This is a genomic window from Novosphingobium sp. RL4 (assembly GCF_035658495.1).
GTDB lineage: Bacteria > Pseudomonadota > Alphaproteobacteria > Sphingomonadales > Sphingomonadaceae > Novosphingobium.
The window spans coordinates 1,194,680-2,104,145 of the sequence record NZ_CP141944.1 but is presented as its reverse complement, the minus strand read 5'-3'; the positions used below and the strand labels follow the sequence as shown (position 1 = coordinate 2,104,145).

At 64.2% G+C, this 909,466-nt stretch carries 872 protein-coding genes, 15 tRNA genes, 3 pseudogenes and 6 riboswitches (2 of these 896 cut by a window edge); of the genes and pseudogenes, 420 read left to right on the top strand and 470 right to left on the bottom strand.

Going from position 1 to position 909,466, the window contains the following annotated elements; genetic code table 11:
* On the bottom strand, positions 1-532 hold the 5' portion of the coding sequence (locus tag U9J33_RS10225) for a kinase (RefSeq protein WP_324694974.1). 248 nt of this gene lie to the left of the window's left edge; the window shows 532 of its 780 coding nt (coding positions 1-532); the start codon lies at positions 530-532; the stop codon falls past the left edge of the window.
* Positions 533-848: 316 nt separating this feature from the next.
* Here U9J33_RS10225 and U9J33_RS10220 point away from each other — a divergent pair, with 316 nt between their 5' ends.
* The 6 genes from U9J33_RS10220 to U9J33_RS10195 all read left to right on the top strand — a co-directional run bounded on the left by U9J33_RS10220 (position 849) and on the right by U9J33_RS10195 (position 5,810).
* Positions 849-1,676 (top strand): coniferyl-alcohol dehydrogenase, encoded by an 828-nt coding sequence (locus tag U9J33_RS10220; RefSeq protein ID WP_324694972.1) that lies wholly within the window; start codon positions 849-851, stop codon positions 1,674-1,676.
* Positions 1,677-1,800: 124 nt separating this feature from the next.
* The gene (locus U9J33_RS10215; RefSeq protein ID WP_185997471.1) at positions 1,801-2,604 is read left to right on the top strand and encodes a crotonase/enoyl-CoA hydratase family protein; all 804 of its coding nucleotides are present in this window, start codon (positions 1,801-1,803) and stop codon (positions 2,602-2,604) included.
* Positions 2,605-2,662: 58 nt separating this feature from the next.
* Positions 2,663-3,970: a 3,4-dihydroxy-2-butanone-4-phosphate synthase gene (gene ribB, locus U9J33_RS10210; RefSeq protein ID WP_132468773.1), complete on the top strand. Its 1,308-nt coding sequence runs from the start codon at positions 2,663-2,665 to the stop codon at positions 3,968-3,970.
* 1 nt (position 3,971) lies between these two features.
* Positions 3,972-4,394: a 6,7-dimethyl-8-ribityllumazine synthase gene (gene ribH / locus U9J33_RS10205; protein ID WP_185997472.1), complete on the top strand. Its 423-nt coding sequence runs from the start codon at positions 3,972-3,974 to the stop codon at positions 4,392-4,394.
* A gap of 465 nt (positions 4,395-4,859) precedes the next feature.
* Positions 4,860-5,024, top strand: coding sequence for a hypothetical protein (locus tag U9J33_RS10200; RefSeq protein ID WP_324694968.1), 165 nt, complete (start codon positions 4,860-4,862; stop codon positions 5,022-5,024).
* A gap of 219 nt (positions 5,025-5,243) precedes the next feature.
* Positions 5,244-5,810 (top strand): MarR family transcriptional regulator, encoded by a 567-nt coding sequence (locus U9J33_RS10195; protein WP_324694966.1) that lies wholly within the window; start codon positions 5,244-5,246, stop codon positions 5,808-5,810.
* Positions 5,811-6,003: 193 nt separating this feature from the next.
* On the opposite strand, the gene eno is transcribed toward U9J33_RS10195, so the two are convergent.
* Positions 6,004-7,290, bottom strand: a complete 1,287-nt coding sequence (eno, locus tag U9J33_RS10190; RefSeq protein WP_324694964.1) for a phosphopyruvate hydratase — start codon at positions 7,288-7,290, stop codon at positions 6,004-6,006.
* A gap of 172 nt (positions 7,291-7,462) precedes the next feature.
* Between eno and U9J33_RS10185 the strand changes: the two genes are divergently transcribed.
* From U9J33_RS10185 to U9J33_RS10165, 5 genes are all read left to right on the top strand, one after another.
* Complete coding sequence (locus U9J33_RS10185; protein WP_185997474.1) at positions 7,463-7,999, top strand: hypothetical protein; 537 nt, start codon at positions 7,463-7,465, stop codon at positions 7,997-7,999.
* Positions 8,000-8,020: 21 nt separating this feature from the next.
* Positions 8,021-8,407 (top strand): phage holin family protein, encoded by a 387-nt coding sequence (locus U9J33_RS10180; protein WP_324694960.1) that lies wholly within the window; start codon positions 8,021-8,023, stop codon positions 8,405-8,407.
* Positions 8,404-8,727: a hypothetical protein gene (locus tag U9J33_RS10175; protein WP_324694958.1), complete on the top strand. Its 324-nt coding sequence runs from the start codon at positions 8,404-8,406 to the stop codon at positions 8,725-8,727. Before U9J33_RS10180 ends, U9J33_RS10175 begins: the two co-directional genes overlap by 4 nt.
* Positions 8,714-9,292 carry a hypothetical protein gene (locus U9J33_RS10170; RefSeq protein ID WP_197282925.1) on the top strand — a complete coding sequence of 193 codons (579 nt, stop codon included), beginning with the start codon at positions 8,714-8,716 and terminating at the stop codon, positions 9,290-9,292. Before U9J33_RS10175 ends, U9J33_RS10170 begins: the two co-directional genes overlap by 14 nt.
* Before the next feature lie 126 nt (positions 9,293-9,418).
* A complete protein-coding gene (locus U9J33_RS10165; protein ID WP_054435705.1) occupies positions 9,419-9,640 on the top strand; it encodes a DUF4170 domain-containing protein in 222 nt (73 codons plus the stop codon).
* Positions 9,641-9,731: 91 nt separating this feature from the next.
* Here the strand turns inward: U9J33_RS10165 and greA are convergent, their stop codons facing one another.
* From greA to carA, 4 genes are all read right to left on the bottom strand, one after another.
* A complete protein-coding gene (gene greA / locus U9J33_RS10160; RefSeq protein WP_054435707.1) occupies positions 9,732-10,208 on the bottom strand; it encodes a transcription elongation factor GreA in 477 nt (158 codons plus the stop codon).
* A 130-nt stretch (positions 10,209-10,338) separates the two neighbouring features.
* Positions 10,339-13,662: a carbamoyl-phosphate synthase large subunit gene (gene carB / locus U9J33_RS10155; RefSeq protein WP_324694953.1), complete on the bottom strand. Its 3,324-nt coding sequence runs from the start codon at positions 13,660-13,662 to the stop codon at positions 10,339-10,341.
* A 47-nt stretch (positions 13,663-13,709) separates the two neighbouring features.
* Positions 13,710-14,087 carry a hypothetical protein gene (locus U9J33_RS10150; protein WP_054435711.1) on the bottom strand — a complete coding sequence of 126 codons (378 nt, stop codon included), beginning with the start codon at positions 14,085-14,087 and terminating at the stop codon, positions 13,710-13,712.
* A gap of 166 nt (positions 14,088-14,253) precedes the next feature.
* Positions 14,254-15,420: a glutamine-hydrolyzing carbamoyl-phosphate synthase small subunit gene (gene carA, locus U9J33_RS10145; protein ID WP_324694951.1), complete on the bottom strand. Its 1,167-nt coding sequence runs from the start codon at positions 15,418-15,420 to the stop codon at positions 14,254-14,256.
* A 163-nt stretch (positions 15,421-15,583) separates the two neighbouring features.
* Between carA and U9J33_RS10140 the strand changes: the two genes are divergently transcribed.
* The 4 genes from U9J33_RS10140 to U9J33_RS10125 all read left to right on the top strand — a co-directional run bounded on the left by U9J33_RS10140 (position 15,584) and on the right by U9J33_RS10125 (position 20,519).
* The gene (locus U9J33_RS10140) at positions 15,584-16,036 is read left to right on the top strand and encodes a GatB/YqeY domain-containing protein (RefSeq protein ID WP_185997479.1); all 453 of its coding nucleotides are present in this window, start codon (positions 15,584-15,586) and stop codon (positions 16,034-16,036) included.
* A gap of 27 nt (positions 16,037-16,063) precedes the next feature.
* Positions 16,064-17,932 (top strand): DNA primase, encoded by a 1,869-nt coding sequence (dnaG, locus tag U9J33_RS10135; protein ID WP_324694947.1) that lies wholly within the window; start codon positions 16,064-16,066, stop codon positions 17,930-17,932.
* A 40-nt stretch (positions 17,933-17,972) separates the two neighbouring features.
* The gene (rpoD, locus tag U9J33_RS10130) at positions 17,973-19,988 is read left to right on the top strand and encodes an RNA polymerase sigma factor RpoD (protein WP_324694945.1); all 2,016 of its coding nucleotides are present in this window, start codon (positions 17,973-17,975) and stop codon (positions 19,986-19,988) included.
* A 96-nt stretch (positions 19,989-20,084) separates the two neighbouring features.
* Entirely contained in the window at positions 20,085-20,519 is a 435-nt protein-coding gene (locus U9J33_RS10125) for a hypothetical protein (RefSeq protein ID WP_324694943.1), read from the top strand.
* Positions 20,520-20,522: 3 nt separating this feature from the next.
* Here the strand turns inward: U9J33_RS10125 and U9J33_RS10120 are convergent, their stop codons facing one another.
* Positions 20,523-22,235 (bottom strand): M28 family peptidase, encoded by a 1,713-nt coding sequence (locus U9J33_RS10120; RefSeq protein ID WP_324694941.1) that lies wholly within the window; start codon positions 22,233-22,235, stop codon positions 20,523-20,525.
* Between the two features lie 166 nt (positions 22,236-22,401).
* On the opposite strand from U9J33_RS10120, the gene rpiB reads away from it, so the two are divergent.
* The 7 genes from rpiB (at position 22,402) to U9J33_RS10085 (ending at position 26,947) form a co-directional block, all read left to right on the top strand.
* Positions 22,402-22,839, top strand: a complete 438-nt coding sequence (gene rpiB, locus U9J33_RS10115) for a ribose 5-phosphate isomerase B (RefSeq protein WP_185997482.1) — start codon at positions 22,402-22,404, stop codon at positions 22,837-22,839.
* Between the two features lie 15 nt (positions 22,840-22,854).
* The gene (glyA, locus tag U9J33_RS10110; protein WP_132468771.1) at positions 22,855-24,153 is read left to right on the top strand and encodes a serine hydroxymethyltransferase; all 1,299 of its coding nucleotides are present in this window, start codon (positions 22,855-22,857) and stop codon (positions 24,151-24,153) included.
* 4 nt (positions 24,154-24,157) lie between these two features.
* On the top strand, positions 24,158-24,382 hold the full coding sequence (locus U9J33_RS10105; protein WP_054441713.1) for a hypothetical protein: 225 nt from the start codon (positions 24,158-24,160) through the stop codon (positions 24,380-24,382).
* Positions 24,383-24,413: 31 nt separating this feature from the next.
* Positions 24,414-24,902, top strand: coding sequence for a transcriptional regulator NrdR (gene nrdR / locus U9J33_RS10100; RefSeq protein ID WP_324694937.1), 489 nt, complete (start codon positions 24,414-24,416; stop codon positions 24,900-24,902).
* Positions 24,895-25,635, top strand: a complete 741-nt coding sequence (locus tag U9J33_RS10095; protein ID WP_185997484.1) for an RNA methyltransferase — start codon at positions 24,895-24,897, stop codon at positions 25,633-25,635. The genes nrdR and U9J33_RS10095 overlap by 8 nt, the downstream gene beginning before the upstream one ends.
* Before the next feature lie 356 nt (positions 25,636-25,991).
* Positions 25,992-26,606, top strand: coding sequence for a 30S ribosomal protein S4 (rpsD, locus tag U9J33_RS10090; RefSeq protein WP_054441709.1), 615 nt, complete (start codon positions 25,992-25,994; stop codon positions 26,604-26,606).
* 116 nt (positions 26,607-26,722) lie between these two features.
* Positions 26,723-26,947 (top strand): hypothetical protein, encoded by a 225-nt coding sequence (locus tag U9J33_RS10085; protein ID WP_324694934.1) that lies wholly within the window; start codon positions 26,723-26,725, stop codon positions 26,945-26,947.
* Between the two features lie 23 nt (positions 26,948-26,970).
* On the opposite strand, the gene U9J33_RS10080 is transcribed toward U9J33_RS10085, so the two are convergent.
* From U9J33_RS10080 to U9J33_RS10035, 10 genes are all read right to left on the bottom strand, one after another.
* Positions 26,971-28,992 (bottom strand): S9 family peptidase, encoded by a 2,022-nt coding sequence (locus U9J33_RS10080; RefSeq protein WP_324694932.1) that lies wholly within the window; start codon positions 28,990-28,992, stop codon positions 26,971-26,973.
* Between the two features lie 47 nt (positions 28,993-29,039).
* Entirely contained in the window at positions 29,040-30,164 is a 1,125-nt protein-coding gene (gene tgt, locus U9J33_RS10075) for a tRNA guanosine(34) transglycosylase Tgt (protein WP_324694930.1), read from the bottom strand.
* Positions 30,165-30,183: 19 nt separating this feature from the next.
* Positions 30,184-31,242, bottom strand: coding sequence for a DUF481 domain-containing protein (locus tag U9J33_RS10070; RefSeq protein ID WP_324694928.1), 1,059 nt, complete (start codon positions 31,240-31,242; stop codon positions 30,184-30,186).
* A 17-nt stretch (positions 31,243-31,259) separates the two neighbouring features.
* Positions 31,260-32,033 carry an ABC transporter permease gene (locus U9J33_RS10065; RefSeq protein WP_054441704.1) on the bottom strand — a complete coding sequence of 258 codons (774 nt, stop codon included), beginning with the start codon at positions 32,031-32,033 and terminating at the stop codon, positions 31,260-31,262.
* Positions 32,030-32,965 carry an ABC transporter ATP-binding protein gene (locus U9J33_RS10060; RefSeq protein ID WP_324699033.1) on the bottom strand — a complete coding sequence of 312 codons (936 nt, stop codon included), beginning with the start codon at positions 32,963-32,965 and terminating at the stop codon, positions 32,030-32,032. The genes U9J33_RS10065 and U9J33_RS10060 overlap by 4 nt, the downstream gene beginning before the upstream one ends.
* Before the next feature lie 42 nt (positions 32,966-33,007).
* Positions 33,008-34,042, bottom strand: coding sequence for a tRNA preQ1(34) S-adenosylmethionine ribosyltransferase-isomerase QueA (queA, locus tag U9J33_RS10055; RefSeq protein WP_324694925.1), 1,035 nt, complete (start codon positions 34,040-34,042; stop codon positions 33,008-33,010).
* A 66-nt stretch (positions 34,043-34,108) separates the two neighbouring features.
* Positions 34,109-34,795 (bottom strand): peptidylprolyl isomerase, encoded by a 687-nt coding sequence (locus U9J33_RS10050; RefSeq protein WP_185997486.1) that lies wholly within the window; start codon positions 34,793-34,795, stop codon positions 34,109-34,111.
* 100 nt (positions 34,796-34,895) lie between these two features.
* On the bottom strand, positions 34,896-35,414 hold the full coding sequence (gene coaD, locus U9J33_RS10045) for a pantetheine-phosphate adenylyltransferase (RefSeq protein WP_054441700.1): 519 nt from the start codon (positions 35,412-35,414) through the stop codon (positions 34,896-34,898).
* Positions 35,414-36,322, bottom strand: coding sequence for a polyprenyl synthetase family protein (locus tag U9J33_RS10040; RefSeq protein WP_054441699.1), 909 nt, complete (start codon positions 36,320-36,322; stop codon positions 35,414-35,416). The genes coaD and U9J33_RS10040 overlap by 1 nt, the downstream gene beginning before the upstream one ends.
* A gap of 3 nt (positions 36,323-36,325) precedes the next feature.
* On the bottom strand, positions 36,326-36,580 hold the full coding sequence (locus U9J33_RS10035) for an exodeoxyribonuclease VII small subunit (protein ID WP_054441751.1): 255 nt from the start codon (positions 36,578-36,580) through the stop codon (positions 36,326-36,328).
* A gap of 139 nt (positions 36,581-36,719) precedes the next feature.
* Here U9J33_RS10035 and purL point away from each other — a divergent pair, with 139 nt between their 5' ends.
* Positions 36,720-38,891 carry a phosphoribosylformylglycinamidine synthase subunit PurL gene (purL, locus tag U9J33_RS10030; protein WP_324694920.1) on the top strand — a complete coding sequence of 724 codons (2,172 nt, stop codon included), beginning with the start codon at positions 36,720-36,722 and terminating at the stop codon, positions 38,889-38,891.
* Positions 38,892-38,978: 87 nt separating this feature from the next.
* Here the strand turns inward: purL and U9J33_RS10025 are convergent, their stop codons facing one another.
* Both U9J33_RS10025 and serB read right to left on the bottom strand, forming a co-directional pair.
* A complete protein-coding gene (locus U9J33_RS10025; protein WP_082370568.1) occupies positions 38,979-39,638 on the bottom strand; it encodes a DUF1345 domain-containing protein in 660 nt (219 codons plus the stop codon).
* Positions 39,639-39,652: 14 nt separating this feature from the next.
* Entirely contained in the window at positions 39,653-40,537 is an 885-nt protein-coding gene (serB, locus tag U9J33_RS10020; RefSeq protein ID WP_324694918.1) for a phosphoserine phosphatase SerB, read from the bottom strand.
* Between serB and miaA the strand changes: the two genes are divergently transcribed.
* The 8 genes from miaA to leuA all read left to right on the top strand — a co-directional run bounded on the left by miaA (position 40,530) and on the right by leuA (position 48,916).
* Positions 40,530-41,531 (top strand): tRNA (adenosine(37)-N6)-dimethylallyltransferase MiaA, encoded by a 1,002-nt coding sequence (gene miaA / locus U9J33_RS10015; RefSeq protein ID WP_324694916.1) that lies wholly within the window; start codon positions 40,530-40,532, stop codon positions 41,529-41,531. The two genes, serB and miaA, sit on opposite strands and share 8 nt — an antisense overlap.
* 218 nt (positions 41,532-41,749) lie before the next feature.
* Positions 41,750-43,492, top strand: a complete 1,743-nt coding sequence (gene ilvB, locus U9J33_RS10010; RefSeq protein WP_324694914.1) for a biosynthetic-type acetolactate synthase large subunit — start codon at positions 41,750-41,752, stop codon at positions 43,490-43,492.
* A gap of 31 nt (positions 43,493-43,523) precedes the next feature.
* A complete protein-coding gene (gene ilvN, locus U9J33_RS10005; RefSeq protein ID WP_054441698.1) occupies positions 43,524-44,042 on the top strand; it encodes an acetolactate synthase small subunit in 519 nt (172 codons plus the stop codon).
* Between the two features lie 115 nt (positions 44,043-44,157).
* Positions 44,158-45,177, top strand: a complete 1,020-nt coding sequence (gene ilvC, locus U9J33_RS10000) for a ketol-acid reductoisomerase (RefSeq protein ID WP_054441697.1) — start codon at positions 44,158-44,160, stop codon at positions 45,175-45,177.
* An 84-nt stretch (positions 45,178-45,261) separates the two neighbouring features.
* Complete coding sequence (locus U9J33_RS09995) at positions 45,262-45,909, top strand: YceI family protein (RefSeq protein ID WP_324694910.1); 648 nt, start codon at positions 45,262-45,264, stop codon at positions 45,907-45,909.
* A 67-nt stretch (positions 45,910-45,976) separates the two neighbouring features.
* On the top strand, positions 45,977-46,294 hold the full coding sequence (locus tag U9J33_RS09990; protein WP_185997491.1) for an I78 family peptidase inhibitor: 318 nt from the start codon (positions 45,977-45,979) through the stop codon (positions 46,292-46,294).
* A 76-nt stretch (positions 46,295-46,370) separates the two neighbouring features.
* Positions 46,371-46,994, top strand: a complete 624-nt coding sequence (locus tag U9J33_RS09985) for a TMEM175 family protein (RefSeq protein WP_324694907.1) — start codon at positions 46,371-46,373, stop codon at positions 46,992-46,994.
* Positions 46,995-47,242: 248 nt separating this feature from the next.
* Complete coding sequence (gene leuA / locus U9J33_RS09980; RefSeq protein ID WP_054441689.1) at positions 47,243-48,916, top strand: 2-isopropylmalate synthase; 1,674 nt, start codon at positions 47,243-47,245, stop codon at positions 48,914-48,916.
* Between the two features lie 168 nt (positions 48,917-49,084).
* Here the strand turns inward: leuA and U9J33_RS09975 are convergent, their stop codons facing one another.
* The 8 genes from U9J33_RS09975 to U9J33_RS09940 all read right to left on the bottom strand — a co-directional run bounded on the left by U9J33_RS09975 (position 49,085) and on the right by U9J33_RS09940 (position 57,364).
* A complete protein-coding gene (locus tag U9J33_RS09975) occupies positions 49,085-50,491 on the bottom strand; it encodes an NAD(P)H-dependent flavin oxidoreductase (protein ID WP_054441687.1) in 1,407 nt (468 codons plus the stop codon).
* A 77-nt stretch (positions 50,492-50,568) separates the two neighbouring features.
* Positions 50,569-51,333 carry a class I SAM-dependent methyltransferase gene (locus U9J33_RS09970; RefSeq protein WP_132468766.1) on the bottom strand — a complete coding sequence of 255 codons (765 nt, stop codon included), beginning with the start codon at positions 51,331-51,333 and terminating at the stop codon, positions 50,569-50,571.
* Positions 51,334-51,405: 72 nt separating this feature from the next.
* Positions 51,406-52,533, bottom strand: a complete 1,128-nt coding sequence (gene prfB / locus U9J33_RS09965; RefSeq protein ID WP_132468765.1) for a peptide chain release factor 2 — start codon at positions 52,531-52,533, stop codon at positions 51,406-51,408.
* Between the two features lie 148 nt (positions 52,534-52,681).
* Positions 52,682-53,224 (bottom strand): peroxiredoxin, encoded by a 543-nt coding sequence (locus U9J33_RS09960; RefSeq protein WP_324694902.1) that lies wholly within the window; start codon positions 53,222-53,224, stop codon positions 52,682-52,684.
* 77 nt (positions 53,225-53,301) lie between these two features.
* Positions 53,302-53,532 (bottom strand): biotin/lipoyl-containing protein, encoded by a 231-nt coding sequence (locus U9J33_RS09955; RefSeq protein ID WP_185997494.1) that lies wholly within the window; start codon positions 53,530-53,532, stop codon positions 53,302-53,304.
* A 105-nt stretch (positions 53,533-53,637) separates the two neighbouring features.
* Positions 53,638-54,492, bottom strand: coding sequence for a phosphatase PAP2 family protein (locus tag U9J33_RS09950; RefSeq protein WP_324694899.1), 855 nt, complete (start codon positions 54,490-54,492; stop codon positions 53,638-53,640).
* 104 nt (positions 54,493-54,596) lie between these two features.
* Positions 54,597-56,018, bottom strand: a complete 1,422-nt coding sequence (locus U9J33_RS09945; RefSeq protein ID WP_324694897.1) for an acyl-CoA reductase — start codon at positions 56,016-56,018, stop codon at positions 54,597-54,599.
* A complete protein-coding gene (locus U9J33_RS09940; RefSeq protein WP_324694895.1) occupies positions 56,015-57,364 on the bottom strand; it encodes a hypothetical protein in 1,350 nt (449 codons plus the stop codon). The genes U9J33_RS09945 and U9J33_RS09940 overlap by 4 nt, the downstream gene beginning before the upstream one ends.
* A gap of 75 nt (positions 57,365-57,439) precedes the next feature.
* Between U9J33_RS09940 and U9J33_RS09935 the strand changes: the two genes are divergently transcribed.
* The 3 genes from U9J33_RS09935 to U9J33_RS09925 all read left to right on the top strand — a co-directional run bounded on the left by U9J33_RS09935 (position 57,440) and on the right by U9J33_RS09925 (position 60,328).
* Entirely contained in the window at positions 57,440-58,171 is a 732-nt protein-coding gene (locus U9J33_RS09935) for a TetR/AcrR family transcriptional regulator (RefSeq protein ID WP_324694893.1), read from the top strand.
* Positions 58,172-58,199: 28 nt separating this feature from the next.
* Positions 58,200-59,129, top strand: a complete 930-nt coding sequence (locus tag U9J33_RS09930) for an SDR family NAD(P)-dependent oxidoreductase (RefSeq protein ID WP_324694891.1) — start codon at positions 58,200-58,202, stop codon at positions 59,127-59,129.
* Positions 59,130-59,440: 311 nt separating this feature from the next.
* Positions 59,441-60,328 carry a CoA ester lyase gene (locus U9J33_RS09925; protein ID WP_324694889.1) on the top strand — a complete coding sequence of 296 codons (888 nt, stop codon included), beginning with the start codon at positions 59,441-59,443 and terminating at the stop codon, positions 60,326-60,328.
* Positions 60,329-60,417: 89 nt separating this feature from the next.
* Here U9J33_RS09925 and U9J33_RS09920 read toward each other — a convergent pair whose 3' ends face one another.
* The 3 genes from U9J33_RS09920 to U9J33_RS09910 form a co-directional block, all read right to left on the bottom strand.
* On the bottom strand, positions 60,418-61,803 hold the full coding sequence (locus U9J33_RS09920; protein WP_324694887.1) for a M28 family peptidase: 1,386 nt from the start codon (positions 61,801-61,803) through the stop codon (positions 60,418-60,420).
* Positions 61,804-61,882: 79 nt separating this feature from the next.
* Positions 61,883-62,350: a GNAT family N-acetyltransferase gene (locus U9J33_RS09915; protein WP_324694885.1), complete on the bottom strand. Its 468-nt coding sequence runs from the start codon at positions 62,348-62,350 to the stop codon at positions 61,883-61,885.
* Positions 62,351-62,365: 15 nt separating this feature from the next.
* Entirely contained in the window at positions 62,366-62,605 is a 240-nt protein-coding gene (locus U9J33_RS09910) for a hypothetical protein (protein ID WP_054441663.1), read from the bottom strand.
* A 400-nt stretch (positions 62,606-63,005) separates the two neighbouring features.
* Here U9J33_RS09910 and ettA point away from each other — a divergent pair, with 400 nt between their 5' ends.
* The 3 genes from ettA (at position 63,006) to U9J33_RS09895 (ending at position 66,696) form a co-directional block, all read left to right on the top strand.
* Positions 63,006-64,685 carry an energy-dependent translational throttle protein EttA gene (ettA, locus tag U9J33_RS09905; RefSeq protein WP_132468762.1) on the top strand — a complete coding sequence of 560 codons (1,680 nt, stop codon included), beginning with the start codon at positions 63,006-63,008 and terminating at the stop codon, positions 64,683-64,685.
* A gap of 310 nt (positions 64,686-64,995) precedes the next feature.
* On the top strand, positions 64,996-65,907 hold the full coding sequence (locus tag U9J33_RS09900; RefSeq protein WP_082370574.1) for an RcnB family protein: 912 nt from the start codon (positions 64,996-64,998) through the stop codon (positions 65,905-65,907).
* A gap of 123 nt (positions 65,908-66,030) precedes the next feature.
* Positions 66,031-66,696: a 2OG-Fe(II) oxygenase gene (locus U9J33_RS09895; protein ID WP_324694881.1), complete on the top strand. Its 666-nt coding sequence runs from the start codon at positions 66,031-66,033 to the stop codon at positions 66,694-66,696.
* A gap of 31 nt (positions 66,697-66,727) precedes the next feature.
* Here the strand turns inward: U9J33_RS09895 and U9J33_RS09890 are convergent, their stop codons facing one another.
* The 4 genes from U9J33_RS09890 to U9J33_RS09875 all read right to left on the bottom strand — a co-directional run bounded on the left by U9J33_RS09890 (position 66,728) and on the right by U9J33_RS09875 (position 69,974).
* Positions 66,728-67,258: a DUF1003 domain-containing protein gene (locus U9J33_RS09890; protein ID WP_324694879.1), complete on the bottom strand. Its 531-nt coding sequence runs from the start codon at positions 67,256-67,258 to the stop codon at positions 66,728-66,730.
* A gap of 20 nt (positions 67,259-67,278) precedes the next feature.
* Complete coding sequence (locus U9J33_RS09885) at positions 67,279-68,883, bottom strand: lysine--tRNA ligase (protein ID WP_324694877.1); 1,605 nt, start codon at positions 68,881-68,883, stop codon at positions 67,279-67,281.
* Positions 68,884-69,060: 177 nt separating this feature from the next.
* Entirely contained in the window at positions 69,061-69,354 is a 294-nt protein-coding gene (locus tag U9J33_RS09880; protein WP_054441652.1) for a DUF2218 domain-containing protein, read from the bottom strand.
* Positions 69,351-69,974, bottom strand: a complete 624-nt coding sequence (locus U9J33_RS09875) for a PadR family transcriptional regulator (RefSeq protein WP_082370566.1) — start codon at positions 69,972-69,974, stop codon at positions 69,351-69,353. The genes U9J33_RS09880 and U9J33_RS09875 overlap by 4 nt, the downstream gene beginning before the upstream one ends.
* Before the next feature lie 326 nt (positions 69,975-70,300).
* Here U9J33_RS09875 and U9J33_RS09870 point away from each other — a divergent pair, with 326 nt between their 5' ends.
* Both U9J33_RS09870 and U9J33_RS09865 read left to right on the top strand, forming a co-directional pair.
* Positions 70,301-73,021 (top strand): ATP-dependent DNA helicase, encoded by a 2,721-nt coding sequence (locus U9J33_RS09870; protein WP_324694873.1) that lies wholly within the window; start codon positions 70,301-70,303, stop codon positions 73,019-73,021.
* 29 nt (positions 73,022-73,050) lie between these two features.
* The gene (locus U9J33_RS09865) at positions 73,051-73,596 is read left to right on the top strand and encodes a histidine phosphatase family protein (protein WP_324694871.1); all 546 of its coding nucleotides are present in this window, start codon (positions 73,051-73,053) and stop codon (positions 73,594-73,596) included.
* An 18-nt stretch (positions 73,597-73,614) separates the two neighbouring features.
* Here the strand turns inward: U9J33_RS09865 and U9J33_RS09860 are convergent, their stop codons facing one another.
* The 5 genes from U9J33_RS09860 to rpmF form a co-directional block, all read right to left on the bottom strand.
* Positions 73,615-74,055, bottom strand: coding sequence for a MerR family transcriptional regulator (locus tag U9J33_RS09860; RefSeq protein WP_324694869.1), 441 nt, complete (start codon positions 74,053-74,055; stop codon positions 73,615-73,617).
* A 29-nt stretch (positions 74,056-74,084) separates the two neighbouring features.
* Positions 74,085-74,378: an integration host factor subunit alpha gene (locus U9J33_RS09855; RefSeq protein ID WP_054441643.1), complete on the bottom strand. Its 294-nt coding sequence runs from the start codon at positions 74,376-74,378 to the stop codon at positions 74,085-74,087.
* Between the two features lie 112 nt (positions 74,379-74,490).
* Positions 74,491-75,459, bottom strand: a complete 969-nt coding sequence (locus U9J33_RS09850) for a beta-ketoacyl-ACP synthase III (RefSeq protein WP_324694866.1) — start codon at positions 75,457-75,459, stop codon at positions 74,491-74,493.
* Positions 75,459-76,520, bottom strand: coding sequence for a phosphate acyltransferase PlsX (gene plsX, locus U9J33_RS09845; RefSeq protein WP_054441641.1), 1,062 nt, complete (start codon positions 76,518-76,520; stop codon positions 75,459-75,461). The genes U9J33_RS09850 and plsX overlap by 1 nt, the downstream gene beginning before the upstream one ends.
* Before the next feature lie 27 nt (positions 76,521-76,547).
* Entirely contained in the window at positions 76,548-76,727 is a 180-nt protein-coding gene (gene rpmF, locus U9J33_RS09840) for a 50S ribosomal protein L32 (RefSeq protein WP_082370565.1), read from the bottom strand.
* A gap of 161 nt (positions 76,728-76,888) precedes the next feature.
* On the opposite strand from rpmF, the gene U9J33_RS09835 reads away from it, so the two are divergent.
* The gene (locus U9J33_RS09835) at positions 76,889-77,281 is read left to right on the top strand and encodes an MAPEG family protein (protein ID WP_185997507.1); all 393 of its coding nucleotides are present in this window, start codon (positions 76,889-76,891) and stop codon (positions 77,279-77,281) included.
* Positions 77,282-77,342: 61 nt separating this feature from the next.
* Here the strand turns inward: U9J33_RS09835 and U9J33_RS09830 are convergent, their stop codons facing one another.
* Positions 77,343-78,023, bottom strand: a complete 681-nt coding sequence (locus U9J33_RS09830; protein WP_324694862.1) for an MBL fold metallo-hydrolase — start codon at positions 78,021-78,023, stop codon at positions 77,343-77,345.
* Between the two features lie 52 nt (positions 78,024-78,075).
* The gene (locus U9J33_RS09825) at positions 78,076-78,738 is read right to left on the bottom strand and encodes a LexA family transcriptional regulator (RefSeq protein ID WP_324694860.1); all 663 of its coding nucleotides are present in this window, start codon (positions 78,736-78,738) and stop codon (positions 78,076-78,078) included.
* A gap of 84 nt (positions 78,739-78,822) precedes the next feature.
* Between U9J33_RS09825 and U9J33_RS09820 the strand changes: the two genes are divergently transcribed.
* Together U9J33_RS09820 and U9J33_RS09815 are read left to right on the top strand one after the other, a co-directional pair.
* Positions 78,823-79,011, top strand: coding sequence for a hypothetical protein (locus U9J33_RS09820; RefSeq protein ID WP_054441636.1), 189 nt, complete (start codon positions 78,823-78,825; stop codon positions 79,009-79,011).
* On the top strand, positions 79,001-79,393 hold the full coding sequence (locus U9J33_RS09815; RefSeq protein ID WP_292636672.1) for a hypothetical protein: 393 nt from the start codon (positions 79,001-79,003) through the stop codon (positions 79,391-79,393). Before U9J33_RS09820 ends, U9J33_RS09815 begins: the two co-directional genes overlap by 11 nt.
* Positions 79,394-79,451: 58 nt before the next feature.
* Here the strand turns inward: U9J33_RS09815 and U9J33_RS09810 are convergent, their stop codons facing one another.
* The 6 genes from U9J33_RS09810 to U9J33_RS09785 all read right to left on the bottom strand — a co-directional run bounded on the left by U9J33_RS09810 (position 79,452) and on the right by U9J33_RS09785 (position 87,227).
* On the bottom strand, positions 79,452-81,125 hold the full coding sequence (locus tag U9J33_RS09810; RefSeq protein WP_324694858.1) for an acetolactate synthase large subunit: 1,674 nt from the start codon (positions 81,123-81,125) through the stop codon (positions 79,452-79,454).
* 76 nt (positions 81,126-81,201) lie between these two features.
* A complete protein-coding gene (locus U9J33_RS09805) occupies positions 81,202-82,140 on the bottom strand; it encodes a D-2-hydroxyacid dehydrogenase (RefSeq protein WP_324694856.1) in 939 nt (312 codons plus the stop codon).
* 120 nt (positions 82,141-82,260) lie between these two features.
* Complete coding sequence (gene cysS, locus U9J33_RS09800; RefSeq protein ID WP_324694854.1) at positions 82,261-83,724, bottom strand: cysteine--tRNA ligase; 1,464 nt, start codon at positions 83,722-83,724, stop codon at positions 82,261-82,263.
* Between the two features lie 82 nt (positions 83,725-83,806).
* Positions 83,807-85,621, bottom strand: coding sequence for a cobaltochelatase subunit CobT (gene cobT, locus U9J33_RS09795; RefSeq protein ID WP_324694852.1), 1,815 nt, complete (start codon positions 85,619-85,621; stop codon positions 83,807-83,809).
* A 104-nt stretch (positions 85,622-85,725) separates the two neighbouring features.
* Positions 85,726-86,376: a fructose-6-phosphate aldolase gene (fsa, locus tag U9J33_RS09790; protein ID WP_324694850.1), complete on the bottom strand. Its 651-nt coding sequence runs from the start codon at positions 86,374-86,376 to the stop codon at positions 85,726-85,728.
* Positions 86,377-86,495: 119 nt separating this feature from the next.
* On the bottom strand, positions 86,496-87,227 hold the full coding sequence (locus U9J33_RS09785; protein WP_324694848.1) for a DUF4197 family protein: 732 nt from the start codon (positions 87,225-87,227) through the stop codon (positions 86,496-86,498).
* Between the two features lie 45 nt (positions 87,228-87,272).
* Here U9J33_RS09785 and U9J33_RS09780 point away from each other — a divergent pair, with 45 nt between their 5' ends.
* On the top strand, positions 87,273-89,438 hold the full coding sequence (locus tag U9J33_RS09780) for a primosomal protein N' (protein ID WP_054441623.1): 2,166 nt from the start codon (positions 87,273-87,275) through the stop codon (positions 89,436-89,438).
* A 10-nt stretch (positions 89,439-89,448) separates the two neighbouring features.
* Here the strand turns inward: U9J33_RS09780 and ada are convergent, their stop codons facing one another.
* Complete coding sequence (gene ada, locus U9J33_RS09775; RefSeq protein ID WP_197283124.1) at positions 89,449-90,501, bottom strand: bifunctional DNA-binding transcriptional regulator/O6-methylguanine-DNA methyltransferase Ada; 1,053 nt, start codon at positions 90,499-90,501, stop codon at positions 89,449-89,451.
* A gap of 563 nt (positions 90,502-91,064) precedes the next feature.
* Here ada and U9J33_RS09770 point away from each other — a divergent pair.
* The 5 genes from U9J33_RS09770 (at position 91,065) to U9J33_RS09750 (ending at position 95,893) form a co-directional block, all read left to right on the top strand.
* Positions 91,065-91,619 carry a F0F1 ATP synthase subunit delta gene (locus tag U9J33_RS09770; protein WP_054441615.1) on the top strand — a complete coding sequence of 185 codons (555 nt, stop codon included), beginning with the start codon at positions 91,065-91,067 and terminating at the stop codon, positions 91,617-91,619.
* Between the two features lie 13 nt (positions 91,620-91,632).
* The gene (atpA, locus tag U9J33_RS09765) at positions 91,633-93,162 is read left to right on the top strand and encodes a F0F1 ATP synthase subunit alpha (protein WP_132468757.1); all 1,530 of its coding nucleotides are present in this window, start codon (positions 91,633-91,635) and stop codon (positions 93,160-93,162) included.
* A 103-nt stretch (positions 93,163-93,265) separates the two neighbouring features.
* Complete coding sequence (locus U9J33_RS09760; RefSeq protein ID WP_185997515.1) at positions 93,266-94,147, top strand: F0F1 ATP synthase subunit gamma; 882 nt, start codon at positions 93,266-93,268, stop codon at positions 94,145-94,147.
* A 24-nt stretch (positions 94,148-94,171) separates the two neighbouring features.
* Positions 94,172-95,629 (top strand): F0F1 ATP synthase subunit beta, encoded by a 1,458-nt coding sequence (atpD, locus tag U9J33_RS09755; protein ID WP_054441611.1) that lies wholly within the window; start codon positions 94,172-94,174, stop codon positions 95,627-95,629.
* Positions 95,630-95,635: 6 nt separating this feature from the next.
* Positions 95,636-95,893, top strand: coding sequence for an ATP synthase F1 subunit epsilon (locus U9J33_RS09750; protein WP_054441608.1), 258 nt, complete (start codon positions 95,636-95,638; stop codon positions 95,891-95,893).
* A 95-nt stretch (positions 95,894-95,988) separates the two neighbouring features.
* On the opposite strand, the gene U9J33_RS09745 is transcribed toward U9J33_RS09750, so the two are convergent.
* Positions 95,989-97,299: a sulfatase-like hydrolase/transferase gene (locus U9J33_RS09745; protein WP_324694839.1), complete on the bottom strand. Its 1,311-nt coding sequence runs from the start codon at positions 97,297-97,299 to the stop codon at positions 95,989-95,991.
* A 73-nt stretch (positions 97,300-97,372) separates the two neighbouring features.
* Entirely contained in the window at positions 97,373-97,666 is a 294-nt protein-coding gene (locus U9J33_RS09740) for an HNH endonuclease (protein WP_292636670.1), read from the bottom strand.
* Between the two features lie 141 nt (positions 97,667-97,807).
* Between U9J33_RS09740 and U9J33_RS09735 the strand changes: the two genes are divergently transcribed.
* Positions 97,808-99,328, top strand: coding sequence for a CpaF family protein (locus U9J33_RS09735; RefSeq protein WP_185997517.1), 1,521 nt, complete (start codon positions 97,808-97,810; stop codon positions 99,326-99,328).
* Positions 99,329-99,725: 397 nt separating this feature from the next.
* Here U9J33_RS09735 and U9J33_RS09730 read toward each other — a convergent pair whose 3' ends face one another.
* Positions 99,726-99,932, bottom strand: a complete 207-nt coding sequence (locus U9J33_RS09730; protein ID WP_054441604.1) for a hypothetical protein — start codon at positions 99,930-99,932, stop codon at positions 99,726-99,728.
* Positions 99,933-99,976: 44 nt separating this feature from the next.
* Here U9J33_RS09730 and U9J33_RS09725 point away from each other — a divergent pair, with 44 nt between their 5' ends.
* The 3 genes from U9J33_RS09725 to U9J33_RS09715 all read left to right on the top strand — a co-directional run bounded on the left by U9J33_RS09725 (position 99,977) and on the right by U9J33_RS09715 (position 101,379).
* Positions 99,977-100,930, top strand: a complete 954-nt coding sequence (locus tag U9J33_RS09725; protein WP_324694835.1) for a DMT family transporter — start codon at positions 99,977-99,979, stop codon at positions 100,928-100,930.
* Positions 100,931-101,016: 86 nt separating this feature from the next.
* Positions 101,017-101,151: an entericidin A/B family lipoprotein gene (locus U9J33_RS09720; RefSeq protein ID WP_054441740.1), complete on the top strand. Its 135-nt coding sequence runs from the start codon at positions 101,017-101,019 to the stop codon at positions 101,149-101,151.
* A 99-nt stretch (positions 101,152-101,250) separates the two neighbouring features.
* Positions 101,251-101,379, top strand: a complete 129-nt coding sequence (locus U9J33_RS09715) for a hypothetical protein (RefSeq protein ID WP_292636669.1) — start codon at positions 101,251-101,253, stop codon at positions 101,377-101,379.
* A gap of 98 nt (positions 101,380-101,477) precedes the next feature.
* Here the strand turns inward: U9J33_RS09715 and U9J33_RS09710 are convergent, their stop codons facing one another.
* The 12 genes from U9J33_RS09710 to U9J33_RS09655 form a co-directional block, all read right to left on the bottom strand.
* Positions 101,478-101,939 carry a DUF1453 domain-containing protein gene (locus U9J33_RS09710; protein WP_231636203.1) on the bottom strand — a complete coding sequence of 154 codons (462 nt, stop codon included), beginning with the start codon at positions 101,937-101,939 and terminating at the stop codon, positions 101,478-101,480.
* Positions 101,940-101,997: 58 nt separating this feature from the next.
* Positions 101,998-103,602 (bottom strand): aminomethyl-transferring glycine dehydrogenase subunit GcvPB, encoded by a 1,605-nt coding sequence (gcvPB, locus tag U9J33_RS09705; RefSeq protein ID WP_324694828.1) that lies wholly within the window; start codon positions 103,600-103,602, stop codon positions 101,998-102,000.
* Entirely contained in the window at positions 103,599-104,957 is a 1,359-nt protein-coding gene (gene gcvPA, locus U9J33_RS09700) for an aminomethyl-transferring glycine dehydrogenase subunit GcvPA (protein ID WP_324694826.1), read from the bottom strand. The genes gcvPB and gcvPA overlap by 4 nt, the downstream gene beginning before the upstream one ends.
* Positions 104,958-104,987: 30 nt before the next feature.
* A complete protein-coding gene (gene gcvH, locus U9J33_RS09695; protein ID WP_054441594.1) occupies positions 104,988-105,359 on the bottom strand; it encodes a glycine cleavage system protein GcvH in 372 nt (123 codons plus the stop codon).
* An 11-nt stretch (positions 105,360-105,370) separates the two neighbouring features.
* The gene (gene gcvT / locus U9J33_RS09690) at positions 105,371-106,504 is read right to left on the bottom strand and encodes a glycine cleavage system aminomethyltransferase GcvT (RefSeq protein ID WP_292636667.1); all 1,134 of its coding nucleotides are present in this window, start codon (positions 106,502-106,504) and stop codon (positions 105,371-105,373) included.
* Between the two features lie 34 nt (positions 106,505-106,538).
* A riboswitch (glycine riboswitch) is annotated at positions 106,539-106,661 on the bottom strand.
* Position 106,662: 1 nt separating this feature from the next.
* A riboswitch (glycine riboswitch) is annotated at positions 106,663-106,766 on the bottom strand.
* A gap of 92 nt (positions 106,767-106,858) precedes the next feature.
* Positions 106,859-107,551, bottom strand: a complete 693-nt coding sequence (locus U9J33_RS09685) for an NAD(P)H-binding protein (RefSeq protein ID WP_324694822.1) — start codon at positions 107,549-107,551, stop codon at positions 106,859-106,861.
* Complete coding sequence (locus tag U9J33_RS09680) at positions 107,544-108,704, bottom strand: deoxyguanosinetriphosphate triphosphohydrolase (protein ID WP_324694820.1); 1,161 nt, start codon at positions 108,702-108,704, stop codon at positions 107,544-107,546. Before U9J33_RS09680 ends, U9J33_RS09685 begins: the two co-directional genes overlap by 8 nt.
* Before the next feature lie 41 nt (positions 108,705-108,745).
* Complete coding sequence (locus tag U9J33_RS09675) at positions 108,746-109,063, bottom strand: hypothetical protein (protein WP_324694818.1); 318 nt, start codon at positions 109,061-109,063, stop codon at positions 108,746-108,748.
* Between the two features lie 24 nt (positions 109,064-109,087).
* Positions 109,088-110,560 (bottom strand): NAD(P)(+) transhydrogenase (Re/Si-specific) subunit beta, encoded by a 1,473-nt coding sequence (locus U9J33_RS09670; RefSeq protein WP_324694815.1) that lies wholly within the window; start codon positions 110,558-110,560, stop codon positions 109,088-109,090.
* Entirely contained in the window at positions 110,560-110,877 is a 318-nt protein-coding gene (locus tag U9J33_RS09665; RefSeq protein ID WP_054441587.1) for an NAD(P) transhydrogenase subunit alpha, read from the bottom strand. Before U9J33_RS09665 ends, U9J33_RS09670 begins: the two co-directional genes overlap by 1 nt.
* A 51-nt stretch (positions 110,878-110,928) precedes the next feature.
* On the bottom strand, positions 110,929-112,062 hold the full coding sequence (locus tag U9J33_RS09660; RefSeq protein WP_132468754.1) for an NAD(P) transhydrogenase subunit alpha: 1,134 nt from the start codon (positions 112,060-112,062) through the stop codon (positions 110,929-110,931).
* A gap of 2 nt (positions 112,063-112,064) precedes the next feature.
* Positions 112,065-112,190 (bottom strand): aa3-type cytochrome c oxidase subunit IV, encoded by a 126-nt coding sequence (locus U9J33_RS09655; protein WP_082370561.1) that lies wholly within the window; start codon positions 112,188-112,190, stop codon positions 112,065-112,067.
* Positions 112,191-112,437: 247 nt separating this feature from the next.
* Between U9J33_RS09655 and U9J33_RS09650 the strand changes: the two genes are divergently transcribed.
* Complete coding sequence (locus U9J33_RS09650) at positions 112,438-113,862, top strand: sigma-54-dependent transcriptional regulator (RefSeq protein WP_132468753.1); 1,425 nt, start codon at positions 112,438-112,440, stop codon at positions 113,860-113,862.
* A gap of 96 nt (positions 113,863-113,958) precedes the next feature.
* Here U9J33_RS09650 and U9J33_RS09645 read toward each other — a convergent pair whose 3' ends face one another.
* The gene (locus tag U9J33_RS09645) at positions 113,959-114,330 is read right to left on the bottom strand and encodes a hypothetical protein (RefSeq protein ID WP_185997527.1); all 372 of its coding nucleotides are present in this window, start codon (positions 114,328-114,330) and stop codon (positions 113,959-113,961) included.
* A 333-nt stretch (positions 114,331-114,663) separates the two neighbouring features.
* Between U9J33_RS09645 and U9J33_RS09640 the strand changes: the two genes are divergently transcribed.
* Positions 114,664-115,407 (top strand): SDR family oxidoreductase, encoded by a 744-nt coding sequence (locus U9J33_RS09640; RefSeq protein WP_324694807.1) that lies wholly within the window; start codon positions 114,664-114,666, stop codon positions 115,405-115,407.
* An 8-nt stretch (positions 115,408-115,415) separates the two neighbouring features.
* Here U9J33_RS09640 and folP read toward each other — a convergent pair whose 3' ends face one another.
* The 4 genes from folP to U9J33_RS09620 form a co-directional block, all read right to left on the bottom strand.
* Positions 115,416-116,540 carry a dihydropteroate synthase gene (gene folP, locus U9J33_RS09635; RefSeq protein WP_324694805.1) on the bottom strand — a complete coding sequence of 375 codons (1,125 nt, stop codon included), beginning with the start codon at positions 116,538-116,540 and terminating at the stop codon, positions 115,416-115,418.
* A gap of 175 nt (positions 116,541-116,715) precedes the next feature.
* A complete protein-coding gene (locus U9J33_RS09630; RefSeq protein ID WP_132468752.1) occupies positions 116,716-117,849 on the bottom strand; it encodes a site-specific DNA-methyltransferase in 1,134 nt (377 codons plus the stop codon).
* A 351-nt stretch (positions 117,850-118,200) separates the two neighbouring features.
* A complete protein-coding gene (locus tag U9J33_RS09625) occupies positions 118,201-119,115 on the bottom strand; it encodes an oxidoreductase (RefSeq protein WP_324694802.1) in 915 nt (304 codons plus the stop codon).
* A gap of 13 nt (positions 119,116-119,128) precedes the next feature.
* A complete protein-coding gene (locus U9J33_RS09620; RefSeq protein WP_054441577.1) occupies positions 119,129-119,761 on the bottom strand; it encodes a ribonuclease HII in 633 nt (210 codons plus the stop codon).
* On the opposite strand from U9J33_RS09620, the gene U9J33_RS09615 reads away from it, so the two are divergent.
* From U9J33_RS09615 to U9J33_RS09585, 7 genes are all read left to right on the top strand, one after another.
* A complete protein-coding gene (locus U9J33_RS09615; protein WP_324694800.1) occupies positions 119,760-120,941 on the top strand; it encodes a PQQ-dependent sugar dehydrogenase in 1,182 nt (393 codons plus the stop codon). The genes U9J33_RS09620 and U9J33_RS09615 overlap by 2 nt on opposite strands.
* 65 nt (positions 120,942-121,006) lie before the next feature.
* Entirely contained in the window at positions 121,007-121,525 is a 519-nt protein-coding gene (locus U9J33_RS09610) for a GNAT family N-acetyltransferase (RefSeq protein ID WP_054441574.1), read from the top strand.
* A gap of 75 nt (positions 121,526-121,600) precedes the next feature.
* The gene (locus U9J33_RS09605; protein ID WP_185997532.1) at positions 121,601-122,146 is read left to right on the top strand and encodes a DUF1285 domain-containing protein; all 546 of its coding nucleotides are present in this window, start codon (positions 121,601-121,603) and stop codon (positions 122,144-122,146) included.
* Positions 122,143-122,736 carry a CoA pyrophosphatase gene (locus tag U9J33_RS09600; RefSeq protein ID WP_324694796.1) on the top strand — a complete coding sequence of 198 codons (594 nt, stop codon included), beginning with the start codon at positions 122,143-122,145 and terminating at the stop codon, positions 122,734-122,736. Before U9J33_RS09605 ends, U9J33_RS09600 begins: the two co-directional genes overlap by 4 nt.
* A complete protein-coding gene (locus tag U9J33_RS09595; protein ID WP_185997534.1) occupies positions 122,729-123,901 on the top strand; it encodes a CCA tRNA nucleotidyltransferase in 1,173 nt (390 codons plus the stop codon). The genes U9J33_RS09600 and U9J33_RS09595 overlap by 8 nt, the downstream gene beginning before the upstream one ends.
* 2 nt (positions 123,902-123,903) lie before the next feature.
* Complete coding sequence (locus tag U9J33_RS09590) at positions 123,904-124,539, top strand: retropepsin-like aspartic protease family protein (protein ID WP_324699032.1); 636 nt, start codon at positions 123,904-123,906, stop codon at positions 124,537-124,539.
* A 43-nt stretch (positions 124,540-124,582) separates the two neighbouring features.
* Positions 124,583-125,239, top strand: coding sequence for a retropepsin-like aspartic protease (locus tag U9J33_RS09585; protein ID WP_324694794.1), 657 nt, complete (start codon positions 124,583-124,585; stop codon positions 125,237-125,239).
* A 54-nt stretch (positions 125,240-125,293) separates the two neighbouring features.
* On the opposite strand, the gene parC is transcribed toward U9J33_RS09585, so the two are convergent.
* Positions 125,294-127,588, bottom strand: coding sequence for a DNA topoisomerase IV subunit A (parC, locus tag U9J33_RS09580; RefSeq protein ID WP_324694792.1), 2,295 nt, complete (start codon positions 127,586-127,588; stop codon positions 125,294-125,296).
* 118 nt (positions 127,589-127,706) lie between these two features.
* Between parC and U9J33_RS09575 the strand changes: the two genes are divergently transcribed.
* Positions 127,707-128,555, top strand: a complete 849-nt coding sequence (locus U9J33_RS09575; protein ID WP_324694790.1) for a DUF4349 domain-containing protein — start codon at positions 127,707-127,709, stop codon at positions 128,553-128,555.
* A 41-nt stretch (positions 128,556-128,596) separates the two neighbouring features.
* Here U9J33_RS09575 and U9J33_RS09570 read toward each other — a convergent pair whose 3' ends face one another.
* Genes U9J33_RS09570 through U9J33_RS09560 form a run of 3 tightly spaced genes read right to left on the bottom strand, consistent with a single transcriptional unit; the run spans position 128,597 to position 131,050 of the window.
* Positions 128,597-128,926 carry a 2Fe-2S iron-sulfur cluster-binding protein gene (locus U9J33_RS09570; RefSeq protein WP_369818345.1) on the bottom strand — a complete coding sequence of 110 codons (330 nt, stop codon included), beginning with the start codon at positions 128,924-128,926 and terminating at the stop codon, positions 128,597-128,599.
* Between the two features lie 4 nt (positions 128,927-128,930).
* A complete protein-coding gene (locus U9J33_RS09565; protein WP_324694786.1) occupies positions 128,931-130,010 on the bottom strand; it encodes a cysteine desulfurase family protein in 1,080 nt (359 codons plus the stop codon).
* The gene (locus U9J33_RS09560; RefSeq protein WP_324694784.1) at positions 130,007-131,050 is read right to left on the bottom strand and encodes a cysteine desulfurase family protein; all 1,044 of its coding nucleotides are present in this window, start codon (positions 131,048-131,050) and stop codon (positions 130,007-130,009) included. Before U9J33_RS09560 ends, U9J33_RS09565 begins: the two co-directional genes overlap by 4 nt.
* Positions 131,051-131,178: 128 nt before the next feature.
* On the opposite strand from U9J33_RS09560, the gene U9J33_RS09555 reads away from it, so the two are divergent.
* Positions 131,179-131,835 (top strand): alpha/beta hydrolase, encoded by a 657-nt coding sequence (locus tag U9J33_RS09555; RefSeq protein WP_054441549.1) that lies wholly within the window; start codon positions 131,179-131,181, stop codon positions 131,833-131,835.
* A gap of 51 nt (positions 131,836-131,886) precedes the next feature.
* Here the strand turns inward: U9J33_RS09555 and U9J33_RS09550 are convergent, their stop codons facing one another.
* Positions 131,887-132,099, bottom strand: coding sequence for a hypothetical protein (locus U9J33_RS09550; RefSeq protein WP_324694781.1), 213 nt, complete (start codon positions 132,097-132,099; stop codon positions 131,887-131,889).
* Positions 132,100-132,176: 77 nt separating this feature from the next.
* Here U9J33_RS09550 and U9J33_RS09545 point away from each other — a divergent pair, with 77 nt between their 5' ends.
* Entirely contained in the window at positions 132,177-134,042 is a 1,866-nt protein-coding gene (locus tag U9J33_RS09545) for a DUF885 domain-containing protein (RefSeq protein ID WP_324694779.1), read from the top strand.
* Between the two features lie 51 nt (positions 134,043-134,093).
* On the opposite strand, the gene U9J33_RS09540 is transcribed toward U9J33_RS09545, so the two are convergent.
* Entirely contained in the window at positions 134,094-134,447 is a 354-nt protein-coding gene (locus tag U9J33_RS09540; protein ID WP_185997543.1) for a hypothetical protein, read from the bottom strand.
* A gap of 132 nt (positions 134,448-134,579) precedes the next feature.
* Positions 134,580-136,187, bottom strand: coding sequence for a phosphoenolpyruvate carboxykinase (locus U9J33_RS09535; protein WP_165913194.1), 1,608 nt, complete (start codon positions 136,185-136,187; stop codon positions 134,580-134,582).
* Positions 136,188-136,438: 251 nt separating this feature from the next.
* On the opposite strand from U9J33_RS09535, the gene U9J33_RS09530 reads away from it, so the two are divergent.
* The 8 genes from U9J33_RS09530 to U9J33_RS09495 are packed head-to-tail and all read left to right on the top strand — an operon-like array spanning position 136,439 to position 142,290.
* Positions 136,439-137,233 (top strand): response regulator transcription factor, encoded by a 795-nt coding sequence (locus tag U9J33_RS09530; protein WP_324694775.1) that lies wholly within the window; start codon positions 136,439-136,441, stop codon positions 137,231-137,233.
* Positions 137,226-138,803, top strand: a complete 1,578-nt coding sequence (locus tag U9J33_RS09525; protein WP_324694773.1) for a sensor histidine kinase — start codon at positions 137,226-137,228, stop codon at positions 138,801-138,803. Before U9J33_RS09530 ends, U9J33_RS09525 begins: the two co-directional genes overlap by 8 nt.
* A gap of 2 nt (positions 138,804-138,805) precedes the next feature.
* On the top strand, positions 138,806-139,240 hold the full coding sequence (locus U9J33_RS09520) for an HPr kinase/phosphatase C-terminal domain-containing protein (protein ID WP_324694771.1): 435 nt from the start codon (positions 138,806-138,808) through the stop codon (positions 139,238-139,240).
* A gap of 56 nt (positions 139,241-139,296) precedes the next feature.
* Entirely contained in the window at positions 139,297-140,244 is a 948-nt protein-coding gene (gene rapZ / locus U9J33_RS09515) for an RNase adapter RapZ (RefSeq protein ID WP_054441540.1), read from the top strand.
* Positions 140,245-140,299: 55 nt separating this feature from the next.
* A complete protein-coding gene (locus U9J33_RS09510) occupies positions 140,300-140,707 on the top strand; it encodes a PTS sugar transporter subunit IIA (RefSeq protein ID WP_132263101.1) in 408 nt (135 codons plus the stop codon).
* The gene (locus U9J33_RS09505) at positions 140,704-140,982 is read left to right on the top strand and encodes an HPr family phosphocarrier protein (protein WP_324694768.1); all 279 of its coding nucleotides are present in this window, start codon (positions 140,704-140,706) and stop codon (positions 140,980-140,982) included. Before U9J33_RS09510 ends, U9J33_RS09505 begins: the two co-directional genes overlap by 4 nt.
* A complete protein-coding gene (locus U9J33_RS09500) occupies positions 140,979-141,809 on the top strand; it encodes an RNA methyltransferase (RefSeq protein WP_324694766.1) in 831 nt (276 codons plus the stop codon). Before U9J33_RS09505 ends, U9J33_RS09500 begins: the two co-directional genes overlap by 4 nt.
* A 49-nt stretch (positions 141,810-141,858) precedes the next feature.
* Positions 141,859-142,290 carry an META domain-containing protein gene (locus U9J33_RS09495; RefSeq protein ID WP_324694763.1) on the top strand — a complete coding sequence of 144 codons (432 nt, stop codon included), beginning with the start codon at positions 141,859-141,861 and terminating at the stop codon, positions 142,288-142,290.
* Positions 142,291-142,293: 3 nt separating this feature from the next.
* On the opposite strand, the gene rmuC is transcribed toward U9J33_RS09495, so the two are convergent.
* The 3 genes from rmuC to recR all read right to left on the bottom strand — a co-directional run bounded on the left by rmuC (position 142,294) and on the right by recR (position 145,183).
* A complete protein-coding gene (gene rmuC / locus U9J33_RS09490; protein WP_324694761.1) occupies positions 142,294-143,886 on the bottom strand; it encodes a DNA recombination protein RmuC in 1,593 nt (530 codons plus the stop codon).
* Positions 143,887-143,954: 68 nt separating this feature from the next.
* A complete protein-coding gene (def, locus tag U9J33_RS09485; protein ID WP_185997548.1) occupies positions 143,955-144,524 on the bottom strand; it encodes a peptide deformylase in 570 nt (189 codons plus the stop codon).
* A 62-nt stretch (positions 144,525-144,586) separates the two neighbouring features.
* Positions 144,587-145,183, bottom strand: a complete 597-nt coding sequence (gene recR, locus U9J33_RS09480; protein WP_185997549.1) for a recombination mediator RecR — start codon at positions 145,181-145,183, stop codon at positions 144,587-144,589.
* Positions 145,184-145,285: 102 nt separating this feature from the next.
* Between recR and fmt the strand changes: the two genes are divergently transcribed.
* Positions 145,286-146,194 carry a methionyl-tRNA formyltransferase gene (fmt, locus tag U9J33_RS09475; RefSeq protein WP_324694757.1) on the top strand — a complete coding sequence of 303 codons (909 nt, stop codon included), beginning with the start codon at positions 145,286-145,288 and terminating at the stop codon, positions 146,192-146,194.
* 27 nt (positions 146,195-146,221) lie between these two features.
* On the opposite strand, the gene U9J33_RS09470 is transcribed toward fmt, so the two are convergent.
* Complete coding sequence (locus tag U9J33_RS09470) at positions 146,222-146,734, bottom strand: hypothetical protein (RefSeq protein WP_324694755.1); 513 nt, start codon at positions 146,732-146,734, stop codon at positions 146,222-146,224.
* Positions 146,735-146,830: 96 nt separating this feature from the next.
* Between U9J33_RS09470 and truA the strand changes: the two genes are divergently transcribed.
* Complete coding sequence (truA, locus tag U9J33_RS09465; protein WP_324694753.1) at positions 146,831-147,577, top strand: tRNA pseudouridine(38-40) synthase TruA; 747 nt, start codon at positions 146,831-146,833, stop codon at positions 147,575-147,577.
* A gap of 108 nt (positions 147,578-147,685) precedes the next feature.
* Here the strand turns inward: truA and cobS are convergent, their stop codons facing one another.
* Positions 147,686-148,690, bottom strand: coding sequence for a cobaltochelatase subunit CobS (gene cobS, locus U9J33_RS09460; RefSeq protein ID WP_054441731.1), 1,005 nt, complete (start codon positions 148,688-148,690; stop codon positions 147,686-147,688).
* Positions 148,691-148,800: 110 nt separating this feature from the next.
* Positions 148,801-149,529 carry a helix-turn-helix domain-containing protein gene (locus U9J33_RS09455; RefSeq protein WP_324694750.1) on the bottom strand — a complete coding sequence of 243 codons (729 nt, stop codon included), beginning with the start codon at positions 149,527-149,529 and terminating at the stop codon, positions 148,801-148,803.
* Positions 149,530-149,662: 133 nt separating this feature from the next.
* On the opposite strand from U9J33_RS09455, the gene U9J33_RS09450 reads away from it, so the two are divergent.
* The 7 genes from U9J33_RS09450 to U9J33_RS09420 all read left to right on the top strand — a co-directional run bounded on the left by U9J33_RS09450 (position 149,663) and on the right by U9J33_RS09420 (position 153,869).
* Positions 149,663-150,337, top strand: a complete 675-nt coding sequence (locus tag U9J33_RS09450) for a glutathione S-transferase family protein (RefSeq protein WP_324694748.1) — start codon at positions 149,663-149,665, stop codon at positions 150,335-150,337.
* Positions 150,338-150,339: 2 nt separating this feature from the next.
* Entirely contained in the window at positions 150,340-150,726 is a 387-nt protein-coding gene (locus U9J33_RS09445; RefSeq protein ID WP_324694746.1) for a DUF1428 domain-containing protein, read from the top strand.
* Positions 150,727-150,728: 2 nt separating this feature from the next.
* Positions 150,729-151,529 carry a VOC family protein gene (locus U9J33_RS09440; protein WP_324694743.1) on the top strand — a complete coding sequence of 267 codons (801 nt, stop codon included), beginning with the start codon at positions 150,729-150,731 and terminating at the stop codon, positions 151,527-151,529.
* An 85-nt stretch (positions 151,530-151,614) separates the two neighbouring features.
* Positions 151,615-152,241, top strand: a complete 627-nt coding sequence (locus U9J33_RS09435; protein ID WP_324694740.1) for a glutathione S-transferase family protein — start codon at positions 151,615-151,617, stop codon at positions 152,239-152,241.
* Positions 152,238-152,738, top strand: a complete 501-nt coding sequence (locus U9J33_RS09430; protein WP_324694738.1) for a VOC family protein — start codon at positions 152,238-152,240, stop codon at positions 152,736-152,738. Before U9J33_RS09435 ends, U9J33_RS09430 begins: the two co-directional genes overlap by 4 nt.
* Entirely contained in the window at positions 152,735-153,400 is a 666-nt protein-coding gene (locus U9J33_RS09425; RefSeq protein WP_324694737.1) for a glutathione S-transferase family protein, read from the top strand. The genes U9J33_RS09430 and U9J33_RS09425 overlap by 4 nt, the downstream gene beginning before the upstream one ends.
* A 10-nt stretch (positions 153,401-153,410) precedes the next feature.
* Entirely contained in the window at positions 153,411-153,869 is a 459-nt protein-coding gene (locus tag U9J33_RS09420) for an SRPBCC family protein (RefSeq protein ID WP_324694735.1), read from the top strand.
* A 44-nt stretch (positions 153,870-153,913) separates the two neighbouring features.
* Here the strand turns inward: U9J33_RS09420 and U9J33_RS09415 are convergent, their stop codons facing one another.
* Positions 153,914-154,507 carry a DnaJ domain-containing protein gene (locus U9J33_RS09415; protein WP_324694733.1) on the bottom strand — a complete coding sequence of 198 codons (594 nt, stop codon included), beginning with the start codon at positions 154,505-154,507 and terminating at the stop codon, positions 153,914-153,916.
* 39 nt (positions 154,508-154,546) lie between these two features.
* On the opposite strand from U9J33_RS09415, the gene U9J33_RS09410 reads away from it, so the two are divergent.
* The 8 genes from U9J33_RS09410 to U9J33_RS09375 all read left to right on the top strand — a co-directional run bounded on the left by U9J33_RS09410 (position 154,547) and on the right by U9J33_RS09375 (position 162,797).
* Positions 154,547-154,819 (top strand): BolA family protein, encoded by a 273-nt coding sequence (locus tag U9J33_RS09410; RefSeq protein WP_185998801.1) that lies wholly within the window; start codon positions 154,547-154,549, stop codon positions 154,817-154,819.
* Between the two features lie 103 nt (positions 154,820-154,922).
* Positions 154,923-155,579, top strand: a complete 657-nt coding sequence (gene hisG / locus U9J33_RS09405) for an ATP phosphoribosyltransferase (protein ID WP_054441505.1) — start codon at positions 154,923-154,925, stop codon at positions 155,577-155,579.
* Complete coding sequence (gene hisD, locus U9J33_RS09400; protein WP_324694729.1) at positions 155,579-156,868, top strand: histidinol dehydrogenase; 1,290 nt, start codon at positions 155,579-155,581, stop codon at positions 156,866-156,868. Before hisG ends, hisD begins: the two co-directional genes overlap by 1 nt.
* Entirely contained in the window at positions 156,865-157,323 is a 459-nt protein-coding gene (nusB, locus tag U9J33_RS09395) for a transcription antitermination factor NusB (protein ID WP_054441504.1), read from the top strand. The genes hisD and nusB overlap by 4 nt, the downstream gene beginning before the upstream one ends.
* An 82-nt stretch (positions 157,324-157,405) precedes the next feature.
* On the top strand, positions 157,406-158,365 hold the full coding sequence (gene thiL / locus U9J33_RS09390) for a thiamine-phosphate kinase (protein ID WP_324694726.1): 960 nt from the start codon (positions 157,406-157,408) through the stop codon (positions 158,363-158,365).
* Positions 158,366-158,526: 161 nt separating this feature from the next.
* Entirely contained in the window at positions 158,527-160,620 is a 2,094-nt protein-coding gene (locus U9J33_RS09385; RefSeq protein ID WP_324694724.1) for a sodium-translocating pyrophosphatase, read from the top strand.
* Positions 160,621-160,830: 210 nt separating this feature from the next.
* Positions 160,831-161,940, top strand: coding sequence for a GNAT family N-acetyltransferase (locus U9J33_RS09380; protein WP_420719880.1), 1,110 nt, complete (start codon positions 160,831-160,833; stop codon positions 161,938-161,940).
* Positions 161,937-162,797 (top strand): JmjC domain-containing protein, encoded by an 861-nt coding sequence (locus tag U9J33_RS09375; protein ID WP_324694720.1) that lies wholly within the window; start codon positions 161,937-161,939, stop codon positions 162,795-162,797. The genes U9J33_RS09380 and U9J33_RS09375 overlap by 4 nt, the downstream gene beginning before the upstream one ends.
* Before the next feature lie 37 nt (positions 162,798-162,834).
* On the opposite strand, the gene U9J33_RS09370 is transcribed toward U9J33_RS09375, so the two are convergent.
* The 3 genes from U9J33_RS09370 to U9J33_RS09360 form a co-directional block, all read right to left on the bottom strand.
* On the bottom strand, positions 162,835-165,636 hold the full coding sequence (locus tag U9J33_RS09370; RefSeq protein ID WP_324694718.1) for a M1 family metallopeptidase: 2,802 nt from the start codon (positions 165,634-165,636) through the stop codon (positions 162,835-162,837).
* A gap of 40 nt (positions 165,637-165,676) precedes the next feature.
* A complete protein-coding gene (uvrC, locus tag U9J33_RS09365) occupies positions 165,677-167,620 on the bottom strand; it encodes an excinuclease ABC subunit UvrC (protein ID WP_054441501.1) in 1,944 nt (647 codons plus the stop codon).
* Positions 167,621-167,702: 82 nt separating this feature from the next.
* Positions 167,703-170,174, bottom strand: coding sequence for a TonB-dependent receptor (locus U9J33_RS09360; protein WP_324694714.1), 2,472 nt, complete (start codon positions 170,172-170,174; stop codon positions 167,703-167,705).
* Positions 170,175-170,482: 308 nt separating this feature from the next.
* Between U9J33_RS09360 and infA (U9J33_RS09355) the strand changes: the two genes are divergently transcribed.
* The 14 genes from infA (U9J33_RS09355) (at position 170,483) to U9J33_RS09290 (ending at position 189,452) form a co-directional block, all read left to right on the top strand.
* On the top strand, positions 170,483-170,728 hold the full coding sequence (gene infA, locus U9J33_RS09355; protein ID WP_054441495.1) for a translation initiation factor IF-1: 246 nt from the start codon (positions 170,483-170,485) through the stop codon (positions 170,726-170,728).
* A gap of 106 nt (positions 170,729-170,834) precedes the next feature.
* A complete protein-coding gene (locus U9J33_RS09350) occupies positions 170,835-171,356 on the top strand; it encodes a Maf family protein (RefSeq protein ID WP_324699031.1) in 522 nt (173 codons plus the stop codon).
* A gap of 20 nt (positions 171,357-171,376) precedes the next feature.
* Complete coding sequence (locus U9J33_RS09345) at positions 171,377-172,351, top strand: ribonuclease E/G (protein ID WP_324694712.1); 975 nt, start codon at positions 171,377-171,379, stop codon at positions 172,349-172,351.
* Entirely contained in the window at positions 172,348-172,515 is a 168-nt protein-coding gene (locus U9J33_RS09340; RefSeq protein WP_082370555.1) for a DNA gyrase inhibitor YacG, read from the top strand. The genes U9J33_RS09345 and U9J33_RS09340 overlap by 4 nt, the downstream gene beginning before the upstream one ends.
* A 100-nt stretch (positions 172,516-172,615) precedes the next feature.
* Positions 172,616-172,691 (top strand) — tRNA-Phe (locus U9J33_RS09335).
* 257 nt (positions 172,692-172,948) lie between these two features.
* Positions 172,949-173,293 carry a hypothetical protein gene (locus U9J33_RS09330; protein WP_054441491.1) on the top strand — a complete coding sequence of 115 codons (345 nt, stop codon included), beginning with the start codon at positions 172,949-172,951 and terminating at the stop codon, positions 173,291-173,293.
* A complete protein-coding gene (locus U9J33_RS09325) occupies positions 173,293-174,027 on the top strand; it encodes a cellulose synthase operon protein YhjQ/BcsQ (protein ID WP_054441489.1) in 735 nt (244 codons plus the stop codon). Before U9J33_RS09330 ends, U9J33_RS09325 begins: the two co-directional genes overlap by 1 nt.
* Positions 174,024-178,481 carry a UDP-forming cellulose synthase catalytic subunit gene (gene bcsA / locus U9J33_RS09320; protein ID WP_324694707.1) on the top strand — a complete coding sequence of 1,486 codons (4,458 nt, stop codon included), beginning with the start codon at positions 174,024-174,026 and terminating at the stop codon, positions 178,479-178,481. Before U9J33_RS09325 ends, bcsA begins: the two co-directional genes overlap by 4 nt.
* Positions 178,478-181,948, top strand: coding sequence for a cellulose biosynthesis protein BcsC (locus tag U9J33_RS09315; RefSeq protein ID WP_324694705.1), 3,471 nt, complete (start codon positions 178,478-178,480; stop codon positions 181,946-181,948). The genes bcsA and U9J33_RS09315 overlap by 4 nt, the downstream gene beginning before the upstream one ends.
* Complete coding sequence (gene bcsD / locus U9J33_RS09310; RefSeq protein ID WP_185997567.1) at positions 181,945-182,406, top strand: cellulose biosynthesis protein BcsD; 462 nt, start codon at positions 181,945-181,947, stop codon at positions 182,404-182,406. The genes U9J33_RS09315 and bcsD overlap by 4 nt, the downstream gene beginning before the upstream one ends.
* A gap of 20 nt (positions 182,407-182,426) precedes the next feature.
* Positions 182,427-183,449 carry a glycosyl hydrolase family 8 gene (locus U9J33_RS09305; protein ID WP_054441487.1) on the top strand — a complete coding sequence of 341 codons (1,023 nt, stop codon included), beginning with the start codon at positions 182,427-182,429 and terminating at the stop codon, positions 183,447-183,449.
* A 144-nt stretch (positions 183,450-183,593) separates the two neighbouring features.
* Positions 183,594-184,832 (top strand): efflux RND transporter periplasmic adaptor subunit, encoded by a 1,239-nt coding sequence (locus U9J33_RS09300; protein ID WP_082370554.1) that lies wholly within the window; start codon positions 183,594-183,596, stop codon positions 184,830-184,832.
* 7 nt (positions 184,833-184,839) lie between these two features.
* Positions 184,840-188,037, top strand: a complete 3,198-nt coding sequence (locus tag U9J33_RS09295) for an efflux RND transporter permease subunit (RefSeq protein ID WP_324694698.1) — start codon at positions 184,840-184,842, stop codon at positions 188,035-188,037.
* Entirely contained in the window at positions 188,034-189,452 is a 1,419-nt protein-coding gene (locus U9J33_RS09290) for an efflux transporter outer membrane subunit (protein WP_324694695.1), read from the top strand. Before U9J33_RS09295 ends, U9J33_RS09290 begins: the two co-directional genes overlap by 4 nt.
* Positions 189,453-189,491: 39 nt before the next feature.
* Here the strand turns inward: U9J33_RS09290 and U9J33_RS09285 are convergent, their stop codons facing one another.
* Both U9J33_RS09285 and U9J33_RS09280 read right to left on the bottom strand, forming a co-directional pair.
* Positions 189,492-190,562 (bottom strand): dihydrodipicolinate reductase, encoded by a 1,071-nt coding sequence (locus U9J33_RS09285; protein WP_185997571.1) that lies wholly within the window; start codon positions 190,560-190,562, stop codon positions 189,492-189,494.
* An 88-nt stretch (positions 190,563-190,650) separates the two neighbouring features.
* Complete coding sequence (locus U9J33_RS09280; protein ID WP_324694692.1) at positions 190,651-192,306, bottom strand: MFS transporter; 1,656 nt, start codon at positions 192,304-192,306, stop codon at positions 190,651-190,653.
* A 242-nt stretch (positions 192,307-192,548) separates the two neighbouring features.
* Between U9J33_RS09280 and U9J33_RS09275 the strand changes: the two genes are divergently transcribed.
* On the top strand, positions 192,549-193,802 hold the full coding sequence (locus tag U9J33_RS09275; RefSeq protein ID WP_324694689.1) for an acetyl-CoA C-acetyltransferase: 1,254 nt from the start codon (positions 192,549-192,551) through the stop codon (positions 193,800-193,802).
* 23 nt (positions 193,803-193,825) lie between these two features.
* Positions 193,826-194,314, top strand: a complete 489-nt coding sequence (locus U9J33_RS09270) for a MarR family winged helix-turn-helix transcriptional regulator (RefSeq protein ID WP_054441481.1) — start codon at positions 193,826-193,828, stop codon at positions 194,312-194,314.
* 112 nt (positions 194,315-194,426) lie between these two features.
* On the opposite strand, the gene U9J33_RS09265 is transcribed toward U9J33_RS09270, so the two are convergent.
* On the bottom strand, positions 194,427-194,744 hold the full coding sequence (locus U9J33_RS09265; protein WP_054441479.1) for a hypothetical protein: 318 nt from the start codon (positions 194,742-194,744) through the stop codon (positions 194,427-194,429).
* Between the two features lie 356 nt (positions 194,745-195,100).
* Here U9J33_RS09265 and U9J33_RS09260 point away from each other — a divergent pair, with 356 nt between their 5' ends.
* Genes U9J33_RS09260 through U9J33_RS09240 form a run of 5 tightly spaced genes read left to right on the top strand, consistent with a single transcriptional unit; the run spans position 195,101 to position 200,840 of the window.
* Positions 195,101-196,330 (top strand): CoA transferase, encoded by a 1,230-nt coding sequence (locus U9J33_RS09260; protein WP_324694686.1) that lies wholly within the window; start codon positions 195,101-195,103, stop codon positions 196,328-196,330.
* Positions 196,331-196,377: 47 nt separating this feature from the next.
* Positions 196,378-196,668 carry a hypothetical protein gene (locus tag U9J33_RS09255; RefSeq protein ID WP_054441477.1) on the top strand — a complete coding sequence of 97 codons (291 nt, stop codon included), beginning with the start codon at positions 196,378-196,380 and terminating at the stop codon, positions 196,666-196,668.
* A gap of 44 nt (positions 196,669-196,712) precedes the next feature.
* A complete protein-coding gene (locus U9J33_RS09250) occupies positions 196,713-198,227 on the top strand; it encodes a class I adenylate-forming enzyme family protein (protein WP_324694683.1) in 1,515 nt (504 codons plus the stop codon).
* Positions 198,217-199,416 (top strand): CoA transferase, encoded by a 1,200-nt coding sequence (locus U9J33_RS09245; protein ID WP_324694681.1) that lies wholly within the window; start codon positions 198,217-198,219, stop codon positions 199,414-199,416. Before U9J33_RS09250 ends, U9J33_RS09245 begins: the two co-directional genes overlap by 11 nt.
* The gene (locus U9J33_RS09240; protein WP_324694679.1) at positions 199,410-200,840 is read left to right on the top strand and encodes an amidohydrolase family protein; all 1,431 of its coding nucleotides are present in this window, start codon (positions 199,410-199,412) and stop codon (positions 200,838-200,840) included. The genes U9J33_RS09245 and U9J33_RS09240 overlap by 7 nt, the downstream gene beginning before the upstream one ends.
* Here the strand turns inward: U9J33_RS09240 and U9J33_RS09235 are convergent.
* A complete protein-coding gene (locus tag U9J33_RS09235; protein WP_324694677.1) occupies positions 200,763-201,533 on the bottom strand; it encodes an enoyl-CoA hydratase/isomerase family protein in 771 nt (256 codons plus the stop codon). The genes U9J33_RS09240 and U9J33_RS09235 overlap by 78 nt on opposite strands.
* Positions 201,534-202,028: 495 nt before the next feature.
* On the opposite strand from U9J33_RS09235, the gene U9J33_RS09230 reads away from it, so the two are divergent.
* Positions 202,029-202,832, top strand: a complete 804-nt coding sequence (locus tag U9J33_RS09230; RefSeq protein WP_054441468.1) for a helix-turn-helix domain-containing protein — start codon at positions 202,029-202,031, stop codon at positions 202,830-202,832.
* A 99-nt stretch (positions 202,833-202,931) separates the two neighbouring features.
* Here the strand turns inward: U9J33_RS09230 and U9J33_RS09225 are convergent, their stop codons facing one another.
* Positions 202,932-204,266, bottom strand: a complete 1,335-nt coding sequence (locus U9J33_RS09225; protein ID WP_324694674.1) for an amidohydrolase family protein — start codon at positions 204,264-204,266, stop codon at positions 202,932-202,934.
* Between the two features lie 239 nt (positions 204,267-204,505).
* On the opposite strand from U9J33_RS09225, the gene U9J33_RS09220 reads away from it, so the two are divergent.
* Positions 204,506-206,716 (top strand): acyl-CoA dehydrogenase, encoded by a 2,211-nt coding sequence (locus U9J33_RS09220; RefSeq protein ID WP_324694672.1) that lies wholly within the window; start codon positions 204,506-204,508, stop codon positions 206,714-206,716.
* Between the two features lie 23 nt (positions 206,717-206,739).
* Entirely contained in the window at positions 206,740-207,576 is an 837-nt protein-coding gene (locus U9J33_RS09215) for an enoyl-CoA hydratase/isomerase family protein (RefSeq protein ID WP_324694670.1), read from the top strand.
* Between the two features lie 96 nt (positions 207,577-207,672).
* Here the strand turns inward: U9J33_RS09215 and U9J33_RS09210 are convergent, their stop codons facing one another.
* The 11 genes from U9J33_RS09210 to cysD form a co-directional block, all read right to left on the bottom strand.
* On the bottom strand, positions 207,673-208,413 hold the full coding sequence (locus tag U9J33_RS09210) for a TetR/AcrR family transcriptional regulator (protein WP_231636192.1): 741 nt from the start codon (positions 208,411-208,413) through the stop codon (positions 207,673-207,675).
* 73 nt (positions 208,414-208,486) lie between these two features.
* On the bottom strand, positions 208,487-209,971 hold the full coding sequence (locus U9J33_RS09205) for an aldehyde dehydrogenase family protein (protein WP_185997582.1): 1,485 nt from the start codon (positions 209,969-209,971) through the stop codon (positions 208,487-208,489).
* A 47-nt stretch (positions 209,972-210,018) separates the two neighbouring features.
* Positions 210,019-210,756, bottom strand: coding sequence for an SDR family oxidoreductase (locus U9J33_RS09200; RefSeq protein ID WP_324694666.1), 738 nt, complete (start codon positions 210,754-210,756; stop codon positions 210,019-210,021).
* Between the two features lie 141 nt (positions 210,757-210,897).
* Positions 210,898-211,344 (bottom strand): MarR family winged helix-turn-helix transcriptional regulator, encoded by a 447-nt coding sequence (locus U9J33_RS09195; protein ID WP_054441723.1) that lies wholly within the window; start codon positions 211,342-211,344, stop codon positions 210,898-210,900.
* Between the two features lie 86 nt (positions 211,345-211,430).
* Positions 211,431-211,853, bottom strand: coding sequence for a nuclear transport factor 2 family protein (locus U9J33_RS09190; protein WP_185998806.1), 423 nt, complete (start codon positions 211,851-211,853; stop codon positions 211,431-211,433).
* 22 nt (positions 211,854-211,875) lie between these two features.
* Positions 211,876-213,609 carry a class I adenylate-forming enzyme family protein gene (locus tag U9J33_RS09185; protein ID WP_324694664.1) on the bottom strand — a complete coding sequence of 578 codons (1,734 nt, stop codon included), beginning with the start codon at positions 213,607-213,609 and terminating at the stop codon, positions 211,876-211,878.
* 75 nt (positions 213,610-213,684) lie between these two features.
* Entirely contained in the window at positions 213,685-214,668 is a 984-nt protein-coding gene (locus U9J33_RS09180) for an MDR family oxidoreductase (RefSeq protein WP_054441459.1), read from the bottom strand.
* Positions 214,669-214,819: 151 nt separating this feature from the next.
* Complete coding sequence (locus U9J33_RS09175; RefSeq protein ID WP_054441457.1) at positions 214,820-215,485, bottom strand: TetR/AcrR family transcriptional regulator; 666 nt, start codon at positions 215,483-215,485, stop codon at positions 214,820-214,822.
* Between the two features lie 74 nt (positions 215,486-215,559).
* Positions 215,560-216,300 carry a 3'(2'),5'-bisphosphate nucleotidase CysQ gene (locus tag U9J33_RS09170; RefSeq protein WP_132468733.1) on the bottom strand — a complete coding sequence of 247 codons (741 nt, stop codon included), beginning with the start codon at positions 216,298-216,300 and terminating at the stop codon, positions 215,560-215,562.
* A complete protein-coding gene (gene cysN / locus U9J33_RS09165) occupies positions 216,300-218,258 on the bottom strand; it encodes a sulfate adenylyltransferase subunit CysN (protein ID WP_054441454.1) in 1,959 nt (652 codons plus the stop codon). The genes U9J33_RS09170 and cysN overlap by 1 nt, the downstream gene beginning before the upstream one ends.
* The gene (gene cysD, locus U9J33_RS09160) at positions 218,258-219,160 is read right to left on the bottom strand and encodes a sulfate adenylyltransferase subunit CysD (RefSeq protein WP_054441720.1); all 903 of its coding nucleotides are present in this window, start codon (positions 219,158-219,160) and stop codon (positions 218,258-218,260) included. The genes cysN and cysD overlap by 1 nt, the downstream gene beginning before the upstream one ends.
* Positions 219,161-219,266: 106 nt before the next feature.
* Between cysD and U9J33_RS09155 the strand changes: the two genes are divergently transcribed.
* Positions 219,267-220,364, top strand: a complete 1,098-nt coding sequence (locus U9J33_RS09155) for a helix-turn-helix transcriptional regulator (protein WP_324694660.1) — start codon at positions 219,267-219,269, stop codon at positions 220,362-220,364.
* Positions 220,365-220,495: 131 nt separating this feature from the next.
* Here the strand turns inward: U9J33_RS09155 and U9J33_RS09150 are convergent, their stop codons facing one another.
* From U9J33_RS09150 to U9J33_RS09140, 3 genes are read right to left on the bottom strand one after another with little or no spacing between them, the layout of a single operon-like run.
* Positions 220,496-221,755 (bottom strand): MBL fold metallo-hydrolase, encoded by a 1,260-nt coding sequence (locus U9J33_RS09150; protein WP_324694658.1) that lies wholly within the window; start codon positions 221,753-221,755, stop codon positions 220,496-220,498.
* 1 nt (position 221,756) lies between these two features.
* Positions 221,757-222,764, bottom strand: coding sequence for a zinc-dependent alcohol dehydrogenase (locus tag U9J33_RS09145; RefSeq protein ID WP_185997589.1), 1,008 nt, complete (start codon positions 222,762-222,764; stop codon positions 221,757-221,759).
* A gap of 23 nt (positions 222,765-222,787) precedes the next feature.
* Positions 222,788-223,582: an SDR family NAD(P)-dependent oxidoreductase gene (locus U9J33_RS09140; protein ID WP_324694656.1), complete on the bottom strand. Its 795-nt coding sequence runs from the start codon at positions 223,580-223,582 to the stop codon at positions 222,788-222,790.
* 188 nt (positions 223,583-223,770) lie between these two features.
* Here U9J33_RS09140 and U9J33_RS09135 point away from each other — a divergent pair, with 188 nt between their 5' ends.
* From U9J33_RS09135 to U9J33_RS09125, 3 genes are all read left to right on the top strand, one after another.
* Positions 223,771-224,667 carry a helix-turn-helix transcriptional regulator gene (locus U9J33_RS09135; protein WP_185997590.1) on the top strand — a complete coding sequence of 299 codons (897 nt, stop codon included), beginning with the start codon at positions 223,771-223,773 and terminating at the stop codon, positions 224,665-224,667.
* A gap of 158 nt (positions 224,668-224,825) precedes the next feature.
* A complete protein-coding gene (locus U9J33_RS09130) occupies positions 224,826-226,007 on the top strand; it encodes a sulfotransferase (protein ID WP_324694653.1) in 1,182 nt (393 codons plus the stop codon).
* Positions 226,008-226,120: 113 nt separating this feature from the next.
* Positions 226,121-226,594, top strand: coding sequence for a hypothetical protein (locus U9J33_RS09125; protein WP_324694651.1), 474 nt, complete (start codon positions 226,121-226,123; stop codon positions 226,592-226,594).
* Positions 226,595-226,644: 50 nt separating this feature from the next.
* On the opposite strand, the gene cofH is transcribed toward U9J33_RS09125, so the two are convergent.
* The 3 genes from cofH to cofE are packed head-to-tail and all read right to left on the bottom strand — an operon-like array spanning position 226,645 to position 230,713.
* Positions 226,645-228,978, bottom strand: a complete 2,334-nt coding sequence (gene cofH / locus U9J33_RS09120; RefSeq protein ID WP_324694649.1) for a 5-amino-6-(D-ribitylamino)uracil--L-tyrosine 4-hydroxyphenyl transferase CofH — start codon at positions 228,976-228,978, stop codon at positions 226,645-226,647.
* 11 nt (positions 228,979-228,989) lie between these two features.
* Positions 228,990-229,934 (bottom strand): 2-phospho-L-lactate transferase, encoded by a 945-nt coding sequence (gene cofD / locus U9J33_RS09115; RefSeq protein ID WP_324694648.1) that lies wholly within the window; start codon positions 229,932-229,934, stop codon positions 228,990-228,992.
* Positions 229,931-230,713 carry a coenzyme F420-0:L-glutamate ligase gene (cofE, locus tag U9J33_RS09110; protein ID WP_054441441.1) on the bottom strand — a complete coding sequence of 261 codons (783 nt, stop codon included), beginning with the start codon at positions 230,711-230,713 and terminating at the stop codon, positions 229,931-229,933. Before cofE ends, cofD begins: the two co-directional genes overlap by 4 nt.
* An 82-nt stretch (positions 230,714-230,795) precedes the next feature.
* Here cofE and npdG point away from each other — a divergent pair, with 82 nt between their 5' ends.
* The 4 genes from npdG to U9J33_RS09090 are packed head-to-tail and all read left to right on the top strand — an operon-like array spanning position 230,796 to position 233,926.
* On the top strand, positions 230,796-231,446 hold the full coding sequence (gene npdG, locus U9J33_RS09105; protein ID WP_054441438.1) for an NADPH-dependent F420 reductase: 651 nt from the start codon (positions 230,796-230,798) through the stop codon (positions 231,444-231,446).
* Positions 231,443-232,078 carry a 2-phospho-L-lactate guanylyltransferase gene (cofC, locus tag U9J33_RS09100; RefSeq protein WP_324694646.1) on the top strand — a complete coding sequence of 212 codons (636 nt, stop codon included), beginning with the start codon at positions 231,443-231,445 and terminating at the stop codon, positions 232,076-232,078. The genes npdG and cofC overlap by 4 nt, the downstream gene beginning before the upstream one ends.
* 14 nt (positions 232,079-232,092) lie before the next feature.
* Positions 232,093-232,950: an SDR family oxidoreductase gene (locus U9J33_RS09095; RefSeq protein WP_324694644.1), complete on the top strand. Its 858-nt coding sequence runs from the start codon at positions 232,093-232,095 to the stop codon at positions 232,948-232,950.
* Between the two features lie 55 nt (positions 232,951-233,005).
* Positions 233,006-233,926, top strand: a complete 921-nt coding sequence (locus tag U9J33_RS09090) for a TIGR03619 family F420-dependent LLM class oxidoreductase (RefSeq protein ID WP_324694642.1) — start codon at positions 233,006-233,008, stop codon at positions 233,924-233,926.
* A gap of 68 nt (positions 233,927-233,994) precedes the next feature.
* Here the strand turns inward: U9J33_RS09090 and thiE are convergent, their stop codons facing one another.
* Together thiE and U9J33_RS09080 are read right to left on the bottom strand one after the other, a co-directional pair.
* Positions 233,995-234,642: a thiamine phosphate synthase gene (gene thiE, locus U9J33_RS09085; RefSeq protein ID WP_324694640.1), complete on the bottom strand. Its 648-nt coding sequence runs from the start codon at positions 234,640-234,642 to the stop codon at positions 233,995-233,997.
* An 18-nt stretch (positions 234,643-234,660) separates the two neighbouring features.
* Positions 234,661-235,209 carry a hypothetical protein gene (locus U9J33_RS09080; RefSeq protein WP_324694638.1) on the bottom strand — a complete coding sequence of 183 codons (549 nt, stop codon included), beginning with the start codon at positions 235,207-235,209 and terminating at the stop codon, positions 234,661-234,663.
* Between the two features lie 144 nt (positions 235,210-235,353).
* On the opposite strand from U9J33_RS09080, the gene U9J33_RS09075 reads away from it, so the two are divergent.
* The gene (locus U9J33_RS09075; protein WP_324694636.1) at positions 235,354-235,935 is read left to right on the top strand and encodes a hypothetical protein; all 582 of its coding nucleotides are present in this window, start codon (positions 235,354-235,356) and stop codon (positions 235,933-235,935) included.
* Between the two features lie 75 nt (positions 235,936-236,010).
* On the opposite strand, the gene U9J33_RS09070 is transcribed toward U9J33_RS09075, so the two are convergent.
* The 5 genes from U9J33_RS09070 to tkt form a co-directional block, all read right to left on the bottom strand.
* Entirely contained in the window at positions 236,011-236,922 is a 912-nt protein-coding gene (locus U9J33_RS09070) for a fructose bisphosphate aldolase (protein WP_054441424.1), read from the bottom strand.
* A 79-nt stretch (positions 236,923-237,001) separates the two neighbouring features.
* Entirely contained in the window at positions 237,002-238,108 is a 1,107-nt protein-coding gene (locus tag U9J33_RS09065) for an acyltransferase family protein (RefSeq protein WP_054441422.1), read from the bottom strand.
* Positions 238,109-238,140: 32 nt separating this feature from the next.
* The gene (locus U9J33_RS09060; protein WP_324694633.1) at positions 238,141-239,340 is read right to left on the bottom strand and encodes a phosphoglycerate kinase; all 1,200 of its coding nucleotides are present in this window, start codon (positions 239,338-239,340) and stop codon (positions 238,141-238,143) included.
* 289 nt (positions 239,341-239,629) lie between these two features.
* The gene (gene gap, locus U9J33_RS09055) at positions 239,630-240,637 is read right to left on the bottom strand and encodes a type I glyceraldehyde-3-phosphate dehydrogenase (protein ID WP_324694631.1); all 1,008 of its coding nucleotides are present in this window, start codon (positions 240,635-240,637) and stop codon (positions 239,630-239,632) included.
* 15 nt (positions 240,638-240,652) lie between these two features.
* Entirely contained in the window at positions 240,653-242,641 is a 1,989-nt protein-coding gene (tkt, locus tag U9J33_RS09050) for a transketolase (protein WP_054441415.1), read from the bottom strand.
* 232 nt (positions 242,642-242,873) lie between these two features.
* On the opposite strand from tkt, the gene U9J33_RS09045 reads away from it, so the two are divergent.
* Both U9J33_RS09045 and U9J33_RS09040 read left to right on the top strand, forming a co-directional pair.
* Positions 242,874-243,071, top strand: a complete 198-nt coding sequence (locus U9J33_RS09045) for a hypothetical protein (protein ID WP_324694628.1) — start codon at positions 242,874-242,876, stop codon at positions 243,069-243,071.
* An 8-nt stretch (positions 243,072-243,079) separates the two neighbouring features.
* Positions 243,080-243,418, top strand: a complete 339-nt coding sequence (locus tag U9J33_RS09040) for a cell division protein ZapA (protein ID WP_324694626.1) — start codon at positions 243,080-243,082, stop codon at positions 243,416-243,418.
* A 658-nt stretch (positions 243,419-244,076) separates the two neighbouring features.
* Here the strand turns inward: U9J33_RS09040 and U9J33_RS09035 are convergent.
* Positions 244,077-244,268, bottom strand: a complete 192-nt coding sequence (locus U9J33_RS09035; protein WP_324694624.1) for a hypothetical protein — start codon at positions 244,266-244,268, stop codon at positions 244,077-244,079.
* Between the two features lie 125 nt (positions 244,269-244,393).
* On the opposite strand from U9J33_RS09035, the gene U9J33_RS09030 reads away from it, so the two are divergent.
* Together U9J33_RS09030 and U9J33_RS09025 are read left to right on the top strand one after the other, a co-directional pair.
* Positions 244,394-244,645 carry a hypothetical protein gene (locus U9J33_RS09030; protein ID WP_324694622.1) on the top strand — a complete coding sequence of 84 codons (252 nt, stop codon included), beginning with the start codon at positions 244,394-244,396 and terminating at the stop codon, positions 244,643-244,645.
* Between the two features lie 15 nt (positions 244,646-244,660).
* Positions 244,661-245,167: a hypothetical protein gene (locus U9J33_RS09025; RefSeq protein WP_324694620.1), complete on the top strand. Its 507-nt coding sequence runs from the start codon at positions 244,661-244,663 to the stop codon at positions 245,165-245,167.
* Between the two features lie 121 nt (positions 245,168-245,288).
* Here U9J33_RS09025 and U9J33_RS09020 read toward each other — a convergent pair whose 3' ends face one another.
* From U9J33_RS09020 to U9J33_RS24865, 27 genes are all read right to left on the bottom strand, one after another.
* Positions 245,289-245,627: a hypothetical protein gene (locus U9J33_RS09020; protein WP_324694618.1), complete on the bottom strand. Its 339-nt coding sequence runs from the start codon at positions 245,625-245,627 to the stop codon at positions 245,289-245,291.
* A complete protein-coding gene (locus U9J33_RS09015; protein ID WP_132468727.1) occupies positions 245,624-245,917 on the bottom strand; it encodes a hypothetical protein in 294 nt (97 codons plus the stop codon). The genes U9J33_RS09020 and U9J33_RS09015 overlap by 4 nt, the downstream gene beginning before the upstream one ends.
* Complete coding sequence (locus U9J33_RS09010) at positions 245,914-246,516, bottom strand: lysozyme (RefSeq protein ID WP_324694616.1); 603 nt, start codon at positions 246,514-246,516, stop codon at positions 245,914-245,916. The genes U9J33_RS09015 and U9J33_RS09010 overlap by 4 nt, the downstream gene beginning before the upstream one ends.
* 1 nt (position 246,517) lies before the next feature.
* A complete protein-coding gene (locus tag U9J33_RS09005; protein ID WP_324694614.1) occupies positions 246,518-246,877 on the bottom strand; it encodes a hypothetical protein in 360 nt (119 codons plus the stop codon).
* Positions 246,878-247,144: 267 nt separating this feature from the next.
* Complete coding sequence (locus U9J33_RS09000) at positions 247,145-250,444, bottom strand: hypothetical protein (RefSeq protein ID WP_324694612.1); 3,300 nt, start codon at positions 250,442-250,444, stop codon at positions 247,145-247,147.
* Position 250,445: 1 nt separating this feature from the next.
* Positions 250,446-252,881: a hypothetical protein gene (locus tag U9J33_RS08995; RefSeq protein ID WP_324694610.1), complete on the bottom strand. Its 2,436-nt coding sequence runs from the start codon at positions 252,879-252,881 to the stop codon at positions 250,446-250,448.
* Positions 252,878-255,460, bottom strand: a complete 2,583-nt coding sequence (locus tag U9J33_RS08990; RefSeq protein WP_324694608.1) for a transglycosylase SLT domain-containing protein — start codon at positions 255,458-255,460, stop codon at positions 252,878-252,880. The genes U9J33_RS08995 and U9J33_RS08990 overlap by 4 nt, the downstream gene beginning before the upstream one ends.
* Positions 255,457-257,433, bottom strand: a complete 1,977-nt coding sequence (locus tag U9J33_RS08985; RefSeq protein WP_324694606.1) for a hypothetical protein — start codon at positions 257,431-257,433, stop codon at positions 255,457-255,459. The genes U9J33_RS08990 and U9J33_RS08985 overlap by 4 nt, the downstream gene beginning before the upstream one ends.
* Entirely contained in the window at positions 257,433-257,909 is a 477-nt protein-coding gene (locus tag U9J33_RS08980) for a hypothetical protein (protein ID WP_324694604.1), read from the bottom strand. Before U9J33_RS08980 ends, U9J33_RS08985 begins: the two co-directional genes overlap by 1 nt.
* Complete coding sequence (locus U9J33_RS08975; RefSeq protein ID WP_324694602.1) at positions 257,902-258,444, bottom strand: hypothetical protein; 543 nt, start codon at positions 258,442-258,444, stop codon at positions 257,902-257,904. Before U9J33_RS08975 ends, U9J33_RS08980 begins: the two co-directional genes overlap by 8 nt.
* On the bottom strand, positions 258,428-260,692 hold the full coding sequence (locus U9J33_RS08970; RefSeq protein WP_324694600.1) for a hypothetical protein: 2,265 nt from the start codon (positions 260,690-260,692) through the stop codon (positions 258,428-258,430). The genes U9J33_RS08975 and U9J33_RS08970 overlap by 17 nt, the downstream gene beginning before the upstream one ends.
* Positions 260,692-261,315, bottom strand: a complete 624-nt coding sequence (locus tag U9J33_RS08965; RefSeq protein WP_132468721.1) for a hypothetical protein — start codon at positions 261,313-261,315, stop codon at positions 260,692-260,694. The genes U9J33_RS08970 and U9J33_RS08965 overlap by 1 nt, the downstream gene beginning before the upstream one ends.
* Positions 261,316-261,336: 21 nt before the next feature.
* A complete protein-coding gene (locus U9J33_RS08960) occupies positions 261,337-261,537 on the bottom strand; it encodes a hypothetical protein (RefSeq protein WP_324694597.1) in 201 nt (66 codons plus the stop codon).
* Positions 261,538-261,646: 109 nt separating this feature from the next.
* Complete coding sequence (locus U9J33_RS08955) at positions 261,647-262,087, bottom strand: hypothetical protein (protein ID WP_324694595.1); 441 nt, start codon at positions 262,085-262,087, stop codon at positions 261,647-261,649.
* Between the two features lie 61 nt (positions 262,088-262,148).
* Complete coding sequence (locus U9J33_RS08950) at positions 262,149-263,066, bottom strand: phage capsid protein (RefSeq protein WP_324694593.1); 918 nt, start codon at positions 263,064-263,066, stop codon at positions 262,149-262,151.
* A gap of 244 nt (positions 263,067-263,310) precedes the next feature.
* Positions 263,311-264,318: a hypothetical protein gene (locus U9J33_RS08945; protein WP_324694591.1), complete on the bottom strand. Its 1,008-nt coding sequence runs from the start codon at positions 264,316-264,318 to the stop codon at positions 263,311-263,313.
* Positions 264,308-264,637 (bottom strand): hypothetical protein, encoded by a 330-nt coding sequence (locus tag U9J33_RS08940; protein ID WP_132468719.1) that lies wholly within the window; start codon positions 264,635-264,637, stop codon positions 264,308-264,310. Before U9J33_RS08940 ends, U9J33_RS08945 begins: the two co-directional genes overlap by 11 nt.
* A complete protein-coding gene (locus tag U9J33_RS08935; RefSeq protein ID WP_324694588.1) occupies positions 264,634-266,280 on the bottom strand; it encodes a portal protein in 1,647 nt (548 codons plus the stop codon). The genes U9J33_RS08940 and U9J33_RS08935 overlap by 4 nt, the downstream gene beginning before the upstream one ends.
* Positions 266,281-266,377: 97 nt before the next feature.
* Positions 266,378-267,106, bottom strand: a complete 729-nt coding sequence (locus tag U9J33_RS08930) for a hypothetical protein (protein WP_054435892.1) — start codon at positions 267,104-267,106, stop codon at positions 266,378-266,380.
* A 15-nt stretch (positions 267,107-267,121) separates the two neighbouring features.
* Positions 267,122-267,370: a hypothetical protein gene (locus U9J33_RS08925; RefSeq protein WP_054435893.1), complete on the bottom strand. Its 249-nt coding sequence runs from the start codon at positions 267,368-267,370 to the stop codon at positions 267,122-267,124.
* A 1-nt stretch (position 267,371) separates the two neighbouring features.
* A complete protein-coding gene (locus U9J33_RS08920) occupies positions 267,372-268,916 on the bottom strand; it encodes a hypothetical protein (protein ID WP_324694585.1) in 1,545 nt (514 codons plus the stop codon).
* The gene (locus U9J33_RS08915) at positions 268,913-269,527 is read right to left on the bottom strand and encodes a hypothetical protein (protein ID WP_324694583.1); all 615 of its coding nucleotides are present in this window, start codon (positions 269,525-269,527) and stop codon (positions 268,913-268,915) included. Before U9J33_RS08915 ends, U9J33_RS08920 begins: the two co-directional genes overlap by 4 nt.
* Positions 269,528-270,862: 1,335 nt before the next feature.
* Positions 270,863-272,854 carry a hypothetical protein gene (locus tag U9J33_RS08910; protein WP_324694581.1) on the bottom strand — a complete coding sequence of 664 codons (1,992 nt, stop codon included), beginning with the start codon at positions 272,852-272,854 and terminating at the stop codon, positions 270,863-270,865.
* Between the two features lie 97 nt (positions 272,855-272,951).
* A tRNA-Met gene (locus U9J33_RS08905) sits at positions 272,952-273,023 on the bottom strand.
* An 18-nt stretch (positions 273,024-273,041) separates the two neighbouring features.
* Positions 273,042-274,178 (bottom strand): DUF7146 domain-containing protein, encoded by a 1,137-nt coding sequence (locus U9J33_RS08900; RefSeq protein WP_324694579.1) that lies wholly within the window; start codon positions 274,176-274,178, stop codon positions 273,042-273,044.
* Positions 274,179-274,623: 445 nt separating this feature from the next.
* Positions 274,624-274,848, bottom strand: coding sequence for a hypothetical protein (locus tag U9J33_RS08895; RefSeq protein WP_324694577.1), 225 nt, complete (start codon positions 274,846-274,848; stop codon positions 274,624-274,626).
* A 125-nt stretch (positions 274,849-274,973) separates the two neighbouring features.
* A complete protein-coding gene (locus U9J33_RS24865) occupies positions 274,974-275,198 on the bottom strand; it encodes a helix-turn-helix domain-containing protein (protein WP_420719837.1) in 225 nt (74 codons plus the stop codon).
* Positions 275,199-275,265: 67 nt separating this feature from the next.
* Here U9J33_RS24865 and U9J33_RS08890 point away from each other — a divergent pair, with 67 nt between their 5' ends.
* From U9J33_RS08890 to U9J33_RS08805, 18 genes are all read left to right on the top strand, one after another.
* A complete protein-coding gene (locus tag U9J33_RS08890) occupies positions 275,266-275,655 on the top strand; it encodes a helix-turn-helix transcriptional regulator (protein ID WP_324694575.1) in 390 nt (129 codons plus the stop codon).
* Entirely contained in the window at positions 275,656-275,940 is a 285-nt protein-coding gene (locus tag U9J33_RS08885; RefSeq protein ID WP_324694573.1) for a hypothetical protein, read from the top strand.
* A 78-nt stretch (positions 275,941-276,018) separates the two neighbouring features.
* Positions 276,019-276,384 carry a hypothetical protein gene (locus tag U9J33_RS08880; protein ID WP_324694571.1) on the top strand — a complete coding sequence of 122 codons (366 nt, stop codon included), beginning with the start codon at positions 276,019-276,021 and terminating at the stop codon, positions 276,382-276,384.
* On the top strand, positions 276,381-276,683 hold the full coding sequence (locus U9J33_RS08875) for a hypothetical protein (protein WP_054435903.1): 303 nt from the start codon (positions 276,381-276,383) through the stop codon (positions 276,681-276,683). The genes U9J33_RS08880 and U9J33_RS08875 overlap by 4 nt, the downstream gene beginning before the upstream one ends.
* Positions 276,680-276,943: a hypothetical protein gene (locus tag U9J33_RS08870; RefSeq protein ID WP_324694567.1), complete on the top strand. Its 264-nt coding sequence runs from the start codon at positions 276,680-276,682 to the stop codon at positions 276,941-276,943. The genes U9J33_RS08875 and U9J33_RS08870 overlap by 4 nt, the downstream gene beginning before the upstream one ends.
* Complete coding sequence (locus tag U9J33_RS08865) at positions 276,940-277,131, top strand: hypothetical protein (RefSeq protein ID WP_324694564.1); 192 nt, start codon at positions 276,940-276,942, stop codon at positions 277,129-277,131. Before U9J33_RS08870 ends, U9J33_RS08865 begins: the two co-directional genes overlap by 4 nt.
* A 427-nt stretch (positions 277,132-277,558) precedes the next feature.
* Positions 277,559-277,846: a hypothetical protein gene (locus tag U9J33_RS08860; RefSeq protein WP_324694561.1), complete on the top strand. Its 288-nt coding sequence runs from the start codon at positions 277,559-277,561 to the stop codon at positions 277,844-277,846.
* A 389-nt stretch (positions 277,847-278,235) separates the two neighbouring features.
* Complete coding sequence (locus tag U9J33_RS08855; protein WP_054435924.1) at positions 278,236-278,439, top strand: GapR family DNA-binding domain-containing protein; 204 nt, start codon at positions 278,236-278,238, stop codon at positions 278,437-278,439.
* Positions 278,439-278,783, top strand: a complete 345-nt coding sequence (locus U9J33_RS08850; RefSeq protein WP_324694559.1) for a hypothetical protein — start codon at positions 278,439-278,441, stop codon at positions 278,781-278,783. Before U9J33_RS08855 ends, U9J33_RS08850 begins: the two co-directional genes overlap by 1 nt.
* On the top strand, positions 278,783-279,853 hold the full coding sequence (locus U9J33_RS08845; RefSeq protein ID WP_324694557.1) for a DUF6551 family protein: 1,071 nt from the start codon (positions 278,783-278,785) through the stop codon (positions 279,851-279,853). The genes U9J33_RS08850 and U9J33_RS08845 overlap by 1 nt, the downstream gene beginning before the upstream one ends.
* A 184-nt stretch (positions 279,854-280,037) precedes the next feature.
* Positions 280,038-280,388, top strand: coding sequence for a hypothetical protein (locus U9J33_RS08840; RefSeq protein WP_324694555.1), 351 nt, complete (start codon positions 280,038-280,040; stop codon positions 280,386-280,388).
* Positions 280,385-280,834: a hypothetical protein gene (locus U9J33_RS08835; RefSeq protein ID WP_324694553.1), complete on the top strand. Its 450-nt coding sequence runs from the start codon at positions 280,385-280,387 to the stop codon at positions 280,832-280,834. The genes U9J33_RS08840 and U9J33_RS08835 overlap by 4 nt, the downstream gene beginning before the upstream one ends.
* Complete coding sequence (locus tag U9J33_RS08830) at positions 280,831-281,409, top strand: hypothetical protein (protein ID WP_324694551.1); 579 nt, start codon at positions 280,831-280,833, stop codon at positions 281,407-281,409. Before U9J33_RS08835 ends, U9J33_RS08830 begins: the two co-directional genes overlap by 4 nt.
* Entirely contained in the window at positions 281,406-281,699 is a 294-nt protein-coding gene (locus U9J33_RS08825; protein ID WP_324694550.1) for a hypothetical protein, read from the top strand. Before U9J33_RS08830 ends, U9J33_RS08825 begins: the two co-directional genes overlap by 4 nt.
* A 45-nt stretch (positions 281,700-281,744) precedes the next feature.
* Positions 281,745-281,984, top strand: a complete 240-nt coding sequence (locus U9J33_RS08820) for a hypothetical protein (protein WP_324694548.1) — start codon at positions 281,745-281,747, stop codon at positions 281,982-281,984.
* Positions 281,981-282,184, top strand: coding sequence for a crAss001_48 related protein (locus U9J33_RS08815; protein ID WP_324694546.1), 204 nt, complete (start codon positions 281,981-281,983; stop codon positions 282,182-282,184). The genes U9J33_RS08820 and U9J33_RS08815 overlap by 4 nt, the downstream gene beginning before the upstream one ends.
* 132 nt (positions 282,185-282,316) lie before the next feature.
* On the top strand, positions 282,317-282,577 hold the full coding sequence (locus U9J33_RS08810) for a hypothetical protein (protein WP_324694544.1): 261 nt from the start codon (positions 282,317-282,319) through the stop codon (positions 282,575-282,577).
* A 2-nt stretch (positions 282,578-282,579) separates the two neighbouring features.
* Complete coding sequence (locus U9J33_RS08805; protein WP_324694542.1) at positions 282,580-283,869, top strand: hypothetical protein; 1,290 nt, start codon at positions 282,580-282,582, stop codon at positions 283,867-283,869.
* A gap of 38 nt (positions 283,870-283,907) precedes the next feature.
* On the opposite strand, the gene U9J33_RS08800 is transcribed toward U9J33_RS08805, so the two are convergent.
* A complete protein-coding gene (locus U9J33_RS08800; RefSeq protein WP_324694540.1) occupies positions 283,908-284,552 on the bottom strand; it encodes a hypothetical protein in 645 nt (214 codons plus the stop codon).
* Between the two features lie 327 nt (positions 284,553-284,879).
* On the opposite strand from U9J33_RS08800, the gene U9J33_RS08795 reads away from it, so the two are divergent.
* On the top strand, positions 284,880-285,494 hold the full coding sequence (locus U9J33_RS08795; RefSeq protein ID WP_054435919.1) for a 5-formyltetrahydrofolate cyclo-ligase: 615 nt from the start codon (positions 284,880-284,882) through the stop codon (positions 285,492-285,494).
* A 2-nt stretch (positions 285,495-285,496) separates the two neighbouring features.
* Entirely contained in the window at positions 285,497-285,712 is a 216-nt protein-coding gene (locus U9J33_RS08790) for a DUF2842 domain-containing protein (protein WP_054435920.1), read from the top strand.
* A gap of 104 nt (positions 285,713-285,816) precedes the next feature.
* Here the strand turns inward: U9J33_RS08790 and U9J33_RS08785 are convergent.
* From U9J33_RS08785 to thyA, 7 genes are all read right to left on the bottom strand, one after another.
* A tRNA-Asp gene (locus U9J33_RS08785) sits at positions 285,817-285,893 on the bottom strand.
* An 89-nt stretch (positions 285,894-285,982) separates the two neighbouring features.
* Positions 285,983-286,059: transfer RNA gene (locus U9J33_RS08780), tRNA-Asp, on the bottom strand.
* Positions 286,060-286,324: 265 nt separating this feature from the next.
* Entirely contained in the window at positions 286,325-286,921 is a 597-nt protein-coding gene (locus tag U9J33_RS08775; RefSeq protein ID WP_324694535.1) for a YdeI/OmpD-associated family protein, read from the bottom strand.
* A gap of 13 nt (positions 286,922-286,934) precedes the next feature.
* Positions 286,935-288,281 (bottom strand): dihydrolipoamide acetyltransferase family protein, encoded by a 1,347-nt coding sequence (locus U9J33_RS08770; protein WP_324694532.1) that lies wholly within the window; start codon positions 288,279-288,281, stop codon positions 286,935-286,937.
* A 4-nt stretch (positions 288,282-288,285) separates the two neighbouring features.
* Positions 288,286-289,338, bottom strand: coding sequence for an alpha-ketoacid dehydrogenase subunit beta (locus U9J33_RS08765; protein WP_185997610.1), 1,053 nt, complete (start codon positions 289,336-289,338; stop codon positions 288,286-288,288).
* Positions 289,339-289,343: 5 nt separating this feature from the next.
* Positions 289,344-290,642 (bottom strand): thiamine pyrophosphate-dependent enzyme, encoded by a 1,299-nt coding sequence (locus U9J33_RS08760; protein ID WP_054435922.1) that lies wholly within the window; start codon positions 290,640-290,642, stop codon positions 289,344-289,346.
* A gap of 153 nt (positions 290,643-290,795) precedes the next feature.
* Positions 290,796-291,761 carry a thymidylate synthase gene (gene thyA, locus U9J33_RS08755; protein WP_324698992.1) on the bottom strand — a complete coding sequence of 322 codons (966 nt, stop codon included), beginning with the start codon at positions 291,759-291,761 and terminating at the stop codon, positions 290,796-290,798.
* A 144-nt stretch (positions 291,762-291,905) separates the two neighbouring features.
* On the opposite strand from thyA, the gene U9J33_RS08750 reads away from it, so the two are divergent.
* Positions 291,906-292,028 carry a hypothetical protein gene (locus U9J33_RS08750; RefSeq protein ID WP_255351613.1) on the top strand — a complete coding sequence of 41 codons (123 nt, stop codon included), beginning with the start codon at positions 291,906-291,908 and terminating at the stop codon, positions 292,026-292,028.
* A gap of 112 nt (positions 292,029-292,140) precedes the next feature.
* Here U9J33_RS08750 and U9J33_RS08745 read toward each other — a convergent pair.
* A tRNA-Pro gene (locus U9J33_RS08745) sits at positions 292,141-292,217 on the bottom strand.
* Positions 292,218-292,580: 363 nt separating this feature from the next.
* Between U9J33_RS08745 and U9J33_RS08740 the strand changes: the two genes are divergently transcribed.
* The gene (locus U9J33_RS08740) at positions 292,581-293,198 is read left to right on the top strand and encodes a hypothetical protein (RefSeq protein ID WP_324698991.1); all 618 of its coding nucleotides are present in this window, start codon (positions 292,581-292,583) and stop codon (positions 293,196-293,198) included.
* Between the two features lie 185 nt (positions 293,199-293,383).
* Here U9J33_RS08740 and U9J33_RS08735 read toward each other — a convergent pair whose 3' ends face one another.
* A complete protein-coding gene (locus tag U9J33_RS08735) occupies positions 293,384-294,124 on the bottom strand; it encodes a DUF2059 domain-containing protein (protein WP_324698990.1) in 741 nt (246 codons plus the stop codon).
* 263 nt (positions 294,125-294,387) lie between these two features.
* Positions 294,388-296,445, bottom strand: coding sequence for an ATP-dependent DNA helicase RecG (recG, locus tag U9J33_RS08730; RefSeq protein ID WP_324698989.1), 2,058 nt, complete (start codon positions 296,443-296,445; stop codon positions 294,388-294,390).
* A gap of 108 nt (positions 296,446-296,553) precedes the next feature.
* Here recG and U9J33_RS08725 point away from each other — a divergent pair, with 108 nt between their 5' ends.
* From U9J33_RS08725 to U9J33_RS08700, 6 genes are all read left to right on the top strand, one after another.
* Positions 296,554-296,976 (top strand): host attachment protein, encoded by a 423-nt coding sequence (locus U9J33_RS08725; RefSeq protein ID WP_185997616.1) that lies wholly within the window; start codon positions 296,554-296,556, stop codon positions 296,974-296,976.
* 47 nt (positions 296,977-297,023) lie between these two features.
* Positions 297,024-297,305: a succinate dehydrogenase assembly factor 2 gene (locus U9J33_RS08720; protein ID WP_054435866.1), complete on the top strand. Its 282-nt coding sequence runs from the start codon at positions 297,024-297,026 to the stop codon at positions 297,303-297,305.
* A 103-nt stretch (positions 297,306-297,408) separates the two neighbouring features.
* The gene (gene mfd, locus U9J33_RS08715; RefSeq protein ID WP_324698988.1) at positions 297,409-300,909 is read left to right on the top strand and encodes a transcription-repair coupling factor; all 3,501 of its coding nucleotides are present in this window, start codon (positions 297,409-297,411) and stop codon (positions 300,907-300,909) included.
* Positions 300,910-301,032: 123 nt separating this feature from the next.
* Complete coding sequence (locus U9J33_RS08710) at positions 301,033-302,598, top strand: S10 family peptidase (RefSeq protein ID WP_054435845.1); 1,566 nt, start codon at positions 301,033-301,035, stop codon at positions 302,596-302,598.
* Positions 302,599-302,749: 151 nt separating this feature from the next.
* Positions 302,750-302,997, top strand: a riboswitch (cobalamin riboswitch).
* Between the two features lie 182 nt (positions 302,998-303,179).
* Positions 303,180-305,198, top strand: coding sequence for a TonB-dependent receptor (locus U9J33_RS08705; RefSeq protein ID WP_324698987.1), 2,019 nt, complete (start codon positions 303,180-303,182; stop codon positions 305,196-305,198).
* A 3-nt stretch (positions 305,199-305,201) separates the two neighbouring features.
* Positions 305,202-306,698 carry a peptidase gene (locus U9J33_RS08700; protein WP_324698986.1) on the top strand — a complete coding sequence of 499 codons (1,497 nt, stop codon included), beginning with the start codon at positions 305,202-305,204 and terminating at the stop codon, positions 306,696-306,698.
* Here the strand turns inward: U9J33_RS08700 and U9J33_RS08695 are convergent.
* Positions 306,695-308,023: a bifunctional diguanylate cyclase/phosphodiesterase gene (locus U9J33_RS08695; protein ID WP_054435847.1), complete on the bottom strand. Its 1,329-nt coding sequence runs from the start codon at positions 308,021-308,023 to the stop codon at positions 306,695-306,697. The genes U9J33_RS08700 and U9J33_RS08695 overlap by 4 nt on opposite strands.
* Before the next feature lie 143 nt (positions 308,024-308,166).
* Here U9J33_RS08695 and U9J33_RS08690 point away from each other — a divergent pair, with 143 nt between their 5' ends.
* The 3 genes from U9J33_RS08690 to U9J33_RS08680 all read left to right on the top strand — a co-directional run bounded on the left by U9J33_RS08690 (position 308,167) and on the right by U9J33_RS08680 (position 310,621).
* Positions 308,167-308,946 (top strand): NAD kinase, encoded by a 780-nt coding sequence (locus U9J33_RS08690; protein WP_054435868.1) that lies wholly within the window; start codon positions 308,167-308,169, stop codon positions 308,944-308,946.
* A gap of 132 nt (positions 308,947-309,078) precedes the next feature.
* Positions 309,079-309,153 (top strand) — tRNA-Asn (locus tag U9J33_RS08685).
* A gap of 217 nt (positions 309,154-309,370) precedes the next feature.
* Complete coding sequence (locus U9J33_RS08680; protein WP_292636639.1) at positions 309,371-310,621, top strand: sensor histidine kinase; 1,251 nt, start codon at positions 309,371-309,373, stop codon at positions 310,619-310,621.
* Between the two features lie 136 nt (positions 310,622-310,757).
* Here the strand turns inward: U9J33_RS08680 and secA are convergent, their stop codons facing one another.
* Together secA and U9J33_RS08670 are read right to left on the bottom strand one after the other, a co-directional pair.
* On the bottom strand, positions 310,758-313,502 hold the full coding sequence (gene secA, locus U9J33_RS08675; RefSeq protein ID WP_054435848.1) for a preprotein translocase subunit SecA: 2,745 nt from the start codon (positions 313,500-313,502) through the stop codon (positions 310,758-310,760).
* 104 nt (positions 313,503-313,606) lie between these two features.
* Complete coding sequence (locus U9J33_RS08670; protein WP_054435849.1) at positions 313,607-313,885, bottom strand: hypothetical protein; 279 nt, start codon at positions 313,883-313,885, stop codon at positions 313,607-313,609.
* A gap of 151 nt (positions 313,886-314,036) precedes the next feature.
* Here U9J33_RS08670 and U9J33_RS08665 point away from each other — a divergent pair, with 151 nt between their 5' ends.
* The 5 genes from U9J33_RS08665 to U9J33_RS08645 all read left to right on the top strand — a co-directional run bounded on the left by U9J33_RS08665 (position 314,037) and on the right by U9J33_RS08645 (position 319,425).
* Positions 314,037-315,062, top strand: coding sequence for an acyltransferase family protein (locus U9J33_RS08665; RefSeq protein ID WP_324698985.1), 1,026 nt, complete (start codon positions 314,037-314,039; stop codon positions 315,060-315,062).
* A gap of 159 nt (positions 315,063-315,221) precedes the next feature.
* On the top strand, positions 315,222-316,448 hold the full coding sequence (gene argJ / locus U9J33_RS08660) for a bifunctional glutamate N-acetyltransferase/amino-acid acetyltransferase ArgJ (RefSeq protein WP_324698983.1): 1,227 nt from the start codon (positions 315,222-315,224) through the stop codon (positions 316,446-316,448).
* Positions 316,449-316,450: 2 nt separating this feature from the next.
* A complete protein-coding gene (locus U9J33_RS08655; protein ID WP_054435852.1) occupies positions 316,451-317,074 on the top strand; it encodes a glutathione S-transferase family protein in 624 nt (207 codons plus the stop codon).
* A 23-nt stretch (positions 317,075-317,097) separates the two neighbouring features.
* On the top strand, positions 317,098-317,910 hold the full coding sequence (locus U9J33_RS08650; RefSeq protein WP_324698982.1) for an inositol monophosphatase family protein: 813 nt from the start codon (positions 317,098-317,100) through the stop codon (positions 317,908-317,910).
* 636 nt (positions 317,911-318,546) lie between these two features.
* A complete protein-coding gene (locus U9J33_RS08645) occupies positions 318,547-319,425 on the top strand; it encodes an OmpA family protein (protein WP_054435854.1) in 879 nt (292 codons plus the stop codon).
* 151 nt (positions 319,426-319,576) lie between these two features.
* On the opposite strand, the gene trxA is transcribed toward U9J33_RS08645, so the two are convergent.
* The 14 genes from trxA to U9J33_RS08575 all read right to left on the bottom strand — a co-directional run bounded on the left by trxA (position 319,577) and on the right by U9J33_RS08575 (position 341,075).
* Entirely contained in the window at positions 319,577-319,897 is a 321-nt protein-coding gene (trxA, locus tag U9J33_RS08640) for a thioredoxin (protein ID WP_054435855.1), read from the bottom strand.
* A gap of 81 nt (positions 319,898-319,978) precedes the next feature.
* Positions 319,979-323,491 carry a double-strand break repair helicase AddA gene (gene addA, locus U9J33_RS08635; RefSeq protein WP_324698981.1) on the bottom strand — a complete coding sequence of 1,171 codons (3,513 nt, stop codon included), beginning with the start codon at positions 323,489-323,491 and terminating at the stop codon, positions 319,979-319,981.
* Positions 323,488-326,499, bottom strand: a complete 3,012-nt coding sequence (gene addB, locus U9J33_RS08630; protein ID WP_324698980.1) for a double-strand break repair protein AddB — start codon at positions 326,497-326,499, stop codon at positions 323,488-323,490. The genes addA and addB overlap by 4 nt, the downstream gene beginning before the upstream one ends.
* Positions 326,492-327,217: a nucleotidyltransferase family protein gene (locus U9J33_RS08625; RefSeq protein WP_324698979.1), complete on the bottom strand. Its 726-nt coding sequence runs from the start codon at positions 327,215-327,217 to the stop codon at positions 326,492-326,494. The genes addB and U9J33_RS08625 overlap by 8 nt, the downstream gene beginning before the upstream one ends.
* A complete protein-coding gene (locus U9J33_RS08620) occupies positions 327,214-328,212 on the bottom strand; it encodes an aminoglycoside phosphotransferase family protein (protein ID WP_054435858.1) in 999 nt (332 codons plus the stop codon). The genes U9J33_RS08625 and U9J33_RS08620 overlap by 4 nt, the downstream gene beginning before the upstream one ends.
* The gene (gene tsaE / locus U9J33_RS08615) at positions 328,209-328,670 is read right to left on the bottom strand and encodes a tRNA (adenosine(37)-N6)-threonylcarbamoyltransferase complex ATPase subunit type 1 TsaE (RefSeq protein ID WP_324698978.1); all 462 of its coding nucleotides are present in this window, start codon (positions 328,668-328,670) and stop codon (positions 328,209-328,211) included. The genes U9J33_RS08620 and tsaE overlap by 4 nt, the downstream gene beginning before the upstream one ends.
* The gene (locus U9J33_RS08610) at positions 328,667-331,021 is read right to left on the bottom strand and encodes a sensor histidine kinase (protein ID WP_324698977.1); all 2,355 of its coding nucleotides are present in this window, start codon (positions 331,019-331,021) and stop codon (positions 328,667-328,669) included. Before U9J33_RS08610 ends, tsaE begins: the two co-directional genes overlap by 4 nt.
* A gap of 207 nt (positions 331,022-331,228) precedes the next feature.
* Complete coding sequence (ahcY, locus tag U9J33_RS08605) at positions 331,229-332,650, bottom strand: adenosylhomocysteinase (protein WP_132469889.1); 1,422 nt, start codon at positions 332,648-332,650, stop codon at positions 331,229-331,231.
* Positions 332,651-332,828: 178 nt separating this feature from the next.
* Positions 332,829-335,033, bottom strand: coding sequence for a catalase/peroxidase HPI (gene katG, locus U9J33_RS08600; protein WP_324698976.1), 2,205 nt, complete (start codon positions 335,031-335,033; stop codon positions 332,829-332,831).
* Between the two features lie 679 nt (positions 335,034-335,712).
* Positions 335,713-337,206, bottom strand: coding sequence for an L-lactate permease (locus U9J33_RS08595; RefSeq protein ID WP_324698975.1), 1,494 nt, complete (start codon positions 337,204-337,206; stop codon positions 335,713-335,715).
* Positions 337,207-337,211: 5 nt separating this feature from the next.
* A complete protein-coding gene (locus tag U9J33_RS08590) occupies positions 337,212-338,222 on the bottom strand; it encodes a 2-hydroxyacid dehydrogenase (protein WP_324698974.1) in 1,011 nt (336 codons plus the stop codon).
* 94 nt (positions 338,223-338,316) lie between these two features.
* Complete coding sequence (locus tag U9J33_RS08585; RefSeq protein WP_324698973.1) at positions 338,317-339,321, bottom strand: L,D-transpeptidase family protein; 1,005 nt, start codon at positions 339,319-339,321, stop codon at positions 338,317-338,319.
* An 81-nt stretch (positions 339,322-339,402) separates the two neighbouring features.
* The gene (locus U9J33_RS08580) at positions 339,403-339,666 is read right to left on the bottom strand and encodes a GlsB/YeaQ/YmgE family stress response membrane protein (RefSeq protein ID WP_324698972.1); all 264 of its coding nucleotides are present in this window, start codon (positions 339,664-339,666) and stop codon (positions 339,403-339,405) included.
* Between the two features lie 584 nt (positions 339,667-340,250).
* Positions 340,251-341,075, bottom strand: a complete 825-nt coding sequence (locus U9J33_RS08575) for a universal stress protein (RefSeq protein ID WP_324698971.1) — start codon at positions 341,073-341,075, stop codon at positions 340,251-340,253.
* Between the two features lie 162 nt (positions 341,076-341,237).
* On the opposite strand from U9J33_RS08575, the gene U9J33_RS08570 reads away from it, so the two are divergent.
* Positions 341,238-341,939, top strand: coding sequence for a hypothetical protein (locus tag U9J33_RS08570; RefSeq protein WP_054435865.1), 702 nt, complete (start codon positions 341,238-341,240; stop codon positions 341,937-341,939).
* Positions 341,940-342,026: 87 nt separating this feature from the next.
* Positions 342,027-343,283: an IS701 family transposase gene (locus U9J33_RS08565; protein ID WP_185997635.1), complete on the top strand. Its 1,257-nt coding sequence runs from the start codon at positions 342,027-342,029 to the stop codon at positions 343,281-343,283.
* Between the two features lie 146 nt (positions 343,284-343,429).
* On the opposite strand, the gene U9J33_RS08560 is transcribed toward U9J33_RS08565, so the two are convergent.
* From U9J33_RS08560 to U9J33_RS08540, 5 genes are all read right to left on the bottom strand, one after another.
* Entirely contained in the window at positions 343,430-344,638 is a 1,209-nt protein-coding gene (locus tag U9J33_RS08560; protein WP_324698970.1) for an ABC transporter permease, read from the bottom strand.
* Positions 344,638-345,390 carry an ABC transporter ATP-binding protein gene (locus U9J33_RS08555; protein ID WP_324698969.1) on the bottom strand — a complete coding sequence of 251 codons (753 nt, stop codon included), beginning with the start codon at positions 345,388-345,390 and terminating at the stop codon, positions 344,638-344,640. The genes U9J33_RS08560 and U9J33_RS08555 overlap by 1 nt, the downstream gene beginning before the upstream one ends.
* 10 nt (positions 345,391-345,400) lie before the next feature.
* Entirely contained in the window at positions 345,401-346,723 is a 1,323-nt protein-coding gene (locus U9J33_RS08550; RefSeq protein WP_054441360.1) for an efflux RND transporter periplasmic adaptor subunit, read from the bottom strand.
* Position 346,724: 1 nt separating this feature from the next.
* Positions 346,725-348,206, bottom strand: a complete 1,482-nt coding sequence (locus tag U9J33_RS08545) for an efflux transporter outer membrane subunit (RefSeq protein WP_324698968.1) — start codon at positions 348,204-348,206, stop codon at positions 346,725-346,727.
* 217 nt (positions 348,207-348,423) lie between these two features.
* On the bottom strand, positions 348,424-349,476 hold the full coding sequence (locus tag U9J33_RS08540) for an NAD(P)-dependent alcohol dehydrogenase (RefSeq protein WP_324698967.1): 1,053 nt from the start codon (positions 349,474-349,476) through the stop codon (positions 348,424-348,426).
* A gap of 134 nt (positions 349,477-349,610) precedes the next feature.
* Between U9J33_RS08540 and U9J33_RS08535 the strand changes: the two genes are divergently transcribed.
* From U9J33_RS08535 to U9J33_RS08525, 3 genes are all read left to right on the top strand, one after another.
* Positions 349,611-350,507: a LysR family transcriptional regulator gene (locus U9J33_RS08535; protein WP_324698966.1), complete on the top strand. Its 897-nt coding sequence runs from the start codon at positions 349,611-349,613 to the stop codon at positions 350,505-350,507.
* 153 nt (positions 350,508-350,660) lie between these two features.
* The gene (locus U9J33_RS08530) at positions 350,661-351,809 is read left to right on the top strand and encodes a ThuA domain-containing protein (protein ID WP_324698965.1); all 1,149 of its coding nucleotides are present in this window, start codon (positions 350,661-350,663) and stop codon (positions 351,807-351,809) included.
* 117 nt (positions 351,810-351,926) lie between these two features.
* Entirely contained in the window at positions 351,927-352,778 is an 852-nt protein-coding gene (locus tag U9J33_RS08525) for an aldose 1-epimerase (protein ID WP_324698964.1), read from the top strand.
* A gap of 237 nt (positions 352,779-353,015) precedes the next feature.
* On the opposite strand, the gene U9J33_RS08520 is transcribed toward U9J33_RS08525, so the two are convergent.
* Entirely contained in the window at positions 353,016-354,476 is a 1,461-nt protein-coding gene (locus tag U9J33_RS08520) for an arylsulfatase (protein WP_324698963.1), read from the bottom strand.
* Between the two features lie 348 nt (positions 354,477-354,824).
* Positions 354,825-355,763, bottom strand: a complete 939-nt coding sequence (locus U9J33_RS08515; protein ID WP_324698962.1) for a LysR family transcriptional regulator — start codon at positions 355,761-355,763, stop codon at positions 354,825-354,827.
* Positions 355,764-355,879: 116 nt separating this feature from the next.
* Here U9J33_RS08515 and U9J33_RS08510 point away from each other — a divergent pair, with 116 nt between their 5' ends.
* Entirely contained in the window at positions 355,880-356,998 is a 1,119-nt protein-coding gene (locus U9J33_RS08510; protein ID WP_324698961.1) for an alkene reductase, read from the top strand.
* A gap of 21 nt (positions 356,999-357,019) precedes the next feature.
* Here U9J33_RS08510 and U9J33_RS08505 read toward each other — a convergent pair whose 3' ends face one another.
* Positions 357,020-357,205, bottom strand: a complete 186-nt coding sequence (locus tag U9J33_RS08505; protein ID WP_132469474.1) for a hypothetical protein — start codon at positions 357,203-357,205, stop codon at positions 357,020-357,022.
* 54 nt (positions 357,206-357,259) lie between these two features.
* Between U9J33_RS08505 and U9J33_RS08500 the strand changes: the two genes are divergently transcribed.
* The 3 genes from U9J33_RS08500 (at position 357,260) to U9J33_RS08490 (ending at position 358,300) form a co-directional block, all read left to right on the top strand.
* Positions 357,260-357,397, top strand: a complete 138-nt coding sequence (locus tag U9J33_RS08500) for a hypothetical protein (RefSeq protein ID WP_324698960.1) — start codon at positions 357,260-357,262, stop codon at positions 357,395-357,397.
* 25 nt (positions 357,398-357,422) lie between these two features.
* Positions 357,423-357,890, top strand: coding sequence for a nuclear transport factor 2 family protein (locus tag U9J33_RS08495; protein ID WP_324698959.1), 468 nt, complete (start codon positions 357,423-357,425; stop codon positions 357,888-357,890).
* A 257-nt stretch (positions 357,891-358,147) separates the two neighbouring features.
* Entirely contained in the window at positions 358,148-358,300 is a 153-nt protein-coding gene (locus U9J33_RS08490) for a hypothetical protein (protein WP_185997648.1), read from the top strand.
* Positions 358,301-358,413: 113 nt separating this feature from the next.
* Here U9J33_RS08490 and U9J33_RS08485 read toward each other — a convergent pair whose 3' ends face one another.
* The gene (locus U9J33_RS08485) at positions 358,414-359,136 is read right to left on the bottom strand and encodes a UTRA domain-containing protein (RefSeq protein ID WP_185997649.1); all 723 of its coding nucleotides are present in this window, start codon (positions 359,134-359,136) and stop codon (positions 358,414-358,416) included.
* Complete coding sequence (locus U9J33_RS08480; RefSeq protein ID WP_324698958.1) at positions 359,133-360,521, bottom strand: formimidoylglutamate deiminase; 1,389 nt, start codon at positions 360,519-360,521, stop codon at positions 359,133-359,135. Before U9J33_RS08480 ends, U9J33_RS08485 begins: the two co-directional genes overlap by 4 nt.
* A gap of 86 nt (positions 360,522-360,607) precedes the next feature.
* On the opposite strand from U9J33_RS08480, the gene hutI reads away from it, so the two are divergent.
* The 4 genes from hutI (at position 360,608) to hutU (ending at position 365,973) form a co-directional block, all read left to right on the top strand.
* Positions 360,608-361,807 (top strand): imidazolonepropionase, encoded by a 1,200-nt coding sequence (gene hutI / locus U9J33_RS08475; protein ID WP_324698957.1) that lies wholly within the window; start codon positions 360,608-360,610, stop codon positions 361,805-361,807.
* On the top strand, positions 361,804-363,333 hold the full coding sequence (hutH, locus tag U9J33_RS08470; protein ID WP_324698956.1) for a histidine ammonia-lyase: 1,530 nt from the start codon (positions 361,804-361,806) through the stop codon (positions 363,331-363,333). Before hutI ends, hutH begins: the two co-directional genes overlap by 4 nt.
* Before the next feature lie 154 nt (positions 363,334-363,487).
* Entirely contained in the window at positions 363,488-364,294 is an 807-nt protein-coding gene (hutG, locus tag U9J33_RS08465; RefSeq protein ID WP_324698955.1) for an N-formylglutamate deformylase, read from the top strand.
* Positions 364,295-364,308: 14 nt separating this feature from the next.
* Entirely contained in the window at positions 364,309-365,973 is a 1,665-nt protein-coding gene (gene hutU / locus U9J33_RS08460; protein WP_324698954.1) for a urocanate hydratase, read from the top strand.
* Positions 365,974-366,019: 46 nt separating this feature from the next.
* On the opposite strand, the gene U9J33_RS08455 is transcribed toward hutU, so the two are convergent.
* Positions 366,020-367,843 (bottom strand): DUF885 domain-containing protein, encoded by a 1,824-nt coding sequence (locus U9J33_RS08455; protein WP_324698953.1) that lies wholly within the window; start codon positions 367,841-367,843, stop codon positions 366,020-366,022.
* 204 nt (positions 367,844-368,047) lie between these two features.
* On the opposite strand from U9J33_RS08455, the gene U9J33_RS08450 reads away from it, so the two are divergent.
* Positions 368,048-368,620 carry a helix-turn-helix transcriptional regulator gene (locus tag U9J33_RS08450; RefSeq protein ID WP_054441402.1) on the top strand — a complete coding sequence of 191 codons (573 nt, stop codon included), beginning with the start codon at positions 368,048-368,050 and terminating at the stop codon, positions 368,618-368,620.
* 24 nt (positions 368,621-368,644) lie between these two features.
* Positions 368,645-369,853: a glycosyltransferase gene (locus tag U9J33_RS08445; protein WP_324698952.1), complete on the top strand. Its 1,209-nt coding sequence runs from the start codon at positions 368,645-368,647 to the stop codon at positions 369,851-369,853.
* Between the two features lie 60 nt (positions 369,854-369,913).
* Here U9J33_RS08445 and secF read toward each other — a convergent pair whose 3' ends face one another.
* The 3 genes from secF to yajC form a co-directional block, all read right to left on the bottom strand.
* Positions 369,914-370,900 (bottom strand): protein translocase subunit SecF, encoded by a 987-nt coding sequence (gene secF / locus U9J33_RS08440; RefSeq protein WP_324698951.1) that lies wholly within the window; start codon positions 370,898-370,900, stop codon positions 369,914-369,916.
* 12 nt (positions 370,901-370,912) lie between these two features.
* Positions 370,913-372,526, bottom strand: coding sequence for a protein translocase subunit SecD (gene secD / locus U9J33_RS08435; RefSeq protein WP_132469471.1), 1,614 nt, complete (start codon positions 372,524-372,526; stop codon positions 370,913-370,915).
* A gap of 121 nt (positions 372,527-372,647) precedes the next feature.
* The gene (gene yajC / locus U9J33_RS08430) at positions 372,648-372,983 is read right to left on the bottom strand and encodes a preprotein translocase subunit YajC (RefSeq protein WP_324698950.1); all 336 of its coding nucleotides are present in this window, start codon (positions 372,981-372,983) and stop codon (positions 372,648-372,650) included.
* Positions 372,984-373,268: 285 nt separating this feature from the next.
* On the opposite strand from yajC, the gene U9J33_RS08425 reads away from it, so the two are divergent.
* The 4 genes from U9J33_RS08425 to aroQ all read left to right on the top strand — a co-directional run bounded on the left by U9J33_RS08425 (position 373,269) and on the right by aroQ (position 374,862).
* Positions 373,269-373,345 (top strand) — tRNA-Pro (locus U9J33_RS08425).
* A gap of 136 nt (positions 373,346-373,481) precedes the next feature.
* Positions 373,482-373,895 (top strand): holin family protein, encoded by a 414-nt coding sequence (locus U9J33_RS08420; protein WP_054441342.1) that lies wholly within the window; start codon positions 373,482-373,484, stop codon positions 373,893-373,895.
* 74 nt (positions 373,896-373,969) lie between these two features.
* Positions 373,970-374,302, top strand: a complete 333-nt coding sequence (locus U9J33_RS08415; protein WP_054441340.1) for a hypothetical protein — start codon at positions 373,970-373,972, stop codon at positions 374,300-374,302.
* A gap of 122 nt (positions 374,303-374,424) precedes the next feature.
* Entirely contained in the window at positions 374,425-374,862 is a 438-nt protein-coding gene (gene aroQ, locus U9J33_RS08410; protein ID WP_324698949.1) for a type II 3-dehydroquinate dehydratase, read from the top strand.
* Here the strand turns inward: aroQ and U9J33_RS08405 are convergent.
* Positions 374,826-375,350: a hypothetical protein gene (locus tag U9J33_RS08405; RefSeq protein WP_324698948.1), complete on the bottom strand. Its 525-nt coding sequence runs from the start codon at positions 375,348-375,350 to the stop codon at positions 374,826-374,828. The genes aroQ and U9J33_RS08405 overlap by 37 nt on opposite strands.
* Positions 375,351-375,369: 19 nt before the next feature.
* Positions 375,370-375,837 carry an Lrp/AsnC family transcriptional regulator gene (locus tag U9J33_RS08400; RefSeq protein WP_054441400.1) on the bottom strand — a complete coding sequence of 156 codons (468 nt, stop codon included), beginning with the start codon at positions 375,835-375,837 and terminating at the stop codon, positions 375,370-375,372.
* Positions 375,838-376,091: 254 nt separating this feature from the next.
* Here U9J33_RS08400 and U9J33_RS08395 point away from each other — a divergent pair, with 254 nt between their 5' ends.
* The 5 genes from U9J33_RS08395 (at position 376,092) to U9J33_RS08375 (ending at position 380,807) form a co-directional block, all read left to right on the top strand.
* Positions 376,092-377,933 (top strand): sensor histidine kinase, encoded by a 1,842-nt coding sequence (locus tag U9J33_RS08395; protein ID WP_324698947.1) that lies wholly within the window; start codon positions 376,092-376,094, stop codon positions 377,931-377,933.
* A gap of 164 nt (positions 377,934-378,097) precedes the next feature.
* The gene (locus U9J33_RS08390) at positions 378,098-379,102 is read left to right on the top strand and encodes a polysaccharide deacetylase family protein (protein ID WP_324698946.1); all 1,005 of its coding nucleotides are present in this window, start codon (positions 378,098-378,100) and stop codon (positions 379,100-379,102) included.
* Positions 379,103-379,167: 65 nt separating this feature from the next.
* Positions 379,168-379,243, top strand: a tRNA-Ile gene (locus tag U9J33_RS08385).
* Positions 379,244-379,292: 49 nt separating this feature from the next.
* A tRNA-Pro gene (locus U9J33_RS08380) sits at positions 379,293-379,369 on the top strand.
* Positions 379,370-379,571: 202 nt separating this feature from the next.
* Positions 379,572-380,807, top strand: coding sequence for a tyrosine-type recombinase/integrase (locus tag U9J33_RS08375; protein WP_324698945.1), 1,236 nt, complete (start codon positions 379,572-379,574; stop codon positions 380,805-380,807).
* 139 nt (positions 380,808-380,946) lie between these two features.
* Here U9J33_RS08375 and U9J33_RS08370 read toward each other — a convergent pair whose 3' ends face one another.
* The 15 genes from U9J33_RS08370 to U9J33_RS08300 form a co-directional block, all read right to left on the bottom strand.
* Positions 380,947-383,529, bottom strand: coding sequence for a DEAD/DEAH box helicase (locus tag U9J33_RS08370; protein WP_324698944.1), 2,583 nt, complete (start codon positions 383,527-383,529; stop codon positions 380,947-380,949).
* 177 nt (positions 383,530-383,706) lie between these two features.
* The gene (locus U9J33_RS08365; RefSeq protein ID WP_420719879.1) at positions 383,707-383,874 is read right to left on the bottom strand and encodes a helix-turn-helix transcriptional regulator; all 168 of its coding nucleotides are present in this window, start codon (positions 383,872-383,874) and stop codon (positions 383,707-383,709) included.
* A gap of 92 nt (positions 383,875-383,966) precedes the next feature.
* Entirely contained in the window at positions 383,967-384,182 is a 216-nt protein-coding gene (locus U9J33_RS08360; RefSeq protein ID WP_324698943.1) for a DUF2274 domain-containing protein, read from the bottom strand.
* The gene (locus U9J33_RS08355; protein WP_324698942.1) at positions 384,179-385,456 is read right to left on the bottom strand and encodes a TrbI/VirB10 family protein; all 1,278 of its coding nucleotides are present in this window, start codon (positions 385,454-385,456) and stop codon (positions 384,179-384,181) included. The genes U9J33_RS08360 and U9J33_RS08355 overlap by 4 nt, the downstream gene beginning before the upstream one ends.
* The gene (gene trbG / locus U9J33_RS08350) at positions 385,453-386,271 is read right to left on the bottom strand and encodes a P-type conjugative transfer protein TrbG (RefSeq protein WP_324698941.1); all 819 of its coding nucleotides are present in this window, start codon (positions 386,269-386,271) and stop codon (positions 385,453-385,455) included. Before trbG ends, U9J33_RS08355 begins: the two co-directional genes overlap by 4 nt.
* Positions 386,268-387,083 (bottom strand): conjugal transfer protein TrbF, encoded by an 816-nt coding sequence (gene trbF / locus U9J33_RS08345; RefSeq protein ID WP_324698939.1) that lies wholly within the window; start codon positions 387,081-387,083, stop codon positions 386,268-386,270. Before trbF ends, trbG begins: the two co-directional genes overlap by 4 nt.
* Before the next feature lie 3 nt (positions 387,084-387,086).
* Positions 387,087-388,388 carry a P-type conjugative transfer protein TrbL gene (gene trbL, locus U9J33_RS08340; protein WP_324698938.1) on the bottom strand — a complete coding sequence of 434 codons (1,302 nt, stop codon included), beginning with the start codon at positions 388,386-388,388 and terminating at the stop codon, positions 387,087-387,089.
* Positions 388,389-388,560: 172 nt separating this feature from the next.
* The gene (trbJ, locus tag U9J33_RS08335; protein WP_324698937.1) at positions 388,561-389,337 is read right to left on the bottom strand and encodes a P-type conjugative transfer protein TrbJ; all 777 of its coding nucleotides are present in this window, start codon (positions 389,335-389,337) and stop codon (positions 388,561-388,563) included.
* A 17-nt stretch (positions 389,338-389,354) separates the two neighbouring features.
* Positions 389,355-391,793, bottom strand: a complete 2,439-nt coding sequence (gene trbE / locus U9J33_RS08330) for a conjugal transfer protein TrbE (protein WP_324698936.1) — start codon at positions 391,791-391,793, stop codon at positions 389,355-389,357.
* A complete protein-coding gene (locus U9J33_RS08325) occupies positions 391,787-392,059 on the bottom strand; it encodes a VirB3 family type IV secretion system protein (protein WP_324698935.1) in 273 nt (90 codons plus the stop codon). The genes trbE and U9J33_RS08325 overlap by 7 nt, the downstream gene beginning before the upstream one ends.
* A complete protein-coding gene (locus U9J33_RS08320; RefSeq protein WP_324699027.1) occupies positions 392,056-392,337 on the bottom strand; it encodes a TrbC/VirB2 family protein in 282 nt (93 codons plus the stop codon). The genes U9J33_RS08325 and U9J33_RS08320 overlap by 4 nt, the downstream gene beginning before the upstream one ends.
* A gap of 76 nt (positions 392,338-392,413) precedes the next feature.
* The gene (gene trbB / locus U9J33_RS08315; RefSeq protein WP_324698934.1) at positions 392,414-393,415 is read right to left on the bottom strand and encodes a P-type conjugative transfer ATPase TrbB; all 1,002 of its coding nucleotides are present in this window, start codon (positions 393,413-393,415) and stop codon (positions 392,414-392,416) included.
* Complete coding sequence (locus U9J33_RS08310; RefSeq protein WP_324698933.1) at positions 393,412-393,810, bottom strand: CopG family transcriptional regulator; 399 nt, start codon at positions 393,808-393,810, stop codon at positions 393,412-393,414. The genes trbB and U9J33_RS08310 overlap by 4 nt, the downstream gene beginning before the upstream one ends.
* On the bottom strand, positions 393,807-395,855 hold the full coding sequence (locus tag U9J33_RS08305; protein ID WP_324698932.1) for a conjugal transfer protein TraG: 2,049 nt from the start codon (positions 395,853-395,855) through the stop codon (positions 393,807-393,809). Before U9J33_RS08305 ends, U9J33_RS08310 begins: the two co-directional genes overlap by 4 nt.
* Before the next feature lie 1,425 nt (positions 395,856-397,280).
* Positions 397,281-398,042, bottom strand: a complete 762-nt coding sequence (locus U9J33_RS08300; RefSeq protein WP_324698931.1) for a damage-inducible protein — start codon at positions 398,040-398,042, stop codon at positions 397,281-397,283.
* Positions 398,043-398,340: 298 nt separating this feature from the next.
* On the opposite strand from U9J33_RS08300, the gene U9J33_RS08295 reads away from it, so the two are divergent.
* The gene (locus U9J33_RS08295; protein WP_324698930.1) at positions 398,341-398,955 is read left to right on the top strand and encodes an SOS response-associated peptidase; all 615 of its coding nucleotides are present in this window, start codon (positions 398,341-398,343) and stop codon (positions 398,953-398,955) included.
* Positions 398,956-399,020: 65 nt separating this feature from the next.
* Here U9J33_RS08295 and rlxS read toward each other — a convergent pair whose 3' ends face one another.
* From rlxS to U9J33_RS08255, 8 genes are all read right to left on the bottom strand, one after another.
* Entirely contained in the window at positions 399,021-400,991 is a 1,971-nt protein-coding gene (rlxS, locus tag U9J33_RS08290; RefSeq protein ID WP_324698929.1) for a relaxase/mobilization nuclease RlxS, read from the bottom strand.
* Positions 400,992-401,201: 210 nt separating this feature from the next.
* Positions 401,202-401,564, bottom strand: coding sequence for a hypothetical protein (locus tag U9J33_RS08285; RefSeq protein ID WP_324698928.1), 363 nt, complete (start codon positions 401,562-401,564; stop codon positions 401,202-401,204).
* Between the two features lie 231 nt (positions 401,565-401,795).
* Positions 401,796-402,395: a lytic transglycosylase domain-containing protein gene (locus U9J33_RS08280; RefSeq protein ID WP_324698927.1), complete on the bottom strand. Its 600-nt coding sequence runs from the start codon at positions 402,393-402,395 to the stop codon at positions 401,796-401,798.
* Positions 402,383-402,967, bottom strand: coding sequence for a S26 family signal peptidase (locus U9J33_RS08275; protein WP_324698926.1), 585 nt, complete (start codon positions 402,965-402,967; stop codon positions 402,383-402,385). The genes U9J33_RS08280 and U9J33_RS08275 overlap by 13 nt, the downstream gene beginning before the upstream one ends.
* Positions 402,964-403,194, bottom strand: a complete 231-nt coding sequence (locus U9J33_RS08270; RefSeq protein WP_324698925.1) for a helix-turn-helix domain-containing protein — start codon at positions 403,192-403,194, stop codon at positions 402,964-402,966. Before U9J33_RS08270 ends, U9J33_RS08275 begins: the two co-directional genes overlap by 4 nt.
* 209 nt (positions 403,195-403,403) lie before the next feature.
* Entirely contained in the window at positions 403,404-404,303 is a 900-nt protein-coding gene (locus tag U9J33_RS08265) for a HEPN domain-containing protein (protein WP_324698924.1), read from the bottom strand.
* A 98-nt stretch (positions 404,304-404,401) separates the two neighbouring features.
* Positions 404,402-404,722, bottom strand: coding sequence for a DUF736 domain-containing protein (locus U9J33_RS08260; RefSeq protein ID WP_324698923.1), 321 nt, complete (start codon positions 404,720-404,722; stop codon positions 404,402-404,404).
* 462 nt (positions 404,723-405,184) lie between these two features.
* Positions 405,185-405,451 carry a hypothetical protein gene (locus tag U9J33_RS08255; RefSeq protein WP_324698922.1) on the bottom strand — a complete coding sequence of 89 codons (267 nt, stop codon included), beginning with the start codon at positions 405,449-405,451 and terminating at the stop codon, positions 405,185-405,187.
* Between the two features lie 227 nt (positions 405,452-405,678).
* Here U9J33_RS08255 and U9J33_RS08250 point away from each other — a divergent pair, with 227 nt between their 5' ends.
* A complete protein-coding gene (locus U9J33_RS08250; RefSeq protein ID WP_324698921.1) occupies positions 405,679-405,909 on the top strand; it encodes a hypothetical protein in 231 nt (76 codons plus the stop codon).
* A gap of 417 nt (positions 405,910-406,326) precedes the next feature.
* On the opposite strand, the gene U9J33_RS08245 is transcribed toward U9J33_RS08250, so the two are convergent.
* The 5 genes and pseudogenes from U9J33_RS08245 to U9J33_RS08225 form a co-directional block, all read right to left on the bottom strand.
* Positions 406,327-406,536: a hypothetical protein gene (locus tag U9J33_RS08245; RefSeq protein WP_324698920.1), complete on the bottom strand. Its 210-nt coding sequence runs from the start codon at positions 406,534-406,536 to the stop codon at positions 406,327-406,329.
* A gap of 180 nt (positions 406,537-406,716) precedes the next feature.
* Complete coding sequence (locus tag U9J33_RS08240; RefSeq protein WP_324698919.1) at positions 406,717-408,651, bottom strand: ParB/RepB/Spo0J family partition protein; 1,935 nt, start codon at positions 408,649-408,651, stop codon at positions 406,717-406,719.
* Positions 408,652-408,991: 340 nt separating this feature from the next.
* Positions 408,992-409,396 carry a DUF2958 domain-containing protein gene (locus U9J33_RS08235; RefSeq protein ID WP_324698918.1) on the bottom strand — a complete coding sequence of 135 codons (405 nt, stop codon included), beginning with the start codon at positions 409,394-409,396 and terminating at the stop codon, positions 408,992-408,994.
* A 161-nt stretch (positions 409,397-409,557) separates the two neighbouring features.
* A pseudogene (locus tag U9J33_RS08230) lies at positions 409,558-410,430 on the bottom strand (ArdC family protein); the annotation flags it as partial.
* A 781-nt stretch (positions 410,431-411,211) separates the two neighbouring features.
* Positions 411,212-411,613 (bottom strand): DUF7079 family protein, encoded by a 402-nt coding sequence (locus U9J33_RS08225; protein WP_324698917.1) that lies wholly within the window; start codon positions 411,611-411,613, stop codon positions 411,212-411,214.
* A 272-nt stretch (positions 411,614-411,885) separates the two neighbouring features.
* On the opposite strand from U9J33_RS08225, the gene U9J33_RS08220 reads away from it, so the two are divergent.
* On the top strand, positions 411,886-412,164 hold the full coding sequence (locus U9J33_RS08220) for a DUF1971 domain-containing protein (RefSeq protein WP_324698916.1): 279 nt from the start codon (positions 411,886-411,888) through the stop codon (positions 412,162-412,164).
* 80 nt (positions 412,165-412,244) lie between these two features.
* On the opposite strand, the gene U9J33_RS08215 is transcribed toward U9J33_RS08220, so the two are convergent.
* Complete coding sequence (locus U9J33_RS08215) at positions 412,245-412,490, bottom strand: hypothetical protein (protein ID WP_324698915.1); 246 nt, start codon at positions 412,488-412,490, stop codon at positions 412,245-412,247.
* 319 nt (positions 412,491-412,809) lie between these two features.
* On the opposite strand from U9J33_RS08215, the gene U9J33_RS08210 reads away from it, so the two are divergent.
* Positions 412,810-413,127: a hypothetical protein gene (locus tag U9J33_RS08210; protein WP_324698914.1), complete on the top strand. Its 318-nt coding sequence runs from the start codon at positions 412,810-412,812 to the stop codon at positions 413,125-413,127.
* A gap of 187 nt (positions 413,128-413,314) precedes the next feature.
* Positions 413,315-413,908: a MucR family transcriptional regulator gene (locus U9J33_RS08205; protein ID WP_324698913.1), complete on the top strand. Its 594-nt coding sequence runs from the start codon at positions 413,315-413,317 to the stop codon at positions 413,906-413,908.
* A gap of 33 nt (positions 413,909-413,941) precedes the next feature.
* Here U9J33_RS08205 and U9J33_RS08200 read toward each other — a convergent pair whose 3' ends face one another.
* Together U9J33_RS08200 and U9J33_RS08195 are read right to left on the bottom strand one after the other, a co-directional pair.
* Positions 413,942-414,385, bottom strand: a complete 444-nt coding sequence (locus tag U9J33_RS08200) for a DNA -binding domain-containing protein (RefSeq protein WP_324698912.1) — start codon at positions 414,383-414,385, stop codon at positions 413,942-413,944.
* Positions 414,386-414,479: 94 nt separating this feature from the next.
* Positions 414,480-414,707 (bottom strand): transcriptional regulator domain-containing protein, encoded by a 228-nt coding sequence (locus U9J33_RS08195; protein ID WP_324698911.1) that lies wholly within the window; start codon positions 414,705-414,707, stop codon positions 414,480-414,482.
* A gap of 230 nt (positions 414,708-414,937) precedes the next feature.
* On the opposite strand from U9J33_RS08195, the gene U9J33_RS08190 reads away from it, so the two are divergent.
* The 5 genes from U9J33_RS08190 to U9J33_RS08170 all read left to right on the top strand — a co-directional run bounded on the left by U9J33_RS08190 (position 414,938) and on the right by U9J33_RS08170 (position 418,086).
* Positions 414,938-415,687 carry a LuxR family transcriptional regulator gene (locus U9J33_RS08190; RefSeq protein ID WP_324698910.1) on the top strand — a complete coding sequence of 250 codons (750 nt, stop codon included), beginning with the start codon at positions 414,938-414,940 and terminating at the stop codon, positions 415,685-415,687.
* Positions 415,688-415,763: 76 nt separating this feature from the next.
* Positions 415,764-416,378 (top strand): acyl-homoserine-lactone synthase, encoded by a 615-nt coding sequence (locus U9J33_RS08185; RefSeq protein WP_324698909.1) that lies wholly within the window; start codon positions 415,764-415,766, stop codon positions 416,376-416,378.
* Positions 416,368-417,258 carry a phytanoyl-CoA dioxygenase family protein gene (locus U9J33_RS08180; RefSeq protein WP_324698908.1) on the top strand — a complete coding sequence of 297 codons (891 nt, stop codon included), beginning with the start codon at positions 416,368-416,370 and terminating at the stop codon, positions 417,256-417,258. The genes U9J33_RS08185 and U9J33_RS08180 overlap by 11 nt, the downstream gene beginning before the upstream one ends.
* On the top strand, positions 417,255-417,884 hold the full coding sequence (locus U9J33_RS08175; protein ID WP_324698907.1) for a GntR family transcriptional regulator: 630 nt from the start codon (positions 417,255-417,257) through the stop codon (positions 417,882-417,884). Before U9J33_RS08180 ends, U9J33_RS08175 begins: the two co-directional genes overlap by 4 nt.
* Before the next feature lie 82 nt (positions 417,885-417,966).
* Positions 417,967-418,086: a benenodin family lasso peptide gene (locus tag U9J33_RS08170; protein WP_324698906.1), complete on the top strand. Its 120-nt coding sequence runs from the start codon at positions 417,967-417,969 to the stop codon at positions 418,084-418,086.
* Between the two features lie 451 nt (positions 418,087-418,537).
* Here U9J33_RS08170 and U9J33_RS08165 read toward each other — a convergent pair whose 3' ends face one another.
* The 3 genes from U9J33_RS08165 to U9J33_RS08155 form a co-directional block, all read right to left on the bottom strand.
* A complete protein-coding gene (locus U9J33_RS08165) occupies positions 418,538-419,665 on the bottom strand; it encodes an IS5 family transposase (protein ID WP_267225191.1) in 1,128 nt (375 codons plus the stop codon).
* Positions 419,666-419,870: 205 nt separating this feature from the next.
* Positions 419,871-420,365 (bottom strand): MarR family winged helix-turn-helix transcriptional regulator, encoded by a 495-nt coding sequence (locus U9J33_RS08160; RefSeq protein ID WP_324698905.1) that lies wholly within the window; start codon positions 420,363-420,365, stop codon positions 419,871-419,873.
* Complete coding sequence (locus tag U9J33_RS08155; protein WP_324698904.1) at positions 420,362-421,513, bottom strand: serine hydrolase domain-containing protein; 1,152 nt, start codon at positions 421,511-421,513, stop codon at positions 420,362-420,364. Before U9J33_RS08155 ends, U9J33_RS08160 begins: the two co-directional genes overlap by 4 nt.
* A gap of 292 nt (positions 421,514-421,805) precedes the next feature.
* Between U9J33_RS08155 and U9J33_RS08150 the strand changes: the two genes are divergently transcribed.
* The 4 genes from U9J33_RS08150 (at position 421,806) to U9J33_RS08135 (ending at position 424,944) form a co-directional block, all read left to right on the top strand.
* Positions 421,806-422,072, top strand: a complete 267-nt coding sequence (locus U9J33_RS08150; RefSeq protein ID WP_324698903.1) for a hypothetical protein — start codon at positions 421,806-421,808, stop codon at positions 422,070-422,072.
* A gap of 202 nt (positions 422,073-422,274) precedes the next feature.
* Complete coding sequence (locus tag U9J33_RS08145) at positions 422,275-422,394, top strand: benenodin family lasso peptide (RefSeq protein ID WP_324698902.1); 120 nt, start codon at positions 422,275-422,277, stop codon at positions 422,392-422,394.
* Between the two features lie 70 nt (positions 422,395-422,464).
* Positions 422,465-423,112 (top strand): lasso peptide biosynthesis B2 protein, encoded by a 648-nt coding sequence (locus U9J33_RS08140; RefSeq protein ID WP_324698901.1) that lies wholly within the window; start codon positions 422,465-422,467, stop codon positions 423,110-423,112.
* Positions 423,112-424,944, top strand: coding sequence for an asparagine synthase-related protein (locus tag U9J33_RS08135; protein ID WP_324698900.1), 1,833 nt, complete (start codon positions 423,112-423,114; stop codon positions 424,942-424,944). Before U9J33_RS08140 ends, U9J33_RS08135 begins: the two co-directional genes overlap by 1 nt.
* Here the strand turns inward: U9J33_RS08135 and U9J33_RS08130 are convergent.
* From U9J33_RS08130 to U9J33_RS08110, 5 genes are all read right to left on the bottom strand, one after another.
* Positions 424,841-426,961: an Atxe2 family lasso peptide isopeptidase gene (locus U9J33_RS08130; RefSeq protein ID WP_324698898.1), complete on the bottom strand. Its 2,121-nt coding sequence runs from the start codon at positions 426,959-426,961 to the stop codon at positions 424,841-424,843. The genes U9J33_RS08135 and U9J33_RS08130 overlap by 104 nt on opposite strands.
* The gene (locus tag U9J33_RS08125) at positions 426,955-429,489 is read right to left on the bottom strand and encodes a TonB-dependent receptor (protein ID WP_324698897.1); all 2,535 of its coding nucleotides are present in this window, start codon (positions 429,487-429,489) and stop codon (positions 426,955-426,957) included. Before U9J33_RS08125 ends, U9J33_RS08130 begins: the two co-directional genes overlap by 7 nt.
* 87 nt (positions 429,490-429,576) lie before the next feature.
* On the bottom strand, positions 429,577-430,551 hold the full coding sequence (locus tag U9J33_RS08120; protein ID WP_324698896.1) for a FecR family protein: 975 nt from the start codon (positions 430,549-430,551) through the stop codon (positions 429,577-429,579).
* A 28-nt stretch (positions 430,552-430,579) separates the two neighbouring features.
* On the bottom strand, positions 430,580-431,161 hold the full coding sequence (locus U9J33_RS08115; RefSeq protein WP_324698895.1) for an RNA polymerase sigma factor: 582 nt from the start codon (positions 431,159-431,161) through the stop codon (positions 430,580-430,582).
* A gap of 626 nt (positions 431,162-431,787) precedes the next feature.
* The gene (locus tag U9J33_RS08110; RefSeq protein WP_324698894.1) at positions 431,788-432,273 is read right to left on the bottom strand and encodes a MarR family winged helix-turn-helix transcriptional regulator; all 486 of its coding nucleotides are present in this window, start codon (positions 432,271-432,273) and stop codon (positions 431,788-431,790) included.
* 139 nt (positions 432,274-432,412) lie between these two features.
* Between U9J33_RS08110 and U9J33_RS08105 the strand changes: the two genes are divergently transcribed.
* Positions 432,413-432,859, top strand: coding sequence for a DUF1772 domain-containing protein (locus U9J33_RS08105; RefSeq protein ID WP_324698893.1), 447 nt, complete (start codon positions 432,413-432,415; stop codon positions 432,857-432,859).
* A gap of 66 nt (positions 432,860-432,925) precedes the next feature.
* Here U9J33_RS08105 and U9J33_RS08100 read toward each other — a convergent pair whose 3' ends face one another.
* Complete coding sequence (locus U9J33_RS08100) at positions 432,926-433,846, bottom strand: LysR family transcriptional regulator (protein ID WP_324698892.1); 921 nt, start codon at positions 433,844-433,846, stop codon at positions 432,926-432,928.
* 96 nt (positions 433,847-433,942) lie between these two features.
* Between U9J33_RS08100 and U9J33_RS08095 the strand changes: the two genes are divergently transcribed.
* From U9J33_RS08095 to U9J33_RS08065, 7 genes are all read left to right on the top strand, one after another.
* A complete protein-coding gene (locus U9J33_RS08095) occupies positions 433,943-434,500 on the top strand; it encodes a hypothetical protein (RefSeq protein WP_324698891.1) in 558 nt (185 codons plus the stop codon).
* The gene (locus U9J33_RS08090) at positions 434,500-435,489 is read left to right on the top strand and encodes an ornithine cyclodeaminase family protein (protein ID WP_324698890.1); all 990 of its coding nucleotides are present in this window, start codon (positions 434,500-434,502) and stop codon (positions 435,487-435,489) included. The genes U9J33_RS08095 and U9J33_RS08090 overlap by 1 nt, the downstream gene beginning before the upstream one ends.
* A 22-nt stretch (positions 435,490-435,511) precedes the next feature.
* Positions 435,512-436,606, top strand: a complete 1,095-nt coding sequence (locus U9J33_RS08085) for a cupin domain-containing protein (protein WP_324698889.1) — start codon at positions 435,512-435,514, stop codon at positions 436,604-436,606.
* 65 nt (positions 436,607-436,671) lie between these two features.
* Complete coding sequence (hpaH, locus tag U9J33_RS08080; protein ID WP_324698888.1) at positions 436,672-437,460, top strand: 2-oxo-hept-4-ene-1,7-dioate hydratase; 789 nt, start codon at positions 436,672-436,674, stop codon at positions 437,458-437,460.
* Between the two features lie 37 nt (positions 437,461-437,497).
* A complete protein-coding gene (gene hpaI / locus U9J33_RS08075; RefSeq protein ID WP_324698887.1) occupies positions 437,498-438,292 on the top strand; it encodes a 4-hydroxy-2-oxoheptanedioate aldolase in 795 nt (264 codons plus the stop codon).
* Between the two features lie 96 nt (positions 438,293-438,388).
* Positions 438,389-439,534: an NAD(P)-dependent alcohol dehydrogenase gene (locus U9J33_RS08070; RefSeq protein WP_324698886.1), complete on the top strand. Its 1,146-nt coding sequence runs from the start codon at positions 438,389-438,391 to the stop codon at positions 439,532-439,534.
* Positions 439,534-441,009, top strand: coding sequence for an aldehyde dehydrogenase family protein (locus U9J33_RS08065; protein WP_324698885.1), 1,476 nt, complete (start codon positions 439,534-439,536; stop codon positions 441,007-441,009). The genes U9J33_RS08070 and U9J33_RS08065 overlap by 1 nt, the downstream gene beginning before the upstream one ends.
* A gap of 197 nt (positions 441,010-441,206) precedes the next feature.
* Here U9J33_RS08065 and U9J33_RS08060 read toward each other — a convergent pair whose 3' ends face one another.
* Positions 441,207-442,481 carry an MFS transporter gene (locus U9J33_RS08060; RefSeq protein WP_324699025.1) on the bottom strand — a complete coding sequence of 425 codons (1,275 nt, stop codon included), beginning with the start codon at positions 442,479-442,481 and terminating at the stop codon, positions 441,207-441,209.
* 524 nt (positions 442,482-443,005) lie between these two features.
* On the opposite strand from U9J33_RS08060, the gene U9J33_RS08055 reads away from it, so the two are divergent.
* Both U9J33_RS08055 and U9J33_RS08050 read left to right on the top strand, forming a co-directional pair.
* Positions 443,006-443,923: a sugar phosphate isomerase/epimerase family protein gene (locus tag U9J33_RS08055; RefSeq protein WP_324698884.1), complete on the top strand. Its 918-nt coding sequence runs from the start codon at positions 443,006-443,008 to the stop codon at positions 443,921-443,923.
* Complete coding sequence (locus U9J33_RS08050) at positions 443,920-445,338, top strand: GMC oxidoreductase (RefSeq protein WP_324698883.1); 1,419 nt, start codon at positions 443,920-443,922, stop codon at positions 445,336-445,338. The genes U9J33_RS08055 and U9J33_RS08050 overlap by 4 nt, the downstream gene beginning before the upstream one ends.
* Positions 445,339-445,359: 21 nt before the next feature.
* Here U9J33_RS08050 and U9J33_RS08045 read toward each other — a convergent pair whose 3' ends face one another.
* Entirely contained in the window at positions 445,360-446,439 is a 1,080-nt protein-coding gene (locus U9J33_RS08045; RefSeq protein ID WP_324698881.1) for a LacI family DNA-binding transcriptional regulator, read from the bottom strand.
* Between the two features lie 361 nt (positions 446,440-446,800).
* Here U9J33_RS08045 and U9J33_RS08040 point away from each other — a divergent pair, with 361 nt between their 5' ends.
* Entirely contained in the window at positions 446,801-449,068 is a 2,268-nt protein-coding gene (locus U9J33_RS08040) for a TonB-dependent receptor (RefSeq protein WP_324698880.1), read from the top strand.
* Between the two features lie 379 nt (positions 449,069-449,447).
* Here U9J33_RS08040 and U9J33_RS08035 read toward each other — a convergent pair whose 3' ends face one another.
* The 17 genes and pseudogenes from U9J33_RS08035 to U9J33_RS07960 form a co-directional block, all read right to left on the bottom strand.
* A complete protein-coding gene (locus U9J33_RS08035) occupies positions 449,448-450,374 on the bottom strand; it encodes a 3-keto-5-aminohexanoate cleavage protein (protein WP_324698879.1) in 927 nt (308 codons plus the stop codon).
* 78 nt (positions 450,375-450,452) lie between these two features.
* Positions 450,453-451,373 (bottom strand): VOC family protein, encoded by a 921-nt coding sequence (locus U9J33_RS08030; protein WP_324698877.1) that lies wholly within the window; start codon positions 451,371-451,373, stop codon positions 450,453-450,455.
* A 59-nt stretch (positions 451,374-451,432) separates the two neighbouring features.
* Complete coding sequence (locus U9J33_RS08025; protein WP_324698876.1) at positions 451,433-452,287, bottom strand: fumarylacetoacetate hydrolase family protein; 855 nt, start codon at positions 452,285-452,287, stop codon at positions 451,433-451,435.
* Between the two features lie 19 nt (positions 452,288-452,306).
* Positions 452,307-453,260: an alpha/beta hydrolase fold domain-containing protein gene (locus U9J33_RS08020; protein WP_324698875.1), complete on the bottom strand. Its 954-nt coding sequence runs from the start codon at positions 453,258-453,260 to the stop codon at positions 452,307-452,309.
* Complete coding sequence (locus tag U9J33_RS08015) at positions 453,257-454,600, bottom strand: amidohydrolase family protein (protein WP_324698874.1); 1,344 nt, start codon at positions 454,598-454,600, stop codon at positions 453,257-453,259. The genes U9J33_RS08020 and U9J33_RS08015 overlap by 4 nt, the downstream gene beginning before the upstream one ends.
* Entirely contained in the window at positions 454,600-456,066 is a 1,467-nt protein-coding gene (locus tag U9J33_RS08010; protein ID WP_324698873.1) for an FAD-dependent monooxygenase, read from the bottom strand. Before U9J33_RS08010 ends, U9J33_RS08015 begins: the two co-directional genes overlap by 1 nt.
* A gap of 85 nt (positions 456,067-456,151) precedes the next feature.
* The gene (locus U9J33_RS08005; RefSeq protein WP_324698871.1) at positions 456,152-458,518 is read right to left on the bottom strand and encodes a TonB-dependent receptor; all 2,367 of its coding nucleotides are present in this window, start codon (positions 458,516-458,518) and stop codon (positions 456,152-456,154) included.
* Positions 458,519-458,805: 287 nt separating this feature from the next.
* A complete protein-coding gene (locus U9J33_RS08000; protein ID WP_324698869.1) occupies positions 458,806-459,756 on the bottom strand; it encodes a LysR family transcriptional regulator in 951 nt (316 codons plus the stop codon).
* 224 nt (positions 459,757-459,980) lie between these two features.
* Positions 459,981-461,705 (bottom strand): TonB-dependent receptor domain-containing protein, encoded by a 1,725-nt coding sequence (locus tag U9J33_RS24860; protein ID WP_420719878.1) that lies wholly within the window; start codon positions 461,703-461,705, stop codon positions 459,981-459,983.
* 486 nt (positions 461,706-462,191) lie between these two features.
* Positions 462,192-462,503, bottom strand: a pseudogene (locus U9J33_RS24855) (TonB-dependent receptor plug domain-containing protein); the annotation flags it as partial.
* A gap of 480 nt (positions 462,504-462,983) precedes the next feature.
* Positions 462,984-464,618 (bottom strand): bifunctional 3-(3-hydroxy-phenyl)propionate/3-hydroxycinnamic acid hydroxylase, encoded by a 1,635-nt coding sequence (locus tag U9J33_RS07990; protein ID WP_324698866.1) that lies wholly within the window; start codon positions 464,616-464,618, stop codon positions 462,984-462,986.
* Positions 464,608-465,456, bottom strand: a complete 849-nt coding sequence (locus U9J33_RS07985; RefSeq protein ID WP_324698865.1) for a fumarylacetoacetate hydrolase family protein — start codon at positions 465,454-465,456, stop codon at positions 464,608-464,610. Before U9J33_RS07985 ends, U9J33_RS07990 begins: the two co-directional genes overlap by 11 nt.
* Before the next feature lie 84 nt (positions 465,457-465,540).
* Positions 465,541-466,392, bottom strand: a complete 852-nt coding sequence (locus U9J33_RS07980) for a VOC family protein (protein ID WP_324698863.1) — start codon at positions 466,390-466,392, stop codon at positions 465,541-465,543.
* The gene (locus U9J33_RS07975) at positions 466,382-467,113 is read right to left on the bottom strand and encodes a class II aldolase/adducin family protein (RefSeq protein ID WP_324698861.1); all 732 of its coding nucleotides are present in this window, start codon (positions 467,111-467,113) and stop codon (positions 466,382-466,384) included. The genes U9J33_RS07980 and U9J33_RS07975 overlap by 11 nt, the downstream gene beginning before the upstream one ends.
* Positions 467,114-467,824 carry a dienelactone hydrolase family protein gene (locus U9J33_RS07970; protein WP_324698859.1) on the bottom strand — a complete coding sequence of 237 codons (711 nt, stop codon included), beginning with the start codon at positions 467,822-467,824 and terminating at the stop codon, positions 467,114-467,116. It lies immediately after the preceding gene.
* Positions 467,825-467,866: 42 nt separating this feature from the next.
* Positions 467,867-468,274 carry a flavodoxin domain-containing protein gene (locus U9J33_RS07965; RefSeq protein WP_324698858.1) on the bottom strand — a complete coding sequence of 136 codons (408 nt, stop codon included), beginning with the start codon at positions 468,272-468,274 and terminating at the stop codon, positions 467,867-467,869.
* Positions 468,275-468,321: 47 nt separating this feature from the next.
* Positions 468,322-469,539, bottom strand: a complete 1,218-nt coding sequence (locus tag U9J33_RS07960; RefSeq protein ID WP_324698857.1) for an NAD(P)/FAD-dependent oxidoreductase — start codon at positions 469,537-469,539, stop codon at positions 468,322-468,324.
* Between the two features lie 67 nt (positions 469,540-469,606).
* Here U9J33_RS07960 and U9J33_RS07955 point away from each other — a divergent pair, with 67 nt between their 5' ends.
* From U9J33_RS07955 to U9J33_RS07940, 4 genes are all read left to right on the top strand, one after another.
* Positions 469,607-471,118, top strand: a complete 1,512-nt coding sequence (locus U9J33_RS07955) for an aldehyde dehydrogenase family protein (RefSeq protein WP_420719872.1) — start codon at positions 469,607-469,609, stop codon at positions 471,116-471,118.
* 7 nt (positions 471,119-471,125) lie between these two features.
* A complete protein-coding gene (locus tag U9J33_RS07950) occupies positions 471,126-471,671 on the top strand; it encodes a cytochrome b (protein ID WP_324698856.1) in 546 nt (181 codons plus the stop codon).
* Positions 471,672-471,835: 164 nt separating this feature from the next.
* Positions 471,836-473,074 carry an MFS transporter gene (locus tag U9J33_RS07945; RefSeq protein WP_324698855.1) on the top strand — a complete coding sequence of 413 codons (1,239 nt, stop codon included), beginning with the start codon at positions 471,836-471,838 and terminating at the stop codon, positions 473,072-473,074.
* A gap of 112 nt (positions 473,075-473,186) precedes the next feature.
* The gene (locus tag U9J33_RS07940) at positions 473,187-473,672 is read left to right on the top strand and encodes a MarR family winged helix-turn-helix transcriptional regulator (RefSeq protein WP_324698854.1); all 486 of its coding nucleotides are present in this window, start codon (positions 473,187-473,189) and stop codon (positions 473,670-473,672) included.
* 72 nt (positions 473,673-473,744) lie between these two features.
* Here the strand turns inward: U9J33_RS07940 and U9J33_RS07935 are convergent, their stop codons facing one another.
* The 3 genes from U9J33_RS07935 to U9J33_RS07925 all read right to left on the bottom strand — a co-directional run bounded on the left by U9J33_RS07935 (position 473,745) and on the right by U9J33_RS07925 (position 475,831).
* On the bottom strand, positions 473,745-474,320 hold the full coding sequence (locus U9J33_RS07935) for a hypothetical protein (RefSeq protein WP_324698853.1): 576 nt from the start codon (positions 474,318-474,320) through the stop codon (positions 473,745-473,747).
* On the bottom strand, positions 474,320-474,964 hold the full coding sequence (locus tag U9J33_RS07930; protein WP_324698852.1) for a hypothetical protein: 645 nt from the start codon (positions 474,962-474,964) through the stop codon (positions 474,320-474,322). The genes U9J33_RS07935 and U9J33_RS07930 overlap by 1 nt, the downstream gene beginning before the upstream one ends.
* A 351-nt stretch (positions 474,965-475,315) precedes the next feature.
* Complete coding sequence (locus tag U9J33_RS07925; RefSeq protein WP_324698851.1) at positions 475,316-475,831, bottom strand: MarR family winged helix-turn-helix transcriptional regulator; 516 nt, start codon at positions 475,829-475,831, stop codon at positions 475,316-475,318.
* A gap of 169 nt (positions 475,832-476,000) precedes the next feature.
* Between U9J33_RS07925 and U9J33_RS07920 the strand changes: the two genes are divergently transcribed.
* From U9J33_RS07920 to U9J33_RS07895, 6 genes are all read left to right on the top strand, one after another.
* Positions 476,001-478,187, top strand: a complete 2,187-nt coding sequence (locus U9J33_RS07920) for a TonB-dependent receptor (protein ID WP_324698850.1) — start codon at positions 476,001-476,003, stop codon at positions 478,185-478,187.
* A 53-nt stretch (positions 478,188-478,240) separates the two neighbouring features.
* Complete coding sequence (locus tag U9J33_RS07915; protein ID WP_324698848.1) at positions 478,241-478,843, top strand: pyridoxamine 5'-phosphate oxidase family protein; 603 nt, start codon at positions 478,241-478,243, stop codon at positions 478,841-478,843.
* 28 nt (positions 478,844-478,871) lie between these two features.
* Complete coding sequence (locus tag U9J33_RS07910; RefSeq protein ID WP_324698845.1) at positions 478,872-479,447, top strand: pyridoxamine 5'-phosphate oxidase family protein; 576 nt, start codon at positions 478,872-478,874, stop codon at positions 479,445-479,447.
* 1 nt (position 479,448) lies between these two features.
* A complete protein-coding gene (locus U9J33_RS07905) occupies positions 479,449-480,393 on the top strand; it encodes a PDR/VanB family oxidoreductase (RefSeq protein ID WP_324698844.1) in 945 nt (314 codons plus the stop codon).
* Positions 480,394-480,414: 21 nt separating this feature from the next.
* On the top strand, positions 480,415-481,734 hold the full coding sequence (locus U9J33_RS07900; RefSeq protein WP_324698841.1) for an MFS transporter: 1,320 nt from the start codon (positions 480,415-480,417) through the stop codon (positions 481,732-481,734).
* Positions 481,735-481,870: 136 nt separating this feature from the next.
* A complete protein-coding gene (locus tag U9J33_RS07895) occupies positions 481,871-482,947 on the top strand; it encodes a TAXI family TRAP transporter solute-binding subunit (protein ID WP_324698840.1) in 1,077 nt (358 codons plus the stop codon).
* Between the two features lie 246 nt (positions 482,948-483,193).
* Here the strand turns inward: U9J33_RS07895 and U9J33_RS07890 are convergent, their stop codons facing one another.
* A complete protein-coding gene (locus U9J33_RS07890; protein WP_324698839.1) occupies positions 483,194-483,565 on the bottom strand; it encodes an antibiotic biosynthesis monooxygenase family protein in 372 nt (123 codons plus the stop codon).
* 311 nt (positions 483,566-483,876) lie between these two features.
* Between U9J33_RS07890 and U9J33_RS07885 the strand changes: the two genes are divergently transcribed.
* The 6 genes from U9J33_RS07885 to U9J33_RS07860 all read left to right on the top strand — a co-directional run bounded on the left by U9J33_RS07885 (position 483,877) and on the right by U9J33_RS07860 (position 490,572).
* A complete protein-coding gene (locus U9J33_RS07885; protein WP_324698837.1) occupies positions 483,877-484,326 on the top strand; it encodes a hypothetical protein in 450 nt (149 codons plus the stop codon).
* 78 nt (positions 484,327-484,404) lie between these two features.
* Positions 484,405-485,124 carry a TetR/AcrR family transcriptional regulator gene (locus U9J33_RS07880; RefSeq protein ID WP_324698836.1) on the top strand — a complete coding sequence of 240 codons (720 nt, stop codon included), beginning with the start codon at positions 484,405-484,407 and terminating at the stop codon, positions 485,122-485,124.
* Between the two features lie 276 nt (positions 485,125-485,400).
* The gene (locus U9J33_RS07875; protein ID WP_324698834.1) at positions 485,401-487,032 is read left to right on the top strand and encodes a bifunctional 3-(3-hydroxy-phenyl)propionate/3-hydroxycinnamic acid hydroxylase; all 1,632 of its coding nucleotides are present in this window, start codon (positions 485,401-485,403) and stop codon (positions 487,030-487,032) included.
* The gene (locus tag U9J33_RS07870; protein WP_324698832.1) at positions 487,029-487,877 is read left to right on the top strand and encodes a fumarylacetoacetate hydrolase family protein; all 849 of its coding nucleotides are present in this window, start codon (positions 487,029-487,031) and stop codon (positions 487,875-487,877) included. Before U9J33_RS07875 ends, U9J33_RS07870 begins: the two co-directional genes overlap by 4 nt.
* 54 nt (positions 487,878-487,931) lie before the next feature.
* The gene (locus U9J33_RS07865) at positions 487,932-488,867 is read left to right on the top strand and encodes a VOC family protein (protein WP_324698831.1); all 936 of its coding nucleotides are present in this window, start codon (positions 487,932-487,934) and stop codon (positions 488,865-488,867) included.
* Between the two features lie 541 nt (positions 488,868-489,408).
* Positions 489,409-490,572 (top strand): hypothetical protein, encoded by a 1,164-nt coding sequence (locus U9J33_RS07860; RefSeq protein ID WP_324698830.1) that lies wholly within the window; start codon positions 489,409-489,411, stop codon positions 490,570-490,572.
* Positions 490,573-491,339: 767 nt separating this feature from the next.
* Here U9J33_RS07860 and U9J33_RS07855 read toward each other — a convergent pair.
* Positions 491,340-492,233, bottom strand: a complete 894-nt coding sequence (locus U9J33_RS07855) for a LysR family transcriptional regulator (RefSeq protein WP_324698829.1) — start codon at positions 492,231-492,233, stop codon at positions 491,340-491,342.
* Between the two features lie 193 nt (positions 492,234-492,426).
* Here U9J33_RS07855 and U9J33_RS07850 point away from each other — a divergent pair, with 193 nt between their 5' ends.
* Entirely contained in the window at positions 492,427-493,284 is an 858-nt protein-coding gene (locus tag U9J33_RS07850; protein ID WP_324698828.1) for an aldo/keto reductase, read from the top strand.
* A gap of 22 nt (positions 493,285-493,306) precedes the next feature.
* Here U9J33_RS07850 and U9J33_RS07845 read toward each other — a convergent pair whose 3' ends face one another.
* From U9J33_RS07845 to U9J33_RS07815, 7 genes are all read right to left on the bottom strand, one after another.
* Positions 493,307-494,512 (bottom strand): HlyD family type I secretion periplasmic adaptor subunit, encoded by a 1,206-nt coding sequence (locus U9J33_RS07845; RefSeq protein ID WP_243692688.1) that lies wholly within the window; start codon positions 494,510-494,512, stop codon positions 493,307-493,309.
* Positions 494,509-496,653, bottom strand: a complete 2,145-nt coding sequence (locus U9J33_RS07840; protein WP_324698827.1) for a type I secretion system permease/ATPase — start codon at positions 496,651-496,653, stop codon at positions 494,509-494,511. The genes U9J33_RS07845 and U9J33_RS07840 overlap by 4 nt, the downstream gene beginning before the upstream one ends.
* Complete coding sequence (locus U9J33_RS07835; RefSeq protein ID WP_324698826.1) at positions 496,646-498,022, bottom strand: TolC family protein; 1,377 nt, start codon at positions 498,020-498,022, stop codon at positions 496,646-496,648. The genes U9J33_RS07840 and U9J33_RS07835 overlap by 8 nt, the downstream gene beginning before the upstream one ends.
* 68 nt (positions 498,023-498,090) lie before the next feature.
* Positions 498,091-508,698, bottom strand: a complete 10,608-nt coding sequence (locus U9J33_RS07830) for an Ig-like domain-containing protein (protein WP_324698825.1) — start codon at positions 508,696-508,698, stop codon at positions 498,091-498,093.
* 664 nt (positions 508,699-509,362) lie between these two features.
* The gene (locus tag U9J33_RS07825) at positions 509,363-510,046 is read right to left on the bottom strand and encodes a TadE/TadG family type IV pilus assembly protein (RefSeq protein WP_185997667.1); all 684 of its coding nucleotides are present in this window, start codon (positions 510,044-510,046) and stop codon (positions 509,363-509,365) included.
* Entirely contained in the window at positions 510,043-510,666 is a 624-nt protein-coding gene (locus U9J33_RS07820) for a TadE/TadG family type IV pilus assembly protein (protein WP_231636177.1), read from the bottom strand. The genes U9J33_RS07825 and U9J33_RS07820 overlap by 4 nt, the downstream gene beginning before the upstream one ends.
* A complete protein-coding gene (locus U9J33_RS07815) occupies positions 510,663-512,570 on the bottom strand; it encodes a pilus assembly protein TadG-related protein (RefSeq protein ID WP_132469467.1) in 1,908 nt (635 codons plus the stop codon). The genes U9J33_RS07820 and U9J33_RS07815 overlap by 4 nt, the downstream gene beginning before the upstream one ends.
* A gap of 260 nt (positions 512,571-512,830) precedes the next feature.
* On the opposite strand from U9J33_RS07815, the gene U9J33_RS07810 reads away from it, so the two are divergent.
* From U9J33_RS07810 to U9J33_RS07785, 6 genes are all read left to right on the top strand, one after another.
* Positions 512,831-515,944 carry a response regulator gene (locus U9J33_RS07810; protein ID WP_324698824.1) on the top strand — a complete coding sequence of 1,038 codons (3,114 nt, stop codon included), beginning with the start codon at positions 512,831-512,833 and terminating at the stop codon, positions 515,942-515,944.
* The gene (locus tag U9J33_RS07805) at positions 515,941-516,813 is read left to right on the top strand and encodes a CheR family methyltransferase (RefSeq protein WP_324698823.1); all 873 of its coding nucleotides are present in this window, start codon (positions 515,941-515,943) and stop codon (positions 516,811-516,813) included. Before U9J33_RS07810 ends, U9J33_RS07805 begins: the two co-directional genes overlap by 4 nt.
* Positions 516,803-518,632 carry a response regulator gene (locus U9J33_RS07800; protein ID WP_324698822.1) on the top strand — a complete coding sequence of 610 codons (1,830 nt, stop codon included), beginning with the start codon at positions 516,803-516,805 and terminating at the stop codon, positions 518,630-518,632. The genes U9J33_RS07805 and U9J33_RS07800 overlap by 11 nt, the downstream gene beginning before the upstream one ends.
* Positions 518,633-518,904: 272 nt before the next feature.
* Entirely contained in the window at positions 518,905-519,399 is a 495-nt protein-coding gene (locus U9J33_RS07795) for a low molecular weight protein-tyrosine-phosphatase (RefSeq protein WP_324698821.1), read from the top strand.
* A gap of 236 nt (positions 519,400-519,635) precedes the next feature.
* Positions 519,636-520,418, top strand: coding sequence for a phosphoribosylaminoimidazolesuccinocarboxamide synthase (gene purC / locus U9J33_RS07790; RefSeq protein WP_054441309.1), 783 nt, complete (start codon positions 519,636-519,638; stop codon positions 520,416-520,418).
* 137 nt (positions 520,419-520,555) lie between these two features.
* On the top strand, positions 520,556-523,396 hold the full coding sequence (locus U9J33_RS07785; protein ID WP_324698820.1) for an insulinase family protein: 2,841 nt from the start codon (positions 520,556-520,558) through the stop codon (positions 523,394-523,396).
* Positions 523,397-523,471: 75 nt separating this feature from the next.
* Here U9J33_RS07785 and U9J33_RS07780 read toward each other — a convergent pair whose 3' ends face one another.
* Both U9J33_RS07780 and U9J33_RS07775 read right to left on the bottom strand, forming a co-directional pair.
* A complete protein-coding gene (locus U9J33_RS07780; RefSeq protein WP_132469464.1) occupies positions 523,472-524,350 on the bottom strand; it encodes an isocitrate lyase/PEP mutase family protein in 879 nt (292 codons plus the stop codon).
* A 220-nt stretch (positions 524,351-524,570) separates the two neighbouring features.
* Positions 524,571-526,961 carry a TonB-dependent receptor gene (locus U9J33_RS07775; protein ID WP_132469463.1) on the bottom strand — a complete coding sequence of 797 codons (2,391 nt, stop codon included), beginning with the start codon at positions 526,959-526,961 and terminating at the stop codon, positions 524,571-524,573.
* A gap of 227 nt (positions 526,962-527,188) precedes the next feature.
* On the opposite strand from U9J33_RS07775, the gene U9J33_RS07770 reads away from it, so the two are divergent.
* On the top strand, positions 527,189-527,875 hold the full coding sequence (locus U9J33_RS07770) for a response regulator transcription factor (protein ID WP_324698819.1): 687 nt from the start codon (positions 527,189-527,191) through the stop codon (positions 527,873-527,875).
* A gap of 19 nt (positions 527,876-527,894) precedes the next feature.
* Here U9J33_RS07770 and U9J33_RS07765 read toward each other — a convergent pair whose 3' ends face one another.
* Positions 527,895-528,581 carry an HAD hydrolase-like protein gene (locus U9J33_RS07765; protein ID WP_324698818.1) on the bottom strand — a complete coding sequence of 229 codons (687 nt, stop codon included), beginning with the start codon at positions 528,579-528,581 and terminating at the stop codon, positions 527,895-527,897.
* Positions 528,582-528,640: 59 nt separating this feature from the next.
* Between U9J33_RS07765 and glmU the strand changes: the two genes are divergently transcribed.
* The gene (gene glmU, locus U9J33_RS07760; RefSeq protein ID WP_324698817.1) at positions 528,641-530,011 is read left to right on the top strand and encodes a bifunctional UDP-N-acetylglucosamine diphosphorylase/glucosamine-1-phosphate N-acetyltransferase GlmU; all 1,371 of its coding nucleotides are present in this window, start codon (positions 528,641-528,643) and stop codon (positions 530,009-530,011) included.
* A 57-nt stretch (positions 530,012-530,068) separates the two neighbouring features.
* Here the strand turns inward: glmU and U9J33_RS07755 are convergent, their stop codons facing one another.
* Complete coding sequence (locus U9J33_RS07755; RefSeq protein WP_324698816.1) at positions 530,069-530,782, bottom strand: diguanylate cyclase; 714 nt, start codon at positions 530,780-530,782, stop codon at positions 530,069-530,071.
* A gap of 170 nt (positions 530,783-530,952) precedes the next feature.
* Here U9J33_RS07755 and U9J33_RS07750 point away from each other — a divergent pair, with 170 nt between their 5' ends.
* From U9J33_RS07750 to U9J33_RS07740, 3 genes are all read left to right on the top strand, one after another.
* Entirely contained in the window at positions 530,953-531,801 is an 849-nt protein-coding gene (locus U9J33_RS07750) for a TIGR00266 family protein (RefSeq protein WP_185997678.1), read from the top strand.
* A gap of 134 nt (positions 531,802-531,935) precedes the next feature.
* Positions 531,936-533,759 carry a glutamine--fructose-6-phosphate transaminase (isomerizing) gene (glmS, locus tag U9J33_RS07745; protein WP_324698815.1) on the top strand — a complete coding sequence of 608 codons (1,824 nt, stop codon included), beginning with the start codon at positions 531,936-531,938 and terminating at the stop codon, positions 533,757-533,759.
* A 234-nt stretch (positions 533,760-533,993) separates the two neighbouring features.
* Positions 533,994-536,177 (top strand): putative bifunctional diguanylate cyclase/phosphodiesterase, encoded by a 2,184-nt coding sequence (locus tag U9J33_RS07740; protein WP_324698814.1) that lies wholly within the window; start codon positions 533,994-533,996, stop codon positions 536,175-536,177.
* Between the two features lie 134 nt (positions 536,178-536,311).
* Here the strand turns inward: U9J33_RS07740 and purQ are convergent, their stop codons facing one another.
* Entirely contained in the window at positions 536,312-536,989 is a 678-nt protein-coding gene (gene purQ / locus U9J33_RS07735) for a phosphoribosylformylglycinamidine synthase subunit PurQ (RefSeq protein WP_054441294.1), read from the bottom strand.
* The gene (purS, locus tag U9J33_RS07730; protein WP_054441292.1) at positions 536,989-537,222 is read right to left on the bottom strand and encodes a phosphoribosylformylglycinamidine synthase subunit PurS; all 234 of its coding nucleotides are present in this window, start codon (positions 537,220-537,222) and stop codon (positions 536,989-536,991) included. The genes purQ and purS overlap by 1 nt, the downstream gene beginning before the upstream one ends.
* A 140-nt stretch (positions 537,223-537,362) precedes the next feature.
* Here purS and U9J33_RS07725 point away from each other — a divergent pair, with 140 nt between their 5' ends.
* The 3 genes from U9J33_RS07725 (at position 537,363) to U9J33_RS07715 (ending at position 539,693) form a co-directional block, all read left to right on the top strand.
* Positions 537,363-538,274, top strand: a complete 912-nt coding sequence (locus U9J33_RS07725) for an SDR family NAD(P)-dependent oxidoreductase (protein ID WP_324698813.1) — start codon at positions 537,363-537,365, stop codon at positions 538,272-538,274.
* A gap of 87 nt (positions 538,275-538,361) precedes the next feature.
* Positions 538,362-539,039 (top strand): DUF4328 domain-containing protein, encoded by a 678-nt coding sequence (locus U9J33_RS07720; RefSeq protein WP_324698812.1) that lies wholly within the window; start codon positions 538,362-538,364, stop codon positions 539,037-539,039.
* Between the two features lie 30 nt (positions 539,040-539,069).
* Positions 539,070-539,693, top strand: coding sequence for a DUF4328 domain-containing protein (locus U9J33_RS07715; RefSeq protein WP_324698811.1), 624 nt, complete (start codon positions 539,070-539,072; stop codon positions 539,691-539,693).
* 21 nt (positions 539,694-539,714) lie between these two features.
* On the opposite strand, the gene U9J33_RS07710 is transcribed toward U9J33_RS07715, so the two are convergent.
* From U9J33_RS07710 to U9J33_RS07695, 4 genes are read right to left on the bottom strand one after another with little or no spacing between them, the layout of a single operon-like run.
* On the bottom strand, positions 539,715-540,086 hold the full coding sequence (locus U9J33_RS07710; protein WP_185997684.1) for a DUF2794 domain-containing protein: 372 nt from the start codon (positions 540,084-540,086) through the stop codon (positions 539,715-539,717).
* A 5-nt stretch (positions 540,087-540,091) separates the two neighbouring features.
* On the bottom strand, positions 540,092-540,793 hold the full coding sequence (gene epsC, locus U9J33_RS07705) for a serine O-acetyltransferase EpsC (RefSeq protein ID WP_054441282.1): 702 nt from the start codon (positions 540,791-540,793) through the stop codon (positions 540,092-540,094).
* Positions 540,794-540,837: 44 nt separating this feature from the next.
* The gene (locus U9J33_RS07700; RefSeq protein WP_054441279.1) at positions 540,838-541,461 is read right to left on the bottom strand and encodes an ATPase; all 624 of its coding nucleotides are present in this window, start codon (positions 541,459-541,461) and stop codon (positions 540,838-540,840) included.
* 11 nt (positions 541,462-541,472) lie between these two features.
* Entirely contained in the window at positions 541,473-542,771 is a 1,299-nt protein-coding gene (locus tag U9J33_RS07695) for a heavy-metal-associated domain-containing protein (protein WP_324698810.1), read from the bottom strand.
* Between the two features lie 218 nt (positions 542,772-542,989).
* Between U9J33_RS07695 and purM the strand changes: the two genes are divergently transcribed.
* Entirely contained in the window at positions 542,990-544,093 is a 1,104-nt protein-coding gene (gene purM / locus U9J33_RS07690) for a phosphoribosylformylglycinamidine cyclo-ligase (protein WP_054441276.1), read from the top strand.
* Positions 544,094-544,136: 43 nt separating this feature from the next.
* Positions 544,137-545,039: a phosphoribosylglycinamide formyltransferase gene (gene purN, locus U9J33_RS07685; protein ID WP_324699023.1), complete on the top strand. Its 903-nt coding sequence runs from the start codon at positions 544,137-544,139 to the stop codon at positions 545,037-545,039.
* 50 nt (positions 545,040-545,089) lie between these two features.
* On the opposite strand, the gene U9J33_RS07680 is transcribed toward purN, so the two are convergent.
* From U9J33_RS07680 to U9J33_RS07670, 3 genes are all read right to left on the bottom strand, one after another.
* Positions 545,090-545,473: an OsmC family protein gene (locus tag U9J33_RS07680; RefSeq protein ID WP_324698809.1), complete on the bottom strand. Its 384-nt coding sequence runs from the start codon at positions 545,471-545,473 to the stop codon at positions 545,090-545,092.
* Between the two features lie 13 nt (positions 545,474-545,486).
* Positions 545,487-546,383, bottom strand: coding sequence for a pirin family protein (locus tag U9J33_RS07675; protein ID WP_185997689.1), 897 nt, complete (start codon positions 546,381-546,383; stop codon positions 545,487-545,489).
* Positions 546,384-546,520: 137 nt separating this feature from the next.
* Complete coding sequence (locus U9J33_RS07670) at positions 546,521-547,219, bottom strand: pirin family protein (protein ID WP_054441269.1); 699 nt, start codon at positions 547,217-547,219, stop codon at positions 546,521-546,523.
* Positions 547,220-547,340: 121 nt separating this feature from the next.
* Here U9J33_RS07670 and U9J33_RS07665 point away from each other — a divergent pair, with 121 nt between their 5' ends.
* Together U9J33_RS07665 and U9J33_RS07660 are read left to right on the top strand one after the other, a co-directional pair.
* A complete protein-coding gene (locus tag U9J33_RS07665; protein WP_054441268.1) occupies positions 547,341-548,270 on the top strand; it encodes a LysR family transcriptional regulator in 930 nt (309 codons plus the stop codon).
* Positions 548,271-548,580: 310 nt separating this feature from the next.
* Positions 548,581-548,970, top strand: coding sequence for a helix-turn-helix domain-containing protein (locus U9J33_RS07660; protein WP_292636696.1), 390 nt, complete (start codon positions 548,581-548,583; stop codon positions 548,968-548,970).
* A 43-nt stretch (positions 548,971-549,013) separates the two neighbouring features.
* Here the strand turns inward: U9J33_RS07660 and U9J33_RS07655 are convergent, their stop codons facing one another.
* Positions 549,014-549,277 (bottom strand): hypothetical protein, encoded by a 264-nt coding sequence (locus U9J33_RS07655; protein WP_324698808.1) that lies wholly within the window; start codon positions 549,275-549,277, stop codon positions 549,014-549,016.
* Between the two features lie 122 nt (positions 549,278-549,399).
* Here U9J33_RS07655 and U9J33_RS07650 point away from each other — a divergent pair, with 122 nt between their 5' ends.
* Complete coding sequence (locus U9J33_RS07650) at positions 549,400-549,807, top strand: DoxX family protein (protein ID WP_324698806.1); 408 nt, start codon at positions 549,400-549,402, stop codon at positions 549,805-549,807.
* 143 nt (positions 549,808-549,950) lie between these two features.
* Here U9J33_RS07650 and U9J33_RS07645 read toward each other — a convergent pair whose 3' ends face one another.
* Complete coding sequence (locus U9J33_RS07645) at positions 549,951-551,129, bottom strand: TetR family transcriptional regulator (RefSeq protein WP_324698805.1); 1,179 nt, start codon at positions 551,127-551,129, stop codon at positions 549,951-549,953.
* Positions 551,130-551,414: 285 nt separating this feature from the next.
* Here U9J33_RS07645 and U9J33_RS07640 point away from each other — a divergent pair, with 285 nt between their 5' ends.
* Positions 551,415-552,470: a tyrosine-protein phosphatase gene (locus U9J33_RS07640; RefSeq protein ID WP_324698804.1), complete on the top strand. Its 1,056-nt coding sequence runs from the start codon at positions 551,415-551,417 to the stop codon at positions 552,468-552,470.
* 101 nt (positions 552,471-552,571) lie between these two features.
* Here U9J33_RS07640 and U9J33_RS07635 read toward each other — a convergent pair whose 3' ends face one another.
* The 4 genes from U9J33_RS07635 to U9J33_RS07620 form a co-directional block, all read right to left on the bottom strand.
* Positions 552,572-553,870: a metallophosphoesterase family protein gene (locus U9J33_RS07635; protein ID WP_324698803.1), complete on the bottom strand. Its 1,299-nt coding sequence runs from the start codon at positions 553,868-553,870 to the stop codon at positions 552,572-552,574.
* An 11-nt stretch (positions 553,871-553,881) separates the two neighbouring features.
* Positions 553,882-557,097 (bottom strand): TonB-dependent receptor, encoded by a 3,216-nt coding sequence (locus U9J33_RS07630; RefSeq protein ID WP_324698802.1) that lies wholly within the window; start codon positions 557,095-557,097, stop codon positions 553,882-553,884.
* A 122-nt stretch (positions 557,098-557,219) separates the two neighbouring features.
* Positions 557,220-558,251, bottom strand: coding sequence for a FecR family protein (locus U9J33_RS07625; RefSeq protein ID WP_324698801.1), 1,032 nt, complete (start codon positions 558,249-558,251; stop codon positions 557,220-557,222).
* The gene (locus tag U9J33_RS07620; protein ID WP_324698800.1) at positions 558,252-558,788 is read right to left on the bottom strand and encodes an RNA polymerase sigma factor; all 537 of its coding nucleotides are present in this window, start codon (positions 558,786-558,788) and stop codon (positions 558,252-558,254) included.
* Positions 558,789-559,043: 255 nt separating this feature from the next.
* Between U9J33_RS07620 and U9J33_RS07615 the strand changes: the two genes are divergently transcribed.
* The 7 genes from U9J33_RS07615 to U9J33_RS07585 all read left to right on the top strand — a co-directional run bounded on the left by U9J33_RS07615 (position 559,044) and on the right by U9J33_RS07585 (position 564,934).
* The gene (locus U9J33_RS07615; RefSeq protein ID WP_324698799.1) at positions 559,044-559,376 is read left to right on the top strand and encodes a hypothetical protein; all 333 of its coding nucleotides are present in this window, start codon (positions 559,044-559,046) and stop codon (positions 559,374-559,376) included.
* Positions 559,373-560,935 (top strand): PepSY-associated TM helix domain-containing protein, encoded by a 1,563-nt coding sequence (locus U9J33_RS07610; protein WP_324698798.1) that lies wholly within the window; start codon positions 559,373-559,375, stop codon positions 560,933-560,935. The genes U9J33_RS07615 and U9J33_RS07610 overlap by 4 nt, the downstream gene beginning before the upstream one ends.
* The gene (locus U9J33_RS07605; RefSeq protein ID WP_054441249.1) at positions 560,932-561,216 is read left to right on the top strand and encodes a DUF3325 domain-containing protein; all 285 of its coding nucleotides are present in this window, start codon (positions 560,932-560,934) and stop codon (positions 561,214-561,216) included. The genes U9J33_RS07610 and U9J33_RS07605 overlap by 4 nt, the downstream gene beginning before the upstream one ends.
* 95 nt (positions 561,217-561,311) lie before the next feature.
* The gene (locus U9J33_RS07600; RefSeq protein WP_324698797.1) at positions 561,312-562,265 is read left to right on the top strand and encodes a glutathione S-transferase family protein; all 954 of its coding nucleotides are present in this window, start codon (positions 561,312-561,314) and stop codon (positions 562,263-562,265) included.
* 101 nt (positions 562,266-562,366) lie between these two features.
* Entirely contained in the window at positions 562,367-562,678 is a 312-nt protein-coding gene (locus tag U9J33_RS07595; RefSeq protein WP_231636170.1) for a hypothetical protein, read from the top strand.
* A gap of 231 nt (positions 562,679-562,909) precedes the next feature.
* Positions 562,910-563,752 (top strand): hypothetical protein, encoded by an 843-nt coding sequence (locus tag U9J33_RS07590; RefSeq protein ID WP_324698796.1) that lies wholly within the window; start codon positions 562,910-562,912, stop codon positions 563,750-563,752.
* Positions 563,753-563,845: 93 nt separating this feature from the next.
* The gene (locus U9J33_RS07585) at positions 563,846-564,934 is read left to right on the top strand and encodes an endonuclease/exonuclease/phosphatase family protein (RefSeq protein ID WP_324698795.1); all 1,089 of its coding nucleotides are present in this window, start codon (positions 563,846-563,848) and stop codon (positions 564,932-564,934) included.
* Between the two features lie 12 nt (positions 564,935-564,946).
* On the opposite strand, the gene U9J33_RS07580 is transcribed toward U9J33_RS07585, so the two are convergent.
* On the bottom strand, positions 564,947-567,043 hold the full coding sequence (locus U9J33_RS07580) for a transglycosylase domain-containing protein (RefSeq protein ID WP_324698794.1): 2,097 nt from the start codon (positions 567,041-567,043) through the stop codon (positions 564,947-564,949).
* A 314-nt stretch (positions 567,044-567,357) separates the two neighbouring features.
* On the opposite strand from U9J33_RS07580, the gene U9J33_RS07575 reads away from it, so the two are divergent.
* The 7 genes from U9J33_RS07575 (at position 567,358) to U9J33_RS07545 (ending at position 575,272) form a co-directional block, all read left to right on the top strand.
* Positions 567,358-568,842, top strand: coding sequence for an aspartate aminotransferase family protein (locus tag U9J33_RS07575; protein WP_324698793.1), 1,485 nt, complete (start codon positions 567,358-567,360; stop codon positions 568,840-568,842).
* A gap of 4 nt (positions 568,843-568,846) precedes the next feature.
* Positions 568,847-570,442 (top strand): glycosyltransferase family 39 protein, encoded by a 1,596-nt coding sequence (locus tag U9J33_RS07570; protein ID WP_054441240.1) that lies wholly within the window; start codon positions 568,847-568,849, stop codon positions 570,440-570,442.
* 167 nt (positions 570,443-570,609) lie between these two features.
* Positions 570,610-571,605, top strand: coding sequence for a UbiA family prenyltransferase (locus U9J33_RS07565; RefSeq protein ID WP_054441238.1), 996 nt, complete (start codon positions 570,610-570,612; stop codon positions 571,603-571,605).
* 11 nt (positions 571,606-571,616) lie between these two features.
* Entirely contained in the window at positions 571,617-572,333 is a 717-nt protein-coding gene (locus U9J33_RS07560) for an HAD-IA family hydrolase (protein ID WP_324698792.1), read from the top strand.
* Positions 572,326-572,742, top strand: coding sequence for a hypothetical protein (locus U9J33_RS07555; RefSeq protein WP_324698791.1), 417 nt, complete (start codon positions 572,326-572,328; stop codon positions 572,740-572,742). The genes U9J33_RS07560 and U9J33_RS07555 overlap by 8 nt, the downstream gene beginning before the upstream one ends.
* Positions 572,739-574,181, top strand: coding sequence for a GMC family oxidoreductase (locus tag U9J33_RS07550; RefSeq protein ID WP_324698790.1), 1,443 nt, complete (start codon positions 572,739-572,741; stop codon positions 574,179-574,181). Before U9J33_RS07555 ends, U9J33_RS07550 begins: the two co-directional genes overlap by 4 nt.
* 224 nt (positions 574,182-574,405) lie before the next feature.
* Positions 574,406-575,272, top strand: a complete 867-nt coding sequence (locus U9J33_RS07545) for a hypothetical protein (protein ID WP_324698789.1) — start codon at positions 574,406-574,408, stop codon at positions 575,270-575,272.
* Positions 575,273-575,379: 107 nt separating this feature from the next.
* Here U9J33_RS07545 and U9J33_RS07540 read toward each other — a convergent pair whose 3' ends face one another.
* From U9J33_RS07540 to U9J33_RS07530, 3 genes are read right to left on the bottom strand one after another with little or no spacing between them, the layout of a single operon-like run.
* Positions 575,380-576,387: a lysylphosphatidylglycerol synthase transmembrane domain-containing protein gene (locus U9J33_RS07540; RefSeq protein WP_185997714.1), complete on the bottom strand. Its 1,008-nt coding sequence runs from the start codon at positions 576,385-576,387 to the stop codon at positions 575,380-575,382.
* A gap of 2 nt (positions 576,388-576,389) precedes the next feature.
* Positions 576,390-577,049 (bottom strand): response regulator transcription factor, encoded by a 660-nt coding sequence (locus U9J33_RS07535; protein WP_324698788.1) that lies wholly within the window; start codon positions 577,047-577,049, stop codon positions 576,390-576,392.
* Positions 577,046-578,713 carry a sensor histidine kinase gene (locus U9J33_RS07530; protein ID WP_054441221.1) on the bottom strand — a complete coding sequence of 556 codons (1,668 nt, stop codon included), beginning with the start codon at positions 578,711-578,713 and terminating at the stop codon, positions 577,046-577,048. Before U9J33_RS07530 ends, U9J33_RS07535 begins: the two co-directional genes overlap by 4 nt.
* A gap of 190 nt (positions 578,714-578,903) precedes the next feature.
* Positions 578,904-579,015, top strand: a riboswitch (SAM-I-IV-variant riboswitch).
* A gap of 55 nt (positions 579,016-579,070) precedes the next feature.
* On the opposite strand from U9J33_RS07530, the gene U9J33_RS07525 reads away from it, so the two are divergent.
* Complete coding sequence (locus U9J33_RS07525; RefSeq protein ID WP_324698787.1) at positions 579,071-580,141, top strand: low specificity L-threonine aldolase; 1,071 nt, start codon at positions 579,071-579,073, stop codon at positions 580,139-580,141.
* 198 nt (positions 580,142-580,339) lie between these two features.
* On the top strand, positions 580,340-582,877 hold the full coding sequence (locus tag U9J33_RS07520; protein ID WP_324698786.1) for a sulfite reductase flavoprotein subunit alpha: 2,538 nt from the start codon (positions 580,340-580,342) through the stop codon (positions 582,875-582,877).
* Between the two features lie 58 nt (positions 582,878-582,935).
* Here U9J33_RS07520 and U9J33_RS07515 read toward each other — a convergent pair whose 3' ends face one another.
* Positions 582,936-584,903, bottom strand: a complete 1,968-nt coding sequence (locus U9J33_RS07515; RefSeq protein WP_185997717.1) for an OPT family oligopeptide transporter — start codon at positions 584,901-584,903, stop codon at positions 582,936-582,938.
* Positions 584,904-585,070: 167 nt separating this feature from the next.
* Between U9J33_RS07515 and U9J33_RS07510 the strand changes: the two genes are divergently transcribed.
* The 3 genes from U9J33_RS07510 (at position 585,071) to U9J33_RS07500 (ending at position 588,397) form a co-directional block, all read left to right on the top strand.
* Positions 585,071-585,988, top strand: a complete 918-nt coding sequence (locus U9J33_RS07510) for a LysR family transcriptional regulator (RefSeq protein ID WP_054441217.1) — start codon at positions 585,071-585,073, stop codon at positions 585,986-585,988.
* A gap of 142 nt (positions 585,989-586,130) precedes the next feature.
* The gene (locus U9J33_RS07505; RefSeq protein WP_324698785.1) at positions 586,131-587,480 is read left to right on the top strand and encodes an MFS transporter; all 1,350 of its coding nucleotides are present in this window, start codon (positions 586,131-586,133) and stop codon (positions 587,478-587,480) included.
* 29 nt (positions 587,481-587,509) lie between these two features.
* Positions 587,510-588,397, top strand: a complete 888-nt coding sequence (locus U9J33_RS07500) for a shikimate dehydrogenase (RefSeq protein WP_054441213.1) — start codon at positions 587,510-587,512, stop codon at positions 588,395-588,397.
* Positions 588,398-588,544: 147 nt separating this feature from the next.
* On the opposite strand, the gene U9J33_RS07495 is transcribed toward U9J33_RS07500, so the two are convergent.
* The 4 genes from U9J33_RS07495 to U9J33_RS07480 form a co-directional block, all read right to left on the bottom strand.
* Positions 588,545-590,434, bottom strand: a complete 1,890-nt coding sequence (locus U9J33_RS07495) for a bifunctional sugar phosphate isomerase/epimerase/4-hydroxyphenylpyruvate dioxygenase family protein (protein WP_054441211.1) — start codon at positions 590,432-590,434, stop codon at positions 588,545-588,547.
* 127 nt (positions 590,435-590,561) lie between these two features.
* The gene (gene egtD, locus U9J33_RS07490; protein WP_324698784.1) at positions 590,562-591,554 is read right to left on the bottom strand and encodes an L-histidine N(alpha)-methyltransferase; all 993 of its coding nucleotides are present in this window, start codon (positions 591,552-591,554) and stop codon (positions 590,562-590,564) included.
* Position 591,555: 1 nt separating this feature from the next.
* A complete protein-coding gene (gene egtB, locus U9J33_RS07485) occupies positions 591,556-592,824 on the bottom strand; it encodes an ergothioneine biosynthesis protein EgtB (protein ID WP_324699022.1) in 1,269 nt (422 codons plus the stop codon).
* Between the two features lie 257 nt (positions 592,825-593,081).
* The gene (locus tag U9J33_RS07480; RefSeq protein ID WP_324698783.1) at positions 593,082-593,747 is read right to left on the bottom strand and encodes a response regulator transcription factor; all 666 of its coding nucleotides are present in this window, start codon (positions 593,745-593,747) and stop codon (positions 593,082-593,084) included.
* Positions 593,748-593,873: 126 nt separating this feature from the next.
* Here U9J33_RS07480 and U9J33_RS07475 point away from each other — a divergent pair, with 126 nt between their 5' ends.
* Positions 593,874-594,557 carry a response regulator transcription factor gene (locus U9J33_RS07475; RefSeq protein ID WP_324698782.1) on the top strand — a complete coding sequence of 228 codons (684 nt, stop codon included), beginning with the start codon at positions 593,874-593,876 and terminating at the stop codon, positions 594,555-594,557.
* A gap of 21 nt (positions 594,558-594,578) precedes the next feature.
* On the opposite strand, the gene U9J33_RS07470 is transcribed toward U9J33_RS07475, so the two are convergent.
* The 8 genes from U9J33_RS07470 to U9J33_RS07435 all read right to left on the bottom strand — a co-directional run bounded on the left by U9J33_RS07470 (position 594,579) and on the right by U9J33_RS07435 (position 602,100).
* A complete protein-coding gene (locus U9J33_RS07470; RefSeq protein WP_324698781.1) occupies positions 594,579-595,283 on the bottom strand; it encodes a YoaK family protein in 705 nt (234 codons plus the stop codon).
* Positions 595,284-595,387: 104 nt separating this feature from the next.
* Complete coding sequence (locus U9J33_RS07465; protein WP_324698779.1) at positions 595,388-596,749, bottom strand: alginate export family protein; 1,362 nt, start codon at positions 596,747-596,749, stop codon at positions 595,388-595,390.
* Positions 596,742-597,170, bottom strand: a complete 429-nt coding sequence (locus U9J33_RS07460) for a DoxX family protein (RefSeq protein WP_324698777.1) — start codon at positions 597,168-597,170, stop codon at positions 596,742-596,744. Before U9J33_RS07460 ends, U9J33_RS07465 begins: the two co-directional genes overlap by 8 nt.
* A 3-nt stretch (positions 597,171-597,173) precedes the next feature.
* Positions 597,174-598,067: a glyoxalase gene (locus U9J33_RS07455; protein ID WP_324698776.1), complete on the bottom strand. Its 894-nt coding sequence runs from the start codon at positions 598,065-598,067 to the stop codon at positions 597,174-597,176.
* A gap of 166 nt (positions 598,068-598,233) precedes the next feature.
* Positions 598,234-600,078 carry an amidohydrolase gene (locus tag U9J33_RS07450; protein WP_324698775.1) on the bottom strand — a complete coding sequence of 615 codons (1,845 nt, stop codon included), beginning with the start codon at positions 600,076-600,078 and terminating at the stop codon, positions 598,234-598,236.
* Between the two features lie 89 nt (positions 600,079-600,167).
* Positions 600,168-600,440 (bottom strand): DUF1427 family protein, encoded by a 273-nt coding sequence (locus U9J33_RS07445; RefSeq protein WP_054441197.1) that lies wholly within the window; start codon positions 600,438-600,440, stop codon positions 600,168-600,170.
* A gap of 25 nt (positions 600,441-600,465) precedes the next feature.
* Positions 600,466-601,302: an alpha/beta hydrolase gene (locus U9J33_RS07440; protein WP_324698774.1), complete on the bottom strand. Its 837-nt coding sequence runs from the start codon at positions 601,300-601,302 to the stop codon at positions 600,466-600,468.
* Positions 601,303-601,428: 126 nt separating this feature from the next.
* Positions 601,429-602,100, bottom strand: coding sequence for a hydrolase (locus U9J33_RS07435; protein WP_054441193.1), 672 nt, complete (start codon positions 602,098-602,100; stop codon positions 601,429-601,431).
* Positions 602,101-602,536: 436 nt separating this feature from the next.
* Here U9J33_RS07435 and U9J33_RS07430 point away from each other — a divergent pair, with 436 nt between their 5' ends.
* Entirely contained in the window at positions 602,537-604,546 is a 2,010-nt protein-coding gene (locus tag U9J33_RS07430) for an acyltransferase family protein (RefSeq protein ID WP_324698773.1), read from the top strand.
* A gap of 284 nt (positions 604,547-604,830) precedes the next feature.
* Here U9J33_RS07430 and pnuC read toward each other — a convergent pair whose 3' ends face one another.
* The 3 genes from pnuC to U9J33_RS07415 form a co-directional block, all read right to left on the bottom strand.
* Positions 604,831-605,391 carry a nicotinamide riboside transporter PnuC gene (gene pnuC, locus U9J33_RS07425; RefSeq protein ID WP_324698772.1) on the bottom strand — a complete coding sequence of 187 codons (561 nt, stop codon included), beginning with the start codon at positions 605,389-605,391 and terminating at the stop codon, positions 604,831-604,833.
* Positions 605,391-606,503, bottom strand: coding sequence for a phosphotransferase enzyme family protein (locus tag U9J33_RS07420; RefSeq protein WP_324699021.1), 1,113 nt, complete (start codon positions 606,501-606,503; stop codon positions 605,391-605,393). The genes pnuC and U9J33_RS07420 overlap by 1 nt, the downstream gene beginning before the upstream one ends.
* A 65-nt stretch (positions 606,504-606,568) precedes the next feature.
* Entirely contained in the window at positions 606,569-608,899 is a 2,331-nt protein-coding gene (locus U9J33_RS07415; protein ID WP_185998818.1) for a TonB-dependent receptor, read from the bottom strand.
* A gap of 47 nt (positions 608,900-608,946) precedes the next feature.
* Positions 608,947-609,056, bottom strand: a riboswitch (TPP riboswitch).
* Between the two features lie 175 nt (positions 609,057-609,231).
* Between U9J33_RS07415 and U9J33_RS07410 the strand changes: the two genes are divergently transcribed.
* The 3 genes from U9J33_RS07410 to U9J33_RS07400 all read left to right on the top strand — a co-directional run bounded on the left by U9J33_RS07410 (position 609,232) and on the right by U9J33_RS07400 (position 611,963).
* Positions 609,232-609,561: a hypothetical protein gene (locus tag U9J33_RS07410; protein WP_324698771.1), complete on the top strand. Its 330-nt coding sequence runs from the start codon at positions 609,232-609,234 to the stop codon at positions 609,559-609,561.
* A gap of 268 nt (positions 609,562-609,829) precedes the next feature.
* A complete protein-coding gene (locus tag U9J33_RS07405; RefSeq protein WP_324698770.1) occupies positions 609,830-611,446 on the top strand; it encodes a DUF6438 domain-containing protein in 1,617 nt (538 codons plus the stop codon).
* 1 nt (position 611,447) lies between these two features.
* The gene (locus U9J33_RS07400) at positions 611,448-611,963 is read left to right on the top strand and encodes an SH3 domain-containing protein (protein WP_324698769.1); all 516 of its coding nucleotides are present in this window, start codon (positions 611,448-611,450) and stop codon (positions 611,961-611,963) included.
* Between the two features lie 250 nt (positions 611,964-612,213).
* Here the strand turns inward: U9J33_RS07400 and U9J33_RS07395 are convergent, their stop codons facing one another.
* Positions 612,214-612,501, bottom strand: coding sequence for a BrnA antitoxin family protein (locus tag U9J33_RS07395; protein ID WP_324698768.1), 288 nt, complete (start codon positions 612,499-612,501; stop codon positions 612,214-612,216).
* Positions 612,502-613,127: 626 nt separating this feature from the next.
* Complete coding sequence (locus U9J33_RS07390; RefSeq protein ID WP_324698767.1) at positions 613,128-613,631, bottom strand: tyrosine-type recombinase/integrase; 504 nt, start codon at positions 613,629-613,631, stop codon at positions 613,128-613,130.
* A gap of 499 nt (positions 613,632-614,130) precedes the next feature.
* Here U9J33_RS07390 and U9J33_RS07385 point away from each other — a divergent pair, with 499 nt between their 5' ends.
* The 3 genes from U9J33_RS07385 (at position 614,131) to U9J33_RS07375 (ending at position 616,055) form a co-directional block, all read left to right on the top strand.
* The gene (locus U9J33_RS07385; protein ID WP_324698766.1) at positions 614,131-614,817 is read left to right on the top strand and encodes a helix-turn-helix domain-containing protein; all 687 of its coding nucleotides are present in this window, start codon (positions 614,131-614,133) and stop codon (positions 614,815-614,817) included.
* A gap of 615 nt (positions 614,818-615,432) precedes the next feature.
* The gene (locus U9J33_RS07380; protein ID WP_324698765.1) at positions 615,433-615,723 is read left to right on the top strand and encodes a type II toxin-antitoxin system RelE/ParE family toxin; all 291 of its coding nucleotides are present in this window, start codon (positions 615,433-615,435) and stop codon (positions 615,721-615,723) included.
* Positions 615,724-615,767: 44 nt separating this feature from the next.
* Entirely contained in the window at positions 615,768-616,055 is a 288-nt protein-coding gene (locus tag U9J33_RS07375; protein WP_324698764.1) for an addiction module antidote protein, read from the top strand.
* On the opposite strand, the gene U9J33_RS07370 is transcribed toward U9J33_RS07375, so the two are convergent.
* A complete protein-coding gene (locus U9J33_RS07370) occupies positions 616,052-617,104 on the bottom strand; it encodes a phage portal protein (protein WP_324698763.1) in 1,053 nt (350 codons plus the stop codon). The two genes, U9J33_RS07375 and U9J33_RS07370, sit on opposite strands and share 4 nt — an antisense overlap.
* Positions 617,101-618,954: a terminase large subunit domain-containing protein gene (locus U9J33_RS07365; RefSeq protein ID WP_324698762.1), complete on the bottom strand. Its 1,854-nt coding sequence runs from the start codon at positions 618,952-618,954 to the stop codon at positions 617,101-617,103. The genes U9J33_RS07370 and U9J33_RS07365 overlap by 4 nt, the downstream gene beginning before the upstream one ends.
* A 161-nt stretch (positions 618,955-619,115) precedes the next feature.
* Between U9J33_RS07365 and U9J33_RS07360 the strand changes: the two genes are divergently transcribed.
* The 17 genes from U9J33_RS07360 (at position 619,116) to U9J33_RS07280 (ending at position 631,632) form a co-directional block, all read left to right on the top strand.
* Positions 619,116-619,931: a GPO family capsid scaffolding protein gene (locus tag U9J33_RS07360; protein ID WP_324698761.1), complete on the top strand. Its 816-nt coding sequence runs from the start codon at positions 619,116-619,118 to the stop codon at positions 619,929-619,931.
* A gap of 49 nt (positions 619,932-619,980) precedes the next feature.
* The gene (locus U9J33_RS07355; protein ID WP_324698760.1) at positions 619,981-621,099 is read left to right on the top strand and encodes a phage major capsid protein, P2 family; all 1,119 of its coding nucleotides are present in this window, start codon (positions 619,981-619,983) and stop codon (positions 621,097-621,099) included.
* Positions 621,100-621,149: 50 nt separating this feature from the next.
* Positions 621,150-621,947, top strand: coding sequence for a phage terminase small subunit (gene gpM / locus U9J33_RS07350; RefSeq protein ID WP_324698759.1), 798 nt, complete (start codon positions 621,150-621,152; stop codon positions 621,945-621,947).
* Between the two features lie 119 nt (positions 621,948-622,066).
* Positions 622,067-622,549 carry a head completion/stabilization protein gene (locus tag U9J33_RS07345; RefSeq protein ID WP_324698758.1) on the top strand — a complete coding sequence of 161 codons (483 nt, stop codon included), beginning with the start codon at positions 622,067-622,069 and terminating at the stop codon, positions 622,547-622,549.
* Positions 622,549-622,773 (top strand): tail protein X, encoded by a 225-nt coding sequence (locus U9J33_RS07340; RefSeq protein ID WP_324698757.1) that lies wholly within the window; start codon positions 622,549-622,551, stop codon positions 622,771-622,773. The genes U9J33_RS07345 and U9J33_RS07340 overlap by 1 nt, the downstream gene beginning before the upstream one ends.
* A 3-nt stretch (positions 622,774-622,776) precedes the next feature.
* Entirely contained in the window at positions 622,777-623,121 is a 345-nt protein-coding gene (locus U9J33_RS07335; RefSeq protein ID WP_324698756.1) for a hypothetical protein, read from the top strand.
* Positions 623,122-623,125: 4 nt separating this feature from the next.
* Positions 623,126-623,707 (top strand): hypothetical protein, encoded by a 582-nt coding sequence (locus tag U9J33_RS07330; RefSeq protein WP_324698755.1) that lies wholly within the window; start codon positions 623,126-623,128, stop codon positions 623,705-623,707.
* On the top strand, positions 623,704-624,105 hold the full coding sequence (locus U9J33_RS07325; protein ID WP_324698754.1) for a hypothetical protein: 402 nt from the start codon (positions 623,704-623,706) through the stop codon (positions 624,103-624,105). Before U9J33_RS07330 ends, U9J33_RS07325 begins: the two co-directional genes overlap by 4 nt.
* A 7-nt stretch (positions 624,106-624,112) precedes the next feature.
* On the top strand, positions 624,113-624,244 hold the full coding sequence (locus U9J33_RS07320; protein WP_324698753.1) for a hypothetical protein: 132 nt from the start codon (positions 624,113-624,115) through the stop codon (positions 624,242-624,244).
* Positions 624,228-624,710: a phage tail protein gene (locus U9J33_RS07315; RefSeq protein ID WP_324698752.1), complete on the top strand. Its 483-nt coding sequence runs from the start codon at positions 624,228-624,230 to the stop codon at positions 624,708-624,710. The genes U9J33_RS07320 and U9J33_RS07315 overlap by 17 nt, the downstream gene beginning before the upstream one ends.
* A complete protein-coding gene (locus tag U9J33_RS07310) occupies positions 624,707-625,378 on the top strand; it encodes a phage virion morphogenesis protein (protein WP_324698750.1) in 672 nt (223 codons plus the stop codon). Before U9J33_RS07315 ends, U9J33_RS07310 begins: the two co-directional genes overlap by 4 nt.
* Positions 625,379-625,457: 79 nt before the next feature.
* A complete protein-coding gene (locus U9J33_RS07305; RefSeq protein ID WP_324698748.1) occupies positions 625,458-626,363 on the top strand; it encodes a baseplate assembly protein in 906 nt (301 codons plus the stop codon).
* Entirely contained in the window at positions 626,360-627,001 is a 642-nt protein-coding gene (locus U9J33_RS07300) for a phage tail protein I (protein WP_324698747.1), read from the top strand. Before U9J33_RS07305 ends, U9J33_RS07300 begins: the two co-directional genes overlap by 4 nt.
* The gene (locus U9J33_RS07295; protein ID WP_324698746.1) at positions 627,001-627,960 is read left to right on the top strand and encodes a hypothetical protein; all 960 of its coding nucleotides are present in this window, start codon (positions 627,001-627,003) and stop codon (positions 627,958-627,960) included. Before U9J33_RS07300 ends, U9J33_RS07295 begins: the two co-directional genes overlap by 1 nt.
* A gap of 12 nt (positions 627,961-627,972) precedes the next feature.
* Positions 627,973-629,694: a sialidase family protein gene (locus tag U9J33_RS07290; protein WP_324698745.1), complete on the top strand. Its 1,722-nt coding sequence runs from the start codon at positions 627,973-627,975 to the stop codon at positions 629,692-629,694.
* On the top strand, positions 629,691-630,635 hold the full coding sequence (locus U9J33_RS07285; protein WP_324698744.1) for a hypothetical protein: 945 nt from the start codon (positions 629,691-629,693) through the stop codon (positions 630,633-630,635). The genes U9J33_RS07290 and U9J33_RS07285 overlap by 4 nt, the downstream gene beginning before the upstream one ends.
* A gap of 178 nt (positions 630,636-630,813) precedes the next feature.
* Positions 630,814-631,632: a DNA adenine methylase gene (locus U9J33_RS07280; protein WP_324698743.1), complete on the top strand. Its 819-nt coding sequence runs from the start codon at positions 630,814-630,816 to the stop codon at positions 631,630-631,632.
* A gap of 241 nt (positions 631,633-631,873) precedes the next feature.
* Here U9J33_RS07280 and U9J33_RS07275 read toward each other — a convergent pair whose 3' ends face one another.
* The gene (locus tag U9J33_RS07275) at positions 631,874-632,209 is read right to left on the bottom strand and encodes a hypothetical protein (RefSeq protein WP_324698742.1); all 336 of its coding nucleotides are present in this window, start codon (positions 632,207-632,209) and stop codon (positions 631,874-631,876) included.
* Between the two features lie 378 nt (positions 632,210-632,587).
* On the opposite strand from U9J33_RS07275, the gene U9J33_RS07270 reads away from it, so the two are divergent.
* The 10 genes from U9J33_RS07270 to U9J33_RS07225 all read left to right on the top strand — a co-directional run bounded on the left by U9J33_RS07270 (position 632,588) and on the right by U9J33_RS07225 (position 641,967).
* The gene (locus tag U9J33_RS07270) at positions 632,588-634,783 is read left to right on the top strand and encodes a KAP family P-loop NTPase fold protein (protein ID WP_324698741.1); all 2,196 of its coding nucleotides are present in this window, start codon (positions 632,588-632,590) and stop codon (positions 634,781-634,783) included.
* Positions 634,784-634,907: 124 nt separating this feature from the next.
* Positions 634,908-635,462, top strand: coding sequence for a phage baseplate assembly protein V (locus tag U9J33_RS07265; protein WP_324698740.1), 555 nt, complete (start codon positions 634,908-634,910; stop codon positions 635,460-635,462).
* Positions 635,462-635,803 (top strand): GPW/gp25 family protein, encoded by a 342-nt coding sequence (locus U9J33_RS07260; protein WP_324698739.1) that lies wholly within the window; start codon positions 635,462-635,464, stop codon positions 635,801-635,803. Before U9J33_RS07265 ends, U9J33_RS07260 begins: the two co-directional genes overlap by 1 nt.
* Before the next feature lie 13 nt (positions 635,804-635,816).
* Positions 635,817-636,992 (top strand): phage tail sheath subtilisin-like domain-containing protein, encoded by a 1,176-nt coding sequence (locus tag U9J33_RS07255; RefSeq protein WP_324698738.1) that lies wholly within the window; start codon positions 635,817-635,819, stop codon positions 636,990-636,992.
* A 64-nt stretch (positions 636,993-637,056) separates the two neighbouring features.
* A complete protein-coding gene (locus U9J33_RS07250) occupies positions 637,057-637,569 on the top strand; it encodes a phage major tail tube protein (RefSeq protein ID WP_324698737.1) in 513 nt (170 codons plus the stop codon).
* 60 nt (positions 637,570-637,629) lie between these two features.
* Entirely contained in the window at positions 637,630-637,944 is a 315-nt protein-coding gene (locus U9J33_RS07245; RefSeq protein WP_324698736.1) for a phage tail assembly protein, read from the top strand.
* An 8-nt stretch (positions 637,945-637,952) separates the two neighbouring features.
* Positions 637,953-638,084, top strand: coding sequence for a GpE family phage tail protein (locus tag U9J33_RS07240; protein ID WP_324698735.1), 132 nt, complete (start codon positions 637,953-637,955; stop codon positions 638,082-638,084).
* Positions 638,084-640,543: a phage tail tape measure protein gene (locus U9J33_RS07235; RefSeq protein ID WP_324698734.1), complete on the top strand. Its 2,460-nt coding sequence runs from the start codon at positions 638,084-638,086 to the stop codon at positions 640,541-640,543. The genes U9J33_RS07240 and U9J33_RS07235 overlap by 1 nt, the downstream gene beginning before the upstream one ends.
* 3 nt (positions 640,544-640,546) lie before the next feature.
* The gene (locus U9J33_RS07230; protein ID WP_324698733.1) at positions 640,547-640,960 is read left to right on the top strand and encodes a phage tail protein; all 414 of its coding nucleotides are present in this window, start codon (positions 640,547-640,549) and stop codon (positions 640,958-640,960) included.
* A complete protein-coding gene (locus tag U9J33_RS07225) occupies positions 640,957-641,967 on the top strand; it encodes a contractile injection system protein, VgrG/Pvc8 family (protein WP_324698732.1) in 1,011 nt (336 codons plus the stop codon). Before U9J33_RS07230 ends, U9J33_RS07225 begins: the two co-directional genes overlap by 4 nt.
* Before the next feature lie 142 nt (positions 641,968-642,109).
* On the opposite strand, the gene U9J33_RS07220 is transcribed toward U9J33_RS07225, so the two are convergent.
* A complete protein-coding gene (locus tag U9J33_RS07220) occupies positions 642,110-643,147 on the bottom strand; it encodes a LacI family DNA-binding transcriptional regulator (RefSeq protein WP_324698731.1) in 1,038 nt (345 codons plus the stop codon).
* Positions 643,148-643,309: 162 nt separating this feature from the next.
* Between U9J33_RS07220 and U9J33_RS07215 the strand changes: the two genes are divergently transcribed.
* Positions 643,310-644,491, top strand: a complete 1,182-nt coding sequence (locus U9J33_RS07215; protein WP_324698730.1) for a family 43 glycosylhydrolase — start codon at positions 643,310-643,312, stop codon at positions 644,489-644,491.
* 194 nt (positions 644,492-644,685) lie between these two features.
* On the opposite strand, the gene U9J33_RS07210 is transcribed toward U9J33_RS07215, so the two are convergent.
* The 5 genes from U9J33_RS07210 to U9J33_RS07190 all read right to left on the bottom strand — a co-directional run bounded on the left by U9J33_RS07210 (position 644,686) and on the right by U9J33_RS07190 (position 648,160).
* Positions 644,686-645,237 carry a hypothetical protein gene (locus U9J33_RS07210; protein WP_324698729.1) on the bottom strand — a complete coding sequence of 184 codons (552 nt, stop codon included), beginning with the start codon at positions 645,235-645,237 and terminating at the stop codon, positions 644,686-644,688.
* Between the two features lie 139 nt (positions 645,238-645,376).
* Complete coding sequence (locus tag U9J33_RS07205) at positions 645,377-646,114, bottom strand: hypothetical protein (RefSeq protein ID WP_324698728.1); 738 nt, start codon at positions 646,112-646,114, stop codon at positions 645,377-645,379.
* Between the two features lie 114 nt (positions 646,115-646,228).
* Complete coding sequence (locus U9J33_RS07200) at positions 646,229-646,894, bottom strand: hypothetical protein (RefSeq protein WP_324698727.1); 666 nt, start codon at positions 646,892-646,894, stop codon at positions 646,229-646,231.
* A gap of 5 nt (positions 646,895-646,899) precedes the next feature.
* A complete protein-coding gene (locus tag U9J33_RS07195) occupies positions 646,900-647,358 on the bottom strand; it encodes a DUF4429 domain-containing protein (protein ID WP_324698726.1) in 459 nt (152 codons plus the stop codon).
* Between the two features lie 256 nt (positions 647,359-647,614).
* On the bottom strand, positions 647,615-648,160 hold the full coding sequence (locus tag U9J33_RS07190) for a helix-turn-helix transcriptional regulator (protein ID WP_324698725.1): 546 nt from the start codon (positions 648,158-648,160) through the stop codon (positions 647,615-647,617).
* Positions 648,161-648,243: 83 nt separating this feature from the next.
* On the opposite strand from U9J33_RS07190, the gene U9J33_RS24850 reads away from it, so the two are divergent.
* The 9 genes from U9J33_RS24850 to U9J33_RS07145 all read left to right on the top strand — a co-directional run bounded on the left by U9J33_RS24850 (position 648,244) and on the right by U9J33_RS07145 (position 651,816).
* Positions 648,244-648,528 (top strand): carph-isopro domain-containing protein, encoded by a 285-nt coding sequence (locus U9J33_RS24850; protein WP_420719871.1) that lies wholly within the window; start codon positions 648,244-648,246, stop codon positions 648,526-648,528.
* Positions 648,525-649,016, top strand: a complete 492-nt coding sequence (locus U9J33_RS07180) for a hypothetical protein (RefSeq protein WP_142633658.1) — start codon at positions 648,525-648,527, stop codon at positions 649,014-649,016. The genes U9J33_RS24850 and U9J33_RS07180 overlap by 4 nt, the downstream gene beginning before the upstream one ends.
* Positions 649,016-649,321, top strand: coding sequence for an ogr/Delta-like zinc finger family protein (locus U9J33_RS07175; RefSeq protein ID WP_324698723.1), 306 nt, complete (start codon positions 649,016-649,018; stop codon positions 649,319-649,321). Before U9J33_RS07180 ends, U9J33_RS07175 begins: the two co-directional genes overlap by 1 nt.
* A 98-nt stretch (positions 649,322-649,419) precedes the next feature.
* Positions 649,420-649,617, top strand: coding sequence for a hypothetical protein (locus U9J33_RS07170; protein WP_324698722.1), 198 nt, complete (start codon positions 649,420-649,422; stop codon positions 649,615-649,617).
* The gene (locus tag U9J33_RS07165) at positions 649,614-649,814 is read left to right on the top strand and encodes a hypothetical protein (RefSeq protein ID WP_324698721.1); all 201 of its coding nucleotides are present in this window, start codon (positions 649,614-649,616) and stop codon (positions 649,812-649,814) included. The genes U9J33_RS07170 and U9J33_RS07165 overlap by 4 nt, the downstream gene beginning before the upstream one ends.
* A 5-nt stretch (positions 649,815-649,819) precedes the next feature.
* Positions 649,820-650,041, top strand: a complete 222-nt coding sequence (locus U9J33_RS07160) for a hypothetical protein (RefSeq protein ID WP_324698720.1) — start codon at positions 649,820-649,822, stop codon at positions 650,039-650,041.
* An 11-nt stretch (positions 650,042-650,052) separates the two neighbouring features.
* Positions 650,053-650,289, top strand: coding sequence for a DUF2312 domain-containing protein (locus tag U9J33_RS07155; RefSeq protein WP_324698719.1), 237 nt, complete (start codon positions 650,053-650,055; stop codon positions 650,287-650,289).
* Positions 650,289-650,483 (top strand): hypothetical protein, encoded by a 195-nt coding sequence (locus U9J33_RS07150; RefSeq protein ID WP_324698718.1) that lies wholly within the window; start codon positions 650,289-650,291, stop codon positions 650,481-650,483. The genes U9J33_RS07155 and U9J33_RS07150 overlap by 1 nt, the downstream gene beginning before the upstream one ends.
* Positions 650,484-650,760: 277 nt before the next feature.
* A complete protein-coding gene (locus tag U9J33_RS07145) occupies positions 650,761-651,816 on the top strand; it encodes a tyrosine-type recombinase/integrase (protein ID WP_324698717.1) in 1,056 nt (351 codons plus the stop codon).
* Between the two features lie 59 nt (positions 651,817-651,875).
* Here the strand turns inward: U9J33_RS07145 and U9J33_RS07140 are convergent.
* Positions 651,876-651,952, bottom strand: a tRNA-Met gene (locus U9J33_RS07140).
* 110 nt (positions 651,953-652,062) lie between these two features.
* Positions 652,063-652,605 (bottom strand): 2'-5' RNA ligase family protein, encoded by a 543-nt coding sequence (locus tag U9J33_RS07135; RefSeq protein WP_324698716.1) that lies wholly within the window; start codon positions 652,603-652,605, stop codon positions 652,063-652,065.
* 107 nt (positions 652,606-652,712) lie between these two features.
* Here U9J33_RS07135 and U9J33_RS07130 point away from each other — a divergent pair, with 107 nt between their 5' ends.
* Positions 652,713-653,123, top strand: a complete 411-nt coding sequence (locus U9J33_RS07130; RefSeq protein ID WP_324698715.1) for a sugar transporter — start codon at positions 652,713-652,715, stop codon at positions 653,121-653,123.
* Positions 653,124-653,142: 19 nt separating this feature from the next.
* Here the strand turns inward: U9J33_RS07130 and mltG are convergent, their stop codons facing one another.
* The 4 genes from mltG to aspS all read right to left on the bottom strand — a co-directional run bounded on the left by mltG (position 653,143) and on the right by aspS (position 657,829).
* Entirely contained in the window at positions 653,143-654,117 is a 975-nt protein-coding gene (gene mltG, locus U9J33_RS07125) for an endolytic transglycosylase MltG (RefSeq protein WP_132469082.1), read from the bottom strand.
* A gap of 21 nt (positions 654,118-654,138) precedes the next feature.
* Positions 654,139-655,398, bottom strand: a complete 1,260-nt coding sequence (fabF, locus tag U9J33_RS07120; protein WP_054439687.1) for a beta-ketoacyl-ACP synthase II — start codon at positions 655,396-655,398, stop codon at positions 654,139-654,141.
* Positions 655,399-655,584: 186 nt separating this feature from the next.
* Positions 655,585-655,821, bottom strand: coding sequence for an acyl carrier protein (locus U9J33_RS07115; protein ID WP_007013838.1), 237 nt, complete (start codon positions 655,819-655,821; stop codon positions 655,585-655,587).
* Between the two features lie 223 nt (positions 655,822-656,044).
* The gene (gene aspS, locus U9J33_RS07110) at positions 656,045-657,829 is read right to left on the bottom strand and encodes an aspartate--tRNA ligase (RefSeq protein WP_185998821.1); all 1,785 of its coding nucleotides are present in this window, start codon (positions 657,827-657,829) and stop codon (positions 656,045-656,047) included.
* Between the two features lie 328 nt (positions 657,830-658,157).
* On the opposite strand from aspS, the gene U9J33_RS07105 reads away from it, so the two are divergent.
* The 4 genes from U9J33_RS07105 (at position 658,158) to U9J33_RS07090 (ending at position 662,183) form a co-directional block, all read left to right on the top strand.
* The gene (locus U9J33_RS07105) at positions 658,158-658,730 is read left to right on the top strand and encodes an AbiV family abortive infection protein (RefSeq protein ID WP_324698714.1); all 573 of its coding nucleotides are present in this window, start codon (positions 658,158-658,160) and stop codon (positions 658,728-658,730) included.
* 157 nt (positions 658,731-658,887) lie between these two features.
* On the top strand, positions 658,888-659,979 hold the full coding sequence (locus U9J33_RS07100) for a hypothetical protein (protein ID WP_324698713.1): 1,092 nt from the start codon (positions 658,888-658,890) through the stop codon (positions 659,977-659,979).
* A gap of 81 nt (positions 659,980-660,060) precedes the next feature.
* On the top strand, positions 660,061-661,290 hold the full coding sequence (gene rnd / locus U9J33_RS07095) for a ribonuclease D (protein ID WP_132469118.1): 1,230 nt from the start codon (positions 660,061-660,063) through the stop codon (positions 661,288-661,290).
* A complete protein-coding gene (locus U9J33_RS07090) occupies positions 661,287-662,183 on the top strand; it encodes a hydrogen peroxide-inducible genes activator (protein ID WP_054439690.1) in 897 nt (298 codons plus the stop codon). The genes rnd and U9J33_RS07090 overlap by 4 nt, the downstream gene beginning before the upstream one ends.
* A 27-nt stretch (positions 662,184-662,210) precedes the next feature.
* On the opposite strand, the gene U9J33_RS07085 is transcribed toward U9J33_RS07090, so the two are convergent.
* From U9J33_RS07085 to chrA, 3 genes are all read right to left on the bottom strand, one after another.
* Complete coding sequence (locus tag U9J33_RS07085) at positions 662,211-663,341, bottom strand: MFS transporter (protein WP_054439866.1); 1,131 nt, start codon at positions 663,339-663,341, stop codon at positions 662,211-662,213.
* Between the two features lie 244 nt (positions 663,342-663,585).
* Entirely contained in the window at positions 663,586-664,179 is a 594-nt protein-coding gene (gene pgsA / locus U9J33_RS07080; RefSeq protein ID WP_054439868.1) for a CDP-diacylglycerol--glycerol-3-phosphate 3-phosphatidyltransferase, read from the bottom strand.
* A gap of 77 nt (positions 664,180-664,256) precedes the next feature.
* On the bottom strand, positions 664,257-665,585 hold the full coding sequence (gene chrA / locus U9J33_RS07075; RefSeq protein ID WP_054439871.1) for a chromate efflux transporter: 1,329 nt from the start codon (positions 665,583-665,585) through the stop codon (positions 664,257-664,259).
* A gap of 323 nt (positions 665,586-665,908) precedes the next feature.
* Between chrA and U9J33_RS07070 the strand changes: the two genes are divergently transcribed.
* A complete protein-coding gene (locus U9J33_RS07070; protein ID WP_324698712.1) occupies positions 665,909-667,222 on the top strand; it encodes an MFS transporter in 1,314 nt (437 codons plus the stop codon).
* A 48-nt stretch (positions 667,223-667,270) separates the two neighbouring features.
* Here the strand turns inward: U9J33_RS07070 and U9J33_RS07065 are convergent, their stop codons facing one another.
* From U9J33_RS07065 to U9J33_RS07055, 3 genes are all read right to left on the bottom strand, one after another.
* Positions 667,271-667,495 carry a hypothetical protein gene (locus U9J33_RS07065; protein WP_324698711.1) on the bottom strand — a complete coding sequence of 75 codons (225 nt, stop codon included), beginning with the start codon at positions 667,493-667,495 and terminating at the stop codon, positions 667,271-667,273.
* Between the two features lie 198 nt (positions 667,496-667,693).
* The gene (locus tag U9J33_RS07060; RefSeq protein WP_054439696.1) at positions 667,694-667,876 is read right to left on the bottom strand and encodes a CsbD family protein; all 183 of its coding nucleotides are present in this window, start codon (positions 667,874-667,876) and stop codon (positions 667,694-667,696) included.
* Positions 667,877-667,997: 121 nt separating this feature from the next.
* Entirely contained in the window at positions 667,998-668,411 is a 414-nt protein-coding gene (locus tag U9J33_RS07055; RefSeq protein WP_054439698.1) for an EVE domain-containing protein, read from the bottom strand.
* A gap of 145 nt (positions 668,412-668,556) precedes the next feature.
* Here U9J33_RS07055 and U9J33_RS07050 point away from each other — a divergent pair, with 145 nt between their 5' ends.
* From U9J33_RS07050 to U9J33_RS07025, 6 genes are all read left to right on the top strand, one after another.
* Entirely contained in the window at positions 668,557-669,492 is a 936-nt protein-coding gene (locus U9J33_RS07050; protein ID WP_324699020.1) for an isopenicillin N synthase family dioxygenase, read from the top strand.
* 90 nt (positions 669,493-669,582) lie between these two features.
* Positions 669,583-671,292 (top strand): putative bifunctional diguanylate cyclase/phosphodiesterase, encoded by a 1,710-nt coding sequence (locus U9J33_RS07045; RefSeq protein ID WP_231636062.1) that lies wholly within the window; start codon positions 669,583-669,585, stop codon positions 671,290-671,292.
* 69 nt (positions 671,293-671,361) lie between these two features.
* Positions 671,362-672,180: a diaminopimelate epimerase gene (gene dapF, locus U9J33_RS07040; protein WP_324698710.1), complete on the top strand. Its 819-nt coding sequence runs from the start codon at positions 671,362-671,364 to the stop codon at positions 672,178-672,180.
* A complete protein-coding gene (locus U9J33_RS07035; protein ID WP_324698709.1) occupies positions 672,177-673,391 on the top strand; it encodes a MiaB/RimO family radical SAM methylthiotransferase in 1,215 nt (404 codons plus the stop codon). Before dapF ends, U9J33_RS07035 begins: the two co-directional genes overlap by 4 nt.
* Positions 673,388-674,329 (top strand): signal recognition particle-docking protein FtsY, encoded by a 942-nt coding sequence (gene ftsY, locus U9J33_RS07030; protein ID WP_054439702.1) that lies wholly within the window; start codon positions 673,388-673,390, stop codon positions 674,327-674,329. Before U9J33_RS07035 ends, ftsY begins: the two co-directional genes overlap by 4 nt.
* Positions 674,329-674,982 carry an inner membrane-spanning protein YciB gene (locus U9J33_RS07025; RefSeq protein ID WP_324698708.1) on the top strand — a complete coding sequence of 218 codons (654 nt, stop codon included), beginning with the start codon at positions 674,329-674,331 and terminating at the stop codon, positions 674,980-674,982. The genes ftsY and U9J33_RS07025 overlap by 1 nt, the downstream gene beginning before the upstream one ends.
* A 12-nt stretch (positions 674,983-674,994) precedes the next feature.
* Here the strand turns inward: U9J33_RS07025 and U9J33_RS07020 are convergent, their stop codons facing one another.
* From U9J33_RS07020 to U9J33_RS06975, 10 genes are all read right to left on the bottom strand, one after another.
* Entirely contained in the window at positions 674,995-676,104 is a 1,110-nt protein-coding gene (locus U9J33_RS07020) for a TonB family protein (protein ID WP_324698707.1), read from the bottom strand.
* A gap of 69 nt (positions 676,105-676,173) precedes the next feature.
* Complete coding sequence (locus U9J33_RS07015; protein WP_185997771.1) at positions 676,174-678,132, bottom strand: potassium transporter Kup; 1,959 nt, start codon at positions 678,130-678,132, stop codon at positions 676,174-676,176.
* A gap of 105 nt (positions 678,133-678,237) precedes the next feature.
* Positions 678,238-678,906 (bottom strand): cytochrome C biosynthesis protein, encoded by a 669-nt coding sequence (locus U9J33_RS07010; RefSeq protein ID WP_324698705.1) that lies wholly within the window; start codon positions 678,904-678,906, stop codon positions 678,238-678,240.
* A complete protein-coding gene (locus U9J33_RS07005) occupies positions 678,903-679,301 on the bottom strand; it encodes a cytochrome c-type biogenesis protein (RefSeq protein ID WP_082370474.1) in 399 nt (132 codons plus the stop codon). Before U9J33_RS07005 ends, U9J33_RS07010 begins: the two co-directional genes overlap by 4 nt.
* 35 nt (positions 679,302-679,336) lie before the next feature.
* Entirely contained in the window at positions 679,337-679,888 is a 552-nt protein-coding gene (locus tag U9J33_RS07000; RefSeq protein ID WP_324698704.1) for a DsbE family thiol:disulfide interchange protein, read from the bottom strand.
* Positions 679,885-681,849, bottom strand: a complete 1,965-nt coding sequence (locus U9J33_RS06995; RefSeq protein WP_324698703.1) for a heme lyase CcmF/NrfE family subunit — start codon at positions 681,847-681,849, stop codon at positions 679,885-679,887. The genes U9J33_RS07000 and U9J33_RS06995 overlap by 4 nt, the downstream gene beginning before the upstream one ends.
* Positions 681,850-681,859: 10 nt before the next feature.
* The gene (gene ccmE, locus U9J33_RS06990; protein WP_420719869.1) at positions 681,860-682,342 is read right to left on the bottom strand and encodes a cytochrome c maturation protein CcmE; all 483 of its coding nucleotides are present in this window, start codon (positions 682,340-682,342) and stop codon (positions 681,860-681,862) included.
* A 2-nt stretch (positions 682,343-682,344) separates the two neighbouring features.
* Positions 682,345-682,485, bottom strand: coding sequence for a hypothetical protein (locus tag U9J33_RS06985; RefSeq protein ID WP_324698702.1), 141 nt, complete (start codon positions 682,483-682,485; stop codon positions 682,345-682,347).
* Between the two features lie 24 nt (positions 682,486-682,509).
* Complete coding sequence (gene ccmC / locus U9J33_RS06980) at positions 682,510-683,238, bottom strand: heme ABC transporter permease CcmC (protein WP_324698701.1); 729 nt, start codon at positions 683,236-683,238, stop codon at positions 682,510-682,512.
* A gap of 107 nt (positions 683,239-683,345) precedes the next feature.
* Positions 683,346-683,422, bottom strand: a tRNA-His gene (locus U9J33_RS06975).
* A 201-nt stretch (positions 683,423-683,623) separates the two neighbouring features.
* Here U9J33_RS06975 and U9J33_RS06970 point away from each other — a divergent pair.
* Positions 683,624-684,256 (top strand): prolyl hydroxylase family protein, encoded by a 633-nt coding sequence (locus tag U9J33_RS06970; protein WP_185997775.1) that lies wholly within the window; start codon positions 683,624-683,626, stop codon positions 684,254-684,256.
* A 59-nt stretch (positions 684,257-684,315) separates the two neighbouring features.
* On the opposite strand, the gene U9J33_RS06965 is transcribed toward U9J33_RS06970, so the two are convergent.
* A complete protein-coding gene (locus U9J33_RS06965) occupies positions 684,316-684,867 on the bottom strand; it encodes a superoxide dismutase family protein (RefSeq protein WP_054439723.1) in 552 nt (183 codons plus the stop codon).
* 192 nt (positions 684,868-685,059) lie between these two features.
* Here U9J33_RS06965 and U9J33_RS06960 point away from each other — a divergent pair, with 192 nt between their 5' ends.
* Positions 685,060-685,407: a PilZ domain-containing protein gene (locus U9J33_RS06960; protein ID WP_324698700.1), complete on the top strand. Its 348-nt coding sequence runs from the start codon at positions 685,060-685,062 to the stop codon at positions 685,405-685,407.
* A gap of 87 nt (positions 685,408-685,494) precedes the next feature.
* Here the strand turns inward: U9J33_RS06960 and rpmE are convergent, their stop codons facing one another.
* From rpmE to pyrH, 10 genes are all read right to left on the bottom strand, one after another.
* Entirely contained in the window at positions 685,495-685,722 is a 228-nt protein-coding gene (gene rpmE, locus U9J33_RS06955; protein WP_054439727.1) for a 50S ribosomal protein L31, read from the bottom strand.
* Positions 685,723-685,841: 119 nt separating this feature from the next.
* On the bottom strand, positions 685,842-686,294 hold the full coding sequence (gene fabZ, locus U9J33_RS06950; RefSeq protein WP_054439729.1) for a 3-hydroxyacyl-ACP dehydratase FabZ: 453 nt from the start codon (positions 686,292-686,294) through the stop codon (positions 685,842-685,844).
* 20 nt (positions 686,295-686,314) lie between these two features.
* On the bottom strand, positions 686,315-686,914 hold the full coding sequence (locus U9J33_RS06945) for an OmpH family outer membrane protein (RefSeq protein ID WP_054439732.1): 600 nt from the start codon (positions 686,912-686,914) through the stop codon (positions 686,315-686,317).
* Positions 686,914-689,553, bottom strand: coding sequence for an outer membrane protein assembly factor BamA (gene bamA, locus U9J33_RS06940; RefSeq protein WP_231636063.1), 2,640 nt, complete (start codon positions 689,551-689,553; stop codon positions 686,914-686,916). The genes U9J33_RS06945 and bamA overlap by 1 nt, the downstream gene beginning before the upstream one ends.
* 173 nt (positions 689,554-689,726) lie before the next feature.
* Positions 689,727-691,112 carry an RIP metalloprotease RseP gene (gene rseP / locus U9J33_RS06935; protein WP_324698699.1) on the bottom strand — a complete coding sequence of 462 codons (1,386 nt, stop codon included), beginning with the start codon at positions 691,110-691,112 and terminating at the stop codon, positions 689,727-689,729.
* A 30-nt stretch (positions 691,113-691,142) separates the two neighbouring features.
* Positions 691,143-692,294 (bottom strand): 1-deoxy-D-xylulose-5-phosphate reductoisomerase, encoded by a 1,152-nt coding sequence (locus U9J33_RS06930; protein ID WP_324699019.1) that lies wholly within the window; start codon positions 692,292-692,294, stop codon positions 691,143-691,145.
* 5 nt (positions 692,295-692,299) lie between these two features.
* A complete protein-coding gene (locus U9J33_RS06925; RefSeq protein WP_054439739.1) occupies positions 692,300-693,073 on the bottom strand; it encodes a phosphatidate cytidylyltransferase in 774 nt (257 codons plus the stop codon).
* Positions 693,060-693,749, bottom strand: a complete 690-nt coding sequence (gene uppS, locus U9J33_RS06920; RefSeq protein WP_132469080.1) for a polyprenyl diphosphate synthase — start codon at positions 693,747-693,749, stop codon at positions 693,060-693,062. Before uppS ends, U9J33_RS06925 begins: the two co-directional genes overlap by 14 nt.
* 30 nt (positions 693,750-693,779) lie before the next feature.
* Positions 693,780-694,337 (bottom strand): ribosome recycling factor, encoded by a 558-nt coding sequence (frr, locus tag U9J33_RS06915; protein WP_132469079.1) that lies wholly within the window; start codon positions 694,335-694,337, stop codon positions 693,780-693,782.
* Positions 694,338-694,340: 3 nt separating this feature from the next.
* Positions 694,341-695,063, bottom strand: a complete 723-nt coding sequence (gene pyrH / locus U9J33_RS06910) for a UMP kinase (protein WP_054439743.1) — start codon at positions 695,061-695,063, stop codon at positions 694,341-694,343.
* Positions 695,064-695,140: 77 nt separating this feature from the next.
* On the opposite strand from pyrH, the gene U9J33_RS06905 reads away from it, so the two are divergent.
* On the top strand, positions 695,141-695,947 hold the full coding sequence (locus U9J33_RS06905) for a hypothetical protein (protein WP_324698698.1): 807 nt from the start codon (positions 695,141-695,143) through the stop codon (positions 695,945-695,947).
* A gap of 4 nt (positions 695,948-695,951) precedes the next feature.
* Here U9J33_RS06905 and U9J33_RS06900 read toward each other — a convergent pair whose 3' ends face one another.
* Positions 695,952-696,380, bottom strand: coding sequence for a helix-turn-helix domain-containing protein (locus U9J33_RS06900; protein ID WP_324698697.1), 429 nt, complete (start codon positions 696,378-696,380; stop codon positions 695,952-695,954).
* 54 nt (positions 696,381-696,434) lie between these two features.
* On the opposite strand from U9J33_RS06900, the gene U9J33_RS06895 reads away from it, so the two are divergent.
* A complete protein-coding gene (locus U9J33_RS06895) occupies positions 696,435-697,043 on the top strand; it encodes an NAD(P)-dependent oxidoreductase (RefSeq protein ID WP_197283093.1) in 609 nt (202 codons plus the stop codon).
* Between the two features lie 82 nt (positions 697,044-697,125).
* Here U9J33_RS06895 and tsf read toward each other — a convergent pair whose 3' ends face one another.
* Both tsf and rpsB read right to left on the bottom strand, forming a co-directional pair.
* Positions 697,126-698,049 carry a translation elongation factor Ts gene (gene tsf, locus U9J33_RS06890; protein WP_054439749.1) on the bottom strand — a complete coding sequence of 308 codons (924 nt, stop codon included), beginning with the start codon at positions 698,047-698,049 and terminating at the stop codon, positions 697,126-697,128.
* 145 nt (positions 698,050-698,194) lie between these two features.
* Positions 698,195-698,950, bottom strand: a complete 756-nt coding sequence (gene rpsB, locus U9J33_RS06885) for a 30S ribosomal protein S2 (protein WP_054439750.1) — start codon at positions 698,948-698,950, stop codon at positions 698,195-698,197.
* 406 nt (positions 698,951-699,356) lie between these two features.
* Here rpsB and U9J33_RS06880 point away from each other — a divergent pair, with 406 nt between their 5' ends.
* Complete coding sequence (locus U9J33_RS06880) at positions 699,357-699,635, top strand: hypothetical protein (protein WP_324698696.1); 279 nt, start codon at positions 699,357-699,359, stop codon at positions 699,633-699,635.
* A 38-nt stretch (positions 699,636-699,673) separates the two neighbouring features.
* On the opposite strand, the gene U9J33_RS06875 is transcribed toward U9J33_RS06880, so the two are convergent.
* The gene (locus U9J33_RS06875) at positions 699,674-700,144 is read right to left on the bottom strand and encodes a hypothetical protein (RefSeq protein ID WP_132469077.1); all 471 of its coding nucleotides are present in this window, start codon (positions 700,142-700,144) and stop codon (positions 699,674-699,676) included.
* A gap of 192 nt (positions 700,145-700,336) precedes the next feature.
* Here U9J33_RS06875 and U9J33_RS06870 point away from each other — a divergent pair, with 192 nt between their 5' ends.
* Positions 700,337-700,636 (top strand): hypothetical protein, encoded by a 300-nt coding sequence (locus U9J33_RS06870; RefSeq protein WP_132469076.1) that lies wholly within the window; start codon positions 700,337-700,339, stop codon positions 700,634-700,636.
* Here the strand turns inward: U9J33_RS06870 and U9J33_RS06865 are convergent.
* The 3 genes from U9J33_RS06865 to U9J33_RS06855 form a co-directional block, all read right to left on the bottom strand.
* The gene (locus U9J33_RS06865; RefSeq protein ID WP_054439879.1) at positions 700,614-701,354 is read right to left on the bottom strand and encodes a CDP-alcohol phosphatidyltransferase family protein; all 741 of its coding nucleotides are present in this window, start codon (positions 701,352-701,354) and stop codon (positions 700,614-700,616) included. The two genes, U9J33_RS06870 and U9J33_RS06865, sit on opposite strands and share 23 nt — an antisense overlap.
* An 80-nt stretch (positions 701,355-701,434) precedes the next feature.
* On the bottom strand, positions 701,435-702,184 hold the full coding sequence (locus U9J33_RS06860; RefSeq protein WP_054439880.1) for a phosphatidylserine decarboxylase: 750 nt from the start codon (positions 702,182-702,184) through the stop codon (positions 701,435-701,437).
* A 197-nt stretch (positions 702,185-702,381) separates the two neighbouring features.
* Positions 702,382-702,467 (bottom strand) — tRNA-Tyr (locus tag U9J33_RS06855).
* 163 nt (positions 702,468-702,630) lie between these two features.
* Between U9J33_RS06855 and rlmB the strand changes: the two genes are divergently transcribed.
* Both rlmB and U9J33_RS06845 read left to right on the top strand, forming a co-directional pair.
* Positions 702,631-703,458, top strand: coding sequence for a 23S rRNA (guanosine(2251)-2'-O)-methyltransferase RlmB (gene rlmB / locus U9J33_RS06850; RefSeq protein WP_054439760.1), 828 nt, complete (start codon positions 702,631-702,633; stop codon positions 703,456-703,458).
* Positions 703,459-703,482: 24 nt separating this feature from the next.
* Positions 703,483-704,316 carry a hypothetical protein gene (locus U9J33_RS06845; RefSeq protein ID WP_324698695.1) on the top strand — a complete coding sequence of 278 codons (834 nt, stop codon included), beginning with the start codon at positions 703,483-703,485 and terminating at the stop codon, positions 704,314-704,316.
* Positions 704,317-704,497: 181 nt separating this feature from the next.
* Here the strand turns inward: U9J33_RS06845 and U9J33_RS06840 are convergent, their stop codons facing one another.
* The 4 genes from U9J33_RS06840 to U9J33_RS06825 all read right to left on the bottom strand — a co-directional run bounded on the left by U9J33_RS06840 (position 704,498) and on the right by U9J33_RS06825 (position 707,271).
* The gene (locus U9J33_RS06840) at positions 704,498-704,770 is read right to left on the bottom strand and encodes an HU family DNA-binding protein (RefSeq protein WP_054439764.1); all 273 of its coding nucleotides are present in this window, start codon (positions 704,768-704,770) and stop codon (positions 704,498-704,500) included.
* A 417-nt stretch (positions 704,771-705,187) separates the two neighbouring features.
* Positions 705,188-705,556: a 50S ribosomal protein L19 gene (gene rplS / locus U9J33_RS06835; RefSeq protein WP_054439766.1), complete on the bottom strand. Its 369-nt coding sequence runs from the start codon at positions 705,554-705,556 to the stop codon at positions 705,188-705,190.
* Positions 705,553-706,299: a tRNA (guanosine(37)-N1)-methyltransferase TrmD gene (trmD, locus tag U9J33_RS06830; protein ID WP_324698694.1), complete on the bottom strand. Its 747-nt coding sequence runs from the start codon at positions 706,297-706,299 to the stop codon at positions 705,553-705,555. The genes rplS and trmD overlap by 4 nt, the downstream gene beginning before the upstream one ends.
* Positions 706,300-706,356: 57 nt before the next feature.
* Complete coding sequence (locus U9J33_RS06825; RefSeq protein ID WP_185997783.1) at positions 706,357-707,271, bottom strand: LysR substrate-binding domain-containing protein; 915 nt, start codon at positions 707,269-707,271, stop codon at positions 706,357-706,359.
* 101 nt (positions 707,272-707,372) lie between these two features.
* Between U9J33_RS06825 and U9J33_RS06820 the strand changes: the two genes are divergently transcribed.
* Positions 707,373-707,609, top strand: a complete 237-nt coding sequence (locus tag U9J33_RS06820; protein WP_324698693.1) for a hypothetical protein — start codon at positions 707,373-707,375, stop codon at positions 707,607-707,609.
* Between the two features lie 3 nt (positions 707,610-707,612).
* On the opposite strand, the gene U9J33_RS06815 is transcribed toward U9J33_RS06820, so the two are convergent.
* The 6 genes from U9J33_RS06815 to U9J33_RS06790 all read right to left on the bottom strand — a co-directional run bounded on the left by U9J33_RS06815 (position 707,613) and on the right by U9J33_RS06790 (position 711,164).
* Entirely contained in the window at positions 707,613-707,942 is a 330-nt protein-coding gene (locus U9J33_RS06815) for a hypothetical protein (protein ID WP_324698692.1), read from the bottom strand.
* Positions 707,935-708,462 carry a ribosome maturation factor RimM gene (gene rimM, locus U9J33_RS06810; protein ID WP_185997786.1) on the bottom strand — a complete coding sequence of 176 codons (528 nt, stop codon included), beginning with the start codon at positions 708,460-708,462 and terminating at the stop codon, positions 707,935-707,937. Before rimM ends, U9J33_RS06815 begins: the two co-directional genes overlap by 8 nt.
* A gap of 20 nt (positions 708,463-708,482) precedes the next feature.
* Positions 708,483-708,908 carry a 30S ribosomal protein S16 gene (rpsP, locus tag U9J33_RS06805; RefSeq protein ID WP_054439775.1) on the bottom strand — a complete coding sequence of 142 codons (426 nt, stop codon included), beginning with the start codon at positions 708,906-708,908 and terminating at the stop codon, positions 708,483-708,485.
* A 30-nt stretch (positions 708,909-708,938) separates the two neighbouring features.
* Positions 708,939-710,393 carry a signal recognition particle protein gene (gene ffh, locus U9J33_RS06800; RefSeq protein ID WP_185997788.1) on the bottom strand — a complete coding sequence of 485 codons (1,455 nt, stop codon included), beginning with the start codon at positions 710,391-710,393 and terminating at the stop codon, positions 708,939-708,941.
* Between the two features lie 163 nt (positions 710,394-710,556).
* Positions 710,557-710,632 (bottom strand) — tRNA-Ala (locus U9J33_RS06795).
* Positions 710,633-710,843: 211 nt separating this feature from the next.
* Positions 710,844-711,164, bottom strand: coding sequence for a TIGR02300 family protein (locus tag U9J33_RS06790; protein ID WP_054439779.1), 321 nt, complete (start codon positions 711,162-711,164; stop codon positions 710,844-710,846).
* 221 nt (positions 711,165-711,385) lie between these two features.
* On the opposite strand from U9J33_RS06790, the gene aroA reads away from it, so the two are divergent.
* From aroA to gloB, 5 genes are all read left to right on the top strand, one after another.
* Complete coding sequence (aroA, locus tag U9J33_RS06785) at positions 711,386-712,708, top strand: 3-phosphoshikimate 1-carboxyvinyltransferase (RefSeq protein ID WP_324699018.1); 1,323 nt, start codon at positions 711,386-711,388, stop codon at positions 712,706-712,708.
* Between the two features lie 27 nt (positions 712,709-712,735).
* On the top strand, positions 712,736-713,062 hold the full coding sequence (locus U9J33_RS06780) for a CBU_0592 family membrane protein (RefSeq protein WP_324698691.1): 327 nt from the start codon (positions 712,736-712,738) through the stop codon (positions 713,060-713,062).
* A gap of 27 nt (positions 713,063-713,089) precedes the next feature.
* Positions 713,090-713,719, top strand: coding sequence for a d(CMP) kinase (locus U9J33_RS06775; RefSeq protein WP_324698690.1), 630 nt, complete (start codon positions 713,090-713,092; stop codon positions 713,717-713,719).
* A gap of 213 nt (positions 713,720-713,932) precedes the next feature.
* Positions 713,933-715,648 carry a 30S ribosomal protein S1 gene (gene rpsA, locus U9J33_RS06770; protein ID WP_132469073.1) on the top strand — a complete coding sequence of 572 codons (1,716 nt, stop codon included), beginning with the start codon at positions 713,933-713,935 and terminating at the stop codon, positions 715,646-715,648.
* A 288-nt stretch (positions 715,649-715,936) separates the two neighbouring features.
* A complete protein-coding gene (gloB, locus tag U9J33_RS06765; RefSeq protein ID WP_324698689.1) occupies positions 715,937-716,707 on the top strand; it encodes a hydroxyacylglutathione hydrolase in 771 nt (256 codons plus the stop codon).
* Between the two features lie 32 nt (positions 716,708-716,739).
* Here gloB and purT read toward each other — a convergent pair whose 3' ends face one another.
* The 10 genes from purT to U9J33_RS06715 form a co-directional block, all read right to left on the bottom strand.
* On the bottom strand, positions 716,740-717,906 hold the full coding sequence (gene purT / locus U9J33_RS06760) for a formate-dependent phosphoribosylglycinamide formyltransferase (protein ID WP_324698688.1): 1,167 nt from the start codon (positions 717,904-717,906) through the stop codon (positions 716,740-716,742).
* Between the two features lie 63 nt (positions 717,907-717,969).
* Entirely contained in the window at positions 717,970-719,349 is a 1,380-nt protein-coding gene (gene mgtE / locus U9J33_RS06755) for a magnesium transporter (protein WP_243692632.1), read from the bottom strand.
* A gap of 256 nt (positions 719,350-719,605) precedes the next feature.
* Positions 719,606-720,199, bottom strand: a complete 594-nt coding sequence (locus U9J33_RS06750) for a hypothetical protein (RefSeq protein WP_082370470.1) — start codon at positions 720,197-720,199, stop codon at positions 719,606-719,608.
* Entirely contained in the window at positions 720,192-720,686 is a 495-nt protein-coding gene (locus U9J33_RS06745) for an ATPase (RefSeq protein WP_054439784.1), read from the bottom strand. Before U9J33_RS06745 ends, U9J33_RS06750 begins: the two co-directional genes overlap by 8 nt.
* Before the next feature lie 102 nt (positions 720,687-720,788).
* Positions 720,789-721,013, bottom strand: coding sequence for a F0F1 ATP synthase subunit C (locus U9J33_RS06740; RefSeq protein ID WP_054439786.1), 225 nt, complete (start codon positions 721,011-721,013; stop codon positions 720,789-720,791).
* A gap of 41 nt (positions 721,014-721,054) precedes the next feature.
* Positions 721,055-721,813 (bottom strand): F0F1 ATP synthase subunit A, encoded by a 759-nt coding sequence (locus U9J33_RS06735; RefSeq protein ID WP_221937158.1) that lies wholly within the window; start codon positions 721,811-721,813, stop codon positions 721,055-721,057.
* A gap of 80 nt (positions 721,814-721,893) precedes the next feature.
* Complete coding sequence (locus U9J33_RS06730) at positions 721,894-722,214, bottom strand: AtpZ/AtpI family protein (RefSeq protein WP_054439790.1); 321 nt, start codon at positions 722,212-722,214, stop codon at positions 721,894-721,896.
* Positions 722,215-722,599: 385 nt separating this feature from the next.
* Positions 722,600-722,995, bottom strand: a complete 396-nt coding sequence (locus tag U9J33_RS06725) for a YdbL family protein (protein ID WP_054439792.1) — start codon at positions 722,993-722,995, stop codon at positions 722,600-722,602.
* Positions 722,995-723,231: a YnbE family lipoprotein gene (locus U9J33_RS06720; RefSeq protein WP_292634489.1), complete on the bottom strand. Its 237-nt coding sequence runs from the start codon at positions 723,229-723,231 to the stop codon at positions 722,995-722,997. Before U9J33_RS06720 ends, U9J33_RS06725 begins: the two co-directional genes overlap by 1 nt.
* A 47-nt stretch (positions 723,232-723,278) precedes the next feature.
* Positions 723,279-726,485, bottom strand: a complete 3,207-nt coding sequence (locus U9J33_RS06715) for a YdbH domain-containing protein (protein ID WP_324698687.1) — start codon at positions 726,483-726,485, stop codon at positions 723,279-723,281.
* A 53-nt stretch (positions 726,486-726,538) separates the two neighbouring features.
* Here U9J33_RS06715 and radC point away from each other — a divergent pair, with 53 nt between their 5' ends.
* The 3 genes from radC (at position 726,539) to U9J33_RS06700 (ending at position 729,235) form a co-directional block, all read left to right on the top strand.
* On the top strand, positions 726,539-727,309 hold the full coding sequence (gene radC / locus U9J33_RS06710; RefSeq protein ID WP_324699016.1) for a RadC family protein: 771 nt from the start codon (positions 726,539-726,541) through the stop codon (positions 727,307-727,309).
* A 2-nt stretch (positions 727,310-727,311) separates the two neighbouring features.
* Complete coding sequence (locus tag U9J33_RS06705; RefSeq protein WP_324698686.1) at positions 727,312-728,061, top strand: NRDE family protein; 750 nt, start codon at positions 727,312-727,314, stop codon at positions 728,059-728,061.
* A 112-nt stretch (positions 728,062-728,173) separates the two neighbouring features.
* Complete coding sequence (locus tag U9J33_RS06700) at positions 728,174-729,235, top strand: endonuclease/exonuclease/phosphatase family protein (protein ID WP_324698685.1); 1,062 nt, start codon at positions 728,174-728,176, stop codon at positions 729,233-729,235.
* 39 nt (positions 729,236-729,274) lie between these two features.
* Here U9J33_RS06700 and U9J33_RS06695 read toward each other — a convergent pair whose 3' ends face one another.
* On the bottom strand, positions 729,275-730,294 hold the full coding sequence (locus U9J33_RS06695) for an alpha/beta hydrolase (RefSeq protein WP_324698684.1): 1,020 nt from the start codon (positions 730,292-730,294) through the stop codon (positions 729,275-729,277).
* Positions 730,295-730,619: 325 nt separating this feature from the next.
* On the opposite strand from U9J33_RS06695, the gene purB reads away from it, so the two are divergent.
* The 4 genes from purB to U9J33_RS06675 all read left to right on the top strand — a co-directional run bounded on the left by purB (position 730,620) and on the right by U9J33_RS06675 (position 733,977).
* Positions 730,620-731,933, top strand: coding sequence for an adenylosuccinate lyase (purB, locus tag U9J33_RS06690; RefSeq protein WP_324698683.1), 1,314 nt, complete (start codon positions 730,620-730,622; stop codon positions 731,931-731,933).
* A 90-nt stretch (positions 731,934-732,023) separates the two neighbouring features.
* Positions 732,024-732,359 (top strand): LapA family protein, encoded by a 336-nt coding sequence (locus U9J33_RS06685; protein ID WP_054439803.1) that lies wholly within the window; start codon positions 732,024-732,026, stop codon positions 732,357-732,359.
* 4 nt (positions 732,360-732,363) lie between these two features.
* Positions 732,364-733,041, top strand: a complete 678-nt coding sequence (gene pyrF / locus U9J33_RS06680) for an orotidine-5'-phosphate decarboxylase (protein ID WP_054439805.1) — start codon at positions 732,364-732,366, stop codon at positions 733,039-733,041.
* Between the two features lie 177 nt (positions 733,042-733,218).
* The gene (locus U9J33_RS06675; RefSeq protein ID WP_324698680.1) at positions 733,219-733,977 is read left to right on the top strand and encodes an SIMPL domain-containing protein; all 759 of its coding nucleotides are present in this window, start codon (positions 733,219-733,221) and stop codon (positions 733,975-733,977) included.
* A 22-nt stretch (positions 733,978-733,999) separates the two neighbouring features.
* On the opposite strand, the gene U9J33_RS06670 is transcribed toward U9J33_RS06675, so the two are convergent.
* The gene (locus U9J33_RS06670; RefSeq protein ID WP_324698679.1) at positions 734,000-734,359 is read right to left on the bottom strand and encodes a DUF4019 domain-containing protein; all 360 of its coding nucleotides are present in this window, start codon (positions 734,357-734,359) and stop codon (positions 734,000-734,002) included.
* A gap of 112 nt (positions 734,360-734,471) precedes the next feature.
* Between U9J33_RS06670 and U9J33_RS06665 the strand changes: the two genes are divergently transcribed.
* The gene (locus U9J33_RS06665) at positions 734,472-735,113 is read left to right on the top strand and encodes a phosphoribosylanthranilate isomerase (protein WP_324698678.1); all 642 of its coding nucleotides are present in this window, start codon (positions 734,472-734,474) and stop codon (positions 735,111-735,113) included.
* 140 nt (positions 735,114-735,253) lie between these two features.
* Here U9J33_RS06665 and U9J33_RS06660 read toward each other — a convergent pair whose 3' ends face one another.
* Positions 735,254-735,721, bottom strand: coding sequence for an outer membrane protein (locus U9J33_RS06660; protein ID WP_054439809.1), 468 nt, complete (start codon positions 735,719-735,721; stop codon positions 735,254-735,256).
* A gap of 256 nt (positions 735,722-735,977) precedes the next feature.
* Between U9J33_RS06660 and trpB the strand changes: the two genes are divergently transcribed.
* Genes trpB through U9J33_RS06645 form a run of 3 tightly spaced genes read left to right on the top strand, consistent with a single transcriptional unit; the run spans position 735,978 to position 739,329 of the window.
* Positions 735,978-737,219 (top strand): tryptophan synthase subunit beta, encoded by a 1,242-nt coding sequence (gene trpB, locus U9J33_RS06655; RefSeq protein WP_054439811.1) that lies wholly within the window; start codon positions 735,978-735,980, stop codon positions 737,217-737,219.
* Positions 737,220-737,222: 3 nt separating this feature from the next.
* The gene (trpA, locus tag U9J33_RS06650; RefSeq protein WP_324698675.1) at positions 737,223-738,017 is read left to right on the top strand and encodes a tryptophan synthase subunit alpha; all 795 of its coding nucleotides are present in this window, start codon (positions 737,223-737,225) and stop codon (positions 738,015-738,017) included.
* A 16-nt stretch (positions 738,018-738,033) separates the two neighbouring features.
* Positions 738,034-739,329: a folylpolyglutamate synthase/dihydrofolate synthase family protein gene (locus U9J33_RS06645; protein WP_324698673.1), complete on the top strand. Its 1,296-nt coding sequence runs from the start codon at positions 738,034-738,036 to the stop codon at positions 739,327-739,329.
* Here the strand turns inward: U9J33_RS06645 and U9J33_RS06640 are convergent.
* Together U9J33_RS06640 and U9J33_RS24845 are read right to left on the bottom strand one after the other, a co-directional pair.
* Complete coding sequence (locus U9J33_RS06640; RefSeq protein WP_324698671.1) at positions 739,326-740,648, bottom strand: AmpG family muropeptide MFS transporter; 1,323 nt, start codon at positions 740,646-740,648, stop codon at positions 739,326-739,328. The two genes, U9J33_RS06645 and U9J33_RS06640, sit on opposite strands and share 4 nt — an antisense overlap.
* Before the next feature lie 200 nt (positions 740,649-740,848).
* Positions 740,849-741,178: a hypothetical protein gene (locus tag U9J33_RS24845; RefSeq protein ID WP_420719868.1), complete on the bottom strand. Its 330-nt coding sequence runs from the start codon at positions 741,176-741,178 to the stop codon at positions 740,849-740,851.
* A gap of 258 nt (positions 741,179-741,436) precedes the next feature.
* On the opposite strand from U9J33_RS24845, the gene U9J33_RS24840 reads away from it, so the two are divergent.
* Complete coding sequence (locus U9J33_RS24840) at positions 741,437-742,183, top strand: pseudouridine synthase (protein ID WP_243692630.1); 747 nt, start codon at positions 741,437-741,439, stop codon at positions 742,181-742,183.
* A gap of 20 nt (positions 742,184-742,203) precedes the next feature.
* On the top strand, positions 742,204-742,779 hold the full coding sequence (rsmD, locus tag U9J33_RS06630; RefSeq protein WP_420719877.1) for a 16S rRNA (guanine(966)-N(2))-methyltransferase RsmD: 576 nt from the start codon (positions 742,204-742,206) through the stop codon (positions 742,777-742,779).
* Positions 742,780-742,842: 63 nt separating this feature from the next.
* On the opposite strand, the gene U9J33_RS06625 is transcribed toward rsmD, so the two are convergent.
* Complete coding sequence (locus U9J33_RS06625) at positions 742,843-743,481, bottom strand: hypothetical protein (protein WP_324698666.1); 639 nt, start codon at positions 743,479-743,481, stop codon at positions 742,843-742,845.
* Between the two features lie 135 nt (positions 743,482-743,616).
* Between U9J33_RS06625 and U9J33_RS06620 the strand changes: the two genes are divergently transcribed.
* Positions 743,617-745,902, top strand: coding sequence for an ATP-dependent helicase (locus U9J33_RS06620; protein WP_324699014.1), 2,286 nt, complete (start codon positions 743,617-743,619; stop codon positions 745,900-745,902).
* Positions 745,903-745,939: 37 nt separating this feature from the next.
* On the opposite strand, the gene U9J33_RS06615 is transcribed toward U9J33_RS06620, so the two are convergent.
* The 3 genes from U9J33_RS06615 to U9J33_RS06605 all read right to left on the bottom strand — a co-directional run bounded on the left by U9J33_RS06615 (position 745,940) and on the right by U9J33_RS06605 (position 749,799).
* Positions 745,940-747,373: a carboxylesterase/lipase family protein gene (locus U9J33_RS06615; RefSeq protein ID WP_324698665.1), complete on the bottom strand. Its 1,434-nt coding sequence runs from the start codon at positions 747,371-747,373 to the stop codon at positions 745,940-745,942.
* A 116-nt stretch (positions 747,374-747,489) separates the two neighbouring features.
* Positions 747,490-748,917 carry a DEAD/DEAH box helicase gene (locus U9J33_RS06610; RefSeq protein WP_324698664.1) on the bottom strand — a complete coding sequence of 476 codons (1,428 nt, stop codon included), beginning with the start codon at positions 748,915-748,917 and terminating at the stop codon, positions 747,490-747,492.
* Between the two features lie 270 nt (positions 748,918-749,187).
* Complete coding sequence (locus U9J33_RS06605; protein WP_054439825.1) at positions 749,188-749,799, bottom strand: hypothetical protein; 612 nt, start codon at positions 749,797-749,799, stop codon at positions 749,188-749,190.
* Between the two features lie 145 nt (positions 749,800-749,944).
* Here U9J33_RS06605 and U9J33_RS06600 point away from each other — a divergent pair, with 145 nt between their 5' ends.
* A complete protein-coding gene (locus tag U9J33_RS06600) occupies positions 749,945-751,366 on the top strand; it encodes an FAD-binding oxidoreductase (RefSeq protein WP_324698663.1) in 1,422 nt (473 codons plus the stop codon).
* Positions 751,367-751,540: 174 nt separating this feature from the next.
* Positions 751,541-752,311, top strand: coding sequence for a SapC family protein (locus U9J33_RS06595; RefSeq protein WP_054439830.1), 771 nt, complete (start codon positions 751,541-751,543; stop codon positions 752,309-752,311).
* 332 nt (positions 752,312-752,643) lie between these two features.
* On the opposite strand, the gene U9J33_RS06590 is transcribed toward U9J33_RS06595, so the two are convergent.
* The gene (locus U9J33_RS06590) at positions 752,644-753,597 is read right to left on the bottom strand and encodes an N-formylglutamate amidohydrolase (RefSeq protein ID WP_420719867.1); all 954 of its coding nucleotides are present in this window, start codon (positions 753,595-753,597) and stop codon (positions 752,644-752,646) included.
* Between the two features lie 152 nt (positions 753,598-753,749).
* Between U9J33_RS06590 and cpdR the strand changes: the two genes are divergently transcribed.
* The 3 genes from cpdR to U9J33_RS06575 all read left to right on the top strand — a co-directional run bounded on the left by cpdR (position 753,750) and on the right by U9J33_RS06575 (position 755,808).
* Positions 753,750-754,124: a cell cycle two-component system response regulator CpdR gene (gene cpdR, locus U9J33_RS06585; protein ID WP_324698661.1), complete on the top strand. Its 375-nt coding sequence runs from the start codon at positions 753,750-753,752 to the stop codon at positions 754,122-754,124.
* Positions 754,125-754,260: 136 nt separating this feature from the next.
* Positions 754,261-754,335: transfer RNA gene (locus U9J33_RS06580), tRNA-Val, on the top strand.
* Positions 754,336-754,584: 249 nt separating this feature from the next.
* The gene (locus tag U9J33_RS06575; RefSeq protein WP_132469067.1) at positions 754,585-755,808 is read left to right on the top strand and encodes an NADP-dependent isocitrate dehydrogenase; all 1,224 of its coding nucleotides are present in this window, start codon (positions 754,585-754,587) and stop codon (positions 755,806-755,808) included.
* Between the two features lie 181 nt (positions 755,809-755,989).
* Here U9J33_RS06575 and U9J33_RS06570 read toward each other — a convergent pair whose 3' ends face one another.
* Both U9J33_RS06570 and U9J33_RS06565 read right to left on the bottom strand, forming a co-directional pair.
* Positions 755,990-756,835 carry a TauD/TfdA dioxygenase family protein gene (locus U9J33_RS06570; protein WP_054439836.1) on the bottom strand — a complete coding sequence of 282 codons (846 nt, stop codon included), beginning with the start codon at positions 756,833-756,835 and terminating at the stop codon, positions 755,990-755,992.
* A gap of 154 nt (positions 756,836-756,989) precedes the next feature.
* Positions 756,990-757,583, bottom strand: coding sequence for a TetR/AcrR family transcriptional regulator (locus tag U9J33_RS06565; protein ID WP_324698660.1), 594 nt, complete (start codon positions 757,581-757,583; stop codon positions 756,990-756,992).
* A gap of 99 nt (positions 757,584-757,682) precedes the next feature.
* Between U9J33_RS06565 and U9J33_RS06560 the strand changes: the two are divergent.
* The 4 genes and pseudogenes from U9J33_RS06560 to U9J33_RS06545 all read left to right on the top strand — a co-directional run.
* Positions 757,683-757,931: pseudogene (locus tag U9J33_RS06560) on the top strand (radical SAM protein); the annotation flags it as partial.
* Between the two features lie 417 nt (positions 757,932-758,348).
* A complete protein-coding gene (locus U9J33_RS06555; protein WP_324698659.1) occupies positions 758,349-759,419 on the top strand; it encodes a PA0069 family radical SAM protein in 1,071 nt (356 codons plus the stop codon).
* 128 nt (positions 759,420-759,547) lie between these two features.
* Positions 759,548-760,345 carry an enoyl-CoA hydratase/isomerase family protein gene (locus U9J33_RS06550; protein WP_165913225.1) on the top strand — a complete coding sequence of 266 codons (798 nt, stop codon included), beginning with the start codon at positions 759,548-759,550 and terminating at the stop codon, positions 760,343-760,345.
* A gap of 72 nt (positions 760,346-760,417) precedes the next feature.
* Positions 760,418-760,705, top strand: coding sequence for a hypothetical protein (locus U9J33_RS06545; RefSeq protein ID WP_324698658.1), 288 nt, complete (start codon positions 760,418-760,420; stop codon positions 760,703-760,705).
* A 21-nt stretch (positions 760,706-760,726) separates the two neighbouring features.
* On the opposite strand, the gene dnaE is transcribed toward U9J33_RS06545, so the two are convergent.
* Positions 760,727-764,326, bottom strand: coding sequence for a DNA polymerase III subunit alpha (gene dnaE, locus U9J33_RS06540; RefSeq protein WP_324698657.1), 3,600 nt, complete (start codon positions 764,324-764,326; stop codon positions 760,727-760,729).
* 744 nt (positions 764,327-765,070) lie between these two features.
* Here dnaE and U9J33_RS06535 point away from each other — a divergent pair.
* Positions 765,071-765,304, top strand: coding sequence for an RcnB family protein (locus tag U9J33_RS06535; RefSeq protein ID WP_292634536.1), 234 nt, complete (start codon positions 765,071-765,073; stop codon positions 765,302-765,304).
* 24 nt (positions 765,305-765,328) lie between these two features.
* Here U9J33_RS06535 and U9J33_RS06530 read toward each other — a convergent pair whose 3' ends face one another.
* From U9J33_RS06530 to U9J33_RS06515, 4 genes are all read right to left on the bottom strand, one after another.
* Positions 765,329-765,826 carry a glutathione peroxidase gene (locus U9J33_RS06530; RefSeq protein ID WP_324699013.1) on the bottom strand — a complete coding sequence of 166 codons (498 nt, stop codon included), beginning with the start codon at positions 765,824-765,826 and terminating at the stop codon, positions 765,329-765,331.
* Positions 765,810-766,094: a hypothetical protein gene (locus tag U9J33_RS06525; protein WP_054439843.1), complete on the bottom strand. Its 285-nt coding sequence runs from the start codon at positions 766,092-766,094 to the stop codon at positions 765,810-765,812. The genes U9J33_RS06530 and U9J33_RS06525 overlap by 17 nt, the downstream gene beginning before the upstream one ends.
* A 76-nt stretch (positions 766,095-766,170) precedes the next feature.
* Complete coding sequence (locus U9J33_RS06520; RefSeq protein WP_132469064.1) at positions 766,171-766,845, bottom strand: ABC transporter ATP-binding protein; 675 nt, start codon at positions 766,843-766,845, stop codon at positions 766,171-766,173.
* Positions 766,838-768,079 carry a lipoprotein-releasing ABC transporter permease subunit gene (locus tag U9J33_RS06515; RefSeq protein ID WP_054439846.1) on the bottom strand — a complete coding sequence of 414 codons (1,242 nt, stop codon included), beginning with the start codon at positions 768,077-768,079 and terminating at the stop codon, positions 766,838-766,840. The genes U9J33_RS06520 and U9J33_RS06515 overlap by 8 nt, the downstream gene beginning before the upstream one ends.
* 283 nt (positions 768,080-768,362) lie before the next feature.
* On the opposite strand from U9J33_RS06515, the gene purF reads away from it, so the two are divergent.
* The 4 genes from purF (at position 768,363) to U9J33_RS06495 (ending at position 771,421) form a co-directional block, all read left to right on the top strand.
* Complete coding sequence (gene purF / locus U9J33_RS06510; RefSeq protein ID WP_054439850.1) at positions 768,363-769,811, top strand: amidophosphoribosyltransferase; 1,449 nt, start codon at positions 768,363-768,365, stop codon at positions 769,809-769,811.
* Positions 769,808-770,539 (top strand): SDR family NAD(P)-dependent oxidoreductase, encoded by a 732-nt coding sequence (locus U9J33_RS06505; RefSeq protein WP_132469063.1) that lies wholly within the window; start codon positions 769,808-769,810, stop codon positions 770,537-770,539. The genes purF and U9J33_RS06505 overlap by 4 nt, the downstream gene beginning before the upstream one ends.
* An 80-nt stretch (positions 770,540-770,619) precedes the next feature.
* Positions 770,620-770,958, top strand: a complete 339-nt coding sequence (locus tag U9J33_RS06500; RefSeq protein ID WP_324698654.1) for a PilZ domain-containing protein — start codon at positions 770,620-770,622, stop codon at positions 770,956-770,958.
* A gap of 181 nt (positions 770,959-771,139) precedes the next feature.
* On the top strand, positions 771,140-771,421 hold the full coding sequence (locus tag U9J33_RS06495) for a hypothetical protein (RefSeq protein WP_324698653.1): 282 nt from the start codon (positions 771,140-771,142) through the stop codon (positions 771,419-771,421).
* A gap of 91 nt (positions 771,422-771,512) precedes the next feature.
* On the opposite strand, the gene U9J33_RS06490 is transcribed toward U9J33_RS06495, so the two are convergent.
* Together U9J33_RS06490 and U9J33_RS06485 are read right to left on the bottom strand one after the other, a co-directional pair.
* Complete coding sequence (locus U9J33_RS06490) at positions 771,513-772,820, bottom strand: cyclopropane-fatty-acyl-phospholipid synthase family protein (protein ID WP_324698651.1); 1,308 nt, start codon at positions 772,818-772,820, stop codon at positions 771,513-771,515.
* Positions 772,821-772,872: 52 nt separating this feature from the next.
* Entirely contained in the window at positions 772,873-774,249 is a 1,377-nt protein-coding gene (locus U9J33_RS06485) for a deoxyribodipyrimidine photo-lyase (protein ID WP_324699012.1), read from the bottom strand.
* A gap of 41 nt (positions 774,250-774,290) precedes the next feature.
* Here U9J33_RS06485 and U9J33_RS06480 point away from each other — a divergent pair, with 41 nt between their 5' ends.
* Entirely contained in the window at positions 774,291-775,019 is a 729-nt protein-coding gene (locus U9J33_RS06480) for a phosphatase PAP2 family protein (protein ID WP_324698650.1), read from the top strand.
* On the opposite strand, the gene U9J33_RS06475 is transcribed toward U9J33_RS06480, so the two are convergent.
* The 3 genes from U9J33_RS06475 to U9J33_RS06465 all read right to left on the bottom strand — a co-directional run bounded on the left by U9J33_RS06475 (position 774,988) and on the right by U9J33_RS06465 (position 778,988).
* A complete protein-coding gene (locus U9J33_RS06475) occupies positions 774,988-775,878 on the bottom strand; it encodes a metal-dependent hydrolase (protein WP_324698649.1) in 891 nt (296 codons plus the stop codon). The genes U9J33_RS06480 and U9J33_RS06475 overlap by 32 nt on opposite strands.
* A 78-nt stretch (positions 775,879-775,956) precedes the next feature.
* A complete protein-coding gene (locus U9J33_RS06470) occupies positions 775,957-776,970 on the bottom strand; it encodes a 2-oxoacid:ferredoxin oxidoreductase subunit beta (RefSeq protein ID WP_324698648.1) in 1,014 nt (337 codons plus the stop codon).
* A gap of 23 nt (positions 776,971-776,993) precedes the next feature.
* Positions 776,994-778,988 carry a 2-oxoacid:acceptor oxidoreductase subunit alpha gene (locus U9J33_RS06465; RefSeq protein WP_324698647.1) on the bottom strand — a complete coding sequence of 665 codons (1,995 nt, stop codon included), beginning with the start codon at positions 778,986-778,988 and terminating at the stop codon, positions 776,994-776,996.
* A gap of 269 nt (positions 778,989-779,257) precedes the next feature.
* On the opposite strand from U9J33_RS06465, the gene U9J33_RS06460 reads away from it, so the two are divergent.
* A complete protein-coding gene (locus U9J33_RS06460; protein WP_292635707.1) occupies positions 779,258-779,740 on the top strand; it encodes an RNA pyrophosphohydrolase in 483 nt (160 codons plus the stop codon).
* A 43-nt stretch (positions 779,741-779,783) separates the two neighbouring features.
* Here the strand turns inward: U9J33_RS06460 and U9J33_RS06455 are convergent, their stop codons facing one another.
* From U9J33_RS06455 to U9J33_RS06440, 4 genes are all read right to left on the bottom strand, one after another.
* Positions 779,784-780,326, bottom strand: a complete 543-nt coding sequence (locus tag U9J33_RS06455) for a tetratricopeptide repeat protein (RefSeq protein ID WP_185997817.1) — start codon at positions 780,324-780,326, stop codon at positions 779,784-779,786.
* A gap of 13 nt (positions 780,327-780,339) precedes the next feature.
* The gene (locus U9J33_RS06450; protein WP_324698646.1) at positions 780,340-781,512 is read right to left on the bottom strand and encodes an RsmB/NOP family class I SAM-dependent RNA methyltransferase; all 1,173 of its coding nucleotides are present in this window, start codon (positions 781,510-781,512) and stop codon (positions 780,340-780,342) included.
* Positions 781,513-781,549: 37 nt separating this feature from the next.
* Positions 781,550-783,007, bottom strand: coding sequence for an IMP dehydrogenase (gene guaB / locus U9J33_RS06445; RefSeq protein WP_185997818.1), 1,458 nt, complete (start codon positions 783,005-783,007; stop codon positions 781,550-781,552).
* A gap of 76 nt (positions 783,008-783,083) precedes the next feature.
* Positions 783,084-784,631 carry a M28 family peptidase gene (locus U9J33_RS06440; RefSeq protein WP_324698645.1) on the bottom strand — a complete coding sequence of 516 codons (1,548 nt, stop codon included), beginning with the start codon at positions 784,629-784,631 and terminating at the stop codon, positions 783,084-783,086.
* A gap of 186 nt (positions 784,632-784,817) precedes the next feature.
* Here U9J33_RS06440 and U9J33_RS06435 point away from each other — a divergent pair, with 186 nt between their 5' ends.
* Together U9J33_RS06435 and U9J33_RS06430 are read left to right on the top strand one after the other, a co-directional pair.
* Complete coding sequence (locus tag U9J33_RS06435; protein WP_324698644.1) at positions 784,818-785,681, top strand: neutral zinc metallopeptidase; 864 nt, start codon at positions 784,818-784,820, stop codon at positions 785,679-785,681.
* A gap of 80 nt (positions 785,682-785,761) precedes the next feature.
* Positions 785,762-786,412, top strand: a complete 651-nt coding sequence (locus tag U9J33_RS06430; protein ID WP_324698643.1) for a hypothetical protein — start codon at positions 785,762-785,764, stop codon at positions 786,410-786,412.
* A 6-nt stretch (positions 786,413-786,418) separates the two neighbouring features.
* On the opposite strand, the gene U9J33_RS06425 is transcribed toward U9J33_RS06430, so the two are convergent.
* The 6 genes from U9J33_RS06425 to sdhC all read right to left on the bottom strand — a co-directional run bounded on the left by U9J33_RS06425 (position 786,419) and on the right by sdhC (position 791,952).
* Positions 786,419-788,128: a M56 family metallopeptidase gene (locus tag U9J33_RS06425; RefSeq protein WP_324698642.1), complete on the bottom strand. Its 1,710-nt coding sequence runs from the start codon at positions 788,126-788,128 to the stop codon at positions 786,419-786,421.
* Entirely contained in the window at positions 788,125-788,535 is a 411-nt protein-coding gene (locus U9J33_RS06420; RefSeq protein ID WP_054440364.1) for a BlaI/MecI/CopY family transcriptional regulator, read from the bottom strand. The genes U9J33_RS06425 and U9J33_RS06420 overlap by 4 nt, the downstream gene beginning before the upstream one ends.
* 58 nt (positions 788,536-788,593) lie before the next feature.
* Positions 788,594-789,190, bottom strand: coding sequence for an HdeD family acid-resistance protein (locus tag U9J33_RS06415; RefSeq protein WP_054440361.1), 597 nt, complete (start codon positions 789,188-789,190; stop codon positions 788,594-788,596).
* Between the two features lie 150 nt (positions 789,191-789,340).
* A complete protein-coding gene (gene sdhA, locus U9J33_RS06410) occupies positions 789,341-791,161 on the bottom strand; it encodes a succinate dehydrogenase flavoprotein subunit (RefSeq protein ID WP_054440358.1) in 1,821 nt (606 codons plus the stop codon).
* A complete protein-coding gene (gene sdhD, locus U9J33_RS06405) occupies positions 791,161-791,544 on the bottom strand; it encodes a succinate dehydrogenase, hydrophobic membrane anchor protein (protein ID WP_054440356.1) in 384 nt (127 codons plus the stop codon). The genes sdhA and sdhD overlap by 1 nt, the downstream gene beginning before the upstream one ends.
* Before the next feature lie 12 nt (positions 791,545-791,556).
* Entirely contained in the window at positions 791,557-791,952 is a 396-nt protein-coding gene (gene sdhC / locus U9J33_RS06400) for a succinate dehydrogenase, cytochrome b556 subunit (RefSeq protein WP_132469057.1), read from the bottom strand.
* Positions 791,953-792,187: 235 nt separating this feature from the next.
* Here sdhC and bla point away from each other — a divergent pair, with 235 nt between their 5' ends.
* From bla to U9J33_RS06385, 3 genes are all read left to right on the top strand, one after another.
* Positions 792,188-793,117, top strand: coding sequence for a subclass B3 metallo-beta-lactamase (gene bla / locus U9J33_RS06395; RefSeq protein WP_324698639.1), 930 nt, complete (start codon positions 792,188-792,190; stop codon positions 793,115-793,117).
* Positions 793,114-794,016: a 50S ribosomal protein L11 methyltransferase gene (locus U9J33_RS06390; protein ID WP_185997823.1), complete on the top strand. Its 903-nt coding sequence runs from the start codon at positions 793,114-793,116 to the stop codon at positions 794,014-794,016. Before bla ends, U9J33_RS06390 begins: the two co-directional genes overlap by 4 nt.
* Before the next feature lie 272 nt (positions 794,017-794,288).
* Positions 794,289-794,591 (top strand): DUF1153 domain-containing protein, encoded by a 303-nt coding sequence (locus U9J33_RS06385; RefSeq protein ID WP_082370497.1) that lies wholly within the window; start codon positions 794,289-794,291, stop codon positions 794,589-794,591.
* A gap of 66 nt (positions 794,592-794,657) precedes the next feature.
* On the opposite strand, the gene ligA is transcribed toward U9J33_RS06385, so the two are convergent.
* Together ligA and U9J33_RS06375 are read right to left on the bottom strand one after the other, a co-directional pair.
* Entirely contained in the window at positions 794,658-796,829 is a 2,172-nt protein-coding gene (ligA, locus tag U9J33_RS06380) for an NAD-dependent DNA ligase LigA (protein ID WP_324698635.1), read from the bottom strand.
* 48 nt (positions 796,830-796,877) lie between these two features.
* Positions 796,878-798,200, bottom strand: coding sequence for a cytochrome P450 (locus tag U9J33_RS06375; RefSeq protein WP_054440348.1), 1,323 nt, complete (start codon positions 798,198-798,200; stop codon positions 796,878-796,880).
* 138 nt (positions 798,201-798,338) lie between these two features.
* Between U9J33_RS06375 and U9J33_RS06370 the strand changes: the two genes are divergently transcribed.
* Complete coding sequence (locus tag U9J33_RS06370) at positions 798,339-798,968, top strand: trimeric intracellular cation channel family protein (protein ID WP_054440401.1); 630 nt, start codon at positions 798,339-798,341, stop codon at positions 798,966-798,968.
* A 6-nt stretch (positions 798,969-798,974) separates the two neighbouring features.
* On the opposite strand, the gene U9J33_RS06365 is transcribed toward U9J33_RS06370, so the two are convergent.
* From U9J33_RS06365 to rpsJ, 30 genes are all read right to left on the bottom strand, one after another.
* On the bottom strand, positions 798,975-801,134 hold the full coding sequence (locus tag U9J33_RS06365; RefSeq protein ID WP_132469055.1) for a prolyl oligopeptidase family serine peptidase: 2,160 nt from the start codon (positions 801,132-801,134) through the stop codon (positions 798,975-798,977).
* A 103-nt stretch (positions 801,135-801,237) separates the two neighbouring features.
* The gene (gene rplQ, locus U9J33_RS06360) at positions 801,238-801,660 is read right to left on the bottom strand and encodes a 50S ribosomal protein L17 (protein ID WP_054440398.1); all 423 of its coding nucleotides are present in this window, start codon (positions 801,658-801,660) and stop codon (positions 801,238-801,240) included.
* A 145-nt stretch (positions 801,661-801,805) separates the two neighbouring features.
* The gene (locus U9J33_RS06355) at positions 801,806-802,213 is read right to left on the bottom strand and encodes a diacylglycerol kinase family protein (protein ID WP_324698630.1); all 408 of its coding nucleotides are present in this window, start codon (positions 802,211-802,213) and stop codon (positions 801,806-801,808) included.
* A 131-nt stretch (positions 802,214-802,344) separates the two neighbouring features.
* Complete coding sequence (locus tag U9J33_RS06350) at positions 802,345-803,412, bottom strand: DNA-directed RNA polymerase subunit alpha (RefSeq protein ID WP_054440344.1); 1,068 nt, start codon at positions 803,410-803,412, stop codon at positions 802,345-802,347.
* A gap of 106 nt (positions 803,413-803,518) precedes the next feature.
* The gene (gene rpsK / locus U9J33_RS06345) at positions 803,519-803,908 is read right to left on the bottom strand and encodes a 30S ribosomal protein S11 (protein WP_007011846.1); all 390 of its coding nucleotides are present in this window, start codon (positions 803,906-803,908) and stop codon (positions 803,519-803,521) included.
* Between the two features lie 66 nt (positions 803,909-803,974).
* Positions 803,975-804,343, bottom strand: coding sequence for a 30S ribosomal protein S13 (gene rpsM, locus U9J33_RS06340; protein ID WP_021233423.1), 369 nt, complete (start codon positions 804,341-804,343; stop codon positions 803,975-803,977).
* 382 nt (positions 804,344-804,725) lie between these two features.
* The gene (locus U9J33_RS06335; RefSeq protein WP_054440342.1) at positions 804,726-805,373 is read right to left on the bottom strand and encodes an adenylate kinase; all 648 of its coding nucleotides are present in this window, start codon (positions 805,371-805,373) and stop codon (positions 804,726-804,728) included.
* 34 nt (positions 805,374-805,407) lie between these two features.
* A complete protein-coding gene (secY, locus tag U9J33_RS06330) occupies positions 805,408-806,775 on the bottom strand; it encodes a preprotein translocase subunit SecY (RefSeq protein WP_054440340.1) in 1,368 nt (455 codons plus the stop codon).
* A gap of 202 nt (positions 806,776-806,977) precedes the next feature.
* Positions 806,978-807,457 carry a 50S ribosomal protein L15 gene (gene rplO, locus U9J33_RS06325; RefSeq protein ID WP_185997827.1) on the bottom strand — a complete coding sequence of 160 codons (480 nt, stop codon included), beginning with the start codon at positions 807,455-807,457 and terminating at the stop codon, positions 806,978-806,980.
* 99 nt (positions 807,458-807,556) lie between these two features.
* Positions 807,557-808,825, bottom strand: a complete 1,269-nt coding sequence (locus U9J33_RS06320) for a hypothetical protein (protein WP_324698623.1) — start codon at positions 808,823-808,825, stop codon at positions 807,557-807,559.
* A 197-nt stretch (positions 808,826-809,022) separates the two neighbouring features.
* Entirely contained in the window at positions 809,023-809,199 is a 177-nt protein-coding gene (gene rpmD, locus U9J33_RS06315) for a 50S ribosomal protein L30 (protein ID WP_054440396.1), read from the bottom strand.
* A 5-nt stretch (positions 809,200-809,204) separates the two neighbouring features.
* On the bottom strand, positions 809,205-809,918 hold the full coding sequence (gene rpsE, locus U9J33_RS06310) for a 30S ribosomal protein S5 (RefSeq protein WP_132469054.1): 714 nt from the start codon (positions 809,916-809,918) through the stop codon (positions 809,205-809,207).
* A gap of 2 nt (positions 809,919-809,920) precedes the next feature.
* Positions 809,921-810,259, bottom strand: coding sequence for a 50S ribosomal protein L18 (rplR, locus tag U9J33_RS06305; RefSeq protein ID WP_054440334.1), 339 nt, complete (start codon positions 810,257-810,259; stop codon positions 809,921-809,923).
* Positions 810,259-810,792 (bottom strand): 50S ribosomal protein L6, encoded by a 534-nt coding sequence (rplF, locus tag U9J33_RS06300; RefSeq protein ID WP_054440332.1) that lies wholly within the window; start codon positions 810,790-810,792, stop codon positions 810,259-810,261. The genes rplR and rplF overlap by 1 nt, the downstream gene beginning before the upstream one ends.
* Positions 810,792-811,187 (bottom strand): 30S ribosomal protein S8, encoded by a 396-nt coding sequence (rpsH, locus tag U9J33_RS06295; protein WP_054440330.1) that lies wholly within the window; start codon positions 811,185-811,187, stop codon positions 810,792-810,794. The genes rplF and rpsH overlap by 1 nt, the downstream gene beginning before the upstream one ends.
* 12 nt (positions 811,188-811,199) lie before the next feature.
* Positions 811,200-811,505 carry a 30S ribosomal protein S14 gene (gene rpsN, locus U9J33_RS06290; protein ID WP_054440327.1) on the bottom strand — a complete coding sequence of 102 codons (306 nt, stop codon included), beginning with the start codon at positions 811,503-811,505 and terminating at the stop codon, positions 811,200-811,202.
* Between the two features lie 29 nt (positions 811,506-811,534).
* Complete coding sequence (gene rplE, locus U9J33_RS06285) at positions 811,535-812,113, bottom strand: 50S ribosomal protein L5 (protein ID WP_054440325.1); 579 nt, start codon at positions 812,111-812,113, stop codon at positions 811,535-811,537.
* Positions 812,106-812,423: a 50S ribosomal protein L24 gene (gene rplX, locus U9J33_RS06280; RefSeq protein WP_054440323.1), complete on the bottom strand. Its 318-nt coding sequence runs from the start codon at positions 812,421-812,423 to the stop codon at positions 812,106-812,108. The genes rplE and rplX overlap by 8 nt, the downstream gene beginning before the upstream one ends.
* Positions 812,423-812,791: a 50S ribosomal protein L14 gene (rplN, locus tag U9J33_RS06275; protein ID WP_054440322.1), complete on the bottom strand. Its 369-nt coding sequence runs from the start codon at positions 812,789-812,791 to the stop codon at positions 812,423-812,425. The genes rplX and rplN overlap by 1 nt, the downstream gene beginning before the upstream one ends.
* A gap of 162 nt (positions 812,792-812,953) precedes the next feature.
* Positions 812,954-813,223 carry a 30S ribosomal protein S17 gene (rpsQ, locus tag U9J33_RS06270; RefSeq protein ID WP_054440320.1) on the bottom strand — a complete coding sequence of 90 codons (270 nt, stop codon included), beginning with the start codon at positions 813,221-813,223 and terminating at the stop codon, positions 812,954-812,956.
* Positions 813,224-813,234: 11 nt separating this feature from the next.
* Complete coding sequence (rpmC, locus tag U9J33_RS06265; protein WP_054440318.1) at positions 813,235-813,435, bottom strand: 50S ribosomal protein L29; 201 nt, start codon at positions 813,433-813,435, stop codon at positions 813,235-813,237.
* Positions 813,436-813,447: 12 nt separating this feature from the next.
* The gene (gene rplP, locus U9J33_RS06260; RefSeq protein WP_021233439.1) at positions 813,448-813,882 is read right to left on the bottom strand and encodes a 50S ribosomal protein L16; all 435 of its coding nucleotides are present in this window, start codon (positions 813,880-813,882) and stop codon (positions 813,448-813,450) included.
* Between the two features lie 22 nt (positions 813,883-813,904).
* Entirely contained in the window at positions 813,905-814,600 is a 696-nt protein-coding gene (gene rpsC / locus U9J33_RS06255) for a 30S ribosomal protein S3 (RefSeq protein ID WP_054440316.1), read from the bottom strand.
* A 3-nt stretch (positions 814,601-814,603) separates the two neighbouring features.
* Positions 814,604-814,981, bottom strand: coding sequence for a 50S ribosomal protein L22 (gene rplV, locus U9J33_RS06250; protein WP_054440314.1), 378 nt, complete (start codon positions 814,979-814,981; stop codon positions 814,604-814,606).
* Positions 814,981-815,259, bottom strand: coding sequence for a 30S ribosomal protein S19 (rpsS, locus tag U9J33_RS06245; RefSeq protein WP_054440312.1), 279 nt, complete (start codon positions 815,257-815,259; stop codon positions 814,981-814,983). The genes rplV and rpsS overlap by 1 nt, the downstream gene beginning before the upstream one ends.
* A gap of 6 nt (positions 815,260-815,265) precedes the next feature.
* Positions 815,266-816,102 carry a 50S ribosomal protein L2 gene (rplB, locus tag U9J33_RS06240; protein ID WP_054440310.1) on the bottom strand — a complete coding sequence of 279 codons (837 nt, stop codon included), beginning with the start codon at positions 816,100-816,102 and terminating at the stop codon, positions 815,266-815,268.
* Positions 816,103-816,106: 4 nt separating this feature from the next.
* Positions 816,107-816,418: a 50S ribosomal protein L23 gene (locus tag U9J33_RS06235; RefSeq protein WP_054440308.1), complete on the bottom strand. Its 312-nt coding sequence runs from the start codon at positions 816,416-816,418 to the stop codon at positions 816,107-816,109.
* The gene (gene rplD, locus U9J33_RS06230) at positions 816,411-817,037 is read right to left on the bottom strand and encodes a 50S ribosomal protein L4 (protein WP_054440306.1); all 627 of its coding nucleotides are present in this window, start codon (positions 817,035-817,037) and stop codon (positions 816,411-816,413) included. The genes U9J33_RS06235 and rplD overlap by 8 nt, the downstream gene beginning before the upstream one ends.
* A gap of 2 nt (positions 817,038-817,039) precedes the next feature.
* The gene (gene rplC, locus U9J33_RS06225; RefSeq protein ID WP_054440304.1) at positions 817,040-817,795 is read right to left on the bottom strand and encodes a 50S ribosomal protein L3; all 756 of its coding nucleotides are present in this window, start codon (positions 817,793-817,795) and stop codon (positions 817,040-817,042) included.
* Positions 817,796-818,148: 353 nt separating this feature from the next.
* Positions 818,149-818,460 carry a 30S ribosomal protein S10 gene (rpsJ, locus tag U9J33_RS06220; protein WP_007011873.1) on the bottom strand — a complete coding sequence of 104 codons (312 nt, stop codon included), beginning with the start codon at positions 818,458-818,460 and terminating at the stop codon, positions 818,149-818,151.
* 212 nt (positions 818,461-818,672) lie between these two features.
* Here rpsJ and U9J33_RS06215 point away from each other — a divergent pair, with 212 nt between their 5' ends.
* Positions 818,673-819,173: a hypothetical protein gene (locus tag U9J33_RS06215; RefSeq protein ID WP_324698608.1), complete on the top strand. Its 501-nt coding sequence runs from the start codon at positions 818,673-818,675 to the stop codon at positions 819,171-819,173.
* Positions 819,174-819,289: 116 nt separating this feature from the next.
* Here the strand turns inward: U9J33_RS06215 and tuf are convergent, their stop codons facing one another.
* The 4 genes from tuf to rpsL all read right to left on the bottom strand — a co-directional run bounded on the left by tuf (position 819,290) and on the right by rpsL (position 823,729).
* Positions 819,290-820,480 (bottom strand): elongation factor Tu, encoded by a 1,191-nt coding sequence (gene tuf / locus U9J33_RS06210; RefSeq protein ID WP_054440300.1) that lies wholly within the window; start codon positions 820,478-820,480, stop codon positions 819,290-819,292.
* A 90-nt stretch (positions 820,481-820,570) separates the two neighbouring features.
* On the bottom strand, positions 820,571-822,655 hold the full coding sequence (fusA, locus tag U9J33_RS06205) for an elongation factor G (RefSeq protein ID WP_054440298.1): 2,085 nt from the start codon (positions 822,653-822,655) through the stop codon (positions 820,571-820,573).
* 129 nt (positions 822,656-822,784) lie between these two features.
* Complete coding sequence (gene rpsG, locus U9J33_RS06200; RefSeq protein ID WP_054440295.1) at positions 822,785-823,255, bottom strand: 30S ribosomal protein S7; 471 nt, start codon at positions 823,253-823,255, stop codon at positions 822,785-822,787.
* 102 nt (positions 823,256-823,357) lie between these two features.
* Entirely contained in the window at positions 823,358-823,729 is a 372-nt protein-coding gene (rpsL, locus tag U9J33_RS06195) for a 30S ribosomal protein S12 (protein ID WP_007682177.1), read from the bottom strand.
* Positions 823,730-824,345: 616 nt separating this feature from the next.
* On the opposite strand from rpsL, the gene U9J33_RS06190 reads away from it, so the two are divergent.
* The 6 genes from U9J33_RS06190 (at position 824,346) to U9J33_RS06165 (ending at position 827,653) form a co-directional block, all read left to right on the top strand.
* On the top strand, positions 824,346-824,762 hold the full coding sequence (locus U9J33_RS06190) for a hypothetical protein (protein WP_324698603.1): 417 nt from the start codon (positions 824,346-824,348) through the stop codon (positions 824,760-824,762).
* Between the two features lie 1,042 nt (positions 824,763-825,804).
* Positions 825,805-826,029 (top strand): hypothetical protein, encoded by a 225-nt coding sequence (locus U9J33_RS06185; protein ID WP_054440292.1) that lies wholly within the window; start codon positions 825,805-825,807, stop codon positions 826,027-826,029.
* Between the two features lie 31 nt (positions 826,030-826,060).
* On the top strand, positions 826,061-826,369 hold the full coding sequence (locus tag U9J33_RS06180) for a hypothetical protein (protein WP_324698601.1): 309 nt from the start codon (positions 826,061-826,063) through the stop codon (positions 826,367-826,369).
* A gap of 157 nt (positions 826,370-826,526) precedes the next feature.
* Positions 826,527-826,664 carry a hypothetical protein gene (locus tag U9J33_RS06175; RefSeq protein WP_165913223.1) on the top strand — a complete coding sequence of 46 codons (138 nt, stop codon included), beginning with the start codon at positions 826,527-826,529 and terminating at the stop codon, positions 826,662-826,664.
* A 505-nt stretch (positions 826,665-827,169) separates the two neighbouring features.
* Positions 827,170-827,439 carry a translation initiation factor IF-1 gene (gene infA / locus U9J33_RS06170; protein WP_054440289.1) on the top strand — a complete coding sequence of 90 codons (270 nt, stop codon included), beginning with the start codon at positions 827,170-827,172 and terminating at the stop codon, positions 827,437-827,439.
* 61 nt (positions 827,440-827,500) lie between these two features.
* The gene (locus tag U9J33_RS06165) at positions 827,501-827,653 is read left to right on the top strand and encodes a hypothetical protein (protein WP_165913222.1); all 153 of its coding nucleotides are present in this window, start codon (positions 827,501-827,503) and stop codon (positions 827,651-827,653) included.
* 132 nt (positions 827,654-827,785) lie between these two features.
* Here the strand turns inward: U9J33_RS06165 and U9J33_RS06160 are convergent, their stop codons facing one another.
* The gene (locus U9J33_RS06160) at positions 827,786-827,992 is read right to left on the bottom strand and encodes a cold-shock protein (protein WP_054440287.1); all 207 of its coding nucleotides are present in this window, start codon (positions 827,990-827,992) and stop codon (positions 827,786-827,788) included.
* A 419-nt stretch (positions 827,993-828,411) separates the two neighbouring features.
* On the opposite strand from U9J33_RS06160, the gene U9J33_RS06155 reads away from it, so the two are divergent.
* Positions 828,412-829,017 (top strand): polysaccharide biosynthesis/export family protein, encoded by a 606-nt coding sequence (locus tag U9J33_RS06155; protein WP_054440285.1) that lies wholly within the window; start codon positions 828,412-828,414, stop codon positions 829,015-829,017.
* 4 nt (positions 829,018-829,021) lie between these two features.
* Complete coding sequence (locus tag U9J33_RS06150; RefSeq protein WP_324698597.1) at positions 829,022-830,254, top strand: outer membrane beta-barrel protein; 1,233 nt, start codon at positions 829,022-829,024, stop codon at positions 830,252-830,254.
* Positions 830,255-830,346: 92 nt separating this feature from the next.
* On the opposite strand, the gene U9J33_RS06145 is transcribed toward U9J33_RS06150, so the two are convergent.
* Both U9J33_RS06145 and U9J33_RS06140 read right to left on the bottom strand, forming a co-directional pair.
* Entirely contained in the window at positions 830,347-831,543 is a 1,197-nt protein-coding gene (locus U9J33_RS06145) for a glycosyltransferase family 4 protein (protein ID WP_324698596.1), read from the bottom strand.
* Entirely contained in the window at positions 831,540-832,946 is a 1,407-nt protein-coding gene (locus tag U9J33_RS06140) for a pectate lyase family protein (protein ID WP_292634683.1), read from the bottom strand. Before U9J33_RS06140 ends, U9J33_RS06145 begins: the two co-directional genes overlap by 4 nt.
* Positions 832,947-833,160: 214 nt before the next feature.
* Here U9J33_RS06140 and U9J33_RS06135 point away from each other — a divergent pair, with 214 nt between their 5' ends.
* From U9J33_RS06135 to U9J33_RS06115, 5 genes are all read left to right on the top strand, one after another.
* Positions 833,161-834,603 (top strand): O-antigen ligase family protein, encoded by a 1,443-nt coding sequence (locus U9J33_RS06135; RefSeq protein WP_132469051.1) that lies wholly within the window; start codon positions 833,161-833,163, stop codon positions 834,601-834,603.
* On the top strand, positions 834,600-836,066 hold the full coding sequence (locus U9J33_RS06130) for a lipopolysaccharide biosynthesis protein (RefSeq protein ID WP_054440279.1): 1,467 nt from the start codon (positions 834,600-834,602) through the stop codon (positions 836,064-836,066). Before U9J33_RS06135 ends, U9J33_RS06130 begins: the two co-directional genes overlap by 4 nt.
* The gene (locus U9J33_RS06125) at positions 836,063-837,232 is read left to right on the top strand and encodes a glycosyltransferase (protein WP_054440277.1); all 1,170 of its coding nucleotides are present in this window, start codon (positions 836,063-836,065) and stop codon (positions 837,230-837,232) included. The genes U9J33_RS06130 and U9J33_RS06125 overlap by 4 nt, the downstream gene beginning before the upstream one ends.
* Positions 837,233-837,352: 120 nt before the next feature.
* Positions 837,353-839,722: a GumC family protein gene (locus tag U9J33_RS06120; RefSeq protein WP_185997835.1), complete on the top strand. Its 2,370-nt coding sequence runs from the start codon at positions 837,353-837,355 to the stop codon at positions 839,720-839,722.
* Positions 839,723-839,736: 14 nt separating this feature from the next.
* Positions 839,737-840,315 (top strand): sugar transferase, encoded by a 579-nt coding sequence (locus U9J33_RS06115; RefSeq protein WP_324698590.1) that lies wholly within the window; start codon positions 839,737-839,739, stop codon positions 840,313-840,315.
* On the opposite strand, the gene U9J33_RS06110 is transcribed toward U9J33_RS06115, so the two are convergent.
* The 3 genes from U9J33_RS06110 to U9J33_RS06100 are packed head-to-tail and all read right to left on the bottom strand — an operon-like array spanning position 840,301 to position 843,177.
* The gene (locus U9J33_RS06110; RefSeq protein WP_324698588.1) at positions 840,301-840,981 is read right to left on the bottom strand and encodes an HAD family hydrolase; all 681 of its coding nucleotides are present in this window, start codon (positions 840,979-840,981) and stop codon (positions 840,301-840,303) included. The two genes, U9J33_RS06115 and U9J33_RS06110, sit on opposite strands and share 15 nt — an antisense overlap.
* Complete coding sequence (locus U9J33_RS06105; protein WP_185997838.1) at positions 840,974-841,948, bottom strand: ATP-grasp domain-containing protein; 975 nt, start codon at positions 841,946-841,948, stop codon at positions 840,974-840,976. The genes U9J33_RS06110 and U9J33_RS06105 overlap by 8 nt, the downstream gene beginning before the upstream one ends.
* Positions 841,945-843,177, bottom strand: coding sequence for a glycosyltransferase family 4 protein (locus U9J33_RS06100; protein WP_324698585.1), 1,233 nt, complete (start codon positions 843,175-843,177; stop codon positions 841,945-841,947). The genes U9J33_RS06105 and U9J33_RS06100 overlap by 4 nt, the downstream gene beginning before the upstream one ends.
* Before the next feature lie 256 nt (positions 843,178-843,433).
* On the opposite strand from U9J33_RS06100, the gene U9J33_RS06095 reads away from it, so the two are divergent.
* The 7 genes from U9J33_RS06095 to U9J33_RS06065 all read left to right on the top strand — a co-directional run bounded on the left by U9J33_RS06095 (position 843,434) and on the right by U9J33_RS06065 (position 851,625).
* Entirely contained in the window at positions 843,434-845,059 is a 1,626-nt protein-coding gene (locus U9J33_RS06095; protein ID WP_324698583.1) for a hypothetical protein, read from the top strand.
* Between the two features lie 131 nt (positions 845,060-845,190).
* Positions 845,191-846,027, top strand: a complete 837-nt coding sequence (gene rfbF / locus U9J33_RS06090; protein WP_054440260.1) for a glucose-1-phosphate cytidylyltransferase — start codon at positions 845,191-845,193, stop codon at positions 846,025-846,027.
* Positions 846,020-847,168: a CDP-glucose 4,6-dehydratase gene (gene rfbG, locus U9J33_RS06085; RefSeq protein WP_324698580.1), complete on the top strand. Its 1,149-nt coding sequence runs from the start codon at positions 846,020-846,022 to the stop codon at positions 847,166-847,168. Before rfbF ends, rfbG begins: the two co-directional genes overlap by 8 nt.
* Positions 847,159-848,379, top strand: coding sequence for a DegT/DnrJ/EryC1/StrS family aminotransferase (locus tag U9J33_RS06080; RefSeq protein ID WP_324698578.1), 1,221 nt, complete (start codon positions 847,159-847,161; stop codon positions 848,377-848,379). The genes rfbG and U9J33_RS06080 overlap by 10 nt, the downstream gene beginning before the upstream one ends.
* The gene (locus tag U9J33_RS06075) at positions 848,372-849,631 is read left to right on the top strand and encodes a class I SAM-dependent methyltransferase (RefSeq protein WP_324698576.1); all 1,260 of its coding nucleotides are present in this window, start codon (positions 848,372-848,374) and stop codon (positions 849,629-849,631) included. The genes U9J33_RS06080 and U9J33_RS06075 overlap by 8 nt, the downstream gene beginning before the upstream one ends.
* Before the next feature lie 23 nt (positions 849,632-849,654).
* On the top strand, positions 849,655-850,641 hold the full coding sequence (locus tag U9J33_RS06070; protein ID WP_165913221.1) for an NAD-dependent epimerase/dehydratase family protein: 987 nt from the start codon (positions 849,655-849,657) through the stop codon (positions 850,639-850,641).
* A 3-nt stretch (positions 850,642-850,644) separates the two neighbouring features.
* The gene (locus U9J33_RS06065) at positions 850,645-851,625 is read left to right on the top strand and encodes a glycosyltransferase family 2 protein (protein ID WP_324698573.1); all 981 of its coding nucleotides are present in this window, start codon (positions 850,645-850,647) and stop codon (positions 851,623-851,625) included.
* On the opposite strand, the gene U9J33_RS06060 is transcribed toward U9J33_RS06065, so the two are convergent.
* Positions 851,579-852,001 carry a GtrA family protein gene (locus U9J33_RS06060; protein ID WP_324698571.1) on the bottom strand — a complete coding sequence of 141 codons (423 nt, stop codon included), beginning with the start codon at positions 851,999-852,001 and terminating at the stop codon, positions 851,579-851,581. The genes U9J33_RS06065 and U9J33_RS06060 overlap by 47 nt on opposite strands.
* The gene (locus U9J33_RS06055; RefSeq protein ID WP_279388376.1) at positions 851,998-853,011 is read right to left on the bottom strand and encodes an SDR family NAD(P)-dependent oxidoreductase; all 1,014 of its coding nucleotides are present in this window, start codon (positions 853,009-853,011) and stop codon (positions 851,998-852,000) included. The genes U9J33_RS06060 and U9J33_RS06055 overlap by 4 nt, the downstream gene beginning before the upstream one ends.
* Before the next feature lie 346 nt (positions 853,012-853,357).
* Here U9J33_RS06055 and U9J33_RS06050 point away from each other — a divergent pair, with 346 nt between their 5' ends.
* Together U9J33_RS06050 and U9J33_RS06045 are read left to right on the top strand one after the other, a co-directional pair.
* On the top strand, positions 853,358-854,398 hold the full coding sequence (locus tag U9J33_RS06050) for a hypothetical protein (protein WP_324698568.1): 1,041 nt from the start codon (positions 853,358-853,360) through the stop codon (positions 854,396-854,398).
* A 7-nt stretch (positions 854,399-854,405) separates the two neighbouring features.
* Positions 854,406-855,533, top strand: a complete 1,128-nt coding sequence (locus tag U9J33_RS06045; protein ID WP_324698566.1) for an acyltransferase — start codon at positions 854,406-854,408, stop codon at positions 855,531-855,533.
* 27 nt (positions 855,534-855,560) lie between these two features.
* Here U9J33_RS06045 and U9J33_RS06040 read toward each other — a convergent pair whose 3' ends face one another.
* A complete protein-coding gene (locus tag U9J33_RS06040; RefSeq protein WP_324698564.1) occupies positions 855,561-857,375 on the bottom strand; it encodes a diguanylate cyclase in 1,815 nt (604 codons plus the stop codon).
* Between the two features lie 182 nt (positions 857,376-857,557).
* Between U9J33_RS06040 and U9J33_RS06035 the strand changes: the two genes are divergently transcribed.
* Entirely contained in the window at positions 857,558-857,965 is a 408-nt protein-coding gene (locus tag U9J33_RS06035; protein WP_324698562.1) for a low affinity iron permease family protein, read from the top strand.
* 20 nt (positions 857,966-857,985) lie between these two features.
* On the opposite strand, the gene U9J33_RS06030 is transcribed toward U9J33_RS06035, so the two are convergent.
* Positions 857,986-858,444, bottom strand: a complete 459-nt coding sequence (locus U9J33_RS06030) for an Lrp/AsnC family transcriptional regulator (protein WP_054440238.1) — start codon at positions 858,442-858,444, stop codon at positions 857,986-857,988.
* Positions 858,445-858,547: 103 nt separating this feature from the next.
* Between U9J33_RS06030 and U9J33_RS06025 the strand changes: the two genes are divergently transcribed.
* The 5 genes from U9J33_RS06025 (at position 858,548) to U9J33_RS06005 (ending at position 863,600) form a co-directional block, all read left to right on the top strand.
* Positions 858,548-859,456, top strand: coding sequence for a DMT family transporter (locus U9J33_RS06025; RefSeq protein ID WP_324698560.1), 909 nt, complete (start codon positions 858,548-858,550; stop codon positions 859,454-859,456).
* 54 nt (positions 859,457-859,510) lie between these two features.
* Positions 859,511-859,786 (top strand): hypothetical protein, encoded by a 276-nt coding sequence (locus U9J33_RS06020; protein WP_054440236.1) that lies wholly within the window; start codon positions 859,511-859,513, stop codon positions 859,784-859,786.
* A 168-nt stretch (positions 859,787-859,954) separates the two neighbouring features.
* The gene (locus U9J33_RS06015; protein ID WP_324698558.1) at positions 859,955-860,512 is read left to right on the top strand and encodes a hypothetical protein; all 558 of its coding nucleotides are present in this window, start codon (positions 859,955-859,957) and stop codon (positions 860,510-860,512) included.
* Between the two features lie 208 nt (positions 860,513-860,720).
* On the top strand, positions 860,721-862,310 hold the full coding sequence (locus U9J33_RS06010; RefSeq protein WP_324698556.1) for an arylsulfatase: 1,590 nt from the start codon (positions 860,721-860,723) through the stop codon (positions 862,308-862,310).
* Positions 862,311-862,358: 48 nt separating this feature from the next.
* Positions 862,359-863,600, top strand: coding sequence for an anaerobic sulfatase maturase (locus U9J33_RS06005; RefSeq protein WP_324698554.1), 1,242 nt, complete (start codon positions 862,359-862,361; stop codon positions 863,598-863,600).
* A 418-nt stretch (positions 863,601-864,018) separates the two neighbouring features.
* Here U9J33_RS06005 and U9J33_RS06000 read toward each other — a convergent pair whose 3' ends face one another.
* The 3 genes from U9J33_RS06000 to U9J33_RS05990 all read right to left on the bottom strand — a co-directional run bounded on the left by U9J33_RS06000 (position 864,019) and on the right by U9J33_RS05990 (position 866,375).
* Positions 864,019-864,591 carry a hypothetical protein gene (locus tag U9J33_RS06000; RefSeq protein WP_324698552.1) on the bottom strand — a complete coding sequence of 191 codons (573 nt, stop codon included), beginning with the start codon at positions 864,589-864,591 and terminating at the stop codon, positions 864,019-864,021.
* Positions 864,588-865,304, bottom strand: a complete 717-nt coding sequence (locus tag U9J33_RS05995; RefSeq protein WP_324698550.1) for a hypothetical protein — start codon at positions 865,302-865,304, stop codon at positions 864,588-864,590. Before U9J33_RS05995 ends, U9J33_RS06000 begins: the two co-directional genes overlap by 4 nt.
* 168 nt (positions 865,305-865,472) lie before the next feature.
* A complete protein-coding gene (locus U9J33_RS05990; protein WP_324698548.1) occupies positions 865,473-866,375 on the bottom strand; it encodes a hypothetical protein in 903 nt (300 codons plus the stop codon).
* 248 nt (positions 866,376-866,623) lie between these two features.
* On the opposite strand from U9J33_RS05990, the gene hsdR reads away from it, so the two are divergent.
* Genes hsdR through U9J33_RS05970 form a run of 4 tightly spaced genes read left to right on the top strand, consistent with a single transcriptional unit; the run spans position 866,624 to position 872,636 of the window.
* Positions 866,624-869,077 (top strand): EcoAI/FtnUII family type I restriction enzme subunit R, encoded by a 2,454-nt coding sequence (gene hsdR, locus U9J33_RS05985; RefSeq protein WP_420719866.1) that lies wholly within the window; start codon positions 866,624-866,626, stop codon positions 869,075-869,077.
* Between the two features lie 3 nt (positions 869,078-869,080).
* The gene (locus tag U9J33_RS05980; RefSeq protein ID WP_324698544.1) at positions 869,081-870,538 is read left to right on the top strand and encodes a class I SAM-dependent DNA methyltransferase; all 1,458 of its coding nucleotides are present in this window, start codon (positions 869,081-869,083) and stop codon (positions 870,536-870,538) included.
* The gene (locus U9J33_RS05975) at positions 870,535-872,208 is read left to right on the top strand and encodes a restriction endonuclease subunit S (protein WP_324698542.1); all 1,674 of its coding nucleotides are present in this window, start codon (positions 870,535-870,537) and stop codon (positions 872,206-872,208) included. The genes U9J33_RS05980 and U9J33_RS05975 overlap by 4 nt, the downstream gene beginning before the upstream one ends.
* 2 nt (positions 872,209-872,210) lie before the next feature.
* Complete coding sequence (locus U9J33_RS05970) at positions 872,211-872,636, top strand: DUF6998 domain-containing protein (RefSeq protein ID WP_324698540.1); 426 nt, start codon at positions 872,211-872,213, stop codon at positions 872,634-872,636.
* On the opposite strand, the gene U9J33_RS05965 is transcribed toward U9J33_RS05970, so the two are convergent.
* Complete coding sequence (locus U9J33_RS05965) at positions 872,575-873,864, bottom strand: hypothetical protein (protein WP_324698538.1); 1,290 nt, start codon at positions 873,862-873,864, stop codon at positions 872,575-872,577. The two genes, U9J33_RS05970 and U9J33_RS05965, sit on opposite strands and share 62 nt — an antisense overlap.
* Positions 873,861-874,448, bottom strand: a complete 588-nt coding sequence (locus U9J33_RS05960) for a hypothetical protein (RefSeq protein ID WP_324698536.1) — start codon at positions 874,446-874,448, stop codon at positions 873,861-873,863. The genes U9J33_RS05965 and U9J33_RS05960 overlap by 4 nt, the downstream gene beginning before the upstream one ends.
* Before the next feature lie 305 nt (positions 874,449-874,753).
* Between U9J33_RS05960 and U9J33_RS05955 the strand changes: the two genes are divergently transcribed.
* From U9J33_RS05955 to U9J33_RS05940, 4 genes are all read left to right on the top strand, one after another.
* Positions 874,754-875,221 carry a hypothetical protein gene (locus U9J33_RS05955; protein WP_324698534.1) on the top strand — a complete coding sequence of 156 codons (468 nt, stop codon included), beginning with the start codon at positions 874,754-874,756 and terminating at the stop codon, positions 875,219-875,221.
* Positions 875,218-875,385, top strand: a complete 168-nt coding sequence (locus U9J33_RS05950) for a hypothetical protein (RefSeq protein ID WP_324698532.1) — start codon at positions 875,218-875,220, stop codon at positions 875,383-875,385. The genes U9J33_RS05955 and U9J33_RS05950 overlap by 4 nt, the downstream gene beginning before the upstream one ends.
* Positions 875,386-875,510: 125 nt before the next feature.
* A complete protein-coding gene (locus tag U9J33_RS05945; RefSeq protein ID WP_324698530.1) occupies positions 875,511-876,656 on the top strand; it encodes a site-specific integrase in 1,146 nt (381 codons plus the stop codon).
* Between the two features lie 112 nt (positions 876,657-876,768).
* Positions 876,769-877,122 carry a helix-turn-helix domain-containing protein gene (locus U9J33_RS05940; protein ID WP_324698528.1) on the top strand — a complete coding sequence of 118 codons (354 nt, stop codon included), beginning with the start codon at positions 876,769-876,771 and terminating at the stop codon, positions 877,120-877,122.
* A 105-nt stretch (positions 877,123-877,227) separates the two neighbouring features.
* Here U9J33_RS05940 and U9J33_RS05935 read toward each other — a convergent pair whose 3' ends face one another.
* Together U9J33_RS05935 and U9J33_RS05930 are read right to left on the bottom strand one after the other, a co-directional pair.
* A complete protein-coding gene (locus U9J33_RS05935) occupies positions 877,228-877,452 on the bottom strand; it encodes a hypothetical protein (RefSeq protein ID WP_324698527.1) in 225 nt (74 codons plus the stop codon).
* The gene (locus U9J33_RS05930) at positions 877,449-878,090 is read right to left on the bottom strand and encodes a ParA family protein (RefSeq protein ID WP_324698525.1); all 642 of its coding nucleotides are present in this window, start codon (positions 878,088-878,090) and stop codon (positions 877,449-877,451) included. Before U9J33_RS05930 ends, U9J33_RS05935 begins: the two co-directional genes overlap by 4 nt.
* Positions 878,091-878,794: 704 nt before the next feature.
* Here U9J33_RS05930 and U9J33_RS05925 point away from each other — a divergent pair.
* Entirely contained in the window at positions 878,795-880,084 is a 1,290-nt protein-coding gene (locus U9J33_RS05925) for a reverse transcriptase domain-containing protein (RefSeq protein WP_324698523.1), read from the top strand.
* A 42-nt stretch (positions 880,085-880,126) separates the two neighbouring features.
* On the opposite strand, the gene U9J33_RS05920 is transcribed toward U9J33_RS05925, so the two are convergent.
* From U9J33_RS05920 to U9J33_RS05900, 5 genes are all read right to left on the bottom strand, one after another.
* Complete coding sequence (locus U9J33_RS05920; RefSeq protein WP_324698521.1) at positions 880,127-881,245, bottom strand: DUF3800 domain-containing protein; 1,119 nt, start codon at positions 881,243-881,245, stop codon at positions 880,127-880,129.
* A gap of 280 nt (positions 881,246-881,525) precedes the next feature.
* Positions 881,526-881,601 (bottom strand) — tRNA-Lys (locus U9J33_RS05915).
* A 40-nt stretch (positions 881,602-881,641) separates the two neighbouring features.
* Positions 881,642-882,151, bottom strand: a complete 510-nt coding sequence (gene folK, locus U9J33_RS05910) for a 2-amino-4-hydroxy-6-hydroxymethyldihydropteridine diphosphokinase (protein ID WP_054440232.1) — start codon at positions 882,149-882,151, stop codon at positions 881,642-881,644.
* A gap of 45 nt (positions 882,152-882,196) precedes the next feature.
* Complete coding sequence (aguB, locus tag U9J33_RS05905; RefSeq protein ID WP_324698519.1) at positions 882,197-883,060, bottom strand: N-carbamoylputrescine amidase; 864 nt, start codon at positions 883,058-883,060, stop codon at positions 882,197-882,199.
* Between the two features lie 14 nt (positions 883,061-883,074).
* On the bottom strand, positions 883,075-883,935 hold the full coding sequence (locus U9J33_RS05900) for a methyltransferase (protein WP_324698517.1): 861 nt from the start codon (positions 883,933-883,935) through the stop codon (positions 883,075-883,077).
* Positions 883,936-884,054: 119 nt separating this feature from the next.
* Here U9J33_RS05900 and msrA point away from each other — a divergent pair, with 119 nt between their 5' ends.
* Positions 884,055-884,600 (top strand): peptide-methionine (S)-S-oxide reductase MsrA, encoded by a 546-nt coding sequence (gene msrA, locus U9J33_RS05895; RefSeq protein ID WP_324698515.1) that lies wholly within the window; start codon positions 884,055-884,057, stop codon positions 884,598-884,600.
* A 190-nt stretch (positions 884,601-884,790) separates the two neighbouring features.
* Positions 884,791-885,867 carry a choice-of-anchor A family protein gene (locus tag U9J33_RS05890; protein ID WP_054440229.1) on the top strand — a complete coding sequence of 359 codons (1,077 nt, stop codon included), beginning with the start codon at positions 884,791-884,793 and terminating at the stop codon, positions 885,865-885,867.
* Between the two features lie 88 nt (positions 885,868-885,955).
* On the opposite strand, the gene U9J33_RS05885 is transcribed toward U9J33_RS05890, so the two are convergent.
* Positions 885,956-887,185: an RsmB/NOP family class I SAM-dependent RNA methyltransferase gene (locus U9J33_RS05885; protein ID WP_324698513.1), complete on the bottom strand. Its 1,230-nt coding sequence runs from the start codon at positions 887,183-887,185 to the stop codon at positions 885,956-885,958.
* Positions 887,186-887,239: 54 nt separating this feature from the next.
* Here U9J33_RS05885 and U9J33_RS05880 point away from each other — a divergent pair, with 54 nt between their 5' ends.
* Positions 887,240-887,407 (top strand): DUF1674 domain-containing protein, encoded by a 168-nt coding sequence (locus tag U9J33_RS05880; protein WP_082370498.1) that lies wholly within the window; start codon positions 887,240-887,242, stop codon positions 887,405-887,407.
* A 34-nt stretch (positions 887,408-887,441) separates the two neighbouring features.
* Here the strand turns inward: U9J33_RS05880 and virB11 are convergent, their stop codons facing one another.
* The 8 genes from virB11 to U9J33_RS05840 form a co-directional block, all read right to left on the bottom strand.
* The gene (gene virB11 / locus U9J33_RS05875; RefSeq protein WP_054440227.1) at positions 887,442-888,482 is read right to left on the bottom strand and encodes a P-type DNA transfer ATPase VirB11; all 1,041 of its coding nucleotides are present in this window, start codon (positions 888,480-888,482) and stop codon (positions 887,442-887,444) included.
* Positions 888,483-888,488: 6 nt separating this feature from the next.
* Positions 888,489-889,586, bottom strand: coding sequence for a TrbI/VirB10 family protein (locus U9J33_RS05870; RefSeq protein ID WP_324698510.1), 1,098 nt, complete (start codon positions 889,584-889,586; stop codon positions 888,489-888,491).
* Positions 889,587-889,589: 3 nt separating this feature from the next.
* Positions 889,590-890,453, bottom strand: coding sequence for a TrbG/VirB9 family P-type conjugative transfer protein (locus tag U9J33_RS05865; protein WP_324698508.1), 864 nt, complete (start codon positions 890,451-890,453; stop codon positions 889,590-889,592).
* A complete protein-coding gene (locus tag U9J33_RS05860; RefSeq protein WP_324698506.1) occupies positions 890,450-891,727 on the bottom strand; it encodes a type IV secretion system protein in 1,278 nt (425 codons plus the stop codon). Before U9J33_RS05860 ends, U9J33_RS05865 begins: the two co-directional genes overlap by 4 nt.
* A gap of 7 nt (positions 891,728-891,734) precedes the next feature.
* Positions 891,735-894,176, bottom strand: a complete 2,442-nt coding sequence (locus U9J33_RS05855) for a VirB4 family type IV secretion/conjugal transfer ATPase (RefSeq protein ID WP_324698504.1) — start codon at positions 894,174-894,176, stop codon at positions 891,735-891,737.
* A gap of 48 nt (positions 894,177-894,224) precedes the next feature.
* Positions 894,225-894,506, bottom strand: a complete 282-nt coding sequence (locus U9J33_RS05850) for a type IV secretion system protein VirB3 (RefSeq protein WP_054440221.1) — start codon at positions 894,504-894,506, stop codon at positions 894,225-894,227.
* A gap of 9 nt (positions 894,507-894,515) precedes the next feature.
* The gene (locus tag U9J33_RS05845; RefSeq protein ID WP_324698502.1) at positions 894,516-894,821 is read right to left on the bottom strand and encodes a TrbC/VirB2 family protein; all 306 of its coding nucleotides are present in this window, start codon (positions 894,819-894,821) and stop codon (positions 894,516-894,518) included.
* A gap of 277 nt (positions 894,822-895,098) precedes the next feature.
* The gene (locus U9J33_RS05840; RefSeq protein WP_185997860.1) at positions 895,099-895,473 is read right to left on the bottom strand and encodes a tetratricopeptide repeat protein; all 375 of its coding nucleotides are present in this window, start codon (positions 895,471-895,473) and stop codon (positions 895,099-895,101) included.
* Between the two features lie 296 nt (positions 895,474-895,769).
* On the opposite strand from U9J33_RS05840, the gene U9J33_RS05835 reads away from it, so the two are divergent.
* From U9J33_RS05835 to U9J33_RS05825, 3 genes are all read left to right on the top strand, one after another.
* Positions 895,770-897,386: a hypothetical protein gene (locus tag U9J33_RS05835; protein ID WP_054440217.1), complete on the top strand. Its 1,617-nt coding sequence runs from the start codon at positions 895,770-895,772 to the stop codon at positions 897,384-897,386.
* Between the two features lie 102 nt (positions 897,387-897,488).
* A complete protein-coding gene (locus U9J33_RS05830) occupies positions 897,489-900,191 on the top strand; it encodes a TonB-dependent receptor domain-containing protein (protein ID WP_324698499.1) in 2,703 nt (900 codons plus the stop codon).
* Positions 900,192-900,300: 109 nt separating this feature from the next.
* Positions 900,301-900,431: riboswitch (yybP-ykoY riboswitch) on the top strand.
* Positions 900,432-900,520: 89 nt separating this feature from the next.
* Positions 900,521-901,096: a TMEM165/GDT1 family protein gene (locus U9J33_RS05825; protein ID WP_054440213.1), complete on the top strand. Its 576-nt coding sequence runs from the start codon at positions 900,521-900,523 to the stop codon at positions 901,094-901,096.
* A 117-nt stretch (positions 901,097-901,213) separates the two neighbouring features.
* Here the strand turns inward: U9J33_RS05825 and U9J33_RS05820 are convergent, their stop codons facing one another.
* Positions 901,214-901,888, bottom strand: coding sequence for a response regulator transcription factor (locus tag U9J33_RS05820; RefSeq protein WP_054440211.1), 675 nt, complete (start codon positions 901,886-901,888; stop codon positions 901,214-901,216).
* A gap of 184 nt (positions 901,889-902,072) precedes the next feature.
* Between U9J33_RS05820 and U9J33_RS05815 the strand changes: the two genes are divergently transcribed.
* Positions 902,073-902,978 carry a UDP-2,3-diacylglucosamine diphosphatase gene (locus U9J33_RS05815; protein ID WP_324698496.1) on the top strand — a complete coding sequence of 302 codons (906 nt, stop codon included), beginning with the start codon at positions 902,073-902,075 and terminating at the stop codon, positions 902,976-902,978.
* Positions 902,975-904,045: a glycosyltransferase family 4 protein gene (locus U9J33_RS05810; protein WP_185997863.1), complete on the top strand. Its 1,071-nt coding sequence runs from the start codon at positions 902,975-902,977 to the stop codon at positions 904,043-904,045. Before U9J33_RS05815 ends, U9J33_RS05810 begins: the two co-directional genes overlap by 4 nt.
* Positions 904,046-904,063: 18 nt before the next feature.
* On the opposite strand, the gene U9J33_RS05805 is transcribed toward U9J33_RS05810, so the two are convergent.
* The 3 genes from U9J33_RS05805 to U9J33_RS05795 form a co-directional block, all read right to left on the bottom strand.
* Positions 904,064-904,870: an IclR family transcriptional regulator gene (locus tag U9J33_RS05805; protein ID WP_324699011.1), complete on the bottom strand. Its 807-nt coding sequence runs from the start codon at positions 904,868-904,870 to the stop codon at positions 904,064-904,066.
* Between the two features lie 16 nt (positions 904,871-904,886).
* A complete protein-coding gene (locus tag U9J33_RS05800; RefSeq protein WP_324698493.1) occupies positions 904,887-905,894 on the bottom strand; it encodes an LLM class flavin-dependent oxidoreductase in 1,008 nt (335 codons plus the stop codon).
* Between the two features lie 157 nt (positions 905,895-906,051).
* On the bottom strand, positions 906,052-909,466 hold the 3' portion of the coding sequence (locus tag U9J33_RS05795; protein WP_324698491.1) for a glycosyl hydrolase. The gene runs 5 nt beyond the window's last position; only the last 3,415 of its 3,420 coding nucleotides appear in the window; its start codon lies beyond the right edge, outside the window; it ends in the stop codon at positions 906,052-906,054.

Below are 909,466 nucleotides of genomic sequence, written 5' to 3'. Positions count from 1 at the left end.
CGAACAGTCGCTGATAGACGTCGCCCAGCGCATCGTTGACGTAGCGGCGCCATCTGCCATCGCCATCCTCCTTCGCCTCCAGCGCGTTGACCGGGTCGACCAGCGCGCTCGAAGCTTGCGGAAAGGCACCGACGCACCAGCCCTCGAACACCAGCACGTGGCAGCCCGGCTGCACGATAGGCCAGTCCCGCTCGGCCAGCCGGTCGTCACTGGCCTTGTCGAAACGCGGCAGCGCCACCGGAAATCCAATCTCCAGCGCATCAAGAATATCCAGCCCGAGCATGACATCATGCGTGCCCGGAACCCCTCTGGTCGCGAGGAGGGGGTGGACGGCGCGCGACAGTTCCTGCCGCTCCTCGTGCCCAAGATAGAGGTCGTCGAGCGAGAGCGCGGCAGCGGAAAGCCCGGCCTCGCCGCATGCTTCGATCAAAGCGCGCGCGGCAGTCGATTTCCCAGACCCCTGCGCGCCGCAAATACCGATGACCACAGGCCACATCCGCCGACCAGCCAGAGCCGAATGCACCTGCTCCATGATCGCCTCGACAATGGCGGGATCAGGAGAAGGCGCAGGACGATCGGCGCTGCAGTGAAACTTTCGGTCCATCATCTCTTTCCTGCTGCAGCGTGGGGACCTTAGCCGTAGAGAAGCGGGTGCACGATGGCGAGACTTCGCCTCGAACCCGCCGCTCTGCGGCCCGAAATGCCATCGTCCATGCCATCGTCGCGGCGATCAGCCGGAAGGGCTGTTGATGCCTCCCCCTCACTGCGACTAGCTACACCCACAAGAATGCACGCGCGGCCCGATGCGATCCCGCACGCCCGCGATGGGAGAGGGAAAGGACACCGAGATGACCGACGTTCTGGGATATCAAGGCAAGCGGGTAATCGTCAGCGGCTGCTTCTCGGGCATGGGCGAGGCGACGGCAAAGATGCTGGTCGAACTAGGCGCCGAAGTACACGGGTTCGATTTTCGCGAAAGCGCCGTGCCGATGGCCTCGTTCACGCAGATCGACTTGCGCGATCCCGCCACGATCGAAGCCGCGGTTGCCGGCGTGGGCGGCAAGGTAGACGCCCTGTTCAACTGCGCTGGCCTGCCCGGCGGCGGCGGCTTCCCGCCGCTTGACGTCATGAAGGTCAACTTCCTCGGCACTCGCCACCTGACCGATCAGGTCGTTCCGCTGATGGGCGAAGGCGCTGCCATCGTCTCCATCGCATCGACCGGCGGCCTGGGGTGGAGCCGCCGCATTCCCGTGCATATGCAGCTTCTCGCCACGCAGGGATTCGATGCCGGTCTTGCATGGTGTGAAGCCAACCTCGACCAGGTGGCAGAGGGCTATGCCTTCTCGAAGGAAGCCGTCATCGTGTGGACGCAGTTCATGGGCGCGCAGCTCATCAAGAAGGGCATCCGCATCAACTGCTCGCTGCCCTCCCCCACCCAGACTCCGATGATGGCGACCTTCCACGCCACTTCGGGCAAGGACGTCGTGGATGCCGCCGCAGAACCGCTCGGCCGCTACACCACGCCCGAAGAACAGGCCGGCCCGCTGGTGCTGATCAATTCGAATCTCGCAGGCGTCGTCAACGGCATCGTCATGCCGGTGGACGGGGGCTTCATGGGCGGCCTTGCCACCGGGCAGGTCGACATCACCCGGATGATGAGCAAGCAGCCCGCCTGACGCGGCCTGGCATCGCGATTTTGAGAAGGGCCGGGCGACATGTCGTCCGGCCCCTTTTTTCCTCCCTCTTTTCCCTATGCGTCAACCTGCTAAGGCGTCGGCAAACGGAGAAGGATCAACGCGCATGAACGAAGCGGTACTTTACGAGATCGACGACGAAGGCATCGTCACGCTGACGCTCAACCGCCCCGAACTGCGCAATCCGATTTCCGATCCCGAAGTGATCGAGGGGCTGCTCGGCGCGCTCGAACGGCTCGAAAACGACCCTGCGGCCCGCGTGGCGATCCTTACCGGTGCGGGCAAGGGCTTCTCCTCCGGCGGCAATATCAATGAGATGAAGCCCGGCGGCAACGTCAACGGCGGCGTGCCCACACGCACCCGCCTTAATTACAAACGCGGAATCCAGCGCCTTCCTCTCGCGTTCGCCGCCCTGGAAGTGCCGGTGATCGCCGCCGTCAACGGGGCCGCGGCCGGCGCCGGATGTGATCTTACCTGCATGTGCGACCTTCGCATCGCCGGGGAAAGCGCGCGCTTCGCCGAAAGCTTCGTAAAGATCGGCCTGATCGCCGGTGACGGCGGCTCGTGGCTGCTGCCGCGCGTTATCGGCTGGTCCAAAGCGGCGGAAATGGCGCTTACCGGCGACATGATCGACGCTGCCGAGGCGCTGGCCTGCGGGCTGGTCTCCAAAGTGGTGCCGGATCACCGGTTGATGGACGAAGCCCGTGCACTCGCCCGCCGTATCGCCGCCAATCCGCCCCACGCAGTGCGCATGACCAAGCGCCTGCTCTGGGAAGGACGCCGCAGCGACCTCGCAACGCTTCTGGAAATGGCCGCCGCCATGCAATCCGCCGCTCACGCGACCGACGATCACGCGGAAGCGGTCGACGCCTTCCTTGAAAAGCGCAAGCCGGCTTTCAAGGGGTCTTGAATTTCGATGTGATCAGCTCATATGGCGATCACATCGAAATGTGAGAATGGATTTCCCCATGGCTGGTAATGTGATCGAACAGGTTCGCAGGCTCGTGAACGAGGGCGGCATGAGCAAGGCCGGCCTCGCCCGAGCCGCCGGACTGCACGCCAACACCCTGCGTGACTGCACCGAGCCCGATTGGAACCCAACCGCCGAGACGCTCACCAAGCTCGAACGCTTCCTGCTTTCGAACGACGACCGTCCGGTCCTCGTTCCGATCGAGGAAATCATCGACGAGGCCCGCAACGGTCGCATGTTCATCCTGGTCGACGACGAGGACCGCGAAAACGAGGGCGACCTCGTGATCCCGGCGCAGATGGCGACGCCGGCGGCCGTGAACTTCATGGCCACTCACGGCCGGGGACTGATCTGCCTCACACTCACCAGCCAGCGGGTGGAGGAACTCGGCCTTAACCTAATGAGCCAGCACAACGGCACGCGCCACGAAACCGCCTTCACCGTTTCCATCGAGGCCCGCGAAGGCGTGACCACCGGCATTTCGGCGGGCGACCGCGCGCGCACCATCTCGGTCGCGATCGACGGCACCAAGACCAAGGCCGACATCGTCACCCCCGGGCATGTCTTCCCGCTGCGCGCCCGTGACGGCGGCGTGCTCGTGCGCACCGGCCACACCGAGGCGGCTGTCGACATTTCGCGCCTCGCCGGGCTCAATCCTTCGGGCGTGATCTGCGAGATCATGAAGGACGACGGCACCATGGCACGCATGGACGACCTGATCGCCTTTGCCCGCATTCACGACCTCAAGATTGGCACGATCCGCGACCTCATCGCCTATCGCCGCAAGCATGACCGCATGGTCGAGAAGAAGAACGAGATCACATTCCAGAGCCGCCACGGCGGCCAGTGGCTTGCCCGCAGCTACTACAACAAGGCGACCGGCGAAGAGACCATGGCCCTGATCAAGGGCCGCATCGATCCGAACCAGCCGACCCTGGTGCGAATGCACACCCTTTCGATGTTCGTCGACGTTCTGGGCGAAGAATCGACCGATCGCGGCGATCTCCTGCATCGTTCGATGGAAATGATCGCAGAGGAAGGCGCGGGCGTGATCGTTGTCATCAACCGTCAGATGAACAATCCGATCTCGCGCGTCATGGATATCAAGCACCAGTTCCGCGCCGGAGAGAACCCGGACCTTGAGGAACTGCGCGACTATGGCGTAGGAGCCCAGATCCTTGCCGAACTCGGCATCCACGACATGATCCTGCTGACCAACACCCATCACTCGCTCGTCGCACTGGAAGGCTATGGCCTGAACATTGCCGGCGAACGCGCTATCCCCGCCCTTGAAGGAGCGAACTGACATGGCCCGTTTCCTTATCGTCGAAGCCCGCTTCTACGACCATCTGAACGACAAGCTGATTGCCGGCGCCAAGGCGGCGCTCAAGGCGGCAGGCCATACGGCCGATGTCGTGACCGTACCCGGCGCGCTTGAAATCCCCGCCGCGATCTCGCTGGCAGACGCCACGGGCGATTACGAGGGCTACGTCGCCATCGGCGTCGTCATTCGCGGCGAGACCTATCATTTCGAGATCGTCGCCGGTGAATCCGCACGCGGCATCATGGCTCTGACCATGGACGGCATCGCGATCGGCAACGGCATCCTGACCGTCGAGAACGAGGAACAGGCCCTGGTCCGTGCCGAACCGACCCAGAAGGACAAGGGCGGCGAAGCAGCCAAGGCCGCGATCGCCCTCCTCGGCCTGAAGGAAAAGTTCGGGGCCTGACCCCCCGCTCACGCCGAGCATCAAAGGAAGCCCTGCATCCGGCATTTGTCCGGATGCAGGGCTTTTTCGTTTCAACGAGGAAAGGTCGCGCGACAAGAGGCGGCAACACCATTTATCGGATCGCAGAAAACCACGCAAAATCGCCTGAAAGCAATGCGGATATCACGCATTAATTCTGCAAATTACGTGTTTACACCTATAACTATGAAGTCTTATCGACGAATTCCCCCTTCGTCGCCGTTTATTTACGGAATACAACTTGTCCACATTTCGGACAGAGCCAACACCTCTGTTCCAAAGCGATGAAAATTCTGTAATTGAGGGCGTAATTCGTCCGATATTGATCGTATTTGGATGGATTAGATAATCTCATCTCGCACCTCTAACGGGGCGGGTCGCAATCACGGATCCAGGACAACAGGATCCAGGCGGGACCAAGGTCTTTGCCTGCCGGAGAACCATACGATGAACAGGGAAGCAAAAGTGCAGCGACTGATCGGAGAACTTGTCGCCAGGTTAGACGAGCTTGACCAGATCGGGGAACTCGTCGCCGCCGCTCATCTCCAATCGGCCATCGACTGCCTGCGCATGACCCCGAAAGAGGAAGAAGATCGCTCCAAAGCGGATTAAGCTGAACAAGACGCCTCCATCGTACTGTGGTTATCCCTATTCCAGTTCGTGAAGAGATTCATCGTCCTGACCCGTACCTGGAATTCTCATCCGAAGATCCGGTACAATAAGATGGACCATTTCACGATCTTGGGGAGTAATCGCTGTGAATAGCTTCGTGCGCGCACAATTTCGGGCGCTCGATGCTTTTGGCAGCCTTGGCACTGGCGAAACTAGGTTATGGAGAAGACCGATCAGTTGATGCGCAGCCGGGCGAAGGCCATTCGCCTAATCGGCATTGCGAACGAACTTCTCGCCATGGCACGCGAACTCGAAATCGGACAAAGCCCGGCCGCCGATCTGGCCGGATTCGACGCCTTGGTGGAGGATCGGGAAGGCTCGAAGACCTCCGCCAGCCAGGACCACCCGATCTGGGTGGAACTGGCACGCCAGACTTATGACGACCGCCGGCGGCGAACCAAGATCTTCCAGTCGGAAGAACTGTTTGGCGAACCGGCCTGGGATATCCTGCTGGACCTCTTCATCGCCGCCAAGGAACGGCGCCGGGTTTCCGTGACAAGCGCCTGCATCGGCTCTGCGGTTCCCTCAACAACGGCCCTGCGCTGGATCACGATCCTCGAAAAACAGGGCCTGCTCGTCCGCGAAGCCGATCCGGGCGATGCGCGGCGTGTCTACGTAAAGCTGAGTGCGCGCGGCTATGCCGCCATGCTCGAATACTTCGCCTCCTCGTCCCGCTCCGTCGTCCTGCTCGACAATCCCCGCCCAGGGATCTCGGCCGCGCGATAGGCGCCTGCAGCCAACCCGTTCCGCCCCAAAGGGGGGTATCAGGCACAGGGATACCGGAGGTGACCGGGTGGCCGGTTCATCCTGACCGGGCCGGCCACCCGGCTTCATGCCATGAAAAAGCCCGGCTCCCTCACGGAAGCCGGGCTTTTTCCATTGGCGGATACCCGAGCGGATAACCGCTCGGCATCAACGATCAGCGCGCAAGACGGCCGAATGCCGATGCGCCGGCGTAACGGGCAGCCTTGCCCAGCTCTTCCTCGATGCGGATGAGCTGGTTGTACTTCGCAAGCCGGTCCGAACGCGCAAGCGAGCCGGTCTTGATCTGGCCGCAATTCGTGGCGACCGCGAGATCGGCAATGGTCGCATCCTCGGTTTCACCCGAACGGTGCGACATCACGGCCGTGTAACCGTTGCTCTGCGCGATCGAAACAGCTTCCAGCGTCTCGGTAAGCGAACCGATCTGGTTGACCTTCACCAGCAGCGAGTTGGCAAGGCCCTTCTCGATACCCATGGTCAGGCGCTTGGGGTTGGTCACAAAGAGATCGTCACCGACCAGCTGCACCTTGTCGCCGATCTTTGCGGTGAGCGCTGCCCAGCCTTCGAAATCGTCTTCACCCATGCCGTCCTCGATCGAGCGGATCGGATAATTGGCGGCAAGATCGGCAAGGTAGTCGGCCATTTCGGTCGGCGAAAGCGACAGATTTTCGCCGCTGATCTCGTACTTGCCGTTCTTGAAGAACTCGGTTGCCGCGCAATCGAGCGCAAGGGCAACTTCTTCACCGGGCTTGAAACCGGCCTTCTCGATCGAGGCCATCACGAAATCAAGCGCATCACGGGTGCTGGCGAGGTTCGGTGCGAAACCGCCCTCGTCGCCCACTGCGGTCGCAAGGCCCTTCTCATGCAGGCCCTTCTTGAGGGTGTGGAAGATTTCCGAACCCCAACGCACCGCTTCGGCGAGCGAATCGGCGCCGACCGGCACGATCATGAATTCCTGGAAATCGATCGGGTTGTCAGCATGTTCGCCGCCATTGATGATGTTCATCATCGGCACCGGCAGCACATGCGCGGAAACGCCGCCCACATAGGAATACAGCGGAAGGCCGCGCGCATTGGCGGCAGCCTTGGCCACCGCGAGGCTGACGCCGAGGATCGAATTCGCGCCCAGGCGGCCCTTGTTCTCGGTTCCGTCGAGTTCGATCATGGTGAGGTCGAGGTCGCGCTGGTCCTCGGCATCCATGCCGACAAGCGCTTCGGCGATTTCGCCGTTCACGGAATCAACGGCCTTGAGCACGCCCTTTCCGAGGTAGCGGCTCTTGTCGCCGTCACGCAGTTCGACTGCTTCGTGCGCACCGGTCGAAGCGCCCGAAGGAACCGCTGCGCGGCCGAAACTGCCATCTTCGAGGAGAACGTCGACTTCGACGGTAGGATTGCCGCGGCTGTCGAGAATTTCACGGCCGTGGATATCGATGATCGCGGTCATACTGGAAATTTCCTCCTGAAAAGGCGCTGACGCGCTCATGCCGGGCGTCTTAGCAGGGGAACCACGCCTGACAAGTTGCGTTGCAATATCGACAGCAAGTTGTGTTACTCTGAATGCACATCGCCTGCACGCGGGTAAAACGGCGTAACGGTCAGCAAGGAAGGAATTCGCCATGTCCGAACCGAACACCAGCACCGGAAACGGCACCGAAAACGCCAAGAGCCACTTCACCAAGGCCGTCGAGGAAGCCAAGGCTGGTGCTCAGGCACTTGGCAAGGAAGCCCAGGTCGCGGCCGAGGGATGCCTTGAAAAGCTGAACAAGGCGAAGAGCGAATGGTCGAGCGAAGCAAAGGTCCGCTCCGATGAGGCCTCCGCAAAAGCCAGTGCATTTGCGGGTGACGCAAAGATCAAGGCCGCGGACCTCGCCAACCAGGGCAAGGCAAAGACCAGCCAGGCCATTGTCGGCCTTTCCAAGGTGATCGACGATAACGCCGGCCTGATCGACGAGAAGGTTGGCCCCAAGTACGGCGATTATGCCCGCACGGCATCCAAGTCGATGGCCGATGCCGCCGCACGGCTCGACGAGAAGTCTCTCGACGAACTCGGGGAAGAAGCCAAGGAATTCGTGCGAAAGAGCCCCGGCGTCGCCATCGGGGTGGCAGTGGCTGCGGGCTTCCTGTTCGGCCGACTTTTCAAGAGCGGCAAGTAAGCGCCTATCGTTCGCACGACGATGCTCGACACCCCGGTGAACCTCGCTTCCTCCCTTCGGGAGGACGAGGACCTTTCCCTCGCTCAGGACTTGCGCCTGCTCGCCTCCGAAGCGCGCACTTTCGCGCAGGCGGAACTGGCCTATCAGAAGAGCCGCGCCGCTTATGCCGGAGCAGAGGCGCGCGCGATCGCGATGCTCGGCCTGCTGGCGGCGGGCCTCGTGTTCTTCGCACTCATGGGGCTCGTACTCGGCGCCGTGATCGCGGTGGGCACGCTTGTAGGTCCGTGGCTGGCAATGCTCCTCGTTCCCCTCGTCGTCATTGTCATAGCTGCGATGTGCGGCCTTTCGGCGCGAAACCGCATGAGGCGCATGAAAGCACTCCTTTCCGAGAAGGGAGCGGCCGAATGAGCAGGCTCATTCAGCAACTGATCGAAGACCGCGGTGCGCGCGACGCGGCCAAGGCCACCTTTGACACGAGATACGGCGCCCTCAAGGCCGATTTCGAATCGCGCGGCCTTGCCGGCCGTGTCCTCGACGAAGCCGCCGGGCATGTCGCCGACATTCTCGACGAGGCAGTCGCCGTCGTGGAGGAGCATCCCGTCGCGGCGGGCGGAACCTTCACAGCGCTGGTGCTTTGGTTTTTGCGTAACCCGATCATGGCCGGGATCGAACGACTGTTCGGTTCGGGCAGACACCGGAACAAGGAGTCCGACGGTGAGCAAGACTGAAAAGACCACTCCCTCCATTCCGGCGACCTCGGCCACCGATGGAAACATAGGTCAGGTCGTGGCGCTGGCGCCCCGGCGGGACGAACGTCCGTCGGAGAAACTGGTCAGTTTCGTGAAGCGGCACCCCGTCCTCGTGGTTGCAGGCGGCGTTGCCGCAGGCGTACTGGTAAGTGCCCTACTGCCCCGGCGAATGACTCGCGGCGTACTCTCGCGAACGGCGCACCTTGCCGAAGCTGCGGGTGCTGCGACCGCGCTTCTTGGCAAGGAAGCCGCAACTAGGGCCAATGATCTCCGCTCCGGCGCGCGCAAGCAGGCTGGAACTCTTGCCGATCGCGCCGAAAAGAGCGGTGAAATTGCTGCCGAGCGACTTGAGAAATACGGCATGGCAGCACTAGCGGCGGCGAGCGCGCTCGGACGGGCTTCCGCCAAGCGCGTCAGCGAAGCGGGCGAAGCTGCAGCGCGTCAGGCGCAGAAATTGGGGCATTCGGCCAGCGAGACCGCAAGTACCCGTTCGCACAAGCTCGCGGATATCGTGAGCGGAGTCGCCCAGCGCCTCTCCCACTGAACGCAGGTTCTTGCTATTGGTTTTCAATATCATGAATAAGAGCGGATCGCCCTCACGATCCGCTCTTGCCCTGTCCCCCGGCAAAAAGTATGGGACCGCATCTCTCCCACTCACGAAAGCGGTCCCATGCAGAAGCTTCACCTCGTGATGGGCGGCCGGGTCACAGACCCGCGCAGCCTTGAATTCTCCGACCTCAGCGCCCTCGACCTGGTCGGCGTCTATCCCGACTACGCCTCGGCCGAGGATGCATGGCGCTCGGCCGCTCATCGCACGGTCGATGATGCGGAAATGAAGTACGTGATCGTCCACCTGCACCGCCTGCTTCAGCCAGACCAATCGGAAGCCTGAACGGCTTCCCGGTTTGACTTCCGGGCCAGAGCAGAAACGAAAAAGGCCGGCTTCCGCCGGCCTTTTCTTTGCTCTTGTCAGATAGATCGGTTCAAATGAACTCGATCTTCTGCACGAGGTAGAACTTGTCGCCCGATGGCACTGTCACTTCGACTTCTTCTTCGATCTTGCGACCGATAAGCGCCTTGCCGAGCGGCGAATTGTAGCTGATGCGGCCTACCCGGGCATCCGCTTCATAAGGACCGACGATCTGGTACTTCACCGGCTTGTCGTCCTCGTCGAGTAGCGTGACTGTGGCGCCGAAGATGATCTTGTCGCTGGAAAGCGTGGCCGGATCGACGATCTGGGCACGGGTGATCTTGTCTTCGAGATCGGCGATCGTTGCTTCGACCTGGCCCTGGCGTTCCTTTGCGGCGTGATACTCGGCATTTTCCGAGAGATCGCCGTGGGCACGCGCTTCCTCGATCGCATCGACGATCCGGGGGCGCTCTTCACGCAGCGCCTTGATCTCGGCGGTCAGCTTCTCATACCCCTCGGCGAGCATGGGGAGCTTTTCGATACTGGCCATCAATTACTTCCTTCCTGCTGCCTCCCCGCTCCGCGAAACCAGTCGAGGGAGACTAGTTTCCTGTCCCGTCCCACAGGATATTCCCGGGGACTGGGCCGATCTGCAGCGATGTGGGGAGGCTAGATCGATTTCAGCTATAATAATCCTGCAACGAACGCACTTCAAGCTGGCTCCCGCTTTGCGCAGAAATTGCCTGTGCAGCAGCGACGCTGGCGGCCGCTGTCGTGAAGTACGGCACCTTGCCGGTAAGCGCGGATCCGCGGATCGATTGCGAGTCCTTCAGGCTCTGCCAACCTTCGGTCGTGTTGAAGATCAGCGCAATGTCGCCATCCACGATCTTGTCGACGATGTGCCGACGTCCTTCGGCAACCTTGTTGACCAGTTCCACCGGCAGGCCGGCTTCGGTCAGGTACTTGTGCGTGCCTGACGTGGCGATGATGCGGAAGCCCTCCTTCACCAGGATCTGGACCGCCGGAAGGATGACCGGCTTGTCGCTGTCCTTCACCGAAACGAAGACGAGACCGCTGTCGGGCAGGCGCATGCTGGCCCCAAGCTGGGCCTTGAGGAAAGCGCGCGGGAAGTCGGCATCGATGCCCATGACTTCGCCGGTCGACTTCATTTCGGGGCTCAGCACCGGATCGACGCCCGGGAAGCGCGCGAAGGGGAAGACCGCTTCCTTGACCGCCACATAAGGCAGGTCACGCTTGAACGGCGGGAAGTCTGCCAGCTTTTCGCCGGCCATGATGCGCGAGGCGATCTTGGCGACCGGCTGCCCCAGCGCCTTGGCGACGAAGGGCACGGTGCGCGAGGCACGCGGGTTCACTTCAATGAGGTAGACCTCGCCGTCCTTCACCGCGAACTGGATGTTCATCAGGCCGCGTACGCTGAGCCCGAAGGCCAGTGCTTCAGCCTGGCGCTCCATCTCGGCGATGATTTCGGCAGGCAGGCTGTAGGGCGGCAGCGAGCAGGCGCTGTCGCCCGAGTGGATGCCCGCTTCCTCGATATGCTGCATGACGCCAGCGACGACGACCTGGTCACCATCGCAAAGCGCATCGACGTCGCACTCGATGGCGTCGCGCAGGTACTGGTCGATCAGCACCGGGCTGTCGCCCGAGACCTGAACGGCGGTGGCGATGTAGTCGTCGAGCTGCTGTTCGCTGTCGACGATCTCCATGGCGCGGCCGCCGAGCACGTAGCTGGGACGCATGAGAACCGGGTAGCCGATGCGATTGGCAACGGCGACGGCTTCGTCACGGCTGCGGGCGATGCCGTTGGCCGGCTGCTTGAGGCCCAGCTTCTCGACCAGCGCCGAGAACCGCTCGCGGTCTTCGGCAAGGTCGATCGCGTCGGGCGAGGTTCCGAGGATCGGAATGCCGGCGTCTTCCAGCGCTTGCGCCAGCTTGAGCGGGGTCTGGCCGCCGAACTGCACGATAACGCCGACGAGCTCGCCCTTCGACTGTTCGACGCGCAGGATTTCCAGCACGTCCTCGCCGGTGAGTGGCTCGAAATAGAGGCGGTCCGAGGTGTCGTAGTCGGTCGAGACGGTCTCGGGGTTGCAGTTCACCATGATCGTCTCGTAGCCGACTTCGGCAAGCGCGAAGCAGGCGTGGACGCAGCAGTAGTCGAACTCGATCCCCTGGCCGATGCGGTTGGGACCGCCGCCGAGAATCACGACCTTGCGGCGATCCGACGGATTGGCCTCGTTCTCGGGCTCACCGAAGATCGGGGCTTCATAAGTCGAGTACATGTAGGGCGTCACCGCCTCGAACTCGGCCGCGCAGGAATCGATGCGCTTGAATACCGGGTGGACGCCCAGCTTGGTGCGCAGTGCGCGCACCTCGTCCTCGCTGGTGGCGCCGGCCATGGCGCGCAGCGCGTCGTGCAGCAGGCCCGAGCGCTTGGCCTGGGTCTCGCCCATGCCGCCCGCGACGCCAACCGAACGCACAGCCAGCGTGGCAAGGCGCTTGTCCGAGAAGCCCATCGCCTTGACGCGGCGCAGACCCTGCGCATCGACCGGCAGGCCGTTCTTCATGATATTCGCCTCTTCGGCGATGATCTCTTCGATGTGACGCAGGAACCACTTGTCGTAGTGCGCGATCGCGTGGATCTCATCGACGGTGAAGCCTTCGCGGAAGGCCTGCGCGACATGCAGCAGACGCTCCGGCGTCGCACGGGACAGGGCAGCGGTGATCACGTCGCGGCCCGCGCCTTCCAGCTCGACCACGCGGTTGAAACCGTCAAGGCCGGTTTCGAGACCGCGCAGGGCCTTCTGCATCGATTCCTTGATGTTGCGGCCGATCGCCATGACTTCGCCGACCGACTTCATCGCGGTGGTGAGGTCATTCTTGGCGCCCTTGAACTTCTCGAAGGCGAAGCGCGGGATCTTGGTGACGACGTAGTCGATGGTCGGCTCGAACGCGGCCGGCGTGGCGCCGGTGATCTCGTTCATGATCTCGTCGAGCGTGTAGCCCACGGCCAGCTTCGCCGCGACGCGCGCGATCGGGAAGCCGGTGGCCTTCGAAGCCAGCGCCGACGAGCGCGAAACGCGCGGGTTCATCTCGATGACGATCAGGCGGCCGTCCTTCGGATTGACCGCGAACTGCACGTTCGAACCGCCGGTTTCCACGCCGATCTCGCGCAGCACCTCGATCGAGGCGTTGCGCATGATCTGGTATTCCTTGTCGGTCAGCGTCAGCGCCGGCGCGACAGTGATGGAGTCGCCCGTGTGGACACCCATGGGATCGACGTTTTCGATCGAGCAGATGATGATGCAGTTGTCGTGCTTGTCGCGCACGACCTCCATCTCATACTCCTTCCAGCCGAGCAGCGATTCCTCGATAAGGACCTCGGTGGTCGGGGAAGCGTCGAGGCCGGAGCGGACGATCGTCTCGAACTCGGCCTTGTTGTAGGCGATGCCGCCGCCGGTGCCGCCCATCGTGAAGCTGGGACGGATGATCGAAGGCAGCCCGGTGCGTTCGAGCACCGCGAAGGCTTCGTCCATGGTGTGAGCCACGCCCGAGCGGGCCGAATTGAGGCCGATCTTATCCATCGCGTCGCGGAAACGCTGACGATCCTCGGCCTTGTCGATGGCGTCGGCGTCGGCGCCGATCATCTGGACGCCGAACTTCTCCAGCGTTCCGTCGTTGAACAGCGCCAGCGCGCAGTTCAGTGCGGTCTGACCGCCCATCGTCGGGAGCACCGCATCCGGGCGCTCCTTCTCGATGATCTTGGCGACCACTTCCGGGGTGATCGGCTCGACATAAGTGGCGTCGGCCATGTCCGGGTCGGTCATGATCGTCGCCGGGTTGGAGTTCACCAGGACGACCCGGTAGCCCTCTTCCTTGAGCGCCTTGATCGCCTGCGTTCCCGAATAGTCGAATTCGCAGGCCTGGCCGATGATGATCGGGCCGGCGCCGATGACGAGGATCGAGGAGATGTCTGTGCGCTTGGGCATGGGCTGTCCTGGGGTGTCCTGTGTGTCTTGTATGTCGGACTGGCGGCCTAGGCCACCAGTTCGCCAAACGCCTTGTCCCAGTAATCTGGGCCTTCGGCCTTGGCTTTGAGAATGATCGGGTTGCTGTCCTGCTCCTCGCGGATCACCGCGCGGTATCGGTCAGCCTGAAACTGGTGCATCGAACCGCCATACTCGCCCTCTGTGGTCGACCAGGCACCCGTTTCGAGCATCCGGTCGATGAAGACCTTGCCGGCTTCCTTGGCGTGCTTGCGCACCTTGGGGCCGAACTTGCGAACGGCGACCGAGACCTTGTCCTCGAAGATGAGCTGCAATTCACCGTAAGGGTAGAAACGCGGCGCAACCGTGAGTTCGGCAGCCTGTCCGGCAATATAGTAAGCGAGCATGTGGTCGATAAGGTCGGTCATTGGGCATCACCTTGCTTTGCATGGGCTCCGGCCGCTAAGGCCGGACACTCGACTGCATAGGCAAACTGTGCTGGCGGGTCGAAAACTCGCTGGTCCGCACCGGCAATGATCGCCGATGCGGGGCGCGGCGCGAACGCCGCGAAGAGAGACCGACCCGTTATACCCATCAGGCCAGCATACCCACGAACTTCTCGAAGAGGTAGAAGCTGTCCTGCGGACCGGGGCTGGCTTCGGGGTGATACTGCACGCCGAAGGCCTTCTTCCCCTTGATGGAGATGCCGCAGTTCGAACCGTCGAACAGCGAAACGTGGGTTTCCTCGACATTGTCGGGCAGCGTCTGGTTGTCGACCGCGAAGCCGTGGTTCATCGAGGTAATCTCGACGACGGCGTCGTCCAAGCGCTTCACAGGATGGTTGGCGCCACGGTGGCCCTGGTGCATCTTCGAGGTCCTGGCGCCGGCCGCGAGGCCGAGCATCTGGTGACCGAGGCAGATGCCGAAGATCGGCACGTCGCGCTCCAGCAGCGCGCGGATCACCGGAACGGCATATTCGCCGGTCGCCGCCGGATCGCCCGGGCCGTTCGAGAGGAACACGCCCTTGGGCTCAAGCGCGAGGATCGCGTCGAGCGAAGTCTCGGCGGGAACGACGGTCACGCGGGCGCCGGCCTTCACGAGGTTGCGGAAGATATTGTCCTTGGCGCCGTAGTCGATGGCGACGACGTGCGGGCGGGTTTCGCCTTCCCCGGCGCCGAAGCCCTGGCCGAGTTCCCAGGTCGAGCCTTCCCAGCCCTCCTGGATTTCGCGGCTGACGATCTTGGCAAGGTCCATGCCTTCGAGGCCCGGCCATTCCTGCGCGCGCTTGATCAGCGCGGGAATGTCGAACTCGCCTTCGGGGTTGTGGGCGATCACCGCGTTCGGCGCGCCCTGAAGGCGGATGCGGCGGGTCAGCGCGCGGGTGTCGACCCCGGCGAGCCCGACCTTGCCCTTGGCGGCAAGCCAGTCACCGAACTCGCCCGCCGAGCGGAAGTTAGAAGACGGCGTCACGTCCTCGCGAACGACGCAGCCGACCGCGCCGTCGACCTTGGATTCAAGGTCTTCGTCGTTGACGCCGACATTGCCGATGTGGGGAAACGTGAAAGTAACGATCTGGCCCGCGTAGGACGGATCGGTCATCACTTCCTGATAACCGGTCATCGCGGTGTTGAAGCAGACTTCTCCGACTGCTTCGCCCACGGCTCCGAAGCCGCGGCCCCAGACCACGTGTCCATCGCTCAGGACGAGAACGCCTGTCGCCCCTTCAGGTTTGGGCGCAAGCGTATATGCGGCGTCGGCCATGGTGGGTCGCTCCGTTGACGGCGTTTCTGACTATGTGTGCTAAGGCCTGCCCGCTAGAGAGGGTTGTGCACCGCGTCAAGGCGGCAAGGGTGCAATTTGGCGCACGACTTGCTAGTTTTGCGCCACGACACTCCCCAAAACCTATCAGAACAGCAGGAAACCAATGCTTCGTGATTCGATCAAGGCCGCCCAGATCACTGCGATGAAAGCGGGCGACAAGCCGCGCCTTGCAGCGGTTCGCCTCATCCTTGCCAAGATCAAGGACCGCGACATCGAACTGCGCACCGCCGATTCCCTCCCGGACGACGATGCCATGATCATCGACGTGCTCCAGAAAATGGTGAAGCAGCGCCGCGAATCGATCCAGCTCTTCGAAGAAGGCGGCCGCCCCGAGAAGGCCGCCGAAGAGAAGGCCGAACTGGACGTGATCGAGACCTTCCTGCCCGCCCAGCTCTCCGAGGAAGAGACCAAGGCCCTGATCGACGCCATCAAGGCCGAAGTCGGCGCCGAGAGCATGAAGGACATGGGCAAGGTCGTCGCCGCGCTCAAGGCCCGCCACGGCTCGCAGCTCGACATGGGCAAGGCTTCGGGCTGGGTGAAGGCGGCGCTGGCCTGAGCTGACACGAAACCGGGCGGCAGGACCGTGCTTACCCCTCAATGGCTTGACCAGCTCCGCGCCCGGACGACGCTTTCGGCGCTGATCGGTCGCTCCACGCGCCTTCAGAAGGCGGGGCGTGAGTTCAAGGCCTGCTGCCCCTTCCACAACGAGAAGTCTCCAAGCTTTACCGTCAACGACGAAAAAGGCTTCTATCACTGCTTCGGCTGCGGCGCACATGGAGATGCGATCCGCTGGATGACAGACCATCAGGGCCTGTCGTTCATGGACGCGGTCAAGGAACTCGCGGCCGAAGCGGGGATGGATGTGCCAGCGCCCGATCCGCGCGCAGCCAAGGCGGCCGAAAAGCGCGACACGCTTTACGACGTGATGGCGGCGGCACAGGCGTGGTTCGTGCAGAACCTGACCGCGCCCGGCGGCGCGGCGGCAAAAGCCTATCTCGCAACGCGCGGCTTCGACGCTCATACCCTCCAGCGCTTCGGCTTCGGCTTCGCGCCCGAGGGACGGCAGGCGATGAAGGAAGCCCTGGGCCGCTTCCCCGAGGACATGCTCGTCGAGGCAGGCCTGCGCATCGAGGTCGAGAACCGCGACCCTTACGACCGTTTCCGCGGCCGGCTCATGCTGCCGATCGAGGATGCGCGCGGCCGTGTCATCGCCTTTGGCGGGCGCATCCTCGCCAAGGACAAGACGGATGCGCCCAAGTACCTGAACTCCCCGGATACGCCGCTTTTCGACAAGGGCCGCACCCTCTACAATCTGCACCGCGCCGCGCCGGCCGCCCGCCAGTCGGGGCGGATGGTGGTGGTCGAGGGCTACATGGATGTGATCGCGCTGGCCGCAGCAGGCTTCGGCGAATGCGTCGCCCCGCTTGGCACCGCACTCACCGAGCAACAGATCGAGATGCTCTGGCGCCATGTCGAAACGCCGATCCTGTGCTTCGACGGCGACGCCGCCGGCCAGCGCGCAGCCATGCGCGCCGTCACCCGCGCCCTGCCCCTGCTCCGCCCTGCCCATAGCCTGCGAATCGTTCGCCTGCCCGAGGGGCTCGACCCAGACGACCTCATCAGGCAGCGCGGCGCCCGAGCCATGGGAGACCTGCTCGGCGAAGCCCGCAGTCTTGTCGAAGTGCTGTGGGAAGCGGAACGCGATGCCCAGCCGCTTATCACACCGGAAGACAAGGCCGGCCTCAAGGCCCGGCTCATGGCCCATGTCGATGCGATCCAGAACCCCGATATCGCCAGCCTTTACAGGCGCGAACTGCAGGACCGCTATTCCGAATTCGCCTTCCCGAAGCGGGAGAACCGCTGGCAGCAACAGGATCGCCCCGCATTCCGCCCCGGCCAACGCGGAAACCAGAAAGGGCGATGGACGCCGCAGCCCGAATCGAGCCCCGAATCCCTCGAACGCCTCCGCAAGGCCATCGGCGGCGGCGCGCGCGATGCATTGTCGGCGGCAGTCGTGGCCGGGCTGATCCAGTGGCCGGCACAGATCAGGCGTCACGCCGAAGCCCTCGCGCGGACCCCCGGCCTCGATCCGCGCTTCGGTTTGCTGCTCGATTGCTGCGACACGAACGAAGCGCTTGAAAGCACCCGTTTGGCCACCATATTGGTCGAGAATGGCCTGGAGATCCCCGGCACCGCAGAATACTCAGGATTGCGCTTCGGTTTCCTCAATTCCGGAACAGGCGCGGATCAGGCGGCAGAGGATTTGGCCCAGGCAATTGATCTCCTGGTGGAGCGTCCGGTTCTGGATGCCGCTCTGGCGCAAGCGACGGCACGGTTCGAAAGCGAGTTGTCTGACGAGGCTTTTGCCGATCAACAGCGGCTACTCAAGAGAAAGCTGGAATTTGACAGTCGCCTCAGGCAAATGGCGACAAGACAGGCGGCTTCTTCCTGATATTATAATTGGGATGAATGCACGGGGATAACGGCGAAGAATGAGCAAAAACGACAACACCGGCGACACCAACGACGGCACTGACGCACCGCTGATCGACCTCAACGAAGGCGCGATCAAGAAGCTTATCGCCCGTGCCAAACGCCGGGGTGTGATCACCTACGACGAACTGAACGAGGCTCTTCCGCAGGACCAGATGTCTTCCGAGCAGATCGAGGACATCATGGCCGCGATCTCGGAAATGGGCGTCAACATTGTCGAGAGCGACGAGGATTCCGAAGGCCAGCAGGACGACGATCGCGACAACGAGGAATCGGATTCCGACGATGTCTCGCCCCGCATGGTGGTCGACGCCAAGAAGAAGGAAACCGTCGAGCGCACCGACGACCCGGTGCGGATGTATCTGCGCGAAATGGGCGCGGTCGAACTGCTCAGCCGCGAAGGCGAAATCGCCATCGCCAAGCGCATCGAATCCGGCCGCGACATGATGATCCTGGGCCTGTGCGAGAGCCCGATCACCTTCCACGCCATCATCCAGTGGTCGGAAGCGCTCAACAACGGCGAGATGCAACTGCGCGAGATCCTCGATCTCGACGCGATGCTTTCGAAGGAGCCCGCGCCCGAAAGCCTGTCGGAAGACAGTGAAGGCGACGACGACGGCGAGATCAGCGAAAAGACCGCCGGTCCCTCCTTCAAGGACGAGGACGACGTCGAGGAGGAAACCTCCGAGGTCGACGAGGACGGCAATCCCATTCCGAAGCGCGAAGCCGAGGAAGAGGAAGAAGACAACACCCTCAGCCTCGCGCAGATGGAAGCGGCCCTCAAGCCCGAAGCGCTTGAGAAGTTCATGCTCATCACCGAGCTGTTCCAAGCCTTCGAGCGCCTCCAGTCCGAGCGCCTCGACGCGCTGGCGCTGGGCATCGATTTCCCGGCCGCCAAGGAAGACCAGTACCAGCAGCTTCGCGAAGACCTCACCGCGCAGGTCGAATCGGTGAAGTTCCATGCGACGAAGATCGAGTATCTCGTCGACAACCTCTATGCCTTCAACCGCCGCCTCACCACGCTGGGCGGCCAGATGCTGCGCCTTGCCGAGCGTCACAAGGTCAAGCGTACCGACTTCCTCGAAACCTATGTTGGGCGCGAGCTGGACGATACCTGGCTCACCGACATGGCGAAGAAGGACAAGAAGTGGGCCGCCTTCGCCGAGGCCGAGGCCGAACCGGTCGAACGCATCCGTTCGGAAGTCTCCGACATCGCCGCCGCTACCGGCATGGCGCTTCCCGAGTTCCGCCGCATCGTCAACATGGTCCAGAAGGGCGAGCGCGAGGCGCGCATCGCCAAGAAGGAAATGGTCGAGGCGAACCTGCGTCTGGTGATCTCGATCGCCAAGAAGTACACCAACCGCGGCCTGCAGTTCCTGGACCTCATCCAGGAAGGCAACATCGGCCTGATGAAGGCGGTCGACAAGTTCGAGTACCGCCGCGGCTACAAGTTCTCGACATATGCCACCTGGTGGATCAGGCAGGCGATCACGCGCTCGATCGCGGATCAGGCCCGCACGATCCGCATCCCGGTGCACATGATCGAGACGATCAACAAGCTGGTCCGCACCAGCCGCCAGTTCCTTCACGAGCAGGGCCGCGAACCCACGCCGGAAGAAATGGCCGAGCGCCTGTCCATGCCGCTCGAAAAGGTGCGCAAGGTGATGAAGATCGCCAAGGAGCCGATCTCGCTCGAAACGCCGATCGGCGACGAGGAAGATTCGCATCTGGGTGACTTCATCGAGGACAAGAACGCGATCATCCCGGTGGACGCGGCGATCCAGGCGAACCTCAAGGAGACGGTGACCCGCGTCCTTGCCTCGCTCACCCCGCGTGAGGAACGCGTGCTGCGCATGCGCTTCGGCATCGGCATGAACACCGACCATACGCTTGAGGAAGTCGGCCAGCAGTTCTCGGTTACCCGCGAACGTATCCGCCAGATCGAAGCCAAGGCCCTGCGCAAGCTCAAGCACCCGAGCCGCAGCCGCAAGATGCGCTCGTTCCTCGATCAGTAACAACTGCACGAAGATACAAGAGCCTCGCTTCGGCGGGGCTCTTTTTTATGGACATCATCCCCTGATGCTCCCTCCCGGTTGGAAGAACGATAAGCCATGGCCTTCGGGGATACCGATATTGTCAGCGAAGCGGGCGCTCGCGAAGCAACGCTCTGCGCCGCAGGTGCCTGCATAACTTTCCCATCGTTGATCCTGATGGGCCTGCTGGCAGTGCTGCGGATCGCCGGCCCCGCCTTCCTGCTCACACTGCCGCCTCCGTTACTCATGCTCCTTGCTGCAATCCTTGCGACATCCTTCGCCTGCGCTTTTCGCTTCTCCCAGCAGAAGGGTGAGCGTGCAGGCTACCTGATGCTCCTGGCCCTTCTGGCCAGCGTTCTCGCGACATCTTTCGTGGCTTTGAGCATCGATGCAGCGGGTATCTTTGCTGTCATCCCGATTGCCACGCTGGCTGCCGTGGTCAGCAAGTTGGTCCTGCATGGTATGCGCGGCGCGCGGAACCTGCGCGAGCCGCCGCCCGAGTTCTTCGAATAGCGCTCAGGTCTTGCCGTGGCTCTTCCTGGCGTCCGAATAGGCCGCGATGCTGACCGCTGGAGCATCCAGCCGCACCCACAGGGAAACACCGATGGCCATCAGCAGCAGCAGTGCCGCCAGCACCCGCGAACCGCGTAAAGGTAGCGCAGGCCGTAGCGGCACCAATGCGCAAACGGCGATCGCCAGCGGAAGAACCGCCACCATCGGCATCGTCGGCCCCACTGCCTGCAACAGCGAATAGCCGAGCATGAGCGCGTAGCCTGTTACCACACCTGCAACGGTCGCTCCCGCCGCCCGCGCCAGACCGCCAAGCCCGAACGCTCGCAGCAGCGCCACTACGCCTCCCAGCATCAGCGGCACCGCAAGCACATAGGCGGCTGACGGAGCGTAAGCCTGAAACGCGGTGCCGCCCAGAAGCAAGGGCAGCACCAATCCGGCCTCCCCCGCCTCGCCGTCCGGCTTGCGGCCCAGCAGGAGTACAAAGACGGCCACACTGGCGCAAAACGCCACGATCTGGAGCCTCGGGATAGCAGCAAGGCGGTCGTAATAGTTCACCGGGCCATCCGCACCGGACAACAGGTTGAGCAGATAGAGCGCGCCCGCCGTCACCAGAACAAGCCCAAGCATTCGCACAGCACCGTCCAGGAAGGCCCTGCCCTCGAACCGGCGTAGCGACAGCAGCCCATGGCCGACGAAGCCCACGGCCAGCATCACCCAGCCCCACCAGACCGCATAATGCACCACGAACAGGCCGAAAACGTCGAAGAACACCACGTCCGGCGCCCGGCCCGGCAGTTCCGCGCTGCGGGCAAGGGCCCGTGCAAGTCCCAGGGTCTGCTCCCCCATCTGTTGAAGAGAGCCTCGGTCGAGCCTGTCGGCCGTCGCCATCGGCGAATGATAAAGCCCGGGCCTTCCGATGAAGGCGAAGTTCCACGCCGGATAACCATGCGGCAGCGCCACCGAGAGATCGGTATCGTTAGGCAAGACGCTGTAAATGAAAGTCGCCAGCGACGTACCCGCCGGATGCGGTGCCGTATCCGCCCAGAGCCGCGCGACATCGCCGTTCAGCGCGGATGTCTGGAACAGATTCGCCTTGCCGCCACCGCCGCGCGTTTCCAGGTTCACGATCGCGCCGATCCGCCGCGCTTCAGGGGCCTGCGCAAAGAACATCCTCGCCCCCAGCAGCCCGGATTCCTCCCCATCCGTGAGAATCACCACGACATCCCGCCGACGCTCCCGGTCCAGCGAGAGCGCACGCACGGTCTCCAGGATCGACGCAACTCCCGCCCCATCGTCGGCCGCAGCCGGAGACCCCCAGACACTGTCATAATGCGCCATCAGCGCCACGGCGGGCAGGTTCGGCTCGGATCCCCTCAGAAGGCCGAGTACATTCGTCAACGGGATGCGCGCGGCATTACCGCCACTGCGGGCATTCAGGCCCCGGCGTGCGTCCTCCGGAAAAGTCCCTTCCTGCGTGCGCACCGTCAGGCCCAGTTCGCCAAGCCGCTGCATCAGGTAGCCACGCAAAGCCGCATGTTCGGCCGATCCGCTGGGATGCGGCGCGCGGGCGATGCGCTCCACATCGCCCATCGCCCGCAAGGCGGAGAAATCCCGGGCGGCTGCCGTGACCTGAGCGGGTCTCGGCGGCGTCGTTCCCAGGATCGCCAGCCCCACGGCGAGAAGCAATGCCACAAGGAACCATTTGCCGCTCTTCACGCGATCCTCCTGATTTTCGGGAACAAGTCGGGCCGACAATGCCACGTCCTTCACCGCTCGCCAGTCCCTTTCGACTCCAGATGCGCGCAAGACTGGCAAAGCGACGAACTCGCGACTAAGGGGAGCGCGAAAGAATCCTCGCATCCAGGACAGGCGAACCGATTCCATGCGCATCGCGATTGCATCAGACCACGCCGCCGTCGACCTCAAGGCCGAACTGCGCGAATACCTCATCGAACAAGGTCACGAAGTGGCCGACCTCGGCCCGGAAACCGCTGACCGCGTCGATTACCCCGACTACGGCTACAAGCTCGCATCGGTCGTCGCTGACGGCACGGTGCAGTTCGGCGTCGCTCTGTGCGGCTCCGGCATCGGCATCTCGATTGCCGTGAACCGCGACCCGGCCTGCCGCTGCGCGCTTGTTTCCGAGCCGCTCTCCGCAGCGCTGGCGCGCGAGCACAACGATGCCAACTGCATCGCCATGGGCGCACGACTGACCGGGATCGACATGGCCAAGGCCTGCCTCGACGCCTTCCTTTCGACCGAATTCGGCGGCGGCCGCCATGCCGGACGCGTCGAAAAACTTTCCAATCCGTCCTTCTGAAGGGGCTTTCAGAACATGACCGTTGAAACCGCCATCCGTTCACCCGGCTTCTTCACCGACAGCATCGCGCAAAGCGATCCCGCCGTGGCCAAGGCCATCGGCCACGAACTCAAGCGCGAGCGCAAGCAGATCGAGCTGATCGCCTCGGAGAACATCGTCTCCAAGGCCGTGCTCGAAGCGCAGGGATCGGTGCTGACCAACAAGTACGCCGAAGGCTACCCCGGCAAGCGTTACTACCAGGGTTGCGAGCCCTCGGACGAAGTCGAAACGCTCGCCATCGAACGCGCGAAGCAGCTGTTCGACTGCGGCTTCGCCAATGTGCAGCCCCACTCGGGTGCGCAGGCCAACGGCGCCGTTCTGCTCGCCACCGTGAAGCCCGGTGACACCATCATGGGCATGAGCCTCGATGCCGGCGGCCACCTGACGCACGGCGCCCGCGCCGCGCTTTCTGGCAAGTGGTTCAAGGCCGTGCAGTACGGCGTGACCAAGGACACCCACCTGATCGACTACGATGAGGTTGAGGCCCTGGCCAAGGAACACCAGCCCAAGCTGATCATCGCCGGTGGCTCGGCCTATCCGCGCGTGATCGACTTCAAGCGCATGCGTGAAATCGCAGACGCCGTGGGCGCCCTGTTCCAGGTCGACATGGCGCACTTCGCCGGCCTCGTGGCCGCTGGCCTGCACCCCTCGCCCTTCCCGCACGCACATATCGCCACCACCACCACGCACAAGACGCTGCGCGGTCCGCGCGGCGGCATGATCCTCACCAATGACGAGGCGCTGGCCAAGAAGATCAACTCGGCGGTGTTCCCCGGCCTTCAGGGCGGCCCACTGATGCACGTCGTCGCTGCCAAGGCCGTGGCCTTCGGTGAGGCGCTGCGTCCCGAGTTCAAGGACTATGCCGCGCGCGTGATCGAGAACGCCAAGGTCCTCGCCGAAACCCTGAAGGAGCGCGGCGCCGCGATCGTTTCGGGCGGCACCGACACGCACCTCGCCCTGATCGACCTCTCGCCGCTGGGCGTGACCGGCAAGGACGCGGACGAGGCGCTGGAACGTGCGGGCATCACCTGCAACAAGAACGGCATCCCCTTCGATCCGCTGCCGCCGATGAAGACCAGCGGCATCCGCGTGGGCTCGCCCGCCGGCACCACCCGCGGCTTCGGTCCGGAAGAATTCCGCGAAATCGGCAACATGGTTGCCGACGTTCTGGACGGCCTTGCCAAGTGCGGCGAGGCGGGCGACGCTCAGGTGGAGCAGAACGTGCGCACGCGCGTTGAAGCCCTGTGTGACCGTTTCCCGATCTACGAGGACTGATGCCATGACCGACCCCAACCGCCCCCACGACAATGGCGACTTCATCACCGATGCACGCCATGAAATCGCCGGAATGCTCCAGGATGGTCTCGACCATCCTTCGACCAAGCCGGTGCTCGTCTGGGGCGCGTTGGGGGCGGTGGCCGGCGCGGTATTGCCGTTCGTATCGATCCCGCTCGGCCTTGCCGCCGGTGCAGGATATCAGTTCTACAAGCGCGTGCGCCCCTGAAGTCTCTCAAGTCTTGAAAGTATCTTACTGAATGCGCTGTCCTTTTTGCGCCCACGACGATTCCCAGGTCAAGGACAGCCGCCCGACCGAGGACAACACGGCGATCCGTCGCCGCCGCCAGTGTTCAAGCTGCGGCGCGCGGTTCACGACTTTCGAACGCGTCCAGCTTCGCGAGATCACCGTCGTCAAGAACGACGATTCCCGCGAGCCTTTCGACCGGGCCAAGATCGAGCAGTCCGCCACTCTCGCCTGCCGCAAGCGCGGGATCGAGCGTGAGAAGATCGACCAGCTCGTGTCCGGCGTGCAGCGCCAGGTGGAAACGCTCGGCGAATCCGAAGTCTCGTCGCGCGAAGTCGGCGAGATGGTGATGGAAGGTCTGCGCCAGCTCGATTCGGTCGCCTATATTCGCTTCGCCTCGGTCTACCGCGCCTTCAACGAGGCGCGCGACTTCGAGGAATTCGCCGGGACGGTTCGCGATGTCGCGGGTCCGGGCCACATGGAAGGTCGCAACGATGACTGACGTTAAGAAGCCGGTCATCGTGCTGGTCCGCCCGCAGCTCGGGGAAAACATCGGCAAGGCCGCACGCGCCATGCTGAACTTCGGCCTTACCGAAATGCGCCTCGTTTCACCGCGCGACGGCTGGCCCAACCCCTCCGCCGGTCCCGCCGCGGCAGGTGCCGACCTGGTCCTGGAACGCGCCGAAGTCTTCGAGACCCTGGCAGAGGCCGTTGCCGATTGCGGCAATGTCTTCGCCACGACCGTTCGCAAGCGCGGCGTCACCAAGCCTGTCGTCACCCCCGAGGAAGCGGCACGCGAAGTCCATACCGCGCAGGGCCGCTCCGCCTATGTCTTCGGCCCCGAGCGCTCCGGGCTGGAGACAGAAGACGTTGCGCTTGCCCGTGCGATCCTGACGGTGCCGATCAATCCCGAATTTGCCTCGCTGAACCTTGCACAGGCAGTGATCCTCTGCGCCTACGAATGGTCGAAGGGCGCGGTCTCGTCAGGTGAACTGGCCCAGCCGACCGTCGAGGACCTGCTCCCCCCCGCCCCGCAGGACGAACTGGAAGGCCTGATCGGTCATTTCGAGCGGATGCTCGAACCCAAGAACTACTTCTGGCCCGAAACACGTGCCGCCGCCAACCGGCTGACCTTGCGCAACCTGCTGACCAAGCCGGCATGGAACCACCTCGAAGTACGGACCCTGCGCGGTGTCCTCTCCGCACTGGAGAAAGAGCGCCGCAACCGCGATTGATCTGCGGATTGCGGCGCCAGCCCGCTCCCCCATCAGCCGTCCTGCAGGGCCGCCATTTCAGGTGGGCTCACACAAGGCGGATGGGGTAGCGGGCCGGCGCCGCCGTAAGATGTGCCGAAGGCATGTCGTTACGACGCATTCGAGACCGCAAATCCACCGATGCGGCTTGACTTTCCGGCCCCAGTCCGTAAGGGGCACGCCTTCACATGGCGCCTGCCTGTTTCGGCAGCCCGTCCATTCGGCCCCGCACCCCGGTGAAGCGGCGGCCGCATCCCGCAAAGTAGGCTGGATGGTGCGCCCCGGGACAACACGGATCGCCTTCAGGTCGGAGGCGGCAGCAGAACAGGAGACGACTTATGTCGAAGCGTAAAAGCGCCAAGTACAAACTCGACCGCCGCATGGGCGAGAACATCTGGGGTCGCCCCAAGAGCTCGGTCAACCGCCGCAGCTACGGCCCGGGCCAGCACGGCCAGCGCCGCAAGGGCAAGCTTTCGGACTACGGCATCCAGCTGCGCGCCAAGCAGAAGCTCAAGGGCTACTACGGCGACGTGACCGAGAAGCAGTTCAAGCGCACCTACCAGGAAGCTTCGAAGATGAAGGGCGACACCGGTCAGAACCTGATCGGTCTGCTCGAACAGCGTCTCGACATGGTCGTGTACCGTTCGAAGTTCGCACCCACCATCTTCGCGGCTCGCCAGATCGTTTCGCACGGCCACATCCGCGTCAACGGCGTGAAGTGCAACATCGCTTCGCGTCGCGTGAAGGTTGGCGACGTCATCAGCCTCGGCAACAAGGCCAAGGAAATGGCTCTCATCATCGAAGCGCAGAACCTGCCCGAGCGTGAGATTCCTGACTACGTTTCGACCGACGGCACCGACAAGGTGACCTTCGTGCGCGTTCCGACGCTCGACGAAGTGCCTTACCCGGTGAAGATGGAACCGAACCTGGTCGTCGAGTTCTACTCGCGCTAAGGTCCCGGTCCACCGGACAAGACATGCGAAGGGCGGCCCTCACGGGCCGCCCTTTTCTTTTGTGCGACGAACCGCCGGAAAGCGCGGTAAATCGAGGAATTTGTCAGGGAACGGACATGGTTCTCGTGCATTGGACAGTCACCATGTCACGCTATCGATTCATTACCCCCAACCGCACCGGCAAATGGTATCCCGACCTCGAGACCGCGAAGCAGTTCGCGGCGGAAATCGGCGCCGGATTTCTCGATTCCCGCACCGGGCGTTTCGTCGCCTATGTCGGCACGAAGCTCGAGATCGGCGCACTTCACGAAGAAGCCGGAGAGGCGCTGCAACCGGCCTGAGCTTACACTCAGGCCCGGAGAGCTCACTCTTTCGGCATCCCCAGGTTCTCGCGCAGAAAAGCGTCGCTCTGAGCCAGCATCCTGGCCCTCGCCTCGCCTTCAACCAGCGAGTGCGTGAGACCTTTGAAGGTGACCAGTTCGGCCCGCTTCCCGGCATCGAGCAGGCGCCGCTGCATCAGCTCTGACTGGTCGATATCGACGTTGGTATCCCAGTCGCCATGAAACATCAGGACAGGCGCCTGAATTTTCGCGGCGTTCTGCGCGGGTGATCCTTGCGAAACATGCGGCCCGTTGCCGATCATGGCGTCGACCAGCTTGTAGTCCGAATAGTTGAGATGATCGTTGCGCAGCTGCTGAAGGTCGGTGACCGGTGCTACAGCGATGATCGCCTTGAACAGATCCGGCTTCAGCACCCCCGATTGCAGCGCTGCATATCCACCATATGACCACCCGAAGATCGCCAGCTTGCCTTTCGCAGCGATCCCGTTCGATACCAGCCAATCTCCTGCATCGGTGACATCACCCACAGCCGTGCGCCAGGACTGGAATCCGTTCTTTTCGAACCAGGCTTCGCCGTAGCCCGACGATCCGCGAAAATTCGGCTGAAGAACGGCAAAACCACGTGCCGCAAAAAACTGCACTAGCCAGTCGAAACCCCATTCGTCGCGTGCCGAGGGTCCGCCGTGCGGCATGATGATGGCGGGAAGATTTTTCCCATCGCTGCCGGGCGGCAGGGTCAGGTAAGCCGGGACCATCGTACCATCAAAAGCCCGAAACTGAATGGATTTCATGGGCGAGAGCGTGCGTCCGGACATGGCTGTCCGTAGCGGGAGGACTTCCTCCAGCTTGCGTGTGGCCTTGTCGAAAATATAATATTTCCCCGGATCGATATCGCTCCCCACGAACATGAGCAGCTTGCTCTCATCAGCGCTGGAATCGACGATCGTCACCGAAGGATCACCGGGCAGCGCCTTCGAGAGCGCCGAGCGCAAGGCTGCCAGCTTGGGGTCGAAATACTCGATCTGGCGATAATCCGTGGCGAATGAGACGCCCACCACCCGCCTTGATCGACCGATGCGGATCAATTCGTCAACATCGACACCGGGCTTCGAGATGACTTCCTCCCGGCGGTTGGAGCCATCGAGGCTCTGCCGGTAAAGTGCGGAAAAGCCGTTCTTGTTGTCGAAACCAAATACCGAATTGCTCTCCGGGTCGACTGCCACGGGCCGGAAACCCGAATAGGTGCCGGAAGGATTGACGGTGACCCTTCCCAACGGGTTCCAGCCGTGCTGCCCCACCAGGCGATAGAAATAATCGGTATAATTGCGATCATAGCCTATGCCCATTGCAGGCGTGCTCGCCATGATGCGGATATTGCCCATCCCGTCGGTTATGTAGCCGGCGGCTGTCCGGTTCGGCTTTTCCACGGTAGCACGGCGCAGGGTGCGAACATTCAGGCTTTCGACACCGAGCCCTTCCCCTGATTGGGCCAGCCGCGTCCCTATCGTATTTTCGGGAATGTACTGACGCAGCATCAGCACTTCTTCCGGCTTCCCGCCCTGCCAATCGATGATGTCGCCCCCGTATCGCGCCACCCCCAACGAACGGCTGTTAGCGCTCTGCGTGAGCATCTTGGCAGGCGAACCGTCCAGACTGAGCGAAAGAAGGCGACTGAACGACAAGACGTTCCCAGTGCTCTTGTCCTGGACGAGGATACTGCAAACCAGTTGCGCGTCGCTGGGCCAAGAACAATAGCTGACATGTTCTCCCTGTCCGGACGCGTTCAGGATCGTCCGGGGAGCACCGCCCTTTACCAGGTCGGCGATCATGACCTTGTCACCACGCCCGCCCGAAGGCGCGACAATAGCGGCAAGTGCGCCGCCCGGAGCAAGGCTTATATCCGTGATATCCTGCCGAGCGCCGAAAGCAGCCGCCAGTTTTTCGACGCTTTCGGCTTGGGCCGTTCCCCATCCTGCCATGCCCAGCACAAAAGCCGGGCCGGCGAGCCAAATCTTCTTCATGTAATCCCCCCAGTGGATAGCCATCGACTATCCTTGAGAGAGAACCTCTTCCAGTTAAATCTGCTGGTAGATCAATGGAGATACTCGCGACGGAAGTCTGCCGCGAACTGGGCGAAAGTGCCGGCGGCGATGGCGTCGCGCATGCCCTGCATGAGTTGCTGGTAGAACGAGATGTTGTGCTCGGTCATCAGCATGGAACCCAGAATTTCTCCCGCCTTCACGAGATGATGCAGATAAGCGCGGCTGTAGGTCGCGCAGGTAGGGCACTTGCAGCGATCGTCCAGCGGGTTGCTGTCCTCCGCATGGCGGGCGTTGCGCAAGTTGAGCGGGCCGTTCCAGGTGAAGGCCTGGCCGTTGCGGCCCGAGCGGCTGGGCAGCACGCAGTCGAACATGTCGACGCCGCGCTCCACCGCACCGACCAGATCGTCGGGCTTGCCGACCCCCATGAGATAACGCGGACGATCGACCGGAAGCTGGCCGGGCGCGAATTCCAGCGTGGCGAACATCGCCTCCTGCCCTTCGCCCACCGCAAGTCCGCCGATGGCGTAACCATCGAAACCGATCTCGGTAAGCGCATCGGCCGAAGCCTTGCGCAGGCCTTCGTCGAGCGCGCCCTGCTGGATGCCGAACAGGGAGGAATTGGCCGCATGCTCGCCGCCGCTGTCGAAACCGTCGCGGCTGCGCCGGGCCCAGCGCATCGACATTTCCATGGACCGTGCGATCACGTCGCGGGGCTGATCGATCTTGGGACATTCATCGAAGCACATCACGATGTCGGACCCCAGCAGGCGCTGGATTTCCATCGAACGCTCTGGCGTCAGCAGATGGCGCGAACCGTCGAGATGACTGGCGAAAGTGACGCCGTTCTCGGTGATCTTGCGCAAGTCCGACAGGCTCATGACCTGATAGCCGCCGCTGTCCGTCAGGATCGGGCGGTCCCAGTTCATGAACTTGTGCAATCCCCCGAGCCGGGCGACACGCTCGGCACCGGGGCGCAGCATGAGGTGATAGGTGTTGCCCAGGATGATGTCGGCGCCGGTGGCGCGCACATCCTGCGGCTTCATCGCCTTCACGGTTGCCGCCGTGCCCACCGGCATGAAGGCTGGCGTACGGATTTCGCCGCGGCGCATCTTGATCGTGCCGGTACGGGCCTTGCCGTCGGTGGCGTGGATGGAGAATTCGAAACGGGGGTTCATGACCCGCCCGTTACAGACTTCAGAAGCCGTAGACCAGTGAGAAGCGAGAGATCGTGTCGGTCTGGAGCGAACCGTCCGGCGGAGAGGTTTCGTGCTCGATCGAATAGGACAGGCGCGCCTTCAGCCCCTTGCTCATTCCCGCTTCAAGGCCGGTAGCCGAGGTGAAGGTACTATTGCCGGTTTCCACATAGGACGAGGCATCCTGCGTGAGCTTGATCGTCGGGCTGACCTGCCAGTCGAAATCGAGCGAGGTCAGCGTCGACCACGTCGTTTCCTTGGGCACGGTGACATAGCGCGTGCGGCGAAGCGCCGGGCCGATTTCCATCGACAGCGTCACATTGTCACGCTTGAGCACACGGTAGCCGAGCCCGCCCGACAGCGAGTAGCGATCCAGATAGCCCTGAATGCGGTCCTTTTCGTACTGCATTCGGCCATAAGTGAAGAAGCCGTCGTTCAGGGTATATCGCGGCTGGTAGCTGGCCCCGTACTGCTCACGCGTGACCGAGCCGCGATCCTTCTGGAAATCCGCGTTGAGCTGGATCGTATGCTGCCAGTCGATGCCTTTACGGTCCAGCTTGACCGCCCCGGTATAGCCGAAATTGCTGGTGTTTCCCGTCGCGCGGAAAGCGCCGAGTTCGACTTTGCCGGTCCAGAGTTCGAGCAGCGCGGCGCGGCGGATCCGCTCCGTTTCCGCATTCGCCTTCTCCGCGATTTCGCGGGCGTTCGCATCGAGGAACGCCTGCTGCATCGTGCGGATTTCTTCCTTGTCATAAGGCTGTGTCGCAAGCGCCGCCTTGACCACCGCTGCAACGGTGGCCGAATCCTTCGTCTTCACCGCCGCCTCGATCATGGCCTTCACATTGCGGGGAAGACGCGGCGGCGGCGCCGGGATGAACGGCGGCGGAGAGACATAGTCCGGCAGCACGAGACGAAGCGGCAGCTCCACGACAGGAACCACCGACACGATCTCGATATCCGGGAAGGGTTCGAACTGAAAGGATTGGGGCGGCTCCGCCTGAGCCGGGACGGCAATCAGCAAGGCAGGCACACCAATCGAAACAGCCAAACGCATTGTCATGACACGATATTACCGACTCAGGCGCGCAGGCGCCACCCTGTGCGGAAGATCCAGGCGATGAACGCCACACAGAGCGCGAGGAAGCCCAGCGTCATGCCGAGCGACAGGCCGATGGGGAAGTCCGAACTGCCGTAGAAGCACCAGCGCAGCCCGTTCACCAGATAGACCACCGGATTGGCCATGGCGACCGAACGCCAAGGTTCGGGCAGCAGGTCTATCGAGTAGAACGTACCGCCAAGGAATGTCAGCGGCACGATGAACAGCACCGGAACGATGCCCAGCTTTTCAAAGCTGTCCGCCCAGATCCCCAGAATGAACCCGAACAAGGAGAAGCTTGCCGAAACCAGCAGGATGAAGCCCAGCGCATAGAATGGATGGGCAATCGTGTAGTCGACGAAGAACGTGGCCGTCACGAGGATGATCGCCGCCAGGATCAGGGATTTGGTGGCCGCTGCTCCCACGAAGCCGATCAGCGTTTCGGCAACGCCCACCGGCGCCGAAAGCAATTCGTAGATCGCGCCGGTGAAGCGCGGCATGTAGATGCCGAAGCTGCCGTTCGACGTGCTCTCGCTCAGCAGGGTCAGCAGCAGCAGGCCCGGCACGATGAAGGCCCCGTAGTTGACGCCGGCCATGCCCGAATCCATCTTGCTGCCGATCGCCGCGCCGAACACGACAAAGTAGAGCACCGTAGTCAGAACAGGTCCGAGGATGGACTGCATGGCGGTGCGCATGGCCCGCATGACCTCGCGCTTGTAGATGGTCCAGGTGCTGCGCGCGTTGAAGGCGATCATGCCGCCGCTCCTTCCAGAAGATCGACGAAGATTTCCTCAAGGCTCGATTCGCGAATTTCGATCGAGGTGTAATCGATGCCGTTTGCCACGAGATCCTTGGTGAGCTGAGCCACTTGCGCCTTGCCTCCGCCCGAACCGTCGCCGCCGCGATAGACGAGTTCGAGCCCTCCATTGCCCAGCGAGAGATTGTACGGGGCCAGCGCTTCGGGGACGAGCGCCAGAGGCGTGGCCAGGCCGATATGTGCTTCGGTGCGGCCGAGCCGCTTCATCAGCGAGCGCGTTTCTTCCACCATGCGGATGCTGCCCGCCTGGATGATGCCCACGCGGTCGGCCATTTCCTCGGCCTCCTCGATATAGTGCGTGGTGAGGATGATCGTGGTTCCGCGGTCGCGAAGCTCGGCGATCTGCGCCCACATGTCGCGGCGAAGCTCGACATCGACACCGGCGGTCGGCTCGTCGAGGAACAGCAGGTCGGGTTCATGCGCCAGCGCCTTGGCAATCAGCACGCGGCGCTTCATGCCGCCCGAAAGTGCGCGGATCTGCGCCTTGCGCTTGTCCCAGAGGCTGAGCGCACGCAGGATTTCCTCGACCCGCGCGGGGTCCGGCGCCAGGCCGAACAGGCCGCGCGAATAGTTCACCGAGTGGATGACCGTCTCGAACATGTCGGTCGCCAGTTCCTGCGGAACCAGTCCGATGCGGGCACGCAGGGAGCGCCAGTTGTGAGTCATGTCCTCGCCGAAGGCGCGCATGGTGCCGCTGGTCGGCCGCACGAGGCCGCAGACCGCGCCGATCAGCGTTGTCTTGCCCGCACCGTTAGGCCCGAGCAGCGCGAATATCTCGCCCTTGTTGATCGTGAGGTCCACGCCCTGGAGCGCGGTGAAGCCCCCGGCGTAAGTCTTGGTCAGACCGCTGATTTCGAGAATGGGTTCCATGGCCCGCGTGATGCGCGAAACCGGTGACAGTTCCAAGTCCCCTCAGGGCAAAAGAAGGCTGGAATCCCCGTAGGAGTAGAAACGGTAACCCTGCGCGATCGCATGGGCGTAAACCGCCTGCATCCGCTCCAGCCCCATCAGCGCCGAAACCAGCATGAACAGCGTGGACTTGGGCAGGTGGAAGTTGGTCATCAGCCCGTCGATCGCCTTGAAGCGATAGCCGGGCGTGATGAAGATCGAGGTGTCCCCTTCGAAGGGACGAATCACGCCGTCCTCGCCCGTCGCGCTTTCCAGCAGGCGCAGGCTGGTGGTGCCCACCGCGATGACCCTTCCGCCGCCCGCGCGCGCGGCATTCAGGCGATCGGCGGTCTCGGCATCGATGCGGCCCCATTCGGCATGCATCTTGTGGTCCTGCGTCTCATCCGCCTTGACCGGCAGGAAAGTGCCGGCACCCACGTGAAGCGTCAGCGTCTCGCGCTTCACGCCCGCCGCATCCAGCCGCTCGATCAGTTCGGGCGTGAAGTGCAGCGCGGCGGTGGGAGCGGCAACGGCACCCTTCTCGCGCGCGAACATCGTCTGGTAATCGCTGGCGTCCTGCTCGTCGGTCTCGCGCTTGCCGGCGATGTAAGGCGGCAGCGGCATGCGCCCTGCCCGCTCCAGCAAGACCTCGACGGGCTCGTCGCCCTCGAACAGCAAGGTCCAGCTGCCGTCATCGTGGCGCACTTCGGCCACGGCAGTGACGTCTGCGGGAAATTCGATGCGATCGCCCGCCTTCAGGCGCTTGGCATTGCGGACGAAAGCCTGCCAGCGACGAAGGTCGATCCGCTTGTGAAGCGTGGCTCCGATGCGGGCCTCGCCGCGGCGCCCTTCGAGCTGGGCAGGAATGACGCGGGTGTCGTTGAACACGAGGATGTCGCCGGGGCGCAGTTCTCCGGGAAGATCGCGCACGACGCGCTCGACCAGAGCCCCTTCGTCGCGGCCCTGCGCGACCAGCATCCGCGCCGAATCGCGCGGACGCGCGGGGCGGAGGGCGATATTCTCGGGAGGAAGGTCGAAGTCGAAAAGGTCAACGCGCATGAGCCGCCCTCTAGGGGCGCACTCACGCGGCGTCATCCATTTTTCGCTTCAGGTCACCGGGTCAGGTTACCTGGACTTCGATTTGCTGAGCTGGTCGGCCGTGATTTTCGCAGGCGGCGGCGCGACCGGGGCGGGCGGCGGCGGCGCCTTGTTCTCGGATGCCAGCGAGGCCTGCACGATCCTGGTCGGGTTCTGGGGCGGTTCGCCGCGCTGGATCGCGTCGACATACTGCATGCCCGAGATCACGCGGCCGAAGTTGGTATACTTCCGATCGAGCGAGAAACGCGGGTAGAACACGATGAAGAACTGGCTGTTCGCGCTGTTCGGCTCGTTGGTGCGCGCCATCGACACGGTGCCGCGAACGTGCGGCATCGCGTTGAATTCGGCTGCCAGATCGGGAAGCTGCGAACCGCCCTGCCCGGTGCCCGTCGGGTCGCCCGTCTGCGCCATGAAACCGTCGATCACGCGGTGGAATATCTGGCCGTTGTAGAAGCCCTGCCCGGCGAGCGTCTTGATCCGCTCCACGTGATGGGGCGCCCATTCCGGCATGAGACGAATGGCGACACGGCCACCGTCCGAGAGATCGAGCAGGAGCACGTTCTCGGGCTGATGGGTTACATCGGGATCGACGAAAGTCGGCAGCACCGCCACCGGCGGCGTCGGGGTCGGGTCTTCCTTCTTCTTGGCCATGGCGGGCGTAGCCGCCAGCGCCAGGCCGATCATCGTCGCGGTAAGGGTCAGGCGAAACGTCATCGAATACTCACAGGAAGGAAGCCGCTCAGGCCAGGGGCGATAGTGCCCCGCTGCTGACGTGACAATGAATGAATTTGTCGCAATCGTTTCTTGGGCGTTCTCAATAGTCGCCGAGAAGCCCGGTCTCGGCGATCCGCGCGACGACATCGGCGCGCACCGTGGGGCTGACGAACTTGGCGATCTCTCCGCCGAACGTGGCGATTTCCTTGACCAGCTTGGAGGCGATCGGCTGAAGGCTGACGTCCGCCATCAGGAACACGGTCTCGATGGTGGGGTTGAGCTGCTGGTTCATCCCCGCCATCTGGTATTCGTACTCGAAGTCCGCGACGGCCCGCAGCCCCCTGATGATGACGCTGGCGCCCTGCTTCTGCGCAAACTTCATCAACAGCGCGTTGAAGCCGACCACGGTGACGTTCTCGATCCCGAGCGCCGCCACTTCGCGTTCGACCATGGCCATGCGCTCCTCGGGCGTGAAGAGCGGGTTCTTCGAAGGGTTCGTCGTCACCCCGATGATAAGGCGATCGACCAGCTTGGCGCCGCGCCGGATGATATCGGCGTGACCCAGCGTGATCGGATCGAACGTGCCCGGATAGACACCGATGCGTTCACCAAGGCTCATCAATGATCCCTCTCGATGATGTAGCGCGCCACTGCGCGCAGCAGGTCGGCTTCCTTGCCGTGCTGGGCAAGGTGGCCGATGGCCTGCTCCACCAGCATGCGGGCCTGTTCGCGGGCGCGTTCGGGGCCGAGCAGCGAGACGAACGTCTCCTTGCCCGCCTCGGCATCCTTGCCAACGGCCTTGCCGGCCACCGATGCATCGCCTTCATGGTCGATAAGGTCGTCGGCGATCTGGAAGGCCAGGCCGATATCGCGGGCATAGCCACGCAGATGTGCGCGACCTTCCGGCGGCAGGCGGCCCAGGATCGCGCCCATTTCCACCGCCGCGCCAAGCAGCGCGCCGGTCTTGAGCTGCTGGAGCCGGGTTACGGTCTGAAGATCGAACTCGCTCGTCTCTGCCACCAGATCCATCATCTGCCCGCCGGCCATGCCCTGCGCGCCGCTGGCATGGCCAAGCGCCTGCACCAGTTCGATGCGGGTGAAGGGATCCGCGCTCGTCGCGGGATCGGCCAGCACCTCGAACGCGAATGCATGGAGCGAATCGCCCGCGAGCACGGCGGTCGCCTCGTCGAAGGCGATATGCAGGGTCGGCTTGCCGTGGCGCAGCGCGTCATCGTCCATGCACGGCAGGTCGTCGTGGATCAGCGAATAGACGTGGATCGATTCGATGGCGATGGCGGCCCGGATCGCGGCTTCGCGAACCACGCCGTACATATCCGCAACGGCTGTGAGCAGGAGCGGCCGCAACCGCTTGCCGCCGCCGATCGCGGCGTAGCGCATCGCCTCCAGCAGGCGCGCGCGGGCATCGTCCGGCACCGGCAGCATCGCATCGAACGCTCCGTCGATCTCCCGCGCGATCCGCGAGAGGCCTTCGGCGAGGATCGGGTCGGTCACGGCGACCTCACCCACGAATCAGCGATCCGCCGCGTCGAACGGCTGGGTGCCGGCGGGCACCCCGTCGGGACCGGCGACGATACGCTCGATCCGGGCCTGCGCCGCGTCGAGACGCTTCTGGCAGTGCTGGCGCAGCGCTTCCCCGCGTTCGTAGAGCGTGATCGAATCGTCGAGCGGCACGTCGCCGCTTTCCAGACGGCGGACCACGTCTTCAAGCGCCCTCAGCGCATCCTCGAAACTCATCTCGGCGATTTCGGCACTGTTCTCAGTCATGATCACCGCAATGGAGCGGGCGCGTTCACCGGTCAAGGCGGGACTATGCGCCACTGCCCCGGCGCGCGGTATCGGCCGCCGCGAAAACACCCCTTTTTACGTCTAGCGAAGAGCCACGCTCGGCGCTAAGGCGCGTCGCATGTCCGAAATCACCCCCGATGTCGTCGAGGCGCATGGCCTCAATTCCGAGGAATACGAGCGGGTCCTGAACGCGCTCGGCCGAGAGCCCAACCTGGTTGAGCTTGGCATCTTCTCGGTCATGTGGTCCGAGCACTGCTCGTACAAGTCGAGCCGCTTCCACCTGAAGAAGCTCCCCACAAAGGCCCCCTGGGTCATCTGCGGCCCCGGCGAGAATGCCGGCGTGATCGACATCGGAGACGGCCAGGCCGCCATCTTCAAGATGGAAAGCCACAACCACCCGAGCTACATCGAGCCTTATCAGGGCGCGGCCACCGGCGTTGGCGGGATACTTCGCGACGTCTTCACCATGGGCGCCCGCCCGGTCGCCAACATGAATGCGCTGCGCTTCGGCCGCCCTGATCATCCCAAGATGAAGCACCTCGTGCAGGGCGTCGTCTCCGGCATCGGCGGCTATGGCAACTGCGTCGGCGTGCCGACCGTGGGCGGCGAAACCAACTTCCACAAGGCTTACGACGGCAACATCCTCGTCAACGCCATGACCGTGGGCGTCGCCGATACGGACAAGATCTTCTACTCGGCCGCCACCGGCCTCGGTAATCCCATCGTTTACGTCGGCTCGAAGACCGGCCGCGACGGCATCCACGGCGCTACCATGGCCTCCGCCGATTTCGACGAGCATTCGGACGAGAAGCGCCCGACCGTGCAGGTGGGCGATCCCTTCACCGAAAAGCTGCTGATCGAGGCCTGTCTCGAACTCATGGCCACCGATGCCATCGTCGCGATCCAGGACATGGGCGCGGCCGGCCTCACCTCCTCGTCGGTCGAAATGGCCAGCAAGGGCGGCGCCGGCATTCGCCTGAACATGAACAACGTGCCCTGCCGAGAAGAGGCGATGACGCCTTACGAGATGATGCTCTCGGAAAGCCAGGAGCGCATGCTCATGGTGCTTCAGCCCGGCAAGGAAGCCATGGCCGAAGCGATCTTCAAGAAGTGGGAGCTCGACTTCGCCGTGATCGGCGAAGTGACCGACACCGGCCACATGGTTCTCGAATTCAACGGCGAAGTGGTCTGCGACATTCCGCTCGGCCCGCTTGCGGACGACGCGCCGGAATACGAGCGCCCCTACGTCTCGCCTGAGGAATACAAGGCCTGGGCCAAGGTTCCGGCCCTCGGCGAAGTGGGCGAAAGCGCCGACATCGGCGCCGACCTGCTCAAGCTCATGGGCACGGTCGACCTCGCCTCGCGCAAGTGGATCTGGGAACAGTATGACAGCCAGGTCGGCGGCGACACGATGCAGAAGTCCGGCGGCGACGCCGCGGTCGTCCGCATCCACAACACGCAAAAGGCGCTGGCGATCAGCACCGACTGCTCGCCCCGCTATTGCTACGCAGACCCTTACGAGGGCGGCAAGCAGGCCGTGGCCGAGACCTATCGCAACATCAGCGCCGTCGGCGGCCTTCCGCTCGCCATTACCAACTGCCTGAACTTCGCGAACCCGCAGCGCCCCGAAATCATGGCGCAGATCGTCGGCTGCCTGAACGGCATGGGCGATGCTTGCCGTGCGCTCGATTATCCGATCGTCTCGGGCAACGTCTCGCTCTACAACGAATCGAAGGCCACCGGCGGCGGCTCGGCGATCCTGCCGACCCCGGCCATCGGCGGCGTGGGCATCCTTGTCGATCACGACAAGATGGCCACCGTGGCGTTCAAGAACGCCGGCGACGATATCTTCGTTCTGGGCGCTGGCGAGGGCAAGCTCGGCTCGCACCTCGGCCAGTCGCTTTGGTTGCGCGAAATCGCGGGTCAGGAAGCGGGCGAAGCGCCCAAGGTTGATCTCAAGGCAGAGGCCGGCAACGGCGCCACGATCCGCGAGTGGATCGGCGCCGGCAAGGTCACGGCCGTCCATGACGTAAGCGACGGCGGCCTCGTCGTCGCGCTGGCGGAAATGGCGCTGGCCAGCGGCCTGGGCTGCAATCTCGAAGTGGAACTGACCACCGCCGAGGCCTTCGGCGAAGACCAGAGCCGCTATGTCGTCACCGCAACTGCCGGCACGGAGCTTCCGGGCGCCGTCCGCATCGGCACGGTCGCCGGCACCAAGGTCCTTGGCAACGAAGTGACCGAACTTCGCGAAGCCAACGAGGCCTTCTTCAAGGACTGGATGGAGGGCTGATCGCCTTCCCGCCTGACACAGTACCGGAAGGGCGCCCCTTGTGGGCGCCCTTTTTGGTTGGTGCCGACAGTTTGAGGATACGACGCCTCAGTGCCCGCCCGAGGACGAGGCGAGCACATTCACCGTCAACGCCAGAATGCCGAGGTTGAAGGCGAAGGCGAACAGCCCGTGAAAGGTGGAAACCCGCCGCACATCCGAATCGGTAATCTCGATATCAGCGGTCTGGCAGGTCATGCCAATCACGAGGGCGAAGTTCACGAAATCGGCAAAGTCCGGCACACAGTCGCCTGGAAAATCGAGACCCTCGTGATCCGCGCCGCCGCGCGACGAGTAATAAAGCCGGGCGTAGTGGAAGGCGTAGATCAGGTTGGCGAATGTCCAGCAGGCCAGCAGCGTCACCACCAGCAGCGCGATCTCGCCGGGAACGAGGCTCTTGTTGTCGAGCACCAGCGTGCCGAGCGCGGCAAGGATCACCGTGGAGATCACCCCTGTCAGCAGGAGCAGCATCACCTGCCCGGCGTCGTCACGCTTGGCCTGACGCCGCATGACATCGGGATTGCCATCCCGCCACAAGGGGATGCAGGAAAACACGAAGGCGATCACGGCGAGGTCGAAGGCGGTAACGATCGCCTCGACCAGCCCTATCGCCGGGATCAGCGGCCAGACCGAGATCGCCAGCACGCCAAGGAACAGCAGGTAGCGCGGATGCGACAGCCGGCTCAGGATCGAAGTTCCGCTACCGGCCATCGCGTGTCGCTCCCTTAGCTGCGGACCCATTCCTGTTCGTCGATGCCGAGAAGGCGCAGGACGCTGGTGAGGTCGCCCCGATCGATCCAGCCGTTCGACGCGGCACGCGCCTTGGGCTTGGCATGATAGGCGATACCGTAAGTCGCCGCTTCAAGCATGGGAATGTCGTTCGCGCCGTCACCGGTGGCAAGGCTGGTGACGCCCTCTCCTGCTGCCGCGATCTCGGCAAGCAGCGTGGCCTTCTTGACCGAGCTGTCGACGATCGGTCCGACCAGGCCGCCGGTCAGCATGTCGTCGGCCACCTCGAGCCGGTTGCCGACGACATGCTCGAAACCGAGCCGCCCGGCGACGGGATCGGCGAAGTGGTGGAAACCGCCGGTGACGAGCACCGTGCGGCAGCCGAACTTCCGAAGTGTCGCCACCAAGGTTTCCGCACCCGGCATCGGCTTGATGCGGGTGGCAAGGCACTCGTCGATGGCACTGACGGAAAGCCCCTTGAGCAGGCCGACCCGTTCGCGCAGCGCCTGTTCGAAATCGAGTTCGCCCTGCATGGCGCGCTCGGTGATTTCGGCAATGCGGTCCTTGAGGCCGGCGAAATCACCCAGTTCGTCGATGCATTCCTGTCCGATCATGGTCGAATCCATGTCGGAGATGAAAACGCCCGGCAGGATCGGCTCATGATCGGAGACGAGACCGTCGGTCGGCGCAAAATGATCGTCGAGCGCCTTGCGCAGCGCCGCCGCATCCTCGTCCGGCGAGGCAAGCTGCATGGTCTGCCCGCAGAAATCGAGCATCGCCGCCGAAGCGAGACGTACGCCTCTTTCCTGCATTTCGGTGCGGGCCGCATCGATTCTTGCCGTGAGGTGGTCCGGTTCTGCTATCAGCCGCGCAATGAGCACTGCGAATTCCCTTGAAGCTGCGTATGAAAATTCCACAAGCGATGTGCCGAACGGGCAAAAACCGCCGCTCGCGCTCATTGCAGGGCCGACCGCCAGCGGCAAGAGCGATTGTGCCGTTGCCCTGGCGCAGGAACTGGAAAGGCGCGGAAAGCGCGCGGTCGTCATCAATGCCGACAGTTCGCAGGTCTATGCAGACCTGACGGTTCTCAGCGCCCGCCCCGCGCCCGAGGAGATGGGCGGCATCGATCACCGCCTGTTCGGCACATGGGACGGCGCCGAAACCTGTTCCGCCGCCGACTGGGCACGGGCCGCACGCGAAACCATCGCGGGGGTCCATGCCGAAGGCGCCATACCGGTCCTCGTTGGCGGCACCGGGCTTTATATACGCACGCTGCTGGAGGGCATCGCCCCCGTACCGGCCATCGATCCCGATGTACGCGAGACGGTGCGCGCCCTGCCCGTTGCAGATGCCTATGCCGCCCTGCAGACCGAAGACCCGGAACGCGCCGCCAGGCTTGCCCCGGCAGACGCCGCCCGCATCGCGCGCGCGCTTGAGGTCGTGCGGTCTACAGGGCTGACCATCGCCCATTGGCAGGCCCGGACCAGCGGCGGCATCGGCGGCGATGTCTCGCTTCACGCCGCGATCCTCCTGCCCGAGCGAAAAGCGCTCTACGCACGCTGCAACTTGCGGTTCGAACGCATGATCGAGCGCGGAGCCCTGCGCGAAGTGGAAGCCCTGCTCGCAAGAAGGCTCGATCCCGACCTGCCGGTAATGCGTGCGATCGGCGTTCCCGAGCTTGCCGCCGTGGTGCGCGGAGAAAGCACGCTGGAAGAAGCGATTGCCCGCGGATCACAGGTCACGCGGAACTATGCCAAGCGTCAGTTCACCTGGCTGCGGCACCAACCTCCGCAAGATTGGACAAGGATTGAGTTCGAATATTTCGACGAAAAATCCATACAAGATAGATTATTTCACGTTATGGGGTTGACGTAATATTTTCGTCCCCTTAGAGCCCCCTCACCTGCTGATGAAAGTATGCAGGGAGGAGAGGGAGGACCCGGCACGGCGCCCGTCGTGTCGGGTCGGTTTCATTATAGTTCGCCAACAAGCGAACTGTGGTTTTTTGGTAATGTGCACCGTGATTGGCGCGCAACATTCGAAGGGCAGCCCATCCCTCGGGAAACGCCCACGAGTCGGAAAAGGAATATGTTGTGACTGAAGAGCGCAGCGGCGCGAACATCCTGGTCGAAAGCCTGGTCAAGCAGGGAGTCGAATTCGTATTCGGTTATCCCGGCGGCGCCGTGCTACCGATCTACGATGCTCTATTCGGCGACGAGCGACTTCGGCACATCCTGGTCCGTCACGAAGCCGGCGCGGCCCACGCGGCCGAAGGTTACGCGCGCTCGACCGGCAAGCCCGGCGTCGTTCTCGTCACCTCGGGCCCTGGCGCCACCAATGCCATCACCGGCATTGCCGACGCCTTCATGGATTCGATTCCGCTGGTCATCATCACCGGCCAGGTTCCCACCGCGCTGATCGGCTCGGACGCGTTCCAGGAAGCGGACACCGTCGGCATCTCGCGTCACTGCACCAAGCATAACTACCTGGTGAAGGATCCGGCAGACCTTGCCGCGACCATCGACGAGGCGTTCCAGATCGCCACTTCGGGGCGGCCCGGCCCGGTTCTGATCGACATTCCCAAGGACGTCCAGATCGCCAGCGCCATCTGGAACGACACGCCGACGCAGCGCCGCCAGCGCTATTCGCCGCGCACCGAAGGCACGGCGGACGAGATCGCGCAGGCCGTCGAACTGATCGCCAAGGCCAAGGCCCCGGTGCTCTATACCGGCGGCGGCGTCATCAATTCCGGCCCGCGTGCTACCGAGCTGCTGCGCGAGCTTCAGGCGAAGACCGGCGCGCCCGTCACCTCGACGCTGATGGGCCTCGGCGCCTTCCCGGCCGACCATGCCGACTGGCTGGGCATGCTGGGCATGCACGGCACCTACGAGGCCAACCTGGCGATGAACCAGGCGGACCTGATCGTCTGCATCGGCGCCCGCTTCGATGACCGCGTGACCGGCCGCCTCGACGCATTCGCGCCGAATTCGACCAAGATCCACATCGATATCGACCGCGCATCGATCAACAAGACGGTCCGCGTCGACCTGCCGATCATCGGCGATTGCGCCACCGTGCTCGACCAGATCCTGACGCTCTGGGGTGATCGCAAAGGCCAGGACCTGGCGCCTTGGAAAGCCCGCGTCGAGGAATGGCGCGGCAAGAACAGCCTCTACTTCCCGCTCTCGAAGAAGGCGATCATGCCGCAGCTCGCGGTCCAGCGCCTGTTCGAGCTGACGAAGGACAAGGACCCGGTGATCTCCACCGAAGTCGGCCAACACCAGATGTGGGCGGCGCAGTACTTCCACTTCTTCGGTCCGAACAAGTGGCTGACTTCGGGCGGCCTCGGCACCATGGGCTACGGCCTGCCCGCCGCGATCGGCGCGCAACTCGGCAACCCGGACAGCCTCGTCATCGACATCGCGGGCGACGCCTCGATCCAGATGAACATCCAGGAACTGGGCACCGCCACTCAGTACCGCCTGCCGGTGAAGATCTTCATCCTCAACAACGAGTGGATGGGCATGGTCCGCCAGTGGCAGGAGCTGACGTACGAAAGCCGCTACTCGCAGTCCTATTCGGACAGCCTGCCGGACTTCGTGAAGCTGGCCGAGGCCTATGGCTGGAAGGGCATCCGCATCGAGAACGAAAGCCAGCTCGATGCCGGTATCCAGGAGATGATCGACTACGACGGCCCCGTCATCGTCGATTGCCTCGTCGCCAAGGAATCGAACTGCTTCCCGATGATCCCCTCGGGCGCGGCCCATACGGACATGATCCTCTACGGCGATACCGTCGCCGGCACGATGGACGACGAAGCCAAGGCTTTGGTCTGACAACGCGCGCGCAGGATCCGAAAGACATATCATGATGCACATCAAGCAAGAGGCCGAGGAACGCCACGTCCTCACCATCACCGTCGATAACGAGGCGGGCATTCTCGCCAAGATCGCCGGCCTGTTCACCGCACGCGGCTATAACATCGACAGCCTGACCGTGGCCGACATCACCGAGAACCACGCGGTGAGCCGGATCACCATCGTCACCCACGGCCCGCCGAGCCAGATCGACCAGATCCACGCCCAGCTCGAACGCCTGGTACCGGTGCACAAGGTGGTGGACCTGACCGAAGTCGGTCCGCACGTCGCCCGCGAACTGGCGCTTATCAAGGTGGCCGGTCTCGGCGAAAAGCGCGTCGAGGCACTGCGTCTGGCCGATATCTTCCGCGCCAAGGCAGTCGATACCACCACCGGGAGCTTCATCTTCGAACTCACCGGGGCGCCGGACAAGATCGATACCTTCGTGCAGCTGATGCGCGACCTCGGGCTTGTCGAAGTCGGCCGCACCGGCATCGTCGCCATGATCCGCGGGCCGCACGAGGCCTAGAACCGAGCTTAATCCATCCTCCGGCACACGGTGCCGGAAACAACGAACCACGCGCCCACGGCGCATATCAATCAGGCCCCGCCTTACGGGAACGGGCCGTCGAAAGGGTACTACGATGAAGGTCTATTACGACGCCGATTGCGACATCAACCTGATCACCGAGAAGAAGGTCGCGATCCTCGGCTACGGCAGCCAGGGCCACGCCCACGCGCAGAACCTGCGCGACTCGGGCGTCAAGGAAGTGGCCATCGCGCTTCGTCCGGGTTCGCCCTCGGCCAAGAAGGCCGAAGGCGCCGGCTTCAAGGTGCTCGCCAACGCCGAAGCGGCCGCATGGGCCGACGTTCTCATGATCCTCGCCCCCGACGAGCATCAGGCCGCGATCTACGCCGCCGACATCCATGAGAACCTGAAGCCCGGCGCGGCACTCGCCTTCGCCCACGGCCTCAACGTCCACTTCGGCCTGATCGAGCCCCGCGCCGACATCGACGTGATCATGATCGCGCCGAAGGGCCCGGGCCACACCGTTCGCGGCGAATACGTCAAGGGCGGCGGCGTGCCCTGCCTCGTCGCGATCCATCAGGACGTGACCGGCAATGCGCAGGACGTCGCTCTGGCCTACGCTTCGGGCGTCGGCGGCGGCCGTTCGGGCATCATCGAGACCAACTTCCGCGAGGAATGCGAAACCGACCTGTTCGGTGAGCAGGCCGTGCTTTGCGGCGGCACCACCGCGCTGGTCCAGGCCGGCTTCGAAACGCTGGTCGAAGCCGGTTACGCACCGGAAATGGCCTATTTCGAATGCCTCCACGAGCTGAAGCTGATCGTCGACCTGATGTATGAAGGCGGCATCGCCAACATGCGTTACTCGATCTCGAACACCGCCGAATACGGCGACATCAAGACCGGTCCGCGCATCATCACCGAAGAGACCAAGAAGGAAATGAAGCGCGTTCTGGAAGACATCCAGTCGGGCCGTTTCGTGAAGGACTTCGTGCTGGACAACCGCGCCGGCCAGCCGGAACTGAAGGCTTCGCGCATCGCCGCCAAGCGTCACCCGATCGAGGAAACCGGCTCGAAGCTGCGCGCCATGATGCCCTGGATCGGCGCCAACGCGCTGGTGGACAAGGCGAAGAACTAAGTTCCGTCCAGACGCTTTGGCGTTTGACGAAACATCGGAGGCGGCGCAGAAATGCGCCGCCTCTTTTGTTCAGGAGCAGACCCGATGCGCCGTCCGCATATCGCTTTCGCTTTGGTTGCCGCTGCCGCGCTTGCGGCCCCCGTCATCGCCCAGCCTGGCCCCGGCGGTGGACGCGACCGCATGGAAATGCTGCACGGATCGGGCACCCCCGCCGACGTCAAGGCCGGGACTTACGCCGTTGAGCCGGCCCATACGCAAGTCACCTTCAGCGTCTCGCACATGGGCATTTCGCCCTTCGCCGGCACGTTCTCGGGCGCGAGCGGTTCGCTGACGCTCGATCCCAACAAGCTGTCGGCCACCAAGCTCAGCGTCACCATCCCCACAACCTCCGTGCAGACGACCAGCAGCAAGCTTTCCGAAGAACTCGTCAGCGCCGACTGGCTTGATGCCGGCAAGTTCCCGACTGCCACTTTCGTCGCCACGTCGGTCACGCCGCGCGGGCCCGATAGCGCCTCGATCGACGGCACGCTGACCCTCCACGGTGTCAGCAAGCCGATCACCATTATCGCGCGCTTCTTCGGCGCCGCACAGAACCCGATGAGCAAGAAGGATTCGATCGGCTTCCTCGGCCGCGCCCTGATCAAACGCTCCGACTTCGGCGTTTCCAAGTACGTGCCGGTGGTCTCCGACGAAACCGTACTGGTCATCAACGCCGCCTTCGAGAAGCAATAAGCGTCATCGACCGTTCACGGCCCATGCGCCATGGGCTCATGGCATGAACGCTCGAAAGGAGATCGGCATGAAGACCAGACTGACCGCGACTATCACCCTGGCCACGGCCCTCTTCGCCCTTTCTGCCTGCGCCAGTACCGGGAACGACAAAGTGGCCGATGCAACCCCGCCGTCGATGGAGCCGAGCTGCGGCGCCGAACAGTTCGCTTCCTACGTAGGCCAGCCTGCCAGCGACGAGGTTATCGCCGCAATCACCGCATCGCGCGGCGACAAGCCGATGCGCGTCATCAGGCCCGGCTCTGCCGTGACCATGGACTACCGGCCCGACCGCCTGAACGTCCAGGTCGGCGATGACGGCAAGATCAAGGGCTTCACCTGCACCTGATCCCATACCATCTGACATCTTGATCCGGGCGCTCCGCTCCTCCAAGCACCATTGCTGGAATGTAACGGAGCCCCGGATGAACGAAGCTGACGATATCGAGCGCGAGGACGGCCTCGCCCGCGTCGAGGCGTTCTCGGACGGCGTGCTCGCCATCATCATCACCATCATGGTGCTGGAGTTGAAAACCCCGGTCACCGAGGGACTGAAGGCGCTCTGGCAACTCTGGCCGATCTTCATCGCCTATGTGCTGAGCTATGCCTACGTCGCGATCTACTGGGTCAATCACCACCGCCTGCTCGGCCATGCGCGGGTCGTGACCAGCGGGCTGCTGTGGTCGAACATGCTGCTGCTGTTCACCCTCTCGCTGATCCCCTTCTCCACCGCCTATCTCGGCGAGCATCACTTCAGTCGCGAGGCGACCCTGCTCTATCTGGCAACGATGCTGACGCCTGCCCTCGCCTATGTCCTGCTGCAAGGACGGATCGCGGCCACCGGCACACGCACCGCTGCCAGCCGCCGCTATCACAAGGCCTCGCACCGCAAGGGGATCGCCGCTTCGGCAGTATATGCCCTCGGCATTCCGCTGACTTTCGTATCCCCGTGGCTCGGCATCGTCTGCGCGGCACTTGTCGCCGTATTCTGGATGCTGCCCTGGAGCGTGCTCGACCGTCTGTTCCTCGACAGGGTTCCGCCTGCCTAGATCATGAAGTGCGTCGTCCTCTGCGGGAAGGAAAAGGCCCTTTTCGCTTTACATCGACCAAGCGAATGCCCATAGGCTCCGGCAATGAACCTTCTTCTAGGCCTTACCCTGCGACTTACCCGCCCTTGGGCGTGAGTTGACGCGTCGGTCCTGCGGCGCGCTCGGCGCTCAAGGGGACCCGGAAAGACCGGCCTGAACTGGACCGGCAAGCCTTTTAACCGAAGAAGTTTTTCCGAGCGAGATTACCCATGACCATGCTGCAAGACCCCTCGGTCAAGTACCGTCCCTTCCCGCAGATCGACCTGCCGAACCGCCAGTGGCCCTCGCAGGTCATCACCAAGGCGCCGCGCTGGCTCTCGACCGACCTGCGGGACGGCAACCAGGCACTGATCGACCCGATGGGCGCCGAAAAGAAGAACCGCTTCTTCGACCTGCTGGTCAAGGTCGGCCTCAAGGAAATCGAAGTCGGCTTTCCCAGCGCGGGTGCGACCGAGTTCGACTTCATCAACGGCCTCGTCAAGAACGACCGCATTCCCGAAGACGTGCTGGTGCAGGTGCTGACCCAGTCGCGGGAAGACCTGATCACCCGCTCGTTCGAGAGCCTGGAAGGCGTCCACGCCGCGATTGTCCACCTCTACAACGCCGTCTCGCCGCTGTGGCGCAACGTGGTGTTCGGTATGGACAAGCAAGAGATCAAGGGCATCGCGCAAGGCGGCGCCAGGATCCTGCGCGATCAGGCGGCGAAGTATCCCGCCACCAAGTGGCAGTTCGAATACTCGCCCGAGACCTTCTCGACCGCCGAACTCGATTTCTCGATCGAGGTCTGCGAGGCGGTGATGGAAATTCTCCAGCCGACGCCGGAAAATCCGATCATCCTCAACCTGCCGGCAACGGTCGAGGCGGCAACGCCCAACGTCTATGCCGACCAGATCGAGTATTTCTGCCGGAACCTGCCGAACCGCGAATCGGCAGTGATCTCGCTGCACACCCATAACGACCGCGGCACCGGCGTCGCTGCCGCCGAACTGGGCCTGATGGCTGGCGCGGACCGGGTCGAAGGCTGCCTGTTCGGCAATGGCGAGCGTACCGGCAATTGCTGCCTCGTCACCGTGGCAATGAACATGTACACGCAGGGCGTGAACCCCGAGCTGGACTTCTCGGACATCGACGAAGTGATCCAGACGGTGGAATACTGTAACCAGCTGAAGGTCGGCGAACGCCATCCCTATGGCGGCGAACTGGTCTTCACCGCCTTCTCGGGCAGCCACCAGGACGCCATCAAGAAGGGCTTCGCCGCGCAGGAAAAGCGCAACGACCAAATCTGGTCCGTGCCCTACCTGCCTATCGATCCCGCCGATCTCGGCCGCGATTACGAAGCCGTGATCCGCGTCAACTCGCAGTCCGGCAAGGGCGGTTTCGCCTGGGTGATCGAACAGGACCAGGGCCTGAAACTGCCCAAGCGCATGCAGGCGCACTTCTCGAAGCATGTGCAGGAACTGGCTGACGAACTGGGCCGCGAACTCCAGGCCTCGGACATTTGGGAGGTCTTCCGCAAGGCCTACCGCATCGACGACCCGCAGCACTTCCAGCTCATCGACTGGGAAGAAGCCAAGGCCGCCGACGGCACCCGCGTCTTCGCCGGTAAGATCGGCGTGGACGGCAAGGAGCAGTCGGTATCCGGACGCGGCAACGGCCTGATCTCTTCGGTTACGGCCACGCTGGCCGAGAGCTTCGGTGTCACGCTCGACGTGCGCGACTATGCAGAGCACTCGATGGGCAAGAGCTCCGACGCGCGTGCAGCGGCCTACGTGGAATGCGTGGCCCCCGATGGCCGCGTGATCTGGGGCGTCGGCATCGACGAGGACGTGGCCACCGCCAGCGTCCGCGCAGTACTCAGCGCTGCGAACACCGCACGCATCTGACCGCAAGACATACGCGTTTGAACATAAGCGGCGGGAGCACGATGTGCTTTCCGCCGCTTTTGCGTTCCGCCTTTAGATTTGCGAAGCAAGGGACGCGCGCCCCTAGGGCGGGAAACGAAAAAGGGCGGCCCAAAGCCGCCCTTTTCCTTTTTCCGTCACCGGCTTCGATCAGTCGCCGGTCAGAATGCGGTCGACCAGTTCCTTCACCGTCGGCGTGTAGCCGTTCGAATAGAACGGGTCCTGCTTGAACTTGTAGGCCGCATGGCCCGCAAACATCAGGTTTTCGTCGACCGGGCCGCCATGGGCAATGTCCTGAAGCGTCTTCTGGATGCAGAAGCTGCGCGGATCGGCAAGGCGACCCGTGGTATAGTCGTCGTGATCCTTCCACGAAGAGAACCCGCAGTGCGACAGGCAGCCCATGCAGTCCGCCTGATCCTTGCGGATCTCGTCACGCTCGGCCGGATTGACGAAGATGATCGTATCGTCAGGCGTCCGCAGGCCGTCCGTGAACCCCTGGGCCGACCAGCTGCGCGCACGGTCGAGATCCTTGGGCGCGACCCAGAAGTTCTTGCCCTTCACGCCGACGTCGAGACGCACGGTGTGCTCTCCGGCCTCGACCTTCGAATAGGGAATCTGGCGCTCCGAACGCGCTTCGAGGTTCCGCAGGAACGGGTTGCGCACGGCCGAGGAATAGAACCCGGTCGGCGAGAAGCGGTGCAGCAGCACGTCGCCCGGTTCCAGCGTGCGCAGATGGTCCTTCCACGCCTGCGGGATCGGGCTTTCCTGCGTCAACAGCGGGCGCGTGCCGTACTGGAACGCGATCGAGCCGAGTTCAGGATTGTCGATCCAGTTTTCCCAGTCACGCAGGAACCAGACACCGCCGGCCATGACGATCGGCACGCTGTCCGGAATGCCTTCTGCACGCATGGTATCGCGCAGCGCCTTCACGCGGGGATAGGGATCTTCCGGCTTGAGAGGATCCTCCGCGTTGGACAGGCCGTTGTGACCGCCGGCCAGCCAGGGGTCCTCGTAGACCACCGCGCCCATCAGGTCAGAGACCTTGTGATAGGCACGCTTCCACAGCGCGCGGAAAGCACGGGCGGAGCTGACAATCGGCAGGTAGTTCACGTTGAAACGCGCGGCGATCTCGGACAGCTTGTAAGGCATGCCCGCGCCGCAGGTGACGCCGGTGACCATTCCCTTGGTCTTTTCCAGCACGCCTTCCAGCACGGCCTGGGCGCCGCCCATTTCCCACAGGACATTGATGTTGATTGCACCCTTGCCACCGGAAATCTCGTAGGCACGGCGAACCTGCTCGACTGCGCCGTCGATGGCGTAGTCGATCAGCTCCTGATGGCGTTCCTTGCGCGTCAGGGCATTGTAGACCTGCGGGACGATCTTGCCTTCGGCGTCATAGCTGTCGGCATTGACGGCGCTGACCGTGCCGATGCCGCCAGCCGCCGCCCAGGCGCCCGAGCTCATGTGATTGGTCGCGGCAACGCCCTTGCCGCCCTCGACGAGCGGCCAGACTTCGCGTCCACCATAGACAATCGGCTTGAGACCCTTGAAACCCATCTTCTCTTTCGTCTTTCCCCCGGCGTCGGGCACGCTGGTTCAGCGGCCTTATATACGCCCTGTGCTACTGACGCTCACTACTTTTGCGCCGTGGTGTTGCCGGACATCCGGCAAGGTACGATGTTTGCGGGTTCCGGCCGCGCTCCTGCGACCTCGAACTGCGCGTAGTAGCCTTGTAACTCCGGCTTACGGACAAATTCCGTCAAACGAAAGCCCAAGGACGCGAATTCGCAGAAAAGCAGCTGCGGTGGAATTCCGTGGCTGTCGCTCGCGCGGTCGACATCGACCACGACCACGCGGCCTCCCTTGCGCAGCGCGGGGCGCAGGCGCCAGAGGAAGGCGTAAGGCTCCGTGACCTCGTGGTACATATGTACCAGGAAGACACGGTCGAAACTGTTTTCGGGCAGCTTGGGATCATCCTGCGTGCCGAGCTTGATGGAGACGTTCTCCAGCTCTTCACGCATGACGCGGTTGCCCAGCCGCTCGTTCGCTTCACGATCGATATCCTCAGCCAGCACGCGCCCCTTGGAGCCGACGCGCTGGGCCAGACGAACCGTGTAATATCCCTCGCCTGCGCCGAGATCGGCCACGCTCATGCCCGGCTCGATCCGGGCGAGGTCCATGACGACCTGCGCCTCGTTCATGCTGTCACGCTGGACTTCGGTGCCGACGGCGCCGTCTGGCGTCTTGGAAATCGGGCGATCCGCCACCGGAAAGGCCCGCGCGGTTTCAGGGCGCGATTCGTCCACCGGCTCGCGATGGCACGCCCCCAGGGCAAGCCCCAGAGCAAGCGTCGAGACCGCGATGGCGGCGCGACAGACAAGGCGGGATGACAAGCGCATGCGGCCCTTTAGCGGTTCGGCCCGCGCTTGGCAAAATCGGCTGCCAAGCTGCGGTCCGAACGCGCTTCGAACTCAGTCTACGTCTTCGACCTCGACCTTCTCGCCCGTGACGCGCTGCGACAGGGCAGCGGCCATGAACGGATCGAGCGCGCCGTCCAGCACGTCGCCGGGCGCGGTCGAGACGACACCGGTGCGCAGGTCCTTCACCTGCTGATAGGGTTGGAGCACATAGGAACGGATCTGGTGGCCCCAGCCGATATCGCTCTTGCTCGCGTGTTCGGCGCTGGCGGCTTCCTCACGCTTGCGCATTTCTTCCTCGAACAGGCGTGCCTTGAGCATGCCCATCGCGATTTCACGGTTCTTGTGCTGCGAACGGTCGATCTGGCTCGCCACGACGATGCCCGATGGCTGGTGCGTGATGCGCACGGCCGAATCGGTGGTGTTGACGTGCTGCCCGCCGGCACCCGAAGCGCGATAGGTATCGATCTTCAGGTCGGACGGGTTGATGTCGATCTCGAAAGTATCGTCGATCACCGGATAGACCCATACCGACGAGAAGCTCGTATGGCGGCGCGCCGAGCTGTCGTAAGGGCTGATGCGGACCAGGCGGTGGACGCCGCTCTCGGTCTTGGCATAGCCATAGGCGTTCTCGCCCTTGATGAGCAGCGTGCAGCTTTTGATGCCCGCGGCTTCACCGGCGTGATAATCGACCAGTTCGACCTTGTAGCCATGACGCTCCGCCCAGCGCGTGTACATGCGCTGGAGCATCTCGGCCCAATCCTGGCTTTCGGTTCCGCCGGCCCCGGCGTGAACTTCGAGATAAGTGTCGTTACTGTCCGCCTCACCCGAGAGGAGCGCGGTGACCTTGTCCTGGTCGGCACGGTCAGCCAGCGCAGCCAGCGTCGCGATACCCTCGTTGATGGTATCCTCGTCGCCTTCCATCTCGCCCAGTTCCACGAACTCGACAGCGTCCTGCATCTCGCGGCTGATGTCGTTCACGGCGCCGATCGAGGCTTCGAGACGGCGACGTTCCTTCATCACCGCTTCGGCTTCCTTGGGCTTGTCCCAGAGCGTGGGGTCTTCGACGCGCGCGTTCAGCTCGTCGAACCGGCGCAGGGCGCGGTCCCAGTCGAGGAACTTGCGGACCAGCGCGAGGGCCTTCTCGATACGCGCAATGTGGGCCTGCCCTTCGGCACGCATGACTTCAAACTCCCAGAAACGAGCGCCGCGCATAGCGCAGTGGCGACGTAAGTAAAGCGCGCGCGATGCCCATCGTCAGGCAAGCCGTGCGAAAGCGGCGCTATTACCCGCTGATGGGGGTGCTGTTCAAGAGCCGTGAAAGGCTCTCTCAGCCCTTAAGCTTTCTGACCGCTTCCAGCGTGAGCTTCACGTGGTCGCGATAGTCGAGGTCGGAATGGACCATGACGATCCTTCCGTCCCGCGCGATCACATAGCTGGTACGATCGGTCATGCCGGCCGGCGCGCCTTCGCGCTTCAACGCAACGTCGTAGGCCTTGATCACCGCCGGCGTGGCAACGGCAACCGCGAACTTGTCGCGGCAGGCTTCGGTCGAGAATTTCTGGAGCGTGGGCAGATCGTCGTTCGACATGCCCACCACGGTGGCACCGAGCTTGGCGAAATCATCCGTTGCATCGGCAAAGGCATGCGCCTCCAGCGTGCAACCCTGTGTGAAGGCCTTGGGGTAGAAATAGAGGACGACCGGCCCCTTTTTCAGCGCCGCCTTGAGATCGAACGACATGGCCTTGCCGCCCTTCGCGCCCTGCGTCGAAAAGGCGGGCGCCTTGGCGCCGACCGGCAGCGCCGCATCGGCGGCACCGGCAGAAAAAGCGAGAGCCAGAGCGGCGGCGACGGCGGAAAAAGTCTTGCGCATGAGGCGCAATCTGGACCTGGAAAGAGGGCCTGTCCAGCCCCCTTCCCCGTTGCCATTATCGGTTGGAATTACCCCTCTTACTCGATGTAGCCGAGTACGGTTCCCACCTCGTAGGTTTCACCGATGGCGGCCACGATCTTGAGCGTGCCCGAAGCCGGCGCTTCCACCTCGTTGGTCGACTTGTCCGCTTCGAGCGAGAAAAGCGGCTGACCTTCGGAAACCGCGTCCCCGTCCTTGGCGAGCCATTCTGCGATCTGCCCTTCCTGCATGGAGAAGCCGATCTTGGGGAGCAGGATTTCAACGGCCATGGTCTTTCTCGATCCTTTGCGAATGTCTTTGACCATTGCCTATCGCGCGCCCGTGCACTGGCATAGGGCCGAGAGCCTGGGCGCGTGCAGGTTTCGCCGGTACGATTACATCGCCAGCGCCGCGTTTTCTCGCGCGCAGTCCGGTACGGGCAACGAGGCGCGCTTTTCAGCCAGTTCTGCCCGCGCAGCAGCGATATCGGCGGTGAAAGCCGGTTCGGCATTCAAACGGGCGAAGACAGTGGTCGCAACGATCCTTCCTTCCTCGACATCGCTCAGCCAGTGAACATTGCAAATCCGGCGGCTCTCCCCGAAGGCACGCCCCCGCGCGACCAGTTCTCCGGCGCGATCAGGCACCAGATCGGCAAGGATCAGCCCCATGCCGAACCCGATGGCGCTGTGCCCCGAGGGGTAGGAGCCATCCTTGCGCAGGATCCCCTCCTGATCGGGCGTGCAGATCGCCTTGCCGTTTTCCATGAACGGACGCGCCCGCTTATAATGATTCTTGGTGGGATAGCTGGCGAGGCCGAAGTCCATCATGGCCTTGAACAGCAGGGCCTGAACCCGCGGGGTGGTGTCCGCGCCGATGCGGAAACCGGCAGCGCAGGAAAACGTATCGGTGAGTTTCGGCGTAAAGAGATCGGCATCGATCTTGGCCTGTTCCCAGCGCGGCGTGCCATGCAGGGCGAGGGCCGCCTTCGCCGCCTCTTCGTCCCGCGCCATGGCTGCGGAGCCGGGTGCCGGGGGCGCCGGGTTATAGAGCAGGCTGTTCGGCGCGCCGCCTCGCGGAAGGTAGCTGCCGTGGCGCATTATCTCCGCCATCGCCGCCTTGTTGGCATCGGACGGGGAAACCGAACTCTGGGCAGGCGCCGCGACTTGCGCCTGACCCATGGCTACCCCGGCAGCCCCAGCCGCGATTGCGATCACCCCGCAGATACGCGTTGCCAGCCTTGCACCCTTCATCGCCGAACTCCCTTTTTCTGTTATTCACGCTTTTCCAGCTTGAGTAACAGGATCGTACCGGCAGGCCATCAGGCATCGTGCCGGTATCGCCCGGGCAATTCCCCTTAGCCCGGCGCCTTTCCATCCTCGTGCGCCATCCAGTGCACGAAGCGGTGGAGAGGATACATCGCATCGTGCGGGTTGCCGATCGTCGAAGGCCCCGCCTCGCCCAGATGGACGACGCGCTGCGCGCCGCCCGCCGCCAGCCGGTCGCGGTAGTCCGCCATCCGGTCGAAGGGGTAGAACCCCACGGTCTGCGTGGCGACGTTGATCCACTTCACCGCCTCGTCGAGACTGTCCACCCGCACGACATTGGCGGTCTTGTTGATCGGATGGAAATCCACCGGCTCATCCGAGCGGATCACCAGCCCCTTGCCGTCGGTCCTGCCCCAGACGCCGTATTCGTCGTCCATCAGGATCATCATCTCCACCGCCTCACGCATGTCGCGGTCCAGCGGGCGGACATCGCCGCTTTCGGCGGCGCGCCGGGCGACGTGATGGTGCAGACGCTCGCAGAAACGGTCAACGTCCGCCTCGCTGCCTTCCACGAATTGGAAGCGACTGGCGACGCAAGCCTCCTGATTGAGGGTCATGACGTCCGCCGAGCAGAGATCGGCAACCCGATCTACCGTTTCATCATCCACCAGGGCTTCGCGCCCCACGAACGAGATCGACGTCTTGGGATCGAACGAAACGAGCTGAAATCCTGGACCCAAATATTTGATAACATTGTTTATAGCATCGCCGCCGCCCCAGGCGACGATCTTGTCGAAGTACTGCGGGCGATAGAGCACGCGCTCGGTCGCGTCGTCACCCCCGCGCCAGTAGACCGCCGACATCGAGCGGACGATCGGATGGTTCGGGTCGATATCCGCCATGGTCCGCAGGATCGCGACCATGGTGAAGGGGTCGGCGCTGCTCATCTTAAACAGGTTGATCGCCTTGACCATCGAGCCTTGCGCCACCGACTTTACCGCCACGCCGGGCGAATTGCCCGGCAGGACATGGATCAGGCGCGGCGCGAAGGCGCGCACGAAGCTTCTGCGGCCGGTGAAATCCTCCTTGGGCACCCATTCATCAAGTGCGCGCGGATCGAGGAAGTTCTGCTCTACCTCGGCCCGAAGTACCTTCTTGTCGAGATAGGCCGCGGCATGGCGGGCGGTATTCTCCACCACCGCCCGCGGCAGGATATGCGTGCGGCACATCCTCTCGATGCATTCCTGCATGTGATCGTTGTCGGCAGCAGTAAGCCGCTGGCCGGTCTCGACGAGGAAGTCGATGATCTCGTCCAGCGGAACATTGAGCAGGGGCGGCACCTCGGTACGCGGCGGCACAGCCCGGTCGAAGGGTATGCGCGGGGTGGCGAAGGTAACGCCAAGGTCGCGCGATGTCTGGATCACATCGGTGCCGTGAAGCACTTCGCCGCGCAGGAAGAACGGCGCAGAAACTAGTTCTTTATTTTCAATAGGTTGGATAACGGAGTTCATGCCACACCTCGCACGTATGCATCGACCGTACCGGCGCAACCGATCTTGTCGTCACCTTCCAGGTCCGCGTAACGAACGATGTTGTCCCGGACCGAAGGGCCGTGGTTGCCGCACTTGCAGGGGCTGTAGTCCAGCGAAATCCGGTCCCCGGTGATGATGCCGCCCCAACGCCCGTCTAGCGAAAGATCGAAGAACGCCGCGCGGCCCTCCATCTCGCCCTGTCCGTGATCGAGTGCATTGTCGCCGGTCTTGTCCAGAAGGATCGGAACCACCCAGGGTGGCACATGATAGCGTCCGCCCTCCCGGCACTTGGGCATCCCGGAATTCAGTTCCTGCATGGAATAGTTCTGAAAGTGACGATCCTCGGGAATGTTGAAGGTATCGAACACATATTCCTGATAATCATCGGGAAGTTGCGCACGCTTCAACCCGCCACCGACGTAGATCGAGTTGTCCGGATCGAAATCGTCCCGGCCGTAGCCCGCATCGCGCACCTCCTTCGCCACTTGCCATAGCCCGCTCCAGAGACCCGAGAGCTGGAGCTTGCGATGGCGGTTCTCGATTATGAACTGCGCCGTGGCCGGAATGGCGTCGGCCACTGCCCTCCCCCGCGCGGCAGAAGTCTCCTCGAAGGCGGCAATCTCCTCGGGGCGCGCCGTGCCCTCTGCGATCTTCTTGCGCATGACCACCATCGAGGTCAGCGACCCCACGGTGATCGGCGGCACCGGATAGCTCCAGCGCGGATACTCGGGATTGGCGAAAGCCTCGTACTGGGCTTGCGCTATCGTCGCGTTCTTGGGCACCGTGGCGACCGGCGCGCAGCCAACGATGAGGCGGTCCTGCGCGGGCGCCACGCCGGAACCCCATGCAAAGACGTTGACCGTATCGATTTTCGACCAGTCCATGTCCTTCTGCGACGCGATCAACATGGCGGACTTGCCGGTGGTACCGCTGGAGCACGAGATGAAATGGCCCAGCGCCGCCAGCCGCGCGATCCAGTCATCGATCCCTGTGATGCCATCAAGCTCCAGCCCCTCGATCGGATAGGGCGAAATCGTGCCGAGCCACTTGGTCAGCCGGTCCCAGCGCTCCTCGATCAGATAACCCTCCGGGTAGGACTTGTAGGCGGTGTGCGGGAACAGCAGCGGCACCACCTCCGCAACCGAGCCAATCCTCTCCACCCCGGCGTCACGCGCACGCAGGCCAAGCAGCCTGATACGGTCCTTGCGCTCCTGGAAACGCTCATCGAGCGCGGCGACCTGCGTGGCCCGCAGTTCTTCGGCGCTGAAGGTAAAACGCTGCGGATCGGCGACAAGGGCCATGAGTTTGTCGGCGGCTTCGGCCATGTGGTGCTCTCCCGTTCTTTTCTTCGCAGCCCGGTCCAGATGGACATCGGCCCGCGACTCGATTAATGGCAACTCATGCGTTTCATTATTCACGATCCCCTTGGCAGCGCAAGCCCGATCGGTTCCAATGCCGAAATGACCGAAAAGACCGACGTGATCGAAGCCGCCACTTCCGCTCCAGTCGCCGTTCGTGCGGGACGCCCGACGCGGGAACAGGCGCAGGCCCGCCACGCGCAACTGCTTGACTGCGCCTTCGAAAATTTCCTTGAAAAGGGGTTCGAGCCCACCACTATCGAGGCCATCGCCGCCGAAGTGAGCATGACCAAGCGGACCGTCTACGCTCGCTACCCGGACAAGGCCGCGCTGTTCCGCGCCGCAATCCGCCGCGGAACGGAACGCCGCGCGGCGAGCCCCGAGGCGATTAAGGCAACGCGCGCCGATACGCTTGAAGAAACGCTCGTGCGTATCGCGCTGCTGCGCATTCAGCTGGCCGGAACGCCGGAAGGCGTGAAGCTGCAGCGCCTCATCAATACCGAAGCCTATCGCTTCCCGGACATCTTCCAGACCTATTACGAGATCGCCGCCCTGCCCACCGTGCGCTTCCTCGCTGAGCTTCTGGAAGAAGAGACCCTCGCCGGGCGACTCGCCATCGAGGATGCGATGCTTTCGGCCAATGTCTTCATGAGCATGGTCGTCAGCGCCCCCGTACGTTTCCTGATTTCGGGGAACGAGCTTCCGGCGCAGGATGTGGATCGCAGGGTACGCTTCGCAGTGCGGCTGTTCCTCCGGGGCGCGGAGCCGCGCTGAGAGAGAATTCAAAGGGAGAGTAACGATAATGTCGCAATCAGACGGCCAGCCGGACCTCAGCAAGCCGCCCGCCGAAAAGTCCGATGCCCGCCAGCGATGCGCGGTCGTCACGGGCGCCAGTTCCGGCATCGGCAAGGCCACCGCGCAGGCCTTCGCACGCATGGGCTGGCACGTTATCGGCACGGGACGCGCCCCCCGCCGCTGCGAACAGGCCGAGGCCGAAATCCGCGCTGCCGGAACGGGAGCCGCCCGCATCGACATGCTCCGGGGCGACTTCGCCGAAATGCACGAGGTCCGCCGCGTCGCAGGGGAAATTCGCGCGTTAACCGACAAGGTCGATGTTCTCGTCAACAATGCGGGCGGCGTGCGGGATGGATGGCATGAGACCTCCGAAGGCCTCGAATCCACGTTCGCGGCCAATCACCTCGCCCCGTTCCTGCTCACGCGCGAACTCCAGCCGCTGCTCGAACGCGCGGCCGGGGATGCACCTCCGGGACTGGTGCGGGTGATCGCCGTCTCGTCGAGCGGGCACCGCGCCTGTGCGGGGATGCGCTGGTACGATCTGATGATGAAAACCGCCTTCGACGCCAGTGCCGCCTACTGCCAGGCCAAGCTAGCCAACCTGCTGTTCACGCGCGAACTGGATCGCCGGCTGATCGACAAGGGTATTGTCGCGCTTTCCATGCATCCCGGCCGGGTCGGTTCGAACTTCGCCAGCCACGGCGACGAGGCGATGCAGAGCTACATGGCCGCCAACGAATGCGCAGCGCCCGAGCAACCCGCGCGAACGATCGTCTGGCTGGCCACTGCCGAGGAACTAGGCGGCAAAGGCGGACGCTATTTCCACGAGTTGGCGGAGGAGCAACCGGCAGCTCAGGCGCAAGATGATGTTGCGGCCGCAAAGCTATGGCAGGAAAGCAAAATAATCTTGGAGAAAATCCTGGAACCAGCCGGCTGAGGGCAAATTACCGTCCCGCGCCGCGCCTGTATCCGGAGCGGTCGCGGGACGATATGCGACCCGTAAAGGGCTATCGCAGCAGCAGCCGAAAAGTTCCGGCAACGCTTAATTCGATCACTCATGCGAACGATCGTTAACGACGAATCAGTCGTTAGCGCATGTTTCAAACGATTGCATCACCGAATAACCTCTCGCTTGTCCGTGGCGCGAATTCCGCCCCGCGCCAATCGCCCCCGTGGTCAGCGCCCGGGCAGCCTTGACCTGCCGGCCCCTCTCCGCAATGCGTCCGCAACTGCGAGGAAACCCTGCCGATGACCGCCTCAGCTTCCGATACTGCCCATCGCCCACGCCGCAGCGCGCTCTATTTGCCCGCCTCCAACGCCAAGGCCCTGGCCAAGGCGCGCACGCTGCCTTGCGACGTGGTGGTGCTGGACCTTGAAGACGCCGTGGCGCCCGAAGCGAAGGAGGAGGCCCGCGCCGCCGCCATCGCCGCCGTTGCCGAAGGGGGCTTCGGCCACCGCGAAGTCGCGATCCGCGCAAACGGCATCGATACCGAATGGGGCGCGGCCGACCTTGCCGCCATCGCCGGATCGCAGGCCGCGGCCGTGCTCGTCCCCAAGGTCAATTCGCCCGAGGATATCGCCCGGTACGATGCGGCGCTCCTTGGCGCGGCCCCGCAGATGCAGCTCTGGGCGATGATCGAGACCTGCGAAAGCGTGGGCAACCTGCCCCGGATCGCCGCCATGGCCCGCACCACGCGGCTGTCGCTCTGGATCATGGGCACCAACGACCTTGCCAAGGAGATGCGGGCGCAGCTCACGCCGTGCCGCACGCCGTTCCTGCCCTTCCTGTCGATGGCGGTTGCCGCTGCACGCGCCGAGGGGATCGCGATCCTCGACGGCGTATGCAATGAATTTCGCGACATCGGCCTGTTCGAGGCCGAAGCGCGCCAGGGGCTGATGTTCGGTTTCGACGGCAAGAGCCTGATCCACCCCGCGCAGATCGAGCCCTGCAACACCGTCTTCTCCCCAAGCGAGACCGATCTCGCATGGGCGCAGGCCGTGATCGCGGCGTTCGCCCTCCCGGAGAACCAGGGCAAGGGCGCGATCCGGGTGGACGGCAAGATGACAGAGCTGCTCCACCTGGAACAGGCGCGGCGGCTGGTGGAGGTTGCCGGCCTCATTCAAGCGATGAAGTAGCACGACCTCGGCAAGACGAAGCCATCCGTCTTCCGGCGCGATCGTGGCGCCACCGTCAGAAAGGGGGCAATAGCCCCCTTCCCTCCCCGTCAGCCTTCGCCCTTCGATCCGGGCACGCGGGCGATCTCGCCCGGCTCATTGGCGATCACCTTGAGCACCGCCGTCCAGGCATCGACGTTCTGCTGAAGTGCTGCCGGATCGACCTTGTCGAGCGTGTCGTCGGGCGTGTGATGCAGGTCGAAATAGTGCATCCCGTCCTGCCCAAGATCGACCACCGCCAGTTCCTGCCTGGCGATGATGGCCGAGACGTCCGCTCCGCCGGTGGCCGCGCCGTCGTGTTGGACGATGCCCATCGGCCAGAGCGCGGCCTTGATCTTCTCGGCCACGGCCTTGTTGCTTTCGGCCAGGGTCAGGCGGAACTGCCACACCTTGTCGGCACCGAAGTCGCTCTCCATCGCCACGGCATGGGGTTCATTGCCATGCATCTCGGCATAGGCCTTGCTGCCACCGCCGGTGACGCCCATTTCCTCGTTACCCGCCCAGAGCACGCGGATCGTGCGCAGGGTCTTGCCGTCCTTCTGCGCGGCAAGCGCGGCTGCGGTGACGATGCCGCAACCCGATGCATCGTCGATCGCGCCCGTCGCCAGGTCCCACGAATCGAGATGGCAGGCGAGCACGATCTTCGGCAGCGAAGGGTCGCGCCCCGGCAGGTCGGCGATCACATTGCCCGAAGGCGCATCGGGGAACGGCTTGCCGAGCATGGTCAGGTCGATCTTCATCGGCTTGCCGCGCTTGGCGATGCGGGCGATCAGGTCGGCATCGGGGTTGGAGACCGCGCCGGCCGGAATCGCGGCCACGTCCTTGGCAAATACGGTAACGCCGGTGTGCGGATTGCGATGGCTGTCGGTACCGGCCGAGCGGATGACAATGGCCGAAGCCCCCTTCTGGGAAGCGATCGACGGACCCCGGCGGCGCACATCGCCGTAAGGGCCATAGCCCGAGCCGTCCTGCGCCGCGCGCATTGCGTGGTCCACGAAGGCGATCTTGCCCTTGAGCGATCCGTCCGGCGCCGCGCGCAGGGCATCGAGCGTGGGGAAGTAGACGAGTTCGGCCTGAAGGCCCTTGGCCGGCGTGGGGGCCGAAAGGCCAAGGGCCGTGATCGCCAGCGAATGCGCATAAGGTGCGGTCAGCTTCGCGCGTTCCTCTCCGCGCGTCCAGACGAGGGTCTTGAACGGCTCGATCTTGACGTTCTGGAAACCCAGCGCGTTGAGCTTGGCCTCTGCCCAGAGGCGGGCCTGACCCTCTTCGGGCGAACCGGCGAGCCGCGCACCAATCTCGGTGGTCAGCCCCTCGACGATTTCCCAGGCCACGCCCGAGCCTTCGGCAGGCGTGGCCAGAGCGGGAACCGGGAGCGAAGCGGCGGCAAGGAGCGAGGAGGCGGCGAGAAGCGCCGCTGGGGAGAATCTGCGTTGCATGACAGATGCCTAACGCGCCCCGTCGCTCCTGCCAACCGGTCCATCTCGATCCCGGACCGGGGGGCCAGCCGGGTTTCGATCAGGACACCAGATCAAGCCGCATGAACTGGTTGTGCGGGCTCGGCTCATAGTCGGCAAATGCCTCGCACGAGATAAAGCCGGCGCTCCGGTAAAGCGAAATCGCCGGGACATGGAGCTGTGCCGTGCCGGTTTCGAGGTACAGGCAATCGTACCCCCTTGCCCGCGCCTGCTCGACGATATGGGCGAGCAGGGCCCGCCCCACGCCGGTGCCGCGCGCGGAGGGCGCTGCACGCATCGACTTCACCTCGCCCCGGCGCGCATCCAGTTCCTTTAGCGCGCCGAAACCGGCCAGCATCTCTCCGTTCCACGCCGTCCAGAAGGTCACGCTCGGCACCGAAAGGCCGCTCGCATCGAGTGCGAAGGCATGTTCGGCCATGACCTCCTGCAATTCGCGAAGATGATGCTCCAGCAAAGGAGCGACATGGGCCGCCGTGGGATCGTCCTGCCGGATGTGCATTGTGCTCATGTCCCGTGGTTCCTGCTACAGCCAGTTGCGGCCATCGGGGGTGCCGCAGCCATAGGGCGGCAACTGGCCCGGGAAGCGGGCCTGCATCTTGTGGCATCCCCAACTGCGTAGCGGCGAGGGGGCATAGCCGTTCAGCGCGATGCCGACTTCATCATAAGGCGTATCACCCTGAGCGACATACATGTACCAGCGGCCACCGAACATCACCGCTCCGGCAACCACAAACACGGTGACAACCTTTAGTAATTTCTGCATTTTTTCTCCGTCGGGGATCGGATAGGGGGGGCAAGGCCCTGCCCGCTGCCGGCTTTGCGATCAAGCCCCTTTGTCGCCCTCGGCCCGGCCGCTTTCCTACCCGGCGCAATTCTGAGAGGATTGAGACCATTCTCTCTCCGCGAAACCCGCTTCCAATGGCCCTTCACATTCCCGTTTGCCCGAAGTTCACACCCTCCTGTCGTGGCCGACCGGCATTTCCTGCGGTTTTCAGCAGATGACGGCCACTTGAAAATCCGGCGGCACGACACATTTCGGACGTTCCGTGTAAACCGCCGCGCCACACGCTCCGGGCGTCCGGCCCTGCCCTTGGCAACGGGGCCTCGCACCTGTAGAGCGAGCGCAACTTTTCAGATCCAGATCCTATTTCCAGAGGAAACCGATGGCTGCCCAATACGCCTTCGTCATGAAGGGCATGACCAAGACCTTCACCGGCGCCCCCAAGCCGGTGCTGTCCGACATCAACCTGCAGTTCTACCAGGGTGCCAAGATCGGCATCGTCGGCCCGAACGGCGCAGGCAAGTCGACCCTGATCAAGATCATGGCCGGCATCGACACCGACTATACGGGCGAAGCCTGGGCGGGCGAGAACATCACCGTCGGCTACCTCGAGCAGGAACCGGAGCTCGATACGAGCAAGAGCGTGCTTGAGAACGTCAAGGACGGCGCACGCGAAACCGCCGACCTCGTCGACCGCTTCAACGAGATCTCGAACCTCATGGCCGATCCGCCGGAAGACGCGGACTTCGACGCCTTGATGGAAGAGATGGGCGACCTTCAGGGCAAGATCGATGCGGTTGACGGCTGGACGCTCGACAACCAGCTTGAAATCGCCATGGAAGCACTGCGTTGCCCGCCGGGCGACTGGCCGGTGGACAAGCTCTCGGGCGGTGAAAAGCGCCGCGTCGCGCTGACCCGCCTGCTGATCCAGAAGCCCTCGATCCTGCTGCTCGACGAACCGACCAACCACCTCGACGCAGAATCCGTCGAATGGCTGGAAAACCACCTCAAGGAATACGCCGGCGCGGTGCTGATGATCACCCACGACCGCTACTTCCTTGACCACGTCGTTGACTGGATCCTCGAACTCGACCGCGGAAAATACTTCCCTTACGAGGGCAACTACTCGACCTACCTCGAGAAGAAGTCCAAGCGCATGGAGCAGGAGGACCGCGAAGAATCCGGCCGCCAGAAGGCGCTCAAGGACGAACTGGAGTGGATGCGGCAGACGCCTGCGGCCCGCCAGACCAAGTCCAAGGCGCGTATCCGCAAGTTCGAGCAGCTCCAGGAAGCCCAGTCCGGCCGCAAGCCCGGCAAGGCGCAGATCGTCATCCAGGTGCCCGAGCGACTTGGCGGCAAGGTCATCGAGGTCAAGGATATCTCGAAGGCTTACGGCGACAAGCTGCTGTTCGAGAACCTTTCGTTCATCCTGCCGCCGGGCGGCATCGTCGGCGTGATCGGCCCGAACGGCGCCGGCAAGTCGACCCTGTTCAAGCTGCTCACCGGCAAGGAAACCCCGGACGAGGGTTCGATCGACATCGGTTCGACCGTGCACCTCGGCTTCGTCGACCAGAGCCGCGACCACCTCGACCCCAAGAAGAACGTCTGGGAGGAAATCTCCGACGGGCTCGACTACATGAAGGTCAACGGTCACGACATGTCGACCCGCGCCTATGTGGGCGCGTTCAACTTCAAGGGCGCCGACCAGCAGAAGAACGTCGGCAAGCTCTCGGGCGGTGAACGCAACCGCGTCCACATGGCCAAGATGCTGAAGCTGGGCGGCAACGTCCTCCTGCTCGACGAACCGACCAACGACCTCGACGTCGAAACGCTCGGTGCGCTCGAGGAAGCAATCGAGAACTTCGCCGGTTGCGCCGTGGTCATCAGCCACGACCGCTTCTTCCTTGACCGTCTCGCCACGCACATCCTCGCGTTCGAGGGCGACAGCCACGTCGAATGGTTCGAAGGCAACTTCGAGGCCTATGAAGAAGACAAGCGCCGCCGCCTTGGCGACGCCGCGGATCGCCCGACCCGCCTCGCCTACAAGAAGCTGACGCGCTGATTTCGGCACTTCGCTGAACAGCTTCGGCGGAAGAACACGAGCCGTCGCTCCGGAAACTCCGGGGCGGCGGCTTGTTCATTTCGGTAGCACTGAAGATGAACAGAAGGCATTACCACGGTTCACCTCTGCGACAGCGCATCTCATATAGGAATACACTCAGGATGAACCGCCATCGCCGGGCGGCAAATCCGGTTTGGAGACCGGAAAAATGAAAAAGGAACATACTCTGAAGGCGAGCAGGCTTCTCTCTGCGGGCGCGATCGGCGCAATGGCGATTGCTGTAGCAGGTCTGGCCCTTCCCGCAGCCGCAATGGCGGAGCCCCGCCAGGATCGTGCGCCCCGGCAGGAGCGCAGCGGTGGAGAACGCCCCAGCGGAAACGGCGGCGCGTCTCGCCCCGCACCGCGCCCCGAAGCCCCGCGCCCGCAGATGCAGCAGGCCCGGCCCGACATGGCACGCCCGCAGGCGCCCGAGCGCCCTCAGGCCCAGTCCGCATGGCGCGGAAACGATCAGCGCCAGCAGCAGGCCCGGCCCGTCCCCCAGCAGCAAGGGGATCGCTCCTGGTCGAACGCCCGCCCTCCGCAGCAGGGTCAGCAGCGCCCCGATCAGCAGCCGAATTGGAAATCCGGCAACCGCTGGCAAGGAAACGGCACCCCTAGCGCCTGGCAAAGAGCCAAGGGCAATATTGACCGCGGCGATGCCGACCGCCGCGACGACGATCGGCGCTGGAACGCTGGCAATGGCCGTGATCGCCCCGATGGGCGCCCGGATGGCCGTCCGGGCACCCGTCCGGGGAACGACCGGCCGGACGATCGGCCCGCCTGGAATGGCAAGGACAATCGTCCCGACCGCAACGCATGGGGCAAGGATCGCCGGGACAACGATCGTCGTTGGTCCAATGGCGACAACCACCGCTGGGATCGCGATAACTGGCGCCGCGACAACCGTTACGACTGGCAGCGCTACCGCGACCGCAATCGCTCGGCCTATCATATCGGCGGTTACTATGCGCCCTATCGAGGCTATTCGTACCGCCGCCTGAGCATCGGCTTTACCCTGGGCTCGATGTTCTATGGCAGCAACTACTGGCTGGACGATCCGTGGTCCTACCGTTTGCCGCCGGTCTACGGCCCTTATCGCTGGGTCCGGTATTACGACGACGTACTGCTGGTAGATACCTATTCCGGCGAAGTGGTCGACGTGATCTACGACTTCTTCTGGTAGAATCCCTGATGCCCCCGGATCGCATGATCCGGGGGCGTTTTTCTTGAGCCCAGCAATTCAGCCACAACTTTGTGAATAGCAGCAATTGATTGGCCCCGCCGCGCGCGTAGTCTGCCTGCCTTCATGCAGAAAACCATCCATCCGGACAGCGAAACCCTGACGAGGATAGGCAGCAGCGTGCGCGGGCGATTGTCCGAGAGCCCGGCGATAAGGCGCGTTCCGGTGGAAGGGGCGGAAATCTACACGGCCGAGCAATTCCTCTCGCCGGTGCACTGCTCCCATCTCATCGGCCTGATAGACGCTGTCGCCTGCCCATCCCGCCTGGCCGAAGAAAAGGATTGGGAAGGCTACCGCACGAGTTTTTCGGGCGACATCGATCCGAACGACCTTATCGTCCGCGCACTCGACACAAAACTGAGCGAACTCACCGGGATCGATAGCGCCTGCGGCGAATCCGCGCAGGGTCAGCGCTACAATCGAGGCGAGTTCTACCACGAGCATTGGGACTGGTTCGACACGAGCGCGCCCTACTGGCCGCGCGAAAAGCGTAATGGCGGACAGCGAAGCTGGACGGCGATGATCTATCTCAACACCGTGGACGAAGGCGGGATGACGGACTTCGTCCACCTCGGCCTCAAGGTTCAACCGATCGCGGGAACGCTCCTGATCTGGAACAATGCCCTGCCTGACGGTACTCCCAACCCCCTGACCATGCATGCCGCGCGGCCCGTGGTGCGCGGCGTAAAGTATGTCGTCACGAAGTGGTTCCGCGCGCGTTACTGGTCCTGAACGCGATGGCACCGGGTCATGAGTTAAAGACCTAACACTCCTCGCCGTCTTCGGCCGAGCGGCGAGCCTCCAGATACTCCATGAGATGATCGAAACGCCGGTGCAGCCGGATGATCTCAAGCTGCGTGCGCAGATTGACCTCATAGTCGTGCCGCGCGGTGATCCGATCCTTGTCGGCCTGCCGGTTCTGACTCATCATGATGACAGGCGCCTGGATGGCGGCCAGCATCGAAAGCATCAGGTTCAGGAAAATGTAGGGGTAGGCGTCGAAGGGCTTGATTCCGATCGCCTGAAGGATCGTGCTGTTCAGCAGCATCCAGCCGAACAGCACCACGCCGAAAGCGATGATGAAGCCCCAGCTTCCGCCGACCGCCGCCACCCGGTCGGCCAGCCGGTCCGCGCGGGTTGCATGAAGCGCGGCCAGCTCATCGGCATTGGGGCCAACGATACTGCCGGTCGCAATGCGGTTGAGGACCTCCCGGTCCTCCCTGTCGAGATCATCGAACCGACGCCCGAGCAGCTCTTCGGCGAGTTCCTCGGGCGTCTTGGGGTTCTTGTGCATTCAGGCCCCGATCTTTCCGTTCAGCCAGCGGCCGAAAGGGCCTCCGCGATCAGTTTGCGCGTTTCAGGCACGCCGTAAAGGGCAATGAAGCTGCCCATGCGCGGCCCCTGCGAAGAACCGAGCAGCGTTTCGTAAAGCGCCTTGAACCAGTCACGCAGCGTCTCGAACTGATAGGTCTCGTTCTTGCCGATCTCGTAGACCACGTTCTGAAGCGCTTCTGCGGTCGCTTCCGAGCCGGCCTTCTCCAGTTCGGCGTCCAGCACCTTCAGCGCTTCGGCCTCGTTCGCAGTCGGCGCACGGCGCTTCAGGGTAGGTGCAATGAAGTCACGATTGGTGGCGAGCGCGGCGCGGACCATCTCCCCCAGTTCCGGGTGCGCCTCGGGCGTGGCATCGGCGACATAGTTACCGAGATAGGACCAGACCTGCTCTGCAGTCGCCTCCGCGCCGAGAACCCCGACGAGGTTGAGCAGCAACGAGAACGTCACCGGCACAGTGTCGCCAGCACCTTCATCTTCGCCGTTCGCGCGCAGCAGGTGCCACACGGGATTGCCGAGTTGCTTGTCGAGCGCCTGACCGGCGAGATTGCCGCGGAACTGCCAATACTCGTCGACAGCCTTGGGGATCACCCCGACATGAAGTTGCTTGGCGCTCTTGGGCTCACGGAACAGGTAGAAGCCCAGCGACTCCTCCGTGCCATAAGTCAGCCACTGCTCGATGGTGAGACCGTTGCCCTTCGACTTCGAAATCTTCTCGCCATTCTCGTCGAGGAACAGCTCGTAGATCAGCCCTTCCGGCTTACGACCGCCCAGAATCTGCACAATCTTGCCGGACTGGGTCACCGAGTCGGTCAAGTCCTTGCCGCACATCTCGTAATCGACGCCGAGCGCATACCAACGCATGGCCCAGTCGACCTTCCACTGGAGCTTGGCCTTTCCTCCGAATACGGACTGCTCGACGACGGTGCCATCCTCGTCCGTAAAACGGATCAGGCCGGTGGCGGAATCGAGCACTTCGACCGGGACCTGGAGCACAACACCACTGGTGGGCGAAACCGGCAGCACCGGCGAATAAGTCTTGCGGCGCTCCTCGCGCAGCGTCGGCAGCATGACATCGAGGATCGCCTGGTTGCACTCGAGCACGCGCGTCAGCGCTGCGTCGAACTCGCCGGAATTGTAGCGATCGCTGGCCGAGACGAACTCGTAATCGAAGCCGAAGCGATCGAGGAAGTCGCGCAGCATCGCGTTGTTGTAATGCGCGAAGCTTTCGTGCGTGCCGAATGGATCGGGTATGCGGCTGAGCGGCTTGCCGAGGTTGGCGGCAAGCACTTCCCCGTTCGGGATATTGTCGGGGACCTTGCGAAGGCCGTCCATGTCGTCCGAAAAGGCGACAAGACGGGTCGGCGCTCCGCCCGTCAGCGCTTCGTAGGCACGGCGGACGAGCGTAGTACGCAGGACTTCCTGGAAAGTGCCGATATGCGGAAGGCCCGACGGACCGTAGCCGGTCTCGAACAGCATCGGCGCATCGCCGGGTTTGCCGTTCGGATAACGCTTGAGGAGCTTCTGGGCCTCCTGGAAGGGCCAGGCCTTGGACACGCGTGCGGCTTCAATCAGGGCGTTTTCAGTCATGGCAGCGCTCTTTGGCGAAAAGCGCGCATTTCGCAAGCAAGAAGGCATGCGCCTCGCCTTCGAAAGTGCCCTCATCCCGAACCTGATCGAAGGCCGCTCTCAAAGAGACTCATCGCTCGCAGCGAAGCATCTCCAATCGTCGGCAATGGAAGATCAGGTCCGGGATAACGGGATAACTCAGGCTTCCTGCCACTGCCAGTCGTAAGCGAGCGGGGCCTCACGGAAAGCAAAGCGATCGATGTGGCGCGCGACCACGTCGGTCAGGCCCTCTACATCCTCGCGCTTCTCACCGGTAATGGTGATCGCGATACCGCCCTCGTCCGCAGCCATGACGGCCACGGCGGAAGGAAAGGTCACGGTTCCGGTATCACCATCCACTTCGGTCTGGAGCTTGTGGCTCCAGTGCTTGCAAAGCTGACGGACGTATTTGCCACCGCTTTCGGTCGCGACACGGGTAGCGATGCTGTTCATCCCTCGATCCTTTCGATCTTGCGAGTGGCCTCGTCGAGTGCATCTGCGATCTGCAGGATGACATCCCGATTGGCGCCATCTTTCGAGAGCCGGTCGAACATCGCGATTTTCAGCGCATGCATCGCCCGGCGCACCGGAGCGGGATCAACCTTCTCGCGCGCTTCGGCAAGAGCCGAAAGCCGTGCCTTCAATGCAACCGCCTTATCGGCATCCGCTTCTGCCTGGGCCTTGCCCTGCTCGGTTGCTTCATAGGACTTGCGGGAGGTTTCACCGCTAGCCGGCGCGATCAGCCCGGATTCCTCCATGTAAGTGAGCGCAGGGTAAACGACGCCCGGACTGGGCGCATAATCTCCACCCGACAGCCCTTCGATCTCGCGGATCAGGTCATAGCCATGGCGCGGCGTCTCGGCGATCAAGGCTAGCAGCAGGATCTGGAGTTCGGCCTGATCGAACAACCGTTTGCGGCGTCCGCCACCCGGACCCCCTCCAAATCCGCCGCCGAAACCACCGCCAAATCCGCCAAAGCCTTCGCCACGGCCGCCACGCCCGCGTCCCCGTCCGCCGGGAAATCCGCCGCCGAAACCTTCGCCAAAGCTGTCGCCATCGGGCCCTCGGCCCATTCCGAACCCGCCGCGGCCACGCATGCCGCGCGGTGCAAACTCGTCCGAAGAATAGTGCTCGCGGTGATGCCCGCGACGGCCGCAACGGCCCTCACCACGCTCGATGCCATGGCCATGATCGCGGCCCCTGCCGCGCTTGTGAGAATGCATATCTCTCATTTCGATTTCTTTCCAATTCATGATGGCCTCAAAATATATCTTAAAGGGAAATTCGCAAGAGCCTAAAATGTATCTTGATGTATTTTTTGTTCCGACACTGCGGTTTTCGACGATAGCCGGCTTCGCAAGGTTTCCCTTTTGTCCGCAGCTTGCCTAAGACGAGCGGCATGGCCGCCCTGCCCCTTCCCGCACTCCATGCCAGCCACGGCGGCTCGTGGCTTCGCGACGGATCCGGCAACACCCGGCCTGTCTCGAAGGGCGAATCGGTGATGGCGGCGGCAGACACGCCGCTGCTGATCCTCAACGCTCCCCTGGTCGCCACGCGACTGGGCTATCCCGACCTGTCCGGCCTCGACCTGCTCGAACTCTACGCCTTCGTGCATCCTGCGCGTTTCGTCGTGCCGACGCCCAAGGGTCTCGGCCAGGCGCTCGATCTCGAAATCCCGAAAGACGATGCCGACGTCCCGCGCCTGCTTCAGGAAGCCGCCGGCGCCCTGCTCGCCATTTGCGAAAGCCCGACCTGGCCCGAACGGGAAGGGGCATGGACGTCGCTACAATCGCTCGTCCGCATGCGCTGGCCATGGTCGAATCTGCTGGAATCGCGCATCGCTCGTCCCGAACGCGCCGAACGCTGGCTGTTCACGCGCCTGCCCGAATGGGAAGAAAGCCCCGAACTTCCACAACCCCGGCAGATTACGCTGGAAAAAGATGAAGTACTTCAACGCCTTGCGCGGCTGACGGGCAGCGGCGCGGAGCAGCGCCCCACCCAGCAGGCCTATGCCGCAGAAGCCGCGGCTGCATTTGCCCCGCGCCAATCCTCCGGACGCCCGCACGTCCTGCTCGCGCAGGCAGGTACCGGAATCGGCAAGACGCTCGGCTATCTGGCCCCCTCTTCGCTATGGAGCGAATTGTCCGGCGGCACCACTTGGGTTTCCACGTACACCAAGGCACTGCAACGCCAGCTCCGCAAGGAGAGCCGCCGCGCATGGCCGGAACGGCGCGCGGACGGCAGCCAGCCCGTCGTCGTTCGCAAGGGCCGTGAGAACTATCTCTGCCTGCTCAATCTCGAGGATGCCCTGCAGGGCGGCTTCGCCGGGCGCGCGGCAATCATGGCGCAACTCGTCGCGCGCTGGGCCGCCTATACACAGGACGGCGACATGATCGGCGGAGACCTGCCGGGCTGGCTCGGTACCCTGTTCCGTCAACGCGGCATCACAGCCCTCACCGACCGGCGCGGCGAATGCGTCTATGCCGGCTGCCCGCACTACCGGAAGTGCTTCATCGAGCGTGCCGCACGGGCCAGCGCCGGGGCCGACCTCGTGATCGGCAATCATGCACTCGTCATGATCAACGCCGCGCGCGGCCGCGACCACGCTGCCCGGCCGACCCGGATCGTCTTCGACGAAGGCCATCATGTCTTCGACGCCGCCGATTCCACTTTCGCCGCCGCGCTCACCGGCGCCGAGGCGATCGAACTTCGCCGCTGGGTAATCGGGCCGGAAAAAGCCTCGCGGGGACGACGGCGCGGCCTCTCCGCCCGGCTCGCCGATGTCGCCAGCTATGACGAAGCTGGCGCAAAGGCGATCAACGCCGCCCGCGCCGCGGCCGAAGCGCTTCCCGGCGATGGCTGGATGCAGCGCCTCACCGAAGGCGCGCCCTCCGGCCCGATCGAAGAACTGCTCGCTGCCGTGCGCGCAACCGTCTACGCCCGCGACGAGAGCGGCGGACAGGAAGCCGGCTACGGACTCGAAACCGAGGCGGCCGGACTGGACGGCGCCTTCGTCGAGATCGCGGAAGCCGCGCGCGAGGCCCTGGGCGAACTGCGTCAACCTCTCGTCCGTCTCGGCCTCAGGCTGGAAGCGCTGATGGAAGATGGGCCCGACTGGCTTGATGGTCCCGGCCGAGCGCGCATCGAAGGAGCCCGGCAATCGCTCGGCTGGCGTGTGGATATCCTTCTGGCCTGGGAAGCGATGCTCGGCAGACTCGCCGGCCCCGCCGATCCCGAATTCGTGGACTGGCTGGCACTCGATCGTTCGGAAGCGCGCGAATACGATGTCGGCATCCACCGTCATTGGCTCGATCCGATGAAGCCTTTCGCCAGCGTCGTTCTCGAACCGGCACACGGCGTCGTGATGACCTCGGCAACCCTGCGTGACGGCGAGAACTGGGATAAGGCCATCGCGCGCTCGGGCGTCCGTCATATCGAAGTTGCCCCGAAGCTTTCGGAACATCTCAGCCCCTTCGACTATGCTGCACAGGCCGAAGTCCTCATCGTCAACGATGTGCCTCGCGGCGATATTCCCGCGCTCGCCGGCGCATACGCGCGGCTGATCGAAGCGGCAGGTGGAGGCGCGCTCGGCCTGTTCACGGCCATTCGCCGTTTACGCGCCGTCCATGGCCGCATTGCCGACCGGCTCGCCCGCGCGGGCCTGCCTCTCTATGCGCAGCACGTCGACCCCATCGACACCGGCACGCTGGTGGATATCTTCCGCGACGATCCGGCCGCATCCCTGCTTGGCACCGATGCCTTGCGCGACGGCGTGGACGTGCCGGGCGAATCGCTGCGACTGGTGGTGATGGAGCAAGTGCCCTGGCCGCGCCCCACCATCCTGCACCGTGCCCGGCGCGTTGCCGGCGGCGGCTCCGCCTATGATGACAGTCTGATCCGCGCAAAACTGGCGCAGGCTTTTGGACGCCTGATCCGCAGTCGCGGCGATCGCGGGCATTTTGTCGTCCTCTCCTCTGCCTTCCCCTCGCGATTGCTGAGCGCTTTCCCTGAAGGAACGCCGGTGCTTCGAATTTCGCTGGAGGAAGCCTTGCATCGCGTCGCCTGGAATGTTTCAGGAGAAAGCGAAAAGCAGAGCGATGCGGCCCGACCTTCCGTTTGACCCCGAACTAGTGTGAACCGAACTACTCGATGAAAACTCTCGGAATCTTCAGACATGCCAAGTCCGACTGGCACGACGCCCGCCTGCGGGATTTCGATCGCCCGCTCAACAAGCGCGGACGAAAAGGCGCTGCCTTGATGGGATTGCACATCCGGGATCATGCGATAGGCTGGAAGCGCGTCCTCGCATCGCCTGCCGTCCGCGTCACGCAGACGATCGAACTCGCAGGCGAAGCTGCAGGTGAAATGCCGCCCATCACCTGGGACCGCCGCATCTACCTTGCAAGTTCGGCAACGCTGATAGACTTGCTGCGCGAACAGACGGGTGACCCGCGTTCGATCATGCTCGTTGGCCACAACCCCGGACTGGAAGATCTGATCTTCGACCTCGTGCCGGATGACGGCAGCAGTCCGATGCGCGATGTGGTCGAAGAAAAGTTTCCCACCGCTGCATATGCGGTGTTGGAACTGGACATCGATTCCTGGGACCAGATCCGCGAAGGCATCGGGCGCCTCGCCCACCTGACCCGTCCCCGGGATCTAGACCCCGAACTGGGACCGGACATTCAATTCTGAATAGCGGGCAAGCCCGCCTCACACCTCGACGAGGGCCTGGGCCAATCGCTCGCGAATTTGCTGCAGCGCTTTTTCGAAAGCGTCGATAGCTTCTACAGGCTTCGGATTCGTAGAAGGGTCGACGCCGACCGAAATGGACGCCGTGGCCAAGACCGTGGCCGGCTGCTCTTCAAGCGCCATCCGGGCGCCGCGCAAGGTATAACCCTCACGATTGACCAGCCGGTCGATCGCCGCGATCAGCACGACGTCCTCGCGCCGATAATAGCGACGATTGCCACTGCGCTTGATGGGTTGAAGCGACGGAAACTGCTCTTCCCAGTAGCGCAGGACATGTTGCCGGATGCCCAACGCCTTGGTCACCTCGCCGATCGTGCGCAGCGCATCAGGCGCCTTGCCATCGTCAAAGCCAAAAGGGTCGAAACCGGAACCGGTTTCGCCGCCCGCTTCACTTGCTGCCATGGCTAAAATCTCCGCATTCCTGGCCGCAATCAGCCAGTAATGCGGTCCTTCAGCATCTGGCTTGCCCGGAAAGTCATGACCCGGCGCGGCGTGATAGGCACTTCGACCCCGGTTTTCGGATTACGTCCGATCCGCTCGCCCTTATCGCGCAAGAGGAACGTTCCGAACCCGGAAATCTTAACGTTTTCGCCCTCGGCGAGGGCCTCCGACATGTGTTGCAATATCGCTTCGACCATCGCAAGCGACTCGGACCTGGACAGTCCGAGCTTCCTGTGGATGGCTTCAGCGATCTCCGCCCTCGTCAGTGTGTCCGTGGAACGCATCAGTCCCGCATCCCCTCCGTGCGACAAACCCCCACGAAGATAATATGAAAAAATGCGGGAAAAGCAATGCCGCACGCAGCAATTGCGGGCACTCCCCCATACCGGAGCAAATTCACATCCGGATCAGGCTGGCGCCCCAGGTGAAACCGCCGCCCATCGCCTCCAGAACGACCAGGTCGCCCTGCACAATTCGTCCGTCGCGAACCGCCTGATCCAGCGCCAACGGGACCGAAGCTGCCGAGGTATTGGCATGCTGCCCCACCGTCATGACGACCTTCTCACGTGGAAGATCAAGCTTCCTGGCGGTGGCTTCCAGAATGCGCGCATTGGCCTGATGGGGCACGAGCCAATCGATATCGTTTGAAGAAAGACCAACTTCTTCAAGGACTTCTTTAAGGACCTCAGCCAGATTGACCACCGCATGACGAAAGACCTCGCGGCCTTTCATGCGCAGCTTGCCGACCGTCCCCGTGGTTGACGGACCGCCGTCGACATAAAGGAGTTGGTTGTGCGCACCGTCAGCATGAAGACGCGTGGCAAGAACGCCGCGCGGCGCATCACCGTCCTGCTCCTGCGCTTCGAGGATGATTGCTCCCGCACCATCTCCGAACAGGACACAAGTGGTGCGATCTTCCCAATCGAGGATGCGGCTGAACGTTTCCGAACCGATTACCAGCGCACGCTTGGCCATGCCGGAGCGCAACATCGAATCGGCAACGCCCACGGCGTAAAGGAATCCAGAGCACACCGCTGCCACGTCAAAAGCGATTCCGCCCCGGCAACCGAGGTTGCTTTGAACGATGGTAGCCGTTGCCGGAAAAGTCTGGTCGGGTGTTGCCGTGGCGAGCACGATCAGGTCGATCGAGGAGGCGTCGATCCCGGCAGCCTCAATCGCCTTGCGTGCGGCATCCGTTGCCAGGCTCGACGTGGTCTCGTCGGGCGCGGCGATGTGCCGGTTGGAAATGCCGGTACGCTCGACGATCCACTCGTCGCTCGTATCAACCTGTTCGGCAAGTTCCGCGTTGCTGACCGAGCGGCGCGGCAGGGCGGAACCCGTACCGACCAGAACCGAACGAATCATCAGGCACTCTCTTCCTGGACACGCGACTTGCGCAGGGACGCCCCGCCCACGCGGGCAAGGTCGGCGGATATCCGCTCGGTCACGTTTTCCTCCAGGAGCCGCGCGGTCACCGCCACGGCATTTGCGACGCCCGCGGCATTCGCGCCGCCATGGCTCTTCACGACAATACCGTTGAGGCCCAGGAAGACCGCGCCATTATGGTTATTGGGATCGAGGTGGTGCTTGAGCAGCTCGGTAGCAGGCTTCGAGATCAGGAAACCGATCTTGGAGCGGAGCGAACTGGTAAATCCGCGCCGCAGCAGGTCCGCCACGAATCGCGCCGTACCCTCGACCGCCTTCAGGGCAATGTTGCCCGAGAACCCATCGGTTACGACGACATCCATCGAACCGCTGCCGAGCTTGTCCGCTTCGGTGAACCCGTCGAAAGACATCGACAGGTCGCCAGCCGCTTTCTTGAGGGTCGCCGCCGCTTCGCGCAGCATGTCAGTGCCCTTGGTTTCTTCCGAACCGATGTTCAGAAGACGCACGCGCGGCTGCTCGCGCCCCGTGGCGACGCGGGCATAGGCAGCGCCCATGATCGCGAACTGCACGAGGTTGCGGGCATCGCACTCGGCATTGGCGCCGAGATCGAGCATGACGAGATCGTTGTCCCCAAGCGTCGGCAGCAGGGCTGCAAGCGCCGGGCGATCGATTCCGGGCATGGTCCGCAAGGTCAGCTTGGAAATCGCCATCAGCGCGCCGGTGTTGCCGGCGCTGACGGCGGCTCCGGCGTCACCCGCCTTCACCGCCTCGATCGCGCGTCCCATCGAGGTGCCCTTGGCCCGGCGCAAGGCCTGACTGGGCTTATCCTCACCGCTGATAACGCCTTCGGTATGCAGAATCTCGGAAGAAGCCCTGAGATTCGGATGATTTTCGAGCGCGGCCTTGATCCGCGGCTCATCACCGACCAGCAGGAACTTGAAACGATCATGACGACGGCGCGCGAGCGCAGCGCCCTCAATCATGACGCGCACGCCCTCGTCGCCGCCCATCGCATCGATCGCGATACGCGGCAGACTCATGGGCACTCTCCGGGAATCGTCGTAATCTTAGACTTCAACCGCGACGATTTCACGACCATTGTAGTGGCCGCAAGCGTTGCAGAGGTTGTGCGGGCGCTTCAGCTCACCGCAGTTGGGGCATTCGTGGAACGCTTCAACCTGCAGAGCATCGTGGCTGCGGCGCATGCCCCGGCGAGACGGGGACGTTTTTCTTTTAGGGACAGCCATTTCGGCACCTGTTCCTGGAATTGAATGTCAAAAAGGCCGCCGGAAACCGTGTTCGCGGACCGGCGGCTTGCGAAGGCGCGCCTATAACCGATTTCACACGAGTTGCAACCCGTTCCGCCCCGCCGCATGAACGCGAAATCGACAAAGAGGAAATTGCACCAATGATTCTGCAGACCACACTGTGCCTTGCGGCCGCCGCCGGTGTCATCACCTTCTGGCATATAGTGCGGATCGGACAATTGCGCATGCGCGAAAAGGTGCTCTTCGGCGACGGCGGTCACGAACGCCTGGGCCGCCGCATGCGCGCGCAGCTGAATTTCGTGGAAAGCACTCCCTTCCTGCTGATCCTCGTCGCCGCGATCGAGATGACGGGCAAGGCCGGCCCCTGGCTGGCGATCGCCGGCTCGATCTTCATGCTGGGCCGTGTGGCACACGCTCTTGGAATGGACATCGGCAAGCCCAACCTGCTGCGGGCAGGCGGCGTTATCATTACAGTGCTGACGCTGCTCGGGCTGTCGGTCATGGCGCTGCTGATCGCGCTGGGACGGTTCTGAGAATCAAAAAGGGGCGGCGCATGGACGCCGCCCCTCTCAAAAGCACCAAAGCCCGGCCGCTTCAGCCCGGAAGCCCCCGCTCCAGCGCAGCATCCCCGACATAGGGATTCGTCCGCCGCTCATCCCCGAACGTGCTGATCGGGCCGTGACCGGGAACGAACGTGACATCGTCACCCAGCGGCCAGAGCTTCCGGGTTATCGAATCGACGAGATCCGCCAGATTGCCCCGCGGGAAGTCCCAGCGGCCAATTCCGCCCTGGAACAGCACGTCCCCCACCATGGCGAACTTGCTGGGCTCATGATGGAAGACGACATGGCCCGGCGTATGCCCCGGGCAATGGACGACATCGAGCTCAAGGTCTCCCACCGTTACCTTATCGCCATCCTCGAGCCATCGATTCGGCTCGAAAGTCTGCGCCTCCATGTTCCAGCGAGGGCCATCGTCATTGAGCTGGGCAATCCAGAATCGGTCTTCTTCGTGCGGCCCCTCGATCGGCACGCCCATCTCCCTGGCGAAGATGCCGGCCATGCCGCAATGGTCCAGATGACCATGAGTCACGAGGATCTTTTCCAGAGTAACGCCCGTTTTCTCCAACGCCTGCCGCAGCTTGGGCAGGTCACCGCCGGGATCCACGAATGCGCCGCGCATGGTCTTCGTGCACCAGATCAGCGAACAATTCTGCTGAAGCGGGGTAACGGGAATGATGCCGACGCGCATCGGCTGCTCCTGAATATCGGTCATGCCTGCGGAAATGGCCGCAAGCCCCGGCCAATGCAACCGTCACCGACAGCCGCTAGATGCGCCCGCCCTTCCACACGACGCGGCCGATCACTTGGATATCCTCAAGCCCACATTCGAGCGGGCGATAGGCGGAATTGTCGCTCAACAAGGTGATACGTCCGCCTCGCCCCGCAGCCAGGCGCTTCACCAATACGGAATCATCCAGACGAACGACGTGGATACCGTCACGCAGCGGCCGCCAGTCACGGTCCACGAGAATCTCGTCTCCGTCACGCAAGGTCGGCTCCATCGAATCGCCGCTGACCGCGATTGCGGAAAGCATGTCCGGGCGCAGCCCCATCGATCGCAACCATCGGGACGAAAACCGAATCGCCCCGAATACATCCTCGCCATCCGGCAAAGCGCCGGGCCCGGCGGAGGCGCCCACTGAAAGGCGCGGAACTTCCACCCAATCCCCACCGGAGACATTTCCCGCGACTTCGGCGTATTTTTCTTTCGCTTTACCCAGCTCAGCCTCGTCCACCCCGAAGTACCGCGCCAGCAGGCCACGGTCCTCCTCCTCCAGTTTGCGAGGGCTGCCCTTCTTGATAAATTGCTGAAGATAGCTCTGATTTTTGCCGATCATGCGTGAAAGACTGGACAAGCTAGCACCGCGAGCCTCGGCCAGTTCAAGCAGACGGGAGCGGACTTCAGGGCTTTCCATAATGTAATCCATAACAAGAGGAAATTTCCTAGACAAGTAGGAAATAGATGGAACATAAAGAGAACGCAAGCCCATCGAACGGAGCCTCTCATCCCGATGCTTATTCGCCAGATCGAACGCTTCCTGCGCCTGACAGACATGGCCTGGACCAGATTCGGACGGCTCGCCGCCCATGATCCGCGATTTGTCGGCGATCTCCGCAATGGCCGTACGCCCCGCGCCGGAACGGCGGCGCGGATCGAACTATTCATGACGAACTACCTGGAGAGCACCCATGCACGTTAATCTCGCCCATGACCGCTCGATGCTGGCCTCGGCGCACGCATCCGCTCGGGAAGCCATGGGCGGCGCCGCACGCGGTCCCTGGCTTCCGCTGCTATCGGCAGTGCTGAAGCTGGCAGGGCCGGAAGTGGAATTCCTGCGCCATGCCGAGCGCCCCTGGAGCAGTGCCACATTCTCAGGCTCGCGCCACACCATCGCTCTGGCCTTTACCGGCGATGCCGCCATCACCGCTGGCGAGAACCTTATCGAAGCCCTGCCCGAACACGAATTCACCATTCCTCGACAACTCGTCGCCGATGCAGCGCTCGGTGAAGTCGCGCACGAAGCCGGGCCGCCTGCACGCATGACGGTGGAACTGGAACTGCTGCTGCTTGAGGATTTCTGAGATCGCCGAAAGGCTGAAATGAAAAAGGCAGGGGTAAAACCCTGCCTTTTTCATATTATCAAAGCGCTGCCGAAAGGTCCTTGATCTCGATATTGAGGATCCGGTCGTTTTCCGAATAATCGACCGGGCAATCTATCAGGTGGACACCGGGCGTATCCCGGCAATGAGCCAGCAATTCCTTGAGATGCGCGGCGCTTTCAACTCGGTAGCCGTTCGCGCCATAGCTTTCGGCATACTTCACGAAGTCCGGGTTGCCATAGGTCAGACCAAAGTCGGCAAAGCCCATGTTGGCCTGCTTCCAGCGGATCATTCCGAAAGCGTTGTCGTTCAGGATCAGAACGGTGAGATTGAGACCAAGCCGCACCGCCGTCTCCATCTCCTGGCTATTCATCATGAAGCCGCCATCGCCGCAGACGGCGAAAATCTTCCGATTCGGATAGACCATCGCGCTTGCCATGGCCGAAGGCAGCCCTGCCCCCATCGATGCAAGCGCGTTGTCCAGCAACACGGTGTTCGGCTTGCAGGCGCAATAACCACGAGCGAACCAGAGCTTGTAGACCCCATTGTCGAGACAGACGATCGCATCATCAGGCAGTGCTTCACGCACCTGCTGAACGAGATGAGGCGGGAAGATCGGAAAGCGTTCGTCAGCCGCCAGTCGGTCGGTATGCTCGACCTCGGCCTTGCGATAGCCGAGCATGGCTTCGAAATTCCATCTGGCAGAGGGCGTGATCGCTTCCTTGATCTGCCACATGGCGTTGGCAATATCGCCGATCACCTCGACATGCGGGAAGTAGACGGGGTCAACCTCGGCGGTCTTGGTCGAGATGTGAATAACCACGCGGTCATCCCGCGTACCGTCGTTATGCATGAAGAACGGCGGCTTCTCGATCACGTCATGGCCGATGTTGACGATGCAGTCGGCATCCTCGATCGCACGGTGAACGAAGTCCCCCGACGACAGCGCCGCGCAACCGAGGAAACGGGGATGGCGCTCGTCGATCACGCCCTTGCCGAGTTGGGTCGTGAGGAAGGGAATGCCGGTCTTCTCGACGAACTCACCCAGCATCTTGCTGGTCATCTTGCGGTTGGCGCCCGCTCCGATCACCAGCACCGGCCGCTTGGCCTTCTCCAGCGCTGCCACCGCCTGTGCGATCGATTTCACATCGGCGGTTGGCCGGCGCACCGTCGAGCGCAGGATGGGGCGCGAATCGGTGTACTCGTCGGCAATGTCTTCCGGCAGTTCGACATGGGTCGCGCCGGGCTTTTCCTCCTCGGCGATGCGGAATGCCTCACGCACGCGGCTCGGGATATTGTCCGAACTTGCCATCTGGTGCGCGTACTTGGTGATCGGCTGCATCATCGAGACGACATCGAGGATCTGGAACCGACCCTGCTTGGACTTCTTGATCGGCTTCTGGCCCGTAATCATCAGCATCGGCATTCCGCCCAGCGTCGCATAGGCGGCAGCGGTGACAAAATTCGTTGCCCCCGGGCCGAGGGTCGAAAGGCATACCCCCGCCTTGCCGGTATGGCGGCCGTAAGTCGCCGCCATGAAGCCCGCGCCCTGCTCGTGACGCGTGAGGATCAGTTTGATCTTCCGCGACCGTGAGAGCGAATCGAGGAAATCGAGGTTCTCCTCGCCCGGAACGCCGAAGATATATTCGACGCCTTCCGCCTCAAGACATTCGATGAATAGATCGGACGCCTTGCGCTTGTCGCTCTCTGCCATGTGCACCTTCCCTCAAACCGTTTGCACATGTCTCGGGAAATGTGGCGCACAATTCAATGGCGCTCATGCCGGCGCTTCAATAGCCGTTCGACAGATCGACCAGGTGTTCGAGCGGCTCACCGCGAACGAAGTGTTGAAGATTGCCGAGAAAACGCGCCGATCCGCGCTCGAACAATGCATCCTGCGCGCGGCCGGAAAGATGCATCGATATATGGATATTTGCACGCGACCACAGCGCATGGTCTGCGGGAAGCGGCTCGGGCTCGGTAACGTCGAGGAACGCTCCGCCCAGATGGCCCGAGTCGATGGAAGCAAGCAAGGCATCCTGCTCGATCACCGTTCCGCGCGCGAAATTGAGGAAGACGGCCCCCGGCTTCATCGCCGCAAACTCGGCCTCGCCGAACATGCGCAAGGTTTCCGGTGTGGAAGGGACCACGGCAATCACCCAGTCGAACCGGCCAAGCTCGGCCCGCCACTCGTCGGAGCCCAGCTCGCCCGCCCCCGGCCGGCGCCGGACCCCGGTGACTTCCGCCCCGAAGACACGCAGCATCTCGCCGATACGGCCGCCGATCTCTCCCGATCCGACCACCAGCACCTTCGAGCCAAGCAGTTCGCGCTTGCCGGGCGGTTCCATCAGCCATTCATGCCGGTCCTGCGCCCTCACCACTTCGCGCCAGCCCTTCGCCACCGTGAGCATGCCCATAAGGGCATATTCGGCGACGGACTGGGCATGAATTCCCGAACCATTGGTAAGCCGGATGCCGCGCTCGCTCAGAACCCGGAGCGGGAGCCAGTCCACGCCCGAAGAAAGAGCCGTGTACCAGGCCAACCTTTCGGCAGCCTCGATGAATTCCGCCACGACAGCAGGCGCGACCGGATCGAGCCACGCCACTTGCGCCTGCGGCGCAAGCTCCAGAAGCTGGCTGTCGCTGTCGAACCAGAGCGGCTGCACGCCATCAGGCAGGCGGCCGTCCAGAAGCGGGCGCGACTGGGCGTTGATCACGGCGACGGTCATGGCGAACTCCGATAAATGGCCGATTAAAAGCCCTTATCGTTTGATCGGGACAGCCGGATGGAATGGCAAGCCCCCCAATGCCCCGGTTAACGCAAGTGCAGTCCCGCCCCGCTCACGCGCTCAGCCGAGCTTCCATTCCCAGCCGAGCGGATCGCCGTCCATCACCTCGACACCCTTCGCCGAGAGTTCGTCGCGAAGGGCATCGGAACTCGCAAAGTCCTTCTCCGCGCGCGCCTGTTTACGGCGAGCGAGCACATCCTCGATTTCGGCCTCGGTGATTGCCGCAGCCTTTGGACGAATACGCAAGTCGGCACGGCCCGTCCCGAACAGATCGAGCCCCAGCACCGAATCCATCGCCTCTATCGCCGCCCGCTTGGCGGAGGGGTCCACCTTCTTGGCGGCGAGCACATCTTCCAGCGCCGTCAACGCGACGGCGGTGTTGAGATCCTCGCCGATCGCCTTCTCGAACGTTTCGAGCATGGGCGCGAGCTTCGGGTGATTGGCGTCCCCTGCCTCCACCTCGCCCAGGCGTTCGGCCACGATGATCATGCGCTTGAGGCGCACCAACGCGGCGGCAAGGCCTTCCCACGAGAATTCGAGCTCCGACCGGTAATGCGCCTGAAGGCACATCATGCGGTAGCCCAGCGGGTGGTAGCCCTTGTCGATCAGCAGTTGCAGCCGCAGGAACTCGCCCGAGGACTTGCTCATCTTGCCTGAACGCTCAACGAGGAAATTGTTGTGCATCCACACCCGGGCGCCCGAATTTGCGGGAACGTCGAGGCCGCAAGTATCATCGGGCTTGCAGCAGAACGCCTGGTTCTGCGCGATCTCGTTGGGGTGATGGATTTCGCGGTGATCGATCCCGCCGGTATGGATATCGAACGGGAATCCCAGCAAGTCGCCGGACATCACCGAGCATTCGAGGTGCCAGCCCGGCGCGCCCTTGCCCCACGGCGAATCCCATTCCATCTGCCGCTTCTCGCCCTCGGGCGTCTTGCGCCAGATCGCGAAGTCGGCGGCGTTTCGCTTGCCCTCGACGGCCTCGATACGGCCCTCCCCCTCGTCGGTCACGGCTCGCGCGAGGTGGCCGTAATCCGAGACCGTGGAAACGTCGAAATAGAGGCCGCTCTCCAGTTCGTAGCAGTGCCTTGGCGCGATCTTTTCGGCAAATTCGATCATCTGCGGAACGTAATCTGTCGCGATGGACCACTTGGCGGGCTGACGGATGTTCAGCGCCTCGATGTCGGCCCAGTAGGCCTGCGTATAATGCGCGGCGATATCCCAGATGGACTGGGCCTGGGTCCGCGCCATCTTCTCCATCTTGTCCTCGCCCGCGTCGGCGTCGTCGGTGAGATGGCCGACATCGGTGATGTTGATGACGTGAGTGAGCCTGTAGCCCTTGTGGCTCAGGGTACGGCCGAGAATGTCTGCAAAGACATAGGCACGCATGTTGCCGATGTGGGGGTAGTTGTAGACCGTCGGCCCGCACGTATAGACCCGCGCCTCGCCTTCGTGGACGGGCTGGAACGGCTCCAGCTGGCGGGTCAGGCTGTTGAACAGCGTCAGGCTTTGCGTCTCGGTCATGACGCAGGGCAATTAGGCAGGAGCCGGGCGCAGTCAAGCCATCAGCGATGCGCCCGGCGGTTCCTCGGACTTGTGGAAATGATCACTCTTCCTCGAACAGTCCCGCGAGTTGCTCGATCATCGTGCCGCCGAGTTGCTCGGCGTCCATGATCGTCACCGCGCGCCGGTAGTATCGCGTCACGTCGTGGCCGATGCCGATGGCGACGAGCTGGACCGGGCTCTTGGCCTCGATCCATTCGATCACCCGGCGCAAATGCGCCTCCAGATAGCCTGCGGAGTTCACTGAAAGCGTCGAATCGTCCACCGGTGCACCGTCGGAGATCACCATCATGATCCGCCGATCCTCAGGGCGGGCAAGCATGCGGTTGTGCGCCCAGAGCAGCGCCTCGCCGTCGATGTTTTCCTTGAGCAGGCCCTCGCGCATCATCAGGCCGAGGTTCTTGCGCGCACGGCGCCACGGCTCATCCGCCTTCTTGTAAATGATATGGCGCAGGTCGTTGAGGCGGCCCGGGTGCTGGGGACGGCCACTCGCAAGCCAGGACTCGCGGCTCTGCCCGCCCTTCCATGCGCGGGTGGTGAAGCCGAGAATCTCGACCTTCACGCCGCAGCGCTCCAGCGTGCGTGCCATTACATCGGCACTGATCGCCGCGATCGAGATAGGGCGACCGCGCATCGAGCCGGAATTGTCGAGCAGCAGGGTGACGACGGTATCCTTGAACTCCACGTCGCGCTCGATCTTGTAGGAGAGCGACTGGCCGGGCGAGACGACCACGCGGGCAAGCCGCGCGGCATCGAGCATGCCCTCTTCCTGATCGAAGTCCCACGAGCGGTTCTGCTGCGCCATGAGGCGGCGCTGGAGGCGGTTCGCAAGACGCGTGACAACGCCCTGCAGGCCCTTGAGCTGCGCGTCGAGATAGGCGCGCAGGCGCGTCAGTTCCTCATCGTCGCAAAGCTCGGAGGCGACGACCACCTCGTCATAGGCCTCGGTGAAGACCTGGTAGTCGAAGCTGTCCGGGATATCGGTCCAGGGCCGGTTCGGCCGGACGGGCAACATGCCCTCCTCGCCCTCCTGGCCTTCCTCGCCGTCGTCCATGTCTTCCGAGTTATCGCCCTCGGCCTCGCTCTCGCCTTCGTCCTGACCGCCGGAAGGCTCGGCGGCCATTTCCGCAGGCTGCTGTTCCTGCCCGCTTTCGTCGCCGGTCTCGTCTTCCTCGGTCTCCTCGTCGCCGTCCATGTCCTCGGACTCTTCGGGCGGCTGCTCGATCTGCTCGGCCTGGGTCATCTCCAGATGCATCAGCATGTCGAGCGAGAGCTTCTGGAAAGCCTTCTGGTTTTCGATCGAATCGGCCAGAGCCTCGAAATCGTCGCCGGCCTTCGATTCGATCCAGCGGCGCACCATGTCCACGCCAAGTTGCGCCGCTTCCGGCACCGACTGGCCGGTGAGCCGTTCGCGCAGCAGGAGCGCCAGCGCTGTCGGGATCGGAACGCCGTCCGGGCTATCCGCGCGCGAAATCGGATCGCTGGCTATCCGCGCCTCCAGCGAAGCGTCGAGATTGGCCCGCATCCCTTCGTAACTGTTGGCGCCGAGCGCTTCGTAACGCACGGCCTCGACCGCATCGTAACAGGCCCGGGCCGAAGGATCGGACGGGGCGTTGCGCATGTGCAGCCGGTCGTTGTGATGGCGCAGCCGAAGCGCGAAGCTGTCGGCATAACCGCGCGCCTGCATGGCAGCCCCGCGCGGAATCGAGCGGCCCGGCATGGGCACGCGAAAGGTCTGGCCGCTGGAACTGGGAGCGTCGGCAGTCCAGTTGACCTCGACTTCGGCATCGTGCGCGATGGCGCGCGAGGCGCCGGTTAGGGCCAGCTTGAAGCGATCGACGGGAGTATCTTCGGACATGGCACGCTCAATGGCGGCTTAGTCCGCCCGGTGCAAGCCGGGATGAAAGGGCATCGCTCCGAGTTCGCCCCGGAATGATGCCCTTCCTGTTCAGATCGGCAGGATCAGAGCGACTGGCCGGTCTTCGCCCAGTCGGCCATGAAGCCTTCGATGCCCTTGTCGGTGAGCACGTGCTTCACGAGGTTCTTGATGACTGCCGGCGGCATCGTCGCCACGTCAGCGCCGATGCGGGCGCATTCGAGAACGTGGACAGGGTGGCGGATCGAAGCAGCGAGGATTTCGGTGTCGAAGGCGTAGTTGTCATAGATCAGGCGGATGTCGCGGATCAGGTCCATGCCGTCGAAGCCATTGTCGTCATGACGGCCGACGAAAGGCGAGACGAAGCTGGCGCCGGCCTTGGCCGCGAGCAGAGCCTGGTTGGCCGAGAAGCAGAGGGTGACGTTCACGAGCGTGCCGTCGCTGGTCAGCTTCTTGCAGGTCTTGAGGCCGTCGATCATCAGCGGCACCTTGATGCAGACGTTGTCTGCGATCTTGCGGAGGATTTCGGCCTCGCGCATCATGCCTTCATGGTCGAGCGCGACGACTTCGGCACTGACCGGTCCGTCGACCAGGCCGCAGATTTCCTTGGTGACTTCCAGGAAGTCGCGGCCGGACTTGGCGATCAGCGAAGGGTTGGTGGTGACGCCGTCGAGCAGGCCGGTGGCGGCCAGATCGGCGATGTCGTTGGTGTCGGCGGTGTCGACGAAGAACTTCATGGCGCGGTTCCTGTGGATGCGGGGCTGCGACGGGCGAGTCTAACGCGCCCGTCGATTCTGGCGCTCCCTATAGGGATGCGCGGCGTTCTGCGCCACCCTGGCCCCGCTGCTCCGGCGAATCAGCCCTGCTTCAGCGCGCCGATCAGCGCTGCGTCATTGGTTTCCCCCGGATTTTGCCGGATAGCCGCTTCGGCTGCGCCGACTTCGTACCAGATGCCGTTATCTGCATCGAGTGCGAGAGCATGGGCGGCATCCTGGATCGTCACGCCCTTGAGCGCGGCGATCGCCTGGTTCAGCGTCGGATCCTGGGCTTCGCGCATGGCACGCTCGATCTCGGGGATCATGGCGTTGACGAGAGCCGGGCCCATGTTCCGACGAAGGAACGTCGTCGCCGCAGTATTGCCTCCGCTGAGGATTTCGGCGGGTTCGCGGACGGGAATATCCTGAACGGCCTTGAGCGCCACCGGCCCGGCAGCGCGGGCGCCCGGCGCCGCGAAAAGATTGAGCTGATATTGCAGCTTGTCACGGAAGGCCTTCGACTTCAGCACCCCGCTGTTGGTGCGGCCGGGACGGCTGAACAGAAGCGGAAGCGGCAGGCGCGCAACCGGGCTGGTCCAGAAACCTTCCGGCTGGCCGAGCCAGGTGAATGCGCGCTCCGACGAATAGCGCATGAGGCGGCGCACCGGATCTGCGCCGGCGGAGCTGCTTCCACCAAGCGTCGAGCAGCCGGGCAGCATCAGCACGCCGGTGGCGAGCATACCGACCAGCACGCCCCGGCGGCTCCAGTCGGCAGGGCGCGAATTCTCGCCCTCGGACAGTCCGTTTTCCCCTGTTCCCCAGTTCACCATCATCAACTCCTTCACGCCCCGTGCAACCAGTGCCTATATGCAACCCACATGAAACGCGTCCGAATCCTCGTCTTCAACGCCGCGCTGGGCGTCCTCGACTACCGCGTCCCCGAAGGCATGGCGATAGAATTCGGCGCCGTGGTGATCGCGCCCCTCGGGCCAAGGCAGGTCCTCGGGATCGTCTGGGAGCCGGAACGCCTGAGCACGCAGGAAGTGCCTGAATCCAAACTGCGTCCACTTCTCGAAGTGCTGCCCGTACCCCCGCTTCCCGAACGACTGCGCCGATTGATCGAATGGACGGCGGATTACTATTGTGCCTCGCTCTCCTCGGTCGCGCGCATGGCACTCGGCAGCATGGCAGCGCTGCGCGGCGGAGGCACGACCACCGAATACCGGCTGACGGGGCATGAACCCGCCCGCCTGACCCCCCAGCGCGCCGCCGCTCTCGATGCCCTGCAGGGCGAGCAGGGCTCGATCAAGGAACTTGCGGAACTGGCATCCGTCTCCGAAGGCGTGCTGCGCGGGATGGTCGGCGCGGGATTGCTGGAGCCCGTCGTGGTCGATCTGGACCGCCCCTATCCGCGGGCCCTGCCCGAGTTCGCCGAACCGAAACTGTCCGACGGCCAACAGGCTGCGGCCGACATATTCGTAGAAGCCGTGCGCACGCACAAGTTCGCCCCCTTCCTGCTCGACGGCGTCACCGGCTCGGGCAAGACGGAAACCTATTTCGAGGCGGTGGCCGAAGCCCTGCGTCTCGGGCGACAGGTCCTGGTGCTGCTTCCCGAGATCGCTCTCACCGAAAATTTCCTCCGCCGCTTCGAACATCGTTTCGGTGTCCCTCCGCTGCTTTGGCATTCCTCGCTCAAGTCCAGCGAACGGCGGCGGGCGTGGCGTTCCATCGTCCTTGGTGACGCTCAGGTGGTCGTAGGGGCACGTTCTGCCCTGTTTCTACCCTATGCCCGACTGGGCCTCATCGTGGTGGATGAAGCACACGAAGTCTCGTTCAAGCAGGATGACGGCGTGCGCTACAACGCACGCGACGTGGCGGTGATGCGCTCCAAGTTCGAGGGTATTCCGGTGGTTCTCGCCAGCGCCACCCCCGCCCTCGAATCGATGCAGCTTGCGGAAGCGGGGGTCTATCGCAAGGTCGACCTGCCGGCCCGTTTCGGCGGCGCGCAACTGCCCGATATCCAGATCCTCGACCTCCGGCAGGAAGCGCCGGAGCGCGGCAAATGGCTTGCTCCCCGCCTCGTCGAGGAGATGAAGAAGCGGCTGGCGAAGGGCGAACAGTCGCTGCTGTTCCTCAACCGCCGGGGCTATGCGCCGCTGACGCTTTGCCGCCACTGCGGTTATCGGTTCCAATGCCCGAACTGCACGGCCTGGCTGGTGGAACACCGCTTCTCCGGGCGCCTAGCCTGCCATCACTGCGGCCACGAAGTGCCGGTTCCCGACGCCTGCCCCGAATGCGGCACGGGCGACTGCCTCGTCGCCTGCGGGCCCGGCGTCGAACGCATTGCCGACGAGGTAGCGGAAATCCTGCCCGAGGCACGGGTGGCGCTGGTCACGTCGGACACGATGAATACGGCCGAGGCCGTCGGTGAATTCGTCGCCAAGGCAGAGGGCAAGGCGATCGACGTGATCGTCGGAACGCAGCTTGTCACCAAGGGCTATCACTTCCCCGACCTTACGCTGGTGGGCGTGGTCGATGCCGATCTCGGCCTTGAAGGTGGCGACTTGCGCGCTGCCGAGCGGACCTATCAGCAAGTCGCTCAGGTGGCCGGTCGCGCGGGACGCGGCGACAAGCCGGGCGAGGTGCTGATCCAGACCCGCCATCCCGAAGCCTCCGTTATAGCCGCCCTTGCCGCCGGAGACCGAGACGCGTTCTACGCCGCGGAAACAGACGCCCGCCGAGACGCCGGCGCCCCGCCGTTCGGCCGCTGGGCAGCGATCATCGTGTCTTCCGAAGACCAGTCCGAAGCGCAGGCAGCCGCTCGCGCCATCGGCGGTACCGCGCCCAACCATCCCGACATGCTGGTGCTCGGCCCGGCTCCCGCGCCGCTTTCACTGCTGCGCGGACGTCACCGTTTCCGCCTGCTCATCAACGCCCGGCGATCCGCCGAATTGCAGAAGATGCTGCGCGAGTGGCTGGAGCCGCTTCAATTCCCGCGCAGCGTCAGGGTAAACATCGACATCGATCCATACTCGTTCGTATGAGCCCAGCGGTTCAGCCCCGTTCCCGCTTCAACAGTTCTCGCTTGATCGCCTCGCCATAGGCATAGCCGCCGATAGAACCATCTGCCCTGATGACGCGGTGGCACGGGATGAGCACTGCAACCTTGTTCGCGCCATTGGCCGAACCTGCTGCACGCACCGCGCCCGGCTTTCCCACCGCCGCCGCGATCTGCGCGTAACTCCGGGTCTCACCGGCAGGAATACGTTGCAACTCGCGCCACACCGCCTCCTGAAATGCGGTCCCCTGCACGTCCAATGGTATCGCGCGAGACTGGCCCGGCTGCTCCACTGCCGCGACGACCTTTTCCAGCAGGCTCTCGAATTCGCTACCCCCCTCGACGAGCTGCGCATGGGGGAACCGCCCGGCCAATTCCTCGCCTCCTTCATCGAACGAGAGACGGCACACGCCTTTTCCGGTCGCGGCAACAAGCATCCGCCCCAGACTGGTCTGAACCACGGCCCAATGAATCGTCACGCCTCGCCCACCGTTTCGCCAGGCCGATGGGGTCATGCCCAATCTGCCCTCGCTGGCTTGATAGAACCGCGAACTCGCGCCGAACCCCGCCTCGTAGATCGCCTCGGTCACACTGGCGCCTCCACTCATGGCATCACCGGCACGCTCAACTCGGCGTACGCGCAGATATTCCGAGGGAGAAAGGCCGACGGAGCGCTTGAACACGCGCTGGAAATGGGTGGCACTGTATCCCACCGCTTCGGCCAGTTCCGAAAGACGCGGTGAGACTTCATCCGCATCCAATATCCGCAGCGCATGCGCAACGGCCTCCTCATCGCGCGACACGTCGTTGGGGCGGCAGCGCAGACAAGCCCTCAAGCCTGAACACTCCGCTTCGCCAACCTGCGCGAAGAACCGAACGTTCTCTCGCCGGGGATGCCGGGCCGAACAGGACGGCCGGCAATAGATACCCGTCGAAAGCACACCCGTAACGAAGCGCCCGTCGAAGCTGCGATCCCGTTCGAGCACCGCCTGCCATGCCCGCTCGTCCGTAATGCCTGCCTCAGTCACGCCGATGTCCTCGAACTTCATTGTTGGCCTCCATGACCCTCGATCCGCGCAGAGAAACATCCGCGCAAACCACGCAGCCACCGCGAGCGGGCGACGAAGCGCTCACCTTCCGGCACGTCCTCCGGAATATATATCGTGCAAGCGGTACGATAGGGATTAGCGTCATCGTGCCTCCCGCAATCGAGCGGCACCGGGCTCTCGATCAACCCGGCGTCGTCCCTTCTGACGCGGCAGCGATGAGCCGGTTGTCCATCGGCAGTCATACGCTGCGCTTCGTGTCTGGCCAATTCCGCGGGATCCATCCCGAATAAGGGCTGGAATTGCAGCACAGGCAATTCGATGATTCGACAGGTCATGGGAAACTCCGCAGGATCGTTTGTCCCGACCTTGCCGCACCCGCGATCCTGTTACTTCCCGCCCCTTGCTTTTAAAGCGCTTTCCCAAGCATTGTCTCAATCGCGCCTGCGGCAGCTTGCATCGTAACACTATCGTCGCTATGCGCGCCCCGTCTGCGGGCCGGGGGGCACGTCATTGTCGTGCGCCCCAAAGTGCCCCAGCCCACCCGATGTAAGGATAGGACACGCGTGGAGAATTCCGGCGGCATCAAGGCCAGCTTGCAAGGACGCTACGCTTCGGCGCTGTTTGATCTTGCCAGCGAGAACGGCACCGTAACGACGGTCGAATCCGACCTCGAGAAGATCGGCCTGGCGATCAGCGAAAGCCGCGATCTCGCCGAGTTGATTCGCAACCCCGAAGTCAGCCGCAAGGCTGCCGGCAAGGCTATCGAAGCCGTCGCCGACGTGCTCGGCCTCGCACCTCTGACCAAGAACTTCGTGGGCGTGCTCGCGGCCAATCGCCGCCTCTCCGCCCTGCCCGAAATCATCCGTGCCTTCGTAGCGATCGCCGCCGCCCAGCGCGGCGAGGCGACCGCCGAAGTCAGTTCTGCCCACGCCCTGAACGACCAGCAGGTCGAACAGCTGCGCCAGAAGCTGGAACTGCGCGAAGGCCGCAAGGTCAAGGTCCGGACCAACGTCGACCCAGACCTGCTTGGCGGTCTTGTGGTCACCATCGGGTCCAAGCGCATCGACAGCTCGATCCGCACCCGTCTCAATTCGCTCGCCCAGGCCATGAAGGGCTAAGAAAGGCAGAACAATGGATATCCGCGCAGCAGAAATCTCGAAGGTCATCAAGGACCAGATCGCCAGCTTCGGCACCGAAGCCCAGGTTTCCGAAGTCGGCTCGGTTCTGTCGGTCGGTGACGGCATCGCCCGCATCCACGGCCTCGACAAGGTCCAGGCCGGCGAAATGGTCGAATTCGCCAACGGCGTTCAGGGCATGGCGCTCAACCTCGAAGCCGACAACGTCGGTGTCGTGATCTTCGGCTCGGACGCCGAAATCAAGGAAGGCGACAGCGTCAAGCGCACTAACACCATCGTCGACGTTCCCGTCGGCAAGGGCCTGCTCGGCCGCGTGGTGGACGCTCTCGGCAACCCGATCGACGGCAAGGGCCCGATCATCGCTGACAAGCGCGCCCGCGTGGAAGCCAAGGCGCCGGGCATCATCCCGCGCAAGTCGGTGCACGAACCCGTGCAGACCGGCCTGAAGGCGATCGACGCCCTCGTCCCCGTCGGCCGCGGCCAGCGCGAGCTGATCATCGGTGACCGCCAGACCGGCAAGACCGCCGTCGCCATCGACACCTTCATCAACCAGAAGGAAGCGAACAAGGGCGACGACGAGTCCAAGAAGCTTTACTGCATCTACGTCGCTGTCGGCCAAAAGCGCTCGACCGTCGCGCAGATCGTTCGCCAGCTCGAAGAAAACGGCGCGATGGAATACTCCATCGTGATCGCCGCGACCGCTTCGGAACCGGCTCCGCTTCAGTACCTGGCGCCCTACACCGGCGCCGCCATGGGCGAGTTCTTCCGCGACAACGGCATGCACGCCGTGATCGTGTATGACGACCTTTCCAAGCAGGCCGTCGCCTATCGCCAGATGTCGCTGCTGCTGCGCCGCCCGCCGGGCCGCGAAGCCTATCCCGGCGACGTGTTCTATCTCCACAGCCGCCTGCTTGAGCGCGCTGCGAAGATGAACGAGGAAAACGGTGCAGGCTCGCTCACCGCGCTGCCGATCATCGAAACCCAGGCTGGCGACGTTTCGGCCTACATTCCGACCAACGTGATCTCGATCACCGACGGCCAGATCTTCCTTGAAACCGGCCTGTTCTACCAGGGCATCCGTCCGGCCATCAACGTGGGTCTGTCGGTGTCGCGCGTCGGCGGTGCAGCCCAGACCAAGGCGATGAAGAAGGTTGCCGGCTCGATCAAGCTGGAACTGGCGCAGTACCGTGAAATGGCGGCCTTCGCGCAGTTCGGCTCGGACCTCGACGCTTCGACCCAGAAGCTCCTCAACCGCGGTGCGCGCCTGACCGAACTGCTCAAGCAGAAGCAGTTCTCGCCGCTTGCGTTCGAAGAGCAGACCGTGTCGATCTTCGCCGGCACCAACGGCTATCTCGACAGCCTGCCGGTTTCGAAGGTCACCGAGTACGAAGCCGAAATGCTCGACTTCATGCACGAGCAGCATGCCGACGTCCTCGCGCTGATCCGCACGACCAAGGACTTCGGCGACGAAGCGAAGAGCAAGACCAAGGCTGCGCTCGACGCCTTCGCCAAGCAGTTCGCGTAAGTACAACCGCCATCCCGGCGAAAGCCGGGACTGCCGGCAGGGTCGCATGACGCTGCCAGCGGTCCCGGCCCATGGTCCAGGATGACGAAACGAGGAACAACGAGTGGCTTCGCTCAAGGAACTCAAGGGCCGCATCAACTCGGTCAAATCGACCCAGAAGATCACCAAGGCCAAGCAGATGGTCGCCGCGGCCAAGCTGCGCAAGGCGCAGGCCGCCGCGGAGTCCGCGCGTCCCTACGCCGCGCGTCTGGCCGAGGTGATGGGCTCGCTCGCGAGCAAGATCACGGTCAGCGAGAACAGCCCCCGGCTGCTCGCCGGCACCGGTAGCGACAAGGTGCACCTGCTCGTCGTCGCGAACTCGGACAAGGGCCTTTGCGGCGCGTTCAACTCGAACATCGTCAAGGCCGCCCGCGTCAAGGCAAAGGAACTGGAAGCCCAGGGCAAGACCGTCCTGTTCTATCTGGTGGGTCGCAAAGGCCGTGCGCCGCTGCGCCGCGAATTCCCGAAGCAGATCGCACACCTGTTCGATACCACGGACGTACGCGATCCCGGTTTCGACGAAGCCGAGCGCATCGCCAACGAACTGGTCGCCCTCTATGAGGCCGGCAAGTTCGACGTGGCGCACCTGTTCTACTCGAAGTTCCGCTCGGCGCTCGTTCAGGAACCGACCGACCAGCAGATCATCCCCGTTCCCGCTCCCAAGGCCGTCGTTGCGACCGCCGGCGCGGATGCGGTGACCGAGTATGAGCCGGAGGAGGAAGAGATCCTCGCCGCGCTGCTGCCGCGCTACCTGCGCACGCAGCTCTTCGGCGCCCTGCTGGAAAACGCCGCGTCGGAACAGGGCGCGTCGATGACGGCCATGGACAACGCGACGCGCAATGCGGGCGACCTGATCAAGAAGCTGACCATCCAGTACAACCGCAGCCGTCAGGCCGCGATCACGACTGAACTCGTTGAAATTATCGCGGGCGCGGAAGCGCTCTAAGACATCGCAGGCAAGGAAACCAAAATGGCCACCGCCCCCGTGCTAAACCAAACCGCCACCGGCAAGATCAGCCAGATCATTGGCGCCGTCGTCGACGTCACCTTCGAAGGTGAGCTGCCGGCAATTCTCTCCGCGCTGGAAACCAGCAACAACGGCCAGAAGCTGGTCCTTGAAGTTGCCCAGCACCTTGGCGAGAATACCGTCCGCACCATCGCCATGGACGGCACCGACGGCCTGACCCGCGGTCAGGACGTGATCAGCACCGGCGCCCAGATCTCGGTGCCGGTCGGCCCGAAGACCCTCGGCCGCATCATGAACGTCGTCGGCGATCCGATCGACGAGCGTGGCCCCGTCGGTTCGGACATGTTCGCCCCGATTCACGCCGAAGCCCCGCCGTTCGTCGACCAGTCGACCGAAGCGGCGATCCTGGTCACCGGCATCAAGGTCATCGACCTTCTCGCGCCTTACGCCAAGGGCGGCAAGATCGGCCTGTTCGGCGGCGCCGGCGTGGGCAAGACGGTTCTCATTCAGGAACTGATCAACAACATCGCCAAGGGCCACGGCGGCGTCTCGGTCTTCGCGGGCGTCGGTGAACGTACCCGTGAAGGTAACGACCTTTACCACGAGTTCCTCGACGCCGGCGTTATCGCCAAGGACGCCGAAGGCAACGCCACCTCGGAAGGTTCCAAGGTTGCGCTCGTGTTCGGCCAGATGAACGAGCCCCCGGGCGCCCGTGCCCGCGTCGCCCTCTCGGGCCTGACCATGGCCGAGTACTTCCGCGACCAGGAAGGCCAGGACGTCCTGTTCTTCGTCGACAACATCTTCCGCTTCACCCAGGCAGGCGCGGAAGTGTCGGCTCTGCTCGGCCGTATTCCTTCGGCAGTGGGCTATCAGCCGACCCTCGCCACCGACATGGGCCAGCTGCAAGAACGCATCACCTCGACCACCAAGGGTTCGATCACCTCGGTCCAGGCGATCTACGTCCCTGCGGACGACCTTACCGACCCGGCTCCGGCTGCATCGTTCGCTCACCTTGACGCGACGACCACGCTGAACCGCGCCATCTCGGAACTGGGTATCTACCCGGCCGTCGACCCGCTCGACTCGACCTCGCGCGTTCTTGAGCCCCGCGTCGTCGGCGCCGAGCACTACGAGACCGCCCGCAAGGTTCAGGAAACCCTGCAGAAGTACAAGTCGCTTCAGGACATCATCGCGATCCTGGGCATGGACGAGCTTTCGGAAGAAGATAAGCTCACCGTCGCCCGCGCCCGCAAGATCCAGAAGTTCCTTTCGCAGCCGTTCCACGTCGCGGAAGTCTTCACCGGCATCTCGGGCAAGTTCGTCCAGCTCGAAGACACCGTGAAGTCGTTCAAGGCCGTCGTCGAAGGCGAATACGATCACCTTCCCGAAGCAGCCTTCTACATGGTCGGCGGCATCGAGGAAGCGGTCGCCAAGGCCAAGAAGCTGGCCGAAGAGGCGTAATCAGTCATGGCACTGCACTTCGAGCTCGTCACGCCGGCCAAGCTCGTCCGCTCGGAAGACGTCCACATGGTGGTCGTCCCCGGCACCGAAGGCGAGTTCGGCGTGCTGGAGGGTCATGCACCCTTCATGTCGACGATCGCCGATGGCGCGCTCAAGGTCTACAAGACCGAGAACGCCGCACCGGAAGAGATCCGCATCACCGGCGGTTTCGCCGAAGTGGGCGACAAGGGCCTGACCGTGCTCGCGGAGCACGTCGGGGTCTGATCTACCGTCCGGTTGGACGATACTGAAAGCGCCGGACCGCACATCGCGGTTCGGCGCTTTCGTCGTTTTACGGCCCTGCTTCGCCCTTTCGATTGTCAGGCAGGCCGGTTGCGAAGGACGATCCAGGGAACATTGTAACCGTCGAAGTCGAGCCGCTCGTTGCGGCGCATGAACGGCGGCATGTGGTCTCCGACGATGAGAAAATCAGTAGGAGGCAGCGCCGGGTCCATCGCCAGCGCCGAAATGGCTTCCGCGATGTCGTGATGCGCCTGAAACAGGCGGCACTGAAGCAGCGACGCATGAGCGAGCGGTGCCGCACCATCCTCGCAGCCGGCCAGCCCCGGTGTCGCCCCTGCAAGCACGGGAATGTGGGAATTGAGGGTCACCCAATAGATGAACTGCGGCCGACTTGCCGACTTGAGCCGCTGGCCGATCTGCGCCGCGATATCCACGTCGCAGGCGCCGGGCCACATCCCGCCACATTTGCGGGCACCGCCGCGAACCAGGTCCGGCGCGAATTCGGTTCGGGCGAACCCTGCTTGCGGCCACCACGCCCTCCTGTCGAAGAAGCCGCCCTCGAAGGCATGGATCGCGAGAGTGTCGTATCCGGCTTTTGAATAGCGACGGGGCAGGCAATCCGCATGAGCGAAATCGAACCCGTCGAAATTCGCGAATGCGCCGCAAAGCTCCCTTATCTCCCCATTGGTAGTCGAGCCGAAGTAGGCAACCTTGCCCCTTGCCACTTCGTACCTGCCACGCCACGCTGGCCGATCCCAGTCTGCAGCGAACAGCCGCTTCCCTTCCTCGAACGTCGGAATGCCGAGCGCTTCCACGACGATCACCACGAGATGCCGTCTGGCCGGGCCGGGTTGAGCCACGCCGCCACTCTCGACACCGGATGCGAAAGGCGTCCCTTCCGGCGGCAGTCCTTTGTAGGTATTACTGGTGGCGACGGTCGCGACGGCATCGATCTGCATCATGCCGAGGATGGCACAGATCGCAAAAATCCAGTTTGACGGCCTGGCGAAATGCTGGACCCGTCCCGCCCCGCGAACTGCCAGTGCAAGGGTTGCGCAAAGAATGACGAGACCGGCAAGATATTCCGCCGACGCCAGCGGCTTGGCATTCTTCAGGAACTCCGAGGCGGCATCGATGCGCATCGCTTCGAGGTTGAACGAGTTCACGATATATTCGAACGTGATCCCGAGCCCGAGCACGGCCACCGCCATCCGGCGAAGCAGGAGCGAGCGCATCTGCGAGAAAGCGAGCGCGAGCAGGCCGGCAACGAAGATCGGACGCCCCATCGGCGGCCCGCCGATCGGCCACATCACGATCACGATGATGTTCGGCAGCAGCAGCCAGTAAAGGCACCAGCGCCAAGGCCATTGATGGGCCGGAATTCTCATTGCAATCTCGCTTTTCCGCCCCGTGCTCTTCTGACAGACTACCTAGGTTTCAATCGGTGAAACTTTGCTTAATTCAAGGTTGACGCTTCCGGGTCGGTGCGTGGAAATCGGCGGGCTTCCCCGCTATCCATCGCAGGAAGCGCGCGATGGCCGGGTCTCGTGAGAGGGCTGCGGGATCGGCCGGCAGGCGTGCAAGTTCGGCATTGCTGAAGGTCGCATGGATCGTGCGGTGGCATATCGGGTGGAGCGGCACGGTTTCTCGCCCGCCTCGGCTTCGCGGGATCGGATGATGCCACTCCGTCCTGCGGCCCAGCGGCCGTTGGCACAGCCAGCAAACCGAACCCTGCACCGCGCCCGCCTGAGACATTTTGCTCCTTTCTCCACCCTTTGCACCGATGCGGCAACCTGCCGCCATTAGGAAGTTATCAAAGTTTCAACCTTAATCCTTCGCTTATCGCGGGACATCGCGCCGGACGAGAGCCGGGGCGTTGAAAGGGTTGACGAGACAATGACGGCATTCGGGCGGCGTAACGGCATCGGCGGCATGGGTCAGGGCGCCCGGCCGGCATTCGGCGTGGCCAAGCCGCTGAAAGGGGGCGCCGAGAAATCGCCGATGCCCGGCAACGTGCCGATGCCTGGCGGCGAACCGTTCCCGCCGGTACCGGGGATAGACGCCCCCTCGCCCGCGAATTCCCGCGATGACGCCATGTCTCGCCTGGCCGACCGCGCCAATGCGGTTCACGACAACCAGTCCGACCAGAACGGTTTCGAAGCCTCCATCCACAAGATCAAGGAGCAGGTGCTTCCCCGCCTGCTCGAACGCGTCGACCCCGAGGCGGCCGCCACGCTGACCAAGGATGAGCTGTCCGAGGAATTTCGCCCGATCATCATCGAGGTGCTGGCCGAGCTCAAGATCACCTTCAACCGCCGCGAGCAATTCGCGCTGGAGAAAGTGCTGATTGACGAACTGCTTGGCTTCGGCCCGCTGGAAGAGCTGCTGAACGACCCCGACGTGTCGGACATCATGGTCAACGGCCCGAACCAGACCTACATCGAGAAAAAGGGCAAGCTCCAGCTCGCGTCGACCAAGTTCCGCGACGAACAGCACTTGTTCCAGATCGCCCAGCGCATCGTCAATCAGGTCGGCCGCCGCGTCGACCAGACCACCCCGCTGGCCGACGCCCGCCTCAAGGACGGCAGCCGCGTCAACGTGATCGTGCCGCCGCTCAGCTTGCGCGGCACCGCGATCTCGATCCGCAAGTTCTCCGAGAAGCCGATCACCATCGACATGCTCAAGGACTTCGGGTCGATGAGCGAGAAGATGGCCACCGCCCTCAAGATCGCCGGCGCCTGCCGCATGAACATCGTCATCTCCGGCGGTACGGGTTCGGGCAAGACGACGATGCTGAACGCCCTGTCCAAGATGATCGACCCGGGCGAGCGCGTGCTGACCATCGAGGACGCCGCCGAACTTCGCCTGCAACAGCCCCACTGGCTGCCGCTGGAAACCCGCCCGCCGAACCTCGAAGGCCAGGGCGCTATCACCATCGGCGACCTTGTGAAGAACGCCCTGCGTATGCGGCCTGACCGCATCATCCTCGGCGAAATCCGCGGCGCCGAATGCTTCGACCTGCTCGCCGCGATGAACACCGGCCACGACGGTTCGATGTGCACGCTCCACGCCAACTCCCCGCGCGAATGCCTTGGCCGTATGGAAAACATGATCCTGATGGGCGACATCAAGATCCCCAAGGAAGCCATCAGCCGCCAGATCGCCGAGTCGGTGGACATCATCGTTCAGGTGAAGCGCCTGCGCGACGGTTCGCGCCGCACCACCAACATCACCGAAGTGATCGGCATGGAAGGCGATGTCATCGTCACGCAGGAACTCTTCAAGTTCGAGTATCTCGACGAGACCGACGACGGCAAGATCATCGGCGAATTCCGCCCATCGGGCCTGCGTCCCTATACGCTCGAGAAGGCCCGCCAGTTCGGCTTTGACCAGGCCTACCTCGAAGCCTGCCTCTGACATCTGGTTGATACCGGACCGGGTACGAAACCCGCCGCGCCGGATCGCCTTCGCTGCGGCCCGGCGGGCTGGCGGCACATCCGGGCCGGGCCGCGGCCGCAGCCGATAGGCAGTCTCGCGCGTCATCCCCACGCGGCGCGCGCGCAGCGGATTTCCGGCGCGCCCCGAGAACGCCGCCTGCCGCGCGGGCGTCCAGCCATCGGCACGGGATCGCGGCCGGACAGGCACTAAGGCCGGTACACGGACATGGCAGGCGCGGCGGCGGCGAGAAGGGGTGTTCTTGATCCCCGAACATAGGACAGCTTTGCCTGCAGTGGGAAAGCGCTCCCTTCGATGGGCTAAACATCGCGATGATCGCTTGCCCCGCGCGGCTACACGAGAGCGGGGCGCTTCCGTTCTACCCGGCGAACCAGTCCCGTCCGGCCACGCCGAGCAGCAGGACGGCCAGCATCAGCGCGAAGAAGAACACCGTGGTCCACGGCATGAAGCCCACGCGGTCGAGATCGCGGCGCTTCATCCGGCGGCGGTCGCCGATCCAGGCGATGACCGCGAACAGCGCGGCGACACCGCCCACGGCGGCCATGATCTTGTCGGAATCGTTCATGGAGCGCCCTTGCCTACTTCCGCGAGGAAGTTAAAGCCCGGCCGGTGAACGCCGCCCCATCCCGTCAGGATCGCCCCCTTCTCGCACTTGGCTTGCGGCTGATGGCGATGGTCATGCTCTCGACGATGTTCATGCTCGTCAAGCTGGCCGGTCGCCACGGCGTATCTGCAGCCGAGATGGTGTTCTGGCGGCAGGCCATGTCAGTGCCGCTCATCGCCGGGTGGCTGCTGGCGACCGGCCGGATCGGCCAGTTGAAGACCCGCCGGGTCTCCTCCCATGCCTTCAGGGCGACCTCGGGCACGCTCGGCCTCGTCTGCAACGTCACCGCCGCCATGCTGCTGCCATTGCCGGTGGGCACGACACTCGGCTTCACGGCGCCGCTCTTCGCCGTGCTCATCACCGCGATCGTCCTGCGCGACAAAGTGGGGCCATGGCGATGGCTGGCGGTCGTGCTCGGTTTCGCGGGAGTTCTCGTCATCACCCGCCCCGGTGGGGAAACCGGGGCGCTTCCTCTCGCAGGGTTGGCCGCCGGGCTCGGCGCCGGAGTGATCGTCGCCGTGGTCAGCTTCCAGATCCGCGACCTCGCACGGACAGAGGCACCCATCGCCTGCGTGTTCTGGTTCGCCTTCTTCGGTTCGCTTTTCGCAGCCGTGCTTCTGCCGTTCTACGGTCAGTCCCACGAGCCCCGCGTCTGGCTGCTGCTTGTGGCGGTGGGGCTGGCGGGCACCCTTGCCCAGCTCCTTATCACCGCAGCACTTCGCCATGGAGCGGTGGCCACCGTCGTGGTCATGGACTATACCGCGCTGATCTGGGCGACGGCCTATGGCTACACCATCTTCGGCGACCTGCCGCCTGCCTCCACCTGGCTCGGCGCGCCGCTCATCATCGCCGCCGGGCTCATCATCACCTGGCGCGAACACTATCTTTCGAAGCGAATTTCGCCGACCTCGTCGCTGGACGAAAGCGCGATCGAGGAAACCGTGCCTACCGCAAGGTGATCGGCGGGAACCGCACGCACGGCCACGAGTTGCGTCCTTCGATCCCGGCAGAAAACGCCGGGACCTCCAGGAAAAGGAAACCGACAATGGTCAAGAAACTCGTTCTCGCGCTTGTCGCCGGAGGCATCGTCTTCTCCGCAGCAGCCTGCAACACCGTGAAGGGCGCTGGCCAGGACATCGAATCGGTCGGCAAGGCCGGGGATGACGCCATCAACCGCTGACAAGACTGACTGCAGACCCCTTCCCCTCGCAATCCCGATGGATTAGCGCCGAAAAGCGGCGACCATTTCGCTCGCCGCTACAGGAAGGATTACGCAGTCATGATCAGGAAAGCGGTTCTGGCGCTGGCGGTATCGGGCCTCGTGCTCGGCGCGGCGGCCTGCAATACCGTGCGCGGCGTCGGACAGGATCTCGAATCTGCCGCGAATTCGGTGGATCGCGCAACCTGAAACGGCTGCGGCGCGAAATGGATGGTCCATTTCGCGCCGCAGCCTTCGGTTCTCTCGCGCCGTGAAGCAGGAGCCCTTGTTCTTATGCCTGCCCGCCCTCAGCTATCGGTGATGTGATCCGCCACCATCGAGCGCGCACGCTGCCACAGGATCAGGCGGCTCACTACCACCATGCCCAGCACGAAACCCAGCATGGCATCGGTCATGAGCAGAGCGTTGGCGGCATGAGGATCACCCTGAACGCCCATTCCGCCCGGCAGGATCAGCCGCCGCACGGCGAACACCGCGAGCACGAGCACTAGCGCCAGCGGTGATTGGCGCATCATGACGCGGGCCTCGTCGCCCTCCCCCTCGACATGAAGGCGCATGAGGCGCGAGCGCTGCATGCCGATGCCGCCGCCGACCGCAAAGCCGGCAAGCAGCGCCAGCCAGCCCAGAATGCTCGGCGGCATGCCGTAGAGCGCGAGGGATACCGCCGCCGAAACGATCAGCGGCGCGACCCAAAGGAGGGGAAGACGGAGCGGCCTCGCCTTTTCGAGGCTGCGGAAACGCCAGGCCATTACCCCGACGAAAATCAGCAACGGCAACCAGGCCGCAAACCCGCTCCCCCCCATATCGTCAACTTCCCCCGATCTCGCTGAGCGAGGGCGTTGCCGGCACACCCGGCTGGCCCTGCCATACGAGCACAGGCTTGCGCGCCGCGAGCGTTTCGTCAAGCCGGCGGCGCGGTGCGAAGTGCGGTGCGCTGTGCAGGCTCTGGTCGCCGTCCTTGGCGCGCTGGGCAAGACTGCGCAGCGAACCGATGAAGCGGTCGAGCCCGGCCTTGCTCTCGGTCTCGGTCGGCTCGACCAGCATCGCGCCCTTCACCACCAGCGGGAAGTAGACCGTCATCGGGTGGAAGCCCTCGTCGATCAGGCCCTTGGCGATGTCCAGCGTGGAGAAGCCCTCTGCCAGACCGGCGTCGCTGAACAGCGCCTCGTGCATGCACGGGCCGCTCTTGGCGAAAGGTGCCGGCAGCAGGTCCTCGCACGAACGCAGGACGTAGTTGGCGTTGAGCACCGCATCCTCGGCAACCTGGCGCAGACCGTCCGCGCCGTGGCTGAGGATATAGGTCAGCGCGCGGGTGAACATGCCCATCTGGCCGTGGAAGGCGACCATGCGGCCGAACGCCTGCGCATGGCCCTCGCCCGCGTTCTCCTCCTCGACGAGGTGGACACGGCCATCATCACCGCGCGTGACAAACGGCAGCGGCGCGAAAGGCGCCAGCGCTTCGGACAGCACCACCGGCCCTGCACCAGGTCCGCCGCCGCCGTGCGGGGTGGAGAAGGTCTTGTGCAGGTTGATGTGCATGGCATCGACGCCGAGGTCGCCGGGGCGCACCTTGCCGACGATGGCGTTGAAGTTCGCACCGTCGCAATAGACGTAGCCGCCCGCCGCATGAACAGCATCGCCGATCGCCTTCATCTCCGGCTCGAACAGGCCGCAGGTGTTGGGATTGGTAATCATCACGCCCGCGACGTTCGGTCCCAGCTTCGCCTTGAGCGCATCGAGATCGACGCGGCCTTCGGGGGTCGCCGGGATCGACTGGACCTTGAAGCCGGCGAACGCAGCGGTCGCCGGGTTGGTGCCATGGGCGCTCTCCGGCACCAGCACGACGTCGCGCTTCTCGCCCCGCGCATCGAGCGCGGCGCGGATGCAGAGCAGCCCGCAAAGCTCGCCGTGGGCACCGGCCTTCGGGCTCATCGCCACCGAGGCCATGCCGGTCAGCGTGATGAGCCAGTCCGCCAGTTGCTCGATAACCTCAAGCGCACCTTCGACCGACTTCTGCGGCTGGAGCGGATGGACATCGGAGAAGCCCGGCAGGCGGGCCATCTTCTCGTTGAGCCGCGGGTTGTGCTTCATCGTGCACGAACCGAGCGGGAACGGCCCGAGGTCGATGGCGTAGTTCTGGCGCGAGAGGCGCGTGTAGTGGCGCACCGTCTCCGGCTCGGTCAGGCCCGGCAGGGCGGGCGCGGCCTTGCGCAGAAACCGGGAAAGCCCCGCTGCCGGTGCACGGGCGGGCGTGTCGAGATCGACCCCGCACTTGCCTTCGGCGCCGAGTTCGAAGCTCAGTGCCTCCTCCAGCATCAGGCCATAATCGCCTGACGACGTTACGAATTTCTCACCGGAATCGCCCGTCTCACCCATGGACGGACGCCAGCCCGCTGCGTTTACCGCGCTCATGCCAGCACTCCTTCCAGTTCCTTGGCGAAGGTCTCGATATCCTCGTCCGTGACGGTTTCCGTCGCGGTGACGAGCAGGCCGTTATGCAGTTCGCTCGCCTCGGGGAACAGGCGCCCGAGCGACACGCCGCCCAGCACCTTGCGGTCCGCCAGTTCACGCACGACTTCGCGCGCATCGCGCGGCAGGACCAGCGTGACTTCGTTGAAATAGGCATCATTCAGCAGCGTCACGCCGGGAACAGCCGTGAGCCGTTCGACGAGCGCCTGGGTGCGATCGTGATTGACCGCAGCGAGCCGGGCCAGTCCATCACCGCCCAGAAGCGTGAGATGAATACTGAAAGCCAGCGCACAAAGCCCTGAATTCGTGCAGATATTGCTCGTGGCCTTTTCGCGGCGGATATGCTGCTCGCGGGTAGAGAGCGTCAGCACGAAGCCGCGCTTGCCCTCAGCGTCCACGGTCTGCCCGCAAAGACGGCCCGGCATCTGGCGCACGAACTTCTCGCGGCAGCCGAACAGGCCGAGGTAAGGCCCGCCGAACTGGAGACCCACGCCCAGCGACTGGCCCTCGCCCACGACGATATCCGCACCCAGCACGCCGGGCGCCTCGATCATGCCGAGCGCAACCGGCTCGGTGACGACGGCCACCAGGAGCGCCCCCTTGGCATGGGCTGCCTCGGCGATCGCAGCGAGATCGGGGATGCGCCCGAGGATGTCAGGGTACTGGACGACGACGCAGGAGGTCTTGTCGTCGATCGCCGCGATCACCGCCGCGTCGTCCGCCTCTGCCACCAGTTCGGGCGAGAGGGAGACGATATCGTCCTCGGTGAATTTCGCCATGGTGCGCACCACTTCGCCGTAATGCGGGTGCAGGCCGCCCGAGAGCACGGCGCGATCCTTGCGGGTGACGCGCGCGGCCATCAGGATCGCCTCCCAGCACGCGGTCGAACCGTCGTACATCGAGGCATTGGCGATGTCGGTGCCGAACAGGCGCGCCACCTGGGTCTGGAACTCGAACAGCACCTGAAGCGTGCCCTGCGCGATTTCCGGCTGGTAAGGCGTGTAGGCGGTGAGGAACTCGCCGCGCTGGATCAGGTGATCGACCGAGGCCGGAACATGGTGGCGATAGGCACCGGCGCCGAGGAAGAACGGGGCCGAACCGGCCGAGAGGTTCTTCGCCGCAAGCGCGGACATGTGCCGTTCGACGGCCATTTCACTGGCGCGGAGCGGCAGCCCCGCGATGGGGCCGGAAAGCCGGGCCTCGGCGGGCACGTCGACGAACAGGTCGTCCACCGTGTCGGCACCGATGACGCCGAGCATCTCGGCGCGATCGGCGGGGGTCAGGGGCAGGTAGCGCAAGCGGCGATACTCCGTATTTCTATATTTGGATCAGAGGCTTTCGACGTACTTCTGATACGCGGCCTCATCCATGAGCGCGTCGAGTTCCGAAGCGTCCGAGAGGGTGATGCGGAACAGCCAGCCGCCCACTTCGGCGTCGGTGTTGACCAGTTCCGGCTCATCGGTCAGCGCGGCGTTAGCTTCGGCAATCGTGCCCGAAACCGGGGTGTAGACGTCCGAGGCGGCCTTTACCGAATCCACCACGGCAACGGAATCGCCCTTGCCGAACGCAGCGCCAGCTTCGGGCAGCTCCACGAAGGTGATGTCGCCAAGCTGGCCCTGTGCGTAATCGGTGATGCCGACAGTGCCGAGGTCGCCCTCGACTTCAAGCCACTCGTGTTCCTGCGAGAAATAACGGGTCATGGGTAGTTTCCTCAGCGGTGATAGCGATTGGGGACGAAGGGCATGGCTGCGACCGTTGCGTCGAGCTTCTTGCCCCGGATTTCGATCGAAAGGGCCGTGCCGTCAGCGGCCACTGCCGCATCGACATAGGCCATGGCGACGGGATGCTGGAGCGAAGGCGAGAAACCGCCCGAAGTTACCACTCCAACCTCCTGTTCTCCATGGAAAACCTTGGCGCCTTCACGCGCCGCCTGCCGGCCTTCGAGCTTGAGGCCGATGCGCTTCTGCGCGGTGCCTTGCGCAAAGTCGCGCTGGACGCGCTCGGCACCGGGGAAGCCGCCTTCGAGGCGGCGGCGCTTGTTGATGCCGAAAGCGAGGCCGGCTTCGACCGGGCCGCGTTCCGGGTCCATGTCATGGCCATAGAGCGGCAGGCCGGCTTCGAGGCGCAGCGAATCGCGCGCACCAAGGCCGATCGGCTTCACTTCCGGCTCTCCGCACAGCAGCTCGGCGATCATCGCGGCGGATTCGCCGGGGATCGCGATCTCGAACCCGTCTTCGCCGGTGTAGCCCGAGCGGCTGATCCAGGCATCGACGCCGCCCAGCTTGAACGCGCCGCCCTTCATGAAGGTCAATGCGGAAACCCCGGGCACCAGACGCTCAAGCGCTTCCGCGGCCTTGGGGCCCTGGAGCGCCAGCAGGGCGCTGTCATCAAGGTGATTGAGAGTGACGTCGTCCGGTAGCAGTTCGCGCAGCGTGCCGATATCGTCCCACTTGGTCGCGCCGTTCACGACGAGGTAGAACCCGGTTTCCCAGCGCGTGACCATGAGGTCATCGAGGATGCCGCCGTTCTCGTCGAGCAGCAGCGAATAGCGCACCGAACCGGTCTTCAGGGTCGACAGATCGATGGGAAGCGCCGTTTCGAGCGCCGCTTCCACGCCTTCGCCGGAGATGTAGAGCTGGCCCATGTGGCTGACGTCGAACAGCCCGGCGCTCTCGCGGGTCCAGAGATGCTCGGCCATGATGCCCTCGTACTGAACGGGCATGATGTAACCGGCGAATTCGACCATGCGGCCGCCACGCTCACGGTGCCAGCCGTCAAGCGGCAGCAGCAGCGGCGCCGGGGGTGCTTCTTCCTGATCGGAATCGGAAATCGGATATTCGCTCAAGACATGACTCCGCACAGTTCGGTACACCATTTCAGGTGCCCCCTCTGTCACGGAAACCTGAGAGCTTCCCTCGACCCGCCCCTGAGGACAAACCCGAAGTTACACCGTCGGCGGCCTCTGCCCGATGAGGGCAGCGACACTTTCCAGAGTCTCGCTATCGACGCTGCGCGGTCCTTTTGCCTGAGAGATTCCGGGGCGGTTGCTCCTTCGGCGCCTGCTTCTTCGCAAATGCGAATCGGCAGGTCTCTCCCGCGCTGTCAGCGATATTTGGTCACTTGGTTGAGCGCCGCGCGCAAGTCAACGCAATCGCGCTGCACTGCATCACAATTTCCACCAGTAGTCGGAATAACCGGCTCAGGACTGCTGCCGACTCAGGATATCGGCCATGGAATCGTGCTCGTGGACGAACGTTCCGGGCGCCTGCTCACCGCTGAGCGCGAGGATGACTTGCGCCAGCCGCACTGCCGCGATCGAGCGGAACCGGCGCAGTCTTGCATGAAACACCAGCAGGTCCGCGATCGGCGCAACCACCTGCCCGGCTTTCTCCAGCGGCCGATCCTCTTCGCGCCGACCGCGCAGCAGGCCCGGTTGGAGGATATCCAGCCGCGCGAAACCGAGCTTGCCGAGCGCGGCCTCGACCTCGCCCTTGGTACGCAGATAGAGGTTGGAACTTTCGGCATCCGCGCCCACCGAGGAAACTAGGATCATGCGGTGGATACCGGCCCCGCGGGCGGCGGCGGCGGCTTCCAGCACGAGATCGTGGTCTACCGCGCGAAAGGCTTCGTCGCTACCGGCCGCCTTGCGCGTGGTGCCCAGTGCGCAGACGAACACGTCCGCATGGGCTGCGGCGATCAGCACCGGCCAGTTGGCGGTTTCTCCCACGAGGATTTCCAGCCGCGCGCCATCCGGCAGCGGCACCTCACGCCGGGCGACACCGATGATACGCACCTCAGGCCGCCGGACGCTCTCCTCGATGACCGCCGAGCCCACCAGTCCGCTGGCGCCGACGAGGCAGATCCGCCGCGCCGCCGAAATCGCATCAGACATTGCGCAGCCCTTCCGGGGTGCTGCCGTAGATCTGGGCATGGCACGAGATGGCATAGCGGTCAGTCATGCCCGCGATATAATCGGCGATGTGGCGGCTGCGGGCAGGTTCGTGGCGCGGCAGGCCGTCGATCCAGCTCTCCTCCATCAGCACCGGCTCCTGCGAGTAGGCAGAATAGAGCTCCGCCAGCAGCGCACGGGCGCGACGGGCGGTTTCAAGCTGCTCGGGATGATAGTAGAGCTTCTCGTACATGAAGCGCTTGAACTCGCGCTCCCCCTCCTCGACCTCGCTCGAAAACGCGACGAGTTGGCGGCCCGCGGCGCGCACCTCGTCCACGCTCTCGATGCCGACTAGCCGCTGCTGCGTTTCGGCCAGCAGATCGTTGACCATGAAGCCGATCTGGCTGCGGATCAGCTCGGCGAGTTGGCGATCGCGCGGCACGCCCGGATAGCGGCGCTCCACCTCGTTCCAGCGCGGCACGATAAAGGGGTGGGCCAACAGTTCGTCGAGATCGAGGAAGCCTGCGCGCAGCCCGTCGTCGATATCGTGGTTGTCATAGGCGATATCGTCCGACAGGGCCGCGACTTGCGCTTCGAGCGATGCGTAAGTGCCCAGTTCGAGGCCGTAGGCGCCATCCAGCTCGGCCAGCGCCCAGTTCGGTTCGGTGACCGGCCCGTTGTGCTTGGCAAGGCCTTCGAGCGTTTCCCAGGTCAGGTTCAGCCCGTCATGCTCGCAATAGGGGCTTTCGATCCGCATCAGCGTGCGCAGGCAATTGGCGTTGTGGTCGAACCCGCCCGCCTTGTGGAGCGCCGCGTCGAGCGCTTCCTCACCGGCATGGCCGAAGGGGGGATGGCCGATATCGTGGGCCAGCGCGAGCGCTTCGGTCAGGTCCTCGTCGAGACCGAGGATACGGGCGATCACGCGGGCGACTTGCGCCACTTCGAGGCTATGCGTCAGGCGCACCCGGTAGTGATCGCCGTCTGGCGCGATGAAGACCTGGGTCTTGTAGCGCAGGCGGCGGAACGCAATCGAATGCACGATCCGGTCCCGGTCGCGCTGGTAGGGGCTGCGCTGACCGCGCGGCAGGCCCGTGTCCATGGGAAACTCTCGGCCACGCGAACGGGCCGGATCGGAAGCGTAAGGTGCAAGGGTCAAGCTGAAATCTTTCCCGGAGCAGGCTTGCTCGCCCGTCCCCCTTACCGAGCAAGCCCGGTCTTGCACAAGGCCGCCGACGAAGTGGTCACGAGGATGACCTTGCGGTCATCGACCAGCTTCACCGCGCGGATCCAGGCGCCAATGGTGGGCTTGTCACCCTGAAGGTTCTGAAGCCGGACGAGCTGCGGCAGGCTGAGCCGCTTGACCATACGCCGGGTCATGCAGCTTGCCACCCGGTCCGACAGGCCTGCTTCCACCAGAGCGCCATGCAAGCGCCAGCCGGCGTAGAGATGCACACCGCCCACGAGTACGACGACGAGACCGACGAGCAGCAGGATTCGCTTGAGGATGCGCAGCATGGCGGGCCGTATAGAGCCCCTCGATCAGTCCGCCAGCGCTTTCACGATATCCTCTACCATCTTCTTCGCATCGGCGAGGAGCATCATGGTCTGGTCCATGTAGAACACCTCGTTGTCGACCCCGGCATAGCCCTGCCCGCCCATCGAGCGCTTGATGAAGAAGATCGTCTTGGCCTTCTCCACGTCGAACACCGGCATCCCGTAGATCGGCGATGCCTTGTCGGTCTTCGCGGCGGGGTTCACCACGTCGTTGGCACCGATGATGAAGGCCACGTCGCACTGGGCGAATTCGCCGTTGATGTCCTCCAGCTCGAACACTTCGTCATAAGGCACGTTCGCCTCGGCCAGCAGCACGTTCATGTGCCCCGGCATCCGGCCAGCCACCGGGTGGATCGCGTATTTCACGCCAACGCCGTGGGACTTGAGCTGGTCCGCCATCTCGCGAACGACGTGCTGGGCCTGCGCCACCGCCATGCCGTAGCCGGGAATGATGATGACGTTCTCCGCCTCCTTCATCAGGAAGGCAGCATCCTCGGCGGAACCGCGCTTCCAGGGGCGATCCGTTGCCGCTACGCTGCCGCCCGTGCCTGCCTCCGCGCCGAAGCCTCCGGCGATCACCGAGATGAAGCTGCGGTTCATCGCCTTGCACATGATGTAGCTGAGGATCGCGCCTGAAGAACCCACGAGCGCGCCGGTCACGATCATCGCGGTGTTGTGGAGCGTGAAACCCATCGCCGCCGCCGCCCAGCCCGAGTAGGAGTTGAGCATCGATACGACGACCGGCATGTCCGCACCGCCGATCGGGATGATCAGCAGGAAGCCGATGGCGAAGCTGAGCAGGACGATCGCCCAGAACAGCGCCGGCGTGTCCCGGTGGAACAGGGCGACGAGAACGGCGATACCCACCAGCGCCGCAAGATTGATGACGTGGCGGCCGGGCAGCAGGATCGGCGCGCCACCCATGTTGCCGTTGAGCTTGGCGAAGGCGATCACCGAACCGGAGAACGTCACCGCGCCGATGGCGACGCCGAGCCCCATCTCGATCCGGCTGGCTGCCAGGATATCGAGCCCGCCGGGTGCGAGAATGCCGAACGCCGCCGGGTTGTAATAGGCGGCGATCCCTACGAGCACGGCGGCAAGCCCGACCAGCGAGTGGAATGCAGCGACGAGCTGCGGCATCGCCGTCATCTGGATCTTGCGGGCGGTGGTGAGCCCGATCACCGCGCCGATGGCGATGGCGACAAGGATTTCACCCATGGACGCCAGATCGATATAGGAAGTGTCGTAACGGGGAAGGCCGGGCCCGGTTGCAAGGTCGATCCGCGGGACATGCGTTGCCAGCGTCGTCACCACGGCGATCGCCATGCCGATCATGCCATAGCGGTTGCCCCTGCGGCTCGTGGCCGGGGAAGACAGTCCGCGCAGCGCCAGGATAAAGCAGATGCCGGCGATGAGGTAAGCCACCGCCACCCACGGATTCACGGCATGAGGCTCCATCACTTCGCCTCCTTCGATATCGGCCTGCCCGCCGCCGGCTTGTCCTTTTTCCGGTACATCGCCAGCATCCGCGCGGTGACCGCGAAGCCTCCGAAGATATTGATGCTTGCCAGCACCACCGCCCCCAGCCCCAGCCATTTCGCCAGCGGCGAGCCCTGCGCCGCGCTGGCCACCAATGCGCCCACGACGATAACCGAGGAAATGGCGTTGGTAACGGCCATCAGCGGCGTGTGCAGGGCCGGTGTCACGGACCAGACGACGTAATAGCCCACGAAGCAGGCCAGCACGAAGATCGACAGGATCGAGATGAAGTCCATGAGCACCCTAACCTTTTCGGCGCCCTGCGAGGCGCCTCGTTCCGCGCCTTTTCAGCCGAGCAGCCGTTCGTGAACCACTTTCCCGCCTTGCGTCAGGCGGATGGCATTGCCGATTTCCTCGTCGAGAACCGGCTTGCCCAGTTCCTTGTCCCAGAAGGCCGAAACGAAGTTGAGCAGATTCCGCGCGAAGAGGGCGGAAGCATCTGCCGGCAGTTGCGCGGGGGTATTGGCGTAACCCACGATCCTGACGCCGTGCCGCTCCACCACCTGATCGGCCACGCAGCCTTCGACATTGCCGCCCTGCGGCGCCGCGAGGTCGAAGATCACGCTGCCGGGTTTCATGGTGGCGATCTGCGCGTCGGAGATCAGGCGCGGCGCCGTCCTGCCGGGAATCAGCGCGGTGGTGATGACGATATCCTGCTTCGCAAGGTGCCCGGAGACCAGTTCCGCCTGCGCAAGCTGGTATTCCTCGGTCATTTCCGTTGCGTAGCCGCCCGACCCCTCCCCCTCGATACCGCGCACGTTTTCCACGAAGATCGGCTTGGCGCCCAGCGAGAGGATCTGCTCCCGCGTGGCCGAGCGAACGTCGGTTGCGGAAACCTGCGCGCCAAGGCGGCGGGCGGTGGCGATGGCCTGAAGCCCGGCAACGCCCACCCCCATGATGAAGGCCTTGGCGGCGCTGACCGTGCCGGCCGCCGTCATCATCATCGGGAAGGCCCGGCCATAGAGGTTCGCGGCGACCAGCACGGCCTTGTAGCCGGCGAGGTTGGACTGCGAGGACAGGATATCCATCGACTGCGCGCGCGTGATGCGCGGCATGAACTCCATCGCCAGCGCTTCCAGCCCGGCGGCGGCATAGGCATCGATCCGGGGGCGCTGCCCCGATGGATCAAGCGCGCCGACCACCCATGCCCCCGGCTTCACGCCCGCCAGCAGCGCGGGATCGGGCCCCTGAACGCCGAAGACGATGTCCGCACCGGCCGCAGCCTGCTCCGCCGGGCCGAGTTCGGCCCCTGCGGCGACATAGTCTGCATCGGCAATGCTGGCGGCGAGGCCGGCCCCGGCCTCGACCGCCACTTGGGCGCCCAGCGCGGTGAGCTTCCGTACCGTTTCGGGCGTTGCCGAAACGCGCGTTTCGCCGGACGCCCGTTCCCGAAGAACGGCGATCCGCGTGCCTGCCGCCACGCTCAGGCGGAAATCAGGCTGACGACGAATGCCACGATAAGGATGACGATGCCCGTGCTCCAGGTAGCGGCCTTGACGAAGCCGTTGTAGGTCGCGGTGGCGGCCTTCATGTCGTTGCCTGAAGCCATGAACTGGTATCCCCTGTGATTATTGCCGTTTGATCCATTATGTTTAGACGTCGCATCGGCCGGGCTCAAGCCCGAACCCCGCCAAATCGGCCCGGAACGGCGGCAAATGCTTCGGTTAACGGCAGGGCGAACCAGAAATGCCTTCACGGTTTCTCTGCGACGAACCGAATTGAGCCTTAATTTCGTCTTTACTGGTTTGCCCTAATTCGGGACTGAGATACCTAGGAGGCGACACGGCGGGCGGAAAATGGCGGAACAAGAACAGCGCCTCTTCATGCTGATCGACGACGAACCCGCGCAAAGCCGCCTGATTTCGGCACTGGCGGCGCGCGAGGGCTGGCGCACGGTCATCGCACGCGATTCGGAAACTGCGATCGCCACGCTCGGCACGCGCCAGGGCATGCAGCTTTCGGCCATCATCCTCGACCAGTGGGTGCCCGGTGACGATGCCTGCGCCCTGATCGCCGAACTCAAGTCCCGCCGCCCGGCCCTGCCGATCCTGATGCTCACCGCTTCCACCTCTCCGCTGCTGGCGGTCGAAGCGATGCGCGCGGGCGCGACCGACTATCTGGTGAAGCCCGTTGCACCGGACCGGCTGATGCATGCGCTGCGAACCGCGACCACGCGCGAGGCGCCGAGCGACGAACTCGCCCCGCTGACCGAGAAGATGCCCTCCAATCCCGACTTCGAGTCGATGATCGGTGCCGCTCCCAACTTCCGCAAGGCGCTCGCCGTAGCCGCCAAGGCCGCGCGCGGGCACGGCCCCGTGCTGATCGAGGGCGAGACTGGCTCCGGCAAGGAAATGCTGATCCGGGCGATGCACGCCGCCAGCCCCCGCTCGAAGGCGCCGCTGCGGATAGTCAATATCGGCGGACTTCCGGCCAATTCCATCGAATCCGCCCTGTTCGGCCACGAAAAGGGCGCCTTTCCCGGCGCGTTCGACCGGCAGGTGGGCGCGCTCCAGCATTGCGACGGCGCCACGCTTGCGCTGGACGAGATAGATCGGCTGCCGCTCAGCGTGCAGGAACGGCTGCTGGAATCGATCCGCAAGAGCGACGTGCGCCCGATCGGCGCGCGCCACTCCTTCCGCATCGACGTGCGCCTGATCGCGGCCAGCAACCTGCCGCTTCAGGACCTGGTGACCGAAGGCCATTTCCTGCCGGAACTGCTTGAGGCGCTGTCTCCCACCAAGGTGAGCCTGCCGCCGCTGCGCGAACGCACCGGCGACATTGCCGCCCTCGCCCGGTTCTTCCTCGCGCGGATCGGTGAACAGCCGGGGCTGCGTGCGCTGGGCATCACCGATGGCGCGCTCTCGCTGCTGGCTGCTTACGACTGGCCGGGCAATGTCCGCCAGCTTCAGGCAGTCCTGTTTCGTGCCGCCGTCTTCTGCGACGGAGATGCGCTGACCTCGCAGGACTTCCCACAGCTTACGAACATTCTGGGCACAGGTTTATCCACAAGCCCCAGTAGCCCCATGCACGAAAGCTCCGGGGTGATGCTCTACACGGCCGACGGCAACCTGCGCCCGCTTGACGAGATCGAGGCCGACGTCATCCGGCTCGCCATCGGCCTCTATCGCGGACGGATGACCGAAGTGGCGCGGCGGCTGGGGATCGGCAGGTCCACCCTCTATCGCAAGCTCGGCGAACTCGGCATCGACAACGCCGCCTGAACGCGGCCGTGCCGGCAAACCGCTGACGGCTGCCGGCACGGTATTGATCGGTGAACGCTCCGACTTTGCGGCCAAAGCCCGTGGCTCAAGCCCGGATCACAGATTCTCGAAATAGACGTGCGGCACGCGGTAGCCGCGCTTGCTCATGTACTTCACGTACTTCCCGCGTTCGCTGTGCAGTTCGGTCGCGTATTCCTCCCAGGCATCGCGGCGATCCTCGATGTCGGTGGAGTGGCGCAAATCGCTGGCGAGCTCCTTCTGGCTCTCGTTCACGTTGATGCGATAATCGTACCACTTGCTGTTCTGGACGCCGCCGATGGGATTCTGGAAGATCAGGGCCTCTTCCTGGCGGGCGACGGATTCCTCGTACATGATCGGCTGAACGGCGAAAGCGGCTACAGGAATGGCGACGGCCGGAACCGCAACGAGCGCCACGAGGCGATTACGAAGGTTCTTGGTCTGGTTCATGGGACTTCTCCCTTTCGCTTGGACGCAGGCACTATTGCCCGCGTTTGAAAGGGAAACGAACGCCGACGCAATTATAGTCCCGCGTCCGGGACGAAACGGGCCGTAGATGGGACATTTCGGTGAAGTCCCCCGCCATGCGTGCGCTGGTCGACACAGCGCCTGGCCGTGTTCATCGGGCAGCAATCGCAGGTTCATCGCCCGTCCATGTTTGTCGCGGGATTTGAAGCGGATAAGGCGCGTTCCGCGCTACCGGAAATGCGGAAAAGTCATCGCCGATCACGCGAACCGGCGCCGGGGCGGCTGCGTTGAACGGTCATCAAGGAGATGATCGCAATGCAGGATTTCAAGGACAAGGCCGGTATCGTGACAGGCGCCGCTTCGGGCATCGGCGCAGCAGTGGCGCGCGAACTCGTCGCTCAGGGCGGCCGCGTGGTGATCGCCGATTTCGACGAGGACGCCGCCCGCGCCCTTTCCGACGAACTGGGCGCGCAAAGCACCGCCGTATTCAGGCTGGACGTGGCGGACCCTGCCGCCAACGAAGCGCTCGTCGCCTTTACCCTGGGCAGCTTCGACCGGCTTGATTTTGCCGTGAACAATGCGGGTATCGGCGCGCCCGCTGCCAAGCTTGCCGACATTCCGCTGGATTCCTGGTCGCGCGTGATCGACGTCGATCTCAACAGCGTATTCTATGCCATGAAGTACCAGATCCCGGCGATGACGGCGCGCGGCGGCGCGATCGTGAACATGGCCTCCATCCTTGGCGCGGTGGGCTGGGCCGGATCGACCGCTTACGTGACCGCCAAGCACGCCCTGCTCGGCATGACCAAGGTTGCCGCGCTCGACTATGCCGACGCCGGAGTGCGGATCAACGCGGTCGGGCCGGGCTTCGTCTCCACGCCCGCGCTCGAAAAGAACATGACCGAGCAGGCCATCGCCGAACTGGCGGGCAAGCACGCGCTGGGACGGCTGGCTCGGCCCGAGGAAATCGCGGCGGTGACGGCGTTCCTCCTGTCCGACCGCGCCTCCTTCGTGACGGGCACCTACTATCCGGTGGACGGAGGATATCTGGCGGTCTGACCGCGCTTTCAGGGAAGCTGCGCGAAGTCGGTCAGGGCCGCATCGCGCAGCCCCCGCCAGACCCGCGCGGCCTGAACCGTCTCCGCCACGTCGTGGACGCGGATGACATGCGAGCCCGCCTCCATCGCCTTCAGCGCCAGCGTGACGGAACCGCCGAGCCGCTGGTGCGCGGGCGCCTCGTTCGAAAGCGCGCCGATCATGCGCTTGCGGCTGGCACCGACGAACAGCGGCTGGCCCAGCGCGTGGAACAGCGCGAGCCCGTTCATCAGCGCAAGGTTTTCGGCCAGCGTCTTGCCGAAACCCACGCCCGGATCGAGCAGGATGTTCTCGGGGGCGACGCCCGCGGCCACGGCCCGGTCACGGCAGGCGGCCAGCCAGTCGAACACGTCGAGCACGACATCGGCGTAGTCGCCGTTGGAATGCAGGTCCTCGCCGTCGCCGGGCGCGTGCATCAGCACCACCGGCACGCCCGAGGCCGCCGCCAGTTCCAGGCTGCGCGGATCGTAGCGCAGGGCGGACACGTCGTTGATGATATGCGCGCCGGCCTTCAGCGAAGCCTCCATGACGGCGGGTCTGCGCGTATCGACGCTGATCGCCGCTCCCATCGCGGCGAGCCGCTCGACCATCGGCACCACGCGCCTGATCTCATCGCCTTCCCAAACCGCACCGGAACCGGGGCGGGTGGATTCGCCGCCGATGTCCACCATTGCCGCCCCCATTTCCAGCATAGCGGCGGCATGGGCGGATGCCACTTGCGCATCGTCGAGGAAGGCTCCTCCATCCGAGAAGCTGTCAGGCGTCATGTTGAGGATACCGGCGATCTGCGGCTGTTCGAGCCGGATCGTGCGCACTCCGCCGCCCTTGAGCGGAAGTTGAAGCGGCGCATGGACCTTGCGCAAGTTGGCCCACTGGAGCTCGGCGCTGGCGCCGAGTTCGGCGGGAAGCCCCGCCAGCGCCGCGACAGCCTGCTCAGCCCCGAAGCGCGTGCGTGAGCGAACCCTGCTGTTCTCGCGCACGATCAGGGCGAACCGGCTCGCCCAGGCCATCGAACCGCCAAGGCGGATGGCCTCTCCCTCCTCGCTCTGGGGGCTGTCGGCAAAGGCGATCGGGCGGATGTAAACGGTGCGGGTCATGGTCGCCTCTTAGCCTGGGCGCGGGCGGCGCAGAACAGGTTTTGAGGAAGCCCCCATCACCTCTCGCTAATCGTTTATCCAAAACAAGCGCCCATATGGAGGAGCGCGCCGGAGGGCCGCAACGGCGCAGGCCTCTCCGGATACCCTGCCTTGCCGCCTAAGCAGCCTTATGGCCTCAAGGCTCGGTGGCGAGAATGTAGAGCTGGCGGATCGCGTCGATCGGCTTGACCTGGCCTTCATGTTCCAGATGCCAGAAGGTCCAGCCATTGCACGAGGGCGCGCCCTGGAGTTCCTTGCCGAGGCCGTGGATCGAACCGTTCAGCTTGTCACAGGCCAGCGATCCGTCGGCACGAACGATGGCTTCGAAGCGGCCCTTCTTGTCGGTGAGCCGGGTGCCGGGCTTGATCCAGCCGGTCTCGATCAGGGTGCCGAAGGCAACCTTAGGCGCGCTGCGCTTGGACTGCATGGTCTTGAGCGAGCGTTCGTCGAGCGGCAGCGCCATCTCGATGCGTTCGAGAGCGGCCTCGCGGTAATCGCTCTCACGCTCGCAGCCGATCCACTCGCGGCCGAGGCGCTTGGCGACGGCGCCGGTGGTGCCGGTGCCGAAGAACGGGTCAAGCACGACATCGCCCTCGTTGGTGGTGGCCAGCATCACGCGGTAGAGCAGCGCTTCGGGCTTCTGCGTCGGGTGAACCTTGCGTCCGCCCTTCTTCAGGCGCTCGGCGCCGTTGCAGATCGGCAGGACCCAATCCGAACGCATCTGCAGTTCGTCGTTGAGGGTCTTCATCGCGCGGTAGTTGAAGGTGTACTTCGACTTTTCGCCCATCGACGCCCAGATCAGCGTTTCATGCGCATTGGTGAAGCGGGTCCCCTTGAAGTTCGGCATCGGGTTGGCCTTGCGCCAGATGATGTCGTTGAGGATCCAGAACCCCATGTCCTGCATGATCGCGCCGAGGCGGAAGACGTTATGGTACGAACCGATCACCCACAGCGAACCGTCGGGCTTGAGCACGCGGCGCGCCTCGGTCAGCCAGTCACGCGTGAACTGGTCGTAGACGGCGAAGCTGGAAAACTTGTCCCAGTCGTTGGTGACGGCATCGACGTGGCTGCCGTCGGGGCGCGAAAGGTCGCCGCCGAGCTGGAGATTGTACGGCGGGTCCGCGAAGACCATGTCAACGCTGGCGTCGGGGATCGTGCGCATCGCTTCGATGCAGTCGCCCGGGATGATCTGGCCAAGCGGCAGAAGTTCCTTCGGCGTAGGCGCCGGCGCGGCTGCGCGGATCTTCTGCTTGACGAGTATCTGGCCCATGTTTGCTCCGGGAATTTGAACTGTGGATTGACGCCCTAGTGAGTCTTTCGAGACTCGCCGTCAACCCGCGACTCGTGGGATTCTCTTGTGATTCAGGTGTTCAGCAAACAGAACAAAACGAATCCGACACAAGATGTCGAGTCATGATCGATCCGCCAGACTCTAGATGTGGGGGTTGTGACTCCCCGGACTCACCGCGAAAAATTTGTCCCGGCGCAGGTTTTCGGGCGTCGGCGCGCAGATGCGGAGGAACGCGCCGGAGGCGGCCTGCGAACGACTGAATCTTGTTCGGCAGGCACTGCCGCAGACAGGTTCAATTTACCCCGCACCCGCCATTTAAAGACTGGCGTCTCAAAAACCGGCAAGGCCGCAATCGATGCCCGTCATCTGCACGCTGACTTCCCAGAGCCGTCGCGCAGCGGCGCCGTCGCGTGCGGAGGCATTGCGCTTCGCTACGCCCGAAGGACCGGACATTCCTCCAAACCGCCGGGGCCCGAAGTATTTACCCGCCCCGGCATCCGGGTCCGTCGCCGCCTGGAGCGTTGGCCAGGCGCCTTCCTCCGCCGTGTTGAGCACGATGCCCGCCACCGGGAACAGCAGCCGGAAGCCCAGCGAATGCCGCCCCAGTTCGGTCTCGGCGATGCCGGGATGGCAGGCCATTGCGCGCACCGGAGAACCGGCGGCGCGTAACCTGCGGTCCAGTTCCAGGAGATGGAGAAGGTTCGCCAGCTTGCTGTCGCCATAACGCTGCCGCGCCTTGTAGCTGCGGTGTGCGTCGAGGTCGTCCCAGTCGATCCGCCCCCGCATGTGCGCGAGGCTGGCGGTAATCACCACGCGCGCGCCGGGCGCTTCCGACAATTTGGGAAGCAGCAACCCGGTCAGCGCGAATGGCGCAAGGTGGTTCACCCCGAACTGCAGTTCGTGCCCCTGCACCGTGCGTTCGAGCGGCGGCACCATGACGCCGGCATTGTTCACCAGCACATCGAGGCGCGGCTCGTCGCGTGCGACTTGCTCGGCACACTCGCGCACGCTGAACAGGTCGGCCTGGTCCAGCGGCACGAAGGCGAGGTTGGCGCCGGGCAGTTCCATGCGGATGCGTTCCATCGCGTCCCGCGCCCTCTCCTCGCTGCGGCAGGCGAGCAGCACCCGGGCGCCGCGCGCCGCCAGAACCCGGGTGGTCTCGAAGCCGAGGCCGGTGTTGGCGCCGGTGACGAGGAAGCATTTGCCGGCCTGCCCCGGAACGTCGGCAGCGGTGAAGCCCGTCACGTCATCGATCCCGTCATAAAGCCATCTCCAACTGCGCGACCGGCGCAAAGCTGCGGCGGTGATGCGGGGTAGGCCCGTGGCGGCGCAATGCCTCCAGGTGCTGTGCCGTACCGTAACCGGCGTTGCGCTCCCAGCCATAGTGGGGGTGCGCCAACGCCAGTTCGCGCATCAGCCGGTCCCGGTGTTCCTTGGCGATGATCGACGCCGCCGAGATGCACGGCTCGATCGCGTCCCCGCCCACGATGGCGCGGGCCTGCCAGCGCCAGTCTGCAGTGCGGCCCGCCGGTGTCAGATTGCCGTCGATCAGCACCTCGTGCGGCTCCTCGTCCAGCCCGGCGCAAAGCGCGGAAACGGCGCGGGTCATCGCCAGCATGGTGGCCCCGAAGATGTTGAGACGGTCGATCTCATCGACCTCCACGACGCCCACGGCCCAGCGGCAGCGGCGCTTGATCGTCGTTTCCAGCACCGCGCGGCGCTTGCCGGTGAGCTTCTTGGAATCGTCCAGCCCCGAAGGCCGGGGCTTGCACAGCACCACCGCGCCCGCCACAACCGGACCGGCCAGCGGCCCCCGGCCCGCCTCGTCCACACCGATGACAAGACGGCCGGCACCGGAACGACCACTACCAGACAGGGATTCAAACGACATGACCAAGCGGGTGATCTCCAGACCCTTCGTTGCGGCGGTATCGCCCGTCGCGCTCGTGCTGGCAAGCTGCGGCGCGGCGGCCACCGGGGAGAAGGCTTCGGCGGAAACATCCGCAGAACCCCCGTTCAAGGTCGAACAGGTCGCCGGTTTCGACGAGCCCTGGGCCATGGCCATCGACAGGGCAACGGGCGCGATGATCGTGACCGAGAAGAAGGGCACGATCATGCTGCGCCTGGCGGACGGCACGCCGGGCACCGTCTCGGGCGCGCCGAAAGTCGCTTACGGCGGCCAGGGCGGCCTTGGCGACGTAGCCTTCGCCCCGGGGCAAAGCGGCCCTGCCCTGAACGGCCGGGTGATCTACCTGAGCTGGGCCGAAGCCGGCGCCGGAGACACGCGGGGCGCCGTGGTCGGCCGGGGCACCCTCTCCTGCCCCCAGCCGGCGAGTTGCGCGATCGAAGGCCTCTCGGTGATCTGGCGGCAGGTGCCCAAGGTGAAGGGACAGGGCCACTATTCGCACCGCATCGCCTTCTCGCCGGATGGCAAGTACCTGTTCGTCAGTTCCGGCGAACGGCAGAAATTCACGCCCGCACAGGATCTCGGCACCAATCTCGGAAAGATCGTCCGCCTCCTGCCCGATGGCACTCCCGCGCCTGGCAATCCTTATGCGGACAAGGGCGCGCCGACCGACCAGATCTGGTCCTACGGCCACCGCAACGTGCTGGGCCTGGCCTTCGACGGCGAGGGGCGGCTCTGGGATCTGGAGCACGGCCCGGCGGGCGGCGACGAACTCAATCTCGTGAAGCCGGGACAGAACTACGGCTGGCCGCTGGTGTCGGACGGCGATCACTATGACGGCAAGCCGATCCCGCGCCATGCCACCCGCCCTGATCTTGCCGCGCCCGCGATAAGCTGGAACCCAGTTATCGCGCCGGGCAACTTCATCTTCTACACCGGCGCCCTGTTTCCCCAGTGGAAGGACCAGGTCCTGATCGCCTCCTTCACCGTACCGGGACTGGTGCGCGTGCGGATCGACGGGGAAAAAGCCACCGAGGAAGCGCGCTACCCGCTCGACAACCGCATCCGCGAGATCGAACAGGGCCTGGACGGCACGATCTGGCTGCTCGAGGACGGCCCCGCCGATGCTTCCGGGCACCTGCTGAAGCTGACCCCGAAGTCCTGACCGGACTTTCGCCGGATTCCGAATTGAATCGACAAAAGCGCGTGCCGACCCTATCGGCCCGCGCCATGTCCCAGACTGCCACCCTTATTCCGCTCGACAATGTCGACCCCGTTCTCGTCGAGGCTCTCCTCGATAGCGCGTTCGAGCCCGAGCGACACCAGCGCACCGCCTACAAGGTTCGCGAAGGCGTGGAATGGCTGCCGGGCCTGAGCTTCGCGGCGCTCGACGCCGATGAAATGCTCGTCGGCACGATCCAGTGCTGGCCGGTCGCGCTCAACGATCCGGAGGGCCGCGCCCATCCGATGATCATGGTCGGCCCGGTCGCCGTCATGCCCGGACATCAGGGACAGGGATTCGGCCAAGCGCTGATGTCGGCGGCGATGGCCGGTATCGACTCGCGCGCGCCGCTGCCGCAGGTCATGGTCGGCGATCCCGAGTACTACGGCCGCTTCTGGGGCTATACCAACGAATGGACGCAAGGCTGGAACATGCCCGGCCCGTTCGAGCGGCATCGCCTGCTGGTCCGCTGCGACAATCCCGCGGTCCTGCCGCGCGAAGGCATGCTGGGGCCCTGGCTGCGATAATTCGCTCCGGCGCCGGGATACGATCCCGGCGCTCTGGACCTTGGCGTATCAGGCCCTATCTGGCATCGCAGACCGATGCCCTATGAACCGCCGCCAGAACTGAACGCGCTTTCGCTTGCCCAGGTGGCCGACCTGCTGGCCGCCCGCAAGCTTCCCCCCGTCGCCGACTGGTCCCCCCGGATCACCGGCGACAGCGAGATGACGATCCGCGCCGATGGTCGCTGGTTCCACCAGGGCGGCGAGATCCGGCGCCATGCCATGGTCCGCGCCTTCGCGTCGCTGATCCTGCGCGAAGCCGATGGCCGGCACTGGCTGGTCACCCCGGTCGAGAAGCTGTCGATCGAGGTGGAGGATGCCGCTTTCATCGCCGTGGACGTGCGGCAGGACGAAGGTTCGCTCGTGTTCCGCCTCAACACCGATGATCTCGTGATTGCCGGGCGCGAACATCCCATCCGCGTCGAGGGCGACCCGGAAACGCCCGCGATCTATCTTGGCGTGCGCAACGGCGCCGAAGCCCGCCTGAACCGCAGCACTTACGGGCAGCTCGTGGAGATCGCGCTGGCCGGGGGCGAGCTTGCGGTTTCCAGCCAGGGCGAGACTTTCGGGCTGGTTCCCGCATGAGCGCGCTCTTCGCCGATGTTTCGCGACGGTTCGAAGCCGGGCACGATACCATGCCTGACGAACTCTGGATCGATCCGCGCATTCACCAGATCGAGACGTTCAAGCCCGCCGCCGTGCTGATCGCGCTGACGGAGCGCCCGCGCCCGGGCATGCTGCTGCTTCACCGCCCTTCCACCATGCGCGCGCATCCGGGGCAGATCGCCTTCCCCGGCGGCCGGCTCGATCCGGGCGAAACCGCTGTCGAGGCGGCCCTGCGCGAAGCGGAGGAAGAACTCGGCATCCATCCGCGCGATGTGCAGGTGATCGGCACCAGCGATCTCTACCGCACCGGCAGCGGATACGAGATCACGCCGGTGATCGGCGTGGTTCCGCCCGATCTCGAAATCCGGCCCAACCCGGCCGAAGTCGCGCAATGGTTCGAGGCACCTGTCGAATTCGTGCTCAATCCGGCAAACCAGAAGACCCGGTGGATCGACTGGGAAGGCGGCCGCCACGCCTTCGTAGAGATCACCTGGCACGACCACCGCATCTGGGGCGTCACCGGCGCCATCCTTCACAATCTTGCCCGCAGGCTGAACTGGAATGACTGAGACACTGACCGCCGACTGGATGGCCCGCGAAGACCTCGCCGCGCTCGTTGCCGCGCTGGGCCATGAAAATGCCCGCTACGTGGGCGGCGCCGTGCGCGACACCCTGCTCGGCCAGCCGGTGAAGGACATCGACATGGCCACCGTCCTTCCGCCCGAGGAAACGATGCGCCGCCTGCAGGAAGCGGGCATCCGCCATGTCCCCACCGGCATCGATCATGGCACCGTCACCGCCGTCCTCCCCGGCGGCCCGGTGGAGATCACCACCTTGCGCCACGACGTCTCGACCGACGGCCGCCGCGCTACCGTGGCTTTCGCCACCGACTGGCGCGAGGATGCGGCCCGCCGCGATTTCACGATGAACGCGCTCTATGCCGATCCGGTGGGCGGAGAGCTGTTCGACTGGTTCGGCGGGCTTGAGGACCTCTCCGTCCGGCGCGTGCGCTTCATCGGCGATGCCCGTCAGCGCATCCGCGAGGATCACTTGCGCATCCTGCGCTACTTCCGCTTCCAGGCCCGGTTCGGAACCACCCCGGCAGACGAGGAAGCCGAAAGCGCCTGCTCCGAACTCGCGCCCACGCTCAAGGGTCTCTCGCGCGAGCGTGTGGGCATGGAAATGATGAATCTGCTCGGCCTGCCCGACCCGGCGCCGACCGTGCAGCGCATGGCGGAACTGGGCGTGCTGGAAGTGATCCTGCCAGAGGCCGACACCGCCGCCCTCGCCGCGCTCATCGCCGCCGAACGGGCGCAGGCTGCCGGGCCCGATCCCGTCCGGCGCCTTGCCGCGCTGCTGCCCGCGCAAGTGCCACTGGCCGAACAGGTCGCCTCGCGCTTCCGTCTCTCCGGCGCCCAGAAGAAGCGCCTCGCGGTCGCCGCTGCGCGAAACGGCGCCCCCGGCGAGCCGCGCGCCCTTGCCTATCGCCTCGGCATGGACGGCGCGCTTGACCGGTTGTTGATCGCAGGCGCCGATTGCACCGCCTTGACGGGCTGGAACGTGCCGCAGTTTCCACTGAAAGGCGGCCAGATCGTCGCCCGCGGCGTGGGTGCCGGGCCCGAGGTCGCCCGCGTGCTGCGGCAGGTGGAAGAGCGCTGGGTGGCGGAAGGCTTCCCCGGCGAAGCGCGGATTTCGGAACTGCTCGACGCGGAACTCGCCGGGCAAGCTTCTTGAACGTGAATGAACTCGGCGGGCTGCTTTACCGGCAGCCGCTGCTGGCGCTGACGATCGGCGCCATCCTCGTGGCCGTGCTGGCCGGGATGCTGGCGGCCCGCCGTCCCCGGCTCGGCCATGCCTTGCGCAATCTCTCCCACTTCGGCCTGATCGCCGCGCTCCTGCTGACGGTAGCGCAAGTGGCCCTGCACAATACGCGCTCGGAAGCGGCGCTCTGGCTGGACGAGCCCCGGCCGCCCTCGATCGAAGGCAGCGAAACCATCGTGCCGCTTCGAGCGGACGGTCATTACTGGATACAGGCCCGGCTCCAGGGCGAGCCGGTTGATTTCCTGGTCGATACCGGGGCGACCTATACCGGCATCTCGAAATCGGTCGCCGCGCGCGCAGGGATCGAACCCGATGCCGGTGACCGGGGCGTGATGCTCGATACGGCCAATGGCACCATCGTCGCGCGTATGGCGACGGCCGGCTCACTGGATTTCGGGTCGATCTCCGCCCGCGACCTGCCCGTCGCCATCGGCCCCGACAACGAAGTGGAAACCAACGTCATCGGCATGAACCTGCTGTCCCGGCTGGCCAGTTGGCGGGTCGAGGGAGACCGGCTGATCCTCGTTCCCCGCAATGGGCGGGGAACGTGATTCCGTCAGCGTTCCGACAGCATGTTCATGGCATGATCGGGTAATGGATTTTCCCGGACTCCTGACTTTCCTTGCCGGCCAGCCCTTGCTGGCACTGGCGCTGGCGGCGATTTTCGTCTCGGTGCTGGGCGGTCTGCTACGCGGCGCGTTGCCGCTGCTTGGCGGATTCCTTCGCGGCGTGGGCAACCTCGGCGTCGTGGCGGCCCTGCTGCTGACCGTGGCGCAGGCGACCCGGCTCACCAGCGGCACCGACTTTACGCTTCCCGGCATCGAACTGCCCGAGCTCGGCCTTTCGCGCCAGAGCGTGAGCGGCGGCGAAACGCGCGTGCCGATGGCGCGTGATGGTCACTTCTGGGTCAAGGCCACGATCAACGGCGTGAAGGGCGATTTTCTCGTCGATACCGGCGCCACGCTCACCGCGATCTCGCCTAGAGTGGCGAATAGTGCCGAAGTCCGCCCGCAGACCATGCGGCAGGACATCGCGATGCGCACCGCGAACGGCACGGTCGCGGCCCGGCTCGGCACGGTCGATGAGCTGCGCTTCGGCAGCGTCGTCGCGCGTCAGCTTGACGTGGTGGTCGCGCCGGGGCTGGAGGACCAGAACGTCATCGGCATGAACCTGCTTTCGCGGCTGGCGAGCTGGCGCGTCGAGGGGCGCACGCTGATCCTCGTGCCGCATCACCCGCAACCGGCAACCTGATTTTCGTACGGATCGGGGCGCCGTCCCGGAACGGAACCGGGACGGCGCGCGAACTCAGCCCTGGAACTTGTTGTCGCGCGGGAAGCCGACCGGCGGCAGCCGGCCCGCCGCGCCGCGCGCGACCTTCCACATCACCGTGTCCTTCTCGGTCCGCGTGCGGCCGCTTTCGCCGCCCATGGTCCAGGAAAGGCCGTCCTCCAGCTTCAGCGTGGTGATGTCCGACATGCCGCCGTCACGGTAACGCTGGAGCGTCACGCCCTGCCCCTTTGCCATGACCGGCAGTTCTTCGAGACTGAAGATCACCAGCTTGCGATTGTCGCCCACGACCGCGACGTGATCGTGCTCGGCCGGGATTTCCCGAACGACGACCAGCTGCACGCCCAGTTTGGTGGACATGACCGCACGGCCCTTGCGGGTTTCAGCTAGAAGTTCGTCGGTTTCCGCCGCGAAGCCGCGCCCGATATTGGAGGCCAGCAACAACTGCGCCTTGGGCCTGTATGGCAGGGCCGCAACGATATGCGCCTCGGTGTCGATGTCGATCATCGTGCGGATCGGCTCGCCAAAGCCGCGCGCGCCGGGCAGCTTGTCGGCACCGAGCGTGTAGAAGCGCCCGTTGTCCACCGCGAGCAGGATCTTGTCGGTCGTCTGCGCGTGGAAGGCATAGGCCGGGCCGTCGCCTTCCTTGAACTTGAAATCGCCGTCCAGGGCGACATGCCCCCTGGCGGCGCGTATCCAGCCCTTGGCCGAGAGGATCACCGTGACCGGCTCCTTCTCGATCATCGCGTCCATGCTGAACTCGACCGTTGGCGTGGCCTGCGCGATCGTGGTGCGGCGACGGCCAAGCTCGGTATTCTCGGCATAGTCCTTGCGCAAGTTGGCAAGGTCGCGCTTGAGCCGGGTCCGTTGGCGCGCCGGGCTTTCGAGCAGCTTGTTGAGCTCTTCCTGCTCCCGAAGCAGTTCCTCGTGCTCCTTGCGAAGCTCCATTTCCTCAAGCTTGCGCAAGGACCGCAGGCGCATGTTGAGGATGGCTTCGGCCTGACGGTCGGTCAGCTCGAACTCGGCCATCATCACCGGCTTGGGCTCGTCCTCGGTACGGATGATCTCGATAATCCGGTCAAGGTTGAGATAGGCGATGATGTAGCCGGCAACCAGTTCCAGCCGCGAGGCGATCTTTTCCAGCCGGTGCCGGGTACGGCGCAGCAGGATGTCGATCTGGCTGTAGACCCATTCCGACAGCAGCAGCTTGAGCCCCAGCACACCCGGCGTGCGGTGCGAATCCAGCACGTTGAGGTTGAGCGAGAATCGGCTTTCGAGGTCGGTCAGCCGGTAGAGGCTTTCCTTCAGCAGTTCCGGATCGACATTGCGGCTCTTGGGCACGAAGACGATGCGGATCTGCTCGTCGCTCTCGTCGCGAATGTCTTCGAGGATCGGCAGCTTGCGGTCGGCGATGAGCTGGGCGACCTGCTCGATCAGCTTGCCCTTGGCCAGCATGTAGGGGATTTCGGAAATGACGAGCTGCCACTGGCCGCTGCCCAGTTTCTCGACCCCGGTTTCCTCCCAGTTGCCCGCCTCGTCCTTTCCGCAGGAAAAGCGGCCGCGCACGCGGAAGGCGCCCTTGCCGGTGGCATAGGCGTGGCTGATCGCCTCCGGGCTGTCCACCACGAGGCCGCCGGTGGCAAAGTCCGGGCCGTGGAAGACCTGCATGAGCTGGTCATGCTCGGCATGGGGATTGTCGATCAGCATCAAGGTCGCGTCGATGATCTCCGCGACGTTGTGGCTGGGGATCGAGGTTGCCATGCCCACGGCGATGCCGGTGGCGCCGTTCGCCAGCAGGTTCGGGAACAGGCCGGGGAATATCTCCGGCTCGCTTTCCTCGCCGTTGTAGGTGGGAACGAAGTCGACAGTGCCTTCGTCCAGCCCGGCCATCAGGTGGATCGCCGTGCGCGTCAGGCGCGCTTCGGTGTAGCGGTAGGCCGCCGCGTTATCGCCGTCGATATTGCCGAAGTTGCCCTGCCCCTGCACCAGCGGATAGCGCAGCGAGAAGTCCTGCGCGAGGCGGACCATCGCGTCGTAGACCGAGGCATCGCCATGCGGGTGATACTTACCGATCACGTCGCCAACAACGCGCGCGGACTTCTTGTAGGCATTGCCCGGATCAAGCTTGAGCTGCCGCATCGCCCAGAGCAGACGGCGATGCACGGGCTTCAGTCCATCTCGCAAGTCCGGCAGCGAACGGGCCGTGATCGTGGACAGGGCATAGACAAGATAGCGCTCTGAGAGCGCAGCATCGAAAGGCGCATCGACGATGGCGTCGAAAGGATCTGAGTCTTCGTCGGTCGTGGTCACCATGGCACGGACCCTAGCAGCGCCCTTCCCAGTGCCAAAGTCGCTTTTCAGCGTTTTCCATAAGCTTGCCGCTCGGATAGCGCCTGCCTTCGAATCAGCGCGCCATCAAAAGGGGGAAACGATGCGCAAGACATTCATGGCCTTGGCTTTACTGGCGCTTGCCGGTTGCGGAGGCGAGTCTCCTCGCGACCTTCGAAAAGTCACCACTTCCGACAGCAAGGAAGAAGTCGCTGCAGGGAGCAGCGATCCCATTGCCGTGAGCGCACCGAATGCGCCGAAGATCGCCTATGTCTACGAATACGGCTACCGCCTGAGCGCTGCCGCCATCCCGCAAGTCCAGCGCAAACAGGCCGATCTCTGCGAAAAGCAAGGCCCGCAGGTCTGCCAGATCCTCGACATGAAGCAGAGCGGCGCCGAGGGCGACTATGCCTCGGGTTCCCTCTCGCTCGCCGTCGCGGCCCCTCGCGCCCGCTCATTCGGAACCGAACTCGGCAAAATCGCCGGCGCCGCGGAAGGCGAAGAGGTTTCAAGCGGGATTTCGGGTGAGGATCTCTCGAAGCAGATCGTCGATACCGAGGCCCGCCTGCGCGCCCGCACCGTGCTGCGTGACCGGCTGATGGAAGTGCTGGCCAGCCGCAAGGGCACCGTCGCCGAACTGGTCGAAGCGGAACGCGGAGTCGCCAAGGTCAATGAAGAGATCGACGAAGCGAAAAGCTGGCTCGCGGAAATGCAAGGCCGCGTCGATTACAGCCGGATAAACATATCCTACGAAGCCGGAACACCGTCGAGCGGCGGTTTCATGGGACCGATCCGAGGCGCTCTCGGCAATGTGGGGACCGTACTGGGCGCGGTCATCGGCTTCCTCATCCTCGCCGCAGCCGTCATCGTGCCGCTGGGTTTGGTCGGACTGGGCATCCGCTATGGAATGAGCCTGTATCGCCGCCGCACGCAACCGGGCGAGGAAGCCTGAACAGGCCGAAGTCGTCATCCCGGACTGTTCCGGGGTGACGATCAGCCGATCTGCATGTCCCGTGAAACGCCCGGAATCCTGACCTCCAAACCGTCCAGCGCCTGAGTCAGTTCGATCTGGCAGGACAGGCGGCTGGTCCGCGCAACTCCGGCGGCGAGGTCGAGCATGTCTTCCTCGTCCATCGAGGCCGGTTCCAGCCTGTCGAACCAGTCGGGCGCGACGATCACGTGGCAGGTCGAGCAGGCCATCTGCCCCTCGCACGTTCCTTCGAGCGGCATACCGGCAGCTTGCGCCACACGCAGCAGAACGTCTCCCGTCTCGGCCTCGGCCAGAACGAGTTTTCCTTCCGCGGTCAAAAACCTCACGTTCAGCAACTCAGACTCCCTGCGCCGCTGCTGCGGCTTCTATTCGTATGCAGGCATCCTTCAGCTCCCCAAGGTCACTATATCGCCCGAATCCCAGACGGATAGAGGCTTTGGCGCCGGAATCGGAAAGTCCGAGCGCCTTGAGCACGTGGCTGGGCCGTCCCGAGCCGCTGGCACAGGCGGAACCGGCGGAAAACGCCACGTTCCTGAGGTCGGACATCAGCCGCGCCACATCGAGCCCCGGCAAGCGCAAGTTGAGATTTCCGCGCCAGCGATCTGTGGACGAGCCGTTGAGGGTCCAGCGCGCCAGCACTGCGCGCGCGGCATCCCACAACGCCTCGACACGCGCGGCGTCCTCTTCCATCCGCGCTGCCGCGAGCGATGCGGCCACGCCGAACCCGGCGCAAAGCGCGGGACTGAGCGTGCCCGAACGCAGGCCCTGCTCCTGCCCGCCGCCGTGCATCATCGGCGCCAGCTCAAGCCCGTCACGCACCCAGAGCGCCCCGATCCCCTTCGGCCCATAGAGCTTGTGGGCCGAGATCGCGATCAGGTCCGCGCCGACAGGCGCCGCGATCTTGCCCGCCCCCTGGACGGCATCGCAAAGGAACAGCGCGCCTGCGGCATGGACGGCTCGGGCAAGAGCTTCGACCGGCTGGATCGTGCCGATCTCGTTGTTGACCTGCATGACGGCGACAAGGCCCGTCCCTTCCGCGATCTTCGTGGCCGGATCGACCAGCCCCTCCGCGTTCACCGGCAGGATGGAAACCGCCGGATCGAGCGCCCGCGCCGTGTCGAGCACGGCGGCATGTTCGATGGCGGAAACCGCAAGGCTCCGCGCCCTGCTCCCCGCCATGGCGAGATTGATCGCCTCGGTCGCACCGGAAGTGAAGATCACCCGCCCGCCCGGCGGCAGCAAGGCGGCAACCTGATCGCGTGCCACTTCAACGATGGCGGCAGCGGCCCGGCCCGGCCGGTGCGGGCTATGGGGGTTGGCGAAGCCCACCGCTTCCGGCCCGCCCAGCCATGGCAGCATGGCCTCGCGCGCTTCGGGAGCCAGCGGCGTCGTCGCCTGATAGTCGAGATAGATCATGCCGCGCGCCGGCTTCCGGCAATCGCGCGCCAGGCATCAAGGAAGCGCGCGATATCGGCCTCGCAAGTCTCGCGGCCGATCGACACCCGGATCACTTCCGTCGGATGCGGATAGTTCATCGCCTCCAGAACGTGACTGGTCCTGAGCGATCCAGAGGAACAGGCGCTTCCCGCAGAGACGGCGATGCCCATGGCGTCGAACCGGATGAGCTGCGCGGCGGAAGACAGCCCCGGCATCCGGTAACCGCCGATTGTCGGGCTTCGTTCGGCTTCGCCGCCGACCACTTCACCCCCGGCCGCCAGGATTTCCGTCTCGAGCAGGGCGCGAAGCCTGCGGGCCTCGACCATCCATTCGCTGCCGGCCTCCAGCGCGGCGACCATTGCCAGTGCGCCGGGGAGGTTCTCGGTTCCCGCACGGTAGCCACGCTCCTGACCACCGCTCGGTTCGAGCAAGGCCCAGTCGCGCACCAGCAGCGCGCCGGTGCCGATGGGGCCGCCGAACTTGTGCGCCGCCAGGGCGATGAGGTCGGCGGGTGGCAACGAGAGCTTCCCCGCGCCTTGCGCACAGTCGGCAAGCAGCACGCCGCCGGCGGCTTTCACCGCCTCTGCGACTTCGGCCAGCGGCTGGATCACGCCCGTTTCGGAATTGACCTGCTGCACCGCGACCAGCCCCTCCAGCGCCGCACCCGCCGGATCGACTAGGCCCGAGGAGTCCACGGCAAGCCTTGCTGCCGCCGCGCCATGACGCAGCACCGCCTCATGCTCGATCGGAGAAACCGCAGAAAGCACGCGTTTCGACCCGCGAATGGCAATGGCGAGAGCCTCGCTCGCACCCGAAGTGAAAATCAGTTCACCCTGCCACCCGAGCAGCCCTTTCATCCGGGCGCGCGCGTCTTCGAGCGCGGCACGCGCTGCGCGGCCCTGCCGGTGAGGGCTCGAAGGATTGGCCCAGAAAGCCGCACCTTCCAGCCATGCATTGCGCGCCTGGGGCAGGAGCGGCGTGGTCGCCGCGTGGTCGAGATAGATCTGTTGAGCTGACATCGCTTGAAAAGTTGTTTTCGGAGCCAAGGTTTCTATATAGCGAACTTCCCTTTTTCCACTCCCGCGATGGCTGGCGAGAATTTCGCCGCCGTTTCGCGGGAGTTTCAACAGGTCAGGTTCGCAGACACATGCCCGCAGTCATCTTCCCCGGACCCGAAGGTCGCCTTGAAGGCCGTTTCCAGCCGGCACCGCGTCCGCGCGCGCCCGTGGCGATGATCCTCCACCCGCACCCCCAGGCCGGCGGGACGATGAACGACCGCATCACCCAGCACCTCTACAAGACGTTCGTGGCGCGCGGCTTCGCCACCCTGCGCTTCAATTTCCGCGGCGTCGGCCGCAGCCAGGGCAGCTTCGACAATGGCGTGGGCGAACTGTCCGACGCCGCCGCCGCGCTAGACTGGGTGCAGTCGATCCATCCCGAAGCCTCGACCACCTGGATCGCGGGCTACTCGTTCGGTGCGCTGATCGGCATGCAGCTGCTGATGCGCCGCCCGGAAATCCGCGGCTTCATCTCGGTAGCCCCGCCGGCGAACATGTACGACTTCTCGTTCCTGGCGCCCTGCCCCGCATCGGGGATCATCGTGCAGGGCGCGGCAGACACGGTGGTTACGCCGGGCGCCGTGCAGAAGCTGGTCGACAAGCTGCGCACGCAGAAGCACATCACCATCCATCACGACGAAATCCCGCGCGCCAACCACTTCTTCGAAAACGAAGTGCCGGATCTCATGCGCTCGGTAGACAACTACCTCGACATGCGCCTCGCGCCGGACTGCCCGATCAAGTAACGCCCCGAACCTGATCCAGGGCGTTTCGAACGGATGAGCGGCGCCGGAGATTTACTCCGGCGCCGTTTTCGCATCTCCCGCGCGCGCCAGCGTATCGCCGTTGGAATTGGGCAGGGTCCAGATCGCCACGTTGACGGTGAGCACGCCCGCCAGCACCAGCATCAATCCGGCCTGCTTGCGATTGCCGCCGCGTCGGTAGAGCGCCAGCGCGCCCAGCAGGAGCGCGATGATGGCCGGGATCATGAGTGAGAGTGCAATATCCATGGCTTTTTCTTAGCGCAGACGTTTGCCGCAATCGAGCGGGTTTGACTTGAAGACATCGCCTCGCCAGTTTCGCCGCCATGCAAGACACCCAGACCAAGGCCGCATCCCTCTCGCGGCGCACCACCCTCCAGTTCCTTGCCGCCGGCACCGCCAGCATCGCCCTGCCCGGCGTAGCACAGGCCGCGGCAGGCGCTGCTTCCGGAAACCCTGCCCAGCAGAAAGCCGCCGCACTGCTCGATTCGGCCGCGTGGAGACTGCTCGACCACAACCCCGAAGGGGCGACCGGACTGGGCATCGACGTGGGCGCCCATGCCGCCCTGCGTGCCAAGGCCGAAGACCGCTCGTTCGCGGGCAAGGCCGCGCTCGCCAGGACCCTGCGCGAAGATCTCGCCCGCGTGGAAGCGGTGCCGACCGCGGGCCTGGACCATGCCACGCAGACCAGCCTCGCCGTGGTGCGCAGCGCCTACCGCACCTCGCTGGACGGGTTTGCGCAGCCCTACGGCGATGTCGCGGTGGGCGGCTGGCGCAATACGCCCTACGTCGTGATCCAGAACGTCGGCGCCTATCTCGACACGCCCAAGTTCCTCGACGCCGACCATCCGGTGAAGAACGGCGCCGATGCCGAGGCCTATCTCGCCCGTCTTGCCAAGTTCGACGACCAGCTCGACGGCGAACTGGAACGCATCCGCAAGGCCACGGACCAGGGCCTCGTCCCGCCCGATTTCCTGCTCGACCGCGCGATCGCGCAGATGACCAGCACGATCGAGGACGCCCGCAACAACGGCGGCGGCCTCGTCGCTTCGCTCGTGGGCCGCACCGCCTCGATCCCCGGAGACTGGGACCGCCGCGCCAAGGCCATCGTGTCCGCCGAAGTCGTGCCCGCGCTCGAACGCCAGCTTGCCGAACTCAAGCGCCAGCGCGGTCTGGCCAAGAGCGATCCCGGAATGCGCGAACGCCCGCACGGCGCCGAGTTCTACGCCTGGGCCCTGCGCGCCAGCACGACCACGCCTGTCCCCGCCGAGGAAATCCACCAGCGCGGGATCGAGGAACTGGCCGCGCTCCATGGCCGCATGGACCCCATCCTCCAGAAGCTCGGCTATACCACCGGCACTGTTGGCGAACGGATGACCGCGCTCGGCACCGACAAGCGCTTCATGTTCGCCGAAGGCGACCCCGGCCGCACCGAGATCATGGCCTTCATCCGCCATCGGATCGACTGGATCCGCGCCCAGATGCCGCGCGCCTTCCGCGATCCGGTGAAGGGGAACGTCGAGGTTCGCCGCCTGCCGCTGGCCGAGGAGCCCGGCGCGCCGACCGCATATGGCGGCGCCGGATCGATCGACGGTTCGGTTCCGGGCAAGATGTGGATCAACTTGCGCACCACCGACCTGCACCGCAAGTACGACCTGCCGACCCTGGTCCACCATGAAGCGATCCCCGGTCACGTCTGGCAGGGCGAATATGCCAACCGCCTGCCGCTGATCCGCTCGATCCTGGCCTTCAACGCCTATTCCGAAGGCTGGGCGCTTTACGGCGAGCAGCTTGCGGACGAACTCGGCGCCTATGCCGACGATCCCGTCGGCCAGCTCGGCTACCTCCAGTCGATCGCTTTCCGGGCCTGCCGCATGGTCGTGGACACCGGCCTCCACGCCAAGGGCTGGAGCCGCGAACAGGCGGTGCGCTTCTTCATGGAGAAGAACGGCAACAAGCGCGAGGAAGTGGTCAACGAAGTGGACCGCTACTGCTCATGGCCGGGCCAGGCCTGCGGCTACAAGATGGGTCATTCCGAGATCAACCGCCAGCGCAGCCGCGCACAGGCGGCGCTTGGCGCACGCTACGACCTGCGAGACTTCGACCAGGCCGTGGTCGATGGCGGCAACGTCCCGCTCGACGTGCTGGCGAAGAACATCGACAGCTACATCGCCACCGGCAAGGCGAACTGACCGAAGCTGAAATGTCGTCCCGGGACAGTCCCGGGACGACGATAGACCGGCTTACTTCTTGCCGAAGAAGCCCTTCGCAAGGTCGGTCAGGTCATCCATGACGCTGCCGTCGCCGTCCTTGTCGAGAAAAGCGGTGAACTTCGCGGGATCGCTGCCCACCAGACTGGCGAACTGGCTGAGCGAGCCTTCGCCGCCGATCGCCGCGATCACCTGCTGGATCGTGCCGACACCAAGCCCGGTCTTTTCCGCCGCGAGTTGTGCGGTGTCGCCCTCCTGCTGATGCGCGAGGCCCAGCGCGGCGATCGCCTGCTCCGCCTGCGCGGGCTCAAGGCCGAGCTTGGAGGCGAGGTTAGCCACATCCGGATGGTCGCTGACTTGTCCAAGGATACCGTCGAAAAGTCCCATGGTCGTATCTCCTAGAGAGGGGGATGGCGAGGATGCACGGTCCTGATGACAAAACAAGGGCCCCGGAACCGAAGTTCCGAGGCCCTGTACTTAATTCGAGCCGAACAGCGCCTATAAAGGCGCCATCGCCGCTCAGGCCGCGACCGGTGCCGCCTTGCGGACGCCTTCGTCGACATGCGCTTCGAACTGCGCGAAATTGTCGATGAACTGCTTCACCAGGGTCTGTGCGGTCTTGTCATACTCACTGCCGTCAACCCAGGCGCCGCGCGGGTCGAGCAGCTTGGTGTCGACGCCGGGAACCGCAACCGGAACCTCGAAGCCGAAGTTCGGATCTTCCTTGAACTCGGCATCGTTGAGGCTGCCGTCGAGCGCGGCGTTGAGCAGCGCGCGGGTCGCCTTGATCGGCATGCGCTTGATGCCTTCCATCGTGGCCTTGCCGCCCGACCAACCGGTGTTGACCAGCCAGCACTTCACGCCGCCCTTGGCGATACGCTCCTTGAGGAGGTTGCCGTAGACCGAGGGATGACGCGGCATGAACGGCGCGCCAAAGCAGGTCGAGAAAGTCGCTTCGGGTTCGGTCACGCCGATCTCGGTGCCCGCGACGCGCGCAGTGTAGCCCGAGAGGAAGTGATACATCGCCTGATCGGGTGTGAGACGCGCGATCGGAGGAAGCACGCCGTAAGCGTCGGCCGTGAGGAAGATGATGTTCTTCGGAACCGGGCCGAGGTTCTTTTCCGAGCAGTTCGGAATGAAGTCGATCGGGTAGGAACCGCGGCTGTTCTCGGCAAGCGAGTTGTCGTCGAGGTCGATCTGGCGGGTGTCGGGATCGATCACCACGTTTTCGAGCACGGTGCCGAAACGCTTCGTGGTCGCGAAGATTTCCGGTTCGGCCTCGGCCGAAAGGCGGATCATCTTGGCGTAGCAGCCGCCCTCGAAGTTGAACACGGCGGTGTCCGACCAGCCATGCTCGTCGTCACCGATGAGCGTGCGCGAGGCATCTGCCGAAAGCGTGGTCTTGCCGGTGCCGGAAAGGCCGAAGAACACGGCGGTGTCACCCTCGGGGCCGATGTTGGCCGAGCAGTGCATCGGCATCACACCCTTGACCGGCAGCAGGTAGTTGAGGATGCCGAAGACCGACTTCTTCATTTCGCCGGCATAGGCGGTGCCGCCGATCAGGATCAGCTTCTCGGTGAAGTTCACCGCGATCACCGTTTCCGAGCGCGAACCGTGCCGTTCGGGATCGGCGCGGAAACTCGGCAGGTCGATGATGGTATATTCGGGCTCGAAGCTTTCCAGTTCGGTTTCGGTCGGACGGACCAGAAGCGTGCGGATGAACAGGTTGTGCCAGGCGAACTCGTTGATGACGCGCACGTTGACGCGGTGTTCCGGCTGCGAACCGCCAAACAGGTCGGCAACGTAGAGCTGGTCCTTGTCGGCCACGGCAGCGAGGAAATCTTCTTTCAGCGCGGCGAAGTGTTCAGGCGTCATCGGCACGTTGGTCTTGCCCCACCAGACCGTATTTTCGGTCTCGGCGTCCTTGACGATGAACTTGTCCTTGGCCGAACGCCCGGTGTGCTTACCGGTCGCGACGACGAACGGCCCGTCGGCGGCGAGCACGCCCTCGCCGTTCTTGACCGCCTGCTCGACCAGTGGCGCGGTGCCCAGGTTCGCGAGCACATTGGCGCGTGTTTCTATGCCTTGACTGGCGAGCGAATACTTAAGGGTAGCGGTCAATGTCATCTCCTCCAATAAAGGCGCGACCGACCGAAACCGGACACGCCCCGACATTTGCGCAAGAATCGGGCTGCGAATAATCGCCACCCCCTTTTCCGTCAAATTTCCGCAAAGATAAACCAACCGAGGGGGGTAGAACGGCAACACTTCGACCATTCCGGGGCAATTTCGAGACGAGTCGCAAAGCCGTGGACGGAACGTGCCCCAATCGCTAGTCACGGCGTTCGATTGCAATGGAAGGAACACAGGGCAATCCCATGGTCGAACCGTCGGCAAACCCCCAGCATTCGCCCTGCCAATCCGCCGGCGCTCCTGACGAGACGCCGCCCCCAGCGCCCGTCCGCCAGCAGTCGATCGCCCTCGTGGACGACGATCGTAACATCCTCACCACCGTGTCGATCGGGCTCCAGGCCGAAGGCTTCGCCACCCGGCTCTATACCGACGGCGAAACCGCGCTGAAGGCCCTGCTGGACAATCCGCCGGACCTTGCGATCTTCGATATCAAGATGCCCCGAATGGACGGGCTTCATCTGCTCCAGGCGCTGCGCGAACAGTCGCGCCTGCCGGTCATCTTCCTGACCTCCAAGGACGAGGAACCGGACGAGGCACTGGGCCTTGCGATGGGGGCGGACGACTATATCACCAAGCCCTTCAGCCAGCGCCTGCTGGTGGCGCGCATCCGGGCGATCCTGCGGCGCAGCGAACTGGTTCGCGGCACGAGCGAGGAGACGGTGGCGGAGAACCTGCCCGAACCCGTCATCCGCGGCCGTCTGCGCCTCGATCCGGCGCGCCATCAGGTGACATGGGACGCAGAGCCCGTCTCCCTCACCGTTACAGAGTTCCTCATCCTCGAAGCGCTCGCCCTGCGGCCCGGCGTGGTCAAGAGCCGCAACCAGCTCATGGACGCCGCCTACAGCGAGGACGTCTACGTCGACGACCGCACGATCGACAGCCACATCAAGCGCCTGCGCCGCAAGTTCCGCGCGGTGGACCCGGAATTTTCGGCGATCGACACCCTCTATGGCGCGGGCTATTCCTTCGCCGATGGCTGAACGTACACCGGGACGGCGCAAGGGATCTCTGGCGGTCCGGCTCGGGATGCCGTGGCGCGTCTCGCTGACCGCGCGCATCCTTGCCGTGAATGTGATCGCGCTGGCCCTGCTCGCGGGGAGCCTGTTCTACATCGACAGCTATCGGCGCGAACTGCTGGACGAGCGCTTCCGCCTCGCCCGTTCGGAAGCGGAAGTCGTGGCCATCGCCCTTGCCGGTGAAAACGCCGGCCGCCGGCGCGACCTGATCACGCGGATCGGCTCGGGGCAGGCATTGCGGCTGAGGCTGTTCAGCAACGACGGCGCCCTCGAAGCCGACAGCTTCACCCTTGCCCGCCCCTCCTACACCCTGATCGATCCCGCCACCGAACCGTGGTTCCAGGATGCCGCCCGCGCGCTCGACCGGGGCATGGACTGGGTGCTCGGCTCGCCGCCCGTCGCCGACTATCACGACGCCCCGCGCGCCGGCGCCTCGGCCTGGCCGGAAGTGGCCGCCGCGCTCGCCAGCGGCGAAACCGAGGTCTCGCACAAGGCCGCGCCGGACCGCACCCCCGTCATCATCGCCGCAACCCCTGTGGGCAATCGCGGCGAGGCGCTGCTCGTCACCCGCAACGCGCGCGACATTACCGAGAACGTGCGCATGGCGCGCCAGACGCTTGCCATCATCGTCGGCGGCGCGCTTACCGTCTCGATCCTGCTCTCGCTGTTCCTTGCCCGCACCATCGTCGAGCCGCTGCGCAAGCTGGTTCGCGCTGCCGTGCGCGTTCGTCTCGGCCGCGATCGCAGCGTAGTCGTCCCCCGCCTGCCGGACCGGCGCGACGAGATCGGCCTGCTCGCCCGCGCCATCTCCGACATGAGCGGCGCCTTGCGCCAGCGCATCGACGCGGTGGAAAGCTTCGCCGCCGATGTCGCGCACGAACTCAAGAACCCGTTGACGAGCCTGCGCAGCGCCCTCGAAAGCCTCGACCGGGTCGACGAACCGGCCCTTCGCCGCCAGCTCATCGGCATCGCCAAGGACGACGTGCGCCGGATCGACTTCCTGGTCACCGAGATCGCCGATGCGAGCCGGATCGACGCGCAGCTCAGCCGCACGACCTTCGAACCCGTGGACATGCTGCGGCTGGTCCGCGCGCTCGTGGCCGAACGCGAGCAGCGCGGGGTCAACGGATCGAGCATAATCAAGGTCGTGCGCGAAGCTGACGGCGACCTGCTGGTGGCGGGCGATGCCTCGCGGCTGGAGCGAGTATTGCAGAACCTGCTCGACAATGCCGTCTCGTTCTCACCCGAGGGAACGCCGATCGAGATCGCCGTCGGCCGCACCGAAGGCCGCCTCACGATCGCCGTCACCGATCACGGCCCCGGCATCCCCGAGGCGGCGCGGGAACGGATATTCGAGCGGTTCCACTCGCTGCGCCCCTCCGGCGAGGAGTTTGGCAAGCACTCGGGGCTCGGACTGGCCATCGCCCGCACCATAGTCGAGGCCCACTACGGCAAACTGCGCGCGACCGACCGCACCGATGGCGCACAGGGCGCCCGGTTGCTCATCTCGCTTCCCGCCTGGCAGAGCGCCTGACCTTGGCCGACGCCGTCCGCATTGCCAGGCAGTCCACCTGCGTCGCCATCGGCGGGCGCGCGGTGCTGATCGAGGGGCCTTCCGGAACCGGAAAATCGAGCCTCGCCCTACGCCTGATAGACCGCGGCGGCGAACTGATCGGCGATGACAGCGTACTGCTCGAAGCGCGGAACGGCCGGCTCTTCGCACAGCCCCATCCGAACACGCGCGGCCTGATGGAAGTGCGCAATCTCGGCGTGCTTCCCTTCGCTTGCCGCGATGAAGCGCCCGTCGCGCTCTTCCTCTCGCTCGACCGCGAGGCACCGCGATTCGTCGATTCGCCCGGCCGGATCACACTCCTCGGCGTCGATCTGCCGTACTTGCGGCTCCGGCCGGATGGCGATTCGCTCCCCCTCAAGACCGAACTCGCGCTGTTGCATTATGGTCTCACAGAGTGACCGACCGGCACGTCTCCCCCTTCCCTTTCCCCGGTTCCGAGCGCAAACAGCCCCCGATGCAAGACGACTCCCCCCAGGCTCCCCCCGCGCGTCCCCACAAGCAGAAAGTCCTGCTCGTCACCGGCATGCTCGGTGCCGGCAAGACGACCGTGCTCCGCGTACTCGAAGACCTCGGGTGGGAAATCATCGACAATTTCCCGGTCCGCCTTCTCGAGCGCATGATCGAGGGCAAGCCTTCGGACGATCCCTCCCCGCTGGCCATCGGCTTTGACTGCCGCACCCGCGGCTTCAATCCTGACCGCGTGATCGCCCAGGTCAAGGCGCTGGGCGAGCGTCACGACCTCGAGGTCACCACCCTGTTCCTCGACTGTTCGAGCAAGGAACTGGAGCGCCGCTTCAACGAGACCCGCCGACGCCACGCGCTGGCGGCCGATGCCCCGGTGGACAGCGGCATTCGCGCCGAGCGCGAACTGCTCTCCCCGCTGCGACGCTGGGCCGACATCCTGGTGGAAACCACCGAGTTCACGTCTAACGACCTGCAACGCACGATTCGCGAACGCTTCGCCGCCGATGAGCCCGAGGATCTCACGATCACCGTGTCCAGTTTCGGGTTCTCGCGCGGGATGCCACCGCTTGCAGATTTCGTCTTCGATATGCGTTTCGTCGAAAATCCCCATTGGGATTCCGAGCTACGCCCGATGACCGGGCAGGATGCGCCGGTCGGAGACTATATACGCAAGGACCCGGCCTTCGATGAGGCATTTGCGCGGATTCGCGACCTGTTGCTGCTGCTGCTTCCCCGCTACCGCGCGCAGGGAAAGGCCTATGTTCACATAGCCTTTGGATGTACCGGAGGGCGACACCGCTCCGTTTTTACCGCCGAACAAATGGCTGCGGCCTTGCACGATGCGGGATTTTCGCCCACATTGTTGCATCGCAACCTGGGCTCGCGGGCTGCTGATCTTCTCGAGGGGGGTAATTCTCGAAGGGGGGCAGTGGCGTGAAAGAACATTATATAACCCGGTCGCATTCGCAGGAAATTCGGAGCCTAATCCCAGCATGATCGGTATGATCCTGGTCACTCACGGCAATCTCGCCGAGGAATTCGTACACGCGATGGAACACGTCGTCGGGGACCAGTCGGCGGTGGCAACCGTCTGCATCGGTCCGAACGACGACATGGAGCGCCGCCGCAGCGAGATTGCCGAGGCAATTACTGCAGTGGACAGCGGCGAAGGTGTCATCATCCTCACCGACCTGTTCGGCGGCACTCCGTCGAACCTCGCGATTTCGCTGATGCAGGCCGGCAAGGTCGAAGTGATCGCCGGGATCAACCTTCCCATGCTGATCCGCCTAGCCAAGGCCCGCGCCTGCATGTCCGTGCGCGATGCCGCCGCGGCCGCGCGCGACGCCGGACGCAACTACATCACCATCGCCAGCGAATATCTGGGACAAGACGCCGCATGATCGACTGCCGTGAAACGGTGCTGATCGTGAACAAGCGCGGTCTCCACGCCCGCGCCAGCGCCAAGTTCGTCAACCACGTCGCCGAGCTTCCGGAAACCGTGCTGGTCAAGGTCGGCAAGGACGGAACCGAGGCTGCGGGGAACTCCATCCTCGGCCTGATGATGCTGGGCGCCGCCAAGGGCGATTCGATCGAGATCGCCTGCTCCGGCGATGGCGCGCCCGAAGCGCTCGCGGTTCTCGCCACACTCGTTCGCGACGGTTTCGGCGAAGAATGACGCCGTCCGACCGCGTGGCCTTCCGCCGCACAATTACCGGCTTCTCGAATCCGCTGGTCAAGTTCCTGCGCTCCCTGCGCGAGAAGAAGCACCGCAAGCGGGAAGAGCGTTTCCTCGCCGAAGGTCTGCGCCTGCTGACCGACGCGCGCGAATGCGGCATAGTGCCGGAAATGCTGGTCATGGCCATCGGCCGCGATCCCCATCCCCTGCTTGACGCGCTGGAAGACGCCGTGGCCGCCGCCGGGGGTGAAATCGTCGAAATGGACGTCGAAATCCTCGCCAAGGTCACGGGCAAGGACAATCCCCAGGCCGTCGCCGGGGTCTTCGCCGAATTCGACACGCGCATCGCCAATCTCGACCGCGCCTCGGCGCCGATCTGGCTGGTTGCGCAGGCGCTGCGCGATCCCGGCAATCTCGGCACGATGCTCCGCACCGGAGACGCCGTTGGCGCCGGCGGGCTGATCCTGCTTGACGACTGCGCGGACCCTTTCTCCGTGGAAGCGGTGCGGGCCAGCATGGGCGCCATCTTCACGCAGAAGATCGCCATTGCACGCTGGGACGAATTCCAGGACTGGCTTCGCTCCGGCGAAGGTCAGCTCGTGGCGGCCTCGCTGCGCGATCCTACCGACTATCGCCAGGCCCCTTATTCGGCGCCCTGCTTCCTGATGGTCGGCAACGAATCGCAAGGCCTGCCGCAGGCTTACGAGGAAGCTTGCGACTTGCGCGTCACCATCCCGATGCGCGGCAGGGCAGACAGCCTGAACGCCGCCGTGGCTGGTGCCGTGCTGGCTTATGAGGCGCTCGCCCATCTTGAGGGCGGCAACTGATAGCGGCGTTCATCCGGGCATCATCCCGGATGTGTAGAGTGGCGCCATCATGCGTGCCGTTCTTCTTGCTTTCTGCCTTTTATCGCCGCTCACCGCTTGCTCGATCCAGGGCGAGGATTCCCCGCTCGCCCGCACGAGCTGGCGCTTCGCACTGATCGACGGACAGCGGCCTGAATCCAACGATGCGCGGCTGACCTTCGCGGGCAGCAAGATGGGCGTTCTGGTCGGCTGCAACCGCATGGACGGGCCCTGGCGCATCGACGAGGAACGCCTGATCGCAGGCCCCCTCACCCTGACCGAGATGACCTGCACCATTCCGGCATGGGATCAGGAAAAAGCGGTCAACGCCCTCCTTGTCGCCACCCCTCGCTTCGCCATCGACGGCAATCACATGATCCTGCAATCGAGCGGCCACACCGCCGAACTCGTCCGAGAAGGCGGACCAGTCGAGCGCCCCGCCCGCAGTGCGAACGGACGCTGACGCCTACTGGGCCGCTTCCGGCAGGGACTTGGCCTCGGCGATCGCCTCGATCTCCTCCGCCACCGTTTCGGCACCGTAGCGCGGGGTCGATTCGATCTGCTGGACCTCATCGATCTCACGCTTGCCGATCTCGATATGCTTGTCGCGCAGGCGGCGGCCGGAACTGAGCACGTTACGCTCGAAGCTGCCGACGAACTTGTTGTAATTGTTGACCGCCGATTCCAGGCCGGCACCCACGCGCTTCATGTGATCCGCGGCCACGGCCAGGCGATCGTAAAGCTCCCCGCCCATCCGACCGATCTCGCGCGCCTCGCGCGCGAGGCCATCCTGACGCCAGACTTGCGCCACGGTGCGGGCGATCGCGACAAGATTCGTCGGCGTCGCCAGCAGCACCTTGTTGCGGAAAGCGAAGTCCCACAGTTCCGGGTCCTGTTCCAGCGCGGCGGCAACGAAATGCTCGCCCGGCACGAACATCACTACATAGTCCGGCGCATCCTCGAACTGGCTCTGGTAGCTCTTGGCGCCCAGCGTCTGGACATGGTTGCGCATCGAGGCGACATGCTGGCGCAGCGCGGCATCGCGGGCTACCTCGTCCTGAGCCTCGAAGGCTTCCTGATAGGCGTTGAGTGAAACCTTCGCGTCGATCACCAGCCGCTTCTGGCCGGGAATGTTGACGATCGCGTCCGGCCGCAGGCGGCCTTCGTCGGTATCGATGGAATGCTCGGTGACGAAATCGGTGTGTTCGGAAAGCCCGCACTGTTCCAGCACGTTGCGAAGCTGCTGTTCGCCCCAGCGCCCACGCGCCTTCGGTGCATTGCGCAACGAATTGCCGAGCCGCTGCGCTTCCTCGCGCACCTTTTCCTGCCCTTCGCGCATCGACTGGATCAGTCCGGTGAGCTGCCCGAACGAATCGACCCGCTTGGCCTCCAGTGCGGCGACCTGCTCCTCATAGCTCTTGAGCCGCTCGCCCACCGGGGCCAGCATGGTGCGGATGCGCTCGGCATTGGCCTTTTCGCTTTCCTCGAACCGCGCGCCCGCTCGGCGCAGGAAAGCGTCCTGGGCACCGGCCAGCACCTTGGCGCCGGCGTTTTCGAATTCCTTGCGAAGCGCTTCCTGCGCTTCGAGCAGAAGACGCTTCTGTTCGTCGAAATTCGCGGATTTTTCACGCAGGGTCGCCAGTTCCGAGGCAAGCTCACGCTGTTCGCGGCGCAAGGAATCCACCAGCCCGGCATGTTCGCCGCGCGTCCGTTCGAGAACCTGGGTGAGCTCGCCGCGCGTGCGATCAAGAACCTGCACATGCTCGAACCGGAGTCGCTCGACCGTTTCGCCATGGTCCTTGCGCAGGACCTCCAGCGCCGCGCCATGTTCGGTGCGGGTACGTTCCAGCGCGGCGGCCAGATCGTCGGCACGGCTGGCGCGTTCGGTGGCGCCAGCCAGATCGCGAATGGCGGCCCGGAAACGTTCATCAAGATCGCGCGCCTCGCGGTCGCGCGTCTCGTGCCGCATGCGCCATTCGGCGGCGGGCCGGGAGCCGAAGAACCAGCCGGCCCCGAGACCGACGACGAGTGCGAGAATGGCGGCGACAGCAATTTCCATTCCGGAACCCTATCCGGAACGTTTAGAGAACGCCAGCCCTTCTCGCAGCTTTTCCACCGAAGCGGGGATCAGGCGGCCTTGCGCAGCTTGTCCAGCTTCTTGAGCGCCATCTGGCGCTTCAGGCGCGAAAGGTGGTCGATGAAGAGAATGCCTTCGAGATGGTCCATCTCGTGCTGGAGGCAGGTGGCCATCAGGCCGTCCATGTCTTCTTCGTGCACCGTGCCGTCGAGATCCTGCCAACGCGCGCGGATGCGCGAGGGGCGTTCCACGTCGGCATAGATCTCGGGGACCGAGAGGCAGCCTTCCTGATAGACCGTGTGCTCTTCCGAAGGATCGAGGATTTCCGGATTGATGAAGATCCGGGGCTCGTTCTTCGTCGGCTGGTGCGTGTGGTGATGATCGCCGTGAGCGGTGCACACTTCGGGCTCCGCATCCTCGTCGTCCGGCTGAAGGTCGATCACGAGAACGCGCAGCGGCACGCCGACCTGGATGGCGGCAAGACCGATGCCCGGCGCATCATACATGGTCTCGAACATGTCCTCGACGAGCGTCTTGAGCTCGTCGTCGAACTTTTCGACGGGGACCGAAACCTGCTTGAGACGCGGATCGGGAACTTCGAGGATTTCACGGATAGCCATGGGCCGCAGATAATCGCGGACGGCCATTTTCGCAAGATGGGCCCTGCGATGACAGTGATCGGCTAACTTACCGGCCGCCGGGCACGGATCGCCTGTGCAAGCGTTCCCTCGTCCAGATAGTCAAGCTCGCCGCCTACCGGGAGGCCATGTGCAAGCTGGGTGATGCGGACCGGAAGTCCCTCCAGACGCTCGGCAATGTAGTGCGCGGTGGTCTGGCCTTCGAGTGTGGCGTTCATGGCCAGGACGACCTCGTCGACCCCGCCTGCCTCCACGCGCTGCAGCAGGCGATCGATACTCAGGTCTTCCGGGCGAACGCCGTCCAGCGCCGAAAGACGACCGCCCAGGACATGATAGCGCCCGTTGAACAGCCGCGCACGATCGAGCGCCCAGAGATCCGCCACTTCCTCGACCACGCAGAGCGAAGCCGCATCGCGGCGCGAATCGGCGCAGATACCGCAGGGATTCGTCGTGTCGATATTGCCGCAAATCCCGCACTCGACGAGCGCTTCCCTTACGGCAGCCAGAGCATCGACGAGTTGCAGAAGCGAGGTCTCGCGCCGCTTGATGAGCCACAGCACCGCCCGGCGTGCGGAACGCGGACCAAGGCCGGGAAGGCGCGACAGCGCGGCGGTAAGCGTCTCGATCTCTTGCGATGCCATGGCCAATTCCCTAACCGCTCGGGAACTGCTTGTCGAAGCCCCATGCGCCACTTGCGCACGAAATGCCCTTCGACGGGCCCAGAGTGAGCGGAGTAACCGGTTTTGCGCATCGTCTTCATGGGAACGCCCGAATTTGCGGTGCCCGCGCTCGTCGCGCTGGTCGAGGCGGGGCACGAGGTCGTGGCCGCCTATAGCCAGCCGCCACGCCCCGGCGGGCGCCGAGGGAAGGAACTGACCCCCTCCCCTGTCCACAAGGAATCCGAAGCACGCGGGATCGAGGTGCGCGCGCCCGTTTCGCTCAAGAGCGCGGAGGAGCAGGAGATATTCGCCGCGCTCGGCGCAGATATCGCCATCGTCGCCGCCTATGGCCTGCTGCTGCCGCAGGCCGTGCTTGATGCGCCGCGGCTGGGCTGCCTCAACATCCACGCCTCGATCCTGCCCCGCTGGCGCGGCGCGGCGCCGATCCAGCGGGCGATCCTCGCAGGCGATCCCACCACCGGCGTCACCATCATGCAAATGGAAGCCGGCCTCGACACCGGACCGATGCTGGCAACGCTGCGCACCACGATCGACCGCAAGACCGCCGGAGACCTGACCGCCGAACTGGCCGAAAAGGGTGCTCAGCTCATGGTCGGCACCTTGCGCGATCTTGCCGTTCACCGCGCCGTCACCCAGCCCGAGGACGGAGTGACTTACGCCCGCAAGATCGACAAGGCCGAGGCCCGGATCGACTTCACCCAGTCCGCCGTGCAAGCCGAACGGCAGGTGCGCGCCTTCATGCCCGCGCCCGGCGCGTTCTTCGAACTGGACGGGGAACGGTACAAGGTGCTGGCGGCCGATCTGGCCGAAGGTTCGGGCGAGCCCGGCACCGCGCTTGACGACGCCCTCACTGTCGCCTGCGCAGAGGGCGCGATCCGCGTGACTCGGATCCAGCGCGCGGGCAAGCCGCCGATGGCGACGGCAGACCTGCTGCGCGGGCGGCCGATCCCCGCGGGCACGCATCTGGGCTGATTGCCGAACCCGCCCGCTCCCCGCAGGTCACGGCATGCGGCGGACGGGCGGCGGCTCGCTCGCCCAGCGGTCCTGCGCCTCGCGGACACGCTGCGCGGCCCTGGACCAGCCTTCCGGAGATTTGTCGCGCACGCGGATGTCGAAGGTGTCGGCAGCGCGAAATTCGAGGACCTCGGCGCCTTCCGGTCCGGCGACATAGGCATAGGGCACCTCGCTCCCCACGAAGAAGCCATCGCCCGACACCAGCGTTTCCGTGCCGAGTTCCACGCTTCCGGCCACGATGTAGTACAGGCAGTCGCAATCGTGGCTATGGAGCGGAAGCGCGAAGCCGCTCTTCAACCGGAGCCGCGCCAGGCTCATGCCCGGGCGGCGGTAAGGCACGTCGACATGTTCGCCGGTTTCCGGACCGGCCCCGGCGAACAGCGGCAACGCGGCGATCATGTTCGGGGCCTCACCCGCAAGCGTCATGCAGCCGCAGTCATCCAGCGAGGGCGCTTCCCGGCCCCGGAATATCTCGAAACGTGAAGCCTGTTCGGCCATTTGCGCTCTCCTCAACGGCGGGGGACGAGGATGCCCCGCGCGCCGCCTCGCGCCAAGCCGTTTGCAGAGCGCGCGCAGTCCTGTATCGGCGGCGCGATGACCCGCTTTGCCCTCACTCTCGAATTCGACGGCGCCCCCTACATGGGCCTTCAACGCCAGGCGCATGGCCCCTCGGTACAACAGAGCGTCGAGGAAGCGGCTTTCGCCCTCACCGGGGAAACCACGAGCATGCACGCCGCCGGCCGCACCGATGCGGGCGTCCACGCGCTGGGCATGAGAGCGCATATCGACATCGACAAGCCGTTCACGCCCTTCCAGTTCATGGAGGGGATGAACGCGCGGCTTCGCCCTCATCCCATCGCGGTCGTCGCCTGCGAGATCGTGCCGGACGACTGGCACGCCCGGTTCGCCTGCATCGGCCGCGCCTATATCTACCGCATCGCCAACCGCCGCGCGCCGCTCACGCTGGAGCGCGGCAAGGCATGGCAGGTGGCCAAGCCGCTTGATGAAGCGGCCATGCACCGCGCCGCGCAGATGCTGGTCGGACTGCACGACTTCACGACATTCCGCTCGGCCCATTGCCAGTCGCAAAGCCCGCTCAAGACCCTCGACCGACTGGACGTGCGGCGCGAAGGCGAAATGGTGCTGATCGAGGCGGAGGCGCGCAGCTTCCTGCATCACCAGGTGCGCTCGATGGTCGGTTGCCTCGCCCTGGTGGGAATGGGCCGCTGGAGGGAGCACCAGATCGCCGAGGCGCTGGAAGCGCGCGACCGACAGGCGCTGGGCCTCAATTCGCCGCCGGACGGGCTCTACTTCGTGAAGGCGATCTACCCCGAGGGCTGATCGCCTTCGCCTGTCACCCACGCTTCGCCGGCTGCGATCACGGCCCTGCGGTGGACAAAAAAAGGGAGGCCGCAGCCTCCCTTTTCCTGTTCGTGATGACGGTAAGTCTCAGGCCTTGCCGACCACGCTCTCGGGCAGGTCGTTGCCGAACACGCGCTGGTAGTATTCGGCCACCATCACGCGCTCGGTCTCGTCGCACTTGTTGAGGAACGAGAGGCGGAAGGCGAAGCCCACATCGTTGAAGATTGCCGAATTCTGTGCCCAGGTGATGACCGTGCGCGGGCTCATCACCGTGGAAATGTCTCCGTTCATGAAGCCCTGACGCGTGAAGTCCGCAACCTTGACCATGTTCGCGACGACCTTGGCATCGACCTGCGGCACCTTCTTGGTGACGATGTCGGTCTCGACCGGTTCCGGCAGGTAATTCAGCCCGACCACCAGGTTCCAGCGGTCCATCTGGCCCTGGTTGATCTGCTGGGTGCCGTGATAGAGGCCGGAGGTATCGCCCAGCCCGACCGTGTTGGCGGTGGCGAAGAGGCGGAAATTCCTGTCCGGGCGGATCACGCGGTTCTGGTCAAGCAGGGTCAGCTTGCCTTCGGTTTCCAGGATGCGCTGGATCACGAACATCACGTCCGGGCGGCCGGCGTCGTATTCGTCGAACACCAGCGCCACCGGGTGCTGGAGCGCCCAGGGCAGCAGGCCTTCGCGGAATTCGGTGACCTGGAGACCGTCGCGCAGCACGATGGCATCGCGGCCGATCAGGTCGATACGGCTGATATGCGCATCGAGGTTGATGCGGATGCATGGCCACTTGAGACGCGCGGCCACCTGTTCGATGTGCGTCGACTTGCCGGTACCATGGTAGCCCTGCACCATGACGCGGCGGTTGTAGGCAAAGCCCGCAAGGATCGCGAGCGTGGTGTCCGGGTCGAAGACGTAAGTCTCGTCAAGGTCGGGAACGCGCTCGTCGGCGACGGAGAAGGCAGGTACCTTCCAGTCGATATCGACTCCGAAGGTCTCGCGCACGTCGAGTTCGATGTCGGGAGCAGCCAGCACGGTGGCGTCTCGTGACTCGGGGCGGTTCTCGGCTTTCATGGTCTCGGTCTCAGTCATCGTTGCACTCGCGTAGACAAGCGAGCGCTGCACCGCAACAGGCTTTGAGCCATATCGGGAAATGCGGTCCGCCGGGCGGCCGGCCATGCCGACGGGCCCGGCTGCGAAAGTCAGCCCCCCGCCACGTTCCCCGGCGCAAGCTTCGCGGGCAGGGAGAAAAGATCGATGAACCTGCGGGCAAGGCCTGCGTCCCCCAGTACCGAAAGCCGCCCGCCCGCCTCCTCCACCGTGCGCTTGCCATAGAACACCGGCAGGAAGTCCGTGGCGGTTTCCGCACAGAAGCGCAGATCCGTCGCGCCGATTTCCTCACCGGCGGGCACGATGTGCAGTTGCCCCCGCTCCAGCCGGCCAAGGAAGCATTGCCCCCCGACGTCGAAAGCCACGGCGATTTCGAGGTCGCCGATCCGCTCGGGCACGATCATCGTGCGCAAGGAGAGCATGAAGGCCACCGGCGTCAGCGGCAGGAACGGATCGTGCGATGGCGAGCGCACCGCCCAGCGCCCAAGTTCCTGCATGACCGCCTCCAGCCCCAATCCCCATTGGGTCAGGGCGTAGACCTGCACGGAGGCAGGCGGCGGAAGCACCGCACGGCGCACGATGCCCGAGGCTTCGAGGCTGCCCAGCCGTTCGGTCAGCACCTTGGCGCTCAGGCCGGGCAGCGCGGCGCGCAGCCCGTTGAAGCGGCGCGGACCAAGCATCATTTCGCGCACGATCGGCAGGGTCCAGCGCTCTCCCACAAGCTCCATCGCGAAGGCCGCCCCGCAGGCGTCGCGGTACCAGCGCCCGTGAGATCCGGCATGAGCGCCCTGCCCTTCCGAACCATCGTCCGGGGCTTTCATCCTGCCTCCCGAACGCTTCGCCCGCCCCTTGGTTTCGTTTTTTAACTCCATGGTTGCTTTTTGTAACCTGAAAGATCAGGCTCCGGCAATAACGAATCGCGCCGAGCAGGCGCATCGACATCGGAGAGTGACGATGCCCCGGAACGAGTCCGCCTCGACCGTCATTACCGCCTATGCCGACGTTCCCCAGCCCGTTCGGGGCCAGGTCCGCGATTTGCGCATCCGCTGGGCGCTGGAGGAGATCGGGCGGGATTACCGGATCGACCTGCTCGACGTGTTCAGCCCGCGCCCGGACAGCTACCGCGAATGGCAGCCCTTCGGCCAGGTTCCCGCCTTCGACGACGGCGAGCAGCGCCTGTTCGAAAGCGGCGCGATCCTGCTCTACCTCGGCGAACAGGACGAGCGGTTGCTTCCGGCAGACCCGGCCACGCGCTGGCAGGCGATCGCCTGGCTGTTCGCGGGGCTCAACAGCATTGAACCGTTCGTCGCCCAGATCGGCATGCTCGACATATTCCAGTCAGGAAAGGCATGGGCCGCAGAAGCCCGTCCAAGCGCGCTGAAGCTCGTGAAATCGCGTCTCTCCAGCACCGAGAAAGCGCTGGGAGAGCGGGAATGGCTGGCCGGCGCCTTCTCGCTCGCGGACATCGTCCTCGTTACGGTGCTGCGCATTCTCGACCACACGGACATCCTCGAAAGCTTCCCCGTGCTCGCCGCCTACAAGGCGCGCGGAGAAAGCCGTCCGGCGTTCCGCCGGGCCCTCTCGGAACAACTCGAAAGCTACGCCTCTCCCGCCACTTCCGGAGAATAGCCATGCCTTACATAGATGGTTTCGTGATTGCCGTCCCCCTTGCCAACAAGGACCGGTTCATCTCCCATGCACGGGAATTCGATGACTATTTCATCGAATACGGGGCAACGCGGGTGGTCGAATGCTGGGGTGACGATCTCCAGCACGGCAAGCAGACCGACTTCTTCCGCGCGGTGGACGCCAGAGAGGACGAAACGGTCTGCTTCAGTTGGATCGAGTGGCCCGACAAGGCCACGCGGGACCGGCAGATGGGCCTGCTGATGGAGCTTATGAAGAACGATCCGCGCTTCGACCCCGCCACCAACCCGCCGCCTTTCGACGGCGCGCGAATGATATATGGCGGGTTCGATTCCGTCGTCGAACTGCCTCAGGCCGAAACGGGAGAATGACGATGGCCAATCCAGTCGGAAGCTTCATCTGGTACGAACTGCTCACCAGCGACCTCGACGGGGCTGCGGCCTTCTACCGCGCGGTCGTGGGCTGGACCATCGGCGATCACGCCAGCCCGGAAGCGGGCGGCCTGGACTATCGCATGATCGTGCGGGACGATGGCGGCATGGCCGGCGGCGCCATGCAGATCACCGAGGATATGGCCGAAGGCGGAGCACGGCCGATCTGGCTGCCCTACTTCCATGTCGAGGATGTCGACGCGGCGGTGGAGACGATCGCCTCGGAAGGCGGCAAGATCCAGATGCCCGCCACCGACCTGCCCGTGGGCCGCATCGCCATGGTTGCCGACCCGCAGGGCGTGCCGATCTACCTTATGAACCCTGTCCCGCCCGCCGATCAGCCCGATGCAGCGAGCGACGTGTTCTCCGTCACCGAAAACCAGCGGGTTCGGTGGAACGAACTGGCCAGCCCCGACCAGGCCGCCTCCATGGCGTTCTACGGCAGGCACTTCGGATTCACCTTCGACGAGAAGATGTCGATGGGCGAGATGGGAGACTACTGCTTCATCGGCCACCACGGGCAAACGCTCGGCGCGATCATGCAGCGCCAGGAGGAAAGCCAGCCCTCGGTCTGGCTGTTCTACTTCGGCGTCCCTTCGATCGAGGCGGCGAAAGCGGCGATCGAGGCGAACGGCGGCACCGTGCTGATGGGCCCGCACGAGGTGCCCGGCGGCGAGTGGATCGTCGTCGCGATCGATCCGCAAGGCGCAGGCTTCGGCCTCGTCGGCCCTAAAGGTGACTAAGGCACGACCGGAACTTCAAGGCCATTGACGACAGCCCCGTGTTCCGCAATTGTTCCAACCTCGCACCACGCGACGGAGAAGGACTATGGCCGATTATACCTTCTATACCAACCCGATGTCGCGTGGGCAGATCGCCCGCTGGGCACTTCATGAGGCGGGCGCCGATTACCGGCAGGTCCTGATCGACTGGAAAGACAAGCCGGCCAGTTTCCTCGCGGTCAATCCGATGGGCAAGGTGCCCACGATCGTCCACCACGCCGATGGCGGCGACCGTGTCGTGACCGAAGCCGCCGCGATCTGCCTCTACCTCGCCGAGATGCATCCCGAAGCCGGACTGCTGCCCAATGACGGGGAAATGGCGGACTACTATCGCTGGACGTTCTTCGCGTCCGGCCCGGTCGAACAGGCGATCACCTCGCGCCACCTCAAGTGCGAGCCGACGCCCGAACAGGAGCCGATGGTCGGCTGGGGCAACTTCGAGCGGACGATGAATGCCCTCGAAAGCCATTTCGACCAGGCAGACTATGTGTGCGGCTCCCGCTTCACCATGGCCGACGTCTACGTCGGCAGCGCGGTGGACTGGGGGCTGACTTTCGGCACGATGCCGCCGCGCCGCGCCTTCGTCGCCTATGCCGAGCGTTTCCAGGCACGCGAGGCCTACAAGGCAGCCAAAGCGGTGGACAACACGCTGATCGGGGAGATGAAGAAATGACCGCCACGGATCGCGCGAAGAACCGCGTCTGCCTCTGGTACGAAGGCGATGCCGAAGAGGCCGCGAACTTCTATGCCTCGATCTTTCCCGACACCCGGGTCACCGACCTGACTCGCTCCCCGGCGGACTATCCCGACGGCAAGGCGGGAGACGTCATCACGGTCGAATTCTCGGTCATGGGCATAGAATGCATCGGCCTCAACGGCGGCCCGGCGTTCAAGCATAGCGAAGCTTTCTCGTTCCAGGTGGAAACCGGGGACCAGGAAGAGACCGACCGCTACTGGAACGCCATCGTGGGTAACGGCGGCGCGGAAAGCATGTGCGGCTGGTGCAAGGACAAGTGGGGGCTTTCCTGGCAGATCACACCCCGGGTGCTGGGACGGGCGCTGGGCAATCCCGACCGGGCGGCCGCCAAGCGGGCGATGGAAGCGATGATGACGATGCGCAAGATCGATGTCGCCGCGATCGAGGCCGCCCTTGCAGGAAGCACCGCATGACGCCTGAGCCTGTTCTCGAACTCTTCGGCCATCCCTTTTCGTCCTACACGTGGAAGGCGCTGATCGCGCTTTACGCCCATGACGTGCCCTTCGTTCTGCAAGTGGTCGATGCCGAGCACCCGGAACATGCCGAAGTCGTGCAGATGGCAGGACCGCTGGGCAAGTTCCCGGTGCTGCGCGATGGCGAGAACCTGCTGTTCGAAGCCACCACGATCATCGAATATATTGATCGGCACCATGCTGCCCCGGGCACGCTCCTGCCCGAAGATCCGGACGCGGCAACGGCGATCCGCATGCTGGACCGGGTCTTCGACAACTACGTGATGAACGTCATGCAGATCGTGGTGAACGAGTATATCCGCGATCCGGAGAATCCCGACCTGACCCGCTGCGCCGAAGCCCGCGCGCAACTGGACCGGGTCTATGCCTGGCTGGAAGGCTGGCTCCAGTTCTATCCGCCGATGGAGCATGTCACCCTGATCGAATGCGCCGCGGCGCCCGCCCTGTTCTATGCGGATTGGGTCCACCCGATACCCGAGGACAGGCCGCGCCTTCGTGCCTGGCGCGCGCATCTGCTCTCGCTGCCCGCCGTCGCCCGCTGCGTCGACGAGGCACGGCCGTTCCGCGCCTATTTCCCGCTCGGCGCACCTGATAGAGACTGAGGAGAACCCCGTGAGCGAGACTGGTAACGAACTGTCGATCACCCGCTACATCGATGCTCCCATCACGCAGGTATGGGACGTCATGGCCAACCGGCAGGAGGAATGGTGGTGCCCCCGTCCCTGGCGGGTCGAAGTCGAGGAGCAGGACCGCCGCCCCGGCGGAATCTGCCGGATGACGATGTACGGGCCTGACGGGGAAACCGCACCGCAGGACGGGATATACCTCGCATACGAGGAAGGCCGCCGCTTCGTTACCACCGATGCCGTCACGGGAGACTTCCAGCCATCCGGGCCGTTCATGATCGGTATCTGGGAACTGGAACCGGAAGGCAGCGGCACGCGCTATACCGCCCGCGCACGGCACTGGCGCGAGGAAGACCGCAAGATGCACGAGGACATGGGCTTCACGGACGGCTGGTCCGCCTGCGCCGAACAACTCGCCAAAATCTGCGAAAGGGAAAAGGCCTGAACCGAAGCGGGTGGCGGAACCGTCACCCCGCTCCGCCAGTAGGCCTACCCCTCCAACGCCGCCGATTTACGCAGGAGCTGATAAGCCTCCACCACCCCCTGCAAACGCGCGGCACGGCTATGGTCTCCGCCGTTGTGATCGGGGTGATACTGGCGCAGCAGCCGCGTGTAGCGCAGCCGCAGCGTCTTGCTGTCGATATCGCCATCGAGCCCCAGCACGCCGAGCGCGCGTCGCTCTTCCGGGTTGAAGCGGGCGTTCTCGGGCTTCATCTCGGACTGGCGCTGCCGCATGTGCGCCTTGGCGCGGCCGCTGATCGCTTCCAGCGGATCGGCAAAGTCGGCCCAGCGCGGCGTACCGTCCACGCCGGCATCCGGCCGGAACGCACGGCTCTGCGCTTCCCAGCCATGCAGCGGCGACTGCGCGCGGAAAATTTCCTCCGCGCTCATGCCGTCGAAATAGTCGTACCCCGAATTGAATTCGCGAACGTGATCGAGACAGAACCAGCGATAGTCGCCCGGCCCGTCAAAACCGGGCAAGCGCACGCCCGGCGCACGGAATTCGCCCGCCTCTTCACACCCCGGCCAGTTGCACGCGCGTCCACCGGATTCGACTCTGCCATGAAATCTAGAATGTCTCACCGGCTTCCAGATGGGATAACGAGCGCGTAAATGGAAGACATGACCGGACCGATCGCACAGGAAATGCGGCAGCTTCTCGAAGCCGCCTTCACCCCCACCCGCCTTGATGTCGTCAACGATTCCGCCAGCCACGCCGGTCACACCGGCGATGACGGCACCGGCGAATCGCACTTCACCATAGAAATCGAAAGTCCCGCTTTCGCAGGCGTTTCGCGCCTTCAGCGCCAGCGCCTCGTCAATGCGGCACTCGGCGACATTCCGGGAAACCGGGTCCACGCCGTCGCCATCAAGGCCAGCGCCCCCGGCGAATAGAGCGCGCCGTTGCAGCCTTGCGCCGGGGGGCAACCTGAAGGCCGAACATAGCGCCGTCATCCCCGGTTGCCCTTTGCGCAATGGCAGCCTAAATGCGCGCACCATGCCGACAAGCCTGACATTCGCCGTGCCCAAGGGCCGAATCCTCGACGAAGCGCTGCCTCTGATGGCGCGTGCCGGCGTGGTGCCCGAGGCGGAATTCCACGACAAGAAGTCCCGCGCGCTCTCTTTTGCGTGCGAGAACAGCGAGATGCGCCTGATCCGCGTGCGCGCATTCGATGTGGCGACGTTCGTGGCGCATGGCGCGGCGCAAGTCGGCATCGTCGGCTCCGACGTGGTGGAAGAGTTCGCCTACCCCGACCTCTATGCCCCGGTGGACCTCGATATCGGGCACTGCCGGCTCTCGGTGGCCGAACGTGAAGGCGAAGTCGGCGGGGCGCTGCCTTCGCACTTGCGCGTCGCCAGCAAGTATCCGAACCTGACCCGCCGCCATTACGAGAAGCTGGGCGTACAGGCCGAAGTCGTGAAGCTGAACGGCGCGATGGAACTCGCCCCTTCGCTCGGCCTCTCCAGCCGCATCGTCGACCTGGTGTCCACCGGCCGCACGCTGAAGGAAAACGGTCTTGTCGAAACCAGCCGCATCCTCGACATTTCCGCGCGCCTGATCGTCAACCGTGCCGCGCTCAAGACCGACGACCGCGTGGCCGCGCTCGTCGAAGCCTTCCGTGCGCTGGTAGCCGAACAGAAGGCCGCCGCCTGATGCTGCGCCTTTCCAGCAAGGACGCGGACTTCGCGGAAGCCTTCCGGCGCGTCGTTTCCGACCGCCGGGAGAGCGCCGTCGATGTCGCCCGCGACGTGGCCGAAATCCTGGCGCAAGTGCGCGAACGCGGTGACGCGGCGCTGGCCGACTATACCGCGCGCTTCGACGGGCACGACCTCGACCGGAGCGGCTGGCGGATCGATGCGGAAACCTGCCGCGCCGCATTCGAAGCCCTCGCCCCGGAACTGCGCGCGGCGCTCGAACTCGCCGCAACCCGCATTCGCGCCTATCACGCCGCCCAGCTGCCGGAAAACCGCGACTATACCGACGAAGCCGGCGTCCGCCTCGGCGCGGTCTGGCGCGCGGTCGATGCCGCCGGGCTTTACGTGCCGGGCGGCCGCGCGGCCTACCCCTCCTCGATGCTGATGAACGCGATCCCCGCCAAGGTCGCAGGCGTGGAGCGTCTCGTCGTCGTCACGCCTACGCCCAAGGGCGAAGTCAACGCGCTCGTCCTTGCCGCCGCGCACCTTGCTGGCGTGGATGAAGTGTGGCGCGTGGGTGGTGCCCATGCCGTCGGCGCGCTGGCCTACGGCACCGATCGGATCGCCGCGGTCGACGTCGTCACCGGTCCCGGCAATGCCTGGGTGGCCGAGGCCAAGCGCCAGCTCTACGGCGTCGTCGGCATCGACATGGTCGCCGGACCGAGCGAAATCCTCGTCATCGCCGACGCCAGGAACGAACCCCGCCGGATTGCCGCCGACCTGCTGAGCCAGGCCGAGCACGACCCGACCTCGCAGTCGATCCTCATCACCGACGATGCGGCTTATGCCGACGCTGTTGCCGAAGCGGTGGAACTGGAGCTGTCCACCCTCGCCACCGAAGCAACCGCTCGCCAGTCGTGGAACGACTACGGCGTGATCGTCGTTGTCGAGAGCCTCGACGAGGCCCCGGCCCTTGCCGATGCGCTCGCCGCCGAGCACGTCGAGATCGCCACCGACGATCCGGAGAGCCTGTTCCGCAAGATCCGCCATGCCGGATCGGTGTTCCTTGGCCGCATGACCCCCGAAGCGGTGGGCGACTATGTCGCCGGCCCCAACCACGTGCTGCCCACCGGGCGTCGCGCGCGGTTCGCCTCGGGCCTGTCGGTCCTCGATTTCATGAAGCGCACCAGCTTCATCCAGCTCGACCAGGCGGCGCTGGAGGCCATCGGCCCCGCCGCCGTTGCCCTTGCCGATGCCGAAGGGCTTCCCGCGCACGCGCGCTCCATTTCCGTGAGACTTTCCCAATGAGCAATTCCAAGCAAGCCGGCTCGAAGCAAGCCAGGGCCGCCGCCCGCCTCGCCGCCGTCCAGGCGCTGTACCAGTTCGACATGGAGGGCACCCTGCTGCCCACCCTGCTTGACGAATTCCACCGCCACCGTCTCGGCATGACGATCGACGAAGAAGAATACGCCAAGGCCGAAGTCGCCTTCTTCGACGACGTGGTGAAGGGTGTGATCTCTCGCCGTGACGAGATCGATGAACTGCTCTCGGGCAAGCTCGCCGAAGGCTGGGCGCTGCCCCGCCTCGACAAGACCATGCTGCAGATTCTGCGCGCGGGAACCTACGAGCTTCTCGCCCGCGCCGACGTGCCGACCGGCGCTGCCATCAGCGAGTATCTCGACGTGGCTCACGCCTTCTTCGATGCGCGCGAAGCCAAGTTCGTGAACGGCGTGCTCGACGCCGTCGCCAAGGTCGTCCGCTGATCCTGGATGCCGCGTTTCCGCGCAGCATGAGCGTTCACTCGTGATCTCGACAATGGGCCCGCCACGGCCCATTGTCTCCGGCGTGACCCGTGAATTCGCCTTTATAGACGCCTTGCGCGCGATTGCCGTGGACCCGGCTGCGCGCGGCCTTGCCGACGATGCCGCCGTTCTGGAAATCGGCGACGAGCGGCTGGTGCTGACCATGGATACCCTGGTCGAATCCGTCCACTTCCTGCCCGGCGACCCGCCCGAGGACGTGGCCTGGAAACTCGTCGCCGTGAACGCTTCGGACCTTGCCGCAAAAGGCGCGGCCCCGCTCGGCTGCCTCAAGTCGCACGCGCTTGGCGAAGACGACTGGGACCGTGCCTTCCTTGCGGGACTGGAGCGTGCCTGCCGCCATTTCGCGATGCCGCTCCTGGGGGGCGATACCGTGCGAATGCCGGCTGGTTCCGCACGCAGTTTCTCGCTGACCGCGCTCGGTCTGGGGCCGACCGAATGCCTCGTGCCCTCCCGCAGCGGCGCGCAGGCGGGCGATCTCGTGTGGGTGAGCGGCACGCTCGGCGATTCCGGGCTGGGCCTCGACCTGCTGTCCTCGGGCCGCGATGTGCAGAGCACCGATGCCGCATGGCTTGCCGATCGCTACCGCCGCCCCATGCCGGAGCCGGCGCTGGGAGTGGCGCTTGCCCCCCTGGTGACGGCGATGATGGACGTCTCGGACGGACTGCTTGTCGATGCGCGCCGGATGGCAGTGGCCAGCGCGGTTGCCATCACCCTCTCCGCGGACGAGGTTCCGCTTTCCCCCGCGCTCGTCTCCACGGCCGGTGACGGGCTCGACCAGCGCATCGCCGCGATGACGGCGGGGGACGACTATGTCCTGCTGTTCACCGCCCCTGCCGTGAACAGCGCCTACATACGCGCCGCCGCCGCCTCGGCAGGCTCGCACGTACATCTGATCGGGACGGTGGACGAAGGGGAAGGCGTTGCGCTGGAATGGAACGGCGCGCCCACGCCATTGCCGGAGCGACTGGGCTACCAGCATTGAAGCGGGCCGAACCTGTTGCAGGCCGAACCTGATCCAGGATGGCGCAATTCCGTAAATTCCGCCGCCATCAACGCGCTTGCCACTAATCCCGCTTCCCTATAGCCATAGTCGGATCGAGCGGGAAAACCCGTCGTTACATCGTTGGGAAAAGGGGGCGTTTTGTGAATCCAGTCACGATCGCAATTGTCCTGGGGCTTCTGGCCATTCTCTATGGCTTCGTCACCAGCCGCCAAGTGCTCGGCTCGCCAGCCGGCAACGAAAAGATGCAGGAAATCGCAGCCGCCATTCAGGAAGGCGCCCAAGCCTACCTGAAGCGCCAGTATTCGACGATCGCGGTAGTCGGCCTCGTCGTCGCCATCATCATCGCCATTACGCTCGGTACGGTTTCCGCCATCGGCTTCGTCGTCGGCGCGATCCTGTCCGGCGTCGCCGGCTTCATCGGCATGAACATATCGGTCCGCTCAAACGTGCGCACCGCCGCCGCCGCGCAGACCGGCCTGCAACAAGGGCTCACGCTGGCCTTCCGCGCGGGCGCCATCACCGGCATGCTGGTGGCTGGCCTCGCCTTGCTGGCGATCGCGGTGTTCTACTGGTACCTGACCGGGCCCGGCGGACATACGGTTGGCGGCGAAGACCGCACCGTGGTCCAGGGCCTCACCGCCCTCGCCTTCGGCGCTTCGCTGATCTCGATCTTCGCGCGTCTCGGCGGCGGCATCTTCACCAAGGCGGCCGACGTCGGCGCCGACCTCGTCGGCAAGGTCGAGGCCGGCATTCCCGAGGATGACCCCCGCAACCCCGCCGTCATCGCCGACAATGTGGGAGACAACGTAGGCGACTGTGCCGGCATGGCCGCAGACCTGTTCGAGACTTACGTCGTCACCGTCGGCGCCACCATGGTGCTGACCGCCCTGCTCATGAAGGGCATAGACAACTTTTCCGGCCTCATGGCGCTGCCACTGCTGATCGGCGGCGTCTGCATCGTCACCTCGATCATCGGCACCTATTTCGTCCGGCTCGGTTCCTCGCAGAACATCATGGGCGCCATGTACAAGGGCTTCCTGGTCACGGCGGTACTCTCGGTCCCGGCGATCTGGTGGGCGATCGGATATGCTCTGGGAGACATCAACGCCCTCATCGGCGAAAGCGATTTCTCCGGCCGCACGTTGTTCTACTGTTCGCTGGTGGGGCTGGTCATCACCGGGCTCATCATCTGGATCACAGAATACTACACCGGCACCGGCTACCGCCCGGTGCGCTCTATCGCCAAGGCCTCGGAAACCGGCCACGGCACCAACGTGATCCAGGGCCTCGCCATCAGTCTTGAGGCGACCGCGCTGCCGACGCTGGTGATCGTCACCGGCATCATCGTCGCCTACCAGCTCGCTGGCCTCATCGGCATCGCCTATGCCGCTACCGCCATGCTGGCGCTTGCGGGAATGGTCGTTGCGCTCGATGCCTATGGCCCGGTCACCGACAATGCCGGCGGCATTGCCGAAATGGCGGGCCTCGACGACGCCGTGCGCGAGAAGACCGACGCACTCGACGCCGTGGGCAACACCACCAAGGCCGTCACCAAGGGCTATGCCATCGGCTCGGCCGGCCTTGCCGCGCTGGTGCTCTTTGCCGCCTATACCAATGATCTGCGGGAGTTCTTCCCGGACCTCAACGTCGATTTCAGCCTGGAGAATCCCTACGTCATCGTCGGGCTGCTGCTCGGCGCGCTCCTGCCCTACCTGTTCGGGGCCATGGGCATGACCGCGGTGGGCCGCGCGGCGGGCGACGTGGTGGTGGACGTGCGCGAACAGTTCAAGGCCAACCCCGGCATCATGACCTACGAATCCAAGCCCGACTATGCACGGACCGTGGACCTCGTGACCAAGGCGGCGATCAAGGAAATGATCGTGCCTTCACTGCTGCCGGTACTGGCGCCGATCGTGGTCTACTTCGTGATCTCCGCGGTCGCGGGCACGGAAAACGGCTTCGCGGCACTGGGCGCCCTGCTTCTGGGCGTCATCGTCGGCGGGCTGTTCGTGGCCCTCTCGATGACATCGGGCGGCGGCGCCTGGGACAATGCCAAGAAGTACATCGAGGACGGCCACCACGGCGGCAAGGGTTCCGAAGCCCACAAGGCCGCGGTGACGGGCGATACGGTCGGCGATCCCTACAAGGATACGGCCGGTCCTGCGGTCAATCCGATGATCAAGATCACGAATATCGTCGCCCTGCTACTGCTCGCCGCACTGGCGGGAGGCTGAACCCGGAACGCTGAACGATGGCCTCGGGCAATGGCCCCGCGCGGAGCGATCCGCCGGGATCGTTTTCCCCGGGGCCATCGTTAGCAATTCCTTGATGCCGCCACGCTAGGACGGATCAGCAGCGATCCATTCAGGCTGATGCATTCGACCATGTTTCACCGGCAGGCAACTTCGGTTCGGAAGGACACCGCTTTGGCGGCTCCTGCCCCCATGCCGCCGGAAAGCACGCTGTCCTGCCTGCCCTGGCGCGCGCTGGAAGACCAGATCGCGGCGTGGGACCGGCTGGCACTGCGCGCCAGCGAACCTAACCCCTTCTTCGAGAGCTGGTATCTCCTGCCCTCGCTTCGGCACCTTCCCGACACCGGTAAGGTCATGGTCCTGCTGTTCGAGCAGGCAGGCGAACTTGCCGGCCTCCTGCCCGTGGTAAGCGCGCCGCGCTATTACCGGTGGCCCGTGCCCAATCTCGCAAGCTGGCTTCATGAAAACTGCTTCTGCGGCGTCCCGCTGATCGCGTGCGGTGCCGAGCGGGACTTCTGGCGCGCGGTGCTGGACTGGGCGGACGACCGTGCGGGACAGGCACTGTTCCTGCATCTACGCGCCATGCCCGTGGATGGACCGATCCATGCCGCCCTTTCCGCGACAATTTCCGGGGAGGCGCGCCAGACCGAAATCGTCCTGCGCGAAGACCGTGCCCTGCTCGCTTCGGACCTTTCGGCCGATGCCTATCTGGAAGCCTCGCTCTCCTCCAAGAAGCGCAAGGAGCTGCGCCGCCAGGCGTCTCGCCTCGCCGAACAGGGCGCCGTGGCGGCCGAGCGCCGCTCCGACACGGAAGGACTGCCCGAATGGTGCGAGAGGTTCCTCGCGCTCGAAGCCTCGGGCTGGAAAGGCAAAGCCGGTTCCGCCCTGGCCAATCATGCGGGTACGGCAGCCCTGTTTCGCGAAAGCCTGGAAGGCGCGGCGGCACGCGGGCGCCTCGAACGCCTCTCGCTCACCTTGGGCGGTCGCCCCATCGCCATGCTCGCCAGCTTCCTGACCCCGCCGGGCGCATACTCCTTCAAGACCGCTTTCGACGAGCGCTATTCCCGCTTTTCGCCCGGCGTCCTGCTCCAGCGCGAGAACCTCGACATCCTTGAACGCGGCGATATCGAGTGGAGCGACAGTTGCGCCGCTGCCGATCATCCGATGATCGACCACCTGTGGCGCGAACGGCGCACGATGGCGCGGCTTTCCATCGCCATCGGCGGCCCACTGCGCCGCCGCCTGTTTCGCAGCTTCGTCCGCGCCGAACTCGTACGCAATCCGGCGGGAGGGGGGCGATGAACGTGGTCTCGCGGATCGCTTCCTCGCCGGTTTTCTCCGAAAGCACCCGCGAACGTTTTGCGGCGAACTACCCGGAAACGGCCCACAAGCTGACTCATGCGCTCGGCGACCACCCTCTCATGGCGCTCGAAGCGCTGGCCTGCCTTGCGGAATCGCTTCCGCCTGCTTCGGTCGAGTACAATTTCGGCAATCAGCCCCTCGGCGTCGATGGCAAACCTGCCGCCACCGGCATTCCCATCGGCCGCACCATCCGCGAGATCGAGACCACCAACTCCTGGGCCGTCATCAAGAACATCGAGCAGGAGCCTGCCTACGCGCAGCTGCTCGAAGACCTGCTGGGCGAACTGCGCCCCCTGATCGAGGCGAGGACCGGCAGGATGATGAAGCTTCAGGCCTTCGCCTTCATCACTTCGGCGGGCGGCGTCACACCCTACCACTTCGACCCCGAGCACAATATCCTGCTGCAGGTGCGCGGCACCAAGGTCATGACCCAGTTCCCCGCAGGCGATCCCCGCTTTGCGCCGGACGAAGTGCACGAGACCTATCACACCGGCGGCGGCCGCGAACTCAAATGGCATGACGACCTGCTATGCGGCGGCACGGAATTCGCGCTTTCACCGGGCGATGCGGTCTACGTGCCGGTCATGGCGCCGCATTTCGTGCGCAACGGCAGCACTCCGTCGGTTTCGCTGTCGATTACCTGGCGCTCGGAATGGAGCTTCGCCGAGGCGGACGCGCGGGCTTTAAACGGGTGGCTGCGCGGATTGGGGCTGTCACCGCACCGGACGAAGCGCTGGCCTGCGCGCAATCGGGTCAAGGCCTTCACCTGGCGCGTGCTTCGCAGGTTTAAGAAATAGGGGGAAGGCAGGGGAGCATAGCCCCCCCTGCCCCTTTTTACCTGGCCTTCTTGACCCAGGCTGCAACCTCAACCCGCTGCCGCGGACGGTTGGCCAGACGCTCCTTCAGCCCGGTCAGCGCCTGCACCACGGGCTTCCCCTCATCGGCCGGAAGCGTGGCGGCATAGGCCTCGATCTTGCCGACCATCTCCGGGTTCGTGGTGGACCCGACAATGCGCGCGAAGAAGCGGGCGCGGCCGGAATGTTCGATCAGCCCGTCAACCACCGCCTGATGTTCGCGGACGAAATCGAAGGTCATCTCGGGATGTGCGCGGCCGACCGTGGTGATGATCTGCGAGGCGCTTGTGGCATCCGGCGTGCCGGAAATGGCGAGCGCAAGGGCGTCCCTGGCGATGGCCTCATCCGGCGCCATGCCGAGGTCTGTGTAGTAGAGCTGGCGTTCGACGAAGCTTGTGGCCCGGGCCGCCTGCTGGCGCAGCAGGTCCCAGTCGGCCCGGGTCGCGTTGCTTGCGGCGACGCCGAGCCAGGTTCCCTTGAGCGGACCGTCCAGCGACTTGGGATCGGCGGCAAGGCCCTGAAGACGGCGGCGCGCCTCGGCCACGACGCGCTTGTCGCCGATGGAACCGAGCGTGTCGATCAACTGCGCACGCAGCTTGGTATCGGTCAGCGGCTCGTTCGCGACCGGATCGAAGCCCAGCTGGTCGAGACGCGGGGCCCAGGTCTTCGAGATGCGCGCGGCGAGCTTGTCCTTCACCCTGGCATCGTCAAGCAAGCCGTAGACACTCTCCCACTGGCCGACGACCTTGCCCGCCAGCGTCGCATCGGCGGTTCCGGGCACCGAGGCCAGCAGCCGCAGGCCCGCCGACATGTCCTGATACCCGGCCAGCGACAGCGAGAGATTGTCACGCAGCAACCCGTACTGATCGATCGGCGCAAGCGAGCCGAACGAGGAGACCAGAGCATCGAGCGCCTTGCCGTTGTAGAGTGTGCGGTAATAGCCGAGCTGGCCCGCGTTCACGAGCACGGCATCGCAGCTGTCAACGGTCAGGCTCTCGGTCCGGCCGCTCATCAGATGGCGCGTCGGCTCGCCGTTACCGGCGCGGATCAGCAGCGGCATCGGCCAGGTCGGCTTCTCGCCGCCGTTTGTCGAGGAGGCACGCGCCGAAGGATCGAGCGAGAAGGCATCCTGCGTCAGGTCGAGACGGGTCTTGCCGCCAGCGCAAGCCGAGACGTTCACGCGCAGCAGCGGCACCCCGGGCGTGTGGGTGAAGGCCTCGGCGATGAGGTCCACGTCCTTGCCGCCGGCCGATTCCATCGCACCCCAGAGGTCCCGGCTGCTGGTGTTCGAATAGGCGTGATTGCGCATGTAGGTCTGCATGCCCGCACGCCAGGTATCGGCGCCGACATAGTCTTCCAGCATCGAAATGACCGCCTGACCCTTCTGGTAGGTGATCGAATCGAAGGCCTGTTCCATCTCGGAAACGGTGCGAACCTTCTGCACAACCGGGTGCGTGGTCGGCAGCGCGTCGAGCGCCATGGCGCCTTCGCGGCCGTCGATGCCGTTCAGCTTCCAGTTCCACTCGGGGTTGAAGTGGTCGGTGACCTTGTCGGCCATCCAGCTCGCAAAGCCCTCGTTCAGCCAGATGTCGTCCCACCAGGCCATCGTCACGAGATCGCCGAACCACTGGTGCGCGGTTTCGTGCGCCTGCACACTGTAGATGCTCTGCTTGCCGGAGGGGCTGGTCACGGCGGGGTCGAGCAGCAGGATGCGCTCGAAAGTCATGATCGCGCCCCAGTTCTCCATCGCGCCGAAGAACTGCGACGAGCCGGGCGCTGCGATGTTGTCGAGCTTGGGCAGCGGGAACTTCACGCCGAAGTAATCGTCGAACCACGGCAGGATCTGGGCGAGGCCGTCACGGGCATAGTCCGCCTTCGCGCCGCTGCCGGTGGGCGAGACGATGCCCACTTCCAGGCCGTCCGCCGCCTTCATAGCGCTGCGCTCGAAGTCGCCCATGGCGAAGAACAGCAGGTAGGAGCTCATCTTCGGCGTCGTCGCGAACGTCACGCGCTTGAGTCCTCCGGAGAGTGCTTCCTGGCCCTTCACCGGCATGTTGCTGATCGCCATGCGATCTGCGGGGACGACCGCGGAAAGGTCGAACGTCGCCTTGTAGCTGGGTTCGTCGAAGCTGGGCACGAACCGGCGGGCTTCAGGCGCCTCGAACTGGGTGAAGATGCCGCGCACGTCCTTGCCGGTGCGCTTGTCGGGATAGTCGAGCGCGAAGAGGCCGGAAGGCTGGGTGCCGATCTTGCCCGCATACGTCACGTCGAGGCGGTACTTGCCCGGCGCGATGGCCTTGCCCGCAGCGAAGCGCAGGGTCTGAGCCTTGTCGTCGGCACTGGTCTGGAGCGCGATCTGCATGCCGTTCTCGGCGACCAGCTTCGCGGCGGAGACGGTGAGGCCGTTACCGTGCAGGGTCAGCGCATCGCTGGCGGTGAAGACGGTGAGATCGATCGAGACCGTGCCGGTGAACGTCAGCTTCTCGGCATCGGGAGTGACCTCGATGCGGTAGTGGCTGGGCCGGGCGCTGCGCGGCAGGTCGCTTGGCACGGTGTCGGCCAGCGGCACCGGCGCGCCCGAAGCGGCGGGCGGTACGGCTGCGGCGAAAGCGTGCGTGGAAACGGCGAAAGCAATCACGGCGCCGGCCGTGGCAAGGTTACGCAGGGAAGAACGCATGAGAGGCTGAAGCTCCGGGAAATCGGCTTTGATGCTGATGCGCAGGTCCACCCCGCGCGCAAGCGAATGCGCGCGTCCTAGCGCGAAGTGTCGCGTAGCGGCCATGTCGTTCGTCGATGGGAGTCGGCCGTTCGTATGGAAGCGGTCAGCCGTTCGGATGGTAGAAATCGTAGATCGTCTGCGCGACCGCCGCGCTGACGCCGGGCGCGCGCTGGAGATCGGCAAGGCTGGCGGCACGCACTTTCCCGGCCGTGCCGAAGTGCAGCAGCAAGGCGCGCTTGCGGGCCGGGCCGATGCCGGGAATCTCGTCAAGCGGGCTGGCGGTGATCGCCCGGCTGCGCTTCGCCCGGTGCGCCCCGATGACGAAGCGGTGGACCTCATCGCGCAGACGCTGGAGATGGAACAGCAGCGGCGAATTGACCGGCAGCATCTTCTCGCGCCCGTCGGGGAAATGGAACACCTCGCGCCCCTCGCGCCCGTGGTTCGGCCCCTTGGCGATGGCGATGAGGTTTACGTCCTCGATGCCGAGTTCTTCCAGCGCGTCCTTCACCGCGCTCATCTGGCCTTTGCCGCCGTCGATCAGCACGAGGTCCGGCCAGGTGCCGCTCTCACGCTCGGGGTCTTCTTCCTGCACGCGGCCGAAGCGACGGGTCATGACCTCGCGCATCATCGCGAAATCGTCGTTCGACTGCGCCTCGCGGATATTGAACTTGCGGTACTGGCTGGTGAGGAAGCCCTCCGGCCCCGCCACTACCATCGCGCCGACAGCCTTGCTGCCCTGTATGTGCGAGTTGTCGTAGACTTCCACGCGCTGCGGCAGGTCCGGCAGTTCGAGGAATTCCGCCATCTCGCGCCAGATCTTCGCCTGGGAACCGCGCTCGGCCATGCGGCGGTCAAGCGCTTCCACGGCATTGCGCATCGCCTGTTCGATCAGGCGCCGCCGATTTCCGCGCTGGGGCACCGAAATCTCGACCTTGCCGCCCGCCAGTTCTCGGAACGCCTCGGCCATGAGTTCGGCCTCGGGCAATTCCCGGTCGACCAGGATCGTGCGCGAAGGCGGCACTTCCTCGTAGAACTGGGCAAGGAAGCTCTGGAACACCTCCTCTTCCGACAGCCCTTCGGTATGGGTCGGGAAGAAGGCGCGGTGGCCCCAGTTCTGGCCGCCGCGAATGAAGAAGGCCTGCACGCCGACTTGCCCGTTCTTGCAGGCCATCGCGAAGATATCGGCGCTGTCCATGCCCTCGGCATTGATCGCCTGGCTGCCCTGGATGAAGGTTGCCGCGCGCAGACGGTCTCGCAGCATCGCCGCGCGTTCGAAGTCCAGCGATTCCGCGGCTTCGGCCATCTGGCTCTCGATCTTCTTCTGCACCGCGCTCGATTTGCCGCCAAGGAAGTCCTTGGCCTCCTTCACGAGTTCGCCGTAGCCTGCCTCATCGATACGCCCCACGCAGGGGGCCGAGCAGCGCTTGATCTGGTAGAGCAGGCAGGGCCGGTCGCGCCGCGAGAAGAAGCTGTCGGTGCAGGAGCGCAGCAGGAACAGCTTCTGAAGCGCGTTGATCGTGGTGTTGACCGAACCGGCGCTGGCGAAGGGGCCGTAGTAATTGCCCTTCATCTTGCGCGCGCCCCGGTGCTTCATGATGCGCGGAAAGTCGTGATCGGCGCGCAGCAGGATGAAGGGGAACGACTTGTCGTCCCGCAGCAGCACGTTGTAGGCCGGGCGAAAGCGCTTGATCAGCTGCGCTTCGAGCAGCAGCGCCTCCGCCTCGGAATTGGTGGTGACGATGGTCATCGAACGCGTCTGGCTGACCATGCGCTGGAGCCGTCCGGGAAGGCGCTCCCACTGGGTATAGTTGGCCACCCGGTTCCTCAGCACCCGCGCCTTGCCCACGTAGAGCACGTCGCCGCGGGCATCCTGCATGCGGTAGACGCCGGGCTTGGCCGGGAGGGTCCGCACCGTCTCTCGGATGACCTCCACGCCGGCTTGCAGATCGGGCTGGTCCGAACCGCGCAGCGTGTCGCGCGCCCGCTCCTCGTTGAAGCGTTCGGTGCCATTGGGGTGTTCGGGAGTACCGGCAGGTGTTCGCGCCATGAGCGCCAGATAGAGATTGAAGCGCCGAAGGGGAAGCGGTCTCCTCCCCTCTTCCCGGATCAGGTCCGGGAAGAGGGGACGATCAGAACATCTTGCGCAAATCTATGCCGAGCACCCGGCCCTGCGGCTCGCGGTAGGCAGCCTGATAGGCGATAGGCACCAGGCCGTTCTGATCGGTGACCTTCTGCCGCGAATCGAGCAGGTTGTCCGCCGTCAGCGAAAGCCGCGCGCCCTTGAGGAAGGGCATCTTCGCCACGAGGGCCTCGTTCCTGCCGAGATCGGCGAACAGGCGCAGGTTCACGTCGAAAGTGCTGCCGAACCGCAAGTCGGAACTGGTCGGCGCGCCGCTGCCGTTGACATGCGTGGGCGCTTCCCATTCGGCCTTGAGGCGCAGGCCGTAGCCGTTCTTGAACAGACCGCCCTCGGCCTCGATCGCATGGCGCGGAACGCCGCCGGCCGTCAGCGCCTCGCCATTGAGCTGGTCGAGCGTCTCCACCCCGTCCGCGATCGTCACGCGGTCCGTGAAGCGCCAGGTATGATAGACGGAGATGTTCCAGCGACCGCCCTTCCCGCCGGGGCCTCCGGGCCCCATCATCGGCGGCCCGCCACGACCGCCCGGCGCCCCGCCGGGACGCGCACCGCCGCCGGAAGGAGGTACGCCCGGACCGCCCGGACCGCCCTGCCCGTTCTGGCTACCGAGATTGCCCGAGAGATTCAGCCCCCAGCGGATACGCGAACTGGTTTCCTCGTCGAACGTCACCGCGCGCCGGTCGACATAGGTCAGGTTGCCTGCCTCGTCACGCTGGACACGGCCCGGGAACGCCGCCTCCACGGCCGGCGTGAGCATCGGGAAAGCTTCGCTGACGTTCGAGGAGCGATTGTGGAAATACTCGACGAGCAGGTTCGAGCGCTCCATGAAGGGCAGCTCCCACGTCGCCGACATCTTGATGTCGCGCTGCTTTTCCTTGACGAGATCCTGGTTGCCGCCGGTCAGCACCGTCACCAGCGCGGTGGTGTTCCGCGTGAAATCGTAGACCGAGACATTGTAGGTGAGCACGTTCGGGGCGCCGAGCAATGCCAGCGTCGGCGCGGCCTCGTCGACGAGGTAGCTCGCCTGGAAGGTCAGCTTGCCGGTCGGCGACCAGGTGAGACCGGCGCTCCAGTCAGTGAGAGTGCCGAAGTCGGAAAGATGGTCAAGCCCGGCGCTGACATTCAGCGCAAGATCGCCGATCCCGCCCAGAAAATCGCCCTGGCTGGTGAGCGGAATCGCCAGGTTGACGCCTGCCGAAACGTCCCCGCGCGTGAGCTTGCTGCCGGTGCCGTTGATCGCCGTCGTCTCGCTCCGGACCTGGCTGAAGTCATACCCGCCCTTGAAGGTGAGGTTCGCATCCCCCGCCGGCATGCTGAAGGGCGTGCCGGAAAGCGTCGCGAGAGAGGACAGCCCGGTCGTGCGACTGCGCGCGACATCCACACCGGCGCCCGGCACGAAGGGCAAGGCGCCTGCTACGTCGAGACTGCCGGCCTCTGCCGCATCCTGCAATCCGGTCAGGTCCCGGCGCCGGTCGGTGCGGGTCTCGGCATCCGTATAGCTGCCGTCGCCGGTGATGTTGAACATCCACTGGCCTATCATGGCATTGTAGCCGAGCCCCGCCTCGAAAATGTCCGTCACCACCCGCGACGTCAGCGGATCGGGCAAGGCCCTGATCTCGCTGCTGCCGGAAGGCGACGTCAGCGTCACGGTATCCAGACCCGACAGCGAGGTGGTGACCGAGTGCGTGAATGTGCCGTTGGCCGTGATCGACCCGGCAAGGCCCTGTTCGCCAAGGCTCTGGGTCATCGTGCCGTTCGCTACGAATTCGCTGTCTGCCGCCGCGAGGCTGCGGTAGCGCGCCGGATCGGGATCGCCCGCCACGGTGGGCCGCGACGAATCCTCCTGCCGCACGTTCCGCTCGCTCTCGGTGAGCATCGAGGTATCGGTGTACTTGGCGTTGAAGTTGTACCGGCGCGGGCCGGCGATCTTCACGATGCCGCTTTCCAGTTCGTAATTGTCAAAGCCGCCGCGCGTCGGGCGATTGTATTCGCCGGCAACGGTCGTGGCGGAGAACTGGTCCTTGAGGATCATGTTCACGACGCGCTGGTTCGCCGGATAGCCGAAGCGCAGCGCCACTTCCTCGGGCAGCACTTCCATCTTGCGAATGGCTTCGGGCGGGATGTTGCGCATCTCGCGGAAACTGGTGATGCGCTGGCCGTTGACGAGGATCACCGGCGTGCCCGAACCGCGTCCACGCCCGCTGCCGGTCTGCGGCGAGATCGCGGCGATCAGGTCGCCGATCGAATCCGCCCCGTAAGCGGCGATGTCGTTCTCGTCGAAAGTGGCGATGGGCTGGTTGGGAACGTCGAGTTGCCCACGGATGCGCGGCGCGACGACGACGATGTCCCCGGTGCTGACCTCCAGCGGGTCTTCGTCCTTGTCTTCATCCTGAACCGCAGGCGCATCCTGTGCCGCCACGGGCACCGCCGCGCCGCTGCCAGCCAGCCCGGCGGCCGCGCTCACAGTCACCGGATTGGAAATCGTCTGCCCCATGGCAAGGGCCGGCAGGCATACGCCCGCAGCCAAAGGGATGAGATGCACGCACCGCAAGTCTACTCTCCGCCAAGAAATGAATTCCCCCGTCCCCACGGCGCTGATGCCGCGAGTGCGAAATGGCTTCAAGGCGCTGCGGGGTAACATTTTGTCGCAAGAACACCGGCATTCGTCGCAATGGGAGTTTGCAGGCGTGCCGCAGGCGAGGCTTCCATTTTTGGCGCGTCATGGGTATGCCGCGCGCGATGTTGCAGCAAGCTTACGGGTAATGATCGCCAATGGCGAAAGAAGAACTCCTCGAAATGCGCGGCCGGGTCGTAGAACTCCTGCCTAATGCGATGTTCCGCGTGGAGCTGGAAAACGGCCACGAAGTCCTTGGCCACACCGCCGGAAAAATGCGCAAGAACCGCATCCGCGTGCTGGTCGGTGACGAAGTTCTCGTCGAGCTCACCCCCTACGACCTTACCAAGGGTCGCATCACCTACCGTTTCATGCCAGGTCGCGGTGGCCCCGGTCAGTACTGAAACCGTGTCCCCGCCGGGTGACCCCATCGCTTCGCAGGACGCTTGCCCCGCCCCGCGAGACCTTCGACTCATTCTTGCCTCGGCCAGCCCGCGCCGCCGCGAATTGATCGGCCGGCTCGGCATCGTGCCTCACGCCGTCATGGCCGCCGATATCGACGAGACCGCCCACGCGCGGGAGATTCCCCGCGAGTATGCCCGCCGCATGGCGCGTGAAAAGGCCCTCACGGTGAACGCCGGAGACGCCCACGTCCTTGCCGGAGACACCGTGGTTGCCTGCGGCCGCCGCATCCTGCCCAAGGCCGAGGACGAAACAACCGCGCGCGCCTGTCTGGCGCTGCTGTCCGGCCGCCGCCACCGCGTGCTCTCCGCAATCGCGCTGAAGTCTCCCGAAGGCTTGCTGCGCGAACGGCTGTCCGAAACGATCGTGCACTTCAAGTCGCTCACCGCCGAAGAGATAGACAGCTACATCGCCGGCGGTGAATGGGACGGCAAGGCGGGCGGCTATGCCATCCAGGGCAGTGCAGAGGGTCTCATCACCTCGATCTCCGGCAGCCATTCCGGCGTGGTCGGCCTCCCCCTCTACGAGACCCGCGCCCTCCTCAGGGCGGCGGGCTTCGCACTTGCCTGAGATTTCCGCAGAAATGCCCGATGCCTGAGTGGCTGGTCGAGGACGGGATCGGCGAAAGCCGCGCGATCCTCGTTGATGGCGGCGAAGTGCTCTCGGCCCGCTTGCAGTGGTACGGAAGCCTCGTCGCCGGGGAAGTGGCGGACGCCGTGCTCATCGCCCGCGCGAAAGGGGCGACGCGCGGAACCCTGCGCTTCCCCTCGGGCGAGGAAGCGCTGGTAGATGGACTGCCCGCCCAGGCCAGCGAAGGTGCCCCGGTGCGCGCGATCGTCACCCGTGCCACCATGGCCGAATCCGGCCGCCTCAAACGGGCCCAGGCGAAAATCACCGATCTCGCGCCCCGCCCTGCCCCCACGCTCGCCGATTCGCTTCGCGGAACCGGCTTTCCCGTGCGCAAGCTCAGGCAGTTCCCGGATGACCCCTGGCCCGAACTGGCGGGCGAGGCGCTCGACGGCGAACTGACTTTCGATGGCGGGGCGATTCTCGTGATCCCGACCCCGGCGATGACGCTGATCGACATCGACGGCGCCCTTGCCCCCCGCGCGCTCGCGCTGGCGGCAGTCCCCGCAATCGCCCGCGCCGTGAGCCAGTTCGACCTGGGCGGATCGATCGGCATCGATTTCCCGTCGCTGGAGCGCAAGGACGACCGCCGCGCCGTGGACGCGGCGCTGGCGCAGGCGCTGGACCATTGGCCGCACCAGTCCACGGCGATGAACGGCTTCGGTTTCGTCCAGCTTGTCGCACGGCTGGAACGCCCCTCGATTCTCCACCGGCTGCGCCACGATCGCGCAGGCGCCTGCGCAAGGCTCCTGCTGCGGCAGGCGGAGCGCGTCCAGGAACCCGGCACGCTGCTGCTCAGCGCCCACCCCCGCGTGCGTGCGCAAGTCCCAGCGGAATGGGAAGCCGAGCTTGCCCGACGCACCGGGCGCACCCTGCGCTGGCATGAGGATACCGGCCTTGCGCTGACGGGCGGATTCGCGCAGGCGGTCTCGTCATGACCCTGAGCAATCGCAAATGCCCGATCTGCGGCAAGCCGCGCGTGGCTGAACACACCCCCTTCTGTTCGAAGCGCTGCCGCGACCGCGACCTTCTCCAGTGGCTTGAGGACGGTTACGCCCTGCCCGGACCGGCCGCCCCGCAAAACTATCCACAGGACGATTGAAATCATCTCGTCATTTTAGGGTTGCCAAGCAGATCGCGCTTCGCCATAGGCCCGCCACCGACAACGAGACGGTCGCTTCGGCGGCCACTCTAGCAGAGATGCCCGGGTAGCTCAGTTGGTAGAGCACATGACTGAAAATCATGGTGTCGGCGGTTCGATCCCGTCCCCGGGCACCACTCTTCGAAAGAAGGGTGGTGCCTTTTTCTTTGCCCCGCTCCCTTGCGAATCCCTCCGGAAAGACGTGCCTGGATAAGTGGGAGGATAACGCCTTGCTGCGTTACCTTGTGAACACGCCGGGCAGTATCTCTGCGAAAAAACCGCCCGAAGCCGCGAAAAATCCGCAAAAACGGGGTTTTTCAGCAGGGTCCTGTACGTATAAACACGATATTAACCATTAGTTGTCAGTTCTCTCCGGGCAACAACGGGGATTGCCATGCGCATTGATGCCAGGAACCTGCTGGACCGACTGGGCCGCAACGAGTTCGCCTACAAGGAATTCGAGGATCGTTTCACCGACCTTGAGCTCTGGCCCATTCTCGAAGCGCTGCTGCGTGATCCGCGCCTCCAGACGCTCGACCAGACGGTGCCCGAAACCCCCGCGGTCGAAACCGCCGAGGCCGGGATCGAGCTGGCCGCCGAGCCGCTCAAGAATCTTTTCAGCCGCTACGAACAGACCGCTTCACCATCGATTGCAAAAGCAGTTGTTGAAGAACCCGTTCGCGATGTACGAGCAATGCTGCGCCATCTGTCGGACCTTGGCGCCCGGGGGGAAATCTGATGCCGATGATCGTCTGCCACGGTCCCAAGGGGGGCGCCGGGAATACTTTCGTGGCCGCGCACCTGGCGATGGGCCTTTCCGCCCAGGGTGCCGAAGTCACGGTGCTGACGCTGGCCCCGCGCGATTCGATGCCGCTGCACTTCGGCCTCTCGCCCGCAACCTCTCTGCCCGCCCTCACCGCGCCGGCTGACGAAGCCGTTCTCGTCGGCGGGATCAACCTGCGCAGCTGGCGCCGGGCTTCCGAAGACCTGGACTTCGTGCCGATGCTGGGCGATCTCGGATATCTCCAGCCCGGCAAGGACCGCGTACTGGTGGTGGACGTGCCCTCGGGCGATACCCGCGTGGCGCGCCGGCTGATCGAACATGCCTGCGCCCATGTCTGCACGATCAATGCCCAGCCCGATACGCTGGCGATGCTGCCGCAGGTCTTCGGGGAAGCCGGCGTCGAAGGTCTTGCCCGCACCGCCTTCGTCATCAACGCCCTCGACGAGACGCGCCGCCTCGGCCGCCACGGCGCGGCGTTCATCCGCGAACTGGCCGGACCGCGGCTGATCGGCCGCATCCGCCTCGACGAAGCGGTGCCGGAAGCCATGGCCATGCTGCAGCCGCTGAGCCGTTATGCCCCCGCCAGCGTCGCGCTCACCGATGCCCAGCAGATCGCCGAAGCCGTGACGCCCTCGCTCGAATCGACTTCGCGCGCATGGATCGCCCCTGCCGAGAGCCGCGCCGCATGATCCAGAAGCTCGTTTCGCACCGCGCCATACCTTACCTTGCGATCCTGCCGATCGCGCTGATCGCCGCCATGGTGATCGGCGTACCGCTCGACAACAACGCGCAATGGGTGTTCGCGGGCGTCACGATCTTCGGGACCCTGATCCTCAAGCGCTGGCCCGGCCGCAAGGGCTCGCTGGCGCTCGGCCTGCTCGCGGTGCTGATGTCCACGCGTTACATGTTCTGGCGCACGACGCAGACGCTGGCCTTCGGCACCTTGCCCGAATTCCTGTTCGGCACCGGCCTCTACCTCGCCGAACTCTACGCCTGGGTGATCCTGATCCTCGGCTTCATCCAGACGAGCTGGCCGCTTGACCGGCCAGTCATCGAACCGAAGGGCGAACCCGAGACCTGGCCCACGGTCGACATCTACATTCCGACCTACAACGAAAGCCTCGACATCGTGCGCAACACGGTGTTCGCGGCGATGGATCTCGACTATCCGGTCGACCGGTACCGCATCTTCATTCTCGACGATGGAAAGCGCGCGGAATTCCGCGCTTTCGCCAAGGAAGCGGGATGCGGCTACCTCACCCGCGACAACAACCTGCACGCCAAGGCGGGCAACCTCAACGCGGCCATGAAGAAGACCGACGGCGAACTGATCGCCATCTTCGACTGCGACCACGTTCCCACCCGCGCCTTCCTCCAGCTCACCGTCGGCTGGTTCCAGACCGACCCCCGCCTCGCCCTGCTGCAGACGCCGCACCACATGTATTCGCCCGATCCGGTGCAGCGTAACCTCGCCTCCACCATGGGCGACATGCCCGGCGAGGGCGACCTGTTCTACGGCCCGGTGCAGGGCGGCAACGACTTGTGGAACGCCACCTTCTTCTGCGGTTCCTGCGCGATCATCCGCCGCGAGGCGCTGGAGGAAACCAACGGTTTCGCGGGCGAAACCGTTACCGAGGACGCCCATACCGCGCTCAAGCTCCAGCGCACCGGATGGAACACCGCCTATATCAGCGCGCGCCTGTCCGCCGGGCTTGCCACCGAGCGCCTCGTCCTTCACGTCGGCCAGCGCATCCGCTGGGCGCGCGGCATGACGCAGATCCTGCGCATCGACTGCCCCCTGCTCGGCCGCGGCCTGACCTGGCAGCAGCGCCTCTGCTACCTGAACGCCATGCTGCACTTCCAGTACCCGCTGCCGCGCATCGCCTTCCTGACCAGTCCGCTCGCCTATCTGATCTTCGGCCAGAACATCATCCAGGCCTCGGCCTCGCTCATCTTCGCTTATGCGATGCCGCACCTGTTCTGCTCCTCCGTGGCGAACGAGCGCACGCAAGGCGGCGATCGCCGGCCGTTCTGGGGCGAAGTCTACGAAACCATTCTCGCCTTCCATCTCGTCAAGCCGACGCTGATGACCTGGATCCAGCCGCGCAAGGGCAAGTTCAACGTGACCGACAAGGGCTCCCTGCTGGACAAGACCTATTTCGACTGGGCGATCGTGCGGCCGCACCTGATCTGCATCGGCCTGCTCGTGGGCGGCATCCTGCTGGCCGTCGTGAAATGGGCGTTCTTCCCTTACATGTTCAACATCCAGACCGATACGCTGGTGCTGAACTGCGCCTGGGCGACCTTCAGCCTCATCATCCTGCTGGCCGCCGTATCGGTGGCGCGCGAAACCCGGCAGGCCCGCCAGGACATCCGCATCCCGGTTCCCCTGCCGGTGACCGCCTATCTCGATTCCGGTCACGTCCTTTCGGCCACCACGATCGACATCTCGATGGGCGGCGCTGCCCTTGCGCTGCCGGCAGAGCTTCCCGTTCGCGACGTGAATGTCAGCCATATCACTCTGGCGATGGGCGACGAAGTGCTGTCGATCCCGGTGGAAACCGTGCGTTCCAATGGCAGCAATGCCTACGTTCGCTTCGAAAAGCTGGACATGCTGGCCGGACGCCACCTCGTGCGCGCGGTCATGGGCCGCGCAGACGCCTGGCAGCCCACCGGCCCTCATGCCCAGGTCAGCGGCCTGCGATCTCTGGCTGACATCATCCTTGTCGACATGGTAACGATCAAGCGCATGTTGCGTCTCAATTTTTCCGAACGTCGGGCCATGGCCGCGATCGCCGCCCGCACCCCTCCCGCGCCAGCCGAAAAGCCAGCGAAGAAGGAAGCGAAGAACCGTTCGCTCGTCCCGCTCGCCAAGGCCGCGGCAGTGGCAGGCGCGCTGGCGCTCGGCGTGGCGACGATCGTGCTGGGCAGCAGGGAAGTCCACGCGGCTCCCGTCGCCAATGCCGCAGTCACAGCCGCTCCCGCGTCCGGCGCGGATGCCGTTGACGCCCCCCGGGGCGGCATCGGCGAACGCCTTACGCTCAAGGACATGCGAATCACCCGTCCGATTCGCCTGCTCGGCACGCAGGGTGAAATCGGCATCCCCTTCGGCATGCGTCAGGACCGCATCGTCACCTCGGCGGTCCTGACCCTGCAGATGGCCTGGTCGCCGATGATGCTCGACGACATGACTCACCTCGTGGTGATCGTGAACGGGGAAGTCGTGCAGACCCTGCCGCTCACCCGCGCCGATTCCGGTGGTCAGGTACTGCGCATTCCGGTCAACGCGGCGCTTCTGCTGCCAGGCGACAACCAGCTGAACCTGCGCCTCGTCGGCCATTATGCCCGGGACTGCGAAGATCCGTTCAACTCGGTGCTCTGGGCCAATATCAGCAACACCCGCTCGTGGCTCGATCTCGAGTACCAGCCGCTGACGTTCCAGCCGGACCTGTCGCGCCTGCCTCTGCCCTTCTTTGACAAGGGCCAGAACGTGCCGCTGCGCATGCCCTTCGTATTCGCCGGGCAGCCGCACAAGGGTGAACTGGAAGCGGCGGCGGCAACCGCCTCTTGGCTCGGTTCGCTGGCCTCCTATCGCGGGTTCTCGTTCAAGCCGGTCTTCGGCGCGCTGCCCAGGGGCAATGCCGTGGTCTTCCTCAAGGCCGGCCAGTCGATCCCCGGCCTCGACATCGCCGCCCCCACCGGCCCCACCGCGATGGCCTTGCGCAACCCCGCCGATCCCAACGGAACCCTGCTGGTCCTCACCGGCCGCAACGACGCCGACCTGCGCGTGGCAGCAGGCGCCGTGGCGCTCGGACGCGGCGTGTTCGGCGGCCAGCGCATGTCCTTCGACGGCGTGCGTATCCCCGCCTGGCCGCGCTACGGCGCCCTGCGCTGGATTTCGACGGACAAGCCGGTGCAACTCGGCAAGATCATGCCCGCCTATGCTCTTCAGGGCATGGGCTTCCGCCCCGGCGCGCTGAGTGCCAGCTTCCGCGTCGCGCCAGATCTGTTCTTCTGGCCCCGCGAAGGCGGCCGCCTGAACCTGGGCTATCGCTATCCGGTGGCCCAGTGGCTGGACCAGCGGGCCTCGCGCCTCGATGTCTCGCTGAACGGCCAGTACCTCAAGACGCTGCCGCTCAGCTCCACCTGGTGGGGCAACCTGTTCGGTTCTTCCGGTGCGAAGAACCAGGATTCCACCGCCACGGTCGTGCTGCCGCGCTATAACCTGTTCGGCCAGAACGAGCTGACGCTCGACTACAACCTGATCATCGCCGACAAGAAGAAGTGCACCGGCACCCTTCCCGAGAACGTGCGCACCTCGATCGACCCCACCAGCACGATCGACCTGACCTCGGCCTATCACGCCATCATGATGCCCGACCTTGCGACATTCGCTGGCGCCGGCTTCCCGTTCACGGCGGCACCGGACCTTGCCGAGACGACCGTCCTGATGGCGGCGAACCCGTCGTCCGCCTCGGTCGAGGCCTTCCTGAACCTGATGGGCCGATTCGGCGATTCCACCGGCGTTCCGGTCACCGGCATCACCGTGACATCCTCGGTCGATCCGGGCGATCTGCAGGACCAGGACGTGCTCGTGGTCGGCGGCGTCGAACTCGCCTCTGCCGGCTCTCTCTTCGAGAAGTCGCCGGTGCGCTACGTGAACGGCCACCTCGAAGTCACCGAACGTTCGCCGCTCCAGTATGCCACCTCGTTCTTCGGCGGCACCGAGCACGACGATCCGATGGCCGCCGCGCCGCTGGTCTACAACGCACGCGGGTTCTCCGGCATCGTCAGCTTCCGTTCGCCGTTCTCCTCGGACCGCACCGTCGTTGCCCTGATGGCCGACAATGCCGCTGCCCTGCCCGCGCTCGTGGACGGCATGTCGGACGTGAAGATCAACGCCGCCATCCAGGGCGACCTCGCGGTCACCAAGGGCGACGGCATGACAAGCTTCGCCATCGGCGACCGCTACTGGGTCGGCTCGCTGCCGGTCTGGATGAAGCTGGCCTACTGGTTCAGCCAGCGTCCGATGCTGATGGGCCTGTTCTCGCTCCTGCTCGCGGCGATCCTCGCCGGTCCGACCTACCTGTACTTCCGTCGCCAGGCGCAGCGCCGCCTCGGCAACCAGGACGAAACCGCATGACTTCCGCGATGACGACCCGCCTGCGCCTCGTCGCGCTCGCCCTGCTCTTGTCGACGGCGACGACGGGTATCTCCCACGCACAGGCGGCGGGCGTCGATGCGCTGCTGCAGCAGGCGAAGTACTGGCGCTCGAAGGGCCGCGAAGACCTTGCCCAGCAGGCCCTGCGCCGCGCCAAGGCGCTTGATCCCGGCAGTGCGGCGGTGTCTCAGGCGATGAACGCCGCCCCTGCCCCGGCGCCCAGGCCGGCTCCCAAGCCTGCGGCCAGAACCGCCACGGCAACAAAGCCCGCGCCCGTGCGCTCCCAGGCTCCCGCACAGAGCCAGCCCGCGCGGGTCGCGGCCGCACCGGCGCGCAGTGCTCCGGCGCCCACCACTTCCGCAAATCGCGCCGGTCAGGCCCGCGTCGCCGGTTTCGACGCGCTGGAAGACGGCAACCTTGCGTCCGCCGCCAACCAGTTCCAGCGCGCCCTGTCCGTCAATTCGCGCGATCCCGACGCGCTGGGCGGCCTCGGACTCGTTCGCCTGCGCGAAAGCCAGTTCGCCGAGGCCGCAAACCTGCTCGAACAGGCATCGCGCTACGGCAAGGCAAGCCAGTGGGCCGAAGGGCTTTCCTCCGCCCGCTTCTTCGCCGGCATGGCCGATGCCCGCAACTTCGTGGCCCAGGGCCGTCTTGCCGATGCGCAATCCGTCGCCGAGGGACTGATCCGCTCGGGCTACAAGGAACCGGCACCCGCTCTCGAACTGCTGGCGGACGTTTACGAGAAGCAGGGCCGCTACGCCGATGCCGCCGACCTCTACCGGCAGGCCAGCCAGGGCGGCGGCTCGGACGACAGGCGTCTCCAGATGCGCGCCGCCCGCGGCCGCGCACTTGCCGCTGCCGCAAACGGCGATGACATGGGCGCCACCCGCGAATTCCAGAACGGCCTCGTGCTCGACCCGGAAGATCCGTGGATCCGCTACGAATTCGCCGAATTCCAGATCAAGCGCGGCCGCATTCCCGAAGCGGAATCGCTGCTCCGCTCGCTGGTCAACAAGGGGCAGCCGGACGCGCTTTACGCCGCGGCCCTCATCAATGCCGACCTCGGCCGCTCGACCGAGGCCGCCCGCCTGATCGACATGATCCCCGAAACGCAGCGCACCGCGCCGATGCGCAGCTTCGCGATCGGCGTGAAAACAGACAGCGCGATCGCCCGCGCCAAGGCGATGGCCGCGCAGGGCCAGCAGGCACAGGCCCTCGCCTCGCTGCGCCAGCTTGGAGCGATGAACGCTGTCCCGGTCGGCAAGCAGGCAGCGATCGCCAATGCGCTCTACGATCTGGGCGATGCGCAAGGCGCAGCCTCGGTCGCGGAAAACGCGATGCAGGGGCAGGTCTCCGGCATCGACGATTACGAGGGGCTCATCGGCGTGCTCGCCCGTGTCGGGCGTGACGATCTGGCGCAGCAGGCGCTGCAACGCGCGAGCACGCTGGCCGGCAGCTCGGCCGAAGGGCAGCAGGCCTATGGCCGGATGAACGCCGCGCTGCTGGTCAGCCAGGCCGACCGTTCGCGTCAGGCCGGCCGCTTTGCCGAAGCATTCGATGTCCTGCAAAGCGCCTACAGCGCCGCGCCGGACAACATGGAAGTCCTCGCCGGGCTCGCCCGCCTTTACCAGAGCGGCCAGATGCCCGCCCGCGCCGCGCAGACCTGGCAGCTCGTCCTGGCCCGCAAGCCGGGCGACAAGGAAGCGCTGCTGGGCCTCGCCGACACGGCGCAGGCGGCCGGTGACGGCGATCTTTCGCGCCGCGCCCAGAACGACGTGCTCCGCGCTTTCCCGCAGGACTACCAGGTTCGCCTCTCGCTCGCCAATGTCGAGCGTGCCCGCGGGAACGACCGCGCCGCCATGAGCATGCTCAAGGACGCGCGCAATCTCTATGCGCGCAGTCAGGGCGGAACCTCGATCGACGGCCTGGCCGGCGGCAATCCGTTCGCGGCGATGACCCCGGCCGGCGGTTCCAATCCCTTCCGGGACAGGGCGCCGATCGCACCCCAGCAGGTCAATCCCTTCGCTCTCGGCGGCGGCACCCGCCTTCCCGCGGCCCAGACCAGCTACGGCGCTGCCGGAGCGCCTGCCGCTTACGGCGCACCTGCTGCCTACGGCGCTTCAACCGGTTACGCCGCCGCTCCAAGCTATGGCAGCGCGCCAGGCTACGGCAGCACGGCGAACTACGGCAGCGCTGCCATGGCCGCGCCCTCGGCGCCATACCCCGTCACCGGCGGTTACGGCGATGCCGGGATGGACGCGCCCACCACGACCTATTCCGCCGATCCGGTCATGGCGCAGATCCAGTCCCAGATCGCCTCGCTGGCGCAGGATTCCGGCCCCCGCGTCGATGTGGAGACCGGTTATCGCCAGCGTTCGGGTGAAAAGGGCCTGAGCCAGCTCGATGAGATCAAGGGTTCGGCCCGTTTCTCCACCGACGCACCCGGCGGCCGCTTCTACGCCAAGGCGGAAGCCTCCGTCATCGATGCCGGAACCCCCAACCGCTCGGGACAGGCCCGTTTCGGCCGGAACGCCACGATCGAGGCCCAGGCCATTGTCGACGAAGTGCCCTCGGTCTTCCCGACGACCGAAACGCAGAATGCCTCCGGCGTGGCCTTTTCGGCCGGTTACGAGAGCGACAGCGTCCAGGTCGAGGGCGGTACCACGCCGGTCGGCATGGGCAAGACCAAGCCGACCTTCCGCGCGGCGGTCTCCCCGAAAGTCGGCGAGGCGCTTCGCCTGACCGCCTTTGCAGAGCACAAGCCGGTGACGGACAGCATCGTCTCCTACGCCGGCACCCGCGATCCGGTTACGGGCGAGCGCTGGGGTCAGGTCATGCGCACGGCAGGCGGCGCGGGCATGTCCTACGACCATGAGGGCAGCGGTGTTTACGCAGAGGGCCGCTATTACCGCTTCCGCGGCACCAATGTCGCCCGCAACGACGGTTTCGAGGCGAATGTCGGTGGCTATCTGCGCGCCTATCGCGGCCAGCACTCGGCGCTCACCGTCGGCCTCAACGTGAATTACCAGGGCTACGACAAGAGCCAGAACTACTTCACGTTCGGACACGGCGGCTATTTCAGCCCGCAGACCTTCATCAGCGTCGGCTTCCCGGTGAACTACACCATGGAAGACGACCGGATCGACCTGCGAGCCTCGTTCACGCCCGGTTTCCAGAGCTACAGCCAGGATCAGACGGCGCTCTACCCGCTCGATCCCACGCTTCAGGCCCAGCTTGACGCGCTCAAGGCCGAAAACAACGACGTGCGTTCGTATTATGACAGCATCAGCAAGACCGGCTTCGCGCTGTCGAGCGATGTCTCGCTGTACTACAAGATCAGTCCGACGACCCGCATCGGCGGCGAGGCGAGTTACAATACCTTCGGATCTTATGACGAGTTCCGGAGCTTATTGGGCGTGAGACAGAATTTCGGGAGCACCGGCCGATGAAATTGCAGGCATTTCCCTCGCCCAAGCAGGAGGGCGAACAGATCGGCGCCGGCGGCCTCGCGCTGTTCGCCGCGATGGCTGCGGCCGAAGTGTGCGAAGGCGCGCCCACCGCTCAGGCACGCGGGTTCTTCGCCGCGATCGGCAAGCGCATGGCCGTGCTCGAACCGCTCGAAGGCGTCAGCGACGCAGCCGTGCTCTGCGCCCGCATCAACGGCTTCTGGCAGGATCTCGGCTGGGGCGAGGTCGAACTCGCCGTGGGGGACGATGCGATCGTGGTCCATCATCGCAACCTTCCCAAATCGATCACCCCCGATCCGCAAGGCCATTGGGGCACGATGATGCTCGGACTGCTCGAAGGCGCCTACGACGGATGGTTCCGGGTCCTGGGCAGCGGCCCCGCCCTGCACACGACGGCCCGCTGGCAGGGTGACGTCGTCGAACTCCGGCACGGCCGCTGAACGGTAGGGAACCGCACGTCATGAGCATTCTCGGCTCCGGCCACGCGATCGACCGCCGCAACTTCACTCTGGGGCTCATGCTGGCGATGACGGCTGCCTGCAACACCGATGCGCAAAGCCGCTCTCCGGCCCACGATGCGAACTGGCGCAGCTATCGCGACATGTACATGAGGCCGGAAGGCCGGATCGTGGATACCGGCAACAACGGCGTCAGCCACAGCGAAGGCCAGAGCTACGGCCTCCTGCTCGCCTACAAGGCCGGCGACGCCGAAGCCTTCGAGAAGATCGCGAGCTGGACCCAGTCCTACCTCTCGCGCACCGACGTGGCGCTCCATGCCTGGCGCTACGATCCCAATTCGCCCAACCCCGTGGCGGACCAGAACAACGCCACCGATGGCGACCTCGTGATCGCCTGGGCGCTCGGCATGGCCGGACAGCGCTGGAACCGCGGCGACTACAGCGCGCGCGCCGCGCAGATTCGCGCCGCCATCCGCAGCCGCTGCGTGATCGAGCGCCACAACCGCCGCCTGCTGCTGCCGGGCCTCCAAGGGTTCGTGAACGGCACCGAAGTGACGCTTAACCCGTCCTACTTCGTCTGGCCCGCGCTCGACGCTTTCGCCAAGCTCGATGGACAGTCCGTCTGGGGGCCGGTGATTACCGACAGTGAGGCGATCACCCGCCTCTCCCGTTTCGGAACCCACCGCCTGCCGTCCGACTGGATCGTGGTCAGCGCGCCCGATCAGGTCGCCCCCGCCCGGGACAAGCCGCCGCGCTTCGGTTACGACGCGATCCGCGTGCCGCTCTATGCCGCGCTGGGCGGCAGGCAGGCGCTGGTGCCCGATATCGCGGCATACTGGCGCGCTTGCCTGGCGGCGAACAAGCCGATCCCGGCGTGGGTGGACGTGGTCACCGGGGAAGAGGCGAACTACGCGCTCTCGGCCGGCGGAGCAGCGGTAGCCGGGCGGCTGCTTGGCACGGCGCAGCCTTCGCAACTCGTGAACGACTACTTCGCCGCCTCGCTGCAAATGCTGGCACGCTACTGACAGATGTCGGGCGTTCTCCGGTGGAGGGCGTTTGACGTATAGGACAGGCAGATTTCGTCCCAAATCTTCGTTTTTAGTCGCAAATTGTCGCACTTGCGAAAACCCGGCTTGCGGGCGGCAACAATTGGCTGAATAGCAGCGCCGATGCGATTTCAGACGGTGCGCGACTTGAAAATCACGAGTTCTTCCCTTGCGGCAGGCCCCCTGCTGCGTCAGACCGGTCTGGTTCTGGCATCCGTTGTCTTTCTCGCTGCCTGTTCGGGCGGAGAGAAGAAGGATGACAAGCGCCCAGCCGCGCAAGTCGGCTATATCGTGGCCCAGCCTTCCGCCGTGCCGCTCGCCGTCACGCTCAGCGGTCGCACCGTCGCTTTCGAAACCAGCGAAGTCCGCCCACAGGTCACCGGGGTCATCGTAAAGCGCCTCTTTACCGAGGGGAGCATGGTGCGCGCGGGACAGCCGCTCTACCAGATCGACCCGAGCCTCTACCGCGCCGCCGTGAACCAGGCTCAGGCGGACCTTTCCAGCGCCCGCGCCACCGCCGAAGCCGCTTCGGCCAAGGCCAACCGGTACAAGCCGCTTGCCGACATGGAAGCGGTTGCCCGGCAGGACTACATCGACGCGCTCGCCACCGCACGCTCGGCCAGGGCCTCGATTGCGCAGAACGCCGCCACGCTCGATACGGCGAGGATCAACTTGCGCTTCACCACCGTGCCCGCGCCGATCAGCGGCCGCATCGGCCGCTCGCTCTCGACCGTGGGCGCGCTTGCCAGCGCCAGCCAGACCGATCCGCTGGCGGTGATCCAGCGCATGGACCCGATCTACGTGGACATGCAGCAATCCGCCGCGGACATCACGGCCCTGCGCCGCAAGCTCGCCGCGGGCGGGGTCAATCCCGGCAGCACCCAAGTTCACCTGAAGTTCGACGACGGCACGCAATATGCCTCGGCGGGCACCGTCCAGTTCTCCGAAGTCACCGTGGACCAGGACACCGGCACCGTAACCCTGCGCGCCAGCTTCCCCAACCCGGACGGTCTGCTGCTGCCGGGCATGTTCGTTTCGGCCGTGTTCGACCAGGCGACCGATCCCAGCGCCTACCTGGTGCCGCAGAACGCTGTCCAGCGGGACTTCGACGGTTCGGCCTATGTCATGGTCGTCGGCGCGGACAACAAGGCCGCACGCCGCAAGGTCAGCGCCGATCGCACGCAAGGCACGAACACCGTCGTGACGTCCGGCCTCCAGAAGGGCGACAAGGTCATCGTCCAGGGCCTGAACGGACTGAAGCAGGGTGCCGATATCCAGCCGGTAGCGGCGTCGAGCCCGCAGAAGGTCGTCCCCTCGTCAGGCAAGGCCGGCGAAGGCCAGTCTTCCGGCAAGGGTCGCTGAGCCTCCCATGTCACGCATCTTCATCGACCGGCCGATCTTCGCCTGGGTTCTCGCCATCATCGTCATGCTGGCGGGTCTTGGCGCGCTGGCCTTCCTGCCGAACGAGCAGTACCCGGACATCGCGCCCACGCAGGTCAATATCCGCGCCACCTACAACGGCGCCTCGGCCGAGACGATCGAGAACAGCGTCACCCAGATCATCGAGCAGCAACTGACCGGGATCGACGGCCTGCTCTACTTCAGTTCGCAATCCTCCAACCGCGGTCAGGCGACGATCAGCGCCGTCTTCGCCAAGGGCACCGACCCGGACATTGCGCAGGTCCAGGTGCAGAACAAGGTGCAGTCCGCGCTGTCCCGCCTCCCGCAGGCGGTGCAGAGCCAGGGCGTCACGGTCACCAAGTCCAACCCCGACCAGCTCCTGCTCGTTGCCGTCTATGACGAGACCGACGGCCGTTCGAACCAGGACGTTTCGGACTACCTCACCTCGAACATCCAGGACCCGCTCTCGCGCATCGAAGGCGTGGGCGACGTCAACGTGTTCGGCGCGCCGCACGCGATGCGCATCTGGCTCGATCCCACCAAGCTCGCCGCCGTCGGGCTCATGCCCAGCGACGTGACTTCTGCGATCACCGCGCAGAACACCGAAGTCGCCGCCGGCGAGATCGGCGGCCTGCCCGCGCCGCAGGATCAGGCAATCGACGCCATCGTCACCGCCGGTTCGCGCCTGCAGACGGCCGAGCAGTTCCGCAACATCGTGCTCAAGACCAATAGCGACGGTTCGGCGGTAACCATCGGCGATGTCGCCCGCGTGGAAATCGGCGCCGAGAACTACAGCTCGATCAGCCGGATCAACGGCCACCCCGGCGCCGGCATCTCGATCTCGCTTTCGCCCGGCGCCGACGCGCTGGCGACCGCCGAACTGGTGAAGGCGGCCATGAGCGAGCTGGCGCAGGGCATGCCGGACGGCCTCGGCTATACTTACGGCAACGATTCCACCTCGTTCATCAAGCTCTCGGTCGCCGAAGTCGAGAAGGCGCTGTTCGAAGCGATCGTGCTCGTCGTCATCGTGATGTTCGTGTTCCTGCAGAGCTGGCGCGCCACGCTGATCCCCGCGATCGCGGTTCCGGTCGTCCTCCTCGGCACCTTCGCGGTGTTCTATGTTGCGGGATTCTCGATCAACACGCTGACCCTGTTCGGGCTCGTGCTCGCGATCGGGCTTCTGGTCGATGACGCGATTGTCGTCGTCGAGAACGTCGAGCGACTGCTTGAGGAAAATCCGGGGATGTCGCCGCGCGAGGCGACCATCAAGTCGATGGAGGAAATTCAGGTCGCACTGGTCGCCATCGCCCTCGTGCTGTCGGCGGTTTTCCTGCCCATGGCGTTCTTCGGCGGATCGACCGGCGTGATCTACCGCCAGTTCTCGCTGACGATCGTGGTCGCCATGGTGCTTTCCGTGCTCGTTGCGCTGATCCTGAGCCCGGCTCTGACCGCCACGCTGCTCAAGGCGAAGTCGCACGAGGAAGCCGGCCCCAACTGGATCGAGCGTAACCTGCCCTGGCTGGCAAGGCTGTGGGAACGCTTCCACACCGGCTTCGACCGCGGCTTCGAGCGCATGACCAATGCCTATGCGCACCGGGTGGAGCGCGTCGTCGAGCACAAGTGGCGCTGGCTTGCCCTGTTCCTGATCGCCTGCGTCGCCACTTTCATGCTGTTCCAGCGCCTGCCCACCGGCTTCCTGCCTAACGAGGACCAGGGCACGATCATGGTCCAGTGGCGCCTTCCCGCCGGCTCGCCGCGCACGCGCACGGAAGAAGTCCAGCGACAGGTCGAGAACTATTTCAAGACTTATGAGAAGGCCAATGTCGCCAGCATGTTCACGCTCTCGGGAGGCGGACAGGGTGCGGCGGGGCAGAACACCGGCCAGGCCTTCGTCACGCTGGTCGACTGGGAGGAGCGGCCCGGTTCCAAGAACACGGCCGATGCCATCGTCCAGCGGGCCAACGGCGCATTCCGCAACTTGCGCGACGCGCAGGTCTTCACGCTGGTTCCGGGCGCGATCCGCGGGCTGGGGTCGTCCTCCGGCTTCACCATGGAATTCCAGAACCGCAGCGGCATGAGCCGCACCGAATTCCAGAAGGCGCGTGACGAACTTCTCGCCAAGGCGACCGCCGACGATCGCCTGACGAACGTGCGCCTGAGCGATCTTCCCGACGTTGCAACGCTGAAGATCAACTCCAACACCCGCGCGCTCACGACTTACGGCCTCACCGCCGCCAATGCCAACTCCACGCTGCAGACGGCGTGGGGCGGCACTTACGTCAACGACTTCATCGACAAGGGCCGCGTGAAGCGCGTCTACGTTCAGGGCGACGCCCAGTTCCGCTCGCGCCCGGAAGACCTTTCCAACTGGTTCGTGCGCGGCACGAGCGGCCAGATGGTACCCTTCTCAGCTTTCTCGACGATCAGCTGGTCCACCGCGCCCAGCACGTCCTCGCGCTTCAACGGTCTCCAGGCCTATGAATTCTCGGGCAGCCCCTCGGCAGGCGTGAGTTCCGGCACCGCGATGGACGTGATGGAGGAACTCGCCAGCCAGGTGCCCGGCACCGCCGTGGCCTGGGCCGGTTCCTCCTATCAGGAGCGGCTGTCCTCGGGCCAGGCACCGCTGCTCTACGCGCTTTCGCTGCTGGTGGTGTTCCTGTGCCTTGCCGCGCTTTACGAAAGCTGGTCGATCCCGATCGCGGTCATCCTCGTCATTCCGCTCGGCCTGCTGGGCGCGATCCTCGCGGTGACGCTGCGCGGGCTCGAGAACGACGTCTATCTCCAGATCGGCCTGCTGACGACGATGGGCCTCGCCGCGAAGAACGCCATCCTGATGATCGAATTCGCCGAACAGGCCGAACGTCAGGGCAAGCGCGTGATCGAAGCCGCGCTCGAAGCCGCGCGCATCCGCCTGCGTCCGATCCTGATGACGAGCTTCGCGTTCATCTTCGGCGTGGTTCCGCTGGCCGTCGCAAGCGGTGCCGGCGCCAACAGCCGCATCGCCATCGGCACCGCCGTGGTCGGCGGGATGCTGACCGCCACGCTGCTTGCCATCTTCTTCATCCCGCTGTTCTTCGTCCTCGTGCGCCGCGGCGTGCGCGACGGCATTGCCGCCGTCCGCCAGCACCTCCAGCAGCGCCGCGAACGCAAGGGAGACACTGCATGAACCGCCGACTTCGCGCCCTGAAGCTGGCGGCTTGCGCCCTGCCCGCCATGGCCCTCGGCGCCTGTTCGATGGCGCCGAAATACGTGGCGCCAACCCCGCCGGTCCCGGTTTCGTGGCCTGTGGGCGATGCCTATCTCTCGCAGAGCGAGGCCGCGCTGCCGCTGGTTTCCTATTCGGAAATCTTCCGCGACCGCCGCCTGCAGTCGCTCGTCGAACAGGCGCTGATCAACAACCGCGACTTGCGCGTCGCCGCCGCGAACGTTGCCGCCGCCCGTGCTCAGGTTCGCGTCACCCGCGCCAACCAGTTCCCGGCGATCGGGCTGTCGGGTTCCGCAGCCCGCACCGAGGCAGGCGGCGGTTCCTCGGGCGACGGTTCGAACTATTCCCTGCAAGGCGGCATTTCTAGCTTCGAGCTGGACCTGTTCGGCAAGCTCGCCAATGCCACGCAGGCCCAGCGCGACACGGCCCTGTCCACCGAAGCCGCGGCCCGCACCGTCCGCCTTGGCCTTGTTGCCGACCTCGCACAGGCCTGGGCCAACTATGCCGCCGACCGTGACCTGCTCCAGATCGCGCAGGCCACCGCGGCCAATGCCGAACGCGGCGTCGCGCTCACCGGTGCCCGCCTCAAGGGCGGCGTCGCCCCGCGCACGGACCTGCGGCAGGCGGAACAGGTGCTCGAAACCGCGCGCGGCGATGTCGCCTCGCAGACGACCGCCCTCGCGCAGGACGTGAACGCGATCCGCCTGCTCGTCGGCGCCGATTTCGACGAGAGCCTGCTTCCCGGCAACATCGGCGAAGTGAACCAGTCGCTGGCGGTCCTCCCCGCCGGCACCAGTTCGCAAGTTCTCCTGCGCCGCCCCGACGTGGTGGAAGCCGAATACTCGCTGCGCGCCGCCAATGCCGATATCGGCGTGGCCCGTGCCGAGCTGTTCCCCTCGATCTCGCTGACCGGCCTGCTCGGCTTCGCCAGCGACGCCCTGTCATCGCTGTTCGACAAGGGCGCCTTCGCCGCCACCGGCACGGCATCCGCCACCTGGTCGATCTTCAACGCCGGCGGCCGGACCGCCAACGTCGAAGTCGCCAAGGCGCAGCGCGACGCGGCCCTGGCAACTTACGAAAAGGCCATCCAGACGGCGTTCAGCGAAGTGGCCGATGCGCTGGCCGATCAAGGCACGCTGGCCGAGCGGGTACGCGCAGCCTCCAGCTACACCGAAGCCGCCGCCGATACCGCGCGACTGACCGAGGCCACCTACAGGCAGGGCATCGCCAGTTCGCTCGACAACCTCGATGCGCAGCGCAGTCTCTATACCGCACGGCAGCAGGAAATCGCGGTGCGACTGGCGTTCGCAAGCAACCGGATCACGCTCTACCGCGTGCTCGGCGGGGATCAGGCCACCCCGGCTCAGGACCGATAGGAACGGCAGGCAGGGGTTCGCCCTGCCCGTCGATTCCGTCTAGCTGTAGATCGGCAATATCTGCGGCAGGTCCGCGGTTGTCCGTATCCCCGCAGGGGCCGCGCAAACCGCCGGGATGGCGTTCACCGGCCGGTGTGCGGTCAGCCCCGGCGTATAGGCCGCATAATCCTCCTCGGAGACCGGGAAGGTGATGTCGACCTTGACCGGCGTGTCGCCCTCGGTCGTGATCCGCCAGCCGGATTCCCGCAAGTCCCACGCATCGTCGATATCGGTGGTCACGTACCAGTTGGCCCGGAACCGCATGACCGGACGCCCCCCGCTCTTGCAGGTGATGGTCGTGCGCATGGCGCCCACCGTGCCCGCCGGTACGGTCCCGGCCGCGATCGTCAGGTCCTGCCGCGTGGGCGAGAGTTCGCCGACCGCCTCGATCTCGTCCACCTCCAGCCCCACAGCATCGGCGATCTGCGAGAGGGAGCTGCCGAAATCGCCCTTGAGGTGTTCGGCCCGCCGCTGGTCGAAGGGGGCCATCGGGGCGGCGAAACCCATGACCTGGAACAGCATTTCCGGTGAATTGCGGCTCGACACGTCGGCATATTCGTCGATCGTGAGAAGCCCGTGCGAACGCTGGAGCGACATCAGCGGAATGGCCAGTGCCTCCGTCACGAAGCCGGGGCTGGAGCCGGTGCTGTAGATCGAGGCATTGCCCGCCTCGCAGGCCGCTTCAACCCGCGCCCGCAGTTCCGGGTCCATCCGGGCGGGATTGTGGAAGTCTCCGCGCGTGGTGACGACGTTCTTTCCCGAAGCCAGCAACGCACAGATATCGTCCCAGTCCGTGCCCTGCTGCATGTAGAGCACGCAGTCCGCATCCAGCGCCACGAGTTCGTCGCGCGAATGGGTCGCCCTGATGCCGGTCGGCGGCAATCCGCACAGTTCGCCCGCATCCTTGCCGACTTTGCCGGGAGAGCTGACCCAGAGGCCGACGAGTTCCATGCGCGGATGTTCGATCACAGTTCGCATCGCGCGGCTGCCCACGTTGCCCGTCGCCCACTGGATCACCCGCCAGGTCTTGTCGTGCTCCACCCCGGCCTGTCCGGCCCCGACCTGCGCCATCGATCTTCTCCCGTTATCTTGTCCCGCGAGCAGGCCAGCGCCCCGTCCGCTCCGCAATCCCCGGATGGGAACAAGGCATGCTCCCCGTTCAGGGCGCCATCCAGCTCACCGTATCCTGTCGGGGGTCCAGCGAATCCGCCTTCCAGCGCACGGATCCGAACGGCCTTTCAAGACGTCTGCGGACACGGCTGGCATCGTGGGCGCGATGGTAGGAATCCGCTTCGGCCTGGATTTCGGAATCGGCCTGGGTGAAGCGGTCGCGCAGTCGCAGGTAATCGCCCCAGGTCGGGCAATGATAGCGTTCGGTCCAGAGCGCCGGATTCGCGATATCGCGCGCCAGCGACCAGTCGAACCCGCCGTTGCGTTTGCGCATCGACTGCATCTTCATCATGACCGCGTAGAAATCCCGCGCGCGCTCCGGATCGACGTCGTACTCGACCTCGATCACGACCGGCCCGGAACGCATGGTCAGCGCCATGCCCACGGCGGGCTCGTGGCCTAGCGGCACTTCCGAGATGTCCGCTTCCTGGTCCCTGCCGATCGGCAGGATCAGGCCGAGCAGCGCCGTGGCGCCCACCGCGATCCCCGAGGCGACCAGGGCGAAAGCTACGTCATGCGCGGCCGCCACCATCCCCCAAGCCCAGGCGCCAAGCCCGATCCCGGCGGTGATCGCGGAGGAAAACAACGAAAGTGCCCGCGCGGTCACCCAGCGCGGTGCGGAAAGCTGCACGGTCACGTTGAGCATGGCGATGGTCAGGATGTTGCACGCCCCCACGATCAGGAACGCCCCGCAGGTCAGCACGATCTCGTTGCTGAACCCGATGGTGACAAGCGCAAGGCCCGTGCCGACCGCAAATATCCGCACCGCCAGTTCGGTGGAGATCGTCTCCCGGATCTTGCTGACGAACAGCGCGCCCGCCACCGCACCCACGCCTTGCGCGCCGAGCAGGATGCCGAACGTGGAAGCGTCGCCGCGCAGCAGGTCGCGCGCGATCAGCGGGGCCAGCGCCGAAGCGGTCGCGGTGCTGAGGCCGAACACCAGCACGCGCACCAGCGCCGTGCGGATCGCGGGGGCATGAAGCGCATAGCGCGCGCCGCCGACGATGGCCCTGTCCATCCGCTCAGGCGGCAGACGCGAAGGGACGTGCTTTCGCCGCCACAGGAAGAAGGCGACGAGCAGCGGCAGGTAGAACAGCGAGGTCATGCCGAACACGGCCTTCGCCCCGTAGAGCACGACGATCAGCCCGCCGAGCGCCGGTCCGAAACTGCGCGCGACGTTATAGCTGATCGTGCCCAGCGCCACCGCCGCCGGGAGATGCTGGCGAGAGACCTGTTCGGGGATCGATGCCTGCCAGGACGGCGAATAGAGCGCCACTCCTCCGCCTATCAGCGCACAGAACGCCAGCAGCAGCCACGGCGTGACAAGGCCGAGGAAGGCGATCACCGCCAGCACCGCGGCGCAGAGGGCACTGAAGGTCAGGCCGGTCATGGCAATGCGGCGACGGTCGAACATGTCGGCGATGGCACCGGCCGGAAGCGTCACCAGCACCAACGGCAGCATCATCGCCGACTGCACCAGCGCCACCATGCTCGGCGAATTGCTGAGCCGCGTCATCTCCCACGCCGCGCCGACGCCGAGGAACAGCTGCCCGAAATTCGAGAACAGGCTGGCGGTCCAGATCCGCCGGAACGTCGGTTCGCGCAAGGGTGCGAATGCCCCGCCGGAATTCTCGTCGCCCTCCATGCCCTCCCTTTCATATTGCCATCTGCTGCGATCTTGTCGCGGCTGCGGCGATCGTCAAGCAGGCGCGCGCAATAGACCTGCGGATTGACCCCGGCCCCGCCGCCGCGATATACTTTCACGTGAAAGCAATCGCCAAGGCGATAGGAAACGGACCTCCAATTGCAATTCCCCGAAGGCACCAGCATGACCGCCGGCAAAAGGCGCCGCGCGCGCCGAGACCGGGAATTCGAGGAGACGAGACCGTGACCGAAGCCTATATCATCGACGCCGTGCGTACGCCCCGAGGCATCGGCAAGATGGGCAAGGGCGCCCTTTCGCAGATGCATCCCGAGCATCTTTCCGCCACGGTCCTCGCCGCGCTCAAGGACCGCAACGGGTTCGATACCGCCGACGTCGACGACGTGATCTGGGGCGTGTCGGCAGCGATCGGCCTTCAGGGCGGCGACATCGGCCGCATGGCCGCGCTCGACGCCGGATACGATTTCCGGGCTGGCGGCGTCACGCTCAACCGCTTCTGCGGTTCCAGCATCACCGCCACCAACCTCGCCTCGGCGATGATCATGTCCGGCATGTCCGACCTGATGGTGGCAGGCGGGATGGACATGCTGTCCTACGCCAATGCACACGGCATGAAGATGCGCGAAGCCGGCGTCGGCAGCGCCGGCATGGGCGCCGGCAATCCCCGCCTCCAGGCCAAGCACCCGCAGACCAACCAGGGCATCGCGGCCGATGCGATCGCCGCCATGGAAGGCATCAGCCGCGCGGAACTCGAAGCCTTCGGCGTCGAAAGCCAGCGCCGCGCCGCCGCCGCGATCGCGGAAGGCCGCTTCGACAGGTCCACGATCGTCGTGAAGGACGACGAGGGCAACATCATCCTCGACCATGAGGAATACCCCCGCCCCGACACGACGGCCGAAGGCCTTGCCCAGCTCAAGCCCGCCTTCGAGATGTTCTACAACATGCCCTCGGCACCCGGCGGCAAGACCTATGTCGAACTGATAAATCAGGTCTATCCCGACCTCGAGGTCAAGCCGATCCACCACGTCGGCATCTCCTCCGGCGTTGTCGACGGTGCTTCGGCGATCCTTCTCGCCTCGAAGGACTATGCGCAAAAGCATGGCCTGAAGCCGCGTGCCCGCATCGTCGCCATGGCGGAAATCGGCGATTGTCCGACCCTGATGCTCAACGGCCCGGTACCGGCTGCGAAAAAGGTTCTCGCCAAGGCAGGTCTCACCAAGGACCAGATCGACGTATGGGAAGTGAACGAGGCTTTCGCCGTCGTCGTCGAGAAACTGATCCGCGACCTTGACCTTGACCGTGCGAAGGTCAATCCGAACGGCGGCTCGATCGCGCTCGGCCATCCCATCGCGGGAACCGGCGCAATCCTCATCGGCACCGCGCTCGACGAGCTCGAACGGACCGGTGGGCGCTACGGCCTCATCACCATGTGTGCGGCCGGCGGCATGGCGCCGGCCATCATCATCGAACGCGTCTGAAAGCGTCAGGCAAGGAGCATTGAGTGGCAACCGAGGCGGAAGAAAAGTTGACCGGCAAACTGGGCGAGGCCCTGAACGACCGCGACATCAGCACGCGGCGGCAGGTGGGGCTGCGCATGACGGTGATCTCCCGCCTCCAGCGCAACAATTTCGATCGCAAGGTGACGACGCTGAACGTCACCCGCTCGCAATGGGCGATGATCGCGGTGGTTTCGCGCTATCCCGGCTCCACCCAGCGGACCATCGCGGAATACCTGGAGATGTCGGAAGCCTCGGCCGGGCGCCTGATCGACCGGCTCTGCGCCGAAGGACTGCTGGAACGCCGGGACCGCGTGGACGATCGCCGCGCGCGCGCGGTGTACCTCACCGATGAAGCCCGCCCCTTGCTCGACCAGCTCGGCGAGATCGCGAACGAAAGCGAGGAACGCATGTTCCACGGCTTTTCCGACGCCGAGGTGGAGCAACTGCGCGACTATATGAACCGTATCTACGACAACGTCAGCCGGGGATGAAAACAGGGGCGCTTCCGCCCCTTTCTCTCATCCCGGATACGATACGAAAAAGGGCGGCACCGGGGTGCCGCCCTTTTCTGTTTGAAGCCCCGAAAGGCCTGCTTCGCGAAGCTTACTTCGCCGAAGCAATGTCCTTCTTGGAGAGCGAGGTCGTGAGCTTGCCGTCAACGTTGGCGAGGCTCGAAGCCGGAACGGTCACGAGGCGGCCGTTGAGGATCACCTGCGGATTGCCGTCGGCAGCAACGCGGTAGATCGGGGCCAGGCGATAGCCGTTGGCGGCATAGAGCATCTTGCCGGCGGTCAGGTCGACCGGAGCGGCAGCTTCCTCGGTGACGGCGCGGACCGACTGGGTGGTCTCCGCGAAAGCAGCCGGAACGATGGCGAAAGAGGCAACCGAGGCAGCAGCGGCAAGGGCAACGAACTTCTTCATGAGGTATCTCCGGAATTCTGTCGTTCTGTTGAGGTCCTCTCAACTTACTAACCTAGGTTAGGAGTTGCTGTACAAAGAGTCAATTGCGTTTTGCGCATGCAGCAGAGGATTTTTCGCAACCATCGCTCCGGCGCGGAATGCGGCGTGCGGGCATGCTTCGCAGTGCAGCATGAGGTCATCGCACCGGCGTACCGAGGCGGCGGCGCGCGGCATGATCGTGGGCACGATGGCGCGCGGGTTGCCAGTCTCCGGCTTTGCGCTCAAATCGGAACCAGCCTCGGCGGGGCGCGGTTTCCTGCCTTACGAGACCGAAAATACAGATCAGATCACAAGAGAAAAACGGGGACAGGCAGCAGATGTCGACAAAGGTCATGCAGGGGGTTCGCGTCCTCGAAGTAGCGCAGTTCACCTTCACGCCGGCTGCCGGCGCGATCCTCGCCGACTGGGGCGCGGACGTCATCAAGATCGAACATCCGGTGCGCGGCGACACCCAGCGCGGTTTTCTCAACATGGGCGGCGTGCAGCTCGATCCCCTCCGCCACACGCTGTTCGAACACCCCAATCGCGGCAAGCGCAGCGTCGGCATCGACCTTTCCACCACGGAAGGTCAGGAACTGCTCTACGAACTCGCCAAGCAGTGCGACGTGTTCCTCACCAACTACCTGCCGCAAGCGCGCCAGAAGAACCGCTTCGACATCGAGCACATCCGCGCGGCCAACCCGAAGATCATCTACGCGCGCGGCAGCGCCTGGGGCGACAAGGGCCCCGAACGCGAAAAGGGCGGTTTTGACGGCACGGCCTTCTGGTCGCGCAGCGGCATTGCCGACTGCATGACGCCGCCCGAATTGCCCGGCCCGCTTTCGCAAGGCATGCCTGCCTTCGGCGACTCCATCGGCGGCATGTTCATTGCCGGCGGCATTTCCGCCGCCCTGTTCCACCGGGAAAAGACGGGCGAAGCCGCCGAGCTGGACGTCTCTCTGATGAGCACCGCGGCATGGGCCTCGGGCGCCAACATCGCGCAGGCCGTCGAAACCGGCGTCATCACCAGGAACTCGATGCCCAGCTCCGGCGGCAGCGCCAAGAACCCCTTCATGGGCAACTTCTGGACCTCCGACGGACGCACGATCAACTTGTGCATGGTCAGCCCGACCGGCCTGATCCGCGATACCTTCGAACACATCGGCCGCCCCGAAGCGGCAGATGACCCCCGCTTCCAGGATGTGCTCAGCCTGATCGAGAATTCGAAGGCCGCCAGCGAGATCCTCATCGAAGCTTTCGCCAGCAAGCCCTTCGCCTACTGGCGTGAACATCTCAAGACGCTGAAGGGCCAGTGGGCGCCGATCCTCAACCTGCTCGAACTCGCAGGCGACGAACAGGCGCTCGCCAATGACCTGCTGGTCGAAGTCGAGGCTGCCGACGGCGGCGAGCCGCTCAAGCTGGTGCGCGGCCCGGTGCAGTGGAACGGCGAGGCGCTGGAGACGACGCGTTCTCCGCAGGCCTCCGAACATACCGAAATCGTGCTCATGGAAATGGGCGTGGAGTGGGACAAGATCGAGGAGCTCAAGGCCAGAGGCGCGATCGCCTGATCGCCCTCGCCCCGCCTCCAAGCATACAAAGACAAGGAACTGCGACAATGAAGCCTGGAACCCGTCTGAAAAGCGCCGCCTGCGACACCGAGGTCATGGTGATCCGCTGCGCCGACGGTACGATCGAATGCGGCGGCGCCCCGATGGGCGAGGCAAAGCCTGCCGAACCCGCCCCGCTCGCTGCCGATTTCTCCGCCGGCACCCTGATGGGCAAGCGCTACGTCGACAGTGACGGCAAGTACGAACTGCTCTGCGTGAAGCCCGGCAAGGGATCGCTCTCGGTCGATGGCGTGGCCCTGGTCGTCAAGGACGCCAAGCCGCTGCCGGCCTCCGACTGACCCCGGCCAGCCTCCCGCAAGCGCTTCAAGGCACGAACGACCAGATGAACATCGCTCTCCTTCTCGAAATGGCGGCAGAAGCCGCGCCCGACCGCGTCGGCCTCGTCTGCGAGGGCAAGCGCTGGACTTATGGCGACCTGCTCGCCGCGGCCAGGGGCGCCTTCGAACTGATCCGGCAAAGCGAGGCCGAATACGTCGCCCTGCTCGACGAAAGCAGCGAAGCGGCGGTGATCGCGGTGTTCGGCGCAGCCCTCGCGGGCGTGCCCTATTGCCCCCTCAACTACCGCCTGCCCGACGCCGACCTCGCCGCCCTGCTCGGCCGCATCTCCCCCGCGCTCGTCATCGGCGATGAAGAGCGCATCACCCGCATCGGCGGCGACCAGCAGCACATCGTGCTGTCACGCGAAGAGTTCGCGCTCAAGGCGCAGGAAACCGTTCCTGCCGACGATGCACGCGAATACGATCCCGGCGCCGACGAAGCGGGAAGCGGCGTGGCGATCCAGCTCTTCACCAGCGGTACGACGGCGGCGCCCAAGGCGGCGATCCTGCGCCACTCCAACCTGCTGGGCTACATCCTGGGGACCATCGAGTTCGGCTCCGCGGACGAAGCGGATGCCGCACTGGTCGTGGTGCCGCCTTACCATATCGCGGGCATCTCCGCCCTGCTCTCGTCGATCTATGCGCTGCGCACGATCGTCATGCTCCCCGCCTTCTCGCCCGAAGGCTGGCTGGAACTGGTCGCCGGCGAACGCGTCTCCAATGCCTTCGTCGTGCCGACCATGCTCTCGCGCATCATCGAGGCCATGGAGCGCGCGGAAAAATCCGACGTATCCAGCCTGCGCGCAGTCGCCTATGGCGGTGGCAAGATGCCCATCGAAGTCATCCGCAAGGCTCTGGACCTGTTCCCCACGGCGGGCTTCACCAATGCCTATGGCCTTACCGAGACCAGTTCGACCGTCGCCCTGCTCGGCCCGGAAGACCATCGGGAAGCGCTGGCTTCGCAGGATCCGAAAGTTCGCGCCCGGCTGACCTCGCTCGGCAAGCCTATCCCGACGGTGGAGATCGAGATCCGGGGTGAAAGCGGCGAAGTTCTTCCCGCCGGCGAACCGGGCGAGATCTACGTGCGCGGCGAACAGGTTTCGGGCGAGTACAAGGAAAAGAGTGCGCTCGATGCGCAGGGCTGGTTCCCCACCCGCGACGCCGGCTACATGGACGAGGACGGCTACCTGTTCCTCTCCGGCCGCGCGGACGACGTGATCGTGCGCGGCGGCGAGAACATGTCGCCCGGCGAAATCGAGGACGTGCTGCTGACGCATCCCGCCGTTGCGGATGCCTGCGCCTGCGCGATCCCCTCGATCGAATGGGGCGAGACTGTGGGCGTCGCCATCGTCACCCGCGATGGTCATACGGCGCCGGCCGAAGCGGAAATCAAGGACCTCGTCCGGGCCCGCCTGCGATCCTCGCGCGTGCCGGAGAAGATCGTGTTCGTCGCCGAGCTGCCCTATAACGAGATGGGCAAACTCCTGCGCCGCAAGGTGAAGGAAGTCCTTGCCGACTGACGCCGAAGCCGAAGGCCCCGCGATCCCACTGGCGCGATGGGCCGACCGGCAATTGGCGGCGCTTGCCCGCGATCATGGCCTGCCCCGTCTCGGCGGCGCTACGCTGCTTGGCGAACGGGGCGCCAACGGCGGCTATCGCATTTCCGGCAAGGTATCGGCGGGTCTGGGCGGCAGCCGCCTGCTGCCCACGCGCGACGGTGGCTGGTTCGCGCTCACCCTGATCCGCGAAATCGACCGTGAACTGCTGCCCGCGCTGTTCGGCAATGCCGACCTGGCAGTAGAGGACAGCGATGCGATCGCCGCAAACGTGGCGCGGCATGATTGCGCAGATCTTGTCGAACGAGGCCGGTTACTGGGCCTGCCGGTCGCCAGCGCGGACGAGGTTCCTGCCTCCGCCCCGATCGAGGTTCTCGAACTCGGGCCGCACCGCAGCCGCGCTGCCGGGCATCGTCCGCTGGTGGTCGATCTCTCCGCCATCTGGGCCGGGCCGCTCGCCGGACATCTGCTCTGGCAGGCAGGGATGGAAGTGGTGAAAGTCGAAAGCCGCACCCGCCCCGACCTCATCCGGCGTGACGATCCGGCCACCTTCGATCTCATCAACCAGGGCAAGGCAAGCGTACTCGTCGATTTTGGCTGCAGCGCCGAAAAGGCCCGGCTGATCGACCTGATCCGCCGCGCCGATATCGTGATCGAAAGCGCCCGGCCGCGCGCGCTCCTGCAACTCGGTATCGATGCGAATGCGCTCGTGCGCGAAGTGCCGGGGCTGGTCTGGCTCTCCGTCACCGGCCACGGAGCGCGGGGGGAGCCTGCGAACTGGGTCGGCATCGGCAACGACTGCGGGGTGGCCGGCGGCCTCGCGCGCGCCATGGCCGAAGTCACCGGGGAAATCGGGTATGTCGGCGATGCCATTGCCGATCCCCTCACCGGGGTGACTGCCGCGCGTGAAGCCATGCGCGCACTGGAGGAAGGACAGGCGCGTCGCATCGGCCTGTCGATGAGCGCGATCGTCGCCATGGCCCTTGCGGAAGAACGGGCGCACGATCCCGCGATGCTCGAATCCGAACTCCACGGCTGGGGAACCGGTATCGGACGCCCGTTTCCGGCATGCCCGCGAAGGCCTTTGACCGCCCCGGTCCATTCCCTCGGTGCCGATACCGCAAGGATCCTGCGCGAGACGGTGCAATGCTGATCCGCGATGCCGAAATCCAAGGCGAAGGCCGCGCCGACCTGCGGATCGACGGCCACCTCGTCACCGCCATCGGAACGCTGGAGCCGCGCGCCGGCGAACCTGTCATCAAGGCTCATGGCGGCGCACTGCTGCCGGGCCTCCACGATCACCACATCCACCTTGCGGCATTGGCGGTGCGGGATGCATCGGTGCCTTGCGGCCCGCCCGAAATCACGGATATCGGGGGGCTTTCCGCCGCACTTTCGCAGCCCGGAAAAGGCTGGCTGCGCGGTATCAATTTTTGCGAGAGCATAGTCGGCGGCACCCTTCCGGATGCGCGGATGCTTGACCGGATGGTCCCTGACCGTCCCGTCCGGCTGCAACATCGCACCGGACGGATGTGGTTCCTCAACAGCGCCGCGCTTGCCGAACTGCTGGACCGCGCCGCTCCGCCTCCGGGGCTTGAGCGAGAGCATGGCCGCTTTACCGGCCGGCTGTTCGATGAGGACCGCTGGCTACAGGATACGCTGGGAAGCACCCCGCCCGATTTCGCGGCCGTCAGCGCCCGGCTTGCGGCATTCGGCGTGACCGGGCTCACCGACATGTCTCCCGGCAACGATCCCGGGATGGCGCGGCATTTCGGCCAAGAGGTCGCCGCCGGGAAACTCAAGCAGAACACCGTGCTTGCCGGAGCGCTCTCGCTGGCGGGCGCTGCGCAGGAAGGGTGGCGGCTGGGACCGGCCAAGCTTCATCTCCACGAATCCGCGCTTCCCGATTTCGACGAAACCTGCCGCTGGATTTCGCAGGCCCATGCCCAGGGACGAGCGGTCGCCGTTCACTGCGTGACGGAAGTGGAACTCGTCTTCACGCTCGCACTTCTGGAGGCGAGCGGCAGTCTTGACGGCGACCGTGTGGAACATGCCTCGATCGTTTCTCCCGATCTCGCGGCAAGCATGGCGGACCTCGGGCTTCATGCCTGCGTTCAGCCGCAATTCGTCCATGAGCGCGGCGATCGTTATCTTGCGCAAGTCGAGCCGCGGCACCACCCGGACCTCTATCGCCTGCGCAGCCTGCGCGATGCGGGAATTGTCCTCGCCGGAGGAAGCGACGGACCTTACGGCAGCGTCGATCCATGGGCCGCGATGAAGGCCGCCGTGCGCCGCCTCACCCGTTCCGGGACGCCCTTCACCCCTGACGAGGCGCTGACCGCCGAGCAGGCACTGGCGCTCTATCTGGCCGATCCGCTGGATCTTTCCCGCCGCCGCCGCATTGCCGTTGGCGAACCGGCCGATCTCTGCCTGCTCGCACGCCCCTGGCATGAAGCGCGAGAGCGGCTGGACAGCCATGATGTGCGGATCACCGTGGCTTCAGGACGGGTCATCCACCAGCGCGTCGACCAGCCCCCAGTCGAGCGCTTCGCCCGCACTGAGACGGCGACCGCTTAGCACCATCAGCAAAGTCCGCTGGCGCCCGATACGGCGGCTCAGGGAAACGCATCCGCCCGCTCCCGGCAGGATGCCCATCGCCAGTTCCGGCAGCTGAAACCAGGAACGGCGCGTGGCGACGATGCGTGCGGCGAAAGCGGCCAGTTCCAGCCCGGCCCCCACGCAGGCGCCGTCGATAAGGACTTCCATCCGATTTCTGCAATGCACCGCCTCCCGCGCCGGCAGCGTCATGCTGCGGATCGCGTGAGCCATGGCGGGATCGGTGGTCGTTCCGAATTCCGAAAGTTCCGCGCCGAGACTGAACGCCTTGCCCACGGCGCGCAGGACCACTTTCGCGATCGTGGAATCGGCATTGGCGAGGGCAAATGCCTCGTGAAGAGCATCCCGCATCGTTCGGTCGATGGCATTGCCGGCCTCGGCACGATCCAGCGTGACCGTCAGCACATCGTCATCGCGCGACAGTTGCACCCCGCCTTCGCGAGGAACGACTTCGGCGCGAGGTCTACGGGAAATCCACAGCCGATGCGCGTCACTTCCCTGCAGCGCCGCGTAAGCGAGCGATTCGGCCGCCAGCGCATCCTCGTCCGGCAAGTGCGGCACAAGGCGCAGCAACTGCGTGACGATTCGGGCGGCAAGCGGTTGCGCGGCGATTGATCGCACGATCGCCCCGGCATCGAAACGCGGTTCAATCAAAGTGTCGAGTCGCGCAGCCAGGGCATGATCCCGCGAACCGATGCCAATCACCGGCACAGACGGGAGTCTCACGCCTGAAACATCATCCGTTTCCGAGCCAAGATCGACAAAGACGAACGGACGGTCCCGCACATCCCCGACCATAGACAAGTCACTGATTGGAATGGATATATCTTGAGACATCATGCGAGAAATTCAGCATTTCCACGGCTCGTTGGGCTTCGGTCATGCATGGACCCGGCGCCGGACTATGGCCAGCCCGCCGCACAAAAATTACGCCTGAACGCAGAGTTTCGTCCAAAAATGCGCAGATTTCCAAGGTTCCCGCATTTCCCGTGCGAGTGATCCTCCATCGCGTGTGCGAAGCCTATTGAAGCATCACCAGCTTGATGATAACCAAGCTTAGCAAAAAACGAGTCAGGCTCAGTTTTATAGAGACCGACTCGCGGAGAGAAGTGAGTTCACAGCAACCACACCTGAGGGAGGAGAGACCTCATGCCTGGAAAGACGACGTCATCGAACAAGGCGAAGATCGCCCGCCGCGTCATCGAAGTGCTCGAATATTTCGACGATGCCCACCGCGAAGCTACCGTCATGGATATCGTGCGGCGCTACAACCGCCCGCAATCGAGCACTTCCGAATTGCTTTCTAGCCTTGTCGAACTGGGACTTCTTCACAAGGACCCCTATTCGCGCGCTTACAGCCTCACGCCCCGCGCCGCGCTGATCGGCACTTCGGGACAGCCCGAACTCGTGCGTGACGGCCGCATCGTTCGCCTGATGGACCGACTGGTGGCACAGACCGGCCTCTCGGTCGCCCTCACCTCGATGGTCGGCCTTGACGCCCAGATCGTCAACTGGCGCCATGGTCCGCGCGCACTTGCCGCAACCCGCGAACTGGCGGGCGGCCTCAAGGAACCGCTGGCACGCAACGCCGCCGGCATGCTCATGCTTTCGACGATCACCCGCCAGCGCTGCGAAGGCATGGTGCGCCGTCTCAACGCCGAAGCGGACGAACAGTCCAAGTTCCAGTTCTCCGACATGATGGCCCGCATCGATGCCTGCCGCGATCCGCGCTACCTGTTCGGCGTTGCCGGCTTCGGCAGCGGCGCGGAAGCCCTTTCCGGGCTGGTCCCGCGTCAACCCGAAGGGCACCCGCTGGTCATCAGCCTGATCTACGGCAAGGACGACAGGGTGAACCCGGAGGCCCTGCTGCAATCGCTGAGCGATGCCATGCGCCACTGCCTGCCCGATCCCGCTGTCGCCGCCGAACCGGAACAGCTTCCGCACGCCGCATGATGCGCGCCTGATCGGGTCGCACCATCAGAACCGAAGGCCCCGCAAGTTCGCTTGCGGGGCCTTTTTCTCATGCCGATTGCAATGCCTGCCCTGCGGGCTTCAGGCCTTCTGCATCCTTGCACTGCGGCCCGTATCCTCGTGGCGCATGAACATCTTCATGATGTCGCCCGAGGTGACGGGGCGGGTCTCGTCCGCATCGACAGGACGCTCGCCCGCGGAAGACTTCGGACGGGTATCGACACCGGCCGCCTTCGCCCTTTCGCGCAGCGCGCCCACGGTCAGTTCCTCACGCGTGAAGTGTTCGAAGGGATCGAAACGGAACCAGCGCATGGCGTTTCCATGCGTGATCTTGTCGATCTGCGTCTCGGTCAGGTGGTTGATCGAGGGCCACAGGTTTTCCGGCACTTCCGGCCAAAGCGTATCGGAATGCGGATAATCGCATTCGTAGGCGATATTGTCCTCGCCGATGAAGCGGATGTTCTGGAGACCGAATGCATCGTCGATAAAGCAGTTCAGGAAGTGACGCCGGAACATCTCGCTCGGCTTCATCTTCTGGAACCGGGAATTGGTCCAGGCCTTGTGCCGCCAGTTCGAGAAATCCGCGCGTTCGGTGAAGTAGGGCACCCAGCCGATCGAGCCCTCCGAAAGGGCAATTCGCAAGTCCGGATATTCGTGCAGCGCCTCAAGCTGGAGCCAGTCGGACGCGGCATAGGCGATCGACATCGGCATGGTGGAAATCCACGCCTCGATCGGCGTTTCCATCGAGGCATGCGGTGCCGGATTTCCGCCGCCGATATGGAGGCAGATCGTCATGTCGAGATCGTTGATCGCCTTGTAGAACGGATCCCAATAGGCATTGTGGATGCTCGGCAAGCCCTGGCAGGTCGGGTTTTCGCTGATCGAGACGGTATGGCAGCCCTTGTCGGACACCCGCTTCATTTCGGTCAGGGTCGCATCCATGTCCCAGGTCGGCAGGATCGCACAGGGGATGAAACGCCCCGGATAGGCGCCGCACCACTCGTCGATATGCCAATCGTTGTAGGCACTCATGTGCACCCTGGCGAGATCGCGGTCCGCCACCCGGTGAAGGCGCCCGCCGGCAAAGTCGAACACGCTGCCGAAATTGAGCGATGCGGCAACGCCGTTGACGTCCATGTCCTTCACGCGCTCATGCACGTCATAGCAACCGGCGCGCAGCTGATCGAGCGAGGTCGGCTCCATGCCGTATTCCTCGAACGGGCGGCCGACCACGGCATTGAGCCCCACGGACGGGAATTTCTGCCCCTGATAGACCCAGAGATCCTTGCCATTCTCATCCTGGACCAGCTTCGGAGCGCTTTCCAGCGCGGCACCCGACAGGTGGTTGCGAAACATGTCCGGCGGCTCGCTGATGTGATCGTCAACGCTGATCAGCACCATGTCGTTCATCTGCATTTCAGCACTCCCGTCCTGATTGCCGGACCGGATCGGTTCCGGCGGGCGCATCTTCACGGCGCCTTGAGCATGGAGCGTATGCTTCCCCCTTCCCACCGGCCAGCGTGATCGCAGCGCGTCCGGATGAGGCCGCCAGCTATCGCGCGTGCGATTGCATAGCCGCACCGATTGAATGCAGCCGCGAGGTATGATGAGGACCGGGAAACACCAAAAACGAAAAGCCCCGGGGAAAGCCTGAAATGAACTTCGACCTCACCGACGAACAGGGCATGATGCGCGAAACCTTCGCGCGCTTCCTCGACGAGAACTCCAGCGCCGCCCATGTGCGCAAGGCACAGGAAACGCACGGCTTCGACGCCGCGATGTGGGCCGGCCTCGCCGAACTCGGCGCGTTCGCCATGCGCGTTCCCGAAGAAGCGGACGGCATGGGCCTTGGCCTGTTCGATGCCGGCCTGCTGATGGAAGAAGCCGGTCGCACGCTCGCCTCCGGCCCGCTCGCGGAAGCCCTGGTGGCAACCCGCCTGCTCGGCCTGCTGGGCGGCCAAGATGATTTGCTTGCAAGCGCAGTCGGCGGCGAAACGGTCGTGACCATCGCCATGCAGGACATCGCGCAGTTCCCCAGGCAATGGGTCGCGGGGGGTCTCGTTGCCGGCGCGGTGATTGCCCGCAAGGGGGACGACGTCGTTCTCGTCACAGTGCCCGACGAAGCACGGATCGCCGAACCCAGTCTCGCTTCCACGGCGATCGCCGAACTCGACCTTTCGGCTCTGCCCGCAGCGGTGCTGGGCAGCGGCAAGGACGCCCTGGCGCTCTTCGCCGCCGGCCTTGAGGAATGGAAACTGCTGATGGCGCTGGCACTGTCAGGCCTCAGCCGCGCCGCGCTGACGATGGCTGCGGAATATGCGGGAGAACGCAAGGCGTTCGGCGTGTTCATCGGCACCTTCCAGGCGCTGTCTCACCCGATGGCCGATCTCATCTGCGAGATCGATTCCGCCAAGTTCCTGGCGTGGAAGGCCATGCGCTCGATCGCCGACGGCGAAGCCGCAGCCGGCGCGCAGATATCGCTGGCCGCATGGTATGCGGCAGGCGCGGCCGGGCGCACCGTGCGTCATGCCGTACAGACCTTCGGCGGCATCGGCCTCACCACCGAACACGACGTCCACCTCTACAACTTGCGCGCCAAGGCCTGGCCGCTCGTTGCGGGCGACCCCGAGGACTGGCTGGCCGAAGCCGGGCGCCGTCTCTACGCCGGCGAAGCGGCCAGCCTGCCCGACGTGGGCGATGTGCCGGTCGAATTCGACCTGGGCGAGGATGCCCGCGCAATCCAGCAGGAAATCCGCGAATTCTTCGCCAAGAACGTCACCGATGAACAGCGCGAGAAGTTCCACTTCTCATGGGAAGGCCACAATCCCGTCATCCACAAGCAGTTGGTGGAGGCCAACCTCGCCTACCTGCAACTGCCCAAGGATATCGGCGGGCGCGGCCTCAGCCCTTATGCGGTTACCGCCGCGCGCGATGCCTTCGAGGAAGAGCATTGGAACAATCCGGTCGCCAATGTCGCGCAGATGGTGGCGCTCATCATGTACCGCTTCGGCACCGACGAACTGAAGCGCGACGTGCTGTCCAAGGTCATGGCCGGCGAGGCGATCTGCTCGCTCGGCTATTCGGAGCCCGGCTGCGGATCGGACGTGTTCGCCGCGCAGTGCAAGGCGACCCAGCTTGACGACGGTTCCTGGCGGATCGACGGCACCAAGATGTGGACCAGCGGCGCCAACCTCACCGACTATGTCCTGATGCTCTGCCGCACCGATCCCGATGCGCCCAAGCACAAGGGCCTGACGATGTTCATCGTGCCGCTGAAGGCTGAGGGTGTCACCGTTCAGGGTGTCCACACCTTCATGGACGAACGCACCAACATCACCTTCTACGACAACGTCCGCATTCCCGACACCTGGCGCCTGGGCGGCATCAATGCCGGCGGCCGGACCATGGCGGCCAGCCTCGAACTCGAACACGGCGGCGGTTTCGCCAAAGTGCAACGGGCGATGCTCGAAAACGCCGTCGAACTCTGCAAGGAAATTCCCGTGGCCGGCGGCGGCAAGCTGATCGAGACCGCCAAGGCGCAGAGCAGGCTGGCACGCACTTACGCGAATGTGCTGGCCTCGGAACTGATCGCCTACCGCGCGAACTGGACGCAGGTGCACGGCAAGGGCAACGGCGCTTATGGCCCGATGGCGAAGATGTTCTCGTCCGAACTGTTCATCACCGACTCGCGCGACCTGCTCGACCTGACGGCGCCCTATTCGCTGTCCAAGCGCAAGGGGGCCGCCAATGCGCTCAACCTCGCCTATCGCCACGCGCACGGGACGACCATTTACGGCGGCACCAGCCAGGTGCACCGTTCCATGATCGCGGAAAAAGGCCTCGGCCTGCCGCGCTCGCGTAACTAAGGCGCGGAACCGAAGGACATACGATGACCGAAGAAGCACCGCACCTTCTGACCGAGGAACAGGACGGAATCCTGATCGCCACGCTCAACCGGCCCGACAAGCTCAACGCCATCAGCCGGCAGATGATGGATCTCCTCACCGAGGCGGTCCTGCACTTTCGCGAGACGCCCGAACTCAAGGTGATGCTGATCCGCTCGGCAGGCCGGTATTTCAGTTCCGGCGCGGACCTGCGCGGCGGCAACCAGAACATCGTCTCACCCGTCTCCACCGGCGGCAGCGCGCGCGGCATTCGCGAGAACCACCGGCTCAATCTCAACAACATGCAGCAGTTGTGGGATGAGATCGAGCATATCGAAAAGCCCTTCGTTGTCGCGCATCATGCCATGTGCGTCGGCGGCGGACTGGAGATGAGCCTCTCGTGCGACTTCCGCCTCGCCGCGAAAAGCGCCGCCTATGCCTTCCCCGAAGGCCTGTTCGGCGTACTTCCGGCGTCCGGCGGGGTCTCGCGCCTGACACGCATCTGCGGGCCGCATTGGGCGCGCTGGCTCATCATGGCGAACAAGCCCGCCCCGGCGGACATGGCCCTGACCATGGGCCTCGTGCATCAGGTCTATGAGGACGAGACGTTCGAGGACGACGTCATGGACTTCTGCCGCCATCTTGCCAAACAGAACCCGGAACAGATGGGCGCGGCGAAAGTCGCGATCGAGCTTTGCGCCGAAGTGGGGCGCGATTCTGCCCGCCATGTCGAACGCATGGCCAACAGTGCTCTCATGCTCAACCCGGACTACATCCGCGGGATGGAGCGGTATCTCAAGGGCGTTGGCGGCAAGGGTGCCGGCAGCAGCGGCAAGGGCTGAACTCCAGCCCTGATCCGGAGAATGCAGGCAGGGCGGGAGAGCGATCTCCCGCCCTGCTTGCATTCGCAACCGTAAATCGCGAAAACAGCCTGCTTCTCAGCCTTCGGCCCTCGCCCGCTCCCGCGTATCGCGGATCGCCAGTTCGATGAGCCGCGCATTGATTTCGAGCAGGCTCTCTTCCCGCCTCCCCGGCAAGGTGCCGAGCACGCGGTGGAGTCTTCTGTCCGTGGCCAGGGTGATCGAACGTTCGATACCCGTCATCAGCGTGGTCGCCATCAGAACCGCTGTGTCTCCCAGCACGCCGCGAGGGTCCATCTGCGCCACCATCAGCCCGATCAGCGGCCGCGTCGAATTGACGCGCTGGTGCATGATGCGGATGTCGAACTGGTCCGCCATCGAGTTGCGCAAGTGGAGCAGCCCCGTGTGGCGCGACCAGAAATCGTGGTAGGACCGCACGAACGTCATGGACGCCGGTCCCAGTTCGTCGTCCGCCCAATACGGCCGCACCAACGCGAAGTAGTCTTCCTGCGCCGTCCCCATCACCGGTTCGAGCACCGCCAGCAGCAGTTCGGTCAGGTCCGTAAAGTAGTTGTAGAGCGAGGTCATGCCGAGCCCCACCGCGCGCGCCACCGCACCCAGCGTGACCGGCTCGTCGGAGTTCTCGACCAGTTCAATCGTCGCTGCGAGAATGCGTTCGCGCGTGATCCGGCCTTTCCGGCCGAGCTTCTGACCGTGGAGGTTGTGGCTCACCGCGGCGCTGGCATCGGTCACCGCGGCGGCGAGCCGGGGCGGCAGGGCGATGATGCCCTGCTCCTGCCCGCCTTCCGAAACCGGCACTGCCGGCTCCGGTCCGGACTCTTCCGAAAGAGGTCCCACCGAAGCCGGGCCTATGACACCGGGTTTCGCGACGTCAGGCCGCCTGGACCTGGCCGACCGGCCAGGCGAGGATCTTGACGTCGGTGAACTCCTCAATGCCTTCGACACCCCATTCGCGACCCATTCCGCTGGCCTTGTAACCGCCGAAGGGAATATCGCCGGCAATGCACATGCCGTTGTTGATGCTCATCGAGCCCGTGCGCACGCGCTTGGCGATACCAATCGCCCGATTGAGATCGCCCGAGCTTACACCGCCGGATAGGCCATAGGAGCTCTGGTTGGCAATGCGCACCGCGTCATCGTCGTCCTCATAGGGGATCACCACCAGCACCGGACCGAAGATCTCTTCCTGGGCGATGCGCATGTCATTGGTGACGTCTGCGAAGCAAGTGGGCTCCACGAAGTAGCCGCCGCCCTTGTCCGGACGGATATTGCCTCCCGCGAGCAAGGTTGCGCCTTCCTCCTGGCCGAGATCGATATAGCTCTTCACCCGCTCCATCTGGCGGCGGGAGATGACAGGGCCCATGATGTGCGCCGGATTGGCGATATCGCCCCAGTTGTCGCCGAAGTTGCCGTAGGCTCCCTTGAGGATCGCCTTGGCCTCTTCGTAGCGGCTGCGCGGAACCAGCAGGCGCGACTGCACGGCGCATCCCTGCCCGGCATGGAACACCAGCATCGCCATGCCCACTTCCATCGCGAAGTTCGGAGCATCGTCCAGCACGATCTTGGCCGACTTGCCGCCCAGTTCGAGGAACACGCGCTTCAGCGTGGGCGCGCCCTGCTCCATGATGCGCTTGCCGACGCCGGTGGAGCCGGTGAACGAGATCAGGTCGACGCGCGGATCGGTGACGAGCATTTCACCCGCCAGCGCCGGATCGGCGCCGAACACCACGTTGATGACACCATCGGGGAAGCCGGCTTCCTTCGCGAGTTCCCCGAAGATCGCGCCCATGCCCGGCGTGTCCGGCGCGGGCTTGAGGATCACCGTGCAGCCCGCCAGCAGCGCGGCCACCATCTTGCCGATGTTGACATAGAGCGGAACGTTCCAGGGCGTGATCGCGCCGACCACGCCGATCGCTTCACGCACGCCGACGCGCTTGTGAACCATGCCGAAGGCGGACTTCTCGCCGTAGTCCTTTTCCCATTCGAGATTGTCGAACACGGCCATGTAATCGTCCCAGCCGTCCATCGCCATGCCGACATGGGCGCGGCTGACCGCACCCTGCGCCGCGCCGGCTTCGTTGATCGCCAGTTCGGCAAGACGCGGACGAGCAGCCTCGAACAGGTCGCGGTACTTCTTCACCAGCGCCACGCGCTTCTCGATGTTGGTCGACCAGTCGCTCTCGTCGAAGGCGCGGCGCGCGGCGGCGATCGCGGCATTCACGTCGTCGGCCGTGGCGTCGGCCGCCTTGCCCACCGGCTCACCGGTCCATGGGCTGACGACGTCGAACGTCCCGCCATTGCTGGCGCCGCGCAGTTGGCCGTCGATAAAGAGCTTGGCTTCGGGAAGAATGGTCATCGTCTGATCCTTGGCGGAAATAGGGTCTTGCAGAAGCTGGGCGTCGTTCATGGGTGTCTCGCTCCGACCGACACGTGGGTCACGCGCACGTCGGCCGGCAGGTCGATCACGGAGCGGAACACACCAGTCACGTTCTCGGTATTCGAGATCGGGCGGGCGCGCAGGTCGATGCCGTTGGCCGCGCATCCCTGGTGGAAGCGCATGGCCGCATCGGGGTTCCATCCGGGCGCGGTCTTGCCGGCCTCGTACATCGGCCCGGCGCGCACGGTGGTCACGCGGATGCCGGCGGGTTCCAGTTCCTCGACCAGGGCCTCGGTAAAGCGTTCGAGCGCCGCCTTCGTGCACTGGTAGAGCGAGAGCATCACGAACGGCACGGCGATGGATTCGCTGCCCACGTTGATGATCTGGCCGCCCTTTTCCAGCATCGGAATGGCCGCGCGGCAGCAATAGATCGGGCCGTTGAGATTGGTGGCGATGATACCGTCGATCTGGGCGTCGGTCGCCTCGGCTACCGTGAACGGCTCATAGATCGCGGCATTGTTGATCAGCACATCGATCCGGGGGTGCTTTTCGGCAATGGCGACAAAAGCCTTGCGCACGGAATCGGCGGAGGCGACATCGCATTCCACCGCCATGGCAGTGCCCCCGATCTCCTCGGCCAGTTCCTTCACCTTGGACAGCGTGCGGCCCAGCAGGATCACGGTTTCCCCTTCACCGGCGAAACGCCTTGCCAATGCGCGGCCAAGCCCCGCCCCGGCGCCAGTGATCACGATCGTCTTACCCACGCATCCTCCCAGATTACGGCTTTCGAGTGCCGATCCTTGCCGGCACGATTTCCTGAACACTAACCCTTGCGCAAGCCGCCGCCTATCGCGGCCACGATGGTTCGACGGGAGCGTCCCGGCGATGCCTTCGCGCTGCCCTGTTCACCCTTGGCCGGAGGCGTCCGACGCGCGGTTGCGCGTCAGGTTCAAGCGCATCTTTTCCAGCATTTCGAGCATACGCTCCTTGTCCCCTTCGGGCAGTCCCTCCAGCGCCAGATCGGCGGTTTCCTCCGCCAACGGCTGGAGCTGTTCCAGCAGTTCGCAGCCGCGCGCGGTGAGATAGAGCCGCCAGGCCCGCCGGTCCGCCGGATCCGCCCGGCGTTCCACCAGGCCGCCATCCTGCATGCGATCGATCATGCGCCCGGCCGTGATCGGTTCGACTTCGAGAATTTCGGCAAGGCCGCCCTGGTTGATGCCTTCCATGCGGTGCAACACGCTGAGCACCTGCCACTGCGGACGGGTGACTCCTATCGCCCTCGCCCGCTCATCGAAAGAACGGCGCATCAAGCGCGCCACTTGCGAAAGGACGGTGCCGATCCTGCGTTCCATCGGCAGCAAACTAGTAGGCGTGCTTAGTATTGGCGAGCGAATTCATGCAGGCCTGCAATCGACCGCCCCGGCGCTACATCCTGCCGCTACACCCCCGGCGACGCGGCCATGTCCACGATCAGACGCGAAAGCGTTTGCCGGGCAATCTTCCAGCCGTCCGGGGTTCGCACGCAGGTCTCGTGATAATGGCCATAGCCCGTCAGGGCAAAGTCGCCCTTGATGACACGGTCCTGCATGGCCCAGACGACTTGCGCGATATCACCGTCGATCGTGATTTCGGGCGAGTGAATCTGGTGTGCCGTCTTTGCATCGGATAGCGACTGGCGCACCATACTCACGAAACGGTCCCGCCCTTCCTCGACGGTGCCGCCGGCCGGCCTCGTGTCGATTACGCAGTCCTCTGTGAAAAGGCTTGCCCAGCCGTCCCAGTCCTTGGTGTCGAGCAGGCGGCAGTACAAGGCCTTGAGATTGCAGATTGCCAGCCAGTCGGCGAAATCGGGTGCCTGCATTGCCATCGCGTCTTTCTCCGGTTCAGCCCAGCGCGCCTTCGGCCTCAAGTCGTTCGGCGGCGAGCTTGCGCAAGTCGGCCGTCTTGATTTTCGCGCTGCCGGTTGTCTTGAGATCGCTCTCGGCAACGAACAGGATGCGGCGCGGCACCTTGTAGCTGGCGAGCTTTTCCTTCGCGAAATCGCGGATCGAGGCACCTTCGGGGTTGGTCCCTTCCACCGGAACGATGCAGGTGACGACAAGCTCGCCCAGCAGTTCGTCCGGCACGCCGACCGTCTGCGACACCTTCACTTGCGGATGGGCGCGGATAACCTCGTCGATCTCCAGCGGGGAGACGTTGGCGCCCCCGGTCTTGATGATGTCGTTGAGGCGGCCTTCCCAGAACAGGCGTCCCTGCGCATCGATGTAGCCGCCGTCGGCCGTGCGCAGGAAGCCTTCGCCGTCCAGCGTCTCGTCGAGCGGCACGCCGAGATAGCCCAGCATCAGCGTGGGGCCCTTCACGGCGATCTCGCCGCGCTCGCCAAGCGGCATCGTCACCCCTGTGAGCGGATCGACGACCTTGATCGTGGAGCCCGCAGTCGGCAGTCCATGGGACTTGCCCGCCACTTCTTCCGGTGTGCCCGAAGGGAAGACGGAGATCAGGGTGAACGTCTCGGTATTGCCGAAAGCCTGCGCCGGCTCGCGCCACCGGGTGTTGATCGTGGGGTGCTGCGCACAAGGTGTAGCAGCGTCGATGTAGTGCATCGCCGAAAGATCGACGCTCTCGTAGTTCGGCGCGGCGATGAGCTGGGCCCACTGATGCGGCCAGGCGAGCATCATCGTGGCCCGTTCCGCTTCCATCAGGGTCAGCGCTTCCGCCGCATCGAACCAGCGCTGGAGCACCAGCGACCCGCCCGATCCGAGCGTTCCGCCGAGCGCCATCGAGAAATTGCCCGACCAGAAGAAGCCGTTGGCCGACCATGTGCGCGGCGGCTCGGTAACGGCGTACCACTGCGGCCAGCGCCAAAGCTGCAGGCAGACCCCGCGATGGGCGGAAAGGATGCCCTTGGCCTTGCCGGTGGACCCGGACGAGAAGAACAGCACTCCGGGATCGCTGGGCTGAACGGAGGCGGCAGCCGCATCGACAAGCGCGGGATCGATTGCATCGCCGCGGGCAAGGAACGTGCTCCAGCCCTCGATCGCACCGAGCCCCTCATCGCTGTCGATCACCGCGAGATGACGCAGGAACGGGAACCTTGTCGAAGCCACTTCGCCGGGCGCGGCCGAGCCGATCTGCGGTTCGAGATCGACGAGGATTTGCGCGAAGTCCTTCTTGAGGACGCGGCGTTCGAGCAGCAGGACCGAGCATCCGCCCATCTGCAGCACGGTTTCGAGTTCGGCCGGGGTGAAGAACGTGCTCACCGTCATGGCGACGCCGCCCGCAAGGGCCGTCCCGAACACGCCTGAAAGGAATTCCAGCCGGTTCGTTGCCAGTACGCCGACGCGCGTTCCCTTGCCGACGCCGCAAGCCATGAGCGCGCGGGCCACTTCCATCGATCGTGCCCAGAGATCGTCGTAAGTCCAGCGTTCCACCCGGTCTTCCAGATGGATGACCGCCGCTTCCGCCGGACCATGGCGTGCGGTCACTTCGCGAACGAAACCCCCGAGCGTGAGCGGGCCGATGCCCTGTTCGTCCTCGAGCGCGATCCCGCGCGCGATGGACAAGCCTTCCGTGACCTCGACCATGCCGTCCTCGTCGTATCCTGCGGAAAGGCGCATCGTGCCCCCTTCCTTCTCCCATGAAGGTCGGAACGGCGGCCGGTTCCCTCAAACCGGCCGCCGTTCCGGGCTGCGTCAGGCGTTCACGTCGACGATGTAACGGCCCTTGACCTCACCGGACATGAACTTCTTCGCAGCCTCGATGGCGTCGCCCAGGGCAATGGTCTGCCCGATGGTTTCGAGCGCGGAAGGGTCGAGATCCTTGGCGAGGCGATCCCATGCCTTGAGGCGCTTGGCCTTGGGCGCCATCACGCTGTCGATCCCCAGCAGCGCAACGCCGCGCAGGATGAAGGGCATGACGGTAGCCGGCAGGTCGAAGCCCTGCGCCAGGCCGCAAGCGGCAACCGCGCCGCCGTACTTCGTCTGCGCGCAGGCATTGGCCAGCGTGTGGCTGCCGGCAGTGTCGATCACACCGGCCCAGCGCTCGCGCTGGAGCGGCTTGCCCTTTTCGGCGAGTTCCGCACGGTCGATGATCGTTTCGGCGCCGAGTGCCTTGAGATAGTCGGCCTCTGCCGCCTTGCCGGTCAGCGCTGCAACCGAGAAGCCGAGCTTCTTGAGGATGGCGATGGCAACCGAGCCCACGCCGCCGGTGGCGCCGGTGACAAGCACTTCGCCCTGATCCGGCGTCACGCCCCAGTCCACCAATGCATCCACGCAAAGCGCAGCGGTATAGCCGGCCGTACCGATCGCCATGGCCTGCGCCGGCGTGAATGCCGAAGGCAGCGGAACCAGCCAGTCGCCCTTCAGGCGGGCCTTCTGCGCGAGGCCGCCCCAGTGCCCTTCGCCAACGCCCCAGCCGTTGAGCACGACGGTGTCACCGGCCTTCCAATCGGCGTGGCTGCTATCGGATACGGTGCCGACCAGATCGATGCCCGGCACCATCGGGAACTTGCGCACGACAGGCGAAGCGCCGGTGACGGCAAGGCCGTCCTTGAAGTTGAGCGTCGAGAATGCAACGTCGATCGTCACGTCACCTTCGGGCAGCGAAGCTTCGTCGAGCTGCTGCAGAGTGACGGTCTGGCCCTCATCGTTCTTGTCGATCACGATAGCGGAAAACATGGCAAACTCCCTGTCAGTCCGGGCGGCCATGCATGGCGGCCCCTGCGACGTTTCAGGTCCAAGCTGAAAGGGAAAATGCCGCCCTGCGTCAATGCCGCCAGGGCACGGCATCGCCTTGGCGAAGTCACATCACGGGCAGGGTATCATGGTCTCACGAACCGGCCGACACCCCTTGCGCGGCCAGCAGATCGGCAACCTTGGGAAAGGCTCGCGAACGCATCGCGCCATACATCGAAAGTCGCAGAATTTCGCGGGAATAGCGACGTGAAAGCTCGCGCCGTTCGGCTTCCCCGCCCGCACTCGAGCGCGCCAGGATCGGCCAGAAGAACACGCCTGCCAGATTCACCACCGAGAAGACCTCGAAATCGATTCCCGGCTCGGCAAGATCGGTGGCGGCGAAACGGCCCAGCGAGCCGCAATACTCACGCCAGAACGGGTCCTGGCTCGGGTCCGGCGAGGCCAGCACCTGCTGAAGCCAGACCCGGCAGATATCCGGGTTATCCATCGCGAAATCGGCCAGTCGATCCGTAAGCGCCACGGGATCGACTTCCTCCACCCGCCGTTCGCCGATCGTTTCAGGATCACCGAAAACGGCGCGGAACAGCTTGTCAGACACCCATTGAATGGTCGCCTCGACCAGTTTCTCGCGCGTTTCGAAATGCTGGTATGCCGTCCCGCGGTTGACCGCTGCAAGATGGGCCACGGCAGAAAGACTGACGCCCTCGGGCCCGTCCTTGGCCAGCAGGTTTGCCGCGGCGTCGAGAATAGCCCCGCGCGTGGCGACCGGGTCGCGCGTCCTTCGTACTCTCGCCTCCATGCTCACCCCTTCTGCTGTTGAACGGGCGAGCATAGCGGCGACACTACTAAACGACAATGTTGATCAGCTTGTCCTCAGAGGAAGTCCTTGACCTTCTCCAGCACCAGCGCCGCGTGTTCCTTGCGGCAGATCAGCAGGTCCGGCATATAGACGTCCTCCTGATTGTAGACCAGCGGGCTGCCGTCGATGCGCGAGACATGCAGGCCCCAGCCCCGTGCAACGGCCGCCGGCGCGCAGCTGTCCCATTCGTACTGACCGCCGGAGTGCAGATAGATATCCGCCTCCCCGCGCAGGATCGCCATGGCCTTGGCTCCGGCCGAGCCCATCGGCACCAGTTCGGCGCCGATGGCTTCGGCCACGCCGGTCGCTTCCCTGGCGGGACGCGTGCGGCTGACGACCATGCGGAGCACTTCCGGCGCCGCAGGGATCTCACCCGGCTGATCCGAACGCAGGACCACCCCTGCGCCCGGCAGCGCCACCGCGCCCAGCACCGGCACGCCGTCCACCGCCATGCCGACATGAACCGCCCAGTCGGCGCGCTCCTCGCCATATTCGCGGGTGCCGTCGACCGGATCGACGATCCACACCCGCTCCTTGCTCAGGCGCTCGGCATTGTCCTTCTCCTCTTCGGAGAGCAGCCCGTCCTCGGGCCGCTGCTCGCGAAGGGCGTGGCAGAGGAACTGGTTGGCGGTCTGGTCCCCCGCCTTGCCCAGCGACTTGCCTTCGAACAGGCCGGAAGCCCGCACGTCGAGCAGGATCTTCCCCGCCACTTGCGCCAGATGCGCGGCGAGATCGCCGTCGTTGGCCACCGTCATCAGGCGTCTCCCAGCAGGGTGTCGACGATCAGGTTGGCCGCATCTTCCGGCGAGATCGCCGTGGTGTCGATGCGGATTTCCGGATTGCGCGGCGCCTCGTAGGGGCTGTCGATGCCGGTGAAGTTCTTCAGCTCGCCCGAACGCGCCTTCTTGTAGAGACCCTTGACGTCGCGCGCCTCGGCCACCTTCAGCGGCGTGTCGATGAACACTTCGAAGAACTCGCCTTCCGGCAGCATTGCCCGCACCATCTCGCGATCCGCCTGGAACGGCGAGATGAAAGCGGTGATGACGATCAGGCCCGCGTCGGTCATCAGCTTCGAGACTTCGCCCACGCGGCGGATATTCTCGATGCGGTCGGCCTCGGTGAAGCCCAGGTCCTTGTTCAGGCCATGGCGCACGTTATCGCCATCGAGCAGGAAGGTGTGCCGGTTCATCCGGTGCAGCTTCTTCTCGACGAGGTTGGCGATGGTCGACTTGCCGGAGCCCGAAAGGCCGGTGAACCACAGCACTGCCGGGCGCTGGTTCTTCAGGCCCGCATGCTGCTTGCGGTCGATGTCCACGGCCTGCCAGTGCACGTTCTGCGAACGGCGCAGCGAGAAGTGGATCATGCCCGCCGCCACCGTGGCGTTGGTCATCTTGTCGATCAGGATGAAGCCGCCCAGCGTGCGGTTGTCGGCATAGGCCTCGAACACCAGCTGCTTGTCGGTGGTCAGTTCCGCCACGCCGATCGAGTTCAGCTCCAGCGTCTTGGCCGCCAGCTTCTCCATCGTGTTGACGTTGACCTCGTACTTCGGCTCCTGAACCGTTGCCGAGACCATCTGCGTGCCGAGCTTGAGCCAGTAGGCACGCCCCGGAACCATGGCCTCGTCCGCCATCCACACGAAAGTCGCCTCGAACTGGTCGGCGCTCTGCGGGGGATTGTCGGCTATGGAGATCACCGATCCGCGCGAACAGTCGATCTCGTCCGCGAAGCAGACGGTGACGGACTGACCGGCCACCGCTTCGTCGAGATCGCCGTCATAAGTGACGACGCGGGTGACCGAGCTGGTCTTGCCCGAGGGCAGGACGCGGATCTTGTCGCCCGGCTTGACCGAACCCGTGGCGATCAGGCCAGAGAATCCGCGGAAGTCGAGGTTGGGACGGTTCACCCACTGCACCGGCAGGCGCAGCGGCTTGTCGGCATCGACCGAGGACAGCACTTCGACGGTTTCGAGATGCTCGACCAGCGGAATGCCCGCATACTGCGGCGCCTTGTACCACGGGGTCTTGTCCGAGAGCGTGGTGATGTTGTCGCCCTTGAAGCCCGAGATCGGCAGTGCGGTGAAGCTCTCGATCCCGATCGACTGCGCGAACTCGGTATAGTCCGCCAGGATCTTGTCGAAGACTTCCTGGCTGTAGTCCACCAGGTCCATCTTGTTGACCGCAAGGACGATGTTCTTGATGCCGATCAGGTGGCACAGGTACGAGTGGCGGCGCGTCTGCACCAGCACGCCCTTGCGCGCATCGATCAGGATCACCGCAAGGTCAGCGGTGGAAGCGCCGGTGACCATGTTGCGGGTGTACTGTTCGTGGCCCGGGCAGTCGGCAACGATGAACTTGCGCTTCTCGGTGTTGAAGAAGCGATAGGCCACGTCGATGGTGATGCCCTGCTCACGCTCTGCGGCAAGACCGTCGACCAGCAGCGCGAAGTCGATCTCCTGCCCCTGCGTGCCGACCTTCTTGGAATCCGACTGGAGCGCGTCCAGCTGATCCTCGAAGATCATCTTCGAATCGTAAAGCAGGCGCCCGATCAAGGTGGACTTGCCGTCATCAACGCTGCCGCACGTGATGAAGCGGAGCATCGTCTTGTGCTCGTGCTGGACGAGGTAAGCGTCGATATCGTCCGCAATCAGCTGGTCGGTGACGTAGACGGCTTCCTTGGTGGCGTTCTGCACCGTTTCAGTGTCGCTCTGTCCCATCAGAAGTACCCCTGCTGCTTCTTGACTTCCATGCCGGCACCGCCGGCGTCCTTGTCGATGGCGCGGCCCTGCCGCTCCGATGTGGTGGTGAGAAGCGTTTCCTGGATCACTTCGGGAAGCGTCTTCGCCTCGCTCTCCACCGCGCCGGTCAGCGGATAGCAGCCGAGCGTGCGGAAGCGGATCGAGCGTTCGACCGGAACCTCGCCGGGCTGGAGCGGGAAGCGCTCGTCATCGACCATCAGCAGCATCCCGTCACGCTCCACCGTGGGGCGCTTGTCCGCGAAGTAGAGCGGCACGATCGGAATGTCGTTGAGGTGGATGTACTGCCAGATATCCAGCTCGGTCCAGTTGGAGATCGGGAAAACGCGGATCGATTCGCCGCGCGCCTTGCGGGCATTGTAGAGGTTCCACAGTTCCGGGCGCTGGTTCTTCGGGTCCCAGCCGTGCGAGGACGTGCGGAACGAGAAGATACGCTCCTTGGCGCGGCTCTTCTCCTCGTCGCGGCGGGCGCCGCCGAAGGCCGCGTCGAAGCCGTACTTGTCGAGCGCCTGCTTCAGACCTTCCGTCTTCCACATGTCGGTGTGGAGCGCGCCGTGGTCGAAGGGATTGATGCCCTTCTCGGCCGCTTCGGGGTTCTGGTAGACCAGCAGTTCCATACCGCTTTCACGCGCCATCTTGTCGCGCAGCTCGTACATCGCCTTGAACTTCCAGGTCGTGTCGACGTGGAGCAGCGGGAACGGCGGCGGCGAGGGATAGAAGGCCTTGCGGGCAAGGTGCAGCATGACGGCGCTATCCTTGCCCACCGAATAAAGCATCACCGGCTTTTCAGCCTCGGCGACGACTTCGCGGATGATGTGGATGCTCTCGGCTTCGAGACGCTCCAGATGCGTGAGTGTTTTCATCAGGTCTTCCTCTGCCCTGGGCATGTGCCCTGTTGGCTGGGTTTCAAACTGTCCCGATTCCGAATCGCAGGGATGACATTCGCGCGAACCTCCCATATGGGAGGGCATGGCCCTTACCAGCAACGACGAGACCGATCTCCTGATCCCGCTCTTTCAGGGAAATGCCGAAAATCCGCGCTTTTCGACATTTCTGGAAAGAGTGCGCCGGCGCACCCAAGCCGATTACGTCAGCCTGATCCTTCGCATGGGCGATGGTCCGCACGCCGCAATCGTCGATAGCTACGCCGGAATGGACTTGCGCAAACGCGCCCGCGAATCGCAGTTGCAGGGCCCGTTCGATCTCGACCGCTACCTCTATGACAGCCTGAGGCCGGGCCGGGTCTATTCGATTGGCGAAATGATCGATCACGACCCGGCAGCACGGGCCGATCGCAACCGGCGCATGGCCAAACTGGGCATCGGCGACGAACGGGTGGTGCGGATCGCCGGCGGAGAACACTATAGCGCCTGGCTGCTGATGGCCCGCGCGCGCGATTGCTCCGCAGCCGACGGCGCACTGCTTTCCAACCTCGCGCCTTATGTGGCGATCGCCGTGGAGAATCTCGTTTCCATGGACCGTGACCGGCTCGCGGCCCGGATCAACGCCATGGGGCTGGAGCGAACCGGAAAGGGCTGGATGCTGCTCGATGCGGAAGCGCGCGTACTGGCGGCCGATCCGGCGCTTACCGAATTCTGGCAGCGGCATTGCGGCGCCGTGTTGCGCCCCGGCGAGCGTGTGCTCGGGCTCGACCTTGCCGCCGAACGCAGGCTCGCGGCAGCGGCAACCGAGATGGCGCATGATCGCTTATTGCAGGCGCGGCCGCTGCTGCTGCGGGAAAAGCCGCATGTCGAAGCGCTGCTGATGCCGGCCGAAAATACCGAGGCACTCGCGGCTCCCGCGCTGGTGGCGCTCTGCACCCTGCCCCAACCGCACTCGGAGCATGGCGCCGAACGGCTGGCCGAGATTTTCGACCTGCCCCGACGCGAAGCGGAACTGGCGATGGCGCTGGCGGACGGCCACTCCATCGCCGAAGCGGCGGAGCGGATGAATCTGACGCTTGAAACCGCGCGCAACTATTCCAAGCGGCTCTACGCCAAGCTGGGCGTGCGCGGGCAAGCGGAACTGGTGCGGCTGGTCTATGAGAGCAGCGCAGTGATGGGGTGAGGCCTGTCAGGTATCTTGAGGCGAAGGTCTCAAGTGCCCCACATTCATCGTCATTGCGAGCGTAGCGAAGCAATCCAGGGCCGCCTCGCGCCGCTCTGAGGAGAAACAGCGCCCCTGAAACTCCCGCCCGATCAATCGCCGAGCCTGGCCTCCATTGCCGCGATCTCCGAACGCAGCCACATCGTTTCGGACAGGTTCTTGCCGCCAGAAGCCGCCAGCAGCGCCTCATGCGCCGCCTTGCGCACAGTAAGCACCCCCGCATTGTCCGGCTCGGCACTGAGGGCTATGTCGGTCAGGTGCACGGCTTCCAGCGGAGCGCCCGCATCCAGCTTCGCCTGCGCCCGTTCGGCCAGCCTGGCCGCGCCGCCAGCAAGTTCGACCAGATCGGCATCGACGCTGGACCGCGGCACGCCGTAGAGAGCGGTGGTGCCGTCCTCATAGTGCAGCCAGCCCGAATACTCGCGCCAGATCGACTTGACCGCCCAGGCGGCCTTGCCGTGGAATTCGCCGATCTCCAACCCCTCTGGCCAGGCGAATTCGCGCATCAGGGTGTGCACGTCCTTACCCGACTTCATGCCTTCCAGCGTGTAGTCGCGAACATGGCTGACTGCGGCGTGCAACTTGTCGAGATCGGCGCGGATGCGCTCGGCCCCGCGAATGGCCTCGCCGTGCCCGGTGACGATGATCTCGGCACCGAGGTCGCGGATCGTCTCCAGCGACTTCAGGTAATTACGCACCAGACGCGGCTTGTCTCCGCGCAGGGTGTTCAGGAACGGCATCGAGAGCCAGACCGGCCCGAAGACATTGCCGGTGAAGGCGATCTTCTCCTTGGGCATCCAGACCGTGAGCGAGTCGATCGTCTCCCCCTCGGGCGTGGAGATCAGCTCGAACGTCCGCCCGCCAAGGTCGATGGTCAGACGGCGGTCGACCAGAATATCGGGCACCACATCCGGCGCCGGCTTGGGCGAACCGCCGCGCTTGAGCGTCGACCCCCAGAGCTTGCCGCTCCTCGGTCCGAAAAAGGGCTGAAGGCGCATCATGTCCGAGAGCGCTTCGTTGAAGCCCGGCCCGCCAACGACTTGCGTACCCTCTTCCAGAAATTCCGGCACGCCGCCGAAGTGATCGGCATGGCTCTGGGTAAGGATGATGAAGGCCAGCGGGCCGGTGCGCGGCGGGGTCAACAGGCGCTTGGTGCGCTCTGCATTGTCCATGAAGCCGGTGTTGATCAGGACATCGCCCTCGGCGGTCGTCACGAGATAGGCATTCGAGATGTCGTTCGCCTGGAACACGAAATCGGTGATCGCGATGGCTTCGGCCTGCTCGTCGCCCGAGCGGACGAGCCCTGCCAGCTTCGGCCCGGCGTCCTTCACACTGTCAGCACTTGGGCTCATCTCAAGACTCCTCGATGCCGATCATGACTTTGGCGGACTGCGGTGTCGCCGCGATTTCCAGGCCTTTCATGATCTCGCTGAATGGCAGCTTGTGGCTGATCATCGCCGCGATCTTGTCCTTCAGGCGCGGCATGGCAGCGATCACCTCGGGCATTTCCGTGGGATAGCCGACCGCCGTGGTGATCGTCATCTCGCTGGTCAGCATGCGGCCGACCGGGAACTCTATGGGCCGCATATAGGCGGCCGTGATAACCAGCTTGGCATGAAGCTTGGCCATCATGATGACTTCGGTGAGGATGTTGGGCGCGCCCGCCGCGTCGATGAAGGCGTCAGTGCCCACGCCCACCCGGCCATAGCTCGGCACTTCACCGTGAAGCCGTGCCAGTTCCGCGCGCAGATCGACCTTGCTGGGATCGAGCGCCGCCTGCACGCCCAGTGCCCGGGCGCGTTCCAGCCGTTCCTCGGACAGATCCAGCGCCACCACGTCGGTCACGCCGCGATCGATCAGCCAGAGCAACATGCCAAGGCCGATCGGCCCACAGCCGAACACCACGACCTTGTCGCCGGGCTTCACGTCGGCACGGTTGACCCCGTGCATGGCGACGGCCAGCGGCTCGCACATCGCGGCCACGTCATACGAGATGCCCTCGGGGATCGGCAGGATCGAATCGCCAAGCCGCGCCTCTCGCACCAGCAGTTCCTGCGTGAAGGCGCCTTCCGGGCCGCCCGAGCCGATGTTGCTGGGCGTCATCATCGGATTGACGATCACCGGATCGCCCACCGCAATTCCCGCGACGTCGGCGCCGACCTCGATCACGTCACCCGCGCCTTCATGGCCGAGCGCAGTCTCCACGCCGGGCGGAATTCCGCCCATCTTGATGTAGGACAGGTCCGATCCGCAGATACCGACCGACTTCATCCTGACGACCACGTCCTTCGGCCCGGCTGCCGGACGTTCGTAAGCATCGACGCGTACATCGCCGACCCCGTGAATCTTGAGCAGTTCCATCGCCTGTCTCCTCTCCCGGTCGCTCAGGGGCGAACCATGTAGCCGCCGTCGATCGTGACCGTCTCGCCGGTCATGAACGAGCTGGCGTCAGAGCAAAGGTAGGCCCCGATGCCCTCGAAGTCCGCCGGATAACCGGTGCGCTTCATCGGGATCGTCGGGGCGAAGTGCGCGGCAACTGCATCGGCCCGCGCGCCCTCGCCCATCATCGGGGTGATGACGAGCCCCGGAGCGACCACGTTGGCGCGGATGCCGAGCGGCGCCAGTTCGATGGCAAGGCACCGCACCGCAGCGGCGATCGCCGCCTTGGACGAGGCGTATTCCATCTTGCCCGGCAGCCCCTGGAACAGCGACAGCGAACCGCAGGCGACAAGACTGCCGCCGCTCTGATCACCCGCTTCCACCCGCTCCTTCATCAGCCGCGCGCCTTCGCGCAGGGTGAAGAAGGCGCCATGCAGCGCGGTCTTCTGGAATTCGTGCCAATGCTCCGTCGGCATCTCGAACGTGGAATTGTAACGCGGCGAAGCGCCCGAATTGGCGAAGACGCAGTCGACCCGGCCGAAATCCGCCATGACCTGCTGGTAGCCGGCGATAATGTTCGCCTCTTCCGAAACGTCCACCTGATAGGCGATCACCCTGCCCGCGCCCGCCGCTTCCAGTTCGGCCTTGGCTTTGGCGCTCTTTTCCGCATTGCGCGCCCAGATCGCGAGATCGCCGCCCATTTTCGCGACGCCCATGGCAAAGCCGAAACCGATGCCGCCGTTGCCGCCGGTCACCACCGTCACTTTACCCGTGCAGTCGAAAAGGCCCTTGGCCATCATTCTCTCCTCGATCCCGTTGTCATTACGCGGGCTTTGTCCGCCCGCGCTTTCGTTGGCGCGATGTTTCCCGTGCACGGCTTGTCCCGCAACCCCGCCAGGAATAGAATTCGGGCCTTATCTTGGCATCAGGGACATAATTCAGGCCCGCCTTTCACAAGAGGCCCGAAGCCCCTGGGGAGAACGATGCGATGCAAGCGAGCGAGGCAGCCCACCTGCCTACCATGATCGTCGACGCCGAACTGTCGGCACCGGGCATCTGCGCACAGATCGTGCGTTTCGACATTCCCGAGCCGACCGACACACGCCACGCCCTGGGCGAAGGCTATCACGTCAACATGTGCCTCACCCCGCGCCCCCTTGAATCGCGTGGCGGATACCGCGAACGCTGGGGCCCGCACCGTTTCGAGCGACTGGGTGACATCTTCGCGATCCCACCGGGCGAATCGCTCTACATTCGCGGCGGACGCGGCAGGCAGGCCTCGCTGGTCTGCACGATAGACGCCGCCATGGTCCACGAGTTCATCGGACAGACGCTGAACTGGGACGATGCGCATCTCGCCGCCGCGCTCGACATCGCCAGTGCGCAAGTGCGGGCGCTGCTGTTCCGCATCACCGCCGAAGTGCGCCACCCCGGCCTCGCTTCGCGCCGGATGCTCGAACTGCTGGGCGGAGAACTGTCCATCGAACTCGGTCGCTACGGCCTCGAAGTCTCGGAGCGCCCGATGACCGGGGGGCTTTCCGGCTGGCGGCTGAGGCTGATCGAGGAACGGCTGGCCGGAGACCTCGCCGCCCCTTCGCTTCAGGAGTTGGCAGACCTCTGTTCGCTGTCGGTGCGCCAACTCACGCGCGGCTTCCGGGTGAGCCGTGCCTGTTCGATCGGCGACTATATCGAGCAGCGCCGGATGGAAGCCGCCAAGCGCATGTTGATGGACGGCGACAGCGTGAAGACAGTCGCCTTCGCCATGGGTTTCTCCTCTCCTTCGAGCTTCACTTTCGCCTTCCGGCGCGCCGTCGGCGCCAGTCCCAGCACCTTCCGCCAGCGGCAAGGCCGTGCGCTGGGATCGATGCACTCCGTTGCCGCATAACGCTCCTGTCCCCATGGACGGGTCTTGACCGGGATTCGATATAACGGCTCGATCTGACGCGTCTGCCGCATTGCCAATGGGCCCTGCGCACAGGCTAACTCGTGCCCATGAGGTCGCCGCAGCGGCCCACTCAAAGACACGGGAAAGAGGATCACGAAATGACCGAGCCACTCACGGCGGACAAGCTCGTCGGCGACGCTCTCGTCGAACAGGCGATGAAGGACACCGGCATCCGGGACTTCGACAACGACACCTGGCACGAAGGCTTCGACGTCTTCGTGAACGACTTCAACGCCGGGATCGCGCGCGGGCAGTACACAGAGGGAGGCATCGCGCGCGGGACCGCCGACACGCTCCACTATCTGCGCGGCCGTCTGAAGATTTCGGACTACCTGCGTCAGAACCCCGAACTTCTCAGCCGCCCGGTCGAGCGGCCGGTCTTCGTAATGGGCGTGCCCCGCACCGGCACCACGCTGCTTTCGAACCTGCTGGCTGCCGATCCTGCGCGCCGTTCGCCGCTGACCTGGGAAATTGACGATCCGGTGCCGCCGGTCGCCTCGGCCGACCTGCTGACCACCGACCCACGCGCACAGGCGCGTCTGGCGCAGGAAAAGGCTATGCTCGAAGCCAATCCGGCCATGGGCAAGTACTATCGCGGCTCGGCCGTCTATCCGAACGAGTGCGTGTTCTTCATGGCGCACGACTTCAAGACGCTGATGATCGATTCCAAGGGCAAGCTGCCGGAATACAAGGAGTTCATCTTCTCCTGCGACATGACCAGCGCTTACGAATACCACAAGAAGTTCCTGCAAGTGCTTCAGCAGAACGCGGGCGGCGTGTGGAACGTGAAGAAGCCCAGCCACGCGCTGTGGCTGGAGACGATCTTCAAGGTCTATCCCGATGCCCGGGTCCTTTGGGCGCATCGCGATCCCTTCACTGCCACGGGCTCGCTCTGCTCGGTCATCTCGCTCAGCCACATGGCGCACATGGGCAAGCCGGACACCGCGTGGCTCAAGGAAAACTACACCTGGCAGGCCGCCGAGCACGCCAACCGCATCATGGATTTCCGCGACAAGCACGGCGAGGACAAGGTGATCGACGTCCACTACGCCGACATGACCGCCGATCCGATCGGCACGATGAAGAAGGTCTACCAGCAGCTTGGCGACGAATGGACCGCCGAGGCGGAGGCCGGCATCCAGCAGTGGGTGAACGACAACCCGCAGGACAAGTTCGGCAAGCACGAATACAAGCTCGCACAGTACGGCATAGAGAAGGCGGAGCTTGAGCCGCTCTTCGAACGCTACCTTTCCCGCTATGACGTTGCGCGCGAAGGCTGAGAAAGCACACGCCGCTCCTGTCGCCCGTCACCCCCGCTAACGCGCATCCAGCGCCCGCGGGGATGACGGGCAAATTACCGCTTCGCCGGCGGCAAGCCGGCAGGGAGAGATCGATGTTCGAAGGCCGTCATTATCAAAACGCCTATGTCTGCGACAATCTGGAAGCCGCGATCGACCTGTTCCGTGGCCGGGGGCTTACCCGCGAGCCGATGATCATCCCGGTCGACCAGCAAGTGCTGACCCCGCAGGGGCTCAAGCGCCAGAAGGGGCGCATCTGCTTCATCTGGGTCGACGAACTCCAGATCGAACTCATCGAAAACGAGATCGACGAGGCAGGCATCTACGCCAATTGCCTGTCGAACGGCGGCCCCTTGCGCTTCCACCACATCTGCTTCGGCGTGGACAACTGGGCGGACTTCCGCTCGCGCGTGGATGCGCAGGAGCTTCCGCTGGCGATGGAACGCCAACCGAACGACGATCCCAATGGGTTGAAATTCCTGTACCTCGATGCGCGCAAGGTGGTTGGGCACTACATCGAATATACCTGGATGCCCGATGCCATGTGGCAGCAGATCAAGGCCATGTGAAACGCGGTCGGGGGGTGGCGCCGGCCGGCGCTCCCCGATCCTCCCGTTCTTCAGGCCAATTCCAGCGGAACCTCGCCGTAGAGCGTCGTGCGCTGTCTCAACCGCCGGCCCACGCTTTCGGCAGCCTGGCGCAATTCCTCTATCGTCACGCCCTGTCCGTGCGCTGCGCCTGCCGCGCGGCTGATGCTTTCGTCCATGAGCACCCCGCCGAGGTCGTTGGCCCCCGCTGCAAGGACCGCAGCGGCACCGTCCATCCCGAGTTTCACCCAAGAGCACTGGATCGAGTTGATCGCACCGTTGAGCGCAAGCCGCGCCACGGCATGCATCATCACCGCCTCGCGCCAGGTCGGCCCTTTACGACATTGTCCGCGTCGATAGAACGGCGCCTCCATATGCACGAGCGGCAGCGGCACAAACTCGGTAATTCCGCCCGTATCGAGCTGGAGATTGCGCAAGGCCAGCAAGTGGCGAGCCCAGTGCCCGGTGCCTTCAAGGTGGCCGAACATCACCGTCGAGGTCGTGGGCAGACCCACGCGGTGAGCACTGCCGACCACGTCTAGCCATTCCTGCGTCGTCAGCTTGCCGGGGCAGATCTGCTCGCGAATATCGTCGCACAAGATTTCCGCCGCGGTGCCGGGCAGAGAGCCCAGCCCCGCATCCTTGAGCATGGCGAGGTAATCCCCGACCGGCATGCCCAGCGTGCGAGCGCCCTGGCTCACCTCAAGCGGTGAAAAGGCGTGAACGTGCAGATCGGGGCAAGCCTCCTTCACGGCGCGCACGATCGAAAGGTAGGTATCTCCTGTATAGCTGGGGTGGATGCCGCCCTGGAGGCACACCTCGGTCGCCCCGCGTGCAACGGCTTCGCGGGCACGCCCGGCGATCTCGCCGAGATCGAGGTTATAGGGCTTGTCGCGGAACCCGGCCTTGCTGCTGGTTTTCGAAAACGCGCAGAACGAACAGGTGTGCGTGCAGATATTCGTATAATTGATGTTGCGGTTGACGACATAGGTTACCGTCTCGCCGCTGACTTCGGCCCGCAGGGCATCCGCGGCGTCGACCACGGCCTGCGCCGCAGCGCCCCGCGTTGCGAAGAGTGCCACGATATCGTCCTCGCCCAGCGTCGCCCCGCTGGCCGCCCGCTCAAGGATACGATGGAGGGACGCGGCCACCGGACCTTCGTGCTGGCGCCCCAGCGGCGCGTGGACGTTGCCCGGCGCATGCTGGCCTGCAAGGCCTGGGCTCCAGACGCTGTCACGCGCCAGCCCTTCGGCATCGGCATGACGAAGAACGGCTGGACGGATCGCCGGGTCGATCCATGAACTTTCTTCGGTCGTGATGAAACGCGGATAGATCGTCAGCCGCTCGACCAGCGGCAGCCCCTTGCCCGCGCAGATCGCGCGCAGCCGCTCGACTTCAGGCCAGGGCGCTTCCGGGTTCACATGATCGAGCGTGACAGGGGAGATGCCGCCCCAGTCGTCGATCCCTGCGTCGATGAGTTCTACCAGTCGCTCATCGTTGAGATTGGGCGGCGCCTGAACCGATACCTCGTCAGGCAGGATAAGGCGCGCGGCAGCGACTACGCGCAGGAAATCGTTTTCGGTGGCTTCGGGCGCCTCCGCCATCTTCGTACCGGGTTTCGGGCAGAAGTTCTGGACGATCACTTCCTGCAGATGCCCATGCTCGCAGTGCAGGTCTCGCAGTGCAAAAAGGCTGTCGAGCCGCTCTTCGGCGGTCTCGCCGATTCCGATCAAGACGCCGCTGGTCATCGGCACCCTCGCCTCCCCGGCGGCCGCCAGCGAGGCGAGGCGAAGCGCCGGCACCTTGTCCGGCGAGCCGTGGTGACACATGCCCTTTTCCAGCAACCGCTCGGAGATGCTTTCCAGCATAAGCCCTGCCGACGCAGCGACCGGGCGCAGCATCGCGTAATCCTGCTGCTCCAACAGCCCCGCATTGACGTGCGGCAGAAGCCCGGTTTCCCCAAGCACCAGTTCGGCGCAGTGCCGCACATAGTCGACGGTGCGGGCAAACCCGCGTTCGGCCAGCCATTCGCGCGCGGCGGCGTAGCGGCGTTCGGGGGCATCACCCAGCGTGAACAAAGCCTCACGGCAACCCGAAGCGGCACCGGCGCGGGCGATCGCCAGCACTTCGTCAGGCGTCAGGTAAGGCGCTTCAAGCCGCGAGGGCGTGGTCGCGAAAGTGCAGTAGTGGCAGACGTCCGCGCAGAGGCGCGTCAGGGGGATGAACACCTTGGGCGAATACGTCATCCGTGCCGGCCCGCGCGCATCGCGCCGCGCTCTTGCCCGCGCGGTGACCTCTTCCAGCGGTGCGGCCAGCAGCCACGCCTTCAGTTCATCCGCTGACGATTGGGCGGTTTCATCCTGCATCTGCTCACCCTTCAGGCACCTGCGAGGGCAAGCACCTCCTGCGCGAGCCTTGTCCTGTCGGCGGCTTCGCGCATCATTGTCTTCGTCACGGTGACCTGAAGTCCCCGCGCCTGCAAACCAGAGACATCGGCCTCATCGGCATGGTCGATCAAGAGGTGGTCGAGAAGATCGCCGTAGTGATCAGCGATGGCCGCATTGCCCACCGCCTGCCCCATCCCGGCCAGCAACTTCGCCAGCGGCCCTTTCACGGCAGCACCGCCTACCAGCGGCGAGACTGCGATCAGCGGCACGCGCCGTGCCGCAACCGCTTCGCGAATACCGTCAACGGCAAGGATCGGATCGACGCTGAGGTACGGATTCGAGGGACAAATCACGATTGCCGCCAGGTCCTCACGGCCCAGCGCCGCGGCCAGACCGGGCGAAGGCAACGCGCCCGGCACACCCTCGAAACGGATCGCGGAGACAGCCGGGCCGCACTGCTCGCCGACGAACCACCGCTGGAAGTCCGTCCATCCCGCCACCGTGCGAACCTGGGTGCGCACCGGCCCGTCGCTCATCGGAACGATCGCGTGGGCGATTCCCAGTTCGCCGGCAAGCCGCGCAGTCACGTCTGAAAGGCTTTCACCCGCGCGTAACCGCCAGCTCCGCGCCAGATGCATCGCGAGGTCGCGATCGCCGAGATTGAACCAGTCCTCCTCGCCCATAGCGCGCAGCATGGCCATGGCCTGCCACGTCTCATCCTTGACGCCCCATCCGCGCTGGATGTCGTTGAGACCGGCAAGCGCATAGATGACGGAATCGATGTCGGGGCAGATGGTCAGGCCCAGGTGTTCGAAATCGTCGCCCGTGTTCACGGCGATGGTGAGGTCGGACGGATCCATGACCGCAGCCAGGCCAGCCGCCAGCTTGGCCCCGCCGACACCGCCGGAAAGCGCAAGGACATGACGCCCGCTCATCGAAACATGTCCTGCTCCATGGGTCTCAGCCCGCTCGCCGCACCGGGCCCGTCCTCGTCCGTCACCCAGCGCGCGCCGCCGCGCACAAGGGCGACAGGCGTGCCCTCGTCACCCTCGCCCATGGCCAGCCCAGCCATCGCGGCGAGCGAATCCGCAATACCGATCACCGTTGCCTGCAAGGTTCGTCCATAAAGGTCCGTGGCCCGCCCCCGCCGGTCTTCCAGCACGGCTATCCCGGCGCAGCCGATCGCCGTGCCCAGCGTTCCGATCCGCCAGGCGCGGCCCATCGAATCCGCGATCACCACGCCGATCCTGACGCCATTCTCTGCCTGCAATGCGCTGCGCAAGGCTCGTGCGGAGCCATCGGGGTCCAGCGGCCAGAGCAGAACCCGGCCGGCGTCTCCCCCTTCCACGTTCGATGCGTCGATGCCTGCATTGGCAAGGACATGCCCGGTGCGATGGCAAGCGATCACGGCCGCGGGGTTGCTTCGCAGGATGTGCGAACTCTCGTCCAGAATGGCCTGCATCATCGGCGCATCGCGGCCGGTATCGCGTGCAAGGCGCTCGGCCTCGGCACCGGGTGCAATGCGCGACAGATCGCGCGTGCGGCCCTCCGCCTTGGAGACGATCTTCTGGGCCACCACGCAGATATCGCCGTCACGGAACCCGTCGCCGGAAGCGGCCATGGCAGAGCAAATCGCTTGCGCTACCGACATTCCGGCGGCGAACATGGGCATTCCGGCCAGCGGTCGTACGGTCAGTTCTGGAATTCTGTTCATTGGCCCTCCCGAACGCCTGTCTACGTCCGCAGCGCCGCAAACCACAATCATGACGAACAAGAATTCGCGGGAGAGATAATCAATGGCAGCGATCGCAGTGATCGGCGGAACCGGCGCTCTCGGCAAGGGCATTGCCCGCAGGCTGGTCCAGGCCGGTCACGAAGTGACCATCGGTTCACGCACGGCAGACAAGGCACAGGTGACGGCCGGGGAACTGGGTGCCGCCGGCCACGCTGAAAATGTCGAGGCCGCGCGCGGCAAGGACGTGGTGATCGTGGCCGTTCCCCATGCCTCGCAGGGCGACACCCTGCGCCAGATCCGCGACGCGGTCGGCAATGCCGTGGTTGTCGACACGACCGTGCCGCTGGTCCCGCCCAAGGTCATGCGCGTACAGCTTCCCGCAGAAGGCAGCGCCGCCATGCAGGCGCGCGAACACCTCGGGCCGGATGCGAGGCTGGTCACGGCGTTCCACAATGTGTCGGCCCATCATCTCGACAGCGACCACGCTATCGATTGTGATGTGCTGGTCTTCAGCGATGACGTGGAGGCGCGCAACACCGTGGTCGGCCTGTGCCCCGGAATGGGCATTCGGGGCCTCTCCGGCGGGGCGCTGGCCAACTCGGCGGCGGCAGAGGCTCTGACCTCGATCCTCATTTACATGAACAAGACCTACAAGGCAGACGGGGCGGGCATACGCTTCACGAACCTTGCCCAGGCTCCGCTGGTCCCGTGAGCTGCTGGGCGCTCATCCCGGTCAAGGCGCCGGGCCTCGGCAAGACGAGGCTGGCCCGGGCACTTGCTCCGGATGAGCGCGAAGCCCTCGTCTGCGCGATGTTCCGCCATGTCCTGGCAACCGCACGCGCCTGCGCGGCAATCGACCGGATCTGCATATTGGGGCCGTCCCGTCCCGGTCTTGGCAAGGGCCTTGTAAGGTTGCCTGACTCCGGATCCGACCTGAACCGGGCGCTGGGATCGGCGCTTGGTGCGATCGCCACGACCGGCCCGGACCGCGTCGTGGTGCTTCCCGCAGATCTTCCCTGCCTGACGACCGCTGACATCGACCGGCTCGCGAGCCTGCCCGCAGGTGTAGTCGGCGTGGCGCCCGATCGGCATGGTACGGGGACCAACGCTCTCTCGCTGACGTTGCCCGAAACCATATGGTTTCCTTTCTCCTTCGGTGAAGAAAGCTACTCAAGGCACTGCGATGAAACGAAAAAACTTGGACTGACCGTGGAGACGATCCTCTCCGGCGGGCTGGAAAAAGATATAGACGAGCCCGCCGATCTGCCAGATGCTGAACATCTGTTGAGCGCCGTATCCTTATTGCGGCAGCCCATCGCCAAAGGCCGAAGACGGCTGGCATAAGCGGGAGAACGGGTGTGGACGCCGGCATCATCGACCTTACGGGACAAGTTGTGTTTGTTACCGGCGGCGGAGGCGGGATCGGCAGGTCGATCGCACTGAACATGGCGGACATGGGCGCCGATGTCGCCTTGATCGAGGCGGTGCCTGAACGCTGCGAACAACTCACCGATATGATCGAGGCGCGCGGCCGCAAGGCGCTGTGCATCCCCGGAAACGTGATGGACGTGGAGGCCCTGCAACACGCCATTGCCGCCGCTGCCGAGAAGTTCGGGCGCCTCGATGTGCTGGTGAACAACGCAGGCGGCGTAACGCGCCGGGGCTTTCTCAATCTCGCCGAGAAGAACTGGCGGCGCCACATCGATCTCAACCTTGTTTCCAACCTCGCCGCCACGCAGGCTGCACTGCCAGTCATGATTGCGGGCGAGCGGGGTGGTTCCATCATCAACGTCACCAGTATCGAGGCGGCCCGCGCAGCACCGGGCTACGCGGTCTATGCCGCCTGCAAGGCCGGCGTGAACAACCTGACGCGCACGCTGGCACTGGAATTCGCCGAACACGGCATCCGGGTGAACGCCATAGCGCCCGATTACACGGTAACACCCGGTACGCGCGGACAGTTCACCGGCCCCGTAGATGAAGCCATCTGGCCCAGGCCCAGCGCGGAACAGGAAGACGTGATCCGCCGCCGCATCCCGCTCGGCCGTGCCGGGATCGACGAAGAGTGCGGCCGCGTGGCGGTGTTCCTCGCCTCACAGATGGCAAGCTACGTCACCGGCACGATCATTCCGGTGGACGGCGGAACCTGGGCCTCGGGAGGCTGGGTGCGCAACCGCGACGATACCTGGGTTCTTCCCCCCGAACCGAATCCCTGAAACTCATCGCCTGAAATCCACTGCGAGAAATCCAACGATTGAAAGAACTTCCGGCATGACCTTCACATTAAGCACCAGCCTTCCGTTCGACCATATCGATCGCCCGGAGGAATTCGGCACCCTTGACGCGCTCCAGGAAATCGCCCGCACCGTCGAAGCGGCGGGCTTCTACGCCGGCACCGTCACCGATCACCCGGCGCCCTCAGCGCGCTGGCTCGATGCCGGAGGGCACTATGCGCAGGACCCGTTCGTCCTGCTCTCGATGCTGGGTGCCTCGACGACGAAACTGCGCCTCCAGACCAACATCCTGGTCCTGCCCTATCGCAATCCGTTTCTCACCGCCCGGGCCGTGTCATCGCTTGACCACTTCACGAATGGGCGCGTGATCCTTGGCCTCGGCGCGGGCTACATGAAGGCTGAGTACAAGGCGCTCGGCGTGGATTTCGATACCCGCAACGACCTCATGGACGAATATATCAATGCGATGAAATTGGCCTGGACCGGCGAGGATTTCACGTTCGAGGGCACCGGCTATACCGCGCTCGGCAACCGCATGTTGCCCACGCCTGCACAGACACCGCACCCGCCCCTGCTGGTCGGCGGCAACTCGAAGCGGGCCCTGCGCCGCGCGGTCGAACTGGGTGACGCCTGGCACCCGTTCTTCGTACCCAAGAGCGTTACCGACACTGCGCGCACCGCCAATCTCGAAGGAGACGACGATATCCTCGCCGCGATCGGATACATGGCGGATCACTGCGGAAAAGTCGGCCGTGCCGAGCCCCCCAAAGTCATCGCCTCATCGACTTACGCTGTGAAGGATGGTTGGAGCGCACAGGAAGCGCTCGATCACTATGCCAACCTCAAGTCGCTCGGAGTCCATGGCTCCGGTGCGACGATCCACGCCGAAACACGCGCCCAATATTGCGACATCGCACTGAAGTTCGGCGAGGAAGTTATTGCGAAGATTGATTTTTAATTAAATCGCCGCCAGCACGCTTCCACCAGCACTGTTAAGGGCAGGGAACCGGCCCCTGCCCTGATCCCTCAGCCTTCGGCTTTCATCGCCGCAGCCATGGCTTCGTGAAAAGCCTTTACTGCCGCCACTTCGTCTCCGTTCCAGACCGCGCCCGAAACCGCGAGGAAGTCAGCGCCTGCCTTCACCAGCGGCCCGCAGTTCTCCGGCGTGATCCCGCCGATCGCCACACAGGGAATTTCGAAGATTCCCTGCCACCATTCGAGCAGATCGAGCCCAGCAGTATGCTTCACCTGCTTGGTAGTGGTCGGGAAGAATGCTCCGAACGCCACGTAATCCGCGCCTTCTTCGCCAGCATCCATCGCGAGGTGGCGGCTGTCATGGCAGGTCACGCCGATCTGCGCATCGCGGCCAAGCGCATTGCGCGCCTCTTCCACTGTCCCGTCTTCCTGACCGATATGCACGCCGTCGGCTCCAAGCCGCTTGGCGAGGCTGATCGAATCGTTGACGATGAAGGCGACCTCCCGCTCTGCGCAAATCTTCTGCAGGGGCTCTGCAAGACGCGCAGCCTCGTGCTGGTCCACGTCCTTGACCCGGAACTGGAACGCCGCGACAGGCGCGGCATCGAGTGCGCGGGCAAGCCGTTCGGGGAACGTGCCGCCCACGTCCAGCGGCGAGATCAGGTAAAGCTGTGTCGGTTCGCGTTCGATGTCTTCCATATGCGCGCACCTAGCCTTTCATGGGGCCGAGGAAAAGAGTTCCTCTTCAAAGCGCGCGTCGTCGCGTTCGCGGTTCACCCTACCCAGCGCTCCTGCCGCGAACAGGAGGATAGTCAACCTCATCACCGCGTGCAGGGCGTCGGCCGCAGTATCGGTATTCCAGCCCGGCGCGGTCGAAGCCAGGTACATCGCCTTGGCAGCCGCGACGCTGACGCCCCCGGCCATGATCGCCACCAGAACCCGCGAGGGCCGCCAGAGGAGAAGTAACGGCAGCAGGAAACCGGCGAGAACATCGACCAGCATGGCCGCAGGCAGCGCATCCGCCTCCATCAGGAGCCAGGCCGTTTCGCCCAGGAGCAGCGCCATTGCCCGTCGCAACATGGGATCGTATCGGGGACGCAGCCACGCGATCAGCAAGGTCGCCACCAACGCACAAAAGATGGGCGGCACCACCAGCCTGATAACGGCAGGCGGCAACAGGGATGGTGCGACGAACACCACCACTATGCAAGCGAGCCAGATCTTGATCGGCCCGTTGATAGCAGACCAATATTGGGAGAATTTCATTGCCGTCCCGTCTATCGGCATAAACACTAACGCTCCCGCGCCTCCGCGAAAAGCGCATTCGTTCGGGAGAGGTTCAGCCCGCGCCGCTAGTCTCGCCTGCGGCAAATTATGAACCGGACATCCGTTCACGCCAAGGGGAGGAACATGAAACGACCCGCCCGGACACTCGCCCTTGTGCTGCTCCTGGCGGCCACCGGGATCGCCGGATGCCGCATCATTCCGGAGGGTTCGGCGCCGCCATCCGTTACGCCCGCGCCAGCTTCGCCTTATGCACCCCCTGCCGAAAGCCCGGATCAACCGCCCTTCTATACGCCGCAGGACACGGCGCCGGGTGACCTTGTCCCGAGTGGGCCTGCCCCAAGCGGCCCGTCATCCCCCTCTCCGGAACCCTCACCTCCACCGGCTTCCTATAGCGGCCCTCCGCTTGCCTATACACGTATCGGCGAGACGATTCATGTCGATGGGCCCAGGGTGACGCCGCTGGCCTTGCTGGAAGACAGTCGCTGCGCGGTAGGCACCCAGTGCGTCTGGGCCGGCCGTCTGCGCGTTCGTGTTCGCATCGATCTCGGCTCCGGTCCTCGCGAAGTGGAGATGACCCTTGGTCAGCCGATCCAGATCGCGGATGGACAACTGGAGCTTCTCGACGCGCTCCCCGCCCCTGTTGCCGGAACCCGGCCAGCGCCCTTCGCCTACCAGTTCGGGTTCCGTTTCATGGGCGGACTTTGAGAGAAGAACGCGTCAACGAGAAAGGGCGGCACCTTTCGGCACCGCCCTTCCCTTCAAGCGAAATCCGCGACGGGATCAGGCAGCCGCCGCTGCGTCCACCTTCTGGGTCGAGCCCTTGAAGATCTCGTCGATGGCATCGGCCAGCGCAGCATCGAACTCTGCATCGCTCATCTGCGAGCGCAGGTCTTCAAGCAGCGCACGGCTGAAGCTGGCGATGATGCCCTTGTTCTTCGCCAGTTCGGCGCAGGCTTCGGGACGCTTGTAGCCACCCGACAGGGCAACGACGCGCAGCACCTTGGGGTGCGAGACGAGCGGATCGAAAGTACCCGGAACGATCGGCAGCGAGAGCTTGAGCATGACGCGCACGCCATCCGGCAACGCATCGAGGTTCTTGAGAATCTCGGCAAGGAGCAGCGTGTCACACTCGGCGCGGGTCTCGCTCTTGATGTTCACTTCGGGCTCGATGATCGGCATCATGCCGTGCGAGAGCACCTGCTGACCGATCTCGAACTGCTGCTTCACTACGGCAGCGATACCCTCGGCATTGGCCGACTGGATCACCGAACGTTCCTTGGTGCCGTAGACGCCCAGTGCCTTTGAACGCGCGAGCAGCGCGTCCAGCGTCGGCATCGGCTTCATCAGCTGCACGCCGTTGGCTTCGTCTTCAAGGCCCTTGTCGATCTTGATGAAAGGCACCACGCCCTTGGCGATCAGGGCCTGCGGAGTGGGCACGCCGGTGACTTCACCATCCATGGTCCGCTCGAAAAGGATCGCGCCGATCACCTTGTCTCCGGTGAATGCAGGCGAAGCGATGATGCGCGCGCGCATCTGGTGGATCAGGCCGAACATCTCTTCCTCGGAAGACCATGCGCCTTCCTCGATGCCGTATCCCGCAAGGGCCTTCGGGGTTGAACCGCCGCTCTGGTCGAGCGCGGCGATAAAACCGTTCCCGCCGGCCATTTTGGCCGTCATCTCTGAAAATTCCATGGTTTCTCCTCCTAAGTTGTATCAGCAACCTGAAACGGGCTTATTCTCCGGAGCTCCGTTTCGCAACTGCGGCAAAAGGCTATCCATCGGCCGGATGATCCGTTCCAACGAAGACGCGCGCTTGCCGCCGCCGGCGCAATATATCGGACAGCAGAGTGCGTGCCGGCACGTCGATCCAGCGAACGCAGAACCAGGCGACGGCCAGGCAGGCACCGAGAAACACGAAGGCCATCAGCACTTCGTTGTAGTGCAGATCATCCTTGAAATAGCGCATCGGCTCGATCAACGCCCAGTGCACGGCATAGAGCGCGAAGGATACCTCTCCCACGAACCAGGCCGCAGGTGCCAGCTTTCGCGAGGGTTCCACGCGCGATCCGAACCAGACAAGCAGCGGTGAGACCAGCAGCGTGCAGGCCAGATCGTAATGGGTTACGGCGATCCACCGGGGGTCGGCCAGCAGCATGACCGCAATCGCGGCGAGGCAGGCGATGCCCCCCAAAGTCGCCGGGCGGTGTGCAGGTTGGCGCAGCCGGGCGATGAGCATACCGGCACAGAACGAGTAGAGCGTCCGCGCCAGTGCTACCGACCATTCGCTCCAGATCGCGCCGATATTGCCCGAGCCGTTCTCAAGAACCGCCGGGGCGAACCACCATGCCGAGGCCAGACAGACGACCAGCAGCAGAAGCCGCGGAAGGCGGAAGAGCACGACGATCATCACCAGATTGGCGATGAGCTCATAGAACAGTGACCATGCCGGGACATTGAGCGGAAACAGCGTGCCTGTCAGCGGCGATGGCAGCATCAGAGCGTTCAACGCCGTGCTGATGGCGATCGTCGGCAGGCTAAGCGAGGTATCGCCGCCGGTATGATGCCGCACGAGGCCGACCGTGGTCGTCAGCAGCACACCGACGAGGAACAGCGGATAGAGACGCACGAGGCGCTTCGCCATGAAAGCGCCGGTACCCATGCCGCCCTGCCAACGAGACAGGTAGCTCGTGCAGAGCACGAAGCCGGACAGTGCGAAGAAGAAATCCACCGCAACATACCCGTGCGGCGCCTGGGAAATGTTGAAATGAAACAGCGCGACGGCAAGCGCGGCGATCCCGCGCATGCCGTCAAGCGTTACATATCTGCCGTGCCAGGGCAGTTGCCGTTCGGGACGAGCGGCAGGCATCGATCTGTTCATGCTTGCCGCCCCTCCCCCAGCAGATCGGCGGCTCAGGCCGAAAGTGCGGCCACGCCGGGAAGTTCCTTGCCTTCCATCCATTCGAGAAAGGCACCGCCTGCCGTCGAAATGTACGAAAAATCGTCCGCCACGCCTGCGTGATGCAGTGCCGCGACAGTATCGCCGCCGCCCGCGACCGAAACCAGCGAACCTTCGCGGGTCAGCGCAGCCGCAGTTCTGGCCAGAGCCACGGTAGCGGCATCGAACGGAACCGTCTCGAATGCGCCGAGCGGGCCGTTCCATACGAGCGTGCGGCAGGTCTTGAGCACGTCCCCCAGCGCCTCCACCGCGAGCGGGCCAACGTCGAGAATCATCTCGTCAGCAGCCACTTCGTGGACATTGCAGGTGCGCAGGCTGGGCGGATTGGCGGCGAATTCCTTCGAGACCACCACTTCGTAAGGCAGATGGACAGTGCAGCCCGACTTGTCGGCCACGTCGAGGATCTCGGTCGCAGTGCCGGTCAGGTCATGTTCGCAAAGCGACTTGCCCACGTCCACGCCCTTGGCGGCGAGGAAGGTATTGGCCATGCCGCCACCGATGATCAGGTGATCGACCTGCGTGACGAGGTGCTTGAGCACGTCGAGCTTCGAGGAAACCTTGGCGCCGCCGACCACGGCCGCAACCGGCTTTTCCGGGCTGCCCAGCGCCTTGTCGAGCGCTTCCAGTTCGGCCTGCATCGAGCGGCCCGCATAGGCAGGAAGGACGTGGGCAAGGCCCTCCGTCGTCGCATGGGCGCGGTGCGCTGCGGAAAAGGCATCGTTCACGTAGAAGTCCGCGTTCTCGGCAATCGCCTTGACGAGTTCAGGGTCGTTCTTCTCCTCGCCCTTCCAGAAACGGGTATTCTCGAGAATGGCAATGTCGCCGGCGCGCAGGATGCCGACGGTCTGCTTGACCACGTCACCGGCGATCTCGGGGACGAACATCACTTCCTTGCCGAGCACCTTCTCGACCGCGCCGACCACCATCGACAGCGACATGCTGGGCACGCGGTCGCCCTTGGGGCGGCCGAAGTGAGCGAGCAGGAGAACCTTGGCGCCCTTTTCGGCAAGTTCCAGCACTGTCGGCACAGCGGCGCGAATGCGGGTATCATCGGTGACGACGCCGTCGTTCATCGGCAGGTTGAGGTCGACGCGCACGAGCGCAACTTTCCCCGTCACGTCACCAAGGTCATCAAGGGTCTTGAAAGCGCTCATTGCTCGATCCTTATCTCGACGGCGGCGATAGCGCCGTCCTGCGGGCCCGCGCCGGGCCCGCCGCTCGAAGGCACGGCGTACAGGTCCGCGCCGGTTCAGTTTCCCGGTTCAGGACCGGGAGCATTCCTCGATGTTCCGGCCCGCGAGACGGGCTCCGGACGCACCGCGCCGCGAAAGTCCGGTATGGACTCCCGCGGCGACAGTCGGGCGACGGACCGCCGTTTCACCGGCGCATACAGGCTCCTCCTCCCGCACGCTGCCGACGAGACGGCCCGTCTCCATCAGGTCCTCAGAGCAGGCCCGCCATCACGCCGGCCGTGTCGACCATGCGGTTGGAGAAGCCCCACTCGTTATCGTACCACGACAGGACGCGGACCAGCTTGCCTTCGAGAACCGAAGTCTCAAGGCTGTCGATGGTCGACGAATGCGCATCGTGGTTGAAGTCGATCGAAACCAGCGGTTCCTCGGTGTAACCAAGCACGCCCTTGAGCTCGCCCTCGGCCGCTTCCTTGAGCAGCGCGTTGACTTCCTCGGTGGTCGTGTCGCGCTTCGGCACGAAGGTCAGGTCGACGACCGAGACGTTCGGGGTCGGCACGCGGATCGACGAACCGTCGAGCTTGCCCTTGAGGTCCGGAAGAACGAGGCCCACGGCAACGGCAGCGCCGGTGCTGGTCGGGATCATGTTCATCGCGGCGGCGCGGGCGCGGCGCGGGTCGCTGTGGATCTGGTCGAGGATCTTCTGGTCGTTGGTGTACGAGTGGATCGTGGTCATCAGACCGCGCTCGATACCGATCTTCTCATGCAGAACCTTGGCGAAAGGTGCCAGGCAGTTGGTGGTGCACGATGCGTTCGAGACGACGACGTGCTCGGCGGTCAGTTCCTTGTGGTTCACGCCGTAAACGACGGTGAGGTCCACGCCCTTGGCGGGGGCCGAAACCAGAACGCGCTTAGCGCCGGCGTCGATGTGCTTGGAGGCCGCTTCCTTGTTGGTGAAGAAACCGGTGCATTCCAGGACGATCTCGATGCCCTGCGCGGCGTGCGGCAGGTTGGCCGGATCGCGCTCGGCAGTGACGTGGATACGCTTGCCGTTTACGATCAGGTCAGTGCCGTCGACTTCCACAGTGCCTTCGAAAGTACCGTGGACGCTGTCACGCTTGAACAGGAGGGCATTGGCCTTGGCGTCGGCAAGGTCGTTGATCGAAACCAGTTCGAGGTCGTGGTCCGTGCGCTCGAGAATGGCGCGCGCGACGTTGCGCCCGATACGTCCGAAACCGTTGATCGCAACCTTGGTCGCCATGTGCAATTCTCCTGTTTACACGCTGAGTTTATTGAGAATCTTCGGAACGATCGCATCGACGGTGAAGCCGAAGCGAGCGAAGAGGTCCTTGGCCGGAGCCGAGGCGCCGAAGCGGTCCAGACCGATATTCAGGCCGCCGTTGCGGCTCTGCGCGGTATAGCGCTCCCAGCCCATGGTGACGCCGGCCTCGATCGAGACCTTCAGGATCGACGGATCGTTCGGCAGAACCTCGTGCTGGTAGGCTTCGTCCTGAGCGGCGAAGAGCTCCATGCACGGCATCGAGACCACGTCGGCGCCGATTCCCTGCGATTCCAGCTCGGCCTTCACCTTCACCGCCAGTTCGACTTCCGAACCGGTGGCGATGAGGATGACCTTGCGGTCGCCCTCGGCATGGCGGAGCGTGTAGGCGCCGCGTGCCGAGAGCATGTCGCCCGTCTTGCGCAACTGCGGCAGGTTCTGGCGGGTAAGCGCCAGCACCGAAGGGGTGTCCTGCGATTCCAGCGCGATATTCCAGCATTCCGCCGTCTCGATGACGTCCGCGGGACGGAACACGTAAAGGTTCGGGATCATGCGCATGGACATCACATGCTCGACCGGCTGGTGGGTCGGGCCGTCTTCGCCAAGGCCGATCGAATCGTGGGTCAGCACGTAGATCGCGCGGGTCTGCTGCAGCGCCGAGAGGCGGATCGCATTGCGGCAGTAGTCCGAGAAGATCAGGAAGGTGCCGCCATAGGGGATCACGCCGCCATGCAGCGCCATGCCGTTCAAGGCCGCGGCCATGCCGAATTCACGGATGCCATAGTAGACGTAGCGGCCGCCGTAGTTGTCCGGCGTGAACGGTTCCTGGCACTTGGCCTTGGTGTTGTTCGAACCGGTAAGGTCGGCAGAACCGCCGATCATCTCGGGGATCGCCGGGGCCAGCACATTCAGCCAGTTTTCCGAAGCCTTGCGGGTGGCCACGGTGGAATCGCCTTCCAGCCATTCGGCCAGCTTGGCACGGATCGCGTCGGTCTCCGGCAGTTCGCCGGCCATGCGGCGTGTGAACTCGTCAGCCTTGTCGGAAGCGGCAAGGCGGCCGAACCAGTCGGCATGAGCCGTGGCACCGGCCTGACCCAGCGAGCGCCAGTCGGCCAGGATTTCCGCCGGAACCTCGAAGGGAGCCGAGGTCCAGCCCAGGTATTCGCGGGCAGCGGCCACTTCGGCCTCGCCCAGCGCAGCGCCGTGAACGTCGTGGCCGCCCTGCTTGTTGGGGGCCCCCTTGCCGATCACGGTCTTGCAGGCGACCAGCGTAGGCTTGTCCGAAGCGGCAGCCTCGGCCAGCGCGCGCTCAATGTCGGCGAAGTCATGACCGTCGCACTCGAACACGTCCCAGCCCGAAGCGCGGTAGCGCGCCGGGATGTCTTCGCTGGTCGACAGCGAGGTGTCGCCGTCGATGGTGATCTTGTTGTCGTCCCACAGCACCTTCAGGCGGCCCAGCTTGAGCGTGCCGGCAAGACCGATGGCTTCGTGGTTGATGCCTTCCATGAGGCAGCCGTCACCGGCGATGACCCAGGTCTTGTGATCGACCAGATCGTCGCCGAAGGTGGCGTTGAGCTGACGCTCCGCCATCGCCATGCCGACCGCCATGGCCAGACCCTGGCCGAGCGGGCCGGTGGTGCATTCGACGCCTTCGATCAGGAAGTTTTCCGGGTGACCGGCGCAGACCGAGCCCAGCTGACGGAAGCCACGGATGTCGTCCATCGTCGGGCTGGCATAGCCGGTCAGGTGGAGCAGCGAGTAGATCAGCATCGATCCGTGACCGGCCGACAGCACGAAGCGGTCGCGGTCGGCCCACTTGGGCGCGGCGGGATCGAACTTGAGGAACTTGGCGAAAAGGACGGTCGCGACATCGGCCATGCCCATGGGCATGCCGGGGTGGCCACTGTTGGCCGCCTGGACCGCGTCCATCGACAGCGCGCGGATGGCATTGGCCATCGGCGCGAGACGGTCAGCAGCAAGGGTCATCGTGAGGCTCCGGAAACGGAAAATGGGACGATTCGAACTTGCCGACCCCCTTTAGGGCGAGGCCGTCTCCCGTCAAGTTCGCCTAACGTCCATTTAGGCCTCCCGTACATGGGGGCTTGTACATATGTGTGCCAATCACATGGTGGCACAATCGCCTCGGTTGATCGAAAGGATTGTGAACAAGGGCCGCCAATTGATTGCGTTTTGGCTTTTTCACTGTAGCCACTCGCCCATGAACGAAGCGACCAGCAAGGCGACGAACGAAGCAGCGGCCCAGACGGCGATCGATCGGATCGAAGCCGCACTTTCGCGGCTGGAACGTGTGGTATCGCAAACCCGCGCCCTGCAGGACCGTCATGGCAGGCTTCGCGGCACCGTGGAGGAAGCGCTCGGCGAGATCGACGCGCTCCTCGCGCAGCGCCGGTCCTGATAGCAGCCATGGCAAACATCACCCTTACGATCGGCGGGCGCGAATTCATGCTCGCCTGCGCAGACGGCGAGGAAGCTCACGTCACGAAGCTTGCGGCGATGATCGACGAGAAGCTCGGTCATGCCGGCGTCGTGGGACAGACCGAACCCCGCATGCTGCTGTTTGCCTCACTGATGCTGGCAGACGAACTGCACGAACTTCGCCAACGCCCCCCGGTCCAGGCACCCCCTCCCCCGGCTCCCGCCGAGCCCGCGTTTCCGCCCGCCTTCGCGGAAAAACTCGCAAAGATTGCCGATCATGTCGAAAATCTCGCGCAGCGCCTTGAGGATGGCTCGCCGAACGCCTAACTAAGGGGGGACGGGATCTGCCCGGCACGTGCCGTTCGAACATCCCTGAGGCTATAAGCAATCCATTGGGGGCTGTCCCTGCCCGGACCGTGGTCCGACGCATATGGTCCCCACCTGACGTCGAGGCGTCAGAGGATTTCTAGGAAACGACCCATGGTGGACCCGTCACCGTTTTTCAAAGACTTAGCCTCATAATTCCAACATTTCCAATGTTGGAATTCCAACATGGGCCCGGGGCTAACCGCCTTCGGGCCCTGTTTTGTTGGCGCGTCAGCTTCGATAATTCAGAACATATGCAGAACAAATCCCTTGACCCGACTCGGAGCGAGAGCGCTTTGTTCGTGAATGGCCGACATACTTTTCCACCGCATTCGATCTACCTGGCTGGCGCTGAACCCAGAGCCTGAACGGGGAAGCAGCCCGTGGTACAGCTGGCGCGCCGAGCTAAACGGCTTGGAACGCATGCTAGACTGTCAGGCGTCAGAGAGTGCGCTGATCCGTTATGTGTTTGGATCGTCGGGCGGCTCAGTGACCTGGGACGCTTCAGGTGCCACCGCCTCAACCGGGAACGGCGAGGCGATCGGCTCCGGCCGGAGCCCAGGCGAAGCGCTTCTCATCGCAGCGAAAACCGCGCTGGGGGACCGTAAACCAGGAACCATCAAGACAAGGGCGCCTCATCATGACGGGTGACCAACTCACGCTGCCTCTCACCGATCACGACCTGATGCGACTGGCCCAGCACCGATACGACCAGGCCGAGCGCGAAGGCGCCAACGCCGAGGATATAGCGCACCTGCTCGACATCGTCCCAGCGCTTATCCAGCGGCTGCGGAGTAAGTCCTAGACGCATCTATAATAGGCTCAGCAAGGTAGAAGTTTCTGCTCCTTCACCCTCTTTACGCCGCAATGGTTCTATATTCGGTACATCCCATATGAGCACTTGGCATATTCTATCTACGTGCTAACCGGCGAATCATGGGGGTTGATGATAAGCTCGAGGATGCGGAGAAGGCTTCGAACTTCGTTATGGCGCTGTTGGATGCGATGGTTTCGCATCCCTGGGCGTTCCTATGCGTTGTACTCGCGATAGCCTTCGTGATCTGCTGCTTGCCGAATGGCGTAGTTAAGCAGATAATTGTTCATCGCACGGAAATGCGAAAACTGGACGAACGTGTAGGCCAGAGCAGGAAAAAGTTAACCTCCAACCGTCAAAACCGGCGCAACTAGGAAGGGAGCGCGACCATGTACATGATTGCCATCGCTGCCATAGTTCTTGCCGCACCGTTTGCGGCTGCGTGGTATTTTCGGCGCGCCGCCTCAAGGCTACGGCTAGCCGACGCCGTTTGGGGTAGCCTGGAATATCACGCAAATCAGTTACTTCAGGACAAGACCGTTCCGGTAGTCGTTGGCGATTTCGTGGAATTCGTAGTGTGTCGGGCTGGCGATGGCATGATGACCCGCACTTTCCTTGCGGGCCTGATGTCGCGGCCGCGCGCGGATAGAGACACCGCGCTTGCCCAGGCTATGCACGCATTGTCGCGGGGACAAGACCAGCAGTTCAACAGGTTCGTCATCGACGCACTCCTGTATGATAGCCTTCGCACGGCAGTGTCGGGGTTTATCGTGCGGCGCGCCCTGTATTGGCTCGTCACGACCGCGAAGGACGAGAAGCTGCCGGTAAACGATGCGCAAGCCTACCCCATCGCGCGGGCAGCCAACAAAGCTTATGGCCGCGCCTGCGCTGCTTAATGCACATCACCGATTGATACATAACCGGTCATAAACCTGGTTGTGCGCGATCACCTCGGCGAAGGTTTCGTCCGTATCGAACCTGTTCCCAGGATCATCCTGTCCGGCCGCCGGTGCAGGCTCAGCGGTCAGTCGCTTGCTCACGAGGCAGAAATCGCTCGCAGTTCGCGGGGGTTCGGGCTGTCCGCAGGCACTGGTCATAGACAGCAGTGCTGCGGCCATCGCCGCGGTTGAAGGCATCCTGGATTTCCACACGCGCCGCATTTCCCTGCTCCGCCCGATTGATGGTTTCGCGCAGGTCACCCTCGCGCTGGGCGGAAGCACCCGCCGCCTGTTGCTTTTCGTCATGAGATCGCGCCCAGAGCCACAGGAGCGCGAGACAGGCTGCCGCCAGGGCAAGCGCCGCGAGGACGCGATGAACGCGCCCAGTGAGGCCCAGGCGGTTCAGGAGTGCAATCATACTCCCTGTTCCGCCATCGTGGTTCCGGATGCCTTGTCGATCGAGCGCGCGGTGGCAACGTTGCGATCCTTCACCGCCACCGCCACCGCCGTACCGCCGGCGACGATCGCCAGCCCGGCCGGGAACAGCGTGCAGTATCCGGCAAGGTCGAATTCGCGCTGGTGGGCCAGCATGTCCCAGGCGATGAAAACATGGGCGCCGGCAATGTAGGCCATGCCGCCGATGAAGCCGACCACGCGGTTGAGCTCGATCTGGCCGCCGGCACCGCGAAGGGCATTTGTCCAGCTCACGCCGCACCCCCGGCATAAAGCGCCGCCTCATCCGCGCGGCGACGCTTCAGCCCCTCCATCACCGCACCGTCGTTGTAGATCCACTTGCCGAACTCGGCCGCCGCCCCGGCATAGTCGCCGGCGATGTGGCGCTTCGTCAGCGTGGCCTTGCCGATCGCGCCGGTGTTGTAGTGGAACGAAACCAGCGCATCGAACTGCGCCTGCGTGGTGGGAGAACTGCCGATCGCCGCGCGCACTTCCTTTTCGTATCGCACCAGGTCGTTCACGAACCGCGCATCGCACTGCGCCTGAGACCATACCGTGCCGGGGCCGATACCGCTGCCGGTGGAACCCCACCCGATCGTCCAGGGCTTGCCATCCTTGCTTCCGGGATCGGGATAAGCCTCGAACTGGCCATCGCCGCGCTTGCGCGCGCAGCCCTCCCACTTGTGCATCAGGGCGATGCCGGCCGCGCTGGCGCGCAGCTCGGTCGCAAGCGGCCGCGCCACGCCGAACGCATCCAGCAGGTTGTCCAGCGCCAGCACATTGCCGGCATCATTGAAAAGGCCCTTCGGCGCCGCACCGCGCACGGCATCGAAGATCGGCTTGCGAACGTCCATCTCAGTTCCCCTGTTGCCGCGCCGCGACCCGCTCGGCCGAGACGATCAGTTGTGCATGTTCCCGCGCTTCGCCGAGGCCCTGCCGCTGGGCGAGCAGCTGGATCACCTTCGCTTCGGCATTGGCGTGCGCCTGCCGGCATTCCGCCACTTCGGTTTCCAGCGTGGTCACGCGGTCGAACAGGCGGGCCACCTCGGCCTTCAGGTTCTCGATCACGAAGCGCGTGTCCTGATCCAGCGCAGCCTCCCGCGCGTCCGTCCGTCCGGCGATGAATTCCAGCAGCCACTTCACGGCAAAGAACCCGCCGCCAGCGCCGAACCCGCCGGCGGCCCATCCGCCAAATGCTTCGAGGATATTCGTCATCAGTATGTGCACCCCAACTTCAACCGCTCAGAATGAAGAAAACTAGAAATCATCTGCAAGTTAGGTGTGTCGCCCATCTCGAGCCTTGGCCCTCGCATCAAAGTCAGATATCGTCCTGAAATGCCTCTGCTTATGCTCATTCGACGTGTCCTAGGACTCATCCCAAAACCCGCCCACAACTGTTCCCACGGCATTGCGCGTTGCACTGAGGCGCAGCCGTGCGCAGATTGCTACAAGGACGAAGCCTGGTAGGCTCAGAGAGCCGCATTAAGCCTGCACCTGCAGGACAATAATTTTCATGTCGAACTGAGGCGCCATGTGGGGTTCTGAGTAGGTTATCCCACTGATGGCTGTGGTATTTCGCGTGCTGTCAGTGATGGGGCCGCCTGCAGACGTACCGAACGTCGAAATGCTGGATTTATAGTCGCAGCCATATCGCACGATCGGATTGGTCGTCAGTGGTCGATCGAGAGTGATCACAACCTCATCACCGCCCGTGCTAATCGCAAAGCCCGATACAGCGAGCGTGCCCGTGTCATCGGTGACCTTGAAGCCCATATCCGTGAATGTGCCGAGCAATGCAGTGTTGAGGACGAGCGGGAACTTCGGAGCCCGGAACTTCACACGCAGCGTTGTCCCGCGCGCGAAAGCGGAGATCGGCCAGATACAGTCCGGCTTGTTGCCATCGACGAGCAGTTGCTTGCCTGCCCGGCCATAGCGCCTGCCCATCCGAAGCTGCGACACGTTCGTCTCATGCAGCGTGTCGGCTGTGGTCTGGAGGTGATGGGTCGGCCCGACGAAATGGATGCGGCCGGGATTGGCATTGCAGGCGTCGAACTGCGCCAAGACGATCTCGCCGTATGCAGCAAGGGTGGCACCACTACCAGACTGGTTGAACAGCATGTGGACCGGTGCAGTCTGCGCGGCGAAGCCTCCCGCAGTCAGGATCGGATTGATCCCGGCAAGAATGTCTGCGGAGATATCAGACTGCAACTGAACCATCGCCGCAGCGTAGGCTGCCCGGGTCGTTCCGGCACCAGCGTCATTCACGCCAAGGCGAAGCGGGACGGCGAGGCAGCGATAGTTTTTCCCGGCCGCAACTGCTCGCGCAGCGGCCTCCTTCGCGTGGTCGATCAGATTGTTATACCACGATGCACCCTTCTGGAGCTGGGACATGCGATAGCCGCCATGCCCGGCAACCGATCCGAATATGATGAACTGCGTGGGCAGGATGTCGTTCTCGATCGCCGCGCGCTCCACCATGGTCGCGGCCATGCCCGACATGATCGTCTCGCCGTCGGTCGTATGACCATCGGATGCCGGGGCGCCCGAGGACGCATCCTCTTCGATCAGCGGTTTCGTGGTCGATGTGCCTGGCGAAGTGTTCACCGCTCCGTAGGAGTTGCCGGGCTTGCCAGAACGCACACCGCTGCCGAACGTCAGGTTATTGTAAGGCTGCGTGGTAGACAGGGCTGGCTTGGCGTAATCGGCCATCGACAGGCTTTCCCCATAGGGAATGATCCCGATCCAACCGGCCGAACCGAGCAGGGTGTGCTTGTCGGCAGTCGCCAGGGGGATCGGCGCGCTGCCGCCATAGCTACCCTCCGCAATCTGCGCCTGAAGGGTGATGATTTGAGCCTGTGCGACGGTGAGCTTCGCATTTACGTCCGCAAATGACGCATCAACACGCGCTGCAGTTACCGACTGTCCAGGCACAGCGTAGTTGTACCGGATCTGGAACAGGAAGTTGTTGCGTGCCGTGCCGCCAGACACCGGCCCCGTCAGAGTTTCCGTTCCGCCAAGGAAGCGGTAGGAACTGTCCATCGAGCCAGAGAGGTAAGCAACGATCGTGTTGGCCGAATAGAAGCACAGGTACTCCCCTGCTGCTAGCGGCAACGAAATTGGAATGTTGACCTGCCCAACTGTCGGGACCACGGCAGAAACGATTCCAGTGCGGGTGAACTGCCCTCCCGATAGCGACCAGGTTGAAAAATAGATTGTTCCCGTACCCACTGCAAATAGATCGACACTGGTAATCGTCGTCGAAACAGGCGCCGGGATATACGCGAGATAGTTGTTCGCCACCGATCCGGAGCCAGTGACAAGAGTCGCGCCGATTGGGCGACCGATGGCTGTCGCAACTGTGCCCTGAAGCAGTGCAACACCTGCGGCGGCGGTCTTGGAGTTGGTCGTGTTACTTACGAAATCGGGAAGGTTCACCGACATGGAGCAAATGAACTGGACCTCCAGGCGGATGTTTGAACTGCTAACCGGAGTTGCCGTTCCGCTAGCTGGCAGATCCGCTGTGAACTGGTTGAGCGGCGCCTCGGTGGGATTGGATGTGAAACCCAGAACCCCGTTAGCGTAGATCGCGAGATATTCTCCGGGGTTTACCGGGAATAGGCCGAAATCCTCAGTTGTTAGAGTTTTCAACCCTGCCGATGCGATAACTACAGCGTTCGATATTGCGAGACGAGTGCCGCCTGTAGCAGCTGTGTATCGGGCAACCTGGACGGTCCCAGGGCCTCGCGCATAAAGCTTGATCTGTCGCAGATTATTCGCCTGCCCAATGGCAGTCCCAAAGACATATGCGAAGTTGCCAGCGGTTGCCCCGTTGACAGGGTCACTGGTCCGACCAATGATGGGAGCATCGGCGCTCAATGATGCTACGACAGCGGCGGCGTCGTTGGCATACTCTTTCGCGAGGCTGCTCTCCAGCGGACCCAGCCACCTCCAGCCCGCCGGGCTCAACGAATAGCTGTACTGCCCTGCGTTCGAAACAGTGCCTCCAACAACTGGATCGGTATGAGTGCCGGTGTCGCTGGCAAGAACTGCACCGATCTGCCCTGCCGTGCCGACCACGGCCGCCAGCTCGGCATATGTGGCCTTCTGCAGCATGCCGCCCGTGGCCAGCGCCGCGTCGCGCGCTTCCCTGGCGTCGTCCGCGAAGCCGGAGGAATTATCGGCTGCCGTTTCCGCATCGGCCAGCGCCTGCTCTGCGCCGCCCTGCGCGTCCAGCGCCCCGTCCTTGGCGGCTTCGGCACCGGCCTTTGCCGCCAGCGCCGTGGCGGCGCTATCGGCTGCCGATGCCGGATCGTTCGTCACGCCGGCGATCTCGCCGCCCACCAGCGCCAGCACCTGGCCGTCAGCCACGGCGCCCACGACCAGGCCGGTTCCGCCGCGCCGCACCTTCAGCGCCCGGCTGATATCGACGTCCTGCTCCTGGTCGATGAGCCGCGCCTTGTCGAGCGCGCGCTCGTGGCTCTGCGCGGGGAAGCGATCGGCGGTGGTGTAATCCGCGTCCTGGTCCCGCGTTGTCTCGCGCCAGGCATGCAGCTTCACGCCTGCGGCCGCCGGCGCCGTAACCGTCAGCGTGCCGCCGGCGTCGGTATCGCCGCCCGCCACGGTGAAGTTCACGCCATAGACCAGATCCACCAGCGTACCGTCCGCCAGCTCGCGCTGCGCCAGGATCTCGTTCGGGTCCAGGAACCGGAACGGCAGCGGGAACGCGGTGGAAACGCCGTCCTCGATGTAGTCGACCGAAGGGGTAAGGGCGGCAACCGTCATCTCAATTCGCTCCTGCCACGTTGGAAAGGTCAGGCGCGCGCTCGGGCGAACTGTCGCCCGGCGCCCACCAGTAATCGGTGCCCTGTTCGTCGGCCCACTTTTCCGCACGCCGCCAGCTGCGCCGGTAATCGGGATCGATCTGCTCCTGGATCTGGTCCGCCACGGCCCGGTCGAACGCGGTGCGCAGGTACCAGAGCGTGCCGCCGGGCACTTGCGACTGCGCGAACTTCAGCGCGGCACCGGCGTGGTTCTTCGAAGTGGCAATCGCCGCCAGGTTCTGCGCATCGCCCACCAGCGGGCCGGCCAGAGTGCCGGCAAACCCGCCGTCTGCACGGCTTTCCGCGCTCTGGATGAAATCCCCGAAGATGCCGAAGCCTCCGCCCTGGATAAGGGCCTGCCCCCAGAATTCCGGCCGGTCGGCCGCGCGCGGATCGCGCCCGGCCGCGATGTCCTTCAGCCAGATCGCCAACCCGCCCATTGCCGTGGTGCCGATCACAAGTCCGCCGACGTATCCAAGCCGATTGGCCGGGGCGAGCTGCATGGCCCGGGCGCCGTGCTGCATCAGCAGCGATATCCCGAACGACTTGAACAGGAACGCGCTCTTGACCATTTCACCGTGCCAGGTACCGCGCGGCGCCACACTGGAAATCAGCGCCCGGGTGGCAACGTCCGGGGTGGGCACGGCGAAATCCGCTTCGCGTGCGGCCATTTCCAGCAGCCGGTCGCCCAGCTGGCGGTCCTCGACATTGGCCGGGAAGATCCAGTCAACGCCGCGATCACGCTCCACCGGGGTCGCGCGGATCTTGTCCCACTCCGCCGAACCGATGCCGTAACGATCCAGCAGCCGGGCAAATCCTTTGTCCAGCTGGCCGAAGGCCTTGCCGCGCGCATCCGTGATCGCGCCCATCAACTGCATGCCGTGCGCCCACCGCCCCGCCTGCGTCCAGCGCGCCAGTCCCGAAGCGCGCAGCACACCCTCGGCAAACCGGCGGCTGACTTCACCGGTCAGTTCCTCACCCAGGTAGCGGCCCTGCGCTGCCGTGCGGTTGCTCCATTCATCCGCGATCAGGCCAAGCCGCACAGCCAGGCGCTGGTCCTCGATCGAACCGGGCTTGAACAGCTTCACATAGTCGCCCAGCATCCTGCGCACCGGCAACCCGTTGAACGCGCGCGTGGTGGCGCCGAAGCCCAGATCGGTCACGGCGGAAAGCATCGCCCCGCCCAGCTTGGTGGCGGTCTGCCAGCTGCGCAGATTAGAAAAGCGAAGCGCCAGCGTGCGGTTTTCCGGCCGCTGGCTCGATCCCGTGATTTCCGCCGTCAGCCGGTCCATCTGGCGTGTCGCCTTGTGGGCCGCGTCCGGCGCCTTGCTGTTCGCTGCAGCATCCTCGGCCGCGGATTTCGATATAACGTCCTTCAGCCAGCCCAGCGTGGAACTGGGATTGGGGCCAAGGATCTCCAACATGGCGATATCGCGCGCCATGCCGTCGATATGGCCCATCATCGCATCGAACGCCGTCGCCGCGCCGAAGCGCTGCTGGTAATCGGTCCAGTCGTCGGCGGACTTGAACACAAGGAACCGGCTTTCCGCGCGGCGGTTCGCCAGGATCGACGTGCCCTGAATTCCGGGATCGCGGTTGCTCCACCCATCGGAACGGATCCGGTCGAAGGTTTCGCGCAGCGCGCCTTCGAATTCCGCATCGTTCAGCGGCTTTCCGGTTTCCACGTCCAGGATGCGCGCCCGGTCCAGGCGATCGGCGATCGCCGCGCGCCAGCTGTCATAACCGGCTTCGCGCACCAGGCGCGGATCATGGTACTGGGGCAGCCCCCAGTCATCCAGCTTGCCGATATCCCCGCCCGCCGCGTTGAAGCGCTGGCGCAGCATCTCGGCCGTCTGCGTCCAGGCGTCGGCCAGCTCGCGCGCGGAAAGGTTTCCGGTCGATCCCGGCTTGAACAGTTCGCGCACCACATCGGCCAGCTCGGCCTTGTTGCGCACGCGCCCTATCAGGTTCGTGGAAAATCGGGACAGCACGCCGTCCATCATCCCATGCGCTCGGCCGCGAACGGCCCGCATGCGGCCATCCACGCTGGAAAATCCCGCCCGGTCACTGGGCGCCAGGAACGCAGGCCCGGCACGCGGATCTATGGTTCCCCCTCCGCCTGCCGGGCCGCCCCCCCGTCCGCCGTTGAACGAAGCGATATCCGCCTCGATCCGCTGGCGGGACGTAACCGCCAGGGCGGCAAGCTGCTTCTTCCGGTTCAGCTGCGCCTTCAGCCCCGCGATCGTCCGCTCGCTTGCAAGCGATGCGGCCGCCATCATCGGCATGTCACGCTGCAAACCGGCCAGGTGCCGGGCATAGAGGCGGTCCGCCTCCTGCGCCTGGCCCTTGGGTATCTTGCCCTCGGCGATCAGCCCGGCAACGCAAACGGAAATGCTCATGCCCCGCCTCCCGGAGGAACGGGCAGCAGGCAGTTTTCGATAATGGAAATGGCGTCCTCGTCGGCTTTAAGTTCGGCCTCGATCTCGGCGATGGACCGTTCACCCTTGCCGTCGCCCAGGTCGAAGGTCAGCTGTTCCGGCGCAATCCGCGCAGCAGCGGCCATCTGCGCATCATGCCAGGCAAGATCCGCCACGCGCCCGATTTCATCGCTGCCCGGTTCATCGAATACCTTGCCCGCCTCGGCATCGGCCACCACGGGCCCGGCAGCACCCCGGGCTTCCAGCTCATCGCGCAGCGCCCCGTGCGATAGCGCCTCATCCCGGCTCGGCGGGGCCAGCGTCTCCACCCGCCCGCCCTCGATGCCGGCGCGCTCCAGCTGCCGCTGCGCGCGGGGCCGCGTGGTTTCCCAACCGCGCACAGTGCCGTCCCGATCGACCAGCGCGTGAACGGGGCGAAGCTTGCCGCCCTGCGCCAGTTCGCGATCCCACCACCGGCCGAAATCGCCCACACCGTCACCCAGCTGGACGCCCGCGCGCGAAAGCGCTATATCGCGCATGGCCCCGGCGGTGGGGGAGGCCCCCGCTAAATCGCCCGCACGCATGTTCTCCGCTGGTGACGGGGCCGCTTCTCCACCACTCCGCATCCTTGGCTCTTCGCGCTGGAACGCGGTCAGCAGCCAGTTCTGCGCCTTGTCATCCCAGTCAAGCCGGACAACGGCCGTGTGGTCCATGCTTTCCAGCGTCACGCGGCCCTCGCGGCTGCGGTCAACGATCTCCATTTCCTCAAGGCGCGCAGGCAGATCGTCCAGCACTTCGGGATGCTTGGCCGCTATCTTCTTCAGCCCCGCGCCGTCATCGCCCCACTTCAGGTCGATCGCGCCCAGCTCGGGATGCCACAGCGCGCCCTGCACTTCGCCCTGCCGGTCGGCCAGCAACCTGTCGCGCGCCTCGATCCAGATCGCCTGGCGGCCGCCGGCGGGATCGGTGCCAAACCGCTCCGCGTCCAGTTCGGCCTGGGCGCGCTGCCATTCCTCGTCACTGCGAAACCGCTCGCGGTCCAGCGCGGGCAGATCGCCCCCCTCAGCCGCATCAACCAGCGGCCGCTCCGCATCCAGCTCGGCCGGGCGCGCCGATGCAACCTCGGCATCAAATCCGGGAACATCGATCGGTTCGCCATCCCCGATGGCCGTGCGCCGCCGGAAGTTGGCAACATAGCCGCGCGTCTCTGCCGGAAGGAACGATACCCATTCGTCAGGCACCCCGGCGCGCCGCGCCCGGGCCATGGCGCCGCGCACGCCGGTACCACGCCGGGCACTGCCGGCGCCGGCGTTGTAGGCGGCGGCTGCTTTCACCGGATCGCCATCGAACTGGCGAAGCATTTCGCGGTAATAGGCCTGCCCCAGCGCCTCGTTATAGGCATGGTCGCTCCGATACCGGGTCTCATCCCACGGCAGCCCGGCAAGCCGCGCGGCCTCCGGCGCGGTGCCCGGCATGACTTGCGCCGGCCCGATCGCACCGGCGGGAGACGTTCGAAACGATCCGTCCCGCGCGGTGCCGCCCTCGATGCCGATGATCGCGCGCCAGGCAGTGCTGAAATCCGCGCGCAGCGGCGCGCCTGCGATCGGGCCTGCCCGCCGTGCCGGCGCAAGCGCCTGCGTGGCCGATCCCTCCGGCCAGCGTGACATGGCGGCAATCGTTTCGTCGATCCGCCGCGCGTGCGCTTCAAGCCCCTCATAAGTCCCCGCGAAGGGATTGGAGCTGTCCACCTCGAAACCGCGATCGATGATATGCAGCGCAGCCGCCTGGTCGGGCGTCAAGGCATAGTCCGGGGTGGAACTGCGCAGTGCCATGGCAGCGCGGACGTCCAGCGGCACCTTGTCCAGCGCCTTGACCGCAAGCTTCCCGCCGCCGATCTCCAGCCCCTTGAACGCCGCGCCGCCCGCCGCCGCGAAACCAAGGTTCATGGCGATTTCCTCGCCGGTCAGTTCGCGGCCCTGCTTCTTGCGCTCCGCTGCGGTCAGCGGTGTTTCCACACCCTCGATCACCGCGTTGATCCCGGCTTCCGCCAAGATGCGCCCGGCAACGCTGGTACCCCCAAATCCGCCCGTCAGCACCATGCCGCCCACGTTGATCGGGTCGGTCAGGCTGCCGGCAAGCCCGCCGGCCAGCGTGCCCAGAAATCCACCGCGCTGCATTGTGTTTGCATCGCGCGCCTGCCGCGCCGCGAAGCGCGATCGCCATCCTTTTTCGAAAGTCTCCCGGTCGCCCAGTTCCTTGAAGGCATCGGGATCAGCCTTGCGCGCCGCGCCGATATCCCGCCACACGGCATCGTAATTGACCGGCTGCGCGCCATAGGGGTTCACATAGCGCCGCACGTCATAACCGCGCTCCTGAAGCGCGGTAACAACCGGCCCGTAGGCGCCCTGCCTCTCTTCGTCGGTATGGCCCGTCTGATCGTCACGGGCATAGCGGAACCCCGCTGCCGCCGTTTCGAAGAAGCCCGGATCCTGCCGGGTGTCCGCCTGCCCCTGCGGCCGAACTCGGCCATCATCCCATTCAAGGCTATCGGCAACGCTCATTTCGCGATCACCGTGCGCACCCAGGGCTTGCCGTCCTTGCCCATGACCACGCGATTGCCGACCATGAACTGGTACCGCCCGCCGCCCAGCGCCAGCGGCTTGGCAAAGCGCAGATCGGCGGGCGATCCATCCGGGTTGACCGGCGGGTTTTCCTTGTGCTCGCGTACATAGTTCGTGACGTGCGCCTCGAAACCAGCCTGCGTCACACGATCGGGCAGCAGGTAGATCTTGCCACCCCACCAACCGAGCCCGCCCTTTTTCGCGGCGCCGCTGCCCGTCGCCCCCAGCGCGGCATCAAGAGACCTGGCCAGCATGGCTGATGACATCTGCTCGCTCAGCATGCCGTTCTGCTCAAGGTTACGCGCCGCGATCGCCTCTGCCACCTGCATGATCCCATCACGCTGCGATGCCGGCACATTGCCCAGCGCCATCGCGAACCCGGCACGCAGGCCGCTCACCTGGGCGGCCATGTCGTCATCATCCTTCGGGGTTCGCAAAATGCCGGTATTCGCCTTCAGCGCCACCTTCCCGTCCACCGCCTGGCGTTGAACGTTGGGCGATAGCGCAACCAGCGTCTGCGCGAACCGATCGCTGGGCAGAACCTGCCGCATGGCCTGCATGGCCGTGCGCGGGGAAAACTGCGAAAGCGTGGCCAACACGCCGCGATAGCCGACATCGCCCTGCTCTGCGCGCTCCTGAAGCGCCCGCGCCTCGCTGGCGCTCAGCGGCTGCATGCTGCCGTATGCGCCTGCGGCCTCCCGCATCCACTGCTCGCGCGCGCCAAGCTCCGGCCGGGTCCAATTCGCGATCGGGGGCGGCCCCTTGCCCTGCGGCGCCGTCTGCGCAGCGAACCCAACGGGGTCATTGTTGAACTGGCCGTCCAGCGAGCCCTTCTTGTCGTCCAGCCACTTGAGCTCGGCCTGCTGGCCCTCGGTGCGCTTCGCTTCGGGGATGCCGCGCAGCACCGCCGCCCGCTGGTCGCGCGCGAGCGGCGGCATCGCCCCCCACGTCTTTGCCAGGCCGCTCTCGCGCTGCAGGCCCTCAAGCTTCGCCACGGTCGAGCTATCGCCATAGCTCTCCGATTTCGCGATCAGTTCGGGGAGCTCCGCGGAAACATCGATCCCTTGTGACGCCTTCTCGGTCACCGTCGCCACCTGCTCACGCACAGCGGCCTTTTCGACATTGGCCGCCTGGACCAGCTGGGCCTCGGCACGCCGGATCTCCACCTGCGAACCATTGCGCAGCTGATCGATTTGCTGGGGTGAAAGCAGGGTGTCGAATTGCCCCGCATCCAGCAAAGCCAGCGCAGCCGTGGGATTGGTGTCGTTCAAATGGTTGACGAAGGCGACCGCGTATTCCTGCTCGCCTTCGCGGCGGATCGCCTGCTTTTCCGCTGGCGTCAGCCGCTGCAGCCCATCAACGTAGCTATGCCAGTCCTGGAGTTCCTCCGTAAATTCAGCGCCGTTCTCGGAGCGACGAACCCGGTTCGCGCCCAGCTGCTTCACCGCCTGGGCATCAAGCCTCGTCTTGGCGATCTGCTGCCCCTCGGCGAAGTCACCTTCAGACCCCACCAGACGGGTACGGAAATCGTCCAGCTGGGCGGCCGCGCGCCGGCGCACACTATCTTCCGTGATGCCGTCCAGCAGCTTCTCGCGCGCGTCGTCGTCGGCCTTGGCAACCCGCTCCACATGATCAGCATAGTCGGCCGCTGTGGGGCTCGCGCGGATCTCGCGAACCGCTTCATCCATGGACTGTTTGTGCAGGGCGAACCGATGCGCGAAATCGCTGCTCTCCTGATCGGCCGTCTGCTGGCGCCGCACCTGGTACGCACGGATCTCGCGCTGGTGGACGTCCTGCGCCACCTGCCCCACCGTGTCCGCCAGCTCGGCGCCGTAAGTGCGCGCGCTGGCCATCGGCAGCGGCGCCGCCGCCGTAGGCATCACCCGCGCCTCGTATCCGGTTTCCTGCGCCATCAATAGATGACCTGGAAGTTATCGGGCATGGATTGCATCGAAGCCTGCGACTGGCCTTGCCCGGCCTGCGCCCAGTCATCGCGCATGCCCGAAACCGAACTGGCAGAACCCAGCAGCCCACTCGCAAGCGAGAACCAGCCTTCGGTCCGCTTCATCTTCGCCTCGTATCGCAGCGATTGCGCCTTGGTGCCCGCGTCGCGGATCACCGTCATGGCATCAAGCGCGGCGTTCACCTGGCTTTCAGTCAGCGCGTCCAGCGCCGATCCGGTGCCGCCCATGAACCCGTTGGAACTTTGCGCCGCCAGCTGTTGGCCGATCACCTTGCGCGCCTGCTCGCGGATACGCAGGCTCTGCGCGGCGCCGGCGTTTTCTTCCTCCCGCGCCTGCCGCTTCAGCGCCTTCGACTGCTGGCGGCTTGCCACGAAACCGCCGATGCCCTTGGTGACGTTGGCCGCCGCCGATGCAATCTCAGCCATGGTCCGCCCCTCTGCCGCTTGCCGGGCCGAACCATTCGAACAGCATGTGGGTATCGCCATCGGGGCCGTAGCGCTTCAAGACATGCGCCGGCGTGAAGCCCAGCATCACCGCCCACCGGCATTCCGGGGAAATGCGCGCCGGGCGCATCACCCATTCCACTGCCTTGTCGCCCTGGAAGGTGAAGGGAACTTCAGCCGCGCGCGCAATCAGCTCCACCCGGGCAAGCCGCGATCCCTGCAACTCTCCGCGAATGCGCCGGGTCACCGCCAGATGCGCCGCGCCCATTTCCCCCAGGATCGACCAGGCCACGCCGTGCCGGCCTTCATGGTGCTCGCCTATTCCGAACAGCGCGATCAGCCGCCCTTCGCACCGCGCCGCCCAGGCAACGGGCTGGCCGGCCAGGACTTCGGCCGTGTCCCAGTCGATATCGCCGGGCTCCGCGCCCAGCACGCGCGCCTGCGAAGGCTGGCGCTCGATCTCGAACAGGTCACCGGCGCGCAGCCGTTCGAACACGACATCAGGCATCGGCTTCATCCAGTTCCAGCGACATTGCCGCTGCGTTGATCGTTGCAGGCAGCGGATCGGAAGAGATGATCTTGATCCGCCCGTCCCGTGTCATGCTGGAGGAAATCGAACCTTGCGTGTCGCCGGTGAACAGCGGGATCGCGGCGTCCATGCTGTCCGTCGTCGCGCGCTCGATCGGCTCGTCCATCTCGCCTTCCACAAGGTCCGCCACCGTGATGCCCAGCGTTTCCAGCACGCGCAGAACCACCTTGCGCACGCGCTGCTTCAGGCCCTGCGAAGGGCCGTTGCGCGTATCCAGATTGGGCCGCAGCGTCACCGCCAGCGCGGTGAACGGCAGCCCCACGGTCAGCGTGTAGGCGCTGGGCGGGACAGAGGTTTCCGGCAGCGTGAAGGAACCGTCGGCGGCCACCACCACGCCCGGCACCACACCCCCGCCTGCCAGAACGGCAATCTGCTGGCCCGCCAGGTGCACGAACCCGGTGAAGGTCCGCTGGCCGCCGGCGGCCGCAAACTGCGTGCCCCCATCCACGAAGAAGGCAAGCCGTTGGTCATCGCCCAGATCGCGCCAGGTGCTCTGCCGCCAGATCTCGCGCTTCACCCCGTCAGCCCGGGTGCGCTCGATCAGCAGCCACAATTCGTCGGTCTTGCCATCCTCGCCAACGATCACTTGCCCGCTCAGCGCCTTGGCGCCACCGCCCAGCACGATCCGGGCAAAGCCCTTCACTTCCAGCAAGGTCTTGGGATGGACGATCACCTGGCCGTCGCCGCGCCCGGCAAACATCGTGCCGTAAGGCACGCGTTGATAGGCCAGCCAGGAAACCCCCGACTTGGTGATGTGGCGCGCCGCGGCCGTCAGATCCTGCGGAACATAGCGATCCTGCCCGATGTCGAAACCCACGGCACGGATGCGGCGGCCGCCGCGCTCCACGGAAATTATCTGCGTGCCGATCTGCAGCGGCCACACCGGCTCGCTGCCGTAATAGCTCTGCGGCTTCAGGCTCACGTTGTCGCCGGCAACCGCCTGGGCGGAATTGATCGCGCCCACCACGGCCTCGCGGTCGGCGGTGCCGATGTACAGCTTGCTGTCCGGCGCGAACCACAGCGGCGGATTGTCAAGCGACATGGTACGGCGGAACGCAAGGTCGGCCGCCAGCACGCCCGAACCGGTATAGCTCTGGAAGTTCACGCGGCCGCCGCCATAATCGCCCACCACGCTGGCCGCGAATTCGAACAGGCGCTGATGCACCTGGCGCCCTTCCCAGTTCGTCACCAGCGATGGCCAGCCTTCCACATCGGAAAACAGCGCGTGGGACCAGCGATACGTCCCCACGGTCATCACCTGGTCGGGAAGACGGCGCACCACGGTTGCCGTGCAGCTCAGCCCGCCGGCGGCAACAGCGGTGATGCGCACCTGGCCGAACCGATCGTGCAGGTACCGCCATCGAACGCCGTATGGGCCCTTGTCGTTGATGTCCTCCTTGCCAAGGCCATCCCATTCGGAACCTTCGGTATGGATCGGCGGATTGGTGCCCGTCTTGCGGCCGCTACCGTTATTGTCGCACTGGTACACCTTGCCGTCGGACCGCACCTGGTCGCCTACGGCCACGTCCTTCATCCCCGCTTCCCACGCGGTGACGCTGGAATAATCCTTGGCCTCGATCTGGAAAAGCGCGCCCACATGCCCGGCCTGGAAGATCGCGGCCGTCGCGCTGATCGTGGTGGAAAAGCCCACGGCAACCGCGCTCGCCGTCACCGTGATCGCCTGGTCCGTGTTCATATCCTTGAACGGGCCGCCCAGGAATTGCTGCTCCGCCCAGGTGAACGTCACGGCGCTGGTGCGCAGGAGCGATGCCGGGCGGTAGCTGCCATGATCGATGTAAAGGCGATCATAGCTCTGCTGCGTCGAAAGGCGCGGCGCGGCCGCCGCCGCATAAGGCGTCGCCACCTCATAGGCCACGCCGGGCGCCGTCTCGATCCGGCCGCCGTTGGTATAGAACCGCGCCTTCAGCTCGCCCCACTCGATCAGGTATTCCTGCGTGATCGAAAAGCGGAACGCCCCCAGCCAGGTGGAGGACGGATCGGCATCGCAGATGTATTCGAACCCGGGCCGCTTCACGATCGGCCCCTCGTTCGTCGGCACGAAGTTCTCGCAGGTCGTCAACCCGTAGGCATAGTGGTCCGTCTCGACCCGCCCATGCATCATCGGGTCTATCTCACCGGCCAGGAACGCCGTGATAAGCTTGCGCAGCCCCGCCATCAGGAGATTTCCCAACCGGGCAAACCGGCCGTGGGGAAGCCGCCGGTAATGCGCGCTTCTACCCAGGCGCTTTCCTCAACCTCGATCGGCGGGTTTTCCAGCGCGTCTGTCTGCTGGGCGTCGGCCACGGCTTCCCGGTAGCGCTGCATGGTCAGCGCCTTGTCGAACGCCGATCCGGCAATGCGATTGCCGCAGGTCAGCGCCAGGTTGCCGGCAAACTGGATAGCGGCCAGCGGATCCCATTCGGCAATTTCCGCGATATCCATCAGGCAACGCACGTAAAGCGGACCAGGGCGGGCCGTCAGCACGCTGCGCCCTTCCAGCTGGTAATCGCTCGCGGTGTACTTGCCAGAAGCGTCGAACACTTCGATCAAGCGGATCGCCTGCGCCGGCAGGCGGAACGAATGGGTAAATGGCGGCGAAACCGTGATCGCTTCGGCCGGCAGCGCTGCGCGGCGCGTCGCCCAGTTCCAGGAATAGCGGCGGATCAGGCCTTCCCGCAGGATATCCCACACCGCCTTCAGAGACCGCGCGGCGTCCTTTTCATCGTCGATCGAAAGCAGCCGCGTCTCTGTCCCGATGAACATCAGCGCCAGATTGGCAACAGAGGTCTGGGAAGCCATCGCGGCGCGGCCCGGTGCGGCTTAGTTGACCGGCCACCTGGCGGCGAACACAGCCGCCTTGATGTTGTCGATCGCGATCAGGGCCTCGCCCTTGGTGATCTTGTCGGCATCGATGTTCAGGCTGATGACATCGCGCCCTGCCTCGGCCGCACCGGCCGTGATCGCGATATCGCCGGAACGGGGCTTGCCGCGCGTGAAAGTGAACTTCGCCGTGAAAGCCATTGTCTCGCTCCCGATGGAGGGCCGAAAGAGTGATGCAGGGGCGCCGCCCGATGTCGCCGCGAATGGCGCCCCTGCGGCGACCGGTCAGGAAGGACCGGCCGCCAAAGCGTCAGAGCCCGATCAGTTCGAGCTCGAAGCTGAGATTGACCGCGCCGGCCACACCGGCGACGGCGAACGTCGCGTAGATATCTTCCTCGGCCACCGGCTGATCGGCCGCCAGCGTGCTCGCCAGCGGGCCCAACATGGTGGGCACGTTGGTGGCGGTAAGCGTGGCGGCGTTGACGTACTTCGCCGGAGCCGCAAGCGTGCCGATCGACACGGTTGCAGTGGCGAGGCTGGTATCGGTATTGCCGCGAACACCCACGATCTTGTCGCCGGCCTTCTTGGTGCCGAGGTACAGCTTGTCGGCGGCGGCCAGAGCCTGGCCTGCGGGTTTCGTCGCGAGGATCTCGGAACGTTTGGCGTTGACCTCGCGGCCGTCCGCCTTCTTGACCGGAAATACCGTGCTGTCCGCGACGCCGATCTGCTGCTTTGCATAGTAAGTTGCCATTTGCTGCTACTCCATCGAGCCAAAGAGCGACGGCAGAGCCCGGGGGCCCGCCGCCCCGGCGTCAGCCCTTGAGGTTGCGGATGATGCCGGACATGCCGGGCTGCGTGCGGGAAGCCGCGCAGGTCGTGCCGGCGAGGTATCCGGGCATGAACCGCTTTTCCGGGATCTTGCCCACCTCGGTGCGCAGCGCCTGCCAGAAGTTCAGCACGACACCGGGCTTCACCCAGAACGGGTTGAGCCGGTAGCTATTGGCGTCGGTCGCCAGAGCCGGGATCGTGTTGAGCAGCGGGTTGTCCAGCTCCAGATGGATGAACTTCCACCCCAGCAGGCCCATGATCTTGCCGTCCTGGAACGTGCCGCCATAGGCGCCCTTGAAATCGGAACTGGTCGCCGGGATTTCGGTCAGCAGCGCGTCATTGTCGTCGGCGGTCAGCACCATGAAGCGCTCGGCTTCATCCGGAACATAGGCCTGCGTCAGCATCTTGTTCGCGCCGCGCAGCTTCGCCGTGTTCATCTTGGCGGCCACGGCTGCGCCCACGTCCACGGCGATGATGTTGCCGGCAGGAAACGCAGTGGTGACCGTCCCGGTCTTGCCGGAAATGATCGGGCCGTAGAAGCCTTCGAGAATGCGCTGCGTCTTGGCACGATTGATGACGCCGCGACCGGACATCACCGCCGAACCCTGCAGGTCGATCGCCGTAGCCAGCTTGTCCGAATTCTCGATGATCTCGGCATCGTAAAGCTCGTTCGGCTTCGGGATCCACACGCCATCGAACTGCGTGTTGTTCCACTTGGTGTTGCCGCCGCGCTCATCGTCTTCCTGGGGAGACTTGTTGCCGACGATATCCTTGATCTTGATCTTCTCGGCGCTGGCATCGCTCTGCACGGTTACAGCGGCTTCGAGGGGGGAGGCCTGCAGCTGCAGGGCCATTTCCAGATTGTTCTGGTACTTGAGCTGTGCGGTATTCTCGACAGCCATGGCCTGGCGCCCTTCTATCAAACAAAACGGATGGGTTTGCTTGCGAAGGGCTAAGGGGCGAAACCGCCCGGCCACTCTACCGTAACAACGCCACGGATCGGCGGTGCATCCACACAGGGCCCGGGGCGTATCGAGGCTAGGCCGGGGCTACCAGGCGTCCGGGAGGACAGGCGATGAAGCCAATCGCTCCCGGGGCTTGGTTGCGGCGAAAATGAGTCAGACGACTCGTGGTGTCAAGCCGGTTTCAGCCTGCCGCCTGCTGCTGCTGTGCATAAGCGGTAGACTGGTTGAGCAACCGGTTCCAACGCGCATTTTCCGGTGTGCCGGGAGTGCCCACCGCCTTCGCAAAGACTGGATCGGACCCCGCCTTCACCTTCATGGCATCAAGCTCGCCCTGCGCCTCGCGTCCATTCACGCCGAAGCGGCCGGCGCCGCCCGGGTTGATGATGGTATCCTCGGCCAACCCCTCACCAAGGCGGGAGAACATGTCCAGCGCCCGGCTCACACCGTCCGCTGCCGTGCCGCCCTGGTCGATCGATGCGGCTGCCATCGCGTTGCGGATGGCAACCAGGTCGTTCGAATAGAGCCCCAGCGCCCGGATTGCGCCGTTGATAGCCACTTCCTTGGCCTTGGCCTGCGGTCCCTGCGCCTTTACCCATGCCTCGGCCGAGGATTTCAGGTCGGCATCGAACTGGGCCGCCTCGTCCATCTGCAGCCGCACGTACTCTGCCACCAGCCCGTTCATTGCCGGCGCCGGCACGCCAACCTCCAGCGCCTTGGGCAGCAACTTGCCCAGCAGGCCCTGGTCAAGCGGGATCACGTCGCCCCTTGCATCCTTGACCTCGGGCAGGCTGTAACCGTCTACCGCTTCCGGCACACCGATCGCCCGGTGGAAACTTGCGATTTCCTCAGCGGAAGCACCATCACCAGGCACCTTCACGCGGCCGCTGTCACGAAGCGCCGCCTGGTTGTCCCTGGCCACCTTCACCAGACCGTTCAGATCCTTGACGCCGGTGGATTTCACCCAGTCGCGGTGCGAAGCCGTCTCGCCGTCCGCATCGGCTGACAGTCCGCCCCACCAATCGGGGTCGGCGCCAAGCGAAGGATCGGCTCCGCCCTGCCCGCCATCCGCCGCCGTTGCTCCGCCCTCTCCGGCCGGGGCCGACGATGCACCGCCAAACAGGTCGGACGCACTGCCGAGGCTGCCACCCTCACCGCCGGCGCCGGCACCGCCCTCGCCATCAATTGCCATCGTCAATCTCCATGAGTTTCTGGACCGTATTTTCGTCCAGGTTGAGGAAATACTGTATCCGCGCGAACACCTCGCGCCGCCCTTCGCGGCGCGCCATCACCAACGGATCCTTGTCAAAAGTCGAAACCATGGGCCCCGCGAAACAGAACTTGCGCAGATCGCCCAGCACCAGCTCGCCCACCGGGTTCACACCGCCTGCAGGATCATCGAACAGCCAGCGGTAAAGCCGGCCGGTCGGTATCAGGGTCCGGAACACGGTCTTGTAAACCTGCGAAGTCTTGATTGCCCAGGCACGGACCTGGTTCTGCACGCTGGTCATGCCGCCTCCGAAATCTGCCCAGCCTTCGCCAGGTTGAGCGTGGCTCCCGATGCCTGCTGCAGCAGGTCGGCCTGAAGGACTGCGTTCTGCTGCTCCTGCTCCTGCCGAACCAGCTCAGCCACTTCCTCATCGCTGCGCAGGTAGCTGGGCTTCACGCCCATTTCCTCGGCCATGCCCACCGCGATCGCGTCCGCATTCACGCGGTGGCGAACGCGCGGATCGAATTCGTTGAGAACCGGCAGCGCCTGGACATAGCGGAGCGTCTTTGCCGTGCTCTCCGCGCGCGCCATTGCAGCCAGCATGTTCTCGTATTCCACCTGGGGCCAGGCGCCCGCCTCAAGCACTTCCGGTGGGAACGGCTCCAGCTGGTTGTTACGAATACACAGGTCCAGTTCGCGCTGCGAAATCGGGTTCTGCTTTTCGGTGGCGTACTGGCTTGCGAATGGCCGGACGAGAACACCCTGCTTCGCCATGACTTCCAACACTTCAGTTGTCGTCATGCGGTTATTGGGATCGGTCAGGATCTTGTAGAATTCCTCAAGGAAGTCCGTTCGAATAGTTTCCTGCTCGCCGTTCATCATCTCCATCGCATAGGGCAATCCAGCCTCACCGCCGGGCATGCGATGGACAAGCACATTGCCCGCCTCATCAACCAACCCGGGGTTCATCCCGCCCGGACGGGACACCAGCTTTGTCACCCCGTTGTCGCTGTTGAACAGCAGCGCCGGATCAACAGCCTTGTGCCCTGCCCGCAACGTCGTGTTCTTCATGGTGTTAACGCCGTGGATTGTCGGCATCTGGTCGATACCGGGGGATCGGCCATAGATTTCACCGGCGCTGGTCGTGTTGCGCGAAACCGCGATCGGCATCGAATAGAAACCCCGCCGGCGCAGGTAGATCTTCTCGTCCAGAGCAAGATACCGCGAAACGATTGGCATTCTCCGCCAATCCAACTTTTCGCGATCCCAGTCGGTGTTCGGCACCACCAGGTGCAGGATCTCGAATTCCTCGTGGTCCTTACCGGGGGTTTCCAGCGCCTTGCGCATCTTGGGCGTCAGGCTGTCCTTGTCGAACTCCTGCGCCAGTTGGCGGGCCGTCCGCTTGTAGCAACGGTGCACGGTGTCCACGAGGCCGGCGTAATCGACATCGATGTAGACCTCCGAAAGGTGCAGCGTGCGGTAATACATGCCCCGCCCTGGTCGCCCGTCCACCAGCACGGGCGACGTACCGTATCGGCCCAGCTGCCCCCAATCCTCATTCACGGCGGTGCCGAAGCCAGTGCGTGCCGCGTGCCGGATGAAATACATGCGGCGGCTGTTCCGCTCACACCACAGAGCCACCCGGCGGATCTTCATCAGGTCATCGTTGATGAACCTGATCCGGATGTAATCCTTTTCCTCGGGCGTCGTGATCGCGACGCCGGCGGCCGCAAAGCGCTTCAATGCCGTGATATGGGTGGTATCGAAGTTTCGCGTGCCACGGATCTGCCCTGGCGTCGTCTGCATGAAGCCGCCCGCGCCACTAGGGAAACGCTCGTCCACTTCCTGCCAGGTGCCCTCCCACACGCTGCGGATTTGCTTCAGCCGGTCATGGTCGCGGATATCCGCCTTCGCCAGTTCGTCGTCCTGGATCTGCTCGTTCATCGTCTCTCACTCCACAAGGCGGATCGCCCGGCGCAGGCAGGAATAGGAAAAACCGCGCCGGCCATGGGGCCAACCGACGCGGGGGTGCGATTGCGGATCAGAAAATCACGTCGCTCGCGAGATTGAAGGTCTGCCCGGCGCCGATCGTCAGCTGCCCACCGCCCTGCCGCTCGCACCAGGCCGAAAGATCGCCATCAAGGAACAGCGCCCACCCGGTGATCCGCGCGGGCCCGGATACTTCCCAGCTCGCCAGCCCCAGCACGACGCCGGAACTCACGACGCGGAAAGCGGCAGCACCGCCGCTCACGCGCAGCGGCAGGATCGCGACCTCTTCGGTATCGTCCGCGAAGGCCACCACTTCAACCGTCTCGGCAGCATCGATCAATGCCAGCAACGCGGCCTGGTCATCCCGTGAAATCACCGGGAGATCGGCGGGCAGCTTGCGTGCCTTTGCCTGCGGATCCCGCGCGATGGCCTCGGCCAGCTCCGCACGCGCCTTGGTTGTCTGCCCTTTTTGGGCGGTAAGCTGGCCTTTCAGCGCCTTCGCCTCACCCTGCGCCGCCGCCAACTGCTCAGCCTGGCCCTTCAGCGCCGCGATCGCCACATCCACGGGATGCTCGCCGTCCTCGCCCTGAACCCTCATGGCGGCCAGCGCCTCGCCCAGTTGATCGATCTTGGCGTGGGCCGGCTCGGCCGCCGCAATCACGGTGTTGGCCTGCGCCAAATCTGCCGCCAGCGCATCCCGCTCGGCGGTCAGCTGGGCCACATCGATCGAACCGGCGCCCACCTGGTCGCCCGACGAATTCTGTTCCTCATTTCCGGACATAGTTCAGTTCCCTTCTCAGCTACCGGGCACGAAGCGGCCCGTCGTTCCCAGCGCCGCTTCGGCGCCGGTAGACCCGTTGATGATGTCGGAAGCCGCGCCTTTCCGGCGGCGCAGCTCATCCTCGTTCTCGATCTGCGCCAGCGCATCGTCGCGGGTCGGCGAAGCCAGCGCCGACGGCGCCTTGCTCTTTCCCGTGAGCCCCAGCAGCCCGCCGACCACACCGCCGACCAGGAACTTCCCCACGCCCTTCAAAACCTTGCCCATCTCAGTAACTCCTGCTGAAAACGTCAAAATCGCTATCGTTCACGAAGACCTGGCCACCCGATCGCGGTCGGCCGCGTATGTCGGAAATGACGTGTTCACCCTCGACAGCGGCGTACTGCTCGGCGTCACAGACATGGGTGTGGATGGTGTCCGCAATTTCCAGATGCCCTCGCGTACCCCCGCCGCCGGGTATGTCGGCATTGCGATAGCGGTAGCCGCCCAGGTGCCCGCGAATGAGGTGCTTTGCCGAAGGGTCCACGGCATATCCGTCGCGCTCGGCCATCGCCCGCCAGATCGCCTCGTTTCTCAAGGCCTGGCGGTTGGTCTTGCCCTTGTAGACCCGGTGACCCAGCCCTTTCTGGAAGGCCAGAACCCAGTCATGCTCGCTATCCTGGCGATCGCGGGCAGACCATGCCGCCGGATCGCCTACGACGCGCAGCATTCCCGGATCGAGATTGGGGAACCGTGCGGCGATCATCGAACGCACCATTGCGCCGGCAGCCGTCGGCCCGATCTTGGCCAGCGTCCTGCCGTCCTCACGAAACATCACCGCCTCGGCCAAAGTGCGAAACTCGCCCATCGACAGCCGCTGACTGGCGACCGCCGCCGCGAACAGGCCCTGGTCGAAGCCCACCAGCAGCGGCAGCCTGGGGTTAAGATCCAGCGGCCGCACATGGGCACGATAATCGAACTGGGGATTGACCGGCTGCCCGTGCTGCATCGGCACGAACTTGTTGTCGATCATTCGCGCCACGTAATCCGGCCGGTGCTTGTTCAGCGCCGCCTGGATCGCGTAGTACCCCTTGGGCAGGTTGTGCAGGTTCTCCGCATCGGGCTCGCGGCCACCGGGCTGAAGGAACACTTCCATCAGCGGGCGATCACCCAGAGCTTCCATCAACCCCGGGTCAAGCAGCTCACCGAGGTTCTTCTCGATCGCCAACCCATAGATCCAGTTATCCATGTAGGGCGCGTTGAGCGAAAGGATGATCTGCTGATCGACCACCAGCGAAGGATCGAGATCCGAAGCACGCCCCACACGGCCCGATAGGAACGCAAGCAGGTCGGGCGGCTGCAAATCCGCCTCGTCGATCATCACCGCCACGACTTCCCAGCCACGGCACGCCTCTTCCACCGAACGATCGCCGATCGCGCGAAACTCGATCTCGAAATCGCAGACATCGTTGGGGCGGCCGAACTCGTCATGGCCAAGGATCAGCGTCAGCTTGTGGGTAAACGGCGCCTTCCAGGTGAACTTTCCATCCGTCTCCGGATGAATGCGAAACCAGGAGGGAAGCGTGTTCTTCTCGATGTTCGGGTACGTCTCGCGGATCACGCCTACGCGCGCCTTGCGCCGCAACACGCCGTTCGCATCCCGGCGGCCGCCCTGCCGGGTGCCGACGCGCCGCAGTGCACGAAGCGCGGTTATCGTCTTGGCAGAGCCGACAGGACCGATGATGATCTTCAGGAACGCCCGGGACAGCAGGAATTGATCCGAGATCGGCCCGGGCGAATTGAGCCGGCGGATTTCCATTTCAGGCCCGCTCATCGCTCGTCCTCACCGTCAGCGGGATGCGCCACGCCAAGGATTTCGCCGTCGATCATCGCGCCCCGCACGGGACGAACCTCGCCGATTTCCTCCTGGACGATCACACCCCGGATCGTCGCGTCGATCGCCACAGGTTTCTTGCTATGGATGAACGGCATAAGCGCTTCCGCACATCGCGTGCGCAGTGCGGTTGCGGCCTCGTAAGTCATTTCCTCAGTGAGCTCGACAACCCGCGCGCTTTCACCCTTGCCGATCACCTTTTGCCGAACGCGCCGCGATCGGGCCATGTGCACCTCTTCCGGTGTCGACTGCAGCTGCATGAGCGTTACGGCCGGATCCTGGCCGAACTGCGCGATGTACCGCGCGAAATCGTCAGATCGCTTGTTCTTCGCCCCTTTAGGACGACCCCGCCGCGCCTCGCGGGCATGGCGCATCACCGTGAGCCCACCGGCATTCGGGCCGAGGTCTTCGCGAGCCTCCGCCAGTTCCTCAGGTGTCAGTGGATCAAGAAGCTCAAGCTGTTCCTGCTCATGCTGTGCCGTCTCGTACAGTGACTTGGCGCTAGCGATCATGCCGTCGGCCTCCTGTTTTCCACCGGCCTCAGTTGACATGCGCGCCTCCAATCGTACCGTGCAGCCGTCGCCGCGGCTTTCCCCGCACCTCTGCGCCTTCTCCCCGACCCGGTATTTCTATTCGGGCCGCGCGCACTGCAGCCCCCAACCCCGACCCGATCGTGCGCCTCACAGTTTGGCCGCTCTCGCCCAGCTCGCGCACCGGTCCGAGACCGAAGGGGGTAAGGACGATCCAAATTTCGACGCGCTCGTGCGCCGAGGTGCTCGGGGGCTGCGCCGACGCGATGGGGGCAAGGGGGGTGCCGAGGGCTCGGCGGGACCCCCGGGGGGCGGTCGAGGGGGTGCCGCGCATAAGCCTGACAGGCATCCGACGATGCCCGCGAACCCACGCATTTCCGCGCCTTTCAGCCATGCCTTCCAACATCGCCCTTCCAACACGCGCCGAAGCGACGTGCGAGAACCGCAGAATTCCGCCATTCTGCCCGCACCTGGTCGCGGCATCGGATCCGCCCAGGTCGAGCCCCTCGATCGGCCCGGCCGAGCCCACCCCGCCGCCCGCCCGCGCGCCAAGCCCAAAAGTTTTCGCCGCCCTCCCGTCTATTACGGTGCTGGAGGCCCCCTGGCCGATGGCGACGGCCAGCCCGGCCGAATATCCGACCGCTATTTTATTGGTTTCGCTAGGTTTTCCGCCATTCCGAGCCCAAGCGGTGGAAGCCGGTTCCAGATGGAACCGCCGTGGAACTGCAATGGAACCTCTATCTATATGATTTATATAGATAATGGTTAGCGGTTCCACGGTTCCACTATTTGGCGACCCCTCACATGTGTGTGTGCGCGCATACGTGCACACGCGCACATGTACGCGAGGCGCAAAGTGGAACCCGTGGAACCGCTCGAAAAGTCCAGCAATGTCAGTGAGTTGAAGGTTCCACCACGGTTCCGCAATGGTTCCGCTTGGAACCGCGATCCCTGCCCCGTTCGGGCACCCGGAATGGCCAGCCATGATCTTGGACTGTGAGCGGGCCGGGGTCAACGGTGAGGATGCGCTAGGACGCGCCACAGCGCTCCCGCACAGGCCACAGGGCGCCAGCGGGCCGGGGTAGCGTCGGAAGGAGCGGCCGCGCTCCGCGCCCGCTGCGCGGTCGCTGCGGCCGCACGTCGGCGCCAGGCCGAACGCCTTCATCCCGGCACGCTGCCAGGCGCTCAGCGGGTCGGGGAGCGCATCATATGAGCGATCGCGCACCGCTTCGGCTTCGCCTCCGCTGCGATCGCAGGCAAGTCCGCGAAGGCGCGGAGAAGTCATTTTCTGCAACCTGTCAAGGCCCTGAATTGGCACGATATTTAGGACCGCAATAGCGGACCTATTTCCCTCGCTCATGCCTCGCCCTCCAACTGCGCTGAAAGCCACTCGGCAAGGCGATCGGGATGGCAGCTCTCAGGCAAATCCTCTTCGTCCAGAACGGCCGACAGAGGCACCAGCACGGCCCGCACGGAAACACCTGGGGAGAACTTCACCTTCACCCCCTCGATCGCGCCCTTGTTGCGCGCCAGGGCCTGCTTCCACACGCCCCCGTTCCACTTGGAGCCTTCGAACAGGCGTCCCAGGCCGTTGTGCTGCCCGGCAACCGCAAGGAAGCCCGGTTCGTCCTTCTGGAAGGCGCTGGTGCCCCAACGGGCCGGGGAAACCTTCCCGCCCTCGATCTTCTCCGGATGGCGCACCGCGTTCACCAGCTTGAGGCCCAGCTGGTGCAGGCGCTCGTTCGCCTTCTCCGCCTGGGCGAAAGCATCACCGTTCTCCACCAGCACCGGCCGCATGGCATGGCTGATGGATCGGCCTATCCAGGTGCCCACGGCCTCACGCTCATCACCGCCGCGCGATTGCACCAGCGAGGTGAGCATGTACTGCACGCAGGCAACATGGTCCGGCGTGGTATCGGTGATCTCGGCCAGGCGCTGCGGCCGGCACTTGTCCGCCCAGAACGCAATTTCCTCGTCGTCCGGCAGCCGGTCCTCGGTGTCGTGGTCGTTCAGCACCACGTCGGCAGCCGCCAGCAGCGTGGCGAACTGGTCGCACGCTCGCGGAGAGTGGCCCGCCTCGGTCATCGCCTCGTGGAACTTCAGCTTGGTTTTGCCGAACCGCGCCCAGCCATCGATCATCCGGCGGGTCAGGGCCGCGCCAATCGCCTCGAAATCATACTTCGCCAGGTCCAGCGGCGGCGTGCCGTCCGGGATGGGATCAAGCTCCAGGATGGCGAAGCGGCTGCGGTCCGCCGGTTCCATCGGCGGAATGTTGATCGAAGAAAACCAGAAGCAACTTTGCAGCGTGAACTTGGCCGCATTGTGGTCCGATCCGCCGCGCGTAAGTTCATCGCCGCTGGATGCAATACGCGCCAGCGTGATGACTTCCTGCACGCGGTCGTTATTCTTGCTGGCTTCGAACTCGTCGATCATCACCGGCACGGTCGAATTGCGCAGGCTCTGCCGCACACCCGCCGCGCTGGTATCGGCGGTGCGGAACACGCCGTTGCCGAATACGCGGTGAACCACGCCGTCCTTGCCGTTGAGCGATGACTTGCCGGTCCCGGCGCCGCCCGTCACATAGATATGCGGGCGCCACGGGCTGGCGCCGCCCACCGGCCCCAGCGCGATCGCGCCCAGGGCAAAGCGGGCATCCAATAGCTTGCGCTTGAATTGCCATGTCTGCAGCAGGCCCAGCAGCTGCTCGGCCGCGCCCGTACCGCATTTGTCGTGATGCGGCCGCGCGATCGGCTCGGCCGCCTGGTAGACATAGCGCTCATGCAGACCGGCATCGACATAGAGCCAGTCCTTCACCGTCCCGTCCACCCGCTGCACAGGCGTCAGCAGCACGTCTCCGCAGTGAAGCACCAGGCCCTCGCCCCGCGCCGGCTTGTGCGCGCCGCGCCCGCGCATGCGCCCGGCAGGATCGAAGATCCCCTTGCGCACGCATTCCTCGATCAGCGCCCGGCTCGCCTCGGCCTGGTCGAAGCCGATCGGCTTGCTCTCCACGATGGTAACCCACTTGCCGTCCACGCGCTCGCGCACCGGCTTGGACCACATCGTCCAGTTCGCCTCCAGCCAGTCGGACTTCGGGCCGAACAGCGCGATCAGCGAATTCTTGCCGTGCCGGTTTCCGGCCTCCAGCCCCACCAGCTGGCCGTTGACGTCGAGGTAATAGCACTTCTGGGATCCATCGATGGAACTCGATATGCCCAGCGCCTTCACCGGGCAGCCCAGCGGGAACATCGGCCGCTCGTATTCCCCCACCTCGGGGCCCACGTCACCGGCCTGCGCGAATTCCGGCGCCGGTTGCGGATTGGCCAGTGCATCCTGGATCGGATTGCTCATAGCGCCGCGTCCCTTGCCGCCGAAGAAGCCCGCCGCGCGGCAGGCCCCTTCGGCAGCGCCACGGGGGCGGGGGGTGGGATTACACCCGTGGATCCGGTTGCAGGGGCGGGACTTGAACCCGCGACCTTCGGGACATGACCCCGACGGGCTGCCGCTGCCCTACCCTGCGAAGTGATTTCTGAATGGCTCACGCCGCCCCTTTCCGCTGGCGCGCACGGCTTTTCAGCCACGCAACCAGCCAATCGTTCATGTCTTTCACGGCCTCGCCGTCGTGTTCTTCGGGTGGCATCACCATGCGCACTTCCAGCCCGCGCGCCTGTTGCTGCGCGATGGATCGCTCCAGCTGCTCCTGCGCTTTCAGCTTGCTGTCCCGGTCCGCCACGATCACCAGGCGCCGCGCCGCTGCCGGCAGGCGGATGGCGCCGATGTTGCCCAGCGAAATCGCGGAAATGATCCGCGCGTCCGGCATCATCATCCGCACCACCAGCGCGTCCTCGATCCCTTCCGTCACATAAACCGGCTCGCCCGCAGGCATATCGCGCATGGACTTGCCGCTGGATCCCTTGCTGATCGGGATGAAGCCGCCCCACATCTTGCCCAGCACCTTCTTGGGCTTGGGCACCTGCAGCTTGATCCACGCCATTTCGGAATTGCGGTGCAGATAGGTGCGGTGGGTCGCCACCTGCTCTCCGCTGGCGAGGTAGACGGCAGCCAGCATCGCCGGCACTTCCATCTTCCGGTGCTCGTCCTGGTACCAAACCTTGTCGCGGAACCGCAGGACGCCGGGCCATTCTTCGCAGAACAGCGAACGCCCCTTCAGGTATTCCTCCGCACCCGTTCCCGCGATCCGCACACCGCCCAGGTACAGGCTCTTCGCCCGCTTCGCGGCCTTGGCGCGCTCGGCCGCTGCCTCGTCTTCCCGCCGTTCTGCCCGCTCCTGCGCCTCGCGCGCCCGGCGTGTCCGCTCTTCCGGCGGCAGCAGTGCCGGCTTTCCCGGCTTCCAGTCGTCCACGATGCCCAGGCGGATCTTGGCCTCTTCCACCGCCGCACGCGCATCCGCCAACCCCAGCTTCAGCCGCAGCAGGTCCAGCATGTCACCCTTGTCTTCGCCGGCGGCGGCATTGCCGTAATCGAACCACTTGCCCTGCTTCGTGCCTGCCAGCTCCACATAGGCACTGTGAGACTTGCCGGTGTCCGCGATGCCGGAAAAGTGCCAGCGCGTGCGGTTGTGGTTGTACTGGCCGTTCGGCAACAGATCCGGCGCCAGCTCGCGGGCCAGCCCGTTGATCTTATCGGCGATCTCGGAGACGGAATACACAGTCATATCCACGCCTTCCGCCGGCCCGCCTTGAAGACGGACCGGCTTCCGGCCATCGTGTCAGCGCCAACTCCAACACGAAAGGGACGGTTATGGCTGAAACGAAAGACGACGGTTCGAATTCGACTTACGGTGTCGCCTATAAGATGTGGAAAGACGTCCGCTACACCTACAGTCAGCCCCAAAACCTTGACGAAGATCTTGAGATTTTCATCAAGTGCCGACGCGCCGTTATCCGGGGCGAACTTCGCTAGAAACCATCTGGTCGCGAGACCAGCCTGAACCATCCTTCCCATCGGCAGCGTTTCTGCCGTTGACGAAGGCCAACATTTTCCGCGCCTCGTCGACGTTACCGTTGGCGAGGCGTAAGCATTCGAGCGCAACGTACTTTTCGTCGTCAATAGGCCGCATAGAAACGCTCCTTCCTGATGAGTGCTGAAAAAACCTGCCATCAGCCCAGCCCCGCGTTGCCGTCGATCAGCTCGGCGGCGGTGGCGATATCGGCGGCCAGCTTGGCGGCATCCTCGCTGGTCAGCTCGGCCAGCACCACGGCGCCGCGCAGCAGCGCCACGCGCCAGCCATCCCTATCGCGGCGGCCCACGGCATAAATCGTGCCCAGCCCGGCAGTAGCCTCGAACATTCCCGGCCGCTGGTCGAAGTGCCCCCCGCGTTCCATCACTGAAGACCGCGTTTGCTATATTTGTTAACCAAGTCGAGAAACTTGGGACATACCAACCACTTGCCCGAAAGCGCTCTTGGGGCAGAGCCAACCGTAGGGGAGATTAGATGCGCCATCGCCGCTCAAGCAGCTTCATTGAGGCTGGGGAAAAAATCGTCGGCAGATACCACCCCTGCGGTCAACTCACGCACCTTGGGCATGAAATGACCATTAGGGCGACGGCGCCGGCGCTCCCAATCTGACCAGACCATACGTGATGTGCCGACCGCTTCGGCACACTGTTGAAGCGTCAAGCCCTTGGCTTTCCGCCACTTTCGAAGTGGGTGCTCAGATGCCTCGCGTGTCATAACGCCAGCATGTAAGCAAGATGGTTACACTTTGACAAGGGCAAGTTAAGGACTATAGCGGCTATCCATGTCAGCGGACATCTTACATTTTGTGCCCATGGACGAGGCACCCAACCGTATCAGAGAGTTGCGCATGCAAGCGAAGCTCTCACAACAAGCCCTCGGCGATGCCGTGGGCGTTTCCAAGATGACAATCAGCGATCTGGAACGGGGCAATATGCGCCTCGACACCGAGTACCTACGCCGGGTTGCCAGAGCGCTTGGCGTCCTGCCGGCAGACCTTCTATCCCTGAGCGACAACCCGGGTGCCCTGACGATCGAAGAGCGACGCTTCATCGAGCAGCTACGAAGCGCTAGCCCCGAGCAGAGAGATCAACTCCACAAGGTGGCTGACGTAATCGCGCCATATAAAGAGGCCGAAGATGCCCAGCCCTATCGCTCAAAAAAGAGCGCCTAGTTGGCCTGGGCAGGCGAATTCGGCGCAGGCGTCACCGCAACCATCCTTTCACTGATTATGCTGGCCGCCTCGATCTGGATCGGGATGAAGATCAGCGATCGCGTTCTCCCAAAGAACTCAAGCGATGAAAAAGGCTGCCTGGTAGGCCTGCTTTTCGCCGCACTCGCATTCGGAGTACTCACGCTCGTTTTCGCGCCCGCGATCCATGTACTGAAAAGCTACTCCTGCAGAAGCGCCGGAGACTATGAAATGTGCATGGACCCGCCGGCCTCCGATCCGATGTAAGCGTATCTCATACATTTTAGATTGACAGGCTAAGCATTACGCTTACAAATGGCCCCGTTCACACGAACGGAGGCCGCTTTGTCCTTACGTCACCATCTCTCCCTGCCGGACGATCGGGCCGAAAACACGGTCGATATCTGGTATCTCCGCCGCCGCCTGGGCGTCACCCAGTTCAAGAGCACCCGGCTCAAGCGCTACCTTTCGCTGCTCATCAGCGAAAAGAGCTTCCCGCCCCCGCTGCCCGCCATGGTCGGCCACGTCCTGCGCAATGACGTAACCGTCACCAGCCAGTGGATCCGCAATTCGGTAGAGGCGTGGCTGGACAACTTCCTGCCCCCTGAAAACGCCGCGCAGGCCGATCAGACCGCCATGCGGGCCGCCGCGCTCGACATGGACGCCAACGCCGGAAACCTCCGCCTCATTCGCGGGGGGAAAGTGGCATGATCGGCCGTGAAACTGCACGCTTGCAGATCCGCAAAGGCCTGATCGAAGCAGGCTTGCCGGCCGCCGACGCCAATCAGATCACCGATGTTGCCATGCACGCGGTTGACCAGGCGATCGACAGCCTGTGCCGGACAACTGATATGCTCAATGGCGGCAATTGGTTCACCTGCCACACGATCGCACTTCAGGCGCTTCGCGACATCGCCAGCCACCTCCACCAGCAAGCAATCACGGAAGCCAACGCCCTCGGCCTTCAGTACAAGGCTACCACTACCGTTCGCGTGGATACGCGCGCATGATCGCCCGGGGCGCCCGCCGGCCGCAGCGGCCTATCCAGCTTTCGCCCGCTCTGCTTCAGCAGCAGTGCGACGACTTCAACGCCCGGTTCCCGGTCGGCCAGAAAGTCACCGTCCGCAGGGACGACGGCGAAGGCGTCATCACCAACACGCGCTCGCGCGCAGAGGTGCTGTCAGGCCATTCGGCCGTGATCTGGCTCGATGGCATTTCCGGATGCTACCTGCTCGATCGCGTCACCCCGCTGACGGAAAACGCGGCATGAGCCCCCGCCGGGTCTTCTGGCTGCTGGAGCGCCTCGCCTCCAACGATCCTCGCGCCATCGCGCAGGCCCATCGCCTGCAGGCCGCTGCCGGCGGCTTCGCGGGCGCCGCGATCGGGCTGGCCTTTGCCTTCATCCTGCTTCCGGCGCTGGCCCGGGTGCTGGAACTTGCCGGGTATGGCTGGCGATGAGCCGCGGCCTTGCCCTCTACCTGCTGGCTCTGCCGGCGGCTGCGGCGCTGGGCGCCCTGTTCGCCGCGGCGACGGCCGGCGTTCAGATCGGCAGCTGACCATGTTTCACGATTTTCCCGTCTCTGGCGCAGGCAACTCGCGAGGTTCGTCTCTGGAAACGGCGGGGAAAGAAGGTCCGGAGGGCGGCGCGTCAGCGCTCTCCGGATCGACCCACGAATTCGATACCGTCCAGTCCCCCATGCTGGACGGCCGCGCGCCGGCGGAGGCAATCCCCCCCGCCGAAACCGGCGCGCAAACCCTTCACCAGACGCCCCTCGGGTCGCACCAGGGCGGGGGCGCGTTCGCCCCGGTAGCTGATATCCCCCAACCGGCTACCGGGCCGCAGGACGCGCCCCACACAACTTTCGGCGGCGTCCCCGTGCGGGCCATGGAAGATGTCATGGCCTGCCGGGCGCAGCAGATCTTCACGCACGGCCACACGCCCGAGAAGGATCGGGAGGGCGACTTGTGGAGCCCCCGTGAATTCGGCGCGGGCGGCCGCCGCAGCATCATGCGCCAACTGGCGCGGCAGCTGGCCACCGCCACCGAATACGCCAGCCTCGGCCGCGCCAAGCATGACGTCTGCCGCCGCGCCCTCGTGCGCCTGGCCGCGCTCTGCCTCGCCGCGATCGACTGGATCGATGCGGAGGAAGCCGAAGACCAGGTGCAGCCGTGAACGGCCGCGACCGGCTCCCGCCCGAAGCGTGGACCATCACCCTCATCATCGCCGGCACATGGATCGCCGCGATTTTCGCCTGAGAGGAAACCATGGCCGAACCTGACACCGAGAAGCTGCGCAAGATCATAGCCGAGATTGACGTGATGCTGGGCGATGGCGTCGAACATGCCGATGTGATCGCTCACCTGGTCGCGGACCATGATGGGAAGCTGAACACCACCAGCCACACCTACACGCTGCGCCTGGCGGGCGTCACCGGCACTTGCACCTATTCCGCCTCCACCGGCCTGCTGGCCAGCTGGCGCCGCAATGCGGAAAAGCGCACCGGCCCGGGGCGCAACACCGATGACGGCAATGTCCAGGGCACGGACGACCGCCTTCGCCTTCTGGTCGAACGCATCGAGCGCCTGGAGGAAGAGGAAAAGGGCCTGAAGGACGACAAGCGCGACGTCTACAGCGAGGCCAAGGCCGTCGGCTACGACGCCAAGATAATCCGCAAGATCATCCGTATCCGCAAGATGAAGCCCGACGATCGCCGCGAGGAGGAAATGCTCCTCGACACCTACAAGTGTGCACTGGGGATCGACTGATGGGCCGCGTCGCCGAGCACCAGGACAGTGCGTTCATCGCCGCACATGTCGCGATCGAAGCAGCCTCGGAGCTGCTCCGGTTCAAGCGCGAAGGCTTTGCGATCGGCCTCCACCCCTTCGGGGACCCTGAGCCGGTCGCCCAGCTGGCGGAAGCCCTGCTCCGCACCGCCCGCGTGGAAGCGGATCTCTTCCCCGGCCGCGACGGGGAAGACCAGAGCTACCGCGAGGCGCTCGGGCAGCTCGCGTCCGCCTGCGCCAACTTCCTCTACGACCAATGCCCGGGATCAGCGCTGCTGCTCGCCGGCGGCCCGATGGAAATCCCCGAAAGCGAGGTTCCCTACTGATGGCACAGCAGCCCGCTCCGAAACTCAAGCTCAACAAGCCGCTCGGCCGCCTGCCGGTGCTGCAGTTCCTGCCCCCGTCCGAACTGGCGGTGGATGCCTGCTATCAGCGCTCGGCCGCAGGGGCCGATAGCCAGCTGCTGATACGCCGCATCGCCCAGAACTGGGACTGGGATCTGTGCCTGCCGCTGGTGGTCGCCCGCCGCATCGATGGCGAAACGGAAGCGCACTATGTGATCGACGGCCAGCACCGCCTGGAAGCCGCAAAGCTGCGCGGCGATATCGGCCAGCTGCCCTGCGTCGTGCTCACATATGCCGACGTCGCCCGGGAAGCCGCCAGCTTCGTGAAACTCAACCAGGAGCGAAAGCCCCTGAAGAAGCTGGACCTGTTCAAGGCCGCACTGGCCAGCGGCAACCCGGAAAGCTGCGCCATCGCCCAGGCCATGGCCGATGCCGGCCTCTCGATCGCGCCCCATGGCAATCACAACGCCTGGAAGCCGGGCATGGTATCGAACATTGGCGGCATAGAGGCAGCCTGGCGCCGGCGCGGCGCGGAGCAGACCGCCACGGCACTGCATATCCTCTCGCAGGCCTTCGCCGGCCAGGTGCTGCAATACGCCGGCACCATCTTCCCCGGCATCGCCCTCGTCTGCGCTGTCCAGTACAAGCGGGACGGCAGCTTCACCGGCGACCTGCTCGAAAAGTTCATTACCATGCTGGCCATCCGCAGCCAGGATGACTGGCGCAGCGAAGTTGCCCGCGCCCGCGTGGACAACCCCGGGCTCAACTTTTCGGACGCCGCCGGCGCCGTGATGACCGCAGCCTGGATGCGCGCCAAGGGTAGCCCCCTCGCACCGGCACCACCCCCCCAGGCGCCAGCGCCAGCGCCAGCGCCAGCACCGTCACCGGCACCCGCCCCCGCGCAATCCCGCACGCCGCCGCCCACCACCTCGCCGCGATCGGCCCAGCCCTTCACCGGCAAACGCTGGTGCGACCAGTGCGACCGCAACGTGGACCTGCGCGAAGCCGGCAGCTGCACAGACAAATTCTGCAAGCAGAAGGTGGTGGCCTGATGCGGCAGCCGTTCTCTCGCCCCCGCCTGATGAAGGAAGGCCGCGATGCCATCATCGCGGAACGCTTGGGCGGCGGCCCCCCGGCCAAATGCCCTTACCGGCCGCAAAGCCAGAGCCGATCCTACTGGCAACGCGGCGCCCGCCGCGCCCAGGACGCGATCGACCGTCTGATGAGGATCGGATCATGAGCACCGTCACCTTCCACACCGCCGAAACCACAAAGCAGAGGCCGCGTGAAAGCGAACTGGCGTGGGCCAACCGCACTTACGATCCGTGTAACTGCGGCATCCATCTGTGCGGGGCAGACCATGAGCAGAACCGCGTGTTCACGATCGCCAATTTTCTTACCGAAACCGATGGCGCCGCCCAATTGCTATGGGATGCCGTAAAGGCGGAATGCGAGGTCGAGAAGGAGGCGGGAGACTTCCTCGTTGATCTATGTCTCTCGGACGGGATCGAGCGTGATTTCTGGTGCTCCCGGCAAATGCTTCCTTCACTTGAGCGGATCGCGAGCGGGAAGGAACCGCGCCGATGACCGATATCGACACTGACAAGCTGCGCGCGCTGGATGAAGTTGCAACGTCGGGACCGTGGGAAACAGACCACGAGGCGGACGAAATCACCCGTAGCCATGACTATTTCGTCGGCGCGGAGGTGGGCGGCAAGTGGCGCACGCTGATGGACACCGTCAACAGCGACCATAAGCTGATCGAGGATGACCGCGACGGCGAAGGCGGGATGGCGTGGGACGTTATCGGCATGGCAAACGCCGAACTTGTCGCCCACCTCCGCAACCTCGTCCCCGCCATCCTCGCAATGGCAGAGGAAAACAAGCGGCTGCGGGAGGCGTTGGAGCCGTTCGCGGAATGCTGCGACCAGATCGCAGACACCGAAGATGATGGGGAATGGGCGAAGTTCCGCCTTCTCGTCAGAAACTATCGCACTGCCCGCCGTGCTCTCGGAAAGGAACCCGAGGCATGATCGCCCCCGATCGCATTCCGCCCCATCACGCCTTCCCGGACGTGTCCTGGATCGACCTGCAGGCAGAGCTGCGCCGCGAACTGGCGCGCCGGCGCGAAGCGTTCCCCGCGATGGTCCGCAAGGGCCAGATGACGGAACAGGAGCGGCAGCACCAGACGGACCTGTTCAGCGCCTTGCTGGAAGACGCCCAGCGCTTCCAGCAGGCCATGGCCCCGCTGGATCAAGGCAAGCCCTGCACCAATCCGCTGAAGCTGCACAAGCTGCACGGCTACACCTGGCACCAGCGCCGGGCCGCGATCACGCGCGAACTGGATAACCGGCAGCGGCTCTACCCGCTCTGGATCCGCAAGGGCCAGCTCACCCAGCGCGACGCGGATCTCTTCACCCGCCGCCTCACCTGCATGCGCGCGATCTACGAGCTCGGCTACGACTGGACCCCCAGCAACGGCGCCCGCTGCCACTTCGCCAGCGCCGCGCCCTCCCTGGCCGAACGGGACGCCCGCGAACAGTGGCACATCATCGAAACCGAAATCGCCGCCCGCGACGGGCAGGCACAGGAGGCAATGGCGCTATGAGCAGGGCCCGCATTCTTCCGCCCGTGGTTGATATGCTCACGCACGAGCAGGGCATGAAGCCCTGCCTCGTGTCGACATCAACCGCCTTCCACACCGTAGCCCTCAACAGCGGTAACTTCGCTGCGATCGTCTTAAACGATCCCGGCGCGCCAATCGGCGCCGTGGCCTTCCTCGATCGAGAGGAAGTTGAAGCCCACATCACCTTACTGCGCAACGCGATCGACGACGCCGAGCGGCTCGATCGCGGCCAAAGCCCCATCCACGCTTCCCCGAGCATCGTTCGGCAATGAGCTATCCGCGCCGGCCGGTCGCCGGCATCATCACCAGAGGTAGATATGACCGACGCCATCCATCCCGCACCGAAGGAATTCAGTGTGGACCAGCTGCAGATCGACCCTATCCTGCGGTACTTCCATTACAGCCATCTGCCGGACAAGCTGCAGGGCGCCTCAAGGCCGTTCTGCGACCTTGCCGGCCACATCGTCGACACGCTTCCCCGCAACCCGGAACGCACCGTAGCCCTGCGCAAGCTTCTCGAAGCCAAGGACGCTGCCGTTCGGGCGAACGTGCAGTGAACGCCCCTCATGTCGAGCGCATGATCGTCGAGGCGCGAGAACTGGCAGCCAGAAGCAACGCACTCACCACGTTTCTGGAGGGCCAGGTGTTCAGCACGCTCGAACCCACCGATCAGCAACTGCTCCGCGCCCAGTACGCATCCATGGGCGCCTACCTCACGATCCTGAACCTGCGCATCGCCCGGGCGGACGCAATCTGAAACCCCAACCATGGCGGGAGCTAGCCTCCCGCCTACACGGCGCGGCGGCCAACTGGGCCCTGCCATGGTCAACCGAGGACCGGCTACATGCCCCAATTCCCCGATATACAGATAGAAACGTTCTCGGCCGCCGTGACGGCCCTGGGCGGCCAGACCGTCACCGCGCGGATCCTGGACGTCACCCCGCGCGCCGTCCGGCGCTGGCTGACCGGCGAACGCCCGCTCCATGATGGCATCATGCGCGAAGTCGGCCGCGCGCTCATCCGCCATGCCGATCACTGCCGCAAACTGGAACGGAAGATCTCGCCCGCCTTCGCCGGCAACCTCACCGAACGCCAGCTTCAGCGCATGGGCAAGCCCGACGCCCGCCGCGCCGATCAGAGGAAGGGCTGACCATGGCCAAGATCCGCATCCCCCTCCTGGTCGGGAAAACAAACAAGGCCGGCATCACCAGCTGGTACTGGCAGCCCAGCAAGACACTGGCCGACGCCGGGTGGAAACCCATCTCGCTCGGCAAGGATGAAGGTGCTGCCCTTGCGGCCGCGCGCGCGGAAAACCGCAAGGTCGAAGAATGGAAGGCCGGCGGCGATCGCCCGGCCGGCATCGACAAAAAGCAGCAGAACGGCACGTTCGGCGCGCTGATCGAACGCTATCGGCGCGAACGGCTGCACGGCGTGAACGCATCCGGCCGGCCGCTGCTGAAGCCGAACACCGTGAAGACCTACAAGCCCGCCCTCCGCAGGCTTGAGGAATGGGCTGGCAAGCACCCCGTCGCTTTCGTCACCGCCGCCCGCGTCACTGCCCTGCGCAAGGCGGTGGCCCGGCCGATCGCCGATGGCGGCCTCGGCCACGCCGGCGCCCATCACCTGCTGAAAACACTGCGCCTGGTCATGGCCTTTGCCGAGAGCGAAGACATCATCCCAAAGGGATCGAACCCTGCCACCAGCTTCGGCCTGGGCGCCCCGCCCTCCCGCAAGGTAATCTGGACGCCCGAGGATGACGCCGCATTCGATGCCGCCGCCTATGACCTCGGCCTGCCCTCGATGGCGCTCGCGCGCGAGCTGGCGCTGTTCACCGCCCAGCGTGAAAGCGATCTCATCGCCTTCACCGAAGGCCAGCTTACCGAACTGGAGATCTTCGATCGCGGCACCCGCGAACTGCTGGCGGGCGAAGACGGAAAGGTGATGGGCTGGACCTTTGCCCAGGAGAAGACCAGCGACGACGACGCCGACACCTGGATGGAAATCCCGATCGAACCGAAGCTCCTGGTCAAGTTGAACGCCGCCCTGCGCCGCAACCGTGCGCGCGATCGCGCGGCGAAACCGCGCCGCCTGCTCTCCTATGTGATCGTTGATGAGGACAACGACGGGATCCCGTTCAACGAACGCCGGTTCATCCGCCGCTGGAACAAGGTGATAGACCATGCCGTGAAGACAACCGGCCGCAAGAGCATGGAGAACCTGGTCTGGCACGACCTGCGCCGCACCCGCGTCGTCCGCCTGCGCCGGCGCAAGATGCCCAAGGAAATGATCGCGTCGATCACCGGCCACTCCCTCGCCGCGATCGAGGCTATGCTGAAAGTCTACGGCCCGGTAGACCCCACGATCACCGCCGCCGCGATCGCCAGCTCACTGGACACGCTGGCAGCGACGCCGATCGCCGACGAACAGGAGAAGAGCGCATGAGCCTCGAAGGAGGCGCACCTGCCAGGCTCTCGATACCACTAGTTTCCATGAAGGATAGGCAGCATAATTCCCTCAAGAGCCTGCACAGCACCCGCTACTTCTCGGCCAACCCTGTTGAGCTCATCTGCCTCGCCATGATCCCATATGTCGTGGGTGGCTTGGTCATAGTCCAACCCGCCATTTTCACGCCTTTGAGCATAAATGTCGGCAGAAATTCGTATCTGAAGTAGTTGGCGCCACAAAGTCTGCAACGCAGATTCCGCGTCTTCACCAAACAAAGCCCTCGCAATCGGCATCTGCTCAAATATTTGATCCCAATCATTCTGGTATCGCACCGCCCGTCCGAGCGTAATTTGTCGTTGTTGCGCAAGGGTCTTCTCGAATTCGTTTAACCCTCCATACCATTCGGTATTTTGTATCTCTTCAATTGCAGCGTTCAGCTCATGACCAAGGGCTCCCATGGCTCGCACAGCCACGAAAGCCCGCCTGACCTTGTACGCCAGCGTCAGCACGCTCTCCGCAGCAGCCATCCTTCGCTCATGAGCCTTCTGTTTGCGAAACTCGTCGAAGGTGTTCGCTGCCTTACAAGCTGCATAAAAAACAGCACCAGCACCCACCCAGGCGCCAAAGCCCGAAATCATTGAACCAGTCGCCGCCCAATCAACGCTGCAGCCGATAGCCATCTTGCACTTACCCCGCGAACACCTAAGTGACGAAAAACATATCGTTCCAACAAATGCGCCAGAAAGACAGCGTGTTGGAATGATTTTCCACCGCAAGCCCGCAGAAATGCGTTGTCAGCATACTTTCTAGGAAACGACCCATGGTGGACCCGTCACCCACTTCATCAGCATAGAGGACATCGCCCATCCTCGACCTTCCGATGGGCACTGACCTCACCGGGGGCTCTTGTTGTTCCCGCAGCCCCTGACGCGCCGGCATTCATTGCCGGATTTCCGACATGCCGCGAGAGACCTTCGGTGGTATTGTTGCGGCCCGATCATCCAGAAATGGGACTCACGGTGGATTCGTCGCCTCCTCTCTCCCCTACGAGCAAGAAAATCGCGCTGCGCAAATCGCACCGGGCTGCCCGCGCGGAGCATGTCGCCTCGCTGCCCCAGGGCATGCGCGCGCTCGTGCTGAACCGCCCGCCCGCACCGGTCGCGGAAATGATACCGGAGGGGCTGACCATCGGCCTCTACGCACCGGTTGGCGATGAGGCACCGGCCTTCGGCTGGGCGCGGTGGCTTTCCGAACATGGGCGGAATATCGCACTCCCCTGGTTCGCCGCCCGCGAAAGCGCGATGGAATTTCGCGAATGGGCAAACCCCTTTGACGAGGAACAACTCACCCTGGGGCCCTGGGGGGCACTGCAGCCGCTCGCCAGCGCCAAGGCCGTGGTTCCGGCCATCCTCGTAGTGCCCCTGCTCGCCTTCACGGCGCAGGGTCATCGGCTCGGCCAGGGCGGCGGCCATTATGATCGCTGGCTCGATGCCAATCCCGACGTTCCCGCCATCGGCCTTGCATGGGACTGCCAACTGGCCGAAACCCTACCGGTGGAAGCGCACGACCGGATACTGGATGCCGTGGTAACGCCGACGCGGATCTACGAAGGGGAAATCTGACCTTGCGCGAAACACCGACCTGGCGGATCCCGTTCGGCGTATTGGGGCTGCTGCTTGTCCTGTGCGCCTACGGGCTGCTGATAGCACGCTACGTCGCCCCACTCATGTCGGATTGGCATGTCCTGCTCCAGACCCCCATCTACCTCTTCATGGGGGTAGTATGGATCATGCCCTTGCGGCGATTCCTGATCTGGATGGAGACAGGGCGCTGGGGATGATTCCCCGGCGCTTTCATTTTTTCCGCATATCGCAGGCAAAAGAAAAGGCCGGGATTTCTCCCGGCCTTTTTCATGATATTGCTTTCCTCTTCCAGTCAAGGAAGTGGCGCGAGTGACGGGGCTCGAACCCGCGACCTCCGGCGTGACAGGCCGGCACTCTAACCAACTGAGCTACACCCGCGCAGCAATATATGTGAGGTTTTCAGACTACCTCAAGTCGCTGGATTACCAGCATTTTCCCCTGCCTGTCACAGACAGGGAATTCCCAAGTGGCGCGAGTGACGGGGCTCGAACCCGCGACCTCCGGCGTGACAGGCCGGCACTCTAACCAACTGAGCTACACCCGCGTTCTTGCGGTTGCGTCCGCTTGGGAGGCCGCCCTCTATGTCAGCACCGGGTGGCTGTCAACGCACTATTCCAGCCCAAGAGAGATTTTTACGACCACGCCGCGACTAGCCTGTGGACAGTTTTGCCGATGGCACGATTCAGTCGATGTTTTTGCGATTTTCACCTCTCGAAAACACCTCACGGGTGGGCCGGCCGAAGGAAAACACGCGAAAAAAATTTTGAAACCAGGCCGATCCACCGCCCTGCCGCGTCCCGCGCAAGACGTCAGGCGTTCCTGCGGGGCTTCTCGTACTTCCAGTTGCGTGTCTTTCCCTCGGCGATCCACTCGGACGCCTGTACCATGCGCTTGTCCCGCGTGGCGGCAGTCTTCGCTTCGGTGATCCATTCAAGATAGTCGCGGCGCTGGGAGGATGTGAACCGGCCGAAGGCATCCTGCGCCTCAGGCGTTGCGGCCAGCAGGGCCGCAAAATCATCCGGCATCGGTATTTCGGGACGAGGCTTGCGTGTGCCGTCGATCCGGAGTGCGGTACCCTTCTCCAGCACCCGGTCCAGAGCCGCCTGAAGATTCGCGGTCAGCACGGCTTCGTCCGGCAGGTCGGCGATCCCTGTGATTCGCCCGAACTGGCCCATGGCGTCGCCTTGCCGGCCATCGCCATGAATCACGAACGTGCAATGCGCCTTGAACGCCGCCATCCCGGCCACGTTCTTCCCGCTCACCGTGAAGTGCGGCATTCCCCACTTGATCGCCTCCTCCGCCCCGGGAAGCGCGCGGTGGGCCAACGCCCGCAGATGTTCGAGGATAGGGCGGGCAAAGTCCGCGGCTCCCTCGATATAGTCATCGACGCGCGGATCCCTGCCCATTCCCTTTCTCCCGTTACCCCGCAAGAATGAGCGCGGGAGCCTCGATCAGCTTCTTGAGGTCCTGCGCGAAGCTGGCAGCATCCCAGCCATCTACCACGCGGTGATCGCAGGACATCGAGATATTCATGATTTTGCGCTTCTCGATGCGCTCCACGCCAACCGCACCCTTCACGAACATCGGTCGCTCGACGATGCGGTTCGGCCCGATGATCGCCACTTCGGGACGGTTGATGACCGGCGTGGTCGCCACCCCGCCCATCGGCCCGAGCGAGGTCACGGTGATCGTCGATCCCGAAAGCTCGGACGACCTGGCCGAACCGTCCCGCGCAGCCTGTGCCAGACGCCCGATCTCGGTGGCCAGTTGCCACAAGTTGCGGCCCTGCGCATCGCGGATCACCGGAACCATCAGCCCCGCCGGGGTCTGCGCCGCCATGCCCAGATGCACCGAGCCGTAGCGCGTCACCACGCCAGCCTCGTCATCATAATGCGCATTGAGCATCGGATACTTGGGCAGCAGCTTGCAGATCGCGGTGATGAGGAACGGCAGCATCGTCAGCTTCGGCCGGTCGCCCCGCCCTGCGTTAAGCTGCGCGCGGGTTTCCTCCAGTGCCGTGACGTCGAATTCCTCGACATAGGCGAAGTGGGGTATCTGGCGCTTCGACGCAGCCATATTCTCGGCGATGCGGCGGCGCAGGCCGATCACGCGCACCTGCTCGTCCTGCCCCTTGCGCCCGGCGGGCTGGAACCCGCCGGAAGCATTGTAGGACAGGAAGGCGTCGAGATCCGAATGACGCAGGCGGCCATCTTCGGCCGGGCGCACTTCACCCAGATCGATGCCGAGATCGGCTGCACGCTTTCGCACGGCCGGGCTGGCCATGACCTTGGCGTGGGGGGCAGTCGGTTTTGGCGTGGGCGTGGGTGCGCGGGATTCGACGGGCTCAGCCTGAGCGGGGGCCGGCTTTGGCGTGAGAGCTGTGGGGGCGGGGACAGGCTTCGCCTCCGGTGCCACCGCGCTTTCCACGCGCGCCACATCGCCAGCATCGGGCGTTTCCGCCTCGATCCGCTGCTCGACCACTTCGGCCTTCGGCGCAGGTGCACGGTCGACTTCGTTGCCAGCGCCCTCAACCTCGATCACCACCAGCGGCGAGCCGATAGCGATCACGTCGCCCGCTTCGCCCGCGACCTCCACGACCACGCCCGAAACCGGGCTCTCCATCTCGACCGTGGCCTTGTCGGTCATCATGTCGGCCAGGCGGCCGTCTTCCTCGACCGTATCGCCGACCTTGACGTGCCAGGCGACGATCTCGGCCTCTGCGATGCCTTCGCCGATGTCCGGCAGGCGGAATGTGAAACGACCCATCGGATCAATCCTTCATGAGCCGATCGACCGCCTCGCCAATGCGGACGGGACCGGGGAAATAGGCCCACTCGAGGCTGTGCGGATAAGGCGTGTCGAAACCGGTCACGCGCTCCACCGGGGCTTCGAGATGATAGAAGCAGCGCTCCTGCACGAGCGTGACGAGCTCGGCGCCGAAACCGGAAGTGCGGGTCGCCTCGTGTATCACCAGGCATTTCCCCGTCTTCTCCACCGACTTTTCCACAGTATCGATGTCCAGCGGGACGAGGCTGCGCAAGTCGATGATTTCAGCGTCGACACCCTTCTCGGCCAGCACCGCCTCGGCAACGTGGACCATGGTGCCGTACGTCACGACCGTCAGCGCGGCACCTTCGCGCACCACACGCGCCTTGCCGAGCGGAATGCGGTAGTAACCCTCCGGAACCTGGCTACCCGGCAACCCCTTCCAGGGCCGCGAGGGTCGGTCGTAATAACCGTCGAACGGGCCGTTATAAATGCGCTTGGGCTCGAAGAAGATGACGGGATCGTTGTCCTCGATCGCCGCGATCAGCAGGCCCTTGGCATCGTGAGGCGTCGCCGGGATCACAGTCTTGAGACCGGCGACATGGGTAAACAAGGCCTCCGGGCTCTGGCTGTGGGTCTGGCCGCCGAAGATGCCGCCACCGAAGGGCGAACGCACCGTGATCGGCGCCACGAACTCGCCCGCCGAACGATAGCGCAGGCGCGCCGCTTCCGAGACGAGCTGGTCGAGGCCGGGATAGATATAGTCCGCGAACTGGATTTCCGGCACCGGGCGCAGGCCATAGGCCGCCATGCCCACGGCGGCGCCGATGATGCCGCACTCGTTGATCGGCGTGTCGAACACGCGGTTCTTGCCGAACTTCTTCTGAAGGCCCGCCGTCGCGCGGAACACGCCGCCGAAGTAGCCGACATCCTCGCCCATGATGACGACATCAGGATCGCGCGCCATCATGATGTCGAGCGCATCGTTGATCGCCTCGATCATGTTCATCGGACGGCTTGGCGCGTCGTGGAGGCTGACGGGGTTTTCCTCGATCATGGTCCTCACTCCTTCCACTCCGGCCATTTGGTCTGTCGCTCTCGGATCGCCTGTTCGGCCTGTTCCTGGAGATGCCAGGGCAGTTCCTCGAACACGTCCTCGAACATCGTATGGAACGGGTGATGAAGCCCATGCCCGAGGATGCCGTTCTTCTCGGCCTCCTTGGTGGCGACCTTGACCTGTTCGGCCAATTCACGGTCCATCGCCTCGTGCTGCTCCTCGGACCATTCGCCCAGCGCGATCAGGTGCTTCTTGAGCCGCGTGATCGGATCGCCGAGCGGCCAGTCCTCGGCCTCGCGCGCGGACCGATAGGCGCTGGGATCGTCCGAGGTGGAGTGACCTTCGGCGCGGTAGGTGAAGTGCTCGATCAGGGTCGGGCCCTTGTTGGCGCGGGCACGGTTCGCCGCCCATTCCATCGCCGCATAGACCGCCAGGATGTCGTTACCGTCGACACGCAGCCCGGCAATGCCGTAACCCGCCGCACGCGCTGCAAAAGTCGTGCGCTCGGCCCCGGCAAAGCCGGAGAAGCTGGAGATCGCCCACTGGTTGTTGACCACATTGAGCACGACCGGCGCGTTGTAGACCGCCGCGAAGGTCATCGCCGCGTGGAAATCGCCCTCGGCGCTGGAGCCTTCTCCCACAAAACTGGTGGCGATGCGGGTATCGCCCTTGATCGCGCTCGCCATCGCCCAGCCCACCGCCTGCGGGAACTGGGTGGCGAGATTGCCGGAAATCGAGAAGAATCCGTAGTCCTTGGCCGAATACATGATCGGCAACTGCCGCCCCTTCAGCGGGTCGGCGCGGTTCGAGTAGATCTGGTTGACCATCTCCACCAGCGGATAGCCGCGGGCGATCAGGATGCCCTGCTGGCGGTAGCTGGGGAACACCATGTCGTCCGCCGCAAGGGCGTGGGCACAGGCGATGGAGATAGCCTCCTCGCCGGTGGACTTCATGTAGAAGCTGGTCTTCCCCTGGCGCTGGCCGCGATACATGCGATCGTCGAAGGCGCGGGTGAGCGCCATCGTTGCCAGCATCCGGCGCAAGGTCTCGGGATCGAGGCCGGGATTCCACGGGCCGACGGCGCGATCGTCGTCACCGAGGACGCGGATCATGTCCAGCGTGAAAGGCCAGGTTTCCCGCGCCTCACAGGCCTCATCCGGCCGGGCCAGAAGGCCCGGTTCGGGGATTTCCAGGTGGGTGTAGTCGACCGTATCGCCGGGCCGATATCTCGGCTCGGGGACATAGAGATCGAGTGGCGGCAGATTACCGCGTGACTTGCCTGTACGAACCGGGCCTTCGGCCATTCTGGTTATCCTCTCCCGCCTTTCCGGGCCGTGAGAAGCCGAACCGCGCAAGGAAAAGGGACGAACCTGGCGCGTTTCAAAATTCCACGGTCAGGTCATAATATTTCAACCATCGGCAATGTCAATCCACACAGAAAGGCACCAGAACGACACCTAAACGGCCACAGAAGCGGCAATATGCGCTTGCGGCGCGTAGCCTTCGACCACGAAATCCTCGATCCGGTAATCGAAGATCGAATCGGGCTTTCGCGCGATATCGAGACGCGCTTCGCCTGCCGGCTGCCGCGCCAGTTGCTCTTCGACCAGCGCGGCGTGGTTGAGGTAGAGATGGACATCACCACCCATCCAAACTGCCTCGCCCGGCTCAAGGTTGCATTGCTGTGCGAACATCCGCGTCAGCAGCGCCAACGACCACATGTTGAAAGCAAAGCCGAGTCCGAGATCGCAGCTCCGCTGATAGAGCGCGCAGGACAGCCGGCCGTCGGCGACGTGGAACTGATAGCTCTTGTGGCACGGCGGCAGCGCCATCGAATCGAGTTCGGCCACGTTCCAGCCCTCGATGATGTGGCGGCGGCTGCCCGGATTGTTCCTGAGGCTCTCGATCACTTGCGCGACCTGGTTCACGCCTTCCGCGCGCTTGCGATAGAGGCCGCCCTCCGCCGCTTCGTAGACCGGCCAGTCCACCCACTGCTTGCCGTAGACCGGCCCGAGATCGCCCCACTCCTGCGCAAATCCGGCATCTTCCACGATCCGGCGGGAAAAATCGGCGCGGGAAATTTCCAGTCCGGTTTCGCGGCGATAGCGGTCCAGCGGCCAGTCGGTCCAGATTTCCACGCCTTGCGCGCAAAGCGGGCGAATATTGGTTTCCCCGGTCAGGAACCAGAGCAGCTCGCGCGTCGCCGTCTTCCAGTAGACCCGCTTGGTGGTGAGCAGCGGCATCGCGCCGCCAGAAAGATCGAATCGGATCGTCGCACCGAACACCGAGCGCGTGCCGATGCCGGTACGGTCCACCCGTTCGTCGCCCTCGTCCCAGATGCGGCGCATGAGGTCGAGATATTGCCACTCCCAGTGGCGGGCGGTGGTGGAGGCGGCGGAATCGGCAATGAGCGTTTCGGTCATGGCCCGAAACCTAGACCATCGCGCCCGCGAAGGAAAAGGGCGGCCACCCAACCACCCAGCAAAAGCGTGACAATCTTTTAAGCACGGACGGCCGCCGCCGTTAGCTAATGCTCTGCGCAAATGGGGTTTTACAGGGGGCTGTAAATGAACTGGCTGATTTCCGCCGCGCACTGGCTGCGCAAGCATGTTTCCGTGCCCGCCCGCTGCGCGCAATGCCCGCCGGGCGACATGTGCGAGGATTGCCTGGGCTTCTGGCAGGTGCGCTGAAAAAGGAAGCTTCGGTCGCTCCGCCGTTGCTCGTCCAGCGGCGGAACCATGGCATCGACGGAAACATGACCCAGACAGCAAAAAGCCCGGCGTAAAACGCCGGGCTTTTCGTTGGTCGGGGAAAGAGGATTCGAACCTCCGGCCCCTGCCTCCCGAAGACAGTGCTCTACCAGGCTGAGCTATTCCCCGACCGGGAGGGCGTTCCGAAGACCGCCCTGGGCAGGAGCGCGCCTATATAGGGCGACTCCGGGGGTGGCAAGAGGCCTTTCGGTTTTTTGTTGCCCCCGGCCCGACCACGCACCCCACCTCCCTCCCGGACGCCCCGGAAATCCTGACAATTTCCAGAGAAAACAAAGTTTTCCACAGGCCGAATTTCCGGTTTGAACCGGCATGCACCCCTCTTTGCAAAGCACATCGTGAACTGCGCCAGGCGCGGAAAACCGCCGGTCCACCCCTGCGAATCCGATCCTACCCCTTTCGGCCAGCACCCTTGCCCCGCCTCCCGCGCTCCGGCAAAACCTTCGCAGGGATGCGCCATGTAAGGGAATGCCGATGCGCCCTGCCTCTCTTCCTCGCCTTCTTTTCCTGCTTTCGGCCCCCACGCTGGCCGCCCTGCCCGGCATCGCCGCCGCATCGCGTCCGGCACCGGACACTCACCGGGCCACCGGCGCAGATAGTGCCGCAAGCCTGACGCCGATCACGCTCGCCCCCGGCGTCAACCCCATGCCCGACATTGCCGGAACCGATCAGGACGGTTCGATCGCGCAGCTCTGGCGGCAGAACAACAAGATCCGCGGCCAGCACGTCTTTCTCGTCAAGGTGGGAGATGCGTCAGCCACGCTCGAGGGGCGCGAATCCATCATCGATGCGCCCGACGTGGGAGACGACATGATCCGCTCTGTCCGTTTCGCTCGTGGCAACCACGAGGGCCGGACGACGCTTTACATGCTGATCGCCAGCCGCGACGTGGAGAAATCGCCCTACAAGGCTGCAACCACGCATATCCAGTCGTTCGCGCTGGTCAGGAACCACGAAGGCTTCGCGTTCACCCCTGTGCTCGCCTTCGTTCCCGCCGCGAAGTACTGCCATGCCGATGCCGCCCTGCTGGCGGAGCTGAACTTCCCACTCTCGCCCACTTACGCCGGCCGCGTCACGCCTACGGGATGCTAGGCGAAGGACGAATTCAAGGATCTGCAGCGGCGGCGGCTATCTGGAAAATTTGTCTGAAACCCGCCATTCCGGGCACGCCCATTGTTGCCATTTAGCGATACGCTTAATGGTGCTGAAAAACGGACATTCCACGCTTCTAATTGGCCAGATACTGTTCATTGCAATTTACGCGATAAAATTACCGACTATCTATGGCCCGCGATGTACGCTGCAGCTTTATCGGTCATGGACACCCTTATGGCTGACTGAATTTTTGGTGTATAATCGTTCAACCATTGCGCCATCGTTTTATCCAATTCTGGATTGAAAAAATTTAGCTTCTTGTACACGCCAGATGTTGAAAATTTTTGAAGCGCTTGGTCTACTGAAGGAGGGACCTTCGTTTGAGCGAGCGCGTTGCCCAAACGTGAAAAATCTCTTTCTGTAAGTTCTCCCTCACCAGCCTTTGCTTTCATATCATTCGTTCCTACCGGATCTCGCGGATCCCGAGTGATAGCAAGTGCTGCTGCGGCTGCTTGCTTTGCTGTGGGGCTACTATAAAATGCGATGAGTTCACGTAGTTCCGAAACTGTAAACGATCGCGCGAAGAGATCACGCTGGCGGCTTGCCAAGTCTTGACAGGCGTTATCGATTAAAGGCTCTACGGCTGCCATGCCCGCAGCTTTCATAGCGCCCGAAAGGCCGGGATAGGCTATTTCTGCGGCTGGTAAGTTAGGATCCCTCGCAAGGCCCTGATCGATAGAAGTTTCTGCACTATGGCGCGCATTCTGTCGCATCACATCCGGCGGCGAAACCACCGCGACAAGATTTGCCGCTAAGCTTTGCACTACGCTGGAATACGGCGCTTCGTTCGCAGCCGCCTCGACAACGCCTGAATTGCTCATTGTTACAAGCAGCGTGCCGGTAGCAATAGCTATGACGCGCATAGTTCTTCCGTACATATCGTCACCCCCTTGAAGCCTGTCATCTACACATTTTCATGATCTCGGCAAGAATAGGCGGCAGCTGCGACCCCAGGACAATCTCGACGGCCACTCCATCAGAGGAGCAGCGAAATGCAATGAGAAGCAGAGAAAACGGGTTGTGCTGAATTTACTATAGATCGCCTCCAAACCTGCCATTCCGCAAACCACCCCTTTTCCGCCGCTAATAAGTGTCTACCCCATAGCGGAAGTCGATTCATGCCGGATCACCCACCGCGCAGAAGCTGCACGCCCCAGTCGCGCTCGAACAGGTAGAGCAGCAGCCGTGCCGCCTCTCCGCGCGGTCCGGCGAGGCCGCCGTCGCGCTCGATCAGCAGGCGCGCATCGTCGTGAGCGAGCGGCAGCAGCTTGGTGATCTGTTCGAGGCTGGCGATGCGGAAAGGCGTGTCGCCCGATTGGCGGGTGCCGAGCAGTTCGCCGCCGCCGCGCAGTTCCAGATCTTCCTCGGCCAGCCGGAAACCGTCCTGCGTCTCGCGCATGAGGGCGAGGCGCTGGCGCGCGGTTTCGCTGAGTTGCTGGCCGCGCAGCAGCAGGCAGGTCGATTTCTCGCTGCCGCGCCCCACCCGGCCGCGCAACTGGTGAAGCTGGGCAAGGCCGAAGCGCTCGGCCTGCTCGATCACCATGAGCGTGGCATTGGGCACGTCCACACCGACCTCGATCACCGTCGTCGCCACCAGCACCGCCGCCTCACCGCTGGCGAAACGCTCCATGCCGGCGTCCTTGACCTCGGGCTTGAGCTGGCCGTGGACAAGTGCGACGCGGTCTCCGAAGCGTTCCTTCAGCGCCGCGTAGCGTGCCTCGGCCGCGGCGAGGTCGTCGTTCTCGCTTTCGCTGACCATCGGGCAGACCCAGTAGGCCTGCTGCCCGGTCTCGATATGGCGGGCGATGGCGCCGGCCACATCGTCCATGCGCTCGACCGAGACGACGCGGGTATCGATCGCCTGCCTGCCGGGCGGGAGTTCATCAAGCTTGGACACTTCCATCTCGCCGTACTGGGCCAGAGTCAGCGTGCGGGGGATCGGCGTGGCGGTCATCGCCAGGGTATGCGGCGTGCGCCGCCCCTTCCGCGCGAGCATGAGACGCTGGCCGACGCCGAAGCGATGCTGCTCGTCGATCACCACCAGCGCGAGATTGCGGTAGGAGACCGTATCCTGGAAGATCGCATGGGTGCCCACGACGACATCGATGGCGCCGCTCACCAGCCCCATCAGGATCGCCTCGCGGGCCTTGCCCTTGTCACGCCCGGTCAGCAGCGCGATCTCTACCCCGGTTCCCGCGAGCATCCGCGCCAGAGTCTCGTAATGCTGGCGGGCGAGAATCTCGGTCGGTGCCAGCAGCGCCGCCTGCGCGCCGGCTTCCACCGCGATCAGCATGGCATTGAGCGCCACCACCGTCTTGCCCGCGCCGACATCGCCCTGAAGCAGGCGCAGCATCGGCGCGTTCTGGCCGACGTCGCCCTCGATCTCGTCGATGGAACGCTTCTGCGCGCCGGTCAGCGCGAAAGGCAGCTTCAGTTTCGCCCGCAGCGAACCGTCGCCCTTCAGCGGCGTGCCCGATTGCTTGCGGTTGCTCTCGCGCACCAGCATCAGCGCCAGCGCGTTGGCGAGCAGTTCGTCATAAGCCAGCCGGTCCCGCGCCTGGGCATGGACGCCGCGGTGCACCTCGCGGACGGCCTCGTGCCAGACCGGCCACTTCATGCGGTCCACCAGGCTGGCCTCGGTCCATTCGGGCAGTTCCGGCAGGGCCTTGAACGCCTGCTGCACGAGCCCGGCGACGCGCCCCTGCGTCAGCCCTTCGGAAAGCGGGTAGATCGCCTCGCAAAGCTGGCCGACCGGGGCGGCGCTGTCCTCTGAGACATGCTCGGGATGGACCATCTGGAGCATCTGCCCGTACTGGTCGAGCCGCCCGGCCACCCAGCGGGTCTCGCCGATCGGAAGCTGCTTGCGGGCGGTGAAGGACGAGCGACCGAAATAAGTGAGCGTGCAGACGTTCCCGGCGGCATCCTCGGCCAGCACGCGAAACGGGCCGCGCCCGGCCGGCGCGCGGTGATCGCGCACGGTGAGTTGGACGATCACGTTCTCGCCCACGCTCGCCTCGTCCAGATCGGTGATCGCGCGGCGCTCCACGAAGCGGTCGGGCAAGTGGTAGATCAGGTCGCGGATACGGGTAAGCCCGAGTTTTTCCAGCGGACGCTTGAGCTTGGGGCCCACGCCATCAAGGGAATCAGTCTCGGTGAACAGGCAATTCAGTGCTTCGGGCCGCATGAGCAGCCTCTTAGCGCGAGAACGGCTCGTTTCGCCAGACCGGCGGGGAACGGATTTGCGGACAGCCACGTTGCCTTGGGTGTTCCCACCCCAGCATAGGAGAAATGCATGCTTCTTCCGCACGGAACCGTGTTCGCGATCGTCGATGGTGAAAACTTCGAGCTCTATCGCAACTCGGGACGCGAAGCCGCACCAAGGCTCACTTCGCTGGAGACGCCCGATCTGGAGGCGACCAACTTCAGCGCCGGTTTCCGCCGGCATGATGCGCAAAAGCGCCATCAGGCCCGCACCGGCGACGGCAGCAACGATGCCCTGGACGAAAGCGCCCATGCCGCCGCGGTGGCGGGCTGGCTCAACCAGCAGGTGCTGGAGCGCGAGATCGATCAACTGGTGATCGTTGCCGACCCGCGCTCGCTGGGCGAGATGCGGCGGCATTATCACAAGGAGCTGAAGGGCGCCCTCCTCACCGAAGTGCCCAAGACGATGACCGGGCGTCCGGGTGACGAGATCATCAAGGTGTTCCAGAGGTAGGCACCCAAAACTTGCTCATGACCGCGCCGTATCGTAACGGCGCGGTCATGACCGAACTCACATCCCAGGGGCAGGCCCGGCTGGCCCGCCTCAAGTTCCGCGCCTGGCATCGCGGCACGCGCGAGGCCGACTACATGATCGGCTGCTACTTCGACCGCTTCCACGCCGAATGGTCCGAAGCCGAGATCACCCTCTTCGAAACGATGATCGAGGAAGAGGATGTCGACATCATGGCATGGGCGCTCGGCACGCAGAGCATTCCCGAAGAATATCGCGGCCCGCTGCTCGACCGCATGATGAAGCTCGATTACGTCGAGATTCCGCGCTGATGCTGCGATTCCCCGACACGTTCGGGACTCTGCATGGGCGGAGAATGAAGCACACTCCCGAACCCGCTCAGCCCGAGCCTGTCGAAGGCCCCGCACGACAAGCATGATCGACCTCAATCGCATTCTCGCGGCGACCACGCCCCTTACGCTCTCGTCGGTAACGCGGGGTGCCCAGCCGCTGGTCATGGCCGACATAGCCCGGGCGGCGGACGCTTCCGCGAAAGCCGGCCGCGCGGTCTTCATTGCCGACAATGAAAGCGCCATGCGCGCCGTGGCGGATGCCGCCCAGTTCTTCGCGCCGGAACTGGATGTGGTCGAATTTCCCGCGTGGGACTGCCTTCCCTACGACCGCGCCAGCCCTGCCCTTTCGGTCAGCGCCCGCCGTCTGGCCGCGCTGCACCGGCTCCAGCTGAAGCGCACCGGCCCGCAGCTGCTGGTCACCACGGCCAATGCCGTGCTCCAGCGCGTGCTGACGCCGTTCCGCATCCGCGAATCGGTGCGGTTGCTGAAGCCGGGCCTCGATATCGGCCACGAAAGCCTGATCGCGCTGCTGCGCCGCCAGGGCTACCAGCGCAGCGACACCGCGATCGACGCGGGCGAATTCGCGGTGCGCGGGTCGATCTTCGATATCGTGCCTTCGGGGCTGAATTCCGAAAACGGTTCGGGCGGCCTGCGGCTGGATTTCTTCGGGGACGAGCTGGAAACGCTGCGCCTGTTCGACACCGGCACCCAGCGTTCCACCGGATCGGTGCCCGAACACCTGCTGCTCCCGGCAAGCGAGACGCTGGTCGACGATGACAGCGTCAAGCGCTTCCGCAGCCGCTACCGCGAGATGTTCGGTGCCAATGCCACGGCGGACCCGCTCTATCAGGCGGTCAGCGACGGCCGCCGCCTTGCGGGCATGGAACACTGGCTGCCATTGTTCGAGGACCGGCTGGTCACGCTGTTCGATCACCTTTCGAACGACGACCTGCTGGTGATCGACAGTCCCGCGCTCGGCGCCGCGGACGAGCGTTTCACCGACATTGCGGACTATCACAAGGCCCGTCTCGAAACCTCGGGCCAGAAGGCGGGATCGTACCGCCCGCTGGCAACCGACGCGCTCTATCTCTCGCGCGAGGAATTCGAACAGGCGGTATCCGCCTTCCCGGTCCACCGCGCCGATCCTTTCGCGCAGCCGGAAAGCGCCAAGGTCATCGATTTCGGTTTCGGCAATGCCCGCGACTTCACGCCCGAGCGTGCGCGCGGCGACAATGCCTATGAAGCGGCGTCCAGGCATCTCCATGCCGTGGCGAAATCGGGCCGCAAGGCGATCCTCGCCGCCTATTCCACCGGCAGCCGCGCGCGTCTCGTCTCGATCCTTGGCGAGGCACAGGGCCCGGAACCCAAGCTGGCGGATACCTGGCAGGAAGCGCTTGGCCTTGCCGTGCAGGGCCGCAGCGCCGCGCTGGTGCTGCCGCTGGAAACCGGCTTCTCTAGCGATGCCGTCGAAGTCGTCACCGAGCAGGACATTCTCGGCGACCGTCTCGTGCGCCGCAAGAAGAAGCGCAAGGATTCCGACGCCTTTCTTGCCGAACTGGCGGCGCTGACGCCCGGCGACCTGATCGTCCACATGGACCACGGCATCGGCCGCTACGAAGGTCTCCAGTCGATCCCGGTCGGCAAGTCGCCCCATGACTGCGTGATGCTGACATATGCGGGCGGCGACAAGCTCTACATCCCGGTCGAGAATCTCGACGTGCTCTCGCGCTACGGCAGCGAGAGCGAAGGTGTCGCGCTGGACAAGCTGGGCGGCGAAGCCTGGCAGAAGCGCCGCGCAAGACTCAAGGAACGCATCCGCGAGATCGCGGGCGAACTGATGAAGACCGCCGCCGAGCGCGCCTTGCGCGTCGCTCCGGCGCTGCTGCCCGAAAAGTCCTCCTACGACCAGTTCGTGGACCGCTTCCCCTGGCAGGAAACCGAGGACCAGGAACACGCCATCGACGACGTGCTGGGCGATCTGGCCGAGGGCAAGCCGATGGACCGCCTGGTCTGCGGCGATGTCGGCTTCGGCAAGACCGAGGTGGCCCTGCGCGCGGCCTTCGTGGCCGCCATGGCCGGCCAGCAGGTTGCCGTGGTCGCGCCGACCACCCTGCTCGCGCGCCAGCACTATTCCGGTTTCGCCGAACGCTTCGCGGGCTTCCCGCTCGAAGTAGGCCGCCTTTCGCGCCTCGTGCCCGAAAAGGAAGCCAAGGCAACCCGCGACGGGCTGACCGCAGGGACCATGGACGTGGTCTGCGGCACCCATGCGATCCTCTCGAAATCGGTGAACTTCAAGCGCCTCGGCCTTGTCATCGTCGACGAGGAGCAGCGTTTCGGCGTCAATCACAAGGAGCGCCTCAAGCAGCTGCGCGCAGACGTTCACGTCCTCACCCTCACCGCCACGCCGATCCCGCGCACGCTGCAGATGGCGATGTCGGGCCTGCGCGAACTCTCGACCATCCAGACCCCGCCGGTGGACCGCCTCGCGGTGCGGACCTACGTGATGGAATGGGACGACATGGTGATGCGCGAAGCCCTGCTGCGCGAACACCATCGCGGCGGCCAGAGCTTCATCGTCGTGCCGCGCATCACCGACATGGCCGAAGTCGAGGAATGGCTGGCCAAGCACGTCCCCGAGGTAAAGGCCATATCCGCCCACGGCCAGATGAGCGCCGGCGAGGTGGAAGAGCGCATGAGCGCCTTCTACGAAGGCAAGTACGAAGTCCTGCTGTCGACCACCATCGTCGAAAGCGGGATCGACATTCCGCGTGCCAACACCATCATCATCCACCGCGCCGACCGCTTCGGCCTGGCCCAGCTCTACCAGCTGCGCGGCCGGGTGGGCCGGTCCAAGCTGCGCGCCTACGCCTATCTCACCACGCCCGCAGGCCGCGCGCTCTCGGAAGTGGCGGAGAAGCGCCTCAAGGTGCTGAGCGACCTCGATTCGCTGGGCGCGGGCTTCCAGCTTGCCAGCCACGATCTCGACATTCGCGGCGCGGGCAACCTGCTGGGCGACGAACAGTCCGGCCATATCCGCGAAGTCGGCTTCGAACTCTACCAGTCGATGCTGGAGGACGCGATCCTTGCCGCCCGCGCGGGCGGCGTGGGGCTGGAGAAGGACACTTCGGGGCTGTCTCCGCAGATCACGGTCGAAGCGCCGATCATGATCCCGGAGGAATACGTTCCCGACCTTGCGGTGCGCATGGCGCTCTATCGCCGCCTCAACGATGCCGAGGGCAAGGACGAGATCGAATCGCTCTCGGCCGAGATGATCGACCGTTTCGGCCCGCTACCCTCCGCCACGTCGAACCTCGTGAAGCTCATCCAGATCAAGCGGCAGGCGATCGAGGCGCATATCGCCAAGATCGACGTCGGCCCGCGCGGCACGCTGGTCAGCTTCCACAACGACAGCTTCCCCAACCCGATGGGCCTCATCGCCTATGCCGAGCGCCTTCAGGGAACGGTGAAGCTGCGGCCGGACAACAAGCTGGTGGTGCAGCGCGCATGGGGCGATCCCAAGTCCCGCCTCAACGGGCTGCTGCAACTGACGAAGGGCCTCGCCTCCATCGCGCGCAAGGCCTGAGCCTCAGGCGCCCGGTATACGATTTTCGGGAAAACCGGCGTTTTCCCTGCGGCGAAGCCTTGCCCGCGTGAGGCGAGCCGTTAGGAAAAGCAGCTCGGTTCGCGAAAAAACAAAGGAATTTCGATGAGGCTTCCCTCGCCCCTGGCCCCCGCAACCCTCGCTTTCGCTTCGCTGATCGCGCTGGCCCAGCCGGCGCTGGCCCAGAAGTCCGACGCTCCCGACGCTGCCAAGCAGCACGCCGAGAAGACCGCCGAAGCGGTGGCCGCGAACTGGGCCAGCGCCCCGGTCGAAGAAGTGACGAAGACCAGCAAGGGCACCGCCCGGGTCGACGGCAAGGCGATCGCCTATACCGCCACCGCTGGCACCCTCACCATCCGCGACGCGCAGGGCAAGCCCACCGCGAGCGTGTTCTACACCGCCTATACCGCGCCGGGCAAAAACCGCCCCGTCACCTTCTTCTACAACGGCGGCCCCGGCTCGGCGAGCCTCTGGCTGCGCATGGGCAGCTTCGCGCCCGACCATGTGCGCACCGGCAACCCCGAAGCCGTCCGCCCCGCGCCCTTCGACGTCGGCCCCAATCCCGACAGCCTGATCGGCAGCACCGACATGGTCTTCCTCGACGCGGTGGGCGCCGGCTATTCGCGCGCCCTGGGCGATGCCAAGCCTGCCGATTTCTACGGTGTGGACCAGGACGTGGATGCCTTCGCCAAGGCGATCATCCGCTACACCACCAAGAACGCGCGCTGGGGCAGCCCCAAGTACATCTTCGGCGAAAGCTACGGCACGACCCGCTCGGGCGCGCTGGCCTACCAGCTTGAGGATCGCGGCATGGCGCTGAACGGCGTGGTGCTACTTTCGTCGATCATGAACTACGGCATCCGCCAGAGCGGCTTCGACAATATCTACGTCGGCTACCTGCCCACCTATGCCGCCGTCGCCTGGTATCACGGCCGCGTGGCGGATCGTCCGGCGACCGTGGACGAGTTCGTCGAACAGTCCCGCCAGTTCGCCAACGGCGCCTATGCCGCCGCGCTCGCCAAGGGCCAGGACATCACCCCGGAAGAGGAAGACGCCGTAGCCCGCCAGCTCAGCCGCTTCACCGGCCTTTCGGTGGACTATGTGAAGCAGGCGAACCTGCGCGTCGATCTCGGCCGTTTCCGCAAGGAACTGCTGCGCGGCGGGCGCGAGACGGTGGGTCGCTTCGACGGCCGCTACAAGGGTCTCGATGCCGATGCGGCCGGTGAAAGCCCCGAGTACGACCCTTCGGACACCGCGATCAGCGGCCTCTATGTCGGCAGCTTCCTTGACCAGCTGACCACCACGCTCGGCTACAAGACCGATCTCGACTACCGCCTGAGCGCGCGCGAGGGCGGCCCGGTGGACTGGGACTGGACGCATGAGCCGCCCGCCGGACGCAAACAGAACGTCGCCGACGTGACCGCAGACCTCAGCACCGCGATGCGCATCAACCCGCACCTGCGCGTGCTTTCGCTCAACGGCTACTACGACATGGCAACGCCGTTCTTCTCGACCGAGCGCGACCTCAAGCACATGATGCTGGCGCCGGCGCTGCGCCAGAACCTGCAGTTCAAGTACTATCCGGCAGGCCACATGGTCTATCTGAACCCCGAGGCGCTGCACCAGATGCGCCTCGACATGGAGCGCTACTACGCCGAGGGCGCGCGCTGACATCCTCTTGCGGGGCGGCGACGATCCGCCGCCCCGCTCTCCCCCCGATTTCCCTCCATCCCGAACGCCGCGGCGGTGACTGGCGCATGGAGGATTGCCCCCGCCCGCATCGCCCGCTACCAGCGCTTCCGCCCGGATTCGTCTGACGAGCCGGGCGAATGATCGCGTCGGTGCCTCGAAAGAGGCTTAATAGGGAACGCGGTGAGAGGGCTTTGCCGCCTTCGAATCCGAGGCTGTCCCTGCAACTGTAAGCGGCGAGCGCGATGTACATCACGCGGCGGGCAAGGCGCCCATGCCGCAGCCACTGGGCCGGACGCTAAATCCTGCGAGGCCTGGGAAGGCCGTGCATCAAGCGATGACCCGTGAGCCAGGAGACCTGCCGGCGTCCGGTCGCTCTTGCTTTGGTCCAGGGGATGGCCGGGGCACGGTGATTTCTCCGTCTGAGCGACGAACGAGCGGCAGGGGCCGCACGGTGCGCTGAACGGTCGCCTTTCCATGGGCGCCCGGCCGGTCGGTGCGCCGGCCGTTCGCAAACGGCAGTCCCCTGCTTCGGATCGCTGGCGCCCGGCAGGGGAATGAAGATGAATTTCGCAAAGGTTTCGCACGCGGCGCTTGCCGCGGCGCTGGCGCTCGCCTGGAGCACGCCGGTTTTCGCCGGGGAACGCGCCGACGGCGACGGCGAGGACGGCGCCATCGTCGTCACCGGCCAGAGCCTTGAGGAAACGCTGCCGCAGGAACTTTCCCGCTACGGCAACGACATGGCCGTCGTGGAGGGCAGGCAGATTCGCGACAGCGGCGCAGTGGACGTGGTGAAAGCGCTCGATTCGGTGCCCGGCCTCTACATTCGCGGCCGCAACGGGCCGTTCACTTACGTCGATGTCTCGCTGCAGGGTTCGCGCACGCAGGACGTGCTCTGGACGATGGACGGCATCCGGCTGAACAACCGGCTCTACGGCAGTACCTCGCCCAACGACACCCTGCCCGCCAGCATGATCGAGCGGATCGAGGTGCTGCGCGGCGGCGAGAGCCTGTTCTACGGCACCCAGGCCTCGGCCGGGATCATCAACGTGGTGACGCGCGGCTTCACGGACGACTTCAACGGGCAGGTCAACGCCTCGGTCGATTCGTGGGGCGGCACCAGCTTCGACGGCTACCTGCGCGGCGCGGCGGGCGGGCATCGGTTCGTGGCCTATGCCTCGCGCAACCGCTCCGAGGGATACATGCCCTACAGCGCCTACCAGCCCAGCCTTACCGATCGCCGGCTCGGCTACGACTTGTGGTCCGCAGGCCTCAAGTACCAGTACGACCTCGCCCCCGATCTCGCGCTCAATCTCCAGTACCAACACACCGAGGCGAAGCTCGACAACCTTTCGCCCACCCGCATCCGCGAGAGCCGGAACGACCGCAACGAGGAGATCGCCAGCGCCCGGCTGGACTATACCGGCAGCGACACCGTGCAGTTCTTCCTCAAGGGCTATTTCCACGACTGGAAGACCGCCTACATCCAGATCCGCAACTCGCTTCCCGATCACGATCCGCAAGTGATCTACCCGGCAGGCACGTTCTGGGGCTACCGCGACTGGGGCGGTAGCGCGGTGGTCAAGCTGCATCCGCACCGGGGTTTGGAGTACCTGCTGGGCTACGACTTCCAGAACTTCTCCGGCCGGGACGACGTGCTGCTGATCGCGCCGACCAGCGAACAGGTCCACGCCGCCATCGCGCAGATCCGCACGACCGACGAGATATCCTCGAAGGGCCGGATCGCCGCCGGGCTGCGGCATAACCGCACGGACGGCGCAAGGAAGACGATCTGGAACGTCTCGGGCCGCTACGATTTTGCCGAAGCGCTTTATGTGGAGGCGAATGGCGGCACCTCGTTCGTCCTGCCCGACGCCTCCCAGCTCTACGGCAACGACCCCTGCTGCGAAACCGGCAACCCGAACCTCAAGCCCGAGCACAGCGTGAATCTCAACGCATCGCTGGGCGGCGCGGCGACCCTGCCGGGTGTCCGCTTCGGCTGGAAGGCGACCTACTTCAACCGCAGCATCACCGACCTCATCGATTCGACTTACGACGATCCGGCCTATCCCAACGGCACCTACATCAACGTGCGCGACAAGGTCCGTTCGCAAGGGGCCGAAGCGGAAGTGACGGCGCAGCTGGAAAGCGGCTGGAGCCTCGCGGCAAGCTACACTCATGCCCGCGTCCGCAATGAGGGCAGTTCGGTCCAGCGGGACCGCAATCCCGCGCAATATGCCAAGGGAACGCTGGCCTATTCCCCGGAAGACCGGCCATTCGGCGCCAACCTGGCGGTCAACTGGATCGGCGATGTCTGGTCCACCGCATCGGGCTTCGGGCGGATGAACTACGGCAACTACGTACTCGTCGATCTCGGCGGCCACTTCTACGTCGACGGCGAGGCGCGCCGGAATCGCTTCGGCGTCAATGTCGAGAACCTGTTCGACAAGGCCTATGCCACGCGCGGCTATGCCTCCGCCGTCACCGATGCCGGCACGCTTGACGGGAGCAACAGCCGCTTCCTTTACTTCAACCGTGGTGTGCCGCGCACGCTGCGGGTGAGCTACGGGTTGAGCTTCTAGGCCATGCCCCGCGCTGTCCTGATCGCGCATCGCTGGCTCGGCGTCTTCGTCGGCCTGCTGATGACGCTGTGGTGCCTGTCCGGCTTCGTGATGATCTACGTGGATTATCCGAGGCTCGAACCCGGAGCGCAGGTGCGGGGGCTCGCGCCCCTGCGCCTGCCGGCGCAGGCCGCCTTGGGAGCGGTGGATATTCCCGCAGACCTCCCGATAACTTCGGCGCGCGTGGAAATGCGCGCCGGTCGCCCGGTGCTGCGCGTGGTTCCGGCCGCATCGGCGGCTCGCCCGATCCCGCAGATGAGAACCACGCCCGCCGCCTTCGACCTGGAAACCGGCCGCCCGCTCGGGCCGCCCTCGCCTACCGAATTGCGCCGGATCGCCGCCGACTTCGCGAAAGGCCACGGGATCGCCTCGTCCGCCCAGCCCCCGACCGAAACCGGGATGGACCAGTGGACCGTCCAGACCTATCGCCGCAACGCCCCGCTCTACCGCGCCGATTATGGCGATCCGGCCGGAACCGAAATCTACATCTCCGGCACATCGGGCGAAGTGGTGCAGCGGACCACGCGGTTCCAGCGGTTCTGGGGCTGGCTGGGCGCGGTGCCGCACTGGCTCTATCCCACGATCCTGCGGCAGGACGGCGCCTTGTGGAGCCAGGTCGTGATATGGACCTCGCTGGCCGGATGCTTTCTCACCATGACCGGCATCTGGGCCGGTATCGTGCGCGTGCGGCGGCGGCGAGACGGCACGATCGGATCGCCCTACAAGGGCCTGTGGTGGTGGCACCACGTGTTCGGGCTGTTCTTCGGCCTGCTGACGCTGACATGGGCGGCGAGCGGACTGCTATCCATGAACCCATGGGGCCTGCTCGACAGCATGGGCGGCTTCGCAGAGCGCCAGCGTCTTGCCGGCACGCCGCGCTGGAGCGAGATGCGCGGCGCCCTTTCCGCCGCTACGAAGGTCTCACAACCACTGGCCGGTACCGCGGTGCGGATCGAGACCGCGCCGCTCGGCGGGCGCATGTTCCTCCTCGCGGTGAACGCCGATGGCGAGACCCGCCGCTTCGACGCGAAGGGAACTGCCGCGCCCCTGCGCGAGCAGGAACTGCGCGCGGCGCTGGCGGGCACGCCGCAGCTCGCCTCGCTGGACCTGCTGGCTGAGGAGGACGCCTACTATTACGGCCGCAAGTCCCCCGCCCGCCTGCCGGTCTGGCGTGCGGTGCTGAAGGACGGCGAACAGACGCGGCTCTACATCGATGCCGCCTCCGGCCAGTTGCTGCGCGCTTTCGATCGCAACGGGCGCAGCTACCGCTGGCTCCAGGACGGCTTGCACAGCCTGGACTTCCCGGTGCTGCGCAAGCGTCCCTGGTGGGATCTCGTGGTGCTTCCCCTGCTGGCCGCCGTCACTCTCGTCTGCGCGACGGGGACGTGGATGGCATGGAACAAGGTCCGTCGCGACTGGCGCCGCTGGCGCCGGCGCAGACGCCCCGCCGGATCTCGCTAGGCTTCCACCCGGGCGAGCTTGGCGAACATCGCCGTCGACATCGGCTGCGCGCGCAGGAACCCCTGATAATAGGCGCAATGCTCACGGGCGACGACCTTGCGCTGGGCCTCTTCCTCGATACCCTCGGCGATCACTTCGAGGTCCAGCGCCTTCGCCATGGCGACGATGGCGCGCAGCACCGCCACGTCGCGCTTGTCGGTGGTGATGCCGTCGATCATCGCGCGGTCCAGCTTGAGATAGTGGATCGGCAAGACCTTGAGATAGCGGAAATTGCAGAAACCGGCGCCGAAATCGTCAAGCGCGATGCGGATACCCTGCGAGGAGAATTCCGCCATCATCTGCGCCGTCTGGGTAACGTCGGCGATCAGGGACTGTTCGGTGATCTCCAGCGTCAGCCGCCGGGGGGGGAAACCGCTTTCGCGGATCAGGTCCAGCATCTGGCGAACGTAGGTGCCGAAGGCGAGGTCGGCCGGGGTGACATTGATCGAGAGGCGCAGGTTCCCCGGCCAGCCCCCTGCCGCCGCCAGAGCCTTGGCCGCGATATGGCGCGAAAGCGGTCCGATATGGTCCGCCCGCTCGGCAATGGCGAAGAGCGCACCGGCACCGATGCGGCCGAGTTGGGGGTGATTCCAGCGGGCCAGGGCTTCGGCCCCGGTCAACGAATCGTCGATGAGGCTGAACTGGGGCTGGAACAGGATCTCGATCTCGTCCCGGTCGATCGCGCCGAGCAGGTCCGCTTCGAGCTGCGCCGCCGAACGGCCCGGCGGCGTCACTTCGCCATCCGCCCAGCCCAGCCGCGTGGCGGTCTGGTCCTGCGCATCGTGAAGCGCGTGGCCAAGCCGGTCGAGCATCGAATCGACGCTTTCCTCCGTAAGCGCGCGGATCAGCGCGATACGGGGCGAGAGGCGCAGCACGCCGGTCGGCAGCGCGATCGGCCGGGCGATGGCATCGGCAAGCTGGTCCGCCACCAGTTGCCAGCGTTCCCGGCTGCACGCCTCGTTGGCGACGAGCACGAAGGAACCGCCGCCCGCCCGCGCCAGCAGCCACGGGCCGTCCAGTTCCTCACCCGCGAAATGGGCCACGCGGTTGGCCACTTCCTCAAGCGCGCCGTCACCGGCCGTTTCGCCATAGGCCATGTTGATGGCGTCGAGCCGGCGCAGGGCCAGCAGCATGGCGTGGACGTGAGCATGTTGCGGCGCGCTTTCGGCATCGGCGCGCCATGCGTCGATCCGTTCGCGCACGGCATCGAGCCCGGGAATTCCGGTCAGCCTGTCCTCGAGCCTGCGGGCATGGCGCTGCGGCCGCCCCTTGCGTCTTTCAACCATCGCCCCCGCTATAGCCAAAGCCCTTGCCAAACGATGCAAAATTCGAAAGGTCCGCAGCGTGAAAAACCGCATGAAAATGGGACAGGTGCCCGCAATCCGGGCCTTGACCGATCCCGCCGGACGAAATGTTGCTGGGGAATTCGATGGCTGACGAACCGAAACTGGCGCTTATCGTGTCGGACAGCGCCAAGGCCCAACTCGGGTCCGCGCAGCTTCGCCGCTCGCACCCCTGGGTTGATCCGGTGGAGGCGGACATTCTCGTCGTCGTCGGCGGAGACGGCTTTCTTCTCCACGTCCTGCACGAAATGCTCGACCGCGACGTGATAAAGCCGGTCTACGGCATGAACCTGGGCACGGTCGGCTTCCTCATGAACGGCCCGCATGACGGGGTGGCCATCGCCGAGCGCATCGCCGAAGCTCACGAGGTTCCGGTGCGCCCGCTGCAGATGCATGCCACCAGCCACGATGGCCGCGAATTCGTCTACTACGCGATCAACGAGGTCTCGCTGCTGCGCGAAACCCGCCAGACCGCCAAGCTGGAAGTGACGATCAACGGCAAGGTCCGCATGGAGGAACTCGTGGGCGACGGTGTGCTGGTGGCCACGCCCGTGGGATCGACCGCCTACAACCTTTCCGCCAACGGCCCGATCCTGCCGCTGGGATCGCGCATGCTGGCCCTCACCCCGCTCAGCCCGTTCCGGCCGCGCCGCTGGAAGGGCGCCATCCTGCCCGAAAGCGCCGAAGTGGAATTCCGCATCCGGGAACCCGGCAAGCGCCCGGTCGCCGCCGTGGCCGACCAGAAGGAAGTGCGCGACGTGCGGACCGTGCGCATCGTCGCCAATCCCGAGAAGGAACTCACCCTGCTGTTCGACCCCGGCTTCACGCTGGAGGAACGCATCTTCGCGGAGCAGTTCCAGGTCTGAGGAATTGCCCGAATGGGGCGCCTGCCCTGTGGAAAAGTTTTCTCGACATTTTCCGCACAGAGCGCTTGCCAACCCGGAGGACCCCTTTTATAGGCGCACTCCTGCCCGGCGGTGGAAACACTGACAGGCTGCTCCCCGATAGCTCAGCGGTAGAGCATTCGACTGTTAATCGAATGGCCGTAGGTTCGAATCCTACTCGGGGAGCCACTTTCTTCTCCTTCCACGGAAGGCATGAAGAAAGGGCTCGGCGCAAGGCGCGCGTATCAAAACGTTTCCCACACATCACTCCGCATTGACGAACGGCTTCTCCGGTGAGAGCGCTGATTTCGGGCGTCGCCGCAGATCGCGTATAAGAATCGGGCGCTCTGCGAGAGGAATGGTGTTGCCGCGAATCAGTTTTCCGCGTCTTGCGGTTCTAGCCGCCGTGGTTTTCCTGTCGCTGGGCGTGGTCCAACTCGTGGGCAGCCTGCTGCTCTACCAGGCCATCGACCGCCAGACCCTGCGCGCAGACCATGCCCGCCGAATCGCCGAACTCATCGTCGTCAGCGATCGCATCCACGCGCTTCACCCCGATCTTGCCGCACCGATCATGACCACCGGCCACCTCAAGGCCGAATTCGCCCCCGCACCCGCCGTTTCCGTCACGACGGATTCGGACACGCTGGAGCGAATCGCCGGGCAAGTCATCGAATGGGAACCCTCGCTCGCCGCGCGGCAACTCCATCTCGCCACTTCCGACGCTCACGGCGGCAAACGCGATCTCGTCGGCTCGATCCGCCTCGCCGACGGCAAGTGGCTGAACTTCCGCTCGCGCGACATCACGTCCATGTGGCCGATCGCCCTGCGCGCCAGCGTGCTGATGCTCTGCACTGCGCTGGCCTGCATCGCCATCGGCCTCGTCGCGCTGCGGCTGCTCACCAACCCGCTCCGCCGCCTGACCCAGGCCGCCGATGCCATCGGCCACGGCCAGCGCGTGGAAATCCGAGAGAGCGGCCCGGAAGACCTGCGCGACCTCGCCCATTCGATGAACATGATGCAGGAGCGCATCGCGCGCCTGCTGGAAGACCAGGCCCGCTCCTTCGAAGCGATCAGCCACGACCTTCGCACGCCCCTCTCCCGCCAGCAGATCGCCACGGACCTGATCGAGGACCGCGAGATCGCCGACATCATGCAGTCCAGCATCGACGAGATGGAAGGCCTGCTCGCCTCGCTCCAGGGCTACCTGCGCGCGCAGCACCTCTCCTCGGAACCGGAACCTGTGGACCTGGACCAGCTCGCCGCCGCCGCCATCGCCCCTTACGAGGATCGCGCCAGGCTGACTCCGGCAGGCGGCGCCACGGTGGAGACATTCCCGGAACCGCTATCGCTGGCGGTCGGCGCACTGGTCGAGAATGCGATCCGCTTCGGCGGCCGCGCAGACCTCACCGTCCGCCACGAAGATCGCGGCTGGATCATCGAGGTGGAGGATGCCGGTCCCGGCATTCCGCCCGGCCATTTCGAGGATGTGCTCACCCCGTTCTTCCGGCTCGACGAGGCGCGCACGCGCGATACGCCGGGCTTCGGGCTGGGCATTCCCACCGCGCACCGGCTGATGATGCGGTTCGGCGGCCAGCTTTCCTTCGCGACATCGCCCTGCGGCGGCCTCATCGCGCGGATCCGGGTGCCGGTGGCCTAGGCAAGCTCGCGCGACGGATCCTGTAGGCGGAAACGATAACGGCCCGGCATCGAGCGATGCCGGGCCGTTATCGTTTCATCGTCACAGGTCAGGTCCGAAACGGCGACAGATTCGCCGCACCGGAGCCTTCACCGCCTCAGGCGAGCGCGCCGTGGCAGTGCTTGTACTTCTGCCCCGAACCGCAAGGGCACGGCGCATTGCGGCTGATCGGCAGGTCGGCATAGGGGTTCTCCCCGGTGCCACCGGCCCCCACGCCGACACCGGCCTGCGGGCTGCCCGCCAGCGAACCGAACAGTTCTGGCATGAAGGCCGAACCGTCGCCGTCGTTCGAATTGTCGAGACCGGTCAGCGGGTCGATGTGGCCGGTCAGGAAGTCCGGCAGTTCGGGCAGCGCGGCCGGTTCCGGGATGCGCAGTTCGCTGACCGACAGGATGCGCGTCACGTCTTCGCGAATCTGGTCGAGCATGCGCTCGAACAGGCTGAAGGCCTCGGTCTTGTACTCGTTGATCGGGGTCTTCTGGGCATAGGCGCGCAGGAACACGACCTGACGCAGCGCGTCGAGGGTGGAAAGGTGCTCCTTCCAGTAGTGGTCAAGACGGTCGAGCAGGATCGACTTCTCGACCTGGCGCCAGATCGCCGGATCGTCCTGCAGCATCTTCGCGTTCATGTGCTCGGCGGCCATGGCGGCCACGCGCTCTTCGACCAGCTCGGGATCGACGCCGCTTTCCTCGATCCAGTCCTCGATCGGCACTTCTATGCCCAGAACGTCGAGCGACTTGGCCTTGAGTGCCTCGACGTTCCAGTGCTCGGGATAGGAGCCGGCCGGGCAGGCATCGGCGACGATGGCGTTGACCGTGTCGTTGCGCATGTCGACGACGACTTCGTCCACCGTCTCGGCGTCCATGATGTCCGCGCGCTGTTCGTAGATGACCTTGCGCTGGTCGTTCATCACGTCATCGTATTCGACGACCTGCTTGCGGACTTCGTAGTTGCGCGCCTCGACCTTCTTCTGCGCGGTCTCGATGGCCTTGGACAGCCACTTGGAACCGATCGCCTCGCCATCAGCAAGGTTGCTGTTCATCATCTTGGCGAAGAGCGTGTCCGGGCCGAAAATGCGCAGGAGGTCGTCCTCCAGGCAGAGGTAGAACTTCGAAAGGCCGGGGTCGCCCTGACGGCCTGAACGGCCGCGCAGCTGGTTGTCGATGCGGCGGCTTTCGTGGCGCTCGGTACCGATCACGCAGAGGCCGCCGGCTTCGAGCACGAGACGCTTCTGCTCGGCGACTTCCATCTTGATGCGGGCGATGGCCTCGTTGCGCTCCGGCCCCTCGGGCATGTCGCGCAGTTCGTCCTCGACGCGGAACTCGACGTTACCGCCAAGCTGGATGTCGGTGCCGCGACCGGCCATGTTGGTGGCGATCGTCACGGCGCCAAGCGAACCGGCCTGCGCGACGATATGCGCTTCCATCTCGTGGAAACGCGCGTTCAGCACCGAGTGCTTGACGCCTTCCTTGTTGAGGAAGTCCGACAGCAGCTCCGACTTCTCGATCGACACGGTGCCGACGAGGACGGGCTGGCCGGTTTCGTAACGCTCGCGGATGAGCTTGGCGATGGCGCCGAACTTGTCGTGGGTGTTCTTGTAGAACTCGTCTTCCTCGTCCACGCGCTGCACCGGCACGTTGGTGGGGATGGTGACGACGTTCATCTTGTAGATGTCGTAGAATTCCGGCGCCTCGGTGGCGGCCGTACCGGTCATGCCCGAAAGCTTGGGGTACATGCGGAAGTAGTTCTGGAAGGTGATCGAGGCGAGCGTCTGGTTCTCGGGCTCGATGCGGACGCCTTCCTTGGCTTCCACCGCCTGGTGCAGGCCGTTCGACCAGCGGCGGCCGTCCATCATGCGGCCGGTGAACTCGTCGATGATGACGACCTTGCCGTCCTTGACGATGTAATCGATGTCGCGCTTGAACATGACCACGCCCTTGAGGCTCTGGTCGAGGTGGTGGACCACCTGCGTGTTCTCGACGTCGTAGAGGTTCGAGCCGACGAGCAGGCCGGCGGCTTCGAGCATGCGCTCGGCCTTCTCGACACCGTCCTCGGTCAGGCTGATGCTCTTGGTCTTCTCGTCGGTCTCGTAGTCCTCGGGAACGAACTGCTTAACGACCGCGTCGACCTGGATGTAGAGCTCCGACTTGTCGTCGGTCGGGCCGGAAATGATGAGCGGGGTGCGCGCCTCGTCGATCAGGATCGAGTCGACCTCGTCGACGATCGCGAAGTTGAAGGGGCGCTGCACCATCTGGCTGCGCTCATGCTTCATGTTGTCGCGCAGGTAATCGAAGCCGAACTCGTTGTTGGTGCCGTAAGTGATGTCGGCGCCATAGGCTTCGCGGCGTTCGTATTCGTTGAGGTTCGGCACGATCACGCCGATCGTCAGGCCGAGGAAATTGTGCAGCTTGCCCATCTGCTCCGCGTCGCGGCGGGCGAGGTAGTCGTTGACGGTGACGATGTGCACGCCCTTGCCCTCAAGCGCGTTGAGGTAGGTGGCGGTGGTCGCCACCAGGGTCTTGCCCTCGCCCGTGCGCATTTCGGCGATCTCGCCGCGATGGAGCACGATGCCGCCAATCATCTGCACGTCGAAGTGGCGCATGCCGAACACGCGCTTCGAGGCTTCGCGCACGGTGGCGAAGGCTTCCGGCATGATCTGGTCAAGCGTGCTGCCGTTGGCCAGCAGTTCGCGGAACTTGACGGTCTGGCCGGCCAGTTCCTCGTCGCTATAGGCTTCCAGCACGGGCTCGAAGGCGTTGATCTGGCCCACGACCTTATCGAGCGACTTGACGTAACGGTCGTTGGACGAACCGAAAATGGACTTGGCGATGGCGCCGAACATGGCGGGAATCCCTGTTTTCGTGAAGGCTTATGTCGGATGAACGCACCCGCATGACGCGCGGGCACGTGAAAAGGTTTTCGCGAGGTTGCGAATGCCCGGCGCGCTTATTCGCGCGCGCGGTCTATCCCGGTGAGCACCGTGGGCACCGCCGGCGATTCCGGCACCGCGACAAGCGGCGGCGCATGGCGGCGGGTATTGCGCAGGCCCGGTTCGGGAAGCTGAGCAAGGGCGACCGGCGCGCGCGGTGCCTTGGCGGCAACGGCGGCTTCGATCAGCACGACCTGCAGGCTGGCAACCTGCGACGCGCGCGCGTCGGCAGGGCCGATCTGCGCGGCGAGGCCCGTCAACAGGGCCAGCAGGGTCAGGAGCAGGCGGTTTGCCATGGCGGATCAGATAGGGGGCGCAGGATGAATAGTCCACAACCCATCGCGCATCGCCGGATTTAGCGCACAGCCCGCGGCGTAAAGCCCAAAACGCCGCCTTAACGATTGGCGCGCTATTCCGCAGTTGCAGGTCCATCACGAAGCGAGCGCAGTGAAAACCGATCCGGGCGAAAGACTCTTGCTGCTTGACGGACTGCGCGGATTCGCAGCGATCGGCGTGCTCGTCTTCCACGCCCGGCTTTCCGCCCCCTTCCCCGCCTTTACGCGCGGCTACCTTTTCGTGGACCTGTTCTTCCTGCTTTCCGGCTTCGTGCTGACGCTGGCATTCGAACCCCGGTTCGGCGCGGGAATCGACGCGGTCACGTTTCTGCGCCGGCGCTTCCGCCGTTTTCTGCCGATGGTCGCGGCCGGAGCGATTCCCGGCGCCTTCGCCCTGTTCGGCGCGACCGGCAACGGCGGCCTCGCGCTTGCGGCCTTCGTGCTATCCCTCGCCATGGTCCCGATGCTGACCGGCGGGATGACGTTCCCCGCCAATACGCCGCAATGGTCGCTGTTCGCCGAACTGGCTCTCAACCTGCTTCATGGTATGAAGCTTCATCGCCTGACCGACGCGAAGCTTGCGCTTCTGGCCCTGGCCTGCCTGGCCGGGCTGGTCATGCTGATGGCCCGCGCGGGTGACGGCGACCTCGGCGGGGACCTGCGCCAGTTGCCCGCCGGATTGCTGCGAGGGGGATGGTCCTACCTGCTGGGCATCGTCATGGCGCGGCGGTGGCGCGCCCGCAGGCCCGCAAGCGCCGCCGACTGGCGAATCGCGCTGCTCATGCCGATCGCCCTCGTGGCGCTGCTGCCGCTTGTTCCACTGCCGGTCTGGATCGGCGACGCCCTTGTGATGTCGCTCGGGTTTCCGCCGCTGTTCTGGATTGCGGCGACCGCCACACCACCGCGCATCGCCGAGCGGCCGCTCGCCCTGCTCGGCAGCCTGTCCTTCCCGCTCTATGCCGTTCATTTCCCGATCCTCATGCTGGCCAGCCAGCTCGGCGGCGGCGAGCGAGGACGGCTTTTCGGGATTTTTCCGGCTCTGCTGGCGGCAGGCATCCTTGCCCTGTCATCCGCAAGAAGCCGCAGGACGGCACCCTATCCTCGCGCCAGCGCCAGGGACGAAACGCGCCTCGCCTAGAGCGAAAGCGCCACATGCCCGGGAAACTTGCTCTCGATTGCCGCACCCTTGGCGTCACTGCCCGGATCGAACCGCGCGCCGCGTCACTGCCCGGCAGATCGCCTCAAACCATTCTTCCGACGCTTGACCTGTCACACCCACGCGCTAGTCGCTTTGCCCATGGCCTATCCCACTTCACCGCTCGCCTCGCCCTTCCCCGCCATGTCGCCGATCGCCGGCGTCACGCCGCACGTCGTGCGCGCCGGGTACAAGGACTGGGGCCGATGCGACCTGACTTATGTGGAGCTGGAAGAAGGCACCGCGGTTGCGGGCGTGTTCACCCGGAACCTGTGCTGTTCCAGCGAAGTCGAACTGGGCCGTGACAACGTGAAGCAGGGTTTCGCCCGCGCGCTGGTGGTCAATGCAGGCAACTCCAACGCCTTCACCGGCTACCGCGGGCGTGAGGCGGTGGAGCAGATCATGGACCAGGTCGCAGCGCACATCGGCTGCCCGCGCGAACAGGTCTTCGTCTCCTCGACCGGCGTGATCGGCGTGCCTCTGCCCAAGGACAAGGCGCGCGAAGGCGTGGAGAAAGCCCTCACCGCCGAGCCCTGCTCTTGGGAGGACGTTGCCAACACCATCTCCACCACCGATACCTTCGCCAAGGGCGCGACGGCCACGGCGATGATTGGCCAGACCAAGGTGACCCTCGCCGCCGTCATCAAGGGATCGGGCATGATCGCGCCGGACATGGCGACGATGCTCGGCTACATCTTTACCGATGCCGCCGTGGAGCCTGCCTTCCTGCAGGAATGCCTCTCCGCCGCGAACTTCCGCACGTTCTCGTGCATCACCGTCGATTCGGACACCTCCACCAGCGACACCGTGCTCGCCTTCGCCACCGGCAAGGCCGGCAACGCGCCGATCTCGTCGATCGCCTCGCCCGGCGCCCATGCCTTTGCCGCCGCGATCCATGACGTCTGCCGCCAGCTCGCGCACCTCGTCGTGCGTGATGGCGAAGGCGCGCAGAAGTTCATCGAGGTCGCCGTTACCGGCGCCGTATCCGACGAAAGCGCGCGCAAGGTCGGCATGGCCATCGCCAACTCGCCGCTGGTGAAGACCGCCATCGCCGGGGAAGACGCCAATTGGGGCCGCGTCGTCATGGCCGTGGGCAAGGCAGGCGAACCGGCGGACCGCGACAAGCTCTCCATCGGCTTCGGCGGCACCTGGGCCGCGCGTGAGGGCCTGCCGCTCGCCGACTATGACGAAGCGCCCGTCGCCGCGCACCTCAAGGGGCAGGACGTCACTATCGAGGTCGACCTCGGCCTTGGCGAAGGCGCCGCCACCGTGTGGACCTGCGACCTGACGCACGGCTACATCTCGATCAACGCCGACTATCGGAGCTGACGATGGCCGGGCCGCAATTCACCATCTGGGGGCGCCTCAACTCCCACAACGTCAAGAAAGTCGCCTGGTTCGCCGAGGAACTGGGCCTGAACTACGTGCGCCACGATATCGGCGGTTCGTTCGGCTATACCGAGGAGTACCTCGCCAAGAACCCGAACCGGCTGGTGCCGATGATCGAGGACGGCAAGCTCGTCCTCTGGGAATCGAACGCGATCCTGCGCTACATGGCGGCCGAATACGGCGGCGATCGCTGGTTCCAGCCCGATCCCATCGACCGCGCGCTGGCCGACCGCTGGATGGACTGGCAGATCACCTATGCCGACGCCCAGCGCCTGCCCTTCCTTTCGATGGCCCGCACCCCGCAGGACCAGTGGGACATGCCCGCTATCGAGCGTGACGTGAAAACCTGCGCCGCGCACCTTGTCGTGCTGGAACGCTACTTGTCCGAAAAGCCCTGGCTTTCCGGCGGGGAGTTCGGCCTGGGCGATATTCCCATGGGGGTATACGCCTATACCTGGTTCTCGCTCCCGTTCGAGAAGCCCGAGTTTCCCGCGCTGGCCGAATGGTACGCCCGCATTCGTGAGCGCAAGGGCTATGCCCGGCAGGTCATGATCCCGCTCACCTGATCCTCCGTCAAAAGGCCTCCTGCATGATCACCTCCACGCTCAACATCGCGGTCGAAACGATCATGCGCGAAGTCTCTCGCGATGTGATCCTGCCGCACTACCAATCGCTGTCGAGCGAACAGATCGTGAGCAAGGCGGTGAACGACGTCGTCACCGTGGCCGACCGTGAGAGCGAGGCGATCCTGACCGAGCGCCTTACCGCCCTCCTCCCCGAGGCTTCGGTCGTGGGCGAGGAAGCGACGTTCGCTGACGAGAACGAACTGCTCAAGCTCAAGGACCGGCTCTGCTGGATCGTCGACCCGCTGGACGGCACCAACAATTTCGCCGCGGGCAAGGCCCCGTTCGGCATGCTGATCGCGCTGGCGGACCAGGGCGAGACGCTGGGCGGCTGGATACTGGACTGCCTGACCGGCCGCTTCTGCCGCGCCTCGGCGGGCGGCGGCGCCTGGGTAGAAGGCGAGCGCCTCACTGCCCGCGCCACGGGCGAAATGCCGCCCGTGGCCGCGATCTCGCTGATCTTCACCGAGGAATCGCGCCGCGAACGCCTGCGCACCGAAGTCGCCCCGCATTACCGCATGGTGGACATTCCCCGCTGCGCCGCAGAGCAATACCCTCGCCTCGCCCTTGGCCAGAACGACGTCGCGGTGTTCGAGCGCACCCTGCCCTGGGACCATGCGGCGGGCGCGCTGTTCCTCAACGAGGCGGGCGGGAAATGCGCCCGCCCGGACGGCTCCGCTTACCGGGTGGACGAAATCGGCCGCAAGGGCCTGATCGGAGCGGCCTCGCCCGCCCTGTTCGAAGCGCTGGCCAACCGCCTCACTGCACTGGAAGACTGAAGCTTTTCAGCGGCCTGCCAGCCGAAAGCGGGCGGTGGAGAACGCTTCACCGTGCCCGCACGATTGACCTCGGATCGGCTCTGCCGGGAGATCGGCAGGAATGCCGCTCAATCCCCTGCGAGCCCTATTCCGGCTACCCGACACCTCACACCACCCCTGCGCAAACGGCCCGCCTTGCACGCGGGCCGCTTCGTCGATCCGGCGGGAACAATTCAGGAAATTGCTCCAGGCTTTAAATTCAACGCTTTAAGAACTCGTGCGAGATAATTTCCATTTAAATCAATACTCGCCAACCAAGACCACGCCAAACAGAGTTCATCGCGACAATACATCGGGACAGATAGGCCATACATCGCGCCGTGCGATGGATCACCGCCCTTCTATCCATCAACTCACCGCACAGGAAACTCGAATTACCGGCACGGCACTGCCGGCGCAAAACATGTTCATGCAGCGGAAAGGTGAACCTGAACACGCAGGCTTTCCATGAAGTTCAAGTGCGGCAGATCTGCCGCATGCCATTGAAACGAGATGGAGGGGGTTCCGACGGTGGCCAGGCTTTTTCGAAGCGGCTGCGGTCGGACGAAAGCTGCGATCACGCAGGCCTGACAGGTCGAGTTTTAAGGAGTCGCCGCAATGAGTGTCATTACCAAAAGCCCCAAAGTCCTCCTGCTGGCCGCAATGCTGACCGGCACCGCTTCCGCCAGCCTGGCTGCGCAGTCGCAGGAACCGCCCGAAGCCGACGTTTCCGCCAGCTACAGCGCCCCCGCGCCGGAAGCTGCCGAGATGACCGAAGGGCCTGACGTCGAAGGCATCATTTCCGCGCGCAGCGGCGACCGGATGCAGGTTACCGCCGCCGATGGCACCAACACCGTGATCGCCGTGAACGACGCCACCCGCATCAGCGCCAGCAAGGGCCTGTTCGGGCTCGGCCGCAACAAGCTGGTCGCCAGTTCGCTGCTGAACGGGCTGCCGGTTTCCGTAAAGACGATGCAATCCGGCGGCGGTCTCGTGGCCAGCCAGATCAAGCTGCAGAACAAGGATCTCAAGACCGCGTCGATGATCCACAACGGCACGGACCAGCGCTTCGCCGAACAGACCGCTGCCACCGAAGCGCTGCGCGGCCGCATGGGCGACATCGACCAGTACAACGTCAAGGGCACGACGAACGTGAACTTCGACACCGGCAAGGCGGCACTGTCCCCCCAGGCGAAGAACGACCTCTGCGCCGCGGCCTCGGCCGCCGAGGGCATGGACAACGCCCTGCTGCTCGTGGTCGGGTACACCGATTCCACCGGAAGCCCCGATTTCAACCAGACGCTCAGCGAAAAGCGCGCCGGCAGCGTCGTCAACTATCTCCAGCAGGCCTGCCACTGGAAGCCCTACCGCATGCTGACGCCCACCGGCATGTCCGAGGCAGACCCGCTGGCGGACAATACCACCCCGCAGGGCAAGGCGCAGAACCGCCGCGTTGCAGTGAATATCCTCGTCAGCAAGGGCCTCGACGGCCTGTAAGGCCGCCTGCCGCGCCGACGGAAAACCTGCCCAAGACGCACGAAAAAGCCCCTTCCACCTTGATGGTGGAAGGGGCTTTTCTTGTTCCTGCCGGAAAAGCGGCCTTGCCGGACTGGCCGGTTCAGGCCCCCGGTTCAGGCCGATGCGAACCTCAGAGTTCGCCTTCGATCCAGCCCTTCAGCGCGCTCTTGGGAGCAGCGCCAAGCTTCTGGGCGACCGGCTTGCCGTCCTTGAACAGCACCATCAGCGGGATCGACTTCACGCCGATCTCGGCGGGGATGCCGGTGTTGGCCATGATGTCCATCTTGGCGATGGTCACCTTCTCGGACAGCTCGTCGCTGATCTCTTCCAGAGCCGGGCCGATCATCTTGCAGGGACCGCACCAGTCGGCCCAGAAATCGACGAGCACCGGCTTGTCGGACTTCAGAACGTCGTCTTCGAAGCTGGCGTCGGTAACAGCGATGGTCGCCATGAATTGAAACTCCTCGGGTATCTCGGTTGAACGCAATCTAGGGACGAATTGTCTCGAGGCAACGCCTGCCCCGGCATAGCTTTACTGGGCCGGGGAAAAGTCCGGCTTGTGAACAGCCAGCACTTCGGCGGGAACCTCGATCAGGCGCGGCACCGTGGTGTAGAGCAGCGCCACTTCCACGGCGCGGCCGGGAAACGCCACTTCCAGCGCGGCGGCATAGGCCCCCATCTGGCGCAGGACGCCGCGCGGCACCTGCTCCAGCCGTTCTGGCGGGCGGCGCGCGGTCTTGTAATCCACAAGGCGGATACGCTCAGGCTCGACCACGAGACGGTCGATCGTGCCCGCCACCACCTGCCCGCCGACTACGGCCGCCACCGGCACCTCGGCAAGGCTGGCCGGGCCGAACAGTTCCGCCCAATCCGGGTTTGCAAGCACCGCCATCGCGCTCGCCAGCATGGCCTCGCGCGTGTCTTCCGGCAGGTCGGCAGCATTGCGGGCCAGCCATTGCCAACCCGATTCCTCGCGCATGTCCGCTTCCACTTGCGGCAGGCGTTCAAGCAACTTGTGAACCAGCGTGCCGCGCCGCAAGGCATCGCGCCCGGCTCCCGGCGGGAACGGCGGATCGGGCGCATCGTCCTCACCCAGCGAGGACGGCGCCAGCGGGCGCGGCGGGCGCGGTTCGGCGGGCGGGGCCCGTTCCAGCCAACGCGGCAGCGGTTCGCGGAGCGGCAGTTCCACCGAACGGACTTCGGCGGGCAGCGGCGCAGGCGGCGGGCCATGCTCGCACCGCGTGCCCCAGATCGGATCCTCGACTTCGGCCTCGGCCGGGAACAGCGCGCGCAAGTTCGCGTACCAGCTCTTCTCCGCAGGACCATCCCTGTCGCGCCGACCGAGCGCGCCGCCGATGAACAACGCTTCCTCGGCGCGGGTCATGGCGACGTAGAGCAGGCGCCAGTGTTCCTGCTCATCCCCCTCGCGATTGGCGGCGATCTGCGCGGCGATGCGGCCGACCTTCTCTTCCTTCGAGAGCGGAGGCAGCGGCACCTTGCGGCGTTCATCGCGCGGATCGGACAGATCGAAACCCCGGTCGCGCGCGGCTTCCGGGTTGCCGGTGGCGTCCGCCAGGATCACGATGGGCGCCTGCAGCCCCTTCGAGCCATGCACCGTCATCACCCGGACCAGACCGGAGGCCGCATCCGCCTCGCGCTTCAGCTCGCCGTCGCCCGCGTCGAACCAGGCGAGGAAGCCCGCAAGACTGGGCGTGTCCGTGGCGACGTAGGCTTGCGCGGCGTTGACCAGTTCGTCGATCGGGTCATTGGCCTCGCTGCCGAGCCGTGCGACCAGCTTGCGCCGCCCCTGCCAGGGACCGACCAGCAGCCAGTGCAGCAGCGCCAGTGGCGGTTCGTAATCCGCCAGCGCCAGCAGTGGCCCAAGTTGCTGGAGAACGGCCGCGATCTCGGGCCCGGATTGCGCCCGCAGATGCTCCCACAGGCGGCGGTTCCTGTCCCGGTAGCCATGTTGCAGCAACTGGGCCTGGCTCCAGCCGATGAGCGGTGAAACCAGCAGCGCGGCAAGGTTGAGATCGTCGAGCGGCTGCACCGCGAAGCGCAGCGCGGCGATCAGGTCCTTCACCGCCAGCGGCGCGCCCAGACGCAGACGGTCGACGCCCGCCACCGGCACGCCCGCCGCATGAAGCCGCGCAACGATCAGCCCGGCAAGCTCCTTGCGCTGGCGCACCAGGACCATGATGTCGCCCGCACCTGCACGGCGAGGACTACCCTTGTTCAGCGTGAAGCCCGGGCCGGATGGATCGAGCCATTCCCGTACCTGCTGCGCGATGCGCTCGGCCATCTGGCGGTCCGGTCGCGAAAGCCAGTTGGGCTGCTGCCCGTCGTTGTCGTCGTCTTCGAGAGGCTCGTCATCGTCTTCGCCGATCTGCTCGGAGACAGGCTTCCACAAGGCGACGTAGCCCGGCCTTTCCTGCCCGACATGCCGCCCGGCCGGACGGTCGAGCCCGAAGCTGGCATGGCCGATGCCGGAGATGGCCTGATCCACGAAATCGAGGACGTGCTGCGCGGTGCGGAAGCTGCGGTCCAGCCCCAGTTCCATGAGCGGCCGCGCGGCTATACCGCTGCGCAACATATCCGCATTGTCGGCCGCCTCACGCATCTTGCCGCGCACCCGGTCCGCGGCCCGGCGGAAGTTCTCGGGGCTGGTGCCCTGAAAACGGAAGATCGCCTGCTTGTAATCGCCCACGACGAAGAGCGTGCGCATGAGGTTCTGGGGATGGCCTTCGCGCTGCCCCTCGCCTGCCCAGAACTCCTCCGCCATGGCGAAGACGATATCCCACTGCGCGGCATTGGTGTCCTGCGCCTCGTCAACCAGGATATGGTCGAACCGGCGATCCAGTTTGTAGCGGATCCAGTCGGCAGAGGCCTGTCCGCGCAACAGATCGGCGGCACGGCGGATCTGGTCGTCGAAATCGATCAGCCCTTCGCGCTGCTTGGCCTCGTCCCAGGCGAGCGCGAAGGCACGGCCGAGCCGCAGCGCGGGCACCAGCCTCTCGGCAAGGCCCAGCAGCGCCTTGGTCTCGCGGATTCGCGCAACGCTCTCGCCTACGCGCACGGCATAGCCTTCGTAATCCGGATCGCGCTTGGACAAGTGGTTGAGGCTGCGAACGCCATCGTCCTTGGTGAACAGCGCGGCGTGGAGATCGTCGATCCCCTCCGCCCGCTTCGCCGGGCTCCAGGTGAGCCACGGAACCAGGACGTCGGTTGCCTTGTGCGCGGTGGCGGTGTTCCATTCGGCCAGAACCTCGCAGCATTTGCGCAGCGAGCGGACGTCGAAAGCATCGTCGCTGCACATTTCGGCGAGCAATTCGTCACCCGCTTCGTCAGGCAGGTCAAGCAGGCGCAGGACGTGGCTGCGGATATCGCCGGCCTGCCACGATCCCGGTCCGAACCAGGCCTCACGTGCGCCTGCACAGCGGAGCAGGAAATCGACCACCGAGTCCGGCCCGTGACGCAGCGAAAGCTGCGCGATGGCACCCAGCAGCCCCGGCCCGTCGAAAGGATCGTTCTCAGCCGAAACGAGCAGATCGGCAAGCACCTGCCGGGCCAGCAACGCCCGTTCGCGGTCTTCCATCGGCCGCGTGCCGGGCACAAGCTGCGCTTCAAGCGGGAACGTCGCCAGCAGCCACTGCGAGAAGGCGTGGATCGTGTCGATCCGCAGGCCCCCGCCCGGACTGTCGAGCACGGCGGTGAACAGGGTGCGTGCACGCGCTCTCGTGTCGGGATCGGTCGGCGCGCCGATCGCGTCCAGCCGCTGGAACAGCAGGGTGTCCTCAAGCCGCACCCATTCCGCCAGCGTGCCGTTGATGCGCGCGGCCATTTCGGTGGCGCCCGCCTTGGTGAACGTAAGGCACAATACCTGCGAAGGCTCGACGTTCTCCTGCAACAACAGCCGCAGCACGCGCGAGGAAAGCACCTGGGTCTTGCCGGTGCCGGCCGAAGCCGAAAGCCACACGGTATCGCGCGGGTTCACCGCCAGCATCTGGTTGCCGTGCAGCGGATGGACGGCGGCGGGACCGCTCATGCCTCATCCTCCCCGCCCGCGCGTTCCCGGCCGCCGAGCGAGGTGATCCATTCGTCGAGACGCATCAACTGATCGTAATCCGCATAAGAGCCGAGTTCGGGATTGAGGCGCGCGGTGAAGGGTTCGTTCCCGAGAATCCAGCGGTCGAGCGCATCGTTCAGGTAGCGCTCGGTCTCGGGCAGGAAATCGTCCGGTTCGATGCCCGAGCGCCGCTTGCCGACCTTGAGCGGCGTGGTGTCGTAACCGATCCGCCCCTTGTCCTTGGCCATCGACCAATATTCGAAGCCGCTGGCCTCGCCCGCGATCTCACGGCCCTGCATGTCCTTGAATCCGCCGCCTTGTGCGATCAGCGCGATCAGGCCGAGCTGCAGCGCAAAGCCTTCCTCCACCCGGCGCGCCGTGGGCGGCGATCCGGTCTTGTAATCCACCACCGCCAGCGAGCCATCGGCCAGCCGGTCGATACGGTCGGCGCGGCCATGGATGCGAATGTCGCGGTGGCGCATGTCGCCCCATGCCTCGCTGGCTATCACCTTGCGGCCCGCGGTCTTGTGTTCGAGCACCAGATCCCGGAAGGTATCGAGCGCAGCGGAAAGGCGCGGCCACCACAGGGCGCGCATCAGCGGGTGCGCGTTCTTCTCGGTCAGCACGGCCTGTGCGATCGCGTGAAGCCCGTCCACCGGTTCGCCCGCCTTGTGCCAGTCCTCCAGAATCTTGTGCGCGACTTCCCCCTTCCACGCCGCGCTCGGCTCGGCATCGAGCGCGTCGAGCTTGCGCAGGCGCAGCACGGCATTGGCGTAGAATTCGTAAGGGTCTCCGCGCAGCCGGTCGAGCCCGGTCACGGCCAGATCGACACGGCGCTGTTCGGCCGAAGGCATCGGCTGCGGGCGCGGATGCGGCGGCACCGGTACGGCATCGTCAAGCATACGGGCCAGACGCAGGGCCTCGCTCTCGACATGGCGGTCGCCCTGTTCGCCAAGCAGCGCCTTCACGCGCAGCACGAAGCGCGAGGGGATCACCGGCCCGCCCGCATCGCGCAAGGCCCAGCTCAGCACCACTTCGGGCGCCCCCAATGCCGCTGCAAGATCGTGCGCGGCCAGCCCGATGCGGAAGTCCGCTCCGGGAACGCCAAGCGCGCGCAGCACGGCAGGCGGCAGCAGCGCGTCCTGCGAGGGCGAAGCCGGCCAGACACCTTCGACGAGACCGCCGCAGATGACGAGATCGGCGCGGCTCATCCGCGCTTCCAGCAAGCCGTAGATCGACACGCGCGGATGCCCGCCCCAGGGCGGACGCACTGCAGCACGGTCCATCACGTCGCGCAGCATGGCATGAAGTTCGCGCGGGTCGAACAGCGTGCCTGCGGAACCCGCCGCCGCGCGCAGTTCCTCGACCATGGCGCTCAGCGCGCGGCCATCGGCGCCGGCCCAGATCGCCTCGCCGCACAGTGTCTCGGCAGCATCCACCAGCTTGCCAAGGAGGAATTCGAGCGGCTCGGCCTCACCCAGAGCGAAGAGCGGCGCGAGCACGGCTTCGACTTCGGCCCACCACTCGCCAAGCTTTTCCTGCTCCGCCAGTTCGGCGAGAGGGGCAAGACCCGCGCCGGGACGCGGCCCCCGCAAGGCAAGATCGAGCTTGCGGGCACTTTCCAGCCAGCGCGGACGCCCTTCGCCGCCGCCAGCCAGCGGATGCACCAGAAGCGCCATGAGCGGCACCGGCGCCGCCTGTTCGGCCAGAACTTCAGCCAGCAACAGCATGAGCCGTCCTGCGGCTGTCTGGGCGAGCGGACGTCCCGCCGTATCGTCCGCGGTGATGCCCCAGCGTTCAAGATGGGCGACGACCCTCCCGGCAAGGCCGCGATCCGGGGTAATGAGCGCCACGCGCCGTTCCGGCACTTCCAGCGCCTCGCGCACCATCACGGCAATGGCCTGCGCTTCCTGCTCGGGATGCGTGCTTTCCATCAGCCGCACCCCTGCCAGGCGACGTTTTTCGGCGGGAAGGCTGACCCAGGCCGCCGAAGCGCGCGGCGGCAGGAACAGGTTCGATATCACCGTGCTGCGCTCGGCCGGAGAGGCGCCGTAGCCGGAGCGATGCCAGGCCGCGACCTCGTCCCGCGCGATCCCCATGCGGTTGAGCAGGAGCTTGAGGTGGTACTGCGGATGCGTGACCGCATCGGCCCGGCCGAACGGAGGATCGTCCGGTTGTTCGGGCTTGCCTGCCGTGCCGAGTTCGTCCCAGACTTCCGGCGGAAGCGCCAGATCGAAGTCCGGCAGGACGACGCTGCCGCCCGGCAGCTCGCTCACCACGCGCAGCATTCTTGCCAGCGACGGCGAAGCGCTGGTCACGCCGGCGGCGACGACAGGATATGCGGGCGGTGTAGCCTCCCATTCGCGGGCGGCGTGTTCGAACAGCAGGTTGCGGCGTTCAGGCGCGTCGATCTCGCCGCGTTCCGCCAGTTCCGCGATCCAGTATTGCTGCACTTTCAGGAAGGTGCGCGTATTGTCGGTCCAGTGACCGGCAAGATCGCCGACGATGCCGATCACGCGCTCGCTGATGAGGTCGATCGGCGCGATGCCCTCTACCAGCAGCCTGTCCATGGTGCGGCCCAGTTCCCAGGCACGGCGCAGCAGGGCGGCCCCCTTTCCGGCCTCGTCTCCCTCAACCTCGCGCAAGTAGTGGGCAAGCCGCAGCCAGCGGCGCGTCGGATCGGCAGCAGGCGCGATTTCGGCCGCGCCGAGCGGATCGAGCAGTGGGCCCAGCGTTTCGTCGAGATCGAGATCGCCCACCACGACCATGCGCGGCAACAGCATCCCCGGCCGATCCGTCGTGCCCGAATGGCGGACGAACGCCTCGGTAACAGTGCGGATCGCACGGCGGCTCGGCAGCAGCAAGGTCAGCCGCGCGAGGCCCAGTTCACCTTCGGAATAGCGCGGCACCAGCCCCGCGACCAGGGCGTCGGCGAAACCACGGTGCGCAGCAATGGAATAGATTTTCGGGCCGTGCCGCTCAGGCACGGGGCAGCCATTCCTCGGTCGGCCTGATCGCGGAAGGTTCGCCCACCTCGAACCAGAGGCCGGTATGCGAGATACCGTAGAGGCGGCCCTCCTCGATCGCGCGGCTCCACAGCAGGTTGGTCGAGAACGGGCCTTCGGGCGCATCGCGCAACAGGCGCTTCGACACGATCTGGATGCCGGAATAGATGAACGGCGCGACATGGCCGCGCTTGCGGCGCGTCACCCGGCCCACGGGATCGAGATGGAAGTCCCCGTCGCCCCGATAATTCATCGCGCGCGGATGCGGCACCATGAGCAGCAACGCGTCCATCCTTCCGGCATCCCAAGCCAGCGAAAGCTCGTGGAACACGTCCACCGGCCCGTCGAGCCAGATGTTGTCGCTGTTGAGACAGAAGAAAGTCTCGGGCAGCAGCGCCTCGGCCTTGACCATGCCGCCGCCGGTTTCGAGCAGGCAGTCACGCTCGTCCGAGACCGTGATCGCGGGGCCCTTGCGCCGCACCTTGAGATGGCCTTCCAGCGCGTCGGCAAGGTAGTGGACGTTGACCACCGCCTTTTCGATGCCCGCCGCATCGAGCTTGTCCAGCGCGTGGTCGATCAGCGACTTGCCAGCGACGCGAACCAGCGGCTTGGGCTGGGTCGCGGTAAGCGGGCGCATGCGCTTGCCGAGACCGGCGGAAAGCACCATCGCCGTGTCGCTGGCGAGCTTCACCTCGTTCATGCAGCGTAGCTCCCGCCATTGGCCTGGCGCAGATGCGCCGGGATGTTTGCATCGAACCAGCGCGCCACCGGTTCCAGCGCCGGATGGGCGAGGTCGCGTTCGAGCATGGCCCAGACGCGCGGGATGAGATCGAGATAACGCGGCTTGCCGTCACGCCGCCAGAGACGCACGAAGATACCGATGATCTTGGTGTTCCGCTGCGCGCCGAGGCGGGCGTAATCGGCAAGGAAGGTCTCGGGATCGACGCCGGTGAGCTGGAGATAATGGTCGAACATCTCGGCCTCCAGTTCGGGCGAGACATCGCGGCGCGCATCCTGGAGCAGCGAGACGAGATCGTAGGCCGGGTGGCCGATCAGCGCGTCCTGGAAATCGAGCAGCCCCTGCTTTTCCAGGGCGCCGAGCAGCATGATGTTCTCTGCGTGGTAGTCTCGCAGCACGGTCACGCCGGGGCGCTGGCGGGGGAGCAGTTCGCCCATAACCGCTTCCCATGCGGCAACGAAACCGGCGGAATCGACGTAGAGGTTCTGCGCGGTGCAGTACCAGTCCACGAACAGCCGTACCTCGCGCTGGTACTCGCTCATCGAATAGTCGAGGAACGGTCCCGGCGGCAGTTCGCGAAGCTGCGCCAGAACATCGACCGCGCCCTTGTAGACGGCGGTTTCGTCGTCCGGCCACTGGTCGAGATAATCGCGCATCCGTGCGTGGCCGAAATCCTCGATCAGCACGAGGCCGCGGTCCGCCCAGTCGGCAAGGATGCGGGGGGCCCGCAGCCCGTTGGCATCGAGCCAGCGCGCGGCACGCAGGAAAGGCGTGGGATCCTCGTTGGGCGGCGGGGCATCCATCAGCATCGCCGTCTGCCCGTCCGCGCGCGTCACGCGGAAGTAGCGCCGGAACGATGCGTCCCCGGCAAGCGGTTCTACGGCGGCGCCAGCCCACCCCGCCTGGGCGAGGAAGGGTGCGAGGTCGGCGGGAAGGTCTGCGAGGTTCGTGCTCATTTCGGCTCCCGCCCTAGCCAATCAGCCCCCGGCTCGACAATGGCGATCCGCCCCTCATCCGCAACTTCCAGCGCGATTGAAAGGCAGCCCGGCTCATGTGAGAAGCCTCCGGCATGATCCGGCCATTCGGCGAGCAGCGCAGCGCCCTGCCGATAGTCGTCAAGGCCGATCTCGTCGGCCTCGGAAGGATGGGACAGGCGGTAGAAGTCGGCATGGACCAGGGGCAGGCGCACGCCCGATTGTCCGGGAGGGGCCGGATCATAGACCTCGACGATGGCAAAACTCGGCGAGGGCACTTCACCCTCATGCCCCAGTGCGGCGATGATTGCGCGCGCGAGCGTGGTCTTCCCGGCGCCGAGGCCGCCGGTCAGCGCCACCACGTCATCAGGGCGAAGCTGTTCGGCGATGGCGCGGCCGAAACGCTCCATCGCGGCGAGGTCGGGCAATGCGATCTTCACGGAAGCTCCACCAGGGCGCTGGTCCCCTTGCCCGGTTCGGAAACGAGGCGCAGCGCGCCGCCATGCGCTTCCACCAATTGACGCGCAAGCGGCAGGCCCAGACCCTGGCTGCGCTCCACCGACTTGCCGTCGGCACTCGTCTTCATGCCGTCAAGCGCAAGGGCGACGCTGCGGGTATCCATGCCCTCGCCCTGGTCCTGCACCAGAATCTGGAGCCACTCCCCGTCGCCCGATTTGCGGCGGCCGAGTTGCACGAGCACGCGCTGCCCCCGGCGCGAGGCGGCAATGGCATTGTCCACGAGATGCCCGACCGCGCGAGCAAGTCGCTTGCGATCACCGGAAATCGGCCGCAGCAATCCGCTGGCCTGAAGATCCAGTACCAGCCCCGCCTTCTGGAGCCGCGAGGCGCGCTCCTCCACCACGGAGCGGATGAAGGGCATGGGGTCGATTTCCTCTTTCTTGAGCGGAAGCAGCCCGGCCTCACCCTGCGACAGGTCCAGCAGGCTGTCGATGTGATCGCCAAGCTGTTCCACCGAAGTCAGGATCGCGCCGACATATTCGCGCCCGCTGTCGGAAAGGTCGCCGCCGACGCCCGCCTCCAGCAGTTCGGCAAAACCGCCGATCGATGTCAGCGGCGTGCGCAATTCGTAGCTCATCTTGGCAAGGAAACGGGTCTTTATCGTGTCCGCCTCGATCAGCGCGGCATTGCTTTCGCGAAGCGCGGCCTCGGCCTTCTGGGAATCGGTAATGTCGAGCACGGCGAGCAGCCCGTTACCGTCGGGCAGCGGCACGCCCGCGAATTCCAGCATGCGGCCATCGGCAAGCGCGATGCGGCCGCCCTTCTGCGCGCGGTCCAGCGTCGCGGTGCGCACCACGCCGCCGACCGTCTCCGCCTCCGCCGGGCGCTTGAGGCGCGGCGCGATCTTCTTGAGCAGATCCTGCATGTGCGGGTGCGTGTCTAGGAAATCGCTGTCCAGCCCCCAGTCGGCGGCGAAGCGGCGATTCCAGATTTGCATCCGCCCGTCCGGCGCGAACACCGCGATCGATTCGAACAGACTGTCGAACGTGGCGGTGCGCGTCCGCAGCAGGGTGTCGCGCACGGCGGAAAGACGCAGTTGCTCGGTGCGATCCTCAGCGATCAGCATGAGCCCGCCGTCCGGCACCGGCTGGGCAACGATGCGCAGATGAGTGCCATCCGCCAGGGTCCAGGCCTCCTCGCTCGCATCCCCAGAGGCGAACCAGGCGGCCTTCTCCCGCCGCCAGGCGGGGAAATCGCGCGCTTCGGGCACGCGCCCGGCATCGCGCGCGGCATCGAGCAGACGCTCAAACGCGGGCAAATCCTGCATGGTGTGTGCCGAAAGCTTGAACAGGCGCTGGAACGGCTGGTTGGCAAAAGTCAGCCGCTTCTTGGCGTCGAACTGGGCGACACCGGCAGAAAGCTGGTCAAGCAGGCCGCGCTGCGCCTCGCGGAACGCGCGGAACGAGCGCGACATTTCCTCAAGGTCTTCGATATCCACGGCATAGCCCGCCACCCCGTCTTCGCCGAGCGGCAGGTCGCTGACGCGCATGGCGCGGCGCTGGCCGTTGATCGTGGTGGAGACGATGCGCTGGATCGGCGCACCCTTTTCGGCAGCGACGCGGGCGACCTGCGCGGGGGTGAGCCCGTCGACGTTCTCGATCAGCTCGGTGCCGCTGGCGACCACGCCTTGCGCACTGTCCCCGCCCACGGCGGCGACATAAGCGGAGTTGACCAGTTGCAGCTCGCCATCCGGGCGGCGGAACCACATCGGCATCGGCGCAGCCTCGATCAGGGAGACCAGCGCAGTGAAGTCCCCCCTCGCCCGTGAGGCTTCGTCACGCAATCGGGTAAGTTCGGTCTCGCTGTCGGAAAAATCGAAGACCCAGACCAGCGCAGCGCCGCCCGGCGAGACCTGCGGATCGGCGAGATGGCCGCGCAGCGCCAGCGAACGGGTGGACCCGCGCGGCGTAAGGACCATGCGGAAAGGTGCGGCGGTCTTCTGGGTGCGGCGAACCGCTTCTGTCAGTTCTTCCAGCTTTTCCGCCGGAAGGCCGCGTTCGCCGGTATCAAGTTCGGAAAGGAACTGTGGCACCCCGTCCAGTCCGAGCCACTGCGCCAGGCGCGGGCTGGCCTCGATCCTGCCGTCGGAACGGACGAGCAGCGGCAGGGCGGGCGATTCCTCGACCATGCGGCCGAGCCGGCGCGCGGAACGAAGCTGGTTCTCGGCCCGCTTCTGCCGGCTGCGCGCGGAGAGCACGGCCCAGGCCGCCGCCAGCATCCAGACAGCGAGCAGAAGACCGATCAGGAGGGGTACGAGGCGATCCTGGTCCATTCACCAACGGCTATGATGCGGGGACGCGTTAAACACAATGGGGAGACCACCATTGTCGGTGCGCTCGTCACATCCGTGACGAACTTGCGGCACCGGCCCGCTCCCTCACCCGACCTCCCATCAAGGGTTCACTCGTGGAAGGTCAGGTGAGGGAGCGGGCCGGTGCCGCATCGGGAATGCCCGGATGGGCATTCCCGACCAAGCAAATCAGTAGCGGTAGTGGTCCGGCTTGAACGGCCCTGCTTCCGGCACGCCGATATAGTCGGCCTGCTTCTTCGAGAGCTTGGTGAGCTTCACGCCCAGCTTTTCGAGGTGCAGCGCGGCAACCTTTTCGTCGAGGTGCTTGGGCAGCACGTAGACGCGGTTCTCGTACTCGTCGTTCTTGGCGAAGAGTTCGATCTGCGCGAGCGTCTGGTTGGTGAAGCTCGACGACATGACGAAGCTGGGGTGGCCGGTGGCGCAGCCCAGGTTCACCAGGCGGCCCTTGGCGAGCACGATGATCTGCTTGCCGTCCGGGAAGGTCACGAGGTCGGTTCCGGCCTTCACTTCCTTCCACTCGTAGTTGTCGAGCGCCGAGATCTGGATCTCGCTGTCGAAGTGGCCGATGTTGCAGACGATCGCCTTGTCGCGCATGGCTTCCATGTGCTCGCCGGTGATGACGGCTTCGTTGCCGGTGGCGGTGACGAAGATGTCGCAGCGCTTCACCGCGTCTTCCATGGTGACGACTTCATAGCCTTCCATGGCGGCCTGCAGAGCGCAGATCGGGTCGATCTCGGTGACCATCACGCGGGCGCCGCCGTTGCGCAGCGAAGCGGCCGAACCCTTGCCGACATCGCCGAAGCCGGCAACGCAGGCGACCTTGCCGGCCAGCATCACGTCGGTTGCGCGGCGGATCGCGTCAACCAGCGATTCCTTGCAGCCATAGAGGTTGTCGAACTTCGACTTGGTGACCGAATCGTTCACGTTGATCGCGGGGAACGGCAGCTTGCCGTCCTTGGCGAGGTGGTAGAGGCGGTGGACGCCGGTGGTGGTTTCTTCCGAAACGCCCTTGATCGCGTTGACCGAGCGCGAGAGGTAGCCCGGCTTGGCCTTGAGGAAGGCATTCAGCGCACGAACGAACTCGATTTCCTCGGCGTTCGAGGGTTCGAACAGCGGCTCACCGGCTTCGACGCGGGCGCCCCAGAGCGCGAACATCGTGGCGTCGCCGCCGTCATCCAGGATCAGGTTGGCGGTGAGGTTGGGATCTTCGTCGGTCGACCAGTCGAAGATCTTGCCCACGTAGTCCCAGTAGTCGGCCAGCGATTCACCCTTGATCGCATAGACCGGGATGCCGGCGGCGGCGATGGCGGCAGCGGCGTGATCCTGGGTCGAGAAGATGTTGCAGGTGGCCCAGCGCACTTCGGCGCCGAGCGCGACCAGCGTCTCGATCAGCACGGCGGTCTGGATCGTCATGTGCAGCGAGCCGGTGATGCGCGCGCCCTTGAGCGGCTGCGACGCGCCGAATTCCTCGCGCAGCGCCATCAGGCCCGGCATTTCGGTTTCGGCGATGGCGATCTCGGTACGGCCGAAATCGGCCAGCGAGATATCGGTAATGGCGTAGTCCTGGGCGGCGGTCTGGGCAGTGGCCACGGGAAGCTCCTGATGCTCTGGATATTGCAAGTTGCAGGGAGACGCCGGGCCGGGCCGCAGGCCCAGGCCCGGCGTCTCGAATGCAACGTCCCTACCCGGTCAGCATTCGCGACGCAAATATAAAGATATCTTTATATGCCTCGCCGAAGCCTTGGCAGGGCAATCCGCAGCCCCCGTTTCAGTGCAGATCGAAACGATCCGCATTCATGACCTTTACCCAGGCGGACACGAAATCCCCGAGGAACCTCTCCCCTCCATCGGCGCAGGCATAGACTTCGCTGAGCGCGCGGAGCTGAGAATTGGAGCCGAACACCAGATCCGTCCGCGTGCCTGACCATTTCGGCTGGCCCGAAGCGCGATCGGTGCCCACGAAGGTTTCGTCTCCCGCATCGTCCACCTGCTTCCAGGCGGTACCCATGTCGAGCAGATTGACGAAGAAGTCGTTGGTAAGTTGCCCCTCGTGGGTCGTGAAGACACCGTCCCTCGTCCCGCCGTGGTTCGCACCCAGCACGCGCAGCCCCCCGACCAGCACCGTCATTTCGGAGGCGCCGAGGCCCAGCAGTTGCGCGCGATCGATCAGCAGTTCCTCGGTCGGGACAGTGAACGGCACCTGGAGATAATTGCGGAACCCGTCGACGCGCGGCTCCAGCACGGCGAAGCCCTCGATGTCGGTCTGCGCCTGAGAGGCATCGGTCCGACCCGGCGCGAACGGCACTTCCACCGGCGTTCCGGCGTCGGCCGCCGCCTTCTCGATGCCGACACCGCCGCCCAGCACGATGAGGTCGGCGATGCTCACTTTCTTCCCGCCTGCAGCCGAACTGTCGAAATCGGCCTTGATACGCTCGTAGACGCTCAGGATCTGCGCCAGCTTATCCGGCTCGTTGACGTCCCAGTCCTTCTGCGGCGCAAGGCGAATGCGTGCACCGTTGGCGCCGCCGCGATGGTCGGACCCGCGATAGGTCGATGCCGAAGCCCAGGCGGCGGAGACAAGTTCCGCAACCGTCAGGCCGGAGGCCCGAATCCTCTGCTTCAGGTCCGCCACGTCCCCGGCCTCTATCGCCGGATGGTCGGGCGCGGGGAGTGGATCCTGCCAGAGCAGGTCTTCTGCCGGAACCTCCGGGCCGAGGTAGCGGGATTTCGGCCCCATGTCGCGGTGGCAGAGCTTGAACCAGGCACGCGCGAAAGCATCGGCGAAGTGATCCGGGTCGGCCCGGAAACCTTCAAGAATCCGCCGATATTCCGGATCGACCTTGAAGGCCATGTCGGCGGTGGTCATCATGGTCGGCACGCGCCGCTCGGGGCTGTGGGCGCCCGGCGCGAGATCCTCCAACCTCTGCCCCACCGGCTGCCACTGCTGTGCGCCCGCCGGGCTGCGGACCAGTTCGTATTCGTAATCGAGCAACATGTGCAGGAAGCTCATGTCCCACTTCGTCGGCGTGGGCGTCCAGGAGCCTTCGAGGCCCGACGTGATCGTGTGGTCGCCGAAACCGCTTTCATGACCGCTCTGCCAGCCGAGACCCTGCTGCGCGATGTCCGCGCCTTCCGGTTCCGCGCCGACCTTGGCGGCATCGCCCGCGCCGTGGCACTTGCCGAACGTATGTCCGCCCGCCGTGAGAGCAGCGGTTTCCTCATCGTTCATGCCCATGCGCGCAAAAGTCTCGCGAATGTCGCGGGCCGAGCCGACGGGATCAGGCTCGCCGCCCGGCCCTTCGGGGTTGACGTAGATGAGACCCATCTGGATCGCCGCCAGCGGGTTTTCGAGGGCCATTTCCCGCTCCGGCTGGATGCGCGTTTCGGCGCCCTGCCCGACCCACTGCTCCTCGGTGCCCCAGTAGACGTCCTTCTCCGGTTCGAAGATGTCCTCGCGCCCGCCACCGAAACCGAACGTCGGCCCGCCCATGGACTCGATGGCGACATTGCCGGCGAGGATCAGCAGGTCCGCCCAGGATAGCTTCGCGCCGTACTTCTGCTTGATCGGCCAGAGCAGGCGCCGCGCCTTGTCGAGATTGGCGTTGTCAGGCCAGGAATTGAGCGGCGCGAACCGCTGGTTGCCGGAAGAGGCCCCGCCGCGCCCGTCGCCGGTACGGTAGGTGCCCGCGCTGTGCCAGGCCATGCGGATGAAGAACGGGCCGTAATGGCCGTAATCGGCGGGCCACCACGGCTGGCTGTCGGTCATCAGCGCGGTAAGATCCGCCTTCACCGCCGCATAGTCGAGCGACTTGAACGCCTCGGCATAGTTGAAGCCAGTGCCGAGCGGGCTGGCGCCGCTGACGCCCAGGATGTCGAGGGAAAGCTGGTTGGGCCACCAGTCTCGGTTGGTGCGGCCCAAGAGCGATCGTACCGGCTCGCCGTGCATCGGGCAGCCGCTGGTCTTCGCGTCCATGTCATTCTCCTTCCGGTCGGTCCTGTCAGTCCGCCCTGTTCACCGGGCGGTTCCAAAAACTCCGCATTCGGCCACGGGCGCTGTTCGGCGCATCGCAGGAGGCCTGTCGCGGCTCCGGGAAGCTTGCCAGATGCAGGCGCGCGATCAAGGGCGAGGAACATCGTCGCTGACGGAAATTTCCGATCATCGACCGGGATGAAACTGATAAGGCTGCGACGCCGGCCCACCAAGGAAGCAACTGATTATTCCGCCTCCTGCCACGCTCGGTGGGGGGATATGGACAGGAGGCGGAATTGGCTACGGAAGGCCTAAAGCCCGCCGTTGCACATCTTGAAGGAGAGCCCTGCTCTCCTGAATGGCTGCGTGAACGCCTGGCCTGCTCGCCCTGCCAGACAGGACACCGGAGCCGCGCGGCTGCGGCGCATCATGGGATGGAAGTCAGCCATTTCAGTCTCACCCTTGAGCGTTCCGCTTGTCATGACCGGACACGATATCGCTCAGCAATATTGCACAAGCAAGACACAATACTCAATACATAATAGGCAACCCGCCCAACCTGGTTACTGATTCACTTAACCATAAACAGGATGAACGATTGCAGCAATTTTCGCAGACATTGAAACAGAAACGAAATTTTGGGAATAAGTTCTGACGATCCTCACCACACACAGCACGGATTTCAGCCCATCGCCCACTGTGCGGCAAGCACGATAACCCCTCCCGCCGCCGCATAAGCCAGGCAAACCGGTGCGGTGCGGGACAGAGCCTCGCCCTCACGCCCCACCAAGCCGACTGTCGCGGTGCCTGCCACGATATTATGCGGGGCCACGATGTTCCCGATCGCCGACCCCACGCTCTGCCCGGCAAGCGCCAGCCAGTGGGGCAGGGTAACCGCATCGGCGGCGGCGATCTGGAAGTTGGCGAAAATGATGTTCGAGGCCGTTGCCGAACCGGTCACGAACGAGCCCAGCGCCCCCACCAGCGGGACGGCCAGCGGCCAGGCCTGTCCGAACAGGCCTGTCGCGCCGACGGCCAGCGCGTCGATCATGCCGCCGTGGACCATGAACCGCGCGAGCGTCAGCACGGAAACCAGCGCGATCGCCACTTGCGGCAGTCGCCTTGCCGCCGCCGTCATGGACTGGGCAACGAGACGCGGGCTGGAGCGATTGACCATCGCGGTTATCGCAAATGCCAGGACCAGCATCGTACCGGGATGATAGAGCGGCATCAGCGTATCGCCGAACCCGTTGCCGTAGGCCCAGTCGAACCGATGAGCGCGCAGGCTGATGCGAAGCGGGTCGATCAGCCGGGTCGCAAGGATCAGCGTTACCAGTACGGCATAGGGCAATGCCGCGGACAGCAGCGCCCTGCCCGCAATTCGCTCGGTCCGTTGCACCGGCGGCGAGCCCCGTCGCAACCAGACGATGAACAGCCCTCCGCCCAGCAGGGCGCCGCCCAGTGTCGGCAATTCAGGCCCGGCCACGCCAGCAATGAGCGCCGCCGCCGGAAAGAAGCAGGCAGCCGCCATGACCGCCACCTGCCACGAAGCCGCACCGTCCAGCCGCGCCCGCACGCTGCCCTGCCTGACGACGATCAGCGCCAGCACCCAGCCAAGGCAGGCATGGATCAGCAGTATCGCAAGCGAGAGCCTGCGCTCATCGACGTATCCCGCTTCGACGAGCGGCACCATCGGCGCCCCCACCGCCCCGAACGATACGCCCACGACATGGCCCATCAGCGCGACCAGCAATGCGCGCGCAGGGGGAACGCCCAGCGAGACCAGCATCGGCGCAACGATCGCCACCGGCGTCCCGAACCCGGAAGCACCTTCGAGGAACATCGCGAAGAACCAGCCCACCAGCAAGGCGGTTGCCGCAGGGTCGGAAGAGACCGACTTCAGCCAATCCCCGATCACCTCGGTCGCGCCGGTCCGCATCTGATACTCGTGGATCGAAAGCGCGGGGAAGATGATCCAGAGGATCGTCGCCGCCGTGAACATCGCTTCTAGGCACGGCCCTGCCAAGTCAGCCGGTGTCTCTCCGAACTGGAACGCCGTCACCGCCACCACCGCGGCGATCACCGCCGAAACTGTCCCCGCCGCTGCCGCCGACCAGCGCAGCACGGTCATCAGCAGCACCAGCGACAGGATCGGGGCTATCGCCAGCCCGGTCACGGCATTTAGCCCCGTCGCTCTACCTGGACGGGATAGAGAGGCGCGCCCTCTTTCTCGAAGGCGGTGATGTTGGAAATCGTCGTGCCGGCGATCGCGGTCATCGCCTCTCGCGTGAAGAAGCCCTGGTGGCCGGTGATGAGGACGTTGGGAAAGGTCATGAGCCGCACGAAAACGTCATCACGGATGACCTGCTCGGACAAGTCCTCGAAGAACAGGTCTTCCTCCTCCTCGTAAACGTCGAGCCCGACATAGCCGACCTTGCCGCTCTTGAGCCCGGCGATCACCGCGCGCGCATCCATCACCGCGCCGCGGCTGGTGTTGATGAGCATGGCTCCGGACTTCAGCTTGGCGATTGCGTCCCGGTCTATCAGGTGGCGCGTCGCCGGCGTCAGCGGGCAGTGCAGGCTGATGATGTCGCATTGCGCCAGCAATTCGTCGATCGGAACGTATCGCCCGCCAAGCGCGCCGAGTTCCGGCGCCTCGAACGGATCGCTCGCCAGCACCTCGCAGCCGAAGCCCCTGAGAATGCGGGCGACGTTGATGCCGATCTTGCCGGTGCCGATCACGCCCGCGACCTTGCCCTTGAGGTCGAACCCCAGCAGCCCTTCGAGTGCGAAATTGCCTTCCCGCACGCGGGCGTAAGCCTTGTGGATCTTGCGATTGAGCGAGAGGATCAGCGCCACCGCATGTTCGGCGATCGCATCGGGCGAATAGGCGGGAACACGGCCGATCCGAAGGCCCAGTTCACGGGCGGCATCGAGATCGACATTGTTGAAGCCAGCGCTGCGAAGGGCAATTAGGCGCGTGCCGTTGGCGGCGATGATTTCCAGCTCCTTTCGCCCCAACTGGTCGTTCACGAAAGCGCAGATACAGTCATGGCCGGCAGCAAGATGGGCCGTATGCGAATTGAGGCGCATCTCTAGATAGAACAATTCATGCCTGGAACCGCTCAGCTCGTTCGCACCGTCAAGGAATTCACGATCGTATGGACGGGTGCTGAAGACCGCAACTTTCAAGGAAGCCCTCCTGTCGTCGGGATAATTTCAGAGTACCACGGGATGACGGCAAGCTGCGAAACCGGTCAGCCCTACCGGAGCACGGATAATCGCTTCACGGGACGGGATTGACTGCGTCGATCACCGTGAGCCTTTCGAGCGGGCCGTCGGCCACGCGTGAATTGGTCACGAGAATCGTGGTGCCGGGCTTCAACTGGGCCTTCACTTTCTCGTAGAACGGACGCGGCACCCGCAAGCGGTTGATGACCGCCTCGTCTACTATGGCCCCCTCATCCTCTCCGTGGCCTGGCAGGCCGACGTAGACCCACTCCGGCTTCCCGCTGCGCGTCGTCAGGGTGATGACGTGGGAACCGGGATCCTTGTCATTGACCTCGGCCACGCTGCGACCGATCTCGATCCCGTTGCGCAGCACGACGACACGCTGGTCGAGCTTGGAAACGATGATGGAAAGCGGCCCGGAACGGGCAAGCTCCGGCCGCCAGCGATATTGCTCGCCGCCGCTCAGCGGATGTCGTTCGACCACCTTTCCGGTAGCGTCGAACGGTGCCAGCAGGCTGTTGTCGCTGGTGCGGACATGCGCCTCGGCATTGCCTTCGACGACGACCGTCACGCCGAGCTTGGTAATCTCGAACAACTCGCGCGCGAAACCGTAGGGCAGGTGAACGCAGCCGTGGCTTTCGGGGTAGCCCGGCAACCCTCCCGCATGAAGCGCCACCCCGTCCCATGTCAGCCGCTGCTGATAGGGCATGGGAGCGTTATTGTAGGTGCTCGACCGGTGCTTGGCATCCTTCTGAAGGATGGTGAAGACTCCGGTCGGCGTCGCATAACCGGACTTGCCGCTGGACACCGTGGTCGCCGCAATCCGCACGCCGTTGCGATAGACGAGACCGATCTGCCGCGAGAGATCGACATAGATCAGCACCGGCCCACTTGGCGCAACGGACGGCGCCCAGACCCATTCCCCCGGCTTGAGATGCTCGACCCTGCGGGCAAACTCGGGCGGCGAAGTTGCCCGGGCTCCCTGCGCCACGGCGGGCACCGCCGTGAACGAAAACACCCCGAGAACCAGCGCCGATATCGCCGATCGCGCCGCCAACATGCCTGCCCGCATGAAAATCCCTGCAATATCTGCGAGAACCGAAAGCCGCGCCCGCCTGAGCCGAAGCGCAGCGCCTGTCGATCAGCGCACCCGGCCGTGTTGCACCAGGTTGACGATGGCCAGCAGGATAACCGCTCCGAGGAAGGCGACGATCAACCCGACGATGGAGAATTCCTGGACCGATCCGACGATGCCGAACCGATTGGCCACGAAATTGCCGATCACCGAACCGACGCAGCCCACGACGATGTTCCAGATAACACCCATCGAGGCATCGCGGTTCATCACGAGACTGGCCAGCCATCCAGCGATGCCGCCAACGATCAATGCGATAATCCAGCCCATAACGTTCTCCCGACCAATTGTCCGCATGGTGCGGAAACAAAATGCAATGTCGTATCAGCAAACCTGAAGTGGAATGACATTCACCGCCTGAAGCCGTTCGTCGGCAATGCTGCGCCTGCTGCCGTTAAAGGTCAACCGGCACATGCGCAATTCTACCTAATATCCCTGCCTAGGCTCGACTTATTCATCGCCCGGCGTGGAATAGAAAACTCACATGATGCGTGGCGATGCAAAGTATCCGGCCATTTCCGGACCACATGTCTTGCCTAGGGTCAGGACCCATTAATCACGCCTGCGAGGTTTGAATCAAAATGGCTCAGAGCGAGGAAGGAAGGCGTAGTAATATGTCTATATTTCAAGCCTTTCTGACGCTGCACTGGGCCATTTTGATCAAATCCCTCCGGGACACCGGAATGGCTTCCATCTCGAACCAAAGCGGCTTTGGACGGGCAACCAGCCCGCCCGGCAGCCGCTTTGGCCCGATATGTTCGCCATTCCGGTGCCTCGCAGGCGTGATTAATGGGTCCTGACCCTAGCCGCCGGGATGCCCGTCGGCGGCCAAAGCACCGGCTCCGCCAAAAAACCTAGGCCGCTTCCCCGCGAACTATCAGCGTATCGGGCCGGATCGTGGTCAGCAAGGATGAGGAGAGGCTGCCGATCACCGCTTTTCGGAACCCGGATTCGCCATGCGCGGCGAGCACCACGAGATCGGGGGTTTGTTCATTGATGGCGCGATCGATGCAGCCTTCGGGTTCACCGTAGCTGATCCAGCCTTCCAGTCGCGATGTCCCTAGCTCGGCAAACCGAGGGTCGGCGAGGAACGCATCCATCTGCGCTCTGGCCTCGACTTCTGTCTCATCCCGGACATGCGCGGAAACGCCCCAGCCCTCGAAAGCGACGTGGAAGGCATGAACAACGTCGATGCGCGCCTTGGGAAAAAGCCGCGCAGCCGCCAGGATTGCCGCTTTCGAGTTCTCGGAAAAGTCGGATGGCGCAAGAATTCGCGCATAGGGACGGCGAAGGCGCTGCTTCACCACCAGCACCGGCGCTCGGGCATGGTGCACGAGATAGTCCACTGCCGTGCCCAGGGCATAGTCCGTGACACGATTGAAGCGCGCTACTCCCACCACGATCAATGCGGCGCCCTGTTCCTCGGCGACGCGGGCAATCGTGGCGGGCGGAGAGCCCACGGGCAGGAAGATTTCCGCGCCTTCGCTCTGCTCCGGCAACGTGTCGCGAACCTCCTGGTCCAACGCCCGCGGGGGCAGCCGGGCATCCCCTTCCGCCTTGAGGACATGGACCACCTTGACCTGCAGCCCCAGATCGCGGCCCAGCGCGAAGGCACGGTCGATCGCCCGGTCGCTCCGCGCGCTGAGGTCGGTCGCGGCGATGATGGACCCTTGCAGCATGAGCGGCTCCCGCTGGAAAAATGGACCTTATGCGAGTGGCCTATCCCAAGTCTCCGCCAAGGTCACGCTTGCAAGTGCAGGGAAGGAATGCTTGCATCCATACGGCGAAATACCTGAAAAAGCCGGCGCATATCGTGCCAGACATTGCCGCATGGGAATCTCATGACCGATCCAGAGCGCGACAGTTCGCAAATCCCGCCGCCGGTCGGCCGCAAGCAGGCGCTGGTAACTTATGCGATGCTGGCCGTCATGGCCTTCGAACTGGCGACGCTGCTATGGACAGGACGCTGGCCCCATGCCGTGCTTGTGCTGGGCCTGATGGCGATCATCGGCCTGCCGGTGTTTCACCGCCGCGGCGTGATCGCTCTGGTGCCGGTCGAAATTCAGGTCTGCGCCGTGATCTTCATCTTCGCGACGCTGTTCCTTGGCGAGGTTCGCGATTTCTACATCCGCATCTGGTGGTGGGATCTGGTACTCCACACCAGTTCCGGCGTACTGCTGGGGCTGCTGGGCTTCCTCATGCTCTACCTGCTCAACGAGAGCGAAACCGTCGGCTTTGCGCTGAGGCCCGTGTTCCTTGCCTTCTTCGCCTTCTGCTTCAGCGTGGCGCTCGGCGCGCTTTGGGAGATTTTCGAGTTCGCGATGGACCAGATCTTCGGGATGAACATGCAGAAGCCGATGCTGAACGATCCATCCGGGCTGACCGACACGATGTGGGATCTCATCGTCGATACGATAGGCGCGCTCTTCGCCAGCCTTGCCGGGCTGCTCTATCTGCTGCGTGCCCGCAAGGAAGGCCGCAAGGACTGGCTCCAGCGTTTCGTCGAACGGTATCCCAGGGTGTTCGGGGCGGATAAGTCCTAGCACTACTTTGGCAGAACGTTGATTTTTAGGATTCCCTTGGCGTTGAATGCGTGATTCATGAGGAGCCAGCTTTTATGGAGGCTGGCGATGGACGAGGACTGGCAAGCAGATCTGGAGCGTTGGCTTGAGCCATATCTGGGAAGTCTGGCGAACAAGACGCGGCGGCGGATGTGCCCGGCCTATATTGCCGGCTTGATTGGGCCTGGCGATCGCAAGAGCATTCAGCCCATGGCAGCTCGAACTGATGCCATCCCTTATGACCGGCTGCATCATTTCATCGGTGCCGGCCTGTGGGACAGCGCCCCGCTGGAAGCGATCTTGTGGAGCCAGGCAGATCAATTGGTCGGCGGCAACAAGGCCTGGCTGATCATCGACGATACGGCCTTGCCCAAGAAGGGCAAAGCTTCGGTCGGTGTCGCCCCGCAATATGCAACGGTGCTCGGCAAGAATGCGAATTGTCAGACGATGGTTTCGGTAACGCTCGCATCAGGCGAAGTACCCATCATGCTGAGCCTGCGCCTGTTCCTGCCGGAAAGCTGGACCGACGATGCGGCGCGGATGACCAAAGCTGGCGTGCCTGAGCCTTTGCAGAGCTACCGCACAAAGCCCGAGATCGCAGTGGAGGAAATCGACCGCGCAATCGCTGCCGGCGTTCGCTTCGGCTGCGTCTTGGCCGATGCCGGCTATGGGCTCTCGGCGTCGTTCCGACAGGCACTCACCGCCCGGGATCTATGCTGGGCGGTCGGTATTCCCCGGCACCAGAAGGTCTATCCAGCCGATGTGCAATTGATTTTCCCGGTAGCGACACGGGGCCGGCCACGTGTCCGGCACGTGCCTGATGTCAAATCCCGAGCGGCCCATGCCATGCTCGAGGATGCGAAATGGCGACAGGTCAGTTGGAGGCGGGGAACGAAGGGGATGCTGAGCGCCCGCTTTGCCGCCATGCGCGTGCGCATCGCCGATGGCGCGCCCCAGCGGATTGGCTCTGCAGGAGCCCAGCATATGCCCGGCGAAGAGGTTTGGCTGGTGGGCGAGCATCGCTCGAACGGCGAGCGCAAATACTACCTCTCCAATCTGCCCGCAGGAACCTCGATCCGCGAGCTAGCAGGCGCGATCAAGGCCCGCTGGGTTTGCGAACAGGCTCATCAGCAACTCAAGGAAGAACTTGGCCTCGATCACTTCGAGGGAAGGTCATGGACGGGGCTGCATCGACACGCGCTCATGACAATGATGGCATACGCGTTTCTACAAACACAAAGGCTCGCTCAGGCGGGCCGGAAAAAAAAGAGTCTCCGGGCCGCCACCTCAGCCCAGTTTGCCAGCAGTTCGCCAAGCCATCCTTGACCGCTTGTCGCGCTCACCGCCAAGACATTGCCCTCATTGCGGAGGGGCGCTGTTTAAACCATCTAACCAAATTCTGCCAAAGTAGTGCTAGTCGGCGTGGACGAATTCGGCGTAGCCCACGAACATCCGCGGATCGGCTGAAGTTCCTATTCGTGACGAAGGGCGTCGATGGGATTAAGACTGGCCGCGCGCCGGGCCGGGAAATAGCCGAAGACTACACCGATCACCGCCGAAACCACAAAGGCCCCGAGGTTGACCGCCGGATCGAATATCCAGGGCAGATCCATCAGCGGCGTCGCCACGCCCACCACAAGTTGAGCAAGCAGCAGTCCGATCAGCCCGCCCAGACACGACAGCACGACCGCCTCCACCAGAAACTGCATCAGCACCTCGTTCGCCACCGCTCCGATGGCGAGGCGGATGCCGATCTCGCGGGTTCGTTCCGTCACCGAGACCAGCATGATGTTCATGATGCCGATCCCGCCCACCACCAGGCTGATCGCGGCTACCGCCGCCACGATCTGGGTGAGCATCGTCGTCGTCTGGGTCAGCGTATCGGAAATCTGCTTGGTGTCGAAGATGTTGAAATCGTCGTCCTTGCCTTCCGTGATGTGGCGGCGCTCGCGCAGGAGGGTGGTGAGGGTCGTCTGGACCTGCTCGGTGGAATAGTTGCCGTCCACCCCGACGAGGATCGTGCGGATCGAAGTCGTGCCGAGGAAGCGGCGCTGCACCGTCTTGATCGGCATGATGACGATATCGTCCTGGTCGCCGCCGAAACCCGCCTGTCCCTTGGTCGTCAGCAGCCCGATGACATCGCAGGATACATCGCCGATGCGGAAACGCTTGCCGATAGGATCGGCGCCGCGAAACAGGTTGGTGCTTACCGTGGTGCCGATGATACAGACCGACTTGCCGGCGCTTTCCTCATCCCCGGTGAACAGGCGGCCCGATTGCAGCGGCCAGGGCTGGATCCGGAAGTAGTCGGAAGTGGTGCCGTTGATCGTCGTCGACCAGTTGGCACCCTCGTAGATGGCAGTGCCGCTCGACGAAGCCTGCGGGGCCACGGCCGTGACGCCGCCCACCTGCTGGCGGATGGCGACGATGTCGGATGGGTCGAAATCGCGCGGCGAAGGTCCGCCCCCCCCGCGCCCGAAACCCTGACCGGGGCGGACCTGAAGGATATTGGTGCCGAGAGCGGCGATCTGCTGGGTTACCGCCGCCGTGGTCGCCTTGCCCAGCGTCACCATCGAGACAACGGCCGCCACGCCGATGACGATCCCCAGCATGGTCAGCAGGGATCGCAGAACGTGGCGCCGGATCGAGCGCAGCGCGAGAAGGAAGGTCGTGCCCAGCATCAGCCGATATCCCCGGAATGCGCTGAAGCCGGAGCCGGAGCCGCAGCCGCAGCACCGTTGCCCTGGTCGATCCGGTCTATCAGACCATCCTTGAAGTGGACGATCCGCCGCGCATACTCGGCCATGTCCGGCTCATGGGTGACCATCAGCACGGTAATCCCGGAATCGCGGTTGAGCACGGAAAGAAACTCCATGATCTCGACCGAGCGCTGGCTGTCGAGATTGCCGGTCGGCTCATCGGCCAGCAGGACTTCCGGATTGGTGACGATGGCGCGGGCAATGGCGACGCGCTGCTGCTGCCCGCCGGAAAGTTCGCCCGGCGTATGGCCCGCCCAATCGGCAAGCCCCACCTTGTCCAGCGCGGCCATGGCCTCCTTGCGCCGGTCTTGCTTGCTGTCGCCGCGGTAGAGCAGCGGAAGTTCCACATTCTCCAATGCGGAAGTGCGCGCCAGCAGGTTGAAGCCCTGGAACACGAAGCCGAGGTACTTGCGGCGCAGGAGCGCGCGCTGGTCCCGGTCGAGGTTTTCGACGTGGTGGCCATGAAACAGGAATTGGCCGGCGGTAGAAACGTCGAGGCAGCCCAGGATGTTCATCATCGTCGACTTGCCCGAACCGGACGGCCCCATGACCGCCACGAAATCACCCGACATGATATCGAGATCGACGCCCTTGAGTGCGCGGAAAGCCGTCTCCCCGGTGCCGAACACCTTGGTGATCCCGCGCAGCGAAATGATGGGCGAGGTGCCGGCCATGCGCCCCGCCTCAGCTTCCGGCTGTGGCAAGCTGGCCGGTCACGACCTGCATGCCGGGCCTCAGATCGCCGGACACCACCTCGGTCTGCTGGCCGTTGGTGCTGCCGGTAACGATCTGGATCGCCTGCGGCGTTCCGTCGGCGCCGAGCACGTAGATGGTCTGGCGCGTGCCCCGGTCAAGCGTCGCGCTCTTGGCCGCGCGCTGGCCGCGACGCGGCGGGCGGAAGCTGATCGCCGCGGTCACGCCGCCGCCCTTCTTCTTGGCCGCGGCCTGCGGGGTGAAGGAGAGCGCGGCATTGGGGATCAGCAGGACGTCGTTCTTGTCCGAAGTGACGATATCGGCCGTGGCGGTCATGCCGGGGCGCAGCTTGAAATCGGCATTGGCGACGGAAAGGTCCGCCGCATAGGACACGACCTGCCCGCTGGTGCTGGTCGTGCTTGTCGACGAACTGGATGAACTCGCCGAGGAGGCGGTAAGGTTGGACGCGATCTCGACACGGGTGATCTTCGCGGGGAAAGACTTTCCGGGGAAGGCATCCACCGTGAAAGTGGCGCTCTGGCCTTCCTCCACGGTGCCGACATCGGCTTCGTCTATCGCGACTTCCAGCTTCATTTCGCTGAGATCCTCGGCGATCACGAAGAGCGTGGGGGTGTTGAAAGAGGAAGCGACGGTCTGGCCGGGATCGACCTGCCGGGCCAGCACCACGCCCGAAACCGGAGACACGATCATCGCCCGGGCGCGCTGTGTCTGGTTCTGCGCCAATGACGCTTCGGCAGCGAGCACATTGGCCTGCGAGGTCTTGAGCGCGGCGGCAGCACGCTGCATGTCGGCGCGGCCCGCCTGAAGTTCGGTCTTCGAGGGAACCTTGCCGCCGGACAGTCGCGAGACTTCCTCGAGGCGGGCAAGCTGGGCCTGCGATTCCGCCAGCGTCGCCCGCGCCTGGTCCACCTGGGCGCGGTTTGCCGCGAGTTGCGCCTGGCTTTGGCGGATCTGATCCTCGATCTGCTCGGGGTCGATCTCGGCAAGCACCTGCCCGGCCTTGACCCTGTCGTTCACGTCCACCAGCACCTTGGTGACGAGGCCGGAAAGCTGCGAACCCACCGTCACCTGATTGGTCGGGGCCAGTTTTCCGGTGGCCGAGACACTGGTGACGAGGCGCCCTTTCTCCGCCTTGGTGGTGGCGTAAGCCTGAGGCTCAGTGCCACCGAAGCACCGCACAAGCAGCACTGAAAGCGACACAAGCACCACCAGGCCGGTCCAGAACACCCATTTGCGCTGCCAGACCGGTTTCTTGTCCGCTCCGAGGAATTCGTCGAGTTTTTCGTCGGCCATCTCAGTTCGTTCCCCGAGGCTCGGTTGCCAGCACGGTGTAGTCGGAGGAAGGGTCCCAGCCGCCGCCGAGCGCATCGTAAAGCGCGATCAGCGCGGTCGCCCGGTCGGACCGGGCCTGCACCAGTCCGTTCCGCGCGGAGATCAGCGCGCTTTCCTGCGTATTGAGCGTTGTGAAGTCGGTCAGGCCGCTGCGGTACTGTGCCCGCGCCAGCAGCGCCGAGTTGTTCGAAGCGTCCAGCGCGATGGCGAACTGCCGCTCGCGCTCCTCGGCCGATTGCAGCGCGACGACCGCATTTTCCACGTCCTCAAGGGCGGTGAGCACCGAGAAGCGGTATGCCGCGAAGGCGCCGTCCACCGCGGCGCGGCTGGAGCGGACCTGCGCGTTCAGGCGCCCGCCGTTGAAGATTGCCTGGCTGATCCCGCCGAACAGCCCGCCGGTGATCGTGTCGAACAGGCTGTTGAAATTGGTGGCATTGGTATCGAGGCTGCCGCTGATGTTGAGCTGGGGCAGCAGCGCGGCCTTGGCCACGCCGATCTGCGCCGTCGCCGCCGCGAGCTGGCGTTCGGAGGATCGCACGTCGGGCCGCTGGCGCAGCACATTGGCGGGAATGCCCGAACCGACCTGCACCGGCCCTCGCGGGATCGGCCGCACTGGCGCGAGCAACGGCTTGAGCGCGCCCGGCGCCTGTCCGGTCAGTACCGAGATGCGCGAGACGGCGGCGTTGTACTGCTGTTCGACCTGCGGGATGCCCGCGGCTGTCTGCGCCCTGCTGGCGCGCGCCTGCTCCTGGTCCACCGAGGAGACCAGCCCCGCCATGACCCGCCACCCGGCGATCTGGAGATTGTCGTCCTGGATCGCGAGGCTCGCCTTCGCGTTTTCGAGCTGCGCCTGATAGGCCCGGGCCAGCACATAATTGCGCGCGACTTCGCTCTGCACCGTGAGCAAGGTGGTGGCATAGTCGAAGCCCGAACCTTCGAACTGGGCCCTGCTGGCCTCCACCGCGCGGCGATTGCCGCCGAACAGATCGAGCTGGTAGCTGGCGTCGAGCCCGAGCGAGAAGCTGGTCCGCCCTCCTCCGCCCGTGGTCGTCACCGTGCCGTCCGGCAGGGTCAGGGTCGTACCGCCGCCCTTGAGCGTTTCGGTGCGGTTGACGCTGCCTGATCCGCTGGCCGAAGGCAGCAGCGCTGCCCCGCTGATGACGAGCGATTCCCGCGCCTGCCGCAGCCGCGCTATCGCCTGTTCGAGATCGAGATTGGTCGCGGCGGCCTGTTCGACCAGCTGCGTCAGCACCGGATCGTCGAAATTGCGCCACCAGCGGGTGAGGTCTTCGGCCTGTGGCGGCGCACTGACCGACCATTGATCGGGAACGCCCAGCTCACCGGCACTGCGCGCCGCATAATCGGGACCGACCGCACAGGAGGCCAGCAAGCCTGCCGCGAGCGGGACGAACAAAAGGCGATCTAATCCGGCTCGCAAGATCATCGGATTCCAGGGTGATCCCTCGACTTGGGTCGTAAACCTTTGGCGAAGATGATCCGGGTTGAGGGGAAAGGTCAAGAAGAAGCGTCGGCGATTACAACGCCTTGGCGAGGAGGGATGTTCCCGGCTCTGCCCGCGGATCAAAAGGAAATGGCCGGAAAGCTCCCGCTTTCCGGCCATTCTCATCGTTCGGCGCGCCCCGATCGGGGCACATGACCGGTCAGGCGGCGGCTTCCAGCGTCGCCATGTCGATCACGAAGCGGTAATGCACGTCGGACTTCTCCATGCGTTCGTAGGCATGGTTGATCTCTTCCATGCGGATCATCTCGACTTCGGGAAGGATGTTCTTTTCGGCGCAGAAATCGAGCATTTCCTGAGTTTCGGCGATGCCGCCGATCAACGATCCGGCCACGCGGCGGCGTCCGAAGATCAGCGGCGTGGTGATCGGCTCTTCCACCGGGCCGATCTGCCCGACCAGAACCAGGCTGCCGTCCACGTCGAGCAGCGGCAGGTAGGGATTGAGATCGTGCTTCACCGGCACGGTGTCGATGATGAAGTCGAAGCTGCTGGCGGCTGCCTTCATCGCATCGGCATCGCTGGAAATCAGCACGCGGCAGGCGCCCAGTTCGAGCGCGTCGGCTTCCTTGCCGGGCGAGCGGCTGAACACGGTGACGTCAGCGCCCATTGCCGCCGCCAGCTTCACCGCCATGTGGCCCAGACCGCCCAGGCCGATCACGCCCACGCGGCTGCCCTCTCCCACGTTCCATTCGCGCAGCGGCGAATAAGTGGTGATGCCCGCGCAGAGCAGCGGCGCAACCTTGGCCACATCCAGGTTCTGCGGAACCTTCAGCACGAAATCCTCGCGCACGACGATATCGCGCGAATAGCCGCCCTGCGTGATTTCGCCGGTGATCCTGTCCTTGCCGTTATACGTGCCGACCCAGCCGTTGCGGCAGTAGTTCTCCAGATCGCGCTCGCACTGGTCGCAATGCTTGCAGCTGTCGACGAGGCAGCCGATCGCCACGACCTCGCCCACCGCATGGCGCCCCGCCTCGGGGCCCACCGCAGTGACGCGGCCGACGATCTCGTGCCCCGGCACGATCGGATACACGGTGCCGCCCCAGTCGTTGCGGGCGGTGTGAAGGTCCGAGTGGCAGACCCCGCAATAGAGGATCTCGATGGCGACATCGTTTCCGCGCAGTTCGCGGCGGTCGAATTCGAACGGCGCGAGCGGCGTTTCGGCGGACTGGGCTGCGTAGCCGATGGTCTTCATGGGAGTTCCTCGTTCTCGGGATGGCACGGTGGGACAGACATGCTGCAATGCAACACCCGGCGCGGAATATATGTTCGCAAGGTGCTAACAATTAGGGGAGGCCACGGCATGACTGTCATGATATGGCCTCATGAATGCAACGCGAACATCTCGCCGATCTCACCGCCTTCATCGCCGTCGCCGACGAAGGCAGCTTCACGCGCGCCGCCGCGAAGCTGGGTTCGTCCCAGTCCGCGCTCAGCCACACGATCCGCCGCCTTGAAACGCGGCTGGGGGTGCGGCTGCTTTCGCGAACGACCCGCGCCGTCTCGCCCACCGAGGCCGGCGCTCGGCTGCTCGCCACCCTGCGCCCGGCGATGGACGAGATCGCCATGGGCCTGGCCACCGTCAGCGAACTTCGCGACAAGCCAGCCGGCACCGTGCGGCTGACGGCATCGGAACATGCCGCGAATTCGGTGATCTGGCCCGCGCTGCGCCGGTTCCTGCCCAACTATCCCGACATTAACGTCGAAGTGAACATCGATTCCGGCTTCGTCGATATCGTGGCCGAACGGTTCGACGCCGGTGTCCGGCTTGGCGAATCCATCGCCCGCGACATGATCGCGGTACGCATCGGCCCTCATGCGCGCCTCGTGCCCGTGGCAGCGCCGGAATATATCGAGCGCCACGGCCTTCCCGAAACCCCGCATGACCTTGCGGCCCACCAGTGCATCAACTTGCGGTTCCGCACGCGGGGCAGCATCTATGCGTGGGAATTCGAGAAGGACGGGCGCGAACTCAACGTCCGCGTCGATGGCCAGCTCACTTTCGACAGCATGGCGATGATCCTGCAGGCAGCGCTCGACGGCGCCGGGATCGCCATGATGATGGACACTTACGCAAGGCCGCACATCGAATCCGGCGCTCTGGTCCCCCTGCTTGACGACTGGTGCCAGCCGTTCTCCGGCTACCACCTCTATTATCCCAGCCGCCGGCAACCTTCCGCCGCATTCCGCCTGCTGGTGGACGCCCTGCGCTATCGCGGGGATTAGGCGGCGCGGATCAAGCAGCTTTCGTAAAAGAAACGGCCGGAGGGGACCGGCCGGGTCCGGTGCCCCGCGAATGTCCGTCTGGCGAACGCTTGCCAAATTGCAGCCTTGCGTTACGCAGGAGAGACCAGACCGGGAGAGCTGGAGACCATGACAATGAAAAGACGCACCCTGATCGCCTGCGCCGCCCTGGCTGCTTCCGCATTGACCCCGCATGTCGCCGCTGCCGCAGCGCCTGCCGGCCCGGCGCAGTTGGACTGTGCCTTGCGGGATGCCCCGTTCACCGCGGATTCGCCGCTCATCGACCTGCTGCTGAGCCCCGATGCGAAAGCCATCGTCTCGCGCGAGATGGGGCCCGCGCTGGACCGCGCGCCGCCGCGCTTCCTGGGCACCGAAGCCCCCACTTTCGCCGCCATCCTGACCCTGCGCAAGGCCGCCGGATTCTTCGGAATGCCCGCCGAAGCCGTGGACCGGGCCGATGGCGAACTGCGCAAACTCAAGGTCACCGAGGCCGACCGCGTGGCTCGCTGCGCCCGCTATGACGACACCCCGCTCGACCTGCCCGTGCAAAAGGGCAAGGACAGGAACGGTGCTCCGAGCCTGCTCGTGTTCGAGAAGATCAACGGCTTCAAGGACACCCCCGGCTTCGACGCTGCCCATGCCCTGATCATGGACCTTGCCCGCGAGAATGGTTGGAACGTGGTCGCCACGGACAAGGGCGGCGCGATCCGGCCAGAAACCCTGCGCCGCTTCGATGCGGTGATCTGGAACAATATCAGCGGCGACGTGCTCACCCTCACCCAGCGCAAGGCGCTCCAGGGCTATGTCGAGGGCGGCGGCGGCTTCTTTGCGGTTCATGGCTCGGCCGGCGATCCCGTCTACTTCTGGGACTGGTATGCCGATACGCTGATCGGCGCCCGCTTTGCCGGGCATCCGATGGCACCGCAGTTCCAGGACGCCCGGATCAGGATCGAAACCCCGTCCTCGCCGCTCGCCGCCGGGCTCCCCGCCGAATGGACGATGAACGACGAATGGTACTCGTTCAGCACCAACCCGCGAAAGGCCGGAGCAAGCGTACTGGCCACGCTGGACGAGACGACCTATTCGCCGAAGGGCATCGGTGGCCAGGACCTCCACATGGGCGACCATCCGCTTGTCTGGAGCAATTGCATCGGCAAGGGCCGGATGTTCTATTCCGCCATCGGCCACCGCCCGGAGACTTATTCCACGCCGGAGTATCGCACTATGGTGAAGAACGCCCTCACCTGGGTTTCTCAGCGAAAGGCGTGCGAGCGCGGGCAATGATCGCCCGCGCCGGGATCATCGCCGGAGTTGCAACACCCCCTTGTTAGCGCTAACTCGGTTTCCGCCCAAGCCCGCCGCAAACCGGGAAGGTAGAGCCATGGGAGTGGACCGGAAGCGATGATTATCGAAGCGCAAGGCTATCGCCTCGAACTGGCCCCCGAGCGCGGCGGATCGGTGTTGCGGCTGGACTGGCACGGCGAGCCGCTGATGCGTCCCGTCTGCGGGAACACGATCTTCGACGTCGCCAGTTTTCCGCTGGTCCCCTTCTCCAACCGCATCGCGCGGGGGCGCTTCAACACCGGCGCGCGCAGGGGCACGATCGCGCCGAATTTCCCCGGTTCCGATCACCCCCACCCGCTCCACGGCTTCGGCTGGCTGGCCGCGTGGCAGGTGGCGAAACAGGGAGAGGACCACGCGGTGCTCGAACATGTCTATCCCGGCGGGGAGTGGCCCTGGCCATACCGCGCGCGCCAGACCTTCCAGCTCGGCGCCGGGGGGGTGGTTACGAGCATCTCGGTTACGAACCTCGGCGATGCAACGATGCCGGCCGGTCTCGGTTTCCACCCCTATTTCCCGCGCGATGCCGCCACCGTCTATCGCGGGTTTCACCGGGGTGAGTGGTACAACACGCCCGACTGCCTTCCCAGTTCGCTGGACGAACAGGACGAGGCGATCGACTGGTGGCAGGGCGAACCCGTGGATGCCCGCGCGGTCGACACCGCCTATACCGGACGCGAAGGCGCGCTGGAGATCGACTGGCCCACGCGCGGCCTGGGCCTGACTATCCTGCCCTCGGACGAACTGTCGACCACGGTGGTCTTCTCCCCGAAAGGCGAGGACTATTTCTGCGTCGAGCCCGTCACTCACGCCACCGACGCGATCAACCGCGCACCGGAAACGATGGCCTGGCTGGAACCCGGCGAAACCGCCAGCGTGAGCATGACGATCTCGGCCCGCCAACTCGCTTAGGCGCATCCGTAAGTCGGAAACCTGCGTTCTGAACGCTGGCCGACCCGGACACGCACCATAGCCGACGCCAGGCCGAGCCGGATTAACGACTGCCCTGCGCCCAACCTGGGCCTGGGGCCATCGGCTCGCGGCGGAACACCCCGGCAGAGCATCAATGCTGGCCCATGATGAAGCGCGAAAAGGGCTGCCGCAGGTAAACCGGCGGCAGCCCTTTCCGGTCGGATCAATCGCCGTGCGTCAGTCGCGCGCGGCCTGTTCCTTGAACTTGTCGATCATCTTCGAGAAGTCGGCCGACATGGCTTCCTGCCGGGGCGGGAATTCCTGGAAGGTCATCACGTGCTTGGTCATGAAGTCGACGATCGGCAGCAGCACCCAGCCCTTGTGTTCGGCCAGCTTGCGGTTGACGTCTCCCCACTGGCGTTCGAAGGGATCCATCAGGATGTTGGTGATCATCGGGCGACCCAGGTGGACCAGCGGATTGTCCCACTTGCCTTCCATCTTCGCGGCGATCGTCACCTTCCATGGGCCATAACGCACGCCGGTCAACTCGGTCTCGTCGTAATAGAAATAGTACTTGCGCGTGGAGGGGCCGGTGCCGGTGAACAGCGCGGTCTGATCGTAGCCGTCGAGATGGACCTTGTAGGTCTTGCCGTCGTGCTCGACCCCCTTCTTCAGCTTCTCGCCGATGTCGGGCATGCCGACCAGCGACGCGAAGGTCATGAAGAAGTCCTCCATGGCGACGATGTCCGAGCTGACCTGGCCTGCCGGAATTTTGCCGGGATAGCGCACCACGCAAGGCACGCGCACGCCGCCCTCCCAGGTCGTGCCCTTGTCGCCGCGGAACGGTGAGGTGCCGCCTTCGGGCCACATGTACTGATAGGCGCCGTTGTCGGTGGTGTAGACGACGATGGTGTCCTCGGTGATGCCCAGTTCTTCGAGCTTGGCCAGCAGCTGGCCAACATGGCCGTCATGCTCGGCAAGGCCATCGCCGTAGATGTCGGCCTCCGACGCCCGCGATACGCCGCGCCGCTCGTCAAGCATATGGGTGAACACGTGCATGCGACTGGCGCAGTGCCAGACGAAGAACGGCTTGTCGGCCTTGACCTGCCGCTCCATGAAATCGGAGGTCTTGGCGACGATCTCGTCGTCGATGGTCTTCATCCGCTCGGTATCGAGCGGGCCTTCGTCCTTCGTTTCGCCGCCGGCGGTACCCGAGACCAGACCGCGCACCTGCCAGCGATCCTGGAATTCCTTGCTCTGGGGACGGTCAGGGTCTTCGGGATCCTCGTTCGCATTCAGGTGATAGAGGTTGCCGAAGTATTCGTCGAAGCCGTGGCGGTGGGGCAGGTGCTCTTCGCGGTCGCCAAGGTGGTTCTTGCCGAACTGGGCGGTGGCATAACCCGCCATCTTGAGGATCTGGGCGATCGTGGGATCCTTGTCCGACAGGCCCTGCGGCGCACCGGCGGCACCCACCGTGGTCAGGCCGGTGCGCGCGGGCATCTGCCCGGTGATGAACGCCGCGCGCCCCGCCGTGCAGGACGGCTGCGCGTAGAACGAGGTAAGCTTGATCCCTTCCTTGCCGATGCGGTCGATGTTGGGCGTTTCGACACCCATCGTATCCCCGCCAAAGGAACTGATGTTCCAGTAGCCGATGTCATCGCCAAAGATGACGAGGATGTTCGGTTGCGACTTGGGCATGACGTTCTCCAGCTTGGCTCTGCCATAGGGCCATCCGCAGGCAACCTAGAAAGGCAAGTCACACGCGCACATCGGGATTAACCCTTGCATTAATCGGGGAAAGCACGGGTGCTCTCCAGCAGCGCACCATCAAGCGCGGAATTACTTGAACTGGCCGACAGCCGATACGGCGTAAACGTCAGCTATCGCCGCGCCCCGGCCCGGGACCGGACGTTCGCCAATCGGCCCGGTGGGCGTATGAGATGGGTAAGTGGACAGACTGCACCGGGGAACGGGAATTCGACCGCTGAACGACCGATAAGGGTCGCGAGCCGCTGCAGAACCTATCCTTGTCAATTTCTGGTAGCATTAGTCTCGGGAAGGCGCTTCTGGCGTAAAGCACGATCCCGGCTTTTGCGCCGCGGCAGCCAAGGCATCGATCACGATGCGCAGGCGCGGCTGCTCATAGCGGGAGCTGGGCCAGACGAGGTGGATCGGCATTTGTGCGCCGGCAAATTCCTCCAGCACCGGCACAAGAGCGCCTGAAGCAAGCTCCTTGCCGATCAACCAAGTAGGGAGCTGGGACAGGCCTTCTCCCGCCAGAACGGCCGCGACGATCGCTTCGCCGTCGCTGAATTCATGGCGTACCTTCACTTCCTGAGCGATCTCGCCACCGGCCTCATCCTTCAGCAACCACACCGGTCGGGGAACGCGCCTCCAACCGATGATGCAATCACGCTGTGTCAATTCCTCCGGAGTTGTCGGGGCGCCATGGCGCGCAAGGTAGTCCGGGGAGGCACAGATCAGGAGCCGCTGGGTGCCGAGCCGCCGCGCGGTCAGGTCCGCGTCGTTACCGAGCGCGCCGATGCGCACGGCGAGGTCGATGCCCTCATCGATGACGTTGGCCGTGCGCTCGGTGAACATCACCGAGAGGTCGAGGTGGCGGTACCGGGCCGTGAGATCCAGCAGGATCGGCATCACGTGTTTGCGCCCGAACGCCGCAGGCAGGTTGAGATGAAGCGTCCCTACCGGCGTGTCCCGCCCCGACGCCATCGCCAGTTCGGTCCCTTCCAGGTCATCGATGATCCTCTGGCACGCATCGAGGTAGAGCTGGCCTTCGGCGGTCAGGGTCAAAAGCCGCGTTGTCCGGTGCAGCAATTTGGTCCCGAGGCGCGCCTCCAGGCGCGTGATACTCTTGCCGACCGCGGAACCCGTGACACCCAGCTCCCGGGCGGCGGCCGCGAAGCTCCCCTGGCGCACGGTCGTGACGAATTCCATCAGTCCGGAAAATCGGTCCTGTGTGTCCATTCGGGAATTGTGGGATCGGCTGGCTGGAATGGCAAGGGGATTATCAGCCCTCAGTTCCACTCTAATTAGGAGCAACGCATCGCTCCAATTCCAAACCCGTACTGTCCAGGATTCCCATGACCAAGCTTTTCGAGCCCTTCGACCTCTCCGGTCTCCAACTGCGAAACCGCGTCGTCATGGCGCCGATGACCCGGGCGCGGGCGCTCGACACCGTGCCCGACGACCTGACCGTGAAGTACTACAGCCAGCGCGCTGGCGCAGGCCTCATCATCAGCGAAGGGGCCCCGGTCTCGCTGGAAGGCTGCGGCTACTTGTTCAATCCGGGCCTCTATACGCACGAGCAGGCCGCAGGCTGGCGGCGTGTGACCGACGCGGTTCACGCGAAAGGTGGCCGCATGTTTGCCCAGCTCTGGCATGTGGGGCGTGTCTCGCACACCTCGATCCTGGGCGAGGAACAGTCGCCGGTTTCGTGTTCATCAAGCGTGGGCGAGAACGTCTGGGCTTTCGGGCGCGACGAGAACGGCACCGCCAAGACGCTCGCTGCCAGCCCTCCGCGCGCGCTTGAGACCGAGGAAGTCGCCCGAATTACCCACGACTTCGTGCGGGCGGCGCGCACGGCCATCGATGCCGGTTTCGACGGCGTCGAGCTTCACGGCGCCAATGGCTACCTCTTCGAGCAGTTCGTCAACGGCGCGCTCAACAAGCGCGAGGACCGCTATGGTGGCTCGATCGCGAACCGCCTGCGCTTCATGCTCGAAACGCTCGACGCGATCAGCGCGGAGATCGGCAGTAACCGGGTCGGCGTGCGGGTCTCGCCGTTCGGCCGCCTGTTCGGCATGAAGCCCTACGAAGACGAGGCCGAAACCTGGGTCACGCTGGCGAGCGAGTTCGAGAAGCGCAGCCTTGCCTATGTGCATCTCAGCGATCAGCTGACGATTGGCGCCGAGAAGATGCCCGAAAACTTCGCACGCGATTTCCGTAACACCTATACCGGCATCCTGATTGCCGCAGGCGGCTTCGAGAAGGACACCGCCGAGGCGGCCCTGCAGTCGGGCGAGCTCGACCTCATCGCCTTCGGCCGCCCGTTCATTGCCAACCCCGACCTGGTCGAGCGCATGCGCGCCGGCCATCCGACCAACGCTGCCGACCGCGCCACCTGGTACGGTGACCTCGGCGCGCGCGGCTACACCGATTACCCCACCTGGGAGGAAGAGGAAGCCGGCAAAAATGGCTGAACCAAGCACCAGGTCGTAAACTCATAAACGGCACCATCGAGGCGCCCAAATGGCGAACAGCTCGGGCCGAAGGTGCCGCCGGGCGGGCTGGTTGCCCGTCCAAGGCAGCTTCGGTTCGAGATGGAAGCCATTTGGACGTCCCTTCGGGATTTGACCAAAATGGCCCATCGCTGCGTCGGGAAGGCTTGAAATATCGACATATTCCATCGCCCTCCCTCCTGGCGCTGAGCCATTTTGCCTCAAACCTCGATGGTGCCGTTTATGAGTTTACGACCTAACCGGGAGCAGGCCGGCGACACCGCGTCGCTGCGCCTCAGCCTGCCGTCCTCGCTTTGCGTCGCCGTTCGCGACGACGTTCGCGAACCTCTCCCCACGATCCAGCCTCTCGGGCCAGCCTGATCCTTACGACAAGGTGTACGAAAACATGCAAGACAAGATCCAAGCCTTGCTCGACAAAGACGAGATTCGCAACCTGCGTATCCGCTATTCGCATCTTCTCGACGGAAACCGGATCGACGCTCTCGACCAGGTGTTTGCCGCCAATGCGGTGGTCGAAGTGACGGTGGGGCGGATGGAAGGGCTCGAGGCGATCAAGGCCGGGCTCAAGGATGCCTATGCTCTGTTCGATCGCGACCGGCGGGACCACTATCCCTTCATGCACCCCATCGCCAACCACCTGATTGAGCAGACCGGCCCGGACAGTGCGACCGGCTCCTGTTATCTCATCGACTTCGAGACAGCCTCCAAGTCCGATCCCAATCCCCTGCTTCTGCTGGGCCTCTATGCGGACGAGTATCGGCGCATCGACGGCGCTTGGCGCATCACCCACAGCCGGCTGGATGTCGTCTGGCCAACTTCCGAAGCTCCGCCACAGAGCAAAGGCCAGGCGTGAACAGCGCCCCCGATACCGGTTTCCACCTCGCCCCTCCTCCCCCTCACGAGGAGGCGGAGACCGGCACAGTTATAGCAGCAGTCTCATGGTTCGGACACATTCAGTGAGAACTCTGATCGCCACCACGCTCTGTTTTCGGCGCTGTTTATGGCCCTGTTTCCGGCGCGCGCCAGCGACGGAGTCGAGATAACCGAAACGGCGCGGGGCAGTCTTGAAAGCCACCCTAACTGCTCCTGTAGATCATCCCAAGAAATCCCATGGCTCTCGCCATTGATTTCCCATCGCAAGGTGGCTTGCTGCTGTTCAGTTGCCGCCGAAATGCCGACCAGCCCGTGACACAGGCCGTTCCGAACATCGAGAGGCTTTTGCAGTTGGCCGCGCAACGTCGTGGCGAGAAGCGGCCCCAGTGAGGCCTCTCATTCCACCAGCAAGCCCTCCTCAACGCCCCGCCGGGACCTGCGCTGAACTGAGGCATCTCAAGGAAGCATCCGACAGGTCTATTGTGCGAGGCGGCGTGGATCTCTCAGGCCTCGCGGCGCGCCGACGCGCCCGGTCCGAAATGTGCCGTCAGTTCATAGGCACCGGCGACGAACTGCTGGCGCACATAGGTGATCGGCTCGAGGCCGCGCCAGGTCTTGCGCTCCACGCAAAGGCAGGGCGCTCCCGGTTCGACGGCCAGCAACCGCGCTTCGGCCGCACTGGCCCCGGTTGCGGTGATCCGGGCATCGGCCTCGGTCCAGGGGACGTGCTCCAGCAGCCATGTGCCGGGCGAGGAGCCGGTGAAATCGGCATCTAGTATCTCGGAAACGGCGGCGACATTCACGAAGCGGTGCTCCAGCGCGAACGGCGCGCCATCGGCGAAGTGTATGCCTTCCAGTTCGAGCAGCGGCACCGAACTGTCCACCTTCCACTCCAGCCGCGCCTGTGTCGCGCGCATTTCGCGGCGCAGCGAGAGGTCGAAGCGATAAGCCTGTCCGCGCTCCGCCACCTGGGCGCCGAGATCCGGGATATCCATCGCCATCGAATGCACGCGTGGCCGGGCGACGAAAGTGCCGGCTTTCTTGCGGCGGTCCACCAGCCCCGCCGTCGCCAGTGCGGACAGCGCCTTGTTCACCGTCATCCGTGCGCAGCGATAGAGTTCCATCAGTTCCTGCTCGGTCGGCAGGCGCGCGCCGGGCGCGAGCGCGCCGGACAGGATGCGCGTTTCGAAATCCAGACGGATGCGTTCGTGGAGCGGTGTGTTCACCCGATCAGCCTGTTCAACGTCTCTGTATAGCGCCGGACGACCCCGTCCCGTGCATGATGTCGGCCACCGCTTACCACCTGTGCGCCGAAGCGCCAGACGCAATCCACCGCGCTCCGCCCCGCGGCGAAAACCAGCCCGTCGAGCAGGCGATCAGCCCCGCGCGCCGCCAGTGACGGATGGCCGAGGTCGAGCGAGAGCGCGTCGAAGGCCAAGCCGATGGAAAGCCCGCCCTTTGCGCCGAGCGCCTGCCCGCCGCCGTCCAGCGCACGCCGCCAGACCGCCTCGCCCGTGGAAGGCGTGGCAGCATCCGCCAGCAGATTGCGGCCGCGCCGGGTGAGCCGCTGGCCATATTCCAGCAGGCGCAATTCCTCGGCCGCATCGATCAGCACGTTCGAGTCGCTGCCGATGCCATAGACGCCGCCTTCGGCAAGGAACTCCTCGGCGGGGAACAGACCGTCGCCCAGGTTGGCCTCGGTTATCGGGCAAAGCCCCGCCACGGCGCCGCTGCGAGCCACGGCGCGGGCCTCGCCCTGCGTCATGTGCGTGGCGTGAACGAGGCACCAGCGCCTGTCCACGGCCGCATGATCGAGCAGCCATTCGACCGGACGCCGACCGCTCCAGGCAAGGCAGTCCTCCACTTCGCGGACCTGCTCGGCGATGTGGATGTGGATCGGCCCCGCGCCGGCACCAGCCCCGGCCCCGGCCATACTTTCGAGCGCCGCGAGCTGCTCCGGCGAAACCGCCCGCAAGCTGTGCGGGGCGAGACCGAGCACTGCCTCGTCCAGTCCGGCAAGGGCGCCGCCCGCACCTTCGAGCAAGCGGGCGAAACCGTCGAGGTCGTGGAGGAAGCGCCGCTGCCCCTCGCTCGGCGGCAGCGCGCCGAAGCCGGAATGGGCGTAGAACACCGGCAGCAGGGTGAGGCCGATGCCCGTTTCCGCCGCCGCGCGGGCAATGGCGACGCTCATTTCCGCCGGGTCGGCATAGGCCCGCCCATCCGGCGCGTGATGGAGATAATGAAACTCGCCGACGCGGGCAAAGCCGCTTTCCAGCATCTCCAGATAGGCCATCGCCGCCACCGCATGGAGATCGTCCGGCGTCATCCGGTCGAGGAAGCGATACATGACCTCGCGCCAGGTCCAGAAGCTGTCGTCACTATGGCCGCGCCGCTCCGCAAGACCGGCCATGCCGCGCTGGAAGGCGTGGCTATGGAGGTTGCCCAGTGCAGGGATGACGCAGCCATGGCGCTCGTCGCCCGCGCGCACCGCCGTATCGCGCTCGATGCCGGAAATCCGCCCTTGCCGGAGTATGATCCGCACGTCTGCGGCCCAGCCGTCCTCCAGCAGGGCGAGGTCGGCAATGATCGCACGGGGAGAAAGGTCGGACATCGCTTTCGTAGCTCCTTCGCTATTTTGTCTATACATTAAAAACGACCGATGCAATAACCGGGGCAACCAAGGAGGATCGACTCGTCATGCGCTGCGACAGGCTCTGGAAACATGCCCGTTTGGCAACGATGGCGGGCGAGGGACTCGGACTGGTCGAGAACGGCCTCGTCGCATCGCAGGACGGCGCGATCTTGTACGCCGGTCCTGAAGCCGGGGCTCCCCCATTCGACGCCGCCGAAACGATCGACTGCGCGGGCCGCTGGATCACGCCCGGCCTGATCGATTGCCACACCCATCTCGTCTTCGGCGCAGACCGCTCGCGCGAGTTCGAACTGCGGCTGGAAGGCGCTTCCTATGAGGAAATCGCCCGCGCCGGGGGCGGCATCGTCTCGACCATGAAGGCCACGCGCGCCGCCAGCGAGGACGAACTGGTCGCCTCCGCCCTGCCCCGCCTCGACGCGCTGATTTCGGAAGGCGTTACCACCGTCGAGGTGAAGTCAGGCTACGGCCTCGACCTTGCCAGCGAGATCAAGATGCTGCGCGCCGCACGGCGGCTGGGCGAACTCCGCCCCGTGCGGATCGTCACCACCTTCCTCGGCGCCCACGCCCTGCCTCCCGAATTCGCAGGCGATGCCGATGGCTATATCGGCCACATCTGCGAGCTCATGCTGCCCGCCGTCGCACAGGCGGGCCTTGCCGATGCGGTGGACGCCTTCTGCGAGGGCATCGGCTTCTCTCCCGAGCAGACCGAGCGTCTTTTCGTCGCCGCCAAAGCGCATGGCCTGCCAGTGAAGCTCCATGCGGAGCAGCTCTCCAACCTCCACGGCAGCGCCCTGGCCGCCCGCCACGGCGCGCTTTCGGCGGATCATCTCGAACATCTCGATAGCGAAGGCGTGGCCGCCATGGCCGCTTCCGGCACCGTCGCCACGCTGCTGCCTGGCGCCTACTATTTCTGCCGCGAAACCGTGCTGCCGCCGGTCGCCGCCCTGCGCGCAGCCGGCGTGCCGATCGCGCTGGCGACGGACTGCAATCCCGGCACGTCGCCCCTCACCTCGCTGCTGATGGCGATGAACATGGGCGCAACCCTGTTCCGCCTCACCGTGCCCGAATGCCTCGCCGCCGTGACGCGTAACGCGGCGCAGGCGCTGGGCCTTTCCCACCGTCTCGGCACGCTCGAACCCGGCAAGGCCTGCGACCTTGCGATCTGGGACATCGAGCGCCCGGCCGACCTCGTTTACCGCATGGGCTTCAATCCGCTCCATGCGCGCATCTGGAGTGGACAATGAACGACATCCTCCTCACGCCCGGCAACGTTTCGCTTGCCCAGTGGCGCGCGGTCTATCGCGGCGCGGGCGTGACGCTCGACCCGGCCTGCGCGCCGCGCGTGATCGAAAGCGCCGCCGCCGTCGCCCGCATCCTCGCCAGGGGCGAGCCGGTCTACGGCATCAACACCGGGTTCGGTAAGCTTGCCAGCGTGCGCATCGGCGACGAGGATCTCGCCACGCTCCAGCGCAACATCGTGCTGAGCCATGCGGCGGGCACGGGTGAGCCCTCTCCGGTTCCCGTGATCCGCCTGATGATGGCGCTCAAGCTTGCCAGCCTCGCACAAGGCGCCTCGGGCGTGCGCCCGGAAACCGTCGCCCTGCTCGAAACGATGCTGGCCAAGGGCCTGACGCCGGTGGTGCCCTCGCAAGGTTCGGTCGGCGCCAGCGGCGACCTTGCCCCGCTTTCGCACATGGCCGCAACGATGATCGGCGTGGGCGAGATCATGTTCGAAGGCCAGCGCCTCCCCGCTATCGAAGCGCTCACCCGCGCCGGTCTCGATCCGCTTGAACTCGGGCCGAAGGAAGGCCTCGCACTGCTCAACGGCACCCAGTTCTCGACCGCCAATGCGCTGGCCGGCCTGTTCGAAGCCGAACTGCTGTTCCGCTCCGCGCTGGTGACGGGGGCACTTTCCACCGAAGCGGCGAAGGGCTCCGACACGCCGTTCGACCCGCGCATCCACGCCCTGCGCCGCCATCGCGGCCAGATCGAGGTGGCCGACGCCCTGCGCGGCCTCATGGCGGGCTCCGCGATCCGCGCCAGCCATGTCGAGAACGACGCCCGCGTGCAGGACCCCTATTGCCTGCGCTGCCAGCCGCAGGTCATGGGCGCCGCGCTCGACGTGCTGCGCCAGGCGGCAACGACGCTGGAGATTGAGGCCAACGGCGTTTCCGACAACCCGCTGATCTTCCCGGAAGCGGACGAGGCCCTCTCCGGCGGCAATTTCCATGCCGAGCCGGTCGCCTTCGCCGCCGACATGATCGCGCTGGCCGTCTGCGAGATCGGCTCGATCGCCGAACGCCGCATCGCCATGCTGGTGGACCCTGCGCTGTCCGGCCTGCCCGCGTTCCTGACGCCGCGCCCCGGCCTCAATTCGGGCTTCATGATCCCGCAGGTCACCGCCGCCGCGCTGGTCTCCGAAAACAAGCAGAAGGCCTATCCGGCATCGGTCGATTCGATCCCCACTTCGGCCAATCAGGAAGACCACGTCTCGATGGCCGCCCACGGCGCGCGCCGCCTTCTCTCGATGGTGGAGAACGCGACGGCGGTGATCGGCATCGAACTGCTCGCCGCCGCCCAGGGCATCGAGTTCCACGCCCCGCTCGCCTCCAGCACCTGGCTCGAAGCCGCGCGCGGCGTGCTGCGCGCGGAAGTTCCGGCGCTGGACGACGACCGTCATTTCCACCCGGACATGGAAGCCGCGAACGTGCTGATCCGCTCCGGCGCGCTGGCCGACACGGCGGCGGACCTGCTCCCGGCGATTTCGTGATGGCCCGCCTGCCGTCCACCCCCACTTTCGTCATTGCGAGCGTAGCGAAGCAATCCAGAGTCGCGCAGAGCCGTTCCGGATTGGCGCGTCGGCTTCGCCTCCTCGTAATGACGAAGATGGAAACGGGAACGACGGTCGGTACGGAGCGAAGCACATGAACCTGCCCTTCACCCTTCATCGCGGGGAGGCGCCGCTCATCGTCGCCTTCCCGCATGTCGGCACCGACCTCGCCGACGTCGGCCCGGCCTTCCACTCGGACTGGCTGGCACGGCGCGATGCCGACTGGTGGGTGGACGATCTCTACGCCTTCGCCCGCGAGCTTGGCGCGACGACGATTGCTGCGCGCGTCTCGCGCAGCGTGATCGACCTCAACCGCGATCCATCGGGCGCCTCGCTCTATCCGGGGCAGGCGACGACGGAACTCTGCCCGACGACCACCTTCGACGGCGAGCTGCTCTACAAGGACGCTGCGCCGGACGAAGCCGAGATCGCCCGCCGGCGCGCGCTCTGGTTCGATCCATACCACGCCGCGCTTCGCTCCGAGATCGAGCGACTGCGCAGTGCTCACGGCAAAGTCGTGGTCTATGACGCGCACTCGATCCGCAGCCACGTGCCGCGCCTGTTCGATGGCGAATTGCCGCAGTTCAACATTGGCACCAACCTCGGCCAGACCTGCGATCCGGCGCTTTCCGCCGCCGTGACCCAAGTCTGCAAGGCAAGCGGTCTGAGCCACGTTCTGGACGGCCGCTTCCGTGGCGGCTGGACCACGCGGCATTATGGAGAGCCTGCCAGCGGCGTCCACGCGATCCAGATGGAACTCGCCATTCGCGGCTACATGGATGAGCCCGAAGTGCCGAGCGAAGCCAACTGGCCCTTGCCCTATTCGGCGGCGCGTGCCGCCACCCTCACCCCGATCCTGCAAGACGTGCTGAAGGCCGCAATCGCCTTCGCGCAATCCTGACCAGAGGAAATACAATGACCCGCCTCGACAACAGCCGCGTCATCAAACCTGCGACCGGCACCGAACTCAGCGCAAAAAGCTGGCTCACCGAAGCGCCGCTGCGCATGCTGATGAACAACCTCCACCCCGACGTGGCCGAACGGCCGGAGGAACTGGTGGTCTATGGCGGCATCGGCCGCGCCGCGCGCGACTGGGAAAGCTACGACAAGATCGTCGAGACCCTGCGCCGCCTGAACGAGGATGAGACGCTGCTGGTCCAGTCCGGCAAGCCGGTCGGCGTGTTCCGCACCCATGCCGATGCACCGCGCGTGCTGATCGCCAATTCCAACCTCGTGCCGGAATGGGCGAACTGGGAACACTTCAACGAACTCGATAAGCGCGGCCTTGCCATGTACGGCCAGATGACCGCCGGTTCGTGGATCTACATCGGCACGCAGGGCATCGTTCAGGGCACCTACGAGACGTTCGTGGAGATGGGCCGCCAACACTACAACGGCGACCTTTCGGGCAAGTGGCTGCTGACCGCCGGCCTTGGCGGCATGGGCGGCGCGCAGCCGCTGGCCGCGGTGATGGCCGGCGCTTCCTGCCTTGCCATCGAATGCCAGCCCAGCCGCATCGAAATGCGCCTGCGCACCGGCTATCTCGACGTTGCCGCCGAGACCATCGACGAAGCCATGGCGATCATCGAAAAGGCCAATGCCGACAAAAAGCCGGTCTCCGTCGGCCTGCTCGGCAACGCGGCGGAACTGCTGCCCGAAATGTTCGCGCGCGGTATCCGTCCCGATTTGCTGACCGATCAGACTTCCGCCCACGATCCCGTCAACGGCTACCTCCCCGCCGGCTGGACCGTTGCCGAATGGATCGAAAAGCGCGAGCGAGAACCCGAAGCCGTCGCCAAGGCGGCCAAGGCCTCCATGGCGGTCCACGTGCAGGCCATGCTGGACTTCCAGGCGGCGGGCGTGCCCACCACCGACTATGGCAACAACATCCGCCAGATGGCGAAGAACGAAGGCGTGGAGAACGCGTTCGACTTCCCCGGCTTCGTGCCCGCCTATATCCGCCCGCTGTTCTGCCGCGGCGTCGGACCGTTCCGCTGGGCCGCGCTCTCCGGCGATCCCGAGGATATCTACAAGACCGACGCCAAAGTGAAGGAACTGCTGCCCGACCACGCGCACCTGCACAACTGGCTCGACATGGCGCGGGAGAAGATCCAGTTCCAGGGCCTGCCCGCGCGCATCTGCTGGGTCGGTCTGGGTAACCGCCACCGGCTGGGCCTCGCCTTCAACGAGATGGTGGCGAACGGTGAACTCAAGGCCCCGGTCGTCATCGGCCGCGATCATCTCGACAGCGGCTCGGTCGCCTCTCCCAACCGCGAGACCGAGGCCATGCGCGACGGTTCGGACGCGGTTTCGGACTGGCCGCTGCTCAATGCGCTACTGAACACTGCGTCGGGCGCGACCTGGGTTTCGCTGCACCACGGCGGCGGCGTCGGCATGGGCTATTCGCAGCATTCGGGCATGGTGATCGTCGCCGACGGCACCGAAGCTGCCGCCAGGCGTCTGGAGCGCGTGCTGTGGAACGACCCGGCGACAGGAGTGATGCGTCACGCCGATGCCGGGTACGAAATCGCGCTGGATTGTGCGCGGGAGAAGGGTCTGGACCTTCCCGGCATCCTCTGAAAGCTGGCGGGAGCGATCGCCGCAGCCGGTCGCTCCCGCCCTGCGCTCAGCCCAGCTTCTGCCGCTCGGCGATGCGTTCGTCCACGCGCTTGTCCAGCATCGAAAGCGGCATCACCCCTTCTGCCAGAACCGCATGGAACCATGGCAGGGTGAACTTGTCGCCCAGGGCCGCCTGCGCCCGCTGCCGCGCCTTGACCCATGCGGTGTGGCCCATCTTGTACGAACAGGCCTGGCCGATCATCGTGCAGTAACGCTCGACCTCGCGCAGGGAACGCGGACGCGCGAATCCCACCGTCTCGACCATGTAGTCCGCCGCCTTCTCGCGGCTCCACTTGTAGTGGTGGAGCCCGGTATCGATGACCAGACGCGCGGCGCGGAACAGATAGCTCTGGAGATATCCCGCGCGTTCAAGGCCGCTGTAACCTCCCAGCTCGTCGGCAAGCTGCTCCGCATAGAGCGCCCAGCCTTCGCCATAGGCGGAGATGAAGCTGTTCCTGAGCAGCATCGGCAATTCGCCCCCGGTCTGGGCATAGCCGCCCTGCAGGTGATGCCCGGGAACGCCCTCGTGGTAGGTGAGCGAGGGCAAGGTGTATTTCGGCCAGTCCCCCACGTCCTTGAGGTTGATCCAGTAGATCGCCGGACGCGACCCATCGAGAGGCGCGCGATAATAATAGCCGTTCGAAGCGCCGTCCTGAATCTCGGGCGGCACGCGGCGGATTTCGAGCGGCTGCTGCGGTGGGTTGTCGAAGACCTGCGGCAGCTTCGCATACATCTGCCGGATGCCGTCGTTGAGGGCGGCGATCAATTCGGTGCGACCGGCATCGGTGTTCGCGTAAAGCTGGTCCGGCCGCTTGTTGAGCGCATCGAGACGCGCGCCGACCGGGCCTTGCGTCAGCCCGGCGGAGCGCAGGATCGTATCGAGCTGCGCTGAAAGATCGGCAACCTGTTCGAGGCCGATCCTGTGGACTTCCTCGGGCGAATACTCGGTGGTGGTCGCCTGCTTGAGCGCCTCGGCATAGATTTCGTCGCCGCGCTTGAGGCGCCACGCGCCGTCGCCCGCCGCGGTGTTCGGGCGCTGCGCCCTCAGCAGGGCGATCTGGCGGTCCAGCGCGGGATGAACCTCCTTTTCGAGTATGGCCGATGCCCGTGCCGCCCAATCACCCGCGATGCCCTTGGCCGCCGCGCGCCTCGCCAGTGAAGTGACCAGACCGCTCTGCGCGGCAGGCGTGTCGCGCAGCTTCGCCATCTGGCCGAGCGTCAGGTCCAACGACCAGCCCGGCGCGACCACGCCGCGCGCGCCATATTCCTTCTGCAGGTCCGTCTCGTCGTCAAGCGAGGTCCTGAAGGCGGAAAGGCGCGAGAGATAAGCCTCCGCATCGTCCTTCGTCTCGATCGTGTGGCGGCTGTCGAGGAAGTCCGGCAGCGAAAAGTAGGCGCCGCCCTGCTGGGTTATGAGATAGGGCCGCTGCGCGCTTTCCAGATCGAACCGGTCCTGCGCCGCCACCCGCTGGCGAAGCTGGTAGAGCGAGAGTTCGCGGTTGCGACGGCCGGTTTCGCTGAGCGGCGCGGGATCGACTTTCTCGACTTCGGCGATCGCCTTGTGGCCAAGGGCGAGATCGGCCTCCCGTCCCTTGCGGCTGCCGTCCGAAAGGCGGGACTTCAGCGCCGCATACTTGCCCTTGTCCAGGCCAAGCGAGGTGGCCATCTCCGGGCTCTGCGCCAGGCTTTCATAGAACAGGCCGTCCAGCTTTGCATAGAAAGCGGTGTCGGCACCGTTCGGCGCGGTCGCCGCAGCCATGGCGCTGCGGGATGAAAGCAGGCTCCAGGCCAGTCCGGCCCCAGCCGTAGCCATGAATTCGCGGCGCAGCATTCTGTTATCTCCATCAAGAGCACTGCCGCGAACGTGCCGATCCTTTCACGCCTCCGCAACGCAAGTGTACTGGTTCAAACGATTAAATTCACAGCCGCGCAAAAATCCGATCGATCAGGCGAGAAAGCACGGCAGGTTCTCTTGCCAAACTGGATCGCAAGAGGAATGAAAGAAAACCAGATCGGTTATATGACAGGACATCCCATGATTAACCGCATCCGCGACATTCGCCTTCAGAAAGGGCTTACCCTGGCCGATGTCGCCGCCGCCTGTGAACCGCAGACCACGCCGCAGACCATCGGCCGTCTCGAAACCGGGATGCGCAACCTCTCCCTCGTCTGGATGAACCGGATCGCAAGGGCGCTGCAGGTCGAGCCGGAAAGCCTGCTGCGCAGCGAGGCGAACGCACCGGCCATGATCGTGGCGGTGCTGTCCGAAAGCGGGGCCGAGAGCCCGCGCACCCGCCGCGAAGCCGTGCTGCCCAGCGACCTCGCCGCCGAAACGCCGTGGATGGTGATGGAAGTCGAAGGGTCCTGCGGCGAGTATCGCACCGCGGATCAGGTATGGCTCAGGCAAGGTCCTGCGCAGGACGCCGCCCGCCTGCTGAACCGCGACGTGCTCGTGCCCCTTCCCGGCGGCCGGTTCGCGTTCGGCCGCCTGATCGAGATAACCGGAGAGACGCTTTCCCTCCTGCCTCCCGTCAGCGGCCAGCGGCCGGTACCGGTGGAACATCCGCAATGGATAGCCGTTGCCGAAATGCTCGTCAGGAAGCTCTAACCTTATACAGCCAAAGGCAAACCCATGCGCATCCTGTCCATCGCCACGCTGTTTCCCAATCCTGTCAGACCTTCGTTCGGTATCTTCGTCGGCAACCAGATGCGCGCGATCGTGGCGAGCGGCGAGGTGGATCTGACGATGATAAGCCCGATCGGCATCCCGCCATGGCCCCTCGCCCCCCGCCATCCCTACGACAAGCTGCGCCATGTTCCCGAATGCAGCGATGCGTCCGGATTCGAGGTTCACTATCCCAAGTTCACCCTCATCCCGAAGATCGGGGGCGACAGCAATCCCGGACGAATCGCCACGGCCGTGCTGCCGCTGGTGCGCCGTCTCCACGCAGAGAAGCCGTTCGACCTCGTCGACGCCCAGTTCTTCTTCCCGGACGGGCCTGCCGCCGCCATCGTCGCACGGGAACTGGGACTGCCGCTCACCATCAAGTCGCGCGGGGCGGATATCCATTACTGGGGCCAGCGCCCCGCCGCGCTGAAGCAGATGCGACAGGCCGCGCATCAGGCGGCAGGAATGCTCGCAGTGAGCCGGGCCCTGCGCGAAGACATGATCGCCCTGGGCATGCCGGAAGAACGGATCGGCGTTCACTACACCGGGCTGGACCACGATCGCTTCCACCCCATCGAGCGCGGTGCCGCGCGCGCGCTGGTTTCGGCCATGCCCAACCTCGGCATCTGGTCGGTCGGTCCGCTGATCGTCACGCCCGGCTCGCTGATCCCGCGCAAGGGCCAGCGGCTGGTCATCGAGGCCCTGGCCCTCCTGCCCGGCGCTAGGCTGGCGCTGGCCGGCGCCGGCGAGGACGAAAAGCCGCTGCGCGACCTTGCGCAGCGGCTGGGCGTGAGTGACCGGGTGCAGTTTCTCGGCCTTGTCGGGCATGACCTGCTTCCCCACGTCCTGTGCGCGGCCGACGTTCTGGTGCTCCCTTCGACCAGCGAGGGCCTTGCCAATGTCTGGATCGAGGGGCTGGCCTGCGGCACACCGATCGTCATCCCCGATATCGGCGGCGCACGGGAAGTCGTGAAGGACGACAGCGCCGGCCGCATCGCCTCGCGCACACCGGAGGCGATTGCCGATGCGGTGAGCCGGATTCTCGCCGATCCGCCGAGCCAGCAGGATGTTTCGGCCAACGTCAGCCGTTTCTCATGGGGCGTGAACGCGCAGAATCTCGTTCACTTCTGGCACGGTATCCTCGCGGGCGACCCCGTAAACACCGGAGCATGAATGAAAAAAGGGCCGCTCCCTTCCGGGAACGGCCCTTTTTCTTAAAAGCCCAAAGGCCGATCAGGGCTGCGCGCCACGCTCGCGGGCGAGGCGGTCCTGACGGTCAATCTCGCTTTCCTGCTTCACGAAGGTATCCGACTTCACGCCCAACCAGACCAGGATCGGCGCGGACATGAAGATCGAGCTGTAAGTGCCGATGAAGATACCCAGCGTGATGGCGGCGGTGATGCCGAAGATCACATCGGGACCAAGCGCCAGCAACGAGACCAGCATGATGAGAACCGACAGCGAAGTCGCGATCGTGCGCGACAGCGTCTCGTTCACCGAGAGGTCGAGCAGTTCGTTCATCGGCATGCGCCGGTGCTTCTTCATGTTCTCGCGGATACGGTCGTAGACGACGATCTTGTCGTTCAGCGAGTAACCCAGCAGCGTCAGCAGAGCCGCGACGATGTTGAGGTCGAATTCCATCTGGGTGAGCGAGAACATGCCCACGGTCAGCAGGATATCCTGCACCAGCGCGAAGAGCGCGCCGACCGCGAACTGCCACTCGAAGCGGATCCAGATGTAGATCGAGATGAACACCATGGCGAGACCGAGCGCCAGCATACCGGTGTGGAACAGCTCGCCCGAAACCTTGCCGGAGACCGAGTCGACACCGTCGACGCGGGCGTCCGCGAAGTCCTGACGGACCTTGGCGGTGATCTTGCGGGCCATGCCGTCAGCCAGCTTCGGATTGTCCTCCGAACCTTCCGGCAGCTTCATGCGGACCGAGACCTCGTTCGGCTTGCCGAAAGTCTGGATGACCGGCTCGCCGAAGCCGAGCGAATCGACGCTGTCGCGCAGCTTGGCGACCGGAGCGGTCGCGCTCTGTTCGAAGGTCACGCGGATCATCTGGCCGCCGACGAAGTCGACGCCCAGGTTGAGCCCGTATGTGAACAGCAGAACGACCGAGGCGGCCATCGCCAGGATGTTGGTGATGAAGAACGGCCACTGCCAACGAAGGAAGTGGATGTTCGTGTGATCGGGAATGAGCTTGAGGAGCTTCATGCGCCAGTACCTTTATACGTTCAGGTCGCTGGGACGGGTGCGACGCAGCCAGCCCGCAACCCACATCCGGCTCATCGTGACCGCGGTGAACACCGAGGTGACGATGCCGATCATGAGAACGACGGCAAAACCGCGAACCGGGCCCGAACCGAAGGCGAACATCAGCACGGCGGCAATGGAGTTGGTGATATTGGCGTCGAAGATGGCGCGGCTCGCCTCCTTGTAACCCAGTTCCACCGACTGCACGACGCGGCGTCCGCGATGGCGTTCCTCGCGGATGCGCTCGTTGATGAGCACGTTGGCGTCCACCGCAGCACCGATGGTGAGCACGAAGCCGGCGATGCCGGGCAGTGTCAGCGTCGTTCCCAGCACGGCCATGATGCCCAGGATCATCAGCACGTTGAAGATCAGGGCCAGGTTCGCATAAGCGCCGAAGCGCCCATAGGTCAGGAAGATGAACAGCATCAGCAGCACGGTGCCGACGCCCATGGCGACGACGCCCTTCTGGATCGAATCGGCGCCGAGGTCAGGCCCGACGGTGCGTTCCTCCACCACGGTGAGGTCGACCGGAAGCGCACCCGAACGCAGCGCAATGGCGAGCTGGGTGGCCGACTGGACGTTGAAGCTGCCCGAAATCTGGGCGCTGCCGCCAAGAATCGGTTCGTTGATGCTGGGCGCGGAAAGCACCTTGCCATCAAGGATGATGGCGAAGCGCTTGTTCACGTTCTCGGTGGTCAGCTTGGCGAACTTCTCGCCGCCCTGCTGGTTGAACGTGATCGAGACGACAGCCGCGTTGGTCTTCGGTTCGAAGGCCTGCTTGGCGTCGGTCAGTTCGTCACCCTTGATGCCGCCGAGGCGCTTGACGGCCAGGACCGGAACGCCGCCCGAACCGGGCGCGCTCGGATCGGCCCATGGCACCAGTTCGTCACCCGGGGGCACGATGCCCTTGGCGATGTCGCTGGGCACGGCGGTCTCGTCGACCATCTTGAATTCGAGCTTCGCGGTCTGGCCGAGCAGGTTCTTGAGCGCCTGCGGGTCCTGAAGGCCCGGAACCTGCACGTCGATGCGCGTGCCGCCGAGGCGGCGGATGTCGGGCTCCTTGGTGCCCAGCGCGTCGATACGCTTGCGCACCACCTCGACCGCGGTTTCCATCGCATTGCTGATCGCAAGGTCGATACCCGCCTGCGTCGGCACGAGGATGAAGCGGGTGCCGTCCTGAACCGTGATGTCCCAGTCACGCTGGCCGGTAAGGCCTGCGCCGGAGGTCAGCGGCAGGATCGCCTCGCGCGCCGCATCGACCTGCGAGGGATCGCGCACGGTAAAGGCAAGCTGGCCGCCGGTGCTGGAGAAATCGCCGATGGCGATGGCCGGGGAGGCCTGGCGCAGGCGCGTGCGCACGGATTCTTCCATGCCTTCGAGGCGCTGCTGCACGACCTGCTGGCGATTGGCCTCCAGCAGGAGGCGGCTTCCGCCGGCAAGGTCGAGGCCGAGATTGATCTTGGGCTCGGGCAGGAAACTGGGCCAGCGCGCGTTGGTCAGCGAGACCAGCGAGGGCACGGCGCAGAGGGCGATGACAATCGTCAGGCCCCAGTACCAGAGCTTCTTCCAGGTGGGAAATTCGAGCATAGCCTGTGGCTTCTCTCCGAAAAGAGCGCCCGAATGGCGGGGCGCCCTATGTGATCGGACCTACTGTGTGATCGGACCTAGCAAACGGGCATCGCCGGCAACACCCGGCGATGCCGGAAACTCAGTCGTTCGCGGGCTTCGAACCGGCCGGCGGGATCACGTCGACGATGGTCGACTTGACGGCCTTCACGATAACGCCCTGTGCGAGCTGGACGTCGGCATAGTTGTCGTCGATCCGGACGATCTTGCCGACGAGACCGCCACCGGTCAGCACTTCGTCGCCCTTCTTGAGCGCCGACAGCTTGTTCTTGTGCTCCTTCTGCTGCTTCATCTGCGGGCGCAGGATGAGGAACCAGAAGATCACCGCCATCGCGACGAACGGCAGGTACTGAATCCATGCCGGTGGCGCGCCGGCGGGAGCGGCGGCGGCGAGCTGGTTGAGAATCGAGCTTTGCATTGAACTGAAGGGCCTTCTCGTCTTTTCATCCCCGGCGCGAAACGCGCACCGCATCCGATCTGCGACACGCCTTGCCGGGAAAATCCATTCAAGGACTTTGCCGAATGGGCGCGGTTAGCAACAAAGCGGAGAACTGGCAACGCGCGGCCTTGCTGCCGAAAGCCGCCCATCCCCCGCGACCTGCCCGCAGATAGGTATCCACAGGCTCGCTTCAACCGGCATGAAGAAAGTCTCAATCAGACGCTTGCGCTCTCGAAAAGACCCTCCTATAGGCCGCGCTCCGGTCGGGACGTAGCGCAGCCTGGTAGCGCATCACACTGGGGGTGTGGGGGTCGGAGGTTCGAATCCTCTCGTCCCGACCAATTTTCCAAGACATCGTTGGCAGAGAATTTCCCCTCCCGGGGACACGGCATTCTCTCGCGGTCTTGCTACCCATTTTCCTACAGGGCCGGTTTTGGCTATCTGGTTGCGGGCCACCATTCCGGGAGTGCCCCAAGAATGCCACTGCTCGATTCGATTCTCTCGCCCGTATCGAAGATCATCGACAAGGTGATCCCCGATCCCGAAGCGCGCGACCGCGCCAAGCTCGAATTGCTCAAGCTCGAAAATTCCCAGGAACTCCAGATGCTTCAGGCGAGCCTCTCGCCAATCGTGGCAGAAGCGAATTCAAGCGATCCCTGGACCAGCCGTGCGCGGCCAAGCTTCCTCTACGTCATCTACATCATGATTCTCTGGGCCTTGCCGATGGGCCTGATCGGCGCGCTCAGCCCGGCGACGGCCCATGCCATCGGCGATGCCATGACCGCTTACCTCAACGGCATCCCCGAGCCCCTCTATGCCCTCTTCGGCACCGGCTATCTGGGCTACTCGGCAATGCGCCAGTGGGGAAAGACCAAGGGTTCCGACCGTTAAGACAAAGCCAAGCCTTGACCGCTAAGCCTCCTTGCAAGAGCGCGCGCCATGCCCGCCCTTGCAAGGAGCAACTGGTGTTTCGGATTGTCGCGCGCATCGTGCTGGCCACGACCCCTGCCCTGGCGCTGGTCGCCTGCGGACCGAGCCGCGAAGAGGAGCTGGAAAAGCAGCTGGCCGAGGCCAAGGCATCGGCCGAACAGGAAGCCTCCGCCCGCAAGCAGGCCGAACGGGAAGCCTCGGCCGCGCGGCTCAAGGCGAACGACGCGGAACTCGCCCGGTTCTACCAGGGTGACGGCGGCGCGGCGGGGGAACCCGAAGCGGAAACGCCTGCCGACACGGCGCCCCCGCCCGAGGGGACTCAGGCCGATGGGCGCCCTGTCGCCGACGAGATGCCCGCTCCGCGCTGACCGTGCCGGCATCTCGCCCCGCGACATGTTTTGCCGCATTTTCCGGCGGGCGGGCGATTCCACCTCGCCTGAAAATGCTCTAGAGCCGCGACCGGAAAGCAACCGCACCGGGAATTCGCGAAATGGCCAGCAAGCTCGTCTACGTCCTCAATGGACCGAACCTCAACCGCCTGGGCAAGCGCGAGCCCGGCATTTACGGCTCCCAGACGCTGGACGACATCGGCGCCATGCTGGTGGAACGCGGCCAGGCGCTGGACTGCACCATCGAAATGCGCCAGTCGAACCATGAAGGCCACCTCGTGGACTGGCTTCATGAAGCAGAGGACGAAGGCGCGCACGCGGTGCTGATAAACCCCGGCGCCTACACGCATACCTCGGTAGCGCTGCATGACGCGATCCGCTCGATCAAGGTGCCGGTGATCGAGGTCCACCTTTCCAACCCCCATGCACGCGAGGAATTCCGCCACAAGTCATGGGTCGGCATGGCCGCCAGGGCGACCGTCGCCGGCTTCGGTGCGAAGGGCTACCTGCTGGCGCTGGAGGGTGCCGCAGCGCTTTGAGCGACGATGCAATCCAGCGCCTTGCCCCGCTCATCCCTTACCGAGACGATATGCTGGATATCGACGTAGACCCCGCCGCGCGTTCCGGGCTTCATGCCGTCCGGAACGACGGCAACGTCGCAAATTGACGCCCGCGCAAGATCGAGAAGCATGGGCCGCAGTTCCTGCGGCCCCTCATCCGCGGCGATGGCGATGGCAAGGTAGGAACGGGGCTTGAATTCCGAGATAACGTCGTCGCCATGAAAGGGACGGACGCGATCGCCGATCGCAGAAATGGGCCGCCCCCGGTCGCTCCAGCCGCCGTGAACGACATCGAAGCGAGGAAGTGACGGAAGGACATCCGCCGTAATCTCCACTTGCTCCCATGTCGTTCCAAGCACGAAGTCGGGCTCGGGCGCCTGCTTGCCGCGCGTGAACCACCAGAGGTTCCCTCCAGCCAGCAGCAACGCCGCGCCGACCAGCAGGGCACGGCGCGTTCTTGCCATCATCGTCACGCGCGAATCGCTGTCAGGTTTCGAGCGGCACGCCCGGCACGCTCTTGGCAGTGCGGATCGTCAGCGAAGTCTTGACGCTATCGACGTTGGGAGCCGGCGTCAGCTTGCTGGTCAGGAATTCCTGGAAGCTCTGAAGATCGCGGCTGACGATCTTGAGGATGAAGTCGATCTCGCCGTTGAGCATGTGGCACTCGCGCACCTCGGGCAGACCCTTCATGTGGTCTTCGAAGGCCCTCAGCGATTCCTCGGCCTGGCTCTTGAGGCTGACCAGCGCGAAGACGGTGATCGTGAAGCCCAGCTTCGAGGCATCGAGGTCGGCGTGATAGCCCTGGATGATGCCCGATTCCTCCAGGCTGCGTACGCGGCGCAGGCACGGAGGGGCAGTGAGACCGACACGCTGGGCCAGTTCGACATTGGTGATCCGGCCCTCCTCCTGCAGCTCGGCGAGCAGGCGGCGGTCGATGTCATCGAGATTAATCATGCGAAACTTTCCTTGCGGGCGCGCAGCGTCATCCGACATGCAATATCCACACGAAAACACTGACGCCCCTGTAATAATATTATCCCATAGCGTAATCGTCCCGCATTGCAACGCCTACAATCTACCGACTTCCGCTGTCTGCACAGTTTGCTAGGCCATGAGTGACGCGGGTTTAACCTCTATCGGGCCATACTGTGCCGGATATGCGGAAACGGCAGCTTCGCAATGGTTTGCGGGTCGCCTATGGAACGGAAATGCACTTCGACGATCGCCTTGCCACGGTACTGCGCCTGCCGTCCTCCGCGGACACGCTGGCCCGTATCCAGTACAGGCAATTGATCGATATCCTCGGCCGCCTGCCCGCCGACGCCCAATCCGCCGCGATCGACGCCGGATTCGCGCGCGTCGTGGAACTGGGCGCGGTGATTCCCGCCGCCGATCGTGCCCGCCTTGTCCGCCAGCCGCTTCAACCGCTGACCAACCCCCGGTTGCTGGCGATTTTTGCCGAAGCGGAGCCCGAGGTCGCGACGGCGGCAATCGGCACCGCGAGGCTCGATACCGAGGCGTGGGTCGGCCTCGTTCCCGCCCTGCCCGTGCGGGCGCGCGGCATTCTTCGCCATCGCCGCGATCTCGGCCCCGAAGTGGAAAGGCTGCTCGAAAGGCTCGGCATTCTCGATCGCGGACTGCCGCCTTGCGAATCGGCCGAGGCGGTCGACGAGCCGCTCGAACCCGAACCGCTCGATCTGCTCGACGAAATTGCGCCGCCCGAGCCGGCCCAGATCGAGCCCACCCAGATCGAGCCCACCCCGCTCGAACAGCCGCCGATCGGCGCACCTGCAAGCCACCCCATTCCCTTCGCCGAGTTCGAACAGGCTGCCGCCTCGCTCAAGGCGCCGCCTTCTCCGACGACGAACGAAGCGGGCATCGGCGCCATCGTCCGCCGGATCGAGGAATTCCGCAAAGCGCGCGAGAGCCATGCGAGCGACGCCGCGCCCCGCCTGCCGCTTGGCGATTCGGCTGCTGCCGTCTTTCCCGCCGCGATGGACTTCACCACCGATGCCGAAGGACGAATCTGCTGGGCTGACGGCCCGCATGCCAGCGCGCTGATCGGGCTCAACCTTGCAGCGCATGATCCGGCCATGGCCGAACCGCATCATGCGCCTGCCCCCCACCCCGCCGCGCATATGCCCGGCCTCGCGCTTTCGATGCGCCACCGCCAGCCCCTGCGCGCCGTACCCATCGAGATCGCCGGCGCTCCGGCCGTCAGCGGAGACTGGCAGGTCGATGCCGTTCCGCACTTCGATTCGGCGAGCGGCCGCTTCACCGGCTATGCAGGCCGACTGCGCCGTCCCGGCAAGGTTGCCGCTGTCGATGCAGTGCCCACCGCCGAGCCCAGCGAAGCGGACCGCATGCGCCAGGTGCTTCACGAACTGCGCACCCCGGCAAACGCCATCCAGGTGGCCGCCGAGATCATCCAGCAACAGCTCTACGGCCCGGCCCCGCATGAATACCGCGCGCTGGCCGCCGCCATTGCCGGAGACTGTGCACACATTCTCGCCGGATTCGAGGAACTCGACCGGCTGGTGAAGCTCGAATCGGGCGTCCTCGGGATCGAATCGGGCGAGTGCGATCTCGCCTCGGTTCTGGAAGAGACCGTTGCGCGCCTCAAGGCCTGGACCGAACCGCGCCGCAGCGGGTTCGCCCTGCCCGAAGGTCAGGCTCCCGGCCTTCTTCTCGCGATCGACCGCACAGAAGTCGAACGCCTGGTATGGCGGATATTCGCCGTGCTGGCGGGCATGACCGCGCCGGACGAAATACTGCGCCTGACGTGGACCTGCGAGGGCGGGCGAATCGGACTGCGGATCGCCCTGCCCACCCTGCTCATCGCCCGCACCGCACAAAGCCTGTTCGAAACGCCGGCCAGCGAACGTGGGCAATCGCTCTCCACCGGCATGTTCGGCATCGGCTTCACGCTTCGCCTAGCGGCGGCGGAAGCGACGGCGGCCGGCGGCGGGCTTCTGCGCGAGGACAACGACCTGAAACTCTGGCTTCCGGCTTTGACCGCGAGTGCAGCAACACACAGCCAGGGAGCCTGAATCCGCGTTCTCCGGGATGCCCCGCCTTTACCGAAGCGGAACGTTTTACCGCCTATTCTCGTTTCTGCCGCAAGCATCGAATCGCAGGTTCTTCCCCGATCCGGGCACGGTTTTCATTGTCGCCACCCTGTCGGATGCGACCCGATCGAGGGAAAAGTTCTTTCTTGCAGGGGTCAAATCTCCTCCAGCCACCGGCAACCGATGCGCTCGCACGATTTCGCGAGGGCTTCGGGCAGCGTTTCATCGTCACGGTCGACACCGAGGAGGAGTTCGACTGGGACGCCCCGCTCGACCGTAGACGGCACAGCACGCTGACCCTGCCCGCCCTGCGCAAATTCCAGCAGTTCTGCGAAGGCTTCGGCGTCGTCCCGATCTATCTGCTGGATTATCCGGTTGCCGATTCGCCCGATACCGTTGCCGCCATAGGGGACGCAGTGGACGCTGGCCGCGCCGAAGTGGGGGTCCAGCTCCACCCCTGGGTAAGCCCTCCGTTCGACGAGGACGTGAGCGAGTTCAACTCCTACGCCGGCAACCTCCCCTACGAACTGGAGCGCGAAAAGTTCGCCCGCCTCCATCGGCGAATCGACCGAGCCTTCGGCCAGGCCCCGCGAATCTATCGTGCGGGCCGTTATGGCCTCGGGCCGCGCACCGCCGAAATTCTCGCCGAATTCGGAATGGCCATCGACACTTCGGTACGCGCCCGGTTCGACTACAGTTCAGCCGGCGGCCCCAATTACCGCGAACACCCGCTGCACCCCTACTGGGCCGGGGGCGAGCACGCCCTGCTCGAACTGCCGCTGACCACCGTTTACTGGGGCCCGCTGCGGCAGATGGGCAACGTCATCTACCCCCACCTCTGGCGCGCACCGCAAGTGCGCGGCGTACTGGCGCGGGCCAGACTGCTGGAGCGCATTCCTCTCACGCCTGAGGGAATCACCGCCGAGGAAGCCCTGCGCGGCGTGGATATCGCGATAGACGAGGGCCTGCCCGTGCTGGTCTTCTCTTTCCACAGCCCCTCGCTGGCCCCCGGCCACACGCCCTATGTGCGCAGCGAGGCCGATCTGGACGCTCTTTACGACTGGTGGCGCACGCTTTTCGCCCATCTGGCGCATCGCGGCGTGCGTCCCACCCATGTTGCCGACATCCTTTCCAGCGTAGTGCTTGCCTAGACGGCATTGCCAAGCTAACGGGCTTTTCGTCCGGCCATCGTCGATGGGGTCGGGCATGGCAGTTGGGGCCTGTAGCTCAGCGGTTAGAGCTGGCCGCTCATAACGGCTAGGTCGCGGGTTCGAATCCTGCCGGGCCCACCAACGGCCACCAGGGCACAGGCCTTGGATACATCATCGACGACCGAAGGGTCGGGGAGTGGCGCAGCCCGGTAGCGCGCTTGCTTTGGGAGCAAGATGTCGCAGGTTCGAATCCTGTCTCCCCGACCATTTCGTTTTTCCAAGACATCCCAGAGCCTCCCAGGAGGTCCCAGCCGCCTTTTCCAAGGCGCTGTTTTTCATCGATTTTTCGTCCCAGTGCATCCCAGGGGGTGGACTTGCAGCCCAACGCCGTTGTTGGCTGATTGTTGGCTGGAAAACGCGCCAGCCAACAACCAACCAACAACCTTGAGAGGCGCTATGGAGACTGACGATGTTGACGGACGTAGCGCTCAAGGCGCTCAAGCCGCGAGAGAAAGCCTACAAGCAATCCGATAGCGGTGGGCTATTCTTGGTCATCCACCCTACCGGCCGAAAATCCTGGCAGTTGGCCTACAGGGTCGAATCAAAACAGAAGTTCGCATCTGGGGGAAGCTATCCAGATGTAAGCCTCAAGCAGGCGCGAGACTGGCGCGACACGATCAAGGCTCAACTTACGCTCGGCATGCAGCCGACAGCGAAGCCCGATCCGGATGGCTACCGCATCAGCGCCCCCGTTGTGGTCGCCCCTTCGGAGACTTTCGAACAGGTAGCACGCGAATGGTACGCGAAGCGACTTCCAGGCTGGACGCCTCGCTACGCCGGCGTGATCATGAGACGCCTCGAAGCCGATATCTTCCCGTACGTGGGCCGCGAAGCGATTGCAGCAATCACCCCTCGGCAAATGCTCGAGGCTTTCAGGGCGATCGAAACGCGCGGGGCCGTTGAAATGGCCCACCGCGTCAAGAACCACTGCAGCGAGGTATTTCGCTACGCCATCCCTGACGGCCGCTGCGTCAGCGATCCATGCCGGGACCTTGCCCCCGGTATGGGACGCCCGAAACCCGTACAGCACTTGAGCAAGGTCGCCGCGAAAGACCTCCCTGCGTTCTTCGCGAAGCTCAACCTCGATCAAGGCGACCGAATGAGCCACCTCGCGCTTCGCTGGACGATGCTGACGATGGTTCGCACCCAAGAGACCCGATTCGCCGAGTGGTCGGAATTCGAGGATCTCGACGGCGAAGAGCCTATTTGGCGCATCCCCAGCGATCGAATGAAAATGAGATCGGAACACCTCGTTCCGCTACCCCCTCAAGCGGTCGAGCTGCTGAAAGAAATTCGGCGGAGGAACGTCTATCTCGCCGCCGGCAATATGCAGCTTGGGAAATATCTCTTCCCTGTCGCAAACTCCAAAACTCAGACGATCAGCGAGAACCGAATGCTCGACATCATGTACCGAATTGGCCTGCGCGGCAAAGCGACGGTTCATGGTTTTCGAGGTCTTGCCAGCACCGTGCTAAATGAGAGCGGCCTCTTTGAACCTGATTGGATCGAGCACCAGTTAGCTCACGTATCCCGCGGCGTAAGAGCAGCTTATAATTCCGCACGGTATCTTTCCCATCGACGCAAGATGATGATTTGGTGGGCGAACTACCTAGAGTATGCGGAAAACGTTGATCGTGACTTTTGAATGAATCGAATCTCTCGGAAGAATATTTTACCTTCCGAGAGATTTTGATGATCCATATCGTCAATACACCATCACGATCATACCGGTAATACGATATTTGAATTGCACTTGATTACTTATTAAAGTAACTAAATCATTATTAGAATCTCTCAGCACCTCGAAGCGGCTGGAGCTGCGCGACTAGACTTGCGGGATCCATCCCATTTGCGGCGTAAGCCGCCATTGCGTCTTCCCGCCAAAACAGATCTCCTGGCCCCGGGTAGGTTGTTCGCAAGGTGCGTATCGCAGCCACCGCATTAGACGCCCATGTTCGAAACTCGTCTGTCCGCCAGAATGCAACTTCTTGCAAGTGCACCGCAGCCTCCGGTGCTGCTCCTGAGATTCCACTGACAAGCACAGGCAAGACCTTCGCATCGGAACTCATACCGAGACGCTCACGCAGCCACGTAGGATGGGTGGCAACCTGACGTGCCTTTGTGACAGGCAAGAGCGTGGTGGGAAGCGCTTCAGTAAAATCCTCAAATACTATGGCGAAAGAATCGTCCGCCACCCACCAAGGATCCGGCGCTCCGTCAGTTTCAACGTTACCAGCTGCAAACCCAAGCAAGAGGCCGAGCTCCTTCTGAGCGTTCTCGAACGCAGCAAATTCATCCGTCGCGAGTCCATCTAGAATTATTCGTTCAACGCGAGCGAACTTTTCATCATGCCGAGTGCCGAATTCAGCAAAACGCAATTCCAGTCGCTCGATTAGCGGCGCCGCAGTCGCTCCCGGTTTAGCATCTTCCAGGACCTGGGTTTCACGAAGGCCTGCAAGTTGCCTGAGCCATGGAATAGCCGGCGCGGACTTTGCTGCAATTTGATAGTAATCACGGGCTTGGCCACTCAGATCATTGCCACCACTGCGCAACGATTGACTTGCTGCTTCGCCAGCAAGGTAGTTCCAAAGACCCCGATAACCCTTAAGTCCCGAATCTTGAAGTGAAGTAAGCACCTTTCTAGCGGCTTCGAGTGCAGCGGCAATATTACGATCCCACAGGGCATATTGATAGGCAACTTCGTGATCTGCGGCCGAGCGAAGTTGATCGAGCGCCGGCAGGATAGTCTGGTCAGCCTGGCCTCTCAGTCGCCTAATCTCATTGTCGGCGCCCCTCCAGTCATCGCCACGGGCATAGAATAATCGGAGGTTGTCGAGCATTTCTTCGCTCGTCCCAGACTGCTGCATACCGAATGTCAGTTCCGCCTGAAGTTCGGGATGAAGTGACGAGCGGGTCTCCCGCTTACTAATGTAAGTGTGAAGATCCTCGCCAAGTAGGATGACCGCTGAGTAATCGGTGGCTGAACGGGTGCATCGACCAACAGCCTGTACGACCCGAGTGCGAACTCGGTCCGCGAGCAGCAAACCAGCAGACATGCGAGAACCCAGAAACCTTTCCTGCAGGTTCGCCGCTGAAGGCAGCCCTCTCATGATGAGTAGCCGACATTGTTCATCTGGAAAGTCCATCCCATCGTAGCGACTGGCAAGCACAGCAACCGCTTGCGGAGCGGCGACGAATCCTTGCTTTGTCTCCTCGAGTTGGCTCGCAGCAAAGACGGGGAATTGAACCGTAGCAGCTATCTCGCCTTCGACAGTCGCCGCCGTCTTAAAGTCGGGTACCAGGACGACTGCCTTCTTGGCCTCCTGAATTGCTGCGCATTGCATTGCATGTTGTTCATCGAGCGCGAGTGCGCGACCCGGCATAATGAAGAAACGGCGACCGACTCCTTGCGCACTAAAGTCCTCTGAAACGCTGAGCCGTTGGATACGAGGCACGCCAGTCACACGCTCTAAATCGCCTCCCTCGCCCAGAGTTGCAGACATGAAAATCCGCTGAGTGGCATTAGCAAATGGGCGATAGCGCAAGGTTAGCGGGATTAATGGCCTAAATACAATTCCGCTCGTACTAATGTATACTCGACAGGCGTTGAGATGACCGCGCAATTCTTGCCAGCGCCATTTAAGATCATCGTCCTTCAAGTGCTCGTCTAGTGCAGCGACTAACTTCTCTTCAAGGAGTGCAATAAACTCGCCCGGCACCATGTCCACCCATGACATGTCCCAATGTGATTGCGCGTTGTCACGAAGCCGTTTTGAATCAAGTGCCGATAACACTGGGGTCAGGATTGTGGTCAAAACGCTGAACAAAGTTGAATGACCTGCCCGATCAACTTCCAATGTCCAATGCTGCGCCATGTAATTTTCGGCAGCATGAGCGTCGTCGAATATCAGACAATGGGGCTCATCAAAAAAGGTCCGAGCATTGAATAGGCCACCATACGTTGTGACAGCGACAACGTCTCCCGACTGGAAACGCCCTCTATCGGATGGATTGTAATCTGCCTTTTTGCCAACAAAGGCCGCAATTGAGTCTCGCATGCCATACTTAGTGCGAGCCTCCTCAACAACTTGATGAGCTAGCTGGCGGGTTGGGCAGACGTAAACCACCCGCTCCTGCATCCTGCGACGTCGCCATTCGGCGATGAGCGTACCGACCAATGTCTTTCCACTGCCAGTGGGCAGTTTGATCGCGATGTTGCTCGCGGTCAGCGCTTTCTCTTGGTACTCAGTGAGAACATGCCCTTGGTGGGTGAGAAGGCCGTTGAACGCACGGTCACTGAAATCAAGAAACATCTTCTCTGGGCTATCGAGAGAGATGCTTGAAACCCCATCAAATTTGAAAGCCACCTATAACCCCCGCTCAAATCCACCTGCAAAAACGAGACTAATAGCAGGCTTATTGCGAAATTCACTAGCCACGGCGCAATAACAAAGGATTGCAAATGCCGTGAATTATTCGAGAGGTGGATAATTGGTTTTTGTCTTCGGCAGGCTGCTTGCGGATCTCTGCGGCAAACCGGATATTCATTCGAGATCTCTCTGCTCATAGAATATCGGATTACCGAGCCACTCGACTATGTCTCTTTCGCGCCAGCCGCTGCACCGCGCGGCAATCCGGATTTGCCGGGGAAATGTGCCTTCGTGGATTTTCCGGTAAAGAGTGGATCTAGTCAGCCCTGTGCGATCAAGCACAGCAGCTAGTCGGAGAATACGGTCGGGCGCAACCGCCTGATCATCTTGCCGTCCGTCTCCCGTTGTCGGCGGAACTTCGAATTTCCTGATAATCAATTGCGTGCTCTTTGACGTTGAAACCCACGATCCCCTTCCAGAAAGGCACTCAGGATCGCCGGGACCAGTTCCGTAACGGGCACATCAAGCCCGTAGGTGGTTGCATAGGCAGCTGCGTAATCCTGCAAGCTTTGCTGGAGATCCGGTGTCATCATAATCGTGAGTTTGATCGGCGTCTTGTCAGGTAGCTTCGCCAGCTTGATCGTGCTCATCGCGATCCCTCCCCATTCCACGGTGCCAAGACCAAATCCTGCCGCACCACCAGGCGCACCGGAGCGCCCGGGCGAATGTCGATGGTCGGCTGAACATCGACATTGCGCTGGGTGATCTGGTCCCCGGCCCGCGACACGCTGGTCTGCGCGGACTCGCGGATCGCCTGCACCAGATCGCTTTCGCCGGTAATCGAAAGCTCGGTCCCCACGCCCAAGAGCGTGGCAATCGCGACGCCCTTCAGCAGCCGGCCCGTATGGAAGTTCACCTTGTCGGATAGTCCGGAATAGCCGGAGGGATCCGTCGCCGGCATGTTATCGAACCGCAGCGACGTCCCGTCAGGCATCACCAGTCGCTGCCAGATAACCAGCGCCCTGCTCTGCCCATAGGCAACGACGCTGTCGTACTTGCCGACGAGCCGGGCGCCTTGCGGGATGAGCATGATCTGCCCGGTAGCGCTGTCGAACACGCTCTGGGTGACCTGAGCCACGACCATGCCCGGCACATCGGAATTCACGCCCGTGACGAGGCTCGCGGCAATCACACTACCGGCCATCAGCATGTAGGGCGAGGCAGGCGCTGCCAGACCATGCGGGTTCACATCGCCGCGCTCGTCGAGCTTGTCGGCGAACTGGCTCTTGCGATCTGCGGCCGCAGATGTGGATGCTTCGCCAGACCCCGTTTGGCCCGCATCAATAGTCGCTGCCGACAACGCAGGGGCGGCGGCCACGTTCGCTCCCGCCGCTGGATGCGCACCTTGAACCAGCAGCGAAGACTGCATCGCCGCCTTGAGCTCGGCCGCGCGCTGTTGCTGCGCCGCGTCGACCCCCGGCGCGGCAACAGGTGCATTGCCATCACCGGCCAACTGACGCTGCTGTGCCCTCAGGATAGGCCGGCCCAGGTCGCCGGGAAGCGGAGGGCCAAGTTTCGGCACGTCCCCGTAGCTCTTGGGCAGACCTGCCAGCGCCTCATCCGAAGGCTTCCGGTCGGGCTGCGACATTGTGCTACCAGCGATGATCCGGCCAGCCACTCGGGGTTGGAGCGCGATCCAGGCGACGCCGATCAGCGCGAGCGCGGCCAGGATGCTACCACCGATGACCACTTCCTTCCTGAACCGCGTGACCCGCGGCGTCCTCGCCCGGATCGCCAGCGTTTCGGGATCAAGCTTCGCCGGTGACCGCACCTCCGCGTCAGTTGGTTCTGCAGCATTCGCGGACGATGGCGAGGCGGGAGCGGCCTCGTCCGGATTGGGTCGTGCCGTTGCTTCGTCGCTCATCGCCGCGCCCTCCCCTCGCCGCCTCGGGTGATCCGCACGACCTGCTGTTTCCTGGTGCCAAGCCGAAGCTCGGCGACAGCAAAGATGCGGTCCACCTCATAGAAGCGCCCCTTCATGCGGTAATTGACCAGTTCGGCGGCGCCATCCGCGCCAATCAGAAACAGCGGCGGCGCTTCGTCCACACCGATCGAGGCGGGAAACTCGATGAAGGTCTGCCTGCCGTCATCGAAGGCGCGCAGCGGACGCCAAGTCGGCATGTCGCCGGTAATTACATACCCGAAGTAGAGCTGCTCAACGCCAAGCCCGGCCGCAACCGGCTTCGCCAATTCGGCGGCAGCCTGCGCCGCCTTGACCGCCACCAGCTCATCGAGCGGGTAGTTCCACGAAAGCGCCGACATTCCCGCGTTGGCCTGGCTGGTCAGCAACAAGTGATACGTGCGCCGATCGGTCGTGATGACGAGGTTGGTCGCCAGCCCAGTGCTGAACGGCTTCACCAAGACATGCGTGCGCTTGTCGTCGCCAGTGCCGCTGGAGGTGTCGCCGATCACCCAGCGCGCGGTGTCGCCGGCAGCGACCGCGATCAGCCCCTCGCCCGTCTGCAACGCGATATCGGTGATCATGCCCGGTTGCGTATAGGCATGGTACACGGTGCCATCGGACCAGAGATAGACTTGCCGGGCATTGACCCAGGCGTTGGATGATGGCTCCGCGCTGCCGCGGCGCATGGCGCTCGCGGGCACTTTTGCGCTCGCCGGCAAATCCACCGGATGGACACCCACGGCAAAGGCCGCCGCGGCCAGCAGCGAAGTCTTCATGGCAGAACCTCCTTGGCTTCATCAGGATTGGAATTGGAAAGCGTCGGCATGGTCGCCCCAGGTTCCTCGCGGACGGGGCTGGCACTCGGATTGGATGGCGATGGCGAACCAGCTGCCGCAGGTGCAGGCACATCGAGCTCCCGGCTCCAGTCGATGGCATCGACGTAGATGCCGAGCGGGTTCTTGCGCAGCGTCTCGCTGTCCCTGAGCGGCTGCTGGACGATGGTCAGGATCGCCGTCCAATGGCTGGTCCCCGACGCACTGCCGCGCTCGAACGCGTTTTCGATCCACTTGACCTGGAAGCTGGTGTCGGAAGCCCGGACGACGCTGGTCACCTGGACCGACACGCTGCGTTCGCCGAGCCCCGTCAACGCTCCCGATGCCCGTGCATATTCGCTCAGGAAGCGGCTCCCGCGCTGGGTCGAGAAATCGTAGGCTTCGAGCCAACCCTCGCGCATGACGATCGGATCGAGCGAGACGCCCCGTACGTGACCAATGAACTTGGACAGGGCCCAGGCGATCTGCGGATCGGTCGGTTGGTAGAGGGCCTCAGCCTCGCTGACCGCACGCGGCTCCCCGAGCCGATCGACGGCAACGACATAGGGCACCACACGGCTTTGGAGTGATTGCCAGATGAGGCCGCCGGCCATGCTGCAAGAGAGCCCGAGGCAGCCGAAGGCCATGATCCGCCAGTTCCGGGCCTGAACCCGGGCCGAGCCGATCCGCTCGTCCCAGAGCTGCGCGGCGCGTTGGAAAGGTGTCTCGGGAAGCGGAGTGCGCCCATAGAGCTGGACGCTGCGTTTGAAGCGCATGGGTCAGTCGTTCCTTTCGCTGATGTCAGGTGTGGTGGAGCCGCCGCCGCGATCGCCCTGCTGCACGGCATGGATCGCGACATCGCGGCGATGACGGGCGGTCTGTTCGGCCCGCAGGGTCTTGGCCCATTGCGGCGTTCCCTCGCCGCTTTCGGCCGTCGTGTCCGATGGCGATGAGGAAGCGTTCGAGTTGTCGGATTGCGAATTCGGGGAGGAGGTACCCGCAGAGGACTGCGGCGCTGATGGCCCTGACTTCGATGGAGCAGCGGGATGTCCTGCCCCTCCAGACGGAGCCGAATGGCCGCCGCTCGGCCCCGCATGGCCCGGGCCACCGTGACTGCGCGATCCTGCGACCGATGCGCTCGCACCCATTGACGTGCCGGCCCGGATACCTGTCAGCGCAGTGCCAGCAAGACGGGCACCCGCGACCGCACCGCCGCCTGCCAGCATGGCAACGCCGCCAGCGCCCAGCACCGTACCGGCGGCCGCGCCGGCTCCCAGCTGCGGCGCCCCCGACGCCAGACCGCTGGCGACCGATGGCGCGAAGATACCGAGGCCGAAAAGTGCAAGGCTCGCAAGCACAAGGCTCATCGCCTGGCCGACATCGGGCTCCTGCCCTTGCAGCGCCTGCGTGAACTGATCGAAGAAGTTCGATCCGATGCCGACAATGACCGCGAGCACCATGACCTTGATGCCCGAGCTCACGATATGGCCCAGCACGCGCTCGGCCAGAAAGCTGGTCCGGTTCCACAGCGCAAAAGGCACCAGGATAAAACCGGCAAGCCCCACCAGCTTGAACTCGATGATGCAGACGAACATCTGCACGGCGAGGATGAAGAAGGCGAGGATCACCAGCAGCCAAGCAAGCAGCAGCACCACGATCTGCAGCGCGTTCTGGAAGAAACTGGTAACGGTGAGCAGCTTGCCTGCCTGCTCGAGCAGCGGCCATGCCGCAGAAAAGCCGGTCCCGGCCAGGCGCCCGGGCCGCAGCAGATCGTCGGTGGTGAGCGAGCCACCGCCGGCAGTGATCCCGGCCTGCGCAAACGAGCGAAAGATGATGTCGGCGAGCGCCGAGAAGCTGTTGATGATGAACGCAAAGGCGCCGACGTAAAGCACCTTGCGAATGAACCGGCCAAGCACATTGTCCTCGCCGGCGAGTGCCCAGAACAGGCCTGCCAGCGTCACATCAATCGCGATCAGCGTCGCGGTCAGGAACCGGACATCGCCGCCCAGCAGCCCGAAGCCGCTGTCGATGTAGCGGATGAAGGCGGTCATGAACTGATCGATGATGTTGAGGTCGTCCACGTGCGTTCATCCTGTCTGGCTGCGTGAGCTAGGCGCGAGGCATCACGCTCAGCGCAGCACTGAGTTGGAGGGTGTCGCGGGGCACGGCCGGGGATGGGAGCGCGTGCCCCGCGACGCGGCGACGGGAGAGGCAGTCCGCCGCCGCTATCGGGTAGGAAGTTCGGGCGGCAGCCTAGTTCGGGGTGTAAGCCGAGCCCGTACCGAGGAATTTCGTCATCGCGGCCTGGGCTTCGCTCTCGGCCTGCGCGCGGTTGGCATCGCCGACCGACTGGGCGCGGAACTGGGCAGCCAGCATCTGCTCGATCTGGAACTGCTGCTTGGCGGTCAGTGCGAGTAGCTGGTTGGTCACCTGCAGTGCCTGCAGCGTCCCCTCTGCGCCCTGGCTGCGCTGGACCAGCGCGTTCATCGTGGTCGCATCGGCTTCCACATTCTCGGCGATCTGCGCCTGCATCACCGCCGTGTGGCGATAGGCGGTGACTTCGGTGTCGAGCCGCGATCGCGCCGCCGTCACCTGATCGTCGAGCTTCAGCGACTGGTTGGAAGCGCCCGGATAGAGCCGACTGAACTCCTGATCGACGCTCGCGACCTTGAACTGGATGTTCTGCGCCTGCCCCATCAGGGTATCGATCTTCTGGAGCGTCTGCGTCAGCGCCTGCAGTTCGGGGAAGCTCACCGTCGAAAGGTGCTTGGCTTGATTGACGAGGCTTTGGGCCTCATTCTGCAGCGACTGGATCTGGTTGTTGACCTGCTTGAGTGCCCGCGCCGCCGTCAGCACATTCTGCGCATAGTTGCTCGGGTCGTAGACCACCAATGCATGGGCGGGCGGACTGGCAATCATCACATCGAGCGCGAGGCCGCCGGTAGCCACGAGTGCCACCACGGCAACATCGGTGCCTAACCTACGGATCGGCTTGGCCGGAAATGGGTGAAACGATATCTGCATCATCATTCTCCTTCAGGTTGGTGTCACAGGCTCCAGGCGCGTGGGCCGGGGTAGGTGCCGATCAGATCGGCCGCCCAGGCAGCGTGCGTACCCTCGAGGAAGCGCGCGAAGAATTCGTCGCGGCCATGTTCGGCGAGCACCGCATCGATCCGCGCCTGCGTCATCGGATCGGAACTGCCGCACAGCGCCAGCGCCACATCCCCCAGCCCCAGCTCGAACAACCGGTTCCCTCGGGCGGATTGGAGGTAGTAGTGGCGCTTCGGCGTCGAGCGGGCGATCAACTCGATCTGCCGTTCGCTGAGGCCGAAGCGCTCGTAGATCTCGCGACTTTGCGGCTCGATGGCACGGTCATTCGGCAGGAGGATGCGCTGGGGGCAGCTTTCGATGAGCGCGGGCGCAATCGGCGAGCCGGCGATGTCGGCCAGGCTCTGCGTGGCGAACAGCACCGAGACGTTGCGTTTGCGCAGGACCTTGAGCCATTCACGGATGCGGGCCGCAAACAGCGGGTGATCGAGGAAGATCCACGCCTCGTCGAGCACCAGCAAGGTCGGGCGCCCATCGAACCGCTCCTCGAGCCGGTGAAACAGATACGTCAGCACGGGCCCGACGACCGAAGCGTGGCCCATCAGCGCCTCGGTCTCAAAACATTGCAGGTCCGCGAGGTGCAGCGGGCTCTCCGAGGCATCGAGCAGACCGCCATAGGCCCCGTCGATCGTGTACGGTCCGAGTGCCGTGCGCAGCGCCTTCAATTGCAGCAGCAAGGTGAGGCCCGTGATTGTACGCTCCGCCGGCGGCGCGCTCGCCAGGCTCCCCAGCGCCAGCCAGACCTGATCTTTCACCTCCGGGGTGACGACCACGTTCTCCTGCGTGAGGATGGCACTGATCCAATGGGCTGCCCATGCGCGCTGCGCCGGGTCATCGATCTGGCGCAAGGGCTGGAAGGCCAACGCGCCTGCTTCACTGCCAAGCCCAAGCGCATGATGCGCGCCGCCGCAGGCGAGTACCGCCGCCCGAGCGGAGAGGCCTTTGTCGAACACATAGACCTGCGCGCCGGGATATCGGCGGAACTGCAGGATCATCAGCGCCAGCAAGACGGATTTGCCCGCGCCGGTTGGCCCGGCCACGAACATGTGCCCGACATCGCCGGCGTGGTTCGACAGCCGGAACGGCGTCGATCCCGACGTCTTGGCATGGAGCAAGGCCGAGCCACGCAGATGATCGTTGCCAGCAGGTCCGGCCCAGACCGCCGAAAGCGGCATCAAGTGGGCAAGGTTCAAGGTGTGAACCAGCGGCTGGCGGACGTTGGCGTAGACGTGACCCGGAAGCGAAGACAGCCAGGCTTCGACCGCGTTGACGCGTTCGCGGATCGTCGTGAAGCCGAGACCACCCAGCACACGTTCAATTTGTCGCATCTTGGCTTCGACGGCGCTGCGGTCGGTATCGCTCACCGTGATCGTCGTCGTCAGGTAGCCGAAGGCGACATGGTCACCCCCGAGCGCCTGAAGCGCGAGATCGGCATCGGCGACCTTGTTGTCGGCATCGCTGTCGAGGAGCTGCGCAGGCGTGTTGTACATCACTTCACGCAGCATGGCGGTGAGCGACTTGCGCTTGTTGAACCATTGCCGCCGCAGGCTGGTCAGGACCTTGGTGGCCTCCGCCTTGTCGAGCGCGATGAAGCGGGTGACCCAGCGGTATGCAAAATCCTGATGATTGAGCGCATCCAGGATGCCAGGCCGGCTGACATTGGGAAATCCAAGTACCGAGATCGTGCGGATGTGCCGGCCTCCCAGCATCGGTTCGAGCCCGCCAACCAGCGGCGTGTCAACGAGTAGGCCATCGAGATACATCGGCGTTTCGGGCACGCGTACCGGATGCCGCTGATCCGAGATGGTCGTGTGCAGATAGGTCAGGAGCTCTGCGCTATCGAGCGCGCGGATCTCGGGCATAAAACCCTCGAAAAGATCGAGCGCGCGGTCGGTCTCGGCGATGAAGCCTGCGAGGGAGGCGCGCCAGTCGCGGCCCCTCTCATCGTCCGCGCGCTCGACAAGCCGGCGCCCTGCCGCATCCTCGCTGTCGCCTGGCGGCAGCCAAGTCAGCGTCAGAAAATAGGCGCTCTCGTAATGCTTGCCCTCGGCGAGGAAAGCGGCACGGCGTTCACGGTCGACCAGCCAGCTTGCCGCATCGGGAAAGGGATCGTCGGGATAGACAGCCGCTTCGCGGCGCTCCGCCTCGAAAAACACCGCCCAGCCCGAGCCGAACCGGCGCAGCACATTGTTGGCCCGCGCCGCGATCGAGACGAGTTCGGCTTCGGTCGCCGATTCCATATCCGGGCCGCGGTATTCGAGGACCCGCAGGAAACTCCCGTCCTTGTTGAGCACCACGCCCGGCGCGACTAGCGCGGCCCAGGGCAGATGGTCGGCAAGGCGGCCGGCCTTGCTGCGATATTCGGCGAGGTTCAGCACGCGAGATATCCTTTCTGGCGCAAGTGGCGGAGCAGGACAGGCGCAAAGTCGGGATCGCGCCGCGCCGCGAGGACGGCGAGGCTGTGCCCCGCTGCCCAGATGAAGAGGCCGGCCAGCCACTGCTGGAGCCCGAGGCCGACGGCCATGGCGAGCGTGCCGTTGACGATGGCGATCCCGCGCGGCGCGCCGCCCAGAAGGATCGGCGCGCCGAGGCTCACATGGATCGGGACCTCAAAGCCCTCGATGTGCTGGCCGGCCGCCATCATGCGATCAGCGCTCCGCCGCCAAAGCTGAAGAACGAGAGGAAGAAGCTCGAGGCGGCAAACGCGATCGAGAGGCCGAAGACGATCTGGATCAGTCGGCGGAAACCGCCCGAGGTCTCGCCGAACGCCAGCGTCAGGCCGGTGACGATGATGATGATGACCGCAACGATTTTGGCGACGGGGCCCTGCACGGATTCCAGGATCTGCTCAAGTGGTTCCTCCCAGGGCATGCCGGAGCCGGCAGCCCAGGTCTGCGCGGAGATTGTGAGAGATGCAGCCATCGCGCTCGCCGCGAGCAGTACTGTCCATGGTTCGAAGCCCAGGCCAAAACGGCCAAGTCGTGACGTCTTCATGGGGTCATTCTCCTTTGCTGCTGGAAGGGAAGCGGGTGGTTGGGAAGCACAGCTCGTGCAGGCGGTACTCGCCGCTAACCGCATCGAAGCCGTCGAGGCTGGCAATGGCCGAGATCCGGCGGGCAAGGCCCCGCCCCGAGATGACGACGACGAGGTCGATGGCTTCGGCAATGAGATGGCGTGGCACCGTGACGACCGCCTCCTGCACCAGCCCTTCAAGCCGGTGCAGCGCGGCGGACGCGCCATTGGCATGGATCGTTGCGATCCCGCCCGGATGACCGGTGTTCCAGGCCTTGAGCATGTCGAGCGCTTCAGGTCCGCGCACTTCGCCAACGATAATGCGATCGGGGCGCAGCCGCAGGGTCGAGCGAACGAGGTCGGCGATCGTCGCGACGCCCTGGCGAGTACGCAACGCGACCGTGTCGGGCGCCGGGCATTGCAGCTCTCGCGTGTCCTCGATCAGCACCACGCGCTCATCGAGCGCGGCCATCTCGGCCAGCAGCGCATTGGCAAGCGTCGTCTTGCCGGAACTGGTGCCGCCGACGACCAGCACGTTCCGGCGATCCAGTACGGCGGCACGCAGAGTTTCTGCTGCGTCCGACGTCATGATCCCATCCGCGACGTAGTCGGTTAGCGTGTGGATGCGCGCGGCGGGTTTGCGGATGGAGAAGCACGGCGCCAGCGAGACCGGCGGCAATACGCCTTCGAAACGCTCGCCGGCGCAATCGCCGTGCGGGGGTAGCTCGGCCGATACAATCGGGCTGTCGGCGTGGACTTCCGCGCGGGCGTGGCTGGCGACCAGGCGGATGATGCGTTCGACCTGCTCGGACGCAATGCGCACGTCGGTATCCACCCTGCCCTCGCCGAGCACATCGACCCTCAGCGCGCCATCAGGATTGACCATGATCTCGATGACGCGCGGATCGCCGAGCGCCGCCTCGATTGCCGGGCCCATGGCGGTACGCAGCATTGCGCGCCGGCGCGCGGCGGTTGCATCGCCGCTCATCGCCCGACCTCATCACCAAGTGTGCGTTTTCCAAGCGCCACCTGCCGGGCAACCTGGGACAGGAATGCCTCGAAACGCAGGCTCCCGGCAGCCCGCCCCGCTTGATCGTCTTCGGCAAGCGGCGGGCTCACCGTGAGAACGTAGCGAATGAAGAGAGCCAGGGTCTCGAGTTCGATTGTGCTTTCGCGGACCAGCCTATCGAGCTTGTGCGTCATTGCGTCGAGCCTGCGGCCGAAAATCACGTCCAGTTCGGAATACGCAGCCCGATCGAGCCAGGCGACAAACGCCGTAGCAAGAAGATCGGACTTGCTGACCCCCTTCCCTGCCGCGAGATTGGCGAGCCTGTCGCTGACGGGCTGTGTCAGGAAAACCTGATGTCGGACCTTCCTGCTCATTCTCCGAGCCCCAATTGAAGCTGGTCGGCGCGTTCGCCGGCATTGAGCGCATAGGTCGCGCGAACCAGTCGCTGTTGGGCTAGTCGGTCGAGGGCGCGCTTCTCGGCAGCGAGATCATCGATATCATCGGGTAGCCCCAGGGCGTCAGCTGTTGCAGGCTCATCGACGGAGACAGGCGGCCCGGCTGCTTCAGGCTGACGGGCCTGATCGAGGCCGTCATCGTCTTCATTCCCCTCGCCCACCATTTCTGCCAGGCGATCATCGACCGCGCGAATGGAGCCGGACCAATCGTTGGGGCTCGCCGGTGGCACATCCCGATATCCGTCCTCACCTGACTGCGGGGGAGTATGTACACAGCCGGCAAATGTCGGATCGCTGTAGTAGCGCAGCTTGGAGGCGCGGATTGGGCGGGTGCCGGAGACGAGCACCAGCTCCTCGCTCGGCTCCAGCTGCATGACTTCGCCCGGCGTCAGCAGCGCGCGGGCCGTCTCCTGGCGGCTCACCATAACATGGGCGAGCCACGGCGCGAGTCGATGCCCGGCATAGTTGCGCATGGCACGCTGTTCGGTCGCAGTGCCCAGGGCATCGGAAATCCGCTTGGCCGTGCGTTCGTCGTTGGTCGCGAAGGCTACCCGAACATGGCAATTGTCGAGGATCGAGTTGAATTCGCCGTAGGCTTTCTCGATCTGGTTTAGGCTCTGCGCGATAAGGAAGGCGCGGACTCCGTAGCCCGCAAGGAAGGCAAGGCTGGTCTCGAAGAAGTCGAGGCGGCCGAGAGCCGGGAACTCGTCGAGCATCATCAGGATTTGGTGACGCGACGGCTTGGTCGAACGCTGACCCGCGACCGGCTGGCTTGGCAACTCCTCAGTCAGGCGGCGACCGATCTGGTTGAGGATCAGGCGAATGAGCGGTTTGGTGCGACTGATGTCCGAGGGCGGAATGACCAGATAGAGCGAAAGCGGGTGCTTGCCGCGGACAAGGTCCGCAATGCGCCAGTCGGACACTGCCGTCACCGCCGAAACCGTGGGATCGCGATAGAGCCCCAGGAACGACATTGCGGTCGAAAGGACGCCTGAGCGCTCGTTTACCGACTTGTTGAGGACCTCGCGAGCAGCTGAAGCAACGACTGGATGAACCCGCGGCGCTTCCTTGGAACCCAGATGGTTCGTCGCCATCATGACATGCAGGGTATTGGCGAAGCTGCGCGAAGGATCCGAAAGGAACGTCGCAACACGCGCGAGGGTCTTTTCCTCCTCGGCATAGAGCACATGGAGAATGGCGCCCACGAGCAGGGAGTGACTGGTCTTTTCCCAGTGGCTCCGGCGTTCCAGCGCTCCTTCGGGATCAACGAGGATATCGGCGATGTTCTGAACGTCGCGCACTTCGTGAATGCCGCGGCGCACTTCCAGAAGGGGATTGTATCGCGTCGAGCGCGGATCGGTCGGGTTGAACAGCAGGCAATGCGAGAAACGCGACCGCCAGCCGGCGGTCAGTTGCCAGTTTTCGCCCTTGATGTCGTGAATGATGGCAGAGCCGGTCCACGCGAAAAGCGTCGGCACGACAAGCCCAACGCCCTTGCCTGAACGGGTCGGCGCAAAGGCCATGACATGCTCCGGACCGTCATGGCGCAGGTAATTCCCGTCAACATGACCGAGAAAAACACCTTGGGAAGCCAGCAAGCCAGCTTTGCGGATGTCGCGCGCATTTGCCCAGCGCGCCGAGCCGTAAGTCGTGACATTCTTGCCCTGCCGCGCCCGCAAGACTGAACCGGCGATGGCAACGCCACAGCCAACAAGCCCGCTGGCCGCGGCAATGGCCCCTGCTTCATCGAAGATGGTCGGCGCATAAGCATCAAAGTGGTACCACCAGACGAAGATCGACCAAGGACGAAATACGGGAAGATCGCCAATCCAGAACCAGGCTGTGCCTAGTTCAGTCTGATAGGCGAGTTCGGCCGCGGCCCATTGCGTTGAGAACCAGACGCCGGCGACGACGATCGCCAGGACGAGCAGGATCTGATCGATTAGCAGTCGGGTCGGGGTCATGGAGCACTCCGGCGCACCGAAGGATGATCCTTCGAAGCCACAGAAGAGTCCCGGATTTCGCGACCACGAAACAGGTACCGATAGTGCCCCTTAGCGCCCCTTCAGGGGCACATTCAGCCTCTTGCCCATTCGATTCCGGTCGATTTCACTTCGGCATCAGCTCTTCGTCTAGCGAGTCGTAGTCACCGGCAGCAAGGTCTGCTGCGGACTGTCAAACAAGTGCTTGGAGGGCTACGAAATTGCGGTTCGACGTCGATGTTAGATGTCACAGCGTGGCTATGTCGGGGGTTGGGGCATTCCCGGCTATCGGTTTCGGGGTGAAAATCTGAGGATTTGGACATTCAGGGGCGACATGCGGTGATGAACGTTGACCATCGCAACAGGGATGTTCGAAATCCCAAATCGATCCGGCTCCCACTTGATTGGGCGGCGGTGGCGGTCAAAAGCTATCAACGCGAAATGAAGTGGCACCGAGGGGGTGGGCGATCGGATGACGTTGGACGGTTTTTTGACGGTGCTAGCGCTTTTGGCGGCAATCTATGCTGTGCTGCCTGCGGTCCAGCGCCTACGGCTCGGGCTCGCATGGAAGAGCCAGGCGCTGCTAGGGATCGTGGCGGTCACTTTCATTCTTGCTCTGGAACTCTATGAGGTACGGCCGCCCACTTGCCCATCTGTGTTCGGCGGCGGCTGTCGATGGCTTGTTCTCCCGGAAGGCGAGATCAGTGTGTCGCGCAAGGTCGCATTCCTGGTTGCGTTCGCGTGGCTGGTTCTTGCAGTGGTGATTCACAATCGTTCGCGCCCGTCCCTTGGGAGCGTTCCCACGTTCACACAGCTCGCCCAAGATCTTCTCGACGAAGAGCAATTCGGGGATGCGCTCAAGCTACTGGAGCCAAGGATAGATCTGCTGGCGCGAGCAAGCCGGAGGCGCTGCTGGCAGCAAAGGTTGCATGATTGGTTCGAGGAATTCGGACCCACTGACCCGAATTCATGGGCCGCGTTGGCGCGCAGGCCGGGCGATCGGCGATTTGCGGGAGAGTCTTGGCCGGCCTGGGCCGCGCGGCCAATCCGTCTGCTCGCGCGCATTGTGCCACATTATCAGCGCGCCGAATCTGCGGCAAGCGACATGCTCCAGATGCTGTTCAACTCATCGAAACTGCTCGACTATGTCACCGAACGCCGGCCCTATTTTGGCGTCGCTCTCATCAGGCACCAAGTCTACGGGGCTGCCGATTTCAGCGAACGGCTCCTGTCCCGTCTGATCGCCAGCCCGGGTAGCGCACTCTATCATGAACTAGCGACCAATCTCGTCACGGATGAGCCTGGGTCACCGCCATCCCTGTACGAAGTCCCAGATCGCGCGCTGGGTCGCTCACTGCCGTCAAGGCACGGCGGCGACCTTCCAGACCTGCCAGGACGAACGCGGCGTCAGGCGGCGGTGCTTGTCGCCCAAGCCTGCGCCGCAGCCGGTCGATCGGCCAGGTTGGCAGGAAGAGCGAGACGACCTGTCGCATCGCAGGATTCCAGAAGGAAATCGGCGCTCTCGCCAGCCCGGCACCGAATGAGCTCGACGAACCAGCGCGGCCGCCCAACGCCGGGGACCGGCAAGGTTTCGGACGGCACAGCCGTCACCCGCCAGCGCGTTGCCGCCGCAGTCGGTTGGCCAAAGTCGGAAGCGTCCTCGCGCCTGCGCCAGCGGCGCAGCGCTATGCCGATCGAACCGCTGTTTTCGGCGGCGAGCAGCAAGCAGCGAGATACCGACATCGAAAGACGTGATACCTCGGCAACGACGCCGCCTAATCCCCCATGCCGTAGGCCCTCCTCAAAACAGGCCAGCAGCGACGTTTCGTCCTGCGCTTCGAGATAGATCACTCGGTCGGGATCAAGCCCTGCCTGAGCAATCGCCGGCGCGAAAAGATCGGCCTTCGTCATGCACCAGAGTATTTTCCCTTCGGTGCGTGCCATGACGCCCGCGGCGAACAGCGCAGCAGCAGCCCCATCGGTTACGCCTTGCGCTCCGCCCGCCACTTCATGCAGCGAGCCAAGCGCGAGCCCGCCACCCGGCAGCTTAGCATCGATTGCCTCGAGGCCGAACGGAAGCACGTCGCGGGCGCGCCTGTCCCCGCCCTCGATCTCGGCGATCCGCGCGCGTAAGGCATCGATACGTGAGGGCGACCCTCGCTCCGTCATGAAGGGCCTCCTGTCGGCTCTGAGATGGAAATTATGTTCCCATTTTGTTCTTTATCGAGGTGGAGTCAATGCCCTCGGTAATCCCCTGCCCTGCGGCTCTCTTCAAACCAAGGAATTGCTGGGACTTTTCCCGTTGGAAACCGGCGGCTGCGACGTGCCCGCGCTCCTCTGAACGACGGCATCAATCGGGCAGACCGCGAATCGCCAACTGGCGTCGCTCTTGGCCGCAACTTCCTGATCGCTTACGTTCGGCGCTGGACAACGGGAAAGGAATGGCACCATCTGCAATCTGTATCGATTGACGACGCCCGCCGACGCCGTTGCCAAGCTCTTCGACGTTCAGCCCGCGCCCGGCGCCAACTATGCCGCAGAAGTCTACCCCGGCTATCCTGGACTTGTGGTCGCGGATGGGAGCCTCCAGGCCATGGCCTGGGGCTTCCCTCGAAAGAACGTGAGCAAGAAAACCGGAAATCTCCTCAAGCCCACCAAAGTCAACAATGCCCGCGCGGACCAGATCCGCGGGAACCCCATGTGGGCCGAAAGCTTCCGTGAGCGGCGCTGCCTTATCCCGGTCAGCGCCTGGGCAGAAGCAGAAGGCGAAGAGCGCAAGATGACGCGAACATGGTACTCGCTTCCAGACCACGATGCGTTTGCCGTGGGAGGCATCTGGCGGTCGACCATAGAATGGGGCAATTCCTACTCGATGGTCATGGTCAACGGCTGCGAGCAGATGTCCGACGTTCATGACCGCATGCCGACCATCCTCAGACGCGAGGACTGGGATCAATGGACCTCCGGTACGCCCGAGGAAGCATTCGCCCTCTGCCGGACCTGGGAGGGCCCGCTGATCGTCGATCGAACCGATGTCCCTTGGTATAAGCCCAAGGGGCAGCTGCCGGGGCCTCTTCTCTAGGTGAGCCCAATCGGCATGAGCTGACAGGCAGCGGGGTTGGGCCGACCTCTGGACCTGCTCTACAATCAGGATATCCCCGGACCGGACCGCCCTCGCCCAAACTCCCAATTGATGCCGCTCTCGCGCATGATGCCACCGGCCTGTTTCCCGACCTGCTTTTCCATGACCGGGCGCCACGGGACGAGTGTGAATTCCCGGCTTTTTTCGAGGAGTGCAAAACGCCCGGAAACGGCATCGATCCGCCGGGTCAGTTTGCCCTCGATCCTTTGCCCGGTCTTCGCTTCGGCAAACGTCTTGCCGAGTTCATCGGCGAGACCTTCCGAAATCAGCAAGAGCTCGCGTCGCTGCAGGACCGCCAGCACGCCGCGATCGATACGCCCCCGCCCTCCCTGCACTACCCGCTCTTCCACAAACCCCTGTTCGATCAGCCATTGTCGCCGCGCGTTCAAAGCCTCGCGAACCTCGCGCCCGAAACCGGAATCGCGCATATCCCTGCCCGCGGGGCCGGCCAATTCCCGATCCAGCCACGATGCGCCCTCGACGGAGGCCAGGTGCTCTGGTCCGCCAGAAGCCAAGACCTCGACATCGACAGGACGGGCCCGATGCCGCCGCGCCTCGTACTGCTCAACGAGAGCGAGGTGATCCGGTCCAATCGACCAGGTTCCATCGACCTCACGCGTCAACTCGATACCTGACCGGCGCATCGCCTCGAGACGGCGCAAGTGGCCGTCCGCGTACTCGGCAGAAACTGACGGATCCTGAGCGCGATGGATGGCCGAGGAGTACCGCCCAGCGTTGGCCTGTGCGACCGCGAAAATGGTGCGATCCATTTCCCGCACCCGGGCCGGTCTCGCCGTCACCCTGACGGTTGCTCCAGCCGGAAACGGCTCGACCGATGTGGCGTTGCCGATCTCAACATAATGCGATCGCCCGTCCGTGCCATCGACCAGCAGGTAGTGGCGATCCCGATGCTCATCGGAGAGTCCCCGCTGAACTACCTGCCCAATCAGCGGACCCGAGGCGGGCGTATGTATTTGATGATCCCGCCTGTCGATGCGCGCCCGCGTCAATTCGCGCTGCATGAGCCGGATGATATCGCCGCGTTCACCCAGGCCCCTGAGACTGTCTTCCATCCCTTCCGCCAGCCGCCAGGAACCCTCACCGACCTCCTCCGCCAATCCCATCTTGCCGAGGACACTGAGGCGTCCCGTCTCGAGCGACTGGAAAAATCCGTCCTCCCGCTGCGGTGCGACGATCCGATCCGGCCCAATTCGCGCAAGCAAGCGACGGTCAATGACCGTCAGCCTTTCCTGGGTGACGTCGTGCCGAAGCCGCTCTTCAATCTCGAGATCTGTTCGCGGTCCTAGATCGCGAGTCATGATCTCCGCCGCGCGCTCCCGAAGGCCGTGCGAGATGTACTCGCGCGCGATCACCAGATCCTTGCCCTGCTCGTCGATGCCACGCAGCACGATGTGGCTATGCGGATGGCCGGTATTGAAGTGGTCGACGGCGACCCAATCAAGCTTGGTCCCCAGGTCTTGCTCGACCTGCTTCATCAGGCCTCGAACATAGGGCTTGAGATCACCGTAACGGTCCCCGTCTTCGGCCGAGACGATGAAGCGGAATTGATGGCGATCGTCCTTGCTGCCCTCGAGAAAATCACCGCCCGAAACTCTGTCCTCGGCGGGCCCGTAAAGGACACCCGGCTTGCCCTCCCTAGTGACGCCGTCACGCTGGATGTAATGAAGGTGCGCGCGCGCAGCGGCGAAGCCCTTTCCGCCAAGCTTTGCCAGGCGCGTTTTCACGACAACGCGCCGACTACGCAGACCGGAAATGTCCTTGCGGGTGGACAGCAGACGCCCGACCGCCGCACCCCGTCCGATCCGGCTTCCATCGAACCGGCCCGGCCGCCCCAGCGAACGCTTCGCGTTCAGCCCTGCCGCTACAGCAATGCGCGCCGCATAGCGCTGGGGCCTGTTTCGCCCGGCCCTTCCCTGCCGACCGAGGCGAGGCTCGAAATCCTCATCGTCCGGCATCAGCGTCTCCCATCAAAATGAGGGCCTCGCAAAAGGCCCGCGAATGACGCCAGAGGCTCGCGGTAACATGTTGTGCAGACCCGGAAATTGCAGGGCCGCGAGGCACTGCTTCTATCTTGTTCTCCGCGCCCTTGCCCCTCCACCAGCCTTTCAATCCGCAAAATCCAGGGGGCAGCGCCGAACGGACGCCGCCCCCAGAGTATCCGAGCGTCAGTGCGCCCGGGCATAGGCCTGTTCTGCGGCTCTGCGCCTCGCAAAGTCGCGGCGTGCGATGAGACCAACCACCTCGCCGTCGCCATTGACGATGACCGTGGCAGCGAACCAACGACGCCCCAGCCGACCGACGACAGCGACCCGGTCCAACTCGATCCCTTCGTCGGCATCGAGGCATTCGTAGCCTCCGAGCCAACGCTCGGAGACGCGTGCATCCCAGAGGAAGTCACTTTCCTCGGCCTCGATAAACCGCTGCGCAAGCGCTTGGCCCGCACCCTCTCCGAACTCGATCTCGAGCCCGTGAACGAGACTTGCAAAGACGCCGCTATGCGTGCCGGCGATGGTGCGATCGATCTGCATGTGAAGCTCCTCAAGTGACCGTTCCCGACGATGAGAACTGCCCCTCGAAGACGGGCGGCGGGCGGTCTGTCAGGGCCGCAGGGCTTCAGCCCTGCGCCGCGAAGCGGACGTGGGGGGAACCGATTTGCGCAGCAAATTGGGGGGTACCCGCGGGCCTTGATAGACCGGTCGGCGCCCGTCACACTTGGAATTCTCAGACGAGCATTAAACCTCTCGTCTGGGCACCACCTCTCAATGAGCATCGTGACGAACCGCGAACAACGGATCGACGACCGCAACCCCGCTGCCCTTCGAAGGCGTATCCGACATCACGACGTCCGGCCGGGCGACGAACAACGGGGGCGATGCAGACCTTCCGACTGCACCTCCACCGTTCCCTACTGCTGCAAGATATCCGACGGTCTCGGCCGGCAGCGGCGTGCCTGAGAGATACTTTTCGTATCGCCCGGGCCCCGCGTTATAGGCTGCAAAAAGCCCTGGATAACCGTAGCGATCGTAGAGCTGACGCAGATAGAACGTACCGGCCAGGATGTTGTCCCGAGGATCGTCGGGATTGCCGCCGAGACCGAGCCGTGCGCGTATTTCGGTCCAAGTTCCAGGCATCAGTTGCATGAGCCCCATAGCGCCTTTTGGACTGCGGATCGGACGTCCATCGATCTGCGCGCGCCCCCGACTTTCGGCATGCATCACTCGCGAAATCCAACTGGTCGGCACGCCGAAGCGCTGCGACGCCTCGGCTATGAGCGGATCCCAGCGTGCAACTTCATCGGCGGCAGTGGCCGGCGCTGCGATGAGCGCAATGACGGCGATAAGTCCCCTCACCGCGCCCATAGAAGCCTCGCTGGGCCAACAATCTCCGAGCCGGCAGTGACACCGAAATAACGGCCGTCGAACGAGTCGGGCGAGCCCTTCATCAGCAAGAAGAACTGTCCACCCCGCAGGCGCCGACATCCCTCCCACCAGGGCATCAACCTGCCATGGCCATCCCTTTGACGGCGGCTCGCAACGGGCATGCCTTCCACGAATATGCGAGCTCCGATGGCGCAGACTTCATCCCCGGGGCCAGCCGCGACACGCTTCACCAGTGGAACATTGGAGGGCAGATACCGTCTGGTCGCTGCGAAAGCGCGCGATGGTTCCGGCAGCGTGGCTATCACCATATCGCCGGTCGCAACCACCGTGCCAGGGGAGACGGAATAGAGTCCGATCGGCGCGCTCGCACTGGCATTCCAGACCAGCCGCGGGGCCGGCTGGAAGCCGACGGTCCAGCCCACTGCGCTGACCAGAATGCCGATCGAAATCGCCGCGCGCCGGATGCGCCGGCAATGCAACCGGGCTTTGCGCAATGCTGCGCCCCAGGCGTGCAGCGGCGCGTCGCCGCGCGAGGTCCTGAGGGCGCTCATCGGCCCACCTTCCGGCCGAGGTTTTCCTCGCTCCAGATGTCCAGGTCATCGATGTGATATTGCAGGTACTTGCCGTGTCGGCGGTAGTTGGGACCTTTCCCGGACTGCCGCATCCGGCGCAGAACCCGAGGCGTGAGTTTCAGATAATCGGCGGCCTGAACCGGGTTCAGGTAGGGCGAACCATGCTTGGCCCGCTGGGCCCGTTCGATGTCGTGAGACTTGTCCATGCCGGGGTGCCTCCCTGACTGCGGACGACCCTATGTCGCCGCATGGACACCTCATCTGTACGGAAAAAAGCTCTCGCGGCAGGGTCGAAAACGGGGGGTGGCGATATTCGACCCCATCCCAGATTGCGCGGAAATGATGCGCGCGGATCACGACCCAAGAGTTTCCGAAGCTCAGCCGCAAAATGCCTGATCAACGGCCGGAATTTGCCTCAGATGTTGGAGATGCGCTTCTCGGCCAGCGCCTGCACTTCGGCCTGTAGCAATTCGACGCGCTCAACGATCCATTCCAGTTCGATGTCGCGGATCGTGTAATGAGGCGAGTAACGAGCCTTGATGTAGGCTTGGTGCAGAAGCTCGAAACAGCGCCGCGTGAACTTGGCATCGCGCGGCCAGATCGGGATCAGATCGCGCGCGATATCCTCCGCCCGACCGCGCAGGAAATTGAGGTTATGCGAGCGCGGGCTGTAGAGCGTCTGCACAAGCAAAACGGTGTGATAGAAGTGCTCAGTCGCCTGATGCAGCTGGAACGCTGCGTTATTGCTCTTCCCAGCAGCAATTGCCAACTTTGCCACATCCAGGAAGTCGCTCGCGCTGTTGAACCATTGATCATAATGATGCTGCGTTTCAGCGCGAAGTTCCTCGCTACTGAGCAGCTTCGGCGTCTGGAACGGTGTTGCACCGAGCTCATAGAGCATGATGCCATCTCGCAGCAGATCGACGAAGAATGGGCGCCCCCGCGAGAGCTGGTAGTTCACGTCGTCCAGCGAATGAACGACAATATTTGCGGGGGCCGACAGACGCTCGAATATGGCGTACTCGCGCATGAGCGTGTCCTTGGCCCTGCCCCAGTATTCGATCTCGTCGGCAAGTCTTTCGTCGCTGACGACAACGAGTAAATCGTAATCCGACTTGTAGCCATTGATGTTGTCGTCGACCCAATCGCCGCGTGCATAGGATCCGTAGAGGATCACTTTCAGGATCCGGCCCTGCTTCTTCCAGCCCTGGGTCGCAAGCGCGAGAACATCGTCGAATTCGGTGAAGATGATCTTCATCGCATGCGAAAGGTCGCGGCGCTTCCTGTCAGGCAGATGTTCAAGATCGATCTTCATAATCACCTGATTCTAGACGAGTTCGGGAAGAGAACAACACCCGCATTGTTCCTGAGCGGAAGAAATCCCCGCGCCGTCTCCGGCGCGGGGATGAGCAGTCAGTCGGCGGGATTCCAGATGATAGCGAAGCTGTCCTCGTCGTCCTGGCCGGCGGCGCGGCCCAGGTTCGCATAGAGGCGCCGGGGTCCGAATTCTGGGGCCGCGAGAGTGAGTGACACGTAATCGTTGCCGGACGCTTCGCTGCGACGGAGCCAGCCTGCGCCGACCTCGACGCCGCTGGAGGTGACCCGGTAATCCGGATGGGTGTCGGACGTCTTGCGGGGGTTGGGCGCGATCTCGATTTCGGCGCGGATTGAGAGGGTGCGAAGCTGGCCCTTGAAGCTGCGGCCTTCGCGGGTGACATATCCGATTGCGGGCATTTCTCGTCTCCTTGAACGGTTCGCCCGAACCATTTCCGGGCGATGGCCCGAACTTCAAGGACGGTTACAGCACCCCTTCGAACCGACAGGCCGAAGCCTTGGCGAAGGACCGGAGGCGTCGGTCATATTTGAGAGCGAAGCGGCCGCGAGGAGCCCGCTCTGGCGGGCGGGGAAATATGCCGATCGGCGATGGTTTCGAAGAGGTGCGACCGTTCCAGGTCGGTGGCCGGGAGCCGGAATTGGCTTGGCGTCCTACTGCGGAGACAATGCTCCCCCAAGCGGGTTCTCACCCTGCAAAACCGCGTTTCCGGGAAAGCTACCACTAACTGACGCCGCCGGATGGTTGTCCCCAAGACCAACCTACCGATACCCTCATCCTAACCGTGGTAGCTTCAGTCGCGTTTCGCGAGGGACGCCCCAACCGAGCGGCTTACCGACCGGCGCCCGCAGAGGCTGATTCGGTTACTGCCGCGTGATGGAATGGCCATTATTCACGATCATTCCGGCGCAATTGCGAATGCGGAACCATTCCTGCACCTTGTCGTGTTGATTGCGAACTCGCGCCAGTTCGAGCTGGGTTTCGAGATACGGGCCGACGCCCTCTCCGAGTTCCTCGATCAGATCGCGCGCACGTTGAAAGTAAGCCGCGTCGTCAGGCGCGGTCGCGATCTGGATGGCGCGAAGGATCGCGGCTTCCTCCTCGCTGTCCATGTCTTCCATTTCGTCCATGGGCGGGAGTGTACCCGGCGCAGAATTTCTCGCCAGCTGTTTCAACTTCGGCCCGGGTGAACCCACGCTTCTGCCCATAAGCATTAGCGCGCAATGTCTTTGATCGGCAGCGGCACACACATGATATGAGGCTTGCGGCAAGTCGAAACCTGCGCGCCGCAGGGACTGGCTTTGCAAGCCCACAAAAGGCAGAATTCTCTGGACCACAGCACGACCAGGAGAGGCCAATGGATGAGGATGCCGTGTTCGCTTTCGGCAGCGCGCTCGCCGCGATAGCCGGGCTACTCGAGGAAAAGGGCGTCTGCACCGCGACCGAAGTGTCCCAGTCGCTTGGGCATGCCGCGATGGTCCACCTCAAGGCGGGCGATCAGTACCAGACGCGCGGTCATTACCTCAGGGCCTGGGCCGTCTCGGTGAAGGCCGCAGCCGATGGCCGGACGGCGCCGACACGCAACTAGCGAGCCGGACCGTCTCTCCGGACAGACTGCTACCCAGGCCCCACGCCGGCTGCGACATTTTCGCAGACCGCGATAGTGTATCGCCGGCCCGCGCAGGCGCTGCATGACAGCAAGCGTTCATGGGCGATCCTCTCGATAAGCGGCGCGGGACGCGACGCAGATCGAAGGAAAACCCATATATGATATCCATCATTCTCCGGGCCCTGCGCTGCCGGTTCGACCGGCATCGCCCTGAGCAGGGCAAAGAGTTCTGGGACGGCTTATGCTATGTCGGGCGGTGCGAGAATTGCCGGGCGGCGATCCGCCGGGCAAGCCGGACGCGCTGGCATCGGGACGAACTCGGAAACGGTCCCGGCCTGGCTTAGACTAGGGCTTAGGAAACGCACTCCATCGTGAAAGCGGTCCTGTGACGGCGCTTCAATGACGCTTTGTGACGAGGCGGATTTCCCCACACAGACTGCATGTGTCTTTCCGGCGTTCGAAACCATTCGAACCAGCCAGCTCGCGCGCCGCATGGTCGGCGTTTTCGAGCGGCGAAAGACCCAGCGTCTGGGTGATGCAGTCGTCGCAGACCGGCTCGGGTGAGAGCCGGGAGACGAGCTTTTCGATGGCTTGAAGTTCGGTCATGGCCCTGTCCCTCGTGATGCCGCATCCAGGAATGCGGTGGCGTGTCGGGCAGCGGCAGGCAATGAACTTTTAGTGTTAGCGGCGGGGCCGCGCCTTTCAAGGCGCGGCCCCGCCGCAGATTTTTCCAGTCCCAGCAGGTAGATCGACCGGAGGCGGAATATCCGCCCCCGGTCGAACTTTTCAGGCCGCCAGCCTATCGCCCTCGCCGTCCGGCTCCGCTGCGGCCTCGCAATCAGGGTCCGGCCTCAAGCCACCTTCAGCCGATTCGCCGCCCTCGCCATCACAGCCTTCGGCCTGCTGCGGCTCGTCGTCCTCGCTCTCGGGGCTGGCAAACGCCCGCGCGTGCGCCGCCACCGTCCCGACGCCGCCGCGCTGCGTGTAAGCGGAAGGCGGGAATGCCATCCAGCGCGGAACCCAACCCTCGCGCTTGGTTCGGCCGTCAGCCCCTGCAAGATGGCTGCGGATTATCGTCCGCAAGGTCTTCGCCTTCTCGCCCGCGTTGGCCTCCGCGACGAGTTTTCCGGCCACCTCGCACACCATCGCGAGCAGGACTTCGCGGTCGCGCAGCGTATCGAGGAAGGCATCGTCCGCCTCCCACCACTTGGCCATGTCCACGCCGATTTCGGTGCCGACGACTTCAACCGCAGCACTTCCCGCCGCCAGCCCTTCGCCCATGACGAGGGTCAGCACCTCCATCACCGTGGTATCGGGAAGTTCGACGAGTCGGGCGAACAATCGGCACAGCTCCCGGCCTGACCCGCGCATCCCGTAGCCGTTCCCACCGATCAAGGCGGGTTCGTCGTCGGGCAGCTCCAGCAGCGCCAGAACCGCGCGCCGCCGCTCGTCAAACACGGCCTCGGCCCAGCTGTCATGGACGCTGGCCTTGACGGCATCGCTCTTGGCAGTCTGGGGCTCAGGCACGATCCGCCAGAGGGACGAACCGGCAATGGCATGCGCGACCATGAGCCGCAGCGCGATAGCGGGCCGATCGATCATGGCGGCGCGAACTGCGGCGTGACGGTGCAGATCGATATAGGTCTGGGTCACCGAAGTCAGTTCGGGCCGGTCCGCGTTCACCGAAAACGACGCCCCTTCTCCAGCCGCTTCCGCCTTGGCGAGCCGCGCCGCCTCCTTGCCGGATAGGTAGCCCTCGTGGATCACGACTTCACCATTGCCGCGCACGTCGAGATAGACCCGCCCGCCCTTGCGCTTGGCGGTCTTCTCATGCTCCCACGAATGAAAATGGGTTTCGGGAGGGAGGATGACCGCGTCCGCCCAACCCGCCTCGAGGAACTCGGCCCGCTTCGCATCGATGGCCGCGTTCTGGGCCGTCCAGAACGCCTGCCCATCCACGAAATAGGCTTGCTCTCCGAACAGGTCCGCGACCGTCACAAGGCCGCTCGCCTCGACATCGAACAGGGCGTGACCGGTCGGTACTGACTGCCCGCCGAATAGAAACGATTTGAGCTGATGCCCGCGCGGCGCGTAGGCATCGGGATCGTCCATGAGGCCAAGCCACGCCTTCTGCTGGCTCTTGGATGCAAGGGTCAGGTGGCGGACGGTAGCCGCGTCGATTTCCTCGGCACGGTAGAGTTCGCGGATGCGCGGCAGGAGATTGCCAAGGGCCAGGATGCGCTTCACGGCGAGGTCCGGCAGGCCGAAGGTCAGGCCGATATCTTCCACCGAGCGTCCCTCCTTCACCAGCCGGGTAAAACAGGTCCAGCGCGAAACCTCGTCCGGTTCGAGCCGGGCGATGTTCTCGATCAGCGAGGCTTCGATGGCGCTGGCATCGTCGGCGTCGTCCAGAATGGCACACGGCAGCATGGCCGCCTCGGGATCGGGCTCGCCTGCCTCGGTGCACGCGGCCAGCCGCTCGGCAGCGACGGCTAGCGCCGCATGAAAGCGGCGGCATCCGGCAACGATCTCGTAACGCGGTGCGCTTTCGTCAGCCCCACCTTCTTGGGCTCCGCCGCATGGCCGCACGAGAACCGGCTGGATCACCCCGCGTGCCCGGACGGTCGGCAGAATGTCCGAGATATCGGGGGCCTTTCGAGCATAACGCATATTCGATTTGCTGACGGCAAGGTTGCTCAAGGCGATGAATTCGAGTTTCATGGTAGCGCTCCTGATGTGAGTGCCGGTCCACCGAGTTCGTGATGGGATAAGGTGGACCGGCTTATGTGCGGGCAGGAAACCGCCTGCCCCTCTCGGTTCGGCGGCAATTGCCGCCAGCGTCTTCGCCCGTACTCTGGGCGAAATTCCTGTCAGGTCGGGTTTGCCGCAGCACGATCAGCCGTGCTGCAAGCGCGAACAAAGCGCTTGCTCGAAAAAGCAAGATCGCGTTTCATGGCGAGGTACCTTTGGGTCGCATCGACGGGGGCAGGTCCATCGCGATTGGCGGAGCGATGGACCTGTATTGGCTTGGCGGAAAACGCCTGCCTTGCGCCTTGGATTCTCATCGCCGCGTCAGGCGAATGGCGTCCGGGTCTTCGCGGGAGAGACGATCCAGCAGCAGTGCCGCATCGGGTATCGATCCCGCCAGCCGCGCCGCCTCGGTCCAGACAGAAAGCCGGTGCCGGGTCGAAAACGCGATGTCGCGCTCGATTGTGAGCCCCATCGGCAGACGGATCGCCTCGATTTCCCGAAGCGAGGAGATGCCGAGTTCCGGACTGCCAAAGCCAAGATCGGCCAGCCCGAATAGCGAATCGTCATCGGCATAGAGCTCGGTGACCAGCCAGACAGCACGCCCCATCGGATTGAACAGGCGGACCAGCGGCAGCGGATCGAACTTGGGGTTTTCCATGCAATGCTCGAAATTGGCATTCAACATCGAGCGGATGGAGCGGGACAGGAGAGTCACGACACGATCCTCCCGGTTTCCTCAGGCCTGCCGCCTTCTTCAGGCCTGACGCTTTCTTTAAGCCTCCCGCCATCTTCCGGGCTGCCACTATCTGGCAAGGCGGGCGATTCCGGATCGGGTTCCGAAGATGATCCGAGGCCCATTTCCCGCGCGATATCCTCGGCCATTTCCGCCTCGGCGGCGGCATGCCGTGCCAGTAGCCAGTCTGCGGCCTTGCTCGCCATGCTCGCTGCGCGGAAGATCGCGCGATTGTCCTCGCGCAGCACTTCCAGCCATGCGCCGATGTAATCGGCATGGCGCACGGTAGGCACGATTCCAAGCGAGGCGCACAGAAACGCAGAACCCATTTCCGCCACAAGTTCTTCGCGGGCGTAGTCCTTGGAACCGAAGCCATTGCTAAGATTTCTGCCGAGTCGCGAGGCATGGCCGGTTGCATGGCAAAGCTCGTGAAGGCAGGTGCGATAGTAGTTCACCTGATCGTGAAAGGCAGGCTGCGGCGGCACCTGCACGAAGTCGGCCCCGGGCGCATAGAACGCCTTGTCCCCGCCGATCCGAAACGCGATCCCGCTCGCGGCAATGACCGCCTCGGCTACCGGCACGATCTCGCGTTCAGGCAGCGCGATGGGCTCGGGCTCGAAATCGTCGGGCAGGCCCTCGCACTGCGCCACGTTGAAAACGGTGAAGCGCTTGAGGAACGCAAAGGATCGGGCATCCCCGCCATTCTCGCGCGCCCGCTCCTTCTCGGCTTCGGGTGTGAAACGGTCGGCATAGACAACCTGCGTCCCATGCTCGCCCTTGCGAACGTTCCCGCCAGCCGCCAGCGCCTGACGGAAGGTCACCCAGCCTTGCGACGCCCAGCCATTGGCAATCACCGCACCCCATAGAATGAGAACGTTAATCCCCGAATAGGTCCGCCGGGTCTGCGCGTTGATGGGGAGGCCCGCGACCGGAGCCCCGCCGCCCTCCAATCGTGCGACCTCGCTGCTCCACGGCTGAACCCATGGAATGCGTCCCGCTTCAAGCTCAGCGATGATGCGGGCGGTTACCTCGTCATAAAGCGAAGCCCTGCCCGCAGATTCCTGTCCTGCGCCCCCATCGCCTGCCTCCTTGCCCCCTGTTTTCTGGCCCCCTGCATTTCTGGGCCCTGCATTTCTGGCCCCTGTGTTCTGGGCCCCTGTGTTCTGGGCCCCTGTGTTCTGGGGGTCTGTGTTTCGGGGGCCTGTGATCTTGGCCCCTGCATTTTGGGGCCCTACGTTTTCACTTCCTTCCAGCTGCGGCTCGCGCCCACGCGAAACCTCTCGATTGCTGCGCATGATGTGCCTCCAAGCCCGCCCGAAAACCCACCATGGGCCTCCCCGGAAAGACGGGGGTGGGCGGCAAGGACGACCGACAAGGCCCGCTTCCAGGCGGGGCCTGCACCCGTCAGGGCCGTAACGAAGTGGAGGAGCCGCATTCATGCGGCTTGCAGTCACCGGCGGCGGGCCTAGACGGGCGGCGAGCCCACCCCCGGCTTTGCCCGGGAGAGGCTCACAAATAGCATCGCGGACGGCCAAAGGACGCCCGCGTCAACATGCGGGTGAGCGTGCTCGCCCGCCACCCGCGCCAGTGATCGAAACCGGCATGGACGAGACCCGAATACGGGGCTCGGTGCCGCTCGAACCGGCTAAGGGCGATTAGCCCTTGGCGAGCGGCATGGAGCACGATCGCGCCGGATGGCGCGAGGCGCACCTGTTGTCCTGCTCAGGGCCGAAATCCGAACTATCCGACGTAATTTCGTCGGAGCGCACGCCCAGCTGTGGCCGCACGGTCAGGCGGTCACGCTCCCCCTGCTTCGAGCTTTCCAGACTTTTCGGCACCCCGTTCCAGGAGCGGTAACAGGCGGTTCCATTCGGACAGGACAGCCCTTTTCGCCGGCATGGCAAACAGGATCGCGATCCGGCTCCTCAGTTTCCCTCGCGCCGCAGCCTTCTTCATGATCCGGCCAACCTCGATTTCGTCCCAAGGCTGCCATTCCCCCGCGATGGACAGGAGATTGGGGCCGAATACAGGGAGGAGTTCGCCGAGCAGAATGCGTTCCAGCGTATCGATGTCATAGGGTGACGCTGTCAGTACATCCGCGATCCGCACGATGTCGGAAAGCGAAAGTTCGGTATCGAGAAACAGGCCGCTGAGCGCCGTCCACACGGGGAGCCGGTCATCGAAACAACTATCCCGCATCACCGCCTATCCATGCCATTCAGCCCCGCTACCACGGTCGCTGCCTACCGACTTGCCGATCATCCCATTTGACGGTTGCCCAGCGGCCCGTCTCGTTCATAGTGGCCTCCTTCGTCAGAAGGGAAAAGGGGGCCGGAAGGTGCGACCCGATCCCGGCAGCGGCGAACGGCCTAACGACCCCCGGCCGTCGCCGTCCCTAACCTTCTGGGACGAACCGTGCACGTCGCGGCAGACATCGTTCGCATCGACAGCACTGTCAGACAGGAGCGGCTATGAGCGATCCGGAACCGTACAAGAAGACGCCGATATTCGACGCCGAAACCCTCCCCGACGCCATCCGGAAAGCCCACAGCACCAAGGCCGGAGTATGGGGTCTTCTGCGCGTGCTACAGGGAAGCGTGGACCTGGTTTTCCACTCGCCGCACGCGGTGCGTGAGGTCACGCCGAACAATCCCGCACAGATCAACCCCGAAGACGTCCATCACGTGGAAGTGGGCGGGCCGATGCAGATGCAGGTCGAGTTCTACCGCGAGCCGCCACTCACAGTCTGACCGACAGCGTCGCCGTCGCCTTCACCGTCACCGTTACGGGCGCCCACAAGCACCGCAACAAAGCGGAGAAAACGCGCGCGCTAGAAGGCGAAGCAAAGCTGGTCGGGATGCACAGCGCGCCGGCGCGTGCCCCGTTCGCGGATGTTATCGTGATCGACCGTTCCGAACACGACCTTGATCATCGTCAGCGCCCGCGAATTCACGCGGCACGACGATTCAAGACGGCGCACTGCCCGGGCCGGATCGCGGTAGCCGATCGCCTTGCCGAGTTCCGTCTCGGAAAGTCCGCGGTTCTTGCGGGCAACAGCAAGCTCGGCGCCGGTCATCAGATACTCCGTGGATTGCGCGTGTGACGACAAGCGCGGTGCGCTGACAGCGCCCGCCATGCCGAAGGGCCGCGCGCTCTAGGCGGTTGGCGAATCGAGTTCCAGACCAGGAGCACCAGTTATCCACACGCTGCCCACAGCTTGCCGACATCTTAGGAACAGAGTTTGCCACACCTCCCGAAGAGCCCTCCGGACCGCCCAAAGCACGCGGAAAGAGGACACGGGTGTCCGCCCGGAATGCTTCATTTGTCAGCTTTTTTGAGAAGCACTTTGGTGGGATGATCGAGGCATCGAACCCCCCGATGAAAGGAGACCGGCTATGCTCATACCCATCGTATCATCGCAGGAGACATCGCAGGCGACCGGCGAAGCCACCTCGCCCCAACGTCTCGACCCGGTCGATTTCATTCGGGCTGCCGCGAGCGTCGCGGCGAACCATATCACCAGGCCCCTAATGCTGCGGTCGGCCAAGGCGGAGAAGGGTCTTGCGAAGCAGCTTGAGCGCGAGTTTGCAGCGAGCGTCGCGTACTGGGAACTCTACTTTGCCAGCGGCGGTGACCGCGTCGTGAAGGCGACTGACAGGCGGCGACCCAGGGGAGCCGGCAATCCCAAGCTACTCCCGCACAGCCCAATCTAAATAACCCAATCGGTCGAACGCTGCGAAACTGAACTGCTCGCTTGGCTAGAATAGGTGGCCACGACTGCAAACGCCCACGCAATGGAACGCTACGATTTCACGGGAAGACGTTGTTTGTACGGACTTTACACGCGCAAGAGAAAAACTGCATACGTTTGCACGGGCACAATAAGGGTAGCAGGGCAAAGTGATCCAAGAAGAACTTCTCCAACTTACTTCCGACATCGTTTCCGCGCATGCCGGCAACAACCCGGTCTCCGTCGATGCGCTTCCGCAGCTGATTGAAGCGGTCTACGGTTCGCTTTCATCGCTTGGGAAAGAGCCGGAACCTTCCGAGGCGCAGCAAAAGCGCAATCCTGCGGTTTCGATCCGCGCTTCGGTCAAGGCCGACGCGATCGCTTGTCTTGAGTGCGGCGCGAAGCAGAAGACGCTGAAACGTCACCTCACCGCCCAGCACAATCTTACTCCCGAAGAATACCGGGCTCGCTGGAAACTGCCTGCCGACTATCCGATGATATCGGCGGACTACGCGGCAAAACGAGCAGCACTGGCCATCGAGATTGGCCTTGGCAGCAAGGGCGGCCGCAAGAAGAAGGCACCGGTGCCTGCTCAAGCAAAACCCGCTGCCGGCAAGCCCGCCTCGGCGAAGGCTTCCGATCCGATCGGCGCGCAGGGGGATGAAGTGCCTGCAGCCCCCAAGGCCAAGCGCGCAGCGGGGACCAAGAGCACTGGCAAAAGCACGGGCAAGACCCCGAGCAAGCGCAAAACCAAGGCTGGCTGATCGGCTCGGCGACCGAAGGAGAATGGCGGAGGCCTACCGGTCTCCGCCATTCAACAATTGGCGATAGGTCCCTCGCGCAAACTGACGGGCGAGGCGAATTCGGCGCCTGACGCGGGAGCGAACTGCATCGGCGGCACCCTCCCCGCCACTCTCGTGGGCCACGAACCCGAAAACGACCTGCGCAATCTCGCGTTGACTGGCCCGCCCCTGAAGCGCGTCATGGACACGCAGGATCTCCAGCAAGTGCTTCATCCTCGGATCTCCCGGAAAGAGCGCAACGACGAACCTCCCGCCCCTGGAAAGCGCTTCCAACCGGCGCAGCGGCAGGAGTTTGGCTCCAAGCGATGCCATGCCCTCCAGTTCGAAGCGCAGGACGACCGGCCCGCTGCGCAGCGTTCCCGAAGTGACGTCGAGCCGGATCCGGCGCGTGCCGTCGCTCAGCACGGCATGCTCGTAACCATCTCTGCTCTGGACCACCGTCAGCCACCGCGTGAGCGCCGCTGGATCGAATGCTTCGGGATCGTCCCGCCGCGCCGGAACGGCCGCAACCCTGAGCGTTCCAGGATCGATCTCAGCATGCCAGATGAGCCGCGCCGCCGGCGCCGGCGTGCATGGATCTTCCGCGAAAGTGGAGCCCCCACCGCAGCGCGGCCTCCGCATCATGCCCCTTGGTCGCTTGGCCCGCGCACCGATACCATTCGATGTAATCGGTATCGCGGCGCAGCCATTCCCACATCAGCCCGGCACGATCGATGCCTTGTAAGTCCTCGTAGAAAGCTGCGTCGCGCCACTCGCCCATACCGGGCGGCGGGGACCGTTTCATATAGCCCCGCCAATACGGCGGAATAAAAATGACACTTTAATGACATTTAGGCGATTGCGCGCTAAAATGAATGCATTACAATAGACTAGCGACCAAACCGCATCGCCCTGCCGGAATGAAAGTCGGCATTGCGCATGCACCAAGTGACGAAGGACGGCCCGGAACGAGTCTGCGGCATGGAACGCCGTGACGGGTTGGTGCAGCCAATGCATATTTTCGACACGTTCAGCGCCTTCATGCGCTCTGCAAACGACGCCGCAAATCTTTTCGACCTCAATCAGGTGCTGGCCCATACGGCCCACGAACTGGGCTATGACTACTTCGCACTTACCCATCATGTCGATTGGCGCTGCCGAGTGCCGGGAGCCGTGCGCCTGCACAATTATCCCGAGGCGTGGGTCCAGTTCTTCGATTCCAGCGGCCTTGGAGGGGCCGATCCGGTCCAGCGCGCAAGCGAGCGTGCCGGTTTCGGGTTCCGATGGCACCGGATCGGCGATTTCATTCCCGTCAGCGACCAGGATCGCCATATCTTCAAGATGGCTGAGGAGCATGGGATCGGCGATGGCTTCACCGTTCCGTTCCACCTGCCCGGCGAACACATGGGATCCTGCTCGTTTGCCGTAAAACCGGGCCGGACCATGGTGGCTCCCAATCTCCTCCTGGCCCAATTGATCGGGCTCTATGCCTTCGATGTCGCGCGGCGATTCCTCGATCCGCAGGTATTCCTGATGTTGCCGCGTGCACCGCTTCTCACCAACCGCGAAGCCGAGATCGCGAGGCTCGTGGCAGCAGGCAAAAGCAACAAGGAAGCCGGCAAGATACTCGGGATCAGTCCGCACACGGCAAGGCAGCATGTCAGCGAAAGTTTTGGAAAGCTGGGTGTCCATGACCGGGCCGCTCTCACCTATCGCGCATTGCGCAGTGGAGAGATCAGTTACGCCCAAGTACCCATCTAACTGTATCCTACACCTGTAGGATACAGTTAGTTCCAACCCGGGTTCAGTCTCGAGCCTCCAATCCATGGAGGCCCAAGTGATCCACGACATTTCCCAATTACCAAACGCGATGGAGCATTCCGTCCTGCGAAGCATGTTCGAGGCGCGCAAGCGCGTCTTCATTGATCTCCTTGGGTGGGATGTTCCATCTCTCGCAGGACGGTACGAACTGGATCAATTCGATACACCGGATGCGAAGTATATTGTTCTTGCTGACAGCAAGCCGCTGCATCGTGCCTCGGCGCGCCTGCTTCCCACCGAGGCGCCGCACTTGCTCGATTCCCTGTTCCCCTGGCTTTGCGAAAACGGCGTACCCCGAGGTCCGCATTGCCAGGAGATATCGCGCTTCTGCCTCGACCCGAGGCTCTCCAGCGCAGAGCGCCGAGCCGTCCGTGACGAACTCGTCCACGCGCTTGTCGAACATGCGCTGGCCAACGGAATCACCCACTACACCGGGATCGCCGAGGAGGCGTGGCTCAAGCAGATCCTGGTCTTCGGCTGGCGGTGCCGGCCGCTCGGCCCGATCTGGCGTTCGGGCACGACTCGCCTCGGCGCCCTGATCATTGAAATCGACGAGGAGACCCAGGGCCTCCTCGAACGCGGCGGTGTCTCGCCAATCAAGGCCGCCAAGGAGATTGCACATGTCCACTGACCTCGCCCCCGCGATGGCGCAGCACCTCTCGCCGATGATAGCAGCTGACCTCAAGGCGCATGGCTATGCCGTGCTGCGGGGCATTATCGATCCCAACATAGTGGATGCGCTCGACCGGGATCTCGCTCCGGCATTCGAGACCACGCCATTCTGCAACGGCGAGTTCTACGGGCCGAGGACCAAGCGGTTCGGCAGGGTCCTGCTGCGCTCGCCGCTCGCCGAGCGTTTCGTTCGCCATGAGGCCATCCTCAGCGCCGTTCACCACATCCTGTCCCCCTGGTGCGATACTATCCAGCTCAACCTCACGCAGGGCCTCGCGCTCCACCCCGGCGCGCCTGCACAGTTTCCGCACCGCGATCAGGACATGTGGCGCGGCGTCACCGGCGAAATCGAATACCTCGTCAACGTCATGTGGCCGTTCACGACCTACCACAAAGAAAACGGCACCACCCTCGTCTGGCCCCGCAGCCACGGCGCCGCCGCACTTCAGGCAAACCCGCCGCAAGATCCCGTGGCGATCGACATGCAGCCCGGCGACGCCCTGCTGTTTCTGGGCTCGCCGCTGCACGGCGCCGGGACAAATCGCAGCGAGATGGTCCGCCGCGGCATGATCGTGAGCTACTGCCTGGGTTGGCTCAAACCCTACGAAAACCAGTGGCTTGCCTATCCGCCCGCGATAGCCCGGCGCTTCTCGCCCGAACTGGCGGCGCTTGTCGGCTACACCCAGCACCGGCCCAATCTCGGAAACTACGAGGGCCTGTGCCCCTCGGTTCTGCTCGGCCAGCACCCCGCTGATCTCCCTGGCGCGACCGATGCGCTGCGGCCGGATCAAGAGGAGGCCCTTGCGGAGTGGTCGGCAGATCAGGGCCGATCGACATGAATGCCGGAACACGAGCTGAACTTGCCTATGAAGAGGTCAAGCGCCTGGTCCTGTCGGGGGCTATCGCCCCCGGCCAGCGGCTCGATCCAGTCAAGCTCGGCGCAGAGCTCTCGGCCGGCGTGACACCGGTGCGCGAGGCACTTCTTCGTCTTGCTGGAGAGCGGGTTGTCGAAATGCGCAAGAACACCGGCTTCCACCTGCCGGTCATGACGGAGGTCATGTTGATGGACCTCTATCGCTGGAACTTCGAAGTGCTTCGCTTGGCGGTGGCCTCACCGACCTGGAAATACAGCGACGACGATACGCGTCGAATTCCGGCGAATGCCGCCAACGATGCAGCGTCGCTATTTGCCGCCATTGCGCAAAAATCGGCTCGCCCGGAGATCACAGCACAGATTGCCTCTGCCAATGACCGCCTGATGGTCGCTCGCTCAGCCGAAGCGCAGGTGCTTGGAGACCGACGTTCCGAAATCAAAACCATTATAAGCGCCACCCAGCACCCTCGATCCACCCTGACCGGTGAATTGCGCAAGTATCATTCACGCCGCCTAAGCAACGCAAGAAAGCTGGTTACATCAATTTACAAGATTTCCGACAGATCAGACAATACTTCTGAAAATCTATAATCTTATTATAAATTTTTTATATTCTGTAAACCGGGTCATCCTTTCGTGCCGCATTTCCGCGGCAGATAGCGAGGAGAATGACATGGAACGCGAAGACGACACGATCGAACTGGGCGCCGCCAGTATCGGAACCAAAGGCTCGCTCGGAGAGGGCGGCGACATGGTCCTGTGCCAGAACATGCCGGGCTTGTCCGACGACTGACGCGCCAGGATGCACGGCCCCGCCGTGCATCCGACCGCCCGATTCTCGACCTTCCCTGACGGCGCGGATGATTGGCAGCCACTGCCTCGCTATCGATGGGAAGCTTCTTGCATTGGCGGCAGGAAACACGCTCCGACAAGATTGAGCGCCCCCTCCCCCACCAACAGTATACAGACGATGGGCAGTCGGATGGAGGAGTGGGCTGGTGCCGCAAAATTCGCTTTGGCGAATTTTCAAACGGTCTCTTCCAATTAGAACTGAAGGCACGTTTTCACGCAGCCTCGGTGGGGAGCGGACATGCCGAGACGTCTAACAGGCTGCGGAAAAAGGCGCCGCAGTGGTCACCGTCGATCTGCGTTCGAAGGAGGGGGACTGGTCTGTCGCTCGTTTCAGGGTGAAATTCGGAGATACCGACCACGTTGGCGCGGTCGTGGTGACGTGAGCGACACGATTAGGCCGCGGCCAGAAGTTTTGGCAGTCTGATGAGGTTGTAGGCGGCAGCGGTGAGCGTAAAGGACCATCCGACGCGGTCCTGGCCTCGATGGCGGGTCTTTCGCATGGTGCCGCAGGTCTTCGTCCATCCGAACACCTCCTCGATCCGCTTGCGGATTTTCTGGGAGAGGCCGTAGCCGGGATGGCGTGTCGTGCGCCTGTCGATGGCGGAGCGCCGGTTGGTGTTGTTCTGGGCTACGTGCGGGGTGACCTCCATCTCGCGCAGCGCCGCGACGAAGGCGGCGGTGTCGTAGTTCTTGTCCGCGCCCAGTGTAATCCGGTGGCGTCCTTCCATGCGGCCCAACATGGTCAGCGCGGCCTCGCGTTCGGCGGTGCCGGTGGCGTGGGTGAGGATCGCATCGACGACGAGGCCGTTGCGGTTCTCCATCAGGACATGGCCCATGTGGCACAGCTTCGCTGCCTGGCCGCGCGCCTTCTTGAATAGTCGGGCATCAGGATCTGTGGTCGATGCATGGGTTGCATTGCTGCGCTTCTCGCCGCGAAAATCGCGTTCGGCATTACGGTCGGTCGGCGCTGTTGCCTGCTCGCTGCGGCTGGAAGCCAACCCGGCGTCATCGTCATCTCCGGGGCCGCCTTCATCCTTGGGTCTGAAGCTTTTCGCGCTTGCCCACGCTTCGATCAACGTGCCGTCCACCGAGAAATGATCGTCCGAAAGAAGAGCCTGCACGCGTGGCTGGTTGATGATGGCCGACAGGAGCTTGGCGGCAACGTCCCCGGACAGCAGCCTCTCGCGGTTCTTGGTGAAGACCGTGACATCCCAGATCGGCGCATCCATCGCCAGGCCGACGAACCAGCGAAAGAGCAGGTTGTAGTCCATCTGCTCCATCAACTGGCGTTCCGAGCGGATCGAATAGAAGGCCTGCAGGAGCAAGGCCCGAAGAAGTTTCTCGGGTGGGATCGACGGCCTCCCGATACGAGAATACAGGCCGTCGAAGTCCGCGGACAGCACTTCGAGCGCTTCATCGACAATCGCCCGGATCGCGCGAAGAGCATGGTTCGCCGGCACCCGAGCCTCGCAACTCACGTACGAGAACAGCCCCTCGCTCCGTTCATCACCGCCGCGCATCCCGATCCCTTCAACATCCCTCGACGGGATCCTGGAATCAGCAATGCCACATCAAGGCAAGCGCCTTTTTCCGCAGCCTGCTAAAGCTGGACAGCAGCGCATCTACTTGGCGCTGCGCGCTGGTAGAGTCTGGCGGACGAGCTGGTTGCGCCGCGAAGTGCCTGTTGAACGTGGCGAAATCCGAACGCATTCCAGTCAGCGTCAACTACGCTTGATTTTTGTCCATTACCTCCACCACGGCGATCAGCCGGTTGTACAAGGTGTTGCGGTCCAGGGCCTCGTCCAGCCGGTTCAGCCGGGCGGCAACGTCATCCGCCTCGCGATTTAGGGCCTCAGCCTCGCTGTTCATGGCGAGCCATAGGGGGGTCAGGCGAGCAACCAGCGCCTCGCCTTCTCCAGTCAGGGATTGTCTGCGACGACGCGCGTCCAGGGGATCGGGCAGCGCCCGCACATAGCCGGCCGCTTCCAGTGAGCGCAGCGACTGGCTGACCGAGACGTGGGTCACCCTCAGGGCGGCGGCGAGATGGCCCACCGTCATCGGCCCGTTCTCGACGATCTGGTTCAGGACCCCGAACCATCGCTGCTCGAAGGTGATGCCCAAGTGCTTGTAGACGCGGCTCACATCGCGGTCGATCCGCTCCGACAAGCGGCGCAGTTGGGCGCCTATGGTCGCGCCGTGGCCGCCCTTCAGATCGGTCATGTCGGGGGCTCGGCGATAGCGGCGATCGCCATGATCCGATCAGCGCCGGCCGGATTTCCGCGATGGCGGGCTTTCGCCGCCTCGACCTCGAAGACCGAGCTTGGTTTCAGGCCCTGCGGCCTCGTGTCGAACAGGGTCCGGGCGGCGCCCACGCTGACGTCCCTTGCCGCCACGGCCATCGCCATGCCCAGATGATAGGCGTCAGTCGCCGGGCCGGGTCCGCACAGGATATCCTTCGCCGCAACATTCATGGCCCAGTACCCATCGACCTCGCCATTGGACAGCATGGCGAAGGTGTAGCCCAGATTCTGATAGCCCCAAACCTCGCCGGCGATGCCGAAATGGCCGCCGGTGTTGCCCACCATGCGGTGGCCGTTGACAGTCTCCTCCACGAACCCCAGGCCGTAACGCCCGCGGCCCCGATCGAACAGGCCAGCGGTCGCGGTGGCGCGCATCTGCGGCGACAGGAGCCGACCGTCGCCCAGAGCGGCGATGAAGGTCGACAGGTCCTCGACGGTCGAATAGCCGCCGCCCGCCGGACCGCCCCGGAACTGGTTGACGAAAAGGTTGTTGCGCCAAGCGCCAGGGACGGCCTCGTCGCGTGTGTAGCCGTCGGCCCGGTTAGGCACCACGAGATCGAGTGGCCAGTCGCCGCTGCCGCTCATGCCAAGGGGCTCGAAGATCGTGCGCCTGATGTGATCTGCGTAGACTTCGCCGGTCAAGGCCTCGACGATCAAGCCCAGGATCACATAGCCGCCGTTGGAGTAGCCGAACCGCTCTCCGGGCGTGAACTCCAGTGGCTGGTCGGCGATCAAAGGCAGGAAGTCGCGAGTCTCGACGAAGGCCTGGGACGGCTTCTGCGCGATCGCCTCCCAGTAGTTTCCGATGCCAGAGCTGTGCGACAGTAGCTGACGTGCCGTGATCCGGCCGGCGATGGCTGGGGCCGGATAGTCGGGCAGATAGCGGAGGACCGGGGCGTCCAGGTCGACTCGCCCTTGTTCGGCCAGACGCAGGATCGCCGTGGCGGTGAACATCTTGCCGATGGAAGCGACGTTGAATCGCGCGGCGATGCGGTTCGCCACGCCGAACACCCGATCGGCCTGCCCCACTGCGCGCTGATAGACGACCTGGTCGCCGCGTTTCAGCATCAAGGCGCCAGAGAAATCTGCATCTATTATCGCCTGTTCCACGGCGGCATCCAAACGAGCGGCGATGGAGCCTCCGGCGCCCGCTGCGAGACTAGGCCCGCCCCAGCTCAACACGCCCAGTCCTACGGCTCCGCCCATAACCCCCCTTCTTGTCATGCGACCGCTCATCGAAACCACCCCGCTCATGTAGGCGCCTACATATGTGGTCGTCAGATGAAGAACAAGTCCTGAAGAGCGGCCCTTGTACAGGTGCAACAAGGCCTACGGTAAACTGCGAGGACAAGGGTTTGCAGTGGACAAGGATCGTCTCGAACGCCTTAGAACGACCGCCTACTGCATCAAGCACAACGACCGCGAGTTGTACGACCATCATCCTGTGATGTTCGATCCCGACTGCGTCCCGGAGGGCAGGGCGATTTATTCCAGCAGTTGGAGCGAGGCCCTAAGGCTTCACGATGCCGACATTCTCGATTTCTTCGACGCCGTGCGCAAATCGGCGACAGTGAAAGAAGGCGCAAACCGGAAGGTAACGCGGCGACGCAGCGACACCATTAGTTAAAATGACAGATCCTCATAGTCCAAAGCTCAATAAGTATAGCCTAATCACGAACTGCGACGCATTTATCCAATTAGCTAATGCATTTTTCGAACTAAAAGCAGATTTAGCGAATAATATAAAGTTATTATAAATTTTTTATAATTCGCGAATCGCAGCATCATTCCTCTGCCGCAATATCGCGGCAGCAAACGAGGAATGTGACATGGTACAGGAAAGCGATACGATCGACCTTGGCACTGCCAGCGTCGAGACCAAGGGCCCGATCGGCACCGGCGGCGACTTCGTCCTTGCTCAGAACCAGCCCGGCCTTTCGGACGACTGACGACGAGGATGCGCGGCGCATGCCGCGCATCCTTCCGCCCTGATCGCTCCTCGCTTCCGGGATTACCTACATGACCACGTCTCTACGTGAGGGTCTCACATTCTGCCGGCTGGCTGATCGGATCGTATTCCTCGACATTCCAGCCGACCGTTACTTCTGCCTCTCGCGCGAGGCCGAAAATGTCTTCAGCAGAGCCTCCGCTGGCGAGCCTATCGCCGAATTCGAGCGTGCCATTCTCGCAAAAACGGGCATCGTCAGACGGGCGGCAAGCCCTTTTGTCTTCCGCGAATGCAGCAAGAAGCCAGCACTTCGCAGTGCGCTTGAGCAGGATGCATCCTCGGGCGGTCGGCTGGCTCTCGCCCGGATGTGCGCCCGTTTCCTTTACGCCCAAAGCAGTTTGCAGCGCCGTGGCCTCGCCCAAACGCTTGCCTCGATGGTCAGGATAAAGCCGACAGAGGACCAAGCCGATCTCCTTGCGGTCGCAGTCATCGCCGACGCATATCGCCGATGCATCGGGCTAATCGGGTCGCACGACCGATGCCTTGCCTATGCAATTGCGGTCGCGCGAAGCCTCTATGCCGCAGGCGCGGCTGCTGACGTCGTAATCGGTATCGGCATGCCGCCGTTTAGAGCTCACGCCTGGGTGCAGTGGCGAGACGTCCTGGTGAACGAACGTCTCGAGATCGCAGCCCACTACACACCGATCGCGGTGCTGTAATGGCTCAGCGGTTCACAATCGGCATCAATCTTGGGCAGGAAGAGCAAGCAAGGCTGAGATCGCGTTCAATCGTGGCCGCCTCTCCTGCCCCGATCGATCGCCCCGGCCTATTCGCTTGCGCCTCTCATGGTGTTGAAGCGATACGACTGCTCGATGCAGGCTTGATCGTCGGCGCCGTTTACTGCCGCGACCGGATGAAACGGATTACCGTTCTGCCCCCGCAAGAGTGCGACAAAATTCTGCAGACGAACGGCCGCAGGCTGATCGAGCGCTACTGGGGTGATTGGGTTGCCGTAATCCGCGCGCAGGATGCGGCATTTCTGCTTCGCAGCCCTTTCGGCGCCCTGCCCTGTCTTTACCGCAGCAACGCGGGCGCTACCATCGTTGCCTCCGACATCGATACGCTCGCCTGGGCCTCCGACATGGCAAACTCGGTTGATTATGGCGGAGTGGCTTTCCAACTCTATGCGGGCGACATGCGCAGTGCCGAAACCTGCATCACGGGGGTTCACGAAGTGCGAGGCGGCGAGGTTGCCGTATTCTCCGGCAAGAGCGCAACGCACGAGACCTTGTGGTCACCTTGGATGGTTCCGCAGAGTTCAAGGAGGGCCACAGCCGCAGACCTCAATGAGCAGATTCTTCGCGAGCTCGCGATCAGCTGCGTTGCCGCAAAGACCTCGAGAACCAGCAATCCACTCGTCATGCTATCCGGCGGCCTCGACTCCTCGATTCTTGCGGCTTGCCTCGCCGCACGCGGCCGTGAGTTTGCATGCCTCAATCTCGTGGCGCCCGCTGCTGCGGGCGATGAGCGAAACTACGCACGCGCAGTTGCGAGCTTTGCTGCCCGCGAGCTGACAGAGAGGAATATGCCTGATCAGGCACTGGGCCTCGAGAGTCTCCCAGCCTCCCGCCTGCCGCGCCCGGTGGCGCGAGGTTTCGAGCAACGCCTATTCCAGGATGCGCAGACCGTAGCCGCTGAGCTTGGATGTGACGCAATCGTAGATGGCGGAGGCGGAGACAATGTGTTCTGCTCACTCCAGTCTGCATCACCAGCCGCCGACTGCCTTCTCGGCGGACACAGCCTCACCGCCTTTTGGCGAACATGTCAGGAAATCGGTGAAATGGCCCACGCATCGGTCTGGCACGTCGCGTGGAAGGCCTTGTCTCGAGCCGCCCACAGATCCCGCCCGTATCGCTGGTCCACCAGCAGTAGTCTGCTACCGCCCGCAGCAGTGCAAACGGCGCGCAATAGGAAATTGCATCCCTGGCTTGCCGACAATGAGGAGCGCTTGCCGGGTCGTGCCGGCCAGATCGCTCTCCTGGTAGCTGCCCAGAGCTTTATCGAGGATGGTCCCGCCGGAACCAAGGATAAGGTTGTTTCCCCGCTCGTCTCGCAACCGCTTATTGAGCATTGCCTCTCGATCCCAAGCTGGCACTGGTTCGAGAACGGCTGCAACCGTGCCGTCGCTCGGCGCGCATTCGATCGAAACCTACCGCATGAGGTCGTTTGGAGGCGCGGCAAGGGAATGCCCGACAGTTTCGTAGTTCGAATGTTCGAAGCCAATCGGTCTTACATCCGCGACAATCTGCTCGATGGCCTTCTCGCCAACGAAGGCGTGATATGCTCGTCCTCGGTGCTCAGGATACTGGACGATCCGGCCCCATTCCAGGGGCAGGAATTTGGCCGGATCGTCAGATTAATGGACGCCGAAAAATGGGCCCGAGAGATCAGGGACTTGTCGTCGCCACCGCCGACTTGGCCTTCGCGCGGAGGATATCCCAACGCGCATACTGGCCTCGCTTCTCCGGCGCAGGATCCCGATAGTCGCTGAGCCAGAACCTGAACCAGTCGATATCGCGGTCATAAATCGCCAGCCGGTGCGCAGGCTGCCACTTGTTGTGGTATTCATCATCGAAGACGAAAACCTCCAGCGGTTTGTCGGCTTCTACGAGCGCGCCCATCGCCGGCAAACCGAGTGATGCTTCTCGATCGGCAACCTGCATGAGGATGGGGGTATCGATCTTTCGAGCGTTGATCGAAAGCGAAATAGGCTTCCAGTATTCGCGATCGTTATCGACGGACGCGGGTATCCCGCCGCGCCGGTTTTCCTCGCCCCAGGCAAATCCTCCCAAAACGGTCTGCGTGAGGAGATCGTCGCAACAGGTGCTCATCGCTGCCGCCTTGAAACGCCGAGAATTGACCAGCGCAAACTCTACCGTCGACGCTCCGTCACTCAGACCGCTGATTCCAATGCGCTCCGGATCGATTACGCCGGTAGCTATCGCGGCATCGATCCCGTCTTCCAGCGCCGAAAGAATGCTTCTTCGGTCAGCCCAGTTTCGCCGGCTGGCAGCGCGGTTCTCTTCCCAGGTTTTCACCGAGGGATCGCTGTCGGCAACGTCCGGCGGCCGATTGAAGCTCAATACCGCCAGCCCCTTCGCTGCCATTGGAAAGATCGGGTAATCGTCGCCCACCCCTCCCCTCAGGAAGCTTCTGCTCTGATACTGCACGATGACGAGTGGCAGCTTGCCCTTACCGTCATAGTCAGGCGGGAGGACAAGATCGCCCCAGGCAGGTAGTCCGGCGGCACTCGAGAATTTGAGCCGGGTGACTCTGCCCAGTCGGAACGCAGCGAATTCCGGGTTGGGGTCGAAGATCACGCGGCTCCGCCCCGACGCAAGGTTTACCCCCACGATGCGCCGGGGCGTGGTGGCGTTCTCGCGGCCACATATGAGTTCTGAACCTGCAAAGATGCAGCCCGTAAGCGCATCGGTTGTCCGCAGAATGGTGGTGAGACGACCAGTCTTGGGAAACCAGCGGTGGAGGACGTATTCCTCCCTGTCCCAGCCCTCAAGGCCAAGGTAGACCACCGACTGCCCGCCCTTTTCCCAATAGAGTCTGGAAATCCTGCCGTCGCATCCTTCTCCCTTGCAGGGAATTTTTGCACCGTCGGGAAACTGCGCCCACACCTTGCGATCGGCGGCGGGATGCGTCCCGACAGGCGCTGTCCATGCCATGCTGCCGGCTTCGTTTGTGACGCTCATTTCGTACGGCGCGCCAGGCGAAGGAGGCACGGTGACCGCCTTTTCCTCCTCGGGGGAAGCGGGCCGGATCGCGCCCGACGACAGGTCCGCCACGAAGCTCTTGCGCACGAGGTCCGAAGCCCAGGGTTGCGGCTCCCACGATTGCATTGGCAGGATGCTCTTGTCGTAAAGCCAGCCCGAAGGCGCTTCCCGCGCTATCTTGTCCTTCGCCAACTGACGGCCTGGCCGCGTGAAATAGATCAGGCGCGCGCTGTCAGCCGACCAGACGAAATCCTCTACGTTGCTCGTTTCGTGCGTGGCCACTTGCGCGCCGCTGCCGTCGGCACGGGCTCGCGCCAACTGAACAACCCCATCGATCAGCTTGCGGTAAGCGATCGACTTGCCGTCTGGAGACCAGATCGGAACGATAAGCTCCGGAAAGCCCGTGGTAATGTAGAGATTACGAAACGGAGCGGACATTCTGGGGATGGCACCACCCCGGTCGAGGATCCGAGCCGCGCCATTGCCGCTGATCGGCATGACGACCAGTGCCGAGCAGTACTGGTTCGATTTAGGATCGCCCCGCGATATCACGAACGCTATCGACGTCCGGTCCGGTGAGAGGGCGTAGGGACTGCTGGCGTCGCCGGTGGCGTCCGGATACCCAATGTCCCGGAGCCGAGCCAAATCCATCGTCGTGATGGTTCGGGGCTTGGCTTGCGTGTCGGCAGCGGTTGGAAGCAAATCGTCGCAAGCGGCATGCGCCGGATTCGACAAGACGAAAGCGCCCGCCAGAGCGAGCCCACCAGAGAACAAACTTACCATTTCTTGGACACCGTGAGGCTGAGGACCCGGCCGTAGGGCGAGTAGTTGGTACTGTCGTAAGGCGTGTCGTAATACGACGTGATCGCGATCGAACTGGGCTTGTCGTTGAAGGCATTCTGGATCGAGGCAATCAGATCGATGCCGGAGAGCGCGCCCTTTGCGTGATCGAGAGAATAGCGAAGCGTAAAGTCGACGGGCACCATGCCCGCGACCCGAACCGAGGGCGTGGAACGTGTGTCGCGGACCGGGCCGATGTAGTTGAAGGCGCCCAGCAGCGAGAGTCCGTCCCGGCTCCACGAAATCTCGCCGCGTCCCCGGAAATGAGGGGGATTGAACAGCGTTCCAGCTAACGGGGTGACGGCTTGTTCCGCACTCAGCTGCTGCTTGCTGTCGATATAACTCCCATTGATGGCGGAGCGCAGCGTTCCTTTGCCGAGCGCGAATTCATAGCTGGCAAGGACATCCACGCCGCGAACGGTTTGCCGCCCGGCGTTGACGTTCGAATTGTCGACGATGGCAACGACCGTGCTCGGATTGTACGCGCTCCCTGTATAATTGGTGAAGGTCGCGCCCCTGGCGATGGCGGCCGCCTGTTCGACAGCGCTCGGATCAAGCGTTATGTAATCGGCATAGGCAGGGTTCGACAGCGACTGCGACGCGTAGGTGATCGGCGAGACGATGCGATCACGGTAGTGAATGTCGAAATAGGTGATCTGAAGCTTGGCGCCCGCCAACCCCCGCGGATGCAAGTCGAGGGTCGCTGACCAGTTGGTCGACCGTTCGGGTTTGAGGTCAGGATTGCCACCCGACACGTAAATTGCGGTCCCACCGCCGGTGCCGCCGAGTGTCGAGGCATTATAGAGCAGAGTCGTGGCGGGCCTGAATTGTTCATAGAGCGTCGGCGTCCGGAACGATTTTCCCCAACTTCCCTTGAGCGAAACGTCCGCGCTAGGCGCATAGATCAGCCCCAGTTTCGGCGTCACCACGGAATCGACATCGGGATAGCGCTCGTAGCGCGCCGCGAGACTGAGATCGAGACTTCGACCCAGCGCCGGTGCCTGCCCGGCACCAAAGACCGGCACGCTCAATTCTCCGAAAGCGTAGTAACTATCCTGCGACGCATCGATAAAAGCACTCGCGCTGGAACCTGAGCGCTGGAAGGTGCTCTTTCGATAGCCGACGCCAACAGCCGCCTTGATGTCGCCGCCCGGAACCGAAACAAGTTTGCCGTTGCCCGACAACTCGATGTTGGAAGTCTCGTTGCGGTAGATGCCGGACGAAGCATCGATTTTGGTGGTCCCATAGACGTAAGTCCCACCGAATTTCGAGCGGTTCCAGCCATAACTGCCACCAAGGGTCACGAGCCAGTCAGCTGGCAAAGCCAGGGTCAGCGACGGCGCGGCGCTCCAGGATTCTGACGGGCGCGTAAAGTCCGCCCTGCTCACCGACAAATCGCCGGCCGCGTTGAGCGGGATCGTCTGCTCCCACCATCGCCTGTTATAGAGCGCGTCGAGATCGAAAGTCAGGTTGCCCAGCAGGTTCTGCCGCAGCACCAACGAAGCGTTGTGATGCCGCAAGTAAGGCGAAAGAGTCAGTCCAGGAACACGGTCTTCCGCATAGGATCGCTGATCCGCCTCGATGGCCGTTGTGCGCGCGTATTCGTAAGCGAACGTCGCGCTCCTTGAATTCCAGACTTTACCGGCAGTGACCCCGTACTGCTGCTGGAAATTGCCGCCATCAGTCGATCCGCCGATCCGCGCGCTGGCATCGAGGCCATCGAAACCACGCCGCAGGATGATATTGGCAACGCCAGCAACGGCGTCAGAGCCGAACAGTGCCGAAGCTCCGTCCGGAACGATATCGATCCGCTCGATCGCACCAAACGGTATCGCTGAAACATCGACCGCCTGTGCAGCACCGGCGTAGCTCATCCTGCGACCATTCAGCAGCGTCAGCGTCGCATCGCTACCGAGCCCGCGCAAGTTGATCGAAGAACCGCCATCGAGGTCGGCGCCACTCGCCGATGGAACGTTGTATCCAAGCCCGGCATTTTGTCCGCCCCCGAAGTTCTGCGGAATGGCGCGGATGACATCGGCGACCGACGACTGACCGGCGTCGCGCATCTCCTCCCGATTGTACGTCAGCGTCGTCGATGCGACGGGCGCGCCGCGAATGTGAGATCCGGTGACGACGATGGTACCATTGTCGCCCTCGTTCTGCGCAAGTCCATGAATGACCGCCCCGCCTTGCGAGGAATTGGCCTTGAGGCCACTTCCGGCAAGGACCGCAGCCAAGGCTTCCTCGAATGTGAGATTACCGTCGACAGCAGCGGCTTCCCGACCTGCCACAGCCTCTTCGTCGACACTCACATTGCGCCCGAACAGGCGACCGACATCACGAAGCGATGCCGCCATTGATTGCGCTGGAAGATGAACTTCGATGCGCGCCTCGGCTCTGGCCGAAACAGGCGCGCAAAGGGTCGTCGCGGCCGCAGCTATGCTGCAGCACGCCAAATATTGGTAACGCACTTATGAGCCTCCGTCCCCGGGATCCGCGCTCAGCGAGATCCTTCAGGACGGAGACACCAGGTTTGAAAAATCACCCTCCGCTGGTGATCATTTTTTTTCGGCCTCCCCATCGACCAACGCAAAACTGCCATCGAGACGCACTCGGACTGCAAGGTCGAATGTTGCGGCGAGCTGTCTCGCGAAGCCTTCGGGATCGGATCGGCGGAACGCTCCCGTCACCCTCATGGGGCGGGCAGCTTCGAATTCGAGGAGGACAGGAACCGGCGTCGTTCTATTGAATGCCGCGACCGCGTCGGCAAGATCCGCGCCGTCCAGAACGAGCATGTCATTCGGCCAGGCGCGATCAATTGGCGGTGTGCTGGTCGGCACACCCAGCACTCCACCGGCGATAGTGACCCTTTGGCCTGCCATCAGGTCGAGCCCCCTCACCGCAGATACCTGCGTTCGACTTTGCACCTCGACTGCTCCCTGGATGAGCGACACATTCATTCGCGCCGGCAAGAGCTCGACATCGAACAAGGTGCCATGAGCTGTCACGCTTCCTTCACCTGCCTCGACCACGAATGGACGGTCCACCTCGTGCGCAACCGCAAATCGCGCTCTGCCGGCCAGGAGACGAAGGCGCCGCTGGCTTGCATCGAAGGATATCTGGATCCGCGCCCCGCGGTCCAGAGTGATGGCCGAGCTGTCAGGAAGCACAAGTTTTCGAGGCTGCTCCTCAAGCGACGCCACTTCCATGCGAGAGTAGAGCTGGCGCCCAGCAGACCAGCGATGTCCTCCTACAAATGCGACCGTTCCAATAAGGAGCCCGCAAACTGCCAGCGCGCCAACTAACTTTCCGGGTGTTCTCAGCAACGCCGGCTTGGCGATGGCGAGACGTCGGCGCCTTCCGGTCGGTGTGTTGGTGATGAACTTGATTGTATCCCATGACCGAACCCTGCGCTCGTAAGCTGCAGCATTCTGCGGTTCCGCATACCAATCAGCGAAAGCCTCTCGAAATCGTTCGGCCTCCGGACCGCGCATCCGCGCGAACCAGTCATCAACCTCTTCCTCGAAGCTCATTCCACCACCACGAAGATACAATCCCCCATCACGGCTCCAGATGCCGGGTCACGTGCCCGATCGCCCGGCTCATATGCTTCTCGACGGTCTTCACACTGAGACCGGTTCGCGCCGCGATCTCGCCATATGTAAATCCGTCGATCCGGTGCGCGAGAAATATCTCGCGCGTACGCGGGGCCAATCCTGCAACGATCGCTTCAAGCCGTGCAAGCATGTCCCGCGCCTCGTAGGCAGCAACGGCATCTGTTCCTATCAACGGGACGTCATCGGCGCAGACGTGCAGATTGACGGAGCGACGCTCCGCATAGCGCGCATCATTGCGGATCAGATTGATAGTTGCTTGCCGCAAGTAGGCGTCAGGCCTTTCCACTTTCAATTCCCCGTTTTGCCTGGTGGCAAGGCGCAGAAAGAGTTGTTGAATGACGTCGGGCGCCTGGTCGGGACGGGTATGCCGCCGCGCGAAGCGCAGGAGCTTGTCGCGCTGCGCCCGGTAAAGGCGGTCAAGCCAATCGGACCTGCGAGGCAAGACGCGATCTTCAGGCGGCAAGGGATCGCCTTCGTCAATTCCGGTAGGACCGCACGAGTAATCGTCATCTATCTTCAGGCGCATGTCGGCACCTCGGCGGTTACACGACAAACGGTCCTGGCGTGCGGTGCGCACACGCCCATATCGCCCAACACCATGGGCTTTCTCCAATCAAGGAGGCCGCTGGACACTGCCCAGTCGGTGCCATTTCACCCCAGTTCGCTTATTGCCGCCTTTAGCTGACGCCTGGACATTCGCGGCAACGGCCCGGCTCAAGTCCGAGCTGCAGTAACCCATCGGTGTGGCTGACTTGCCTCGGCGCGATCCTCGTCGCGCCGCCCATTAGGCTACGGATAAGTCCGGGACTTGCAAGCAAAACAAGTCGGAAAATTGCCGGGTGTGAAAGACCAGCTTCATGGCAGCTGGGCCGATACCTTTAGCCACAAGAGGACCTGTACATTCGCCTCGGCCACCCGGCATTATTGAATATCGCCATCGAACGTCAAAGACTGTTGCAGAATACATTGCACTGAGAGCGAGCGCTGAATTTCAGTGGCCCTCGCAAATCCAGCTTATTGGATTGCCGCCACAATCAAGCACACCTTAGCTGCACCAAATCGAATTCGGCTGTTAAATTTTTGAATTCGCCGAATTGGGCAGAAGACAAGGATGCCTCAGAAGCACTTTTTATTGACCAACGACATCCTGACTCAGGACGCCTGCGTTGGGGCGACAGCGTCAAGCTCCTGTTCGAGCTTTGCGCGAAGCTTTGATAGAACCTGGCTCGCCAACCGAATTTCAGAGATCGTCATGCCGTTCGCCAGGGTATTTACCCTGGGATTGTATTCGGCCAGCGCGGCAGCATAGGCGGATTGCCCCTTTGGGGTCAGCACCACGAGATTGGCTCTGCGATGATGAGGATTGGGCTCGAAGGTGACCAAGCCTTCCTTGTTGAGATCGTTGACGATCCGCTGCACGTTTTGCCGGTTCGATCCCAAGTCCCGTGCGATCCATGCGACAGGCCGAGCCTGATCTGAAAGCGCGATAGCGCCAAGTATCTGCCAGCGCGCACTTGTGAGACCAAAAGGTGCGACGAGCCTGTCCCCCCAAGTCAAGGTGACATTGTTGGCCCGCATCAGCCCCAGGATCAGCTCGGTGAAAGCTTCTCCCCTGGCTTCTCGATTTCGTTCGTTCACTGTCAGCACCAACCTTCGTTGACATCATCATGTCAAATTTTTACTCTGCGTGCGTAGCAAAGCGACCGGGCATTTTCAACGCAACCATATCGCGGTCCGACAATCACGACGTCGGCAGTGCAACCGTAAAGGGCTCGTCATGCCACTCATTTTCAAAATCCTCGCCGTCACGGGCAGCGCCATGTTCGCCGGCGTCATGTTGGCAATCGGTGTGATCCTGGGGAGCTATTGGAAAGGCCTGCCGCCCGCGATCTTTCTCGACTGGTTCGCCGCCAACAATCACCTGGTGGCTCGCGCGATTCCGCTCGTGCTTTTGCCGGCGCTGGTAGGCATCGCCGGAATGCTGGTAATCGAATGGAGCAATCCTGCCGTGCGCAACATTTGGCTCGCATCGGCCGCATGCCTACTCATCGTACTGCTTTTGACCGCCACGCTATTCGTTCCAGCCAATTCCGCATTCGCCGCAAAAACCGTGCCGTTGGATCAGGTTCGCCATAAACTCGACGTCTGGCTTGGCCTTCATACTGTGCGGATCGCATTTGCCTGTATTTCTGCCGTGCTCGGTGTTTGGGCCGTCAGCCGGTAACGGCTCGCTCCCTACAAGAAGGTCGAGCTCATCGTCGACGACGCGGCCCCGGAAATGACCCTTGCGCTAACCTGAGGGTCTCGATTTGCTCTGCGCTACATCCCGCGCCGAGGCCACGAATTCTGCCACGACCGCAGATGAGGCACCGCGCCGCCACGCCAATCCAAATGCCACGGACGTCAACTGCGGAGGCATACCAGTGCCGTCGAGCGGACGGAACGCCACGCCGCGCATCCTCAGTCGTTCTGCCGAAGCGGGCACAATCGCAACGCCCTCCCCGCACGATACGATCCCGACTACCGCCTCGGTAGAAGGTGCCTCATGCACGACGCGAGGCTCGAATTTGGCGAACCGACAAAGCGCGTGCAGGTCCGACTGAAAGTTGAAGCCGCGGCGCGCCTCGTACGTGACGAACCTGCTGTCCGCGAGCGCGGAGATTTCGATAGCTCCCGATGTCTCGAGCAGCGGATGCTGGGACGGCAAGGCAACGGCCAGGGGTTCTTCGTAGACAGGTATTGTCTCAACAAGTTCGTCCAGTACCGGGAGACGGATCAGGCCAGCGTCTATGGTGCCGCCGCGCAGCGCCTCAAGCTGTTCAAGAACAGGCATCGCCTTGAACACGATGTCGACATCCGGCGCCTGCGTCTTGAAAGCACGGATCAGTCGCGGCCAGAACGAATAGACTGTCGATCCGCCGAACCCGACCGTCAATGTTCCGCGCAAACCAATGGCCACTTTGCGCACTCGATCACCGGTCTCTTCCAACAGTTCGAGAATGCGCCGGGCATCGCCTGCAAGACTGGCCCCTGCCGCAGTTAGCCGAACATGATGCGTGTCCCGCTCAAAGAGCGTTGCCCCAAGTTCGCCTTCCAGCTGCCGGATCGCACGGCTTAGCGGCGGCTGCGAGACGTTGCAGCGCGCTGCGGCGCGAGTGAAATTCAATTCGTCTGCGAGCGCCACGAAGTAGCGAAGTTGCCGGACATCCATGGTTATATCGATAAGGTATCACCAAGCGGACAACAATATATTTCCGTAACACCTGAAAGCGGCTCACTGACTCCACCGACACAATAGGAGGTAGGAATGTCGGAGCGGATCAGCCGGCTCGAATTCGAGCAGCTCGCACCGCCGGTACAGGCGGTTCTGGGCGCCAGGGTCAAGCGGCTTGGCTACCTCGGCGAGTTCTTCCGCTGCACCGGCCATCAGCCGGGCATTCTCACGCCGTTCATGGAGATGACAGAGGCGCTCAAGAAAGCGCTTCCCGACCGGCTGACGGAAGTTGGTGCGCTCACCATCGCTACCCTCGTGGACAATGCCTACGAACGCCATCAGCACGAGCGCCTTTCCGAGAAGCTCGGTTTCGGCAGGGAATGGATCGCGGCCGTCGAACGCCTTTCGCCGGAAGAGCAGGAATTGCTCGCACCCGATGAGCGTGCAGTGCAGCGCCTCGTCATCTCGGCCGTCGAACGCCGCGGCCACGGCGTGAGTCCCGAGCTGGAAGCAGTGATCGAGGCAATCGGCGCCGATGCCGCAGTTGCACTGCTGTTTCTGGTCGGTCGCTACATCACCCACGCCATCATCGTGAATGCACTCGAACTGGCACCTCCAGTTCCATCGATTTTCGTACAGGAGCCATCGTGATGAGCGATCCGATCTGGATCACCGAACAGGACGTCGTTGAACTGCTTTCGCTTCCCGAAGCGATTGACGCACTGAGGGTCGGGCTTGCCGAAGAAGCGGCAGGCCACGCCACCAACATGGTGAAGACGCATGTCATCTGGGGTGGCCACGCCACCCTGCACGCAATCGGTGCCGTATTTGAAGGCAAGGGTTTTGCCGGTACCAAGACCTGGGCCCACACAGAGGGCGGCGCGATGCCCCTTCTCGTGCTGATCGACAGCAACGACGGATCGGTCCGCGCCATCATTGAAGCGTTCGCGCTCGGCCAGATGCGCACGGGCGGCATCAGCGGCGTCGCCACTGACCTCCTGGCACGACCCGATGCGCGCCGAATGGCGATGATCGGTGCCGGCAAACAAAGCCTCGCCCAGATTGCGGCGGTCGCCGCAGTCCGTCCTCTCGATCGCGTCGCTGTGTGGAGTCCGACACCGGCCAAGCGTGAGGCGCTTGCCGCCAAGACCGAGGACGCGCTCGGTATCGAGACAATCGCCGCCTCGACGCTCGGCGAAGCGCTCGACGGTGCCGACATCATTACCGCAGCAACTCGGGCAACTGCACCGTTCCTGACGTCGGAGATGCTGGCTCGCGGTGTCCATCTCAATGCCGTCGGCGCGATCACTCCAGAGCGCGCCGAGTTCGATCCGGCACTCTTGTCGCGCGCGACCGTCACAGCGGCCGACAGCGTACCCCAGGTCCGCAAGCTCTCGCGAGAATTCATCGAAGCCTACGGCAGCGATGAAGCGAAATGGCAGGGCATTCGCTCGCTTGGATCGCTGGTTGGAGATGCGGCCAGCCGTCCAGCCGACGCCGACCTCACAGTTTTCAAGGCAATGGGAATGGGAATTTCCGACCTGTCCCTTGGCCTTGCGATTTTCGAGCGGGCCGTCGCGCGGGGGCTCGGACGCCCCATCCCTCGCCCGACCCGCGCCGCACCGCGCCTGAAGCGGTAAGAGACAACAGGAGAGTATTACCATGACCAACAGCATTTTCGTCGAAGGTACCGGCGCACTCCCCGAGCGCGATGAACCGTGGGAGCCGGTCGTCATTCCCAAGGAAGACATCGACGCCGAAATCGCCCGCCTGGCCGCACTTCCGCGCCCTGCCAACGGGCGGCGTCGCTCCTACTTCGTGCATCCGCGCAACAAGAAGTCGCGCGGCCTGGCCCCCGGCATCGAAGTGGCGCTCGACGTTCTCCTGCCCGGAGAGGAAACGATCACTTTCCGCCAGAATTCGACCCAGGTGAACTTCGTGATCCGCGGTGAAGGGGAAACCGAGATCTCAGGACGTCTTCGTTCCACGAAGCTTCACGACGTATGGAACACGCCGTCGATGCGCGTTTATCGCCACCGCAATACCGGCGACGACATCTACGTGCGCCTGACCTATTCGAACGGCGCGCTGCTCGACATGATGAACATCCACATCGTCGAGGAAAACCCGGCACCCGCGCCGCGTGCCAGCCATGACGAGAGCGAAGGTGAAGTCGAGGACGCTCGCAAGAAGAGCCCCTACGGCACCTTCCCTCTCAACGACGAGGGCGCATGGATGATGCCCTACGAGCTGCTGATCAATCCGCCATCGGTCCAGAGCCCCGCGCTCTACTGGCCCTGGGACGAGGTCAAGGAGCATCTCGACAAGCTCGAAGCCCTCGGCAAGGATTACATCGGTCGTCGTCTCTATCTGCTCTACAACCCGATGACCGGCCGCACCAACGGCACCACGCCGAACTTCTTCGCGACCATGACGGTTCGCCCGCCGAAAATCGTCGATCGTCCGCACCGCCACTCTTCGGCAGCGGTAAACTACTATTTCTCGGGTTCCGGCCGTTCGACCGTCGAAGGCAAGACCTACGAATGGAAGTCTGGCGACCTTATGCTTTCGGCGCCTGGTTGGGCCGTTCACAACCACGCTTCGTTCGACGAGCCTGTGTACGAGTTGACCATCCAGGATCAGCCGCTCAACATCGCGATGGAATCGTTGCTCTGGCAGGAAAGCCTCAAGGAACCGCCGGCATTGCTGGGGGCAGAGGAAGGCTTCGCCACCAATCGCGCGGATGCGGCGGCCTGACGATGGTCGCGCCTGCTCCATCAGCAGCAGCTCACAAGCACGGCATCACCCTCTCGGATGATGCCGTGCTCCGAGCCGCTCTCGCGCTCGAAGAGGCCGAGCGCAGCCAGGTTCAGATCCCGCTTCTCAGCGAGGATCATCCGGGCATGACCCTCGACGATGCCTATGCGATCCAGTCCGCCTGGATGCAGCTCAAAAATGAGTCCGGCGACGGTGTCGTGGGGTGGAAGATCGGCCTGACTTCCAAGGCCATGCAATCGGCGCTTTCGATCGACATCCCGGATTCGGGCGTTCTGCTCGAGAGCATGGTGTTCGGAAATGGCGCCGACATCGCGGCAGACCGCTTCATTCAGCCGCGTATCGAGGCGGAAATTGCGTTCGTGATGAAAGCGCCTCTGGTCGGCGCCGAAGTGAGCGCGGAAGAGATTCTTGCTGCGACCGACTATGTCGCCCCCGCGCTCGAAATCCTCGATACGCGGATTACCCGCAAGGACCCCCGGAGTGGCCAGCTCCGCCGTGTCTTCGACACGATATCCGATAACGCCGCGAACGGGGGAATCGTCCTGGGCGACCCCGTGCGCGATTTCCATAACCTCGACTTGCGCTGGGTCGGCGCCATCGTCTCGCGCAACGGTGAGGTGGAGGAAACCGGGCTCGGCGCCGGCGTGCTCGATGACCCCTTGCTTTCGGTGTCCTGGCTTGCGGCCAGACTGGCTGCCTACGGCGGTCGTATCGAGGCAGGACAAATCGTTCTGGCAGGCTCGTTTATCCGGCCGGTCGAGGCTCCACCCGGCAGCAAGATCGTCGGCGACTTCGGTACGTTTGGCCGGGTCGAGTGCAACTTCCTGCCCTGATCCAATCAGGGTCCTGTCCTCCAGTACGAGGCATGTCATGAACTCTTTCAAAAATTCGATCGCCAATCACAAGCCGCAGATCGGCTTCTGGCAGGCACTAGCCTCGCCCTACACCGCCGAGATCAGCGCAGGTGCCGGCTTCGACTGGCTGCTGATCGATGGCGAGCACGCGCCCAACGACATTCCGCTGATCCTTGCGCAGCTCCAAGCAGTGGCCCCCTACCCGGTCGAAGCCGTAGTTCGGCCGCCGGTTGGCGATCCGGTGATCATCAAACAGTTGCTCGACATCGGCGCGCGCAGCCTGCTCGTCCCTATGGTGGAGAGCGCCGAGCAAGCTGAGCTGATCGTACGCGCGACGCGCTATCCCCCACATGGCATCCGGGGCGTCGGCTCGGCAATCGGTCGCGCCAGTCGGTGGAATCGGCACGCCACCTATCTGCACGACGCTGCAGATGAGATCTGCGTTCTTCTCCAGGTCGAATCCCGTGCAGGCCTTGAAGCTTTGGACGCCATCGCCGCCACACCCGGGGTCGACGGCGTGTTCCTCGGCCCATCGGACCTGGCGGCTGCTCTGGGCCACCTCGGAAACCCGGCACACCCCGAAGTGCAGGAGGCGATCGAAACGGGGATCGCACGCATTCTCGCCGCAGGTAAAGCTGCAGGGATCCTAATTGCCGACCAGGGTCTGGCCCGACGCTATCTCGAACTGGGTGCCTCATTCGTTGCTGTCGGAACGGATGTGACGGTTCTCGCGCGCGGCGCGGAGGCGCTGGCACGCGCGTTCCAGATCGATGCGAAGCCCAAGGAAGCCACAGGAGCGCAAGTCTACTGATCGAACCGCGTGCGAGGCGCCATCGGGCGCCCCGCACGCGGTCCACCGAACATAATCAGGCAGCCCGGCCAGATCTGGCCGAGGGGGAGAGAAAACGTGTGCACGCAACCCGATACACAACACAGTCTCGCCGCGCTTCTGCGCACGCATCATGGGAAATTCGAGTTTGCTGAATGCGAGCTCGAAGCGCCCCGCGATACCGAGGTGTTGATCAGAATTGTTGCCACCGGCATGTGTCACACGGACCTCGCCGTCCGCGACGGCGTCCTTCCAACCCCCTTGCCGGCCGTGCTTGGTCACGAAGGAGCCGGCGTCGTCCTTGCGGTTGGCGACAAAGTCGAATCGGTCGCCCCTGGCGATCATGTCGTCCTGACCTTTCTTCCCTGCGCCAGCTGCCCGCAATGTCTGCGGGGGGCGCCGGCGGCATGCGAGAGGATCGGGCCGCTCAATTTCGGCGGTGCCCGCGCGGATGGCAGTCATGCCCTCACGCGGAATGGCGAACCCTTCTCCGACCGCTTTTTCGGACAGTCTTCATTTGCGACTCTCGCGCTCGCGGATGCCCGCAATGTGGTCAAGGTTCGCAAGGACGCACCGCTGGAGTTGCTTGGCCCCTTGGGCTGCGGAATCCAGACCGGCGCCGGCACGGTTCTCAATGCGCTTCGTGTTGGTCCGGGGAACAGTTTTGCAGTCTTTGGGGGCGGCGCGGTTGGCCTGAGCGCACTCATGGCCGCCAAACTTGCCGGCGCCACCAAGACCTTTGTCGTCGATCGTGTGCGGGCACGCCTCGATCTTGCCCGCGAACTGGGCGCAACCCACGTACTTCATCCGGACGACGGCGACGTAGCGGCAAGGCTGCGCGAGCTTTCGGACGGCGGGGTTGAATTCAGCCTCGATACGACGGGGCATCCAGCGGTAATCCGTACGGCCGTCGAGGTCCTGCGCCCAACCGGCACCTGCGCATTCGTCGGCGCTTCGCGGCCGGGCACCGAACTGACTTTCGATGCGAACGACTTCATGAACAACAATAAGCGCCTGATGGGAGTGATCGAAGGCGCCAGCAATCCGCAGCTGTTCATCCCGCAGCTCGTGGACCTCTACCTGCAAGGCAGCTTTCCCTTCGACAAGCTCGTGCGCTTCTATGACTTCCTAAAGATCAACCAGGCAGCGGCCGACAGCGAATCCGGCGAGACGATCAAACCGATCCTGCGCATGACGTCTAAGGGTAGCGAGGGAGCTCAGTGATGACGACGGTAACCTCCTCCTACGACGGCTTCGACGGGCAATTCATTGGCGGCCGATGGACTGCCGGACGGCTTGGGCGCGCAGCGACTATCCGCAACCCCTATACCCGCGAAACCGTCGCTGAAATCCAGCTCGCCAACTCCGACGATGTCGACGCAGCCTTTCGGGCCGCCAAAGCAGCGCAGGCCGCGTGGGCCAAAACGGGGCCAACAGAGCGCATCGATATGTTCCGCCGGGTTCTTGCGATCGTCGAGGCACGCCGCGACGAGATCGTGGGATGGATCATCCGGGAATCCGGCAGCACCTTCATGAAGGCGCAAGCAGAATGGATGGCCGTTCGCGGCGGGCTGATCGAAGCGCTCACCCTGCCCCCTCGCGTCGAGGGGCGGATCATGCCGATCGACGCCGCCGACAAGGACAGTTTCGTATTCCGTGAGCCGTTGGGCGTCGTGGGTGTCATCAGCCCATGGAATTTCCCGATGCACCTCTCGCATCGAACGATTGCGCCAGCTCTTGCTGTTGGAAACGCTGTCGTCGTGAAACCGGCGCTGGAGACACCGATCACCGGCGGATTGCTGCTGGCCAAAATCTACGAGGAAGCCGGCTTACCCGAAGGGCTGCTTAACGTCGTCGTCGGCGACGTACCCGACATCGCCGACACATTCGTCCTGCACCCGCTGGTCAACCTGCTATCGTTCACGGGCTCGACACCGACCGGCCGCAGGGTTGCGCAAATGGCTACCGCGGCTCCGCAGATCAAACATGTTGGACTTGAATTGGGCGGAAATGCGCCTCTCATCGTCCTCGCGGATGCCGACCTCGAGAAGGCGGCAAGTGCTGCCGTGTTTGCGCGCTTCCTCCACAGCGGCCAGATATGCATGAGCGCAAATCGATTGATCGTCGAAGCGCCGATTTACGACGACTTCGTCGACCTGTTCGTTGCCAAAACAAAGAAGCTCAAAGTGGGCGACCCAAGCGATCCCCAGACACTGATCGGTCCTCTGATTAGTGAGCGGCAGCGCGACGCGGCGCTGCAGCGGATCACCGAGGGACGTTCTGCGGGATTTGCAGAGCGTCTGAAGGGAGAGATCGACGGCCTCGTAGTACCTCCGCACGTATTTTCTGAGGTAGACAACGAGAGCGCGTTTGCTCAGGCCGAACAATTTGCGCCTATTGCCTCGATCATAAGGGCCGAGGACGAATACGACGCCGTACGGCTCGCGAACGCAACTCAATATGGACTGGCGAGCTCCGTCTTCACGGGGGACGTGTGGCGAGGTCTTCGGATCGCGCGCCACATCGAGGCAGGCATGACGCACGTCAACGACATCCCGATTCAGGATAGCCCCTTCAATATGTTCGGCGGTGAAAAGAACAGCGGGCTCGGCCGTTTCAACGGGGGCTGGGGGATCGAAGAGCTGACACGCGATCACTGGGTCACCTGCCGGACGACACCGCCTAGCTTCCCCGTTTGATGCAATTCCCATGCAGGTTGCCGCAAAGACCTGCCGCAACCTGCATGCGAGCCCTTCAAGTCGCACAAACTAGAAAACCAGACAGACAAACTGGAAGTTTGGCGGGCAGAGCTTGGGCCCCTGCCCAGTCGGACAATGGGCCTACAGCATAAACCGCGCTTTGGCGGCGGGGCCTAGGTCCTTTTGTCCCTTCACGGTCAAGGGACACCGCGGACCTTGAAAATGATCGCGCCGCCCAGCACCCCGATTACACCCGTCAAAGCGAACCAGATCGAAAATCCCCACCCCGGGGCAATCCAATTGCCGATGGGAAGCACGACTGAGCCAGCGACGAGAGGAGCGATGGTTCCCGGAAGCGTGTTGGCTATATTGAAGACGCCAAGGTCTTTCGCTTTCGTCTCAGGATCCGGCAAAACATCGATGCAAAGCGCGGCGTCGACCGAGAGAAACAAGCCAAACCCAAGCCCGGTGAACGTCTGGCCGACAAGCACCAGCGAGAGCCCCGCTTCTCGGCCGATGAGTGGCGACACGGCAAGAGACAGCACTCCCAGCCCGATGCATGTGCCGGATAATGCTACAAAAACACGCCGCTTGCCGATGCGATCGGACGCCCATCCACCAACGAATGACCCAACCGCCATCATCACGACGGAACAGACGGTAGTATATACGTTAAATTGAAGCTGCTGAGCCACATTCATGTGAAACGAACTTGCAAGGAACAGCGTCAAATACGAAGCAATTGAAGCAAAGCAAAACATGATCATTGCCTTACTTATCCACGTGATGCCGTAATCGCGATATTTCAAAGGCTGGAATGAAAAACTCCTGAAGACGTCACCGATATTTATTTTACTCCGGGTGCCGGTCAGCACGCGATCGTTCAGCATCAAAATGAAAATCAGGCAAAGGACGCCGCCGATTGCCGCCGGGACAATGGAACGGAGCAAGTCAGTCGGAAGAATATTCAACGTCAAAGCCGACAGCAGAAAAGCGCATGGTATCGCAACGCCGCCCAAACCCGAGATAAACCCTAGCCGATGTTCCGGAACCTGGTCCGCAACAACGGCATGCAGTGACCCCTGCACTACGTTGCTGAAAATTTGAGCCAGGCACCATAGCGGAACCAGAAGAAAAATGGCCTCAACCGGCCCAATCGCCGTCAAAGCCAACAGAAATCCGATTGTACCCAATAGGATCCAGGGCTTTCGCATGCCGAATTTGCTGTGGGTGTTGTCCGAGAGCTTGCCGATGATCGGCTGAGTGAACAGCGCGACAAGAGATCCGAGGCCCATCATCAAACCCAATATGGTCGGAGCACGCTCCACGCCGACCAGATTTTGTAGCTTGATTGACATCCCGCCAAGAGTCGGGGGCAGTATTGCAAAATAGGTGCCGAAATTTGCGAGCAAATACAGGAAAGCAAATCCTTTCGGCTCCCTCTGCTCATCAACTCGACCAACGGATTCCATTTTCACAAATCAACCCTCTCGTGAATATTGTTATCCGCCATGTTTTTCTGGCGGTTAAAACAGTGAAGACGGGAAGCCAACGAATCGGTTATTCGCACTGTAGGGAAAAGGATGCCGACAGAACGACTCCGCCGATTATGCGGCCAGAGCCCGGAATCCGTACACCCTTGAAACCCAATTCCGCCTTTCACCCCTAGCTTCGCCTGCCGCAAGGCAACGGTTTACAGCTAATGGGTCGATTGCGGCTTTCTCTATACGCCCATCTCCCGCGATGACAGCTCTGTAATATCGCGCGATTCGCCCGTTTCTACGAGAACCGATTTACGCGGCACTGGTAGTGGTTGCAACCTTCAATGTAACAGATTACACCAACCAGCAGCGATGAGTCGTCGAGCTTCGGCGGCATTTTCCGCGAAGCATCATTCCGGACAATCCACCATTCCAGCGACTTTGGGGCGCCGAAGTCAGGCCCGTATCCGGATCCACCAACAGGGCTCAAAAAAACAGAAATCAGGAGAGCAAGCGTGAATAGCAAAATTCAGGTATCGGCTTGGGGAATACGCCACAATCTCGGACCAATCAGCCTTCCCGTCCGGACTGCAACCGGCGAAATCCAATGGATTAAGGTGACCGAAGGCGAAAAAAACGTCCCCTTGACCAACGTTCCCAATCATCTCCGTGCGACATTTGGCGTGACGGGGATGGAGATCCCCGATTGGTTCCTCAGACAGGCGGACGCGAAGGAGCGCCGAATGTTCTCGGAGGCCCTCCTCGAAGAGGGCGTTACCTTGGGCAACGTGACGCTGGACGGCAGCTTCGCAGGCGACGGCAACGCGGTCTATCGCGCACAGGACCTGGTCGACCTCAAGCAATCGGTCGATCGCGTGGCCGAGGTTGGCGGCAAGGCAGCCCGCGTGAATCTTCTGCCACCTGGCATTGTCGATTGCGGGAGCGCGGCGACATTTCAGGAGGTCGTCGATGCTGTTCGCGATTTGCGAGACCACGCGTCCTCACGAGGTGTGGAGCTCTTGATCGAGAACCACTGCGAATTGACAGACACTGCCGAAAAGATCGCGCATTTCCGCGATGCGGTCGGCCCCGGCCTCGGTTTGATCTTGGACACCGGCAACATATCGCCAATTCAGGATGAAATCCTGCGAAGCTTCAAGACCAAGACCGAACCGCGCGACATCGAAGATACCGAAGAAGCTTTCGCATTTCTGGAGCAAATGCTGCCATTCGCATCACGCGTCCATGTTAAGACATATGGCTTCCACGACGATGGGCGGCCGGCAGTCTACGACCAGGAACGTGCGATCCAGCTCATCACCCGCAGCGGGTTTTCCGGCCCGATCGCGATTGAATGCGCGAGCTTTGACCCGCCGAAAGTCTACCCTGCGATAACGCGCACCGTGCAGATGCTGGAGGCAGAACTCGCATGACCGGCGCCATCACTATCGTAAGCACAGATGAAGCTCGTAGGTTCAACGCAGACGTAATCGTCGTCGGGTCTGGCGCCGGCTCCATGGCCGTGGCTGGCGAATTGGGCCGAAACGGCAAGAAGGTCTTGATCGTAGAAGCTGGCCCATTGCTTGACAGCCCTCCAGGGCGGCACAGGCGCAATGTCCTCAATGCGGAAGACTTCTTGTCAGAAGCAATCACGAAGCTTCGCCCGCACGGAAACTCGAGTGAAGCCCGGCCCGGCCTGGAGGGAGCGGCGAGCATCCACTCGGTTGGAGGCATGCTTTCGTACTGGTCCTATATGGTTCCCCGTCCCGACTTCAAATGGGAGTGGGACAATGCGATCTCGCGGGACGAATTCGAAAGCTACCTCGGCCGAGCGGAAGATTTGCTATGGGCGACAACCTCGCTGTTTGGAGACGGATCGCCCCGACAGCGCTGGATCATCGATGTCATAAATGAGCGCTTTGGCCCCGATTTTGTCCGACCGGCAGACCTAGCTGGCCGGGTAGGGGCAAACGGTGAGATCGATTTTGCAGCTGGAGACAACCTTCTGGCAGGCGGTGAGGCTGGACTGGCCCTGCTGCCGGATACTGTCGCCGTACGGCTACACCACGACGGTGGGCAGCTAAAGGGGCTCACGGTTCGCCATGGGCCTGAACGGACGGAGTGTTACCTCGAAGCGCCAATCTTTGTCGTAGGCGGCGGGACACTCGGGACGCCTCAGCTCCTCCACGGCTCCGGGATAAAGTTGCCGGCGCTGGGGCGTTACCTCACAGACCACCTCAATCTCGTGAGCCGTGTTCTGCTCAAATCAGGCGATGCACCGATCGATGGGCCCGACGATCCCCCGGTATGGCTTCGTATCCCGGTGGGTGAAGGGCGCGATTTCCAGGTAGGCATTCTGGATATTCCCAGCACCGCCCATGCCGGCATCCTCCAAGGAGCAGATCATCTTCGAACAACCGACATCGGGTGCTTCATCGGAACCGATCCGGTCTTCGACAATCGACTGAGCTTCGATGATGAGACCCTCGACGGGCTGGGGCTGCCATCAATTCGTGCTCACGTCGAACTCACCCAATCCGATCACGACAGAGTCACCCGGGCATTCGCTATGCAATACCAGTTGGCGCGCACGATCGGCGAGCCGTGGCAAGGTATGAGCCCCCTGCTCCGGCCATTCGGATCGAGCTTGCACCTGATGGGAACATACCGGGCAGGAGCGGACCCGGAGACTTCGGTGACAGACGGCGACTGCAAGGTATGGGGATTTGAAAACCTCTATCTTGCTGGAAACGGCTTGCTGGGCTCGCTCAACCATTGCAACCCAACTCTCACGACGGTCGCATTCGGCCTGCGTGCAGCCGACGCGATCGTGTCGCTCGCGAAATAGTGCTAATGACCCTGCTGCCGATCAACCAGGTGGTGCGGCAGCAGGGGCTGGCCCCGTCGAGGCACGCACAATCAAGTGGGCAGGATAAACCCGCTTCTGAGGCGGAGGATTCGAGCCAGACAGAATCTCGATCAGGAGCCTGGCCGCCTCCATGCCAATGTCGCTTGCCGGCTGCGCCACTGTTGTCAACGGCGGATCAAAGTGCCGCGCGAACTTTATATCGTCAAAGCCGATGACCGAAATGTCCTTCGGGACCTGTAAACCGCGCTGCTTGATCGCATTAATTGCCCCCAGAGCCATTTCGTCATTTGCGCAGAAAACGGCGGTAAATTGCTTTTGCTTCGCGAAGAGAGCGCCAAGTGCTGCGGTACCGGAGTCCACGGAATAGTCGCCCCTTACGATCAGATCCGGATCGGCGACCTCACCGGCCCCCGCGATCGAATGGACATACGCTGCCTCCCGCTCCTTGTTCGCAGAACTGCTTTCTGGGCCGCCAATGTAGGCAATTCGGCGATGGCCCAACGCTATCAAATACTCCATCGCTGCACACGCGCCGCGGAAATTGTCCACGCTGACGGAGGTGATCGACGGATCATCGACGCATTCGCAGGCATTGACGATAGGCGCCCTGCCCTCAGCGAATACCGATGGGATATGCGGCAACATCGTGATGAGACCGTCGGCCTGCCGAGAAGTGACCAATTTGGCGTAGCGCTGCTCACGCTGCTCGTCGAATTCCGTGTCGCCGAGCAAAACGGAATAATCGTTACGGTGGGCAATTCGCTCAATTCCGCGGACGATCTCCGAAAAGAATGGGCTCGCGATGTCCGGAACAAGCGCGATTATCAGCCGTGTCTGCGAGGTTCGCATGTTCTGCGCCTGCACGTTCGGGGTGTATTGAAGCCGCTGAATAGCAGCTTGGACACGCTCCAAAGTGTCCGCTCCAAGCCGTTCCGGTGAACTCAGGGCACGGGAGACAGTTGCGGTTGATACGCCGGCGGCCGCGGCGACGGCCCTAATGTTGGCCGGTTTGCCGAGTTTTTTCCGGGTCGCCTCTTCGGGCTCCGTCTGACGTTGCTTCGATGGCATATCAAACCTCATTTCCCCAAGATCCACGCCGCACCGGAAGCCTCTCGATTCGTGCGAACACAAAAATTGAGGTGCGTATGCAAATCCGACTTACCGCCGAAGGGTCGGCCTAGTGCCGGGTTTTTTCGATCCTGGCAATTTTCGACGTATGTCACTGAAATAGCGGAATTATCTTCGAACTTCAAACCTCAACACGACGACAATTGTCGCTTTGACAGAACCTTGACGACGCAATGTAAACTGTTACAACGATGGTGGCACAACAGAGAATCGCTCACAAGAGCAGTGCATTTGAGAAAACCAAAAAGGGTCACGCCGCCGGAGCCAGACCGCTCCGTGCCGCAAATCAGACACCTGAGGGAGAGGGAAATCAATGATGAACTCCGTGTCCGTCCGGGGCATAATGGCCGCTGGCGTCTGTAGCACTTTAATTTGCACCGCCGCGGCACATGCGCAAACTGTTTCACAGGACGCCAGGCAACAGACCAGCCCAGCCGGCGAACCTTCAGCCGCCCCAGAAACGCCCAGCACCGGCGATATCATCGTCACTGCGGAGCGGCGGACCAGCACAGTGCAGTCGACGCCAATTGCTATGGTCGCGCTTTCGGGGGATCTCATAGCAACACAGCGGATCGATACGGTTTCGCAGCTACCTGCCTTCGTCCCGGGACTGACTGTGGCCTCCCATGGATTTAGCGGGGGCCAAGCCGTTCTCGCAATCCGCGGTATCGGGAATGCCAATTTGATCGGCGACCCCACGGTTGCGTTCCATGTTGACGGCCAATACTTCTCCCTAGGCCGCGCCTTGAACGGCACGTTCTTCGATCTCGAGCGCGTCGAAGTTCTTAAAGGCCCTCAAGGGACGCTCTACGGACGCAACTCCACCGCGGGTGTCGTCAACGTCATCACTGCAAAGCCCGAAAATTACTTCGATGCAAATGCCACTCTCGCCTACGGCAACTACAATCACGTAGGCGTTCAAGGGATGATCAACGTCCCAATCGTTGACGAGAAGCTGGCCGCTCGCCTCGCGGTGAACTACGTCAGGCATGACGGCTACCAAAAGTCCAAAACGCCTGGTGTTCAAGACATCGACGACGCGAACGATCTCGCGCTCCGAGGAAGCTTGCGCTTCACTCCTACAGAGACACTCGCCATTCAACTGACTGTCGAGACGTTCAATATCGACAAAAACGGGTCGGGCTACCAGGCCCTCAACAATCCGTACGTCCCAGCCGATCAATTTGATCCATTTACAAACTACTTCAACACGAACGGCTACAATAAGCAGAAGAGCGCGAGCTATCGTGGAACCGTCTCTTGGGATATGGGCCGCGTCAGCCTCAACTCGCTCACGGCCTACAAAGTCGATCGTCTGGATCAGCTTACCGATCAGGACGGAAACAACGTCCAGGTCAGCACCGCCGAGAGGCATTTTCGACAGACGGCTTTCCAGCAGGAACTGAGGCTGACCAACTCCAACCCGGGAGTTGTCGATTGGCAAGTCGGGGCATTCTACTATCGCGAGAATACCCAGGAGAAATTCTACGTCGACACGGATCTGGTGCCCACACCAGGACAACCGCCAGTGCCTCCGTTCACGCTTATCAATCCGGCAGGTCAGATCGATCCGGCGTTTGCACTCAGAATTGATCCGCATATCGTCAAGAACGAAACGTTTGCCATTTACACGCATGACAAGGTTCACATCAACGACCAGCTGACCCTGACACTCGGCGCACGATATAATTACGATAAGAAATCGCGCCATCGGACCGACACTAATGGAACGGTAGACAAGTCCGCAAATTTCAACAGCTTCATCTGGAAGGCGGGAATCGACTGGCGCCCCGACCGGAACAATCTCATTTATGCGAGTGTAGGCACTGGCTTTAAAGCCGGTGGCACAAACGAAGGGGCGAATGTTCCTAACTTCGACCCCGAAAAGATCACTGCCTACGAAGTCGGGACAAAGTCGACTTTCGCTGGCGGCAGGGTGCGGCTGAATACCGCTGCGTTCTACTACGACTACTCCGACCTGCAGGTTTCGGTCATCCAGAACAACCAATCCCTGACGCAGAACGCAGCCAGCGCCAAAGTCTGGGGGTTGGAAATGGATGGCCACGCGTCCTTGACCGATCGGCTGTCGTTTGACGTCTCAGCGACGTATGTCCATTCAAAAATGGGGCAGCTTGCCCTTGCCTGCCCGATGACGGCCCCTCCGACATGCCCGGGAATCCCAGGCTTTTTCCCGACCGGGAACGGTACTATCGATGTGACAGGCAATCCCCTTGCACAGTCACCCCGGTTCACTTTCACTTTGGGCGGGAAATACGTCGTTCCGGTCTGGGACGGGAACCTCACGACGAGTGTCAATTACTCTCACTCTTCGACGGTCTTGACCCAAGTCTATGCCGACGTCCCGCCATTCACGCTGCTTCGACAGGGCCCTGTTGGGCAGCTGAGCGGCAGTGTCCGCTATGAGACGGGAGACGAGAAGTGGTTCGCCGAACTCTATATGGATAACATCACCGATGTCAGACAGCTCGGTGCAGGCTTCGTAGTCCCCCCTTCCGCAATCTTTGGCAGCTACGCACCGCCGCGAACCTACGGCGCCCGAGTGGGCTGGCGGTTCCGCTAACTCGACCCGGCCGAGGGCTATCGGCAGACGTCTGGTCGCGGCAAATCTTCCGCGACCAGACATGCGATCGGCGCCGAGATTACCGGATGGAACCTGAAACCGGACGTGTAGGAGAGCGCCTTTCGGCGCACCGGATCTGGGTCGGGCAACTTCGGTCAGAACAGACTTCTCAGTGTCGTCCGGCCTTCCCGGCTTCTTGGGAGATCGGCGCGCCGCACCTGAAGATCTGGGCTATCTTCGCCGCCAGAAACGATGATGGTTCGCGCCTGCCATGCCTGGGCCATTGTGCTGCGCAAAACCGACATTGCCTGTCAGCCTACGCGTAGCCAGCATCGGTCGGTCCTGCTGCCGCTTCGCCCCCGACAATGGGAGCTTGTGCTTAGAATTGGACTTTCTCGGCGCCTTTGAGCCCCAAAATGCTGCGAGCTTCCGCAGGGGTTGCTGGCTCGTGACCCATTTCCGCGAGAATTCGGACAATTTTCTCGACCTGCTGCGCGTTTGACGCGGCAAGTACCCCGCGTTCGATGAACAGGCTGTCCTCCAGCCCTACCCGAACGTGACCTCCCATGAGAGCCGCTTGTGTCAGAAACGGCATCTGGTGTCTGCCCGCGGCCAAGACTGACCACTGGTAGGCATTGCGGCCGAACAAACGATCCGCCGTCTGTTTCATGATTCCGAGGTTTTCGAGATCGCCGCCGATGCCGCCCAATACACCGAATACCATCTGTACGAAGAAGCCTTCGTGGATGAGACCACGGTCCAGGAAATGCGCAAGATTGTACAGATGTCCCACGTCGTAGCATTCGTGCTCGAAGCGTGTGCCAGCATCATTCATCGTCTCGAGGATGTGCTCAATGTCTCGAAATGTGTTGCGGAAGATGTAGTCGTCCGAGCCGCGAACGTAGCTCTCCTCCCAATCATGTTTCCAGGTCTTGATGCGATCGGCAGCTTGAAAGAACGCGAAGTTCAGGGAACCCATGTTCAACGAACAGAGCTCCGGCTTGAATTTGGCGGCAGCCTCGAGACGCTTGGACACCGGCATGGTCGTCGCACCGCCGGTGGTTATGTTGATCACCGCGTCCGTTGCCTGCTTGATGACGCCCAGGAACTGCTCATAGATCGCTGGCTCACCAGTTGGGCTACCATCCAGCGGATCGCGCGCATGAAGATGGAGTACGGCGGCTCCTGCATCTGCCGCCGCGATCGCTTGTGCTGCGATTTCCTCGGGCGTTATCGGCAGCGCATCGGACATGCTCGGGACGTGAACCGATCCCGTGACGGCGCACGTGATGATGACTTTTGCCATTTATGTTTCCAGTCTGAATTGGTTGTCAGGCGGGGCCCTGATTTACAAAAGGACGCAATCGTTCGCGGCGCAGCCCGGTTATTCGGCTTCGTAGTTATGGACGAAATCGAAGGGTACCGCCGGACCCCAGTTGGCCAGGCTGTCTGCCATCTCGTAATTTGTCGCCTGCCAGAGGTCATGGTCTTCGATGAAGTCCATGTCGGCATAGTATTCGAACCAGCTCCCCCACGGATCCTTGATATAGTGGAAGAAATTGGAGCCGATCGTATGCCGCCCAAAGCCCCAGTCTCCGCGTGCGATCTTGTCGCTCAGCGCCCTCCCTGCACGTCCCACGTCATCAGGATCGCCCAGTTGGAAGCTTGCATGATGGAAGCCGATGCCAGGTGACTTGGCAAACGCGAGGACATGATGATCGCTATCTCGGCGGGCGCACGTGAATGCGATTACGTCTTGTGCCCGATCGGCGAGCCTCATGCCTAGCGCGCGGGTCACGAACTCAACGCTCGCCAGGACATCTGGCGTGAACACGAGAACATGGCCAAGCCTCAGCGGCCGCGCTGGCTCGTAGGCATCGCCGGAGAGCATCGCAGACTTACCCGAACGCACGATCCGGCCTGGCGCGTTGATTTCGAACGGCAGACCCGCTTCGGAATCAGGGTCTGCCGGGCATTCGACCAGTCGAATTACCATGCCGTGCGGATCCTCGATCCACAGGCCATCGGACCACGGTCCGTCAGGGGGACTGATGATCCGCCCTCCATACTTTGGCACATTGCAGGCGATATCATCGAGCCCTGAGGCGCGAAGGGCGACGTGATGCATGCGCTTGTCGCCTTCGGCCGCCACGAGCGTCACGCAGTCGCGCGCCTGGTCAGGACAGCGCAATGAAGCGTACCCGTAAGCCTGCGTCGCGATCAGGCCTGCCGACCGATAGAATTCAATGCCGGCATCCACATCCGGAATGCTCAGGGCATACGAATGGATTCCCAGGACGGGCATATTTCCTCTCCCACCTAGCTGGTTCTCAACGTCCCGCGTTTTCGCGAGCAAACTCGCAATCAGGCGACTTCGTTTTCGATTGCACCGATGCCCTCTACTTCGCACCGCACGACGTCTCCGGATTTCAGGAAACTTTGCGGATCCATGCCGACGCCCACACCCTCGGGCGTTCCGGTCGCGATGAGATCGCCCGGCTCAAGCGTGAACGCCGTAGAAAGATAGGATATCTGCGCCCGAATGGGATGAAGCATGTTCTTGGTGTTGTTCGACTGCCGAACCTCGCCGTTCACCAGGCACCTGAGATCGAGAGACTGAGGATCCGTTATCTCATCCGCGGTCACTATCCACGGCCCGATCGGACCGTGGGTGTCAAAGGACTTGCCCATCGTGAATGTCGGCGTGTGCATTTGCCAATCGCGAGCGGAAACATCGTTGGCAACGAAGTACCCGAAAACGTGATCAAGCGCGTCAGCTTCGCTTACACCCTTGGCCGACCGGCCAATCACGAGGCCCAGTTCCACTTCATAGTCGAGCTTCTCGGTCACACCCGGTTCGATCTTGTCGAACGGCCCCGCAAGGCAACTCGTCTGTTTGTTGAACCACGTCTGGTAAGCTCTCCGGGCGACCCCGAGCCTGTCCGCTTCCTCGAGGTGCTTCTGATAGTTCATGCCGATGGCGAGATACTTCCCGGGACGTTCGATCGGCGCGAGCAACGTTACAGCAGCGAGAGCCAGTCCAGGGGCGGCGGTTTCATGAACATTCTTCAGTCGCTCAAGCGCTGCCTCGCCGGACTCGATAATCTGGCGCACACTGTCGAAATGAACTCCGGCGAATGCAAGATCGACGACCCCGTCGCCTTTGACCAACCCGATCCGCGGGCGAGAGCCGGCGACACTAAAACGAACAATCTTCATTCTGGATAAAGCCCTTGCGTTAAGTCCGGCAAATTCGATGCTCCGATGCAACTCGACGAAAATCCACGATGAGCTGCGCTGAAGCATCGCGTGCAGCTTCAGAGATCGCTGCGAATGCGAAAAAGGGATGGAACAGGTTCGCAAAGCGGTGAACCTTGACGACATTGCCTGCGTCCACGAGGCGCTCTGCAAACGCTTCACCGATCTGGAGGGTGGGGCAGTGGCCGGCCAAGCCAATTACCGTAGGCGGCATCGACGCGAGATTGGCAGCTCGTGCGGCAGAAATCGGAAAACGTTCGGCCGCGCCGACTTCGGCAGGCAGCGCCTTTCCCAGGATCGCATGGAGATCATGCGTCGAGAGCATCGGATAGTCGCCGGTAACGCAGGGAAGCGCAGCCAGCGCCGCGAGATCGGGCGCCGGCACGATCAGCAGTAGTCCGCTGAGATTGACACCCAGCACCTTCAGCGAAACTGCAGCGCTCGCGGCCAGGTTCGCACCTGCGCTCTCGCCCGCCAGGGCGACGCACGCCGCGCTTCCGCCCAGTTCCTCGGCATGGGCCCTCGCCCATTGTACGGCCGTCACCGCATCGCTGTGCGCGGCCGGGAGCCGGTGTTCAGGGGCAAGGCGGTAGTCAACCGAGACCACGACCGAACTGGATTGCTCGGCCAGAAACCGGGCCTCGTTATCCATCTCATCGAGGCCGCCGAGAATGTAGCCCCCGCCATGAAGAAACACCGTGGTCGCCTGTCCGGCGATTTCTGCAGGCCGATAGATCCTGACCGCAAGGTCGCCTCCCGAACCAGCGATCAAACGATCGTCAACCTGCATCCCTGCGAACTCAAAGCGAGGACTGTGGGACGCAATATTCGAGAAGATCGCGCGAGCCTCGCTCACATCCATCGTCAGAAGCGACGGCCCGGCCTTGGCAGCGGCCTCCGCAATTTCGGCAAGCTGGGGATCGAGCGGCGTCATGCGTCCACGCCCCGCCCCAGGATGCGCTCCTGCGACGCTGCGGCCTGCTGCCGAATACCATCGAGATCGAAGCCTACCAGCTCACCGCCTCGCTTCAGAATCCGGCCTTCCACCATGACGGTATCCACGTTGCCCGGGTGCGCACCGGCAACCACGGTAGCAACCGGCTCGGACATCGGAAAAAGATTCAGGTGCCGCGCATTGATCAGGATGATGTCTGCCGATTTTCCGACGGCAAGGGTTCCGACCTTGGAGAGTAGTCCGTTTGCACGCGCGCCCTCGATCGTTGCAAACTCGAGCACGTCTCGAGAGGCCAGGGTGGCCGGAGCATTCTTTTCCCGTGAATGGCCTCCGCCCATCCATGAGCGGTAGTGCCCGAGGGCGCCTCGCATCTGCGTGAACATGTCACCGCATCCGCAAGCTTCCGTGTCGCCGCTGAGACTAGGCCGAATGCCGCGAGCGAGGAGCCGATCGAGCGGAATATCGCCGATGCCCTGAGCATTCATTTCGACATTGATGCCGAGCGACACCGTGATGCCGTGATCAGCCATCATGGTCAGTTCTTCATCACTGCTGCAATTGCAGTGAACGAAAGTCAGATCCTCGCCCAGGGCGCCGGCACGTTGCATTTCTGCAATGGCCGATTTCTCGCCGTTGAACGGGAAAGCCCCCATGTGGATCGTCGATCGGATCCCCAGGCTACGCGCCAGCTCGAGGTCCGCCTTCCAGACGGATGACGACGCCATCTCCGGCCCTCTCGCTGCCATCGCCAGCGTGACAAGACCGTCGTCGGAAGCGAAATAGTCGCGGCGCAAGCGCGCGATATCCTGCGGGTGCGCCCGGTCGCTCTCGACCATCCAGGCGGCAGGCTCCACCAATGGCCAACCATGTGCAAAGACCGCCCGCATGCCGGATTCGCGTAGTGCCGCGATAGATGCGTCCGTATGTTCGGGCGAGTTCTGGATATGCGACCAGTCGAGCAGCGTCGTTATTCCGCTTTCGATGGCCGAAAGCGTGCCCATCAAGGTGCCGATCCGCACATCTTCGGGCGTATACCCACCACCGCGCGTAAAGAGCATGTCTTCAAAATAGGCCTGAGCACTGCAGTCCACGCAGCTGTAGCGCATGCAGCTTTGCCAGATATGCCGGTGCGTATCGACGAAACCCGGCATCGCGATCATGCCGTCCGCATCCAGCACCTGCGCATCCATCGGGCCAAGGTCTGAACCGATCGCCCGGATCTTTCCATGTTCGACCAGGATATCGCCGCGGGGAAAATCGCCGATGGTTGGGTCCATCGAGACGATAGTTGCCCCTCGAATGATGGTGCGTTCCGCCATCACACGAGTTCCGCAGCGAAGGTGGCAGCGCCGATTGCCTCGCGCATTTCCTGAACCGTTGGACGCGCATCGCTGGCCCAGGCCACGTAGCCATCAGGCCGGATCAAGATTGCCTGGAGATCTCGCTCATCAGCAGGAAGTCGGACGCCCTTGGCCTCAACAACCCGGACGCTGGCCGGCAGATGATCGAGACCCTTCGTGATCGAAACACCTGTCAGGTCCAAGAGGACAAACTGCCGAGCGTGGAGCTGTTCGTAGACTCGCGATGCAGTGCCATCGAGGAGAACGAGATCGAGATCCTTTGCCCGAAGACCAACGGTCGGATGCGCATCGGCTGAGCGCGGGTACGGCACGCCGATCCCGTTGAGTTCGAGACCCACTTTACGGTTCATCTCGGGTAGCGGAAGGAAGCGGGCTTCGAGGTCGCGCTTGTACGCCATGCCTTCTTCCGAGAAATCGAATTGCACCGCGCATTGCCGCTTGACGCTCTGGAGCAACTCCTGCGCAACCGCCATGCGCTCCTCGTTGTAGGTGTCGAGCAGTTCCGGCGCCGCATACCCGGAAAGAACGTGCGACAGCTTCCAACCGAGGTTGAATGCGTCCTGGATGCAGAAATTCATGCCGACGCCGCTTGCCGGGTAGTGAATGCGGGCGGATTCGCCGACGAGGAACGCCCTTCCCTTTCGAAGCGAGGGAACGATCCGCATCTGGTCTGTGTAGCGGGAAGCCCACGCCAGCCCTTCACACCCCAGGTCGCTGCCGTAAATGTCGGTGATGCAGCGTTTGAACTCGTCAAGAGTGACCGGCACATCGCGCGGCGTGCTGCGGCCTTCGGCGTGAACGATGCTGAAGCGAACGATCCGCTTTCCGAAAGGAAAGCAGCTGCCCCACCCCAACTCGTTGCCGACCATCTTCAATCCGCCCTCGAAAGGGAAGTCCATGATTGCGTCGGCAATGATGCCCGTAAAAGTCGGGCCATGCCCTTCGAAAGGGACCTCGAGGGATTTGCGGACCGTGCTGCGGGCGCCATCGGCGCCGACGACGTATCTTGCCGCAACCGTCACGGCCTCGCCTGACGGTGTCCGAGCGCCAATCGTAACGCCATTGGTGTGCATTTCGATCGACGTGACCTCATGCCCCATGCGGATGTCGGCTCCGCCCTCGCGGGCCCACTCCTGGAGCACTTCCTCGGTATAGTTCTGCGGCACCAGCAGGGTGAACGGATAGCGCGACTCAATCAGCCGCCAATCCACCGGCTGCAGCCCGGCCCAGATATGGTAGGGATTGAACGGCCAGTGACGAATTTCGCGGGCTTTGCGGATAAAGCGCTCTGCGACGCCGCGCGTGTCGAACAACTCGAGCACGCGAGGCAGCAGAGTTCCGGCGCGCGATTCCACCACATCGGTCCGCCGTTCGAGCACAACCACGCTATGGCCGACCGCGGCGACCTCCGCCGCAACCGTCAACCCGGAGGGACCAGCCCCGATTACGACAACATCTGCTTGAACTACCACAAAACTCTCCACGTTATTCGAGGCGACCCGATAGGGCTCAGAAGTCGAAGCCCAGACGCACACCGTACGTCCGCGGCGGGCGCAGGATTCCGACCGCGAAGCTCGTCGTGCTGAAAGGAGGCAGGAAGGATCCTGCCATCACGGTCCGGTTGGTTAGGTTGTTGACGAAAGCCGTGACGAAGTATCGGTTGGCTGGGGCGTGATAGGTCGCAGCCGCGTCGAATGTCGCGTACGCCTTCTGCTCTTCTTCGGGCAGAAACTCGAGCGATGTGAGCGTCTTCGACTGGTAGTGCATCCGCCCCGAAAGGACGACCCTGCCCTCATTCGTGAGGTCGATGGTCTGCTCGGCAGACAGGTTGACTGTCCACTTTGGGGCCTGCGGTGGGCGCCGGCCGCTACAGTCGACCGAATAATTCACGCCCGAGAGCGTGGAAGGACAGGTCGTGCTGGGCGGCGCGCCAAAGTCTGGCACCGAATAGACGAAATCATTGTACTTCGCGTCGAGGTACTGGAGATCGGCGGAAAGCAGCGTGTTTCGAGTTGCGAGGAACCGGATTTCGCCTTCCACGCCGCGGATCGTGGCCTTGCCGATATTTTCGGTCGGCAGGACAGCGCTACCCGCGGAATCGAGAGCCACATGGCTGATTTGCTGGTTCGCGTAAGTCCACCAGAAACCTTCGAGGTTCACCTGGAGGCGATTGGAGAGGAACCTGTTCTTCGAACCAATCGTCCAGGCCTTGATGTTCTCCGGCTTGTAGACGCCCTCGTCGTGCGTGAAGAAGAATCCGCCCGATTTGAAGCCGGTCTCGTAGCTCGCGTAAAGCAAGCTGTTTGGGCCTGCGTCCCACTCCATTCCGGCCCGCCAAGTAACGCGCTCGAACTTGGCCTTGCGCTTGACATCGATGAGCGTCCCGACCTGCAATGTGCCGTCGGAGCGCATCTGCGGAATGACCGCACCGTCTACGATTGTCACATCGGGTGCGCTGGTGTCTCCAAAGGCGAATGGTTCAGCGTCCGGGCAACCACCCATCCCGGCCAGACAAATCCGATCCAGGATGAGGTCCGTGCCATCAAGGTACTTCTTCTCGTGCGTATAGCGAAGCCCGCCGTTCAACCGGAACGTCGGCGTCACGTCATACGTCACGCGCCCGAACGCTGCGAGACTGGTCGTCCCGGTCTTGTACGTCTGGCGGGTGTAATCGAACTGATTGTTGACCAAAAACAGCGGCACGTCCGTGTCGGCATCGTAATAATATCCGCCGATCAGCACTTTTAGCGATCGCGCCTGGTCGGATGCAAAGCGGGCCTCAAGACTCTTTTCTTTCGTCGAATCCTTTTCAGTAATCAGGAAGCCGACCGTCGAATTCTGAGTGTCGATCTTGCTATGCCGATACGAGGGAAGCAGCGTCAGTGTACCGAGCGAGGTCTTCCAATCGATGGTCGCTGCAACCCCGTAAAACGTGTTGTTCTGGTACTGCACGCGAGGAATTCCGTAAAAATTGCGGCCTCCAAGCGTATTGGGCACGCTCTCGTAGAATGCCTGTCCCGCATCGGAACTCAGCCCATCGCGGTTGCCCAGACCAAGCGCGACCGGGGTCGATCCGGCGCCCGTTCCGCCCTGATGGACGTAGTCTGCCAGGATATTGATCTTGAGGTTGTCCGCCGGCTCTATTCGAAGCTGGACGCGCCCGCCGGCGTCATCCTGATCATCGGTACCGTCGTGCATGTATCCGTCGTGACGGGCCGTAAAACCTGCGACCCGCAAGGCCACGCCTTCAGATACGGGGATGTTGAACGCCCCCTGGGCATTGACTGTATCGTAGTTGCCCAGCTCCAGGCTGAAGCTGCCTTCGAGGCTGTTCGTCGGCGCTTTAGGAATGACGTTGATGGCACCGCCCGTGGCGTTGCGTCCATAGAGAGTGCCCTGCGGTCCCTTGAGGACCTCGACGCGCTCGATGTCATAGAAGAATCCCGCGGTGGAAGCAGGGCGACCGATGTAGACACCAGCGTAATTGAACGCGATCGCGGATTCCGAAAGCGGGTTGCCGTTCACGTTACCAACGCCGCGCAGGTAGAAGTTGAAGCTGCCGTTGGACGGAGCGATTTGCAGCGCGGGGACAATGGCAGTCAACTGCACGGGGCTGACCACAGATGCGGCGCGCAACTCGTCACCTCCAACCGAAGTTACGGCAATGGCCGCCCGCTGCAGGCTTTCGGACCGGCGCTGGGCCGTCACAACAATGTCCTGGAGCCCCTCGGCTTGGGGCGGTTGAACCGCCTCCTCGCCCGTGGCCTGCGCCGTCGCGCCGGACGGGTTGCTGGCGCCGGTAGATTGCGCTGCAGCTGGATTGAAAGGCAAAACGGCGAACGCCGCGACCGAAATCAGGAACCTGCTTTTCATCATCTCTCCCCGCCCACTCATTGGGGTCTCCGCCGCCTTTTCTGCGTTGCGGGAAACCGTGGGATCTGAGCTGAGATGTGCGGTGTTCAGGGCCTTGTTGTAAAATTTCTTCGCTGAATTGGAGCTATAGGTTCCGCTGATGATCCAGCCAATGGCACCGTCCGGAAAGCGGGAAACGCGACGGGTTGAGCGATCCCGAGCGAGGTCGCCTCGACCACCCCGTTTGGCCTTGAAGCGACACTAGGATCCCGATCGCACGGCGATGACTGACAGGGATCAAGGCAATCGAGCTAAGCCGCCTCGGATGATTTTGAGTTCTGCAGAATTTGCGCGGTCTCGACAATCGCGTTGCGCATCCAGACATGGCCGCGGTCCATGTCCGACATCGTGTTCCAGAGCAAAGTCTCGACCAGCTCGGGAATTTCGACCGGGCATTCGTGCAGAACGAAACCCCTGGCACCGCCGATAACCTGGGTGATGCGGGCCGGAAATGTGGCGATGTAATCCGTTCCAGCAACCAGCAGCGGCATGGCAACCAGTACGGAGGTGACTGCCCCGATCTTCGTGTCGAGACCGAGAGTGCTCTTCGCCTGGTCCTCCAACGAACGCACACCGCTCCCCGAGCGGTAACTCACATGAGGATATGCAAGATAGGTCGCCTCATCCATTCCATGCTTCACTGCGGGATGCTCAGGGCTTGTGGCCGTCACATAGCTGTCCCGAAAGAGATCTGCCCGCCTTACCTTGCTGCCGTCAGCGCTTGCTCCCATCAGGAAAAGGTCCTGCGCCGTGACACAGAAATCAAGGTTCCGAGCGGTAAGCCGCTCAAACGATTGGTCATTGAGGGCTTCGGCCTCGCACCGAATGTGCGGAGCAGAGACCGATAGTTTTTGAACGAGCAAAGGCATGAAAACGGCGGCGCAGTAATCCGACATCGCGATGCGGAACGTGCGCGTCGCGGTGCTCGGGTCGAAGCCGTCGGTAAGACCGATCAGCTGCTCGGTACGGCTGAGCAGGTCCTGCAAAGGCCGAACCAGCGCCTCGGCAACCGGAGTGAGCTTCAGCTCCCGGCCGGAGCGTTCGAGAATGGGGTCGTCCAGACGCTGCCGCAACCTCTGCAGCGCATTGCTCATCGCGGGTTGGGTAATGTGAAGCCGCGCAGCGGCACGTGTAACATTCCGCTCCGTCAGAAGCGCATCGAGCGCGACCAACAAATTAAGGTCGAAGCCGTTGAAATGCATCGAGACGCGAACCTCCAAGAATGATCCGGAAGTCTGCACCTCCCGGCCCGATACCGCCAGCGATACCGGTGAGGCGTTCGAAGCCTTACAGGGGAAGTTTTTCCCATGATAATAGAATGGCCAATTGCCGTTGAAGGCGGACTCAGGTGGTTTCTTGGCCCCGTTTGGCCGCCCGTACGAATACGGGCGGCCGGGGATTGCTCTTATGGTTTCGCGAACCTAGCTCAGAAGGACTTGGTCAGGCTGATGCCGTAAGTCCGGGGTTCGTTGAGGTAGAGCTGGCTGGTCATGCCGAAAAGCTCGGTATTCGTCGTGGTGGACGTGATGACAGTCTTGTTCGCGAGGTTGCGCACGAACAGCTGGGCCGAGAAATCCTGCTTCTCGCTGGCCGCAACGAACGAGAGATTGATGTTGTCCCAGCCTTTCAGGCGGTCGATCTCGGCATTGTAAATGCGAGCGTAGCTCTTGCCCTGGCGGTAGTAGTCACCCCGCAGAGTGAGCGACCAGTCATCGTTCACGTCATAGCGGTACTCTGCGCCGAGCGAGACCGTCCAGTTCGGAGCATCGGGAAGCTCCTTGCCCTTCAGATCAACCGGAATGCCATCCGACACCACGATACCCTGCGACGCGAAAGCTCCGCTGCAAACTCCGAGCAAAGCGGCTGAAGGGATTGCACCGGCATTGATGCCGCCCAGCAGACCGGCAATGCCGTTGGTATTGGCAACGCATCCCGTACCGTTGCCGTTCTTGACGAACGTCAGCGAAGGATCTCCCTGGGTACGGTTCAGGAGATCGATCGACGTCGAACCCTTTTTGATCGAGGTATCGAGCAGGCCGACATTGGCGTTGAGTCGGAGGCCGTGCACCGGCTGCACGATCGTCTCGAACTCGATCCCCTTGATGGTTGCATCGATGTTTTCGTTGGCAACCGTGAGGGCAACGACCTTGGAGACCTGATAGTCGACGTAGTCGTAATAGAACCCGGTGAGGTTCAGGATCACACTCCCGCCGGCGAGCGTATTCTTCGTTCCGATTTCGTAGGCGTTGACAAACTCGGGGGCGTACGTGGGCTGAACCCCGCCAACGCTGACCGACGAGGCCGGATTGAAGCCCCCTCCCTTGTACCCCTTTGCATACGAAGCATAGAACATCGACTTGTCGGTGAACGAGATTTCGGGATTCCACTCGACGTTGAAGCGCCCGGTCAGCTCCTTGAATCGTGCATGCTGCACTTCGGTCGTGACCAGTCCGCTTCCTGGAGTGAATAGAGCCACAGGAATGACGTCCGAAGTCTTGTCGTCATCCGTATAGCGCAGGCCGCCGGTCACGCGCAGGTTATCAGTCGCATCCCAGTAGACTTCACCGAACGCCGCTTTCGCCTTCAGGCGATATGGCGTCCTGTTGAACAGGTAGTTGTGTCCCGAACCATCCGGATCAGGGTTGGGGTCGATATAGATATTCGCGCCTTGCGCGTTGAGCTGTTCGGAGCGCGCCGTGAAAGCTGTCGAAGCGAGAATGAAGTCCTGGGTGGTCTTGTAGTCGAGATAGATACCGCCGACGTTGAAATTAATCGGCCCGTCGAAGTCGGACTGGATCCGCAGTTCCTGGGTCCACTGGCGATTGCGGTTGTCGACCTTCTGGTACGACTGGTTGAATGTCGTAGCGCCGAGCTGGGGGTCCACGAACACGCCGCCCGGCGAAAGCGCAGTGTTGTTATATCCGAGGTTCGGAATGAAACTGTCGGCGTCCTGCTTCGCAGAGCTGTAGTCCTTCACATAAGAGGTCAACGAGCTCAATTTCAGGCCGGCGGCGAAATCCCATTCGAGATTGAGTTCGACGACATCGTTACGCGCTATGTAGCGGGGATCGATCGCAGAAGCGAACCGGCGCAGGTTGCTGTCCTGTCGTACGCCGGCATTGGCATTGCCGGTGACCATGCCAGTGGTCAGCCCGACGATCCCGTTGACGGTGCCGAGGCTATTGGGCGCCCCCAGAGCTGCATCGTCATAAAGCGAACCGTTTGCGCAGCCCTGGCTAAGCAAACCCTGCGTCGTGGGATTCGTCGCCACACCGCCCACGCTGGTGGGGCCGGCATCGGGAGTGCAGAGCTGCTTCTGCGAGCGCATACGGCGATCATCCTCACGGAACCGCTCCCACATGAGCCAGCCGCTGAAGTTGTCGCTGGGTTTGAAACCAAGCGTCAGGCGGCCCGCCCACATGTCACGATCGTCGCCGTCACGGCCAGTAAACGTGTTTTGAGAGTAGCCATCGCGCTTGAGCAAGAAGCCAGCGGCCCGAACTGCGAAGATGTCTCCGAGCGGCACGTTCACATAGCCGCGAAGCTTCATCGTGCCGAAGTTGCCGACATCGGCCGTGACCGAGGAGGAAAAGTCATCCTTGGGCTTGGCTGTAATAATGTTGACGACGCCGCCGGTCGCGTTTCGCCCATAGAGTGTGCCTTGCGGTCCGCGCAGCACCTCGACACGCTCAACATCATAGAAGTCGGTATCGGCGATACGGCTATTGGTCAGCGGCGCATTGTTGATGTGCACGCCGACGCCAGTATCGGCCGTCGCGGTGGTCAGCTTTGCGCCAATGCCGCGAAGCTGGAAATTGACGCTATTCGTGGCGTTGCGCGAGAACGCCATGTTCGGAATCTGGGTTCGCAAGTCACCCGCGGAAGAAATGCCGCGTTCCTTGAGGCTATCTTCCGAAAAGCTCGAAATTGCGATCGGCACGTCCTGCATGCTTTCCGCACGTTTCTGAGCGGTAACGATAATCTCGGGTATAGCGTTGGACTGCTGCGTGCTTGCCTCCTGGGCTGCGGCCGGGACGGCCAGCGCTGCAAGCGAACATCCGCCAAGCAAACCGCACGCACTAATCTTGCGGATTTTCCTGCTCATTTCTTCCCCTCCTGTACCGGCTCGTGGCCGTCGTTCTGATTATTCAGGTGGAAATGGTCCTGCTGTCTGCGCCAAGCGCGCACGCCTGGGGACGGCTGGGCACCTCTCCTCAAACTTCATTGCGAGCGGGGGACCCTCCCCATCTACTGCAAGAATCAATTATTGTCGTTATGACAAAATACTGTCAGGTCGCTCACAGTCTGTCAAACTGGATCGATGCTTTTGTGGTGCTGGCGCCGGCCTTCACCGGCGCCAGCAGCCCCGTCCTTCACCCGCGTACCTGCGCTGGTATGCACGCGACCCTGGGCGCAGGCTGTGCGGCATTCAGCGTGCCGTCACAGCGGTCCGGGGCACAGTCAGATCTTGAGAATTCGGCGCCTCGCGCCCCCCTGTAAGATTGCGAACCGCAGCCGCGATCTGCGTTGCGTCGCCGGGGGCGAATGCAGCCATGACATATCGGTCGGGTCGGACCAACAGCATCATTCCATTGGCCGCCAGCAAGTCTCCAGGCGCCACGCCCTGCGTGATGACTTGACGCACGCTGGGGATCACCGCCGGATCCGCCGGAGCGTTCAAGGTGACTAGGTTGGGCGTCAACCGCGTCGTTTCAAAGGCCTTGGCGGCCCCCGCCAGAGCTGTCGGTGTGACGCCTACGCCGAAGAGCACGAAACCAGGCGGTAGCGCGTCGTCGAGGAGACGTTCACCATGGACCGCGTCGGCGATCACCGGCTGCGGCAGGAGACGACCGACCAAGGGCTGCGACGACGGAACAATGAAACCAGCCTCAAAGCGGGGCTTTGGTTTGTATTTCATCTCGCCAAAGTAACTGCGAAGCGGAGGCCAGATTCCAGCGACCCGGAACGCCGTTTGGGTCAACCAGCCGGACAACTTGCTGGACGGACCCATAATTCGGCCCATCCGCAGGGCGAGTTCGATCATCGCTGCCACATGGTCGCGCCGCTCAAGTTCATAGCTTTCGAGCAGGCGTTCCGGCAGGCGCCCGGAGGTAACCTCAGCCAGCTTCCATGCCAGATTGTGTGCATCGCGGACGCCGCTGTTCATGCCTTGCCCGGCAAACGGCGGCGTGAGGTGCGCCGCGTCGCCAGCCAGGAACACCCGGCCAACAGTCCACTTTGCCGCCAGCCGGGCATGGAAGGTATAGACAGTCTGCCGGACAATCCGGCTGCCCGGCGCGACACCGCGAGATTGGAGTAACCGTTGGACGTTGTCGGGCTGCAGAAGCGCGGCTTCGTCTTCGCCGCGGAAGAGTTTGAACTCGAAGCGCCGGGTCAGATTTGGCCCGGGAAGCGCGATGCATGGGCGCTCGATATCGCAGAACACCACCGTATCGCGCTCGGCAGGGGAGTTCTCGAGATCAACGATCAGCCACCGCTCCGGTATCGTCTCACCTTCGAGGGCAATGCCAAGTTGCTTGCGAACGAAGCTGCTCGCTCCGTCCGCGCCCACAAGAAAGCGGCCCTGGACCGCTCGCGTCTCGCCCTCACCGGAGATAGTGACTTCGACGCCCTCCGCATCCTGGTGGAAACTCTGGACTTCCCAGCCAAAGAGTGCGGTGATGTGCGGAAAGCGGTTTAGCCCTTCGCGCATCCGGCTTTCGAAATCAGGTTGCCGAAATGCGTTACGGCGCGAATGTCCATAGGGTCGGCCGCTCGGCAGGACGGTAAGGAAGCATTTGCCCTGCGGGGTCAGATAGCGCGAGCCGTAACCGGCCACGACACCGCCCATCACCGATTCCAACATCCCGGAAGCCTGCACCGTGCGGAGCGACTCATCGTCGATCGAAACCGCTCGCGGCTCTTGGACGGTTGTCGGATTGCGCTCGATGACCAGGGTCGAAACACCCTGGCCACCAAGCAGATTGGCCAATACCAATCCGGTCGGGCCGGCACCTACGATGATCACATCGTAGGGCCGACCGGTCGCCTGTTCAGCGCTCATCCTCGACCTCGTTTTGCAGGATCCCGATCTGGGAGACTTCGATCTCGACCTTGTCGCCGGGCTTCAGCCACACCGGCGGTTTGCGCTTGGCGCCGACGCCGCCCGGCGTGCCGGTCGCGATCACGTCGCCGGGATTGAGCGGGGTGAAGGTAGAGCAATATTCGATCAGCACCGGGATCGAGAAAATGAGCTGATCGAGACCGGCAGACTGGAGCACTTCGCCGTTCACACGGGTTTCGAGCTTCAGTTCGCGGTAATCGGTAATCTCGTCCGAAGTCACCAGCACAGGACCGAGAGCGCCCGTCCCCGGGAAATTCTTGCCCGGCGTGAACTGGATCGTGTGTCGCTGCCAATCGCGAACGCTTCCGTCATTGTAGATCGAATAGCCCGCGACATGGTCCATCGCCTGGTCACGGCTGATGTAACGTCCGCCCTTGCCGATCACGATCGCAAGCTCGCCTTCGTAGTCGAGTTCCGTCGACATGTGAGGACGAACGATCGGGGCCTTATGTCCGATCTGACTATCGGCAAAGCGGGTGAAGACAGCAGGATGGCCCGTCACGTCACGCCCCGTTTCGACGCGGTGCATCTCGTAGTTGAGACCGATGCAGAGGATTTTGGTCGGGTCGGGAATGACCGGCAACCAAGTGATGTCGTCGACACTGAAGCGCGGCACATCGGCGAGAACCGCCGAGATTCGGCCCGTCGCATCAGCAGCAATTGCAGTCCGCAGCGTGGGATATTCAGCCCCAAGCACCGCCCCGACGTCGATGGCTTCGCTGCCGTCAATCACGCCCCAGGTGGTAACGCCTGCATGCTCAAAACTAGCCAGTCTCATATTCGCTCTCCGTTGGCGGAATGGCGTGCCTACGCGGCGCACCCTTCCGATCAGTCAGTCAGTCAATGAAGATGTGAAACGTGTTCAGGTCCGCAGCGGAGCACTGCCCCACTGGTTCAGTGTGCGTTGAGCGTGCGGCCATTCGCCGACCGGCCGATCGGGCGTGACGATCTCGAGTTCAGCGGAAATTTCCAGCCAGTTGCCGTCGAGGTCGTGAATGAAAAGGAACAGATTGTTTCCAGGTCCGTGCCGCCCAGGCCCCCACTCGACGGCGACGTGCTGCGCCGCGAAATGGTCACCCCAATCGCGGATGAGAGACCATTCGCGCGCTTCATAGCAATGATGGTCGAAGCGATTGCTTGAGGCCTGAAACACGGCAAAGCTGTGGTGCTCTTCACTGCACCTCAAAAATGCCGTCTTGAGCGTACGATCCTCGTCGACGACATTGTCGGAGAGAGTGAACCCGAGCACTTCCTGGTAAAACAGCGACAACCTTGCCGCGTCCGTGCTCGCGACAACGACATGCTGGAGACGCGCCGGCAGCGCCCCCGGCACGGGGACATCTGCCGTCCGGCCAAGACCGAAGCGCATCATATTGCCATCCGGGTCGACGACTTCGATTGCGCCCGGGAGGAATTGCTCCGTTCCCTCAATCAGGCGATCGAACGTCCACTTGCGCGCAACGAGCCGCTGTTCGAGAGCGTCGAGATCGTCCTGAGCAACCACGGCAAACCCGGCGAACACCAGCGTCTTGGCGGCGCCGGGGACAAAGTGGACGCGGCGGCCGGGCGCGGTTCCAAGAAAACCGTCGCCTTCCGGCCGGATATCAAGACCCATCACGCGGTGGTGGAACTGCGCCAACTTCTCACAATCGGGCGATCCGAGCGCAATGTGGTGCAGTGTCGCCTGCAAGGGCTTGGTCAGCTCAGCGGTCATGGAATATGTCCTCTTGTTCCTGTCCCAGGTCATGGACCCACAGGTTCCACGCGCGATCGGCTTGGCCGATGGTCGTTTCCTCGCAGCTACGCGCTTCACCCGAGGAGAGATATTTTGGCGATCCAAGCTGGAGCGCTGCGGCCTGAACTTCGCAGTTGCGGACGGTATAAATCGCCCGAAACACAGCTTGCGCGACGCTGGCGCCTACTGTTGTGAAGCCATGGCCCCGCATGAGCCCAACAGCCGCACCGTCGAGGTGACGCGCGAATTCCGCGCCAAGTCCCTCATTGCGTATCAGCAGATCACTCGCGTCCCCTGCGTGGTCAGCGACATCGAAGGGCTGCGAGACACCTTCGAGAAATCCGCAGATATGGCAAATCGGTCTGACGGAGACATCGTGCACGACGGTGAAGGGAAGGACTGCTGCGGCGTGGCTATGAACGACCGCCATGACGTCTGGCCTGGCCCTGTAAATCGCCGCATGAATGAAACGTTCTAGAAACAGCGGCGGCGCGGAGGGCGCCTCGCAATTGCCTGCCAGATCGAGTTCAACAATGTCCCCTGCACGCACCAAAGCCGGTGCCAAACTCCGCGACATCAGAAACCGGTCGGGATTTGCTTCACAGCGACGGCTCACATGCCCGAACCCGTCGACAACCCCTTGGCGAGCCAGGATACGGCTCGCCAAGGCGATGGACGCATGGGCGTCGACGGTCTCCATTCAACCTGCTCCGAGTTCCGAGCGAAGCAGTGCCAGTGTTGCGGCGTCTGCACGCTCAGCCGCGCTTGCGTTGAACGGTTGGCTGTCGCGCCGGGCAAACGCATGCCCCACGCCGGGATAGCTCATAATTTCGATGCGATCGGCGGCGGCGTCAGCGGCCACGCGGATGGCCTGCTGAGCCTCCGGCGGACAAAGATGATCGTCTTCGGCAATATGCAGCAGCAACTTGGCGCGAACCGCCGGCACCCGGTCGAGCGCCGCCTGGATCATCACGCCGTAATAGGAGACAGCCGCATCGATACCAGGTTCGCCAGCGAGCAGAAATGCCAGCTTTCCGCCCAGACAATAGCCGACAGCACCGACCTTTCCGGTAACTTCGGGTAGTTCGCGCGCATAGCTTGCAGCAACCAGCGCATCAGCCACGGCAGCCTGCTGGTCGAGGCCCTTGAGGAGAGCGGTAGCCCGCTCGCGATCGCTTTCGCTGGCGGGGTTCAGTTCGACATTAGGCTCCTGACGCCAAAAAAGGTCGGGAGCGATTGCGACAAAGCCCTCGTCCGCAAAATCGTCGGCGATGCCCCGGATATTTGCATTGATCCCGAAAATTTCCTGAAGCACGACGACAGCCGCGCCGTTGGGCTTCGAAGGCCTCGCCAGATAGGCGGTGAAACTGCCACCGTCGGCGGCGGTCAGGGAAACGGATGCATTGTCCACGTCTCGATCCTTCTCAAGTAGGGTATATTGGTCGGCGAAAGATCAGCTCTGGGCGCTCTCCAGCCACCCTTCGATCCATTCGGCCGCTGCGTCTTCGGGATAGATTCCGCCGCGCGCATCGTGCTCCTGAAGATCACCGATGCGCTTCGCCCCGAGTTCGGAAAGCGCGGCGTCGAACTTCTTGCCGCCAAAGCAGAATGTATTGGGATAGACGCTGTCGCCGAGGGCAAACACGCCGTAGCGCACGGCACTGAGGTCAGGACGCTCTTCCAGCAAAGCCTTGTAAAAGGCCTGTCCGTTATCGGGAACGTCACCCGTTCCGTATGTCGATGAGCAAATGATCCAGGTCCCGCCTTCCTGGAGCTTGGCTACGGAAGCTTTTTCCATTCGCACGATGCGCGCTTCGCCGCCGGCATCTTCAATATGGCCGGCCAGTTCGTCGGCGACCATTTCTGCCGTGCCGCTCATGGTTGCGACCAAGATCGTTATCTTTTCACTCATGCTTCGACTTTCTTCGGAATGAACTGCCGCAGCGGGATGGCGGTATCGCCGAGGCTCGTCGCCGGAAGCGCGAGATCGCCTGTCACCAGCAATCGGCGAATGAGCGGCATCTCCTTGCCGCGGTTGAGCGTGACGCCGCCCACCAGGCGGCCCTCGCAGAACTGAAAAACGGTCACGCCGTCTTCGCCAGCCGGATCGCCGCGCAGCACGACGTTGTCGACGTTCTGGGGAGCGCCTGCCATCTGCAGATTGAGCCCCCCTTGATCCGACCAAAGCCACGGGATTTCGGCATATGCGGTCGGTACGCCAGCCATCGTTCTGCCGGCGGCTTCCGCCTGCAGATTTGCGTTCTGCCAGGATTCAAGGCGCAGTTGGCTGCCCAACAGCGGATTGAAGTGACGCGTTACATCCCCTGCTGCGAAGATGTTGGGGTCTGACGTCTGGCCGAATTCATCGACGACGATTCCATCAGTAACCGCAAGGCCCGCAGCCTGCGCCAGCGCGGTGTCCGGCATCACGCCCACTCCTGCGACAATGAAGTCCGCAGGAATGTGATCGCCGTCGCCCAGAGTCAGTAATCCGGGTTCGCCGCCTGCAATGGCTGCACTCAACCGCACATCGACGCCCACTGAAAGGTGATGCGCCAGCACCATTGCACTGGCGTCTGCGCATCCAAGCCTGGGGAGAAGCCGATCGGCCATCTCCACCACACTCACCTGACAGCCGTGCCCGGCAAGGGTCGCGGCGACTTCGAGCCCGATAAAGCCTCCGCCCACGATAGCGACACTCGGCTGACCGCCGATGAGCGCTTCTATGGCGCGGCAGTCATCGAGGCTGCGCAGATAGAGGATACGTTCAGGCGGATATCCATCGATGGCGAGAGTCCGGACCCTGCTGCCTGTCGCCAAAAGCAGCCGATCATAAGACTCCGTTGAGCCATCGGCGAGGGTCACGACCTGCCTTTCGCGGTCAATCCCGGTCACTGTCGCTCCGGTGTGCACCTCGATGCCCGCTTCTTGGTAGATACCGTCGGCAAAGACGAAAGGAACCGGCGTCGCCGGGTCCTGTAACAGCGTCTTGGACAGCAGAGGGCGCTCATAAGGCATGTGCGCTTCAGACCCGAAAACCTTGATCGAACCTTCGAAGCCTGCACCTCGCATCGCCTTGGCCGCGCGTGCTCCGGCCTGTCCGGCTCCCACAATGACAGCTTGCATGTCCCAATGCCTCTCACATCGGCAGCGGTGCCTAGCCCCGTTGCCTTTATTGACAAGGCTCTGTCATATGGACAAGTATGTGTCAATAAGGTTCAGTGTGCTGACCGCCCCTGAAAAGCCATTTCAACCGCAGGTGAAGGCCGACGTGACACAACTAGAATCGATCTATCCGCTCTATCTCAACAACAAGGCGGCGCAGCCGAACGCCGACCTTGAAGTGACCGACAAGTTCACGGGAGAAGTGGCGTTTCGCTGTGCTCAAGCCGACGCGCAGACAATCAATCAGGCGATCGCTGGCGCAGTTGCCGCCACCGAACCGATGGCACGTATGGCAAGCTACGAGCGCCAAGCTGTTCTTCAGCACTGCGTTGAGCAGTTTCGTGCCAGGTTCGACGAATTGGCATATGCGCTGTGCGTCGAGGCCGGGAAGCCAATCAGAGACGCGGAAGGGGAAGTCGGACGCCTGATCGATACGTTCAGAATCGCCGCCGAAGAATCCGTGCGGATGACCGGCGAGGTGCAACCGCTCGACATCTCTGCTCGTGCCAAGGGCTATCAAGGCATGTGGAAGCGAGTCCCGATCGGCCCCTGCTCCTTCATTTCGCCCTTTAATTTTCCGCTCAATCTTGCCGCGCACAAGATTGCGCCTGCCATTGCAGTCGGGTGCCCGTTCGTGATGAAACCGGCCAGCCGAACGCCGCTGGGCGCGCTGATCATGGGTGAAGTGCTCAGCCAGACGAATTTGCCTGAAGGCGCTTTCTCGATCCTGCCCGCGCACCGCGACGGAGCCGATCTGTTCACGACCGACGATCGGCTCAAACTGCTATCGTTCACGGGTTCCCCTGAGGTCGGCTGGGATCTGAAAGCACGAAGCGGCAAGAAAAAGGTGGTCCTTGAACTTGGCGGTAATGCTGCCGTCATCATCGACCGTGACGCCGACCTGTCGGACGCACTCGATCGCGTGATCTTCGGAGCCTTCTACCAGTCGGGACAGAGCTGTATCGGTGTACAGCGCATTCTCATTCACGATGAGGTTTACGAAGCGTTCCGCGACTTGCTGGTCGCGCGAACCAAGTCGCTCATCGCGGGCGATCCCAAGAACCGAGAAACTTTCGTTGGCCCCATGATCTCCGACTCCGAGGCCGGGCGCCTTGAAGCCTGGATTGAAGAGGCCGTAGGATTGGGAGCGACGCTCTTGTGCGGCGGTCAGCGCGACGGCCGCGTGCTTGCAGCAACTCTACTCGAAAATGTCGATCCCAAGGCCCAGCTCAACGTCGAGGAAGCGTTTGGCCCCGTCGCCATTCTTGCCCGGTTCTCCTCTTTCGACGAGGCCCTGGAGATGGTCAACGACAGCAAATTCGGCCTCCAGGCTGGGATTTTCACCCGCGATCTTTTCAAGATGTTTGACGCATGGGACCGCCTCGAAGTCGGCGGCGTCGTGATCAATGATGTGCCCAGCTACCGCGTCGACAACATGCCATATGGCGGAGTCAAAGACTCCGGACTGGGCCGCGAAGGGATCCGCTTCGCGATGGAAGACATGAGTGAAATCCGCAACCTCATCGTTCGGAGGAACTGACATGACAATGAAAGGCGACAAGCAGGGATACGGCACGCTTGCCGTAACCCTTCACTGGGTCAGTGCAGTGCTGATCATCATCTTGCTGATAACAGGCTTCAACGCCGCAGCGCATCCCGAAGCGGCCGAGAAAGCTGCGCTCCTGCGGGTTCACATTCCCGCTACGATACTCATGCTGCTTGCCACCCTCGCCCGGCTGATCTGGTGGGCTCTGGACCAGCGCCCAGAGGCCGTGGCAGGCCCGAAATGGCAGAAAATTGTGTCCAAGGCTACGCACATCGCGCTCTATGTCGTCATCATCGCCATGCTCGGGAGCGGCATCGCCTTGGTCGCGTTAAGCGGAGCAGCTCCGGACATCTTCGCGCCCGGCGGCACCACCCGCTTACCGAATTTTGATCTTTTCCCGCCGCGTATTCCACACGGTATCGGCGCGCGCCTGCTCGTTGCGCTCCTGATCCTGCATATCGCTGCAGCCCTCTACCACATCTTCCTGCTGCGAGACGGGTTGTTCTGGCGGATGTGGTACCGCACCAGCGGCGACGCCCGGAAATAACCGACCCAAAAGCTTCGAACTGAAAACAGCGAAGCCGCCTTGCTGGCGTATTCTACCCGGGAGAGTTCAAGATGCCCAAGCACATACAGGATACTCGCATAGCGGGGGACTTTCGTCCTACGCCCTATGCATTCGCGATACTCGCCCTACTGGTCGGGGTGGGAATGACAGAAGGCTACGATGTTCAGGCCATGGCGCTCGCCGCGCCGCTCGTCGCCAAGAATTGGCAGCTCAGCACCGGAACCGTCGGCTGGCTTCTCACCGTCTCGATTATCGGCCTGGTCATCGGCAGTTTTGCACTGTCCCCGCTTGGCGACAGAATAGGCCGCCGACCGAGCATAGTCATCGCCCTTGCCGTGGCGGGTCTCGGAACTCTCGCCGGTGCCTTTGCACCTGACCAGTCGTGGCTTGCACTGATGCGCTTTATCGCCGGCATCGGTCTTGGCCTCGCCCTACCAAACGTCATTGCTTTGGCCATGGAGCTGATGCCGCCGCGCCTGCGAACCCTTGCGGTGGTTCTGGTGAGTTGCGGCTACCCACTCGGAGCGGCACTCGGCGGCGCGATCGCCGGTATGCTTATCCCTGCTCATGGGCATTCAGCAGTGTTCGCAGTAGGGGGTATCGGCACTCTCCTTGCGATGTTCCTTTGCGTGTTGGTTGCGCCGGAGTCGCCGCTCTACATGGCTCGCCAAACGCCCCGAAAAGCTTCGCTCGAACGCTTGCTGACGCGCATCGGCGCATCCGCGGCCTGGGACGGCGCGAGCGCTGCTGCACCGGCACCAACTTCAGCTGCGGCGACAGGTGTCGCAGCACTGCTCACACCCGATCGGCGGCCCGTCACCCTTTTGCTATGGTTTATAAACTTCGCGAACATGGCCCTTGTCTATTACTTCGTGAGCTGGCTGCCTTCGTTGTTCGTCAGCAGAGGCCTGTCGTCGCAGTTTGCCGTCACTGCAGCTTCCCTCTTCAGCGGTAGCGGCGTCATCGGCGGGCTTCTGATGGCTTTCTTGCTTCCGAAGCTGGGTCCTGCACGGGTCTTGGGCGGCGCCTACGCTTTGACGATCGGTTCCGTCCTGCTGCTCAGCAGCTTCTCGGAAATCGGCCGAAATTTCCTGATTGTCCTGTCTTTCGCCGGGGCGGTCATCGTCGGTTCCCAATTCTGCCTGACCGCCGTGGTCAACCAATTATACCCAACTGCTATCCGCGTCACCGCTTCGGGCTACGCCACGGGAATGGGGAGACTTGGGGCCATCGCTGCACCGATGGTGGGCGCCAGTATTCTCAGCATGGCTGCATTGGCGGAACATGCCTTCGCTATCGCAGCAATCCCGGCAGCGGCCGCGTTGGTGGCCATTATTGCAGTCCAACGCCACACCAACGAAGTGAAAACCCCGGTCCGATAAAGGCTGCGCGCACCGCCTTTCACCAAGAAAGGGGGTGCCCTCCACCGCAACTGCGGTTATCGTCGGAGTGACAAGATATTGTCATCTGAAGAAAGAGAAATGGCGCCAAAATATGTCCGAAGCTGATGCGCAAGCCATATCGGTACCCCATACGCCCGAAGGCAGTGCCGTCACCGACCTCATAATGACGATCTTTCGAGCAAACGGTCGGCTGCTGCGCGGTGGTGACACGCTTTCAAAGGAGCTGGGACTAACGGCGGCGCGCTGGCAAGTTCTCGGGGCGATCGCGCAAACACCGAAAACCGTGGCGCAGATCGCTCGGGATTACGAACTGACCCGACAGGGTATCCTCTGGGTGGTGCAGTCGCTCGTGAAGGACGGCATGGTTGAGTTGGTGAAAAACCCGGATCACCGCCGCGCGAAGCTGGTGCGGAACACCGACAAGGGCCGCGAAACTTTCGAAGAGGTCAGTCGCCGTCAGCACATCTGGTCGAACGATCTCGGCCAGGCATTCAATACCGCAGAACTACAGGCTGCGGTGGACGTCGTACGACGATTGAGCGAAATGGCGAGAGGCACGGAGGAGGACGACGAATAAGTCGCCCACGGCATCTGAGATCCGTTTAAACAAAAGCCGGCGCCGATACCGTATCGGCGCCGGTTTTGCTTTTTATTCGTCGTCCGCTTCGAGCAGCTTTGCGGAGATAGCATCCCAGCGGAAAGCAGTCAGATCGACGGGCGGCAGTTCAGTGCCGCAACCGCCACAAGTCCGGTGTTTGACGTCGGCGTTGAACTCCTGGCAGGCCTCGACGTATCCTTGCTGCACAGGCGCCTCGTCGGCTTGCCAATCAAAGCGATGCACTTCGGCATCGCATGAGCTGCAGTACCAAATGATCGACTCATTGCCCGGCTTTTGCGCCTTGTAACGGATCACAGCCCCCGGTTCGACAGTCAGAATGCGGTGCGCATAACCCGCTGGCACATAGGCGAACTCGCCGGGAACCAGATCGAAGAACCGAACCGACCCGTCAGCGAAGATGACGCGGGACTTGCCGCTCATTTGCGCCAGCACCGTGTCCTTTTCGCAGGCCAGGTGAAATGGCTGATCCACGTCATTCTTGCTCAGGTGAACTTGAGGATCGACTTCCGGTCGAAGCATCGGAAATTCGTCGAAGGAGGCGAGCTTTTCCGCTTCACGATAAATGTTGAAGGCGTTCTTGCGCCGGGTCCGGACAGGTGCCGTCATCAGGAGATAACCTCTTCCATGGCGTTCCAGGCATTCTTCGCGATCCTGGTGTTGCGGGTATAGTTGCTCCAGCCCCAGATATAGAGCGGGAACGGCCTGCTGACGTGGCCACAGGAAGGGCAAGTTCTGGCTTCTTCGCTGGCATTGAAACCAAGCGCGGCAGCATCCGAACCCATGATCGTCGGCAAGCCTGCAAACGCGCCCTCGCCGCCTTCGTGTTCGTCGAACTCGTAGCGGTGAAGCACGGTGTTGCACTTCTCGCACTGGAAGCTCATCGCTTCCGTTTGCTCACCCTCATCAAGCTGGCGCTGGGTGATAACCATCACCGCAAAGAACGGCTCGCTCGAGTCGCCGCCCACGCCGTGTTCACGCGGACCGACAGCCATATCCCCGGTGCGTGCACGCCCGTTTGATCCCAGCGTCAGGGCAACCTCATCGACGGTATTTTCATGAAGAAAGTACCCGATGTTCGTCCCGCTGCCATCGCTTTCGAAGGCCGCAGAGCACGGCACGATGGCGCCGGCCCCAACGTATGGGAACAGCGGCAAAAGCTGCGAGTTGGAACCGCGCACGACCTCGAACGCATTGACCTTCAGGGGCACCCGCTCTTCTCGATGCCCCTCGGCACCTGGCATGTTCATCATCTCTCTCCTTGGCCTTATCAGCGCTGCGCGCGGAATCTCTCCGCCGGTATCGAAGCAACCGGCTGACCGACAGATTTTGTCTCTTTGACAAAACTCTGTCAATGATGGATCTCACTCTCGTGAGAGCCAGAGTTTCCATTTCGGATAAGGAGGCGAGCCGTGTTGTCCTTCCCAGCCGCAACTGCGCTTGGTTTAGGAAGTAGGCATGCTTACGCGCGTGCGTCCCGGGCGAACCCGCGTTTGAGCAGTAAATTGCTGTGGGGTCGCACGGACGCACGGCGCGGCGAGCGAGCCACGTGGACCGCTGCGCCAGCGACTGAAAATGCGAGCGACCGCCCTTATTTCAACAGGTCAGTCGATATCCGAAGATTGCCCCGGATCGCCAAGGCTGAAATCGAGCGCCTTCCGGATCAGGCGTACGGTATCGCGAAAGGCCGCAATCTGGTCAGGTGTCAGCGAACTGACCGCCGCCCGTTCGACCTCCAGCGCACTCTCGCGCACAAGTGCCTCGACCTCCTTGCCTCGAGCGGTCAGGCGGTAGACACTTTTGCGTCCATCATCAGCATCGCGGGAACGCTTCACGAGACGTTTCTCTTCGAGCGTGCGCAGCGCGGCCAAAGTCGTCGGCGACCTCACGCTGAGATAGTCGCTCAGCTCCTTTGGCGTGACCCCGTCGCGGTCGTGCATAATCGCCAGATACCGGCAAGTGTGGGCGGCCAGCCCGAAGCGCGCGACGCGCTCGTCGATGGCACGATTGATAGCGCGGTAAAGATCGCGCGCCATCAGTCCCATGCTGGTCGAAAGGTAGTCCTCCTCCGTTTCGGAATTCGGTGTTTCGAGTTCATCGAAGGCGGTAGCTGGAGACATAAACAAATCCCTGAATTCTGCGGACGAACGTTGGTCGCATGCCAGCGCCGTGTCAATCGCCGCCTATCAATCACATTTAGATAGATAGGCTACCTATTGACTCTTTCGTGACGTCAGATAGCTTAAAAACACGATCTCAGAAAAGAATCGGGAATGGGGAGATACTGAAATGCGATTCCAGCATAAGTGCGCCTGGCTTACGGCCACGGCGATCTATCTGCTTCCTTCGCTGGCAAGTGCTCAGGCAAACGACGCGCCTGCTGCCTCCGCCGAGGACACGACAACCACGAGCACCTTCGACATCGTCGTGACGGCTTCGCGCCGCTCGCAACGGCTCCAGGACACTGCTCTTGCAGTGAACGCAGTCTCGAGCGACGAACTCAATGCCGCCGGCCTCACCGACACCGCTTCGCTGCAGCGCGCCGTACCGAACCTCCAGTTTTCGACCACCGCCGGCTCCAGTTTCGTCTATCTGCGCGGCATCGGCAGCAACGTGTATGGCTCGTTCAGCGACAACAGCGTCGCAACCTACGTCGACGGCGTCTACATCCCCAACGCCAGCGCAGCGGTTCAGGAACTGTTTGACGTGGACCGCGTCGAAGTCCTGCGCGGCCCGCAAGCCACGCTCTACGGTCGTAACGCCACAGGCGGCGCCATACTCATCAACACAGCGCGTCCGTCGAACACGTTCACTGCTAGCGGCGACATGCAGATCGGCAACATGGGCGAGCAGCGCTATCGCGCGATGGTCTCAGGTCCTCTGATCGGCGATGTGCTTTCCGGACGAGTTGCCGTCGTGCGCCATCGTCACGATGGCTATTCGACCAACCTGCTGACCGGAGACGATTTCAACGACCAGGATTTCTGGGGTATCAGAGGTTCGTTGCTCGCCCAGGCGACCGACAACCTGACCCTCACCCTCATCGGCAACTACTCCAAGGAAAGCGGTTCGCCGGGAGCATCGAAAGCGATCAACCCGAACTCCCTGCCCTTCGCCGTCTTTCACGCGCCCTTTTCACCGGATCCGCGCGCGTCCTACCACAACCTGAAGGACAGCAGCCCGTCCAAGTCGTATGGCGTCAACCTGCGGATTGCCTGGGACACCGAAATCGGCCAACTCGCTTCGGTTAGCTCGTACAATCGCTATAAGCTCGGGCCGGTGTTCCTCGATCTCGACGACTCTAGCGCGTCGCTTCTCGAGTATCAGGGACAAGTCTCGGATACCAAGTTCTACTATCAGGACCTGACCTTCACCTCGAAGCCGGATTCTGGCCCGTTTGGCTGGATGCTTGGCGGCACCGCGCTCAAGCAGGACACCGACGGTATCCAACCAACCCTGACGCCGGGCGGCGTTTCACTCAACTACACCACCACGAAGGTTACTGGCTTTGCCGTCTACGCGCAGGCCGACTACGCGATCCTCTCACAGCTCAAGCTTGTCGCTGGCCTGCGCTACAGCAAGGAAACCCGAGAGGGTACGGCTCTCAGCAGCTTCAATGGCAGCCCGGCGTTTTTCCAGGAAAACAAGCAAAGCTGGGATGACGTCTCCCCGAAGTTTTCGCTCGAATACCGTCCGATCAAAGATACGCTCATCTATCTGAGCGCGACCAAAGGCTTCAAGAGCGGCGCCTTCGACCCGATCAACGTCAGCAGTTCGGCAAAGCCGGAAAACATCTGGAGCTATGAAGCCGGCCTGAGAACCGAACTGTTCGACCGCCGCCTGACCCTGAACCTCACCGCGTTCCATTACGACTACAAGGATCTGCAGGTCTTCAACGGCGTCGTGAACGGTTCGCAGGTTCAGACCTTCCTTCAGAATGCCGGCAAGGCGACCGTCAATGGCCTTGAATTCGAGCCGACTTTAAGGCTGATCAAGAACCTGCGGATCGGCGGCAACCTCTCGCTGCTTGATGGCAAGTATGCCGATGGAACTATCCTTGCCGATATCGCCAACGGTATCCCGGGCCGACCCGGCGTTCCGGCAGTCGTTCAGTCCTACGACGTGGGTGGCAACCCGATGATACAGGCGCCGAAGGTCACTGCCACCGCCTTCATCGATTGGACGATCCCACTCGCAGATGGTGGCTCGATCCAGTTCTATGGCGACTACTTCCACCAGTCGAAGCGCTACTTCACGGCCTTCAAGGACGAGTCGCTGAGCGCTGGCGGTTACGACCTCGCCAATCTGCGGTTGACGTACAACCTCGCAGGCGACCGCTTCTATATCGCAGGCTTCGTCCGCAACGTGGGCAACACCCTCGTCCGCAGCCAGGTCTCGCGCACTCCGCCCTTCGGAACGCTCGAAACCTATGCTCCTCCTCGCCTCTACGGCGGTGAAGTCGGCTTCCGGTTTTAAAATGCGATGGCCGCGTCAATCCGACGCGGCCACCTACTTATGGACATTTAGCTATGCCACTTGATGCAGCATCGACGCCTGAGACAATCGTACCTCTTGCTCGGTCGGGCGAGCACCTGCGCGATCTCGACCAGCTTCCGGCAAGCGCCGCTGAGCCGAGCCAGACTGTGAAGGAGCAGGTCCAGGCTTTTCTCGCCCATGCCGAATTGGTCGGACTTTCGACCGTTGGAAGCAACGGCTGGCCGGTCTCGCATTGCATGCATTTTGCGTCTGCGAACGGCCCCCAGATGCGACCGGTCCTCTACCTCTTCACACACGAGCACAAGCGCAAGCTGACCAATATCCAGGGTAATCCGCGCGTGGGTGCTTTCGTCCTCGAAGGCCGCAGCGACGGCGATCCCGCAACGGCGCCCTCATTGAAGATTCAGGGTCTCGCGACGCAGGTCACCGATCCCAAAGAACATCAGCTGGCGATGGAATGCCAGTTCCAAAAGGAAGGATACGAATTCGCCCGCTATCTCGGTCTCGAGACGCAGCCGGCACTTCGTATCGATGTCGTCAGCGCCGTTTGGCAAGATCCTGCCAACGGAATCGCGCCAGTCACCGTGGATTACAGCGACACCTTCTCAGCGCTCGACGCTCCAGAAGCTGCCTGATCGATCAAAACCGGAAAGCAAACGAACCATGGACGTCGCCTCCCCCTCTCAGCCCTCTCCGCTGCTCGCCAGCGCCCTCGCATCTGGCGATTATCGACTGGATCAGGAAGGTGCGCCGAAGCCCTATAAGCCGGCCGCCGACGCCGAGGTACGTGCAACGGTGCTCGAAGTTCTTGCAAATCTGGCACACGGTCACCTCAGCACTGTCACCGCAGACGGATGGCCGGTCGGGTGCGGCGTTCGCTACGTCTCTCTCGACGATGGTACCGGCCGTCCGGTAATCTATCTCATCAGCGGACTGGCACAGCGCGAACTGGTAAACATCGATAGGGACAGCCGCGTCTCCTTCGAAGCCCATTATGCAGTGGGGTTCGAGCGCCGGCGGGAAGCCAAAGGCGTCCAGCTACAGGGCGTGGCAAGTCTGGTTAGCGACGAGCAGGAGTTGGCGTTCGTCTCACCGCAAGCGCAGGCCAAGTACAACGATCCCGAAGTCATGCAGCGTAAACAGGTCGCTCGGATCGACGTCCTCAGCGCGGTCGTGTTCAACGCCTCCGGTCGACCGCAATGGGGACAATTCGACTACTTCGCCCAGCAGGACGGCTGACATGTCGGGCCATCTGGAAGTCATTGTTCGCCGGACTGAAAAGCTGTCTGGTGACGTCCACACTTTCGAACTGGTCGCCGCTGACGGCGGCCAGTTGCCGCCGTTCGAGGCAGGTGCGCACATCGAGCTGTTCATCCGCTCGAATCTGATCCGACCATACTCGCTTTGCAACGATCCTGAGGAAACTCATCGTTACAGGATCGGCGTATTGAATGACGCCAACTCACGCGGCGGCTCTAAGATCGTCTGCACGCAGTGGGCCGAGGGAATGCGCGCCCGTATCTCTTCACCCAGGAACCTCTTCCCGCTCGAGCCGGCGACTGGTCGCAGTCTCCTCATAGCCGGTGGCATCGGCGCTACACCGCTGATCGCGATGGCCCACGCCTTGGGAAGCCGAGGCGCTCCGTTCGAGTTTCACTATTGCGCGCGGGACCGCAGCAAAGCGCCGTTTCTCGAAGAGCTGCTCGCTGGCTCCTTGGCGCCGTCTGTGCAGGCACACTTCTCCGAGGACCGCCGCTTCGATTTCACGGCAGACATTGGCGCTCCGACCGGAGACGACCATATCTACGTGTGTGGGCCACAGGGCTTCATGGACCATGTCATCGAAGCCGCTCGCGGTCTCGGATGGCCCGACGCGCGGATCCACTTCGAGTATTTCGACGCCGAGACGGACACAAGCGGCGGGCCTTTCAAGGTCCAGCTTGCTGACGGAACGGAATTCGAAATCCCCGCCGGTCGCTCGATCGCCGACGTGCTGATCGAACAAGGCTGCGAGGTCGAGGTTTCGTGCGAAAAGGGAATCTGCGGCTCGTGCATTACCGACATTCTCGAGGGGCTCCCCGATCATCGCGATCATTATCTGACGGATGAGGAAAAAGCGCAAAACAACTGCATGGCTCTTTGCTGCTCGCGCGCTCTGTCACCGCTCATCAAACTAGACCTTTGACCGCCTGGGAGAGGACAAACCATGGCAACAACTCTATCCTCCGGGCAAAACGAAGATCGGGTCGGTCGCGCTGCGATCCGCAAGATCCACTGGCACATACTTTCTTTTCTCTTCGTGGTGGTGCTGACTAGTTATGTCGACCGCATGAACACCAGCTACGCCGCGCTCGCAATGAACCGCGATCTCGGCCTTACGCCCGGCATGTTTGGATTTGGTGCCGGCATTTTCTTCATTGGCGAAGCCCTCTTTGCCGTTCCAAGCAGCATGGCTGCCCGCCGCTTCGGAGTGCACCGCTGGATCCCCATCATGATGATCGGCTGGGCATTTTGCGCAGCTTTGATGGGTGCTGTGCAAGGCCCTAAAACCTTCTATGCATTGCGCTTCGCACTCGGCGTCGCTGAAGCCGGTGTCGTTCCTTCGATCCTGATCGCCTGCTCACTCTGGTACCCGCCTGCATACCGCGCCCGCGCTGTAACCCTGATCATGGCTGGTGCTGCCGTCGCCGCGATCGTTGGCGCGCCGCTTAGTGCGTTTCTGATTCAGTTTCATGGCCTCGCCGGCCTGGAGGGCTGGCGCTGGCTGTTCATTCTCGAAGGCGTTCCCATCGTATTCATGGGTATATTCGCTCTGAGGCTGATGCCTTCCGGTCCGCAAGCCGCGCGCTGGCTCACGGCAGATGAGCGAAAATGGCTTGCCAAGGCCTTCGATACCCAGGAAACAGCTCATGCCGCATCCTCATCGCAAGGAGCGCCAGCAAGCTACATCTCTGCCGCTGCCCTCGTGAACCTGACGGTGGCGGGCGCGGCGTCGACCATGGTCTTCTGGATTCCCAAGGTCGGTCACGACACTTTGGGACTGTCGCTCGCCGAGATCGGCAAGATCATCGTACCTCTGTTCGTAGGCGGGATCATCGCCTCGTACGCGGTAAGCCATTTCTCGGACGTCAGCGGCAAGCGCTACCCGTGGGTCATCGGCAGCGCTCTGGCCTCGGCTTGCCTAACCGGCATTGCCGGTATCGTAGCCCCGTCGATCTCGTTCTATGCTCTCGCACTCGCCTTTCTGATCGCGCGTTGCATCGGCGGCATCTTCATGGCGGCCCTGTCAGAAGATTTGCGCGGCAAATCCGCCGCAACGGGCTTCGCCATTGCCATGGTGGCGGCAGGCATCGGTCAATTCGGCGGCAACTGGCTGTTCGGCGTACTCAAAGGGAACACCGGATCCTATTCCGCGGGCTTGGTCATGCTTACGTTCGCCATGCTGCTTGCAGCGGGGCTGTCGACGTTCCTCATCGCACGCCGCCGGCATTTTACGCCGACTGGACCAGCTGTCGCAATGCACTGATGAACGCGCCCTGATGGCCTCAGGGCGCCCTCCCACTGGCCGGTCGGAACATGACATCCGACCGGCTTTTTTTTGTGCCGAACAGGCCCGCTTCCGACCACATTTCCTACCGCAGACCACACTTTCAGCTTGGGATGTGACAGCCGATCGCGACCTCGAATCCTTGACAGTGTATTTCCATTTTGACAGAACCTTGTCATTAAGTGCGCGAACAACACAAAAGATGGGAGAGTACATGCAGAGCCCGGGATCCCCCTCGATCGACCGCTCCGTCACCTTGAATTTTGTAGGCGACTGGGGCCAGGCCAATTTCCACCGGATTTGCTCCTGGCTCTGCCAGGAATTCAGCGATCGAGCCGGTCTGCGAAGCCGTGTCGCCATTTGGAATACGCGCGGCGGAGGCCTCGAAGGGCCGATTTCGGTTTTCGATGGTGAGGCACAGCTTTGCATCACGACGCCGGCCATGCTGGTCGGTGACGCGCTGGTTGGGGAAGGCATCTTTTCCGGCAACGCAATGCCGACTCTTCGCGCTCTTGGCGTTCTCCCGCAAAACGATCGCCTGGTACTGGCGATTGATCCAAAGTTCGGCGTTTCCACATTTGAAGAGCTGCGCGCCAAAAAGCCCAACTTGCGGATCGCCGCTTCGGTCGACGATGGCACCAACTACATTGGGTATGTCAGCCAGCGTTATATGGAAGCCCATGGCATTGACGAGGCGACCCTCAAGTCCTGGGGCGGCGAATATGTCGTTTCCCAGCGCCCAGAGCAGTCGATTGCCCGAATGGTTTCGGGTGAAGTGGACGCGGTACTCCAGGAAGCAATCATGACCCCCTGGTGGCGCGAAGCCATGAGTGTCCGCAATGCTGTCGCGCTACCGGCCGAAGAGCAGGCTCTGGCAGTGCTGAAGCAGAACTATGGATTTCGCCGCAACAGCCTTCCTGCAGGTTACTGGGACAATCTGCCGGAGGCGATCGACACGCTCGATTTTTCCGACTTCGTTATTCTCGTTCGCGACGACATGCCCGACGATATTGCCCATTTGCTGGCCTGGTGCCTTGTCGAAACCCGCGGCACCCTCGAAGCCCAATACCGCCATATTCCGCCGGAACGGAGCCCGCTGAGCTATCCGCTCGATCCATTCAAGATGGCCGATACCCCAGTTCCACTTCATCCAGGTGCAGAGCGGTACTACCGCGAGGCCGGATACATCTAAGCCAGATCCTATTCGTCTCCCTGCGGGGGTAAGGAGACGGACCCATCTTCCGCTCGCCGCGCAGCCGGCGGCGGAAGATGGGTTTAGCTTTTTATGGCGCTCACAAAAATAGCCGCAAAGGGTTGGCAACCCTATGCAGCTATGATGAGGTATCGTAACAATCTGTCCGCTTGAATGCCGCCTAACCTCCTGAAATCGCGGCCGCCAAGGTGGGAGCAAATCCGAAAATTTGCTCCCGACCTTTGATCACGATACGCAGATGTTGGGCACAGCCATCTTTCGGAACAGATGCGGAGATGCGCTCGTGCTGGAAGGATATGCGGCCAGCTTTTCCTGAAATTCAGGGTTCAGAAACGCGGCGCGGAAGGTGTTGATGTCCTGCCAGACGGCATAATTAAGGAACGTGCAGCTACCTGCAATTCCCCGGTGAAGCTGGGTTGAAATGAAGCCAGGCTGGCGCTTGAAATAGGCCGCATCGGCTTCCCAGGCGGCGATCAGTTCGTCCACATCGCCTGCATCAACGTTGAATGTATTGATCAACACGACGGACTCTGGGTTCGTGTCGCCAAGCTGCTCCCGCATCGTGACCACACGATCGAGCTCTTTACGTTCAAGCATACCGTCTCCTCTTTGATTCCTTGAGCAGGGCCATTCCCGCTTGCGGGTGATTGGAAGGTATCAAACACTTCGATTTTGTAAAGGCTTTGTCAGTTTGACAATTCCTTTCATTGGCGAAGATTTCTCCGATGCATCGAACCACAAACCCTTATACCTGCTAGATAAATTCAAACTTTCGGGGCTAAATCGTCGACCGGAAACATGCTCATTTTTTGACATCATCATGTCATTATGACATTGGTATGGGATATACCGGTTTCCGATCAAGTTCTCGTTTCGACGTGCGCTTCCGCCGCCTTCAAGGATTGAACATGAAGAGAATTATCCATCCCGTCGCAGGCGGACTCGCGCTCCTTACAATTGCGGCTTTCTGGGTTTCGACAATCCTGAGCGAGATTTTTGGTTCGGCCGCAACGATCGCAGTAGTGAAAACGACGATCCCTTGGGGATTTCTCCTGCTGGTACCGGCACTAGCCGCGACCGGCGGATCAGGTTTTTCGCTAGCAAACGGGAACCGAAAGGGATTGGTTGGCAAGAAAGCGCGGCGCATGCCGTTTATTGCCGCTAACGGCGTTCTCATTCTCATTCCCGCCGCGCTGTACCTATCCCACAAGGCTTCCAATGGCAGCTTCGATACCAGCTTCTATACGATCCAAGCGGTCGAGCTCGTTGCCGGCGCGGCCAACCTTTTTCTCCTGTCACTCAACATGCGCGATGGTTTGCAGCTGACCAAAGCAAAGCGGAAAGTCTCTCGCGCTTGAGATAAAATGGCTCATCTCTGGACCCGATTGAACGGTCGCACCCTTTCCACTGTAGTGACAATCTGTCACGATGACAGAATGAGCACTCTGAACGCGACCGTATCCGCTGACACAACCGCATCCGGCACTCCTCGCGAAGACCATCGGGTTCGCGTTGCGCGGGAGAAACGTGAGCGGATGCGCGCTCATCTCCTCCAATCCGTCCTCGCGGTTTGTGCAGGCAAGCGGCTTACCGGTGCCACAGTCATCGAGGACGTGGTGCGGCATGCTGACGTTTCGCGCGGCACGTTCTACAAGTATTTCGATTCCCTCGACGAGGCCGTCATTCAGCTGGCCTTTCAACTCGCCGAAGAGATGACGCAGGGCATTGCGAGCGTCTACGATGTCCTTGATGATCCGGTCGCGCGCACTGCTACAGGATTTCAGACATTCCTGGCCCGTGCCTTGATCGATGTGGAATGGGGTGGATTCCTGACTCACCTGGGACTGATGGACGGTGAAGCTGGGCTGATCTCTGCCAAAGTGAAAGGAGATATTCGGGCCGGCGTACGCTCTGGGGCCTATTCCGTTCTCTCGGTGGATTTGGCAGCGGATCTCCTGATGGGCGCAAAGCACGAAGCTATTCGCCGCATTGTTTCAGGTGAGCGGGATCCATCGTACATCAAAGGGATGACGGCTATGGTCTTGCGGAGCTTTGGAGTTCCTTCAGACGAAGCCGAGGTTGTCGTAGATCAGACGTTTGAGCGGCTTTTGAAAGAAGCCCCTGGCAAGCTCGCCTGGTGGCGTCCTCTCAGCTGACGTCAGTCTCACGGGACAAAAGCGCCCGCCTCTAAAATGGTGGGGGGCATCCGACAAAAGCGCTGCCGCACAGTTCATATCGAGTCACCCGCAACTGCGGTTCCATGGGAGCTGCAGGCTGCCCCCCCTTGGACTTAACCGCCCTGCCCCGACCCAAAACCGAGCACGAGAGTGCACCCCAAAATCTCCCTTGACTTCATATTATCATTTTTGTCATCATGACATTAATGATAATATGAAAACGCTCAGGGCTATAGCCCGGGCAAGGAGAGAGGGATGAACAACAACACTTTTGATGTGATTCTGATCGGTTACGGACCTGTCAGCGAGTCGCTTGCCTTGATGCTCTCAAGACAGGGGCGATCCGTCGCGATCTTTGAACGCTGGACGACACGCTATCGTCTTCCCCGGGCTGTGTGCGTCGACCACGAGCTATACCGTGTCCTCGCCGCGACCGGATTGCGTGAAGAGCTCCCTTCCCTCACCCACCCAGGGTCGCTCTATCAATGGTTCAACGCGCAGTGGCAGGAGCTTCTGGTAATTGACTGGGGCAAGCCGGCGATCTCCGGTGGGCCCGAAATCAACTTCGTCCACCAACCGACGCTCGAGACGGCGCTTGACGAAAAAGTTCAAGCCCAGCCAACGGTTAGCCTCAACCTGGGTTGGGAGGCGATCGAGGTCACCCAAGATGAAAATACCGCGCAAGTTACGCTAAAATCAGTCGAAACTGGAGAAGTGAAGCAGGTTTCGGCACGGTATATTGTCGGCTGTGACGGCGCCAATTCCCTCGTGCGGCGTTCGATTGGTTCGCAGCAAGAGGATCGAGGCTTCCAGGCCGATTGGCTGGTGGTCGACGTGCTTCTGAAAGATGGCGTAACCGTCGAAGGTCTAGGAATTCCGGAGGCCGGCCAATATTGTAACCCCGACCGGCCGACGACCATCGTGCCGGCCGGCGTGCGCGATGGAAAGAAATTCCGTCGCTGGGAGTTCATGCGGCTTCCCGGTGAAACTGTCGAGGATCTGGAACAGGAGTCCTACGTCTGGAAGCTCCTGGAAGCCTGGGCCGGGCCTGATGAGGTCGAATTGGTTCGGCACAAAGTCTACAATTTCAGGTCTCTGATAGCGGATCGCTGGAGAGATCGCCGCCTCATGATTGCCGGTGACGCAGCGCATGTCATGCCGCCGTTCCTGGGGCAGGGAATGTGCGCGGGGCTTCGCGACAGCTGGAACCTTGCCTGGAAACTGGGCCTGATCCTGGATGGCAAGGCAGACGACAGTCTCCTCGATAGCTACCAAATCGAACGGCTCCCACACGTGAGCCAGATTATCGATATGGCCATCTTCCTCGGCAAGATCATCTGCATCCCCGATCCGGAAGAAGCAGCAAACCGCGACCGCCTCTTCCTTGAGGGGCGTGCGCCAGCCATGCCCCCCTTCCCGCAGTTAATCTCAGGCTTGCTACGCCGAGATGGCGAAGGCCAGCTACAGGCCGGCGCCGGGCTGCTCTCGCCCCATTCCGTCATCAAGCAAGGAAGCGTGATAAGCCCACTGGACGAGGTCACCGGCGCCGGAAGTCACTTTGTCATTATCTCTCGCGCGCTTAGCGCCGAAAAACATCTGTCCGATCGCGATCTCCTCAAATTGGAGGAATTGGGCGTGGCATTCGTCAACATCGATGCGCCCGATGGCGAGCCGAGTTGGAAGGATGTGGACGGGCGCATCCATGCATTCCTTGATGCCCAAGGCTGGTCAGCAATGATCATTCGCCCCGACTTCTATGTCTTCGGCGGCGCCGTCGGCGCCTGCGATCTTCCACCACTGGTTGAAGCCCTTTTTAACGAACTCAGCAGCGCCGGCGTCAAAATCGACGATCGCCGCCCAATCGCACCGCGCAAGGAGAACGCATGAAACTCATCCGCTTCCAATCGGACCAAGGCGCCCGCATCGGCATCGTAGAGCACGATAACGTCCTGGATCTTACGACGACCAACATTCCGTATCGCACTATGACGGAGGTCATAGCGGCGGGCTCAAAAGGCTTGGATATTCTTCGGCAGGCTGCATCCGCAGCATCGGTGCGGCCGCTCTCCGAAGTTCAATTGCTTGCCCCCATCGAGCGGCCTGGCAAGTACCTCGCCATCGGTATGAACTATGCCAAGCATCTCGAAGAGGCCGACAAACTAGGCGTCGCGCGATCCAAGCACCAAGTCTGGTTCAACAAGCAAACGAGCTGCCTCTCCGGTCCCTACGACGGGATTGAACCGGGTATCACGGAAAAGCTGGATTACGAAGTTGAACTCGCAGTCGTGATCGGGCGGCCCGCCAAGGCCGTTTCAGAAACGGACGCACTCGATTACATCTTCGGATACACCGTAACCAACGATGTGTCGGCCAGAGATTGGCAGTTCCACTCACCGACCTTCACTATGGGCAAGTCGTTCGACACGCATGGGCCGATCGGCCCATGGCTGGTGACAGCTGATGAAGTCCCGAACCCGCAGGCGCTCAATCTGCGAAGCTATGTCAACGGGGAACTGCGGCAAAGCAATAACACTGGGAACATGATCCACAGCATCGCTGCCCAGATTTCCTATCTGTCCCAGGCATTTACGCTCGAGCCGGGCGATCTCATTGCCACGGGGACGCCTGAAGGCGTCGGAGTGGGTCGAGAGCCCCCTGTTTTCCTCGGGTCTGGCGACGTTGTCCGATGCGAAGTCGACGGCATTGGCGCAATAGAAAACAGAGTAATCTAGCGCAAAGACCGATTTGCGCGATTGAACAAATAAAAAATCGAGAGAGGATCTATCATGGCCGTCCAGGGAGTCATTTCATACACCCTTGAAGTTCCTGATATTTCACAAGGTATAGAATTTTATTCGAACGCCGGATTAATTGCCAATCAGAAGGGTAATATTGCAACGCTGACTTGCGAGGGACAAACACGTCCCTCAATAGTCTTGCTTGGAGGCTATCCAGCGAAACGGCTTCACCACATAAGGCTGCGAGCCAGCGAACTTGCTTCGATAGCAGACAAAGTGCCCGAACTCGGCGGGCTTATCGTCAATGCTCCCGAGGGATTCGAGGCCGAAGGCCTATGGCTTTCAGATCCACACGGAATGCTGCTTCACCTGGAGGAATGTTCGGAAGATGCCGCGCTAACGAAAGGCTCGCCCTTCTGCATAAACGCGCCCGGCGACATCGTTCGCATGAGGCAATCTGCGGTCCTGCCTGGAGATGACTACGCCCCTGTCCGACCGCTGCGGCTCGGCCACGTGCTCGTGTTCAGCCCCGATGTTCCCAAAAGCGTTCGTTTTGTGACGGAAGCGCTTGGCATGGGCCTCGCCGATCGCGCCCAGGATGTCATCGCCTTCTGCTGTGCGCGAGAAAACAGCGATCATCACGTCCTGGCCTTTGCACAATCACCGGGGACAGGTTTTCATCATGGAAGCTTTCAGGTCAGAGACCCCGACGAAGTCGGCCGTGGCGGGCGAGCCTTGGTGGAAAAGGCTGGTAAAGGTGACTGGGGATTCGGCCGACACACAATCGGGTCCAACTTCTTCCATTATATACAAGACCCGTGGGGAAGCTGGTTCGAGTATTATTCCGATATGGACTTCATTGATGATTATTCACTTTGGACTCCAACCAACTATTCAATGAAGGACAGCCTCGCCAATTGGGGGCCCGCAGTACCAACCGATTTTGTTCACAACTACGAAGTCGACGCTTCCCCCGAGCGTTAATTTACACAGGGAATGCCCAAATGGCTGAAAGCTGCTTCCGACACCTCCCGCCGACCAAGAGTGACGGAAGCAAGGGGAATTGTGCCACCAGCTACTGAATCGCATCGACCATCTAGGCGGCGCGCCCAAATCCCGGCGGTGGATTTGGGCAGCACCCGACCCAAATCTTGCCACCCAGCGATTGGCTCGTGAACGGCCGCTTGTGTCGGCAACGGCCATTCGCCCGCTTTGAGGCTATGGGAGCGTTCCAGAAACTCGCAATCGTTCCACAAACGGTCAATTGAAGGTCGGCGTTATGCCGCTGGCGATCGGCCGACGAGGAAATCGGCGTTGCTGCCGGCCGCGCTTTCTCCGCAGCCCCGCATGCGCAACAATGAAGATGAAAAGTCGCGGAGTTCGTGGCACAATTTTAGGCGGCATGTCGCGGCGGCGATGAGGGCGGAAGATAGTCGTCACACGGAGGCGGCACTTAGCTCGCCGTGAGTGCGTGGTCTTATTGCTCCACGTGCCTTTTGCGAATGGGGAGGCTTGGCGAGCTGAGATGCTGACAATCGCTATCCTAAAGTACTTAGGCTTTTTGGTGACCGCCTTGGCCGGCATTTGGAGCTTGGTAAGAAAGACAACGTTTGAAGACGCTGTTGGTCGAAAGCGGCTAACCGCATCCGGTCACGTGGCAATTGCGATTACGATAACTTCTGCTGTCATCAGCATGCTAGCCTTTGCGGTAGAGACGCTCAATACTCAGCGCGAGAGGGAAGTCGCACTTGGTCAGGCTGAATTACAAAAACTTCGATCCGCACAGCAGCGCCAAGCCGATCAACAGCTAATTGATAGACGGGAGGCGGATCGAAACGCGGCCGCTGCCCGACTACAGTTATCAGTGTTAACGAGCGCCGCCGAGCAGAAGAACAGAGATCTCAGGATCGCACGAGACGTTGCCGACGGAGCTCGACGAAATTTAGATGCAGTTACCATGAACTTGGCGCAGATTAAGCGATTGACACGGCCTCTAAAGACGCTGAATTTAAATGTTAGAGTGAAGCTAAATTCAGATATTATAGATGAGGGTGATTATCTAAGATCGAGACAGGGCGACAGAAAAATGGCTCTCGAAAGCCCCAACGAATGGCAGTCGGACGACGGAACCATCAGAGATATCGATGGAAGATTAACAATTCAATATTTCCCGGTCGATACCGGGTATCCGGCAAAATCAAGCAGACTTGGTAAGTTTCTGGCAAGGTTTGGCACGGGTGTTTATATCTACGCTTCCAGGAAATTAAGTTGCGACCCTCAATGGTCGATCAAAAGTGATGTGGATATTGGGCTTACGAATAGCTTTGAATCCCCGCTCACATACAATAAAGAAGATATTTTAGTCGTCCAGATTGATGTCAAGTCGAACGACTTATACATTTTAAACTATGGTGAACGCAAGGTAGAGCAGATCTCCTTGGGACAGACGGTCATCTCGGAATATGATCTTTCAGATGCGTTTATAATCCCATATGCGTTTGGAAGCATCGATGCGAAAGATGGTGAATCGCCGGCTCTAGAGATGACGGAAATAGGACTTGCGAGTGAGTCATTTGGTTGGCGCATTAAAGGGAAAGATTGGAGTAGGATGGCGTGTCGATCGTCACACAGCGCCTATGGACCATTAAGTAGGTTCGATGATCCTGGGCGGAGGCCTACATTCAGGTAGGGAGAAGCACTATCTCATGGCAGATGAACTACGCACATGAGCGATCTATGAGTTTGGGCACCCACGCCAGGTTTCGAGCTGCGTGCTGGCACGACTGCCGGACTGTATAGAACAACTCATCACAGTTGTAGGTCGACCATCTGGCCCTTTGGGACGAGACTGACGAGGACCGTTCCCGTCAGAAGCCGCCGTTCACGAGACGAAATGTGAATGACGGCTCTGTCCCCAATCCCAGCCATTTGGGCTGCCAGGTGCCGGAACCCCGAGATCGAAGGATTTTAGGATTAGTTTCTGAGCAAAGCGACGACCGCCATGGAGAGCATTGCTGCCTGCCAGTCATTGTCCGCTCAGCCGCTCCGAATCAGCTGCCCAGAATCACCCGCCTCGCCCGGTCAGAGGAATGTCATTCACGCACGAGGCAACGGAAGAAATTTCCTGACTGCCCCTTCCGATCTGTACCGAGGAAAGTTATCCACAGACCTCCTCAATTTGTCGCGTGGCAGAAACAGCTCATCGATTCACCGCACCGTCGTCCCAAATCAACCCATTAAAGCCCAATCAATGTTGGCCGAATCAGTTGGTCAAATTGCGTCAAGCGATAGTACAGCCCTTAAAATTCAATAGTATAGATAGGCTGGTCCACGCCTGTCTCCCCGACCATTCGTTTTTCCAGAACACCGGTACCTTCCAGGATCGAGGCCCGCTTTCGGCGCTGCGCGGCCGCTGGCAAAGCCATGACGGATGTTCTTACGCAGGTCCGCCCTGCCTCAAGGCCGATAGCGCAAGGTCTCGACCAGCAGGGCGAAGGCGGGAGAAGCGTGGCGACGGCTCGGGTAGTAGAGATGGTGACCGGGAAAAGGTCCGCACCAGTCTTCCATCACCCGGATCAGGCGGCCTTGTGCGATATAGGGCAAAACCTGATCCTCCGGCAGATAGGCAAGGCCCAGGCCATCCAGCGTCGAATTGAGCCGCAGGCCGATGTTGTTGAACACCAGTTGCCCCTCGATCCGAACATTGACTTCGTGCCCGTCCTTATCGAGGTCCCACGGGAAAATGCCGCCATAGGTGGGCAGCCGGATACCGATGCAATTGTGCCGTGTCAGGTCTTGCGGCGTATGCGGAACGGGATAGCGGGCAAAATACTCGGGCGACCCGACAACGGCCATGCGCAAATCTGGGCCGATACGAACTGCAACCATGTCCTTGGCCACCTGATCGCCCAACCGAACCCCTGCGTCATATCCTTCGGCCACGATGTCGGTCAGACCGTTGTCGACAACGATCTCGACGCGGATGTCGGGGTTATCGGGCAGGAATTTACGCAGCGCCGGCTGCAGGACCGCCAGTGCCGCATGTTCCCCCGCATTGATGCGGATGGTGCCAGACGGCTTGTCGCGCAACTGGCTTAGCGAGACGAGTTCCTGCGCGATCTCCTCGAAGCGCGGCGCCAGGGTGCCGAACAGGCGGTGCCCCGCCTCGGTCGGCGATACGCTGCGGGTCGTGCGGGTGAGCAACCTCAATCCCAATCGCTCTTCGAGCCCGCGGATCGTCTGGCTGAGCGCCGATTGCGAAACGCCAAGCTTTGCAGCCGCGCGGGTAAAACTGCGCTCACGCGCGACCATCACGAACGCTGCGAGCTCGTTGTAGTTCTCACCCGCCATTAATTAGCGTACCTTATAGTGACATGCCGATTACGGCGTCTAATCGCATTCCGGCTGCCAGACTATATCCGATCCGACAATTTTCCCGGCGGCCTGCGCCGTATTGGCCGGCAACCTGACGCGAACCTCGGGTAATCGCCATGAGTCAGGCTGAGACCGCACATGATCGCCGATCTGAACCAAAGGATGCCACATGCCCCAGTCCGTCCCCAATGTGACCCTGAACAATGGCGTGGAAATGCCGAGCCTCGGCTTTGGCGTTTTCCAGGTTCCCGACCCCGCTGAATGCGAGCGCAGTGTGCGCGACGCCATCGATGTCGGTTATCGCCTGCTCGATACCGCAACCTCCTATGGCAACGAGGAAGCGGTTGGACAGGCCATCCGCAATCATGGCATCGCGCGCAGCGAACCTTTCGTCACGACCAAGCTGTGGATCGAGGACGTCAGCTATGAAGGCGCCAAGGCGGCTTTCGAGCGTTCACTGAACAAGCTGCAGCTCGATTATCTCGACCTGTGGCTGATCCATCAGCCTTATGGCGATGTGTATGGCGCCTGGCGCGCCATGCAGGACCTGCACCGCGAAGGTCGCATCCGGGCTATCGGAGTGAGCAACTTCTATCCCGACCGGCTGCTCGATTTCGTGCTGCACAATGAAATCACCCCTGCGGTCAACCAGATCGAGATCCACCCCTTCCACCAGCAGCACGATGCTCAGGCATTGCTGGAGGAATACAAGGTGCAGCCCGAAGCCTGGGGCCCCTTCGCGGAAGGCAAGAACGGGCTGTTCAGCAACGAGTTGCTGGCCTCGATCGGACAGAAGCACGGCAAGACCGTTGCCCAGGTCGTCCTGCGCTGGCTGAACCAGCGCGGCATCGTCGCAATCCCGAAGTCGGTCCGCAAGGAGCGCATGGCCGAGAATTTCGCGATCTTCGACTTTGCTCTGGACGATGGCGATATCGCAGCGATTTCCGCGCTTGATCAGAAGGCCAGCAGCTTCTTCGACCACCGCGATCCGGCGATGGTCAAATGGCTCGGCACCCGCAAGCTTTGACCGGGAAAGCACATTTTCCGGCCTAGCGCTCCCGCAGCGCTTCTTGCGCCTTGTTGATCGGCTTCATCAGGTACTGGAGTATGGTTTTCCGACCGGTGCGGATTTCCACCGTAGCCACCATTCCCGGCATGATCGCATGCTCGCGCCCGTCTTTCGTCCGCAGGCTGGAATTGTGGGTGCGAACGTAGACGCGGTAATAGACCTGATCGCGGTGGACCTCGTCCTGCAAGGTATCGGGAGAAATGCGGTCCACCGTTCCCGGTAAAGTGCCGTAGATGGATGGATCGTATGCCGTGATTTTTACGGTGGCCGGCTGGCCGGGCCGGATGAAGGCGATGTCGCGCGGGGAAACCCGCGCTTCGATCAGGAGCTGGTCCTCCAGCGGCACGATCTCCATCAGCGAGCCGCCCGGCTGGATGACGCCGCCGATGGTCGTGACTTCCAGGTTCTTTACGATCCCGCGGACGGGCGAATGAAGCGTCGTGCGGTCAAGCTGGTCGCGCCTGCCGCCGATCACCTGGATCACCTGATCCAGTTCGGCGCGGGCCTTGGCATAGTCTGCACTGGCATCGATGACGTACTGGTTGCGCAGCGAATCAAGCTTGGCCTGGATCTCATTCTCCTGACGGCGAAGCTGGATCACTTCCACCTGATTGGCCGCGCCGAGTTCGACGAGCGGCTCCGTCATGGCAAGCTGGCGCCGGGTCAGCGCCAGCGACTGCCGCATGCTCGCGGTGGCGACGGCGAGGTTCTGCCGGCGCGAATGCATCAGTTCCATCTCGCGCGCGACGAGACCCGGTGTATCCTTCACCGCCTGCGGAAAGCGAGGCGTTCCGCCATTGATCTCGGCTTCAAGGCGGGCTGCTGATGCTTCGAGCGCGCGTGCCTTCGCTTCCGCTTCACCAAGCATGGAACTGAAGCGTGCACGGTCAAGCGTGGCCAGCTTCTGGCGCGGGCTGACGATATCTCCTTCATGGACGAAGATGCCATTGACGATCCCCCCCTCCAGACTCTGAACAATCTGGGATCGGGAGGGCGGCGTCACTTTGCCTGGCCCCACGGCCACTTCGTCAAGCACGCCGAAGTAGCTCCAGACCAGGAAAGCCAGGATGCCGATCGAAAGGATCGGCACGATGCGCAGACGCCCCAGGGTACGCAGCCAGCGGCTCTCCTCATCGCCGCCGAAACCCGCCGGCAGGCTCGCGGAAACCGGCATGGTCCGGTTCATGAGCGTTTCTCCTTCAGCGCAGCAGGCATCGCCAGTGCCGCGAGCACGGCCTCCTTGGCTCCGTCGAGCGCGACCCGCCCGCCGTCGATCAGCACGATCCGGTCCACCAGTTCGAGCAGCCCCGGCCGGTTGGTCGTCACGACAAGGGTCCTCCCGTTCAGCCACTGGCCGAGATTGGCCACCAGATTGCGCTCGCTGATATCGTCCAGCGGCGCGGAAGGTTCATCGAGCAGCAGGATATTGCCACCTCGCAGCAGCGCCCTGGTCAGCAGCAGGGTTTGCCGCTGCCCGCCGGAAAGCCCCGCCCCGCCCTCCTGAAGCAACAGGTCTAGCCCGTGCGGCTGGTTCTGGACGATCCCGGTGCCGCCGGTCACCGCCAGCGCCCGCAGTATCCGTTCGTCGCTGGTGCCGGGCGCGCCGATCAGCAGGTTTTCGCGAATCGTACCGAGAAAGAGCTGAGCCCCCTGCCCGAGATAGGAAATGTCCCGGCGAACATCGGCCGGGCTGATCTGCGCAAGACTGCTGCCGTCAAGCAGCACATCGCCGCCCGATGGCAAGGCCAGCCCCGCAAGGACTCGCAGCAGAGTCGACTTGCCGGCTCCGATCCGTCCCAGCAGGGCAATCCGCTCCCCGGCGCGGATGGACAGCCGCTCGACCTTGAGGGCCAGCGGCCCCTCGGGATCATAGGCATATCTCAGATCGTTGATCTCGTAGTATCCCTTGAGCACGGGGCGACGCAGCAGCCCCCGCTCGGGATCATGATCGACCGGTTTCCCGAAGAGATCCTCAAGCCCGCCAAGTGCGACCCTGGCATTCTGCCATCGAGTGAATATCTGGCCGAACGGAACGAACAGCACCAGCGCGCGGCTAGTCAGGATGGAGCAGGCGATAAGCGCGCCCATCGTCATGTCGCCGTCCATCACGCGAAATGCCCCGGCGACGACGACGACCGTATAAGCCAGTTGCTGAAGGGTCTGCGTCCAGTTGACGAAAAACGAGGACAGGAAACGCTGCTCCGCGCCGACGCGCGCACCCGTCACCGAGAGCCGCTCCCACAGCGACTGGAAGCGCGGCTCCGCCTGCGCCATCTTGATCTCGTCGATACGCTCGATCGATTCCACGAGGATCGCGTTTCGCAATGCCCCTTCCTTCATGCCCTCCGTCGCCAGCCGGGCAAGCGGCCGCTGTAGCAGGAGGCCTGGCAGCACGATCAGCACGGCAGCGCCCACCAGCACGAAAGTGAGCGGCCCTGCCAGCAGGGCGAACAGCATGAGGAAGAGAGCGACGAACGGGACGTCGATCAGGGCCGATACGGTGGTGGAGGTGAGCATCTCGCGGATCTGTTCGACATCGCGCAATTGCGCGATCAGGGCCCCCGTCGATCGCGGGCGGGCATCGTTGCGGATGTCCAGCGCACGGGCAAATATCCGCGAGGAAATGGCAAGGTCGGCCCGCCGCCCGATGCGGTCCACCAGTTGCACCCGCGCCGTGCGCAACATGAATTCGAATAACAGCGCCAGTCCCGTCCCCAGCGCCAGCACCCACAGCGTGGGAATGGACTGGGCGGGGATCACGCGGTCCCAAACCTGCATTGCGAAAAGCGAGGTGGCGAAAGTGAGCAGGTTGCCGAACACCGACGCCAGCAGCACCTCCCCGTAGCCGCGCCGGTCCGCGGTGATGATATCCCACACCCAGGAACGGGATGGCCGCCGCAGGAACTCCTCCAACCGGGCATCTCGCGATCGCGTGGACAGGGGTTCGACGAAGCCGACCCGCCCCGAAACCTGCGCGCGGAATGTCTCCAGCGCGAGTTCGACCGGTGTATCCCTGTGGAGCCATGGCATCGTGACGCGGACATGCCCTGCATCGCGGCTGTGGACGATGGCCGCCCCTTCGCCGCGCAGTTCGAAGATGGCCGGAAGCAGCATTTGCGGCACATCTTCAATGCCCATCGCCACGATCTCGAAATCGAGGCCGGACAGCCGCGCAGCCTCTGCCAGGCCTTCTTCCGCCCCCCTGCCCTCATTCCAGTAGAGCCGCCGCGCCAGTTCAGGCACGCCGACCGGCACGCCCTTCAATGTAGCGAGCGCCGCGATGGCGGCGGCCCAGGGATCGTGCAGCACTTCCGGACTGTCAGCCATGCAGGTCTTCTTCCTCGATGAGGCGCGCGGGAAGGCCCAGCGAGGGACGCAGCGTCCCGCAAAGGTTCTCGAACCGGACGCGCGCGCCCATGATGTCATGTTCGGCCACGATCCGGGCACTGGCGGCGCGGTAGATTTCAAGCTGGGTGTTGAGCAGTTCGGTCAGCGTTCGCTTGCCCAGCTTGTATTCCTCGAAGAAGATGCGGCTGGCGGTGATCGCCTGCTCTTCCTGATGCGAATAGGCGGCGATCCGCAAGTGGCCGGCACGGATTTCCTGCCGCGCGGAAAGAGCCTTGCCTCGCGCTTCCATGATGGCCGCTTCCCGCGTCGCGTCAGCCGCGCGGCGGTCTTCCTCGGCAGCTTGAACGAGATAGCGGTTGCCCCGGCGGTAGACATCGCCCGTCACCGTCACCAGCGCCGTGAAGGCATTGTCCCGTGTGTTGTAGGTGTAGTTGTTGCGGGTGTAGCCCATTTGCAGCCCAAGCCTGGGATAGCGTTCGGCCTTGGCCTGCCCGATCCGGGCCGCAGCGGCGTTCTCCGCTTCCTGCGCGGCGGCGATCGCGGGCAAGCGATCATAGTCCGGCTCTTCGTCCCCGGCTTCGAGGCGCGAAATCTCGGCAGATGGATCGGCATAGGTCAGGGCGACCCCGCCGATCAGGTTCGCCAAGGCCGCGCTCGCGATCGCAAGCGCGGTCTGTGCCTGGATCGCTTCACCGCGCGCGCTTTCCACTCTTACGTCGGCCAGCATGAGGTCGGACTTGTCGGATATGCCGGCGCGAACCCGAAATCCGATCAGTTCCCGCAGCCGCTCCAGTTCCTCCACCTGCCGCGCCGCTTCGGCCGACAGCTGCTCGAAACGGCGCACTTCGAGAAACGCCAGCGCACCCTGTTCGGCAAGCTGATCCGCCACCGATTCCAGTTCGAACCGGCGCTGGCTCGTCGTTGAACGGGCCGCGCCGATTTCTCCCCTGGATCGTCCGAAGTCCCAGACCTGCTGCTGCAGATAGACGCTTGGCCCGGCCATGTTCTGGTTGAGCCCGGAACCGTTCCTGTCCGTGAGCATGTTCGGCCCGAGATTGGCCTGGTAGGAAAGCTGCGGATACCAGGCCGCGCGTGCCGCGCCGAGATCGGCCCGGCCCCGCGCCAGCGCGGCATTGGCCCGGGCGATCTGCGGGTGCCGCGCCAGCGTCAGCGCAACGGCCTGCGCGATGTCGAGGTTGGCCGGAACCCGTTCAGCCAGTTCAGGGCCACCCGGTTGTTCGAAGTTTCGTGAAGCTCCTTCGCCATCTTGCGCTGCCAACTTCTCCGCCATCATCCCGGCCATAAGAAACACGGCCGCTCCGGCGATCCTGCGCCACGTAAAGGTCATGAGTCCCCTTCATGATCCGCTTCCCATATTCGACCGGCACGCTGGCCGGATGCGCTCTCCCCGGCGGCTCAAACCACGACGAGAACCGGGTGATCGACGAAGATATCCGTCGTTCCCAAAGTGTAGTGGTTGTAGGCTTCGCCATTGATCAGGGTTTGGCCCTGGAAGACCGCTCCGGTCATGGTGACCCGGTCGCTCCCGTCACCGGCGATCGTCAGTTGGTGGTTACTGTCGGTCGCGCGCAGGACGCCGGTCTCGGTCAGGGTGATCTGCCTGCCGGCATCCCCGGTTCCCAGATCAATGCGTTCGATGTTGCGAATGTTGCTCACCGCATCGAGATTGAGCACCTGCCCGGTTCCGCTATCGATCAGCAGCGTATCGCTTCCCGCACCGCCGTCGATCAGCGTATCGCTGGCATCATAGACGAGCGTGTCGTTGCCCGCGCCGCCGTTGAGCGTATCGGCACCCGCCCCACCGCGCAGCAGATCGTTGCCGTCATTGCCGTTCAGCACGTCATTCCCGGCAAAGCCGTAGAGGCGGTCGTTTCCGGTCGTCCCGCTGAGGGTGTTCGCGCCGGCATCGCCCTGGATCACGTTGGCCGAGCCACCGGAATTGAGCAGGCTGACATCGAGCAGCGAACCTGTGGCGGCACTGGCGGAAAGGCCTGTCGTATCGGTTGCCGTGATCGTCGTCGCGTTGAGCACGTCGAGGCCGAGAAGCGACAGATTCTGCTCGAAATGCACGGTGCCGAGCAGTTCGTTCACCGCCATGTTGCTCATCGCGCCATTGTCGATAGCGGTGATCGTCAGCGTGGAGGAAGGCGCCACGATGCCGAGGATGCCGGAAGAATTGCTGATCGAGATATGCAGCCCGAGTTCCGCCGCCAGCGCTGCCGAAGCCGTCAGCGTATAAGCGCCGAGAGCCAGCGACAGCACCGGGGCATACTTGACCTGCACCGTCTTGAGGTTGTTGTTGGGATCCACGGCGGTAAGCGACTGCGAGCCGAGGTCCAGCAGGTTCAGCGCCTCCACGCCGACCAGTCCCAGCAGTGCCGAATTGCTCGCCTGCACCATCGGTGCCTGCGCCGGAATGCTGGTTATGCTGATCGTCTGCGAGGCATTGTGACCCACGTTGCCTGCGGCATCGACGACGCGAACGGCAACGGCATGCGATCCCACGGAAAGGGTGCCCGGCCCATAATACCAGCTTGTGCCGGATACCGAGGCATTGACCCAGGTTCCACTGTCGATCTGGATCTGCACCTGCTCGCCCGTGCCGAGAGCCGAACCGAGAGTTCCGCTGATGGTGGGGCTGTTGTCCTGCGTGCTCCAGTCACCGACGGTGCCCGTATCGACCGACAGCGTAGTGATGGCGATCGTGGCGGAAGGCGGCGTCTGGTCCAGCGTCACGCCGTAAGTGTTGGACGCGGCGCTGGCATTTCCGGCCGTGTCCATGGCAACAGCCGTGAAGTTATGCGTACCGTCGCTCAGGCCCGAGGAAGGCGTGAAGGTCCACGCGCCGCTCGCATTGGAGGTGGTGCTGCCGATGACCACTCCATTGTCGTAGATCGCCACGGCTGTGTTGGCCGAAGCCGTGCCGGTCAGTTGCGGAGTGCCATCGTTGGAAACGCCGCCATTCGCGACGGTACCGGTGTTCGGCGCCACGTCGTCCACGATGCCGGTGATGACCGGCACTGACGGGGGCGTGGTGTCCACCGTGATGGCGAAGGCATTGGAGGTCGCTCCGGTGTTCCCTGCGGCATCCGTGGCGGTAGCGGTGAAGCTGTATGTCCCCTCGCCCAGCGCCGGCGATGGACTGAAAGTCCAGTTGCCGCTCGCATCCACCAGCGTCGTGCCGATCGACACTCCGTTCGCCAACAGCGTCAGCGTCGATCCCGCCTCGGCGGTGCCGCGAAGGAGCGGCACTGTGTCGTTGGTCACGCCGCCATTGGCGACCGAGCCCTGCACGGTGCCGACATCGTCGGTAACGCTGGAGATCGTCGGCGCGGCAGGGGCGCTGGTGTCGACCCGGATCGCGAATGGCGAAGAGGCAGGGCCAAGATTGCCTGCGGCATCCGTTGCCCGAACGGTAAGGCTGTGATCGCCCTGGGCAAGTGCGGCAGGAGGGGTGTAGCTCCAGGCGCCAGACCCGTTCGCGGTGGTGGTGCCGACCAGCGTGCCGTTGTCGTAGATCGAGACGGTGGCATTGGCCTCCGACGTGCCCGAAAGCGTTGGCCGGGTATCATCGGTCGCCGCGCCGTTCGCCAGCGCGCCGGTACGGCTTCCCACATCGTCTGTAACGCTGGCGATCAGCGGAGCCGAGGGAGGCGTGGTGTCCACGACGACGACATAGGCCGTGGACGATGGACTGACGTTGCCCGCTGCATCACGCGCCGTGACGGTAAAGCTGTGCGGTCCATCGGACAGCGGAGATGGCGGCGTGAAGCTCCAGGCACCCGCCCCGTTCGCCGTCGCAGTACCAAGCAGGACCGCACCGTTGTAGACCGAGACGATGGAGTTTGCCTCGGCGGTGCCGGACAGGAGCGGCGTGGCATCGTCGGTAACGCCGCCGCTGGCGACCGGCCCCTGCGTCGTGCCGACGTCATCGGCGGCGCCAGTGATGACAGGCGCTGTCGGTGCGCTGGTATCGACGGTAAGATTGAAGACGGTGGTTGCACCGCTCTGATTGCCTGCCGCATCCGTGGCCGTAACGGTCAGGGCGTGCGGTCCGGAGGACAAGGGGCCGGAAGGCGTGAAGCTCCATGCGCCGGAGGCATTTGCCGTGGTCGTGCCCACCAGCGTCGCCCCATCGAAGATCGATATCGTCGCATTGCCCTCTGCCGTTCCGGCAAGGGTCGGACGGGCATCATCCGTCGTCGCGCCGTTGGCGAGCGGTCCCTGGATCAGGCCGACATCATCCGTGACCGATGCCAGGACCGGCGTGCTCGGCGCCGTGTTATCCACCGTCAGGCTATAGGTGTTCGATGTCGCGCTCTGGTTGCCTGCCGGATCGGTGGCAACAGCGGTCAGGTTGTGGAGCCCGCTCGACAGCGGCGTGGAAGGCGTGAAGCTCCATGCGCCGGACCCGTTGGAAGTGGTGGTGCCGACCAGCGTCGCGCCCTGATAGATCGAAACCGTCACATTGGCGGGAGCGGTGCCGACCAGCGTCGGCCGCGCGTCGTCGGTTACCCCGCCGCTGGCGACCGGCCCCTGGATCGACCCCACGTCATCGGTGGCGCCGGTGATGACAGGCGTTGCCGGCGCCGTGGTGACGACCGTGACCGTATAGGCCGGGGAAGGCAGACTGACATTGCCGAGCGTATCGGTGGCAGTGATCGTGAAGCTGTGGCTGCCTTGTCCCAGCGGTGTCGTGGGCGTGAAGGCCCAATTGCCCGCGCCGTTGGCCGTGGTCGTTCCCAGCAGCGTTGCGCCGTCGTAGACGGTTACGGTCGCATTCCCCTCGGTCGTGCCGGAAAGCGTGGGCCGCGTATCGTCGGTCTGGCCGCCGCTGTTCACGGAGCCTGTCACCGGACCGACATCGTCCGTCACCGTGGCGATGGCCGGCGGCGAAGGAGGCGCCCGGTCGATCGTTGCCGTGCCGGGAGGCGAAGCGTTTCCGGCAGGGTCCACCGCCACTGCACTGACCACGGTCCCGTTCGAGAGCGGCGTCGGCGGTGTATACGTCCAGTTTCCGGACGGGTCCGCCAGCACCGAGGCATCGGTGTTGCTATCGCCATCGAAATCGAGATTGACGGTAGCGCCCGCCTCTGCCGTGCCTGTCAGGGTGGTGCCATTGCTGGCATTGACCGTGGGCGCCGCGGGAGGCACCGTATCGACCTCGAATGCGAGCGGCGGGCTGTTGAGGCTCTGCACGCCGTTGTCCGTAGCCGTGGCGGTAATGCTGTGTGCGCCGTCTCCCAGCGTAGGGGAGATGCTCCACTCGCCAAACGTATCGGCGATTACGGTGCCGATCTGGACGCCATTGTCATAGATGGTGACAAGCGAGCCCACTTGCGCCGTACCGTGAATCTCGGGAACCGGATCATCGGTAACGCCGCCCGGACCGATCGGCCCCTGCGTGGTGCCGACGTCATCCGCGATTACGGGTGCTGACGGGATCGGCGGCGGTGTCGTATTCATGCCGGTATTGACGATTTCGGAATCGCTGCCCGAAACGTTGCCGGCCGCATCGACGGCAACGACGGTGATCTCCGTGCCATTCGGAAGTGTGGGGCTGAAAGTGACGCTCCACTGCCCGAAACTGTCTACCGTGGCAGTCGTATCGGGAACGCCGATGGCATCGGTATGGACCTGGATCACCGCGCCGGCCTCTCCGGTGCCGGACACCGTTGTGCCGTCGGTCGGGTTCAGGGTCGGGTCGGCGGGAGCTGTCGTATCCACGCGAACGGTGTAAGCGACCGATTGCGGGCTGACGTTACCGGCCCGGTCGGTTGCCGTGACGGCGAAGTTGTAGTTGCCTTCAGGCAAGACGGGCGAGAACGACCAGTCTCCGTTGATGTCGGCAGTGGTCGTGGCCGGATAGGCGGACCCGTTGATATAGAGGGTGATCGTCGCACCGGCTTCCGCCGTACCGGAAATGACCGGTTGCGTATCGTTGGTGGAGCCCCCGCTCGCAACCGTTCCGGTCTGCGGCAGGACATCATCCGCAACGGTCAGGATCGTCGGTGCCGGCGGCGCATTCGTGTCCACGGAGAACACGAAGGGAGCCGAAGCCGTGCCGGTGTTTCCGGCTGCATCGGTCGCGGTGATCGTGATGCTGTGCGATCCCTGCCCCAGCGGTGCCGAGGGCGTGAAGGTCCAGTTTCCGGCATTGTTGGCCTGTACGGTTCCGATAGCCGATCCGTTGTCGAGTATCGTGACGGTCGCATTGCCTTCCGCCGTTCCGCTGAGCACCGGCAGTGTATCGTCGGTGGAGCCGTTGGCGCTGACAGCCCCCACAACCGCGCCCTGATCGTCGGTCACGGCGGTAAGCGCGGGAACCCCCGGCGCAACCGCATCCACGGTGATCGTAGTCGCGCCCGAGACGTTCCCCGCCGCATCCACCGCCGTAACCGAAACCGGCGTGTTGTTCCCCGGATTGCTCGGCAGGGTGTAGCTCCACTCTCCCGAAGCATTGGCCTGTACGCGCGTGTCGATCGACCCGTTGTTGCCGATATCGATATCGATGAAGGCGTTCGCCTCCGCCGTGCCGGACAGAATCTGCCCGTTACTGGGCTGGACGGAAGGTGCGCTCGGCGCGGTTGCATCGATGGTGAAGGCGAAGGGCGACGAGACCCCGCTGGTGTTTCCAGCCGAATTGGTCGCGCTGACGGTGATGCTCTGCGCGCCTTGTCCCAGGGTTGGAGTGTAGCTCCAGGCGCCGCTGCCATTGGCCGTCGTCGTCGCCAGCAGCACGCCATTGTTGAAAATGGATATCGTGGCATTGGCTGCAGAGGTGCCGCTGATGAGAGGCGTGGTGTCGTTGGTGAGCCCTCCGTCCGTGATCGGTCCGGTTATGTTGGGCGCGTTATCCGTCAGCGACGTGATCTGCGGCACCGGAGGAGGCACGGTATCGATCGTCACGGCATAGCTGTTGGAAAAGGCGCTGACATTGCCTGCGCCATTGGTGGCCATCGCGGTGAAGCTGGGTGTTCCGCTCAGGGCGCCGGTCGGCGTGAAGCTCCATGCCCCTGTTCCGTCCGCCGTCGTGGTGCCGAGCAGGCTGCCGTTCGCATAGACGGAAACCACGACATTGGCGGCCGAGGTGCCGGTTACGGTCGGCTTGCTGTCATCCGTTGTGCCGCCATTGGCGACCGTACCCTGAGTAGCGCCGATATCGTCGCTCACAAGCGTGATGACGGGTGCTGCCGGCGTGCTCGTGTCGAGCGTGACGGTATAGGCCGGGGAAGCCGGGCCGAGGTTGCCGGTGGCATCGGTCGCCGCTGCGGTGAAGGCATGCGGGCCGGACAGGAGCGGCGTCGAGAGGGTCAGGGTCCAGATGCCGGAAACGCCCGCCACCGCCTGCCCGATCGCGGCGCCGTTATCGTAGACGGTTACCGTCGCACCATGCTCGGCGGTGCCGCTGATGACCGGCAAAGTATCGTCCGTGGCGCCGCCGTTCGCGACGGTCCCGGTCTGCGGCCCCACATCGTCCGTCACGCTGACGATCGCCGGAGCGGCGGGCGCGGTGCGGTCAACCACGATGCTTTCGGGCGCGGAAGTATTGCCGGCCGCATCCGTGGCCGTGACGATCACGGTCACCCCGTCCGCAAGTTGGAGAGGCGGATTGTATGTCCATATGCCGGAACCGTTTGCAGTTGTCGTCACGTCTACCGTGCCGTTGCCGTCGAGATCGAGGTTGATCGTCGCATTCGGTTCGGCCGTACCGCCAAGGGTGGTTCCCGTGCTCGGATTGATCGTGGGATCAGCGGGCGGCGTGACGTCGACAACAAGGGTGAAGGTTCCCGAAGGCACGCTCACGTTGCCGGCCGCATCGGTAGCGACGGCGGTGAAGTTGTGCGGCCCCTCCGCCAGCGCGGTGCCGGGCGTGAAGCTCCAGATGCCAAGGCCGTTCACCGCCGCCGTGCCGATTGCATTGCCGTTGTGGAAGATGGTGACCGTCGCTCCCGGTTCGGCGGAACCTGCAAGCGTGGGAAGAATATCGTCAGTGACCGAACCGCTCGGCAGCGGCCCCTGAACGGTGCCGACATTGTCGTTCGCGCTACCGAACAGCGGCGCGGCCGGCGGTGTCGTGTCCACGGTGACAACGTAAGGCGATGACAGCGCGCTTTCATTGCCGGCCGCATTGATGCTCATCACGGTGTAGCTGTAAGTGCCCTGCGCCAGAGGCGCCGCAGGCGTATAGTTCCAGCCGCCCAGGGCATCGGCCGATACCGTGGCCACGGGAATACCGCCGCGCAGGATCGTGACGGTGGAGTTGGGGGCTGCCGTGCCGGAGAGGCTCGGCTGGGTGTCGTTGGTGATGCCGCCATTGACGACGGCGCCCTGCTCCAGCCCCACATTGTCCACTGCGATCGCGATTGCGGGCGTGTCGGGCACGGAATTGTTGATCGACACCACGTAGGCCGGCGATTGCGCGCTGACGTTGCCAGCGGCATCCCCAGCAGTGACGACGAAGCTGTGACTGCCCTGCCCCAGCGCCGAAACCGGCGTGAAGCTCCATGCCCCGGAACCGTTCGCCGTGGTCGTGCCCAGCAGCGCGCCGTTGTCGTAAACGGAGACGGTTGCATTGGCCTCCGATGTGCCGGTCAGCGTGGGGCGTGCATCGTCCGTGGTTCCGCCATTGGAAACAGGCCCCTGGCTGTCCCCGAAATCGTCGGCAATCGACGAGATGGCAGGCGCTGCCGGAGGGGTATTGTCGATCGTCAGAGTGAAAGGCGCGGAATTGGCGCTGACATTGCCTACCGCATCGGTCGCCGTAATCGTGAGTGTATGGGTTCCCTGGCTTAGCGGCGCGGTGGGCGTGAAGGTCCAGCTCCCCGCCCCGCTTGCCGTGGTCGTTCCCAGCAAGGTTGGGCCGTCGTAGACGGATACCGTCGAATTGGCTTCCGCCGTACCCGACAAAGCCGGCTGCCCGTCATCCGTGGACGAACCGCTCACCAGCATGCCCTGGCTCGCGCCGACATCGTCGGCTGCTGACGTTACGACCGGCGCAGGCGGCGGGCTGCGATCAATGGTGGTCGAACCCTGAAGCGAGGTATTCCCGGCGGCGTCCGTAGCGGTGGCGATCACCGTACTGCCATCGGCTAGCGGCGTGGCCGGGGTGTAGGACCACGAACCCGAAGGGCCGGCCTGCACCGTGGCATCCACGGTGCCATTGCCGTTCAGGTCCAGCCGAACCACGGCGCCTGCCTCGGCCGTGCCGGAGACCAGCGATCCGTTGGAAGGATTGATGACAGGCGCCGCAGGGGCCGTCGTATCCACGGTCAGGCCGAAGACAGGCGTGGCCTGGCTTTCGTTACCCTCGCTGTCGGTAGTGGTGAAGGTCAGGCTATGCGCGCCCTGTGCAAGGGTCGGGGTAAAGTTCCAGGCCCCCGAACCATCAGCGACGACCGTACCGAGGAGGTTTGCGCCGTCATAGATCGAGACCAGGACACCCGCCTCGGCCGTGCCCGCCAGTCGAGGTTGGGTGTCATCGGTCACCGCACCATTGGCCAGCGGCCCCTGCACCGTGCCCACGTCATCGGTGGCCGAAACCAGCACGGGAACCGGGGGCGGTGTACTGTCCAGCTCTGCATCCACGGTGGTGGTTGCAGCAGGCGACGGATTCCCCGCCGCATCGGTGGCGATCACACTGACGACGGTTCCATCCGCGAGCGGGGCGGCGAAAGTGACGCTCCACTGCCCACCGTCTCCGGCGACCACGCTGGCGTCCGGGGTTCCATCGCCGTTCGTGTCCACCGTAACGGTCGCCCCGGCCTCGGCCGTGCCGGACAGGGTTACGCCATCTGTCGGGCTGAGCGTGGGCGCGGCGGGTGCGCTGAGATCGATCGTGACGGCATATCCGGAAGAAGGCCCGCCTACCCCGCCCGCCTCGTTTACCGACGTGACGGCGAAGATGTGGTCGCCTTCGGGCAAGGCCGCCGCCGTGAACGTCCAGTCGCCCGATCCGTTCGCGATGGCCGTGCCGAGCAGCACGCCATTGTCGTACAAGGAGACGGTAGAGCCTGCTTCGGCCGTGCCGCCGATCGTCGGCGTGGCATCGTTGGTGAGACCACCGCTGGGCACGGTGCCGGTCTGCGGCGCGGCATCGTCAACGACCCGGAGAATGATAGGCGCGACGGCCGCTTCGATATCCACGACCACGGTCACGGGCGGCGAACTGTTTCCAGCCGCATCGCTCACCGTGATGCTGACGGTCGTGCCGTCGGGAATGTGCGTGGTGGGCACGAAGACCCAATCCCCCGCGGCATTGGTCAGCGCGGTTCCGTCGATCGTGCCGTCATCGCCGAAGTCGATGTTGACGACCGATCCCGGCTCGGCCGTGCCGGTCAAGGCCGCGCCGTTGCTGGGGTCGACCGTGGCGGCCAGGGGAGGCACGGTATCCACCGTGAACGCGAAAGGCTGCGACGGGGCGCTCTCGTTGCCGTCTCCGTCGCTTGAAGTGAAGGTCAGGCTATGGCCGCCCTCCCCCAGTGGAGGAGACGGGGTGAACTGCCAGTCCCCATCGCCGTCAACCGTGGTCGAGCCGATCAGCACGCCATTGTCGTAGACGGAGACGGTCGATCCCGGTTCCCCGCCAGACCCGCTGAATTCGGGCGTGGAATCGTCGGTAATCGCCCCGTTCGCGAGATTACCCTGGATCGCGCCCGTATCATCGTCCGCGCCGCCCACGCCCGGCACGGGCGGCGGGGTCGTGTCGATGTCGCCATCCACCGTGACGGTCGCTGCCGGCGAACTGTTCCCGGCCGCGTCTGTCGCCGTGGCACTCACCACCGTGCCATCGGCAAGCGGCTCATCCAGCGTCACGCTCCAGCTGCCGGTAGGCCCGGCAACGGCGGTTGCATCGGGGGTTCCATCACCATCGACGTCGATCGAGACAATTGTGCCCGCCTCGGCGGTGCCGGAAACCGTGATCCCGTCCGTCGGATTGAGCACGGGCGCCGCCGGAGAGGCGGTGTCCACCGTCAACTCGTAAGCCGGAGATGCCGCGCTGACATTACCGACCGCGTCCTTCGCGGTGATCGTGAAGCTGTGATGGCCCTGTGCCAGAGCGCTGGGCGGCGTGAAGCTCCAGGTGCCTGTCGAACTCGCCGTAGCGGTGCCGATCAGGGTGCCGTTGTCGTAGATGGAAACGGTCGATCCCGCTTCGGCCGTGCCCGATAGCGCCGGACGGGTATCATCGGTTGCGCCGCCGCTTGCGACATTGCCCTGGATGGCCCCGACATCGTCGGCAGCCGCGCTGATCGTCGGCACCGCGGGAGGCGCGGCATCGACCGTGACCGATGCCGGCGTGCTGACGTTCCCGGCAGCGTCCACCGCTCTTACTGTAACCGTGGTGCCGTCGGCGATCGGCGTCGTCGGCGTATAGGTCCAGCTTCCGCTTGCGTTGGCCGTCACGGTGGCATCGGTGGTGCCGTCACCGTTGATGTCGATACGCACTGTGGCGCCGGGTTCCGCCGTTCCGCTCAGGACAGTGCCGTTTGTTGCCGCCACGGTCGGCGCGGCCGGAGGTGTCGTATCCACCGGTTCGTCGGAGTGACCACCCCCGCCGCTGGCCGCAAGCGCGATCCCCCCGCCCACACCCAGCGCGCCAAGCGCGAGTAGAGCGCCCGTGCCGATCCCGCCACCACCAGCCGCACCCAGCGGCGACATGCTGAAATCGAGCGGTTCGGTCGAAGCGTCGGCAGGCGCGAAGCAGGCGGCATCTCCAAGATGGACGAGCCACTGTTCGCCGCTGCCCGGATCGCCGAAGCTGAGCTGACCGATATCGTCCGCCGGGCAGGCGAAGTAGCCGTCCAGACGAATGGTGGAGCCATCCGAGAACGTTATGACGAGATCGTCACCTTCGCGGACCATCGAGGACACGCTGCTGGGCGGCGCCACGACCTTCACATTGGAACCTGGCTGGACGGCGATCTGCGTGACGCCTTCCCGTGCCGTGGTGGTATTGACGGTCCGGGTTGTGCGATTGGTGATTTCGACACGCTTTTCCATCGAACGTCTCCCAGAAAGAAGGATCGCCTCGCCGCCTGGCGGCGCGTTTTGGGCAGCGTTCTGGAAAGACGCGTGCGCGCGGAGAAATATCCGCGTGTTAGCTCCGTCATATTACGGCTAAATCAGCGTTTATCCGGAACGTGCAGATCGTATTCCAGGCCATACGAACTTTCGTTACGTCATCATGGCCAGCAAAATTGCGATAGATATCGTGGATACTATTATGAGGGCACCACATCCCTGACAGGTTTATTCTATTTTTACTGAGTGCATCGATAGGTTCGCGACTCAATCGCGAACAGCACTTTCCCGTCCGCTTCGGATGGATTGCCCCAGTGAAATTGGGAATGCGGATCAAGAACTTCGGTCAGGAAGTGCGGCATCGGGCGCTGCCGGATAGGGATGCGCGCAGTATTGAACGCAAGGCGGCCCCTCATGGGCGGCATCTTCCCCGGCTTTGCGGGGTAACGCCGCAATGCGCCCGGTCATCGTCAAGTTACCGAAAATCCAGTCTTATGCGTCGTTTGCTCGCTTTCCGGATCGAGACTGCACAGCATATCTCCCCGGAAAAGTCGGTAATCGCACGGAACTGGATGAAACCCTTCGGAATTTCCTGCTCCGACCGGATAGCCCAAGCCTGCCGGTCAGAACGCCCGGCAATACGTCAGGTGCAGTGAGACTGCCCGCCGCTGCCGGTAATGCCGTCTGTCGAGCCGGTCGGATTGAGACTGCGGTCGTCACGGATCAGGAAGGCCGCCTCCTGGTGGAAGGTCGTGTTCTTGACGAACATGTCCCCGAACAGCGGCTGGTAGTGGAAGAAGACCTCGACATACATCACCGCCGAATTGGCGGTCGCGTAGATCTTGTGATCGGTCTGCCCCATGCCGTCGAGCACCTTGCCCGTCTTGCCGGTGCCCGAAATCCCGTAGCTTGACGCGCGATCAAGCTCCCCGCGGCACCTCTGCCAATGGATATACTGGCGATTGGAAGCGGAATCGATTTCCAGACTGGACAGGATGATCCTGCCGTTCGCGTTGAAATCGAAGGAAGCACCTTCCGACAAGGCCCCCCACATCACCGAATCGACCTGGGTTTCGGTAACGGTGGGCGTTACCGAACTGTTGTCGGTCTGGCCGAGCCGAGAGGCGTTGTCCGCCACCGACGTGGCGATCTCGCCGACCTGCATCTTTATCATCGACATGTAGGCCAGTTCGGTACCGTAAAGCCCCAGCGTCAGCAGGACCGGCAGGACGAGCGCAAACTCCAGGATCGACACGCCGCTCCGATCCCGGAGCAGTTTGCCAAGACAGGTGGCAAGCGGGCGCAGCAATGCAACTCGCCGGTTCATCTGCAGGTCCCCGCCGCGGAACCATAAGCCTGTTGCAGCGAGTAGGGCTGGTTCTTCTTGACCGCCGTTGCGCTGAGCGTGCGCGTGGCGTCGCGGTTGGTCAGGCCGGGAATGGGGAACAGTGGGCTGTAGGTGACATTGACCTTGTAGATCACGACATCGTTCGCGCCGCCGTTACCGCTTTTTCCGACGTCGGCATCCCACTGACCGTTCTTGTTCTCGTCCGTATAGGTCTCGCCGTTATCGCATATGCCGTTGTTGTTCTTGTCGTTCCACGATTCCGGCCGGGCAATGTCGGTAAAGTCGTAGTAGCTGGAGCGCGAGAATTCCACCACGGCACCGGGCGCGACGCCGCCCACGATCTTGCTGACGAACGCATCCTCCGTTGCCGTGTCGGCGGTTTCCAGCGTCGCGTTACGGGCAACCTGCTGGACCGCACCCTGAAGCACGGCCCGGACATAGGCCATGTGTCCGATGTCGAAGATTCCCATCAGGAGCATGATCAGCACCGGCGCCGCCAGCGCGAACTCAACGGCCGTCACGCCTTCCCGGGCGGCGCCGCAGCGGCGCAGCAGGGCCGCGAAGCGACGCACCGGGCGATGATGCCCGCTACGCTTCACTGGGTAATCCTGAGCTCGCCGACCTGCTTGGCGATTTCCTGGAAAGCGGAATCGAGTTCCGTGGAATTGTTCGCGGTGAACGAACTGTCATCCGAAGCGCAGGTCTGGAGATCGGTGGACAGGGCCGAGGTAAAGGCGATCACCCAGACCCGGATGCCCTTCGCCTTGATCGCCTCGCAGACCGAGAGGAAGCGCTGCGTGTGGCGTGCGTCCTCCTGGAGCTTCGAGCCATCGCTCGTCGTGCGGCGATCCCACCATTCCATCCCCCACGCGGTAGGCACGTAGTTGGCGGTATCCATGTAGCCGTCGGTCATGAAAATGATGTGGCGCGAAACTTCGCCGCCGTTCGACGGATCCTTGTTCACCACGGAACCGAAGATGCCGTCGGGCGAAAGCAGACGCCCACCCCAGATCATCCCGATATCAAGATAGGTTCCGCCCACCGCCGTCAGCGAATCCGCGTAGGCATTGAAGCTCTTCTGGTCCATTTCCTGGAGCAGTTGCGATTTTGCCGGGCAGTAGGTTCCAGCCGAAGCGCCTGTCGTGCCAGGATCGAGCGTGTAGGTGTTGGCGGCGCTTCCGGCGCGGCGATAGGAAATCTCCGGCCACAGCGGGGCCCAGCGCGTCGCATTGCCCGTTCCCGGCGCAGTATCGATATCCACGTCGAGCGCGCCGGAAGGGGACATGCCGGTAATGGATGAGTAAGAAAACTTATCGCTGTTGACCGTCTGGCGCTCGATGATGCAGCCGCCCCAGGTATAGGAAACCGACGCGCCGTTGGTTCCGTTGTTGACCGCGGTTGCGGCAAAGGTCTTGAACAGGCTCGTGTCGCGCGTCAGCTTCATGTATTCGAAGTGATCGAACGTATATCCCGACGTCGGCGCATTGGTCGTGGCGTTCGTGTAAGGCTGGGTCGTAACCTTGTCGCGCGTGTACGTATAAGTATAAAGGTAATACTTGCTCCCGGACTTGGCGCAGGAATACTCCATCTTGCGCTGCGGCTGCGTGGTCACGACGTTGACGACGACATTGGGGCTCGTTCCCGAAGTCGAAGTCGTGCTCGTGGCGGAACCGTAGTCCTTGTAGTCCGTATCGTTGGCCGAGAGCGCCGAATTGCAGGCGCTCGACGAATTGTAGCTCTTCGACGTGTTGCTGCTGCCCGCGTTCTTGTACTCGACCGTCGATGTGCCCTTCGTCCCTTTCGAGACATTGTAGAACACCGGCTGGCGCGACTGGTAGTCGGCGGAATTCGCCAGGAACGCCGGATTGAGTTCGGAAAGCAGGTGCCCGACGTTGACCGTGGAACTGTAGGGAACGAACCCGTAGCGGACGCGGGCGTTGGTATCGTTCGTCGCGGTGGAGAGCGTCTTGTAGAAGTTCTTCACGGCGGAACGCAGGGCGGCGATGCGGGTGGAACTGCCCAGCGCTTCCCCCATCGACCCTGTCGTGTCGAGCACCATCATGACATCCGCGTTGCCCACGCCCATCGAGGACGTGCAGTGAACGTTGACCGGAAACGTATCGTAGCCGACCAGTCGCATGATGAGCGTGTTGACGGTGGTGGAAGCCGTGCCCTTCACCGTCTGGCCATCGTCGTCGGACGTGGAGTCGAAAGTGGTTCCCGTGCTCTCGTGCACACCATCGTTGAAATTGGTCGCGAAATAATTCCTTGCGATCGCCTTCGACGCTTCGTCGAGTCCGTTCGTCGTCACCGAGCGACGTCCGGCGAGTACTGCCGCGTCACAAGCGGCCTGAAGCTGGTTCTGTACCTTGTAGGTGCGGCTGATATCGACCGCGGCACCCACCACGACGACCGCGACCAGCATTCCCACCGCAGCCATGGGCAGGATATTGCCCGAGGCATCCCGAAGACAGTCTCGCAACCAGTGATGGATTTGGCGCATCGGTTAACCAGTCTTTCGGCTAGGATTTTCCGCAGGATTTCAGCCGTCTCCTAGAGGAGATTGCTTAATGAAACCCTCACCGAGCGTGGACCGCCTTCCTTCACGAAGCGTCCCGAATTTCGGGAAACACAGGATTTACCACGATTTCTCCGGAACCAATCGCAACGCAGAGCGTTCAAGCTCCCGATCCGGGGACCGTCTCGAATTTTTGGGGGAAGATTCGGTCCGCCTGCAGCCGGCCTTTTCCCTTGAGATTCGTAATGTCGCCCAGCAAGGCTCTCAGTTCCCACGTCCAGCTTGCGCTTGTCATCATTGTCGTTCTGGGCCTTGCCCTCGTCATCGACATCACGATCCCGCTCGGCACCGGAGTCAGCGTCCTCTACCTGCTGCCCACGGTGATCGCCTTCGTCGCCAGGCGGCCGATCACGCCGGTGCTGGCAGCCATTGCCGGCGTAGGCTGCGCGATAGCCGCCTATTTCATCGCGCCGCAGGGACTCGGGCTGGAAATTGCGCTGACGAACCGGGCATTTTCGGGCGTGACCAATTTCCTGCTAGCGGCGATCGGCTTCGTCCTGATCCGCTATCGCAATTCCAATCGCCATGAACAGTGGCTGCGCGAGTGCGAGGCCGACCTTGCGCGCGCCACGGCCGGCAGCATTCCTCTGGGTGATCTCGGCGACCGCGCCCTCGCCTTCCTTGCGGAGCGCTTCGGCGCGATCGCCGGAGCGCTCTATGTCAACGACGACGGCGCGTTCCGGAAGATCGCGACATATGGCGTGCCCGCCGATGCAAGCGTCCCGGAACGCATGGAGCCCGGCGAGGGTCTATTGGGCGAAGTCATGCGCCACGGCCGCACCACCACGATCGCGCAAGTTCCCGCAGGCTACCTTTCATTCGGCTCCGCTCTCGGCCAGTCCACGCCCGCACGTCTCGTCCTCGGCGCCACTCAGGTGGATGACAAGGTCAACGCGGTCCTGGAACTTGGCTTCCTGGACACGGCCGATGCCCGCCCGGAAGATCTCGTCTCGTTCCTGGACATCGTGGCGAATTCGCTCGGCATCACCCTGCGCTCTGCGAAGTACCGCGCCCGGCTTGAACACCTGCTCGCGGAGACGCAGCAACAGGCGGAAGAACTCCAGAACCAGAGCGAGGAACTGCGCGCCACCAATGACGAGCTGGAAGCGCAGAGCAAGCTGCTGCTCAACTCGCAGTCCCAGCTTGAGGAACAGCAGGCGGAACTCGAACGCAGCAATTCGCAGCTTGAGGAACAGGCCCAGTCGCTCGAGGCGCAGCGCGACGAATTGACCCGCTCGCAAGCGCGCCTGCGCGGCCAGACCGAGGAACTCGAACAGGCCAGCCGCTACAAGTCCGAATTCCTCGCCAATATGAGCCACGAGCTGCGCACGCCGCTCAACTCCCTGCTGATCATGGCCCGCCTGCTTGCCGATAACCGGCAAGGCAACCTTTCATGCGAACAAGTGCGTTATGCCGAGACCATCGAGTCCTCAGGCAACGACCTGCTCACGCTCATCAACGACGTGCTCGATATCTCCAAGATCGAGGCAGGCAGGCTGGAACTGGACCCTCGCGACGTCCCGGTAGGCGCCATCCTCTCCAAGCTCGAAAACACGTTCGCGGCGGCGGCGTCCGGCAAGGGCCTGAAGCTCAGCATGAACCTCGCCGAAGGCGCGCCGGGAACGATCGAGACCGATCCCCTCCGGCTTGAGCAGGTTCTGAAGAACTTCCTGTCGAATGCGGTCAAGTTCACCTCGAACGGCGAAGTCTCCCTCACGGTCGGCGCGCTGGCGTCCGGCCGGGTTGCGTTCTCAGTCCGGGATTCCGGGCCCGGCATCCCGGAAGACCAGCAGGACGCGATCTTCGAGGCATTCCGCCAGGCCGATGGCGGCATTGCCCGCAAGTACGGCGGCACCGGGCTGGGCCTGTCGATCTCGCGCGAACTGGCGCACCTGCTCGGCGGTGCGATCACGCTTCACAGCACTCCCGGACAGGGCAGCACCTTCTCGCTGGAAATTCCCGAGCGCTTCGCGCCTCGCGAGGCGGGCAGCGCGCCCGGCGTGCCCGGCAAGGCCACGCCCACCCCGACCCCGGCCGCCACGCAAACGACTGCCCCGCAAAGCCGCCGCGGCCCCTCCCCGCAGGACGACCGTGAAACGCTGTCGGGCGATTCCCGCGTTATCCTGATCGTCGAGGACGACCCGGCCTTCGCGCGCATCCTCTGCGATCTGGCGCATGAAGTCGGTTTCGAGTGCCTGATCGCCGGCACCGCAGACGAGGGAGCCCTGCTCGCCCGGCAATACCTGCCGCAAGCCGTGATCCTCGACATGCACCTGCCCGATCACACTGGGCTTTCCGTGCTGGACCGGATCAAGCGCGATACCCGCACGCGCCATATCCCGGTGCACATCGTCTCGGCCGACCACGACGACCATGCCGCGCTCGCCAGCGGCGCCGTAGGCTACCTGTTCAAGCCGGTGAGCCGGGATACGCTGGTCGACATGCTCGAAGGCCTCGAGGCGCGGATGGACCAGCGCCTGCGCCGCGTTCTGGTGGTGGAGGACGATCCCCGGCAGGCCGAAGCGATCCACCTTCTCCTCGCCTCCCGCGATGTCGAGACGGTGGACGTGCAGAGTGCTGCGGATTGCCTCGCCCGGCTGGGCGAAGAGACGTTCGACTGCATGGTGCTGGATCTCAACCTGCCCGACATGTCCGGGTTGGACCTGCTCGAACGCCTCTCGCACGACGAGAGCGTCGCGTTCCCGCCGGTCATCGTCTATACCGGCCGCGAGCTTTCCGAAGAGGAGGAGATGCGGCTTCGGCGCTACTCCAAATCGATCATCGTCAAGGGCGCCAAGAGCCCGGAACGCCTGCTCGACGAAGTGACGCTGTTCCTGCACCAGGTCGTCTCCGAACTGCCAGACGAGAAGCAGCAACTGCTTGCCCGCTCGCTCGGACGCGATGCCGCGCTGGAAGGCCGCCAGATCCTCGTCGTCGAGGACGATATCCGCAACATCTATGCGCTGACTTCGGTTCTCGAACCGCACGGCGTACAAGTGCGCATCGCCCGCAACGGCATCGAGGCGCTGAACGAACTGGCCCGCGCGGCGGACAGTGACGGCGCCCCGGTCGATCTCGTATTGATGGACGTGATGATGCCGGAGATGGACGGCCTCACCTGCACGCGCGAAATCCGCAAGCAGGGTCAGTGGCATTCGCTGCCGATCATCGCACTGACGGCCAAGGCCATGGAACGCGATCACCGCGAATGCCTTGAGGCGGGCGCCAACGACTACCTGTCGAAGCCGCTCGACGTGGACAAGCTGCTCAGCCTCGTGCGCGTGTGGATGCCGCGATGAAGCCGATGTCACGAAGGTTGGCGGAGGCCGTCGAGGATATCGAAGTCGATCTCCTCGTCGAGGCCATCTGGCGGCGCTACCAATACGATTTCCGCGACTATTCCCGTGCCTCGCTTCTGCGCCGCCTGCAACGTGCCCAGTCCCATTTCGGCTATCCCCATCTCTCCAGCCTGCTCGACCGCATTCTCCACGATCCCGACAGCCTGAATGTCCTGATCGGGTTCCTGACCATCCAGGTCAGCGAGATGTTCCGCGATCCCGAGTATTTCCGGGCGATCCGCGAGCAAGTGATCCCGCACCTTCGCACATGGCCCTCCATCAAGGTCTGGGTTGCGGGCTGCGCCAATGGCGAGGAGTTCTATTCGCTGGCGATCCTCTTCCGCGAGGAAGGGCTGGACGATCGCACGATGTTCTACTGCACCGACATCAACCCGGCAGCTCTCGTCAAGGCAGAGGCCGGGGTCTACGAGATCGAGCGTATTGCAGGCTTCTCCCGCAATTACATGGAAGCGGGCGGGAAAGGTTCGCTTTCGGACTATTACACCGCCAATTACGGCGTCGCCCGGTTCGACCCGACATTGCGCAAGCGCGCGGTCTTTGCCGATCACAATCTCGCCAGCGATGCCGTGTTCTCGGAAGTCCAGCTTGTCTCCAGCCGCAACGTGCTGATCTATTTCGACCGGGCGCTGCAGGACCGCGCACTCGGCCTTTTCGCCAGTTCACTGCCGCCCGGCGGCTTCCTGGGCCTCGGTTCGAAGGAGACCGTCCACTTTTCCGCCGAGGGCGATAGCTTCGCCGACTTCGCGCCGATCGAGAAGATCTGGCGCCGCACCAAGCACGACGTGCAGGAGGCCGCCTTTGCTGAATGAGCCGCTCAAGATCCTTGCGGTCGACGATATCAGGGACAACCTTCTCGTGCTCGAAGCCGCGCTGGACCAGCCCGGCGTCGAACTGGTCACGGTTTCCTCGGGGTTCGAGGCGCTGGAAGCCATGCTGCGCGACGATTTCGCACTGGCCCTGCTCGACGTGATGATGCCGGAGATGGACGGCTTCGAACTCGCCGAGCTCATGCGCGGGACCGAGCGCACGCGTGCCGTGCCGATCATATTCCTCACTGCCCTGGCCACGGACGAGCGGCGCAAGTTCCTCGGATACGAGGCCGGCGCCGTGGATTACCTGCTCAAGCCGCTCGACATGGTCGAACTCAATTCCAAGGTCGCGGTCTTCGTCGAACTCGCCCGCCAGCGGCGCGAGATCGCCCGCCAGCGCGACGAACTCGGCCTGGCCCTCGGCCGCCTTCGCGCGCATGGCGACAACTCCCCCCTCGCCGTTCTGGAAATCGACGCCAACCTGCGAATCGTGAGCTGGTATCGCAGCGCCGAACGCGAGATCGGCTTCGCGGCGCAGGATATTCTCGGCCTCAAGGTAGAGGACGCCCCCTTCCTCCCCGTGGCGGACCGTCCGCGCTTCCTGGACGGGATGCGGGCCCTCCTCGGCGGTGAGGACCGCAGGGAGAAGCAGGACCACCGCTTCGTGCGCGCCGACGGTGCCCTTCGCGAAGGCGAATGGTACTGCTCCTCGCTGGTCGGCACCGGATCGCGCGGCGCCAGCGTGATGATCGAACTGATCGACGTGACCGAACGCCTGCGCGCCGAAGAGACCCAGCGGCTGCTGATCGGGGAATTGAACCACCGGGTGAAGAACACCCTCGCGACGGTTCAGGCCATCGCCTCGCAGGGGTTCCGGCACGCCCGGTCTCCCGAGGGCTTCCACCAGTCGTTCACCGGCCGCCTGCAATCGCTTGCCCGCGCCCATTCGCTGCTGAGCGCAACGACATGGGAGCCCGCCAGCCTGCGCCGCCTGATCGCCGATCAGGTTGCCATCGGCGCGGTCGGCGAGGATCGGCTGAAGCTCTCCGGCCCGGACGTGGACCTGCCGCCGGAACTCGCCCTGCGCTTCTCGCTCATCATCCACGAACTGGCGACCAATGCCCACAAGTACGGTGCACTCTCGAACGAGGCCGGAACGGTCACGCTCGACTGGTCGCTGAAAGGACAAGTGCTGTCGCTCGCCTGGAGCGAGCACGGCGGCCCTCCCGTTTCCGTCCCGGAACGGCGTGGCTTCGGGTCCACCCTGATCGAGAACAGCATGGCGGGTGATGGCGCCCGGATCAGTGCGGAATATGCACCGGAAGGCGTGCGCTGGCAGTTGGTCCTGCCGCTCTCAGATGCCGCCGCCGAAGCGCCTGCTACCGTCGAGGAATCGCCGCGTTCTGAGCCTGCCCCGGACGCCCCTCCTGCGGAAGCCGCGCCCAGTCCGCGGGCGCTCAGGGTGCTCGTGGTCGAGGATGAGCCGCTCGTGGCCATGGAGCTCATGATGGAGATCGAGGACTGGGGCGCATCGCCCCTCGGCCCCGCGACGTCGTGCGATCAGGCGATCCACATGATCCGAGACACCGTGCCGGACCTGGCCCTGCTGGACGGCAACCTCAACGGCGAGAGGATCGATGCCGTTGCCGACGAACTGGCCGCACGCGACATCCCCTTCGCTTTCGTCAGCGGCTACGACCGGCAGCACCTTCCAAGCGGCCACAGCCACAGACCGATGCTGGGCAAGCCGTTTCTCGGCACCGAGGTCTGCGCCATGGTCAGGAGACTGGCTGCCGAAGCCGGCGCCGTGACGCCCTGAAATGGCAAACGGCGGCGCAGCGGGGGAACCTTTCAGCCTTCCTTCGGGTTTCTTCGGGACGGAAGAAGGAGCATCGCCTATGGCCTTGACGCAAGAACGCACCTACCGATCCGAACGTATCTGGACGCCCCGCCCACCACTGGATCCCGGCCTCCGCCGGCGTTTCCATGGGCCGATCCAGCCGATGGAAGAGCCCACGTTCCTCGAGCGCCTGTTTGGCCGGCATTGAATGATCGTTTGAGAACGATCCTGCCCGGCGCTAGGCCGGAAGCATGTCTGCAACGCCTCCCCCATCCGTCCTGTTCGTCTGCCTCGGCAATATCTGCCGCTCCCCGCTGGCCGAGGCGGCGTTGCGCCATGCCGCGCAGGAAGCCGGACTGGAACTGACCGTTGATTCGGCCGGAACCGGATCCTGGCATATCGGCAAGGGGCCCGATCCGCGTTCCTGCGACGAGGCATCCCGGCACGGCATCGACATCACCCACTATCGCGCCCGGCAGGTCACGGTCCGGGATTTCGACCGTTTCGATCGAATCGTCGCGCTGGACGCCAGCAATCTGGCGAACCTCGAACGGATCGCACCCGCCAGCCCCCACGCCCGGCTTTCGCTGCTGCTGGACCATGTGCCGGGCATGGAGGGGCAGGATGTCGACGATCCCTACTTCGGTGGCCCAGAAGGTTTCGTGACGACGTGGGAACAGGTGAGCGAAGCCGCGCGGAACCTCGTCGCCGAATTTCTCGATGAACGCGATGGTCAAGGGCACTAATTCGCAATCCGGGACACGGACTTCCTGCTCGTTCAGAGCACGGCTCGTGGTTCGCCGGGCAATCCTCCGCAACGGCATGCCCCGGTCGCGGCCCGGTTCGATCCCCCTGCCTCAAGCCCTGTTTGCTTTTGGGCCTGCTTTCATTATATGCCCGCTCGAACGCCCCGGCCCGCAGTCGCCAAAGCGACTTCAACGTGCCGGGGCTCGCTCTTTTACAGTTTCAAGGACGAACACGCATGTCCCGTCGCCGCCAGATCTACGAGGGCAAGGCCAAGATCCTCTACGAAGGCCCTGAACCCGGCACCCTGATCCAGTACTTCAAGGACGACGCCACTGCGTTCAACGCGCAGAAGAAGGGCACGATCCAGGGCAAGGGCGTGATCAACAACCGCATCAGCGAGTACGTGTTCACGCGCCTCAACCACATCGGCGTGCCCAACCACTTCATCCGCCGCCTCAACATGCGCGAGCAGCTCGTCCGCCAGGTCGAGATCATCCCGATCGAGGTCGTGGTGCGCAATGTGGCCGCCGGTTCGATCTCGAAGCGTCTCGGCATTCCCGAGGGTGAGCCGCTGCCACACACGCTGATCGAATATTATTACAAGGACGATGCCCTGGGTGATCCGATGATCGCCGAAGAGCACATCGCCTGCTTCGGCTGGGCCACCAACGAGGAGATGCAGGACATCGCCGCGATGGCCATCCGCGTGAACGACTTCATGTGCGGCATGTTCGCGGCGATCAACATCCGCCTTGTCGACTTCAAGCTCGAATTCGGCCGTATCTGGGACGGCGACTACAGCCGCGTCATCCTCGCGGACGAAATCAGCCCCGATGGCTGCCGCCTGTGGGACATGTTCACCGGCGAAAAGCTGGACAAGGACCGCTTCCGCCGCGATCTCGGCGGCGAGGAAGAGGCCTATCAGGAAGTCGCCCGTCGCCTCGGCCTGCTGCAGGACGATAACGGCCCGAGCGAAGTCTTCGACCTGTCGAAGCACCGCAAGCTGCGCGGCAAGTAAGGCCCGCAGCGATGCTCCCGAAGGCCCGGCCGCCGCAAGGTGTGCCGGGCCTTCTTGCGTCTGGAGCATCCGCAAGTCCTCACAGTTCACCTCTCTCTCCCCTTGTTATCAAGGGACTGCTCGGGCACTCGCGCCATATGCGAATCGTTCTCATTACTGCGCTGGTCCTTGCCACGCCCCTTCCCCTGTCCGCCCGGGAAGCACCGCTCCGTACCGAGGAGACCCGTTGGGCCTTCGAAACGAGCGACGTGCCGGTCGATCCCGATTTCCGCTTCGGCCGCCTGGCCAACGGCATGCGCTATGTGATCCGCCACAATGCAACGCCCGCCGGAACCGCCGTGGTGCGGATGGAAGTCGCCGCCGGCTCGCTGGACGAACAGGAAGCCGAACAGGGCTTTGCGCATTTCGTCGAACACATGGCCTTCAACGGCAGCAAGCGCGTGCCCGAAGGCCAGATGATCCCCCTGCTGGAACGGGACGGCCTCGCTTTTGGGGCCGATACCAACGCCTCGACCAACTTCGAGCGTACGATCTACAAGCTCGACCTGCCGCGCAACGACGCCAAGTTGCTGGACACTGCGCTCATGCTGATGCGCGAAACGGCAAGCGAACTGACCATTTCACAAGGCGCGATAGACCGCGAGCGCGGCGTGATTCTCTCGGAAATGCGCGACCGCAATACTTTCGGCCTGCGCAACAGCATTGATTCCACGCACTTCTTCTATCCGCAGGCGCTCTACGGCAGCCGTTTCCCGATCGGCACGGTCGCCACGCTCAACGGCGCGAATGCGGCGAACCTGCGCGCTTTCTACGAGCGCGAATATGTGCCCGCACATGTCACGCTGGTCATCGTCGGCGATTTCGACACTGCCGCCGTCGAGGCCGGCATCACCCGCCACTTCGCTGACTGGACCGGCGGCCCGGCCGAGGTCCAGCCCGACCCCGGCCCGGTTGCCTCGAAGGATCGCGACCGCACCGGAATATGGATCGATCCGGCGCTGTCGGAACGCCTCGTGATCCAGCGCAACGGCGATTGGCTGGACGAACCCGACAGTATCGCCCAGCGGCGCGAGAACCTGCTGCGCTCCATCGGCTATTCCATCGTCAATCGCCGTCTCCAGCGCTTGTCGCGCAGCGCCACGCCGCCGTTCCGCGGTGCCGGGTTCGGAACCGGTGACGTTTTCGAGACCGCCCGCTCGACGCGCCTCATCATCGACAGCGTCGACGGCAAATGGGCCGATGGCGTAACCGCAACCGCACAGGAATATCGCCGCGCCCTCGCTCAAGGGTTCAGCGCGGCGGAAGTGGCCGAGCAAGTGGCGCAGCTCCGTACTTCGATGGTCAATGCCGCCGGCTCTGCCAACACCCGCAGCAACGCGGCGCTTGCCGGCATTGCACTGTCGGTGGTCGAGGACCGGGTCGTGCCTTCCACGCCCGCCTCCGCACTTGAGCGATTCGAAACCTTCGCGCCTGCCATCACGCCCAAAGCGGTGCTGGCCGCGCTCAAGCGGGAGGCGCTCGCTCTCGACAGGCCACTCATCCGTTTCGAAGGCCGCAAGGCTCCCGAAGGCGGAGAACAGGCCATCCGCGCCTCATGGCTCAGCGCGATGCGCGGCCCCGTACCCCGGGAAGCGGACCCATCCGTGACGGAATTCGGCTACACCGATTTCGGCACGCCCGGCACCATCGTCAGCGACAGGCGCGACCCCCTGCTCGGCATTCGCGAATTGCGCTTCTCGAACGGCGTCATGCTGAACCTCAAGCCCACCGAGCTTGAAAAGGACCGCATCCGCGTCAGCCTCTCCATCGACGGCGGCGACATGCTCGACACCCGGGAGAACCCGCTCGCCACCGAAATGGTGGGCTGGCTCGACAAGGGCGGCCTCGGCAAGCACAGCCGCGACGAACTCGATACGATCATGGCCGGCCATACGCTGGGCTTCGGCCTTGGCAATGGCGCCGCCAGCTTCGATGCCGAAACCGCGACCACCCCGCGCGATCTCGAATTGCAACTGCAACTGCTGACCGCGCTCATGACCGATCCCGGCTACCGTGCCGAAGGCGAAGTCCAGTACCGCCAGCAGGTCAACAACAGCTTCGCCCAGCTTCGCGCAACCCCGGCTTCGGCAATGGGCGCGGACCTCGGCAGGATCCTGTCAGACAACGATCCGCGCTTCAGCCTTCAGCAGGTGGACGACTATCGCCACCTCACTTACGGCAAGCTGCGCGACACCATCTCCGAACGCCTCGCCCACGGCGCCGTCGAACTGGCGCTAGTAGGTGACTTCGACGAGGACAAGGCCATCGCGGTGGTCGCGCGAACGCTGGGCGCCCTGCCCGCCCGCGAGGCCGCCTTTCGTCCCTACGCGGATCAGCCGCCGCGCACCTTCACGGCTGACCGCAAGCCCCGCGTGCTGCGCCATACCGGCCCTGCCGACCAGGCGCTGCTTCGCCTGACCTGGCCCACCCGCGACGATTCCGACCCGCTGGACGCGCTGAAGCTGCAAATGCTCGAACGCGTCGTCCGCATCGAACTGACCGACAGCCTTCGCGAAGTGCTCGGCAAGGCTTACTCACCCTCTGCCGGCAGTTCGCTCTCGCACTACTGGAAGGGCTACGGCACCTTCACGATCAGCGCCTCGATCGACGTGGCCGACGTGCCCGCAAGCCGCGAAGCCATCGGGAAAGTCGCCCGCGAACTGCGGCTCGCCCCCGTCAGCGATGACGTGCTGCAACGTGCCCGCGCGCCTCTGCTCGAAGCCTATCAGAATGCGCTCAAGGGCAACGGCGGCTGGCTTTCCCTGGTGGACCGCGCCCAGACCCAGGCCGACCGCATCGAACGCTTCACCAAGGCCCGCGACCGTCTGCTGACGATCACTCCGGCCGATGTCCAGGCCATGGCGCAGCGCTATCTCGATCCCGCCATGGGGCTGGAGGTCCTGGCCCTGCCCGAAGGCGTGGAAGCGCCCGCAAAGTAAGGGGCGCGCAAGCACGCGTGCGGAGGACGAGGCTTGATGGACCGCCCCTCAAGCCTCGCCTCGGTTTTTGTTCGCTTACCTCGCGTGATTGGGGCGTGTCGGCCGCCCCGTCCGCTCCGCCCATTCGACGATCAGATCGTCGTAGAGGTTCTGGTCGATCAGATCGTATTTCTCCGGGAAGTTGGTGAAGGCCGCCATCGCGCTCTTCACCGCGCCGGTCTCCATCAGTTCGCGCGCCATGGCGAGGTGGCCGACGGCCGCCGAAACCCAGCCCCAGCCGGTCGAGAGCGTGAAACCCGTATCCGGAAGGTTGAAGCCCAGCGTGCAGACCGGGATCGGCATGTGCGGGATCACTTCGGCCTGCTGCTCGGGCGGGGCGCTGGCGAAGACGATGGCATCGGCCCCTGCCTCGGCATAAGCCTTGCCGCGCCGGATCGCCTCCTCGATCGAGCCCGTACCGCCCCCGCCATTGGCGCTGGTATAGAGCTCGTCGCAGCGGGCGATGATGACGAGCCCGGAATCGCCCCGTGCCTTTACGCCGGCCTCGATGCGAAGCTGCATGTCCTCGATCGAACAGAGACCGTTGGCATGCTTGGAATGCTTGGGATTGACCTCATCCTCGACGTGATAACCTGCGACGCCCGCGGCCACGTACCTTCGCGTGAAATGATAGGCATCGGCCACGGTTTCGCCCAGGGTATCGGCATCCACGATCAGGGGAATGTCGATGGCCTGCGCGATCCGGCCAGACTGTTCGATCATCTCGACCTGCGAGAAGATGCCATTGTCCGGCACTGCGTAGTGGAAGGCGGAGCAGGCATGTCCGCCAAGATAGGCCGCCTTGAACCCGACATGCTGCACCGCGCGCCCGGTCAGCGCGGAATAGGCCTCGGCCGCCACGAAATGCTCTCCGCTTTCGATCAGCGCGCGCAGTTTCTCACCCGGTGTCGGCATCGTCCTCATCTCCCGTCCTCGCGGCCCGTTCCGAGCGGCGCCTTCATCGCAGAGGGCTCGCATGATCGGAGGGCACCGGCAAGCGGAGCGGGCATCGCCGCCGCGTTCATCGTTCCCACGAACAAGGCACGCGGCCGCGCCGAAGCCCAGCCGCGTGCAGTTTTGCAGGCAGGAACCTGCCGGCAGGCCGCGAGGGAGCGGCCTGCCGGAACCGGAGCGATCAGAAGTTGACGGTGCCCTCCACGCCGAAGGTGCGCGGCGGATTGAAGTTTCCGTACGCGCCCAGGGTATTCGCGTTGGCGTAGGATAGGCGATAGATGTGCGTTTCGTTGAGCAGGTTGCGGCTCCAGACGGAGACGGTCAGCCTGGTTCCGTTGTCGCTCATCGGAATATCGGCAAGCGCGATGCGGCCGTTCACGATGAAGCTGGACTGAGCCTTCACGGCCTCGTCCTCGAAGGTGTACTGGCGGCCGGAATAAGCTGCATCCAGATGGAACTGCACGCTCTCGTCGCCGCTGCCGACCGGTATCGTGTAGTCGATGAAGCCGGATGCAGCATGCCTCGGCGTGTAGACGATGAAGACATTCTGGTAGACCGGATTGGTAGCGGAACCGAGGAACGGGTTCAGCGTCTTGGGCACCTTGGTGTAAGTGTAGGCATAGGACGCGCCGAGCGAGAGGTTGCTCGTCGGGTGGATGTTCAATTCCGCTTCAAGCCCGCGGATCTTCGTGGTGCCCGGTGCATTGAGCGTCTCCTGCGTGTGCAGGTTGAAATACGGGCTGTTGGGATCGATGTTGACGTTGTCGAAATCGACCTGCGTGCCGTCACGGTCCATGATGTAGCCGGCAAGGTTCAGGCGCACCTTGCGATCGAGGAACATCATCTTGGCGCCGACTTCGTAGGAATTCACGGTTTCCGGCCCGAAGGCGTCAAACGTCTGCGAACGGTCGTTGGCGCCGCCGGCCCGATAGCCGGTCGCATACTTGGCGTAGAGGTTGATGTCCTGCGTGGCGTCCCAGGCCAGCGTGACCATCGGGTCGAAGCGGTCCTTCCGGTAATGGAAGCCGTAATCGACCACGGCGCCGTTCACCATGTCCAGCACGCCGTCACGCTTGTCATGCGTGAAGCGGCCGCCCGCCGTCAGGTGAACCTGGTCGAGACCGGCGGGCGTGTAGGTTGCCTGGGCGAAAGCGGCGATGCTCTGCGCCTTCGCGCGGCTGTCTCGCTGGAGGAACAGCGAAGAATCGTCCCAGCCCTGGTTGCCCGAGGTTACCGTGCCGGTGACGCTGGGGCTGAGGATGGTGTAGCCGCTGCCGTCCGCATTCCACTGGTTCGAGCTGGGCGTCGCGGCATATTCGCTGGCGTGTTCGTTGTAGTAGAAGGCGCCCGCCACGAAATCGAGATGCGGCAGGCTGCCGACGATCTGCAGTTCCTGGCTGAACTGGTTCTGGTCGAGGAACGAGAGCGAGTAGCGGCCGAACTTGGCATTCGGGAGGAAGACCGAGCGATGGGCACCGCCGGAATTGTCGTACTGGTCGGTATGAACCTCACGCCATGCCGTGATCGAGCGCAGCGTCAGGTTCGCCCCCAGATCGTAGCTGAGATTGCCCATCACGCCCTGTGTCTTGTCCACGCTGGGCTGCTGCGGCACGCCGATGTCGGCGGTCTTCATGCGCTTGTCGCCGCTGACCTGCACGAGCGGTGAAAGCGGGGCAATCGTGCCGCTGGGCAGCTTACCGCCATTGGCCGCGATCTGCGCCAGCGTGGCAACCGGCAGGTTGTTTGGATTGTAGTTGATGAGCTGGCTGTACATCGGCGTGTTGTCATCACGCGACTTGTCGAACGAGATGTTCGCGGTCAGCCCCTCGAACGGCTTCCACTGGGCCTGGATTCGGCCACCCACGCGGTCGTAGTAGTTCCAGCCCGTCTGCCCGGCGAGCGGGTTCTTCACCGTGGCGTCCTGGTGCTGGTAGACGCCGTCGACCTTGATCGAGATGTTGTGGAATTCGGGGAAGTCGATGTGCGCTTCGCCATTGCGCTGGCCGTAGTTGCCGATGCCGGCCTCCACGCGGCCGCCGAATTCGCCGGTCGGCGCCTTGGTGACGATGGACAGCGCGCCGCCTTCCGTATTGCGGCCGAACAACGTGCCCTGCGGCCCGCGCAGCACTTCGATGCGCTGCACATCGAACAGCGCCGCATTCAGTCCCTGCTGGCGGCCGAGGTATACGCCGTCAAGGTAGACGCCCACGCCCTGGTCACGCGCGGTCTGGTTTGCGTCGAAGGGCACGATGCCGCGAATACCGACAGTAAGCGCCGACTGGCGCGCCTCGAACGTGGCGACGCGCAGCGACGGCACGGTGCCGCTGGCAAGGTCGATCAGGCTCTGGACGTGCTGCTTCTCGATATCCGCGCTGCCGATGACGGCAATCGCGATCGGCGTCTTCTGGAGATCGGTCTCGCGCTTGGTAGCGGTGACGATGATCGGCACCGAGGCATCACTTTCGGCGGCCGCAGCGCTTGTTGCTGCTTCGTCAGCGAAAGCGGCGACCGGCGCCTGGCTCAACGCGACGATGCTGCACGTAGCCGCCAGACGGATGGCGTGGCGAATCATGTAAAACTCCCTGAAATGCTTTGCTTTCCGCCTTGCAGTCGCGGCAAGGGGCTCGCCCGTCGGGGCGACAGGGAGGCTGACTAAGCGCGGCCCGCGTCACATCCATGTTGCTTTCTTGTAATTTTTTTGACGTGATTGTGACGGCCAAACATGACAAATTTGACACGTGAATGGCAGCCGATGTGGCACTATGTGGGCGGATCACTCCTGTTGAAACCCGGGACACCATGATCAAATCTGGCGACATCGTGCTGACTTCGGGCGACCTTGCCCATGTCAGCGCCGTTCGTGACAGCTTCCTCTCCTTCGAGGCGGAAGTGACGAATGCCACCGACCTTTGCGTACGTATTTCCAAGGCACCGACCTGGGTCTTCCTGGACTGGCTTCTGCCTGAATTGTCGGGACTTCAGCTGTGCGGCCTGCTTCGTGACCGTATTCACGACCACCCGCTCCACGTGACCATGATCCTGCCCGAACCTGACCAGCGCGCCCAGGCACGCGCGCTGGATGCGGGGGCGGATGACTATCTGATTGGGCCGCTTACCCCGGCCGCTCTCGTTCAGCGCCTGCGAATCTACCAGCCGGCCGCAGCCGCGCGGAAAGAAACTCCGGCGATCCAGATCGGCGATCTCCTGATCCAGCCCGATTCGCATCTGACGCGCTACAAGGGTCTGGTCGTGCCCCTGCAATCCAACGAGCAGCGCCTGCTCAATCATTTCGCACGAAACCCCAACCGGGTGTTCACGCGCGGCGAACTGATCGGCGTGCTCGGCAAAAGCGTGGACGTCTGCGACGAACGCACCGTGGATTCGTGGGTCAGCCGCCTGCGCCGAAAGCTGCGCTCGATGCAGGTGCCCCACCTGCCCCGCACCGTCCGCTCGTTCGGCTACGTCTTCGACAGCGCAGAAGCCTGAAGCCCGACGCCGAACGACGTCAGAGGCTTTCGAGAGCCGGGATCAGTTCGTCGAAATGATCGATCACCACCGTCGCGCCCAGTTCGCTGGCCGGCTTGTCGTTGAAGCCGAAGCTGACCGCGACGCAGGGCAGCCCCGCCGCCGCCGCCGCGCCCGTATCGTAAGTGGTGTCCCCCACGAAAGCGGCCCTGACGGCACCGGAACGGCCGCTCCCCGCGCGCTCCAGCATGAGATCGATGAGGTCGGGTTTCGGTTTGGCCCGCCCGGGGCCCAGCGTGTCGCCGCCGATCACCGTGAAGAAATGATGAGAAAGCCCCATTTCCTCAAAGATTTTCACCGCCAGACGTTCCAGCTTGTTCGTGACGACCGCCAGCTTGACCCCCCGCTCCGCCAGTCCCCTGAGCATCGCTTCGCCGCCGGGATAGAGCCGCGTCTCCACGGCGATATGGTCGGCATAGTAAGCGATCAGTTCATGATGCAGTTCGTCGAGCCGCGCCTCGGAAACCGGGCCGCCGGTAACGTCCAGCCCCTTCGCGAGCATCTTCCTCGCGCCGCCGCCGACCAGATCGCGCACCTCGCTCACGGGAATGGCTGGCCGCCCCTCGATCGAGAGCGCATGATTGAGCGCCACCGCAAGGTCTCCAAGCGAATCAAGCAGGGTTCCGTCGAGGTCGAAACCGACGATGTCGAAGGGAAAGTCTGTCATCCCCTCCTCAGTGGCTTCCCGATGTGGAAACCGCAACAATTTGCTGGCAAGTGATACACATGGTCGAACAATCCACGCCTCTCGCAATCGTCGTCCTCGCCGCCGGCAAGGGCACCCGCATGAAGAGCGATCTCCACAAGGTGCTCCATCCCATCGCGGGCCGTCCCATGCTCGAACACCTGCTGGACAGCGCTGCCGCACTGGCACCGCAGCGGCAGGTCGTCGTCGCGGGCCATGGACGCGAACAGCTTGAGCGGGCTCTCGGCAGCCGCGCGACAATCGCCGTTCAGGAACCGCAACTCGGCACCGGCCACGCAGTGCAGCAGGCCGAAGCGGCGCTGGCCGGCTTTTCCGGCGACGTGCTGATCCTTTACGGTGACGTGCCTTTCGTCAGCACCGAAACGATGCAGGCCATGATCCATCGCCTTCATGCCGAGGATTCGCCCGCCGTCGTCGTGCTCGGTTTCGAGCCGGAAGACCCGCTCCAATACGGCCGCGTCCTCGCCCATGACGACGGGCGCATTGCCATGATGGTCGAATACAAGGACGCGAGTGAGGAACAGCGGGCCTGCCGACTGTGCAATTCGGGCCTGATGGCGGTAAAGTCCGCCGACCTGTTCGGCCTGCTTGCCCGCGTCGGGAATGAAAACGCCCAGGGCGAATACTACCTCGTGGACATCGTCAACGTGGCGACACTCGACGGGCAGTCGTGTGCGGTCATCGTCACCCCCGATCCGGGCGAAGTGGGCGGCATCAACAGTCGCGGCGAACTGGCCGAGGCCGAAGCGCGCTGGCAATCCCGCCGCCGTATCGCCGCCATGGCCGACGGCGCCACCCTGATCGCGCCGGAAACCGTGTTTTTCGCCTGGGACACGAATCTCGGCCGAGATGTGACCGTCGAACCCAACGTTGTCTTCGGCCCTGGCGTCACGGTGGCGAACGATGTGACCATCCACGCATTCTCGCACCTTGAAGGCGCCACCATCGAAACCGGCGTCTCGGTCGGCCCTTATGCGCGCCTGCGCCCCGGCACTATCCTGCGCGAGGGTTCGAAGGTCGGCAATTTCGTCGAGATCAAGAACGCCGAACTGGGCGAAGGCGCGAAGGCCAATCACCTCACTTACGTTGGCGACGCAACGGTGGGCGCCAGCGCCAATCTCGGCGCAGGTACGATCACCTGCAACTACGACGGCTATTTCAAGCACCGCACCGTTATTGGCGAGCGCGCCTTCATCGGCTCCAACAGCGCCCTTGTCGCCCCGGTCAGGATCGGCGCGGATGCCATCGTTGCCGCGGGCAGCACCGTCACCAGCGATGTGGGGGACGGAGAACTTCGCCTCGTCCGCGGCGAACAGCTGGTCAAGCCGGGTTGGGCCGACCGTTTCCACGATGCCATGAAGAAGAAGAAGGCCGAGAAGTCAGCAAGCTGATACGAAAACGGGCGGTTCAGCACCGCCCGTTTCAAGATTTGCGGTGATTGCGAATGGTCAGGCGCCGATGGCCTTCTTCTGGGCAATGAAATCCAGTTCGCTCTTGGCTCCGGCATTGGCGGGATCATATTCCAGCGACTGGCGGAACAGCTTCTGCGCTTCGTCAAGCTGGCCCATCTCGATCTTGTTGTAGCCCATGCCGCGAAGAGCGCGGGCGGCGACCGAGGCGTCGTCACCCTTGGTGTCCTTGTCGACGATTTCCCATGCATGGGAGAACAGATCGTAGGACCGTTGCCATTCCCGGCGCGACTTGAACAGTTCTGCATACTCGTTGGCGAAGTGGGCATTATCGGGCGCGAGTTCGGTAGCACGGCGCAGTTCGGCTTCCGCAAGGTCGCCGCGTCCAAGATCGACCAGCGCAAAGCCCTTTCCGAAGTGTGCATCGCAAACCGCGCTGCTCACGATGACGGCCTTGCCCGCAGCAACAGACCCTTCAGCCGCTTCCGACTGGCAGAGCCGCGGACGGACGTCACCGGTCAGCGCCTGTTCGCTCGCGAGGATCACCGAATCGAACATCTTTACCGCCTGCGCAGGCTTGCCGGCACGAATCAGCGCGAAGCCTTTGCTGACGCCGTTCTGGCTTTCGATGTGGAGCGCGGTGTTCACCACCGCCCCGCCGCCACCGATGTCGCGCGCGAATGCAGGTCCGCTGCTGGCCACGGCGGCAAGCCCGATGAAAACAAATGAAACCGACTTCATGGTGAAGTGCATCGGCGTTATCCTCTCCAGGAACACCGATCGCGCACCGATCTTTGCCGGGCGATTTTCGTCGGAACAGTGTTCGTCGAACTGCGTAGACTATCCAACGGACGCGGTTTGACAAGAACTTTCACGAAACCCAGATAGCGGTCACCGAATCTTTCCCGTCCCCCGGAGTATCCATGCCAAACAATCCCTGGAGCCACAGCCGCAATTCCGCGATCGCCGACGATGTCGACTTCGAAATCAAGGGTGCGGAACTCCAGTTCGTCGAGATCGAACTGGACCCGGGCGAAAGCGCGGTAGCGGAAGCGGGCGCGATGGTCTGGAAGGATTCGTCGATCGCCATGTCCACCGTGTTCGGCGACGGTTCCGAACAACAAGGCAGCGGCTTCATGGGCAAGCTGCTTGGCGCGGGCAAGCGCCTCGTCACCGGCGAGAGCCTGTTCACCACCGTATTCACGCACGAAGGACGCGGCAAAGCCCGCGTCGCCTTCTCCGCGCCGATCCCCGGTTCGATCGTGCCGATCAAGCTCGATGAGGTGGACGGCCGCCTGATCTGCCAGAAGGACGCCTTCCTCTGCGCGGCGCGCGGCGTCTCGATCGGCGTTCATTTCCAGCAGAAGATCATGACCGGCCTGTTCGGCGGCGAAGGCTTCATCATGCAGCGCCTCGAAGGTGACGGCTGGGTCTTCGTGCAAATGGGCGGCACCGTTATCGAGCGCACGCTGGAAGCGGGCGAGGAACTCCACATCGACACCGGCTGCGTCGCCGCCTTCACGTCCGGCGTGGATTTCGACCTGGTGCGTGCAGGTTCGGTGAAATCGATGATCTTCGGCGGCGAAGGGGTGTTCTTCGCCCGCCTGCGCGGCCCGGGGAAAGTGTGGATCCAGTCGCTGCCGTTCTCGCGCCTCGCCGGGCGCATGATGGCCGCCGCCGTACCCTATGGCGGACAGAACCGCGGCGAGAGCACGCTGCTCGGCCTCGGCGCCGTTGGCGGAATCGGGGCCCTGCTCAGCGGCGACGACTGATCGCTTCGGATTACATCCGATAACCCATCCGCTTTGCACACATTACCAAGCCTTCATGGTGGCGCCACCAAACGCCAACCATTATCGGTGTATGGGCAAGGCAGTTTCGGCTCGAACAAGGTAACGCAAGCGCAATGTGTGGAATCATCGGCATCGTCGGCAAGGAAGAAGTCGCGGATCGGCTCGTCGACGGACTGCGCCGCATGGAATATCGCGGTTATGACAGCGCGGGCGTCTGCACGGTCGAGAACGGCCAGCTGATCCGCCGCCGCGCGCAGGGCAAACTGGTGAACCTCGTTGACGAGCTGGCGCGCGATCCCGCGCCGGGCCTGATCGGCATCGCTCACACCCGCTGGGCCACGCATGGCGCGCCCACCGCCGTCAACGCCCACCCGCATGCGACCGAACACCTTGCCCTCGTCCACAACGGCATCATCGAGAACTTCAAGCCGCTGCGCGAAGCCCTCGAAGCGCGCGGTCGCAGGTTCGAGAGCCAGACCGATACCGAAGTTGTGGCGCATCTCGTTTCCGAGCAGGTCGAAGGGGGGCTCTCCCCGCAAGAGGCGGTGAAGGTCGCGCTGCCGCAACTTCGCGGCGCCTTCGCGCTCGCGATCGCTTTCCGCCAGCACCCCGACCTGCTGATCGGCGCCCGCCTCGGCTCGCCGCTGGTCGTCGGTTACGGCGAGGGAGAAACCTACCTCGGCTCCGACGCCCTCGCGCTCGCCCCGCTGACCCAGCGCATCACTTATCTCGACGAAGGCGACTGGGTCGTCATCACCCGCGAGGGCGCGCAGATCTTCGATGCCGACAATAATCCGGTGGAGCGCGAGATCGTCTCCTCCGGCGCCTCGGCCGTTGCCATCGAGAAGGGCAATTACCGCCACTTCATGCAGAAGGAGATTTTCGAGCAGCCGACCGTGGTGGCGCAGACCCTGCGCAGCTACATCCACCAGGTGGACCAATCGGTCGCCCTGCCGCAGATCGATTTCGACCTTTCGGCCATCAAGCGCATCACCATCGTCGCCTGCGGCACCAGCTTCTACGCCGGCATGGTGGCGAAATACTGGATCGAGACGTTCGCTCGCCTGCCGGTCGACATCGATGTGGCCTCCGAATTCCGCTACCGCGACCCGGTGTTGGAGCCGGGCGGCCTTGCCCTTTTCATCTCGCAGTCCGGCGAAACGGCGGACACGCTCGCCGCGCTGAAGCACTGCAAGGCGGCCGGGCAGACCATCGCCGTCGTCGTCAACGTGCCCACCAGCACGATGGCGCGCGAGGCGGACCTGCTGCTGCCTACCCATGCCGGCCCGGAAATCGGCGTCGCTTCCACCAAGGCCTTCTCCTGCCAGCTCGCCGTGCTCGCTGCCCTCGCGGCGCATCTGGCGGTAAAGCGCGGACGGATGGACCGGAATGAGGAAATGGAAGTCGTCCATCACCTCCTGCAGACACCCGCCAGCCTCAACGCGGCGCTCGCTTTCGACGAAGAGATCGCCGCCATGGCACATCTCATCGCGCCGGCCCGAGACGTACTCTACCTCGGCCGCGGGCCGGACTATCCGCTTGCCCTCGAAGGCGCGCTGAAGCTCAAGGAAATCAGCTACATCCATGCCGAGGGCTATGCCTCTGGCGAGATGAAGCACGGCCCCATCGCCCTTATCGACGAAGCCGTGCCGGTGATCGTGCTCGCCCCCTCCGGACCGCTGTTCGAGAAGACGGTAAGCAACATGCAGGAAGTGCGCGCACGCGGCGGCAAGGTCGTGCTGATTTCCGACGCCGAGGGCATCGCAGAGGCAGGCGAAGGCTGCATCGCCACGATCGAAATGCCGCGCGTCCACCCGCTGATCGCGCCGCTGGTCTATGCGGTGCCGGTTCAGCTCCTTGCCTATCACGTCGCCTGCGTGAAGGGCACCGACGTCGACCAGCCTCGCAACCTCGCAAAGAGCGTCACCGTCGAATAACCCGCGCGGCGGTGACCGCTTATGCTTTACCTAGTAATAACCCTTTGCCCGATATAGGCTGAAGGCGTGAATAAGCGGTCACTCCCCACCAAGGCCCTTCCCCGGGAGTTGCCTGTTCTCGCCGTTCTCGGTTTTACCGAACCGGCGGAAGGGGATTGGGCTCGTCTGCGTGGCATCCAGTATTCCAGCCTCGGCCGCGCGCCGCTTGCACGCGTCTTGACGCAGCTGGCGGCCATGGCTGCCGCGGCCGCCCTGCTTCTGCCCCATGTCCATCCGGCGGCGGTCGCCTGCTGGGCCATGCTGGTCTGCCTGACCACCTGGCACGGTGCCCGCATCGGACGAACGATGGCCGATGCGGATAGCCGTCCTCGCCACCGGGGAGAAGCTCGCGCGCAGATCGTCAGCACGGCTGCGAAGTGTCTGGTCTGGGCCATCCCGGTGTGCGGTTTCGGGCCGTTCGTCGATCCGCAAGTCCAGATCAAACTCTGGACCGTGCTGGCCATGCTGATGACCGCCTGTGCCGTACTGATTCCTGGGTTCCCGCTCACGACCCTGCTGTTCATCGCCATTGTCGGCGGTTCCGCCATCGGCTCCTTCCTTGCCGCCGGGCTCTACGACATCGCGCTTATCGCCTCGGCTTTCATCGCCGTGGTCGTTGCGGGGACGATCCAGTCCGCCAGGCAATACCTGACCGGCAAGCTGGCTGAGGCTGGGATGGTCGAACGGGACGAAGTGGTTTCGCTCTTGATAAGCGAATCCGAGAAAGGTCATGGGGACTGGGCCTGGCAGATTGACCCTTCACGCCGCCTCCGCGCCGTTTCACGCCGACTCGCCGGGGCGCTCGACAGGACTGCGGAAGAGCTTGAGGGCGTGCCGTTCCTCCAACTGCTGGCTGGTCCAAGCTGGGAAACCGGCGAATTTCCGGCGAGCCTTCACGAACTTGCCGAACGGCTGAAACGCCGTGAGAGCTTCTCGAACCTGCTCGTCCGCGTCTCGGTAGGCGGGAGGCCGCGCTGGTGGGACCTTTCAGGCGATCCCAAGCTCGACGCGAACGGCCGGTTCGACGGTTTCCGCGGCAACGGCACCGACGTGACCGAAGCTCGGGAGAATTCGGACAAGATCGCCTGGCTCGCGCGCTACGATCCCCTGACCGGGCTTCCCAACCGCCTGATGCTCACCGAAGCCCTGGATGGAGCGCTTGCCTACGCAGCGCAGTGGCGCACGCGCTGCGCCTTCCTCATGATCGACCTCGACCGCTTCAAGGCCGTGAACGAGACCCTGGGGCACCATGTCGGCGACCAGTTGCTGGCGCGCGTATCGGAGCGCCTGAAGGAACAGATGACCGATCGCGAGGTCTGCGGCCGTCTAGGCGGGGACGAGTTCGCGGTCGTCATTCGCGATGCATCGGACCTCGACTACGTGCGGCGCGTCGCGCAGCGCATCATCCAGAGCCTTTCCCAGCCATACCAGGTCGACCACCACACTCTCTTCGTGGGCGCATCGGTAGGCTCAGCGATCGGCCCGCGCGACGGCGCAACCGTCGAAACCCTGATGCGCAATGCCGATCTCGCGCTCTATCGCTCCAAGGACGAGGGCGGCAACGCACACTTCACTTACGAACCCGTGCTCCACGCCCATGCCGAGGAACGGCGCAAGCTGGAATTCTCGCTCCGATCGGCGGTGGAACGCAAGGAATTCGCGCTCCACTACCAACCGGTCGTCGATGCCGAAAGCGAAGCGGTCGTCAGCTTCGAGGCGCTCCTGCGCTGGAACAGCAAGGAGCATGGCTTCGTCAGCCCGGCCAAGTTCATTCCCCTCGCCGAAGATACGCGTCTTATCGTGCCGATCGGCGAATGGGTGCTTCGGGAGGCTTGCCGCGAGGCGATGAACTGGCCGGATCATGTCCGCGTTGCCGCCAATGTGTCGGGCGAACAATTGCTCGACGCCAACTTCGTCACCAGCGTGGTCTCCGCGCTGACGCAAAGCGGCCTTCCCGCTGCCAGGCTCGAACTGGAAGTGACCGAGAGCATCTTCCTGCGCGACGCCACGCTCGCCCGCGCCGCGCTGGAGCAGGTCATGGCACTGGGCTGCAAGGTCGCCCTCGACGATTTCGGCACCGGCTATTCCTCGCTCGGCTACCTGCGCAAGCTCCGCTTCTCGACTATCAAGATCGATCGCTCCTTCGTGCAGGGCGCCGCCACCGGCAACCCGGAAAGCCTGGCGATCATCCGTGCCGTCGTCGCCATGGCCGACAGCCTCGGCATGTCGACCACCGCCGAAGGCACGGAAACCGAGAAGGAGGTGGAGATGATCCGCAAGCTCGGCTGCCGCAAGATCCAGGGCTACTTCTTCGGCCGCCCGATGTCGGCCGCGGACGCCGGCGCGCTGTTCCGCAACCGCGCCTACTCCGCCGCCTGAAACTCCAGAAAGCCCAACGAAAAGGAGCGGGAAAGGCATGCCCCTCCCCGCTCCCGATCTTTCCCGAATGGGCAAACCTTCGATAGTCGGTCCGCCGCAGATCCGGCAATCGCCGGACCCGCCCTGGCGGCCGCTTAGGCGCCGACCATCCCGCGAATCGCGCTTTCGAAAAGCGCGCGGCCATCCGTGCCGCCGTGCGTCGCCTCGATCGCTCGCTCCGGGTGCGGCATCATGCCCAGCACGTTGCCGGCAGCGTTGAGCACGCCGGCGATCTGACGGGCCGAACCGTTGACGTCCTCGGCATAGCGGAAAGCCACGCGGCCCTCGCCCTCGAGACGGTCGAGCGTTTCGTCGTCGGCATGATAATTGCCATCATGGTGAGCGACCGGAACGCGGATATGCTGGCCGGTCTCGTATCCGGAGGTGAACAGCGACTGCGCGTTCTCCACCTTGAGCGACACTTCGCGGCACACGAACCGGATGCCCGAATTGCGCAGCAGGGCGCCCGGCAGGAGGCCGCTTTCGGTCAGCACCTGGAAGCCGTTGCAAACGCCGAACACCGGCACGCCGCGATTGGCGGCCTCGATCACCGCCTGCATGACCGGCGAACGCGAAGCGATCGCGCCGCAGCGAAGGTAGTCACCATAGGAGAAGCCGCCGGGCAGGCCGATGAAATCGAGCCGTTCGGGCAGTTCTGCATCACCGTGCCAGACGCGGATGCACTCGTTCCCCGAAACCTTTTCCAGCGCCACCGCCAGATCGCGGTCGCAGTTGGAGCCCGGGAACGTGACGACAGCGGAGCGGAAAGCCATCAGGCGACCTTCTCGATGCGGTAGTTCTCGATCACCATGTTGGCGAGGAGCTTCTTGCACATGTCGTCGATCGCTTCGTCGCTGACCGATTCTTCGACATCGAGTTCGAAGAGGCGGCCGGCGCGCACATCGTTGACACCGTCGAAGCCGAGGCCTTCGAGCGAATGGTGGATCGCCCGGCCCTGCGGGTCGAGAACACCGGGCTTGAGGCTGACGTGGACGCGGACTTTCATCGCAGGGCCTTTCGCTAAAGCAGCGCAGATTCGTTTCATGCGCCTATGGCCTCGCGAACGCTCCGGGGCAACCCGTGAGGAGGCCAAACCATGCCACCTTTGCAATTGAAGGGGCTCGCGCAACCTGCCATTCCCGGCTGATGCAGTCCTTCATCTCCTTTGCCGATCAGGTTGCCGTGGTTACCGGAGCGGGTCACGGTCTTGGCCGGGCCTATGCCCTCGAACTCGCGCTGCGCGGTGCGAAAGTCGTCGTCAACGACCTTGGCACGGCGCTTGACGGCTCGGGGCATTCCGATTCCGCTCTTGCCGTCGCCGAAGAAATCCGCGCGCTCGGCGGCGAGGCCATGGCCGATGGCGGGGACGTTTCGGACTTCGCGCAAATGGAAGCCATGGCCGCACGCGCCAGCGAGGCGTGGGGCGGCATCCATGTTCTCATCAACAATGCCGGAATCCTGCGCGACCGCACTTTCGCCAAGATGGACATGGCCGATTTCGAACGGGTCGTAAGGGTCAATCTGCTAGGCAGTGCTTATGCGACCAAGGCCGTGTGGGAAATCATGCGAGAGCAGAACTATGGCCGCGTACTCATGACGACGAGTTCCAGCGGCCTCGGCGGCAACTTCGGCCAGGCCAACTACGGAGCGGCAAAGCTCGGCGTTCTGGGCCTTGCGCGTACGCTTCGCATGGAAGGCGCGAAGTACGGCATCCGCGTCAATTCGCTTGCCCCCACCGCCGGTACGCGGATGACCGCGGACATCTTCCCCGACGAAGCCTACTCAGCGTTCCGCCCCGAAGCCGTCGTGCCCGCCGCACTGTTTCTCGTATCGAAGGACGCCCCCAATGACGCCATAGTCGGCGCAGGGGGCGGTGTCTGCCAGAGCGCCTTCGTCACAATGAATGACGGCATTCTGCTTGGCGAGGACAACCTTTCCGTAGAAGGGTTCGCCGAAGCCTGGCCCAGGATTGCCGACCGCAGCGGTGACAGCGTGCTGGAAACGGGCATGGAACAGGCCCAGCACGCTCTCTCCCTGCTGCTGAAAACCCAAGGTTAAATTCCCGAAGCCCAAATTGTAACCCAGTTGACGTCGCGCTTGCCGCAGGGCAGCCTCCCGTGAGGTGCGACGGGGGAATACTGGAACATGCGGGGGCATATCACGCCGCAAGCTAACGCGCGGCTGGCGACTTATTCGGTCTTCACACAACTGGCAGCAGCAGCTTATGTCGTTGCCCTGATCATCGCGATTTTCGCGCTGGCCTGGGCCGAATACAGGCGGCAAATCGGCTATATCGAGCTCGGCGAGCCGAAGATGGTTCCCTTCGTGATCGCGGGCTTGGCGATTATCGCCGGTCTGGTCACTTTCGTCGTAGCCATGATCGCCTTCCTGCTCTGGTTTCACAAGGCCATCGCCAACCTCCATGCCGTAGGGCTCGCCGGCCTTCGCGCGCGGCCGGTCTGGTCCGGCGCCAGTTTCTTCGTTCCGGTGGCACAGCTCTTCGTGCCGTTCCTGGCCATGCGCGAACTGTGGAACCGCAGCCACGGAGAAGACGAGTACCAGTCGCGCACCGGCGTCACGCAAGTGGCGATCTGGTGGATGAGCTTCGTCACCGGTTCCTTGCTGGTGTTCTTCGTGACCGGCCTCGGGCTGTTCAACCTCGTTTCGCCCGTGAAATTCATCTCGCCCAGTCTGCTCAACCTTTCGCTCATGCTATCAGGGCTTGTCTTCTGGTGCGTGGCTGCTGCCGGCCTCGTGGTGATCCTGCGCGCAATCACCCTCGCGCAGGCCACGCTCATGGACGAAAAAACCGTCTTTGCCTGAACGACAATCCTTCCCGAAAGTAGCTTCATCATGCCCGAAACCGCGCTTTCCGATGGAATCGCCTCGCTCGCCCGCCGTACGCTCGTGGTACGGGTTCTGCTGTGCTGCTACATCGGAACCACCGGGCTGACCCTCGCGGCCATCGCAGCTTCGCTCGCCAGCGGTGCCGTCCCGGAAAGCCCGCTGGCGGTTTTCGCCGCCACAGGTACCGTCGCCGTCCTGGCCGTCTATCTGGTCTGCGCAGTCGCGGTGTCGCTTTGGATCCACAGGGCCCATGCGAATCTCTTCGCGGCCGGGATGGAAGGCCTGGAATTCTCGCCCGGATGGTCCGTCGGCTACTTCTTCATTCCGATAGCCTGCCTGTTCAAGCCATTCGAAGCGATGAGAGCGTTGTGGAACCGGAGCCACCTGCATGGCCATGATGCAGACCAGCCTACCGATCCGCGCCTGGTCGTCTGGTGGACCTGCATGATCGCCGGTACTGTCGCAGGAACGCTCCTCTCATTCAGCATAAGCGCACCGCCGGCAGGCGCCGTGCTGACCTGCATCGTTTATGCCTTGCGAATTGTCGCCGCCGGATCCCTGCTTGCGATCGTCAACGGCGTCGCCCGCGCGCAGGAGGCGGATCTGGACATGCATCACGCATTCGCCTGACCGCATAGGAACCCCTGAGGCTCAGTCTTCCACCACTTTCAGCAGCTTGCGCTCCAGCGGGCTGAGCACGCCGGCCAATTCATGTCCGCGCTTCAGGATTTGCCCGGCCTCGCCGAACAGTGTCCACATTCCCTGTTTCGCACGCAGCGAAGGGCGCTTCTCGATGCGGGCCTGCGGACGCTCGGCAGCGCGGCGGAAGGCAGAGAAGTTGGCGGCCTCCTTGCCGAAATCCATCGCATAATCGCGCCACATGCCTGCTGCCACCATGCGGCCGTAAAGATCGAGAATGCGCTGGAGTTCGAGCCGGTCGAACCCGATCTGCAAGGGCGTGCGGCCGGGAAAGGCCAAGACGCTGCCGGTACTGGAATTCGCGCCTGCGGGGCCTGACACCATTCGGTTCAGACGCCCTTCACGGCCGGCTCGGCCTGCGGCTCATCTTCGCGCGCATGCATCAATTCAGCCACTTGCGCGCGCAGGGCGGCAATCTGCTCCTCCAGCTCGTCGATCCGCTGGTTGCCCACCGGCTCGCAGGGTTCCTTGCAGGGCGTGCCATAAGGCATGAAGTCCTTGGCGTAAGTTTCCGCCTTCACCAGCGTGGAGCGCGCCTTGACGCCGATCATGGTCGCGCCTTCGGGCACGTCCTCGGTCACGACGGCACTGGCGCCGACACGTGCGCGCCTGCCCACCGTTACCGGGCCGATGATCTGCGCGCCGGAGCCTACGATAACATTGTCGAGCAAAGTCGGGTGGCGTTTGCCGCCCTTGCCGTTGGTGGGGTTGGAACCGCCCAGCGTGACGCACTGGTAGATCGTCACATTGTCGCCGATCTCGGCGGTTTCTCCGATGACGGTGAAGCCATGGTCGATGAAGAAGTTCTTCCCGATGGTGGCGCCGGGATGAATGTCGATCGCGGTCAGGAAGCGGGAGATGTGATTCACCACGCGGGCCAGGAAGAACAGGTCCGCACGGAACAGGCGATGCGCGATCTTGTGAAAGAACAGCGCCCACACGCCCGGATAGAGCAGGACTTCCCAGCGTGAACGCGGCGCAGGGTCACGCGCGACGACGGAGTCCAGGTAGCGGACAAGATTACCCAGCATCGCGCGAATCTCCCATCAATCGGCCCGCAAGGCAAGCCGTCCGGTCAAGTGGTCTTCGAGTCGCCGCCTTTAGTCTCGATCAGAGCGTCGCGCCAGATCGCCAGAGTAGGCGGCTGCTTGCGTTCCAGACTGAGCCGATCAATGGCAGTGACCAGATTTTCGACGCCCAGATGGCTACGCACGACGCGCGGTACAAGGTAGTCGATCGCAGTGGGATCGAGATTGAGTGCGCGCATCTGGGCGTGGATCTCGATCAGGGCGGCCAGCATCTCGTCGTCCGGCTCGACGATCTCCAGTTCCAGGGCGGCGCCAAGCCGGGATCCCAGGTCCGGGAGACTGACCTGCCAGCGCCCTTCCCCGCTGCCGCGGCGGCGACTGGAGACGATCAGCAACGGACGTCCGGTTTCCTGCGCACGGTTCCAGCTGTGGAAGATCACGTCCTCCTCCATCCGGTCGGCATCATCCAGCGCATCGCCGTGACCGGCCTCGACGAACCAGCGTGCCAGCAGGGATTTGCCCGAACGCGGAGGACCGGAAAGGATCGCGCTGCGGAACGGCCATGCACCCGGCTCAAGCAAGGCGTCGATCGCCTGTGCGTTGGCACTGCCGACGACAATGCGCGGCGGGCTGTCGCTCGCGGCAGACAGTGGGAGGGCGATCTGCTTCATCACCGAGGAACCTAGCGGGTGATCCTCAGCGCACCGCCGCCGTTCGTCACTTTCCAGCCTTGCGCACGCAGCGCGGCGGCAAGACGCTCGCTACCGCCCTCGACGGTCACGCGCATGACGGACGTTCCGCCGACAGCAAGGCTGACGGTGGCGGCGCCGCGCACACCCGGAACGCCGCGCACGGCGGCAAGCGCCGCATCGACGGCTGCCGCATCGGGCGAAGCGAACTGTACGGAAACCGTCTCGGTCGGGACGACGACCGCCGGGACCGGTGCGATTGCAGGGGGCGCGATGGGCACGACATCCACCGGAACCCCGCCCTTGGGCATGAGCTTCTGGCGCAATTCGGCAAAAGCGCGGTCCAGCACCTGCCCGCTGGTCGTCAGCGTGGGATCGGGACGCAGCTCGCCGCTGGCGAGTGCATTCCGGTACAGGCCATCGATCCGCTCCACCGCCTGATTGAGCATGACAGGAAGGTCCTGCTCGCTGGCGGCATCGAGTTCGAAGGTGCCGAGGAAAGTGTTGTCCGGGCCATAGCGCGCGGTGAAAGTGCCGTGAATCGGGCCGCCGGGCCATTGCCGCTCAAGACGGGCGACCGGGATCACCACATCCGCAGCGTCGAACTGGTTGAGGATGTTGCGCCACCACAGGCGGCTGCGGCGAGAAGCCTGGCCGGCGGTGAGAATCAGCGATTCCCCCCCCGCGCCTACCGGCCGCACATAATCTATCGGGCTTTGCGAAGCCTGGAACTCGGCCCATGCCTTCTGCCAGGGCCCGCGCACTTCGAACACCTGCTGCACGCCGCCCGAGTACAGCACCGGCAGTACCAGCATCGGCGCCGACCGGATCGCCGCGCCGCCTGCGCCCACGTACTGCCCTGCACGCGCCTTGTTGAAGATGATGCCGAGCGTGGCGATATAACGGCGAGGCCCGACCTGCTCATGGCCGATCACGACCGACGAAACCATGGCATCGATAGCCTCAACCGGCATGTCCGGCCCGCCGAGCTTCTTCCAGGCGTCCTTCTCCGCCTGTTTCCAGCCTTCGAGCCGGGCATCGGCGCCGGTTTTGGCCGTAACATCGACCTTGATGCCGTTGACCTGGATATCCTCGGAATTGGCGAGCGGGGCGATGCCGCGATCGCCTTCCACCTGCGCCACGAGTCGGTAACCACCCACGGTGCCCAATGCGAGAAACGCCGCCCCGCCCAGCGCAAAGGCCAGGCCCCGCGGCGAACGGACGCGCGCCTGCCCAAAGGCCAGACCGCTGCCGGCCACGCGCCGGATTTTGTGGGAGAAGGTGATTGCCATTATCGAAACCGACCGGCCTTTTGCCCAAACGAATCCGGAAATCCAAGTCGTAAAGCGACGACATCCCCGGAAGGCGGGACGCACGATCGGCCAAGGCCCCGGAAATCCGGCGGAACGCCGCGCACCGGCGCCCCCTGCACGAATTTTTCCGCCCGAATTGTTCACCTGATTGCCGCCTCGGGCGTGACAGGAGAGCGTTTGCACACTATGCGCGCGCAATGTCCGACGATAACTCCCCGAAGAGCTACTCCTACGAGCAAGCCGGCGTCTCGATCGCCGCAGGCAATGCGCTGGTCAAAGCCATCGCCCCGCTCGCCAAATCCACCGCGCGCCCCGGCGCCGATGCGGAACTGGGAGGCTTCGGTGGCTTCTTCGACCCCCGCGCGGCCGGCTACAAGGACCCGCTTCTGGTCGCCGCGAACGACGGTGTCGGCACCAAGGTCAAGCTGGCCATCGACCATGACCGGCACGACCAGATCGGCATCGACCTCGTCGCCATGTGCGTGAACGACCTTATCGTACAGGGCGCAGAGCCCCTGTTCTTCCTTGACTACTTCGCCACCGGCAAGCTCGAGAACGGCGTCGCCGAACGCGTGGTTGCCGGAATCGCCGATGGCTGCCGCATCTCGGGCTGCGCCCTCATCGGCGGCGAAACCGCAGAGATGCCCGGCATGTACGCCGCGGGCGATTACGATCTCGCGGGCTTCTGCGTCGGCGCGGTGGAACGCGGCGAACAGCTCACCGGTGAAAAGGTCGCGGACGGCGACGTGCTGCTCGGCCTTGCATCCTCGGGCGTGCATTCCAACGGCTACTCCTTGGTGCGCCGCCTCGCCGAGGACAAGGGCTGGAAGCTCGACCGCCCGGCCCTGTTCGATTCGGACACCCTGCTGATCGACGCGCTGATCGCGCCCACGCGCATCTACGTTAAGAGCCTGCTGCCCTTCATCCGCGCCGGCCGCATCAATGCGCTGGCCCATATTACCGGCGGCGGCCTGCTCGAAAACATTCCGCGCGTGCTGCCCAAGGGCCTGCACGCCCGTATCGATGCCGGCGCCTGGGAGCAGCCGCGCCTGATGGCGTTCCTGCAGGCGCAGGGCAATATCGAGCCGGGCGAGATGGCGCGCACCTTCAACTGCGGCATCGGCATGGTGCTTGCAGTCTCGCCGGAAGAAGTCGCCGCGCTCAAGGCCGAGCTGGAAGCAGCCGGCGAAACCGTCTTCGTGATCGGCATCGTCGAAGAAGGCGACAAGGGCTGCACCGTTCAGGGCAAGACCGAGATCTGGTCCGCCCGCGAGGACTGGGAAGCCGTTCATCTTGCCTGACAAGGCAAAAGTCGCCGTCCTGATTTCGGGCAGCGGCACCAACATGGCCGCCCTGCTCTACGCCAGCCGCGCCGAGGACTGTCCCTATGAGATCGTCCTCGTCGCCAGCAACCGGCCCGATGCAGGCGGCCTTGCACTCGCCTCTGCCGAAGGCGTGCCCACCTTCGCGCTCAGCCACAAGGGGCTGAGCCGCAAGGAGCATGACGCCGCGATGGACTCCGCCATCCGCGGCTCCGGCGCGCAATGGGTCGCGCTCGCGGGCTACATGCGCATCCTGACCGGCGGTTTCGTGGGCAAGTGGGACGGCAGGATGGTCAATATCCACCCGTCGCTCCTGCCGAAGTACACCGGCCTGCATACCCACCAGCGCGCCATCGACGCGGGCGACAGTCACGGCGGCGTCAGCGTCCATCTCGTCATTCCCGAGCTGGACGAAGGTCCGATCCTCGGCCAGACGCCGGTTGCCATCGTGCCGGGAGACACCGCCGATACGCTTGCCGCGCGCGTACTGATTGCCGAACACCAGCTCTATTCACGCTGCCTCGCCGCGCTTGTCGTGCGCGAAACGAGCCCGGAATGGCTGCTTGAGCGCGTACGGGAACGGGCCATGGCCCTGCCCGAAGCGGACGAGATACAGAGCCACGGAATGCCCTGCTTCGGCGTGACCAAGGGCAAGAAATTCGCCTACTTCACGTCGAACCATCACGCCGACGGTCGTACCGCCCTGTTGGTGAAGATCAGCGGCCCGGACGAACAGGCCATGCTCATCGAGCAGGACGAGGAACGCTATTTCCGCCCCGCCTACTTCGGCGACGGCTGGATCGGCATTCGCCTCGATCTGGGCGAGAACGACTGGGACGCCATCGGGACGTGGCTGGCCCGGTCATGGCGCGCGATCGCCCCGAAGAAGCTGACCTCGCTCGTGGACGTGGCCGAGCAGTTCTGACGCGAAAAGGGCAGCGCGGCCGGCCGCACTGCCCTTTGTTTTCCAAGGGTTCAAGCCAGCCGCGTCTCGATCGGCAGGCCCGACTTCAGGGTCAGTGTAACCGGCGTCCGCTCCGCGATGTCGGCGAGGCGGCTTTTCTGCTCCTCGTCCAGTCCCGAAATGAGGAGCGTGCGCTCGACATGCATGTCATCCTTCGAGCCCCTCAGCTTCAGGTCGACATCGAGCGATTGCAACGGCCAGCCCTTGCGCGCGGCGTACATCTTCAGCGTGATCGCGGTGCAGGCGCCGAGACTGGCGAGCAGCAGGTCGTAAGGCGCGGGGCCGGCGCCCTGCCCGCCGAGCGCTTCCGGCTCGTCGGCAACGATCGCATGGCCGCCGACGACGATCTCGGTGCGCCAGGGGGTTTCGCCGATATGGGCGGTTCCATGTGCCATGGCGTGATGCTCCTCAGGCCGGAAGGGGAATGAATTCGTTTTCGTCGGGCACGCGGTCGAAGCGCTGTTCCTTCCAGTCTTCCTTGGCCTGCTCGATACGGTCGAGCGAGGAAGAGACGAAGTTCCAGAAGATATGGCGCTTCTCCGGCAGGGGTTCCCCGCCCAGCAGCATCAGGCGGGTGCCGCCCCTGGCCCTGAGCACGACTTCGGCGCCCGGCTTGAAGACCACGAGTTCGGTTTCCTTGAAGCTGCCGGTCTGGCCTTCGACCTCGACTTCGCCGCCGACGACATAGATCGCGCGTTCGACGTGCTCGGCCTTCACCTGATAACGCGCACCGTCGAGCATGACGATATCGGCATAGACCATGTCGGAGTAGGTCTTGAGCGGCGAGGTCAGGCCGTCGGACGTACCGGCGATCAGCGTCAGCCGGGTTCCGGCGTCTTCGGTCACGGGAATCTCGTCTGCCTTGTGGTGCGCAAAGGCCGGGGCGATCTCTTCCGCTTCCCTGGGCAGCGCAATCCAGGTCTGGAGCCCGAACAGCTTGCCGCCGCTGGCGCGGACTTCGGGAGAGGTGCGCTCGGAATGGACGATGCCGCTGCCCGCCGTCATCCAGTTGACCTCACCGGGGCGGATCGCCTGGACCGAGCCGAGGGAGTCGCGATGAAGGATCTCGCCTTCGACGAGGTAAGTCAGCGTGGAAAGGCCGATGTGCGGATGCGGGCGCACGTCGAGACCTTCGCCGCTGCGGAACACCGCCTCGCCCATCTGGTCGAAGAAGATGAAGGGGCCGACCATGCGGCGCTGCGCGGTGGGCAGCGCACGGCGGACCTGGAAGCCGTCGCCAAGGTCGCGGACGGGGGGAAGAACGACGAGGTCAACGCCTTCGATATCGGATGAATGGACGGTCATGGGGGCAATCCTTCCTTGCGCTTCTTTTGTGCGTTTGAGCGCCGGGGAAGAACGTCGGCGCCGATAAGGGAAAATGCAATCGGGCAATCTGGCAGAGAAGAGATGGGAGCGGGCGATTTCCGCCCGCTCCCCTTACTTCAGGCAGCGTCGACCAGAACGATCTCGCTATCCTCGATCGCGGTGATCCGCAGCACGTCGAGATCGCTGATCGCCACGCCGTCCCGGGCATTGGCGCGCACATCGTCGATCTGCACCGCACCGATGGCGGGAACGAGGTAGGCCTTGCGGTCCTTGCCCAGCGGGTATTCGGCGGTCTCGCCGGCCTTGAGCGTGGCGCCCACGACGCGGGCATTGGTACGGATCGGCAGGGCTTCGTTGTCGTTCTCGTAGCCAGAGGCGAGCGTCACGAACTGGCCCGAGCGGTCCCCCTTGGGGAAGGGCTTGGCGCCCCAGCTCGGTTCCTCGCCGTCGCGGGTCGGGATGATCCAGATCTGGAAAATCTTCGTCGTCACGTCCTCGAGGTTGTATTCCGAGTGCGTGATGCCCGTGCCCGCGCTCATCACCTGGACATCGCCGGCCTCGGTCCGGCCCTTGTTACCCAGGTTGTCCTGGTGGGTGATCGCGCCTTCGCGGACATAGGTGATGATTTCCATGTCGCGGTGCGGGTGCGGCGGGAAGCCGGTCTGCGGAGCGATCGCATCGTCGTTCCAGACGCGCAGGTTGCCCCAGTGGACGCGGGCCGGATCGTGGTAGCCGGCAAACGAGAAGTGGTGCTTGGCGTCAAGCCAGCCGTGGTTGGCACCGCCGAGGCTGTCATAGGGGCGAAGTTCGATCATGGCCTATCTCCTGAAGGGCGGCGGGGTTAGGTGCCGCCCTCTCTTGAAAACCCATATAGACCTCGGCTCATTTCAAGTTCAGAGGGATAAAATCGACCTGACTGTTCGAGGAGATTGAAAAGTGAGCAACCCCGGCACGCCGACCCTGGACCAGCTGCGCATCTTCCTGGCCATCGTCGACACCGGCAGTTTCGCCGCCGCCGGGCGCAAGCTGAACCGTGCGGTCTCCGTCATCAGCTATGGAATCGCCAATCTCGAAGCCCAGCTCGGCGTCATGCTGTTCGAGCGCGAGGGTACGCGCAAGCCCGTCCTCACCACGGCCGGGCGTGCGGTCCTCTCGGAAGCGCGCGGCGTGGCGGAAGGGATCGACGGATTGCGCGCCAAGGTTAAGGGCCTGCTCGACGGACTTGAGGCGGAAGTCGATCTCGCCGTGGACGTGATGTTCCCGGCCGAGCGCCTCGGCGTGATCCTGCGCGCTTTCGCCGCCGAGTTTCCCACCGTCCAGCTGCGTCTCCATGTTGAGGCACTGGGCGCGATTACATCGATGGTGCTGGACGGGAATGCCGTGATCGGCCTGTCCGGCCCTCTCTTCGCGGGCGTGGACGGGCTGGAAAGCGTGTCCGTAGGCTCGGTGGCGATGGTGCCGGTGGCCGCCCCCGATCACCCGCTGGGCCGCATGGACCCGATCCCGCCCGGCGCGGGGCGGGAATTTACCCAGCTGGTGCTCAGCGACCGTTCGCGCTTTACCGAGGGAAAGGACTTCTCGGTAATGAGCCCCAAGACATGGCGCCTCGCCGACCTTGGCGCCAAGCACGCCCTGCTGCGGCAGGGAATCGGCTGGGGCAACATGCCGCTGCCGATGATCGAGCCGGATCTCGTTTCGGGAACACTCGTGCGCCTGGCCATGCCGGATCATCCCGGCGGCATCTACCGCTTCGGCGGGATATGGCGCCGCGACGTTCCTCCCGGCCCGGCAGCGGCATGGCTGCTCGACCGTTTCGTGGCCCAGTGCGAGTTGGACAACACGTTTAACGAACTTCCCGATATCTGACACAGGAAGCGAAGTTTTCCGATATCTTTCGTATAATACCTTAGTAAAATTCCCTCTTCCACCTAGCGTAGCAAGATCGCAATCTCTGCCAGCGATTCATGTTCCAGCGGAAAATCGGGTTGTCGTTCCGAAATACTGTGCGACAATCCGATTCGCCGAGATTGGAGAGTTGGTCATGCTTCATGCGAACTTGAGCACGACAACAATAAAATCGGGACGGGATCTACCAGCTATTTTCGAAGACAGGGTTCACCCCGCCGGCATTTCGGCGGGAGAAAGGCCCGAGAACTACCGCGCCCTGTTGCTGCCGGTGGCTCCGCCGGCGGACCTGACATCCGATCCTTCGGCCAAGGGCGGCCTCGCCGGCTGGCAACTGCACAGGGTGGTCCGCCATGTGGACGACAATCTTGCTCACCCCCTCGCCTGCAGAGACCTTGCCATGGTTGCGCGGCTCAGTACCGGCCACTTCTGCCGGGCCTTCAAGACCAGCATGGGCGAACCGCCCCACGCCTATGTCATCCGGCAAAGGATCCGGCGGGCGCAGCGCCTCATGCTCCAGACCGACGATGCGCTTTCGCAGATCGCCTGCACATGCGGATTGACCGACCAGGCGCACCTGACGCGGCTTTTCCGCCGCGCGGTGGGCACCACGCCCAAAGTGTGGCGCAGCCGCTGGCAGCCCGTCGCACGCGCCAACTGATGCTTCGCGTCAACTCCGTACAAGACCCTGAACCGCGAAAGGCCTAGCTCGTAAACTCCTGTCCGGCAAAGCCATTGCCTGCCGCGACCGTATTCATTTGCAACCTTGATGCCAGCCCGGGCCGGGCCGTTAATCCCGCCTGCTTGGCAAGAGTTACGGGCTTGGCGGCGACTACGCCAAAGCCCTGTTCGGAGCCCGCACGGTCGGCCTGCGAACCCCTGAGGGACTGGCGGCGACTCCCCCCGCCCTGCCGCCAGTCCCATTTTCCACGATCTACCATTTCAACTTTATCGAACGTGAAGATCAATTTTATCAGGATTTCTGGAAATCCGATCTTCCGGCACTTCCCTGTCATCGAGGCGCCGCAGCATCGGCCGCATAACGCGGACTTACGGCTCCTCTTCAACGCAAATGCCAAGGGGAATCGCCATGAATACCGCAACCGCCAAGACCGCTCCCGCCACGCTCGACAACGGCATCGCCAGGTTCCTGCCGCTGATCGGACGTATCCTGATAGCCGCCATCTTCATCCTGAGCGGCGCATCCAAGCTTGCCGATCCATCCGGCACGATGGCCTATATCGCCTCGGCCGGGCTGCCGCTGCCGGCTGTTGCGCTTGCCGGCGCGATCATCGTCGAACTGGTGGGCGGTGTCGTCCTGATCTCGGGCTATCGCCTGCGCGCCGTGGCCGCGGTGCTGGCGCTGTTCAGCCTGGCGACTGCCCTCTTCTTCCACGCCCAGCTCGGCGACCAGAACCAGTTCATCCACTTCTTCAAGAACGTCGCCATGGCCGGCGGCCTGCTGCAGATCGTCGCCTTCGGAAACGGCCGCGACTGACGGGTTTGCAGACCGAAAACATCAAGGGCGGGCCGAAAGGCCCGCCCTTTTCGCGTCTGGAACAGAACGACACCTAAAGGCACCAGAACGGCACCTGGCATCACCCTGCCCGCTCGGGCTGCGCGATGACGTTGGCGAGGCGATCAGCCCGCCCGGATCAGATCCACCACCGCCTCGAACTCGCGCCGGATCGCTGCCCGGGACGTTTCGCCCTCCGCCCCGGCATGGTTGCGCGTCAAGGACGAAAGGAAGCTCGACAGCAGCGCCGCTTCGAGATTTCCCGCCTGACGCCGCCCCTGGATCAGTGCCTCCAGCAGCTTGCGCGAGGTTTGTCCGCGCAGATAGCGCAATTGCGCCGCGAACTGGTTCAGCGCCGGGTCGCGCGCCACGGCGATGTGCAGTTCATCCATGCCCCGGCCGCGCACGCTGTGGGCGATGAAGCCCACCATGTTGTCCAGCGCCTGCTCGATCGCGGCTTCGGCGGCGGTGTCGCTGCCGGGCAGGGCATCGGAGCGGAAGCGGGTCACGCCGCTCAGGTAGGTTCCCTCGAATGCGGCCTGGACCAGTTCCGACTTGGTGCGGAACTTGTGCGAGACCACGCCCAGCGTCAGCCCCGCGCTTTCGGCAACCGCGCGGTGAGTCAGCCCGCTGGCGCCTGTCTTCTCCAGCAAGGCGGCTGCGGCCTCGACGATGCGGGCGCCGGTGGCGTCGCGTTCAGGGAAGGCCGGAAGCTCGCGCAGAGCCTCGGCCCGGGCATAGTCGCGCCATGGCGCTTCCGGGATCGGCCTGCCCGACAGCCACGCCGCCAGCCCCCGCGCGAATTCGTCCAGCCCGGCGCGGTCCACGGTGCGGCGCCAGCGGAACATGTGCAGGAAGCTCTCGTTCTCGAAGACCCGCTCGACGACAATGGCCCGGTCCGCCAGCCCGAACTTTGCCGCCGCGACCTGCCAGAACCCCGCCCAGAGATCGCGCCACTCCCCCTCCGCCTGCAGGAAGGCCGGGCTGGTGGCGGCCAGAAGCTGCCCTTCCCGCCAGGCGAAGGCCAGCCCCCGCCGCTCGTTCGCCCAGCCATCGACGATCTGCGCGAAGAAGGCCGGGAAATCGCGATAGTCCCCCGCGAACCCCGAAACCTGCCCGAGCTGGTCATCGCACCAGAGCCGCGCCTGCTGCCGCGCGTGATCCTGCGCAACGACCAACAACTGTTCCAGAGAGCCGAAATGATGGTAGATCGACGATACCGGTATATCGGCAATTCCGGCAACCTGCCGCGCGGTGACCCCGCTGCCGCCAACAGCGGCCCATTGCTCAAAAACAGCCTCCAACAGCCTGTCATTAGAGGGTTTTCTAGGATTTTCCGGCATCAGGCCCCGCTCCGGTTCGGCATGTCGTCTGCCTGACAATAGCAAGCGATCCCGCCGATGGCGAGCATCGTGGCCACGATGCATGCCATGGAGATTGACGATACGGATGTCACACAGGATACATACATACGTTCTACATCGGCCACGATCAAATTCGCGCCGCCGGGCCTGTCGCCGCTACGTCCGTTCATCGCGGGCCGATCGGAAGCACGCTGCCCCCTGCGCCACTGACCGGGAATCCCAGAAATGACGCGCAAGACCACATCCATCGCCCTGATCGCCGCCATCACGGCGCTTTCCGGCACAGCCGCCACCGCGCGCGAAATCGCCGCGCTGACCCGGCTCGACGCGCAGACCGTCCAGCTCACCCGGCCGGACACCGCCCCGGTCGCGGTGTGGATCAGCGCCGATACCGTGCTCGACAAGGGCGACCGGCGCTTTGCCGCCGCCAGCACCGAGAGCACGCTCACCCTGCCCATCCCCGCAAGCGAGCGCCGCTACGTCATCCTCGAAAGCCGCAAGGGCAAGACCGCCGTGGTCGCCGAGCGGGTCCTGCCGCTCCAGCAGGGCAGCAACTTCCGCGACATCGGCGGCTATGTCACCCGCGACGGCCGCACCGTGAAGTGGGACAAGGCCTTTCGCTCGGGCGCGATGCCGCTGCTGACGGATGCGGACTATGCGCTGCTCGATCAGGTTCATCTGGGCGCCGTGGTGGACCTGCGCTCGATCGAGGAACGCGAAGTCGCGCCCGACATGCTTGACGACCGTACCGGCGCACTGTTCCTCGCCAACGACTATTCGCTGAAGCCCCTCTTCGCGAAGATGGCCAGGAGCGGCGGCGAGAACATCTACGAGGGCATGGAAATCATGCTCGTCCCGCAGTTCCGCGCCCTGTTCAACCGGCTCCTCGCGAACGAGGGCGCGGTGGTCTACCACTGCTCGGCCGGGCAGGATCGCACCGGGATCGCCACGGCCCTGATCTACGACCTGCTCGGCGTGGACCGGGAGACGATCCTCAAGGACTATCACCTCTCCACCACGTTCCGTCAGCCGCAGTGGGAAATGCCCAAGGTCGACCCTGCCGACTATCCGGGCAACCCGATCCTCAAGTATTACGCCGCCCGCGCCGATGGCCAGCCACCCAAGGCCGAACCGCTCTACACCCCCGGCGGCATCTCTCACCTCGCGCAGTTCTTCACTTATCTCGACAAGCAGTATGGCGGCACCGAAGGCTACCTGAAGCAGAAGATCGGCCTGACCGACGCGGATATCGCCAGGCTGCGCCAGAACATGCTCGACTGACCGGACCGAACGAGGCCGCACTTCGCGTCGCAATACGAAGCGCGGCCTCGCCAAGGGCCGGAAACGGCGCCCCCCCGGCCTGCGGCCGGCCCTTGCGGATATCAGGGCTTGTGCAAGGTCACCGCGTCGAGCGGCTCACCCGTCGCCGTATAGGCCCGGTAGGTCAGCGCGGCGGGGCTGACGTCGATCACCTGATAGGCCTGCGTGCGCGAGGCCGACTTGCGGGCCCAGGGCAGGCTGCCGACATCGTACATCTTCGGCCCGGCGACCGAGACGGCATAAGTGGTTCCGGCATCGTCCGCCGATGGGCCGTCCTTGCCGATCGCGCCGCGCGCATAGCCGTGATCGTGGCCCTGCAGCACGAGGTCGACATGATACTTGTCGATCAGCGGCTTCAGCGCGGCGCGGACCTTGGGATTGTCACGCCCCGGCTCGCTGGAGAACAGCGGGAAGTGCAGGAACAGCACCGTCCAGCGGTTCGGATTCTTCGCCAGCAGCCCGTCCAGCCATTTCACAATGGCCTTGCGCGCGGTCTCGTCCCGATCGACCTGCATGGAATCGATCGAGATCAGGCGCAGCCCCTGATAGTCGGTGTACCAGCTCGTTTCCCGGCTCGCCGGAAGCTCGGCCGGGCCGTTCTCGGGCAAGGTGAACTGGCGCCGCCACTGGCCGTTGATCGAGGAACCCGCCCGCGCGGCTTCATCCCTGACGTATTCGTGATTGCCCGGCGTCGGCATCTGCGGCGTCTGGGCATAGAGGAACCCGCCCGAGGCGAACCACTCGCCCCATTCGGCATCGCTGTCATGCCGGTTGATGAGGTCTCCGGCGTGGATCGTGAAGGCCGCGTCCCCCGCCTGGCGGAAGGCCATGCGCAAGGTGCGCGAGGCTTCCGACAGGATCTGGTTCTGCATGTCGCCCATGTAGATGAAGCGGAACGGCTTGCCCTCGCGGGCGGCGGTGCGGAACTGGAACCATTCGGACCAGTGCGCGCCGTCCCCCACGCGGTAGGCATAGACGGTATCGGGTTCGAGCCCGGTCAGCACCGCCGAGTGATAGGCGGCGCGGAATGCCGGGTCCTCGCGGACCGGCAAGGTGGCATCGTCGGTATTCGCCGCCACGGTGAGCGGCGCCTTCACGAAGTCGGGGCTGCTGGTCGCCTTCGCATATTGCACCTGCCCCGGCAGCCCCGGTGCCGAGCGCCAGGTCACGGCCATGCCGGTGGCCGGATCGGCAGTGAGATTCAGGATCACGCGCTCGGGCCGGACGGTGGCGGGCGCCAGCGGCTCCTGCTGCTGGGCCGGAGCATCAGCGGCGAAGGCGGGACACGGCAGGCACAGCGGCAGAAACAGCGGCAGGGCCGGGGCCAGCGCTCCCAGCAGGATGCGCGTCTTGGTCTTCATGGCAGGTATCCTCAGAAGATCAGGTTGAAGCCGAGCGTCATGCTGCGCCCGTTCTTGATGTAGGCGCGGCTTCCCCCCGTCCCCGACGACACGGTTTCCCAATAAGTGTGCGAATCGAAGAGGTTCTGGACCTGGAACTGCACCGAGGACTTCTTGAGGAAGGTCTTGCGGAAGGTCAGGTCCACGAAGCTATAGGCCTGCTCGTAGGGATTGTTGCCGAAGTCCTGGATGCCGCCGAGGAACCGCGACTGGTAGTTCCATGCACCGTAGATTTCCCAGCCCTTGCGCTCCCAGAACAGTTGCAGGTTGGCGATCGTCTCGGGCGTTTCCATCAGCGGCAGGGTGTAGCCGTCGGGATGCCACGAAAGCCCCGTGACCGCCTTCGAACGCTGCAGCGTCAGGTTGCCGCCCACGCCCAGCGAACCGAGCACGCCCGGCAGCCAGTGCAGGAGCTGCTGGCCACTGATCTCCACGCCGTAGACTTCGGCCCACTTGCCGTTGTTCGGCATCGAGATCGCCACGCCGGCAGGATCGACGTTCTCGCCCAGCGTCCCGTCGCGGATGTTGCTGGAGGAGGAGCGGAACAGGAAGTTGGTGATGTGCTTGTAGTAGAGCGCCACCGAATAGGCCCCGGTGCGGCCGGCATAGTGCTCCAGCGACATGTCGAGGTTGAGCGAGCGCATCGGCTTGAGGTTCGGGTTGCCCTGCGCGATCGAGGTCAGCACCCACTGCGAGACCGGGTTTTCCTCGCCGTCGCCATCGGGGTCGGTGTCGTAGCCGTATTCGCGCGCCGAACTCATGCGGGCGATGTCGGGACGCGCGAAGCTGGTCCAGACCGCGCCGCGCAGCTTGGTGCGGTCGTCCAGTTCGTAATTCACATGGACCGAGGGCAGCACGTTCACGAAGCTGGACTTGTCCGAGACGAACCGCTCGCCCTGGATCAGGTCCATGTTCCAGGCGTCGATCGTGTTGCGCGTCGCCTCCATGCGCACGCCGGCGATCACTTGCGCCCGGCCGAAGCGGGCCGTGCCCATGGCATAAGCCGAGATCACCCGTTCGCTGAAGCGGAAGCTGTCCTCATTCGAAAGCTCCGCGTCATTGGGATCGACCGCGAAACCGTCGAAGATCTCGCTCTGGCCGTCCTCGGCGCGCTGGAGTTCGGCCAGCATCTTGCGGTTGTCGATCGTGGTGCCGAGCCGGTAGAGCCCGCTATAGGCGCCGCCGAACAGGCTGTTCACGTCCTTGCCGTAGAACTCGGAAAAGTCCGCCAGCGTGCCGTCCGCCTCGAGGTTCAGGAACGAGCCCTGATAAGTGCGGCGGCGCGAATTGTAGAACTTGGCGCCGGTCTTGAACGATTGCAGCCAGGAATCGACCGGCTTCCATTCAAGGTTGAACTGCGCCTGCCAGAGCTTCTCGCTGCTGCCGCCCACTTCGCCTTCAAGGCTGCTGAAATCGTACTGCGACGGGTCCTGCACCGCTTCGAGCCCGGCGGAATTGAGCAGCCACTTCGGGAAGCGCGAATCCTCGCTGCTGCTGAACAGCACGCCCTCGTTGCCGAGCCAGCCGTACTTGTCGCTGCGGAATTCCAGCGTGTACCCGTCGTCGAGATTGTCTTCCGACTGCGAGTAGGAAACGTCGTAGTCGACCGTCAGCTCGCCCACGCGCGAGATTCCGCCGAGGTTGGCCGAGGCGAGGCTGCCGGTCTCGCGCGAACCTTCCCAGAAGCGGCGCAGGCGGAAGCCCTGCGGGTCCCACGTACCCGACCCGCCGTTGAGGCTGTAGAACGATTTGCCCTTGCGGTCCGCGTCGGTGATGATCCCGTCGCCGTCCTGATCCACGATCTGGTCGAGCGAATAACCGTAGATCCGGCCCAGCGCATCGTCGTACCCGGTCACGTTGTCGTCGGGCTGGAGCAAGGCGGTATCGGCGGAATCCACCTGCACCAGGCGGGTCGAGTTCCGGGCGGTGTCGTTGCGGAAGTTCAGGCGGTTGAGGAATTCGTCCTTGCGGTACTTGTTGTACTGCCCGCGGAAGTGGAAATCGTGATTGTCCGAGCGGTAGTCGATGCTGGTATTGGCGCCCCAGCGCTTCACGTCGGTTTCGCCGAAGCCCAGGTCCATGCCGCGCATGACGAAGCGGTTGGGGTCCCAGCCCAGCGTCTCGCTGTCATCGTACCAGGTATCGGGCTGGTTATCGCCGTCGACGCCGTTCTGCTCGAACTGCGACTTGCGGCGGCTCCAGTTCGCGGCGACGTATATGCCGAAATGGTCGCTGAACTGGCGCGAAAGCGCGCCGGAAACCTGGCCGGACTTGCGATGGTCGTACTTGTCGAGCATCCCGCCCTCGGCGGACAGACGCGCGTACATCGGGGTCTGGTCGAAGGCGGTCGGGGTGGAGATATCCACCGAGCCGCCCAGCGCGTCACCGTCGCGGTCGGGCGTCAGGGTCTTATAGACGGTGATCTGCTTGATACCGTCCGGCGGCAGGACCGAGAGGCGCACGCCGCGATAGAAATTGTTGTCGCGCGAACCGGCCCCGCCCAGGCGAACGCCGTTGATCGAGTAGTTGTTCAGCTCGGTGGAAAGGCCGCGCACGGTGATGCGGTCGCCCTCGCCCGTGGTCGGGCTGCGCACCGCGTTGACGCCGGGCAGCCGCGCGAGCGCCTCGGAAACATTGTTGGCGGGCAGCTTGCCCATGTCGTCGGCGCTGATCGTGTCGGAGACGGTGTCGTTCCTGCGCTTGATGTCGAGCGCGTGCTGCGCCGCCTCGATATAGCCGGTGACGACGATCTCGCTGTCTCCGCCCCCGGCAGGCTCTTCGGCAACGGCGGCGGCGGCCACCGGCGCGGCGCGGCGCGCCGGAGCGGTGACTGCGGCGGGGCGCGGCGTGGCCGCCCGCGCCTTCAGGATCACGGTGCCCCCGCGAAGCTGCGTCTCGACATTGGCGCCGCGCACCAGCCGGGCGAGCGCCTGCTGCGCGCTCATCCGGCCCGAGACGGCCGCGCTCCGGCGCCCCCGCACCGCATCGGGCGCCGCCGCCACCTGCAGCCCGGTAACGCGCGAGAATTCCTGAAGCGCATGGCCGAGGTCCTGTGCCGGAATGGCGAAGCTGTACTGCCCCGTGGCAGCCGCCTGCGCAGGCGCCGCGGCGACCCCGCCGCTCACCGTGGCCAACGCGATCGCCCACGCGGATACGCGCAGCAGGGCATTACTCGAACGAAACATCATTTCCCCCCTAGGATAAGGCATTCGGGGGGAAGACGTGCAGGCCCGGCCTAACCCGACAATTATTTTTTCTTACATTTTCATTACGTTATCAAGTATTCTTGATGACACCAAGAGCCTGCCGCCTAACGCGAAAGCAGGTAGCGGCCGCCTTCCCTGTGCCACTGGAGATCGTGGATCGCGGCCAGCGCATCCAGCACCATCTCCGGGTCCGACGTCTGGAACCGGCCCGTCACCGGAAGGTCGCCCAGGGCCGGATCGGACAGTTCGATCGGCCGCGAGGAACCCCGGTTGAGCCGCTGCACGAGTTGCCGCACCGATGTATCCTCGGCATCGAACCAGCCGTCGATCCAGCCGGGATGATCGCCCGGCACATCGCCAAGGCTGCGGACCTTACCGCCGCCCACCTCGATGCCGCTGCCCGCCGGCAGGCGCCATTGCCGCCCGGCACCGGCATCCACGCTCACCAGGCCGCGATAGACCCGCACCACCCGCGTCTGTTCGTCCACCAGATCGATGTCGAAGGCGGTGCCGAGCACGGTCACGCTGGAGCTGCCGGTATCGACGGCGAAATTGCGGACTTTCTCGTGCGCAACGTCGAAGAAGGCCTCGCCCTCGCGCAGGACGACCTCGCGCGACCATGGGGTGAAGCGCACGTCCATCCGGGTATCGCCGCTGAGGCGCACTTTCGATCCGTCCACCAGCTGGACATCGCGGGTTTCGCCGCGCGCCGTGCGGTAGCTCGCCTCGCTCACCAGCAGCCGCGCCCCCAGCGACACGACCACCACGAGGCAGAGCGCCACCGCAGTGAAGGCCGCGAACTGCTTCCACGCCTGCGCGGCCCAGTTCGGGGCCTCGCCGTCTTCCGGCAGGCCGGATTCGTCCGTACCCGTCCGGGTGCCGCCCGCCGCGCCGGGCCATGACCCGATCGCCGCCGCGCCCGTCCCTGCCTCCGCTGCCGTCAGCGCGTCCTGCATGGCCCCGGACTGCCAGAGCCCCTGCATCCGCGCATAGGCTTCCACGTGGCGGCTATCCTGCAGGATCCAGCGATCAAACGCCGCCGCCATCTCGGCATCCTGCAAGGGGCGGTTCATCCGGTCCGCCCATTGCGCGGCCTGACGGTCGATCTCGCCGAAGTCCTGCCGGTCGGGCATCATTCAGCCATGTCCCGCAAGGTCCACGCCCGCGCGTTCGAGCGCCCGCCGCAGGTCGAGCAGACCGCGCGTGATATGCTTCTCCACCGCCTTCGCGCTGATCGAGAGATCGTCACCGATGGCGCGGCAGCTTTCATGATTGAGGCGCCTGCGAATGAGCACTTCCCTGCGCAAGGGCGGCATCCGCCGCAGGCAGAGCGAGAGCACGTCCAGCGCGCGGCGTGAATCGAGAACCCTGTCCAGCGAGGGATCGTCGCTTTCCCATTCTTCGTCTGCTTCCCCGGACTGGCGCGACCCATGGCAGTAATCCTGGCGCATCTCCCGCCGCTGCAAGTCCACGATCAGGTTGTCCGCGATCCTGAAGCCCAGTGCAAAGAGACTGCCGATCTGCTGCGTCTGGCTGAGAGCGATCAGCCGCGCAAGCGTTTCCTGCGCCACGTCGTCGGCCACGTCGGGCCGCGTTCCCCGCGCCCTGAGATAGCGCACGAGCGCAGCGCCGACCGCATTCCAGTCCTGCGGCGGCGACGCGGGACGATCCATGGCATTCGACAACACGATTTTTCACCCAGCGCCCCGCCGTCTCGTGTCCGGCCGGCGGTCCCTAGGGCCTGTCCATGACGGTTTGAGGAATACCGGAAACTGCAGGAACGGCAGCGCCCGGTTGGGTATTCCTGCGGGCTTCCCTTGGCCCCGGCCCCACGCGCGGCGCTGGACCATTGACTCGGGCGCGGGCTGAATCTAACCGGCGCACTGTTGCGATTGATTTGCAATATACAGTTGGACGGTGGGAAGACGATGGCGAGAAGTGCCGCGAACGGCAGGACGACGGGGCGCGGTATCGGCCGCTGGAACGTGACCGCACGCATTCTCGCGGCGGTCCCCGCGAACTATCTCGTCACCTCGCTGGCAACGGCCTGCCTGGCCCGGCTGCTGGCGCACGGACTTTCCGTCAACCCGGCGGAGGCCAGCGTGGCGGCCACGCTGCTGTCCTTCGCGCTTTTCGCCACCATCGCGCTGCTGGCCTTCGGCCTGCGCTCGGCAGGGCGGCTCTGGCTGTGGCTGGCCGTTTCGGCAGCGGTTCTTGGCGGCGCGCTGTGGCTCTCGCTCGACATGGGAGGCCGGCTGTGAAGGAGGGCCTGCGCCAGTCGATGGCGCTGCTCCACACCTGGACCGGGCTGCTGCTGGGCTGGCTGCTGTTCGCCATGTTCGCCACCGGCACCTCGGCCTATTTCCAGGACGAGATCACCCGCTGGATGCAGCCGGAGATCACCGGCGATGCCGATCCGGTCGCCTCGGCGCAAGGCGCGGTGCGGTTCCTGCAGCGCACGGCCCCCGATGCGGCGAGCTGGTACATCTCGCTGCCCAACAGCCGCAGCGCCACCACGCAGGTCTACTGGCAGCCCGGCGAAGGCAGCGCGCCCGCAAACCGCGGCGAAACCAGCGCCCTGCTCGACCAGACCGGCAAGGAAGTCTCCACCCGCGAGACGCGCGGCGGCTTCTTCCTCTACCGCTTCCACTTCGACCTGCACTACATGCCGGTGCTCTGGGCCCGCTATCTCGTGGGGCTGGCGGCGATGTTCATGCTGGTGGCGATCCTTTCGGGCATCATCACGCACAAGAAGATCTTCGCGGACTTCTTCATGCTGCGCTTCAACAAGGGACAGCGCTCCTGGCTGGACGCGCATAACGTGACCGCCGTGATCGCCCTGCCCTTCCACCTGATGATCACCTTCACCGGGCTGGTCACGCTGGCGGTCATGTACATGCCCTGGGGCATCGCCGCCAACTATGCCGATCGCGCCACCTTCCAGGACGCCGTCTTCGGCCGGACCGAGGAAGTGGCCCGCAGCGGCAGCCCCGCGCCGCTGGCCGCCATCGCGCCGATCATGCAGGCGGCCTCCGCCCGGTGGGGCGGCAAGCGGGTGGGCTACCTCAACATCTCCAACCCCGGAGACGCCACCGCCAGAATCGGCGTGACCCGCGCGGCGGAAGGCGCCATCGGTTCGCGGGGCGAGGAAATCTCGTTCGGCGGCGTCACCGGCCGCCCGGTGGATGCCAGCATGGCCAAGGGCGCCGCGCTCGCCACCGAGAGCGTGATGATCGGCCTCCATGCCGGGCGCTACGCCCGGTACGGCCTGCGCTGGCTCTACTTCCTCTCCGGCCTCGGCGGCACCATCATGGTCGGCAGTGGGCTCGTGCTCTGGACGGTCAAGCGCCGGGCCAAGCTGCCCGATCCCGCTCGCCCGCACTTCGGGTTCCGCCTCGTGGAGAAGCTCAACATCGCCACGGTCGCGGGCTTCCCTGCGGGCCTTGCGACATACTTCCTGGCGAACCGCCTGCTGCCGCTGGACCTTGCGGAGCGTGCCGAGCGCGAGATCGACAGCCTGTTCCTCGCCTGGCTCGCGGTGCTGCTCTGGGCGCTGGTGCGCCCCTCGGCCCGCGCCTGGCCGGAAGCGCTCGGCCTTGTCGCCGCGCTGTTCGCCGCCGTGCCGCTGGTCAATGCACTGACGACCTCGCGCGGGCTGCCGGTGAGCCTGCTCGCGGGGGACTGGCTGTTCGTCTCGTTCGACACGGTCATGCTGCTGCTGGCGGCGGGCTTCGCGATGGGCGCGCGCAAGGCGGCCCGCAAACGCGCGGAGGGGCCCCGCCCCGCCCGGCGCAGGAACCAGACGGCGGTGACGGCATGATCCAGCTCCTTTGCATCGTCCTTGCCGGCGGCGCCTTCGCCGCGCTGGCCCTGTCGATGAAGCGCCACCAGCGCGACCTTGCCGGGCGGGCGCTGACCCAGCGGGAAACCCGCCTCGCCCGCATCGGCGGCTGGACGCTCGTGGTGCTGGTGCTGGGAATCGACGCGGCGGCATCGGGCTGGGGCTACGGCACGGTTGCCTGGGCCGGGCAGCTCACCGTGGGCGCGTGGGCCAATGTCGCCTGGCTGATCTGGCGCGGCCGTTCCTCGCGCGGGGCCTGAACCTTCGCAGCCCGCTTGCCCCGCCCGCATGTCATGGACATGTCGCCGCGCGGGAGCGATAGAGCGGCCCTGTCCATCCTTGCGGGAGCCTGACCATGGGAATGCTGATCGACGGCCAGTGGCACGATGTCTGGTACGACACGAAGTCCACCGGCGGCCGCTTCATCCGCAAGGATTCCGCCTATCGCGGCTGGATCTCCGCTGACGGCGCCTCCGGTTTCAAGGCCGAGGCCGGGCGCTATCACCTCTATGTCAGCCTTGCCTGTCCCTGGGCCCATCGCACCCTGATCGTGCGCGCGCTCAAGGGTCTGGAAGCGCTCGTCCCGATCTCCGTGGTGAACTGGGTCATGATCGAAAAGGGCTGGACCTTCGCCGATGCGCCCGGAGTCATTCCCGATCCCGTCAACCATGCCGACTATCTCCACCAGGTCTATACCGCCGCCGATCCCGCCTACAGCGGCCGCGTCACCGTGCCCGTGCTCTGGGACAGGCAGACCGGGACGATCGTGAACAACGAATCCTCCGAGATCATCCGCATGTTCAACGAGGCGTTCGACGGGCTCGGCGCCGCGCCGGGGGACTTCTATCCCGAAGCCCTGCGTACCGAGATCGACGCGGTGAACGCGCGGGTCTACGATACGGTGAACAACGGCGTCTACAAGGCCGGCTTCGCCACCAGCCAGGATGCCTACGAGGAAGCCCTCACGCCGCTGTTCGATTCGCTGGACTGGCTGGAGCAACGGCTCTCCCGCAGCCGCTTTCTGGTGGGAGACAGGCTGACAGAGGCCGATATCCGCCTTTTCACCACGCTGGTCCGCTTCGATGCCGTCTACGTCGGTCACTTCAAGTGCAACGTGCGGCGGATATTCGATTATCCCGCCCTGCAAGACTACCTGCGCGACATCTACCAGACGCCGGGCATCGCGCCGACGGTGAACTTCCAGCACATCAAGGGCCATTATTACGAAAGCCATCGCGGCATCAATCCAACCGGGATTGTGCCCAAGGGCCCGATACTTGACCTCGACACGCCGCACGGACGCTCCTGATCGGGACTCCCGCGGCAACTTTGGGCTGTTCCCTCTCGGGCAAATACAGGTAAGCTGTATTCCGATCCGCACTATCCCTCAGTTCCCAAGGAGGCGCCCCCATGCGCAAGGATGCATCCCTCTACTCGATCGATGGTTCGTCGCTCTCCGGTGCCTCCTCGGATGAGCCCCTCACCGACCGTCTGAACCGGGTGCTGGAGATGCTCCGCGCCGAGTTTCCGCACGCGGTGGACATCGGGCTGGAATTCGACGGCAAGCTCCACGCCCATATCGACGTGCGCGGCGGCGAGGAAGTCTGCGGGGTGGAATCGAAGCTGCCCAACCTGGGAGAGGGAATGTTCACCCAGATCGCCCACGGCGCCACGCCGCACCATCCCTTCTTCCACCGCATCAGCTCGGTCGTCGAAGGATAAGCGGCGGCGCGGCGGGGCGACCTGTCGCGAAACCATCATCAAACGGTGATCGTCCCGTCACTTGCGGAGCCTATCGAGCCCTGGGCGGCATCGAAGGCGCCGTGAGGGACGGCAAGGTCTCGATGCCCTTGCCGCTTTCGTGGTATCCTGCCGCATCCATCGTTCGAGCGAGGGGCAGAACATGATCGACGAACCGACCCGCCATTTCTGCGCCGGAATCGGGGCACGCCCATGATCTTCGCCGCGCTCGCGCTTGCCCAGAGCCTGGCTCTTGCCCTGCCTCCCGCTGTCGCGGCCTCCGGCGCGGCGCCCGGCGCGCCGCTTCCCGCAGCAACCGAACTGCGCCGCATCGCCGCCCCCGAAGCCCGGCAGGGCGCGGCCGGCGGCCATGGCTCCGTCTATGCCGTGGGCGATCACGAGGTCGCCCGTTATGACGCCGCGAGCGCCCGGCGCGTCGCGCACTGGAGCGGCGATCCGGTGATCTACCCGCATCTCAACAGCTGCGAACTGGACGGTTCCGAACTGGTCTGCGCGGCTTCGAACTATCCGCAGGTTCCGATGGACAGCCAGGTGCTGTGGTTCGACGCGGCCAGCCTGAAACCGCTGCGCAGCCATGCCCTGGGCCATGGCCACGGCTCGCTGACATGGTTCGTCCGCCACGAGGGCAGCTGGTGGGCCTGCTACGCCAATTACGACGGCAAGGGCGGCGAGCCGGGCCGCGATCACCGCGCCACCACACTTGTCAGGATGAACGACCGGTTCGAGGAAACCGGCCTCTGGACCTTCCCGGAGACCGTGCTTTCCCGCATGGCCCCGCGCAGTTCCTCGGGCGGTTCGTGGGGCAAGGACGGCTTGCTCTACGTGACCGGCCACGATCTGCCGGAAATCTATGCGGTCCGGGTTCCCAGGCAGGGCGGCGTGCTCGAACATGTGGCGACGATCGCCATGCCGACCGGCGGCCAGGCCATCGGCTGGGCCCCGGACGAGCCGCGGGTCATATGGTCTATCGAGCGCAAGACGCTGGAAATGGTGGCGAGCAGGGTTCCTCCGGTGAAGAGCGGAAGGAAGCCGTAGATCCGATCATCGCCCTGCCGGGCCGCCCGGCAGGAAACGGCGCAACAGGGGACGACCATGATCTTGCACAGGGGCAGGCGCGCAAGGGAGTTCTTGAAAGCATCGGTCCGCTGGACCGCAAGAGACCGCCGGCCGGTCTGGCTGGCGGTGCCGCTTGCCGCCGCGCTCGGCCTTGGCGGCGCCATCGGGGGGGAACCGCGCGATCCGGTCCCGATCACGGCGGCGCCGCTGCCGGAGCCAGCAACGGCGGGAGCAAGGGAGCCGGGCACGATTTCCATCCTCACCTACAACGTCAAGGGCCTGCCCTGGCCGCTTGCCAGCAACCGCCCCCAGGCGCTTCGCCGCATCGCCGAGCGGCTGGCGGGGATGCGGCGCGAAGGGCGCCAGCCACATGTCGTCGTCCTGCAGGAAGCCTTCACCGCCGATGCCAAGGCGATAGGGCGGCGTGCCGGATATCCCTTCGTGATCGAAGGCCCCTACGCCCGGCGCGCGCCCTCGCATTCAGGCGGTCGCGACTGGCATCTGGGCGAAACCAGCATGGCAGTGGTGGACAGCGGGCTCGTCCTGCTTTCCGACTTTCCCGTGCTGGGCGTGGAGCGCGCCGCCTTCCCGCCGGAGGACTGCGCCGGGTACGACTGTCTTGCCGCCAAGGGCGTGCTGATCGCCGAACTGGAAACCCCGGATCGCGGCCCCGTGCTGGTGGCGACGACGCATCTCAACTGCCAGAGCGCATCGGGAGCGCCCAAGGCCCGCACCACCGCCGCTTTCGGACGACAGGCGGCCTTCCTCGGCGCATTTCTCGCAAGGGCACATGCGCGCGGATTGCCGGTGGTGGTGGCGGGAGACTTCAACCAGGGCCAGCGCCCCCGCCGCGCGGCCCTGCTCCGCACGGCGCTGGGCGAGGTGAACGGACAGCCGGTGCGCGATGCCCTCAGCCGGAGCCTTCTCCCCGGCGCGTCTGACGATCCCGCCCGGAACGCCGATCTCGCCGCGATCCGCGAGCACGCACGCGATCTGCAATTCGCCTTCGACGGCACGAACGCGCGCATCGTGCCGGTGGGCGCGGACGTGCCCTTCGGCCGCGAACCGGACGGCCGGATGCTTTCCGACCACATGGGCTACACGATCCGCTACCGGATCGAGCCATTCCGGGCTTTGCGGCCCCGGATTGCTACGAACTAGGCCTGAGCAAACCTAGGGTTGCGGAGAAGACGAAGCGGCGGGTGCCGGATCGGTGCGGCGTGGCTGCACCAGTTGCTCGATGATCTGCCGCCCGTCGATCTGGAGCCCCTTCTCGTCCAGCTTCACGTCCACCGGAGCGCCGCCGATCTGGGTGGAGAGCACCGCTTTGCCCTCCTCCACGCGCAAGCTGGAATCGCCCAGCGGGATATCGCCGATATCCGGCACGTCGAGCGGCTGGACCGGGCCTTCGGGATCGGGGCTCCCGGTTGCACGGGGACGCGGCGCGGCGCGCTCGCCCAGCGCCTGCTGCATGAAATCGCGCCAGATACGGGCCGGAATCGTGCCGCCGGAAACCCCCTTGAGCGGCGTATTGTCGTCATTGCCGACCCACACGCCGACCACGAGGTCCTTGGCATAGCCCACGAACAGCGCATCGCGGTTCTCCTGGCTGGTGCCGGTCTTGCCGTAGTTCGCGGTTTGCAGCCGGGCGCCGCGCCCGGTGCCGCGATTGACGGCGCCCCGCAGCAAGGTCTCGATATCGTCGTGCTCGCTCTGCGACAGGCTGCGGCGGCCGCTGATGAGCCCGTCGAACCAGCCCTCCTCCTTGGCCTTGAACGCCGTCGGCGCGACCGGGAAGCGATTGCCGGCCACGCCCGCATAGGCCGCCGTCAGTTCCATCAGCGTCATGCTGGACGTGCCGAGCGCGAGGCTGGGATCGCCATGCGGCAGCGGCGCGGTGACGCCGAGCTTGCGCGCCATGTCGATCACCGCCTTGTCGCCCACTTTCTGGAACAGGCGCACGGCCGCCACATTGCTCGAATGGGCGAAGGCATCGGCCAGCGTGATCGTCTGCGAATAGGCGCCCCCGGCGTTCTGCGGGCGATAGTAGCCGATTTCGAACGGGGTGTTCTCGATCGTGTCGGTCGGCTTCCAGCCGTCATCGAGCGCGGCAAGATAGACGAAGAGCTTGAACGTCGAACCCGGCTGGCGCCGGGCCTGCGTCACGCGGTTGAACGGCGACTTGGCATAGTCGCGCCCGCCGACCATGGCCACGACCTCGCCATTGGGCCGCATCGCCACCAGCGCGACTTGCGCCTTGCCCAGCGGCGCATTCTCGATGGCGCGGCGCGCGGCGGCCTGGAGACGGGAATCGAGCGTAGTCTTGTAGGTCTGCGCGGCATAGCTCGCCTCGTCGAGCCCGCGCGCCTGCGGCAGCGCCCAGTCCGCGAAGTAGGTGCCGGTGGGCAGGTCGTTCTGCGAACGCACGTCAAGGCGCGGCGCACGGATGGCGCGGGCCTGCTCCGGCGTCATGTATCCCGCCTCGACCATGGACTGGAGCACCAGCTTCATGCGCTGCTCGGCAAGATCGTAGTTGTTGGTGGGCGCGAGGCGCGAAGGCGCCTTCATCAGCCCCGCCAGCATGGCCGACTGCGCGGGCGAGAGGTTCTCGGGCTTGCGGTGGAAGTAATGCATCGAGGCCGCCCGCAACCCGTAGGTATTGTCGCCGAAGTAGGCGTTCGACAGGTAGCGTTCGAGGATCTCGTCCTTGCTCAGCCAGGCTTCCAGCCAGAATGCGATCAGCACTTCGCGCGCCTTGCGCGTCAGGCTGCGTTCGGAGGTGAGGAAGGTGAACTTGGCGAGCTGCTGGGTGATCGTGCTGCCGCCCTGGGTGCTGCCGCCGCTCACGTTGCTCCACAAGGCGCGGGCGATGCCGCGCGGATCGATGCCCCAGTGGCTGTAGAACCGGCGGTCCTCGATGGCGATGAAGGCCTGCGTGACGTGGATCGGCAGCTTCTTCACCTCCACCGGCGCATCGACGATGGCGCCGTTGCGCGCGATCGGGGTGCCGTCCGCCGCCAGCAGCGTGACTTGCGGCGGCGAAATCGGCTGGAGCGACTTTGACAGCGGCGCCGTCACCAGCAGCCAGCCGATCAGCAGGAAGAACAGCATCAGCACGCCGACGGTCCCGCGCGAAATCCACCACCAGCGCGAACGGCCGCGCGGCGGCGCCTCGGCGGAAGGCGGCGGGTTCGGGGAACTGGGGGAATGGTCGTCCTGGTCCGGCCCGCCTTCCGGCAGGCTTTTCAGGTTATCCAACGTCAAGGCCATATCGCGGCTTCGCCTGCACTTCCCATCCAACAAGGCCCGCAGCGGGCCGGATTTCGCCAATACGGGGTTCCGTGGCGCCTTGCGAGGCAAATGTTGTCGCAAAATCGACAAACCGATGACCGGAACCGGCGCAGGTCCATCCCTTCCGGTACGGTGTGCGTGCCATCCCGTCTATCCGGCAGGGGTAGCCCCGTTCCCGGAGGGCTAGGCCATGCGTTCCGGCGCGGGCATTCGGGAGTATAAGGTCCTGTAGATACACGCCGTCCCACCCGCCCGGTAGCCTGCTTGCATATCGATGGCAGGAGAGATCGAGCGTGACGGCACATTCCAAGATCGAAGCCCGGATCGAGACCCTCGGCCCGGATGCGCCGGAAGACCGCAAGCTGCTGTCGCTGGAGCAGAGCCTCGCGCTGGACGGCGATGCGGCGATGGACCTCTATGCCGCGCACCTCAACAAGTACATGCTCCAGGTCTTCGACATCCTCGGCCTGGCGCGCATGGATATCGAAAGCGCGCAAGGCGCCGAGATCACCTTGCGCGACGGGCGCACCATCCTCGACTATTCGGGCGGTTTCGGCGTGCTCGGGCTGGGCCACAACCACCCGCGCGTGATCGCCGCGGAGCGCCGCTGCCACGAACTCAAGGTGCTGGACTGCATCAAGATCGCGCCGCACAAGCTGCAGGGCGCGCTGGCCTACAACATCTCGCGGTTCCTGCCCCGCCCGCTGGACGTCTCCTTCCTCGCGGTATCCGGCACCGAGGCCAACGAAGCGGCGATGAAGCTGTGCGAGCGCGTGCAGACCCCCAAGGGCAAGACCAAGTTCCTGTGCTTCCGGGGCGCCTTCCACGGCAAGACGCACGGCCCCCTCTCCCTCACCACCGCCACCGACGTGCAGAGCGGCTTCATCATGGGCGTTCCCCGGGAGAACGTCGTCTTCGCCACCTATGGAGACATCGAATCCGTGATCGAGGCGATCCGGCAGGAACGGACCGCAGGCGGCAACCGGATCATCGCCGGGATCGTCGAAACCATCCGGGGCACCTCCTGCGAAGTGCCGCGCCCGGGCTTCCTCACCGAATTCGCGGCGCTGTGCCGGCAGGAGGACATCCTGACGATCTTCGACGAGGTGAAGGTCGGCATGGGCCGCACCGGCAGGTTCTGCGCCTTCCAGCACGAGGACGTGGTGCCCGACGTCGTCACCCTCGCCAAGACGCTGGGCGGCGGCAAGCGCGAACTGGGCGCCATGGTCACCTCGCAGGCCCTGTTCGACAAGGCCTATGGCAACAAGCAGGACTGCAACCTGCACAGTTCCAGCTTCAGCGGCATGGGGGAATCCTGCGCGGTCGGCATCGAGACGCTCAACGTGCTCGCGGACGAGAAGCTGATCGAGCGGGCCGGACGCATCGGCGCTTACCTGAAAGCCGGGCTGGAACGCCTGCGCGAGAAGTATCCGCGCAAGATCGTATCCCTGCGCGGCAAGGGCTGCTTCCAGGCAATCGAGCTGAACTTTGGCCAGCAACTTGCTGAAAAAGCGATAGATATACGCAAGAACCCGCTTTTCGTGACTTACGAGACGGTGCTGATCGGCGCCGTGGCGCGCGAACTGTTCGAACGCCACGGCGTGCTCGTCCATTTCCAGCCCGGCGCCCGAGACCTGCTGCACTTCATGCCGCCCTACATCGTCGAGGAGGCACAGGTGGACCATCTGCTCGCCGCTCTGGACGACGTGCTGGGGCGCGGCGTGGCGGATGCCACGGTCCGCTTCGTCGCCAAGAACATCAAGCGCGTGCTGGGCTGAGCCGATGGCAACGCCCGCCGAGATGGCCCGCCCCTTCGCGGCCACCGCGCCCCGCCCTCCCCTGGGCCTTGGCAATGCCGCTTCGGTCCGGCAGGGCCGGATAGCCTGCGCGCTCCTGGTGCTGGGCTCGCTGGCATTGCTCCAGTTCAACGTCCACCACGGGCTTTCCGTCACCCCGGACAGCACCCGCTACATGGGGATCAGCCCGATCCCCTACGACGCGCCGGTCTACCACTGGATGCTCGTGCTGCCCCATGCGCTGGGCGTGCCGCTGCTGACGGCGGCCATGGCCTGGGCGATCGTCACGCTCTGCACCAATGTCGTCATGATCTTCGCGCTGCTCCGGCGGGCCGCGGGGGACTGGCGCCATGCGGCGGTCGGCACCGCCCTCGTGGCGCTGGCACCGCAGTTCGTCGCCCTTCATGCCAGCGTGATATCGGAGCCGCCGTTCATCTCCTTCGTGTTGTTCACGTTGTGGTTCGTGCTCGACTACTTCGAGCATGGCCGCCAGCGCGACCTGGTGATCGCCTCGCTCATGCTGGGCATGGCCACGCTTGCGCGGTTTACCGCCCCCCCGCTGGGCGCCGCCATCGTGCTGGTCCTGCTCACCACGCCGCGCCTGCCGCTTGCCCGGCGCGTGGCCGACAGCGTGCTGATGGCCGTCCCGGGGGCCGCGCTGTTCTTCGGCTGGGTGATCCTGAGCACGCTGACGGTGGGCCATTCCATCGGCCGCGAGATGCGCTTCTACGGCAACATGGGGCCGGCGCAGTGGCGGGCCAATCTCGAAACCACCGCCGCCTGGCTGTTCCCCGACAACGTGCCGCTGGCCTTCCGCGTCAGCCTGCTCGTCCTGCTGCTCGGCTTCGCTGGCTGGCAGTTCACCCGCCAGCTTGCCGCCTGGCGGAACGAGCGCGCCGATGCGCCCAGCGATGCGCGCACCGCCCTGTCGCTGGTCCTCGGGCTGTTCTTCGTGGGCTATCTCGCCTTCGTCTGGCTCTCGACGATGCTGGAGGCGAACCTTTCCTTCGTGGGGCGCTACGGTCTTCCCGCCTATCTGGTCCTGGCGATGCTGCTGACGCTTCAGGCAAGCGGGCTCGACCGCCGACTGGCCGCCCCCCGCGCCATGTGGTTCGCGCTGGCCGCGCTGGCGGCGGTGATCCTCGCCTCGCACACCGTGCGCACGGTCAGCCGCACCCATGACGCCTATCGCGAGGGTTCCGGCTTCCACGCCCGCATCTGGCGCGAATCCCCGACGATCGCGGCGGTGCGGGCGCTTCCCGCCGCCTCGCTGGTCTATTCGAACGGCCCCGAAGTCGTCACCCTGCTGACGGACCGCCGCGCGGGCATGGTGCCGATGGAGCGCCTGCTGCGCACCAACCGGCCCGATCCCAACGATCCGCCCGAAGCGCAGATCGCCCGCATCCGCGGCGAAGCGGCCGCATGGCCCGAGCGCCCGGTCTATGTGGTCGCCTTCGACAACATCGACTGGCGCTTCTACCTCGCCAGCGAAGACCGGCTGCGGCGCGCGCTCTCGCTGGTTCCCGTCGCCAGCTTCGCCGACGGACGCATCTACCGCGTGTCGCCCGCGGTGCAGCCATGACCCCGCCGCCGCCATCGGCATCCCCGCCCGCGATCGCGCCGCCCATCGCGGTGGCGCCAATCGCCTCCGGCCCGGTCGGCCCCCTCATTTCCGGAACAACAGCCGTTCCATCCGCATCCGTTTCACCGCCAGCCACCCCGCCCCCTCCGCTCCAGGAGAATCCCCCCATGCCCTCGACGGCCACGCTTGACCGCAAGACCGCGCGCCTGCGCGATTACCTGACCCTTGCCCGCTTCGATCACATCACCAAGCATGTGTTCATCATACCGGGCCTGATCCTCGCCTATGCACTGCGCGAGCCCTCGCTGCTGGACGCCCCGCAGCGCGTGGTCATCGGCTTCGTCGTGGCCATCGCGATCGCCTCGGCCAACTACGTCATCAACGAATGGCTGGACCGGGAATTCGACGCGCATCACCCCAGCAAGCACCACCGCAAGGCCGTGTCGCTGCAACTCTCGCCGGCGCTGGTCTATGTGGAATACCTGGCCTTCGCCGGGGTCGGCCTTTCGCTGGCGGCTTGGATGGGAGGCAGCTTCTTCGTCTTCTCGATCGTGTTCCTCGCCTCGGGCCTCGTCTACAACGTGCAGCCGATCCGCTCGAAGGACCGCCCGTTCCTCGACGTGATCTCGGAATCGGTGAACAACCCGATCCGCCTGACGCTGGGCTGGCTGATGATAGACCCCTCCAGCATGCCGCCCGTCAGCCTCCTGCTCGCCTACTGGACCGGCGGCGCCTTCCTCATGGGTTCCAAGCGCCTGTCCGAATACCGCGACATCACCGCCGCCGTCGGCCTTGAAACGCTGACCCGCTACCGCAAGTCCTTCGCCGGCTATACCGCCGAGAGCCTGGTGGTGAGCTGCCTCGTCTATGCCATGCTCTCCTCGTTCTTCCTCGGCGTGTTCCTCATCAAGTACCGGGTCGAATACGTCCTGGCCTTCCCGTTCATCGCCGGGCTGTTCGGCTGCTATCTCTGGCTGTCGATGCTGCCGGACTCGATCGCGCAGCGGCCGGAACGGATGTTCCGCTCCCGCCGCCTGATGGCGACGCTGGGCGTGACCGTGAGCGTGCTGCTGGTGCTCTCGTTCCTCGACCTTGCCGGCCTGTCCACGCTCACCAACCGCAGCTTCACCCCGGCGGACATGCTCCCCGGGCACCGCAAGTGAGGGCCGGAACGATGACGGAGTGGGGCAACATGTCCGAAGTGGGCTGGAAGAAGGTCGGGCTGGTCGTCTTCGACCTCGACGGTACGCTTTACGACCAGCCGCCGCTGCGCCGCGCCATGGCCATCGAACTGTGCAAGCACAGCCTGCGCCAGCGCAGCCTTCGCACCGTGCGCACCCTGCGCGCCTTTCGCCAGATCCGCGAACTGCTGGGCGAGGTGCAGGGCGACGACTTCACCCATGAACAGTTCAGCCTCACCTCGCGGCGCTGCGGCTGCTCGGAAGGGGAAATCCGCGCCATGGTGGAGGAATGGATCGAGCGCCGGCCGCTGGCGCTGCTCCCTCGCTACAAGGCGCGCGGGATCGACCGGCTGTTTTCCGCCCTGCGCGCCACCGGGCGGCGGATCGCGGTCTGGTCGGACTACCCGGTAGACGCCAAGCTCGCCGCGCTGGGGCTGCGTTGCGACCATACGATCTGGTCCGGCTCGGGCGGGGTCGGCCGCCTCAAGCCCAACCCTGCCGGCCTCCTGGCGCTGCTCGCCGAAACCGGCATGACGCCCGAGGAAACCCTCGTGATCGGAGACAGGGCGGATCGCGATGCCGCCGCCGCCGCCGCCATCGGCGTTCCCGCCCTCATCCGCACGCACGGCAAGACCGCCGAGCCCTCGGGCTTCCGCCGCTTCGACGATCCCCCCTTCAAGGCCATCCTCGCGGAGGGAGCCCATGCCTGAACCCGCCGCCACGCCCCATTCCGCCCGGGCCGGAGGCGGGATGATCCGATCCTGCATCGCGGCTCTCGTGGATGTCCTGGTGGAGGAAGTGCGCCCCGGCCTCTCGCCATCCGACCGTGCGACCGTGCGCGACTATGTGCTCGCCACCAGCGCGGCCATGCCCGATCACTTCCGGCTCGGCTTCCGGGGGCTGGCGCTGCTGTTCGAACTGTCGAGCCTGCCGGTCCATGGCCACCGCTTCTCCCGCCTTGCCCCGGGCGAGCGCACCGCCCATGTCCGCGCCTGGCGCGGATCGCGGATCGGCTTTCGCCGCTCGATGATCGCCTTCTATTCGACCTTCTCCTGCTACGGCCTCTATTCGCTGCCCCTGCGCGAGGAACAGGCCCGCGCGAAACGGATCGCGGCATGAGCGCGCCCGGCGAGATCCTCACCGAAGTGCTGATGATCGGCTCCGGCCCCGGCGGCGCGGTAAGCGGCACGCTGTTCGCGCAGGCGGGCCACCGGGTGACGATGGTGGAAGAAGGCCAGCATCTCCCGCTCGAAGCCGCGCCGCACTTCTCGCGTGAGGAGATGCTGCTCAAGTACCGCAATGCCGGGGTCGGCGTCGCGCTGGGACGGCACAAGCTGGCCTGGGTGGAAGGGCGCTGCGTCGGCGGCGGCAGCGAGGTCAACCGCGGGCTCTACCACCGCACGCCCGCCTATGTGCTTGACGACTGGCGGCGCCGGTTCGATGTGCGCGATCTCGACCTTGCCGGAATGACGCCCCATTTCGCCGCCTGCGAGGCGATCGCGAAAGTGGAATATGCAGGCACCGCCGCCTCCGACATGTCGCGGCGGCTCCAGCAGGGCGCGCAGGCGCAGGGCTGGTTCGCGATCGAGGCGCCCCGCCTGTACCAGTACGCCGCCGATGGACGCGGCGGTGAAAAGCAGTCGATGTCCGCCACTTTCGTGCGCCGGTTCCTGGAGGCGGGCGGCGAACTCCTGCCCGCGACGCGGATCGCCCGCCTGCGCCGCGAAGGCGGCATGTGGATCGCCGAAGGGTTCCGCCGCGGCGAGAACGGCCTGCCCCGCGCCGTGACCTTCCGCGCCGAAACCGTGGTCGTCGCCTGCGGCGCGGTGCAGACCCCTGCCCTGCTGCGCCGTTCCGGCATCTCCCACAATGTCGGCAACAGCCTGCGCTTCCATCCGATGGTCAAGGTCGTCGCGGAATTCGACCGCGACGTGAACCAGCCGGGCGATTTCGATCCGGTCCACCAGGTCAAGGAATTCGAACCGCGCTTCGGCATGGGCTGCTCGATCAGCAATCCCGCGATGCTGGGCGTGGCGCTGGCCGGGCGCGAGGGCCACTGGGAGCTCGTGGCCGAACGCTGGCGGCGCATGGGTATCTACTACGTCCAGTCGGGCGGCGGCGTGGCCTCGGTGCGCAACCTGCCCGGCTTCGACGATCCGCTGGTCCGCATCCGTTTTTCGAAAGGCGATCTCTCCGTGCTCGGAGAGGGGCTGCGGCGGCTCTGCGAAGCGCTGTTCGCGGCGGGGGCCCGGACGATCTACCCCTGCGTCACCGGCTACCCGGACCTGCATTCCCCCGCCGATCTCGCGGACCTTCCCGAACTGCTGGAAGCAGGCGACGGCAACGTCACCTCGGTCCATGTCTTCTCCTCGTGCCCGATGGGCGAGGACACGCGGCGCACCGCCACCGATTCCTTCGGCAAGGTCCACGGCGCCCAGGGCCTCTACGTAAACGACGCCTCGCTTCTCTGCGGACCGACCTCGGTAAACCCGCAAGGCACGGTCATGGCTCTGGCCCACCGCAACGCCATGGAAGCCATGACCCGCCGCTTCCATTAGGGGCCAAGGGGCCGGTAGGCGAATGTCCGGTTTGAAGGCGGGTTTCGAGGATAACTGACGCTCACGCGGCGTTGGCTGCCGACCAGAGCAGCAGTTCCCGCTCCCTCTGCCTAATGTCTAATGCCTGCCGAACCCCGATCAAGGTCCACGAACGGCAACGGCAAGGACTAACTTCCGGCCTCGCATTGTTGTGCTAGACTGACGCCGGGTGGAAGGGGCAAGAAATGATCGACACCATGAAAAGCGGCTTGGAATGGGCACAGGGGCTCACGTTCTTTCCGAAATTAGGATTGAGTGTCGCAATCAGTGCGGCAGCCCTCGCATTCTTAATTGCGATTTGGCAAAAGCCGCCGCCGAACGCTGTCGAACCAAGCCTTCCCCTTTCGATCAACCAATCCTCGACGGACGGAGCCGATACAGCACAGATTGCGACCACGGGCGATCATTCACCCGCCATCGGCCAACATAACAGCGGCGGGATCAACGTCGCGGGCGATAATACCGGCGTGATCGCCGGGACGTATTACGCCGCACCCGCTACGGCTGCGGAGCGGGCGCAGCAAGGCAGTCGGCTCAAGCAGGAGCTGGGAGATTTTGCTAACTATCCTGACAAGTTCGAGGGGAAGCCTAGAACGATCCTTGAGACGCACAGCACCACCGGCCAGCCCCTCGCCCTCTACTCTATTTTGTCGCGTTACTATAAAACGACAATTTCAGATGTCCCGGATGTCGGCGCTGACCTCCTGAAGTTCAAGCGGGACTATTACACTTTCTCAGGCTCCGAAGCGCAATTTGAACAACGGGCGATTCTCAAGGTAGGAACGCTGGTTGAAGGCCGGCTGCGGCCGGCGTGGGAGATATATTTCTACTATTTTCTCCTGCGAAGTGCCGAGCACTCAATTGATGCGGTCAAGGCCGGGGGCAATTTCCTCAACTATGGCATCACATGGGAGGACGCCGAGCGGGTGTATCAAGCCTTAAACACCGATGCCGAGATAAGCGGCGGGATGAAGAGAAATCTCGCTCAGATCAGCGAGCTCCAGCGGTCGACGGGCGGTCTGATCGCGAACATCAAGAAGCTAGACTTTTAGGTCCCCCCAAAGTCCCAGCACCGGTGATAAGCGGAATGTCCGGTTATGCGCCCGCAAATGCTCAATTGAACGGCAAGAAGGGGCGCAATCCAGTCGCTGTATCCAGCTCAGCCTGCTCTCAGCAGCCGCAGCGGGGAGCCGGTTCGTGCGGCTGCCAGCCAGCCGAGTGCGAACAGTGCGGTCGGCAGCCAGAGCATGAGATGCGCCAGCAGGATCGTCGCGGTGGCCTGCTCGGCGCCGACACCTACCGCCCGGTAGGAAAGCATCCCGAAGAATTCGTAGGAACCGAAATGCCCCGGCAGCGCCGGCACCAGCGTGCCCAGCGTGGAAAAGGCAAAGGCCACCAGCGGCCGCAGCCCCTCGGTCACGCTGCCGCCCAGGCTCACCCATGCCCCCAGCATGACGAGGCTTTCGAGCAGCCATAGCGCGAAGGACAGCAGCACCATCCCCGCGATCCGCTTCGGGCCGCCGCTTCCCCGCACCGCGCGCGCCACCGCCCGTGCCGTTTCCGCCAGTTTCGCGGCGGCGGCGAACGGCAGTTTCCGCTCGATCAGGCCGGCCAGCCCCTCGATCAGCGACGGCGAAAGCAGCACCGCTAGGCTCGCGATCACCGCGACCGCCAGCACCAGCCGGAACTGCGCCACGATCTCGGCGGGAAGCGTACTGTCCACCAGCATCAGGGCCACGCCGGCAACCATCAGGATCGACACGAGATCGAGCACGCGCTCCACCACCATCGCCCCCAGCACATGCCCCACCGGCAGTGCGAACCTGCGGTGAAACCAGTAGACGCGGAACACGTCGCCAAGGCGAAAGGGCAGGATATCGCTGATGCCGAAGCTTGCCACGAAAGGCGCCACCGTAGGCGCGAAGGGCACGTCCCGCCCGCCGGGATCGAGCAGCAGCCGGAACCGCCACGCCCGCAGCAGGAAGTCGAGCGCATAGGCCAGCAGCGCCAGCGCCAGCGGCGGCCATGTCGCGCGCACCAGCAGCGCGCCGACAGCGGCCATGTCCACCGTGGACCACAGCACCGCGAGGAAGGCCGCCCCCACCACCACGCCAAGCCAGAACCGCAGGCGGCCGCCTTGCGCAGCGGGTGGGGGCTGCGCAGCCATGGTCACTCCTGCTCGCTGCGCTGGGCCTGATACTTCACGAACAGCGTCGCCAGCGTGGTGCGGCTGGAAATGTCGAGCTTGCGGTAGATGTTGTGGAGGTGAATGCTCACCGTCCCCTCGGTCGACCCGAGCATCCCCCCGATCGCCTTGTTCGAGAACCCCCGGCAGACCAGCGCGCTGATCTCCCGCTCGCGCGGAGTGAGGTTGCCGATATCGGAGGCGATGTCCACGCCCCCGCCCCGCCGCCCCTTGGCGACCAGGTCCTCCGGCAGCCACTTGCGGCCGGACACCACCTCGCGCAGGCAGTCGAGCAGCGAATTGGCGGCATAGTCCTTGAGCAGCAGGCCCCAGACCCCAAGCGCGATGGCTTCGGCGATCTGCCGCCCGCTCATCGTTGCCGACAGGAAGATGACCCGGACCGGCCAGCCCGCCTCGCTGATCGCGCGCAGGATCGCGAGGCCGCCGACATCGGGCATCGACACGTCGAGCACCGCGACTTCGGGGCGCTTCTCCCTGATCACCGCCAGAGCGCGCGTGCCGCTGCCGGTGGCCTCGATCAGGTCCACCTCGCCCGTGCCGCGCAGCATGTCCGCCAGCCCGCGCAGCAGCAGGGGGTGATCGTCCGCAACCAGGACCCGGCAAGCGCTCGCGGGCATGTTCATGCGGCTTCCTCCAGCGGGATGACCATGGTGACGCGCAGCCCGGTTGCGCTGTCGTCCAGCGCGATCGAGCCGCCCAGTTGCATGGCCCGGCTGCGCAGCGAGGCCGGGCCGATCCCGTTCGCCGCTGGGCCCAGGCCCCGTCCGTTGTCGGCCACGCCCAGTTCCAGCGCGCTGCCGATCAGCCGCGCCTCCAGCGCGATCTGCGTGGCGGCGCCGTGGCGCACGGCGTTCGCGGTCGCCTCGGAAAAGAGCTGGATCACCTCGTCCACAAGGCTGCGCGGCAACTGCGCGGCGCGTCCGTGCCAGTCGAACAGAACGGTGACGCCCCACTTCTTTTCGAGAATGTCGGCCTCCCGGCGCAAGTCGGCCACCATGTCGGTGGGCGCTCCGCCGTCGCAATCGCGCTGGTCCTCCACGAAGCTGCGGATGCGCCGCTGCTGCTGGGTCACGAGTTCCTCGATGTCCTTGAGTTCGGCCGCCAGCTCCCTTGCGCCCGCCGGATCGCGCGCCGCCAGCCCGCGCAGCTTGAGCGTCGTGGCGGTCAGGTCCTGCAGCACGCTGTCATGCAGGTCCTGCGCGAAGCGGCTGCGTTCGTCGGCACGGACGCTGTCGGCATGGCGGGCCACCAGTTCGACATGCTCCAGTTCGGACCCCGTGCGCGCGGCGATGATCTCGGTGAGCGCCAGCGCGTCCTCCGGCCGCCCTTCGGGATCGACCAGGATCAGCGCCCCGCGGAACCGCAGCCCGGAAAAGCCGGAACGCACCGCATAGTCGTGCGAACGCGGACGCGGCAGGCCCAGCCCGCCGAGCATGAGCGTAAGCGCCAGCATCTCGTCCGGTCCAAGCTGGCTGGCCCGCGTGCGGTCCATGAAGTCGAGCCGCGCCTCGGAAAAGGCGCTGCGGAAATTGGCGCGGTCCAGCGGCCGCAGGTCGAGCCCCTGCTTGCGCCAATGGGCGATGAAGCCGGTCGGCTCGTCCTGCTCGCGCCAGATCAGGATCAGGCTTTCGCAGCCGGTGACGGTGGCGGCATGGCGGCACAGTTCGGACAGCCAGCCGCGCCGGTCGCCGAACCCGGCATCCATTGGCCAGCTCGCCAGCCGCGCCAGCCGTTCGCGGCTGCTTTCGCGGTAAGCCCCGAAATAGCCGAGCATCACCGCGCAGACCAGGAAGTAGGCCGCCCGGATGATGAGCACGTTGAGTTCGGATTCACCGTCGAGAATGTCGGGAATGCCGACCGCGAACAGCACCATCTCCAGCATGACCGCGCCGACGATCGCGCCCGCGAACCCCCAGCGCACCGCCATCGCCAGCAGCGCAAAGGGCAGAAACGAGAAGAACGGGCTGGTCAGTTCGTTGGTGAGGAACGCCAGCCAGCCGAGGATCGCGGTATCCAGGACGTGAACGGCGAAGTGGACCGGGCTGTCCACCGGCTTGCGGATCGGCACCGCCACCAGCAGGATCGCCATGACGAGGTAGATCGCCAGCACGTCCTGCGCCTCGTGCCGGTAACGGCCGGGCTGCGTGGGATCGAGATAGATCGCGATCACCGCGAAGATCGCGGTCATCAGGCGGCCATAGCCGATCAGCCGGTTTGGATCGGTGATCAGCAGCGCCTGGCGCGCCCGGCTCAGGCCGGATGATCTCGCGTCGAATGTCCGCCCCATGTTCCTAGCTGTCTTGCCGAACCGCCCGGCGAAGTGCCGGAAGCGACGGGAAAAACCTACGAAGGCCGGGGCTCCGCGTCGAGTCAGCCTTCCTGCTGATACCCCTGCTCGAAATCGCCGGAACCGTTCTCCGATTGATGGTCCGGCCCGTCTTCCGATTGACGGCGGACCGGGATCGGCCTAGCAGACGCCCCAGCATCAAGAGTCGGGATAATGCCCGGCACCAACCTGCTCCCGAGCAAGGTGGTACCTTCGCAGACATGCGAAGGGATGTGGCCGGACCGGCAACAAACGGGTTTTCCAGCTGCATCGCCGTCATTTTCCTCCCGGCTCGCCGAGCCCAGAAGGAAATACCGCATGTCCCAGATCCGTCCCGCCCCGGCCCAGCAATTCGCCAGCGACAATTATGCCGGAATCTGCCCCGAGGCCTGGTCCGCGATGGAGCTGGCCAATACCGGCTCGGCCACCGCTTACGGCGAGGATGAATGGACGCGCCGCGCCGCCGACGCCTTCCGCGCGCTGTTCGCCACCGATTGCGACGTCTATTTCGCCTTCAACGGCACTGCCGCCAACTCGCTGGCGCTTGCCGCGCTGTGCCAGTCCTATCACTCGGTGATCTGCTCCTCCTTCGCCCACGTCGAGACCGACGAATGCGGCGCGCCGGAGTTCTTCTCGAACGGGTCCAAGCTGCTGGTCGCCCAGAGCGCCGACGGCAAGCTGACGCCGGAGGCCATTCGCGCGCTCGCCACCGGCCGGTCGGACATCCACTTCCCCAAGCCGCGCGTCGTCACCATCACCCAGCCGACCGAGACCGGGCAGGTCTATTCCGTGGCCGAAATCGAGGCGATCTCCGCCACCTGCCGCGCGCTCGGGCTGAAGCTGCACATGGACGGCGCCCGCTTCGCCCATGCCTGCGCGGCGCTGGACTGCACCCCCGCCGAGATCACCTGGCAGGCCGGCGTGGACGTGCTCTGCTTCGGCGGCACCAAGAACGGCATGGCCGTGGGCGAAGCGGTCATCTTCTTCGACCGCACGCTGTCGGAAGACTTCTCCTACCGCTGCAAGCAGGCCGGGCAGCTCGCCTCGAAGATGCGCTACCTCTCGGCGCCGTGGATCGGCGTGCTCGAAAGCGGCGCATGGCTGGCGAACGCGCGCCATGCCAATGGCTGCGCCCGCCGCCTTGCGGATGCCTTCGCGGGTGTGGCCGGGCTGGAACTGATCTTCCCGGTCGATGCCAACGCCGTGTTCCTCTCCGCGCCCGAACCGGTTCTGGATGGACTGCGCGCGCGCGGCTGGCGCTTCTACACCTTCATCGGCGGCGGTGCCCGCTTCATGTTCGCGTGGGACGCCGACCCGGCACAAGTGGACCGCCTTGCCGCCGACGTGCTCGATCTTGCGCGAGAATGTGCCCGCCCCGTCGCGGCCTGAAGGCAGGAGCGGCGCGCCTTGCGAAGGTCCGCGCGCGCCGCTCCTGCAAACGAATGAAATCTCTGTTGCTATTGCAAGTTGATCGCATTAGCGAAGCTCCCTCGAGGGAAGACTTGCGAAAGTCCAGAGGCCGAACGGCACGCGCTTTCCCGAGGGGCCGGTGGGCGGCCCCGGCAAGATCAAGCGGGAAGCGAAGACGTGACGCGGCAGGTACTGTTTCAGATTCACTGGTTCCTCGGAATCACCGCCGGCTTCGTGCTCGCGCTGATGGGCGTGACCGGCGCCACGCTGAGCTTCGAGAACGAGATCATGCGCCTGCTCAGCCCGGGCATCGTCACCCTTTCCCCCGGTAAGGGCCCGGCGCTTTCCCCTGACGAGGTGATCGCCCGCGCCTCCGCGCAGCGCGCCGGTCTCAAGGTCGAGCGGCTGACCGCCGAGCACGACCCCGAGGCCGCCTGGCAGGTCCAGTTCGCCGCGCAGGGCAAGGAGCGGCGCGGCGAGCGCAGCTACGTGGACCCGCGCAGCGGCATCCTGCTGGGACAGCCCAGCGGCACCGGCTTCTTCCGCACGGTGGAGGACCTGCACCGCTGGCTCGCGCTGCCGGGCGGCGGCAACGGGATCGGCCGCCAGATCACCGCCTTCTCCGCGATCTCGCTGGTGTTCTTCGCGATTTCCGGCCTCTACTTGCGCTGGCCCCGCCGCACGTTCGACTGGCGCGCATGGCTGGTGCTGGACCTGCGCAAGAGCGGCCGCAACCTTTACCGCGCGCTGCATGCCGTGATCGGCGGCTGGGTGGCGCTCGTCTATCTGCTGAGCGCGCTGACCGGGCTCTGGTGGTCCTACGACTGGTACCGGCAGGGCGTGCTCTACGCACTCACCGGCAAGACCAGCCGCGAGGAAAGCGGGCATGGCGGCGGCGCGAACGGCAAGGAAGGCGCGAAGGAAGCCGCAAAGGAAACCCCTGTGCCCAGCCTGGCCCGCGCCTGGCCCACGGTGCTGGCCGCGATGGACGGCCGCTATCGGTCGATCTCCATTTCCATGCCAGAGGACGGCAAGGAAACGGCCACGTTCCGGGTGCTGCTGGAAGATGCCCGGCATGACCGCATGACCGACGACATCAAGGTCGATCTTGCCGACGGCAAACTGGTCAAGGCCGACCGCTACGACCGGCGCAGCCTGGGCAAGGTCATCACCACCAGCATGTACGAACTGCATCGCGGCGCCTTCTTCGGCATCGGCGGACGCATCCTGCTCCTGCTGACCAGCCTGACGATGCCGCTTTTCACCGTTACCGGACTGCTGCTCTACCTTGTGCGCCGCCGCAAGAAACGGTCGCTCAGGGAAGTGGTGGAGGCCCAGCCCGCCCTGTCCGCCGCTACCGGCGACCTGCTTGTCGCCTTCGCCAGCCAGACCGGCGGCGCCGAACGCCTTGCCCGCCAGACCGCCGCCGCGCTTGGCGGCGCCCGGGTCGTGCCGCTTTCGGCAGTGGACGATGCGCTGCTCTCCGATGTCGATCGCGCGCTCTTCGTGGTCAGCACTTATGGCGAAGGCGAACCGCCCGACCCGGCGCGCCGCTTCGCCCGTCAGGCGATGGCGACCCCGCCCGGCGCCGAACACCTCGAATATGCCGTCCTCGCCCTGGGCGACCGCGAATATCCCGAGTTCTGCGCCTTCGGCCATTCCGTTGACCGCTGGCTCCATGCCGGCGGCGCGCGGCGCCTGTTCGACATGGTGGAAGTGAACGGCGAGGATATCGACGCCCAGCGCCAGTGGCAGCAGCAACTCGCCGCGCTCGGCGCCGAACCCGACATGCCGGACTGGGAGCCCGCCGCTTACGAGAACTGGCAGCTTGCCGAACGCCGCCTGCTCAACCCGGGCAGCGCCGGAGGCCCTGCCTTCCTCGTCAGCATCAGGCCCGCTACCGGTCCGATGCCGTCATGGCAGGCGGGTGACATCGCCGAAGTCCTGCCCGGCGCCAACGATCCCGCGCGCATCGCCGCCTACCTTTCGGCCTGCGGGCTGGGCCGCGATGTCGAGGTGGAGGGCAAGTCCCTGGCCGATCACCTCTCCCGCGCGCTCATTCCCGACCACCTGGTGGAAAGCGCCGGGGAACTCGTGGCCGCGCTCCGTCCCCTGCCGCACCGCGAATACTCGATCGCATCGGTCCCCGGCGACGGCAGCCTCGACCTGCTGGTCCGCCAGGTGGAACGAACGGACGGCACGCTGGGTCTCGGTTCCGGCTGGCTGACGCATTTCGCTTCGCCGGGCGGCGCAGTCTCGCTTCGCCTGCGCGCCAACGAGGGCTTCCACGCTCCCGCCGGGGGGCGCCGCCTGATCCTGATCGGCAACGGCACCGGCCTTGCCGGGCTGCGCGGCCACTTGCGCCAGTCCCGCGCCGAGGGACGCGGCGGCCACTGGCTGCTGTTCGGCGAACGCAGCCGCGCGCATGACGCCCTGCTTCCGGGCGAAGTGGACGGCTGGCTGGCGGACGGCACGCTCACCCGCCTCGACCGCGCATGGTCGCGCGATGCGGACTGCGGGCGCTATGTGCAGCACCTGCTGGCCGAAGCCGAGGCGGACCTGCGGGACTGGGTGGAAAACGGCGCCGCGATCCTCGTCTGCGGCAGCCTTCAGGGCATGGCCCCGGCGGTTGACGACGCCTTGCGCCGTGCGCTGGGCGACGAAAGGGTGGAAGCGATGGCCGAAGCCGGGCTCTATCGCCGCGATATCTATTGAAGCCGTGATCTCTTGAAAGTTGCGGGGCTCCCTTCGCGGAGCCCCGCAACCTTTCCGATCAGGCCGAGGTGACCAGCCTGCGCGTGCGGGCATAGAGCATGTAGACCAGCGCGAAGAACAGCACCGTGCCGCCTGTCAGCGCCGGCCCGGCGAAACCGTCGCCCACCAGTGCCAGCGGTGCGTCGCTGCCCGAAGCCGCGACGATGCCCGCAAAGCCCACGCCCCAAAGGCTCTCGCCCACGATCAGGCCGGTGGCGGTCAGCACGCCCATGCGCTCGGCGAATTCCGGGTCGCGCTGCTGCCTGGCCCAGCGGTCGTAGAAGAAGCCCAGCACCGAGCCGATCACCGTCGGCAGGATCACGCTCATCGGCAGGTAGATGCCGATCCCGACGCCAAGGGGCGGCAGGCGCAGGCGGCCCATCAGCCCCAGCACTTCGTCCAGCGCGACGAACACCACGCCCGCCGCAGCACCCCAGCCAATCATCGTCCAGTTGAGATTGCCGCCCAGCACGCCCTTGGCCAGGGTCGAGATCAGCGCCGCCTGCGGCGCGGGCAGCGCATTCGGCCCGGCATTGGCCGCTCCGGCAAAGCCGAAGGCGGTGTTCAGCAGGTCCAGCACCGGCGGGATCACCAGCGAGCCGAACACCACGCCGATCACCAGCGCCACCTGCTGCTTCCACGGCGTAGCGCCGATGAGTTGCCCGGTCTTGAGATCCTGGAGGTTGTCGTTGGAGATTGTCGCCACGCCGAAGACGATGCCGGTGACGATCAGCGCATAGGCGACCAGCGCATCGGTCGTCTCGGCGCCCTGCCCCCGGCCGAACAGGCCGACCAGCATGAGCGAGGCGGCGACCACGGAAAGGATGCCGATGCCGGAAACCGGCGAATTCGACGCGCCGATCAGCCCCGCCATGTAGCCGCAGACCGCCGCGATGAGCAGGCCGATCACGAGGATGAACAGCAGCGCGCCAAAGATCAGCAGCATTTCCGAACCGGCCAGCGGCCCGCTGCCGATCACGCTCCACAGCAGCACCGCGATCGGCACCAGCATGGCCAGCGAGCCCACGAACACGATCGAGATCGGCAGGTCGCGCTCCTCCACCGCCAGCACCGTTCCGGCATGGCGCGCACGGCTGGCCGCCATGGCCGAACGCACGCCGCCGATCACCGGACCGGCGATCCGCAGCAGGGTCCAGACCGCCGCAACGCCGATCACGCCTGCGCCGAAGAAGCGCACATTCTCGGAAAACACCGTGGTCGCCCAGACTTCCGCGCCGCCCGGCAGCGGGTTCTGCGCGGTCAGCATCGGCAGGAGCACCCACCAGCCGACGACGAGACCGAGGAACATCGCCATGCCCACCGAGATGCCCACGAGGTGGCCCACGCCCATCAGCGCGAAGGACAGGCCCCCGGAAATGCCGGTGGCCCCCGGCCCCGCCCGGAACCAGAGCGAGGCTTCGGCAACGGCAAGGCGCGTCTGCGTGAGGATCGCGAAACCGGCCGAAGCCAGCGCATTCCACAAGAGCACCGAAAGGCCCTTGGCGCTTTCCTCGGCCCCTTCGCGCGATTCGGAACCCACGCGCAGCACTTCGGCAGCGGCATGGCCCTCGGGATAGGGAAGCGGCGTGTCGATCACCAGCGCGCGGCGCAGCGGCACCGAGAACAGCACGCCGAGAATGCCGCCCGTGCCGGTGATCGCCGCCGTCGTCCAATATGGGAAGCCCTGCCAGTAACCGATCATGACGAGGCCGGGCAGCACGAAGATGATCGCCGCCAGCGTGCCCGCCGCGCTCGCCACGGTCTGGACGATGTTGTTCTCGAAGATCGTCGAATCCTTGAAGCCGCGCAGGATCGCCATCGAGATGACGGCGGCCGGGATCGAGGTCGCGAAAGTCAGGCCCACCTTCAGGCCGAGATAGACGTTGGCCGCCGTGAACAGCAGCGTGATCACGCCGCCCAGCAGCACGCCGCGCAGTGTCAGTTCCAGCGGCGAGCCTGCTCGCGCGCTGCCTGTTTCTTTTGCCATGTCTTTCCGTTCGGGAAACAAAGTGATTGCCGCCCTCATCGCACGGCCGCCGCCTGCGGGGCAAGCATCGCAAGGCCCCGCAGGCGGCGGGGGAGGCATCGCAAGCCGCCCGATCGCCCTGCTTTTGCCCCGTTGGCGCAGGACCGGCGCCGTGCTAGCCGCTAGCGATGCTGACCATCAGGCAGATCGAGATCTTCCGCGCGGTAATGATTACCAAGACGGTGAGCGGCGCCGCGCGCATGCTGGGCACCTCGCAGCCCGGCCTCAGCCGCATGCTCGGCCACATGGAGGACAAGCTCCACTTCCGCCTGTTCGACCGTACGCGCGGACGGCTGGTGCCCACGTCCGAAGCCCGCGTGCTGTTCGAGGAGATCGAGCAGATCTACAAGGGCTTCAACGATCTGGAACACGTCGTCCGCCGCCTCGCCAAGGGGGAGGACCGCACGTTCAGGGTCGGCGCCTCTCCGTCGCTGGGGCATTCGGTGGTGCCGCAGATGCTCTCTCGGCTGACCGCCAATTATCCCGGCCTCACCATCCAGTTCGACATTCTCTCGGTGGAGCAGGCGGACGACTGGCTGGCACTTCAGCGCGGCGACTATGCGTTGACGGTGTTCCCCATCGACCATCCCAACGTGCTTTCCAGCCGCATCGGCGCCGGCCGCATGGTCTGCGCCGTGCCCGCCGGGCACCGCCTTGCCGAACGCGAGCGGATCACCGTGGCCGACCTCGGGGGCGAGCGCATCCAGTCATTCCGGGAAGACACTCCGCACGGCCGGATCATCGCCCGGATGTATGCGGATGCGGGCGAGGAACTGGACATCGCCACCTATATCCGTTTCGCCGAAACCGCCGTGGCCTTCGTGGCGCAGGGCATGGGCATCGCGCTGGTGGACAGCTTCACCGCCATGCAGCCCCACGCGGACACCGTGCGCTTCCTGGAATTCGAGTCGCCCGGCGTGCTGCCGGTCTACGTCAGCCGCAACCTCGACGTGGCGCGCACTCTCGTGGGGGAGACCTTCGAGGAGATCGCCCGCAACATACTGATGAACCTGCCAAGAGTTATAGGCCATAACATAACGCTATAAGTCACATCGTCGTGATGTCTGGCAATGCACCCCGGGATCAAACACCGTGAAGATGCCCGCAAGGTTCATACAGTCCCGGCGCCGGGCCGCCGGACGACAACAGGCGCAGCCAAGCGCCGCTGAGGATGGGAAAGGCGTTACCATGGCCAGCTATTCCGCCGCCGGATCGGTATCCGTGCGTCCTTACGTGACGGTGGGCGAGAGCGCCTCGCAGAACGTCGACGGCTGGACCGCGCGGCAGGTGCTTGTGGTCGCCATCTGCTTCCTCCTCAACATGCTCGACGGGATGGACGTGCTCATCCTGTCCTACGTCGCCCCCGCCCTTTCCGCCGACTGGAAGGTCAATCCCGAGAGCCTGGGCGTCGTCTTCAGCTCCAGCCTCGCCGGCATGGCCGCAGGCGGACTGCTGATCGCGCCGCTGGCCGACAAGTTCGGCCGCCGCAAGCTCATCATCGCCTCGCTGGTGATGATGACGGTGGCGATGTTCGGATCGGCGATTGCCGGCTCGATCGCCGAACTGATCGCCTCGCGCTTCCTGGTCGGCATCGGCATCGGCACCGTGCTGGCCAGCATGGCCGCGCTGACCGCCGAATATGCGCCTGCCAAGCACCGCACTTTCGCGGTGGGCTTCCTGCAGGCCGGATACCCGGTCGGCGCGACGATCACCGGTTTCATCGTCGCCCATCAGATCGACAACCACGGCTGGCAGGCCATGCTGCTGGGCGCCGCCACCCTCTGCCTGCTGGCGCTGCCGCTGGTCTGGGCGATGCTGCCCGAATCGGTCGATTTCCTGCTCGCTCACCAGCCCAGGGGCGCACTCGCCAAGGCCAATCGCCTGCTGGCCTCGCTTGGCCGCCCGACGCTGGAAGCCCTGCCTGAGCGCCGCGTCGCCGAAGCCCACTCCGTCGGCCTGCGCGGCGTGCTCGGCGAAGGCCGCACTTCGGGAACGATCCTCCTCTGGACCGCGACGATCTTCGGTTTCATGACGCTCTACTTCGTCATCAGCTGGATTCCCAAGCTCGCCGTCGAGGCGGGCCTGCCCGCCACCCAGGCAATCTACGCCGGCGCGGTCTACAACATCGGCGCCTTCATCGGCATCACGTCGATCGGCCTGATCGCCAGCCGCATCGACCTGCGCCGCCTGATCCTGCTCTACATGGTTCTGGCCGCCGTCGCCCTCGTCGTGTTCGGCGCGGTTTCCATGACGATCGCCGCGACGCTGCTGACCGCCTTCTTCATCGGCGCCTTCATCCAGGGCGGCTTCAACGGCTGCTACCCGCTCGCCACCAGCTTCTACCCGCCGCAAGTGCGCAGCACCGGGCTCGGCTGGGCGATGGGCGTGGGCCGTATCGGCGCGGTGATCGGGCCGATGCTGGGCGGCGTCCTGCTGGCCGAGAAGGTTCCGCTGGCGGCGATCTTCGCGATCTTCGCGGTCCCGGCGGTACTGGCCGGACTGGCCGTCACCCTGATCCGGATGCCCGCCGAGCGTTAAGCCTTCCTCCCTACCCAAGGACCAAGATCATGCTTCAGTCTCCCGTCGCCGTCACGGGCCCCGCGCGCTCGACCATTCTCTGCGGCCTGATCGGCTCCGGCATCGGCGGTTCGCGCAGCCCGGCGATGCACGAAACCGAAGCGAGGGCGCTGGGCCTGCCGCTGGTCTACCGCATCCTCGACAGCGACGTGATCGGCTTCGGCGCGGATGACCTCGGCACTTTCCTGAAGACCATGGCCGCCCTGGGGTTTGACGGCACCAATGTCACCCACCCCTTCAAGCAGGCGGTCGTGCCGCTGATGGACGAGCTTTCGGAAGCGGCCGCCAAGCTCGGCGCGGTCAACACCGTGCTGCTGCGCGGCGGCCGCCTGATCGGCGACAATACCGACTGGTCCGGCTACCGCGCCAGCTTCCTCGCCTCGCTGGGCGTGCTGCCGCGCAAGCGCGTGGCCATGGTCGGCGCGGGCGGCGCGGCTTCGGCGGTGGGCTATGCCCACCTCGACCTGGGCGCCGAGCGGCTGGCGATCTTCGACCCCGCAACGCAGCGCGCAGAGGCGCTGGCCCGGCGCCTTGCCGCGCTGTTTCCCGACGCGGAAGTGATCGCGGCAGGTTCGGCCGCAGAGGCGATCGCGGGCGTGGACGGCGTGGTGCAATGCTCGCCCGTGGGCATGGAGAGCCACCCCGGCCTGCCCTTCGACCCGGCCCTGCTGACGCGCGACATGTGGGTTTCGGACGTGATCTATTTCCCGCTGGAAACCGAACTGCTCAAGGCCGCGAAGGCCATCGGCTGCGCGACGCTGAACGGCGGCGGCATGGCGGTGATGCAGGCCGCGCACGCCTTCGCGCGCTTCACCGGGCGGGAGCCTGACACCGAGCGCATGCTCGCGGACTTCGCGGCGGCCAGTCAGGCAGTTTAAGGAAAAGGAAAAGCAGGGGAGCATAGCCCCCTGCACTATCCGGCCGCGCCCCCCTTGCGTCGGAAGACTTACTGGCTGCGCCGCAAGTAAATCGCGCGCGGCGCTGACATTCCGAGGGTCTGGGGGATAGCCCCCAGGACTTTGCTCTTACTCGGCCACCTCTTCCACCGCACGAAACCGGTTCTGCGCCGCCAGCCTGATCCCGGCATTCGGCGCGCCGTAGCCCGTGTAAGTCCCGCCGCGCTCGACGAATTCGAAGAAGAACAGCTTGTCGAACGCCCGGCTGTAAAGCTGGCGATAGGCATTGCCGGCGCCGTCCTCGTCATAGAGCACGCCGGCCTGTTCCATGCGCGCGGCGGCCTTGCCGTCGAACCCGAAGCGGGCGACGAGATCGTCGTAATAGTTCTCCGGGATATCCAGCATCGCCGCCCCCCGCGCGCGGACGACAGCCGCCGTGGCGAGCAGGTCGTCGCTGGCGAGCGCAACATGCTGGAAACCGCCGCCCATGCCCTGCGCAAGGAAGCGCGAGGACAGCGTCTCGCGCGCGTCCGAGGCGTTGAGGGTGAGGCGGAAGCCTCCGTCCGGCGATTGCAGCGCCTGGCTGTGGACGAGGCCGGAAGGGTCGATCACGTCGTTGGCGTCGCGTCCTTCGAGGCCGAACAGGGCGCGCCAGTAAAGCTGCCAGGACAGGAATTCGTCATTGTGGACCACGGCGGCAAGGTGGTCGATCGAGCGGGCGCGGGCATCGTCGGTGAGGTCCTCCACCGGCACCGCCTCGAACTCGCGCGCCCAGAGCGCCTCGGCGCCGTCATCCTCGACCAGATAGACGAGGCTGCCGCCGACGCCGCGCAGCGCGGGCATGGCCATGCGGCCGGGGCGGCCCTCGGGGCTATAGGCACGGATGCCGAGCGCGGCGGCGCGCTCCATCACCGCGGCGGCGTCCTTAACCCGCACCCCGATGGCACAGATCGAAGTGCCGTGGACGATGCGATAGGACTTGGCGAAACCCTTGGGCTCGGCATTGATGACGAGGTTGACATTGCCCTGCCGCCAGCGCGTCACCTTCTTGGTGCGGTGAGTGCCGATATGCGAGAAGCCGAGCGTTTCGAAAGTCTCGCCCAGCCGCGCGGTGTCGTCGCCGGTGGCGGTGAACTCGACGAATTCGGCGCCGAGCGGCGGCTGCGGTGCGGGCATCGTGGTCGGCTGGCCAAGCAGGCGCCTTGCCGCATCGCGCACGTATTCGAGCGAGCGGTGCCCGTCCTGCGCCACGAGGCGCGAGGAAATCGCGCGAAAGCGGTCGTTGAAGATTTCGAGCGAGAGCGGGCCGTCATAGCCGGTACGCAGAATTTCGGCGACGTAGCCCGGCAGGTCCAGCCCGCCCTGCCCCGGCAGGTTGCGGAAATGCCGGCTCCAGTAAAGCAGGTCCATGTCGAGCAGCGGCGCGTCGGCAAGCTGGACGTAGACGATCTTGTCGCCCGGAATGTCGCGGATGCTCTCGTTCGGGATACGGCGCGACAGCGAGTGGAAGCTGTCGAGGATGATGCCGACCGCCGGATGGTCCACCTGCCTGACGATGGACCAGACATCGCGGTGATCGTTGACGTGGCGGCCCCAGGCCAACGCCTCGTAGCCGACGAGGATGCCACGCGCGGCGGCCCTGTCGCCCAGTTCGCGGAAGTCGTCGACGATGCGCTGGCGCTCGCCCAGCGCATGGGGCGAGCAGTTGGAGCATACGAGAATGCGGTCAGTGCCCAGTTCGCCCATGAGGTCGAACTTGCGCTCGGCCCGGTCCATGGCACGGCCCCGCATCTCGCCGGGCATCCCCTCGAAATCGCGGAACGGCTGGTAGAGCGAACAGTGGATGCCGAGGTCGGTCATCAGCTTGCGCACGTCTGCCGGGCGCAGGGCCGAACCGATCAGGTCGTTCTCGAAAATCTCCACACTGTCGAACCCGGCGTCGGCCGCGGCCCTGAGCTTTTCCTCAAGCGTCCCGCGAAGCGAAACGGTGGCGATAGCGTTGGCGGCGGCGCTGGACATGGTGACCTTCCGAAGCTGTGATACGCCAGATATCGTACCAAGGCAGCGCGGATTGAAGCGCCGCCATCGCACTCAGCCATGCCTTGTTGTTATGGCAGAGGCCCTGCACGGTAGCGGGAGGCCCGCCTCAGTCACCGCCCCCTTGCGCCAGCACCAGCGAGAAGTCGCCCCCGGCATCGCTCCAGTGCTCCACCTCGCCCCATCCGCTGGCGGCGAGCAGCAGGCGGAGTTCTCCGGGGCGGTACTTGTGGCAATTCTCGGTATGGATAGTCTCGCCGCTTTCCATGTGGAAGCCTTGTCCCGCCACCTCGAAACGGATCGCCCGGCGCGCCTGCAAGTGCATCTCGATCCGGCTGGCATCCTCGTTCCAGCGCGCGACATGGCGGAATTCGCCGACCGGGATAGTGCCCCCAAGCTCGCGGTTGATGCGCTGGAGGAGGTTGAGGTTGAACAGCGCCGTCACCCCGCCCGCGTCGTCATAAGCCGATACCAGTCGCGCCGGGTCCTTGACTCGATCGATCCCGATCAGGAGATGCGCCTGCTCGCCCAGCGTCTCGCGCATCGAACGCAGCAGGTCCACGGCGGCGAAAGGCGTGAGGTTGCCGATCGTCGATCCCGGGAAGAACCCGAGCATCGCCCTGCCCTCGCGCCGCAGCGGCAAGGACACCGGGTTCATGAAATCGGCCTCCACCGGCACGATCCGCAGCGCGGGAAACAGCCCCTGCAGCGCCAGGCAGGCCTCGTCGAGGAACTCGCCGCAGATGTCGATCGGCACATATGTCGCGCGGGGCAGCGCCTTGAGCAGGATGCGGGTCTTGATCGAACTGCCCGAGCCGAACTCCACCACCGTGGCATCGGCGCCAAGCCTTTCCGCGACCGCCGCCACATGGGCGTGAAGCAGCGCGGTTTCGGTGCGGGTGGGGTAATATTCCGGAACCTGGGTGATCGCCTCGAAAAGCTGCGATCCGCGCATGTCGTAGAACCAGCGCGCCGGGATCGCCTTGCCTGCCTGCTCCAGCCCGTTCAGCACATCTTCGCGAAAGGCAGGATCGGGCTGGAACGTCCGGGGAGTAAGGCGCTGTTCGGTAAAGATCTCGTCGCTCCGGGGGGCCGTGAACATCTCAGAGACTCCTGGCAAGGCGCAGGCCGGTGAACTGCCAGCGCTGGTGAGGATGGAAGAAATTGCGGTAGGACGCACGCATGTGGCCGCGCGGGGTGGCGCAGCTGCCGCCCTTGAGGACGAACTGGCCCGACATGAACTTGCCGTTGTACTCGCCCACGGCGCCCGCCGCCGGGCGATAGCCGGGCCACGGGCGATAGGCCGAGCCGGTCCATTCCCAGACGTTCCCGAACAGCGAGGCGAAATCTCCCGCCGGCGCTTCGGCACGGGGCATGACCGCGCCTGCGGTGTCCAGTTGCACGCCGCCGCGCGGATCGCGGCCATGCGCGGCCGCTTCCCATTCCTGCTCGGTAGGCAGGCGGGCGCCCGCCCATGCCGCGAAAGCATCGGCTTCATAGAACGAGACATGCGCGACCGGCGCATCGGGATCGACGGGAAGCCAGCCGCCAAGCGTGAAATGCTCCCATTCATCGCTGCCGCCCCGCCAATAGAGCGGCGCCGCGATCCCTTCGCGCCGGGTCCAGTCCCAGCCGTCGGAAAGCCAGAGCGCGGCGGTGCCGTAGCCATTGTCGCGAATGAATTCCGCCCATTCACCATTGGTCACCGGCCGACTGGCCAGTGCATGGGGAGCCAGCCATGCGGGGTGCCGGGGCGTTTCGTTGTCGAAGGCGAATGGATCGTCCTCCAGACTGCCGATCCGGGCCAGCCCTTCCTGCCCTTCGATCCAGCGCAGAGCCCCCCCGTCCGGCGTGGCCCGGGAAGCGGATGCGGATGCATAGGCCGGGCCGAGCGGATTGCGGGAGAACAAGTGCTTGATATCGGTCAGCAGCAGTTCCTGATGCTGTTGCTCGTGCTGGATGCCCAGCTCGATCAGGTCGCCATGCCGCGCCAGAAGCTCCGGCAGCGCCGCGCGCATCGCCGTGTCGACATGCTCGCGATAGGCCATGACCTCGGCCAGGGCGGGCCGGGTCAGCAGGCCGCGTTCGGGCCGCGCCATCCGCTCGCCCTCGGCTTCGTAATAGCTGTTGAACAGGAACGGCCAGCGCGGGTCGAACAGGCGGTAGCCGGGAACGTGATCGCGCAGCAGGAAAGTCTCGAAGAACCACGTCGTATGCGCCAGATGCCACTTGGCGGGCGAGGCATCCGGCATGGACTGCACCGCCGCGTCCGCCTCGTTCAGCCCCAGCACGAGCTCGCGGCTGAGATGCCGGGTCGCGGCGTACCTTGCAGCAATGGCGTGGATGTCGTCGTCAGGTCCCCCATCGGGCATGGGATGCAGGTCCGCATTGCTTGGCCGGTGCGCCATGGCCTCTCCTTCTCGCTACCCGCGTGGGCACGCTTCGCCCTCGCCCGCCATCCCCGGATGCTATCGCGCCGCGACGGTCCGCTGAATGAGACGAAAGTATGGCTAGGTAGTGCGCGGGCGGCTCCGAGGTTCCGGGCAGCGCGAAAAAGGCCGCCGGAAACGCGCCCGCGTGCGCCGAGCGGCTATGGAAGCAGGCCTGTGCCGATGTCGGGTGCCCGATATCAGGCGGCCGATCGGGCCTCGATCACTTGCGAGGCACGGACGAGGTCTGGGACGGAGCGGAGCTGCATCTTCTTCATCAGGCTGGAGCGGTGGAGCTTCACGGTGATCTCGCTGATCTCCAGCTCCCAGGCGATCTGCTTGTTCATCAGGCCCCGCACCACGCCTTCCATCACTTGCCGTTCGCGCCCTGTGAGGGCCGCGAAGCGTTCCGCGACCGCGCGGTGGCGATGGGTCAGTTCCCGCCTGTCCCGGTCGAACGCGAGCGCTGCATCGACGGCATCGATCATCTGCTGGTCGCCAAAGGGCTTGGGCAGGAAATCCATCGCCCCCGCCTTCATCGCCCGCACCGATAGCGCCACGTCGGGATGGCCGGTCATGAACACGACCGGGATCTCGTCGCCCCGCCGCTTGAGCTGCTCGTACAGTTCGAGCCCGCCGATGCCCGGCAGGCGCACGTCGGCGATGAGGCAGCATTCGCGGTCGGGAAGCGGCGCATCCAGCACGGCCTGCGAGGATGCGAACCCCTGCGGGCAAAACCCTTCCACACGCAGCAGGCTGCCCAGCGCCGAGCGCATTTCGGGATCGTCATCGACGATCAGGACCGTGCCCGATGCCCTGTCGGCAATCGAGGCGGGCGTGGCGGGGGTGACGGGTTGGGGAACCACCTGGGGGGGCAAGGCGAGACCTCCGGTTTTTTGCGATGCACAAAAATGCCTCCAAGTGCACATATCGGGCAATCCCCCCATTCGGGGGGAATTGCCTAATCCGGCCATCGCGCTCAGGGTCTCCCCATGGACATGCCCGCTTCTGGCGAAACCACCTCCGCACCGGCAACAGCCCCGGAAGCGCCGATCCGCGTGCTCGTGATCGACGATCATCCGCTGCTGCGCGACGGCGTCATGGCGGTGCTGGGCACGCAGCACGACATGGCACTGATCGGCATGGGAGAGGACGGCGAGGCCGCCGTGGCGCTCTACCGCGAGCTTCGCCCCGACGTCATGCTGCTGGATCTCCAGATGCCGGGCATCGACGGGCTGACCGCGATGGCGCGCATCCTTGCGGAATTTCCGCAGGCCCGCGTGCTGGTGCTGACGACCTATTCGGGTGACGGCCGGGCCCTGCGCGCGCTCAAGGCGGGCGCCGCAGGCTATCTGCTCAAGAACAGCCTGCGGACCGAACTTCTCGACGCCATCCGCTGCATTCACCGGGGCGAGATGCATTTCGACGCCGGTCTGGTCAGCGCGGACGGTTCGAGACAGGCCGCCTCCGAAAGCCCCCCTCACCTCACCGCTCGCGAAAGCGACGTGCTGGAACTGGCGGCGGCGGGCAACTCCAACAAGCAGATCGCCGGCCGGCTCTCTCTCTCGGAAGAGACGGTGAAGGGATATATGAAGGCGATCTTCGCGCGGCTGGGGGCGATGGATCGCACCCATGCCGTGGCGATTGCCGTGCGAAACGGCCTGATCGAGCTTTAGCCGGTAGACAGGCGCATTCGCTCAGGGCCTGTGCGGCGCGGCGGAGGCCGGATCGCGGGCAAACAGCAGCGTTGCACCCAGCACGATGGCACCGGCCAGGATCAGCGGAACCGCCAGTCCGACATGGAGCAGCAGCGTGGCACCCACGGCGGCGCCGAGGAAGATCGAAAGCACGGCGGCGAAGCGGCGCAGGAAATTGGGAGAGCGTCCTCCCACCTGATCGGCGGCGATGCCGGTGATCGTCAGCGTCAATACGGTGGTGGTCAGGTCGGGCACCTTGAGCGAGCGCACGGTCGCATTGCGCAGACCCATGGCGAAACCGGTCAGCACGATCACCGAAAGCACCGCGATCTCCGGCGCCTGCGCGGCGATGTCGATCCTGGTGGAAATGGCGGCAGCGATCCACAGCAGCGCGGCTTCGACCACGGCGGCCCAGAGCAGCCAGCGGCGCAGCGGCAGGTCCACATGGGCGCGGGCAAGGCGTCCCGCCCCAAAGGCGCCCACCATGAAGGCCAGCAGCGCCATGACCGCCGGCACAACCTTGAAACCGGGCGTTCCCGCCGCCGCGAAGCCGAGGAACACGACGTTGCCGGTCATGTTGGCGGTAAAGACCTTGCCGAGACCCAGCACCGAAGCCGCATCGACCAGACCGGTGGTGGCGGAAAGCAGCAACAGCAGGCGCGGCAGGGTGGACTTGATGGGGGAAGCGGCGGGTGTTGCGGTCATGTCGATCTCCGGGATGGGGGGGATGCCGGTGGTCTAGGTCGGGGCTGCTATCTCAGGTATCCGAATAAGATCGTCCGGTTTGTTCGATGAAACTGAAATGCCGATCAGAACCGGAAATTGCTTTCGAGACCGAGCATATGGATCGTCCTGGCGGAGCCGGTCTCGCGGATGAAGGCTCCCGGCGCGAAGGCGGAAAGCGAGGCGGAGAGTTCGAGCTCCGCCGTCGCCTGCCAGGCCAGCGTCGCTTCCACTTCCTTGCCGACGAATTTCGCGCGGCTGTCTCCCGCGTCGCGGATCAGGTTGCCGGGAATGTCGTAGATGCCGTCCCCGCACGAGGCGCGCCAGTAGGCCATGGCAGCAAGGCTGGCCGAGATATCCGGGGCAAGTTGCAGGCCCAGCGAGGAATAGGCGTTGACGATGTTGTAGGGGCCGACCGGCGAAAGCTCGCCGAAGTATTTGCCCTTGGGGAACATCGCGTTGAACGTGCCGAGGCGATTGTCGGCCTTGTCCTTGTCCCCGCTCACCACATTGACGCGAACGGTAAGGTCGGGGGCGAGCGGTGCTTCCGGGAAGGCGCGGCCGAGTTCGGTGCCCAGCGTCCAGGCCGAGATCGGGCCATCCGCGAAACGGCCGAACTGATAGACGCCCTCGACGTTCCAGTGCCAGTCGTCGCGGCTGCCGTGCCAGCGCGCGCCAAGACTGTGGCGGGTTTCGGTGCCCCCGCGCGTGCCCCAGTGGGCGGCTTGGTTACGATAGCCGAGATAGTAGAGATCCAGTCCCGGCAGCGCGGCATAGGCGCCCCAGAGCGACTTGTCGGGCGAAGTGCGATCGTCGAAGTCGCCCCGGCGGGCCTGCACGGGCCTGACCGCCAGCAGGCTGACTTTCGCGGCGCCCAGCGTCACGTCCGCACGCAGGCCATCGAAGGCGAGCGGCACGTTGGGACCGTAGCGGGTGCCGATCAGCCGTTCGGTGCCGAGCGAGAGCATCTGCCGCCCGCCGCGCAGGGTTACGGGGCCGAGGTCAGCCTCGACGAAGCCTTGCAGCAGGTCGATGCCGGTGCCGTCCACCGGGCCCGGCGAAGGCGCGACGCTGGCCGATGTCGAGGCGATCGGCTGCACGAAGGCACGCACTTTGCCGACATGCAGGTCCGCATAGGGCAGCGCGCGCAGCCAGACGTAGCTGTCGTTCGGCGCATCCGCCCCGCCCCAGAGGTTGTTTTCGAGGTTCTCGTTCCTCACGCGCAGTTCGATGCCGGTGGAGAGCCAGACGTCATCGCTGATCGGGATGTACTTGAACGGCCCGGTCCAGTGGTGCGCGCGCTTTTCGGCGTCGGCAAGGTCGGACCAGTCCTCGTCGTAGCGGGTGATCGAGAGGGTCGGGGCCTGCCAGGCCTCGGTGGGTTCGGCATGGGCAAGATGGGGGAGAAGGGTTGCGGCAAGCGCCGCAAGCGGGGCCAGCCTAGGCACGTCGCTTCGCCCGGGAGGCTAGGATGGCCACGAGAATGAACCCGCCGACGAGGCCCATGTGTTCGAAGAAGGCATTCGTCGCCCCGAAGCGCTCGGGTCCGGCGGGCATGGCCCAGAAGGCATTGGCGACCGTCGCGGCGAAGAACGTGAACACGCCCAGCATGCCCGCGCCCAGCCAGACCAGGCGGTTCGTCAGGATCAGCAGCGGGCCGACGAGCTCCACCGCAATGGTGAGCGCCGCCCAGAGCGCGGGCGGGGTCAGGCCGAAGTGGGCCTGCTCCGCCACGGCGCCCTGCCAGTCGGTGAGCTTGGTGAGCCCGCCGACGAGATAGGCGCCCACCAGCAGGAGGCGGGCAAGAAAGCCCGTCGGCGCGAAATCCAGCACCGAGGCGACGAATTTGGGCGTACCGGTGCCGGACATGGTTCAGTCAACCTCACCGGAGTGGATCTCGGCGATGTAGCCGCCGGGGAAGCGCACGATGGCGGCCTGGCGCTTGCCTGTGCTGTAAGGCGCGACCAGCGTTTCCGCGCCTGCCGCCGAAGCCCTGGCGAGCGTGGCATTGAGGTCGCTCACCGCATAGCCGGTCATGTCGCGGCCATAGGGCCAGGGTAGCTGGCCGTCCGAAACGTAGACCACCATCTTGCCATAGCCGCTGGTGATCGACACGCGGCGGATGGTCTTGCCGGGCTCGCCGATCTCGGCGCCATTGGCGGCCTTGTCATCGGCGGTGATCTTGCCGTGGGCGAAGCCGGTCCAGCCCTTGATGAAGCTGTCGGCGGCATCGGCGGTCAGATAGACGCGGTTTTCCGGGACCGTCTCAAGCGCCTTGTAGTTCGGCTTGGCGGTGTGCCAGTAGAGCTGCATGTTCACGCCGCCCGGCCACTGGATCACCGAATCCCGGCCGATGGGATCGGGGAAGGTCTCCAGACGGCGCACCGCCCCGTGGCTGCGGGCAGACTTCACCGCCGCATCGAGGTCGGTCACCAGATAGCCGGTGCGCTCGTCGCCGAAGGGAACGGGGATCGGCGTCTTGAAGCCGAAGACCGAGACGGTGCCCGCAGGCGTCAGCACAAGCTGCGACTTGGTGAGGCTTTTCGTCGGCGTCACCTGGAATTCGCCCTGCTTGCTGGTGGTGCCGCCGAAGGTGGCGACGAAGCTGGAAACGAACGTGTCGAACTGGTCCTGCGGCACGTAGACATGGGTGGTGTCGTACTGCGCGCCGACGGCGTAGTCGGCTGCGGGAGCGGCGAAGGCAGGCGTGACTGCGGGGCTCGCGGCCACCAGGGCGGCCGCGATGATCAGGGTGAAGTGCTTCATGTCTGTGGCTCCGATGGGAGAGGGACAGTGCCGCTCGGTCGATGGTGCAGGCCCGGTGTAGGGGGCCGTCGGCTATCCATCGATCCGAATAATCTAGACTGGAATGTTCGAAATTATGGAAAAGCCGTGAATGCGGCCCCTCCTCGCCCGGAGGGGCCGCACCGGATCAGACCGCCCAGCAACCGCAGCCGAGCGAGCCCCAGAAAGTCTGGACATCGGCGGCGGGAACATTGGCGCCGAGCGCGGCGGCATGGTCGTGCCCGTGGACGCCGCAGGAACTGGCGCAGCCGCAGGCAGAGGCCAGCTTCTGCTTGGCTTCCGGCGTCTGGTAATAGCCGCCGAAGGTGGCGACCGGCGACCAGTCCGGCATCGGGCGCGGCAGCTGCGGCGCGAGCGGGCGATAGTCGCCCTCGCCGTGCACCACCTTGCCGCCCAGCAGCGTCAGGATCGAGCGGATGTGGACGATCTCGTTATCGGGGACGCTGAAGTAGTCGTCGGAAAGCAGCGCGAGGTCGGCCAGCTGGCCCGCCTTGATCTGGCCCTTCTTGCCCACTTCGTTCGAGAACCAGGTGTTCTCGTGCGTCCACATGCGCAGCGCCTTTTCGCGGCTGACGCGGTTGTCGCCGCGATAGAGCGAGAGGCCGCCCACGGTGCGTCCGGTGACGAGCCACGAAAGCGAGACCCAGGGGTTGTAGCTGGCGACGCGGGTGGCGTCGGTGCCGCCGCCCACGGGGATGCCGGCAGCCAGCATCCGGGCAATCGGCGGGGTGCGTTCGGCCGCCTTGGCGCCGTAGCGCTCGACGAAATCCTCGCCCTGATAGGCCATGCGGTGCTGCACCGCGATGCCCCCGCCGAGCGCGGCGATACGGTCGATATTGCGATCCGAAATGGTCTCGGCATGGTCGAAGAACCAGTTGATGCCTTCGAGCGGGATGTCGCGGTTGACCTTCTCGTAGACGTCGAGCGCACGGCCGATCGTCTCGTCATAAGTCGCGTGAAGGCGCCAGGGCCAGCGGTGCTCGGCAAGCAGGCGGATGACGGGTTCCAGATCGCCTTCCATGCTGGGCGGCATGTCGGGGCGTTCGACGCGGAAGTCCTCGAAGTCGGCGGCGGAATAGACCAGCATCTCGCCCGCGCCGTTATGCCGGTAGGTGTCGTCGCCCTGTCCGGGGCTGACCTGCTTCACCCAGCCCGAAAAGTCCGCCAGTTCCTCTTTCGGCTTCTGCGTGAAGAGGTTGTAGCTGATGCGCACGGTCAGCTGGTCGTCGGCGTGGAGCTTTTCGATGATGTCGTAATCGTCGGGATAGTTCTGGAAACCGCCCCCCGCATCGATCACCCCGGTCACGCCCAGCGCGTTGACTTCGCGCATGAAGTGGCGGGTGGAGTTGATCTGGTATTCGGGCGGAAGCTTCGGTCCCTTCGCCAGCGTGGAATAGAGGATCGTCGCGTTGGGCTGGGCCAGCAGCAGGCCAGTGGGGTTGCCATTCGCATCGCGCACGATCTCGCCGCCCGGCGGGTTCGGCGTGTCCTTGGTATAGCCGACGACACGCAAGGCAGCGGCGTTCAGCAGCGCACGGTCGTAGAGGTGGAGGATGAACACCGGCGTATCGGGCGCCACCGCGTTCAGTTCCGCGATGGTCGGCAGGCGCTTTTCGGCGAACTGGTGCTCGGTGAAGCCGCCGACCACGCGAACCCACTGCGGGGCGGGCGTGTTGTCGACCTGCTTCTTCAGCATCGCCATCGCTTCGGACAGGCTGGTCACGCCGTCCCAGCGCAGCTCCATGTTGAAGTTCAGCCCGCCGCGGATGATGTGCATGTGGCTGTCGATCAGGCCTGGGATCAGGCGGTGCCCCCTGGCATCGATAACCGTCGCTTCGGGAGCGGCGGCGCGCACTTCCTGCTCGCTGCCCACGGTCAGGAACTTGCCGTCGCGGATCGCCACGGCTTCGGCTTGCGGGTTCTCCCGGTCCAGCGTGGTGATCCTGGCGTTGACGATGATCGTGTCGGTCATGACGGCTTCCTTGGAACGTGCGGTTTGCGAGAGTAATGTGGGCAGGAGCGACGTGGCAGCCGCTCCGGCAAGTGTCTGGCGGCGGGTGATCACGCTTCCGCCTTGTGGTCGGCGGTGCGGCAGGGGAACTTGTCTCCCGGCAGGCGGCCGAGGACGTGCTTGCGGCAGTCCGTCTGGACGAAGTGGGCGATTTCATCGTCCGCCCAGATCCTCTTCGCCAGCGGTACGATCTGCTCGCCCAGCAGGATGCCCAGAAGCCCGAGCAACGCGATCATTGGCGGGGCCGGCGAACGCACGCCGAGGAGACTGTAGACGATACCCACCAGCAACCCGGCAGCGATCGAGAGAAGGTAGGCTTTCATCGTGGAGGCTCCCCGGCGTCTTGGTTCAGGCCTGCACGAAAGCGAGCAGGTCGGGGTTGATCACGTCGGCGTGCGTGGTCAGCATGCCGTGCGGGAAGCCGGGATAGATCTTGAGCGTGGCGTCCAGCAGGATCTCGGCCTGGAGCACACCGGCGTTCTTGTAAGGCACGACCTGGTCGTCATCGCCGTGAAGCACCAGCGTGGGCACCGTGATCGCCTTGAGATCGTCGGTCTGGTCGGTTTCCGAGAAGGCCTTGATGCCTTCGTAATGGGCCTTGGCGCTGCCCATCATGCCCTGGCGCCACCAGTTGTCGATCACCGGCACGGAAACTTCGGCGCCATCGCGGTTGAAGCCGTAGAAGGGACCTGCGGCCACATCGCGGAAGAACTGCGCGCGGTTGGCGGCAAGCCCGGCGCGCAGGCCGTCGAACACCTCGATGGGAAGGCCGCCGGGATAGGCCTGCGTCTTGAGCATGATCGGGGGGACGGCGCTCACCAGCACGGCCTTGGCGACGCGGCCCTGCGGAATGCCGTAGCGGGCGACATAGGCCGCGACTTCGCCGCCGCCGGTCGAGTGGCCGATGTGGACCGCGTTCCTGAGGTCGAGATGCTCTGCCACGGCGGAGGCGTCGGCGGCGTAGTGGGCCATGTCATGACCATCGCTGACCTGCTCGGAACGGCCATGGCCGCGGCGGTCATGGGCGACGACGCGGTAGCCCTTGGAGAGGAAGAACAGCATCTGCGTATCCCAGTCGTCCGACGAGAGCGGCCAGCCGTGGTGGAAGACGATCGGCTGGGCATCCTTCGGGCCCCAGTCCTTGAAGAAGATTTCGACGCCGTCCTTGGTGGTGACATATGCCATGATGCTGATCCTTCGGTGGGTTGGGTTGTCTATGCAGCGGCTTCGACAAGCTCAGCCTGAGCGGAGCTGGAACTGAGAGGGCTGTTTCCGCCCATCCTGAGCCTGTCGAAGGATCACGAACTCAAATCAGTGAGCGCCCTCGGACGCGCCGAACATGGTCTTCGCGTAATTGATGCCGATACCGTAGGCACCGCCCCACTTCTTGGCGATTCCGGTGGTGCTGTCGTAGGTCTCGGTACGGGCCCAGTCGCGCTGCAGTTCGAGCAGGTACTGGAGCGAGGTCATCGGCACCGCGCCAAGCTGGATCATGCGTTCCACGGCCCGTTCGTGCGCCTCGGTGGAAATATCGCCGCAGGCATCGGTGATGACATAGGCTTCGAAGCCCTGGTCGATGGCCGAGGCAACCGGGCCGACGATGCAGACCGAGGTCCACAGCCCGGCGAAGACGATGCGTGGGCGGGCGATGCGGTTGATTTCGGCGATCACGCCTTCGTCTTCCCAGGTGTTCATGCTGGTCCGGTCGAGCATGGCCTGACCTTCGAAGGCTTCGGTGATCTCGTCGAACATCGGGCCGGAGAAGCTCTTCTCGGCAACCGTGGTCAGGATGGTGGGAACGTCGAAGGACTTGGCCCCGCGCGAAATCAGCGCGGCGTTGTTGCGGAGCAGTTCGGCCGAGATCGACTTGGTTGCGAAGGCCATCTGCGACTGGAAGTCGATCAGGACAAGCGCATGATTGTCAGGCGAGATCAGCGACTTGCCGGGGGTTGCAGTGGCGGTCGGCGTGGCGGTCTTGGTCATTGGGAAGCTCCTGTCGTTGTCTGGTGAAGCTGTTTTCGCGTCATTTTCGCTTGCAGTGAAGCTGGATAAAATGACCATTATTGTTCGATAAACTTGAAAAGCCTGCCCGAGGCAGACCTGCATGGCCTGGCGGTACAGCCGAACGCCCGCCCACCACGCGCAGCACTTTTGCCTCGGTCGTGCCGGAATTCTAAGCCAACCATTGGTATGGTCCGGGCCGAACGGAGCGGCTTTTCCCAGGCCGGGCGGCGTGGAAGAATTCCGCATGGCCACGGCCGCAGCCCAAAGCCGCCAATTCAAGAAGGCGCGGCGACGGAATATGTCCGCGCCGCCTAGACTTGCATTGCATCGCAACGTAGTCCGGTGCGGCCGGCTGCTGTTTCAATTCTGTAAGCGCAGTTCTGCCAGAATTCGAATTGACGAGGGGCGAATATCGATGAGCCACATCAGGTACCGGCGCGATATCGATGGGCTACGAACGATCGCGGTACTGCCCGTCGTGCTGTATCATGCCGAACTTCCGCCTTTTTCGGGCGGCTTCGTCGGTGTCGACATCTTCTTCGTCATTTCCGGGTTTCTGATTACCAGCGGCCTTCTCAAGGATGCGAACGAGCAGAAGTTCAGCCTGCTGGCCTTTTACGACCGCCGCATCCGGCGTATTCTGCCCGCACTGCTGGCCGTTACCATGGCGACTCTGGCCTACGGCACGTTCGTCATGCTTCCCGGCGAACTCCTCGCCCTCGGGAAATCCGCGGTAAGCGTGGCCCTGTTCTCGTCGAACATCTGGTTCTGGTCGCAGCTCAACTATTTCGGGCCGGCGCCTTACGAGAGCCCGTTGCTGCACTCCTGGTCGCTGGCGGTGGAGGAGCAGTTCTACATCTTCTGGCCGCTGGTCGTGGCCCTGTTCACGCTTAAGCCGCTTCGCCGCTGGTTCCTGCCGGCGATCGTGGCCGCGATCGTCATCTCCTTCGGCCTCTCTGAATTCATCGTCCACAAATCGCCGAACTTCGCCTTCTACATGTTCCCCACCCGGGCATGGGAACTGCTTCTGGGCGCGGTGCTGGCGGTCGTTCCATCCCTGCGCATTCCGAACCCCGCCTTGCGCCTTGCAGCCGCCCTCGCCGGTCTCGGCCTCGTGCTGGTTCCCATGCTGACTTATACCGGGGCAACGCTGTTCCCCGGCCTTTCCGCGCTGCCGGTCTGCGTGGGCACGGCGCTGCTCCTGCTGGCCAATGCCGAACAGGACAACGTGGTGGCCCGGCTACTGGGCAGCGGCCCGATGGTCTTCGTGGGCAAGCTCTCCTATTCGCTCTATCTCTGGCACTGGCCGATCATCGCCTTCTTCTGGCTCCAGCGCGGTGCGGCGCCCTCGCCCGTCGAAGGCGCGCTGCTGGTGGCGGCCAGCTTCGTCCTGTCCTACCTCAGCCTGCGCTATGTGGAAGCGCCCTTCCGCCAGCGCAGCAGCACGAATATCGACACCCGCATCGTCCAGCGCCGCGTCGTCGCGTTCGGCGCGCTGGCGCTGCTCGCGATCGGCCTGGCCTCCGCGCCGCTGATCGTCACGCGCGGCCTGCCCGGCCGACTGCCGCAGCCCGCCCTGCTGGCGACCGAGTTCTCCCCCAAACCCTTCACCCCCGAAATCGGCTGCGCGCTCGGTGGTTCGAAAGGTATAGAGAACTGCGCGAAAGGCATTGCCGAGGATGACAGGTCGACAGTCGTGCTGTGGGGAGATTCGCACGCCCGCGCTCTCGGATTCGGCTTCACCAAGGCGACCGAACAGGCCGGAATCCCCCTGCGCACGGCCGTGAAAAGCTCCTGCTCGCCGCTGCCCGGCACGCTCGAAACCGACGGCACCCTCGTTGCCGACGACAGTTGCCGCCGGTTCAACGAAATGATCTTCGAGGCGATCAGGTCCAATCCGCATGTAAAGACCGTCGTCATCGCCGGGCGCTGGGCACGCTTCGTGAATGACAGCGCTCCCGGCAGCAACGAGGCCATCACCTCGAAATTCCTGCTCGACGAACAGGAACGCGTTGCCGGACCGGAACAGACCAAGGCGGTGCTGCAGCGCTCGCTCGAACGGGTGATCTCCCGGTTCGGCGCGGCGGGCAAGGAAGTGCTGCTGGTCGAACAGGCCCCCAGCTTCCCGGACAATGCCCGCAAGTGCGTGGCCCGTTCGCTGTGGCGCGGCAAAAGCGCGGAGGACTGCTCCGTCCGGGAAACCGACGTCCGCCGCCGACGACTGGCGCTGACCACCATGTTCGAGGATATCGCCGCGCGGCATGACAACGTTCGGCTGATCGACCCCCTGCCCGTCATGTGCCGGGGCGGCCTATGCCCGGCCGATGACCGTGGCCTGCCGCTCTACGCGGACGAGCACCACGTCACCGAACGCGGCAGCGCCCGTGAAGCGACATCGATCCCGCTGCGCGACCTGAGGTCATGAGCGGCTGCGAAGCTGCAGGATAGAAGGCCTGAACGGGCCGGAGCCCGGATCGGAAGGGTCCGCCTACAAGGCGTTGTAGCGGACCAGTTCCTCGCAGTCGCAGCATGGCGTTTCTACCGAACAGCCCGGAATCCTGTCCGGGCAGAAGTTCGATTCACCGATGCATCGTTTCAGCCACGCAAGAACCGCGTGGCCCCACCCTTTTCTCATGTCGCCCCCCGACAACGTAAACGCGGCGCTTACTATGCAGACCAAGGGTACACAAGGGTTTCACGGGCGGCCCGCTAGTTCGCACTCCGGGCCTCCTGCCAGCGGCGATAGCCCAGTACGGCAAGGGCGATCATCGCCGCATAGAGGCCCGCCGTGAGCCACAGCCCCTTGAAGGCGAACATGCCCACGTAAAGGATGTCCACCGCAATCCACAGCAGCCAGCTCGCCGCGTGTCGCCGCGCGGTCCAGTATTGGGCCACGAGACTGAAGCTGCTCAGGGCGGAATCCATCCACGGCAGCGCCGCGTCGGTATAGCGGCTGGTGAACCAGCCGATGGCGACGGCGCCCGCCGCGCCCGCCGCCAGTCCCGCCCATGCCTGCAGGGGAAGCAGCGGCTTCACCATGACTTCCCCGGCATCGCCCTTCCCTTTGGTCCAGACGATCCAGCCATAGACGATGGCCACGCCGAACAGCGCCTGCAGCACCATGTCGGCATAGAGCCGCACGTCGAGGAACAGCTTGAAGTAGAGCGCACAGGCCAGCAGGCTCGTTGGCCAGCACAGCAGCCAGCGCTTCGCGGTGAGCCAGATTGCCAGGAAGCTGACGACGACGGCAACGATTTCGAGTGCCGACATCAGGCCGCGTCCCCGCTTTCGAGTTGGTTCAGGAAGTCCCGCCCCGGCGGGGAGAGGAACCAGTCGGCATGGTCCACGAGATAGCCCTGCCATGCGAGCTTCGCCTGAGCGCCATCGCGCAGGATGCCCGCGAAATAGTCCACTTCCGAAAGCGCGAATTCGATATGGACGAGCGGCAGCAGGCGGACGACCGTCTCCACATCACTGCGGGTGAGCGGCAGCACCGTGCGGTAGCCGGCAAGCAGCGCCAGCGCCGCTGCCGAATCGGCGGGTCCGTCGCCCCGCCCTTCCGCAAGGTCCAGCCACGGAATGGCGGTGCGCTCGATCGCGGTGGCGAGATCGTGGTGCGCCGAGGTCCGCGCCGCCAGCCCGAAATCGAACACGGTGCGCACCGCGCCGTCCTCGCTCCAGAGAAGGTTCGAGGGGTGCCAGTCGTTATGGGTCCAGAGCCGCGGATGCCGGGCCAGACGCTCGGGCAGCCCGGTGCCCAGCGCGGCGAAAAGGCGCGCGAGTTCCTGCCGCCAGGGCTTGTCCTCAAGAAATCCGGCCAGCGCCGGACGGGCGGCGACATAGTCCGCCGCCGCCGCCAGCGGATCGCGGGAGGGCAGGATGGTGAAGCTGGCGACAAGCGGATGCGCCGCGCGATCCGGCGCCGCGTAACCTTCTGAGGCACGGTGCAACCGCGCCAGCGCCACGCCCGCCTCGAAGGCGTGACGGTGCGAAAGGAACGGCGTCCATGACAGCCTGTCGCGGTAAATATCCCGGCCCGGCGACCTTGCGTGAACTTCGTATGTCCAGTCACCCCGGGTGACGGCCCCGCCGCCCCCCTCCGCCGGCACGACCTCCGGCACCGGCACGCCGCCGGCCCGCAGATGCGCCATGAAACCATGCTCTTCATCCAGCCCCTCCGGCGTGCGGAGCGACTGGTGATGGCGCTTGAGGAAGAACGATCCCCGTTCGGTCTCGACCAGAGCCCCTGCCGAGAACGGTCGCGGCGAATGCCAGTGCAGCGCCGCCAGCCGCCGTCCGGCGGAAGGGAACCGGGCCAGGATCGCCTCGGCCTCGCCATGCGTGATGGCGGGCCAGGTCGGTGCCTCCAGCGCGGTGCCCATCCCATGCACCATGTGGCCGGGTTCGGTGCGGCCGGACACGAGACGGGGCACCGCGCCGCTCACGGTCAGAAGGCGCGCGAAAGCGTCGCCACGAAGGCGCGCCCGCTTCCGACGTAATAGGCCGGCGACGAGCCCGAAATGACGGTGCCGCCGCGCCCCGTCGTATCCAGCGCATTGGGCGTGATCGAATAGACGCCCGACAGCACATGCGGGTTGGTCACGTTGATCGCATTGAGCCGCAGGTCCATCCGCTGCGCGTCGATCAGCCCGGCAAGATGGACGCCCACGGACAAGTCGAGCGTGGCATAGCCCTTGATGCTCTCGTCATTCATGAAGGTGGCGTACTGGCGGCCGACGTACTTGAGCGCGCTGCTGCCGAACAGGCGGCCGTCGTCATAAGTGGTGCCCATGGCGAACTGGAACTCGGGGCTGGATACCGCGCGCTTGCCCTTGGTCGGCAGATAATCGCCGCCGATGGCCAGGTCGTCGTTCAGGCGCGTGTGCAGGTATTCGCCCGAGAGATAGACGCTGACGCCCCTCGCCGGGCGATAATCGATCTCGCCGTCCAGTCCGTAGGAGGTCTGGCTGCCCCCATTGATCGTCGAATTGACGAGCGCGCCGCCGCTGTCGATCACGGTCGCCACCTGGCGGTTGCGGAAGTGATAGTGGAAGGCGGTGAGCGAGAAGGACAGGCTGGGGCCGATGTAGCGATAGCCCAGCTCCTCGGAGACCGAATATTCGTTCTTGAGATCCCCGCTCCCCTGGCTGACGAGTTCGCCGCCGTAATAGCTGTTGTAGAGCGCGAACTCGTTCGGGGTGCGGAAGCTCGTCGTGATGTTGGCGAAAAGCTGCTGCCGGTCGTCCAGCTTGTAATGCACCGCGGCGCGGGGCAGCGCGGCGAAGCTGTCGGCGCGCACTTTCGACTGTGGGCCGGGCAGGTAATTGCGGCCGTTGCGCAGCACGTCCACGCCCTTGAAGCCCAGGTCGACGCTCAGGCGCGGCGAAACCGCGATGCTGTCGGCCAGGAAGAAGCCTTTGGTGACGGTGACGGTCCGCGCATTCTCGTAAGCCAGCAGGCGGCCGTCGGCCGTGCGGATCGCCTTGTCCTGATAGCCCCACTGGTCCACCGGATGCCCATCGGCGCCGATCGAGGTGTAGGACTGGGTAACACGGTCGGTCCCGTAATCGAACCAGAGCCCGGCGGTGAGCGTGTGGGCGCCCGCCTGAAGCGTAAGCTTGCTGACATCGCCGACGCGAAGCTGCTTGCCGGTCCAGTTGCCAAGCACGGTGGCCACCCCGTCCACCGCGCCGGGCAGCGCGATCGGCTGGGTCAATTCCTCGGTGCCGAGAAAATTGCCGGTCGTGGCAAGCTGCGTGCCGTAAGGCGCATTGCCGTGGCCGAGCTGGAGATAGGCCGAACTGTCGAACGCCAGGCGATCGCCCAGCTTCAGATGAACCGGCGCCGCCACGTAGAAGTTGCGGAACGGCGCGCGGTAGAGCCTCCAGTAGTTGGTATTGCCCTCGGTGTACTGCCGATCGTAGTTGAAATCGCGGCCGGAGGCTTTCCAGTCGGCCAGCGTGGGGCTCGGATAGCTCGATGTCTTGGCGTCGTTGTACGAGAAGGAGATGCTGGCGCGGTTCCCGTCGCCCCATTCGCGCAGCAGCTTCGCATCGATATGCTGGCGCTTGTCGTATCCGGCGCCCCGCCAGTTGTCCGCGCGGTTGTTCGAATAGGAGACGAAGGCCTTGAGCCCGCTCGCCCCCAGCGTGCCGGTGTCCAGCCGCACGAAAACGCGGCGGGCATCGTAGGAACCGGCAGAAAGATTGACGAGGCCGCCCAGCTCCGATTTCGGATCGTCGAGCGTCAGCGATAGCAGCCCGCCCGCCGCGGCGACGACGGGCGCGTCGATATCGGCGGCCCCTTGCGCCAGCGCGATCTGCCGCACGTTCTCGGCATCGGCGAACTGCGAGGGATAGGCGTAGAAATAGCCGATATCGTTTTGCGGCGCACCTTCCATCACGACGCCGATCTGGTCCTGACCCAATCCGCGCAGGGTCAGGCTGGAACCGGTGGAGAGGCCGTAGGGATCGCTCGAAGACACGTTCGCGCCGGGCAGGAGGTTGACGAGCTGGAACGCATTGAGCGTCGGCGCCTGCTTGAGGATGAAGTCCGCCGAAATGGCGCTTACGGCCTTGGGCGCGGTCTGGTCCGGCAGCAGCCCCTCGGGATCGGGATGCCCGATCACCTGGATGTCGGACGGGCCGGCATCGTCGGCCGCCTCCGCCATCGCCGCGGGCGCGGCCAGCAAGGCCGGCAGAACCAGCGCGGCACCACCGATGCCGGTCAGGCCGCGAAGACAGGAAAAGTTACGGAAATTGGGCAGATTAATGGGCATCGTCTTACTGGGCATCTTCTCGCGTCCACTCCATCTGGAGGGACAACGGACCTGCCGCCAGCCCTCCCTACGCCGGTGTCAACCGGATCAGGTTCAGCGGGTCGTGGTCTGCAGACCACCTCTCAGCCGCGCATAAGCGGCCCCCCGGGGATAGGGCGCCTCTAGGCGGTCAGATGCGGGCTGGGAAGCGTTATTGAGAGCAAGGCACACCATTACCGCCCCACCGGCGTCCACGCGCGAGGATCCTGATCCACAGTCTTGCGGCTCTTTGCCTCCGCGATTTCATCCCGCCGCCCGCGCACGGCCTCGATCTGGCCGGCAGCGTCACGCGCATGGCGACTTTTGCACCGAAGGGCCGCATCGATCTGGCGACGGTCGACAACGAAATCGCCAGACTTGGGCGCCTCTGGTCAGTCAGCAACGCCAGCAATGAGGATAAGCTGGCAGCATTCCTCGACGCGGAAAGACTGGAGGAGATCGATCCCTTTGACCGCGTCCAGCTGGCTTACGTCGTGGACACATGCCGCGAGAGTACCTCCCTGTCCGAAGCCGGACGGCACCTGTTCTCCGCCTCGCGCGCGCGACGCAACAGCACCAACGACGCAGACCGGCTCAGAAAGTATCTGCCTCGCTTCGGATTGGATTTCGCAACAATCCGATAACGCAGGTTAGTGATGCCTGTTCACCGCAGACTAAAACTTAAAAAACTTGATCTAAATTATGATTGTATAATTAGTCACCCATTCCCAGCATCGTTCCAATGCGACCACGGGATGTCGCCCGCGGCCCCATCAATTCACAACCCTTTTCGGACGATCATCGGTCACCAAGTAAAGTCGATGATTTTCTAACTTAGTATTCTACGGTTTAAGGGGTAGCCTATCAAGCAGAGTTCTGGTGATATGGTCGCCTATCAATACCTTGGGAGAGATGATGAAGGGTGGCCTTGCATGGCGATCAGCAGCGGCACTGTCCCTGCTCTTAGCCTGTTCCGGATCGACGCACGAGGTCGAAAGGGTGGGCATCTACTATCTCCAATCGGAGCGCCTCTCCGGCCCGGAGACGGTCAATGGTTACGGATCAGCCAATGTCGGCGTCCTGGTGACCATTGACGTGAAAGGCCATGTCATCGACGCTCGGGTAGGAGACAACTTCTACAAGCTCGACCCCAAGCCAGCTCTTGAAGCTGCGCGGAAGTGGACATTCAAGCCTCAGTCGTTCGACGGGCATCCTGTCCAGGCAGTTGGCTTCATAACGATCAACTACGAAGCCGCCGAAACTGCTCCTGACCCGAAAGTCCCGTTCCCGGAAGGTAGCCCTCAGGATACCGAGGTTACGCTGCGAAGGACCGCCTGTTACGGATCGTGCCCCGATTATGAGGTTTCGATCAGGGGAGATGGCCGCGTCCGTTTCTCCAGCAATTATCCTCGCTTTCCCGGAAGCGCCGCCGACGTGCATCGTGCATTCAACGGGTACAATGTACTCTGGCCCGGCCCTCATGAAACGAACGTCGAGCCTGAAGCGGCTGCCGCCTTGTTCCAGAAATTTCGAGATGCGCACTTCATGGGGATGAAGCCGGATTACACGGCCGGCGTCACGGATAGTCCGACCTATGAACTCACCCTGAGAGTCGGCACAACCTCCAAGGTGGTGGTCGATTACGTGGGCCGGTCTGTCGGCATGCCTCGGAGCATGACCCAACTCGAGGATGCCGTGGATACTCTGGCTCAGACAGATCGGTGGATTCGGGGCAACGGCGGTACTGTCGCTCTACTCAAGCAGCAGCGGTTCGACTTCACTTCTCAAGCCGGCGCAGACCTCGTTCAAAGTGCCATAAGGCTTGCGCAAGCCTCACTCGGAAGGAATGATCCGACAGACCTTGTCCGAGCTGCTCTTGCCTCCGGAGTTCGTTTGGACGCTCTCATTAAGGCCGGACCGCAGGATAATTCCCCTTCTTCGCTGGCTCTTGGCGTTCTGATCGCCGAATTTGCGGCAGAGAGGGGAGATCAAAAGCTGTTCGACCGGATGGCAAAGCAGGGCTATGTTTCACGGATACCCAAGGCACGGTTGACGGCTCTGCTTGCCGAGGGAGTCGGCTGCAACGCCCCGATAGCTCGGGCCCTGGTGAATGCCGGTGCCGACCCCAAAGGGCAGGATAATGACGGGAATGCCCTGCACATATTTCGCGGAACCTATGGGGCTTGCGGGAAGGCTTCCAGCCGGGACCGTGCTGCAATGGCGCGCACCCTGATCACGCTTGGCGTTCCACTGGAGGGACGCGATAGCCTGGACTGGACTCCGCTCATGGGAACCAGCGATCTGGCGGTGACGAAAGTTCTCATCGAAGCGGGGGCGAAGCTGGACGCCAAGTCCAATGACGGCACCACACCTGTCCTTTCAGTGGATGACGACCGCATCGCACTCACAATGTTGCGGGCAGGCGCCAACCCCCGCGTGAAGGACCCAGACGGAACCCTTCTGGCTGCCGCGAAAAGGCGTCATTGGCCTGCCACTTTGGAATGGCTCGCTGCGCATGGGATACAGTGAAATGGCGGGCCGCTTCCCCATCGGTCGCCGTGTGAACGTGTTCTGCCTGGTCCTGGGCTCGCTCCTCATGGTTCAGTGCACAGGTGGATTGTCATCTCCTGATCCGTCAGGCAGCGAGGATGCCGAACTGACGGAACCAGCAGGGGCTGCGCTAGCCTATGATGACGGCGATACCGTCTATGTCTCAGCGTCGACCCTTCGGACGCGCGACGCGCCTTCAACCAAAGGGCACATCACGGGAAACTTCCGCAGCGGCGATAACGTCGAGATCATCAAGCGGTCGGGCGAATGGCTCCAGGTCATGAAGGACGCCCGGCGCGTGTGGATCTCAGCGAACCATGTCTCCTCGTCATCACCTGTCACTCGCCAGTCCTTTGCCTCGCGCCCCTCATCGACAGGAGTATCAACTGACGACTCTGGCTCAGGCGGTGGATTTTCATGGTTCGGCAAACGCTGCAAAAAGGGAAAGCCCTGCGGCAACGCCTGCATTTCAGTCAATCGTGTCTGCCATAAGTGACAACGCCCCTCCCGAGACAATACCCTCCCCCAAGCTGCTCGAAGTCCCCGCTTTCGTAGCTGTTCGTGGGAGAGGCATGAAGTAGACTTTCATTACCTCTTGCCCCAACGCCACGCCTTCTGTTGATGGCGGGGCTCGAACACCCCACAAAACCGACCCATGCCGGTCGTTCAGCCACCGATGGCTCCCCCGGGAGCCGGGACCGGCAGCTCGTCATCGTCCTACCGGGAGGATGGGGGGCCAATCGGCTTCAGTGCGCAGCCACCCAATCCTTGAGGGCTGCATCGATCCGCGACTGCCAACCGGGGCCGCCGGATTTGAAATGCTCGATCACCTCGGGCGAAAGGCGCAGTGTGGTGCTGACCTTTTTTGGGGCCTTCTGCGGACCGCGCGCGCGAATCGTCTTTGCGAGGTCCGGGAAGGCCTCAGCGAAAGGCATTGCCCTCGCGAAGTCCTCGGCTGTCAATTCGGGGTTATTGCTGACCGCATCCATATCGGCCCTGGTGTATCCGGGAGCGGCGTGTTTCGGGTCGGTCATGGCAGGAGCGTCCATCCTTCGCAGGGATCACCAGAGCGGAGAGGAAGGACCCTTCGCCCACATCGGCAAAGTCGATCCCGTGCTTGACGAGGATCGCTTGCCGTTTCGGTTCATCCCATACAGCAATCATGGCTTTTTGTGGCTACGATTTGATTGGAGGTCAATCGCTTTTAGTAACTACAATTTGCTTTTGGCGGCGGGATCGATCTTCCAGTTCATCAGGCGTCACAGGCTCTTGAACATCTTGCCCAGCGTGGCGGCGGGCGAGGCGAGCGCGCTGGTCGAGCAAAGGCTTGCGCGGTTCCGTCGGCGAGCCGTCAAAAGGGCACGTTATCGGCCCTGCGGCTGAGGTTCGAGCGCTGACGGGCCGGTCCCAACTTGAGCGCAACGCGGCGGCGGTGGCCCAAGTAAGCAGCGTGAACACATGGCGTCTCTGGCTCGATCACGCCTCCGGCTTCCATCTTCACCGTCGTACCCAGCGATGGCACGAACCAGATCGGGAACTTCCTGCAGCGGCACGCGCGCCATGTGCTTCACTCGTGGGCGGGGCTTCAAGGCGCCAAGCAGGTGAACAGTTGGATTCTCGCGCTCCCACCCGTTGGCGATCGCAAACCGATAGACCTGGCTCACGCATTGGTTGGCGCGCCGGCTGATATCGAGAGCCCCCCCCTCGCCTCGATCTTTCTGATCATGTCCAGAATCTCGGGGACGGATATCTCAGTGAGAGGACGGTGACCGATCGCAAGAAAGACATCCCTTTCCATCCGGCTGATTACCCGCTGGGCGTGGGCGGCATTCAATCCGCTGGCGCGATTGGCGTGCCAATCGCGCGCGACCTTTTCGAAGGTACGCTCTGCTGCCCGCTGTTCCTCCGCCTGCACCGCCCCCGGATCTCGCCCCTCGGCAAGGCTGGCCCTTGCCTCGTCACGCTTGGTCCGCGCCGCGGCGAGCGGAACGTCGGGATATTTTCCGAAGCTCAGCAGCTTTTCCTTGCCGCCGAATCGGTACTTCATACGCCACAGCTTCGAGCCGTTTGGCTGCACGAACAGATGCAATCCGCCGCCGTCCGTCAGCTTATATGCGCGGCTCCGGATCGCCGCGTATTTAACTTCAAGTTCCTTGAGGGCCATCTGGGGGTATCGCCTGTTGGGGGTGCCGGCCAAAAATACCCCCAATTCCACCCCCAATTCAAATCGACGTGGGCGGTCTCGCATGGACGAGAGTGGGCGCCAGCGGATAACCGCGAACGCCGTAAATGCTTGAAATTATTTTGAAAAAAAATGCCCCGAGACGTCAACGGACAAATCTGGACTGTCTCGGAAAATGGGAAATGGTAGCGGAGGAGGGACTCGAACCCCCGACACGCGGATTATGATTCCCTACCAATAGACTGTTTTTACAGCATATTTTTCCCAAGTCCGGGAAAATTCGGTCGTGCAAAATCAATGGGTTAGGAGCAAAACTCCAACCGCCCCCACCACTGACAACAGCCATTCAATTTGCGCAACGGGCCATCATCGGTTCAGACCTTGGAGCCGTGAAAGCGCATGGCGTCGCAGCTACGACGTCGACGATTCGCGCGCTCAGGTTTCGACCATTTACTGGGAACCCACCGCGAACAACGCGAACATGTTCCAGTTCCGCGATGCCTATCGCGACACCGTGCTTGCCTACGCCGATCAGGTGCGCAAACCAGGCAAGACACTGCCAGTCTCGCTGAACGCATTGCAGGTCCTCAAGGCCGTCTTCGCCTTCATGGACGGCAAGACGGGGCGCTGCGATCCGAGCCTGGACAGTCTCGCCAAGCGTAGTCGCCTTTCCCGGCGCACCGTGGTCCGCCAGTTGGAGGTTCTCCGCAAAGAGAACCTGATCAACTGGGTGCGCCGCACGGTGAAAACCGACAATGCACCGGGCGAAGGCCCCAAGCGCCAGCAGACCAGCAACGCCTATTTCATCGATCTTGCGAAGCTGCCTATCGAGGTCGCCCGCACGCTGCGCCAAAAGCTCGGCGACAAACTGCGTGAAACGAGCCGCACGTTGGTAGGCTCAGGCCCAGTGCCGTCCCGCATCGCCGGTAAGACAGCCAAACTGCTCGCGAACATCGCGGGTTCTCTCTCAGCCCCCGGAGCCCGCGAGCGCGCCGAACGAAGCTCGCTCGCGGGCGGATCGATGGCAGATCGCATGGCACACATGTACCGGAACGACCCTGTCGCACTGCGGGAGCATGAGGAAATGCTCGGCCTTTCTTTTGGGGTGAGTGCGAGTGCCAACTTGGCATTGTACCCCTCCCCCAGAACAGAAGAGAGAAAGGACTGAAGGCGCTAGGGCGCCTTCAGGCGTAAAATTTGTATTGCCCCCAGACCTATCGGGAAGTTCCCCGCCTCCTTCGTAGCCTAAGCGGCAGCGGAGTGCGGGGCGGCTTGCGCCGCCCATGGCTATCAGGGGGGCAAGAGCAACGGCCGTGCCAATTAGCGGCCGTGGTGCAGGCGGAAATGGCACGCCCGGAGAAGGTGCTAAATCGCACCGCCAGGTGCATCAATCCGCATCAGCGATACTCGCCAGCTATCGTGAGGTCGGCCTAGGCTCTGGGCCGGTTTGCGGAACTCGGCAAAACGCATCAAAAACGACACGAAAAGTGCGCGGGCGAGGCGGGGGGAAAAGCCCGCGGCTAGGGGTGGTAACGGGTCGCGGCAGGAATGCCCGAGGGCCGCCCGCGGAGCCTCGCTCAGGGCCGATACAGGCTCCGGCGCGCCCCGGGGCGGACCTTTGCGGCGCATGTGCTATACGGGGCTTAAATCGGCCCTGACAGGCAATTACTCCCCTCGCCACCATGACCGGTTGCGAAATAATATTACACCCGCCCGACACCGGGCCGCCCGCCTTCCGTCACTTTTATATTGACACTTTCCGTGTGTCACTTATAAGAGACACATGGAAACGCAGCAGACCCCCGACTTCATCAACTGGTTTTCCTCGCTGCGCGACAGCAAGGCCAAGTCGAAGATCGCGGGCCGCATCGCTCGAATTCAACTTGGCCTCATCGGGGAAACCAAGTCGGTAGGGGATGGCGTTTCCGAAGCTCGTATCGACTTCGGCCCGGGATACCGCCTTTACTACACTCGCCGGGGCGAACGTCTGATCATCCTGCTGGTCGGGGGAGACAAGTCCACCCAGCGGCGGGATATCGCAAAGGCAAAAGAAATGGCGGCCCAGATACCCTGAGCCGCCACGAAGACTACTGAAACACCACTGCCATAGGAGTAACCATGGCTATCGAACTCACCCGCTTCGACGCGGCCGAACATCTCACTGAACCCAGCGACCAGGCTGAACTGCTGGCCGACGCAGTGGCCACTGGCGACGCGTCCGTGATCGCCAGCGCCATCGGCATCGTCGCCCGCGCTCACGGCATGACGGATCTCGCCCGTGAAACCGGCATGAAACGCCAGCAGCTCTATCGCGCATTCGGCCCTGACGGGAACCCGACGCTTGAGACCATGGTGAAGGTGCTACCTGCACTTGGCCTGAGAATGCGAATCGAGGCAGCGGCCTAAGCCGCCTTAACCCGCTCCCGGAACCGGACGGCCTCAATGCCGAGTACGTCGTTCAGTTCAAGGAACACGGACTGGAGCGGCTCGATCTCAAGTTCGAAGAACGCGTCGGTCGCCTTCGTCACGTCTCCGAAGCCGCCCGCATTGGCGGGCACGATGCCCAGCAGCTGGGGCGGCACACGGTGTGCAGCCAGCACATCGTCGCGCGTCGTGTTCTTGATGCCGAGGAACTCGTCCTTTGCGCCCACCTCCGCAATCGGCAGGATCTTGATCCCGCCGTCCTTGCCACCTGGCGAATGCACGAACAGGTTACGGAAATTGCCCGGCCCCTTTGACCGCTTCAGCGCGTCACGCATGCTGTCTATGTCGCCATCGGCGAACTCCCCGGTCGCGTAGAGGATATAGCCTGCGTGGCTGCCGTTCTCGTAATAGCGGCGACGGAACAGCGTCGCGTTCTCGTTGAGCAGCGCCGACTGCAACGCTGACAGGTATTCCGGCAAGCCATAGATCTCCTGGTTGACGTCCGGCGCCAACAGCTGGTGAACGGTTCCCGGCTCGAATTCTGCTTCCGGCTCCCCTCCCGGCACCCACCAGAAATGCCCCGCCTGCACACCGCGCCGCGTGTACTTCGCAAGCGAATGATCGAGGCGCAGCAAACCCCCCAGGCGATTGCGAACCTCCTGCGCGAACGCGTTCCCCATTACGAGATAGTCCTGCACCATGCCCCTGAAAGTGCCCCGGCTCAGCCACTGGGTCGGCTCAAGGCTCGCGGCCAGCATGTTGCGCTTCAGGATGATCGCACTCGAATGGTGAGGCGAAGCCCGGAATGCCCGGGCAAGGCCATGCAATGAGATCGGGGGCTCGTACCAGCGCTGGTTGTGATAGCACTCCAGCATGTCCAGCATCGTGGCCCGGCTCAGTACCGGTTCGGGATCGCCGAACGTGAAGGCCTGCACGGCACCGCGATTATCGTTCGCCGCGACAATAGCGCCCTTCGACGCCTCCGCCGATTCGCGGCGGCTCATGTGGCGTGCACGGTTGCGCTTGGTCATTCGATAATCTCCATCGTGCTCTTGGGCTTTTCCTTCCCGTCGAGCGGTTCGTTCATGAGGATGTGCATGGTCGCCCAGGCGAGGTCGGCGTGCCCGTCCTCACCGCCGCGCCCGGCCTTGAAAGTGACGTTTCGCCCGCTGGTGGTCAGCGTCTTCTTGATCGAGACGAAGGCAGAGACGAGATCAAGGTAGCCACTGTCGAACGCCAGACGCCCGCGCCGGATCACGTTCTGCGCCTTCATGATCATGCCCGCCTTCACTTCCAGCGAGTATTCGATCTTGGCGACGGAACAGCCCGGCAGCGCACCCGGCTTGGCCAGCAGCTGATAGACACCGGCGCCAACGCCGGTCGCGTCAACGCCCAGATAGGTGCAGTTGTACCGGCCCAGCATCGCCTTGATGAAGGCGGCCTGTTCTTCGAAGTCCTGACCGCGCAACGGGTGGCGTTCGAGGATACGAAACGTCCCGCCCTCCGACAGCGGCGGCGCGGCGATCACCAGCGCGGCGTTGTCGCCGGTCTCGCTCGACTGCGGATCGTATCCCGCCCAGACCGCGCGATTGCCATATGGCCGCGCCGCTTCCGGGTTGAAGTCCTCCCATTCGACCAGGCTATCGCAGCCGCACCCGATCAGGTCGTTGAACTTGAAAGCGGACAGGCTGTCGTCGACGAACTCGCACATGTAGAGGTTCGCGAACTCGTCGGCCGCGTACTCGTCCTCAAGCTCCTCGATATCGAACAGGTCGCAGCCCGCGAGATCCGCATCGCGGATGTTGACGATGTGCCGCCACACCCGGTCCGGTCCGACGCTGCCGGCGGCAAGTGCCTGGTGGCTGACGTCGATTTCGATCCGGTCGGCCTTTTTCCGGCGCTTGTTGCGGCGCTCGCCGGTCCAGTAGGGATAGGCGGGATGCGCGATCGTCGATGGCGTCGAGAAGTAGGTTTTGCGCCACTTCTTGTGCGTCGCCATGCCCGATGCGACCTTGTTGAGCTCCTCGAACGAATGGACCCAGAAGAATTCGTCGAAGTAGAAGTTGCCGCTGCGGCCCTGCGCGGTGCGGAAGTTCGTGCCGAGGAAGTGCAGTTCGGCCCCGGCCTCCTCCTGCGGGCGCAGATCCGACGAAATGACCATCGGATCGCCCGCCAGCGATACGCCCACCAGCTTGGCGAAGCTGACGATGTACGACCGGAACTGGTGGGCCTGCGCCTTCGACGCTGACAGAAAGATCTGGTTCCGCCCGGTCTCGATCGCGTCCATCAGCGCTTCGAAGGCGAAGAAATAGGTGGCGCCGATCTGGCGCGACTTCAGGATCATGCGGGTGCGCTGATCCTTCTCCTTCCACCAGCGCAGCTGATAATCGAAGCACCCGTCGAGGAAGATGCGCTTGAGTTCCTCGGCCTGCTCTTCGGTGAAATGGTTCTTTTTCGGCGCCTTGCGCGGCCCGGCGTTGCGATTGCCGACCTTCTCGTTGAGGTCACCGCTATGGCCGCCCGGCTGCTCGAAACGCCGGACGCGGGCCAGGCTCTCGATCGACCTGTTGAGCGCGTCCATCTCGACGAGGTCCGCGCTCGTCTTCTTTTCCTTCGCGATCAGCGTCAGCAGCCGGATTTCAAGGCCGTCCTCGATCTTCTTGATCGACGGCGCCTCGTCCCACTTGTCGCGCTGGCGCCACGATTCGATCGTCGGGCGGGGGATCGCCTTGCCCTGGTCGTTGGTCACGCCGTGCAGCGCGAACTCGTCCGCAATCTGCGTCACGCCCCACCCCCGCCAGTATAGGCTGCGGGCATGGCGGCGCGGATCGAACTTCCATGCGGAAGCCAGCGGGTCGGGAAGGGTCGCGTTTGTGCTCATGGCGGCGACCATGCGCCTCGTTTTTGCCGTCAATCACCGCTGTCCATTTGGCCCAGCGCCAGACCAAATGGACGCCCTTGAGAAGATGCGCCCCAGCGGTCCTTTTGGCCGGGTCAACACCGCTGCCGAACCCGCCGCACCCTCAAGGAACCGGACCGATCATGGCCAAGAGCAAGTTTTTCCGCGTCGCCGTCGAAGGCGCCACCGTCGATGGCCGCGTCATCGAGCGTGCATGGCTGGAGCAGATGGCCGCCAACTACGACCCGGCGACCTACACAGCGCGCATCAACTGCGAGCACATCGCCGGCTACAGCCCGGAAAAGCCGTTCAATGCGTATGGCTCGGTCCTGTCGCTCAAAACCGAAGAAGTCGAACTGACGATCGGCGGCGAGAAGAAAACTCTTCTGGCGCTCTACGCCGAGATCGATGCCAACGATCAGCTACTCGCGATCAACAAGGCCAACCAGAAGCTGTTCACCAGCTGCGAGATTCACCCTTCCTTCGCCAACACCAAGGAAGCCTACCTCGTCGGCCTTGCCGTCACCGATCAGCCCGCTTCGCTCGGCACCGAGCCGCTCAAGTTCGCTGCCATGTCGCGCCCGAACGTCTTCTCCACGGCGCACGAAACGATGATCGAGATCGAGCCGTCGCTCGACGGCGCAACCATCGCCGAAGCGACCAGGTCCGGTTTCATTGCCGCGTTCGCCACGCTCTTCAAGTCGGACAAGCCCAAGGAACCTGCTACCCCGCCCCCTGCCCCGGCTCCCGCCAACGACAACACTCCCGACATCGAACGCTTCGCCGCCGTGATGGGCGAACAGGTGGCCGCCGCCGTCAAGCCGTCGAACGATGCCGTGACGGCACTCGCCACCCGCTTCGACGCGCTGGAGGCGAAGCTCACGGCTGAAGAGAAGCCACACAACTTCAAGCGCTCCCCGGCCACCGGCGGCGGGAACGCGGTCGTCACCGACTGCTGACCGCCGCGCTCGTCCCCTCGCCTCCCCTCGCCCCTCAGGAGTTCCCTGCATGCGCCCCGAAACCCGCAAGCACTACAAGAAGTATGTCGGCCGTGTCGCCGAACTGAACGGCATTGACGCGGAAGACGTCGTCGCCAAGTTCACCGTCGCCCCGAATGTCGAACAGACGCTCGAAGCGAAAATTCAGGAATCGAGCGACTTCCTTTCGGACATCAGCATCATCGGCGTGCCCGAGCAGACCGGCGCCAAGGTTGGTGTCGGCGTCACCCGTCCGCTGGCAGGGCGCACCAATACCCGCGCCGGTAACCGCCGCACGCCGGGCGATCCGACCGATACCGGAGATAAGGGCAAGTATTTCTGCCATCAGACCAACTTCGATCACGCGATCCCGTACGTGAAGCTGGATGCCTGGCGGCACAAGCCGGAATTCCAGACGCTCCTGCGCGACGTCATCGTCGAACAGCAGGGCCGGGACCGCATCATGATCGGCTTCAACGGCGTCGAGGCGGCGGATGACACTGACCGTGACGAATTCCCGCTCCTGCAGGACGTCAACGAGGGATGGCTGCACAAGATCCGCACGTACGCGCCTAGCCGCGTGGTCGACGACGGCGATCTGAGCACCTACGTTCCGGCGGCCGGCAACGAACCCGCCACCGGCGCCAAGGCCATCTACGTCGCCTTCGGCGTCGAGGTCGTGGACGGCGCTGGCAGCAACACCGACACGGCCGAGGCTGATTACGCCAACCTCGACGCCCTCGCCTTTGATGCCCTCGACATGCTCGATCCGTGGCATCGTGGCGATACGGACCTTGTGGTCATCGTCGGGTGGAAGCTGGTCAAGGACAAGTACCTGAACCTGCTGCAGGCCGCCGGCGCTACCGCCACTGAAAACGAAGCCGCACACCGTATCCTGACCCTGCCCAAGCAGCTGGCAGGCAAGCGCGCGATCATCGTCCCGTTCTTCCCCGAAGACGCGATCCTGATCACCAGCCTCAAGAACCTCGCCATCTACTGGCAGGAGGAGACCCGCCGCCGGCTGATCAAGGACGAGCCCGCGCTCGATCAGATCGAAAACTACGAATCCGTGAACGAAGCCTATGTGGTCGAGGATTACGGCCGCTGCGCGCTCGTCGAGAACATCGTCATGGGCAAGAAACCCGCCTGATCGGCGACCGCTGCCTCTTCCGAAAACCACCCCACCCACAGGACACCACCATGAGCCTTGCTCGTCGTAAGCGTGATCGCATCCTCGCTGCCCAGACCATCACCGCAGCCGTTGCACCTGTGCGCGGGGTGGCGCTCGCCCCCGCTGCTGTCGCCTCTCCGGCAGCGGGGGCGAATACCGCATCGCCCGCCGATCGCGCTGCGGCGCAGATTGTCCTGCGCCTCACGCACGACCTGCGCCGCCTCAAGGAAATCAAGTCGATCGACCGCAAGATCGAGGCGAAGCGCGCAATGCTGCCCGAGTACGCATCATGGATCGAAGGCATCCTTTCCGCCGACGCGGGCGTCGGCACCGGTCTTGCTGCTGACGTCGTCCCGACCTGCATGGTGTGGATGATCGACACAGGCCAATATGGCCGCGCGCTGGATCTCGGCGAATTTCTGCTGCGGCACCGGGTGGAAATGCCGGGGCGTTACGAACGCGACGTCGCAACCATTATCGTTGAGGAAATCGCGGACGCAGCCGCCAAGATCCAGAATGCCGGAGAGGCGTTCGACGCATCGGTGCTCGATACGGCTGACAGCCTGACCCACGGCCTGGACATTCACGATCAGGTACGTGCGAAACTGCTCAAGGCCATCGGTATCGAGCAACTGCGCAAGGCCGAAGAAATGGCCGCAGAAGACAGCGCCCACGTACTGGCCAGCGCGCTCGTCAACCTGCGCGAAGCCCATCGCCTCCACAACCGCGTCGGCGTCACGCCTCGCATCAAGCGCGCGGACAAGCTGCTGGCGGCCGTCCACGCCGCTGCGGCCATCACAGACACCAGCGGCACCCCTGCCGCCTGACAAGCTCGCCCCCGGCGCTCAGGGGCGGATCGCGCGCTGCGGGAGGCCTTCGGGCCGCAGGGCCGCAGCTGACCCGATCCCCACCCCTGTTTGCCGCGCGCGGGAGATCGGAAGACATCATGACCTTTGTCGCCATCCCGCCCACCGCTGAGATCGAGCAGCCTGCGCAGACCGAACCGCCGGTTACCAACGACGGCTTCTTTCCGGACATCGATCCCGGCGCCGTGCGCGCAGCGGCACGTATCCCCGGCAGCATCACGCCCGCCCGCCTGCGCGCGGCGATCCTCGGCGCGATCATGACTGTAGCGGTCGACGTGCGCACCTATGCCACCGCGCAGATCGCCGCCGGACATGCCACGCTCGCCGCCGTCCCCGCCCCACAGCTGGATGGGCAGAGCGTGCAGCTGCTGCGCTACCACCGCGCCGTCGCACTCTACGCCAAGGCCGAACTGATCGAGCGCCACCGCGACTTCGACACGACCGGTGCCGGCGGCAGTCAGGCGGAAGAACTCACGCCCTCGATCGGCGAACTGCGCCGCGATGCCCAGCACGCGGTGCGCGATCTCACCGGGCGCGGCCGAACGGTCGTGGACCTGCTCTGATGGCGAAGGCCCAGCGCCTGATCGCCCTGCAGGGTGACATGCTCGATCAGCTTCTCGCGCGCGAAGCGGGTCTCGGCCCCGCTGACCTTTCCCGTGTGCGCGATGCCAATCCCGGCCTTGCCGCGCTCGAACCCATCCTTCCCCTCGGCACCCCCGTGATTGTCCCCGCCACGGCGGACACGGCGGCCACGCCCACGCTGCCGCTTATCCAACTCTGGAGCTGACCCATGGACCTGCGCACTCTCATCCACGCCGTATCCGAATGGGGGATCGACCTGATCGGTTCGCTTATGCCCTCGCTTATCGGCTCCGCAGTCGCCCAGGCGTGGAAGCCTAACATGCCGTGGCGGCAACGCGTCCTGCAGTGGGTCGTCGGCTCTACGGTCAGTTATTATGCCACGCTCGCGATCATCGCGGCCACGGACTGGAACGGGTTCGTCTCGCAGTCCCTCGGCTTCGGCATTGCCCTGCTTGCCTTCGATGCCACCCCAAGAATCGCAAAAGCCACCATCGACACGCTCGCCAGCATGCCGGGCCGGCTTGCCGATCGCTTCCTGCCCAAGAAGGACTGACCCCATGGCCACCGCTAACCGTTCTCGTTCGCTTGGGGACGCCGCCGCCTTTTTCGCCGCCGTGCGTCAGGTCACCGGCACTCTCACCCAGGCGCAGGTCAATATCCTGAACCTGATGCTGGTCGCTGCGGGCGGCGCTGCTTGGCCCATCGGTTGGCTGGCCTATGGGCTTGCCACCGCTTGGCATGAGGCGCGCTTTCTGCCCCAAGCCGAATGGGGCCTTGGCAAAGGCCGCCCCTATGCCGCCGCGGGCAAATACGGTCAGCCCCAGTATGGGCGCGGTCTTGTTCAGCTGACATGGGATTTCAATTATGAATGGGCCGACAAGGCGCTGGGCCTGAACGGTCTGTTGCTGCGCGACTTCGATCTTGCCCTTGATCCGGCCATCGCCACCCGCATCCTGATCAAGGGCATGCAGGACGGTGCTTTCACCGGTCGCAGGCTCGGCCAATACATCGTCGCGCGCGGAACCTCCGAAGCCTTCATCAACGCCCGCCGGATCATCAACGGCACCGATAAGGCCCAGCTGATCGCAGGCTATGCCGAGCGCTTCCAGGCAGCGCTGGACAAGGGGCGCTGGGCATGACGATCGGCATCGCGCATCTCGCGCTCTCCGGCGCTCTGGTCGCCTGTCTCACGGGCATTGGCGGCTTCTCCTATGGAGTTCGCATTGGCGCTGCGCAGGAACAGGCTGCCCGGAAGCGCGCAGACGATGCGGCGGATGCCCTCCGGGATCAGCTGCAGGGGAAGATCGACGCTTCCGCGCAGGCCCACCAATCCGCCGAATACACCCGGCAGGCAGACGTCAGGGAAATCTACCATGAATCGCAGAAAGTCATCGAACGCCCGGTCTATCGCAATGTGTGCGTTGATGCTGATGGTGTCGGCCTGCTCGACCGTGCAGCCGACACCGCCAACGCCGACCGTCTCGGCGCACCTCCTGGCACCGCCCCCGATGCTGCCGAAAGTCCGGCGCAGCGCTGAAGGGCAGATGACCGGCGCCGACGCTCAGACCAGCTTTCAGGCCGTCTACGACGTCGCCGGACAGATCCGCGCGGCCTTCATCGAACTGCAAGCGGAAGTGCGTCTGGCACAGGGAGGCGGTAATGCGAAAAGCCGATAGCCTCCGGCGCTGGCTTACCGCCTACATTCCAGACCTGAAGACACATCCGGACAGGCTGCAGATCTTCGTCGAAAGCGGTACGGTCGCATCAAGACAGTCGCGCACCCTGTCCTTCACCTACCAATATACGCTCAAGGTCATGATCGAAGAGTTCGCGGGCGACGCCGATGTGCTGATCGTTCCCCTGCTGGCATGGATAGAGAACGAACAGCCGCAGCTGCTGCGCCGGCAGGATAGCTCGCCCTTCTCGTTTGAGGCCGAATTGCTCGACAGCGAAACCTCCGATATCGAATTCTCTATCGACCTGACCGAAAGCCGCCTGGTCAAAGCGCGTGCCGGCGGCACCGGCTACGACATTGAGCGGCCCGCCGAACCACGCTTCGCAGACGCGTTCGAAGGCGTCAGCACATCGTTTTCCGGCCTGTTCGTGGGTGATGAAACTCTTCTGGCCGATCCTTCCGCATGACCGAAGATCTGGCCGAAATCGAACGCATCGCCGGGGCTTTGATCCGCGACCTGTCCTCGTCCGCCCGCCGCAAGCTCATGCGGCGGATGGCCCGCGAACTTGCGATCGGCCAACGCGAACGCATCACCGCGCAAAGGCAACCGGATGGAACACCATTCGCCGCGCGCCGGGAAAAGACGCAGCCCGTATCGGGGCGCGGCGCCGCGTCATTTCTCTATCCCAGCGGCGGCGGCGGGGAGCCGCGCCGCGTCATCATGAAAAGCTTCACCTGGGGCACCGGGCGGATGCTCACCGGTTTCGACATCGAAGCAGGCGCGATCCGCTCGTTCGAATTCGACAAGATCGTGAAATGGCTCCCGGTGCCGGAAGAGCATCGCAATTCGGGTGGCGGACGGCTGCGCCGTCGCGGCAGCCTGCGCCGCCGCGCCATGTTCAGAAGGCTTGCCTCGTCGCGATTCCTGAAAACGGGGGTGGACGATCAAGGCTTTTGGGTCGGCTTTACCGGCAAGGTCTCTCAGATCGCCGATGTCCACCAGCATGGTCTGCGCGACAAGCCTTCCCGGAATGCAAAGGCGGTATCCTATCCTAGACGCCGGCTGCTCGGCGCTACCCACGCCGACCGCGAAAGACTGCTGGATGTTCTCTACGACCATCTGGCTGCAGGATGACGAAACCGGCATTTGGTCAGGCGTCCAGCCAAATGCCGGGGGATAGCGCGCGCCCCGCCTCCACCGCGAGATGGCCGGCATGGCCGATCCCACCTTCACCGCTGTCGATCTCTCGCGCCTGCCGGCGCCGGATATCATCGAGACGCTCGACTTCGAGACGATGCTCGCGGACGCCATCGCGCATTTCAAATCGGAGATGGAAGATCTCGGCGTCACGATCGAGACCCGAGACAGCGATCCGGCTATCAAGCTCCTTCAGACTTTTACCTATCTGGCCCAGCTGCTGCGCCAGCGCGTGAACGACGCGGCCCGTGCGGTCATGCCCGCCTTCGCGGTCAAAGGCGATCTGGACAACATCGCAGCCACCTTCGGCATCATGCGCCAGACCGTCACCCCTGCCGATGAGGCCACGGGAACGGCTGCGGTCATGGAAAGCGATACCGAATTCCGGCGCCGCATGGTTCTTGCTCCCGAAGGCTATTCTGTCGCCGGTCCCGAAGGCGCCTATCTGTTCCACGCTCTTTCTGCGGACGCCGAAGTGCTGGATGCCACCGCTACCAGCCCGTCTCCCGGTGTTGTCCTTATATCCCTGCTTTCGCGCCTGGATGACGGGACCGCGTCCCAGCGGCTGATTGATGTGGTGCAGGCCTATCTTTCCGCCGATACCCGCCGTCCGCTCACAGATTACGTCATCGTCCAGTCCGCGCAGGTGATCCCTTATGCGGTGGACTATGACCTGACCACCTACAACGGCCCGGACGGTACGCTGGTCCTCGCTTCCTCGCTCACCAGCGTTCAGGCCTATGTCGATGAAAGCCACCGGGTCGGCCGCGATATCACCATGTCCGCGCTGTTCCGGGCCGCGCACGTCGAAGGCGTGCAGAACATCAGGTTCAACGCCCCCGTCGAAGATGTCGCCATCACCCGCACGCAGGCTCCTTTCTGCACGGGCGTGGCCGCGCGCCTCGCGGGCACCAACGAATGACCTATGCCTCCATCCTTCCCCCGGCATCCACGAAGCTGGAAAAGGCGCTGGAACAGGCGGCGGCCGGCCTGCTCGATTTCGCCGCGCCGATACGCGACGTGTGGTCGCCTGTCGCTTGCCCTGCGGGGCATTTGCCCTGGCTGGCATGGGGCCTCGCGATCAGCCACTGGAAGACATCATGGAGCCTTGCCCGCAAGCGGGAGGCCGTTGCCGATGCTATTCCCTATCACCGCCGCAAGGGCTCGCGCAGCGCCGTGGAAGAAGTGCTTGCCCGGTACCATCCCGCATTCCAGATCGTGGAATGGTATCAGGCCAACCCTCCGCGCGAACCGCACACGTTTGAAGTGCGGGCACCGGCCTCCGAAATCCCGGCAAGCTTCCTGACCTCTGCTCTGGCCGATGAAATCATTGCCGATGTGGCCGTCGCCAAGCCGGCAAGCGCGCATTTCGATTTCGTCCAGGCGCTGGAAGCTCAGGCCACCCTGTTCATGGCAGCAGGCGGGTTCGCCGGGGGCATGCACCGCGCCGACTACCAGGCGCAGCACGATGCGAGCCGCGACTGGTCGCTCGTCCTTCAAACCGAAATCGGTGAGCCCGTTCTGACCGAGGACGGGCTCGATTATCTGGAGACCCATTGATGGCCTCGCTTGCCCTCAAGCTGACTGACGCGGGCCTTGCCGCCGTGCAGGGCGCCGCCGGTTCCGACAAGGTGGTCCTCTCCCACCTTGGCCTCACCGCCACCCCGTTCGATTATGCCCCCACGCTCACCGTGCTGCCGGGTGAATTCAAGCGGATCGATGTGACATCCGGCCTCGCGGCGGCGGCAAACATCACGCACCTCACCGCCTACGACTATTCCGCCGATGTGTGGTCCGCCACCGGGCTTGGCCTGTTCATGTCGGACGGCGTGCTCTTTGCGATCTATACCGGCGCCGACGTGATCCTGAGTAAGGCGGCGCTGGCCTTCGCGCTGCTGGCTTTCGATATCTCGTTCGGCAGCGATGTGGCGGCAAACATCGAATACGGGAACGCCCTGTTCACGAACCCGCCCGCCACCACCGAAATGCGCGGCGTGGTGGAACTGGCGACGCTGGCCGAAGCCAAGGCCGGGCTGGACGAACTGCGAGCGCTCACGGCCGCTGCCGCCAAGGCATCGCTGCTCGATTGGCTGGGCTTCACGCCGCTCGATGCCGCTGCTTACACCGCCGCCGACGTGCTCGCGAAGCTGCTCACGGTCGATGGTGCTGCCTCGGGTCTCGATGCCGATCTTCTCGATGGCTACCACGGCTCCGCATATGACCGGATCGTCGAAAGAAGCCTGATCGAGAACGGCGGATATGAGGTCTACGCCTCGGGCAAGAAGGTGACTTGGGGGAAAGTCAATATCCCCCAGGACACTTACGTCACCTTCAATCTGCCGGTGGCCCACACCGAATGGGTCAATCCATCGCTCGCCGTCAGCACGGCGGGCGGCATCACCGACGTCCAGGACAACACCGGCATCACCGGCATCGTCGGCGCCCCGCCAACCGGCATCCGGCTTTGGAATGCCGACAACCGCACGATCACCGTGTGGATCCGCACGATCGGCGTCTGAAAGAGCGATACGATGACCAAGATTTCCCTGCTTCCCAATGCCGACACCGTGACCGGCACCGAACTCGTCCCGTTCGTGAAGGACGGCGCGATGGTGAAAGCACCGCTCGCGACCGTGTTCGGATCGCGCCAGCTCGATGCGGCGGCCACCTTCGATTCCGCGCTTCAGTCCCTGATCGAAGGGCCGCTGGGCGAAGTCCATCTGGCGGTGAACGCCAAGGGCGAAATGGTGCTGGTGGGCAACCGCAATCTGACGGCCGAACTGGACGGCATCGTCACCAGGTTCGCGGCCGTCGATAACCGGCTGAACGACAGCGCATATGCCGCCCTGCCGGACGGTAGCCCCCGCTTCTTCTGCGAAGACGCGCTGGGCATGGTGGTGGGGCCGAACGGCGAGGACATTCACCGCAAGGTGAAGCTGCCGAACGGCACCGCCGAAGACCAGCGCCGCTACAACGACATGATCGAGGGCCTGCTCTACCGTTCGCGCGAGTTTCCGGTCCTGTTCTCGTCCAACGCGCAGTGGCCCGCCTCCATCCGGGGCACCACCAGCTATGTGCGCATCCCCGCCTTCGCGGTGGGCAAGGACAAAGTGCTGTTCGTCGGCGAAGGCCGCGTGGGCGCCAGCAGCGATGCCGCCACCCGCCGCGTGATCGCCCGCGTGCTCACCTTCGAACAGGTGCGCTGGATCGAAAAGACGATCCGCACCGATCCCACCGCCAGCTTCCTGACGATGCTGGAAACCCTTTCGGCCACCAACCCGCAGTTCGAACTGATGCGCGAAGCGGACGAGGTTTCGACCCTTGGCTATGGCTTCGCGGATCCGGCGCCGGTCTATGACCCGGTGGCGGACGTGTGGTGGCTGATGGCGGGCCGCCGCATCCCGCAGCAGATCGTGGGCATCTACAGCGATGACAATCTGCTGACGTGGAAGGGGCAGGCCGATACCGCCTTGGCCCTGCCGATCAGCGGCGAAAACGCCAAGCAGATGCTGACGCTGGGTCAGGACAACCTGTTCTGCCCGGCGCACGGCATCGCCACGCGCGAAGGGCGGCTGTTCTATCCCATTCGCGGCAATCAGGGCCTGAGCCTTGCCACGCTGGACCGCGCCGACACCAGCGAGACGCCTCACGGCACGTGGAAGCGCTCGTTCACGATGTCCTCGGCCAACGCCGCGCTGGCGGGCATCCCCACGTCCGAACAGTCGATCTGTCAGCTTCCCGAGGATGCCGGGCGGCTCATGGTCAATTCCCGCTATGCGGACGGTCTGCGCTACACGATCATCTACAACGCCGAAGGCACGCAGATGCTGGATCATTACCCGGAGCCCTCGCTGCCGGACATCGTGGCGGCCGGGGCGATCCTGACCTTCGACGGCGGCGACGGCGTGCCGCGCGTGATCGTGTCCAACAACCAGGCGCCGCGCGTGGACGAAACCACGTCCGAGCTTCGCTACAACCTCACCCTGTCGATCAGCTACCGGTTGGGCGCGCAGGGCTCATGGCTGAACAACGGGCCGCTCTACCGGCCGTCCGACGTGGCGTACCGGGACGTGCTCAACCGCAACGACACGAACTCCGATCTCGCCCGCAACACCGGGTACAGCGATCTGGGCCAGCTCGACGATCGCATCCTCGACTTCAAGGAAGCCCGCGGCCTGTTCAGCAACGGCAACGCCGGCATGCACCACGCCTTCTTCCTCTCCTTCCATACCGTTCGGAGCCTCCTTGCATGAGCGTCCTGTCCAAGATCATCCGCAACCGCCAGATGCCCGTGGCGGGCGCCTTGGAAAAGGTCGGCCTCACCCGCTGGGAAATCGCCAATTACAAGGCCTCGCTCAAGACGGGCGTGCGCCTGGCGCTGGACGCTGGCTGGCGCGGCGATGCCACCAACATGGACATGTCCACGCAGATGCAGATGGCGGTCGATGCCGCCGCCGCTGCCGGGGATGCGCTGGCCAGCTGCTATGCCTTCGTCGATCCGTGGCTTTGCAATCCGAGGGCTGACGGCAGCCCGTACACCAAGAACATGTTCAGCCTGGCGCCCTACGCATTGCGGCTCGACCAGACGACCGAGAACCTGCAGCCGCAGCGGATTACTGCCAGCCAGCGGCCGGTCATCGACATGTCGGTCAGCGCAACCCAGTCTTCCGTCTTCTCCGGCGCGCTGCCCGGCGCGCTGGCGCTGACCAACGAATGCACGATCATGCTGGCCGTGAAGCCCAAGACCGCGATGGGCGCGAACCGCACGATGTTTGCCCTGCGCACCGGCAACGCCAAGGACTTCCTCCAGCTGGGCATCACCGCCGATGGCTCGACCTACTATGCCGTGATCCGGCGCTTGGGCGGCGGGACCAGCTGGACACTGACCGAAGCCGCGCCGGTGGCGCTGGCCAACCGCAAGTGGGGTATCCTCGAAATCGCGGTGGACTACCTGAACGACAACGCCACCCTGCTGATGGACGGCGTGGCCATCGCCACCGTGGCGGGCTTTTCGGCGACGCCGGGCGCGCTGGTCAATCAGGTGACCATGGACATGCTCTATGGCGGCAACGGCGGTACGGGCAGGGCGAACTGCCTGTTCTCCACCTTCGCGATCCTGCCCACGATCGATGCCGCCACCCGCACCGCCGTGCGCGCCGCCATCAGGGCCGCCAACCCGCAGATCGGAAGCTGAATTTAAAGCGAAGCGTCTTCACGCAGCAGAATTCCCCCTTTACGGAAGGGGGTCTCGGATGTTCCCGCATCTCGAAACCAGCGAGCCTGCACTCGCACTTTGACGGGCAGCGCGCCTGTCCCATCAAGTACCCTTCCGCGTCTCAGGCGCGGAAGGGACATCGTGCAGGAAATCCAACATGTCTACCCCTTTTGTTCTCATTTCCCCCACTGCGCCCGTCGCTGGCTACATCGGTGGAAAACGCAACCTTTCCAAACGCATCTGCGCCATCATCGAGCGCACGCCGCATACCAGCTATGCGGAGCCGTTCGTGGGCATGGGCGGGATTTTCCTGCGGCGCCGCCGCCGCCCGCGCGCAGAGGCGATCAACGATATTTCCGGGGATGTCGTCACCCTGTTCCGCTGCCTTGCGGAACACTATCCCTACCTTGTCGACATGCTGCGGTTTCGGGTCGCAAGCCGGGCCGAATTCGAAAGGCTTCTCGCGCAGGATCCTGATCGCCTCACCGACCTGCAGCGCGCCGTCCGCTTCCTTTACGTCCAGCGCCTGGCCTTCGGCGGAAAGGTCAATGGCCGCGTCTTCGGTGTCGATGCACGCAGCCCGGCGCGCTTCGATGTGGGGAAACTGGAGCCGATGCTCGCGGATTTGCACGATCGCCTGCAGTCGGTCACGATCGAGCGCCTGCCGTACGCCGACTTCATCCGGCGCTACGACCATGAGGGCGCGCTGTTCTATCTCGATCCGCCCTACTGGGCCTGCGAGAAAGACTACGGGAAGGATGTCTTCAGCCGCGATGACTTCGACGCGCTGGCCACGCAACTGGCAGGAATCAAGGGAAAGTTCCTCATGTCGCTCAATGACAATGAGGGCGTGCGCAGAACCTTTGGGGACTTCCATATCTCCCAGGCCGATACAACTTACACGATTGGCTCGAAGCCGCGCACTGCGCGGGAAGTGCTGATCAGCAACTACCCGCTGCCTGCTAACGACAATTGAATGAAAAGCCCCCCGCGTCCTTGTAACGGTGCGGGGGGCCTACGCCCACGCCGAACTCGACAATTCTAAGGTCTTCAGATGGCCTATTCCAGAACGACGGCTTGCGGGCCCAGATCGGCAGATAGCTGCCCGTCGCCTTCGGTGTGGCGCATCGTCGACAAAGGAGTTTTCCTGCCAGTCGGCAGACGCCCCGTTGCGGACGTTCCGATCTCGCTTGCACAGCCCGAAAAACAGACACTGGTTAAATGATACGAGGCACTCCCGGCTGGCGATCCGCGCAGCCTTCGCCAGCTATCAAGAGGTCCAGCAGCATCTCGAAGTCATTTGCGACGTGCAGTTTTTCGCGTGCAGCGGGGACGTGCTGCGCTTGGTTGCGGATCGCTCCGGAAGCTTCGCGCAGGCATTTAAGTATCTGCTTTGATATAACATACTCGTTGCGCAGTTCCTCGGCCTTCCGGCAGATGTGCTCGCGGAGGGCAGTGAAGGCTTCCGCATCGAAGATTTCCGACGCCAACAGCCGCAACGTCGCCCGACGTTGAAGCTCCTCAAGTTCAAGGTCATAGTCATTTACTTGCATGTAGCTGCCGTACTTCAAAAGTGGCGGTATTCCAACGCAACGCCACAAAAGCGGTAGGACAGCAAACCACCCATGCTCGCCGTTCCGAGGCGCCGATCGCTTCGTTTGGCGATGTAATGCTGCCCAACCGTTTCCAGGCAGTGCAGATCCGCCGCACGAAATCGACGTAGTTGAAGAGGAGCGTCTAAACGGGTGCTCCACGGATATTTGGAGAAGGCTCAGTCATGACGAGAACCCTAAAGTCTACAATCCACGCCATTCAAGGGGATAGCCACCACCGCCCCTGTTGCCGGTACCGATCCAAACAGTAAAATGCGGCACTGCACGACTTTCAGCGCAGCGTAACGCATGCCGTATTTCGAGACTTCAGGCCCACACATGACCACCCCCCGCAATCAATTTGCCGATGACGCTCCTAAGACCAGCCCGTGGCGCGACGACGTGCTGGGATTTGCGAACTTCTCCAGACGTCTCGCCGAGGCTTTGGTCACGCAGCACGCGCCCAACGGATATGTGGTAGGCCTCCACGGAGAGTGGGGGTCAGGCAAATCGACTGTCGTAAACTTCGTGAAATGCCATCTGCAAAAATGGAAAGAAGAGGACCGCCAAGAAATATCGAACCTGCAATGGTTCGACTTCGAGCCTTGGATTGTCTCGGGGCACCAAGATTTGGCTGCGGCATTCTTCAAGGTGCTCTCCGAGAGGATCGGAGATAGAGCGGAAAAGTGGTACAATTGGCGCAGAAGGACGAAGGGAGCCGTCGATGCGGGCGCGGACAAGCTGATCGATGCCGCCGCAAGCGTAGGTTTGGTGATCGATCATACGGGGGGAGCTGCTACTGCTGCAGGCGCCGTTGTCACCAAGGCTACCGTCAAGAAGGCCGCGGAAAAGTGGTTGGCGGAACCATCGCTCCAGAAGACTTACGGGCAATTAGTCGATCGGTTGAAGAAGGCGGATCGCCGCTTCCTCGTGTTTATCGACGACATCGACCGCCTGACTTCGGCCGAGATCAGGTCTTTGATGCAGATGGTCAAGACCGTTGGGCACCTACCAAACGTAACCTATCTTCTATCCTATGATAGGCAGATCGTCTGGTCGGCACTGAACAGTCTGGGCAACGCAGAAGGAGGGCGCTCGGGCTTCGCCGAAAAGATCGTTCAACATGAAATCGAAGTCCCGCTGCCAAGCGGCAGCGCCCTGATGCGCATGCTTGAAACCTCGCTTGTTGATATGCCGCCCGCTCCGCCAATGGGTATCCGTTGGCTGGAGATTATGAATTACGGGCTTCATCGCTGGATTCGCCACCCGCGCGACGTCGTGAGGCTGTCGAATGCGATGCGTTTCGCCTGGGCAGCGCTCAAGGACGAAGTCGATGCCTGGGATGTCTTGTGCATGGAGGCAATGCGCCTGTTTGACCGCAAGGCATTCGACTGGGTACGAGAAAACCGTGCACTTCTGCTTGGCGAGGGAGTATGGCCTACCGGAACCGACGAAGAGAAGAAGGCTGCTGCTCTCGAACTCTCAAGGTCGTTCGCCGAGGGAGCGAGGGCGGATCTCGTAAGGATGCTATGTGTCCTTTTTCCAAATAAAACGTCGCTTTTTGCAAATCATCACGGGCTTTCGAACGAAAAGTGGGGCGAAGTTGTTGCGCGCCGCGGCGTTGCGACCAATGCCGGTTTCGATGCCTATTTCAGCCTTGCCCCATCGCCCTTCGCGATTCCAAGACGCCTGATCGAGGAGGCGGCGACGCCGGGAACTACTCGCAGTCGCCACGCCCATCTGATTGAACAGTCTCTAGCGCTCTTCAACGAACGAGGAGGATCGCTCGCACGGGACTATTTCGAAGAGTTGTTCCATCGCGTGGACGGCTTCGGTCCGAAAGATCTCATTGCCCTCCTCGAAGCGCTGGTGGACTGCTCAATGCAGGTCTTCTCCGTCAGTAATGAAGAGGGCTCTGGTGGACCTGCACCAAGCCATCACCTCCTTGTCTGCAATATCTTTGCCTGTCTCGGTCCAAATTCCACGATGCAAGCTCTTGGTTCAATCTTCGAGCGGTCGGACGACGTCGGCGCGCTTTGCTCGGTCTATGTAGATCTTGGCCGTGCGCTCGGTCTAATAGAGAGCAACGGCTACGAGCGCCGTGAATTCATCGCGCAAGATGGCCTTGCTTCACTGGGCGCCGTCCTGCTCCCTAAAATCAGGGCGATGACGGAAGAGGAGCGCACGCGTTTGCCTCATTTTTACGAACTGGCCCGAGCTTGGGAGCATCTTGGAGACAGAGATGCTGCCCGCGCGTGGCTGGCACGAGAGGCGCGCCGCGACGGACATTCACTTGCAAAACTTTCCGCCGGCCTGCTGTGGTCGTCGACAGATCGCCCGCAAATCAGATATCGGGTCTTCCGCGAGATGGAGGTGGATCTCTACGACATTGATGCGATCGCCGAAGGTTGCGACCGATTTGGCGATGCTGCGGATTTGTCGCCAGCAGAACGTGCGAGGATCGAGGCGCTTGCTGGCGGTATCCCTGCATTGCGTGAAGCCCTGGCGGATCATTCGCCACAAGACGGCGACTGATCCGGAATCGCCTGCTTCGATTAACGAATGCGTATCGATGTAAACCATCACTTCCGCATTTGGCTGGACGCCCAGCCAAATGCGGCCCCGCGAAAGCTGATCGGTCTCGCGTCATGGTCGCACCATGGCGCGTTCCGCAGACATCGAACATCTCACCGGGGAAGTGATCCAGCTGGGCACCGTGGTCTCCGTCGATCACGGTGCAGCGACGTGCGCCATGGAAATTGGCGACCTGATCACCGGAGCGCTGCCATGGCTTGCATGGCGAGCCGGGCGCGTAAAGATCTGGGCGCCGCCGTCTTCCGGCGAACAATGCGCTGTGCTGTCGCCAGAGGGCGACTTGGCCAACGGCCTGGTGCTGCCGGGCCTGTGGTCCGATTCCAACCCCGCCCCTTCGTCCGATCCTGACCTGTTCCTGATCGAGTTCGATGACGGCGCACAGATTTCCTATCACTTTGCCACGCACACCCTGACTGTCACCCTCCCCGCTGGCGGCACCGCTGATGTGACTGCCCCCGGCGGCCTGACGATCAATGCTGACGTCACGATCAACGGCAACGTCACGATCGAGGGCAAGGCAGAAGCCTCAGAAGACGTCGTCGGCAGCGGCATCAGCCTGAAGGATCACAAGCACAAGGATGTCCAGGCGGGCAGCGCGCAGAGTGGGGGGCCGGTCTGATGGCCGGCATGTCCCGCACCGGCGGCACCGCGCTCGATGGCGTAGAGCATATCGCGCAGTCAGTGCGCGACATTCTCGGCACGCCGATCGGAACGCGCGCCGGGCGTCGAACCTATGGCTCCGAAGTTCCGCGTCTGATCGACCAGCCCCTGACGCAAGCCAACGTTCTGCGGATCTTTGCCGCGTCCGCGCTGGCGCTTTCCCGCTGGGAAGATCGCCTGCGCCTTACCCGCGTCAGCCTCGCCGCCGGTTCGCGGCCCGGTGCCGCAACCATCGTGATCGAGGGCGACCGTACCGACACAGCCGTCCCCTCCACAGCCCGCATCGCCACTTCGCTTTAACAAGGATCCGCACATGGCCTTCAAGCATGGAATCACCGTCACCGAGATCACCAGCGGCGCCCGCACGCTGACGGCGATCTCCACCGCCATCATCGGCCTCGTCGCCACCGCATCGGACGCGGACGAGGCCACATTCCCCGCCGACAAGCCGGTGCTGATCACCGACATCGAAACCGCGATCGGCAAGGCCGGTGTCGCGGGCACGCTGGCGCGTTCGCTGCGCGCCATTGCCGATCAGGCGCGCCCTATCCTTGTCGTCGTGCGCGTAGAGGAAGGCGAAACGGAAGCGGAAACCGCCAGCAACGTCATCGGCACCGTCACCGCCGAGGGCGTGAAAACGGGCATGCAAGCACTGCTCGATGCCAAGTCGCTGCAAGGCGTGAAACCCAAGATCCTCGGCACGCCCGGCCTCGAAACGCAGGCGGTCACCACCGCTCTTGCCGTGGTGGCGCAGAAGCTGCGCGGCTTCGGATACGCCCGTGTGATCGGTGATACGCATGCCGAACGGGCTGCGTACCGCGCCAACTTCAGCGCGCGCGAACTGATGCTGCTGGCGCCGGACTTCCTTGCCTGGGACACCGCCGCCGACGCCGCCGTAACCAGCTTTGCCGCCGCCCGCGCCATGGGCCTGCGCGCGCAGATCGACGAGAGCACCGGCCCGCACAAGTCACTGTCGAACGTGGTGGTCAACGGCGTGGTCGGTGTCAGCGAACCGATCCGCTGGGACATCGAAGACCAGTCCACCGAAGCCGCACTGCTCAATGCCTCGGAAATCACCGCACTGGTCCGCAGCGATGCCGGCTTCATCTTCTGGGGCAACCGCACCACGGCAGACGCGGAGAGCGACTTCGTGTTCGAGGGCACCGTGCGCGTGGGCCAGCTGCTTACCGACACGATGATTCAGGGCATGCAATGGGCCAACGACAAGCCCCTCACCCCCAGCCTGGCCAAGGACATCATCGAGACCATCAACGGCCTCGGGCGCAAGCTGAAGGCTTCGGGCGTCCTCCTCGGTTTCAACTGCTGGTTCGATGAGGCGAACAACGACGTCACCAGCCTCAAGGCGGGCAAGCTGCGCATCGAATACGATTACACCGTGCCGCCGCCGCTCGAAGACCTCGGCTTCAACCAGCGCATCACCGGCAGCTACTTCGCAGACTTCGCCGCCCAGCTGACGGAAGAGGTCTGATCCCAAGCCAGCGGGCGCTTCACCAGCGCCTGCACTTTCCCCTTACCGCTTTCAGGAGACCACCATGGGAATGCCTCGCACCCTCAAGGACATGATGATGTTCAACGAGGGCCTCGCCTATCAGGGCGATGCCAAGACAGTCACCCTGCCCACGCTCACCCGCAAGACCGAAGGCTATCGCGGTGCCGGCATGAGCGGCGAAGTCCAGATGGACATGGGTCAGGAAGCGATGGAATCGAAATTCGTCTGCGGCGGCCCCATGCGCCAGGTGCTGCGCCAGTGGGGAACGCCCACCGTGGACGGTGTCTACATCCGCTTCGTTGGGAACTACCAGGCCGACGATACGGCGGACATCGATAACGTGGAAGTCATCATGCGCGGCCGCTTCTCCGAGATCGAAATGGGCGATCAGGAAGTGGGCGAAGCCAGCGAGTTCACCACGACCATGGCCGTCGCTTACTACAAGCTGGTCTGGAACGGCCGCACCGAACTGGAAATCGACCCGCTCAACATGATCGAGATCGTGGACGGCGTCGATCTTCTCGCCGAGCGCCGCAGCCTCCTCGGCATCTTCTGATCCATCGGCCCGGCCGCGTGCCGGGCCGCCTTGCCATTCCCCCGTTCTCCGGAGTCCACCATGACCGACGCTACCGAAACCCGCCCCGAAACCGCCGTTGTCACCCTTGATACCCCGATCGTTCGCGGCGAAACCAAGATCGCCTTTCTCGAACTGCGCAAGCCCAAAGGCCGTGCCCTCAAGGGCCTCTCGCTCGTCGATCTGGGCCAGCTGAAGGCCGACGCGCTCCACCTGATTCTTCCCCGGATCACCACCCCCACCATCACACCTGCCGAAGCCATCGACCTCGACCCGGCAGACCTGCTCGCCTGCGGCGCGGAGATCGGCGGTTTTTTGCTGCAGAAGTCGCAGCGCACGGATGTCCTCGCACAGTAGACGACGCGATGGCCGATCTGGCGGTCGTGTTCCACTGGCCGCCTGCCGCCATGGACGAAATGGACCTGTCGGAAATCATGGGCTGGCGTGCGCAGGCCGCCCGCCGATCTCAATCCCCTGAAAAACCCGGAAAGAAGTAATGGCGGACAAGAACCTTCGGCTTCAGGTCATTCTTGAAGGGCTGGACCGGATCACTTCCCCCCTCAAGTCGATAACCGGCGCGTCTTCCGCCGCGCGCCGGGATCTGGCGAAGACAGGGGAGGAACTGAAAGCCCTGGGGGCGCTGCAGAAACAGATCGGCAGCTACAAATCGCGTGAAAGCGCGTTCGGCGCAGACACCCGCAAGCTGGAGGAAACCAAGGCCCACATGGCGGACCTGCGCGCCCAGATGGAGGCTGCGGAAGCGCCCACCAAGAAACTGGCCAAGGAGTTTACCCAGGCAGAACGGCAGGCCGCTGCGCTTGCCGCCCGGCTCGATAAAGGCGGCTCGGAACTGCAGGAACTTTCCTCGAAGCTGTCCGCAGCCGGTATCGACGTTGCAGACCTTGCCCGTCACGAGGACCGCCTGTCGGAAAAGACGGCAGAAGCGAACCGCGCCCTGCGCCAACAGACGGCCCAACTGGAAAAGGTCAATCAGGCGAAGCGAAATTCGGACAAACTGAACGAAGTCAGCGCCAAGGCTTCCGGCGTGGGCCTTGGGATGGTCGGGGCGGGCATTGCCACCGCCGCCCCTGTCGTCGGGGCGGTGAAGCAGGCCATGACGCTGGAAAGCGCCATGGCGGACGTGTCCAAGGTCACCAACATGACCTCGCCGCAGATTCAGCAGATGTCGAACGACTTCATCGACATGAGCGAGAAGATTCCAATGGCAGCCAATGAACTGGCAACCATCGCAGCCGCCGCCGGCGCCGCCGGAGTGGGCATGGACAAGCTGGGCAAGCCGATGGCGGACCAGCGCCAGCAGTTGCTGGAATTCACCAGCGACGCGGCCGAAATGGGCGTGGCTTTCGATATGACCGCCGATCAGGCGGGCGAGACCATGGCCAAGTGGCGTACTGCCTTCGAACTGCCGCAGGCTGGCGTGCGTGCGCTGGGAGACGGCGTGAACGCGCTGACCAACCGCTTCGGCGGAAAGGCCGCGAATGTCACTGACATCATCACCCGTATCGGACCTCTGGGCAAGGTAGCGGGCCTTGCCGCGCCGGAAATTGCCGCGCTCGGCTCCACCCTCGATTCCATCGGCATCCCCAGCGAGGTCGCCGCCACCGGCATCAAGAACACGATGCTGGCGCTGACAAAAGGTGCGGCGGCCACCAAAGGCCAGAGGCAGGCATTCGCGGACCTTGGGCTGGAAGCGACCGACGTCGCCAAGCGAATGCAGACCGATGCGGCAGGCGCGATCACCGATGTGATGGAACGGATCGGCAAGCTGGATGCAGACAAGCAGTCCGGGATCCTCACCCAGCTTTTTGGCTCGGAAAGCGTCGCGGCTATCGCGCCCATGCTCACCAATCTCGACGGGCTGAAACAGCGGCTGCAACTGGTCGGCGATGCCAGTTCGACCGCCGGCTCGATGCATGGCGAATTCCTCAACCGCATCGCCGTGACAGAAGGCGCTACGGGCCTCGCCATCAATGCTTTGTCCGGTCTCAACATCACCATGGGCAAAGCGCTTCTGCCCACCGTGAAAAAGGTGGCCGGCTATGTGAAGTCTGCCGCCAGCAGCATGCGCAGCTGGGCGCAGGAAAACCCTGCCCTAGCCAAGGGGATCATGATTTTCCTCGCCGTCGGTGCCGGATTGCTCATCCTGCTTGGCGGGCTGGCGCTTGCTTTCGCTGCCCTCACCGCAGCGGCCGCCCCGCTTGGCATCGCTCTTCTGCCATTGCTTGGAATCGTCGCCGCAATCGCCGCAGTCGCGGCAGCGGCGTACCTCATCTACAGTAATTGGGGGGCGATCAGTGCGTGGTTCGGCTCGCTGTGGGAAAGCATCAAGGCCGTGTTCTGGGATGCCTTGGGCTTCATCGTGAATGCCTTCCTGAATTTCACACCGCTCGGCTTGATGATGCAGGCGTTCGCGCCCGTGCTGGCCTATCTGCGCGGCCTCAACTTCGCGGACATCGGCCGCCACCTGATCGAAGGGCTGATCGGCGGCATCACCGGCATGCTGGGAAAGCTCAAGTCCACGGTCACCGAGACCGCCAGTTCCGTGGCGAACTGGTTCAAACAGAAGCTTGGCATCCACTCGCCCTCGCGTGTGTTTGCCGGGCTGGGCGGCTTCGTAATGGCAGGCCTCGATCAGGGGCTTGCCGCCAATACATCCGGCCCGATTTCGCGCATCACCGACCTGTCTGGCCAGATGACGCGCGCTCTCGCCGTTGGCGCCGGCGGTGCGGCGATGTCGGCTGCGCTTCCGGCCGCTGCCGCAAGCGGCGCTCCGGCCGCATCTTCAGCGGCCGCCCGCGCTGCGCCGGCTAACTACCACCTGCACTTCCACGGCGTCACCGGTGATCCCAAGGATATTGCCGATGCCGTGCGCCGGGCGCTTGAGGATATTGAAAACGAACGTCGCGGTCGCGGCTTTGGCGATGAGGGAGCCTGAACAATGCACCTGTTGGCTCTTGGCATGTTTCTCTTCGAACTTGGCTCGCTCCCCTTTGACGAACTGCAACGCAAGATGGACTGGCGCCACGCCCGCGCGCCGCGCGTCGGTGCCCGCGATGCCACGCAGTTCATCGGTCCGGGCGATGAAACGATCAGCCTTTCCGGCGCAGTCTACACCGAACTTTCGGATGGAAGCGTCTCGCTCGACGATCTGCGGGCGATGGCCGGCCAGGGAGAGGCATGGCCGCTCGTATCGGGCAGCGGCCGGGTCTATGGAAACTTCGTCATCACCGCGATCGACGAGCGGCATGCCTACCTCATGGCAGATGGCTCGCCGCGCCGGATAGATTTCGGCATCGATCTGCTGGGCGTGGATGATCCCGCCACCATCACCGCGCAGCAGGCCTCGGCATGACACCTGCGGTAAACAATATTCCGGACTGGCGCATCACGCTGGAAGGCGTGGACATGTCGGATCGCATACGCCCGCGCTTAATTTCGCTCACGCTGTCGGAAAAACGGGGCGACGAAGCCGATCAGCTGGATATCGTGCTGAGCGATCACGATGGCATGCTGGCCATTCCGCCCGAAGGCGCAGTGCTGAAGCTTCAGCTGGGCTGGAAGCAGGGCCGGGACGTAACGCCTGGCCTCATCGACAAGGGCAGCTTCAAGGTGGATGACGTCAGCCACAGCGGGCCGCCGGACCAGATCACGATCAAAGCCCGCGCGGCCGACTTCACCAGCGAGATCCGCAACCGCCGCGCGCATAGCTGGAAAGATACCACGCTGGGCGCCGTGCTGCGCGATGTGGCCGGGCGCAATGGCCTCACCGCACGCATCTCGCCGGCGCTCGCCGCGATCGCGCTGCCCTCGATCAGCCAGAGCCGGGAAAGCGACGTCGCCTTCCTGCGCCGCCTCGGCCGTGAGAATGACGCGGTGGCCACGATCAAGGACAAGCACTTGATCTTCGCGCCCAAGGGCGCGGGCCAGACCAGCAACGGACAGGCCCTGCCCACCCTCACCATCACCCGCCGCAGCGGCGATGGCCACCGCTGGCAGCGCCAGAAGCGCGACGGCCAGCAGGGCGTCACCGCGCAGTGGCACGATCGCAAGGGCGCAAAGCGCAGGACGGTCACCGCCGGCACAGCAGACGGCGCGAAGAAGCTGCGCAAGGTCTACCCGGACGAAGCCTCGGCCCGCCGCGCCGCGACGGCCGAGAACGCCCGCCTGCAACGCGCCCCGGCCACCTTCGATATCCGCCTGGCGCTCGGCCGTCCCGATGCCTTCCCCGAAGCCCGCGTCACCGTCGCCGGCTACAAGCGAGAGATCGATGGGACGACGTGGCTGATATCCGAAGTGACGCACAGGGTGGAGACCTCGGGCGGCTTCACCACGGATTTGCGGATGGAGACGGCGCCGTAACGGGGCGTACAGAGCCACCCGGCATACCGCACACGAAAGACCAGATACCATGGACGGATTTCATGATTGCCTTTGACGCCCGCTAGGCGCCAGTGTCAGTCACCGGATGCGGATTTCAGCGTTCCCGAAACCTGCCGTTCGTTCAGATTGCTCTGCCCACGCTCCGAATGAAAGGCTGCCGGGCAGCCGTTGACGCACGCGAGACAATTTCGACCGAACAACGAATGTTGGCCATAGGCTGCGCCCTCCCATCGCCGATAAGCAGGTCCATAGCATTCTCAACCATGGCCTCCAAAGGCTGCCTGACGGTCGTCAACGCTGGCCAGCAAGCCTGCGCAATATCGTCGTCATCGAATCCAGCCACGGAGATTCCTCCGGGTACATTCACGCCCCGCGTCAGGAAAAGTCCGATTGCCCCTGCGGCGAGTTCATCGCTTGCGGCAAACAGCGCTGTAGGCCTTTGCCCCGTCCCGAGAATATCAATCGCCATGCGTCGGCCTCCCTCCAGTCCCGGAACTGTCCAGTCGAACGGAAACTGCATGATTTGGCCGGGTTCCGCGCCCAATTTTATCAAGCGCTGCGCAAACGCCACTCCGCGCGTAAACCGCCAGAAGGCCGGGGGCTGTGCGATTGCAAAGGAACGGTGGCCGAGCGACCACAAGTGATCGGCAAGGTCGCGCTCCCCTTGCTCCTCGTCTGCATCGACGATGAGAGGGTGTGCCGTCGTGCGCGGCGAGATCGCGACCGAACGAACTCCCGCCTCTGCGATCAGCGTATTCAGTTCCGGTACGTCACCAAGACCGGGGGCAAGTACCAGTCCATCAAGGCTCATTTGGGAGAGGAATGCCTGTAACTGCGGCATATAAAGTTCTGCGGTGAGATCAAGTTGCTCGACAATCAGGTGATATCCCCGCTGTCCGCAAGCGCTGAGCACTTCCCCGTGCAGCCTGTTCAGATACGCCGACTTCATCCGGGGACTGAGCATTCCGATGATGAACGATCTTGTGGAGGCAAGCGAACGGGCTGCGGTATTGGGTCGATAGCCCAATTCAGCAATCGCCTGTTCCACCGCTTCGCGGACCCGCGCGCTGACATGCGGCTCTCTGTTGACGACACGAGAGACGGTCTTGGCCGTCACGCCGCATCGCTGCGCCACATCGTCAAGGGTTACCTTCTTCATATCCCTCTTTTGCAGCAGATTCAGGATCGGGCAATGCGCCGATGGGGCGAGTTTACCCCGTCATGGACACGGCCACAATGAAATTGTCAGCGCTGACAATTTACGGTAGGGCAAATCTGATCCCGGTGTGGGACGAGCGAAAAACCCAAAGGAGAGACGGTAATGGACTTGGGCAGACGGGAACTCTTGACCGGAGCGGCCACCTTGTCGGCAAGTGTCGCAACCGGAGCCTTTGCACAGGCTCTGTCGCCGTCCACTCCTTTACAGACCTCGTTCAAACCGGGGGAAATCTGGCTGGATACCGCAGGCAAGCCGATCCAGTGCCATGCAAGCTCCATATTGCAGCTCGGAGACACCTATTACTGGTATGGTGAGAATAAGGAGTTCACGACTGGCAAGACCGAAATATGGACATGGGGCGTTCGGTGCTACAGTTCCAAGGATCTCTATAACTGGACTGACTTGGGCCTCATAATCCAGCCAGACACGCAGGATAGAAAATCACCGCTGCATCCGGCGGCTGGTCTGGACCGTCCCCATATCCTGTACAATGCGAGCACGAAAAAATTCGTCTGCTGGATAAAAATCCTTGGCGACAACAAAATCCAGACGCGAACGGTACTGACGGCGGACAGGATCACAGGGCCGTACACAATCGTCGGGCAGGGCATCCATCCTGCGGGCATGAGCGGCGGCGACTTTGACCTCGTGGCCAGCCCAGACGATGGCAAGGCCTATATGTATTTCGAGCGCGTCCATACAGAGATGATCTGCGCCGATCTGACCGAGGATTACACGAACTTCACGGGCTATTATTCGACGCACATGCCGCGCCCGGGGCCGCCTTCCGTGCGCGAGTCTCCCGCATATTTCCGGCGGAAAGGTAAGCACTATCTCCTGACATCGGGAACCACCGTCTACTTCCCGAACCCCTCGGAGATCGCCGTCGCCGATTCCTTTCACGGCCCTTTCAATCTCATTGGCGACCCCCACCCTACGGACAAGTCGCGCACATCGTTCAACACGCAAATCTGTTCGGTCTTCAAACATCCGAAGAAGAAGGATTTGTATATTGCGCTTGGCGACAGGTGGATGGGACCGATGACTGACCCCTCATTCGAAAGCGGCGAAATGTCACGCCTCGTCCAGAGCGCATTCACAAAAGTCATGAGCATTCCGCGGCAATCGATGACGCCTGAGGAAATGAAAGCCGCAGGACCGGCGTTCTCGGGGAAGGTCAACACCTCACAGGCGCGCTATGTCTGGCTACCCATCAAATTCGATAAGGATGATCGGCCCACCATCGAATGGCGGGATCAATGGAGTCTCGATGAGTTTGCGTAGGTTTGGATTTGCGGTGCGCTGTTGGAGAACGGCGTAAAGCGATGTCCTTGACAGCAGACAGACCGCTTAATCCCTTCTACCCCCGGTAACGAGTAAGTCCGCAACCGGCCCAGATGCGCTGGACTGCTCCGTGCGAACCGGCCAATCAGCCCGACGCTGCCTCACATGTGAAGGCAGCGTCTCTAACAAGCATTTCAATCCATGACGCGCGGCGGCACTGTTTCGCGGACATAAGGGTCAATGCCGCCAGCTTCTTTTTTCAGTCGCGTCCACTCCGCCTTGAATATTTTTCGACCAGCTCTCCGAAGAACCTCATGGTTCTCCCGGGATGGGTCAAAATCGTAGTTATCCAAGGCGGCGATAAGTGCCAAGTGATCGCTCTCGGTATGGTTCAAGCGCATATCGATCCGGTCTCGCAACATAACTACTCGCCCGCGACCTTCCCTTTCCTCTCTCCGCAGCGCTTCCTGCCCAAGCTCAAGATAATTCTCAGCGTTCATCAGCATGGCCAGTTGCCCGCGCGCAGCGATGAATGACGCGACATCTTCTCGAATGGCATCGATCCAACGCTGACGATTTGCGCTTACGACCGTCGCGCGTGAACTCCTCGCCGCCGTCTGGATTTGCACTAGTCGCGCATCGTTCGCAGACTTCCTGGTTACGAGAATGGCGGTCCAAGCTGCGCAGGAACTGATCAACGAGATCGAGGTTGCTACCAAAGCGATCATTCCAGCCGGGGTCATCATGGCTCCTTAGCAAACGCTGCTATCGCATGATAATTCGAAATGGCAGCTTCGTCCCTGCAACACCCACGTCTGACGAACCGCTTCCGGCCAAAGTATCAAAAGTGGTCGCCACTACGGAATAGGAAATTTACCCACGCCCTTAACCAGCGTGCTTCTCAAGATATTCGCGGGCCAGCGCAGTCCACTCAAGCTCATCCAAATGGAGCGCGCCATCTGCTATTGTCACCTTGTCCATGCAGTTCAAGATAAGGCGTGAAACCTGCCTCGCCTCCGGATGTCGGCTGATACGCCCAAGGGCGGCGACCAAATCGTCGCCGTCAGGTGCGATCTTGCCGATATTCTTCAGGGCCGCCCCAAGCACGGCGTCATCCCCACCAAAACGCAGGACGTAGCGCTCCATGCCTTCGTGCACTGCATCGATCTCCAGCGGATGGATCGAGCCATCGCACTGCGACATGAAGACGAGGATACGCCCGAAATCGCTCATCGATTTGTCGATGACTTTGAGCGCCCCGTGCAAGCGCATCTGCTCGAAATGCGGTAGCGGATCGATCACTTCTCCGGTCTGCAGGCAGATCAATTCCTCGATCCGATCGATGCGGAAGCGGCGGCTTGCTTTTCGCTCGCAACAATAAGCGGCGATCGTCTCGGCCTGCCCATAACCTTCAACAGCCCGGCAGACAATTCGGCGCTCGCTCACTTCGCCATGGGTATCGACGTAGCGCATGAAACCCGCCCAGCTTGAACTGGCATCTCGCTGCGAAACGATGATGGCCTCTTCGGCGCCGGGAATGTTCGCAGCAGCCCAAGCCGGCTTAGGTGGTTCCACCGCCAGACCTGCGACTGCGCCAGCAAGATTGGTCAGAAGCTCGCTCATTGTGCCCCCAGCGTGCGTTCAACAATCCTGAACGTCTAAAATCGACACTATGTCGCTGTCCACACGAAACTTTTTCCAGCAGCGATTGTCATTTTTTTATACGCCTGGAGCCGCTCACCAAATGGCCAGCGCTTCGTTCACTTTGGCCTCAAGCCGAGAAAGCCAATCACTGACCAACGAACTTGCCGCATTTACCTGCAGCCTTCTCTTAATCCGCTCTAGCGGTTCGCATTGGGTTACTTGAGCAAGGCTCACGTTTTTTCGTGGCACCTGGCCAGAGACGACGTCAGTCATCCATATTTCATAGGCAATCTGCTCGGCATGGGCCTCAAATTCGTAAACGGTTCCATAGTATCCAACGATCCAGTCATGAGGACCAGCATTTTCTTCTTCATTCGCAACCCAATAATGTTGGATTTGCGTAGCCATCGCCATCGAACAAGGATTTCGCGCGCCTTGTTTCTGATGAACAAGTTCGTGGCAAAGTATTCCACTAAGCGTGCGCTCCGCATCAGTGATTTGACCTTTAGATCGATTGCCACCCACTGTGAGTGAGATAATGGACGGGCTCGCGGATGCCCCCATGACGCTAAGATCCGTGATCGGCGCGCCCCACCTCTTAGATACCGACAACTGAATCTTACCGAAGCGGAAAAGGCTCGGCGCCAATTCTGCATACGTCGAGTGAAGTCGGGTACCTTTTCCGGTAGCCATGTCATGCACAATTTCCTGACAGACTCGTCGGATCAACAGCAATTCGGATTTTTGTGTCCAGACCATCGTTGTTACCCGAGCAATGCGGACTTCTGTTGATCGAATTCCTCACGGGTCAACAGCCCCCTGTCCAGCAGGCCAGCAAGCTTCTCCAATTCCTCGGCCTTTGTGATCGCAGCTGGTGCGAATGCGGGCTTACGAGCGAGCCGAATACCAGCTTCCACATTGTCGCGGAGTTGTTCGAAGACCCGGTTCTGACGACCGCCTTTGAACAGCACACTATTCTCATCCTTGGTCGCCGCCAGCAACCCGCCCTTGCTCTCAACACCTCCGGCAATCGAAAACTGGATGTAACCGGACGTAAGCAAGTTTGCCGGCTTGAACTGGACCGCTGAAATGCTGGCGAAGGGAATGCGCTTTTCGCCCTTCAATCCATGCAGGGTGAACGAAGCCAGCCCCTTCCTGCGAATGACGATGCCATCGTCCTCGACCTGAACGCTCGCACCGTAACCTTCGTAAATGTGGCCCATTGATTCCCCTTTCGTGAATCGGGACTAACACATTTATCTTATTGGCTAAATCATGATCGGGCGCGCGATATTCGGCGGCCATGCACGCGGCGAGCCCGCCTTCCCGCCCACAATTTTCCCGTCATGACGAAAGGCACTTCCCTACAGGATTGCAATCCGCCAATGAGAACAAATGAGGAACAAAGGAGCGTTAGGTTGAGTGCGCGTGCCTTCCGGGTGACCCCAGGTTGCGAGTTTGGTTGTCCGAGTTGCTCCGTCAGGTGCGCGACGATGGTCCAGATTCGTGATGATCTGTGGCGTCAGCTGGAGGAGGAGTATTGCCTGCAAGCGACGCGCCCGCGCCCGGATCGGGCAGATAGGGTCCAATTCCTGCAAAGCCAGATGGAAGCCATCGAGCTAGAATTTCAGCGGTCTCGTCCTTGGTCGACCCATCTGGAACAAGAACCAAGAGACTGCGGAACATATCGCGCAGCGCAGCTTCACTAGGGAGCGCCACTTGAAGCGACACATACTGCACGGCCGGACGAGCAGCCTCAACCGCTCGGGCTTCAGGCGCAGCCTCTTCGTCGGTGAGTCCTGCCAAGAGCATTACCTCTGCCGGATCTACCCCGTGTTCCGCCAAAACCGCAGCCACCTTGCGGGTGAAGTCCAAGGGCAGGAACGACTTTTTGTAAGTGCTGGCACTTTCAAAGCGAGCGTATGAGCCAAATGGCATATCGAGCTCTTCCGCGATGCGGCGCACGCTCAGTCTGGGGACGGCGGCCTTGCGGAGTTCTTTGAGGCGAGTGGTTACAGGAAGCATCTCACTAGCATACGGAAATCCTGAACACCGTCCTGCTAGAGAATCTAGTTGATTGATGTTCAGCTTTCGCATACGTAGTTCGTATGCAACACCAAAACACCATCTTCACCATGTTCGGCGGTATTCGCCCGATGGCTCGAGCCCTTGGTGAAAGTCCGGCAACGGTCCACGGATGGAAACGCGAAGGTCGGATTCCCGCTCACAAGCAGCCCCACGTCATTGCCGTCGGGAACAGCATAGGCGTCCCTGTCACCGCCGAGCATGTCGTTTTCCCGCTTGGCCATCCTGCACCCGATGTAGCCGGTTCCGAGCCTTCCGTCGTTTGCGATGAGAATCCGAAAGTGCAACGAAAGGGCCGCTCGCAGTGACCAAGGTTCGCGCGCCCCTCACCTTCTCTCTTGCTGTCACCACGGTTGTCGGCCGCATTGGCTGGAAAGCTGCCGGCTCGATCACGCGCCGTGCGGTCCGCACTGTCCGGCACTGGAGCGAAAGCGACAAGCACGGCTCCCCCACGCTCGATCAGGCCATCGCGCTCGATCGCGCGTTTATCCTCGCCGGTGGCGGCTACGCCCCGATCCTTGAAAGCTACGCCCGCCAACTGGATGTTGCCATGGTCGATGCCTCTGGGTGCCGTGAAGCTCTGGCCGATGATGTCGCGCTGATTTCGCGCGAAACCGGCGATGCCATCAGCCATTGCATTCAGGCGCTGCAGCCGGGCGCTACGCCCGCGCAGATTTACCGCGCCATTGCCGAAACCGAGGAAGCGGACGCGATTTTCCCGCGCCTGATCGGTCGCTTGAAAGCCCTTCTGCCCGGCAATGGCGCCGGCCGCGAAGCCACGGGGGTAAATCACTGATGCCGGGTCGTCCTGCCCAACTGCCGCATGTCACCTGTCCGGCCTGCGGAGGCCGCGCCTTCGCACGGACTTCCGGCAAGACCAGCGTGCTCTATCGCGAGGTCTATTACCACTGCCGGAACCCGGATGCGTGCGGGCACACCTTCGTGGTCGCTCTCGAACCGATCCGCACGATCAAGCCCAGCCGCTACCCCAAGCCGCTGCATGAACTGCCCCTCAGCCAATGGCGCGATGCCGCCAATGACCGGGCAGACAACGACAACAGCCCGCCGCCCGAACCTGGGGCCAGTTCCCCCGGAGGCTGACCTGAGGGCCGCCCCGGCCTGACCTACCCCTAGCGCACTCCCCTGCCCGGCTCGCTTCCGGGAACGCCCCTGCTTTGCCCAAATTCGGAGCCCGCCCCATGCCATCCACTCACAAGGCCGCGCCATCGCTTCCGCTGCTCCGGGCCTTTTCCGCCATCTGCAGCTGCTGCGAAGCAACCGGAAACACCCTTACGCCTCACCTTCCGGCAGGCTGGGCCACGGAAACGATCAACGGCACGGCCTCGGCCTATTGCCCTGATTGCGCCATCGATCTGCCGAAGGCCCGCCGCCAGTGAGCGCGCCCATCGATCACCGCGAAATCCGCGCCATCATCGTGGAACTCAGCCCGGTCTGCCCGGAAACGCAGCGCCTCACGGCCTTCGCCCAGCGGGCAGAGAAGGTTGCAATGCGCTGCCTGCTCGCGGCGATCGCAGTCCTTGGCTCTTCCTGCATCGTCGCGCAGATCGTCATCCGCCTCGGCGCTGCGGGCTGACTGTCATGGCGGAATTTCGCTTCAACGACCTGTTCGCCGGCCCGCCGGATCTTGGCAAGATCGAGGAACTCGTGCGCTGCTGCGAGCGCCGAAAGGCCCGCGCGACTGAAAAGCTAGCTGCCGCCGAAGCGGAAACCGCCGCCGCGCAAGCCGCCTATGAACGGGCCGTCGCCGCCCGCGCTGATTGGATCGCGGCCAGCCCCGATCCGCAACTCCTCATGCTGTGAAGGGACCAACAATGGCCGAAACGACCGACGACCGCCTGCGCCTGCTGATTGAACGGGTTGAGCGCCTGGAAGAAGAAAAGAAGGACATCGGGGAAGATATCCGGGACATCTACAACGAGGCGAAGGCCGTCGGCTATGATGTGAAGATCATGCGCCAGATCGTGCGCATCCGGAAGATGAAGCCGGATGATCGCCGCGAAATGGACATGCTGCTGGATACCTACAAAACCGCGCTGGGGATCGACTGATGGTCAGCCGCCCGGCTTCCGCCCTCCACCCCATCGGCTGCGCCTGCAAGTCCTGCCAGCCGGCCGCCGCGCCTCGCCGCCGCGTCGCTCTCGCCCGTACGGCCACGCGCGTGCTGGTCATCGTCGCCGTCGTGCTGACGATCCCCTTCATCGTCGCCAGCGCCCTTTCGGGCAGCAAAGGCGACCGGCGCTGACCGGACTTCATCCGGTCAGCCTCCCATCCCAATGCACGGCAGTGACCTAGGCACGCATTGCGGGCCACCTGCCGGCGAAACGACAAAGGAACTCCAGTGGGCAGAGCCCCCTCAGCCTTCCGTCAAGCCGACGTGGTGCGCGCCGTCAAAGCCGTGCGCGCGGCCGAAGTGCCCGTCTCAGGTGTCGAGATCGCGCCCGATGGGACCATTCGGATTCTCACTTCCGCGCTACCCGAAGCGCATTCCTCCCCTTTCGACAAATGGAAACAAAAGCGCCATGCGAGTGCAGCTTAAGGGCATCAACCGGGTCACCAAGAAGAGTGCATCCGGCCAATCTGTCACTTACTATTACGCCTGGAAGGGTGGCCCGCGCCTTGAAGGCGAACCGGGCTCGGCCGAATTCATTGCCAGCTACAATCGCGCTGTCAGCCAGAAGCGCGCGCCCCGCGCCGATCTCCTCGTTTCGATTTTTGACGGCTATCAGGATTCGACGGACTTCGCCGATCTCGCCGAACGCACGCGCAAGGATTATCGCCGCCTGCTTCGCGTGATCGATAACGAGTTCGGCGATTTCCCTATCGTCGCACTGGAAGATCGGCGCACGCGCGGCGAGTTTCTCGCATGGCGTGAACGCCTTGCAGTGAAGTCACGCCGCCAAGCGGACTATGCTTTTGCGGTGCTGGCCCGTACTCTGTCGTGGGCTTACAATCGCGGCCTCGCCCCGATTAACCCGTGCGAACGCCCCGGCCGGCTCTACCGCGCAGCACGCAATGAAAACGTGTGGAGCGATGCGGACGAAAAGGCTTTCCACGCCAAAGCCCCCGCGCACCTTCGCCTAGCCCTCACGCTCGCGCTCTGGACCGGCCAGCGGCAGGGCGACCTTCTGCGCCTGCAATGGGCAGCGTTTGACGGCGCAACCATCCGCCTGCGTCAGCGCAAAACGAAGGTGACCGTCGCCGTCCCGGTCGGCGCGCCGCTGAAGTCTGCGCTGGATGCCGCAAAGGCTGAATACCAGCGTGAAGGCAAGCCGCTCCCGGCCACCATCCTCGCAACCGAACGCGGCACGGAATGGACCGAATCGGGCTTCCGCGCATCATGGCGCAAGGCGTGCATCAAGTCCGGCGTCACCGGCGTCACGTTCCACGACCTGCGCGGCACCGCCGTGACCCGCCTCGCCATCGCTGGCGCCACCGTTCCGGAGATCGCGGCCATCACGGGCCATAGCCTGAAGGAGGTCGGGACGATCCTCGACGCCCATTACATGCACCGTGATCCGGCACTGGGTGAAGCGGCCATCAGAAAGCTGGAGGGGAGAGCAATTTCTCCCAACTAAACGCCCAACCGCCTTGGGCGCGTCCATGTTCAATCAGGAAAAAATGCTGAAAAAACAGGTGGTAGCGGAGGAGGGACTCGAACCCCCGACACGCGGATTATGATTCCGCTGCTCTAACCAGCTGAGCTACTCCGCCAAACCAAGGCCGCCGCGTCGGGCGGCTCGATCCGGTGCCCCACATCACTGCCGGGCAGGTCGCGTCCTCTAGGGGCAAGGTCGGCATCGGTCAACACCCAAAAATGCGTTTCAGCCACGAAAAGGTAAAACGCGGATCGGGCGCCACAATCCGTCCTCCCAGGCATAAAGGCCAAAGCCCCGGAAGCGGAAGCTGATCGGGTGCAGTTGAGCCCCGAGCTGTGCCTGCAGCGCACGGGCGGCGGCCGGGGCGACCTTGTTCTGGATCGTCACGTGAAGGCGCAGTGGCCGGCTGTCCTGATCGGTCAGCAATCCATGCATGCGCTCCGCGATCACGGCATGGAGCCACGCCATGTCCGGTGATTCGACGGAGAGAGCGGTGCCGTTGTCCAGCTTCATCAGCCCGTCGATTCGCGCCCTCGGCGGCGCGCCGCGGGCAAGGTCGGCGAGGACGTCCACCAGTTCGCCTTCCACCGAGGGCGGCAGGGCATGAAACAGGGTGACATGGGCGCGCAAACGGTTGCGCTCGGGTGGGTAGTGGGCCTTGCGCAGGCCGTCGGCCCAGCCGAGCACGTCGGCGGGCAATTCGGCCGTCACCAGCAGCGGAGCGCCGCGCTTGCGATCCGCCGCCAGAACTTCACCTTCACGGTTCATTCGCCTTGCTCCCTGAGGCCGTCTGCCTTGCCCCTACGGTCAATTGCCAGAACAGGGACGCTGCGGCAAAGTGCCCGTTCGGCCGTCATGCGCGAAAGGGAGCGGGCATGCGCAAGTCCTGGATCATCGCCATCCTCATCCTGCTGTGGAACCTTGCCGGGGACGTGGCCTATCTTGTTCAGGCCAGCGCCGACCCGGGCGAAATCGCCCGCCAGGACCCGGTTCAGGCGCAGGCCTTCCGTGAAATGCCCGGCTGGGCATGGACCGCCTATGCCGTAGCAGTGGCCAGCGGCACCATCGGCTCGGTCATGCTGCTGTCCCGGCGCGGCTGGGCATGGATGCTCTTCGCGCTTTCCTTCGTTGCCGTGGTGATCCAGTTCGGCTGGAGCTTCCTCGGTTTCGACATGCTGGGTGCCAAGGGGCCGGCTTCGGCGATCTTCCCGCTGCTTATCGCGGGAATCGCACTGGCCTCCACGATCTATGCGCGGCGCAAGCGGGCGGACGGGACGCTCCGATAGCGGGCGCCCTTCCCTCCGTTCAGATTTCGCCGCGCTCGCGCCGGATCGCGAACCACTTCTTCACGTTGGCATTGTGCTGGGCCAGCGTGTCGGCAAAAGCATGGCCGCCGGTGCCGTCGGCCACCATATAGAGCGCATCGGTCTTTGCCGGATTGAGCACGGCGGCGATCGATTCGCGGCCCGGATTGGTGATCGGATGCTTGGGCAGGCCGACCATCGTGTAAGTGTTGTAGTCGTTGACCGCCTGGATCTCCGACTGGAGGATGCGGCGTCCCAGCGCCTTGCCCTTGGTGATCGGGTAGATGATCGTGGGGTCTGCCTGCAGCATCATCCCCTGCTTGAGCCGGTTCGAGTATAGCCCGGCCACCATGCGCCGTTCAGAGGGCTTGCCGGTTTCCTTCTCGACGATGGAAGCCAGGATCAGCGCCTGCTCCGGCGTCTTCACCACGAGACCCGGGGCGCGCTTTTCCCAAAGCTCCTTGAGTGTGCGGGTCATGGCCGCCTGCATGCGGCGCAGCACCGCCTCGCGCGGCTCGCCAGTCTCGAAAGCGTAGCTGTCAGGCAGGACCGAGCCTTCGTCGGGCGAAGCCACCTCGCCGCTGAGCTGGTCCTGCGCCTTCAGGCGTTCGTAGACCATGATCGAGGGCATGCCTTCCGGCACGGTGACGAAGCGGCGGATCACCTCGTCGCTCGAGAGGATCGCCAGCACGCGCGAAGGGCTGGCATGGGCGGGAATGGCGAATTCGCCCGCCTTGATCCCGCCGCCGCCGCCGAACACGCGGGCGCGCAGTTCGAAGCCGCTGGCCGAGCGGATCACGCCCTTGTCCTCCAGCCGCTGGGCCACAGCCGCAAGGCTTGCCCCGCCGGGAACGATGAAGTGCTGGTCCTTCGCCAGCGGGCCGGAACCGTACCAGCCGCCCACGAAGGACCATAAGGAGATCACGGCCGCAAGGCCGATGGCCGCGACGAGAATCCAGTTGCGCCGCGACATCATCGCCCCTTACGCCTTTCGCGATCAGTCGATCTTGCGCATCACCAGGCTGGCGTTGGTGCCGCCGAAACCGAACGAGTTGTTCAGCACCGCGCGCACTTCACGCTTCTTGGCGACGTGCGGCACCAGGTCCACGCCCTCGCAGCCCTCGTCCGGGTTGTCGAGGTTGAGGGTGGGGGGCACGATCTGGTCGCGCATCGCCAGGATGCAGAAGATCGATTCGACCGCGCCGGCGCCGCCCAGGAGGTGGCCGATGGCCGACTTGGTCGAGCTCATCGAAACGCTGCCGATGGCATCGCCGAACAGGCGGCGCACGGCGCCCAGTTCGATGGTGTCGGCCATGGTCGAGGTGCCGTGGGCGTTGATGTAGTCGATATCCGCCGGGGTCATCCCCGCCTTCTTCAGCGCCATCTGCATCGAGCGATAGGCACCGTCGCCAGTGGGTTCCGGGGCGGTGACGTGGAAGGCATCGCCCGAAAGACCGTAACCGATCACTTCGCAGTAGATCTTCGCGCCGCGGGCCTTTGCGTGTTCGTACTCTTCGAGCACGAGGACGCCGGCGCCCTCACCCATGACGAAACCGTCACGATCCTTATCGTAAGGGCGGCTCGCCTGTTCGGGGCGGTCATTGTAGCTGGAATTCAGCGCGCGCGCCTGCGCGAAGCCGGCAATGCCGATCGGGCAGATGGTCGATTCGGCGCCGCCGGCCAGCATGATGTCGGCATCGCCGTCCTTGATCATGCGCGCGGCATCGCCGATCGAGTGCGCGCCGGTCGAACAGGCGGTGACGACGGCGTGGTTCGGGCCCTTGAGGCCGTACTTGATCGAGACCTGACCCGAAATCAGGTTGATCAGGCGGCCATGCACGAAGTGCGGAGAGACGCGGCCCGGACCCTTTTCGGCCAGAACGAGCGATTCGCTTTCAATACCCGGCAGACCGCCGATGCCCGAACCGATCGAGCAACCGGTCATGAGCTTGTCTTCCTCGCTCATGTCGGTGAGGCCGGCATCTTCAAGTGCCTGCCCTGCGGCATCGATGCCGTAGACGATGAAGGGATCGACCTGGCGCTGGATCTTGTGGTCGACACGCTTGCCGGCATCGAAGCCGTATTCGTGATCGGCCGGCTTCACCTCGCAGGCGATCTGGCACTTCTGGTCCGAGGCATCGAACTTGGTGATCGGGCCCGCCCCGCTCTTGCTCGCAAGGATGTTGGCCCAGGTGGTCTCCACGTCAGCACCCAGCGGGGTGACAAGACCAAGTCCGGTGACGACAACACGACGCATTCATGCTCTCCGAAAAAGCAATTTGGCCGAAAACGCGGCTGGCACGAACCAGCCTGCAGAAACGGCAACAGGCCCGCCCCCTTAGAGGTCGAGCCTGTCGAGTTCAATCCGGTTATGAACCGGGATCACAGCCGCCCGCGCGCCGGCGCATGGCCGGACCGCGCGAGAGTAGCCGAAAAGCCGGGCTCAGCCCTTGTTCTCTTCGATGTACTTGATGGCATCCGAGACGGTGCTGATCTTCTCGGCAGCATCGTCGGGGATTTCGACGCCGAATTCTTCTTCGAACGCCATGACCAGCTCGACGATGTCGAGCGAATCTGCGCCCAGATCGTCGATGAAGCTTGCTTCTTCCGTCACCTTGTCGGCTTCGACGCCCAGGTGTTCGACGACGATCTTCTTAACCCGATCGGCGGTATCGCTCATTGAATAAACCCCTTCAAAAATTCGCGAGGTGTGAAATCTCGCCTGCCGCCCTAATGACTGGGGCGCGCGCTGGCAAGCCTCGCTCGCAAGATAGGATCACGACGCGAAAGCGCCATGGCCCGATTTATCCACGCCCCGATCCTGTTTCCAGAATGTTTCCGGGATCGTGAAGGTTGGGCAGCGAAGCGAAGGCCCGCTGCCCGGCGGAAATCTGGAAACGAATTCAGTTCTTCTGCGGTTCCACCACACGCATGTGCAGTTCGCGCAGCTGCCTGGATTCGGCCGGGCTCGGCGCGCCCATCAGCAGGTCCTCGGCGCGCTGGTTCATCGGGAACAGCGTGATTTCGCGCAAGTTCTGCGCACCGCACAGGAGCATCACGATGCGATCGACACCGGCCGCCATGCCGCCGTGCGGCGGCGCGCCGTACTGGAAGGCGCGGTAGAGGCCGCCGAAGCGATCTTCCACGTCCTGCTTGGTGAGGCCCACCATCTCGAAGGCCTTGACCATCAGTTCCGGCGACTGGTTACGGATCGAACCCGAGGCGATTTCATAGCCGTTGCAGACGAGGTCGTACTGATAGGCCTTGATCGTCAGCGGGTCCTGGCCTTCCAGCGCTTCCATGCCGCCCTGCGGCATCGAGAACGGGTTGTGCGCGAAGTCGACCTTCTTGTTGTCCTCGTCCCATTCGAAGAACGGGAAGTCGACGATCCAGCACAGCTCGAAGCGGTCCTTGTCGATCAGGTCGAGCTGTTCGCCGGTGCGGATACGGGCAAGCCCTGCCAGCTTGGCCGCCTGCTCTTCCTTGCCCGCGGCGAAGAACACGCCGTCGTTCGGACCCAGACCCAGCGCCGCGATCAGCGCGGCGGTCTTTTCCTCGCCGTGGTTCTTGGCGATCGGGCCGCCGGGGACGCCGTCCTTGATGTTGATGTAGCCAAGGCCCGAATAGCCCTCGCCGCGCGCCCAGACGTTCATCTCGTCGAAGAACTTGCGGCTGCCCGCACCGGCGCCCGGAGCCGGGATCGCGCGGATCACGCCGCCACCGGCCACGATGCCCGCGAAGATGCCGAAGCCCGATTCGACGAAGTGCTCGGTCACGTCCTTGATGATCAGCGGGTTGCGCAGGTCCGGCTTGTCCGAACCGTAGTCCAGCATCGACTGGGCGTGCGGAATGCGGCGGAATTCACCCGCAGGCGTCACCGGCTTGCCTTCCGCGAAATCGGCGAAGACGCTCTGGAGCACCGGCTCCATGGTTTCCCAGATCTCTTCCTGGGTCACGAAGCTCATTTCGAGGTCGAGCTGGTAGAACTCGCCCGGCAGGCGGTCTGCGCGCGGGTCCTCGTCGCGGAAGCAGGGGGCGATCTGGAAGTAGCGGTCGAACCCGGCGACCATCAGCAGCTGCTTGTACTGCTGCGGCGCCTGCGGCAGCGCGTAGAACTTGCCGGGGTGGATGCGGCTGGGCACCAGGAAGTCGCGCGCGCCTTCGGGACTGGAAGCGGTGAGGATCGGCGTCGAATATTCGGTGAAGCCGATGCCTTCCATCTTGCGGCGCATGTCCGAGATGATCTTCGTGCGCTTCACGATGTTGCCGTGCAGCGTGTCGCGGCGCAGGTCGAGGAAGCGGTAGCGCAGGCGGATATCCTCGGGATATTCCTGCTCGCCGGCCACCGGCATCGGCAGTTCCTCGGCGCGGCTGATGACCGTGGCGGAACGGGCGTAGACCTCGATCGCGCCGGTGGCGAGGTTCGGGTTCACGGTGGATTCGGTGCGGGCCTTGACCACGCCCTCGATCGTGACGACCGATTCGACGCGCAGCGAATCAAGCAGTTCCAGCGCCGCGCTGTCGGTGTCGGCAACGACCTGGGTCATGCCGTAGTGATCGCGCAGGTCGACGAAGAGAACGCCGCCGTGGTCGCGCTTGCGATGCACCCAGCCCGAGAGGCGGACGGTCTGGCCGACCTCGGCAGCGGTCAGGGCGCCGCAGGTGTGGGAGCGATAGGGATGAGTCATGGCGGGCTCGCGCTTCTTCTGATCGGAATGAGGTTGCAAGCCGAGCCCCCTAGTCGAGTGGCGCGGCGATTTCCAGAAGAGATCGGCCCGCAAGCACGCACCGGGTCGGAGAACCGGGCTGCAACGAGCCCCCGCCCCGGAATTCCGCTGCCCCCGCAGTGCGATCAGGAGATATCCAACGACGCGGCCTGGCGGGAAAAACGGACGTAGCCCCAGTTACCGCGATGTCGCACTTGGGTGGAAAGCAGACCTCGGTGGCGGAGATGCTCTCCGGCACCGAGACTCTGTTTGATTTGCGTGTAGCCCCAATTATCAGTCACAAATGTCCATGTCGCGAAAGCTTGCCAGCCCTGAAGAATTAGCTTTCTTCAAAAAGACAATTGAGAACGCGGAGAGGCTTGCTTCAGACGCGCAGCTGATGGCCGACAATGAGCGTGCCCCGTCGGCTATGATGCTCTCCATCTTCGCTATAGAAGAACTCGGGAAGGCGCTGATAACGTCATGGGGCGTCAAAAATCAGGCTAACTCCCGGCCCTATCCGACTCATATCGAGAAGCAAGCCGCTACTTTCGCGCTGCTATCTGCATATGAAATGACCAAGATTTCCAAGGCAAAGCTTCGCCGAAAACTGGCCGCTGACGGTTTCGACTTCACCACAATAGGGCCGCTTTCTGAGCAATTTGCCTTTGCCCGTTCGGGCTTTTTTGATGACGTGAGGATGGCTGTAACCTACGCTGATCAACTGCCGAAGATGCCGTTGCACGATGTTGAAGACGGCGTTCATGTGGATCTCGCCAGCGAGATTTTAGGCTGGTTCAGGCTAGCACGCCGCTCGATGTTCAATGTATCCGCTATGGAAATGGCATCGGTCCTTTTCGAAAACAATCTCGGACGCCTTTAGTCATGGCGGAGAAACCCTCCCGCACTTCGATGTCCGCAACGGGGCGAAACCCGACCTACCGGGCGACGCCCGGGCTCTCCGGGAAAGCTCCGGCCCCGGCATAAACCCCAAATAAACCAATTCGGGGCTATGCCGCTGGGCAAAACGGGTCTCGCCAATGGATTACATGGACAACGCGCAGGTTCCGGATGCCGTCACCATAGACGGCATGTCGGAAAATCAGTTCCGCACGGCGATCGAGCCGATGCTGCGCGAAGGCCGCGCCGACGAGGCGGCGCGCCGGATCAAGGACGAACTCGTGTTCCTCTGCGGCGAGGGCCTGCCTCTGCCCGCCCGCTTCCGCTTCATCGCTTCGCAGGACGTGATCGTGACCGGCTGGGACCGGCTGATCCGGCGCATCGCCGAACTTGACCGGCCCGGCGATCCCGTCACCGCCATCGCCATGGACATCTGCCCCGCCATCGCAGCTGCTTCGGCCGATCCGGGCCGCCCGTTCTACGAAACCGCCTATTACACCGATCGCGCATGGCCCTTCTCCACCGCTGGCCGGTCCCGCCTGGCGCAGGCCTTCGCCATGCCCGAGGTGCCGTGGCAGGGCGCTTTCGAGGACAACGACGACACGCTGGGCGTAACCGGGCTGGAGGATCTGCACGCGGTGATCGCGGCCATGCGGAAGCTTTGCACGGCCGGCATGGCCACCGCCGAGGAACAGCGCGCCTGCACGGTGGGCGCCTGCCATCTCGCGGTGCTGACGCATCAGGCCATTCGCGACAAGGCCATGGCCGAGGGGCTTCCCCGGCCCATGGCCGTTCTGGTGGGCGGCCATGGCGGCTACCCGGCATTCGAGGCGGCGGCCCTTGCCGCCGTCACGGACGAGAGATGGCCGGAAGGCGCTCCGGACGGACAAGCCGCTGCCCCGGCGCCCTCACCGTTTCCCGCGCCCTCGTTTCCCGCGCCCTCGTTTCCCGGGCCCTCGTTTCCCGGGCCCTCGTTTCCCGCACCTGCGTTTCCCGCGCCCCCGCTCGCCGCCGATGCCCCCGATGGCGGCCCGCCGCCGCGCGGTGCCGCGCCGGGCGACGACGCGGAAGCCTGGCACCTGCCTCCGCCCGGAATCCATGTGACCGGCACTCAGCTTCGCCGCCGGCTGGTGACGCGGGAAAGCATCGCCGCGCTGGAAAACGAGGCCGCGCCCAGCCTGCTCCAGACCCTCGCAAATCGATTGCTGACGCCCTTCCTGCGCAAGAAATAGGCAATATCGTCATTTGTCGGAGAATTTGACGGCCGGGAAACATTGATCCCCCGCCTTGTTCGCGTTACCGCCACGCTCGAAATGAAAATCCATCCGCTGATAACAAAGACCGAAGAGCTCGCCGCGCTGTGCGAACGCCTTGCGAAATCCGATTTCGTGGCCGTCGACACGGAATTCATGCGCGAGAACACCTATTGGCCCGAACTCTGCCTGGTGCAGATCGCCAATACCGAGGAAGCGGCCGCGATCGACCCGCTCGCGCAGGGGCTCGACATGACCCCCCTGCTCGACCTGCTCACCGCGAACGAGGAAGTCCTGAAGGTCTTCCACGCCGGCGGGCAGGACGTGGAGATCATCTTCAACCTCACCGGCCGCACCCCGCACCCGATCTTCGACACCCAGATCGCGATGATGGCGATCAGCCAGTCGGAGCAGATCGGCTATTCCAACCTCGTCGAATCGTGGATGGGCCTTACCATCGACAAGGGCGCCCGCTTCACCGACTGGTCGCGCCGCCCGCTGACCGAGCGGCAGATCGAATATGCCATCGGCGACGTCACCCACCTCTCCAAGATCTTCCCCAAGATGCTCAAGCGCCTGATCAAGACCGGGCGCGGCGAATGGCTGGACCAGGAGATGGAAAAGCTCGCCGATCCCGAACATTACCGCAACGACCCCGCACAGGCGTGGAAGCGGATCAAGGCGGCGGGGCGCAATTCCGCCATGCTCGGCAGGCTCAAGGCCATCGCCGAATGGCGCGAACACGAAGCGCAGGGCAAGAACATCCCCCGCGGCCGCATCGCCCGTGACGAAACGCTGGCCGACATCGCCAGCCACCCGCCCAAGCAGCAGGCCGATCTCGCCAAGGTGCGCGGCCTCTCGCAAGGCTGGAAGGACAACGACATCGGCAAGCGCCTGATGAACACCATCGCCCGGGCGGAACCGCTTTCGGACGACGAACTGCCCCCGCGCACCCCCAAGGGCGCGCCGCTGGGCAAGGAAGGTTCGCTCGTCGCCGACCTGCTCAAGCTGCTGCTCAAGATCCGCGCGCGCGAGATCGACGTGGCCGCCCGCCTGCTCGCCCGCAGCGAAGACCTTGAACTGCTGGCCGCCGGCGTGCGCAAGAAGCTGCCGATCCTCGAAGGCTGGCGCTACGAAGTGTTCGGCCGCGATGCGCTTGCCCTGGTGGAAGGCAAGCTCGCCTTCGCGGTGGAGAACGGCAAGCTCAAGATGACCCGCCTCGAAGACGAGCCGGTCGCCGGAGCCGACGACGATGCCGGCGACACCGACGGGGCGGCAACGGAAGAGTGACCGTCTACCAGCCCACGCTCAAGCAGCTCCAGTACCTCGTCGCCCTGCACGAACACGGGCATTTCGGCCGCGCCGCCGATGCCTGTTTCGTGTCGCAGTCCACGCTTTCGGCGGGCCTGCGCGACCTTGAGGCGCTGCTCGGCGTGACGCTGGTGGAACGCACCAAGCGCGCGGTACGCTTCACGCCGCTGGGCAATGCGGTGGTTGCCAAGGCCCACCGCATCCTGCGCGAGACCGAGGAACTCTCCGACCTCGTGCAGTCCAGCGGCAAGCCGCTCTCGGGCGAAGTGCGCATGAGCGTGATCCCCACGATCGCGCCGTTCCTGCTGCCCCGGATGCTGCCGCGCCTGCGCCGCGAACGTCCGAACCTCAAGCTGTTCCTGCGCGAGGAGCCGAGCCAGGCCGCCATCGAATCGCTGCACCACGGCCGCGCCGACTGCGTGCTGCTGGCGCTCCCCTATGCCACCGGCGAGGTCGAGAAGGAGACGATCGAGCTTGACGCCTTCTTCGTCGCCTTCCCCAGCGACGACCCGCGCAATCCGCCTGCCGAGGTCGGTCCCGAAGTCATAGACGAGCATCGCCTGCTGCTGCTGGAAGACGGGCACTGCCTCAAGGACCATGCGCTGGCCGCCTGCAACCGGCCGGAACTGCGCGCCTCGGCGACGATGATCGGCACTTCGCTGCACACGCTGGTGCAGATGGTCGACAATGGCCTGGGGCTGACGATGCTGCCGGAAATGGCGATCGACGCGGGCATCCTCAACGGCACCAATGTCGTCGCGCGGCCCCTGCTCTCGCCCAACGCCAACCGCGAGATCGCACTGGTCTGGCGCAAGAACTCTCCGCGCGGGGACGAATTCCGCATGCTCGCGGACGAGCTGCGCGCCGGTTAGCGGGAACAGGCGGCGCCTGGCGCTGCCTTACTTCTTCACACGCAAGGTCTGCAGCGCCAGTCCGAGCGCCGCGATTCCCGTGCCCAGCACCGTCACGCCGGTCCAGCCCCAGTTGTGCCATGCCACCGTGGCCGCGCCCGAACTGGCCGCGCCGGCGAGGAACATCGAGGCCATGTAGACCGTATTGATTCGCGAGCGCGCCTCGGGGCGCAGCGCATAGATGATGCTCTGGTTGGAAATCTGGCTCGCCTGGATCGCGAAATCGAGCAGCAGCACGCCGACCACCAGCCCGGCGATCGAGGTCCAGAACCCGAAGACCAGCCATGACGCCAGCGTCAGCACGCTGGCCGCCACGATCACCGGATGCGGGCCGCGCCGGTCGGCGATACGGCCCGCGATCGGCGCGGCCAGCACGCCCGCCGCGCCGAGCACGCCGAACAGGCCCGCCACTTCCGAGCCCAGCCCGAAGCGCGGCTCCTGAAGGTGCAGCGCGAGAATCGTCCAGAACACGCTGAACACGCCGAACTGGGTGCACTGCGTGAACGTCGCCAGCCGCAGCGCCGGGAATTCGCACCAGAGATCGCGCAGCGAGGCCATGAGCCCGAGCCAGCCGAGCCCCCCCGGCTGCGGACGGCTGCGCGGAAGCTGCCATGCCATCAGCCCCGCCGTCAGCAGCGCCAGCGGCACCGCCAGCCAGAACATCGCGCGCCAGCCGAAGTGCCCGCCCACGAAACCGGCCAGTGTCCGGCTGAGCAGGATGCCGCAGAGCAGGCCCGCCATCACCGTGCCGACCACCGCGCCGCGCTTGTCCTCTGGGGCCAGATTGGCGGCCAGCGGCACGATCTGCTGGGCGACGGAGGCCAGCAGGCCCACCAGCAGCGAGGCGGCAAGCACGGCACCCGCGCTCGGCGCCAGTGCGACCAGCGCCAGCGCCACCGACAGGGCCAGGCACTGCGTGACGATCAGCCGCTTGCGCTCCAGCAGGTCTCCCAGCGGCACTAGCAGCAGCAGCCCGGCGGCATAGCCGAGCTGCGTGGCGGTGGGCACATAAGTGATCGCGGCGCCGGGAACCTCGCGCTCCATCAGGCCGAGCATGGGCTGGCCGTAATAGATATTGGCCACCGTCAGCCCCGCCGAAGCCGCCAGCGCGAAGACCATCGCGCGGCCGAACGGGCGCTCGCTGCGCGGATTCGCGTCCGGAGAGGGCTTGCGGAAACGGGCGGTGAAAGGGCGAAGCGGCGCGGTAATGGGATTGTCCTTGATGAAGAGTCCCCCCCGAACGTGGCCCGCCCTGCCGCAGGATCACGCTTGCGCCAAACGCAACGAATTCACGTCAGACGGCGAATTTTGCAATGCAGCGACAGCATCGCGCCGCGAGGCCCGAACCGGCGAGCCCCCCGCCTCAGTCCATATGCTTGAGGCCGACGCGCAGATAGTCCCACCCGGTGATGAGCGTAAGCACGGCCGCGCCCCACAGGGTGGTCAGGCCGACGGTGTGCGGAATATTGATCTCGATCGCGCCCACGTCGAGGTTCCACCACGGGGTGGCCACGCCGAGAATCAGCGCGCCGAGCGAGATGAGCTGGAACGTGGTCTTCCACTTGGCGAGGCGGCTGACGGGAACCGAGACCTGCAGGCTGCCGAGGAATTCGCGCAGGCCCGATACCGCGATCTCGCGCACGAGGATGATGAGCCCGGCAATCACGTGCATGTCGCCCACGTAAGGTCCGGTCAGCACGCCTTGCGCCGTCAGCACCAGGATCACGGCGGCAACCATGATCTTGTCCGCGATGGGATCGAGGAAAACGCCGAGTTTCGAGACCGTCCCGCTCGACCGCGCGAGATAGCCGTCGAAATAGTCGGTGATGCCCATCAGGCAGTAGACGCCGAAGGCCAGCGCATAGCCGAACTCCCATTTCGGCCACCACAGCAGGAAAGCCAGGAAGGGCATCGTGACGATGCGCGAGAGGGTGAGAATGTTCGGCAGGGTCAGCATGCTTTCCTGCCCATAGCCGCGATGATCGCTTTTGAGAATGCGCTTCTGGCGAGGATATCGCCCGGCGGCGCGAAACATCATCCCAGCCGGGCCAGCAGCAGCCCGCCAAGAGCCGCGATCGCCAGCACCTTGATGACATTCAGCTTCAGCCGGAAGATCAGGATTGCCGAGAGCGCCGCCAGCAGTCCGGCACGCCAGTCGAAGCTTCCCCAGTCCGGCAGGTAAAGGCGCAGAGGCCCGATCCGCGCATCGCCCACCCGGCTGAAAAGGACATGGATCAGGAACCAGAGCGAGAGGTTGGCGATCACGCCGACCACCGCCGCGGTCAGCGCCGCCAGTCCGCCCCTGATGCGCCGCGCGTTCTCAAGCCGCTCTATCCACGGCGCGAAGGCGAAGATCCACAGGAAGCAGGGCGCGAAGGTCACCCATGTCGTCAGAGCGGCGCCGATCATGCCCGCGACCAGCGGCGTGAACGGCGCCGGTGCCCGGAAGGCGGCCAGAAAGCCGACGTACTGCGTCACCATGATCAGCGGCCCCGGGGTGGTTTCCGCCAGCCCCAGCCCGTCCGCCATCTCCCCCGCCGAAAGCCAGCCGTAACCCTGCACGGTCTGCTGGGCCATGTAGGCCAGCACCGCATAGGCCCCGCCGAACGTCACCACGGCCAGTTGCGAGAAGAACGCGCCGATCTGCCAGAGCACATGGCCCGTGCCCAGCGTGACCAGCACGGCGGCCATCGGCAGGGCCCAGATCACGCTCCACAGGCAGACGGCGCCGATGCTCTGCTTCCACGGACGCGGCGCGGCGGGCGCGACCTCGCCGTTCTCCCTGATCGCCAGCAGGTCCGGCCGCACGGCCGCTATGCCCATGCCCAGCGCGCCTGCCCCCAGCACCACCAGCGGAAAGGGAAGATCGAAGAAGAACAGCGCGATGAACGCCGCCAGCGCCAGCCCTTTCTTGACCCCGGTGTTCAGCGCCCGTCCGGCGATGCGCAGCAAGGCCTGCGCCACCACCGCCAGCACCGCCGACTTGATGCCCAGGAACAGCGCCGCAAACCAGCCGAGATGGGCGGCATAGGCGTAGAGCACCGAAAGCCCGAGGATCACGAAAGCGCCGGGCAGCACGAACAACAGTCCCGCCGCCAGCCCGCCACGCATGCCGTGCAGCTTCCACCCGATCCATGTCGCCAGTTGCTGCGCCTCCGGCCCGGGCAGGAGATGGCAGAAGTTGAGAGCGTGAAGGAACTGCTCCTCGCTCACCCATTCCCGCCCGTCCACCAGTTCGCGGTGCATGAGCGCGATCTGCCCGGCCGGTCCCCCGAAACTGAGGAAACCGATGCGCGCGAAGACCCGGAGAAGCTCGGAAAACTCCGGCCTGTTCGCGGAATGGGATTTCACGGAGTTCGTCATGGAGTTCGCCACCCTGCCCTGCGCCTTTCCGTCCGCGCAAGCACGGACAACAAGGCAACGCTTGGGCGGTGACGCCTGGTCGGGAGGTTGCTCGATCCCGCTGCGTTTTTCTAGCAAGGCCCCGCCGCCTTGCCAATAGCCCGGCCCTTCCGGCGCGCCCATTCGCATGGCCAGATTCCCGGGCCCGATTGTTTCCGGACGATTTCGCACCGGCGCGGAAGAACGCTGCCGGGCGGCAAAAAACGCCTCAAGGGGTTGTGCCCTCGCCCCACCGCATTAAGTGTCGCGGCAACGATGAAGCGAGGCCGCCGAATTTTTCCGACATGACAACGACGACCCAACTCATCCGGGCCAGGAGATTCCTGCCCTTGTTCGTCACCCAGTTGCTCGGCGCGTTCAACGACAACCTGTTCAAGAACGCCATGGTGCTGTTCGTGGTGTACGGCGTCTACAACTCGGAGGCCGCCGAGGCGCGGTTCAGCGCGCTCGCTTCCGGCATCTTCGTGATCCCCTTCTTCCTGCTTTCCGCGCTGGCGGGCCAGATGGCCGACATGCGCGACAAGTCCAGGATCATCCGCATCGTCAAGCTGTGCGAGATCTTCATCATGCTGGTGGGCGGCGCAGGCCTCGCGCTGGCATGGAAGGGCATTGCCCTTCACACCGCCGCCATCCCGCTGATGCTGCTGGCGCTGTTCGCGATGGGCATCCACTCCACCTTCTTCGGGCCGATCAAGTACGCGATCCTGCCGCAGCACCTGCGCGAAGGCGAAGTGCTTTCCGGCACCGGCCTCGTGGAGGCAGGCACTTACATCGCGGTGCTGGCGGGCACGATCGTGGCGGGCTGGATCAGGGTGGACATCGCCGCCGTCACCGTCGTGGTGATCGCCGCCATCGGCTATCTCGCCGGGCGACAGGTTCCCCCGGCACCCCCGCTCGGAAAGCTGGAGCCGATCGACTACCATGTCGTGCGCTCCTCCATCAATCTCGTGCGCACGACGATGCAGGATCGCCGCGTGTACCTGGCGATCTGCGCGATCAGCTTCTTCTGGGCCATCGGCACGGTGCTGTTCGTGCAGTTCCCGCCGCTTACCAAGAACATCCTCAACGCCAGCAAGGAAGTGGCCAGCCTGTTCCTGGTGATCTTCTCGGTCGGCGTGGCGATCGGCTCGGTGGCGATCAATGCGCTGCTCAAGGGCACCGTCTCGGCTCGGTGGTCTCCGCTATCGGTGATCGGCATGGGCGTGTTCCTGGTGGCCTTCCAGGAAGTCTGCTCGATCTGGCCGCCGCACGACGGTCCCGAAGCGCTGATGAACGTCGCGGTCTTCGTGGTCCAGCCGCTGGCGGTGCCACTGCTGCTGACGCTGCTCGGCATTGCGGTGTGCGGCGGCATGTTCGTGGTGCCGCTCTACGCGTTCCTCACCACCTTCGTCGACAAGTCGCAGACGGCCCGCACGATCGCGGCGAACAATATCGTCAATTCGGGTGCGATGGTGGTCGGCGCCATGGCCACGGGGCTGATGTCGCTGCTCGGACTGCCGGTTGTGTTGCAGCTCGTCGTGGTGGCGATCAGCTGCGGCGCCTCGGCCTGGCTCGGTTTCCTGCTCTACCGCGCCGAGCGCGCGGCCCTGCCGGCCTGAACTGCCCGCAGGTTCCGTTCAGCACCCTTCAGGTGCCGTTCTGTCCGGTCAGGCAATGAAGGCCAGTGCAGCCACGAAAGTGGCGCAATAGGCTGAGAGAAAGCGGCGCCAGTCGCCGCCGTTCATGCGCCACGCCTCAGCCGCCGCGACATTCTGCGCCGTCTCCGCAGCCTCGGACGTTACCGCAAGAGCCTTGCGCGGCAGGGACCGCCGGAAGGGATGGCCCGCACCCTCGCTGGTGAGGACAAGATCGCGTCGTGACATTCTCTGCATGAGACGCACCTTAAGAACTTGTTTACTCTTTTCCAGTCACCCGAAAGGATCATCTCATTTCGGGACGAAAGTGTTCTCGTGAACAGATGAAGGAGTTTTAACAAGCGACTGGTTTCCCACGAAAAAGGGCCGCCAGCTGGCGACCCTTTAAACGCTTGCGCCGATCCGGCGGAGCGCGGTGTTCCCGAGGGAACTATGTCAGATGCGGTCGCCCAGTGCGCCCTTGACCTTGCCGATGCCCTGCTGGACTTCGCCCTTGGTTTCCTGCGCCTTGCCTTCGGCCTGCTGGGCCGGATCGTTGCGGGCCTTGCCGATCACCTGCTTGGCATTGCCGGCGACTTCGTTGCCGAGGCCCTTCACGGTGTCCTTGAGCTTACCCATGGTCGATCTCCTTGCTTGTCCGGCGAAAGTCCGCCGTGTTCACGAGAGACAAACCCGCAGATGCCGCCGCAAGTTGCGTGCCTTCGCGCCGAGCCGTGCCGCGGCGAAGGCAAGACGAAAATCAGCCTCCCGCAAGAGTGAGGATGTAGTCCCATTCCTCAGGCGTCACCACCGCGACCGAGAGGCGCGAGAACTTGACCAGCTCCATCTCGGCCAGCCTGGGGTCGGCCTTGACCTGCTGGAGAGTGACCGGACGAGCCACCTTGCGCACGGGCTTGAGCTTGACCGCCGCCCACTTGCCTTCGGGATCGGTAGGATCGCTGAGGCCGGACTGGCTGATCGTGGCGATGCCGACGATCTCCTTGCCGATGTTGGAATGGTAGAAGAACACCTCGTCCCCCACCTGCATCGCGCGCAGGTTGTTGGCCGCACGGTGGTTGCGCACGCCGTCCCAGGTGCCCTCACCTTCCGCGACAAGGTCGTCCCAGCTGTAGGCGTCCGGTTCCGACTTCATCAGCCAGTAGCGCTTTGCCATAAATCGCCTTTCGATTTCGCCTTACGGCCAGAAACTTCTATGGGGGCCGCATAGCGATTCAATCGGCGGAGACAACACTGGTGATTCGGCGCCGTCATTCGCGCGTGCCGGTCACTGTCAGCCGATCCTTGTTTGGAAGACCATGATGAACCTTGCCCAGATTCCCGTTCTCAGCCTCGAAGGCGACCGCGCCGAATTCTCGCAGCACATCGGCGAGAGCTTTCGCACCTTCGGCTTCGCGATGGTCCGCGACCACGGCATAGACCAGGCCCTGATCGCCCGCGCCTGGGCGCTTACCGAGCAGTTCTTCGCACTCCCCGACGACGTCAAGCGCCGGTACTTCATCACCGGACAGGGCGGCGCGCGCGGGTATACGCCGTTCCGCACCGAAGTGGCCAAGGGCGCGACCGAAAAGGACCTCAAGGAGTTCTGGCATGTCGGCCGCGACCTGCCCGCCGGCTCGCCGCTCGCCGCCTCGATGCCGCCCAACATCTGGCCCGCCGAGATCGAAGGCTTCGAGGAAACCTTCACGGAACTCTTCGCCCAGTTCGACAAGGCCGGCGCCGAGATTCTTGCCGCCATCGCGGTCTATCTCGGCCTCGATGCGCGCTGGTTCGATCCGGCCATCGAAGACGGAAACTCGGTCCTGCGCCTGCTGCACTATCCGCCCGTGGGATCAGGTGCGGGCGGTGCCATTCGCGCCGGCGCGCATGAGGACATCAACCTCATCACCCTGCTGCTCGGCGCGCAGGAAGCCGGTCTCGAACTGCTTGGCAAGAACGGCGAGTGGCTTTCGGTCGCGCCGCCCGAAGGCGCGGTGGTCATCAATATCGGTGACATGCTCCAGCGCCTGACCAACCACTTCCTGCCCTCGACCACGCACCGCGTCCGCAATCCCGAGGGCGACCGCGCCGCGCACAGCCGCTACTCGATGCCGTTCTTCCTCCACCTGCGCAGCGACTTCCCGTTCAGGACGCTGGAACAATGCGTGAGCGAGGAAAACCCGGACCGTTATCCCGTCAGCATCACCGCAGACGACTATCTGCAGGAACGCCTGCGCGAGATCGGCCTCAAGATGTAAGACGACCGCGCGCGGTTCGGCCAACTTAACCAATATTTCAGTCCCCCTGCGCTAGCGATCCACCGGGGTTCAAGCGCAGGGGGACATCAGGTGAGCACAATCGGGGCCGCGCCAGACGGCGGCGACGGCGAGATTGCCGACCGTCAGGTCGACATCGTCGCGCTGGGCATCGTCACCGCGGCCATCCTGCTGTTCGTGGCGACGGGCAGCGCCATCGGCCCTTCGGTCGTGAAATCGCTGCTTGGCCAGGGTCCGGGGCCAGACCGATTCCTGCTCAACGCCTTCCTGCTCAACGTGGCGATCATCATCTTCGGGTGGAGCCGCTACCGCCAGCTTTGCGAGGAAATCCGCCAGCGCAAACGCGCAGAACAGCGCGCGCGCCACTTGGCCGAAACCGACCCGCTCACCGGCTTCCTCAACCGCCGCAGCTTCCACCGCGCGGTGGACGAGATGATCCGCAAGGCGGAGTTGCAGGGGCGCGCCGTCGTTCTGGCCATGATCGACCTCGACAACTTCAAGCAGGTCAATGACTACAACGGCCACAACACCGGCGACCGGCTTCTGCAGGAGTGCGCGCGGCGGATTTCCGGTTGCCTCCCTCACCAGGCGCTGATCAGCCGCATCGGCGGTGACGAGTTTTCCGTCGCCATCCCCTTCGACCTTACCCGCGTGGACCGGATCGACCGCATCGCCGCGTCGCTCGTGGAGGCGATCGGGCAAAGCGCCTCGGTCAATGCGATCAATATCGAAGTGACCGCTTCGATAGGGCTCGCCCGATCCGACTTTCCTCCCGCGCACGGCGATCGCCCCGATGCCCGCGCGCTGCTCGAAATGGCCGATGTCGCCATGTACCATGCCAAGCGGCAGGGCCGGAACAGCTACTACTGGTTCGAGGCCCCGATGGCCGCCGAGATGCGCTTCCGCAATGAACTGGAATTCGGGATTCGCCAGGGAATTCCGCGCGGCGAGTTCGTGCCGTTCTACGAACAGCAGATCGACCTGCACACCGGCGAACTGACCGGGTTCGAAATGCTGGCGCGCTGGAATTCTCCGCAGTTCGGCATCGTCGCGCCCGATATCTTCATCCCCATCGCGGAAGAGATCGGCGCGATCGCCGACCTCTCGGAATGCGTGATCGCGCAGGCTCTCGACGATGCCAAAGGCTGGGATTCGCGCCTTACCCTTTCGGTCAATATCTCCCCGCTGCAATTGCGCGATCCATGGTTCGCCCAGAAGCTGCTCAAACTCCTGCTGGAAGCGAGCTTTCCGCCGCACCGACTTGAGATCGAGATCACCGAATCCTGCCTGCACCAGAACCTGGCGCAGGTCCGCACGCTGATCACCAGCCTGAAGAATCAGGGCATCAAGGTCAGCCTCGACGACTTCGGGACCGGCTACAGCTCGCTGGCGCTGCTGCGCAGCCTGCCGTTTGATCGCATCAAGATCGATCGCAGCTTCGTTTCCAGCCTGACCGACAACAAGGACAGCGCCGCGATCGTCCACGCCATCGCCATGCTGGGCAAGGGACTGGACATGCCCGTAACCGCGGAAGGGATCGAGACCAGCGAAGTGCTCTCGCACCTCCAGCAATACGACCAGATCAAGGGCCAGGGCTATCTCTATGGCCGTCCTCGTCCTGCCGCACAGCTCGCCGAATGGCTCGAAGGGATGGAACTCGTGGCCGACTCGGAAGCGATCAGCGATCTCGAAGCGCTGCGCAGCCAAATCGAGGCGAAGCGCGAAGCGGAACTCTCCAGCGCCGCCGAAAGCACTGACGACCCGCAAGCCCGGCAGGCCTGACCGGGTCCTGTACGCCCGTCTTGCGGCTTTCTCTGGACCTGACGCGCCGCAGCGCATAAATCGCGCGCCATGCGGATCGATTTCACCAAGATGCATGGGCTCGGCAACGACTTCGTCGTGCTCGATGGACGCACCGGCGCGCTGCCGGTCGTGGATGCGGCGCTGGCCGCCGCGCTCGCCGACCGCCACACCGGCATCGGCTGCGACCAGCTGATCGTGCTGGCGCCTTCGGATCTCGGCGATTTCCGCATGCGCATCTTCAATGGCGACGGTAGCGAAGTGGAAGCCTGCGGCAACGCCACCCGCGCCATCGGCCTGCTCCATGGGCGTCCCGCCACGATCGAGACGCTGGGCGGAATGCTTGCCACCACGCCTACCGATGGCGGCATCAGCGTGGAAATGAGCAAGCCCCGTTTCGACTGGGATGCAATCCCGCTCGGCTATCCGATGGATACGCACCGGATGCCGGTGGCCTGGGAGGAGCTCGTCAATCCGATTGCAGTCAATGTCGGCAATCCGCACGTGATCTTCTTCGTTGAAGATCCATACCGGATCGACATGGCGCGCCTCGGCCCTCTGATCGAGACCGATCCGCTGTTTCCCGAGCGCATCAACGTCAATGTCGCGGCCGTCACCGCGCGCGATGCCATCAGCCTGCGCGTGTGGGAGCGCGGCGCCGGGCTTACCCGCGCCTGCGGCACCGGTGCCTGTGCGACTGCCATCGGCGCGATGAAGCGCGGCCTCGTGGATCGCAAGGTCACCGTCACCCTGCCCGGCGGCCCGCTCGCAATCGAATGGCGGGAAGACGACGAGATCGTCATGACCGGCCCCGCGACCGAATCGTTCCGGGGCTCGTTCGAAGCGGCGGACTACGGGATTCCAGATTGACCGTCGAAGTCCATTCGCTCGGCTGCCGCCTCAACATTTCGGAAAGCGAAACGCTGCGCGGGCTCTTGCGCGGCGTGTCCGACGCCGATGGGGATCTCGTGGTCGTCAATTCCTGCGCGGTGACGGCCGAAGCGGTGCGCCAGACCCGCCAGACCATCCGCCGCGCTCGCAAGGAACGGCCGGACGCGCGCCTGATCGTCACCGGCTGCGCCGCCGAAGTAGAGCGCGAGATGCTGGCAGCCATGCCCGAGGTCGATGGCCTGGTTCCGAACACCGCCAAGCTCGACCCACGCGCCTGGAACGTGCCCGCCGTACCTGCCCCCGCCGAACGCCGCGCCTATACGCGCGGTTTCGTGCAAGTGCAGAACGGCTGCGACCATGCCTGCACGTTCTGCGTGATCCCGCAAGGCCGCGGCCCCAGCCGCTCGCGCAGCGTCTCCGAGGTGCTGCACGACGTGGCGGTCCACCTCGACAGCGGCGTGAACGAGATCGTGCTGACCGGCGTGGACCTCACGTCTTGGGCCAGTGATCAGGGAAGTGATCTGGGAACTGATCGCGCCGGCGCCCCCCGCCTCGGCGCGCTCTGCGAAGCGATCCTCGCGCGCTTTCCCGCTCTGCCCCGCCTGCGCCTTTCCTCCATCGATGGCGCCGAAGTGGACGAGACCCTGTTCGAGCTGCTGGTCGGCGAAGCGCGGATCATGCCGCATGTCCACCTCTCGCTCCAGCATGGCCACGACCTGATCCTCAAGCGCATGAAGCGCCGACATTCCCGCGCCGATGCCATCGGCCTCGTCTCCAGCCTGCGCGCGCGCCGCCCCGAGATCGCCATCGGCGCCGACCTTATCGCCGGGTTCCCGACAGAGGACGAGGAGGCCCACGCGGCCAATCTCTCCATCCTGGGCGAACTGCAGGTCGTCCACGGTCACGTCTTTCCCTATTCGCAGCGCCCCGGCACCCCGGCGGCGCGCATGCCGCAAGTCGATCCCGCCGCGATCAAGGCGCGCGCCGCGCAGCTGCGCGACAGGATCGCCGAAATCAGGGCGAGCTGGCTGGCCGGCCTCATCGGCCACCCGCTATCCGTGCTTGCCGAAAGAGGTGGGAAAGGCCATGCGGAAAACTTCGCGCCCGTGCGCTTGCCTGCCCATGCGCAGCCCGGCGCGCTGATCCGCGTTACGCCCGCAAGGGTAGTCGAAGGAATACTGGAATCATGAGTACCGAAGGCCAGCAGGCTGAACGCGACTGGTCCGACCGCCTGTTCGGCGGCTTTCGCAAGACCTCCGAACGCCTGAGCGAGAATCTCTCCGGCATCGTCGGTAAATCGAAGCTCGACGACGCACAGCTCGATGCGCTCGAAGACGCGCTGATCATGTCGGACCTCGGCCCCCGCGCCGCCGCCCGCATACGCACCCGCCTTGCCGAAGAGCGCTTCGAGCGTGACGCCGATGAGCGCGCGATCATGGAAGTGGTCGCCCGCGAGATCGCCGAGATTCTACGTCCGGTCGCCAAGCCGCTCGATGTCGTCGCCTTCCCGCGTCCGCAAGTGATCCTCGTGATCGGCGTAAACGGCTCGGGCAAGACCACCACGATCGCCAAGCTGGCGCACTTGTTCCAGGAGCAGGATTATTCGGTCATGCTGGCGGCGGGCGACACTTTCCGCGCCGCTGCAATCGGCCAGCTCGGTGTCTGGGCCGACCGCCTCGGCATTCCGCTGATCAAGGGGCCCGAGGGCGGCGACCCTGCGTCGATCGTGTTCGATGCGGTCAAGGCCGCGACCGACCAGGGTATCGACGCTTTGATCGTCGATACCGCCGGCCGCCTCCAGAACAAGCGCGAGCTGATGGACGAACTGTCCAAGATCCGCCGCGTGCTCGGCCGCCTCAATCCCGAGGCACCGCATGACGTGGTGCTCGTGCTCGACGCCACCAACGGCCAGAACGCGCTCTCGCAGATCGAGATTTTCAAGGAAGTGGCGGGCGTCTCCGGCCTCATCATGACCAAGCTGGACGGCACCGCACGCGGCGGCGTCCTCGTCGCGGCGGCGGAGCAATACGGCCTGCCCATCCACGCCATCGGCGTCGGCGAGAAGATCGACGACTTGCGCCCCTTCAACCCGGACCTGCTGGCACGGGTCATCGCCGGAATCGCCTGATGAACGCCCACACCACCTCCGCGGAAAAGCCTAAGTCGAGCTGGGTCAACCTCGTCGTCGATTTTGGACCGCTGCTGGTCTTCTTCCTCGCCTACCGGCACTTTTCTCCAGCCGGCGAAGGCAGTACCATCGGCACCGTTTCCGCCGTCATCAAGGGCACTATCGCCTTCATGGTCGCCACCGTGATCGCGCTGGGCATCTCGAAATGGCGGCTCGGCCATATCTCGCCGATGCTCTGGCTGACGACGGTGCTGATCGTCGGATTTGGCGCGCTGACCGTGGTGTTCCACGACGCCTTCTGGATCCAGATCAAGCCCACCGCCGTCTACCTGATGTTTGCGGGCGTGCTGTTCTTCGGCCTGATGCGCGGGAAGGCCATGCTGAAGTATCTCCTCCAGTCCGCCTTCGAAGGTCTGACCGAGGAAGGATGGCTGAAGCTTTCACGCAACTGGGCCTGGTTCTTCCTGCTGCTCGCAGCGCTGAACACGGCACTGGTCTTCAGCGTGAGCTTCGAAACCTGGCTTCAGGCAAAGCTCTGGGGATTCACGGTGCTTTCATTCGTTTTCACCTTCTCCCAGCTTCCCATGGTGCTCAAGCACGGGATGGGCGAGGCCGCCAAGGAAGAAGTGATCGAGAATCCGCCGCACGACTGAGCGGGCCGCGATTCAGAATTCCGTTTCCGGCTCCACGGCATCTGCATCTGTCCGGGAGCCGGCCTGCGGTTCCATCGCGAACCTGACCCGCGCGACGCAACCCGTCGCGCCTTGCGGCGAACTTGCCAGCTTCGCCTGCTGCAGCATCTGGAGCGCCTGCCGCCCGAAAGCGTCGGAAGGCTGCGTCTGCACCACCCTGGCATTACCGATAGCGCCCCATGGGGCCACATCGTAGGCGACGATCGCCCAGCCTTCGATACGGCGGCGGCCATAAGCCGGCGGAAAACGCAGTGAAGGCGGAACGGCCCACTGCTTTTCCGCGGGACAGCTCGCGTTCTTCGGCTGATCGCCGGGGCCGGGCATCGGCGGCGCCGGGACCGTGGCGGGTTTCAGCCAGTAGGGAAAACGACAGGCCTGCCGCGCTCCCCCGGTAAACCGCGATCTGGCGACGGCTTTGACGGACTCTTTTTCGAGCGCCTGGTTGCCGCTGCCCGTCATGATGCGGGCATGGACCGACTTGCCATTTGCATCGAGGTCATAGGAGACCAGTGCCCACTCCCGCACACCGGGCTTCGCAGGTACTTTGCGAAAGTCCGGGTAGGCGCGTGTGAGAACCTGGGGCCGCGGACGCTCCATGCAGTCCCCCTCTCCCCACAAGCGGCTCCAACCCTGTCCCGGCAATCGACCTGAAATCGGGTCCATCGTATAAGCCGCGAGATCGGCGATCGTGGCTGCTGCGATCGGTATCTCTTTCGGCGTGAAGGTAATCGAGCACCCTTCGCGCGCCGCCGCCGGGAAATGGCTCGCCGCCAATGCCGGGCCGAGGTCGGTGCCGGGAGAATAACGGTCCTCGATCGAAATCGCCCGGCCCGAGGCGTCGATATCGAAGCGCAGGGTCACGCCTCCGCGCGCCATGGAATCGCGCCACAGACCCTTCAAAGGATGGACCAGCCCGGCCGTGTCAACCGGCGTGCCGTCGTTGCAGGTCACCGGTCCCGGCGCCCAGCCTGCAAGGCTCGGCCCTCCAGAAGCCCGCGCGCCGACCGTGTCGATCACGGGTAGCGGAGGCGGAACGAATCCCGCCGATGAGGGTGCGAGCAGCAAGCCAAACAAGAAGTTCATCGTCCCGGCTCCAGATCGTTTGCGCGAAAGCTAACACGATCAGAACACGGGATAATGACAAAATTCCCGTCAGATTTCGAGCTGACTGCCCAGTTCGACCACGCGATTGGTGGGCAGGCGGAAGAATTCCATGGCACTGGCGGCGTTGCGCATCATCCAGGCGAAGAGCTTCTCCCGCCAGATCGCCATGCCGGGCTTGGCCGAAGGCACCAGCGTCTGACGGGAGAGGAAGAAGCTGGTCTTCATCATCTCGAACGGGCCGCCGCACAGTTCGGAGTGGGCAAGCGCGGCCGGAATGTCCGTCTCTTCCATGAAGCCGTAGCGCAGCGTCATGCGATAGAAGCCCTGCCCAAGGTCGGTCACCGAGTAGCGCTCAGCAGGCTCGACATAAGGCACGTCCTGCACTTCGACCGTCAGAACCACCACGCGTTCATGCAGCACCTTGTTGTGCTTGATGTTGTGAAGCAGCGCCGAAGGCACACCGGCGTTGCTGGAGGCCATGAAAATCGCCGTCCCCGGTACCCGCGCGGCAGAACCGTGGGCGCTCTTGGCAAAGACGTTGAGCGGCAGCGCTGCCTCGGTCATGCGGTCGCGCATGAGGCGGCGGCCCTTGTTCCACGTCGTCAGCAAGGTGAAGGCGATGCCGCCGATCAGCAGCGGGAACCAGCCGCCATCCGGCACCTTGGTGGCATTGGCGGCGAAGTAGGCCCCGTCGACCACGAAGAAGGTGACGATGACGGGCACCGCCAGCCAAAGCTTCCAGCGCCACAGCACGATCAGCAGCACGGCCATGAGGCAGGTGTCGATCAGCATCGCACCCGTAACGGCGATACCGTAGGCGGACGCAAGGTTCGACGAATTCTGGAACACCAGTACCAGCACGATCACGCCGGTCATCAGGGCCCAGTTCACGAACGGGATATAGATCTGCCCGACCTCGTGCTCGCTGGTATGGCGAGTCGAGAGGCGCGGGATGAAGCCGAGTTGCATGGCCTGGTGGGTGATCGAGAACGCACCCGAAATCACCGCTTGGCTGGCGATGAAGGTAGCGCAGGTCGCGAGAATCACCAGCGGCAGGCGCAGGTTTTCGGGAGCGAGATTGAAGAACGGGTTCTTCATCGCCTCTGCCGCCGCAGAATCGTCCAGTCCGAGGATCATCGCCGCCTGGCCGAAGTAGTTTATCAGCAGGCAGGGCATGACCACGCCGAACCACGACAGCCGCAGCGGGCCGCGCCCGAAGTGGCCCATGTCGGAATAGAGCGCCTCGGCCCCGGTAACGGCCAGCACGACCGAGCCGAGCGCCAGGAAACCCAGCACCTTGTCGGTCATGAAGAACTGGATCGCGTACCACGGGTTCAGCGCCACCAGCACCGAAGGCATCTGCACGAGATGATAGATGCCGAGCACGGCAAGCACGGCGAAGTAGACCACCATGACCGGCGCGAAGAGCGCGCCGACCTTGGCGGTGCCGCTCTTCTGGATCACGAAGAGCGCGATCAGCAGCACCAGCGCGATGGGAAGTACCAGCGGTGCCAGCCGCGATTCGACCACGGTAAGACCCTCGACCGCCGAAAGCACGGAAACCGCAGGCGTAATCATCGAATCGCCGTAGAACAGCGAAGTCGCGAAGACGCCGAGCAGGACGACCAGCGGGCCATAGCGGGACTTGCGGATCGCGCCGGAAATCAGCGCAACAAGCGCGAGGCTTCCGCCCTGCCCCTTGTTGTCCGCCCGCATGAGGATACCGACGTACTGGACCGAAACCACCAGCGTCATCGACCAGAAGATCAGGCTGACCACGCCGAGAATATGGAGTTCATCGATCGCCAGCGGATGCGGGCCGACGAACGTTTCGCGGAACGCATAGAGCGGGCTGGTGCCGATGTCGCCGAACACGACGCCAACGGCGCCAAGTGCGAGCTTGGTTATATTGCCGGAACCATGTCCCCCGGCGGCGGGGGCTTTGCGCCCCGTCGCCGGATCGATCACCGTCGGAACGACAGCCGTGTCCGAACTTGCATCACTCATTCCAGCGCCCCGTAATGGACTTGTCGCGTCAGCATTTCACCGCCCCGACAAGCGCCCGCCGTTAGCAGCATGATAAGAGCCTAGCAACGACCGTTAGCGCTGCGTTCATGGGCGGGCCGACATGTCCTCGGGATTCTGCCCGGAGGACTGGCTGGCAATGAAGGCGTCCAGCCGCTGCAATTGCTCCGCCAGCGGGCCGCGCCAACCGGCATCGGCCGGAGCGTGTTCGAGAAGATCGGCCCAGAGCGCCCGCGCTTCCGGCAGCTTTCCGGACTGCGCCATGGCAAGGCCGAGGAAGTAGGGAGGCCCCGGCGCCTTCGGATCGGCCGCTCCCGCCTGGCGATAGGCATAGAGCGAGGCCGGTGTCAGTACGCCTTCCGAGTGGGCGACGAGCACGTTACCGAGCGCCAGCCAGCCCTCAGAATTCCTGGGATCGTCCTCGATCGCGCCGCGCAGCAGGCCGGCGGCGTCGATGTAGTGACCGTTGCGGGCAAGGCCGTCGGAAATCACCACCCAGCGATTGCTCGTCGGGATGCCCTCGCGGCTCAGCTTGCCGCGCGCCTCCACGAAGAATTCGCCGGCCTCGGTGTCCTGCGCCTCGGCCGCCTCCTTGGGTGCGCCGGGCTCGCTGGGGCGCCCCTGCGCGGCATAGCCCGCAATCCCCAGCATCAGTGCGGCAGCAATGGCCTCACGCCCGCCCCTCGGCGCCTTGAACACGAACACGATCAGCACAAAGGAAACGATCGCGAGCAGCGCGACGAAGACCCAGGTCACAGCGAATCTCCCGGCACCGGGCCGCCCCGTCGGAACCGTTTGCGTAGCAGCAATGCCGCCAGCGCCAACAGGAACAGCGGCACTGCAAACAACGGCCAGGTCAGCGCCGTCAGTTGCGGGGCATAACTGACATAGTCTCCGTAGCGTTCGATCAGCCAGCCGCGAATCGCTTCGGGGTCCTCCCCGGCGGCGATCCGCTCCCGCACGAGCGAGCGCATGGAACCGGCGATGGGTGCGTCCGAATCGGCGATCGACTGTCCCTGGCACTGCAGGCAGCGCAGCGTTTCCATCAACGTCTGGGCCTGTTGTTCCTTTGCGGGATCGTCAAGCTGGCGATAGGCATAAGGCGCGGTGGACTGCTCCTCCTGCGCCGCCGCGGGCAAGGCGGTCCACATGACCAGTGTCAGCAGCAATGCCGCGAAGAAACGGGTCACTGGCTCGCTTCCTTGAGCTTTTCGAGAATCAGCGGGATCTGGTCCGGCCTGATTTCGCCGATGTGCTGGTAGCGGATCACGCCCTTGCCATCGATCACGTAAGTCTCAGGCACGCCTGACGAACCGAGCGACAACTGCACCTTGCCGTCGTCATCCGCGCCGACCCGCTTGTAGGGATCGCCGTTTTCCTTGAGGAACCCTTGCAACGCCTCGGTGCTGTCCCTCACCGATATGCCCTCGATCGGGACTCCGGCCCGGGCCAAGGCTCCCAGTTGCGGCGCCTCGACACGGCAGGGAATGCACCAGGAGGCGAAGATGTTGACGAGATGGGGCTTGCCGTCAGCCATATCCGCACTGTTCAGTCCAGGCCGATCCGGCAATGCCGCGGGCAGGGAGAACGCCGGCATCGGCTTGCCGACAAGCGTGCTGGCCACGGTCTTGTCGGCCGGGCGATAGAGCCCGAGCATGACAAGCGCCACGAACGCCACGAACAGCGCCAGAGGCAGCCAGATCGCCCAGCGAGGCGCCTTGGCGGACGGTTCGCTCATGAGCGCTCTCCCAGCTGGGCCTGACGTTCGCGGCGGTACGCGATCTTGTCACGGGCGAAGATACGGCGAAGGTCGCTCGCCACGCGGCCAAGCAGGGCCAGGAAGCCGCCCAGCGCAATCATCAGACCGCCAAGCCAGATCATCGTCACGAAAGGTTTCCACCACAAGCGAAGCTGCCAGCGCCCATCCTCGGCTTCTCCGCCCAGAACCGCATAAAGCTGCCCGTTCCAGCGCGTCAGCAATGCCGATTCGCTGGTCTGCTGCGGCGGCGCCCAGAAACTGCGCGATTGCGGATCGATCTGAATCACCCGCCCGGTATCGCCATAGCGCACGAGCAGCCGCGCTTCGAGCGCCGTCCAGTTCGGCCCTGCCACCGGTTCCACGGTATCGAGTTTCACCTGCCACGGGCCGACTTCGGTAACGTCGCCGGCCTTCACCGCGACAAGCTTCTCGATCGAGAACGCGCTTTCGCAGCTCATCCCCAGTAGCGACACGGCAATACCGAAATGCGCCACCACCATGCCCCAGACCGGCAACGGCGTGCGGCGCAGGTTCCGCCCCTTGAGCGGCAGGACGCTGGCCCATCCCAGGCCGAGCGCCAGCGCGAAGCCCAGCGTCGACAACAACGAGACACCGCCGATCGCCACCATGGCAATCATTCCCGCAACGATCAGCATGGCCGGGATCACCAGAGTCTTGCCGATGCGCGGGAACGAATCGCGCCTCCAGCGCAGCAGCGGCCCCACCATCAGCACGATCAGCATCGGAACCGCGAAAAGCGCGCCCATCGGATTGAAATAGGGCGGCCCGACGGAGACTTTCGCACCCATCGCCTCGGCCACCAGCGGATAGAGCGTGCCGAACAGGACGATGCCGAGAATCGCCGAAAGCATGACGTTGTTGAACACGAGAGCGCCCTCGCGGCTGACGACGGCAAAGCGCTCGCCTTCGGTCACGGTCGCCGCGCGCAGGGCAAACAAGATGAGCGCTCCGCCGATATTGATCGCCAGCAGCGCAAGGATGAAAGATCCGCGCTCGGGGTCGACCGCGAAAGCATGGACGCTGGTCAGAATGCCTGAGCGCACGAGGAAAGTGCCGATCATCGACATCGAGAACGCCACCACCCCGAGCATCATCGTCCAGGCGCGCAGCGCATTGCGCGCTGCCAGCACGCTGACCGAATGGAGCAAGGCTGTCGCCGCCAGCCATGGCATCAACGAGGCGTTTTCGACCGGATCCCAGAACCACCAGCCGCCCCAGCCAAGCTCGTAATAGGCCCAGTAGGAGCCGGCCGTAATGCCGACCGTCAGGAAAATCCAAGCGCCGAGTACCCACGGGCGCATAGCCCTTGCAAAGGCAGGGCCGACTTCCCGGGTGACGAGCGCGCCGATCGCGAAGCTGAAGGCAACGGACAGACCGACGTAGCCGAGATAGAGCGTGGGCGGATGGAACGCGAGGCCGAGATCCTGAAGCAGCGGGTTGAGTCCATTGCCCTCCTGCGGAACCGGCAAGAGCCGTTCGAACGGATTCGAGGCGATCAGCAGGAAGGCATAGAAGCCGAGGCTGACGAAAGCCTGCCCCGCGAGCGTCGCCAGCATGGTCGGCTCCGGCAGCCGCTTCTCCACGAGCGCCACGAACCCACCAGCCACACCCATGACGGTGACCCAGAGCAGCATCGAGCCCTCGTGGTTACCCCAGGTTCCGGCGATCTTGAAGATCAGCGGCTTCATCGAATGCGAGTTCATCGCCACCAGCTTCACCGAAAGGTCGGTGGAAGCGAACAGGTCGACGAGGGCCATGAAGGCAACGAGAGCCAGAAGGCCCTGCACGACGGCGACGGGACGCACGATGCCCGCCAGCGATGCCCCGCGCGCCGTCAGCGAAAGAGCACCCGCGATCAGTTGCAGGCCAGCGAGTGCAGCGGCCAGCCAAAGCGCTGCAAGTCCGAGTTCCGCGATCATTTCGACTGGTTCATTTCGTCTCGCGCATGACCTGCTCGGCCTGTTCCCTGCTCATGTCCTGCATTTCACGCGGCACGTAGTTCTCGTCATGCTTGGCCAGGAGATTGTCAGCCTGGAAGGTTCCGCCCGCGTCCAGATGGCCCTCCGCCACGACGCCCGAGCCTTCCACGAAAAGCGAAGGAACGATGCCCTTGAACCGCACGGGAACATGCGCCTTGCCGTCCTGCACGGCAAAGGCAATCGTCACCCCATCGGCCTCCGTCCTCAGCGACCCCTTCTCCACCATGCCGCCAAGGCGCACTGCCCGGCCCGGCTCCGGCGGATTGGCCACGATTTCGCTCGGCACATAGAAATAGCTCGCCTGGTTGCGCAGCGCCCAGGCTGCAAGCAGGCCCGCACCGATCAGCACCACCAGCGCGATCACCAGCAGGATCAGCCTCTGATGTTTCGCCTTGATCCCCGACGTCTTTGGAATTCCCGAAATCGCGGCCACCGTCAGCGCTTCCTCGCTTCGTCGCGGCGCTTTTCCGCGCGCTTCATCGACAGCAGGGACCAGGCGACCATCGCCGCGGTCGCACCCACGCCGATTGCATAAGCGGCCATCACGAAAGCCCAGGGGTCCATCGTCTCGCGCATCAGTTCGTCCCCCTCTCCATCGTCTCAGTATGCCTCGCTCAGCGCCTTGCGCCGTAAGCGGGCCTCCGCCTGCTGGTTGGCCAGAATCGCCCTCATCCGGGCCAGTACGCAACCTGCGAAGAGCAAGGTGAAGCCAAGCATCGCGAAAAGCAGCGGCCAGAGGAACGCCCCCGACATGGCCGACTTGCCGACCGTGATCGATGGCGCCTGATGCTGGCTGTTCCACCAGATCACCGAATAATGGATGATGGGAATGTTCACCGCGCCAACCAGGCCGAAGATCGCCGGGGCGCGGTTCTGTCCGCCGTCGGAAGCCTCGCTCGCTTGCGAAAGCGCCATCCAGCCGAAATAGAGGAACAAGAGCACCAGCATGCTGGTAAGGCGCCCGTCCCACACCCACCAGGTGCCCCAGGCCGGCCGCCCCCAGAGGGAGCCGGTAACGAGGCAGACCGCGGTGAAGACCGCACCGGGTAGGGCACAGGCCCGCGCTGCAATCGCCGCGAGCGGGTGGCGCCAGACGAGTTCGGTGAAGCTGGCTGCGGCGATACCCATCCAACCGGCCATGCCGAGCCAGGCTGCGGGAACATGAAGGTAGACGATTCGCACCGTTTCGCCCTGAAGGCGTTCAGCCGGACCGAAGAACAGCCCCCATCCCAAAGCAGCCAGGGCAACGAGGATTCCCGCCCCCATGCAAAGCGGCATCAGCCAACGGGCGATGCGCAGGAAGCGGGCGGGATTGGCAAAGCCGTGCATGTCAGGAGGCTTCTATCGTTCGCGGTGAAAGGAGCAAGTGGCCTAAGTGAAAGCGCTGCGCTTTTCACCCGGCAAATGCCCCATGGCACGATGGATAAAAGATAAAATGGGGCGATCGATGGGGTTCGAACCCACGACCTCCGGTACCACAAACCGGCGCTCTAACCAACTGAGCTACGATCGCCACACGAGAAAACACAGGCCTTGCCGTGTCTTTCCGAAGCCCCGCGTCCGTTTCGCTGCGAAGCGACCGTTGCGGGAGCGCGCCCTTTGCACAAGGTTTGCCGACTTGAAAAGCAAAAAGTCGAGGTCGAGCGCAAAAAATCGGAACGAGGCCGATCCAATGCAATTTTACCGGCATGATCCCCCCGCTAAAGCAGGGCTCATGAATGCTCCCGGCGAATCATCTGGCCAGATCCTGCTCGCACGTTCCGGCGTGCAACGCTTCCCATCCTCGAGGCTCGACCTGTTCGTCCTGCGCGATTTCCTCAAGGAGGCAGAATGCGAAGAACTCGTCGCCCTGATCGAGGCGCGGCATCGCCCGTCCACGATCGCCAACTTCAATGGCGACAATGCCTTTCGCACCAGTTCCACCTGCGACCTCTCGCCCGATGTTCCCGCGGTTGCGGCACTGGCGGAGAAGCTGTCGAAACTGTCGGGGATCGACCCTGCCCACGCCGAGCCGCTGCAAGGGCAGCGCTACGAGGTAGGGCAGGAGTTCAAGGCCCACACCGACTATTTCGAGCCCAACAACGACGACTACAAGAAGTACTGTACGGTGTCCGGGCAGCGCACCTGGACCTTCATGATCTACCTCAACACGGTAGAAGCCGGCGGCGCGACGCGGTTCAAGGTGATCGACAAACTGGTCCAGCCGGAACGCGGCAAGCTCATCGCCTGGAACAATCGCCGCCCGGACGGCACACTCAATCCCGCAACGCTTCATCACGCCATGAAAGTGCGCAAGGGACTCAAGTACGTCATCACCCAGTGGTATCGCGAAAAGCCTTGGGGATGACGGTTCGAGGATGAGCGGCCGAGGAGTGGCGCGCCGCCGGTCCCCAGCCGCTTGGGCATTTACTTCGGCGCGCTGATCACGGCGCAGGCGATGCGGCCGCCGGCATTGCCCGCGGGCTGGCTGGTATAGTCGTCAGGGTCGGCATGGATCACCAGGGCCGAACCATCGGCATCCGCAAGAGACTTGGCGCCTGCCGCAAGGGTCACGCCCGTGTTCAGAACCTGTGCCTTGAGCAGACCGTCAGTCCCGACATGCTGGTTCGGCATGTCTCCGCCGTGCGGACCGCCCATGACCATGAGGCCGTGCTTGTGCTCGCCGCCGGTGAAGTGACCGCCCGCCGTCGTGAATTTCTGGGCAGGATCACACAGGCCCTTCTCATGGAAATGGAAACCGTGATCGCCGGCGGGCAGTCCCTTCAGGTCAGTCGTCACGAGGACGCCGGCAGGCGTGTCCTGCAGCATCACCATTCCAAGCGACTTGCCGTCGAGGCCGATCACGTCTGCATGAACCATCGGACCGCTCGCGGCGGCAGGCGCGGTATCCTGGGCAAGTGCCTGGCCGGCCACGACAGCGGCACCACATGCCGCCAGGATTTTCAGGGTACGGATCATTGCGCTTCTCCATTTGCGAGCCGGTTGACCGGCATCTGCGAACTTCCGCCGCCCTGCCCTTACGGATTTTCCGCAGGGCAAAGGCGCGCGGTGACTGACCGTTAACGATATTGGCCGAAATTGGCTCCGAGAACTCAATGGCCGAAAATCAAGCGGCCAGAAAATCCCTCGGGAAGCCAAGGACATCGCACAGTGAACGCACCGCTCGCAAGGCTCAAGGCCTGCTCTCCGCAAACGCGGGACGAACGGCGGCGGGAAGACCGCCACATAACGTGCCACGAGGCAACACTCGAATCGCTTCGTGGCGGCTGCATGGGCGTGCAACTCGCCGACGTTTCCGCCCACGGATGCAGCGTGCGCGGTGAAGCGACATGGCTGCGGCAAGGCGCCTTTGTTTCGATTCGCCTCGGCACGAGCGCGAAACTGGACGCCATCGTCCGCTGGGTGCGCGGCGACGCGGCAGGCATGGAGTTCCTGCATCCGGTCCCGGCCGACCGATTCGATTGGCACGACCTGATGGATTTCGGGTTCGAAGCCTGACCGTCAGGATGCCGCATCTGCAGCAGGCAACAAAAAAGGCGGCCTCGAAAGGCCGCCTTCTTCGTGTTCGTGAAGCTGACTTCGCGCTCAGTTCTTCTTGAGCGAAAGGCCACCGAAACGCTTGTTGAACTGGGCAACGCGGCCGCCGTCCTGCAGCTGAGCCTTGCCGCCGGTCCAGGCCGGGTGCGACGTCGGATCGATGTCGAGAACCAGCGTGTCACCTTCCGAGCCCCAGGTCGAGCGGGTCTGGAACGTGCTGCCATCGGTCATCTGAACGGTGATCAGGTGGTAGTCGGGATGGGTATCGGCCTTCATGTCGTATCTCTCTTCGCATATGGCCGGTTCCGACCGGCCTGCTTGGGAAAGCGGCGCCCTTACAGGGGCAGCCCCGAAATTGCAAGGATTAAGGGGAAGGCAAGCCCTCCCCCCATCCGTCAGGCGTCGGCGATCATGGCGGTGAAGTTGACCTCGCAGGTCACCTTTTCGCCGATCGAGGCCTTGCCCCAGAACTTGCAGACACGCGAACGCTTCTGAACGAAGCCGGCCCGCAGGTCGAGCAGGTTGCCCGGCGTCACGGGGTTACGGAACTTCGCTTCCTCGATCGCCATGAAGTAGACCAGCTTGCCGGTCCCTGCGAGGCCAAGCGCTTCAATCGCAAGAATTCCCGCCGCCTGCGCGAGCGCCTCGATCTGAAGCACGCCGGGCATGATCGGACGGCCGGGGAAGTGCCCCTGGAAGAAGTCCTCGTTGAAGCTCACGGCCTTGACCGCGTGGATCTCGTTCTCATCGAACGAGACCACACGGTCGACAAGCAGCATCGGGTAGCGATGCGGCAGCGCCGCCAGGATCTTCGCGGTGTCGTAGACGAACTCGGTCGAATCGCTCATCGCTCTACCCGCCGTCGCTCTTAGCGGCCCGAGGCCGCCGGAGCAGGCTGCTGCTGCGCCGGAGCGGTGGTGTTGATCGTGGTCAGCGCGCCGTTCAGCGCGGTCAGAACGTCGGTGGTGATGTCCAGCGACGGATCATAGGCCAGCGTCTGGCCCATCTCGACCAGCATGTTGGCGCCGCGCTTCTGCATCGCCGGCTTGTAGAGGTTCTGCAGCTGCGCCTGGATCTGCTGGCCGACATAGGCCTGGTTGCGCTGGATCTGCTGCTGCTGGCCCTGCAGTTCCTGGCCGGCCTGCTGTTCCTTCTGCTGGTAAGCCTGGATGCGGGTCTGCAGCGCGGCGTCGGGCTGCTTGCCGCCCAGTGCCTTCACAGCGGTTTCGAGACCCTGTGCTTCGGGCTGAAGCGAAGCCTGAAGCTGGTTGCGACGTGCTTCGAAGGTCTGGATCTGCTGCTGCAGCGCCTGGTTGGCGGTCTTGCAGGCGTTGCATTCGCGCGCAACGCGGTCAAGGTCGACCACGGCAACCTTCGAGGCGGGTACGGCCTGCGCCAGCGCGGGCTGGGCCAGAGCGACAAGCGCCAGGCCCGAGGCCAGAGCGGCGGACTTGAGAAGCATGTTCATCAGAATTGAGTTCCCACGTTGAAAGTGAAGGTCTTGGTGTTGTCGCCGTCGTACTTCAGCAGCGCCTTGGAGATGTCGATACGGAACGGGCCGAAAGGCGAGTTCCAGTTGACGCCGAAGCCGATCGCGACGCGGGGCTTCCAGGTGTTGCCGACGAAGGTTTCGTCGAAATAGGTGGTGGTGCCGTAAAGCGTGTTCGCCTCGCCGGTAACCGTATTTGTCGGGCTGGTAACGTACGAGATCGTCCCGTCCGACGCAGTCTGCTGGTAAAGCTGATTGCCGTCGGAATCGCGATTGCCGATGAAGCAGCCCGCCTTGCAGTGGCTCAGCTCGGGCGACTTGATCGCCCATACCGCGCCGGCATCCACGAAGATCGAGGGACGAAGGCCCATTTCACGAGCGCCGGAACCGAGCGGAATTTCAAGCTCGGCACGGCTCATGTAGTAGTAGCGGCCACCCAGCGCGTCATCCGAATCCGAACTTACTTCGTTGTTGGAGGCAGCCGTCGCGTCGGCGTAATAGCTACGCACCACGCGCGGACCGATGCCGCGAATGCCGAAGCCGCGAATCTGGGGCTCGCCCAGATAGAAGCGATCGGTCAGGCGAATATCGTCGCCGCCCCAGCCCTTGATCGCACCGCCCTCGCCCTGGAGCGAGAAGATGAAGCCACTGCCCAGCGGCCAGTACTTCGCGGCATTCGCACGCAGGCGCACATACTTCACGTCGCCGCCAAGACCGGCCACGTCGATGTTGGTCGAGATGGTTTCGCCGCGGGTCGGGCGCATGCGATTGTCGAGGTTGTCGTAGATCAGCGAGAAGCCGAGGATCGAGCTCAGCCGCTGGCCGATCGCGTCGCAGAGATAGCGTCCTGCGCGAAGCGGATCGCAAACGTATTCGCCGTTGGAATTGACGGAATAATACGTGCTCTTGGACAAGGTCACGTCGTCGTAGTTGAGCGTGTAGCGGCCAACCGCGGTGAGGTACTCGGTCAGCGGAACACCGGCACGAACCTGGAAGCCGGTGGTCGACTGCTGGTAGGTCGTGTTGCGGTCCGAGTTGTAGTACTGGAAGCTGTTGTAGTCGCGGCGATAGATGTCCACGCCCAGCGAGACGTTCTTGTCGAACAGGTAGGGCTCCACGAAGCTCGCTTCGACCGACTTCGAGTAGGACGAATAGCTGCCCGAAAGACCGATCGTCTGACCGCGGCCGCGGAAGTTGCGCTGGCGGATCGAGGCCTGGAAGATGAAGCGCTCAAGGCTCGAGAAACCGGCCGAGAGCTGCAGCTCTCCGGTCGGCTTCTCCTCGAGGTTGGCTTCGAGGATAATGCGATCTTCGGCGGAACCGGGCTTCTGTTCGACCTCGAACTTCTCCTGGAAGTAACCGAGAGACTTGATGCGGTTGGTCGAACGCTTGACCTGCAGCGAGTTGAAAGCGTCACCTTCGGCGAGACGGAACTCGCGGCGGACGACCTTGTCCTGGGTCAGGGTGTTGCCGTTGATGTCGATCCGCTCGACATAGACGCGCGGCGCCTCCTGGATCACGAAGGTCAGCCCCATGGTGAGGTTTTCCTTGTCGCGATCGTACTGCGGACGCACGTCGGCGAAAGCATAGCCGAAGGCACCGGCGGTGTCGTTCAGGCCCTCGATGGTGTCTTCGACGAGCTTGGCGTTGTACCAGTCGCCCTTCTTCATCGACAGGTTCTTCGCCAGCTTCTCGCCGTCGAAGTCGCGCAGCTGGCTTTCGACCTTCACGTCGCCGAACTTGTAGCGCTTACCTTCCTCCACCACATAAGTGATGATGAAGTCCTTCTTGTCCGGCGTCAGTTCGGCGACCGCCGAAACCACGCGGAAATCGGCATAACCCTGCGTCAGGTAGAACTGGCGCAGCTTCTGCTGGTCGAAGGCCATGCGATCGGGATCGTAGCTGGTTCCCGAGCTGAAGATGCGCGTGATGCGCGACTGCTTCGTCACCATCTGGCCGCGCAGTTCGCCGTCGGAGAAGTGCTCGTTGCCAAGGATGTTGATCTGGCGGACCTTGGACTTGTCGCCCTCGGTGATCTCGAAGACGATGTCGACGCGGTTCTGGTCGAGCATGACCATCTTCGGCTCGACGGTCGCGGCGTAGCGGCCCTGACGCTTGTAGAGTTCGATGATGCGCGCAACGTCGGCGCGGATCTTCGAGCGGGTGAAGATCTGGCGCGGAGAGACCTTGATCTCCGGCAGGATCTTGTCGTCCTTGATGCGCTTGTTGCCCTCGAGGATGATGCGGTTGACGACGGGGTTTTCCTTGACCTGGATGGTCACGACACCCTTGTCGTTGGTTACCTGCACTTCCGAGAACAGTTCGGTGCCGTAAAGATCCTTCAGCGCGGCGTCACCGGCAGCCTTGGTGTAGGGCTGGCCCACGCGCAGCTTGATGTAGGACATGACCGTCTGCGCCTCGAGGCGCTCGGCCCCGGTAACCTGGATAGTCAGGATCGTCTCGGCAGGCTCTGCCGCAGCGGCCGGCGCGGCTGCGGGAGCCGAAGACGCTGCTGCGTCCTGCGCAAATGCCGCATCTGGCACGCCTGCGAGGATCGTGGTTCCCAGGAGCACTGCTGCAAGCTGCGGCGCACGGCGGGCGTCAGTGCTGCGACCCATTACCAATCCCATCATTCTACGCAAATTCCCGTATTCGCTTTCGCGAGGACCCCGATCGATCCGCCAGGCTGCCTGTCAAAATGACAGACAATCGCGCCCATCTGCCCGATGGACGACGTCCAATCAAGCAGCCAATCCCGGCGGAAATGTGATCGCTGATGAATTCCTTCAGCCTATCCCCCGAAAATCGGGAGAGAAGCCAGATCGTTGACAGTGACGAACAGCATCAAGGCCAGCACGAGTGCCACCCCGGTGCGGATCGCCCATTCCTGACTGCGCAGGCCCAAGGGCTTCCGACGGACCAGTTCAGCCGCGTAGAAAGCCAGGTGCCCGCCGTCGAGCCCAGGAATTGGCAGGAGATTGATGAATGCCAAGTTAATCGAGATCATGGCCACGAAGCCCACGAAAGGCTCCCAACCAAGGGTGAACTGCTCACCGGAATACTTGGCGATCTTGATCGGGCCGCCCAGTTCCCGGACCGAACGGTCCCCGACGATGATCTGGCGGATTCCCGTGATCATGGTGCCCATGGTCGCGAAGCTCCGCTCCACGCCGATGCCCAGCGCCTGAACCGGACCGACAGCCTCCCGGCGGCCGAAGCCCGACTGAACACCGATGCGACCGATGGTCTCTGTGCGGCCATTGCTGCCTGTCTGCGTCGCGCTGCCGATCGTCATCGGCAGCACATGGGCTTCGCCCTTGCGCATTACCGTGATCGTGACCTTCTGCCCCGCCCGCGACATGATGAGCGGCGGCACCTGAAGGAAGCTCGTCACGCCGACGCCATCGACCGCGACGATACGGTCGCCGATCTCCATGCCCGCCTCCTCGGCAGGCGAATCGCCGAAGAAACCGCTGACCACGGGAACCGCAAAATCGATGCCGATGTCGCCGATCCGGGCCTTGTTGCCGAACCTGTCGCTAACTTCCTCGCCGGAAAGCTTGACGGGGAGCGTGACATTTCGCCCGTCGCGATCGACCATCACGTTCACGGTCTTGTTCGGGAAGTAGACTGTATGTTCGGGGATATCGGTGATGCTGCCGATGCGGTTGCCATCAATGGCGACGATGCGATCCCCGACCCGCAGCCCCGCCTGCTTCGCGGCCGACGATTCGGAGAAACCCGCCACTTCGGCATCGGCGATCAGGCGTCCGTTCGCATAGACGAAACCGGCCAGGATCAGCACGCAGAGCAGGAAATTGGTCAGGGGGCCGGCCAGAACGATCAGCGCCCGCTGCCAGAGCGGCTTGACGTGGAAGGTGCGCGCCCGCTCCTGCGGAGTCAGGCCGTCTTCCGCCGCGCTCGGCGCCGAAGCCGGGTTCATGTCGCCAGCGAACTGGACATAGCCGCCCAGCGGCAGCGCCGAGAGCTTCCAGCGAGTACCCCGCCTGTCGGTCCAGCCGGCGATCTCCTTGCCGAAGCCGATCGAGAAGGCATCCGCCTTCACGCCGAACAGCCTTCCGACCAGATAGTGGCCGAGTTCGTGGATCAGCACGAGCGGCCCGAGAACCAGCAGGAACGCGAAGATCGTCGTCAGCAGATTGGGCGATCCGGTCAAATCAGAGAATCTCCATCGGACCGCGTATCGTCACGCGGCCCCTGCGAGCATGCTTGCCCTTGCCCGCGCCTCGCCGTCAACAGCCAGTACGTCCGACAGGCTCGCGGGCGGGGCCGGCGAATAGGCGCCGAGCACGTCCTCGACCTGGGCGGCGATGCGGGTGAAGGGTATCCGGCCACCGAGAAAAGCGGCCACCGCCACCTCGTTAGCGGCATTGAGCACGGCGGGGATGCCGCCTCCGGCCTCCGCAGCTTCTCTGGCAAGACGCGTTGCGGGAAAACGCACTTCGTCGGGACGGCGGAAGGTGAGCTCACCGATTTCCGCAAGGTCGAGCGGCGCGCAGGGCGTGTCCATCCGCCCCGGCCACGCCAATGCCGAGGCGATCGGCACCCGCATGTCGGAAGGTCCGAGCTGCGCCAGTGTCGAACCGTCGCGGTATTCGACCATCGAATGGACGACCGATTGCGGGTGGACGATGATGCGGAGACGATCGAGGCCCACCGGGAAGAGATAGTGCGCCTCGATCAGTTCGAGGCCCTTGTTGAACATCGTCGCCGAATCGACGCTGATCTTCGCGCCCATGTCCCAGTTCGGATGCTTGACCGCCTGCGCCGGAGTGGCCAGCGTCAGCTTGTCGAGCGACCAGTCCCGGAACGGCCCGCCACTGGCGGTGAGCGTGATCCAGCGAACATCGTCGAGATCGTTGCCCTGAAGGCACTGGAAGATCGCATTGTGCTCGGAATCGATCGGCAGCAGCGTGGCACCGTGACGGGCGACGGCGGCCGTCATGACCTCACCGGCCGAAACCAGGGCTTCCTTGTTCGCGAGCGCAATGACGCGGCCCTGCTCGATCGCGGCCATGGTGGGCGCGAGGCCCGCGCAGCCGACGATGGCGGCAACCGTGACGTCGGCGCCGCGCGCCGCGGCCTCGACCAGCGCGGCCTGACCGCCTGCCGCCTCGATTCCCGTGCCGGCCAGCGCTTCGCGCAAGTCCGCGAGACTGGCCTCGTCGGCGACGACGGCGATTTGGGCGGAAAACTCCACCGCGAGCCGCGCCAGTTCAGGCACGTTGGCGTTGGCGGTCAGCGCCACGACCCGCCAGTCGGCGGGGCTGCGCCGCACGAGGTCCAGCGTCGAGGCGCCTATCGAGCCGGTGGCTCCGAGAACGGAAATGGTGCGCATGGTCGTCATCGCGGCTGGAACAGGATCATGAGGCCTAACACGAAAAGCACCGCGAGCAAGCCGTCGAGCCGGTCGAAGAAACCGCCGTGGCCCGGAATGAAGTGGCCCGAATCCTTGACCCCTGCCCGCCGCTTCATCCAGCTCTCGAAGAAATCTCCGGCCTGCGCGCAGACGGCGAGGAGGATGCCGGTCATCAGGCAGGTTGCGAATAGCGGCACCGGGTTTGCCGTCAGGTACCAGCAGGGCTGCATCCCGAAGCAAGCCGGACCGTCGGCGGCATTGCCCTGCGGATGGACCGAGATCAGCCCCTCCTGCCAGAACCTGGCGGCACCGAACAGCACCAGAGTGGCACCTAAAACGCCGCCAAGGAGGCCGGACCACGTTTTCGAAGGACTGATGGCAGGCGCGATTTTCGGACCCCCCAGTGCACGTCCGGTAAAGTAGGCGCCGACGTCGACTCCGATCACCGCGAGCAGCACCGTCAGCAGCGGCGCCAGGCTGAATGCGGGGTTGCGGAGGAACAGCAGCATGGCGGCGCCGATGCCGACGTAGACCATGCCGCCGAAGTTGAAGGCTGCCCGCTCCGCCGGGTTCTGCGTGCCGCCCCGCGCGAGCTTGACCCATTCCCACAGCACGCCGAGCGCCACCGCGCAGACGAAGGCGGTCCAGACCACGCCGCCGAGCCACAGCGTGCTGCCCGCGACCAGCAGCATGACTGCCGCCGAGATGCTCCGCACCTTGAGGTCGGCGTTCTTCTTCACCGGATCAGCGTCCGCCATAACGTCGGTCCCGCGTGGAGAAATCTTCGAGAGCCTGCCGCAAGTGTTCGGCGGTGAAATCCGGCCAGAGCACTTCGGTGAACATCATCTCGGCATAGGCGGCCTGCCAGAGCAGGAAGTTCGACAGCCGCACTTCGCCCGAAGTGCGGATCAGCAGGTCGAGCGGCGGCAGGTCCGCGGTATCGAGCTCGGCCGCGATGCTCTCGGGCGTGATCGGTCCCTTGGCGGCCGCCTTGGTGGCGGCGCGGGCGATCTCGTCCTGCGAACCGTAGTTGAGCGCGACCGCCAGCGTGGTCCCGGTGTTGCCGGCGGTGCGGGCGACCGCACCTTCGACCAGTTCCACGACGTCGGGCTTGAACGCCTTGTAATCGCCGATGATCTTGAGCCGCACCCCTGCCGCTGCGAACTCGTCGAGGTCGGAGAGGATGAAGCGCTTCATCAGGCTCATGAGGTCGGAGACTTCCTCCTCCGGCCGGCGCCAGTTCTCGGTCGAAAAGGCGTAGAGCGTCAGCGCCTCCAGCCCCATCTCGCGCGCGCCGCGCACCACGCGCCGAACCGATTCGACGCCGCGCTGGTGGCCCAGCGCGCGCGGCAGGTGGCGCTTCTTGGCCCAGCGCCCGTTACCATCCATGATGATGGCAACATGGCGCGCCGAGACGGGTTCACTCTTCGCCATCAGACATTCCTCCAAGCGGACCGCAAGGCCTCACTTGCCGAGGATTTCCTTCTCCTTGCGGCCGAATTCCTCGTCGAGCTGCTTGATGATATCGTCGGTCAGCTTCTGGACTTCGGTTTCGCCGCGCTTGCGCTCGTCTTCCGAGATTTCCTTCTTCTTCTCGTCCGCCTTCAGGTTCTCGATACCGTCACGGCGCACGTTGCGCACGGCGACGCGCGCCTTTTCGGCATAGGAGCTGGCGAGCTTGGCCAGTTCCTTGCGGCGTTCCTCGGTCAGGTCGGGAATGGGCAGGCGCAGGGTGTTGCCGTCGCTGATCGGGTTGAGGCCGAGACCGGCCGAGCGGATCGCCTTTTCGACGGGGCCGATGTTCGACTTGTCCCACACCTGCACCGAAAGCATGCGCGGCTCGGGCGCCGAAATCGTGGCGACCTGGGTGATCGGCGTGTTCGCGCCGTAGACGGTGACCATGATCGGTTCGAGCAGCGCCGTATTGGCGCGGCCGGTGCGCAGGCCCGAGAGATCGTGCTTGAGCGCGTCGATGGCGCCCATCATGCGGCGCTCGAGGTCCGCCTTGTCGTACTTGGCCATGAATCAGGCTCCTTTCTGGACGACCGTCTTGATGCCGCCACCCGCGAGAACAGTGGCAAGATTGCCCTTCTCGCGGATCGAGAACACGACGATCGGGATTGAGTTGTCGCGGCACAGGGCCACGGCGGAGGCGTCCATCACCTTCAGGTTGTCGGCAAGGACGGTGTCGTAGTCGACCGAATCATAACGCTTCGCGTCGGGATTGGTCTTGGGATCGCTGTCGTAGACGCCGTCCACGCTGGTGCCCTTGAGCAGGGCGTCGCAGCGCATTTCGGCGGCGCGCAGGGCAGCGCCCGAATCGGTCGTGAAATAGGGTGCGCCCACGCCGGCGGCGAAGATCACCACGCGGCCCTTTTCGAGGTGACGCTCGGCGCGACGGCGGATCACCGGCTCGCAGACCTGATCCATCTGGACGGCGGACTGCACGCGGGTTTCCACGCCCAGCTGCTCAAGCGCGTTCTGCATCGCGAGCGCATTCATGACAGTGGCCAGCATGCCCATGTAGTCGGCCTGCGCACGGTCCATGCCGCGCGCGGCACCGGCCATGCCGCGGAAGATATTGCCGCCGCCGATGACAAGGCAGATCTCCAGCCCGGTCTCCTTGGCCGCCTTCACTTCCCTGGCGAGTTCAGCGACGAAATCGGGGTCGATCCCGAACTGCTGGCTCCCCATCAAGACCTCGCCCGACAGTTTGAGAAGGACGCGCTTGTAGGGGGAAGAACTCATGGCCGCACAATCTCCTCTGGGCAGGACCGCCCGGCTTTAGGAGCGCGCGCGCGGATTGCCAAGGGGCGAGCTTGTGGATGAGCGCGGGCGACCCGCAGAAAAGGCCCCAGTTTGACTTGCCTAAGATGATAGGCAAGAAAAACACTATGGGGACTTCGTATATTGCTCGGCATCACCTTTCCTGTCTTGCGGCGATGACGATATTCGTCAGTTTGAGGGGCGATGCTCCGCCAACGCAATATGAATCATTGCCATCATCAGGCAGCGAACAACCGGCTACCTGCAAGCCCGAACTGCGGCCTGACGATCCGGCCCTTCTCACGCGCGAAACGCGTGGCTATTTTCCTAAAGAATGGACATCGCTGGGCCTGCAATGCAATCGTCACTGCTTACCGCTATTCTCGCCTTTTGAAAGAGAATGGTATTCCGATGCCCTCGCCGCAGCGGGGGAGCCATCCTTGGCTTCGGCCTCATTGTCCGATCGGACTGAACAAGAACAGTTTCGATTTACGTGGCTGCCCACTTTCCATCATCCGGTGGTCGTGCGTGTAACTTTCGACGCGGAGGGCGGCCGACTGGACGCCGTAGAACTTTCAGGCTCAGGGGGCTATGAGCCCGGCAAGATCGGCCGACAGATCCATCGCCCCTTGCAGCCGGATGAACTGGTTAAAATCAGGCAGGCATCGGCCGAGACAATGCTGTTCGAATTCCGCAGCGTCGAATGCGGCAAGGTCGGAATCGACGGATCCGAATGGCTTTTCGAAAAACGTGACGCCAATGGCTATCACTTTGGCAATTACTGGGCCCCGGAAAAGAACAGGGCACGCCGCACAGGCGAATTAATGCTGCGCTTGACGGGCTGGAAGTTCAGGAAAATTTACTGAAGCCTCACGCTCCGATCAGTCGTTCCCGCTCTCGTGTATCATAGGCACACTGCGCTTCTCCCACCATCGCCATGCGTCGCTCGGCCCAGTCGATCATTGCCTGAAGCGCCTCGATAAGTTCGCTGCCAAGCGGCGTGATCGCATAACTGACGGTGACAGGCACAGTCGGCACGACATGACGCGCGACCAGCCCGTCCCGCTCCAGCGAACGTAAGGTCTGGCTCAGCATCTTCTGCGAGATTCCGTCGATCCGGCGCTTGAGCGCATTGAAGCGCATCTGGCCCCCGCCAAGCGTCGTCAAAATCAGCACGCTCCACTTATCGGCAATACGGTCGAGCAGCTGCCGGGTCGGACAATTCGCGGCATAGACGTCCGGCTGCCTGCCGCCGGTTTCCTCCGGGTAACCCGGTGCGATGAAAGTGCCTTCTTGCATAGGCGCACCCCATGCCACACTTGGTCACTATTGGAAACTAGTGGAGTAATCGTAATGAAGATCGCAGTCCTCGGCGCCAGCGGCCGCGCCGGATCGGAAATCGTCAAAGAAGCCGCCGCACGCGGCCATGAAGTGCTCGCCATCGCGCGCAATCCCGAAAAGATCGCCGCTGCTCCGGGCGTAACCGCCGAAGCCGGCGACGCCGCAGACCCCGAAGCCCTCGCGGCGCTCATCGCCGGTAGCGACGCCGTGATCAGCGCCCTGCACTTCGACGTTCCGGCCGAAACCTTGCTTTCCGCAATCCGCAAGGCCGGAGTTTCGCGCCTGCTGGTCACCGGCGGCGCCGCCAGTCTCGAAGTGGCGCCCGGCAAGCGCCTCATCGATTCGCCCGACTTCCCCGAGGAATGGAAGCCCTTTGCCATGGGCGGCATCACCTTCCTCGACGCCCTGAGAAAGACGGACGACGTGGACTGGACGTTCTTCTCGCCCGCAGCGCTGATCTTCGAAGGCCCGCGCACCGGCTCCTATCGCCCCGGCACCGACCAGCTCGTCACGGACGAAGCGGGCGAGAGCAAGATCAGCTTCGCCGACTACGCCATCGCCATGGTGGACGAACTGGAAGCCCACAACCACAGCCGCGCGCGCTTCACCGCTGCGTACTGATCCGGCGCTACGGCACGCATAGAAAAAGGGCCGGGAAGCCAACGCTCCCCGGCCCTTTTCTTATCTCGGTATCCGCGAAGGATCAGCCGGCGACAGCGGCAGCCACTTCGGCTGCGAAGTCGGTGACTTCCTTCTCGATGCCTTCGCCGAGCTGGAAGCGGACATAGTCCTTCAGCACGATCTTGGCGCCGGCTTCCTTGCCGGCCTGGTCGACGACCTGCTGGATCGGGGTCTTGTTGTCCATGACGAAGACCTGCGAGAGCAGAGCGTTTTCCTTGGCGTACTTGGCGATCGCACCGTCGACCATCTTGGCCTGCACGGCTTCGGGCTTGCCCGATTCCGCGGCCTTTTCTTCGGCGATCTTGCGCTCGCGCGCGATCAGCTCGGCGTCGAGGTCGTCGGCGTTGAGGGCCAGCGGGAAGGCAGCGGCGATGTGCATCGCGATCTGCTTGCCGAGCGCTTCGAGAACGTCAGCCGAAGCTTCCGATTCGAGAGCGACGAGCACGCCGATCTTGCCGAGGTTCGGCGCAGCAGCGTTGTGCATGTAGGGAACGACGAGGCCCTGAGCGACTTCGACGGTCTTCAGGCGGCGAACCTGCTGGTTCTCGCCGATGGTCGCAACGTTGTTGGTCAGCGCGTCGCCAACGGTGCCGCCATTCGGGTAGGCAGCGGCCTTGAGCGCTTCCACGTCGTCACCGGCAACGCCGAGGGCGACTTCGGTGGTCTTGCGGACGAAGTCCTGGAACTGGTCGTTCTTCGCAACGAAGTCCGTTTCCGAGTTCACTTCGACGGCAACGCCCTTGGTGCCGGTGACGGCAACGCCGACCAGACCTTCGGCAGCCGTGCGGCTCGACTTCTTGGCGGCAGCGGCCAGACCGCGAGCGCGCAGCGCGTCAACGGCGGCTTCGAGATCGCCACCGGTCTCGTCGAGGGCCTTCTTGCAGTCCATCATGCCGGCGCCGGTGCGCTCGCGCAGGTTCTTCACGTCAGCGGCGGTGTAAGCCATCGCTCAAATCCTCTTGCTTGGTGGGGCCGCATTTCACGGCCTTTAAAATGCCCAGGTCGCCCTGCGACCCGGAAATGGAACGCGCGCCAGGCCCATTGGACCCGGCGCGCGACAATTCCATGACGAAAAGTCGTCGCCGGACCTATCAGGCCTCGACTGCTTCCTCGGCAACCGGCACTTCCATGGCGCCGAGATCGGCACCGCTGTTGACCAGCGCGTCACGGCCACCCTTGGTCGCGGCCTGGGCGACGGCGTCGCAGTACAGGCGCACGGCGCGGCTGGCGTCGTCGTTACCCGGGATCGGGAACGAGATGCCCTGCGGGTTCACGTTGGTGTCGAGCACGGCAACGACCGGAATACCAAGGACGTTGGCTTCCTTGATGGCCAGGTCTTCCTTGTTGGCGTCGATCACGAACATCACGTCCGGAATGCCGCCCATGTCGCGGATGCCGCCGAGCGAAAGCTCAAGCTTGTCACGCTCGCGGGTGAGCTGAAGGACTTCCTTCTTGGTCAGGCCGGTGGTGTCGCCCGAAAGCTGCTCTTCAAGAGCCTTGAAGCGCTTGATCGAACCCGAGATCGTCTTCCAGTTGGTGAGCATGCCGCCCAGCCAGCGGTGGTTGACGTAGTGCTGACCGCAAGCGCGGGCGGCCTGTGCGATGGGCTCCTGAGCCTGGCGCTTGGTGCCGACGAAGAGCACCTTGCCGCCGGCCTGGACAGTGGCCTGCACGAACTCGAGAGCGCGCGCGAACAGCGGCACTGTCTGCGAAAGGTCGATGATGTGGATGCCGTTGCGGGCGCCGAAGATGTACGGCTTCATCCGCGGGTTCCAGCGGTGGGTCTGGTGGCCGAAGTGAGCGCCGGCTTCGATGAGCTGCTGCATGGAGACGACAGGAGCCGCCATAGGTAATTCCTTTCCGGTTAGGCCTCTGGAAAGCAGGAACCAGGCGTGGGACGAACCCATGACACCAAGGCACCGGTATGTGCGCTTTCCATGTGGATTGCCCGATTCGCCAGATACCGCGAATTCGGTATCGTCCCTCGAGCGGGGCCGCCCTTAGCGCCGTTGCCGGAGAAAATCCAGCCTCAATTCGATCGCGTTCCGCCGTTCCGCAAAGGCATCTCGTCGCAGACACCTCCGCTTCCGATGCAACTGGCGGAAACCAAACGCCTTCCACCGTTTTTCCACAGGGTAATCCCTGTTATATCCACTGACGCGGAAAGGCAGAGGCTTCCGCTTTCGCAGGAGAAGAGCCGGGGACTTTCGTTCAATGCGCCCAGGGGGCAGGGCGCGAAGCAGGACACATGCAATGAGCCTCCTTCCACCCATCCTATTCGCGATCGGCGCCTGCGTTGCGATCAGGGCGATCTGGGGCACCTATCGCAGCACCCTCCCCGCGATCCGTGCCCTTCATCGGGCTTCCCACATCGCAGCCGCATCCGGCGACATCGAATGGTCCACGTTCGAGCGCCGCTCCACCACGCATGACAGCACCGCCCGCGCTGTTCGCCGCAACCGGCGCCCGATCCGCTCCAAACCGGCACCGCACCATCCGCAGCGCCCGGTGCGAGAACGCACCGCAGCATAACTCGTCGCCTCAAAAACGGACAGAGTGCCAACTGCGCCTCAGTGCAGTCGCCGCGAACCTTCCAGCCCGAATGCCTGATCGATCGTGCGATCATCCGCAGCCACTTCGGTTTCGATCACCTCATCCAGCAGCGGGCTCGTATGATCGATGATCGCCTGCATCTGCATCACCGCCTCCGCAATCGCCGCCGAAGAACGGCAGGACGGCATCAGGTCAACGATGATGACAAGCCCATGCTGCGAATCCACCGAGAAACGGCACCCCAGCAGGCGGTCGTGCAGCCTTGCCAGAGTCAGGCATAGCGCGGGCCCCGGTTCGACATCGTCCAGCACCAGCCCTTTCACCTGGATCCAGCCATCCACGCAGAACACCGACCAGACGCTTCCCGCTTCCTGATCGTTAAGCACCAGTTCGCTGTCGTCGATGATCTCGATCTCGAACTGGTTGGCCGCGCACCATTCGCGCAATCCTTCGAGTTCGCCAAGGCTGACGCGGGTTTCCTCGCTCATGCGGCGACTTTCGGGAACCGAGCCAAGCACTGGGCAGAAGCCTCCTCGCAGGTCATGCCTTTACGCTTGACAGCATGAGAACAAATTGAGAACAACGTCATCACAGGAACATTGATAGAACGATTCTCGGTTTTCCACAAGCTCTCCACAGGCTGGGCAGAGAATGTGGACGATGGTTCGAAAGGAACGATCATGACTGCATTTGCCGCCTGTCTCTTCGTTGTAGCCGCGCTGGTTTCCGCCCACGTCATCTGGTCGAACTGGCTTCGCCATGCCGATACGGTTCGCGGGCTGCGCACGGCACTGCGCCAATGCCCCGAAACGGTGATGCTGGAATGGAAGATGGTGGAGCGGGTGCCCCTGCCCACGCTCGCAATCCTCAGGAAGGACCGCATGACCCGCATCCGCCGTACCCAGTGGACGCCGGGTTTGGAATGGCCCTCCACGGAGCGCGCGGAAGGCGAATGGACTACCGGGGAACTCGCCGCCTGACCTTCGAGTAGCTGGCGATTCCTACGGGAATCAGCAGGATATAGGCGATGGTGATCACGGCCAGCGTGAACCAGGGCTCGGTCAGCAGCGCGGCCACTGTCAGGCCGACCAGCGCGAGAACGCCAAGACGCAGACTGGGCGGAGGCCGCATCTTTGCCCAACTGAGCGTAGGCAGGCTGGAAATCATCAGGAAAGCGACCAGCACCATCCACACGCTCACCGCGACGGGATTGGCGAATTCGGAAATTCCGCTGGCGATCCACAAGTACATCGGCAGGAACGCGAGCCCGGCGCCCAGCGGCGCGGGAACACCGGTCAGGAAACCTGCCTGCTTGTGAGGCTGGTCCTGCTCGTCAAGCCGGGAATTGAAACGTGCGAGCCGCAACACGCAGCAGATCGCAAACGCCAGCGCCGCGATCCAGCCAAGGCTGGGAAGCTGGTGCAGGGTCCAGAGATAGACGATCAACGCCGGCGCAACGCCGAACGAGATCGAATCCGCCAGACTATCCAGTTCGGCACCGAAGCGGGTCTGGGCCTTGAGCAGGCGCGCCGCGCGGCCGTCTATGCCGTCAAGCAGGCCGGCAAGGATGATGGCCTGAACCGCTCGCTCGTAGTCGCCGCCGATGGCAAAGCGAATGCCGGTCAATCCCGAGCAAAGCGCGGCAGCGGTGATGGCGTTGGGCACGAAGACGCGCATCGGAAGCCCGGCGGCCGCCATCCGGCCGCGCGCACGCGGGCCTGCGGCGTCGAAATCGCCGGTCTCGTCGATCCCGGCTTCATCGATCGCAGGCCCATCGTTCACTGGGCGATACCCTCGATCACGGGCGCGGAGCCGAGTTCGGCGAGAATCGTTTCGCCGGCCACGATCTTCTGCCCCATGAGCACCTTGGGCTCGGTTCCAGCGGGAAGATAGACATCCACACGGCTACCGAAACGGATCAGGCCCATGCGCTGACCGGCGGCAAGCATGTCGCCCGGCTTCACGAAGGGAACGATGCGGCGCGCAACCAGACCGGCAATCTGCGTGAAGCAGATGCGAAGCCCGTCGCCGCGCTCCACCAGGATGTGCTGGCGCTCGTTTTCTTCACTCGCCTTGTCGAGATCGGCGTTCACGAACCGGCCGGGAATGTAGATCACCCGGCGCACCGTGCCGCCAATGGGCGTGCGATTGATGTGAACGTCGAACACGCTCATGAAGATCGAGATGCGGGTGACCGGTTCGGTCGACATCGGCTCAGAACCGCTGCCATCCTCCACCGTCAGCTCACGGGGCGGCGATACCTTGCCGATGAGCGTGACCAGGCCGTCGGCCGGAGCGACGATATAGCGATCATCCTGCGGCGTAACGCGGACGGGATCGCGGAAGAAGGCCAGCACGCACAGCGTCAGGACCGCCAGCGGCCATCCCACCCACGGACCGAAAACGATCCATCCGAACAGCGCGATAGCTGCGGCGATGGCGCCGAACTTGCGACCCTCGCCATGGATGGAGGGCCAGTTCCAGGACGCTTCGCCGCGCCCCTGATTATCAAGAATTTCTCCGGGCATCACCATCCTCTAGTCAGTGTCCACCGCTCCCGCAATGCCGGGAAGCGAGCCATGTTCCCATTCAACGGGATTGTCGGAAAGACGGCGGGGGATAGTTTTCGGCGAAAAGCGCGACAGGACACTTGAAGCGGCGTTGCCGGCAAAGGCAAAACCTGGTCAGCCGCACCCCGAAGGGAATGTCCTGTTGAGGAAACCGGTGGTGGACAGGGCTGGATTCGAACCAGCGTACGCTTGCACGGGCAGATTTACAGTCTGCTGCCTTTAACCACTCGGCCACCTGTCCACACCAGTTATGGCGGGGGTCAAACTCTCGAAAGACCCGTTGTGTTGAGGCCCTGAAGTCAGAGCCTCGCTGCCGAGGAGCGCGCCTATGTAGAACCCGGCCTTGCCTGTCAATGGGGGGAATGGCAGGAGCGGCATAGTTTTTTCGAATAAGGACAATTTTCATGACCAATCGTAGCGACCGGCAAGAAGGCGACCGCGAAGGCGGACGCTCCGGAAAGGCGCTGCGCGGCCGCGCGGGCCGGATGAAGAACGGCCGTGGCAGCGGGCGAGCGAGCACGGGCATGATCCGGCTCTGGGGCCGGCACGCGGTAGAAGCCGCGCTGAAGAACCCGAATCGCAACCACCGCAAGCTCTGGGCGACTCGCGAGGGCGTGGAAGCGCTCGACGGCGAACTGCCTGCCGACTTCCCGGTGGAATGGGCACAGCCCGCCGACCTCGCCCGCCTCGTCGCCCGGGACGCCCCGCATCAGGGCCTCGTGCTCGAATGCACGCCGCTCGACGACATCTTCATCGACGACGTGCTCGACGGCGATCCGTCGCGGCCCGTGATCGTGCTCGACCAGGTGACCGACCCGCACAACGTCGGCGCCATCATGCGCTCCGCGGCAGCCTTCAATGCCTGCGCAATCGTTACCCAGGACCGCCATGCGCCCCCGGAATCGGGCACCTTGGCCAAGAGCGCCTCGGGTGCGCTCGAAACCCTGCCCTGGGTCCGCGTGGTGAACCTTGCGCGCGCGCTCGAAGAGATCGCCGAAGCCGGGTACTGGCGCATCGGACTTGACGGCGCCGCAGAATCCACACTCGGCCAGGCCCTGCCGACCGGCCCCGTCGCCCTCGTGCTCGGCGCCGAGGGGGACGGCATGCGCCACAACATCGTCCAGCACTGCGATTCGATCGCCAAGCTGCCCATCAGCGAGGCCATGGAAAGCCTCAACGTCAGCAATGCGGCAGCCATCGCCCTCTATGCCGTCGCCACGCGGTCCGAATAATCCGAAATCGAGAGGGCACTCATCATGAACCGAATCGAACGGCGTCCTCCGGGACGCCGCCTTCTCGCCGGGCTGGGCGTTACCGCCCTCGCCCTGCTTGCGGCGGCCTGCATCTTCGCGCCCGGCAAGTTCACCTCCACCCTGGACTTGCGCAAGGATCGCAGCTTCGCCTTCCGCTACACCGGCGAGATAGTGATGGTGCCGCTCCAGTCATCCAAACCGGCCGTGTTCGAGCCGGAGACCTGCCACGACGACGACTATAACGATCGCGCGTGCACGGACGAAGAACTCGCCCAGCAAAAGACCGACTGGGAAAGCTCCAGCAAGGAAAAGAAGAAGAGCGACGCCCAGGCCGCCCAGATGCTGCTGGGCGGGCTCGATCCGAGCGATCCCAAGGCAGGGGAGCAAATCGCCGAGAAGCTGCGCCGGCAGACCGGATGGAACAAGGTTACCTACATGGGCGACGGCAGGTTCGACGTGGACTTCGCCATCGCCGGAAGGCTCGACCATGACTTCGCCTTCCCGACCATCGAAGGCTTCGCGATGAGCAACCATTTCGTCCAGCTTTCGCTGCGCCGCGATGGCACGGTCCGCATGGATGCCCCTTCGTTCGGCCCGCAAGGCGGTTCGTCGGCCATGGGCGCAATGATGAGCGGTGCGCTCAACGACAAGGCCGGTGACATGGCCGACGGCAATACCCAGGCCGACGGCACCTTCACGCTGACCACGGACGGCGAAATCCTCGCCAACAATACCGACGAGGGGGCCGTGACCGCTCCTGGCGGCAAATCGCTGTTCTGGAAGGTCGATCCCCGCACACCGGCAGCGCCGACAGCGCTGGTCAGTCTGAAGCCCTGACGCGGATTGGCCGGGCCCGAAAGGTCCGGCCATGGCCTGCCTGCCCGGCAGGTCGTCTTCCGGCTTTACGAAAAGTCATGACTTCAAGGACATGACCTCAAACGAAAAACGCCGCGCCAACCCGAAGGTTGGCGCGGCGTAATCTTATCAGCCTGCGAGGCGAAGCAGGCTGCAAGGATGCTTAGTTGACAGCGTCCTTGAGGCCCTTGCCGGCCTTGAACTTCGGCTGAGCCGAAGCCTTGATTTCCATCGGTTCGCCGGTGCGCGGGTTGCGGCCGGTCGAGGCCTTGCGCTTGGCGACCGAGAAGGTGCCGAAGCCGACCAGGCGAACTTCGTCGCCGGCCTTCAGCGCGCCAGTGATGGCGTCGAACACGCTTTCGACAGCCTTGGTGGCATCGCTACGGGTAAGACCGCTCGAGTCGGCAACGGCGCTGATGAGATCGTTCTTGTTCATTATGGGTACCCCCTAACCTTTCAGTTGAATCGGATGTGACGGGAATATTCGGATTCGCCTCTGGACGGGGACGGAATTGAGCGGGTTTTGCGCGCGGTGTCAAAGCCTAAACAGAGCCAAAAGTGGCAGTTTATCGCGTTTTTCCGCCGTTCAGATGACGATTCCTGAATTGTGCAATGCAGCATTATGAAATGCAGCGCATCTGCTCCCCCTTTCGAGCGAGCCAATACGGTACTGCGCGTATGCCGCGTGCCGTTCCTGAGCCGATATCGAGCGATTCGTCGAATGGAATCAGCTCAGTAGATGGCGCAATAAAAGCAACTGCGCCCACCTGCCGCAAGGCGCAAAAAAGGCGGTCCGAAATCGAACCGCCTCTCAGGCTGCCCGCCCCTTTCGGGCCGGGCAATCGACCAGGGCTTACGCCTTGGTGTCGTTGACGCGGCGCTCGGCGATGCGGGCGCGCTTGCCGGTACGACCACGCAGGTAGTACAGCTTCGCACGACGCACGACGCCGTGACGAACCACGGTGATCGAATCGATGTTCGGCGAGTAGAGCGGGAATACGCGCTCGACGCCTTCACCGAAGCTCATCTTGCGAACGGTGAAGTTCGAACCCATGCCACGGTTCGAGCGCGCGATGCACACGCCCTCGTAAGCCTGGACGCGGGTACGGGTGCCTTCGACAACCTTCACGCCGACGCGGACGGTATCGCCCGGACGGAAGGTCGGGATATCCTTGGCGGCCTTGGCAATTTCCTCGGCCTCGATCTGCTGAATCAGGTTCATGAACCCAAATCCTCGTTTTTGCGCCGCGCACCAGAGGCAGACTGGCCCCGAACGTCCCTGTGACGTTCCCAAAGGTCCGGCCTGCGTGACCGTGTATCCTCCGCCGCCTGTTGTTTCCGCCAGGCAGCGATTTTCGCATGATCCCCCGATCGCAGCACTTCAGGGATCGTGCGCCCTTCCCACTCGGTGGGTCGGGTATATTGCGGGTATTCGAGAAGACCGTCCTCGAACGATTCCTCGGTCCCGCTGGAAGCCGCGCCCATTACGCCGGGAAGCAGGCGAATGCAAGCGTCAAGCAGCAGGATTGCCGCGGGTTCACCCCCGGAAAGCACCGCATCGCCGACGGACATCTCCTCGACCTGCCGGCCTTCGAAGATCCGCTCGTCGAAACCCTCGAACCTTCCGCACAGGACGATGACACCGGGACCGTCCGCGAGTTCGCGGACGCGGGCCTGCGAGATCGGCTTGCCGCGCGGGGTCATCGCGATGATCGGCGCATCGGGATTGATCGAACGTGCATGGTCGATGGCGGCGGCCAGGATATCCACCTTGAGAACCATTCCCGCCCCGCCCCCGGCGGGCGTATCGTCAACCGTGCGGTGCTTGTCCTTCGCGAAATCGCGAATATGCACCGCATCGATCGACCACTTGCCCTCGGCCAGCCCGCGCCCGGCCAGCGACAGGCCCAGCGAGCCGGGGAACATCTCGGGATAAAGCGTGAGAACGGTGGCGTTGAAAGTCATGCGCGCGGCAAAGCCCAAATCGGCCCCCGCGACAAGGGGCTGCGGCCGAAAAGTGGCTCAGAAAGGCTCCCATACTTCCGCCGGGAGGCTTCCCTTGTCCGCGGCGACCTCTTCCCGCAGCCATTCGCGCAGCCGCTCGATCTTGCGCAGGCCCACACGACCGTCCGGATGGACCAGCCAGTGCGAATTGCCCGGCATGTAGAGCGTCTCGAAAGGCTGGACGAGGCGACCGCTCGCCATTTCCGCACGCCAGAACAAGGGCGACATCAGCGCCACACCGAACCCGCTCATCACCACGCTGGCCTCGGGCAACTGGTTGTCCATGTACATCCCCCCGCGCTGGAGCGGCGGCGCATCCACCCCGGCCGCTTCGAACCAGGCAGACCACCAGGGATCGTCGGGCGTCAGGCGCTCGACCCTGAGCAGGTCTTCAGGCCTGCGGATGGCGTGCATTTCGAGGAAGGCGGGCGAACACATCGGCGCCAGGTGCTGTCGGAACAGGAATTCCGAGCGCATTCCCGGCCAGTTGCCCTTCCCTGCCCGAATCGCGACATCGAACGAGGACGCGGAAAGGTCGATCACATCGTTCGAAAGCGACAATCGCACCGCAATATCGGGATGGCGCAACTGGAACCGCCCAATCCGCGCGCCCAGCCAGGCCCCGCCGATCGAGGTGAGCGAGGTTATGGACAGGACTTCGTGATCTTCCTCGCGAATGGCCGCGAAGGCTTCCGCCATGCCGCCAAAGGCCGCACTTATCGCGGGAAGCAGGCGAAGCCCCGCCTCCGAAAGCCGGACCCGGCCCTTGCCGCGCACGAAAAGCGCGCGGCCGACCCGGTCCTCCAGCTGGCGGATCTGATAGCTGATGGCGGCCTGGGTCATGCCCAGTTCTTCGGCCGCGCGCGAGAAGTTCTCGTGGCGGCCCGCCGCCTCGAAGGCACGGATGGCGGTCAGGGGCGGAAGGCGGTCCATGCGCAGATCATAAGCCTGCCTTATACTCCATGCCAATCGTCTTGTTGGCGCTCCTGCTCCGGCAGGTTCATCTCACGGCCTTCGCAACAAGGATGCATGCCATGCAGGACGAACACTTCATGCGGCAGTGGAGCCAGTGTCACACCCGCTTTTCGAACGATGTGAACGATGGCCTTGCAAGAGTGGCAGTGGGGATGAGCGGACGGCGCATGCCAAAAGCCGGGCTTATCGCCTTTGTGCTTATCGGCATGCTGGGCGCCACTGTCGCGGGCAGTTTCGCGCTCGGCAGCGCCGCGCCGACGACACCGGCCGGTCAGGCCGAACAGCCCGCGCCCTGACCGCTAGTCGAAAATGGCAGGAAGATGCGCCGCGCCGTCATGACGCCAGCGACGCGCCAGATAGAGGGTGGCGGGCAAGCAGACGCCGCCTCCGATGAAAAGTGCCGGAAGCAGCGACGCGAAAGCATGAAGCACGCCGGCCTGGAAAGCCTCCGGTTCGCCCAGAAGAACCATGGCCCCGGCTACCACGATCGCACCCGCCAGAACGGCAATAGCCCCGCGCAGCAGGCCATGCATGCGCGGGGCTATCCGGCGTAGAAGCAGCAGGAGCGCAACGCAGGGCAGATTGGCGATGATCGTTATCGCCGCCAGCCCCACGAGGAAATCACTCATCCGCGAAGGCGGCGGCAATCACGATCCGCTCATGATCCCATTCGGGAACGGCGGTTTCGTTCATCGGCACCATGAAGCGGCGGCTTCTGGCGCTTTTGGCACCATCTTCGCCCTCACCCACCGGACGCTCGATCTCGATCACATCGCCGGCACCGAAGTTGTCGATCGCGATGCAGATGCCAAGCTCCTCGCCCGCGTCCGAAACGGCGCGCAGGCCGAGCAGGTCGGCGTGGTAATACTCGCCCTCGCCCAGTTCCGGCATTTGCGAGCGCGGAACGGTGAGCGCGGTACCGCGCAGCTTTTCGGCGGCGTTGCGGTCGGTCACTTCCTCGAAGCGAGCGATCGCGCCGCCCTTGCCGTCGTCGCGCAGCTTGGCGAGCGTCAGGGTGGAATCGTTGAAGGCGCGGTAGCGCTTGAGCGCGGCCACGCCTTCACCGAACAGCTTGAGGCGAACCTCGCCCGTCACGCCGTGCGCGCCGGTAACGGCAGCAAGCGTGACGGGGCGGTCTTGACCAGCCATTGTGGATTCGAACCTGAAGCTTAGGCTTCGGTCGATTCCTCAGCGGCTGCTTCAGCCGGAGCTTCCTCGGCCGGAGCAGCAGCTGCCGCAGCAGCGGCTTCTTCAGCTTCGCGCAGCTTCTCGGCCTTTTCCTCGGCGCGGTCCTTGGCCTTCTTGCCCGGCTCAGCCTTGTTCGGGTTCACGGTGGCGGCGCGTTCCTTGATGCCGGCCTTGTCGAGCAGGCGGGCAACGCGGTCGGTCGGCTGTGCGCCAACGCCGAGCCAGTAGCGAACGCGGTCCTCGACCAGACGCACGCGGTTCTCGTCTTCCTTGGCGAGGACCGGGTTGTAGGTGCCGACCTGCTCAAGATACTTGCCGTCGCGCGGAGCGCGCGAGTTGGAGACGACGATCTTGTAGTAAGGACGCTTCTTCGCGCCACCGCGCGACAGACGGATCGAAACGGACATTGCTCTACCTTTCCTTCAAATCTTCAAAAATTACTTTTTCAGAAACTTGCCGAGATCGGGACCACCGGCGCCGAGGCCGGGAAGGCCCGCCGCGCCGGGACCGAGGCCCTGGCCGCCAAGGCCCGGCATGGCAGCATCGAGGCCGCCCTTGCCGAACATCGCGGCCAGCCCCTTGAGGCCGCCCATCTTCTTGATCTGCTTCATGGCCTTGGACATTTCCTGGTGCATCTTCAGGATCTTGTTCACATCCTGCACCTGGGTGCCCGAACCGTTGGCGACGCGGATCTTGCGCTTGGCATTGAGCAGCGCGGGGTTGGCGCGCTCCTTCTGCGTCATCGAACCGATGATCGCGTCCATGCGCAGCAACACGCGGTCGTCCATGCCCGAGGCCTGCATCGCCGCCTTGGCCTTCTTCATGCCCGGCATCATGCCTGCCAGCGCGCCGAGGCCGCCCATCTTCTGCATCTGGCCAAGCTGCATGCGCAGGTCGTTCATGTCGAACTTCCCCTGCTCCATGCGCTTCGCCAGCGCTTCGGCGTCCTCGATCTTGACCGCTTCGGCGGCCTTCTCGACGATGGAGACGATGTCGCCCATGCCGAGGATGCGGTTGGCGACGCGGCTCGGGTGGAAGACCTCGAGGGCCTCCATCTTCTCGCCGGTGCCCGCGAACTTGATCGGCTTGCCGGTGACGGCCCGCATCGACAGCGCCGCACCGCCGCGCGCATCACCATCCATGCGGGTGAGCACGACGCCAGTAAGATCGACTTCGCCGGAGAACGACTGCGCGACGTTGACCGCGTCCTGACCCGTCAGCGAGTCGACCACGAGCAGCGTTTCACGGGGGTTCGAGATGGCGGCAACCGCCTTCATCTCGTCCATGAGCTGCGTGTCGACATGCAGGCGGCCCGCGGTATCGAGCATCAGCACGTCGACGGCCTGCAGCTTGGCGGACTGCATCGCACGGGTGGCGATCTCGGTCGGCTGCTGGCCGGCGATGATCGGCAGGGTGGCGACGCCGACCTGCTCGCCAAGGACGCGAAGCTGTTCCTGCGCGGCCGGACGGTTGACGTCCAGCGAGGCCATCAGAACCTTCTTGCCCTGCTTCTCGCGGAGGAGGCGGGCGATCTTGGCGGTGCTGGTGGTCTTGCCCGAGCCCTGAAGGCCGACCATCATGATGACGACCGGGGGCGCGGCATTGAGATCGAGTTCAGCGGTCTCTTCGCCGCCGAGCATCTCGATCAGGGCATCGTTGACGATCTTGACGACCTGCTGGCCCGGCGTGACCGAGCGCAGCACCGACTGGCCAACGGCCTTTTCGGTAACCTGGTCGATGAAGCGGCGCACGACGGGGAGCGCGACATCGGCTTCGAGCAGCGCGATGCGCACTTCGCGCATGGCATCGCGAACGTCCTGCTCCTTGAGCGCGCCGCGACCGCGCAGCTTGTCGAAAACGCCACCGAGACGATCCGAAAGGCTGTCGAACATGCCTAACTCCACTGTTGGCCGGCCAACGGGCCAGCCAGAACGCCAAAAACGCCGGTGGGCGAAACCTCGCTGACCGGCGTGACGGGACGTTATGCGAAAAACGCCGGCGGACGAAACCTCGTCAGCCAGCGTGTCGCGTTCCCGCGAAACTGCAATGATGAAATGGTGGAGCCTAGCGGGATCGAACCGCTGACCTCCTGCATGCCATGCAGGCGCTCTCCCAGCTGAGCTAAGGCCCCAATCATTTCAGCGGACCAGCCCCGGGAGGTTCGGTCCGTTCCCTTGCATCGGCTTGCGCCTCCGCTTGGGAGGCCGCCCTCTAGATTGGGTTCGCCGGGCTGACAAGAGGAAATTTTCACCGACCTGTCATTTTTAGGATCGGACCCGATAAAGAGAAAGGGCGCGACAGCCGAAGCTGCGCGCCCTTTCCTGAACCGATGCGTTCGAGACTTACTCGTCCCGGTCGCCGTCGTCGTCGCCCGCGCCGATGCCGAGATCGTCATCGCCGCCGAGATCGACGTCGTTGTCCGGCGAATCGCCGTCGTCGTCGATGTCCAGATCGTCTTCGGCGAGATCCGAATCCTCGGTCTCGACGACTTCCTTCTTCTGGATTTCCTCATAGGGAATCGGCTGCTTCGACTTCAGAACCGGTTCCGGCTGCCAGGAATTACCGCACTCGATGCAGGTAACCGGGTCATCCTTGCCCAGGTCGTAGAAGCGGGTGCCGCATTTCGGGCAGCCGTGCTTGGCGCCCCATTCAGGCTTTGCCATGAAATGTCCTCAATAATGGCCCGTCCGAAAGGCGCAGGCGTGAATTCCGTGTCTTGATGGGAGGGCCGGCGCGCAAAATCAAGCATGCGGGATCAAGCGCGCGGGTCGCATCAGGGCGCGCGCCTTGCCATAGGCCGCACCCGCTGTCAAAAGCCCCGCGATTTTGCGCCCCTTCCAGCCTCGAAAGAAGCCTTGCCGTGAGCCACGACACCACCACCGCCATGCGCCCCCGCCGTTTCCTGCCCGCAGGACCGCTGAAAGGACGCATCCGCGTGCCGGGCGACAAGTCGATCAGCCACCGCTCGATCATGCTGGGGGCACTGGCCGTGGGCGAAACCCGCGTGACCGGCCTGCTCGAAGGCGAGGACGTGCTGGCCACCGCCGCAGCCATGCGCGCGATGGGCGCCAGCGTGGAGCGCATCGGCGAAGGCGAGTGGCGGGTGAACGGCGTGGGCGTCGGCGCCCTGCTCCAGCCTGAAAGTCCGCTCGACATGGGCAATTCCGGCACCTCCACCCGCCTGCTGATGGGCCTCGTGGCCAGCCACCCGATCCATGTCAGCTTCACCGGCGATGCCTCGCTCTCCAAGCGCCCGATGGGCCGCGTGATCGATCCGCTCTCGGAAATGGGCGCGAGCTTCGAGGCGAGCGAAGGCGGCCGCCTGCCGCTGATCGTGCGCGGCGCCTCGCCCGCCGTGCCGATCACCTACCGCCTGCCGGTCGCCTCCGCCCAGGTAAAGAGCGCCGTGCTGCTGGCCGGCCTCAACACGCCGGGAATCACCACCGTGATCGAGCCGGTCCCCACGCGCGACCACTCCGAACGCATGCTCAAGGGCTTCGGCGCCGACCTCACCGTGACCGTGGAGGCCGACGGCACCCGCATCATCACGCTCAAGGGCGAGGCCGAACTCAAGCCGCAGGTCATCGACGTTCCGGGCGACCCTTCGTCCGCGGCGTTCTTCATCGTCGCCGCACTGGTCACGCCGGGCAGCGAGGTCGTGATCGAGAACGTCGGCCTCAACCCCACCCGCGCCGGCCTTGTCGAAGTGCTGCGCCAGATGGGGGGCCAGATCGAATTCCTGGACGAGCGCGAAGTGGGCGGCGAACCGGTCGCGGACCTGCTGGTGAAGCACTCGGCCCTCAAGGGCATCGAAGTGGATCCCGCCGTCGCCCCCGCCATGATCGACGAGTTCCCGGTCCTCTTCGTAGCCGCCGCGCTGGCCGAGGGTGTTACCGTGACGAGCGGACTCGACGAACTGCGCGTGAAGGAATCGGACCGGCTCTCCGCCATGGCCGCCGCGCTCACGCTGGCCGGCGCCGGGATCGAGGAGCGCGAGGACGGCCTCGTCATCACCGGCACCGGCGGCGCGCCCCTGCCCGGCACGCCGGGCGATGCCCGGGTCACGACGCATCTCGACCATCGCATCGCCATGTCCATGGCGATCGCGGGCCTCGGCAGCCGGGACGGCGTCGAAGTCGACGACACCCGCCCGATCGCCACCAGCTTCCCCAATTTCGAGGAACTTCTGGCAACGCTCGCCGGATAGGCGCATTTGGCTAAAGGAGGCGGCGCGATGCCGCCTTCCGCCATTCGGCCGGGAGCCTGCATGATCCTCGAACTGCCGGAAACGCTCAGCAACGTCCTCGGCTTCCTGGGAACGGCCTGCTGCATTCTCGCCTATGCCTACGTCACTTATGAGGACAGGCCGAACCGCTACCTCCAGCACGGGCTCAACCTTGCCGGCGCGGTGCTGCTGCTGATCTCGCTGATGGTGAACGTGAACCTGCCCTCGATCGCGATGGAATCGCTCTGGGCGGTGATCGCCGGATGCGGCCTCCTGAAGGCTCTGCTGTCACGCCGCAAGCGGTTGCGCCCGTCGGACGACACGACCTTGCACTGATCCCTGCCAGCGGCCATGAAGCCAGCCATGATCATCGCCGTAGACGGACCCACCGCCTCGGGCAAAGGCACTATCGCCAAAGCCCTTTCCCGCCATTTCGGGCTGCCTCACCTCGATACCGGGCTGCTTTATCGCGCGGTGGGGCGGCAGTGCTTCCTCGATGGCGGCAATCCTGACGACCCGGCCGCCGCGCTTGCCGCCTGCACATTCGCCGACGGGCTGCTCGAAGACCCCGAACTGCGCTCCGAAGCCACCGGCGGGCTGGCAAGCCGCGCCTCGGTGCATCCCGCCGTGCGCCAGGCCCTTTTCGAACGCCAGCGCAGCTTCGCCACGCAGGCCGGCGGCGCCGTGCTTGACGGCCGCGACATCGGCACCGTGATCGCGCCGGAAGCGGGGGTGAAACTCTTCGTCGTCGCATCCGTCACCGCCCGCGCCCAGCGCCGCTTCCTGGAGATGCAGGCGCAGGGCCGCACGGTCTCCCTTGAAGAGATCGAGGCCGATCTCGCCGCCCGCGACGAACGCGACCGCAACCGCAAGGACGCCCCGCTTGTCGCCGCCGACGACGCCGTCGTTCTCGACACCTCGGAACTGGGCCGTGACGAGGCGATCGCCGCTGCCGTGGCCATCGCCGGGAAGGCCGCTGCGGTCCTTCCCTGAACGGCCCCATTCTCCTTGCATTTCGGCGGCCAACGGCGTAGTGGCCGCCGGTCTGGAGAGCCATGCGGCTCGAAGGACGCCACGGCCGGCATCCGGCCACCGTGGCAGTTCGGCCCTTTTGGCCCGTTTCGCCTGCATGGTGCGGCAAAGCGGAGGAAAGACCGGCGGAAACAACCGCCTGGCCGGGAAAATGTTGAACAGGAAAGACCTTTAATGGCTACTTCTGCCAATCCCACTCGCGATGATTTCGCGAAGATGCTTGACGATCAGCTCGGCGGCGTCGCCGATGACGGCTTCGAAGGCCGCGTCGTCAAGGGTACCGTCACCGCCATCGAAAACGACAAGGCCGTCATCGACGTGGGCCTGAAGAGCGAGGGCCGCGTTGCCCTGCGCGAATTCGCCCGCGGTGAAGACGACCACGGCCTCAAGGTCGGTGACGAAGTCGAAGTTTACGTCGACCGCGTCGAAAACGCCGACGGTGAAGCGATGCTGTCGCGCGACCGCGCACGCCGCGAAGCCGCCTGGGACAAGCTCGAAAACGAATTCGGTGAAGGCAAGCGCGTCGAAGGCGTGATCTTCGGCCGCGTCAAGGGCGGCTTCACCGTCGACCTCGACGGCGCCGTTGCCTTCCTTCCCGGCTCGCAGGTCGACATCCGCCCCGTGCGCGACGTCACCCCGCTCATGGACGTGCCGCAGCCCTTCCAGATCCTCAAGATGGACCGTCGCCGTGGCAACATCGTCGTGTCGCGCCGCGCCGTCCTCGAAGAAACGCGCGCCGAACAGCGCAGCGAGCTGATCGACAAGCTGAGCGAAGGCCAGGTCATCGAAGGCGTCGTCAAGAACATCACCGACTACGGTGCGTTCGTTGACCTCGGCGGCATCGACGGCCTGCTCCATGTCACCGACATGAGCTACAAGCGCGTCAACCACCCGAGCGAAGTGATCGCCATCGGCGACACCGTGAAGGTCCAGATCATCCGCATCAACCAGGACACCCAGCGCATCAGCCTCGGCATGAAGCAGCTGGAAAGCGATCCGTGGGAAGGCGCAGCCGTCAAGTACCCGGTCGGCGCCAAGCTGTCGGGCACTGTCACGAACATCACCGAATACGGTGCCTTCGTGGAACTGGAAGCCGGCATCGAGGGCCTCGTCCACGTTTCGGAAATGTCCTGGACCAAGAAGAACGTCCACCCCGGCAAGATCGTCTCGACCTCGCAGGAAGTCGAAGTGGTCGTTCTCGAAGTCGATTCGGACAAGCGCCGCATCTCGCTCGGCCTCAAGCAGGCTCAGCAGAACCCCTGGGAAGCCTTCGCCGAGAAGCACCCCGTCGGTTCGCAGGTTGAAGGCGAAGTCAAGAACGCCACTGAATTCGGCCTGTTCATCGGTCTCGACGGCGACGTCGACGGCATGGTTCACATGTCGGACATCGCCTGGGGCATCTCGGGCGAAGACGCGCTGGCTCTGCACCGCAAGGGCGAGCAGGTTTCGGCCGTGGTTCTCGACGTCGACGTCGAGAAGGAACGCATCAGCCTCGGCATGAAGCAGCTTGAGCGCGGTGCTCCGGCAGCTGGCGGCGTTGCCGCAGCCGGCGGCGAAGGCGGCCTGCGTCGTGGCCAGGTCACCACCGTGACCGTCCTCGAAGTTCGCGACGGCGGTCTGGAAGTCCAGGCTGGCGACGATGGCGCCACCGGCTTCATCAAGCGTTCGGACCTCGGCCGCGACCGCGACGAGCAGCGCCCCGACCGCTTCCAGGTCGGCCAGAAGCTCGACGCCATGGTCACCGGTTTCGACCGTTCCAAGAAGCCCAACTTCTCGGTCAAGGCCCGCCAGCTGGCCGAAGAGAAGGAAGCCGTGGAACAGTACGGTTCGTCGGACTCGGGCGCTTCGCTCGGCGACATCCTCGGCGAAGCCCTCAAGAACCGTTCGTAAGAACGTTCCGGGTTTCACCGCGAGGTGAATCAGTAAAGGCCCGTCCGGAGAAATCCGGGCGGGCTTTTGCTTTTGCGGGAACGTGATAGGCTCCGCGCATGGCGATACGAGACCTGCTGAAAACAGTCCTCGAACGTTGGGGCGTACCGATCGCCTAGGCCTTTCTGTTGGCGGCCACCTCGATCCTGGATTTCGCCGGCTCAGCCGGCACATGCGATACTTCGCAATGCGAAGGCGGCTTCCCGATCGCCGATTGAGCTCCTAAATCTCTCCCTGAGGAGAGACCCCATGCTCGAAGTCCACCAGTTTCCCTGTCTCAGCGACAATTACGGCTACCTGCTGCACGATCCGGCGAGCGGCGAAACCGCTTGCATCGATACCCCGGATGCCGACGAATATCTGCGCGAGGCCGCACACAGGGGCTGGCAGATCACCCAGATCTGGAACACCCACTGGCACCCCGATCACGCTGGCGGGAATGCGGCCATCAAGGCCGTCACCAACTGCACGATCACCGCGCCGCAGGGCGATGCCGCAAGGATCGACGGCGTGGACCGCACGGTGATGCAAGGCGACGTGGTTTCGCTGGGTGACTGGAAAGCCCAGGTTATCGACGTGGGCGGCCATACGCTGGGCCACTGCGCCTACTACATTCCCGGCGCTCAAATGGCTTTCGTCGGCGATTCGGTCTTTGCGCTGGGCTGCGGGCGCATGTTCGAAGGCGATCCGGCCCAGTTCTGGGCGAGCCTCCAGCGGATCAAGGCGCTTCCTGCGGGCACGATGCTCTACTGCGCGCACGAATATACCGCATCGAACGCCAGGTTCGCGCTTCACGCCGACCCCGACAATGCCGAGCTGGCAGCCTATGCCGACGATATCGTCCGCGCCCGGGCGGCCGGGCTGCCCACTGTTCCGGCCAAGCTGGGCCGCGAACTGCTCACCAACCCGTTCCTGCGCGCGGACGATCCGGCGCTGCAGGCGCGCTGGGCGCCGGAAGGGTCACATGGAGACGCGGTGGCTACATTCGCGGCCCTGCGGGAAGCCAAGAACAGCTTCTGAGGCGGCAGGGGAGCGGCTCCCCTGCCCTCCCCTTATTCGTAAACGATGCGCACTTTCGCGGCGGCTTCCGCCGCGATCCGGCGTGCGCTGTCTGTATCTCCGGCGAGCGCCAGCGTCGCGCCCATCCGGCGATAGGGCCGCGTCGTGGGCTTGGCGAAAAGGCGCAGGTCCACTTGGCCGCCCGGCGTCGCCAGCGCATCTGCCTGGCCTTCGTAAGCGAAGGAATCGGACACCCGGTCAGCCAGGATCACCGCCGAGGCGCTGGGCCCATGCAGGGTGATTTCCGGGATCGGCAGGCCGAGAATCGCGCGCGCGTGGAGGTCGAACTCGGAAAGGTTCTGCGAGATGAGCGTGACCATCCCGGTATCGTGCGGGCGCGGCGAGAGCTCGGAGAAGATCACATCCTCGCCCTTCACGAAGAACTCCACGCCGAAAATGCCGTAACCGCCAAGATCGTCCACGACCTTGCGCGCCATGTCCTGCGCATCGGCGATGGCGGAGGGCGCCATCGGCGTCGGCTGCCAGGATTCCTGGTAATCGCCGCGCTCCTGTCGGTGGCCGATCGGCGGGCAGAACGACACGCCCTCGCGGCTGCGCACGGTCAGGAGGGTGATCTCGTAATCGAAATCGACGAACTCCTCCACGATCACGCGCGCACGGTCACCGCGCATGTTGGACACGGCGTAGTCCCACGCCTTCTCCAGATCGGCGGCATCGCGCACCGTGCTCTGGCCCTTGCCCGATGACGACATGACCGGCTTGATGACGCAAGGCAGCCCCGTGTGCGCGGCGCCGGCCATGACCTCATCCAGGTTCTCGGCATAGCGATAGCGCGAAGTCCGCAGGCCGAGTTCCGTCGCCGCCACTTCGCGGATACGGTCGCGGTTCATCGTCATCTGGGTCGCGCGCGCGGACGGCACGACGCAGAAACCCTCGGCCTCCACTTCCGCCAGCACCTCGGTGCGGATCGCCTCAACCTCGGGGACGATGAAATCGGGCCGGTGCTTCTCGATGGCGGCACGCAGGCGCTCGCCATCGAGCATGGAGAACACCTCGAACTGGTCCGCCACCTGCATGGCAGGCGCGCCCTCATAAGCGTCGCAGGCCACAACCTGACAGCCGAGCCGCTTGGCCGAGATCACGAATTCGCGGCCCAGTTCGCCCGAGCCGAGCAACAGGATCTTCGCGGTGAATGCCATGGGGCCGTCCTTTCGTCTGGTATCCGGCGACAAGGGATGGGTCGCCAATTCGATCATCCGGGCCTAGAGCAGCGTACCGGATAGAATGGCAAGCGCGATGGTGAAATAGATCACCAGCCCCGTGACATCCACGAGCGTCGCGACGAACGGGGCCGATGCACTGGCCGGATCGAAGCCCAGCTTCTGGAGCAGGAACGGCAGCATCGAGCCCGCCAGCGAACCGAACGTCACGATCCCTACAAGACCGGCCGAAACAGTGGTCGCGATCAGGATCCAGTGGCTGCCGTAATCATAGAAGCCCAGCGCCTGCCACGCGGCGATGCGCACGAAGCCCACCGTACCGAGGATGGCGCCCAGCACCATGCCCGCCGGCAGTTCGCGCAGCGCCACGCGCCACCAGTCGCGCAGGCGCACCTGGCCGACCGCAAGCGCCCGGATGATGAGCGAGGTCGCCTGGCTGCCGCTGTTGCCGCCCGAACTCATGATCAGCGGGATGAACAGCGTCAGCACCACTGCACGGGCCAGTTCGTTCTCGAAATGCTGCATGGCGCTGGCGGTGAGCATTTCCGAAACGAACAGCACGCTGAGCCAGCCCGCGCGTTTGCGGATCATCTCGAAGAAGCCGGTTTCGAGATAGGGGCGGTCGAACGCCTCCAGTCCGCCGAACTTCTGGACGTCCTCGGTATGCTCGGCCACCAGCGCGTCAAGCACGTCATCCACGGTGACGATCCCGAGGGGCCGCCCCTCGTCGTCCACCACCGGCAGCGCAAGAAGATCGTGCCGCCGGATGAGGTGAGCCACCTCCTCGCGGTCGGTGCCGGGCGTCACCGTTACCGGCTCCCGGTCCCGGGCAAGGTCGATCGCCGGCGAATCGGGCTGTGCGGCGATCAGGCGGCGCAGCGAGATCGTGGCATCGAGGCGGCCCCGCTCGTCGAGAAGGAACACCGAATAGACCGTCTCGCGGCTGCGCTCCACCGTACGGATGAGATCGAGAACTTCAGCCACGCTGGCCGAAATCCGTGCGGCGACGAACTCCGTCGTCATCATGCCGCCGGCGCTGTCTTCCGGCCATGCCAGCAGGCTGCGCAGCGAAGTGCGCACTTCGGGAGCAAGGGCGCCGAGGAGCTGGCCAGCCACGGCTTCGTCCATTTCGGCAAGCACGTCGGCAGCCCGGTCTTCCGCCATCTGCGCAAGAAGCTGGACGGCGCGCGGCTGCGGCAGCAAGGCCAGGACATCGGGAGCCGCCGAGAATTCGGGCCGGTCAAGCACAGCCACGGCGCGCACGTCGGCCATGCGGCCGAGCTTGGCGGCAGCGGCCTGCGGCGCCAGCGCCTGAAGCATCTCGACGATATCTGCAATATAGAGCCCGCTCTTGGCGGGACGGGCACCGGCGGTCACGCCGGCGAAGAGGTCGTTCACCATCATCACACCTTTCGTCCGCACGACCCGGGCGGACGACGGCCAGCGAGAACTAGCGGACGACCTCCGGGCGTGCGGTCCTACTGGAACTGTCGCTTGACATGTCCTCGCTTCCTGAAACACCGCAGCAACATGGGCTGCGCGGGCGTCGCTCTGATCCCAAACGCAGCGCCCGTCAACTCCCGATCACGCTCCCGCCGGACATGACCGGACGCGGGACACAAAAAAGCCCCCGTGCAGCGCACGGAGGCCTTTTGCTTCGCAGCCGATCCGGAAAAGATCAGATTCCGGCGATTGCCTGATCGACCAGCGCCTTGTCGGCATCCGCCGAATGGTTGGTCTTGATAAGGCCCCGCGCTGCCGCGGCAGCGGCGGCAGCGGCTTGCTGGCGCAGTTCGGTGACGGCGGCACGTTCGACGGCGCCGATCTTGTCCTGGGCCATCTTCTCGCGGCGGGCGATGACATCGGTCGTATCGGCCTGAGCCTTGGCGACGATGGTTTCCGCTTCGTGACGGGCATGGTCGAGCATGGCCGCGGCGTCCTTTTCGGCGCTCGCGATCTTGTCGGCATATTCCTTGCGCAGCGCTTCCGCTTCGGCGCGCAGAGTCGTGGCTTCGGCAAGCTGCGCCTTGATCTCGGCAATCTTGCTGTCGAGACCGCCGGAGATCATCTTCGGCAGCCCCTTCCAGAGCATGATCGCGATGAGCACCAGCATCGAGGCGCTGACGACCGCAACCGGCGGGGCGACGCCCAGCAGCAGCGGTTCGGCATGATGCTCCACGCCGGCCTGGGTTCCTGCCATCTCGGCGCCTTCGTGGGACGTACCCTCGGCGACGACGGTGTCCGTGGTGGACAGCTCAGTGTTCTCAGCCATGGACCAGGTTCTCCTTAACGGCGGAACGAACCGCACCGTCGTCAAGAGTCAGGCCGGCAATGCGGCTGACGATCTCGCGCGCGGCGTCGGCGGCGACGTCCTCGATCTCGGCGGCGGCCGAACGGCGTGCCTGCGAGATACGGGTTTCGGCTTCGGCGAGCGTGGCGTCGATTGCCACCTGCGCGGTCGCGAGGCGCTCGGTCGTGACGGCAGCGGCCTTGGCGCGGGCTTCCGCGATAAGGGCCTGCGCCTCGGCGCGGTTAGCGTTCTCACGCGTGCGCCAGGCTTCCTCTTCCGCATCGGCCGATGCGCGGAAGCGCTCGGCGGCGGCGAGGTCGTCGGCAATCTGCTTGTCGCGCTGCGCGACCGTATCCATGACCTTGGGAACCATTCCCCGTCCAACGACGAAGAACGTGAAGCCGAAGAAGATCAGCATCCAGAAGATCTGGCTGGAATAAGTCGCGGCTAGCTGTGCGATCTGAGGCATGGGTCCGCCCTGTCTCGAAGTGGCCGATAGAATTCTTGCATCCGGTGATCCGGCCGCCTCACCAAAGGGTTCGGGCAGCCGGACCGGATCAGTGGCGCGCGATCAGGCGAAGATCAGCAGCGCGGCAACGACGAACGACAGCAGACCGAGAAGTTCGGCACCGGCGAAGCCGATGAAGAGACGGCCCTGCTGGGCATCAGCGGCGCCCGGATTGCGCAGCGCGCCTTCGAGGAACTTCGCGAAAACGCTACCCACGCCGATCGAGGCGAGGCCGCAACCGATTGCGGCGAAACCAGCACCAAGCAGCTTTGCAGCTTCTGCGTCCATTTCAAAAACTCCCTTTGGAAAACTCGAGTGAGACTGAAAAATCAGTGAAGATTCTCGGCGTCGTTGAGATAGACGCAAGTGAGAAGAGCGAAAACATAGGCCTGGATACCGGCAACCAGCAGCTCGAGAGCGCAGATGCCGACCATCAGGATGAAGCTGGGCAGCCCGGCGATGGCGAAGAGGCCGATACCGGCATTGCCCGAGCTGATGACGAAGCTCGAAAGAACCTCAAGAAGGACGTGGCCGGCCATCATTGCGACGAAAAGACGCAGGCCGAGGCTGAACGGGCGCACCAGGAAGGAGATCAGTTCCACGCAGAAGATCAGCGGGATCATGATCACCGGAGTGCCGTGCGGCACGAACAGCGAGAAGAAGTGCAGCTTGTGCTTCGCGAAACCGACGATGATGACGATCGCGAAGGAAAGCACCGCAAGAACGCCCGTGGCCGAGAAGTGGCTGGTGAACGTGAAGGCATGGAGACCGATCACGCCCAGCGGCAGCAGGCCGAGGAAGTTCGCGAAGAGAATGAACATGAACAGCGAGAAGATGTACGGAACGTACTTCTTGCCGCCGGGGCCGACGTTCGCAGCCAGCATGCCGTCGATGAAGCCGGTGAAGGTTTCCACCGCCATCTGCCAACGACCGGGCACGAGCTGGCGCTTCATGCCGCCCGCAACGAAGAACGCCAGCGTGACGGCGGCAATCGCCATCCACAGCGTGCTGTTGGTGAAGGCGATGTTGTAACCGGCGATGCTCCAGCCTTCCGAGCCGAACAACGGCTGGATGCTGAACTGGTGCATCGGATCGACCTTCGCTTCGGCTGCCACGCGAATATCCCTGTCGCCAATGAACGACAGCGCCCTAATCCACCCCCCTTGGGTCAATCCGGGCGCCGGTTCGAATTCCTGATAATATTCCTGAAGGCAACGAATATTCCGAGGAACATCATTACCATCAGACCCCAGGGCGATGTTCCGGCAAAGTGATCAATCACCCAGCCAAGAAACAGACCACCGGCAACCCCACCGAGCAAGTCGGCCAGGACGCGGTTTCCGGCACGATAGGCATCGTCCGTTTCCGCGCCCGCGACCGGCTTCTGACGCTTCGCCTCCCGCTCACGAAGGGCTTTCAGCCGATCGTCCAGCGAATCGAGGCGCGCATCCTCGCCGACAGGTTCCCGTGCGGACGGCTCGTCGTTCATGTCAGGCTCCTCCTCTCAAACGAATAGGAACGTAATGACGCGTTCAACGGCTGCCCGCCGAGGGCGCCGCCCCCTTAGGGTGGGGCTATTCTTGAGTCAACCATGGCACGAGGCGCGCGGCAACAGTTGTTCACACGCGACGGCGTGTGTCCAAGTGTCGATCAGGCTGCGGAAGTGGTGCCTTGCGGACAATACCGCAAGGACGATGCCGAAGAAAATCCTCAAGAACGCGCCGAACGTCCGCCGGGATATTCAGCTCGGGAGGAAGCCCGGCCGCTCGCCTTCGCGAACGCGGCGCTCTTCGACATACGAAAAAGGGCGACCGGAAAACCGGCCGCCCTTTCAATGTTCATTAGACGCTGTCGATATCAGCGCCAGCCCGATATCAGGGGCAGCGTGCATCGCGCTCCGGCGCTCCGGCACCGCGAACCTTCCATGAACCATCGGGGGCCTGATACTTTTCGCCCGGCTGGGTCTGCGAGATCAGGCGGCATGCCGTGGCAAAGGCATATTCCTCGATCGTGCTCTTGCCCGCGGCCTTTTCGGTGTAGATCGCGCGCCGCTTGTTGTTGAGGTCACGAACCATGGCGCGAATATCGGCGGAAGGCGCTCCGATCACGCCGAGATAACCGTCCTTCTGTTCGCCCACCTGCCCTGCGGCACGGGCTGCGGCATAGGCCGGGTCGCGCCCTTCCTGCGCCAGCGCGCCGCTACCGGCACCAAGTGCCAGCGCAATCGCACCCAGATAGGCGACGGGACTGCTGAAACGGATCTTGCTCATCAGAATACGCCTTCGTTTTCCTTGATCGTGTTCTCCGCGTCCTGGGAGAGACGATAGATAACTTCCTGCCTGATGTTGATGTTGAGTTCGATCACTATCGGCTTGTCGGGCGCGCTCACATTCACGCATCCGCCCAGCATCGATCCCAGACCCATCACCACCATCAGGGCGCGAACGGCGCGCCTGCCGGACCGAAAGGGAACCTGCTGCGGGTTGTGGAGTGCCTGGCTCATCATCGCCGGACTTGTCGCAGCCGGAGTGCTTCCGGTCAATTCCAGGGCCTTCATGGATTATTCTCGCTGACTGGAGGCTGAATGGTGGCTGGGGCGGGACGAGTTGAACCGGGATCGCCCGTCGGGACCTGCCCCGGCACCGTGCTGAATATGCCGACCGCACGCGGATCGGTGACGTAAGTGGGATCGTAAAGCGAACGCATCGAGCCGAAGAGCTTGAAGAACGGCGCCTTGATCTTGACGACGAAGCGGATCGGCAGCTTCGCGATCTGCTTGGTGATGAAGTTTCGCTGCGCACTGGTTCCCTGGCTGAGCCCGTCGAAACTGATGCGCGTGAGAAGTTCGCCCGAGATCGAGCCGCCCAGCCCGATCTCCATGTGCCTGTAGTCCACCGACTTGAGCGCACCGAAGGCGAAATTGCCCATCGCCGAAAGGTCCTTGTAGGTCAGCGCGCCCAGATAACTGACATTGCCGCCCGGATCGCGCGAGGCGAGGTAGCCATCGACGATGCGCCCGCCCTGCTCATCGAACACCAGCGGCACTTCGCCATCGAAGACGCCGGTGGCATTGATGTTGGTGAGTTCGAGGTGCTGAACAAAGGTCGCCGCGTCGAGCCCGCTGACGTTGAGCTTGTAGTGCCGTGTTTCCGAGGCGCCGATGCGCATCGTCGCCGGGTCCAGCGTCAGCGTGCCTGACATGAACGGCCAGCGTGCTCCGTTCAGGCGCAGCAGGTAGCCGGGCTCCATCTGGAACGACAGCTCCCCATCGGTCACTTCCACGCCGGGATTGATCGAGGCGATCTTCAGCTTCTGGTCCGGCGCAGTGACGAAGCCGAGCAGGTCCGTGAACGCGATATCCCCGCTCAATCCCTTCACCGGACCGAACGCCGCCGCAAAATCGAGGCCGTCGGTGGCGAAGCGCCCGTGGCTGGTCACGCCCTGCCCGTTCCAGTCGATCCGTCCGGTGCCGTGGACGCTGCCTTCCAGGTTCGAGACGATGCCCAGCAGCAAAGGCGAGAGCGTTTCGGCCTGGACCTGCTTGTCGAACGTGATCCCGGAGACCGCGAGGTCGGCATGGCCGCTCGCCTTGCCGAGATCGTGGACCACGTCGGCGCGGACCATTTCACGGTCGCTGGTGGGCTCCCGCAGCACGGCCTGGGCGGTAATGACGTTGTTTTCCAGCCTCAGCGTTCCGTCGCGGGCGACGAGAGGCTGGAAACGCGGCGCCTGCTGGCGATCGACCAGGGTGAAGCGGGCCTTGTCGATGGCGAGCACGCCCCCCGAATAGCGCCAGTTGCCCGCGGTCTGCTTGAGGTCGAGCGGGACGGCGGCGAGCGAAATGTCCGCTTCATCGAACGCCCCGCCGATATCCTTGCCCACTTGCGCATCCAGCGTGGCGAGGCGGAACCGCGATGGCGCCTCCCGCGGACCGAGGCTGACATCGACCGCCTTCGCGGTCAGCGCGCCGGGCCTGCCGGCGAACTGCGCGTAGCCGAGCGGGCCGCTGGCGACGCGAATCGGGGTTTCGCCAAGGTGCCCGGACACGTCGAGCGCCGGAACGCCTGCGGCGATGTCGAACCCGCCTGCATGGCTGCGCAGGATCGAACCGCCGCGCGCCGGGCAGACTTGCAGGCTGCGCCTGTCGAGCGTGAGATTTGCAAAAGCGAGCCGCCCGAAGCCGATCGTCGTGCATCGCGGCCAGACCGCAAGCGTGCCGTCCGCGCCCCAGCGCCCGTCGATCGGCAGGACCAGATCCTGCGCCGCGCCGCCGGGCAAGGCACCGGAAAGGCGCGTTTCGCCGGTGAAGCTCATCGTGCCGTCAGGCGTCTGGCTCAGCGCGAAATGCGGCAGGGCCACGCGGGAATCGCCGGCGCGGTATTCCGGCATCTCGACCTGCAGCGCGAGATGGCCGCGTGCATCGCTTTCCATCCGCCCGGAAACTTGCGGCAACCCCTGCCCGCCACTTGCGAAATTGCCGGTGACCACGGGGCGGCGGTCGTTCGCCCCGAATTTCGCCTGCAGGCGGGACAGCGCCAGCAACGAGGCACCGCTGGCCCCGCGCCAATGGCCGCGCGGCACCACCAGGCTGAACCCGTCCTCGCCGCGTCTCAGGATGAGATTCGCGTCAAGCGTACTGCCCCGCGTCTCGCGGGCCAGCGCAGAGCGGACCTGCGTGGCGACCGGCGCGGCGAGCGTGCCCTCCCCGGCGCGCGCCGCCTCGACCAGCATGGCATCAACCGATTCGCCGATGGAGACGCCCTTGCCCGTCACGTCTCCGTCGAGATCGAATCGCGCAAGACCGTTTGCGGAGCGCAGGCTTCCATCGAACGCCAGTTGCCCCAGCCGCGCCTGCGGCGTGGCGAGGCCTTTCGCCTCCACGCGGAACTGAGCGGTGAGCGCCTGCCTGCGATAGGTGAAACGTCCCGAGCCGGTCAGGCCCTCCAGCCGGTTGGCCGCGAAGCCTGTCTCGCCGGCGTCTAGACCGATCCTGCCCTCGCCGCCGTCGAGCAACCGGTCGAGCGTCACGTCGAGCTGCGCGCCGCTCTTTGCCACCCGAAGCGACTGCTTCGGGCAGGCCAGACCGTCGAACCGCAGCGGGCCGGTGAAGCGGGGCTTGCCGCCGGAGATGCGGACCCTGCCATAGAGCGTGGTCCGCCCCGCCTCGCAGCCTTGCGCGGCAAGATGCGGAGAAAGGGCCGCGAGTTCGCCGTCGAACCCGCCGCGCAGCCCGCCTTTTCCGGCAAGCCTGGCGGCGATGCGGCCATAGTCGCTCTCGATCAGGGCGCGCCCGTCCTCCACCGCCACGTCGAGGTCGGGCAAGGCGTAGTCCTTGCTCGGCTCACCCGCGTGCAGCACTTTGTCGAGCGAGCCCAGGCTGAACCTGCCGCCGTGAAGGGTGCCGAAAAGGCGCGGGCGAACCACGGTGATTCGCCCGATGCCCGGCCAACCCCAGTTCAGCCGCGTGGCGACGCGGATTTCCTCGACAGTGAGGTCCGGCCGGCGGGGATCGCCGATCACGAGATTGCGCACGACCTGTTCGGAAGGACCGATGTTGACGATCTCGTAAGTGGCAGGGAGCCCCAGCTTGGCAAGCTCGCCGGAGATCAGGTTTTCGGCGATGTCCTCGCGCCAGAACCATGTGCCGGCCAGCCCGAGCGCGGCGCCCGTCAGCAGGACGAGTGCAAACGCCCTCCGGCGCTTGCGGCGCGGCGGGGGCGTTTCCGCCGGAGCGGTGGCTGGGTCATGCTCCTGAGGCATCCGGTCCTTCACTTGCGCTTGGCGTCCGGGAAAGGCAATTGTCTGTGCACGTTATGCCCGATCACGACAGTCTCTTCGATGAACCCGCCGAAAACTCCGGCCCGGATGCCGGTGGGGTTTCGGGTGCCCGGGATGGGCGCGCCGCGCAGACGGGGAACGATCCCAGCGGCCACCGGGCCCGGTTGCGCAAGCGGCTGGTCGAAGGTGGGGCGGAAGCTCTGGGGGATCACGAGGTCATAGAACTCCTGCTGATGCAGGCCGTTCCCCGGCGCGACATGAAACCCCTCGCCCGCAGCCTGATCCATCGCTTCGGCTCGCTGGCGGGCGTGCTGCAGGCGGATCCGCGCGCGCTGGCCGGCCACCCCGGCATGGGCGAGGCTGCCGTGGCCGCGCTGCGGGTGGTCACTGTCGCGGCGACCCGCCTCGCCCGCCAGAAAGTGCGCGAAGCACCGGTGATCGGCTCGTGGCAGGCTTTGATAGACTATCTGACGATCGACATGGCGCACCTCACGCGTGAGCGCGTGCGCGTGCTCTATCTCAATTCGAAGAACATGCTGATCCTCGACGACCTCGTGGGCGACGGTTCGATCGACGAAGCTGCCATCCATCCGCGGGAGGTGATTCGCCGTGCGCTGGACATTGGGGCAACGGCGCTGATTCTCGTTCACAACCACCCTTCCGGCTCGCCCCAGCCCAGCCGCGCCGACATCGAGGTCACCAACCGCATCGCCGAGGCCGGACGACTGCTCGGCATCTCGGTGCACGACCATGTCATCATCGGCCGGGAAGGCCATACGAGCCTCAGGGCCAAGGGACTGATCTGACGATGTGCGTTGCCGCCGTGGCATGGCAGGCCCACCCGGAATGGCCGCTCGTGGTTGCCGGCAACCGGGACGAGTTCCACACCCGCCCCACCGCCCCGCTCGCGCGCTGGGGTGACGGAAGCGGCATCATCGCCGGACGGGACCTGCTGGGCGGGGGCACCTGGCTGGGCCTCACCGAAGGCGAAACGGCAAGGACGAACCGATTCGTTCTCGTGACCAATTACCGGGTGCCGGAAGGCTCCGTGCCCGGCAGGCCTTCACGCGGAAAGCTTGTCACCGATCTGCTCGAAGGCCGCCGGTCCGAACCGGTCGAATCGATGAACCCCTTCAACCTCGTCGAAGTGGCGGCGGGCGAGGCGCGTTTCCTGACCAACCACCCCGCCCCCGAATCACGCCCGCTCTTGCCGGGCATCCATGGCCTTTCGAACGGCGGGTTCGACGTGCCCTGGCCCAAGACGCTCCAGGTCGAGCAGTCGATTGCCACCTGGCTGGCCCAAGGCGATGCTAACCCTGCAGACCTGCTCGCCGCACTGCGCGCCGAAACCCCGGACCCACGGCTCGCCAGTCCCGAAGACGGCCCGGAGCCGCGCTTCGCCCCGGTCTTCATTCGCGATCCCCTCTATGGCACGCGGTGCAGCACGGTGCTGGCCGTACAGCGCGGCGGCAAGGGCATGATCGTGGAGCGCAGCTTCGCCCCGGACGGCACCACCTTCGGTGAAGTGTGCATGGAATTCCAGTGGTCCACCGCCTGACCGCGCCGCCATGGACTTGCGATCTCGCAGGACTTAGGTCGCTGGCATGTATTTCCGCAAACGGATGAATGGTGGACCTGCTCTTTCCCGAAGCGCTGCGGGAATCGGCCTCATGCTGCTGGTCGCCGGCTGCAACACGGTGGCGCCCCCTTCGGCGCAAGTGCCATGCAGCGCCGTCCAGCCGCCCCCGATCACGCTGCTCGACGACGGGCAAACGGCCACCGCGACACTTTCGGTGCTGACTTACAATATGGAAGGCCTCTCCTGGCCCGCGCGCAGCGGCCGGGGGCCGTCCCTCTCGCAGATCGGCCAACGCCTTTCCGCCATGCGCGCTGCCGGAACCGCGCCCGACGTGGTGCTGTTCCAGGAAATGTTCAGCGATGCCGCCAAGCGGGCGGTCGCATCCACCGGCTACCCCGCAATCCACTCCGGCCCGCACCGCACCACCCGCGCCCGCGGCTCCACCAGGCAGAAGCTGCCGGGCAACTCCAATCTCCAGCGCGGCGAGATCGGCATTCATTTCTTCGGCAGCGGCCTTGCCATCGCCTCGCGCTACGCGATCGTCGATACCGCGCGGCGCGCCTATGGGCGCAAATCCTGCGCCGGGTTCGACTGCCTTGCCAACAAGGGCATCGCACTGGCGCGAATCGAGATTCCCGGCGTGCCCACGCTGATCGACATCTACGATACGCACATGAATTCGCGCGGGGCCTCCCGGGCCCCGGCCGCGCGGAATCTCGCAGCGCATGACCGGCAGGCGCTCGAAGCCTCCGAGTTCATCGACCGGACTCACGATGACGCAACGCCGCTGATCTTCGGGGGCGATTTCAACATGCGCCATTCGGAACAGCGCTGGGAGAACTTCTCCCGCTATCAGTCGCTCGATCTCGTCCATCGCATCTGCGCCGAGCCTGCCTCGGGATGCGACGTGCGCATGTCATGGGATGGCGATGAACCGTGGATGGACACGCAGGACCTGCAGTTCCTGTGGAGCGGAGACAGCGTCCGGATCCGCCCGATCCGGGTGGAGGCCCTGTTTGACGGACGCCCGGAAAGCCCGAAGCTATCGGACCATGACGGTTTTCTCGTCACTTACGAACTGCGCTGGAAGGCCTCGGCCACCCCTGCTCCGGCGTGCCGCCGGAACCCCGGCGCCCTGCCGCCGAGCCCGTAACAGCCCACGCGGCTTTCCTCGCCGGTCGATATCCGGCCTTCACGGCGCCGGGGCGCCCAGCACGTCCAGTAATTTCGCGCCGAACACCTCCGGCGCTTCCACTTGCGGCGAATGGCCGAAGTCCGGCAGTTCGACGATGCGCGCGGACGGCATCGCCGCAGCCGCCTGAGGGGCAATCGCCGGAATGGGCTTCAGCTTCGCGCGCACCTCGGCCGGCGCCTGCCCCTTGCCGAACACCGTGGTGTCCTTCATCCCGATCATCAGCGTGACGGGAACGGCGAGGCGGCCGAACTCGTGCGAAACCGGCTGGGTCAGGATCATCTCGGCGGTCTTAGCCTGTGCCAGTTCGGCGGCATCGTTGTCCGGCGTCGCATATTGGCCCGCCAGCATCGCGACCCAGCGGTCGTAGGCTGGCTTCCACTCACCGTGATAGTAGGTATCGAGCTGGTACTGCCGCATTTCGGCATAGCCCTTGGCCTTCTCGGCAGCGAGCAGCTTGTCGAGCGGGACATAGGGCACGCCCTCCTCCATGCGATCGACAAGGCCAAGCGGGTTCACCAGCACGAGCCGCTGCACCGCGCCGGGATACATCAGCGCGAAACGCAGGCCGAGCATGCCACCGGTCGAATGGCCAAGGATGATCGCCTTCTCCAGCCCGACTTTCTCCATCAGCCGGTGCGTCGCATCGGCCATCATCGCGAAACTGTACTGCGCGGAGGCGGGTTTGGACGATTTGCAGAAGCCGAGCTGGTCGGGAATCAACACCCGGTAGCCCGCGCCGAGCAGGGTGCGGGCGGTATCCTCCCACGTCGCACCGCAGAAGTTCTTGCCGTGGAGCAGGACGACGGCCTGCCCGTTGGGCTGGTCCGGCTGCACGTCCATATAGGCCATCGAGGCGCTTTCGGCGCCGACCTTCAGGTCCATGCGCTCGACCTTCCAGGGATAGGGGAAGCGTTCGAGATCGGTGCCGAATTCCTCCAGCTTCGTTTCCTCCGCCTGGGCCGCGGGCGCACCCAGAATGAAGGCAGTGGCGAGAAAAATCGAAAGCGCACGTCGCATCGCTTGTTCTTCCTGTTGTGACGAGGAGCCGCGAAAAGCTGTCCTCTCGATAGCGCATCTCGTGGAACATGGCTCCTTGAAGCCGGAAAAATCGTTTCCCCGCAAAGGTTGCGGAGCGCTTCGATAACCGTCCCGAACACCGCCCAGGCCGTGCAAACCTTGCACGCCCGCGCCGGAACGGCCGCGATCCGGCCTCAGGATTGCGAGAAGCGGGCCCACGCGCCCTTGCCTTTATCGCAAGCCCGCCCTAGCGGCTCTGGCGCAAGAGGCCCGGTCAGCCTGCCAGCGCAGCCCCGGTCGAGTCAGGTCACTCAAGGAGTCGAACATGGTCCCCCGTTACGCCCGCCCCGCAATGACCGCGATCTGGGAACCCGAAGCCCGCTACCGCATCTGGTTCGAGATCGAGGCGCACGCCGCCGTGAAGATGGGCGAGATGGGCACCGTGCCCGAGAGCGCCGGCAAGGCCCTGTGGGACTGGTGGGCCACCAATCCGACCATCGACGTCGCCGCGATCGACGCCATCGAGGCCGTGACCAAGCATGACGTGATCGCCTTCCTTGACTGGGTAGCCCAGCAGGTCGGCCCCGAAGCGCGCTTCATGCACCAGGGCATGACCAGCTCCGACGTGCTCGACACCACGCTGAACGTCCAGCTCGTCAAGGCCGCAGACATCCTGCTCGAAGACCTCGACGCCCTGCTGGCCGCGATCAAGCGCCGCGCCGAAGAGCACAAGTACACCCCGACCATCGGCCGCAGTCACGGCATCCACGCCGAGCCAGTGACTTTCGGCCTCAAGATGGCCGAAGCCTATGCCGAATTCTCGCGCTGCAAGACCCGCCTGCTCGCCGCCCGCGAGGAAGTCGCCACTTGCGCGATCTCGGGCGCCGTGGGCACGTTCGCCAACGTCGATCCGGCCGTGGAAGACTATGTGGCCGACAAGCTCGGCCTCGCGGTCGAGCCGGTCTCGACGCAGGTCATCCCGCGCGATCGCCACGCCATGTTCTTCGCCGTGCTGGGCGTGATCGCCAGCTCGATCGAACGCCTCGCCATCGAAGTCCGCCACCTTCAGCGCACCGAAGTGCTTGAGGCGGAAGAATACTTCTCGCCCGGCCAGAAGGGCTCGTCGGCCATGCCGCACAAGCGCAACCCGGTGCTGACCGAAAACCTCACCGGCCTTGCCCGCGTCGTACGCTCGGCGGTGGTCCCGGCGATGGAAAACGTGGCGCTCTGGCACGAGCGCGACATCTCGCACTCCTCGGTCGAACGCTTCATCGGCCCCGACGCGACCATCACCCTCGACTTCGCACTGGCCCGCCTCACCGGCGTGATCGACAAGCTGCTCGTCTATCCCGAGCGCATGCGGAAGAACCTCGACCGCATGGGCGGCCTCGTCCACTCGCAGCGCGTGCTGCTGGCGCTGACCCAGGCCGGCCTGACGCGCGACCAGTCGTATCGCCTGGTTCAGCGCAATGCGATGAAGGTGTGGGAATCGGACGGTCAGCTCTCGCTGCTCGAACTTCTCAAGGCGGATGAGGAAGTCACCGCCGCGCTGCCGGTCGAAGTGATCGAGGACAAGTTTAACCTCGACTATCACTTCAAGCAGGTCGACACGATCTTCGCGCGCGTTTTCGGGAACTAAGCTTCCAGCCGACACTTCCCATGCCTCGCAATCGCGCTTAGCATCGAGCGCGATTGCGAAGGTCTTGGTACACGAATTGCCGGAGGGAACATGCAGATAGTCCGCACGGTGCTGTGGATTGCGATCACCGCGATCCTGGTCGCTTTCATAGCCATGAACTGGACGAAGGTCCCGGTGAACTTCTGGCCGCTCGACGATGCCAATTACGTTCATTTCGAATGGCCGGTCGGCGTCGTGGCGCTGGTCTTCTTCGGCCTCGGCATGGCCCCGGTGTGGCTCTACCTGCGCGCGATGCGCTGGCGGCTCCAGCGCCGCATCGCCAGCCTGGAAAACTCGCTGCGCGCCAACAGCGTGCCGTCGGCCGTCGCTTCCCCGACCACCGTCGAAACCCCCCTCTCCACCCCAGAACCCTCGCCGGAACCTTGAGAACATGAACAGCAATCCCGTCTATCTCGCCCTCGACCTGCCCCGCCTAGACGCCGCAGAGGCGCTGGCGCGAAAGGTTTCCGGGCACATCGGCGGGATCAAGCTCGGTCTCGAATTCTTCTGCGCCCACGGCCATCACGGCGTGCACGAACTGCACAAGCTCGGCCTGCCGATCTTTCTCGACCTCAAGCTGCACGACATTCCGAACACCGTGGCCGGCGCCATGCAGGCGATCCACGTGCTCGAACCGTCGATCGTCACCATCCACGCCGCCGGTGGCCGCGCCATGATGGAAGACGCCAAGGCCGCTGCCGGAGAGAACTGCAAGGTCGTGGCGGTCACCGTGCTGACCAGCCTCGACGGCGGCGACCTGAACGCCATCGGCGTCAACGCCGAACCGCACGAACAGGCCCTGCGCCTGGCGGATCTTGCCCATTCTGCCGGGCTCGACGGCATCGTCTGCTCTGGCCACGAAGTCGCCGCCGTCCATCAGCAGTGGAAGGACGGCTACTTCGTCGTCCCCGGCCTGCGCCCGGACGATGGCCGCAATGGCGACCAGAAGCGCACCATGACCCCGCGCGCCGCGCGCGATGCCGGCGCCAGCGTACTTGTCGTCGGCCGCCCGATCAGCCGCGCCGAAGACCCCCTCGCCGCCGCGCGCGCGATCGAGGCCACGCTCTGAACTGAAATCCGCTGCCGGCGGTTGTTCGCGTCACCGGCCCGTTCGGGCCGGTGCGACGCCGCGTGGAACACAAACCTTTCATAGCGCAAAATGCACGGTTCAGCGCCGGGCAACCTCTCGCCAGCCAGATCGTTGATCCGGCCAATGAATGGCCAAATGGATAGAGAGTGCGACCTCATGAAATCCCTGAACCTGCTTGCCGTTACCACCGCCGCCCTGGCATCGACGATGGCGGTTCCCGCCCTTGCCCAGGACTCCGGCATGATCCCCGCGATTGCGGCGGGCCACACGCTGCTGACGATCAACGCCCAAGGCTCTTCCACCCGCACGCCTGACATGGCGGGCTTCTCGGCGGGCGTCACCACGCAGGGCGCCACCGCCAGCGAAGCGCTGAACAGCAATTCGACGCGGATGGGCCAGGTCATCGCCTCGCTCAAGCGTGCAGGCGTTGCCGACAAGGACATCCAGACCAGCAGTCTCAGCGTCAACCCGGTCTATGCGCAGCCCAAGCGCCAGCCTGACGGATCCTATGTCGACGGCCCGCGCGAGATCGTCGGTTACGAGGCCGGCAACACCGTCAGCGTTCGCCAGCGCAAGCTCGACGATATGGGCAAGGTGATCGACGCGCTGGTCAAGGCGGGCGCGAATCAGGTCAACGGCCCCAACTTCATGCTCTCCCAGCCCGACGCCGCGCAGAACGAGGCGCGAGTCGCCGCGATCAAGGACGCGCGCGCACGGGCCGATCTCTATGCCGGCGCCACCGGCCTGCGGGTGGCCCGCATCATTTCCATCAGCGAGAGCGGCGGTTATTCGCCGTCACCGATCATGTACCGTGCCAAGGCTGCCATGGATTCCGTGGCCGCCGCTCCCCCGGTCGCCGCAGGCGAACTGGAAACCAACGTGAACGTCACGGTGCAGTTCGAACTCGCCCCCTGATCCCCCCTCTGACTGCCCCCGGTCAGTTCAGCATCATATCCTGCGAATCGATGTTGTAGCCCACCAGGGTCATTCCGCCTCCGTCACCCTTGCGATAGACAAACTGCTCGACCCCGGAGCCATGCTCGAAGGTCGTCTGGTACGTGAGGGTGACGAAGCTGCCGCCGGTGGTGGCATTGGCATTCCAGCCGACCTGCTTCGCTTCGCGAACCTTGCCCAGCTTGCGGTGCACGGCATCGAGGAACTTCTCGAACTGCGGGCGCTGAGTCGTCTCGCGCAATTGCGGATCGGCCTTGGTCCAGACCTGCTGCCACTGCCCGGCATCGAGCGCCTGATGGAACTTGCCGACTTCGATCTCGGCATCCTTGAACGACTCCTTCACCCCGCAGCCTCCCAGCATTGCAGCGGCGGCAAATGGCATTAGATAGCGGCCCAGTCGGTTCATCATCGGTCCCCCTTCACATCGGGGACACAATCTAGGCCAGAAAAGCGACATGCCAACTGCGGCGATCAAGATCTGCGGGATAAGCACGCCCGAAGCGCTCGAAGCGGCGATCCGCGCGCGGGCGGCCCACGCCGGCTTCGTGTTCTTTCCCAGAAGCCCCCGGAACGTCACGCCCGCGCAGGCTGCCCTGCTTTCGCAGCAGGCCGGAAGCCGCATCGGCAAGGTCGGGCTGTTCGTCGATGCCGATGACGCGGCGATCGCCGAAGCCGTGGCCGGCGCCCGCCTCGATGCGCTCCAGCTTCATGGCAGTGAAAGCCCCGAACGCGCCGCGGCATTGCGTGATCGCTTCGGGATAGCGGTGTGGAAAGCCCTGTCCGTGGCCACCGCCGAAGATGCCGCCAGGGCCGCAGCCTATGCCGGTGCCGTGGATCTCGTGCTGTTCGACGCCAAGACGCCCAAGGGCTCGCTGCCGGGCGGAATGGGCCTCAGCTTCGACTGGAGCCTGGTGGCGGACTGGAAGGGGCCGGTCCCCTGGGGCCTCGCCGGCGGCCTTACGCCGGACAACGTCGCTCAGGCCATCAGGATGACCCGCACGCCGCTGGTCGATACGTCCTCGGGCGTGGAAAGCGCGCCGGGCGTAAAGGACCTCGACCGGATCGATGCCTTCGCCCGCGCCGTGCGCGGCGCCTGAGCAGCCGCGGCCTGCGCCAAAGAGAAAGGGCGGCCCCTCATAGACCGCCCTTCCCTGGCTTACGCTCCTTGCAGAGCGGATTCCCATCGTCCGGCCCCGGCCTGGCGAACTCGGTAGCTGCGCCAGGCCGAAGCGTTCGATCAGAACTTGTAGCCGACGCCAACCAGGCCGACGTCTGCGTCGGGGGTGTTGTCGCCAACCAGCAGGTGCTTGTATTCAGCCTTGGCGTAGAACTGGCTGCCGAGGCCCTGCTCGACACCGCCACCAACAGCAACGGCGCTGTTGCCGTACTTGCTGAACTTCGACTGCCAGGTCGAAGCGGCATAAAGCTTGGTGGCCGGAAGGACCTTGAAGCCGGCGCGGCCGCCGACGCCCCACGAAACGCGGGTGTTGTCGGTCAGGATCTTGTCCGCCGAACCTTCGACGCCCACGAAGAACTTGTCACCCAGGTCGTAATCGTAACCGACAGCGACGCCAGCAACTGCTTCGCTGTCGCTACCGTCCCAGATCACGCCGGTGCGCGCTTCAACGCGTGCTTCGTTGGCCAGGGCGGGAGTAGCAGCAGCCACGGCAGCAACCGCGGCGAGCGAAACGAGTGCAATACGCATATTTTTTAACTCCAGTGTGTCCCCGGCCCTCACCGGGGGAGGCCCCGCTGCTCCCCCTTACCTTTCGCCCAGATGAACAAAATTATTCATAATTACCCGAAACCGTCATGAAACTGCCGCTTACAGACATTATATTGCCAATGCATCCAGTGGTGTTGCATGATTTGCAATTGAAATCGGGCAACTCGTCCCCATGCAGTCTAATAGAGGCGAAGGCGCTGGACTTGGCCGCGCCGCTCTGCCAATCGGCCCGATCATGACCGCACAGACGCCCGTGAACAGTCTCCGCAGCCTGCCCGACGATACCGGCCACTTCGGCCAGTTCGGTGGTCGCTACGTCGCCGAGACCCTGATGCCGCTGATCCTCGATCTCGAGACGGAATACCGCAAGGCACAGGCGGACCCGGCATTCTGGGCGGAATTCGACGCGCTGATGAAGGATTTCGTGGGCCGTCCCAGCCCGCTCTACTATGCGCCGCGCATCACCGAGTATTTCCGCGCCCTTGCCCCGGAAGGCAAAGGCCCGAAGGTGTATTTCAAGCGCGAAGAGCTGAACCACACCGGCGCGCACAAGATCAACAACTGCATCGGCCAGATCCTGCTCGCCATCCGCATGGGCAAGAAGAAGATCATCGCCGAAACCGGTGCCGGCCAGCACGGCGTAGCCACGGCCACCGTCGCCGCGCGCTTCGGCCTGCCCTGCAAGATCTTCATGGGCGCCAAGGACATCGAGCGCCAGAAGCCCAACGTGTTCCGCATGAAGCTGCTGGGCGCGGAAGTGATCTCCTGCGAAAGCGGATCGCAGTCCCTCAAGGACTCGATGAACGACGCGCTGCGCTACTGGGTCGCGAACGTCCACGACACTTTCTACATCATCGGCACTGCCGCAGGCCCGCACCCCTATCCTGAACTGGTGCGCGATTTCCAGTCGATCATCGGCAAGGAAACGCGCGAGCAGATGCTGGAGAAGGAAGGCCGCCTGCCCGACATGCTGGTGGCAGCCGTGGGCGGCGGATCGAACGCGATCGGCCTGTTCCACCCCTTCCTCGACGATCCCGAAGTCGCAATGACCGGCATCGAGGCAGCGGGCCACGGCATCGACACCGACAAGCACGCCGCCTCGCTCACCGGCGGCAAGCCCGGCATCCTCCACGGCAACAAGACATACCTGCTGCAGGACGAGGACGGCCAGATCACCGAGGCTCACTCGATCTCGGCCGGGCTCGACTATCCGGGGCTTGGGCCGGAGCACTCGTGGCTGCATGAAAGCGGCCGCGTGAACTACGTGCCGATCACCGATACGCAGGCGCTCGAAGCGTTCCAGCTCTGCTGCGAACTCGAAGGCATCATCCCGGCGCTCGAAAGCTCGCACGCGCTGGCCGCGCTGCCGCAGCTGACGGCTCAGATGGACGAGGACAAGCTGCTCGTCGTCAACGTCTCGGGCCGCGGCGACAAGGACATCTTCACCGTCGCCGAAGCGCTGGGCGTGGAGCTTTAATCGATGACCCGCTTCGAAACCGCATTCGCCAAGGAAATTAACGGGAAAAGCCGGGCGGCGCTCGTCTGCTTCATCACCGGCGGTGATGGCGACACTGCCGCCAATCTCGACGCGCTGGTCGCAGGCGGCGCCGACGTGATCGAACTCGGCATGCCCTTCACCGATCCGATGGCCGACGGCCCGGCGATCCAGGAAGCGAACATCCGCAGCCTCGACGCCGGCACCAAGACCGCCGACATCTTCCGCATGGCGAGCGAATTCCGCGCCCGTCATCCGCAGGTTCCGCTGGTGCTGATGGGCTATGCCAACCCGATGATCGCGCGCGGCGCGGACTGGTTCGCGGACGAATGCGCCAAGGCCGGTGTCGACGGCGTGATCTGCGTCGACATCCCGCCCGAGGAAGATGCCGAGCTCGGTCCGGCCTTGCGCGCCAGGAGCGTCTCGCTGATCCGCCTCGCGACGCCGACGACCGACGCCGCGCGCCTTCCTGCCGTTCTCAGTGGCTCCTCGGGCTTCCTCTACTACGTCTCTGTCGCCGGTGTGACCGGCATGCAGCAGGCCGCTCAGGGCTCGATCGAGGACGCCGTGGCAAAGCTCAAGGCGGCCAGCACGATCCCGGTTGCGGTCGGTTTCGGCGTCCGTACCCCCGAACAGGCAGCGCAGATCGCCAAAGTCGCGGATGGTGTCGTGGTCGGTTCGGCTCTGGTCGATCTGGTCAAGCAGCACGGAACCGAAGCCCCGGCACATTTGCGCGAACTGACCTCGGCCCTGGCCGAGGCTGTCCACGCCGCCCGATAAGCACGGAATTCCGCCGATGCGCGACTTCGCGGTTTCGGATTCGCCCGAGGTTCAGGCCCAGCTCGACCGGCTCGGCGCGCTCGCCGTGCCGCAGGGTCGCCTCGGCCTCGAAACGATCCGCACGCTCCTTGCGCGTCTCGGCGACCCGCAAAAGCACCTGCCGCCGACCTTCCATGTGGCCGGAACCAACGGCAAGGGTTCGACCTGCACTTACCTGCGCGCCATGCTGGAAGCGCAGGGGCTGACGGTCCACACCGCCACCAAGCCGCACCTCGTGCGCTACAACGAGCGTATCCGTCTGGCCGGCAAGCTTATCGACGACGGCATGCTGGCCACCTTGCTGGCGGAAGTGCTCGATACCGGCGAAGACCTTGCTCCCAGTTTCTTCGAAGTGACGACGGCAGCGATCTTCCTCGCCTTCGCGCGGGTTCCTGCGGATGCCTGCGTGATCGAAGTCGGGCTTGGCGGGCGCTTCGATGCCACCAACGTGATCGAACATCCGGCCGCGGTCGGCATCGTCACGCTGGGCATCGACCATGAGGCCTTCCTGCTTCGGCCGGAGCCGGGAGTTCCCCAGGAACCGCTCGCCCGCATCGCCTTCGAAAAGGCCGGCATCGTCCGTCCCGGCGCTCCGGCTTGCACCCTCGCCTATCCGGAATCAGCCGAACTCGAAATCGAACGTGCCGCCATGACCGCCGGTGCGCCGCTGCACATGCGCGGGCGGGACTGGGACGCCAGCGTGGGCGAAAGGATCGAGTATTCGGACCGGCACGGCGAACTCGTGCTGCCGCTGCCCAGCCTGCCGGGCTCCCACCAGGCCGAGAATGCGGCACTGGCCGTCGCCATCCTGCGCCATCAGGACCGTGTTTCCGTCTCGCCCGAAGCGATGGCGCGGGGCATCGAGGCGGCACGCTGGCCAGCGCGACTGCAACGCCTGTCAGCCGGCCCGCTCACCCAATTCGCAGGAGCACGCGAAGTGTGGCTCGACGGCGGTCACAATCCCGATGCCGGGCTCGCGATCGGCCGCCACTTCACAGGGCAGCGCCTGCATCTCGTGATCGGAATGCTCGCGAACAAGGACCCTGGCGCCATCACCGATCCGCTCGCCGCGAATCTCGCGAGCATCCGCGCGGTTCCGGTGCCTGGCCACGAATGCCATGGCCCTGCAAGCTTTGGCTCCAAAGCCCTGGCAGCGCGCACCGTGGAGGAAGCACTGGCAGCCCTGCCCGACGACGGACTGCCCGTGCTGATCGCCGGCTCGCTCTACCTCTCGGGCGAGGTCCTGCGCGCCAACGAGGAGATTCCCGACTAGAACTCCCCAGGATTGTCCTCACCCGCGGTCCCCATCGCCTGATCGACAAGGCCGGTCCGGCACATCCACCAGAACAGGACGATGCCGGGCAGCGAAGCGACGGTGGTGACGAGGTAGAAGTTCACGTAGCCCAAGGCCTCGATCAGAGCGCCTGCCGTCGTACCGGTCAGGAAACGGCCGACGACACTGGCACTCGCCGAAATCAGGGCATATTGCGAGGCCGTATAGCGCAAGTCGCAGAGCGCCGAGAAATAGGCGATGACGACGACCCCGCCATAACCCGAAGCGATGTTCTCGAACCCGATTGCGCCGGCCATTCCCCAGTTGCTGTGCCCGGCGGCAGCCAGCGCCGCGAAGCTGAGATTGGAAATCCCCATCAGCACCAGCGAAACCATGACAGAGCGCTTCAGGCCCATCTTTGCGAATGCCACCCCGCCGATGAACACACCGATCAGATAGGCCCAGAAGCCCAGCCCCACGTCGTAGATGGCGATTTCGTCATTGCTGAAGCCAAGATCGTCGAACAGCAGGCGGAACGTGAGATTGGCCAGCGTGTCGCCGATCTTGTGGACGAGGATGAACAGCAGGACGAGAAACGCGCCGTTGCGGCGGAAAAACTCGCCAAACGGCCCGGCAATCGAATTCCAGACCTCCACGACACCGCGCTTTTCCACCACCACCTTGCGGCGTTCCGGCTCGCCGAGGAACAGCGCGGTGAGCATTGCGGGCAGCGCGAAGACCGCACAGGCCGCATAGCCCGCACTCCAGCCGTAACGCGCCGCCAGAATCAGCGCCAGCGCGCCCGCACCGGCAGAGCCGATGCGCCAGCCATATTGGCTCATGCCCGAGCCGGTGCCGAGCTGGTAGGGCTTCAGCGTCTCGATACGGTAGGCGTCGATAACGATGTCGAAGCTGGCGCCGGCAGCGCCCACCAGCACGGCGGCGATGACCGTCGCCCGGATACTGGCAGCCGGATCGACCAGCGCCAGATTGAGCACCGCGGCGATCACAAACACGCCGCAAACCAGCATCCACGAGACGCGCTGGCCAAGCCGGCCGATCACCGGAAGGCGTACGCCATCGATGATCCAGGCCCAGAAAATCTTGAGATTATAGACAAGGAAGGCAAGCGTGAAAGCGGTAACGGTCTTCTTGTCGATCCCGTCCTGCGCCAGGCGCGTCGTCAGCGTCGCGCCGATCATCGCATAAGGAAAACCCGATGACAGGCCGAGCAGGAATGCCGCCAGCGATTCCTTTTCGAGATAGGGCTTGATTGAATCCCAGACGCCGCGACGCTGTTCGATGCTTTGGGCGTCCACGCCTTACTCCCTGAAATTGCGATCCCGCGCCAACCTAACGCCGCAATGCTCGAAGGGAAGGCTGGATGAAGCGGCGATCAACAGGTATGGGCGGGCGAATGTCCAAACCTCCTTTCAAATCCGGCGGCCCGAAGCGTGGCGGCTCTTCCCGCGATGGCGGATCTTCTCGCGGCCCCTTCCGCACCGGCTCTGGCAACAGCTCAGGCAACGGAGGTCGGCGCGGCGCCGATAGAACCGGACGCGATGGCGCCCCCCGCAGCGACGGCCGCCGCGAAGAAGGCCGACGGGAGGAAAGCACCGGACGTGGCCGCGGCCCCCGCGACGGCCTGTCGCGCGATACGCGCCCGTCGCGGGATGATCGTCCGGCTCGTGCAGAGCGCTCCGGCCGCGACGACCGCCCGGCACGCGGTGGACGCGGCGATCGCGGCGAACTCTTTGGCCGCAACGAACGCCCGGTACGCGACGAGCGCCGCGCGCGCGACGACCGGCCCGTCCGCTCCGAACGCCCGGCACGCGGCGACCGGCCCCACCGGGACGACGCTCCGGCGCGCGGTGAACGCCCCGCACGTTCGGCCAGTGGCCCGCGGGACGGCGCGCCGCGCCGGAGCCCCGGCTCGCGTTCCGGCGAGTTTACACCTTCCGGCGGCGCATATGTTTCGCGCGGCTCGCGCCAGTCGGATTCGCGGCGACAGGACTCCCGGCCGTTCGACGGCGATCGCCCTCGCAGGAAACCGCCCCGCTCGGCCCCGCAGGCTGCCGCTCCTACGCCCAAAACGCCGGGAATGCCCGTGCGCGAAGGCGAACGCATCGCCAAGCTTCTCGCACGCGCCGGAATCGCCAGCCGCCGCGAGGCGGAACGGATGATCATCGAAGGCCGCGTCAAGCTGGGCGAGGACGTGATCGAAACGCCGTCTACCGTGCTGCACGATCTTCGCGGCGTGACGGTTGACGGCAATGCCGTCCGGGAGGCGGAGGAAACCCGCCTCTTCGTCTTCCACAAGCCCGCAGGCCTCCTTACTGCCGAACGCGATCCGATCGGCCGCCCCACGATCTACACCGCGCTGCGCAACGCCCTGCCCGAGGGCAGCGGCCGCGTGATGCCGATCGGCCGCCTCGACCTCAACACCGAGGGCCTGCTCCTGTTGACCAATGACGGCGAATTCAAGCGCCAGCTTGAACTGCCCGCCACCGGCGTGCCGCGCACGTATCGTGCCCGCACATTCGGTGACATTTCGCAGGACCAACTCGAGGATCTGATCGAAGGCATCGAGATCGAGGGCGTGGTCTACGGCAAGATCGACGCCAACATGGAGCGCCGCACGGGGCGTAACCAGTGGATCGAGATGACCCTTACCGAAGGCAAGAACCGCGAAGTCCGCCGCGTTCTCGAACATCTCGGTCTGCAGGTCAGCCGCCTGATCCGCACCTCCTACGGGCCGTTCCGTCTACTGGACCTGCCCAAGGGAATGGCGTTCGAGGTGGCTCCGCGCGATCTCGATAACTTCCGCCGCACGCTGCCGGGCAACGCCGCATGAAAGTGGGAGCGAAGGCCCCGATGAAAGGCGGTCCGATCAAGACCGGCCTGCGCATCGTTGCCGGTGAATGGCGCGGCCGGAAGCTGGCCACGCCGGAGGGGGAAAATACCCGCCCCACCGCAGACCGCACGCGCGAGACGCTGTTCTCGATGCTGGCCAGCCGTCTGGGCACTTTCGAGGGCTTGAAAGTGGCCGATCTCTTCGCGGGATCGGGCGCGCTGGGGTTCGAGGCGCTTTCACGCGGCGGGGCGCACTGCCTGTTCGTGGACCAGGATCCGGCAGCCATCCGCGCGATCCGCTCCAACATTGCCAACCTGCAGGCACAGGGCAAAAGCGATGTCCGGGCAGGTTCGGTAATGGCGCTCGGGCCTGCGAAGGACGTCCTCGACCTCGTCCTGCTCGATCCGCCTTACGAGACCGGGGCCGGGGTCGTCGCGATCGACAAGCTCGCGCGGCTGGGCTGGATTGGCGAGCAGACCTGGATATGCCTTGAAACCTCCCGCACCGAGGCCGTGTCCATTCGGGGCTTCGAGGTGGAATCGGCACGCGACGTCGGCAAGGCGCGCCTGCACTTCCTTCGCAAGACCGAATCCTGAATTCGCCGGCCTGAAGCAGTGCGCGTTGAAGCGCGCCGCTTCAGGCCGGAAGTCTTGCCTTCCTCAGACGCCGCCGCGATTGCGGCAATTGTCCGTCACCTTCTTGCTGCATACCGGATACGGCTTGTCCATCGCGGTCGCCGGAGGGGGCGTCAGCGCGCCCTTGTACGGGCCGCCCTGATATCCCTGATCGGCGGGCATCGCGGGGCGCACCGCCTGCTGCGCAAACTGCGGGTCGGGGACGCCGGTCGTGGGCATCCCCTCACCCGGAGGATTGGCCTGAGTGGGCGGCGTGGTCGGGGTCTGCCCGGCAAGCTGCTGCGATATGGAATTCCAGGCGATTGCCTGCTGCTCGGGCGTCATCTTGTAGATCTGTCCGCGCTGGTCCGGCGTGAGCGCCCAGTAGCCTTTCTGCTGCGGGTCCGTCAGGCTCCAGTAATAGGCCTGATACTCCGGCGACCAGGAATCGTAATCGGCACGCTGGGCTGCCGGCCACGAATCGTACATAGCCTTCTGTTCGGCAGACATTGATGCCGGAGAGATCGGCCTGGCCGGCGGCGTCCCGGAATCCGAAGGTGCTGCCGGCGGCGGAGGGGCTTCTGGCGCGGCGGGCATTTCGCCATTGGTATCCTGCGCCCCGATCGCTCCCGACATTCCCAGGAACGAAAGCGCGGCGGCTCCGGCAAGGAGATATTTTCGCATGATCGCTCTCCATGTTCTTGTTCGTGAACAACCGACGCCCCGTCCCTGGGATTGTTCCCCCGGTGCGACGAAGCGGCCTTGCGCCGCGACACCCCGTTCCCTAGATGTTCACGGGTGAACGATCTGCAATCCTCCATGCCCGAAGCCTCGTCGGACCCTCTGCTCGAAGGCCTGAATCCGCCCCAGCGCGAAGCCGTCCTGACCACTGACGGACCAGTGCTGATGCTGGCAGGCGCGGGAACAGGGAAAACCGCAGCGCTCACTCGCAGGCTTGCCAACCTGATCCGCAACCGGCTCGCATGGCCCAGCGAAATCCTCTGCGTCACGTTCACGAACAAGGCTGCGCGCGAGATGCGCGAACGCGTGGGCCATCTCATCGGCCCTGCCGTGGAAGGGATGCCATGGCTCGGCACGTTCCACGCGATTGCGGCGAAGATGCTGCGTCGCCACGCCGAACTGGTAGGGCTGCAGCCAAACTACACGATCATCGATACCGACGATCAGTTGCGGCTGCTCAAGCAGCTGATCCAGTCCGAAGGGCTGGACGAGAAGCGCTGGCCAGCGCGCCAGCTCGCCGGTTGCATCGATCGCTGGAAGAACCGGGGCCTCAATCCCGCCGACCTCGACGCTGCCGAGAACGAGACTTATGCGAACGGGCGCGGCCAGAAGTTCTATCAGCTTTACCAGGACCGCCTGAAAGCGCTGAACGCCTGCGATTTCGGCGACCTTCTGCTCCACATGCTCAACATCCTGCGCACCAACCGCGAGGTGTTGGAACAGTACCAGCAGCGCTTCAAATACGTCATGGTGGACGAGTATCAGGACACCAACCAGGTCCAGTACCTCTGGCTCCGCCTGATCGCACAGGGTCATCGCAACATCTGCGTGGTGGGCGACGACGACCAGTCGATCTATTCCTGGCGCGGCGCCGAAGTGGCTAACATCCTGCGATTCGAAAAGGATTTCCCCGGAGCCAAGGTCATCCGGCTTGAGCAGAACTACCGCTCCACGCCGCAGATTCTCGCTGCCGCCTCCGGCCTCATCAACGAGAACAGCCAGCGGCTCGGCAAGACGCTGTGGACCGAGCGGCACTCGGGCGACAAGGTGCGGGTGATCGGCGTATGGGATGCCCCCGAAGAAGCGCGCCGGGTCGGTGACGAGATCGAGCGCCTCGAACGCGAAGGCGCTCCGCTGGAACAGATCGCGATCCTCGTGCGCGCCCAGTACCAGACCCGCGAATTCGAAGACCGCTTCATCTCGATCGGCCTCAAATACCGCATCATCGGCGGTTTCCGGTTCTACGAACGCGCCGAGATTCGCGACGCTCTCGCCTATCTTCGCGTCATCGCCCAGCCCGCCGACGATTTGGCGTTCGAACGTATCTACAACGCCCCCAAGCGCGGGCTGGGCGCAAAGGCGCTGGAAGCGCTGCATGTCCTGGCGCGCCGCCGGAACATTCCGCTCGCCATGGCCGCGATCGAGATCGTCGATACCGACGAACTCCCCGCTCGCCCGCGCAATACCTTCCTCTCGCTGATGCGTGACTTCGCCCGCTGGCGCGAACTCGCCGGAACCGAGAACCCTGCCGACCTCATGCGCACCGTGCTCGACGAGAGCGGATATACCGATGCCCTTCAGGCGGAAAAGACGCCCGAATCGGCCGGACGCCTCGAAAACCTCACCGAACTCGCCCGGGCCATGGAAGAGTACGAGAGCCTGGGCGACTTTCTCGAACACGTCAGCCTCGTCATGGACAACGATGCCGCCTCGGACGAGGAAAAGGTCACGATCATGACCATGCACGGCGCCAAGGGCCTGGAATTCGACAACGTGTTCCTGCCGGGCTGGGAAGAAGGCGTGTTCCCCTCGCAGCGGGCGATGGACGAAGGCGGGCTCGCCAGTCTCGAGGAGGAACGCCGCCTCGCCTACGTTGCCATCACGCGCGCGCGGCGAAAGTGCACGATCCTCCACGCCGCCAACCGCCGAATCTACGGCCAGTGGACAAGCTCGATCCCTTCCCGGTTCATCGCCGAACTGCCTGACGATCACGTCGAGAGCGAAACGACATTGTCAGGCGGTGCTTCCCTCTGGCGCGCGCAATGGTCGGAACATGGCGATCCTTTCGCCGACGTCGCCCGGGCGCAGCCCGCGCGCACGATGACACGCGGCCCCGGTTGGCAGCGCGCCGCTGCCCGCGAGTTCGATCCCGCACCGCGCCGCATTGCCGAAACCACCCGTAGCGCCGCCAGCTTCGCCGCCAAGCCTCGCACCGACATCGAGATCGGCGCCCGCGTCTTTCATGAGAAGTTCGGATACGGCACTGTCGCCGCGCAGGAAGGCAACAAGCTGGAGATCGACTTCGAGCAGGCCGGCCACAAGCGGGTGATCGACAGCTTCGTCAAGCCAGCCGGAAGCGAATGAACCTCCCGGCCGGCTGAACGCGCTGGCTTGGCGGCGCCTAGATCCCGCTTTTGGCGGAGGCTGCCTCGATCTGCCGGAGCCACGGGTCAGCGCCGAATTGAGCGGTTCCGCCGGGCGAAAAGTCCATCAGCGCGGAGCCGTCTCCGGCACGTGATTTCCATTCCGGCAGGCCTGCGCCGTTAGGATTGCCGGTCTTCGCGAAATTCACGAGATAGCTGCTGATGGTGCGGCCCATTTCCCGATCCCGCGCGCTGGTCTTGCCGCCGTATTTCACGTCCTGCGTATCGAGGAAGAACGGTATGTCCGTAGCATGGCCGGCCCCTTTGCCGCCGCCTTCAATCGATGTGGCAACATAGGAAAAGCGGTATTCGTAGACAGGTGCGCCGCCGGCCGCCGCCAAGGCCGATATCTGCCGCGCCCCCGCAACCATGCTGCCCGAAATCCCGCCGATATCGTCACTTGTGGCACCGATCATCATCGGCACGCGATGGAACGTTTTCGCCTCGTAGGCATGGCGCTGATCCACCGCCAGCCTGCCGTCGCTGAACGGGCTGGCGAATGTGCGCGGCGCGCCGCTCGGACTGAAGAGAGCCATCAGGTTGAGCCCATCCGTCACCGCATCGGCAGAAAGGCCGCGCAATTTTGCAAGGGCCTGCGGATCATCGCGGGAAATGCCCTTCGCTTCGGCAAAGCGCACGCCGATCGCTTCCGTGGCGGCGAGATCGGGATTGGCAAGGCTCGTGCCATTCCCGCCCGACATGACGACTGCCTTGTCGAACAGCCCTTCGGCCATGGGCGAGGTCACCAGGTTGTTGACGGACATGCCGCCCGCGCTTTCGCCTATGATCGTCACATTCTCGGGGTCGCCGCCGAACGCCGCGATGTTCCGCTGCACCCAGGCAAGCGCGGCGATCTGGTCCATGAAGCCATAGTTGCCGACAAGCCCCTTGTCCTGCGCCGCGCGGGTCAGCGCAGGATGGGCGAAAGTGCCGAAACGGCCGACCCGGTAATTGAAGCTGAAGAACAGCACGCCCTGCTTCGCGAGTTCTGCACCTGCATAAGTCGGCGGCGATGCGCCGCCGTTCACGAAGCCGCCACCGTAGATCCAGACGATCACGGGGAGTTTCGCCTTGGCCTGCGCCGGGCGCCAGACATTGGCGTAGAGACAGTCCTCGGCGGGGGGCGTGCCCAGCGGCGCCGCATCTCCGGCGAAGGGCTTCTGCATGCAATCATGCCCGTAGCTTTCCGCCGAACGGACATCCTTCCATGCCGCAACAGGCTGCGGTGCACGCCAGCGCAGCGCGCCGACCGGCGGCGCCGCGAAGGGAATTCCCTTCCAGCTCACCACCTCGTCCTCGACGCTGCCGGCAAGCCTGCCGCTGTCCACCTGGACCACCGCCTGCGGTTCGGCCAGCGCCGCGCACGAGGAGACGAGCGCAGCGCCGAACGCCAGAGAATACCTGAATTTCATGGATAATCCGCCTCGCCTGCCTCTCGATAGGAGGCAGTCTGCACAGGGCGGCAAGGACAGGCAAGCACCATTGCCGCACCCTGAGGCGCGGCGATGGTGCCTGGCTTGAAGTAGGATCAGGTGAGAGCGGAAACGCTCAGGAATTCGGGGATCGGACCGTTCCAGCCGTCATCGGCGGGCTCTGCATCGCGGCGACGCGAACGATTGCCATCGGCACGGCGTTCGCGGCGCTGTTCGTCACCCCGGCTTTCGCGGCGCGGGGCACGCTCAGCGCGTTCCTCGCGAGGAGCTGCGCGTTCTTCACGCGGCGCGGCACGTTCTTCGCGCGGGGCTTTCGCCTCCGTGCGCGGCTCTGCACGCTCACGCTTCTCACGGCGGGGCTTTTCCGCACGAGCAGCAGCTTCGGGCGCTTCCGCAGCCGTTTCCTCGCCGCCGAGATGATAGACCGGAATCTTGCCGCCGGTCAGCTTCTCGACGTTCTCGATCGCTTCGGCATCTTCGGGCGCCACGAAAGTGAAAGCACGACCGGTTGCGCCGCCACGGCCAGTGCGGCCGATACGGTGGACGTAATCGTCCGGATGCCAGGGCGTGTCGAAGTTGAAGACGTGGCTCACGCCCTTCACGTCAAGCCCGCGCGCAGCCACGTCGGACGCGACGAGGATGTTGATCGAGCCATCCTTGAAACGCTGGAGTTCGGCAAGGCGCGCCGGCTGTTCCATGTCGCCGTGGATCTCGCCGGCTGCAAAGCCATGACCCTTCAGGCTCTTGGCCAGTTCACGCACGGTCGTCTTGCGGTTGGCGAAGATGATCGCGGTCGAGACGTTGTCGGTGCGCAGGAGCTGGCGCAGGGCCTCGCGCTTCTTGCGGGCCGGCACCGCCACCTTGTGCTGGACGATATTCGTGTTCGCGGTCGCCGGGCGGGCAACCTCGATGTACTTCGGATTCGACAGGAAGCGATCCGCCAGCTTCTTGATCGGCGGCGGCATCGTTGCCGAGAAGAGCAGCGTCTGCCGATTGGTCGGCAGCTTGGAACAGATGCTCTCGATGTCGGGAATGAAGCCCATGTCGAGCATGCGGTCCGCTTCGTCGATGACGAGCAGTTCGCAGCCGGTCAGCAGGATCTTGCCGCGCTCGAACAGGTCCATCAGGCGGCCCGGCGTCGCGATCAGGACGTCGACACCTTCCTGCAGCGCCTTGATCTGGTCGCCCATCTGAACGCCGCCGATCAGCAGCGCCATGCGCAGATCGTGGTTCTTGCCGTACTTCTCGAAGTTCTCGGCAACCTGGGCCGCGAGTTCGCGGGTCGGTTCGAGGATCAGCGAGCGCGGCATCAGCGCACGGCGACGGCCATGCGCGAGAACGTCGATCATCGGGAGCACGAAGCTGGCCGTCTTGCCGGTGCCTGTCTGGGCGATGCCGATCAGGTCCTTCATCATCAGGACCGGCGGAATGGCTTGGGCCTGGATCGGAGTCGGTTCGCTATAGCCAGCGGTTTCAACCGCTTGCAGCAATTCGTCAGACAGGCCGAGATCGGCAAAGTTCATAGACAGACAGGGCTCATAGGCAAACAGGTTAGCGAAAATCAGGCAAGTTAGCGAGAATCAGGCAGGTTAGCGAGAATCAAGGACGCTAAGGATATTCGCGGCGCTACGGCAACGACCGAATCAATCGGTCAGCACGAAGCCGATCGTATATCTGGCCGGGCCCTATGCGGGAAATGCCCCCAACGTCAAGGAAATCCGCGCAAAGGCCGCGATTCGACCAGGCCGACAATGCTCCAAATCAGGATTCGCGCGCCAACCGCGGCCAATCGCTCAACGACCCACGGCAACCAGTTGGCGAATGCGCGTCAACTTGCAGGTGGTGCCGCTGCGGGAAAGCAATTCGTCGCGATCGACGCAGAGCTGGCCATCGGATGTCCGTGACAGCAGGAATCCGGAATAGAAAGCCCCTGCCCGGCAACCCCTTTCCAGTTCGGCACCGATCACCCGCCGATCGCGCATGAACAGCAGGAGCCGGCTCTGCCCGTCGGGCTGCACCCCGGCGATGCCGGACATCGGCAGGCATTTGCCGATCTTGCGTTCGGAAAAGCGCGGGCCGTCGTCATCCCGCCCGGGCATGCCCACGAACATGTCTGGCGGGCTGGGCATCTGCGCGCGCGGGGTGACGCGAATCGTCATGCGCTGCTCGATTCGCACCTGCCAGGCATCGCCCGGCTCGACATGATCGAACGCCGATGCGGAAAACGGCCAGCCGCCCGGCGAATCGGGCAGCTCATCCGGCCACGCATAACTGCCGGCTTCCGGTTCCACGGAGACGGTCCCGGTCTCCGCCCGCTCGCTTCGGGCCGTGCGGCCAGCCTCCGTCGCGCCCACCACGGGTAGCAGCAGCGCAAACGGATAGAGCAGGACGGAGGCGAGATTCATCGAAAGAGTTGGTCCCCGGGCACAGTGCTGTCGCCTTAGAGCAAGAGCTTGAACCAGCGCTTAACCCGATACGATGCACGTTCCATGTCGATAGCGAGGCAAGACCACGGATGAAACCCGGTGAAGCCTGTGCCATATCGCCTTCATGACGAATACCGACAGCTTTCTTGCCGAAGCCACCGCCCTGCTTGGCCCTCGCGGCCTGACCACTGACGCGGACCTGCTTGCCCCCTGGCTCACCGACTGGCGCGGACGATATACCGGGAGCGCCGTGGCAATGGCCTCTCCCGCAAACGTCCCGGAACTGGCCGAGCTTGTGAATATCTGCGCCAGGTTCGGCGTTCCGATCGTTCCGCAAGGCGGCAACAGCGGCATGTCCGGAGGGGCAACGCCTGACGGCAGCGGAACTGCCCTGCTTCTTTCGCTGCGCCGGATGAATGCGATTCGCACGCTGGACGTCGAAGCGCGGCAGGCCACGTGCGAAGCCGGTGTCGTGCTCCAGACCCTTCATGAAGCGGCCGAAGCGCGGGACCTGCGCTTCCCCCTCTCGCTCGGCGGCAAGGGCTCGGCCACGGTGGGCGGACTGATTTCCACGAACGCCGGCGGCACGCAGGTTCTGCGGCACGGATCGATGCGCGCGCTTGTGCTGGGCCTCGAAGCCGTACTGGCCGACGGCCAGGTCTTCTCGATGCTTACGCCGCTCAAGAAGGACAATCGCGGGTTCGATCTCAAGCAATTGCTGATCGGCTCCGAAGGAACGATGGGCATCGTGACCGCGGCAACGCTGCGCCTGCTGCCCGCCATTGCCGAACGCGTCGTGATCTGGGCCGGCGTGCCCTCGCTCGGTGCGGCGCGCAAGCTCCTGCTCCACTGCGAGCGCTCTGCGGGAGAGGCACTGGAAGGCTTCGAGGTTCTGCCGCAAGCCTGCCTCGACGCCGTGCTCGATTATCTGCCCGACAGCCGCGTACCGCTTTCGGATCGCCACGCATGGCATGTCCTGATCGAGGTCGTGGCGGATCGCAACGCTGCCGCGACGCTGCGCGATCGCTGCGAATCGATGATGGCGGACGCATTCGAAGCCGAGCTTCTGGAAGACGCAGCCATGTCCAGCAACGAGTCCCAGGCCGAGGCCATGTGGCTGCTGCGCGAATCGATTTCCCCGGCCGAGCGCGCTCGCGGTCCGGCGGTGCAGCACGATATCTCCGTTCCCGTCGAGAAAATGCCGGACTTCGTGGAAACCACCGCCCCGATGATCGAGGCCAGGTGGCCCGGCACGGAAGCCATCGCTTTCGGCCACCTTGGCGATGGCAACGTCCATTACCATGTGATCGCGCCGGATGTGACCGACGGCCCCGCCTGGCAAGCCGACCAGGGCAAGACGATCAGCCGCTACATCCATGATCTCGTCACCGAATGGGGCGGCTCGATCTCGGCCGAGCACGGCATCGGCCAGCTCAAGCGCGACGAACTGGCCCGCCTCGGAGACCCTGCCGCGCTGTCCATGCTGCGCGCGGTGAAGCATGCCCTTGATCCCGCCGGAATCCTCAATCCCGGCAAGCTGATCTGACCCCGAACGACAAGCGCGCCTGCGCTTCGGCAGTGGCACTTACCGGGATCAATCGGGCGAGGACCCACGACTCGCCCAATATCCCCGTTTCGGCGGGCTGCGCGCTTGCGCCCGCCCCATGCAGCCCCTAAAGCGTCGCCTTCGAAATTTCCCAGTCTTGCGGAGAGTAACGCAATGGCCACCGCGCCGCAGAATCCTGCCCTGCCCCTGTTCTACAAGGACCTCGTGCCGCTCAACTCGCAGCAGCACGCCACCTGGAAGACGCGTTCCACCGACAAGGCCACCTGGCTGGTCGGCGTGAACTCGATCCCGCTGACCGTCGAGGAATTCCCGCAGGCGCAGCGCCACTTCCCGATCATCTTCACCGCTGGCGAAAATCCGGTGCCGCTGATCCTGATGGGCATGAACGAAGGCGTGAACGTCTACGTCGACGAAGACGGCACCGTGAATACGCCGGTCTACATCCCCGCTTACGCACGCCGCTATCCGTTCATGCTGGCCCGTCTGCGCCCGGATGCCGAAGAACTCTCGCTCTGCGTCGACCCCACCAGCGATCTCGTCGGTGAAGGCGAGGACGGTGAAGCCCTCTTCAACGAGGCCGAGCCGACCGAAGCGACCAAGAACATGCTCAAGTTCTGCGAGAACTTCGAGATCGCCGGCACCAAGACCGCCAATTTCATGGCGGAGCTGACGAAGCACAACCTGCTGATGGACGGCGAGCTGAACATCGACATCGGCACCGGCCAGCCCTTCACCTATCGCGGCTTCCAGATGGTCGACGAAAACAAGCTGCGTGAAATGCGCGGCGACGTGCTGCGCCAGTGGAACCAGAACGGCATGCTGCCGCTGATTTACGCACACCTCTTCTCGCTCGATCTGGTGCGGGACATTTTCGGTCGTCAGGTTTCCCAGGGCAAGGGTCCGCAGATCCTCCCCGCCGCCTGACACTCTGATTTCGTGAACTTTCGGGGCGGGGTTTATGACAATTTTGTCACACCCCCGCCCCATTATGCAGCACCATCCCAACGCGCACTTGCAAAAGGTATGTTGCATGCCCCATTCTAGGGGTTGAATGTGCGATCAGGCTTGCTATGTTAGGGCTACCTGATCGGCGCTACCCTCATGGCCCGGTCGGGTTGGTGCACATCGTGCACCTCCTCCCTGAACCTTGGCCACCTCGCGCATTGCGCGAGGTGGTTTTTTAATGTCCTGAGCAAAGCGCCGGACTTTATCCGACAATCGAACTTAGCTGCGGGCGACCTGCCGCAAAACCTGCGCTATTCCGCGGCCTGCGCCCAGCCCTTGCCGCCCGAATCCTGCACCAGATCGCAGACCGAGGCCGCCAGGCGGCGCACCAGTCCTTCCAGCAGTTCGGTCACCGCATTCATCCCGTCACCCGGCTCGAGCAGCCGCGAATCGAGATAGCTGCTCCGGTCGATCTCGATCTGCATCGCATGGACACCCTCGGACGGCGCGCCATGACGGTCGAGGACATATCCGCCCGCATAGGGCCGGTTATGAGTTGCCTCCTGCCCCTGCGCTGAAAACCACGAAAATGCCGAAGCGACCAGACTGCCGTGACAGGCGGCACCGAAGCGGTCTCCGATAACGAAACGGGCCGGCTCGCTTCCCAGCCGCACGGGCAGCGGCGGCATCGAATGGAAATCGAGCAGCAAGGCCGCACCCCAGCGGTCGCGCAGAGCCGTCAGCGCCTGCGACAAGGCGGAATGGTAAGGCCGGTGAACCCCCTCCAGCCGATCGACGAGCGCAGCGCGCTCAAGCCTCCCGCGCCAGATCTCCCCCAGACCGGGAAGGCGGCGCGGGACGAGTCCCAGCCCGCTGCGCGCCCGGCGACTCGGCAAGAGGCTCGCACCTTCCGGCCGCGAACCGCGCGGGACCATTTCCCAATCCACATCGTCTGGCGCCCGGTTGAGATCAATCATGGCGCGCGGAGCCTGAGCGACGAGCAGCCCCGCCCCCGTTGACCGTGCAACGCTTCTCGCGATTCGATCGACATAGCGATCTTCAAGCCGGACTGCGGCAATTTCAGGCTGACGCATCTCACGCAGGAGCGACGCCGGATAGGCCCGGCCCGCATGAGGAACCGCGATCAGCACGGGGATCGCGGAAGGCTCCGATCCATCGATCACATAGGCCGGAATCTCCGGCAAGCCCGGTATCCAGCCCCCGACCCGTTGTTGCGAATCATTCTCGCCCGAAGGTTTTGCCATGTTCGGAAACTGGCCTTTTCGACCACTCAAGTCAAAGCGTCCCGTTCCCGGTCAGTGGGGAAACCGGGCGAGAATTTTAACGGAATAGGCGCTATGGCTCGAAGCATAGACCGTCGCACCCATGCGTCAGAACAAATCTGGATAGAAACCCGATGATCCGCATCCTGCTTGCCGAAGACGACCAGGCCATGCGCACTTACCTTGCACGTGCGCTGGAAAACGCCGGCTACGACGTACTGGCCGTCGATCGCGGTACCGAAGCTCTCCCCCACCTGGAAAGCGAACATTTCGATCTGCTGCTCTCCGACATCGTCATGCCGGAGATGGACGGCATCGAGCTTGCCCAGCGCTGCGCCGAAGTTTCACCGATGACCAAGGTCATGTTCATCACCGGCTTCGCGGCCGTCACCTTGCGCGCCAGCCGCGAGGCACCGCACGCCAAAGTGCTCTCGAAGCCCTTCCATCTGCGTGATATCGTTATGGAAGTTCAGCGCGTCTTCGGGCTTTCCGAGCACGCTCGCCTCTGATTCCGGCTATCCACAGAACCGTCCACAGGCAGTTCGAGATTTTTGGAAAAAACGGGTTGCCAACCTCTGACACCACCGTTAGAGGGCCAATCCACCGAGCGGCACACCACGCCGCTCCGGACCGACCGAATGGTGTGGGCGTATAGCTCAGTGGTAGAGCACTATGTTGACATCGTAGGGGTCGCAAGTTCAATCCTTGCTACGCCCACCATTCGGACCGCCGGCCAGAGCTGAGCCGGCCCTCCCGAACATCGTTGAGCCGGCTTCGTAAAGAAGCACGCCGACAGAAGCGCAAGTCGCCATCGATTGCGCATCCTTCACTCCCCTTCGACATCGACCGTGCACGCGTTGCAACTCCGCCACCGCGCAAAGCGGCCGGCCGGCCCGCAACCTGCCTTGCCAGCGCTCCCCCGCCTGCCTAAGAGACGCCCAATTTCTCACCTCTGGGGAGTATTCAGGAATGGCGAAAATCAAGGTCAAGAATCCCATCGTCGAGATGGACGGCGATGAAATGACGCGGATCATCTGGGAATGGATCCGTGAACGACTGATCCTCCCCTACCTCGACATCGATCTCAAGTACTACGACCTCTCGGTCCAGAAGCGCGACGAGACGAACGACCAGATCACCGTCGACGCCGCCAACGCCACCAAGGAACACGGCGTTGCCGTCAAGTGCGCGACCATCACGCCCGACGAAGCGCGCGTCACCGAATTCGACCTCAAGAAGATGTGGAAGTCGCCCAACGGCACGATCCGCAACATCCTGGGCGGCGTCGTCTTCCGCGAGCCGATCGTGATCTCGAACGTTCCCCGCCTGGTTCCGGGCTGGACCGATCCGATCGTCGTCGGCCGTCACGCCTTCGGCGACCAGTACAAGGCCACCGACACCCTGATCCCCGGCCCGGGCAAGCTGCGCCTGGTGTGGGACGGCGAAAGCGGCGAGAAGATCGACCTCGACGTGTTCGACTTCCCGGCTCCGGGCGTCGCCATGGCGATGTACAACCTCGACGAATCGATCCGCGACTTCGCACGCGCTTCGTTCAACTACGGCCTGAACCTCAAGTGGCCGGTGTACCTCTCGACCAAGAACACCATCCTCAAGGCCTATGACGGCCGCTTCAAGGATCTGTTCCAGGAAGTGTTCGACACCGAAGGCTTCGCCGAGAAGTTCAAGGATGCCGGCATCGTCTACGAACACCGCCTGATCGACGACATGGTCGCCTCGGCGCTCAAGTGGTCGGGCAAGTTCGTCTGGGCCTGCAAGAACTACGACGGCGACGTGCAGTCGGACACCGTTGCGCAGGGCTTCGGCTCGCTGGGCCTGATGACCTCGGTTCTCCTCTCGCCCGACGGCAAGACCGTGGAAGCGGAAGCCGCCCACGGCACCGTGACCCGTCACTACCGCCAGCACCAGCAGGGCAAGGCGACCTCGACCAACCCGATCGCCTCGATCTTCGCCTGGACCCGCGGCATCGCCTATCGCGGCAAGTTCGACGAAACGCCGGAAGTGGTGAAGTTCGCCGAAACGCTTGAGCGTATCTGCATCGAGACCGTCGAAAGCGGCAAGATGACCAAGGATCTCGCGCTGCTGATCGGTCCGGACCAGAACTGGATGACCACCGAACAGTTCTTCGAGGCCATCGTCCAGAACCTCGAAGCCGAAATGGCCAACTGGGCCTAAGCGCCCGGCCTTTCGGATCTGAATTCGAAGAAAAACCCTCCGCCTTCAAGGGCGGAGGGTTTTTCTTTGCCTGCAAGCGCTCCGACCGCCGTACGATCCGGCGCAGGCGATCCCGGCAGAAGAAAGCCCGCCGGACACATCCGGCGGGCTTATGGAATTTGAAATCGGCTTCGGCGAAAGCTTATTCGAAGGGCTCTTCACCTTCGAGCTTGGTACGGTGCATCATGCGCCCGCAAGTCGGATCATAGGCTTCTGCCCGGTGCATGGTGCCGGTGTTATCCCACATCACGAGATCGCCGACTTCCCATTCGTGGCTATACGTGAATTCCGGGCCGGTCGCCCATTCGCGCAGGCCGTGAATGATCATCGCGCTTTCCAGAGCCGACTTGCCAACGACCTGCGCGGAAGTGCAGCCGATCACGAGGCTCTTGCGGCCCGACTGGTGCTTCCAGACCAGCGGCAGTTCCTGTTCGCCGATCTGGGCATAGCCCTGGAGCTTGGCCAGGCTCGGTTCCGGCTCGTAATAGAACAGGCTTGCCCAGGGACCATGAACGACGCGGTACTGCTCGTACTCTTCCTGCTTTTCGGCAGGCAGGCCCTCGAACGCCGCATAAGTATTGGCGAAGCCGGTGTTGCCGGTGCCGCGCGGGCTCGGCACGCGGCAGGAAAGCAGCGAGGCCAGGATCGGCACGTCATTGCGGGTGCCATCGATGTGCCAGTAGAGAGAGCCCTTGAGGTACTCCGCCGCCATGGGGTTTTCCTTGGCGTCGAGCGTGATCTTCGAGATCACTTCCTCGCCGCCCTTCCGCTCCGGCGCAAAAGTGCCCAGCGTCTTCGTGAAGGCGATCTGCTCTTCATCGGTGAAGTTGACCTGCGGGAACACCAGCACGCCGCGCGCTTCCAGCAGCTCCCGGATTTCCCTGGCGATTTCGCCGGACAGGAGCTCTTCCTTCGTGTTGAGCACACGACCGCCGATTTTCGGCTTGATATCTTCCGCGTTGAGTTTGGTCTGGGTTGCGACCGACATTTTCCGAACTCTCCCAATTCACTGACGAGAACGTCGTTCCTGCGATGCGCGAAGAACGAGGCCTGCATCAATCCGCCCATGGCGATAGTTGCGATCGGTATTGTGTTATCACGTACTGAACGCCCGTTCAAACAGGCGTGCAGCGGCGCGGCGATCAGTCGGCCCCGATCGGCTCCAGCCGGGACAGCCAGGTTTCCACGATGGCCATGGCGGCCTCATGGCCGTCCGTCACGCCCAGCGCCGATTCCATCACGATGGCCCGGCCGATCCCGGCCAGAACCACGGTGAGGCCGGCGGCGTCGAAACCTTCAAGCACCTTGAGGCGATCGCCCAGAATATGTTCGAGAATCTCGACCTGGCGCTTGCGCATGGCCATGCTGTGCTCCGCCATCATCTGGCGAACCGCCGGCCGATGGTTGGAAAGCGCCATGAATTCGAGGGACATCGCGGTCCTGCTGGTATCGACGAAGAAACACCAGAGCGCCCGCACCGGATCGTCGGAAGTCAGCGCCTCCTCAATCATGCGATCGCTTTCGGCAGCGCCCTGGCGCGAGACTTCGAGCAGGAGATCGTCGGTCGCGGGAAAATAGTAATGGACGAGCGAAGGCTTGAGCCCTGCCCGCGCCGCCACGCGCCGCGTGCTTGCAGCGGCATAGCCTTCGTCCCGAATGAGTTGGACGGTCGCCTCGACGATACGTGCCCGCGTCGCGGACGTCTCGGCTCCGATCCTGCGCGGTGCGCCTGCCATCAGATCTCCTTTGCCGCGCTGGCCTAGGGCCTGCGGCCGGGAAGATCAACCGGACCGCCGGGACTTGCCATTTGTTCCCTGTTTGTTCAAAAAGGCGGCATGAAGGTCCACAAGGGAAGAGGCGCCGTCAGCGGACAGGCCAGCACCCGCTTCAACCTCCCACAGCGGGAGGCCGATGGCGACTGGCTCGACAGCAGGGACGATGTCGACGGCCCTGCCCGCCATCCGGCCACGACCGTAACAGAAGAGCATCCCCGCTCGATCCTGTCTTTCAACAAATCTCCGGACATCCCGTTCGATCGCTCGATCAACGCCTATCGCGGCTGCGACCAATCCACTAACAGTTGTGTAGACCTAGAAAGAGGTGGATTTTCGAGATTTCGTTATTTACCCATTGCGAATGGATTGTGTGCCCACATTCAACTTGTCACGATTACGTGAGATTGGCTGGTCTCAGTGGGATCCAATTGGAATAGACGATCTTGATGATCGACCTGATGACGAATACGATGCGTACTTGACGCAGGCAGCTGCACGCCTCTCGAAGGGCGTGAGCACAGAAGATGTAGCCGCATACCTGATCGATGTAGAAACTAATTACATGGGCTTGGGCGCGTCAGCTAACGCTCGTCAGAGAGCGAACAAAACTGCTGCCGACATAGCCCATTATATCTCGGAGTTGCGCTCCCAGCCGCCGATTAAGGATTAGGGCAGCCGAAGAGAAAATGACTCGCACACCCCATTTGTTCCCTATATGTTCGATCTATGGAACGGATCAAGGGACGCGGCGCGACGAACAATCAAAGCAGCACTCGCTTCAACCTCACTAGTAGTGAGGCCGACGGCGACTGGCTTGATGAGGTCGATCAGATCGATGGTCCGCGCCCTAAGCGCGCGACGACAGTCACCATTCTCCATCCCAAAACGATCCTCTCATTCAACAAGTCCCCGGACATTCCGTTCGATCGCTCGATCAATTCGTACAACGGGTGTGAGCACGGCTGCATCTACTGCTTCGCACGGCCGACACATGCCTATCACGACCTCTCGCCCGGTCTCGATTTCGAAACCAGGCTCTTCGCGAAACCCCAGGCAGCCAGTCTGCTTCGCGAAACTCTGGCCAAGTCCGGCTATAGGCCCGCACCGATCGCGATGGGCACCAATACAGACCCCTATCAGCCTATCGAGGGGCGTTACCGCATCACCCGCGCCATTCTTGAGCTCTGCCTCGAAACACGCCACCCCGTGACGATCACCACGAAATCGGACCGCGTCCTGCACGATCTCGACCTGATCGCGGAACTGGCCCGGCTGAAGCTGGTGGCAGTGGCCATTTCGGTGACCAGCACGGACCCGCACCTGTCACGCCTTCTCGAACCTCGCGCCGCGACTCCGCACAAGCGGATCGCAGCGCTCGGCGAACTGGCCAGAGCCGGAGTGCCGGCCCATGTCTCGATCGCGCCGGTCATTCCCTCCATCACCGATCAGTTCCTGGAGGATATTCTGGAAGCAGCCTCCGCGCAGGGAATCCACGCCGCAACGTGGATCATGGTCCGGCTTCCTCACGAAGTCGCTCCCTTGTTCCGCGAATGGCTTGACGCTCATTTCCCCGACCGGGCCGGGAAAGTCATGGCCACTATCCAGTCGATGCGGGGCGGACGCGACAATGACCCGCAGTTCTTCACCAGGATGCGGCCGAGCGGCGTGTGGGCCGACCTTTTCCGGCATCGGTTCAGGGTTGCGATGAAGCGGATGGGCTTCGCGAAGCCGTCCATCGCGCTCGACTGTTCGCAATTTCGCCGTCCGTCGCTCGATGGCCAGCTCTCCCTGCTCTAGAGGCGTTTCAACACCTGTTGAAGCCACCTTTGGAATGCCCCCGAGAGGCAATTGTCCCGGCCATTGCAGACCTTGATCGCCGATCAGGAGAACCCGAGGATTCCTGTGCCATTCCAACCGGGGACGCCATGCAGGAACCCACCATTCTCGTAGATAGTCGCGGCGATGTGGAGATCCTCACTCTCGATCGGCCGCACGTCCTCAATGCTCTCGACGAGAACATGACCTTCGCGCTGCGAGACTATTTTGCCGGCCTGGCCGAGCGGCCCGAGGTGCGGGTGGTGCTGCTGCGCGGCGCAGGCCGGAACTTCTGCGCCGGACTGGACCTTTCCGGGTGGCAAAACGACGCATCTAGGGGCGAACTTCAGCACTTCTGGCGCCTGCAAAGGAGCCTCGCAGGGCTGCTGGAACTGATGCGCGCCTGTCCGCAGCCGATCATCGGCCTCGGCCATGGCGCGGCCTGCGGTGCGGGTTTTTCGCTCCTGCTGGCCTGCGATGTGCGATATGGCGCGCCGGACCTCAGGATGAATGCGGCCTACATCAAGATCGGCCTTGGCGGCTGTGATCTGGGATGCAGCTACTTCCTGCCCCGTATCGTGGGCGCTTCCGTCGCCACCGAATACATGCTCACCGGCCGCTTCATGGATGCCGGGAAGGCGCTGCAATGCGGCCTCCTGAGCGAGATCGCTCCGCTGGATTCCCTGCTGGATCGTGGGCTGGCGCTGGCCGGCGAAATGCTGGCCAATTCTCCGATGGGCCTGCGCCTTACGAAGGAAGGCATAAACCGCAATCTCGATGCGCGCTCCCTTTCGGACGCCATGGCGCTCGAAGACCGGCAACAGGTCATGATGTTGATGAGCGAGGATTTTTCGGAAGGACTGGCGGCCTTTCGGGAGAAGCGCCCGCCCAAGTTCCGGGATCGCTGAACGGGATCACGAAACCTTGCGCCGCTTTCACGCGTTTCCCCGTCCAACGATAAGACAGGACAGGAGGTCTGCATGACCGAAGAAACCGTTACAACTGAGCGCGCACCGGAAGCCCCCACCACCACGACCACGATCATTCGCGAGCGCGGCTCGTCCGGCGGGGCGACCGGGATAGTGATGGCGCTGATCCTGCTGGTCGCCGTAGTCGGCGGCATCTATCTCTTCAGCCAGGGTACGGAGAGCGAGACGGCAAAGGACAACGCGATCTCGGAGGCCGCGAACGAAGTCGGCACGGCCGCCAACAAGGTTGGCGACGCCGCCCAGGACGCCGCTCAGGACGTCAGCCGAAACAATCGGTAAGCTTGGCGCTTGCGCCGGCGGTCAAGCCGCCCGGCGCAAGCCCTCCGGGCCTCTTCTGGCGATAAGCGAGACATTCGAGAGGCCCTTGATGCTGGAGAGATGCTCGGCAAAGTCGCCGTCCAGCGCGAAATCGCGGCCTAGCCGCATTTTCTGGGTGCGGCCTTCGCCAAGGTGCAAAGTGGCGACAACCTCGCCGCAGCCGGGCGCCCCCGGACGCATGAGCATCGCGAGTTCCTGAACCGCTTCGATACTGTCTATTTCAAGCGACAGCAGCATCCGGGCATCGGCCTTGACCTCGTTCAACGGACGCGCGCTTCGCACCGTGACGCGCGGCGGCTCGTCGGGACTGGGGCTGTCCAGTTCGACGTTGAGCAGCACGCATGCCCCCTCCTTCGACCATTTGACGAAGTTCTCGACCATGCTCTCCTCGAAGCAGGAGGCCGAGAAGTTGCCGGACTGGTCCGAAAAGTCAGCCATGACGAAATCTTTGCCGCGCTTCGTCTTTCGCTTCTGGACGTTCTCGACCATCGCCGCCATCACCGCGCCGGTGCGGCCCGCGCCGCCCCCCGTCATGAGGCTGGAATAAGTGCGCGCGCCGTTGGCGGAAGCCACCGCGCGGAATTGCTCGACCGGGTGTGCGGCGAAGTAGAAGCCGAACGTTTCCCGCTCCTTGGCCATCTGGTCCATGCGGTTCCACGGATCCGCCTCGACGAAGCGCAAGCCCTGCTCGACGTGATCCTCACCCCCGAACAGGCCATGCTGGGCACTGTTTCGCTCACGGGAAGAACGGTCTGCTTCGGCCAGCAACGTATCGGCGTTGGCCAGGACCTTGGCGCGATTGGCCTCCAGCCCATCGAAGGCGCCCGCAGCCGCGAGGCTTTCCAGCTGGCGGCGATTCATCGATCCGGCCGGCGCGCGGCGGAACACATCGTCAAGACTGACGAACTTGCCGTTCGCCTCGCGCTCGGCAACGATTGCGTCCATGGCCTTTTCGCCGACGTTGCGGATACCGGCGAGCGCATAACGCACGGCGTGGCTGTCCGGCGTTTCCTCCACGCAGAACTCCGCTTCCGACATGTTGATGTCGGGCGCGGCGAGCTGGATGCCGTTGCGGCGCGCGTCGTCAACGAAGATCGCCAGCTTTTCCGACTGATGCATGTCGAAGCACATCGAGGCCGCATAGAATTCGTGCGGGTAATGCGCCTTGAACCACGCGGTGTGGTAGGCGAGCAGCGCGTAGGCGGCGGCGTGCGACTTGTTGAAGCCGTAGCCTGCGAACTTGTCGATCAAGTCGAACAGTTCGTTGGCCTTGGCCGCATCGATGCCGGACACTTCCTTGCAGCCATCGACGAAGCGCTGGCGCTGCTTGTCCATTTCCGCCTGGACCTTCTTGCCCATGGCGCGGCGCAGAAGGTCGGCGTCGCCCAGCGAGTAGCCCGCCAGGATCTGCGCGGCCTGCATGACCTGCTCCTGATAGACGAAGATCCCGTAAGTCTCGCCCAGAATGCCCGCCAGCTTGTCGTGCGGGTATTCGATCGATTCCAGCCCGTTCTTGCGGCGGCCGAACAACGGAATGTTGTCCATCGGGCCCGGACGGTAGAGCGAGACGAGCGCGATGATGTCGCCGAAATTGGTCGGCTTCACGGCCGCCAGCGTGCGGCGCATCCCTTCCGATTCGAGCTGGAACACGCCAACCGTATCGCCGCGCTTGAGCAGTTCGTAGACCGCCGGATCGTCCCAGCCGAGCGTGGACAGGTTGATCGTGATGCCCCGCCGCTCAAGCAGGTCGCAGGCCTTCTTCAACACGGAAAGCGTCTTCAGACCGAGGAAGTCGAACTTCACGAGGCCGGTGTCTTCCACCGACTTCATGTCGAACTGGGTCACCGGCATGTCCGAACGCGGATCGCGGTAAAGCGGCACGAGCTGCGCCAGCGGACGGTCCCCGATGACCACGCCCGCCGCGTGAGTCGAAGAGTTGCGCGGCAAGCCTTCGAGCTGGACGGCCAGATCGACCAGACGCCTGACTTCATGGTCTACGTCGTATTCCCGGCGGAATTCGGCGACCGGCGGATCCTTGGTCACGCCGTGCTGCTTCCTTCCATGCAGCGCCTCGGTCAGGGTCCAGGGATCGGTTGGATGGTTCGGCACCATCTTGCAGAGACTGTCGACACGGCCGTAGCCCATCTGCAGGATTCGCCCGCAGTCGCGCAGCACCGCGCGGGCCTTCATCTTGCCGAACGTGATGATCTGCGCGACGTGATCGTGCCCATACTTGCGCTGGACGTAGCGGATCACCTCGCCGCGCCGGGTTTCGCAGAAGTCGATGTCGAAGTCAGGCATCGAGACGCGTTCGGGATTGAGGAAGCGCTCGAACAGCAGGCCCAGCTTCAGCGGATCGAGGTCGGTCACGGTCAATGCCCAGGCGACCAGCGAACCCGCGCCCGAACCACGGCCCGGACCGACCGGAATGTCGTTGTCCTTGGCCCATTTGATGAAGTCGGCAACGATCAGGAAGTAGCCGGGGAAACCCATACCGACGATGATCTGCACTTCGAAGTCGAGGCGCTTGGCATAGTCGAGGAAGTCTTCGGTGACACCGCGCTCTGCGAGTTCGCGATAGGCTGCCTCCCGCTCTTCGCCCTGAAGGGCCATGGCGGCATCGAGCTCTTCCTCGGTCACATCCGGCCAATAGGGTGCAAGCCGCCGCGCCAGGCCGGCGCGCGAGTTGTCCGCAAGCATCCGCGCTTCGCCCTCGAGGTCGCCTGCAAGGCTGGGCAGCAGCGGCTTGCGGCGCGGAGGCATGTAGGCACAGCGCTGCGCGACGACGAGAGTATTCGCCAGCGCCTCGGGCAAGTCGGCGAACAGTTCCTGCATCGCCTCGACCGGCTTGACCCAACGCTCGGCCGAGGACCGAGGGCGCTCGGGCGCATCGACCTGTGTGGAATTGGCGATACAGAGCATGGCGTCATGCGCGGCATGGAACTGCGCTTCGGCATATTGCGCCGGATTGGTGCCGACGAGCGGAATGTCGCGCGAATAGGCGAGCGCGATCAGGTCTTCCTCGCTTTCGTCCTCTACCTGCTCCCCCGTGCGCGTGATCTCGATATAGAGGCGGTCACCGAACAGAGACTGCAAGGTATCGCAATAACTCTCGGCAGCCTCGAACCTGCCAGCCGCGAACAGCCGGGCGAGCGCGCCCTCGTCGCCGCCGGTAAGGCAGATCAGGCCATCGGTATGGCCGCGAAGCGATTCGAGCGGGACGTGGGGATCGAGTTCGAGCGGACGTTCGAGGTGAGCCCGGCTGACGAGATCGCACAAGTTGAGCCATCCCTGCTCGCTCTGGGCAAGAAGGGCAAGCCAGTCGATCGGCAGATCCTGCCCCTGCGCCACCACACCCGGCCGTGCCACTGCCAGGAACGTTCCGACGATCGGCTGAACCCCCGCCCCCTTGCACGCCTGCGCATAAGTCGGCGCGCCGTAAAGGCCGTTGCGATCGCAGATGGCGGCGGCAGGAAACTTGCGCTCCTTGGCGAGCTTGGCGGCCGCCTTGGGATCGATCGCACCGTCCAGCATCGTGAAACTCGAGAAGATGCGGAGCGGAACGAAAGGTGCATGAGCCATCGGCGGAATTTAGGCATTGCCCCACCCCTCAATCAAGGCGGGGCTGGGGATAAGCCGGGGGATAGGAGCAGGCGATATGCGGCCGCCAGGCACCGACAGGGGAACCGGAGTGAACGGAAGCGCCCATGTCGTTGATCGCACACGCAGCCGAGGCGCGGGCATCGACTGGCGCCAGGCCGGATTACCTTGAAAGCAGCAGGAAATCGCGCCATGCTCGATCCGTTCCTGTCCTCACCGGCTCTTCCCGGCCGGTTACTTCAAGAACCCGATGATTCATGCACAACCCACGCCGATCCGGCGTAATTTGTCGTTGCCCCGTTCACGGGCGGCACTGGAGACGTGTGAATGAAATTCGCCTATCTTGCCCTCGTCCCGTTCCTGCTGGCTCCGGAAAGCCTGCTTCCCACGGAATTTGCCGCCACGGCGCAACAGAGCCGGCCCGGCGGATCTCATGGGCAGGGCGCTAAGCCGCCCGGCGGCGGTTCGCACGGCCCGGGAACAAGACCGCCCGGCGCGGGATCGAACCGCCCGACGAATCCGGGATCGGGAAGCAACAGGCCTCAGCCGCAGCCACCCCGGCCGGGCGGGAACCACGTTCAGCCCTCTCGTCCCGGCGGAGGAAACCAGACGAGGCCGCCCTCGCAACCCGGCGGTAATCGGCCAGATCGCCCCGGGAACCACCGCCCGCCGGCCATCAAGTACCCCCATAGACCGGGTGCCGGCCGTCCCAGCACGTTTCGGCCCATGCATGCGCCGGGATATCGTTATCCACGCGGCTACGGCTACCGGCGGTGGTCGATCCACATGATCCTGCCGGCGATCTTCCTGTCCTCGACCTATCTGTTCCAGGATTATGCCATGATCGGCGTCGGGCCGCCGCCCCCCGGCTACTACTGGGTTCGCTACGGCCCTGACCTGTTGCTGGTGGATCGCCGGACCCGACGGGTCGTGGACGTTATCTATAGCGCATTCTATTGAGGAAAGCGGTCGAGGCGCTGCCGACTACAGCAGCGCCTCGATGTCCTTTTCCAGTGATTCCGGCTTATCGGTGGGGGCATAGCGGCGCACGACCTTGCCGTCGCGCCCGATCAGGAACTTCGTGAAGTTCCATTTCACCGACTTGCTGCCGAGCAGCCCCGGCGCCTCGGCCTTGAGCCATTTCCAAAGCGGCGAGGCATCATCACCATTGACGGCCACCTTGCCCATCAGGGGAAATGAGAGGCCAAAGTTGATGTCGCAGAATTCCGCGATTTCTTCAGCCGAGCCCGGCTCCTGAGAGCCGAACTGGTTGCAGGGAAATGCGATCACCTCGAACCCGCTCTCGCGGTACTTTTTCCAGAGCGTTTCAAGGCCCGCATACTGCGGCGTGAACCCGCACTTGCTGGCCGTGTTTACGACGAGCAGCACCTTGCCGAACTTTTCAGCAAGACTGACCGCCTCGCCATTCGGCAATATCGCTTCAAAATCCGCGATCGTTCGAGGATCAGCCGGTGATGCCATGTGGGAAGTCCGTCCTTCGATAGAGACGGCGAATGTCCCCGATTTCCAATAGCCTGTCACCATCCTTCTGGACGGCATAGCCAGCCTGATCCGCTTCAGGCAGATGCATGACATAACGGATCAGGTTTGCCACCGTATCCCGGCGGATACCCTTGAATACGTTGAACAAACCGCCACCGTCGGCCGTCTTGTGCAATTCGGCACCGTCGTTCCAGCCCGGGCTCTCGCCGGCAGGAAGGCCTTGGATGGTAGTAGGAAAGTCGCTCATACAACGCTCCTTTCGCGCGCTTTTTGCCTCTGGTGGTAAAACGCGCCGAAAGCCTGCGATGTTCCCTGTCAGAATGTCAGGTCAGCACGCCTTCGTGAAGTCTTACCACGCGGTCCATCGCCGCCGCGAGACGCTCGTTGTGAGTAGCCACAAGCGCCGCACTGCCCTGCCCGCGCACCAGTTCCAGGAACTGCGCAAAGACCTTGTCCGCCGTTTTCTCGTCAAGATTGCCGGTCGGCTCGTCGGCCAGCACCAGCCGCGGGCGGTTGGCAAGCGCACGGGCAACGGCCACGCGCTGCTGCTCCCCGCCCGAAAGCTTGCTTGGCCGGTGTTCGAGCCGCTGGCCCAGCCCAAGCGCCGCAAGCAGTTCGGTGGCCCGCTGCTCGCACTCTTCCCGCGACTTGCCGGTAATGAGCTGCGGCAGCACCACATTCTCGATCGCGTTGAAATCGGGCAGCAGGTGGTGGAACTGGTAGACGAACCCGATATGGTCCCGCCGCACGGCCGCGCGGCGGTCCTTGCCGAGCTTGGACGCGTCGATCCCCGCAATCTCGATGCGGCCGCCGAAACCGCCCTCGAGAAGGCCGATGGCCTGAAGCATGGTCGACTTGCCCGAACCCGAAGGGCCGAGCAGCGCCACGATCTCGCCGGGCTGAACGGTCAGGTCGACACCGCGCAGCACGTCGATGCGGACGCCGCCTTGCTCGAAACTGCGGGTCAGGTTGTCGAGACGGACTACGGGATCATTCATAACGCAGCACCTGCACGGGATCGGTGCTCGCCGCCTTGAAGGCCGGATAGAGCGTGGCAAGGAAGCTGAAGATCAGCGCCATCACACAGATCACCACGATTTCGAAAGGATCGGGACGCGAAGGCAGTTCGGTGAGGAACCGGATCGAAGGATCCCAGAGGTTCTGTCCGGTCAATATCTCGACCAGATGGACGATGGGCTGGCGAAAATACAGGAACACGAAGCCCAGCAGCACGCCCGCCACGGTTCCCAGCGCCCCGATGCAGAAGCCGGTCGTCACGAAGACTTTCAGCAACGAGCGCCGTGTCGCGCCCATGGTGCGCAGGATCGCGATGTCGCGGGTCTTGGCGCGCACCAGCATGATGAGCGACGACAGGATATTGAACACTGCCACCAGCACGATGATGGAAAGCACCACGAACATCGCCACCCGCTCCACGGCAAGCGCCTCGAAGAGCGATGCGTTGATCGTCTTCCAGTCCGTGACGATGGCGCGGCCCGCCAGCTTCCGGCTGAGCGGGGCGAGGATTTCGCCGACCTTGTCGGGGTTGGTGGTCGTCACCTCGATCATGCCGATGGTGTCGCCGGTGAGCATGAGCGTCTGCGCGTCCTGCATCGGCATGACCACATAGGCTTTATCATAGTCATAGACGCCGATCTCGAAGATCGCCGCCACACGATATGCGATTTGCCGCGGAACCGTGCCGAACGGGGTCGAGCGCCCGAGCGGGTTGATGATCGTGATCGTATCGCCGATCTGCGCGCCGAGGTTCTGCGCCAGTTGCGAGCCGATGGCGACATTGTCGCTCCCGGTCTTCAACTCGGAGAGATTGCCGGACTGCACCTTGTCCCGCAGCCGGCCGAGATCCTCGTTCGTATTGCCGCGCACGAGGATACCCTCGACCCGGCCGTTGAACGTCGTCATCAGCGGCTGTTCGATCAGCGGCGAGGCCTGAACGACACCTGGAGTGGCCCTAACGTCCCTGAGAACGCCCTGCCAGTCATCCAGACGGCTGCCATAGGCCTGAATGATCGCATGACCGTTGAGGCCGACGATCTTGTCGAAAAGCTCGGCGCGAAAGCCGTTCATCACGCTCATGACGATGACCAGCGCGGCCACGCCGAGCATGACTGCTGCCAGGCTGATGCCGGCGACCAGAGCAATGAAGCGCTCGCCCTTGCCGGGCAGCATGTAGCGCTTGGCGATGGTCCATTCGAAAGGGGATAGGATCAAGCGACGGTCCGTCTGTGATCGGGCAGATGGCCCGGCATTAAGCATATGTCTGAAAGCTGGCAAGCTGATCGGCGAATGCCGGTGACGCTGCGATGAACGGATCCGGCATTCCGGCAGAAACGAACGCTGGCCGATTCGGCTCCCTGCCCGCCGTCATTATGCAGTCACGAAAAGCGCGCAACGCCGCCACCTTGGCCATATCCTGTCGAGGGCCTTGCATTTGAAGCCAACACGCTCCAAATGCGCGGGCGATTTTGGCGCGCCAGCAGCCCGGACGACATCCATGAACATGACACATCCCTTTCGAGACGCCGATGGGGACAAGCTGCGCGAAGAGTGCGGCGTTTTCGGCGTAATCGGTTCCAAGGACGCAGCGAACATCGCTGCGGCCGGGCTCCATTCCCTGCAGCACCGCGGCCAGGAGGCCGTGGGCATAACCAGCTTCAGCGGGGCGGAATTCCATTCCCACCGCGGGCTTGGGCACGTCGCCCAGGTCTTCTCCCAGCGCGAGCTGGATACCCTGCCCGGCACCATGGCTTCCGGCCATGTCCGCTATGCGACGACCGGGGGGTCGGGCCTGCGCAACGTGCAGCCGCTCTTCGCGGACCTCGCCGCCGGCGGATTCTCCATTGCGCATAACGGCAACATTTCCAACGCGATGACGCTGAAGCGCGATCTCGTGTCGAAGGGTTCGATCTTCCAGTCGACCTCCGACACCGAGGTCATCATTCACCTCGTCGCGACCAGCCGCTACCCCACCCTGCTCGACCGTTTCGTTGACGCGCTGCGCATGGTGGAAGGCGCCTATTCGCTGATCTGCATGACCGCAGAGGGCATGATTGCCTGCCGCGATCCGCTGGGCATCCGCCCGCTGGTCATGGGCCGTATCGGCGACGCCACCGTCTTCGCTTCGGAAACCGTGGCCTTCGACGTGATCGGCGCCGAGTTCATCCGCTCGATCGAGCCGGGCGAACTGGTCCAGGTCGATCACAAGGGCACGATCTCCAGCCACCGCCCCTTCGGCAATCCGGCTCCGCGCCCCTGCATCTTCGAGCACGTCTATTTCAGCCGACCCGATTCGGTGATGGACGGCCGCTCGGTCTATCAGGTGCGCAAGCAGATCGGCATGGAACTGGCCAAGGAAGCGCCGGCCCCGGCCGATGTCGTGATCCCGGTTCCCGACAGCGGCGTGCCTGCCGCGATCGGCTATGCCCAGCAATCGGGCATTCCCTTCGAACTGGGGATCATCCGCTCGCACTATGTCGGCCGCACCTTCATCCAGCCGGGTGACGCGGCCCGCCATGCGGACGTGAAGCGCAAGCACAACGCCAACCGCGCCATCGTCGAAGGCAAGAAGATCATCCTGATCGACGATTCGATCGTGCGCGGCACCACCTCGATGAAGATCGTGGAAATGATGCGCGACGCAGGCGCCGCCGAAGTGCACATGCGCATCGCCAGCCCGCCGACCGAGCATTCGTGCTTCTACGGCGTGGATACGCCGGAGCGTTCGAAGCTGCTGGCCGCCAACATGGACATCCAGGCCATGGCGGACTTCATCAAGGCCGACAGCCTCGCATTCGTCTCGATCGACGGTCTCTACCGCGCGGTGGGTGAGGAAAAGCGCAACAAGAAGCGCCCGCAGTTCTGTGACGCCTGCTTCTCGGGCGAATACCCCACCAAGCTGACGGACTTCGCCGACCGGTTCGCCGGGGAGCTCAACGCAGCGTGAGCGACGGTACCGGCGGAAAGCCTTTCGAAGGTCAGGTCGCGCTTGTCACCGGCTCCAGCCGGGGGATCGGCGCGGCCACCGCGCTCGCCCTGGCCGAAGCCGGTGCGCATGTCCTGCTGACAGGCCGTGACACCAAGGCGCTCGAGGCCATCGAGGACCAGATCTTCGAGGCCGGCGGCTCGGCCACGATCGCGCCGGTGGACCTCGTCGAATCGGACGGGATCGCCCGCCTTGCAACGGCGGTCTCGCAGCGCTGGGGCAAGCTCGACATACTCGTCGTCAATGCCGCGGTCCTGCCCGAGCTGACGAGCGTGGCCGATATCGACCAGCGCGCCTTCAACAAGGCGCTCACCACCAACGTGCTCGCCACGCAGGCGCTGATCGCCAACTTCGATCCGCTCCTGCGCCTGAGCAGCGACGCCCGCGTCATCGGCATGACCTCCACGGTCGCGACCGCGCCGCGCGCCTTCTGGGGCGCCTATGCCGCGACCAAGGCCGCTTTCGAGGTCCTGCTGGACTGCTATGCGGACGAAACCCGCAATATCGCGAAGCTGCGTGTCGCCGTGGTCAATCCCGGCGCCACCCGCACCGCCATGCGCGCCCGCGCCTACCCCGGCGAGGCACCGGCTTCGGTGAAGCCGCCGGAAGTCGTTGCGGAACGGGTGGTTTCGCTTCTTGGCGAACCCTTCGAAACCGGCCACCGCGAAACCGTTGCCGCCGCGAATTAACCGCGCGGTAACCCTTTCCTGATTTCCTGCCCTTGAACGGCGCACCTCCTGCGCCATTCAAGGGTACGGGTCTCGGGAACATGACGACGAAATCCCCGCAGGACATTTACGAACTGGCCGCGCAGGAAGATCGCAGTGCCATTCGCCAGCGCATCTCCATTCCTGCCGGCTTCCGCGCATCCGGAACCAAAGGCTTCCAGACCGCGGTCCGCGACCTTTCGCTTTCCGGGTTCTCGGCCACGGCGATCAGCCGTATCCATGCCGGTACCTATTGCTGGCTGACGCTGCCGGGCATGGAGGCCTTGCCTGCCCGCGTGATCTGGTGGGAAGACGGTCTGGTCGGCTGCGCCTTCGAGCAATTGCTCAACCCCATCATTCTCGAAGCCGTGATGAACCGCTGGCGCGGTAGCGGATACTGACCGGCGATAGCCCTGCCCGCGATCCAGCAGGCGGACGGCACCTGGAGACTTTTCACGCAGCCCAGGCGGCGTAAACGAATTCGAGGACCCACAGCGGCGGCTATCTGGAAAATTTGTCTGAAACCCGCCATTCCGGACACGCCCCTTTGCAGCCGTTCGGCCTTGCAGTTAGCATGGCTGGATGGAAGTCACATCGATCATCAGAACCGACGCTTTGTTCATCGGTCGCCTCTTCGCTCAATTGGCGGCAGTGGCCCTGCTGGTTTGTGCCGCGCTGCTGCTGGTGAATGAGTCTAGCTTCTGGTCGCGATGGAACATGCTATGGGCGCTTGGCATCCCGTTCGCCGTCTCTTACGCGTTCAACCGAGATACTCGTAGGCGAGTGATCACAGGCCTTTGCCTTGTCCCATGGTCTCTGCTCTCTGTCTTCGTGGGGATCGCTTCGTTCGCTATCGAGCCCTAAGGCAGCTAACCACCCTTGCCTGCCGTTCAGCCAGTTTACGTGTCTACCCCATAGCGAAAGTCGATTCAGGCTGGGAATTCGTCCAGGCGGCCTAGGTTGCAGTCTTCACCAGCGTCACTTGCGCCACGTCGATGCCGCCGCCCATGAAGCCGCCTTCGCAATACATCAGATAGAACCGCCAGAGCCGGACGAAACGTTCGTCGAATCCCACCGGCAACCGCCCCTCTTCTACCGCTGCGTCGAAATTACGACGCCATTCGTAAAGCGTGCGGGCATAGTCGAGCCCGAAGCCCTGCCGGTCTTCCCACGCCAGCCCCCGTTCCTCGGCCAGGCGGCGGAATTCCGGTTCGTGGATCAGCAGGCCGCCCGGAAAGATGAAGGTCTGGATGAAGTCCGCGCTTCGGGCGTAAGCCTCGAAGAGATCGTCCCGAATGACGATGTACTGGATCGCCGCCCTGCCGCCGGGTTTCAGGTTTCGGGCCACGCAGTCCAGGAAATCGGGCCAGAACCGGCGCCCGACCGCCTCGACCATCTCGACCGAGGCAATCGCGTCATACCTGCCCGCAACGTCCCGGTAATCCTGCTTGCGAAAATCCACCCGGCCGCCGCTTGCCTCGATCCTGCCGCTCCAACGCTGGCGCGCGTAAGCGAGCTGCTCTTCGGAAAGGCTGATGGCATCGACATGGGCACCCTCGGTTTCGGCCAGGAAGGCGGAAAGCGTGCCCCAGCCGCAGCCGATTTCCAGCGCCCGGCCGCCCGCCGGCAATGCCAGCCGGTGGGCAATCGCGCCGATCTTGTTGGACTGCGCCATGTCGAGTTCGCTGACGAACTGGCTCAGCGCATTCGGGCCGCTTCCCGGCTTCGGGTAGATGCCGCTCGAATAGAGCATCGTTTCGCCCAGCCACTGCTCGTAGAAGTCGTTGCCGAGGTCGTAATGGGCGTGGATGTTGCGCAGTGCGCCCGCGCGGGTGTTGCGGTGGAGCCAGTGCACGAAGCGCGCCGCCGCGCGCCACGGGCCATGGGCGCGTCCCACGTCGCCGAGGCTGGTGGCATTGTCCATGAAAAGCGCGAAGATCGGCACCGGGTCCGCGCTGTCCCATTCACCCGCCTCCCAGGCCTGGTACCAGCCGACCGAACCTGCCGTGGCGAGGCGCAGCAAGGCGCGCCAGCTCCGGATTTCCACGGCGGCCTCGAATCCCGGGGCCCGGCCGCCGAGCAGACGCGTTTCGCCGCCGGGAAGCGTGGCCTCGATGGCCCCGCGCTCCAGCCCCCGGTCGATCCGGTCCAGCACTTTGTCCACCCCGCCCGACCAGAGCCTGGCCAGCCATTGAGGACCGACACCGATGGACCGGCCGCCCTCGACCAGTTCCTCACCCCTGCCTGGCGCATGTGCGTTCATGCTGCCGATATTATCCGGAAAATGGCCACGGGCAATTGCTTAGGTCGTGCCATCAATTGCCTTTCGAACGGGCCCAAGCGGCCAACGCACGCTCCCGTCCGTCGCGGTGCTCGACCAGCTTTGCGGGATAGCCTGCCGGGCGCCGGCCGGCGGGCGGATCGTGGATATCCTGATCGGACAGGTCCTTGAGTTCCGGTACCCATTCCCGAATGTAGGCCGCCGCGTCGAACTTCTCCGACTGCGAGAGGGGCGCCATGATCCGCACGAACATCTGCGCGTCGACGCCGGACCCTGCGGACCACTGCCAGTTCACCGCATTGGACCCGTAATCGGCGTCCACCAGCGTATCCCAGAACCACTGCTCGCCTTCGCGCCAGTCGATCAGGAGGTGCTTGATGAGGAAGCTGGCCGCGATCATCCGGACGCGGTTGTGCATCCAGCCGGTGTGCCAGAGCTGCCGCATTCCGGCATCGACGATGGGATAGCCGGTCCTGCCCCGCTGCCATGCGCGAAGGTCCGATTCGGCCCCCTTGCCGGTGCGCCAGTGCAAGTGGGCGAAGTCCTCCTTCGCCGGGCGACTGCCATATTCGGGCAGTTGCAGGATCACGTTCTGCGCATAGTCGCGCCAGCCCAGTTCGCCGAGAAAGGTTTCCACGGAACCGCCCGCTCCGGCGACCGCGTGCCACACCTGCCCCGGCGAGATCTCGCCGAAATGGAGGTGCGGGGAAAGGAAGGAGGTGCCTTCGACCGAAGGAAGGTTGCGCTGCGCCTCGTAAGCTGCGGCTTCTTCCCGGAAGGCATCCAGCCGCTTGTGCGCACCGTGCTCTCCCGGCTCCCACATGTCCCGCATGCCGCCCGCCCAATCGGGCTTCGCCGGCAGCAGGTTCCAGTCCGCCAGACGGTCCGACGCGGGCCATTCGTCCGGCGCTTCGAGCCGATGCGGACGGGGATGCGGCTCCACCGGCGGCAGGCGTTCGTGCAGCGCCCGCCAGAACGGCGTGTAGATCTTGTAAGGCCGCCCGGAACCGTTCGTCACCGCGCCGGGCGGAACCAGATAATTGCCGTGGTGGAGATGGAGGTCGATCGCCTTGGCTACCGCCTTTTCGGCGTTGCGCCACCAGGGCTCGTAATGGTGCAGCGCGTGAACCGCGGTGGCGCCGGTTTCCCGCGCGATTTCGGCCAGCACATCCTCGCTGCGCCCCTTGCGCAGGACAAGGCGCGATCCCTTTTCACGCAGGGCTGCATCAAGGCTTTCCAGCGAGTGATGCAGCCACCAGCGCGAAGCCGCTCCCATCCGGCGATGCCTGGGGGTCTCGTCATCGAGAACGTAGACCGGGATAACGGCCCCTTGGCTGGCGGCTTCGGCGATGGCAGGCTGGTCCGAGAGGCGCAGGTCGCGCCGCAGCCAGACGATGACGGGGGATTTCATGGAGCCGGAACGCGTATCACTCATGGGCGTTCCCTAGGCCAATGACCCTGTCTTCCGAAAGAACGATCGCTCCGCGTCACCGGATCGACCCGCGCAAGGCGCTGATCGCGGCGCTTGCCTGCTGGTCCACCTTTGCCCTGTTCGCCTGGGCCGTGCCGACCGGCCGAACCGCGCAGTTCGACCGGATCGGCCTGCTGTTCTGGCGCACCGAGGACCTGAGGCCGCTCGGCCCCACATGGCTGCTGGAATGGGTTCGCGACCTGACCGCGATGGGCGGCTTTCTCCAGCTCAAGCTCTACACGATCTGCGCGGTCGTCGCCCTGTTCTGGCTGCGCTGCCGCCGCGAGGCGGTGCTGCTGGCGCTGACGGTGCTGAGCGCCAGCCTCGTCAACATCGGGTTCAAGGCACTGTTCGGCCGCCCGCGCCCCGAAATCCTGCTTCGTCTCACCGAAGCGGGCGGCGCCAGCTTCCCGAGCGGGCACAGCTTCAACGCCGCCTCCACCTACATCGCCCTGGCTCTCGCCTTCGCAGCGCTGAGCCCCCGTGCAAGCGTTCGCCATACGCTGGTTGCCGCGGCCATGGCGCTCAGCCTTGCCGTTGCATGGAGCCGCGTCTGGCTGGGCGTCCACTGGCCGAGCGACGTCATGGCGGGCTGGCTGGGCGGAGCGGGCTGGTCGTTCCTTGCCAGCGCCCTGCTCTACCATCCCGCGCAGACCATGGTTCACGCCGCGGACGAGTTCACCGACCCGGACAACCGGGACCGTCCGTAGGAACTTCCGCCGAGGCGGAGAAACTGTTCTCGAAACGCGGCCCCTCGAAACGCGCGTCGCGGAAGGTCACGCGGGCGGTGCAGCCCCGTCGCTCGATCCCGGCCATCGGCAGGTTCGACCATGCCAGAAACCGCGCGACCTCGAGATTCGCCGCGGCAGCGCGGCGAACCAGCGGATCGGCCATGTTGTCCGGCCGCAACGGTTCGCGCGAAATCAGGGCGTCCGCCTTGCGCAACAGGTCGTATCTGCCTTTCCCGATCATGCCGCCCTCCCGCCAGATCACTTCGCGGCGCCAGAACGCCAGCGGCTCCGGCCCGGCGAATATCCGATCCGCCCTGACACCGGGCGCCTCATAGGCCAGCCGGGCGATGCCGATGTTCGCGGCGATATAGGCCAGGACGACCAGCAGCGAGGCAATCGCGGGCACGGCGCTGCCGGATCGCCTTCTGCGCCAGATGCCCAGCCCCAGCACGATCCAGACCCACGGGTCGATGATGAACAGCCCGTCGGTATGGAACCACGCCCCGCTCATCGGCGAGAACAACTGGACCGCATAGACGTTCTGGAGGTCCAGCAGGGGATGGGTCAGCGCGCCGAGGTAGCATAGTGTCACCAGCCAGCCGAAGTGCATCCGAGGCCCGCGTGCGAACACCTTGCCGCGCTTCGCCTGCCAGCGGTCGAACAGCCAGAGCAGCGCCGCGAGCAGAGGCGGCATGAGCAGCACGCCGCCGACGAGGCCATGAGTGAAGCCCCGGTGCATCGCCAGCGGTGCCCAGGAAGACCAGCCGAAGAATACGTCGATATCCGGCATGTTCGCCGCCAGCACGCAGGCCGCCAGCCCCTTGCGGCTCCGCCGCATGAGACCGGTCTCCGCCAGCGCCCAGCCGACAAGGCTGTGAGTGATATTGTCCAGAAAACGCGACCTCGAGAACGTGGATCAGGAAACCGTCCAAGTCTGGCCGCGCGCGAGCAATTTGCCAAGGTCTGCGGACTTTCCGGCGATCAGGCCCTCCCGCTCCGCGATCACGGCGCTTTCGAAAGTCGGCGCGGGATCGTCGTAAATCACGCCGAGTGCCATGGGAAACGGTCCGAACGGCATCTCGACCAGCATATGCGCAAGCCCGCGATTCCGGGCATTGTGGACCAGCACCCCCGCTGCCTGCCAGTCACCCCCGGCGACCTCGACGACTTTCAGCGAAAACGTATCGGAATCGAGCGCCAGGCCCTTGCTTTCCTTTGCGAAAAGCAGCGGCTCACCGTCCCGGCACTGGACCTGCATGTCCGCCGAGACCGCCTTGGCCGTGAAGTCGTCGAATCGGTCCTTGTTGTAGACTATGCAATTCTGGAAAATCTCGATGAAGGCCGCGCCCTTGTGGCGATAGGCCGCCTGGAGCACTTCGGGCAGGTCTTTCGAAACGTCGTAACTGCGGGCCACGAAGCGCGCGCCCGAACCAAGCGCGAACGCACAGGGGCTCGCCGGGCGGTCCACCGACCCTGCCGGCGATGTCGGCGAAGGCGTGCCGGTGCGGCTAGTGGGAGAATACTGGCCCTTGGTCAGGCCGTAGATCTCGTTGTTGAACAGCATGATCTGGCAATCGAGATTGCGCCGCAGGATATGCATCGTGTGATTGCCGCCGATCGACATGCCGTCGCCGTCGCCCGTCACCAGCCAGACGTCGAGTTCGGGATTGGCCAGCTTTATCCCGGTCGCCACCGCCGGCGCCCGGCCATGGATGGTGTGGAAGCCGTAGCTCTCGACATAGTAGGGGAACCGGCTCGAACAGCCGATGCCCGAAACGAACACGGTGTTCTTCGGATCGGCGCCCAGCAACGGCAGGGTCCGCTGCACCGCCTTCAGGATCGCATAGTCGCCGCAACCCGGGCACCAGCGCACTTCCTGATCCGTTTCCCAGTCTTTCAGCGTCGTCTCGATCGGGGTCATGTCGTTCATGAGGAAGTCTCCGTCCGAAATGCTCAGGGCTGTTCGATTTCGGGCGCGGGAAGCTGGGTTTCGTTGACCGCCACTTCGCCGCCTTCGTTTCCGGGCACCCCGTCGAAGAACCGGAAGATCGCCGTTTCGAGTTCGGCGATCGCGAAAGGCTGGCCGCTCGTCTTGCCCAGCGATACGGCATCCACGAGGAAGCGGTCGCGCAGCAGCGTCTTGAACTGACCGGTGTTCATTTCCGGCACCAGGATATGCTCGAACCCGGACAGCAGCTCGCCCAGATTTCCGGGCAGCGGCCAGATATGGCGGACATGGGCATGGCTGACGTCGAGCCCCAGCCTGCGGGCGCGCCGGACGGCCTGATGGATCGGCCCGAATGTCGATCCCCAGCCGATCACCAGCAATCTTCCCTTCGCCTCGCCCAGGCAGACTTCCTGCGGCGGAACGGTTTGGGCTATACCGTCGATCCTGGCCTTGCGCGCATCCGTCTGGAGCTGATGCACGTCTGGCGCATAGTCGATGTTCCCGCTGTCCACCGCCTTCTCGATTCCCCCTATGCGGTGCATGAGGCCGGGCGTGCCCGGCCTGATCCAGGGGCGGACGCCGCGTTCGTCCCGCTTGTAGGGCAGCACGCGGTCCCCGCCGTTCCTTTCCTCCAGGAAGCGGACGGGGAACGGCTCGAAGCTGTCGGGATCGGGGACTTTCCAGGGCTCGGACGCATTGCCGATATAGCCGTCCGTCAGCAGGATCACCGGCGTCATGTAGCGGGTGGCGATGCGGCAGGCCTCGATGGCGCATTCGAAGGCATCGGCCGGCGAACGCGCGGCAATCACCGGCAGCGGTGCATCGCCGTTACGGCCGTAGACGGCCTGATAGAGGTCCGATTGCTCGGTCTTGGTCGGCAATCCGGTGGAAGGACCACCGCGCTGGGAGTTGACGATCACCAGCGGCAATTCGGTCATCACCGCCAGACCCATCGCCTCACCCTTCAGCGCGATTCCGGGACCGGAGGACGAGGTTACGCCAAGCTGCCCGGCATAGCTCGCCCCGATGGCAGAGCAGATCGCGGCGATCTCGTCCTCGGCCTGAAACGTGGTGACGCCGAACTCCTTCATCTTCACGAGATGATGCAGGATCGCCGAGGCGGGCGTGATCGGATAGCCGCCGAAGAACATCGGCAGTTCGGCCAGGCGGCAGCCGGTGACCAGCCCCAGCGAGATCGCCTCGGCGCCGGTGATCGTGCGGTAGAGGCCCGGCTCGGCAGGCACGGGATCGATATGCAGCTTGCGAAGCGGCCCGGCGATTTCGGCCGTCTCCCCATAGGCGTGTCCGGCATTGAGGGCGGCGACGTTCGCCTGGGCAAGGACCGGCTCCTTCGCGGACTTCGCCGTAAGCCAGTCCACCAGCGGCTGCCGGTCACGATCGAACATCCACAGCGCGAGGCCAAGCGTCCACATGTTCTTGCAGCGCAGCGCCTCCTTGTTGCCGAGGCCGAAAGGCTTCACCGCTTCGAGCGTCAACGCCGAAATATCGAATGCCAGCACGTCCCATCTGGCGAGACTTCCGTCTTCCAGCGGGTTCTCGGCATACTTCGCCTTTTCGAGATTGCGCCTGCCGAACTCGCCCGTGTCGATGATGACCAGCCCGCCGGTCTTCAGCGCATGGATGTTGGTCTTGAGCGCTGCCGGGTTCATGGCAACGAGCACGTCCGGCGCATCCCCCGCCGTGGTGATCTCGCTCGAGCCGAAATTGATCTGGAATGCCGAGACCCCGAACAGCGTCCCTTGCGGTGCCCGGATTTCGGCGGGGAAATCCGGGAAAGTGGCAAGATCGTTCCCGGCAAGCGCCGTGGAGAGCGTAAACTGCCCCCCGGTCAGCTGCATGCCGTCTCCCGAATCGCCGGCAAAGCGCACGACCACCGCTTCCACGGCCGGTGCATCCGGCGCTCCGCCCGCCGCGCCGGAGAAGATGCCCTTATCCGATGAGCCCGATGAGCCCTTATCCGATGAGATTGTCGCCATCATCGTCCTCTCCCGGGAATGCCGGTCTTGTGCCGACGGCTTGTTTTCCCGTTCGCAAGACTATGCCCGCTCGGTATCGACGCAAAACGGAAAAATGCTCAGGGCCACAAATAGCCCCGCCCCCCAAATCGGTTACCGGGGATGGAAGCATAAATCGCACTGGCAATGCGAGCGCCCTTGGGCCATTCTGGAGTCATGCGATCCGCTCCGGTAATCCTGCCGCCGATTTCCGAATGACGCTTCTCCCAATCACCATGGAATCCCGCTCACCGATGAAAGACTTCGCGTCCCTGCCCTACCGCCCCTGTGTCGGCGTCATGCTCGTCAATTCAGACGGCAAGGTCTTCGTCGGCAAGCGGATCGACACCAAGGAAGGCGACTGGTGGCAGATGCCCCAGGGCGGCGTCGACGAGGGCGAAGACCTGAAGGCCGCGGCTTTTCGCGAGCTTTGGGAGGAAACCGGCGTCACCGAAAAGCACGTCACCATCCTGTCGCACACGCGGGAAGAGCTGCTTTACGACCTGCCGGACGAACTCATCGGCAAGCTGTGGAAGGGCAAGTATCGCGGCCAGCGCCAGACCTGGTATCTGGCACGCTTCGATGGCGCCGATGCCGACATCGACCTCGACGCGCACAAGCCGGCCGAGTTCTGCGAATGGAAGTGGATCGACGCCGAACTGCTTCCAGAGCTGATCGTGCCCTTCAAGAAGCGTGTCTATCGGGCCGTTCTGGAAGAATTCCGGGCACTGATCTGAATTTCCGGCCTGCCCGAACCGGGCACGCCGCAATTCCCCAAACTCAGTTTTCCGAAACGGCCGGCTTCGCGGTCACCGATTCGGCGCTGACCATGCGCGTCGACGGCCCACGGGCGATCGCTGCCGCCAGCTTCTCCGTCTCGGCGCAATCCTTGCCGCAGAGCGTCTGGAGGCGGGCGAGATTGCGATTCGCCTTCTCGGTCGCGCCCTTTTCGGCAAGCGCGATCCCCTCTCCGGCGATGGCCGCCACATTGCGCGGGTCAGTACCAAGCGCGACGCGGTAATAATGCAGGGCCTTGCCCTGGAGCCCCTGCCCGCGAGTGGCGTCCGCCAGGGCGAGAAGAACCGATACATTGCCGGGCTCGACCGTCAGCGCCGCCTCGTAGGCATCGATCGCACCGTTGAGATTACCCGCCTCGGCAGCCGCGCGGCCCTCTCCCATGAGCATTGCCGTGCGCGGGTCGAGAGCCGCGACGGGCGCTGACAGGATGGCGCTGGAAGAAACGGCAACAACAAGGGAAAGAGCAATCGCGGCAGGCGTGTAACGCATCAAAATGTCCTTGGCCGAGGGCTTCGTCCTCATCATGACCGCGACGCTATCACAGGCGTTCAAAACGCGCGACGAAAAAGCCGTCGGTACCGTCGTGCCACGGAGAGAGGCGCAAACCGGGGCCACGCGGCGTTCCGACGGGCAGGTCGGGCATCGCCGCAGACCAGTCCGGATGCCGCTTCAGGAAGCCTTCGGCCTGCTTCGCGCCTTCCTCGTCCAGCAGCGAACAGGTGACGAAAACCAGCCTTCCACCGGGCTTCACGAGCTGCGCCGCAATATCGAGCAGGCGCGACTGGGTGGCGACGTATCGGCCCAGTTGCGCCTCGGTGAGCCGCCAGCGCGCCTCGGGATTGCGGCGCCAGGTCCCGGTTCCGGAACAGGGTGCATCCACCAGCACCGCATCGGCAGCCCCTGCAAAGCGTTGCAGCGCCTGAAGTTCCTTGCCCGGATCGAGCAGAACGGTTTCGATGCCCGTCGCCCCGGCACGCTCCGCGCGAGGCGCAAGGCGCGAGAGGCGTGTCCGGTCGGTGTCGCAGGCCACCAGAGCGCCGGAATTGTCCATGGCTGCCGCCAGCGCCAGGGTCTTGCCCCCTGCCCCTGCGCACAAGTCCATGATCGTCTCGCCCGCACGGGCGGCAACCACTTCGCACGTGAGCTGGGAGCCGGTGTCCTGCACCTCGATCGCGCCCTGAACATAGGCTGCGGACTGTTCGATGCGGGTTTCCGGCGGATAGCGCCAGCCGTTGGCGGCCACCGATCGCTCGCCGCCCTCCGGCAAGGCAAGGCTTGCGGCCTTGAGCGTATTGACGCGGATGTCGAGCGGGGCCCGGTCCAGCAAGGCCGCCGCATCTGCCGCGGCGACACCGCTGGCGGCGAAGCGTTCCACCAGCCATTGCGGAGCCAGACCGGCCTCCGCAACGGGTTCTCCCGCCACGATCGTGGCCGGAGAATGGCCCGTACCGTCAAACAGGGCGGCAACTTCCCGGTCTTCCGCAGCCACCCGCAGCATGGCCGCCCGGCCCGTTTCCGGTACTTCGCCGCAGGCCCTGATCGCACGGTAGGCAAGCTCACGAACGGCGCGCCGGTCCTTGCTGCCTGCAAATCGGCGCGTACGGAACCAGTCCCCGATCAGGCGATCCGCCGGTGCGCCGTTGGCGCGTGCGGCGGCGATCACCTGATCGAGAATCTCGATCGCCGCCTGTACTCGTGCGCCCGGCGTCATCCCCCAGCCCTCGAACCGATGTCGAAACCTGCGGCGATCAGCGCGTCGGGTAGTTCGGCGCCTCGCGGGTGATCGTCACGTCATGGACGTGGCTTTCGCGCAAGCCGGCATTGGTGATACGGACGAACTGGGCGTTCTTGCGAAGGTCCTCGATGGTGGCCGAACCGGTATAGCCCATGGCCGCCTTCACCCCGCCCACGAGCTGGTGAATGACGTCCTTCGCGGGGCCCTTGTAGGCTACCTGGCCTTCGATACCTTCGGGAACCAGCTTCATCTGGTCCTTGATGTCACCCTGGAAGTAGCGGTCCGCCGAACCGCGGCCCATGGCGCCCACCGAACCCATGCCGCGATACGACTTATAGGCACGGCCCTGGTAGAGGAACGTCTCGCCCGGCGCTTCCTCGGTACCGGCAAGCATCGAGCCGACCATGATGGTCGAGGCGCCGGCGGCCAGTGCCTTGGCAGCATCACCCGAAGTGCGCAGGCCGCCATCGGCGATGACCGGGACGCCCGCCTTGTCGGCTTCTTCCGCGGCATCCATGATCGCGGTCAGCTGCGGCACGCCGACACCTGCAACGATGCGCGTGGTGCAGATCGAACCCGGCCCGATGCCCACCTTCACGCAGTCCGCACCCGCGTCGATCAGCGCGCGCGCCGCTTCGGCGGTGGCGATGTTGCCGGCGATGACCTGTGCCGAATTCGACATCTTCTTCACCCGCTCAACCGCGAGCGCCACGTCCTTGTTGTGGCCGTGTGCCGTGTCGATGACGACAACGTCGCACTCGGCCGCAAGCAGCGCCTCGGTGCGGGCGAAGCCCTTTTCGCCCACGGTCGTCGCAGCGGCGACGCGCAGGCGGCCGGCGGCATCCTTGGTGGCGTCGGGGTAAGTGACAGCCTTCTCGATGTCCTTGACGGTGATCAGGCCGACGCAGCGGAAGTCATTGTCGACCACCAGCAGCTTCTCGATGCGGCGGGCGTGCAGCAGGCGGCGAGCTTCGTCCTGATCGACGCCGACCCGCACCGTGGCGAGGTTCTCATGCGTCATCAGTTCGCGCACGGGCTGCGCCGGGTTGGCTGCAAAGCGCACGTCGCGATTGGTGAGAATGCCGACGAGCTTGCCCGAGTTCTCCACCACGGGAATGCCGCTGATCCGGTTGGCCTGCATGATCGCCTGCGCTTCCCCCAGCGTGGCATCAGGCGAGATCGTGATCGGATTGACGACCATGCCGCTTTCGTAGCGCTTCACGGCGCGCACGGCAGCGCACTGTTCCTCGATCGTGAGGTTGCGGTGAAGCACGCCGATTCCGCCGAGCTGGGCCATGACGATGGCCATGTCGGCCTCGGTCACGGTGTCCATCGCGGACGAGATCACCGGGATGTTGAGCGAGATATCGCGCGTAAGGCGGCTACGGGTATCGGCCTGCGTCGGGACGATGTCGGACTTCGCAGGACGAAGCAGTACGTCGTCGAAAGTAAGTCCGAGCTGGATATCCATGAGCGCCACCATAACCTTGTACCGGGGAGAATCGTGGCGGCCCATGTAATCAAAGGGGGGCGCTAGTGCTAGTACCTCATTTCACCGTCTTGTCGGCCGGCGCGGCACGCGTTGGCGCGGAGCCCGCCGGCACCCGGCGCAGATCGCCGAACCAGCGGCCGAGCGCGGTCAGCATCTTCACGTCCTCCACCGCGCCGCCAAGCTCCAGCGGCTTTGCCATATGGGCCAGGTCGTCGCTCGGCCGGTGATAGTCTCCATCGAAGAAGGCCCGCATGCGGTCGATGTCACCATAGGCCGTGGTAACCATCACCGCCGGAATATCGTGCTGCAACAAGGCCCAGCCGTCCTGGCGGCGCATATATTCGTTGGCGTCGTCATTGGCGCGCAGCTTGACCTTCTCGGCCTTGGCGACCTTGGCGATTTCCGCATCGAGGCCGGTCAGCCCGCGGCCGACGATGGCAAAGGGCGTGCCTTTCGGCGCGATCGCATTGGAATCGATGTTGAATGCCGCCACGATCTGGCCGGGCGGAAGCGGCGGGCTTTCCGCAAAGGCATGCGCGCCCAGCAGGCCAAGTTCCTCGCCGGTGGTCGCCAGGAAATAGACATCGCGATCGAGCTGCTGCCCGCGCGCAAGACGCCGGGCCACTTCGGTCAGCGCCGCGAGGCCGCTGGCATTGTCTATCGCGCCATTGCAGATCAGGTCCTCGGCCGGAGCCTCCCCGCATTCGCCGAAATGGTCCCAGTGCGCAAGGAACAGCACGGCCCCGGTTTCGGGACGGCGCCCCGGGAGCTTGCCGATCAGATTATGCGTGCGGATCGTCGTCTCGCGCGTGGTCGCCTCGAAAGACCCGGTCACATCAAGCGCCACCGGCACGAAATCGGGCTTGGCCGCCAGTTGCTCCAGATCGTCGAGCGAGCGTGACGTGCCCTTGAGCAGCGCGGTCATGGCCTCACGGGTGATGAAGGCTTCGAGATCGCCGCCGAGAGAATCGTCAGACAGCGCATAACCCGAACGCTGGCGCCGCGCGGCAACCTGATCGAGGCTGCGATCGCCGTCCAGCACCGTCAGCACGGCGGAAGCGCCAAGCGCGAGAAGGTCGTTCTGGCGTTCGCCATCGGGCGTATCGCCGTCGAGCACCACCGCCACGCGGCCGGCAAGTTCGGTGCGCGTATAGTCCCGCCCGCGCCCCTTGCCGAGGAACAGCAGCGGGACATTGCGCACGAGACTGCGCTTGCCGGAGGTCAGCACCAGAACGCCGTCGGGGGAAACGGTGCTTCGCGCGCCCTTGCGCAGGAACCGCGCCGCGGAAGCGGAAGGTTCGCGCGCGACCAGCGTGACCGGCGCGAACCACTCATGCCCCGGATCGTTGGTGCCCGATACCAGCCCGATATCGAACCATTGCTTGCCGAGATAGCGCAGGGTCTTCGCCTCGCCGTCGGTACCGGGTTCGCGGCCGTCGAAATCGTCGCTCGCAAGCACTTCGATATGGGCGCGCAGCCGGGCGGCCAGTTCCTGATCCGCCCGGGATATCGCCGAAAGCAGCGGATGCCCGCTGACCAGCACCGCGCCGAGCGCCGCCGCGCCAACCGCACGAGCCAGTCCTGCCTTGAATCCCCTGTTCATCGTGTCGATGCCTATACGACGGATTTCGGCAGGCGGTTAGCATTTCCCGCGCACGCACAGAGGCATGACAGCATTTGTGGCCGGATGGCAACGCTGGAACCTCACGCGCCAAAAGCGATTGAACAGGACTTGAGCCTGTGGCTACTCTCAACGGCCCAGGACGGCTGACGGAAAGGATCCTTCGCGATGCGGCTCGATGAGTTCGACCCCGACAATATCCGCGTCAGCCAGGGGGGAAGGAGCTTCCCCGGCGGGCGCGGCGGCAAGATGGGCTGCGGCTCGCTGGTGATCGTGCTGATCGGCGCGCTCGTATTCGGCGTAGACCCCGCGCAGATGCTCGGTACGCTGGAGAACGTACAGCAGCAGCAACCCGCGTCCGTCCAGCAGGACGTGCCGCAGGACACCACGGCGACCTGCAAGCAGAACGCCTACTCGCTGGAATCCTGCAATGCGCTCGATTCGCTCAATCGCACCTGGCAGCCCCTGTTCCAGAAGGCCAACATCGCGTTCGAGCAACCGATGCTGCGCTTCTACAACGGCACGGACAGGTCGGGATGCGGCGCGGCGCAAAGCGCGATGGGCCCGTTCTACTGCCCGGCGGATCAGGGCATCTATATCGACACCAGCTTCTATGACGAGCTTGAACGGCAACTTGGCGCCAAGGGTGACTTTGCACGCTACTACGTGGTCGCTCACGAATATGGCCATCACATCCAGCACCTGCTCGGTATCGACAGTCAGGTCCGGCAGGCCCAGCGCCAGAACCCGCAGCGCGCCAACTCCCTTCAGGTCCGCATGGAACTTCAGGCCGATTGCTATGCCGGCGTCTGGGTGGGCAGGAACAAGGACCGCATCGAGCCGGGCGACATGGAGGAAGGCATGACTGCCGCCAGTGCCATCGGCGACGATACCCTGATGAAGAACGCCGGCCAGCGCGTGAGCCCTGAGAGCTTCACGCACGGCTCCAGCGCCCAGCGCATGGAATGGCTCAAGCGCGGATTGGAAACAGGGAACGAGGACGCCTGCGACACGTTTAACGATATGAAATGATTTGAACCCCAGGCTGGCGCTTTCCCTCCCATCCGCATGGCTGGCGGCGATGCCGCCGGCTGGGCGGACAGGAGGACTCAATGCGCCATTTCATGATCGTTGCGGCTCTGGCGGGTACGCTCGCGGCGACTTCGGCCGAGGCACGCCAGGACAAACCTATCACCAACAAGGACCCGGATGTGGTGGATGTCGCCAAGACGCCGGTGACGGACCTCAACCTCGACAAGACCGAGATTCCGCCCACGCTGATCGCCGCATTGAAAAAGCCTTACGACCTTTCCTCGATGCGCGGCTGCAGGCAGATCAGCGCCGCCGTCTCCGAACTCGACCGCATTCTTGGTCCGGATCTGGACTTGCCCCAGGAAGCGCGCGACCGTGTGAGCACCGGGCGAGTGGCGAAATGGGTCGTCAGCTCGTTCATTCCGTTTCGCGGGTTGATCCGGGAGATTTCCGGCGCCAACGCCCAGGAACGCGCAGTCCTTGCCGCAATTCAGGCGGGTGTCGCAAGGCGCGGCTTCCTGAAGGGGGTGGGCGCGGAACGCGGCTGCAAGTACCCGGCCTCCCCCGCCACGCCCGCGATCATTCAGGCAAAGGCGCTGGAACGGCATAACAGCGACGAAGAGAAGAGCGATGCCAAGGCCGATCCCAAGCCGGCCGGGAAGGACGCGAAGGCCACTGGGCAGGGCGAGGTGACTTACACCTCGCAGCCCGTGGTCCAGCGGGTGCCCTGATACGGCCTAGATGCCCTCTTCGTTCAGCGCGGCCCGGCGGGTGTCGGCCATTTCCTTGTCCAACTCCGCAAGTATCTGGCTACGCACCATGCTGTCGAGATTGCGGTTAGCCGCAATTGTTGCCCGCGCCGATGCGATGGCCTTCAATGAAACTTCGGCGGTGTGCTTGGGTGCACCCGTGCAGATCAGCACCGAGGTGGAACGGTTTCCATTCCTTGCGTGGGCGGAAGACCGATGCGTGTCTGCCGGGCAGGTGCTGTCGAGCGTCATGGTGTTGCTGACGTCCCGCTTGCCGCTTTCGTCCGTGCTGACGATTCGAATGGTCTGGATCCGGCCGTCCGACGAGGTGGACTGCTCGACCTTCGGCACACGCCGCATGGCTCTGGCCATGGCGGCATCATGATCGGCCCGGGCAAGCGCACGGTCCGCCGCAGCCTGCCATGACGGCGGCGGAGGCGGCGGAGGAGGCGCCGGGGGTGCCGGGGGCACCGGGGGCGCAGAACGCACGGCCTGCGCGGACGGCCAGGGCGCAGCAACAGGGCGCGGCGATGCGGCGGACGGGAGAGGCTCGGCCGCTTCAGAGATTTCCGCCGGTTCAGAAGTCCAGGTGCCATGCTCTACTGCAGAAGCCGCCTGAGGCTCCGCGGGAGCATCGGGTACGACGGGTGCGCGCGGCGCCGCCGGCTCGGCCGCAGGCATTTCAGGTGCAGGCGGAGCCTCGGGCTCTTCCATCGCCGCATAAGTGACCGTGGCGGTGCAGGGCACGGAAACGATCGCAAAAGCGAAAAGACTACGCGCAACCACGCGCCTAGCCGGCGAGACCTCGGCCGAGGCAAGCGCCTTCAGGCGCTGAATGATCGGCTTTTCTCCTGCCAGCGTACCGGCGATCGGCGCCGCCAGCGTCAGCCGCGTTCCTGCAGCGAACGAGGCGATCACGCGGCCGTAACGCGCACGCATCTCGCGGTTGCACCCCGACATGACACGGGCGTCGCAGGCAGCCTCCTGATCCGCACGCAGCGCGCGCCATGCAGCCCAACCCAGCGGGTTGAACCAGTGCAGCGCGAACAGCGGCTGCAACACCATCAGCGCAAGCAGGTCGTTTCCGGCGTGATGTTCGAGTTCGTGCGCAATCGCGAAGTCGGAGCTTTCCGAATCGACCGTCGCCAGAAATCCGCGGGGAAGCGCCACGACCCTGTCCGTCACCCCGAACGCCAGCGGCGCCCCGGCTGCCGGCGTCTCGACAATGCGGATATCGCCTGCCCGCGCCACTTGCCGCGCATCGGCGAGCAGTTCCTGCTTCATCAACCGATAATTGCGAACCCTGAGCGCAAGGAAAATCACCGCTCCGGCCAGCCAGATAGTGATCGCCAGATTGCCCCAGGGTATCTGGGCCAGCACTCCGGGCTCGATAGCGGCAACCGGGACCGAAGCACCCGCATCCGCGACGGGCCCCGCGATTGGTGCCTTAGCATTGGCGAGCGCCGCATCAACGGCAGGAAGTGCGTTCGCCGTTGTCTGTTCGACCACGATATCGGGCCTGGTGAAGAGCCCCCGTGGCAGCGCCAGCGGCGGAAGAACAAGCCTCAGGACCGGCAAGGCCCATAGCGCATAGGCAGCGGCAGGACCGAACCAGCGCGATACCGGGCGGCGGACCAGCAGAACCAGCGCCATGAGCGCACCGGTCATGACGAGCGTATCGGTAAGCCATTCAATCATGACTTCAGCTCCTTCAAGAGCGCTTCGATCTCGGCGATATCATTCTCGGTCAATGCGTCCGCTTCGGCAAGATGCGCAAAGAGCGGTGCGGCCCTCCCCCCGAACAGGCGGTCGACCAGCCGCCGGCTTTCAGTGCCGACATAAGCCTCACGCGCAATGCTGGGAGAATAGAGAAAACGCTTGCCGTCGGGTTCGGTCGTCACCGCCTGCTTGGCGACCAGTCGCGAAAGCAGGGTCTTGACGGTCGCCAGGGTCCAGCCGCGCGGTTCGCAGACCTTTGCGCAGACTTCCGCAGCCGTAAGCGGACTGCGGGACCAGAGCGCCTCCATCACCGCATGTTCGGCATCCGAGATACGCTCGGGCGGCTCAGCCGACTGATCCGAATTGACCGACACTCTGGCCTCCATCGTTTACACACGTAATCGACTACGTTTGTAAACATGAATGCCAGATTAACGGGAGCGGTCAAGCCTGCGCCGACTTGCGCAGTGTGAGGGCGAGCATGATGAGGAACACACCGCGCACGACCAGACTGACCATGATGATTATCGCCAGGAAGGCAAGACCGATACCCGGTGAAGAGAACAGCAGGACAAACCCCAGCAGCACGTCGAGAACGCCGAGGAACAGACGCCATCCCTTGTCGTGCCGGGCCTTGAGCGCGAAGGCGATCTGAAATCCACCCGAAACGAGAAGCCACGCACCGATAGCCCAGACGAGCGAAAGCGCGCCCGCAACAGGATTGACGAGCGCAAAGACGCCCGCGATCAGCGCCAGCAGCCCCAGCAGGATTTCCACCCAGCGCGCTCGCTGCGAAAGCGATGTCCAGCCGGAAGCAATGGCAGCGATCCCGTAGATAACCAGAACTACGCCCACGAGCAGCCCGGTCGCCACTCCTGCAACAAGCGGGCGGGAAACCACCAGCAAGGCAATGAGCATGAGAAGAACACCGTAAGCCAGCACCCAGCCCCAGGCCTTGCCAGAGGCCTGCTTCAACGAACTGACGAGGGGATCGTTTTCCACGTTCGGTTCGAGCAACGGGTCCATCTCGGTTCGTGTCATGCGCCTGCCTCCTGCGTTGGCGGGGTCTCTGCAAGAAAATGCCCAGAAACCCGATCGGTTGCAACGACACGGGCAATTGTGAACGCAAAAGGGCGGCGCACCGGATGCCGGTACGCCGCCCTTTTCGATTTCAGCTGGCTTGGGAGAAGCTCAGTACACGCGGGCCTTGGGCTTGATGTACTGCACGTCTTCCGTGAGCGTGTATTCGTGGACCGGGCGGTAATCGAGACGGATTTCGCCGCCCTTGCCGCCCCAGCCGTTGAACCAGCCGACGGTGTGCTTCATCCAGTTCGCATCGTCGCGGTTCGGGAAGTCCTCGTGCGCGTGGGCGCCGCGGCTTTCCTTGCGCGCCTGGGCGCCGTGCAGAGTGACCGAAGCCTGCGAGATCAGGTTGTCCAGTTCCAGCGTTTCCACCAGGTCCGAATTCCAAATCAGGCCGCGATCGGTGACCTTGATGTCCTGCATGCGCTCATAGGTCTTGGCGAGCTTGTCCTTGCCTTCGACCATGAGTTCATCGGTGCGGAACACGGCAGCGTGTGCCGACATGGTGCGCTGCATTTCGGTGCGGACTTCCGCCGTCGGCGAACCGCCGTTGGCGTTGCGGAAGTGGTCGAGACGGCCCAGCGCGAGATCCGCCGAATCCTTCGGCAGTTCCGCCTGATTGACGCCCGGCTTGACGATCTCCTTGAGGCGGTGGCCGGTGGCGCGGCCGAAGACCACGAGGTCGATCAGCGAGTTCGAACCCAGACGGTTGGCACCGTGAACCGAGACGCAGGCCGCCTCACCCACCGCGAACAGGCCCGGCACCACGGTGTCCGGGTTGCCGTCCGGTCCGATGGTGACGACTTCGCCGTGATAGTTACAGGGAATACCGCCCATGTTGTAGTGAACGGTGGGAACGACCGGCAGCGGCTGACGGGTCAGGTCGACGCCTGCGAAGATCTTGCCGCTTTCGGTGATGCCCGGCAGACGCTCGCCCAGCACCTTGGGATCGATGTGATCGAGGTGCAGGTAGATGTGGTCCTTGTGCGGGCCGACGCCGCGGCCTTCGCGGATTTCCAGCGCCATCGAGCGCGAGACGACGTCGCGCGAGGCGAGATCCTTCGCGGAAGGCGCATAGCGCTCCATGAAGCGCTCGCCTTCGGAGTTGGTCAGGTAGCCGCCCTCGCCGCGCGCGCCTTCGGTGATGAGCACGCCCGCACCGTAGATGCCGGTGGGGTGGAACTGCACGAATTCCATGTCCTGCAGCGGAAGACCCGCGCGCAGGACCATACCGCCGCCGTCGCCGGTGCAGGTATGGGCCGACGTGGCGGTGTAGTAGCTACGTCCGTAACCGCCCGTCGCCAGCACGACAGCCTGCGAACGGAAGCGGTGGATCGAACCGTCATCCATGCAGAGCGCGATCACGCCCACGCACTTGCCGCCGTCCATGATGAGGTCGATGGCGAAGTATTCGATAAAGAAGTCCGCGTCGTACTTCAGCGATTGCTGATAGAGCGCGTGCAGCATGGCATGACCGGTACGGTCGGCAGCGGCGCAGGTGCGCTGCACCGGCGGACCTTCGCCCATGTTCTGCATGTGGCCGCCGAACGGGCGCTGGTAGATCGTGCCGTCGGCATTGCGGCTGAAGGGCACGCCGGCGTGCTCCAGTTCGTAGACCGCCGCCGGGGCTTCGCGCACCATGTATTCGATGGCGTCCTGGTCGCCCAGCCAGTCCGACCCCTTGACGGTGTCGTACATGTGCCAGGTCCAGTGGTCCGGCGAGTTGTTGCACAGCGAGGCGGCAATGCCGCCCTGCGCCGCAACGGTGTGCGAGCGGGTCGGGAAGACCTTGGTGATGCACGCGGTGCGAAGGCCGGCTTCGGCCGAGCCCATGGTGGCGCGCAGACCCGAGCCACCGGCGCCGACGACGACGGTGTCATAGGTATGGTCGATAATCTTGTAGGCAGGGCCCGAGGCGTTTTGGGTCATCAATGGGCTCCCAGCGCGAGACGAATGACGCAGAAGACGCCGAAAGCGATGCCGGCGCAGGCGGAAAGGTTCAGCGCCGCGATGCAGGCGAACTTGTTGGCGTGATCGTGGACATAATCCTCGACGACGACCTGAAGCCCGATGCGGGCGTGCCAGAAGGTGGTCACGACGAGCAGGATCATCGCCACGGCGGGAACCGGGCGTACAATCCACTCGACGACGGTTGCATAGCTCAGATCCGGCAGCAGCAGGATCGAGACCACGAGAAACAGCACCGAGAGAAGGTTGCCGATGGCGGTGAAGCGTTGCAGCAGCCAGTGGTGAACACCGGTCTTCGCCGAACCGAGGCCGCGAACGCGGCCGATGGAAGTTCCGTTACCCATATTTCCCGTTCCTCAGCGAAGCAGCAGGATCGCCCAGAAGGCGACGGTGAGGATCACACCCAAGACCGGCGAAAGGATCGACCAGGTCTTGTTGATCGTCAGCTCGAACCCGGCGCCGACGTCGAGGGCGAAGTGGCGAAGGCCGCTCATCATGTGCGTGAAGAAAGCCCAGGAAATGCCGACGAGAACGACATAGCCGATCGGCGTGGTCATCGCCCAGCTGAACGTCTCGTAGGCGGCAGGGCCACCGGCGAGCGCCCCGAGCCACCACAGCAGCACGGCGAGGCCGGCGAATGCCATGCCATCACCGGTCACGCGGTGAAGAATCGAGACGAACATGTGAGGGCCCCAACGCCAGATCTGGAGATGGGGCGAAAGCGGACGGTTCCTGGTGCCGTCTTTGGCCATGGCTCTTTCGAATCCCTTTTGCCTTTGCAGCAGCCCAAGGCTGCCCCTGTCGAGAAGTCCCCTTAGACAAATCGCCGCTTGGCGCAAGTTCCGCGAAGCACATCGCGGATGCATCGCACACAAGCGACTTTTCCGGAGCCTCATCGACAATCGGGCGCAGATGGTACGCGGGACGCCCCGTCCCACTGGCTTTGGCCGCCCCTCCGCACTAAAGCGCCAACCCATGAAGAGACCCATGAGCCGCCTGTCGAACATGCTCGCCCCCGCGTTTCTGCTGGGCGCCTGTTCCACCGCGCCCGGCAGCGCAGCACCTGCAACCGACAGCGCGGAGGCGCCCCCATCGAGGCTCGCCGCCGCCTGTGAAGGGCACGATGGCTGGGCCGATGCCGCTCCGCCCGCCCACCTTTACGGCAACACCTGGTATGTCGGCACCTGCGGCATTTCCGCTATTCTCATCACCGGCAAGCAAGGCCACATCCTGATCGACGGCGGCCTTCCCGAAGCGGCGCCGATGGTTCTGGCCAATATCCAGGCGGCCGGATTCAAGGTGAAGGACGTGCGCTGGATTCTCTCCAGCCACGAACACTTCGACCATGCGGGCGCTCTTGCGGAGCTGCGACGCGCGACCGGCGCACGGCTCGCCGCATTGCCTGCCGCCGCCGAAGTGCTCGAAACCGGCAAGGCCAACCCGAACGATCCGCAATTCGGCCAGCTCGACCCATTCCCGGCGGTTCACGTCGACAAGCGCCTCTCGGGCGGGGAAAGCATCACGCTGGGCGACATCACCGTCACCGCCCGCGCCACGCTCGCTCACGCTGCCGGATCGACGAGCTGGACATGGCAGTCATGCGGCAAAGACGGCAAATGCCTGACGATCGCCTATGCGGACAGCGCAAGCGCGATTTCGGCCAAGAGCTACCGCTTTACCGACCACCCCGACCGCATTGCCGATGTCCGGGAAGGGTTGCGCCGAATCGCCGCCCTGCCCTGCGACCTGCTGGTCACGCCGCACCCCGGGGCAAGCGATCTCTTCACACGGCTAGCGGGCAAGTCCCCGCTGGTCGATCCCACCGCCTGCCGTACTTATGCGGCTGCCGCCAATGCCCGCTTCGACCAGCGCCTTTCCGAAGAAGCCGCCGCCGCAGCGAAGGAGACCCGTTCGTGAGCTGGAAGATCACCGCTTATGCCCCGCGCACCGTCATCGAAGGCGCCCTTGTCGCTCACGAGGATGCATTCGACTGGGACCCCGACATCGTCCTTTCGGGCAGCGAGATCGCCGAAGACAAACCGGACGACTGGCAGCTTGAAGCATGGCTGGCCCACAAGCCGCGCAAGGCCGACAAGGACGCCGTCGCCGCCCTGTTCGGCGGCAAGCCGCCAAAGTTCATTGTCGAGGAACTGCCGGAAACCGACTGGCTAGTAACGAGCCAGCAGGGACTCGAACCGATCCGCGCGGGCCGCTTCCACGTCCACACGCCCGAACATCCGGTTTCGGACGATCCCGGCATAACCGATTTCACCATACCCGCCAGCCAGGCTTTCGGCACCGGCCAGCACGCCACGACCGCCGGCTGCCTCGCCATGCTGACGCATATGAAGGCGCAGGGGCTGGTCGTTCGCAACCACGCCGATATCGGGACGGGCACGGGACTGCTGGCCTTCGCAGCGATGTCGCTCTGGCCCCGAGCACTCGCGACCGCGAGCGATATCGATCAGGTCTGCTACGGCGTCGTGGAAGACAATGCCGCCGCGAATGGAGTCAGCCTCGGCGCGCGCGGCGGCGAACTGGCCATGACCATCGCGGACGGCATGGACCACCCCCTGCTGGCAGCGCGCGGCCCCTACGATCTCATCATGGCCAATATCCTCGCCGGCCCGCTGGTTTCCCTTGCGCCGGACTTCGCCAAGTCCCTTGCTCCGGGGGGTAGCCTCGTCCTTGCGGGCCTGCTGGAAACGCAGGAGGCCGCCGTGCGCCGCGCCTGTCGCCGGGCCGGGCTTCGTCTCGCCGCCAGACTGGTAAATGGAGACTGGTCGATCCTGTGGATGCGGGCGCGTCGCCGATAGCGCGCACGCTTCACCGCACGAACAACTCGCCCAGTCGCAACCGCCGTCATCTCCAAGAACAGCAGATGATCGTGGTTAAACCGAACTTAACGCAAGTCAACGAAAGTTAAATCTCCGAGGGAAAAAAGCCTCGGAGATTTACCCATTCATTTCAGGGAATTACCTGACAATTGGTTAACGGCGATTAACCAAGACCGGTTCCGAATAATTAAAGGATTCGGCCAAGAATTAAGGCCAAGGGGGGCTGGTAACAACAGCTCAAGAGGCCAAAAATGCTTCAATCTGAACTAGACAGGCCGAAGGCCGTCGTCGGACCCCTGGGTGAAGCGCTCGACAAGGGCAGCCTTCCGCCACGCAACACGTCTCGCTGGGTAGTTCGCCGTAAGGCGGAAGTCGTAGCTGCGGTCAACGGAGGGCTCCTGACGATCGCCGAGGCTTGCGACCGCTACGGCCTCACTCTCGAGGAACTGGCATCGTGGCAACGCGCCGTCGAGCGTGAAGGAATGGCCGGCCTGCGCGCCACCCGGGTACAGCACTACCGTCACATGCACGAAAGGCAGGGACGAAACTCCTGATAATCCGCTCGCCGGCGTTCACGCCGACGAGCGGCAGGGGGCCCTCCCTGGGCGCCCTGCCCTTTCTCAACCGGCGCTGCGCACGATCTCGGCCCACCCGGCTTCATCGATCACTTCGATACCGAGCTCGGCAGCCTTCTTGAGCTTTGAACCGGCACCGGGACCAGCGACCAGCAAGTCCGTCTTTGCCGATATGGACCCGGCCGCCTTGGCGCCAAGACGCTCAGCCTGAGCCTTTGCCTCGTCGCGGCTCATCGTTTCCAGCTTGCCGGTAAATACCACCGTCTTGCCCGCCACGACGCTTTCCACCGTCTCGACGACGTAAGGCGGGGGAGCGACCTCCGAAAGCAGGTCGTCCCAGACCTGACGGTTATGCTCTTCGTGGAAGAAATCGCCCAGCGCCTCCACCACGGCCGGACCGATGCCGTCGATCGACACCAGTTCGGCATAAGCCTCGCTACCCAGCGCCGCAGCCTCCTCGCCTTCCTTGGCATGGGCCTGTTCGGCCAGCAGCCGCAAGGCCGGCAACGTCTCGAACCGCTTCATCAGATCGCGCGCCGTGACGGCTCCGACATGGCGGATGCCGAGCCCGAAGAGCAGCCGGGCCGCATCTGGCGCGCGCTTGTTTTCCACTGCGGCCAACAGGTTGTCCACAGACTTGTCCTTCCACCCGTCAAGCGCGAGAATCTCGTCGCGGCGCTTGCGCAGACGGAAGATATCGGCCGGACTTTCGAGCCAGCCCCTGGCGAAGAACTCGTCGATAGTCCGTTCCCCCAGCCCTTCGATGTCGAGGGCTCCCCGGCTGACGAAGTGCTTGAGCCGTTCCGTCCGCTGGGCCGGGCAGATGAGGCCGCCCGTGCAGCGCACATCGACTTCCCCCTCTTCCGCAACCGCCTCGCTACCACATTCCGGGCAGTGATCCGGGAAGTGGAACGTCGCCCTCTCCTCGGCGCGCGTCAGGTTATCCACGACCTGTGGAATCACATCACCGGCGCGCTGCAGGACCACGCGATCCCCCGGCCGGACGCCAAGACGCGCAATCTCGTCGCGATTGTGCAGAGTGACATTGGTAACGGTCACGCCTCCGACCAGAACCGGCTTGAGCCGCCCGACCGGCGTGAGCTTGCCCGTGCGCCCGACCTGAACGTCGATCGATTCAAGAACGGTTTCGGCACGCTCTGCCGGAAACTTGTGAGCCATTGCCCAGCGCGGCGCCTTGGCCACGAAACCAAGCCGCTGCTGCCAGTCGAGGCGATCGACCTTGTAGACGACGCCATCGATCTCGAACGGCAAGCCGGGCCGGCCATCGCGAATGACGCGGTAGGCCTCCAGCACTTCCTCAAGCGTATGGCACAGGCGGAATTGCGGGGAGACCGGAAGCCCCCAGGATTCGATCCGGCGGATCACCTCGTGCTGGCTGGCCCCCGGCACATGGCTCGCGGCGCCCCAGCCATGCGCCCAGAAACGCAGCGGGCGCTTCGCGGTGACAGCCGCATCCTTCTGGCGCAGCGAACCGGCTGCGGCGTTGCGCGGATTGGCGAACTGGCGGACCTTGCCCTCGTCGAACACCTCGCCCCTGGCCTCCGCATGTGCGCGCGCTTCAGCCATCAGGGCCTCGTTCAGCGCCGCGAAGGCTGCCTTCTCCATGTAGACCTCGCCGCGCACCTCGAAGACTTCGGGAACATCCTCTCCCTTCAGTTCCTGCACGACATCGGCGATATGCGCGACATTGGCGGTAACGTCCTCGCCCACCATGCCATCCCCGCGCGTAGCGGCGCGGACCAGCCTGCCTTTCTCATACCGCAGCGAGCAGGAAAGACCGTCGATCTTGTCCTCCGCCGTCATCGCTACCGGCTCCTCCGCCGATAGCGAAAGGAAGCGCCGGACCCGGCCCACGAACTCCGCCACTTCCTCGTCAGTGAAAGCATTGTCGAGGCTCATCATGCGAACCTCGTGCGTCACTTTCGACAGGGGCGAGCCGGCCACTTCGTGCCCGACCTGATTCGATGGACTGTCGGAGCGGGCGAGATGGGGGAACGCCAATTCCAGTTCCGCATTGCGCCGCACCAGGGCGTCATATTCGGCATCCGAAATCTCGGGCGCATCCTCGGCGTGATAGAGGCGGTTGGCGCGCTTTATCTGGCGCGCCAGGCGCATCAGTTCATTGGCCGCTTCGGCTTCTCCGATCGCGGAAGCAATCTCGGGGCCGATCTCGGAGCGGGTCTCAGTGCTGGTCATTGCGCGGTAATAGGCCAGAGCGATGCGGGTTGGAATTCCCCCGACGCGTTAATCCCCTTCGATCGGATCGAATTCGAGGTGCAAAGCCGCCAGCGCGCGCAGGATGTAAGTCGGCTCGTAATCGAAATGCAAAGCCTCGGCGGGGCCATGATGGGCCTCGGACAAACGGATGTTGCCCATGCGGGCGAGCAGCCGCTCGATACTCGTCACCACTTCGCGCCGGGCCAGCGGAGCACCGATGCAGGTATGAGCGCCCCTGCCGAACGCGAGATGCTCCTTGATCCTCGGCCGGTCCATGTCGAACTGCCCCGGTTCCGCGAAGCGCCTGGGGTCCCGGTTGGCGGCCATGTGCGACAGCAGGACGGCGGTGCCAGCCTTGATCTCCACCCCGCCCAGCGTCGTCGTCTTCTGGCACATGCGCCCGCCGCTCTTCACCGAACCGTCGAACCGCAGCACTTCCTCGACGAAATCACCGATCCGAGCCCGGTTTCCACGGAGTTCCTGCTGGATATCGGGCCTCGTCGCGATGATCCGGAAGGCATTGGCAAGAAGCCGATTCGTCGTGTCCTGCCCGGCGCCGAAAAGGAAGGCCGCAAGGCTGGTAAGATCCACCAGCGAAGGCTTCCCGCCGTCGGGATAGCTCGCCGTGGCCAATTCGCTCAGGATATCCTCACGCGCCAGCAGGCCGTGCAAAGGCTTCATCAACGGATGGGCGACGATACGCCGCTGGGCGATCAGCCTGAACAGATCCTTCCCCACCCCCACCAGCGGGTTCTTGAGCATGTCCTCCTCGCTGGCATCCATCGGCACGGGTATCGCTCCCTCAAGCAAGGCCCTGAATTTCGCGCGGCTGCGTTCGGAAAGGCCCAGGAGATCGGAAATGACAAGCGCGCCATAGGGACCGCCGTATTGGCGCACGAGGTCGACCTTTCCGTCCCTGGCGAATTCGTCGATCAGCGATTCCGCCGTGGCGAGCAGCTTCGGCTGCAGATCCTTGAGGCGGCTCGGCGTAAACAGCCGCGCAATGATGGAACGAAGGTCAGCGTGGCGCGCACCGCCCTCGGTCACGATCTGATCGGCAAACGGTATCTGCCGGCGATGCGCCTCCAGCTTCTCCGAGATGTCATCCCCATCGGCTCTGAAAGGCAGGTCGGCGACCGGGCCGGTGACGGCATTGATCGAGGAGAAATGCTCCGTATCCAGCATGATCTGGACAGTCTCATCGTACCCCGTCACCGCCACGGCGTTGCGATATGGCAGTCGCACCACCGGGCCTTGCGCGCGCAGGTAATCGAAATAGGCATGTGGATCGTCGACGAGCGAGACGTCGGTATACCAATCGGCGGTTTCGTAGGCTTGTTGATGAGACACCCGTTGCTCTCCCGATTTTATGATCTCCTATGTATCATATATGGATGAGGCGTCATAGCCGGACTGTCCACGCCGCGGCGATGCGATCCCCTCCCCGATTGGCGACAGGCGCGCTATGACAAGGCCATGCCCACGATCATGCCGCCTGACGCGCCCGCCCTGCCCGCAGCGTTCGATATCCTTGGAATCGCCGTCTTCGCGCTGACCGGCGCCCTTTCGGCGGCCCAGTTGCGGCAGACTTTCGTGACCGTCGCATTCTTCGCACTCATGACCGGCGTGGGCGGCGGCACCTTGCGAGATCTCCTCATCGGAGCGCCGGTCTTCTGGGTTCGCGATCCTTTCGTGGCCCCCGTATGCCTCGCGGTCGCGACCCTCGCCTGGTTCACGCCGGTACGCTGGTGGCAGGGACAATTGCTGGAGTGGGCCGACGCATTGGGACTTGCGGTTTATTCGGTGTTCGGAACCATCAAGGCCATGGCCTGGGGCGTGCCACCGATTCCGGCGATGGTCATGGGCGTCGCCACCGGCTGCGTCGGCGGCATCGTCCGCGATGTCGTGGCCGGACAGCCTTCGATCCTGATGCGGCCGGAACTATACGTGACAGCCGCAGCCCTGGCAGCAACCGTCGCGGCGGCGGGTATAGCCCTCGGCATCGCCCCTCAACTGACCTGGGCCATAGCCGCAGCGGCGGGATTCGCACTGCGCGGAGCCGCTATCTACTGGTCCCTGGGGCTGCCCGCTCACGAAGGAACGGACAGCGAATCCTGAAGGGGCTCAGTCGGGAATCTTCAATCCCGTCCACCGCGCAACGAACGAGAGGACATCCGCGCCTTCCTCGATCGCCTTGTCGGTCGGCTTGCCGGAGCCATGTCCCGCCCGCGTCTCGATACGGATCAGATGCGGCTTGTCACCCAAGGGCGCGGCCTGAAGCGCCGCCGCATATTTGAAGGAATGCCCCGGAACCACACGATCGTCGGTATCCGCGGTGGTCACGAGAATCGCCGGGTAATCCGTGCCCGCCCGGATGTTGTGATAGGGTGAATAGGCCTTCAATATCCGGAAATCCTCTTCCCGGTCAGGATAGCCATAGTCGTCCACCCAATAGCGACCGGCAGTGAAGCGGTCGAAGCGCAGCATGTCCATGACGCCGACCTGCGGCACCCCGGCCGCGAAAAGATCGGGCCGCTGGTTCAGCACGGCCCCCACGAGAAGCCCGCCGTTGGACCCGCCCTGGATCGCAAGGCCATCCTTTGAAGCGATCCCTTCGGCCTTGAGATACTCTCCGGCGGCGATGAAGTCGTCGAACACGTTCTGCTTGTTGGCACGGCGCCCGGCATCGTGCCAGGCGCGTCCATACTCGCCGCCGCCGCGCAGGTTCGCCATGGCAAAGGCGCCTCCGGCCTGGACCCAGGCCATGCGACTGGCCGAGAAACCCGGCGTCAGGGAAATGTCGAAACCACCGTAGCCATAGAGCAGCGTCGGCACGGCCTTGCCCGACTGCACCACGTCCTTGCGCCGCACGAGGAACATCGGCACCCGCGTGCCGTCCCTCGACGTATAGAAGCGCTGCTCGACCACGACGTCCGAAGGGTCGAAATCCATCACCGGCTCCGCGAAGGGCTCGGACATGCCGGTATCGAGGTTCATCCGGAAGATCGCTGCCGGACGGTTGAAGCTCGTGAAGGAGTAGAAGGTCTCAGGGTCTCCGGGCTTGCCCCGGAACCCGGAAGCCGTCCCGATACCGTTGAGCGCAAGCGCACGGCCGGGCTTGCCGTCAAGCCCGACGATCTCGGCATGGCTCGCCGCGTCACGCATATAGTTGAGAACGAGTTGCTGGCCGACGATACCGGCCCGCTCCAGAATGTCCTCGCGCTGCGGGACGACTTCCGCGAAGGCCGGAGCCTTCGCCCCGAGATCGATACTGATGAGCCGGTAGCGCGGTGCACTTTCGTTGGTGACAAACCAGAGCTTCTGTCCGGCCCCTTCGACAAGCCGCCAGTCGTCCTTGAAACCCGTCACCACGGGCTTTGCGTCCCACCCCGCCTTCTTGCGCTTCGACAGGTCGATCACATGCACATCGTAGCGCGAATCCGTGCCGATATGCGAGGTGATGACAGCAAGCCGCCCGTCCTGCGTCACTTCGGCGGCGTGGCCGTAATCCGGATGGTCCGGCGTGGAGTAGACCAGTTCGTCGGCGCTCTGCGGCGTACCGAGCCGGTGGAAATAGATCGCCTGGTTGTAGTTCAGGCTCTGGAACGCAGCTCCTTCCTCGGGCGCCGGGAATCGCGAGTAGAGGAAGCCTTCCTCCCCGATCCACGCCAGCGCGCTGAACTTGACCCAGCGCAGTTCGTCATCCAGCGCCTTGCCCGTGGTTACATCCAGCACGTGAAGCACACGCCAGTCACTCCCGCCGTCCTGCACACTATAGAGCAGATAGCGACCTTCGTGAGAGGGCTCCCACGCATCCAGTGCCGTGGCACCGTCCTTCGCCCAGGCATTGGGATCAAGCAGCATCCGAGGCGCGCCGTGCAGTCCGTCGCGCACGAAAAGCTGCGACTGGTTTTGAAGCCCGGTGTTTCGGGTATAGAAGTACCGCTTGCCAGCCTTGATCGGCAAACCGAACCGCTCGAAGTTCATCAACGAACTGATCCGCTGCTTGAACCAACTACGCTGCGGCAGTCCTTCAAGGTACGCTTCGGTGAAGGTCGATTCCTTCTCGACCCAGGCGGCGACTTCCGGATCGTGCCGCACATCGTTTTCGAGCCAGCGGTACGGGTCCGCGATGCGCTCGCCGAACAGGGTTTCAACGAGATCGTCGCGGCGTGTTTCGGGATAAGTCATCGGAACCATCGTCTGCGCTGAAACAGGTACCACCGCAAGGCTGGAAGCGGTGGAAAGAAACACGGCCCCAAGCAGGCCCGACAGACGATACATCACGTTCTCCCGAAACAAAAAGAAAGGCGGCCGCGAGGTATTCCCGCGACCGCCCTGCAATCTCTTTGCCGGCTCCTCTACGAAGCCGACTGCCGAAAGGCGATCAGGCCTCGGCGTATTCCTCGGTGTCGGTGGTCACCGGGCCCGAGTCCTTGCCCTTTTCCGAAACGTCGCGGTCGACGAGTTCGATGATCGCAATCGGGGCGGCGTCCGAAGCGCGGATGCCTGCCTTGATGATGCGGGTGTAGCCACCGTTGCGGCCGGCATAACGCTCGGCCAGAACTTCGAAGAGCTTCTTTTCCTGCGCTTCGTCCATCAGGCGAGCGTGCGCCAGACGACGATTCGAAAGGCCGCCATGCTTCGCGAGCGTGATCAGCTTTTCGAGGTAAGGACGCAGTTCCTTCGCCTTCGGCGTGGTGGTCTGGATCTGCTCGTGCTTGATGAGAGCGGCGGCCATGTTGCGCAGAAGGGCGGCGCGGTGGCCCGAGGTGCGCTGCAGCTTGCGCTGACCATGCTTATGACGCATTTCATATACTCCGTTCGTCAGGCAGCCGTTCAAGGTACTGCCTGCCGGGCGATGTGGTTCGGCCATCGCCCAAAGCCGGTTCACTTACGTGTGAGTGGCGCCCTCAACCCGAAAACGGCGATGGAGTCAAGCCGGAACGGGCCTACTACTGCTGGACAAGCACCCATAACGGCGGACCCAGCGTCAGCACACCAATCAGCGCTGCCGCCAGAGAGGCGATTAGAACAGCCCCGGCCGCAATATCCTTGATCCGGCCTATGACAAGGTCGAACCCCGGTTCGATCCGGTCGCAAAGCTCCTCGATCGCCGTATTGAACGCCTCGGCGAGCCACACCATGGCCATCGCCAGGACGAGCCACCGCCAGTCGTTCATCGAAACTCGCAGCCAGATGCCTGCCGCCACGACGCTCAGCGAAGCGGCGAGGTGTATCCGCGCGTTATGCTCGCCATGAACAAGCCTACGCAGTCCGCGCCACGCATAGATGACACTCCTGAAGCGTGCGCCAAGACTGAAGCGAGTCCGCGCCGATAGCACGTCGGAAGGTTCGATCATGCCAGCACGCTAAACAGCCGCACGCAAATCGGCCAGACCCGATTGCACCTGCTGCCCAGAGAGCAGTTCCCCAAAGAAAAAGGCCCCGCATTCCTGCGGAGCCCTCTTCAATTCGGTATCGAAGTAACCGATCAGCCGAGCAGTTCCTGCTCCAGCTTCTTGGCCATTTCTTCGATGTTCTCGGGCGGCCAGCCCGGAATGTCCATGCCGAGGCGCAGACCCATCGAGGAAAGAACTTCCTTGATCTCGTTGAGCGACTTGCGGCCGAAGTTCGGCGTACGCAGCATCTCGGCTTCGGTCTTCTGGACCAGATCGCCGATATAGATGATGTTGTCGTTCTTGAGGCAGTTGGCCGAACGTACCGACAGTTCCAGTTCGTCCACCTTCTTGAGAAGGTAGCGGTTGAGCTGATTGGTATCGCTCTCTTCCGAGGCAGCAGCGCCGCCAGCAGCCATGCCGATCATCGGCGAGGCGCCAACCGGAGCGATGTCCTCGAAGTGGACGAACAGCGCAAGCTGGTCCTGGAGGATGCGCGCAGCATAAGCCACGGCGTCTTCCGGGGTCACGGTACCGTCCGTTTCCACCGTCAGATTGAGCTTGTCGTAGTCAAGCTCCTGACCGATGCGGGCGTTGTCCACCTTGTAGCTGACCTGACGCACCGGCGAGTAGAGCGAATCGACCGGAATAAGTCCGATCGGTGCGTCCACGGGACGGTTCGACACGGCGGGGACGTAGCCCTTGCCGGTGTCGGCGGTCAGTTCCATGTTGAGCGTGGCACCCTCGTCGAGGTGGCAGATCACGAGGTCCTTGTTCATGACCTCGATGTCACCCGAGACGGCGATGTCGCCCGCCTTGACCGCTGCCGGTCCGGTAGCCGACAGTTGGAGACGCTTCGGGCCTTCGCCCTGCATCTTGAGCGCGATCTGCTTGACGTTGAGGACGATGTCCGTGACGTCCTCGCGCACACCGGCCAGCGACGAGAATTCGTGCAGCACGTTCTCGATCTTGATCGAGGTGATCGCAGCACCCTGCAGCGAGGAGAGCAGCACGCGACGCAACGCATTGCCGAGCGTCAGGCCGAAACCGCGCTCGAGAGGTTCGGCGACGAAGGTCGCCTTCAGCTTGGGGTCGGGTCCCGGCTTGATCTCAAGGCTGTTCGGCTTCTTGAGTTCCTGCCAGTTCTTGATGTTGACAGTCATGGACTTCCCCTGGGAGTGATGGCGGTTACGCCCCGGAGCCTGGTGGAAAGGCTCGGGACGTTCCGAAGCCCGGACGACGACCGGTTCGTCGTCCGGATTAGCTCGATCAGACGCGGCGACGCTTGGAAGGACGCACGCCATTGTGCGGGATCGGCGTCACGTCGCGGATCGAGGTAATGGTGAAGCCGACCGCCTGGAGGGCGCGCAGGGCGCTCTCACGGCCCGAACCCGGGCCCTTGACTTCGACTTCGAGAGTGCGGACGCCGTGTTCGGCGGCCTTCTTGCCGGCGTCGTCAGCGGCGACCTGCGCGGCGTACGGCGTCGACTTGCGGCTACCCTTGAAGCCCATCATGCCTGCCGAGGACCAGCTGATCGCATTGCCCTGGGCGTCGGTGATGGTCACCATGGTGTTGTTGAAGCTGGCGTTCACATGCGCGATGCCGCTGGTGATGTTCTTGCGCTCGCGGCGCTTAATGCGCTGGGGTTCGCGTGCCATGTTCGTGTATCCTGTCGAAAAATCGCTGGGGAAAACCGGATGGGCCGATTGCTCGGCCCGAACGGCTTACTTCTTCTTGCCGGCGATCGGCTTGGCCTTGCCCTTGCGGGTGCGCGCATTGGTATGCGTGCGCTGGCCACGAACCGGCAGACCCTTGCGGTGACGCAGGCCACGGTAGCAGGCGAGGTCCATCAGGCGCTTGATGTTCATCGCGGTTTCGCGACGAAGGTCACCTTCAACCGTGTGATCGGCGTCGATGGTTTCGCGGATCTGCAGGACTTCGGCGTCCGACAGGTCCTGAACGCGGCGGCTGTGATCGATGCCGAGCTTGTCGGCGATCTCGAGAGCCTTGGTACGACCGATACCATGGATGTAGGTGAGCGCGATGATAACGCGCTTGTTGGTGGGGATGTTTACCCCGGCAATACGAGCCACTTAAATCTCCATGCTCCACAGGAGCGCCCTAGGGACGACCCCCATCTCAACGCTTCTCACCCGAAAGGCGTAAATGACAAAAGGTCCGGTTGGCGGCACGCTTGTTGCCAACGCCCCCGGACTTGCCGAAACCTTTGAGTGAAGGGCGCGCATAGGACGATTCGAAAGGCGTGTCAACGCCCGCGAACCGTGCCGCTCGATCACCGGCCCCGTGTGGGCGGCGAGAGCAGACCTTGCGCCAACTGTTTACCGCATCCGCGTACGGTAGTCAAAGAAAGCGAAAATCGCCGCGCAGGAAGCCCCGCGCGGCGCATCGTCACGGCAGCGCCACCGGCACGCATACCGCAAACGAGAACGGCCGGACTTTCGCCCGGCCGCATCATCAGGATTTCAGGACCGCTTCGATGGCTGCGGTGACATCGTCCATGTCAGCCATGCCATCGACTCTGGCAACGATTCCCTGCGCCTCATAGATCGGCAGGATCGGCGCAGTTTTCGCACGGTACTCTGCCAGACGAGTCCTAACGGTCTCGGCATTGTCGTCAGGACGGCGCTTGAATTCCGTCCCACCGCACTTGTCGCAGACCCCGGGAACCTTGGGTTGCTCGAACTTGTCGTGATAGCCCTTCCCGCAACTGGCGCAGGAAAAACGGCCGGTGATCCGCTCGACAAGCGCCTCTTCGTCGACTTCCAGTTCGATCACATGATCGAGCTTGCGACCACGTGCGGCCAGGATTCCGTCAAGCGATTCGGCCTGAGCCGCCGTGCGCGGATAACCGTCGAAAATCGCACCGGCACCGGACCCCATGGCGTCCAGTTCGTCTCCGATCAGAGCTGAGACGATCTCGTCCGAAACGAGCTCGCCACGCTCCATCACTGCCTTGGCTTCCAGCCCGGTAGGCGTACCAGCCTTCACCGCAGCGCGGAGCATGTCGCCAGTCGAAAGCTGGCGCATGCCATGCCGCTCGACCAGACGCTGCGCCTGGGTGCCCTTGCCCGCCCCCGGCGGGCCCAACAGGATGATATTCACGCCTTACCCCTCATTTGTCCCTGGCGAGCGCCGATCAGCGCAGTCTGCCTTTCAGTTTCGCCTTCTTGATCAGGTCGCCATACTGGTGTGCCAGCAGGTGCGACTGGATCTGCGTGATCGTGTCGACGGTCACGTTGACGACGATCAGCAAGCTCGTTCCACCCATGAAGAGCAACGGCAGACCGGTCATCGAGAGGAAGTACTCCGGAACGGTGCAGACGATGGTCAGGTAGATCGCTCCGATCACGGTGATGCGGGTCAGCACGTAATCGAGATAATTCGCGGTGTTCTTGCCCGGGCGAATGCCGGGAATGAAGCCACCGTTCTTCTTCAGGTTGTCAGCGGTTTCCTCGGGATTGAAGACGACCGCAGTGTAGAAGAAGCAGAAGAACACGATGCCCGCTGCATAAAGCAGCATGTAGAGCGGCTTGCCGTGACCGAGGTACTGGTTCAGCGAGACGACGATCTTGCCCCAGGTCGATTCCGGATTCAGCGATTTACCCGCGAACTGAGTGATGGTCAGCGGCAGCAGCAGCAGCGAACTGGCGAAGATCGGCGGAATCACGCCCGCCGTGTTGATCTTCAACGGCAGATGGCTGCGATCGGCCTGCATCATCCCGCGCTGAGTCGCCCGCTTCGGATACTGGATCAACAGACGGCGCTGCGCACGTTCCATGAAGCAGATCATCAGGATCATGGCGACGATCAGCACGATCAGCGCAATGATGAGGATCGAGCCCGTGTCGCCCGCGCTGTAGGCCTGTCCGACGTTCGTCGCGAACGTCGGCATCTGGGCGACGATGCCCGCCATGATGATGAGCGAAACACCATTGCCGATGCCGCGCGAGGTGATCTGCTCACCAAGCCACAGCAGGAACATCGTGCCCCCGACGAGCGAAATCACGGCACCGATGCGGAACACCAAACCAGGATCGACGACGGCCTGAAGCCCGTTCGAAGCGCCGTACGCCTCCAGGCTGACCGCGAGGAACCAGCCCTGGATCGCGCAAAGGAGAACTGCGCCATACCGGGTGTACTGGTTAAGCTTCTTGCGGCCGGTTTCGCCTTCCTTCTTCAGCGCCACCAGTGCGGGGTGGAGCGATGCGGCGAGCTGCACCACGATCGACGCCGTGATGTAAGGCATCACGCCGAGCGCAATGAGGCTCATTCGCGAAAGCGAACCGCCCGAGAAAGTGTTGAACAGGTCGAGAATGCCGCCCTGCGTCTTGCTGTAGAGCTGCGAGAGAATCAGCGGGTTCACGCCGGGAAGCGGAACGAAGCTCAGGAAGCGGAAGACGATCAGCGCACCGATGGTGAACCAGATTCGGTTCTTTAGCTCGGTGGCTTTCGAGAAGTTGGCCAGGCTCAGAGTGCTGGCGATATTGTCGGCGCGGGAAGCCATGACGATTTGTAAAGCCTCGATAGTCGGTTCGGGTCTGCCTTAGCGACTGCATGAAGGCTTGTCGAACCCCGGTTCTGGTCCGCTCATATAGACATTCGCGCCGGCTCTGGAAGACCTGTCGCCGAAAGGCAGTCTGAATGAAGAGAGGGCGAAGCGCATCGCGCCCGCCCTCCCCCTATGAGCATATCGCGGTTGCGATGGCTCAGGCTTCGGCGGCTTCCTTGGCAGGAAGAATCACCGAACCACCAGCCTTCTGGACCGCTTCCACGGCACCCTTCGAAGCACCGGCAACGTTGAACTCGACCTTGGCGGTCAGTTCGCCCTTGCCCAGCAGGCGGACGCCGTCCTTGCCACCACGAGCCAGGCCAGCGGCCTGGAGAACCGCGTGATCAACGGTGCCCGAGATGTCCAGCTTACCGGCGTCGATCGCCTTCTGGATCATGCCGAGGTTCACTTCCGCGTAATCCTTGGCGAACTTCTTGTTGCTGAAGCCGCGCTTCGGAAGGCGCATGTGAAGCGGCATCTGGCCGCCTTCGAAGCCGTTGATCGAAACGCCCGAGCGTGCCTTGGCACCCTTCTGACCACGACCAGCGGTCTTGCCCTTGCCCGAGCCGATGCCACGGCCGACGCGGATGCGACGGTGACGGGCGCCCGCGTTGTCGCGGATGTCATTCAATTTCATAGTCTGCACTCGCTTTCGCTTTTAGTCGCGCTAATGGGAAGGCGCGGCCCATAAGCGAACCGCGGCGCAATGTCACCCCCGAATCCGGAACTGCGGCTCTTAACTGCCTCGGAGGCGGATCATGAGCTTCCCGTTTCCGGGGATCGAACGGCCTTCAGCGTCTCGTGCGGGCTTCCATTTGAACACCTCGGCACCAAGCCGGCAAATATCCGCGTCGAACTCTGGTGAAACAGTTTTCGGTTCGAAAGAACAAGAGGTTACGCGCCCGCCAGCGTTAACGGTGAACTTCAATTCATGACGAGTGAGCTCGTCCTTATTAAAGATCGTGCCGTAACGATCGCCCAGTTTCGCCAGTTCGGCGTTGAACTGCGCCTTGTTTCCATCGGGCAAGGCCGGCTCTTCCGCGAGACCGGCATAATCGGCCTCAGGCACAAGCGCCTTCATCTTCAGGACCATCTGCAGCCAGCCCTGAGCTCGCGCAATCTGCATCGGCGAATCGCGGTCCATCAGCGCCTGACACTGCGCGCCCGAAGGGCTCGCCTGCCGTGAGAGCAGGAAACGAGCGGCTCCGTCACGATGATAGGCAATTGCCCAGGCAAGCGGCGTCATTCCGAACAGATCTGGGGAATCGATGGTCTGCGGCGCATCCAGCGCATCACCTGTCGGGTCGGCCGAAGGTTCCTCGTCAAGCATCCGCCGCAAAGCCGCAACATTGCCGCGGCGCGCTGCATCGGCGAGCGTGGCGTTTTCTGGCAACGGGCCGAGCTTTGCGTAACCATAAGCGCGCTCTGGACCCTTCGCGACGTCAGGCTCCTGCGCTGCAGCCCCCTTCTTCACAGCCAGGACGGGAACGGACCGGCACACGTCTCGATATGGATACGCCGGATTAGCGATCAGCGCTTCATTGAAAGTCCGTGCAAATGTCGCGAGCCGATCTTCGGTCTCACCGCTCGGCGCCTCACTGGGCGCAGGCGTCGGCAGCGAATCTTCACCGAAGTAGGTCACGACACGCGCCATCCGGGGAGATAGTCCTCCCCGTAGCACGCATTGAGCACCGAACTGGCTGGTGTCGATGCCGCCAAGCGTCACCGCAGCGACAAGCCGGAAATCTCCGGCCGCCGCAGCCTTGCGCGCCTCGGCAACCGGATCGGCCTGTCCGGATGCGAGAAGCGTCTTGAGCGCCTTGTCGGCCTCGCGATCACGCTCCAGCGTAGCGGGATCGGCGAGCGGATCGTTACAGGCCGGCTCGGCAGCCGGACTCTCCTGAACATAGGTTTCACCGTTATCGGGCGGCTCGCTGCCTTCACATCCCGAAAGAGCGAGAACGGCCAGAGACAGTGACGTGGCCGCGATGGTCCTGCGAAGCAAAGTATCCCCCGGGGAAATCCAGATCTCCGCGCTTAACACAAGTGGCACCAAAGGTGGAGGAACCGACACGGCTACGCACGGATTATGCGCAGCATCGATAAGACGCGGGATAAGGGAATGTAAAGCTCGACCGAAACGAGAAAGGCCCCGACGTTTCCGCCAGGGCCCTTCCGGTTATCGTGCCTGATACAGGCTGATCAGTCGATCACCACAACCATGTGTGGCAGCTTCGCGATCGCACCACGGACTTCCGGGGTGTCTTCGCGTTCGACGACCTTGTGCATCTTGCCCAGGCCAAGACCGATGAGGATCTTCTTCTGGCTTTCGGGGCGACGGATCGGCGAACCGATCTGCTTGATCTTGATCTTTGCCATGAGCCTTACTCCACGATGGCTTCGGCAGCGGCCTCGGCCTCTGCTTCGCTGACGCCACCGCGACCAAGCAGGTCGGCGACCTTCTTGCCACGACGCTGGGCAACCGACTTCGGCGAAGTCTGGTTGACGAGCGCGTCGAAGGTGGCGCGGATCATGTTGTACGGGTTCGAGGTGCCCACCGACTTGGTGACGACGTCAGCGACGCCCAGGCTCTCGAACACGGCGCGCATCGGGCCACCGGCGATGATGCCGGTACCGGCCGGAGCCGAACGCACGTTCACCTTGCCGGCGCCGAAGTGGCCCTTGCCGTCGTGGTGAAGAGTGCGGCCTTCCTTGAGCGCCACGCGGACCATCTTCTTCTTGGCAGAAGCAGTGGCCTTCGTGATCGCCTCGGGAACTTCGCGAGCCTTGGCGTGGCCGAAGCCGACACGGCCCTTGCCGTCGCCTACGACGACCAGCGCAGCGAAGCCGAAGCGCTTACCGCCCTTGACCGTCTTCGAGACGCGGTTGATGTGGACGAGCTTCTCAATAAGCTCCTCGCCCTGTTCCTCGTCGTTGTTGCGGCCACCGCGACGGTCATCGCGACGGCCACGGCCACCACGCTCACCGCGTTCACCGCGACCACGACCGCGCCCGCGACCCTCACGGGTCTCCTGCGCTTCGCCGCCCTGCGGCTGCTCAGCGGCGATCGGCGCTTCGTTGATGTTTTCGTCAGCCATGATCAGAACTCCAGCCCGCCTTCACGGGCGGCATCGGCCAGCGCCTTGACGCGGCCATGGAAGAGGAAACCGCCACGGTCGAACACGACCGAAGTGATACCCGCCTTCTTGGCGGCCTCGGCGAGTTCCTTGCCCACGCGGATCGCGGCGTCCTTGTCGGTGCCCTTGGCGCCAAGCGTGTTGGCGGCGGCCACCGTACGGCCCTGCGCATCGTCGATGATCTGCGCATAGATGTGACGGCCGGTGCGGTGCACCGACAGACGAGGACGGCCGCCCGAACGAGCCTTCAGTGCGGTACGAACGCGACGAGCGCGGCGATCGAAAAGAGACAGCTTGGCCATTACTTCTTCTTCCCTTCCTTGCGGAAGATGAACTCGCCACGGTACTTGATACCCTTGCCCTTGTAAGGCTCGGGCTTGCGCCAGCGACGGATCTCGGCCGCAACCTGGCCGACCTTCTGCTTGTCGATACCGGAAATCTCGACCGTGGTGTTATCCGGGGTCTTGATTTCGATGCCCTCGGGGACAGCGACGTCAACGTCGTGCGAGAAGCCAAGCTGAAGCTTGAGCGTCTTGCCCTGCGAATTCGCACGGTAACCAACGCCCTTGATCTCAAGAACCTTGGTGTAACCGTTGGTGACGCCCTCGATGAGGTTGGCCACCAGCGTACGCTGCATGCCCCAGTGGCTGCGGGCAGCCTTGGTCTGGTTGGCGGGCTGAACGGCAATCGAACCTTCCTCGACCGAGTAGGTCACGAGGTCCGACAGACCCAGCGTCAGGGTGCCCTTCGGGCCCTTGACGGTCAGGATGCCGTTATCGATGGCGGCAGTGACCCCGCCAGGGATCACAACCGGCTTTTTGCCGATGCGGCTCATTAGAACACCTCCGCCAGCACTTCGCCGCCGACGTTGGCAGCGCGCGCTTCGGCATCCGAAAGCACGCCGCGCGGCGTCGAGACGATGGTGATGCCGAGGCCATTGCGAACAACCGGGAGTTCCTTCGAACCCGAGTAGACGCGGCGGCCAGGCTTGGAGACGCGAGCGATGTGCTTGATAGCAGGCTCGCCTTCGAAATACTTCAGCTCGATGCGCAGCTGCGGATGAGCGCCGGTAGCGTCATCGCTGTAGCCACGGATGTAGCCTTCGCGCTGGAGAACTTCCAGAACGCGCGCACGAAGCTTGGATGCGGGCGAAAGAACGGTGTCCTTCTTCGCCTGCTGCCCGTTGCGGATGCGGGTGAGCATATCACCCAGGGGATCGGTCATAGCCATTGCTTCGTACCCTTACCAGCTCGACTTGGTCACGCCGGGGATCATGCCCTTGTTGGCAAGATCACGCAGCTCGATGCGGCAGAGACCAAACTTGCGGTAGTAACCGCGCGGACGGCCGGTGGTCGCGCAACGATTGCGAACCCGGGTCGGGTTGCCGTTACGCGGGATTTCGGCCAGCTTCAGACGGGCGATGAGACGCTCGGTTTCGTCGAGCGATTCATCATCGGCAACCGCCTTAAGGCGCGCGTACTTGCCTGCATACTTCTTAACGAGCTGCTTGCGGCGCTCGTTCTTGTTCACGGAACTCAGTTTCGCCATGGACTTAAGCTCTCTTCCTCAGCGGCGGCTCACGCCGCTTCCTTCTGTTCCGACTCTTCAGCCGGGAACGGGAAACCGAACAGACGGAGCAGCTCGCGCGCTTCCTCGTCGGTCTTTGCGGTGGTGGTGACGATGATGTCCATGCCACGCACCTTCTCGATCTTGTCGTAGCTGATCTCCGGGAAGATGATCTGCTCCTTAAGACCCATCGCGTAGTTGCCCCGGCCGTCGAAAGACTTCGGGTTCAGACCACGGAAATCGCGAATGCGGGGCATTGCGATCGTGATGAGGCGATCGAGGAATTCGTACATGCGTTCGCGGCGCAGGGTAACCTTGCAACCGATCGGCATGCCTTCGCGCAGCTTGAACTGTGCGATCGACTTGCGGGCCTTGGTGATCACCGGCTTCTGACCAGCGATGGCTTCCATTTCCGCAGCGGCAGTCTGGACCTTCTTCTTGTCCTGGCTGGCCTCGCCCACACCCATGTTGAGCGTGATCTTTTCGATCTTGGGCACTTCCATTGCGTTCTTGTAACCGAACTTCTCGGTCATCGCCTTGACGACGGCGTCGTCATAGCGGGTGCGCATGCGCGGAGTGTAATCAGCCATCGATGGTCTCCCCGGACTTCACGGCCACGCGGACCTTCTTGCCGTCCTTGGTTTCGAAGCGAACGCGCGTCGGCTTGCCGTCCTTGTCGGCGACCGCGATCTTGCTGATCGCCATCGGGGCCGGAATGCGCTCGATGCCACCCTGCGGGTTCTGCTGGGTCGGCTTGCGGTGACGGGTTGCGACGTTCACGCCTTCAACCACGACCTTGCCGTCCTTCGGGAGAACCTGAAGCACGGTGCCGGTGCGGCCCTTGTCCTTGCCGGACAGGACGACGACGGCGTCACCCTTCTTGATCTTCGAAGCAGCCATTACAGCACCTCCGGAGCGAGCGAGATGATCTTCATGAAGCCCTTGCCGCGCAGCTCGCGAACGACGGGGCCAAAGATACGAGTGCCGATCGGCTCCTCGTTCTTGTTGATGAGCACCGCCGCGTTGCTGTCGAAGCGGATAACGCTGCCGTCTGCACGGCGCACGTCCTTGCGGGTACGCACGATCACCGCACGGTGAACGTCACCCTTCTTCACGCGGGCGCGGGGCTGCGCCTCCTTTACCGACACCACAATGATGTCGCCAACGCCTGCGAAACGACGCTTCGAGCCACCCAGCACCTTGATGCACTGGACGCGCTTGGCGCCGCTGTTGTCCGCGACGTCGAGATTGGATTGCATCTGGATCATCGATCCGGGTCCTTCTCAACTGGCTTGCCGGAACCAGTCCGGCAGTTCCTAAAAAGACAGGCCCACTAGGGGCCCGAGTCGCCTTGACGGGCGAAGTGCGGGCCTTTGCCGCATTCTCCCGTCCAGGTCAACACTCTGCTTTCGGCCTGGAGGCCGAGGTCCTTAGACCTCTGCTTCCAGTGCCGTGCCCTTGCTCGCCTGAAGACGGTCAAGAACCTTCCAGGTCTTGGTCTTCGAGTAGGGCTTCGTCTCCTCGATGCGGACACGTTCGCCGGTCTTGAAGGCGTTGTCCTCATCGTGAGCATGGTACTTCTTCGAGCGGCGGATGATCTTCCCGTAGAGGGGGTGCTTCACCTTGCGCTCGACCAGTACGGTAACGGTCTTGTCGGTCTTGTCGGAAACCACGGTCCCGATCAGAATACGCTTGGGCATCGTGTGTCTCCTCAGGCCTGCGCCGCGCGCTCGGCCTGGAGCGTCTTGATGCGCGCGATGTCACGGCGGACTTCACGCACCCGCGCCGGGGCTTCGAGCTGGTTGGTCGCGGCCTGGAACCGCAGGTTGAACTGTTCGCGCTTAAGGTCGGCGAGGTCAGCGGTCAGCTGATCGTCGGTCTTGGCACGAAAGTCTTCGATCTTGTTTGCCATGATTCGACTTCCTTACTCGCCGCCAAGGTGCGAAGTGTCGCCGAGGCGAGCCACGACCTTGGTCTTGATCGGCAGCTTCATCGCAGCGCGGCTGAAAGCCTCGGCTGCGAGCGGGCCAGCGACGCCGTCCAGTTCGAACAGGATACGGCCGGGCTTGACGCGGGCCGCCCAGTATTCGACCGAACCCTTGCCCTTACCCTGACGGACTTCAGCAGGCTTCTTCGAAACCGGCACGTCGGGGAAGACGCGGATCCAGAGACGACCCTGGCGCTTGATGTGACGCGTGATCGCGCGGCGAGCCGCTTCGATCTGGCGGGCGGTGATCCGCTCGGGCTCGAGGGCCTTGAGGCCGTACGAACCGAAGTTCAGGTCGGTGCCGCCCTTGGCATCACCCTTGATCCGGCCCTTGAAAGCCTTGCGGAACTTGGTCTTTTTCGGTTGCAGCATGGTGCTTACTCTACCTCAAGCCTCAGCGCGCCGGACGGACGCCGGAGGTCTGAGCCTCCATCATCAGACGATCCTGCGCCATCGGGTCATGGCCAAGGATTTCACCCTTGAAGATCCAGACCTTGATGCCGATGATACCGTAGGCGGTCAGAGCCTCGGCTTCGGCATAGTCGATGTTCGCACGCAGCGTGTGCAGCGGAACGCGGCCTTCGCGATACCATTCCACGCGAGCGATTTCGGCGCCCCCGAGACGGCCACCGCAGGTGATCTTGATGCCTTCGGCACCAAGACGAAGGGCCGACTGAACGGCGCGCTTCATCGCACGGCGGAACGCAACACGGCGGACCAGCTGGTCGGCAATGCCCTGAGCGACGAGCTTCGAATCGATTTCCGGCTTGCGGATTTCGACGATGTTCAGCTTCACTTCGCTCGAAGTCATGGCCGAGAGCTGCTTGCGCAGCTTCTCGATGTCCGCACCCTTCTTGCCGATGATCACACCGGGACGGGCTGCGTAGATCGAGATGCGGCACAGCTTGGCCGGACGCTCGATGACCACCTTGGAGATCGCTGCCTGCGGCAGGGTCGACATGATGGACTTGCGGATCTTGAGGTCTTCCTCAAGAAGCTTGCCGTAGTCCCGGCCTTCCGCAAACCAGCGGCTGTCCCAGGTACGGTTGATCTGCAGACGCAGACCGATCGGATTGCTCTTGTGACCCATGGATCAGGCCTCCTCGACTTCGCGAACGACGATCCGCAGGCGTGAGAACGGCTTGAGGATCCGGGTGGACTTGCCGCGACCGCGCGCGTGGAAGCGCTTCATCGTGATCGACTTGCCAACCGATGCCTCGGCGATGACGAGAGCGTCAACGTCGAGGTTATGGTTGTTTTCCGCATTGGCGATCGCCGAAGCGAGGATCTTGCGGGCGTCCTGGGCCATGGCCTTCTTGGAGAAGGCCAGGATGTTCATCGCGTCCTCGGCCTTGCGGCCACGGATGAGAGCGGCGACGAGGTTGAGCTTCTGGGCGGAACCACGAATGGTGGTGCCAACCGCAAGAGCTTCCTTCTCGCCAACGCGGCGGGGTGCTGCCTGCTTGCTCATTAGCGCTTGCCCTTCTTGTCGGCGGCGTGGCCGGGGAACGTGCGCGTGGGCGCGAATTCACCGAGCTTGTGGCCGACCATGTCCTCGTTGACCGAGACAGGGATGAACTTGTGCCCGTTGTAGACCGAGAAGGTCAGACCAACGAACTGCGGGAGAATGGTGGAGCGACGCGACCAGGTCTTGATCGGACCAGCGCGGTTGCCGGCATCCTGCGCGACCTCGGCCTTCTTGAGAAGGTACAGGTCGACGAAGGGGCCTTTCCAGACGGAACGTGCCATCGTGTCTTACCTCTTCTTCTTGGCGTGGCGCGAACGGATGATCATCTTGTCCGTCTGCTTGTTGTTGCGAGTGCGAGCACCCTTGGTCGGCTTGCCCCACGGAGTGACCGGATGACGGCCGCCCGAGGTACGGCCTTCACCACCGCCGTGCGGGTGGTCGACCGGGTTCTTGGCAACACCGCGGGTCAGCGGGCGACGGCCCAGCCAACGGCCGCGACCAGCCTTGGCAAGGGTCTGGTTGGCGTTGTCGGGGTTCGACACGGCGCCAACGGTGCCCATGCAATCGCCACGCAGGTAGCGCTGCTCGCCCGAGTTCAGACGAACGATGACCATGCCGCGATCGCGACCGACGACCTGCACATAGGTGCCTGCCGAACGTGCGATCTGGCCGCCCTTGCCGGGCTTCATCTCGACGTTGTGGCAGATCGTGCCGACCGGCATCTGCGACAGAAGCATGGCATTGCCGGGCTTCACGTCGGTCTTCTCGCCGGCGACGACGACGTCGCCAACGGCCAGACGCTGAGGCGCGATGATGTAGGTCAGCTCACCGTCGGCGTACTTGACCAGCGCGATGAAAGCAGTGCGGTTGGGATCGTATTCGATCCGCTCCACGGTTGCTTCCATGTCCCACTTGCGACGCTTGAAGTCGATGAAGCGGTACTTCTGCTTGTGACCGCCGGCGATGCCACGCGAAGTGACATGGCCCTTGTTGTTGCGGCCACCGGTCTTGCTCTTGCCTTCGGTCAGCGCCTTGAGGGGCTTGCCCTTCCAGAGCGACGACTTGTCGACGAGGACCAGGCCGCGGCGGGCGGGGCTGGTCGGGTTGTAATGCTTCAGTGCCATCGGATCAGCCCCGTACGCCTTCGGTGATGTCGATCGACTGGCCTTCGGCCAGCGTGACAATCGCCTTCTTCACGTCGCTGCGGCGGTATTCCCTACCGCGCCAGCGCTTGGTCTTGCCCTTCTGGACCAGGGTGTTCACGCCAGTCACCTTGACGTCGAACAGCGCCTCAACGGCGGCCTTGATCTGGGGCTTGGTTGCCGCGTCGGCCACCTTGAAGACAACCGCGTTCTGCTCGGAGAGCAGGGTCGACTTCTCGGTGATGTGCGGCGAGAGGATCACGTCGTAATGACGGATGTCCACGTTGCTCTTAGCCATTGAAACGCGCCTCCAGCTTCTCGACAGCGGCGCGCGTCAGCACCAGCGTATCATGCTTCAGGATGTCGTAGACATTGGCGCCGACAGCCGGAAGCACGTTGACGCCGATGATGTTGCGGGCAGCCAGGGCGAAGCCCTCGTTTACCTGCTCACCGTCCATGACGAGAACCTTCTTGCCGAAGTTCGCCTTGGCGAGCTGACCGGCGAGCGCCTTGGTCTTGGCATCGGAAACGTCGAGCGAGTCGACGATCACGAGACCCTTCTGAGCCTTGGCCGAAAGGGCCATCTTCAGACCGAGAGCGCGGATCTTCTTGTTCAGCGAGACGTTGAACTCGCGGCGACGAGCACCGTGAGCCTTACCACCGCCGATGAACACCGGAGCCGCACGATCGCCGTGACGGGCAGTACCGCCACCCTTCTGGCGACCGAACTTCTTGCCGGTACGCGCGACTTCCGAGCGCTCGCGGGTCGCACGGGCGATGCCGCGGCGATTTTCGAGCTGCCAGGTGACGACGCGGTGCAGGATGTCCGCGCGCGGCTCGAGGCCGAACACGTCGTCCGAAAGCTCGATGTCGGCGTTAGCGGCCGAACCGTCGATATTGAGGACCTGAACCTTCATGATTAGCCCTCCTGGCCTTCGGTCGCTTCGGGAGCCGCCACGTCAGCAGGGGTCTCGGCAGCGGCCGTATCATTGGTGTTGGCAGCCAGCTTGAGGCCGGCGGGGTACGGAGCCTCGCCGTGACGGTCGACCTTGACGGCGTCCGAAACGGTGAGCCAGGCGTTCTTCGAACCCGGGACCGAGCCCTTGACGAAGATCAGGCCACGCTCGTCGTCCACGCGGACGACTTCGAGGTTCTGCTGGGTGCGCTGACGGTCGCCCATGTGGCCGGCCATCTTCTTGTTCTTGAACACCTTGCCCGGATCCTGACGGTTACCCGTCGAACCGTGCGCACGGTGCGAGATCGACACACCGTGGGTGGCGCGCATACCGCCGAAGCCCCAGCGCTTCATAGCGCCCTGGAAGCCCTTGCCCTGGGTGTGGCCGGCAACGTCGACCAGCTGGCCAGGCACGAAGTGCGAGGCAGCGATCGTCGAACCGACTTCGAGGAGGGCATCGTCGGCAACGCGGAATTCCGCGACGCGCATCTTGAGCGAAACTTCAGCCTTGGCGAAGTGCTCACGCTGCGGCTTGGCAACGTTCTTCTGCTTTGCTTCGCCCGCACCGAGCTGAACCGCGACGTAGCCGTCACGATCAGCAGTACGAACCGAAACCACCTGACAGTCTTCAAGTGCCAGGACAGTGACGGGCACGTGGCGACCGTCCTCCTGGAACAGGCGGGTCATCCCGACTTTCTTGGCGATCACGCCTGTACGCATGACCTTTCTCCTTACAGAGGCGTACGCAGGACCATCCCCCGTACGCGTGTCCAACCCTGGTTGTGATACGAACCCCGTCCGGGTCAGGTGTTCCCTGCCAGCCCATCATGGACCGCGGAAACGAGACGGGGGACGCATTCCCGACGCTTCCCGAAGGAGACGGCGGAGGTATCCCTTGTGTCCCCCGGCGGCTTGCCGCCCGGGGCGCTGTCTCTGCGGGTTTCTCCCCGCAAAGCCGGCCATCGGGCCGACAAGGACAATTTGGATCCGAAGATCCGAATTTCGCCTCGATCGTTTAAAGTCCGATCGGAAAGGACTTTCGGGGCAACCTTTCGGTCACCCCGCAAACCGGCTTAGGCCAGCTTGATTTCGACGTTCACGCCGGCAGCCAGATCGAGCTTCATCAGAGCGTCGACGGTAGCTGCGTTCGGCTGCACGATGTCAAGCAGACGCTTGTAGGTGCGGACTTCGAACTGCTCACGCGACTTCTTGTCGATGTGCGGGCCACGGTTGACCGTGAACTTCTCGATCTTCGTCGGCAGAGGAATGGGCCCACGAATCAGAGCGCCGGTACGGCGGGCCGTGTCAGCGATTTCGCCAGTAGCCTGGTCGAGCACGCGATGGTCAAACGCCTTGAGGCGGATACGGATGTTCTGAGCTTCCATTACCTACTACCGATGAGAAAGAGCCAAAGGGCCGAAGCCCCGTCAAATTCGAACCGCGCCACTACACGGTGATGCCGAGTCGAGCAAGCCCTGATTTCACGAAGTCCGGCAGGTTCCCGAAGGTCGCCAACGCGGTTCGTCGCATCGCCCCTTCCCTACCTCCGTTCCGCATCCTAGGTTGGCATGGCGACGCCTAGCAGAAGGCGCTTTCAATGCCCTCCATCACCACGACAATTTCCAGCACGCTTGCCGCGCTCACCCTTGCATGCCTGGCGCCCGCCACCGCAGCAGCCGACAGCTCCGGCTACGGCCCCGGCCAAACGGGCGTCCCCATCGACATCGACGATACCAACACGCTTTCCGCCCACGCCACCATGCCAGACGCCAAGGGCGCTGCCGTTGATGAGGCCTGCCGTGCTGCCGCCCGTGCCAGCAATGGCGGCAATGACGGCACGATCGTCGTCTGCTCCCACGGCGGCGATGGCACTGACCAGCGCGTCCCGGCTTCGAAATCCGTCGACGAAAGCACGCGTACGGGCGCGGCCTACCCGCCCGACCTCTGGGACCTGCCTGGCTGCCTAGGCCCCTGCATCACCATACCGTTCGGCCACGTGCCGGAACCTGTCTACTACATCGACCTGGCGTCCATTCCCGCAGCACCCAAAGGCTCGGATGCATGGAAGATCGGACAGGGCGAGTTGCGGGCACACTAGCCCTACGCCGGGGCCTCGAGCGCCACAAACGCCTTAACTCCATAAACGCGAAAAGCCCGGCGCCTCTTTCGAGACGCCGGGCCAATCACTTTAGCCGTAGCTGCAAGATCAGCGAATTACTTCGTGATCGTGGCAACGACGCCCGAACCGACGGTGCGGCCGCCTTCGCGGATTGCGAAGCGGAGACCTTCGTCCATAGCGATCGGAGCGATCAGCTTCACGGTCAGCGAAACGTTGTCGCCCGGCATCACCATTTCGGTGCCCTCGGGAAGGATCACTTCGCCGGTCACGTCGGTGGTGCGGAAGTAGAACTGCGGACGGTAGTTGGCGAAGAACGGCGTGTGACGGCCGCCTTCGTCCTTCGACAGAACGTAGACTTCAGCCGAGAACTCGGTGTGCGGGGTCACGGTGCCCGGCTTGGCGAGAACCTGGCCACGCTCCACGTCGTCGCGCTTCAGGCCACGAACCAGCGCGCCGATGTTGTCGCCGGCTTCACCCTGGTCGAGCAGCTTGCGGAACATTTCGACGCCGGTGACGGTGGTCTTCTGCGTGTCGCGGATACCGACGACTTCGACTTCTTCACCAACCTTGACGATGCCGGTTTCGACGCGGCCGGTAACAACCGTACCACGACCCGAGATCGAGAACACGTCTTCGACGGGCATCAGGAATGCCTTGTCGGTGGGACGCGGGGGCTGCGGGATGTAGTCGTCGACAGCCTTCATCAGCGCAAGGATCGATTCCTTGCCGATGTTGTCGTCACGGCCTTCGAGGGCGGCGAGAGCCGAACCCTTGACGACGGGGATGTTGTCGCCGTCGAAGTCATACGACGAGAGCAGTTCGCGCACTTCGAGTTCGACGAGCTCGAGGAGCTCTTCGTCATCGACCTGGTCGACCTTGTTCATGTACACGACCAGCTGCGGCACGCCGACCTGGCGGGCGAGCAGGATGTGTTCGCGGGTCTGCGGCATCGGGCCGTCAGCAGCGTTCACAACCAGGATCGCGCCGTCCATCTGGGCGGCACCGGTGATCATGTTCTTCACGTAGTCAGCGTGACCCGGGCAGTCGACGTGCGCGTAGTGACGGGCTTCGGTCTCGTACTCGACGTGAGCGGTCGAGATCGTGATGCCGCGCTCGCGCTCTTCCGGAGCCTTGTCGATGTTTGCGAAGTCAACGGCTTCACCGCCGAACGCTTCCGACATGACCTTGGTGATGGCAGCCGTGAGGGTGGTCTTGCCGTGGTCGACGTGACCGATGGTGCCGATGTTGCAGTGCGGCTTGTTCCGCTCGAATTTTGCCTTCGCCATCTTACAAACCTTCTTTCGCTTGAATTGTATCTGCGGGATGTGAGGCAACGCCCGCCGAAACAGGCGCCGCCCCTAGAATGATCTTGCCGTTTAGGCAAGCTTCTCCTTGACCTCAGCCGCGACGTTCGCCGGGACTTCGTCATAATGGGAGAAGAACATCGAGTAGTTCGCACGACCCTGGGTGAACGAGCGGAGCTGGTTCACATAGCCGAACATGTTGGCCAGCGGGACCATCGATTCGACGACCTGGGCATTGCCGCGGCTGTCGGTGCCCTGGATCTGGCCACGACGGCTGTTCATGTCGCCGATGACGTCGCCGAGGTATTCCTCGGGGGTAACGACTTCGACCTTCATGATCGGTTCGAGCAGCTTGATGCCGGCCTTCTGGGCGACTTCACGCATGGCACCGCGACCGGCGATTTCGAAGGCCAGGGCCGACGAGTCGACGTCGTGGTAGGCACCGTCGTAGAGGACGATGTCGAAGTCGATGATCGGGAAGCCGACCAGCGAGCCCGAGGCAGCGGTTTCGCGCATGCCCTTTTCGATCGCGGGGATATATTCCTTCGGAATGTTACCGCCCTTGATCTCGTCCTTGAAGGTGATGCCCGCACCGCGCTCGCCCGGCGTGACCTTGACCTTCACGCGACCGAACTGACCGGTACCGCCCGACTGCTTCTTGTGGGTGTAGTCGATGTCCACCGGCTTCGCGAGGTATTCGCGATAGGCAACCTGCGGAGCGCCGACGTTGGCTTCGACCTTGAACTCGCGACGCATGCGGTCGACGATGATGTCCAGGTGAAGTTCGCCCATGCCCTTGATGATCGTCTGGCCCGATTCGTGATCGGTAGTGACGCGGAACGAGGGATCTTCGGCCGAGAGACGGTTGAGCGCGACGCCCATCTTCTCCTGGTCGGCCTTGGTCTTCGGTTCCACCGACAGTTCGATGACCGGCTCGGGGAATTCCATGCGTTCGAGCACGATCGGCGCGCGTTCGGCGCAGAGCGTGTCGCCCGTGGTGGTTTCCTTCATGCCGGCAAGAGCAACGATGTCACCCGCGAAGGATTCGTCGATGTCCTTACGGTCGTTGGCGTGCATTTCGAGAATGCGGCCGACCTTTTCCTTCTTGCCCTTCACCGAGTTCAGGTACGAACCCTTCGAGAGCGTACCCGAGTAGATACGGATGAAGGTGAGCGAGCCCACGAAGGGATCGTTCATGACCTTGAAGGCCAGCGCCGAGAACGGAGCGTTGTCTTCCGGCGGACGGCTGTCGGGCTCGTCGCTGTCGACTTTGACGCCCTGGACGTCTTCGATGTCGAGCGGCGAAGGCAGGTAGTCAACGACGGCGTCGAGCAGGGGCTGAACGCCCTTGTTCTTGAACGCCGAGCCGCAAACGACCGGAACGAACGAGTGGTTCAGCGTGCCCTTGCGGATCAGCGACTTCAGCGTGGCGACGTCGGGCTCATTGCCTTCGAGGTAGGCTTCCAGAACCGCATCGTCCTGCTCGACAGCGAGTTCGAGCAGCTTTTCACGGTATTCGGCAGCTTCGTCAGCGAGTTCAGCCGGGATTTCTTCGTAGAAGAATTCGGCGCCGAGCGATTCGTCCTTCCAGATGATCGCGCGGTTGTGAACGAGGTCGACCAGGCCCTTCAGGTCGGCTTCGAGGCCGATCGGAATGTAGAGCACGGCAGGCTTGGCACCGAGGCGGTCGATGATCGACTGCACGCAGTACTTGAAGTTCGCGCCGGTACGGTCGAGCTTGTTGATGAAGCACATGCGCGGAACGCCGTACTTGTCAGCCTGGCGCCACACGGTTTCCGACTGCGGCTCAACGCCGGCAACGCCGTCGAAGCAGGCGACCGCACCGTCGAGCACGCGCAGCGAACGTTCGACTTCAATGGTGAAGTCAACGTGGCCGGGGGTGTCGATGATGTTGATGCGGTATTCCTGGCCCTCGGACGTCCAGAAGCAGGTGGTCGCAGCCGAGGTGATGGTGATCCCGCGTTCCTGCTCCTGCTCCATCCAGTCCATGGTCGCGGCGCCGTCGTGGACTTCGCCGATCTTGTAGGACTTGCCGGTGTAATAGAGGATGCGCTCGGTAGTCGTGGTCTTACCGGCGTCGATGTGCGCCATAATACCGATGTTGCGGTACATATTGAGCGGATGGCTGCGTGCCATGGTGAGAATCCTTAGCAGGAGTGTTCGGGGTTGGGACCGACCGTCAGATAGGCCCCCGCCCCCTGAATTAAAAGTGTGACGCCCGGATGACCGCCTCTGAAGGGGCCGATCCGGGCGACACCACGCACATTACCAGCGGTAGTGCGAGAAGGCGCGGTTCGCGTCCGCCATGCGGTGCGTGTCTTCGCGCTTCTTCACGGCGTTGCCGCGGTTGTTGGCAGCGTCGAGCAGCTCGCCCGAGAGACGCGCCGACATGGTGGTCTCGGGACGGTTGCGGGCGGCGGTGATGAGCCAGCGGATGGCCAGGGCCTGGGCGCGCTCGGGGCGCACTTCGACGGGAACCTGGTAGGTCGCGCCACCGACGCGGCGGCTGCGGACTTCGATCTGCGGCTTCACGTTGTTCAGGGCATCGTGGAACAGCTGGACCGGATCGGCCTTGGCGCGGGTTTCCATGGTGTCGAGAGCACCGTAGACGATCGATTCAGCGACCGACTTCTTGCCGTCGAGCATGAGGTTGTTCATGAACTTCGACAGGGTCTGATCACCGAACTTGGGATCAGGCAGGATTTCCCGCTTCTCGGGACGACGACGACGTGACATCGTTGGTATTCCTTGTTGTTTCGGGCGGGAGCGTGAGCATCACCGGCCGGTAGATCCAGTACCGTGCGGCAGAGAACGTCAGGCCCTCATGCCGCTACCAGCTTACTTCGGACGCTTGGCGCCGTACTTCGAGCGCGACTGCTTGCGATCCTTGACGCCCTGCGTGTCGAGCACGCCGCGCAGGATGTGGTAGCGCACGCCGGGAAGGTCGCGAACGCGGCCGCCGCGGATGAGCACGACCGAGTGCTCCTGCAGGTTGTGGCCTTCACCCGGGATGTACGAAATGACTTCGCGGCTGTTGGTCAGGCGCACCTTGGCGACCTTGCGGAGAGCCGAGTTCGGCTTCTTCGGGGTCGTGGTGTACACGCGGGTGCAGACGCCGCGCTTCTGCGGGTTCTGCTCCATCGCAGGAACCTTCGACTTGGCCTTCTGCGGTTCGCGACCCTTGCGGATCAGCTGGTTGATAGTGGGCATCTATACTCTTCTTTCAAATGGGAGTGCGATGGATCCGGGCCGGAGCATCTTGCCCGTCGAGACGGACAGCACCGGCGCGAACCCTTCGCACCCCAAGGGACCAAACCGACAACGGGCCCCGGAGCATCTGAAAGGATGAGGAAATTCGAGAGTCACGCCGAACGGTGAACACCCGGGCCGCACCTGCCGCGCCGATCCCGGATCGGGAACGATGGCGGTCTGCAACCTGGCAACCGTCGAACGTGAGCCGAAAAACACTCCACCCGGTCAGAAACACCGGATTACTTTGCCATGCGCACCTTCGAAAACCCCCTGCACGACTCGGCACAAGGTATTTCCGAAGAGACCTCCTCATGGCCAAGCCACGGAAAAGTCCCAAAAAATGCCGACATGACAATGTTCAGCTCTATGTCGTTTCCCACGAGCGAACCCGCAGGAGATGGCGGCCCTTAGGTGATCCGAGCCGCAGGGTCAAGTTCAGGCGCAATCCGCCTCCCCTCCCATCCCTATGCGGAAGCTGCGGAAGATAGCTTTGACGTCAGGAAGGGGTGGATTGCGGACGATCGGCTTTTGCGCTTCAGTGTCGACCTGAGCAACGTCAACCGAGGAGTGTGCTTTGCTGACGGAATTCTTTCTAGGCCGCGCTGACGATGGCGTCGCGCTCTCCACGGACATGGCTCGCACGCCCATCTACCGCACGAACAATGCTGATAACTCAGTTCTTGCTGCGCTCTGGAAAGCCGTGGATCAGAGTGCGGATGCTTCACGCTTGGCTGGAGAAGAGTTTTTAGTCGCGATTGGCTCGCCCGAGGGACCTTGGGTCTTTGCAATACCTGATGAGCTTGTCATTCGTTTGGATGAATTAAACGAGGACAGCTTTGCGAACGCGGCGGATCGATGGGCGCGATCAAAGGAACTTTCCTATCATGGTGTCTCCGGGGCGGACTTAATTGAACCCCTGAAAACTATGAAGGCGCTGGCGAGCGATGCCCGATCGACAGAACACACGCTCTTTTTGAGGATGGCGATGTAGACGCTGATGGGCCTTGAGACGGATCGCGAGGGCCGCAACGGGGGGGGAAGCTGTCATTAGGCGGGGCAGCTAGTCGGTTCCTTTGGCATTGCCTCAACGAACTTCGTTCCTATCCAGCGGAACGCCTGCTTCGCACACGCGCCAGTGTTGCTGCCGTCGCGCGACCCGTAGGTCACTTCCACGACATCGCTATCATGACTGGTCTTGATGTCCCAAATCATCTGTCCGTCACCCGCTTCGCCCGGAGCGGAAAAGACTAGCCCACTGCGGCGGTCCACAAACCAGTAGCTGCCGCATGCAGTGCCACAGGGAACGTAGGTAGTAGAGTAGTGACCTGCGAAGCTAATGTCTCCTTCGACCGCCAGTTGTATTTGCCTGAGAAGCTCAGGCTTGCTTTCCCCCGATGCGAAACGGCTTGGTTTAGCGTTTTCGTCTCCATCCCTTGAGCCATCGACCGGACAAACCGTGTTCGCGTCACCATCACGGCAAGCTGGCGTGTCAGAATACATGTCTTTGGCGCAAGCAGACCCAAGGCATAGCAGAAGTAGTGCCACAATTTTTCTTGTCATAAGGCTATGTTTAACCTCGCGCCTAATGTCCGTAATGGGGCGGTCGCGGACCGACAGCTTTTCTCGCGTAACATAGGGCGGCCTCGCCTGAACGAGCGGCCGCTTTCGATCAATGGAAGATACCTGCCGTCCGGCGGTAATGGGTGCAAGGCAGTCGCTGATCCGGCTCCGACCCGCTGAATTGTCCGCAATCGAGGCGTGAGGATCGAGAGACCGAAAAAGCGGCCGGAGGAATTGGGCCACGCCCCCGCGACGTCAGAAGAGCGAGAATCGACTCACGCCGTGAACAAGGGATTTTATTATTTTCTGTCCGGCTTGTGCGAACTCGTGCAAATATCTATCTAGGAACCATCGAAGAGAATTCCGTCTACAGGCAATGCTTCGACTGAGAGCTCCGTGCTCCCGCTTATGAAGTGGAGCAAGGCCATGGCTTTTCATCTCACCCGTTATTTCACGTCATCGGCATCCGCACGATGAGCCGCGCCATCAACGTGAACCTGCCCGAGGCAGACGTGATCGCGCTTTGCGACAAGTTCGCCGTGTCTATCAGCACCATCGAGCCCTTGCCCACGGGCGGGACGCATCTGGTCTGCACGCGGGGAGAAGGCGCGGACGAAATGCGGCGCAGGCTCAAGGGCCATATCGTCGAAGGCGTCGTCAGGCGCTTCCCCTTCTATCGCGCCCGGGGCCCCTGGTAGGCCCGGACGCGCCGACGCGAAGGACCGTCCGATGGCACCGCAACTCAACCTGATCGTCCAAGCCCCCATCCGCGAGGGCGCCCGGCCATTGGACCGCAGCAACGCGGCCCGCCCTGGAGTGCAGGGCGATGCACCTTCCCACTTCGACATCTTCCGCGCGGAATCCGTCAGCGTGACCTCCACCCTGTTCGCCGGGGGCGACTGGCGGTGGCGGCTGGTTTCCTGCGTGGGCACTGTGCTGGTCGAGTGCGGCGGCTATCGCAGCCAGGCGCTGGCGGCGGCGGCCGTGGACCTGCTGCGCAGCGAGGCCTGGTCCGCCACCGTATCCGCCCGGGCCTGATCTCGCGCAGGATCGAATCGGCCGAAGCGGCCTTTCCCCGAATTCGTACACGTCTTCGGGCGATCGGTGCTAGAAGCAGCCATCGCGGGAACCGGACACCAAGCCTCCCGCGGCTGAGGGATAAAACGCGCCCCCGCTTGAAAGCAGGAGCACGAACATGGCCAAGTCGCAGAAGCGCAGCACGCGGGAAATCCGCAAGCCCAAGGCAGCCAAGACCAAGCCCGCGCCTTCCCTGGGCCTTTCCACGGACTCGCAGGTCGTCACCACCATCCGCAAGCCCAGGGACAAGCTGTGAGGCCTTGACCCCCTGAGGCCCTGATCCCGCCCCTCCGCCCGCCACACCCCCGGCTGGCGGAGGGGCGCGGGGAGCATCCGCCCACCGGCGATCCCCGTTCGGCCAGTGCATTGCAGAGCCACGGCCCTCACGAAACATTTTCCTACACGCCGCCGACCGCGTTAAACCGGCCCGCCATGAAATGACGGGGATGACGGCAAGGATAATTGCTCCGGCCCCTGAATCGGCCCTGCAACCTTCATGAGGCCTGAAACGGCTTGAAAATCCCGCGCCCAAACCGGCGTAGAAGTGGCCGCAAACAGAAATCGATGCGCCGATGCAGCACGGAATAGCTTGCAATTTTGACGTTTAGACACCATGTGGCGGGTGCTGCGTCGCCTGCGACGGGATTTTGCCGGCTGGAACTTCAGCCCTGCCTCCCATTTCTAGCTGCTTGGCCTTGATGGCTCGCCTTTCGATGTGCGGACGGCGGGACCTGACGCAAATTGACTATGGACGGAACCGGATGGCCAAGGAAGAATTGCTTACTATGGAAGGCTACATCGAGGAAATCCTCCCCGATGGGCGCTTCGCCGTTCTGCTCGACAACGAGCACAAGATCATCGCCTACACCGCGGGCAAGATGCGCAAGTTCCGCATCCGCTCCGTCGTTGGCGACCGCGTACACGTGGAAATGACGCCTTACGACCTCACCAAGGGTCGCATCGTGTTCCGCGAACGCACCCCCGGCCAGGCCGGTGGCCCGCCGCGCAAGCGCGGCGGCTTCAAACGATAAACGCAATGCGGCCAAGGGCCGCTGATTCAGGGCGGCCATGAGCCGCGAAATTCAGGAATAGATGATTACAGATTTTTCGGGAGCGATCCATCGCTCTACCAATGCCTTCAATACACATCAGATCCGGCATCTCCCGCGCCCTGCGCGGGACGCCAGCCGGACCAGCCTGTCACGAGAGGATCTCCAGCGGCTTGTCGCCGCGATGGTCGACTGAGGTCGACCCTTCCTCCTGAAGGCACTTACCGGGCGGCGCGCAGGACGCGCCGCCTCGGGCAAAAACCCACAAACCGCAGCTTGCGGGGTAAGAACCGGGGTCGGCATATGCCGCGCCCCGGTTCTTCTGCAATCAGGCCGACTGCAGGTTCACGGCAGAAGCCTTGCCATTGCGGCCGACTTCGACTTCGTAGGAAACGCGCTGGTCCTTGTTCAGCGTCTGCATCCCGGCGTTCTGAACGGCGCTGATGTGGACGAAGCTGTCCTGGCCGCCGTCCTCGGGCGAAATGAAGCCGTAACCCTTGTCGGTGTTGAAGAACTTCACGGTGCCGATCGGCATGGGTGTTTCCTTTCAAGAAACGGTGTTTTCGGCCTGCGAGATTGCAGTCCGGTAGTGCGTCAAATCGTCAAGTGAAAGGAAATCGTCGCAGTTGAAGTTCGGATCGGAAAATTCCGGCCCGGACCCAATATTGCCGAAACCCGTCGCAAATTCGACGTCAGCGCCAACGGCTATATCACAACAGCGCCCCGGTCCCTAGCTGGAACTGTTCTCGGGCGGATGATCCCCCTTCGCCCGAGTATTTTCGCGGCCTGTTCTCCGAGTTCGCCACCACCTAGCCCTTAATAACCAAGGAAATCCGCCGTCATTTTCGTAACCTATCAGGTGACGAATCCATGGGCGTGTCAGCCATCGGCGGGGCGGTTTCCCCCCGAAGGCAGGGCGCCGGGTGGCAGGTCTTTCCAGGGAGGGCACCCCATATGTCGCACCAGTTATCGCGCCTGTTCCGTTTCAGGCACATTCTCGCGGCCCCGCTTGCCGCGACGCTCGCTTCGTCATTGATGCTCGGGGCATGTTCCTCGCCCACGGCATCTCTGCCCACGCTCGCATCCACGCAGGCAGGTCCCTACCGCGTGGGTGCGGGCGACAAGCTGCATATCGTGGTGCAGGATCTGACGACCGCCGACGGCGACTACATCGTCGAGGATACCGGCGCGATCTCGCTGCCCTATATCAAGCAGGTGAACGTCGCCGGGCTCACCTACCGGGAGATCGAACAGGGCATCGCCGCCACGCTGCTGCGCCAGGGGATCATGACCGGCGACCCGGTGGTCAACGTCGGCCCGGTGGAACTGCGCCCGTTCTATGTGGTGGGCGAGGTCAACCAGCCCGGCCAGTTCGCCTATCGCCAGGGCATGACCGTGCTGGCAGCGCTTTCGGCGGCGGGGGGCTACACTTACCGCGCGCAGACCGGCAAGGTGGCGATCACCCGGCAGGTCGACGGCAAGGACGTGACCGCGCAGGCGGACGAAACCACCATCATCCTCCCCGGAGACCGTATCCGGGTCTACGAGCGCTGGTTCTGACGCCGTGCGGGGGGCAATCGCACTGGCCGTCCCGGTCCCGCTCCTGCTGGCGACTCCGCAGCAGGCACTGGCCCAGGCACGCGACATCGGCTCGACCGCTCCGGCGGTCTATCCCAACGATAGGTCCTATCGGGAACTGCCGATCCACCTCGGCTCGATCGACGTCACCATGGGCGGCGAAGCCCGGATCGAGTACGACAGCAACGTCTACGCCGAACCCGCCAATGCCCGGGACGACGTGCATCTCGAAATCACGCCCGAAATCAGGGCCCGGACCGCGCCCGGCGTCGTCAGCGGCGAAGTGCTGGCCACGTCCACGATCCGGCGCTTCGCCGATCTCAAGACCGAGAATACCGAGGCCTGGCTGCTCCAGGGCTCGGCGCGCTGGTCTCCCGATCCTTCCACCTCGGTAACGGGGCGCGGGTTCTGGCAGCGCGCGGTCGAGGAGCGCGGCTCGCCGGAATCCCGGCAGGACCCGAACTCCGGCCCCCGCGAGATCGACAGCCTCGGCGGCGAACTGCGCGCACACCATGAGACGGCGCGCCTGCTGTTCGACCTTCAGGGCAACATTACCCAGTACGACGCGGTTTCCGCGGCGGACGCCAACCGGGACTTCACCGGCTACAGCGCCCTTACCACGGCCGGCTGGCGGGTATCGGGCATCACCTTCGTCACCCTGAGCGCCTTTGCCGTGCGGCGTGATTTCAGGATCGAAAGGACTTCCGAGGGCGACAAGCGCAACACCACCACCTGGGGCATGCGCGGAGGCATCCAGATCCAGCCGGGAGGCGTGCTGGAGGGCAATCTGTCGGCAGGCTTCTTCCGCCTCGAACCCGACGACCCGGGCACGCCGGGCCGCACCGGGCTCTCGGTCTCGGGCAACCTGACCTATCATCCCACGCGACGCACTGCGGTGATCCTCGACGCCTTCAACGGCGACGTCGCAACCTTCCGCACCGGCGCCCAGTCCCGCACGGACACGACCGTCAAGCTGGCGGTGCAGCAGGAGATCAGGCACAACCTGTTCGCAACGGTAGGCGCCGGCTATCGCCGCTCGCGCTACAACGGCTCGGGAACCAAGGAGCAGACCGTAACGGCATCGGGCGAGATCGAATATGTGATGTCGCGCAATATGTCGCTGGCCGGCTACGCCAATTTCGGCAAGCGGACCGGCGATGACGGCACCCAGGAGTTCGACCGCTTCCGCACCGGCGTCGCACTGCGCATCCGGTTCTGACCGGGCACCCCGCCGGCAGCACACACCCAGGGGAGCGCCCCGGGTGTGTGCTGCCGTGTGCGGGGTCGGCCCGTGCCGCGCGCCCTTCCCCTTCAGCCTCGCGCCAGTTCCTCGTAGACCGTGCTGACCTGACGGACGTGATTCTCCTTTGAGAAGCGCCGCCTGGCTTCGAGCCGTGCATGCCGGCGGATCGCGTCGATCCGTTCCGGATCGGCAAGCAGGTCGGCGGCCGCGCGCGCCATGGCGGCGGGATCGTCGAGCGGGCAGAGCACGCCGCAGCCGCCCTCCAGCGCCTCGGGGTTGCCGCCCGAATCCGTGGCGACGACAAGCGTGCCGACCAGCATCGCCTCCACCAGCGTGCGGCCAAGCGGCTCGCGCGCGGCGGGAACCAGCAGCAGATCGCAGCCCGCCAGCCATTCATGCCCCGGCGAGCGATAGCCCATCATATGGACGCGGGCATTGCCGGATACCCGCGCGATCCGCTCGGGCAATGCGTCTCCCACCTCGGTGTTGCGCGGATCGCCGAACATCAGGCCGACGACCGGACGGTCGAGCATGGCGCCCAGCCGCTCCACGGCCTCCACGAACTCCAATGGCCGCTTGCGCTTCACGAAGTTGCCGAACCAACCGCACAGCAAGGCATCGGGCGGACAGCCGAGTTCCTCGACGATCCGGGCGCGCATCGCCGCCCAGTCGGCGCTGACCGACGTGTCGAAGGGACTGTAGACGACTTGCGCGGCCCTGGCCGCCTCGCTCGATCCCTGCGGCAGGGAAAACCGCGAGACGGTGAAGATCCGGCTGGCCAGCAAGGGGGCGACGAAGCGCAGGCCGCGGGCATCGGGATCGCCGCGATGGTGCCAGACCAGCCGCGCCCCCGCCAGCCGCGCCGCCAGCGCCCAGCTCGCATGGCTGCGGCCGTCATTGCTGTGAACCACGTCGATACCATGCTCCCGCAGGAAGCGCGCCCGGCGGGGTACCCCTGCGAGCGCGCGCAGCACCTTGCCGGGACCGAAGCGCGCGCCGGGCACGAAGGAGCGGCGCGGCGCGGCGGGATCAGGCATCCGGGTAAAGGCGCCGAAGAACTCCGCAATCGTTCCGTCCGGCACTTCCGGCACCACCAGCAGGCGGTAGCGCGCCTGATCGAGGCCCTCCATCAGCCCCCGCGCCGAGACATGGCTGCCGCCCAGTTCGTCCCCCGCGAAGGGGAAGCAGATGGTGAGCGGCCCGCCGGTCCGCCCACGGGCCGGAATCTCGCCGCCAAGGGGAACCGGCGCAGCCAGGCTGTTCACAGGCCGAACCCCTTCTCGCGATATGCCAGGAATTCCTCGAAGTTCTCGATCCCGTTGCCGTTCCGGTCGCCCCAAGCGTCGTTCTTCGTGGTGTCGAGCCCGTTGGCGCGCTCCCAGGCGTCGTCCATGCCGTCCTTGTCGTTATCGGCATAAGGCGCGGCCGGAGGCTGGTAGGGGATCGCCGGGACAGGAGCGCCGATACGTCCGGTGATGCCACGCACGTCGGCGAGCACCTGCTGGTCGATGGCATCGCGCGGGAATGCCCCGGCGCGGGCGAGCACGGAGGAATAGGCGGCCGTCGCGGCCATTGGCTGGAGCGTCAGCGGGCACGGCGCCTGCTGGACCTGCGCGGGCACGACTTCCGGGCTGACATGCTTGAAATTGCCGCTGAAATTGTTGTCCCACAGATAGATCGACGCGGTTCCCGTCGATCCCACCGTCTCGCGGGCAACGCCGCGGCTGTTGGTGTTGGTGTTGGTCCCGGCGATGAAGCTGTTGCCGACGATGGATACCGGCGAGCCCCCGTAGCTCTCCCAGACTTCCGCGAACTCGGAGGCGGCGTTGTAGAGCACGTTGTTGATGACCTCCACGCAGGAGCCGCGCGGGAAGTTGATGTCGGGGTTGCGGTCTCCGTTGTGGGCGCAGACGTTGCCGATGAAGCTCAGCTTCTGCTTGTCCACCGGATCGCTGGCGAGCAGCGCGCACTTGTCATGCTTGGGGATACCCCAGGCGAAGATCGAATTGCTGATGGTGATCTCGTCGTTGTCGTCGTAGCCGTTGATCACCTCGTCGCGCGCCCAGGAGGCGCTGACATGGTCGATCACCACGCGGCTGCTCCGCTCGATGGTGATATCGTCCTCGCCGCCGGGATTGCGGCCGATGCGGTCGGTGCGCACGCGGATGCCGCGCACGACCACGTCATGCGTGTTCTTGATGACCAGCGGGGTCAGTCCGTTGGACCCGCCCGCATGGGCCAGCGTGATCCCGCCGCCGGGCGCGGTCTGGCCGGCGATCGTCAGGTAGGGGGTCATGATCCACGGCGGGCGCTGGGTGAAGCGGATCACCCCGTTGACCCGGAACACGCAGACGCGCGGACCGGTCGCGGTCACACAGGCGCGGTAGGAACCGGCGCCGGAATCGGCCAGCGTGGTGATGTAGATGATACGCCCGCCGCGCCCGCCCACGCTGGTGGCGCCGTAGCCCACGGCTGCCGGGAACGCCTTCTTGCCCGCGATGGCGCGCACCACGGGCGCCGCCGCCAGCACCGGCTCGCCCGCGGTTCCGGCAAGGCCGAGCACCAGGGCCACGATCGCCAGCACCGCGCCGCCGAACCAGACGGGACGCCAGTTCGCGCGTTTCCTCGCAACGGGGCGGGCTGTCCTCGAGGTGTCTGCCGCGGTCATGCCATATCTCCAGCCTGGCTCAGGAGCACTTTGCCCCCCGCCCCCCGCAAAGCCGTTTGCGGCAGGACCTTGATCCTCGCCCCCAGTGCGCACAAGTCACCAATTCGACTTAGCGCGGGACCGGCCCTCACCCTTTTGCGCTAACATCTATGCGCTGGCGGACTGCCCGGACTGGCCTTTGCCTTCGCCTCCCCCCCTGACCATGATCGCCGCCATGGCCGCTATCATCACACAGGCATCCCCCGAGTTTCCGGCGGGGCTTCCGAAGCCGGTTCCCGGCGTGATCCCCGACGCGGGGTGGCAGCAGCCGGCGAGACTTCCGGGCCATTCCGCATATCGGCCCGCGACCGCTTCGGTATCCCCATACGAACGCGTGATCGCCGTGCTGCTGCCTGTCGCCGCCTTCTTCCTGAGCTGGTGGCAGGTGGGCCGCATTCCCGCCTTCAACCTCACCATGTCCGACATCCTGCTTCTCGTCTGCACGCTGCTCATGCTCGCCTCGCGCGGGCTCAACGCGGCGATGATGGGGCGGATGTCGGCGATCTGGGTGCTGGGCCTGGTCATGCTGCTGGGCGGGATGCTGGTCGGCTCGGTCACGCACGGCGATTCCGAACGCTGGCCGGTGGTCGCCGGGCAATATGCCTTCGCGCTGCTGCTGATCCCGATGCTGCTGGCGAACTGCAGCCACGCACTGCTCCAGAAATGCGCGATCGCCTATGTGCTGGGCGTCGCCGTATCGCAGGCCATCGGCATCGCCATGGTCAACCTGCTGAGCCGCGCGGCGATCACCCAATACGTCAACAAGTACGTGGTGACCGGCAATGGCCGCCTCGGCGCGATGACGGGCGAGCCGAACTCGAACGGCGCGGTCTGCGTCTTCGCGCTGATCTTCCTGATCCACGCTGTGATCGACAAGCGCCTGAAGACGGTCTTCGCGGTTCCCCTCGCGCTCGTGATCGTGGCCGGGCTGGTCTATTGCGCCAGCTTCACCGCCTTCACCGCGACGATCCTGTCCATCGGCTTCATCCTCGCCTTCTCGCGCATCCGCACGGTCATCTCGATCGCGGTGCCGGTGCTGCTGGTGGTGACTGCCTATGTCGGCCTCGGCGGGCCGGTGCCCGCCGTGTTCGAGCAGCGCGTGGGCGACGCGGTGGTCACCGGAGATCCGACCAAGGCGGGTACTTTCGTCGGCCGCTCGGTGCTGATCGAGGAAGCCTGGCAGATGTCGGGCAACAACCTGCTGATCGGTCTCGGCAGTGACGGATACCGCAAGGCCAGCTCTTACGGGATGCCCGTGCACCAGCTCTACCTGCTGGTGCTCAACGAAGGCGGGATCGTCTCCTTCCTCGGACTCTTCGTCATGTTCCTCGCCATGCTGGTGGAGGGGTTGTTCATAGCCCGAAGAAACAAGGCGGCCGGCGTGTCCGCGCTCGCCAGCCTGGGAGTGTTCTTCATGTACGCCATGTCGTTGCCGCACATGTTCGCGCGGATGTGGAACGGACCGGTGGTGCTGATGTTCGCGCTTGCCGGGGCCGCCACTTTCACGGCGGCACGGCGGGAACGGCGCCCGAGACACGGGAGCTGGAAACCGGACGAACGGGAAGGCGACGAGCCCTCCCTCCGCCCGCAAACGATACGGACGCTGGAAGCAGGATGAACCGGAGAGAGAGTGCCAGCGAGGGCGCGGCGCCGATCTGGCGCCGTGGAGCCTCCTTCATCGCCCGCCAGCGCGAACGCTGGCAGGGCTCGGAGATGCTCCGCCCGCATCTCATGAGCATCATCCACCTGCTCTCGGGCAATTTCGGCGGCGTGATGATCATGATGGCGAGCCTCGCCATCGCCACCCGCGCGCTGGGCCAGCAACAGTTCGGCACCCTCGCCGTGGTGCTTTCCATCGGCAGGGTGTGCGAACGGCTGATCCGGTTCGAATCCTGGCAGCCGCTGGTCCGCTTCGTCGCCGTGGAGGAGGAAAACGGCGATGCCGGCAGAATGTCCTCGCTTTACGCCTATGGCCTGCTGCTGGACGTCGGCAGCGCGCTGGTGGCGGCGTTGATGAGCGTCCTGGTCGCCTGGCTGGCGGGCAACCTGATCGGCATCCAGCCCCATGACGTGGACCTCGTGGCGATCTACGCCTGCGCCATCGCCTGCAACCCGCGCGGCATGGCCAGCGCGGCACTGCGACTGGCGGGGCGCTTCCGCATCCTCGCCTATGTCCAGCTCGCCTCGTTCGTGGCTCGATTCGCGCTTTCGGCGCTGCTCTACGTACTGGGAGAAGGACTGGTCTGGTTCGTCGTGGTGTGGACGGTGAGCCAGATCTTCGATTCGGCGCTGTTCAACTACCTCGGTTTCCGGGCGCTTCGCGATACCGGCATTCCCAGCCCGCTCAAGGCGGACCTGCGCGACCTGCCGGGCCGCTTCCCCGGCTTCATGCGCTTCGCCATCTCCACCAACCTCTCCTCCACCCTGCGCACGATGACGCACGAGATGGACACCCTGCTGGTCAGCAGCTTCGCGGGACCGGCAGCGGCCGGGCTCTACTATCTCTCCCGCCGCATCGCCAAGGTGGCGCAGACCGCGGGCGACATGATCCAGACGGTGATCTACCCTGATCTCGCCCGGCTCTGGCGCAAGATGGGGCCGGATTCGATGGCCCAGCTCGTTTCCGTGCTGCAACTGGTGCTGGCGGGAATCGCGCTGGCCACGGTGGGGGCGTGCTGGCTGCTCGGCCGGCAGGCGATCGAACTGGTGTTCGGCCCCGGCTTTGCCGACAGCTATCCCATGCTGCTGGTCCAACTCGTGGCCGTGTTGCTGACGCTTCATGCCACCCCTACCCGCGCCGCGCTGCTGGCGATGAACCGGCCGACTTTCGTGCTGCTCTCCAGCCTCGCCGCCACCGTCAGCTTCTTCGCTTCCGCACTCGTGCTGATCCCGCATTACGGCGCGCTCGGCGCCAACATGGCCCATATCGCCTTCGGAATCGCCACGGTGGCCCTGCTCGACACCGCGTTCTGGCGCGGCATCCGCAGCGCCCGGCGCACTGCCGTCCCGGCATCCGATTCCCTGGGCTCCCTGCATCCGGCACCCGTGCCTACCCCGATGCCGGCGGATTCCCGGACATGACGGTTCATGCCCCCAGCGAAGGCTTCGCCCGCAGCGTCAGCCCGCCGCAGCCGCTCCGGGTCAGCTCGATCATCACCAGCCTGACGTCGGGCGGCGCCGAAATCCTCGTCACCAACCTCAACGGCGCGTTTGCCGCCAAAGGCGCATCCGGCACCGTGGTCGCTTTCTGCGACGCGGGAACGCTGGGCAATTCAGCGGAGATGGAAGCCGAACTCGCCGCGCAGATAGACCGCACCGGCTGCCGTTTCGAATCGCTCTCGCTCGGACGGCGGCGGCGGCTGCTGCCGGGAATCCTCGCCTTGCGCCGCCACCTGGCCGAAACACGGCCCGACGTGGTTCACGCCCATACCGTGCGCGCGGTGGCCATGCTCGCCTTCTGCGGCTACCGAGGGCCGGTGGTGTTCACTTACCACAACAGCCGCCTCAGCTTCCCACCCGGCCTGTTCACCCTGCTCGACCGGGTGGTCCATCACTACGTCGCCATCAGCAACGACACCGCAGGCATCTACCGGCACCTGTCGAAGCGGCCCTTCACGCTGATCCAGAACGCCCCCGCCGCGCGCTACCGCGCCGCCGGGCCGCGCCTCGTGCCCGAACGGCCCTGCCGCATCCTCAGCGTCGGCGCGATCTCGGACCAGAAGAACTATCCGCTGCTGATCGAGACCGCCCGCATCCTGCGCGACCGCGCGACCCCGGCCTGTCCCGCCCCGCTGCTGCGCGTGGCCGGTGGCGGCGAGGGGCTGGAGACGCTCCGCGCCCAGGTGCGCGAGCTGGGGCTGGAGGATGTCGTGCAGTTCCTGGGCGAGCGGCGCGACGTGCCCGAACTGCTCGCGCGCAGCGATCTCTTCCTCAACACCTCCCACTACGAGGGGTTTTCGGTGGCGATCCTTGAAGCCATGGCCATGGGCCTGCCGGTGGTCGCCACGGATGTCTCGGGCAATCGCGGGCTCGTGCGGCCCGCCCAGAACGGGCTGCTCTGCCCGGTCGACAGACCGCAGGCGCTGGCCGCGGGTATCATGCGGCTGATGCAGGATACTTCGCTTTACCGGCAGTTTTCCGCGGGCGCGCTGACCACCAGCCGCGAGTACACGATCGAGAACGCGGCCGCGCGCCATCTCGAACTCTACTCGTCCCTGCTGCGCCGCCGCGCCCCCCAAAAGGACTAGTCTCTATTAGCGGCGCCGTTCACGGATGCCCTTTTTGCCTGTCCCGCCTTTCACCGCATAGTCGAACATGGAAGGCCACCTGACCCGGCGGCACCTATCTTCACCTCGCAGGAGGGGCACATGTCGACTGCAATCGCGCCAAGCCAAATGGGCGGCGCGCCGGTACATTATCGAGGACCGGCGCTGTCGCAGGAAGGTTCCCAACCACCCGAACAGCAGGTCGGTCCGCGCGACCTGCTTCGTGTCGTCTACCGCTATCGCACGATGATGGCCCTGATCGTCGGCACGATCACGCTCGCGGTGCTTGTGCAGCAGTTGCTTTCGCCCACGCTCTATCGCTCCTCCTCCACGGTGCAGGTCGAACTGATCGACGAAGTCGGCACCAACCAGGCGGACGTCAATTCCCGCAACGCGGAACGCGTCGCCAATGCGGTGCGCCTGCACCGTTCGCGCTCCGCCGCCGAACAGGTGATCCGGGATCTCGATCTGGTTCACAACCCGGTCTTCCTGCGCGAACTCGGCAATGTCCCCTCGGACGCCAAGGTCCTTTACCAGGCCGCGACCAACAAGGTCCTGTCGATGACGACGATGAACTCGGAAACGGGTTCCGACCTCATCGAGATCGCCGTGACCGCGCGCTCGCCCGAACTGGCCGCCGAGATCGCCAACCAGATCCCGCCTTCGGTGCGCGCCCTGCGCACCAGCAAGAGCAACGAGCGCCGCGCCGAGCTGCTCTCCTCGCTGGAATACGAACAGCAGGCCCGCGCCCGCGCCGCCGAGGAAACCGCCAGGCACGTCGCCGATTTCCGCGAAACCCACCAGATGCTGGTGGGCGCGGGCGGCGCGGAGGACCTCGCCCAGATCAATCGCATCGCCGTGCAGAGCGCGGCAGCCACCGCCGCGCGTGACGGCGCCGCCGCCCGCAGCGCCGGCATCGCCCGCGCCAGCCAGATGCAGAGCACCGCGCTGGCCACCTCCGGCGCGCTTGACCAGCTCGAACGCCGCCGCGGCGAACTCGTGGCCGAAGCCTCCAAGCTCGGCACCAGCCTCGGGCCAAACCATCCCGACGTGAAGCGCCTCGGCTCTCAGCTTGCCGCGGTCGACAGCAGCATCGCCGAGGAACGCGGCCGCGTGCAGGCCGCCGCCCAGGCCGACGCTTCCGCGCGCGGCGCGCAGATGGCGCAGATCGCCCGCAGCGAAGCCGCCGGCGATTCCGCGCAGGCCTCGCGCCTCGAAGGCATCGTCGCCGGGCTCAGCTCGATGGCCTACCGCAACACCTCCAACACCGTGCAGCTCGAAAAGCTGGTCCGCGAGGCCACTCTCGCCGACGATGCCTACAAGGCGATCGCCGGCCGCGTCGAACAGGTTCGCGCGCAGATGCAGCTCGAAGGCGTGTCCTCCTCGATCGTCTCGCCGGCGGTTCCCAATTACGATCCGATCGCCCCGGCCCCGGTCAAGATGGCGATCACCGCGCTGCTCGGCTCCACCGTGCTCGCCTTCCTGATCGCGTTTGCCCGCGACTTCCTTGACGACCGCCTGCGCACCACCGCCCAGATCCGCCGCCTGTTCGGGCTGCCGACGCTGGGGATGCTGCCGCTGCTCAACCAGGACCTTTCGGAAGATCCGAAGGAAAGCCCGGTCATCCGCGAGCCGCAGTCGCTCTTCGCCGAAGTCGCCCGCTCGGCCTATACCGAAGTGCGTGCGCTCGACCGGCGCCCGCCGGCCCAGCGCAGCAACTCGCAGGTCGTGCTCGTCACCTCGCCGCTGCCCGGCGACGGCAAGTCCACCGTCTCGCTGACGCTGGCCGCCGCGGGCATCGCCATGGGCGATCGCACGGTGATCCTCGACCTCGACTTGCGCAAGCGCGGCGCCCTCCAGCGCCTCCAGAGCGACATGCAGGTGCCCGATCTGGTCGACATCGTCTGCGGTCGCGCCAATCTCGACAGTCTGGTGAGCCCGCGCTCGGCCAACCCCTATGACGGTCCGGACATGCCCGTGACGCTGGACGGCGAGGCCGGGGTGCCGATCCCCGTCGAAGCCGCCAGCCCGCACCAGATCGTGCTGCTGAGCGCCAAGGAACCGGTGGCGGAACCGGCGCTGCTGCTGTCCTCCAGCCGCCTCAAGACCCTGCTCGAACAGCTCCGCGAGCGTTTCGAACTGGTCATCATCAATGCCCCGGCCGCCCTGGCCGTGCGCGATGCGCGGGCGATGTGCCACTTCGCCGACCAGACCGTGCTGGTCGCCCGCTGGGGCCACACCACCGGAGACCAGATGCGCGCCGCGCTCGAAATGCTGGACGACAGCGTGGGCGGCGTGATCTTCGATCAGGTGGACTACGCCGAACATGCCCGCCGCCGCTACGGGGACTCGGTGCAGTATTATGCAGACTCGGCCAGCTACTACAGCTCGCCGGTCGCCGCCCGGGAGGCCATGGCCGCCCGTATCCGTCGCATGTTCCGGGGCCACTCCTGGCGGCCGGTGGAAGCCTGAGCGGGGCGCGCGGCGTGCAGAAGCTCCCCTTGCGTCTGCTCGCCGCGCTGCTCCTGCTGGCCGTGCTTCCGCTGCTGGTGGTGCTCGGGATCGGCGTAGTCCTGTCAATGGGTCGCCCGGTGCTGTTCCGACAGCGCCGGGCGGGCCTGCACGGACAGGCCTTCCCCCTGCTCAAGCTGCGCTCCATGCGCGAGGCCGCCGGAAAGGACGGCCAGCCGCTGCCCGACGAGGCGCGCGTCACCCGCTTCGGGCGCTTCCTGCGCCGCAGCCGGCTCGACGAATTGCCCGGACTGTGGAACGTGGCCGCCGGCGACATGGCCTTCGTCGGCCCGCGCCCCCTGCTCCCCGAGACCATCGCCGGACTGGGCCAGCGCGGCGCGATGCGCGGCGAGGTTCGCCCCGGGCTGACCGGCTGGTCGCAGGTCAACGGCAATACCCTGCTCTCGCTCGACGAGAAGATCGCGCTGGACCTGTGGTATGTCGCTCATGCCGGGCCGCTGCTGGACCTGCGCATCCTGGCGCTGACGGCCTGGGTCATGGTCGGCGGCGAGCGGCGCTCGCCGGATATCGCCCTAGCTTCAGGCGCGGACTGACGGTTCCAGCACGAGATCGTCCAGCGAATCCACCACATGGTGAGCGGCATGTTCGGGGGTCGGCGCGATGCAGGGATGGATATGCCCCTCGCGCAGGATCTGCACCGTCAGCCAGCCGCGCGCGCGCGGGGTGACGAAGTCCTTGGCCGCATTGTCCCCGATGTAGACATGTTCGGCGGCAGGACGTCCCGACCATTGCTCGACCATCGCATAAGCCATGGCATGGGGCTTGGCGCAGCCCTCTGGCAGGATGCCGGTGAGCACCACCTTGCCGATCCGCGCGTAAAGGCCGAGCGCCGCCACCTTGTTGCCCTGCGTCTGGCCGGGACCGTCGGTTATGATCGCGGTCGCGTGGCCGTCCAGCCGGTCGATCAGGCGCGCGGCGTCCCCGGCCAGCGCGATCTCGGGCGCATGGCCGCGATAGAGCGCCACCAGCGGGCCGACGTCGATCGCGGAAAGCCCCAGCGCGCCCAGCGCCGCATCGAACACGGTGCCGCGATGCCCCTCCTCGAACAGGCGCACGCATTCAGCGCCGTAGCCCGGCAGGCCGTGGCGTTCCTCGACATGACGGCCCACCGCCGCGAAGCCGCTCAGCGCGAAATCGCGTTCGAGATAGAGCGTATCGTCAAGATCGAGCACGACGACACGGCGCGAGATATCAACCACGGAACACGGCACTGTCGTAGCGTACCATGGTCACGCCCTCGCGCCAGTGGTCGCTTGCACATTCGGGCAGGCCCGCCACCCGCGCAAGCAGGCTTTCGGCGAAGCGACCGCCCGCCTGGTCGGCCAGCGGATAGCCGCCGCCGAAGCGGGCGTTGATCTCGAACACGCGGGGGCCGCGATCGGGGTCGTCGATGAGCTGGAAGCACAGGACGCCCTCCGCCCCCCGCCCCCGGCCCAGCGCCGCGGCCACGTTGGCGGCGATCTCGATCATGCGCGGATCGCGCACGGTGCGCCCCTTCTCGACTTCGCCCGCCCGCACCGAGATGCGCAAGTGCGGGATCGCCGAGCGGATCCGCCCGCGCGCGTCGAGGTACATGTTGATGGTATATTCCGGCCCGCGCAGCAGTTCCTGGACCAGCATCGGCTCGGGATAGTCTTCGCGGATATCGGCGGCGGATTCGAGCACTCCGATGCCCCGGCTGGCGCTTCCTCCCACCGGCTTCACGAACAGCGGGAAAGTCCAGCCCGAGGGATCGGCGCGCAGGGCCTCTATCCGCGCGGTGCGCGGAACCGGCACTCCCGCGTCGCGCAGCACGGTAATGGTGCGCTCCTTGTCTCGCACGACGTCGATGATCTCCGGCGCGCCGACATGGACCATCGTGCCCACTTCGGCGAACCTGTCCCGCGCGCGGGAGAGCACGTCCAGCTCGGTATCGATGGTCGGCACCAGCAAGGCGATCTTCTCGCGCGCGCAGTGGTCGAGCAGGCGGGCCACATAGTCAGGGTCGGTGCAGCGCGGCACCTTGAAGGCGGCTTCGGCCTCCAGGCAGGCGGCGCTGAGTTCGGGCTCCAGGTCGCAGGCATGGATTTCCGCCCTCATGCCGAGCTTTTCGGCAGCCCGGCGGAAACAGCGCGTCAGTTCGACACGGCGACCCGCCGAAGTAAAGAGAATGCGTACCACGTTCATCTGCGCGTTCCCGCCTTTCCAATGAGGGCCTTTGCCATGAGGGGCTTTCCGACGGGAGCCTCCCCGGCATGCCTGGCGGCTCCCCCCTCTCCATGCCCCGCCGCGCGGGACTGCGCCAGCCGCCGGTCGTCCGGGTGCCCCGCTTCGGAAAGCCCGTTCCCCAGCACCTGGTCCCAGTTCTGGAGTATCCGCTCCGGATGAAACCGTGCCATGGCCGTGCGCGCGGCCCTGCCCATGCGCATCCGTTCGAACGGATCGGCGATCAGCGCGGACATCGCCGCCGCCAGTCCCTCCACGTCCTCGCTGTCAACCAGCAGCCCGCTGCGGCCGTGCTGCACCATGTCGGAAGGCCCGAAATCGCAATCGGCCGCGACGACCGGCAAGCCCGCCGCCATCGCCTCGCCCAGCACATTGGGAAAACCCTCGTAGCGGGAGGAGAGGACGAAGATATCCGCCTGCGCCACCCAGGCCCGCGGCCGGGGCGTCAACCCGCGCAGCACGACCCGCCCTTCCAGCCCGGCACCGGCGATCAGCGCGGCAAGGGCGCCGTGTTCGGGACCCTCACCCCAGATATCCAGCCCCCAGCCCGGCCAGCGCGGCGCCACTTCGGCAAAGGCCCGCACCAGCAGGTCGAAGCCCTTCTGGTGCGTCAGCCGCCCCACCGCGCAGAGCCGCCGGGTATCGCCGGCGGCGCGCAGCACGTCGGGTGGCGGCACCGGGTTCGCAATCGTCACCAGCTTGCCGCGCACCGAGGCGGGGAAGCAACGACGCACCGCATCGGTCTGGCAGACGATGACGTCGGCGCGGCGGTAAAGCAGGCGCAGCAGGAGGTTCCACAGCGGGTGGGCGGCCTGCCGCTCGGGGTTGTTGCGCTCCGAACAGACCAGCCGGATGCCGGTGCCCGTGGTCGCCAGCGCAGCGATCAGGTTATTCTTGGTCAGGAAGGACACCAGCACCTGCGGCTGCCGCGCCGCAAGGACGCGCCGCAGCGCCGCCACCCGCCCCGCCATGCCGGCAAAGCCGCTCGAACCGCCCAGCCGGTGCAGCATCGCGTCTTCGGGAAGGCGGTGGAATATCGGATCGGCGGGACGGTCGAAGGCGATCACGTCCACCTGATGCCCGGCCTCGCACCAGTGGCGGGCCAGCTGCGCGATCACCTGCTCCGCACCGCCTGCCCCCAGACCGGAGGTCAGGATCGCGATATGCGTCGATGTCGGGAGAATTGCCAAGGAGGAAGAGCCCGTCCGGATGCCGCGCGAAGCGTGTGATCGATCGCCTCCAGTCTATCGAAAGGCCCGGCCGCACGGCAGGGTTCATGCGGTCTAACCCTTTATTGGCAAAGGCATCCATCCCTCGCCACCCGCCTCGCGCGCTGCCTTCATCCTGAGTGATTACGCCCTAATCGCGCTCACGCGGGGGGCCGTGATCCGCCAGACTTCCGCGCGGCGTCGGCAGCGCCGGCAATCGGGAAAGGGGCCTTCCGCGATGACGATGGGCGACGTTCTGCAGGAACGCGAATTGCAACAGGGCGAACGGCCCGAGACGCGGCCGCGCTCGCTCGCAAGGGTGGCGGGCTATGCGCTGCTCGGCGTGCTGTTCGTGGGACTCGCCGGCCGCCTGATGGACTTTCCCATCGGCCGCGACGAGAACCTGTTCATCACCGTCTCGCGCCTCTGGGGCAGCGGCGACATCTACCGCGACTTCGGGTTCAACCACCTGCCCTATCTGCCCTACCTGCTGGGCGGTCTCTACTGGCTGACCGGAACCGGCCATCTCCTCCTGCTCGGCCGCCTGCTGGTGCTGCTGGCCTGGGCGGCGGCAATCACGGCGCTATGGCTGATCGCCCGGCGCCAGCGCGCAGGCTTTCCCGCCTTCTTCACCGCCGCCGTCCTGCTCATGGGCAATGTGCTGCTGCTCGGCGGTCCGGGCATGATGGCCACCAACAACTTCCTGCCGATCCCCTTCGCGCTGTTCGCGCTCTATTTCCTGCTGTGCGGACTGGACCGCGAACGCCCTTCGTGGACCCTGTGCTTCGTGGCGGGGATGATGGTTTCCTGCGCGATCGGGCTCAAGGCGAACTACGTGTTCCTCGCGCCGTTCCTGGCGATGGCGACGATCCTGGCACCGGCGGCGCGGCCGCTGCGCGCGCGGCTGGTCTGCGGCGCCGTCCCGCTGGCGCTGGGCGGGCTGACCGCCGGGATCCCGGTGCTTATCGCGATGGCCACCGATCCCGAGGCCATGCTCGCCCACACCGTGCGCTACTTCACCGAGCTGCAGGCCGCCTACTGGGCCCATTCGACCGAGCCCAAGGTCGTCGGCCTTGCCGCCAAGGTGCTGTTCGCCGAGGATATCTGGACCTCGAACGCCTCCTTGCTGTCCATGGCCGCAATCGTCGCCCTCGTGGCCCTGCCGCTGCTGCGGCGCGGATGGCGCGACGGGCTGCTGACGGTCTGGTCATGGCCGGTGGTGCTGACCGCCGCGCTGGCCGCGATGGGCTTCGTCGTCGCCTTCGTGCCGAGCCCCTCGTTCCCGCAGTATTTCGTGCCGCCGATCCCGTTCCTGGTGCTGCTGGCGGTGCTGCTGCGCGCCCGGATGCTGAGTGAGAACCGCGTGGCCGCCGATGCCGTGCTGCTGTCTCTGGCGCTGCTGGCGCTGCTCTGCGCCGCCTCCCGGCTTGGACCGGGGCTGGTCTCCTTCGCCCGCCCGGCATCATGGGAAGGCGTGGCGGTCCACCGCGAGATGCGCGAACTCGTCCGCCGCGCCGCGGCTTCCTCGAGCGACCGGGTGGCGACGCTCTCGCCGCTGCTCGCAGTGGAGGGCGGGCTCACCGTGCCGCCGGAATTCGCGGCAGGCCAGTTCGTCTACCGCGTGGCCGAATATATCCCCCCGCGCGACCGGCCCTACTGGACCACGACCTCGCCTGCGCAGCTCACCGCCTTTCTCGACGCGGACCAGCCCTCGGCGATCCTGATAAGCGGCGAGGAACCGCTGGAACAACCTTTCGAGGACTATGCCCGCAGCCATGGCTACATCCTGACCCAGGGCACCGGGAACGGCGGCTATCCGCGTCTTTTCCGTAGGCCCGAACGCCCCTTGGAGGCACGCCGGTAACCCTTTGATAGCCGCATTGGCTAAAGCTGCCTAACCCGGATGACCATTTCTCCGACGGCAGGCTCTGCCCTTAACCTTGCCCCATCGACAGGAGAAATTCTCCTGAAAATACCGACGCCGGAGACACGATCATGAAAGTCGTCCTGCTTGCCGGGGGCCTCGGCTCCCGCCTTGCCGAAGAAACGGTTCGGGTTCCCAAGCCCATGGTGGAAGTGGCGGGGCGCCCGATCATGCTCCACGTCATGGATATCTACGATCGCTGGGGTCACAACGACTTCATCGTGGCTTGCGGTTACAAGGCCATGGCGATCAAGAGCTTCTTCCAGGACCTTCACCTCATGTCGAACGACTTTACGGTCGGCATCGGCAATGGCGAAATGGCCCTGCACCCCACCACCAAGGTCGACTGGCGGGTTTCGGTGGTCGACACCGGCCTCGCGACGATGACCGGCGGCCGCCTGAAGCGCCTGCGTTCCTGGCTCGACGACGAGACCTTTATGGTCACCTACTCGGACGGGGTCGGCAACGTGGACATCTCCGCCCTGCTGGAATTCCACCGCTCGCACGGCAAGCTCGCCACGGTCACCGCGGTCCAGCCGCCGGCCCGCTTCGGCAATCTCGAACTCGGCCAGTGCGCGGGCGCGGGCGGCGAGGTGATCGAATTCACCGAGAAGGTCATCAAGTACGAAACCTGGATCAACGGCGGCTTCTTCGTCTTCGAACCGGGTGTGCTCGATTACCTCACCGGAGACGAGGAGCCGCTGGAGCAGGCCCCGCTCACCCGCCTCGCCCATGACGGCCAGCTCATGGCCTACAAGCACAAGGGCTTCTGGCACCCCATGGACACGATCCGCGACCGCGACACGCTGGACAAGCTGGGCACGCAGACGCTGCCGCCGTGGATGGACTTCGAGAACGGACAGCCGGTGCTCAGCACCGACATGCCCACCAAGCTGCAACATGCCTGAGCAAGGCTCACTGGATCAGGCGTTTGCTTCGGTTTACCGGGGCAAGCGGATTCTGGTAACCGGCCACACCGGTTTCAAGGGTGGCTGGTTGTGCCTCTGGCTCAGGAAACTGGGTGCAGAAGTAACCGGGATCGCCTTGCACCGCCCCCCGCAAGGCCCTGACTTATTCCATACGGTCGACCTCGGGGGGCTGGTCGACCACCGCATCGCCGACATCCGCGATGCCGGGGCCTATGCCCGGGCCTGCGAGGGGCTTGAGCCGGACCTCGTGTTCCATCTCGCCGCCCAGGCCCTGGTGCGGCCTTCCTACGACGATCCGGTGGAGACGTTCGCCACCAACGTCACCGGCACCGCCGTCGTGCTCGATGCGGTGCGCCGGATGAAGAGCGTGCGCGGCGTCGTCGTCGTCACCAGCGACAAGTGCTACGAGAACCGCGAGTGGGAATGGCCCTACCGCGAGACCGACGAACTGGGTGGGGCCGATCCCTACAGCGCCTCGAAAGGCTGCACCGAACTGGTCGCCGCCGCGTTCCGGCGCTCCTACTTCTCGGACGCCGCCGGTTGCCAGATCGCCACCGTGCGCGCCGGCAACGTGATCGGCGGGGGCGACAATTCGCTCGACCGTCTGCTGCCCGACGTTGTGCGCGCCACGATCGCGGGCACGGCTGTGACGATCCGCAACCCGGCCAGCGTGCGCCCGTGGCAACACGTGCTGGAGCCGCTGGCGGGATACCTGATGCTGGGTGCGCGGCTTCTTGGAGAGGGTGCGCCGCGCTTTGCCGAAGCCTGGAACTTCGGCCCCAGCGCCCAGGGCTTCATCGACGTCGAGGAAATCGCACGCCACTTCCAGCGGGCCTGGGGGCCCGGCGTGGCGCAGATCGCCTTCGGTCGCCGTACCGACGATCCGCACGAGGCGGGAATGCTGACGCTCGACAGCAGCAAGGCACAGGCCCGGCTCGGCTGGCGCCCGCGCCTTTCGACCGAGGAAGCGGTGACCATGACGGCCGAATGGTACCGCGCCTTCGCGCGCGGAAACACCCGGATGCGCGCCTTCAGCGAGGCGCAGATCGCCCGGTATTCCCACGGGAATGCCGGGAGCACCACCGAATTGACCGAGGGGGAAGCAGCAAGATGCGCGTGAACTATGGCCAGACCGTCCACGGCGAGGAAGAGATCGCCGCCGTCCTCGAAGTCCTGCGGACCTCGACCCAGATGGGTCCGAAAGTGCGCGCCATGCAGGAGCAGGTCTCCGCGCTGTTCGCCAAAGACCACGGGATCATGGTCAACTCCGGCTCCTCGGCGAACTACCTCGCCATCGAGCTGCTGAACCTGCCCGAGGGCAGCGAGGTCATCACCCCGGCCCTGACCTTCGCCACCACCGTGGCGCCGATCGTGCGCTCTCGCCTCGTACCGGCCTTCGTGGATTCCGCGGTCGGCACCTACAACATCGACGTCGAGAAGATCGAGGCGATGATCGGGCCGAACACCAGGGCGATGATGATCCCCTCGCTGATCGGCAACCTGCCCGACTGGGACCGCATCCGCGAGATCGCCGACAAGCACGGCCTCATGGTGGTGGAAGACAGCGCCGATACGCTGGGCGCCACCCTGCGCGGCACCAGCACCGGCACCCGCTCCGACATTTCCACCACCAGCTTCTACGGCTCCCACGTCATCAATGCTGCAGGCAACGGCGGCATGCTCTGCGTCTCGGACGAGGCTCTCGCCCGCCGGGCACTGCTGCTGCGCTCATGGGGGCGCACCAGTTCGCTCTACGTCGATTCCGAAAGCATCGAGAAGCGCTTCAACGTCGCGCTCGACGGGATCGACTACGACGCCAAGTTCCTGTTCGACGAACTGGGCTTCAACGTCGAGCCTTCGGAAATGGGCGCGGCCTTCGGGCTGGTGCAGCTGAAGAAGCTCGATAACAACATCTCGGCGCGCGAACATAATTTCGCTCGCCAGTATGCCTTCTTCAAGCAGTACGAGGACTGGTTCGTCCTGCCGGAACAAATGCCGGAATCACGCACCGGCTGGCTGGCCTTCCCGCTCACCATCCGCGAGGACGCGCCTTTCACCCGCACCCAGATGCAGATCTGGCTGGAAGAGCGCGACGTGCAGACCCGCCCGGTCTTCACCGGCAACATCCTGCGCCAGCCGGCGATGCAGGGCGTGCCGCTCAAGGCGCCGCCGGAAGGCTGCCCGGTTGCCGACGCGGTGATGAAGGGCGGCATCCTGCTCGCCTGCCATCACGGGCTGACCGACGCCCATATCGACTTCATGCACGAATGCTTCGAGGCCTTCGTGCGATCGCTCTCCCCTGCAACGTCCCGCGAGGCCGCAAATGCCTGAATCGATGACCGCCGAGCGTACCCACGCCTCGACCCTCACGACCTGCCGTGCCTGCAAGGCGCCATCGCCTTACCTCTTCCTGCCACTGGGCGACCATGCCCCCGGCCAGATGCTGATCCGCCCCGAAGACCTCGACCGGGAACAGCCTTCCTTCCCGCTCAACACCCAGGTCTGCCTTGAATGCGGGCTGGTGGAGATCGCCGACCAGATCCCGGCCGATTTCTTCCGCCATTACCTCTACGTCCCCTCGGGCGCGGCGCGGATGCACTGCCACTTCTCCGATTTTGCGCGGGTGCTGTCCGACAAGGCGCGCGGCGGGCTGATCGTCGACATCGGCAGCAATGACGGCCTGCTGCTCGCCGCCTGCAACCTGCTGGGCTGCACGACGCTGGGCTTCGACCCGGCCGAGAACATCGCCGCCATGGCCGCCGAGCGCGGCGTGGAAACCCATATCGATTACTTCTACCCCGCCTCGGCGGAACTGGTGCGGGGCCAGCGCGGCGAGGCAAAAGTCATCGTCACCACCAACACCTTCAACCACATCGGCGACCTCCACACCTTCATGGAGGCGATCTGCATCCTGCTGGCGCCGGACGGGACTTTCGTGATCGAGGTTCCCCGCGCCAAGGAGTACATCGACCACACCGAATTCGACAATATCTACCACGAGCACGTCTCGGAATTCAGCCTGTTGTCGATCGCGAAGCTGGCGGCGTTCTTCGACCTCGAAGTGACCGACGCGCTTTCGCTGCCCGACATTCACGGCGGTTCGATACGCGTGTTCCTCAACCGCAAGGCCGCCGGCATCGCGCCCTCGCCCGCAGTGGCGGAAATGCTGGAGGACGAACTGTCCGGCGGCATGCTGGAGCAGGCCACTTACGACCGGCTGGCGCTCGACGTCGCGGCCATGGGCGTGGACATCCGCACCATGCTCGACGAAATGAAGGCACAAGGCCTGAAGATCGCGGGTTACGGCGCCTCGGCGCGGGGCAACACGCTCATCACCCATTTCGGGATCGACAGGCGCTATCTCGATTTCCTGGTGGACCGCAACACGCTGAAGCACGGCCTCTATTCGCCGAACACCCGCATTCCGATCCGGCCGGTCCAGGCCATCGAGGAGGAGCAGCCCGACGTGCTCTTCGTGCTCGCCTGGAACTTCTTCGACGAAATCTTCGAGCAGCAGGCGGCCTTCCGGGCGCGCGGCGGCAAATTCCTCGTTCCGCTGCCGATTCCCCGGATCGTCTGCTGACTCCAACACCGGAGGGCCTGAGTGTGCGCAATGCCGTCTCGCTGCTGACCGGCGCCGGGGGCTTCATCGGCGCACACCTGGCCCAGCGGCTCGTCGCCGCGGGCGACCCGGTCCATGTGATCGTCCGCCCCTCGACCTCGCTGGCGCGGCTCGCGCCGTTCGTGGACCGGCTGGTCGTGCACCGCATCGACCTTGCCGACCGCGCCGAGATCAGGCGCTGCCTCGCCGGGATCCGCCCGCGCCGGGTGTTTCACCTGGCAGCCGAAACGCGCCTGCCCGCCCAGCCCTCCTTCGCCGCAGCGCGGGCTGCGGCCGGAACCTACCTCCAGCCCGCGCTCAACCTGCTGGAACCGCTGGCGGAGCTAGCCGAGCCGCCGGACGTGGTGGTGCGGGCGGGCACCATCGCCGAATATGGCCGGGCGGAGCTGCCCTATTCCGAGACCCGCCGCGCTTTCCCCACCACGCCCTACGGCGCGGGGATGCTGGCCACTACCGACAGCATCGCGATGCTCGCCCCGCTCATGCCGTTCCCGGTGGTGACCGCGCGCCTCGCCCTCTGCTACGGCCCCGGCCAGGCCACCAGCTTCCTGATCCCGGCGCTTGTCGAGGCCTGCATGGCGAACCGGCCGATCACCGTACAGCGCCCGCTCGACCGGCGCGACCTGCTGCACGTCGACGATGCCGTCGATGCCCTGCTGCACATTGCGCGGATGGCGCCCCGGGATTTCGGCACCGTCAACATCTGCACCGGCATCGCGCCCACCATGGCCCAGGTCGCGCAGCGGATCGCCGCACTGGCCGGCTGCGCTCCCGGTATCGTGACGCTCCGCCCCGCACAGAGCACCGAGCCGGGAAGCGGCGGACAACCGACGGAACTGCGCTCCGATCCGGCACGGGCGCGAAGCCGGCTGCGGTGGGAACCGCTCATCGGCTTCGAGGAAGGGCTGCGCCGCACGGTCGCCGCCCACCGGCAACTCCAGCAGCAACATATCCAGATGAAGGCGGGGTGACGGGTGAGCAGCGAAGCGAAGACACTGGTTTCCATTCTTGTTCCCGCCTTCAACGAGGAACTCAACGTCGTGCGATGCTACGAGGCGATCGTGCGCACGTTCGAGAAGCTGCCCGAATACCAGTACGAGATAATCGTCACCGACAACCATTCGAGCGACCGCACTTTCGAACTGCTGGAAGAACTGGCCCGCCGCGATTCCGCGCTCAAGGTCATCCGCTTCTCGCGCAATTACGGCTACCAGCGCTCCCTGCTCTGCGCCTACAAGGCCGCGGCAGGCGCCTGTTCGATCCAGCTCGACTGCGACCTGCAGGACCCGCCCGAACTGATCCCCGAGATGCTGAAGCTCTGGCGGGTCGGGCATCAGGTGGTCTACGGCATCCGGCGCACGCTGGCGGACGGCTTCATGGTGGCCACGCTGCGGCGGGCCTTCTACCACTTCATCTCCTGGATCAGCGACGACGACCTGCCCGTGAACGCCGGGGAATTCCGTCTCGTCGACCGCCGTATCCTCGTGGAACTCCAGAAGGTGGACGATGCCTCGCCCTACTTGCGCGGGCTCATCAGCGCGATGGGCTTCTCGCAGGTTGGTCTCGAATACGACCGGGGCGACCGGGTGGCCGGCGAAAGCAAGTTCCCGCTCAAGTCGATGATCTCGCTGGCGGTGGACGGCGTGCTCAACCATTCGCTGATGCCGCTGCGGATCGCCTCGATCTCGGGCATCGTCATCGGCGTGCTCAGCCTGCTGCTGACGTTCACCTATCTGGTCGGGCGGGTGCTGCTGGGGCAGACCTGGCCGGCGGGTTTCGCCACGACCACGATCCTGCTGCTCATGTCGATCTCGATCAATGCGATCTTCATGGGCATCCTGGGCGAATATGTCGGGCGGCTGTTCCTGCAGGCCAAGCCCGGCACCAAGCCGATCGTGGAGGAACGGCTCAACTTTCCCGAAGTGATCTCTCTGGTCGCGCGCGAAAGACCGTGAGGCGGGTCAGCACGAAGAGCACGCCCGCGTAGACGCAGATCGCCAGTCCCTGCACCAGCGCGCTGCGTTCGAAGCCCGCGGCGCGGCCCATCGCCACCACTGCGAGATTGGCGGCATAGGACACCAGAAAGGCCGCGGCGTAGCGCAGCCCCTCGGCAGCGGTGGCGCGGTGGCGGGCGCGGAAGGTCAGGTGGCGGTGCAAGGCGTAGGAGATCGGCAACCCCATCGCGAAACCGGCAAGATTGGCGGCATAGTCTCCCAGCCCCGCATGAAGCCAGCCCAGGATCAGGCCATAGCCGATGGCGGTGTTCGCCGCGCCGACCAGCACGAACCGCGCGGCCGTGGCCGCTTCCCGGCCCCAGGCGGAACGGATCATCGGGCCTCGGTCCCGGCGGGCTCCACCGCATGGAATTCCCGGTACCAGTCGGCGAAGCGCTGCAACCCCTCTTCCAGCATGACGCGGGGATGATAGCCGCAGATCGCGTGGAGCTTGCTCACGTCGGCGAAGGTCGCGGTCACGTCTCCAGGCTGCATCGGCCGCATCACTTTCTCCGCCTTCCGGCCGAGCGCGGTTTCGAGCGCCTCGATCATGTCCATCAGCCCGACCGGGCGGCTGTCGCCGATGTTGAGCACGCGGTGCCCCGCGGCATCATTGTCGAGCGCGCCAAGAATGCCGTCGACGATATCGTCGATATAGGTGAAGTCGCGCGCCATGCGGCCTTCGCCGTAGACCTCGATCGGCTCCCCGGCCAGGATCTTCCGGGTGAAGCCGAAGTAGGCCATGTCAGGCCTTCCCCACGGCCCGTAGACGGTGAAGAAGCGCAGCCCGGTCTGCGGCAGGGCGTAAAGGCTGGCATAGGCCTCGCTCATCAGTTCGCACGAACGCTTTGTGGCGGCGTAGAGCGAGACGGGCGCCACGGCCGGATCATCCTCGGAAAAGCCTGCCCCTGCCAGCGGACGGTCGCCGTAGACCGAGCTGGAGGAAGCATAGACGAGATGCTCGAAGCCGGGAGCATGGCGGCAGGCCTCCAGCACCGAGAGATGGCCGGCCAGGTTGGAGTGCTGGTAGGCGAAGGGGTTCTCGATGCTGTAGCGCACCCCGGCCTGCGCGGCGAGATGGACCACCCGGCGCACCCCCCGCCCCCGCACGAGCGCAGCCACCGCCGCCGCGTCGGCCACGTCGATCCGGTGGAATTCGAAGCCGGCCATCCCCTCGAACGAGGCCAGCCGGGCTTCCTTGAGCGCCGGGTCGTAATAATCGTTCATCACATCCAGCCCGATCACCTGTTCCCCGCGTTCGAGCAGGCGATGCGCGGTGGCGTGGCCGATGAAGCCGGCGGCCCCGGTTACCAGGATCGGACTTTGGGCAGAAGCGATGGAGTTCAAGGGCTGATCCTCGTGCGCGGGCCGGATGTGGCCTTGTCCGCCGCGAGGGTGGGCATCCGCAGGGTGCTCGGCAATCACCCGTAAGCATGAACCGCGCGGTCATTCGGGGGTGCCGCAAGGTCCGTCCGGCTTAACGGCCCGCTGCGCCAAGCAGACCTACGTCATAACCTAGACTTTCGGGGGAGCCGCAGGCGATTCATGGCAATTGACCCATCCCCGCGCGCCATGTTCTTTCGTTAGTGTTCAGGGTGTTGTCCGGCAGGATCGCCCCGGGACCAGATAAAAGGGTCACTCCGCCGTCAGTCCGTTTTTCCGGCATTTCCGCGGAGCAAGCAGGGAGCGCGACGTGCAGGAATCGGGTACAAGACCACTTGTCCATATCGGATTCCACAAGACGGCCTCCACGCTGCTCCAGAACGCGCTGTTCGCCCGTCCGGACCTCGGTTTCGAGCGGCTGGAGAACGATCGCCACCACGTCCAGCTCGACTTCGTGAAGCAGGGTGCGTTCGACGGCCCCTCGCCCGACCGGATCGAAAGCTACCGCCGCCGCGCCCGCGAGGCGCAGCGGCGCGGCAATACGCTGGTGGTCTCTCACGAACGCCTGTCCGGCTATCCCGGCTCGGCCGGCTTCGATGCACCGCTGATCGCCGATCGCCTGAAGGAATGCCTGCCCGACGCGCGCATCCTGGTTTTCATCCGCGAACAGCGCTCGATGATCTTCTCGTACTATCTCCAGTACATCAGCGACGGCGGCTCGCTGTCTTTCAACCGGCTGGCCACGCCCCTGCAATGGACCCTGTACCGCAAGCCCGAATTCGATTTCCGCACGTTCGCCTACATCCAGTGCATCGAGTACTATCGCCGCCTGTTCGGGCCGGAAAGCGTGCTGGTCCTGCCGTACGAGGCGCTGCGGACCGATCCCGGTCGGGTGGCGCGGGAGATTTCCCAGTTCTGTGAACAGAACCCCTCGCTCGTTCCCCTCGACATCTTCGGGGAGCCCGCGAACGAGGGGATGCCGATGCTGATGCAGATCCTGCGCCGGCCGCTCAACGCCCTGTTCAACCGCAACCAGCTTGCCCCGAATGCCCCGCTGCTGTTCCCGCCGTTCGATCGCAACTACCGCAAGCTGCGCCCCCTCTTCGCGTTCACCCGCATGCTCGAGGGGCCGCTGCGGCGGCGGCTGATGCGCCAGATCGAACTGGCCGTGGGCGAACGCTATGCCGAGAGCAACCAGCAGCTGCAGCGCATGACCGGCTACGACCTGCGCCGCTTCGGCTATTGCCTGCCCGCACCTGCACAGCCCCAGCAGGACCTGCCCCCGATCGCCCTAGGCGGCAGGGCGAGAGCGCGCGCAGCGATCCCGGCGCGCGCCTCCCGGCCGGCATGACACGGCCATGACCGACGCTTCCGCCATTGCCCCGCCGCTGAACCGCACGGCCGCCGGGGAACCGGACCGCACCACCGGCACGGCGCCCGGCAAGAAGGCCGGGGCGAACTTCAATCCCACCGTCCACGGCCTGCGCGGCGTGGCCGCGTTCATGGTGTTCCTTGCCCATGTGCTCGGCGGGGTCGGCGAGAACGTCTATTCCGCCGATCCCGGCTATCTGGCCGCGACGACCGCGCCCTGGAATTTCGGACGCTGGGGCGTGTGGCTGTTCTTCGTGATCAGCGGCTACGTGATCCTGCCCAGCGTGATGCGCTACACCCCGCGCGAGTTCGCGCTGCGGCGGTTCTTCCGGCTCTATCCGCTGTTCCTCGCCTTCTCGCTCCTGTTCATCGCGGTCAACGCCGCCAGCAACGCCTTTCCCGACCTGAACAGGATCGGCACGATCATTCCCGCCCTGTTCATGGTGAACCTGCTGACCCATACCGAGCAGCTCACCCCGAACGCCTGGAGCCTGAGCTACGAAGTGCTGTTCTATGCCATGGCCTGCCTTACCGTGCATGCCGCGATCCGGCGGCGGGACCGGGTCATGACGGTGCTGCTGGTCCTGTGTTCGGCATGGCTGGTGAGCCGTTTCCCGGCCATGGCGTTCTTCCTGGCCGGGATCGGCGTGCGCCTGCTGGACGACCGGCATATCCACCTGCCCCGCGCCTGGCGCCCGCTGTTCGAGATCATCGCCTTCGCCGGATGCCTGGTGTTCGGATCGGTGCAGCACTACGACTTCGGCCTCAGGGACGTTGACAATCCGCTCGCCTACGGCACATTCCTGTTCACCGCCGCCTACTTCTACATGGCGATCGCGCCCGGCAGCCTGACCTCGCGCCTGCTGGATCGTCCCTCGATCTTCTACCTCGGCACGGTGAGCTACAGCCTCTACCTCGCCCATCCCTATACCTATTTCGCCACCCGGCAGCTCTTCGTCCACATGGGGTGGTTCGGGCCGAACTGGCCGCTGTCGCTGGTGTTGTTCTTGGCCGCGGCGATCCCGGTGACGCTGCTCTTCACCCATTTCGTCTACCGCGCGCTGGAGCGCTATCCCTACCGCTGGTTCTTCCACGAAAGGGTGTTCCACCGCTGAGCGCGGCGGACCGGAGAAGGTGGCCAGTCAGTTCGCCGGAACGGCCTGCCCCGGATCGCGGCGATCGACCGCGGCAACCACGCGATCCCGGCCTTCCTCCTTCGCCCGCAGCAGAGCCGCATCCGCCTTGGCGATCAGCGCATGGGCGGGCACATGCGCAGGATAAGTGGCCAGCCCCATCGAGACAGTCACCCGGCCGAGCGATGCGCCGTCATGGACGAGCGTCATCCCCGCTATACGCTCCTGGATCAGCCGTGCCCGCTCCAGCGCGCGCTCCTCGTCGAAACCGGGGAGCAGTAGCAGGAACTCCTCGCCGCCGTAGCGGAAGGCCACGCCTTCCTCGCGCACGGCATTGTCCAGCACGCCCGCCACCGAACGGATCGTCAGGTCTCCGGCATCGTGGCCGTAACGGTCGTTGAGCAGCTTGAAATGGTCGATATCCACCATCAGGCAGCTGAGCTGCGTCCGGGCGGCATCGGCCTGGGCAACGTGGCGGCGCAAGGTGTCCGCCAGCTCGTGGCGGTTGCGCAGCCCGGTGAGGGCGTCGAACAGCGCCTTCTCGTGCAAGGCATCCCGCAGCTTGAGATTGGCGAGCGCCAGCCCCACCGTCTCCGACATCAGCTCGATATAGGCTTGGATGTTCTCTCCCGGCCCGTGCGTCTCGGCCAGGTTCTCCAGCACCAGCAGCCCGATCGTCTCGCCCTGCGCGGTCAGCGGCACGCATACCGTTGCCGAGGCCGCATCGGGCGTGACGTGCTTGCACGGCACGTCCACGATATCCCCGCCCGGCATGTGCGCCTGCCCGCGCCGCAGCGCCCAGCAATCGTCCGGGGTGAAGGCGGCGTCGCTGCCGTGGGGCGATTGCCACTCGGACGCGCAGGCCATCATGCCCAGCCGGTCATCGAGGGTGTAGAGCCGCCCGGCAAGGTTCGGTGCGATCTTCGGTGCGAAAAGGCGCACCACCTCGAACAGGTCCGCCACGGATTCGCAGCCCTGGAGGCGCTGGGTCATGCGGGAAAGCAGGTCGCGCACATGCCAGTCCGCGTCGCGCTCCCGTTCCAGCCGCTGGCGCTCTATGCCGTTCTCGCGGAAGATGCGGATGGCGTGAGCCATGTCGCCGATCTCGTCGATCTGGGAAAGCTGGGGCGGCTCTACCGCATAATCCTGATCGGCCAGGCGGTTCACCACGTCGCTCAGGGTGGTGACCGGCTTGAGGATACGGCGCTTGAGCACGAAGCCCAGCACGAAGAGAAACAGCAGCGCGGTCACGCCCACCATGACTTCGGACACCGTGCGCAGCCGCTGCGAGGCCGTACTGGCATCCTCGATCGTGCGGTCGGATCGCTGGTCGAGCATGTAGCGGAAGCGGCCGAGCAGGAAGTGGACGCGTTCCAGCTCGCGTTCGTACTCCGCGCCAAACACGATCCGCCGGGCGGTGGCATCGTCGCCCGTCTTCATGGCGGCGATGGCGGCCTTCTGTTCGTCCTGCAGGGTTTCGGCCCAGCGCAGCCCTTCAGCCAGAGAGCGCAGTTCCTCCTCCTTCGCGCCATTGTCCTTGAGCCGGGCGACACGCTGCTCGACCGGGCCGAGCGCCGCGAGGGCGTGATTGTAGACGATCTCGTGGCTGGGGTTACCGGTTACCGCATAGAGCCTTGCCTGGTCGGTCAGCTGGGCCTCGTCGCTTTCCACCTCGAAGGCGAGCGCGTCGAACCGGTCGCGCTGGATCACTGCCTCGCGCTCCACCCGGTCGGCGTTGGACGCCAGGACCATTGCGATACCGGCGGCGATGGTGAGGCATACCGTCGCCCCATAAGCCCAGTTGGTTATCGTCGCTATGCGCATGCCATGATCCCGCCCCACCCAGCTGCTCCGCCGGTTCTGCTCCGTGATGATCCTAAGCGGACGAACTTGCCAGTCCGTAAAGCAAGATTTCCGTGAGAGTTCCCCGAGGATAGCTCCGGTCCGGAGGCGGAACATCGGCTCCCGTCCGGGCGTTTCGATGAAGAACACCGCAGGAGCCCTCCATGCGCAAGACTTTCACCGTTTTCGCCAACGCCGTCGCCGGAGCCGCGGGCAAGGCGCAGACTTTCATCATCGCGCTGCTGATCGTGGTTGTCTGGGCCTTTTCCGGCCCGGTCTTCAAATGGTCCGACACCTGGCAGCTGGTCATCAATACCGGCACCACCATCGTCACCTTCCTCATGGTCTTCCTCATCCAGAACAGCCAGAACCGCGATGCCGCCGCCTTCCAGGCCAAGCTCGACGAACTCCTGCGCGCGGTCGAAACAGCGCGGGACGATTTCATCGGCATCGAACACCTCAGCGTGGAGGAAATCGAAAGCCTGCGAAGGATGCTGGAAGAGCAGACCGGTGAGTGCAAGGACGGGCACAAGGCCCATGCCAGCGTCGAAAGGTTGCTCAGCCGTTATTGAGGCGGCGTGAGCAAGCGGGCTCAGGCCGGCGGAAGCGGCGCCGAACGCTTAGGGTGCTGCATCACCACCAGCGTCTTGAACGCCTTCACATGCTCCTCCCCGTGCAGCACGCGCCGGGCGAAACCGTCGTAATGCTCCATGTCCTGCGCGACCACCTGGAGCACGAGGTCATGGTCCCCGGTGACGTACCAGACATCGATCACCTCGCGCGCCTGCCGCAGCCGGGCCACCAGGTCGTCCACCACGCGCACCTTGTCGGTATCGAGCGAGACCAGCACGATCATCTTGACCAGCCATCCCATCGTCCGCGGCGATACCAGCGCCATCTCCCGCTCGATCGCCCCCTGCTCCCGCAGCGCCCGCACCCGCCGGTAGCAGGCCGGAGCCGAAAGCCCGACCGCCTCCGACAGTTCGGGCATGGAGATTCGCGCATCGCGCTGAAGCTCGGTGAGGATGCGCAGATCGAACGCATCGGGCATTTGCGGGAACTCCGATAAAGATTATCGCCGAACCCGCATCATAGACCGCATTTATCGCGCCTCGACGATAAAAATCCCGCCACCTCGCCATCAAGGGATTTCCATGGTCGTCCGCCGTCTCGCCGCCAGATCTTCTTCCAGCGACTTTGCACCGCTTGCCGCGGTGGCGGCGGCGATGGTCTCGATCTGCTGGGGCGCCTCGGTGGCCAAGACGCTGTTCCCGCTGATCGGCCCCGCCGGAACGACGGCGCTGCGCCTTTCGCTCGCCGCCGTGATTCTGTGCTGCGTGTTCCGCGTCTGGCGCCTGCCGTTCGACCGGACGATCCTGCGCGCGGCCCTGCCTTACGGCGTGGCGCTGGGCTGCATGAACATGCTGTTCTATTTCGCGATCCAGCGCATTCCCCTCGGCATCGCGCTTGCCACCGAGTTCACCGGCCCGCTCGCAGTGGCCACTTTCGCCTCGCGCCGACGGGTCGATCTGGCGTGGATCGCGCTGGCGGCAGCGGGTCTCTGCCTGCTCCTGCCCCTCGATTTCTCGCGCGATGCGGTCGATCCGGTCGGCGTGCTGCTGGCGCTCGGCGCTGGCGTGTTCTGGGGTGCCTACATCCTGATGGGCAAGCGCGCGGGCGAGGCGCTGGGCGCGGCCGCACCGGCCTACGGCATGACCATCGCCGCCCTGGTCGCCCTGCCGTTCGGCGTGGCGCAGGCAGGCGCGACCTTGCTCCAGCCGCATGTCCTTGCCGTCGCGCTGGTGGTTGCGATCTTTTCCAGCGCGATCCCCTATTCGCTGGAAATGTTCGCGCTGCGCCGCCTGCCGACCAAGAGCTTCGGCGTGCTGACCAGCGGCGAACCGGCCGTGGGCGCGCTGGCGGGCGCGCTGCTGCTGGGCGAGATGCTGCCTTTTGCCAAGTGGATCGGGATCGCCGCCATCGTTGGCGCCACCATCGGCACCACGCTGACCGCGCGCCCCGATGGCGATGATGATACGAAAGCTGTCGGTAGAGAGGGCTGATCCCGGCCCCACGGCTTGCGTGTGGGTGCGATTGCGCGCATTCGTCACTGCATCATGCCGCAAGCCCCCGATATCCAGCTCGCCATTTTCTCCCAGGCCGTCGACGCAGTAGGCGGCCAGCGCGCGCTGGCCCGTCACCTCGGCATCGCCGAACGCGACGTGCGCGACCGGATCTCGGGCGACACCCCGCTCGATTACGCGACGCTGCGCGAAACCGCCCGGGCCCTGATCGCCCATTCCGACATGTGCCGCCGCCTCGAACGCAAGCTGTCCCCGGCCTTCAGCGAAAACCTGACCGACGAACAGATCGAGGCGCTCAGCAAGTCCTGACGAGCCCGCCTTCCGGTCGGAGTTGCCGACGCGGGAGGCAATGGAACGACGAATAGGCAGCGGAAGCGGGATTTCCGTCGATCCGGCTCCAGTCCGAATTGAGCGGCACCCCGCTCCTCGGTAAATTCCCTTTATGTCCCGGACCCTTACCGCTCACACGCGCGCCTGATGCGCCGAATCGCCTCGATCCTCGGCTCGCTGGCCATCGGTCCGGTGATGGCGGCGGCGGGGATCGCCGGCCATGATCGCGCCCTGACGGTCGCGGGCGCCATCCTCTTTGGCACCGCATCGGTTCTATGGCTGTTCGTCTGGGGATCCGGGCGAGGTGCGGGCCGGAGCCCCCGGCGCACCGGCCCGGTCGCCCGCCTGTTGCGCAGCGCCACGCCCGAACGCCGCCTCGACGCGCCGGTCGCCCGCCTGCTCAAGCTGCGGATGCTGGCCGAGCTCGACAAGACCGGGCCCTGGGCGGTGGCGGGCATGGCGGGAGACCCCGAATCCTGCCGCTTTGCCGATGAGATCCGCGCTTTCATGGCCTTCAGCGGATTTCGGATGGCCCCGGATGGGCTCAGCGTCATCCTGCCCCCTTCCCCGGTGGTGGGACTGGCGATCGTCCCGCCTGACCCCGGCTCGGAACCGCACGGCCAATGCTGGTACTTCGTGGTCGGCGAAAAGCCCGGACCGGACCGCATCCTCCGGCACATGGCCCTGCGCCTTCTGAAGCCCTGAACACGGCACCGGCCGCCGCCGCGCCACTCCCCTGAGGGAGAACCGCGGGAACTCAGGCAAAATGCGCACCGGGCTCGGGGTTTTCCCCGATAGCTGACAGCCCCCGCCCCGGACAAAATCATTGCAATCTTCATGGGTTGGAGATGAGCGCAGCCGGTGGGCAGGTTCGCCGGACAGCGCTCAGGCTCAAGCAACAGGGCATTACGCGATGAAGCAATTCGCCGACTTCCGCAGAGGCATCGGACGCGCAGCACTGGCGCTCGCACTGGTCGCGGCAGCCGCCCCTATGGCACATGCCCAGTCGGGCGGCGGCGATGCCGGCCACCCCAATATCCTCATCATCTACCCCGACGATGTCGGCTGGTCGAACGTTAGCGCCTACGGCAACGGCGTGATGGGCTATACCACGCCCAATATCGATCGGCTGGCCAGGGAAGGGGCAATGTTCACCGAACATTACAGCCAGCCATCCTCAACCGCCGGCCGCGCATCGCTGATTACGGGGCAATATCCTATCCGCTCCGGCATGACCTCGGTCGGCCTTCCGGGATCGCCGCTCGGGCTGAAGGCCGGATCGCCCACCCTGGCCGAATTGCTGAAGGAACAGGGCTACGCCACCGGGCAATTCGGTAAGAATCATCTCGGCGACAGCAATTCCTCCCTGCCCACGGTCCACGGATTCGACGAATTCTACGGCAACCTCTACCACCTGAACGCCGAGGAAACGCCCGAACAGCGGGATTATCCCAAGGACGCTGCCTTCAAGACCAGGTACGGCCCCCGCGGCGTGCTTCACAGTTGGGCCACCGGCACCGATGACCAGACCGTCGACCCGCGCTTCGGCAAGGTCGGCAAGCAGAAGATCCAGGATACCGGCGCGCTTACGATCGAGCGCATGAAAAACATCGACCAGAACTTCATCGATGCCAGCCTCGATTTCGTGAAACGCGCAAAGGATTCGGGCAAGCCCTGGTTCGTCTGGCTCAATCCCAGCAGGATGCACTTGTTCCAGCATCTTACCGACCAGAACCAATATCTGGCGCAGGATGCCACCATGTCCGACGACATCTACGGATCGGGCATGATCGAGCATGACATGCAGGTCGGCGCGATGCTCGAAAAGCTGAGAGCGATGGGTGCGCTGGAAAACACCATCGTCATCTGGTCCACCGACAACGGCCCCTCGCATAACGCCCGCACTTACGGTGGCACCACACCTTTCCGGGGTGAGAAGATGACCACTTACGAAGGCGGCGTCCGCGTGCCGTTCATCGCCTGGTGGCCGGGCCACATCCCCGCCGGCCAGGTGAAGCAGGGCATCCAGGCCAACATGGATGTCTTCACCACGCTTGCCGCCGCCGCCGGCATCCAGGACCCCGTCGGGCGCGTCCTGAAGGAAAAGAACCAGGTGATCGACGGGGTGAACAACCTCGACTGGTGGGAAGGCAAGTCGGACCATTCCAACCGCAACAATTACATCTACTACGAAGGGAATGAGATCAGGGCCGTCCGCCTGAACCAGTGGAAGATGCACTTCGCGACTTCGGAAGGGTTCTTCGATGCCTGGAAGGAACTCAAGTTCCCGATGGTCATGAACATTCACTTCGATCCGTACGAAACGTTCGATACGGTCACTGATCTGACTTATGGAAACGAACGCAAGCAGTGGCTCATGGGGCCGATCCAGGATCTGCTAGCAGCCCATATAAAGTCACTGACCGAACATCCGCCGCTGCAGATCGCCCCTTCGTTCAATCTTTCGAAGATGACGGAAAAGCTCCAGACCGTCTCGAATTGAACGGCAAGCCATCAACGCGCATGGAGGCGCCGGGTCTGTAATGCTGCAATGAACAATCCGACGCTTGATCGTAACGCCCTGATCCCCGGATCGACCTATCGCTTCCACGCCATGGTCAAGCCGGGGGGGGCGGAGTGCAACATCGACTGTGCCTATTGCTTCTACCTCCACAAGACCGACCTGCTAGACCACCGCCCGCGCGCCCGCATGAACAGCGCCGCGCTCGAGCAGCACGTCCGCCAGTATATCGAGGCGCAAACGGGCGAGGAGGTCGTCTTCTCGTGGCAGGGCGGCGAGCCCACGCTCATGGGACTCGCCTTCTTCGAAGAGGTAGTCGCGCTCCAGCACAAGTACCGCAAGCCCGGCCAGCGGATCGAAAACGACCTTCAGACGAACGGCCTGCTGCTCGATGCCAAGTGGATCAGCTTCCTCAAGGCCAACGGTTTCCACGTCGGGCTGTCGATCGACGGTCCGAAGCACCTTCATGACCGTTTCCGCGTCACCAAGAACGGCAAGCCGACGTTCGATCTCGTCATGGCGGCTGCCACGATGCTGCGCGAGGCCGACATTCCCTTCGCGGCCCTGTGCGTCGTCAATCGCGAGAACGCGCTGCACCCGCGCGATGTCTATCGCTTCCTCGTCGACGAGATTGGCACCTGGCGCGTGCAGTTCACTCCAGCCGTGGAACCGCGCCGCTTTCGCAGCGAAGCGCCCGCCCTGCTCGCGGAACCGCCTGTGGAAGGCACCGCGCGCGCCCGGCCGGGTGCTGCCGATTCGATCGTCACGGACTGGTCGGTCGATCCCGACGACTATGGCCGCTTCCTGAGCGCCGTATGGGACGAATGGTTCGCGACCGATATCGGCCGCGTCCACGTCAACCTGTTCGAAACCGCAGTGGCCCAGGCGGCGGGAATGCCGGCGCAAATGTGTACCCAGGCCGAGTTCTGCGGCAAGGCGCTGGCGGTGGAGCATGACGGCGAAGTGTTCTCGTGCGACCACTTCGTCTATCCCGAGTACCGCATCGGCAACATCAACCAGACCCACCTCGGCAACCTCGCCTTTTCGCCCCGGCAGGAACAGTTCGCCCGCAACAAGAGCGCCAGCCTGCCCGGCAAGTGCCGCAGCTGCGAATATCTGCGGCTATGCTACGGCGAATGCCCCAAGAACCGCCTTCTCCGCACACGCAGCGGCGAAACGGGGCTCAACTACCTCTGCTCGGGCCTTTACGCCTTCTACGACCACATAGGCCCCGACCTCGTGCGCATCGTGCAGTCCCTGGGACGGATCTAGGCCGGGCTTTCCGCTGAGGCGCGACAACGCCCAGCGGAAAGCCCGCAGGCAACCCACCGCACCTCGCGAAAATGGATGAAAAAGGTGGTGAGCCCTGCTGGGTTCGAACCAGCGACCTACTGATTAAAAGCCCGGGTCGCAGCCTTTTGCAGGCGCCCGCAGATGCCCTAAGGCCACCTATTCTGCGGACTTTCGGCTCAGTCGTCTTTGCAAAATGCGCCCCTTCGCGCCTCATTGACGCGCACACACCCGCATCAACCCCGGGGGCATACGAGGGAAGCGGTGGGAAGCCTGTGGGCGCAAACCGAAGAAACGCCAACGCGATGTGTTCGCAGCAACATTCATTGCAAATCGCCTCGGCCTGCCGGTGAGGGAAGTGAGGCAACAGGCAAGGAGGTGGGTGGATAACGGCAAACCATCAAGCCATCTGCTGAACCAGTTTGACTGCACTCGCCGCAAGGCCCTTCAGGTTTTCCAAATTGAGTTCGCCTGACATCGGCAGGCTCGGGATCGAAACCATCCATCCCCCCCACGCCTTATCATCTACCCATTCGAAGCCACCCAGGTCCCCCTTAACGAAAACCCTGCTACCCTTTTCCAAGGAGAAGGCGCAGACAAGGTGCCTATCGCGAAGGCCCACGGAGGTGAGCAGTTGACGGCCTGCCACCTCATAATCCACGCGAAAGTATTGATCATTGAAGCATTCGCCGATTGAAATAACTGCATCCTCAATGTCTTCTCGTTTCCATCGCGCAGCGATTTCCATACCCCAAATCTGATTCCAAGCGATATGCATCAGTTCAACAAGGTCACATCGAACCGTCTCCGCAGCCGCCCGGGCACGGTAATAGCTAGGCAATTCGGCCCAGCTTATACCCGGTGGCAACTTGTTTGGTGAAATCGACAGAATTGCATCGACACCAGCCTCGACCGTTCTGTCAGCAAAATATGCTCGAACGCTTTCTGGAACGATTAAAGGCGAAGAGGTCATCTAATTACTCGCTCCCAGAGTATCTTACGAAATTCTACAAATGCGGGGGCGACATCGCCATTCTCAGCAAGAGATCGCTCGAAGCGCCGCAGCAACCCCTCCCAGTGAACAAAGCGCCAATCGCCATTTTTTTGGAGGTTACGCGTGGTGCCGCCATCACACCTCAGCCCAACAACGGCGAGCGCCACATTTTGGGATCGAGACGTAATACCCAGACCGTGTCCATTGCGCGCAAACTCTGCGTATTCCGCTAACGGGTTGCTTCCGCCTGTATGCCCGAATTTCAGCTCAATCACGCAGCCCCATCGCCTACCGGAAACATCTTGCGCACAGACGAGCAAATCAATGCGCCCTCCCCGCCCTGTTGGCTGATCGGCGTAAGCGCGAACACGGTAAAGCGTCTCTGGCCATCGGACCTCAGTATCCAACGCCTTGAGAAAGGCTAGCATGCGGTTCGGATTGCAACCGTCCAAGAAATGCGCAAGCCCTTTCGCCGCCTGCACCTCAGTCATATCCAGCCAAGGAATGCCCGGTTCGCTAAGTGGGTGGCCGGCCTGCTCGCTTTTGCCGAAGAAGCTGGTGAGGGCGGCCTGCGATGGCTTTGTCCTTGCGGCAAGTTCTTCAAATCCGCTCGCTCGCATCCAAGCATGAATACGCACGCCAACGTCACGCCCGAATCCTCCGAGGTCCTCACCTGAGTAACGGCGTTCCATCTCTGCAAGCGCTGGAAGAGCCAAACGCAATGCATTTATCTGATCCTGTTGTCGCACTCGGGCTCCAATTGCCAATGCGGTTTACTTTAACTGAGGCTACAGCGACTGTGCGATCACGCCCCCTGGTCGATCTGGACCGCCATCGATCGGGTGCCCCCTACCTGCCAATCAGCATGATGCGATGTCGACCTCTTCCCGAAGCTGAATGTGCCGCACCCGGACCTTTTCCAGCTGCGCCGAAACATCGTCAGGAGGCCCGGCGACGCATGAGAATGCCTCATAGTCATCCGGCGTGTCGAATTCTCCCAGCCCACGCTCGGCTCGCACGGCCTTGTCCCAACGCTCCAGAGCGCTACTGACTTGATCGTAGCCTGCGGAGTAGTGGATGCCGAGGAATTGGTTTGAACGTGACCCCGGGTAGGACAAGTCCACCGTAGGGTCCGCTGCATTGCCACAGCCTGAGAGACAACTGGCGATGTAGGTTCCTGAAGGCTGCTTCCTGTGGATCTGGCCATAGGTTGTCGATGGGGTGATTTTCACACCCTGGACGGTTGGTTGGCAACTCGCTGTGACGTCTGCGTCAATGCTGCTGACGGCATTCCCCTCGACCCCGTAGTCCACGCGGCAACCGCTTACTTCGAAAATGAGTTGGTGCTTCGTCTTCACCTTGGGAACGCCAAGACGTTGCTCCAAGTACGCTGGATTGGTTCCAATGGCCTCCGGTGAAACGGCAAACTGCAATGCCACGGCAGCACTGTCGCCGCCCGCCTCGCCTGCCTTCACAGCTTCGGCCAGACCGGTCTCGCCCGAATCACCAGCTACTGCGCTTGACGATGCCGTCGGCGCGGAAGAGGAAATCGCGCTTGGCGAGCCATGGCCCATTGCGACAATGGCGCCGCCGATCACTACTGCCCCCACTCCAGCTGCGGCGACAAACAGTCGCCAGCGCCCAGAGCCGCCTTGGTTCTCCCCTGAAATCAGCTTCTGCTTTTCTATCTCGAATTCAGCATCGGTCAGTGCCCCGCCTTCCCGCAGGCTCTGCAGCCGCTCCAATTGTTCGATATTACTCACCTGTCCCCCGTGTGATTCAGGCCAAAGGCCACAACTCACTGTGCTATAGGGAGATTTACCTAAATCTGGATGAAGTTTTTGGAGGGTGCGCACAGCAAGGTTCGGGATGGGAGGAAATTCCTCAACCTCCTCAACAGACTTCTCCTACAGGGTCATTTAGCATGCACAGTTTCGGACCGTCATGAACGGCTGGCAATTGCCTCCGTGTGCTTCTACCTCTTTGATGCGACTGGGGGTTTTCGGAATCGATGAGCAAGCGCACTCTGAGCGAACGGGACGTCTGCACCAAGTTCATCACCCCTGCCCTGCGCAATGCCGGCTGGGACGAGATGCTGCAGATCCGTGAGGAGGTCAGCTTCACCAAGGGCCGGATCATCGTGCGCGGCAAGCTGGTGACGCGAGGCCAAGGCAAGCGCGCGGACTACATCCTGTACCACAAGCCGAACCTGCCCATCGCTATCATCGAGGCCAAGGACAAGACGCATAGCGTTGGCGACGGCATGCAACAGGCGCTCGACTACGCCGAGACCCTCGACATTCCCTTCGTCTTCTCGTCCAACGGCGAAGGCTTCGTCTTCCACGACCGCAGCTCCCCCACCGGCGCCGGCGAAGTCACCCTCGGATTGAACGAATTCCCCTCCCCCGACGACCTTTGGCAACGCTACCTCTCATGGAAGGGTCTATCCCCCGAGGCCGAGGAGGTGGTGCTCCAGGACTACTACGACGACGGGAGCGGCAAAACGCCGCGCTACTATCAGGTCAATGCGGTCAACGCTGCCATCGAGGCTATTGCAAAGGGGGACAACCGCGTCCTTCTCGTCATGGCAACTGGCACGGGTAAGACCTACACGGCATTCCAGATCATCTGGCGCCTGTGGAAGGCGAAGCGCAAGAAGCGCATCCTGTTCCTTGCCGACCGCAATATCCTCGTCGACCAGACCATGGTGAACGACTTCCGGCCATTCGGTGCCGCCATGGCGAAACTGTCGTCTAAATCCAAGACGATCGAGCGAGCCGATGGAAGCACCACCGATGTTGCGCTGGCCGTCGACAAGAAGCGTCGCGTCGATACCGCCTATGAGATCTACCTCGGCCTGTACCAGGCCATCACAGGCCCGGACGACCGGCAGAAGCTCTACCGCGAATTCTCGCCGGACTTCTTCGACCTCATCGTCATCGACGAATGCCATCGCGGCAGCGCGGCCGAGGACTCGGCATGGCGGGAAATCCTGGACTACTTCTCGGACGCCACCCAGATCGGCCTCACGGCCACGCCGAAGGAAACCAAGTACGAATCCAACATCGGCTACTTCGGCAAGCCAGCGTACACCTACTCCCTGAAGCAAGGCATCCGCGACGGCTTCCTTGCGCCCTACAAGGTCATCAAGGTCCACATCGACCACGACGTGTCAGGCTACCGGCCGGAGAAGGGCCAACTCGACCGGGACGGTGAGGAGGTCGAGGATCGCCTCTACAATACCAAGGACTTCGACCGAAATCTGGTCATCGACGACCGCACTCGCATCGTGGCCAAAAAGGTCACCGAGTTCCTCAAGGAAAGCGGCGACCGGATGCAGAAGACGATCGTGTTCTGCGTCGATCAGGAACACGCGGCTCGGATGCGCCAAGCCCTCATCAACGAGAATCAGGACCTCGTCGCCAAGAACCACCGCTATGTCATGCGCATCACCGGCAACGATCCGGAGGGACAGGCCGAGCTTGGCAACTTCATTGACCCCGAGGTCGCTTACCCCGTGGTCGCCACGACCTCGCGCCTTCTGTCCACCGGAGTGGATGCCCAGACCTGCCGTCTGATCGTGCTCGACCGCGAGGTTGGGTCCATGACCGAATTCAAGCAGATCGTCGGCCGCGGCACCCGTGTGCACGAGGACACCCACAAGTACTATTTCACCCTCATGGATTTCCGCGGTGCGACCAACCACTTCGCCGATCCCGACTTCGACGGCGAGCCCGTACAGATCTATGAACCGGGCGACAACGACCCGATCGTGCCCCCGGATGACGAACCGCCCATCGACGACAATGGCAACCCGCTGCCAGACGAGCCCGGCGAGGACGAGGTGATCGTCGACAGGCCGGACGTGACCTTCGATCCGGACGACTTCAAGAAGAAGTCCAGGAAGGTCTACGTCGATGGAATCGGCGCCACCATTGTGGCCGAGCGTGTTGAGTACCTCGACGAGAACGGCAAGCTGGTCACCGAATCCCTGCGCGACTTCACCAAGAAGGCCCTGCGTCGGCATTTCGCCAGCCTCGACGATTTCCTGCGCCGCTGGCAAGGAACCGAGCGCAAGCAGGCCATCCTGGACGAACTGGAAGCCGAGGGCCTGTCGCTGGAAATCATTGCTGAAGAGCTCGGCAAGGACCTCGATCCCTTCGACCTCATCTGCCACGTCGCCTTCGACGCCAAGCCGCTCACCCGCCGCCAGCGTGTTGACAATGTGCGCCGCCGCGACGTGTTCGGAAAATATGGGGATCAGGCCCGTTCAGTTCTTGATGCCTTGCTGGCGAAGTATCAGGACGAGGGCGTCATCAACCTCGACGACACCAACGTGCTGCGCATCTCGCCCTTCACCAATCTCGGAACGCCGCTCCAGCTCATCAAGGCGTTTGGCGGCCGTGAAGGTTTCGAGCATGCCGTGCACGAGCTCCAAGCCGAACTCTATCAGGAAACTGCCTAGTCCATGTCCGTCCGCACTCTCGTCAAATCCATCCAGGACATCATGCGCAAGGACAGCGGCGTCGACGGCGACGCCCAGCGCATCAGCCAGCTCTGCTGGCTGTTCTTCCTGAAGATCATCGACGATCAGGATCAGGAGCTGGAACTCATGCGAGCCGGCTATCAGTCGCCGGTGCCGGAGAATTTCCAGTGGCGCACATGGGCTGCCGATCCTGAGGGCCTGACCGGCGAAGACCTGCTCGCCTTTGTCAACGACGAGCTCTTCCCGGCCATGAAGGGCCTTCAGCCCACCGGCCAGAAGGGTGACCGCCGCGTCGTCGTGCGCGACGTGTTCGAGGATGCCTTCAACTACATGAAGTCCGGCCAACTGCTGCGGCAGGTGGTCAACAAGATCAACGATGTCGACTTCAACGACCTGTCCGAGCGCCAGCATTTCGGCGACGTCTACGAGCAGCTTCTGAACGACCTCCAATCGGCCGGCAACTCGGGCGAGTACTACACGCCCCGCGCCGTCACCGCCTTCATGGTAGATCGAATCGATCCAAAGCCCGGTGAGGTCCTGTTCGACCCCGCCTGCGGTACCGGCGGCTTCCTCACCTGCTCGATCCGCCACATGCGCGACAAGCATGTGAAGCGCCCAGAGGACGAGGCGCTCATGCAATCGGGCCTGCGCGCTGTCGAAAAGAAGCCGCTGCCGCACATGCTCTGCGTCACCAACATGCTGCTGCACGGCGTGGAGGATGCCAGCTTCGTCCGGCACGACAACACGCTGGCCCGCCCCTACATCAGCTGGGAGCAGAAGGACCGCGTCGACGTGGTCCTCTCCAACCCGCCCTTCGGCGGCAAGGAGGAAGACGGCATCGAGTCCAACTTCCCGCCCCAGTTCCGCACGCGCGAGACAGCTGACCTGTTCCTGGCCCTCATCATCCGTCTGCTGCGCAAGGGCGGTGTCGCCGCCGTGGTCCTTCCCGACGGCTCGCTCTTCGGCGAAGGCGTAAAAACACGCTTGAAGGAGCATCTCCTGGAAGAGTGCAACCTGCACACCATTGTCCGCCTGCCCAACAGCGTCTTCAGGCCCTATGCCTCCATTGGCACCAACCTGCTCTTCTTCGAAAAGGGCGAGCCGACCAAGGAGGTCTGGTACTTCGAGCATCAGGTGCCTGCCGGCCGGAAGGCCTACTCCATGAACAAGCCTATCCGGCTGGAGCATTTCCAGCCTTGCATGGACTGGTGGGGCGGGGCCAACCGCGAAGGGCGCGTCGAAGGCCCGCAGGCGTGGAAGGTCAGCATCGAGGACATCAAGACCCGCGGCTACAATCTCGACATCAAGAACCCGCACAGCGAGGCAGTAGACCATGGCGACCCCGAGGAACTGCTCCAGCGACTCGACACGGTAGAAGAAGAAACGGCAAACCTGCGTGACCAGTTGAGGGCCATTCTTGCCGAGGCGCTGGCACGATGAAACAGGACGCACTTGCCCACCTGTTTGCAAAAATCGGCGATGCTCCGGAATGCGTCGCGCGATTGCGCCAAATTGTCGTCGCGCTGGCCATCACCGGAAAACTCGGCTTGGTGGATTCCACATCGAACCCAAGCGACATCCTAGCCAAAGTCGAGGAAGTAAAGACAAAGCTAGCAGCACTGCGCGCGATTCCTAAACCGAAGAAGCTAGCGCCTGTCACCGAGGAAGACCTTCCTGCATCGTTCCAAGATGCCAGTTGCTTCGCCTCCCTTGGCACTGTTGCGCGCATCGAGAAGGGACTTACTGGCATCAAGGATGCCCCCTCAGGCCCGTTCCCACTTGTCGTCACGGCAGCAGAACGTGGCAACTGCGATCATTTCGATTTCGAAGGCGCAGCGGCGATCATCCCGCTTGTTTCCTCAACTGGGCACGGGCACGCCAGTATTAACCGCTTGCATTATCAGGACGGAAAATTCGCACTGGGCTCCATTCTGGCAGCGGTGTTGCCATACGACCCAGCACAGGTGTCCGCTCGTTTCCTCTTTGAATACCTTTCAGCGTTCAAAGACGAGTTGCTGGTGGCGCGCATGACCGGCAGTGCCAACGTGACTCTGTCCATCGGCCGCATCGCGGAAGTTCCCGTGCCACTTGTCTGCCCTGCCGTGCAGAGGACGGTCGACGAACTCATGGCGCTGTGCGACCGGCTGGAAGAGGCGCGCAAGGAGCGGGAAGCCGCCCGCGACCGCATGACAGCGGCCAGCCTCGCCCGCCTGAACGCACCCGTTCCCGATCTGGCCACCTTCACCACTCACGCCCGCTTCGCGCTCGATAACCTCCCCGCCCTCACCACCCGCGCCGACCAGATCAAGCAACTGCGCCAGACGATTCTGAACCTCGCCGTGCGTGGCAAGCTGGTGGAGCAGGATAAAGCTCATGAGCCGGCATCTCTCCTGCTCCGCGACATTTTGTCAGAGCCTTGGGTCAAGCAAAGAGAAAACGTTCACTTACCTGACTTGGCGGACGATTCCGATTGCCCGTTTTCGCTGCCGACCGGATGGGTTTGGGCATCAGTAGAGTCACTGGTTAGGCCCAATGAAACGGTGACATACGGCATTCTTAAGCCCGTGTGGGTCGAGCATGGCATCCCCACAGTACGCGTAACAGAAATGAAAACTGGATATATTTCAGTAGAATGCTTGCCAAAGTGTGACCCTCAGCGGGCTAAGAAATTTGGGAAGACATCCCTAATCCCTGGCGATCTGCTGATTTCGAAAGATGGAACAATCGGCAAAACGGCATTTGTCCCGCCTGAACTTGCCGGTGGAAACATCACGCAGCATGTGTTGAGATTTCCAATCACGAGCTTGGTAGACAGGCATTTCGTGCGATTGGCCATTGACGCTCCATTCTGCCAATCTTGGATGGCAGGGGAGACCAAGGGTGTCGCACTACAAGGTGTTAATGTCGGCGATTTTCGCCGCATGCCGATCCCCTTGCCCCCACTCGCCGAACAGCGCCGCATCGTCGCCAAAGCGAATGAACTCATGGCGCTGTGCGGCCGGCTCGAAGCCAGCCTTGCCACCGGCGACGAAACTCGCCAGCGCCTACTCGAAGCTATCCTGCACGAAGCGCTCGAACCGGCGGAAGCGCGGGAACTGGAACTCGCATAACGATGCCTGAAGTCGACTGGGCAGAGGTTCGAAACCTGCTCGACTCCCTCTACGGTTCCGCCGAGCCCCTTGAAACCCTGTTCCCCGGCCGCAAGTTCACGCTCGACGGGCACCTCGTCGGCAGCATCGGAGAGGTCATCGCCGCCTATATGTTTGTCCTCACCCTGAATCCCGCGTCGACCATGGCACACGACGCGCTGTGCGCCGCCGCCAGCACACCTGACGGTGCTCGTCGTCGTCCGCGGCCCCTCTTATCGACTAGGCAAGGGCGCATTCCCCGCTCCTACAGGACAATTCGTCCCGCGAAATTGACGGCATCCCCTTCTCTACTTTTTTCCTTTCTTCCCTTCAGTCCTTCTCACTTTCTCAGAAACCGAAATCTTCCCCGACATCCAAGAGCAATCCAGCTCGACCGTATTCGGGCTTAAGCACGTAAATCCCTTGAGGATTTCCTGTACTGAGTGGGCCATCCTGCCCACAGAGTTGGTCCAGGACCTGACGGACCTTCATGCCTTTGCGCAGGCCCTTTGCAGACGCGACGCCGCTACGGATGATCTCATCATACACGCGCTTGGCTTCTGCCGCCGCGACCTCATTTGGACGATAGCCCTCAGCCAACGACTGTCGGCCAGCGACGAGAAGGAGCGGCTGCAATTTAAGGGCGAGATCGGCGGCGGAGTACACGCCTTGCGCAAGTACCCTGACGTGATCCAGCGCCACGCAGCATAGCGCTCCTGCGGAGTTGTAGAATTCAACGAAGATTTCCTCGATCCCATCGTCCGTACATTCGACGCTGCCTCGGCCGATGACCGATGCGATGTCGTCCCGCGATCCGCACGAGAGCTCGACCCGCAAGAGCTGGGATGCTTTGGGATAGATCTTGTAGGCCTCCCCGTTCTCCTTGGGCAGCCAATGGGCCACCGGGAGGCGGTTCTGGTAGAGCCGAGTGCGGTAAAAGTCATGCTCGGCGATACTCGTGCCGGCGACTGGCGAACGGGTAGCGGCGTGGGTAATCGCTATCGGGTCTTCGCAGGCCATGTCGTGGCAGACCTCCGCCGCGCGTAGCCACATCTCGCTCCCGAGCAGCACAGCACAAGGCGGCAGCCCGGAAGCGATGGCCGCGCAAAGCTTGCTGACGACCTGCCGGGCGAACTCCAACTGATGCTCGCATGCCACGTCAGGCACCGCTTCCGTGGGCCCTACCAAGTTACGCTTCCGATCCGAGCTGACGAGGTTGTCTGGCACGGCAAACCCCTCGCGCAGCGGCAGGAGCAGGTTGAAGCGCACCGAACTGCGGCGCGTCACGATCAGGACGCCATCGGGCCTGACCGCGAGATATAGCTCCGCGGTTGCCTTTCCGACTTCGACGCCATCGGCATTTTCCATCGGCAAGCGAAGAGTGACGCACCCCTTGCTGAGATCACGCGCATTGGCTCGGTAAATCCCGTTTGAGGCGAGTTTGGTCCTGAAACTCTGTGAAGGATCGATGCCCGCGCCAGCAAAGCGAAATTCCACGCCTAGCTCCACGCGGTCGAACAGCACAAGATCGCCGCCCTCGGCCGAACCATGCTCGACGATTGTAGAGTTACTATCCATTGATATCTCGAATGTCAGTCGGTGCTGGCGAAGGAAGCCAGCACCGAAATCGTCAATCATATGCCCAACATAGCCGACGTTAAGGCCCAGTTTTTGATCATATGAACGAAAAGCGCGCCCCAATGGCTGTCCCAGGTCAGGGCTTCTCCACCATACCACGGCAGTCGATACTTCGGAATGAAGCCGGAGATATCTTTCTCATCGAGTTTTTCTAATCGTCGAATTTCTTCGGGGGTAAAGTCCCCCCATTCGATGGCAAAATCATAGCCCATGTCAGGTCCATCGCACAGTTGAGGGCACCTCGGGTCCAACGGAATGTACTTGACGCCCGGAAGCGCAATCTTCGGCGGGATCACAAACTTGTGACAGAATTTGGCATAGGCAAACCCACCCGCGTCATCATCGGCAATCATTCCATCAAGCCATTCTTCGTAGCCATGATCGTCATTCGGGAAGCTGTTTTTGAACGAAGTTGGAAACTGCGCCTCAAAGTCATCGCGCGAACGTTGGACGCGAACGTCCCAGTTGAGTGAGAAGAAGACACAAGGAAAACCTTCGTTAATGAAGGCGAAATCATCGCGATCATCGGGAAACATCAGCTCCGAGTTGGTAAGATCATTGGCACAACCTTGATGAAAGATCATTCTAAATCCCTCTCTGTTTTACCGCCTTCTTGCGGAGAGGGTTCTCCTACTACTCAGATTTTCTAGGCTGCCAACAGCACTTGCATTCGTGCTGGACGAGGGGTTTCCCGGCACCCAAGGCTGAGAGGCATCCTTCGCGTGCCCCGACCCGCCCGCAATTTTGGGGCCGGCTCCGGAAAATTTTTTGCTGAATGGCGTTTTCCCTGCCCGTGAGGATTGTTTGGTGCAATTTTGCAACAGAAGTTGAACCGAGCCCATCCTTCAAGAGATCCAGCTACCGAATCTGCCTGTCCAGTCGCTCTCATATGATTCGTCCGCATTCACCTGCGGAGAACATCATGAAATCCTTCGATACCCTTGCCACCATGGCGGCTTACCTGCCCGCCGAAGCCTGCGCGCAGATGCGCGCCATTATCGCGGAATTCCCGGACCACTGGGACCATCCCGACATCGAGCAGGTGAGCTTCACCCTACTCATCGACAGCCCGGTTTTCCTCGTGGAGACTGTCGAGGACCTCGTACAGGTGCGCTCGCTCGACGAGGATGAGGACCAACGCCTTTCCCTTCTCCAAGCCGCATCCGGGTGGTTCGACGTTGCGGAGTGGCGATGCGACAAAGCCTACGCCGTATTTTGCGCCATCGACAGCACCAACGGCGGCGCGAAATTCTATGTCCCGCGCTCGATAGCTGATCGCGTCCCCCACGTTGCCGAGAGCATTCGCCTGAAGGCCGAAATGGACGATAGCGCCTTTCCGTTCGGAGGCCACGCATGAACCCGCTGGCGATGGGACTGCTGGGGGACATCCTTAGTGTCCGCAAGACTACAAGCGCATCCGGGACCAAGAGCGCGGCAGCAACCGTCAAAGTGCCGGTGCCGGGTAAAGCCGGCACCGACATCAATCTGGTGAAGGTCGTGGTCAACCTGAACTGGCGCTAGAGCAGCGCGCACAGACGCGCGCGCACGTACTGTTCCGGCCCTTTTGCGGAAAAAAGGCCCGCAATAGCCCATTGCGGCCCGCGATGATCGCCCGCCGCCGATAATCCTACATCGGAGAACCAAAAATGCCCGCAATCACGCGCGGGCTTGCGACGAACCCGCCGGCCGTGCCGGACGGGAAGGCAAAGCTGCGCCTGTTCGACGACAAGCTCACCGGCTTCATCATGGAGGTCCGGACCTCCGGGGCCGTCACCTTCTACGTGCGCTACCGCGACGCCCGCAATCGCCAACGCGAGGTGCGCCTTGGCAAGCTGGGCGACATCACCGTGGAGCAGGCGCGACGCCGGGCTCAGGAGCTACGCGCCGAGGCCTCGCTCGGCGGGGACCCCGCCGGGGACCGTGACCGCCTGCGGGCGGTCCCCACCTTCGCCAAGTTCGTCGAGGAGCGTTACCTGCCTTTTGCCAAGGAAAGGCTGCGCTCCTACGCCGATCACGAAGGCTTCTTCCGCCTGCGCCTCAAGGCTCTCTGGGGCAACCGCTCCCTGGACGAAATCCGACCGCAGGACGTCGCCGACCTGCAGGACCGCCTGCGCCGCGCTGGCCTGTCCAACGCCACCGTCAACCGCTACGTCGCCTTCGTGCGGCGGGTCTTCAACCTCGCGCTGCGCTGGGAGGCCTATGAGGGCCGCAACCCGGCCCAACACGCCGAGATGCGGCGCGAACACAATCGCGAACGCTTCCTCACCGAAACCGAACTCCGCGCGCTTTTCATGGCGTTGCGCGATGAGCCCAACAAATCGGCCGCCCACGCCCTCGCCTTCCTCGCTGCGACCGGCGCGCGGCGCGGCGAGGCGCTGGGCGCCAAGTGGGAACACATCGACTACGAACGGCGCCTCTGGACCGTCCCCGTGTCCAAGAGCGGCAAGCGGCGCCACATCCCGCTTTCGGATGCCGCGCTCGCCATCCTCGAACGCCAGCGCCCTCAGGCACCGGGGCTATTCATCTTTCCCGGTGCCGACCCGGACAAGGCGCTCGGTGATCCCACCAAGGCATGGCGTCGGGCCAAGAAGCTCGCCGGACTGGACGCGGGCCTGCGCATCCATGACCTGCGCCACACCTTCGCCTCGACGCTGGTTGGCAAGGGCCGCAGCCTCCACGAGGTTGGCACCCTGCTCGGCCATAGCCAGATCAGCATGACCATGCGCTACGCGCACCTCGCACCCGCAAGGCTCATCGAGGCGGCCAACGAGGCTGTGCCCGTCCTGATGTGAGCATCCAATCTGGTGAGCCAGGAGGCAAACCGTCCCACACGATCAGCCAACCTGCGGCCCTGCGGACTTGTCCCGGGGCCGTTTTCTTTTTTCCGCACGACACCGAGGAACCATGATGCTGAAACCGAACCTGCGCCGCTCGCTTCGCGCCGTACAACCCTCAGTCAGGGCCGACCGCCCCGAACCGCGCCCTGCCCCCAACGAAACATCGACGCAACTCCGCCCCGAGGTTTTGGACGCCGCGCTCGCGCCGCTCATCGCCGATCCGGCCGTGACTGTTCCCGCCCTGCTCACCCCGACACAGACCGCCGAGGTTCTGGGCGTTGGCATCAAAACCCTCGAACGCTGGCGCTCGATCGGCGAAGGGCCGCGCTTCGTGAAGCTGTCCCCCGGCACGGTGCGCTACCGCGCCGTAGACCTGAACACCTTCGTTGCCGAGCGCATCAAGAGCAACACGTTGCAGTAGGCCCCGGCGCCGCCGCCGACTGGAGGCAAAAGTATGTCCCGATCACCGTCAAGGGTGATCGGGACATACCTCTGCTTCCTTCCAGCAAAAAATTGTGCGCTGCGATCAGGCGCCAGCCAGCAGCCTGTCGATCGCAATGACCACCAAGTCATCGCCGCTCAGGCCGTGGGTTGCAGCGAGTGTGCGCAGGGCCACGTAACGCGGCTGGTCGAGCGTCGCGCTGATGCGACGGCGCGGCCCTCCAAAAATGCGCCTCGGCGGCGCGAGCGGTTCCGCAATCGGCCGCACATGCCCGCGCCCCGATAACGGTTCAAAACCAGCATCCATCATCGTTCTCCCAATCGCTCACGGATCTTAGCCCAGACGTTCCGAAGTTCCTGTGCTCCGGCCGAGTTCGGCTGCGTTTCCGTAAGGGTCAGACCGCTGCGAAGCGGCAGGTCCACACGGTGATGGACCGGAGGCAGCCTGTCCTGACCGTCCGCATCCAATCGACGGACAAGTTCCCCCATTGCACGGCTGCGAAACAGTCCGCCATTGGGTAGGGCCAGATACGGCTCCTCCCAGAAAAGCACCGTCTGCATCGTTCGTTGGACAGCCTTGTAATCGAGCTCCCCGGGGCGAACCGGAACGACAACGAGATGCGCCACGTTCATGGCCTTGGCGATGTACTCGCTGTGGCCGGGCGGCGTGTCGATGAAGACATATCGCACACCCTTGCGGTTGAGAGCGTAGAGCCTGAGAGCCAGCGTGCGCAGCATGGGAGCGACAAGGATCGGGCCGTCGCGCTGGCGGGCGTTGTACCATGCTGTGAGGCTGCCCTGCGGGTCTAGGTCGAACATGGCGACCTTGCCCTTGCCGAGCTCGCCTTCTTCGTCCTCGCAGTCCTGCTGTGCCAGCACCGCCAACGAGGCGGTCAACATCGTCTTGCCCACGCCGCCCTTGTGGGCGGCAAGGCTGGTTATCTTCATGTCGGGAACTCCGCGCTCGATTGCGCATCCGCACAAGGCGCGCGCAGATGATCAATCGAGTGTTCGCGACTTCCGTGGAAATATGGCGATCTTTTTAGCAGCCTACTTGACCGTGACGCCGTCTTGTTGCCAAGATGTTCGCACTGGCTCTAGCCGGTAGCCTGGCAGGCGGGATCACCGTCGGGACCAAGCGAACCTGCTACGGCGAGGCCACGGCGAAGGTCGCGACCTCGATTGTGCGGCACGGGCCGAAAGGTACCGCTGCGGATGTCAGGACCTACTCGTCCGAGGAAGTTACGTTAGCCGCAACCTTTACCATTCAGGGTACCTGTCAGGCGGCTAGTGGCATTATTCTGAAGGGCGGGCGGGAGCCGGGCGCAAGTCGCCCTTCGCGCTTGCCTAAGCGACCAAAAAGGTTAGGCTTTCGCTGAGGAGATGAACATGCGCCACACATGCAAAAACGTGCCAACTCGGCACGGGCCGGTCGGGGCGCCTCGCGCTTCCTGATCGGACTGGCTCTAGCCGGTAGCCTGGCAGGCGGGATCACCGTCGGGACCAAGCGAACCTGCTACGGCGAGGCCACGGCGAAGGTCGCGACCTCGATTGTGCGGCACGGGCCGAAAGGTACCGCTGCGGATGTCAGCTCCCCGTCGGACGGGTAAGGCGAACTGACAGGACCCTACAGACTGCCTGCGTCCGACCTCATGAGAGCCATTCGGAAACTCGACAACCTCGAGGCCGCATGGCGCGTCATCCAGCAGAATGGGCGCGCATCAAAATCGCCGCTAGTTCGGTTGGAGCTAGAGCGCTTTGCTGAGGACGCTCAGCGCAACCTTCGATCACTCCAAGGCAAGCTCAGTCGAGGAAGTTTCAGGTTCGAAAAAGCCAAAGGCGTGCCCATCCCCAAACTCGATGGGAATGGACGACCGACCGGCAAGATTCGCCCAATTGTACTTGCGCCTGTAGCAAGCCGGATCGTCCAAAGAGCCCTCCTCAATGTGTTGATCGACATCGACGCGTTGAAGCCGTTCGTCAAAACGCCCTACAGTTTCGGCGGGATACGTAGCCTCCGAAAGCGCGGCGAACAGGGTCGGAGTGAGGAAATCTCCGCAGTGCCCGCAGCGATCAAAGCTGTGCTCGACCAAATCGGGCAAGGCGCCAAGTTCATCGCCACTGCCGATATTCGCGCGTTTTTCACCCGCATTTCTAAAGATCGTGTTGTGCAGGTCATCGGCGAAGCTGTAGGCGATGACCCCAAGTTCCTGGCATTTGTGCGCGCAGCTATAAAGGTGGAACTCGAAAACATCGCGACGCTGAAGAACGCTGCCGGACAGTTCCCAACCGAGGAAATCGGCGTGGCCCAAGGCAATTCATTATCACCGCTACTCGGAAACATCGCCTTGGCGAGCTTCGACAAAGCTATGAATGACGGCGATTGTCGCTGCATCCGCTATATCGACGACTTCATCATCATGGCGCCCACACAGAGGGCAGCTAACGCTCGCTTGCGGAAATCCATCGGCCTGCTCGAAGAGCTCGGCATGGAGTTATCTCCCGAGAAAAGTTCGAAAGGCGGGTCTCCGGTGGAATTGGGTTTTGATTTTCTTGGCATCTCAATCTGCCCCGGCTTGATCCGGCCCGCCGAAAAGGCGCGAAAACGCTTCATCGATTCTGTCGGCACCGTCCTGCATCAGACGCAGAAAGCGATGATTGGCCTAAAGAACGGAAACCCGTTACCGAGCGAGCAATCGTTGGTAGCTACACTCAAACGTATTGACGGCATGATCGAAGGCTGGGGAAAGCACTACTGGTTTTGTAACGACAAACATGTTTTTGCCGGCATCGACAAGCAGATCGACCAACGCTTAGCCGATTTTTTGGGCAGCTATTCATCTGTGAGGAACGCTGTGCCCGCCAGCCATCACAGAAAACTGCTCGGCCTGGCCGAACTCACAGCGATTGACCGAACCCCCTTTGCCTACCCTAGCAGTTAGCATCCCGCTCTCGGTGCATAGGCACTAAGCAATGGCCCGCGCTTAATCGGGCCGCCCCGCCTCAAAGCCCGTCCGCTTGACCAGCATACTCGTGAGTTGCGGGTCGAGCAGTTCGACCATACGGTCAACCATGTCTGGGCCGTCGCGTCGTGGCGGCGGACCCTCGGCATACGCGTCGTGCGGCATCACGCCGCTGTAGGTTAGGGCGCCAGCACCCAGTTCAATGAGCTCGAGAAGGAACGGATCACTCTCGCGCCCCTGCAACGCTGGCGCGAACTTCGCGCCGAGCCCCGCGAGAACGTCGCAGAGCTGGATCGCTGGCGATGCGTGCGACGACGCCGACACCGTAGACCTGACCCGTAGCGGAAACTCGACCAGCGTGCCGTTGCCTTGCGGCATCGGCGGCGACACAAAATCATCGCGAAGCATGGTCCCCCACATATCGCGCTGGCGCAGGAAATTGCTCGACTCGTCGTGGACGAGGTCGAAGTCCTCCGGCCGGTGCTGCCGCCACCAAATAACGGAGGAAAAAACCGATGTGAGCTGGATCTCACTGGAGTCGCTGAAATCCTCCAAGCGCTCATTAGACGCAAGGAAGTCGTCGAGACCCGTCCGTGCCGCACGATATAGGTCGCGGAGCGGCGACGAGGCAGTCCCAGAGACCTCATCCAGCAGCGCCCGCAACGGTTCAATCGTTGCCATGGCGGGCGCGCGAGCGAAAGTGTCCCATGCCGTGACCGAACTGCTGTAAAGTTCGTCCGAGCCATAGCGCAAGATATCGCGATGCGCGGAATTCATGAAGCGCTGGGCGTAACCCCCGGCATAAAAGTCCCGCCCCGCGTCGTAGACCATCGGCTCTATCAAGTAATCGAGCATTTTGGTGAGCAAGCAGAAGCGCTTGTCGATGATCCAAAGGTAAACTTGATCCTGTAGCATTGGGATTTCGCGGGCAAGCGTGCGTAGACCATCGCGGTGGCCAGCGCGCTTCCAAATGTTGGAAAACTTGAATTCCGCGCCTTGGTAGCGGGGGAAGCAACGCCGCAGGAGCTCGGCCGCCTCAGCATCTCCGATCACGGACGAGGCTACCACGAAAAACGGCTGCTCGGGGTTGAGGAGATCGTCGCCGGTATAGCCGGACTCGTCGAGAAAGATCGTCGTCATTGGACAGATATGGACACCATGCCGCTTGCTGACCACTATGTCGCACGCATTCTCCCCGTTTATATGGGCACTTCGGACACGCCCAAAAAGGGAGTTCGCGGCGGCTAGGCCGCTTACCGAAACCGGCCGTTCGTTAAGACCTCATTTGGCTACTGAGGGGAGCGGAGCTGTCATCCAGCGGACCAATGCCGCCGGCCCGACAGCTCTGCAAGAAAAAGGGGAATACGGTGGGAAGCGCCCAACGCTTCCCGCTCACCTTTGCCGAAACTGTTGGAAAAGATGGTGAGCCCTGCTGGGTTCGAACCAGCGACCTACTGATTAAAAGTCAGTTGCTCTACCGACTGAGCTAAGGGCCCCCGTTACCGGGCGCAGCACGCGAAGCGGCTGCGGAAGGGGTCACCTAAGGGCAGGGCGAGGCTTGGTCAAGCGGGCATGAAGCTGATTAATCGTAAGACCTGTCAAAGGGTCACGCCAGGTGCCGGCAATTCGCCGGGCCGGGCCGAGCACGAAATCACGCGCGCGGAAGGCGGGGTGAGGCAGGACAAGGCTTTCCTCGCCCTCTCCGCCCGCCCAGGGGCCGCCGTTCCAGAGCACGAGATCAAGGTCCAGCACGCGCGCCCCCCAGGCCCGACCGAGGCGGCGGCGGCCGAACTTGTGCTCGATTTTACGCAATTTGTGCAGCATCTCGTCAGGCTCGCGCTTGCTGCGCACCAGCGCAACGCCGTTGGCGTAGCGGCGGCGCGAGGGGCCGAGCGGCGCGGTCTCGATCACCGGGGAGGCGGCGAGCACTTCCATCTTGCCCCGGCCCAGCGCCGAGAGCGCCGCGGCGAGCACCTTGCGAGGCCCGCCGTGGCGATGGTGGCGCATGTTGGAGCCGAGCGCGACGAGATACTGATGCTTGGCCAAGGCCGCTGCCCTCCCCCGATTATGCCGTAACTGCCGGGGCTTGTATCAGATATCCTGCGCGATGCGCGTATAAAGCTGCGGGCGGCGATCGCGGAAGAAGCCCATGCCCGCGCGGTGCCTGGCCGCACGCGCGAGATCGAGCGTGGAAACCAGCACGCCGGTCTCTTCCTTGCCGAACTCGGCGAGGTAATCACCCCATTCGTCGGTGATGAACGAGTGCCCGTAGAAGGTCTGCTCGGTACCGCATTCCGATTCGACGCCGATGCGGTTGGCGGCGATCACCGGCATGCAGTTCGATACCGAGTGCCCGACCATGGCGCGGCGCCACATGCGGCTGGTGTCGAGCGTGGCATCGTAAGGCTCCGAGCCGATTGCGGTGGGATAGAACAGCAGTTCCGCCCCCATCAGCGCCATCACCCGCGCGCATTCGGGGTACCACTGGTCCCAGCAGACGCCCACGCCGACTTTAGTGCCGAGCACGTCCCAGACCTTGAACCCGTCGTTGCCGGGGCGGAAGTAGTACTTTTCCTCGTAGCCGGGGCCGTCGGGAATGTGGCTCTTCCGATAGGTGCCGATGATCTCGCCATCAGTGCCGATCATGGCGAGCGTATTGTAGTAGTGGTGGCCGTCGCGCTCGAAGAAACTGGTGGGAATGACGATCTTCAACGCCTTCGCCAGCGCCTTCATCGCGATCACCGAAGGATGCTGCTCGGTCGGGCGCGCCAGGACGAAGAGTTCCTCTTCCTCCACCTTGCAGAAATAGGGGCCGGAGAACAGTTCGGGCGGCAGCACGATCTGCGCGCCCTTTGCAGCGGCTTCCTCGACCAGCGTGGAGACGGCAGCGATGTTTTCGCTCTCGTCGGCGGAATTGAGCGCCAACTGGAGCGCGGCAACGGTAATCTCGGTCATACGGCGCGCCCTTATCAGTCCCGCTTGCGGAACAGAAGGGTCATCCGGTCGCTCTCGCCGATCGCCTGATACTTCTCGCGGTCCTTGTCCTTGAGCGCCAGGGTGGGCGGCAGGGTCCAGACGCCGTCCGGCCAGTTGGCGGTGTCCTTGGGGTTGGCGCTGATCTCGGACTGGGCGACCAGATCGAAGCCGTTGTCCTTCATGAAGCGGACCACGTCGGCCTCGCGCAAGTAGCCCTTCGAGCCGTCGGCATAGTCGGCCGGAGCATCGGGACGAGCGCGGTGCTGTTCCACGCCGATCAGCCCGCCGGGCTTGAGCAGGTCGCGCATCGCCGCGAACTCGCTGCCGGCGATGTTCCAGCGCAGCAGGTTATGCATCATGCGCGGCACGATGATGACGTCGAACGTGCCCTTCTCGCCTTCAGGGATCGCGCCGAGCGTATAGGCGGCGAACCTGTCGGCGGGCATGCCGGTGAACTTGGCGACATCGGCCGGATAGCCCGCCGCGCCCTTGCGGATGCCCTCCTTCGTCTCGGGCTTGAAGGCCGGAGCATCGGGATTGAAGTAGAGTCCGACGAGATGGCCCTGCTGGCCGAGGTAAAGCCCGAGCAGGCGCGAGTACCATTCCCCGCCCGGCGCATACTCGCCCACCTTCATGGTCGGCGCGACGCGGAAGAAGCTCAATGTCTCCACCGGGTGGCGATACTTGTCGCGCGCGCGGTCTTCCTTGCGCGAGGGGCTGGAGGCGGCCAGTTCGAGCAGCGCCTCGCAGCCCTTGCAGGCTTCCGCTTCGGTATTCTCCTCGGCAGCCATGGCCGCGGTGGGCATGGCGATAACGCCGAGGAACGAGGAAAGGGCGATCAGGGCGCGGCGCATGTGATTCTCCCGTGGAACTCTGGTCGCGAATGAACCTAGTTTCCGGCCGCCCAATGACAACCCATCCAAGTGTACCTATCTAGCGACAAACTTCGCGCATTTGAGGAATTGAATCAGACATGGAAACGGCAATCGTGGCAGGCGGGTGCTTCTGGTGCACCGAAGCGGTGTTCCGCGACGTCATCGGCGTGAGCTCCGTGGAAAGCGGCTATATCGGCGGCACCGTGCCGAGCCCGACCTACAAGCAGGTCTGCGGCGGCGACACCGGCCATGCCGAAGCGATCCGCGTGAACTATGACCCTTCGGTCCTGTCCTACGGCGATCTGCTCGACGTGTTCATGGGCACCCATGACCCGACGCAGCTGAACCGCCAGGGCAACGACGTGGGCACGCAGTACCGCTCGGCGATCTTCCCGCTCGACGATGCGCAGGCTGCCGAGGCAGAAGCCGCCATCGCCCGTTCGAACGAGGACAACGGCGGCAAGGTCGTGACCACGATCGAAGGTTTCGCCGACGGCAGGCAGAACGACGAATGGTATCCGGCCGAAGACTACCATCAGGAATACTGGGACGGTGAAGGCCAGCGGAACCCCTATTGCCTCGCGGTCATTCCGCCCAAGCTGATGAAGCTGCGCAAGAGCTTCCAGAACAAGGTCAAGGCCTGACCTGAAGCGCGGCCCTGCCCGGCCCTTCCCACGGATGGGACAAGGCGAGACATCGCCCGCGTTAACCGTTCGCAAGGGATGACTCTTCGCCGTGTCTCACCATGAGACACGGCGAAACGGGCAGTATCCAAAACACACGGGACAAGTACTTAGCTCGCTCATTGCTCCGTTATTCTGGCGAGTCCCGCACATGTCCCGTCTCCGCAAGCTGTCACTTTCCGTTGCTGTTGCCGCCGTCGCCTTCGCGGCCAGCCCCGTGCTTGCCTCCTCGGGCATGATCGCCGGGATCGACGTGTTGAAGACCTGGAACCTCGTGGTGCTGGGCGATCTCACGTCCTCGTCGGAAGTGGAGGGCCGGACCTTCGTAGGCGGCAATCTCGACGGCAATGCCTCGAACTACCAGATCACCGCCCTGCCCGCCTCCAGCACCGGCACGCCGGGGCTGACGGTGGTGGGCGACGTCAACGGCGGCTACAAGAACCTCAACAACGGCTCCGGCGCGGTTGTCGGCGGCAACGTCAACAGCGGGCTCAACCTCAACGGCGCGGCACAGACGGTGCTGGTGGGCGGCACGATCAGCAACACCAACGTCAACAACAACACCGTGACCTCGGGCCTCGCCTCCAGCGACCCGCAGTTCGCCCAGAACCTCACCCAGCAGAAGAGCCTCATCGAAACCTCGATGGAGGGGCTCAGCCACTCGATGAGCACCGAGACGGCCAACAGCCAGCTCTCGATCAGCGGCAATACCGGCACGTTCAACGCCCAGCCCGATGCCAACGGCGTGGCCGTGTTCAACATCTCCGCCGCCGACCTCGACAAGATCGGCGAGATCAAGTTCAACCTCAACGGCGCCGACACGGCGATCGTCAACGTTTCGGGCACGTCGATCAAGCTGGACGACAACTTCCTCGGCGGCACCGCCAACCTCGGCGAACATGTCGTCTGGAACTTCTACGAGGCCGACGATCTTTCGCTGGCCACGGCATGGGGCGGCTCGGTTCTCGCGCCGGGCGCCAATGCGACGACCTCGAACTACATCCAGGGCTCGGCCGTGTTCGGCAATCTCGTGCAGAACGGCGAGATGCACGTGGGCACCTATACCGGCGGGTACACGCCGGGCGGCGATCCGGGCACCTCGACCAGTTCTGGCGGCAGCACTTCGGGCGGCAGCACCGACGTGCCGGAGCCGGGCATGGTCGGCCTGTTCGCGCTGGGTCTCGGAGCGCTGGTGTTCTGGCGCCGCCGCCGCGCCGTCGCGGCCTGAAACCATGAAGCCTGCGCGCCGCGGATAGCGGCGCGCCAATATCGATATGGCGAAGGTCCGGGGGATCATCCCCCGGAACTTCCCGTGCTTATTTCTGCCAGCGGCCAACGAAGAACCCGTCAAGCCCGCCGACCTCCGCCAGCATCCCCGGATCGGTCCGCACCCAGCCCTCGGCCGTGGGTACGAGTCCTTCGGGCAATTCGGAGGCCGTGACCGGAACCCTGGTGAGCGAAACCTTCTCGGCCTGTTCCTCGCCCTCTTCCAGCTCCATCGAGCAGACCGCATAGACCAGACGCCCGCCCGGCTTGAGCCAGCCCGAAGCGCGTTCCAGCATCTTCTCCTGAAGCGCGGTCATGTCCTCGATCTGGCGCTCGCCAATGCGGTGGAGCACGTCGGGATGGCGGCGCGCGGTGCCGGTTGCCGTGCAAGGCGCATCGAGCAGGATCGCATCGAACGCTTCTTCCGGCTCCCACGTCAGCACGTCGGCCTGCACCACTTCGGCTTCGAGCCCGATGCGCTTCAGGTTGTCGCGCAGGCGCTCGAGGCGGCGCTTGGAATTGTCGAGCGCGGTGACCTGCCAGCCCGCCGCCGCCAGTTGCAGCGTCTTGCCGCCCGGCGCGGCGCACAGATCGAGCACCCGCTTTCCTTCACCCGCGCCCAGCAGACGCGCCGGCAGGCTCGCGGCGAGATCCTGCACCCACCAGGCGCCGTCGCGGAATCCTTCGAGGTGCTCCACCGCCGTACCGCGCGCAAGGCGGACGTGGCCGGGCATCAGCGAGGTTCCGCCCAGGCGCTCGGACCATTCGGCGGTCTGTTCGGGATGACGCAGCGCCAGGTCCAGCGGCGGCGGCTCGGCCAGCCCCGCCGCGATCGCCTCGGCGCGCACGCCCCAGCGGCCCGCGACGTCCTCGGGCAGGGTCGGCACATCGGGAAGCTGCGCACCGCCCTTGGTTACGGTCGAGAACACGCCGTGCGCGAGCCGGCGCGGACCGCCCATCAACAGCGGCAGGCCGGTGGCGATCACCGCATGGCCGGGCGTCTCCAGCCGCAGTACCTGCGCGAGCATGATCTGGAGCACCGCGCGCGCCTTCGCGTCGGGCGCGAGCGGCAGGCGGGTGGCGCTGTCGATCAGTTCGTCGAGGTCGGTGCGCCAGCGCAGCACCTCGCCGGCAATGGCGCGGGCAAGCGCCCGGTCGGCGTCTCCGCCCACGCGGGCCAGCGCGGAGCCGCCCGCCTGGTCGAGCGTTTCGCCCCGCCGCAGCACGGCATCGATAAGGTTGAGCGCGGCACGGCGCGCGGGAAGGCCGGGAATGTCCATGTGCAGCCCCTATAGCGGATTGCGTTTTCGCGCTACCTCCACCACATGAGCTTCATGACACAGCGCGCCACCCAACGTCCCGAAGGCTTCGCGAAGCCCACCCACTGGACGAACGAGCCCGCCCCGAAACCGGCCGAGCAGAAGGCCGAGCCCGATCCGGACGGCATTTCGCCCACCCGCTACGGCGACTGGGTGCGCAACGGGATCGCCGTGGACTTCTGACCCCCGCCGCCTGCAGGCGGATGACGAAAACCCCCTAGCCGACCAGCGTAGCGGTTTCGGCGATCTGGCTGATGCCGCGCTTCCCGTCCTGGCGATCGAGCTGGACGACGATATCGATCACCGAAGCGGCATATTCCAGCGTCTCTGCGCGGGTCAGGCCGATTCCGGTCTGCATCGACATCAGCGCGATCTGCTCAAGTGCGCCGCGCGGCGTATTGGCGTGCACGGTCGAGAATGAGCCGGGGTGCCCGGTATTGATGGCGCGCAGGAACGAGACTGTCTCGGTGCCGCGCAGTTCGCCCAGCACGATGCGATCGGGGCGCAGGCGCAAGGCGGCTTGAAGAAGATCGTTGGCGGAGACCTTGGCCTCTCCCAGTTCGCCCTTCACCGCGATCAGCCCTACCCCGTTGGCGCCAGGCAGCCGCAGTTCGGCGGTGTCTTCCACCAGAACCACGCGCTCCTGCTGCGGGATTTCCGAAAGCATGGCGTTGAGGAACGTGGTCTTGCCCGTGGACGTACCGCCTGAGATCAGGATCGTGCGGCGGCGGCGGATCGCGTCGCGCAGGAAGGCGATGGGCTCGGCCATGGCATCTGGCGTGGGCTCTTCGGCGGGCGGCGTGATAGGGCCGCGGTCGTAGGCGTCCAGCGGCAGTTCGAGCAGGCGGTGGCGGCGGATCGCCATGGCCCAGTTGGCGCGTGTCGCAGGCGGACCCACGAGCTGGATGCGCGCGCCGCTCTGCCCGCCATGGGCAGGAAGCGTGGCGGAGAGCAGCGGATGCTCGCGATTGATGCCCTGATGGCTGATCCGCGCGACCTGCTCGGCCAGGCGCTGGAGCAGGCGATTGTCCATTTCCGGTAAGGCGATGCGCTGCATGCCCGCAAGCGCCGCGTCTTCCACCCAGATTTCGCCGGGCCGGTTGACGAGGATCTCCGTTACGCTCTCACGCTCAAGCCAGGGGCGCAGCGGCGCCAGATAGGCATCGAGGTAGACCGAGCGCGCAGCGACCTGCATAGGCTCGCCGTCAGGCAGGAGCACCCCGGACGGGGCGCCTTGCAGGGAAAGAACGTCAGCCATAACGCCTCACTGAACCTGACTGAAATCCAGGTCCTTGGCGGTGAAGACGCGAATCGGCTCCCCCTGCCGCACCCGGATCGTCGGGCCGACGCTGCCGCTCTGCTGGACCGCTGCCGCCGCCGCCGACTGGCCGCCGCCGACGACCACGCTCGAACCGCTGGTGGCCAGCGTGGAAAGCCCGCCCACGACGGAGAGCAGCATGGCCGAGCCGAACCGCTCGAAGAAGTGGCTGTTGACCTTGCCGGGAAGGCCGGTCTCACCGCCGAAGGCAATGGCGGGCGAACCAAGGTTTACCGAGACGCCGTCCGGCCGGATCACGCGGCTCCAGATCACATAGGCGCGCTTCTGGCCGGCCGTCAGGCCGCTCTTGTACTGGCCGATCAGGCGCGAGGAACGCGGGATCAGCGTGCGCTTCCCGTCGAAGCTGCGCACGTCGGCGGAGACGATGGCGCGCACGTAACCGGGCACGTCGGTGTCGATCGCGGTTTCAAGCACGGCCGGGATCAGCGTGCCCTGCGTGACCGTGGTGGTCGGGTCGAAAGTGCGCGCGGCAGCGGCGGTGCTGCCAGTGCCACCGATGCGCGCGGCGAAATCGTCATTGGCGTTGCCCGCCTTGGCCTCTCCCCCCGGACCGGCGGACGGCATGGACACGGCATTGCCGCCTGCATCGAACACCACCGTGGGATTGGCGAAGGGATTGGCCGAGGCTGCGGGATTGGCGCCGGGGTCTGCGGCAAGCACGGGCGCCGGAGCCGGAGCCGCCAGCGGCGCACCCTGTACGACCGGCTGCGCGGGGACTGCGGCGGGTGCGGGCACGGCCGGTGCGGGAGCGCCGGGCTGCGGAACGGCGGCGGCGCCGGGCTGCGCGGTCTGGCCTTCGGGCGAATTGCGCACCGAATCCATCGACCACAGCGTAAGGCCGCCCAGCGCGGCAACGATCAGCACGCCCGCGGCAAGGCCGAGGCCGTCCGCCTTCTTGCGCTGCGTCACCTGCGGCAGGACATTGCGGCTGGCGAGGTCGATGACCTGTGCGCCTTCACCGTCGCGCGGGTCGGCGGCCTCGGTGGAATCGAGCTTCTCACGCAGGAAGGAGTTGGGCGCCATGTGTCAGTTCCCGTTCGATGAAGCGGCGATCGTGGTGGAGGCCGTGGGGGCCGCTGCCGGTGCGGCCTGGGCGACGGCGGCCGTCCCGCCTGCCGCTGCCGGCGGCGCGGAGATGCCGGGCGCCGCTTCCGACCGTGCATTTTCAAGAGTGGCCACGGCCTTGCCCGAACGCAGGATGATCTGGCGCGGCACTTCGGCGATGACGATGGTCTGCCCGCGTACCGCGTAGTTCACCGGGCCTTCGTCGCCCTTCTCGTTCTTCACGAGGATTGCGGGAACGGCGGTATTGTCGGGCCAGAGCAGATAAGTCGAAATGCCGTCGTCATAGACCCGCGAGGGCTGGAGCTTGGCAAGACCGGTGCGCTTCCACGCAAAGTTGAGCGCGGCGGCATCCACCGGCGTCGCGGCCGGATCGCCCGCCGCCAGCGCCTGTTCGGCAGGATCGAGCCCGGCCATCGCCGGTGCCCCAACCGCGCCCGGCACCGCTTCGGCCGGTTCGTCCTTGTACGTGAAGCGCAGCATGTAGAGCGCGCGCGCCTTGGGCGAGGCCACGAGGTCGAAGAAATAAGTGTGGCGATTGGTCACCACCGTCATGTTGGTGCGCGCGCTGGCTTCCAGCGGCTTCACGAACAGGAGATCGGCACGCTTGTTCGGCGTGATCTGCCAGGTCTGCGAATCGCCCACCGCGACGTTCTCGATCGCCTCGTTTCTGCCGAAGGCGATGGTCGCCTGAACGCCGGTCTTCCCGTCGATCCGCACGACTTCGTTGTCGGTGAAGGCATGTTCGACGAGGCGCTCGTCCGCCTGTGCGGCAGCGGCCTGCACGAAGGCAAGGGCGGCGGCGGTCGCGGCCAGGGCGCGAATCATGTGAACTTCTCCTTGGCCGGTGCGCGGCCAGTGCTGTTTGATGCCACATCGTTGGACGGGCGGAACCGGCTGCCGATCCCGCGCGCACGCGATGCATTGCTCGAACCCAGCGGCTCGACTCCGCCGCCCGAGACTTGCGTTATCACGGTTCGCCGGTCGCTTGAATGCGCTGTCGTGCCCTGGTCCTGTCCGGGAACCGGCGCCATGGCCGCCGCGCTCGCCGCCGAGACCGCCGCCGTGCGGGACTGGCCGGCAGTCGGAGCAAAGGGCTGGACCTGCCCGCCGATGACGGAAACCGGTGCGGGAGGCGCCACGTTGTCGCGCCCTGTGCGCGAGCGTTCGGGGCTGGCGAGGCCGAATACCTGCCAGCCGGACACCAGCGTACCGGCGATCTTGAGCACCATGCCCATGAGCGCGAGATGGACGGCCGCCACCACGAACAGCGCCATGGCGGCACGGCCGTCGATCTCGCCGAGCTGCGCGCCCTGCACCAGCGCCGAGACGATCGGCACCAGCAGTTCCAGAGTGATGCCGCCGCCAAGCACGACGAAGAGCGGCGTCGTCGCGGTGAGCACGACACCGCGCAGCCAGCCGGCGGTAAGTCCGCGCGTGCCGCCGAACAGCGCCATGACGACGAAGATCGGCCCGAGCGCGAGCAGGATGGCCAGCGCGATGCGCGCTGTCAGCAGCACGCCGACGGTGCCGAGCAGCAGCATAAGCGCGCCCATCCACATCACGCTATCGGGCGAGAACAGCCCTGCGGCACCGGCCGCCTTGGCCGCTGCGCCGCCCTGAGCTGCACCCTGTGCCGCATCCCCGCCGTTCTGGCCCGCATTCTGGCCTACATTCTGCGAAGCTTCGGCAATGGCGTTGAACACCACGTCGATCCGGTCTCCGAAGATCTGCGTGGCCGATCCCTTTGCGCCCATCAGCAGCGACGCGATCCAGTCCGGGCCGCCTACCGCAAGCTTCCAGACCACGCCCTGATAGGCGATCCAGCTCGTCGCGAAAGTCAGTACGAGGCCCAGCGTCAACATGCGCGGGGTCAGTGCCGAGATACCGAGGCTGGAGCGCCCGGTCAGCAGCGAGATCGCGAAGAAGGCGATGTAGAGGGTAAGCAGGATGGTCAGCACCGGGGCCATCGCCCCCTCGGCGCCGAACAGGCGGCCGAACGCGGCCGAGGCCATCTCGTTGGCCACGCAATCGACGGCACGCAGCGCCGGGGCGACCCCGGCGGATGCGACTTCGGTGAGCTGTTCGCAGGCGGTGCTCATGGCCGGGTTACTCCGCCGCCTCGATCCAGGCGTCCTCGTCCTCGACCTCTTCGGGTTCGCCGGGCCACGGGAAACCGGTCAGGCGCGGATACCACGCCGCCGGATCGTCGCCATAACGCTCGCGAAGCTGGTCGAGCTTGCGCACCGTGCTCTCGCGGCCGGAAAGCACGGTGAGCACTTCGGGCATCCCTGACAGGTCGAGCCTGACCACCGCCGAGGCATCGGACTGGCGGACCAGGAAGCAGCGGGACTGCGCGGGCAGCGTCTTGATGACGTCCAGCTCGTGCTGCGACAGGCCGAAGCCCTCGCAGTAATCCTCATGCCGGGCGCGGGCATTGGGCATGAACACCATCGTCGCGGTCTGCTCGACCAGCGCGGTGGCGATCCTGCTGTCCAGCGCATCGCGCGCGGACTGGGTGGCGAAGCCCACCAGCGCGTTGCGCTTGCGCAGCGTTTTCAGCCAGTCGCGGATGCGGGCGGCAAAGACTTCGTCGTCAAGCGCCTTCCAGCCCTCGTCGATGAGGATCATCGTCGGCTCGCCGTCGAGACGCTCGTCGATGCGGTGGAACAGGTACATCATGACCGGCGTGCGCAAGCGCGGGCTTTCCAGCAGCGCCGTCATGTCGAAACCGAGCACGCGGGCGGAAAGGTCGAGACGGTCATGCTGGTTGTCGAACAGCCAGCCGTGCTCGCCTCCCCCGTTTGGCCCATGGCTTATCCATGCATCGAGGCGCGATGCGAGATCGCCCGGCTGCGGGCGCCGCGCGCCGGCCAGCAGTTCGCGGAAGTGCGAGAGGCGGCGCAGCGAGGGATCGTTGTGATAGGCCGCATCCACCGCGCCCGCGATCGTCGCCAGTTCCTCGGGGCCGCGCGCTTCGAGCAGCACGCCCAGCCAGTCGCGCAGGAAGGCGCGGTTGGCGGCGGTGTCGGGCAGCGAGAGCGGGTTGAACCCGGTCGGATGGCCAGCGGCAACGCGGCTGTACATGCCGCCGATGCCCCGCAGGAACACCTCGGCACCGCGATCCTTGTCGAACAGCACCGTGCGGGGCCCGAACTTCTGCGCCTGCGCGGCCAGGAAGTTCATGACCACCGTCTTGCCGGAACCCGACGGACCGATGACGGTGAAGTTGCCGAGATCGCCCTGATGGAAATTGAAGAAGAACGGCGTCGAACTGGTGGTGGAGAGCAATGTCACCGCATCGCCCCAGTGATTGCCGCCAGCCTGTCCCATCGCAAAGCCGTGAAGCGAACCGAAACAGGCCATGTTGGCGCTGGAGATCAGCGCGCGGCGCACGATGAATGCCTCGTTGCCGGGAAGCTGGCCCCAGAATGCGGGCTCCATGTTGACGTCCTCGCGCACCGCCACCGCGCCGGCATCGGCGAGCGAGGCGGCGCAAAGCGCGGTCGCCTCGTCAAGCGCGTCCAGCGTATCGGCACGCACGAGCACCGAGAGGTGATGGTCGCCGAAACCGACCGCGCCGGTTCCCAGCGCATCGCGTGCAGCCGACATCTCGCGGCGCTCGGCCATGGCTTCCTCGTCCGCCGAGCGCAGGCGGCGGATGGCAAGGTCGATGCGCTCGCGGGCGATCTGGCGGTCCGAAGGCGCGTAGCTCTCGGTCAGGACCAGTTCGCAAGGCAGGCGCAGCAGCGCATCGGTGAGCCCGGGCGCGGTGCTGTCGGGATAATCCTTGAGGCTGACGACCGAGGCGAACGAGGCGCTGGCCGCGCCGCGCAGCTCCAGCGCGTCCATGCCGAAATTGATGCGGCGGTAGGGCAGCATGTGGCCGATGTCGGTGCCCTCGGCCGGGCGGCGCACGGGGCGCATCTCGCCGTTGTAGAGCGCGGAAAGCAGTTCGAGCACTTCGGAGCACGCACCGGCCTGCCCTTCGTAGTCACCCAGCAGCCGCGCGCCATAGGCACCCAGCGAGGCGACCATGGCCGAGGCGGCCGCGCGCAAGGCCCGCACGTCGGCGAGATCGGCCTCGACCGGCGCGGAACCCTTGTTCCTGAGCATGCGCGAGAGCTTGTCCGGCCAACCTGCCTTGCCGCGTGCGGGGCGGCGGACCAGGGTGATGAACTGGTCGTTGACGAAGAGCGCACCGGATCCGGTGCGGGCCCGCCAGCGCGCGTCGATATGCGCGGCGAGCGGGTCCTCGAACTGGCCGCCCATCGCGATCTGCACACGTCGGCGGATCACGTGATGGTAGAGAACGAAGCGGGCATCCAGCGAGGATCGGAGCAGCACTTCGCGCGTGGCGACGTGCGCGTTGAGCTCATCGCTGTCGGCAGTCTCGAACGCAAGCCCCGGCACCATCAGCGAGAGCATGACCGAGCCGTCGCGCAGCAGCACGACATTCTCGTCCACCAGCGCCTGGTAAGGCAGCCGGTCTCCGACCAGCGTTTCCCTGGCTCCCCAACCCTTGAGAACCGATTTCCTGTTTCCGGCCATCGTTATTTCCCCCGCTTCCCCGCATCCAGACCCGTACCCGGGCCGGGATCAGGGCGCGTAACTGTTGCAGCCCCAGCGCTGCCAGTTCGGCACGCGCGGGCATTTGCTGACCTTGGCGATCCACAGGTCGAACACCCGGGGCTCGCGAAGACAGGCGAGGTATCCCGCGCCATGAATTGCGATCGCCGCCGGCACCGCCCAGAAGCTCTTGGTGATGAGGAATATCTCCGTCGTCACCGCAGCGTTGATGATGAAGAAGCTGTACGTCACGCCCCCGAACATCTGCGGGCGGGTGAGCGCGCGGTGCACCGGATAGCGGGCGAGGCTCATCAGCCGTCCTCAGCCCGCCGCCGACTGGATGCCGGTCACGATCGCGCCCGCGCCGAACAGCACGAAGCAGCCGATGATGACCGTGGCACCGAACCGCCAGTTCATGCGGCCGGTCAGCATCATGAAGCCGACCGCGGCAACCGCCATGACCGCAACCGCCGTGGCGACATTGCCGAGCAGCGTCCCCTGGAGCCAGCTGAGCGCGGCCACGATCGGGCCGGAACCGGCCGGATCGGCGCGCGTGCCCGCCTGTGCATGGGCGATTGCCGGTGCAAGACCGAAAGCAGCTGCAAAAATCGTGAAAAGACCGCGCATATTGCGGATCTGAAACTGAGCGTATCGAATCACCATGCCCTCCGTATGAGGGCGCAGTGCTCCATCCTGATGACAGAAGTGTGACGACAACACGGCCAAATCGACAGCCATGTTGCAATCGTCACACCCGATTTCCGTTCAGCGATCCCAGCCTGCGCCCATCCCTCTGCGCATGAGCCCTTATACTTCAGGGGTACTCAAAATGGCCAGTATCCGCCAATTCCTTGGGGAAAATTCGGTAGCTCCCGAAGTTAGAACGATTTAATTTCGAAATCGCCTAGCGAGACGCCCGCGCATTGGCGCGCAGCAGGTTGTTGAGCGCCAGCCGGGCAGCTGCACGCGAATCGACCCAGCTGCCGTCGGCCAGTTGCAGATCGTAGCGATCCGAGCTGCCGACAGCGGCGCGATAGGCCGCTATCGCCTTTTCGGTCTGCCCATTGGCGGCATAGGCCGTACCGAGATTTATCAAGGTGGCGGGATCGTCCGACCGGGCCGCGCCGGAGCCCTCCAGCTTGCGCACGGCAGCATCCGCATTCCCGGCCGCAAGCTCGGTATAGGCCACTTCCACGCGGTCGTTGCGCGGCACATCGGTCATCGGCGTGGCGGCGGCCTGGCTGAGCATGAGGGTGGCGGCAAGGGCAGTGAGGGACATGGCGGTTCTCCCGTTTCTCTATCTGTGGACTATCAGCAACATCCGCCCAGCCAAGTCGCTCCGCAAGAAAATGACGTTACTGTCATAAAACTGCAATGGACGTGTGAACCGGCCCGACAACCGCGAGTCGCACCCGCCGGGAGCCTCACTTGCCCCTCATGGTCACACTGTCGTCGTATAAGTGCAGATTTCTGTCACGGTATCGCCAACAAACTGTCACCCCTCAGCCCTAGACCCCGCGCTCAGCGAAGGCGGACTCGCCGTCTCGTTCCGACCTGACCAACGGGGGAATTCACGTGAAGACCATTCATGGCGTGCTGCTTCTGGGCTGCAGCGCACTCGCTCTCGCCGGCTGCGGCGCCGACGACATCTCCTCGCCGGGCGCCGGCTCGATCGACGTGGACATCAACAACCCGGCTCCCACGCCCACCCCGACCCCGGGCACCGGCCTGGTCGAGGCAGCGGCGGAGTGCCCCGGCACCGCGGCCACCGGCGGCCTCGTGCTGAGCAACGACGGTACCATCGAAGGCCCCGAAGGCAGCTGGCGCGTCTGCACCCTGCCCGCGCTGGTCAACGTCAGCTCGACGCTGCCCAAGCGCACCGGCGTGGTCTATCGCCTCAACGGCCGCGTCGACGTGGGCTGCGACGGCGGCTTCAAGGCGCCGACCGCAACTTCGACGTTCGCCACCACGACCGTCGCCTGCGGCGCGCGGACGCTCAGCGCCGACACGAACGTGACGCTGACCATCGCGCCGGGCGCGATCGTCTATGGCGACAGCACCTCGGCTCCGGCCTGGCTCGCCGTCAACCGCGGCAACAAGCTGATGGCGGAAGGTACCGCCGCACTGCCGATCATCTTCACCAGCCTCCAGAACATCCAGGGCTCGAACACCAACGATTCGATGGGCCAGTGGGGCGGCGTCGTGCTGCTCGGGCGCGGCGAGATCACCGACTGCTCGACCGGCATGGGCACCACCGCAGGCAACAACTGCGAGCGCGTGACCGAAGGCGCGGCAGATCCCGCGAACTTCGGCGGCCAGGACAACACCTACAACGCCGGCAGCATGAAGTACGTGCAGATCCGCTTCTCGGGCTATTCGCTCGCTCCGGGCAACGAACTCCAGTCGCTTACCGGCGGCGGCATCGGCAGCGGCACCCAGCTCGAATACATCCAGTCGGTGAACAGCTCGGACGACGGCTCCGAATTCTTCGGCGGTGCGCTCAACCTGAAGCACTACGTCGCCATCAATGCCGACGATGACAGCCTCGACCTCGACACCGGCGTCCAGGCGAACGTCCAGTTCGCCCTGATCGTGCAGAAGCCGAACGCCGGCGACTCGTTCCTCGAGTTCGACAGCAACGGCAACGAAGCCGACGATCCGCGCACCAAGATCACCGTCGCCAACTTCACCGCCGTCCAGACCAGCGTGGGCTCGGGCAACAGCGGCAACCAGGCCTCGATGCTGTTCCGCGGCAACTCGGACGTCACTCTCGTCAACGGCGTGGTCTACACCCCGACGAACGAGTGCCTCCGCCAGAACGGCACCACCGCAGGCGGCTCTGCCGCGACCTCCCTCACCGCCCACTCGGTGGTGATGACCTGCGGCGGCACCGGCGCCTTCCTCGGCACCGGCACTTACGACAATGCCGCCGTCCAGGCCGCATTCAACGCCGGCACCAACAACAACGCCGCCTTCACCTCGACGCTGACGAGCACGTTCGTCAACGGCGCCGGCGAAACCGCGGTCCCGGCTTACGCCAGCCTGTCCACGCTCTCGAGCTTCTTCACCAACGTCACCTATATCGGCGCGGTCAAGGACGCTTCGGACACCTGGTATCGCGGCTGGACCTGCGACACCACCAACGCGAACCTCGGATCGAACAGCGCCTGCACCGCAGTGCCCACCGTCTGATCCGACCGCCCGCAGCATAACAAAGGGGGGCGGTCCAAGCTGGCCGCCCCCCGTTCGCATCCGATCCGATCGCATCCGTTACGTGTTCCAGGGGGACAATCCATGATCAAGCCGCGGCTCGTCACGCTGCTGCTCTCCACCGCGTTGCTCGCGCCGACCGCGGCGTGGGCACAGGACAGCACTTCCGCTCCCGCCTCCGGCATTGCCGGCGCCGTTCCCACTCAACCGGCGGATGACGCGGCGGCCGGAGAAGAGGCGCCCGACGTCTCGATCCCGGGCGGTGCGATCATCGTTACCGGCCAGCGCAGCCGCAACATCGAGCGCACGGCCCCGCAGGTCATCTCGGTCCTTTCCAGCGAGCAGATCGCGCGCACCGGCGAAGGCGACATTGCCGGCGCGCTGGGCCGCGTCACCGGCCTTTCGGTGGTCGGCAACGGCTACGTCTATGTTCGCGGCCTCGGCGACCGCTACTCGCTCGCACTGCTCAACGGTTCGCCGCTGCCCAGCCCCGAGCCGCTCAAGCGTGTCGTCCCGCTCGACCTCTTCCCCACCAGCATCATCGCCTCGTCGCTGGTACAGAAGAGCTATTCGACCAACTTCCCCGGCGAATTCGGCGGCGGCGTCATCAACCTGACGACCAAGTCTATCCCGGAAGAAAGCTTCCTGACCATCGGCGGCGGCATCGGCTGGGATACCGAAACCACCAACAAGCTGGGCTACACCTATTACGGCAGCCAGACCGACTGGACCGGCTACGACAACGGCAACCGCTCGCTTCCCGCCCCGCTCAAGGCCTACCTGAAGAGCGACACCGTGATGGGCTCGGGCAGCGACCAGGCGCTTGAAATCGGCAGCACGCTGTTCCGGGGCCGCAACTCGGTGGTCCAGAAGGTCGACAAGATGCAGCCGAACTTCTCGGCCGATCTTTCGGCGGGTACGCGCGCCGAACTCGGCGACGCCACGCTGGGCGTGATCGCGGCGGCCGGCTACTCGAACAAGACCCAGACCCGCGATGCCGTGCAGCAGCTTACACAGGGGCTGAGCGCCAACCCGGACAATCTCTGGGAAGACTACCGCACGGTCAGCACCGACAACCGGATCATCGTCAACGGCATGCTGGGCCTCGGCCTCGAATGGGGCGACAACTCCATCCGCTGGACCAACCTCTACATTCACGACACCAGCAAGTTCACGCGCCTTCGCGCCGGCCACCAGGAGAGCAACCAGGACGTCGACTACATCTCGCAGAAGACCGCCTGGTACGAACGCGCGCTGCTCGACACCCAGTTCACCGGTGAGTTCAAGCCGGACGACAAGACCTCGATCGACGTACGCGCCGGCTTTGCCAACTCCAAGCGCCTCTCGCCGTTCGAGATCGACTCCGAATATATCCGCACCAACGACGGCACCCAGTTCGGCGAAAACTTCGTCAACACCATGGGCACCGGGGCGGTCGATCCCACCACGATCAGCTTCTCGCGCCTGAGCGAGGACGTGTGGTCGGCCGGCGTCGACGTCTCGCGCCAGTTCTTCGACGGCTGGCGCGGCACCGCCGGCTATGCCTATCAGCTGAACCGGCGCACCAACACCAACCGCCAGTTCGGCGTCTATGCCAGCGGCGACCAGTCGCTGATCCAGGCTTTCGGCCTGCTGCGGCTCGACGTGCTGCTGCAGCCGGGGATGTGGTATCTGAACGATGCCTCGGGCATCAACTACAACCTCGAACTGCGTGACCTGACCGCCAACGTCGGCCAGTTCGATGCCCGCCTGCTCAACCATGCCTATTACGGCAAGGTCGATGGCCAGATCACCGACAGCCTCTCGATCGACGCCGGCGTGCGCTGGGAATATGCCAAGCAGACGACCGTCCTTCGCCCGGTCGGCGGGGTGGCCACGCCGACCACCGGCCTCAAGAAGGAATACTTCCTGCCTGCCCTCACGCTCACTTACGAGCTTGAGCCCGGCATGCAGGTCCGCGTGAACGGCTCGAAGACGATCGCCCGCCCGCAGTTCCGCGAGCTGGTCTACCAGAACTTCTACGATCCCGACAGCAACCGCACCTATCGCGGCAACCCGTTCCTGAAGGACAGCCAGCTCACCAACGCCGAGGCCCGCTTCGAATGGTACTTCGCGCGTGACCAGCGCGTTTCGGTGGGCGGTTTCTACAAGCACATCAAGAACCCGATCGAATCGATCCTCGCCGGCTCCGAAAGCTTCATCACAACTTACGCCAACGCCCCTGCGGCGGACCTCTACGGCGGCGAGCTGGAAGTGCAGAAGAACGTCGATCTCGATACGATCGGCGGCGCCTTCTTCGAGAACCGCCGTCTCGTGCTGATCGGCAACTACACCTACACCAAGTCGAAGCTGAAGGTCGGCGCGGAAGACACCACCGACATCTACGGCGCCAGCACGACCCAGCTTGCCAGCGACTACTTCCAGAACGGCGCGCCGCTCACCGGGCAGTCGGAACACCTGCTCAACTTCCAGCTCGGCATGGAGGACACCTCCGGCCTCTCGCAGCAGACGATCCTGCTCAGCTATGCCAGCAAGCGTTCGGTCAGCCGTGGCCTGGTGGGCAGCATCCGCCAGCCCGACGTCATCGAATACCCCGGCCTGCGCGTGGACGTGGTGCTGCGCCAGGGGATCGCACTGGCCGGCAGGGAACTGGAACTCAAGCTCGAAGGCCGCAACCTCACCGGGCGAAAGCACCTCGAATACCAGACCTTCGAGGACGGCCGCGTGGACTTCAACACTTACGCCCTCGGCCGGGTCTTCTCGCTTTCGGCCACGGCCAAGTTCTGACGATCTCACCAGGGAGGCGCCTGCCCTCCCTACGGCAACTGACGGACCGGTCGCAGCGATGCGGCCGGTCCTTTTTTCTTTGCCAGCACCGGTCGCCCGCGCTAAGGGCCGGCTTGTCATCTGGGGAGTAGCCGCCTGCGCCCCCTTGCCCCGGCCATCGCCCGGACAAGACCAGCAGGACCTGTCGTCAACATACTTGGTCGAGAGACCATGGCGCACAGGAGGACGGAAAATCCGTCCGGGCGAGACCAATGGCGTTGCAGTTCCGTCCGGCCGGGCGGGTTCTGCCGCGCTATTGTCTTGTCTGTTGCCCGGCCCGGAGAATTCACTTGGAAGCCCTGCTGACGTCCACCGCCGTGGTCGCGCTCGCCGAAATCGGCGACAAGACGCAATTGCTTGCGATCGTCCTCGCCACTCGCTTCAAGCGCCCCTGGCCCATTGTCGGCGGCATCTTCGTGGCGACGCTCGCCAACCACTTCCTCGCAGCGCTGGTCGGCGAGCAGGCCTCCGCCTTCCTCGACGGCCAGTGGTTCCGCTACCTCGTTGCGGTCAGCTTCATCGCCATGGCCGCATGGACGCTGATCCCCGACAAGTTCGACGAAGACGACGAGCCCAAGCCCAGCCGCTTCGGGCCCTTCGTGGCCACCGCCATCGCCTTCTTCCTCGTCGAGATGGGCGACAAGACCCAGCTTGCCACGATCGCGCTGGGCGCCCGTTTCCAGAGCGTGCTCCCGGTCATGGCCGGCACTACCATCGGCATGATGCTGGCCAACGTGCCCGCGGTGTTCCTCGGCAACGAGATCATCAAGCGCGTCCCGCTGAACGTGGTGCGCACGATCGCGGCGCTGCTGTTCCTGGTGATCGGCCTCTGGCTTCTTGCCCAGACTGCGGGCCTGCTGGGCTGACGATCCCTGCGGTTTCCGCGCCCTCGCGAGGTAAATCTTTCGCCTTGCGGGGGACGGCGGAGCCGTAAAGACGCCGCCTCGGCAGCAGATGGCGAGCCCTCGGCTTCGTCCGGCAGCTCAGATCGCGTCGAAGACGTAGCCCAGGGAGCGCACGGTGCGCAGCGGATTGCCCGCACCCACACCCTTCAGCGCGCGGCGCAGGCGGCCGATCCAGACGTCCACCGTGCGTTCGTCCACTGGCGGCTCCTGCTTGCCCAGCGCGGCGATCAGCTGGGTACGGGTGAAGACCCGGCCCGGATGCTCGATGAAGTAGCGCAGCAGCCGCAGTTCGTTGGGCATCAGCGAGATCGGCCTGCCCTGCCAGCGCGCCTGGAACGCCGCGACATCCACCGACAGTTCACCCTGCGCGAGGACGCGGCCGTTGGCGGTGTCCTGCTCGCTGATATTGGCGCCCAGCACCCGGTCCAGCAGGGCCGAGCGGGTCAGCGGACCTACCATGTAGTCATCCGCGCCCATGCGCAGCGCACGCTTGCGATCATCGACGTTGTCTTCCTCCAGCACGATCGTGACATGTGCATGCGAGGTCAGACTGTCGGCCCGCAGGCGGCGGCACAGCTCAAGGCCCGACATTTCGGGCAGCACCCAGTCGATGAAGACCCAGAGCGCGCCTTCGATCAGCGGAAGCTCAGCAAAGTCGGTCCAGCGGTGAAGGAGGACGTCGAAATCGTCGTGCCGAAAGGCCGCATGGCCCCCGGAAAGCTCGCTCGCCAGCAATATGTCGATCCGCCGCATGGCCCCCTGCGCATTAGCTACGGGCGGCTACTTGCCGCGCCAGTGTGACGAACAGGTGACATATCGGTGACATCACCATGAAAACACGGGCCGAACCCGCCTGTCATCGAAGTGACCCGCAACCGTCACCGCGCCGCAACGCGAAAGTGGGAATATCCCGGCAACTGGAACGGGGGCGCAACCGATGCGGAAAGACGTGGACACCCTTCTCGAACGCACCACCGGCGACAATGCAGGCGCCTTTGCCGGCACCAACATTCCCGCCTGGCTCGACCTGCCGGACCCGAAAGGCTTCCGGCCCAAACGCAAGTACGAGACGATCTGGATCTCCGACGTTCATCTCGGCACGCGCGGCTGCAATGCCGAGATGCTGGTGGATTTCCTGCGCTCGGTGGAATGCAGGACGCTCTATCTCGTAGGCGACATCGTGGACGGCTGGCGCCTGCGCAAGGGGTGGTACTGGCCCGATGCCCATAACGAGGTGATCCGCCGCATCCTCAAGATGGCGCACCGGGGCACCCGCGTGGTCTTCGTCGCGGGGAACCACGACGAGATGCTGCGCGACTATGCAGGACTGACGTTCGGCGGCGTGGAACTGGTGCTTGAAGCGGTGCACGAAACGCTCGACGGTCGTCGCCTGCTGGTCACTCACGGCGACGCCTTCGACGGCGTGGTGCTCTACGCCAGATGGCTCGCGTTCCTCGGCGACAAGGCCTACGGCGCGTTGCTGCGGGCAAACATCGTGTTCAACGCGGTGCGGCGCAAGCTGAAGATGCCGTACTGGTCGCTCTCCGCCTACATGAAGAAGAAGGTGAAGAACGCAGTCCAGTACGTCTGCAGCTACGAGGAAGCCGTGGCGAACGAGGCGATCTCGCGCGGGTTCGACGGCGTGGTCTGCGGCCACATCCACTGCGCCGAGATCCGCCAGTTCGGCGGCATCACGTATTACAACGACGGTGACTGGGTGGAGAGCTGCACCGCGCTGGTCGAGGACCTCCAGGGTCATATCGCCATCGTCGACTGGATCGCCGAGACCGGCGGCCACACGGCGGATGGCGTGGAGGCGATCCGCGCCGAGGCGGCGGAGTGAAGCTCACCCTGGCGACGGACGCCTGGCTGCCGCAGGTCAACGGCGTCGTCCGCTCGCTCTCGGCCACGCTCGATGAACTGGTGCGGCTGGGGCACGAGGTGGAAACCCTCACTCCAGACCGGTTTTTCACGGTGCCGATGCCCGGCTATGCCTCGATCCGCCTGGCCATGGCACCGCGCTTCGGGGTGCGCCGGATGCTCGACAAGGCGCAGCCGCAGATCGTCCATATCGCCACCGAAGGCCCGATCGGCTGGGCCGCTCGCGGCTGGTGCCTTTCGCGCGGAGTGCCGTTCACTTCGGCCTTCCACACCCGCTTCCCCGAATATGCCGCCGTGCGCACCGGGCTCAGCGCCGAGCGGTTCTGGCCGATCATGCAGCGCTTCCACGCCCCGAGCCAGGCCGTGCTGGTATCGACCGACAGTCTCGCACGCGAACTCGCCGGACGCGGTATCTCCCACACCCGCCGCTGGAGCCGGGGCATCGACCATGCCCAGTTCCACCCGCATGGCACGCGGCACCCGGCGATGGCCGCCCTGCCCGGCCCGGTCCTGCTGAACGTCGGCCGCGTGGCGCCGGAAAAGAACCTCGAAGCCTTCCTCGACGCACCCGTGCCCGGCAGCAAGGTCGTGGTCGGCGACGGCCCCGCCCTGGAAAGCCTGCGACGGCGCTATCCGGACGTGCTGTTCCTCGGCGCGCTTTCGGGTGACGAACTGGCAAGCGCCTACCGCGCGGCCGACTGTTTCGTGTTCCCCAGCCTTACCGATACCTTCGGCCTCGTGGTGATCGAGGCGCTGGCCTGCGGCACCCCGGTCGCCGCCTATCCGGTAACCGGCCCGGTCGACATCCTCGGCCGCGACGGATGCGGGGTGGACGAAGGCCTTCGCGCTCCGGCAGGCGCGGTGGACGCGGTGCTGGAACGGGCGATCGCGGCCGCACTCACGGTCCGGCGCGAGGACGCGGCGCTGCTGGGCTCGCGCTTCTCGTGGCAGCGGGCGACCGGCCAGTTCCTGACGACGATCCAGTCCGCTCTCGAAGCCGCCGAAAGCCCGAGACGCGCGGCCGCGTAAAGCGCTGCGGCGCGGCGCTCAGCGAAAACCGAGGCTGCGGGAGATATCCGCCGCCTCCTGCTGCACCAGCCGCGCAAGATCCTCCAGCCGGCCCTGCGCGCGCGGGGTGGGCGCGGCCACGACCAAGGCGCCGAGCACCAGCCCCGCGGCATCGCGAATGGCCGAGGCAGTGCCGGTTACGCCGTCCGCCGCCTGATCGACGGTCTGGGCGACGCCCTGCTCCCGCGCATCGGCAATGGCAGCGGCCAGGGCCTTGCGATCCACCAGCGTTGCCGGGGTAAAGGCCTGCGCGCTCAGGCGGCGCAGGTAACTGTCGGTCGCATCCTGTGAGCATGTCGCCAGCAGCGCCCGTCCGCCCGCCGTCGCGTAAAGCGGGCGCCGGTCTCCGACACTGACCGAATAGCGCACGACGTTGCGGCTCTCTACCATGTCAACATAAGTGAGCTGGTCGCCCTCCCCGTCGCCCACGGCGAACAGCACGGTTTCGCCCGTCGCGGCGCAGAGGCGGCGCATGCCGTCTCGGATCAGATCGGAGCTTTGCAGGCGGCGGCGTGCCTCGGCCAGTGCACTGCCGAGGCCGAAGGCGCCGGGGCCCAGCCGCCAGGTGCCATCCGCGCCGATCACGAAGTCTTCCTCTGCCAGCCCGCGCAGCAGCGCCGCGAGGCTGCTTTTTGGCGTGGCGAGACGGCGGCTGAGGTCCGCCAGCGACAGCGGCTCGCTGCTCGCGCAGAGGGCTTCGAGCAGGCGGACCACGCGCGTCACCGATTGCGGCGAGGCCGCCCGCGCTCCCACGCCTTCCGCGGCCGTTCCGTCCTGCTCCGTCACCGTGCTCAAGCCTGCCTCACCGAAATGCCGGGATCACTTCATCCGCGAAGGTCCGGGCATAGGCAAGGAAACGCTCCGCCGGAAGGCCCGGCGGCATCATCATCGTGAAATGCTCAACCGGCGCCTTGTCGCGAAGGGCGCGGAAGCGGTCCACCGCCTCGGCCGGGGTAAGCACCTGAAGCACGCCGCTGCGCTTGAAGGTATCGAGGTCCATCGGCTTCATCGCCGCATCCTCGATCCCGATCGCCCGGTCCTCCGCCATCCACGCCGCATAAGTGTTGCTGACGTGATGAAAATAAGGCGCCAGTTCCTCGACCGCAGCCGCCTTTTCATGCGCGACGACCAGCATCAGTTCCTGCAGCCAGATCTTCGCAAGCGCCGGGTCCTTGCCCTGCTCCTCCAGCTTCTGGCGATAGAGCGGCCAGATATCGAGATTGCCGAAGTACCCGTCGCCATACCTCGCCACCCGCTCCATCGCCTTGGGCGCGAAGCCACCGATGTAGAGCGGCACTTGTCCCCGGCTCGACAGCGCCGAAACCCGCGCGCCTTCGAGGCGGAAATGGCGGCCCTCGAAGTCCACCGTCTCGCCCGCCCAGAGCCGCCGGACGATGCTCAGGAATTCGTCGAACCGCGCACCGCGCCGGGTGAAGTCGAGGCCGTGGGCCGCATATTCGCGCGCCCGGTAGCCGATGGCGAGCCCCATCGCCAAGCGCCCACCGCAAAGCGTGTCGAGCACCGCACAGTCCTCGGCGAAACGCAGCGGCTCGTAGAGCGGGCCAAGCGCGATGCCAGCACCGATGCGCATCCGCTTCGTACGCGCAGCGATGGCCGCAAGCGCCACCAGCGGCGAGGTCATGTAGCCGTCCCCGGCGAGGTGGTGTTCGGGCACCCAGGCCCCGTCGAAGCCCAGCGCCTCGGTTTCGGCAACGACGTCGAGAATTTCGCCATAAAGCGCTTCCGGCGCCCGTCGCCACGGGCCGGGATTGCGGAAATCGTAAAGGTAGCCGAAGCCGAGTTCGCCCATCGTGCCCTGTCCCGTTCGTTCTCGGGCAGGAGCCTAGCGGCCGGGGCCGAGGCGGCAAGGCGCGGGGGCGATGAGTTGGCGAAGCCCGCCCGCCGCCAGCCGCCGCAGGGCACCGGAGCGGCTCCCGGAGGAAGAGCCCTCCGGGAGCTTTCCTGCCTTACTTCTCCAGCTTGACCGCGCCGATCAGCCCCGAAGGTCTGAGCGGCGCATCGGCACGATAGGTCGGCATCGCCGTCCAGGTGATCGGCTTCGCGCCGGGCTGCGCATCGCCGACGAGGCGATTGACCCAGAGATTGGCCACCTTCACCTCGATGGTGTTGGCGCCGTTCTTCACGGCCTTGCCGATATCGATCCGGTAAGGCGCATGCCACGCCGCACCCACCGGCTTTCCGTTCACCGTGACTTCCGCCAGGTCGCCCACCTGCCCGAGGTCCAGCCAAAGCGGCTGCCCCGCTTTCGCACCCTTCGGCAGGTTGAAGCTGCGCGAATAGGTCGCCTCGCCGGAGAAGTACTTCACCCCGGCTTCGGCATTCTGTTCGAGCGGGGCAAGCTTCGGCATCTCGATCGAGGCGGGAGCGCCGCGGTCGGCCTGGAACCGCACCGTCCAGCCATCGTCGAGCGAAGCCAGCGCCTGCACCGGCCTGGCGGGCAGTATAAGGCTCTGCTTCGCGGCCGCCTTGCGGAACACCACGAAGACCGCGTCACCTTCGGCCAGCGAGAGCGGCACGACCGTCTCGCCATTCTCCATGCGGTAGCTTACCGGCTCGCTGGTTCCGGTTTCCGGGTGCCAGAGTTCGGGAGCCTTGCCGGTGACGCGGAAGCGCGCCTCGATGGACTGCGCGCCTTGCGGATTGGAGAGGTAGTAGATCTCGCCCTGCCCGTCGCGGCGGTGGACGAAGGGGATTTTCGTATTCGCCTCTGCTCCGGTGAAGGTGAAATCCGGTGCCACCGACAGCTTGCTAAGCGCGCCTTCCACGTCCTTGCCGGCGATCACGCGGCCCTTTCCGACTGCGGCGTCACCGCTGCCCGGCCAGAGCTTCGCCACCAGCGCCGACCATTCCGCGTCCTGCGGGCCCATCATGCCCCCTGCCATGCTGGGCGTCGAGACCGGCGCATCGCCGATCACCGTGGCGCCGCCCTCGACCAGCGCGGCGAGCTTCTTCAGCGCTCCCAATGTCATGCGCTGCGACGAACCACCGAGGTAGATCGCCCGGTAACGCGCGCCGCCGGGCGCGGCGACCTCGTTGCCCTCGTTGGTGAGCAAGCCGGTGAGCGCATCGTAGCTGAGGAAATCGTAAGCGTGCGAAACCGGCGCATCAGCCACCGGCTTGTCGCCATAGAGCCCGGTCAGCGGTGCTTCCTCGCCGTAGAAGTAGGCCACGTCGGCCACGTTCCGCCCCGCCTGAAGCAGCAGCGAGGAGCGCGAGATATAGTCCACCCAGGGCTTGGCCATCTCGCCCCAGCTTTCCATCCGGTTGAAATACTGGCCGAAGATGAAGAGCGAGAGGCCGGGCTTCTTGTCGTCCACCGGCACATGGACCGAGGTATGGACCACCGGGCGGTTGACGCCGTTGACGAACTCCATGTCGATGAAGCGCTTCAGATCCTTGGGCGCGAAGGCCCAGGGCGACATCGAGGCGGTCATCGATTCCGCCGCGACGAGGTTCTGGCCGTAGAGATGCGCGACCGAAGCCGCGCCCTTCATGTCGGCGATCAGGGTCTGGCGCGGGCCTTCCTCGCGGAAGGTCCACATCGCGGCCATCGGGATATCCGTGTGGCTGCGCATGGTCATGTCGTCGCCCAGCATCGGACGCTTGTCTTCCAGCGCCTCGCCATAGACCTTGAGGCCATTCTCGTGAGCGACCCTGGCGACGGTGCCGTAATGCTCGCTGGCCAGCAGGTCAGCCAGGGTGCGGCGATAGTCGTAGAGGAACTTGTCCGATTGCGCGCGCGTGCCCACCAGCACGCCGGTCAGCGCCGGCAGCCAGGGCCGCGCGTCATAGCCGCGCAGGCGCTGGAACTGCTCCAGCATCTTCGGCGTCCAGTTCGCCTCTCCCACCTCGATGGAATCGGTGAGCAGCGCACGCACGCCGCGCTGGCCGATCATGTCCGGCCCGGCGGCATCCTTGTACATGCCGATGTAGTGATCGAGATAACGGCGCACCGCGTCGCCATCGAACTTGTCCACCTCAAGCCCGGTCGCCTCGGGCGGTGCCGGGTGGTTGGTGGTGCCGAGCAGCGAATAGCCCATGCGCAGCACCCGCCAGCGCTGGCCCTTGGGCAACGCCGGGGCCTGCCAGTCGAGCGTGCCGTCCGCCTTGAGCTTGCCGGTGAGGTCGACAACGCTGGCGGGGGCGATACCGGCGGCACCGTCCTTCGGCTCCTCCAGCGCGTAATAGTCGCGGCTCATCACGAAGCCGGCCTTGGTCTCGAAACGGTCTACTTTCGGAGCGGCATCGAGCGTGAAGGTGCCGACGACCAGCGGCTTCTTCGCCAGCATCGCGCCGACGCCGTCGAACAATCCGTCCATGGCAATGCCCGGCGCGGGCGATCCGAGGCCGCCGTCCTGCTTGCGAGGATTGAGCACGACACGGAAATGCGCGGCGGTAACGGCGGGGAAGCTGACGGTCGTGGGTACGGCACCCAGCGTCAACGTGGCGATCGGCGTCCACGTGTTACCGTCCGCGCTCGATTCCAGCGCGCCCGTGAAAGCGGCTCCGGCGAAGGGAACCACCACATCGGGCACGAAGACCGTCGCGGTGGAGATCCGGGCCGGCTTCGCATAGTCGAGCCGCAGGCTGGGCGCCTCGCCTTCCTTGCGGGCCAGGGTTACGCCCTTGGCAAGATCGCCATCGAACAGCGCGGCAGCGGAGAGCACATTGCCCAGCCCATCCGCCGCGCGCGGCAAGGCGACTGCGGGTTCGACGGATTCGGGGTAAGCGAAGACGCCGACATCGCCGTAGTACGACGGCCCCGGAGGGGCGGGATGACCGGAGATCATCTCCTCGATGGACACCGCGGCACCCAGCGCCTGATAGGGCCCGGTCGCCGAAGGCGGCGCGGAAAGCTTGCCCGAGAAGCGCTGCCCGGCGGCTACCGGGGTCTCCGACCAGACCAGTTTCTTCAGGCCGTCCTGCGGCTGAACCCAGGGGCCGCCGGTTTCCGACCATCCGGGCGAGGCGGCGATGGCGAGTTCGAGCCCCTGCCGGTCCGCCTCGTGCGCGGCGAAACGGAAGGCGTCCTTCCACTCCGGCGTCATGTAGACGAGGCGCTTGTCGACCACTTGCGGGGTCTGAAGATTGGCGTCGAAGTTCTGCAATCCCCCGATGCCGACGCGCTTCATCCACGCCATGTCCTTGGCGATGCCGTCCTTCGAGATATTGCCGTTCATCCAGTGCCACCACACGCGCGGGCGGGCGGAATTGGGCGGATCGCGGAACTGGTCCTCAAGTGGAGCGGTAGAAGCAGCGGCTTCGGCGACGGGCACCTGTTCCTGCGCGGCGGCAGGCATCGCAGCCAGCGCCGAGGTCAGTGCGGTTGCAGCGCGCAGCACGGTACGAAACGATTGGATC

Bases quoted from the DNA above. Each gene is read 5' to 3' on its own strand.
- U9J33_RS09130 (WP_324694653.1), top strand. From the start codon at position 224,826: ATGACCGAGCCACTCACGGCGGACAAGCTCGTCGGCGACGCTCTCGTC.
- U9J33_RS08085 (WP_324698889.1), top strand. From the start codon at position 435,512: ATGACCAACAGCATTTTCGTCGAAGGTACCGGCGCACTCCCCGAGCGC.
- U9J33_RS07910 (WP_324698845.1), top strand. From the start codon at position 478,872: ATGGACGTCGCCTCCCCCTCTCAGCCCTCTCCGCTGCTCGCCAGCGCC.
- U9J33_RS07510 (WP_054441217.1), top strand. From the start codon at position 585,071: ATGCTGACCATCAGGCAGATCGAGATCTTCCGCGCGGTAATGATTACC.
- U9J33_RS08625 (WP_324698979.1), bottom strand. From the start codon at position 327,217: ATGAACGAGGTGAAGCTCGCCAGCGACACGGCGATGGTGCTTTCCGCC.
- U9J33_RS09285 (WP_185997571.1), bottom strand. From the start codon at position 190,562: ATGGCGCAGGTCGGGGCCGGACAGGCCGGGGTGGAGCACGACAAGACC.
- U9J33_RS09750 (WP_054441608.1), top strand. From the start codon at position 95,636: ATGGCACTGCACTTCGAGCTCGTCACGCCGGCCAAGCTCGTCCGCTCG.
- U9J33_RS10070 (WP_324694928.1), bottom strand. From the start codon at position 31,242: ATGACAATGCGTTTGGCTGTTTCGATTGGTGTGCCTGCCTTGCTGATT.
- U9J33_RS09470 (WP_324694755.1), bottom strand. From the start codon at position 146,734: ATGGCCGAACAGGCTTCACGTTTCGAGATATTCCGGGGCCGGGAAGCG.
- U9J33_RS06965 (WP_054439723.1), bottom strand. From the start codon at position 684,867: ATGATCCGTACCCTGAAAATCCTGGCGGCATGTGGTGCCGCTGTCGTG.
- U9J33_RS08285 (WP_324698928.1), bottom strand. From the start codon at position 401,564: ATGCAGATCGATCGCACCATCGCCGGCACGCATAGCGGCGTCTTTGCA.
- coaD (WP_054441700.1), bottom strand. From the start codon at position 35,414: ATGAGCCTTGGTGAACGCATCGGTGTCTATCCGGGCACGTTCGATCCG.
- U9J33_RS06450 (WP_324698646.1), bottom strand. From the start codon at position 781,512: ATGACGCCGGGCGCACGAGTACAGGCGGCGATCGAGATTCTCGATCAG.
- U9J33_RS09920 (WP_324694887.1), bottom strand. From the start codon at position 61,803: ATGCAACGCAGATTCTCCCCAGCGGCGCTTCTCGCCGCCTCCTCGCTC.
- U9J33_RS09835 (WP_185997507.1), top strand. From the start codon at position 76,889: ATGATTCTGCAGACCACACTGTGCCTTGCGGCCGCCGCCGGTGTCATC.
- U9J33_RS08180 (WP_324698908.1), top strand. From the start codon at position 416,368: ATGTCCACTGACCTCGCCCCCGCGATGGCGCAGCACCTCTCGCCGATG.
- U9J33_RS06730 (WP_054439790.1), bottom strand. From the start codon at position 722,214: ATGAACGACGAGCCGTCCGCACGGGAACCTGTCGGCGAGGATGCGCGC.
- U9J33_RS06520 (WP_132469064.1), bottom strand. From the start codon at position 766,845: ATGAATGATCCCGTAGTCCGTCTCGACAACCTGACCCGCAGTTTCGAG.
- U9J33_RS08250 (WP_324698921.1), top strand. From the start codon at position 405,679: ATGGATGAGGATGCCGTGTTCGCTTTCGGCAGCGCGCTCGCCGCGATA.
- U9J33_RS08540 (WP_324698967.1), bottom strand. From the start codon at position 349,476: ATGAAGACCATCGGCTACGCAGCCCAGTCCGCCGAAACGCCGCTCGCG.
- U9J33_RS08770 (WP_324694532.1), bottom strand. From the start codon at position 288,281: ATGGGTCGTTTCACATTCCGCCTGCCGGACATCGGCGAAGGCATCGCA.
- rplN (WP_054440322.1), bottom strand. From the start codon at position 812,791: ATGATCCAGATGCAATCCAATCTCGACGTCGCGGACAACAGCGGCGCC.
- U9J33_RS07845 (WP_243692688.1), bottom strand. From the start codon at position 494,512: ATGAACCGGACCATGCCGGTTTCCGCGAGCCTGCCGGCGGGTTTCGGC.
- hisG (WP_054441505.1), top strand. From the start codon at position 154,923: ATGCCGACAAGCCTGACATTCGCCGTGCCCAAGGGCCGAATCCTCGAC.
- U9J33_RS07595 (WP_231636170.1), top strand. From the start codon at position 562,367: ATGCGCAAGGATGCATCCCTCTACTCGATCGATGGTTCGTCGCTCTCC.
- U9J33_RS07245 (WP_324698736.1), top strand. From the start codon at position 637,630: ATGACCGACGCTACCGAAACCCGCCCCGAAACCGCCGTTGTCACCCTT.
- U9J33_RS09060 (WP_324694633.1), bottom strand. From the start codon at position 239,340: ATGAGCGCTTTCAAGACCCTTGATGACCTTGGTGACGTGACGGGGAAA.
- U9J33_RS06740 (WP_054439786.1), bottom strand. From the start codon at position 721,013: ATGGACGCAGAAGCTGCAAAGCTGCTTGGTGCTGGTTTCGCCGCAATC.
- U9J33_RS09975 (WP_054441687.1), bottom strand. From the start codon at position 50,491: ATGGGTTTCAAGGGTCTCAAGCCGATTGTCTATGGTGGACGCGAAGTC.
- U9J33_RS10065 (WP_054441704.1), bottom strand. From the start codon at position 32,033: ATGATCGCCTTCAACGCGCGCAGCACCTGGACCATCTACAAGCGCGAG.
- U9J33_RS08050 (WP_324698883.1), top strand. From the start codon at position 443,920: ATGACCGGCGCCATCACTATCGTAAGCACAGATGAAGCTCGTAGGTTC.
- U9J33_RS07570 (WP_054441240.1), top strand. From the start codon at position 568,847: ATGGCAACGCCCGCCGAGATGGCCCGCCCCTTCGCGGCCACCGCGCCC.
- U9J33_RS09215 (WP_324694670.1), top strand. From the start codon at position 206,740: ATGACCGAAGAAGCACCGCACCTTCTGACCGAGGAACAGGACGGAATC.
- U9J33_RS07210 (WP_324698729.1), bottom strand. From the start codon at position 645,237: ATGATGACCCCGGCTGGAATGATCGCTTTGGTAGCAACCTCGATCTCG.
- U9J33_RS08145 (WP_324698902.1), top strand. From the start codon at position 422,275: ATGGTACAGGAAAGCGATACGATCGACCTTGGCACTGCCAGCGTCGAG.
- hutI (WP_324698957.1), top strand. From the start codon at position 360,608: ATGCGCTGCGACAGGCTCTGGAAACATGCCCGTTTGGCAACGATGGCG.
- U9J33_RS09950 (WP_324694899.1), bottom strand. From the start codon at position 54,492: ATGAAGGGTGCAAGGCTGGCAACGCGTATCTGCGGGGTGATCGCAATC.
- rpmE (WP_054439727.1), bottom strand. From the start codon at position 685,722: ATGAAGGCCGATACCCATCCCGACTACCACCTGATCACCGTTCAGATG.
- tgt (WP_324694930.1), bottom strand. From the start codon at position 30,164: ATGAACCCCCGTTTCGAATTCTCCATCCACGCCACCGACGGCAAGGCC.
- U9J33_RS05840 (WP_185997860.1), bottom strand. From the start codon at position 895,473: ATGTCCCTCACTGCCCTTGCCGCCACCCTCATGCTCAGCCAGGCCGCC.
- truA (WP_324694753.1), top strand. From the start codon at position 146,831: ATGACCCGCTTTGCCCTCACTCTCGAATTCGACGGCGCCCCCTACATG.
- rpoD (WP_324694945.1), top strand. From the start codon at position 17,973: ATGAGCAAAAACGACAACACCGGCGACACCAACGACGGCACTGACGCA.
- U9J33_RS07770 (WP_324698819.1), top strand. From the start codon at position 527,189: ATGATCAAATCTGGCGACATCGTGCTGACTTCGGGCGACCTTGCCCAT.
- gpM (WP_324698759.1), top strand. From the start codon at position 621,150: ATGAGCCTTGCTCGTCGTAAGCGTGATCGCATCCTCGCTGCCCAGACC.
- ilvC (WP_054441697.1), top strand. From the start codon at position 44,158: ATGAAGGTCTATTACGACGCCGATTGCGACATCAACCTGATCACCGAG.
- dnaE (WP_324698657.1), bottom strand. From the start codon at position 764,326: ATGGCTCATGCACCTTTCGTTCCGCTCCGCATCTTCTCGAGTTTCACG.
- U9J33_RS06175 (WP_165913223.1), top strand. From the start codon at position 826,527: ATGGCCAAGTCGCAGAAGCGCAGCACGCGGGAAATCCGCAAGCCCAAG.
- U9J33_RS09605 (WP_185997532.1), top strand. From the start codon at position 121,601: ATGCCCTATGAACCGCCGCCAGAACTGAACGCGCTTTCGCTTGCCCAG.
- U9J33_RS09250 (WP_324694683.1), top strand. From the start codon at position 196,713: ATGAACATCGCTCTCCTTCTCGAAATGGCGGCAGAAGCCGCGCCCGAC.
- U9J33_RS07085 (WP_054439866.1), bottom strand. From the start codon at position 663,341: ATGGTCTTCGCGCTGGCGGCTTCGGCGGGGCTGACGGTGGCCAATATC.
- U9J33_RS06610 (WP_324698664.1), bottom strand. From the start codon at position 748,917: ATGAACTTTGCCGATCTCGGCCTGTCTGACGAATTGCTGCAAGCGGTT.
- ribB (WP_132468773.1), top strand. From the start codon at position 2,663: ATGGCTGGTAATGTGATCGAACAGGTTCGCAGGCTCGTGAACGAGGGC.
- U9J33_RS06180 (WP_324698601.1), top strand. From the start codon at position 826,061: ATGGCACCGCAACTCAACCTGATCGTCCAAGCCCCCATCCGCGAGGGC.
- npdG (WP_054441438.1), top strand. From the start codon at position 230,796: ATGGCAGCGATCGCAGTGATCGGCGGAACCGGCGCTCTCGGCAAGGGC.
- U9J33_RS08705 (WP_324698987.1), top strand. From the start codon at position 303,180: ATGAATTTCGCAAAGGTTTCGCACGCGGCGCTTGCCGCGGCGCTGGCG.
- rpsH (WP_054440330.1), bottom strand. From the start codon at position 811,187: ATGGCTATGACCGATCCCCTGGGTGATATGCTCACCCGCATCCGCAAC.
- rpsP (WP_054439775.1), bottom strand. From the start codon at position 708,908: ATGTCCGTTTCGATCCGTCTGTCGCGCGGTGGCGCGAAGAAGCGTCCT.
- U9J33_RS09595 (WP_185997534.1), top strand. From the start codon at position 122,729: ATGACTGAGACACTGACCGCCGACTGGATGGCCCGCGAAGACCTCGCC.
- U9J33_RS09345 (WP_324694712.1), top strand. From the start codon at position 171,377: ATGCCTGAGTGGCTGGTCGAGGACGGGATCGGCGAAAGCCGCGCGATC.
- U9J33_RS07985 (WP_324698865.1), bottom strand. From the start codon at position 465,456: ATGAGACTGGCTAGTTTTGAGCATGCAGGCGTTACCACCTGGGGCGTG.
- hisD (WP_324694729.1), top strand. From the start codon at position 155,579: ATGCTGCGCCTTTCCAGCAAGGACGCGGACTTCGCGGAAGCCTTCCGG.
- U9J33_RS06620 (WP_324699014.1), top strand. From the start codon at position 743,617: ATGCCCGAAGCCTCGTCGGACCCTCTGCTCGAAGGCCTGAATCCGCCC.
- U9J33_RS08890 (WP_324694575.1), top strand. From the start codon at position 275,266: ATGTCAGCGGACATCTTACATTTTGTGCCCATGGACGAGGCACCCAAC.
- U9J33_RS08875 (WP_054435903.1), top strand. From the start codon at position 276,381: ATGATCGGCCGTGAAACTGCACGCTTGCAGATCCGCAAAGGCCTGATC.
- U9J33_RS07430 (WP_324698773.1), top strand. From the start codon at position 602,537: ATGAGCCACATCAGGTACCGGCGCGATATCGATGGGCTACGAACGATC.
- aroA (WP_324699018.1), top strand. From the start codon at position 711,386: ATGCGCCCCCGCCGTTTCCTGCCCGCAGGACCGCTGAAAGGACGCATC.
- U9J33_RS07220 (WP_324698731.1), bottom strand. From the start codon at position 643,147: ATGAAGAAGGTAACCCTTGACGATGTGGCGCAGCGATGCGGCGTGACG.
- U9J33_RS05900 (WP_324698517.1), bottom strand. From the start codon at position 883,935: ATGCGCCGCGCCCTGATCGCCCTTTCCTCGTTCCTCGGCGTTATCGCC.
- folP (WP_324694805.1), bottom strand. From the start codon at position 116,540: ATGACCCGCACCGTTTACATCCGCCCGATCGCCTTTGCCGACAGCCCC.
- U9J33_RS09855 (WP_054441643.1), bottom strand. From the start codon at position 74,378: ATGCGTTCCACGGACACACTGACGAGGGCGGAGATCGCTGAAGCCATC.
- ligA (WP_324698635.1), bottom strand. From the start codon at position 796,829: ATGACCAGCACTGAGACCCGCTCCGAGATCGGCCCCGAGATTGCTTCC.
- U9J33_RS07945 (WP_324698855.1), top strand. From the start codon at position 471,836: ATGACAGAAGGCTACGATGTTCAGGCCATGGCGCTCGCCGCGCCGCTC.
- U9J33_RS06775 (WP_324698690.1), top strand. From the start codon at position 713,090: ATGATCATCGCCGTAGACGGACCCACCGCCTCGGGCAAAGGCACTATC.
- U9J33_RS07250 (WP_324698737.1), top strand. From the start codon at position 637,057: ATGGGAATGCCTCGCACCCTCAAGGACATGATGATGTTCAACGAGGGC.
- U9J33_RS09805 (WP_324694856.1), bottom strand. From the start codon at position 82,140: ATGACCGTCGCCGTGATCAACGCCCAGTCGCGCCCGCTTCTGGACGGC.
- fusA (WP_054440298.1), bottom strand. From the start codon at position 822,655: ATGGCACGCAGCCATCCGCTCAATATGTACCGCAACATCGGTATTATG.
- U9J33_RS06845 (WP_324698695.1), top strand. From the start codon at position 703,483: ATGAACCGAATCGAACGGCGTCCTCCGGGACGCCGCCTTCTCGCCGGG.
- U9J33_RS08120 (WP_324698896.1), bottom strand. From the start codon at position 430,551: ATGAGCTTCGAGGAAGAGGTTGATGACTGGTTCGCGCGGATGCGCGGT.
- bla (WP_324698639.1), top strand. From the start codon at position 792,188: ATGAGCCGCCTGTCGAACATGCTCGCCCCCGCGTTTCTGCTGGGCGCC.
- purC (WP_054441309.1), top strand. From the start codon at position 519,636: ATGTCCCGTCGCCGCCAGATCTACGAGGGCAAGGCCAAGATCCTCTAC.
- aspS (WP_185998821.1), bottom strand. From the start codon at position 657,829: ATGACTCATCCCTATCGCTCCCACACCTGCGGCGCCCTGACCGCTGCC.
- U9J33_RS07555 (WP_324698791.1), top strand. From the start codon at position 572,326: ATGCCTGAACCCGCCGCCACGCCCCATTCCGCCCGGGCCGGAGGCGGG.
- U9J33_RS10095 (WP_185997484.1), top strand. From the start codon at position 24,895: ATGACTGACGTTAAGAAGCCGGTCATCGTGCTGGTCCGCCCGCAGCTC.
- U9J33_RS07050 (WP_324699020.1), top strand. From the start codon at position 668,557: ATGAACCTTGCCCAGATTCCCGTTCTCAGCCTCGAAGGCGACCGCGCC.
- U9J33_RS08220 (WP_324698916.1), top strand. From the start codon at position 411,886: ATGAGCGATCCGGAACCGTACAAGAAGACGCCGATATTCGACGCCGAA.
- purQ (WP_054441294.1), bottom strand. From the start codon at position 536,989: ATGGCTTTCCGCTCCGCTGTCGTCACGTTCCCGGGCTCCAACTGCGAC.
- U9J33_RS07740 (WP_324698814.1), top strand. From the start codon at position 533,994: ATGGCTGCCGCGGCCGCCCTGCTTCTGCCCCATGTCCATCCGGCGGCG.
- U9J33_RS08000 (WP_324698869.1), bottom strand. From the start codon at position 459,756: ATGCATTTCAACGGCTTCGACCTTAATTTGTTGGTCGCGCTCGATGCG.
- U9J33_RS06945 (WP_054439732.1), bottom strand. From the start codon at position 686,914: ATGAACATGCTTCTCAAGTCCGCCGCTCTGGCCTCGGGCCTGGCGCTT.
- rpiB (WP_185997482.1), top strand. From the start codon at position 22,402: ATGCGCATCGCGATTGCATCAGACCACGCCGCCGTCGACCTCAAGGCC.
- U9J33_RS07620 (WP_324698800.1), bottom strand. From the start codon at position 558,788: ATGGATCGTCCCGCGTCGCCGCCGCAGGACTGGAATGCGGTCGGCGCT.
- U9J33_RS08455 (WP_324698953.1), bottom strand. From the start codon at position 367,843: ATGCTGCGCCGCGAATTCATGGCTACGGCTGGGGCCGGACTGGCCTGG.
- U9J33_RS08570 (WP_054435865.1), top strand. From the start codon at position 341,238: ATGACCGATCCAGAGCGCGACAGTTCGCAAATCCCGCCGCCGGTCGGC.
- U9J33_RS09125 (WP_324694651.1), top strand. From the start codon at position 226,121: ATGTTCGAAGGCCGTCATTATCAAAACGCCTATGTCTGCGACAATCTG.
- U9J33_RS07340 (WP_324698757.1), top strand. From the start codon at position 622,549: ATGGCGAAGGCCCAGCGCCTGATCGCCCTGCAGGGTGACATGCTCGAT.
- U9J33_RS07615 (WP_324698799.1), top strand. From the start codon at position 559,044: ATGGCGAGAAGTGCCGCGAACGGCAGGACGACGGGGCGCGGTATCGGC.
- U9J33_RS07285 (WP_324698744.1), top strand. From the start codon at position 629,691: ATGAGCGTCCTGTCCAAGATCATCCGCAACCGCCAGATGCCCGTGGCG.
- U9J33_RS08175 (WP_324698907.1), top strand. From the start codon at position 417,255: ATGAATGCCGGAACACGAGCTGAACTTGCCTATGAAGAGGTCAAGCGC.
- rlxS (WP_324698929.1), bottom strand. From the start codon at position 400,991: ATGCCGGACGATGAGGATTTCGAGCCTCGCCTCGGTCGGCAGGGAAGG.
- U9J33_RS08515 (WP_324698962.1), bottom strand. From the start codon at position 355,763: ATGGACACACAGGACCGATTTTCCGGACTGATGGAATTCGTCACGACC.
- U9J33_RS08215 (WP_324698915.1), bottom strand. From the start codon at position 412,490: ATGACCGGCGCCGAGCTTGCTGTTGCCCGCAAGAACCGCGGACTTTCC.
- U9J33_RS09915 (WP_324694885.1), bottom strand. From the start codon at position 62,350: ATGAGCACAATGCACATCCGGCAGGACGATCCCACGGCGGCCCATGTC.
- U9J33_RS10185 (WP_185997474.1), top strand. From the start codon at position 7,463: ATGTCCGAACCGAACACCAGCACCGGAAACGGCACCGAAAACGCCAAG.
- purL (WP_324694920.1), top strand. From the start codon at position 36,720: ATGTCCGAAATCACCCCCGATGTCGTCGAGGCGCATGGCCTCAATTCC.
- U9J33_RS06745 (WP_054439784.1), bottom strand. From the start codon at position 720,686: ATGCCTCAGATCGCACAGCTAGCCGCGACTTATTCCAGCCAGATCTTC.
- U9J33_RS06985 (WP_324698702.1), bottom strand. From the start codon at position 682,485: ATGCGCGAGACGATGGACCCCTGGGCTTTCGTGATGGCCGCTTATGCA.
- atpA (WP_132468757.1), top strand. From the start codon at position 91,633: ATGGATATCCGCGCAGCAGAAATCTCGAAGGTCATCAAGGACCAGATC.
- U9J33_RS08565 (WP_185997635.1), top strand. From the start codon at position 342,027: ATGGACGAGGACTGGCAAGCAGATCTGGAGCGTTGGCTTGAGCCATAT.
- U9J33_RS09065 (WP_054441422.1), bottom strand. From the start codon at position 238,108: ATGAACAGATCGATGCCTGCCGCTCGTCCCGAACGGCAACTGCCCTGG.
- glmU (WP_324698817.1), top strand. From the start codon at position 528,641: ATGGTCGAACAATCCACGCCTCTCGCAATCGTCGTCCTCGCCGCCGGC.
- trxA (WP_054435855.1), bottom strand. From the start codon at position 319,897: ATGGCGACCATCGCTGTTACCGACGCCAGCTTCGAAGACGACGTTCTG.
- rpsB (WP_054439750.1), bottom strand. From the start codon at position 698,950: ATGGCGGCTCCTGTCGTCTCCATGCAGCAGCTCATCGAAGCCGGCGCT.
- U9J33_RS08870 (WP_324694567.1), top strand. From the start codon at position 276,680: ATGATCGCCCGGGGCGCCCGCCGGCCGCAGCGGCCTATCCAGCTTTCG.
- U9J33_RS07650 (WP_324698806.1), top strand. From the start codon at position 549,400: ATGAATACCGCAACCGCCAAGACCGCTCCCGCCACGCTCGACAACGGC.
- rplP (WP_021233439.1), bottom strand. From the start codon at position 813,882: ATGCTGCAACCGAAAAAGACCAAGTTCCGCAAGGCTTTCAAGGGCCGG.
- U9J33_RS06905 (WP_324698698.1), top strand. From the start codon at position 695,141: ATGAGCGCGGGCGACCCGCAGAAAAGGCCCCAGTTTGACTTGCCTAAG.
- U9J33_RS06000 (WP_324698552.1), bottom strand. From the start codon at position 864,591: ATGACCTCTTCGCCTTTAATCGTTCCAGAAAGCGTTCGAGCATATTTT.
- U9J33_RS05980 (WP_324698544.1), top strand. From the start codon at position 869,081: ATGTCCGTCCGCACTCTCGTCAAATCCATCCAGGACATCATGCGCAAG.
- rplO (WP_185997827.1), bottom strand. From the start codon at position 807,457: ATGAAATTGAATGACATCCGCGACAACGCGGGCGCCCGTCACCGTCGC.
- U9J33_RS10060 (WP_324699033.1), bottom strand. From the start codon at position 32,965: ATGGAACCCATTCTCGAAATCAGCGGTCTGACCAAGACTTACGCCGGG.
- U9J33_RS07785 (WP_324698820.1), top strand. From the start codon at position 520,556: ATGCGAATCGTTCTCATTACTGCGCTGGTCCTTGCCACGCCCCTTCCC.
- U9J33_RS06860 (WP_054439880.1), bottom strand. From the start codon at position 702,184: ATGCCCGGAGAAATTCTTGATAATCAGGGGCGCGGCGAAGCGTCCTGG.
- U9J33_RS08965 (WP_132468721.1), bottom strand. From the start codon at position 261,315: ATGGCTTCCCAGACCTCTGTTGCCAATCTGGCGCTGATGTTCATCGGG.
- cofH (WP_324694649.1), bottom strand. From the start codon at position 228,978: ATGCAGGATGAAACCGCCCAATCGTCAGCGGATGAACTGAAGGCGTGG.
- U9J33_RS06925 (WP_054439739.1), bottom strand. From the start codon at position 693,073: ATGGCGGACGCTGATCCGGTGAAGAAGAACGCCGACCTCAAGGTGCGG.
- rpsD (WP_054441709.1), top strand. From the start codon at position 25,992: ATGTCGAAGCGTAAAAGCGCCAAGTACAAACTCGACCGCCGCATGGGC.
- U9J33_RS09745 (WP_324694839.1), bottom strand. From the start codon at position 97,299: ATGAGAATTCCGGCCCATCAATGGCCTTGGCGCTGGTGCCTTTACTGG.
- frr (WP_132469079.1), bottom strand. From the start codon at position 694,337: ATGGCCAAGTACGACAAGGCGGACCTCGAGCGCCGCATGATGGGCGCC.
- epsC (WP_054441282.1), bottom strand. From the start codon at position 540,793: ATGCTGGGTAATCTTGTCCGCTACCTGGACTCCGTCGTCGCGCGTGAC.
- U9J33_RS08760 (WP_054435922.1), bottom strand. From the start codon at position 290,642: ATGGCCGAAGGCCCGGTTCGTACAGGCAAGTCACGCGGTAATCTGCCG.
- U9J33_RS09670 (WP_324694815.1), bottom strand. From the start codon at position 110,560: ATGGAGCCTCATGCCGTGAATCCGTGGGTGGCGGTGGCTTACCTCATC.
- U9J33_RS09685 (WP_324694822.1), bottom strand. From the start codon at position 107,551: ATGTCTGATGCGATTTCGGCGGCGCGGCGGATCTGCCTCGTCGGCGCC.
- U9J33_RS07265 (WP_324698740.1), top strand. From the start codon at position 634,908: ATGGCGCGTTCCGCAGACATCGAACATCTCACCGGGGAAGTGATCCAG.
- U9J33_RS06020 (WP_054440236.1), top strand. From the start codon at position 859,511: ATGCCGCAAGCCCCCGATATCCAGCTCGCCATTTTCTCCCAGGCCGTC.
- U9J33_RS08975 (WP_324694602.1), bottom strand. From the start codon at position 258,444: ATGAAGCCGATGCCTGATGTCGTGTTCGAACGGCTGCGCGCCGGTGAC.
- U9J33_RS06870 (WP_132469076.1), top strand. From the start codon at position 700,337: ATGACTGCATTTGCCGCCTGTCTCTTCGTTGTAGCCGCGCTGGTTTCC.
- trbF (WP_324698939.1), bottom strand. From the start codon at position 387,083: ATGCGCTTCAAACGCAGCGTCCAGCTCTATGGGCGCACTCCGCTTCCC.
- U9J33_RS07590 (WP_324698796.1), top strand. From the start codon at position 562,910: ATGATCTTCGCCGCGCTCGCGCTTGCCCAGAGCCTGGCTCTTGCCCTG.
- U9J33_RS05920 (WP_324698521.1), bottom strand. From the start codon at position 881,245: ATGACGACGATCTTTCTCGACGAGTCCGGCTATACCGGCGACGATCTC.
- virB11 (WP_054440227.1), bottom strand. From the start codon at position 888,482: ATGGCTGACGTTCTTTCCCTGCAAGGCGCCCCGTCCGGGGTGCTCCTG.
- chrA (WP_054439871.1), bottom strand. From the start codon at position 665,585: ATGACGAACTCCGTGAAATCCCATTCCGCGAACAGGCCGGAGTTTTCC.
- U9J33_RS09430 (WP_324694738.1), top strand. From the start codon at position 152,238: ATGACCGCCACGGATCGCGCGAAGAACCGCGTCTGCCTCTGGTACGAA.
- U9J33_RS07860 (WP_324698830.1), top strand. From the start codon at position 489,409: ATGCTGACAATCGCTATCCTAAAGTACTTAGGCTTTTTGGTGACCGCC.
- cobT (WP_324694852.1), bottom strand. From the start codon at position 85,621: ATGTCCGAAGATACTCCCGTCGATCGCTTCAAGCTGGCCCTAACCGGC.
- U9J33_RS07835 (WP_324698826.1), bottom strand. From the start codon at position 498,022: ATGACCTTTACGTGGCGCAGGATCGCCGGAGCGGCCGTGTTTCTTATG.
- U9J33_RS06165 (WP_165913222.1), top strand. From the start codon at position 827,501: ATGATTACAGATTTTTCGGGAGCGATCCATCGCTCTACCAATGCCTTC.
- U9J33_RS06025 (WP_324698560.1), top strand. From the start codon at position 858,548: ATGGTCGTCCGCCGTCTCGCCGCCAGATCTTCTTCCAGCGACTTTGCA.
- rpsJ (WP_007011873.1), bottom strand. From the start codon at position 818,460: ATGGAAGCTCAGAACATCCGTATCCGCCTCAAGGCGTTTGACCATCGC.
- U9J33_RS07175 (WP_324698723.1), top strand. From the start codon at position 649,016: ATGCCGGGTCGTCCTGCCCAACTGCCGCATGTCACCTGTCCGGCCTGC.
- aroQ (WP_324698949.1), top strand. From the start codon at position 374,425: ATGGCCAGCAAGCTCGTCTACGTCCTCAATGGACCGAACCTCAACCGC.
- U9J33_RS09585 (WP_324694794.1), top strand. From the start codon at position 124,583: ATGGATTTTCCCGGACTCCTGACTTTCCTTGCCGGCCAGCCCTTGCTG.
- U9J33_RS05970 (WP_324698540.1), top strand. From the start codon at position 872,211: ATGCCTGAAGTCGACTGGGCAGAGGTTCGAAACCTGCTCGACTCCCTC.
- pgsA (WP_054439868.1), bottom strand. From the start codon at position 664,179: ATGCTGACCCTGCCGAACATTCTCACCCTCTCGCGCATCGTCACGATG.
- U9J33_RS09260 (WP_324694686.1), top strand. From the start codon at position 195,101: ATGTCGACAAAGGTCATGCAGGGGGTTCGCGTCCTCGAAGTAGCGCAG.
- U9J33_RS09630 (WP_132468752.1), bottom strand. From the start codon at position 117,849: ATGGGCCAGATACTCGTCAAGCAGAAGATCCGCGCAGCCGCGCCGGCG.
- U9J33_RS08170 (WP_324698906.1), top strand. From the start codon at position 417,967: ATGGAACGCGAAGACGACACGATCGAACTGGGCGCCGCCAGTATCGGA.
- U9J33_RS08210 (WP_324698914.1), top strand. From the start codon at position 412,810: ATGCTCATACCCATCGTATCATCGCAGGAGACATCGCAGGCGACCGGC.
- U9J33_RS07920 (WP_324698850.1), top strand. From the start codon at position 476,001: ATGCGATTCCAGCATAAGTGCGCCTGGCTTACGGCCACGGCGATCTAT.
- U9J33_RS06440 (WP_324698645.1), bottom strand. From the start codon at position 784,631: ATGAACAGGGGATTCAAGGCAGGACTGGCTCGTGCGGTTGGCGCGGCG.
- U9J33_RS06820 (WP_324698693.1), top strand. From the start codon at position 707,373: ATGCAGGACGAACACTTCATGCGGCAGTGGAGCCAGTGTCACACCCGC.
- U9J33_RS09720 (WP_054441740.1), top strand. From the start codon at position 101,017: ATGGTCAAGAAACTCGTTCTCGCGCTTGTCGCCGGAGGCATCGTCTTC.
- U9J33_RS07915 (WP_324698848.1), top strand. From the start codon at position 478,241: ATGCCACTTGATGCAGCATCGACGCCTGAGACAATCGTACCTCTTGCT.
- U9J33_RS06185 (WP_054440292.1), top strand. From the start codon at position 825,805: ATGAGCCGCGCCATCAACGTGAACCTGCCCGAGGCAGACGTGATCGCG.
- U9J33_RS08190 (WP_324698910.1), top strand. From the start codon at position 414,938: ATGCATATTTTCGACACGTTCAGCGCCTTCATGCGCTCTGCAAACGAC.
- U9J33_RS05940 (WP_324698528.1), top strand. From the start codon at position 876,769: ATGATGCTGAAACCGAACCTGCGCCGCTCGCTTCGCGCCGTACAACCC.
- U9J33_RS07365 (WP_324698762.1), bottom strand. From the start codon at position 618,954: ATGAGCACAAACGCGACCCTTCCCGACCCGCTGGCTTCCGCATGGAAG.
- U9J33_RS05960 (WP_324698536.1), bottom strand. From the start codon at position 874,448: ATGATCTTTCATCAAGGTTGTGCCAATGATCTTACCAACTCGGAGCTG.
- U9J33_RS08835 (WP_324694553.1), top strand. From the start codon at position 280,385: ATGACCGATATCGACACTGACAAGCTGCGCGCGCTGGATGAAGTTGCA.
- U9J33_RS09025 (WP_324694620.1), top strand. From the start codon at position 244,661: ATGTACATGATTGCCATCGCTGCCATAGTTCTTGCCGCACCGTTTGCG.
- U9J33_RS07960 (WP_324698857.1), bottom strand. From the start codon at position 469,539: ATGCAAGCTGTCATTGTGGGAGCCGGACAGGCCGGAGCACGCGCGGCC.
- U9J33_RS07795 (WP_324698821.1), top strand. From the start codon at position 518,905: ATGTCTGCAACGCCTCCCCCATCCGTCCTGTTCGTCTGCCTCGGCAAT.
- rpmC (WP_054440318.1), bottom strand. From the start codon at position 813,435: ATGGCAAACAAGATCGAAGACTTTCGTGCCAAGACCGACGATCAGCTG.
- U9J33_RS07160 (WP_324698720.1), top strand. From the start codon at position 649,820: ATGGCGGAATTTCGCTTCAACGACCTGTTCGCCGGCCCGCCGGATCTT.
- U9J33_RS05855 (WP_324698504.1), bottom strand. From the start codon at position 894,176: ATGGCCGGAAACAGGAAATCGGTTCTCAAGGGTTGGGGAGCCAGGGAA.
- U9J33_RS09535 (WP_165913194.1), bottom strand. From the start codon at position 136,187: ATGACATTGACCGCTACCCTTAAGTATTCGCTCGCCAGTCAAGGCATA.
- U9J33_RS07300 (WP_324698747.1), top strand. From the start codon at position 626,360: ATGACCTATGCCTCCATCCTTCCCCCGGCATCCACGAAGCTGGAAAAG.
- U9J33_RS07195 (WP_324698726.1), bottom strand. From the start codon at position 647,358: ATGGGCCACATTTACGAAGGTTACGGTGCGAGCGTTCAGGTCGAGGAC.
- U9J33_RS08495 (WP_324698959.1), top strand. From the start codon at position 357,423: ATGCAAGACAAGATCCAAGCCTTGCTCGACAAAGACGAGATTCGCAAC.
- U9J33_RS08195 (WP_324698911.1), bottom strand. From the start codon at position 414,707: ATGGGCGAGTGGCGCGACGCAGCTTTCTACGAGGACTTACAAGGCATC.
- pyrF (WP_054439805.1), top strand. From the start codon at position 732,364: ATGAACAGCAATCCCGTCTATCTCGCCCTCGACCTGCCCCGCCTAGAC.
- U9J33_RS08765 (WP_185997610.1), bottom strand. From the start codon at position 289,338: ATGATCGAGGAAAACCCCGTCAGCCTCCACGACGCGCCAAGCCGTCCG.
- U9J33_RS08245 (WP_324698920.1), bottom strand. From the start codon at position 406,536: ATGACCGAACTTCAAGCCATCGAAAAGCTCGTCTCCCGGCTCTCACCC.
- U9J33_RS10080 (WP_324694932.1), bottom strand. From the start codon at position 28,992: ATGGCTATCCACTGGGGGGATTACATGAAGAAGATTTGGCTCGCCGGC.
- U9J33_RS06895 (WP_197283093.1), top strand. From the start codon at position 696,435: ATGAAGATCGCAGTCCTCGGCGCCAGCGGCCGCGCCGGATCGGAAATC.
- U9J33_RS08795 (WP_054435919.1), top strand. From the start codon at position 284,880: ATGGGACTCACGGTGGATTCGTCGCCTCCTCTCTCCCCTACGAGCAAG.
- U9J33_RS06570 (WP_054439836.1), bottom strand. From the start codon at position 756,835: ATGTCGGTCGCAACCCAGACCAAACTCAACGCGGAAGATATCAAGCCG.
- U9J33_RS08105 (WP_324698893.1), top strand. From the start codon at position 432,413: ATGCCACTCATTTTCAAAATCCTCGCCGTCACGGGCAGCGCCATGTTC.
- U9J33_RS08240 (WP_324698919.1), bottom strand. From the start codon at position 408,651: ATGAAACTCGAATTCATCGCCTTGAGCAACCTTGCCGTCAGCAAATCG.
- U9J33_RS08950 (WP_324694593.1), bottom strand. From the start codon at position 263,066: ATGGCTGTCGAGAATACCGCACAGCTCAAGTACCAGAACAATCTGGAA.
- U9J33_RS09440 (WP_324694743.1), top strand. From the start codon at position 150,729: ATGGCCAATCCAGTCGGAAGCTTCATCTGGTACGAACTGCTCACCAGC.
- U9J33_RS09205 (WP_185997582.1), bottom strand. From the start codon at position 209,971: ATGACCATTCTTCCCGAAGCCAAGCTCTTTATCGACGGCCAACTGCGC.
- U9J33_RS07135 (WP_324698716.1), bottom strand. From the start codon at position 652,605: ATGAACCGTGAAGGTGAAGTTCTGGCGGCGGATCGCAAGCGCGGCGCT.
- U9J33_RS08620 (WP_054435858.1), bottom strand. From the start codon at position 328,212: ATGAGCACGAACCTCGCAGACCTTCCCGCCGACCTCGCACCCTTCCTC.
- U9J33_RS10025 (WP_082370568.1), bottom strand. From the start codon at position 39,638: ATGGCCGGTAGCGGAACTTCGATCCTGAGCCGGCTGTCGCATCCGCGC.
- U9J33_RS09990 (WP_185997491.1), top strand. From the start codon at position 45,977: ATGAAGACCAGACTGACCGCGACTATCACCCTGGCCACGGCCCTCTTC.
- U9J33_RS08270 (WP_324698925.1), bottom strand. From the start codon at position 403,194: ATGGACAAGTCTCACGACATCGAACGGGCCCAGCGGGCCAAGCATGGT.
- U9J33_RS07105 (WP_324698714.1), top strand. From the start codon at position 658,158: ATGTCGCGAAAGCTTGCCAGCCCTGAAGAATTAGCTTTCTTCAAAAAG.
- U9J33_RS06370 (WP_054440401.1), top strand. From the start codon at position 798,339: ATGCCGCCTGACGCGCCCGCCCTGCCCGCAGCGTTCGATATCCTTGGA.
- secY (WP_054440340.1), bottom strand. From the start codon at position 806,775: ATGGCTTCCCGCGCCGACAATATCGCCAGCACTCTGAGCCTGGCCAAC.
- U9J33_RS09715 (WP_292636669.1), top strand. From the start codon at position 101,251: ATGATCAGGAAAGCGGTTCTGGCGCTGGCGGTATCGGGCCTCGTGCTC.
- U9J33_RS10220 (WP_324694972.1), top strand. From the start codon at position 849: ATGACCGACGTTCTGGGATATCAAGGCAAGCGGGTAATCGTCAGCGGC.
- U9J33_RS09255 (WP_054441477.1), top strand. From the start codon at position 196,378: ATGAAGCCTGGAACCCGTCTGAAAAGCGCCGCCTGCGACACCGAGGTC.
- U9J33_RS05800 (WP_324698493.1), bottom strand. From the start codon at position 905,894: ATGGGCGAACTCGGCTTCGGCTACCTTTACGATTTCCGCAATCCCGGC.
- rplQ (WP_054440398.1), bottom strand. From the start codon at position 801,660: ATGCGTCATAAGCATGGTCAGCGCAAGCTGCAGCGCACCTCGGGCCAC.
- U9J33_RS08100 (WP_324698892.1), bottom strand. From the start codon at position 433,846: ATGGATGTCCGGCAACTTCGCTACTTCGTGGCGCTCGCAGACGAATTG.
- U9J33_RS09810 (WP_324694858.1), bottom strand. From the start codon at position 81,125: ATGGCAGAGAGCGACAAGCGCAAGGCGTCCGATCTATTCATCGAATGT.
- U9J33_RS08140 (WP_324698901.1), top strand. From the start codon at position 422,465: ATGACCACGTCTCTACGTGAGGGTCTCACATTCTGCCGGCTGGCTGAT.
- U9J33_RS09000 (WP_324694612.1), bottom strand. From the start codon at position 250,444: ATGACGGTTGCCGCCCTTACCCCTTCGGTCGACTACATCGAGGACGGC.
- U9J33_RS07255 (WP_324698738.1), top strand. From the start codon at position 635,817: ATGGCCTTCAAGCATGGAATCACCGTCACCGAGATCACCAGCGGCGCC.
- rsmD (WP_420719877.1), top strand. From the start codon at position 742,204: ATGAAAGGCGGTCCGATCAAGACCGGCCTGCGCATCGTTGCCGGTGAA.
- U9J33_RS09885 (WP_324694877.1), bottom strand. From the start codon at position 68,883: ATGACTGAAAACGCCCTGATTGAAGCCGCACGCGTGTCCAAGGCCTGG.
- U9J33_RS09970 (WP_132468766.1), bottom strand. From the start codon at position 51,333: ATGCGCTTGTCATCCCGCCTTGTCTGTCGCGCCGCCATCGCGGTCTCG.
- U9J33_RS07305 (WP_324698748.1), top strand. From the start codon at position 625,458: ATGGCCGATCCCACCTTCACCGCTGTCGATCTCTCGCGCCTGCCGGCG.
- U9J33_RS09500 (WP_324694766.1), top strand. From the start codon at position 140,979: ATGACGCCGTCCGACCGCGTGGCCTTCCGCCGCACAATTACCGGCTTC.
- U9J33_RS07405 (WP_324698770.1), top strand. From the start codon at position 609,830: ATGATGAAGGGTGGCCTTGCATGGCGATCAGCAGCGGCACTGTCCCTG.
- U9J33_RS07355 (WP_324698760.1), top strand. From the start codon at position 619,981: ATGCGCCCCGAAACCCGCAAGCACTACAAGAAGTATGTCGGCCGTGTC.
- hsdR (WP_420719866.1), top strand. From the start codon at position 866,624: ATGAGCAAGCGCACTCTGAGCGAACGGGACGTCTGCACCAAGTTCATC.
- U9J33_RS09895 (WP_324694881.1), top strand. From the start codon at position 66,031: ATGCAGAAAACCATCCATCCGGACAGCGAAACCCTGACGAGGATAGGC.
- fabF (WP_054439687.1), bottom strand. From the start codon at position 655,398: ATGCGTCGTGTTGTCGTCACCGGACTTGGTCTTGTCACCCCGCTGGGT.
- U9J33_RS06350 (WP_054440344.1), bottom strand. From the start codon at position 803,412: ATGACTGTCAACATCAAGAACTGGCAGGAACTCAAGAAGCCGAACAGC.
- U9J33_RS06485 (WP_324699012.1), bottom strand. From the start codon at position 774,249: ATGAAATCCCCCGTCATCGTCTGGCTGCGGCGCGACCTGCGCCTCTCG.
- U9J33_RS06040 (WP_324698564.1), bottom strand. From the start codon at position 857,375: ATGCGCATAGCGACGATAACCAACTGGGCTTATGGGGCGACGGTATGC.
- argJ (WP_324698983.1), top strand. From the start codon at position 315,222: ATGGCCTATCCCACTTCACCGCTCGCCTCGCCCTTCCCCGCCATGTCG.
- U9J33_RS06435 (WP_324698644.1), top strand. From the start codon at position 784,818: ATGCGGCTCGATGAGTTCGACCCCGACAATATCCGCGTCAGCCAGGGG.
- U9J33_RS06865 (WP_054439879.1), bottom strand. From the start codon at position 701,354: ATGGCGGCCGCCGGGCTTCCGATGCGCGTCTTCGTGCCCAACGCCATC.
- U9J33_RS09525 (WP_324694773.1), top strand. From the start codon at position 137,226: ATGGCTGAACGTACACCGGGACGGCGCAAGGGATCTCTGGCGGTCCGG.
- rimM (WP_185997786.1), bottom strand. From the start codon at position 708,462: ATGGCTGGTCAAGACCGCCCCGTCACGCTTGCTGCCGTTACCGGCGCG.
- U9J33_RS07715 (WP_324698811.1), top strand. From the start codon at position 539,070: ATGCCCGAAACCGCGCTTTCCGATGGAATCGCCTCGCTCGCCCGCCGT.
- U9J33_RS07100 (WP_324698713.1), top strand. From the start codon at position 658,888: ATGGATTACATGGACAACGCGCAGGTTCCGGATGCCGTCACCATAGAC.
- U9J33_RS07930 (WP_324698852.1), bottom strand. From the start codon at position 474,964: ATGATGAACATGCCAGGTGCCGAGGGGCATCGAGAAGAGCGGGTGCCC.
- U9J33_RS09075 (WP_324694636.1), top strand. From the start codon at position 235,354: ATGAAACGACCCGCCCGGACACTCGCCCTTGTGCTGCTCCTGGCGGCC.
- U9J33_RS06430 (WP_324698643.1), top strand. From the start codon at position 785,762: ATGCGCCATTTCATGATCGTTGCGGCTCTGGCGGGTACGCTCGCGGCG.
- U9J33_RS06970 (WP_185997775.1), top strand. From the start codon at position 683,624: ATGAATGCTCCCGGCGAATCATCTGGCCAGATCCTGCTCGCACGTTCC.
- U9J33_RS07070 (WP_324698712.1), top strand. From the start codon at position 665,909: ATGACAACGACGACCCAACTCATCCGGGCCAGGAGATTCCTGCCCTTG.
- secA (WP_054435848.1), bottom strand. From the start codon at position 313,502: ATGTTCGGCGCCATCGCCAAGTCCATTTTCGGTTCGTCCAACGACCGT.
- U9J33_RS06675 (WP_324698680.1), top strand. From the start codon at position 733,219: ATGAAATCCCTGAACCTGCTTGCCGTTACCACCGCCGCCCTGGCATCG.
- U9J33_RS07290 (WP_324698745.1), top strand. From the start codon at position 627,973: ATGACCAAGATTTCCCTGCTTCCCAATGCCGACACCGTGACCGGCACC.
- U9J33_RS10085 (WP_324694934.1), top strand. From the start codon at position 26,723: ATGGTTCTCGTGCATTGGACAGTCACCATGTCACGCTATCGATTCATT.
- gcvPB (WP_324694828.1), bottom strand. From the start codon at position 103,602: ATGAGCGCGGTAAACGCAGCGGGCTGGCGTCCGTCCATGGGTGAGACG.
- tsf (WP_054439749.1), bottom strand. From the start codon at position 698,049: ATGGCTTACACCGCCGCTGACGTGAAGAACCTGCGCGAGCGCACCGGC.
- U9J33_RS06700 (WP_324698685.1), top strand. From the start codon at position 728,174: ATGCTGCTGGTCGCCGGCTGCAACACGGTGGCGCCCCCTTCGGCGCAA.
- U9J33_RS08650 (WP_324698982.1), top strand. From the start codon at position 317,098: ATGATCACCTCCACGCTCAACATCGCGGTCGAAACGATCATGCGCGAA.
- U9J33_RS08550 (WP_054441360.1), bottom strand. From the start codon at position 346,723: ATGGCCGACGAAAAACTCGACGAATTCCTCGGAGCGGACAAGAAACCG.
- pyrH (WP_054439743.1), bottom strand. From the start codon at position 695,063: ATGAGTTCTTCCCCCTACAAGCGCGTCCTTCTCAAACTGTCGGGCGAG.
- U9J33_RS08825 (WP_324694550.1), top strand. From the start codon at position 281,406: ATGAGCAGGGCCCGCATTCTTCCGCCCGTGGTTGATATGCTCACGCAC.
- U9J33_RS08280 (WP_324698927.1), bottom strand. From the start codon at position 402,395: ATGGGCGCGGTGAGGGGACTTATCGCCGTCATTGCGCTCATCGCAGCG.
- U9J33_RS07830 (WP_324698825.1), bottom strand. From the start codon at position 508,698: ATGGAAAAGCGTGTCGAAATCACCAATCGCACAACCCGGACCGTCAAT.
- U9J33_RS07775 (WP_132469463.1), bottom strand. From the start codon at position 526,961: ATGATTCGCCACGCCATCCGTCTGGCGGCTACGTGCAGCATCGTCGCG.
- U9J33_RS06525 (WP_054439843.1), bottom strand. From the start codon at position 766,094: ATGAGCGACTTTCCTACTACCATCCAAGGCCTTCCTGCCGGCGAGAGC.
- U9J33_RS09825 (WP_324694860.1), bottom strand. From the start codon at position 78,738: ATGGATTACATTATGGAAAGCCCTGAAGTCCGCTCCCGTCTGCTTGAA.
- U9J33_RS08065 (WP_324698885.1), top strand. From the start codon at position 439,534: ATGACGACGGTAACCTCCTCCTACGACGGCTTCGACGGGCAATTCATT.
- U9J33_RS06565 (WP_324698660.1), bottom strand. From the start codon at position 757,583: ATGGCAGGCGCACCGCGCAGGATCGGAGCCGAGACGTCCGCGACGCGG.
- U9J33_RS05995 (WP_324698550.1), bottom strand. From the start codon at position 865,304: ATGGAACGCCGTTACTCAGGTGAGGACCTCGGAGGATTCGGGCGTGAC.
- U9J33_RS07580 (WP_324698794.1), bottom strand. From the start codon at position 567,043: ATGGCCTTGACGTTGGATAACCTGAAAAGCCTGCCGGAAGGCGGGCCG.
- U9J33_RS07005 (WP_082370474.1), bottom strand. From the start codon at position 679,301: ATGTGGACCGCCTTGCCCGCGGCGGCGCAGGAGGAGCAGTCCACCGCG.
- U9J33_RS09815 (WP_292636672.1), top strand. From the start codon at position 79,001: ATGCACGTTAATCTCGCCCATGACCGCTCGATGCTGGCCTCGGCGCAC.
- U9J33_RS06530 (WP_324699013.1), bottom strand. From the start codon at position 765,826: ATGGCATCACCGGCTGATCCTCGAACGATCGCGGATTTTGAAGCGATA.
- U9J33_RS10140 (WP_185997479.1), top strand. From the start codon at position 15,584: ATGCTTCGTGATTCGATCAAGGCCGCCCAGATCACTGCGATGAAAGCG.
- U9J33_RS09870 (WP_324694873.1), top strand. From the start codon at position 70,301: ATGGCCGCCCTGCCCCTTCCCGCACTCCATGCCAGCCACGGCGGCTCG.
- U9J33_RS09505 (WP_324694768.1), top strand. From the start codon at position 140,704: ATGATCGACTGCCGTGAAACGGTGCTGATCGTGAACAAGCGCGGTCTC.
- rfbG (WP_324698580.1), top strand. From the start codon at position 846,020: ATGCCTGAGCAAGGCTCACTGGATCAGGCGTTTGCTTCGGTTTACCGG.
- U9J33_RS05890 (WP_054440229.1), top strand. From the start codon at position 884,791: ATGTCCCGTCTCCGCAAGCTGTCACTTTCCGTTGCTGTTGCCGCCGTC.
- U9J33_RS08575 (WP_324698971.1), bottom strand. From the start codon at position 341,075: ATGCTGCAAGGGTCCATCATCGCCGCGACCGACCTCAGCGCGCGGAGC.
- purF (WP_054439850.1), top strand. From the start codon at position 768,363: ATGAACATGACACATCCCTTTCGAGACGCCGATGGGGACAAGCTGCGC.
- U9J33_RS06695 (WP_324698684.1), bottom strand. From the start codon at position 730,294: ATGCGACGTGCGCTTTCGATTTTTCTCGCCACTGCCTTCATTCTGGGT.
- U9J33_RS07600 (WP_324698797.1), top strand. From the start codon at position 561,312: ATGGGAATGCTGATCGACGGCCAGTGGCACGATGTCTGGTACGACACG.
- cysD (WP_054441720.1), bottom strand. From the start codon at position 219,160: ATGAAAACACTCACGCATCTGGAGCGTCTCGAAGCCGAGAGCATCCAC.
- U9J33_RS08930 (WP_054435892.1), bottom strand. From the start codon at position 267,106: ATGTCCGGAAATGAGGAACAGAATTCGTCGGGCGACCAGGTGGGCGCC.
- U9J33_RS07310 (WP_324698750.1), top strand. From the start codon at position 624,707: ATGACCGAAGATCTGGCCGAAATCGAACGCATCGCCGGGGCTTTGATC.
- U9J33_RS08800 (WP_324694540.1), bottom strand. From the start codon at position 284,552: ATGGCTATCGGCTGCAGCGTTGATTGGGCGGCGACTGGTTCAATGATT.
- miaA (WP_324694916.1), top strand. From the start codon at position 40,530: ATGAGCACTGCGAATTCCCTTGAAGCTGCGTATGAAAATTCCACAAGC.
- U9J33_RS06470 (WP_324698648.1), bottom strand. From the start codon at position 776,970: ATGAACGACATGACCCCGATCGAGACGACGCTGAAAGACTGGGAAACG.
- U9J33_RS07675 (WP_185997689.1), bottom strand. From the start codon at position 546,383: ATGACCGTCCATTCATCCGATATCGAAGGCGTTGACCTCGTCGTTCTT.
- U9J33_RS09550 (WP_324694781.1), bottom strand. From the start codon at position 132,099: ATGGATATTGCACTCTCACTCATGATCCCGGCCATCATCGCGCTCCTG.
- U9J33_RS05945 (WP_324698530.1), top strand. From the start codon at position 875,511: ATGCCCGCAATCACGCGCGGGCTTGCGACGAACCCGCCGGCCGTGCCG.
- U9J33_RS08850 (WP_324694559.1), top strand. From the start codon at position 278,439: ATGGGCCGCGTCGCCGAGCACCAGGACAGTGCGTTCATCGCCGCACAT.
- U9J33_RS06015 (WP_324698558.1), top strand. From the start codon at position 859,955: ATGCGCCGAATCGCCTCGATCCTCGGCTCGCTGGCCATCGGTCCGGTG.
- U9J33_RS07155 (WP_324698719.1), top strand. From the start codon at position 650,053: ATGGCCGAAACGACCGACGACCGCCTGCGCCTGCTGATTGAACGGGTT.
- U9J33_RS08505 (WP_132469474.1), bottom strand. From the start codon at position 357,205: ATGGAATATGTCGATATTTCAAGCCTTCCCGACGCAGCGATGGGCCAT.
- U9J33_RS07115 (WP_007013838.1), bottom strand. From the start codon at position 655,821: ATGAGCGATACCGCCGATCGGGTTAAGAAGATCGTCGTCGAACACCTG.
- recR (WP_185997549.1), bottom strand. From the start codon at position 145,183: ATGGCATCGCAAGAGATCGAGACGCTTACCGCCGCGCTGTCGCGCCTT.
- U9J33_RS07315 (WP_324698752.1), top strand. From the start codon at position 624,228: ATGCGAAAAGCCGATAGCCTCCGGCGCTGGCTTACCGCCTACATTCCA.
- U9J33_RS09425 (WP_324694737.1), top strand. From the start codon at position 152,735: ATGACGCCTGAGCCTGTTCTCGAACTCTTCGGCCATCCCTTTTCGTCC.
- hutG (WP_324698955.1), top strand. From the start codon at position 363,488: ATGAACCTGCCCTTCACCCTTCATCGCGGGGAGGCGCCGCTCATCGTC.
- U9J33_RS06605 (WP_054439825.1), bottom strand. From the start codon at position 749,799: ATGAATCTCGCCTCCGTCCTGCTCTATCCGTTTGCGCTGCTGCTACCC.
- U9J33_RS08935 (WP_324694588.1), bottom strand. From the start codon at position 266,280: ATGAACGAGCAGATCCAGGACGACGAACTGGCGAAGGCGGATATCCGC.
- rplB (WP_054440310.1), bottom strand. From the start codon at position 816,102: ATGGCACTGAAGCATTACAACCCGACCAGCCCCGCCCGCCGCGGCCTG.
- U9J33_RS08920 (WP_324694585.1), bottom strand. From the start codon at position 268,916: ATGAGCGGGCCTGAAATGGAAATCCGCCGGCTCAATTCGCCCGGGCCG.
- cobS (WP_054441731.1), bottom strand. From the start codon at position 148,690: ATGACTGAGACCGAGACCATGAAAGCCGAGAACCGCCCCGAGTCACGA.
- U9J33_RS07710 (WP_185997684.1), bottom strand. From the start codon at position 540,086: ATGGTGTCAGGCCCCGCAGGCGCGAATTCCAGTACCGGCAGCGTCTTG.
- U9J33_RS07540 (WP_185997714.1), bottom strand. From the start codon at position 576,387: ATGGCTGCGCAGCCCCCACCCGCTGCGCAAGGCGGCCGCCTGCGGTTC.
- U9J33_RS06035 (WP_324698562.1), top strand. From the start codon at position 857,558: ATGCGCAAGACTTTCACCGTTTTCGCCAACGCCGTCGCCGGAGCCGCG.
- leuA (WP_054441689.1), top strand. From the start codon at position 47,243: ATGACCATGCTGCAAGACCCCTCGGTCAAGTACCGTCCCTTCCCGCAG.
- U9J33_RS06140 (WP_292634683.1), bottom strand. From the start codon at position 832,946: ATGACCGCGGCAGACACCTCGAGGACAGCCCGCCCCGTTGCGAGGAAA.
- U9J33_RS08535 (WP_324698966.1), top strand. From the start codon at position 349,611: ATGCAACGCGAACATCTCGCCGATCTCACCGCCTTCATCGCCGTCGCC.
- U9J33_RS08750 (WP_255351613.1), top strand. From the start codon at position 291,906: ATGAACTGGCTGATTTCCGCCGCGCACTGGCTGCGCAAGCATGTTTCC.
- U9J33_RS09090 (WP_324694642.1), top strand. From the start codon at position 233,006: ATGACCTTCACATTAAGCACCAGCCTTCCGTTCGACCATATCGATCGC.
- guaB (WP_185997818.1), bottom strand. From the start codon at position 783,007: ATGGATATCCAGCTCGGACTTACTTTCGACGACGTACTGCTTCGTCCT.
- U9J33_RS08225 (WP_324698917.1), bottom strand. From the start codon at position 411,613: ATGCGGGATAGTTGTTTCGATGACCGGCTCCCCGTGTGGACGGCGCTC.
- trbB (WP_324698934.1), bottom strand. From the start codon at position 393,415: ATGAGCGGCGATGCAACCGCCGCGCGCCGGCGCGCAATGCTGCGTACC.
- U9J33_RS08480 (WP_324698958.1), bottom strand. From the start codon at position 360,521: ATGTCCGACCTTTCTCCCCGTGCGATCATTGCCGACCTCGCCCTGCTG.
- rmuC (WP_324694761.1), bottom strand. From the start codon at position 143,886: ATGGAAATTGCTGTCGCCGCCATTCTCGCACTCGTCGTCGGTCTCGGG.
- U9J33_RS06365 (WP_132469055.1), bottom strand. From the start codon at position 801,134: ATGTATCGTCTGTCGGGCCTGCTTGGGGCCGTGTTTCTTTCCACCGCT.
- U9J33_RS07865 (WP_324698831.1), top strand. From the start codon at position 487,932: ATGGCCGTCCAGGGAGTCATTTCATACACCCTTGAAGTTCCTGATATT.
- msrA (WP_324698515.1), top strand. From the start codon at position 884,055: ATGGAAACGGCAATCGTGGCAGGCGGGTGCTTCTGGTGCACCGAAGCG.
- U9J33_RS09040 (WP_324694626.1), top strand. From the start codon at position 243,080: ATGGCAAACATCACCCTTACGATCGGCGGGCGCGAATTCATGCTCGCC.
- rplS (WP_054439766.1), bottom strand. From the start codon at position 705,556: ATGAACCTGATTCAGCAGATCGAGGCCGAGGAAATTGCCAAGGCCGCC.
- U9J33_RS09555 (WP_054441549.1), top strand. From the start codon at position 131,179: ATGCCCGCAGTCATCTTCCCCGGACCCGAAGGTCGCCTTGAAGGCCGT.
- nusB (WP_054441504.1), top strand. From the start codon at position 156,865: ATGAGCAATTCCAAGCAAGCCGGCTCGAAGCAAGCCAGGGCCGCCGCC.
- U9J33_RS08695 (WP_054435847.1), bottom strand. From the start codon at position 308,023: ATGGTTGAAAGACGCAAGGGGCGGCCGCAGCGCCATGCCCGCAGGCTC.
- U9J33_RS09080 (WP_324694638.1), bottom strand. From the start codon at position 235,209: ATGAAATTCTCCCAATATTGGTCTGCTATCAACGGGCCGATCAAGATC.
- purT (WP_324698688.1), bottom strand. From the start codon at position 717,906: ATGGCATTCACCGCGAAGATCCTGTTGCTCGGCTCGGGCGAACTGGGC.
- U9J33_RS07725 (WP_324698813.1), top strand. From the start codon at position 537,363: ATGCAGTCCTTCATCTCCTTTGCCGATCAGGTTGCCGTGGTTACCGGA.
- U9J33_RS08310 (WP_324698933.1), bottom strand. From the start codon at position 393,810: ATGAGCAGGAAGGTCCGACATCAGGTTTTCCTGACACAGCCCGTCAGC.
- purB (WP_324698683.1), top strand. From the start codon at position 730,620: ATGGTCCCCCGTTACGCCCGCCCCGCAATGACCGCGATCTGGGAACCC.
- U9J33_RS07560 (WP_324698792.1), top strand. From the start codon at position 571,617: ATGACGGAGTGGGGCAACATGTCCGAAGTGGGCTGGAAGAAGGTCGGG.
- U9J33_RS09650 (WP_132468753.1), top strand. From the start codon at position 112,438: ATGGCGGAACAAGAACAGCGCCTCTTCATGCTGATCGACGACGAACCC.
- U9J33_RS10125 (WP_324694943.1), top strand. From the start codon at position 20,085: ATGGCCTTCGGGGATACCGATATTGTCAGCGAAGCGGGCGCTCGCGAA.
- U9J33_RS09945 (WP_324694897.1), bottom strand. From the start codon at position 56,018: ATGAACTCCGTTATCCAACCTATTGAAAATAAAGAACTAGTTTCTGCG.
- rplC (WP_054440304.1), bottom strand. From the start codon at position 817,795: ATGCGTACAGGCGTGATCGCCAAGAAAGTCGGGATGACCCGCCTGTTC.
- U9J33_RS09020 (WP_324694618.1), bottom strand. From the start codon at position 245,627: ATGATTGCACTCCTGAACCGCCTGGGCCTCACTGGGCGCGTTCATCGC.
- U9J33_RS06840 (WP_054439764.1), bottom strand. From the start codon at position 704,770: ATGAACAAGAACGATCTCATCAGCGCCGTTGCCGACTCGAGCGGTCTT.
- greA (WP_054435707.1), bottom strand. From the start codon at position 10,208: ATGGCCAGTATCGAAAAGCTCCCCATGCTCGCCGAGGGGTATGAGAAG.
- gloB (WP_324698689.1), top strand. From the start codon at position 715,937: ATGCTCGAAGTCCACCAGTTTCCCTGTCTCAGCGACAATTACGGCTAC.
- U9J33_RS06545 (WP_324698658.1), top strand. From the start codon at position 760,418: ATGACCGAAGAAACCGTTACAACTGAGCGCGCACCGGAAGCCCCCACC.
- U9J33_RS06590 (WP_420719867.1), bottom strand. From the start codon at position 753,597: ATGGCAAAACCTTCGGGCGAGAATGATTCGCAACAACGGGTCGGGGGC.
- U9J33_RS08910 (WP_324694581.1), bottom strand. From the start codon at position 272,854: ATGAGCAATCCGATCCAGGATGCACTGGCCAATCCGCAACCGGCGCCG.
- U9J33_RS07415 (WP_185998818.1), bottom strand. From the start codon at position 608,899: ATGCCCATTAATCTGCCCAATTTCCGTAACTTTTCCTGTCTTCGCGGC.
- U9J33_RS09530 (WP_324694775.1), top strand. From the start codon at position 136,439: ATGGTCGAACCGTCGGCAAACCCCCAGCATTCGCCCTGCCAATCCGCC.
- trpA (WP_324698675.1), top strand. From the start codon at position 737,223: ATGACCCGCTTCGAAACCGCATTCGCCAAGGAAATTAACGGGAAAAGC.
- U9J33_RS07345 (WP_324698758.1), top strand. From the start codon at position 622,067: ATGACCTTTGTCGCCATCCCGCCCACCGCTGAGATCGAGCAGCCTGCG.
- U9J33_RS08530 (WP_324698965.1), top strand. From the start codon at position 350,661: ATGAAAAGACGCACCCTGATCGCCTGCGCCGCCCTGGCTGCTTCCGCA.
- bcsA (WP_324694707.1), top strand. From the start codon at position 174,024: ATGATCCAGAAGCTCGTTTCGCACCGCGCCATACCTTACCTTGCGATC.
- U9J33_RS08580 (WP_324698972.1), bottom strand. From the start codon at position 339,666: ATGGGCTGGATTATCGCATTGATCGTTGGCGGCATCGCTGGATGGCTG.
- U9J33_RS08805 (WP_324694542.1), top strand. From the start codon at position 282,580: ATGGCCAAGATCCGCATCCCCCTCCTGGTCGGGAAAACAAACAAGGCC.
- U9J33_RS07390 (WP_324698767.1), bottom strand. From the start codon at position 613,631: ATGGCCCTCAAGGAACTTGAAGTTAAATACGCGGCGATCCGGAGCCGC.
- U9J33_RS06010 (WP_324698556.1), top strand. From the start codon at position 860,721: ATGAAGCAATTCGCCGACTTCCGCAGAGGCATCGGACGCGCAGCACTG.
- thyA (WP_324698992.1), bottom strand. From the start codon at position 291,761: ATGACCGAAACGCTCATTGCCGATTCCGCCGCCTCCACCACCGCCCGC.
- U9J33_RS08610 (WP_324698977.1), bottom strand. From the start codon at position 331,021: ATGGACCAGGATCGCCTCGTACCCCTCCTGATCGGTCTTCTGCTCGCT.
- U9J33_RS08155 (WP_324698904.1), bottom strand. From the start codon at position 421,513: ATGCTGAAACGCGGCGACCAGGTCGTCTATCAGCGCGCAGTGGGGCAG.
- U9J33_RS09665 (WP_054441587.1), bottom strand. From the start codon at position 110,877: ATGGACTTCATCTCGATCCTGTCGATCTTCGTGCTGGCCTGCTTCGTG.
- sdhC (WP_132469057.1), bottom strand. From the start codon at position 791,952: ATGGCCAAAGACGGCACCAGGAACCGTCCGCTTTCGCCCCATCTCCAG.
- U9J33_RS09375 (WP_324694720.1), top strand. From the start codon at position 161,937: ATGAACGTGGTCTCGCGGATCGCTTCCTCGCCGGTTTTCTCCGAAAGC.
- U9J33_RS06660 (WP_054439809.1), bottom strand. From the start codon at position 735,721: ATGCGTATTGCACTCGTTTCGCTCGCCGCGGTTGCTGCCGTGGCTGCT.
- rplE (WP_054440325.1), bottom strand. From the start codon at position 812,113: ATGGCTGATTACACTCCGCGCATGCGCACCCGCTATGACGACGCCGTC.
- U9J33_RS08325 (WP_324698935.1), bottom strand. From the start codon at position 392,059: ATGATGGCGGCCGGCCAGCACATCGAGGGCTTTGAGGTCCCGATCCAT.
- U9J33_RS06155 (WP_054440285.1), top strand. From the start codon at position 828,412: ATGTCGCACCAGTTATCGCGCCTGTTCCGTTTCAGGCACATTCTCGCG.
- rpsA (WP_132469073.1), top strand. From the start codon at position 713,933: ATGGCTACTTCTGCCAATCCCACTCGCGATGATTTCGCGAAGATGCTT.
- U9J33_RS08970 (WP_324694600.1), bottom strand. From the start codon at position 260,692: ATGGCGGGGCTGCGCAAGCTTATCACGGCGTTCCTGGCCGGTGAGATA.
- U9J33_RS09875 (WP_082370566.1), bottom strand. From the start codon at position 69,974: ATGGGCCGAGGGCCCGATGGCGACAGCTTTGGCGAAGGTTTCGGCGGC.
- U9J33_RS07225 (WP_324698732.1), top strand. From the start codon at position 640,957: ATGACACCTGCGGTAAACAATATTCCGGACTGGCGCATCACGCTGGAA.
- pnuC (WP_324698772.1), bottom strand. From the start codon at position 605,391: ATGTCGGCACTCGAAATCGTTGCCGTCGTCGTCAGCTTCCTGGCAATC.
- uppS (WP_132469080.1), bottom strand. From the start codon at position 693,749: ATGGCGAAGAGTGAACCCGTCTCGGCGCGCCATGTTGCCATCATCATG.
- U9J33_RS08725 (WP_185997616.1), top strand. From the start codon at position 296,554: ATGCTTCTTCCGCACGGAACCGTGTTCGCGATCGTCGATGGTGAAAAC.
- U9J33_RS07450 (WP_324698775.1), bottom strand. From the start codon at position 600,078: ATGACCGACACGATCATCGTCAACGCCAGGATCACCACGCTGGACCGG.
- U9J33_RS08305 (WP_324698932.1), bottom strand. From the start codon at position 395,855: ATGACCCCGACCCGACTGCTAATCGATCAGATCCTGCTCGTCCTGGCG.
- U9J33_RS08845 (WP_324694557.1), top strand. From the start codon at position 278,783: ATGGCACAGCAGCCCGCTCCGAAACTCAAGCTCAACAAGCCGCTCGGC.
- U9J33_RS08510 (WP_324698961.1), top strand. From the start codon at position 355,880: ATGACCAAGCTTTTCGAGCCCTTCGACCTCTCCGGTCTCCAACTGCGA.
- U9J33_RS07445 (WP_054441197.1), bottom strand. From the start codon at position 600,440: ATGAAAGCCTACCTTCTCTCGATCGCTGCCGGGTTGCTGGTGGGTATC.
- U9J33_RS08020 (WP_324698875.1), bottom strand. From the start codon at position 453,260: ATGACGCCGCTCGATCCCCAGCTTGCCGAAATTGCGGAGGCCGCTGCC.
- U9J33_RS09045 (WP_324694628.1), top strand. From the start codon at position 242,874: ATGAACGAAGCGACCAGCAAGGCGACGAACGAAGCAGCGGCCCAGACG.
- U9J33_RS06815 (WP_324698692.1), bottom strand. From the start codon at position 707,942: ATGAGTGATTTCCTCGTGGGGCTGGCGGCGATAACGATCATCGCCAAT.
- U9J33_RS09850 (WP_324694866.1), bottom strand. From the start codon at position 75,459: ATGATTCGTTCGGTTCTGGTCGGTACGGGTTCCGCCCTGCCGCGCCGC.
- U9J33_RS07720 (WP_324698812.1), top strand. From the start codon at position 538,362: ATGCGGGGGCATATCACGCCGCAAGCTAACGCGCGGCTGGCGACTTAT.
- U9J33_RS08160 (WP_324698905.1), bottom strand. From the start codon at position 420,365: ATGACCGATCTGAAGGGCGGCCACGGCGCGACCATAGGCGCCCAACTG.
- U9J33_RS09730 (WP_054441604.1), bottom strand. From the start codon at position 99,932: ATGAACGATTCCGACAAGATCATGGCCGCCGTGGGCGGTGTCGCCGCG.
- mfd (WP_324698988.1), top strand. From the start codon at position 297,409: ATGATCGACCTCAATCGCATTCTCGCGGCGACCACGCCCCTTACGCTC.
- U9J33_RS08135 (WP_324698900.1), top strand. From the start codon at position 423,112: ATGGCTCAGCGGTTCACAATCGGCATCAATCTTGGGCAGGAAGAGCAA.
- U9J33_RS09450 (WP_324694748.1), top strand. From the start codon at position 149,663: ATGCCCCGGAACGAGTCCGCCTCGACCGTCATTACCGCCTATGCCGAC.
- U9J33_RS07205 (WP_324698728.1), bottom strand. From the start codon at position 646,114: ATGAGCGAGCTTCTGACCAATCTTGCTGGCGCAGTCGCAGGTCTGGCG.
- U9J33_RS10215 (WP_185997471.1), top strand. From the start codon at position 1,801: ATGAACGAAGCGGTACTTTACGAGATCGACGACGAAGGCATCGTCACG.
- U9J33_RS08130 (WP_324698898.1), bottom strand. From the start codon at position 426,961: ATGGTAAGTTTGTTCTCTGGTGGGCTCGCTCTGGCGGGCGCTTTCGTC.
- U9J33_RS09070 (WP_054441424.1), bottom strand. From the start codon at position 236,922: ATGGAATTTTCAGAGATGACGGCCAAAATGGCCGGCGGGAACGGTTTT.
- U9J33_RS07750 (WP_185997678.1), top strand. From the start codon at position 530,953: ATGCCAAACAATCCCTGGAGCCACAGCCGCAATTCCGCGATCGCCGAC.
- U9J33_RS07260 (WP_324698739.1), top strand. From the start codon at position 635,462: ATGGCCGGCATGTCCCGCACCGGCGGCACCGCGCTCGATGGCGTAGAG.
- U9J33_RS09545 (WP_324694779.1), top strand. From the start codon at position 132,177: ATGCAAGACACCCAGACCAAGGCCGCATCCCTCTCGCGGCGCACCACC.
- U9J33_RS08585 (WP_324698973.1), bottom strand. From the start codon at position 339,321: ATGTTGGCGGCGCGATCGGCGATATCGGCGCTGGTTCTCGGGGTGTTT.
- U9J33_RS08355 (WP_324698942.1), bottom strand. From the start codon at position 385,456: ATGAGCGACGAAGCAACGGCACGACCCAATCCGGACGAGGCCGCTCCC.
- U9J33_RS08895 (WP_324694577.1), bottom strand. From the start codon at position 274,848: ATGGAACGCGGGGGGCACTTCGACCAGCGGCCGGGAATGTTCGAGGCT.
- ccmC (WP_324698701.1), bottom strand. From the start codon at position 683,238: ATGCACGGCTTTGCCAATCCCGCCCGCTTCCTGCGCATCGCCCGTTGG.
- U9J33_RS08040 (WP_324698880.1), top strand. From the start codon at position 446,801: ATGATGAACTCCGTGTCCGTCCGGGGCATAATGGCCGCTGGCGTCTGT.
- U9J33_RS09930 (WP_324694891.1), top strand. From the start codon at position 58,200: ATGTCGCAATCAGACGGCCAGCCGGACCTCAGCAAGCCGCCCGCCGAA.
- rpmD (WP_054440396.1), bottom strand. From the start codon at position 809,199: ATGGCAAAGATCAAGATCAAGCAGATCGGTTCGCCGATCCGTCGCCCC.
- U9J33_RS08420 (WP_054441342.1), top strand. From the start codon at position 373,482: ATGCCACTGCTCGATTCGATTCTCTCGCCCGTATCGAAGATCATCGAC.
- U9J33_RS07410 (WP_324698771.1), top strand. From the start codon at position 609,232: ATGGCGACTTTTGCACCGAAGGGCCGCATCGATCTGGCGACGGTCGAC.
- U9J33_RS05955 (WP_324698534.1), top strand. From the start codon at position 874,754: ATGATTCGTCCGCATTCACCTGCGGAGAACATCATGAAATCCTTCGAT.
- infA (WP_054440289.1), top strand. From the start codon at position 827,170: ATGGCCAAGGAAGAATTGCTTACTATGGAAGGCTACATCGAGGAAATC.
- hutU (WP_324698954.1), top strand. From the start codon at position 364,309: ATGACCCGCCTCGACAACAGCCGCGTCATCAAACCTGCGACCGGCACC.
- U9J33_RS07905 (WP_324698844.1), top strand. From the start codon at position 479,449: ATGTCGGGCCATCTGGAAGTCATTGTTCGCCGGACTGAAAAGCTGTCT.
- U9J33_RS09640 (WP_324694807.1), top strand. From the start codon at position 114,664: ATGCAGGATTTCAAGGACAAGGCCGGTATCGTGACAGGCGCCGCTTCG.
- U9J33_RS06425 (WP_324698642.1), bottom strand. From the start codon at position 788,128: ATGATTGAATGGCTTACCGATACGCTCGTCATGACCGGTGCGCTCATG.
- U9J33_RS09955 (WP_185997494.1), bottom strand. From the start codon at position 53,532: ATGGCCGTTGAAATCCTGCTCCCCAAGATCGGCTTCTCCATGCAGGAA.
- U9J33_RS06875 (WP_132469077.1), bottom strand. From the start codon at position 700,144: ATGAGCGAGGAAACCCGCGTCAGCCTTGGCGAACTCGAAGGATTGCGC.
- U9J33_RS07235 (WP_324698734.1), top strand. From the start codon at position 638,084: ATGGCGGACAAGAACCTTCGGCTTCAGGTCATTCTTGAAGGGCTGGAC.
- U9J33_RS08500 (WP_324698960.1), top strand. From the start codon at position 357,260: ATGAGTTTACGACCTAACCGGGAGCAGGCCGGCGACACCGCGTCGCTG.
- U9J33_RS07950 (WP_324698856.1), top strand. From the start codon at position 471,126: ATGAAAGGCGACAAGCAGGGATACGGCACGCTTGCCGTAACCCTTCAC.
- U9J33_RS07515 (WP_185997717.1), bottom strand. From the start codon at position 584,903: ATGGCAAAAGAAACAGGCAGCGCGCGAGCAGGCTCGCCGCTGGAACTG.
- U9J33_RS07880 (WP_324698836.1), top strand. From the start codon at position 484,405: ATGAGCACTCTGAACGCGACCGTATCCGCTGACACAACCGCATCCGGC.
- dapF (WP_324698710.1), top strand. From the start codon at position 671,362: ATGCGGATCGATTTCACCAAGATGCATGGGCTCGGCAACGACTTCGTC.
- U9J33_RS05935 (WP_324698527.1), bottom strand. From the start codon at position 877,452: ATGATGGATGCTGGTTTTGAACCGTTATCGGGGCGCGGGCATGTGCGG.
- U9J33_RS07360 (WP_324698761.1), top strand. From the start codon at position 619,116: ATGGCCAAGAGCAAGTTTTTCCGCGTCGCCGTCGAAGGCGCCACCGTC.
- U9J33_RS10050 (WP_185997486.1), bottom strand. From the start codon at position 34,795: ATGACGTTTCGCCTGACCCTTACCGCGACGATGATCGGCCTGGCGCTG.
- U9J33_RS05880 (WP_082370498.1), top strand. From the start codon at position 887,240: ATGACACAGCGCGCCACCCAACGTCCCGAAGGCTTCGCGAAGCCCACC.
- U9J33_RS06095 (WP_324698583.1), top strand. From the start codon at position 843,434: ATGACGATGGGCGACGTTCTGCAGGAACGCGAATTGCAACAGGGCGAA.
- U9J33_RS08900 (WP_324694579.1), bottom strand. From the start codon at position 274,178: ATGACTGTGTATTCCGTCTCCGAGATCGCCGATAAGATCAACGGGCTG.
- U9J33_RS08670 (WP_054435849.1), bottom strand. From the start codon at position 313,885: ATGGCAAACCGCCTGCTCCTGACCCTGCTGGCCCTGTTGACGGGCCTC.
- U9J33_RS06500 (WP_324698654.1), top strand. From the start codon at position 770,620: ATGACGACGAAATCCCCGCAGGACATTTACGAACTGGCCGCGCAGGAA.
- U9J33_RS09960 (WP_324694902.1), bottom strand. From the start codon at position 53,224: ATGCGCAAGACTTTTTCCGCCGTCGCCGCCGCTCTGGCTCTCGCTTTT.
- U9J33_RS06465 (WP_324698647.1), bottom strand. From the start codon at position 778,988: ATGATGGCGACAATCTCATCGGATAAGGGCTCATCGGGCTCATCGGAT.
- U9J33_RS07535 (WP_324698788.1), bottom strand. From the start codon at position 577,049: ATGAACATGCCCGCGAGCGCTTGCCGGGTCCTGGTTGCGGACGATCAC.
- U9J33_RS07605 (WP_054441249.1), top strand. From the start codon at position 560,932: ATGATCCAGCTCCTTTGCATCGTCCTTGCCGGCGGCGCCTTCGCCGCG.
- U9J33_RS09445 (WP_324694746.1), top strand. From the start codon at position 150,340: ATGCCTTACATAGATGGTTTCGTGATTGCCGTCCCCCTTGCCAACAAG.
- U9J33_RS09175 (WP_054441457.1), bottom strand. From the start codon at position 215,485: ATGGAGGCGAGAGTACGAAGGACGCGCGACCCGGTCGCCACGCGCGGG.
- U9J33_RS07680 (WP_324698809.1), bottom strand. From the start codon at position 545,473: ATGGCACATGGAACCGCCCATATCGGCGAAACCCCCTGGCGCACCGAG.
- U9J33_RS09985 (WP_324694907.1), top strand. From the start codon at position 46,371: ATGAACGAAGCTGACGATATCGAGCGCGAGGACGGCCTCGCCCGCGTC.
- U9J33_RS06030 (WP_054440238.1), bottom strand. From the start codon at position 858,444: ATGCCCGATGCGTTCGATCTGCGCATCCTCACCGAGCTTCAGCGCGAT.
- U9J33_RS07375 (WP_324698764.1), top strand. From the start codon at position 615,768: ATGGCTATCGAACTCACCCGCTTCGACGCGGCCGAACATCTCACTGAA.
- U9J33_RS08165 (WP_267225191.1), bottom strand. From the start codon at position 419,665: ATGCGCGGCGGTGATGAACGGAGCGAGGGGCTGTTCTCGTACGTGAGT.
- U9J33_RS07765 (WP_324698818.1), bottom strand. From the start codon at position 528,581: ATGACAGACTTTCCCTTCGACATCGTCGGTTTCGACCTCGACGGAACC.
- U9J33_RS07990 (WP_324698866.1), bottom strand. From the start codon at position 464,618: ATGAGCGCTGAACAGGCGACCGGTCGGCCCTACGATGTGATCATCGTA.
- U9J33_RS09860 (WP_324694869.1), bottom strand. From the start codon at position 74,055: ATGGCAGCAAGTGAAGCGGGCGGCGAAACCGGTTCCGGTTTCGACCCT.
- U9J33_RS06735 (WP_221937158.1), bottom strand. From the start codon at position 721,813: ATGCACCAGTTCAGCATCCAGCCGTTGTTCGGCTCGGAAGGCTGGAGC.
- U9J33_RS08960 (WP_324694597.1), bottom strand. From the start codon at position 261,537: ATGGCTTTCACGGCGAAGTTCACTTTCACGCGCGGCAAGCCCCGTTCC.
- U9J33_RS09925 (WP_324694889.1), top strand. From the start codon at position 59,441: ATGACCGCCTCAGCTTCCGATACTGCCCATCGCCCACGCCGCAGCGCG.
- U9J33_RS08320 (WP_324699027.1), bottom strand. From the start codon at position 392,337: ATGGCTGCATCTCTCACAATCTCCGCGCAGACCTGGGCTGCCGGCTCC.
- U9J33_RS07885 (WP_324698837.1), top strand. From the start codon at position 483,877: ATGAAGAGAATTATCCATCCCGTCGCAGGCGGACTCGCGCTCCTTACA.
- U9J33_RS08690 (WP_054435868.1), top strand. From the start codon at position 308,167: ATGGCTGACGAACCGAAACTGGCGCTTATCGTGTCGGACAGCGCCAAG.
- U9J33_RS06415 (WP_054440361.1), bottom strand. From the start codon at position 789,190: ATGACACGAACCGAGATGGACCCGTTGCTCGAACCGAACGTGGAAAAC.
- U9J33_RS08655 (WP_054435852.1), top strand. From the start codon at position 316,451: ATGGCCGGGCCGCAATTCACCATCTGGGGGCGCCTCAACTCCCACAAC.
- trbJ (WP_324698937.1), bottom strand. From the start codon at position 389,337: ATGATGATGCAGATATCGTTTCACCCATTTCCGGCCAAGCCGATCCGT.
- U9J33_RS06595 (WP_054439830.1), top strand. From the start codon at position 751,541: ATGGCCACCGCGCCGCAGAATCCTGCCCTGCCCCTGTTCTACAAGGAC.
- U9J33_RS09565 (WP_324694786.1), bottom strand. From the start codon at position 130,010: ATGATCTATCTCGACTATCAGGCGACGACGCCGCTGGCTCCCGAAGCG.
- aguB (WP_324698519.1), bottom strand. From the start codon at position 883,060: ATGACCGAGATTACCGTTGCCGCGCTCCAGTTGGCGCTCAATTCCGCC.
- U9J33_RS08525 (WP_324698964.1), top strand. From the start codon at position 351,927: ATGATTATCGAAGCGCAAGGCTATCGCCTCGAACTGGCCCCCGAGCGC.
- U9J33_RS07000 (WP_324698704.1), bottom strand. From the start codon at position 679,888: ATGAGCGAACCGTCCGCCAAGGCGCCTCGCTGGGCGATCTGGCTGCCT.
- U9J33_RS07190 (WP_324698725.1), bottom strand. From the start codon at position 648,160: ATGCTTCCTGTAACCACTCGCCTCAAAGAACTCCGCAAGGCCGCCGTC.
- U9J33_RS07295 (WP_324698746.1), top strand. From the start codon at position 627,001: ATGGCCTCGCTTGCCCTCAAGCTGACTGACGCGGGCCTTGCCGCCGTG.
- U9J33_RS09010 (WP_324694616.1), bottom strand. From the start codon at position 246,516: ATGGACGTTCGCAAGCCGATCTTCGATGCCGTGCGCGGTGCGGCGCCG.
- U9J33_RS08115 (WP_324698895.1), bottom strand. From the start codon at position 431,161: ATGCGCCTGAAGATAGATGACGATTACTCGTGCGGTCCTACCGGAATT.
- rpsG (WP_054440295.1), bottom strand. From the start codon at position 823,255: ATGTCACGTCGTCGTCGTCCCGAGAAGCGGGAAATCCTGCCTGATCCC.
- U9J33_RS09380 (WP_420719880.1), top strand. From the start codon at position 160,831: ATGCCGCCGGAAAGCACGCTGTCCTGCCTGCCCTGGCGCGCGCTGGAA.
- U9J33_RS09290 (WP_324694695.1), top strand. From the start codon at position 188,034: ATGAACCGCCGACTTCGCGCCCTGAAGCTGGCGGCTTGCGCCCTGCCC.
- U9J33_RS07270 (WP_324698741.1), top strand. From the start codon at position 632,588: ATGACCACCCCCCGCAATCAATTTGCCGATGACGCTCCTAAGACCAGC.
- bamA (WP_231636063.1), bottom strand. From the start codon at position 689,553: ATGGGTCGCAGCACTGACGCCCGCCGTGCGCCGCAGCTTGCAGCAGTG.
- trbG (WP_324698941.1), bottom strand. From the start codon at position 386,271: ATGAAGACTTCGCTGCTGGCCGCGGCGGCCTTTGCCGTGGGTGTCCAT.
- carA (WP_324694951.1), bottom strand. From the start codon at position 15,420: ATGGCCGACGCCGCATATACGCTTGCGCCCAAACCTGAAGGGGCGACA.
- U9J33_RS07335 (WP_324698756.1), top strand. From the start codon at position 622,777: ATGGACCTGCGCACTCTCATCCACGCCGTATCCGAATGGGGGATCGAC.
- rlmB (WP_054439760.1), top strand. From the start codon at position 702,631: ATGACCAATCGTAGCGACCGGCAAGAAGGCGACCGCGAAGGCGGACGC.
- U9J33_RS06060 (WP_324698571.1), bottom strand. From the start codon at position 852,001: ATGATCCGTTCCGCCTGGGGCCGGGAAGCGGCCACGGCCGCGCGGTTC.
- U9J33_RS08555 (WP_324698969.1), bottom strand. From the start codon at position 345,390: ATGGCCGGCACCTCGCCCATCATTTCGCTGCGCGGGATCACCAAGGTG.
- U9J33_RS05820 (WP_054440211.1), bottom strand. From the start codon at position 901,888: ATGCGGCGGATCGACATATTGCTGGCGAGCGAGCTTTCCGGGGGCCAT.
- gap (WP_324694631.1), bottom strand. From the start codon at position 240,637: ATGGCGACCAAGGTTGCGATCAACGGTTTCGGACGTATCGGGCGCAAC.
- U9J33_RS09510 (WP_132263101.1), top strand. From the start codon at position 140,300: ATGATCGGTATGATCCTGGTCACTCACGGCAATCTCGCCGAGGAATTC.
- U9J33_RS10195 (WP_324694966.1), top strand. From the start codon at position 5,244: ATGGAGAAGACCGATCAGTTGATGCGCAGCCGGGCGAAGGCCATTCGC.
- U9J33_RS06665 (WP_324698678.1), top strand. From the start codon at position 734,472: ATGCCAACTGCGGCGATCAAGATCTGCGGGATAAGCACGCCCGAAGCG.
- nrdR (WP_324694937.1), top strand. From the start codon at position 24,414: ATGCGCTGTCCTTTTTGCGCCCACGACGATTCCCAGGTCAAGGACAGC.
- U9J33_RS08015 (WP_324698874.1), bottom strand. From the start codon at position 454,600: ATGGCGGAACGCACCATCATTCGAGGGGCAACTATCGTCTCGATGGAC.
- U9J33_RS08990 (WP_324694608.1), bottom strand. From the start codon at position 255,460: ATGAGCGTTGCCGATAGCCTTGAATGGGATGATGGCCGAGTTCGGCCG.
- addA (WP_324698981.1), bottom strand. From the start codon at position 323,491: ATGAGCGGTCCCGCCGCCGTCCATCCGCTGCACGGCAACCAGATGCTG.
- U9J33_RS08045 (WP_324698881.1), bottom strand. From the start codon at position 446,439: ATGAGGTTTGATATGCCATCGAAGCAACGTCAGACGGAGCCCGAAGAG.
- purS (WP_054441292.1), bottom strand. From the start codon at position 537,222: ATGAAAGTCCGCGTCCACGTCAGCCTCAAGCCCGGTGTTCTCGACCCG.
- egtD (WP_324698784.1), bottom strand. From the start codon at position 591,554: ATGTTCACGGCCCCCCGGAGCGACGAGATCTTTACCGAACAGCGCCTT.
- tuf (WP_054440300.1), bottom strand. From the start codon at position 820,480: ATGGCGAAGGCAAAATTCGAGCGGAACAAGCCGCACTGCAACATCGGC.
- U9J33_RS08915 (WP_324694583.1), bottom strand. From the start codon at position 269,527: ATGTCAACTGAGGCCGGTGGAAAACAGGAGGCCGACGGCATGATCGCT.
- atpD (WP_054441611.1), top strand. From the start codon at position 94,172: ATGGCCACCGCCCCCGTGCTAAACCAAACCGCCACCGGCAAGATCAGC.
- U9J33_RS09620 (WP_054441577.1), bottom strand. From the start codon at position 119,761: ATGTCGTTTGAATCCCTGTCTGGTAGTGGTCGTTCCGGTGCCGGCCGT.
- U9J33_RS07230 (WP_324698733.1), top strand. From the start codon at position 640,547: ATGCACCTGTTGGCTCTTGGCATGTTTCTCTTCGAACTTGGCTCGCTC.
- U9J33_RS06535 (WP_292634536.1), top strand. From the start codon at position 765,071: ATGCATGCGCCGGGATATCGTTATCCACGCGGCTACGGCTACCGGCGG.
- U9J33_RS24850 (WP_420719871.1), top strand. From the start codon at position 648,244: ATGCAACACCAAAACACCATCTTCACCATGTTCGGCGGTATTCGCCCG.
- carB (WP_324694953.1), bottom strand. From the start codon at position 13,662: ATGCCCAAGCGCACAGACATCTCCTCGATCCTCGTCATCGGCGCCGGC.
- U9J33_RS09305 (WP_054441487.1), top strand. From the start codon at position 182,427: ATGAGCATTCTCGGCTCCGGCCACGCGATCGACCGCCGCAACTTCACT.
- U9J33_RS05870 (WP_324698510.1), bottom strand. From the start codon at position 889,586: ATGGCGCCCAACTCCTTCCTGCGTGAGAAGCTCGATTCCACCGAGGCC.
- U9J33_RS08060 (WP_324699025.1), bottom strand. From the start codon at position 442,481: ATGGAATCCGTTGGTCGAGTTGATGAGCAGAGGGAGCCGAAAGGATTT.
- U9J33_RS07470 (WP_324698781.1), bottom strand. From the start codon at position 595,283: ATGACCGCAACACCCGCCGCTTCCCCCATCAAGTCCACCCTGCCGCGC.
- U9J33_RS06780 (WP_324698691.1), top strand. From the start codon at position 712,736: ATGCCGCCTTCCGCCATTCGGCCGGGAGCCTGCATGATCCTCGAACTG.
- U9J33_RS07440 (WP_324698774.1), bottom strand. From the start codon at position 601,302: ATGGCATATGTCACCACCAAGGACGGCGTCGAAATCTTCTTCAAGGAC.
- U9J33_RS09005 (WP_324694614.1), bottom strand. From the start codon at position 246,877: ATGACGAATATCCTCGAAGCATTTGGCGGATGGGCCGCCGGCGGGTTC.
- U9J33_RS07455 (WP_324698776.1), bottom strand. From the start codon at position 598,067: ATGAAGCACTTCACCCTGATCATCGCGGCCGCCCTGGTGGCCGCGAGC.
- U9J33_RS07695 (WP_324698810.1), bottom strand. From the start codon at position 542,771: ATGGCAATCACCTTCTCCCACAAAATCCGGCGCGTGGCCGGCAGCGGT.
- U9J33_RS09655 (WP_082370561.1), bottom strand. From the start codon at position 112,190: ATGGCTTCAGGCAACGACATGAAGGCCGCCACCGCGACCTACAACGGC.
- U9J33_RS06135 (WP_132469051.1), top strand. From the start codon at position 833,161: ATGGCCGCTATCATCACACAGGCATCCCCCGAGTTTCCGGCGGGGCTT.
- egtB (WP_324699022.1), bottom strand. From the start codon at position 592,824: ATGCCCGATGGGGGACCTGACGACGACATCCACGCCATTGCTGCAAGG.
- U9J33_RS09865 (WP_324694871.1), top strand. From the start codon at position 73,051: ATGAAAACTCTCGGAATCTTCAGACATGCCAAGTCCGACTGGCACGAC.
- U9J33_RS08925 (WP_054435893.1), bottom strand. From the start codon at position 267,370: ATGGGCAAGGTTTTGAAGGGCGTGGGGAAGTTCCTGGTCGGCGGTGTG.
- U9J33_RS09540 (WP_185997543.1), bottom strand. From the start codon at position 134,447: ATGGGACTTTTCGACGGTATCCTTGGACAAGTCAGCGACCATCCGGAT.
- U9J33_RS07150 (WP_324698718.1), top strand. From the start codon at position 650,289: ATGGTCAGCCGCCCGGCTTCCGCCCTCCACCCCATCGGCTGCGCCTGC.
- rplD (WP_054440306.1), bottom strand. From the start codon at position 817,037: ATGAAGGTTCAGGTCCTCAATATCGACGGTTCGGCCGCTAACGCCGAC.
- U9J33_RS08375 (WP_324698945.1), top strand. From the start codon at position 379,572: ATGTTGACGGACGTAGCGCTCAAGGCGCTCAAGCCGCGAGAGAAAGCC.
- U9J33_RS06825 (WP_185997783.1), bottom strand. From the start codon at position 707,271: ATGGACCGCCTTCCGCCCCTGACCGCCATCCGTGCCTTCGAGGCGGCG.
- U9J33_RS07810 (WP_324698824.1), top strand. From the start codon at position 512,831: ATGTCGCCCAGCAAGGCTCTCAGTTCCCACGTCCAGCTTGCGCTTGTC.
- U9J33_RS07630 (WP_324698802.1), bottom strand. From the start codon at position 557,097: ATGATGTTTCGTTCGAGTAATGCCCTGCTGCGCGTATCCGCGTGGGCG.
- trpB (WP_054439811.1), top strand. From the start codon at position 735,978: ATGACCGCACAGACGCCCGTGAACAGTCTCCGCAGCCTGCCCGACGAT.
- U9J33_RS08860 (WP_324694561.1), top strand. From the start codon at position 277,559: ATGGAAGATGTCATGGCCTGCCGGGCGCAGCAGATCTTCACGCACGGC.
- U9J33_RS07130 (WP_324698715.1), top strand. From the start codon at position 652,713: ATGCGCAAGTCCTGGATCATCGCCATCCTCATCCTGCTGTGGAACCTT.
- U9J33_RS10035 (WP_054441751.1), bottom strand. From the start codon at position 36,580: ATGACTGAGAACAGTGCCGAAATCGCCGAGATGAGTTTCGAGGATGCG.
- U9J33_RS10150 (WP_054435711.1), bottom strand. From the start codon at position 14,087: ATGACCGACCTTATCGACCACATGCTCGCTTACTATATTGCCGGACAG.
- U9J33_RS07530 (WP_054441221.1), bottom strand. From the start codon at position 578,713: ATGGGGCGGACATTCGACGCGAGATCATCCGGCCTGAGCCGGGCGCGC.
- purM (WP_054441276.1), top strand. From the start codon at position 542,990: ATGTCCGACGATAACTCCCCGAAGAGCTACTCCTACGAGCAAGCCGGC.
- U9J33_RS09325 (WP_054441489.1), top strand. From the start codon at position 173,293: ATGCCGATGATCGTCTGCCACGGTCCCAAGGGGGGCGCCGGGAATACT.
- U9J33_RS07700 (WP_054441279.1), bottom strand. From the start codon at position 541,461: ATGAAGCAGATCGCCCTCCCACTGTCTGCCGCGAGCGACAGCCCGCCG.
- U9J33_RS09030 (WP_324694622.1), top strand. From the start codon at position 244,394: ATGGGGGTTGATGATAAGCTCGAGGATGCGGAGAAGGCTTCGAACTTC.
- trmD (WP_324698694.1), bottom strand. From the start codon at position 706,299: ATGACTTTCAACGCCACCGTTCTCACGCTTTATCCCGAGATGTTCCCC.
- U9J33_RS09315 (WP_324694705.1), top strand. From the start codon at position 178,478: ATGACTTCCGCGATGACGACCCGCCTGCGCCTCGTCGCGCTCGCCCTG.
- U9J33_RS05885 (WP_324698513.1), bottom strand. From the start codon at position 887,185: ATGGACATTCCCGGCCTTCCCGCGCGCCGTGCCGCGCTCAACCTTATC.
- U9J33_RS05830 (WP_324698499.1), top strand. From the start codon at position 897,489: ATGATCAAGCCGCGGCTCGTCACGCTGCTGCTCTCCACCGCGTTGCTC.
- U9J33_RS09610 (WP_054441574.1), top strand. From the start codon at position 121,007: ATGTCCCAGACTGCCACCCTTATTCCGCTCGACAATGTCGACCCCGTT.
- queA (WP_324694925.1), bottom strand. From the start codon at position 34,042: ATGCGCGTTGACCTTTTCGACTTCGACCTTCCTCCCGAGAATATCGCC.
- U9J33_RS07965 (WP_324698858.1), bottom strand. From the start codon at position 468,274: ATGGTCGCCGACGAACTGGCCGGCCATATTGAAGATGCCGGCGGCGAA.
- U9J33_RS06495 (WP_324698653.1), top strand. From the start codon at position 771,140: ATGGAAGTCACATCGATCATCAGAACCGACGCTTTGTTCATCGGTCGC.
- U9J33_RS09575 (WP_324694790.1), top strand. From the start codon at position 127,707: ATGCGCAAGACATTCATGGCCTTGGCTTTACTGGCGCTTGCCGGTTGC.
- U9J33_RS07280 (WP_324698743.1), top strand. From the start codon at position 630,814: ATGTCTACCCCTTTTGTTCTCATTTCCCCCACTGCGCCCGTCGCTGGC.
- U9J33_RS07420 (WP_324699021.1), bottom strand. From the start codon at position 606,503: ATGGGCACCGCGCTGGAGGCACCGACCTGGCCCGCCATCACGCATGGC.
- U9J33_RS07925 (WP_324698851.1), bottom strand. From the start codon at position 475,831: ATGTCTCCAGCTACCGCCTTCGATGAACTCGAAACACCGAATTCCGAA.
- ilvN (WP_054441698.1), top strand. From the start codon at position 43,524: ATGATGCACATCAAGCAAGAGGCCGAGGAACGCCACGTCCTCACCATC.
- rplX (WP_054440323.1), bottom strand. From the start codon at position 812,423: ATGGCTGCTTCGAAGATCAAGAAGGGTGACGCCGTCGTCGTCCTGTCC.
- U9J33_RS09935 (WP_324694893.1), top strand. From the start codon at position 57,440: ATGCGTTTCATTATTCACGATCCCCTTGGCAGCGCAAGCCCGATCGGT.
- hutH (WP_324698956.1), top strand. From the start codon at position 361,804: ATGAACGACATCCTCCTCACGCCCGGCAACGTTTCGCTTGCCCAGTGG.
- U9J33_RS09900 (WP_082370574.1), top strand. From the start codon at position 64,996: ATGGCGGAGCCCCGCCAGGATCGTGCGCCCCGGCAGGAGCGCAGCGGT.
- U9J33_RS06725 (WP_054439792.1), bottom strand. From the start codon at position 722,995: ATGAGCAAGATCCGTTTCAGCAGTCCCGTCGCCTATCTGGGTGCGATT.
- parC (WP_324694792.1), bottom strand. From the start codon at position 127,588: ATGGTGACCACGACCGACGAAGACTCAGATCCTTTCGACGCCATCGTC.
- U9J33_RS07875 (WP_324698834.1), top strand. From the start codon at position 485,401: ATGAACAACAACACTTTTGATGTGATTCTGATCGGTTACGGACCTGTC.
- U9J33_RS09880 (WP_054441652.1), bottom strand. From the start codon at position 69,354: ATGAACAGCATCGCTACCCGTGTCGCGACCGAAAGCGGTGGCAAATAC.
- U9J33_RS07215 (WP_324698730.1), top strand. From the start codon at position 643,310: ATGGACTTGGGCAGACGGGAACTCTTGACCGGAGCGGCCACCTTGTCG.
- U9J33_RS09185 (WP_324694664.1), bottom strand. From the start codon at position 213,609: ATGCGCCTTTCCGCAGGATACGACGAGGACGGCATGGTCGAGGTCACG.
- U9J33_RS09180 (WP_054441459.1), bottom strand. From the start codon at position 214,668: ATGTTTTCCGCTATCGTGATCGACAAGAACGATGAGGGCCAGACCGTC.
- U9J33_RS06705 (WP_324698686.1), top strand. From the start codon at position 727,312: ATGTGCGTTGCCGCCGTGGCATGGCAGGCCCACCCGGAATGGCCGCTC.
- rpsL (WP_007682177.1), bottom strand. From the start codon at position 823,729: ATGCCCACTATCAACCAGCTGATCCGCAAGGGTCGCGAACCGCAGAAG.
- U9J33_RS08710 (WP_054435845.1), top strand. From the start codon at position 301,033: ATGAGGCTTCCCTCGCCCCTGGCCCCCGCAACCCTCGCTTTCGCTTCG.
- U9J33_RS09675 (WP_324694818.1), bottom strand. From the start codon at position 109,063: ATGCTGCGCATCCTCAAGCGAATCCTGCTGCTCGTCGGTCTCGTCGTC.
- U9J33_RS09710 (WP_231636203.1), bottom strand. From the start codon at position 101,939: ATGGCCTGGCGTTTCCGCAGCCTCGAAAAGGCGAGGCCGCTCCGTCTT.
- secD (WP_132469471.1), bottom strand. From the start codon at position 372,526: ATGCTCGAATTTCCCACCTGGAAGAAGCTCTGGTACTGGGGCCTGACG.
- U9J33_RS09495 (WP_324694763.1), top strand. From the start codon at position 141,859: ATGCGTGCCGTTCTTCTTGCTTTCTGCCTTTTATCGCCGCTCACCGCT.
- U9J33_RS05815 (WP_324698496.1), top strand. From the start codon at position 902,073: ATGCGGAAAGACGTGGACACCCTTCTCGAACGCACCACCGGCGACAAT.
- U9J33_RS08265 (WP_324698924.1), bottom strand. From the start codon at position 404,303: ATGAAGATCGATCTTGAACATCTGCCTGACAGGAAGCGCCGCGACCTT.
- U9J33_RS09995 (WP_324694910.1), top strand. From the start codon at position 45,262: ATGCGCCGTCCGCATATCGCTTTCGCTTTGGTTGCCGCTGCCGCGCTT.
- U9J33_RS06790 (WP_054439779.1), bottom strand. From the start codon at position 711,164: ATGGCAAAGCCTGAATGGGGCGCCAAGCACGGCTGCCCGAAATGCGGC.
- U9J33_RS07815 (WP_132469467.1), bottom strand. From the start codon at position 512,570: ATGCGCCAAATCCATCACTGGTTGCGAGACTGTCTTCGGGATGCCTCG.
- U9J33_RS09145 (WP_185997589.1), bottom strand. From the start codon at position 222,764: ATGGAACTGCTCAAGATTCACGGGGTCGGCGATGTACGCGTCGATGCT.
- hpaI (WP_324698887.1), top strand. From the start codon at position 437,498: ATGAACTCTTTCAAAAATTCGATCGCCAATCACAAGCCGCAGATCGGC.
- U9J33_RS08735 (WP_324698990.1), bottom strand. From the start codon at position 294,124: ATGCGCGTCATAGCTATTGCTACCGGCACGCTGCTTGTAACAATGAGC.
- U9J33_RS09735 (WP_185997517.1), top strand. From the start codon at position 97,808: ATGACGGCATTCGGGCGGCGTAACGGCATCGGCGGCATGGGTCAGGGC.
- U9J33_RS09890 (WP_324694879.1), bottom strand. From the start codon at position 67,258: ATGCACAAGAACCCCAAGACGCCCGAGGAACTCGCCGAAGAGCTGCTC.
- U9J33_RS07505 (WP_324698785.1), top strand. From the start codon at position 586,131: ATGGCCAGCTATTCCGCCGCCGGATCGGTATCCGTGCGTCCTTACGTG.
- U9J33_RS05965 (WP_324698538.1), bottom strand. From the start codon at position 873,864: ATGATTGACGATTTCGGTGCTGGCTTCCTTCGCCAGCACCGACTGACA.
- fabZ (WP_054439729.1), bottom strand. From the start codon at position 686,294: ATGAGCGATTCGACCGAGTTCGTCTACGACACCGCGAAGATCCTGGCG.
- U9J33_RS06750 (WP_082370470.1), bottom strand. From the start codon at position 720,199: ATGGCTGAGAACACTGAGCTGTCCACCACGGACACCGTCGTCGCCGAG.
- U9J33_RS09195 (WP_054441723.1), bottom strand. From the start codon at position 211,344: ATGGAACGCAGGATCGGCACCGTCCTTTCGCAAGTGGCGCGCTTGATG.
- U9J33_RS06355 (WP_324698630.1), bottom strand. From the start codon at position 802,213: ATGATCGAACCTTCCGACGTGCTATCGGCGCGGACTCGCTTCAGTCTT.
- uvrC (WP_054441501.1), bottom strand. From the start codon at position 167,620: ATGGCGCGAACACCTGCCGGTACTCCCGAACACCCCAATGGCACCGAA.
- U9J33_RS06075 (WP_324698576.1), top strand. From the start codon at position 848,372: ATGCCTGAATCGATGACCGCCGAGCGTACCCACGCCTCGACCCTCACG.
- U9J33_RS05860 (WP_324698506.1), bottom strand. From the start codon at position 891,727: ATGAGCACCGCCTGCGAACAGCTCACCGAAGTCGCATCCGCCGGGGTC.
- gcvH (WP_054441594.1), bottom strand. From the start codon at position 105,359: ATGACCCGTTATTTCTCGCAGGAACACGAGTGGCTTGAAGTCGAGGGC.
- U9J33_RS06900 (WP_324698697.1), bottom strand. From the start codon at position 696,380: ATGCAAGAAGGCACTTTCATCGCACCGGGTTACCCGGAGGAAACCGGC.
- U9J33_RS09240 (WP_324694679.1), top strand. From the start codon at position 199,410: ATGCTGATCCGCGATGCCGAAATCCAAGGCGAAGGCCGCGCCGACCTG.
- sdhD (WP_054440356.1), bottom strand. From the start codon at position 791,544: ATGGGTAACGGAACTTCCATCGGCCGCGTTCGCGGCCTCGGTTCGGCG.
- U9J33_RS08840 (WP_324694555.1), top strand. From the start codon at position 280,038: ATGAGCACCGTCACCTTCCACACCGCCGAAACCACAAAGCAGAGGCCG.
- U9J33_RS09155 (WP_324694660.1), top strand. From the start codon at position 219,267: ATGGCCCTTACCAGCAACGACGAGACCGATCTCCTGATCCCGCTCTTT.
- U9J33_RS09910 (WP_054441663.1), bottom strand. From the start codon at position 62,605: ATGCAGAAATTACTAAAGGTTGTCACCGTGTTTGTGGTTGCCGGAGCG.
- U9J33_RS07065 (WP_324698711.1), bottom strand. From the start codon at position 667,495: ATGCAGAGAATGTCACGACGCGATCTTGTCCTCACCAGCGAGGGTGCG.
- U9J33_RS06080 (WP_324698578.1), top strand. From the start codon at position 847,159: ATGCGCGTGAACTATGGCCAGACCGTCCACGGCGAGGAAGAGATCGCC.
- cofE (WP_054441441.1), bottom strand. From the start codon at position 230,713: ATGAACAGAATTCCAGAACTGACCGTACGACCGCTGGCCGGAATGCCC.
- U9J33_RS09300 (WP_082370554.1), top strand. From the start codon at position 183,594: ATGCGATTTCAGACGGTGCGCGACTTGAAAATCACGAGTTCTTCCCTT.
- U9J33_RS06455 (WP_185997817.1), bottom strand. From the start codon at position 780,326: ATGATGAGGACGAAGCCCTCGGCCAAGGACATTTTGATGCGTTACACG.
- U9J33_RS24865 (WP_420719837.1), bottom strand. From the start codon at position 275,198: ATGACACGCGAGGCATCTGAGCACCCACTTCGAAAGTGGCGGAAAGCC.
- U9J33_RS07500 (WP_054441213.1), top strand. From the start codon at position 587,510: ATGCTTCAGTCTCCCGTCGCCGTCACGGGCCCCGCGCGCTCGACCATT.
- U9J33_RS08820 (WP_324694548.1), top strand. From the start codon at position 281,745: ATGACCGACGCCATCCATCCCGCACCGAAGGAATTCAGTGTGGACCAG.
- U9J33_RS08560 (WP_324698970.1), bottom strand. From the start codon at position 344,638: ATGCTGGGCACGACCTTCCTTCTCGCGCTGCGCTCGATCCGGCGCCAC.
- rnd (WP_132469118.1), top strand. From the start codon at position 660,061: ATGAAAATCCATCCGCTGATAACAAAGACCGAAGAGCTCGCCGCGCTG.
- U9J33_RS08090 (WP_324698890.1), top strand. From the start codon at position 434,500: ATGAGCGATCCGATCTGGATCACCGAACAGGACGTCGTTGAACTGCTT.
- U9J33_RS08490 (WP_185997648.1), top strand. From the start codon at position 358,148: ATGGCTCTCGCCATTGATTTCCCATCGCAAGGTGGCTTGCTGCTGTTC.
- eno (WP_324694964.1), bottom strand. From the start codon at position 7,290: ATGACCGCGATCATCGATATCCACGGCCGTGAAATTCTCGACAGCCGC.
- rapZ (WP_054441540.1), top strand. From the start codon at position 139,297: ATGCAAGACGACTCCCCCCAGGCTCCCCCCGCGCGTCCCCACAAGCAG.
- U9J33_RS06720 (WP_292634489.1), bottom strand. From the start codon at position 723,231: ATGATGAGCCAGGCACTCCACAACCCGCAGCAGGTTCCCTTTCGGTCC.
- U9J33_RS06715 (WP_324698687.1), bottom strand. From the start codon at position 726,485: ATGCCTCAGGAGCATGACCCAGCCACCGCTCCGGCGGAAACGCCCCCG.
- U9J33_RS06615 (WP_324698665.1), bottom strand. From the start codon at position 747,373: ATGAAATTCAGGTATTCTCTGGCGTTCGGCGCTGCGCTCGTCTCCTCG.
- ribH (WP_185997472.1), top strand. From the start codon at position 3,972: ATGGCCCGTTTCCTTATCGTCGAAGCCCGCTTCTACGACCATCTGAAC.
- U9J33_RS07955 (WP_420719872.1), top strand. From the start codon at position 469,607: ATGGACAAGTATGTGTCAATAAGGTTCAGTGTGCTGACCGCCCCTGAA.
- U9J33_RS09295 (WP_324694698.1), top strand. From the start codon at position 184,840: ATGTCACGCATCTTCATCGACCGGCCGATCTTCGCCTGGGTTCTCGCC.
- cysN (WP_054441454.1), bottom strand. From the start codon at position 218,258: ATGGGACAGAGCGACACTGAAACGGTGCAGAACGCCACCAAGGAAGCC.
- U9J33_RS07850 (WP_324698828.1), top strand. From the start codon at position 492,427: ATGCCCCAGTCCGTCCCCAATGTGACCCTGAACAATGGCGTGGAAATG.
- U9J33_RS07435 (WP_054441193.1), bottom strand. From the start codon at position 602,100: ATGACCAAGACCGCCACGCCGACCGCCACTGCAACCCCCGGCAAGTCG.
- U9J33_RS08360 (WP_324698943.1), bottom strand. From the start codon at position 384,182: ATGAGCACGATCAAGCTGGCGAAGCTACCTGACAAGACGCCGATCAAA.
- U9J33_RS09135 (WP_185997590.1), top strand. From the start codon at position 223,771: ATGCAAGCGAGCGAGGCAGCCCACCTGCCTACCATGATCGTCGACGCC.
- U9J33_RS07370 (WP_324698763.1), bottom strand. From the start codon at position 617,104: ATGACCAAGCGCAACCGTGCACGCCACATGAGCCGCCGCGAATCGGCG.
- U9J33_RS08095 (WP_324698891.1), top strand. From the start codon at position 433,943: ATGTCGGAGCGGATCAGCCGGCTCGAATTCGAGCAGCTCGCACCGCCG.
- U9J33_RS07825 (WP_185997667.1), bottom strand. From the start codon at position 510,046: ATGAACCGGCGAGTTGCATTGCTGCGCCCGCTTGCCACCTGTCTTGGC.
- U9J33_RS09780 (WP_054441623.1), top strand. From the start codon at position 87,273: ATGAAACGCGTCCGAATCCTCGTCTTCAACGCCGCGCTGGGCGTCCTC.
- U9J33_RS07940 (WP_324698854.1), top strand. From the start codon at position 473,187: ATGTCCGAAGCTGATGCGCAAGCCATATCGGTACCCCATACGCCCGAA.
- U9J33_RS08985 (WP_324694606.1), bottom strand. From the start codon at position 257,433: ATGGCGCAGGAAACCGGATACGAGGCGCGGGTGATGCCTACGGCGGCG.
- U9J33_RS07460 (WP_324698777.1), bottom strand. From the start codon at position 597,170: ATGTCCGGCACCGGTACGCCCAAATTCGTCGCCTCGGTGCTGGATTTC.
- def (WP_185997548.1), bottom strand. From the start codon at position 144,524: ATGGCTATCCGTGAAATCCTCGAAGTTCCCGATCCGCGTCTCAAGCAG.
- U9J33_RS05930 (WP_324698525.1), bottom strand. From the start codon at position 878,090: ATGAAGATAACCAGCCTTGCCGCCCACAAGGGCGGCGTGGGCAAGACG.
- bcsD (WP_185997567.1), top strand. From the start codon at position 181,945: ATGAAATTGCAGGCATTTCCCTCGCCCAAGCAGGAGGGCGAACAGATC.
- U9J33_RS09740 (WP_292636670.1), bottom strand. From the start codon at position 97,666: ATGTCTCAGGCGGGCGCGGTGCAGGGTTCGGTTTGCTGGCTGTGCCAA.
- U9J33_RS06005 (WP_324698554.1), top strand. From the start codon at position 862,359: ATGAACAATCCGACGCTTGATCGTAACGCCCTGATCCCCGGATCGACC.
- U9J33_RS09645 (WP_185997527.1), bottom strand. From the start codon at position 114,330: ATGAACCAGACCAAGAACCTTCGTAATCGCCTCGTGGCGCTCGTTGCG.
- U9J33_RS06480 (WP_324698650.1), top strand. From the start codon at position 774,291: ATGACCCTGTCTTCCGAAAGAACGATCGCTCCGCGTCACCGGATCGAC.
- U9J33_RS07640 (WP_324698804.1), top strand. From the start codon at position 551,415: ATGACGCGCAAGACCACATCCATCGCCCTGATCGCCGCCATCACGGCG.
- yajC (WP_324698950.1), bottom strand. From the start codon at position 372,983: ATGCAAAGCTCGATTCTCAACCAGCTCGCCGCCGCCGCTCCCGCCGGC.
- rpsN (WP_054440327.1), bottom strand. From the start codon at position 811,505: ATGGCGAAACTGAGTTCCGTGAACAAGAACGAGCGCCGCAAGCAGCTC.
- sdhA (WP_054440358.1), bottom strand. From the start codon at position 791,161: ATGACCCAAAACGCCTCGGGCCCTGCCTACAAGATTATCGACCATACC.
- U9J33_RS07780 (WP_132469464.1), bottom strand. From the start codon at position 524,350: ATGCCGACACCGGGTGAGAAACTGCGCGCGCTGATCGAAAGCGGAGAG.
- tkt (WP_054441415.1), bottom strand. From the start codon at position 242,641: ATGACCCTTGCTGCTGACCGTCTCGCGCCGATGGCCAATGCCATCCGC.
- U9J33_RS05975 (WP_324698542.1), top strand. From the start codon at position 870,535: ATGAAACAGGACGCACTTGCCCACCTGTTTGCAAAAATCGGCGATGCT.
- U9J33_RS08255 (WP_324698922.1), bottom strand. From the start codon at position 405,451: ATGGACGAAATGGAAGACATGGACAGCGAGGAGGAAGCCGCGATCCTT.
- U9J33_RS08025 (WP_324698876.1), bottom strand. From the start codon at position 452,287: ATGAAGATTGTTCGTTTTAGTGTCGCCGGCTCTCGCCCGCGGATCGGG.
- U9J33_RS08005 (WP_324698871.1), bottom strand. From the start codon at position 458,518: ATGATGAAAAGCAGGTTCCTGATTTCGGTCGCGGCGTTCGCCGTTTTG.
- U9J33_RS10180 (WP_324694960.1), top strand. From the start codon at position 8,021: ATGCTCGACACCCCGGTGAACCTCGCTTCCTCCCTTCGGGAGGACGAG.
- U9J33_RS07320 (WP_324698753.1), top strand. From the start codon at position 624,113: ATGACCGGCGCCGACGCTCAGACCAGCTTTCAGGCCGTCTACGACGTC.
- U9J33_RS05850 (WP_054440221.1), bottom strand. From the start codon at position 894,506: ATGAGCCTCGCCCGCTATCCGGTGCACCGCGCGCTCACCCGCCCGCAG.
- rpmF (WP_082370565.1), bottom strand. From the start codon at position 76,727: ATGGCTGTCCCTAAAAGAAAAACGTCCCCGTCTCGCCGGGGCATGCGC.
- U9J33_RS06550 (WP_165913225.1), top strand. From the start codon at position 759,548: ATGCAGGAACCCACCATTCTCGTAGATAGTCGCGGCGATGTGGAGATC.
- U9J33_RS06160 (WP_054440287.1), bottom strand. From the start codon at position 827,992: ATGCCGATCGGCACCGTGAAGTTCTTCAACACCGACAAGGGTTACGGC.
- U9J33_RS05950 (WP_324698532.1), top strand. From the start codon at position 875,218: ATGAACCCGCTGGCGATGGGACTGCTGGGGGACATCCTTAGTGTCCGC.
- U9J33_RS06105 (WP_185997838.1), bottom strand. From the start codon at position 841,948: ATGAACGTGGTACGCATTCTCTTTACTTCGGCGGGTCGCCGTGTCGAA.
- U9J33_RS09170 (WP_132468733.1), bottom strand. From the start codon at position 216,300: ATGACGGTGGCCAACGACGGCGATCTCGCCGCGCATCTGGCGCAAGTG.
- U9J33_RS06420 (WP_054440364.1), bottom strand. From the start codon at position 788,535: ATGGAGGCCAGAGTGTCGGTCAATTCGGATCAGTCGGCTGAGCCGCCC.
- U9J33_RS08035 (WP_324698879.1), bottom strand. From the start codon at position 450,374: ATGGCAAAAGTCATCATCACGTGCGCCGTCACGGGATCGGTTCACGTC.
- U9J33_RS09435 (WP_324694740.1), top strand. From the start codon at position 151,615: ATGGCCGATTATACCTTCTATACCAACCCGATGTCGCGTGGGCAGATC.
- U9J33_RS07525 (WP_324698787.1), top strand. From the start codon at position 579,071: ATGTCCCAGATCCGTCCCGCCCCGGCCCAGCAATTCGCCAGCGACAAT.
- U9J33_RS09330 (WP_054441491.1), top strand. From the start codon at position 172,949: ATGCGCATTGATGCCAGGAACCTGCTGGACCGACTGGGCCGCAACGAG.
- rplV (WP_054440314.1), bottom strand. From the start codon at position 814,981: ATGAGCAAGCAGGCAGCACCCCGCCGCGTTGGCGAGAAGGAAGCTCTT.
- U9J33_RS08445 (WP_324698952.1), top strand. From the start codon at position 368,645: ATGCGCATCCTGTCCATCGCCACGCTGTTTCCCAATCCTGTCAGACCT.
- infA (WP_054441495.1), top strand. From the start codon at position 170,483: ATGGCGAAAGAAGAACTCCTCGAAATGCGCGGCCGGGTCGTAGAACTC.
- U9J33_RS07015 (WP_185997771.1), bottom strand. From the start codon at position 678,132: ATGAGTGATGCAAGTTCGGACACGGCTGTCGTTCCGACGGTGATCGAT.
- U9J33_RS09230 (WP_054441468.1), top strand. From the start codon at position 202,029: ATGCCTGGAAAGACGACGTCATCGAACAAGGCGAAGATCGCCCGCCGC.
- U9J33_RS06995 (WP_324698703.1), bottom strand. From the start codon at position 681,849: ATGATCGCGGAACTCGGACTTGCAGCGCTTTGGCTGGCCGCTGCACTC.
- rfbF (WP_054440260.1), top strand. From the start codon at position 845,191: ATGAAAGTCGTCCTGCTTGCCGGGGGCCTCGGCTCCCGCCTTGCCGAA.
- U9J33_RS08700 (WP_324698986.1), top strand. From the start codon at position 305,202: ATGCCCCGCGCTGTCCTGATCGCGCATCGCTGGCTCGGCGTCTTCGTC.
- U9J33_RS06645 (WP_324698673.1), top strand. From the start codon at position 738,034: ATGCGCGACTTCGCGGTTTCGGATTCGCCCGAGGTTCAGGCCCAGCTC.
- U9J33_RS09140 (WP_324694656.1), bottom strand. From the start codon at position 223,582: ATGATGGCCAAGGGCCTTTTCGACTGCACGGGTAAAGTGACGGTGGTG.
- cysS (WP_324694854.1), bottom strand. From the start codon at position 83,724: ATGACCGAGACGCAAAGCCTGACGCTGTTCAACAGCCTGACCCGCCAG.
- U9J33_RS08645 (WP_054435854.1), top strand. From the start codon at position 318,547: ATGAGTGTCATTACCAAAAGCCCCAAAGTCCTCCTGCTGGCCGCAATG.
- U9J33_RS09830 (WP_324694862.1), bottom strand. From the start codon at position 78,023: ATGACCGATATTCAGGAGCAGCCGATGCGCGTCGGCATCATTCCCGTT.
- U9J33_RS07325 (WP_324698754.1), top strand. From the start codon at position 623,704: ATGACGATCGGCATCGCGCATCTCGCGCTCTCCGGCGCTCTGGTCGCC.
- U9J33_RS08980 (WP_324694604.1), bottom strand. From the start codon at position 257,909: ATGGCTGAGATTGCATCGGCGGCGGCCAACGTCACCAAGGGCATCGGC.
- U9J33_RS08955 (WP_324694595.1), bottom strand. From the start codon at position 262,087: ATGGCAACTTACTATGCAAAGCAGCAGATCGGCGTCGCGGACAGCACG.
- U9J33_RS07495 (WP_054441211.1), bottom strand. From the start codon at position 590,434: ATGTCCAGCGCCGCCGCCAACGCTATCGCCACCGTTTCGCTTCGCGGG.
- U9J33_RS07670 (WP_054441269.1), bottom strand. From the start codon at position 547,219: ATGATCGAACTTCGCCCCTATGACAGCCTCGGCGGTGCCAACCACGGC.
- U9J33_RS08275 (WP_324698926.1), bottom strand. From the start codon at position 402,967: ATGAGCGCCCTCAGGACCTCGCGCGGCGACGCGCCGCTGCACGCCTGG.
- U9J33_RS08865 (WP_324694564.1), top strand. From the start codon at position 276,940: ATGAGCCCCCGCCGGGTCTTCTGGCTGCTGGAGCGCCTCGCCTCCAAC.
- mltG (WP_132469082.1), bottom strand. From the start codon at position 654,117: ATGATGTCGCGGCGCAACTGGATTCTCGTCGCGGCCATCGGCCTTGCG.
- rplR (WP_054440334.1), bottom strand. From the start codon at position 810,259: ATGGCCAAGCTGTCTCTTTTCGATCGCCGCGCTCGTCGCGTTCGTACC.
- U9J33_RS09280 (WP_324694692.1), bottom strand. From the start codon at position 192,306: ATGGAGGGCGACGAGAATTCCGGCGGGGCATTCGCACCCTTGCGCGAA.
- secF (WP_324698951.1), bottom strand. From the start codon at position 370,900: ATGAAGCTCCTCAAGCTCATTCCCGATCACACGAACATCCACTTCCTT.
- U9J33_RS09785 (WP_324694848.1), bottom strand. From the start codon at position 87,227: ATGATGGTGAACTGGGGAACAGGGGAAAACGGACTGTCCGAGGGCGAG.
- U9J33_RS07980 (WP_324698863.1), bottom strand. From the start codon at position 466,392: ATGACCGCTGAGCTGACCAAGCCCTTGCAGGCGACACTGCACCACATT.
- fsa (WP_324694850.1), bottom strand. From the start codon at position 86,376: ATGAAGTTCTTCGTCGACACCGCCGACACCAACGACATCGCCGATCTG.
- U9J33_RS08740 (WP_324698991.1), top strand. From the start codon at position 292,581: ATGCGCCCTGCCTCTCTTCCTCGCCTTCTTTTCCTGCTTTCGGCCCCC.
- U9J33_RS07055 (WP_054439698.1), bottom strand. From the start codon at position 668,411: ATGGCAAAGCGCTACTGGCTGATGAAGTCGGAACCGGACGCCTACAGC.
- U9J33_RS05925 (WP_324698523.1), top strand. From the start codon at position 878,795: ATGAGAGCCATTCGGAAACTCGACAACCTCGAGGCCGCATGGCGCGTC.
- U9J33_RS07060 (WP_054439696.1), bottom strand. From the start codon at position 667,876: ATGGGTAAGCTCAAGGACACCGTGAAGGGCCTCGGCAACGAAGTCGCC.
- U9J33_RS08450 (WP_054441402.1), top strand. From the start codon at position 368,048: ATGATTAACCGCATCCGCGACATTCGCCTTCAGAAAGGGCTTACCCTG.
- U9J33_RS07145 (WP_324698717.1), top strand. From the start codon at position 650,761: ATGCGAGTGCAGCTTAAGGGCATCAACCGGGTCACCAAGAAGAGTGCA.
- U9J33_RS06600 (WP_324698663.1), top strand. From the start codon at position 749,945: ATGACGAATACCGACAGCTTTCTTGCCGAAGCCACCGCCCTGCTTGGC.
- U9J33_RS06215 (WP_324698608.1), top strand. From the start codon at position 818,673: ATGCCCTCCATCACCACGACAATTTCCAGCACGCTTGCCGCGCTCACC.
- U9J33_RS06125 (WP_054440277.1), top strand. From the start codon at position 836,063: ATGACGGTTCATGCCCCCAGCGAAGGCTTCGCCCGCAGCGTCAGCCCG.
- U9J33_RS08400 (WP_054441400.1), bottom strand. From the start codon at position 375,837: ATGATTAATCTCGATGACATCGACCGCCGCCTGCTCGCCGAGCTGCAG.
- U9J33_RS06385 (WP_082370497.1), top strand. From the start codon at position 794,289: ATGCTTCAATCTGAACTAGACAGGCCGAAGGCCGTCGTCGGACCCCTG.
- U9J33_RS05865 (WP_324698508.1), bottom strand. From the start codon at position 890,453: ATGATTCGCGCCCTGGCCGCGACCGCCGCCGCCCTTGCCTTCGTGCAG.
- U9J33_RS06235 (WP_054440308.1), bottom strand. From the start codon at position 816,418: ATGGCTAAGAGCAACGTGGACATCCGTCATTACGACGTGATCCTCTCG.
- U9J33_RS07635 (WP_324698803.1), bottom strand. From the start codon at position 553,870: ATGAAGACCAAGACGCGCATCCTGCTGGGAGCGCTGGCCCCGGCCCTG.
- U9J33_RS08775 (WP_324694535.1), bottom strand. From the start codon at position 286,921: ATGGGCAGGGATCCGCGCGTCGATGACTATATCGAGGGAGCCGCGGAC.
- U9J33_RS07840 (WP_324698827.1), bottom strand. From the start codon at position 496,653: ATGGCTGACAGTCCGGAAGTGCTGCACGATCCCTGGGCCGCCGCCATC.
- U9J33_RS08940 (WP_132468719.1), bottom strand. From the start codon at position 264,637: ATGACCAGCGTGCAGAACCAGGTCCGTGCCTGGGCAATCAAGACTTCG.
- U9J33_RS06880 (WP_324698696.1), top strand. From the start codon at position 699,357: ATGAGCCTCCTTCCACCCATCCTATTCGCGATCGGCGCCTGCGTTGCG.
- U9J33_RS08395 (WP_324698947.1), top strand. From the start codon at position 376,092: ATGCACTTCGACGATCGCCTTGCCACGGTACTGCGCCTGCCGTCCTCC.
- rpsK (WP_007011846.1), bottom strand. From the start codon at position 803,908: ATGGCACGCGAACCCCAGCGCATTAAGCGCCGCGAGCGCAAGAACATC.
- U9J33_RS09455 (WP_324694750.1), bottom strand. From the start codon at position 149,529: ATGAAAGCCCCGGACGATGGTTCGGAAGGGCAGGGCGCTCATGCCGGA.
- U9J33_RS09940 (WP_324694895.1), bottom strand. From the start codon at position 57,364: ATGGCCGAAGCCGCCGACAAACTCATGGCCCTTGTCGCCGATCCGCAG.
- katG (WP_324698976.1), bottom strand. From the start codon at position 335,033: ATGGACGCGAAGACCAGCGGCTGCCCGATGCACGGCGAGCCGGTACGA.
- ettA (WP_132468762.1), top strand. From the start codon at position 63,006: ATGGCTGCCCAATACGCCTTCGTCATGAAGGGCATGACCAAGACCTTC.
- purN (WP_324699023.1), top strand. From the start codon at position 544,137: ATGGCCGCCCTGCTCTACGCCAGCCGCGCCGAGGACTGTCCCTATGAG.
- U9J33_RS07395 (WP_324698768.1), bottom strand. From the start codon at position 612,501: ATGACCGACCCGAAACACGCCGCTCCCGGATACACCAGGGCCGATATG.
- U9J33_RS09035 (WP_324694624.1), bottom strand. From the start codon at position 244,268: ATGCGTCTAGGACTTACTCCGCAGCCGCTGGATAAGCGCTGGGACGAT.
- recG (WP_324698989.1), bottom strand. From the start codon at position 296,445: ATGCGGCCCGAAGCACTGAATTGCCTGTTCACCGAGACTGATTCCCTT.
- U9J33_RS09560 (WP_324694784.1), bottom strand. From the start codon at position 131,050: ATGTCAGCTCAACAGATCTATCTCGACCACGCGGCGACCACGCCGCTC.
- U9J33_RS07550 (WP_324698790.1), top strand. From the start codon at position 572,739: ATGAGCGCGCCCGGCGAGATCCTCACCGAAGTGCTGATGATCGGCTCC.
- U9J33_RS07025 (WP_324698708.1), top strand. From the start codon at position 674,329: ATGAACGCCCACACCACCTCCGCGGAAAAGCCTAAGTCGAGCTGGGTC.
- U9J33_RS07170 (WP_324698722.1), top strand. From the start codon at position 649,420: ATGCCATCCACTCACAAGGCCGCGCCATCGCTTCCGCTGCTCCGGGCC.
- U9J33_RS08405 (WP_324698948.1), bottom strand. From the start codon at position 375,350: ATGATGGCAAGAACGCGCCGTGCCCTGCTGGTCGGCGCGGCGTTGCTG.
- U9J33_RS08945 (WP_324694591.1), bottom strand. From the start codon at position 264,318: ATGGCAATTGATGGCGAGGGCGGTGCCGGCGCCGGCGGTGAGGGTGGC.
- rpsS (WP_054440312.1), bottom strand. From the start codon at position 815,259: ATGGCACGTTCCGTCTGGAAAGGCCCCTTCGTCGACCTGTACCTTCTC.
- plsX (WP_054441641.1), bottom strand. From the start codon at position 76,520: ATGAGTCTGCCGCGTATCGCGATCGATGCGATGGGCGGCGACGAGGGC.
- U9J33_RS10200 (WP_324694968.1), top strand. From the start codon at position 4,860: ATGAACAGGGAAGCAAAAGTGCAGCGACTGATCGGAGAACTTGTCGCC.
- U9J33_RS09410 (WP_185998801.1), top strand. From the start codon at position 154,547: ATGACCGGACCGATCGCACAGGAAATGCGGCAGCTTCTCGAAGCCGCC.
- U9J33_RS06575 (WP_132469067.1), top strand. From the start codon at position 754,585: ATGGCGAAAATCAAGGTCAAGAATCCCATCGTCGAGATGGACGGCGAT.
- ffh (WP_185997788.1), bottom strand. From the start codon at position 710,393: ATGTTCGACAGCCTTTCGGATCGTCTCGGTGGCGTTTTCGACAAGCTG.
- U9J33_RS08300 (WP_324698931.1), bottom strand. From the start codon at position 398,042: ATGACGGAGCGAGGGTCGCCCTCACGTATCGATGCCTTACGCGCGCGG.
- rpsQ (WP_054440320.1), bottom strand. From the start codon at position 813,223: ATGCCCAAGCGTATTCTGATCGGGACCGTGGTTTCCGACAAGACCGAC.
- U9J33_RS08520 (WP_324698963.1), bottom strand. From the start codon at position 354,476: ATGCCCAAGTCGCAACCGAACATCCTCGTCATCTTTGGCGATGACATC.
- rpsE (WP_132469054.1), bottom strand. From the start codon at position 809,918: ATGGCTGACGAAAACATCAACGAAGCGCCGATCGCCGCTGAGCAGCCG.
- U9J33_RS09190 (WP_185998806.1), bottom strand. From the start codon at position 211,853: ATGCAGGCACCCGATTTCGCCGACTGGCTGGCAATCTGCAATCTCAAG.
- cofD (WP_324694648.1), bottom strand. From the start codon at position 229,934: ATGAGCGGGCGTCATGTCCTTGCGCTTTCCGGCGGTGTCGGCGGGGCC.
- U9J33_RS07330 (WP_324698755.1), top strand. From the start codon at position 623,126: ATGGCCACCGCTAACCGTTCTCGTTCGCTTGGGGACGCCGCCGCCTTT.
- U9J33_RS07020 (WP_324698707.1), bottom strand. From the start codon at position 676,104: ATGAACTTCTTGTTTGGCTTGCTGCTCGCACCCTCATCGGCGGGATTC.
- U9J33_RS07900 (WP_324698841.1), top strand. From the start codon at position 480,415: ATGGCAACAACTCTATCCTCCGGGCAAAACGAAGATCGGGTCGGTCGC.
- U9J33_RS10165 (WP_054435705.1), top strand. From the start codon at position 9,419: ATGCAGAAGCTTCACCTCGTGATGGGCGGCCGGGTCACAGACCCGCGC.
- U9J33_RS06555 (WP_324698659.1), top strand. From the start codon at position 758,349: ATGGAACGGATCAAGGGACGCGGCGCGACGAACAATCAAAGCAGCACT.
- U9J33_RS07400 (WP_324698769.1), top strand. From the start codon at position 611,448: ATGGCGGGCCGCTTCCCCATCGGTCGCCGTGTGAACGTGTTCTGCCTG.
- U9J33_RS06625 (WP_324698666.1), bottom strand. From the start codon at position 743,481: ATGCGAAAATATCTCCTTGCCGGAGCCGCCGCGCTTTCGTTCCTGGGA.
- glmS (WP_324698815.1), top strand. From the start codon at position 531,936: ATGTGTGGAATCATCGGCATCGTCGGCAAGGAAGAAGTCGCGGATCGG.
- ftsY (WP_054439702.1), top strand. From the start codon at position 673,388: ATGAGTACCGAAGGCCAGCAGGCTGAACGCGACTGGTCCGACCGCCTG.
- radC (WP_324699016.1), top strand. From the start codon at position 726,539: ATGCCCGATCACGACAGTCTCTTCGATGAACCCGCCGAAAACTCCGGC.
- U9J33_RS07870 (WP_324698832.1), top strand. From the start codon at position 487,029: ATGAAACTCATCCGCTTCCAATCGGACCAAGGCGCCCGCATCGGCATC.
- U9J33_RS05845 (WP_324698502.1), bottom strand. From the start codon at position 894,821: ATGCGCGGTCTTTTCACGATTTTTGCAGCTGCTTTCGGTCTTGCACCG.
- U9J33_RS09370 (WP_324694718.1), bottom strand. From the start codon at position 165,636: ATGGCCGCTACGCGACACTTCGCGCTAGGACGCGCGCATTCGCTTGCG.
- rpsC (WP_054440316.1), bottom strand. From the start codon at position 814,600: ATGGGTCACAAGAGCAATCCGATCGGTCTGCGTCTGCAGATCAACCGT.
- U9J33_RS07380 (WP_324698765.1), top strand. From the start codon at position 615,433: ATGGAAACGCAGCAGACCCCCGACTTCATCAACTGGTTTTCCTCGCTG.
- U9J33_RS07385 (WP_324698766.1), top strand. From the start codon at position 614,131: ATGTTCCAGTTCCGCGATGCCTATCGCGACACCGTGCTTGCCTACGCC.
- U9J33_RS09820 (WP_054441636.1), top strand. From the start codon at position 78,823: ATGCTTATTCGCCAGATCGAACGCTTCCTGCGCCTGACAGACATGGCC.
- cpdR (WP_324698661.1), top strand. From the start codon at position 753,750: ATGATCCGCATCCTGCTTGCCGAAGACGACCAGGCCATGCGCACTTAC.
- U9J33_RS08830 (WP_324694551.1), top strand. From the start codon at position 280,831: ATGATCGCCCCCGATCGCATTCCGCCCCATCACGCCTTCCCGGACGTG.
- U9J33_RS09340 (WP_082370555.1), top strand. From the start codon at position 172,348: ATGACCCTGAGCAATCGCAAATGCCCGATCTGCGGCAAGCCGCGCGTG.
- U9J33_RS07890 (WP_324698839.1), bottom strand. From the start codon at position 483,565: ATGCTTGAACGTAAAGAGCTCGATCGTGTGGTCACGATGCGGGAGCAG.
- U9J33_RS09600 (WP_324694796.1), top strand. From the start codon at position 122,143: ATGAGCGCGCTCTTCGCCGATGTTTCGCGACGGTTCGAAGCCGGGCAC.
- U9J33_RS10175 (WP_324694958.1), top strand. From the start codon at position 8,404: ATGAGCAGGCTCATTCAGCAACTGATCGAAGACCGCGGTGCGCGCGAC.
- thiE (WP_324694640.1), bottom strand. From the start codon at position 234,642: ATGGAAGACATCGAACGCGAACCGACACAGCTTTACCTGATCTCGCCG.
- U9J33_RS09150 (WP_324694658.1), bottom strand. From the start codon at position 221,755: ATGAGCCCAAGTGCTGACAGTGTGAAGGACGCCGGGCCGAAGCTGGCA.
- glyA (WP_132468771.1), top strand. From the start codon at position 22,855: ATGACCGTTGAAACCGCCATCCGTTCACCCGGCTTCTTCACCGACAGC.
- U9J33_RS08260 (WP_324698923.1), bottom strand. From the start codon at position 404,722: ATGCCCGCAATCGGATATGTCACCCGCGAAGGCCGCAGCTTCAAGGGC.
- U9J33_RS06685 (WP_054439803.1), top strand. From the start codon at position 732,024: ATGCAGATAGTCCGCACGGTGCTGTGGATTGCGATCACCGCGATCCTG.
- ada (WP_197283124.1), bottom strand. From the start codon at position 90,501: ATGAAGTTCGAGGACATCGGCGTGACTGAGGCAGGCATTACGGACGAG.
- U9J33_RS07200 (WP_324698727.1), bottom strand. From the start codon at position 646,894: ATGGTCTGGACACAAAAATCCGAATTGCTGTTGATCCGACGAGTCTGT.
- U9J33_RS06130 (WP_054440279.1), top strand. From the start codon at position 834,600: ATGAACCGGAGAGAGAGTGCCAGCGAGGGCGCGGCGCCGATCTGGCGC.
- U9J33_RS06930 (WP_324699019.1), bottom strand. From the start codon at position 692,294: ATGCGCACCATTTCCGTTCTCGGAGCCACCGGCTCGATAGGCGCCTCG.
- U9J33_RS07475 (WP_324698782.1), top strand. From the start codon at position 593,874: ATGGACATGCCCGCTTCTGGCGAAACCACCTCCGCACCGGCAACAGCC.
- U9J33_RS07935 (WP_324698853.1), bottom strand. From the start codon at position 474,320: ATGACGGCACCTGTCCGGACCCGGCGCAAGAACGCCTTCAACATTTAT.
- U9J33_RS08995 (WP_324694610.1), bottom strand. From the start codon at position 252,881: ATGAGCATTTCCGTTTGCGTTGCCGGGCTGATCGCCGAGGGCAAGATA.
- U9J33_RS07625 (WP_324698801.1), bottom strand. From the start codon at position 558,251: ATGATGCCCGACCGGCAGGACTTCGGCGAGATCGACCGTCAGGCCGCG.
- U9J33_RS07755 (WP_324698816.1), bottom strand. From the start codon at position 530,782: ATGCACTTCACCATGAAGTCGGTTTCATTTGTTTTCATCGGGCTTGCC.
- U9J33_RS10105 (WP_054441713.1), top strand. From the start codon at position 24,158: ATGACCGACCCCAACCGCCCCCACGACAATGGCGACTTCATCACCGAT.
- U9J33_RS07275 (WP_324698742.1), bottom strand. From the start codon at position 632,209: ATGCAAGTAAATGACTATGACCTTGAACTTGAGGAGCTTCAACGTCGG.
- U9J33_RS08545 (WP_324698968.1), bottom strand. From the start codon at position 348,206: ATGATCTTGCGAGCCGGATTAGATCGCCTTTTGTTCGTCCCGCTCGCG.
- prfB (WP_132468765.1), bottom strand. From the start codon at position 52,533: ATGCGTGCCGAAGGGCAGGCCCACATTGCGCGTATCGAGAAGGCCCTC.
- U9J33_RS06045 (WP_324698566.1), top strand. From the start codon at position 854,406: ATGACCGACGCTTCCGCCATTGCCCCGCCGCTGAACCGCACGGCCGCC.
- U9J33_RS09225 (WP_324694674.1), bottom strand. From the start codon at position 204,266: ATGCAGATGAACGACATGGTGCTGATCAGCGTTGACGATCACATCAGC.
- U9J33_RS07545 (WP_324698789.1), top strand. From the start codon at position 574,406: ATGATCGACACCATGAAAAGCGGCTTGGAATGGGCACAGGGGCTCACG.
- U9J33_RS07240 (WP_324698735.1), top strand. From the start codon at position 637,953: ATGGCCGATCTGGCGGTCGTGTTCCACTGGCCGCCTGCCGCCATGGAC.
- U9J33_RS06490 (WP_324698651.1), bottom strand. From the start codon at position 772,820: ATGAACGCACATGCGCCAGGCAGGGGTGAGGAACTGGTCGAGGGCGGC.
- U9J33_RS06475 (WP_324698649.1), bottom strand. From the start codon at position 775,878: ATGCGGCGGAGCCGCAAGGGGCTGGCGGCCTGCGTGCTGGCGGCGAAC.
- U9J33_RS07565 (WP_054441238.1), top strand. From the start codon at position 570,610: ATGCCCTCGACGGCCACGCTTGACCGCAAGACCGCGCGCCTGCGCGAT.
- U9J33_RS08030 (WP_324698877.1), bottom strand. From the start codon at position 451,373: ATGCCCGTCCTGGGAATCCATTCGTATGCCCTGAGCATTCCGGATGTG.
- U9J33_RS06120 (WP_185997835.1), top strand. From the start codon at position 837,353: ATGTCGACTGCAATCGCGCCAAGCCAAATGGGCGGCGCGCCGGTACAT.
- U9J33_RS09615 (WP_324694800.1), top strand. From the start codon at position 119,760: ATGACCAAGCGGGTGATCTCCAGACCCTTCGTTGCGGCGGTATCGCCC.
- U9J33_RS07855 (WP_324698829.1), bottom strand. From the start codon at position 492,233: ATGGCGGGTGAGAACTACAACGAGCTCGCAGCGTTCGTGATGGTCGCG.
- U9J33_RS07805 (WP_324698823.1), top strand. From the start codon at position 515,941: ATGAAGCCGATGTCACGAAGGTTGGCGGAGGCCGTCGAGGATATCGAA.
- U9J33_RS09220 (WP_324694672.1), top strand. From the start codon at position 204,506: ATGAACTTCGACCTCACCGACGAACAGGGCATGATGCGCGAAACCTTC.
- U9J33_RS09265 (WP_054441479.1), bottom strand. From the start codon at position 194,744: ATGAAGAAGTTCGTTGCCCTTGCCGCTGCTGCCTCGGTTGCCTCTTTC.
- rplF (WP_054440332.1), bottom strand. From the start codon at position 810,792: ATGAGCCGCATCGGCAAAAAGCCGGTTGTGATCCCTGGCGGGGTCACT.
- U9J33_RS07975 (WP_324698861.1), bottom strand. From the start codon at position 467,113: ATGGAGACCGTCGACGCCCATGCGTCCATCGCCTTGGCGAGCCGTATC.
- U9J33_RS08720 (WP_054435866.1), top strand. From the start codon at position 297,024: ATGACCGAACTCACATCCCAGGGGCAGGCCCGGCTGGCCCGCCTCAAG.
- U9J33_RS06460 (WP_292635707.1), top strand. From the start codon at position 779,258: ATGAAAGACTTCGCGTCCCTGCCCTACCGCCCCTGTGTCGGCGTCATG.